The following is a 922,746-nucleotide window of genomic DNA, read 5'->3' on the forward strand; positions in this document are numbered from 1 at the left end:
ACGTTGTCGGCCAACTTCACCGCCAACACTTTGCGGAACGTGTGGACCAACGCGGTCATCTTCTGCGGCCACTTCCCGGACGGTGCCGAGAAGTTCACCAAGGAAGACATCGACAAGGAAACGCAGGCTCAGTGGTACCTGCGTCAGATGCTCGGCAGCGCCAACATCGAGGGCAGCGCGCTCATGGACTTCATGACGGGCAACCTGAGCTACCAGATCGAGCACCACCTGTTCCCTGATCTGCCCAGCAACCGCTACAAGGACATCGCGGTCACGGTGCGTCAGCTCGCGGACAAGTACGACTTGCCGTACACGACCGGCCCGCTTGCCGTGCAGTACGCCAAGTCCTGGCGAACCATCGCCAAGCTGTCGCTGCCCAACAAGTACCTCAAGGACACCGTCGACAATGCGCCCGAGACGGCGTCGGAGCGGATGTTCGACGGCGAACTGACCTCGACTGTCGATCCCGTGACCGGGCGTCGCAGTGGCCTCAAGAGCGCCATCGCACGTAAGCGCAAGAGCGGAAAGCTGCGCAGCCTCCTCGGCCTGCGCTGATCGTCGACTGCGCTGACCGTAGACAGCAAGCGGCCCGACACCATTCGATGGTGTCGGGCCGCTTTGCTGTTCTCGCCCGGAACGTCGCTCGGGGGCGCTCAGTACTGATCGTTGGACTTGATCGCTTCCAGCAGTTGTCGCACAGCGACGACGCGTCGAGCTGATTTGCCCTCCAGCAGGTCGAGCTTGCATTCGGGATCTGCCGGCGGTCCGAGGTGCGTGCATCCGCGCGGGCAATCCTCGATCGCCGCAGCGAGATCCGAGAACGCCGCCACCACGTTCTCGGGCGAGATGTGCGCCAGACCGAACGAACGGATGCCCGGGGTGTCGATCACCCAGCCGCCACCGGCGAGAGGGAGCGCCACCGATTGCGTCGACGTGTGCCGGCCCTTGCCGACGCCGGATACAATGCCGACCGCTCGATTGGCATCGGGGACAAGGCGATTGACCAGTGTCGACTTTCCGACGCCGGAATGTCCGATCAGGGCGGTCAACTTGTGCTCGAGGATCTGCGTCAGTTCGTCCAGGGGATCGTCGCGACCGGCGACGACCACTTGGATGTCGAGGTCGGCGAACGTGCTCGCGAATTCCTCCGGCGGTTCGAGGTCGCTCTTGGTCAGGCAGACGATCGGCGTCAGGCCACCCACGTAGGCGGCGACCAGTGCGCGCTCGACGAAGCCGGTGCGCGGTGGGGGATCGGCGAGTGCCACGACGATGAGAAGCTGCTCCGCGTTCGCGACGACGATACGTTCGAAGGGATCGGTGTCGTCGGCGGTCCGTCGCAGAACCGTCGAACGCTCGGAGACCCGGACGATGCGCGCCAGGGTGTCGGTTTTGCCCGACAGATCGCCGACTATGTCCACCTGATCGCCGACGACGATGGGGGTTCGGCCAAGTTCGCGGGCGCGCATCGTGACGATCAGCCGGTCGGGATCGCCGCCGAGGACGCAACCCCAACGGCCACGATCCTTCGACACCACCATCCCCGATTCGGCCGAGAGATGTTCGGGCCGAGTCTTCGTACGGGGGCGGGATCCGCGCCCGGGGCGTACCCGGACGTCGGACTCGTCGTACTGCCGCGGACTCAGAAGCTTGCCTTCGGTGCCGCCGACGAACTCTCGAGCATGTCGATCCACATGTTCTCGAAGCCCGGCAGTGTCTTGGCTGTGGTTCCGACATCGTCGACCTCGACACCGTCGACGACCAGGCCGATGATGGCGCCGGCTGTTGCCATGCGGTGGTCGGCATACGAGAGCCATTGTCCGCCATGGAGTTCCGCGGGAACGATCGTCAGGCCGTCATCGGTTTCGGTGACGGAGCCGCCGAGTTTGTTGATCTCGTCGGCGAGGGCGGCGAGACGGTCTGTCTCGTGCCCGCGCAGGTGCGCGATTCCTCGTAGATGCGAGGTGCCCTCGGCGAGAGCGGCCAGGGCCGCCACGGTGGGGGTCAGCTCTCCCACGTCGTGGAGGTCGATGTCGATGCCGCGCAGTTTCTCCGGGCCGCGGACGGTCAGGACACCATCGGCGAGAGTGACGTCGGCCCCCATCGAGGCGAGGATCCCGCGGATCGCGTCGCCGGGTTGCGTCGTCGACGACGGCCACATCGGGACGCTGACGGTTCCGCCGGTCACTGCGGCAGCGGCCAGGAACGGTGTGGCGTTGGAGAGATCGGGTTCGATCGCCCAGTCGACGGCGCGCACCGGCCCCGGTGCCACACGCCAGGTGTCCGCGTCACCGCCCGTGGCTGGCGTCGTCACGGAAACTCCGGCCTCGCGGAGCATCTCGACGGTCATGTCGATGTGTGGCATGGACGGGACGGGCTTGCCGTCGTGGTGAACGGTGACACCCTCTTCGAACGCAGCAGCCGAGAGCAGGAGACCGGAGACGAACTGCGACGAACCGGATGCGTCGATGGTGACCGTCCCGCCGCGTAGGGATCCGGTTCCGGTGACGGTGAACGGGAGTGCGTCACCCTCGATCCGAGCGCCGAGACCGCGCAGTGCTTCCAAGATGGTGCCGAGCGGTCGTGTGCGTGCTTGCTCGTCGCCGTCGAAGTGGACGATGCCGTCGGCCATCGCGGCGAGTGGCGGCAGGAAGCGCATCACGGTGCCGGCCAGGCCGCAGTCGACCTCGCCGCCGCGCAGGGGTCCAGGGGTGATGCGAAGCGTGGTCGCATCACCGGCTTCCTCGACGCCGATGCCGAGGTCACGCAGAGCTGCGATCATCAGGTCGGCGTCACGGCTGCGGAGTGCACCGGTGATCGTGGACGGGCCATCCGCAAGTGCGGCCAGAATCAGAGCTCGATTGGTGATGGACTTGGATCCGGGCAGCGTCACCACTGCATCGACGGGTGCTTGGGCCCTCGGGGCGCTCCACAGACTCAGACTCACATGGTCCATCTTCTCTCATCGGTGGGGGAATGGTCGAAACCGTGCCACCCTGGGTGTCATGTGCGGAAGGTATGCGACCACAGCGGACCCGGCCACCCTGGCGGTGGAACTCGATGCGCTCGACGAGACCGACCACTCGGCGCCCGTCGAAGCCGATTACAACGTGGCCCCCACGACCGAGGTGTTGACCGTCGTCGAACGCCACGATCGGGAGAACCCCGACAGCGATCCGACCAAGAGGATTCGGCGGATGCGGTGGGGATTGGTGCCGTCGTGGACCAAGGAACTGGGCAAAGGCCCGGTCCTGTTCAACGCCCGCGCCGACTCGCTGGCGGAGAAGCCGGCGTTTCGGACCGCCTTCAAGTTCAAGCGTTGCCTGGTCCCATGGACGGGTGGTACGAGTGGCAGACCGAGGCCACCGGCGGGAAGAAGGCAGCGAAGATTCCTTACTACATGCACCCCGACGACGGATCACGGCTGTTCATGGCGGGCGTGTGGTCTGCCTGGCGGGACCCGAGTGTCGAGAACGCGAGCCCCGTTCTGAGCTGCTCGATCGTCACGGTCGACTCTCTCGGTCACCTCGAGCAGGTTCACGACCGCATGCCCCTCGCCCTGCCTCGTGACCGCTGGGAGGCGTGGCTCGATCCCGACAACACCGTCGATTCGGCTCTGCTCGAACCGGTACCGGACCTCTTCGAGCGGATCGACGTCGATCGAGTCCGGCCGCTGGTCAACAGTGTCAAGAACAACGGGCACGAGTTGATCGAGCCGGACGTCGACCGTGCCGGCGAGCAGATCAGCCTGCTCTAGCAGTCAGCCGAGAGCCCAGGTGACGGTCACTTCGAACGAGACCTGCTGGGTTCCCGGGGCGAGAACCATGTCGGACATCGAGGCGTCGGGAGCGCGCATGGTCTGACCGCCACTCGTGTCGTGTGCCTCGGTGATGGTCACGACGTTTTCGAGCGACGTCCCGGACAGATCCGCGTACTGCTCGGCACGGTTCTTCGCGTCCTCGAAGGCACGGGTGCGAGCGTCGGCCAGAAGCTGAGAGTCGTCGTCGATGGCGAAGGCGACGTTACCGAGCCGTGCCGCGTTTCCGCCCGCCGCGATGCCGGCGTCCAGGACAGAAGAGGCCTTGTCGAGATCGCGGACGACGATTCGTACCGAGTTGGTCGCCCGGTAGCCGGTCACGTTGCCGCCGACGAACGGTCCGCCGCTGGCGTCGTACTGCGGCTGGACGGACAGATCGCTTGTCTGCACGTCCTCGGGGGCAACCCCGGCGGCGACTATCGCGTCGATCATCTGACGGGCCTTGTCATTCGCCTCCGAGACCGCTCCCGATACATCCGGGGCAACCACCTCGATGCCGATGTCGGCATTGAGGATGTCCGGCGCCCCGCGGACCTGCCCTGATCCGACTACCGTGACTTCCTTGGCGGCATTGTCCGAACTCCCGCAGGCCGTCAGCGAGACGGTGAGAGCTGCCGTCGCAGCGGTCAGTGCAAGAGTTTTCAGGTGTGGTCGCATGGTGAGACCGTAGCGACCGGATACTCAGCCCGCCGTGATTTGCGCCGTGACCGCGCCACTGAGCTGCGCGAGGTCCGTCGGAGCCAGCTCGATTTCGAGGCCGCGTCGGCCGGCGCTGCAGAGAACGCGGTCCCAGTCGAGCGCCGACGCATCGATCACGGTCGGCAGTTTCTTGCGCTGGCCGAGCGGTGAGATACCGCCGAAGACGTAGCCGCTCGAGCGCTCGGCTTCGGCGCGATCGGCCATGACGGCTTTGCTCGCACCGAGGGCAGCGGCTGCAGCCTTGAGGGAGAGCTTGTCCGGGACCGGCAGAACCGCGACGGCGAGCTTGCCGGTGTCGAGTTTGACGACCAAGGTCTTGAAGATCTGGGCAGCCACGACACCTGTCGACTCTGCCAGTGCAGTGACCGCCTCGTCGCCGAAAGATTCGGCGCGAGGATCGTGGTCGTAGCTGTGGACGCGGTGCGGTGTCTTCGACTTGTCGAGAAGTACGGTCGCAGGGGTCGCTGTTCCGGCCATGAGGAACACCCTATGTGGATCGCCGACAGGTGCATCCGACCAGGCCGGGAACAGAGTCGCTGACTCCCGTGTTGGTACCAGTTGATGAAACTTGTCCCGAGAAGCGAAGGAGCGACCGTGCTGGCTGTGTGTGAGCCACCACCGGCCCGTGGGTCGGATCTTCAGTTGGCGGTAACCTTGATCCCTACGGCTAGTGAAGGGATCAGAGTGCTGGAACACGACCGGCCCAAGGACGAACCGTCAGGGGTAGCTGAACCTATCGACGGCGCAGTGTCCGAAACGCCCGAAACTGCGGATGAGTTGATTGCCCGGTTCGAGCGCGACGCGCTCCCGCTGCTCGACCAGTTGTACGGCGCTGCCCTGCGCATGACGCGGAATCCGGCTGATGCCGAGGATCTCGTGCAGGAGACGTACGTCAAGGCGTACACCGCTTTCCGTTCGTTCCGTGCCGGTACCAACCTGAAAGCCTGGCTGTACCGGATTCTCACGAACACCTACATCAACTCGTACCGCAAGAAGCAGCGCCAACCCGCGCAGTATCCGACGGACGAGATCACCGACTGGCAGTTGGCCGCCACCGCCGAGCACACTTCGACGGGGCTGCGATCGGCCGAGGTGGAGGCGCTCGACGCGTTGCCTGACGACGACATCAAGGCGGCGCTGCAGTCGCTTCCCGAGGAATTCCGTATGGCCGTGTACTACGCCGATGTCGAAGGATTCCCGTACAAGGAGATCGCGGAGATCATGGGCACACCCATCGGAACGGTGATGTCGCGACTGCACCGTGGTCGCAAGCAATTGCGTGGTCTTTTGGCCGATGTCGCAAAAGACCGGGGATTCAATCGGGACGGCGCGGTCGACACAGCCACAGTCGCAGCCACCGAGACGGAAGGTGTCACACGATGAGTGAGCAGGACGAATTCGAAAGGCTCGACTGCTCGGCAGTCATCGCCGACGTCTGGTTGATGCTCGACGGTGAATGCGACGATTCAAGTCGTGCTCGCCTGCAGCGTCATATCGACGATTGTGGATCGTGCCTCGAGGCCTACGGGATCGAAGAGAAGGTCAAGAGCCTGATCAACCGTAAGTGCGGCGGAGACCATGCGCCGGAAAGCCTGCGTCAGAGGCTCACCGTCGAGTTGCGTCGGACCATCGTCATAACGACTACCGAAACCGACAGCTAGCCCGTCAGCGAAGATCTGAGCGGCAGCAGTCGGAAGGCAGTAACGCCGAGGGGCGGGGAAGCAATGCTTCCCCGCCCTCGGACGTTTTGTTGCGCTACATGTCAGGCGTTTGGACGCTTGCCATGGTTAGCGGCGTTGCCCTTACGGCTGCGCTTCTTACGACCACGCTTACCCATGATTGGTCTCCCTTCTGTTTCTTTCGCGTCATTGTTTCACGCCGATGCCGGTGTGGTTCCATTGGCAGGTCGATCGAGTGATCCGTCGACGTATTTTCGTGGTCAGAGTGCAGTTCCGACAGAAGTGAGGTTCACGATGGCAGAAGACGTGCGCGCCGAGATGGTTTCGACGGTCTACCAGGTCGTCGTGAGCGAGGGAGACGTCGTTGCGGACGGCGACACCCTGGTCATCCTCGAATCCATGAAGATGGAGATTCCCGTCCTGGCCGAGGTTCCGGGAACGGTGACGACGGTGGGCGTCAAGGTCGGCGACGTGATTCAGCAAGGCGATCTGATCGCCGTGATCTCCTAAGCCGGACGATGTCCACTCTCAGTGACCTCCTCGCCGAACACACCGATCTTCCCGGTGCGGCGGTCGACCATCTCCAGCGCGTCGTGGGGGAGTGGCAACTGCTCGCCGACCTCTCCTTTGCCGACGTTCTCTTGTGGGTGGGCACCGAATCGGAGAAGAACCGATCCGAGGGGACGGTCATCTGCGTCGCGCATTGCCGGCCGACAACGGCATCGACGGCTTTTCCGGAGGATGCGGTCGGAACGGTCGTTTCCGAGTCCGAGCACCCGCAGGTTCTTCGCGCTCTCGTGGAGGGCCGCGTCGTGCGCGGAGAAGACGAGACGTGGCGTGAAGGAATGCCGCCGCGTCGGGAAGCCGTTCCGGTGCGTCTGGACGGGCGAGTCATCGCTGTTCTGAGCCGCGACACCAACCTGTCGCACCAGCGAGCGCAGAGTCCGCTCGAACTCGCGTATCTCGATTGCGCCGAAGACCTGTGTCAGATGATCAGCGACGGAACCTTCCCGATCCGAGAATCGCGCTCCGACACGAACTCGAGCCCACGTGCGGGCGACGGCTTCATCCGTCTCGATACCGAAGGCACAGTCGTCTATGCCAGCCCGAACGCGCTCTCGGCCTATCACCGGATGGGTCTGAGTTCGGATCTGGTGGGCCAAGACCTCGCAGCGCTGACCCGTTCGTTGGTCACCGACCCGTTCGAGTCTCAGGAAGCTGCGGGATACATCCGAGATACGTTGGCGGACAAGCCCGGTCGCCGTATGGAGATCGAGGCGCGCGGGGCGACCGTTCTGCTGCGGGCCCTGGTTCTCAAGCCTGGCGGCCGGCATGTCGGTGCTGCGGTCGTCGTCCGCGACGTCACCGAGGTCAAGCGTCGTGATCGCGCTCTGCTGAGCAAGGACGCAACCATCCGCGAGATTCACCATCGAGTGAAGAACAATCTGCAAACCGTCGCGGCGCTTCTGCGTCTACAGGCCAGGCGAACCGGCAACGACGAAGCGCGACAAGCGTTGACAGAGTCGGTGAGGCGCGTGACGTCCATCGCCCTCGTTCACGACACCTTGTCGATGTCGGTGGACGAAGAGGTGGATCTCGACGAGGTGATCGACCGGTTGGTTCCCATGCTCTCCGATGTCGCGGGAGTAGGTGTGCCGGTGACGATTCGGCGTGAGGGCAGTTTCGGAGTGTTCTCCGCCGAGCGCGCCACCCCGCTGGTCATGGTGCTGACGGAGTTGGTGCAGAACGCGATCGAGCACGCTTTCGATCCGGGTGTGACCGGCACGGTCACACTCAGTGCCGAGCGTTCTGCACGCTGGTTGGACGTGATCATCCACGACAACGGGCGCGGACTGCCGGAGAACTTCGACCTCGAGAAGTCCGATCGGCTCGGACTCCAGATCGTGCGGACTTTGCTGGGCGCCGAACTCGGTGGCTCGCTCGGACTGCACCCGGGAAGCGGAGGCGGTACCGACGCGGTTCTGCGTGTGCCGCTCGGTAGACGTTCTGCGCGTTACTGATTCGAGCAGCGTTAGCGATTCGGGCAGACAAAAAGCCCGGCACCATGTGGTGCCGGGCTGTCGTCTTCGACTGTGCAGAGGGGCTGTTCTCCGCCGCGAGTCGAACGTCTCGGTTTTACCTAGACGGAAGTGCGTGCACGGGTACGTGCGTTACGACGCTTGAGTGCGCGACGCTCGTCTTCGCTCATTCCGCCCCAGACGCCTGCATCCTGGCCGGACTCGAGAGCCCACGACAGGCACTCGGCGGTGACGGGGCAGCGGTTGCAGACAACCTTGGCATCAGCGATCTGAGCGAGGGCCGGTCCGCTGTTTCCCACGGGGAAGAACAGTTCGGGATCCTCGTCGCGACAGATTGCGTTGTGGCGCCAGTCCATCTTTTTTCGCTCCTTAATTGGGTGTGTATTCACACCATTTGGTACCAATGAGTTTGTGTGTGCGTCATCAATGTTTCCGCACTGTTACTTGTGAATGCTTTCACGAACTCGCGGTATGTCAATAGGTTTGAACGGGTTCGTGGGCCAACTCACTAATTTGTGACACACCTGACGGCCACCTGGGCGTCACCGGCATTTTACCCGATTTCGACCTTTTGGCACCAGAGTTTTTGCAGGTCAAACGTGTTGCCTGACTCACGTCGTAATCGGTGCGAACACTTCCAGTGCATCCGGGACCGAGGTGAATTCGACCTTTTCACGAAGTCCGATGTAGTCGCCGTCCATCTGGAGTCCGATCGGTCGCGACGATTCGATGGTGATTGTCGGGACGTCGTCGGTGCGTAAGAGGACCTTCGATTTCGGCTCCGCGCCGCGTGCGAGTAGTTGCCGCACAACCCGCAGGGACGGCAGAACTTTGGTGCTCGTCATGGCGAAGATGCCGAGTCCACTGTCGAAGGTCGTTCCCGGATTGGTGTGGACGGGACGCTCTTCCAGATATGTCCACGGGCTCGAGTTCGAGACGAATGCGTAGTGGACTCCGGAGACGGGATCCTGATCGGGAAGGTGGACGGTCAGCGCTGGTTCGGCTCGCTTGGCACGGAAGAACGCCGCGATCGCGGTTCGGACATACCGGGCGGGTGTGGCGGCGTCACCGTTCTTACGGCTGGCGTCGACGGCCTCGCACACATCGGCGTCGAGGCCCATTCCGGCGTTGAACGTGAACCAACGGTTGTCGCAGTGTGCGAGCCCGATTCGGCGCCTGGTCCGTTCGGAGAGGAGGTCGACGAGTTGGTTCGTGGCGTCGATCGGGTCGGCGGCAATACCGAGTGAACGCGCGAAAACGTTTGCCGAGCCGCCTGGAACGACTGCGATCGTCGGGATCGGACCGACCGGAACCGATTTCATCGACGCGGGATGCGGTGACCCGAGCAGTCCGTTGACCACTTCGTTGACCGTTCCGTCGCCGCCGTGGACGATCACCGAGCCGAAGCCGTCTTCGTGGGCTTCGCGCGCCAGGTCGGCGGCATGACCCCGATGTGTGGTGTGCGCCACAGTAAGTCGCACCCGACTCTCGAGGGCGTGTGCCAACAGGTCACGACCGGCAGCGGTCGTGGAGGTGGCATTGGGGTTGACGATCAGCAGTGCGCGCACGGGGCATGAGCCTATCCGGTGTCGTGTTCTAGGCTGGCCTCGTGCCGAATACCGCCAGTCCGAACGCCCTGCCCAAGACAGTCACATGGGCAGGTGCCCTCGTGACGCTTCAAGGGCTGGTTGCCGCCGGGTTCGCGATCGTCGCAGTGATTCGCGGTGCAACCGGCCACGATCAGAGCGTCACCAACGGATACGGATTTGCCGCGTGGGTCGCGATCCTCGGCGGCGCGGTGTTGGCTGCCGGTATCGCTTTGCTGACGGGCCGCCGGTGGGGCCGGGCCATCGCCGTCGTCGCGCAGTTGCTGCTCCTGCCGGTCGCCTGGTCGCTCCTGACCGATTCGCATCAGGTGCCGCTCGGCATCGTTCTGGGTGTCGTCGTTCTCGGCGCTCTGGGCTGCCTGTTCTCGGCTCCGACGTCTCGATGGATGGCAGCGGAGTACGGAGCGTACGCAGATGAGGTGTCGCCGGAAGAAGGACGCCCGGACGAGACCGAAGAGCCGCGGGACAAGTAGGACGGAACGCCTATGCTGCTTCAGACCTACTCAGCTTCCGCTCTACTCAGCTTCGGCGGCGAGAGCTCCGAGGTGAGTACCGGTCAGGCGATACGTGGTCCACTCCGTCTTCGCGTCGGCGCCGAGTGACTCGTAGAACTTGATCGAGGGGGTGTTCCAGTTGAGCACCGACCAGGACAGCCGGGTGTAGTCGTTGTCGGTGCACTCCTTGGCGAGCGCGGCCAGAAGAGCCTTCCCGTGGCCTGATCCGCGCTGACTGGGCTTGACGTACAGGTCTTCGAGGTAGATGCCGTGAGCGCCGTCCCACGTCGAGAAATTGCGAAACCACAACGCCATGCCGACGACGTCGTCGGCCGAATTCACAGCGACGTGCGCGAAGGCCGTCGCGGCCGGCCCGAACAACGCCTCGCCGATCTGTTCCGCCTTCACGGTGCACTCGTCGAGGGCCTTCTGGTAGTCGGCCAACTCGTAGATCATGTCGGTGATCGGCTGGACGTCTGCGGGCGTGGCGCGTCGGATCATAGGGAGAATCTTAGGCCTCAAGCCTCGACGAGCGGCGGCACGTTGTGATGGACGAGGTGGGTGGCGCCGTGCTCGTAACCGAGAACCGAGTATGCGCCGGGGGACAAGGCGAAACGCTTTCCTTCCGTCACCGGGAGCTCGAGCCAGCGGGCGATGAGTGCGCGTGAGAAGTGGCCGTGCCCGATCAGGATCACGTCGCGTTCGGGTAGTTGCGAACGCACCATCGACAGCACCATGTCGGTGCGGGCGTGGATCTGATCGGCCTGCTCGCCGCCGGGGCACGGGTGCGTCCAGACGGTCCAATCGGGCACCGTTGCGCGGATCTCGGGCGTCGTGAGGCCTTCGTAGTCGCCGTAGTCCCATTCGGACAGTGCATCCCAGGTTCGCTCTTCCGGCAGGCCGGCGAGATCGCCCGTCAACTGTGCGCGCAGCCGCGGACTCGTCAGAATCATGGGGTTCCGGAGGTCGAGGGTTCGCAAGCGATTTCCGGTCGCGGTTGCCTGCATCTCGCCGAGCGGAGTCAGCGGAACCTCGGTCCGGCCCGTGTGTTTCCCGGTGCGTGCCCACTCGGTTTCACCGTGTCGCATGAGTACGACGCGAGCACCGAGGGGGATCGACGAGGGGGCGGACTGGGACGTCATGTCGACCATCATTGCAGGCTGCCTCGCGTGTGTAGCTCGCCTCCTGGCGCGAAGTGCGCAAGGATCTACGTGTGACGACGGTTCTCGCAGTGGCGAATCAAAAGGGCGGCGTGGCTAAAACCACTACCGTCGCTTCTCTCGGTGCGGCTTTGTCCGCGCTCGGACAACGAGTCTTGGTGGTGGATCTCGACCCGCAGGGCTGCCTGACGTTCTCGCTCGGACACAACCCGGATCGCCTCGAGCGTTCGGTCAACGAGGTCCTGGCGGGTGATCTCGACGCGGTCGACGCCGTGCTGAAGACGGACGACGGTATGGATCTCCTGCCGGCCACGATCGATCTCGCGGGCGCCGAAGCGCTGCTCCTGATGCGACCCGGTCGAGAGTTCGCGCTCAAGCGGGCGCTGTCTCCGCTCCTGGGCTCTTACGACGTCATCATCATCGACTGCCCACCGTCGTTGGGTGTGCTCACACTCAACGGATTGACTGCGGCGCAGTCGGTTCTGGTTCCACTGCAATGCGAAACCCTCGCACACCGCGGCGTCGGACAGCTGCTGCGTACGGTTCGTGAAGTCCAAGCCATCACCAACCCGGATCTTGTTCTGCTCGGCGCACTTCCGACTCTGTACGACGCTCGAACCACGCACAGTCGCGACGTGCTCGCCGATGTCAGCGACCGCTACTCCCTGGCCGTTCTGGCGCCTCCGATCCCACGCACCGTCAAGTTCGCCGAGGCGTCCGCGTCGGGCGCGACGGTCCTCGCCGGACGAAAGAACAAGGGCGCGGATGCCTATCGGGAACTCGCCGACAATCTCGTAAAGCATTGGGCTGGAAATGAAGTCGTGACTTTCGCGCCGGAACTGGCGCTCTGAGGAAGGCGAGAGCTTCTAGCGCAGCGCGAACAAGGTATCGCCGCGCTGTTCCAGAATCGTCTCGCCCGCACTGGCGAGCACGATCGGCGTCGTCGTCTCACCGCGGTCGACTGCGATCATGCGCTGCACCGCTCCGTCCGACGGACTGACGGCTGCAATGCCGCCCGGAACCGGGATGAGCATCTGACCGGCAACCATGCTTCCGGGTCCTGACGTTCCGTTGACGATCCACGTCGGAGCCAGATCGCTCAGGCGCAGGTTGACGGTCTGCGAGCCGGTCCACCACGTGATCGAAGCCTTGTCGGCGTGGGTGCGGGCGCCTTCGGTCACCGTTCCCTCGATCGGATAGTCGACGATCGGATTGCCGGTTCCGTCGAAAATGGTGATGCGAGAAACGGTTCCGTTGGCTGCGGGGAGATAGACCGCCGTCTTTTCGCCGGCCACGGCAAGCAGGCGGGCGCCCTCGGAGTCGAGGAGAATCGCGGATCCGTACTCTTCGGGTTCCTGGGCGTCCTTGGGTGCGGGATTCATCACCGTCAACCTGTTGGAGGCTTCACCGGGGCAGCGTTCGAGTACCGAGACTCGGTTGGCGCTCGACGCAGCGTCGAGCAGCGTGCATCCGGTGCGGGGTTGCTTGTTGGGGTTGACCTTCGCGTCGACCCGGCCGTACTCGAGGGTTCGGACGAGGTCCGAGCGCCACAGCTCCATTCGCTCACTGCCGCGCGAAATCAGGTAGGTGCCGTCCGCTGAAAGGCTGACCGCGGAATCGGCGTCGCTGTTGCGCTGGTCCTTTCGGGCGCCGGTGTCGGCGACCAGTGACGTGACCTGAGAGCAACCGCGATCATCCTGATAGACGCTGACGACGCGATCCCACGAACCGATCGCGCCGCACAGCGGAATGTTGCGCGCGTATCGCCACACTTCTTCGCCCGTTGCCGGATCGCGGCCGATCACCTCGGTGCCGTCGGCGGTGACGACGGCATTTCCGACGGTGATCGGTGCCGTCGAGTCGGCACTCGGAGATTCCCACGTCTGTTTCAGGATGTCGGGTAACAACACCGACGTCGACAGAGGTGGGAGTGGAGATTCAGCGGTGACCGAGGTGGTTCCGCGCGCATCACTGCGCAACCACACAACGGTCACCGCCACGATTACGGCCAGCGCGATTGCCAGCGCACCGATCACATCTGAGCGAGTACGCCTTTCGGGAGCCAGCACATCGGCAGCTTACTCTGCGGCGCCTGCCGTCGCGGAAGCCGCGGGGCGACGACGCCGACGGCGACGCGGCTTGGCCGCTCCGTCTTCGTCCGAGTTCTCGGCAGCGGTTGCCGCGGGTGCCGAAGGGGGAGCTGTGGTGGCGCCGGCGGTGGTGGACGTCGCGGCGTCGGTCGAAGCGCCGGCGCGGGTGCGGCGACGGGTCCGGTTGCGGCGGGGAGCGGCCTTCTCTTCGTTGCCGTCCGAGTCGGTCGACTTCGGCGCGTCTGCTTTGTCCGTTGCTGCTTTGTCCGTTGCTGCCTTCTCAGGGGCGGCCTTGGCCTTGCGGACAGTGCCCTTGGCATCGGCCGGAATGGACAACTCTTCGTAGAGGTGCGGCGAGCTGGAGTAGGTCTCGACCGGGTCGGGGATTCCGAGGCTCAGTGCCTTGTCGATGAGCTGCCAGCGAGGGATGTCGTCCCAGTCGACCAGCGTGACGGCGATGCCAGTGCGTCCGGCGCGGCCGGTACGACCGATGCGGTGGACGTAGGTCTTCTCGTCCTCGGGGCACTGGTAGTTGATGACGTGGGTGACGTCGTCGATGTCGATACCGCGGGCAGCGACGTCGGTGGCGACCAGAACGTCGACCTTGCCGTTACGGAAGCCCTTCAGCGCCTTTTCACGGGCGATCTGGCCGAGGTCACCGTGGACGGCACCGACGGAGAAGCCGCGTTCCGCGAGATCGTCGGCCACCTTCTGGGCTGTGCGCTTGGTGCGGGTGAAGATCATCGTCGCGCCGCGGCCTTCGGCCTGCAGGACGCGGGCGACCATCTCGGCCTTGTCGAGCGCGTGTGCACGGTAGATGTGCTGGCTGGTGCGATCGTGCACCGCGGAGGATTCGGCCTCTTCGGCGCGGATGTGCGTCGGCTGCGTCAGGAAGGTGCGAGCCAGGGTGATGATCGGGCCGGGCATCGTCGCGGAGAAGAGCATCGTCTGACGCTTGTCGGGGACCATGCCCATGAGGCGTTCGATGTCGGGGAGGAATCCCAGGTCGAGCATTTCGTCGGCCTCGTCGAGGACGAGAACGCCCACCTTGCCCAGGATCAGGTGCGACTGGTTGGCGAGGTCGAGCAGGCGACCCGGGGTGCCGACGACAACGTCGACGCCCTTCTGGAGTGCCGAGATCTGCGCCTCGTACGGACGGCCGCCGTAGATGGGCAGAACCTGGAGACCGCGGTCGCCGACCCGGAGGTACTTGCTGGCGTTCTCGAGGTCGCGGGCAACCTGGATGCACAGCTCGCGGGTGGGAACGATGATCAGAGCGCGGGGCGTGCCGTCGAGAACAGCTGTGCCGTTCTCGGCGGTGACGATGCGATGCAGGAGCGGGACGCCGAAACCGAAGGTCTTGCCCATTCCGGTGCGGGCCTGACCGATGAGGTCGTCACCGGCGAGAGCCAACGGAAGGGTGAGTTCCTGGATGGCGAAGGTGCGCTCGATGCCGATCTCGTTCAGTGCGCGGACGATTTCGTCGCGGACACCGAGTTCGGCGAAGCTCGGGGGTACATGGGTGTCGTCGAGCTGGACGGAAACGGTGTTCTCGGTTGCTTCGTCTTCGTGGTCGACAGTGATCTTGCTCAGGGGACTAGCCTTTCCTCGTGGCGGTACGCACGCACAAGGTAAGGGGCCAGGCCGTAAGTCGGCCGATGTCGATGCCCTCTTTTTCTTCGGTCATGCCTACGCCTCAGCACTGAATTCCACTCGGACGAATTCGAACCGTCCGGAGATCTCGGCGAAGCGGGCGACAACCGTCGATGCAGGTGCGCGCACATTATCGGTGGGGTTCGTGTGAATACAGCCGTCCCGGCTAACCAAATGGCCCGGGGGAACTGGCGAACTCCCAAGACCATTGTAGCTGCACGTTGTCCGTCCCTCGCGATGACATGTCGAAGATCACCGAATCGGACATGCGGTCCTTGCCGGTCGCGTCGGCCGTCGAAGCACTACAGTTCGTAGTCATGGGCGCACACGATCTTGATGCTTCGACGGACGCTGGAACCGGAGGCCGAGTCGCTTCCGATCACCCTGGCGTGATCGATTTGTTTGCCGTTCTCGCGTATGGCGAGATTTCGGCGTTCTACCGCTTGGCGGAGGACGCACAAATGGCACCGGACCTGCGAGGCAAGGTGGCGTTCGCCAGCATGGCCGCCGCCGAGATGGACCACTTCGAGACTCTGGAAACGGCGTTGACGGAACGTGGCCACGAGATCTTCGCCGTCATGGACCCGTTCGTTCGAGCTCTCGACAACTATCACGCGTCGACGACACCGTCGACGTGGCTGGAATCGCTCGTGAAGGCGTACGTCGGCGACGGAATCGCTGCCGACTTCTATCGCGAGATCGGGCACTCCCTCCCGGCGGATGTCGCGGAAATCGTCGAGGACGTGCTGTCCCAGACGGGCCACTCGGAGTTCGTGGTGCTCGAGGTGAAGGCAGCAGTGGAGGCCAGTACTCGCGCCAAGGACCGGTTGATGCTGTGGGGACGCCGTCTTCTGGGCGAAGCAATCACGCAGGCACAGTTCGTGCTGGCGCAGCGTGAAGATCTCACCGATCTGGTGATCTCCGCCTCCGGCGACCTCAACGGAGTTGTCGCGTTGTTCGACGGCATGCAGGCAAAGCATGCCGAGCGGATGGCGATTCTCGGACTCGTCTAGGTGCCTGTTCGCTCTGGGCACAGCGTGCAGAGGAGCGTGGGCGGTCGTTGCTGCATTAGCCTTGCGTCGACAACGGATGTAATTCACGAACAGTTCGGAGGTTGACCGTGGAGGTCAAGATCGGTGTAATCGACAGCCCGCGTGAGCTCATCGTCAACAGCGAACAGACCCCTGACGAGGTCGAGACACTGGTCGCGGCTGTCCTCGGTGGCCGCGAGCCGGTTCTGGCTCTCGTCGACGACAAGGGCCGCAAGTTCCTGGTGCAGGCTTCTCGTGTGGCGTACGTGGAGATCGGTCCGTCCGATATCCGCAAGGTCGGATTCGCGCCTACCGTCTGACGCGTAGCCGTAACAGCAGAATGGGCGGGCAGTCGTGAGACTGCCCGCCCATTCTCGTTCGGGTTCCGGTTACTTCGTTTCGGCTTGCAGCGGCACGTGTGAGAGACCGCCCCACGCGAGGGTCACGGTGATTTCCACGGCTTCTTCCTTCGGGATCGGCCGCGCGGCCTCGAGCCAGTACCGCGCAGTGAACTGGCTGGCACCGACAAGACCGACCGCAAGGATGCGCGCGCGGTACGGATCGAGTCCGGAATCCTGACTCACCAGGTCGAACACGGCGTCGACGCAGGCTTCGGTGGCTTGTTCGACGCGTGTCTGGACCTGAGGTTCGCCCATGATGTCGGACTCGAACACCAGGCGGAAGCCCTGGGAGTCGTTGTCGACGAAGTCGAAGAACGCCTGGACCGCGGCGCGGACACGCTGTTTGTTGTCCGTCGTCGATCGCAGGGCCTGGCGTACACCCGAGATGAGGCTGTCGACGTAACTCTGCAGGACTGCGACGTACAGTTCGAGTTTGCCTGGGAAATGTTGGTACAGAACTGGCTTGCTGACACCGGCACATTCGGCGATCTCGTCCATGCCGGCCGAGTGGTACCCGTTCGCAACGAATACCTCACTTGCAGCTGCGAGGAGCTGGAGGCGGCGCGCATCGCGCGGGAGGCGGGTGCTGCGACGTGTTCCGGCAGGCTTGCCAGCCGTTGTACCGCGATCGGAGTCAGTCCGATCCGCGAGTTCTGTCATGTCGCTTCCAATCTGAGCAAAAGTAATTCGGTCGGCGCGCGGATCCGCGAGTCGCGTGTGCGTACCCGCCAGTATCCTCCGTCACACCGGTCGTAGCCGAATGAACGATACCGTGTGTCGCCCGGGCGAGTCGCGCGTGCCTCGGTGAGCGAGACCAGCGGTCTTTCTCGTTACAGGACGGGCTGCCATGACACGCCAGGACCAGCAAGTTTCGGTCAGCCCGGGCGAGCGACTTGCCGTGTGTGAGATTCTGGACGACGTGACTGACCCAGGGGGACCGCGCATGCGTGGACGAACTACGCAGAACCCTGAACGTGAGGAACGTCGAATGCGTAGCGGAACTGGAGCGCCTCGCGACGAACGTCGGCCGGAGGTGCCGGATGATCGTGCCTACGGCGAACGCGACTATCGCGGCATTTCCTCCCATCAGCCTTTGCGCGCCCAATGGGATCCGACCAAACGAGAAGTGGGCCGAACCCCGCGTAATCCGCGACCGGACCGGGCAGCGCGAAAGCAGAGCAAGCTCGGGCGCTTCGTCTCGACCTACGGTTGGCGGGCCTACGCGATTCCGGTTCTCGTGGTGCTCACCATTCTTGTGATCGTCGATGCGGTGCGGCCGGACGCCACAGACTCCGCGAGCAAGACGTCGGCCACCGCCGACCTCGCGCACAGCACCGACGGAACCGATGTCATCGGTGCCCCACCGGCCGGAGACGGAACTTTTGCCTCGTCGATACCGTCCGGTGCCCTTCCCGACGGTGGTCCGTTCACCGTCGCGGGGGGTGGAACGTGGCACGTCGTACCAGGTACGACGGGCAAGGTCGGACAGGGAACCGAACGCGAGTTCACGTACACGGTCGAGATCGAGGACGGCGTCGACACGACCGGCTTCGGCGGAGACGAATCGTACGGACGCATGGTCGACCAGACACTGGCCAATCCGAAGAGTTGGACCAACGATCCCAAGGTCGCGTTCCGGCGCGTCGACGCCGGCGAGCCGGACTTCCGGATCTCCTTGACCTCACAGATGACGATCCGCGAAGGCTGTGGATACGAAATCGAACTCGAAGGATCCTGCTACAACCCGAGCATGGACCGAGTCCTGCTCAACGAACCGCGATGGGTGCGAGGCGCCATTTCGTTCCAGGGCGACATCGGCTCGTATCGGCAGTATCAGATCAATCACGAGGTCGGCCACGCCATCGGATACGCCGCTCATCAGCCGTGCGAGACCGAAGGTGGACTCGCACCGATCATGATGCAGCAGACCTTCGGAACCGCGAACAACGACATCGCTAGGCTTGATCCCGAGGGCGTCGTTCCGATGAACGGACTCACGTGCCGCTTCAATCCGTGGCCGTACCCCCGAGCGTGACCGGATCGAGAATCCCTGATCTCGTCTTGAACTAGGAGTGTTTCGCGGTGTCTGCAACACCCGTCGTATTGCCACCACTGGTGGAGCCGGCAGCCGAGTTGAGCCGGGAGGAAGTTGCCCGATACAGTCGGCACCTGATCATCCCGAACGTAGGCATGACCGGTCAGAAGCGGCTCAAGAATGCACGAGTCCTGTTCATCGGCGCCGGTGGATTGGGTTCACCGGCACTGCTCTATCTCGCGGCCGCAGGAGTGGGCACCATCGGGATCGTCGAGTTCGACGAGGTCGACATGTCGAACCTGCAGCGTCAGGTGATTCACGGACGCTCCGACGTCGGACGCCCGAAGGCGCTCAGCGCGAAGGAGTCGATTCTCGAAATCAACGAGCACGTCGACGTCCGGTTGCACGAGTTCCGCCTGGACAACTCCAACGCGGTCGAACTGTTCTCCGAGTACGACCTGATCCTGGACGGTACGGACAACTTCGCGACGCGGTACCTCGTCAACGATGCTGCCGTCATCGCGGGAAAGCCGTACGTGTGGGGCTCGATCTACCGCTTCGAAGGGCAGGTCTCGCTCTTCTGGGAAGACGCCCCGGACGGCGCGGGACTGAACTATCGCGATCTTTACCCGGAGGCGCCGCCGCCAGGCATGGTCCCCTCGTGCGCCGAGGGTGGTGTGCTCGGAGTCCTGCCTGCGACCGTCGGTTCGATCATGGCGACCGAGGCGGTCAAGCTCATCACGGGGATCGGCGAACCGCTTCTCGGACGCCTGATGATCTACGACGCACTTGCGATGACGTTCCGGACGATCCGCCTTCAGCGTGATCCGACCCGCGTGCCGGTCACCGCCTTGATCGACTACGACGCGTTCTGCGGTGTCGTGTCCGAAGAGGCGAGTGCCGCTGCTGTCGGTTCGACGATCACGGCGCCCGAACTGGAGGCCATGATCGGCGAGGGACGGTCGATCGAGCTGGTCGACGTACGAGAACCTGTTGAATGGGACATCATGCATCTGCCGGGGGCCGTGCTGATCCCGAAGGACCGCATCCTGTCCGGTGAAGCTCTGGCGACGTTGCCGCAGAACAAGCAGATAGTGCTGTACTGCAAAACCGGCATTCGTTCCGCCGAGGCATTGGCATTTCTCAAGAACGCCGGTTTCTCCGACGCGGTCCACGTTCAAGGCGGCGCGATCGCCTGGGCGAACCAGGTGGATGCGAGTCTGCCGGTCTACTAGGCGCGCCTCGCGGGAGGCGGCGCCGCGCACCGGTAGCGTTGGGGTGTGAGCACAGGCCAACCTCCCCAGCACGTGTGCTCCACCTTCGGCCTCCGTGAAGTCGATCCCATCCCACTCGGTGCGGATTGGGACGGCGGGTGGCTGTGTGGAGACGTCGTCCTTTCAGCAGTCGCGGATCATGCCCGCGCAGCGTGGTCGGCGAAGGTGCGAGAGAACCTCGAAGTCGACGGCGTTCGGCTGGCTCGACCGGTGCGTTCGACCGACGGTCGTTACGTCGTCTCGGGCTGGCGTGCCGACACCTTCATCGTCGGATCGCCGGAACCACGTCACGACGAAGTGGTCTCGATGTCCTGCCGACTGCATGCGGCGACGGCCTCGCTCGAGCGCCCGCGCTTCCTTGCTCAACCGCCCGTGCCGCCGTGGGCCGAGGTCGACGTATTCGTCGCCGCTGATCGCGCGGCCTGGGAAACGGTTCCGCTGAGGATCGCGAAGGGCGTCGAGCAACTCGAGACGCCCACTCCTGACGGTCGCAAGAGTCTGGAACTGATCGCCGGGCTCGCTACTTTGCGTAAGCCGGTGCAGAGCCCGGACCAGCTCGTGCACGGCGATCTGTTCGGGACAGTGCTGTTCTCGGGCAGTACGGCGCCCGGAATCACCGACATCACGCCGTATTGGCGGCCGGCTGCGTGGGCCGCCGCCGTCGCTGTGGTCGACGCGATCTCGTGGGGCGGTGCCGACGAGGCACTGGTCGGCCGGTGGGAAGATCTCCCCGAGTGGCCGCAGATGCTTCTACGTGCGGTGATGTTCCGCTTGGCGGTTCATGTTCTGCATCCTCGCTCGACGGCGGACGCGTTCCCGGGGTTGGCCCGTACGTCCGACATCGTGCGCTTGCTGCTCTAGATCGGGGCGCCGGTACCGAAGTCCGAGACCAGGCCCTCGAACAGCTCGCGTGCGGCGTTCGAGGCGGCCACGGTGTTCCCGTCGACGACAGCGTTGACGAGGTTCGCGTGCTGCGAGTGGAATCCTTCGCCGGTTGCATCGATGTGCTGTTGGATCGTGGTCTCGATGACCGGGAGCAGGGAGTCGTAGAACTCCAGGTAGACCTCGTTGTGGCTGGCCGCGACGATTGCTCGGTGCAGGGCGACGTCCGCGGTGGTGGCAGCGTCGACGTCCTGACCCTCCCATGACGCGGTGCGAAGCTCGAGTAGCCGCGTCAGTTCGGCGATGTCGTCTTCGGTTCGCCGTGCGGCGGCGAGGGTGGCTGCAGTGATGTCGAGTGCGCGCCGAAGTTCGAGTACATCCCGCTGGTGGGCACCGGCAAAGTAGTTGCCGAGAGTGCCACCGAGGTCGGAGACAGCAACGACGTAGGTGCCCGATCCCTGACGACGTTCCAGCATTCCGGCGTGTACGAGCGCCTGGACCGCCTCGCGCACGGTATTGCGACCGGTCCCGGTCAGCTCCGACAGTTCCGGTTCGGTGGGGATTTTGGAACCGATCGGCCAGGTTCCGCTCCGGATCTCGTTGCGGAGTTGTTCGGTGACCTGCGAGATGAGACTTGCGCGTCGAACGGGTTGCACGTGGTTGTTTCCTCGGGTCCGGGTAAGTGGTGTGAATGTGACGTTAGATTACCGCGCTTGTGCGAGTTCGTCCGGTCATCCTATGATTTGCCGGTGACTGCTCAACTGGAGAGAACCGAAACCCGCTCGTTGATACAAGGCCGTGTGCTCGTCTTCGCTGCGATTGCGATGTCTGCGCTCGTACTTCGACTTGCGGTGACCTCGTTCTCGCCCTTGGCGGCCGAGATTCGCGACGAGATCGGCTTCTCCGCCTCGATCGTCGGTGTCTTCGGCATGGTTCCGACCGCAATGTTCGCCATCTTCGGTCTCATCACTCCCGCCATCGCGAAACGTATCGGGCTCGAGCGAACGGCCCTCGTTGCGATGCTCATGGCCGGCGTCGGAATGTTGTTGCGCGCCATGATGTCTCAGACATGGTCGTTGCTGGCCCTCTCGGCTCTGGCACTGGCAGGCATGGGAATCGGCAATGTCGTGATCCCGCCGTTGGTCAAGCGGTACTTCTCGGATCGCCTCGCCACCATGAGTTCGGTCTACATCGTGGCCGTGCAGATCGGCACCATCGTTCCGGCGTTCGTCGCAGTCCCGGTCGCCGACGCCTTCGGGTGGCGGTTCTCGATCGGCTGGTGGTCCGCCTTCGGCTTCGCCGCAGCAGTGCCGTGGTTGATCACCCTCGCTCGCTCGCGCAAGGCTCGCGCGAACGAAGCCGGGTCCGTCGAGAATGCATCGGATTCGGTTGCGGCAGTGGCAGAACAGCCACGCGGTCAGGTCTGGCGTTCTCCCGTGGCCTGGGGGATGGCCGGCATGTTCGGCATGACCTCACTGATCACGTATTCGATGTTCACGTGGATTCCGTCGATCCTTCGTGACGCCGGAGCCAGTGATGCCTTCGGCGGAACGATGGTCGGAATGTTCTCGGTGATCGGGCTCGTCGCAGCGTTCGGTGCACCGACGCTGTGCGCCCGCATGGCCAATCCCTTCCCTGTCGTGATCGCGTGTGCCGTCTGCTACCTGGTCGGCATGGGCGGGCTGTACTTTGCCCCGATGGCGGCGCCGGTCGTGTGGGTTGTCGTCCTGGGCCTCGGTCCGAGCACGTTCCCGATGTCGCTCACACTGATCAACCTGCGTACTCGTTCGCACATCGGTTCCTCGGCACTGTCCGGCTTCACCCAGGGCATCGGCTACTCCGTTGCCTGCCTCGGTCCGCTCCTGTTCGGCGTTTTCCACGACGTGTCCGGTGGATACGCTGCGCCGTTCGGCCTGCTCGTCGTCGCTGTGATCGTGGTGCTCCTGGGCGCCTACCAGGCATGCAAGCCTCGGATGCTCGAGGATTCCTGGCACGCACCTGCGAAAAACTAGCTCACACCCGGTCTTGTTACCGGGTGAGGATCAATTGACTTCGCGGTCATCGCACGCAGCACCGGCGCAATAACCGTTTTCTACCTTTGGGTCTCCAACATATTCAGGAGGCCCTGGTGAGTCATTACATCGAGCATTGGGATGCAGAGGACGTCGACGCCTGGGAATCCGGCGGCAAGGACATCGCGAAGCGGAACCTGATCTGGTCAGTGGTAGCCGAACACGTCGGCTTCTCGATCTGGTCGATCTGGTCCGTGATGGTGTTGTTCATGCCGACGGATATCTACGGCATCGACGCGGCCGGAAAGTTCTTCCTCGTCGCAGTGCCCACACTTGTCGGGTCGGTCCTCCGTATTCCCTACACGGTTGCCACCGCACGGTTCGGCGGTCGTAACTGGACCGTCATGAGTGCGCTGTTCCTCTTCGTGCCAACACTTCTCACGCTCTACCTGATGATGAACCCGGGTGCGTCGTACACCACGTTCATGTTGGTAGCGGCCACTGCAGGTATCGGCGGCGGCAACTTCGCGTCGTCGATGACCAACATCAATGCCTTCTACCCGCAACGCCTCAAGGGGTGGGCGCTCGGTCTCAATGCCGGCGGCGGCAACATCGGTGTGCCGATGATTCAGCTGATCGGTCTGCTGGTGATCGCCACCGTCGGTAACCGCGCTCCGTGGATCGTCTGCGCCGTCTATCTCGTGTTCATTGCGGCCGCTGCCGTCGGTGCCGCGCTGTTCATGGACAACCTGGGCAACCAGAAGTCGGACCTGCGCTCGATGGCCAAGGCACTCAAGTTCTCCGAGTCGTGGGTGATCAGCTTCCTGTACATCGGTACGTTCGGTTCCTTCATCGGATTCAGCTTCGCCTTCGGTCAGGTTCTGCAGATCAACTTCCTCGCTGGCGGTGCCACTCCGGCCGCGGCCGCGCTGCATGCAGCACAGATCGCCTTCGTCGGCCCTCTCCTCGGTTCGATCGCTCGCCCCCTCGGCGGCAAACTGGCCGACCGGATCGGCGGCGGCAAGATCACGATGTGGACGTTTGTCGCCATGGCATTCGCGGCATCGATACTCGTGACGGCCGGAACGATGGACGACAACACCGCCGGCGTCGCCAGCGCCGGAATCATGGTGACATTCGTTCTCGGATTCATCGCTCTGTTCCTGCTCTCCGGCATCGGAAACGGATCCGTTTACAAGATGATCCCGGCGATCTTCGAGGCGAAGGCTCAGAGCTTCGACCACATGGATCGAAGCGAGAAGGCGACGTGGTCGCGCAGTATCTCCGGCGCTCTCATCGGATTTGCCGGTGCGGTAGGCGGTTTGGGCGGCGTCGGCATCAACCTGGTGCTGCGCGCGTCGTACAGCAGCCCCGCGAAGTCGGCGACCATGGCCTTCTGGGTGTTCCTGGCCTTCTACATCGCCTGCATCGCAGTCACCTGGTTCGTCTTCCTGCGCAAGCCGTCGACGCTGACCACAGACGTCGACGAGGCGAAGGTCGCAGTCACGGCGTGAGCGGTCCGCGGAATCTCAGAACTATCTCGTACCTCAGGAAGTAGGCGTCATGAGCAAGTCGGTTGTTGTCATCGGACACGGAATGGTCGGACACCGATTCGTCGAGGCACTGCGTTCGCGCGACGAAGCGAACAACTGGTCGGTGACCGTACTCTGCGACGAGCAGTACGCAGCGTACGACCGAGTCGGGCTGTCCTCGTACGTCGGAGCGTGGGACCCCAAGGAACTGGCACTGGCCGGCAACGATTACGTCGGCGACAGCCTGGTCGACCTCCGTGTGGGGGAGGGCGCGCTCGCGATCGACAAAGATGCACGCACGGTCACGACGACAACCGGCGAGACGATCTCCTACGACGCTCTGGTGATGGCGACCGGTTCGTATCCGTTCGTGCCTCCCGTACCGGGGCACGACGGCGACGGATGTTTTGTCTACCGCACCCTCGACGACCTCGACGGTATCCGGGCCGCCGCCGAGAAGGCTGGTCCTGGCGCTGTCGGCGTCGTGGTGGGCGGAGGTTTGCTTGGACTCGAGGCCGCAAATGCTCTCTCGCTCATGGGGATGACGGCACACGTCGTCGAGCACAATGCGCGATTGATGCCGATGCAGGTCGACGAGGGTGGCGGCGCACTGCTCGCTCGCCTCGTCACCGAACTCGGGCTCACTGTCCACACCGGTGTCGGGACGGCGGGAATTTCGCAGGCCGACAACGGAATCGTGGTCGAACTCTCCGACGGCTCCACCATCGACGCCGCGCTGCTCGTCTTCTCCGCCGGAGTACGTCCGCGTGATCAGCTGGCCCGCGACGCCGGGATCGCAGTGGGGGAGCGCGGTGGCATCCTGACCGACCTCGGCTGCGTGACTTCGGACGAGAACGTCTACGCAGTCGGCGAATGTGCTGCGGTGGAAGGCCGTTGCTACGGTCTGGTCGCTCCCGGTTACACGACGGCCGAGATCGTGGCCGATCGTCTGCTCGGCGGCGCCGCGGATTTCCCGGGCGCGGACATGTCCACCAAGCTCAAGCTCATGGGCGTCGACGTCGCCAGTTTCGGTGACGCGATGGCGACCTCACCGGGCGCCCTCGAAGTCGTCCTCAGCGACGCGTCCAAGGGGACGTACGCAAAGCTCGTGGTCTCCGACGACGCGAAGACCCTGCTCGGCGGCATTCTTGTCGGTGACGCATCGGCCTACGCGTCGCTGCGCCCGCTGGTCGGTCGCGAACTACCCGGTGACCCGGCGACATTGATCTCGCCTGCGGGGGAGAAGCCGGGTGCAGGCTCGCTGCCCGACGACGCCGAGGTGTGCTCGTGCAACGCCGTGACGAAGGGAGCCATCTGCGGTGCAATCGCAGCCGGCGCATGCGACATCGCTTCGGTGAAGGCGTGCACCAGCGCCGGAACCACTTGTGGCGGTTGCCTTCCCACCGTGAAGCAGCTGCTGGCCGATTCCGGCGTCGTGATGTCGAAGGCACTGTGCGAACATTTCGCGCAGTCGCGGGCCGAGTTGTTCCAGATCGTCCAGTCGACGCAGACCAGAACTTTCTCGGCGCTGATCGCCAAGTACGGCAAGGGCGCCGGTTGCGACATCTGCAAGCCCGTAGTCGCTTCGATTCTGGCCTCGACGGACTCCGATCACATCCTGCACCGCCAGCAGGCGTCGTTGCAGGACACCAACGATCACTTCCTCGCGAACATCCAGAAGAACGGTACGTACTCCGTGGTACCTCGGATGCCGGGCGGCGAGGTCACGGGTGAGCAACTCATCGTCATCGGAGAAGTGGCGCGAGACTTCGGCTTGTACACGAAGGTGACCGGCGGTCAGCGCATCGACTTGTTCGGTGCCCGCGTCGAACAGTTGCCCGCGATCTGGAAGCGCCTCGTCGACGCCGGGATGGAATCGGGTCAGGCGTACGGCAAGTCCCTCCGGACGGTCAAGAGTTGCGTCGGTTCGAGTTGGTGCCGCTACGGTGTCCAGGATTCGGTGGGTATGGCCGTCGACCTCGAGAATCGCTACCGCGGTCTGCGTTCGCCGCACAAGATCAAGTTCGGCGTCTCGGGTTGCGCCCGTGAATGTGCCGAAGCGCGAGGCAAGGACGTCGGCGTCATCGCGACGGAGAACGGTTGGAATCTGTATGTGGGCGGTAACGGCGGACAGTCGCCCAAACACGCTCAGTTGCTTGCCGGAGGCCTCGACGACGCGACCTTGGTCAAGTACATCGACCGCTACCTCATGTTCTACATCCGTACTGCCGATCGCCTCCAGCGCACGGCGCCGTGGGTCGAATCACTCGAAGGCGGACTCGATCACCTCAAGGCCGTGATTTGTGAAGACAGCCTGGGTATCGGCGAGGAACTCGAGGCACTGATGGCCAAGCACGTCGAGGGTTACCAGGACGAATGGGCCGGTGTGCTGGGTGATCCGGAGAAATTGTCGAGGTTCGTCTCGTTCGTCAACGCACCGGAAGAAGCCGACCCGACGGTTGTGTTCGACGAGACCGGAGTGCGCAAGGTTCCGGTCCTGATGGGCATGCCGAGCATCCCCACGCGCCGGTAATAGTCGCGTAACCCGTGGGAAACACGGGATCCGTAGAAACGTAGACAAGAACCCGCGCGACGTTGTCGCCGGATCGACAGGAGGACTTCGATGAGTGTCATCGATGCGCAGATCGCCAAGCTGGATTCGGATCGACTCGAATGGACGTCGGCCTGCCCGCTGAGCCATCTGATCCCTGGACGCGGAGTTGCCGTGCTTCTTCGCGGCGGCGAGCAGGTGGCACTGTTCCTACTCGAGGACGGCACACTCCGGGCTGTCAGCAACTTCGATCCGTACGGCCGCGCCGCGGTGATGTCTCGCGGACTCGTCGGCGACCGGGACGGTGAACCAATCGTGGTCTCGCCACTGCTCAAGCAGGCGTTCTCGCTGGTCGACGGCCGGGCGCTGGACGACTCGTCGGTTGCGCTGCCGGTGTACGGCGTTCGCGTGTGGGCTGGAGTCGTTCAGGTACACAGCTTGCAGATGCAGGGTGTTCGCTCGACTGTCGCCGATGCAGTCTCGTGAGTGACGACATGCCGTTGGCTGGATTCACGGTAGGTATCACTGCTTCGCGCCGCGCCGAGGAGTTCGCGACCTTGCTGACTCGTCGGGGAGCGGATGTCGTTCACGCTCCGGCGATTCGAATCATTCCGTTGGCCGACGACCGTGAGCTCGAAAGGGTGACACAGCAGATCATCTCGGATCCTCCCGAGGTGGTTGTCGCCACCACCGGGATCGGATTCCGGGGTTGGCTGGAAGCAGCCGACGGGTGGGGTGAGGCGGAAAATCTCGGATCCGCGTTGGGCTCGGCTCGTCTGCTCGCGCGCGGACCGAAGGCCAAGGGAGCAATCCGCGCGGCCGACCTTCGTGAGGAATGGTCACCGGCATCCGAGTCTTCCGCCGAGGTGCTCGAACATCTTCTGGCAGAAGGTGTCTCGGGAATGCGGATCGCTGTACAACTGCATGGTGCGACCACCGAGTGGGAGCCGATTCCCGACTTCTGTCAGGTGTTGCGCGAGGCCGGCGCCGAGGTCATCGCGGTGCCCGTCTATCGATGGGAACCGCCGGAGGATCCGACGCTGCTCGACCGGATGATCGACGCCATCGCGTCAGCCGGAATCGACGCCGTCAGTTTCACCAGTGCACCGGCCGTAGCCTCGATGTTGATGCGAGCCGACAAGACCGGGGATCTCGGAGACATTCTCGACGCGATGCGGGGTCCGGTGGCGGCCATGTGCGTCGGCCCGGTCACCTCGGCGCCGCTCGAAGCGTTGAATGTACCGACCACGGCCCCGGCGCGGGCACGTCTGGGCGCGCTCGCGCGACACATCGTCGACGAACTCCCGCAGCGAGCCAACAAGATTCAAGCCGGCGAACACGAAATCAGCATTCGCGGCGGTTGCGTAGTCGTGGACGGTGAAGTGAAGCAATTGCCGCCGGCTGCGATGTCGTTGATCCGCACTCTCGGTGCGAGTCCCGGTCGAGTCGTCTCCCGCGACGAACTGCTGGCTTCTCTTCCCGGCGGCGGCGGCGACACCCACGCCGTCGAGACCGCCGTCGCCCGATTGCGCGCGTGCCTCGGTGCGCCCAAAGCCGTTCAGACGGTGGTCAAGCGGGGCTATCGACTTGCCCTCGACCCCGGCGACTACGTACAGAATCCCGGTGACTATGCAACGCGATGACGATGTACTCGTACTGGTAGCTCACGGCACGCGTAGTGCACGTGGCGTGGAAATGGTTGCCGCGCTTGCCGACGCCGTCGGCACGCGCGTCGGACGCACGCGCGTTGCCTTTGTCGATGTGCTCGGTCCGTCACCTTCGGAAGTCCTCCGGGACACTCCGGGGCGAGCGATTCTCGTACCGGCGTTCCTGGCGTCCGGCTACCACGTTCACACCGATGTTCGACGCGAAGTGGCGATCAGTGAGCACTCGGCTGTGAGTGTGACACCCGCACTCGGACCCGATCCGGCGCTTGCACGCGTGTTGCTTCGGCGCTTGACCGAAGCGGGGTGGAATCCGGGTGACGCGACAGTGCTTGCTGCCGCCGGGTCGTCCGATGCGCGGGCGCTGCGAGACGTCGAGCGTGCTGCGCTGATGCTTGCCGAAGCGGCGGGGACTCGTGTCGACATCGGGTATATCGCGACCGGGGAGCCGAAGGTAGCCGATGTTGTTGCAGCAGCACGCGTTCGCGGCGCGAAGCGAGTTTTTGTCGCCTCGTACCTCCTCGCGCACGGGCTGTTCCACGAAAGGTTGCACGCTGCAGGAGCCGATGGTGTGACCGAACCGCTCGGCGTCGATCCGGGAGTGGTGGACCTTGTCGTGAATCGGTATGAGAGTGCGCGTAGGGAACTAGTATCGCTGCATGACGTCTCACTCCGTAACGCCGACGTATGCCGACCTGGTCGCAGCAGTTCGTGAATCCGACGTCAAGGCACAGGCTCTCATCGGTGCACTGACCGAAGAGCAGGCGCGGGAGCCCTCCGGGCTCCCCGGGTGGAGTCGGGGACACGTCGTGACGCACATGTCGCGCAACGCCGACGCGCTGGGCAGATTTGTTGCCGGCGTGCAGGGCGGCGAATCGGGGGAGATGTATCCCGGGGGGCCGGATGCGCGCAATGCTGCAATCGAAGAGGGCGCAGATCGCCCGGCTGAATTGTTGGCCCTCGACTACCGCTTCTCGGGAACGAGGCTGGTCGACGCGTTGTGCGAGATCCCGACAGATCGACTGGACACACCGGTGCCGTGGCGCAAACCTGTGACGGCATTCGATCTACCGATCCTGCGCTGGAACGAGATCGAGATTCACCTGATGGACCTCGACATCGGTTACACCTGCCACGACTGGCCTGCCGAGTTCGTGGAATTCACTCTCGCCAGTCAGTTGGGCGCACTGGAGACGGCGGTCCCGGGTGTACGAGTGCCGTCACTGTCCGACGCGGAGACCTTGGCCTGGTTGGTCGGGAGGCCGACGAGGGTGGGGCTGCCGACTCTCCCTGCCTGGCCGTTCTGAGATGCAGCCGTTCTGAGATGCAGCCGTTCTGAGATGCAGCCGTTCTGAGAGTTAGAACAGGGTGGGGGCGCTGACGTCGTTGCGTGCTTGGGCCAACCTCGCACTCCACCTTTTCACCAACCACATCTCGACGATCTCGGGTTGGGTGCCGGCGGCATAGGCCCAGCTGTCGAGAAGTTCGCAGTACCGGCGGTAGCGACGCGTCGTGAAGCCGGTGACGGAAGGATCCTCGAGCCAGCCCTCGTGGATGAGCGTCGAGACTCCGTACTGGTCGATCATCTGAGCGCGTCGGCCTTCGTCCTGTACGCCCACTGCCCACATGAAAGCGGCCATCAGCGATACCCCGACACCGGGGGTGAGTGGCCACCCGGACCAGGTGTCGCGCCGGACGACGGGCATCGACTTGTTTTTCGAGCAGTGATCGAGAATGGCTGTGATCTGGGTCAGCGGATCCTCGTCCTCGCGGTGATGGGGATTGAAGACGTTGGGGAACCGCCGTGTGAACCGTCGGCTCTCGTGCGAGCCCTGCCAGGCCGCGCAGAGAAACAGTAGTCCGAGGCCGTCGTGCTGGGCGACAACGAGATCGCTCGACGGGCGAAGGTCGTTGCGTTGAACGATGGCTCGACCTTCGGTGATCACTTTGCCGTCGAGATCACGCCCGCGCAGGCTGATGGTGTGGCCGGCGTCCTTCAGGTGTGCGTTCCACCAATCCAGGTCGACGGTGGCTTCGTCGTCGAGGACGTGCAGTGGAAAGGTGCGGGAGCGGCACCACTCGACCAATGCGTCCGGCGGTTCGAATCCTTCGTCGACACGATTCATGGCGCGATGATCCCACGAGTCGCCGACAGTAATTCGTGCGACGCGCAGTCCACCGGGATGGAACCGGACACTCGCGGTACGCTCCGCTCATGAAATTCGCGTCCTCGCAGGTGCGGTCGGCGCTGTGGACGGTAGCCATCGCCTTGGCGGCCACGAGTCTGAGCGGATGTATCGGTGCCGTTGATCGGATGGATTTCGACAATCAGATGCGCGAACGTGGCGGTGGGATGACGTCGGAGTTGGTGCGAGGCGGGTTCGACAGCCTCGCACATAGATACGGCGTCGACGCGGTATCGGTGACCAGCATCGACATCAGCCCGATCGAGACGCTCGGAGTCACCGTTCGAGACCCCGGGAAGCCGACCCAGCTCGACAGATTCTCTTTCGACGGAGTCATTCTCGGCGAGCCGAGCCCCGTGCAAGTCAGTGTCACCGACGATCTCGATGCACGATCGTTCACGCTGGATCAAGTGCCGGCATTGACGAACCTCGAGAAGTTGGTCGACGACGCGCTGGAGAACAGCGGTGTCGACGACGGCGAAGTCACCGGGATCTCGGTCAGTCGCACCGAGGCGATTCGCGCCTCCGTGATGGTGGAATCTCCACGCTCGCGGGCGCTGGTGGTCTTCGAGCCTGACGGAACTCCCTTCCTGGTGCACCCGCTGTGAGCCGCCGTATCGCTCCGTTGCTGATCTCCGTAGTGGTGATCGTGGTCGTGGGAATCTTTGCCGCACTACTGTCTTCGGTGATCTGGCCAGGACAGGTCGCTCATTTGGCGCCGATTTTCTGTGAAGCTCCCACATCGAGCGCGATGGTCGTCTCGGATACCTTTTCCGACGGCGACGGTACGTCCACCAATTTCACGCTGTACTGCGTCGGACCGCGCGGTCAGACCGTTGATGCCGGCTGGTTGCTGCCGTTCTTGGTGCTGTGGGGCGTGTATTCGCTGGTGCTTGCGACAGTGGTCGGCGTGGTCGGGGTCAACCGGCGTAGGCGCCCAAACGACTGACCCGATCAGCGTGGGAGGACAACCACTTCGGCGACGGCATCGTCTTCCGCGTGTGGCGGAACGAGTGCAAACGCGGAGCGCCCGATCAACCCCGCCAGGTGTGCGGTACGTACAGACGGTTCGGCGCGCCAGCGACCGTCGGCGGATTGTGTGACCGGCAGTAGGCGTACCGCATCGGAAGTCACCGCAGCGGCGTTCTCGATGATGCCGAGCAGTGGCGGTGGGGTGTCGCTTCCCGTCAAGGCGGCCACGACGGTGGGTAGCATCGTCAACAGGGTGGTCACTGCGGCGTACGGGTTGCCGGGGAGGCCGAGAACCACCCGACCACTGGGCAGGACAGCCGTTATCTGAGATCCGCCCGGGCGCGATGCGACTCGCCCGACAATCGTGCGAGCGCCGAGTCGATCGAGCGCACTGCGCATTTCGTCGGCAGCGCCGCCGCCCGTCGCACCAATGACAACAAGCAGGTCCTGTTCAGTCGCATCCGCCAGTACACGCTCGAAACTGTCGGCCGTGTCCCTCAGGTGCGAATTCGCCACGCACCGTACGCCGTTGCTTTCCAGTAGGTAGGGGAGAATCCCACCGACGGAGTCGCGGGTCTGACCTTCACGCAGTGGACCGGTCCGCCGGATCTCGTCGCCGGTGACTATCACGCGTGCCCGTACCGGACCACGGACGAGGGCGTCGAATACCTCGCCGCTGGCAGCTGCGGAGACCACCGCCGGAGTCACCGCGGTACCGGTCGGAGCGATCGTGAATCCGGTGGTCCAATCTTCCCCTCGTGGTCGAGCGTCGTTGCGGTGCGGCGCATCCGGCAGTCTCCGTACCATCCGAGATGGCTCGTCGACGGACAGATACTCGTCACGAATCACCGAGGTGGCGCCGAGGGGCAGGTGTGCTCCCGTGGCAATGCGAATCGCTTCGCCTTCACCGAGTTCGAGTTGCCCGTCGGCGCCCGCGATACGGATCTCGGTGCGGATTCGCCAGGGACCCTCGCCGGAGACGGCGTACCCGTCCATCGCCGAGACATCGGATCGAGGAAGATCACCCAGGGCGACGAGAGGCTGCGCGAGCGTTGCTCCGAGACTGTCGGCGAGGGCGGCCCGATGTGGTGACAATGCTGTCAGTGAGTTCCTGACGGCGGCGCGGGCTTGCTCGATCGTCAGGCGCGGATGGTTTCGCGCGCGGTCGATGTCCGCCGGTGTGTCGCAGTCAGTGGTGCCAGTGACACGCAGCGTCGAGAACGGTTCGGTGACAATCGCTTTCATAGGTTGATTCTCCAACCCCGAACTCTCCCGCAATGTGGACAGGCGTTGCCGGAGCTCGCGAAATGTCCACGCGGAGAGCAGGAATTGGGTTCGGTTGTTCTCGTCCACGGCACACGTCACCGGACTGTCCGTCGACGTGGCAGCTATCAAAGCGTCGACTGATACGGCCTCGATATGCGGCAGATCGGACGCCAGGACCACCACCACGGCGTCGTCGGGTAACCGGGTCGCAGACAATCCGGCCCAGATCGCCTCGACAGGGCCGGCTCCGGCCGGAGTTTCCTGAGTTTGAGTGATGCCAGGATCAAGTTCAGGGCGATGTGGACCGACCACGACGACGGCGTCCAGATGCGCCGTCGCTGAAAGCGCGATGTCGAGGAGCCTGCGGCCGTGAACGAGCAGGCCGGGTTTGTCGACACCACCCATTCGGGTCCCGCGACCACCCGCCAGAATGAGGGCGGCGGTCGGCGGCGTGACGGTCATACCTCCATGCTGCCCCATCGCCCGCGTCACGACGACCGGTGACACGTGAATCAGAAGTGATACCGAGCTTTCTTCAGGTCGATCCGACCGTCCTTGATCGGCACGCCTTCGAGTTCGAGCTTGGCGATCTGACGATGAGCCAGGTGCGCCGACGGTTTGCCGGAGGCGCCGAGAACCCGATGCCACGGCAGGTCGGCAGAGTCCGTTCGCATGATCCAACCGACGGTGCGAGCACTGGAAAGTCCTGCAGCATCAGCGATATCGCCGTACGTCGCCACGAAACCGGCCGGAATCGACGCGATGAGGCGCCGTACCTCTTCGATCTGCTCTTCGGTGGTGGCTGCCATGTCGGTCCTTCAGAGCATGCTGCGAACGAGGGCGGCGACTTCGTCGGCCCGCACGTGCGGGACCATGTGGTCACAGTCGAATTCGACACCGGTCAGATTTTCACCGAGGTGCTCGGTGAGCGCTGCCCGGAACTCGTCGGTGACGTACGGCGGTTGGACCTTCATCGCCTGAACCAGCACGGTGGGCATCGACGACGGAGGCAGCACGATCGGGCGAGCGAGTTCGCCCCACCCGGTCACGATCGCGGGCGTGGACAGGCGCCAGTTGACGCGTCCGTTGCCCAGTTCGATCAGGTGTTCAGCCATCTCGACGCCGAGGTCCTGGGTGGGAACCTCACCCCACGAGCCGTGAATCTTCTCGGAGTATGCCTCTGCCGCATCGGTGTAATCCGGTGAGCCGATTGTGAGTTCGGCCACTTCCTGCATGAAAGTCGGATCCAACCCGATCGCCGGGTCGAGCAGGACGAGCCCACGAACGCGTTCCGGTGCGGTGGCCGCGAGGTGCAGCGCCAGCATTCCGCCGAAAGAATGCGCGACGATCACCACCGGTCCGGTGGCATGTTCGTCGAGCGTCTCCAGCAGGCTCGCCACGTGGGATTCGATGTTCCACGGAGGAGCCCAGGTGGAACGCCCGTGACCGCGTAGATCCGGCGAGATCCAGCGCGCTTCGGGCAGTTGGTTCTCGGCCATCGACTGCCAACGTCGGCCGTGACCGGTCAGACCGTGCAGCGAAAGGATCTCCGGTGCCCCGACGGGTCCGTAGAGATACGTATGGAGTGCAGACACGAGGTCAATCATGCCGGAAGCAGGCGATGTGTGAGTTGTCGGTGCGCTCTGGTGGAATGCCTGGGTGAGTGAGACGGCAACACGCAGCAAGGTCACCATCCCGCGGGCGCGGTTGGTGCACCGAACTGCGCCGTCTCCGATACCCCGAACATGGGACGAAGGGACGGCCCGGCTGTTCGCGCCGCCGTCCGAGGATCCTTTCCAACTCGCGTTCGGCCCTGTTTCATTCGGCTCGGGGGCCGCCTGGAGTCCCTGGCAGGTACTCGGCAGCCCCGGAACCGGCAAGACGTCCCTTCTCGTGGATCTGGCAGTGCAGAAGATCTCCGGTGGCGAAGATCCTGAATCGGTCCTGGTGCTCACCCAGTCGCGCCGGGCAGCGACGCAGGTCCGCGAGCAGATCACGGCCGGGTTGCTCGGGTACGAACAAGAACGCGGACCGCAGGCAACTCGTGAGCCGTTGGTCCGCACCGTTCACTCGTACGCCTTTGCCGTACTCCGGCTTCAAGCCGCAGCGCACGGCAACGCGCCGCCACGCCTGATCACCGGCGCCGAGCAGGATTCGGTGCTCCGAGAGATGTTGCGCGGCGACATCGAAGACGGTGCGCTCCGGTGGCCGGAGCGCCTGCGACCCGCATTGGGTTTGAACGGCTTTGCCGTCGAACTTCGAGATCTGATGTTGCGAGCGAACGAGCGCGGACTCGGCCCCGAAGATCTGGTCAAGCTCGGCAAGAAGCGTGGACGTCCGGAGTGGGTGGCGGCCGGGCGGTTCGCCGAGGCCTACGAGCAAGGCGTGCTGCTGCGCGGCAGTGTCGGTGTCGAGGCTCCGGAGGCGACGGCGCCGGCACTCGACGCGGCCGAGTTGATCGGTGCGGCATTGACCGCGTTCGCCACCGATCCCGAATTGCTTCGCTCCGAGCGCGCTCGGATCCGGCACCTACTCGTCGACGACGCACAACATCTGGATCCGCAGGCGGCGCAGCTGGTTCGGCTGATCGGAACCGCAACTGCGGGCACGGTCATCGCCGGTGATCCCGATCAGTCGGTCTTCGGGTTCCGCGGTGCGGATTCGGCGTTCCTACTCGGACTCGCCGAGCGCGGAGACGAGCGCCAGATCGTCCTGCCCACCACGTTTCGCAACAACGCCGACGTCGCGTCGATCGCGGCCAAGATCGCTGCGCGGCTGCCCGGCAACCTTGCTCATCGCATCGCGGTTCCATCCGATCTCACCGATGAGGACCCGGGGCGGGCGTCGGTGCGGGTTCTCGGTACGACGGCCAAAGAAGCGGCAGTCGTCGCAGATACCTTGCGCCGGGCGCATCTGCTGGACGGGATTGCTTGGTCCGACATGGCCGTCATCGTGCGGTCGGTGCCGCGTACTCTCGCCCCTCTCCGGCGAGCCCTGCTCGCGGCCGGGGTACCCGTCACGACCGCTGCCACCGAATTGCCGCTGGCCAGGCAACACGGAGTGTCCGGCCTGCTGCTGGTCCTTCGGGCGCTCGGCGGCGATCAGTTCACCGGCGACGACGCGCTTGCCCTGATGGCCGGTCCCATCGGCGGCGCCGAGCCGGTCACCCTGCGCCGGTTGCGTCGTGGCCTGCGCCGGGTCGAGTTGGCATCGGGAAGTGATCGGGACTCCTCGGAGTTGTTGCGGCTCATTCTGATCGACGAGGATCGTGGGCAGTCCAAGCGCCTCATGGGCAAGTTGACAGACGTCGAAGCTGCGGCACTCAATCGCGTGCTGTCGGTCCTTCGCAAGGCCCGAGTGCCTCTCGAGCGAGGTCTCGGGGTCGAAGAAGTTCTGTGGGCGGCATGGCAGGCGACGGGGCTGGAACGACGCTGGGCGGCTGCGTCGGCGCGCGGCGGACCTATCGGCTCACAGGCCGATCGAGACCTCGACGCAGTCGTCGCACTTTTCGACGCGGCCGCCAACTACGTCGACCGGTTGCCGCGTTCGCAACTCGCCGGTTTCGTCGACTACTTGACCAGCCAGGAGATACCGACCGACTCGCGGAGCCGATCGGTCATCACTCCCGACGCCGTCACCGTGGTCAGCGCTCACGCCGCGGCGGGTCGCGAATGGGCGGTCGTGGCGGTGGCGGGTGTGCAGGAGGGACTCTGGCCGAGTTTGCGGGCACGCGGATCGCTACTGCGTACCGAAGCGCTGATCGACCTGGTCAACGGAGTCTCCGACGGCAGTGACTCGGCTGCCGAACGACTCTCGCGAACCGCACCGCTTCTGGCCGAAGAACGCAGGTTGTTCCTGGTTGCCTGTAGCCGTGCTCGTCGCCGTCTGCTGATCACCGCAGTCGAATCGGCTTCGGGGGACACCGACTTGGTGCCTTCGCGGTTCGTGGACGAATTGATCCGTGGTGACGCGTACTCGGACGATCCGTCCTCCGATCTCGACGTCGTTGCACCCGAGACCGGGGATACCCGGGTTCTGTCGCTGCCTGCACTGGTCGCACAGCTTCGCAGCGTCGTGTGTGATCCCGACATCGCGCATTTCGACCCCGAGAAGCATTCCCGGGCCGCTCGCCAGTTGGCACGTCTGGCTGCTGCCGGGGTACGCGGCGCGCACCCGGATCAGTGGTACGGCACAGCCGAGCCGAGTACCGCTGCTCCCATGTGGCAGCCCGAGGACGGACCGGTTTCACTATCGCCGTCCACCATCGAGCTTCTCGAAACATGCCCTCTCCGATGGGTGTTCGAGCGTCATGGCGGCAGCGACGGAGACAACACTCATGCGATCGCCGGTACGCTGGTCCATACCTTGGTGCAGGCATTGGCCGGCCGGATTCCACCGGATCAGGTCGAGAAGGCACTCGAAAATGCCTGGGAATCCATCGATCTGGGATCGCAGTGGTACTCGCGCCGCGAACTCAATCGAACTCGGGAGATGCTGGCGACGTTCACCGCCTGGATGAACGCAACTCGCGGTGAACTGACCGAAGTCGGCGTCGAGGTCGCGGTCGAGGGGGTCCTCGAACCACGTGAGGAGGGAGCGCCTGCGGTCAAGCTTCGTGGCCGGATCGACCGGCTCGAGCGCGACACCGAAGGCCGTCCGGTGGTTGTCGACGTCAAGACTGCGCGAAACCCTGTCAGCAACGAGGCCGCGCAATCTCACGCGCAGTTGGCGGCGTACCAGGTCGCAGCGGCCGAAGGTGCGATTGCCGGCGAACCGGCCACACAACCCGGCGGTGCACGCCTGGTATTCGTGGCCAAGTCCAACAAGAAAGACGGTGCGGCGCAGCGAGTTCAGCCGCCGCTGACGGCCGAAGCCGTCGAGATGTGGCGAGACGTCATCCACAACGCAGCGGCAGCGACCCAAGGGCCGCAGTATCTGGCCAGGGTCAACGACGGATGTAGACATTGCCCGGTGCGCTCGAGTTGCCCGGCACACGACGAGGGACGACAGGTGAGTAACTAAGTGGCTGCCGCGACGCAGAAGGCACGCCGACCGAAGATCGATCCTGTCGACCTGGCGGTCGCGCTCGGTCAACACCCGCCGACGCCGGAACAGGCGGCAGTCATCGCCGCACCGCTCGGTCCGACATTGGTCGTCGCCGGTGCCGGTGCCGGTAAGACCGAGACGATGGCTGCTCGCGTCGTGTGGCTGGTGGCCAACGGCTTCGTCGATCCCGAGGCCGTTCTCGGATTGACCTTCACGCGCAAAGCGGCACAACAGCTCACGTCGCGAATCCGCAAGCGCTTGGCGCGACTGGCGGGTTCGGACGTTTTGCGGGCACTCGACCCGACCGGCGGAGTGCGTTCCCGGATTCTGGCCGGGGAACCCGAAGTCAGTACCTACCATGCTTACGCGGGACGGTTGCTGTCCGAGCACGGACTGCTGTTGCCGATCGAACCCTCGGCGACGCTGTTGTCCGAGACCGAACTGTGGCAGGTTGCGCACCGCGTCGTGAGCGGCTGGGACAGTGATCTGGACACCGACAAGAATCCGGGGTCCATCACCGAAACCGTTCTGGCCCTTGCCGGTCAGTTGGCGGAGCACCTGGTCGACCCCGAGCAGTTGCTCGAGGCTCACACCGAGTTGGACAAGCTGATTCACACTCTGCCCGCCGGTCCGAAACAGCGGGGTGGGCCGAGCAAGGAGCTGTTGAATTACCTTGATGTGCAACACAAACGCATCGAGCTACTGCCCCTCGTTGCCCGGCTGGGTGAGACGCTGCGGCGTGAAGGCGCATTGGATTTCGGCAGCCAGATGTCGCTGTCGGCCCGTGTCGCCTCCGAACATCCCGAGGTCGGGCAAACCGAGCGTGAGCGCTTTCGGGTAGTTCTTCTCGACGAGTACCAGGACACCGGTCACGCTCAGCGAGTGTTGTTGTCCTCGTTGTTCGGCGGGGGAGCCGACGGCCGGTTGGCGCTGACAGCCGTCGGCGATCCGATGCAGTCGATCTACGGTTGGCGAGGCGCGTCGGCGGCCAACCTGCCACGGTTTGCAACCGACTTCCCGCTTGCCAACGGAAAGCCGGCTCCGACGCTCGAACTGCTTACCAGTTGGCGTAACCCGCCGGAGGCTCTCGAATTGGCAAACCTGTCGTCGGCACCGTTGCGCCGACGCGGTGTGGCCGTCAGCACACTTCGTGCGCGGCCGGGAGCCGTCGCCGGAGACGTTCGACTGGCGCTGCTGGGAGACGTCGAACAGGAACGTCAGTGGGTTGCGGAGAAGATCGCCGAAGAATACGAGGCGGCACGTGCCGAAGACCGCCCGACGCCCACAGCAGCGGTGTTGATCCGCCGCAACGCCGATGCTGCCCCGCTGGCCGAGGCTTTGCGGTCCAAAGGTCTGCCGGTCGAAGTGGTCGGACTCGGTGGGCTCCTGCACACACCCGAGGTGGCGGACGTGATCGCCATGCTCCGAGTGGTCGCCGATCCGCTGGCGGGCAGCGCCGCCGTTCGGCTGCTCACCGGAGCGAGATGGCAGATCGGCGCGAAGGACCTCGCCGCACTCTCGCAACGCTCCCGCGAACTTGCCATCTCCGCCGGATACGGAACAGCGGGTGCGGTCACCGACGCCGAGGCGCTCACCTCGGCAGTTCAGGACGCGCTGCCGGGGGAGAACGCCGAGCAAGCAGGATTGGTCGATTCGATCTCCGATCCAGGCCCGGCAGAACGTTATTCAGCTCTCGGGTACACACGCATCAACGCGATAGCGGCAGAGTTGGCGTCGTTGCGCGAACGTATCGGCCAGCCGCTCACCGAACTGGTGGCGGAGGTCGAGCGGGTGCTCGGTATCGGAATCGAGGCAGGCGCGCGAACCCGAGTCGGTGTCGTCGGGACCGCGGGCCGCGAGCATCTCGACGCATTTGCCGACGTCGTCGCCAATTACGCGACGCGTCCAACAGCCAATCTGCCCGGGATGCTCGCATTCTTCGCGGCCGCCGAACAGATCGAAAAGGGCCTCACTCCGGGCGAAGTGGAGGTGGCGCCGGATCGCGTGCAGATCTTGACCGTGCACTCGGCGAAGGGGCTCGAATGGGAAGTAGTGGCGATCCCGCATGTCAGCGACGGGGTGTTCCCCTCGTCCACCGCGTCCGGATCGTGGCTCGGGGCGCTCGCCGAACTGCCACCGTCGTTGCGTGGTGACCGGGCGGTCGACGCGGATTCGGCCGACGGAGTTCCGGTGCTCGACCTCGAGGAGCTCTACAACCGCAAGGACCTCGAGAACGCGATCACGGCGCACAAGAAGGCATTGTCCAACCGTCGACTGGACGAGGACCGGCGGTTGTTCTACGTCGCGCTGACCAGAACCGAACGGGCGCTGTTCATCTCGGCGCATCACTGGGCGGAATCCGGTTCGGAACCGAAGGGGCCTTCGGCGTTCCTGGACGAGCTGCATCAGATGGTCACGGCCGAAAACGATGCCGGTGAAGAAGACTCGCGCGGTGCGATCGGCGTCGTGGAGGAGTGGGCGCCTGCACCGGAACCCGACACCGAGAACCCGTTGGCCTCCACACCCCGTACTGCGCAGTGGCCGCCCGACCCGCTGGGTGCGCGTCGCGGCGCGGTCGAGGCCGGAGCCGCGAGCGTCCTGTCCGCACTTGCATCGCTGCCGCAAGACAGCGAAGAGACGGAAGAACCGGAGGACGATCCGGAGAACTGGGCCTCGGACGTCGACGTGCTCTTGGCCGAGCGCGAAGCCCGGGCAAACGCGCGTGCCGAAGTGATTCTCCCGGCGCAGCTTTCGGTGACTCAGCTCGTCGACCTCAAGGCAGATCCGGATGAACTCGCGGCACGGCTGCGTAGACCACTGCCGTACCCACCGAACCCGCTCGCGCGGCGCGGCACGGCTTTTCACGCCTGGATCGAGCGAAGGTTCGGTGCGACCCGACTGTTGGATCTCGACGAACTACCCGGCGCCGCGGATACCGGCGCGGGTCCCGAGACCGATCTGGTGAAACTTCAGGATGCGTTCCTGCGGTCCCCGTGGGCCAATCGCAGCCCGATCGAAGTGGAAGTTCCTTTCGAAACATCCATTGCCGGAACGGTTTTACGCGGTCGGATCGACGCTGTGTTCGCCGATCCCGACGGCGGATGGACGGTGATCGACTGGAAGACCGGTGCCGAACCGTCGGCCGCCAACGAGGACGCTGTTGTGATGCAGTTGGCCGCGTATCGGGTGGCCTGGGTCGAATTGATGTCGGCCAGAGCCCGTTCGGCGGGGCGCAACGAACAGTTTCCGGCCGACAAGGTGCGGGCGGCGTTTCACTACGTTCGATCGGGTCGCACCATCGCACCCGAGAACCTGCCGGACGGTGAGGCTCTCGCTCGCCTCATCCGAACGGCAGGCGCGCAAGATTAGCTTGCGTTTCGACGAGCCTTGAGTGCTTCGGTCACCAGCGGAACCTGCAGGGGAAGACGTGCGATCGAACCGATCTTCTGCGGTGTGGACGTCTTCGGGCTTCGGCACCAGTCGATCGCCATCTGGATGTTGGCGGGGAACACGGCGACAAAGAGCGCGGCGGCAAGGCCCGCGCCGAGCTTGCGGGTCTTCGGCACGGCCAAGGCAGCGCCGATCGCCAGTTCCGCGACGCCGGACACCTGGGTGTAGGTGCGGGCCTGTCCGGGAAGCTGGCGGGGAACGGTGCTGTCGAAGAAGGAAGGCGCCACGAAATGCATGGTGCCGGCGCCGAGAAGGAGGGCCGACAAACGAAGAGCGGCCGCTTGGCTGGGAGTGGACGTCGAACCGGTGAAAGGCATTTGCCCAGCCTGCCTCACGGTGGACCTTCTTGCCACTACCGGCGCCACGACCCGCGCGCTATTCGGCGCCCGAGTTCCGAAGTCGATCTTCGAGGGTTACGCTGCCTGCCGATGTCCGTGTAGGTATTTCGTAAGTTCGAGTGAGAGAGTCGATGTATGGCCGGTAAGCTCCGGGCGCGTTTGACCAGGTCGGAAGCATTGACCGATCAGCCTGACTTCGCCCTTGTCGGGGTGCTGCGCATTCCCCAGCTACAGACAAGTCCGGCGCGGGCCATCTACAAGCGAGTTCTCATCGCGTTGGGTGCTCTCGGCGCCGCTGTGTTGATCGTGTACATCGATCGCGCGGGATACCGGGACGCACAGGACAACGAGCTGTCGCTGCTCGACTGCATTTACTATGCGACGGTTTCGCTCTCGACCACCGGTTACGGCGATATCACTCCGTTCACGCCGTCGGCGCGCCTGGTCAACGTCCTGTTGATCACGCCACTTCGGATCTTCTTCTTGATCGTGTTGGTCGGAACCACACTTTCAGCTCTGACCGAGAGTTCGCGTCAGGCGTTCAAAATTCAGCGTTGGAGGCAGCACGTGCGTAATCACACCGTCGTCGTCGGATACGGGACCAAGGGGCGGACGGCAATCGAAGCAATGCTCGGTGACGGTGTACCGGCGTCGGAGATCGTGGTCGTGGACACCGATCAGACCGTCCTCGATTCGGCGGCGAGCAAGGGCCTGGTGACGGTGTTCGGTTCGGCGACGAAATCGGACGTACTTCGGTTGGCAGGTGCGCAGAATGCGTCGTCGATCATCGTGGCAACCAACCGTGACGACACCGCAGTGCTCGTGACGCTGACAGCCCGCGAAATCGCGCCGAAAGCCAAGATCGCCGCAGCCATCCGTGAAGCCGACAACGCGCATCTTCTGCGTCAGTCCGGCGCAGACTCCGTCGTCGTGTCCTCGGAGACGGCGGGTCGACTCCTCGGCATCGCGACCACGACGCCGACCGTCGTGGAGATGATCGAAGACCTGCTGACTCCGGAGGCCGGATTCGCGATTGCCGAGCGTGCCGTCGAGCGCGACGAGGTCGGCGGCTCTCCGCGTCATCTCTCCGACATCGTGCTCGGGGTCGTTCGTGACGGCCGTCTGGTTCGCGTCGGTTCACCCGAGGTGGACGCCGTCGAAGAGAACGATCGACTGCTCTACATTCGCCGCGTCACGAACTGAGTGTTACCGAGCTTCGTGCGCGCAGTAATGTCGTGAGCGTGAACGACTTCCAGCTGACCGAAACACCTCTGCTCTCACGCTCGAGCGTCGGCCGCGCCGAGGAATTGCGGTCGGACGCCGCTGCACTGACGACGGGTTGGGCGGACGCACTGCTCCTCCGTGTGAATTCACGGGGTCAGGTCAAGGTGTCGCCGGAAGGTCAATTGGTCTTCGCCGAGGCAACCGAGTTGGGGCCCGAACCGGTGCGCGGCGCGGTCTTCCTGGGAATTCGGGAGAATCGCCACGTCTGGGCGGTGCGGGTGTCGCTGCTGGCGGGCACTTTGTCTGAATTGCGGATGCTCGGCGGAACACTCGACGACGCGGACGCCGGTTTGTTGACCGGTGCCGTCGCGATTCTCAACTGGCACGACAGTGCCGGATTCAGCGCTATCGACGGCGCACCGAGTGAACCCACGATGTCCGGCTGGTCACGCATTTCCACGTCCACCGGCCACGAGGAGTTTCCCCGAACGGATCCGGCGGTCATCTGCCTGGTGCACGACGGCGGCGATCGAGTTCTACTCGCGCGTCAGCCGACCTGGCCGCAGCGCCGTTTCTCGATTCTCGCGGGATTCGTCGAGGCCGGGGAGTCACTCGAAACGTGTGTTGTCCGCGAGATCAAGGAAGAAGTCGGTATCGACGTGCACAGCGTTCGATACCTCGGGAGCCAGCCTTGGCCGTTCCCTCGCTCGGTGATGTTGGGCTTCGCCGCAATCGGCGACCCCGCCGCTCCGCTGCTGTTCGCGGACGGCGAGATCGCCGAGGGCACCTGGTTCACGAAAGACGAGGTGCGCGCCGCTCTCGAACTCGGCGACTGGGGTTCGGAAGCGGACGCGCCACTGCTGCTGCCCGGGTCGATCTCCATCGCTCGCGGAATGCTCGAGAGCTGGGTCAAGTAGCAGCCGGAGAAGGTCTACAGACCCAGAGCCTGCTTGACCTGGTTGAGCGACGGGTTGGTCGCAACGCTGCCGTCGCCGTACTTCACGGTCGGAACGACGTGATTGCCACCGTTGACGCTGCCGACGAAATCGGCTGCTGCCGGATCGTTCTCGATGTCGATCTCGGTGTACTCGATCCCCGACGCGTTGAGCTGCGTCTTGAGGCGACGGCAGTAGCCGCACCACGTGGTCGAGTAGATGGTCAGGGCAGGCGCATTTTCGGTAGAAGTCACGGCCGATATAACACCACGACCGAGAGCGTTGTTCCGTATCGGCCCGTGTTCTCTTGCCCACATACCGTCGGGCGCGGCGAATGGAGTGTCGGAACGTCCTGCCATGATGGTCCCCATGCCTGCGGACACCGGACTGGATCCAGAACAATCGGCCGCCGTGCTCGCGCCACGCGGCCCGGTATGTGTCCTCGCGGGCGCTGGAACAGGCAAAACCCGCACCATCACGCGCCGGATCGCTCATCTGGTTGCCGACGGTCACGTGTCGGCCGGTCAGGTGCTTGCCGTGACGTTCACCGCTCGTGCGGCCGGGGAAATGCGTGGACGTCTCCGTGAGCTGGGCGTCGGCGGGAGTGGGCCGCAGGTGCAGGCTCGAACTTTTCACGCTGCTGCTCTCCGTCAACTGAAGTACTTCTGGCCGCAGGTTGTCGGCGACACGCCGTGGCGTCTGCTGGACCGAAAGTTCGCCGTTGTCAGCAGTGCCGCAGCCCGGGTGGGATTGTCCACCAGCACGGAAAGCGTCCGCGACCTCGCCAGTGAAATCGAGTGGTCGAAGGCGTCGCTGATCGCGCCGGAGGATTACCCACGCGCGATCGCCAAGATTCGCCGTGAGGCACCGGTCGATGCCACCAAGGTGGCCCAGGTGTATGCCGCATACGAAGAGCTGAAAGCACGCGGCCAGGACGGCATGCTGCTTGATTTCGACGATCTCCTACTGCACACGGCGGCAGCTCTCGAAGAGCATTCGACAGTCGCCGACGAGTTCCGCGAGCGGTATCGCTGCTTCGTCGTGGACGAGTATCAGGACGTCACCCCACTGCAGCAGCGTGTGCTCGACGCCTGGCTGGGCGACCGAGACGATCTGACCGTGGTGGGCGATGCGAATCAGACCATCTACTCCTTCACCGGAGCCACCCCAACTATCTGTTGGACTTCTCCCGGAAATTCCCCGAAGCGACCGTCGTTCGGCTCGAACGGGATTACCGCTCCACCCCTGAGGTCGTGTCGTTGGCGAACCGCGTGATCGGTGCCGCGCGCGGGCGGATCGCCGGGACGCGTCTGCAGCTGATCGGGCAACGCGCGCCGGGGCCTGAGCCGGAGTTCATGGAGTTCGACGACGAGCCGGCCGAAGCGCTCGGCGTTGCGCGGGCGATCAAACGGCTGATCGCGGCAGGCACCCCTGCGGCCGAGATCGCTGTTCTGTACCGGATCAATGCTCAGTCGGAGGCGCACGAGCAGGCCCTGACGAAGCTGGGCATTCCGTTCCAGGTGCGCGGTGGAGAGGGCTTCTTCACTCGCACCGAGGTACGTCAGGCGGTGGCAGCGCTGCGTCAGGCAGCTGGACGCGACGACCTCCCCGAAGGTGCCGACAACGGCGAAGCGCTGGTCTCACTCGTCCGCGCTGTGCTCGCGCCGCTCGGCCTGACCAACGAAGAGCCTTCGGGTACTCAGGCACGCGAGCGCTGGGCGTCGCTCTCGGCTCTCGTGGCGCTCACCGAAGAACAACTTGTCCACGAACCTGAACTGACGCTCACCGGGCTTCTACAGGAGCTCACGGCCCGAGCCGAGGCGCGGCACCCACCGACCGTGCAAGGTGTGACGCTGGCCTCCCTTCACGCGGCCAAGGGACTCGAATGGGATGCGGTGTTCCTGGTCGGCCTCAACGACGGCACCCTGCCTATCCAACACGTTCTCGGCGACGCCAATTCGGGCGCCGACGACGTCGCGGTGGAGGAGGAGCGTCGGCTTCTCTACGTGGGGGTTACTCGCGCTCGCGAGCATCTGCAGCTGTCGTGGGCATTGGCCCGCAATGAGGGTGGACGCAAGTCCCGTCGCCGGTCGAGATTTCTCAACGGACTAATCCCGGAGGACTCGCCGGCCTCGCGCGTCGCCGCGCCGTCGTCGGGAAACAAGAAGCGTCCGCGCTGCCGCGTCTGCGGCAAACCGTTGATCGGGACGTCGGCGACCATGCTCGGGCGCTGCGAAAAATGCCCGTCCAATGTCGACCTGGAATTGCTCGAGCACCTCAAGGCCTGGCGTCTGGACAAGTCCCGAGAACTCAAAGTTCCGGCCTATGTCGTCTTCAGTGACAACACACTGATGGCTATTGCCGAACAACGACCACAAGATAATCGTGGACTGGTTTCGATCCCTGGAATCGGGCCGAAGAAACTCGACAACTTCGGGGAAGACGTACTAGCTGTCATTCGCGGTGAACTGCGAGCGGCAACACTCGATATCTGACAACACATCCGAATCGACAACGGTGAGTTACATAACCGCAGGTCAAAAATAGGTTGTGCAGATTCGGCAGATTCTCTACTCTGGTTTTCAGTGTTACGGGGCAACCTGTGCGCAGAAACTATCCGGACCGACACGAAATGGAGGTGGCAAAAAAATGACGAACTTGATCTCTTACGAAGCGTGCGCAAGCGCAAAGTTCGCTGTTGCCGCCCCCATGCTGCCGCGTGCAGCGGGATGGGCGCAGCATGCGCTCCGCCTGCGCCCTCAAGCAGCAGCAAAGAAAGCAGCTGTCGAGTCCGTGTTCTTAAGCCATCGAGGTATTTCTCGGTAGGACACATCCGTTCACTTACGGCCACGGACCCGCAGCCCCTGCGGACCGTGGCCTTTGTGTTGGATAGCCCTCTTCATCTGGTTTCCGACTCGGCTCAGGTTCGCACCCATCGAACCCATATCGTGCGACACAGTTTCGCATCCGAGCACTAGGAGACCGAGTTGTCTGCCCAGACAATCCGCGTGGAATCCGAAAACTCCACCACTGCAGTAACTTCCACCGACGTCACTTCGGCTGCAGTCACGTTCATCGAGGTCGCGTCCACCCGCCGCGACTTGCCGTGCCGGGCATCCAACCCCGATCTCTGGTTCGCCGAAGCTCCGGCCGAACTCGAGCAGGCCAAGGCACTGTGCGCGCAGTGCCCATCCGTTCCCGTTGTCTCAGTGCGGCTCTCGACCGCGCCGAGCCATGGGGGGTGTGGGGCGGCGAGATCCTCGATCAGGGGGCCGTCATAGCGCGCAAGAGACCGAGAGGGCGCCCACGCAAGCAACTTGTGTGCGCGTGAGAGCCCTATTCGGCGGAGCCGGTGTCTTATTCGGCGGAGCCGGTGTCATCCAGAACCGGCTCCGCGAACCCTGGCAACCAACGAGTCAGGATTTCCATGTACGGGGCATATGCGTCCAACTGGGCGCATATGCCGACCGAACCGAGAAGAACACGGAAGATCATCAAATACTCGGCCGGAAGGTTGAGTGCACGGGCCGTTCGGAACTGCGCACTGTTGAAGTCAGTGGCGGTTCCGGCGGCCTTTTGCAGCCATGCCCGAGTGAAGTGAAATGACTCGGTCTGGATCGGGTCGGTGAAGGGTCGCAGGTAATCCGCGATCTCCTTGTCGGTCACCGTGCGTCCGGGGATCACGAAACCGTTGGCGCGCAACAACTCCGTCAACTCGTCGAATTGTTCCTCGACAGCCAAGCGCACCATCGTGCCGAGAACCCGTGGCAGTCCGTTCGGGAACGGCGCAGCAGCACCGAAGTCGATGACGCCGAGTCGGCCGTCCTCGAGAAGCATGAAATTGCCGGGGTGCGGGTCACAGTGGAGCAATCCGACACGGGCCGGAGACGCGAAGTGGAATTCGGCGAGTAGTGCACCGGCCGCATTGCGCTGCTCCGGCGTTCCACTCTCGATGATTCTGGTCAACGGGGTTGCCGTCATCCATTCGGTCACGACCACTTTCGGTGCGCTCGCCACGACGTGCGGGATCACGAATTGGGGATCTCCGTCGAACTCTTTGGCAAAAGCTCGCTGATTGTTCGCCTCGATCCGATAGTCGAGTTCTTCCTCCGTGCGCGCGGTGAACTCCTCGATCACGGGCCGCACGTCGACACCGGGCATGACCGAACCGAAGAGACCGGCAAATCTGCCCAGGGTCTTGAGATCGGCGCGTAGAGCTTCGTCGGCGCCGGGGTACTGAACTTTCACGGCTACGTCGCGGCCGTCCGCCCAGACGGCTCGGTGAACCTGCCCGATGCTTGCCGACGCGGTCGGTTCATCGTCGAACGACTGGAATCGGTCGCGCCACTTGGTTCCGAGTTGCTGGTCGAGCATCTTGTGTACTTGCTTGGTCGGCAGCGGCGGGGCGGCGGCCTGGAGCTTGTTCAGCGACTCGCGGTACGGCTCGGCGAATTCCTCCGGAATTGCCGCCTCCATGACGCTGAGCGCTTGGCCCAACTTCATCGCGCCGCCCTTGAGTTCGCCCAGCACCGCGAACAGTTGCTCGGCGGCCTTCGCGCTCAACTGCGCGTCGATCTCGCCTTTGTCGCCGCCGGCGAGCTTGCGTCCGAAGCCCATGGCGGCGCGACCGGCCATCCCCAGGGGGATGCTCGCGAGTTTGGCAGTACGGGCAGAACTCTTGCGTGGGATCTCGGACACCACACCATCATGTCTGACTGGGGCGTCCTTTGCCCGAAACAGGTGCCAGGTATTGGCAACTGCAGGATATTTGCCGAGGCCAGCGCCTGGTTGTGATCCGATACGGACGGAGCGCGATCTCGAGCGTCGACGACAGACTCGCCGCATGCGTCGCCGCTGTCTCCGATAACGCGGAGTCGATCTCGGCCAGGGCCAGCGCGACACTTGCATGGATCATCGCCGATTCCGCGTGGCCTGCGCTGCCGAGTAGCTGCGCGGACAGATGAAGCCAATGAGGGTCGAGTTCGGATCGGAGGATGTCTGCGCACCGCAGGCAACTCGACTGACCAGGCAGGACAAGAGGACCGACCACACCGTTGCCGTCGCGGATGCGGACGGAAAGGTGGGGGAGTCCACAGCGAACGAGATCGCTGACCAGACGAGGATCAGTCACGACGTCGTCGGCAAGGACCACCAGTTGTTCGTTCCACGTACGCACGACGTCGGTGTTGCGATACCCGCGCGAGCGACGCGTGCTGACCCCGCCGGTGACGAGTGCGCGCTCGATGGCGTCAGAGAGCGGACCGACACCGTGAATCCGGACCGTCGCGGTGCTTCTGCGGGCAGTGTGGGCGAAACCGGAATCGGCGAGTTGCTCGAGCAACTCCTCCGTCACGGATGTGGGAATCCCGAGCCTCGACGCTTCCCAGAGGATGTTTGCGCGGGATCTCGAGCCGTCCATTTTGCGCAGGATCGACTTCACCGCGCGATCGTCGACCCCGACAGGCAGAGTCAGCAGGACGGCACGTCCGGGGGTCCATCCCAGCTGCAGTCGACCATCCGGGCGCGACAGAACAGCGATCCGCGGGTCCCATCGAGGTCCCGCGGATCGCTGTGAAGTGCTGTCTTGTCTGGTGTCGTCGTGTGTGTGACCGGTCATCATTCGATGCTGGCACGACGGGCCCTCGGCGAGTCCCCGTCAGCGGCAGTTATCCACAGGCGGTCATCGCGGCTGATCTGCGAAAATCGGTCGAGAAGGGATTACTTCTCTTCGTCGTCCTCGCGGGTCTTGTCCATCGCTTCCTCGGCCGCACGCTCTTTTGCCACGACGGCTTCGAGCTGGGCTATCGGGTCGTCGAAATTACCGGCTTCGCCGGCGCCGAGGACACGGGCGACAAATCCGTCCGGTGCGTCGAGATCGCTCGAATCGGGCATCAGGTCGGGATGCGACCAGACGCCGTCGCGAACGTCCATACCGGCTTCCGCAGTGAGCTTCTGCCACAAACCGGCCGCTTCACGGACCTTGCGAGGACGAAGTTCGAGTCCGACCAGCGTCGCAAAGGTCTGTTCGGCGGGGCCGCCGGTGGCACGGCGACGCCGCAACGTCTCGCTCATCGCGGCAACACCAGGCAGTCGCTCGCCGAGTGCGGCGGTGACGACCGTCTCCACCCAACCCTCGACCAGCGCAAGCAGAGTCTCGAGACGTTCGAGAGCGGCTTTCTGCTCCGGTGTGTTCTGCGGCTCGAACGTGCCCTGCTGCATCAGCGCTTCGAGCTTGCTCGGATCGGTGAGAGCGGATGGATCGAGGTCCTTGGCGAATTCTTCCATCGCCGAGAAGTCCATGGTGATTCCGCGGGCGTATTCCTCCACTGTCGCGAGAACACGCTGGCGCAGCCACGGAACGTGACTGTAAAGACGCTGATGAGCGGCTTCCCGCGCGGCGAGGAACACCAGAACTTCCTGATGCGGCTGTTCGAGACCCTCACTGAAAGCCTGAACCGCAGCCGGGAGAAGGGCCGCGATGCCTTCGGGGCCGAGGGGCAGGCCGATATCAGTGGAGGAGAGCACCTCGGTGGACAGTTGGCCGAGTGCCTGGCCCAATTGCGAGCCGAACGCGAGTCCGCCCATCTGCCCGAGCATGCCCAGCATCGGGCCAGCCATCTGCTGTGCTTCGGCCGGAAGACCCTGGACCCACATGCCCGCTACCTTCTCGGCCACCGGATCACAGAGTCGCTTCCAGGTGTCGATCGTGTTGTCGAGCCAGTCGTTCGGAGTCCACGCAAGAGTGCGGCTCGCTCCGGCAGGGAGCGTTGTCGCGGCGTCCAGCCACATCTCGGCCAGGTGCGCGGCGTCGGCGATCGCCTTGACGTTGCCCTCGGTGATCGGTGTGACCGATCCGATCTGTTGGCGTGCCAGCTTCTTGGCGATGTCGTAGTTGACCGGGCCGGACGTACCGCCCTGGCCCATCGACGAGCCCATTCCGCTCAGCATCTGCCCGAACTGGGTGAGCATCTGGCCGAGCTGAGCCGGATCGAATCCCTCACCGCCCGCGCCGAACCCGAACGGCATGTCACCACCCCGAACGGATTGCCACCCGCCGCGTTCTTGTCGCGATCGGGATCGTCGTCGGAGTTGGAGAAGCCGAACGGCATATTGCTCATACCTCAACGGTACAAGGCTCGAGCGGTCGGAGTCGCCCTCCGAGTCACGCTGACGGCGAACACGCACGGCGCTCAGGCGGTGCGATCGGTGCTCCGGAGCCTTCGCGCTTTACTCTGGATCAGGTGAATCGACGGATAGTGACGCTCTTGGCCGCACTCGCACCCATCGTCGTGTTGGGAGTCGTCGGAACAATGGTCACTGTTCCTTATGTCGCACTCGGTCCGGGCCCCACCTTCAACACGCTCGGCGACGTCGACGGTAAGCCCGTCGTAGACATCCAGGGGACCGAGGTCGATCCCACCGACGGCAACCTCAACATGACAACGGTGTCGGTTCGCGACGGCCTCAACATCTTCGAAGCGTTCGGACTGTGGGCGAGTGGCAGCAACGGACTCGTCCCTCGCTCGGAGATCTATCCGCCCGAGAAGTCGAAGGAAGAGATTCAGCAGGCCAACACGGCCGACTTCCAGCAATCCGAGGACAGTGCCGAGTTGGCGGCACTGCACTTTCTCGGCAAGCCGGTGGCACTGACTGTTTCGAAGGTGACTCCGGACGGTCCCGCTGCGGGTGCCCTGCAAGAAGGCGACGTCCTGGTCAAGATCGGCGACACTCCGGTAACCACCATCACCGGCGTTCAGGACACGGTCGGTGCGATCGCGCCCGGCACCGCGATCGACGTCACCGTCCTTCGTGAGGGTGTGGAGACCGTTGTGCCGGTCACCGTCGGGGCGCGGCCCAACAAGCCCGAATCGGGTTACCTCGGCGTCACACCCAGCGAGGTCCCGGACGTTCCCTTCACCGTGCAGTTCAATCTCGCCGACATCGGCGGTCCTTCTGCCGGACTGATGTTCACACTGGCCTTGGTCGACAAGCTGACTCCGGGGGAGCTCAACGGCGGAAAGTTCGTAGCCGGAACGGGCACCATCGACTCCGACGGCGAGGTCGGTCCGATCGGCGGCATCAGGTACAAGTTGATCGCCGCGTCCGAAGCCGGTGCTGAGACCTTCCTCGTGCCGGCCCAGAACTGTGACGAGGCGAAACAGAATGCGCCGGACGGGCTTCGACTCGTCAAGGTCGACAACCTGCCCGGCGCAGTGGACTCACTCGAAAGCCTCAACACGGGTGGCGACGCACCCCGCTGCTGAAAGCTGCCTGGCCGCCGACGACTCTGTCAGTCTTCTTCGACCTCGTCGAGCGTCGCGTACAGGGCGTGCACGAGGTGAGGTGCAAGACCGTCGTAGGTGAGCAGTTCCAAGTCACCGTACGGATCCGCATCCTCGTCGGGACGCATCTGTAGGAGCGACAGCGAGGGACCGTCACGGAGCACGCCGACGAACAGTCGAGCCTCGCGTCGATCGGGATGCGCGTCGGCCGTCAGTCGAGCGACTTCGTCCGCCGCGTGCTGATCGGTCAACACCGGCGCCGTGGCGTGGTCGAGATCCGATTCCGCCGCGGGCGGCAGGACGACGATCTCCTGCACCAGGATGCAACCCTGCACGGACTCGGGCCAATGCGTCGTTGCCAGGAACTCGTCGAGTGCCCGTGAACCGCCGATGATGTCCTCGGGAAGCGATTCCTGTTCGATCGGTGTGTATTCGGCGCCCTCGGCGAGTTGGTCGAGCAGTCCGGGTTCGGCCGCGGCGAGCATCTCGGTGGGTACCAACGCGTACAGCTTCGGAGGCTGATCCCAGCCTTCGGCGTCGATGTGGTCGACAACTTCATGAACGCACCGGGCGAGGGCACTCGGTGATCTGCTCATATTCTCTTCACTCACGCCTTCATCCTCCCACCTTCTGTCCGGCTCCCCGCTCTCCGTGTTGTCAACCCGTGACCGTTGTTACGTAGAGTGGTCGGAAACGGCCAAGTCCACTCGGGCGTGGCCGCAGTGATCGATGCAATCGGTTGCGACGCCACGGCGTCGCCAAATCTTGGAGCGTGGCACGTGGGCATGCGGCCCCCCGCAGGTTTACCCTCTCTGTCCAGACGCAGTCGAATCTTGTTGGTGGTGGCTGTCGTAGTGGCGGCCTTGCTGCTCGTGGGGCCGCGACTGATCGGCATGTACACGGACTGGTTGTGGTTCGGCGAAGTCGGCTTCCGCGGTGTCTTCACCAAGGTTCTGCTGACGCGATTCGTGCTCTTCCTGGTCGTCGGAATTGTCGTCGGCGCCATCGTGTGGCTCGCGATGCTTCTCGCGTACCGCGCACGCCCGGTGTTCGTCCCGGTCTCCGGACCCAATGATCCGATCGCGCGCTACCGCACCACCGTCATGTCGCGTCTTCGTCTTTTCGGCGTGATCATTCCGGTAGCGATCGGCATCCTGTCCGGTCTCATCGCACAGGCCAACTGGGTCACTATCCAGTTGTTCCTCAACGGCCAGGCTTTCGGGATCACCGATCCGCAGTTCAACTTGGACGTCGGCTTCTACACGTTCGATCTGCCGTTCTACCGTTTCGTTCTGAATTGGTTGTTCGTCTCGATTCTGCTTGCCTTCGTGGCAAACCTGGTCACCCACTACGTTTTCGGTGGGATCAAGTTGGCCGGGCGCAATGGGACGTTCACCACGGCCGCTCGTATTCAGCTGGCTGTCATCGCCGGCACCTTTGTGCTTCTCAAGGCGGTGGCGTACTGGTTTGATCGGTACTCGTTGATGTCGAGTAGTCGTAAGGAACCGACGTTCACCGGCCCGGGCTTCACCGACATCAATGCGGTTCTGCCTGCGAAGCTCATTCTGTTGTCCATTGCGGTCATCTGCGCCTTGGCGTTCTTCGCCTCGATCTTCACGCGGGATCTTCGGATACCGGCCATGGCAGTCGCTCTACTGGTTCTTTCGTCGGTCCTCGTCGGTGCCGTCTACCCGATGATCGTCGAGCAGTTCTCCGTCAAGCCCAATGCGGCGCAGAAGGAGAGCACGTACATCGAACGAAACATCGAAGCGACCCGTCAGGCGTACGGGATCACGGAAGAAAACGTCGACTACGTCGACTATCCGGGAATTGGCACCAAGCAGCCCCAGGACGTTCCGGCAGACCGGACCACGATCGCGAACACACGCCTGTTGGATCCGACCATTCTGTCGCCGACGTTCACCGCTCAGCGTCAGCTCAAGAACTTCTACGGGTTCCCGCAGACGCTCAACGTCGACCGTTACGAACAAGACGGCCAGTTGCGTGACTTCGTTGTCGCCGCGCGTGAGCTGTCGCCGAACAACCTTTCCGGCAACCAGACGGACTGGATCAACAAGCACACGGTCTACACGCACGGCAACGGTTTCGTCGCCGCCCAGGCCAACGAAGTCACGGCCGTGCAGGGCGACAGTCAGAACAACACCGGTGGCTACCCGATCTACTCGGTGAGCGACCTGACGACCACGCCCGAGAACGAGAATCTCAAGGTGGACAATCCTCGTTCGTACTACGGCGAGGTGATCAGTCAGTCGGACGCCGATTACTCGATCGTCGGTTCCGTCGACGGTGAGGGACCGCGGGAGTACGACACCGACACCTCGAAGTACACCTACACAGGTTCGGGTGGCGTTTCGATCGGCAACTGGTTCAACCGTCTTGCATTCGCGGCGAAGTACACCGAGCGCAACATCCTGTTCTCGAGTGCAATCGGCTCGAACTCGAAGATCATCTTCAAGCGTGATCCGAAGGAAAGGGTCGAGGAGGTCGCGCCTTGGCTGACGACCGACGGCGCTGCTTACCCCGCAGTGGTCGACGGCAAGATGCAGTGGATCATCGACGGCTACACCACGGCCCAGGATTACCCGTACGCGCAGCGCAGTTCGCTCGACGGGTTGGTCGAGGACAGTATCGACCAGACGACCGGGCGCCTCATTCCGCGCCAGGAGTTCTCGTACATCCGTAACTCAGTGAAGGCCACGGTCGATGCCTACGACGGCACTGTCACGCTGTACCAGGTCGACGAGCAGGATCCGGTTCTGAAGGCGTGGATGGGGGTCTTCCCGAACACGGTGAAGCCGAAGAGCGAAATCTCGGACGACTTGCAGGCACACTTCCGCTACCCGGAAGACATGTTCAAGGTTCAGCGAGAGATGCTGGCGAAGTACCACGTCGACGATCCGAGTGAGTTCTTCACCAACAACGCGTTCTGGTCGGTTCCGAGCGATCCGACGATCGACACGTCGGCCAACCAGCCGCCGTACTACGTGCTGGTGGGCGACAAGGACACCGCGAAGGCGGATTTCCGTCTGACCAGTCCGATGGTCGGGTTCAGTCGTGAGTTGCTGTCGGCCTACATCTCGGTGGCGAACGACAAGGAGAACTACGGCAAGTTCACGGTGCTGCAGTTGCCGACCGATACGCAGACTCAGGGTCCACAGCAGGCTCAGTCTGCGATGACGTCGGATTCGCGTGTTGCTTCGGAAGTGTCACTGCTCAAGCAGTCGAACAAGATTCAGTACGGAAACTTGCTGACTCTGCCGATTGCCGAGGGCGGAATCCTCTATGTCGAGCCTTTGTACTCGCAGCGAAACTCGCAGAACGCGTTCCCTCAGTTGGCGCGTGTATTGGTGAGCTTCAGCGACACCAACGGCATTCGGATCGGTTATGCACCGACCGTCTCCGAGGCGATCAGTCAGATTTGGCCGGGCGCAGGTTCGGCAGCGACGGTCACCCAGCCGGCACCCGATCCGGATACCGGAGCGCAACCGGAAACGCCGACAACTCCGACGGCACCGGCCCCGCCGGCTTCTTCGGATGACGTCACGAAGGCGCTGGCCGAGGTCAATTCGGCAATGGCGGCATTGAAGTCGGCGCAACAGAGCGGTGACTTCACCAGCTACGGTGCTGCGCTCGACCGCCTGCAGAAGGCTGTTGACGCGTACCAGGCGCTGCCGAGGTAAGCGGCGTCAGTTCATGAATAGCAGAAGGCCCACCATCCGATCGGATGGTGGGCCTTCTTGTGTGCTCAGGTGAAGCTGTACGAGCTGAATCAGCGCAGTGCTGCAACGATCGGTGCGTTGGCATCGGAGAGCTGCTGGAACTGTGCGGCGAAGCCGTACTGGCCGGCGAGGTCACGAGCGGTGTCGTAAGCCTGCTGTGCGGCGGGCTTGAGCTCGGCCGGGATCTCGATGGCGGGAGCAACTGCGGGTGCCTCGGCGACGGGAGCCGGCGCTGCGGCGGGAGCTTCTTCGACTGCAGGCTCGCTCGCGACGGTCAGACGCTGGCCGCAGACGGGCCATGCGCCGGGGCCCTGGCTCTGCAGGGTGTTCTCGGCGACGCGGATCTGCTCTTCCTTGGAAGCGTTGGCGGGCGAGCCGGTGCCACCGTTGGCGGTCCAGGTGCTCTGCGAGAACTGCAGGCCGCCGTAGTAGCCGTTTCCGGTGTTGATGTTCCAGTCGCCACCGCTCTCGCACTGTGCGACGCCGTCCCAGTTGTGGGTGGCTGCGGAAGCGGTGCCGGTGCTCATGGTGAGGGGCACTGCGACAAGTGCGCCGGCTACTGCCAATGTGCCGAATGCACGCTTGCTGATGCTGGTGTACGTCATGTCGGGGTAAATCCTCTCCGCGCTTGCTGACATCGGCGGGCCTGCGGGTCGGCGATGATGCTGACTTTCCCGGGCGCTTGTCTCTCCGTGTCTCTGCCCCTCGAAGGTTTCGGGGGTTCCGATCCCGCGGGCAGAGTGGAGCAGCGGCGGGTCGGCGTTCGCCCGGTTGATTCGGGCCGGGACCGACCGTACGGGAGCGTCGAACGAGGGTCGATTCGCAATTTTCCGGACTGTCTGGTCTGCTCTCGACCCAAAATTTTAGCGTTTGTGCTGGTAGAGCCTTTCCGATGCCGTTTCGACGTACGTTCGTTACATGCTTGTTATGTGTTGATGCTCACGGGCATTTTGTGAACCCAGTCACCCGATTCTTCGACTTTCAGGCGTGTATTTCGCTCCAGCGCAGGCGATTTGCGTTCCGTTCACCCGCTCGTGTAACTTTGTCCATGCATCGCGGGGTGGAGCAGCTCGGTAGCTCGCTGGGCTCATAACCCAGAGGTCGCAGGTTCAAATCCTGTCCCCGCTACTAGAAAAGGACCGCCGCACTGGATTCCAGTGCGGCGGTCCTTTTTTGTGCGCAGCCGTCGTAGGGCGGCGACGTGCGACTCTCGAAGATTCTCTTGGCGATGGCGGTGACTACTTCGCTGGTGACCACCGCTCTGGCGTTCTCGGCAGGAAGCGCTGCCGCCGGTGGGCGGATCACCGATGCGAAGCGCGTGGTCTTCATCGTTCCGGGGCAGCAGCTCTACAACTCGGGAGAAACGCACCAGGCGACCTACCGCGCCCTCGACAAAGCACTGAGCGCTGCGGGCTACGAGACACACTTCGTCGACGCACCCGGCAAGATGATTGCGGCCGACGCCGAGCTGATTGCCGATTCGATTCGCTCCTACGCTGCCGGCGCTGACTCCGTCGGGGTGATCGCGCACAGTGCGGGTGGACTGAGCTCCCGGTACTACGCGAAGTTCCTCGGTGGCTCCGAAGTAGTGGATTCATTCGTCGCCATCGGTGCGCCGCAGTACGGTAGCCCCGGTGGCTGCGTACAAGGCCCTGCCGACGGCTACGACACCTGCATGTTCTCCGAAGTTCTCACCAAGCTCAATACCGGTGAGGACACTCCTGGATCTGCCTACTATTCGGTGGTGCAGAGTTCGGGCGAGTGGGCGGACGGTCGGTTGGACGGGGGCCAGTGCCGGGTGTACGTCGATGGCGTTCCCGGGGCCGGAACCGGAGGAGACCATCTCACCGAGCTCGAGCATCCAGAGGTCATCTCGGGAGCGATCAGCGCTTTGGAGCGAGACTGTGTCGGTACGTTCGTGGACGAGAACGACGGCGACATCACCTGGCCTGACACGCTGTTTCCGTCATTTCGGTAAAGCTTCAGGTCCGGGTTGTTCGGACGAGTAGCCCGGCTACGTGTGCGCTCGCGGCAGTCCTCGCCTCCAAGGCGTCACCCGATTCGATGGCCGCGACTATACGTGCGTGCTCGGTGACAGCGATCCGCCGATTGAGCTCGAGGCTCCACATGTCCGAACGGTAGAGATGTGACTGTCCGTCCAGACGATGCAGGGCTTCGCTGAGTGGGTGATTGCATGCAGTCTCACGAATCAAGGTGTGAAACTCGAGGTCGAGCTTCGAATCCCGACGCTGATCCGGCGGGCTCTCGAGAAGTTCGCGTTGCACCTGCACCATCTTGTTCAGCTGTGACACGGTTTCGTGCGTGGCATTGGCCGTGGCGTTGAACGCCGCGAGACCGTCGAGTACCTCACGCACCTCGAAGACCGCGCGCAGAGACTCCGCGTCCAGCGAATCGACTTTTGCACCCGCATTCCGTGTGTGGACGGCGATGCCCTCGTAGATCAACTGCTGCACGGCCTCGCGGACCGGCGTTCGACTGACATTGAGCTTGCTCGCCAGCGCGGGAACACTCAGTGGTGTCCCCGGCGCCAGCTCTCCCGAAAAGATCAGTTCGCGAAGTGTCTCGTGCACAGACTCGGTGAGTAAAGCTCGTTCGGTGGTGGTCATCTTGTCCTCACTTCGATCCTGCACGATGTCGACGGTACCCGGGAGCGCTATCCAGCGGCGCGCACCCGGTCAGCGTTGCGACTGTCGACGTCGGGCGCCGTCGCGCCTTTCAGTCCGGCCACTTTGGCCGCGATGTTCTCAGCGATCGTGATCGGCGGGTATCCCACTTCGCCCGGTGTGAGAGTCCCTGGCAGTGCTTCGATGACGGCGTCGTAGTTCCCGTCGAAAAAGAATGCGGCAGAGCGACGTCGGATGATCTGACCATCGACGATAGGTGGGTCGACTCGGTGCACTGTCGAGCGCCATCGGTCGTTCGTCCAGCGTGCCATCGCGTCGCCGAGGTTGATCAAGAGTGCGCCGTCGGCAGGTTGGACGTCGTGCCATACGCCGTCGGCACTCAGAACTTGAAGGCCCGGAACTTGATCTGCCCACAGGATGGTCAAGATTCCGAAGTCGGTGTGAGCGCCCATTCCCGTCATGTCGCCGGAGATGCGGATCTCGCCCTCGGGCAGTGCGTAGTTGTTCATCTTCATCGCGTCGATCGAATGGTCGAGCATCGAATCGAAGTACCCGGGCTGCAATCCGAGAGCGTCGGTAAAGGCGCACATCAGGATTCGTGCCAAGCCCTGGGCATGACGGAAATACTCTTCGATTGCCGGTCGGAATCCGGGCGCGGCCACGGGCCAGGTGTTGGCGGCGTAGCTGGACTCGGGTAGGTCGACGCCCGGATAGTCGCTCACCTCTGTGCCCACGACTATTGCTTCGTAGAAATCGTTCATCTGGTTCGCAGCGGCGACGCCCAGGCTCATGCTGAGTGATTCCGATTTCGGTGGTGAGTAGCCGCGGTTCTCGGACGAGGGACGGCGATAGTTGTTCTTCACCGTCAGTGGGAGAGCAAAGAACTCGTCGAGAGCGTCGGCCAGTCTTTCGGTCGCCGATCGTGGAATGCTGTGTCCGACAATCTGTATGAATCCGACCTCCCGGCACGCGCGATCGAGTTGAGCTGCCACTTCCGCACAGGCAGTGCTGTTGGTGGCGTTTGCAACCGCTGCCTCGCCGCGGAGGTACGGGCTGATATCGATCGCAGGGATCTCGAAGACAGGAGTTTCGTGGGTCATTTAAAGTCCTTGCGGCCGGACGTGTGCCACTTACCGACGAGCACACGTGAGAGGAATCCAAAGGCAGAGAAGACGAGGACACCGAACACCGACGCGATCACGATCGCGGCGATCAGATCCTCGGACTGAAGGCGGCTTCGGTAGACGTCGAGCAGCGTTCCGATCCCGGGTTGTCCTTTGGCGAAGAACATGTCGCCGATGATGGCACCGACGACAACAAGGCCGGAGGCGGTGCGGATGCCGGTGAGAATAGCCGGCATTGCCGCTCGCAGTTCGAGTTTCACCAATCGATCCCAACGGGACGCGCGGCCGAGGGTGAACAGTTCGTGCAGTCCGCGATCGACCGATTGCAATCCGAAGTGTGTGTTGGTGATGATCGGGAAGGCTGCGATGAGAACGCACACCAGGGTGCGCGCGGTCATGCCGTAGCCGAACCAGAGCCCGATGAGGGGGACGATGGCGAGGATGGGAATGACCTGCAGCACAACGGCATAGGGATAGACGATCCGCTCGATCCACTTGGCCTGGCTCATCAGCACGCCGGTTCCGACGCCGACTGCCACCGCGACCACGAAGCCGACCAGTGCTACCTGTGCCGTCACTGCGAGGGCTTCGAGCATGGGAGAGAGGTGTTTCCAGTCGAGTAGCGACTTTGTCAGTACTTGACTCGGCGGCGGAAGGAGAAATCGACGTTCCGGGGAGAGAACGAGGTAGCTGACGATCGACCACGCTGCGACCGCGCCGGCAAGTGAGAGCAGCGGATAGAGCAGGAAGGTGCCGAGCGCTCTCATTCGCGAGGGCCGTCCGGGCTGTGACTGTGCTCGCGCGGCGGTCGCAGAATCAGTGCGAACGGCGGAATTGCGTGCGGTGGTGCCCTGTTGCACTGCAAGGACTTCGGTCATCGTGAGCTCCCATGGAGACTGGCCGAGATCTCGGCGACGTGTTCGGTGTATCGGGCGTCGTAGCGCAGTTCCGGGCTACGCGGGTACGGGAAATCGATGTCCACGACCGAATGGATTCGTCCGGGCCGGGCGGTCATGACGACCACCTTGTTTGCGAGGTACACGGCCTCGGATACCGAGTGCGTGATGAACATCGAGGTGAACCCCTTGTCGGTGTAGAGCCTTTGCAGCTCTACCTGCATCTCCAGTCGTGTCATCTCGTCGAGAGCACCGAAAGGTTCGTCGAGCAGCATCACAGCAGGTGCGAGGGTGAGCGCTCGCGCCAACGAGACACGCATCTTCATTCCGCCCGACAACGCGTTGGGCAGTTGTTTCGCAAAGTCCGCCAGGCCCACTGCGCGAATTGCCTCGTCGGCGCGCAACTTTCGGGCTGCTTTGTCGCCGCCACCGAGTTCGGCGGACAATTCGACGTTGGCCTGCACGGTTCGCCAGGGGAGGAGAGTCGGCTCCTGGAAGATGAAGCCAACTGATTCGGTGTCGAGGGCAACCGCGCCGCTGGTCGGTCGCTCGAGGCCGGCCGCCATGCGCAACAAAGTCGACTTGCCGCAGCCGGAGGGTCCGACCACGGCGACGAAGTCTCCTCGCTCCACGTTCAGATCGATGCCGTCCAGCGCGACAGTGCCGGTATCGAACTTCTTGACGACATCGGAAAAGACCATCTGCATCGGTGCGGTGAGCTTGCGAGCGTCGGCATCCTGCATCGTGTTCGCGAGTTCCATCTGAGCCTCCGGTTCAATAATGCATGCAAAAGTTCTTCAAGATGTATTAACCATCTTGAATTGCATGTATGTCGCCTAGATTGCTGAATGTAAATGTGAGGTGACATTGCAGGTGAAGCGAGAATCCTGGCGCGCGTTACCTGATGGAAACAACTAGTCGATTGCATGTAATCCATGTGCTGCAGAGTGTGCACATCGGATCATCCTTCCTGGTTCGCCCACATCCCAATTGTTTTAACGAAGGAGACGCTGTGTATTCAAATCGCAAGGTGCATTCCAATCGCAGAAGTGTGGGAGCGGCCGGCGCGGCACTGGCCATGTGTGCAGCCATCGGATTGACTGCGTGCAGCTCCAGTGAGGCTGAGACGGCCAAGGCTGAATCTCTCGAACCAGCTGCCGAGGCTCAGAACCTAGCGGGTCTCTGTCCGGAAAACGTTGTGGTTCAACTCCAATGGCAGCCACAGTCGGATATGGGAGCGCTCTTCGAGATGCTTGGTCCCGGCTATTCGGTCGACACCGACGACAAGTCCGTCAGCGGGACTCTTGTCGCCGGAGGGAAGGACACCGGAGTCGACTTGACCTTGCGGGCCGGGGGACCGGCAATCGGGTTCCAATCCGTCAGCTCCCAGATGTACGTCGACGATTCGATCACTCTCGGCTTGGTGCACGGCGATCAGGTGATCGCGGCAGCGGCAAGTCAGCCCGTTGTGGCCGTCACGCCATTGCTCAAGTACAGCCCGGCAATCCTCATGTGGGACAAAGAGTCTCATCCGGAATGGGCGAGTGTTGCCGATATCGGCAAGTCCGACGCGAGTGTCGTCGTTTCCAAGGAGCAACTGTTTCCGCAGTGGCTCGTGGCGAAAGGCCTACTGAAGCAGTCTCAGCTCGACACGAGCTACGACGGAGCTCCCTCGCGATTTGTCGGTGACCCGACCATCGCTCAGCAAGGATTCGCGAATTCGGAACCGTACACGTACGAGAAGGAGACGCCGGCGTGGGACAAGCCGGTTTCCTATGACCTGCTGAAAGATTCGGGTTTCGACATCTACGCGTCCAATGTTTCCGTTCGTGCCGACAAGGTCGAGACACTCTCCCCGTGTTTGAGCAAGCTGGTTCCGATCATTCAGCAGGCCACCGCGGACTACATCACAGCGCCGGATACGGCGAATGCTGCCATTGTCGACGTCGTCTCGCAGGACGTGTCGTTCTCTCCCTACACCGAGGGTGAAGCAGCGTTCAGTGCCCAACTCTTGAAAGAGAAGGGCCTGATCGCGAACGAGGCGGACGGATCCGTCGGCACGTTCGACATGACGCGAGTCGCTCACACCGTCGAAGAACTGAAGCCCATCCTGAACGCCGGGGGTGCGGCGATACCGCAGTCATTGACTGCAGAAGAGATCTACACCGACAAGTTCACCGATCGGTCCATCGGAATCCGCTGAAGGAGCTGACAGCAAATGACGTACGACATGACAGAACTCAACCGCGAGACCCGCATGGGTGGCCTGGGCACGGAGACCACCGACCGCGAGGTCCGAAGAATCGATCTCTCGGATTTCGAGAACCGGCGCAGCGAGATCGCCGAGGAGTTGTGGTCGGCAGCGACCGACATCGGATTCTTCCAAATCGTCAATCACGGGATCGATCTGGACCAGGTCCGCGAGGCTTTCGCGGCGGCCGAGCGATTCTTTGCACTGCCCACTGAGGTCAAAGCGCAGTATCCGCTCAAGAAGGGTTTCAACTCTGGCTGGGAGAGCATGACGCAGGTGCGTCCGTCCATCGGAACACCTGATCAGAAAGAGTCCTATCAGGTGACCCGCCCGCATATGGGTGATCTGTGGCCCACTGCAGACGAATTGGGCGGATTCCGCGAAACGATCCTGGACTTCGAAGCCAAGTGCTGGGGCATTGCGATGGACCTGTTGTCGTGCTTCGCCGAGAAGCTGGGATTCGAACGAGACTTCTTCACCAGGGCACATGACCCGTCGGTGGACACGTACCAGAGCACACTGCGACTACTCCACTACTTCCCCCTTGCCGCCGACGCAGATGTCGAAGGGATGTGGCGTGCCGGAGCACACACCGATTTCGATTGCCTGACATTGCTTTTCCAGCGTGACGGTCAGGGCGGTTTGCAACTGTGCCCGGGCAAGGAGATGGACACCCAGGAATGGACGTCAGTGGTGCCGGCTGAGGAAGCGATCACCTGCAACATCGGCGACATGCTGATGAGATGGAGTGATGACGTCCTGCCGTCGAATTTTCATCGGGTCAAGAGTCCCGGAGTCACCGACTATCGGGGAGCCCGCTACAGCCTCGCGTTCTTCGCTCAGGCGAACCGCGACGTGACCATCGAGGGGCCGGCGGGCAAGTACCCGCCGATCACTGCCGAGGACTACATCGACCAGCGAGTGCGCGCGAACTTCGCGCGTTGATCCGTATCCGTTCCGTCACACACTTTCAGGAGAACTGGCGATGACTACCGCGCCCAAGAACATGACCGACGCGATCATCCGGGACGTGACGTTGTACAGCGGCGGGCAATGGCTGACCGGCCACGACGTCGTTGTCTCGAATGGGGTGGTCGAATCGATCGAGAAGTCGACCGGCACCGCCACACCTGGAAGTGTGGACGGATCGGGGGCGTATCTGATCCCTGGCTTCGTCAACACCCATACGCACCTTCAGCAGTCACTGATGCGTGGGATCGCCGAAGGGACACCGCTTCTCGAATGGCTACTCGCGGTCGCAGAAGAGTCGGTTCAGATCACGCCGGAGCGCGCATACACGGCCACTGTCGCAGCCTCGCTGGAGGCATTGCGCAGCGGTACGACCACCCTGGTCGAACACATGTGGCCGCATCCGTCCAGCGAGGTTCACGATGCCGTGATCCGGGCGTTGCACGACACCGGGATTCGTGCGGTGCTGGGACGCGGAACCGCAGACCGGGCGGACAAGACGAGGAAGTGGGGCTTCGATCCGCGGCTCATGCAACCACTCGGAGACGTTCTCGCACATACGGATCAGATGATGCGGGACGTCGCCGGTTCCCGCATTGACGTGGCAGTCGCGGTACCGAACCCACGTTCGCTGACCCCGGATGGGATGTCGGACGTGCGTGAGTTCGCGCAGGCTCGCGACCTGACGGTCTCGATTCACCTGCTCGAGACGCAGACCGACAACACGATGTGTACCGAACACGCGGGCATGAACGCGGTCGACTACCTGGATTCCCATGGGTTCTTGTGGGACCGGGTGCTGGCGGTCCACTGCGTCGAACTCGACGACCGTGGTCAGAAGGTGCTGGCGGAGCGCGGCGTCGGAGTGTCGTACAACCCCGTCAGCAACATGCGGCTCGGTAGCGGAATCGCGCCCGTCCCGAGTTTCCTCGACGCGGGGATCGCGGTGGGGTTGGGTGTGGACGGCGCAGCCAGCAACGATACTCAGGACATGCTCGAGACGCTGCGCACCGGCGCCTATGTGCAGCGAGCCGCGCGCGGCCGTGCCGACCTGCTCGGCTTCGAAGCCATGATCGACATCGCATCCGGCGGTGCAAACGCAGCACTCGGTCTGCCGGCCAGGTCCGGCGGGATCTCCGTGGGCGATCCCGCCGACCTCACCATGATTCGGTTCGAACGCGACTTCGGTTGCCTCCCGGTGCGAGATCCGGGTGCGTCCATTCTCACGACGGGCAGTCGTCAGATAGTGGACACGGTGTTGGTTGCGGGCGAGGTCGTGCTCCGCGACGGGCACTCGACTCGCGTCGACGAGGCGGAATTGATCCGCACGCTCAGCGCTTGGTGACTGTGCTCAGTCTTCGCTGATCTCCATCTCGATCAGGACGCGGCGCAACAGCTTTCCGGTGGCGTTGCGGGGAAGTTCGTCGATGAAGACGATCTCGCGGGGAACCTTGTAGCGCGCGAGATTCGACCGGACGTGATCCTTCAGCTCGTCGGAGTTCTGGTCGGCGCCGTGGGCGACGACGACAAAAGCTCGCAGGCGGTGCCCGAAGTCGGCGTCCTCGACTCCGATGACTGCCGCTTCCAAGACGTCCTCTCGATCGGCGAGCAGGTTCTCGACTTCGAGCGGGTAGACGTTCTCGCCACCGGAGACGATCATGTCGTCGTCGCGGCCGTCGACGAAGAGGAGGCCGTTGGCGTCGAAGTGTCCGACGTCGCCGGTCGAGAGAAGTCCGTCGATACGTTCCTTGTCGCGCCCGTCGGTGTATCCCTCGAAGCTCAGCCCGCTGGCGACGAAGATCCTGCCGATCGTGTGTGGGGTGGTGATCTTCTTGTTGTTCTCGTCGAACAGTTCGACGTGACAGGTCACCGGAGCGCGGCCCGCGGTTCCCGGCGCAATGGTCAGATCCTCGGGAGTCGCGACCGTGGCCACTGCGACCTCGGTGGATCCGTACAGGTTGTAGAGGACGTACCCGAACGAGGCCGTGACTCGCTTGCACAGGTCGGGCGAGAGTGACGAACCTGCCGAGAAGATGATCTTCAGGTTCGACGTGTCGTACTTGGACAGCACGTCGGGACCGAGGTCGATGATGCGAGTGAGCATCGTCGGGACCACGACCAGACTGTCGCACTTGTACTGGGCGACAAGCTTGATCGTGTTCTCCGGATCGAACTTTCGATGCATGACGACGGTCTGGCCGAGCGCCAACGCGAGAGCGAACTGCGAGACACCGGTTCCGTGGAAGGCGGGGGCCGCCATCATCATGGTCTGTCCGCGGCGCAACGGCACGCGGTCGAGGAACTGTGCCGACGCGAGAGGGGAGGTGTGGCCACGCGGCGCACCCTTGGGAGTTCCCGTTGTGCCGCTGGTGAGGAGGACGAAGCCACCGTTCTTCTCGGGTGCCGGCACCGACGACGTGGTGCGTCCGGCGATGGCCTCGTCGAGAGTAGCTGCCGTGGAACCGTCAGCGGCTGTGCCCTCTGGCCAGGAACGATAGACGACGACGTCGTCCGGCAAGGCATCGGCGATGTCCGCGAACTCGTCGTCGTAGACGAAGGCGACAACCTTCTCACGCGCTGCGACGTCCACGAGTTGGGGCCGAGCGAAGCCCGTGTTCATGAGAACGAGCTTCGTTCCGTTCTTTGCTGCCGCCAGCATGGTCAGGACCAAGCCTCGATGGTTACGGCACATCGCACCCATGACGGAGTCGGAGGTGATGCCGTCGGCCTGCCACGCCCGGACCAACGCGTTGCTCTGACGCTCGAGCTCGGCATAGGTGATGGGTCCGCGCTCGTCGATGATCGCCACCGCATCGTAGCCGTTCTCGGCGTGTGCATGGACCGGCCCGGCAAAGGGTCCGTACTTGTCCACGGCTGCAATGGATTTGAGTCCGCGATCGAGGCGAGGGAACGGGACGAGTCCGGCTCGGAACATAACCCCCGCCGCGCCGATGGTGTCAGTGACCTTGGTGACCAATCCGGGCATACGTGAACCTCTTCCCAGCGTCGTTGTAGGACTGATTACACACTAATGCGCAATCAGGTTTCGGTGGTGAAGTTTCACGATGGCGACCGAGCACTCCGCCCCGCCACCTCGAAAGGTGGCGGGGCGGAGTGTTTCGGGATCTGGTCCGTGCGACCGTCACTTCAGTTCGGCGGACGACTTTCCGAGTAGACGGCGTGCGACGATCAGCTGCTGGATCTGCTGGGTGCCCTCGAAGATGTCGAGAATCTTCGAGTCGCGGCCCCACTTCTCGAGCAACGGGCGCTGCGAGTAGCCGTAAGTGCCGGCCAACTCGACTGCCTTGAGCGTCACGTCGGTGCCGGTGCGGCCGGCCTTCGCCTTGGACATGGACGCTTCGAGCGAGTTCGGCTTCTTGTTGTCGGCCATCCACGCCGCGCGCAGAGACAGCAGGTACGCCGCCTCCCAGTCGGCTTCCAAACGGATGAACTCGGCTGCAGCTGCATGCTGGTTGTAGACCGGTGTGTCGTAGGAGATCTCGACACCGGCTTCGGTCAGGATGCCGCGCAGTTCTTCGAGAGCTGCGCGTCCGACGCCGACGGCCATGGCTGCAACGAGGGGCCGGGTGTTGTCGAACGTCTGCATGACGCCGGCAAAGCCCTGCTCCACGTTGACCTCCGGGCTGCCGAGGATGTTGTCCGCGGGAATGCGGCAATCCTGGAGCAGGAGTACTGCGGTGTCGGAGGCCTTGATGCCCAGCTTGTGCTCGAGGCGAGCAACGCTCAGGCCCGGTGCGTCACGCGGAACGACGAACGACTTGATGGCCGCTCGGCCCTTCGACTTGTCGACCGACGCCCACACGACGATGTGCGTCGAACGCTCACCGGCGGTGACGAAGATCTTCTCGCCGTTGAGAACCCACTCGTCGCCGTCGAGAACGGCGGTGGTGGTCACGGCGGCGGAGTCGGAACCGAAGCTCGGTTCGGTGATGGCCATCGAGGCCCACACTTTGCCGAAACGTTCGAGCTGTTCGTCGGTGGACACTGCGGCGATCGCGGCGTTGCCGAGCCCCTGGTAGGGGATCGAGAGCATGAGTCCGACGTCGCCCCAAGACGTTTCGAGCGAGTTGAGGAGCGCAGACATGTTGCCGCCGTTGGCGTTGCCGCCCTTGGCGCTCGCGTCGGACCGTCCGCCGCTGGCGCCGCCGATGTCTCCACCGGAATCGGAGAGGCCTTCGACCATGGCGGCCATGGTGTCGAGCTCGACGGGATACTCGTGCTCAGCGAGATCGTACTTACGTGAAATGGGTCGGAAGATCTGCGCCGCGACCTGATGTGCCTGGTTCGCTGATGCTTTGAGCTTCTTGGGAAGTTCGAGGTTGATCATCGTGGTTCTCCTGGAAGTTCAGCGGCGTCAGATGAGGACGATGCCCTCGGCAACGCCGATGGCACGGAGGTCGCGGTACCAGCGCTCGACCGGGTGTTCCTTGGTGAACCCGTGTCCACCGAGGAGTTGCACACCGTCGAGGCCGATCTGCATGCCCTTCTCGGAAGCCAGCTTCCGGGCCAGAGCGGATTCGCGAGCGAAAGACAAGCCCTGCTCGGCGCGTGAAGCGCCCCGAAGCGTGACCAGGCGCAGTCCGTCGAGTTCGATGCCGATGTTGGCGACCATGAAGGCAACCGCCTGGCGGTGGCTGATCGGCTCGCCGAACGCTTCGCGCTCGTTGACGTACGGAATCACGTAGTCGAGAACTGCCTGGCTGGTTCCGACGGCCATGGACGCCCAACCGAGGCGAGCCAGGCGAATCGCGTCGGCGTATTCGGCCTTGCGCTGCTCGGCGTCACCGTCGCCGAGCAGTGCGGACTCCGACACAGCGACATCGGTGAGGATCAGGCGACCCAGGCCGGCGGCGCGCAGTCCCATGCTGGGATCTGCTTCGACGACGAGTCCCTTGGTGTCGGATTCGACGATGAAGAAGGACGGCTTGCCGTCGAGTTCTGCGGCGATGACGAAGAGCTCGGACGTAGCCGCGGCGGGCACCAAGCTCTTGACGCCGTTGAGCTTGTAGCCGCTGGGGGAGCGAACTGCCTTGGTCTGCAGGGCGAACGGATCGAACAGTGCGCGTGGTTCGTTGACCACCACTGCTGCGCCGGGGACCTGCTCGCCGGTGAAGGCCGGAAGGTAGGTCTTCTGCTGCGCGTCGGTGCCCCACTGCGTCAGTGCGACTGCAACGCCGCTGGGTGCGAGGATCGGAAGTGCAAGTCCCATGTCTCCGTGCGCAAGTGCCTCGGCAACAAGCGAATTGGTGACTGCGCCGCGGTCGGCAGCTGCTCCGTCGAGTTCTTCGGGAACGTTGATCAGCGTGATGCCGAGCTCGGCTGCGCGCTTGGAGAGATCGGCGGGTGCCTGCGCTGCGCCGTCGGCGTCGTGCGCTGCGGGACGCAGGATCTCGGCCGCGAACTCGCGCACGGTCTCGACGATCATCTTCTGGTCGTCGTCGGGGGTCAGATCGAAGTAGTCGGCGTTCTTGCTCGGGTTGTCGGGCAGGCGCTTGGGTGCGCCGTTGCCCGAGACCTTCTGGAATCCTCGAGTGGCGGCACCCAGGGTTTTGAAGCCCGTCTTGGTGCCCTCGTAGGTCACGCGATCGATGGTGTGACGCAGATTGAACTTCTCGGCCAGTTCCGAACCGGTGATCTTGGTAAGCACACGCATGGCTGCGCCCATGGCGTCGCGTTTGATCGGGTTCAGGCCGACGGCGGACGTGTCGCGGGGCGCACCCTTGGCGCCGCCGCGCTGCGCGCCCGATTCGCTGCGCTGAGCGCTCTTGTCGGGGGCAACACTGTCTTGCTTGGTCATGATCACCAGCTGTTTCTCGGTGTTGGGGCGTTGGACGATCCTTATCTTACTCATCAGTAAGGTCTGTTGTCGAGAAACCGCGAAATGATGCGCGTCATAGGCTCGAGGGGTGAACCGGACAGAGGTGCCAGATCGGATACAGCGGTACGTGCGCTACACGCCGTTGGTGGTGGTCCCGTGCCTGTTGATCGCCAGCACGTATCCGGGGGAGTATCGAGTTCCCCTCACCTACTGGATTCTGTCGATGCTGTCGGCGCTCGCCTTCGCTGTCGGCCGTCGATGGCCGGTCTTCGCGTCCCTGGTCATCTCGGCGCTCGCCGTTCCGATGTTCGTCGCCGACGCCTGGGGGCTGTCCGAGCTTGTTCCGTATCTCGGGGCGGTCGCCGTCGTCGACGTCACGATGCGGGCCGAGCGTAGAGAAATGGTTGCCGTATCGGCAGCAGGATGGTGCGGTTCGGTGCTCGCGGGGATCTGGTTCGAATCTCACGAAGCGTTCTGGTCTGTCACGACGGCTGTGAAAGTGCTTGCGTACGTGGGGTTGCCACTGCTGCTCGGGCTGTATCTACGCTCGCAGCGTGAATTGGCCGCGAACAATCTTGCGCAGACCCGCGCTGCGGAGCGCAGTGCGCTCGCCCGCGAACTGCACGACCTGGTTGCGCACCACATGGCATCGATCGTCCTGAGAATCGGCGTGGCTCAACATGTCTTGGCGCCCCAGGACGAGGCCGTGCGTGAGGTCCTCGCGGATGTGCGTGGGACTGCGTCCGATGCGCTGGCCGATATCCGTCGCCTCCTGGTCGCACTTCGTGATCCTTCGCTCGGTGAGGTCGCTCTGGTCGAGCCGGATGCCGTCGAGGCGGAAATCGAGGCGGCGATAGATCGTGTGCGTGCGGCGGGTTTCGAGGTGCAGGCAGTCTTCGATGCCCAGGAGAATGTCGAGTCAGGCGCAGCCGATCTCGACGCGATCGGGAGGCTGACGTTGTTGCGGGTGATTCAGGAATCACTGACCAACGTCATGAAGCATGGCGACAAGAAGGGGCTGGTATCGGTCTCGGTCGGTCGCGAAGACAACCGGGTGCATGTCAGGGTTGTCAACGACGTCGAGGGATCGCCTCGGAGTGCAGGTCATGGCCTGGTGGGAATGCAGGAGCGTGCGGAGTTGGTCGGCGGCGAGATGACCGCGGGCACCAACAGTGACGGGAAATGGGAAGTGCACGTGAGTATTCCACTCGTTGTCTCGGGCGATGTCTCGTGATCAGCGTGCTGATCGTCGACGACCAGCGACTTGTGCGCGCCGGTTTGCGGATGCTGTGCGCGGCAGCCGAGGACATGACCGTGGCCGGTGAGGCGTCGAACGGCGTCGAGGCGGTAGCGCTCGCTGCAGAATTGGATCCCGACGTGATTCTGATGGACTTGAGAATGCCCGGGCTGGACGGGATCGGCGCCACGCAGCAGATCGTCAAGGCCGGTCGTCGAGCGCGCATCCTCGTGCTGACCACCTTCGACGACGACGATCATCTGTATCCCGCACTCGCCGCGGGGGCTTCGGGATTCTTCGTCAAGGACACCGAACCCGCCGAGTTGCTCGGTGCCATTCGGCGGATCGCCGAGGGCGAGATGGTGTTCACTCCGGAACTTCTCCGCCGCGTTGTGGATCGAGCGGTGATCGGTGGTATCGCAGACACTGCTGCGACGGAGAAGGTTCCGTTGACCGATCGCGAATCGCAGGTCCTCGCGCTGGTGGCAGAAGGGAAGAGCAATCAGGAGATCGCGGACACGCTGCATCTCGGTGTGACCACGGTGAAGACGCACGTGGCGAACCTGATGTCGAAGACCGGTTGCGACAATCGGGTTCGCCTCGCCGTGTACCACTTGCAGAACTTTCAGTGACCGGAGTGCGAACCAGGCATCGGCATGTCCATCTGCATCGGAGCCGCCTTCTGTCCCGGTTCGAGGACGAGGAATTGGCCCATCATCCCTTGGTCCTCGTGCATCAGCAGGTGGCAGTGGAACATGTATGGGAAGGTGGGATCGGTGTACTCGGACCACTGCAGTGCGACGCGAACCCTGCTGCCCGGCGGTGTGTAGACGGTGTCCTTGAGTCCGCGCAAGTGCGGCGGGGGAGTGCGACCGTCGACGTCGAGGATCTGGAACTGGACGTCGTGGACATGGAAATTGTGTGGCCAGTTGTCCTTGTTGGTGATCGTCCACACCTCGGTCGCGCCGACCTCGGCCTCGAAGTCGATGCGGTTCATGTCCATTCGTTGCCCGTTGATCATGTACCACTGCAGATCGAAGGTTCGGGAAACGCTTGCCTTCGACGGATCCAGACGCGGCAGTACGGCCAACTGCGCCGGGAGAGTCGACCGTGACGCGCGGCTGGCAACGCCCCGCAGTTCGAGGATGTCGAAGCGGTCGTTCATGCCGAAGTTCTCGGCGTCGGAGGAACTCACGCCACCGCCGTCCTCGATCGGGAACGACACCAGTGTGGTCGTCGCACCGGGGTCGACGCGAACCACGATCTCGGCTCGTTCGCCGGGGCTGAGCTGAATCCGCTTGATCGCAATAGGTGATTCGAGCAGTCCGCCGTCGGTGGCAATCAGATCGAACGTGCGGTCGTCGGGGAACCCCAGGTTGTAGAGACGGCCGGAAGAGCCGTTCAGAATGCGTAACCGGACGACCCCGGTGGTGACGTCGAGGTAGGCGTCGGAGATGCCGTTGGTGACGATCGTGTCGCCGAGCAGGCCTATGTCGGTCGGATCCGATTCGTCGAAGCTGCCGTCGGCGAGGAATCGACGATCCTGGATGATCAGCGGAACATCGTCGACACCATAGGTTTTGGGGATGTCCAACGCCCGCGTGTCGGCGTCGTCGATCAGGAACAGTCCGGCGAGACCGCGCTGCACGTGCCGTTCGGTGGATCCGTGCGGGTGTGGGTGATACCAGAGCGTCGACGCCGACTGGCCGATCGTCCACGCCGGTTCCCAGCGTCCGCCGGCTTCGATGGTCTGGTGCGGGCCGCCGTCGTATCGGGCGGGCAGATGCATGCCGTGCCAATGGACGGTCGTGGGCTCTGCCAGTGTGTTGTCGATCGTGAATGCGACAGATTCTCCGCGTTCGGCGCGGACGGTCGGCCCCAGAATGGATCCGTTGAAACCCCAAGTGTCGGTGAGTTTTCCCGCGACGATCTCGGTGGTCCCGGCACCGGCACGAAGTGTGAAGTGGCGAACACCGGCGTCGTCGACGGTGGATTCGGCAAGCGGCGGAATCGGTAGCGGACGCGAAGTTCCGGCCACCGCCAACGTGGCGCTCTTCGCTGCCGGGTCGGCGCCGCAGCCCACCGCGAGCCCGAGGGGCGCTGCGGCCAGACCGAACAGAATCGTGCGCCTGGAAATCCGGTTCATCGTTCTCCTGGAAGTAGTGCGTGATCAACTACTTCCAGTCAACGGGCCGAGATGTCGTGCCGAATCCTGCCGACGGGCCTGTCGGAATTCCTCCCTCGGACCCTTGCGGCGGGTGGGATGTTCTGGTACTCGGGTGTTACCGCAGGCGGGCCAGAACGTCTTCGTGCAGCAGTCCGTTGGTGGCGACCGCGCTGCCGCCGTGCGGACCTGCGCCGCCGTCCAGATCGGTGAACGCGCCGCCGGCCTCACGGACCAATACGTCGAGCGCTGCCAGATCCCACAGGGAAACCTCGGGTTCGGCAGCAATGTCGACGGCGCCTTCGGCCACGAGGCAGTAGGAGAAGAAGTCCCCGTAACCGCGCACGCGCCAGACGTGGTCGGTGAGTTCGACGAACTGATCGCGAATTCCGCGGTCCTTCCACCCCGAGAGGCTCGAGAAGCTCAGGCTCGCTGACTCGCTGCGATCGACGGCGGATACCTGGATCGCCCGCGCATCACTGTCCCCGAAGGAAGTATGTGCACCCAAACCTGTTGCAGCCCACCATCGCCGATTCAGTGCAGGTGCGCTCACGACGCCGATGACCGGGACGCCGTCCTCGAGCAAGCTGATCAGCGTGGCCCACACCGGTACGTTGCGGACGAAGTTCTTGGTCCCGTCGATGGGGTCGACCACCCACTGTCTGCCCTCGAAGACTGCGTCGCCGCCGAATTCCTCGCCGAGTACGGAATCCGCAGGACGATGCTCACCGAGCGTCGCGCGCACTGCTCGCTCGACAGCCAGATCGGCGTCGGAGACGGGGGTGAGGTCCGGCTTGTCGTCCACTCGAAGGTCGAGGGCGCCGAAGCGGGCGCGAGTGATCGCGTCAGCCTCGTCGGCGATACGGAGGGCGAGTGCGAGGTCGGATGCGCGATCGGTCACGGGTACACAACCTACCGGCTCAATCGGGGAGGACCTCGTTCAGCTTTCCGGTTGCGACGTCGAAGACGAATCCGCGTAGGGAGGTCGTCGCGGTGACGAACGGACTGTTCTCGATGCGCTTCAACGACTGACGGACGTCCTCGTCGATGTCGGGAAACGATTCGGCAGCCCAATTTGGTTTGATGCCGATCTCGTCCTGGATGGATCGCTTGAAGTCGTCGTCGGTGAACGTCAGCATTCCGCAGTCGGTGTGGTGGATGAGGATGATCTCGGTAGTTCCCAGCAGACGCTGGCTGATGGCCAGGGATCGGATCTCGTCGTCGGTGACGACTCCACCCGCATTGCGGATGACGTGCGATTCGCCTTCCTTGATTCCCAGCACCCGATAGACGTCGATGCGGGCGTCCATGCAGGCGAGTACGGCGACGTGTTTGCTGGGTGGGAGGGGGAGCGGTCCGGTGAACTGCTCGGCGTAGGCGGCGTTGTTCTGCAGGTATTCGTCGGTGACAGTCATCGTTCCAGTAGGTTCCCTCGGAGCGACGTTGGCAAGGCTTCCAGTCCCGGTGATCCCAATACGTGACGGGCGGCAGGGCCGAGGTCGGCACCCGGTAGCCTTGAGAACCGTGCATCCCGACGTAATTGCAGACCTGAACGCCCTCGACACCACCCTTCGCACCTGCGAATCGGTTGTGGACGTCGAGGAGCTGCGCCGACGCATCGACGAGCTCGAGCACCAGGCAGCCGACCCGGGTCTGTGGAACGACCAGGAACACGCCCAGCAGGTCACGAGCCAGCTCTCCCACGCGCAGGCCGAGCTGCGCCGGATCGTGGCACTACGCGAGCGACTCGACGAGATGCCGATCCTCTACGAACTGGCAGAAGACGAAGGCCCCGACGCGGTGGCCGACGCCGACGCCGAGCGCGCGAGCCTGCGAGACGACATCGCGGCGATGGAAGTCAAGACCATGCTCTCGGGCGAGTACGACGAGCGCGACGCGCTCATCAACATCCGCTCCGGTGCCGGCGGTATCGACGCTGCAGACTGGGCCGAGATGCTCATGCGTATGTACATCCGCTGGGCGGAGAAGCACGACTACGGCGTCGAGGTCTACGACACGTCGTACGCCGAAGAAGCCGGACTCAAGAGCGCGACGTTCGCGATCAAAGGCCCGTACACGTACGGCACGTTGTCCGTCGAGATGGGCACCCACCGGCTCGTTCGCATCAGCCCCTTCGACAACCAGGGGCGCCGTCAGACGTCGTTCGCCGAGGTCGAGGTACTGCCGGTCGTCGAGACGACCGACCACATCGAGATCAACGAGAACGACATCCGCGTCGACGTCTACCGCTCGTCCGGTCCCGGCGGCCAGTCGGTCAACACGACGGACTCCGCCGTTCGACTCACGCACATCCCGACGGGAATCGTCGTCACCTGTCAGAACGAGAAGTCGCAGCTCCAGAACAAGGTGTCGGCGATGCGCGTCCTGCAGGCAAAACTGCTCGCGGTCAAGCGTCAGGAAGAGCGCGCCGAGATGGATGCGCTCAAGGGCGACAGCGGCAGCTCGTGGGGCAACCAGATGCGCTCCTATGTTCTGCATCCGTACCAGATGGTCAAGGACCTGCGTACCGAGTACGAGGTCAACAACCCGTCGGCAGTGCTCGACGGCGACATCGACGGGTTCCTCGAGGCCGGCATCCGCTGGCGCATGAGCGAGAACCAGTCCGCATAGCGTTCGGATACCGAAAGGCACGATGACTTTACTTCGACCTGGGCAGAACCTGCTCGATTGGCTTCAAACCACCGGTTTGTCCGTCCTCATGACCGTGCTCGGGGCGATGATTCTCGCCCGGTTGGTCAGTTGGGGAGGCAACAAGGTCACCGACCAGATCGACTCCAACTATCAGTTGGGCGATGCGCTGGTTCGTTCCGAGGCGACCAAGCATCGTCACTCGGTCGCGCAGGTCATCACCTGGGTGGTCATCACGTTCATCTACGTGATCGCGACGCTGAAGGTTCTCGACCAACTGAACCTGCCGATCGGAAGTCTCGTCGCGCCGGCGACCGTTCTCGGTGCGGCGCTCGGTTTCGGTGCACAGCGCGTCGTGCAGGACATTCTTGCCGGTTTCTTCATCATCACCGAACGTCAGTACGGCTTCGGTGACACCGTGCGACTTGCGATCACCGGCTCCTCCGACGACGCCGAGGGTGTCATCGAGGACGTGACCCTGCGCGTGACGCGAATGCGGAACTCCGACGGCGAGGTCATCACCGTTCCCAACGGGCAGATCGTGAAAGCGACCAACCTGTCCAAGGATTGGGCACGCGCCGTCATCGACGTTCCGGTTCCGGCGACCGCCGATCTCACCCGGGTCAACGAGGTGCTTCGCCAGGTCGGAGTCGACGCGATGGCCGACCGCGGACTCAAGAAACTGCTGCTCGACGAGCCCACGGTCATGGGCGTCGAAAGCCTGGAGGTCGATCAGGTCAACGTGCGGATGGTCGCGCGCACACTCCCTGGCAAACAGTTCCAGGTCGGACGCGCTCTTCGCGTCCGCGTCGCCGCAGCACTGCGACGTCAGGGGATCACGGTGTCACCGGATCTGCACACCGTACGGACCGAGGAGGCGAGCGAATGACCGATCAGGAACCGCGCCGCGGACTCGACCGACTGTTTCACCTGGACTGGCTCCCGTCCCGGATTTTCGGCGGCCGGATGCGAACCTCTACCTTCATTCTCATCGTGGCGTGGATATTGACGTATCTGTTGCATACGTATCTCAATCCTGAGGACCCGACCGCAGTGACACCACCGCCCAGCGTGGACACGTCGCAGACCGAGCCTTACGTCGCGCCCTCGGTCAAACCGTCGACGACGACCCCCGTGCCGTCCTCGACCGAGCCGACGACTACGTCCGAGACCCAGTCTCCGGAATCGAGCACGGGCAGCTCAGGTTCTCCGACTCCGACTTCGGGTCCCGCGCCTGCGCCGGGCAACGCCGAACAGTCCGCGACCACGGTGCCGACCACTCCGGCGACGACGACCGTTCCCCAACCTGGCGCGGCGATGCAGGCACCGACGTCTGTGCCGCAGTCACCCGCGACCACCGGTACCGGATAAGGACGAGGGTGCTCGCGCGTGGCGCCAAGGTCACCGTTAGATAACGGCTAGACTGGCTAGTTGTGATCAGCATGAAGAATGTGTCGAAGTCCTACAAGGCCTCCACCAGGCCGGCGCTCGACAAGGTCAGTGTGGAGGTGGAGAAGGGGGAGTTCGTCTTCCTCATCGGCCCCTCCGGCTCCGGCAAATCGACGTTCATGCGGTTGCTGCTCAAGATGGAGTCGCCCACGTCCGGCGACATCGAGGTCGCGGATTTCCACGTCAACAAGTTGGCGGCCCGCCGCGTGCCGAAGCTTCGCCAGAGCATGGGCTGTGTGTTCCAGGACTTCCGCTTGCTTCAGCAGAAGACGGTCTCCGAGAACGTGGCCTTTGCGTTGGAAGTCATCGGCAAGCCCCGCAACGTCATCGCGCGCACTGTGCCCGAGGTTCTCGACATGGTCGGTCTGGCCGGCAAAGCCGATCGACTGCCCACCGAACTTTCCGGCGGTGAGCAGCAGCGCGTCGCCATCGCCCGCGCATTCGTGAACCGCCCTCTCGTGCTGCTCGCCGACGAGCCCACCGGCAACCTGGACCCCGAAACGAGCCAGGACATCATGCTGCTGCTCGAGCGGATCAACCGCACCGGCACCACCGTCGTGATGGCGACCCACGATCACCACATCGTCGACTCCATGCGTCGACGCGTCATCGAACTCGATCTCGGCAAGGTGACCAGAGACGAAGCGCGGGGTGTGTACGGCGTCGGCAGGTAGCGCCGACTACGACCACACGTCCCGTACGCCCACCGGTTGTCGTGAAACAACCGGCCTCTCGAAAAGGAATCGGATTCCCCGATGCGCGCCAGCTTTATTTTCAGCGAAGTCCTGACCGGCCTACGCCGCAACATCACGATGACCATCGCCATGATCTTGACGACGGCGATCTCCCTCGGACTCTTCGGCGGTGGTCTGCTGGTCGTGCAGATGGCAGGCAAGACCCAGCAGATCTTCCTCGAACGAGTCGAGGTGCAGATCTTCCTGACCGACGACATCTCTTCGGCCGATCCCGGTTGCGAGCAGGAGATCTGCAGTTCGTTGCGCAAGGAACTCGCGCAGACTCCGTCCGTCGTCGCGGTTCAGTACCTCAACCGCGAAGACGCCGTGAAGGACGCCACCGAGCGCGTGTTCAAGGACCAGCCCGAACTGGCAGCCCTGGTGAGCCCGGACAGCTTCCCGGCGTCGTTCAAGGTCAAGCTCAGTGACCCGGAGCGGTTCGGCGTCATCAACGACACCTTCGGTTCGAGGCCCGGCGTCGAGAGTGTGCTCAATCAGCGCGAGTTGGTGGACCGACTGTTCAGCGTGCTCGGTGGAGTGCGCAACGCAGCGTTCGCGATCGCGATCGTCCAGGCGATAGCGGCCATCCTGCTCATCGCCAACATGGTCCAGATCGCCGCGTTCACGCGTCGTACCGAGGTCAACATCATGCGGTTGGTCGGCGCGACGCGTTGGTACACCCAGCTTCCGTTCCTCCTCGAAGCCGTCGTGGCGGCCTTGATCGGTGCGGTGCTCGCCATTGCCGGACTGTTCACGGCGAAGAACGTCTTCATCGACGGGGTCCTGTCCGACGTCTACGAAGCGAACATCGTGGCGCGGATATCCAACAGTGACGTGCTGTTCGTCTCGCCGATCCTCGTACTTGCCGGTGTCGGAATGGCCGCGGTGACGGCGTACGTGACGCTGCGTCTGTACGTCCGCGAATAATCGGTTTGCACGAGCTTCTATGCTGGAACAGCAAGAACCATTCGACAGCAAGACAGCGGACTGAGAGGCCCGGACAGTGAAGGAAAAGGGCCGCAAGGTCATTGCGACCAATCGCAAAGCACGCCACAACTACACGATCATCGACACCTACGAGGCCGGCATCGCTCTCGTCGGGACCGAGGTCAAGAGTCTGCGTGAAGGCAAGGCGTCGCTCGTCGACGCGTTCGCCACGGTGGACAACGGCGAAGTGTGGTTGCGCTCGTTGCACATTCCGGAGTACACGCAAGGCACGTGGAACAACCATTCGCCACGGCGTACCCGAAAGCTCCTGCTGCACAAGCGTGAGATCGAGCACCTCGTCGGCAAGACCCGCGAGGGAAACCAGACGCTGGTCCCGCTGTCGATGTACTTCAACGACGGCAAGGTCAAGGTCGAACTCGCACTGGCAAAGGGTAAGCAGGACTACGACAAGCGCCAGGACATGGCCAAGCGCACCGCCGAGCGCGAGGTGACCCGCGAGCTCGGTCGTCGTATCAAGGGCATGCGCTGACCTCCATCCTGCTTGCCCTCGTGGCGGCAGTTGCCTACGGAGTCAGCGACTTCGTCGGGGGAGTTGCGTCACGACGAGTTGCCGCACTGCGTGTGGTGATCGTCTCGTATCCACTCTCGCTCGTCATCGTTCTGATCGCAGCACCTTTCGTATCCGGGACGCTGACGCCGAACGGTCTGATCTGGGGTGCGATCGCGGGCGTCACGAGTGGTCTGGCGGTCTGGTGGTTCTATCTCGCGCTGGCAACCGGCCCCATGTCGGTGGTCTCGCCGCTGACAGCTGTTCTGGTGGCGGGTATTCCGGTGCTCGTCGGCTTCGCTTTCGGTGAGCGGCCGGCGTTGATCGCGTACCTGGGTATTGCCGTCGCGCTGGTCGCCGTCGTCCTGGTCAGCCGCGAGTCGCCTGACGACACCGCGGGTGAGGTTGCCGGCGGAATCACCCTCCGCTTCACCAGACAAGTGGCTCTTCTGACCGTCGGAAGCGGTGGCGCATTTGCACTCTCGTTCATCGCACTTCACCAGATCGGCGAGGGCAGCGGGCTGTGGGCGTTGGCCGTATCTCGAGGTGCCGCGACCGTCGTGGTGTGGTTGGTCGCGCTGGCGGCCGGTCACTTCGTTCTCCCACGACGCGAGCCACTCAAGCTCGCGGTGTACGTCAGCGTCCTCGACGTCGTCGCGAACGGGACGATGATCTACGCCTTCCAAGGCGGAATGCTCTCACTGGTCAGCGTGATCGGTTCGCTGTATCCGGCTGCGACGGTTCTGCTCGCCATGGTGATGCTGGGCGAGCGGGTAAGCCGCGTGCAACAAGCGGGAATGCTGTTGGCGCTGGCGGCAGTCGGCATGATTGCCGTCGCTGGGGCGTAGTTCCTTTTCAGCGGCTGTGACCCGTACACCCATCGTAGGAACGCGCTGTTTCATTCCTCGACGAGTACCAGGGCTACTTGCACGCCGGATACCCCGATCCGCCACCATCCTGTCAAAAGAGTCCCGCGTGGTTTGAACTGGTCTCCGATTGGCGGAGTGGCCAAATTGGAAAACGCGGCGGCGGTGCGAGTTTGGTACCGCACCAAACTCAGGGCCTCGGGATAGCTCATGACGGCTCGACAATGCCCGCGGGCGAGCCAAATTCAGTACTCCGCAGGAACATCCGAGTGGCCGCGGAAAGGTGGGCCACGGTTTCCTCCGGATCTCCGATATCAGCGGTGAACACCTCGACTCCCAACACGACGTCGGGAGCCACGACCCCCAACGACCGCACAATCTCCGCGATCGGCGCCGTTCCCTCGCCAGGAGCCAGGCGGCCGGTCATCGGTACATAGGGATCGTGGCGGCCAGGCTGGACACGATCGCTGATCTGCACTTCGAATACCTGACCATGGGTAACCTCTGCAAGCTGGGTCGGCGTACCACCCGAGCGCAGAAAGTGCCAAGTATCGAACAGGATTCCAACGCCGGGGTGGTCGGCTCGCCGGACGATGTCCAACGCCGCACCGAGATCCGGTATTCCTGTGCCGGGGATGAACTCCAGACTGACACGAACTCCGACCTCGGCTGCGCGGTCGGCGACTTGTCGCACCGCCGACGCCAGCGCGTTTCGCTTCACTGTCGGATCACCCAAGAAATGGGCGACGTTGAGAGTGCGAGCGTGAAGCGCCTCAGCGGCTTCGAGACACTCGTCGAGATCTACCATGAGCTTGCGCCAGTGTGGAGGTACCTCATCCAGTCGAGCAGAGCCGGGTAGGTAGGTCATGAGCGCATCGATCACGCCAACAGTCACACCTAGATCGTCCAGGCGCTCCCGCACTCGGGAGTCGGCACTCTTCACAATCGAATATTGCGAGGGATGAACAGTGATCTCTGGAAAGCCGCCCCTACGGGCCAACTCGGCGAGCTGTATCAAATCAGCGTGTGGGATGCATCCCCAGCAGAGGGCAGTGCCCTCGATTGGCTGCACAGCCTGGTAGGTCATCGATGGCCACTTCTCTTCGTCACTCACACACACTCGGAGGTGATGTGCTGGTCCTGTTGTTGCGACTGCCGGCGGAACGAATACGGTCGACGCGGCTTACAGGTTGGAAGTCCAACATTGGACTGCGAAAGCGAGCTACCACTGCGCGGGCCGCTTGTTCTTTATCTGGCTGCTCGGCAGTCAAATCAGCAAAAGGAGTTGAACCGCAGACTTTCAGGGGCGCGAAGGCAGCGCCGCAAGAACGTCGTCGTCGAGCTTCCACTCCGCGGCGGCAACATTTGATCGCACTTGTTCGGGGTTCATCGCACCGATGATCACAGAGGGAACGCTCTCCTGCGCGCACAGCCACGCTATGGCGAGTTCGAGTATCGAGTGTCCGTACGCTTGTGCGAACGCTGACAGTTTCTCCACGTACTCGAAGTTCTCTTCCGTTGCCAGTGTGGCGAAGTACGGCGCACTGGCTAGTCGGCTGCCGGTCGGAAACGGCCGTCGCATCGTGTACTTACCGGTGAGCATTCCGGAAGCAAGCGGAAAGAAAGGGATGATTGACATTCCGACCTCGTGTGCGGCGGGAACAATGTCTGCCTCGATCGCGCGGTTGAGCAAATTCCATTCGACCTGGTTCGCCAATAAATGCGATGCGCCAGTACCGGTGGCGATGCCCTCGGCCTGCCTCATCTGATCCGCGGAGTAGTTCGAGCAAGCTACGTGGCGGGCTTTCCCTTTGGCTACCAGCCCATTCAACGCCTCGATGGCCTCCTCCAGTGGAGCATCGGGGTCAGGGACATGCTGGTAGTACAAGTCGATTCGATCGGTGCTGAGTCGCCGCAAGCTTGCCTCACAGCTATCCTCGATGCTTCGTGCGAGTACTCCGGGCTTGTAATCGACCTCACGCGGGCGTGGAATCGCTTTGGTGGCGATTACCACCTGGTCTCGTTGACCTGCGAGCGCCTTGCCGAGGATTTCCTCCGAGCGCCCGTTTCCGTACATCGTCGCTGTGTCAAAGTGGGTGACGCCCTCATCGAGGGCGGTACGGACGACCTCCGTACTCCCCTCAGGGTCCAGTCGGGTACCAAAGTTGTTACACCCTAGGCCAATACGCGAGACTTGAAGATCGCGCGCGAGTTGTCGTAATTCCATGTCATTCCCCTTGTTTTCGCCACATACGTGAATTCGTCGCCCCGCGAACTCGACGAATGATTGGACGCAAGATCAATTACCCTGCAAGAGCTCTGAGCGGTCGGCAGGCCCTGTGGGACGAACGAACATCTACATTCCATACATCGACAAGGTGGGTCCGCCGAACCACTTCATCGGAGCGATTCAAATCGTGCACGAGCCCGGACCGCAGTAGGAAGTGGTTTTTCCACTCATCGGGATTCCTCTTCTCGGTCATGATGATTCATCGGGCTAGCTATCTCGCGCGGAGACAGGCGGCGTGGTACAACAGTTGGCATTGGTTTGGCCGGATTCTCAGTCATCTCTCAACGATGTGCACCCGCTCCACCGAGTCACCCGCTTGTAGATGTCCTCGCTTCTCGGAGAATTTTCTTCAGCCGCGTCTGTCGGCCGGCGCTGCGCGTAGGTGAACCCGCTCGCCTTGTTTTCCGAAGAGGCTGATCGCCTCGGCCGGCCGGCCGTCGGCAGCACTGATGCGGTGCGGGATGTGCGTGTCGAACTCGGCGGCCTCGCCTGCCCCCATGATGAAATCCCGGTCGCCGAGTTGGAGTCGGATGCGCCCGGACAGAACGTAGACCCACTCGTAGCCCTCGTGGGTTCCCGGCTCGCGATCGTCGTCGGTGGGGGAGATGATCGTCTTGTAGGCCTGGAGGTTGCCGGGTTGACTGGTCAGCGGAATGACCGTCATGCATCCGACCGTTCGAGGTTCTTCTCGAACGCGCGGATCTTTGATCTTGCTGTTCACCAGGTCGTCCAACGGGACGCCGTGTGCCTTGGCAATCGGCAGCAGAAGCTCCAAGTTGGCTCGGCGAGTACCGGATTCGAGTCTCGACAGTGTGCTGACGCTGATGTCGGTGGTCTCCGACAGGTCGGCCAGGGTCATCTCGGACTGCTGGCGCAACGCACGTAGGCGAGGGCCGATGCCGGCTAGTACGGCTTCGAACGATGTTTCGGTCATTCACTCATTTTGCCAAAGTGGCAACAGTGTTTGTCAAGACTGCGTTCTCTTGTCATTCTGGATTCATGACGCAGAACTCATTCGACGTAGCAGTAATCGGAGCCGGTGCGGCAGGCCTCAACGCCGCACTCATTCTCGGTCAGGCACGCAGATCCGTGATCGTCTTCGACAACGGATCGCCACGGAACGCGGCCGCCGACCACATGAACGGATTCCTCTCCCGTGACGGCATGAACCCGGCAGAATTGTTGACCATCGGCCGAGGTGAGGTCCGCAAATTCGGCGGCGAGTTCCACGACGGCACCGTTGTCTCCGTGACACGGGACGGCGAGAAATTCTCGGTAGAACTGGCTGACGGCAGCAAGATTCAGGTGCGCAAGGTGCTTGTTTCGACGGGTCTGACGGACCGCCTGCCGGTAGAACTCGAAGTCTTCGGCGAGCGTTGGGGACGCGATGTGTTGCACTGCCCGTACTGCCACGGGTACGGCGTGCGTGATCAGCCGCTCGGCGTGATCGCCAAGAGCGCGGAATTTGCGATGCACCAGGCGCTCATGGTTCGCCAGTGGTCCGATGACGTGGTTCTCTTCCTTCATCGCATCACCGAACTGAGTTCCGAAGATCGGGAAAAGCTTGCGGCTCGCGGTATTTTGATCGTCGAGGGTGAGGTTGCCGGTCCCGTCGTCGAGGATGATCGGTTGGTGGGCGTGCGGTTGGCCGACGGCAGTGTGGTCGCGCGTTCGGCGGTCTTTGTCGGTGGCGCCCTCACGATGGACCCCAACGATGCGATCTTGCGCGCATTCGGTGCGCAGCGCGCCGAGACGATGATGGGCGATTTCGTCACAGTCGACATGATGGGGGCCACAAGCGTGCCCGGCGTGTTCGCCGCGGGCAATGTCGTGGACCCGGGTGCCCAGGTCATCATGGCCGCAGCCGCCGGGGCGAAGGCCGGAGCGGGGATCAACATGATGTTGACCAACGACGACCTCGGGGTTGCACTCGCGCTTCGCAGTTGAATTGTGCGTAGCGTGGGGTGATGGACGCAGTGAGAGTGTTGATCACGGGTGCGACCGGATACATCGGCGGACGTCTTGCCCCTCGCCTGGTCGAAGAGGGCCATCGAGTTCGAGTGGTGGTGCGCAGCCCGGAGAAACTACGCGATGTTCCCTGGCACGATTCCGTGGAGATCAAGCGCGGGGATCTGACCGACAGTGGCACCCTCTCAGGTGTTTTCGACGATATCGACGTGGTCTACTACCTCGTTCACGCCATGGGTGGGGGAGGGTCGTTCTCGGATATCGACAAGCGAAGCGCGGAGAACGTCGCCGCCGCTGCCCGCGATGCGGGGGTGCGACGGATCGTCTACCTGGGCGGGCTTCATCCGTCCGACCGAGAGTTGTCGACTCACTTGCAGTCCCGGCTCGAAGTCGGTCGGATCCTGCTCGACTCCGAGGTTCCGACGGTTGTGTTCCAAGCTGGAGTGGTGATCGGATCGGGTTCGGCGTCCTTCGAAATGGTGCGCCACTTGACCAATCGGCTTCCGGTGATGACCACACCCAAGTGGGTGCACAACAACATTCAGCCGATCGCGGTGCGTGACGTACTCCACTATTTGATTGCAGCCGCGGCGACGACGCCGGAGGTCAACCGCGCCTTCGACATCGGTGGGCCGGATGTCATGCAGTACGGCGAAATGATGAACACCTACGCCGACGTCGCTGGATTGGTACGCCGACGCATCCTCGTCCTGCCCGTCCTGACCCCGCGTCTGGCAGGTCACTGGGTGGGATTGGTCACGCCGATCCCACGAGGTTTGGCGATGCCCCTGATCGAATCCCTGCAGAACGACGCGGTGATGCACAATCACGACATCGACGGCTTCATCCCGCCTCCCGCCGAGGGCCTCACGCCGTATCGAGAAGCGGTGCGGCTGGCACTTCGAAAGATCGAGACTGGTGAGGTGGAGACGGCGTGGTCCGGTGCAACGATCGCGGGCGCTCCATCCGATCCTCTTCCATCCGACCCGGATTGGGCCGGCGAAGCGGTCTACGTCGATCATCGCGAACGTGACTGCGCGGCGGATCCGAAAACCCTCTGGTCGGTGGTCGAGTCGATCGGCGGCGAGAACGGTTGGTATTCATTCCCTTTGGCGTGGGCCATTCGGGGGTGGATGGACCGCGCGGTCGGTGGTGTCGGACTGCGCCGGGGCAGGCGGGATCCACGCCGGCTCAACACGGGCGAAGCCCTGGACTTTTGGAGGGTCGAAGAAATCGATCGAGGCAAGTTGCTCCGATTGCGCGCCGAGATGAAGGTCCCGGGCGGAGCATGGTTGGAGTTGCGAGTATCAGAAGGCCCAGCCGGTGCCGACGGACGGCCGGTGGGTTCCCACCTCGATCAACGCGCGGTCTTCTTCCCTCGCGGGCTCGCGGGTCGGGCGTACTGGTATTCGATCCTGCCTTTCCACGGAGTCGTCTTCCAGGGGATGATCACCAACATCACCGGTGCCGCCGAGCGTGAGATGGCTGCGGTGCAGGAAACGGGTGCAGTGCAGGAAGCGGGTGCAGTGCAGGAAACGGCTGGGCCGAAGGACACGGAAAGTGCCGCCGATTAATTGGTATGACTTCCGAACTTCGGCGCGTTATAGTGAATAGCCCCACGAAAGACGCGGGGCACACACGGGGCTGAACGGTTTCGACTGCGTGTGTTGAGTTAGGGGAAGCGTGTCGGTGCAGGCAAGAGACCACCGTAAGCGTCGCTGCAAACCTATAAGCGCCGATTCCAATCAGCGCGACTACGCTCTCGCTGCCTAAGTAGCGAAGCGTGTCTGTCAGCCCGGGGTTGCCCTCGACCCGGTTCCTGGCATCAGCTAGAGGGCTTTACTGTTCGGCTCGGTCACGGAGTCGAATGGGACATCAAACAGTGACTGGGATCGTCATCCTGGCTTGTTCGCGAGACTGGGAGATCCAAGTAGAGACTTAGCGAACTGCACACGGAGAAGCCCTAGCGATTCAACGTAGGACCCGGGTTCAATTCCCGGCAGCTCCACAACAGGTCGGGCCGGAGAGCACACGCTCTCCGGCCCGACCTTTTTGCTGCCTTTTTGCTGCCTTTTTGCTGCTGTCTTGCTGCGGCACTCTGCTGTGTGGCCCGGGCCTTCTTGCGATCAGGAGCCGAAGAATCCCAGGTCGACCGAGCCGACGAAGCCGGGAGCTTCCTTGGCCAGCGGCTTGCCGTCCAGATCGGCAGGCAATGCAACGCCCAGGCTCTGGAGGATTGTCGGGGTGATGTCGGCGATCGTGTACGAGTCTGTGTTCTTACCGGCCGCGTATCCCGCGCCGCGTGCTATGACGAATGTCGTCGCTTCCGCGGGTGTCTGACCGCCGTGCCCACCGGCGGGCTTGTGCCCGTGATCCGCAGTGACCAGTACAGTCCACTTCTCGCCGGTCTTTGCTGCGCGCTGATCGACGGCATCGACAATCTTGCCCACCTGAGCATCGACCGAGGCGATGGACTCTTCGTACGCAGCGCCGTTGGTGCCGCCGCTATGTCCCGCGCCGTCCACCTGATCGAGTTGGGTGAAGATCAGGTCAGGTCCCTTGTCTGTGATGTCGCGGGCGACGGCGTCTGCCGTCGCAGCGTCGGTGGCCGCTCCGGAACCTGCATCGGCCGTGGTCACGACAACGTCGGCTTTCGGTGTCCCACTGGAGGCGATGTTGTCGATGCCGCCCCAGGTGGAGATCGATTCGGTGAGGAGGGAGGGCTTTGCTGTTTCCAGCCGGGTGAAGACGCTCGGGTAGAGGTCGAAGCGGGCGCCCGCGTACGTGTTGTCCTTGACTCCGTGCTTGGTATCCCAGACTCCGGTCAGGATGGTCGACCACGACGGTCCGGAGATGGTGGTGTGGCCGAGGATGGAAGATTCTCCGCTGGTTCCTTCGGCGATCAGCTTCTGGAGGCGGGGAGCGTCGGCGATCTTGATGTGGCTGAGCATAGTGCCGTCGAGGCCGATGACAACTGTCTTCTCGGCGGCCGACGGATTGAGGTCGGACGATCCGGGAATTGCTGCAGCAGTTGCAGTTCCGGCAGCAACAGCGCCGGCGAGGAGGAGTGTGATAGCGGCTGAGGTGCGTGCGATTTTCTTGGTCACGCTAAGCATCTTGCGATAGGACTAGACCAATTGCACTACCTGGATGTGAGGGTTGTCCTGTTGTTCACGGTAGATTCAGATTGGACTAGACCAATGTTTCCTCAGGCAGCCCAACCGTCGAGGATGACGCTGACCGCGTGATCGAGGTGAAGGGGCTCGCCGTCCCATCTTGGGATGATCGCGTCGTCGGGTATGTCTCCGCGCAGTAGGCCATCAGCGAATCCCTCGGTCGGTGGTGCTGGGTCGATGACGTCACCATTGGCGTAAAGGAACTCGAACTTCTGCTCGCCGAGAGCAGTGATCGTGAACTGGCCGTCATGCAGCGCGCGGTGGCAGGTGCCGCACAGCATGATCAGATTGTCCAAGTCCGTATTTCCGCCGCGTCCCCAGAATTTCACGTGATGTGCGTGTAAGAAGCGAGTCCGCCCGCAACCCGGTGTGCGGCAACATCCGTCGCGGTAATTCAATGCCAGCATTTGTTTGGCGCTGACGACGCGGGTCCTTCGGCCCAGATTCAAAACGCATCCCTCCTTTGTCGTTCCCAGGCGAAGTTTCGCGTTGCAGAGCACTTCCTCGGCGGCACTTTGGGGGAGCGCGGGTCCACTCGGTACACGGACGGTGTTCGCTTCGTGGAAGAACACAACTTCGTTCGCGGCGGCCTTGGACGTGCGGTCTGTGACTGCGGCGGTGGCGAGCTCTGCCATCGCGACGAGTCCTGGTCCGATATTTCCGGCCGGGTTCTTTGTAGCCTTCTCGTCGACAGGGCGGATGGCAGCGGTTCGGGTGCGTTCACGTTCCGCCACCGCCAATGCTGCGAGGATTCGGGCGCCGTCCTGTGCGGGCAGGCGTCCTTTGATGACAAACTCGCCCGTATCCGAGTCCCAATGCCAGCGGACCTGAAGATGTTCGGGCGCTTTGCTTTTGCCGGATTCATTGTCGGTTGCTTTACGCAGACCTGCGGCGAGACGATCGATCTGGGCTGCGGGCGCCTCGCATCCGAACCGAACCATCTGCTTTTCGTTTGACGGCGTGGTGACCCGGGTGAGTGCGCGAACCTTCGAGTAGGACAGCCGGCCTTGCTCGAAGGCCTTCCGCATCTCGGGCAAAGGTCGGAGCGCTTTGGCGACGCGAACATATTCCCTGCCGGTGTGCAGGCTCATTCCACATTTCCACGACAGCCAGTGGGCGCATGAATGCAGTCCAGGGCCGGACCAGCCGCGGTCTTCGTCGAACTTCGACAGGAGGGTGAGGAATCGAGCCGTGGCCGCGGCGATCTGGCCGGCGAGAGCGCAGATTTCGGAGCCGAGTTGCTCTACGTCGCTTCGGGTGGAACCCTGCGTTTCTTCATTGATCAGTGCTGCGGTATCGGTCAGTTCTGCGTTCATCGTTGCCCCCGGCGCGTGTCCGACATTGTTTCGAATGTACGTTCGATAATAGATGCCAGTACCGACACACATCCGTGGATGAGGACGGAAAGCGTCCCCGCGGGGACGTCTAACCGCTGCCGATCGAGTACTCGGCGTAGGTACCGACATCCTCGAAGCCAGCGTTTCGATAGAGCTGTGCGCCGTCGCTGGACGCCTGAAGTACAGCGGTTCGGGCACCTCGCTCGCGGGCGATGTCGAGTGCGGCAAGGGTGACCGCCGAGCCGAATCCGCGTCGGCGCGCCGTTTCGAGTGTGACGACCCCATACAGTCCGGCGACGTCGGCGGCAAAATGGACCTCGGCTCCGGCGACAGGCTGGGAGTTCGCGTATCCCACGACAAACGAACTCCGCGAGCGCTCATCGAGGATGTCATCGGCGGTGTCTTCGAAGAAACGTATTACTGCGGTTGAGGGCGGCGACCAATTGGCGGCCATCACGGCGGCGTAGTCGGCGAGCTGCGAACGAGTCGTCACTCGCTGAACGCACAGTTCTGAGACAGGCGTTGGGCGTGGGACGACGTTCAAGTCTGCCGTCATCGCTCTTTCTTCCTCGGAGCGCACGCAGCCGACGGCTGACAAGCGAGCGCCGAGGTCAGAGGGCTTGTCGCGCGGACCTGTCCACCAGGAGAACGGACGACCGGTTGCTCGAAGCCACGCGAGTACGTCGAGTAGTCGTCGGTCTTCTTCCGGGCCTTCAGCAGCAGGTACAGCGAAGCGCGCACCAGCGATGATGTTGAAAGTGTCGTCGGTGAGGCCGCTGTCTGCGACGACAACATCTGCAGAGACCGTGACCGATCCCGTCGGCAAGTGTTCATGCAGGTGGCAGGCATGGGATACCAAGTTGGCGTCCATGGCGTCGAGGACATCGCCGACGAGTGCTTCACGATTCACAAAAGAAATTCTACGAACCCCATCCAAATGGTTTTCGGCTCCGAATGCCGTGTATGACGCCCAACCGACGGCAACAGCAGGACGGTGACCAGCACCTGGTGGTGCTAGTGCTGCCTGGAGGAAAGGTATCGAGCCATCGCCCGGCTCGCGCCTGGCATCTGTCCAACCTTCGGATGTGCCCGTTCACCGCTCAGCTTCGCCTCTCCGGTGTGAAAGCGGTGCAGGCTCGCTATCGAGTTCGAGGTTGGAACGGTGCCGAGCGCAGTCCGGTCGCCGACGCCCGCGCCGCACTCGACGCGATAACGAAACGTAATGCACAAGCTCGGGTGATTTTGCTGGGGCACTCGATGGGCGGACGGGTCGCCGCCGAACTGTGTGGCGATCCGGCGGTGGTCGGTGTGGTTGCGCTGGCGCCGTGGTGGCCCGATGGAACGTCGGTGAATCTGCATTCGGACACACCACTGGTTGTGCTCCACGGCACGGCCGACTCGTGGACCGACCCGGCAGCGTCTCGTCGGAAAGTTGACGAACTGCAGAAGTCGGGTAAGAGCGCTGAATGGATCGGCATCGACGGCGCAGGCCACTTCATGCTCCGTCGGGCGGCGACTTGGCATCGCCTCGTCGCGGATGCAATCGCAGGAATGAGTCGCGGGGTAGCCGCAACAAAGATGGGAGAACGACGATGAGTTCCGACAAGCGCAAGGTGGCCGTCGTCGGTAGTGGTGTCGCAGGTCTGACAGCGGCGTGGGTGCTCAGTAAGGACCGTGACGTCACCCTCTACGAAGCGGATTCACGGCTCGGCGGGCACGCGGACACCCATTCGGTCACCGACCCGGAAGGGCGAAGCCTCGCCATCGACACGGGGTTCATCGTCCACAACGATCGCACCTATCCGACATTGTTGCGATTGTTCGCAGAACTCGATGTGCCTACGCAGGAATCCGATATGAGCATGTCGGTCAGGTGTGGGGGGTGCGGGCTCGAGTACTCGGGAGGCCAAGGTTTGCGCGGCGTTCTCCCGACGCCGGGGCTCCTTGTCAACGGCAGCTTTCTGTCGATGTTGATGGAGGTCAAGCGCTTCCATCGCCGTGCCCGAGCCCTGCTCGACAACACGGATCCGTCGGCACCCGACCAGACACTGGGGGTGTTTCTGCGCAGCGGCCGGTTCTCCGACTACTTCACCGCTCACTTCATGACTCCGCTCGTGTCGGCAGTCTGGTCGTGTGATCCCGGCTCGGCGCTGAAATATCCCGCGCGGTACCTGTTCTCGTTCCTCGATCACCACGGAATGCTGAGCGTCACTGGATCGCCGACCTGGCGAACAGTCACCGGTGGATCGGGCGAATACGTTCGTCTCGTCGCCAAAAGTATCGGGGATATCCGCCTGAACACGCCGGTTCGCGCCGTCCACCGGTTCGACGATCGCGTAGACATTCGTGACGGCGACGACCAGATCCAGACCTTCGACGCAGCCGTGGTCGCAACGCATCCGCAGCAAGCACTGAAGATTTTGGCGGATCCGACGCCTGCCGAATCCCAGGTCCTCGGCGCAATGCCGTACTCCGTCAACCACACCCAACTTCACACCGACGAAAATGTGCTGCCCGGCAACACCAATGCGCGCGCGTCGTGGAACTACTACATCCCTGAATGCAACGCGAAGCCGGATCACGTTCTGGTCAGCTACGACATGACGAGGTTGCAGCGGCTCCCGGAGACTGGCCGGCGCTACCTAGTGACCTTGGGGGGAGGCGAAATGGTGTCCCCGGACTCGGTGATCGATCAGATGACCTACGAGCATCCGCAGTACACACCCACCTCCGTCGCCGCTCAAGCGCGGCTTCCCGAGTTGGACTCGGACGTGCTCGCGTTTGCCGGTGCGTACCACGGATGGGGTTTCCACGAGGACGGTGCACTCTCTGGCCTGCGCGCCGCCGAACGCGTCGGAGGTCGGTGGCCGTGACCGCACCCATCACGCCGTCCATCGTTCATACGAGCATTCGGCACGTACGAACGGAGCCGTTGCACAACGAGTTCGAGTACCGAAGCTACAGTTGGCTCGTCGACGTCGACGATTTGCCCGAGCTTCCGAAGGCTTTGCGGCCCTTGGCGAAGTTCGACGCCGGGGATCACCTCGGCGACCCCACTCGATCGATTCGTGCCAACGTCGAGACTTTTCTGGCAACCAACGGATTGGAGTTCGCCGGCGGTCGCATCCTCATGCTTGCGAACGCGCGTGTGTTCGGCCATGTGTTCAACCCGCTGAGTGTGTTCTGGTGTCTGAACGACGACGGCAGTCAGCGGTGCGTCGTTGCCGAGGTTCACAACACCTACGGCGAACGGCACTGCTACCTGCTCGAAACCGACGAACGTGGCGGGGTTCGCACGTCCAAAGAGTTCTACGTATCTCCGTTCAACGATCTGGACGGCGAGTACCGGATGCGACTTCCGCTACCCGACACCGCGCTCGCGCTCTCGATAGTTCTGGCCCGTGACGGCAAGGCGCCCTTCGTGGCCACGGTGTCCGGTCGTTGTGTGCCGGCGACGACGCGCGAGATCGTGCGCAGTGCGCTCGCCATCCCGCTGGCTCCGCTCCGAGTCGCCGCGCAGATCAGATTTCAAGGAATCCGGCTGTGGGCCAGGCGCTTACCCATCGTTCCCCGACCGCAACATCACCCGCAGGAGGCAGTGCAATGACCACAACCACTCTCGGCACCGAACCTTCCGCTCACACGATCGAAACCGAGCGGTGGCCGGGCGTCGCCACAGTGCCGAGCGGGCTCAAAGTGCGGGTTGCATCACCGGTTGCCCGCGCCCTGTTCCACAAGGCGGTCGCACGTTTGCCGCTGCGCGTCCAGATGCCCAACGGTGAGTTCTCCGGTGGCGGTAGCCCCGATTCGCCGTTGATGGTCATTCACCGCCCAGACGACTTCGCTGCTCGTGTGGGTGACAGTGGTTTGATCGGATTCGGCGAGTCGTACATGGCGGGCGATTGGGAAGCATCCGACCTCACTGCGGTCCTGGAAGTCTTCGCCTCCCGCGTGGCGACGCTCATTCCCGACTTCCTGCAGCGGCTACGAGGCCTCTACATTCCGAAGCAGCCTCGCAGTGAACGGAATTCGACGCAGAACACGCGCTCGAACATCTCCCGGCACTACGACCTCTCGAACGAGATGTTCGAACTGTTCCTCGACGACACAATGACGTATTCCAGTGCCCTCTTCGAGGATCTGTCGGTAGGAGCGACCCCGTCGTGGGACGTGTTCGCAGCGGCGCAGCATCGGAAGATCGATCGACTGCTGGATGGCGCAGGTGTCGGACCCGGTTCGCGAGTGCTCGAAATCGGCACAGGCTGGGGAGAATTGGCGATCCGAGCTGCCCAACGGGGAGCGACGGTGCGCTCGGTGACACTTTCGGTCGAACAGCAGGAATTGGCAGCGAAGCGGATAAGCGCTGCGGGACTGGCAGATCGCGTTCAGGTCGACCTTCTCGACTATCGGCAGGTACAGGGGGAGTACGACGCCGTTGTGTCGGTCGAGATGATCGAGGCCGTCGGCCACCAGTACTGGGGAAGCTACTTCCAGACGATCGACGCCCTGCTGGCGCCGGGTGGGCGCGCGGCGATCCAAGCCATCACGATGCCGCACGATCGAATGCTCGCGACCCGCAACACCTACACCTGGGTGCACAAGTACATCTTCCCCGGCGGATTTCTCCCGTCGGTGCGGGCGATCGAGGACGTCACCGAGCGCATGACAACGCTGCGGGTGCGTGAGCGGATGTCGATGGGCGATCACTACGCGCAGACGTTGCGACTGTGGGACGAGCGATTCAGCGCTCGCACCGACGAGGCGTCCGCGCTCGGGTTCGACGCAGTGTTCGCGCGCATGTGGCATTTCTATCTCTGCTACTCCGAGGCGGGGTTTCGGTCGGGGTATCTCGACGTCCAGCAAATTGTTCTCGATCGGAGGAACCAGCGATGACTGCCACAGTGGATCGAACGACACAAGGTACCGGCGTTGCGGGTCGTCTCTCGGACATCCTCAGTCCACTTGTCGGCGGCGAACTTCCGGTGCGGTTGACTGCATGGGACGGCAGCACAGCAGGTCCGGAAGATGCTCCGAAGGTGACGCTCTACAGCCCGAACGTTTTGCGACGCTTGCTCTGGAATCCCGGCGAGTTGGGGGCTGCGCAGGCGTATGTTCTCGGTGAACTCGACGTCGAGGGCGATCTAGGCGATGCACTCACACACGTGTGGAAGGTGTCTGCCGAGCGGGGGCTCGGGTCGATTACCCCGACACCGTCGCTCGTCTTGGCCGCGGTCAAGGCTGCGCGATCCTTCGGTGCTTTCGGGAGACCTTTGGCTCCGCCGGCGTCGCAGGCTCAGGTGAAGGGGCGCCTGCACAGCCTCGCCCGCGACCGCGAGGCGATCGGGCACCACTACGATTTGTCGAACGATTTCTACCAATTGATCCTCGATGAGAACATGGCGTACTCCTCGGGCTATTGGACTTCCGATGCACCGGACTACACGCTCGAAGACTCACAGACAGACAAGCTGGACCTGGTGTGCCGCAAGGTCGGTCTCGATCGAGCGCGAGGCTTGCGGTTTCTCGATGTCGGCTGTGGTTGGGGCTCGCTCAGTCTGCATGCAGCGCGGGAGTACGGCGCCAGGGTTGTCGGAATCACGATCTCGGCGGAGCAGAAGGCTTTTGTCGACGCGAAGGTCCGCGCGCTCGGTTTGGAAGACTGGGTCGAGATTCGCCTCCAAGATTATCGAGAGATTCCAGACGGTCCCTTCGATGCGGTCGCGTCCATCGAGATGGGTGAGCACGTCGGTGAGGACAACTATCCGACCTACGTGAAAGCGCTTCACGACAATGTTATTGCCGGTGGCCGTGTGCTGATTCAGCAGATGTCCCGCACTGGCCCGCACCCCGGGGGAGGTCCGTTCATCGAGTCGTTCATCGCGCCGGACATGTACATGCGGCCCGTCGGTCGCACTGTTGCGATGATCGAGGAAGGTGGACTCGAAGTGCGGGACGTCCACGCCCTGCGTGAGCACTACGTGCGGACCGTCGACGCGTGGATCGAGACCTTCGAATCGAACTGGGATCGCGTCGTGGAACTCGTAGGTGTCGAAGTCGCTCGGGTGTGGCGTCTCTACCTCGTCGGCGGAGGAATGGCATTTCGGGACGGCAGGATGGGCGTCGATCAGATTCTGTCGGTCCGGCCGCACGGTGATGGTCGATCGGGTATGGAACCGGTACGGCCGCAGTGGGTGTCGCGGCGATGAACGGATTCGACTGGGGCGCGTTCGGAGTGGTCACACTCACGAGTCTGCTGGCGATCGCCGTCGGAATGGCGGTGACAGCCACGATCGGTGTACGGATCGGGCGCCACAACGTTGTCGACGTGTCGTGGGGCGCCGGCTTCGTTCTGATCGCGCTCGTGTCCGCGATAGTGGGAACCGGCGACCTCTGGCGCCGGTTGCTGATGCTTGCGCTCGTGGCGATCTGGGGTCTGCGGTTGGCGACGCACATGGCGATTCGATCGCGTGGCAAAGGTGAAGACCCGCGGTACGAAGAAATGCTCGGACGAGCGACGGGTAATCGAACGCTGTATGCGATCCGCAAGATCTATCTCACGCAGGGGATTTCGTTGTGGTTCGTCTCCCTGCCGATCCAGGTCGCAGCAGTGTCGAACGGCAGCTTCGGACTTCTTGTCGTACTCGGAATCGCGCTGTGGATTGTCGGCGTCACGTTCGAGACGGTCGGCGACCGACAGATGGAGGAGTTCAAATCCGATCCGGGCAGCCGTGGCCACATCATGGATCAAGGTTTGTGGGCATGGACGCGGCATCCCAACTATTTCGGCGACGCGTGCGTCTGGTGGGGGATCTTCCTCGTCTCGGCGTCCGTGTGGCCGGGGGTGTTGACCGTCCTCTCACCGATCGCCATGACGTACTTCCTGGTCTTCGCCACCGGAGCGCGGTTGCTCGAGCGACACATGGAACAGCGTCCGGGCTATCGCGAGTATCAGCAGCGGACAAGTTACTTCATTCCTCGCCCGCCGAAAGCCCGCTCCGGGACGTAGGCTCTTTCGGGTGAGGCCAGAGCATGGGTGATCTGAAACTGCCGGCTGCGGTGTGCGCGGTTGCCGTCGGCGGAGGGTTGGGCGCGCTCAGCCGCTACGGTCTGGGGGAGCTCTTTTCCCACATCTGGACGACGCTGGTCATCAACGTCGTCGGCTCGTTCGTTCTCGGTGTTCTCGCGGCCCTGCTCGTGCACAACAAGGTTGGGTACCTCTTTCTCGGCACGGGCTTCTGCGGCGGCTTCACCACCTTCTCGTCCTTCGCGGTTCACGCCGTGACGGAGAGTCCGTGGCGATCGATTCTCTATGTTCTCGGGACGCTGATTCCCGCGATCCTCGCTGCAGCACTGGGCAAAGGGCTCGGTGAACGCTGGATCCGCACGCGGGACGGAGCGTCGGCATGACAGTTCTCCTGGTGGCACTCGGCGGCGGCGCTGGTGCGAGTGGCCGGTACCTGTTGGCGCGGTATGTGCCCGCGTACAAGGGATTTCCGGCTGCGACGTTCGCCGCGAACGTGATCGGCTGCTTCCTCCTTGGATTGTTCACCGGGGCAGCTCTTTCCACCGAGATGGCCGCACTTCTGGCGACCGGCTTCTGCGGCGGCTTGTCCACATATTCGACCTTTGCGACCGAGAACGTCGGGATGATCGAGAGGCGCCAGACGGCGCTTTCTCTGATCTACATCGTCCTCAGTCTGATCGTGGGACTGTCCGCTGCGTGGTTGGGAATCCAGATCACGGATTGACGGATCCGGCGCCGAGCGTGCACGCCACGCGGCCAGGGTAGACAATTGTCCACAGTCGCGTCGACACAGTGGTCGACCACCGGGCCGAGGGGGATTCGTGGCGCACGAACGAGCAGGACAAGTGGCTCTGCCAGAGGATCTGATCAATGTTCCTCATCTGGTCACCGCCTATTACACGCGCACTCCGGATCCCGAGAACCCGATGCAGCAGGTACTTTTCGGCACTTCAGGACATCGCGGTTCCAGTCTCGACTCGGCGTTCAACGAAGCTCATATCCTGGCGACAACCCAGGCGATCGTCGAGTACCGCGCTTCGCAGGGAATCGACGGCCCGCTGTTCATCGGCCGGGACACACATGCGCTCTCGGAGCCTGCCTGGCTGTCGGCCTTGGAGGTCCTCGCCGCCAACGACGTCGTCGTCCTCGTCGATTCACGCGACGCCTACACTCCCACCCCGGCTGTCAGTCACGCGATCTTGCGATACAACTCGACGGGTCCGGAGGCCAAAGCCGACGGCATCGTCGTGACACCGTCACACAATCCGCCTCGTGACGGTGGCTTCAAATACAACCCGCCGCACGGCGGGCCCGCGGACACGGATGCGACGTCGGTTATCGCCGATCGAGCGAACGAGCTACTGCGCAAGGGGCTTTCCGGGGTACGGCGTGTGACGGCAGCACAAGCGCTGGACCGCGTCGAACGCTACGACTTCCTCCGCTACTACGTCGAAGACCTCCCCAGTGTCCTCAACCTCGACGCGATCCGCGATGCCGGAATCACGATCGGTGCAGACCCCCTCGGCGGGGCAAGCGTCGACTACTGGGGCGCGATTGCCGAAACTCACCGACTCGACCTCGAAGTTGTGAATCCTCTCGTCGATCCGACCTGGCGGTTCATGACGCTCGATACGGACGGCAAGATCCGCATGGACTGCTCGTCGCCCGACGCGATGGCGTCGCTGATCGGGATTCGGGATCGCTACGACATCGCGACCGGAAACGATGCGGACTCCGACCGTCACGGCATCGTCACTCCCGACGGCGGTTTGATGAACCCGAATCACTATCTGGCCGTTGCCATCGAGTACCTGTTCGCGAACCGGCCAGGTTGGGGCGCAGATACCAAGGTCGGCAAGACCCTCGTGAGTTCCTCGATGATCGACCGTGTCGTGAGCAGCCTGGGCCGCGATTTGCTCGAGGTTCCGGTCGGGTTCAAGTGGTTCGTTCCCGGATTGCTCGACGGGTCTGTGGGATTCGGCGGCGAGGAAAGCGCCGGCGCGTCCTTCCTCCGACACGACGGTTCCGTCTGGACGACGGACAAGGACGGCATCATCCTTGCGTTGCTCGCGTCGGAAATCACCGCGGTGACGGGAAAGTCTCCGTCAGCGCACTACGCCGCGTTGGCCGAGAAGTTCGGGAGCCCGGCGTACGCACGTATCGATGCGCCCGCGACACGCGCACAGAAGGCAGTCTTGGCAAAACTGTCTCCCGACCAGGTGAGTGCAACCGAGCTGGCGGGTGAACCGATCACGGCGACACTGACCGCGGCGCCCGGAAACGGCGCGGCGATCGGTGGTCTCAAGGTGACGACGGAGAACGCGTGGTTTGCAGCGAGGCCGTCCGGCACGGAGGACGTGTACAAGATCTATGCCGAGTCGATGAAGGGCGCCGATCATCTGGCTCAGGTTCAGGCAGCGGCCAAGGACTTGGTGTCCGGCGTCTTGAAGGCGAACTAGCCCGCGGACCGCTCATGTCGCCCGGCTAGAATTCCGGGCGACATGAAAACTCGTGCAGCCAAGCTGCCACAGGAAATTTGGGTACTGGTCGCCGCCAGCTTCGTCATCGCCCTCGGATTCGGGTTGGTCGCCCCGGCACTACCTCAGTTCGCGCGCAGCTTCGACGTATCGGTCACCGCCGCCACGATCGTGATCTCGTCTTTCGCTTTCATGCGGTTGGTGTTCGCGCCGATGAGCGGCACTTTGGTACAGAAACTCGGTGAGCGGCCGGTCTACATCGTCGGCCTTCTCATCGTCGCGGTCTCGACCGGTGCGTGCGCTTTCGCGGGGGAGTACTGGCAACTTCTGCTGTTCCGGTCGTTGGGCGGCATCGGGTCGACCATGTTCACGGTGTCGGCCCTCGGGCTGATCATTCGCATGTCACCGTCGGACAGTCGCGGCCGCGTGTCGGGTCTGTACGCGACAAGCTTTCTCATGGGATCGATCGGCGGCCCGCTGGTCGGCGGTGCGCTGTTGCAGTTCGGTCTGCGGATGCCGTTCATCATCTACGCAATTGCGTTGGTGATCGCCGCGCTCGTTGTCTTCGTGAGCCTGCGTGGATCTCATTTGGCGTCACCGGACAAGGCTGTCGATGTGAAGTCGATGACTCTCACAGAAGGCCTCCAGTCTCCGGTGTACCGGGCAGCGCTCGGATCGAACCTCGCCTTCGGTGGCGTGATCTTCGGAGTTCGCGTTGCCATGGTTCCCCTGTTCGTCGTCGAGTTCCTCGGCCGAGACCCCTCGATTGCGGCCTACGCCCTGACGATCTTCGCCGTCGGCAATGCGTTGGTGTTGATCGTCTCCGGACGACTCTCGGACCGCTTCGGACGCAAGCCCTTTGTCGTGAGCGGCCTACTCATCTGCGGTCTGGGAACCATCGCAATGGGATTCACCGACAACCTCGTGGTGTTCTTCGCCATTGCCGCAGTGACTGGTGTCGGCTCCGGCCTCATGAGTCCGGCCCAGCAGGCCGCGGTTGCCGATGTTGTCGGATCGACGGCCCGAGGTGGACCCGTTCTGGCGGTATTCCAGATGATGTCCGACATCGGTGGGGTAGTGGCGCCGATTTGTGCCGGGCTGATCGCCGAGTATGTGTCGTACTCTGCGGCCTTCGCGGTGATGGGAGCGGTTGTCGTCGTGTCGGCTACAGGGTGGTTGTTCGTCCCGTCGCGAACGAAGCCTGTCGAATCCGTTGTAGAAGATCTGACTGATGTGACGGTGCTAACGGATACTCCTGCGCGGACAAACCTGGACTGACCGGGCATTCTGTACTCTCGATCGGGTGGCAATTCGCATCGTGAGTCTTGTGGCCCGATTGGGTTTGGCGGCCGTCTGGCTGATTTCCGGGGGACTCAAGTTCTTTGATCCCGTTCAGACGAAGATCGCGGTGCGCGCCTATCAACTATTGCCCGAGTCACTGGTGGGTCCGGTGGCGACGGCTCTTCCCCTGGTCGAAATAGTCCTGGGCCTGCTGATCCTCGTCGGGTTGGCGGTGCGAGCATCCGCTGCAGTCTCGGTGGTCATCCTCACGGTTCTCATTGCGGTGATCATTTCGGTGTGGGCCAGGGGATTGTCCATCGACTGCGGATGTTTCGGCGGCGGAGGTGCAGCCGACGTCGGCGCTTGGGACTATTCGAAGGAGATTCTCCGCGACCTGGGCTTCTTGGCACTTGCCGTCTGGCTGCTCGTGTTCCCGCGTTCGCCACTCGCGTTGGGGCCCGGATCACGCGCGGCGTTCTCAGTGGATACTCAGTCTTCAGTGGCAAGGTAAGCAATCGGTAAATCGTTTCGACGCACGAAGGACTGCATCAGCGTGAGCACCAAGAGCAGCAAGAACAAATACTCGCCGGAACCGGTCTCGAGCCGCTCCACCTACATCATCGGTGGCCTCGCGGTGCTCGTGATCGCGGCCCTCGTCATCGGCGGTGTCTTGTGGACGAACAGCAAGAACAAGCCCCAGAACGACGGTTACGGCTCCGTGCAGAGTTCCGAAGTTGCCGTCACGGTGCAGGACAACGGAGTGGTGCTGCTCGGCAAGCCCTCCGCCGCGACAACCATTGATCTCTTCGAGGATCCGCTGTGCCCGGCTTGTGCTGCGCTCGAACACCTCAGTGGCCAGGCTCTCGCGGCCGCTGTCGACAACGGTGACGTCGCCGTGCGGTACCACATGCTGAACTTCCTCAACCGGGCGTCGGGCAGCGGTGACTACTCCACACGGGCCGGCGCTGCGCTCCTGTGCGTTGCTCAGGGCGGCGACGCGATCGCGTACTCCGCATTCCACAACAAGCTTTTCGCGACCGACACGCAGCCGGCCGAGGGCGGCAGCAGCGACCACACCAACGACGACCTCGCCCAGATCGCTCGTGATGCGGGCGCATCCGAGGACGTGGCAACCTGCATCTCTTCCGGTACCAACGTCGAAGCCGCCGCGGCCAATGCCGCAGCCGCCAGCCAGGCGCTCAAGGATGTCGGGTCGAACGGGACGCCCACGGTTGTGGCGAACGGCAAGATCGTTGACACAGGCAGCAGCGACTGGGTTTCCAAGCTCTCCTCTTGAGCTGGAGCGGCCGCTTCGACAAGGAGCGGCCGCTTCGCTCTGACCAGGCGATTTGTTGCCCACGAGTCAAGTGGTGTAACTTTCTTCCAGCAAGCGGAAAGCAGAACAGCCGCTGCGAGTTCGACTGTTAGAGCGAACTGAATACGGGGCTATGGCGCAGCTGGTAGCGCACCACACTGGCAGTGTGGGGGTCAGGGGTTCGAGTCCCCTTAGCTCCACCCGAACGAATGCTCTGCACCAATCGGTGCAGAGCATTTGTTGTATTCGAGCCAGTGTTGTGTTGTCGACCCTGTGTTTTTCGAGTCTCTATTGCATGCAGCACAGTTCTGCCTAGATGTGTCGACCGCCATAACGCCAGGGCGTCAATGTTCAATAACGTCCGCGATGAGGCCTGATCATCCCGTGCATTCTCAGCATGGGGACCGTTGGCGGAACGGAGAACCATGAGTGCACACGTGGTGATAATCGGGGCAGGATATGCGGGCGTCATGGCAGCGAAGCGACTGCTGAGAACTCGGTCGGACATCACGGTGACCGTCGTGAATCCGCGCCCACACTTCGTGCAAAGAATCAGGCTCCATCAGATGATCGCGGCTGGCTACGACGCGACGGTCTCGTTCGACAGGGCGCTACCGCGTGCGGCACACCGAGTATTCGGGACGGTGACGGACATCGACGCCGCGGTCAGCAGGCTTACCCTCGACGACGGCAGTGTGCTCGACTACGACTATCTGGTCTACGCAGTCGGAAGTGGGCAGTTACCCAGCACTATCGGCGGGGCGGCGGAGCACGGGTTCAGCGTCTCCGAATTCGAGGACGCGGTTCGCCTCGAATCCAGACTGGCGACACTCGACGGGAAGGCTACGGTCTGTGTTGTCGGCGGCGGTCTCACCGGAATCGAGACTGCCGCAGAATTGGCTGAGCAGCGAAGCAGCCGAATCACTTTGGTGACCGGAGGAATCGTGGCCCCGGATCTGTCAGAGCGTGCGCGATCTGCAATTCTCAGAACATTGACCGATCTTGGGGTCGACATCGTCACCGAATCCCGGGTTACACGGATTGACGGTTCGTCCTGCGAGCTTGCGGGAGGCGCACGGGTGGAGGCAGATTGCACGATTCTCGCGACAGAATTCGGGGTCCCCGAGCTGGCGCGCCGAAGTGGCCTTCCCGTCGACGGTCTCGGTCGTCTGAAGGTCGACGACCGACTCGAATGCTCGTCCCACCCCAACATCGTCGGTGCGGGTGATGCTGTCGCAGTCGGTGATCTTTCACTGAGGATGAGTTGTCAGGCTGCGATTCCCTTGGGAATCCATGCGGCCGAGACGATCCTGCATCGACTCGAAGGTTCCGCGCCGCGCCCGGTGGCTCCGAAGTTCGCAGGCCGGTGCATCAGTCTCGGGAGGCGGCGAGGTGTGTTCCAGCGGACCACTCGTGTCGACGACGCAGCGGGCATGTTCATCGCAGGCAGGGCGGGTGCGTTCGTCAAGGAACGAGTGTGTTCGTCGACGACCGACTGGGCACTCACTCCCCGCCGCTCTTTCTTCTACAGCTGGACATGAGCAGCGCTGGTCACGCTCGATCACAGACTCGATCGATGATCGCCGCAGTCTTGCGGACGTACGGTTGGCGGACGACGTCTTCGTGGCACGCGTCGACGTCGTCGAAATCCAGTGAGCCTGTGGCAATGAGTGACCAGATCTCGCGTCCACGGTTGTTGGTGGCTCCACGGATCACGGTGACGGGCGCGGCGCATGCTCGTATCCGATGCTTCCGGAGCGCCTGGCCTCCGATGTAGAGGAACACGGTCCACTGGGTGGCCGGCGGGTACTGCAGAATGCCGGCGAACAGCGTGCGGATCCACATGGCCGCGACGGTGCGTCTGGTCGGCTTCCAGCGGGCATTGGAGGATGGTTGTGGTGCAAGGTCGACGATCGACGGATCCAAAGTGATGCCCGCTCGACCAGCCAGTCGTGCGGCAGCCTCGGTGGAGATTCTGGTGTCGAGAACGGTGACGTGTTCGACAGTGTCACCTGACTCGGACAGCTGTGTCGCCATTTCCAGCGCCACGTAGCCGCCGTACGAGTATCCGGCGAGGAGGTATGGCCCGGTGGGCTGAATCTTCTTGATTTCGAAAATGAAACGGCGGGCGCTTGCTTTCACCGACCGGTCGGGTAGTCCGCGAGATTCGAAGCCGTGTGGCTGAAGTGCGTAAACCGGCCGATCGGTGTGAAGCGCTTTCGACAAGGTGGACAGCGTCGTCGATGGGCACCCCGCTCCGTTCATGATGAACAGCGGTCGCCCGGAGCCTTCGAGCTTCAGTGGCACCATCGTGTTGTGACAGACGCGATCATCGGGATCGATTCTGCGCCGATCCACCAGCGCTGCAAGGTCTTTGACGGTACTGGCGGCCGCGAACTCCGCCGCCGTGATCCGGATCCGGAACATGTCGTGAATCTTTGCCACCACTTCGGTTGAAGCAAGCGAATCGCCGCCGAGTTCGAAGAAGTCGTCCTCACGGTCGATGGAGTCGATACCGAGAATCGACTCCCAGATCGAGGACAACCACAATTCGGCGGGCCCGGCGAGAGTCGGTGGAGTGGACCGCACCTCGACGGAGGGCAGCGCTGTTCGATCGACCTTTCCTCTTTCGTTGCGGGGCAACGCCGGCATCAGAACAAAATGTCGGGGGAGCATCCAGGCCGGCAGATATGTCGCCAATTCGCGCCGCATCTCGGCGCCCGACCGTGCCATCACGGCTTTGGTCAGGACCACGTAGGCGACGATCTCCGGTCGATCGTTCTCGAGGACGACGGCCACGAAAACATCGGCGACGCCTGGAATTCGACGAATATGCGCCTCGACTTCCATCGGCTCCACCAGGTAGCCCCGAATCTTGACGGCGTCGTCGACGCGTCCCCGCAGTTGCAGTTCTCCGCGTTCGTCGATGCGGCCCCGGTCACCGGTCCGGTAGATGCTCACTCCGTCGCCCAGTCGCGTGAATCGTGTTGCAGTTCGATCCGGGTCGCCGTGGTATCCGTCGGCAAGATCACTGGAGACAACCTGAATCTCTCCGATCTCTCCGTCGGGGAGAGGCACGCCGTTCACATCGACGATCTGTACGTCCTTGCCGTCGCGAGCACGTCCGGCCGGTACCACTCCGACGGGTAGTTCGGAATGTGGTGGGAACGCGTTGTACGCGACGACACCGGTCTCGGTGGTGGCCAGCCAGTTGACGTACGTGACGCGAGCGAAGCCGTGACTGCGATGGCGCGCGTAGTCCTCGCCGTGAACTGCTTCTCCGTACGTTACGACGACGCGTAGGGAACCGATCGAATCATCATTTGCTGCACCGCAATCGAGATCTGACCACGCCCGCAGAAAAGACGGCGCACAGTGCGTGGTCGTGATCGAATTCTCGATCAGCCAGTCGTCGATTCCCGAGACGCCGTCGATACGTGGATCCCAGCAGTAGACCGTGACTCCGTTCATAAGCCCCATGATCAGGGCCGTGATTCCGGCTCCGAAACTGACGGGCAACAGGTTCCCGATGTGATCGTCGGGTCGCAGGTCGATTGCTGCGGCGAGTTCGTCGGCCTTGTTCAGGCACATGGAGTGGCTCAACACGACTCCCTTGGGTGCCCCGCTGGTGCCTGACGTGAACGCGATCATTGCAGGGTCGGAACTCGATGGTTCCAACGCGCTGTCGAATCTGAAGCCCGTCGCAGCAGACTCGTCGAGTATCGACTGCAGCGGGACTGCACCCGAGGTGCTCATGATGTGCGCTCGGCGGGCCTCGGGGAGTTGTGGGTCGATCATGACCAAGGGCCGACCGGAAATCAGAGTGGCGAGGATGGCGGGCACCGACTCGGCCGTTGGTTCGAGATCGACCGCAACCGGGCGTGCCCCGTGTGACCCACGTAGGCGAAGTTCGCGGACCAATGCGTCGGTCCGGAGTTCGAGTTCGGCGAAAGTGATCCGGTCGCGCGGAGTCACGACGGCAACGGCGTCGTGCTGCATAGAGGTGACTCGGCGCCACCTCGACTCGATCGTCTCGTCGATGACTGCATAGCGAGTGCGTTCTAGACCTAAGTCGACAACCTTCATCACAGTAGCTCCGTCCGACTTTCAGCTATCTTTTAGCAAAGACTACATAAGGTTTGTGAAGTAGGTCCATAACAAACCAAAAGTAGTTTTACATACCGCCCCATCCTCCAGTCCGTCAGCTCCGAATGTCTTGAGGAACCAATGCCGATCGAGCGTTGTACAGACGAGGAGCAGTGACATGAAGTGGTCGGGGCGAAGTGCGATTGCGATTGCGGGAGTGTGCGCCGCAGCGACGATGTTTTCGGGAACCGCGCAGGCGAGCCCACTCTGGGAACCCTTGCAGCCGGTGGCGAACCTGGACGTCGCGCGCTACGTAGGGGAATGGAACCAGGTGGCGGCGATTCCTCAGCCCTTCAACCTCGCGTGCGCGAAGGACACCCGGGCGAGTTACGGGATTGTCGATTCCACGAACGTGAGCGTGAAGAACACGTGTACGACGTGGACCGGTCAAGCCAACGAGATCGTCGGGAATGCCCGAGTTACCGATCCAGCAACGGGTGCCCAGTTGCATGTGAGCTTCCCCGGGGTGCCCTCACAGGAAAGCTTGGACGGCCCACCCAACTACATCGTCACCTACATTGCCGACGACTATTCGTGGGCACTGGTGGGCGATCCGCTCAGGCTTTCCGGGTTCGTGCTCTCACGGTCGGCGGTCATCGACGCGGCAGGCTGGAGTGAGATCCGCCGGGTCGCCGAATCCCGTGGATACAACGCATGCACGATCCTGACGTCACCGACCACCGAGGGCACGTCGGACATCCGTCCGCTCTGCACGGTGTGAGTCTGCTGTCAGCGTGAACCTTCCGGAGCCACACTCCACTACGATCACTGATCGGTACGTGTGGTTTCGGAAGGTTGTGTGGTGGCGAAGAAGCAGATTCCCGTAATAGTCGTCGCAGGCTTTCTCGGTTCGGGCAAGACGACGCTGCTCAACCATCTTCTGCGTAACAACGACGGTGTACGCATCGGCGTGATCGTCAACGACTTCGGATCCGTCAACATCGACTCGATGATGGTCGCCGGTCAGGTCGATTCGATGGTCTCTCTCAGCAACGGCTGTTTGTGCTGCGCTGTCGACGTCTCGGACATGGACGAGATGCTGAACAAGTTGGCGCACCGGCAGTCCGGGATCGACGTGATCGTCATCGAGGCCAGCGGGCTTGCCGAGCCGCGGAACATGATTCGACTCGTCCTCGGAAGTGAGAACCCGTCTGTCGTCTACGGCGGCCTGGTGGTCCTGGTCGACGGAGCCAATTTCTCCACCGTTCGCCGCGAACATCCCGAGCTCGATCAACATGTCCGGCTGGCAGACCTGGTGGTAGTCAACAAGATCGACAGCGTTCCGGTCGCCGAACGCGAGCGATTCACGGCCGAAATTCGTAAGTTGAATCCGCGAGCGCCGATGGTGGAAACCTCGCACTCGCGGATAGACCCCGCTCTGTTGTTCGATACCGGCGAGGTGACCCCTCCGGCTCCGGGCGATCAACTGAGCCTCGACGAGCTCCTGCGCGACGGGCACGACGACGATCACGAGGACGGCTCGTGTCATCACGATCACCTGCACCACCGCTACGAATCGGTTGATTTCGCATCGGAGACGCCTCTCGATGCCAGGGCCTTGACGCACTTTCTCGAGAATCAGCCGTCGGGTGTTTACCGCATCAAGGGCTTCGTGAACTTCGAGATTCCGGGCTACACAGGAAAATTCGAGATCCAATCGGTGGGTGATCATGTCCGGATCACGCCGCTGCGATGGAAGTCGGGCGAACCTCGAACCACGCAACTGGTCGTGATCGGCACCGGGATGGATTCGGGGGCGGTCGGCAGCGCGCTCCGCGCCTGCATGCGCGAAGAAACGGTCGAACCGCACCCCGACGCCATGCTGGGATTGCACCGCTATACCGTCGGGGCGTGAGTGAATCAGCTGTATCCGTGTACGAAGCGATTCGGCGACGCCGAGACGTTCGCGCCGAGTTCTCGGGAGAGATCGTCCCCGACGAAACTCTGATGCGCATTCTCGACGCCGCCCATCGCGCGCCGAGCGTGGGAAACACGCAACCGTGGGATTTTGTCGTCGTTCGTAATCCGGAGACGCTCGACACCTTCGCGGCACACGTCGCCGATGCCCGGGTGAAATTCGCGCAGACTTTGCCCGAGGATCGCCGCTCGACGTTCGACCCCATCAAGATCGAGGGAATCGCCGAGAGCGGTACCGGCATCGTCGTCACTTACGACCCGTCGCGCGGTGGTCCGAACATCCTCGGCCGTCATACCGTCGACGACACCGGACTGTTCTCGGCGGTACTGGCAATTCAGAATTTGTGGCTCGCCGCGGTAGCCGAGGAGATCGGCATCGGCTGGGTTTCGTTCTACGACGAGAAGTACCTCACCGAACTCATGGGCATTCCGTCACCCGTTCGCCCCATTGCGTGGCTGTGCGTCGGGAAGGTGACCGAGTTTCAACAGGTTCCGGATCTCGAACGCTTCGGATGGCGACAGCGCCGGCCATTGGCCGACGCTGTCCACTACGAAACCTATTGAGTTGTACCGGGGGCCTAGCGTGCGGGACGGCCACCGGTGGAGCCTGCGGTGCGAGCGCCGCCGCCGGTGCGGGGACGGCGAGCGCCACCACCGGCATGTTCCTGACGGGCAGCTCCGCCGGTGCGAGCACCGCGTGACTGACCGCCCTGTCCGGAGCGAGCCTGACCCGAACGTGCTGCGCCGCCGCGTCCACCCTGGCCGGCGGGACGCTGTCCGCGTCCACCGTTGGGCTGGGCAGGAGCCTTCGGAGCCGGCGTGACGTGCGGTGCGATGTCGCCGACCAACTTGACGACGTGCTCGGAGTTGGCAGTCGAACGGACCGGGGTCACCTTGATGGCTGCCTTGCGCATGAGGATCGCAAGATCCTTACGCTGCTCGGGCAGAACCACGGTGACCACGTCGCCGGCGCTGCCTGCGCGAGCGGTGCGACCACTGCGGTGCAGGTAAGCCTTGTGCTCGGCCGGCGGATCGACGTGGACGACCAACTCGACGTCGTCGACGTGGACGCCACGCGCTGCGACGTCGGTGGCGACGAGGACGCGCGCTTCACCGGCGGAGAATGCCGCCAGGTTACGGTCGCGAGCAGCCTGCGAGAGGTTGCCGTGAAGGTCAACGGACGGGATGCCCGACTCGGTGAGCTGGCGAGCCAACTTGCGAGCCTGGTGCTTGGTGCGCATGAACAGGATGCGACGACCGGTACCGGAAGCGAGCTTCTCGACCAGAGCCTTCTTGGCTTCGACGCCGTCGACGTCGAACACGTGGTGCGTCATTGCGGCGACGGGGGAGTTGGCCTCGTCGACCGAATGCATGACCTCGTTCTTGAGGAAACGCTTGACGAGCTTGTCGACGCCGTTGTCCAGCGTTGCCGAGAACAGTAGACGCTGCCCGTCCTGCGGGGTGGACGAGAGGATGCGGGTGACGACGGGCAGGAAGCCGAGGTCGGCCATGTGGTCGGCCTCGTCGAGCACGGTGATCTCGACGGCGTCGAGACTTACGAACTTCTGCTTCATGAGGTCTTCGAGGCGACCGGGGCAGGCGACGACGATGTCGACTCCGGCCTTGAGAGCCTGAACCTGGCGGTGCTGCGAGACACCACCGAAGATCGTGGTCACGCGCAAGTCGTATGCGGCGGCCAACGGTTCGAGGGTTGCGGTGATCTGGGTGGCGAGCTCACGCGTGGGTGCGAGCACCAGGCCGAGCGGTCGACCCGGACGACGCTTTCCTCCGGACAGTTCGCCGGCGAGGCGGGAGACCATGGGGATGGAGAACGCGAGGGTCTTGCCGCTTCCGGTCTTTCCGCGGCCCAGTACGTCGCGCCCCGAGAGAGTGTCGGGGAGGGTGTCGATCTGGATCGGGAACGGAGAAGTGATTCCGCCGTCTTCGAGAGCTTTCACCAGCGGTGCGCGCACACCGAGGGCTGCGAAGGTGGTAGCGGGCGTAGAGATGTCAGACAAGTGTGTTCAGAGCCTTTCGGGCACGTGTTCGTGCCCGGATGCCGACACGGGAATTAACCGGTCGAACAATCAAGCACAGTGGTGGCGGCGCTGCCGGTCGGCAGGCTTCTTCGCCGTAAGAAGAGCGGGTGCATTGAGCACTCAGCAAGAAAATTTGCGTTCTACGACGCTGGATGCCCGATTTCAGGCACCTAGTGATCGCAACTCTACCTTCCCGGAGCGTTCGACCTACAACCCGACCCATTCGGAGACGCCGTTCGCGAAGTGTTGCCGCTTCCAGATCGGTACCTCGTGCTTGATGCGCTCCACCAGTTCGGCGCACGCGGCAAACGCCTCCGCTCGATGCGGCGCGGCGACGGCGGCGACCAGTGCGAGATCACCGATCTCGAGGTGACCGACGCGATGGATCGCAGCAACCGGCAGGCCGGTCGAGGCCGCAACCTCTTGGCAGCACGTCTCGAGGAAGCGTTCGGCATCCGGATGCGCTTGGTACTCCAACGCCGAAACCGCTTGACCTCCATCGTGATTGCGCACCGTTCCCGTGAACACCACAACAGCGCCGTTCTTCGGACCGGCAACGGCGGCGTCGACGGTGTCTGCGTGAATCGGTTGCTCGGAGATCCGAGCCAATAGCTCACTCATCGTGCGCTCCTCCGCCTGCGACCTGCGCGAGCAGGTGATCGATGATGGGTCCGAGGACGGCGAGACCGTCCTTCACTCCACCGGGAGAACCCGGAAGATTGACGATGACCGTCGTACCTGTGAGACCTGCCACACCACGGCTCAGCGACGCGTGCGGTGTCTTCTCGAGGCCCTTGGTCCGGATCGCTTCTGCGACGCCGGGCAACTCACGGGTCAAGACTGCCCGGGTAGCTTCCGGGGTGGCATCCGTGGGGGAAGCCCCGGTGCCGCCGGTACTGATGACGAGTGACGGGGAGCCCTCCTTGGCGTCAGCGATGCCCGCCGCGATGTCTGCGTCGGCGTACACAAGCGGTCCACGTACCTCGAAGTCCCGTTCACGTAGCCAGGTCGCGATCGTGGGTCCGGTGGTGTCGGGTCTGGTGCCGTTCGCACCGCCGGTGGAAGCCACGAGGACGGTCGCGGACCGTGCCGAGGTGAAGGTGTGCGCCGGAGCTGTCTGTGCGTTCTGAGTGTCGCGGGTCCAATGTCCGCGTTTACCACCGTCTTTGGTGAGCAGACGAACACCGTTCATGGTAGCTCCGGGGTCCACCGCTTTGACCATGTCGTGCAAGGTCAGGCCGGCTACCGCGACGGCGGTGAGTGCTTCCATCTCGACGCCGGTCTGTCCGCGAGTCTTCGCCGTCGCCTCGACGGTGATCGATGTTTCGGTGAACCCGAATTCCACCTTGACCGACGAGAGCGCGAGTTGGTGACACAGCGGGATCAGTTCGGAGGTCTTCTTCGCACCGGCGATTCCGGCGATGCGCGCGGTGGTGAGGACATCAGCCTTGGGCATGCCGTCGGCGCGGACGAGGCGAACTACCTCGGCGGTCGTGACGAGTTCACCGGCAGCGACGGCGATACGCGTCGTCTCGGCCTTGGCGCTGACGTCGACCATGCGCGCTCGGCCCTCGCTGTCGACGTGTGTCAATTCGGTCATCAGTGTCCTTTGAATCAGATCGAGTGAATCAGATCGAGGAAGTCGAGAGCGGGACGACGTCGACGAGATCGCCCGCGCCGAGCTCGGTCACGGCGGCGGGGATGTCGATCAGGACGTCGGCCCACGCCATGGCTGCAACAAGGTGCGATCCGGGTCCGGCAACGAGTTCGATTCCGTCCGCAGTTCTGCGTGCCCGCAGGAACTGCCGCTTGCCGTCCACCGAACGCAGCGGTGCAGTCAACGGGAGTCGCTCGCGCGGGATCTCGGGCAGGCCCGCGGCCCGGCGCAGTTCGCCCCGTGCGAAGACCTCGAAGGAGACCATCGTGCTCACCGGGTTGCCCGGGAAGCTCAGTACCGGCACTTCGTTCACCACTGCAGTGCCTTGCGGACCGCCCGGCTGCATTGCGACGTGGCCGAAGTGTGCTCCCAGAGGCGTGAGAGTTTCCTTCACCACCTCGAAGTCGCCCATGGACACTCCGCCGGAGGTGAACACCAGATCAGCGACCGAGGTTGCGTACGAGAGTAATTCGCGGAACTCGGCGGGGTCGTCGCTGCTTCGGGCGACGGATACGACATCGGCGCCGTTGGCTTCGGCCAATGTTGCCAAAGCTGGACCGTTGGAATCGTAGATCTCACCGGGTTCGAGAGTTGTTCCGGCACTTTTCAGTTCGGCGCCCGTCGTAATTATCGCGACCCGTGGCTTCGTGTAGGTGTCGAGCGAGGCCAGGCCCACAGCACTCAGCGCGGCGATATGGCGAGGTTCCAAGTGCGTTCCGGCCGTGACCAGTAGCATTCCGGCGGTGATGTCGCTGCCACGTTCGCGTACGAATTCGCCTACCGACCTGCCCCGTTCGATCGTGACGACGTGCTCGGTGACACCCGTTGTGTCCTCGACCGGAACAACGGCGTCGGCACCCTCGGGGAGCGGAGCACCGGTCATGATGCGAAATGCCGATCCTGGAAGGTGTTTCGGTGGTTTTCCGCTTCCAGCGGCGATCACGCCTCGAACCGTCAGTGTGGTCGGAACCGAGGCCACAGAAGCAGCATCGACGGCATACCCGTCCATCTGCGAGTTGCGGAAGAGTGGCAGGTCTACCGGCGATGCGATATCCGAGCAAGTTATGCGCCCCAACGCTTCTGCCGTCGGAACTGCCGTCGGAGAGAGGGTGTGCAGGCCGGTGAGCAATCCGGAGATGTGCGACGCGTGTTCCTCGACCGAACGCGCGCTCATGACAGTAACCTCGACAACCTCGACATGTTTTGATCCTAGGCGGTGTGGTCCGTCCGACACACGGAGTACGGCTTTCGGTCATACTGGAGCAATACGGAAGTTGGTGAAGTGATGACAGTGGTCTCGATGGGAATTCCCACCGTGCGGTTCGACGCTGCCTCCCTCGCCGGTCGTCCCGAGACGGATCTCCTGGTCGACAGGTTCGGGCGTGTTGCCAGAGATCTGCGAGTCTCGATCACCGAGAAGTGTTCACTTCGTTGCACGTATTGCATGCCGGAGGAAGGCTTGCCGGCCATCGCTGCGGAAGACCTTCTGAGTGCCGACGAGATCATTCGAGTGGTCGGAATCGGCGTCGAACGAGTCGGTATTCGCGAGGTGAGATTCACCGGCGGCGAACCGCTGATGCGTAGTGACCTCGAAAAGATCATCGGGGGGTGCGCCGCGCGCGTGCCAGGAATTCCACTTTCCATGACTACCAACGCCGTTGGGCTCGAACATCGTGCGGCGAAGTTGGCCGCAGCTGGTTTGACTCGCATCAATGTTTCCCTGGATTCGGTTGATCGCGCCCATTTCGCTGAATTGACGCGTCGGGACAGGCTGCCGTCCGTTCTCGCGGGAATTCGAGCGGCAGCTGCGGCCGGGCTCGCGCCACTGAAGATCAATGCGGTGCTGATGCGTGAAACGCTCCACGGCGCGGCGGATCTTTTGCAGTGGTGCCTCGAAGCCGGCGTCGAATTGCGCTTTATCGAGCAAATGCCTCTCGATGCAGACCATGCTTGGGCGCGCGAGAACATGGTGACTGCGGCTGAATTACTGTCGGTATTGAGTGACCGTTTCGAATTGGCCGCAATCGGCCGTGAAGATCCGTCGGCTCCTGCCGAAGAATGGCGTGTCGACGGGACCACGATGACGGTAGGGATCATCGCTTCCGTGACCCGCTCGTTCTGCAGTGAATGCGATCGGACGCGAATGACAGCAGAGGGAACAATTCGGTCATGTCTGTTCAGTGACCGTGAAGTTGACCTGCGTGCCGCGCTCAGATCGGGAGCAAGTGACGACGAACTAGCGGATTTGTGGCGCGGTGCGATGTGGAACAAATGGGCAGGGCACGGCATCGACGCCGCGGACTTCGTTCCGCCGGAAAGAAGTATGGGAGCGATTGGTGGCTGATCCGCATTCGATCTCGGTTCGTTACTTTGCTGCTGCAGCGGATGTATCCGGTTGCCGTAGCGAGGTAGTCGCCATCTCGCCCGACAACACACTTGCCGAGTTGGTGGCGGTCTTGGTCGGACGATACGGACCGGAGATGGAGCGAGTGCTGTCGGTCTCGGCTTTCCTCGTCGGTGACGAGTTGACCCGCGACGTCTCTCGAGCCTCCGGTAGCGCTGTCGATATTCTTCCGCCTTTCGCTGGAGGCTAGTTGTATGAGGCACGGACGTTAGTTACGCGGTGCCGGCGGTAAGCGGCAGGCGGTCGTCCTCCGCGTGCTGAATGCGGTCGGTGATAATTATAGTGAATGTTCCACACCTCGACGGCAGTGCGCCGCTCGGCTTCGCTGATGTATTCGCGGGAGTACAGCAGTTCTTCGGCGAGGATGCGGTTGTAGCGCTCCACTTTCCCATTGTGTTTCGGCGTGTACGGCTTGATCCGGTAGTGCCGCGCTTCCCGCAGTGAAGCAGTGAAATCTGCTGCCCGATAGCATGATCCGTTGTCGGTGATCACGCGCTCGATCCGGGTGATGCCGTGCGCCGCGAAGAAGAGTCGGGCGTTGTTCATGAAATCGATGGCTGTCGCGGCAGTTTCGTTGTCTCTGGCCTCGGTGTACGCCAAACGGGTGTTGCCATCGATCGCGGAATGCAAATAGGTGTAGCCGACGCGGCCCTGCTTGTTCTTCGTTTTCCGACGTTGTGATCGTTTGGCCTGCTCGGAACCTCGCCCGTGGACGCGCCAACCTCCGCCGTCAGGGATGCGGCCGACCTTCTTCACGTCGACGTGCACCATCTGACCAGGCCGTTTCGCGGCGATGACCTGGGGTTTGCGGTTCGTTTCGCCGTTCGGGTCGATGAACCGGCGGCGATTGAGACCAAGATCCCGCAGGAGTTTCGTGACCGTCCGGCGAGCGATGACCGTTCCGTCCATTCGGAGTTCGAACGTGATGCGCGCGGCCGACCATTTCCGGGTCCGGCGCATCGCTTCGATCTCGGCCACGATCTCTGCGGCGGTGGCGGTGGGTTGATGGTTCGGTGCGCTGGATCTGTCTTGTAATCCCAGTTCACCGTATTTGCGGTACCGGTTGACCCACGTGGAGGCGCATTGTCGGGAGATGCCCATTTCGGCGGCGACGTGGGCGATCGGACGAGTGCGGCACCGCTCGATGAGTCGTCGTCTTCCCTCCACAGTCAGCGGAGCATTACGGTGTGTCACAGGGCTGGTCCCTTTGCTGTTGATGGTCTGTTTCGCAACTTCCATCCTGCCGCGAAGGGCCAGCCCGTCTACTTCAATCCAGCGTCAGCAACGTCCATACCCACAACAGCTAGTCCGAGAATTGCCGGCGTAGCTATTTGTGGGCTGCCGACGTATTGTCCTTTTTCGGTTTGCCGGTCCAAATATTTATATCTTGATCACTCCAGCTCAAGTGGCATCTATCTCCGTTTTCTCCATTGTTGGTCAATTGTCCAGCATTGGTCGTTTTGTTTAGTTTCTCCTACTTTTGGGGGAGCGAATGCACTTCGAATTGCCAAGGTGAATTGTCATCTGTTTGGATGACAAAAGAAATACCTTCGCTGTTGGTAATTGTCGACATGTGTTAATTTTGGCGCAATTCCACTCGGGATATGTGAAAGGTATTTCAATGTCGATTAATTCCACGCGCCGTGTCGGAGTCGTCGTAGCACTCCTCGGGGCAGCTGCACTCACCGCTCCGGCAATTGCTACTGCGCTTCCGTCCACCGGTTCTCTCGGCTCTTCTGCGCCGGAAGCCTCGTGCTCGACCCTGTCCACCGAAGCGACGCCGAACGGTTGGGGCATCCCGTTCACCGACGAGAAGGATCAGACCGCGTCGTACTCGGCCGACAACGTTCTCGACAAGGACGGTTCACTGAAGCTGGCCGTCGACGGTACCGGCGATCGTTCGGTTTCCTACCATTCGGCCGGCGGTATCAAGCTGTCCGACGCAGTCGGCAAGGCGATCGGCTTTGCCGAGCGCGCCGCCACGCCGACTGCGGCATTCCAGCTCCGCCTCACCGGAACCACCGGCGGAAAGTTCGAGAACGGATTCACCACCCTGGTGTGGGTCCCGGGACCCGACGCCACGCCGACGGCTGACGGCGGCGTTCACGCGGATCTCCAGAAGGGCGTGTGGTGGAGCACTCAAAACATCGACGGCGCCAAGGACCGCGTGTCAGTGCCTTTGGCTGACATCGTCGCCGCGAACCCGAACGCGGTAGTCGACCACTACGGCGTCAGTGTGGGCACCGGTTCCGCCGCCACGTCGACGCTGGTCGATGCAGTGCAGTTCAACGGATGCACCACCAACTTCGCGAAGAAGGATCCGGCTTCGGGAACGGGTTCGCTGGGCGACGTCTTCGGCAGCCTGTTCGGTAGCTAGTCGCTGGTAAGAGCTCTGGTAGGAGTTACTTCCACCAGTCATCGAGGGGTGTGACCGGCACCGTGCGCTTGTGACGAGTGTTGGTGAACATCTTCTCGAGCTTCTCGGCTACCTCGGAGGAAACGTCCTTTCCTTCGAGGTAGTCGTCTATCTGTGAGTACGTGACGCCGAGGGCAACTTCGTCGGGTAGCGCGGGTCGGTCGTCCTCCAGGTCGGCGGTCGGCACCTTGCGCCACGTGCTCTCGGGTGCGCCCAATTCCTGCAGCAATGCAGCGCCCTGGCGTTTGCTCAAGCCGGTGAGCGGCGTGATGTCGACACCGCCGTCACCGAATTTCGTGAAGAAGCCGGTAATCGCTTCTGCGGCGTGGTCGGTACCGATCACGAGGTAGCCGAGCTGACCGGCAATCGCATACTGGATGACCATTCGTTCGCGCGCCTTGATGTTGCCGCGGACGAAGTCGCGTAGTTCGCCGTTCCCCAACGCCTCGGAGGCCTCACGGGCCGTCGCGTCGGCGCCAGGCTTGACGTTGACCGTGAGAGAGCGGTCCGGCTTGATGAAGCCGAGCGCGATCTGAGCGTCGGATTCGTCAGCCTGAGCGCCATAGGGGAGTCGAACGGCGACGAACTCGGCCTCGTGGCCTTCTTCACGAAGTTCCGTGACCGCGCGTTGGGCGAGGGCTCCGGCGAGCGTGCTGTCCTGACCGCCGCTGATTCCCAGAACGAACCCTTTGGCGGGGTCGAGCGCACGTAGTCCTTCAGGAACTGGACTCGCGCGCGAACCTCCGCTGCGGCGTCGATTGTCGGCTTTGTGCCGAGTTCTTCGATGATGCTTTCACGCAGTGTGGCCATGAATGGACTCTAGCGATGTGAGCAGGCGCGTGCAGTGCCACCGTATCCGGGCGGTACGGTCGCGCACATGAGTGCGAACAACGTTCTGGTGGTCAGTGCGACGAAGTCGGAAGCGGCATACGTGCCGCAAGGATACGAACTGCTGATCACGGGGATTGGAAAGGTCAGTGCTGCAACAGCAGTCGCCTCTGCTCTCGCGCGGTACGAGCGGGATGATCTGCCGCTGGTCGTCAACATCGGGACAGCCGGTGCGCTGCACGCGCACCACGGCGGCCTCTATGTTCCCGGCGTCGTCATCAATCACGACATCAGCAGCACCGCGATCCGAGCGCTCGGGCACGACGTCGCGGACCGTTTGGTGCTCGCCGGCGGTGACGACTCGGTGTTGGCGACCGGCGACGCATTCATCGCCGACGCTGCAACCCGGGACGCCCTTGCGCAGCGAGCCGATCTGGTCGACATGGAGGGATTTGCCATCGCATTCGCCGCGCAGGCTGCGGGTGCTACCTGCCGACTCGTCAAACACGTCAGCGATCACGCGGACGACTCGGCCTTGGACTGGCCCGCGATGATCGATGCCAGCGCCCGCGAGTTGGGGCGCTGGCTGCTCGACAACGTCTGATCGAGCCTGCAGCGTCTGGTCAAGCCTGCGCAGTCAGTATCAATCCGGTGTCGTCGGGCTTGCGCAGGGTCAGCGTGTCGGCGTCGACGGTGTAGCTCACTTCGCCGTCGAGCACCGCCAGGATCTGGCGCTCGATGTCCATGTTCTCCTCGGGGCAAGCCATACGCGTGGTTGCCATCGGCGTGAACGTGACTGTGGTGTCGGACGTCTGGGCGCTTCCGGTCATGCGATTGCATCCGGTGCTCCCGCTGACCGAACCGTCTGCGGCAATCGTCAGTTCGGGAGCTGACGTCTCCAGAGCCAGGCTCGTACTGATCGCATCGGGACTGATGAGGGACGTGACAGTCCACGTCGTGCCCTGCAGCGGTCGATCCGGCGTGACGATTTTCTTGTCCTGCAGGGTGACTGTGGCGTCCTTCGATGTCAGGACGAGGGTGTCGCCGTCGAGGCTCCACGCCGGCGCGGCGGTCAGCAATGTTGTTGTCCAGGAGTCGGACTCGGCGATGCCGGGAGGGCAGCCCATCATGGTCGACGCCATGGTGCCGGTGGTCAGCGTGCCGTCGTCGAACTCGACCGAACCGTTTGCCGTGTTGCATCCGGCGCTCGCGGACACTCGACCGGCCTGGCTGAAGTCGAGAGTCAGCGGGCCGCCGCCGGGAATTTGTGTTCCATCCACGGAGGTCGAGATGAACACACGACCGGAGGGATCCGTCTTGTCTTCGGGGGAGTCGGACGAAGCGGAGCAACCACTTACCGCGGCGATGGTCAGGAGGCCGATGACGGCTGCAGCGATGCGCATGGGCTCACATTAAGTGGTGGGACGGATCTGGGGAGTCAACATCGAGTAACGCGCCGGGCAAGGTCTTCCCAGCCGGCCGCCAGGCGCTCGGTGGTCATCCCGAGATCGCGCACCTGATGAAGGACGAGCGACGCTTCGAGCGGTGCCAACAGTGCTGAAGCGAGCAGATCGAGGTCGCCCTCGACGCCGGCTCCTCGAAGAAGCCCGATGACGTGAGCGATGCCGAGAGCCCGGGCCGGACCGCCGAAGCGGTATTCAGGAGCGTTTTCCGCCGCTCGGAGGACTTCGCCCTGTACTTCCACCATGGCAATCCGGGCTCGTCCGAACGCGATGAGGCGCTCGATCGGCGGCGCGCCCGGACCCAACGGTGGGGGGCCGAACATGAATGCCTGCTGCAGTTCTCGCTCGGTGTGATCGAGCAGTGCCTGCATCAGTCCCGATCGATTGCCGAAGCGCCGAAAAACTGTGCCCTTGCCCACACCGGCCCGGCACGCGACAGCGTCCATCGTCACCGCGTCGACACCTCGCTCGGCAACGAGGAGGGCTGCGGCGTCGAGCAGAAGTACGCGGTTACGTGCTGCGTCACCGCGCTCGACCGGCGCGGCGCCGATCTGGGGGAGGGGGATTGCGCTCACGGGATCAGGTTACAGGGCCGGGGAATGTAAGTGGACCGCGGTCCGTTTAGTTGATATAACTTTCAACCGGAGCCACCAACCGCACCACTCTCGAAGGAAACTCGCTATGTCACAGACCAATGTTCTCGTTCTCGTCGGCAGCCTGCGCGCCGGATCCGTCAACCGCCAGCTTGCCGAGACGGCTGTGTCCGCCGCACCCGAGGGTGCCACGCTGACGGTCTTCGAAGGCCTCGCCGACGTCCCCTTCTACAACGAAGACATCGACGTCGAGGGTGCTTCCATCCCCGCTGTCGACGCACTGCGCTCCGCTGCGAGCGACGCGGACGCGTTCCTGCTCGTCACCCCCGAGTACAACGGCACCATTCCCGCAGTTCTGAAGAACGCCATCGACTGGATCTCGCGTCCGTACGGTGTCGGTGCAGTCAAGGACAAGGCTGTCGCAGTCATCAGCGCTTCGCCCAGCGGCAACGGCGCCAAGTGGGCACACGAAGACACCACCAAGGCGGTCCGTATCGCCGGCGGCAAGGTCGTCGAGGACACTGCACTGAGCATCGGTGGAACCGGCGCACTGTTCGGTGAGCTGCACCCGCGTGAGAACGCAGAGGTGCTCGCTCAGGTCTCCAAGGTCGTCTCCGACCTCGTCGACGCCGGCAAGCAGCTCGTCAACGCGTAATCCGTTTCACGAATGAGGGCCATGCCGGAAGGTGTGGTCCTCACTCGTATGCGCGCTAGAGCCCTTCGCGTTCCATCGCGTCGTCGACCGCGTCGCGAACCGACTCGAAATCCTTGCCGGCCATCATCGCTTCGCCCATCGCAGCATCGATACGGTCGGCGACGGCGGCGTACCGACGCTCCCAGTTCTCCTTGTCCTCCCGCCAGTAACCCATCACGTGCATGCGGTTTGCCGGGATTTCCCATGTTCGACGCAGGTGGGTGCGGATGCGTCTGGCGGCCGCGGCCTCGACTGCACACCAGATGTAGCCCTCGCCGGGGGCAGGGCAGCGTCGGCCAATTCGGCGAGCAGCGAGTCCGATTCCTCGATCCATCGGTAGTGAGCGTCGGCGCGCGTCGTGAACGTCTGCTGTTCGCTCGGCGCGGGTACCTGCGCGATGACGTGGATCGGTAGACCGTCGGGTGCTTCTTCGAGAATTCGCCCGATCGCGGGCAGAGCGGCGTGATCGGCGACCATCAGCAGCCAGTCGCAACCTGCCGGCGGCGTGAACCACCCGCTCGTCGTCGAGAGGTGAACGGTCTCGCCCGGTTGCGCAGTCGCGGCCCAGAGTGCCGCGCCGCCGTGGCCGTGGAGAACGAAGTCGATCTCCAGTTCGTTCTTCGACGGCTGCCAGCGCCGGACCGTGTAACTACGGGCGTGAGGGGGATCGAGGGGGAATCTGACGAGCACCCGTTCGTCCGGGCTACCACTCGTCTCGAAGTCGCTCAGGCCCTCCCCGCCGAAGGTGATTCTGCGCATCAACGGTGTCACCTGCTGTGTTCTCGTCACGGTTGCCTCGTGGCGTGGAGCCTCGTCCTTCGGGGGTGTTTCCACGACGCTCATGGTAGGTCCGTGGCGCGGCTCCGAGAGGCTGGCGAGCACAAAAAGAAACTGTGACGCGCGACACGCCGACGCGCCGGGAAATGAAGGCGCTGAACTGGGGCGACCTGGGAATTCCAACGATGTGACTCACAACATCTCGCGTTATGTGTTTCTGTCGGCCACTAGGTGTAGTGTCTTGAGCACTGAGAGACCACAACGCGGAACGCCTCGAGCGAGACTCCGGCAATCGGTCGTATCGGTGCTGAACATCACTACATCGGCCTTTGTTGGCTAAGCGAAAGAGGGACTCTCATGAGCATCACCGTCTACACCAAGCCCGCTTGCGTTCAGTGCAATGCCACCTACCGCGCCCTGGACAAGGCCGGTCTCGAATACAACGTCATCGACATCACCGAGGATGCCGAAGCCCGCGACTACGTCATGGCTCTCGGGTACCTCCAGGCACCCATCGTGGTTGCCGGTGAAGATCACTGGTCGGGCTTCCGTCCCGATCGCATCAAGACCCTGACCGTCGCTGCTTGAAGCGCCGCAGTGTCGGCGGTGGACACCTCCGCCGACACATCTGAGTAGTTCCGGGCACCGTACAAGAAAATGGTGACAACCGATGACTTCGCTGGTCTACTTTTCCAGCGTGTCGGAGAACACCCACCGATTCGTTCAACGTCTCGGCCTGCCTGCGACACGTATACCTATCCATGACCGTGACGGCTCATTTCGTGTAGACGAGCCCTATGTGCTGATTCTGCCCACCTATGGTGGCGGGGTCACCGTGACAGGGCGCGACACCAGTTATGTACCGAAGCCGGTCATTCGTTTTTTGAACAATCCACACAACAGGTCGTTGATCAGAGCAGTGATCGCGGCGGGAAACACCAATTTCGGTGAGTCCTTTTGCTATGCAGGAAACATCATTTCCCAGAAATGCCACGTTCCTTTTCTGTACCGGTTCGAACTCATGGGCACTGCCGAGGACGTCGACCGGGTACGAGAAGGCTTGGGGAGTTCTGGAATCATCTCGAAACAGAGAAGGAGCACGGGCAGTGGCGCCAACCATCACTGACACGATCGCGGCAGGAAGCGTAGAGCGTGATGCGCGCGGCGGCGATTCCACCAACGGTCTCGACTACCACGCACTCAACGCCATGCTCAACCTGTACGGCGCCAACGGTGAGATCCAGTTCGAGATGGATGTCGCTGCAGCCCGTCAGTACTTCTTGCAGCACGTCAACCAGAACACCGTGTTCTTCCACAACCTCGACGAGAAGCTGGACTACCTCGTCGAGGAAAACTATTACGAGCCCGAGGTTCTCGATCAGTACTCACGTACTTTCGTGAAGTTCCTGATCGATCACGCGTACGCCAAGAAGTTCCGCTTCCCGACGTTCCTGGGTGCATTCAAGTACTACACCTCCTACACGCTCAAGACCTTCGACGGTAAGCGCTACCTCGAGCGCTTCGAAGATCGTGTCTGCATGGTTGCGCTCACCCTGGCCGCAGGCAACGAAGACCTGGCCGTCGAACTCGTCGACGAGATCATCGCCGGACGCTTCCAGCCCGCCACCCCGACGTTCCTGAACTCGGGCAAGAAGCAGCGCGGTGAGCCCGTGTCCTGCTTCCTGCTTCGTATCGAAGACAACATGGAGTCCATCGGTCGCTCCATCAACTCGGCACTGCAGCTGTCCAAGCGCGGTGGCGGAGTTGCCTTGCTGCTCACCAACGTTCGTGAGCACGGCGCCCCGATCAAGAAGATCGAGAACCAGAGTTCGGGTGTCATCCCGATCATGAAGCTTCTCGAGGACTCGTTCTCCTACGCCAACCAGTTGGGTGCGCGTCAGGGTGCCGGTGCTGTGTACCTGCATGCGCACCACCCCGACATCTACCGGTTCCTCGACACCAAGCGTGAGAACGCCGACGAGAAGATCCGTATCAAGACGCTCTCACTCGGCGTCGTGATCCCGGACATCACGTTCGAACTGGCGAAGAAGAACGAGGACATGTACCTGTTCTCGCCGTACGACGTCGAGCGCATCTACGGAGTTCCGTTCTCCGACATCAACGTCTCCGAGAAGTACTACGAGATGGTCGACGACAAGCGAATTCGCAAGTCCAAGATCAAAGCTCGCGAGTTCTTCCAGACCGTCGCCGAATTGCAGTTCGAATCGGGCTACCCCTACATCATGTTCGAGGACACGGTGAACCGGGCGAACCCGATCGAGGGCAAGATCACGCACTCGAACCTGTGCTCGGAGATCCTGCAGGTTTCGACGCCTTCACTGTTCAACGACGACCTGTCCTACTCGAAGGTCGGCAAGGACATCTCCTGCAACCTGGGTTCGCTGAACATCGCGAAGACCATGGACTCGCCCGACTTCGCCAAGACCATCGAAGTGTCGATCCGCGGATTGACGGCGGTGTCCGATCAGACGCACATCTACTCGGTGCCGTCGATCGAGCAGGGCAACAACGACTCTCACGCCATCGGCCTCGGTCAGATGAACCTGCACGGATACCTTGCTCGTGAGCGGATCTTCTACGGCAGCGAAGAAGGCATCGACTTCACGAACATCTACTTCTACACCGTGCTCTTCCACGCACTGCGTGCGTCGAACAAGATCGCCATCGAGCGCGGCTCGTACTTCAAGGGTTTCCCGGAGTCGAAGTACGCCTCGGGTGAATTCTTCGACAAGTACACCGACCAGGCCTGGGAGCCTGCAACCGACAAGGTTCGCGGACTCTTCGCCGATGCGAAGCTGCACATCCCCACCCAGGACGACTGGCGTGAGCTGAAGGCTTCGGTTCAGAAGCACGGTATCTACAACCAGAACCTTCAGGCCGTCCCGCCGACCGGCTCGATCTCGTACATCAACTACTCCACCAGCTCCATCCACCCGGTGGCGTCGAAGATCGAGATCCGCAAGGAAGGCAAGATCGGGCGCGTCTACTACCCGGCGCCCTACCTGACCAACGACAACCTGGAGTACTACCAGGATGCCTACGAAATCGGGTACGAGAAGATCGTCGACACCTATGCTGCCGCAACGCAACACGTCGACCAGGGCCTGTCGCTGACGCTGTTCTTCAAGGACACCGCAACCACTCGCGACATCAACAAGGCGCAGATCTACGCGTGGCGTAAGGGCATCAAGACGCTGTACTACATCCGTCTGCGTCAGATGGCACTCGAAGGCACCGAGGTCGAGGGCTGCGTTTCCTGCATGCTGTAAAGGGCTCCGCCCCCGTGCGCCTTTTCGGTAGTGGTTACTACCAAAAAGGCGCACAGGGGTATCAGGCCGGCGGGCGGCCGGGACCGTGCATCTTGCCGGCGTTCTTCGGCATTCGACCGTGCTCGGTGAGTGCGCGCCGAAGGAGAAACTCGATCTGGGCGTTGGTACTTCGGAGATCGTCGGCGGCCCAGCGGGCGAGGGCGTCGTGTACCGCTGGGTCCAACCGAAGAAGGATCTTCTTACGCTCGGATCGCGGAGCTGGATCCGTGGCCATGTGGCCTTTCCTTTACTGGTAGAGCGAACCGGTGTTGAGCACCGGTTGTGCGTCGCGGTCGCCGCACAGCACGACCAGAAGGTTACTGATCATCGTGGCCTTGCGTTCTTCGTCGAGTTCGACGACGTGCTTTTCCTCGAGCTGCTTGAGTGCCATGTCGACCATGGACACCGCGCCTTCGACGATTTGCTTGCGGGCGGCTATCACAGCACCCGCTTGCTGGCGCCGAAGCATCGCGCTGGCGATCTCCGGTGCATACGAGAGCCTGTTGATGCGTGTCTCGATAACTTCGACACCCGCCGCACGCACGCGGGCGTGAACCTCCTCCGACAAGGTGGTGGTGATGATATCGGCGTTCTCGCGCAACGAGACTCGGCCTTCGGCGTCGTACGGGTAGCTACCGGCGATATGGCGGACGGCCGCCTCGGTCTGTACGGAGACGAACTCCTCGTAATCGTCCACCTGGAACGAGGCGAGCGCTGTGTCGGCCACCTGCCAGACGACCACCGCCGAGATCTCGATGGGATTGCCGTCGGCGTCGTTCACTTTCGCCTGACCGGTCTCATGGTTTCGGATGCGCGTCGAGATCGATCGACGGACCGTCAGCGGATTTGTCCATCGCAGTCCCGGCGTGCGCAAGGTGCCGCTGTACGAGCTTCCGAGAAGTTGCAGAACTCGGGCTTGATTCGGTTGCACCAAGGTCAGGCCCATCAGGAGGGGGAGTGACGCGATGAACAGCACCACTCCGACCGGAATCAGGGCGAAGAGTCCCAGAACTCCGCCAACGACGGACAGCGCGATTCCGGCCAGGAAGAGAAGGACGCCGCCGAGGAGCATCCAGCTGCCGGACAGGTCCCAGCCTGGGCGTTCGGCGATCGTTGTGGTGGCGACACCGGTCGGTTTCTCGGCCACGGTGGGTGTGCTGGTCATGCGAGACTCGCTTTCCATCGGTAAGTGATATTTAATTGATATCACATTTTTTGTACTCGTGGAGGGGCGCGTGCGACACATGTTGTTGTGTTGGCATCGCGAACCCGACACAACGGGTAGTGTTCAGGCAAGCCAACATTCGGCAGTGTCTCTCTCGCTAGGTAGGAATTATGGTCAAGCTGGTCAGTCGCGTTTCCGCCATCAACTGGAATCGCGTCCAGGACGAGAAGGACGCCGAGGTATGGGATCGCCTCGTCAGCAACTTCTGGCTGCCCGAAAAGGTGCCGGTCTCCAACGACATCCCGTCCTGGGGAACGCTGACCGCGCAGGAGCAGCAGCTCACCATGCGCGTCTTCACGGGCCTGACGCTGCTCGACACCATCCAGGGAACGGTCGGCGCCGTCAGCCTCATCCCGGACGCGATCACTCCCCACGAAGAAGCGGTGTACACCAACATCGCCTTCATGGAATCGGTGCACGCGAAGAGTTACAGCTCGATCTTCTCGACGCTGTGCTCCACCCCCGACATCGACGACGCGTTCCGCTGGTCGGAGGAGAACCCCAACCTGCAGCGCAAGGCGCAGATCGTTCTCGACTACTACAACGGCGAGTCGCCGCTCAAGCGCAAGGTCGCATCGACGCTCCTCGAGAGCTTCCTCTTCTACTCCGGCTTCTACCTGCCGATGTACTGGTCCTCGCGAGCCAAGCTCACCAACACCGCAGACCTCATCCGCCTCATCATCCGCGACGAGGCTGTGCACGGGTACTACATCGGCTACAAGTACCAGAAGGGCCTCGAACAGCTCACCGAGGCCGAGCGTGAAGAGCTCAAGAACTACACGTTCGAGTTGCTCTTCGAGCTCTACGAGAACGAGGTCGACTACACCCAGGACCTCTACGACGGCGTCGGTCTGACCGAGGATGTCAAGAAGTTCCTGCGCTACAACGCCAACAAGGCGCTCAACAATCTCGGCTACGAAGGCCTCTTCCCGAAGGACGAGACGGACGTCAATCCGGCTATCCTGTCGGCACTTTCACCGAATGCGGACGAGAATCACGACTTTTTCTCCGGCTCGGGTAGCTCCTACGTCATCGGCAAGGCCGTCAACACCGAAGACGACGACTGGGATTTCTAGAGAGCGACCTACACGCCGAAGCCCGACTCCTGCACACGCGGGAATCGGGCTTCGGCCGTGTATTGAGAGCGGGCTAGCGCTGAAACCACGCTTCCGGCTTGTCCAGCAACGCTTTTGCGAGGCGCAGACGCGAGGTTTCCGTCATGTCCGAAGGCAGTGCGCTCGGCGCGAACCACGCGACCTCGAGGTTTTCGTCGTCCGCCACGTGTGCATCTCCGCCGGTCCACCTGGCCAGGAAACACACGTCGAGGTACTGAGTCACGTCGCCGTTGGGGTACGTAATGGGTTCTGTGACATCGACACTCGTGATCCGAATCAATTCGGCGTCGACGCCGGTTTCTTCCTTCGCCTCCCGCACCGCCGCCGCCGACGGTTCCTCTCCGGGCTCGAGAACGCCGGACACGACGGCCCACTGACCGTTGTCGGCGCGGCGGGTGAGCAGGACCCGGCCGTCGTCGTCGCGGATCACGACGCTCACTCCGGACAGCCAGAGCGGCGCATGACCGACCTTCTCGCGCAAAGCGACAATGAATTCGGGGATCGGCATGATCAGAACCCGAACTTCACAGCTGGGGCGAACCGCTTCGAATGTCGGAGTTGTGGTTCGTTCCGGTCAGCTCGCATATCCGTTCAAGGTTCCCTTCAAGTCCGCCAATACGGCACGGGCGGCAGTCATCCCGTTTCCGTTCCAGATGTCGTCTTCCGCTACGAACACACGTCGGTCGGTGGCGGCGGCGAGGTCCTGCCACTGGTCGCTCTTCATGATCTCGGTGCCGTAGGTACGGCCGTTCGGCCCGTCGAAGAGGACGTAGATCAAGTCCCCTTCGGCGGCGCTGAGATCGTCGGCCGGAATCGGGGCCGTGGTCGCATCGGTCAATCGCTGCGCCGGTGGGCGCCGGACGCCGACGTCGCTGAGGATCTGTCCGGCGAAGGATGCGGGACCCTCGATCTGCAGGTCCTTCGAACCGAACCGAACCACTGATGCCTGCGTCTGCGATGCATTCAATGCGTCGCCGAGCTGCACGACGTCCTGCTGGTAGCGGTCGAGCTCCGTCGCGGCCGCGGACGAACGGCCCAGTGCCTGGCCGGCGAGGGCGAACTGCGCTTTCCAGTACACGGGATCCGAGCCGGCGAACACGGTGGGGGCGATGGCGTCGAGTTGCCCGTACAAGCCGTCGGACGCCGGACTGGACCCGAGGATCAAGTCCGGCGCGGCGGCCTTCACGGCGTTGACGTCAGGTGCGCTCACGGGGCCGACACTCGGAATCTCCGAGATGCCGAAACCCAGGTACGACGGTTGAGGCGAGTCGACACCGGTTGCGGCGCCCACTACCCGCTCCCACAGACCGAGGGCGCACACGGCGTCCATCGAGACACTGTCGAGGACCACGATCCGTTGGGGATCGGAAGGAACCTCGGTTTCACCCGCAGTGTGTACGACTCGACGCTTCACCCCGGGGCCCGCTCCCGGGTCGGCTTGCGTCGGCGTCGGGCACGCGGTGGCGGTGTCGCGTTCGATGCCCATCACGCCGGCACCGGCGATCGACGTAGTGGTCCGGACGATGGTGCTCGCCGGATCGTCCGACGAGTCGGACGAGCAACCACCGAGGACGAGCATCGTGGCGGTGATCCCCAGGATCGAGACACGACGAACGGACGTGCGGGCGGTCGTGCGTGAGAGAACAGACGTGCGTGAGAGAACAGACAAGTCGACGGCTTCCTGTGTGAGCGGGCGCCGTTCAGGTTAGCTGTTCGACTCAGCTGTTCTGCTTGTCCACCTCGAACGTGTCCGAGAGGTCGTCGAGGATCATGTGGGCGCCCTGGATGCTGACCGGCGACATCCAACGTGAATCGTCCACGTCGACCTTGCGTCCTCGAAGCGTCTGCCACAGCGGGCTCTCGAGGAATGGCTTCGCAGCTTCGGCGCTCTTGCCCTCGGCGTCCTGCCAGGTGCTGATGAAGATGACGTCCGCGTCGGCTTCGTTGATCAGCTCGGGGCTGATCTTCATCATGATGTTGCCGGCATCGGCGGGGTCGGGTCCCTGGTTGTCCGGGCGCTTCAGCCCGGCATCCTGAAGAACGATGCCGCTGAACGAGGTAGTGCGGTAGAGGCGTGCGGTCGGTTCACCGGCGAACCGGACTACCGAGATGACCGGGTTGTTCGCCTTCTCGTTGATTTCCTTGCCGACGGCAGCCGCGCGAGTTTCGTATTCGGAGATTTTCGCCTCGGCCAGCGATTCCTTGCCCAGCGCTTGACCGACTACGCGGATGTTGTCCTTCCACGTCGGACCGGTTGTCTGGGTGAAGACGGTGGGCGCGATGGCGGAGAGCTGCTCGTAGTTCTTCCCGTCGCGGACCTCGGCGGAGATGATGAGGTCCGGCTGCAGTGCGGCGATCTTCTCGAGGCTTGCACTGCTGACCGTCCCGACCGAGACTGCGTCCGGGGCGAATTCCTCTCGGGAGGATCCGAGGTAGTCGGGCAGACCGGGCTCGCGGTAGTCGACGTAGCCGACGAGCGGGGATTCGAGGAGAAGGACGGCGTCGGTGAAGCTGTTGTCGAGCGCGACGATCCGCTGGGGTGCTGCCGGGATTTCGGTGCTTCCACGGAAGTGTTCGATCGTGCGGGGGAATGCGCCCGACTCGGTCGAGGTGGTGGTTGCAGCGGGCTCGTCGTTACTCGAGCAGGCTGGAACGACCAAGGCGATCGAGGCTGCGACGGCTACCAGCGCGGCGCGGCGGGGAAAGAATTTCACTGAATACTCCTGAGGTGAGTTAGGCGAGGGTGACCTTATCAGTGGAGGAGATGGCCGAAAACGGACACCGACCGAATTCTTCGACGCGCACGACACGCCGATTCGGAAGTGGGTTCGGACTCCCGGGGGAACATAAACCGCAGGTCGTTCGTTCGGTGCCGTGAAAAACGGATGCTCGAGTACGACGCAGAGTAGGACCGGGTCGCGGTGCCTCGGAGTCACGGTCTACGATTCGATGAGCGCAAGCCAGAAGCCGTTGTCCGCAGCCCGGGCGACGGACCCTGCGGGCGCAACCAAGGGCTCTTTGACGGAGTCTGCGGAGCGACCAAAGGCACATTCAGGAGGATCAGTGACTGCCGTAGCGCCCCAGCCAGTCCCCACGATAGCGCCGGCCAGGCCTTACCCGCCGCGGCAGGGACCCAAGGGCTCATTCATTTTCAAGATGATCACGACCACCGATCCCAAGGTGCTCGGAATCATGTACTTGGCGACTTCCATCGCCTTCTTCCTCATCGGTGGCCTCATGGCACTGATGATGCGTGCCGAACTTGCTGTACCCGGCATGCAGTTCCTTTCCAACGAACAGTTCAACCAGCTGTTCACCATGCACGGCACGATCATGCTGCTGCTGTACGCGACCCCGATCGTCTTCGGCTTCGCGAACTACATTCTTCCGCTCCAGATCGGTGCACCCGACGTCGCGTTCCCGCGCCTGAACGCGTTCAGCTACTGGCTGTACCTGTTCGGTGCGATCATCACGACGGCCGGATTCGTCACGCCCGGTGGCGCAGCAGACTTCGGTTGGACGGCATACACGCCGCTGACCAGCGCGCTGCACAGCCCCGGCGTCGGCGCCGACCTGTGGGTCCTGGGTCTGGCCGTCGCCGGCCTCGGCACCATCCTCGGTGGCGTCAACATGGTCACCACCGTGATCTGCCTGCGCGCACCCGGTATGACCATGTTCCGCATGCCGATCTTCACCTGGAACATCTTCATCACCAGCATCCTGATCCTGCTGGCGTTCCCGCTGCTGACCGCTGCATTCATGGGCTTGTTCGTCGACCGACATCTCGGTGGGCACATCTTCGACCCGGCAACGGGCGGTGTGCTCCTGTGGCAGCACCTGTTCTGGTTCTTCGGTCACCCCGAGGTGTACATCATCGCGCTGCCGTTCTTCGGCATTGTCTCGGAGATCTTCCCGGTCTTCAGCCGTAAGCCGATCTTCGGCTACAGCGGCCTGGTGTACGCAACGTTGGCCATCGCCGCTCTGTCGATCGCAGTGTGGGCCCACCACATGTACGCAACCGGCGCTGTTCTCCTGCCGTACTTCTCGTTCATGACGTTCCTGATCGCTGTGCCGACAGGTGTGAAGATCTTCAACTGGATCGGCACGATGTGGAAGGGGCAGTTGACCTTCGAATCGCCGATGTTGTTCTCGATCGGCTTCCTGATCACCTTCCTTTTCGGTGGTCTGTCGGGTGTCATCCTCGCGAGCCCGCCGCTCGACTTCCACGTCACCGACAGCTACTTCGTCGTCGCCCACTTCCACTACGTGGTCTTCGGCACGGTCGTGTTCGCCACGTACGCCGGTATCTACTTCTGGTTCCCGAAGATGACCGGTCGCATGATGGACGAGCGTCTCGGCAAGTGGCACTTCTGGACCACGTTCGTCGGTTTCCACGGCACGTTCCTCGTTCAGCACTGGCTCGGTGCCGAAGGTATGCCGCGTCGTTACGCCGACTACCTGCCCTCGGACGGGTTCACGGTTCTGAACTCGGTGTCCACGATCTTTGCCTTCGTACTCGGTGCCTCGACGCTTCCGTTCATCTGGAACGTCTTCAAGAGCTACCGCTACGGCGAGGTGGTCACCGTCGACGATCCGTGGGGTTACGGAAACTCGCTGGAGTGGGCAACCACCTGCCCGCCGCCGCGTCACAACTTCACCGAGTTGCCGCGCATCCGCAGCGAGCGTCCGGCGTTCGAGCTGCACTACCCGCACATGGTGGAGCGGATGCGCGCGGAAGCGCACGTCGGCCCCGGCCACGGCGGGAAGAACGCCAGCACCGTGCTCGAAGATGCTCGTCACGAGCCGCTCACGGTCGGGGACGAAGGCGACCCCGGAACCGACAGCCGCTCCTGAGCGAAGTAACACACTGAAGTAATCAGCGAAGGCCCCGCCCGAGTAACGGGTGGGGCCTTTCGCTTGGCACAATAGTGACGATCAAGACGCGAACGAAGAAACGATCGGAGTTTTCGGTGGGTGCCTCTGACACCACTGTTCTGGTGACTGTGACCGGGCCGGACCGCCCTGGCGTCACCTCGGTACTGTTCGCGGCGCTGTCGCGGCACGATGTGCGTCTACTCGACGTGGAGCAGGTGGTGATTCGAGGTCGACTGACACTCGGTGTCATGGTTGCCTGCCCGAACGATCCCGAAGCGCTTCAGGAAGAACTCGAACAGGCGATGGCGACGGTCGGAATGAACGTCGACATCGAAATCGGTGCCGATCCCGGACGGCCCGCGGTGTCCACCCACGCGGTCGTTGTTCTCGGTAGCCCGGTCAATGCTCGCGCAATGCGATCGGTGGCACGCGAACTCGCGAAGCAGGGCGCAAACATCGATTCCATCCGTGGTGTCGCCGACTATCCGGTCACCGGCCTCGAACTCAGCGTCAGCGCGGCCGATACGGCGGACGGCGACGCGAAGCTGCGCACCGGACTCGCCGAGGTCGCCGCTCTCGAAAACGTCGACATCGCGGTCGAGCGCGCAGGACTGGCTCGCCGGGCCAAGCGTCTGATCGTGTTCGACGTGGACTCGACGCTCGTCCAGGGCGAGGTCATCGAGATGCTCGCCGCGAAGGCCGGCGTCGAGGACGAGGTCCGCGCCGTCACCGAAGCTGCGATGCGCGGCGAGATCGACTTCACCGAATCACTGCACCAGCGTGTGGCGACACTCGCCGGTCTCGACGCCTCCGTCATCGACGAGGTGGCAGAGAGCATCGAACTGACGCCGGGTGCGCGAACCACGATTCGCACCCTGCGCCGTCTCGGATTCCACTGCGGCGTGGTGTCGGGTGGCTTCCGGCAGGTCATCGAAGGCCTCGCACACGAACTCGAACTGGACTTCGTGCACGCCAACACCCTCGAAATCGTCGACGGCAAGCTGACCGGACGTGTGATCGGTGAAATCGTCGACCGCGCCGCGAAGGCCGTTGCGCTGCGCAAGTTCGCCGATCAGGTCGGTGTGCCGATGGAACAGACCGTCGCCGTCGGTGACGGTGCCAACGACATCGACATGCTCAACGCCGCGGGCCTGGGCGTGGCGTTCAACGCCAAGCCTGCGTTGCGGGAGGTCGCGGACGCTGCTTTGTCGCATCCCTTCCTCGACGCTGTGCTGTTCATTCTCGGTGTGACCCGCGACGAGGTCGAGGCTGCGGACGCCGTCGACGGTGGCGTGCGACGCGTACCGATTCCATGAGTTCCGATCCAGCATTCAGTTCCGATCCAGCTGTGATGTCCGGCCCCGATTCGCGCTGGCGCGAGCGCCACGCGGTGCTGGCTGCTGGGTACGGAGGGCGAGACGATCCCGCGGATCCGGCGCTGGTGTTGGCGATGCCGATCGTTCTGCACATTCCGAAGGCAGACCCGCCCAAGCGCACCGCACTGCTCGAGGCTGCGGCAACGGCGGCTGTGGCGCTGTGTCTGGACGAACGCGTCGGGTTCACCGAAGACGGGGAACCCGGCCCCTGGCACGAGGACTATTCGGCGTGGGTGGGTGCCCGGATTCGGAAGGTGTCTCGTCGAGCGCGAGGAGCGCAGTGGCTCGCCGCGCAGGAGGTACCGGGAATCACCGTCGATGTGGATGGCGCGCAGGCGCGGGCTCTGGTTCCCGGGCCGGTCGGAGAACTGGACCCGCGAATCAAGAAGTTGCAGATCGGTGGGACCGATCTCGAGCACGACGAGCCTGGCCCGCCGGAGCCTGGTCTTCCGGTGCTGTGGATCGACTCGGCGCTCGAGATGACGGTTGGCAAGGCGTCGGCACAGGTCGGGCATGCCTCGATGTTGTTGGCGGCGGCCATGTCCGAGAAACAGTGCTGGGCCTGGGCGCAGAACGACTTTCGCTGCTCAGTGCGCGACGCGAGCCCGGAACAGTGGGCCGAAGCAGTAGTTCGGCTGAAGAAGTCGGAGGCCGTCGCGGTTCGTGACGCTGGTTTCACGGAAGTGGCACCAGGCTCCATGACAGTCATCGCGGTTCCGTAGAGACGTAATCGACCAGTCCAGTATCGGTAACTTGGCTATGGATGAACAGTCCAGTGGCCTTCAAGATGGTCGAGTGTTGATACGGAGATTCGCCTCGCTGTTCGTCGGTCTGTGGTTGTACGGCTTCTCGATGGCCATGATGATCACAGCCGGTCTTGGTTTGGATCCCTGGGACGTGTTTCATCAGGGTGTGGCCGAGCACGTTTCGCTCAGTTTCGGCGTGATCACTGCGATTACCGGTGCGGTGGTACTGCTGCTCTGGATTCCGATCCGTCAGCGGCCGGGATTCGGAACGGTCGCCAATGTCGTTGTAATTGCCATCTCGGTGGATACCTCACTGGCCTTCTTGCCGGTCTTTGATTCCATGCCAGTTCGAGCCGTGATCATGGTCGCGGGAATCCTCCTCAACGGACTGGCCAGCGTTCTCTACATCGGCGCGGGCATGGGGCCGGGCCCCCGCGACGGATTGATGACCGGACTGGTCGCTCGCACAGGTCTGTCGGTCAGGCTCGTGCGTACCAGCATCGAGATCGCGGTCCTCACGACCGGATGGCTCCTCGGTGGAACCGTCGGCGTCGGAACAGTGTTGTACGCCTTCGGGATCGGACCGACCATTCAATTCCTCATCAAGGTGCTGCCGGATTCCATGACAGCAGCGGTGACCGGAGGACGTGTCACGGAACGTAAGGCCAAGACCGTGGGGCCGGTCAGCGAAATCTCGGTGCCGACGGGAACTTCGGCCGTGGAGGCAGGTTCTCCGGTGGGTGAAGCCGAATCGAACGATGCAGTCAAGGTGCCGTCGAACCATTCCGGAGTGCCGACGGTGACCTGAACCGGTCCACCGGAATGCAGGATCAGGAGCCAACTGTCGTCACCGAGTGGGCGCCCGGTTCGAGTGTGAGACCGAACGTCGGCTCCGTCGATCCAGGCCTGCAGCGTTCGGTGACTCTCGTCGTGCCATGCGGTGTCGTCGAACTCGACGCCGGCAGCGTCGAACCAGACGAGGTCCGGGTGCTCCAGTCTTCTTCTGCCTTCGAAGAATTCGGGCTGACGCAACGCCGGTGCCGCTCGGCGTAATCCGAACGCTCGGGAGACGAACTGCACCAACGACTGATCGGCCGCCGTCCAGTCCAGGGCCCACGAATCGGCTGGGGAGGCAAGTGTGGGAACACAATACGCGTTGTTGTTTCCGCCGAGACTGTGGCCGAACTCGTCTCCGGCGGTGAGCATCGGTGTGCCTGTCGACAGCACGAGCGTGGCCAGTAGCGCCCGTACATGACGTGCCCTGGCGTCCTGAATCTCGGGATCGGTGCTCGGGCCTTCGATTCCGTGGTTGAACGAATCGTTGTGATCGGCGCCGTCACGATTGTCTTCACCGTTGGCTTCGTTGTGCTTGTGGTTGTACGCGACCAGATCGGCGGCGGTGAACCCGTCGTGCGCTGTGACGAAGTTGATCGACGCCCAGGGGCGACGGCCGCTGCCGGCAAAGATGTCCTCGGAACCGGCGAGGCGCGACGCGACCTTCCGGACGCTGGATCCGCCGTTCCAGAACTGGCGAATGGTGCTGCGGTACTTGTCGTTCCATTCGGACCACTGGAGTCCGAAGTTTCCGACCTGGTAACCGTCGGCCGTCGCATCCCACGGTTCGGCGATGAGCTTGCACCGAGTCAGTACCGGATCGGAGGAGATGGCGGACAGGATGGACGCCCGCTGGTCGAAGCCTCCGCCGCGCGGCCTACCCAACGCGCTCGCAAGATCGAATCGGAAGCCGTCGGCACCCATTTCGGTGGCCCAGTAACGGAGGCTGTCGGTGATCATGCGGACGGCGATGGGGGAGCAGGCGCCGACCGTGTTGCCGCACCCGGTCAGGTCGATGTCGCGGCCGTCGCCGTCGAGAAGGTAATAGCCGGGGCCGTCCAAACCTCGCCAGCTGACACTGATTCCGTCGACACTCTGCTCGCAGGTGTGGTTGTAGACGACGTCGAGGACGACCTCGATGCCTGCCGCGTGTAGTGCGTCGACCATGATCCGGAACTCGGTGACTTCGCCGCCCGGAGTTGCCGCGTATCCGGGATGCGGGGCGAAGTACGACGCCGTCGAGTATCCCCAGTGGTTGCGCATCCCTCGCTCGCGGACGCTGTGTTCGGTCAGAAATGCCTGTACGGGAAGCAGTTCCACGGCAGTGACGCCGAGTGAGACGAGGTGATCGATCACGGCCGGTGCCGTCAGGCCGAGGTACGTTCCGCGGTGGGCGGCGGGTACTCCTGGATGACTGGCGGTGTACGCGCCCACATGCAGTTCGTAGATGACGCTTTCCTCCCACGGCGTCTCGAGGCGGGCTCCGGCGGGCGCGAGGCCGGGAGTCACCACGGACAGCGGCACGTGGCCGAGCGAGTCGACCGTCGACGGGTCGCCGAAGGGATCGTCGGCGTACGACAGGAGGGCACGGTGATCACCAAGATCCCCCTCGATGCGGCGCGCCCACGGATCGACGAGCAGCTTGTGTGGATTAAGTCTCAGCCCGGCGCGCGGATTCCACGGGCCGGACGCCCGAATTCCGTAACGCTGCCCCGCACCGATCCCGGAGATGATTCCATGCCAGATTCCGTACGTGTGTTGCCGAAGTTCGACGCGATCTTCGTTTCCGTCCTGGTCGATCAGGCAGATGTGGACGCTCGACGCGGCCGGGGCGTGGACCGCGAACTGGGTTCCGGAGTCCACGATGTTGGCGCCGAGTGGGAACGGAGACCCGGGCGTCGGGGTGTGAGTTTCGATGAGAGGCGACACGCAAGATGATCCTGCCGTGAACGGCCGGAGAATGTGCGGGAAGATGTTCGGGTGCCGCTACCTGATCCAGATCTGCTCATCGATTTCGACAACGTACTCATCCGTCGGGGAGGGTCCACTCTCGTGGGGCCCGTCACCTGGAAAGTGGAGCTGGACGAGCGATGGGTGGTGCTCGGACCCAACGGTGCCGGCAAGACCTCGCTGCTGCGCATCGCGGCCGGTGAGACTTTCCCGACCAGTGGTTCTGCCCACCTCCTTGGCGAAGTTCTCGGCAAGGTCGACGTCAACGAGTTGCGCCCGCGAATCGGTTTGTCCTCGTCGTCGTTGGCGAACCGCGTGCCCGGCGACGAGAAGGTCAGCGACCTCGTCGTGTCGGCGGGCTACGCCGTTCTCGGTCGGTGGCGCGAGGAGTACGAATCCATGGACACCTCGCGCGCTGTGGAGATGCTCGAAAGCCTCGGCGCCGAGCACCTGGCGGATCGGACGTACGGGACGCTTTCCGAAGGCGAGCGCAAGCGCGTCCTCATCGCGCGAGCCTTGATGACCGATCCCGAACTTCTTCTCCTGGACGAGCCCGCCGCCGGGCTCGACCTCGGTGGCCGTGAGGAACTTGTGGCCAGACTCGCCGAACTGGCTGCCGATCCGGACGCCCCGGCAACCGTCCTGATCACCCATCACGTCGAGGAAATCCCGCCGGGATTCACCCACGCACTCCTTCTCAAGGAAGGGGAGGTCGTCTCCCAGGGGCTTCTGGACGACGTCATCACCGCCGAAAATCTGAGCGCGGCATTCAGCCAGTCCATCAGCCTCGACAAGGCGGACGGCCGATACTTCGCGCGCCGCGCGAGGCCGTCCGGAGCTCATCGCGCGTGAGCTTCAGTGGGACCTGAAATGCGTCCCAGATCACAGATCGCGTAGGTTCGCGAAGCATGGCTAACGAGAATACAAACGCTGTCCCCGAGCCCAAGGATGCGTCGACCGTCATCTTGGTGCGCGATGCCGAATCCGGGATCGAGATCTTCCTGCTTCAACGAGTACAGGGGATGGCGTTTGCCGGGGGCATGACGGTCTTCCCCGGCGGCGGCGTCGACAAGTCCGATGCGACGGCAGAGGTCGAGTGGGCTGGACCGTCGGTCGAATGGTGGGCCGAGCGGTTCAGCACGGATGTGGCTCGGGCGAAGGCTCTCGTCTTGGCTGCGGTGCGGGAAACTTTCGAGGAGTGCGGCGTCCTACTCGCCGGACCGACCGCGGACACCGTCGTCGCGGACACGGCCGGCTACGCACAGGACCGAGTAGCTCTCGAAAAGCACGAGCTGTCGTTCAGCGATTTCCTGAAGAAGGAGTACCTGGTCCTGCGAACGGATCTGCTGCGGCCGTGGGCAAACTGGATCACGCCGGTGGGCGAGACCCGCCGCTACGACACGCGCTTCTTCGTCGCAGCGTCACCGACCGGACAGATCGCGGACGGCGTCACCTCCGAGGCCGCCGAGGTTCGTTGGCAGAGCCCGCAAGACGCGCTGGCGCACTGGCGGGAGGGTGGCAGCATCCTGTTGCCGCCGACGTGGAGTCAGCTGACCGAATTGGCCAAGTTCAGTTCGGTGGCGGAGATACTCGCAGCCGAGCCGGAGATTCCCGTCATCCTGCCTACGTTGATCACCGACGAGGAAACGCTGCGCGTCGAGTTCCCGAACCAGGACGGTTACTACGTCGCCGGGCCGCATCCGTGGTCGGTCAAGGCGGCAAAGTAACCTCTCGACCATGGCTGAATTTGTGACTCTCGAGGTTTCCGAAGGCATCGGCACCATCCGTCTGGCGCGCCCGCCCATGAACGCTCTGAACCGTCAGGTCCAGGACGAGTTGGCTGCTGCCGCACACGCTGCGACCGTCGACAAGGCAGTCAAGGCCGTCATCGTCTACGGCGGCGAGAAAGTCTTCGCAGCCGGTGCCGACGTCAAGGAAATGGCCGAGATGGATTACGGCCAGATCCGTGACGCGATCGGCGGCATGCAGGCCGGACTCGGCGCCGTGGCGTCCATCCCGAAGCCGACCGTCGCCGCGATCACCGGATACGCACTCGGTGGTGGACTCGAAGTTGCACTCTCGGCCGATCGCCGGATCGTCGGAGACAACGCCAAGCTCGGAGTTCCGGAGATTCTGCTCGGAATCATTCCCGGTGGCGGCGGAACGCAGCGCCTGGCTCGTCTGATCGGTCCGGCCAAGGCCAAGGATCTGGTCTTCACCGGCCGTTTCGTCGGGGCTGACGAGGCGTTGGCCATCGGTTTGGTCGACGAGGTCGTCGCTCCCGACGACGTGTACACCGCGGCCCGGACATGGGCCTCGCAGTTCGTCGGGGGAGCGTCACGTGCGTTGGCTGCTGCCAAGGCAGCCATCGACGAGGGTCTGAACACCGACCTGGAATCCGGGCTCAAGATCGAGCAGCATCTGTTCGCCGGATTGTTCGCGACCAAGGATCAGGCGATCGGCATGGAGTCGTTCATCGCCAACGGTCCGGGCAAGGCCGAGTTCACGGGCGAGTAGGCTCCCCTAAACTAGAACTTGTTCATCTCTTACCAGCGAGTAGGATAGCCGCCATGACAGCCAGCCCGAATGACGACGCAACCGTCACGCCGCCCGCCGCTACCGACACCTCGGTAGTCGACCCCGCGCCGCGGCCGCACGCCACGGCCGAAGAGGTCGAGGCCGCTCGTAAGGACACCAAGCTCGCCCAGGTGCTCTACCACGACTGGGAAGCCGAAACCTACGACGACAAGTGGTCCATCTCGTACGACGAGCGCTGCATCGACTACGCACGTGGTCGTTTCGACGCCGTCGCGGGCGATCAGCCGCTCCCGTACGAGCGCGCGCTCGAACTCGGTTGCGGCACCGGATTCTTCCTCCTGAACCTGATGCAGGGTGGAGTCGCCAAGACCGGTTCGGTCACCGACCTCTCGCCCGGCATGGTCAAGGTCGCACTGCGCAATGCCGAAAGCCTCGGCCTTCCGGTCGACGGCCGTGTTGCCGATGCCGAGACCATTCCGTACGAGGACAACACCTTCGACCTGGTGGTCGGCCACGCCGTGCTGCACCACATTCCGGACGTCGAGAAGTCGCTGCGTGAGGTCCTTCGTGTCCTCAAGCCCGGCGGACGTTTCGTCTTCGCCGGTGAGCCCACCACTGTCGGCAACTTCTACGCCCGCTGGCTCGGCCGCGCGACGTGGGAAGCAACCACACGCGTGACCAAGCTGCCGTTCCTCGCAGACTGGCGTCGTCCGCAAGAGGAACTCGACGAGTCTTCTCGTGCAGCAGCTCTCGAAGCTGTCGTCGACATCCACACGTTCGACCCCACGGACCTCGAGAACATGGCGAAGTCCGCCGGCGCCGATCAGGTCCACGCTGCCACCGAGGAATTCGCCGCGGCGCTGCTCGGCTGGCCGGTCCGTACCTTCGAGGCGGCTGTTCCGCCGGAGAAGCTCGGTTGGGGCTGGGGGCGTTTCGCTTTCGGTGGTTGGAAGACGCTCAGCTGGGTCGACGAGAAGGTGCTCCGCCACGTCGTTCCTCGCGGATTCTTCTACAACGTCATGATCACCGGCGTGAAGCCCGGCAACTGAATTGGGTTATGACTTCACCCTCGGCGACGTCGACTATCTCGGAAGTGATTCCGGCGTAGCTGCCTTGGCCGAGGTGGATCAGCTCGAACTGTCCACGCGTACGCGTCTGGCCGACATCGGCCGGGCGCGTACGCGTTTCGGTGATCACATGCCTGCGCTCGTGGACACCGTCCTGCTTCGACGAAAGGCCGCTACGAAACTGCCCGGCAGTGATCAGTGGTTGTTCACGGACGACGCGATGCAACAAGCCACTCCCGGCGTTGTCGCGGCCCACCGCGCGCAGCGTCTGATCGGGCGCGACGTCCACGACGTGACGTGCTCCATCGGCGCCGAACTGCATGCCTTGACCGGAGTTGCGCATCGCGTGATCGGCAGCGACATCGATTCCGTTCGCCTGGCGATGGCACAGCGCAATGTGCCGAGCGCAGCGTTGCTGCGGGCCGACGCGCTCCGCCCGACGACACGCGACACCGTCGTACTGGCAGACCCCGCACGGCGATCGGGCGGTCGCCGCACTCACGATCCGGCAGCGTTGATGCCACCTCTACCGGACCTCATAGAGGCGTACTCCGGCCGTGATCTCGCGGTGAAGTGTGCTCCCGGACTCGATTTCGACAATCTGGGCTGGGACGGGGAAGTCGAGGTCGTCTCGCTCGACGGCGGCGTCAAGGAAGCCTGCCTGTGGTCGACGGGGCTGGCCGAGTCCGGCGTCACGCGTCGAGCTTCGGTGCTTCGCTCCGACGGGAGCGGGTGGGCGATCACCGACGCCGAGGACGACGTGATTCCGGAGCAAGCGCCGGGGGAGTGGATCATCGACCCGGACGGAGCGGTAGTGCGCGCGGGCCTCGTGCGCCACTACGCGGCCAGACACGGCCTCTGGCAGCTCGATCCACGCATCGCTTATCTGACCGGTGACAGCGTCCCTGAGGGAGTTCGCGGATTCCGGATCCTCGAGCAGATCAAGTACTCCGAGAAACTGCTCAAACAGACACTGTCCAAGCGGAACTGCGGTGTGGCTGAAATCCTGGTGCGAGGAGTCGACGTGGACCCGGCAGTGCTGCGTCCACGGCTCAAGCTCAAGGGCTCGCGTGCACTGAGCGTCGTGATCGTACGGATCGGACGATCGGCGTCGGCCTTCATCTGTGAGGCGTCCCGCTAGCTCACTTGAAGACGAACAGCTCACCGATTGCGCTGGGCGTCAACACTTCGCCCTTGGGGCCGATCGAGGTGCCGACGGTGAAGCCGACTGCTCCCGGCAACGTGTCCTGATCCACCGTCTCACCGGTTTCGGTGTCGAAGGTGATCAGGCTCAGTCCGTTCTCACCCTCGCGGACGACGGTGTATCCGGTGTCGCCGGCGGTCTGCGCCGGAACGCCCAGTTGCAGAAGGTCTTTACGTTCCCAGGCCAGTTCGGCGTGATCTCCCTCGTCGCGCACGGCAAGGAGGTGGCCCTTGTCGCCGCCGGCGGGAATGATCAAACCGTCGTCGGACGTCGAGGCACTACCGGCCGAGTTGAAGCCGATGTCGTAACTCCACCTGGTGTCACCGGTTTCGGCGTTCACTGCCCAGAGAGATCCGTTGTTGTCGGTGGCGTAGACGGTCTTGCCGTCCTTCGACAGGTCCGGGCTCGACGCCGTTCCACCGGGAAGCGCGTCGGTGGACCACTCGCGGGTGATGGACGGATTGTCGCCGCCCGTGTACTTCATGGCGACCAGATCGGCTGCCTGAGAACTGGGTCCGTAGAAGGTGAAGTAGAACTTGCCGGTGCCCAGGTCCACTGCCGGGGTATTGGCCACCGGGCAGCCGGACGTGCCGAGGAAGCACTCGTTCAAACCCTTGTTGTCGGGAATGAGTTCTGCATTCGCGCCCTGGTCGATCGACGGCGGCGGGATCAGGTCGAACGACGGAACCACTTTTGCGCCGGTCTGCGGGTTGAGCACGTTGATCTGACCCAATTGGGTGATGAACAACAGGTTTCCGTCGCCGGTGAACTGTGACGAGAGAGGAGTGCCCACAACGAGCGTGCGCCAACGCAATTGACCAGTCTCGGTGAAGGACATCATCGCGCCGCTCTCGCCGACGTAGACATTGGTGGCCGTGTCGACGATGGGTGTGGACGCGACTACTCCGTCGTTGAGTCGAGCGCACCACTTCTTGCGACCCGTATCCATCTGGAACGAGAAGAGATTGCAGCCGTTCTCGGTGCGGGCGGTGACGAAGCTCTGGCCGTTCGCGGCCACCGAGGCGTACGCGGCAACCGGACCGCCGAGAGGGCGTGACCATGCGAACTCGACATCGCGTGATCCGGTGACCGGGCTCGTGTCGCTGTTGCGGGCGTCGGCATGCATGGCCGGCCAACCCGCCGACGCGTACCGGTCCACCCGTCCGTCGTCGCTGCCGCAACCGGCGATCAGGGCCGCAGCGATCGCCGTCGACACCATCACGGACGACCGTAGGACCCGCCGCATCACAATCTCCCTGCCTTCACTTGATCAAGAGCCCTCGGTAACTGCACAAGCCCGGACCAGAGACTATCCCGACCGGGGCAAAGTGACGGGGCACACCCCGAGGGTCGGTGAGTCGGCCCCACGTAGGCTGAACACTCATGACGAGCATGTGGGGCGCACCGTTGCGCACTCGATGGCGGGGATCACGCCGAGGCGACAGCGATCAGGCCAAGTTCTTGACGGTCGATTCCCTCAAATGGGTTCTGGCGAACAAGGCGTACACACCCTGGTATCTGGTGCGGTACTACCGTCTCGCCAAGTTCAAGATGGCCAACCCGCACGTGATCCTGCGCGGCATGGTGTTCCTCGGCAAGAACGTCGAAATCCATTCCACCCCCGACCTGTCCCGCCTCGAGATCGGGCGCTGGGTGCACATCGGTGACGGCAACGCGATCCGCTGCCACGAAGGCTCGCTGCGCATCGGCGACAAGGTCGTCTTCGGCAAGGACAACGTCGTCAACACGTACCTCGACATCGAAATCGGTGCGTCGACGCTCGTAGCCGACTGGTGCTACATCTGCGACTTCGACCACCGCATGGACGACATCAACACACCGATCAAGGACCAGGGCATCGTCAAGGGCCCCGTCCGTATCGGCCCGGACACGTGGGTGGCAGCGAAGGTCACCGTGCTGCGAAATACCCGCGTCGGACGCGGTTGTGTCCTCGGTGCGCACGCCGTCGTCAAGGGAGACATCCCGGACTACAGCATCGCGGTCGGCTCGCCCGCGAAGGCGGTCAAGAACCGCAAGTCCGATTGGGAAGCCGGCGCTGCCGATCGCGCGAAGTACATCGCGGCGCTCGAGGACATCGCACGCAAGAAGGCTGCTGCGGACGCTGCCGACGCGTCGTCGACGTCGTAGCTCACTTTTTGGCAGAACCAGCGATTACTTTCGGCGCCGCCACCGGTCTGTATCGGTATCGGCGCCGAAAGTCTGCGCCGGTGAAAGGAGTGCCGACATGAGCGAACAGACACCCGAATGGGTCGTGGCGCAGCGCCGCGAACTGGTGGGATTTCTCGAAGGCCTGAGCACGGAGCAGTGGAACGCGCCGACCCTGTGCGAGGGGTGGCGGGTCCGCGAAGTGATCGCGCACATCACCATGCCCTACCGATACTCGGCGCCGCGATTCGTCGTGGAAATGGTCAAGTCACGCGGAAACTTCAACAAGATGTCGAACCGGCGAGCGCTCGCCGATGCGTCCGAAGTCGGTGAGCGACAACTGCTTGCCTCGCTTCGCGACAACGTTGCACACCCGTGGAAGCCACCAGGCGGCGGCTTCGAGGGTGCGCTCTCGCACGACGTGATCCACGGTCAGGACATTCGCGTGGCACTCGGCGACGATTACGTGGTGCCCGAAGACCGGCTCACTCGTGTGCTCAGCGGACTCTCGCCCAAAACCGTGAAGTATTTCGGAACTGACCTCGACGGCGCTCGGCTGCGCGCCGACGACCGAGACTGGACGTACGGTGCCGGCGCCGAGGTTCACGGGGCGGCGCAGGATCTCCTGCTCGTGCTGTGCGGCCGGATGCTGCCACCAGGCCATCTGCTCGGGGATGCGAGTTCTCGTTTCACCGCGCCCCTCCCGACCCGCTGAGGTCAGCGCGTCAGCGACCAGGGAGCGGCCGCTCGGGAATCTGTGGCCGTGCCAACGGCTGCCGCACCCGACGCTTCGCGCCCGCGTAGACGTGAGCAGTCTCCTCGGCGACCTGATGCCAGTCGAAGTCCGATGTCAGGCGTGCGCGGGCGGCCACTGCCCGTTCCTGCGCCCCGGCGGGATCGTCGAGTACCTCGCGGACAGCCGAGGTGAGCCCGGCGATGTCGCCCGGTTGGAAGGACATCCCCGTCACCCCGTCGACGACGGCTTCGCCCAGTCCGCCTGCGGTGGACGTGATCAGCGGAGTGCCGGCCGCCGCCGCTTCGAGGGCGATGATCCCGAACGGCTCGTAGCGCGACGGCAGGACGATGGCGTCCGCTCCGTGCAGCCAGCTGAGCAGTTCCGTGTGATCGAGGTTGCCGAGAAAGTCCACCGCCCGCGCGACGCGATGCGTGCGTGCCTGTTGGTAGAGCCAGGTGAACTGGGTGCCTTCGCCCGCGATCGCGAGGGTCGTGCCGGGGTGGCTACGACGGATTCGGGGGAGTGCTGCGATGGCGTCCTGCACGCCCTTCTCGTATTCCAGGCGGCCGACGAAGAGGAGTTTCGGTGGTCCGGATCGCGGTCCACGTTCGCGAAAGTTCCACGTGGTCACGTCGATTCCGTTGCGGATGACGGTGATCGGCGGCAGCGTCGGGCCGTAGAGCTCGGTCACTTCTTCCTGCATGGACGCCGAACAAGTTATGAGAGAGTCGGATTCGTTTGCCAGCCACCACTCGACGGAGTGGACCTGGCGGTTGATGCGTCCGGAGATCCAGCCGCTGTGGCGACCCGCCTCGGTGGCGTGAAGTGTGGAAACCAGTGGGACATCATAGAATTCGGCCAGGGCGATCGCCGGATGTGCGACCAGCCAGTCGTGCGCGTGCACGACGTCGGGCTGCCAGCCCTCGCCCACTCCTGGCTTGTGCAGCGCCATCCCGGCACGGACCATCGCGTGACCCATCGCGAGGGTCCACGCGAGCATGTCCTCGCCGAAGACGAAGTGCGCGGGGTCCTCGGCCACTGCGACGACAAGGACGCCCTCGGAAATGTGCGTGATCGTCGGGTGCGTCGACGCATCCGTTCCGGAGGGGCGACGCGAGAGAACCACGACCTCGTGGCCTGCAGCAGCCAACTCGGTGGCGAGATGGTGGACGTGTCGACCGAGCCCGCCGACGACGACCGGTGGGTACTCCCACGAGACGATGAGAATTTTCACGACGGACTCAGTTCTGTGTCAGGTAGACGGCGAGCATCCAGTCCCGGGAACAACCCGTCGGCGCGATTCCAGCCTTCGGCGAGTCGCACGGCGACGGCATCGCGGCCGGAAACGAGCGCTTCGGAGATTTCCCTGGTCGCATGGGCGTGCTTGTGCGCACGTTCGCGGGCGTACCCCGCGGCCGAATCCTTGCTCACCATGAATGCCCAATCGCTCGAAACTGTCATCAGTGTCTCGCGAAGTATCTGATCGTTGACGCGGTTTCGCAGTTCCGGTCGGCCAGGTGCGTTGTCGCGTCCGCGAGACTTGTCCACGGTGCCGAGCGCGGTCTCCACCACTTCGGAGTTCAGTTGCACCAGGTCGGACACCTGATCGCCGGCCCAGACACGCCAGTCCTTACCCGATCCCCAGGACGAATCCTCGAGTTGAACGGGTTCGCCGACGTATCCCGATGCCTTGGCGTCGGCGAGGGTGCCGACGCGAATTCCGGCCTCGGGAAGCGCGCGCAGGAGTTTTTCGAGCCACTGCGGACCTTCGTGCCACCAGTGCCCGAACAGTTCGGTGTCGAAAGCTGCGACCACCAGGGCATCGCGGCCGATGCGGGTGGATTCACTGCGCAGACGCGCCCGAACGGTTTCGACGAAGTCGGCAACATGCTTGTCGACGGCGGCCGCAGCGAGTTCGGGGTCGTACGGCAACTTGTCGGCGGAGTCGACGGTCCGTCCGGTGACCCGCGACGGCTTGAGACCCGTCTCGTGGTCGTAGGTGTGGAAGTCGCGGTAGGCGGCGTGACCCGGATATCCGGACTTGGGGGACCAGACCCGGTAGCTGACCTGCAGGTCGCGGCCGAATGCAACCACGTCGGATTCTCGAACCGGGCGGCCGAGGGACGTGTCGCCGCGCAAGGCGGGGCCGTCGACCATGAAGTGGGTGACGCCCGCTTCGGCGTACCCGCGCTCCATGCCCGGGGTGTACCCGCACTCGGGTCCCCAGATCCCGGTCGGAGTGTGATTCCACCGGGCATGCGCGTCGGCGAGACCTTCGCGGAGGGAGAACGCCCGCAAGCGAGGATCGAGCAGCGGTTGGAACGGGTGGGCCAGCGGCCCGCCGAGAAGCTCGAAGGCCTCGCGATCGATGAGGTCGCGGAACACCGGTGAGGCGCCGTGCTGCCAGTGAGTCTCGAAATCTGCGAGAGCGGCAGCTGAGGCCCGGTGCTCGCGCGCGCCGAGTTCGCGGTGCGCCGCGTCCGGCATGCCGGCAGCCTCGTGGGCACGGATTTGCCAGTTGCCGAGCCAGTGATGCATCCCGGCGAGGCAGTGGGGATCGTCCAACTGGGCCGCGAGTACGGGCGTGATGCCCAGCGTCAGCAGGTGCGATCGGCCCTCGTCGGCCAGGCGACGTAGCGCGGCGGCGAGCGGAATGTACGACGCAGCCCAGGACTGGTAGATCCATTCCTCGCCGACTGGCCATCTGCCGTGGTTGGCGAGCCACGGCAGATGGGAGTGCAGAACCAGGGCGAACATCCCCGGTTCGGTGACGGGTGTTGCGTTACTCACTCGCCGGTTTCCTTCACGGCAATAGCGACGAGGTCGAGGCTGTCGTCGATGTCGGGTTCGCTGATGCTGAAGTCGTCGACGGTGATGCCCTCGACGTCGCGGGTGAGATCTTCGGGCCAGGGCTCACCGGCCAACGCGCGGTCGATCTGCGCGTTGATGAACGATCCGCCGTGCTTGGCGTCGAGTTCCTTCAGACGTGAACCGTGGTGGACGCCGGTCATCAACTGAACGCGGAATCCGGCGTCTTCGAGCAATTCGGTCATTTCGGAGGCGTTGAGCTCACGAGTGTGGAAAGGGTTGAGCGGCGTGTCGCGGCCGGGGGAGAAGGTGATCCGGTTGGGGGTGCTGATCAGAAGTTCACCGCCGGGAGCGAGAACTCGGAAGCATTCGCGTAGGAACTGACCCTGATCCCACAGGTGCTCGATCACCTGGAAATTGACGACGACGTCAACCGAGTTGTCGGCCAGTGGAAGCTCGGCGAGGTTGCCGTGGAGCATCTCGACGCGGGGTAGCGGGCACGGACGTGCTCGACCGCGGAGATGTCGTAGTCGAGGCCGGTAACCTTTGTTGCGACGTCCGCAATCATGTTGGCGCCGTAGCCTTCTCCGGAACCGGCCTCGAGGACTCGGCGGTCCGTGCAGCGCTCCAGAAGTGCGCGGTACACCACTTCGTGGCGTCGGAACCAGTAGTTCTCCTCGGGGATTCCTGGCACGGTTCGTTCGCCCGTCAAGGGCAGGGGTGCGTCGTCGTGGTTGCTGACACTCGTTTCACTCACCCGTGCGAGATTAGTGCCATCCGAGTAGAACGTGTTCGCCGTGGTCCAGATCACTGCTGTCAATTCCTGTTCGTGCCGTTATGGTGGACGAGGTTCCACGTTAAGTTACCCACCGGTAACTTAACGTGGGGTAATCTAACGCACAGCCGACGTGAACCGAGAAATTCGCCCGTAGGGAGACCTGTCGGACTCTCTTTTCGGACGCTCGGACTGCGCGAGCACCACAGACGATTTATCAGGTGAATTACACACAGGAGGTCGACGAAGACCCATGACGAATATCGTTGTTTTGATCAAGCAGGTCCCCGACACATGGTCCGAGCGCAAGCTGACCGACGGCGACTACACGCTTGACCGTGAAGCCGCCGACGCAGTCCTCGACGAGATCAACGAGCGCTCCGTCGAAGAAGCACTCCTCATTAAGGAAGCTCAGGGCGGTGAGGTAACGGTGCTGTCCGCAGGACCCGACCGCGCCACCGACGCTATCCGCAAGGCTCTCTCGATGGGCGCCGACAAGGCCGTCCACATCAACGACCCGGCACTGCACGGCTCCGACGCGATCCAGACCGCATGGACGCTCGCTGCTGCTCTCGGCCAGATCACCTTCGAGAACGACGAGCCTGCCGACCTGATCATCGCCGGCAACGAGGCCACCGACGGCCGCGTCGGCGCTGTTCCGGCCATCATCGCCGAGTACCTGGGCATCCCGCAGCTCACGCAGCTGCGCAAGGTCGTCGTCGCCGACGGCAAGATCACCGGTGAGCGCGAGACCGACGAGGGCGTCTTCGGCCTCGAGGCTTCGCTGCCCGCGATCGTCTCGGTCACCGAGAAGATCAACGAGCCGCGCTTCCCGTCCTTCAAGGGCATCATGGCCGCGAAGAAGAAGGAAGTTCTCGTCTACACGCTGGCCGACCTCGGAGTCGACCCGGAGACCGTCGGAGTTGCCAACGCCGGCACCACCGTGACGTCCTCCACCCCCAAGCCCCCCCGTACCGCTGGTGAGCGCATCGTCGACGAGGGAGACGGTGGCACCAAGATTGCCGCGTACCTCGTCAGCAACAAGGTCATCTGATCGCGCCCTTCTAGACATCCAGCAGAAGAACTCAGGGAGAGTTAAGTCATGGCAGAAGTACTTGTGCTCGTAGAGCACGCAGAGGGTGCGCTGAAGAAGGTCAGCACCGAACTCATCACCGCTGCACGCGCACTCGGTGAGCCGTCGGCAGTTGTCGCCGGCCCCGCGGGCACCGCAGCAAAGCTCGCCGACGCTCTGGCAGCAGCCGGCGCCGAGAAGATCTACGTCGCCGAGTCCGACGACATCGACGGCTACCTCGTCACCCCCAAGGTCGACGTTCTCGCCGCTCTGGTCGAGTCCACCAGCCCGGCAGCAGTCATCACCGCAGCCGGCACCGAGGGCAAAGAGGTTGCCGGTCGTCTGGCCGCACGTCTGGGCTCCGGATTGCTGACCGACGTCATCGAGATCAAGGCTGACGGCACCGGCGTCCACTCCATCTTCGGTGGCGCGTTCACCGTCGAGGCCAAGGCCAACGGCGACGTTCCGGTCTACTCGGTTCGTCCGGGCGCAGTCGAGGCTGCTCCGCAGGCCGGCGCAGGCGAGCAGATCACCGTCGAGGTTCCGGCCCAGGACGAGAGTGCCGTCAAGGTCACCTCGCGTGAGCCCATCGTCGGCGGCGACCGCCCGGAGCTCACCGAGGCGTCGGTTGTCGTCTCCGGTGGACGTGGTGTCGGCAGCGCGGACAAGTTCTCCGTCGTCGAAGAGCTGGCCGACTCCCTCGGCGCTGCAGTCGGTGCTTCGCGTGCCGCTGTGGACTCGGGTTACTACCCCGGACAGTTCCAGGTCGGTCAGACCGGTAAGACGGTCTCGCCGCAGCTGTACATCGCGCTCGGCATTTCCGGTGCCATCCAGCACCGTGCCGGCATGCAGACGTCCAAGACCATCGTCGCGGTCAACAAGGACGAAGAGGCACCCATCTTCGAGATCGCCGACTTCGGCATCGTGGGCGACCTGTTCAACGTCGCACCGCAGCTCACCGAAGCTGTGAAGTCCCACAAGGGCTGAAAAGCACAAACTGCTGTGCGCCTTTATCAACCCCCCGCGGTTGATAAAGGCGCACAGTGCTTTATTCACCCGGCCTGCATCGGCATGTCACTTCGTCGATACCGAGACGCCGTTCGCGCTCGATAAACCTTGCGCATGACAATTACGTCAGTCCTTCGCTCCGCGAGTGACAATCTCGGCCGTGAGGTCGCCCAGCCGAGATATTCCCTGATCGTCTCCTCCGACCGCGAGCATCGTGTCGCTGCGCAGCGCCTTCGATACCGAGTGTTCGCCTCCGAGCCAGGCTTCTCCCTCCCCGCTTCGGCCGGGGTGTTCGAACTCGACGCCGACGCCTTCGACGAATTCTGTGATCATCTTCTCGTTCGCGACAACATCACCGAGGAGTACGTCGGCTGCTACCGAATGCTGCCGCCGGATTCCGCTGCGGCGGCCGGTGGGTATTACACCGCAACGGAATTCGACATCTCCGCGCTCGATCCGGTGGCGAACAGGATCGTCGAAATGGGTCGCGCGTGCGTCGATCCCGCTCACCGCACCGGATCCGTCCTGAGCCTGATGTGGTCGGGCATCCTGCACTATCTCGAATTGACCGGATACGAGTGGGTGATGGGCTGCGTCTCCGTGCCCGTCTTGCCGAGCCCCGATTCAATTGCCGGCGCCGATGTCCGCGGCGTCCGTGACTTCGTGATGAACAAGCACGCCAGTCCGGGGTCGCGGCGGGTGATCCCACGAAACCCGGTGGTCCTCGGGGGTCTGACGCTCGACGAGATCGCCGCACCGGAACGCGTGACGATGCCACCGTTGCTCCGTGGTTACTTGCGGATGGGCGCGATGATCTGCGGGGAACCTGCTCACGATCCCGAGTTCGGTGTGGCCGATTTTGTTGCGCTGCAAGGCCTTCACTCCGCCAACAAGCGGTACCTCGAACGGCTGCGATCGGCGGCCGCCGCACACGAGTCGGGGATCGGCTGATGACCGCGGCGGTGCCGTACTGGGTGCCGACGAGCCCCTGCGGCGACGGGTGCCTACCCGCGGACGCACCCGGTGTGTCGAGTATCACCGTGATGGCCCGCGGGGTCATGGTCGGTGCCGCACTGTTGACTGCGCCTGTGCTTTCGGCCGGCTGGCTGCTCCCGCGCACCTGGCGTACTGAGATGCAACGCGGATACTCGCGCGCGTTGCTTCGTTGTCTGGGGATGAAGCTGACGGTCGACGATCAGCGGTTGGGGCGCGCGGAACCTGACGGGGTCATGGTTGTCGCCGGTCACGTGTCCTGGACCGACGTCCTCGTCGCGAGCGCCGTTGCTCCGGCCAACTTCGTCGCCCGCGCCGACCTGCTCGACTGGGCAGTGCTCGGCGGTCTCGCGCGCCGGATGCGCGTCGTCCCCATCGACCGCGCTCGCCTGCGTGAACTCCCCGGAACCGTCGACGTCGTTCGCGAACGCCTGCAGCGAGGTGTCCGGGTGATGGTGTTTCCCGAGGGGACGACCTGGTGCGGGCGGGCGTACGGCGGTTTTCGTCCGGCGATGTTCCAAGCAGCCGTCGACGCCGAATGCCCGGTTCAGCCGATGGCGATCCGCTACGAGAACGCCGACGGTTCCCTGTGCACCGGACCCTGCTTTGTCGGCACCGAAACGATCGGTCAGTCCATCCGTCGGATCCTGCGTCAGAAGAACGTCGAGGTGAAGGTCAGGCTGGCTCCGCTCGAGGAGGCAGGGGAGTGTCGAGCCGATCTCGCGCAGCGATGCGAGAGAGCCGTACGCGGCGTCGACATCATCGATCTGGCAGCTCACGACATCTTCGACCCCGCACCGGAACTCGTGACACAAGCCGTGGGACAAATCGATCCTTCCCCGGCGATGAGCGCTTAGCCTGCTGAGCGAGGCTGGTCGAACTCTCGTGCTGGGCTATCCTTGTCAAGCCATGACTCTGCCTGCACACAGTGCCCACGCCGGATTTCCGGTGTACCTCGATCATGCCGCCACGACTCCGATGTCGGCAGCCGCTATCGAGGCGATGACCGATACCTTCAAAACCGTGGGCAACGCGTCCTCGCTGCACGGCTCCGGCCGTGCGGCCCGGCGCCGCGTCGAGGAATCGCGCGAATCGATCGCCGCCAGCTTGGGTGCGCGGCCGTCGGAGGTCATCTTCACCTCCGGAGGCACCGAGAGCGACAATCTCGCGGTCAAGGGCATCTACTGGGCTCGCCGTGACGCAGACCCGCGACGCACTCGCATCCTGGCCAGCTCCGTCGAGCATCATGCTGTGCTCGACGCCGTCGAGTGGCTCGAGCAGCACGAGGGCGCGCGCGTGACGTGGTTGCCGGTCGACGAGAACGGTGTCGTCGACCCGCAGACCTTGCGTGACGAGCTTTCCGTCCACGCCGACGAGGTCGCACTCGTGACGGTGATGTGGGCCAACAACGAGGTCGGCTCGATCATGCCGATCGTGGAGTTGGCGGAGATTTCGGCTGAGTTCGAGATTCCGATGCACAGCGACGCGGTTCAGGCAGTTGCACAATTGCCGGTCGATTTCGCGGCGAGCAAATTGTCCGCGCTGAGCATCGCGGCGCACAAGTTCGGTGGTCCGCACGGCGTCGGCGCACTGCTGCTCGGACGCCAGGTTCCGTGTGTGCCGCTCCTTCACGGCGGCGGACACGAACGTGATCTGCGTTCGGGCACTCCGGATACTGCGGGCGTTGTCGGGATGGCTGCGGCGCTGCGCGCAAACGTCGAGAACTTCGATTCCAGCACAAGGGAATTGGCGCAGTTGCGTGACCGTTTGATCGACGGAGTCCTGGAGATTCTTCCCGAGTCGGTGCTCAACGGCCCGACCGGATCCGATCGGCTTCCCGGTAACGCGCACTTCACCTTCCCCGGCTGCGAGGGCGATTCGTTGCTGATGCTGCTCGACGCCGCCGGTATCGAATGTTCCACCGGTTCGGCCTGCACCGCCGGTGTGGCCAGAGCCAGCCATGTCTTGATCGCGATGGGCGTCGAATCGCCCGTCGCGCGTGGCTCACTGAGATTTTCGCTCGGACATACGTCGAGTGTCACCGATGTGGACGCGCTCATCGCTGCGCTTCCACAAGTAGTAGAGCGCGCTCGGGCCGCCGGTCTTGCCGGTGCCGGTTCGCGTGGAGGGGATCGCTGATGCGAGTACTCGCAGCCATGAGCGGAGGTGTCGACTCCGCTGTCGCCGCCGCCCGCGCTGTCGCCGCCGGACACGACGTCGTCGGCGTTCATCTTGCTTTGTCCACGGCGCCGGGCGCATTGCGGACGGGTTCGCGTGGATGCTGCTCGAAGGAAGATGCCGGCGACGCCAGGCGCGCCGCCGACGTTCTCGGAATACCCTTCTACGTCTGGGATTTCGCCGATCGCTTCAAGGAAGACGTGATCGACGACTTCGTGGCGTCGTACGCAGCGGGTGAGACCCCCAATCCGTGCCTGCGCTGCAACGAGAAGATCAAGTTCACCGCACTCGCCGACCGTGCAGTCGCTCTCGGCTTCGACGCCGTGGCGACCGGTCACTACGCGCGCCTCGAAGACGGCGTCCTGCGCCGGGCGGTCGACGCTGACAAGGACCAGTCGTATGTCCTCGGTGTGCTGACGGCTGAGCAGCTTTCGCGAGCGATGTTCCCGATCGGTGACACACCGAAAGAACAGATCCGCGAGGAAGCCGCCGAGCGCGGTCTGGCTGTGGCGAACAAGCCTGACAGTCACGACATCTGCTTCATCCCGACCGGCGACACACGAGCATTCCTGGGTGCGCGCATCGGCGTTCGTCCGGGAAGCGTCGTCGACGCCGATTCGGGTGAAGTCCTCGCTGCACACGACGGCGTACACGGCTTCACGATCGGACAGCGCAAGGGTCTCGGCGTCGAAGGTCCGGCGGGTGACGGCCGTCCGCGGTACGTGACCGCGATCGAGCCCGAAACCGGAACGGTCCGAGTGGGTTCGGCCAAGAATCTCGACGTCTGGGCCATCTCGGCGCAGCGTGCGATCTGGACCTCGGGCCAGGCGCCGGAGGGCCCCGTCGAATGCATGGTGCAGGTTCGTGCGCACGGTGGACTGGCGCAGGCCGTTGCGGAGGCCGTCGACGACGGTACTTCAAGCGGCGGTATCTCGATCTCGTTGCGCGAACCACTGACCGGCGTCGCAAAGGGACAGGCCGTCGTGTTGTATCGCCCCGACCGCGAACTGGGTGACCAGGTCCTCGGCAGTGGCACCATCTCGGGTACCGAATCCGAGCCGAACACACTGTGACGCAGCAGGTTTCCATCGGTGGTCTCGTCACCGGAATCGGATCCTGGCCGGGCACGGATGCCCGCGAAAGTGCCGCAACCATCCTCGGCGAGCTGGGTGGTTTCCCGCATCTGGTGGAGTTGCCGAGCCGCGGACTCGGCGCTGACATGGTCGGCCGGGCGGGGGCAATTCTGGTCGATATCAACCTCGACGCCTCGACCCGTGCCTATCGAGTCGTGCCTCGGAGGGGCAATGTCGCGAAGCGAGCCGAGGACTTTCTGAATCAGGATCTCGACGCGCTCGAGGAAGCCTGGGAGTCAGCGCGCTTGGTCGGCGGAGACCACGTCGTCAAGCTTCAAGTCGCCGGCCCGCTGACACTCGGCGCCGAGATCGAAGTCGCAAACGGTTCGCGAGTTCTCGTCGACCGCGGTGCGCTCCGCGACGTCGCAGAATCACTCGGTGAGGGTCTCGCGCGTCATGCGGCCGAGGTCACTCGCCGCACCGGCGCCGCAGTGGTGATTCAGTTGGACGAGCCGCAGATCGCGGCAGTTCTGGCCGGTTCGCTGCCTGGGCGCACCAAGATGGAGAGCGTTCCGGCACTGCCGGAACCCGAGGCACTCGCCGTACTCGACTCGACGATCAGCGGTTGCGGACTGCCCACAATCGTCCACAGTTGCGGCACAGACATGCCGTGGGATCTACTGAGGCGAAGCCAGGCGTTCGGCGTGAGCTTCGTCATGTCGCTCATCGGCTCACGCGATCTCGACGGTATCGGCCAGTTGTTCGACGCCGGCAAGGAATTGGCGCTCGGTCTGGTTCCGTCCGTGGAGCCGGAAAAGCCGGTGACGTGGAAAGAGTGTGCGATGCCCGCCGTCACACTGGTAGATCGTCTCGGCTTCTCTCGTGAACTCCTGCAGACCCAGGTCGCGGTCACTCCGCGTTGCGGTCTTTCGGGTGCGAACCTCGACTGGGCTCGTGCCGCCCTTCGGCTGTGTACAGACGTCGGCAAGGCATTGGTGGACGATCCGTCGGCGTTCTAGTGTGTGCGTTCCGATGTGGAGTCGTGTGGTGTGTCGGTGTGAACCGATAATCTTCTAGCTGTGACTGAAACCGCGGATGCAATGCAGCCAGCGCCCAACGAGGCGCGCGAGCAGTGGACGGAGCTGGCCGAAGAGGTACGCCAGCATCAGTTCCGCTACTACGTTCGTGATGCGCCCGTCATTTCGGACGGTGCATTCGACACATTGCTCGGGCAGCTCAATGCTCTCGAAGAGCAGTACCCGGATCTGCGAACTCCCGACTCTCCGACGCAACTCGTCGGTGGCGGATTCGCGACGGACTTCACGTCCGTCGACCACCTCGAGCGGATGCTCAGCCTCGACAACGTCTTCGACGAGTCGGAGCTCCGAGCATGGATCGCCAAGGTAGAGCAGGAAACCGGGCCGGAACTGCACTATCTCTGTGAAGTGAAAATCGATGGTGTCGCCCTCAATCTCGTCTACGAGAACGGCAAACTCGTTCGTGCCGCAACCCGCGGTGACGGTCGTACGGGCGAGCTGGTCACGCTCAACGCTCTGACGATCAACGACATCCCGGAGCGCCTTACCGCCACGGACGAGTACCCGATTCCGAGCCTGCTCGAGGTGCGTGGCGAGGTGTTCTTCCGCCTCGAGGACTTCGCAGCACTCAATGCCTCCCTGGTGGAGGAGGGGAAGGCGCCGTTCGCCAATCCGCGCAACTCCGCGGCGGGCTCCCTGCGTCAGAAGAATCCTGCCGTCACCGCGCGTCGCCGCCTCGGAATGATCTGCCACGGGTTCGGGCGCATGGAAGGTTTCGAGCCGGCCTCGCAGTACGACGCCTACGTGGCCCTCGCCGCCTGGGGTCTGCCGGTGTCCACGCACACCTCACGGGTGGTCGGCGCCGACGCCGTGGTCGAGAAGATGAAGTACTGGGGAGAACACCGCCACGACGTCGAGCACGAGATCGACGGGTTGGTGGTCAAGGTCGACGAGATGTCGTTACATCGACGTCTGGGCACCACGTCGCGCGCACCACGGTGGGCTATCGCGTACAAGTACCCGCCGGAAGAGGTCACGACCAAGCTCCTCGACATCCGGGTCAGTGTCGGACGTACGGGTCGTGTGACGCCGTTCGCGTACATGGAACCCGTCACGGTGGCGGGTTCCACTGTGTCCTTGGCCACGCTGCACAACGGCTCGGAGGTCAAGCGCAAGGGTGTGCTGATCGGCGACACCGTGGTGTTGCGCAAGGCCGGAGACGTCATCCCCGAGGTTCTCGGTCCCGTGGCAGACGTTCGTGACGGTACCGAGCGCGAGTTCGTCATGCCGACACATTGTCCCGAGTGCGGCACGTTGTTGGCACCCGCGAAAGAGGGCGACGTCGACGTGCGATGCCCCAATCAGCAGTACTGCCCGGCGCAGTTGCGCGAGCGCGTGTTCCACGTCTCGGGGCGCGGTGCATTCGACATCGAGGTGCTCGGTTACGAGGCCGCGACCGGGCTGTTGGAGGCGAAGGTCATCGGCGACGAGGGCGATCTCTTCTCACTCGACGCCGAGAAACTGATCGAAGTTCCGATCTTCCGCACCAATGCGGGATCCCTGTCCGCCAACGGAAAACGCTTGCTGGCCAACCTGGATTCGGCCAAGGACAAGCCGCTGTGGAGAGTGCTTGTGGCACTGTCGATTCGGCACGTCGGCCCCACTGCCGCGAGGGCGTTGGCCGGCGAATTCGGCTCGCTGCAACGCATTCGGGAAGCCTCGGTCGACGAGTTGGCTGCAGTGGACGGCGTCGGATCGACTATCGCCGCCGCCGTCGTGGAGTGGTTCTCCGTCGACTGGCATCAGCAGATCGTCGACAAGTGGGCGTCGGCCGGAGTACGCATGGAGGATGAACGCGACGATTCGATTCCGCGCAATCTCGAGGGCCTCTCGATCGTCGTCACCGGTTCGCTCGAGACCTACTCGCGTGATCAGGCGAAGGAAGCGATTCTGGTGCGCGGCGGCAAGGCGGCAGGGTCGGTCTCGAAGAAGACTGCGTTTGTCGTCGTCGGTGAAGCGCCCGGTTCCAAGCACGACAAGGCGGTCGAATTGGGTGTGCCGGTGCTCGACGAAGACGGCTTCCGGCGGTTGCTCGAAGATGGCCCGGATGCGGTCGCTCCCACCGATTTGGACGAACCAGAGTGACTTTGTCCGATTTCTGAGATTGGTGTGCTGGGTGCGATAGTGACGCCATGATCGAGATTCGTGAAGTTCTACCGGCTGAGTTCGAGACCGTCGGGGAGCTGACTGTGCAGTCGTACGTGGGTGGCGGATTTGTCGCCGGCGGATCGCCGTACGCGGAGCGCCTGCGAGACACCGCAACTCGGGTGGAGCAGGGCCGGGTGCTGGTTGCGGTTCTCGGTGACGAAGTCGTGGGCTCGTTGACGATCGCAGAACCCGGCACGCCCTTCGCGGATGTTGCGCAGAAGGGCGAACTCGAGTTCCGCATGCTCGCAGTCTCGCCGCAAGCTCGGGGATCGGGCGCCGGAACCGCATTGGTTCGCGCAGTGATCGCCGAAGCCTACGACCGCGGCGATCACTCGGTGGTCATCTCGACGCAGCCCGAGATGGTCGATGCCCGTCGTATCTACGACCGCAACGGTTTCGTCCCCGATCCCGAGCGGGCGTGGGAGCCGATTCGCGGTATGGAACTGACCGTCATGGTGCGCGGCCTGGCCTGATCAGCCAGCCTGGTCAACCCAGTACCGTCGCCACGATTCCTGCGAGGTAGCCGAGGCGGGCTATCTCCGAAGGGCGGAATTCGGGCCCACCGGGACGACCGAGCATGAGGACTCGATTGCCGGAGCCGAGAGGTGCGGCAGCGAGGCTGGTGTTCATGTCGCGCCATACGTCCGGAACCCAGTCGGCCTCGCCGTCGAGGGCGGTGGGCTTGTCCAGTGGCATCCACGGAATGTCGGTGGCGTGGGTTTCCGGCGCGCCGGCGCTACCGACGACGCGGTACGCACCGTGCTTGCCGATGTCCGCGACGACGCACCAGCCGACTCGCAGTACACGCGGCGCGCCGTCGACGAGGACCTGCAGTCGATCGTTTCGGGCCGTCGCAACGGAATCTATGAGTTCGAGCTCACGGTGAGTGTCGAGAATCCCGGCGTAGGGGCGGATCGAATCGACCAGCACGTCCGGTAGATGCTCGGCAGCGGTGATCAAGGTGTCGGGCAGCGCGCCCGGTTCGACGTCGACCACGAGGTCGTCGATGGCAAAACCGTCACCTCGTTCCACGACGTCGAGGGAGAGGATGTCTGCGCCCACGGATCCGAGAGCTACGGCGAGCGCGCCGAGGCTGCCTGGTCGATCGGGCAGTTGGACGCGAAGCAGGTACGACACGTGCGTGCCTTTCGCTGATCGGTTCTCGCCCGGATCACGTCGACCCGGGCCTGACTCATCTTTGCACTTGCCCAACCTGCGATGGTGGGCGCCGCGGCGGCGTCACGCCAGATGCACATGCTTGTCACACGAGCGAAACACACTGCGGGCTTTCGGCGTGGCGATCGACACAGTGAGCGTGCTCGTCGTTCGATACAGCGGGCGTGCTTACAGGTCTGTCGCGGCGAGCAACTAGGCTGGACCGGCAATGTTCACGTCCTCTTCCGAAAGGGGCCCCGCGGTGCCTGCCATCTCCCGTGACGAGGTCGCGCACCTCGCGCGGCTGTCCAGACTCGCCCTGTCCGATGCCGAACTCGACGAGTTCGCCGGTCAGTTGGATTCGATTCTCAACCACGTCAAGGTGGTCACCGAGGTTGCGGCCGACGACGTCCCGCCCATGGCGAATCCCAATGCCGTCACCAACGTGACGCGCCCCGACGTGATCGTGCCCGGGTTGACCCCCGAGCAGGCATTGTCCGGAGCACCCGCAGTCGAACAGGATCGCTTTGCGGTTCCGCAGATCCTTGGAGAGGGCGAATGACCGATCTGACCACGCTGGACGCCGCTGAGCTGGCCGGCAAGATCCACTCGCGTGAGGTGTCCTCCGTAGAGGTCACGCAGGCGCATCTCGACCGCATCGCGGCCGTCGACACCGAGTACCACGCCTTCCTGCACGTTGCAGGCGAACAGGCTCTCGAAGCCGCCGCAGCAGTGGACAACTCGCTCGCAGGCGGAAACGAACCTGCTTCGGCACTCGCCGGCGTTCCGATCGCGTTGAAGGACATCTTCACCACGACGGACATGCCGACCACCTGTGCGTCGAAGATTCTCGAAGGCTGGGTCGCGCCGTACGACGCGACTCTGACCTCCAAGCTGCGCGCTGCCGGCATCCCGATCCTCGGCAAGACGAACCTCGACGAGTTCGCGATGGGCTCTTCGACCGAGAACTCGGCCTTCGGCCCGACGCGTAACCCGTGGGACGTCACCCGCATCCCCGGTGGTTCGGGCGGCGGGAGTGCGGCTGCGCTCGCGTCCCGGCAGGCCCCGCTGGCCATCGGCACTGACACCGGCGGTTCGATCCGTCAGCCCGCTGCGGTCACCGCGACAGTCGGAACCAAGCCGACGTACGGAACCGTCTCGCGCTTCGGACTCGTCGCGTGCGCGTCCTCGCTCGATCAGGGCGGCCCCTGTGGACGCACCGTGCTCGACACCGCTCTGCTGCACGAGGTCATCGCCGGACACGATCCGCGTGACTCCACGTCCATCGACGCCCCCGTGCGTCCGGTCGTCGCCGCCGCACGCGAAGGTGCAAACGGCGACCTGCGCGGCGTCAAAGTCGGTGTGGTCAAGGAACTTCACTCCGACAGCTACCAGCCCGGCGTCATCGCTTCCTTCGATGCTGCCGTCGAGCAGCTCAAGGCACTCGGTGCCGAGGTTGTCGAGGTCTCGTGCCCGAGCTTCGAGCACGCGCTCGCGTCGTACTACCTGGTGCTGCCCAGTGAGGTCTCGTCCAACCTGGCTCGCTTCGACGCGATGCGCTACGGACTGCGTGTCGACGACGGCAACATGAGTGCCGACCAGGTCATGGCGGCAACCCGCGCCGCCGGTTTCGGTCCGGAGGTCAAGCGCCGCATCATGATCGGTACCTACGCACTGTCCTCGGGCTACTACGACGCCTACTACGGTTCGGCGCTCAAGGTTCGTACGCTCATCGCGCGCGATTTCGACAAGGCCTACGAGAAGGTGGACGTACTGGTCTCGCCGACCAGCCCGTTCACGCCGTGGAAGTTGGGGGAGAAGGTCGGCGATCCGTTGGCCATGTACCTCTCCGATCTGTGCACGCTGCCGACCAACCTGGCCGGACACTGCGCGATGTCGGTCCCATCGGGTCTGTCCGCGGACGACAACCTGCCGGTGGGCTTGCAGATCATGGCGCCCGCCATGGCTGACGAGCGCCTCTACCGTGTCGGTGCGGCCTACGAAGCAGCTCGCGGCCCGATCGCGACTGCAGTCTGACCTGTTTGCTGTGCGCCTTTATCAACCCCGCGCGGTTAATAAAGGCGCACAGCAGTTTCAGGAGCAAGTTCTCAGGGCCGTCCCCTGATCGGTTCCGTAGCGATGGCCGTGACCGGCGGGGACACCGAGCGAACCGAGCGTGTCGACGGTGGTCTGCAAGAACGTGACACCCGGGATCCACTGCGGGATCGGTGCATCTTGCACGGCACGGCTCAGATCCGGCTTCTGCGTCGCGAGGGCGGGGGACCACCACACCACCGGGTCAGACGTGTTCGCTAGGACGGTTGCGCCGTCCGTTCGTGTCGCGCCGGCCGGGGACCTGCCCACAACACGTCGCACGGGACGATGGGACTGCCCTCGGACAGTGCGGCGCTGCCGCCGACGGCGCCGAGGCTCTGTCCGTAGAGGAACAGGTCCGGTCGATCCTCGGCGGGCATAGCGGCAATGTGGCTGCCGACGGCGGTGAACAGAGCGGTTGCCGATTCTTCGGCGTCGTCGCGGCTGAACAGGAATGTCGCCCAACTGGGTGCGTCGGAGTATTGCTGCCCGACTATTGCGACGTCGCCGCCGAACCGTTGCTCGATACCGTCGACTGCATGCGTGTCGATCCACCCCGATCCGGTCGGAACGGCCACTACGACGCTGTTGCGGGCAAAGCCGCCGACGCGATCGAGTTCGCTCACCGCGAGAGCGGCACGTGATGCAGTGTCGGGTGCCGAATCCAAACCGGCGTAGACACGCACCGAGTCTTCGCCTGCTGCGACGAATTTGCGTCCCTCCGCCCCCATCGACGTCCACGAGATGAGAGATTCGGGGCTGCCTGACACAGAGGCCGAAAGTGGCTGTGTCAGAGCGGTGTCGATGTACGCGTTGGACTTGTCGAACGAATCGGCGAGGCCGTTCCACACGACGGGACCGACTACCAACTGCACCCCGAGAACACCCATGACCAGTGCGCCGACGCTCCGCGCGAAACCCATCCACCGCAGCGCCTTCGAAATTCCGATCCCGATGCCCCAGAGACCAAGTGCGGTCAGTGCTGCAATGCAACCCGCCTCCGCCCAGTGGAGAAGTCCGGCAGACGTTGCGCCCATCGCCGCTCGCAACGAGTTCTGCCAACCGGCGGCGGCGAACATCGCAACTGCGGTGCCGGCAGTCGACAACCCGAACGCGGTGATGCGCCAATGACGTTCGTCGAATCGGGCCTTGACCCGGTCGGGGACGAGCCGACGGGCTACCGCGGAGAACGCCCACATCGCCAGTAGTCCGGCCGCGACGAGCAGACCGCTGAACACCCCTTGTAGTACGGCTGATCGCGGCAGGAGTCCGGGAGCCAGCGAGATGGCGGACATCGCTGCCACGGCGACGCTCGTGGACACGCGGGGGAGTGCGAGCGCCCCGACTCGGGCGAGGACGGGGGTCCGTGACGCATTCAGAACGCTCATGCTGCAATCGCTTTCGGGGAGTAGGAGAACTCGTTCGACGGGTCGAGGCGCCGCGATCGCATCAGGGTGAAGCCGAAGGCGGAGACTGCCAGAACACCGGCCGTGCCGTAACCGAATCCCGATTCCGCGACCGGCGTCAGATAGCTTTGGCGCCAGGAGTTTCCGTTCACAGCCGTGACGGCTACATCGGCCATCGCGAAGCAATACCCTCGTGAGAGAAAGGACGTGCGGTCTTCACACGCGGCATGCATTCGCTGGTCGAGCTGACCGTCGAGGACCTGACGTGCCCACGGCCCCAGTTCCGTTCCGTGCGAATGCGCGTAGCGGAGTAGGTCGTAGCCGAGATCGTGCGCTTTGCAGGCCGAGTCGAATTCGTCGGGAAGTGGGACCGGCGACGAGCAGTCGCCGTGGGGATTGGCGAGGTATCCGTCGACGACGGCGGGGGTGTAACCGGCGAATGCCGCAAAGTCCGCCGGGATGGTGGTCGCAGCGTCAGAGGCATCCGCAGTAGTCACGGTGGCGATCGCCCTGGATGCGTTCGAATTCTCGGTGCGCGGCGACTGGGCTCCGCTCGCTCCGGCAGTGACCGTGATCGCTGCCGTTGCAGCCAGCGCCAGGGCAGCCCAGGTGCCGGCGCTTCGAGAGATGTCTTTCACCCGTGTGATCCGCATGCCGTTCACGCTATGAACGGACAATCCTGACGGTCATCGCTCTGTGGAGGGGTTCTCCGACGCGCATTCGGGTGAGAATTCCCTCCCCTGTGATACCTCGGAGGTAGGGGGATCTCACTCTGCAGTATGAGGACTTTCGGGGTTCGCCTTCATAGGCTTGACGAGTGATCAAGGTCCGTAGGAAGAACAAGGGTGCACCGGATGTGCCCACGCCGACATACGCCACCGCCGGGTCGATGCTGTCCGGCCTCGACGGGGCGGTCGTTCATTCGGAGAAAGTGCGCCGGGCAACCAGTTTCGTGGCCCGCGGTCAGTTCTGGAACATCGTCATCGTAGCGATCACTCTGATCCTCTATTCGATTGCCTGGCCGACACTGCAACTGACGCATCATGTTTCGCCGCCGATCATGCCCTTCGTCGCCGCGTTGGCTGCATTTCCGTTCGTCCTGATCCGGATCAACGCTCCGTTGGGGTGGGCGGTGTCGGCGGTCTCGGCGTTGATCATCCCGTTGGTGTTCGACAACACTCCCGGTTACGACTACCCGTGGCAGGTCGTCCACATCATCGTGCTGATGTCGTTGCTGGCCGCAGTGAGTCTGCGGGCGCCCATTCAGGTTGTCGGTGTCGCCTGGATCGCCACGGTGCTGCTCTTCCTCGGCAACGCCCCGGGAAGCGACGGCGCCGGTTGGGCTGTCGGGCTGAGTGCCCTGGTCGTCTTCTGCCTGTTGATCCGCTGGTTGGTCCTCTCGCGCCGCCAGTTGGCCAAGCAGGAGGAAGTCAGTGAACTCGAACGCACTCGACGCACGATCCTCGAGGAGAAGGCGCGGATCGCCCGCGACTTGCACGACATCGTGGCCCACCACATGTCGATGGTGGTCGTGCAAGCTCAGAGTGCGCCGTACAGACTCGATGCAGTCACTCCGGAGATCCGAACCGAATTCGAATCGATAAGTGAGACAGGGCGAGCAGCGCTCAACGAGATCCGCGGCCTCCTCGGAGTCCTGCGCAGCGACGGGGACCCCATGGTGACAGCTCCGCAACCGGGCGTCGACCAGTTGGACGAACTGTTGCTCGGCAGTACTCGTGCCGGTTTGCCGGTGTCGTGGCGAGTCGACGGTGATCGAGCGTCGGTCTCGGAATCCACGGGCCTTGCGCTCTACCGGATCATTCAGGAGTCGATCACCAACGCGGCCAGGCATTCGCCAGGCGGACCCATCGAGGTCGCCGTGGCATTCGGTCCGCAATCGGTGAGCGCGCTCGTGAACAACGGACCTTCGCCATTGGGTGGCAATCAGCACTCGGCGTCGGAAACCACTGGTGGCAACGGAATCCGCGGAATGCGAGAGCGGGCTTCGGCGGTGGGCGGCATGCTGCTGGCAAACCGGCGACAGGACGGAGGGTTCGAGGTCCGGGCCGAGTTGCCGTCGATGCCCGCCTAGGCTGTCCGAGTGCCCATCACAGTATTCATCGCAGACGACCAGGCGATGGTTCGACAAGGGTTCGGAGCCCTACTCTCCGCCCAGCCCGACATCAGCGTGATCGGCGATGCGCCGGACGGCAAGATCGCCGTCGCCGAGGTCGCGCGATTGCGTCCGGATGTGGTCTTGATGGATGTTCGCATGCCCGAGATGAACGGACTCGACGCTGCCCGCCAGATTCTGTCCGCCGGATGGGAACCGCCGGTGCGAGTCCTCATGCTCACCACTTTCGACATCGACGACTACGTCTACGAGGCCCTGAGCGTCGGAGCGAGCGGGTTCATGCTCAAGGACGCACCGGCTGAGGAACTGATTCGGGCGGTACGCGTCGTTGCCGAAGGGCAGGCCTTGCTGGCGCCGACGGTGACTCGGCGTCTGATTGCCGATGTGACCAGCCGGCGGGCGGCCCCGCGCGCACGGCCCGCAGCGCTGGACGCCCTGACCCCGCGTGAGCGCGAGGTCCTCGAACTGATCGCCCGCGGATTGTCCAACGTCGAGATCGCCGAGCGGCTGTTCGTCGCCGAGCAGACCGTCAAGACCCATGTCGGGAAGGTGCTGTCGAAGCTCGATCTGCGCGATCGCGCCCAGGCAGTCGTGTTGGCGTACGAAAGCGGGCTCGTCACGCCGGGTTAGGGGTCCCGTGCGGCGCGGCGTTGCGGCTCGGCAACGCCGCTATCCTGCGGCAATACCGTGACTGGGGAAGATGGACACCAAGATCCACAATCCGGTCACGAGAGGTGCTGCACTATGCGAATCGGAATCCTCACGGGCGGCGGCGACTGCCCGGGCTTGAACGCGGTCATCCGCGCCGTCGTACGTACGTCGGCCGGTCGTTACGGCAGTACCGTGGTCGGATTCCGGGACGGCTGGCGAGGATTGCTCGAGGACCGCAAGGTCCCGCTCGACTCCGATGACCGCATCAACCGCATCCTCACCCGCGGTGGCACGATCCTCGGCACCGCTCGCGTGAACCCCGACAAACTCCGTGCGGGCCTCGATCAGATCAAGCAGACTCTCGACGACAACGGGATCGACGTCCTGATCCCGATCGGCGGCGAAGGCACTCTCACCGCGGCCAGTTGGCTTTCCGAGAGCGGCGTACCCGTGATCGGTGTGCCCAAGACGATCGACAACGACATCGATTGCACTGACGTGACTTTCGGTTTCGACACCGCCTTGGCTGTCGCCACCGACGCCATTGACAGGCTCCACACCACGGCCGAATCGCACCAGCGCGTCATGCTCGTCGAGGTCATGGGCCGGCATGCGGGCTGGATCGCGCTGCAGGCCGGACTGGCGTCGGGGGCACACCTGACTCTGGTTCCGGAACAGCCGTTCGACGTCGACGAGGTGTGCGCGATGGTCAAGAAGCGCTTCCAGCGTGGCGACTCCCACTTCATCTGCGTCGTGGCTGAAGGTGCGATGCCCGATCCCGCGTCGATGACCCTGCGCGAAGGTGGCATAGACGAGTTCGGCCACAAGATCTTCACCGGTGTCGCGCAGCAGCTCGGAAACGAGATCGAGCGCCGGATCGGCAAGGAAGTTCGCACCACCGTCCTCGGGCACATTCAGCGCGGTGGCACCCCGACGCCGCACGACCGCATCCTCGCCACTCGCTTCGGCGTTCATGCCACCGATGCAGCTCACCGCGGAGATTTCGGTCAGATGGTCGCGTTGCACGGAACGTCCATCGACCTCGTTCCGCTCGCCGAGGCGACCCGCAAACTCAAGACGGTGCCCAAGGAGCGCTACGAGGAGGCAGCCGCATTCTTCGGCTGAGCCGCAGACGCATAAACTGATCACCATGACTGCTGTCGATGCGCCCGACATCCTCGATTACGACGAAGTACTGACCAAGTACGAGCCTGTGATGGGTATGGAGGTGCACGTAGAACTCGGCACCGCGACCAAGATGTTCTGCCCGTGCCCCACCGAGTTCGGTGCCGAACCCAATACCCAGGTGTGCCCGGTCTGTCTGGGCATGCCCGGTTCGTTGCCGGTGGTGAACGCAGCCGCTGTCGAGTCCGCGATCCGGATCGGCCTTGCGCTCAACTGCTCCATCACGCCGTGGGGCCGATTCGCACGCAAGAACTACTTCTACCCGGATCAGCCGAAGAACTACCAGATCTCCCAGTACGACGAGCCGATCGCAACCGAGGGATACCTCGACGTGATCCTCGACGACGGCACGACGTGGCGCGTCGAGATCGAGCGCGCCCACATGGAGGAGGACACCGGTAAGTCCCTCCACGTGGGTGGCGCTACCGGTCGTATTCACGGTGCCAGCCATTCGCTGCTCGACTACAACCGTGCGGGCGTTCCCTTGGTGGAGATCGTCACCAAGACCATCCACGGTGCCGGTGAGCGCGCCCCCGAGGTTGCTCGCGCGTACGTCACGGCGCTTCGTGATCTGCTGAAGTCCCTCGACGTCTCCGACGTCCGCATGGACCAGGGATCGATGCGCTGCGACGCCAACATCTCCCTCATGCCGATCGGTTCCACCGAACTGGGGACCCGCACCGAGACCAAGAACGTCAACTCCCTCAAGAGCGTCGAGGTCGCAGTTCGCTACGAAATGCGCCGTCAGGCAGCAGTTCTCGACGCCGGCGGTGAGGTCATCCAGGAGACCCGCCATTTCCAGGAAGGCGACGGCACCACCGCCGCGGGACGCCGGAAGGAGACGGCCGAGGACTACCGCTACTTCCCGGAACCGGATCTCGAGCCCGTCGCTCCGAGCGCCGAGTGGGTCGAAGAACTGCGCGGTACCTTGCCGGAGCTTCCCTGGATTCGCCGTGCGCGGATCCAGAAGGACTGGGGAATCTCCGACGAAGTCATGCGCGACCTCGTCAACGCCGGTGCCATCGATCTGGTGATCGCGACCACCGAGGCCGGTGCTTCGCCCGAGGCAGCGCGCTCCTGGTGGCTGTCCTACCTGTCACAGCAGGCGAACACCCGTGGCGTCGAACTCGGCGCTCTGCCGATCACCCCGGCGCAGGTTGCCCAGGTCGTAGCTCTCATCGACAGCGGCAAGCTCAACAACAAAGTGGCTCGCCAGGTCGTCGATCACGTCCTCGACGGCGAGGGTGACCCGGAGCAGGTTGTCGCGGCCCACCCGGAGTTGGTCGTCGAACGTGACGAAACCAAGCTCAAGGCAGCCGTCGACGAAGCGCTCGCAGCGAACCCCGACATCGCGGACAAGATTCGCAGTGGCAAGGTGCAGGCCGCCGGAAAGATCGTCGGCGACGTCATGAAGGCCACTCGTGGACAGGCAGACGCGGCTCGTGTGAAGGAACTTGTCATCGAGGCGTGCAGCTAGCGCACACTGAATTTCTGACACTGATGCCCGGCCGAATCGAATTCGGCCGGGCATCAGTGTTTTTCGCTGTCGTTTTGCCGCTGTCGGTCTACAGACCAGGGACCACAACCGCGCGGCCGCTGAGCGTTCCGGCGGCTAGTCGTCGATACGCTTCGGCGCCGTTGTCGAGACTGAAGGTCTCCACCGCGATGTCGAAGATGCCGGCGTGCGCCAGGTCGATCAATTCGATCAGCTCGTTGCGGGCACCCCAGTACGGAACTGTCACCGAAGCCTCGTAAGGACTTTGGAAGAACCCGACTTTGGCATGGGCCTGCCCGTCGCCGATCCCGACGATCGTGACGTCCGATCCGACGCCGGCGACAGCCATCGCGGTGTCGATGGTGGGCTGATAGCCGACGAAGTCGAGAACCAGTGCGGCGCCCTGACTTCCGGTGATCCTGCGGACGTTCTCGGCCGCGTCCTTGTCGGACAGAACCACTTCGTGAGCGCCTACCTTGGTTGCCAGTTCGAGCTTGTCCGCGCTCACGTCGAGTGCGATGACGGTTGCTGCCGAGAGGTGGCGGAGGAGTTGGATGGCGACATGGCCGAGACCGCCGGTACCGATGACGACGGCGTACGAGCCACCGCGAAGTTTCGGCAGTGAACGCTTGATCGCGTGATACGGAGTCAGACCGGCGTCGGTCAGCGGCACCGTCTTGACCGGATCGAGGTCGCCGATCGGGACGAGGTGGCGAGGTGAATCGACGATCATGAATTCGGCCAACGCGCCGGGTGCACCGAGACCAGGAGGATTGATGCCGAGTTCTTTTGCCCGAGAACAGTAGTTTTCGAGTCCTTGCGAGCAGTGCCAACAGCTGCCACAGCCCCAGGGTCCGTAGACGACGACATTGGTTCCGATGTCGAGTCCTTCGACGCCCTCGCCGACGGCGGCGACCCGGCCGGCGCCTTCGTGGCCGAGCGTGAGAGGAAGGCCGTAAGTGTACTGCTCTTCGGGCAGGCTCATGATGAAGTCGTCCGAGTGGCAGACGCCGGCAGCGGTGACTTCCAGGAGCACTTCACCTGGACCGGGCTCGGGTTTGGGAATCTCCGTGAGTTCGGGTTCTGCGCCGATTCTCGTGTACTGGATTGCCTTCATACCGACTCCTTTGTCGTGGTTGGCCAACCGGTCCTGGCAATTGCGTGGTGTTTAGCCCCGCTAACAAAAGAGTACGCATCTGTGCATGTTCGGTCACGGGATCCGTGACCGAACAGACATGGCGGCTCAGTCGATCCCGCCGCTGCCACTCGGCATCGGGATCTTGACCACCTTGTCGTCGTTCGGACCCGGCTCGCCCGCGGTTTTGTTTATCGTGCTCGCCCACATCAAACCGTCGGATCCGAGTGCCAAACCGCCCAGCTGGCCGTACGTGTCTTTCGCCACTGCCGACGGCGCGGTCGTAACTGCTCCTGTTCCTGGATCTGCGGCCAGCGCCGAGATCGCTTTGCCGGCCCCCAGCGCGACAGCTACCACTCCCTGCGCCGCGATGCACCCGCCGACTCCGGGTCGGTCGGGCCACGTCCACGCGGGGGATGTCACCGTGCCGTCGGCGCCGACGCGTTGGAGGCGATCCTCGAGAGTGGTTCGGTCCGTGACCCACGTCGCGATTCCCGGATCGACGCACACGCCGCCGCCGTTTCCGATTCCGGACAGAACAACTTCCGGGCGAGGCGGCGCAGCGTTGGGTGTCAGCGATCGGACCCGCAAAAGTTTCCCCGCCAACGAGGCGGGATCCTGAGCAACCGCAGGGTTTCCGGTATCGCCTGTCAGAACCATGAGCTGGTCCGGGGCCGCGAACTCCAGTGACCCGCCGTTGCCGCTCGCGCCGCGCGGGATTCCACCGAGTACTTCCTTGGCGGTGTCACCCGGAGCGATGCGGACCACCCGGTTGTCCGTTCCGGTGGTGACGTAGGCATAGATCAGGTTGTCTTCGACAAACGTGGGGGAGAGTGCGATGTCGAGCAGGCCGCCGTCACCGCTGCCGTCGACGTCGATCTTGGCTACCTCGACCGGTGTCGTGTTGGGAGCTACCTGCATGATCCGGCCGGTCCGCCGTTCGGCGACCAGTCCGGAGTTCCCGTCCGGGAGTGTGACGAGCCCACCCGTGGTGTCGAGACAGGTTGCGATCACGGCGGTGTCGGCATCCTGACACGGTCCGAGGGGGCCGGTCCGCGGCGCCGGCGGCGTGGTCGACGGCGGCGGGTTCTCCGGCTGCACTTCCGCGCTGGCCTGGTTGGTCGGTTCGGGTGTGAACGGCGAGGCAGTCGATTCGTCGAAGTCGGCGCAACCTGCGAGCAACGATGTCCCGAGCACCAGCGCCAGTGCGCCCAGCGCTGCATGCCTACCCGTAGTCATGCCCAAGACGTTACGTAATGCACGGCAGATGCCGCCACGCCGGACCAAGGTTCCCCGTCGAGTTCGTGAATCGGTCATAGGCTCACCTACGTGACTGACGAGCGAAAAGATCCCAGCGAGTTGTCGGATGCGGACAAGCCGACGGGCAATGTGTCCAGTCCGTATGATTCGCCCACCGAACAATTTCCGACGGTGAGCGCCAAGAATCCGTTGCCGCGGACCGACGACGATCTCGATTTCGGTTCCACGAACGCCAACTCCCTGACCGAACAGATACCGACATACCGAGCACCTGGCGCGGATCAGCCGACCGTGGCTCTCGAGCGTGAGACGGCGTACGACGCTCCGATCGCCGCCGTCCCCACCGCCGAAGCCGTGGCAGGTACAACTGAGTCTCCGCGGGGCCGAGGCACTCTCGACCTCGGGTTGCTTGCACTGCGATTGGCCGTCGGTGGAACTGCGTTGGTGCACGGTCTGCAGAAGTTGACCGGTATCTGGAACGGGCCGGGGCTGAACGGGTTCGAGTCGATGCTGGCGGACGCCGGGTTCCAGCAGGCGAAGTGGATGGCGATACTCGGCGCCGTCGGTGAAGTCGCAGGTGGCGCCCTCCTGATCCTCGGGTTGCTGACTCCCGTTGCGGCAGCGTCGGTTCTGGCGGTGATGATCAATGCGTGGGCGCTGCGTCAGGCGAGCGCACCCGGCCTGGAGTACTTCGCCCCGGCCGGGACCGAGTACGAGATGCTGCTCGGAATCTGTGCGGGCGTCATCATTTTGACGGGACCAGGTCGTATTGCGCTCGACGGTCGTCGTGGCTGGGCAACTCGTCCGTTTATCGGATCGCTCGTGGTTTTGATCCTCGGTATCGCTGCCGGCGTCTGCACCTGGATCTTCCTGAACGGTGCCAATCCGCTCATCTGAAACTCGCGCCGTCGAACAAACGAACCGCCGCTCTCCGAATCGGAGAGCGGCGGTTCGTTTGTGAAGGATCAGTCCTTGACGAGTACCGGGTCGGCGTTCGCGGACGGGATGGCCGTTCCGTCCTTGAGCTTGCGACCGAGGACCGACTTGCGGTGACCGTAGGCGAAGTACACGAGCACACCGATGGCCATCCAGACGAGGAACCGGATCCAGGTCTCGACCGAGAGGTTGAGCATCAGCCAACCGCAGGCGAGCACGGCGACGATCGGAACGAACGGCACCAGCGGGACGCGGAATCCGCGCGGCAGGTCGGGGCGGGTGCGGCGAAGGACGATGACACCGACACAAACCAGGACGAAGGCGAACAGCGTTCCGATGTTGACCATCTCTTCGAGCGTGCCCATGGGGAAGAACGCTGCCAGGACGGCAACGATGCCACCGACGATCAACGTGATGCGCATCGGGATGCCCTTGGCGTTGGTCTTGGCCAGGCTGCGCGGCATGAGGCCGTCACGGGACATGGCGAAGAGGACGCGGGTCTGGCCGAGCATCATGACCATGACAACTGTCGTGAGGCCGGCCAGGCCACCGAAGTTGATGGCGGTTTGTGCCCAACCAATGCCGTTGGCCTCGAATGCGGTTGCGAGGGTGGCGCTGGAATCGCCGACCAACGGACTGCCGTCCTTGAGTTCGGTGTACTTGACCATGCCGGTCAGTACGAGCGTGACGGCAACGTAGAGAACCGTGACGATGGCGAGCGAGCCGAAGATTCCTCGCGGCAACGACTTCTGCGGGTTCTTGGTTTCCTCGGCGGTGGTGGCGACGACGTCGAAACCGATGAAGGCAAAGAACACGAGGCTGGCTGCTGCGAGCAATCCGTAAGCGCCGTAGCTACTTCCGCCTGCGCCGGTCAGCCAGGAGAACAGGGTCTGATGGATTCCGCTTGCAGAACTCTCGGTTCCTTCGGACGGCGGGATGAAGGGGGAGTAGTTCTCCTTCTTGATGTAGAACGCGCCCACGACGATGACGAGCAGGACTACTGCGATCTTGATCGCGGTGATGATCGCGGAGACTCGCGAGGAAACCTTGGTGCCGATCGCGAGGATCAGCGTGATCGCGCCGATGATGAGCAGAGCGCCCCAGTCGAAGCTGATCGAACCGATGTGGGCGGTGGTGCTTCCGCTGGCCCCGATGACGTTGCCGAGGTACAGCGACCAGCCCTTGCCGACGACGGCGGAGGCGAGAGCGAACTCGAGAATGAGGTCCCAGCCGATGATCCAGGCGGCGAACTCCCCGAACGTGGCGTAGGAGAACGTGTATGCGCTGCCTGCGACGGGGACGGTGGAGGCGAACTCCGCGTAACACAGCGCGGCGAGGCCACAGGCGATGGCAGCGAGAACGAAGGCCAGTGAAATGGAGGGTCCTGCGACATTGCCTGCGGTTCGAGCAGTCAGCGTGAAGATGCCTGCGCCGATGACGACGGCGACTCCGAATACCGTGAGGTCCTTCGCGGTCAGTTCCTTCTTGAGCTTTGTCTCAGGCTCGTCGGTGTCCGCGATCGATTGCTCGACGGATTTGGTGCGCCATATGCCGACTCCGGGCATGTATTGCTCCTTGGTTGTTTCCCGTCGACCTTGTGGGTGACGGGCGGTGGCTGACTGTCGTCGTTGTGATGTGCGTCTCAGCGACCTGATGAGGGAACCACTGGTGAGCGCCGTGTGCAAGTCGGCTCGCTCGAACTGACCGAAATGATCACCTGACTGAAAGTCATCCCCCCTCATGTATCTGAATTGATCAGCTGGTGTCTGAAACCCTACGTCCAAGTGAATTCGCTCACGAGCCGGACGCGCGATTCGGTCTGAAATGTCTGATAGCTCATATCGTTCCGTTGGTGCTCCGCGTGTCGCCCGACTATTCGGTACCTGTCGGTCGGTCTTGCTGTCGATGAGTTGCACTGTCGCTGTACCGGCACGTCCCATTTCACCCGTATCGGGGCGACAGGCGAGAGGACCACCGCGTACCTGGATCCGGTCGAGCGTCCATCACGCGTCGTGGCAGAGTGTGTCGGCGACGGGATGATCGGATTGGGTTGTGGTTCAAGCTCATACAACACCGGAGGAAGTATGGCGTGTTCGGACGCAGTCGGTCCCGCGTTCTTCTCCGAGGTGAAATGAACCCGACTCTGTCGACCCTCTGTCGTGGCCCGTTGGCGAGCATTCTCGTGGAGCTGAGTTGGTTGCCGCACGTGCGGCTGCCCGAAAACCTTGTGTGACTGTCACATCGGCTACGGGCGTCTCGAGCCGCACGAGCGCTGACAGAAAAAATCCCCGGCCGAAAAGCGGCCGGGGATTTTTTCGATTCGTGGCAGAACTTACGGAACGTAGCGAACCGCGCCCTTGTCGGCGGACGTCGCCAGAGCGGCGTAGGCGCGCAGTGCTGTCGTCACGGTGCGCTGACGATCGACCGGCTGCCACGGGCGCTCCGAGGCCTCCATCTTCGCGCGTCGCTCGGCGAGGACGTCGTCGTCGACCAGGATCTCGAGCGTGCGCGAGGCGACGTCGATGCGAACCTGATCGCCGTTCTGGACGAGACCGATGATTCCGCCTGCGGCAGCCTCGGGGGAGATGTGACCGATGGACAGCCCGGAGGTTCCGCCCGAGAAACGACCGTCGGTGATCAGCGCGCATTCCTTACCGAGGCCTGCGCCCTTGAGGAAGGCAGTGGGGTGCAGCATTTCCTGCATGCCGGGGCCACCCTTGGGGCCTTCGTAGCGCACGACGAGAACGTCGCCGGCCTTGATCTTCTTCTGCAAGATGACCGAGACGGCTTCTTCTTGGGATTCGACGACGAGCGCCGGGCCCTGGAAGGAAAACAGTTCCTCGTCGATGCCGGCCGTTTTGAGTATTGCGCCGTCGAGTGCGATGTTGCCACGCAGGACAACCAAGCCGCCTTCGACGGTGTAGGCGTTCTCGACGTCGCGGATACAGCCGCCGGCCGCATCGGTGTCGAGGGCAGACCAACGGTTGTCCGTGGAGAACGGTTCGATGGTGCGCACGCCGCCGGGAGCCGCGTGGAAGAGTTCGATTGCCTCGTCGGTTGCCTTGCCGGAGCGGATGTCCCAGTCGTCGAGCCACTGGTCGAAGCTCTTGGTGTGCACGGTGGACACGTCGGTTTCGAGGAGTCCGCCGCGGCGAAGCTCACCGAGCAGGGCGGGGATTCCGCCGGCGCGGTGGACGTCTTCCATGTGGTAGTCCGAGTTGGGAGAGACCTTGGACAGGCACGGAACCTTTCGGCTGATCGCGTCGATGGTGTCGAGGTCGAAGTCGACCTCGCCTTCCTGCGCCGCAGCCAGCGTGTGCAAGACGGTGTTGGTGGAACCGCCCATGGCGACGTCGAGAGCCATCGCGTTGCGGAACGCTGCCGGGGTCGCGATGTTGCGTGGCAGCACCGACTCGTCGCCGTCGCGGTAGTACTTGAGGGCAGCCTCGACCACGGTGGTGCCCGCACGAGAGAAGAGTGCGTGACGAGCCTTGTGAGTTGCCAGCGTGGAGCCGTTGCCCGGCAATGCGAGGCCGAGGGCCTCCGTCAGGCAGTTCATGGAATTGGCGGTGAACATTCCGGAGCAGGACCCGCATGTCGGGCACGCGCTGCGCTCGACCTCGTCGAGGCCCTCGTCGGACACGGCATCGTTGGCAGAGGCGGAGATCGCGGTGATGAGGTCGGTGGGGGCTTGGGCCACGCCGCCGACGACCACTGCCTTACCGGCCTCCATCGGACCGCCGGAGACGAAGACGGTCGGGATGTTGAGACGCATTGCAGCGTTGAGCATGCCGGGAGTGATCTTGTCGCAGTTGGAGATACACACCAGTGCGTCGGCTGTGTGGGCGTTTGCCATGTACTCGACCGAGTCGGCGATGATCTCGCGGCTCGGGAGCGAGTAGAGCATTCCGCCGTGGCCCATTGCTATGCCGTCGTCGACTGCGATGGTGTGGAACTCACGAGCGACGCCGCCGGCCGCACTGATGGCCTCGGCAACGATCTCGCCCACGTTCTTGAGATGCACGTGGCCGGGTACGAACTGGGTGTACGAGTTCGCTACGGCGACGATCGGCTTTCCGAAGTCGGAATCCGTCATTCCTGTGGCGCGCCACAGGGATCGGGCTCCGGCAGCATTACGTCCGATGGTGGTGGTGCGTGACCTCAACGGGGGCATGGGCGTGTTCCTTATGTGATCGTTGCTGGTCCACTCAAATAGAAGCGAGGGCCTTTCAACGCTACTCGCGTGCTACGGGCGCTTCTCTTCGGGCTGGTCCTGTGTGTTCTCGACGAGCTCGGATTCTGCTTCTGCTTCTGCAGCTGCTTCTTCCTCTTCGGCTTCCTTGGCGGCGAAGGCTTCTGCGGCGGATGCGTAGGGATCGGTGATGCGGCCACCGCTGGCGATCGCGATCTCGGGAAGCCTGACGAAGCTGACCGCAGGCAGGGTCACCTCGGTTCCGTCGGTGAGTTCCGCGCGCGCCCAACTCCGCTTCGGGAAGCGGAAACCCTTGACGTCGTCCCAGGCGAGGGTGCGCTTGGAGAACGTCGAGCGGACTTCGAGGCCGTCAGGGCTGACGGTGGTGCGCAGTCGCGCGACGAGATGGACGGCGATGATCGGAAGGATCAGCAACCAGCTGAAGGCGACGGGCCACCCGAAGATCGGGAAGCTGACCGCGAACAGAAGGAACGCGCACGCCATGTAAGCGAGCTGCGAAATGCGGATGACGTGCCGAAGTGGTTTCGGCGTGTGGGATGATTGAGCCGGTGGCACGGGCTGCTGCGAAGTTGACACCTCTACATCTTCGCATTGCAGCCGATGTATCTCAGATTCTGGGACGGTCGACTCACCAAGTTTGCCGTTCGCGACTAGCGCCTCTACTGTCGAGTGCGTGAAACAGAATGAGTTGCTCGTAATCGGCCGGCGCGTCGTCGCCTGAGTCGATTTTTCAACTCACCAGATAACGACGCGCCACCCTCGCTCAGCAGATGCTGACGGGGGTTTTTTGTTGCCCGGAGCCAGAATCAGAGGATTTCCCAGTGAGCGCACCAACAGCACGGCCTCAACCCACGCCGCGCAAGTCAGGGACACCGAGCCCGACAACCGCGGCTGCCGCAACCCAGACGGCCAACCGTCGCCAGCTCCCGCCTGAGCGGGTAACCGGCGCGCAGTCTGTGGTTCGAGCCCTCGAAGAGCTCGAGGTCGACACGGTATTCGGCATTCCCGGCGGTGCCGTGCTCCCGGTTTACGACCCACTCTTCGATTCGGTCAAGGTCCGCCACGTGCTCGTGCGCCACGAGCAGGGTGCAGGCCACGCTGCCACCGGTTACGCCCAGGCGACCGGCAAGGTCGGCGTCTGCATGGCCACCTCGGGTCCCGGTGCGACCAACCTGGTCACGCCGCTGGCCGACGCGCAGATGGACTCCGTTCCGATCGTCGCGATCACCGGGCAGGTGGCGCGCTCGCTGATCGGTACCGACGGCTTCCAGGAAGCCGACATCTCAGGCATCACGATGCCGGTCACCAAGCACAACTTCCTGATCACCGACGCGATCGACATCCCGCGCATCATGGCCGAGGCCTTCTACCTCGCGGCCAGCGGTCGCCCCGGCGCCGTCCTGGTCGATATCCCCAAGGACATCCTGCAGTCGCAGACCACGTTCTCGTGGCCGCCGGAGATGCGTCTGCCGGGCTACCGCCCGGTGACCAAGCCGCACGGCAAGCAGGTTCGTGAAGCTGCACGTCTGATCGCCGACGCCAAGTCGCCGGTTCTGTACGTCGGTGGCGGCGTCATCAAGTCCGACTCCTCGCCGGAGCTGCTCGAATTGGCCGAGCTGACCGGTATCCCCGTCGTCACCACGCTGATGGCCCGCGGCGCGTTCCCGGACAGCCACGACCTCAACTGCGGTATGCCGGGAATGCACGGCACCGTTGCCGCAGTCGCCGCTCTGCAGCGTAGCGATCTACTGATCACCCTCGGTGCGCGTTTCGACGACCGCGTCACCGGTCAGCTGAATTCCTTCGCGCCCGACGCCAAGGTCATCCATGCCGACATCGACCCGGCCGAGATCGGCAAGAACCGCTACGCGGACGTCCCGATCGTGGGCGACTGCAAAGAGGTCATCACCGAACTCATCGAGGCGATCCGTGCCGACATGGCCACGGGCACCACGTTCGACCTCACCGAGTGGTGGGCGTACCTGAACGACATCCGTCGTACGTACCCGCTGAGCTACGACCGTCCCACCGACGGTCAGCTGAGCCCGGAGTACGTGATCCAGACCGTCGGCAAGCTCGCCGGACCGGATGCCATCTACTGCGCCGGCGTCGGTCAGCACCAGATGTGGGCCGCGCAGTTCGTCGGCTACGAGAAGCCGCGCACGTGGCTCAACTCGGGCGGGCTCGGCACCATGGGGTACGCGGTTCCCGCAGCCATGGGCGCCAAGATGGGTATGCCCGACACCGAGGTGTGGGCGATCGACGGCGACGGCTGCTTCCAGATGACCAATCAGGAACTCGCAACCTGCGCACTCGAAGGTATTCCGATCAAGGTTGCCCTCATCAACAACGGCAACCTCGGCATGGTGCGCCAGTGGCAGACACTCTTCTACGAAGAGCGCTACTCCAACACCAACCTCGGAACGCACGGCGCCATCCGCATCCCGGACTTCGTGAAGCTCGCAGAAGCATTGGGCTGCCACGGAATTCGTGTCGAGCGTGAAGAAGATGTCGAAGCTGCGATCCGTGAGGCGCAGTCCATCAACGACAAGCCTGTCGTGATCGACTTCATCGTCACCGCCGACGCACAGGTGTGGCCGATGGTCGCTGCCGGAACGAGCAACGACGAAATCATGGCGGCCCGGGGCATCCGGCCGCTGTTCGACGACGACGAGGCAGTTGCCGAGCCCGCCGTCATCCACGAAGCCATGTCACGCGAGCAAGCCGGACCCGCCGCGGGCACAGGGGAGGATCAGAAGTGAGCACCAGTCACACCCTCAGTGTTCTCGTCGAGGACAAGCCAGGCGTGCTCGCTCGCGTCTCCGCACTTTTCTCCCGCCGCGGATTCAACATCGAATCCCTTGCGGTGGGCGGAACCGAGATCCCCGAGATCTCACGTATGACCATCGTCGTCACGGTCGACGAGTTCCCTCTCGAGCAGGTGACGAAGCAGCTCAACAAGCTGATCAACGTCATCAAGATCGTCGAGCAGGACGGTGAAGCATCCGTCGCTCGCGAGCTCGTGCTCATCAAGGTGCGCGCTGATGCAAGCGTGCGCACGCAGGTCATCGAAACGGTGAACCTGTTCCGCGCCAAGGTGATCGACGTCTCTCCGGAGTCCGTCACCATCGAGGCGACCGGTACTCGGTCCAAGCTGGATGCACTGCTGCGGATGCTTGATCCGTACGGTATCCGGGAGATCGTTCAGTCCGGGGTCGTGGCAGTCGGTCGAGGGCCGAAGTCGATCACGGCCACCCGCTAGTACTTTTAGACACGTAAAAATCCAAGGAGAGGTTGAGAACTGTGGCAGTCGAGATGTTCTACGACGACGATGCCGATCTGTCGATCATTCAGGGCCGCAAGGTTGCTGTGATCGGCTACGGAAGCCAGGGCCACGCCCATTCGCTGAGCCTGCGTGACTCGGGCGTCGATGTGCGCATCGGCCTCAAGGAAGGCTCGAAGTCGCGTGAGAAGGCTGAAGAGCAGGGGCTGACGGTCGGTACGCCGGCAGAGGTTTCCGAGTGGGCCGACGTCATCATGGTGCTCGCACCTGACACCGCGCAGGCGAGCATTTTCACCAATGACATCGAGCCGAACCTCAAGGACGGCGACGCGCTGTTCTTCGGTCACGGCCTGAACATTCACTTCGACCTGATCAAGGCTCCGGAGTTCGTCACCGTCGGCATGGTCGCCCCCAAGGGCCCCGGCCACCTGGTGCGTCGTCAGTTCGTCGACGGCAAGGGCGTTCCCGCGCTCATCGCCATCGACCAGGATCCCAAGGGTGAAGGACAGGCTCTCGCTCTGTCCTACGCCAAGGGCATCGGCGGAACCCGCGCAGGCGTCATCAAGACCACGTTCAAGGAAGAGACCGAGACGGACCTCTTCGGCGAGCAGGCCGTGCTCTGCGGCGGCACCGAGGAACTGGTCAAGACCGGTTTCGAGGTCATGGTCGAGGCCGGCTACGCACCCGAGATGGCGTACTTCGAGGTTCTGCACGAGCTCAAGCTCATCGTCGACCTCATGTACGAGGGTGGCATCGCCCGCATGAACTACTCGGTGTCCGACACCGCTGAGTTCGGTGGATACCTCTCCGGCCCGCGCGTCATCGACGCCGACACCAAGGAGCGCATGAAGGCGATCCTGGCCGACATCCAGTCCGGCGAGTTCACCCGTCGTCTGGTTGCCAACGTCGAGAACGGCAACACCGAGCTCGAGGGCCTGCGCAAGGCCAACGCCGAGCACCCCATCGAGGTCACCGGCAAGAAGCTGCGCGACCTGATGAGCTGGGTCGATCGTCCGATCACCGAAACCGCGTAATTCGCAGTTTCACGCTCCACGTCTCCACTGGCCTGATGCCGCGCCGGTTCAATTACGTTGAACCAGCGCGGCATTGGGCCGGAGTCGTTTTCCGGGTCGTCTGAGTCCGGATTCATATTCCATCGAGAATTTGCCCGCGAATGTGTCCACTATGTGGTATTGCCTACCGCGTTGTGGATTCCAAGTGAGCGCGCACTAAACTATCGGTGGTTAAACCACCTTCACACCCACCTAATCAGGGAGTTTGCACGTGAGCCAGCCTGGCCGTCCCGTTGTTCTGATCGCCGACAAGCTCGCGCCGTCCACAGTCGAGGCGCTCGGTGACGGTGTGGAGGTGCGTTGGGTCGACGGACCCGACCGCCCGGCGCTGCTCGCCGCGGTACCCGAGGCCGACGCGATTCTCGTCCGTTCCGCCACTACCGTCGACGCCGAGGTTCTGGCTGCCGGCACCAAGCTGAAGATCATCGGCCGCGCCGGTGTCGGCCTGGACAACGTCGAGATCCCCGCAGCCACCGAGCGCGGCGTGATGGTCGTCAACGCACCGACCTCCAACATTCACTCCGCTGCCGAGCACGCTGTCGCGCTCCTCATGTCGACCGCTCGCCAGATTCCCGCAGCAGACAAGACTCTGCGTGAGAACACCTGGAAGCGAAGCAAGTTCAACGGTGTCGAGATCCTCGGCAAGACCGTCGGTGTCGTCGGACTCGGCCGCATCGGCCAGCTCTTCGCGCAGCGTCTCGCTGCGTTCGAGACCACGATCATCGCGTACGACCCCTACCTGCCCGCAGCGCGCGCAGCGCAGCTCGGCATCGAACTGGTCACCATCGACGAGCTCGTCGAGCGTGCCGACTTCATCTCCGTGCACCTGCCCAAGACCAAGGAAACGGCCGGCCTGATCAACGCCGAGCGCCTCGCCAAGGCCAAGGACGGCGTCATCATCGTCAACGCCGCTCGCGGTGGTCTGATCGACGAAGATGCGCTCTACGACGCACTCGTCTCCGGCAAGGTCCGAGGCGCCGGTCTCGACGTGTTCAGCACCGAGCCGTGCACCGATTCCAAGCTTTTCGAGCTCGACAACGTCGTTGTCACCCCGCACCTCGGAGCATCGACGTCCGAGGCTCAGGACCGCGCAGGTATCGACGTGGCCAAGAGTGTTCTCCTCGCTCTGGCAGGCGAATTCGTTCCCGAGGCTGTCAACGTCTCCGGCGGCCCCGTGGGCGAAGAAGTTGCTCCGTGGCTCGAGCTCGTCCGCAAGCTCGGTCTCCTCGCTGCGACGTTGTCGCCCGAAGCTGTGCAGACCGTGCAGGTTGTCGCCACCGGCGAGCTGTCTGCCGAAACCGTCGACATCCTCGGCCTGGCTGCACTGCGCGGCGTGTTCTCCGCCAGCAGCGATGAGGCCGTCACGTTCGTCAACGCTCCGGCACTGGCCGAGCAGCGCGGCGTGACCGTGTCGGTCGAGAAGCACTCGGAGGCTCTTGCTCACCGCAGCGCGGTCGAGGTGCGTGCAGTTGCCGCCGACGGCACGGTCACGTCGGTCACGGGCGCACTCACCGGTCTGCAGCAGGTCGAGAAGATCGTCAACATCAACGGACGCAGCTTCGACCTGCGCGCCGAGGGCCACAACATCGTCGTTCACTACAGCGATCGCCCGGGCGTTCTCGGTGTCCTCGGTACCGTCCTCGGAAACGCGGGCGTCGACATCCTCGCAGCAGCACTGAGCCAGGATGCCGAAGGCGAAGGCGCAACTGTCATCTTGCGCGTCGATCGCGTCGTCGGTGACGCCGAGGTCGAGGCAATCGTCTCGCAGCTCGACGCTCGCGTCGCCCAGGTCGACCTTTCCTGATTGTTTTTGCTGTGCGCCTTTATCAACCGCCCGCGGTTGATAAAGGCGCACAGTTCTACTGAGATGAGGACTCCATGAAGCTTGCGGTCATTCCGGGTGACGGAATCGGCGTCGAGGTCACAGCCGAAGCGCTCAAGGTGCTCGGCAAGTTGGTTCCGGATCTGGAAACCACCGAATACGATCTCGGTGCCCGTCGCTACAACGCCACCGGCGAGTTGCTCCCGGCGGACGAGCTGGACCAGATTCGTCAGCACGACGCAATCCTGTTGGGCGCCATCGGTGATCCGCGGATCGTCGCACCCGGCATCCTCGAGCGTGGTCTGCTGCTGAACATGCGCTTCCAGCTCGATCATCACGTGAATCTTCGCCCCGCACAGCTGTATCCGGGTGCGCTGTCGCCGTTGGCGGCCCAGCCGGAGATCGACTTCGTCGTGGTTCGTGAAGGCACCGAGGGTCCGTACACCGGAAACGGTGGAGCGATCCGCGTCGGCACCGATCACGAGATCGCAACCGAGGTGTCGATCAACACCTGGTTCGGGGCCGAGCGCGTGGTGCGTTACGCATTTGCCTTGGCGCAGACCCGGTCCAAGCACCTCACCTTGATTCACAAGACCAACGTGCTCTCCAACGCGGGCGCAATCTGGACGCGTGCAATCGAGACCGTCGGTGCCGAGTTCCCGGACGTCGAAACCGCGTACTGCCACATCGACGCGGCCACGATCTACATGGTCACCGACCCGTCGCGCTTCGACGTGATCGTCACGGACAACCTCTTCGGTGACATCATCACCGACCTCGCCGGCGCCGTAACCGGTGGCATCGGTTTGGCCGCAAGCGGAAACATCGATGCCTCGGGTACCAACCCGTCGATGTTCGAGCCCGTTCACGGCAGTGCTCCGGACATCGCCGGCAAGGGAATCGCTGATCCCACCGCCGCGATCCTCTCGGCCGCACTGCTTCTTCGCCATCTCGGACGCGAGGACGACGCCGCTCGGGTAGAGGCTGTGGTCGCTGCCGACCTGGCTACCCGCGGCGAAGGTCCCATCTCCACAACGGAGATCGGCGACCGGATCACTGCAGCGCTGTAAGGAATTCTTTCACGAGACTGACGCGCGTGAGCCTTTCGGCTTGCGCGCGTCAGTCGTTTCCGGCACCCCGATAGACTGGCCGGCATGCGTCTTGGTCGAATTGCCAGTCCCGATGGTGTTGCGTTCGTCAGTATCGAAGGTGAAGAGGATGCCCTCGTCGCCAAGGAAATTGCGGAGCACCCGTTCGGGAACCCCACATTTACCGGCCGAAGTTGGCCGCTCGCCGATGTCCGTCTGCTGGCTCCGATTCTCGCCAGCAAGGTGATCTGCATCGGCAAGAATTATGCAGATCACATCGCGGAGATGGGCGGAGAGGCTCCCGCGGACCCCGTGATCTTCCTCAAGCCCAACACGTCCATAGTTGGCCCGGGTGCCCCGATCGTCTTGCCTCCCACCTCGAACGAGGTGCACTTCGAGGGTGAACTCGCGGTCGTCATCGGTCAACCGTGCAAGGACGTTCCGGCGGCGAAGGCGTTGAGCGTGGTCCTCGGTTACACGATCGCCAACGACGTGTCGGCGCGAGATCATCAGCGTCACGACGGGCAGTGGACGCGCGCGAAGGGCCACGACACTTTCTGCCCACTCGGCCCCTGGATCGAAACCAGTCTGGATGCGTCCGACGTCGACATCAAGACCGAGGTGAACGGTCAGGTCAAGCAGGACAGCAGCACGGCTTTTCTCCTCCACGACATTCCGAAGATCATCGAGTGGATCTCGGCGGTGATGACTCTCTTGCCTGGCGACGTCATCCTCACCGGCACCCCCGCCGGAGTAGGCCCGATCGTCGACGGCGATTCCGTGTCGGTCACGGTCTCGGGGATCGGCACGCTCACGAACCCGGTGACCGCCAAGAGCTGATCCTGACCCGGTTCGTTCAGTCACGCGACTACGGAGGCCCCATCCAACCGGATGGGGCCTCCGTCGTGGTGTGAGGTCGAGAGGTGTCTGTCGCAGAAAAGTTGCAAGATGGTAACTATCGCCAGTGGATTGATCGGGATTGCCAACCGACTCGAAGAAATCAGGCTCCGGGACTGACCTGCGGGTTTCATGACCCAGGCGAAGCTTCGCCTCTGATCCTCCTGGCGTTATGTCGGATTTGGCCAGGTTGGGAGAGTTCGCCATACGGTTTGCTGTCGCGGCCCGTAACAGACCAAATTCCCTGAAATGTAACGCTGAGCAGTAGGGTGACCGATAACTGGATAGAAGCCGATGGGGCAATCGAGTGGATTGCGCAGAAACGTGGTGATACATGACGACCTTCGCGGAAGCCTCCCGGACAGCGGCAGGGCAAGCGCGGAACGGGCAGCGGCCGGTGTGGCGAGACAAGAAGCGCTACCTGTGGCCACTGGGTTTGCTGGTTCCTCTCAGCCCGTTCGCTGCGTGGTTCCTGGTCGACAAATTCAGTCTCGGGCTCTTCTGGGCCATCGGGGCGTGGCTGATCGTCATCGTCATTCCCCTGATCGATCTCCTGGCGGGCGAGGACGGTAACAGCCCACCGGACGAAGCGATCCCTGAATTGCAAGAGGATCGTTTCTACCGCTGGTGCACGTACTTGTTCCTGCCCCTCCAATACGTCGGGCTGGTGTTCGTCGCGTGGTGTTGGGTGAACGCGCCGATGGCGGCGGGGGAGAAGTTCGCGCTCGCGATGACTGCCGGCGTGGTTGCCGGTGTGGGGATCAACGCGGCGCATGAATTGGGGCACAAGAGTGAGAAGCTCGAGAAGTGGCTCGCGAAAGTAGCGCTCGCGCAGTCCTTCTACGGCCATTTCTACGTCGAACACAACCATGGTCATCACGTCCGCGTCGCGACGCCGGAGGATCCGGCCAGCTCGCGGTACAAGGAAAACTTCTGGTTCTTCTTGCCTCGCAGCGTCATCGGCGGCCTGCGCTCGGGATGGCGGATCGAAAGCGCTCGTCTGAGGCGTCAGGGGAGACGGACGTGGAGTTACCGCAACAACATCCTGAACGCGTGGGCGATGAGTGTGGTTCTGTTCGGCAGTCTGATCGCCGCGTTCGGCTGGGAAATTGCGCCGTGGCTCGCCGTTCAGGCAATTGCAGGCTTCACGTTCCTCGAGACCGCCAACTATCTCGAGCACTACGGCTTGCTACGTGCGAAGCGGCCTGACGGCTCGTACGTCCGGTGCTCGCCCGAGGACAGCTGGAACAGCGACCACGTCGTCAGCAATCTGTTCCTCTATCAACTTCAGCGTCACAGCGACCATCACGCGAATCCGCGTCTGCGGTACCAGAGCCTGCGAAGTGCGGCCGAAGCGCCGCAACTTCCAGCGGGTTACGCAGTCATGATCGTCTGCGCGTGGGTGCCGCCGCTGTGGCGAAAGGTCATGGACAAGCGACTGCTGGCCTACTACGACGGCGACATGACACGCATCAACGTCCTGCCGGGTAAGTGATCGGCCGGATGGAGGAAGGGCTGCCGGACTAACCTGTAGTACGACCATCCATCATCGCCGAGCCAAGTGAGCCATGACCAACAGCGAAGTACGCGTCCGTTTCTGTCCGTCACCCACCGGAACCCCGCACGTGGGTTTGGTGCGCACCGCCTTGTTCAACTGGGCATTCGCACGACACCACGGCGGCACATTCGTGTTCCGTATCGAAGACACCGATGCGCAGCGCGACAGTGAAGAGTCCTACCAGGCCATCCTCGACGCCCTCCGCTGGTTGGGGCTCAATTGGGACGAAGGCCCGGAGGTCGGTGGGCCGCACGCACCGTATCGCCAGTCCGAGCGTCGCGACCTGCATCTCGACGTTGTTGCCAAGTTGCTGGCCGCGGGCGAGGCCTACGAGTCCTACTCGACGAACGAGGAGGTCGAAGCGCGACACAAGGCGGCCGGACGCGATCCGAAGCTCGGATACGACAACTTCGATCGCGAGCTCAGCGACGAGCAGCGCGCTGCCTACATCGCCGAGGGGCGCAAGCCCGTCGTCCGCCTCCGGATGCCCGATCATGATCTGACCTGGAACGACCTGGTGCGGGGCGAGACCACGTTCAAGGCAGGCACCGTTCCGGACTTCGCGCTGACTCGCGGCAACGGCATTCCGCTGTACACCTTGGTCAACCCGGTCGACGACGCGTTGATGAAGATCACCCATGTACTGCGCGGCGAAGATCTGCTGTCCTCGACTCCGCGTCAGCTCGCGTTGTACGAGGCATTGATTCGTATCGGTGTCGCCGATTTCACACCGTCGTTCGGGCACTTGCCTTTCGTGATGGGTCAGGGCAACAAGAAGCTTTCCAAGCGCGATCCCGAGTCCAACCTCTTCATCCACCGCGATCGGGGCTTCATTCCCGAGGGATTGCTGAACTACCTGGCTCTGCTCGGGTGGAGCATCGCCGACGATCACGATGTCTTCTCGCTCGACGAGATGGTTGCGGCCTTCGACGTCTCCAAGGTCAACTCCAATCCTGCCCGCTTCGACCAGAAGAAGGCCGACGCGATCAATGCCGAGCACATTCGTCTGCTCGAGCCGGCCGACTTCGCCGGTCGTCTGAAGTCGTTCCTGGTGGAGCACGGACACATCGGCGCCGACGTCGACGAAGCGACGTTCACTGTTGCGGCGGACCTCGTGCAGACGCGCATCGTCGTCCTGTCCGACGCGTGGGATCTGCTGAAATTCCTGTTCGTCGACGAGGCGTCGTTTGCTCTCGATCCGGCCGCGACGGCAAAGAACTTGAAGGAAGATGCCGGTCCGGTTCTGGACGCGTCTCTTGCGGCGCTCGATGCCATCTCAGAGTGGTCGGCGGCCAGTATCGAGGAAGCACTCAAGAAGGCCCTCATCGAGGATCTGGAGCTCAAACCGCGTAAGGCCTTCGCTCCGGTTCGGGTCGCGATCACGGGCTCTCACATCAGCCCTCCGCTGTACGAGTCGATGGAATTGCTCGGTCGTGAGGTCTCGCTCGCTCGGTTGCGCGCCGGTAGGGCAGCGGTAACCGCCTAGATCGGACGGTCTTCCGGCCGAAAATGAAGCAAAAACCTCCTGTGACCATACGATTTGGTATTTGGGGCAGGGGTACTGGTAATCTTCTTTTCGGCCGGAGACGAGCCGCCGAGCACAACAGCGAAGCGGATCGAGCAAGGCTGGTGAGCAAGACCTTGGGGTATGGTGTAATTGGCAACACAGCGGTTTCTGGTACCGCCATTCTAGGTTCGAGTCCTGGTACCCCAGCGGAAATCCGGTCGATTTTGTGGCCGGACTCAGACAAGCTAAGCTTGCTGAGCATCCAAGAGCAAGACTGAAATACCACGTTTAAAAGCGTGTCCTGGCCCCGTCGTCTAGCGGCCTAGGACGCCGCCCTCTCAAGGCGGTAGCGCGGGTTCGAATCCCGTCGGGGCTACAAAGGAAAGACCCTCCGATCATTGATCGGGGGTCTTTTCGTATGTGCGGGAAATGTTTCCGGCGATGCGAAAAACGATCACCCCCAGTCGAATTCGACTGGGGGTGATCGTCATCTCACTCTGTTGTCCGCGATCGGTTATCCGCTCTTACGGCGGAACTCTCGCTTGTGATCGGCCGGGCCATGCGTGTTGTGGACCTTGGACTGTCCGTCGCGATGGTCGGTCGATTTGGCGTTCTGATGATTCTTCCGTTCGAGGGCCTCACGGAACTTTCGTTTGGTTTCCTCCGATTGGGATTCGGGTTCGGACGGGGTGTTGCTGTCGAGATCGCTCATATGCTCACTCCTTGTTGTTGGGCCTGTTGGTGAAACTACGCCGGCCCGAATTCGATTGCTCGTGATTTTTCCGCTCACGAACCTCAGGGCTGCGGCGGCGGTGCGGTAGAGCCGGAAAGAGGCATCGCAGGCATCCCGAGCTTGCGGTGATCCCACGAACGAGTTCGATCGGGAACGAACCGTACCGCGACGCGCTTGTGGAGCATCGCGTCGACGGCCGGGCGGAGATCGTCGGTGTACGGGCCCGTGTACCGCTCCCAGACGCTGATTCCCACAGCGAAGAGGGCTTCCGGATCTTCGACGATGACCCCGGTACCCTCCATCGAGACTCCTCGGAGCGTGTCGTACGTCTGACCGTCTTCGATCAGGACGGACATTCGGGCGTCCCGGCGAAGATTGACGGCCTTCTGCGACTTGGCTTTGGTCTCGAACCAGATTTCGCCGTCGACTATCGCGAACCACATCGCGATCAGGTGAGGCATTCCGTCGGCGCTCAACGTCGCCATCGTTGCCGTACGGCTCTTTTCGACGAAGCTCGAGATTTCGGCCTCGGTCATCGTGATCTGACTACGCTGCTTTCCTGCCATGGTCGCGTCGTACTCCTACGTGCTCGAGGATCTGAAGGCCTTACTGTGTCACGAATTACAGACGCTTGTGGAGCGCTTCGGCAGCTGCGAGAAGGTCCGCCGCCCAGCGGGCTCCCGGTCGTCTACCCATCCGATCGATGGGGCCGGAGACCGAAATCGCGGCAATGACAGCGCCTGCCGAGTCTCGGACGGGAGCCGCGACGCTGGCGACACCGGGCTCACGTTCGGCCGCGCTCTGTGCCCAGCCGCGCCGGCGAACCTCGAGGAGCACTCGTTCGCCGAACGACGCATCGGCGAGGACGGTCCGTTGGGTTTGTGGATCTGCCCATGCGAGAAGGACCTTGGCGCCGGATCCGGCGTTCATCGGCAGTCGGGCTCCGACGAGCACCGTGTCACGCAGGCCGGTCGGTGGTTCCATCGACGCGACGCAGATGCGTTGTGTGCCTTCGCGACGGTACAGCTGGACGCTTTCGCCGGTGATTTCGCGAAGGCGGGGGAGGATGAGTCCGGCCGCAGCAATGAGTGGATCATTAGCGGTGGCAGCGAGTTCGGCGAGTCCGGGCCCTGGGCACCACTGACCGTCCGAGTCGCGAGTGAGGAGTCGATGGACTTCGAGACCGACGGCGAGTCTATGGGCGGTCGCGCGCGGCAAACCGGTTCGTGCACAGAGTTCGGTGAGGCTGCACGGTTCCTCAGCTACTGCATGAAGCACGCCCATTGCTTTGTCCAGGACGCCGATGCCGCTATGCTGTCTCATAGGTCGATACCAGGTTCTCGCATAGTGGGATGCTACCGCATTTCCTGGAGGGATAGCGCATTTCCTCGGGACAGTCTGCATCTGCTGTGAAGGCTGGGGACCTACTTCACGCGCGGCGGGCCAGCCCGTAGTCCGCCGACGCGAGGCTACGTACAGAGGTGGAAGACATGGCACAGAAAGCACGCACTCTCGCCGAGAAGGTGTGGGACGACCACGTTGTCGTGAAAGGGGAGGGGCAGGATCCCGACCTCATCTACATCGATCTCCACCTCGTTCACGAAGTGACGAGCCCCCAGGCATTCGACGGACTTCGCCTGTCGGGACGCCAGTTGCGCCGTCCCGACCTGACGATTGCCACCGAGGACCACAACGTTCCGACGATCGACATCGACAAGCCGATCGCAGATCCTGTGTCCAAGACTCAGGTCGACACCTTGCGCCGAAATTGCGAGGAGTTCGGAGTTCGCTTGCACCGCATGGGCGATCTCGACCAAGGCATCGTGCATGTGGTCGGACCGCAGCTCGGCCTGACGCAGCCCGGAACCACCGTGGTGTGCGGCGACAGTCATACGTCGACGCACGGCGCATTCGGTGCGCTCGCAATGGGAATCGGCACCAGCGAGGTCGAGCATGTGATGGCAACGCAGACATTGTCGTTGCGCCCCTTCAAGACCATGGCGATCACGGTCGACGGCGAGCTGCCTCCCGGCGTCACGAGCAAGGACTTGATCCTCGCAGTCATCGCCAAGATCGGCACCGGCGGCGGCCAGGGCTACGTACTGGAGTACCGCGGCGAGGCCATTCGCAAACTGTCGATGGAAGCTCGTATGACCATCTGCAACATGTCGATCGAGGCCGGAGCCCGCGCGGGCATGATCGCACCGGACGAGACCACTTACGAGTTCATCAAGGGCCGTCCGCATGCACCGTCCGGCGCAGAGTGGGACGAAGCCGTCGCCGCGTGGGAGTTGCTCAAGACCGACGAGGGCGCGGAATTCGACAACGAGGTTCACATCGACGCAAGCGCATTGACGCCTTTCGTCACGTGGGGAACCAATCCGGGACAGGGTGCGCCGCTCGGCGACCGTGTGCCTGATCCCGAACTGATCGTCGACGAGAGCGAGCGTCAGGCAGCCGAGAAGGCGCTCACCTACATGGGTCTCGACGCCGGTATGCCGCTTCGGGATGTTTCTGTCGACACCGTGTTCGTCGGTTCGTGCACCAACGGACGCATCGAAGACCTGCGCGCAGTGGCGGAGGTGCTCGAGGGTCGCCATGTGGCAGAGGGCGTTCGGATGCTCATCGTTCCCGGCTCGATGCGGGTGCGGGCTCAAGCCGAAAGCGAAGGTCTCGGTGAAATCTTCACAGCGGCAGGGGCTGAATGGCGCCAGGCCGGTTGCTCGATGTGCTTGGGAATGAACCCTGACCAGCTTGCTCCCGGCGAGCGTTCGGCATCGACGTCCAACCGGAATTTCGAAGGCCGACAGGGTAAAGGCGGCCGGACCCATCTGGTTTCCCCGCTCGTCGCGGCTGCCACGGCGGTCCGCGGAACGCTCTCGGCACCGGCCGATCTGGTCTGACCCACTTACCATCTCGAGGAGAATTTCGATGGAATCCTTTACCACGCACAAGGGTATCGGCGTCCCGCTGCGACGCTCGAATGTCGATACCGACCAGATCATCCCTGCCGTGTACCTGAAACGGGTGACGCGCACCGGATTCGAGGACGGACTGTTCGCAGGCTGGCGTACCGACCCCAACTTCATTCTCAATCTGGCTCCGTACGACAAGGGAAGTGTCCTCGTGGCCGGTCCCGATTTCGGCACGGGCTCTTCGCGTGAGCATGCCGTGTGGGCTCTCTCCGACTTCGGATTTCGGGTCGTCATCGCTTCCCGGTTCGCCGACATCTTCCGCGGAAACGCCGGAAAAGCCGGTCTCGTAGCGGCACAGGTCGAGCAGAGCGACGTCGAATTGCTCTGGAAGTTGCTCGAAGAGCAGCCCGGATTGGAATTGACAGTAGATCTCGAGAATCGGACCGTCAGCGCCGGAACTACGGTGGTGCCGTTCAATATTGACGACTACACACGGTGGCGTCTGCTGGAGGGTCTCGACGACATCGGACTGACATTGCGGCAGGTAGACGCGATTTCCGAGTTCGAAAAGTCAAGGCCTTCATGGAAACCGACTACCCTTCCAGCCCGAATTTCGCAGGGCTGAACCGAAATCCGCAACTCCGCGCGGGAAGAGAAATAGGTCACCATTTCGCAGTCACGTTGAATGAGAATTGGCGTGGCACATAGACTCTTGCCGTTATCAGGTTTACCGTGGTTCTCAGTCGGTCCGACGGTGGACCACAATTAGCGGAGGAATTTCAATGAACAAGGCAGAGCTCATCGATGTTCTGACTGAAAAGCTGGGTTCGGACAGGCGCACAGCGACCGACGCAGTGGAGCACGTCGTGGACACCATCGTCCGCGCCGTCCACCGTGGCGAGAGCGTGACCATTACCGGCTTCGGAGTCTTCGAGCAGCGTCGTCGTGCAGCACGTGTTGCACGCAACCCGCGTACGGGCGAGACCGTCAAGGTCAAGCCGACGTCGGTTCCGGCTTTCCGTCCGGGTGCGCAGTTCAAGGCTGTTATCGCTGGTGGACAGAAGCTTCCGGCCACCGGCCCGGCAGTCAAGCGTGGCGTAGCAGCACCGGCCACCAAGGCTGCAGCCAAGAAGGCTGCTGCCAAGAAGACCGCAGCCAAGAAGGCTCCGGCCAAGAAGGCTCCGGCCAAGACCGCAGCCAAGAAGACGGTTGCCGCGAAGGCTCCCGCCAAGAAGGCTCCGGCCAAGACCGCAGCCAAGAAGACGGTTGCCACCAAGGCTCCCGCCAAGAAGGCTCCGGCCAAGACCGCAGCCAAGAAGACGGTTGCCACCAAGGCTCCCGCCAAGAAGGCTCCGGCCAAGACCGCAGCCAAGGCTCCGGCCAAGAAGGCTCCGGCCAAGAAGGCCCCCGCCAAGACCGCAGCCAAGAAGGCTCCGGCCAAGAAGGCTCCGGCCAAGCGCGCAAAGTAGTCGCGTTCGGGTGAAAAACCCGATGCCGTAAGACAAAGAGGTGCAGCCGCGGATCAGATCCGCGGCTGCACCTCTTTTTTGCTGTCTGGGAGAAGTGTGAATTCTCCTGTGTTTCAGTGCTTTGCAAAACTACCGAATCGAGCTGGGTGTCGGTTGGTCCAAATCCCTCAGGAGTTGGCGACTTTGGGGAGCGGGCTGTCGAGGTGATCCGCGGCGACCAGACGGCCGTCGAGGAACGAGAGCACCCAAGTGCTCGCCTTACGGTTGCGCGCCGAGGGCAGTGTTACACCGGCCGTATCAGCCCACCAGCGCATCAAATCGGGGATGACGCCTCCTTGGCTGCAGATTACGGGAGTGCCCTCCAGTGCGGCGATCTGCAGCGCACGCGCCCTGGCGGCGTCGGGATCGGCCTCGTAACCTTCTTCGGTCAGAAGAGGTTCCGTCGAAATCTCTACACCCAATGCCTCCGCCAATGGCATCACAGTGTCGATGCAGCGCGTACGGTCAGCCGCGAAAACCGAATCGGCTCCGAAGATTTTCAGCTGTTCGACCAAGGCGGCGGATTGCTCTTTGCCCTTGGCGTCGAGTGGACGCACGTTGTCGTCGCCCTTGTATCGCTTACGGCTTCCAGCTTTTGCGTGGCGGACGAGTAATACCGTTTTCGTGTCAGGCCGAAGGGAAACGAAGCGGCGAAGAATCATTCGATCCATCGGGTAGGAAAGATGATCGGCGACCTCGGTGACCGGAAGCCAATAGAGAACATCCACTTCGCTATTCGGCCCGAAATCTCCGTCCACTGCTTCGGCCGACCAGTATTCGACCCGTTTGAGTTTGCGATGTCCCGGGATCGGGTACGTCACGCCACCGAGGTGCCTTCCGAAACGTCCGGTGATCGAGGTCTCTTCGCGGACCTCGCGAACTGCTGCGGTCAAGAAGGTTTCGCCGGGATCGAGCTTTCCTTTGGGGAATGACCAGTCGTCGTACTTCGGTCGATGTACGACGGCGATCTCGATGGCGGAAGGATCCTGAGGAGCCTTCCGCCACAGAACCGCGCCTGCGGCAAAGATGTTGGCTTTGACCGGCTTGTCGCTCATTGTGTGATCCGAGCCCGTCAAGACCCGCTGGCGGTGCGGCTGCGCATCAACGACTGTTGATGCTCACGTACGTCCTCACCGCGTTCGGGGGCAGCGACCCAACTCCCGTCCGGATGCAGTACCCAGCAGCGAGTTCGGGGATCGAGCGCGGAGTCGAAGATGTCACCGAGTTGCTTCGACAGTTTCGGGTCCTTGACCTGCACCATGACCTCGACGCGGCGATCGAGGTTGCGGTGCATCATGTCTGCGCTGCCGATCCAGAATTCGTCGGCCGAGCGGAAATGGAACATTCGCGAGTGTTCGAGGAAGCGTCCGAGAATGGAACGTACTTCGATGTTTTCGCTGAGGCCGGGAACGCCCGGCTTGAGCGCGCAGATTCCGCGGACCACGATCTCGACGGGGATACCGGCCTTGGATGCGCGGTACAACGCGTCGATGACCTGCTCGTCGACCAATGCGTTGGCCTTCAAGCGGATACCGGCATCGCGGCCTGCGAGCTTGTGAGCGATCTCGTTGTCGATCCGCTCGATGATCCCGCGGCGAACCCCGTACGGCGCTACGAGAAGGTTGCGGTAGCTCGTCTTTCGGGAGTATCCGGTCAGCGAGTTGAAGAGGTCGGTGAGGTCTGCACCGATCTCCGGTGCTGCGGTGAGCAATCCGACGTCCTCGTACATGCGCGCGGTCTTCGGGTTGTAGTTGCCCGTGCCGATGTGGCAGTAACGACGAATGGTCGAGCCCTCTCGTCTGACGACGAGGCACGTCTTGCAGTGAGTCTTGAGACCGACGAGACCGTAGACGACGTGAACGCCGGCCTGCTCGAGTTTGCGTGCCCACTTGATGTTGGCCTGCTCGTCGAAGCGGGCCTTGATCTCCACCAGCGCGACAACCTGCTTGCCCGCTTCGGCGGCGTCGATCAGTGCATTGACGATGGGGGAGTCGCCGGAAGTGCGGTACAGGGTCTGCTTGATCGCGAGCACCTGCGGGTCGGCGGCGGCCTGTTCGATGAAGCGTTGAACGCTTGTGGAAAACGAGTCGTATGGGTGGTGGACGAGCACGTCGCCTTCGCGCAGGGTCGAGAACACGCTCTTCGGAGTCTCGCGTTCACCGAACGCCGGATGCGTCGCCGGGACGAACGGAGCGTCTTTGAGAGCGGGGCGGTCGACGGCGTAAACCTGCCAGAGGCAGGACAAGTCGAGGAGACCGGAAACCTCGATCACGTCGGCCGGATCGACGTCGAGTTCACGCAGAAGCAGTTCGAGCATGTGCTCGGTCATGTCGTCGGCAACTTCGAGGCGAACGGGTGAACCGAAACGACGACGCGCCAATTCACGTTCGAGTGCCTGCAGCAGATCCTCGTCCCGATCTTCTTCGACCTCGAAATCGGCGTTGCGTGTGATTCGGAAAGCGTGATGTTCGACGATTTCCATTCCGGGGAACAGCACGTCCAGATGAGCCGAAATCAGTTCTTCCATCGGGAGGAAAGAATCGATGGTGGACGAAGATGTCGTGCTCTTGACTCGCACGAACCGGCCGACGTTGTCGGGAACCTTGACGCGAGCGAAGTGTTCGCCGCGGGTGACGGAGTCCTTCACTGTCACGGCGAGGTTGAGGCTCAGTCCGCTGATGTAGGGGAACGGGTGGGCGTGATCGACTGCCAACGGCGTCAGTACCGGGAAGACCTGCTCGTGGAAATGCGCCGAGAGCCGGCCGTGATCGTCGGCACTGAGGTCGGCCCATCGAACAATTGAAATGCCTTCTGCCGCCAGGGCAGGGCGGACCGAGTCGAGAAACACGTGTGCGTGCTTGTCAGCGAGTTCCTGGGTGCGACGCGCGATGAGCGCCAATTGTTCGCGTGGGGAGAGGCCGTCGGCGGACCTGACCGACAGTCCCGTCTCGTCGCGGCGCTTGAGTCCGGCGACCCGGACCATGAAAAATTCGTCGAGATTGGAAGCGAAGATGGCGAGGAACTTTGCGCGTTCGAGCAACGGCAGTGACTCGTCGGCAGCCAATGCGAGAACACGGGCATTGAAATCGAGCCAGCTGAGTTCGCGGTTGAGGTAACGATCCTCGGGAAGTCCGACGAGCAATTCGGGTAGCTCTGCCTTGGTAGCTGCAGGGGGAGCGCCCGGGATGTTGGTGGCGACCGCGACGGCCTGAGATCGCGGCGAGGTGGCCGCGCCGTTCTCGTGCCGGCCGGAGCTGTGGTCTCCGTCCGACTGGTCTTCGGAAATACGGTTTTCGAGTGCTTCGCCATTGCTCACTCGTCGATCATCCCCCACAATCGCGCGGTCCGACAATCGATGAAAGAAAATTCATCGACTGTTCGACGGCGTGGCCTTGAGTCTGGTCAACGAAGCCGATGTCGCGGGGCCTACTCCCAGTGCTCGCACAGTGCCGAGATCGGCATGGGTGTCGACGTCGGTGCGCAGTCCCGGCCATTGGCCGTTGAGTGGACGAGCACCTGAATTGGCATGTCCAAGTGCGGATTCCGGCCCGAACCGAGGGTCGAGCGCGCTTTCGCCGCACGCAAACAATGCGGAAGTGCCGGTGCCGTGGTGATCGACGACGACTGAACGTCCGCCGCTTCGGGCCGCGGCCACGGCCTCCGTCAGTTCGCTCGGTTGCATGGCGGGCAAGTCGGCTTGCAGCACAACGAGGTCGACCACTCCGCGCTTGGCTCGGATATCGGCGGCCGCTGCACTCAACGCCGCGTTGAGGGTTTCCTCCGTGCGCGGTGTTGCGCCGTTGGTTCGGGCGCCGTCGGGAGCTGGATCGGCGTAGACCGTCACGCCGACGGAATATGCAAGGGCGGCAACGGTGGGGTCTGGGGTGACCACTGTGACGCTGTCGATGGCCGAGACGGCTGCAACTGTGGCGAGGGTGTCGTGAAGCATGGCCAACACGAGGTCTGCACGCGCGTCCGAGTCGAGTTCGCCCGCGAGGCGGGACTTGGCCGATCTCAAGGACTTGACGGCCACTATCGCATGCATGGGGCGTTCGATCTCCGTGCGCGCATGCGGTGTCTCCACGGCGTGTGGGTACGGGGGTTCCGCGCTGTCCATCCCTCGATCTTGCCAGTCATCACGCTCGGTGTCCGCGGCTGCCCACCGCAGTGCACCACAGGCGATACTCTGTGCAGACGATTTTTCTGGCGGCGACCCGCTTCGCCGGGTAGACGAGGTGAGCGTGTGAGTAAGGCAGCTGTATTGGGCGCAGGTTCGTGGGGAACGGCGTTGGCGAAGGTGATGGCCGAGGCCGGAACCGACGTGACGATGTGGGCCAGGCGTGAAGAGGTCGCGAAGCGCATCGACACCACGCACGAGAACAGCGACTATCTGCCAGGCATTGCTTTGCCTTCGTCGATTCGCGCGACCCACCACCACGAGGAGGCGATGGCAGGTGCTGACTTCATCGTGCTGGCGGTTCCCTCGCAGTCGCTACGAGCAAACCTGGAGCAGTGGAAAGGCTCGATCGGACCCGATGCGACTCTGCTGAGTCTGGCCAAGGGAATCGAGACCGGGACGCTCATGCGCATGAGCCAGGTCATCGTGTCGGTGACCGGCGTGGAACCGGGGCGCGTCGCGGTGCTCTCGGGCCCGAATCTTGCACACGAGATCGCCGGCGGGCAACCCGCGGCGACGGTGATCGCCTGTTCGGATTCCTCGCGTGCCCTCGCTCTCCAGGATGCTTGTGCTACCGGCTATTTCAGGCCGTACACCAACTCCGACGTCATCGGATGCGAGATCGGTGGTGCGTGTAAGAACGTGATCGCGCTGGCCTGCGGCATGGCCGCCGGCAGTGGATTCGGCGACAACACGGTCGCCAGCATCATCACCCGTGGGCTCGCCGAGACGATTCGTCTCGGCGTTGCGCTCGGCGCCAAGGCGTCGACTCTTGCAGGCTTGGCGGGTGTCGGTGACCTGGTAGCGACATGCACGTCCGAGTTGTCGCGAAACCGGACGTTCGGAGAGCGGCTCGGACGAGGCGGGTCAATGGAGTCGGCACAGAAGGCAACCAACGGTCAGGTCGCCGAGGGCGTGAAGTCGTGCACGTCGGTACGCGCACTCGCTGCCGGATACGACGTGGAGATGCCGTTGACCGACGCGGTCCACCGGGTGTGCCACGAAGGCATGGCCGTCAGCGATGCGATCGGTCAGTTGCTCGGACGCCGGACGAAGCCGGAATGAGTGAAATCGGTGTGGGTCGCTTCGAGGATTACGGGGATTCGACGCGCAGCGTGAGCGCCGTCGCGCGCGAACACGCCGCGGGTCAGCCCATGCAACTGGGCCCGATATTCGCTGCGCCGTACCAACTTTCGGCGGACGAAGGTTCCGAGTCCGATACCTATGCACGTGCATCGAACCCGGGTTGGCGCGGACTCGAATCCGCGCTCGCGGCGCTCGAGAGAGCGGACCACGCCCTCGTCATGGGATCGGGGATGTCCGCGATCACCGCTACCTTGCGCAGCGTCCTCGTCGCGGGGGATACCGTCGTCGTGCCCTCGGACGGGTATTACCAAGTGCGGTTGTACGCGAACGAGCGCCTCGCGCCGTTGGGAATCACCGTTCGCGAGGTTTCGACTCTGCAGATGGGCGACGCGAGCTTCGTAGATCTGCTCGACGCGTCACCGGGCCGCGTGGTCGTCGTCGCCGAGACGCCGTCCAACCCGGTGCTGGACGTGGTCGACCTTCGCGTGCTCGCCGACGTGTGCCACCGTTCGGGTGCGCTGCTGATCGTCGACAACACGACCGCGACACCGCTGGGTCAGCGCCCGCTCGAATTGGGTGCCGACGTCGTGGTGGCCAGCGGTACCAAGGCTCTCAGCGGGCACAGTGACCTCCTGATGGGTTACGTCGCCACCTCCGATGCGGCAGTGAGTCGGCGAATCGAGCGTGAGCGACTTCTCTCGGGAACGGTGCTCGGCCCCTTCGAGACGTGGCTTGCGCACCGGAGCCTCGGCACGGCAGGCCTGCGATTCGGGCGTCAGTGCGACAACGCGCTGGCGCTTGCCGAGATGTTGGTAAATCACAAAGCAGTCCGGTCCGTTCGTTACCCCGGCCTTCGCGGTGACCCGTCCTATGCAACGGCATCCGGTCAGATGAATCGATTCGGCGGATTGGTGAGCGTCGAGTTGGATTCGGCTCAGGCATTCCACTCGTTCGTCGAAGCGAGCGCTCTCGTCACGGCTGCTACCAGCTTCGGCGGGATCCACACGACGGCGGATCGCCGTGCGCGCTGGGGCGATCCGGTCAGTGCGGGGTTTGTCCGAATCGCTTGTGGCATCGAGGACACCGCCGATCTCCTGGCCGACATCGAGCGCGCACTCGACGCGTAAACGGGCCGGGTCGACGAAATCGGTCCGGCCCGATCGCGTGCCGCAGTCGATTCGGCGGTACGGTTTGACGCGTGAACAGCAGTCGTACCCGCGTGGCCGTGATCTTCGGTGGCCGGAGCAATGAGCATTCAGTGTCCTGTGTTTCCGCCGGAAGCGTCCTGAGCAACCTCGACCCCGATCGGTACGACGTCGTACCGATCGGCATCACCGTCGACGGTTCCTGGGTGCTCGGTTCGAGCGACCCCAGTTCCCTCGCGATCAGCGGGCGCGCGCTGCCGTCGGTCGACAAAGACGGAACGTCGGTGGTCCTCAGCGCGGACCCCACCCGCGAGGGCGAGGTAATCTCCTTCGACGGCTCCGACGCCGGTGCTGTGCTCGCGTCGGTCGACGTCGTGTTCCCCGTTCTTCATGGGGCTTACGGCGAAGACGGCACGATTCAGGGTCTGCTCGAACTTGCCGGGGTTCCGTACGTCGGACCCGGAGTTCTGGCCAGCGCCGCCGGCATGGACAAAGAGTTCACGAAGAAGCTTCTTGCTGCTGAAGGACTTCCCGTCGGAGTGCAGGTCGTGCTTCGACCGGGAACCGCAACGCTGACCGAAGAGCAGAAGGCGGAATTGGGCCTTCCGGTTTTCGTCAAGCCCGCTCGTGGAGGCTCGTCCATCGGCATCACTCGGGTGAGCAATTGGGACGGTCTGGACGGGGCGATCGCTCATGCACGCCTGCACGATCCCAAGGTGATCGTCGAAGGCGCGATCATCGGCCGCGAGGTGGAATGCGGCGTCCTCGAATTCCCGAACGGCGACGTCAAGGCGAGTGTGGTCGCCGAGATCCGGATGCCGGATTCCGACGCCGATTCGGACGCGTTCTACGACTTCGACACCAAGTACCTCGACGACGTCTGTGAATTCGACATCCCCGCGAAACTCGACGAGTCGGTGAGCGACCAGATCAGGGAGCTTGCTGTCCGCGCGTTCAAGGCACTCGATTGCCAGGGACTCTCGCGGGTCGATTTCTTCGTCACGGCTGACGGCCCGGTGATCAACGAGATCAACACGATGCCCGGGTTCACTTCCATCTCGATGTACCCGAAGATGTGGAACGCCACCGGAATCGATTACCGCACTTTGATTTCGACTCTGGTCGACACCGCCGTCGCTCGCGGCACCGGCCTTCGCTGATCAGGGAACCGCGACCGGCGCCGGGTCGAGAGGCTTCTGTTCGAGAGTCGCCGTGATGGTGTCGGAGATTTCCTGAATCGGCGTCGGACCGGTCCCGTCGGGGATCGTGATACCGATGTATTCACCGCGGTCTACGGCAAACCAAGTGCTCGCCGCCAAACCGATGTCGGTTCCCGAGACCTGGAACCACTGGACACCGTTCACGACCTGTAGTGCTGCAGCCTGGTCGAACTCGGACGGACGGTCGAGTCCGCAGCGCAAGACGATCGGCTCTCCTTCGCTGCGCTGCCACGCTGCCGCACCGGCCGGAGCAGGTTCTACCAATTCGGCTTTCGTGAAGTCGTCGATCTTGTCGGGGAGCGCGCCGAGAAGGGAAACGCAGGCCGGCGACTCCGCTGCCGGTGCCGGCACGGGTCCCAATGCAACCGGCGAGAGTTCAGGGTTGTTTCCCGCGACGACGGCCGCGATCACTACTCCGACGATCAGGGCTACCGGCAGTGCGATGGCGGTGGCGATCAGCGCCGGACTGCGGCGCTCTGACGGATCGTCGTCGCCGTCGGGGTCGATGTCGGCGTTGTCTGCGGTGGAGGTGTTTTCTGCCATGCTCAGTTCTTCGCTCGGGTCCTGGTCCAGTCGATCAGCGGTCTTGTCACTTCTGAGAGCATGTCGGTGAATCGGTAGGATTGCCGACACACGCGTGAGCTTGCAGAAGCATTCACGACCACAGCTAGAAGGTACCGCAGGCCGCTTACGAGCGAATTGCGTCGGCATTGGAGAGACTCATCGCATCATCGGAGTTCACTGCATCATCGGAGTTCGCTGCGTCATCGGAGTTCGGGTCGGAGCCCACTGTCGAGCAGGTGGGGGAGTTCGACGTGATCGCGCGATCTCTTCTCGGCCGAATCCAACCGGTCACCACTGAATTGGGGCCGGGTGACGATGCCGCCATCGTGACTTCCGGAGACGGCCGTGTGGTCGTCTCGTCCGACATGTTGGTCGAAGGTCGACATTTCCGAATGGATTGGTCTTCACCACGCGACATCGGCCGGAAGGCAGTGGCACAGAACGCTGCTGATGTGGTCTCGATGGGAGCGCGGCCGACGGCCTTCACGGTGTCTCTGGGGTGCCCGCCTTCGACACCCGTCGACGTGGTCGACGCAATCTCCGCGGGAATCTGGGACGCGGCAACCGATCTGGGTGCCGGTGTGGTCGGCGGTGACCTGGTCCAGTCACCGGTGATCGTGGTGTCGGTGACCGTGCTCGGCGATCTCGGTGGCCGTGCGGCAGTTCTGCGTTCGGGAGCAAAGATCGGTGACAAGATCGCGGTCGCCGGGTTGTTCGGTTGCTCGGCAGCAGGGTTGGCACTACTGCTCGACGAAGCCGTACTGCTCGACAAGCCCGCAAACTTTCCAGATTTGCTTGCCTCCCATCGCGTTCCGAATCCGCCGTATCAATCGGCATGGGACGCCGCAGAATCAGCACATTCCATGACGGACGTGTCCGACGGATTGATCGCGGACCTCCGACATCTCGCAGAGGCCTCGCACGTGCGGTTCGACATCTTCTCGGCTGCGGTTCCGACCTCACCGGATGTCGCATCGGCGGCCGAGGCACTCGACGTCGATCCGCTGGACTGGATCCTCTCCGGTGGTGAAGATCACGGATTTGCAGCAACTTTCGGGCCTGAGGTCGAGATTCCGTCGGGTTGGATCGTGATCGGTGAGGTTGCCGCCGGTTCGGGCGTGAGCGTCGACGGTTCGCTTCGCGAGAGCGGCGGTGGCTGGCACAGCTTTTCGACCACCGGTACCACCGCGGTATAGGTTGCTTTCATGGCTGTATACGCACTTGGAGACAGAGTTCCGGACATTCATCCGGACGCATACGTCCACCCGGACGCGGTGGTGATCGGCGCCGTGACTCTCGCAGCGGGTACCTCGATCTGGCCGCAAGCGGTATTGCGTGGTGACTACGGAACCATTTCGGTGGGAATCGGATCGAACATCCAGGACGGAACCGTCATCCATTGCACCGCCGTCGATGCGACTGTCATCGGTTCCGGTTGCGTCGTGGGCCACAACGCGCACATCGAGGGATCGACCATCGAGGACCATTGCCTGATCGCGTCGGGGTCAGTTGTTCTCAACGGAACGGTGATCGGGACAGGGTCGATCGTCGCCGCTGGTGCGGTGGTGGCCAACAAGATGCAGGTTCCGCCGCGCAGCATGGCACTCGGTGTCCCCGCCAAGGTCCGTGCGGGATACGAGGTTCCGCTCGGTCACCTCGACGGCAACGTCAAGATGTACGCAGCCAATGCGGCGTACTACCGCGACGCGTTGCGCAGGCTCGACTGATGGCGCCGCTTGCAGAGATCGTCGACCCAGGGTGGGCGCGAGCACTCGAACCGGTGTCGGAGCAGATCGCCGCGATGGGTAAGTTCTTGCGCGAAGAGATCGCTGCGGGACGGGAGTACCTGCCGGCGGGGGAGAACGTCTTGCGTGCGTTCACGAACCCTTTCGAGGACGTTCGAGTGCTCATCGTCGGTCAGGACCCTTATCCGACGCCCGGTCACGCTGTCGGGTTGAGCTTTTCGGTTGCACCGGACGTGCGGCCGGTTCCGCGAAGTCTCGGCAACATCTACAAGGAGTATCACCAGGATCTCGGGTTGCCGATACCGCCGAACGGCGATCTGACACCGTGGTCGAAACAAGGTGTGCTGCTTCTCAATCGCGTTCTCACCGTGCAGCCGGGTCAAGCCGCTTCTCATCGTAAGAAGGGCTGGGAGCCGGTGACCGAGCAGGCTATCCGCGCTCTGGTCGCGCGGTCGTCGCCGATGGTGGCGATCTTGTGGGGTCGTGACGCGGCCACTCTCGCGCCGATGCTCGGCGACACACCGATCATCGAATCCGCGCACCCGTCACCGCTTTCGGCCTCGCGTGGCTTCTTCGGTTCGCGCCCCTTCAGTCGTGCGAACGAACTCTTGACCGGACTCGGAGCCGATCCGGTCGACTGGAATCTGGGCTGATCGAACGGTGTCTGCACGAACCGGCCTGCCGAACGTCGAGTCGCGACGTTCGGCACGGCAGTTCGACTAGGCCTGCTTTGCGGAAGTGAAATCGGGCCGACGCTTGTCGACGAACGCGTCGACGCCCTCGCGTCCGATCGGGCTGTTCGCTGCGATGGCGATAGACGCGGCTTCGGCGTCGAGTTGCTCGGCGAGCGAGTTCGTCCGCGACGAACGCAGCAGTGCTTTGATTCCCGAGTACGACGTACTCGGTCCGTTGGCCAGAGCGCGGGCGAGGCGAGCTGCCTCTTCCTGGACCTCGTCGTCACCGACGAGTCGGGTGAGGATCCCCAGACGGACGGCTTCGTCGCCACCGATCACCGAATCGTTGAGAAGAATCTCGCGAGCGCGTGCCACACCGACGATGCGGGGGAGTGTCCACGACATTCCGCCGTCCGGGGTGAAACCGATGGAGGGGTACGCGGGGCGAAGCTTGGTGCCGGTGCCGCCGATTGCGACGTCGGCGAGGCAGACCAGGCTCATTCCGGCGCCGGCAGCCCATCCGTGGACCCCGGCCACCACTGGAGCGGTCGCGGCGTCGAGCGCGCGAACGAACACGTGGAAGACGCGGGCAACCTCGGCCACGTACTCGCCGCGGTCAGGAGCTGCGGCGAACGCACGGACGTTGCCGCCGGCACAGAAGTTTGCGCCTTCGCCGACCAGAAGGATGCTCCCGATGTCGTTTCCGACTGTCTCGAGCGCCTGCGCGCCCTGAACCAGTCCTTCGTCGTCGAGGGAGGTGCCGTTGGCGGCGGTGGAAATGGTGATGCGGAGTACGCCCTCGTCGAGGGTCACTTTGCTCAGGTCATCGATGGAAGTCACTCAACGCACATTACGGGTGTCCGACAGCCATACGAAACACGGGGACACATAGATACAGCCACATTGATACAGCTCTGCCCCCGTCACCGAAGTGACGGGGGCAGAGCCTGCAATAGTTTGTGCTCGGGCAATCAGCCCCGAGCGACCTTGCCTGCCTTCAGGCAGGAGGTGCACACGTTGACCTTACGGGTGTTACCCGGGGCAACCTCGGTACGAACAGACTGAATGTTCGGGTTCCAGCGACGATTGGTACGCCGGTGCGAGTGCGAGACCGACTTACCGAAGCCGGGCCCCTTGGCGCATACGTCGCAGACGGCAGCCATAGTCGCGAACTCCTTGTTAGAAATGAATATTGAAGTGGTTACCCTACACGGTAGGGCAGCCAGAATTACAATCCGAATATACTCGACTTCGAACCGATCCTTGACCGCTCACTGTGCAGCCGAACGTGAAAACAGTCAATCAGCAACAAACAAAGTGCAGCATTATTTCGTGTAGCCCGTTCGAGGCAACCGTGTAAGAGTAACCGCTTCCGGCCCGAATGGCCAAACCGCCCGGTAATGACGGTTGCGCAGAAGCGTCGGACTACCCTCGACTGCACCGATCACCGATCTCTTTTTCATCGTCAGTCTTTCCATCGTCGAGGGGAACCGTCAGTGGGGGAAGTGCAACGCGTCGCCGAAGAAGCGGAATCCGTCGCGGACGGACATCTGCTGCGGCGCTGGGCCCGCCGGGCGGTCGACAGCCTCCAGAAACGTCGCGGTGAGATCAACAGCCTCAACGTCTTTCCCATCCCTGATTCGGATACCGGCACCAATCTGCTGTTCACGATGCGGGCTGCACTCGATTCCGCCGAGACGATCGAGGACGACGTCCGCAGTGCGGGCCGCGTCGCCAACGCTCTGGCTCGGGGCGCCGTGTCCGGTGCTCGCGGTAATTCCGGAGTGATCCTCTCCCAAGTGATCCGGGGCATCGCCGAGAGCGTTCAAGGTGAGCACATCGACGGCCGAAGCTTCGCGAACTCGCTGACCACGGCGACGACGCTGGCCTCTCGGGCTGTCTCCGATCTGGTGGAAGGCACCATCGTCACGGTATTGCGCGCATCGGGAGAAGCAGCGCAGGAGTGCGTCGACACCAGGACACCGAGCGGCGAGGATCTTGCATCCGTGGTTGCCGCCGCTGCCGACGCCGCTGCGGTCGCACTGAACAAGACGCCGGAGCAACTGGACGTTCTCGCGTCCGCCGGGGTGGTCGATGCCGGGGGATTCGGTCTGGTTCTGATCCTCGACGCCTTTGTCGAGGTGCTGACCGGGAAGCCGCAGGTTCGCGAAGATCTGGGGACGCCGGACCCGAGGTCGAGCGCAGTTGTCGACGTCAGCGCATTCGATCACGATTGGGCTCACAAGAGCCCGATCGAATGTGGTGATCACTCGGAACAGGATTTCGAGGTCATGTACCTCGTCGACGACTCCGACGACGATCGCATGACGGCGCTGCGCACGCGGCTGTCCGTCCTCGGAGATTCGACGGTCATCGTCAGCGACGGTTTCGGCGGCTGGTCGGTGCACGTGCATTGCTGCGATGCCGGTGCAGCCGTGGAAGCCGGCCTCGAGGCCGGGAAGGTTCACGGTATTCGCATCAGCAGTTTTCTCGTCGACGAACGCGACCAGTTGGTGGCACGGGCGGAGAGGCGATTCCCCGGGGCCGGCGCGCGCGGCGTACTGGCCGTCGTTGCCGGTGACAGCGCGGCGGCGTTGTTCGCGAGTGAGGGTGCGACGGTTCTTCGGTGCGACGATGCGCCGGTGACACGCGCACAACTGCTCGGCCGCATTCGTCAGATGGAACGCAGCGAAGTTCTGGTGCTTCCGAACGGAGCTTTGACCGCTCAGGAACTCGTCGCGGTCAGTGCCGCTGCACGCGATCCGCTTCACCAGGTTCTGCTGCTGTCGACATCGTCGATGGTCCAGGGCTTGGCAGCACTTGCCGTTCACGACCCTCAGCGCAACGTCGCCGACGACGGCTTCACGATGTCCGAGGCGGCGGCCGCCACGCGCTGGGGATCGTTGCGGATCGCGGTCGAGCGTTCGCTGACCTACGTCGGGACATGTGATCCGGGTGACGCGATCGGTCTGATGGGGCACGAGGTGGTGCTCATCGGTCCCGACGTCGCGGAGTCGAGTGCGCGACTGGTCGACCTCGCGCTCGGATCCGGTGGCGAACTCGTGACCCTACTCATGGGCGCAGACGCGCCGGACGACCTGGCCGGGCAGCTCGAGGCGCACGTCGTCGCGCACCACCCGGGCGTCGACGTGCTCGTCTATCAGGGTGATCAGCCGGGTGACCTGTTCCAGTTGGGCGTGGAGTGATCGAACCGGGTCTGTCGGTGACTGCTGATATACGAACACATGTGCTTACCGCGACACTGTGCTGGAGGAACTGATGGCGACGCTCGCCGACCCACTCGATCGGCTGCTGGGAAAGAAGACCGCGGACGCGCTCGACGAGGCATTCGAGATCCGCACCGTCGAGGACCTGCTGCGTCACTACCCACACCGGTACGCGTCGGCAGGCAAGGAACTTGCCGAGAAGGAGCCGCCCGAGGGTGAGCACATCACCATCATCGCGCGTGTGGCGTCGGCCGCCGTCGTGAAGATGAAGAACCGTCCGGGGCAGATGTTGCGAGTATCGCTGGCGACTGATTCGCAGACCGTGGACGTCACGTTCTTCAACCCGCAGAAGGTGCGGCACGTCATCAAGCCCGGCGTTCGGGCGATGTTCTCCGGGACGGTGAAGTACTTCCGCGGCAAGTGGTCTCTCACTCATCCGAGCTACCTGATTCTCCCGGAACCTCGTGTCGGCGAAGAGGATTCGGTAGTTCCGCTTGCATCCATCAAGGGAGCCGGTGACCTTGCGGGCCTGGCTCGCGCAAATCAGGATCCCGGCGCCGAACTCGATCTGTCCGTCTTCGACCGCGCGTTGATCCCGCTGTACCCGGCGACCCGCGAGGTCGAGAGCTGGACCATCATGCGGTGCGTGCGGCAAGTGCTCGACCAACTCGATCCGATCGAGGAGCCGTTGCCCGCCGAGACTCGGGCCGAGCACGGATTCATCGGTTTGGACGAGGCGCTGCGCACCGTTCACCTGCCAGATACCAAGGAAGACATCGAACGAGCACAGGATCGTCTGCGTTTCGACGAGGCGCTGTCTCTGCAGTTGGTCCTCGCGATGCGTCGTCACGACAATTCCGAGCGTGTGGCTCCGGCCTGCGCTCCGGTCGCCGGCGGGATCGCGGACCAGTTCGAGGAGATGCTCCCGTTCACTCTGACGGAGGGACAGCAAGCAGTCGCGGAGGAGATCTCCACCGACCTTGCCCGCCCACACCCGATGAGCCGCCTTCTTCAGGGCGAGGTCGGGTCAGGCAAGACGATCGTGGCTCTGCGCGCGATGCTGCAGGTCGTCGATGCGGGTTATCAGTGCGCGTTGCTCGCACCCACCGAGGTCCTGGCAAATCAGCACGCGCGATCACTGCGCAAGATGATGGGCTCGCTGGCTGCAGGTGGTGAACTCGGTTCTGCCGAACATTCCACCCGTATCGCCCTTCTTACCGGCTCGCTGCCAGTCGCTGCGAAGCGCGCAGCGCTGCTCGAAGCCGTGACCGGCGACGCCGGGATCGTCATCGGTACCCATGCGCTCATTCAGGACAACGTCGAGTTCTTCCACCTCGGCATGGTTGTCGTCGACGAGCAACACCGCTTCGGCGTCGAGCAACGTGATCAGTTGCGATCACGTGCCCGTGAAGGACTGAGTCCGCATCTGCTGGTGATGACGGCAACGCCGATTCCGCGAACCATCGCCATGACCGTGCTCGGCGACCTCGAGGTCTCGACCCTGCGAGAGCTTCCACGTGGGCGAACCCCGATCAAGAGCAGTGTCGTGCCCGCGAAGCAGAAGCCGCAGTGGGTCGATCGCGCATGGGAACGAATCCGTGAGGACGTCGCCGACGGCCGTCAGGCGTATGTCGTGTGCTCGCGGATCGGTGACGGCGAGCAGGGTGCAGGCGAAGATCAGTTCACCGAGGAGAAGCAGCCCGAGACCAAGTCGGCGGTCGACGTCTTCGAAGAGCTGTCGAGTGGTCCGCTGGCCGATCTGCGAGTCGGGTTGCTGCACGGTCGACTGCCTTCCGACGAAAAGGACGTGGTGATGAGCGCGTTCAACGTCGGTGACATCGACGTCCTCGTCTGTACGACCGTTGTCGAAGTCGGTGTCGACGTTCCGAACGCGACGGTGATGGTGATCGTCGACGCCGAGCGGTTCGGCGTCAGTCAGCTCCATCAGTTGCGTGGCCGCGTCGGTCGAGGGAAACACCAGGGCCTGTGCATCCTCGTCACCGGAAGCAATCCCGGGGGGCCGGCGTACGAGCGGCTCTCGGCGGTGGCAGCGACCAACGACGGGTTCGAACTGGCTCAACTCGACCTCGCGACCAGACGTGAAGGAGACATCCTCGGTGCGGCGCAGTCGGGCACAACCTCGAATCTGCGGCTGCTTTCCCTCATGGCCCATGGAGACATCCTCGAGTCTGCCAGGGAGTTCGCTCAGGGAATCGTCGACTCCGATCCGTCGCTCGACGGTCATCCCGCCCTCGCGTCCATGGTGACCGCTGCCCTGGACTCCGACCGGATCGAGTACCTCGAGAAGTCGTGAAGGGTATGACGACAAGCTGAAATCGAATAGCACGAGGACCGCCGGGTTGGTTTCTCGATTCAGTCCGAAATATGAGACTCCGCATGTAGACGCAAGATGAAATCGGGGTAGTTTTCTCGAATGTTCTCCAAAGTGCTCGTCGCGAACCGCGGCGAAATTGCGATCCGTGCCTTCCGCGCCGCCTACGAACTAGGTGCCGGAACCGTCGCGGTGTTCCCGTACGAGGATCGGAATTCGATCCACCGTCTCAAGGCAGACGAGAGCTACCAGATCGGGGAGAAGGGTCACCCCGTTCGCGCGTATCTCTCGGTCGAGGAAATCGTCGCCGCCGCCAAGAGCGCCGGAGCCGACGCCATCTACCCCGGTTACGGTTTCCTCTCCGAGAACCCGGACTTGTCGGCGGCGTGTGCCGAGGCAGGCATCAAGTTCGTCGGCCCGTCCGCCGAGATCCTCGAGTTGACCGGAAACAAGGCTCGGGCCATCGCAGCGGCAAAGGCCGCCGGTCTCCCGGTGCTCGCGTCTTCGGAGCCGTCAGCGGACATCGACGAGTTGCTCGCAGCCGCCGAGGACATGACCTTCCCGCTCTTCGTCAAGGCTGTCGCAGGCGGCGGTGGGCGCGGAATGCGCCGTGTTGCGGAGCGCTCACAACTCAAGGAATCGATCGAAGCCGCAGCGCGCGAAGCGGAATCGGCCTTCGGCGATTCGACGGTCTTCCTCGAGCAGGCCGTCATCGACCCCCGGCACATCGAAGTGCAGATCCTCGCCGACGAGCAGGGCAACGTCATCCACCTCTTCGAGCGTGACTGCTCGCTGCAACGTCGCCACCAGAAGGTGATCGAGCTCGCTCCGGCGCCCAATCTCTCCGAAGAGTTGCGCGCCAAGATCTGTGCCGACGCCGTCGCCTTCGCGAAGGAGATCGGATACACGTGCGCGGGCACCGTCGAGTTCCTTCTCGACAAGCGCGGCAACCACGTCTTCATCGAGATGAACCCGCGAATTCAGGTCGAGCACACCGTCACCGAAGAAGTGACGGACGTGGACCTGGTGCAGTCGCAGCTCAAGATCGCGTCCGGTTCGACGCTTGCAGAACTTGGTCTGTCACAGGAGACGATCAAGCTTCGCGGCGCGGCGCTGCAGTGCCGCATCACGACCGAGGATCCGGCAAACGGATTCCGCCCGGACACCGGCCGTATCACCGCGTACCGCACCCCGGGCGGAGCCGGTATCCGCTTGGACGGTGGCGCCACACTCGGCGCCGAGGTCGGAGCGTACTTCGATTCCATGCTGGTCAAACTCACTTGTCGCGGTCGCGACCTCGAAGCCGCTGTGGCGAGAGCTCGCCGCGCGGTCACCGAGTTCCGCATTCGTGGTGTCTCGACCAACATTCCGTTCCTGCAGGCGGTTCTCGACGACCCGGACTTCCGGGCGGGACGCGTGACAACCTCCTTCATCGAGGAACGTCCTCAGTTGCTGACTCTGCGTTCTTCGGCAGACCGCGGCACGAAGATCCTGACCTACCTCGCGGATGTGACTGTCAACAAGCCGCACGGGGAGCGTCCCTCGGCGGTGTACCCGCAGGACAAGCTGCCCAAGATCGATCTTTCGACACCCCCTCCTGCCGGTAGCCGTCAGCGCCTGCTCGAACTCGGACCCGAAGGTTTCGCGAAGGCACTGCGTGAGCAGAAGGCCGTCGGCGTCACCGACACCACCTTCCGTGACGCGCACCAGTCGTTGTTGGCCACGCGAGTTCGAACCAGCGGACTGCTCGGAGTTGCCGGGCACGTCGCGCGGTTGACGCCGGAACTGCTCTCGATCGAAGCCTGGGGCGGCGCGACCTACGATGTGGGACTTCGCTTCCTGCACGAGGATCCGTGGTACCGGCTTGCCGCACTGCGCGAGGCGATTCCCAACATCTGCCTCCAGATGCTTCTTCGCGGTCGAAACACGGTGGGCTACACGCCGTATCCCGAAAAGGTCACGCGCGCATTCGTTCAGGAAGCCACCGACACCGGCATCGACATCTTCCGAATCTTCGACGCGCTCAACAACGTCGACCAGATGCGCCCTGCCATCGACGCGGTGCGTGAGACCGGAACGGCTCTCGCCGAGGTGGCGTTGAGCTACACCGGCGATCTGTCGGATCCGAACGAAACGCTGTACACGCTCGACTACTACCTGAAGTTGGCAGAAGAGATCGTCGATGCGGGCGCTCACGTGCTCGCGATCAAGGACATGGCGGGCCTGCTGCGCGCTCCGGCGGCCACCAAGCTCGTGACGGCGCTACGCAGCAACTTCGATCTTCCGGTTCACGTCCACACGCATGACACCCCCGGTGGACAGTTGGCCACGTATTTCGCCGCGTGGCAGGCGGGCGCCGACGCAGTCGACGGTGCTTCGGCGGCACTGGCCGGAACCACCAGTCAGCCTGCGCTCTCGGCCATCGTTGCCGCCGCTGCGCACTCCGAGTTCGACACCGGACTGAACCTGCAGAACGTGTGCGACCTCGAACCGTACTGGGAGGCGCTGCGAAAGGTGTACGCGCCGTTCGAATCCGGACTGCCGGCGCCGACGGGACGTGTGTACACGCACGAGATTCCGGGCGGCCAGCTCTCCAATCTCCGGACCCAGGCCGTTGCTCTCGGTCTCGGCGACCGGTTCGAAGAGGTCGAAGCCAAGTACGCCGACGCGGACCGCATGCTCGGGCATCTCGTGAAGGTGACGCCGTCGTCGAAGGTCGTCGGCGACCTCGCCCTCCACCTTGTCGGCGCCGGCGTGCCTTCGGAGGAGTTTGCCGCAGATCCGGCGAAGTTCGACATTCCCGACTCCGTGGTGGGCTTCCTGCGCGGTGAACTCGGTACGCCTCCCGGTGGTTGGCCGGAACCGTTCCGCAGCAAGGCACTCGAAGGACGTGGCCAGGCCAAGCCCGAAGCGACGTTGTCCGCTGAGGACGAGGTGCTGCTAGAGGGCTCGTCGAAGGACCGTCAGGCGACGCTGAATCGTCTGCTGTTCCCCGGCCCGACAAAGGAATTCCTCGAACACCGCGAGAAGTACGGTGACACGTCGCGGCTTTCGGCGAACCAGTTCTTCTACGGTTTGCGGCGCGGCGACGAGCACCGGGTCGAGTTGGCTCCCGGCGTTGAACTGATCATCGGTCTCGAGGCGATCTCCGAGCCCGACGAGCGCGGCTACCGCACTGTCATGTGCATCCTGAACGGCCAATTGCGCCCGGTCTCGATCCGCGATCGCTCCATTGCCAGTGACGTACCGGTGGCGGAGAAGGCCGACAAGAACAACCCGGGCCACGTGGCTGCACCGTTCGCGGGCGTCGTGACGCTCGCGGTCAAGGAAGGCCAGAAGATCGAGGCCGGCGACACCGTGGCCACGATCGAAGCAATGAAGATGGAAGCGGCGATCACCTCGCCGCGCGCCGGCGTCGTCTCTCGGATCGCGATCAGCGCCGTCCAACAGGTCGAGGGCGGAGACCTGCTGGTAGTCGTCTCGACGGGGGAGAGCGCCGCAGAGTGACACGCATCATCTCGGGACTCGCGGGCGGTCGACGCCTGCGAGTCCCGCCGAGCGGCACCCGTCCGACGTCGGATCGGGTTCGTGAGGCGCTGTTCAGTGCTCTCGAAGCGCGCATCGATCTCGAAGGGTGCGCGGTTCTCGACCTCTTTGCGGGTTCGGGTGCTCTCGGCCTCGAGGCGCTCTCGCGGGGAGCCGAGCACGTTGTTCTCGTGGAATCGGATGCCAAGGCTGCTGCCGTCATCAAGGCGAACATCGGCACTGTCGCGTTGCCTGGGGCGACGGTTCGCGCCGCTCCGGTTGCGGCCGTGGTCTCGGGTCCGAGCGCGCGTGAATACGACATCGTGATCGCGGACCCACCGTATGCGGTAACCGACGAGGCCGTCGTGTCCATGCTCGCTGATCTGCAGGCCAACAAATGGGTGGGGGAGGGCACGATCGTGGTACTCGAACGATCGTCGCGCTCGCCGGAGACCGTGTGGCCTCAGGGCTACGAGCCGATCAAGGCCAAGAACTACGGTGAAGCCCGCATCGAGTTGGCCACCTGCTACGGTCTGGACTCATGACTGGCGCCGTCTGCCCCGGATCCTTCGACCCTGTGACCAACGGTCACCTCGACGTAATCGGAAGAGTTGCTGCGCAATTCGACGAGGTCGTGGTCACCGTGCTGATCAACAAGAGCAAGCGTGGCATGTTCACGATCGACGAGCGGATCGAGATGCTCGAAGACGCGACGAGTCACCTGCCCAACGTTCGCGTCACGTCGTGGCACGGATTGTTGGTCGACTACGCGAAACAAGAAGGCCTCAGCGCGATCGTCAAGGGTCTGCGCGGCGCGAACGACTTCGATTACGAGCTGCAGATGGCCCAGATGAATCAGAAGCTCACGGGCGTCGACACACTGTTCGTCGCCACGAATCCGACGTACAGCTACCTGTCGAGTTCTCTGGTTAAGGAAGTCGCGACTTTCGGCGGCGACGTCTCCGACATGTTGCCGGCCAAAGTGCATTCTCGGCTACTCGCACGTATCGCCGAGCGAGCAGCCGAAAACAGCTGATCCCCGACACACCGACCACGACGACACCCCGTTGGCCGTTCTTCCGGCAAACTTGGACAGGAACGAGCACAGGTCCGAGTGGACCGGTGACGATGTGGGCCGATTTCGGCCGGTAGAGATTGGGGTTGCTTGTGTACCGCGTATTCGAGGCACTGGACGAACTGGTCGCAATTGTCGAAGAGGCGCGCGGTGTTCCCATGACCGCAGGGTGTGTTGTGCCTCGCGGTGACGTACTCGAGCTACTCGACGACGTCCGGGACGCAATTCCGAGCGAGCTCGACGACGCTCAGGACGTCCTCGATCATCGCGACAAATTGGTCGGTGACGCGCGAGCAAACGCCGAGAAGACGGTCAGCAGCGCCAATGCCGAGGCAACCTCGACTGTGGAGAACGCACGCGACGACGCCGACCGGATTCTGTCCGATGCCAAGGCTCAGGCCGATCGCATGGTTGCCGAAGCGCGTGCGCACGCCGATCAGTTGGTCGAGGACGCCGAAGCAGAAGCGGAACGGACCGTCACCGACGGCCGTCGTGAGTACGAGGCCGTCACCGGACGAGCGCGTGCCGAGGCCGATCGGATGATCGAGTCCGGCCAGGCCTCGTACGAACATTCGGTGGCGGAGGGAACGGCGGAGCAGGCTCGTCTGGTGTCGCAGACCGAGGTTGTCCAGTCAGCTCACGCGGAATCCGCGCGAGTGATCGACGCCGCTCATGCCGAGTCCGACAGGATGCGTTCGGAGTGTGACCTGTACGTGGACACCAAGTTGGCCGAGTTCGAAGAGTTCCTCACCGGAACGGTTCGATCGGTCGGGCGTGGTCGTCAGCAGCTTCGAACGGGTTCGGGGGTTCCCGACTACCAGGACGACGATCGTCGTTCCGAGCGGCGCCGATAGAGCAGACAAGTCAGTCGAGGGTGGGTCGTCCGATATGGGGCGGCCCACTTTTTCGTGGATCGAATTGGGATTTGCCTTGTAGCTGCCGTATTGTGGAGTGGTTGCCCATACCAGTTTCAACAGTTAGGTGAGTTCTCTTTGTCAACGCATCGTCGTAGTTCGTCGCATCAGTCAAGTGATGCGGGATTTTTGCTGGACACGGTCAAGCTCGGTCGTCGTCCAGGGTCGATGCGTACCGTCGAGAGAACAATTCAGTCCCCGAACCGTATCGGTCTCGATCTGATCGCGATCGAAGCGGGCGCGGACATAGATCTCGATCTTCGTCTCGAAGCAGTGTCCGAAGGCGTTCTCGTCACCGGAAACGTGCACGCACCCACCAAGGGTGAATGCTCGCGGTGCCTTGAACCTTTCACCGACACCGTGGACATCTATCTCACGGAGTTGTTCGCTTACCCGGACAGCACCACCGAGGAGACGACGGAAGAGGGAGAGGTCTACGCGGTCGAAGACGACGAAATCGACCTCGAACCGGTCATCGTCGATGCAGTCGGGCTGGCGCTTCCGCTCCAGCCTCTGTGCAGTGACGATTGCCTGGGATTGTGCTCAGAATGTGGCATTCGCCTGGCGATTGCGGAATCTGGGCATGGGCATGACATACTTGATCCTCGCTGGGCTGGTCTCGCGGCCAAATTTGGCGTGGAATCAAACACCAGCGAAAATCTTGTGATCACCGAAGCCGAGGAGAAGTAGAAGTGGCTGTCCCCAAGCGCAAAATGTCGCGATCCAACACGCGGTCGCGTCGTAGCCAGTGGAAGACCACTGTGCCCACCCTCGTTACCTGCCCCAACCGTGGCTGTGGCGAGCAGACCCTTCCCCACATCGCATGCCCGTCATGCGGTACTTACAAGGGCCGCCAGGTAACCGCTGCTGTCTAGTTCTCCCCGGAGAAAGACTATGACGAGCGAAAATACAGTTTCAGCCGCCGGCGGCGAGGGCAATCACGACAAGCTCCTCGCCGCTGTCGGCGTAGATATAGAGCCCGGTCTTCTGACCCTGGCTCTCACGCACCGCTCGTACGCGTACGAGAACGGCGGACTGCCCACGAACGAGCGCCTCGAGTTCCTCGGGGATTCCGTTCTCGGCGTCACAGTGACCGAAAATCTCTACCTGTCCCACCCGGACAAATCCGAAGGTGATCTGGCGAAGATCCGTGCCAGCGTGGTCAACATGCATGCACTCGCCGAGGTTGCCAGGACTCTGGGTGAAGGTGGACTCGGAGCACACCTGCTGCTGGGTAAGGGCGAGGAAATGACGGGCGGCCGTGACAAGCCGTCCATTCTCGCCGACGGTATGGAGTCGATTCTCGGCGCCATCCACCTGCAGCACGGCATCGAGACTGCGCGACGTGTCGTCCTCGATCTGTTCGACGATCTACTCACTCGCGCACCGCTTCTGGGCGCGGGTCTGGATTGGAAGACGAGTCTGCAGGAACTGACCGCAGAACACGGTGCCGGAGTTCCCGTGTACGAGATCACCGCCACCGGACCCGATCACGACAAGGAATTCACGGCCACCGTTCTCATCAGTGGCAAACCCTTGGGTGTCGGTGTCGGTCGTTCCAAGAAGGAAGCCGAGCAGAAGGCAGCAAGTTCGGCATGGAAGACGATGTCGGAGAATGCCGCTGCTACCGCAGTCGCTGCTGACGACACGCCTGATCTTGCCGGCTGAGTTCACTCTTGCCTGAGCTTCCCGAAGTCGAAGTCGTTCGCCGCGGCCTACAGTCTCATGCTGTAGGTGCGGCGATCGAGGCCGTCGAGGTACTCCATCCCCGCGCGATCAGGCGCCACATTCTCGGTTCCGAGGACTTGATCGGCCAACTCACCGGGCAGACCATCGCTTCGGCAGAGCGTCGCGGCAAGTACCTGTGGCTGGTTCTCGAGCCTGCCGGTGTCGGACTGGTGGTTCATCTCGGGATGAGCGGACAGATGCTGGTCCAACCCCCGACAGTCGGCTGGGAAAAGCACCTACGCATTCGGTTGGCCCTCGATTCCGGGGCCGATCTTCGATTCGTCGATCAGCGGACCTTCGGTGGCTGGTCGATTTCACCCCTCGTCGAGGTCGACGGAACGATGCTGCCCGAGTCGGTGGCGCACATCGCTCGCGATCCCATGGATGCGGCGTTCGATCTCGAATCCGTCGTGAAAGTCCTGCGGGGCAAGCACACCGAGATCAAGCGCGCGATTCTCGACCAGACGGTGGTCTCCGGAATCGGAAACATCTACGCCGACGAATCATTGTGGCGCGCCAAGATTCACGGCAACCGAATCGCCGAAACGCTTACCAGGCCCAAACTTCGAGAACTGTTGACCGCGGCACACTCGGTGATGGGTGAAGCGCTCGATCAGGGCGGTACGTCCTTCGACGCGCTGTACGTGAACGTCAACGGGGAATCGGGCTACTTCGACCGGTCGCTGTCGGCGTACGGGCAGGAAAACCTCCCGTGCCCGCGATGCGGCGCGCCGATCAAGCGTGAGAAGTTCATGAATCGATCGTCGTTCAGTTGCCCGCGGTGCCAGCCGACCCCGAGGGCACGGCGAATCGCCTAGGTCTCCCGCCCCTTCGGTTCGGCGGAGTGGCAAGATTGCGTCATGGCTGAACAGACTCCCGACACCACTGCAACCGCCCCGGCTCACACGGAGCTTTGGGTCGAACGAACCGGAACCCGCCTCTACACCGGCAAGAGTTCGCGCGGCGCAGAGGTTCTCATCGGCTCCGAATCGGTGCCAGGAGTCTTCACGCCCGGCGAACTTCTCAAAATTGCACTGGCCGCATGCACGGGGATGAGCTCCGACTTCCCGATCTCGCGCCGGCTCGGTGACAACTACGACGCGACGGTCCGAGTGTCCGGAGCCGCCGATCGTGAAAACGAAGTCTACCCGCAGCTCGACGAGGTCCTCGAGCTCGATCTCAGCGAGTTGGATGCCGAGGCACAGCAGCGCCTCATCACTCTCGTCGAGCGTTCCGTGGACAAGGTATGCACGGTCGGGCGCACGCTCAAGGCCGGAACCAAGGTCACTCTGTCGTTCGACACGGAAGCCTGATGTTCCGCGCCGGCAGCGTTGTCGCTGCGATCGCACTGGGTTCCGTTGTGGCGCTGAGTGCTCCAGCGCAGGCCTCGGTCCCGGCCGACGGCTCGGCCGGTAGTTGCGGCACATGGACGTCGAGCGTCGTGACGACTGGTGCCGGAATGCTCGAGAACCTCGAATTCGACGGCAACGGATCGATGGTGTTGTCGCAGTCGGCTCTGATCGGGCCGGGTGCACTGCTGAAAGTGGCGCCGGACGGAACACGGACAACTTTGGTCGGTGACGTCACCGGACCTGGCGGTCTGGTCGCGCGTGAGGGATCCGTGTACTTCACCACGGGCAACTCGACTGTCTCGGGACTGTTCGGAATCGCCGACGGCAGCCTCCGCAAGGTCGACGTCGCAGACGGGTCGGTGACAACGATCGCCGACGGTCTGGTGATGCCGAACGGGCTTGTGCAGCTGGACGATAACCGTTTCCTCACTGCCCGCACACTCACCAGGCCGGGGCTCACGGTCGTCAACGGTGACGGAAGCAGTTCGATCGTTCGTGAAGACCTCGGCACCGTTGACGGCCTCGCACGCTCCGGTTCGACGATCTACGTGAGCACGACCTTCGACATGGTCACCGCCGTCCACATCCTCGACGCAAACGATCTGGGCGGGCCGGAACGAACGATCACGCTCCCCGGGTTCGGTCCGGCAAACATGGCGGACGATCTGACCGTCGGACCGGACGGCGCGTTGTACGTCGCATTCAATGCAGGCGGCAAAGTTGTTCGCGTCGATCCGGATTCGGGATCTTCGTGTGAGATCGCCTCGGGTCTGCCGTTCACATCTGCGGTCAAGTTCGGCGCCGGACCGGGCTGGGATCCCAACGCGCTCTACACCACCGGATTCCTGGGTGACGTTCACCGTCTCGAACGTGTGGCGGGCTGAGCGTCATGGCTGAAGCAGCGCCTGTGCGGTTGACGGCGTGGGTTCACGGATACGTTCAAGGCGTCGGGTTCCGGTGGTGGACCAGGGCCCGCGCACTCGAACTCGGATTGATCGGATATGCGTCCAATCAGCGTGACGGTCGAGTGCTCGTCGTGGCGGAGGGCGAACGCACGCAGCTCGAGCGATTGGTGGAGCTGCTGCGCTCGGGTACTACCCCAGGCTCGGTGGATCTCGTGGTCGACAGCTGGGACACCGCAAGGGGCGACCTGACAGGGTTCGTCGAACGCTGACCTGTTTGGCGGTAAAGTTTCCCCCATGCACCTCAAGAGTCTGACACTCAAGGGATTCAAATCCTTTGCGTCGGCAACGACTCTTCGGTTCGAGCCGGGAATTACTTGTGTGGTCGGCCCGAACGGCTCGGGTAAATCCAACGTCGTCGATGCGTTGACCTGGGTGATGGGCGAGCAGGGCGCCAAGGCCCTGCGCGGCGGCAAGATGGAAGATGTCATCTTTGCCGGCACCTCCGGCCGCGCGCCGCTGGGCCGCGCCGAGGTGACCTTGACCATCGACAACGCCGACGGGGCGCTCCCGATCGAGTACTCCGAGGTGTCGATCACGCGCCGCATGTTCCGCGACGGCGCGGGGGAGTACGAGATCAACGGCTCGTCCTGCCGTCTGATGGACGTCCAGGAACTGCTCAGCGACTCCGGCATCGGCCGCGAAATGCATGTCATCGTCGGGCAGGGACGGCTCGCCGCGATCCTCGAATCCCGTCCCGAAGATCGACGCGCCTTCATCGAAGAAGCCGCGGGAGTCCTCAAACATCGCCGCCGCAAGGAAAAAGCGGTGCGCAAACTCGATTCCATGCAGGCCAATCTCGCTCGCCTCAGTGACCTCACCGCGGAACTGCGTCGGCAACTCAAACCGCTGGGACGCCAAGCCGAGGTTGCTCGGCGAGCACAGACGGTCCAGGCTGACCTGCGTGATGCAAAGATGCGTCTGGCCGCTGACGATCTGGTGACCCGTCGAAACCAGTTGAACGACCAGGCGCAGGACGAGAAAGCGGCCCGTGAACAGCACAACCAGGTGGCGGCTGCGCTCGACGAGGCCAACCTCGAACTCGGGCGCCAGGAGCAAGCTCTCGCTCGTCTGACTCCGGGATCGGAAGCGGCTGCACAGAGTTGGTTCCAGCTTTCCGCGCTTGCCGAACGCGTGAACGCCACTGCGCGCATCGCCCGCGAGCGTGCGCGTCATCTCGACTCCGAACCCGTCGGCAACCGCGGCCAGGACCCGGACGAGATGGAGGCGCGCGCCGAACGTCTTGCTGCCGAGGAGGCCGAACTCCTCGAAGGCGTCGAAATCGCGCGAGCGGCGTCGGAAGCTGCTCGGGACCAGCTCGCAGCCACCGAAGATGCTGCAGCAGAAGCGGAACGGGCGCACATGGCGGAAGTTCGTGCCGTCGCCGACCGCCGTGAAGGTCTTGCTCGACTCTCCGGTCAGGTCGACACTCTGCGTACCCGCGTCGAATCCGTCGACGCGGAAGTGTCTCGGCTGACCGAAGCGATCGACGAGGCTCGTCTGCGTGGCGATGCCGCACAGGCCGAGTTCGACACGGTGCAAGAAAGCATCGGGGACCTCGACGCCGGTGAAGTCGGCCTCGATACCAATCACGAACGCGCCATCGAGGCTCTCGAGATGATCGACGCGCGCGTCGAAGAGCTTCGTGAGGAAGAAAAGACGAGCGGGCAACGCATCGCTTCGCTCCGGGCGCGCATCGAGGCACTGTCGATGGGTTTGCAGCGCAAGGACGGTGGCGGCTGGCTGCTCGAACACCGCGGCGACGACGGCATCACCTCGCTGGTCGGACTGATTCACGTCGAACCCGGCTACGAGGCCGCGATCGCCGCCGCGATGGGGCCGGCAGCAGACGCCGTCGTTGCGCATTCGCTGGACTCTGCTCGCTCCGCTGTCACAGCACTGGCCGATCAGGACGGTGGACGTGCATCACTGATCGTGAGCGGTGAACCGGCGATCAAGCGCGAGGCCGAGATCGCGCCGGGTAGTCGTCCGGCCGTCGACGTCATCGACTGCCCTGACGAGTTGCGTGCCGGATTGACCGCCATCCTCGATGGCGTCGTCCTCGTCGAGACTCTCGATGACGCGATTCGAGTTGTTGCTGACCACAAGGGAATTCGCGCAGTGACGCGTTCTGGCGATCTGCACGGTTCGGGGTGGATGATCGGTGGCTCGGATCGGCAACCGAGCACGCTCGAGGTGCAGGCGGCGATCGACGCGTCAGCAGCGGAACTGGCGGCAACGGAGAGCCGATCCGAGGAACTCGACGCTGCGCTGTCCGGCGCTCTGGCCGAACAAGCCGCTCGACGCGAGACCGCGGAGCAAACTTTGGCAGCGCTCAACGAGTCGGACGCCGCCATGTCCGCCATCTACGAGCAGTTGGGCAGATTGGGGCAGGCAGCACGAGTCGCCCACGCGGAATCCGAGCGGTTGACCGCCCAGCGAGTGCGTGCCGAGGAGGGCCGCGGTGAGTCGCTGACAAAGCTCGCGGATCTGGAGGAACGTCTGCGCGTCGCCGAAACCGACGGCAGTGCACCGGGACACGGTGCGGAATCGACCGCTGCCGATCGCGAAATGGCCGCAGCAGCGCTCGCCGAAGTGCGCATCGTCGAAATGGATGCTCGCCTTGCCGTGCGCACCGCCGAAGAGCGTGCGGAATCCGTACGCGGAAAGGCCGATTCGCTTCGGCGTGCGGCCGCCGCGGAACGAGAAGCGCGGATTCGCGCCGAGCGGGCTCTGCGCGCCAGAGCGCACGCTGCGGAAGTTGCAGCTGCCGTCGCCGAGTCGGGACAGCGCGTGGCGGCCGAACTCGAGACAGTCGTCGCCGCGGCTCTTGCTCACCGCGACGAGTTGGCTCGGGCCCGCACCGAGTGCACGGCCAAGCTGGATCAGGTCCGCGAGACAGTCCGAGCACTGACCGGACAACTCGCTTCGCTCACCGACGCCGTCCACCGCGACGAGGTAGCGAAGGCACAGGCAGCGCTGCGCATCGAACAACTCGAGGAGTCGATCCTCGATCAGTACGGTATCGGCCTCGACGATCTGATCGCCGAGTACGGGCCCGAGGTCGAACTGCCGCCGACCGCTCTCGAAATCGAGGAGTACGAGCAGGCCAAGGAGCGTGGGGAGCAGGTCACCGCCCCCGCTCCGCTTCCGTACGACCGCGCGACTCAGGAACGGCGCGCCAAGCGGGCCGAGAAGGACCTCGCCACCCTCGGCAAGGTCAATCCGCTGGCGCTCGAAGAATTCGCAGCTCTCGAGGAGCGGTACACCTTCCTCTCCACTCAGCTCGAGGACGTCAAGACCGCACGCAAGGACCTTCTTGCTGTGGTCGCAGACGTCGACGCACGAATACTGCAGGTGTTCACCGAGGCCTATGCCGACGTCGAGCGTGAGTTCGTGGGAGTGTTCGAGAAATTGTTCCCCGGGGGAGAAGGGCGGCTGGTCCTCACCGATCCCTCGGACATGCTCACCACCGGCATCGAAGTCGAGGCGCGTCCGCCCGGTAAGAAGGTCAAGCGGTTGTCGTTGCTGTCGGGCGGCGAGAAGTCGTTGACCGCGGTGGCCATGCTGGTCGCGATCTTCCGGGCACGCCCGTCCCCGTTCTACGTGATGGACGAAGTCGAGGCGGCGTTGGACGACACCAACCTGCGGCGGCTGATCGGACTCTTCGAACAATTGCGGGAGAAGTCGCAGTTGATCGTGATCACTCACCAGAAACCGACGATGGAAATCGCCGATGCGTTGTACGGCGTCAGCATGCGCGGCGACGGCATCACCACCGTGATTTCGCAGCGACTTCGCGGTCAAGACATGGCCTCGACGTAAGCCCTGCTCACTTTCCGGGTCGGAGCCTGAAACAATGGGCCGGTGACTACCCAGGCTTGGATCATCATCGCGGCTGTAGCGGCCGTACTACTCGTCGTTCTCGTTGCCGGATTCCTGCGCTACCGCAAGGGGCAGGTATCGCTGAAGGCACCCGAGACGAAGCCGGAGCTCGGCGCACCCGAGAAGGACAAGTCAGGCGGCTACAAGGCCGGTGGCGGGTTCAACTTCAGTCAGGGGTCGACGGCAACGGCGCCACCTCCGGTGGTTCCGACACCTCCGGTCGCCGAGAAGCCGCCCGTCGTCGAAGAACCTGTCGTCGAAAAACCGATCGTCGAAGAACCTGTTGCGGAGAAGCCGGCCGTTGTCGAGGAGCCGGTTGTCGAAGAACCCGCTGTTGTCGAGGAACCGGTTGTCGAGGAACCGGTTGTCGAAGAGCCGGTTGTCGAAGAGCCGGTAATCGAAAAGCCGGTCGTAGAAGAACCAGCGGTAGCAGAACCTGTTGTCGAAGAACCTGTCGTTCCCGAACCCGTCGAGCCTGCACCGCGCGTGCTGGACGAGATCGACCCGACCGAGGGTCGGCTGGACCGACTGCGCGGGCGCCTTTCCCGCTCGCAGTCAGCAGTCGGCAAGAGCTTGCTGGGTCTGCTCGGTGGCGGCGATCTGGACGAGGATTCGTGGGAAGAAGTCGAGGACACCCTCCTCATCGCAGACCTCGGCTCCGCGACCACGGAAAAGGTCGTCACGAAGCTTCGTGAGCAGATGGCGGCCCGCAGCGTCCGGACCGAGGCTGCCGCCCGCGCCCTACTGCGCGAGGTGTTGATCGCCGAACTGCGTCCCGAACTGGACCGCTCCATCCGCGCATTGCCGCACGATGATCACCCGGCTGTTCTGCTCGTCGTCGGCGTCAACGGGACCGGCAAGACAACCACCACCGGCAAGCTGGCTCGCGTGCTCGTCGCCGACGGTCGTCGCGTCGTGCTCGGTGCCGCGGACACGTTCCGCGCCGCCGCCGCCGATCAGCTCCAGACGTGGGCTGAGCGTGTCGGCGCTGAAGTTGTTCGTGGCAAGGAGGGTGGCGATCCCGCTGCGATTGCCTTCGACGCGGTCTCACGAGGCATCGCGGACGGCGTGGACGTGGTCCTCATCGACACCGCCGGCCGCCTGCACACCAAGACCGGCCTGATGGACGAGCTCGGCAAGGTCAAGCGGGTCATCGAGAAGAAGGCGTCGGTCGACGACGTTCTGCTGGTTCTCGATGCGACGGTCGGCCAGAACGGACTGGCGCAGGCACGAGTGTTCGCGGAGGTCGTGGACATCACCGGCGTCGTACTGACCAAGCTTGACGGAACTGCCAAGGGCGGAATCGTCTTCCAGGTTCAGCATGAACTGGGTGTGCCGGTGAAGTTGGTCGGCCTCGGTGAAGGTGCCGACGACCTGGCGCCGTTCGAGCCGGGTGCGTTCGTCGACGCCCTGCTGGGCTGACGCCCCCGTGCGCCTTTTTGGTAGCGCGAACTACCAAAAAGGCGCACAGGGGCGGTAGAACTCCCTGGCGAAACCTGTTTGCAACAAAGTTGGGCAATTGGTTCACGTCTGCGAAACGCGACAGCGCCATGGACGAAACACCAGCCCAGCACTCTTCTCCTTAACGACGTGCTGCCCGGCACGTGCGACTAGGAGGTAGTAAGTGAGTACCGACGATTTGTTGGCGAACTCCGGTAACGCCGCATGGATGCTGATGGCTGCATCTCTGGTCTTGCTGATGACACCCGGCCTCGCTTTCTTCTACGGCGGGATGTCTCGGTCCAAGTCCGTCCTGAACATGATGATGATGTCCTTCGGGGCCATGGCCGTCATCGGCGTCATCTACGTTCTGTGGGGATGGTCGATGTCCTACGGCACCGAGAACATCGGGGGCATTTTTGCCAACCCGTTCGAGTTCTTCGGCCTCAAGAACAGCATCACCGATGCTGACGGCAACTTCATCGCCGGCGCCTGGGGCTACCCCAACGTCATCGACATCGCGTTCCAGGTGACATTCGCGATCATCACCACCGCCCTCATCAGTGGTGCCCTGGCCGAGCGGGTCAAGTTCGGCACCTGGCTCCTGTTCTCGGGTATCTGGGTCACCGTCGTCTACTTCCCGCTCGCACACATGGTGTGGGGCGGCGGACTCCTCTCGGGTTCCGAGGACGGCATCGCGGCAAAGCTCTTCGGCACCACGGTCAATGACGACGGAGTCACCGTCGCCAACGTCGCTCCGATCGACTTCGCCGGTGGCACAGTCGTTCACATCAACGCGGGTATGGCCGGTCTGGTCCTCGCACTCATCGTCGGCAAGCGTCTCGGCTTCGGCAAGACCGCCTTCCGTCCGCACAACCTGCCCTTCGTGATGCTCGGCGCCGCACTCCTCTGGTTCGGTTGGTTCGGCTTCAACGCCGGCTCGGCATTCGCCGCCGACGGTAACGCCGGTCTCGCCTGGGTCAACACGACCACCGCGACGTGTGCCGCAGTCCTGGCCTGGCTCGCTACCGAGCGTATTCGTGACGGCCACGCCACCAGCCTCGGCGCAGCTTCCGGTGCGGTGGCCGGTCTGGTCGCCATCACCCCTGCTGCCGGTGCGCTCAACCCGGTCGGTTCCATCTTCCTCGGCGCTGTCGCCGGCATCCTGTCCGCTCTCGCAGTAGGCCTGAAGTTCCGCTTCGGCTTCGACGACTCGCTCGACGTCGTCGGCGTGCACCTTGTCTCCGGCCTGTGGGGCACGATCGGTATCGGATTCTTCGGCACCGCAACCGGCCTCTTCTACGGCGGCGACTACAAGCAACTGGTGGTTCAGATCGTGATCGCACTCGCAGCACTCGTCTTCACCGGCGTTCTGACGACGATCATCGGCTTCGCACTCAAGCCCCTGGGCTGGCGAATCTCGGCCGAGGACGAGGCACGCGGCATCGATGAGACCGAACACGCAGAGACCGCATACGACCTCGCGTGATCAGCACGTGATTAAAGTGAATTCAGGCACTTCAGAGTTTGGAAAGGGATGAGCACATGAAGCTGATCACAGCAATCGTCAAGCCGTTCACGCTCGAGGACGTCAAGACCGGACTCGAGCAGGCCGGAGTGCTGGGTATGACAGTCAGCGAAGTTCAGGGCTACGGCCGACAGAAGGGCCACACCGAGGTGTACCGAGGCGCGGAGTATTCCGTGGACTTCGTACCCAAGGTCCGGGTCGAGGTCGTCGTCGACGACGCGGCCGTTGACAAGGTGGTCGAGGTGATCGTCGAGGCCGCTCGAACCGGCAAGATCGGTGACGGCAAGGTGTGGGTCTCGCCAGTCGAGTCGGTCATCCGGGTTCGCACCGGGGAACGCGGTGGCGATGCACTCTGACCCGAAAGGGTCCGAGAACTTCGGCCCTGGTTCCGTCGCGAAAGCGACGGGGCCAGGGCCGGTCTCGTCAGGGGGATCCGACGAAGCTGCGGACCTGGCCCGCGCACGCAAGGCCCTACTCACCGGAGGCGTCAAGAACAGGAGGCTCGACGCCCCCGCGCTGCGACATGCACTGGTCGATCTGCACGAATTCTGGTTGACCACCAAGGGGACCGAACTGGGCATCAAACCGGATTGTGGGTTTGCCATCGTCGCCGTGGGTGGTCTCGGCCGACGCGAACTGTTGCCGTATTCCGATCTCGATCTGATTCTGCTGCACGACGACATGGACCCAGCCGTCGTGGCCCAGGTCGCGGACAGCCTGTGGTACCCGCTGTGGGACGCGCACATCAAACTCGACCACAGCGTGCGGACGCTTCCGCAGGCGCTTCAGGTTGCGGCCACCGACATGACGGCAGCACTCGGAATGCTCGAAGCACGCCACATTGCCGGCGACGTGGAGCTGAGCAACCTGTTGATCAGTGGTGTCCGACGACAGTGGCGTATGGACATCCGCAGCCGATTCGACGAATTGATCACCCAGACCCGTACGAGGTGGGAGCGCAGCGGCGAGATCGCCCATCGCGCCGAACCGGATCTCAAGAGCGGCCGTGGCGGGCTGCGAGACGTCCAACTGCTCAACGCCCTGTCCATCGCGCAATTGACCGACGGGATGCCAGGGCTGGGACCCAACTCGCCCGGCGGCGGTCTGGCACTTGCGCACAGGCGGTTGCTCGACGTGCGCACCGAACTTCACCGCGTTGCCGGTCGCGCCCGCGACCAACTGCGAGCACAGGACGCCGACGAGATCGGTGCGGCGCTACGGATCGGTGATCGCTTCGATCTGGCCCGCCTTCTCAGCGAATCGGCGCGCACCATCAGCTATTCGGTCGACGTCGGTATCCGTACCGCCGGAAACTCCTTGCCCCGGCGTGGTTTGTCGCGGCTGCGTCGCGCGCCGGTGCGACGACCACTGGACGAGGGCGTCGTCGAGCATGCCGGCGAAGTAGTTCTGGCGCGCGATGCGAGGCCGAAGAAGGATCCCGGTCTGGTGATGCGGGTCGCGGCAGCGGCGGCCACCAACGGCATGCCGATCTCCGCGTCGACGCTCAATCGCCTGGCCGACAATGCCCCGGAGCTGCGTGAGCCGTGGCCGAAAAATGCGGTCAACGATCTCTTGGTCGTGCTCGGTTCGGGATCGCGTGCCGTTCCGGTGATCGAGGCGATGGACCGGACCGGGCTCTGGGGTCGACTCCTGCCGGAGTGGGGGACCATTCGCGATCTTCCGCCGCGCGACGCCGTCCATACGTGGACGGTGGATCGGCACCTGGTCGAAACCGCCGCGTATGCAAGCGGATTCACCACTCGCGTCGCTCGGCCGGATCTGCTCATGCTCGGTGCGTTGATCCACGACATCGGGAAGGGGCGAGGGGGAGACCACAGCGTCGTCGGTGCCGAATTGGCCACCGCGATCGGAAATCGCCTGGGACTCTGGCCTTCCGACGTCGCGACGTTGACGGCGATGGTGCGCTACCACTTGCTGTTGCCGGAAACCGCCACCCGTCGCGACCTCGACGATCCGGCAACCGTGCAGCGAGTGGTCGACGCACTCGAGGGAGACGGGACCCTTCTCGATCTCCTGCATTCGTTGGCGGAAGCGGATTCGCTGGCCACCGGGCCTGGTGTCTGGGGCGACTGGAAGTCGTCGTTGATCGGCGAGCTGGTGCGTCGTTGTCGTTTGCTGATGGCAGGGGAGGAGCTCCCGCAACCCGATCCACTCGCTCCCGAGCAATTGGCCATCGCCGAGGAGGGCGGGGTTCACGTCTCGCTCGTTCCGGCCGAGAATGCGCACACCTACGTCGTGACCGTCATCGCGCCCGACGCACCCGGGCTGCTGTCTCGGGCTGCCGGAGTTCTGGCGCTGCAGTCGTTGCGGGTGCATTCCGCATCGCTGGGGTCGCATGCAGGTTCGGCGGTCAACTCGTTTGTCGTGACGCCGAGGTTCGGCACACCCCCGCAGGCGGTGCTGCTCCGGCAGGAATTGATCCGGGCTTCGGCCGGTGAACTGAATTTGCTCGAACTTCTCGACGCGAAGGACGAGGAGGCACGGGCAGAGCAGTGGGACGACCCGATCCAGACCAACAAGGATTCCGCGGTTCCGGTGCTCTATGCGCAGGCGCCACCGCGGGTCATCTGGTTCGACGCGCCCGGCGACGGTCAGGCGATCCTCGAATTGCGTACCGAGGACCGCGTCGGCCTGCTCTGCCGACTGGCCGCAGCACTCGAACACAGTGGAGCCGACATCCGGTGGGCGAAGGTCGCCACCTTGGGTTCCTCGGTGGTCGACGCGTTCTGCCTCGACTTCGGTGAGGCCGATACCCGCGCGGCGCGAGAGCGCGTCGAGGAGGCGGTGCTGGCGGTGGTTCCGGTGCCACAACCCAAGAAGAAAGAGGATTGACGGACCGGTTTCGGCAGTTACGCCCGCATCGGCTGGGATCGGTGCGGGCGTAGCGGCTAGGCTGGTGCCCGAGAATATCCACGGCTAACTCGCACGACCTTCAGGAGCGCACTCGGTGTTCGAATCCCTTTCCGACAGATTGACCGGATCTCTCAAGGATCTGCGTGGCAAGGGTCGTCTGTCCGGCGCCGACATCGACGCTACGGCCCGCGAGATCCGCCTTGCCCTGCTCGAGGCCGACGTCGCGCTTCCCGTAGTGCGCAGCTTCATCGCCAAGATCAAGGAACGCGCCAAGGGCGCCGAGGTCTCGGGTGCACTGAACCCGGCTCAGCAGGTCGTCAAGATCGTCAACGAAGAACTGGTCGAGGTTCTCGGCGGTGAAACCCGTCGACTGCAGTTCGCCAAGACGCCGCCGACGGTCATCATGTTGGCCGGTCTGCAGGGTTCCGGTAAGACCACGCTGGCCGGAAAGTTGGCCAAGTGGCTCAAGGATCAGGGGCACACGCCCCTCCTCGTCGCCTGTGACCTTCAGCGTCCCGGCGCCGTCACTCAGCTTCAGATCGTCGGTGAGCGTGCAGGCGCCGCAGTCTTCGCGCCGCACCCCGGCACCTCCATCGGCGGCGGCGAGAACGCACTGGGCGTTTCCGCAGCCGACCCCGTCGAGGTCGCCCGCGCCGGCGTCGAAGAAGCACGCAACAAGCATTACGACGTCGTGATCGTCGACACCGCCGGTCGCCTCGGTATCGACTCGGAGCTGATGGCGCAGGCCGCCGGTATCCGTGACGCCGTCAACCCGGACGAGACCATCTTCGTCCTCGACGCCATGATCGGTCAGGACGCGGTCAGCACGGCCGACGCTTTCCGTGAGGGAGTCGGCATCACCGGTGTCGTCCTCACCAAGCTCGACGGCGACGCCCGCGGTGGTGCCGCGCTGAGCGTCCGCGAGGTCACCGGCCAGCCGATCCTCTTCGCCTCCACCGGCGAGAAGCTCGAAGACTTCGACGTCTTCCATCCCGATCGCATGGCCAGCCGGATCCTCGGCATGGGCGACGTCCTGAGCCTCATCGAGCAGGCCGAGCAGGTTTTCGACGCCGATCAGGCCGAAGCCACCGCAGCGAAGATCGGTTCCGGTCAGCTCACCCTCGAAGACTTCCTCGATCAGATGATGGCCGTCCGCAAGATGGGCCCGATCGGCAACCTCCTCGGTATGCTGCCGGGTGCCGGCGGCATGAAGGACGCGCTTGCCAACGTCGACGAGAAGCAACTCGATCGCATTCAGGCCATCATCCGCGGTATGACGCCGGCCGAGCGCGACGATCCGAAGATCATCAACGCCTCACGCCGACTGCGCATCGCGAACGGTTCGGGCGTCAAGGTTTCCGACGTCAACCAGTTGGTGGATCGTTTCTTCGAAGCCCGCAAGATGATGGCTGCCATGGCCGGCCGTATGGGCATGCCCGGCGCGCGTAAGCAGGTTCGCAGCAAGAAGGGCAAGAAGGGCAAGAAGGGCAAGAAGGGCGGCAAGGGCCCGACGCAGCCCAAGATGCGCGGAGGATTCCCCGGCATGGGCGGGTTCCCGGGGATGCCCGGCGGAATGCCGGCCGGTATGCCCGACCTGTCGAACATGCCCAAGGGTCTCGATCAGTTGCCGCCCGGACTGGAAGGCATCGATCTCTCTCAGCTCAAGCTGCCCAAGAAGTAGTCGGTGGCTGCGCTTCATCTTCGGGGGATCGGTCTGCCCGATGCCGCGCCGATCGAATTGTGGATCGTCGACGGGCTGATTTCCTTCGAGCCGGTGTCCGGTGCGGAGACGATCGTCGAATCGGGTTGGATCACACCGGGTCTCGTGGATGCGCACTGTCACGTCGGTATCCGCTACGGCGGTGGCGGCGGCGAAACCGTCGACGGGTTGCTGGGGCAGGCGAAGACCGAACGTGACGCGGGCGTGCTGTTGCTACGCGACGCCGGATCGCCGGTCGACACCAGGTTCATCGACGAGCGCCTCGATCTGCCGCGGATCATTCGCGCAGGTCAGCACATCGCAGCACCGAAGCGGTACATCCCGGGCCTGCCGGTCGACCTGGACGACGAATCTCAGTTGCCGGCCGAGGTGGTGCGTCAGGCAGGCGCCGGTGACGGTTGGGTCAAGCTCGTCGGGGACTGGATCGATCGTTCCATCGGTGACCTCGCCCCGTTGTGGAGCGACGAGATTCTGGTCGAGGCCATCGCTGCCGCCCATGCCGAAGGCGCAAGGGTCACCGCTCACGTCTTTGCCGAGGATGCTCTGCCCGGCCTGATCAACGCCGGCATCGACTGCATCGAGCACGGCACCGGATTGACGGACGCGACCATCGAGTTGATGGTCGCTCACGGCACGGCCTTGGTTCCGACGCTGATCAACATCGCAACTTTCCCCGAGATCGCGGACTCTGCCACGCGGTATCCGATCTACGCGGCGCACATGCGGGATCTGCACGCTCGTCGACATCGGACGATCGGTGCCGCTCACGAGGCCGGGATTCCGATCTATGCCGGAACGGATGCCGGCGGATCGATCAGGCACGGGCGGATCGCCGACGAGATCGCCGAACTCGAAGTTGCCGGTTTGACGGCGCATCAGGCGCTGGGCGCAGCCTGCTGGGACGCGCGGAGTTGGTTGGGTGCGCAGGGGATCGAAGAAGGAGCGCCCGCCGACCTGGTGGTTTATTCCGAAGATCCGCGCGGAAACCCCGATGTGCTCGCGAAGCCGATGCGTGTGATCCTCCGCGGAACCCCCGTGAGTGGTTAGGGAGTCCCCGCTCTCTCGAAGCGCGCACAGGGTGGTTTCCGAACGAGCCCACCCATCTGGCACAATGGACCATTGTTCGTCGCAACCGGTTACGTACCGCTGCGACGGTCACAGGATAGAGGCAAAACCGGGCTCACAAATCGTGTGGGTCGCTGAATTGCACGTGACATGCGCAGCACTGTTGTGCGCGCTGAAGGAGAACTGCAGCTGTGGCTGTCAAAATCAAGCTCACCCGCCTCGGCAAGATCCGCAACGCTCAGTACCGCGTTGTCATCGCCGACTCGCGCACCCGTCGTGACGGCCGTGCGATCGAGACCATCGGCAAGTACCACCCCAAGGAAGAGCCCTCGCTGATCGACATCGATTCCGAGCGCGCTCAGTACTGGCTGTCCGTGGGCGCACAGCCCACCGAGCCCGTCGAGGCACTCCTCAAGATCACCGGTGACTGGCAGAAGTTCAAGGGCCTGCCGGGCACCGAAGGCACCCTGCGCGTCAAGGAAGCCAAGCCCACCAAGCTCGAGCTCTTCCAGGCTGCGCTCGCGCAGGCCGAGAACGAGCCGGTTGCAGAAGCAATCACCCCCAAGAAGAAGAAGGCTGCAAAGGCTGACGAGGCCAAGGCAGAAGACACCGCGGCTGACGCCGAGGCTCCCGCTGCAGACGCCGAGGCTGCTGACAAGTGAGTGCCGTCGTCGCTGATGCGGTAGAGCATCTCGTGCGTGGCATCGTCGCCAATCCCGACGATGTGCGCGTCGAGCTGATCACCGGACGTCGGGGACGGACCGTCGAGGTGCACGTGCACCCAGACGATCTCGGCAAGGTCATCGGTCGGGGTGGTCGCACTGCGACCGCTCTGCGGACCTTGGTCTCCGGCATCGGTGGCCGCGGTATCCGTGTTGATGTCGTCGACACCGATCAGTAGACGGCAGTAAACAGGTGGAACTCGTAGTCGGTCGTGTCGCGAAGTCGCATGGCATCAAAGGTGAATTGGTAGTCGAGGTTCGTACAGACGAGCCCGAGGATCGTTTTGCCGTAGGTTCCGTGCTGCGTGGGCGCAAGCCGCGCGAGTCCACACTGAAGTCGTACACAGTGGAAGCCGCCCGGGATCATTCCGGGCGGCTTCTGCTGCGCCTCGAAGGCGTCAGTGACCGTGGCGACGCAGATGCGTTGCGCGGCACACTGTTTGTCATCGACAGTTCCGAACTCGAGCCTTCGGATGATCCGGACGAGTTCTACGATCACGAACTCGAAGGACTGAAGGTCGTCCTCACGGACGGTGCCGAGGTCGGTTCGGTCATCGAGGTATTGCATTCCGCCGCAGGCGAATTGCTTTCGATTCGCCGTACCGGTGAGGCATCCGGCGAATTGCTGATCCCGTTTGTCGCCGCCATCGTCACCTCGGTGTCGATCGCCGACGGTGTCGTGGTGATCGAGCCTCCCGAGGGACTGCTCGACCCGGACTTCGGCGACAAGTCGAACAGCGACAATTCGAACTCAGACAACGACTGATCGTTTGTTATGCGTCTCGACGTCGTCACCATCTTTCCCGAGTATCTCGAACCGCTTCGTGCTGCCTTGCTGGGCAAGGCAATCGAACGTGGCTTGATCTCGGTCGACGTCCACGATCTTCGGTCGTGGACCCATGACGTGCACAAAGCCGTCGACGATTCTCCGTATGGCGGCGGACCCGGCATGGTCATGAAACCCACCGTCTGGGGCCCGGCACTGGACGACGTGATCGGGCGCTCCGATTCTTCCGGCCCCGATGATGCCGAGACCATTCTGGTGGTGCCCACTCCCGCCGGCGTTCCGTTCACCCAGGAGACCGCGCACCGCTGGTCCAACGCCAAGCACCTTGTGTTTGCCTGCGGCCGATACGAAGGTATCGATCAACGGGTTTTCGACGACGCCGCCAAGCGGGTCAGAGTCGAAGAAGTCAGCATCGGCGATTACGTCCTGATCGGCGGCGAAGCAGCCGTGCTGGTGATGGTCGAGGCTGTCGTGCGACTGATGCCCGGCGTTCTCGGCAATCAGCTTTCACACCAAGAGGATTCGTTTTCCGACGGCCTTCTCGAAGGGCCTAGCTACACTCGCCCGGCTGTGTGGCGCGACCTCGAAGTTCCGCCGGTGCTTCTCTCCGGTGATCACGCGAAGATCAAAGCGTGGCGCCATGAGCAGTCGCTGCAGCGCACGGCCGAGCGTCGACCGGATCTTCTTCCTTAGGTATTTCGCTTCAACCAGGTGATGCTTGCGCCGTCGTCGAGCGATTCGGTTGCAGTCGGTGTGAACGGCGTCGGCTCGAAGTTACCTCTGATCATCGGTATGCCTGCGCCGGCGACTACCGGATACCTCTTGATGATCAACTCGTCGATCTCCGGTAGTAGTTCGCCGGCGAGAGTTCCGCCGCCACACAGCCAGATATCTTGTCCTTCTTCCTCTTTGAGAGATCTGACTACCCCAAGTGGATCGGCGCGAACGATGGTGACGGGGGGATCCTCGGCGTCAGGGATGGTTGTGGAGACGACGAACTGACGCAGGTGCGCGAAGGGGCTTTTCACTCCGGCGGCCAGCCCGGGCTCGTAGGAGCCGCGGCCCATGACGACCGTGTCGAAGGTCTTGTTGGGCGCGTCCTCGATTCCGAGAGCGGGCCGCACATGCGTTGGCACGGTTTCAGGATATCGATCGCATATCCAGGCCGTGATCTGTTCGGAGACCGGGAGGAAATCGAATTCGCCACCAGGCCCCGCGATGTATCCGTCGAGGGAAGCTCCCACGTAGTACACAAGCTTTCGCATATAACGCTCCGTTCGTAGTACTATGTTTGTAGTGGTTTAACTTAGGGTCGTGTCAGGAGTGATGTCAAGTGCGAAAGAACCCGGAACGCCGGCTTGCCCTGATCGACGCGGCAATCGAGGTGTTGGCCCGAGAGGGTGCTCGAGGCTTGACGTTTCGAGCCGTCGACGCCCAGGCAGCAGTGCCGAACGGGACAGCGTCGAACTACTTCTCCAATCGCGACGACCTGCTCACTCAAGCGGGTGGCCGGATCTACGAGCGACTGATTCCGGAGGACCTCGAAGGGATGATCGATCCCGTCAACGGCACCGATCGCGAGCGCCTGGTGACGCTCATGCTCGACGTGGTCGAGCGCGTCACCTCGTTCGGAACGGGTTTCCTCGCGCTCATGGAGTTGCGACTGGAGGCGACGCGTCGACCGGACCTGCGTGCGGTGCTGACCGTCCGCATCCGAGAAGACTTCGATCTGAACGTAGCCAATCATCTGGCGTCGGGCGTGCCGGGTGATGCGATGACCGTTCGCCTGCTCTATTTGTCGCTGAACTGGCTCGCACTGGATCGACTCACATTGCCGAACCTGTTCGGAGAGGAAGATATTCGGACGATCGTCGAGGCGGCGGTGGATCGAGCGTTACTCCGCGAATCGTAGAAGGTCAGTGTCGTTCGGCAGGTTTGCGGCGGAACGAGAAGTATCGATGACCGAAGAAGCTCACACCGGCGACGATCAGCATGACAACCGCCTGGGCGGGAAGCGGCGGGGCATGCAGAATCGACACCGCGATTGTTCCGAGAATCAGATTCAGCACCAGGCCACCGGAATTGACGACGATGAACGCTCCCAGGTCGCGTGCCACATGTCCGCGGACGCGGAAAACGAGAGTCCGATGCAGAACGAAAGCGATGAGGACGCTGATGGAGTACGCGCCGATCACAGCCACTTGATACAGATCCTTGTTGTCGAGGATCAGTGACCAGACCACGAAGAGCGCGTATCCGATCGCCGTATTAGCCACTCCGACAATGGCAAATGCGATGGGCTGATGCTTGACCACCCGAAGCAGTGGGCCGGGGTTCTCGGGTGATGCGATGTCTTCGGTCATGAAGACTCGGTTTTCACGGTGTTGATCCCGTCCTTGCGTCGGTTCCGCAGATACATCCACTCGAGCACGCCGAGTCCGAGGACTCCGGCGACCATCGAAGCGCCGCCGACCTTCCATCCCGGGGGACGCCACGTCAGGACAAGTTCCGCGTCTTTCGTACCGGCTGGAACGTCCACGGTGACAAAGGACTTCGCGACGACGTCGATCGGGACAGGCTGACCGTCGATGCTCGCCCGATATCCGGGCCAGCCGAGCCGTGCGAACACAACCTTGCCGCCGGTCTCCGAACTGACACGAAGGGTGCTCGACATGTTCGATTCCGCGATCGACGTAGCCTCGACGCCGTGGGCGTCGGCGATGCGTCCGTTGCGTGTCGAGACGGGGCCGTCGACGCGTTCGAGTACCGAGATGTAGTTCTCGTGTCCGGGGTAGTCGACCCATTTCCATCCGTCGGGAGCCGGGTTCTTGCGTGCATCGGGGTAGAGAGCGTTCTGAAGTACGACGCGGTCCACGTTCATCAGGTCGACGATGGTGCGGCCGGTGGTGGGTTCGACGGTGAATGCGCGCCGAAAGGCGTCGGGGCAGACGCTCATGTCCCAGCGCATGCAGAGCAGATCACCGAAGTAGAAGTGCCCGTTGGGGGTGTAGCCGCTGGTGTAGGTCAGTTCGAGGTCTTTGGGGTAGTTGCCGAAAGCCAGGGAACCGTACGCTCCGTCGAGGGTTTTGTCCCCGGGGGCGATGAGTGCACGGTCGCCCAGTTGCAGTGTCGTGCCTTCGAAGTCGGGGAAGGCCTCTTTCATCTCCGAGCGGGATTCGGGCAGGTTCCAGCTCATCGGGGTTGGTTGCGCGGCCCGAACCTGGGCGTAGGCGATGGGGGAGACCGCGACGATCGCTACGAGGCATGCGAAAGCAGTGCCTTTGGTACGGCCGAGCCAGACCATCGCGGCGCCGAGTGCGGCAACGAGCAGGGCTGAGATCACATGCCATTTCGCGAGCCCGGGAGCTGCCGAGGCTGACCGAATCAGAAGCAGGCCCACGAGGATTCCCGCTGCAACGCAGCGCCCGCGCAACTTGTCGGTCGTGGCGTAACGCCCGAGCAGGATGCACACCAGAAGCAGGAGTCCGATGGCCACCATCGGAAGTACGCGCGCGGGCCACCGCAGTGGGCCGATCGTGCTCGGCCCGGCAGTCCACATGAGGACGGCGACCGTGAAGATCCCGACGGCGGTCAATTCGCGTGCCGCGGCGCGTGCCTTGCCCCAGTCGATGAATGCCAGGGCGGGTATGAGGAACCAGGCGATGTAGACCATGGGCATGGTCTGGATGTATCCCCACCACGAGGTGAACGCGGGCATCGTGCTCGGCAGGCTCGCGTTCAGCGATTCCGACCACGGGACGGCGAGGAATGCATCGTTCTTGACTTCGGATGCACCGCGCCAGGTGACGTCCGCGGTGAGCAGGCTCGGCAGATACGTCGCGAGACCGGCCAGAGCGGCACACGCGGACACCGCCAGAAGCCGCAGTGACGGCAGCCAACGCCGCTGATAGACAACTTCGCCGATTGCGACCGCGCCGATCATCAAGCCGGATTCGACTGCGGGGAAAACATATTGGACCGACATCGCGAGATACAAGAACACGAAGGTCGGGATCGGACCGCTCTTACCTCGGGCGTAGCGGATTGCCGACGCCCACGCCTGAACCATCCAGGCAGTGCCGGTGAAGGCAGTCATCCAACTGGCCGAGTCGAAGAACAGCAGGAAACCGGTGAACGGAATCGAGACGCCGGCGACGGCAGCCCACGTGGGCTTCGAGCCGTACTCGAGGCAGATCCGATAGACGCCGAGTGCAAGGATGATCGCGAAGATCAACTTCACGATCGTCGCGTACAACGCCAGGTTGTCGAAGGACGGTGCGATCAGGTCGATCAGGAGTTGCGGTGGATTGAGAAGGCCTGCTTCCTCGATCGCGTAGTTGCCCGCCATCCAGTTCTCGGGGACGAGCACCGGGAGGTGTCCTTCTCGCAGACTGCGGCCGAGCATGACCCACAGCGGCGCGTATTGGGACTCGGTGTCGTCGGTGTAGAAGTGACGAGCATTCGCGAGCACCACGGCCAGATAACCGGCGATGACACCGATCGCCGTGACGGCGCCCCACTTGTACACGTCTGCCCGGGCGAGAGTGCGAGTTTCCACCACGAGTTCCAGACCTTAACAGGGCAGGTGGGGCGTACGGAGACGCGAGCGCGTCACGCGCCGCCGGCATCCGAAGTCAAGACATCTCTGCGTGTTAAAGTTCGCGACGGTGTGGGCCCGATCGTGCCTGTCTCTCGGCGCCAGTCGAGCCCCCTGAAGGGAGTGGAAGCGAGTGCACTCGATTTCCGTCGTAGTGCCCGTTTATCAGGGCGAAAAGACGATCACGGCGCTCGTCGAGGAGTTGGACGGCCTGGGCACACCGAGTGCGACGCCCGGTGGTGCGCAGTTCTCCGTCGACGAGATCGTGCTGGTTCACGACAACGGCCCGGACCGCTCCGACGTCGTGTTACTCGAATTGGAGCGCCGTTTCGAGCAGGTGCGTGTCGTGTGGCTCAGCCGCAACTACGGCCAGGACGCGGCGACCATCGCCGGCATGGCCGCTGCAACTGGACAGTGGATCGTGACGATGGACGAGGACGGCCAGCACGACCCGGTGCACATCGGGGCTTTCCTCGACACCGCGCTGACGGAGCGATCCGATCTCGTGTATTCCAAACCCACGAACACACGCCCGCACGGATTCTTGCGGAACCTGACCTCGCGCGGCGCAAAGATCGTCTTGGCGACGGTATTCGCGTTCCCTGATTCGACGAGATTCGAAAGTTACCGCCTGATCCGCGGTGACATCGGCCGACAGTTGGCCGGCGTCGCGGCCAACGGCGTGTATCTGGACGTTGCGCTGACGTGGGTTGTCGGTAACACGGCCACGGCGCCGGTGACACTTCGAGCCGAAGGTCGCGAAGAATCCGGGTACAACTACCGCCGTTTGTTCTCGTTGTTCTGGAAGATGGTGTTGTGTAGCGGAACACGCGGTCTGCGGCTGGTCAGCCTGCTCGGAGTCACCCTGGCGTCGGCCGGTGTGATCATGGCCGCGGTGATCTTCATCGGCGCCATGACCGGCGACAACAATGATCCCGAAGGATGGGCGTCGATCATCATGGCGCTGCTGGTCTGTTCGGGTGCGATCCTGTTCTCGCTCGGACTCATTGCCGAATATCTCGGTGTGGCACTGCACGTCCTTGTCGGAAAGCCGCTGTATCTGACTGTCGATTCCCCGCGGCCCGGAACCTCGATCGATCGGCGTAGTCGTGAGCACTGATCGCATCATCTTCTCCCGCCCCTATCGGGCATCGAACGAATTGTCGAATCTGGCAACGGTTCTGGAGTCCGACCACATTCACGGTGACGGACGTTTCACCAAGTCCGCGACTGCAGCGCTCAAGGCGATCACCGGATCCACGCATGCTCTGCTGACCACCTCGTGCACGCATGCACTCGAATTGGGTGCGCTGCTGCTCGAATTGGGCCCGGGCGACGAGGTAATAGTTCCGAGCTTCGCGTTCAGTTCGGCGGCAACCGCCGTCGCGTTGCGCGGGGCCACTGTTGTTTTCGTCGACATCGATCCGAGTACCGGCAACATCGACCCGGCGTGCGTCGCGGCGGCGATCACCGAACGCACCAAAGCTGTCTTGGTCATGCATTACGGCGGAGTCGCCGCGGACATGGAACCTCTCCTCGACCTCGCGGAACTCCATGGCGTTGCGTTGATCGAAGACAACGCTCACGGGCTCGGCGGAAAGTGGCGCGGGCGCTCGCTCGGCACCATCGGAACAATCGGAACGCAGAGTTTTCACGACACCAAGAACGTTCACTGCGGTGAGGGCGGCGCGCTGTTGCTCTCCGACGATCAGTTGATGACTCGCGCCGAAATCATCCGTGAGAAGGGGACCGACCGTGCGCGTTTCCTGCGCGGGCAGGTCGACAAGTATTCGTGGCAGGACATCGGGTCGAGTTATCTGCCCAGTGAACTCAATGCCGCCGTCCTCGACGCACAACTCTCCGAGTTCGACGCGATTCAGGCGGCGAGGCATCGCGTCTGGGACGCCTACAGCGTGAGTCTGGGCGAGTGGGCGGCCGCGAACGGTGTCGTGCCCATGGCGGTGCCCGATGATCGCGAGCACACTGCGCACCTGTTCTATCTCAAGATGCCGACCGAAGAGAGCCGTGACGGCTTGATTCGGCACCTTGCCGGTGACGGAATCGTGGCGCCGTTCCACTACGTTCCGCTCGATACGAGTGCGGCCGGTGTGCGCTACGGACGAACACCGCAGCCTTGCGTGCGTAGTGCCGAGTTCTCCGCGTCGATCCTTCGACTGCCGCTGTGGCCCATGCTCACGTTCGAACAACAGGACCGTGTCATCGGTTCGGTGCTCGAGTACAAGCAGGCTTGAGGACGAACACGACCGCGTGGATCGAATCAGGGCCCGGAAGCTTCGGGCATCGCCGAATCCGCGGTCGTGGATGCCGCTGCCCAGTCGTCGATGCTTCCGCTCGGGAAGAGAATCTGCGTGACGCCGGTGACCGTGTCGCGAGCGTGCAATGCACTTTCGTCGTCGACGGCATCGGTGAACGAGGTGTCGGGATAGAAGCTGTCCTCATCCGTGTACTGGACGTCTTCTCGCGAACCGATTGCGATGATGTATCGGTTGTCGTCACCGACGATGCCGGTGGACAGATGGATCCACTTGTCCTCGACACAGCACATCCAGCCCTGTTTGACTCCTATGACGGGCTCGCCGAACAAGGCCTCGGGCAGGCCGAATCTCTGGTCGTAACCGTCGGTTCCTTCGGGAGTGGATTGCCGCAGGTACTCGACGAACTGCTCGACCCGTTCAGGTCCGAGTTGATCGGAGTCGTCGAGGACACCGCTGTAGAAGGTGACCAGGTCACGTGTCGTGGTCTCGGTGTTCCACCACATTCCGTCCCAGGGCGGCGTCGTCGCGGTCAGTGCGTAACGCTCGGCGACGCGGGTGATCACCTCTTGGCCGCCGACCTCGTCCCACAGGAGGTTGGCTGCGGTGTCGTCGGAGGATTCGAGCATCGCCGCCATGAGGGTGCGATCGTCGTCCGTGATGGGTCGCTCACCGCGCGCATCCTGATGAAGTAGATCCTCGGCGATGAAAAGTTTTGCCACCGAGGCTGTTTCGATCTGCTGGTCACCGGCGACGTCGAGGTACCTGTCCGAGGAGCGGTCGAGGATGGCGATGGAGACGTCCGCACCACGCCCGAGCGCAGCCACCTGAGCCTGTCCCAGACGGCCGTCGAGGGTCTCGGCTACCGGAACATTGGTGTCGGGAAAGGCGGGGGTCTGCATCGGATCATCCGGGTTCTGTCCACCGCTGCACGAAGCCGCAAAAGTAACTGCGGCCACCATTGCGGCAATCCGGACGTACCGCGTACTCATTTGTTTCCCCCGGTAGCCCTGACACGGCACTGTTGCCGATCTTCTTGTCTCAGGATAGCGGTAGGGTCGGATCTCGTGATTCTCAAGACCGTGAACCAGCGCATTGCCGAGGAACTCGACGTCCGCGAAGGCCAGGTTGCAGCAGCAGTCGACCTTCTCGACGGCGGAGCCACGGTGCCCTTCATCGCCCGGTACCGCAAGGAAGTCACCGGCACGCTCGACGACGCCCAGCTGCGACTCCTGGACGAGCGGCTGCGGTATCTCCGCGAGCTCGACGACCGTCGTGACGCCGTGCTCACGGAGATCGACTCTCAGGGCAAACTCGACGATCAACTGCGCGGTCAGATCATGCTGGCCGAGACGAAAGCGCGGCTGGAGGACATCTACCTCCCCTTCAAGCCGAAGCGGCGCACCAAGGCGCAGATCGCCCGCGAGGCCGGCCACGAGCCCGTCGCCGATGCTCTCATCGGAGATCCCACCACCGATCCCGCGCAGTATTCGGACGAGCAACTCGACGGTGCCCGGTCGATCCTCGTCGAGCGCTTCGCCGAGGACGCCGATCTGGTCGGTGAATTGCGTGAGCTGATGTGGAATCGCGGCCAGGTCGTCTCCTCGGTCCGCAAGGGCAAGGAAACCGATGGCTCGAAGTTTGCTGACTACTTCGAGTTCTCGGAACCGTTCTCCAAATTGCCCTCGCACCGCATCCTCGCCGTCCTGCGCGGCGAGAAGGAAGAAGTGCTGTCGCTCAACATGGCGGCAGACACCGAAGAACTCGCGCCGGGGGAGCGCACGGTCTACGAAGGCCGCATCGCGTCGCGGTTCGAGATCGCCGACCGTGGTCGGGCCGCCGACGGGTGGCTTCTCGACACCGTCAAGTGGGCGTGGAAGACGAAGTTCGCCGTCACGCTCGGTATCGACACTCGGATGCGTCTGCGGCAGTCGGCCGAGAAGGACGCCGTCGACGTCTTCGCCACCAACCTCAAGGATCTACTCCTCGCAGCTCCCGCCGGCGCCCGACCCACCATGGGACTCGACCCCGGATTCCGCACCGGAACGAAGGTTGCCGTCGTCGACGGAACCGGCAAAGTTGTTGCCTACGAGACGATTTACCCGCACCAGCCGCAGAACAAGTGGGACGCGGCTCTCGCGACGCTTGCCGGACTGGTCGCCGAACACGGCGTCGAACTGATCGCCATCGGCAACGGCACGGCCTCACGCGAGACCGACACGCTCGCTACCGAACTGATCAAGAAGACCGGCGCGCCCAACCTGACCAAGATCGTCGTCTCCGAGGCAGGCGCATCGGTGTACTCGGCTTCGGCCTACGCGTCGCAGGAACTTCCCGACCTCGACGTCTCGATTCGCGGTGCGGTGTCCATTGCGCGTCGCCTGCAGGATCCGTTGGCGGAGTTGGTCAAGATCGATCCCAAGTCCATCGGCGTCGGTCAGTACCAGCACGACATCACCGAATCGCTGCTCTCGCGTTCCCTCGACGCCGTCGTCGAGGATGCCGTCAACTCGGTCGGCGTCGACGTCAACACCGCGTCCGTGCCGCTGCTTGCTCGGGTGTCCGGAATTGCAGGATCCCTTGCAGAGAGCATCGTCGCGCATCGGGACCAGAACGGTCCGTTCAAATCCCGCAAGGGTCTCAAGGATGTCTCCCGCCTGGGACCCAAGGCATTCGAGCAGTGCGCAGGCTTCCTGCGGATCACCGACGGCGACGACCCTCTCGACGCGTCGAGCGTCCACCCGGAGGCATATCCGGTGGTTCGCAAGATCGTTGCGAGTGCAGGCGGGGACGTGCGCACCGTGATCGGAAACTCGCAGGCACTTCGATCGGTCAAGGCGTCCGACTACGTCGACGAGCGATTCGGTCTACCGACCGTCACCGACATCATCTCCGAGTTGGAGAAGCCGGGACGAGATCCACGACCCGAATTCAAGACCGCAACCTTTGCCGCAGGTATCGAGAAGGTCGCGCATCTCAAGCCAGGCATGACTCTCGAAGGCGTGGTCACCAACGTCGCAGCCTTCGGTGCCTTCGTCGACATCGGAGTTCATCAGGACGGTCTGGTTCACGTCTCGGCGATGTCACACAACTTCGTCAAGGACCCACGCGAGGTCGTCAAGTCAGGTGACGTCGTCAAGGTGAAGGTCCTCGAAGTGGACGAGGCACGCCAACGCATCGGGCTGACGCTTCGTCTCGACGACGAGGTGGGAGCGCCCCGCAAGTCCGAAGGCCAGCGAGGTGGGCAACCCCAGCGTCAGGGCCAGCCGCAGGGCCAGCGTCAGGGGCAGGGTCAGCAACGAGGAAATGGCGGACGCCAGGGCGGACGCGAGCAGCGACCGGACAACCGCGCGCCTGCTGCCGGGTCGATGGCCGACGCTCTGCGCAAGGCGGGCTTCGGCAAGTAAATCCGTCCGCCGGGTTTTCGAAGTCCGTATCGTCACAATCGAGTCGGTTGGCGGTATGAATCCGATCAGGGTCGGATCATGAATTCGGTGAAGGGAGGACAGTGATGCGGGAGTGGCTCGAGCGCGAGATCATCGCCCATGGCCGATTGCCGTTGCTGTTCTTCCTGCTCGGGTTCCTGTCCGCCTTCCTTTTCATCCGCCTCAGCGTCCGGATGATTCGCGCGCAAGTGAAATGGTGGCCGGGCAACATCGCGCCCGGAGGCCAGCATGTGCATCACGTCGTGTTCGGTGTGATCGCCATGATGATCTCCGGTGGTGCGTTGATCGCGGTCTACGTCGATGGTTCGCAGACCACCGGTGCCGTCCTGGCGGCGATCTTCGGTATGGGTGCGGCGTTGGTGCTCGACGAGTTCGCACTGATCTTCTATCTGAAGGACGTGTACTGGTCCGAACAAGGTCGGACCTCGGTGGATGCGGTCTTCGTCGCGATCGCCGTGACCGGCCTGGTGCTGCTGGGTTTCCGCCCGCTCGAACTTCTCGACGTCGCCGGATTCCGTGAAGAACGCGATCCGTGGATCAAGTTGGTCTTCGTTTTCGTCGCGTTGATCAACTTCGCCTTGGCAGCCATCGTGATTCTCAAGGGGAAGATCTGGACGGGGCTCGTCGGTCTGTTCGTTTTCCCGTTGCTGGTAATCGGAGCGGTCCGCCTGAGCCGGCCGGGTGCGCCGTGGGCTCGCTGGCGGTACACGCGCAAGCCGAAACGGATGAACCGCGCGCTCGAACGTGAACGGAAATGGCGTCGGCCCGTCATCCGGGCCAAGATCTACGTCCAGGATCTGATTGCCGGATCGCCGAGCGTCGAACATGCGATGACCGCGGCCGAGCAGGAACTGGACCACACCATCCACGCAGCTCCGCCGCCACCGATTTCCCCGCTGGTATCCGCGTCTGGCACAATGGACGGGTTGCCTGGACCAGGCAGCAGCACTTGATCTGGGCACGAACCAGACGAGCGCCGTTTCGGGAGACCGAAACGCGTGCCGCTCGGTTCCTCTGCTCCTGCGAAATACAAGGATGACATATGAACACCCTGGACTTCCTGGACAAAAAGTCGCTCCGCGACGACATCCCGAGTTCCGTCCCGGCGACACGCTCAACGTGAACGTCAAGGTTATCGAAGGCTCCAAGGAGCGCGTGCAGGTCTTCAAGGGCGTCGTTATTCGTCGCCAGGGCGGCGGCGTTCGCGAGACCTTCACCGTCCGTAAGGTCTCCTTCGGCGTCGGCGTCGAGCGCACCTTCCCGGTTCACAGCCCCACGCTGGCCTCCATCGAGGTTCTGACCCGCGGTGACGTCCGTCGCGCCAAGCTGTACTACCTCCGTGAGCTTCGTGGCAAGAAGGCGAAGATCAAGGAAAAGCGCTGATCTTTCCGATGAGCCCGGCACCGCGTACGCGCGGTGTCGGGCTAATCTGGTTTCTGTGGCAGATTCTTCGAAGGAGCAGGCATTGTCGTCCGGACCCGAGAATCACGAGGGATCAAGCGGTTCCGCGGAACCGACCTCACATCGGCCGCAGAAGAAACAGCGATCGTTTCTGCGAGAACTCCCTGTTCTGATCGGCGTAGCGCTGGTACTCAGCATCGTCCTTCAGGCATTTGTCTTCAGAGTTTTTCTCATCCCATCCGAGTCGATGGAACCGACACTGCACGGCTGTGCGGGATGTACCGGTGACCGCATCGTGGTGGAGAAGATCGGATACCGCTTCGGCGATCCGGAACCCGGCGACGTCGTCGTCTTCAAGGGACCCGATTCGTGGAACACGAAATATGTGTCCAATCGGTCCGACAACGTTGTCGTCCGCGGCATTCAAGAGGTCGGTTCGTGGGTCGGCCTCGTTCCGCCGGACGAGAACGACTTGGTCAAGCGAGTGATCGCTACCGGCGGCCAGACCGTCGAATGCTGTGACGATCAGGGCCGAGTCCTGGTCGATGGCAAGCCGCTCGACGAGCCGTACATCAAGATGGATTTCCCGTTCACTCCGGGAACGCAAACGTGTGACACCGAATTGAAGTCGGGCCGCTGCTTCGGACCGATCACCGTTCCCGAGGGCCACGTGTGGGTCATGGGTGACAACCGCAGCAATTCCGCCGACTCGCGCTACCACGTCGACGACGAGTTCCAGGGAACCGTCCCGATCGACAACATCATCGGTCAAGCTCGTTTCATCGTTCTTCCCCCGTCGCGAATGGGCGGCATCGATGCGCCTGATATTCAGGGCAACTGAGTTGTCGGACCGCACACATGGATTCGCGTAGTTCCGAGTAGGCAGAGACAGTGAGTAGTTGGCCCCCTCGCGTTGTCATTCGCAGATCGGCAGGTCTGCGGACGATGGAGTCTGCGTTGGCGCGAACCGGACTCGGTCCGGTGGCCGGCGTCGACGAGGCCGGGCGCGGAGCGTGCGCTGGTCCACTTGTCATTGCAGCGTGTGTCCTGGCGCCGAAACCGCAAGCAGCCCTCGCGCGGCTCGACGATTCGAAGAAGCTGACCGAACGTGCGCGCGAGGAGCTTTTCCCGGCGATCAAGCGCTTGGCGTTGGCGTGGAGTGTCATCTCTGTTCCCGCTGCGGAAGTCGATCAGATCGGCATCCACGTCGCCAACATCGAGGGGATGCGACGAGCAGTTGCGGGCCTCGACCTCGAACCGGGCTACGTTCTCACCGACGGATTCCGGGTTCCGGGTCTGACGGCTCCGTCGCTACCGGTCATCGGCGGTGACGGCGCCGCTGCATGCATCGCCGCGGCGAGCGTTCTCGCGAAGGTGACCCGAGATCGTGTGATGACCGAGATGGACGACACTCATCCGGGATACGGCTTCGCGATTCACAAGGGATACAGCACGCCACTGCACATGGACGCACTCGACGAGCTGGGGCCGTGCACTGAGCACCGCATGACCTATGCCAACGTGGTGGCTGCGGGAGTCCGGTTGGAACAACGCGCGGGCCGTACGGGATGATGGACGTTCAGACGAACTGGGAGGACTGGCTAAACCGATGAGTGCCGAGGATCTCGAGAAGTACGAAACCGAGATGGAGCTGTCGCTCTACCGTGAATACCGGGACATCGTCGGACAGTTCTCCTACGTCGTGGAGACCGAACGACGTTTCTACCTGGCCAACACGGTCGAGTTGCTGCCCCACAATTCAGACGGGGAGATCTACTTCGAGCTGCGGATGTCCGACGCCTGGGTGTGGGACATGTACCGCCCGGCGCGATTCGTGAAATACGTACGCGTCGTGACCTTCAAGGACGTCAACATCGAAGAGCTGGACAAGCCGGATCTGCGCCTTCCTGACTGATCTGCGCTTGCCGGACTGATCTCGACAACGAAGTGCCCCGCCGATATCGGCGGGGCACTTCGTATTTCGCGGAGTTGTGCGGGGTCAGTTGCCCTTGACGTTCACAATCTGACGCAGCGTGTGTCGAATCTCGACCAAGTCCTTCGCGTCGTCCATCACGACGTCGATGTCCTTGTACGCACCCGGGATCTCGTCGAGGAACGCCGCGGAACGCTTGTATTCGATTCCGACCATTGCCTTGTCGAGATCTTCGATGGTGAAGGTCTTGCGTGCCTGGTTACGTCCGTACACCCGACCCGCGCCGTGGGGGCTGGACTTGAACGACGGTACGTTTCCCTTTCCGACGACGACGTAACTCGCCGTCCCCATCGAACCGGGGATGAGCCCGGGCGTGCCCTCGTCTGCCTTGATCGCACCCTTACGGCTCAGCCACACACCCCTGCCCATGTGGAACTCCTTCTGGGTGAAGTTGTGGTGGCAGTTGATCCGCTCGACTTCGTCGATGATCGCGGGCTTGCCGTCTCCCATGAAATGCGCGAAGTCCTTCACGACGCGGTCCATCATCTCTTCGCGGTTGAGCAGAGCGAAGTGCTGAGCCCAGTTGAGATCGGTGATGTACGAGTCGAATTCGGGTGTCTTCTCGACCAGGTAGGCAAGATCCGGATCGGGAAGGTTGATGTACCACCGCTCGCACAAGTCCTTGGCGATCTTGATGTGATGCTGCGCGAGCTTGTTTCCGATACCGCGGCTTCCCGAGTGCAGGAACAGCCAGACGCCGTCGCTTTCATCGAGTGTCACCTCGATGAAGTGGTTACCAGAGCCCAGCGTTCCGAGCTGAAACCTCCAGTTGTTCTTGAACTTGTCGTAGAAGGCCAGGCGATCGCCCGCCATTGCCTCGAGTTCTGCGATGCGGATTTTCGCCGTGTCGCTCAGCGTCTTGTTGTAGACACCTGCCGAGAGCGGAACGGAGCGTTCGATGCTGTGGCGAAGTACGCTCAGGTCGCGGCCTTGAAGGTCGCGTGCGTTGAACTGGGTTTTGACCGCGATCATTCCGCAGCCGATATCGACTCCGACGGCGGCGGGCATGATTGCGCCTTCCGTCGGAATGACCGAACCCACCGTCGCTCCCGCACCGAGGTGCGCATCCGGCATCAATGCCAGATGTGGACGGACAAAAGGCATCTGGGACGTGCGCAGCGCTTGCTCGCGAGTGTTTTCGTCGAGTATCGATGCCCAGTTCCACAACCTCTTGGTGATCTTCTCCATCAGATTTCTCCCACATAGTTCACAGCCGAACCCATCGGTCCGGTGTGTCGTGCAGGAATGACCATGCGCTCGGTCAGTGGTTGTGTGCAACCCCTTTTCAGGTTCGCAGGCCGTCTGCGAGTTCGTAGATTCGTCCGACGTACTTCTCCTGGAAGGCTTTTCGGGCAGCATCTGCCTGTTGCCGTGCGCCCATCTGGGAGTAGAGGTACTCGAGATGAACCAAACTCTCGCCGATGTCGACGCGTCGCTGGTCGAGAACCGTCAGCTCGTCGACCAATCGAGCCAGATCGAGTCGTGCAAGATCCAGCGCTGTCTCCGGTACCTCGTCCATGGTGATCCTCGATGTCCGTGAGTGCTTCCTGACCCCGAGGCTAACACTCTTCGAACATATTTTCGATACCTGCCCTGTTGTTTACTTCGACAACGTGGCTGTCAGTTGGTCGATGGCATACGGAATGCTCAGGACGGTATTGCCGGACATCGCCGCGCCGACGGGTGGATCTGCGGTGTACCGCACGACTATCGCATTTCCGCTCTTCACGGCGGGTAGTCGCTGGTAGAGCGTGTTGTCGGCGAGGGCTTTCTCTCCCCCCGGATCGGCCATCACGATCAAACGATCAACGGGTTCGAGGATGTCGTATCGCTCGTTCGGCAGCCAGTCGCCGAACTGGTCGCCGACGAATGCGTCGACGGTCGCGGGGAGGGTGAACCCGAGTGACGAGAGGAAAATGCCGCGTGGGTCGTGCGACGAGAACACGTATCCCTCGGGAGTGTCGAGGTTGACGATCGTTGCGGTTTGCCCGGCGAACTCCGGGTGTGCAGCGCGGGCGGCGGCAAACGCGTTTTCGGTATCCGTGATCAGTTGCTGAGCTTGTGGTCCTTTGCCGAGGGCGCGCCCGGCGGTGAGCGTCATGTCGGTCCACGGCGTTGTGTACGCGTCGTAGTCCTTGCTCTGCGCGACAGTCGGCGCAATCGAGGTCAGCTTCTTGTAGGTTTCCGTGTCGATGTCGGCGTACAGCGCGAGGATCAGATCTGGTGCGAGGGAGGCGATTTGCTCGAAGTTGAAGTCTCCGCCGCTGTTGATGTAGGTCGGAGTCTTTCCCTTCCAGTAATCCTTCGTCCACGGCCAGCTTTCATCCATGCCGGACCCCCACCATTCGGCCATGCCAACGGGTTCAACTCCCAAGGCGAGCAGTGGTTCGTGATCGGTGTATCCGAGTGTCACTACCCGCTGGGGTTCGGCATCGATTGTCGTCGAACCCTGTGCGTGCTCGATCGTCACGGGGAATGCGCCGTTGCTCTGGCGCGCTGATGCGGTGTCGACGCCTTGCGAGGTTCCACAGGCGGTCGAGAACCCGATGATCGCGGCCGTCGTGAATAAGGCGGCGAGGATTCGGGTGCTACGTGAGGGCACGTGCATGCTCCTTCGAAGTGGTGGGCGAAGTGATCTGAGTTCCGCATGAAGTGCTGAGCTGGTCGCGTTAGCAATAAAGTGAGGCTAACCTTTGCAGGATCGTCGGTCCATCCTTCAGGATGGACTCGGATACGCCCAGAAAGACGCAAAATGTCCACTATCGAGTACTCGACTCGCCCAAAGTCCTTGCTAGCGCTGCCCGATAGTCGCGGACGGACATTCAAAGATTTTCAGGTCTACACCAACGTCGTGGAGGCCGTGACCGCGTACGGGGCTCACCGCCACCCGGAGCATCAGATCGCCTGGATGAGTGAAGGGACGATGCAGATTGCTGCCGGGGGCAACGTGTGGCACCTGCACAGCGAGCACTTGGTCTGGTTGCCGGGCACCGTTCTCCACGACATGACGCTTCTGTCGGCGGGATGCATGATCGCGGCCTATGCGCGTCCGGATCTACGCCCTGGCGGGCCCAGGTGGACTCAGCCACTGGTTCTCGAAGTCGATGCTTTGTCCGCTCAATTGCTGCGCCATCTCGCAGATCGGACCATCGACGATGCTCGGCGGTTGATGAGTCAGGAGTTGCTCTACGACATTCTTGCTGCCGCGCCCGAACGGCACGACGTCCTCGCGGTTCCTCGTAATGCTGCGGCGAGTTCGGTTTCTGCACGGATCCTCGCCGATCCGGCAGACTCACGGACGCTGGGGGAGTGGGCGGGCGAACTCGGGGTCAGTTCCAAGACCTTGATGCGTGCCTTTGTCGCCGATACCGGGATTACCTTCGGACAGTGGAGGACTCGCGCCCGAATGTATGCGTCGCTCGAGATGCTCGCGCGGGGTGAGGGTGTCAACGACGTTGCCCCGCAGGTGGGTTACCGAACCAGTAGCGGGTTCATCGCCGCATTTCGGGAAACCTTCGGTACGACGCCGGCCCGGTACGGCGGAAAGCTGACGCGGTGATTTGCTGATGATTTCTTGAACTCGGTTGACGGCAAAGCTTTGTTCGGCAACGTAGAAATGGGCCGAGCTACCAGCATGTGCTGGTGGCTCGGCCCATTTCTAATTCGAACTGAGTCAGCTCATGTTGCCGAGCACATTGCCCAGGACACCGCTGATGACATTGGTCATCGACCCCTGCGGATCGGTGAGGGAACCGAATACCTGGCCCGATCCGGAGTTGAGTGAGCCGAAGCCCATGTCCTCGAGGCTTCCGGCGCCCGCCTCGACGGGGTTCGGCTGCCGGATGGTGACGCACACGCCCATCGGATTGATGTTCCAGTCGCCCGCCGCCAGCACAATGTTGGTGCCGGCGCCGCTGTCGAGCTGAGAGCCGACAACTGCGTTATCGGGAACCTTGTAGGTGGTCTCCAATGCGATGATGCCGCCACCAGCAGTGGTCCATCCGCCGCCCTTTGCCACCACGGAGTTGTTGCCGACGACGACGGTCTTGGTGACGTCGTCCCACTTCTGGTCGCCGATAAGCCATTTGACGTTCAGGCGAGCCTTGACCAGCTGGAATCCTGCCGGGTGGAAATCGCGGATCTGATTGACGAGGGCTCCGGAACCGGAAACCTTGGTGATGTAGGTGACCGTCTGACCCGCGGCGACCTTGCCATCGCCGACAACCTCCTTGCTGACGGTGTACGGCGTCCCGAGGGAACCGGCCCAACTGTCGGTGACCGACTGGTTGAGTGCGCATGCCGGTGCTGCTTGCGCCACCGAGGCTCCAAGTCCAACAGTGACGCCGGCGGCGATGAGAACGAGGGATGTCGTGGTTGCTACTGCGTGGCGAAGTGAGCGGCGGGCCATGTAGAACTCCATTCAGCGGGGTGCGTGACGGTTTGAGCAAAACTGTAACTAGTTCTACTGGACTTTCGTCCAAGATGTGGCTGATTTCAGAAAATTGTCAGGTTTCGGGTCGCCGTTGGTGTGTCGCGCTGCCGAATTCCACAGGTTCTGAGTTGTCAACAGGTTGTTTTCGGGTGGCTTGGTTTTGTGGTGGTGGGTTGAGGGTGGTGGTTGGGACGCGTTTCGTATGGGGCGGGCGCGCGGTCGTGTGAGTGGTGGGGGCTGTGATGGCGAGGAATATGGCGTTGGGGGCTCGGGGCGAGGATGTGGCTGTCGAGTTCCTGATTGATGCGGGTTTGGAGATTGTCGAGCGGAATTGGCGTTGTCGGTACGGCGAGTTGGATGTTGTTGCGACGTCCGGTGATCGGATTGTGTTCGTGGAGGTGAAGACTCGCTCTGGTGTCGGGTACGGGAGTCCGGCGGAGTCGGTGACGTTCGCGAAGCAGCGTCGGATTCGGGTGTTGGCGATGCAGTGGCTTGCTGATTCGGGTCGGTCGTGGTCGAGGGTGCGTTTTGATGTGGTGGCGGTGTTGATCGGCCGCGACGGCGTGCCTTCGGTCGAGCATTTTGTGGATGCGTTCTGATGGCGTTGGGGCGGGCGCATTCTGTTGCGGTCAGTGGTGTGGACGGGCAGCTTGTGGAGATCGAGGCGGATATCGGGCGCGGGTTGCCTGCGGTGCATTTGGTGGGGCTGCCTGATACGGCGTTGCACGAGTCGCGTGATCGGATTCGGGCCGCGGTGACCAATTCTGGTGAGGAGTGGCCGGACAGCAAGGTGATTTTGGCGTTGTCGCCGGCGACGTTGCCGAAGGTGGGCAGTGTTTACGATTTGGCGTTGTCGTTGTCGGTTCTCGATGCGGCGAAGAAGTTGCCGCGGAAGTTGTTGCGGGAGACTGTGTTTTTGGGGGAGTTGGCGCTCGACGGTCGTTTGAGGACGGTGCGTGGTGTGTTGCCTGCGGTGCTTGCGGCGAAGCGGGCGGGGTGGGGGACTGTGGTGGTTCCGGCTCGGGCCTTGGCTGAGGCGGGCTTGGTGAAGGGGATCGAAGTGCTGGGTGCCGATGATTTGTCTGCGGTGATCGGGTGGTTGCGTGGGGAGTTGGCGCTGGCTGTTCCTGATGTTTTCGAGCGTGCTGGTGTGGTGGCGGTGCGGGATTTGAGTGAGGTTGTCGGGCAGACGGATGCTCGGTGGGCGATCGAGGTTGCGGCGGCGGGTGCGCATCATTTGATGTTGACGGGTCCGCCGGGGATCGGGAAAACGATGTTGGCGCAGAGGCTTCCGGGGATTCTTCCGCCGTTGACGGAGGGGGAGTCGTTGGAGGTGACGGCGATTCATTCGGTGGCGGGGGTGTTGCCGGAGGATCGGCCGTTGATCGATATGCCGCCTTTCATTGCGCCGCATCACAGTTCGTCGGTCAGTTCGCTGGTGGGTGGTGGTAGTGGGATGGCTCGTCCTGGTGCGGTCAGCCGCGCCCATCGTGGCGTGCTGTTTCTCGACGAGTCCGTCAATAGCGAAACACCCCACACTCACGGATCGTCCATACTGCCACAAAACCCCACGTGACAGGGGTTACTTGGGTGATTGCGGGGTGTGTCGCTTGTTAGCGAGAAGCGAGCGCTAGGCGCGCAATAGCTGCGACTGTCGGTTGATGGATCACGCGCAGGGGAACCCCACTAGCCTGTGTGGATTTCGCAAGATAGGTAGCGAGATCAAATCCGTCTTTCATGTACCTCTATTGTCTCACATTTCCCTATTTACTTAAAGATTCAACTATGTCATTAATAGAGCAACGTAATAACCATCCGGTTAGTGCGACGTATCTAGAAAAGAAGTTGGTGAGAACAATCGGCTACAAGCAAATCAGGACGTCAGATCTGACAGGCAATGAACTGAAGGATCAGGACGTGATCACGGTCGCGGTTCGTACCGAAGGAAAGATCTTTGACGCATCAGCTGAAGAGTTGTCGACGTTGAAGCGTTTGACCAACGTTATCGAACTCGAATACCGTCACCCCGATGGAAACGTCGAGACGATCATCTGCACTCAGGCTGAATTTTCTAAAATCATCACGCCTGAGAAGCTGGAGACCTTTGACTCCTTGAGAGGGCGACGTTCCGGCTTCAAGCCTGCTACCTAGGAGGTGATCCGAAATCCACAACTTCATAACAACTAAATACGATCCTCGCATCCACTTGAGCGTTCAGCTCGTGGATGCGAGGATCTTTCATTTTGCGACAGACCTGCCATAATGGAAAGATAACAAAAAAACCCCGAAGTCGTAGTTCGGGGCCGTGTCTTCATTATAGAGCGTGGCCTCCATTTCGGGAAGGAGGAAGAATGCAGAACGAGAATCTGAGGTGTTCAATTGCCGGATGTGCAAGCCCAAGGAAGGCCAGGGTTGGTGCGACAGGCACTGCAGCGCGTTCTATAGGACCGGTAGCCCTACCGGCGGTAAGTCGGTGCCACGACATGGGCTCACGCATATGCGCGAATACGGAATTTGGAAAGGAATGAACGACAGATGTTTCAATCCCAATAGGCCTGAATATAAGCATTACGGCGGCGCCGGTTTAACTGTATGTGATCGGTGGAGGCATAGCTTCCCAAATTTTCTGGAGGATATGGGTGTCTGCCCAATTTTTAGAGGGGAGATTGACAGAATAGATAATCTTCAAGGTTATGAACCAGGAAACTGTCGATGGGCAACACGCAGTCAGCAGATGATCAATCGTAATATCACTGGTAGAAATCAGACGGGCTATCGGGGAGTTAGTCGAAGGCGTACCAGTGGAACTTACTATATCCAGGTTACTGTCGACGGAGTATGCATTTGGATGGGTGGAATAGACTCGGCAGAGTATGCGGCAAATCTATATGACCAGATAGCAGGTCAGTTGCACGGCCAGTTTGCCCATCTGAACTTTGAATATGAATGAGAAAAGCCCGCCGATAATGACGGGCAGCTCCCACAATCTTTAGAACGACGGAACTACTGTCACTTCTTGTACAAGAGACCATCGCTGCGCCAATTTGAGCGCCTCGCTGTAAGCTTCAAGCCAATTAGCGCAGCGAACGCCGTTACCGTTCCATTCGTCGCTACCATGTGTCTGCACGAGATAGCGGTACTCCGCTGTATGGAACAGCAGATTTACAAGTACATCCGGCACCGACTGGGTGTTTCCGTCTTGATCCGGTGTTCCAAGAATCAAAGCGTCGCCCGCAACGGTGTCCTGCTCTCTGAATCTGGAATCGTGAACCCACAGCATGATCGTAGATCTGCGGTTGAGCTCCGACCCGTTGATCTTCCCTTCATCTGAGATGAAAAGGGTCGCATCAGGTCGTTCCAGATCCAAGCACTGGAAAGTGCCGCCGACGAACGATTGGATAGCGCGGAAGTCTCCGGCCTCCAGTTCGACTAGTTCGACTGGCTTTTCTTCGTCAACTGGTACGAGGATTCCGTTTATTGAAGCCATCGTGCTCACGTCCTTCTTGATCGTGGGGCCTACCTGATCTCGGCTGAGATCAGGACAAGCACCGCGATCGGGCGCTACTTCTTGACCTTTGGTTTCTTGTAGGTCGAGCTGAATGCGCAGTGCTTGTCGAGACACTTGTTGCTGCCTGGGCTTGTTATGTGGCCGTTCCTGCAGGTCGAGACGCCAGTTGGTTGTTTGATCGCCACTGCCTTCTCGACGGCCTCGCCGACGCTTAGAACGGTCGGTGTGCGCAAGTCTGTGATCTCGGCTGTGAGGTCTCGGATCTGAACTGCGAGATTAACCAGGTCATCGAACGGGATGCAGGCGAGTACATCATCATCTGCGCTGAACACGAGTGTAGGGATTCGACCAGGACTCGTGCCGGCCTTTGTCTGTCGCACCCACTCTTTAATCGCGATGGTCTTGTGATTCTTAGCTTCGATGTCGAACGGGGTGTCCATATGCCAGTCGGTCAGGTCCATCTTCTGATGCGAACCTGCACCACTTCGCTTGTCCCGCTGGACTCTTGCGCCTAGCTTCTTGCGGAGGGTCTTGGCGATGTGCTCTTCGAGGGACTTGCCCTTCTCGCTCGACACGCTCATGACATGTCCTCTTCGACGAGCGCTTTTAGGTGTTCGTCACCAGACAGGTCAACGATCCTCTGAACGATCGCTGCAAGAACGCGAGGTTCAACGTATCCATGCTGGATCATCCCGTTCAGAGTCAACAAGTGCGGTTGTGGCTGCAGCTTGGCTAACGTCATTACTCGACCACCCGTACGCGCTTCTTCCGTGACTTAGCCTCGATCTCGAAGGCAACGAGTACATCTGTGATCTCGTACGCTGCATCAAGGTTGCGCTGCGCTTCAAGTAGAAGGTTCGCTCTCAACTCGATCAGGGCGTCAGGTGACTGATCCTCGTAAAAGGCTTCGCGGGGGATGCCTAGTTGTTCTGCTGCTGTTTCTGCTGTGTGTAGTTCACTCATATCACCTCTTTCATTCTGTGAGTTTGTGCTTGACCAGGTGCCTCAGCTTCCTGTTTCGTTTCTTAAATCCGTATGCGCCGTCATCCATCTTGCAACAAGGTTCTCGACGGCCGGACGCCTTCCATTGCTTGAGATGGATGTTCTTACTCATTGCCCGCCTCCGTCTTGACCTCATATACCAGCTCATAGAACTGCGCACCCATGCCGAGATCACCGTCAAAGTCGACACTGCTGTGCTGGTCGTGGATCTCGAACCACTCGTCGATCTTGAAGTCTTCGAGACGAGCTGACCACTCAACGGGGTAGTACTTGGCGATGACTTTCTCTGATCCACACTTCTTGCACCGCAGGGCCATTCGGTTATTCGCCATCACCAACCTCCGGCTTATACACCTCAACCGTTGGCCTGTAGAAGTCCCCGCCCCATCGCCAAGCGAGGCCACCTAACTGCAATCTGCGGGTAAGTTCGACGCTCTCATCGTCGTAGCCAAAATCCTCAGTGTGCTCCATCTTGCGGATGAGTTGAGCGTTCGGGATACCTGCGAACTTGGCGGCGATCTCGGTTTCTAGGCGGGATGGTTGGAGCGGTTCGTTGTGACCGTTGGTAGGGGAGTGCTCACTCATGCAGTTGTCTCCGCAGCGACCAACTGACCTGCGTCATCTAGTGCGATTATTAGCTTCAAGAGAGCTTTGACGGGTGTGTCGGCTAGATATGCCATATCTCTATATACAATCGACCAACCGTTGTTATTTGTTGCCCTGCCAAGCATCGCGGTGTCTTCGATTCGTTTTGAACGAAGGGGCAATCTCTCTAGTAGGTAGTCTGAGGTGTAAAGCGGGCACACTATGAATGCTGGCGGTAGTATCTCCGCAGCGTACAATGTTTCAATCGTTCCAAAATCGTTAACAAAGAACTTTGCATCTTCGATTTGCCATTCTGGAAATCGCTTATACACTTCCTTACATAGCTCAAATAGTTCTTCATCCATTAGTTCTTATCTCCCCATGTGGCTTTAATTTCTAGATATTCGATTGTGGCACCTGATGTGCAGAATCCGAGCAGAACGAGATACAGGAATGCTCCACCCCAGTCATGAGATAAAGCGAAGCGTAGGAAGTTCAAGGAGGCTGCGCCGACTGCGATCAGTAAGAAGAATAGGAATGCTATTCGCAAGTAGAGCTTCATGCCGCACCTCCCCGGTAAGCACCATGCAAGATGTGCGGAGCCAGCGCCTCCATGCGGACAAGAGCTTCTTCCCGTGTAATCAGGCGCTCGTCTACCTCGTTGAACGTGTCCTCGAACGCGAGGATGAGTGCGAGCTTGGCGATGTCTGCACGTAGATCCACCGTGTCAGCTAGATGGTCGATGCACGGTTGGTTTGGCAGTGATTCGGGTCCGTTGTGTGCCATGGATGATTCCTTGTTCAGTTGTTATTTGGTTGTGTGACAGTCAATCTGGTTGCGCCATCGAGTAATCAAGTGTCCTGTTGAGGGCGGGCTTCAACAGAACCTCGATGGAGCAACTAGATACCCGTCATGAGTCCACGTACTAGCCGAATGTGTGCGGATTACGTTCCACTGGTGGTACTTCAGAGAAGCTGGAGGGCAAACTTTGAAGCGGTACAGATGTGGGAACTCGTGACAGGTACGAAGTGCTGATCCAGTGCACGGATCAGCGACTTGGGGTCAGGGGGTGAGCTGGGCTTGAAAGGAGAGTTACTCGAAAGCTTCACTTGCGCCTTATTAATCGGCGCGACCCTCTCACCTAAACCCTGACCAGTAGAGCGCACGAGCTGTGGGTTCATGCGCCCACTTCCCGGCACACGATGAATATGCCGGGAAGTGGAAGTGGTTCATGCGGTTAAATGGCTGCTAGTAATGCGCCGCATATCCTCTTACGAGTGCATTTGGTTGCTTCCCTAGGAGAAATTGTCTCTCCATCCACTACTAGCAGTTGTTCTATGTAAGGCGTATGGTGCTGGTAGCAATCACATTTGTACGCATTCTGGTGTCTTGCAAAACAGAGCAGACTAAGCGGCTTACAGAGTTGCTTACCCTTCCTAGGTGGCAAGTACTTGTATCTGCTTATTACTACCAGCATCGTACGTCTTACATAGTCCATGTTGTGCATACAAGGCAGGGCATTACACCCTGCACGTTGGTCTCTCGGCGTTTACTTATCTGGGAACGGTTTGCAACCCTTAGCCAGACAGACTCCTGATTTGATCGTGTATATCGTCATAGGGACACTCCTGATGTCAGGCCGCTGCGTCTATACTTCCGCCACTTGTGTGCACATCAGAACGCACCAGGTAGTTGTAAAAAATCGCAATCGAATGCTCTAATTATTTCTGATGCGCCCATTTAACTGCATGAACTGTATTGAGCGCATGGTGCTAGTAGCAATGATGACTTTTACCGTACTCTTGACCCTTATCGCTTGTTGAAGGCGAACAACTCTTCGGGCTGTCCCTACACGGTGTTTCTGGTTTCGCCGATTATCACACACCACTTGCAAATGGTGCTTATGCAGGGTTCCTCGGATTTACCGTAGATGATTGCGTCTTCCCTCACGGGAAGCAAGCTACGTTACTACCAGCACTACTGCGCTCAATACTCTAATTCTGTAAAGGTGCATCTCGGCCGCCCTCGCTGTGCGGCTAAGTGTGGTGCTTGGTTGCCGTCCTGATCAGACATGGCCTTACCGTTCGAGACGGGGTTTTGCGGGCAACCTTGCTACCTTCTGGGTCTCACTATCGCAGTGAACGCTTTCGTGAGATGAAAGATTGCGAGCGCGATAATATCGTCTCCTTGTCTTTGCGAGCCTCACGTGCTCGGCGCTTCGTCTTGTACTGGCCGATCAACCGTAGAAACGGTGTGTCATCGGCGTGCTCGTACTCGAGATTGATGTTCACTATTTCACGTTCTGTATTCATTGCTTTGGTGTTCCCCTCTGCGAATAACTATGAGCCAAACCGTCTTCTTTTGCAATAGCGAAATGTCACGAAATGCGTTGTGGTTGTGGATAACTCGCTACTTTGTGAACAGGTACAGATGGCCGTCGTCGTCTTCAACAGAGTGGATGGTGTTCAGGGCGAAGTCGTGCGCGATACCTGCCTCATCCCACTTGGCGTGCTGTCTCATGTCTTCGGGTAGGTACTGCCTCAACTGATCCAACTGAGCTTCGAGTCCGCTCTCGCTCAAGTAGTCGGCTGCGTACGCCTCGATGCTCTCGAAGTGGCCCAGGTAGTGGTCCTCGAACATGTTGATAGCTGCTTCCAGCTCTTCGCCGTTCCTGAAGCCGACGTACTCAAGCCAGTGGGCGACTGCGATTCCCTTAGTTGTGACAGCCTGCTCGACCCGTTCAAGTAGTTCGGGATCTTCTTCGCCGAGTGGGCAACCTACGGAGTGAGGGGCGGATATGTGAGCACGACAGGCAGGGCAGAAGTCGTCTTGTTCAGCTGGTTCATCTGGGGGAGTGAGCCACTGCTTCGACCATCCTTCGACGGGATCATGTGACTCACGAGCCATGACGTACGCGCCAAGGGCTTCGAGGTGTTCGCGGTTGTAGTCGGTGTCGGCGTTGGCCCAAGACTCGTTGATCTCAGCGACTACCTGGGGTAGATCGATAGCTCCAGTACTGGTGAGGCTGTAGAGGGCGCTCGCCTGACTGCCATGCCATTGCGAGGCGATCACGCGTGCGCCAGCGTCTCCAATTGAGCGTTCTTCTGATGTGGCGCTTGCTATTTCGTGGTCGATGAGCTGTTCATCTGACCAGTGTTCGGATCTATTTAGTTGTTCCATGGTAGTAGTTCTCGTTTAAGTGATGTTAGTCGCGGTCGTGGTCAGTCTGGGACCGCTTCGCTCGTGTAGAGCTGTGCTTTGCCAACCGCTTCTTGTGTGGGCTCGATCCCAACCTGGTAGGCCGCGACGAGCCGACAGACTTCATTGTTGTAATCGACGAGCCCTTCGATGCGAATCATGTTCGGCCCCCAATCAAGGTCTGTTGCTTGCACTCTGATGCTCAGTTCGCCGTGGTCGGTGCACAGCACAAGAGTGGTTACCTCTGGTGACGGAATCGTGTAGGGATTGCCATCGACCGCGAGTATGAGTGGGTAGCGAATCATGAAGTCAAGCTAGCTCAGTGAAGGGCTACGTGTGCCAGATCAGCACTGGAACGATGAACAGAGACAGGTACAGGGTTCCAACGATGATCACGGCGATTACCAGGAACATCGCGATCCATCGGCCGGCTAGCTTGAGTGCGGGGATCAAGTAGGAGAGAAGGTTCATTTCGACTCCCGTAGCTTCTTGGCTTGGTCGTACGCACGGGTTAGTGTCTCGAACTCTTGTTGCGATCCGCCTGCGTCGGGATGGACCTGTCTTGCCCGACGACGGTATGCCGTGTTGATTTCGTCGAGCGTCGCATCTTGATCGACCTCTAAAACGTCCTGCCATGGCCGTGCGGTGTACGGGGTGACGATGGCTGACGCTGGAAGCGCTTTGAACCCGCGAAACGCCGCGTTGACCATTTCCTTTGCGCCCCATCGTTCAAGCCCGCGAAGTGCTCCGATCGACAGCGCCACTGCATGAAGGTTGTCTTCGACGTGCATCCATCGGTCACATGGAAAACACTGATCCTCGCCGTGAAGTTTGAAGTACACGGCAACTCCCCGGTCTTCGGGAACGCGCTGCTTACTTCGGTAAGTGCCGTCGAGATTCACGATAATGTTTGTCGAGATAATGACGTTAGTAGCGCCGAGCCGACGAAGTTCTGATTTGAGTTCGTCCCTTGCAGCGGCAAGTGGTGTCTTGAACTGTGATCGTTGAGGCTTTTGAGTGCGTGGCCACGCGGGCGGCCACTGTAGGGGGTAAGCATCAATCATGCTGTGGCCTCCTGGTTTTGTTGTCGTTTCATATCACCTCGCTTTCTTAATTGGTTTTGCTTTTGTGCCTACGTGCCACTGCTGACAGAAGATGCACCGGTAGATCGTCAGCCTGCGGTGCGGAGCAGTCTTGTGTCGTCGTTTGAACTTCAGGTACAGCTCTGCTGCGTGACGTGTCTCGTATGAGTACTTGCCATCGTGCTCTGCCTCAATCTCTCGTGTCATGTCACCTGTTCGTCCTGTTCGCCGTCATAGATGTAGAACCACAGTGGTCCCTTGTCGTGGACACTGCGGATCAGGTGGCCTTCGTGCTTCAGATCGAGGACGCGAGCGGGGTAGCGCCACGCGACCTTGCGGAGTTCAAGGTTGCTGACCTTGCCCTTGGCCTTGAGCAGTTTGAGGATCTTGGCTGTGTGAGTTTCCCTGGTGGCCATTACGAATTGACCCGTCCATCTGGTGACACCCCGACATACAGCCGCGACTCACCATCTACGTAACCGCCAACCCAACCCTCGGCATAGCCTGCGCAGATTGCCGCATCAGGTGGATAGACGTAGTAGTCGTCAGCTCGGTACTCCACGCCGTAGCGGTGGCAGAGGTTGCGTAGTGCTTCCTCTTGAGCGGTATTGATCTTGTAGCGTTCGGGTTTTTCGGGGGAGGGGAAGCGTTCCATCAGTTGCTCCCTCGCTGGGGTTTTCGCTCAACCCAGGGGAGGCGATCGCCTTCATCGCCGTTTGCTTTGGCAACGGCCAGTGCATCTGACAGACCCCTCTTAATGCCACGCAGACGTCCACGTACTTCGTGAAGTGCCGCAACGTCTGGTGTGTGGGCGAGTGCGTTGGTTGCTTCGCCCAGCAGTAGTTCAATGTCAACGCGGCCCAACGCAATCCAGTACTGGCGCTTGCCGGATGGTGCGATTTGATCGTGTCTGAATCTCATAATGGTTCTCCTTATTAAGTTGTGTACTCGCTGACACAGCTGGACGACGAGCGGGTGTATAGCAACTAATAGTGCGTGGTGCGCTGAATAATAGTTACGCTCGACGGCCAGCAATGCCAGCGGTTTGTCAAGAGAAAAGTTGTTCACTTGACGATTTTCTATTTCAATGTGCTGCTACCTGTGGATAACTCGGCGAGTTGATCGTAAAGCTGTTTTCCTTGACCCATTCGATAGTTTGATGTTGTGGTAGCGAGGTCTGCAATATTACGGGCTGTGTGTCAATGCAAAATGGGGGTTGCGGAGTGGGTCAATTATATGATGTGGCTAAGTTTCTGAACTCTGACCCCTGTTAGAGAGTGGTTCTGGCCAGTACTTTTGCGACGTACAATCTACGTTCGAGGGCACACACTATCGCGAACTACAGAAAAACGGTCGTAATGAGAGTCGCGCCAGTTGCGAAGAGCAAGCTTAAGAAACTATTAGACCGTCTGCCGACTATCGCGCTTATGAGCTGCATCGCGACGTAAGCGACGATCCAGACTCCAATCAGAAGTAATATGTTCATTGGTAAATCTCCTTTATACTTAGTCTTATATATGCCAAGACGTCACTACGATCTCGATGAAGTCCTTGCTCTAGCCGAAGCCGGCAAGTGTGCTGCTGAGATCGTGGAAGAACTTGGCTTATCTGTGGGGGAGCGTGCGATCCAGAAGACGGTGAACAAGTTCCTCGGTCCTCGGCCTAAGCGCGCTCCTGCACTGTTGGGTGATCGGCTACGCCGCCGCGTCGTTGCTTGGATGGTCGACAGTGGACTGAACGAGCATGTCTGCTTCGAGTGCGAGAAGTTCTCGGCTGCGCCATGCTCGATCCGTGAACTGCGCCAGGATGACGATCTAGGAACTCTGGTCTTCGTCTGTCGCCACTGTGTCAGGGCTGGTGATTGCTAGCGGCTGAGCAGCAGCCTGACTCTTCTGTATCTCCGACGCGATGGAACTTGCGCCGACAAGGATTCGAGATCCCAGGTCATCCTTCAAAACGAAGTTCTCTTCAACCGTGACGACGGTGACGCCCCGTTCCAAGAGTTCCAACGCGGGAACAGAGAATCCGAAATAGTGGCCTTGATCAAGGGATTTCATCGTATGGAGGATCAGGGTGTCACCCTTCGACAGAGTCTCGGCAGCTGACTGAAGGGCTCCCATCGCGAATTGATCTGGTAAGTAGCTCCGTGCGGTCGCGAAGTCGGTGAGTGCAAGCATCTCGGGACCGTCTCGTGCATACATGAGCGTCTTTCCCATAGCTAGTCCTTCTTCACCCGCAACGTGCCAGCTGTGAGGTCGAGCTTCTTCTCTAGCTCGGCTATGGAGAGTTCGGTGATCTCTTCAGGTGGGGTGTCTTGTTTGACTGTCCAGCCTCTAGCTTTTAGTTCCGCAACCGACCAAAGCGCATCCACCACGTCGAGATCGTCAGCCTTACTAAGAGCTGCGCTATTTGGGAAAACGTCGATGACCATCTTGGTTTGTCCGAACTCTGCTTCGATCAGATCGCCTACTTCGAGGTTGTCAAACGTCTTGACGCTACGGACGAGTTCTAAGTGCCCGCTGTATACGCCGTTGCCATCGGTGTCGTTGTAGTAGACGGTGTCGCTCTCACTCCAGTTATTTGAGCTCACTCTGGCGATAGTGAATACCCGGCCAAATGTCCAGCCAGCTCCACCTCTACTCTCCTGTGGATCTCTGGGAGTAATACAGCGTACCTTCTGTCCTACCTGAAATTTCGTTGCTTTCATATCACCTCCTTCGGTGTTAATTGGCTTAAATTGGATGATCGATCGGCAACGTGGGTGACGGGGTTGGTGTTCACCCGTCATATCGTCTCGACCTCGGAGCTGATGATCGCCTCCACCACTGCATCGAGTGGGTGGTATTGGATCTCATCGACCATCTACGCGACCTTGGTTGCCTTCTTGGCCCGAGTGACAGGGGACTTTCGTGGTCGTCCTGCAGGTTTCTTCATAGGGGCCTTGGCAGTGCGTTTGGCCGGCTTCTTCGCGCTGATCTTGAATGCCTCGAACTGATCCAGCTCGTCTTGCGTCATGTAGGCAGGTTCTACTGCGAACACCTCGACGAAGTAGTTCGGCTCGTCTTCAACAGCTTTGCGGGGGTAGGTGACGGTCTTGCGTCCATGCTCGTCTTCGTACTTAATGAAGCTCTGGTCGAGGACGGTGTAGTCCTGGTCTCCGTCGTCACACTTCTCTTGTACGAGTGCGCCTTTGGCGAGTTCTGGTAGTTCTTTAGTCAGCTTGAATGTTCGTCGTTTCATAGTTGTTTCTCCATAGTTTATTGGTTGCAAGTCTGCCTCAGTGAAAAAGTCTCCACTAGAAGGATGCTGAAGGTCGTTGACGGTGTAGGTGTCAGGGCCTTCGGGGTCGACTTGGGTAATCTGGCCGATGCCGTTGGTAGTTCTCTTATAGACAGCGCTACTTTGCAGATCTCCGTAGATAGATTTGCTAATCATCCTTACTTGATCACCGACTTTAAATTGTCTCATGTTGCACCTCCTTCTTTCCTCGTTTACTTATTCGTCCACCTTTCGCACCTGCGATCCGTGCCAGCTTGCGGTCGGCAGCAAAGCCGCCAGTCGTGCCCAGACGTCCTCCTTTGGCGCCGATAGCAGCCTGAACCGCACTCACTGCTTCTCGGCTTCCGTGCTTGGCTATCATTGTCTCCATCCATTTAGTGTTGGGCTTTCCACTCATTTCTATTTATCCTCTCTTCCATTGCTTAAGTTTCTCAATGAGACGTCTTCGGGTCTGGGCTTTGGCGACAGTGCCTTGCACGTCCGCAGTCTGCAGTGCTCGAACTGCCTTTGGAAGCGGCGCAACGATGTCTTCTAGCACCTGCATTCGTCTGTTCAACTTGTCCATTGCTGTCTGACTGTCGTTATAAGCATCGAGGAGTAGTTGTGCAGAGATTCCATCCTGCTGTACTGGCTGACCGTCATGTACGCGGGCTGGGGATGCATAGTGTGTTCCCCTATCCTTTTCTCCTACGATAGTCACACCGGATTTGACGAGACCGCCTTTTGCTAGCCGACGGGTCGGCTTGGTAACATCGGCAGCTGTCTTTTCTTCAATCTTGGCCGCCGTCTTTGACTGCGTGATTCGGTTATCTTGGATCTTGACCACAGGTCGCTGCGCGGGGTTCATTGCCCTCTTGGCCGACACCCGCTGCGCTTGCGCATTTCGGCGTCTCTGGAACTCTTCCCAGGTTTTCGCCTGACGGATGAACTTGACCGCGGATACCTTGTATCCGGTTTGCATTGCGATTTCGTCTGGAGTTGATTTCTTCGATCGTGCAACGATGCTGTCGAAAATCTCTCTATTGATCTTGGTCGAGCCACTTGCTGGCATAGTTGGTTTCTCCCGAGGTCTCCACCTCTCTAATTGTTATTGCGCTGCTTCGTTTGAACTGGCTGGTGCTGCGAGCAGCGTTCCTATCGCTTGAAGCAACGACTTCTCGTGCTCTGACAGCGGTTTCGGGCTGTCCAGTTGAACGTCAGCTTCCATCTCGTATTGACGAACCTCCCGCGGATCGTTCCACCAGGCGAGACTCATTACGCAGTCTCTACCGGGGGAGTGATGCTGTCATCAGTCCACTCCGGTGGTAGGTCATACGTTCCCGCTTTGATTTCCTCAACTGCTTCAGCGATCGCGGTGATCTCTTCTGCCGTGCAGTTCTTCAGGAAAGGTTTGCTCGTCCCGAACTTACTTCCAGTTACGTGACCGACCAGGTTGCGCCTGGCCTTGTCCGATATAGGTAGATCCAACATGTGTCGTTGGAGGTTCAGGACTACATCGTCATTACCTGATGTCTTCACGATGATTTCGTTCGGTACAACTTGGTCGCGATCACCAGTGAATACGGGTGTCGCAGGCGTTTCGTCATTCCTCAAGATTCGTGCTTTCTCGGACACAAGCTTGCGTAGATTCGCGATCGCTACAGTTGCGTGGTCCTCTGTTCGGAGAGACACGAGACGAGTATCGATCTGCTCCTTCGGGAACTTCAGATCTACGCACAGTTGTCGGATCTCGCTGATTTGTTCGTCGGTGGGCTTAGCCTGCCTGTTGGCGGCCTTGTTCCCGTCGTCGTCATCGTCCTCTGCAGATAGTCCGAGAATCGCCATCGTAGTCTGTCGCCGTTGATACGTGATTGCTGAACCGAGTCCTTGAGGATCGTTCTTAACCAGTAGAAGGTCGGTGTCATGCATTACTCCCACACCTGATTCGTGTACCAGGTAGCTGCGGAGGAAGTGCTTGCCGTCCTTCGACATCACCCACTGCGTGAGTGCTAGCTTGTGCTTCGAGAGCAGTGGAAGAGCGGCATTTTGGACGTCTGCAAGTTCGGCGTATGTATTGCCGTAGTGTGCGTTCTTCGCGCCCTTGATGACCGTCTTAACCTCGCCCTGAAGCTTCACAAGAGCTGCTGCGATGGCTGGTGGCATTAGAAGGGGAAGTTCAGGCGCAGCCGGCATCTCTGCTGGCTTCTTAGCCTCGCTTGGTTCTTCCTGCTTTTCCTTTTCTGCCATCTGCAATCTCCTTATTAAGTTGTTTCTCTATCCGCTGCAGGTCGGGATCTCTCATCACTAGATCATCTAGGACCATGGATCGCGACACTGTGTGCCCAAGTTCTTCGGTCAGCTTCTCCGCTCGCACATCGACTGCTTTAGCTCGTGTAGCTGGAAACAGGACGCTGAACATTGATTTCTTGGTTCCCCATTTGCGGACTTGCTTCGGGTATCTCTCGTTCGGTTTGTTCATAATTTAAGAATCTTCCATCTATTTAGTTACAGCCCCCTGCTTAATGTCTTGTGTGTCGAATCGGTTAGTCTGTCCAGCTCAAAATGTGCTGCGTTGATTCACTAATAACTATGAGCCAAACACGTAAATTATGCAATAGCGAAATGTGACCTGTGGAAAACTCAGTTCATGACATTGTGTGGTTAAATGTTAGGGAGATGAGCTATGTTTCAACCCAGTACCAGCCACCAGGCAGCCCCCAGGGTCGAGACATACCCTTGGAGCCTCCTACCAGCGGAGACGAACCACCGCACGCCGCCGCTCAGTACCTGTATCGTTCTTCTATGCAGTTACTTGCCCGCGACAGGGAGATCCTCAACTTGGTCAGTCGCTTCTCTCAACTGTCCAGTGGACATATTGATGCTCTGATCTTTTCCGAACTTGCATCCAGAACGCCGTGTTCAAATGCGTTGCGGCGACTAACTGGACTTGGCTTGCTGCACCGTGTCAATCAGATGTTGCCTGGTGGTGCTCGTGGGGGATCGCAGCGGTATTGCTACGCCCTCGGGCCGAACGCTTGGCGCATGTACTCAAGTACTCGCTACCGACCGCAGCGGACGTTGAACCCGCACACTCTTGCAATCGCTGATACTTACGTGGCAATCAAACAGGCTGAGCGCGAAAAGTGGGTGGACGTACTGACTTACGGGACTGAGCCTGACAGTTGGATTGATGTTGCTGGTGCTGATCTTCGCCCTGATTTGTACGTCGAGCTTGGACTTCGGGAGAAGCGCGAGCGAGTAGTTCTGTGGCTCGAAGTAGATATGGGCAGTGAACGACAGAAGCAGATCCTTGAAAAAGTCGATCGTTACAAGTACGCGCTAGAACATTCGGCGGAGTACCCGCTCGATGTGTTCCCTAGCGTACTTTTCCTGGCCTGTGACGAGGCTCGGGCCGATGAATTGAAAACTATCCTCCGTCGAGCGCCGCAGACGCCTGAGGGCTTTATATCGGTTGCGCTACTATCGAGTTTTCCACAGCTATTGCGGTAGATAGCACAACGCTTTGACTATTGGTTATTTGCGGGGGTGGTGAGATAATAGACATAGAGGTGGAAGCACCTGAATAATAACTAAAAAGCTGGAGAGTGATATGAAAAATATTACAGAAAACAACACCGCGATTGCGGAACTATCAACAGAACAACTTGCTGGCTTACAGCTGGTTCATCGTAAGACGCAGAGCGACAACATGAGCTGGTACTACCAGCTTGCTGGCGATGCAGGCGAGTATGACAAGGTTAAAGTCGAACTGTTCTATAGCTTGGGTGGTACGAACTACTTTACTGGTGGAGTCAATCGGCGCGGCTACTATGTAAGCCTTCGGCTTGTGGCTCTGAATGGATTCGTGGAGTCGTATGAGATGTTTGATCAGCGGAGCGGCAAAGTATTCCTAGAACCAGCGCAACGCTTCAGTCAAGCGAGGCTGCTGACATTGCAGGATCGTGCACTGAAGGAGGTCGAGCCTTATGTGGTTACTGTCCTTAGCGCAGAGGCGATCGCAGCGTAGCAGAATGATCGTTGATACCGATACGGGCGAGATCCTAGATCCCGCCCCACTACGCAACCGACCAACTGAACCGATGGGTAAGACCTATAGGCGCAGAACATCACACAAAGATGACTCTGCACTATTTATTGGGCTACTCGGCTTACTAGTGGCAGCGATAGCAATAACTAAATAACGGAGAAACAACTCAATATGAACTACCGTGGATATGAAATACGTGCAGAAATCAGGACATTGGAGCAACACGCGCTCGATGATGAAGGTCAAGTGATCGAAGCGATCAGCAACACCGCAGAGATTGAACTTGAAGGCTATTACTTTGTATCGCCAGAAGATGAAGCGGGCGAAAACATGTTGTCGATTGATCAGGTAAAAGAGGCCGTTGACAAATTGCTTCGCAAAGAATAATAGACCACTAAGAGAAGAACCCCGCTACTTGGCGGGGTTCTTCTTGTCTGAGGCACCCTTACGGGCGGGGCTAGGCCTCCTATACATATTACGACGATCGTAGTTCATCATGAAAGTTTTGTGGCGTTTCAGGTTATCTTCGAGATCAGCTTGTCTTGCTGCGTCTGTGGTGGGTGACGGCGTTTGAGGGATGACGATTCGTCTATTGGTAAGAGGGAGTTGTTTTTCGTTATCCACCATGCTGTCTTCAGTATGGCATGAGGCGGGGGATTGTGGAATATGGAAAACGTCAAGTATTGCAAATTGTGTCGATCTGCCTATAATGAAGTACAGCAAGCAACTATCTTCAAATGGTGTAAGTCTTGCTCCTGGGATTTACCTCGGAGGGCGTTGCAATTTATTGAGGTTTCTATATAATAGGACATGAAGATAGTTGCTAAGGCACTCCGCAAGGGGTGCTTTTCTTGTATCTCGTGGGAGACTTGAAGACCGTTACGGTTCGGATGCGAGCATAAAGAAGTGATGAAATGAACGGCTCAGCGTTTTAGGGGTATCGTAACAACCCTCGCTTTGTACTGATAGTGCTCTGCCAACTCTAGCTACCTTGACAATTTGGCAATGTTATAGATGGAACGGTAGTCATCCACAGGGAACGAGTACGCTTGAAGGAATTACGTAATAGATCAAGCCTCTGAAATTAGCGTGGCGGATACCAACTCGTTCGGTTACTATGAATGCCGCATTAGGTGGCTGCCGTTCCGTCTATAACAACTTCAGAACACACATGAGCAGTGAGTAGCGGAATAGGTAGACGCATATGGGTGAACGCACGGAGTGGAAGTGCTGACCGTTACCTCAAGTCTATAAAACATCCACGACACCACCCTGAAAGCTAGCAGTAGAAGCACTCTAATAGGGATGTTCGGAGACGAGATGGTGGGCGATGGGAGACGACAGCGTTCATGCAGGGTGACTATACGAGTACTCCAGGGTAATAGGTGAGTCCTGGCTCAATTTCTCGTCAAATCCCTGCCTTACTGCTCTTGCGTGTTCTGAAGTCTTGAATCCACCGAGAAGCCTTGTACCGATCAACTGGAAAAGGGAGTTAGTACTCAAGCTATCCCTGATCTAGCCGCCGTGTCCGACCTACTCAGGGAATGCTGGATTATTAACTCCCCCCGTTTTACCGGACAAAAGAGGGAGTGCTTAGAGACTCAAAACTAAGACATTCCCGATCGTTGACGGGTGGCAACTCTGGATGCGGGGGGACCTGCGGGATTGCCTGTTGATTACTTATGGTCGTAGTTTTCCACAGCTTCTCTCATTTCGCTATTGCATTTATTGTCAGTTTGGCTCATAGTTATTTACATAGAATAAAGATGAACGGGAGACATTACATGGCAAGGAAATTTACAGATCATGACCGCGGCTACAAGCTGTTTATTCGTAAGCGAAAAGGTGGAATTGCTGTAACGTACTCGTATGCTGTAGACAAACCCGCGCCTGTTGGCTCTCAAGAATATTTACCAGGACTAGAGGGACTAGGTGTCACACTTAATCCGGAATATCGCGGCGCTTTCTCGTGGCGACCAGATTGGGAAGTATGGCTGAGTCCTCAAAAGCTAGGAGAAATTCCCTCTCATAATTCTTATGACGAGCAGCAGTTTTTTCTCAATCACTTCGAATCAGTGCTGCGTCCATACTCTACTGAGAGGTTGGCGCATTCCTACCTGGTTGTTGATGTTTTGTCCAAAAAAATCCACACTCTATTGGCTAAAAATCCTCAAATTCTACAGCCGCAGGCATAGAAGTGTTATTGCTCGAATCGGCTGGTAAAACATAGCTGACCCGTGACCTTAGCAAGTCCCTAAACTGCCCCGCAAAAAAATTAAGCAGGAATCAATGCAATATGAGTTCATACGATCAACCCAATAAGAACCGCCGCGGCCTCGTAGTCTTTCTACTAGTAATCGTGGCCTTCATCGCCGTCGCAGCCTTCAATCAAAAGACCGACCAACCAACTGGCCTCGTAGTTCCAACCTCGACATCAGCACCGACGCAACAGAAGTCCTGGCACAAGGTAATCGAGCTATCCGGCTCGACAAGCAAGCGCAGTGACATCTTCCAGCTGAACAGCTCCAAGCAACGGATCACGTACACAGTGAACGGTGAGTACAGCCCGTTCGTGAACATCTACGTGATGGCAGAGGGCAAGTCCCTCGACAAGCACGGTGGAATCCCTGAGGTCACCATGGTTCCAGTAAGTGGAGATACGTTGATGTACAAGGCATCTGGTGGCTACTACCTCGATGTAAGCGGCAATGGTGAGTGGACGGTGCTTGTCGAGGAGGAGCGATAGGATGGGGACGTTTCCACAAACCCTGACAGTCGGACTTTTGCAATTCCGTATCCACGATATCTCTTACGACCACAACTACGACACAGTGAGTATTGAGTATCGCACTGACGAAGTTTCGGTCATCGGCAGCACCGAGGCGATAGACGCTACAATTACTGTCAAAGGTAGTGGTCAATCAATGGATAATGCTGAGGTGTCGGCACTCGCTGAGATTCAGCGCCTCGCGGGTAAGTCATGAACGAAACAGTGAAAGCCGTTGCGACAGTGCTTGGCCTGATCGCCTTCGTAGCTGGTGTCATTGGTATTGGCTTTGCCATCTGGTGGGGTCTGTCATCTCTCGTCGCGGCAGAGATTAAGTCGGACAACCTGAACCAGCAACGTCAAGAAGAGTGGCGCAAAGATCCCGTCAACCCGATCAACATCTGCATTGCGAAGGGAGGCGTACCGCTTAAATCGTCATGGACTGGCGACCTGAAAGAGTGTCAGTTTCCAGAGGCTAAGTCATGAAATATCTAGTCCTCGTCGGTCTCCTTGCGTTGTACCCGTTAGCAGTGGGGGTAATGACGTACATCGTTCTAAGCCCGTCTGACGATCCTGAACCATCTCTCGTCGAACCCGCAGCCATCTCAACCGCTGCGATCACCCCGAACAACCTCGAAGCTCTAGTCAACACAGAACGTACGAAGGCCGGTAAACAGCCTCTCGTCACCGACTCGACCCTCAGAGCAAGTTCGTGTTCTAAAGCGGAACACATGCTCTCTCAAGACTATTGGGCGCATACATCACCAGACGGCGTGACTCCGTGGACCTTCATCGAGAAGGCCGGCTACCGCTACACAACAGCGGGGGAGAACCTTGCCAAGGCGTATCCAGACGACACGAGTCTTGTTGCTGCGTGGATGAACAGCCCTACTCACAGGGAAAACCTACTAGGGGACTTCAAAGAGCAAGGGATCTGCCAGAAGACCGGGATGTTGCAGGGGAAGGCGACGACGGTGACTGTGCAGCACATCGCATCGAAATATCAAGAACAACAACTAAATACGGAGAACCAATGAATGAACATCCTTACAAAAGTCCTAGTCGGCTCACGACTCCATGGGTTGAACAACGAACAGTCTGATTATGATTACCGTGGTATCCACATGCACGATCTCGCTGATGTGCTCAGTCCGTTTAGGACGCTCAAGAACACCACTTGGATAGAGGGCGACGAAGACAACACGAGTTATGAACTGGCCGACTTCTGCAAGCAAGCTGTACATGGTAACGCCACCATCCTCGAAGTCTTTTTCAGCGACGCGATCATCGAAACAACACCGATCGCTGACGAGATGCGAGCCAACTGGCGCAAGTTCATTGATACCGACAAGGTAGTCATGGCAAGTCGGGGCTACGCGCAGAATCAGCTCAACAAGATGGAGTTATTTGACGACATCGGGGTTAAGAAACAACACCGGACGAGCAAGTTCGCGATTGCCTACTGTCGAGTGCTTTGGCAGTGTGCTGAATTCCTACGTACCGGTGAATTCCCTTGCAAGGTAACAGATCCAGAGCTGCGTCAGTTCCTCCTCAAGCTCAAGGCAGGCTGGGACGATATGTACATACCCGAATGCACCGAACGATTCGCACAGCTTCAAGCAAACGTCACCCGCGAGTGGAAGACTGCGGACAAGTTGAAACCAGACACCGCATGGATCGAGGCCTTCATTTACAAAAGCTATACAGGAGTACCAATGAGTGGAAAACCGCTATAACACCGCACCGCAGAAGCAAAAGCTAGATGTTGTGGGTATGGACGTTGCTGACGCTGGATTGAAGTAGACGGGCTGGCCCTTCGCGGCAGGATGGAAGTTGCGAAACAGACCATCAACAGCAAAGGGACCAGCCCTGTGACACACCGTAATGCTCCGCTGACTGTGGAGGGAAGACGACGACTCATCGAGCGGTGCCGCACTCGTCCGATCGCCCACGTCGCCGCCGAAATGGGCATCTCCCGACAATGCGCCTCCACGTGGGTCAACCGGTACCGCAAATACGGTGAACTGGGATTACAAGACAGATCCAGCGCACCGAACCATCAACCCACCGCCACCGCCGCAGAGATCGTGGCCGAGATCGAAGCGATGCGCCGGACCCGGAAATGGTCGGCCGCGCGCATCACGTTCGAACTCCGAATGGACGGAACGGTCATCGCTCGCCGGACGGTCACGAAACTCCTGCGGGATCTTGGTCTCAATCGCCGCCGGTTCATCGACCCGAACGGCGAAACGAACCGCAAACCCCAGGTCATCGCCGCGAAACGGCCTGGTCAGATGGTGCACGTCGACGTGAAGAAGGTCGGCCGCATCCCTGACGGCGGAGGTTGGCGCGTCCACGGGCGAGGTTCCGAGCAGGCCAAACGATCACAACGTCGGAAAACGAAGAACAAGCAGGGCCGCGTCGGCTACACCTATTTGCATTCCGCGATCGATGGCAACACCCGTTTGGCGTACACCGAGGCCAGAGACAACGAAACTGCCGCGACAGCCATCGATTTCATGAACAACGCCCGACTCTTCTTCGCGGCGCACGGCATCACCCGGATCGAGCGCGTGATCACCGACAACGGATCATGCTATCGGGCAGCAGATTTCACTGCTTCACTGCGGGAAGCGCGGCACTACCGGATCAAGCCGTACACGCCGAAACACAATGGGAAAGTGGAGCGCTACAACCGCATCCTCGCCGAAGAACTGCTGTACTCCCGCGAATACATCAGCGAAGCCGAGCGGCGCACTGCCGTCGAGGTGTGGAACATTCACTATAATTATCACCGACCGCATTCAGCACGCGGAGGACGACCGCCTGCCGCTTACCGCCGGCACCGCGTAACTAACGTCCGTGCCTCATACAGCTAGACGAGTACGTCAAGATAGGACTGCTCAGGAGTCAGACGAATAGCGCTGGGACACTTACCATCTACGTGTACACCGAGACTACTCAGTTCGATCGCCTGTGGAACAGCGTCACTCGACAAGCTCGGGGGCTAGTGCTCGACAACAAGAGCCGCTGCATCATCAAGTGCCTACCGAAGTTCTTCAACGACAACGAGCCAGAGGCACTTCTTGAGAAACCAAGGGATCTCGATCCGACTCAATTGGTAGTCCAGGACAAGGTAGACGGCTCGCTAATTCAAGTCGCCAATGACCCTGAGTATGGGTTGGTTGTCACCTCCAAGGGCAGCTTTGCGAGCGATCAGGCTATGTGGGCGCGGGAGATTATTGATGAGCAGTATCCGCCATCGGTGGGCTACTTTGAACCCGGCTTCACCTACATTTTCGAGTTGATCCATCCTGATAACCGAATCGTGATCGACTACGGCGACCGGCGCGAATTGATCTTGCTGGCTGTTGTCGAGAATGACACAGGCAAAGAGCGAGACATCTATTCGAAGCGTTTCTTGTCGTTTGATCGGGTAGCCAAGCTCGACCCGTCCACCGTCGACAATGTCGAAGCACTGAACGACAAGGGGCTGAGCGAAGGCGTCGTCGTCAACTTTGGTGGCTACCGTGTGAAGATCAAAACCGCTGAGTACCTGCGACTCCATCGAATAGTCACCGACTTCACTCCGAAGCGAGTGTGGGAAGCACTTTCCAATGGGACAGCCTCGACTTCGAGAACATGCCGGAAGAGTTCCAGGCGTGGCTCGACGAGACCGCCAGCCGATTTAGAGATGAGTTCGCGGCGCTCGATATTGCGATCTGGCACGAATACGAGCAGGCCAAGGAGATGTCCGACAAGGAGCTGGGACTCAGCCCCAATTTCAAGTACAAGGGGTCGGTGTTCATGTTGCGAAACAACAAGGATATCGGGCCATCCATCTGGAAACTAATCAAACCTCGAAAGGAGGTGATACATGCCAAAACTATTGATGCTTAAAGGACTGCCGGGAAGCGGGAAGAGTACCTACGCTCGCCAACTCGTTGAGAAGAACCAGTACACGCGTGTCAACAAGGACGATCTGCGCGCAATGCTCTATAACGGCGCGCACTCAAAGAGCAAGGAAGCTACTGTCCTCAACATCCGTGATGCAGTAATCCTAGATGTATGAGGCACGGACGTTAGTTACGCGGTGCCGGCGGTAAGCGGCAGGCGGTCGTCCTCCGCGTGCTGAATGCGGTCGGTGATAATTATAGTGAATGTTCCACACCTCGACGGCAGTGCGCCGCTCGGCTTCGCTGATGTATTCGCGGGAGTACAGCAGTTCTTCGGCGAGGATGCGGTTGTAGCGCTCCACTTTCCCATTGTGTTTCGGCGTGTACGGCTTGATCCGGTAGTGCCGCGCTTCCCGCAGTGAAGCAGTGAAATCTGCTGCCCGATAGCATGATCCGTTGTCGGTGATCACGCGCTCGATCCGGGTGATGCCGTGCGCCGCGAAGAAGAGTCGGGCGTTGTTCATGAAATCGATGGCTGTCGCGGCAGTTTCGTTGTCTCTGGCCTCGGTGTACGCCAAACGGGTGTTGCCATCGATCGCGGAATGCAAATAGGTGTAGCCGACGCGGCCCTGCTTGTTCTTCGTTTTCCGACGTTGTGATCGTTTGGCCTGCTCGGAACCTCGCCCGTGGACGCGCCAACCTCCGCCGTCAGGGATGCGGCCGACCTTCTTCACGTCGACGTGCACCATCTGACCAGGCCGTTTCGCGGCGATGACCTGGGGTTTGCGGTTCGTTTCGCCGTTCGGGTCGATGAACCGGCGGCGATTGAGACCAAGATCCCGCAGGAGTTTCGTGACCGTCCGGCGAGCGATGACCGTTCCGTCCATTCGGAGTTCGAACGTGATGCGCGCGGCCGACCATTTCCGGGTCCGGCGCATCGCTTCGATCTCGGCCACGATCTCTGCGGCGGTGGCGGTGGGTTGATGGTTCGGTGCGCTGGATCTGTCTTGTAATCCCAGTTCACCGTATTTGCGGTACCGGTTGACCCACGTGGAGGCGCATTGTCGGGAGATGCCCATTTCGGCGGCGACGTGGGCGATCGGACGAGTGCGGCACCGCTCGATGAGTCGTCGTCTTCCCTCCACAGTCAGCGGAGCATTACGGTGTGTCACAGGGCTGGTCCCTTTGCTGTTGATGGTCTGTTTCGCAACTTCCATCCTGCCGCGAAGGGCCAGCCCGTCTACTTCAATCCAGCGTCAGCAACGTCCATACCCACAACACCTAGAAGCGTTGAGTAAGGGATCGAACGTCGTCGTGGATGACACCAACTTCGCTCCGATCCACGAGATCCGTCTACGTGAACTCGCGAAGGAACACGGCGCTCAGTTCGAGTTCAAGTTGATCGATACGCCGCTCCAGACGTGCATCGAGCAAGACTTGAAGCGACTCAACAGTGTTGGGCAGAAGGTGATCATGCAAATGTACGAGCAATGGCTCAAGCCGAAGCCAGCTGCGAAACCTCGGTACGATCCGACACTGCCGAACGCTGTTATTTGCGACATTGACGGCACGTTGGCCCACATGATCAATCGTGGCCCATACGACACGTCGAAGTACGTTGATGATGCGAAAGATGACACCGTGCATCGAGCATTTGCGCGGATCGCAGAAGGTGACACCAGAATCATTTGCTCTGGTCGCTCAGCCGACCACCGGGAGTCAACTGAGCAGTGGCTTGCTACCCATGGCATCACCTACGACCTTCTACTGATGCGTCCTGAAGGGGACGTTCGTAAGGACAGTATCGTGAAGCGAGAGTTGTACGAGACCTTCGTGGAGGGCAAGTACAACGTGCGTCTGGTACTTGATGACCGAAACCAGGTTGTCGATATGTGGCGTGACGAACTCGGCCTCACGTGTTTTCAGGTTGCTCCTGGCGACTTCTAGAGTCATACCGTCCACACACCCATCTTTGCCGCTCAAACCCCACGAGCGGCCTTCTGTGCGTTCCTAGTGACATATTTCAAGCATTATCGTACGTTAAGAACATATGGGTAACCAACCAATCATCATCCGGCGCAGTCTCTTTGGCCTAGTTGGGTTGATTCTGGTTGGACTTCTGATCGCTGGATTCATCTACGGTCTGGCGTACTTCCTCCACACTCAGAACCCACGGGACACGACACCGATTGCGATCCTCCAGCTCATGGGCGTCGTCGTCCTGATCTCCACAGCAGTTACCGCAATCGTCTACAACCTCCACTCGATGACACTCAACGACAGCGGCGTGACGATCAAGAACTGGGGGAGTCTGTTCTTCAGCAGCGATTCACACTGCGATTGGAATGAGATCGAAGACCTCAATGTGCAGCGCGGGGACCGTTGGCTTTCGTTGGTGGTTACGCGGAACTCACTATTCAGACAGCCTCAGCGGTGCCTCGCATGACGTTCAAATACTGCCCTCGCCCTGAGTACTGGCGCGACTACATCGACCAGCGCAGCGAGAGCACACCTGAACTAGTTCGCAACGTCTAGAGAGCGAGGGCAACACCTGAGCCGATCGCAAACACCAGGCCTACGACCATCATCTTGATGCCAAGTTGGAGTTCCGACGTTTTCGCTGCCTTCTTGTCGGCAAAGCTCTTGTCAGACTCGAACCAACCCTTCTTAGCTGGCTTGTTCAGTGACTCGAAGATGCCAGTGCCGCCAGCGAGGGTGACGAAGACACCGACAACCAAGACCACGATCAGGAGCCATTTCATGGTGAAGTCTTACCACGGCACACCGTCAGCAACGCCGGTGCCACGGGTTCTCGCGCAGTTATCTGTTACTAGTTGTTGCGGCCAATCGCCCTGTCGCGGTCGTGATTAAGCTGGTGGGACCAATCAGCGCACGGGAGTACATCATGCACCGGCTCTTTATCAGTATGGGACTCGATTCAGAGATCGGGATCTACGAGTTGTACGACCGAACGATGGCATCCGTCAGGCGTTGCTTGAGCGACCTTGGCTACTTCATCGGCCCTTCGACGCTTGAGGATCGATCCGAGCAGCTTGGTCGCGGGTTCAGTCAGTACCTCACGTTGGAACCTGAAGGACAGCTGGTTGCGACGGTCATTGAGATGGATCAGATAGTTCTCTTCGAGCTACATATCGATGCACTGGAACGGGAAGTCAACCGTGGGTTGCAGTCGATCGTCAACGATCTGATTGACACCTATGACGACATCCACGCGTCTGTACGCATCGCTGACGACGTTCGTGACTGATCATCGCGGGCCGAGTTCAGTTTCCAGTCGTTCGGCAACGCTGTCGGGCATGGTCGAGCATGAATCTTCGCCGCGATCCCCCGAGTGATCTAGAGCTGTACCCGTAATCCCCACCGTCGCAACAGCGCCCTCCCAACCACCAAGCGCAGCTATCGAGCCAGGGTTGAACCTCGCCGCTATGTCCACCTTCTCAATCGCGAGTTGATCAGCATCGGGTCCAAGGTAAATCCCGCCGTCTGCTGCACGTTCGATGTACGCGGGTCGAGGGAGCACTCCCGATAGTTGGTTGGCGTTGTACTCACTCATGAACCATGGCGGGGTGTTGAAGTAGTACCAACTCGCAGCACAGACCCCGTAAAGGCCAGGACCGAACTGTGCGTAGTTGAGGTACAGCTCCAAGATCCGCTGATCTGACATCGAGTAACTGAACTCCGTCGCCATAACTGCTTCGAGTCCCTTTCGGATTGCGCTACGTCCAGGCCAGAGGAAGATGTTCTTCACCAACTGCTGAGGGATGGTTGATCCACCTACTCCAGCATCGCCGTCCATGTATTCCCTTGCCTTAGAGGTCAAGTCGCTGATCTCAAACCCACCAGCTCGCATACCAAGACGCTGATCTTCGTGAGCGATCACTGCCGCAATCATGTATCGGCTGATGTGGTCGAGATCCACGTACTGGTAAACGATCGGGCCTTCGTCTTGCAGCATGAACGACGTTCGAGGTGGCGTGAACCATCGGTACGAGAGCGTCACCATCTCCGAAAGCGCTAGGGGAGTGAGCATTACGAGCGCAACGTACATCGTCCATCGACGCCAGCGGGGGCGATGCCTGCGGGTGGCCTGGTAGGACCCCGTTTGGTGAGCCACTCGGTATCAGAGAATCAATGCGTGTGAATGCAGCTGGCAGCGTACTCATTCGGGGTCCGGTACGCCAGTGACGAATGACGGTGTCGGTTGTTGTACTCCTCCTTCCAGTCCTCGATGACCACCCGGGCTTCGAGGAGGCTGTGGAATTCGTTCATGTTCAGACATTCGTCACGGACCCGGTTGTTGAACGATTCGATGTAGCCGTTCTTCCACGGTTGACCAGGTGGAACGTATCCGATTCCGACCTGGTCCTCGCAGAATGTCCTCAGTGCCTCGGAGATGAACTCAGGGCCGTTGTCGCACCGCAGCACTTGCGGCGGGCCGCCCCAGAGCGCGAACGCCTTCTCCAAGGCCGCGACGAGATCCTCCGCCGGGATGGACCGCTCGACGATGTTGAGCACCGACTGTCGCGTGTGCTCGTCCACCATCGAGGTAATCTTGAACTTCCGGCCGTCCGTAGTGGAATCGAACTGGAAGTCGATCGCCCACACCACCTTCGGTGCATCAGCCTCGGTGATCGGAGTGGTCGAGGCGCCAGCTCGTTTCCGGATCCTGTGGATCTTCACCCGCAGCCCTTCCTCGCGCCACAGTCGCTGAACTTTCTTCTTGTTGATCACCCAGCCAGTTGCACGCAGATCTGCCCACGCCCGCCGAAATCCCTTGCGCGCATTCGCTTTGGCCCAGTCCCGCAACCACTTCCGCAGATCGGCGTCCGGGTCGTCCGGGGTGTTCTTCGCTGATTCCTTGCGTTGGGTTGATCGTGGCTGCCCGACGACCTTGCAGGCGAAACGCTGCGAGAGCCCCATCGTTTCCTGGAGCATGACGACAGCGTTTCGTTTGGCGGTCGGGCTCAGAATTTTCCCCGAGCGATCTCCTTGAGTGCGGCCTTTTCGAGTTCGGCTTCGGCGAGGAGTTTCTTGAGTTGGGCGTTCTCGTTCTTGAGTTCCTTGAACTCTTTGGCATCGTCGGCTTTCATGCCGCCGTACTGCTTGCGCCAGTTGTAGAGCGTCGGCACTGAGACGTCGAGTTGTCGGGCGATCTCCTCGACGTCGGCGCCCTTGGCCGCGAGTTCGTCGCCGTGGCGCAGTTTTCGGATGATCTGTTCGGGCGTGTGCCGTTTGCGTCCAGCCATGAGTTGTAGCCTTTCATGCCCTTGATCAGGGCGGGAAGGATTCTCATAACCAGCGGGTCACTTAATGGGGGTCATGCCAGGCCGGCGGCTGTTCCGGCTCGTGGATTTCGTACTCGGGTTCTGGTGTATGTACCCGCTGAGACTCGGGGAGGAGATCGTCGAGGGAGAGTCCCCGTGACCTGTCGAAAGCGGTGGTGTTGGCGGTATCCATGGGTGGCCTCCCAATTCTCTGGAAAATCGCGCACGGGACAAATAGCCGAATGCGGATTTCGACCCATTTTATGCGAGATTTCGAGAAAGGGGATAGCGAGTTTCGGGGGTGGGGAATGGAGAGAATCGCGAGGTGGGGTTAGCGATTCGAAGAGGGGGTGTAGCCGTCCATCGTCTGATGGGTGAACAAGTAATCGATCTTATCTGCATACTTGCGAACGTACGGAGTAAGGGTGATCTTTGCTGTTAGGGGGATATTTAGTGAACCGTTTGTTTTAACTATCATTACGTTACTTATTTAAACACAAAGTCAAAAGAATTGCAATAGCAAAGTTGAAAACAGTGGATAAATCCGACCATTTCGCTATTGCATTTATTAGTCTTTTAGCTCATAGTTATTTGCATAGGAGAAACATGAAGATATGAATGAATTGAAATGGAAAGAAGCGGAAGAAAACTGGACGGAGTTATTCTATGCGCGAGACCCTGAAGCGGATTACAACTTCGATGACATAGTTCTATTTAATAAGGGTGAACAGTACGCGCTGTTCTTCGATAGTGGTTGTTCGTGCTATCTGCCCTTCGATACTAATCCCGGTGGAGACATATACACCAAATCTCAGCTTCTGAAGCTGATGAAGGCATGGAAAGGTGATCGCACCGAAGCGGTCATGAAGACGTGGATACTGGAAAATATCCATGGGTGAGCACCTACCAACACCCGAGTACATCAGCACCAAGTACTCCTCGCCTCGCGATGAAGTCCTGCATCACCTCTCACTAGAAGGCTGGGCCAACCAAAGCTCAGGGGACACCGCATCGACCACGGGTTACTTCGCCAGGATCAGCAACAGTGAAGCCGAACTCCAAGAGCTGGCAACCAACTTCGAGGAAGCCCTCCAGTCCGCCGGCCTCGCTGATCCGTCTGCCTTAGTCGGTCACTACCTCCTCGTTGAAACCGACGATGGCTTCGTTCACGTAGGTCAGTACAAGTCCGAGGAAGAGGTGATCGCTGACTACCAGAAGCTCGAAGCTGCTTATGAGCGCTGGGCGGGGGAGATGGCATGAGGGAGATCAAGTTTCGAGCTTGGGACAAGAGGCTCGAGGAGTGGCTAGGTGCCGATGCGTGGTTTGTCCGCTCATCCGATTCAGTCCTCGTTGTGTGGCCTGAAGTTCAAAAGGGCATGGACGTTTCAGTCCACATGGAGACATTGGCCGCTGATCGAGTCGCACTGACACAGTACGTCGGTCTCAAGGATAAGAACGGCGTGGAGATATTCGAGGGGGATATTATCCGAGGTCCAGGCCGTCTAGCTGACGAAATTGTGTTCAGAGACGGACTGTTCCAAACTGCTGGCGGCTACCGGGTTATCTATTCAGATGAAGTCATAGGCAACCGCTTCGAGAACCCAGAACTTTTGGAGGTCACCTCATGACCCCAACCCAAACCCTCCGCGCTGCAATCAAACTCGCCAACACCAACGGCTACGACAACCCTGCACTCTTCGGAACCATGGATCTCATTAACCAGTGGAACATGCCACCCCGCGCAGTACTGGGGATCTTGCTGATGAACCACGACTTCTGCAGAGCACTTTGGGGTGAGGAGTGGATGGTTCGTACCCAGACTGTCGCTGTGTCTGATGATCCGTTCGGGTATCTCGCGGGGAGTTTGGAGGATCGGGGATGAGTAAAGACAATACACAAGATGAGCTAAAATACGCACGCTGCGAACTCTGCCGCAAAGACATCAATATCACGAGCCAGAAGTTCTGTGACTACGACGAAATACCCATAGTTCTATCAGCCCAGTTGAACGAGGACAGCGAAGAGGCTGCAATCGAGTTTGCACTAAAGCACCATCAGATCAATCCAGAAGACTATTACAGAGTCAATGACGAAGAATTGCGCATGTACCAACACGACAATCAGACTGTTTCTCATAAAGATATTGACGATGAAGACGCAGCGAAGCACCATTTAGCAAGCCGATTCTGGAGTTTTCAATGAGTAACACCCCTACAGAGCCAGATTTTACGAATGAATTTTACTATTGGTTCAAGGACGACACTTTGACAGAGCTAATAAACAATAAAAACACAGTAGTATATAGATTAGAGCCTAATTTTGCTAGCACTTACAAGTATGCAGTAGTTAAGAAGATAGGCAAAAGTGAGCCTTACGCTGTGTATTTTAAGACTATTGAAAAATTACGGAAGGGGATTAAGTAATGAATAAACCGAGTAACGAGTTAAACTTCATGATTGAGTTGACCCCTGCGCTATATAATCGCATCAAGCAAGAGCTGGGCGATGAGTTCATCGACAATGTTGAACTGCACTATTCACCATATTGGAAAGATATAGAGGTTGATAATGCCTAACACCCCTACAGAGTCAGAGTTCGATAAAGAACTAGATCACATCATGGGGTGGTGTAGCGGTGAATACCACAGTCCGTGCTGGTATAAGGATAATGTCATCGATAAAGGCCTATCTGTCGAAGAGGAAGATGATTTAGTCAGAACAGCCGTCAGGCGAATGTTTGACAAATATACTCAAGCAAAGGAGTGTGAATCACTAGAAGATGTCACACGCTTCGAGGTTATCGACCATCGCCAATGTTTCTGGTGTCGTGGAAGAAAAACTGCAAACGTATTGCAAAAAAATGGAAACTACAAAGAGAAGCCATGCGATAAGTGTGGCGGCAGTGGGATGATGGGTGGTCGAGTTTACGGAGCTTTCAGTAACGCAGAGACTAGCATCATCCAGATCGAACAGAGTTTTCAAGACGATGGTAAAACATTGAAAATATTTGTGAAGGATAAGGAGAATCTATGAGTGATACCACTAGAAAAGATGATGAGCTACGCATGGAGATCATCCGTAAAACATCGACACGTATGTCTCTTAGTGACGTGGATATAGTGATGCAGATAGTCAAGCAATACGGCTTACAAGAGCGGATAGATGGACTAGATATGGTGTCTTGGCGATATGGAATATTTAGAGATACGACTCTTGGAAAACCGGTCGATACGAAAGCCGTAAGCTTAAAGGATATTGCAAAATACAAAGCTGAACTCACCGCCCTCAAAACTAAACAGGAGGTAGCTAACTAGCCCCATATGGAAAAAACTAAATCTAAACGAACATACAAGCGAGCTGAAGTCCCACCTGAGCTGCTGGAAGCTACCAACCTCGATTTACTTGACCAGATCCTCAACATGCCGGGAGAACAGGGCGACACGTACACCCGTTACGTGAACCTAAGTCTCGGCAATCAAGCGTTGCTCATGATGCAGGGTGTCGATGAGCCGGTGAACACTCTGAAGCGCTGGGGCGAGGACTATGGGCGCACCGTGAAGAAGGGCTCGAAGGCTGCCTACATCCGCCGTCCAGTCTTCAGGAAGGAAGAGAACGATCAGGGCAAGGAAGAACAGCGACTCACGGGATTCGTACTATCCAAGAGCATGATCCGTGCATCTGACACGGAGGGTGAACCACTGCCAGAGATCGAGCTACCTGAGTGGAGCGAGACTCTCGCTATGCAGAACCTCAAGGTAGAGGAGGTTCCGTTCGAAGGCCACGACGGAAATATCCAAGGGTGGTCTATCAACCGCAACTACGCGATTAACCCAATCGCTCGGTACCCGTTCAAGACGAAGATCCACGAGTGGAGTCACATCGAAGCGGGACACACTGTTCCCGGGGCTCATGCCGACTATCTGCAGCACCGTGGCGAGCGTGAGTTTGAGGCTGAAGGCAGCGCGTACATTGTCCTGAATCATCTTGGGGCGCTTGCACTTTTCAACGCTGCCGAGAGTCGCCACTATGTGCAGACCTGGATGAAGAATCAGGAACCATCACCCGAATCTGCCGGCCGAGTCATACGAGTAGCGGAGAAGATCATCAAGGCTGGTCGCCATACGCCTGAATCTGCACCTCAACCTACCGAAGCCTAACCAAAAAGCGATCCGTGATGTCGTTCATTCGAACAGACGACATACAAACTCTTTCAGATGTGGGATCATCGACTTTCGTCCGTCTGGAAGAGGGGTAAGTTTGTGCGTAATCGAATCGCTACCATTACAGTCCTGCTCAGCGCCGGTGCCTTATTGATGGCGGGGTGTTCTTCGAATTCTACCGAAACGACACACCAGGAATCGGGCGGTAGCGTGGATGAGTGTGCGACATACAGCGGCGAAAATCTGTCGATTGAGGAACTTCAAGCGCTTGCACGTGAGAAAGCGGGTCAAGAGTTTGATCAGCTTCAGGTCTTCGGACTGCCTCAAACGCAGAGTCGGGGAAACGCGATTGAGACTGCGATCCAGAGCATCAACCCTCCTGCGTCGGTCGTTGAAGCAGCGCCGTCAGGATCGTTCGCTGCATATACAGTTTGGTACTGCACTGATCGAAAAGATCTAATGAGAGAAATGTTGGGTTCAGGTGTTGCTCAATCTTCTGAGAACTACTCTGACGAGCTATTAGCTGACTTGAAATCGCGCCCCGGCTATGAGAATGCGGATGTTCAAGGGTGGGCCTTGGAAATGAAGAGAATTAGTGCGAATTACCCTGTCCTCAGTGTTGCGGGCGGATTGGCAACTTGTGGAGTCGTCCAGATGGGCGGTGGTTCGGTCGAAGAATCAGCATCTATTCCAGGTGTCGCTGGTCTTGGTGATGCTGCGATGGAGGAAACACGTGGGACGGTACGAATCCTTTGCCCTCAGTACTCGTGACTTAATCAACCAAATGTCATAAACTAGTCTCATATGGAAGAACAAACCCCTCAAGAAGAAAAGAACAAAGGTGGGCGACCACTCAAGTTCAAGTCGGTAGAAGAATTGTCTCAGAAGATCGAGGCCTATTTCGGTAACTGCGACTCGCACCTCTCGACCCGATCGATCTTCGTCAAACGCGTTGATGGCACTCAGTACGTCGAGCAAGAGCAGTACTTCACTGATCGCGAGCCGTACACGGTGAACGGGCTGGCCTACGCCCTCGAAACGACACGGGATGTACTGAACGACTACGAGTCCGGGATGCACGACCTCAAAGCTGAGGATGTTGACGAGTCTGGGGCGACGTTTTCCTCCACTGTAAAAGGGGCGAAGCGTCGAATCGCGGCTGATGTCGAGCGCCGTCTTATGAAGGGTGAGACCCCTGCTGCGGCGGGGATCTTCTGGTTGAAGAACAACGATGGTTGGCGAGACAGGCATGACTACGACCACACCTCTGGCGGAAAGCGCTTCGAGGCACCTGCTGTCTACATGAGCACTATCGCTCCACGAGATCCTGAGGATGCTCCAGCTCAAACCCAAACAGATTGAGGTCGTCCAGGCCGTTAATGATTCAACGGTAGATACGTTGATTCTTATCGGGTCAGTCGGTGTCGGGAAGACGGACGTGTCGGCCCACGTAGTCCTCTCGATCGCGCTCCAGTTCCCTAAGACCTACTGGCCTGTCTTCCGTCAAAACATAAGCACTGCAATCAAAACCATCATCCCGTCGTATCTAGAGATGGCTGACAAGATGGGCCTCGTCGAGAACGAAGACTTCACCTACAACCAGCAAGCCAAGACAATCACCTTCCCGAACAAGTCGGTGGTCGTGTTTGTCGAAGCTGATCCAACCAAGGACCGCGGCGGCAAGAAGATCAAGGGAATCAACGCCAGCGGCAACCACATCGATGAGGCCGACGAACTTGAGTACGAGATGTTCATCCAGGCGACCTCACGTAAAGGGCGTCGCAACGAGGCTGGTCAGCCCTCGATCTCCATTGTGACGATGAACCCGAACGACGGGTGGGCGAAGGAGCTGTACTACGACCGCTGGAAGGCGGGGACACTCCCGACGAACATCCGGGTGATTGAGTTCGACCTTTCTGACAGCTGGTTGTCAGCGCGTGACATCGCAGCCCTGATGACAAACCCCGACTGGTGGGTTCAGCGCTACATGATGAACAACTGGAATTTCAGCGATGAATCGACCTCGCTGTTCAAGTCCCGACATTGGGCTGCATCACTCACTGACAAGCTTGAAGCGACGGATCTACGCGTGGCCGGCTACGACGTGGCCCGCAGCGGAACTGATCGATCGGTGAGGGCGCTCGTCTACGGTACGACGATTGCCGACATCTTGATCACGAAGGACAAAACGGAGCAGATCGACACCTCAGTCCAGGCAGACATGCTGGTGGAAGACACAAGTGAGTTCGAGTACGGACTCGACAACATGGCAGTCGATGCGGTGGGTCTGGGTGTTGGTGTGGTGGATGCGCTCGCTAAGCAGGGCTATCACGTCCACGAGTACATGAGCGGCGCAAAGCCAGATCCAAACGTGATGCTCAGTGCCGAGGATTCCATGCCCGTCAACTTCGACAACCTCCGCTCTCAGATGATCTACCTCTACGCCCGTGGGGTGGAGTTGGGAATCATCAAGCACTACAGCGGATGTCCATATGTCAGGGAGTTGCAGAAAGAAGCGATGATCCACAACTTCGAGATCACCGACAAGGTTCTGAAGGTGGAGAGCAAGGACAAGATCAAGAAACGACTGGGATCAAGCCCGGATCTTCTCGACGCTGTGATCATGGCACTTTACGTTGCGTTGCGTCCGGTCCAAGCGTTCCCCAACCAGGGAGATAGTGACCGAAACGCAAGTGCCCCAATCACTTCGGGCTTGTTCGGCTCATCGTTCTGATTTACATTGAAGGTAGATGGCAAAAGGCACTTCCAAGAAGAATCCACTAGAACTCGGGGACTCTGGCGTTCAGATCTTGAACGGCATCATTACTGGTGACGAGTATCGACCCGAGCTTCGTGGCCGTGCTTTGATGCGAACGATCGAAGAGATGCGCCGTGGTGACGCCACTGTTCATGCGGGCTTGATGGCGGTGAAGATGCCGATCGTTGCCGCCGAGTGGAGCGTTGAATCTGGGGGAGAGGACGAGCAGGACACCGCTGCCGCTGAACTCATCGACTACAACTTCAATCAGGTGCTCAACTGGAAAGCGGTTCTCACCGAGGCTCTGACCATGCTGGACTTCGGTTTCTCTGTGTTCGAACTCGTCTTTGACTGGGCGAACGTCAACGGCGTGGATCGTGTGGTGTTGGTGAAGATCGCCTACCGCAAACAGACGACGATCGAGAAGTGGACGCAAGAGGACGGCACTCCAGGGATCGTGCAGCGCAAAGCAGATGGCACTGCGGTTTCAATCCCCGATGACAAGCTCCTAGTGCTCACTCACCAACAAGAGGGCGACAACTGGCAGGGTGTCTCGATCCTGCGTTCGGCTTACCAGAACTGGTACTACAAGAAGACCTTCTACCAAATCGATGCGGTCAAGCATGAGCGTCAGGCTCTAGGCGTCGTGAAGATCAAGTATCCGAAGGGCGCTACGCCTGTGATGCGCGAAGAAGCGAAGGCAGCAGCACAGAACGTGCGAGCAAACGAACGTGCCTACATCGAGGAACCGGACGGCTGGGATATCAACTTCATGGACATGATGGCCAGTACGACAGCTGATCCGAAGGAATCAATCTCCCACCACGATCGCCAGATCCTCAAGAACATGGCAGTTCAGTACATCGACATTGGTTCAGCTGGATCAAGTGGCTCGTACTCTGCATCGACTGATCAACGCCGGCTACTCGAGCTTCAAGACCAGGCGATCGCTTCACAGATAGCTGCTCGGATCAACGACAAGGTGGTCAAGGCCATCGTCGACATGAACTTCAACGTCACCGACTACCCGAAGTGGAAGGTCGGCCAGATCGGCCAAGAGAACGTCCAGGAACTTACCGAGGCAGTGGCGAAGATGACGAGCTCGAAACTACTTACCCCAACTGACCAGGACGAAGAGCACGTCCGCAAGGTACTGCGCTTCCCTGACATGCCGGAAGACATCAAGGATCTGCCGCGGGAACAGGTGAAGCCGGAGTCCAAGGTCGAGCCAGAGCAACCTGAGAAGACAGACATCAAGGAAGAAGAGCCTGCGACCAAGCAGCTCGAAGCAAGTACGAAATCCAAAGTGCGCCAGATCAATGCACAGGTAAGTGCTCGGGACTTCCCTGGTTTGCATGAAGGACTTGGAATCGAAACTGATAAACTCGGCTGCATCATGCTCGACACTGAAACTGTCGATGTTCTCAAGCACGTTGAGGGAGGCGAGTCGGACCTCGTTGAATCTACGACGGAGCACGATCACGCTATGGGAGCTGTGGCCGAGACCGAGCCTCATGTGACGTTGCTGTTCGGCTTACTCAAGAACGGGAACGTGTGGAAGGACGAAGTCGATACCGTGCTCGATGGGTGGAAGATGGATACCGTCACGATCAGTGAGGTCGGGTTCTTCGATCTCAAGGACAAGTTCGCGATCGTGGCACACATTGAGACCACACCTGAATTACTCGACGGCCATGATCGACTGACTCTGTTGCCTCACGTTCAGACCTTCAGTGAATACAAGCCTCACATGACGTTGGCCTACGTCGCGTACGACCAGGCAATCGCCGATAAGTGGGTGGATGCACTTGGGGCACAGTACAACGGTGCGACTCTCAAAGCTAAGGGGGTCAACTACGGTGATCTGCCAACTGACGACGAAGATACCGACAAGAAGATCGAGGCATCACTGATCTCAACGGCACGGAAGTTCAAGGACGCAGTAATGGACAAACTCTATGGATCGCGCAACGCTGCTTAGAGTCAAATCTGAACTGACGCAATCGATCCGAGCAAGTGAAGACTGGCAACCCAGCTACAAGGCTCATCCTGAGACGTTCAAAGCGCTTCTATTGCACGAAGCGGAAATAGAGCAAGCCGTGGCCGAATATCTCGCTGGCCTGGCTCAGAGAGCGCCACAGTACGTTGATTGGTCACTCGTTCCTGAACCCGTCAAAGCTGCTGCCAGCCCACTCGCCAACAAAGACGACGACTTGTGGAGGGCCGAAGAGTTCGATCTGACGAAGGCCGTCATCGATGCGATCACCATGCTTACCACCACGGGAGCTCAGGCCGGCGAACTGGCATCGGGGATCTACATCGGAGTTTCGTCACTGTCACAAACCGTGCTCGTAGCCGCCCGTGAACAGGTAGCGACACTCGTGAGCCAGGTGACGGAGACGAATCGCAAACTCATCCGAGAAGCAATCAAACAGTCGATCGCCAGGGGAGAAGATGTCGCTGGGACCATCGAACGCATCAAGACTGTCGTGAACAACCCTGTGCGAGCCGAGATGATCGCGCAGACGGAAAGCGTCAACGCGTATCAAACGGGGCTGAAGAACTTCGCTGTGGAGACCGGCGCGAAGACGAAGACGTGGGAATCGCTGGAGGGTGCATGCACTGCATGCAAGCCGTTGGATGGCGAAGTAGTCGAGATTGGGGAGAAGTTCAGCAACGGGAGTGATCGGCCAGCTGCTCATCCACGATGCCGCTGCGGTGTGTACTACCAGTACTGAGGTGTCACTCAAACAGATGATACCGAAGGGTCGATTTGTGCGATAAGGTCCAAGCTCCATATCTCTCATTGAGGAGCCGAGCCGTGCCCGAACAGACTGACGGTAACTTCGAAGAATCGCGGGGTCAGTCGACTCCGAAAGCTCAGACCTCTACGGGGAAGACAGTGGCAATCACCCTAGGCGCAGTCCTGGTGGCTGGAATGCTCATCTTTGGTGGCGGGATTCTCTACAGTAAGAGTCAAGTAGATGAACTGAAGGAAGCGATCGAGTCTTCCGATGCGCCGAGAGTAACCGCTGATCTCGGTGAAGATGCGGCTCCAGCTCTCATAGGCGACTACAACGGAGATGGGATCGTAACAAGCGAAGAATACGATATGATGCCTCCTTCAGTCTACAAGGATCTTGATCAAAAAATAAGAATTGAAGATACCGCAGAGAACTTAAATAAATACCTTCCCGACGCATGGGAATCTCTACAAGGATATCTGACCTCAGAAGAGGCTTCGATACTCAGCATCCCAAACACTAACCTCCCTAGAAATAACTGGTCAGATCAAGACTATTTAAACAACTACACGATCTCTCTTTATCTTGTGTCCGCCCAAGGTAATACACAAGAGCAAATCAACGAAGGTAGACGAGCACTATCAGTAGTGATCGATCCCTCAAACTCAGGGTTTAGTACAACAACAGAGATGATAGGGCAAGTCAATTCAATAAAGAACGTGTATGAAGCACTCCCTTCTGAATACACTGATCGTGAGCTTGAAGATGGTACGTTAATATCTAGTAATGGTCGAGTTGAAGCAAACGGTGGAAGAATCGTCAAAGCAAGAGATGTCAATACCGATGAAATTAGTTATATGGTTTTCGTAAATCACAATAACTCAAAGGGAGATATAGTCTCACCGCTCGAAGGTATGTACAGCTCATCCTCTCTGCTGAAGCAATCTGTTAAGTAGGCGGGGGTGGTTACGATTGGCTTGGTGTATTGACAATTCTCTCCACCTGCCTGATATTAACGACATATGGCAAAAGGTTTCCACAACTTAGTAAAAATCAAAGCTGATTCAACAGGTCAGGCACCAAAGACGATCGAGCTACTTCGCACGGGCGAGTGGCACACCCCATGGCACGGTGATTTCGAGATCACCAAACAGGATCTTCAACAGTTCGCAGCCAACGTACAGGCGGGCGTCGGACTGGTTGCAGACGATCCAAAAGTTCCTCTCAACTACGCCCACGCATCGTATGACAAAGCTGCGGGCTGGATTTCGCATGTCTACGTCAGTGATGACGGCGAGGCATTGCTCGGAGATCCCGAGTGGACACCCGCAGCAGTAGAAGCGATCAAGGCTGGCGAATGGAAGTACATCTCGCCAGAGTTCAACCCACGCGATTGGCCGTGGGAAGACCCGGAAGAGGAGTACCACTTCGTCAACAACGTACTGACGGGTGCCGCCCTCACCAACATCCCACTTTTCAAGAAACTGAAACCGATCACAGCCTCGCGCATCAAGCCTGAGAAGGCAATCAGAGCGAGCGCTGCCGGTGACGGTGATAAACATAATCAAGGAGAACCTATGGATCTAAAGGAGATTCGAGCAAAACAAGTTGCTGACCTTACTGAGGAAGAGAAAACATTCCTGAGCGAGAATAAAGCAGACCTCACAGCGGAAGAGCTGACAACCTTCGGACTCGAAAAGACTGATGACGAAGCGGCAAATGCCGACGCAGCAAAAGAAGCTGCCGACAAGGTAGCCGCTGAGCAAGCGGAAGCAGATGCGAAGGCTGCTGCAGAACAAGCAGAGAAGGACAAGATCGAAGCAAGCCGCAACGGTGGTGTCTCAATCACTGCCGACCGTCTAGCAAAGCTTGAAGCTGATGCTCAAGCTGGCCGTGAAGCACGACAACAACTCGATCAGCGTGACGCTGAAGAGATCGTAGATCGCAGCATCAAAGCTGGTCAGATCAAGAGCGGCGACAAGACTCGCTGGACGAATCAGCTTCTCGCATCACGTGGAGACGACCGCAAGAACCTCGAAGAGCTTCTAGCCGGCCTTCCTAAGAACGAGATCGATGGCAGGGAACTTGGCGATGCAGGCCGCACTGTCTCAGTTGAGGCAAGCACCGAAGTCCACAACCGTGTCGTCAAGATCCAGGCAGATGCACGTGCAGCAGGAGGCAGTGTTGCTTACTCGACGGCACGCAAGCAAGTGCTCGATGCAGACGCGAATCTAAAAGAACAATTGAAAGAGGAGGAGAAATAGATGTCATACCAACCAGGTGACCGATACACGGCAGTCGCAGGTGCAGACCTGACAGGCAAGCGATACCACATCGCAAAACTCGATTCTAACGGCGAAGTAGTTCTAGCAGCAGCGGCAACAGACAACATCCTTGGTGTTCTCGATAACGAGGTCAAAAAGGGTGGAGTTGCCGAGGTGGTCCTAGCGAACGGTCAAGGCACATTCAAGGTTAAAGCTGCGAACGCAGTAATTGCCAAGGATGCATTCATTACAACTGATGCAAGCGGTAAGGCAGTTGCCACTACCACTGCAGGCAGCCGGGTCATCGGTCGCGCAGTACGCGCAGGTGTAGCGAACGAGGTGATCGAATACGTAAAACATAACGAAAAGTACTAAGAAAGGCTGACAACTTAATATGGCAAATCAACCACTATATGTAGACCAAGCTCTGACAAATGTCAGCACCGCGTGGCTCAATAACGATCGCGATTTCATCTCGGACATAATCTTCCCTGAAGTGCTCGTCTCGCAACCAACTTTTGAAGTAGCTGCCTACGGCAAAGACGCCACTCGCGTTCCAAATAGCTCAGTTCGTACGGGCGAAGCTCTCGCGAAACGTGTAAGCCTTAACCGTAGCGTCAACACACTCGGGCCTCTTCAGGAGCATGCACTCAGCGACTTCGTCACGAAGATGGACTACAAGCTCTCCAAAGAGCTGTTCGAGCCTGAGGCAGATGCAGTCGAGAACATTCACCAGAAACTGGCATTGATCGATGAGAAATCGCTTGCAACTCAGCTCGCTGACACATCAGTGATCACACAGAACACTACTCTTAGTGGAGCAAGTCAGTGGAATGACGCGAACTCAACTCCGTTCCAGGACATAGCAACCGGTTCAGTGACAGCAGGATTCAAGCAGTACAACACTCTCTTCATGGGGTCAGAGGCATTCAGCGCATTGATGTTGCACCCTGAACTACTTGATCGCATCAAGTGGAGCCAGACAGGTGTACTTACTGAGGAAGCGATTCTTACTCTTTTCCGGCCATTCGGCATCGAGCGCATCGTCGTCGGTCGTGCGAAAAACGATGTTGCCAAGGAAGGCACAGGCTCAAGCTCATTCCAGAGCGTATGGGGCAAGAACGCATGGCTTGGATACGTGACCAATCGTCCAGCTCGCAAAGAGCTCAACGGTGGTTACAAGTTCCGACTCGAAGAAGGTCGCGAAGTAACACGTGAAGTGAAAGCAAACCCATCAGGAACCGAGATCGTTGTGAGCGACTACTACGACCACATCATCATGAACCCTGAAGCTTTCTACCTTCTAAAAAACGTAGTGGCTTAGTCCGAAGGAATTATTGACATGGTAAGAATAGAACCAGGATTCAAAGGAGCGAAACTCGTTGGCGCGGTGGTAGACACCGCTGCCAACCCAGTGCCAGCGGCAACCGCTACGGTAGTCGGGGGAGTGAAGAAGGGGGCGGCCGTCGCACCTATCACTCCCGCTGCTGACGGCACGGCCGCAGGGACAGCGCTCAACGCACTCATTGCCTCGTTGAAGGCTGCGGGAGTAATCGCGTAATGGCACAAGTAACACTCATCAGCGCGGTTAAGCACGATAGCAAAAACTACAAACCAGGGGACACGTTCGAAGGCGACAAGAAGATCGTTGACGAACTGATCCGAGCTGGCGCAGCACACGATCCAAGCACAGTAGTCGAGCAGACTTCGGCAACCGAAACAGCCGAAGATGAAGCGAAAACCATTGTGGCAGAGGCTCGGAAAGACGCGGACAAGATCAAGTCTGACGCCGAAGATAAAGCGAAAACCATCATCGGGAAAGCGGAGGAAGCAGCAGGCCTGAAGATCAAGGAAGCCGAGAAAGCGCTCGCTGACGCCAAGATCGAAGCTGAGAAGCTCGTCAAAGACGCTCAGGACGCCGCTAAGAAGGCTCCAGACACAAAGACCAACACATCTGCGAAGTAGAAGCTACGACTCAGTAGAACGCACGAGGCCGCCTGAGAGGGCGGTCTTTCTGTAGGTGGCAAACAGGTATGTCGGATGATAGTGGCATACTCAGCCGATGGCTCCTAGACCACGATGGTGGCACGCATTGCAGGCCTCGAAGAATGAGGTGCGATTGGCAGTTGACCTGTATAACCGCTCAGGTCAGGAGCGACAGCTAGAAGCATTCATTGTGCACATGTCGATGGGATGGCTCAAGTTGCTGCAGGCTCATTTCGAAAAGTCTGGCAAGGAGATCTTGATCCGGGACCACCGCGGTTGGCGTGTGAAGCATGAAGACGGGGGCTACAAGCATCGATCGTTGCGGTCGCTGATGGACGAGTTCTTCGATGAAAATGATCCGCGAAAGGCAAACATCGACTTCTTTGTCGGACTGCGGAATCAGGTTGAGCATCGTCATGAGAAGAACATCGCCGCCCTGGTAGCTGGACGTACTCAGGCTTACCTACTGAACTACGAGAATGCGCTGATCGAGTTATTCGGGCAGGCCGAGGGCATCGCCGCAGAATTGAGATTTCCGCTCTTCGTATCTTCGATCACCGATGATGCAGTCGAGACGCTGAAAAAGGTTCGATCGCTGGTCCCGAACGGAGTACTTGAGTGGGTCCAGGACTTTGACACTGATCTCGAACCAGAGATCCGGTCTGACCAGAGCTATGACTTCCGCGTCTATCTCATTCCATACACAGGATCAAAGACAGACGCGGACGCTGCCATGACTTTCGTACGTTCAGACGAACTCACCGATGACCAAAACAAATTACTTCATCAAGTACAGACTTTGATACGGGAGAAAAGGATACCTGTCTCTGATCTCGACACCCTACTTCCCGGGCAGGTCGTGGAGAAGGTCGCGGCAAGGTTGAGCGTTCCATTTACGACGCACATTCACACCCAGGCATGGAAGTACTTCGGTGTCAGGCCAGTCTCAAATGCCGATGATCCATACAAGACAAAAGCTGACTTCTGCAGGTACAACGAAACTTTCGCACAGTATGTCTACACGCAGGCGTGGGTTGACTACCTCGTACGGAAGCTCTCCGACGACGATATCTACACAGAGATTCGAAATCGCAAAGCCACTTGACTGGCGTCTGGCAGAGTGAAAGCTACTGCTAGCAGCGGGGCGCAGAATCTTCCCTTCAACTACGCCCCGCTGCGACAGCGACGATAGCATCAATCGAACGTGTGTGCGAACATGGAACTAGATGCAGTACATCACCACCCCTCACCAGGCTGAACTTAATGCAGCGGACAAGATGAAGTCCTGGGGCTTCACTGATGCGGTCGCAACTACTGGGGGAGCAGATGGTGGGATCGACGTCCGATCGTCACGGGCGCTGGCGCAGGTGAAGTGGAAGGGCGGCGCTGCGGGTAGGCCTGAGATGCAGCAGCTCTACGGGGCGCGGGGGACTGATATCAAGAAGGCGTTGTTCTTCTTTGCAGCGTCGAGTTACAGCAAAGCTGCGGTCGAATATGCCGATGAAGTGGAGATCGGGCTGTTCACCTACGACCCGGTTGGTGAGATGACAGCAGTAAACGCACTCGCAGCGACGGTGTTGAAGCAGCCGAAGGTGGCGGTGATGGCTCCTGGGATGGATCTCTGGCTAATTGCTGCGCTGATCTTCGTTACGATCGTCTTATTGATATTCATTTTCACAATCTGATGTATATTCAGAAGAGAATATGAGTACGACACTTCAAACAGATTCATTCAGCCGCAACAACATCCGTGAACGGACGTCACTAGTCGAGGGTATTCCTGAGGGCGCGACTGCGATCAAGGTGGCGAGTACTCAAGGGTATGAGGCTGGATCGATCATCTTCGTAGGTGAGCTGTCACGCGAGCAGTGTGAGAAGGCCGTGGTTGAGTCTCTTGCCGACGACATGACTATCTCACTGGCTTCTCCGCTCAAGTACCCACACGCGGCGTTTGCTGATGTCACAGGCGTACTTGGCGACCTGGTTCACTTCTACCGAGCGGCCAACGTGGATGGAAAAGTGCCGGCCGATGACCAGTTCACCGTTCTCGCTACACGTGCGATCGATCCTGATCAACCATCGACGTACATGACTGACACCTCCGGTGGTTCCGACTTCTGGTATCGGAGCACCTATTTCAACGCGACTACGAACGAGGAGACTGCGCTCGATGGCAGCGAAGCTCGGCGCGGCCAGGACTGGGGCAATTACTGCTCACTCGATGAGATTCGTGCCGAGGCAGGCTTCACGAGTGCCTTCAATCTGAACGACAGCCTGATCTTCCAGCATCGACGATCGGCGCAGAGCGAGATCAATACCGCACTTGGATCTGTCTACACAGTGCCATTCAAGCCTGTCCCTGAAATTATCCGCACACTGACAATCAAGCTCGCTGCAGGGATGCTCCTGCAATCGGCTTACGGTGAGCGATCCTCACAGGCCAGTCTCAAGCTAAAAGAAGCACGCGACCAGATCAAAGCAATGCAGGATCGAGATCAGACCATCTCAGACGAGGACGGTCATTCGATTGCTGGTGGCGGGATCACTAGCTGGCCAGGTGAAGACCAGCCACGAGCGTTCCATATGGGTGATCGGTTCTAGCTGATGGCGGGATCTGTTGTCCGCGTCAAAATTTCGGGCGACAAGGATGTCGTCAAGATGCTCAACGATGTCGGGTTAGAACTCAAAGACATGCAACCCGCGATGAAGGATGTCGGTAAGTACCTCAAAGGTCTGTACTCGGGTGAGGTCTTTGCTTCCAGGGGAGGGATTATTGGCGAGAGCTGGCCGCGCCTGAGTACGAAGTATGCAGCGTGGAAGGCCAAGAGGTTTCCCGGTCGCCCCGTCTTGGTTCGAACGGGGCTGATGCAGAGGTCGTTCAGCTACGCAGCGCAGCCATTGCAGGTTGAGATCAGCAACAAGGCCGCGCACTTCCGGTACCACCAGAGCGATGAACCACGCACGATCATGCCGTACCGACCGATGATGAAGGTCGAGGATGCTCAGTACAACGAGATCGTGGAAATCATCAACGCTCGACTCGAAGCAACTATCAAGGCGAAGGGAGGAATCTAGCTGTATGAGGCACGGACGTTAGTTACGCGGTGCCGGCGGTAAGCGGCAGGCGGTCGTCCTCCGCGTGCTGAATGCGGTCGGTGATAATTATAGTGAATGTTCCACACCTCGACGGCAGTGCGCCGCTCGGCTTCGCTGATGTATTCGCGGGAGTACAGCAGTTCTTCGGCGAGGATGCGGTTGTAGCGCTCCACTTTCCCATTGTGTTTCGGCGTGTACGGCTTGATCCGGTAGTGCCGCGCTTCCCGCAGTGAAGCAGTGAAATCTGCTGCCCGATAGCATGATCCGTTGTCGGTGATCACGCGCTCGATCCGGGTGATGCCGTGCGCCGCGAAGAAGAGTCGGGCGTTGTTCATGAAATCGATGGCTGTCGCGGCAGTTTCGTTGTCTCTGGCCTCGGTGTACGCCAAACGGGTGTTGCCATCGATCGCGGAATGCAAATAGGTGTAGCCGACGCGGCCCTGCTTGTTCTTCGTTTTCCGACGTTGTGATCGTTTGGCCTGCTCGGAACCTCGCCCGTGGACGCGCCAACCTCCGCCGTCAGGGATGCGGCCGACCTTCTTCACGTCGACGTGCACCATCTGACCAGGCCGTTTCGCGGCGATGACCTGGGGTTTGCGGTTCGTTTCGCCGTTCGGGTCGATGAACCGGCGGCGATTGAGACCAAGATCCCGCAGGAGTTTCGTGACCGTCCGGCGAGCGATGACCGTTCCGTCCATTCGGAGTTCGAACGTGATGCGCGCGGCCGACCATTTCCGGGTCCGGCGCATCGCTTCGATCTCGGCCACGATCTCTGCGGCGGTGGCGGTGGGTTGATGGTTCGGTGCGCTGGATCTGTCTTGTAATCCCAGTTCACCGTATTTGCGGTACCGGTTGACCCACGTGGAGGCGCATTGTCGGGAGATGCCCATTTCGGCGGCGACGTGGGCGATCGGACGAGTGCGGCACCGCTCGATGAGTCGTCGTCTTCCCTCCACAGTCAGCGGAGCATTACGGTGTGTCACAGGGCTGGTCCCTTTGCTGTTGATGGTCTGTTTCGCAACTTCCATCCTGCCGCGAAGGGCCAGCCCGTCTACTTCAATCCAGCGTCAGCAACGTCCATACCCACAACATCTAGCCATGTACGAGGAAACAACACAACGGATCGTCAACCTAATGAAGGAGACCTTCGTCGGTGGTCCCTTCGTAGAGTTCTACGACGGAGACCCCGATGAGATCCCGGCATTCAACTTGCCGTGCATCGTGGTTGACCAGACCAACGACAACACTGCTCGTGCTACGTGGGGTGAGGACGACATCACTGACAGCATCATCATCAAGGTCATCTTCAACAAGGCAGACGACTGGACTGCCGACGTAAATCCAAATGACCTGACATCGAGGAAGATTCGCCAGATCATCGCAGCGCGTGATCCCAAGACCGGGCGCTACATGCCGAACACGGTCAAACATGCGATCCGATACTTCGCTACCAAGGGGCTGACAGCCGTAGCGAGTGACATGGAAATCGAGTACGGCATGGTCCCGCGTGTGAACGGCGACAAGGGGATCATTACTCAGGAAGGTTGGGTGAAATTCTCGGTCCAGTATGTCGCGGAAGTCGTTGAGGCGCAATAGCTATTCTTTTAAATGGCCGAATGCAATATATTACGGGCATGGGAAAGTCTATAGAGAAAAACAAGAGTGTTCCTGAGGAACCTCGCGAAGAGTCAACAGATAAACAGACGTTCTTCCTGCCATTCAAGCGCAAGGTCATCGAGGCCGAAACACTTGAGGAGGTAGTGGAACTGATGATGAAAGAAGAGGACGGTGATGCCAACTGAACCATACATAGGAAGGCGTGAAGCGATTGGCTTCGGCATAGGAACAGATCCAACGGTGAGGGTTGCTCCACAAGGTTGGATTCACTGGCTAGACCAGGACATTCAGCTGAAGCAAGAGATCATCGAAAATGAAAGCGCTATGGGCGTTGTCGAGAAGATCAATGACAGCGAAGGTGTCGGGAAGTGGTTCGAAGGAACGATCGGTGGCAAGGTCACCGAGGTTGGCGTTGGGTTTCCACTACTAGGGATCTTCGGATCAGTCACTACAGGTGCCGTAGTTGGCGGCGTGTATCCACACACCTTTGACGTCAATCAGTCGAGCATCCCACCAGCAATCACCTTTGCTCATGTCACTCCAATTCAATCGAACCGGCACAGCTACACAACCTTCGATACGTTCGAACTGACAGCTGAGGAAAAGAGCTGGGTGCAGATTAGCTCGGCGATCAAGGCTCGAATCGGTGAGACATCAACTGAGGTAGTCGCGCTCACAACTGAGAAAGAGTTCACGAGCAAGAACATTGTGCTCAAGACCGCTGCTTCAAGTGCTGGCCTGGCTGCTGCGCCGGCCATTGCGGCCAAGAGTCTGAAGCTCAACATCGAGCGACCATCCGAGATGTGGTTCCCGCTAGGCGGTGACGACAACCCCGTGTTTGATCGTGGTGTCTTCGAAGCCAAGGGGGAGTTCGTGATTCGCTACCTCAGCACTGACGTGGAAGACGACTATCTTTCGAACGCAATCAAGGCGATGAGCATCAAGATGACCAACGGCGCAACAAGTCTGGAGTTCATCGCTACCAAGGTGCGCTTCCGTGAACTTGAGAAGTCGAGCGACCGCGACGAGATCGTGACGCAGACGGTGAGCTTCTACTGCGAGTTCGATACGACGGCAGGAAAAGCAATCCAAGCCGTGCTGAAGAATCCTCGCGCATCGTACGCCGCAGCGTAGATCGCTATTGACCAATGATATGCCCCTTGCTTAAATAGGGGCATATTTAATTGGAGAATCATCGATGGCAATTTCATTTAAGCTAACACGGAAATTCAGCCTTGCAGGAATCGCTGACGAGTGGGACGAACAATGCTTCATTCGTTACAACACCATCACCGTTGCGGAGCGTCGTGAACTTGCGCAAGAAAAAATCGTCGATGACTCGAAAGCAACCCAGCGGATTGTCGATGTCGTCACGAGTCATATAGTTGGTGGGCAGGTCTACTCACAAGCGGACGCTGGTGGTCTTGCTCTAGTCAAATTCGCTTCAGAAGACGCCGTGACAGTACTTGACCTGCTTCCTATGGGTATTATCGAGCGCATCTATGACGCAATGAATTCAAGTGAGTATTCCGACCCAAAAGCCTCGTAGGCGATGCAAAGATCGCCGCAGAAGATCTCCAAGAGCGCATGCGCGACTACATAGTCCGTGGACTGGACGTGGATGTACCGGCAAGCGTTAAAGATGACTTGCTCATCTTCCGTTATCAGCAGGTGTTCAATCTTTCCTATAACGATGTACTGAGGGAGCCTGAAGAAGCCCTAGAGCGGGCAATTCTCATATGGTCGCTTTATGATGAGCGTGATAAATTGGAAGAGAAGAGACGGCAGCGAAACAACTAATAAGCCGTTGTGAGTTAAATAGTGGCGAATAAAAACATCAAGATCACCATATCCGCCGAAGACCAAGCATCCAGAATTATCGAGGGTGCGGCCGACAAAATCAACGGAGCTACCGAAAGTGTTTCCGATAAGTCCCGTGAGGCGGCAGATAAATTCACAAGTCACTTCGGCTTTATTTCTACGGGAATACGAGCAGCAGCGGCAACAGCAGTAACCGGAGGCGCTGCACTTATTGGATTCGGACTGACCTCCGGTGCTCAGTTGCAGAACACCGCTGCATCCTTCAAAGCGCTGACCGGCGATGCGGCCACGGCGAAGAGCCTGTTCACAGACTTGTATGACTTTGCCCGCGGTACACCGTTTGCGTTCCCAGACGTAACAAGCGCAGCGAAGACCCTACTTGGTTACGGACGTACAGCGCAGCAAGTGAAGAACGACGTAAAGGTACTCGGAGGCATGGTGGCCACCACTGGTGCTGACTGGAGTCGCCTTGCTGTCGTATACGGCCAAGTGAATGCTGCTGGCCAGCTGTACGCGCAGGATGCGCTTCAGCTCATCGAAAATGGTGTCCCGATCACCACTGCACTCGCCAAAGATCTTGGTATTTCGATTCAAGATGTTAAGAAGCGCATGGAAGAAGGCGCAATTAGTGCTGAGGATTTCAACCGCTCGATGGCGAAGATGGTCCCGGCAGATGCGATCGAACAGATGAGCAACACAATGACCGGGAAGCTCTCTGGGCTCACAGGGTCAGTTCGCAACCTAGCGTTCTCGCTTGTCGGGATCGACTATTCCCAGATCGAAGATGGTGGCCCACTTCTGGTTAAGCAGGGAGGTCTATTTGATCGGCTCACCAAGGGTGTCGAGGGACTGTCGAAGAAGTTGAGCGAACCAAAGATCAAGGACGCGCTGTCCAAGATCGGTAACGCCATGGCTGATGTGGTCGAAGGCGGGGGTCGTATCCTACTCAACTTCATCTCTTGGGCATCGAGCAACATGGGTCTACTTCAAGCTGCGGCAACAGCATTGGGGTTTGCGTTCGTCTCGATGAAGGTTGGCAATGTTGTTGCGGACTTCGCTGCACTTGTTCGCGTCGTTCCGACAGTTAGCGCCGCACTGGCGCTGTTTAACCTGAACCCAGTCGTGTTGGGGATCAGTGCTGTCGTTGGAGTGGTCGCAGCACTCGGGTTTGGTATGGATGCGCTGCGTGCTTCGTCAGGTCAAACTTCCTCTGCCATCGACGCACACAAGGCTGCGCAAGATCGGCTCGCACAAACGAATCGAGATGCCAAGCTCGCTCAGGATGCCCTCAATGGGGCGGTGTTAAGCGCCGAAGGTGCAAATCTCAATGTCGAACGCGCACAACGTGCCTACAACGATGCGGTCGCGCAGTATGGGCCGAAGTCGCTCGAGGCTAGGGAAGCTGCGTATCAACTGAAGGAGGCCGAGAATCGACTGGCTGAGGCCAACGAGAACGTTAGGCGGAAGACCGAGGAGGCGAGGCAAGCGCAGGACAACCGTGCGAAGGCAGAGGGTGCAGTCAAAGCTACTTCTGAGCGCATTGGTGGTGCTGTTGCAGGAGAAGCTGCGCAGTGGTCAAACTTGGCTGGACGAATTAACGAAGCCGCAGAAGCCCGCAACAGGGGTGAGTTCAAATCTGCACTCCCAACGATGAATGCCGCACCAGGACTGAAGAACGCAATCGGTACGGCTTACTCACCAGGCGGTCGAACGCTTGTCGGTGAGCACGGTCCAGAGATCGTGAACATGCCGCGTGGATCTCAAGTTACGCAGGCCTATCGCACACGCAACGAGTTGAACTCGGGCGGCGATGGCGGGGGAGTCACCAACAACCTGTCGGGCAACTTCACCTTCAACAACCAAGAGTCAGTTGAGGCGTTCTTCAACCGACTCGATTCAACACAACGACTAGCAAAGGTAGGCATGTAATGAGCGCAATCGCACTGAAATACGGAGCATTTGACCTCCAGACAGACAAGATCACCACGACGGATACGGACGTCTACTCACCTCCGAAGAACAACGTGCAGGCTGACAAGCTCGCTGGTGCTGACGGAGCTGTGATCGTAAAGACGAACTTTGAACCGAAGACCTTTACCGTTGCCGGCCGAATCAGGGGGAGTACCCGTGAGGAGACGGAGAAGTTGATCGACGCGTTCAACACAGCCATGATGCAACCGAATCAGGCCTTCGACATCGCCCGCAGCGGTGACATCAGACGATACGTTTCAACTGCTCAAGGCATCATCATCAGCACAAGCGGCCACAACACGGCAGGTTTCTCAGTGGACTTCATGTGCCCGACTGGCGTTGCTTCTGACACCTACAACACGGCACTACTCAGTCCGTCGAACGTCTCGACTTCTACGGCGTCTCTCGGTGTCACCGTTGGTGGCACGTATCAAGCCCCTCTCTGTCAGGATTTAGTGAGACACTCGGAGGCAACCGAGATCACTCGCTGAGGGCATGAAACGAGCACCACCGATGAGCAGCCCGAACCCCGAAACACCGTCAGATTCGCCGGCGGATCCTGCCCCGAAACCGACCCGCAGAACCTTCACCACTGAATACCGCAACCGCATCCTCGACGAATACAACAACGCCCCACACGGAGAGAAATCTGCAGTCCTGCGCCGCGAAGGTTTGTACCAATCTCAACTCCGAGAATGGGCCCAAGCCAGAACCGCAGCGGCCGGGAAGTCTCGACCGAAAGCGGTCGCCCATCCCGACACCGACGCCGCGACACGTAAGGAAATGGCCCGACTGACACGCGAGAACGCTCGTCTGGCAAAGCAATTGACGCAGACGGAGGCCGCGCTCGAGATCATGGGAAAACTTCACGTGCTCTTGGAATCCATCTCCGAGAGCACGGACACACCGCCCTTACCGAAGACGCACTGAACAGCACATTCGCCGACCTGCGAGCCGCCGAAATCCCCACCAGGCGATCCTGCATCCTGATCGGGCGATCCCGCGCCACCCACTACCGTCACCAGCAACCACCCGTTCAAGGTCCCCGGAAACCAAGACCCATCCCGGACAACGGCCAAGCGCTCACCGCATCCGAGCGAGCGAAAGTTTTGACCGTCATCAACAGCGACAAGAACGCTGACCTGGCCATATGTCAGATCTGGGCGCGGGAACTCGACGAGGGAAACTACTGGTGTTCACTGTCGAGCATGTATCGGATCGCCGCCGCGGCCGGACAAAACCGTGAACGCCGACGAACAGCGACACATCCACCGAAGGCGATCCCCGAACTCCTCGCCGACGGACCTTCACAGGTCTGGACCTGGGACATCACCAAACTTCGCGGGCCCACCAAGGGCGTGTGGTTTCACCTGTACGTACTGATCGACATCTACTCTCGCTACAACCCGTCGTGGATCGTGGCTGCACACGAAAGTGCTGAATTGGCAGCTGAATTCATTGCGGAAGCAATCGAGCGCAACGGCATCGCCCCGCACACCGTCCACGCGGACCGCGGCACTTCGATGACCTCAGGATTGGTGTCGGAACTGCTCACCAACCTCGGCATCACCCGGTCGCATTCACGACCGCGAGTATCGAACGACAACCCGTACTCCGAGTCGCAATTCAAGACTCTGAAATACCTGCATGATTTCCCGACTTCGTTTGCATCACTGGATGATGCACGAGTGTTCTTGGAAGGATTCTTCAACGAGTACAACCATATTCACCGTCATTCGGGAATTGCCTGGCATACGCCGGCGTCGGTGCACTTCGGGACCGCTGACGCGGTCGACGAGGCCCGGCAGATCACTCTGAACGAGGCTTACGTCGCGAACCCTGCCCGGTTTTCGCGCCGGCCAAGTCCGCCCGAGATGCCGACCGTATTCTTCATCAACGAACCGGTCTCGGAATCGCAGATCAACTGAACGTCACTGTCTCACTTGACTTGACACATAGCGAGCTGAGCCAGTGATCAAGCTGAAGATCAACACACTTACGGGTGGGACAGCCAAGCGAATCACCGTGACCAATGGATCGACCATGCGCGGGGTATCAGTGACTCGTAACTGGGTAGCGGGGGACACGATCGAGATCGACTGTCTTCGCAAGACCATCTTCGTCAACAGCGTTCCGACTGATTACCTCGGGCAATTCCCGGTGTGGGTGGTAGGACCAGGAGTGATCGCGTACAGCGACGATTTCACTGCTCGTGACGTGACAATCGAGTCGATCTACGTAAGACGTTGGCTCTAAACATCATTCACCTATAGGACGATCAGAGCGCTCGTCGTATATTGAGGGAAAGCAGTAAACAGGAAATCACATCAATGGCCAACAGTTTGTATGACAAAGCGAGAGAAGGCTTTCTGGACGGATCTATCGTCCTGACGACCAACAACATCAAGGCAGTGCTCGTGGATACGAGTACCTACACTCCGAACCTAGCGACCCATGCCAACCTGAGTGACATCCCAACACCAGCGCGAGTAGCAACGAGTGGAAACCTGACTGGCAAGACCGTGACCAACGGAGTTTTCGACGCAGATGATCTAACGTTCGCTGCACTCGGTGGCGCGAGTGTTGAAGCGATTGTTCTGTACAAAGACACAGGAACAGCAAGCACCTCACGACTGATCCACTACATGGATACAGGTACAGGACTTCCCTTCACTCCGAACGGTGGTAATTTGAATCTGGCCTGGTCAAACACGGCAAATAAGATCTTCAAGATCTAAGGCTCGACCAGGTGATCTACTACTTCGGTGACGGATCAGACGGCGCACTCAACGTAGCGTCGGGCACTCAGAACTTGCCGTTGAATCAGATCCACCAGTTCACGAACGTCACGATCGCAGCGGGTGCGACTCTCGGTACTGCATCGACGACGGGATCGGTTCTCTTCATTGCAGTGCAAGACACCTTCACTTTGAACGGCACGATCAATGTTTCGGGCAAGGTCAACCCTGGTTCTGCGGACTGGTCGTTCACAGTAGATGGAGTCACCTACTCATCACCTGGCGTTGCTGTGGGTTCCTATTACTCAGACCATGGCCCAGCGAACTTCGGTTTTGGTAGCGGAGGTGCTGGAGGAGGATTCAGTGGAGGACCGCTCGGCGGCAGTGGTGGCAGTGGTGGGTACGGGATATCCGGTGGCGCAGGCGTAGGGCAATCACGCAACTCAAATGGCACGTTCAGCATGAACGGAAACGCGGGTTCGAACTCGGGCGGTGGGTCGGGAAGTAGCGCGATCAGGATCAACAAGGACAGCACTCGCTTCCTGACCGTCACCAGCAACAGCGGTAGGGGTGGAATCTCTTACGGTGAGAGCGGCGCTGACGGCTCGGGGTCGGTTATTGACCAAGGTGGAACTGGGGGCGTAAGTGGCTACTGGGGATCAAATGGCGGTGGTGGTGCTGGAGGTATCGCAGGACGCGCAGGTGTCCACATTGTCATCCGAGCCAGGAAGGTAGTTCTCAACGGCACGATCATCACCAGTGGATCGGCGGGTGGCAATGGAGGTAACGGCGGGCGGTTGATCCAGCAGTCAGGTGCAATCGACTACTGGGGATCTCCAGGACTCGGCGGTGGTGGGGGATCGGGTGGAAACATCTCGATTTTTTACGCAGACACACTCACCAACACTGCGGCGAAGTTCGTCAATGGTGGGTCAGGTGGAGCTGCCGGGTATGGCAACACTGGGTTTGTTCAACCAGTAAGTCAGGGTGGTTCAGGATTCCCCGGCACTTTCACTTCCAAGAAACTCACCCCTGCTGAGTACGCGTCGTCAATCTCAGTGGATAGCACTAATTCTCAAGTCGCCTATGGATCGCCAACTCTGACAGCTGGAGCGGTGACAGTCACGCCGACTAGCGCAGCTTCCGGTTACGCGGCAGGGCCACCTCTAATCACCATGAATATCTGGGACGTTGGAAACTCGGCGTCGGTAACCGGCTATGGATCACCAACGATCACACAAGGACCACCCCCTCCACCACCTCCAGTGAACTGGGAAGACCTCGGAGTTGAGAACACCAAAGAGTATGTAGCCAAGGTCTATTCGAAGACTGGGCAGTTCATGCGCGTACTTACGGACATCACAGACGATCTAACCTTCTCACAACAGATCCTCACACCAGGAACTACCACCACAATCAGACTGGCTCGATCTGCCGAGAACACGATCGAACTGCGCGAACCACTCACCGATCAAGCTGGTGTGGGATATACCGATCAGACCAGTGATCCGTACGTCGTCACCAGCACCACGGCAAACACTGTCGGTCCAGACACCGACATCGAGATCGGTCTCGGAGTGGACATCTTCGCCCACTACGGAGGCTATGAACCCCTCGTCAATGAGAAGGGCGAGCCGTACGTGGATCAGGACGGAGATCCCTACATCGTTTCTACTGGTGCCCCAATGGGCCGGCGGATCTTCAGCGGCAAGATCATGAAGTACCGCGCTCACTACGGCGACACGGAGTACGTAGAAGCCACGCTCATATCGCACGGGGTCGAGCTGACGAAGGGTGAGCTGATCAAGAGTGGTGCAGCGACCACCGTGACTTACCCGTCTACTGAAATCGCTACAATCGCCAAGAGTGTCCTCGACACCAACCCAGGCCGAATCGGCTACACCACAGGGTCAATCGACACCACAGGCGTTACGCCGACGATGAAGTTTGAGCTGAACACCAAACTTGAGGGGATCAAAAGCCTCTACTCCCAGACTCCAGACGGGTACTTTTGGTACGTCGATGTCGGGGAGAACCTGCTCTACATCAAGAAGCGAAACACGGCGGCAGACCACATCTTCGTCAAGGGAAAACACCTGGCGGACATCGACATTGAGAAGTCTGCAGAAGATCTGAGAAACAAGGTCTACTTCGTGGGTGGTGATCCAGGCAGCGGCACACTCTTCAAGGTCTATACCGACACTGCGGCAATTACCGATTCTGAACTGGGAGTACACCGAATAACAGACCGACGCTTCACTCTCACGGCAAGTGCTCAGCGTTATGCCAGCAAAGTAATGAGTGAGTATGGCCGCCCGATTTGGACATCGACAATCACGATCCCGTCGAGCGTATATGACATCGAGAGCATCAAACTGGGGCAGATGGTTGGTTTTAGGAACTTTGGGAACTTCGTGGATACGCAACTGCTTCAGATTGTCGGGTACAACTACACCTCGACGCTGATCACGTTGACGCTCGGAACTCTTCAAGAGGGGATGGCAGAGATCATCGCAGACCTGGATGAGGGGTTGTCGAATGAACAATACCAACAGCTACCTACAACTCCGTCTTAACATGTTATATTAGCGATAAAGAGGAACAACTGAATATGGCAAAACAAATTACAGATAACGCTTCAAAATCGCCTGTCGCGCAAGAAGACATACTTTTGGTGCGAGATGTTACTTCGAACACCGATAAAAAGACGACCGTTTCAGGGCTTTCAGCCGCTGTTGCTGCAAATGTCCCCGAGGGTGGCCTGTCGTCAAAGTCCCTGACGAATCCGCATCAGTTTCGAGTTTACCGGAATGCGGCATTCTCACTCACGGCAGGTTCTTTTACGAAAATACCCTACGACACGAAATCTTATGACACGGGCTCGAATCTAGATATAGTAACCAATACTGGACGTTTCACTGCTGTCACGGCTGGTTTTTATCACTTTGATGCGACAGTTTACATAGCTGCAGGAGGTGATACTTCTTTGTGGTGCGTTCTGTACAAAAATGGAACTAGATATGCGGCAGGAAATAAGTTCTCCGCAAATGTTACATCTGCTCATGGTAGTGATGCGGGGAGTGCGGCCTCGTCCGGCATGCAGTTGGCGGTAGGAGACTACGTAGAAGTCTTTGCATTCTGCAACGGTAGTGCATCTTTGGTGGTTAGCAGTCCTGCGAACAATTACTTCTCTGGTCATCTTGTGAGTAAGGGTTAATCTATGAATGGTGGTGAAGTAGCACTTGCTGCGCTGGGTATCGTGGCGACGGTGTGTGCGGCTCTGATCTGGGTTGTTAAGTTTCTATTTACTAAGAACGACAAAACCAACAACCGCCTTGCGAGCTCGATCGAGAAGAGCGCAAATGCAAGTCACGCACTACAGCAGTCGCTTGCTGCTCGGGACGCACGCGATCACGAGTTCCAGCGCGATGTTATTGATGCCCTCGGGAAAGTCTCAATCTCGTTGGACCAACTGGATCGTAAGTCGGACGCGAATCTCAATGCAGTGCAGCTCATTGCGAGTTTGGTTGAGAAAGAGGATGCGGTCTGATGGCGCGTTTCGTTGCCCCGGTCGCGGATCGAATCACTCAGCAGTTCGGTGAGAATCCTGACTACTACAGGCCGCTCGGGCAACTAGGCCATACGGGTATCGACTACGGATGCCCGATGGGCACTGCCATTCGAGCTACGGGTGATGGAAGAGTTAGCTTCGTGGGGCCGGGCGCAAATCATGGCGGTTTTCTGTCAGTAGCAGGAAATGCGATCCTTCTTGACCATGGCGATATTTACAGCGCCTACTCGCATTTAAGTCGATTTGCGGTCACCCAAGGCCAGCAAGTCACCCAAGGCCAGATAATTGGATATTCGGGAAACACGGGGCAAGTCACTGGTCCGCATCTGCACTTCGAGTTTTGGGGTAAGCCGACGAATTGGAAAAACGGTTGGTCCGGACGGGTTGATCCGTCTGCCTACCTAAATAATGAAGGAGGAGATGAAGAGATGCAACCAACAACATACGAGGTGGCCAACATATACGCACAGGCCCTATTATTTCGAGATATGAGCCGCGAGGAATGGAAGCAGTTTCACGAGGGGAAGAGTAGAAACAAACTCTTTGACGAGTTCAATAGTTCGGGAGAGCGACGCGACAGGCTCGTTGAGTTCACGACGGCGATATCTGATTCAAGCGCGTCTAAGAGTGACCGGGCTGGCATGGCCGCGGCGCTAGAACAAGCTCGAATTGCGCAAGAAGAAATGGAAAAGATTGTTCGTAAAAAGGAAGAAATGGAAGTGAGGAACCATGAGCTGGAAAGCGAACGCAACGCCGACAAAGAAGCTGGTGAATCAATACTGCGCAGGCTCGGGCAGTTCGTCAGCAAATACATACCAGGATTGAAATAAGGAGGTGAACATGAACCATAAATACGATCAACCAACATCAGCGCCAACATCGAAAGTAGCAGCAGCCGGCATCGGCGGTTCTGTCGCAATCGTACTCATCTGGCTTGCCGGACAGTTCGGGGTCGAACTCAGTGCTGAAGTTGCATCTGCAATCACAGCGATCGTTGCGTTTGCAGCTGGATACTTCAAACGAAGCAGCACTAACTAGCTCTCAAAAGTATTTTGCGTCGCGCCTGACACGTGTTGTCGGGCGCTTTTGATATGTAAGGCCTGCGAGTTGCGCGGCGTCTCCTGCAAGCTCTGATACGCTCGGACTCACTGAATAAGTCTGTTGTTCAATTCCTAAGGGGGAACCAAAGTGGCTGAACGCATCATCAAGCAACTGATCGATGATCTCGATGGGAAGGATATTCAGGATGGCTTCGGTCAGAAGGTCGAATTCTCCTACCAGGGAACCGATTACACGATCGACCTGCGTGACTCGAATGTGGACAAGCTGGAGAAGGCACTCAAGCCTTACATCGAAGCTGCACAGAAGGTCGGCGTAGCCCGCAAGACCCGCAAGGGAAGCGGAACACCCAATGCCGCAAGTGGTTCCGGTCGTTCAAAGGAACAGCTTCAGGCGATTCGTGACTGGGCTGTGAAGAATGGCTTCGAGGTTGCACCTCGCGGACGTATCAAGGCTGAAGTGATCGACGCCTTCGACGCAGCGCACTAGCCAGTGAGGCCATGTTCGGTGCATGTCTAACATGATCCCTTCTGAGTACTACTACCCACCTATTTACTATTTAGTAGGTGGGTAGTAATGTTAGTTGATGAAGTATGTTTATATATTGAGAAACGGTACCGAGTTTTACAAAGTTGGAATGAGCGTTAATGTTGTATCTAGGATGGCAGCACTGCAGACCGCTAATCCTGAAAAGATAGAGTTAGTTTGCTTGCGTCTAGTAAGTAATGGTTCAGCTGTCGAAGCCAAACTGCATAAATTTCTTGTTCAGCATAAGTCAGGTGGTGGACAAGAGTGGTTCCGCCTTGATGCTGAACAAGCCATTGCGCTATGTATTCTGCTGAATCACGAGCGCGAGATGAAGCTGATAGCTAAAGATACAAGTACGGAAACGCTCTTGGCTACTATGCAAGCCGAACGGCGTGAGCTATTCGACGTCGTGTCTTCAATTCATCAGAACATGAAGATCGACTGTCCTGCGGAAGAGGCTGTGGTACTTGATGATTCAGTTGATGCGAAAATTCGAAACGAGGTTGAGTTAGTCACTTCAAAGCTATCTGACGATCAATATGAAGCCGTTGCTATGGATATATTCAGGAAACATGGAAGGGCGTCCGCGTCGCTCCTTCAAAGGCGGTTACGAATCGGATATTCAAAGGCAGCAAGGATAGTAGACAACCTCGAAGAGCGTGGTCTCATTAGCAGCCAAAGTGCCAGCAGTCCAGTTGGTAGATCTCTTCTTGGGTAGGTGGATCTCACATATAGCGTCGAGTACCACTTCTCCACCCCCCACATTTAGTGTGGGTCGACTTCTCCGTCAAATTCAGGAAACGTGGCGATACTTCTATCCCCACCCCTGTTATCGATAGAGATTAACGATAGGGTAGGGCATACTAGTTGTATGAGGCACGGACGTTAGTTACGCGGTGCCGGCGGTAAGCGGCAGGCGGTCGTCCTCCGCGTGCTGAATGCGGTCGGTGATAATTATAGTGAATGTTCCACACCTCGACGGCAGTGCGCCGCTCGGCTTCGCTGATGTATTCGCGGGAGTACAGCAGTTCTTCGGCGAGGATGCGGTTGTAGCGCTCCACTTTCCCATTGTGTTTCGGCGTGTACGGCTTGATCCGGTAGTGCCGCGCTTCCCGCAGTGAAGCAGTGAAATCTGCTGCCCGATAGCATGATCCGTTGTCGGTGATCACGCGCTCGATCCGGGTGATGCCGTGCGCCGCGAAGAAGAGTCGGGCGTTGTTCATGAAATCGATGGCTGTCGCGGCAGTTTCGTTGTCTCTGGCCTCGGTGTACGCCAAACGGGTGTTGCCATCGATCGCGGAATGCAAATAGGTGTAGCCGACGCGGCCCTGCTTGTTCTTCGTTTTCCGACGTTGTGATCGTTTGGCCTGCTCGGAACCTCGCCCGTGGACGCGCCAACCTCCGCCGTCAGGGATGCGGCCGACCTTCTTCACGTCGACGTGCACCATCTGACCAGGCCGTTTCGCGGCGATGACCTGGGGTTTGCGGTTCGTTTCGCCGTTCGGGTCGATGAACCGGCGGCGATTGAGACCAAGATCCCGCAGGAGTTTCGTGACCGTCCGGCGAGCGATGACCGTTCCGTCCATTCGGAGTTCGAACGTGATGCGCGCGGCCGACCATTTCCGGGTCCGGCGCATCGCTTCGATCTCGGCCACGATCTCTGCGGCGGTGGCGGTGGGTTGATGGTTCGGTGCGCTGGATCTGTCTTGTAATCCCAGTTCACCGTATTTGCGGTACCGGTTGACCCACGTGGAGGCGCATTGTCGGGAGATGCCCATTTCGGCGGCGACGTGGGCGATCGGACGAGTGCGGCACCGCTCGATGAGTCGTCGTCTTCCCTCCACAGTCAGCGGAGCATTACGGTGTGTCACAGGGCTGGTCCCTTTGCTGTTGATGGTCTGTTTCGCAACTTCCATCCTGCCGCGAAGGGCCAGCCCGTCTACTTCAATCCAGCGTCAGCAACGTCCATACCCACAACAACTAGTGACAGCTCGTCAAGGTGTTGGCATGGTATGCACGTCGCGGGGTAGGGGAAGCCACAGGCATCATCACTAACCCGCCCCATCGTACAAAGAAGACCCGCACCCAATGACTCGGTGCGGGCCTTCTTTGTACTGCTACCTGACGTGTGTGAAGTCTCTCAAGGTGTCTCGGATTCGGATGAAGTCGTGGTTCGCGAGTGAGTCCACTTCGCCAGTGATTGCCTGGATGCGTGCGCGAGTCGGAGAGTCGAGATAGTTGTTCGGATCAATCTCATCTCCCATCATGCGGCGCGCTTCGTGTGCGATTTCTCGGCACTCGATCATGACGGACTCGGCGTGCATCTCCAGTCGTTCCGCTGCCTCGACCATGGCTTGCAGGTCATTGATTCGATCGGCGTCACCCACGGGTCTCCTCCTGAATCTTCCGGAGATCTTGGAAGACCCGAACATCCTCCAGCCAGGCCGCCCTGTCTTTGTCGCGTTCAACGCGGTGCTCAAGTTCCTGTTTGAACCACTCGACGAGATCGACTTCGTTTGGGGAGGCAGTACCCGCTTCGATCTTCTCGCAGCACTCCTTGATTACATCCATGATCGGGCGTCCGCCGTCGTTGGTGAAGTTGACGAAGTAGGCCAAGATGGAGTCGTTGATCTGCTGCCATTCAGTGCGCTGTTCATCCATGTTGATCATCCCATCCTCAAGGCTCGTAGTGGCTGGAGAACATTCGTGGTCGAAGCAGTTCTGAGTTCGTTCAAATTGTAGGAGACCCGGAACAATCGCAGAAGTGATTCAGTGTCGTATTGCTCGATCGCTTGACGATGTTTCTCTGCTTCGAAGATCAGCTCTTCACTGACTCGTGTGATCGTCTGTCCAAGCTCTCTCATCGCAAATGCTTGATCGATGAGGTTGTCGAGGATCTGGACGGGCGGGAGATCTGTCATCACTGCTCCAATCGGCGGGTCGGTCATGGTGAGTGCTGGACGGCTTGGCTGATGCGGAACTGAATGTGCTCCAGGTAGGCATTCAGGCTGACTAGCATGATCATCGCGAGCGCGGGATTCTCTTCGCGTAAGTCGTCTACAGCACTTGCCATCTCGTGCGCATCTTCGACCAGCTTCTCAATCGTGGTAACTGCTTCAGCTTGCAGCGTCATCTTTGATCTCCCGGTTCTGATCGTCGGGCACGTCGTATGTTGAAGTGCCAATGGGTTTGTGCGACTGCTGCATTGGCGTAGTTGGTCTACGACGCTGAACTTCCGCAGCATCGATGGACTCGATACTCCTTCCGTACTTCTGCTCCGAGATTTGGAAGGCGCGTTGGCCGTGCCCGTAGCCGATCGCTTCGGGATAGGTGTGCATCGTGAACGGCCTACTCGTACCCTCTTTGGTGTTGATTCGGGCAAGGGCGTCGAACGCCTTCAGGTTGACGATCTGTTCTGCAGTGATGGTTCGGTCTGCGAAGTCACGTTGATGTATCTGCGCGCTCTTCGGGCTGGACTGGAAGATGATCTTTGAACGGGCATTCGCTGCAATCGCGTCTTGAGTTGAGGTCGGGAGGCGTTCAACGTACTGAGTTGCTAGGACTAGTCCGAGCTTCTTACGACGGGCGGTGGCAAGCATGTCCTCGAAGTCCGAGTTCAGTCTGCTGAAGTACTGGAACTCATCGATGAACATCAGATTGGGCTTCTCGGGGGCTGATGCACTTGCAGCTCGCCACAGCGCAGAGACGATGAAGCTGCCGATCAACGATGCGACCTGTTCCGATACTCCTGCGAAGTTCACGAACAGCAGACGGTTGTTGTTGATCACGTCGAACGGATCGAACGACGATGTTTCTTGAGTCACCAAGTATCGGGACTCGGCAGGCGTCAAGATCTCCCAGAGTCGGTTCTCGAGTGCCTGACTGTCCTTCTCTCGTGTTTCCTTGCTCTTGCCGAGCCAGTCGGTGAGGAACTGCTTGATCGGTCGATCTTTCTGTTTGCCGGCCACATCGCGTGCCCATGCGAGTTCGACTGGGTTCCGTGGCTGATCAACTTTCGTGTGTAGACGCTCTTGTTGTCGGGGTAGATCGCTTCGAGCAAGGTAGTGAGCTGTCCTGCAACGAGACTCGGCGAACCGAGCTTGATGATGTTCAACCCCACCGGGAACTGGTTTCGAGTGAAGTCGATAACGATCACATCATCGAGTCGGTGTGCGGGAACCTGGTTGAGCCCTTTGTTGAGCAGGTTGCCCTCGTACTCGAACACGAAAGTCCCATAGCCCTTGTCGATCGTCTGCCGCAAAAGTCGTTCAGCAAGCGTTGTCTTACCGACTTCGGTTGCACCACCGATGTACAGGTGAGTGAGCGCCTTCTCCCAGTCCAGTGCGATCGGACGTTCTACTCCGGGCATCGTGCTGCGACCAAGTACCAGCCCACTTCGAGGAACCCCGTTTGTCGGTGGGCGGTGCTGTGTTGTCCCTCTGACCAACCCTGGAATGTCAGGCACACGAGAACCCATGGGCCAGGCGATGACTCCGCTCAGCTCCTTGGTCGAAAGTTCAGCAGTCATGATCAACGGTGTGCGGGCAAACTCAATTTGATCCGACAGCTTCACCGGATCGACGGGTTTCGTCTTGAAGTAAGCCGCACCCGATTCGCTGGTCAGCGCAGTCACAACATCGTTCACGAGACGAGCTGCTCGCTGCTGGTTGGCGGCCTTCGCGGCGATTCGTCCCGTTGCGAGGAACATTTGATCGGACTGTTTAGCCCGACGATCACCGATCTCTTCAGGACTCGCAATGGTCTTACCCATCAAGGCCTGCCAGATGGTGGTGTTGGCACTTGAGACGTTCTCTGCCCCGTGAGCGATTCGTTTCGCGTTGGAGTGGCGGATCACCCACTGCAGTATCAATTCATCGCCGTCTTCCACGGCGTCTTGCATCGAGCCGAGAAGCCGAGCGCTGTAATCAGATTCGCTCGCCAAGGCCAGAGTTCTTGCCCCGTTGTGCATCTTGATCGAGACGCCGTAGTCGTACTTGTAAGCAACCTTGTCGTCGTACTCCTGGTATCCGATGCCGTCTACCGAAGTTCGCAGCATCTTCATGAGGTACTGCCCTTTCCCCTTCGGAAAACGGATGATGTGCTGAATCCCGTTGGGGGAGACGACAACCTCGAAAACGATGGTCGGTGTGCCATCAAAGGCGTGAGAGCCGGGGAGAAGTGATGTGCCGATCGAGCGGAGAAACGCCGTTACGCGTTCCTCAGGAAGCTCAGGCTGGAAAGTTAGGATGAACGAGTCACGCGAAGTGTCGTATGCGTGTTGATGTTTCGAGAAGAAGCCCATCAGGAATCGCCCCTCTCAAGGGGATCTGGTGGGTACAAGACTGGGAGTAGACGTTCGATCATTGTCTACTCCCAGCTTGACACACTCTTGATAATTCGTCACTTGACGAAAGCGACGGCTAGAGGCGCATGTAGAACTTTGCGACTCGCCATGCGATGACCGAGACGGTAACCACGATGACCACGGCGATGATCAGGGGAGCTGCTGCTTGGATGATCGGCACCATGATCGATAGAGCGATCGCGATGCCGATCATCGACAAAGCAACGGAGGGAAGGCGTTTGATCATGAGCCGTACCTCCTTCGAAAGTACTGCTCGATGATCTCTGCCTCATCGGCGTAGGTTGCGGCTCGCTGCTCGACTTTCTGGACGTACTCGTTGACTGCGCGTCTCTTCAGGCGCTTGTCGAAGAAGGCGAGGGCGAGGAGTACCAGCCAGATCGGGATTCCTAGGATGAACAGAAATGCAAGTGCGCTTAACAGCTCCATGATTTACCCTTCGGGGCTTCAATATCTTCCGATGTTCATTCGGCGACTCTCGGTTGAGTGGGTCTGAATCGAGAGTTACGCGGCAGATGCCACCTGAGGCGTGAAGTAAAGTCGCCACACTTACGGGGACAGGCAGCGTTTCCTGTCCCCGTAAGTGTCCTGGTACCTAATAGCGATATTTCATCGCGTTCGGAGTGCGGAGTTCGTACTCATCAAGTGCGCGATTCATTGCGATCATGCTGCGTACGTACTCCATGCGATCGGCGTCTTGATCGAGCAGACGGCGATCGTGGACTGAGAGTGGCGCGGGTTGAACTGTGGTTTCGCGCCGACTATCAGGTTGAGACTTGTTGCGGTGGAAGGCCCACCAGAACATGCCAGCCAACCAAACTGCAATGACTGCCGCTGCAATGATCATTTCCATGGTCACTGCCCCATCATGCGTCGGCGCTGGCGCTCGGTGACGTTTGACGCGAATGCCATCACGAAACCATGAACAATGGCATTGCCAGCCTCGTCATTGCCTACTCGTGCACGTCCACTCTCGAAAATATCGAGAGTCCGATGCAAGTTGTCTGTACTGGCCATGCGCTCGAAGTCGTTAGCTTCTTCCTCCAGTGCCAGCCGGAGTACGTACTTTTCCAACAGCCCACTTGGTGATGTGGCGCTGACTTCGGTCGGTACCCCGTTGTGTTCAACATGAGTAAGTTGCTTCTTCACTTGAATCTCCTTGTGGGAGTTGAGGCACCGCCACAAGTGGCACGGTGCGAAGCGGTTGGAAGCGACGTTCAAGCCGTTGCATCGAACTGCGGCTGAAGGTGCTTCCAGTGTGGAGTTTTCAATCTGCGTCGATCCGTTGGCTTGCGATCTATTCCCAAAGTAGCAGGTACTACAGTTGGTGTCTAGAGATCTAGCCGTACTGCCTCCCAGTCGGTTCCGGCAAGTAGGCTGCAACTGTGGACGAAGCAGCTAGGGCACGTCAGACCGAAGCGAGGATCGCTGCGGCTGAGACGAAACGTGGGCGCAGTCGTGCAGCCATCCTTGATGCGCTTGGTTCAGGGGATTGGACAGACCCTCGGAGTTTCAACGTCGTTCATGTGACCAAAGCTGCGGGCGTTACGACTCCGACGTTCTATAGGCATTTCGAAGATCTCGACCAGGCGGTGTGCGCGTATCTCGCCAGGTTGTTGCCTGAACGTCATGGTTTTGCCGAGCGCGGATTGACGACCGAAGACGGCTTTGAAGTACCTCAACTGGACCAGTCTTGGAAGACTGCTGTTCGGGATGAACTCGCGGAAAGTCATCGGCGGCATTGTGACGAGGTCATCAAGTCGCTCGAAGCAGCTGAAGATTCAGATCTACTACATCACGACGCACTGAGCGACCGGATGTTCCTTGCAATCTTGAGGGCACACCGCCTCGCACTTGAACAGAAGATGCGATTTCCACATGCGGGCGACTACGGATTTGTCGAAATGGTCACCGCGGAGTCGTTGTCTGTTGCGAAGGACCGTCTCGATCTGATCGATGAAACGAAAGACGTTGTCGGGCAATTGGACACCTTGCCTCCACGGGGGCGGCAGAGCGATCGCAAGTACTTGGACAATGAGGATGAGACTCTAATTACGTACCATGTCTGCGGCGCGGTACACGGGCAAGGTGTTTGGAGGTTCAAGCCAAGCCAGGATGATTTTCGCGAGTGGCTTCCAATTGAGAATGCTGCCGCCGCAATTGTTGAACACCTATGCGAAAAGTATCCTACGCCTTCCATTCGATCTGAATCAGATCAGGATCAAACCTCCACTTAGACTTGTACTTTGGGTACTTGTAACCCGGCACGCGAGGGAGGGGTGGACAGAGATCCGATCAATGAGTAGAAACAACAGCGAACGCTGCCATTCGAGTGTCTCGTTCTCCCATCGTTCACGGAGGTCGCCGCTTACGTCTGTCGTGTTGACTGCCTCGCTCACTAACTCGGCATCAATTTGCTTAGTGATGAGCGCTAAGTCGTTGTCTGCCTGCGTCTTTGCGCGTTCGAACTGGTCGCGTGTGAGAAGTTTGTTGACGTAGTAGTCGTCCGTGATCTCGTTGATTGACGATTCTAAGGCTCGCTGTTGGTCGTTCAGTGTCTTCAACGTGTCTGCGCTCGTCTTGTGTTTGTGGAGTGTCGTAGCGAGCTCAGGTGAGTTGAGGCGGAACATAATTGAGTCCACAACCAGGTCGATGATCGGCTCGACCATTCGCGAAACCTTCCCGCAACCGTGCTGGCGACCCGTTTGGTTGTCGGTCTTTCCGCACGCGGCAGTGGTCTTGTACGACCCGTCTCGTTGCTGCTTGCTTTTGTGGAACATCTTCTCGCCACAGGCCCCGCAGATGAGGAATCCTTTCAATAGATGCTTGCGTGCCCGTCCGGGATGAGGTGACTTCCTTCGGCTGATGTCGATCGCAAGTTTGAGGTTCGCCCACTCGTCTGGACTGAGGATTGCAGGTGACTGGGCGGGGTACTCGACACCCTTGTGCAGCACGATCCCCGCATTGATCGGTCGGATCAAGACGTTGCGAACCTTGAGTGAGTTCCAGTCCTTGCCGTGGGTTGTTCGGATTCCTCGTTGATTCAAGCTGACTGCAATCGACCACCACGACCGCCCGACGACGAACCTCTCGTACATGTCACGGATGATGGCGGCTTCGCTCTCGCGGATAGCTTTGCGCTGAGGCTCGAAGCCGAAGGGACGCTGCCCACCGAGGTACTTGCCATCCTTGGCGGCTTGCAACTTGGCGGTCTGCTGGCGCTCAATCATGTGTTCGACTTCGTACCGAGCCGCTGCACCGATGATTCGAGCGTTGAAGCGACCTGAGGGTGTGGACAGGTCAATGTGGCCGGCAAGAACGGTGTGGGTCGTCACGCGATGGATCTCGGATACATCGACGTACTCCTCGAGTTCGACGGGAGATCTCTGCAGGCGGTCCTGGTGGTATGCCAGAACGGTCCCGACTGCGCCTGTCCTCATCAGCTCCAGCAACTGTTTGTAGCCAGGCCTGGGCTTTCCGGAGTACGCGCTGATGTCGTTGTCTACGAGTACGTGCTGAACCGAGAGGCCGAGGCGATCGGCCATTACGCGGCAGTCTGATTGCTGGCGTTCGACTCCAGCGCTCTTGCCTGTTTTATCGCTACTGATTCGGCAGTAGATTGCGGCTAAGGTGTTGGGAGAGTTGGTAATTCGGTCTTGCATCTGTACCCCTCATTGTATCAATGTGTGGGGCATTTCACAATCTTTCGACGAATGTGCCGAGATCGGGGTGAAGGTGCTCGAAGCGCTACGCACACCACTCGAAGACGGGGAAGTGCGAATCGCCCGGCGGGACGGAGTTGCTCGGTACCCGGCGCGGTTCCAGCTGATACTGGCCGCGAATCCGTGCCCATGCGCGCCGCCGCGAGACGCGGACTGCGTCTGCGCACCCGCGGCGCGTCGCCGTTACCTGGGGAAATTGTCTGGCCCGTTGTTGGACCGAGTCGACATCAGGGTCCGGATGCAGGCGGTAGCAACCGGAGCGCTGATCGACGAAGTGGGGGAAAGCACCAGCGATGTTCGTGCGCGCGTGGCGGCGGCTCGAGACACTGCAGCCCAGCGGTGGAGTGAGTACGGGTGGCGGACCAACGCGGAAGTACCAGGGCCGGCGTTGAGACAGAAGTTCAGACTCTCGCGTGCAGCGCTGGCGCCGGTGGAACGGGCGCTGCGTAAAGGTGTCATCACTGCTCGTGGGGCGGACCGAGCGTTGCGGGTTGCCTGGAGTGTAGCCGATCTGGCAGGTGAAGCGATGCCCGGACCAGACCAAGTTGTCACCGCACTCGACTTCCGAGACAGGGGATTTCAATGACTGCACACGATCCACGACTACTCGCTTGGGCATATCTGTCCCGCGTCGTGCAGGGCCCTAGCGCGCATATGTCCATGTTGATCGACGAGCTCGGGGTCGAAGAAACTGCGAGGGCGGTCCGCAACGGCGATCTGCCACCCGCAATCGAGGAGAAGACGCGAGCCCGCGCTCACATCGACACAGCCCAACGAGACCTCGACCTGATGGAGGCGATGGGTGGCAGACTCGTAACACCGAATTGCGCCGATTGGCCGGCGTGGCGAATGCTTTCCTTTGACGGACTCGATCCCTCCGGGGGTGAGACGGCACCATTTGTGTTGTGGGTGTTGGGGTCCGGGGATTTGGTTGATCTGACCGAGAGATCGGTTGGAATTGTGGGCACGCGGGCATCTACTGTGTACGGCGAACACGTGACGGCAGAGATTGCCGGTGACCTGGCTGTCGACGGGTGGACCGTGATTTCCGGGGCGGCCTTCGGTATCGACGGGGCCGCGCACCGCGCTGCATTGGGCGTAGGTGGAACCACACTGGCTGTCTTGGCCTGTGGCGTGGATCGGGCGTATCCGTCAGGGCATGCGCGACTACTCAAACAGATAGCGAGTTCGGGTGCAGTGATAAGTGAATATCCGCCGGGCACAACACCTGCAAAGTTCCGGTTTCTGGCAAGGAATCGACTGGTAGCTGCGTTGTCGGACGGAGTAGTGGTGGTCGAGGCGGGTTGGCGCAGTGGTGCACGCAATACCGCCAATTGGGCTCGAAAACTAGGCCGTCCCGTGATGGCGGTGCCCGGACCGGTTACCTCGGCATCCTCGACCGGATGTCACCGGATGATCCGCGAAGGTGAAGCGCGACTCGTTTCCAATGCCGTGGATGTAGTCGAAGCGTCAGGCCCATTTGGTGTCGGGGATTCCGCGGAGGATGCAGCCGCGACGCGTGACATCGACGCATTGCGCGGCAATTCTCGATTGGTATACGAAGCATTGCCGGGAACGGGGTCTCGCAGTACGCGTGAGTTGTCCGAGGAATCGGGATTGCTCATAGCTCAGGTTCGTGCCACTCTTCCTCTGCTCGAACTGGAGGGATTTGCAAGTTCTGATTCCAGTGGTTGGTTTCGGACGCGGTAGTACGTGAACTACTTCTGCGCCCGTTAGACCATGCGTGGCGATGCTCACTAATCGTTTGCGAAGACCGTGAATCGTCAATACCCGCAGCGCATCGGAAATGGCACGTCAGGGCTATTTTTCACGAATTTGCTCGACTGTGTGCAATGTAATTCTCGATGCGTTTCGCCGACCCGACCCGCAAGTTCGACGGGTCTCAGGAAAGCCTCAGGTCAATGTGCATGGAAGTCCGATTAGTCTGGATCACGATGACGGCGGGCATTGATTGACACCCGGCATCCGAGGGATGAATGTGCAGAATTTTCAGGTTCGTGTTCGGTCGAGGCAATGCCGCTAACCCGCTGCTAATTCGGACCATTGAGTCTGTTCGGAAATGGCAGAGGTTTTCGGACTTCTTTTGTTCATCAACGCTCTATCTGTGTATTGTGAAGGAGAATTGAATCGATCATTGAAAGAGGAGTGCAATGGCTGAGAAGCTGATTCGGCAACTCATCGACGACCTTGACGGTAAGCCGATTGACGATGGATTCGGTGATCGAATTGAGTTCTCTTACCAGGGAACGGATTACGTGATCGATCTGCGCGCCACCAATGCGGAGAAGTTCGATGCTGCGGTGAAGCCGTTCGTCGAGGCAGCTGCGAAGGTGAGCGGAAAACGCGGTAAGAAGGCTCAGGCTGCATCGCCGCAGGCCACGTCAGGTTCCGGACGCTCCAAGGAGACGCTCCAGGCCATTCGCGACTGGGCGGGTAAGAACGGTTACGAAGTTGCTCCGCGTGGGCGTATCAAAGCGGAAATCATCGACGCTTTCGATGCTGCACACTAGATTGAATTAAATACACCTCTGGCTCTCGGCGAACTCGCCGGGAGCCAGAGGTGTATTTTACTGTTGCTTTGCCGAGTTCTCGGACGGCTTTGTCCGACAGGTCGTCCATGTGAAGCTGATCAGATAATTCGTCTATGCCGCACCGAATTTACCCAGCAGATTGGTCGGTTTCTTTCGCTGTGCACAAAGGTCGACAGAGCGCTGTGTGGAGTCGCCGGCGAGGTATTTCGCCCTCGTGCTGCAATAGTCGTGTACATTAGTTAGGTAACACTAACTTTCGGAAGGATCTTTCTGTGGCCAAGCCGACAACTGCATTGACGGTTCTGCGGACCGAACAATTGACCCCCCATATGGTACGAGTGTTTCTCGGGGACCAGGCTTCGAGTCGTTCACTCCCAGCGAATACAGCGATTCCTATGTAAAGATCGAATTCGGCACTCCTGATCAGCCGACACTGCGCACCTACACGATTCGATCGTACGATCTTGATGCCAAAGAGATTGCAATCGATTTTGTCGTCCACGGCGACATGGGTGTTGCAGGTCCGTGGGCCGCGTCGGTTCAGCCGGGCGCTGAGATTACTCTGCGGGGACCCGGTGGCGCGTTTTCGCCGTCACCAACCGCTGATTGGTATCTCTTCGTCGGAGACGAGACCGCAATACCCGCTATTTCCGCGTCGATAGCGAGATTGGCGCCGGATGCGGTCGGCTACGCCGTCGTCGAAGTCGGTGGACCGGAAGACGAAATCGCGCTCGATGCCCCAGAAGGTATTGCCGTGACCTGGCTGCATCGCGGGGCATCGTCCGACGCGGTCGGCGAAGAATTGGCGGGCGACAACGCTCCGGTTGTCGCCGCGGTCAAGGCTCTCGAGTGGTTGCCGGGCGAACCGCACGTGTTCATTCACGGTGAAGCGCAAGCCGTCATGCACAACCTCCGGCCGTACATTCGCAAGGAACGAAATGTCCCGGCGTCGGCCGCTTCCATTTCCGGCTATTGGCGTCGTGGTCGCACCGAAGAGGGCTTCCGGGTCTGGAAGTCCGAACTCGCTGCGGCCGAAAACTAACTCGCGGCGGCCGTGCCGCGAGTCAGCAACACGAGCGCAACGGCCGCGAGAACTCCGAAGGTGGGAATTGCGATTGCCATCGGAACTGCCGTGTCTTCTCCCGCAATTCCCACCAATGGCGAAACCAGCGCCGCCAAGCCGAACTGGCCCGCTCCCATCAGCGCTGAACCGGTCCCGGCCGCGTTGGTGACCTCTCCTTGGGCGAGAGCGGTCGCATTCCCCATGATGAACCCGATGCTCGAAATTGCCACGAACAGTGGGACCAAGATCAACCAGGTATTCGTGGAACTGAAAACCACGCTGGTGCAGAACAATACGGCGCCGCCCGTGAGGAGTAGGCACACCCCGAAACGCAGCAGCGTGTGTGCTCCGACGCGGCCGAGCAGGCGAGTGGTGATCATCGCTGCCGTGACCATTCCGGTGGCGTTCACTGCGAACACGATCGAGAATTGTGACGGACTCAGCCCGAGAACGTTCTGAACGACGAACGGTGACGCGGAGATGTACGCGAACAGGGCGCCGAATCCGAAGACGAATGCGAGCGCATATCCGAGGTAGTGCCGATTGCGGACCACGTATCGCAGATTCGAGATCAGGGCCTTCAATCCGCCGCCGTGGCGTCGCTCGGGCGGAAGTGTCTCGGGAACGAGCAAAACGACACCAGCCACCATTACAGCGCCCGCGACCGCCAGGACCCAGAAGATCCCGCGCCACCCGACGGGGCCGAGAAATGCGCCGCCGATCAGTGGCGCGACCACGGGAGCGATACCGCCGATGATCATCATGATGCTGAAGAGCTTCGCTGCGTCGTCGCCACGCGCTCGGTCGGCAATACAAGCGCGGGCAAGAACGATGGCAGCGCCTCCACTCAAGCCCTGGACGAGTCGTGCACCGATGAGAAACTCGATGTTCGGCGCCACCGCGCATGCCGCGCCGCTCAGTGCCGTGATGATTGTCGCGGCCAGCAGTATTCGTCGCCTGCCAAGTCCGTCGGAGATCGGACCGATGATCAGCTGGCCGATTCCGAGGCCTGCCATGAAGGTGGTCAGCGTGAGTTGAACGCTGGCCGCAGTAGTGTCGAGTGCATCCGCCATCAACGGTAGGCCGGGCAGGTACATGTCGATGGACAGTGGAGCGATTGCGGAAATCAGTGCCAGTACGCACAACATCTTCAGAGGAATTGCTCGATTCACCGATCAACCCTATCGGCGAGGGAGCTTGCAGTTTCAATCGCGGCGAGCGAGCGTGTGTTCATGACTGACGCATTGCCGGCGAGCTTGAGCGTTCACCTCGATGCGTATGCCGAGCACCTCCGACTGAGCCGAGGCCGGTCGGAACACACGATCCGCGCCTACGTCGGTGACGCGCGGGCATTGCTGACCCATTTCTCCGCGGGTTCGGAGAATGCAGATCTCGACCGCCTCGACCTTGGAGTCATGCGTTCGTGGTTGGCCGCCCAGAATGCCGTAGGAACAGCCCGTACGACGGTAGCTCGACGGGCTTCTTCGGCGCGTGGGTTCACTGCGTGGCTCGCGCAGACTGGACGCATTTCCGTCGACCCGGGCACACGTCTGGCGGCTCCACCCGCTCGCCGGACGCTGCCGACGGTGCTGCGTCAGAGCCAGGCCCTCGACGCAATGGATGCGGCGGAAAGCGGTGCGCAGCAACAAGAGCCGCTCGCCCTGCGAGACCGACTCATCGTGGAATTGTTGTACTCCACCGGAATTCGAGTCGGCGAGTTGTGTGGGCTGGACGTCGAGTCGGTCGATGCGGATCGACGTTTGCTTCGTGTTCTCGGCAAGGGGAACAAGGAGCGGTCGGTGCCATACGGCCTGCCCGCAGAATCGGCACTGAACGGCTGGCTGGAGCACGGACGACCCGCGCTGTGTTCGGATCGGTCCGGGCGAGCGTTGCTCCTCGGAGTTCGAGGCGGCCGGCTCGATCAGCGTCAGGCGCGTTCGGTGGTCCACGAAACCATGGCTGCAATTCCAGGGGCTCCCGACATGGGTCCGCACGGGCTTCGGCACTCGGCTGCGACACATTTGCTGGAGGGTGGTGCGGACCTTCGTGTGGTCCAAGAACTCCTCGGTCATGCGAGTTTGGCGACCACTCAGCTGTACACGCACGTGTCGGTCGAACGGCTTCGATCCGTCCACGATCAGGCCCATCCGCGCGCCTGATTTGTGGAGCGACGCGAGTTCTCGGCTGGTATTTGGTAGCGTCGCAGCTCAGAAGAGTGAACAATCGGCAAAGTTCGATCGTCGTGTCGAGACACTCGATTACATGCGATATCCGGGGGATTCGTGAACCGCCAAGATGTGAAGCACCTGCCGAACAGCGGCCAACCAGCCTGGCTGTCCGAATCGCCGCAACCGGCTCCCGAGCCGGCGCCGACGCCGGAGCCTGTGGCGCGACTGCAAGAGGTCTGGTCCACGCCACCGCCACCGTCGAGCCAACAGCAGGTGACAAACCAGGATCTGGTTGCCGAAGCTTTACTGAAACGCCCGAAACGGACGCCGCGTGGCGGCTGGCGTAGGGGATTGCATCGTGCGACCGGAGGTGTGGTCAATCTGGGGGATTCGACCAACGAACAGCGCAACCGTGCACTGGCCGCCCGAATCGAGCAGCCGATCCGCAACGACTACCGAGTCGCTCTGCTCTCGCTCAAAGGGGGAGTGGGCAAGACGACGGTCACGGTCGGACTCGGTGCGACGTTTGCTTCGCTGCGTGGTGACTGCGTCGTGGCGGTTGACGCCAATCCCGATTTCGGGACTTTGGCACAACGTGTTCCGCTGCAGACCAATTCGACAGTGCGCGATCTGATTGCTGCTAGACCGGACATAAAGAGCTATTCGGACGTTCGAGTGCACACATCCCAGTCGTCGAGTCGTCTCGAGGTGCTGGCGAGTGAGCAGGATCCGGCGATTTCGGAGGCATTCAGCGAGGCCGACTATCGCCAGGTCATCGACATCTTGCAGGTCTACTACAACATCATCCTCACTGATTGCGGTACCGGGATCATGCACTCGGCGATGAACGGCGTTCTGGATCTTGCCAATTCGTTGGTTCTGGTCAGTTCGCCGGCAATCGACGGAGCGCGCAGTGCAGCGGCAACGCTCGACTGGCTTCAGTTGCACGGATACGGCCATCTGGTCGAGCGGACCGTCGTCGTCATCAGCGCCGCCAGACCAGGGTCGAGCGTCATCGACATGGACGCGTTGGTGGACTATTTCATGCGTCGATGCCGCGCCGTCGAGGTCATTCCTTTCGACGAGCATCTCGCGGAGGGGTCGGTGATGGACCTCGAATTGATGCGACCGGCCACCAGACGAGCGTTCATGGAACTGGCAGCGATGGTGGCCGACGACTTCGCGGACGCTGTGGGTCGGCACGCCGTTTCCGAGTGGCACTGATTCTGCGACCGATTTCTGCGACCGATCAGCCTCCTTTCAATGGCTTGAGCCTGAGCGGGTGCGACCGAACCAGTCCGAGTGGATCGAGATACTCGCGTCCTCTGCGCAAGCCCCAGTGCAAACATGCTTCGACAGCGCACCCTTCGTGCCCGGTTTCGAGGGTTCCGATCACTGACCTGGCTGCGACGCGTTCACCTGTGCGAACGACTGCGGTGACGGGTTCGTAGGTCGTGCGTAGGCCGCCGGAATGATCGATCGACACCGTCGGCTTTCCGGCGACCACTCCCGCGAACACCACGATGCCGTCACCGGCCGCGAGGACGGATTGGCCGGCGCTGCCGCCGAGATCGACCCCGCGATGACCCGGCAGCCAGTTCTCGGCCGGTTTGTCGAAAGCGCGTTCCACGTGCGGCCGAGGAGCGAGCGGCCAGTCGAATCGCGTGTCTGCTGACGCCGTGCCTACGGCGACACAGCAGGAGATCACGGCGAAGGCCACGCCTCGTCGAGCTCCGCGCAACATCGTCATTCCTTGATCTTGCGTGGAGTAGCGCACGCTTCAATGCAGATCAGACGGGTAATCCACAAGGTAGCCGCCGATCCACAACCGCCGGTTCGGTCTGTTGCTTCCGGGGTGGTTATGGCATCGGGGGACGAGGACGTACACTTGTCGAGCGGTCTGTGCTCGCACAGTCCGACTTCGCGCGCCCGCGCACGTTTTCCGGCCTCGGCTGGTCCTGGTTCTCACGAAACAGGTCCGACGGCCGTGCGGGTGCCAGGGCAGGGATCACCCGATCGCCTGCATCAACCGGATTGAAAGTTTGAGGTACACAGCCATGGCTGTCGTAACCATGAAGCAGATGCTCGATAGTGGAACCCACTTCGGACATCAGACCCGTCGCTGGAACCCGAAGATGAAGCGATTCATCTTGACCGACCGCAACGGCATCTACATCATCGACCTCCAGCAGACGCTGACGTACATCGACAAGGCGTACGAGTTCGTCAAGGAGACCGTTGCCCACGGCGGCACCGTTCTCTTCGTCGGTACCAAGAAGCAGGCGCAGGAGTCCATCGCTTCCGAAGCGACTCGCGTCGGAATGCCCTACGTCAACCAGCGTTGGCTCGGCGGCATGCTCACCAACTTCACCACCGTTCACAAGCGTCTGCTTCGCCTCAAGGAGCTCGAGGCAATGGAGCAGACCGGTGGATTCGAAGGTCGCACCAAGAAGGAAATCCTCATGCTCACGCGTGAGATGACCAAGCTGGATCGCACCCTCGGTGGTATCCGCGACATGGCCAAGGTTCCTTCCGCGGTGTGGATCGTCGACACCAACAAGGAGCACCTGGCAGTTGCCGAGGCTCGCAAGCTGAACATCCCGGTCATCGCGATCCTGGACACCAACTGCGACCCCGACCTCGTCGACTACCCGATCCCGGGCAACGACGACGCCATCCGTTCCGCAGCACTGCTGACCAAGGTTGTCGCTTCCGCGGTTGCCGAAGGTGTGCAGGCACGTGCAGGACTGAGCGCCGACAAGGACGCGAAGCCCGAAGCCGGCGCAGGCGAGCCCCTCGCCGAGTGGGAGCAGGAACTGCTCTCGCAGGCAGCTCCGGCCGCAGAGGCACCGGCCACCGAGGCCTGATTCGTTGAAACCGGCCCTGACCAAGAGTTCTTTTGGTCAGGGCCGTTTCACCGTTAGGCCCGAGCACCACCGTCAGGCCGTGCTTCACCGTTAGGCCGTGCTTCACCGTTAGTCCTAGGTCCGAAACAGACACATGAGGAGGCTCGCTAATCATGGCGAACTACACCGCCGCTGACGTCAAGCGGCTCCGTGAGCTCACCGGCTCCGGAATGATGGCATGTAAGAACGCACTCGCAGATGCAGACGGCGATTTCGACAAGGCCGTCGAGCAGCTGCGCATCAAGGGCGCGAAGGATGTCGGAAAGCGCGCAGAGCGCACTACCGCTGAGGGTCTCGTCGTCGCCAAGGACGGCGTCATGATCGAGATCAACTGCGAGACCGACTTCGTCGCCAAGAACGACGAGTTCATCAAGCTGGCCGACGAGATCGTGACCGTCGCTGCTGCTGGTAAGCCTGCTGACCTCGACGCTCTCAAGGCGCTCGAGCTCGACGGCAAGACCATCGACACCGTCATTGCGGAGCAGTCCGCGAAGATCGGTGAGAAGCTCGAACTGAGCCGCGTCGCTTCCTTCGACGGCCCCGTTGCCGTTTACCTGCACAAGCGCAGCTCCGACTTGCCGCCCGCTGTCGGCGTTCTCGTCGAGTACACCGGTGAAGGCGATGCTGCTGCTGAGGCCGCTCGCGGCGCTGCAATGCAGGTCGCAGCACTCAAGGCGAAGTACGTCACGCGTGACGAGGTTCCCGAGGAGATCGTCGCTTCCGAGCGTCACATCGCCGAAGAGACCGCCCGCGCAGAAGGCAAGCCCGAGCAGGCACTGCCGAAGATCATCGAAGGCCGCGTCAACGGTTACTTCAAGGACGTCGTTCTGACCGAGCAGTCTTCGGTCACGGACTCCAAGAAGACCGTCAAGGCGATCCTCGACGAGGCAGGCGTGACCATCAAGCGCTTCGTGCGTTTCGAGGTCGGCGCCTCCGCTTAATTCGGAGCCCGCACACATGGACCCCGCCTGAAGAGCATTTGCTCTACCGGCGGGGTCTACGTGTACCTGGGGCCTCCGATGAGGCAGGATGAGAGTGCCTCGGGACGAGTCCCGGGGGCTTTCCTATGCCGCGGTGTCCGATTCGGCGGCAGAAGAAGAATGAAGGACCTACAAGGTCTTGTATCGAACTGAGGAGAACAATGTCCGAACCAGCCAACGAACGTCCAGGATTCAAGCGGGTCCTGCTCAAACTCGGCGGCGAAATGTTCGGAGGCGGCAAAGTCGGTCTCGATCCCGACGTGGTCACCAAGGTGGCTGAGCAGATCGCAGAGGTCGTTCGATCGGGCGTACAGGTTGCAGTGGTCATCGGCGGCGGAAACTTCTTCCGCGGAGCGGAACTGCAGCAGCGTGGCCTCGATCGCGCGCGCTCCGACTACATGGGCATGCTAGGCACCGTCATGAACTGCCTCGCTCTGCAGGATTTCCTGGAGAAGGCGGGCGTCGATTCTCGCGTGCAGACGGCCATCACCATGGGCCAGGTCGCCGAGCCGTACCTCCCCCTTCGCGCACGCAGGCACCTCGAGAAGGGGCGCGTAGTCATCTTCGGTGCCGGGATGGGTATGCCCTACTTCTCGACTGACACCACTGCTGCGCAGCGCGCGCTGGAGATCGGTGCCGAGGTAGTGCTGATGGCCAAGGCTGTCGACGGCGTCTACTCGGCCGACCCGCGTCTCGACCCGGACGCGACGATGTACGAACAGATCACGCACCGTGAGGTCATCGAACGTGAGCTCAAGGTCGCGGACGCGACGGCATTCAGCCTGTGCATGGACAACTCGATGCCGATGATGGTGTTCAACCTCCTCACCGAAGGAAACATCGCTCGCGCGGTGTCCGGTGAGAAGATCGGCACCCTGATCAAGTCGTGAGTGACACCCAAAAAATGATGCAGAACAACATGGAGGAACAGCCGTGATCGATGAAGCGCTCTTCGAGGCAGAAGAGAAGATGGAAAAGGCTGTCACGGTAGCCAAGGACGATCTCGGCTCGGTTCGCACCGGACGCGCGAACCCCGGTATGTTCTCGCGCATCGTGATCGACTACTACGGTTCGATCACGCCGATCACGCAGCTCGCGAGCATCAACGTCCCCGAGGCCCGCATGGTCATCGTCAAGCCGTACGAGGCTTCGCAGCTCAACGCGATCGAGACGGCGATCCGCAACTCGGATCTCGGTGTGAACCCGTCCAACGACGGCAGCATCATCCGTATTTCGGTTCCGCAGCTCACGGAAGAGCGTCGTCGTGAACTGGTGAAGCAGGCCAAGTCCAAGGGCGAGGATTCGAAGGTCACGCTGCGCAACATCCGCCGCAAGGCGATGGACGAACTCGGCCGGATCCAGAAGGACGGTGAAGCCGGCGAGGACGAGGTCGGTCGCGCAGAGAAAGAACTCGACAAGACCACGGCGAAGTACGTGCACACGGTCGAGGAACTCGTCAAGCACAAGGAAGCAGAGTTGATGGAGGTATAGCCTCCTCATTTGCAGTGTTTGTCGTCGGGAGTAGATCAGGGAGTTTGGGTGCACGCACAAGAGGGAACCGCCGGTGGTCCCGTCACGGACGGGCCTACGGGCGGCGCTGAGGGCGCGCAACCGCCGAAGTCGAAGGCGGGCAGGAACCTACCTGCCGCCATTGGCGTCGGAGCCGGCCTCGGCGCCTTGGTCATCGGCACTTTGATCTTCCTGCCCCCGGGATGGATCGCTGTCGTTGCGATCGCGATGTTCATCGCGACGTGGGAGGTCACCACGCGGCTTCGTGAAGCCGACATCGAGGTGCCGCGAATTCCGCTTCTCGTCGGCGGGCAAGCCACGATCTGGCTCGGCTGGCCGTGGGGACCGGTCGGGGTGCTCAGCGGATTCACCGCAACCGTCCTGGTGTGCATGGTGTGGCGGTTGTTCGACCACGGGCTCAAGGCGACCCCGAAGAACTTCCTGAGAGACACCTCCATCACGGTGTTCGTTCTGGCGTGGATCCCGCTGTTGGCGTCATTCGGTGCGTTGATGGTGCTCGAAGACGACGGCCCCGGTCGCGTCTTCGTCTTGATGATCGGTGTCGTGTGCTCCGACATCGGCGGCTACGCGGCTGGAGTGCTGTTCGGGAAGCACCCGATGGTGCCGGCTGTGAGCCCGAAGAAGTCCTGGGAAGGATTCGTCGGCTCCCTCATTTTCTGCGTCATCGGCAGTCTGCTTTCGGTGACGTTGATCCTCGACGCGAATTCGATGATCGGCGTCCTGCTCGGTGTCGTCCTGGTGGTAGTCGCGACGGTCGGCGACCTGATCGAATCGCAGATCAAGCGTGAACTCGGCATCAAGGACATGGGAACCTTGCTTCCCGGTCACGGCGGAATCATGGACCGCCTGGATTCACTCCTGCCGTCGGCATTTGTCACCTGGCTGATTCTGTACGCACTCGTCTGATTTCTCGTGCGTGATTTCTTCTCCGGCCGATCCAAGCCGATCCCCAGTCCGAACATCTGGCATTGGCCGGACGTGTACGAAATCGAGAACCGCGCGCAGGACGTCGACGGTTCCCTCTGGGCTGCGATGCGAGCCCGGGTCGACTGGTCTGGACGCGATGTCGTCGATGTCGGCTGTGGGGCGGGGTTCCATCTACCGGAGTTCGCTCGTACTGCCCGTCGTGTTGTCGGAGTGGAGCCGCACGCACCGCTGGTGAAGGCCGCGCGGGAACGAACCCGCGATTCGGCGTCGATCGACGTAGTCCAGGGTTCAGCAGAGTCCACGGGTCTGGTGGATGCTTCAGTCGATCTCGTTCATGCCCGTACGGCGTACTTTTTCGGCAAAGGCTGCGGCCCGGGAATTCGTGAGGCCATGCGCATCCTGAGGCCAGGGGGAGCCCTGCTGATCGTGGATCTCGATGTGAGCGCCGGCCCGTACGGAGAGTGGATGAGGGCGGATCTGCCCAAATACGATCCCGCGGCGGTCGAAGGATTCTTCGAGGCTCAAGGGTTCTCGCTCACGCGCGTCGACACCCGGTGGGAGTTCGAGAATCGAGACGATATGCGGCGGGTACTCGGAATCGAGTTCACCGAGAAGACTGCCGAGCGTGCGTTCTCGCAAGTAACGGGATTGGGCTTCACGGTGCGATACCGGATCCATGTTCGGTCCAAACCACGATCACTCGAACTTGCGTGAAGGCGGGCTCAAAAGACGAACGTCAGGCGCTCCGACTTGAGCGCCTGACGTTTTCTGCACCGATTCAGTAGTAAAAAAATCAGTGATCGGTGGGGATGTGGAACAGGGTGGCGAGCTTGTGAATCTTCTTCGCCTTGGCGAGCTTGGGCAAGTCGCTGCCGTCGCGCACGCGTGAGCCGTCTTCGCCGAGATCGTCGATGACATTCTGAGCCCAGATCGCGTCGGCCACGGATGGACTCAGTCCTGCGTTGACGGGGGCAGTCTGCGCGGTGGTCATGCAGAGTTTGCCGGCCATGCCGAGTGACAAGGTGATCGCACAGTCTCGGGCGAGCAGATCCAGATCGGGGCCGAGCGTGGGACCGTCGATCGGCGGAGCGATGCGTGCCGCGCGGCTGGCGATGGTGAGCCGCGAACGCGGGTACGACATCGACGTGGGGGAGTCGTCCATCCCAGTGTCGCGCCGGAAGTCGCCGCTGCCGAATGCGAGACGGAAGATGCCGTCAGTGCGTGCGATCTCGGGGGCAGCCTCGAGTCCCACCGCAGATTCGACGAGAGCAAGAATCTTGGTGCCGTCGGGAAGTCGCTCGGCCGTGGCGTCGGCCTGCTGACCGCTTTCGGTCTTTGCGAGCATGACACCCTCGAGTCCGGGGAGGCCCGCGAGTACGGCCAGATCCTCTTCCCAGAACGGTGTCGTGGCGTCGTTGATCCGAACCCAGGCGTGATTGTGTTCGCTCAGGAATGCGGCGACATCGCGGCGGGCAGCTGGTTTGTTGGGTGCGGTGACGGCATCCTCGAGGTCGAGAATGACGGCGTCGGCCGCACTCGCGAGTGCGGCGTCGAAGGTGTCCGGTTTGGACGCGGGGACGAGGAGCCAGGATCTTGCCTGCTGCGGGGCAATTCGCGAGGTCACAGGTCTCTCCATGTGAGTAGTCACATCAGGGCCTTTCCGGTGATTTCCACGACATCAATGATGCCTGCTGGCCCATCGATCGACCCAATTGCGTAACTAGATTTCAGTCACATCTGCCGCTTCGCTGCGCGCCGGATCTGAATGATGCGAACGCCACCTGCCAACGCCATGATCAACGCGCCCGCGATGGCGGAAAGCAGGATCGTGATTCCGAGCGGAAAGTCGATCTGCCAGGCGAGGATCTTGACGGAGACGCTCTCGAGGTTCTGCAGGATGAACACCAGCAGTAAGATCAGCACAATTGCGCCTATGACCAGGCCAACCCAGGTCGTCGCAGCCCTGGTTCGGTCGGTGACCGACGTTCCGGTCGGCACCGGTTCAGGCGTCGGTGTCGGTTCCGGATCGTGTTTTTCCACTGCCTTGTCCTCGCCCACCTTCGGAAGTTCCGGATCGGGACCGAAACCGTCGGCGGGGCCGTACACGGGGGAGTTCGACGGATCCTCTGGTGTGGTTGACATGACATGATCATCACGCAACCTGCGCAAAGTTGCACGGGTAATCCGGCCACAATCGGGTGGCAGTGGGGTAGCACCCCAAAACAATGGGACAATGGTGTAACTATGGCTGCCTCTCTTCCCCTCGTTTTCACTGCACCCAAGCGCGGAATGCCTCCACGGCACCTCGCCGATCTCGATTCCGCCGAGCGCAAAGAAGCGGTGAAAGAGCTCGGCCTTCCGGCTTTCCGGGCTGATCAGCTGGCGCGTCAGTACTACGCGCGGCTCGAAGCCGATCCGGAGAAGATGACCGATCTTCCCGCATCGGTGCGCGAGAAGGTGGGGGAGTCGCTGTTCCCGACCTTGTTGACCCCGATCAAGCACCTCGCGTGCGATTCGGGCGACACTCGCAAGACCCTGTGGAAGGCACATGACGGAACGCTGCTCGAAAGCGTCCTGATGCGTTATCCCGATCGGGCGACACTCTGTATCTCGAGTCAGGCGGGCTGCGGAATGGCCTGCCCGTTCTGTGCGACGGGTCAGGGCGGCCTCGACCGCAACCTCTCGACCGCCGAGATCGTCGATCAGGTTCGCGAGGCAGCGGCCGCCATGCGCGACGGCGAAGTCGCCGGCGGCCCCGGACGCCTCTCGAACGTCGTGTTCATGGGTATGGGCGAGCCTTTGGCGAACTACAAGCGCGTGGTGGCAGCGGTACGACGCATCACCTCGCCCGCACCCGACGGGCTCGGCCTGTCTCAGCGGTCCGTCACGGTCTCGACCGTCGGCCTCGCTCCCGCTATCCGCAAGCTCGCTGACGAAGGCCTGAGCGTCACGCTGGCGGTATCGCTGCACACACCGGACGACGAACTGCGCGACACACTTGTGCCGGTCAACAATCGCTGGTCAGTGTCGGAGGTACTTCAGGCTGCCCGGTACTACGCAGACAAGACCGGTCGCCGTGTGTCCATCGAGTACGCGATGATCAAGAACGTCAACGATCAGCCGTGGCGCGCGGACATGCTGGGCAAGAAGCTGAAGAAAGCACTCGGCGGGTTGGTGCACGTCAACCTGATTCCGCTCAACCCGACTCCGGGTAGCGAGTGGGACGCGAGCCCCAAGGACGTCGAGCGTGAGTTCGTGCGTCGGGTCATCGCCCAGGGCGTCTCGTGCACGGTGCGCGATACGCGCGGTCAGGAAATCGCCGCAGCCTGTGGCCAGCTGGCAGCCGAGAACTGAAACGTTCCAGGCCTGAACACGTAAAGAGAAGGCCTCCACGAACTTTCGTTCGTGGAGGCCTTCTCTTTGTCAGGTCTCTAGCGCGGGCGGCGACGGATCACGATGTCGCGGACCAGAATGAAGATCATCAATCCGGCGGTGCCGATGAGCCACAGATCCTCGACCTTGCCGTGATGGTTTCCGATCATCATCAGAAGCAGGAATATTGCGAAGAACCATCCGAGGAAACGGAAAAACTTGAGTCCTTCACCACTCCACCCCCATGCGGCAGAGGGAACCTCGGCCTCATCGACGTGCGAGACCACGACGGGGGCGCTGGACTTGACGTCCAACTGGGTATCGGCCACGGTCGATCCTCCTGCTCATTCGGTTGCACTACTGCCCAATATGGTGACATACGACTGCCTGTCGTACGTAGTTGGGCGTCGATAAGGTTGTTCTCAGGTGTTATCAGGAACAATGGGCGAGTGCAGGAAACCACACGTACCCGCGTCCTCCTCCTCGGCAGTACCGGTTCGATCGGTACCCAAGCGCTGGAGGTCATCGCTGCCAACCCCGACCGTTTCGAAGTAGTCGGTCTTGCAGCGGGCGGCAACAACGTCGAGTTGTTGGCCGAACAGATTCGTGCAACCGGCGTCACGGACGTCGCCGTCGCCGATCCTGCAGCGGCATCGGCGCTGGAATCGGTAACCGCCCGTTCGGGACCGAGCGCCGTGACGGAACTGATTCGGGACAGCGGTGCCGATGTTGTCCTCAATGCGCTCGTCGGTTCTTTGGGACTCGAACCGACACTGGCGGCTTTGAACTCGGGAGCGCGCCTGGCGCTGGCGAACAAGGAATCGCTTGTCGCCGGCGGAGCGCTGGTGACGAAAGCCGCCGCCCCCGGTCAGATCGTGCCGGTCGACTCGGAGCATTCGGCGCTTGCCCAGTGCCTACGTGGTGGAACAGGCGACGAAGTGGCTCGGTTGGTTCTCACCGCTTCGGGTGGACCGTTCCGTGGCTGGAGCGCCGAGGATCTCGAAAGTGTGAATCCAGCTCAGGCAAAAGCGCACCCCACCTGGTCGATGGGGCCCATGAACACCCTCAATTCGGCAACTCTGGTCAACAAGGGCCTCGAGCTGATCGAGACGAACCTGCTGTTCGGGATCGACTACGACCGCATCGACGTCACCGTGCACCCGCAGTCGATCGTGCATTCCATGGTCACCTTCTTCGACGGGTCGACGCTGGCGCAGGCAAGCCCGCCGGACATGAAGCTCCCGATCGCTCTCGCTCTAGGCTGGCCGGACCGCATCGAAGGTGCTGCGTCGGCATGCGACTTCACCACCGCCTCCACCTGGGAATTCGAGCCGCTCGATTCGTCGGTGTTCCCCGCCGTCGATCTGGCGCGAAGCGCGGGCAAATCCGGCGGTTGCTTCACCGCGATCTACAACGCGGCCAACGAAGTGGCGGCTCAGGCATTCCTCGACGGTGTCATTTCCTTCCCGGCGATCGTCCGCACGGTGGCCGCTGTTCTCGACGATGCAGGTCAATGGTCCGCGGAACCGGTTACCGTGGACGACGTTCTGGCCGCAGACGGCTGGGCACGCACACGAGCGCGTCAGCTCGTGAAGCAGGAGGGCTAGAGCTTTCATGGTTTTTGCACTGGGCGTAGTGCTGTTTGCCCTCGGCATCGGCGTGTCCATCGCCCTGCACGAAGCCGGCCACATGTGGACGGCCAAGGCTTTGGGAATGAAGGTTCGCCGCTACTACATCGGCTTCGGACCGAAGATCTTCTCGTTCCGTCGAGGTGAGACCGAGTACGGCCTCAAGGCGCTGCCGCTGGGCGGATTCTGCGACATCGCGGGCATGACGGCCCTCGACGAGATGACGCCTGAAGAAGAGCCGCACGCGATGTACAAGAAGGCGGCGTGGAAGCGCGTCGTCGTCATGTCCGGCGGTATCGCGATGAACTTCATTCTCGGGTTCCTCCTGATCTACGCATTGCTCCTCGGTTGGGGTCGAACCAGTACGGAGCCGGCACCGCCTGTTGTCAAGGGCGTGACGTGTGTTGCTCCGACGCAGCTCGGTCAGGATCAGGGGTGGAAACTCGCGGATTGCACCGGTACCGGCCCGGCGGAGGCAGCCGGAATTGCTGCCGGCGATCGGATCGTCGCGGTGGACGGTCAACCGACGGACACTTTCGCCAAGGTTTCCGCGGCGATCCGTGACAAGTCCGGGACAGTCACGCTCACAGTCGAGCGCGGCGACGAGACTGTTCAAGTTCCGGTCGACGTATCGCCGGTTGAGCGTTACGTAGCCAAAGAGGGCAGCACAACGCCGGAACTGGCAAAGGTAGGCGCTGTCGGAATCGAGGGTGTCAGCAATCTGATCGAGTACAACGCGCTCACTGCTGTTCCGGCGGCCTTCGACTTCACCGGCCAGATCATGGTCGACTCGGTGAAGGCGTTGGCTGACATTCCGTCGAAGGTGGGGGCTCTGTGGGAGTCGATCACGGGCGGCGAACGCGCCCAGGACACACCGATCAGCGTGGTCGGTGCCAGCGTGATCGGTGGCGAGGCCGCAGATCGAGCCGAGTGGCCGATGTTCGTCGGACTGCTCGCATCGATCAACTTCTTCCTCGGTGTTTTCAACATCCTGCCGCTGTTGCCGCTCGACGGCGGTCACATCGCGGTGGTCTTCTACGAGAAGATCCGTGATTGGTTCCGCGCCCGCCGAGGCTTGATTCCCGGCGGCCCGGTCGACTACACGCGACTCCTTCCGATTACTTACGTATTCATCGTGATCGGTGGCGCGTTCATGTTGCTGACACTCACGGCTGACATCGTCAATCCGATCAAGATCTTCTGACCGTGTGAGAAGGGTGACGGTTGCCGCGCGGTAGTGCGGCGATCGCCCGGCTAAACTTGCAGTGAAGCTATGAAAGAAGGCACAGACGTGACCATCCCTATCGGACTGGGAATGCCCTCGGCACCCGCAGCGATTCTTGCTCCTCGACGCAAGACACGGCAGCTGCAGGTCGGCACGGTAGGTGTGGGCAGCGATTTCCCCATCTCGGTGCAGTCCATGTGCACCACGAAGACGCACGACGTCAATGCAACGCTGCAGCAGATCGCGGAACTGACCGCGTCCGGTTGCGACATCGTCCGTGTCGCCTGCCCGCGTCAGGAAGACGCGGACGCGTTGTCGATCATTGCGAAGAAGAGCCAGATCCCGGTTATCGCCGACATCCACTTCCAGCCGCGCTACATCTTCGCGGCAATCGATGCGGGATGCGCTGCGGTGCGCGTCAATCCGGGCAACATCAAGGAATTCGACGGCCGTGTCAAAGAGGTGGCCAAGGCTGCCGGTGACGCAGGCATTCCGATCCGTATCGGTGTCAACGCGGGATCGCTCGATCCTCGGTTGATGGAGAAGTACGGCAAGGCGACGCCCGAAGCGTTGGTCGAGTCCGCGCTGTGGGAGGCCGGGTTGTTCGAAGAGCACGGCTTCGGTGACATCAAGATCTCCGTCAAGCACAACGATCCGGTGATCATGGTCGAGGCTTACCGCCAACTCGCCGCCAAATGCGATTACCCGTTGCACCTCGGCGTCACGGAGGCAGGGCCGGCGTTTCAGGGCACGATCAAGTCCGCGGTCGCCTTCGGTGCGCTGCTCGCGGAGGGTATCGGCGACACGATCCGGGTTTCGCTCTCGGCCCCGCCGGCCGAGGAAATCAAGGTCGGTAACCAGATTCTGCAGTCTCTGAACCTGCGTCCCCGCAAGCTCGAGATCGTCTCTTGCCCCTCGTGTGGCCGTGCACAGGTCGATGTCTACACGCTTGCCGACGAGGTCTCCGCCGGCCTCGAAGGCATGGAGATCCCGCTGCGCGTGGCAGTCATGGGTTGCGTCGTGAACGGACCGGGTGAAGCGCGTGAGGCCGACCTCGGTGTGGCGTCCGGCAACGGCAAGGGCCAGATCTTCGTCAAGGGCAAGGTCATTAAGACGGTGCCCGAGGCACAGATCGTCGAGACGTTGATCGAAGAGGCGATGAAAATTGCCGAAAGCATGGAGGGTGACGCTTCGGAGGGTGCGCCGGTCGTCACCGTGAGTTGAGTGATTGCCGGATGAATCTTCCCCGTCGGTGTCAGGTTCGTGGCAATCTGAGTGCATCATGATCGGGTAGTGATATTCGTGGACGCGCAGTCGAGTCGAGGGGGTTGACGGATGCTCAAACTCCTCGGAGCCAAGCAGGTCGGAAGTCGAGATCTCGAAGACGTCCGACGGGTACTCGACGCCGATCCGGTGGCGGCCTGCATGATTGCCGCGCGCGTCGAAGAATGCGGCGTCGACCCACGCATGATTCACGGCGAGCTGTGGAGTCGAGGCGGGCCGTTGTCCTCACTGTGCTTTGCCGGGGCGAACCTGGTTCCGCTTCGAGGCGATCCGGATGACATTCGGGCATTCGCCGACCGTGCCTGTCGGATTCCGCGCATGTGCTCGTCGGTGGTCGGCCGCGCCGAATTGGCGCTGCCGCTGTGGGAGATGCTCGAGCTCGACTGGGGAACTGCGCGGGAGGTGCGCCCCGAACAGCCGTTGCTCGCGGTTTCCGAGCCGCTGGCGTGCCCGTCGGATCCACTGGTCCGGCAGGTTCGCTCGGACGAACTCGAGATCTATCTGCCTGCCGCGATCGCGATGTTCATCGAAGAGGTCGGAGTCGACCCGCGTGCCAACGACGGTGGGCGCGGATACCGGCACCGTGTCGCTAGCCTGATCGCCGCTGGTCGAGCGTGGGCGCACATCGAGGACGGCCAGGTCGTTTTCAAGGCGGAGGTCGGTTCGATGTCTGCTCGCTGTGGCCAGATCCAGGGTGTGTGGGTCAACCCGGAATTTCGTGGGCAGGGCTTCGGCGTGACCGGTACAGCGGCTGTAGCGGAGTCGATCATGGCGACCGGTCGCATTGCGAGCCTGTACGTCAACAGCTTCAATACGATTGCGCGGTCGACCTATTCGCGGGTGGGGTTCCGACAGGTCGCGACCTTCTCGACGGTGCTGCTCGACTGACCGTACAAGCTGCGTGCAATGGTCGCGCCTACGCTGGGTGGAGCATTTGTCGCCCTACTATGGGGCTCGATGAACACTCGGCATTTCTCTCGTAGTCGCTCGGCCCAACTGTTGGCCTCCTGCACCGTGATTTTCTTGGCGGTGGGGATCAGTTCGTGTACTCCGAAACCCGCCGGCCCCGAGCCCGTCGCGCAGCAGTTCCTGAGTGCGTTCGGTGACAGGGATATCGACGAGGCAGCAAAACTGACGGACCGGCCTGATTCCGCGGGTCCTGTATTGAGTGACACCTGGGATGCGCTCCAGGCCGAGTCGATGACTGCCGAGACCACGTCGGTGAAGATGAACGGTGACACTGCGACGGTCGGCTACACCTACGAGTGGCACCTTCCGAAAGACCGCGTGTGGACGTACGACGGCGAGCTGCAGATGGGACGCAAGGACGGCGACTGGTCCGTCCGGTGGAGTTCGACGGACGTTCATCCGCGCCTCGGTGACAAGCAGACGATGTCGTTGCGGGCAACCGCGGCGCCGCGAGCGCGGGTCAACGAGCATTCGGGCACGGATGTCCTGGTGCCGGGAATCGTCTACCGAGTGAAGTTCGATCGCTCCAAGAGCAACGACATCATTGGTTCCGCAAACAATCTCGCAAGTGTTCTCGGTCGGTTCGATTCTTCGCTGACGGGTCAATCGATCGCCGAATCCTCGACGGCCGTCAAGGGCGACTATCTGGTGACCCGCCTGCGCAGTGACGACTACGACCAGGTATCGGCGCAACTGGGAGCCATCTCGGGAGTCTCTGTCTCGGACGAATCGGATCTCGTCTCGACGGACCCGGAGTTCGCGCCCGACCTTCTCGGGCAGATCAAGAAGACGATCATCGACGAGGTCGACGGCAAAGCCGGCTGGAGTGTCGTCACGGTCAACCAGAACGGCGTCGACACCGATGTGCTGACCGAGACTGCGCCGCAACCTGTTCCGTCGTTCAGTATCAGTTTGGACCGCAACATTCAGATCGCTGCTCAGCGTGCCGTGAACGTGAACAAGGATCAGGCGATGATGGTGGTCATCGAACCGTCGAGTGGGGCGATCCTGGCTGTCGCACAGAACAAGGCAGCAGACCGCGACGGACCGGTCGCGACGATGGGTCAGTACCCGCCCGGTTCGACGTTCAAGATCATCACGGCAGGCGCCGCAATTTCGACCGGTCAGGCGACCCCCGACACGATGGTGCCATGTCCTGGCCGGATCGAGATCGGTGAGCGCAGCGTCCCCAACTACAACGAGTTCTCACTCGGCACGGTGCCGATGGCAACGGCCTTCGCGCGTTCGTGCAACACGTCCTTCGCCAAGCTGGCCAGCGAGATGCAACCAGACACGTTGACCACTGCCGCAGCGCAGTTCGGCATCGGCCAGGACTACAACGTGGTGGGATTGCCGATCGATTCCGGTTCGGTGCCGCCGGCGTCGGACCTGGTGCAGCGGACCGAAGACGGGTTCGGTCAGGGAAAGGTCGTGGTCAGTCCGTTCGGAATGGCGATGGCAGCGGCGACGGTCGCGAACGGTTCGACTCCGGTGCCGCAACTGATTTCAGGGCGCGAAACCACCATCGACGGTGAGCGCCCGGCGATCTCGCCCGCCATGGTCGACGGCCTGCGCGGCATGATGCGACTCGTGGTCACCAGCGGTACTGCAGAACGCGTCGAAGATCAGGGTGAGGTGTACGGCAAGACCGGTGAAGCCGAGGTCGAAGGGGGATCGCACGCGTGGTTCGTCGGCTATCGCGGGAACCTGGCCTTCGCGACTCTGGTTGTGCGGGGCGGAAGTTCGGACAACGCCGTCGCAGTCACCCGCGACATGCTCACCGCCCTGCCTGAAGGCTACTGACCCGTCAGGGGAGCAGTCCCAACCTCCGGGCGGTCACCACGGCTTCGTGGCGTGAGCTCGCGTCCAGCTTTCCCATCGCGCTTCGCAGATAGCTCTTGACTGTTTCCGGGCGAAGGGAAAGCCGTTGGCCGGCTTCGATGTTGGTGCAGCCGAGTGCGACCTGAGAGAGAACGTCCACTTCACGCGGGGTGAGCGTGACGTCGGATTCGGCGTCGGCGGTAGGACGCAGCAGGTTGGCCAAACGCTGGGAGAGTCCGCGGAGTTTGGTCTGCAAGTCGGTGTCGGTGACGGTCTGGGCGACACTGCGTAGTTCGGCGTGGACTCCGCGGATCTCTTCCGAAGACATACCGTCGGCGGTAGTCGCGGCGGCGGCCTGCAGTAGTTGCAGGCGACGATCGACTTCGTCGCGGATGGCGAACTCCATCCCGAGACGCCGGGATGCGCCGACCATGACGTCTGCTGTGCGGTCACCCAACGGAGCGGAATCGCGGATCGCGGCGTAGAGCACAGCGCGCGATTTTCCCGAAACCATGACCGGAACGGCGATGATCGAATGCAGGCCCTCGCTGAGAACAGGACGGTCGAAGTGATGAGTGATGGACTGCGAATTGCCGTAATCGTTGACGGTGATCGGTGAACCCTGGGCTACGACGCGTCCGCCCATGCCCGAGCGCGGCGGGATGGCCAAGCCCTTGAGGTTGTTGGTGCGGGTGCCGACGAATTCGCTCAGGTGCAGGGTTCCGTCCTGGACCTCGCCTCCGAACAGCACGGGAACAACGCCCTGAGCTGCGATTGTGCGGAGTTCACCTCGCATTGCGTCCCCGTCGCGGGGGCGCAGAAGTGACGAAGCATGTCGGTTCACGCAGGTACCCCTTTCTGGGGGTAGTGAAGTTCTCTTGTGAGCTAGATCATAGGGGGTGAACAGTACGTATGACGAGCCGCCAACGTAACCGGTCGGGCCAACCATACGACGATCGATAAGGAGCAAGTTGATGAGCACCGATCCCACCGCACGGGTGCGCGAGCTGCTGGACCAGTACGACACCCCGCATGCCAGCGCCGCAGAATTGCTCTGCGATCGGCATCCCGCGGATGGCGTTGCATTCACCGTCGTCGAGGCAGACCTTAGCTCGGTGGACCTCACTTACGGTCATCTACGTGAGCAGTCGGCGCGTTTCGCGGCAGCTCTGGCCGACCTCGGAGTCGAGCCGGGTGACAACGTCGCGACCTTGATGGGTAAGTCTGCGGACCTGGTGGTCGCGCTCCTCGGTATCTGGCGCCGCGGAGCGGTCCACGTGCCCTTGTTCACGGCGTTCGCTTCGCCGGCCATCGCTTTCCGCTTGACGGCCAGCGGCGCGAAGGTGGTCATTTCCGACGCCAATCAGCTCGAGAAGCTCGCGCCGGGAGAGGACATCCCCGCCGACGCAGCATGGCAGGTCATCGTCGCGGGCGGCGCGGCCGGTGACGAGTTGGACTTCGACGCACTTGTCGCAGCTCAGGATGCCGAAGACCCGAAGGGCGCTGCTCAGGCAGTCGGCGGCAACGCACCGATGGTGCAGTTGTTCACCAGTGGCACCACGGGAACACCCAAGGGCGTGCCGGTTCCGGTGCGCGCGCTCGCCTCGTTCCACGCATACCAGGAGTTCGGCCTCGACGTCCGAGAGGACGACGTGTTCTGGAACGCCGCAGACCCGGGCTGGGCGTACGGGCTGTACTACGCGTTGCTCGGCCCGCTTGCCGCCGGCACGCGAAGCCTTCTGCTGCACGCCGGATTCTCCGCGCCGCTGACGTGGCAGATCATCGAGAAGTTCGGTGTCACCAATTTTGCCGCCGCTCCGACCGTCTACCGCAGTCTGCGTGCCGACAAGGCTCCCGTTCCGGAAGGCATCTCGCTGCGCCGCGCTTCCTCGGCCGGTGAGCCCTTGACTCCGGATGTTGTTGCGTGGTCGAAGAACTCGTTGGGCGTCGAGGTCCGTGATCACTACGGCCAGACCGAGCACGGCATGTTCATCGTCAACGCCTGGGCCGACGGACTTCGCGACGATGTCCGTCCCGGATCCATGGGTCGTCCGTTGCCGGGTTGGTCTGCCGCTGTGCTGGAAGACAATTCGGATGACATTGCACCGGCCCGCACTCAGGGCCGCGTGGCGATCGATACTCACAACAGCCCGTTGATGTGGTTCACCGGGTACGTCGATGCGCCGGAGAAGACGAAGCAGCGATTCAGCGAAGACGGCCGCTGGTACATCACCGGTGATGCGGGAATGACGGACGAGGACGGATTCTTCTTCTTCTCCTCGCGCGACGACGACGTCATCATCATGGCGGGCTACCGCATCGGTCCCTTCGACGTCGAGAGCGTGCTGGTCATGCACGAGCACGTCATCGAGGCCGCCGTGGTGGGCATGCCCGACGAGTTGCGTGGTGAGGTCCTCGAAGCGTTCGTCGTACTTCGCGAAGGTGTCGACGGTGACGACGAACTCGAGAAGGAACTGCAAACCCTGGTGAAGAAGAAGTTTGCAGCGCACGCATACCCGCGCACAGTGCACTTTGTTCCGAACCTGCCCAAGACCCCGAGTGGCAAGGTTCAGCGGTACATCTTGAGGAAGGGATAAACCCCTGCTGTGCGCCTTTATTAACCCCCGGCGGTTAATAAAGGCGCACAGCAAGGTCAGCGCCGACGAATTCTGCCGACCACCATGAGGGCGACCAGGGTGACCGCAAGCAGCAGTGTCGTATTTGCTGCGGCAAGAAATACCTGGCCACGGTCGGTGAGTCCGAAGATGCTGACCGGCAAGGTCTTCCATGTCGCCGGGTAGACCATGACCGTTGCGCCCAGCTCACCCATCGACAGTGCGATGGAAAGCCCGGCAGCCGCACCCAACGCTGGGAGCAGCAGCGGTAGCGTTACCCGTGTCAGCACCCGCACCGGGCCGGCGCCGAGTGATTCGGCAGCTTGACGGTAGGCGGGATCGAGCCGTTCGAGCGCGGCCGATACGGAACTGAAGGCAAAGGCAAGCACCAAAACCGTGTGAGCGAGAATCACGATCCACTTGGTGCCGCCGAGCAGTAGCGGGCGCTCGTTGAAAGTGATGAGCAGACCCAAGCCGATCGCGACCGACGGAACCGCAATCGGTAAATGGAATACGGCATCGGTGATGCGCCGCAGCCACATCGGTGCCTCACGCGAGGCCAGCGCGGCCCACGTTCCGACGATCAATGCCAATGCCCCCGCGATGAATGCAGTCTGCAAACTGACGATCAGGCTGGCGAAGTTCTCGTCGGACAGCGCCGTGGAGAAGTTCTTGCCGCCGAGATTCGACGGAAGTGGACCGGTCCACGATCCGGCCAAGGCAGCCGCGACGACGGTGGCGATGGGCGCGACGAAAACCACCGCGACGACCAGGGTGAAGAATCCGAGTACGAGGGCCCTAGAGTTTCGTGTCCACAGCAGCACGGCTGCCTCCCATCAATCTGTTGAAGGTGAATCGGTAGAGGCAGTACAGGCCGAGTGAGAGTGCGACCTGGACCGTCGCGATCACTGCCGCGCCGGGCAAGTCGAAGGTGACAATGCCGCGGGTGTAGATGAGGACCGGCAGAGTTACGACGTCTTTAGCCCCGGTGAAGAGCACGATGCCGAATTCATTCAGCGTCATCAGAAGCACGAGCGATCCACCGGCCAGGAGGGCCGGCCACGCTTCCGGCATCACCACCTGCCGCAGAACTCGGACGGGTGACGCGCCGAGACTGGCTGCCACGTCGAGTTGTTCACGCGGAATCTGGGTGAACGCTGCCAATAGCGGACGCACGACAAAGGGTGTGAAGAAAGTGATTTCGGCCGCGATCACACCGAACGGAGTGTTGAGGAAATTCAGTGGGCCGCTCGCGTCGCCGGTGATGCGGACGATCAAGGCGTTGACGGCGCCGGCTGTCCCGTACAGGAACGTGAACGCCAGCGTGATCAGGAAAGACGGCAGGGCGAGCACCGTGTCGATCAATCGCCCCACCACCTTGGATCCGGCGAACGGAACGAAGGCAAGCACCAAGGCGAGGAAGCTTCCCAGGATCAGGCAACCCAGGGTCGACGCCACGGCGATTTGGATGGTCCGCCAGAGCGCGGTTCTGAACAGTTCCGAACCGAGCACCGAAGACCACGTGGACAACCCGGTGCCATCTGCGGTGCTCAGAGATTCCGTGAGGACACGTGCGGTGGGATAGACAGCAAACACGAGGACAAGAAGCAGTGGTGGCAGCGTCCAGCCGATCCGGCGCCACGGGATCGGGTCTTTGTGCTGGGGCGCAGCGGTTTCGGGGCGTTCCAGGGTTGTCGTCATGGGTGGCGATCCGCCGGAACCAGGACACTGCCGTCCGTGGGCAGGACGACGCCCACTTCGGTGTCGACCGGTCGTTCGTCGTGCCCTGGAACATCCGCGTCGACGCGGACATCGTCGAGGCCACATACAGCCAGCGTCAGACGCGTCGTGGAACCGCGCCAGACGCTCGAGACGATGCGCGCCGGGAATGATCCTCGTGCGCCGAGGCCGGTTACGGCTACCGCGTGTGGACGAACACACAGGTAGGCGTCCATGTCGGACTCCCATTCGATGTGCCCGATCTCGGGCTGCGGGGCGTGAGCAGTGAACGGCGTGCCACCGATCGAGACCAGCGCGGAGGTGCCGATAACGCGTGTGACGGTGCAGGGCAGCAGGTTGGCACCCCCGAGGAACGCCGCGGTGAAGCTGGACGGCGGACGTTTCCACAAGGTCTCAGCGGTGTCGATGTCCGCGAGTCTGGCGTTGCGCATCACTGCGATTCGGTCTGCGAGCGCCAGGGCTTCACTCTGATCGTGCGTCACGTAGAGCATGGCTGTGTCAGGTAGTGCTGCGCGCAGTCTCGCCAGTTCGCCGAGCATGCTCTCGCGAAGTTGAGCATCCAGGGCGGCCAGTGGTTCGTCGAGGAGGAGTACTCCAGGGCGAATTGCCAACGCTCGGGCAATGGCGATTCGCTGCTGTTGACCGCCGGAAAGTTCACGGGGAAGCCGCTTTCCGTACGCCGACATCCCGACCATGTCGAGGGCTTCGGCCACGCGAGTGCCGATCTCCGACCGCGGCACGCGATGGGCTCGGAGTCCGAAGGCTACGTTTTCGGATACTCGCATGTGCGGGAAGAGAGCGTACGACTGAACGACGACGCCGATACCGCGTTGTGCGGGAGGCAGATTGGTGATGTCTCGGGTGCCGAGCTTGACGGAACCGGACGTGGGGCGGACAAATCCCGCGAGGGCCTTCAGAGCGGTCGACTTGCCGGATCCACTGGGCCCCAGCAGTGCCACAGTTTCACCCGGCGCCACTCGTAGATTGAAATCGACGAGTGCATGGGTTGCGGTCTTCCCGCGGCCGTAGGCGACGTTGACACGATCGAAGGTGATGGCCGGAGCAGAATGTTCGATCGCTCCGTGAACACCGACGGTCTCGGGGAGCGTCCGCCCCAGTCTGGTTCTTGCCATGATCAGCTCCCGGTGGCTTTCTGGTAAGCGGCGATGTCGGCGTCGAGCGAGCTGAGGACGTCGTTCCAGTTCGGGGTCCACACGTTGACGCCCTGCAGAACTCCGGAAGGCGTGTTCTTGTCGGTGGATTCACCGGCAGCGCTTCGGACGTCCTCGCGGACCGATACGCCGAGTGCATCGGTGGCGACGGTCTTCTGGGATTCTTCGGAAAGCAGGAACTCCATCAACTTCTTGGCTTGTTCGCTGCTCGGTGCGCTCTTGGCGAGGCCCATCACGTAGGGCAGTGCAATGGTGGTGCGAGTGCCGTCGGCTCCAGCGGGGAAGAAGATGTCGAACTTCGATCCGTCGTCGGCGATGGAGGCGAGGTTCATCTGGACGTCACCGTTGGCGACCAGCAGCTCTCCGTTACTGACCTTGGGCTGGAGCTTTCCGGTGGAAGACGAGGGTCCGACGTTGTTGGCCTGGAGCTTTCCGAGGTAGTCGAGTGCTCCTTCCTTACCCATCAGGTGCTGGAGCAGCAAGAGCACCGCGGTGCCGTCGCCGGCCTGGCCGGGCGTGGAGTACTGCAACTTGCCCTTGAACTGGTCAGTGAGCAGATCGTCCCAAGATTGTGGGGCGGGTGATGCAGACGGATTGGCGATGAACGAGAGGTAATTCTCGACGACGGGTACGTACTTGCCGGCGTCGTCCTTCTCGTCGGCAGGAACGGCGGAGGTGTCGATTCCGCTGGGCTCGAGCAGACCTTGGGCATCGGCCTTCTGGATGAACGGGGGCAGCGTGATGATCACGTCTGCCTGTGGGTTGGACTGCTCCTTTTCGACGCGGGAGACGACCTCGCCGGATCCGGCTTCCACGAGGTTGACGGCGATACCGGTCTGCGCGGTGAAGGCGTCGAATCTTCCCTTGTACCAACCGGACAGGCCGTCGGCGCTGTAGACGGTGACGGTCTCGGTGTCTGATCCGGCAGCAGTGCCGGTGCCACCGCAGGCAGTGGTGAACGAAAGGACGGACACGGCGAGAGCGGCCGCAGCGATGCTCGGGCGTAGACGCATGACGATTCCTTTTTCGGAGGTGAGATCAGGAGTGGGTGAGGAGTTCGGCGAACTCCGTCACGGACGGGACGATGTGGGTGGCTCCGGCGTCGCGAAGCTGTTGCTCGTCGTGTGCGCCGGTCAGAGTTCCGGCGACGATGGATGCGCCGGAACGAATGCCGCTGAGCACGTCGTTGGACGTGTCGCCGAGTACGGCGATCTGGTGGACGTCGTCGATCGAAAGTTTGAGCAGGGCAGTCAGAATCAGGTCCGGGTACGGTCGACCGCGACCGGCCTCGGCGGGGGAGAGGGTGAGATCGGCGAGGGTTTCCCAGCCGAGCGCGACGAGGAGTTTGTCCTGGGTCGATCGGCTGAACCCGGTGGTCAAGGCAACTTTGATGCCGGCCTCGCGCAAAGTGGTGATGGCTTTCTCGGCGCCGGGGATCGGCTCGGCCAGGCCCTGGTCGATGAGGGAGTCGTACGTGGTTTCGAAGGCGGCGTTCGCGGCCTGGGCGCGGTCTTCGTCACCGAAGATCGCCCGGAACACGACGATCTTCGACTGGCCCATCGTGTCGAGGACGTACTGGCGAGCGGCGTCGGCTTCCGGGCCTTCGGCGGGCAGTCCGCCGGCTTCAGCGGCGGCAGCGAAGGCGCGAAGAACCAGTCCGTCGTCGGCGACGGTGGTGCCGGCCATGTCGAGAACGGCAAGGGTGATCGGAGACATGAGAAGTCTTTCTTGTCGGAGAGATTCAGAGACCGAGCTGGTCGGCGGTTTGTTCCGCCAGTGCCGGGCCGAGCGTCATACCGCGGCCACCGGGGCCGGCAACCACCCAGACGTTGTCGGCGGCTTGTGCGCGGTGTACAAGTTGTGAGGGGTCGATGCACTGGCTGTAGACGCCCGCCCAACGCTTGACGATTGGCGGAAGATCGCGTCCCAGAAGTGTTTCCACGACTCCGGACAGATGGCGATAGGGCGCCTCGTCGACATCGAAGTCGAAGGGTTCCTCGTATTCGTGGGTGTCGCCGATGGTCAGCCCGCCGTGCAAGCGCTGCACGCACAGGAGTTGCATGCGGTGTTCCTCGGCAGTCGGTTCCTGCGGCTGCACTGTGCGGAGATGATCGAGGGCAGATCCGGCGAAACCGGGGTAGTAGCGGAAGCTGTCACCGTCAGCGATTGCGGTGGTGAGCTTTTCGCCGAGTGGGGCTGTCTGCATCATCTGCAGGCGCACACGGCGCAACGGGAGATCGCCGGCGAGATCGCGAGCCAATCCGCCGAGTGTCGCTCCGGGGCAGACGATCACGAGATCGGCGTCGAAGCTGCGACCGTGGTCGTCGCGGATGTGTACGCCGGAGGTGGTCGTCGTGATCTCGCGGGCTTCCGTTCCGGCGTGGAAGGTGTAACGGCCGGTGGATTCGAGGTAAGAACGGATGGCGGGGAGCGCTTGCCGTGACTCGACTGCGGCGTCCAGCGTGCAGTGCAGTCCGCCGAGAAACTTGCCCCGGAGCGCGGGGTTGACGACGCGAACGGCGTCGGGATCCAGGAGCGCGAACCCTCGGTTGTCGGCGTCCGGCCGAGAGAACGCTTCCTGCGCGACCGCGACCTCCTCCTCGGTGCGCATGAGGGTGATGGAGCCGGCTGGGCGGTATCCGACGCCGGGGACACGGGCGGCAAGGTCTGCCCACAGTTCGCGCGAGCGCAGCGCAGCTTCGAGTTCGTGCGGGGCTCGCCCGGATACCCAGACGAGGCCGAAGTTCCGTACCGTGGCACCGCGGGCTTCGGGCTCACGTTCGAGATGGATGACGTCGTGTCCCCGACGGATTGCCTCGTCGGCGTGCGCCGTTCCGAGGATCCCTCCGCCCACAATCAAAGTTCGCATGTAGAGATAGTGACGTTTGGTCTAGACCAATAGGGGGAATCGAGACGAACTCCAGGTTAACAATTGGTATAGACCGAATTCTTGTACGCTTGCGCCATGAATCAGCAGACGTCCACCGGGCCGGGGACCTCGAGCGTCGTGATCGAACCGGAGTTGAAGTACTACCGGGTGCGCACCGAGATCGAGACCATTCTCAGTGGGCTCGAGGAGGGCGACGCAGTCCCGTCCGAGCGGGAATTGGCGGCGCGGTTCACAGTCGCTCGCGAGACGGTCCGTCAAGCGCTTCGTGATCTGCTTGTCGAAGGACGGATCGAGCGGCGGGGGCGGGGCACTGTCGTCGCGAGTCCGAAGTTGGTTCAGCCGCTCTCGATTCGTTCGTATACCGAAGGCGCACTGAGTGCTGGGCGAGTGCCCAGTCGTAAGGTTGTGACGTTCGAACGAATGTCAGCCGACGACGGTCTCGCCACGGAATTGGGTATCGAACCAGGTGACAGCGTCGTTCATCTCGAGCGTGTTCTCTTCGCCGACGGAGAGAAGATCGGACTCGAATCAACGTTCCTGCCGGACAGCAGGTTCGGTGAGATGCTCGACGCTTTCGATGCGACGACGTCGCTGTACGCGGCTATCCGTTCCATCGGCGTGGTCTTTGCCTCCGCAACCGAACGGATCGAGACGGTGCTCGCTTCACCGCGGGAGGCAATGCTCGTCGAGTCCACGACCTCGATGCCGATGCTTCTGCTGCACCGGACCTCCGTCGATCCGGAGGGTGTGCCGATCGAGCGGGTTCGCTCGCTCTACCGCGGCGACCGCATTGCCTTCTTGACGACGTTGCGGGAGTGATTGCAGTCGACTCGATTCGATCAAGGGTGTGAGTTGAACATGTCCACGAGCCCCTGGGGTGCGTTCTCGCCGAAGCACATGTCCAGTCCATCAGCGGACTGTTGTGCCGATGCGGCGCTGCGTGGGAATAGGCGCTCTTCGTAGACAGCTAGCCCTTCCTCCGTGCTGCTGTGCGAAGCGATCGCCTGGCCGAGTTCCGCGCCGTCGAGCATTGCCAGGTTCGCACCCTCTCCGGCAAACGGCGACATGACGTGTGCCGCGTCCCCGAGCAGAGTGACCCCGGGAGTACGGCTCCAACTGTGGCCGATGGGAAGGGCATGGATGGAGCGAGGGGTCAGCGAGCTGTCGGCTTCGACGATCAGTGAACGCAGTGACTCGTCCCAGTCCGAGAAGTGTTCCAGCAGAACCTTCTTCGCGATGTGATCGTCGGAGAAGTCGACACTCGCTGCCCAGCTCTCGGGAACTCGCAGGGCGGCGTAGATGTGCAGACTGTTGTCGGTCTCACGGTGGGCAAGGAAGCCCTTGTCGGCACCGAGTGCGAACATTATTCCGCCGCCGACGGTTTCAGCGGCATCCACGTGCTGGTTGTCGGCGTCGTCGAGGTCGAACTCCACGAAAGATATTCCGGTGTACGCAGGAGTGTCGTTTGAAACCAATGGACGGATTTTCGACCACGCACCGTCGGCGCCGACCAGGAGATCGGTGGTGAAGTGGGTTCCATCCGCGAGGTGAACTTCGTGTCGACCATCCGGCAACGGATGAGCACTGCGGACCTTGGCTCCCCAGTGGATTGTTTCCTTCGGAATTGAGCTGAGCAGTAGGTCACGCAGCTGGCCGCGGTCGATTTCCGGGCGGTCGCCGTCTCCGGTGTCCTGCTCGCTCAGGTGCACGACGGCATTTCGATCGAGGACGCGTGTCTCTTCCCCGCCTTGATGAACGAGGGCGCGGAACTCCTCATAGAGGCCGGCGGCACGAAGCGCGATCTGACCCGAGTCTTCGTGGATGTCGAGCATCCCGCCTTGAGTTCTGGCTGTCGGTCCGGATTCGAGATCGAATACCGCCGAATCGATTCCGCGGAGATGGAGGACTCGGGCGAGGGTGAGGCCACCGAGGCCGGCGCCGATGATTGCGATGGGGTAGTCGTTCATGGTGGGTTCCTAAGAAGTGAGTGGGGTGTTCTCGATGCCCGTGATGAGCGTGCGGAATCCCCAGGAGAGGCGCGCGGTGGGTTCACCGGCAAGTAGAGCTGTTGCATGTCTTGCGACGAGTGGGTGCGTCTGCGGGTTTGCGTTCTGGATTGCGTCGGTCAACGCGCTCCATCGGGCATCCGCGTCGGCGGAATTGTTCGGCGCCGAGTGTTCGGCAGCAGTGGACGTCGCGTACTGCAGTAGCAAGTCCACGCCCCACGCGGCCTGGCCTGGAGGGACTTCGCCTTCGTCGAGCAATGCCAGCAGGCGCTCGAGCAGGCGCACGTAGTGAACTCCGCTGGGCCGGGAAACGAGAGCCGACTGGGCGAGGCCGGGATGATCGAACAGCACGGCCGTGTACGAGGTCAACACCCGTTCAAGGCGAGCTTGCCAAGTGCCGGAGGAATTTTCGGCGAGGTCCACGACTCCGAGGAGTTCGTCGAGAACCGCGGCATGCAGCTCGACTGTGTTGCGCACGTACACGTACATCGATGCCGGCCCGGTGTCGAGTTCGAGGGCGAGTCGACGCATCGTCACTTTCTGCAAGCCCTCCGACCGCAAGATTTCCACCGCGGTACTGACGATGCCCTCGCGTGTCAGAGCGGGTTTGGCCGGACGATTGCGACGGCTCGACGGACTTGTTGGCTGAGTGGGCATGATTTCACGGTACACGAACATGTTCGTAACGAACATGTTCGTTGGATCACGCACTGAACGTCGACCGCTGTGCGGAGCCATATCGGGAGCGGTGGGTTACATGCCTGAACCGCCGGAGAGCATTGCGATCGTCAGTAGGATGCCACCCACAATCCCCACGAGCGGGCTGTCGCTGTCGAGAAGCCAGTCGTTCAACGATCCCATGAGTGCCTCTTTCGGGTTTCGATCTGTCGACGGTCGAGCCTATCGACAGATCGAAACCCGAGATGTCACTTTCGTCCGAATTGTGGATCGGACCCGAGGTGATCAGCCGTAGACGTTGCCCGGGCTGATCAACTTGGTGATCGGCACCATCAAAGCACCGGTCAGGTCGGTCTCTCCGTCGATGTCGGTGTTGATGAAGACGACCAGGGTTGTGTCCTTCCCGGGCAAGTAGACCGAGACTGTCTTGTAGCCGGGCAGGCTTCCGTTGTGACCGATCCAGCCGCCGCTGTTGAACAAACCGAGTCCGTAGCCGGAGCTGTCGTCCCCTTCGCCCAGGGGCTCGGTGTGCAGGCGCTGCTTCTGAGTGTCGTCGGCGAGGAGATCGCCCTTGGCCAAGGCCGGAACCCAGATGCGCATGTCGTCCAACGACGAGATCATTGCGCCCGCGGCGCCTCCCCACGACGGGTTCCAGTCCGTTGCTGCGGTCACGGATTCGTCGAGTGTTTGGTTGGTGTATCCCTGTGCGTGGGGGTTCGGGAACGCGTTGGTGGTGGGAAAGCTGGTGTGCTCCATTCCGAGTGGTGTGGTGATCTTGGTGTCGATGACGTCCGACAGTGTTGAGCCGGTGACCTTCTCGATGACCATGCCGAGCAGAAGGGTGTTGGTATTCGAGTAGTCGACAGTGGTTCCTGGTCGAATTTGGAGTGGGAGGTCCTTGACGTATCCGAAGAGCTCTTCGGATGTGAATGATCGGCGAGGGTCGGAAAGAACATCCATGACAAACTGTTCGGACGTCGTGTAGGCCACGAGGCCGCTGCGCATCCCCGCCAGCTGGCGCAGGCTGATCGCATCGCCTTCCATGACGCCGTCGACGTACTGGGAGATCGGATCGTCGAGACCGATCTTTCCCTCGTCGACCAATTGCAGCAGGGCGGTGACGGTAAATGTCTTGGTGACGCTACCGATCCGGTGGTAGAAGTCGGTCTCCATCGGTGCCTTGGTTGCAGTGTCGGCGACTCCTGCAACCTTCACATAGTTGCCGTCTGGTCCCCAAATGCCCACCATCGCACCGGGAATCCCCGTCGAATTCACCGCAGCGTCGATGATCGAATCGAGCTGGTCGGTGATGGTCGAGTCCATGATCTTGTCGGATGTGTCTGTGGATTTGTCCGTGCTGCAGCTGATTACAGCTCCAACCATGGCGCTGCACAGGCCGACAAGCAGGATGCGTCTTGCTCCGGTTTTCATGAGTCGAACTCTGCCTGTCCGAGGGCACTCACACATCGACCCCGGGTACGGCAGACGCAGTCCCCAGGTACCTCCTCAACCGGTACCGGGGGACTACGGAACCCTGGCCTGAACCCTTGACTTGGGTCAGAGTCCGCCGTCGAAGAACGCCGCCAGCGCGGGTGCCGGGTCTGCCGCGGTGCCCATATTTGCTACGCCGACAACGATCAATCCCAGCGTGAACAGTGCAGTGAGAAGACCGATCGACCCCGACACGAATCTCGTCCGTCGCTCGGATCGTGCCGTTCTCGCGAAGTGTGCCCACACGACCACAGTCACGGTCAGTGATATTGCTGCCGCGATCAGCGCGATCACCGCCATGGCCAAGTGATACCGCGCGAAGTCGCTGATCATCAGTTCGAGGACAGGGCTTTGCTGGTTTCCGGTGCCCGTCGACTGAGCGAGCTGTTGGCGGACCTGCCCGACAGTGTCGCCAAGTGCCCCATCCGCCTGGGCCACGGGCAACATCGAGATCAGCGAAGAGAAGGGTGCAACGACACCTTGGATATTTGCCATCACGAGTACCGAAGAAAACATCGCGAGGAGCGTGAGCAGCGCTCCCGCCGAGACGAATGCGAGTTTCTTTCCAGCCGTCAGAGGGCCGGCGTTCACGAACGACGCCTTGAGCATCCGGCCGAGTGCGAGCAGAACCGTCAGCAGGATTACCGCGATCACGGCCTTGGCCACGTGGTACCGCAGCCAGTAGTCGACAGCGGACTCCAAGCTCGGCGAGAAGGCTTGGACACCGGAACTCCAGTATTCGACGAACGCGGCGCGGACCGTCTCGACGAGTTCTCCCTGGTCTGCGTACCCATCACCCGGCCTACTCGTCAGCATGCCCGGGGCGAGAACGAAGGCAGCGGAGAAACCGGCGACCAACGCGATCAACGCGGCGATCTTGCGACCGGAGGACTGCGTCGAGCGCGACGGCCCCGCAGTGTTGTGCCGTGAAGAATTGTGCAGTGGGATTCCTCCAGCGTGATGAGCGATCATCTGGTCACCGTCCACAAAGTCATGTCACCGAGTGTAGAAATCGGTACACCGGACTTCATCGTTCGAGAGGATGATATTTCCGGCGACGGCGTCCGCCCGCCCTCGCCGCTGCCGTCGACATCCCCCTCAGCACTCGACGACATTGACGGCGAGCCCGCCTTCACTGGTTTCCTTGTAACGCACGGACATGTCGTTTCCGGTTTGGCGCATGGTTTCGATGACGGTATCGAGGCTCACCACATGCGTCCCGTCACCGAGGTATGCGAGCTGAGCTGCGGTGACTGCAGTCGAGGCGGCTACGGCATTTCGTTCGATGCATGGGATTTGGACCAGGCCACCAACCGGATCGCAGGTCAGCCCCAGATGGTGTTCCATGGCAATCTCAGCTGCATTCTCGATTTGTCGTGGTGATCCGCCCATGACAGCGCACAAGCCGGCTGCCGCCATCGCGCAGGCAGCGCCGACTTCACCCTGGCACCCCGCCTCCGCACCCGAGATCGAGGCATTCGCCTTGATGATCGATCCGATTGCGGCAGCGGTGAGGAGAAAGGTTCGAACGTCGTGAACGCCGGCGCCCGTAGCGCGTATGTGGTGATAGAGCACCGCCGGCACGATGCCCGCAGCGCCGTTCGTCGGAGCCGTTACCACGCGGCCACCTGCTGCATTTTCTTCGTTGACCGCCATGGCGTAGACGGTCAGCCACTCGCGTGAGGAGGGGGCGCAGTTACGTTGTTCCAGTTGAATGTTCGCAGACCGTGCTCTTCGGCGAACTCCGAGACGCCCGGGCAATACACCTTCGGTCTGGGTGCCGCGTTCGATGCATGTGCGCATCGCGGACCAGATCGCGTCGATGCCGGCGAATGCCCGATCCTGGCCGTGCATCGCGATTTCGTCCGACAGTGCCAACTCGGCCATAGTTCCGGAGCCGCATTCCGCCAGTAGCTCTTTCGCGGTTCGATAGCGTGAGTTGATCGAATGCGCGCTTGCTTGCGTCTCCGTTCCGGCGCGCAGTACGAATCCGCCACCGATCGACAGATATGTACTCGTACAGACGATTTCGCGACCGCTGAAGGCGGTCAGTGTCATCGAGTTGGGGTGCCCGTGACGGCGAACGAGCGGCTCGAACACCATGTCCTCGTGAGTGAACACAACGTGCCCGAGTGAGCCGCCGACGAGCTTCACCGATCCGCCGTCCGAGAGCTCGGCCCAACGCCCGTGAACGTCGTTCGGCTCGCACGTTTCAGGATCCAACCCACGAAGTCCCGCGATCACCGCGTCGGGAGTGCAGTGCCCTATTCCGGTGGCGGCGAGAGAGCCGTGCAGATTGCAGCGAATACGGTCGACCGACGCGGTCAAGCCGGCGGCGGAGAGCTCGCCGACAAAAGTGCGGGCGGCTCGCATCGGACCGACCGTGTGTGAACTGGAGGGCCCGATGCCGATGGAGAAGAATTCGAGCGCGGAAACATAGACGCCGGTGGTGCTCATTCGGCGCTCGTGACGGTAGTCGCTCCTGACTCGCGCTGGGCCGCAATCGTCAGGAGGTTGGAGCGCGAGTCTCCGGTGGCGGCTCGGATCACAGTGCGCGCCATTGCAATTGCTCCGTGCAGAACAGCTTCGTCGCCCGCTGCGGAGCGGGCATCAGCGGCAAACTCGATCGTGTGAGGAACTCCGGTAACGCCGCGTAACGCGATCATCGGGTGGATCGAGGGAACCACCTTCGACACGTTGCCCATGTCTGTCGAGCCACCGGTCAGGGGAGTTCGGGCGGCCGCGGTGCGGCCCAGGCTCGCGATCTCCTCGTCCCAGATCGTCGCCAGCAAGCGATGTTGAACAAGCTCCTCGTAGCGCGGTTCGGCGCGTTCGGTCGACCAGGAGCAGTCGCTGGCCACAGCTGCGCCCTCGAAGCAGGAGAGCATACGACGCTTGGCGTCCAACAGCACGTCGAGTTCTGCGGCCCGAACTTCCGCTCGCACCAACGTCGAGGCCGGAATGATGTTTGTTGCTTCGCCGCCGTGCTCGACATAGGCGTTGAGCCTGACGTCGGACGGAAGTTGTTGACGGAGAAGTCCGATGGCGACCAAGGCGATCGTGGCGGCGTCACCTGCGTTGATGCCCTTGTGTGGCGCAGCGGCCGCGTGTGCGGCTCGTCCGGTGTAGGTCACGTCGAACCTGTCGACTGCCTGCGTTCCGGTGACGGTGCAGCTGACGTCTTCACCTGCAGCGCCGTGGACCATGATCGACATCGCCGCGCCTTCCCATGCGCCACGTTCGAGCAGCAAGACTTTCCCGCCGCCATGTTCTTCGGCCGGCGTACCGAGAAGGACGACGGTCAGGCCGTGTTCCTCCGCGACCTCTCCGAGCGCGATCGCTGCTCCCAGTCCGGCAGCGGCGATGACATTGTGTCCACACGCATGACCGATGTCGGGAAGGGCGTCGTACTCGGCGCAGACGACGACGCGGAAAGGGCCGGAGCCCCGCACCGCTTCGAATGCCGTCTCGAGGCCGTAGGCGGCGCGAGTAACCGTGAAGCCGGCTTCCTGTGCGGCGTCCGCCAAGAGGGCGGATGCCCGATGCTCTTCGAATGCCAGCTCTGGGTGAGCATGGATCGTGTGGCTGACATCGATGAGGCGTGATGCCCACTTCTCGATCGTGCTCGAAACCGTGTCTGTGAGGGTGAGGGTGTCAGCGATGGACATGGGTATTGCTTCCTTTCAACATCTTTGGTTCTCTGTGTCTTCGGATCGCGGTGTCTTCGGTTCTCAGCGTCTTCGGGTGCAGTTCTAGTGCCAGAGGCCCAGCGCGAACTCCGCGACGACCACGGAAAGTAGGTAAGAGGCGAGGATCGCGACGATTCCGACGGGCACGATCTTCCAGCCGATCGTCTTGAGCAAGGGAAGGTCCTTGCCGAGGCTGAGACCTGCGACAGTCAAGGTGAGGGTGCAGATCGAGAGAAAGTCGACAGTCCCGACGGTGCTCGAGACGAAATCACCGATGGGGGACCACGGTGTTGTCGCCAAGGCGCCGATGGTGATGATTGCGATCATCGCCGCGATCTTGCCGCGGGTCAGGCGGGCCACGCCGACGCCCAGGAGCAACAATCCGGTGAGGATCAAGTAACCGACGATGATCGATCGAGATACGCCACCCGCTGCGATCGAAGAGACGATGACCCCACCGACGAACAGAATCGGAACGATGGTGGTCAGCGGCACGGTGACGCTCGGCGCAACCGCTCGTGGGGCAGTGTCGGCTTTCCGTTCGCTGGTCGTCTTCGAGCGCTTGGTCAGTGCGCCGTAGATTCGATCAGCAAGGGGGAGTGCGACATACATGCCGACATACACGCCGAGGAGGCCGGTGATGATGTTGGATGTGGCCGCCACGGCGAGTACCTGGTCGGCCATCTCGGGGTGCGCTGAAACGACGCTGGCGGCAGCGGCAGCCATCATCGAGCCGGATCCGACGCCGGCACCCATCGCCAACGCGAGGGGGTCGAAGATGTTGAAGGATGTAGCCAGTGACGCAATCAGGCTGATCAGCACGGCACCGAACAGAGTGCCGAAGACGTACATCGACAGGACTCCACGGTACTGGTCGGAATCGGGGCCGTAGCGTTCGCTGACCATCGCGAAGGAACCCTCGCGGTCGATGGAGAAGGTTGCTCCGACGGTGGCCGGCCCCATCCGAAGGAGTACCGCCAGCGGGAGTGCGAGAGCGATAGTGCCGAACAAGTGCCCCAATTCCTGCAGTAGCAGTGCGGGGCCCGCCTCGAACAACAATTGGATGTTCGGGCCGATGGTGAAAGACAACCTTGCACAAAGCAAGAGAACAGCCAGGCCCATGATTGCCGAGGCTGCAGCCTGAAGGTCGAGGCCGAGTGGTTTCCACTTCTGGCTCGAGACGACACCGCCGGCAATCAGTCCCCACACCATGGGCAGGATCGTGATGGCGGCAGCGCCGACGGGAATCACTGCGGGGCCGATCAGTTGCGCGCCTGCCGCAAGCCCGAGGAGCAGAGTCACCACGATCCACAGGCGTGGCGACCGCATGGCGAAAACGACTTTTTGCGTCGCGGTTTGATCGCTGACCGGAGAATCGTCATGCGAGACAGGGAATGCTTCGGTCATGTCGGTGTCTTTCTCGAGGGGGCGAACGAACGCAAGATGTAAGCGTTCTCGAGGCTCAGGATTTGGTGGACTATTGATGTGATGAAGTTAGGATCGACGCGTTTCGATCCTGTTTCGGTGCAGCATTCTTTTGAAAGTGAGGTCCTCGGTGCAGGATCAGATGCTCAAGGACGACGATCTTCGGCTGTTGAACGCACTGCAGATCAGGCCGCGAGCGTCGTGGTCCGAGCTTTCACGCGCGATCGGTTCCGACCCGGTCACCCTGACCAGGCGTTGGGAGCGTCTGCACTCGCAAGGAATAGCGTGGATCGCTGCGTACCGTGGTGGACCCATCGTGTCGGCGACCGCACTTCTCGAGATCGAATGCGCACCGGCACAGACCATGAGCGTTGCCGAACAGATCGCGCACGATCCCGAAGTTCTCACAGTCGATCTCACAACCGGCAATCGGGATCTGCTCGTCACGCTCACCTGCACTGACCTCGATCAATTGTCCAGGTACGTGTTGGAGCGAACACAATCCCTGCCGATGATCACCGCGATGCGAACTCAGATCGTGTCCTCGGCGAACTCCGACGCGAGGAACTGGCGTCTACGTGCTCTCGATGCGGAAGAAATTGCCGCGCTCGAGTCGGCCCCGGCGGGAAAGATTCGTGGTGTACGCGCCGGCGAAGAGGAACAGTCGCAGCTGTTCGACATTCTTTCTCTCGAACCACGTGTCACCGTCTCGGCACTCGCTGCGGCCCTCGGAGTCACGCCGGCTCGCGCTGGGGCGCTCCTTTCTCACGAGCTGTCGACGGGGCGACTGGTCGTCCGCACGGAGATTGCTCGGCCCTACTCCGGCTGGCCGGTCTACGCCTGGTACTTCTTACGTCTCGACGGGCGAAAGGAGGCAATTGCTCAGCGCCTTTCGCACCTGCGTGAGGCGAGGCTTGTTGCTTCTACGATCGGCAGCTACGACATCGCATTGGCGGTGTGGCTGCGCTCGATCGACGACGTGCAGCGTCTGGAAGGTTATCTCGCCGACCAGTTTCCGGGCGTATCCGTGGTGGACCGGTCGATCGTCCTGCGTACGCCGCATCACCTGCATCGGACGATCGATGTGTCGGGTCGAAGCATGCCGAAGCACGGGTGATCCGCAACGCGTTCGCGCGGGTCGGGTGCTCTCCGACTAGTTGGGGATCGCCACGTCGACGATCAAGCCGAAGTGATCGGAACCTTCGATCTCGATCCGCTCGAGTGACTTCGCCTGACCGCCCCGCAGAAGTACATGGTCGATGCCGACGATCGCGGGAAATTTCTTGTCCGCCGGATAGGTGCGCACGATGCCTACCCCCAATTGGTCTGCGGCATCGGAGTAGCCGACATCGAGGAGGTCACGGAATTGCTTGTGCGTGAATGTGGTGTTGAAGTCGCCACTGACGATGACGGTTTCCTCGGCGGCAGCAGCGTCGAGCGCGTTTCGCAAAGTGCTCAGCTCGGCAGTCCACACGTCGGGCGGGGTCACGTACGCCGGTCCGGGGTGAACCGCCAGAAGGGTGAACGGAGTCGAGAAGCTCACTTCGGCAACAAGATTGGTCGGTCCGAATCCGTTCAATTCCCGAGTGTCCGTCAGCGGATAACGGCTGTAAATACCGGCGCCACCCCCGCCGGCCTCGTCCGGTACCAAGTAGTGATGCGGCAGCAGTTGCTCGAGTCCTTGATCTCTGAGAGAGCCTTCGAGTGATGTGGTCAGTTCCTGAACCGTCAGGACGTCGACTGCCTTCTCGCGCACCGTCGCAGTCAAACTGGCGGGATCTGCCTGCCCGAAGAGAAGATTTGCTTGCATTACGCGCAGAGTCGGCCCGTCGATTTCGGAACTGTTTGCCACATACAGTGGACTGATCACCGACGCGCCCACCGCAATCAGTACCACCGAGATCGCCAGCAGGATCCAGCGGCGAAAGACCAGGCATATCAGGGACGCTGCGAGTGTGACCGCAAGCAGTATCGGGACGAAGGAGGCCACGGCGATCAACGGGTTGATCGGCTTGGTGGAGTACAACGCGATCAGCGCGACAACGCCGACGGCGATACCGCCCACGCCGGCGACCTGAGCGATACGGCGTGCCGGAACATTGTCCGTCGTGAATCCCATACCAAACGGTACCCAATGCAGCCACGGCTCCCGACTGCCTGGCGTTTGTCAGTCGCCGGTTCGGGTGCGGAATGCGTTCACGGCGGCTTCGACGGTCGGGTAGAAGTGCGTCGAATCGAATCGATCCCCGACTCCGAATCGGATGAGTCGATCCTTGATCGGACCTTTCATCTCTGCGAATGCCAACCGAATTCCTTTGCCTTCGAGGAATGTATCCAGATCGACGAGTTCGTCGACTGCCGTTGTATCGAGTCCGGTGATCGGTTCGGCGGCTATAACCACCCAGTCGACCGGATCTGGCGCCTTGGCGACGACGGAGCGAACGTACTCGTCGAAGATCTCGCCGTTCGCGAAAAACAGTGGCGCGTCAAACCTCACCAACACCAGGCCGGGGATGCGATGCCCATCTGGATGGCGTTCGATGTCGTGGAATCCGGCGGGTTCGCCCGTCTCGACGAGTTCGGTTCGATGTGGCTGCCATACCTGCGCGATGACCGCTGCGAAGGACAGTCCGATCGCTACAAGGATGCCTTGTAGCACACCGACCAGGGCGACGCCCAGAAACGCCGCGACGGCGAGGCCGAATTCCACGGTGCTCATGCGCCACATGCGGACCATGCCGCCCACGTCGATCAGTGCACACGCGGCGACGATGACGACGGCGGCCAGTGTTGCATCGGGCAGATATGCCGTGAGTCCGGGAGCGACGAGGACGAACACCAGGACCGCGAGCGCCCCGACGACGCCGGCCAATTGTGTGTGCGCCCCACTCTGTTCGGCTACCGGAGTTCGTGACCCGCTCGCCGAGATCGGGAACCCGCCGAACAGCCCGCCGGCCACGTTCGCGACACCGATCGCCTTCATTTCGGTACTGCCGTTCACGTCCTCGCCGTGGCGGGCGGCGAAGGTGCGCGAGAGAACGCCGGTGTCGGCGAAGGCAATCAATGCGATACCGGCGGCGGGCCCGATCAGATGGCCGACGTCCTGCCAGGTGACTCCACCGACGGAAGGGAGGGGGAGTCCTTCCGGCAGTGCGCCGACCATGCCGATGTCATCGGTGAGACCGGCGGCAGCGGACAAGACTATGGCCGCGACAACGGCCACCAGAACGCCGGGAACAACAGGTACCCAGAGCCGGAAGGCGACTATGACGACTAGCGAACCGACACCGATGGCGGCAGCGAGGGGGTCGACGTCGCCACCCACCAGGGCCTTTGAGATCCCGCCGATTTCACCGAGTAGACCGGACGCGTCGACGGAGAATCCGAGCAGCTTGGGAATCTGACCAACTACGACGACGAGTGCAATGGCGTTGAGGTAGCCGAGGCGGATCGGTTTCGAGAGGAGTTCGGTCACGAAGCCGAGACGAAGGAATCCGCCGATCACGAGGATGAGTCCGACAAGAATGGCGAGAACACCGGCTAGTGCAAGCGCATTCTCCGAATCGCCGACCACTGCCAGCGGTATGACCGCGGCGGCAATCAGCGGCGCCAGTGACGAATCAGGTCCGAGTACAAGAATTTTCGAGGGCCCGACTACCGCGTACGCGAGCAAAGGCACGATGGTGGCGTACAGCCCGGCGTACGCAGGCAACCCGGCGGCCTCGGCGTAGCCCATGCCTGCCGGGATGAGCAGGGCAGTCAAGACGAGTCCGGCAGTGACGTCTGTTCGCAACCACTCGCGGCGATACCCACGGGCAGTCGCGACGCCCGGTAGCCGACCTAGACTCTCCGCCCACATCATCGTTTGATTGTCCTCCCTCAGTGGAGCGAACGGGCGCGCTCGGGGGCAACCGCGGTGGTCGCAGGGAGGGGCGCAGGTGCCTGTGCGAGGCGGCGGCGTCGAATTGCCTTGTCCAACTCGACGACAACCGGGATGATCAGCGACCAACCCAGGCAGGCGAGCCACTGGGCGCCGGTCAGTGAGGTTGTCATGAGGAGGTCCTGGAGGACGCCCGCCTCGACGGCGAATACGGTCACGACCGTGGGGATCGTCAAGATCTTGATGGCACCGAGAACCGGTGGAACCACGCCGGACTCGGGATCACGCCGCATGGTAAGCCCCGCGAGAATCGAACCGAGAGAGAGCACTACGAATGCTGTGGTCATGGGAACATTCGCCTCGGAAGTACTCATTTCACCGGGTGCGAGAAGCATCGCCGCGAGTGTCACGGCAAATTGCAGGACACCGTACGCGAGCCACTGAGCGACTGCGCTTCGATGTGCGATCGGCATCTTGGGATCGCGCGGAGGCTTGTTCATCAGATCCGGTGGCGGCGGGTCGAGCATGATCACGGCGACGGGGAACAGTGTGATGAAGAAGTGCTGGAACAGCACCATCAGTGGCGTCAGTGCCACACCCTCGTTGATGTTGAAGATGCTCGCAGCGAGGAAGAGGAGAACCAAGGAGAAGAGTTTCGACATCTGGTACCGGATGTATGAGACGATTTTCCCGTAGATGTTGCGGCCCAAAGTGATCGCGGTGATGAGGGTGCCGAAGTTGTCGTCGGTGAGCACCATCTTGCCCGCCTGTTTGGTCACCTCACTGCCCGAGCCCATGGCGACGCCGATGTCTGCCTTCTTCAACGCGGCGGCGTCGTTGACCGCGTCTCCGGTCATCGCGACGACGGCGCCACCGCTCTGCATGACATCGACCAAGCGAAGTTTGTCCTGCGGAGTGACGCGGCCGAACACGTGCAGGTTCGGCAACGCGGTCGACAGTTCTTCATCGGTCATCGCTTGCAACTCGCCGCCGCCCACCGAGCCCGGGCCGAGTCCGAGTTCGGCACCGATCGCTGCGGCGGTGATGGCATGGTCGCCGGTGATCATGCGGACCTCGATGCCGGCCCGGTGTGCGGTTCGCACCGAATCGACCGCCTCCGGACGCAGCGGGTCGATGATGCCTGCCATACCGACAAACGTCAGGTCCTCGACAAAGGACATGGGGTCGGCCACGACAGCGTCTTCCCGTCCGTCGAGGCGTCTGACCGCGAATGCCAGCACCCGAAGACCCTTTTCGGACATGGACTGATTTGCTGCCGTGAGTTCGTCTCGGACTTCCTCGATCGGTACCGGTCGGCGGCCGGGGAGGAAGGCCGAAGAACACCGAGCGAGGACGACATCGGGTCCGCCTTTGACCAATCCGACGAACTGGCTTTCGCCGTCGACTTCGAGGTGGTGGTACGTGGCCATGAACTTGTACGCGGAATCGAACGGAACCGTTGCCACCCGCGGGTAGGTCCGTCTGGTCAGTGGGGCGTCGGCACCGATCTTTGCCGCGAGCACCACGAGCGCGGCCTCGGTCGGGTCGCCGACAACTTCCCCGGAATCGGAAACCGTTGCATCGCTGTCGAGACACAGTCCGTATGCGAGAAGGGTGAAGTCGGGCGGTGCCTCGCCGGCAACCTGCGTGATCCTTCCCGCTTTGGCGTAGCCTTCGCCGTCGACCGTGTACCAACGGCCGTGGACGTACAGCGATCGGACGGTCATCTGGTTCATGGTCAGCGTGCCGGTCTTGTCCGAGTTGATTGCACTGGTCGCGCCGAGTGTTTCGACGTCGGTCAGGTTCTTCACGACGGCCTTGGCGTCGGCCAGTTGACGGGCACCGTAGGCCAGCATCGCCTGGACGAATGTTGGCAGGCCGGTCGGAATCGCGGACACTCCCATTGCGATACCAAGGAGCAGAAGCGTAGTCAGGTCCTGCCCACGAAGGAGCCCGATGACGACGATGACGATCACTGCCGTCCACGCGATGATTCCGAGAAGTTTGGTGAGAGAGTCCAATTCACGTTGAAGTGGCGACTTGCCAGGGGCGACCGCTGACAACATCGACGCGATCCGGCCTATCTGCGTCTGCATCCCGGTCTCGGTGACCACCATGGTCGCCGTGCCGCGGGTGACCGAGGTGTTCTGGAAGACCAGATTGCTGCGGTCTCCGAGCGGAATATCCGCGTTGTTCAGCGTATTAGGGTCCTTCGGTATCGGCGCGCTTTCCCCGGTCAATGCGGCTTCCTGCGTCTCCAGGGTGGTGGTGGCGAGCAACCGTCCGTCGGCAGCGATGATGTCTCCTGCCTCGACTTGGACGATGTCACCCGGCACCAGTTCGGTAGCGTCGAGTTGAATCAGGTTCCCGTCACGAATGACCCGTGCTTGGGGCGTCTGCATCTTGGCGAGGGCGTCGACGCTGGCCCGTGCCTTCAACTCCTGTCGAGTTCCGAGGACGATGTTGAGCACGACGAGCACCGCCACCACGATTGCTGTCGGCACTTCACCGATGGCGATGCTGACCGCGGCCACGGCGACGAGCATCAAGTTCATCGGATCTTTCAGCTGCAACAGCGCGATCGACCACGTCGACGGCGGTGGCGTCGAGGTGATTTCGTTCGACCCGTAGCGTCGTCGCCGTTGGTCGGCCTCATCCGACTGCAGTCCGCGCTCCGGGTCCGACTGCAGTACGGACACGACTGATTCGCCACTCTGCGCATGCCACGGCGTGGGGCTCATGACCGCACATCCTTTCCTTGGCGATCGTCAATACCGGGTCGGAATCCAGTGCAGCGGTTGTTTGGGAGTCTGGTAGCCGTGAGCCTTCTGCCGTTTCGGCAGGGTGATGTCCGTGGATTGCACGGGCTCGTAGGGGATCTGACTCAGAATGTGGCTGATGATGTTGAGTCGTCCGCGTTTCTTGTCATTGTTGTTTGCGACATACCATGGCGCCCAGCCGGTGTCGGTGAAGCGAAACATCTCGTCGCGGGCACGCGAGTAGTCGTACCAATGACTGAACGACTTCAGATCGAGATTCGACAGCTTCCAGATCTTTCGAGGGTCGTCGATCCGGCTCTGCAGACGTAAGAGCTGCTGTTCTTCGCTGACCTCGAGCCAGTACTTGAGCAGAATGACTCCCGATTCGACGATCGCGCGTTCGACGGTCGGAATGAGCTGGAGAAATTGATGTGCTTGTTCTTCGGTGCAAAAGCCCATTACTCGTTCTACACCGGCACGGTTGTACCAACTTCGGTCGAAGATGACGATCTCACCGGCAGCCGGAAGATGCGGGACGTAGCGCTGGACGTACATCTGCGAATGCTCTCGCTCGGTCGGGGCGGGTAACGCAACGACCCGGAACACTCGCGGACTCACTCGCTCGGTGATGGCTTTGATGACACCGCCCTTCCCCGCGGTATCTCGACCTTCGAATACGATGCAGACCTTGGCTCCAGACGATTTGACCCACTCCTGCAAAGCCACGAGTTCGCCGTGCAACGGCTTGAGTTTGCGGCGGTACACCTTGTTCTTCATCGGCTTTTCTGCCACGGGCGGCGCGTCGTCGGTAAGGGTCGACGGGGTGTCGTCGTGAAGAATCCGAGCGTTCTTTCCCACTTCCACTCCCTGGCATCATGAGCGCAACGCGAGCGCGCGGGGAACCGTCCGCCCTTATGTGTATGCCCCATATTCGGTGAACCTATTCTCTTCGCAATCGAGACCCGAATCGTGTTGTTTTCGAACCCTTTCCGAGTCTTGACGTGCTCGGCTGGACGGACGACCATTAATGGATGACTGGCGACGAAGAGTTGCTCCACGTCGAGCGGGTGATCACTCGCCTGATTTCCCGCTATCCCGCCGTTCCTCCACCGGAGATCGAAAACAGAGTGCGAACAATTCACCAGCGTTTTGCGGGATGTCGGATCCGCGACTTCGTGCCTCTTCTGGTCGAAAAGGCGGCCAGACAAGAGATCTCGGATCGGAGAATCGTGATTCCGATAATGGATGAGCGGTCGGCGAGTCTGAACTCTCTCGAGCTGTAGCCGGAACGGGGATCGTCGGCGCATACTGAAATGACCTTGGACCAGGGAGTTCTGGCCGAATGCAGGAGCTCAGGCGCGGAACGTCAGCCTCCCGAACTCCTGATGTGTAAAACCGAGTACAGGGAGCGTTGACATGGAAGGCTTCTGGGAATTCTTCTGGTTCATCTTCGTCTGCTTTGCCTTTGTGGCGTACTTGAGCGTGTTGTTCTCGATCATCACCGACTTGTTCCGTGATCACGAGACTTCGGGCTGGGCCAAGGCGTTGTGGATGATATTCCTCTTCGTCATTCCATTCCTGTCCGCGATGATCTACGTGGTCGTCAAGAATGACGGAATGACGAGGCGGTCGATGGAAGCCGCTCAACAGCACATACACGCGCAGAGTGATTACATTCGAAAGGTCGCCGGGAAATCGCCGACTCAGCAGATCGCCGACGCCAGAGAGCTTCTCGACTCAGGCGCGATCAACGAAGAGGAATTCCAGGCCATCAAGGCAAAGGCGCTGGCGTAGTTTTCGTATCTTCTGCCCCGGGCCTGGCGTCGTCGGTTCCGCCGTCGTCAGGCCCGGCGTCCTGCGCGGCGGCGCGTGCGGGACGAACCAATACTTCCAGTGCGACGAGAGCAACGAGCGCAATGACGACGATCCAACCAACGACCAATCCGGTGGGGTAGCGCCAGAAGAGCAGCAACAGGGCGGCGATGCCGATGATGGCACAGCGCAGTGGGACACGAAGCTGATTGGCCCACCGCTCCACCTGATTCGGCGTTCGGCCGCTTGCAGAATGCCGGACGAAGTCCAACGCCTGCCCGTAGCCTCGACGAACGGCGATCGCCGACGACGACCCACCGATCAGGTAGGCGCCGAGCCCCACCACCACACCGAGGACCGCAACCGCGCGAAGGCTCGTCCGAAGCGGAACCAGAACTGTGTCGATGACAGCGGTGGCGGCGTCTGGCGAGAGGATATCGGTAGGGACACTGTCGAGGTAGATTGCACGTCCGATCAGAATTCCGATCGCAAGAACAAGCATTCCCAACGCAATCGACAGACCGACCAGGGACAGCGTGCGAAGCCTGCGACCGGTTGGCGCAACGGCGACAGCGGCTGCTGCGCAAGCGATTCCCAACCACGGCAGCACCGCCGAGACCTTGTCGAGTGCCGAGACGGCTCGCTGCGCCTTCACCAGCTCGGGGGACTGGAAGAGAACAAACTCCTTGTCCACGGACGGGATTTTGTCTGCGAAAGCGAAGCCGCGGTCGGTCAGCGCCGTTTTCACCCGGTCGATGATCGTGCTCAGTGAAATGCTGACCGTTCCGCTCTGGTCGACCTCGACCGAGTCGGGTCCGTAGTTTCCGGTCATGACGGCGACGAGGGAGTTGTGCGCCGCTCGGTTCGCCTGAATCCAAAGGTCTTCGAACTGCTGCGTCCGAACGAGCGAGGTCACTGTGTCGTGGACGAAACTCTTCGCCTGGCCGGCGATCACCGGTGCCAAACCCACCAACGCCTGGTCCACGCGAGGGGCGTTGGCTTCGAGATTCGACACGTCCGTCAAGGCCGTGAGTGCCTCGGTGGTGAGCCCTTCGACGTCGACGCGATCGAAGATCTCGTCCGTGACTTGATTCGTGATCTCCGCTTGCACGGCTGGATTCTCACCCAGTGGCGCTACCGTGCTGACGTAGCGGTCCGTGTCGAGGATCTGACTACGTACGAAGCGGGTGGTTACCGACAAGACTGCGAGCAGTGCGACCAGCACCAGCAGGATTGTCACCGCGGTCCACCGCAGCCCATGTCGAGGTGGTCGGGAGACTTTCTCGACGGTCGTTTCGCGGGCGCTGGGAGTCTGCTCGCGAAGTGTTGCTACCTCTTCGCGCAACCGGGCTAGTTCGGCACGTTCGTCCTCCTGGAGTGGTCCGTCGCTCGTGCCGTTTGCCATGATGGTCCTCCCGGGACGGAAACTACTGGCGCACAGTTGAAATGCTGAACTGCGAAGATGATTCGGCGGGTGACCTCAGATGACCTCGGGATTCCAGGTCGCGACGGCCCAGATGACGAATACGTCGAGCGCGATGATGATGATCGACCACCACGGCGAGTGGGGTAGCCACAGGAAATTCGCGAGGATCGACAGAGAACAGATGACTATCGCGCCTACCCGTGCCCACGTCGCGCCGGTGAAGAGCATGATTCCGACAGCGGTGACGAGCACACCGAGTACGAGGTGGATCCATCCCCACGAAGTGAGGTCGAATTGGTACGTGTATTCCGGGCCGACGACTGTCACGTCGTCCTCCGATATCGCCGAGATGCCTTGGAGGATTTCGAGCACGCCGACTGTGATGAGGAGAACGGCTCCGCCCAGCGCGCTTCCTTTTGCCACACCCTGCTTTACCAGTGAATCCTCGGACATGACCGCCCCTAGATTTCAAGCGCGAAATAGCCTGGCATATTTCCCTGTCCCGACCTTTTACGGTGGTGAAGTAGCCCGTCGGAGGGCAAATCAAACATTGAGCGCTGCACAGCATTGCGATATTCATTCGCCTACGAATTCGAAAGAACCTACCGTGACGGCATGGATATGGCGGACGTAGGTGTGGCGATGAGGCCTGCACCGGGTGTGATCCGGACGGATCGGCTGGTGCTCCGTACCTACCGCCCAGGCGATCACCGGGATCTTCTCACCTTCTACGGGCGCAGCGACGTATGCCGGTATTTGCTCAACGAACCCTGGAGTCTCGCGGAGGCTCGGGAGGCCGTGCAGACCAGAATGTCTCGCCGCGACCTGGCATCGGGCGCGGTGGCACTTGTTGTCGAGTACGGGGGCCGGGTTGTCGGAAGCGTGAGTGCTTGGCGAGTCGAAGAATCTGATTGCACAGCCGAAGTCGAGCACACCGCCGAACTCGGGTGGGCATTTTCGCCCGAGTTCGGCGGCCGAGGATTCGCGACGGAAGCAGTGACCGCTCTGATCGACCTCGCGTTCGCGACACCCCGATTGCGCCGCGTGGTCGCGCGAATGGATTCGAGAAACGAATCCTCGGCGCGACTCGCGCAGCGGATCGGTATGAGGCGAGAGGGACATTTTCGGCAGAATGCGTGGATCAAGAACGAGTGGACCGACACCGTGGTTTTCGCGACACTTCGCGGTGAGTGGCCTTCAGTTGCCTGATCAGACCGAGCGGGCTGCTATTTTGCGACCAGTTCGGCCAACTGTGGCACGAGTTCGTCGGTCGCCCACGGAACACTCAGAAGGCTGACGTACATTGTCGCTGCAGTCAGGCGATTGTCGGTGATCCACAGGTCCTTGCCGTTGGCGATGACCGGCCACCGCGAGAACAGAGTGTTGGCCAATGTGCTGTCGACTTCCGACTGATCGCTTGCCCAACCGAGATACACGTCGGTGTCGATCGTGTCGAGCTTTTCCATACTGATGCCGAAAAGGAACGAGTCGCCGGCAAAGTTCTTGGCGCCGTTCACCACGTCGGGAGCGACTGTGAGCCCGAGGTTTTCGACAAACTTGACGCGCGGATCGTCCGGACCGTAGATGGCGGTTTCGGTTTCTCCTTCTCGGATGTAGGAACCGAAGGCGAAAGTGACTCCGTTGAATTCGGGATGACTCGCCTTCGATTCCTGGACCGATTTCTCAACCGACTTGATCAGCGCCGCGGTCTGAGCGGGACGCCCGAGTGCCTTGCCGACATCGGTGGCGAGGTTTTGCCACGAGCTGGGCTGATACGGCTTGGTGTCGTACGGGAGGGTCGGGGCGATCGAGCTCAGGCGCTGGTAATCCTGCTCGGAGAAGCCCGAGTACGGGGCAAGAATCAGATCAGGCGCGGCATTGAGAATCTGCTCGAACAGTAGCTCGCCGCTGTCGGAGTAGTACGGCGCAGGCGTGGGCAGCGTCTGGCCCGACTTTTCGAGTTCGGCGCGGGTCCACGGCAGGAACCCGTCGGCGTCGCCGGCCCAAGAGTCCTTCTGCATCGCGATCGGAGTGACACCCAGGGCGATGACCGTGTCTGCCGCTGCGGAATCGAGGGTGAGGATCCGTGTCGGCTCCTTGTCGATGGTGGTCCCGCCGAAAGCGTGCTTGATCGTCACGGGATAGGCGCCGTCCTCGACGGCGGATGCCGATGAATTGTTTTCCTGGGCGTCCGATGACGACTGTGTGCAGGCGGTCAGAGGCAGTGCCGCCGCCAGCATGAGCGCAACAACGATTCGTCGCCTCCGCTGGGGACGAATTCTCTGACGGGCAGATCTGAACACGCGAAACTCCTCGGGATTGATCAGGGAAGTGCTTGCACGACTCAGCGCAGTACGCACGTGAGAGCAGGCTTACCTAAGTGAATGTAGGGCGCGTGCGTGTAGCGAAGGGGCCAGCCGATGTCGACAACAGGTCAGGCTCGAGTCAGTTGACAGCGGCGAGCGCATTGCCGGGGGTGTAGCCGACCGTCTTGCGAAAAGCGGCGATGAAGGAACTCGACGTCCCGTAACCGACACGGCGGCTGACGGCGTTCACACTCATTCCGGTCCCGAGCATGCCGAGGGCCGTGCTCATACGAACCAGAGTGCGCCACTGCGCAAAGCTCAAGGCGAGTTCCGCGGCAAAAATCCGGGTGACCGTACGTCGGCTGAGATTGAGAACGTGAGCCCACTGATCGAGTGATCGATCGTCGGCGGGATCCGACAGCACTTTGTCGACGAGCATCCGTAGCCGCGGATCTCGGGGGATCGGTACGTCGAAGTGAGGTGCCGATGCCGGGGTGAGGAGATCGACACAAACCTGCTGTGCCCGAAGGCGTTGTTCTGCAGGCATTCCGGTGTGGGCGAGGTGTATCAGCAGTGCCCGGGCTGCCTCACTCAGTGTCACGATGCACGGTTCGTTCCAGGCGGGAGTCCACAGCTCGGGGGTGAAGAGCGTGGCGCGGAATGCGACGTGGGGATTTGCCTGACCTTCGTGGAGGACCCCGCGGGGGATCCACAGGCCGACGCCAGGTGTGACGGTCCAGAGTTGATTGTCGATGATCATGTTGACGACACCGCGGTCGGACCAGATCAGTTCGTGCTCGACGTGAGCGTGCTCTGGCCACCGGGTGATGTGGTCGGTCTCGACGATGTACGTCGTGAGTTGGAACGGCGCCGGGACGGCGCGCGCCATCGGAGTGTGGCGGTCGGATTCCCGTAAGTGGGAATCGTCGTCCAGCTGTGGACCGTCGGCGATTTCACGAAGGGCAGGGATCAGCACCGTGGACTACCTCCAGAGCAAAGTTAGGTAAACCTTACACTGATGTGTGCAGCGATCAGTGACTCGCACCGAGTTCGATGAGAAGCACGCCTGCCGCGATGAGGCCGATCCCGACCATCATGAGCCTGGTCAGCGGTTCGCGAAAGAGAATGCGGGATGCGATTGCCGTCAACGCCACTCCACATGCGGTCCAGATTCCGTAGGCGACGCCGATGGTGAGGCCCGCGTCGAGCGCGAGGGTCAGGAAGGCGAAAGCGGCGAGATACCCCACGGTGACAACCGCGAGCCATCGTTTGTCGCTGCCGTCCTGCGACGCCATCCGTAGTGACAACGTCGCGGTGACCTCGGAAATAATTGCAGCGATCAGAAATACGAAGGTCATGCTGGGTCCGCCGGCCCGCTGTCGGCGGCAGCCTGGGAGCCGAGTTCGACGCACAGCACTCCGCCGATGACCAGTGCAATCCCGACGCCCATGGTGGCCGTCAGAGGATCTCCGAAAAGGGCCGTTGCGAATACTGCGGTCAGGACAACTCCGGTTGCGCCCCAGATTCCGTATGCAACACCGAGTCCCATGCCCTCCCGCAGGACGAACGACAAGGCGGTGAATGCTGCGAGATATCCGCCGACGACCACGATGTACCAAGCCGGGTGATCGAGGGCGGCGCGCAACGACAGCGTCGCAGACACCTCGGTGAGGATCGCGGTGATCAACAACAGCCATTTCTTCACGGTTGGGATTCTGTCAGGCTCCAGCGATTCCGGTCGCGCACTACGGTTGAGACATGACGTGCGTACTGCTCGGTGGAATCCGCAAAGGTGACATCCGCCACGACGCGTCGGGTGGCGATGTGGCCGCAACTCCGATCCTCGACTGGGGCCACGACGACGTGGCCCGCCTCTACGAGGACATTGCAGAAGGTGCGATCCAGTCGGCGCAGGAGTTCCTGGTGTCGGCGCATCGCAGCGTCGTTGCAAATATTCGGCCGGTGTACGGCCTCGACGACCGGCAACCCGTCTCGGTGACATTGAGTCGAGAGCGCGGATCCTGCAGTCAGAGACTGGCTATCGTCGAAGCGTTGGCTCGCCGCCGAGGTATCGCCACCCGAGTACGCGGTCTCGTACTACGCGGGGAATTCTGGTACCCGAGATTTCGGCGTCTACATGCGGTGATTCCGAAGTCAGTGCTGCTGGCGTGGCCGGAATTTCTGGTCGACGGACGCTGGCAGGACATCTCCGAGATCGTTTCACCTGCGGTGGTCTCAGCGCTCGAACCGTTCACGAATACCGGCGAGGAGACACTGTTCGACGCGATCGGACGCGCTCCGATCAGTTGGGGCAAGTCTGTTTCGTGTGATTGCTTGGACTTCTCCGAATTCGTCGACCGCGATCTGGGCACCTTCGAATCTCGCGACGTGCTCTTCGAGGAATTCGGACAGACGATGTCGACCCCCGTCAGAATTCTCGTCGACCCGGTTTTCCGGAACTGGAGTGCATCCGGCTGACCCGCGACGCGAGGTCTAGGCTGTTCTGCATGTCTGTGCGTACCCCATTGGTCCCTGGAACCGTCTCTCCCGTCCTCGCTGTGCCCTCGAAGATCGAGCGGCCCGAGTACGCGTGGAAGCCGACCGCCAAAGAGGGCAACGAGCCCTGGGTTCAGACGCCGGAAACGATCGAGGCGATGCGCATCGCCAGCAAGATCGCTGCAGGCGCGCTGCAGGAAGCCGGCAAGGCTGTCGCTCCCGGTGTCACGACCGACGAACTCGACCGCATCGCACACGAGTTCATGCTCGACCACGGTGCATACCCGTCGACGTTGGGCTACAAGAGCTTTCCCAAGTCGTGCTGCACGTCTCTCAACGAGGTGATCTGCCACGGAATCCCCGACTCGACTGTGATCCAGGACGGCGACATCGTCAATATCGACGTCACCGCGTACATCAACGGGGTACACGGCGACACCAATGCGACATTCCTCGCCGGTGACGTGTCCGAAGAGAACCGCTTGCTCGTCGAGCGCACACACGAGGCAACGATGCGGGCCATCAAAGCCGTCAAGCCCGGCCGCGCGCTCAACGTGATCGGACGTGTCATCGAGTCCTACGCCCATCGGTTCGGGTACGGCGTCGTCCGGGACTTCACCGGACACGGAATCGGCGAGACCTTCCACAACGGCCTCGTGATCCTGCACTACGACGAGCCCGCGGTCGAGACGATCATCGAACCGGGCATGGTCTTCACGATCGAACCGATGATCAACCTCGGTGGTATCGACTACGAGATCTGGGAGGACGGCTGGACCGTCGTCACCAAGGACCGTAAGTGGACGGCGCAGTTCGAGCACACCTTGGTGGTCACCGAGACCGGTGCAGAGATTCTCACCCTGCCTTGAGTTCGGAGATGCGCGGCGCTCTGCTGGTAGCCGGCACAACGTCCGACGCAGGCAAGAGCGTTCTGGTGGCCGGATTGTGTCGCATGTTGGCGCGTCGAGGCGTCCGAGTGGCGCCGTTCAAGGCGCAGAACATGTCGAACAACTCCGTGGTCACGCTGGACGGCGGAGAGATCGGCCGTGCGCAGGCACTTCAGGCGCGGGCATGCGGTCTGGAGCCGAGTGTTCGATTCAATCCGGTGCTGCTCAAGCCTGGAAGTGACCGCACTTCGCAACTGGTCGTTCGGGGCAAGGCGATGACCACAGTGGGTGCTCGCGACTACATGCAGCATCGGCAGTGGCTTCGCGCCGTCGTGGCCGAAGATCTCGAATCGCTTCGATCCGAGTTCGACGTCGTGATCTGTGAAGGCGCCGGTTCACCGGCCGAAATCAACTTGCGCGCAACGGATCTTGCCAACATGGGATTGGCTGAGGCTGCGCAGATTCCGGTCGTCGTCGTCGGTGACATCGATCGCGGCGGCGTCCTGGCCCATCTGTTCGGGACCGTTGCTGTGCTCTCGCCGAGCGACCAGGCATTGATCGCGGGATTTGTGATCAACAAATTCCGCGGTGACGTTGCACTGTTGGAACCCGGACTGGAACAACTGCGCAGCCTCACCGGTCGACCCACTCTCGGAGTGATCCCGTTTGCCGACGATCTTTGGCTCGACGCCGAGGATTCGCTTGGCGTCACCGGCAATGCCCCGGTAGGGCGCCCGGGCCCACCCGTCGGTTCGGCCTGGCTCACCGTTGCTGCGGTTCGGCTCCCGCGCATCTCCAACTCCACGGACGTCGAGGCACTGGCATGTGAACCGGGCGTGGCAGTTTCGTGGGTGACCGATCCGTCGCGGATTCGCGACGCGGACCTCGTGGTGATCCCCGGTAGTAAGTCCACCGTGAGTGACCTCGAGTGGTTGCGAAGTACCGGCCTGGCCGACGAGATCGTCGCGCGAGCAGGTCGCGGGCAAGCAGTCCTGGGAATCTGCGGCGGTTACCAGATGCTGGGTAATTCCATCGTCGACGACGTCGAATCAGGATCAGGGACCACCGCGGGACTGGGTCTGCTGGACCTCGATGTCGAGTTCGCTCCGGACAAGGTGCTGGCGCAGATGACCGGTACGGCAGACGGTATCTCGGTGTCCGGGTACGAGATTCATCACGGACGCGTCGTGCGCAACGGGGACCACCCATTGCTGGCGGACTCGAGCGGTATGCCGGAAGGCAGTGTGCGAGGGCCTGTTCGAGGGACACACTGGCACGGTCTCCTGGAAAGTGACGACTTTCGGCGCAGCCTGCTGCGTGAGCTCGCGGTTCCCGGTTTTGTTGCTGCACCCGACACCGCGGTTGCCGCGGTGCGAGAACAACAACTCGACCTTCTCGCTGATCTCGTCGAGCAGCACCTCGATCAGGATCTACTCGAGAAACTGATCAACGGTGGGGCGCCTATCGGGCTCCCCGTCATTGCTTCCGCACTCGAAGCCTGAGAGCGCTCCCGCGGGTGTCGACGTGGACGCGGTAGAATAGCCAGGCCTCACTCCCGCGACGGCTCCCTAGTAGGAGTGTGCGCGGTGACAGATCAATTCGACGGCTTGCTGACCGACTTCAGTGACGAGGTGCTGGTCGACTCGGCAATGCTCGGCGATCACGCGGCCTTCGACGTCATCGTCCGCCGATACGGCCCGCACTTGTATCGATTTGCCCGTCGACTGCTCGCGAGCGAGAGTGACGTCGACGACATCGTCCAGGAAACCTGCGTCGCTGCGTGGCGCCAACTTCCGGGGTTTCAGCGGCGCTCGAGCACCAAGACCTGGTTGTTCGCGATCTGTTCTCGCAAGATCTCGGATTTCTATCGAAAAGTCGGCTCCTGCGCCGCCGATATGGACGAACTCCGGGAAGAAGCTGATCCCCGTTTGCGTGATCCGAGCGAAGAAGTCTGCGGCACAGCATTTCTCGACGCCCTGGAATCCGAACTCGATCGCCTGCCACTGCGTCAGCGTGCTGCCTGGGTCTTGCGAGAAGTGGAGGGCATGACGTATCCACAGATCGCTGTTGTCCTGGAACTGAGTCCGGACGCGGTTCGTGGCCAGCACACTCGGGCGAGACGGAATCTCGGTGTCGCACTCGATCGATGGCGATGACGACTCGGCGGTTTGCCGGGTTCTGTCACCGAACTCACTCTCCTTGGTGCTCGTGAAGCTGGAAGAATGCTTCGTCGTGGATACCGCTTTCGACCCCAGAGGCTTCGACCCGAGAACCGAGGATTCGGTGCCGTCGGTACTGCCGGACGATGCGACGGCAACGGGTGCTGACGTCGCCGTCGAGGCTGCGGAAACTCGGCTGACGGCACGTGCAGTCAGAGAGTTGCTGGCAGCGCTCGGGGGAAGTATCGGCGACGAGGACGAACTCGTGGTTCTGCTCCAGCGCGCCGTCGAAATCGCGAACGACGCCATCGACGGCGCCGACAGCATCGGCGTCACCATCGATCTTGCCGGGCAGACCTACACCGCCGTTCATACCGATTCGCGGACCCTGCGCGTCGACATCGAGCAATACGACGCCGGCGACGGACCATGTCTGCACGCCGCTCGAACCGGTGAAACCGTAGTCGTTGATGCCGAGACCAGCGCAGAACGCTGGCCGCGGTTCGCGGCGGCCGCGAAGGACGAAGGGATCAAGTCCTTTCTCGCGGCGCCGCTCTTCACGCCGGATCAGCGACTCGGTTCGTTCAACCTGTACGGACGTGCCCCAGCGGCCTTCGACAGCGTCGACGCGGAAGTCATGGAGATTCTCACGACAACAGTCTCACGCGCGATCGGAGACTTCTCCCGCTTCAAATCTGCCAAGGCGGTAGCTGACGCCTTGCAACGCGCGCTCGAGACTCGGGCGCCGATAGAACAGGCCAAAGGCATGCTGATGGCCATCCATCGGATCGACGCCGACACCGCATTTCACATGCTGCGCAGGCAGTCTCAGACCACGAACACCAAGTTGCGTGACGTGGCAGCCGAGATCGTCGAGACGTATTCCGCGCCGCCTACCGCGGTCTAGTTCGACGGAGACCGACGTACGGCCTCGAGCGCGACGACCACGCTCGCGGCGACAACCACGTGCATCAGCGCGAGCGTGACCGTGCTGGCGGCGTCGAAGTCCGCGGCAATCGTCAGGGCGATGGTGCCGAGCGCAAACACTGCACCCACGACCTGAGCGATGCGGATGATCGGCTCCCACTTCAGTGAGATCAACATTGCGAGCGACAAACCGACCAGCAACGGCACTACCGTAAGTGTGATGACCCCGCCGGGAGCTACGCTCGCCACCTTTCCCTGATCTGTCATCTCGAACGATCCGCCAGATGCCAGGCCGATCAACCACAGGATCAGGTTGGCGACGAGGGCCATGATCGTGGCCCCGAGTACGGCACGCGGCTTGGTGAGGTGGAGGTTGTGTGCGGTTGAAGCGATTGCAGACATGATGTTCTCCCGGCTCGATGCGATGGTCTTGTGACGTCGCTCTGGTGAATAGACCCGCCGGCCGGGAGAAACTCATCGCTGGTGGTTACCGGGGGTCGTCTGTCGGCACGGCGGTGCCGGTGACCGCGATACCGCCGTCGACCGGGATCTCGACCGCGAGAACGCTGGGTCGCCCGACGTGTCGGCCCTGGTGGATGGTGATCCGCCGCGGAGTGGCCGCGGGTTCGAGTTTGCGCAGGTAACCGCCGGTCGACGCCGCTGCAGACCCGGTCGCGGGATCCTCGACGATGTTTCCCACCGGAAACAGATTTCGAGCTTCGAAGGTGTTGTCGTCGAGGGGATGCAGGATCGTCACCGTGCCCGCCCACCCCTGCGCGTCCATCAGAGTTCGCATTGCGGATGGATCGAAGGTGAACTCGTCGAATGTCGACTGATCAAGAAGTACGACGATCGGGTGAGTGTTGCCGGCGTACGAAAGCATTGCGGGATACCGCGCGTCGAGCGCAGACGAATCGACGCCGATGAGCCCGAGCAGTGCTGTCAGTACAGCATGATCGATCGGCGAGACCGATGGTTCGACGCTGGTGAAGGTCGCGGTGGACGTTCCGTCCTCGTCGGTCGCCGTGTCGATGGATACCGGTCCGATCGGTGTTTCGAATGTGAAGGTTCCGTCACCGTCTCGCTCGGTGAGAGCGATGGCCGTCGCAATAGTGGCATGACCGCAGAACGGTACTTCGGCAATGGGGGAGAAGTACCGGATCCGGCTGTGGCGCGGGTTGCCTCCGAGCACCGGTTCGATGAGGAACGCCGTCTCGGCATACCCGACTTCGGCTGCAACAGATTGTAATTCGGAGTCGTCGAGTCCACGCGCGTCGAGCACTACGCCGGCCGGATTACCGCCGGCCGGATCCGAACTGAACGCAGTCAGCCGGAGGATGTCGCGAGAAGTTGCCATGTCGACTATCTTTGTCCGCTGTCGTCCATCGAGGGAAGAGTGATCGCGCGATTGCGGTCCGCGATCTTCGAACTGGACTGCCTCCGGAACAAACCGGCCGCACGGCGTCGTTGGTGCAGACATGAGCAATGACACAGACACCGACGACGCGTTGTTCGCACTCGTGGCCGAGGGAAAACAAGGTGTGCTGGCAACCGTCAAGCGTGACGGCCGCCCACAGTTGTCCAACATCATTTACCGCTGGGATGACGAGTCGAAGACGGCTTCCGTGTCCGTCACGGCCGATCGCGCCAAGAGTAAAAATGCGATCCGCGATCCGCGGGTTTCCCTTCACGTCAGCGCGCCCGACTTCTGGAGCTACGCCGTGATCGAAGGACTTGCTGTGGTGACACCCGCAGCGGCCGATCCTCACGATGAAGTGTCGGACGCCCTGGTCGAGCTGTACCGGGACATCAGCGGCCAGGAGCATCCCGATTGGGAGGAGTACCGCGAAGCGATGGTGGCAGAGCGTCGACAGATCCTCACGGTGCGCGCTGATCACGTCTACGGAATGACGAGGCTCCCCAAACCGTCCGGTACCTAGAGCCGCGCCCCACTGGAGTTCGGCCCACCCCCACTTTCGAGCGAACGGTACGTCCGTCGCCTCAGATGCGCCGAAAGCCACTTTCGCTCCGAGTAGAGGCGGTGCAGAGCGAACAATTCGGGCCCGTAGCGGCGCGTGAATGTATGAGTGGTCATACTTCTGTCGACTCCAGGGTCCTCCACAGTGTGGATCGCGTACCGTTTCCAGACATGGAATTGACTCGAGTAGCGGTGGGCAGTGGTTCGTGCACCGTTCGGATCGACGGGCCGGTCAGCAAGCATGCGGTACTCCTGCTCCCCGGCAAGGGCGACCCCGTCGACTTGTACGACGATGTGTGTGAGCGACTGCACCATTCGGATCTGCGGACCGTCGCGGTGGAATCGATCGAGAATCTCGACGAGACCTCGGCAGTGGTACTTCTGGACGAGTTGAACATCGCCTGGGTGAATCTGGTCGGTCACCGCGAGGGCGCCGATCTCGCGTGGCTGTTGGCTGCACGTCAGTTCGGCCGCTTCGCGAGTTTGATCGCCGTGGACCGTGGACATCCGTCGGCCAGCGATATTGCCGGCGTACCGCCGGTCGAGGTTCCGACCACCGTAGTCGTGGGCAGTGGAGGTCGGGCCATCGCCGACGCCAGCGGTCGTTTCGTGTACTCCGACTTCCGCGTGACGGAACTTCCGGGTGTCGACGACGTCGTCAAGTCGGCACCGGCCGAACTCGCAACCGAGATCGTGCTGCGTACCAGCCCCTGGTGAAACTCTGACCGACGAAAAGGCGGGCATTCCCATTGCGAGGAGTGCCCGCCTTTTCGGCGTCATTGGGGCTGCGGGGCTCAGATGTCGAGGCCGAGCAGCGCGTTCTCGACCACTTCGGCCAAGGCCGGGTGGATCCAGTACTGGCCACGCGCCATGTCCTGCGCCGACAAACCGAAGCTCATCGCCTGAATGAGCGGCTGGATCACCGTCGGAGCCTGCGTACCCATGACGTGGGCACCGAGAATGCGTCCGGTGCCGCGCTCGGCGATCACCTTGCAGATGCCCTCCTGATCCTCCATCGCCCAGCCGTACGCGACGTCTCCGTATGCCTGCACCTTGACGGTGATGTCGAGTCCTGCGTCGCGAGCCTGCTTCTCCGTCATTCCGACGTCGGCGATCTGCGGGTCGGTGAACACGGCTGCCGGTACGAAGCGGTGATCGGTGCTGCGAAGCCCGGACGTGTCCTTCCACGCGTCCTGGAGCAGGTTGTGTTGAACAACGCGCGCTTCATGGTTGGCGACGTGCTTGAGCTGGTACGGCGAGGAGACGTCACCGAGTGCGAAGACGCCCTCTGCGGTGGTGCGTTGGTATTCGTCGACCACGATCGAGCCCTCGTCGTCGAGTTCGACGCCGGCCTTGTCGAGACCGAGTAGGTCACCGTTCGGCTGACGACCGACCGCGACGAGGAGAACGTCACCGGAAACGACTGTGCCGTTTGCCAGTTCGACGGCGATGTTGTCGCCATCGCCGCGTACCGACGTGAGGGGGGAGCCCAGATGGACGTCCCACTTCTGTTCGGCCAACTCGGTGAAGCGCTCGGAGATCTCGTCGTCGAGGTGCCGCAGCAGTCGCTGGCTGCGGCCAATGACCGACACGCGAGAACCCAACGCGGAGAACACGTGTGCGAACTCGGTGGCGATGAATCCGGAGCCGACGATCACGAGGTGCTCGGGAAGTTCGGGCAGTCGCATGATGTCTTCGTTGGTGTAGTACTTCACACCACTCGACGCGATCTCGTCCGGGATGATCGGACGCGAACCGGCTGCGATGACCACCTGGTCAGCGGTGATCGTCTCGCCGGTTCCGGTGTCGATCGTCTTGTCGCCGGTGAACGTGGCGTGGCCGCGGTAGACGGTGGTGTTGGGACTGTCTTCGCTGCGGTAACGCTCACCACCTGCAGAAATGGGATCGATGCGGCCGAAGACGCGCTTGACGATGTCGGACCAACGAACGCCGTCGAGCGTGGCGTCGACGCCGTACTTCTCGGCAGTGGTGACGGTGCGTGCCACCTCGGCGGCGTAGACGAACATCTTGGTCGGGATGCACCCGACATTGAGGCACGTTCCGCCGAAGGTGCCCTCTTCGAGGATTGCGATCTTCTTGCCGTCGAACCGCTCGTCGGGCAGCGAGTTTCCGGATCCGCTGCCGATGATTGCAAGGTCGTAGTGCGTCACTGCGCGATCTCCTGTGTGTTGCTTGCTGTGCTTGCCGAATTTTCTGCGGCCGGGGTGAGGTGGCCGTCGAGCCACTCCAACCACAGGTCGAGTTCGGAAAAGGCTGTGGCCAAGGGCTTCTCGGTCGAAAGGAACACGTCGTGACGGGCGCCGTCGATCGGGACGATGGTGGTGCGATCGCCGAGGCAACCGGCCCAACGTGCGATCTGCTTGACGTCGAGCACGGAATCGGCGAGGTCGACGCTCGGGTTGTACGCCTTCGCGAACTGCGACTTCTTCGAGCGCAGAATCAGCGCGGGCACTCCGATGTCGAGGCCGCGGTGAAGTTTTGCGTGACCCGCTCGGACGGCCCGCATCCAGCCGAAGGTAACGGGGCAGCCGGCCAGTGGCTTCCAGTCGAGGTTGTAATCCCAGACGCCGTTGGCCGAAACATGAAGACTGGAACCGTAAGTCGGTAGCCCAGTTCCCGGGATCACTGTCTTCGCCGATACCCGTCCGAGCGCATCGATCGCCGTAGTACCGACGTTGCGCACCACTGAGGGACCCTGAAGGTCGAACCAGGGGCTGTTGAGTACCAGCCCGCAGATTCCGGCGCCGCCGCTGCCACCGGGCTTGCGCTGCAAACGGTTCAGCCAGAGCGGAACGATCAGACCGCCGGTGGAGTGCGCCATGAGCAGCACCTCGCTGCCCTCGGTCTCGCTGCGGACGATGCGCAGCGCTTCGTTCAGTTCGGCGTCGTAGAGCGCAAGGTCGGAGACGTAATGAGCTGTGTGCCCCGGTTTGAGGGAGCGGCCGCACTTACGCAGGTCGAGTGCGAAGAAGGCGTAACCCTGCTCGGCAAAGTGCTCGGCGAGGTGCTTCTGGAAGAAGTAATCGGTGAAGCCGTGCACGTACAAAACGGCACGGTGTGTCTTCACCGCCTCCTTCTGCGGTTGGTAGCGGACCAGTGTTGCGTCCACCTCGCCTTCGCCGTCCGGATCCGTTCCGAGCGGGATCGTCAGCTGCTGATATCCGTCACCGAGGACGTCTGGAACCCAAGTAGTCACAAATCACAATCTAATCGTCGTTTCGAGTGCGCGTTGTAGAGCACAATTGGGGGTGGTGAACCGCGCGTGTACGCACGGGTAACCTATTCGGCGTAACACAGCAGGCGGATGCGCGCACGGCTAATGACAAGGAAGTCGATTCTCCAGTGTCGAATCAGAACGCGGTAGAGACGAAGACGGATGTAGTGCTCGTGGGCGCAGGCATCATGAGCGCCACGCTGGGTGCATTGCTGCGCCAGCTGCAGCCCGATTGGTCGATCTCGACCTTCGAGCGGCTCGATGCCGTCGCAGCCGAGAGCAGCGACCCCTGGAACAACGCGGGAACCGGTCACTCAGCCCTGTGTGAGCTCAATTACACACCTGAGAACTCGGACGGCACGGTCGACATCAAGAAGGCCGTCAACGTCAACGAACAGTTCCAGGTGTCACGCCAGTTCTGGGCACACGCGGTAGAGCAGGGCGTCCTGACACAGCCCAAGGAATTCATCAACCCCATCGCGCACGTGAGCTTCGTTCACGGTGAGGCCAACGCCAAGTACCTCCGTGCTCGTTACGACGCACTTGCCGGCCACACGCTCTTCCGCGGTATGGAGTACATCGACGATCCGGCCGAGTTCAGCAAGCGTTTGCCGCTCATGGCCAAGGGACGCGACTTCTCCGATCCCATCGCCCTGAACTGGAGCCAGGACGGCACCGACGTCGATTTCGGAGCGCTCACCAAGCAGCTCATCGGCTACATCGGCAAGACCGGCGGCAAGATGTACTTCGGCCACGAGGTCACCAACCTGACCCAGAACTCGGACAAGTCCTGGACCGTCAAGGTCACCAACCGTCGCACCGGTGAAAAGCGCACCGTTCGCTCGCGCTTCGTGTTCGTCGGTGCCGGTGGCGGCGCCCTGCACCTGCTGCAGAAGTCGGGCATCAAGGAAGCCAAGGGCTTCGGTGGCTTCCCGGTCAGCGGTGCCTTCCTGCGATGCACCAACCCCGAACTCATCGACCAGCACAGCGCCAAGGTCTACGGCAAGGCTGCCGTCGGCGCCCCGCCCATGTCGGTGCCTCACCTGGACACCCGTGTCATCGGCAACAAGCCGGGTCTGCTGTTCGGTCCCTACGCTGGTTGGTCGCCGAAGTTCCTCAAGCAGGGTCGCGTCACCGACCTGCCCGGCTCGGTCAAGCCGAACAACATCCTCTCGATGCTCGGTGTCGGTGTCAGCGAGCTCGGCCTGGTCAAGTACCTGGTCAGCGAGCTTGCCAAGAACGAAGCCGGTCGCATCTGGGATCTGCGTGAGTTCGCGCCCAAGGCGCAGGCCCAGGACTGGGAACTCATCACCGCGGGCCAGCGCGTCCAGGTGATCCGCCGCGCCAAGGGCAAGGGTGGTGTCCTCGAATTCGGTACCGCTGTGGTCGCCGCTGAGGACGGTTCCATCGCCGGTCTGCTCGGTGCTTCGCCCGGTGCGTCCACGGCCGTCCCGGCGATGCTGGACGTACTCGAGCGCTGCTTCCCGACCGAGTTCCAGGGTTGGAAGGGCAAGCTCCGCGAGATGGTTCCGTCCATCGGCGTCAAGCTCACCGACAACGAAGGCCTGTTCAACCAGGTCTGGGATTGGTCCTCGAAGGTTCTCGAGCTCGATTCCGCCGGTGCTTCCGAATCGGCTCCGGTCGCGGATACCGCCGCGACTGTGTGATAGTCCAACCCATGACGGCAACAGCAGCTTTGAAGCGTTCATGGGCACTCGATCTCGACAACAAGACGTTCTACGAGTTGTTGAAGCTTCGAGTGGAGGTCTTTGTCGTCGAGCAGGCTTGCCCGTATCCCGAGTTGGACGGGCGGGACCTGCTGACGGAAACACGCCACTTCTGGCTCGAGCAGGACGGCCAGGTGGTGTGCACGCTCCGGCTGCTCGAAGAGCACGACGACGGAAACAAGAGCTTCCGAATCGGACGCCTCTGCACGTCGCGTCAGGCTCGCGGCCAGGGCCACACGACCCGCCTCCTGCAGGCCGCACTGGCCGAGGTCGGCGAAGCGCCGTGTCGGATCAACGCCCAGACCTACTTGGTCGAGATGTACGCCAAGCACGGATTCAAGGCTGACGGCGAAGAGTTCATCGAAGACGGCATCCCGCACACCCCTATGCGTCGTGGTGGGGGAGAGCCTTTCGTGGCCGTCAGCTAGTTTGTCGGAGAATTGACCCTGGTCGGCTCGTGGGAAAGCGAGCCGACTAGGGTTTTTTCGATACCGAATGTTCGCGGGGAAGTCCTGTTCGATCCAGGCGCGGTCCCGCCACTGTGAAAGATCTCTCCTCTACCGATAAACCGGGAGATCTCAGCCAGGTTGCCGCGACATTCGAGTGCAGCCAAATTCTCGGCGAGGAAACCGAGAGGTGGAGGGATATCGACGTGCGAAGTGAAGAAGATCGACCAGTGGCGGGCTTCCCGTTCAGTGCTGTGGTCGGCCAGGATCAATTGCGATTGGCGCTGATCCTGTGTGCGGTGCATCCAGGGATCGGCGGGGTCCTGGTCCGCGGTGAGAAGGGAACTGCCAAGTCGACGGTCGTGCGCGCGCTGACTGCGCTGCTGCCCGCGGTCGACGACGCCGGAACGACACGACCGGCCCGCTTGGTCGAACTGCCCGTGGGCGCCACCGAAGACCGGGTGATCGGTTCGATCGACTTGGAGAAGGTTCTGCGTGACGGTGAGCGCGCATTCCAACCTGGACTGCTCGCCGCCGCTCACCAGGGTGTTCTGTACGTCGACGAGGTGAATCTGCTTCACGACCACCTGGTCGACGTGCTTCTCGACGCCGCGGCGATGGGCCGGGTTCACATCGAGCGTGACGGCATCTCCCATTCGCATCCGGCCAAGTTCGTACTCGTCGGCACGATGAATCCCGAAGAGGGAGAACTGCGTCCGCAACTTCTGGACCGTTTCGGTCTGGCTGTCGACGTCGCCGCGTCCCGCGACGTCGACATTCGCATGGAAGTGGTGCGTCGCCGACTCGACTACGAGCGTGACCCCGAGGCATTTGTCGCTCGGTACGTATCCGCCGATGAGGAGTTGGCGTCCGAAATCCTCACGGCGCGTGAGAAATTGGACTCGGTCGAGCTGAGTAACCGCGAACTGCGTCGTATCGCCTCGCTGTGTGCGTCGTTCGACGTCGACGGTATGCGCGCGGACTTGGTGCTGGCGCGCACCGCGACGGCCCACGCTGCCTGGCGCGGCGACAGTGAAGTCACTGCGGAGGACGTACGAGTAGCGGCGGAACTGACGCTGCCGCATCGCCGCCGCCGCGATCCGTTCGACGAGCCCGGCTTGGATCAGCAGCAGTTGGACGATGCGCTCGAGCAGGCCGATCAGGATGCTCAGTCGCAGGTAGAGGACGACGCGCGCGACGGAGAGCCCGAACCTCCCGAAAATCACGAAGACCGTGGCCCGGAAGATGACGGCGGTCCCGGAGACGAAGGGCCGGACGACGACGGGCCTGACGACGACGGCCCGGACGACCCTGACGGACCTGGTGGGGGAGTACGCGCCACCGATCGCCCCTCGGCTCCACCGGCCGGCGAATTCAAGGCCAAGCTCCTCGAAGTTCCGGGAGTCGGTGAAGGTGCACCGGGACGACGCTCGCGGTCCATGTCGTCCCGTGGACGAGTTGTGCGGTCCACGCGGGAGCGTGGGCACGGATTGCATCTGACGAGCACGGTCTTTGCCGCAGCCGAGTCTCAAGTTGCCCGTGGTCGCACTGCTGGACGGTTGCGGCTGGCACCCGCTGATCTCCGCGGCGCGATACGTGAAGGGCGAGAAGGCAATCTGATCGTCTTCGTTGTCGACGCGTCGGGGTCGATGGCAGCACGCGACCGCCTCTCCGCGGTCACCGGTGCGGTTGTCTCGTTGCTCCGCGACGCCTATCAGCGCCGCGACAAGGTCGCCGTCATCACCGTCCGTGGTCGTGAAGCGGAGCTCGTACTGCCGCCGACATCTTCGGTGGACATCGCTGTCCGTCGCTTGCAGTCGATGCGTACCGGCGGCAAATCCCCACTCGCAGAGGGATTCCTGCGTGCTCGCGAAGTGGTTCTGCGTGAACGACTTCGTGACCCGCAGCGTCGCGCCCTCGTCGTCACACTCACCGACGGCCGGGCTACCGGCGGCAAGGACGCGCTGCACCGCGCCCGCGTCGCCGCGCATCTTCTCGCCGACGCGTCCGTCGCGTCCATCGTCGTCGACTGCGAGACCGGCCTCGTGCGTCTGGGGCTGGCGGCCGAGTTGGCGCGAGAACTACGTGGCGGATACGTCCGCCTGGCCGAATTGTCAGCGCAGCAGGTCGCGGGTGTCGTCCGCGCCGCAGCCTAGATCCCAGCTCAGGAGTTCACGATGCCCAAGGGTGTTCCCGAGACAGTCCCCGACGACGGTCTGACCACGCGTCAGCGTCGTAACGCGCCGGTACTTGCCGTGCACACCGGCCCGGGAAAGGGTAAGTCCACCGCCGCTTTCGGCATGGCGCTGCGTGCCTGGAATCAGGGGTTCGACATCGGCGTGTTCCAGTTCGTGAAGAGTGCCAAGTGGAAGGTCGGAGAGGAAGCCGCGTTCCGCGCGCTCGGAAACCTGCACGACGAAACCGGCGTCGGTGGGCCGGTGCAGTGGCACAAGATGGGCGAAGGTTGGTCATGGACTCGCAAGGCCGGTAGCGAGGAAGATCATGCTGCTGCCGCTGCGGAGGGTTGGCAGGAGATCGCGAGAAGGCTTGCAGGCGAGGAGCATCGATTCTATGTCCTCGACGAGTTCACCTATCCGCTCAAGTGGGGCTGGGTCGACGTCGACGAGGTCGTGCAGACACTGCGCGATCGTCCGGGCAACCAGCACGTAGTCATCACGGGACGCGACGCCCCGCAGGCGTTGATCGACGCCGCCGACCTCGTGACCGAGATGACCAAGATCAAGCACCCGATGGATGCCGGCCGAAAGGGCCAACGGGGCATCGAATGGTAAGTCCTTCCACTCCGGCCGTGGTGATCGCCGCTCCTGCCTCGGGTAGCGGAAAGACCACGGTGGCAACGGGATTGATCGGCGCGCTGCGACGGTCCGGTAGCAGCGTTGCACCCTTCAAGGTGGGGCCGGACTACATCGACCCGGGTTATCACGGACTCGCGGCAGGGCGGCCCGGACGCAACCTCGACACTGTTCTGGTGGGCCCGGATCGCATCGGACCGCTCTACCGGCATGGAACCGCTGGTTGCGACATCGCCGTGGTCGAAGGCGTCATGGGTCTGTTCGACGGGAAGATCGACGAGGCAAACTCGCAGCCGTCGGCGGAGGGATCGACGGCGCAGGTCGCGTCGATCCTCGGTTCGCCGGTAGTCCTCGTGATCGACGCCCGTGGGCACAGTCAGAGTCTGGCCGCCGTACTCCACGGCTTCGCGACCTACGACGCAGGTGTGCGCATCGGCGGCGTCATTCTCAATCGCGTCGGGAGCGCTCGTCACGAGCAGGTGTTGCGTCATGCGTGCGACAAGGTCGGCGTCGCAGTGCTCGGAGTTGTGCCACGGTTGACGGAACTCGAAGTTCCCTCCCGGCACCTCGGCCTGATTCCGGCGGCCGAGCACGGCGCCGCCGCTGTGGCCGCAGTGGACGCGATGTCCGACTTGATTGCCTCGCACGTCGATCTGGGTGCTGTTCGCGCACTGGCCGCCTCGAACGTGAGTGCAGCTGCATGGGATCCGGTTGCCGAGGTCGGCGCACACGCAGAGTCTCGGCCTGTGGTTGCCATGGCGGGTGGCCCGGCCTTCACCTTCGGCTACGCCGAGCACCGGGAGCTGTTGACTGCTGCCGGCGCGGACGTGCAGGTGTTCGACCCGTTGCGGGACGAGCTTCCTGCGGGAACTGCCGCTCTGGTCCTTCCCGGTGGCTTCCCGGAAGAACACGCGGTAGACCTTGCGGCCAATACCGTACTGCTGCAGCAGGTTCGCGATCTGGCGGACGGCGGCGCACCGATCCACGCCGAGTGTGCCGGTCTGCTCTACCTCGCTCGCAGCTTGGACGGTCACAGCATGGCCGGTGTGGTCGGAGTGGATGCGACGTTCGGGAAACGCCTGACCCTCGGGTATCGCGAAGCAGTCGCGATCAGCGACTCCAGCCTCTTCGACGCAGGCTCCCGCGTCACCGGTCACGAGTTCCACCGAACGTCTCTCGTCTCGGCAGACGCGGACGGTTGCGGAAGTGCGTGGGGGTGGCGGCCCTGGGACGGCGGCAGTGTCCACGAAGGGTTTGTTCGCGGTGGCGTCCACGCGTCGTATCTGCACACTCATCCGGTGGGGCAGCCCGAATCGATCGCGAAGTTCGTCGATGCCGCACGGGGATGACCTCTGTATCGGCGTGGGATTCACGACGAGTGTCACCGCGAAGGACATCGTCGCTGCGGTGAAGGCTGTGCCCGCGGCGCAAGGGAAGATCGTGGTACTCGCCACTGTGGCGGCAAAAGCTGAGTCTTCGGCTCTTCTGACAGCGGCCCATGAACTGAACGTCCCGATTGTGAGTTTCGCCCCGGACGTACTTGCGCGAGTTCAAGTTCCGTCACCATCGCCTCGCGTCGAGAACGCCGTCGGAACGGCAAGCGTCGCGGAAGCGGCTGCGATCCTTGCGTCCGGGGGCGGCCGACTTGTGCTGGCCAAGACTGCCAGGGATGGAGTGACCGTGGCCGCGGCCCGTAAAGTTCCCTCCAGCTTGACCAATTCTGACAACGAAACGGAGTGCGAGTGAGCGAGTCCACCGCAGACGAGACCAACTACCTGGTCGGCCTCAACCTGACCGATCGACGCGTGGTCGTGTTCGGCGGCGGCACTGTGGCTCAGCGCCGACTCGGACTGCTGGTCGCCTCTGGTGCCCGCGTTCACGTCATCAGTCGCGCGTTCACTCCAGCCGTCGAAGGTATGGCCACTGCCGGTCAGATCACGGTCGAAGAGCGTCCGTACGCCGACGGCGACCTCGAAGGTGCGTGGTACGCCATCGCCTCGACCGACGAGCCGGAAACCAATGCGGCGATCGTCGCCGAAGCGGAGCGTCGCCACATCTTCTGCGTGCGCGCCGACAACGCGAAGCACGGCACCGCCGTCACTCCCGCCAGCGCCGAGTACGACGGTATGAGCATCGGAATTCTGGCGGGCGGCGATCACCGTCGTTCGGCAGCGGTCCGCACCGCCGTCGTCGAAGGTCTTCAGTCGGGCGTGCTCGCCGATACGGCCGAGCCTGCCGCTGCGGGTGTTGCTCTCGTCGGTGGTGGCCCCGGTGATCCCGATCTGATCACCGTGCGCGGACGCCGTTTGCTCGCCCGCGCCGACGTCGTCGTGGCCGACCGATTGGCTCCGCCGGAGTTGCTCGCCGAACTGGGTCCGGACGTAGAGGTGATCGACGCCGCGAAGATCCCGTACGGCCGTGCCATGGCTCAGGAGGCCATCAACGCCGCGCTGATCGACAACGCGAAGGCAGGCAAGTTCGTGGTCCGCCTCAAGGGCGGGGACCCGTACGTCTTCGGACGGGGATACGAAGAACTCGAAGCGTGTGCCGCTGCCGGCGTTCCGGTGACCGTAGTGCCCGGAATCACGAGCGCGATCTCGGTCCCGTCGGCCGCAGGCATCCCGGTCACCCACCGCGGCGTCACCCACGAGTTCGTCGTCGTCAGTGGGCACGTGGCTCCGGATCATCCGGATTCGCTGGTCGACTGGTCGGCGCTGGCCAAGTTGCGCGGCACGATCGTGCTGCTCATGGCGGTCGAGCGCATCGATCAGTTCGCGAATGCACTCGTCGACGGTGGACGCCCGGCAACCACGCCGGTCACCGTCATCCAAGAGGGCACGCTGCGCACTCAGCGTGAACTTCGGGCCGATCTGGCGACCGTTGCTCAGCGCGTCAAGGACGAGGAGATCAAGCCTCCGGCGATCATCGTGATCGGGCCGGTCGCGGGCTTTTCCGTCGACGCTGGGTAACGTGAAGTCTTGTGTCTGACTCCCCAACATCTGAAACCGCTTCGGCGAATGCCCCGGTAGCGACTCGAGTCATCGGGCTTGCCATCATCGTCCTGAGTGGTTTGCAGATGATGGTGGTGCTCGACGGTACTGTCGCGAACCTCGCTCTGGCGCCATTGCAGGCCGACCTCGGGCTGAGCGACAGCGGCCGCAACTGGGTGTTGACCTCCTACGCGCTGGCGTTTGGTGGGCTCATGCTCCTCGGTGGTCGGCTCGGCGACGCGTTCGGACGCAAGAAGATGTTCATCGCGGGAGTCTCGCTGTTCACGGTGGCGTCGTTGCTCTGTGGACTCGCCCTGAACGAGGGCATGTTGATCGCAGCGCGGGCGCTTCAAGGTGTCGGCGCAGCCGTGGCGTCGCCCACTGCCTTCGCCCTTGTTGCCACGACTTTCGCCGCGGGTCCGGCTCGTAATCAGGCCATCGCGATTTTTGCCGCCATGACGGGCGTCGGATCGATCGCCGGTCTGATCATCGGCGGCGCATTGACCGAGGTGTCGTGGCGTCTGATCTTCCTCATCAACGTCCCGATCGGCATCGCGCTCGTCGGCATGGCGTTCCGCGCCCTTCGCGAGACGAATCAGACGCGTCTGGCTTTGGATGTCCCCGGCGCGATCCTCGCGACCCTCGGTTGTACCGGTGTTGTTTTTGCTCTCACCGAAGGCCCGGAAATGGGATGGGGGAGCATCGCCGTCATCGGTGCATTGGCGGCCGGATTGGTCGCCCTCGCCGCCTTCCTCTTTGTCGAGCGAACTGCAGACAACCCGCTCTTGCCCTTCTCGTTGTTCGCCGATCGCAACCGTGTCGCGACGTTCCTCGCCATCTTCTTCGTCGGTGGCGCGATGTTCAGCATGACGGCCTTCGTCGCACTGTTCGTGCAGGACATCATGCAGTATTCGCCGTTGCGTGCCGGTATCGCGTTCATTCCGTTCGCGTTCGGATTGGGCGCCGCCGCGTCGGTTGCTTCCAAGCTCGCCGTGAAGGTTCAACCCCGCTGGCTGGTCCTCACCGGCGTCGTGATCATGATCGTCGGACTCCTCTACGGCTCTACTCTCGATTCCGACTCCGCCTACCTGGCCAACTTGTTCGTGCCCGTGATCGGGATCGGATTCGGTATCGGCCTCGCGATGGTGCCCTTGCCACTGTGCGCGATCGCCGGTGTCCCGGAGACCGAGATCGGCCCGCTGACCGCAATCTCCCAAGTTGCCCAGACGCTCGGTGGACCATTGGCGCTGTCGGTGATCGGTGCAATGGCGACGTCCAAGACGCTCTCGCTCGGCGGCACTTCGGGCAAGGCAGCGGACATGAATCCGGCGCAATTGATCGCACTCGGAGAGGGGTACACCTTCGCACTTGTGGGCTGCGCGGTCTGCGCCGTGTTCGCCGGTATCGCGGCGCTGTGCATCAGGTTCACACCTTCTCAGGTAGCCCAGGCTCAGGCTGCGGAGAAGGCAGCTCAGGGAATCGCCTGATCAGTCCTGTTTTTCCGCTTCGCTAGCCGATACGATCGTTGCAGGACGTGCCGAGAGTCTCGACGGATCGGGGTGCCGTGATGCGGATCGCGGACATATTGCGAAACAAGGGCAACAGCATCGTCACGATCGACGCCCACACGACGGTCAACGGGCTGCTGTGCGATCTTGCCCGCCACAACATCGGAGCCATGGTGGTGGTCGACGACGATGCGGTGGTCGGCATCATTTCCGAACGCGATGTCGTTCGACGCCTGCACGAGCGTGGCCCGGACCTTCTCGGGATCCAGGTTTCCGAGGTCATGACCGCTCTGATGTACACGTGCGTTCCGGCAGACGCAGTGGACAGCATTGCCGCGATCATGACCGAGCGTCGAATCCGGCATCTGCCGGTGATCGAGGACGGCAACCTCCTCGGCATCGTCAGTATCGGTGACGTGGTGAAGAGCCGCATCGACGAGCTCAAGAGCGAACGCGATCAGCTCGAGTCGTACATCGATCAGGGCTGATCGATAGGTTGTCGCACGGTGACTACTCTCGTGTGATGGCCGCATTCCAGGAATCCACAGCAGACACGGTCACCATCGTGGCCGGCCTCGAGAGCACGTTCGCCGACGAACTCGGCGCTCTGACGGTGCCGTGGCAAGGTGCTGCCGCCCCTGACCCGCAGTTGCTCGTGGTGAACGAGCAGCTGGCTGCGTCGTTGAGATTGGACGTAGCAGCGCTGCGAAGTGTGGACGGGATCGGCGTCCTGTCCGGGTCGACGGTGCCGGACGGGGCCACACCGGTGGCGATGGCGTATGCGGGTCATCAGTTCGGTGGGTATGCACCAATTCTCGGAGACGGTCGGGCGTTGTTACTCGGCGAACTCGTCAGCAGTGCCGGGCAGCGAGTGGACTTGCATCTGAAAGGCTCCGGGCGCACACCGTTCTCTCGGGGCGGCGACGGGTATGCGGTCGTAGGGCCGATGCTGCGCGAATATCTCGTCAGCGAGGCGATGAATGCCCTCGGTGTCCCCACTACGCGCGCGCTGTCGGTGGTGGCGACGGGCCGAGACGTTCGCCGCAACGGCGCAGAACCCGGTGCCGTGCTTGCACGGATCGCGTCGAGTCACCTACGCGTTGGGACCTTCGAGTTCGCGGCCAGGCAGGGCGAGGTCTTGCAGTCGCTCGCCGATTACGCGATCGCCCGGCACTATCCGGAGCTGACCGAAGTGCCGGCAGCGGGTGCACACAATCGGTACCTGAGGTTCCTCGAGGCGGTGGTCGAGGCGCAGGCGTCACTGGTGGCGCGGTGGATGCTCATCGGTTTTGTACATGGAGTGATGAACACCGACAACACGACAATTTCGGGGGAGACCATCGATTACGGTCCGTGCGCCTTCCTCGACGCATTCGATCCGGCGGCAGTGTTCAGCTCGATCGACCACGGGGGCCGCTATGCGTTCGGCAATCAGCCCGCTGTACTGAAGTGGAATCTGGCGCGCTTGGCAGAAACACTGTTGCCGCTGATCGATTCCGCACCCGACAATGCGATTTCCGCGGCGTCGGCAGTTCTCGAGACCTTCGACGAGCGCTACGAGGGACACTATGCGGCCGGTCTCGCGGCAAAGATCGGTCTGGCCCAGCCGTTTGTCGATCGGGCGCTCGTCGACGATCTGCTGACGTTGTTGGCGGAACACGGAGCTGATTGGACAGGCAGTTTCCGCGCACTCGCGGACGAATTGCGCGGAAATTCGGCGCCTCTCGACCAACTCGTGCCACGGGAGCACATCGCGCCCTGGTTGCAGCGGTGGCAGGGAGCCCTGACCGAAAACGGACACGGGGCCGCGGAGACCGCGAGCGCGATGGATCGCGTCAACCCGCTGTACATTCCGCGTAATCATCGGCTCGACGCTGCCCTGCGCGCCGCGACCGACGGCGACCTCGCTCCATTCGAGAAGCTGCTGGAGGTTGTCACGCATCCATTCGACCGACGCGACGAGTGGGCTGACTACACCGAGGCGGCTCCGCGGTCTTTCAGCGAGACGTTCCAAACCTTCTGCGGCACTTGACAGACGAAGCCATCAATCCGTCAGGATGATCAGTTCACGCTCCGACGCGATTTCCACCCGCAGGCCGGCCTTCGACGCCACCCGCGCGACACCCTTGATGTCGGTCGGTTCGGCGCGCGAGACCACCAGCGCACGGGCGAGCAGACCCTTGTGGTGCTTGTTGAAGTGACTGACCACCGTCCGGGTGCCGTCCGGCTTCTCGGTGAGGACCGTTGCGATCAAGGCGTCCGGAACAGGTCCGAGGTCTTGGTAGGTGCCGGATCGTAGATCGATGACAAGGCCGTCGGCTTCGGCCGCCAAGGCCTTCGGCAACTCCGGCTTCCACAGTGAGCGGAGCGTGCCCATCCCGGGCAGCTTGGACCCGCCGGAAAGGCGGTAGGCGGGGATCAGATCTCCCGCACGGACTGCACCGAACAGAGCGGAGCCGATCGCGATCCGATCGAGAGCCTTGGCCTTCTGGGCGCGGGTGAACGACTTTGCGTCGAGGGCGTCGAAGAGCACGCCGGTGTAGCGCTGCAGTGCGGGCCGCGTCGCGGACACCCACAGCTTGGCATTGCGCTCCACTTCGTCTGCTTGCGTCGGGCCGAGCCCGAGCGCTTCGCATGACGCCTCGACGTCAGCGGCCAGATCGACCAGCGTCTGAACCAGCAATTCGCGCGTTTCGGTCAACTGGGGCATCGACAGTTCGGCCAGATCGAGGGGCGCATCCTTGCCGCCGTCGGACTTGGTTTCTGAGGGAGGCAGCAGTACAAGCACGCTGTAACCGTACCGAGGCCCGCTCGGCCGACTGCGGCGACTATCCTTACACCTCGTGATTACCCGTCTGTCCCACCTGTTCCTGCGTACCCTGCGTGACGATCCCTCGGACGCCGAAGTTGCCAGCCACAAACTGCTGGTTCGTGCCGGCTACGTGCGTCGTATCGCTCCAGGCGTCTACTCGTGGTTGCCGCTGGGATTGCGGGTGCTGCGCGAGGTAGAGCGTGTCGTCCGTGAAGAAATGAATGCAATTGGCGGACAGGAAATCCTGCTGCCTGCGCTGCTCCCGCGCGATCCCTACGAAGCGTCGAACCGCTGGACCGAGTACGGCCCCAACCTGTTCCGCCTCAAGGACCGCAAGGGCAACGACTACATGCTCGGCCCGACCCACGAGGAGCTCTTTGCTCTGACGGTCAAGGGTGAGTACAACTCCTACAAGGACTTCCCGGTCACCCTGTACCAGGTGCAGACCAAGTACCGCGACGAAGAGCGTCCGCGTGCCGGCATTCTGCGCGGCCGCGAGTTCTTGATGAAGGATTCCTACTCCTTCGACCTGACCGACGAAGGCCTGACGGAGTCGTACCAGGCGCATCGCGGCGCCTACGAGAAGATCTTCACGCGTCTGGGCGTCAAGTACGTCATCGTCTCGGCCACCTCCGGTGCGATGGGCGGCAGCGCGTCCGAGGAGTTCCTTGCCGAGAGCGAGATCGGCGAAGACACCTACGTCCGCTGCCTCGAATCCGGCTACGCCGCCAACGTCGAGGCCGTCAAGACTGTTGTTCCCGATTCGATTCCGTTCGACGGGCTGCCCGAAGCCAAGGTGTACGACACCGCGAACACACCCACCATCGACACCCTGGTGGACTGGGCGAACGGCGCTGATCTCGGCCGTACCGTCACCGCCGCCGACACACTCAAGAACATCATGGTCAAGACCCGCCTGCCCGGCGGCGAGTGGGAACTGCTCGGTATCGGCATCCCCGGCGACCGTGAGGTCGACGAAAAGCGCCTCGAAGCTTCGCTCGAGCCGGCCGAGTTCGTGATGATCACCGAGACCGACTTCAAGAACAACCCGTTCCTGGCCAAGGGTTACATCGGCCCGAAGGCTCTGCAGGCCAACGGCGTTCGCTACCTTGTCGATCCGCGCGTCGTCGACGGCACCAGCTGGATTACCGGCGCCGACGAAGACGGCAAGCACGTGGTCGGCCTCGTTGCCGGTCGCGACTTCACCCCTGACGGAACCATCGAAGCCGCCGAGGTTCGTGACGGCGACGCCTCTCCCGATGGAGCCGGCACGCTGGTCTCGGCTCGCGGTATCGAGATCGGGCACGTCTTCCAGCTCGGCCGCAAGTACACCGACGTCTTCACCGTCGACGTCCTCGCCGAGAACGGCAAGCCCGTCCGCCCGACCATGGGTTCGTACGGCGTCGGCGTCTCGCGTCTGGTGGCCGTCATTGCCGAGCAGCATCACGACGAAAAGGGCCTGCGCTGGCCTGCCGAGGTTTCACCGGCCGACGTCTACCTCGTCATCGCGAATAAGGACGAGACCGCGCGCGAAGGCGCCGAAGGCCTCGCCGCGCAACTCGACCGTGCCGGACTCGAAGTAATCCTCGACGACCGCAAGGCATCGCCGGGCGTGAAGTTCAAGGACTCCGAGCTGATCGGCGTTCCGCTGATCGTTGTCGTCGGCCGTGGTTGGGCCGACGGCAAGGTCGAAATTCGCGACCGCTTCACTGGCGAGAGCCGTGAGATCGACGCCGACTCGGCGATCGAGGAGATCATCAGCGCAGTTCGCGGCTGATTCGAATAGTCGTCTGGGCCGCCGCAGCCACCTTCCGAGGTGTCTGCGGCGGCCCTTCTTTTCTGCCACAATCGTGGCTATGGAACGCGAACCGGATTGGGCAGAAGTCGACGGTTACCTTGTCTCCACGTTGGTAGGTGAAGATCCGGTTCTCGACGCGGCACTCGCCGCCAACTCCGAGGCCGGTCTCCCGCCCATCGACGTGGCGCCGAACCAGGGCAAGCTCCTCAATCTTCTGGCGCGAATGTGCCTGGCGCGCAATGTTCTCGAGATCGGAACGCTCGGCGGATACAGCACGATCTGGCTCGCTCGCGCGGTCGGCCCCTCGGGCCAGGTCATCACGCTGGAATTCGATCCCACCCATGCGGATGTCGCTCGGGCGAATATCGAGCGCGCCGGCTTGGCTGACCGTGTCGACGTCCGCGTCGGGGCGGCGCTCGACAGCCTCCCGTCGATCGCGAAGGAAGAGTTGGGACCTTTCGACTTGGTCTTCATCGACGCCGACAAGGAGAACAACACCGAGTACGTGCGGTGGGCGTTGGCCCTTTCGCATCCCGGAACCGTCATCATCGTGGACAACGTGGTGCGTGGGGGACACGTGTCCAACCCGGATATCGACGACGAGCGCGTCAAAGCGAGTCGAGCGGTGTTGGAGATGATCGCGGCCGAGCCGAAACTCGACGGCACCGCCATTCAAACCGTGGGTTCGAAGGGATGGGACGGGTTTGCCGTTGCAGTAGTGAACGAGTGAGCGCAGACTCGAAGCGGTGAGGATGCTGGGGGCAGCAAAGGCGGCATGGCGATGGGTGCGCAGTGCTCCCGGTACCTACGTCTGGTTGCTGGCCCTGCTGTTCACCACGCTCTTCCTTCGGCATCTGCCCGACAATGTCGAGGAGCGTTTTCTCGGCAAGCGCTCGACCAATCTGCATCACCTGGCCGAAGACCCGCTGCGAGTCCTGTTCTCGAGTGCCTTCTGGCTCGAAGGTGGCGGTTGGTTGGGATACCTGGTTCTCTTCACCATCTTTCATGCAACGGCTGAGCGTTGGCTCGGGACGTGGCGGTGGCTGTGTGTTGTCGTCATCGCCCACGTCGGAGCCACGTACATCAGCGAAGGTGTTCTGTACGAAGGTATTCGGCACGGATACGTGGCGGAGTCGGCGGTCAACACTCTCGACGTGGGTGTGAGCTACGGTCTGGCCGGCATCATGGGGATTCTGGTGTACCGCATCGTCGATCCGTGGCGATACGTCTATCTCGCGGGGCTGTTGCTCTTCTACGGTGTACCTCTGATTTTCGCCACCAATTTCACCGCCATCGGCCACATGTCTGCGTTGTTGCTCGGGTTGGCGTGCTACCCGATCACGCGTGCTCGGGCGGGCACGTGGAATCCGATGGACCTGTGGCATTCGCGAAGAATCGCAGGTCTTCCATGAATCGCACCGCGGAAAGTTACCCGCTGGTAGTTTAGCGTCATCGACGAAAGGTAATGACGTGTCTGGCACCGATGGATTGCTCTTCAACCCCCATACTTACGACCCCGCTCAGTTCGATCCGGAGACCCGCCGTTTGCTGCGAGCCACCATCGAATGGTTCGAGAGCCGCGGTAAGAAGCAACTGCTTCAGGACGACCTCGACGCCGTGTGGGTCTCCGACTTTCTCGAATTCGTCGGCAAGGAGAAGTTGTTCGCGACGTTCCAGACTCCGGCGGCATTCGCCGACGGTGACGAGAACCGTCGTTGGGACGGTGCCCGCAACGCGGCCTTGAGTGAGATCTTCGGTTTTTACGGACTCGCTTACTGGTACGCCTGGCAGGTCACGATCCTCGGACTCGGACCGATCTGGATGAGTGACAACGACGCTGCGAAGAAGCGTGCAGCGCAGGAACTTGCCGACGGTGGTGTCATGGCGTTCGGGCTGTCCGAGCGCGACCACGGCGCCGACGTGTACTCCACCGACATGCTCCTCACTCCCACCGACGGCGACGTCGCCTTCCGCGCGAGCGGCGAGAAGTACTACATCGGAAACGGCAACGTAGCCGGAATGGTGTCTGTGTTCGGGCGTCGTACCGACGTCGAGGGCCCGAAGGCTACGTGTTCTTTGTCGCCGACAGTGCACATCCGAACTATCAGCTCGTGGACAACGTCCTGCGCGGGCAGATGTATGTCAGCAATTTCCGCCTCGACGATTACCCGGTGCGCGAGGAAGACATTCTGCACACCGGCGTCGCCGCATTCGAGGCCGCGCTCAACACGGTCAACGTCGGAAAGTTCAACCTCTGCACCGGCTCCATCGGCATCACCGAGCATGCGTTCTTCGAGGCAATCACTCACGCGCAGAATCGAATTCTGTACGGCAATCCCGTCACGGATTTTGCCCACGTTCGCGCCGCCTTCGTCGACGCGTACTCACGTCTGATCGCGATGAAGCAGTTCAGTGCGCGGGCGGTCGACTACTTCCGCAGCGCCAGCCTCGAGGACCGTCGCTACCTGCTGTTCAATCCCATGACCAAGGCCAAGGTCACCTCCGAAGGTGAGAAGGTGGTCGGGTTGCTGCACGATGTGATCGCAGCCAAGGGATACGAGAAGTCAACGTACTTCCGCGAGGCGGCGCAGATGATCGGCACGCTGCCCAAGCTCGAGGGCACCGTCCACGTCAACGTCGGCCTGATTCTCAAGTTCTTGCCGAACTATCTGTTCAACTCGGCGCAGTTCCCGGAGATCGTCACGCGCGACGACGCCGCCGACGACGAGTTCTTCTGGAACCAGGGGCCTACCCGCGGCGCTGCGAAGATTCAGTTCCACGAGTGGAAGCCCGTCTACGAGAAGCACTCTTCGATTCCGAACGTCGCCCGTTTTTACGAGCAGGCGATCGCGCTCACCGAATTGCTCACTGCTGCAGCGCCGGACGCGCAGCAGCAGAAGGATCTCGATTTCATGCTCAACGTCGGGCACCTGTTCTCTCTCGTCGTCTACGGTCATCTGATTCTCGAACAGGCCGAGATCAGCGGGCTCGACGCCGACGTTGTCGATCAGATCTTCGACTTCCAGATTCGTGACTTCTCGGGATACGCGATCGCGCTGCACGGAAAGCCGTCGTCGACACCCGAGCAGCAGAAGTGGGCCCTGGCCGCGGTGCGGAAGCCTGTTGTCGACAGTGAACGCTTCGACCGGGTGTGGCAGCAGGTCAAGGCGTACGACGGTGCATACGAGATGCGCGCATGACCGCGCCGGTGACGCGCGAGCAGTTGATGGCCGTCGTGGAGGGATCCCCGAAAGCCGTCGGCGCGCATGACCGCTCGACCTGGGTGGCCCTGTTTGCCGGCGACGGACAGGTCAACGACCCTGTAGGTTCACGTCCGCACAACGGTCAGGCGGCGATCGAGAGTTTCTACGACACGTTCATCGCCCCCAATTCGATCACCTTCCATGTCGAGCGCGACATCGTGTGCGGCCGGACGGTGTGGCGCGATCTGAGCCTCGCTACCGAGATGTCGACCGGAGTCGTTCTCGACGTTCCGATGCACTTGCGCTACGACTTGGTGGGGGAGCCCGATTCCTTGCGGATCGGAACCCTCTACGCGCATTGGGAATTGGCGACGATGTTGAGCCAGCTCGCGACTGCTGGTGTGGCGGGGGTGAAGGCGGCCGCGAAGTTGACGCCGCAGTTGCTCTCGAACCAGGGGATCGGCGGGGCGCTCGGGTTCTCGCGCGGCATCTTCGGCGTCGGAGACAAAGGCAAGAAGGCAGCGTCGCGGTTCCTCGATGCGGCCGCTGTCGGCCGAACGCCGCCGGTACCCGTCGAGCTTCCGGCGGGGACGCAGTTGTCCAACGCTCTGCTCACCGGCGTGACGAAGAGCAAGATGCTGGTTGCCGGTCGCACCGTGACGGCGAGCGTCATCGTGTGCGGGGAACCGGCCATCGCATTGTTCGGCTTCGAGGCGAGCGGTCATCGACTCAATCGGGTGCGTTTCTTCACCGAGAGCTGACATAGAGCCCTCCACATGCAGGTCAGGCTCGGCGCGCCACTCCGGCGCGCCGAGCCTTCGCTTTTCTGAGAATTGTCAGATCGCCCCGAGATCCGCAGACAGCCAGTGCTGCGGATTCATGTAGATCGCTACCTGTTCGCCCAACTGCGATCGCGCGAATTCGAGATACCCGTCGACCTTGTCCGGAGCCAGGTAACGCCGCGAGACTTCGACCAGCATCTCGTCGGTGCCCGGAACGATCTTGTCGACGGATCCGCTGACGCTGACGTAACGGATTGTCGGATCGAGCCTTTCGGCCATCAACGAGAAATGCCCGGCCGACTCGATGAGTCGTGCCTTTCGCGAATCCTTGCCCGTGAGGATCCATGGTTTGCCACCGGGTGAGTACAGGTACCAGATCGGGACGGTCAACGGACCGCGCTCGGTGCCGTCCGCCACGGACAGCGCCCCGATGTGGGGTTCGGCCAGGAACTGTTCACGCTCATTTTCGGAGAGTGCCATTCCTCGAGATTACCGCGACGTTTGACATGGCGTTGTGACTCCGTACACAATCGATGTGCTCATTATGAACAGGCGTTCGCAATGCGAACACGTTTCGATCCGAACTACTGGATCCCAACCGGTCGCGAACGCCCACAAGCAGTGAATGTCGAGGATCCGATGACCGCACATACGCAGTCGAGTTCAATCACCGGTTCGCCTGGGGCGCGTGCCGCAATGTGGGTAGCACCGTTGTGTTGGATCGCTGTGCTTCTGGACGGATTCGACCTGGTCGTACTCGGCGCGGTCATTCCTTCGCTTCTCGACTACGACGCGTGGGGTTTGAGTACCGGCACGATTACGATGATCTCGACCTTCGGGCTCATCGGCATGACCATCGGCGCCCTCGTCATCGGCACTCTCACTGACGTCATCGGTCGACGCCGCGCGCTGCTGTACGCCGTTGCCGCATTCTCGATTCTGACTTTGTTGTGCGCAATTGCGCCCAATCCGTTCATCTTCGGGCTGCTGCGCTTCCTTGCCGGTGTGGGGCTGGGTGGCGCCCTACCGACGGCATTGGCTCTGGTCAACGAATTCTCGAAGAAACAAGGCGGTGGATCTGCGTCGACCATGCTGATGACCGGCTACCACGTCGGCGCCGTTGCCACCGCAGCGCTGGCGCTCGTCGTGATCGAACCTTTCGGTTGGCGAGCGATGTTCGTTGTGGGCGCACTTCCTGCCGTCGCCCTGATTCCACTCATGTTGCGGTATCTGCCGGAATCCCCGTCGTACCTTCTCGCTCACGGAAAGCGTGCCGAAGCCGAGGAAATCGCTGCCCGTTACGGAGTCGAACTCGAGATTGCGCCCACGTCCGAAGTTGAGCGCGCCGAAGCCGCCAATCCCGTTCGCGCACTGTTCTCTTCGAAGTTCTTGCGCAACAGCATCGCCATCTGGATCACCAGTTTCATGGGCTTGCTGCTCGTCTACGGATTGAACACATGGCTTCCGACGATCATGCGTGAGGCCGGTTACAACCTCGGGGCGTCGTTGACGTTCCTTCTGATCCTCAATGCCGGCGCCGTCGTCGGGCTGTTGATCGCCGGGGGCGTCGCGAACAAGATCGGCCCGCGGACTGCAGCCATCGTGTGGTTCGCCGGAGCTGCACTGTTCCTGGCGCTTCTGAGTGTGAAGGTGTCGTTCGGAATCTACGTGATGGTCTTCCTCGCCGGATGCTTCGTATTCAGCGCGCAGGTACTGGTCTACGCCTTCACGAGCGCGAATCACCCACCTCAGATTCGCGCGACCGCGCTCGGATGGTCGGCAGGTGTCGGCCGGGTCGGTGCGATCTGTGGCCCGATCCTGGGCGGAGTCCTCCTGGGTGCGGGTTACGCCGTGCCGTGGGGCTTCTACGCTTTCGCGCTCGTCGGACTGCTCGGAGCAATTTCGATCTCCTGCACACGGGTGCGCACCTGAAATACCAGTTTCGCTGGTTGGCGTGCTACTGCTATCGTAAAACATGAGTATGAAGAGTAGCGCTATCGTCGCGCCGCAGGAACCGCTACCGATGCCATCGTCTCGATCCGGTTTGTGGTGGGGCTTGCTCGGTGTGCTGGCGTTCTCGTTCACCGTTCCGCTCACGAGGGTCGCCGTCGCGGATCTCGACCCCCTGTTCGTCGGTGCGGGCCGCGCCGTCGTTGCCGGGGCCCTTGCGATTGTGATGCTGTCGGTTACTCGCGCGACGCTTCCGACGCTTCGGCAGTGGTTGCGCATCGCACTCGTGACTGTTGGTGCGGTACTGGGGTTTTCACTGTTCACCACGTTTGCGTTGCAGACATCGCCGGCGAGTCACGCGGCAGTCGTGATCGGGCTACTTCCCGCTGCGACCGCGGTATTTGCGGTCGTCCGAGGAAAAGAGCGTCCCAGTAAGGGATTCTGGTGGGCAAGCGCCGCCGGCGCGGTATCGGTCGTAGGGTTCGTGGCGATTGCAAACGGCGGACTCGGCTCGTTTCATCTCGCTGATCTTCTTCTGTTCGCCGCGGTGGTGTGTGCAGCGCTGGCATATTCGGAAGGTGCGTTGCTGGCCCGCGAGATCGGGTCGTGGCAGACGATTGCCTGGGCATTGATTCTCGGACTGCCGGTCACGATTGCGTTGACGGTGGCGTCCATGGCCCAGGCTCCGGTCTCTGCCGATGTGAATTCGTGGCTTTCGTTTGCCTACCTGGGATGCGTGAGTATGTTTCTCGGGTTCTTTCCTTGGTACCGGGGTCTGGCGATCGGTCCCATTTCCACTGTGAGCCAAACACAGTTGGTTCAACCGGTGCTCAGCATTGCCTGGTCGGCGCTGATACTCGGTGAGACGTTGTCACCCTCGATCGTGGCCGGCGGTGTCGTCGTCATCGGGTGTGCCTGGCTTGCCCTGAAGGCGCGAGTGGCAGCGCCGCGTGCTGTGCCGGCACGCGACGCGACCACTGCTACTGATGAATCAGAAAAGCGGGCCGCCACCGAAGGCACTGCGGTGTGACGCCGGTTGTTTCCCGTTGGCGTCGGTGATTCCGTACTCGACGGCCGTCTCGGCGGTGATCAGTGTGTGACCGCTGCGCGCGTTCACTTCTGGATCGTTGGCCAATGCAGTGATGACTTGGCCGACGAATTCCGGGGTTTCGGCCTCGGCCAGTGAGAAGCCTTCGAAGCTCTCGATCCCACTCGCCTCCATCCGCTCGTTGCGGATCAACCCGAGCCAGAAGGAAAGTGCGGTGACGCCGGTCCCCTTCAATTCGACAGCCATGTCCGCGGCCATCTTGTCCAAACCTGCCTTCGACATCCCGTACAGCACAGAGTGCAGGTACCCGCGGGTGCCGAACGACGAGATGTTGCCGATCACTCCACTGCCCCGGGGAACCATCAACTTCGCCGCTTCCACCGAAGCAACGTAGTGGGCGCGCAGTCCGATTCCGATCAGCGAATCCCAATCGTCGATCGGCCTCTTCCAGAACGGATCGGCGAAGCCTGCATAACCCGCCGGGTTTGCCCAGACGTTGTTGACCAGAAGATCGAGGCGGCCTGACTGTTCCTCGGCGATGCGTGCAAACAGGTCGACGATCTGTTGATCGTCGGCGTGATCGCACTGCACGGCAATGCCGTGACCACCGCGCTCGGTGATCTCGGCTGCGGTGCGATCGAGTGGGCCGTCGTCGCCGACGGTTCCTCGGGCCGTCACGTACACCGTCCATCCGTCGCTTCCCAGCGCGAGGGCAATGCCCTTGCCGACGCTCCGGCTGGCACCGGTTACGAGCGCAACTTTTCCGTTCGTCGTCATCGCGGCCCACCCAACGAACCCTCGGCGATGTCAGCGTCCGGCGACAGGGGAGTGGTGATCGACCACGTCTCCGTGAAATGGCATTGACTCATTTTCCACATACCGTCCTCGATCACGTACTTGTCGTCGTATTCGCCGGTCATCAACTTCTCGGTGCGCCCGACGATGTCGATCTGGCGGAACTGCAGAGCCCATCGCCCCACCGCCGACGTCTCCGAGGTCAGTGTGATGTCGGGATGCAATCCGTGATGCATGTCGAGGACCGCGTACCGGCCGTCGACCTTGCGAAGAGCGATCTTCTCGAAGATGTCCGCCATCGGCCCCGCGTCGTCGAAGGCGCCGAGGCGGCCGTAGTCGATCGACGCTCCGGAACGGATGAAGCTGTTGCGGAACCCAACTGGATCCTTGGCATCACATGCTCGCCAGTAGCCGTGCTTGAGCTTCTTGATTTCCTCGATCTGTTCGAGCGCGTCGAGGCGTTGTGCGAGATCCAACGTCGGTCCTTTTCGTCTGGGTTTCCCGGAGACATGTCGGATCGACTGTAGGGTGTCCTCAGTCACATGTGTGTAGTTTTTCCCAGTGACCGGTCAGGAATCGGTGTCGGTTTCGCTCGAGGATTCGTCGCCGGTGAGCGTGATCGCAGTCGAGTCGCTGAAGACGCTGCCCCAGAGCTCGCCGAGGGCTGGATCTTCTTCGGCGTGTTCGGGCGCCATCATTGCGAGCAGATTGTTGATCAGCATCCCGTTCGCGATGAACAAACGCGCTTGCTCGGGTGTGCAACCGGTGCGCTCGCGCAGCAAGGTGTAGATGCCGGACATGGCGTTCCGGGAGACGGCGGCGACATCATCGGTGCTGGTGGCGAAGCCGTGCAACATGACAAGCAGTAGATCTCGGTCGAGAACCAGCTCGCCGTAGGCGGATCCGAGTTCGGCCCAGAACTGCGGATTGCTCGGATCGATCGTGACCGTATCCAATTTGTCGTTGAAGGTGCGGACGATTTCGTCGAGCGCGCGCGTGAACACTGCGTGGAACAAATCTGCCTTGGTTCCGAACATGCGCACGACGTAGGGCTGCGAGACACCGGCTTCCTTGGCGACGGCGTCCGTACTGGTCCCCGAGTATCCACCCTTTGCGAATGCTCGCGTTGCCGCGGCAAGGACCAACGCGCGACGTTCCGGTGCGCTCATCCTGCGGGTACGTGGTTCAGCTGCACCGATCGACATGTTGACACGTTATCACCGGATAGCTTAGTTTCGACCTAAGTAATCATTCGATGCCTTAAGGCACCTTCACTCGAGGAATCACGATGACCGTTTTGACGAAGTCCGGATCGGACGCCGCATCCGGGTCGGAAAGCAGTGGAGGACGTAAGGTTCCGATCGCGATAGCGATGGTTGCTGCCTCTCTGCCCATGTTCATGGCCACCCTCGACAACCTCGTGATGACGAGCGCGCTGCCGGTGATCGAGAAGGAGCTGAATGCGTCCGTCGGGCAACTTCAGTGGTTCATGAATGCGTACACGCTCTGCTTTGCGACGCTGATGCTTTCGGCGACGACGCTCGGCGATCGGTGGGGGCGCCGCAAGATGTTCGTGTTCGGGATCGGGCTGTTCACGGCGGCGTCGATTGCTTCGGCGTTGTCGACGACACCAAGCCTGCTCATCGCGGCCCGAGCCTTTCAGGGCGCCGGCGCTGCCGCGATCATGCCGCTCTCACTCACTCTCCTCGTGGCAGCGGTACCGGAAGCCAAGCGTGCCATGGCAATCGGCGTGTGGGGTGGCGTCTCCGGCCTGGGGATCGCGATGGGTCCCGTGGTCGGTGGAGCGGTAGTCGACGGGTTCTCGTGGCAGGGGATCTTCTGGATCAACGTGCCGGTTGCGATCGTCGCTGTTCCTCTCGCGTTGTATGCGTTGCGTGAATCGACCGGTCGCACACAGCCTCTCGACCTTCCCAGTGTCGCACTCGCCGGACTCGGTGTGTTCCTGGCGGTGTGGGGGATCGTTCACGGCAACGACGACGGCTGGGGATCGCTTGGAGTAGTTGCGTCGTTGGTCGGTTCCGCAGTCGCGTTGGCACTGTTCGTGCTTCGCGAGATGAAGACCTCGCATCCGGTCATGCCCCTACGTCTGTTCCGCTCACGCAGCTTCTCGATGGCGAACGTCATCGGCTTGACCTTCTCGATCGGAATCTTCGGGGCGGTGTTCCTGCTCTCGCAGTACCTCCAGATCGTGATGGGCTACAGCCCGTTCCAAGCAGGCCTGCGGACGCTTCCGTGGACGGCAGCGCCGATGATCTTCGCGCCTCTCGCCGGTTTTCTGGCGCCGAAGGTCGGGCTCCGTTCGCTTCTGCTGACCGGTCTGTTGCTCCAGGCCGGAGCATTGTTCTGGTTGGCAGCGTTGATCGGTCCCGACGTGACGTACGGGTCGCTGGTTCCGGCTCTACTGATGGCGGGAATCGGTATGGGCCTGACCTTCGCGCCGAGCTCGACGGCGGTACTCGTCGACATGGACGAGCCTGATCACGGAACGGCCAGTTCGACCAACTCGACGCTTCGTGAGATCGGTGTTGCACTGGGAATCGCGGTTCTCACTGCAGTTTTCCTTGCCGCCGGCGGTGCCCTCACGCCCCTCGGTTACGGAGATGCGCTGACACCTGCACTGCGCGTCGGCGGTTGCTTCGTGTTGGTGGCCGTGGTCGCGGCGTGGTTCGTGCCCTCGCATCGCAAGAGCTGAGCCGCTGTGCGCCTTTATTAACCGCCGGGGGTTAATAAAGGCGCACAGCAGTTACGAAGCCGGGTCCCCTGGGAACGCTGAGGTGGCCGGAGCGGTTCCCAGCGCGGACCGCCATCCGGCGCCGCGGATTGCCGCATCGGTCAGGCCGTCGATTCCGAACGTGCGGAGTTGGTCGGTATCGACCTGTTCGACGAATGCCCGGTAGGTCACGGCGGTGTCGGATTCGATCTGTGCTGCCAGCTGTGCCGCGGAAACTGCGTCCGTCACCGGAAACGGGATCTCGTAGGCTGCCGCGGCTGTCGGCGGGGTCACGCCCGCGTCGGTCGACAGGGCAACCAGCGCATCACGTCGTGCGCGGTGCGCTGCTGTGTGCGTGGCAACCTCGTTGACACGGGCAGGATTCGAAAACGCGGCAACCACTCCGTAAGCGAAGATCGCGGCATTCTCTGATTCGATTGCGGTCAGCAAGGCAGAACTCTCGGATCGACGGGTGTGCGAAGTGATCACGGAAGCAACACCGCAACCTGAGTCGAGCACGACGCGCTGATCGAACCGAGCAGGCCCGCGCGATAGCCGGACATCGTCCGAGCGAGATCCGCGGCACTGCGCGCCGAATCGGCCAGCGAGGTACTCAAGGTTTCGACGCCCGTAGGAGCGTTTGCGACCGAGGTCGACGGGGGCGCTGTGGTCGTAGCGGCGCCGCTGCCCGCTGCTCGCGCAATCTCGGCGTCGAGTTCGAGTGCATGCGCTGTGCGTTCGGCGCTGATCGTGGTCAGTGATGCCGACTTGTCCGGCGCAAGAGCGATGGCGGCGGTTGCGGCTGCCGCGTCGGAGCGGGCTCGATCGGCCTGGGCCGTCAGCTGGTCGACTTCTGCAGCCGCCTCCGCTGTGCCGTTGTCGGTGCAGGCGGACAACGAGAAGGCTGCAGCGCCCAACGCTGCTGCAGTTCCCGTCATCTTGAGCGCACTCCGCCGGGAGAGTGGGGTAGTAGTCATGGGCGTCAGCACAAGTCCATCGTGCCAGGTGGTCGGCCGATCGTTCGAATCCGCGGCACGTGTTCAAGTGTGACGTGCGTCGGGCACTCTGGTCACGGAGACGCGCAATGAGCGGTACTCTTGGATGCTTGCAGCATGTGGCACCTGGTGTCTTTTCATGCTCGCAGCCGCCCACGTCGACAGTCGACACAAGTCGGACAATCGACGACAACTGAAATGAGGAGTTCGCGAGATGCCGGTGCCATCCAGGGAGAGGGTGATCGAGCTGATCTCCGAACTCGTGCACGCCCAGGGTTATGACGTCGAAGACGTTGTCGTGACCAGTGCGGGCAAGCACAGCGCGGTGCGCATCATGGTCGACAGCGATGCCGGGATCGAGCTCGATGCCGCCGCGGAGATCAGCAGACTCGTTTCGGAACTTTTCGACACCCTCGAGGAAATCGGTGAAACGCCGTACACCCTCGAGGTGACCTCCCCGGGAATTGACCGCCCACTGACGCTCGATCGTCACTGGCGTCGGGCTCGCGGACGTAAAGCGCGAATCGATCTGGCCGGCGAGACCGTGGTGGGCCGTATCGGAACGATGAACGACGATTCCGTGGCAGTTGTCATCGGTGGCCGTGGCGGACTGACCGTGCGCGAGATTGCACTGGGCGACGTTCAGAAGGCTGTAGTTCAGGTGGAGTTCTCGAAGCCCAGTGAGGCGGAGTTGGAACTCGCGGGCGGCATCCCGGAGGGGCGCGCAGTTCCTTCGGATGCGGTTGACCTCACCGAGGACTCGGGCGTGGACAGTGTCGAAGACGACGAAGCAGAATTAGAAGACGCAGAAAACGAAGAAGGGTTCGACAAGTGAATATCGACATTGCAGCGTTGCGAGCGATCGAAGCCGAAAAAGGTGTCTCGATCGAAACTGTGATCGCCACGATCCAGACCGCGCTGCTGACGGCGTACCGCCACACCGAGGGGCACAAGCAGAACGCTCGGATCGATGTCAACATCAAGACCGGTTCGGTGCGAGTGATGGCGCACGACACCGATGCCGACGGCAACATGATCGGTGAGGAGTGGGACGACACTCCCGAGGGATTTGGACGCATCGCGGCGACCACCGCACGCCAGGTCATCCTGCAGCGTCTGCGCGACGCCGAGCACGAGCGCAGTTTCGGTGAGTTCTCGACCCATGAGGGTGAAATCGTCGGCGGTGTCATTCAGCGTGACACGCGTGCGAATTCCCGCGGAATGGTCGTCGTCCGAATCGGCAGCGAATCCAATGGCGCCGAAGGATTGTTGCCGCCTGCAGAACAGGTTCCCGGCGAGAACTACGAGCACGGTGAGCGCATCAAGTGCTACGTCGTCGGGGTTGCTCGCGGAGCCCGCGGCCCACAGATCACCCTCTCGCGGACCCACCCGAACCTGGTTCGCAAGTTGTTCGCACTCGAGGTTCCAGAGATCGCGGACGGCAGCGTCGAGATCATCAACGTCGCGCGCGAAGCGGGACATCGTTCCAAGATCGCCGTTGCCTCACGTGTGCAGGGGCTCAACGCAAAGGGTGCATGCATCGGCCCGATGGGTCAGCGCGTCCGCAACGTCATGAGCGAACTCGCGGGGGAGAAGATCGACATCATCGACTTCGACGAAGATCCCGCGACGTTTGTGGGCAACGCACTTTCCCCGTCGAAAGTGGTCTCCGTCACTGTCGTCGATCCCGAGGCTCGTGCGGCCCGTGTCATCGTGCCCGATTTCCAGCTTTCGTTGGCCATCGGAAAAGAGGGTCAAAATGCCCGCCTGGCTGCGCGGTTGACGGGTTGGCGTATCGACATTCGTAGCGATGCGGCACCCGTTGGCGACGCGTCCGACCGGCCCGCCACGTCCAACGGATAACGGTGGAATGCAGTGATCGAGACGGTTCGGCGGTAGAGTGGACAATGGTTCGACGTGAGTCCTCGGATTCTGCGCGCGTGAAACCCGGTTCGCCGGTCAGAACGTGTGTGGGATGCAGGGAACAAGGGTCGGCTGTCGATCTGTTGAGGGTCGTGGTTGGTGAGCAGGGGCCGGAGGGTTCCCCGCTCGTCCCCGACGTATCGCGAAGACTCCCCGGTCGAGGTGCATGGCTGCACCTGGATCCGAGTTGTCTGAGCCTGGCAGAGCGGCGCCGAGCATTCAGCAGAGCACTGCGAGTGTCCGGAAATCTGGACACGTCCGCTGTCGACCAGCTGGTCGACGCAGTTCACACAAAAGCAGTACCTCTCGAGAAGAACAGGCACAAGCACTCATGAGCACACCGTGAAGCACCAACGATGAACGTCCATCGGCGATAACCCGAGGTCGTGCGGGACCCACATCTGTGGGATGCCTCCTGCTCGACCTCATCAGTGAGGAGAGCAGTGGCAGGCAAGGCCCGCGTGCACGAGTTGGCTAAAGAACTCGGTGTCACCAGCAAGGAACTACTCGCAACGCTCAAGGAGCAAGGCGAGTTCGTGAAGTCTGCGTCATCCACAGTGGAGGCGCCCGTCGCCCGTCGTCTGCGGGAGTCATTCCCGTCGGCAGGCGGAGCAGAAACCAAGTCCGAGACCGGCGCAGCCGCTCCGGCGGCTCGCCCCGCGGCAAAGCCCGGCGCACCGTCGCCGTCGGCTGCAAAGCCTGGCGCACCGCGTCCCGGCCCCAAGCCGGCCGCACCCGCACCGGCTGCTCCCGCAGCTCCGGCCCCGGCAGCCCCCGCGGCTCCCGCAGCCGCTGCTCCGGCAGCACCGTCAGCGCCGGTCCCCACACCGACGTTCAACGCTCCGAAACCAGCACAGCCGGCACGTCCGGCTCCGGCTGCTCCCGCAGCGTCGGCACCGGCAGCCCCCGCGGCTCCGGCCGCACCGTCCACCGGCGCAAAGCCCGGCGGACCGCGTCCGGGACCGAAGGCACCTCGCGTCGGTAACAACCCGTACTCCTCGGCACCCGCCGAGCGTCCGGCACCTCGTCCGGCTCCCGGCGCACCGCGTCCGGGCGCAGGTCAGGGCGGTTCTCGTCCGGCTCCGGGTCAGGGCGGTCCCCGTCCGGCTCCCGGTCAGGGTGGACCTCGTCCGGCTCCGGGTCAGGGCGGTCCCCGTCCGGCTCCCGGCCAGGGTGGACCCCGTCCGCCTGCAGGTCAGGGCGGACCCCGTCCCAGCCCCGGCTCCATGCCTCCTCGCCCGAACCCGGGTGCAATGCCTGCTCGTTCCGCTCGTCCCGCGCCCGGTGGCGGCGGACGTCCGGGTCGTCCCGGTGGCGCTCCCGGTGGTCGCCCGGGTGGCGGCGGCGGTGGATACCGCGGTGGCGGCGCTCCCGGCGCCGGTGCCGGTGCAGGTGCTCCCGGTGGAGCAGCTCCGGCCGGTGGATTCCGCGGTCGTCCCGGCGGCGGTGGCCGTCCCGGTCAGCGCGGCGCAGCGGCAGGTGCATTCGGTCGTCCCGGCGGAGCAGTTCGCCGTGGACGTAAGTCGAAGCGGGCGAAGCGCGCCGAGTACGAAAGCATGCAGGCTCCCGCAGTCGGCGGCGTCAGGCTGCCACGCGGCAACGGCGAGACCATCCGTCTCGCTCGCGGCGCATCTCTGTCGGACTTCGCGGACAAGATCGACGCGAACCCCGCAGCACTCGTGCAGGCGTTGTTCAACCTCGGTGAGATGGTCACGGCAACTCAGTCGGTCAACGACGAGACGCTGGAGCTGCTCGGCGGCGAAATGAACTACGTCGTGCAGGTCGTCAGCCCGGAGGACGAGGATCGCGAGCTGCTCGACAGCTTCGACCTCACCTACGGCGAGGACGCCGGCGGAGAAGAGGACCTCGAGTCCCGTCCGCCTGTGGTCACCGTCATGGGCCACGTCGACCACGGTAAGACCCGTCTGCTCGACGTGATCCGTAAGGCGAATGTCCGTGAGGGCGAAGCCGGCGGCATCACGCAGCACATCGGTGCCTACCAGGTGCTGACCGAGCTCGAGGGCAACGAGCGTCTCGTGACGTTCATCGACACCCCCGGTCACGAGGCCTTCACGGCCATGCGTGCTCGTGGTGCCAAGGCCACCGACCTCGCGATCCTTGTTGTCGCAGCCGACGACGGCGTCATGCCGCAGACGGTGGAAGCGATCAACCACGCCCAGGCGGCCGACGTGCCGATCGTGGTCGCGGTGAACAAGATCGACAAGGAAGGCGCGAACCCGGACAAGATCCGGCAGCAGCTCACCGAGTACGGACTGGTGGCCGAGGAATACGGCGGAGACACCATGTTCGTCGACATCTCGGCGAAGCAGGGTCTCAACATCGACGCACTGCTCGAAGCAGTGCTGTTGACGGCCGACGCTTCCCTGGATCTGCGCGCCAACCCGGACATGGACGCTCAGGGTGTTGCCATCGAGGCGCACCTCGACCGTGGCCGCGGCCCCGTCGCTACCGTGCTCATTCAGCGCGGAACGCTGCGGGTCGGCGACTCGATCGTTGCCGGCGATGCTTACGGCCGCGTCCGCCGCATGGTGGACGAGCACGGTCAGGACGTCCACGAGGCACTGCCTTCACGTCCGGTCCAGGTCATCGGCTTCACGTCGGTCCCCGGTGCAGGCGACAACCTGCTCGTGGTCGACGAGGACCGTATCGCTCGTCAGATCGCGGACCGTCGCAACGCACGTAAGCGCAACGCGCTTGCAGCGAAGAGTCGTAAGCGCATCAGCCTCGACGATCTCGATGCAGCTCTGAAGGAACATTCACAGCTGAACTTGATCCTCAAGGGTGACAACTCGGGAACCGTGGAGGCCCTCGAAGAGGCTCTCCTCGGAATTCCGATCGACGACGAGGTGCAGTTGCGCGTCATCGACCGCGGTGTCGGTGGCATCACGGAGACCAACGTCAACCTGGCTGCTGCGTCCAACGCGATCATCATCGGCTTCAACGTCCGCGCCGAAGGCAAGGCAACGGAGCTGGCGAACCGCGAGGGCGTCGACATTCGCTACTACTCGGTGATCTACCAGGCCATCGACGAGGTCGAAAAGGCACTCAAGGGTCTGCTCAAGCCGGTGTACGAAGAGGTCGAGCTGGGCAAGGCAGAGATCCGCGCCATGTTCCGTTCGTCCAAGATCGGCAACATTGCCGGTTGCTTGGTCACGTCGGGCAGCATCCGTCGCAACGCCAAGGCACGTCTCATCCGCGACAGCAAGGTCATCGCCGAGACGGTCACCATCTCCTCGCTCAAGCGGGAGAAGGAAGACGCTACCGAGGTTCGCGAAGGCTACGAATGTGGTTTGACCGTCACCTATTCCGATATCAAGATCGGTGACGTTCTCGAGTGCTACGAGCTTCGCGAGAAGCCGCGCGACTGATTATGTCGACACGGGCGTTGGGGCGGACGCACGTGAGTACTAGCTGACATGGACTCTTCCGGACTTGAACATACAAGTCCGGAAGAGTCCATTCGGCTCTGTCTAGGGGGAAAATGTTTGTAGGGGCACTGGAGTTCGACATTCTTTTCGGCGATGTCCACTCACTCAAGGAAAAGCGTTCGATGCTGTCGCCGATCCTGACGGAACTCCGTCGATTCGGCGTGAGTGCAGCGGAGGCGGGGGAGCAGGGACGCCTGCGTCGTGCGCTCGTGGGAGTCGGTGTGGTCAGTTCGTCCGTCGATCACCTGCACGACGTTCTCGATCATTGTGAGCGGGCGGTCGCCGAGCGTCCGGAGATTCAGTTGCTGGCTGTGCGAAGGCGAATTTTCGGCCCGGAAGACTGAGCGTCACCGATCTGTGTCGCTTAGCCACTCTTCCAGACGCCGTAACGAATCGAGTTCGTCGGCAAGGGATTCGGTGGTTTCGGGACCAACTGTGGCGGTGTTTGTGCTCACGCTCGAAACATGCGACAACTGACCTCTACCGATGGTGATTTGGTTGCCGGGTAGCCGATGGACGAGACTGTTGTCGGTAATAATTCTTGTTAACCAGAACTTTGATCGATCGAGTCACCTCGATTCGAGTGGCCAGGTAGAGGAGACTGACAGTCATGGTAGATCCAGCCCGGGCACGCAAGTTGGCAAAGCGTATCGGAACCATCGTCGCGACGGCGATCGATCACGAGATCAAGGATCCGCGACTCGCATTCGTGACCATCACGGACACCAAGGTCACCAACGATCTGCACGACGCGACGGTGTACTACACAGTCATGGGCGAGAAGGTCGATTCCGCACCCGATGTGGAAGCCGCCGCCGCAGGTCTCGAGAAGGCCAAGGGTGTTCTGCGCTCGAAGGTCGGTGCCGGAACCGGAGTTCGCTTCACACCGACTCTGACGTTTGTCGCCGATACCGTTCCCGACACCGCGCGTCATATGGAAGAACTGCTGGCCCGTGCCAAGGCCGCCGACGACGAGGTCGCCAAGGCGCGTGAGAATGCACAGCCGGCCGGAGATGCAGATCCGTACAAGGAGCCGCGAGTGGCTTCGGACGAAGACGAGGCGTCGCCAGATGTTCGTGAAGCCGACTGACGCGCACCGAGAATGACGATCACCGCACTTTCGGACGTCGACCCCTGCGAGGCGAAGTTCGCTCAGGTGGCCGAGGTTCTCGAAGCCGCACATTCGGTGACAATCCTCTGCCATGTGCAACCGGATGCAGACACGATCGGCAGCGGACTTGCACTCGGTCTCGTTCTCGAGCGTCGGGGAGTTTCGGTGCAGGTCGCGTTCAGTCGGCCGTCGGCGCTGCCCGAGTCGATGCGCGATTTCCCCGGTCTCCACTTGCTCGTGGCGCCCACTGATGTTCGGGAAAGTGTCGATGTACTGGTGACGGTGGATGTCGGCAGCGAGGGCCGCCTCGGTGAGTTGGCGAGTCGCCTCGCCGGCGCGAATCGCACGATCGTCCTTGATCACCATCGCTCCAATTCCGAGTTCGGAAGTATCAACGTCGTCGACGAAACCGCGGCCTCGACGACGGCACTCATCGCACGATTCTTCGATGCGTGGGGAGTCGCGATCGATCGCGACATCGCGCACTGTCTCTATGCCGGACTGGTCACCGACACCGGCTCCTTCCGGTGGGGAGGTCCGCTTCCGCACGTGCTCGCCGCGCGTTTGCTGGCGACCGGCATCGACGGCGACGCGATTGCGCGAAAGCTGCTCGACACCCATCCGTTCGGGTGGTTGCCGATGCTGGGCGCCGTACTCGGGTCCGCGGTGCTGGTTCCGGAAGCCGCGGACGGCCGTGGGCTGGTGTACGCGGTGATCCGACGCAGTGACATCGGCGATCTTCGCTCCGAGGAGATCGAGAGCGTCGTCGATATCGTGCGGACTACTTCGGAAGCCGAAGTTGCCGCCGTACTCAAAGAGTCGGTTTCCGGAAGCTGGTCGATCTCGTTGCGTGCAAAGTCGGCGATCGACGTGTCGGCGGTCGCTGAAAGTCTTGGTGGCGGCGGACATCGGCTGTCGGCCGGATACACGTCGACCAGTTCCAGCGACGAGATTGTTGCCGCGCTCGTCGCGGCACTCGGCTGAATCCGCGGCATTGAGCGAATCTGACGCCACCTCGGCGGGATCTTCGGCAGCTGATTTCGACGTCACTGGGCGACGAATCTTTTCCCTGGCGTTTCCGGCACTCGGGGTGCTGGCAGCCGAACCCCTCTATCTGTTGTTCGACATCGCCGTGGTCGGCCGACTCGGGGCACTCCCGCTGGCCGGGTTGGCAGTCGGTGGTCTGATCCTGTCGTTGGTGAGTACGCAGCTGACCTTCTTGTCGTATGGGACGACGGCGCGGGCCGCACGGCTTCACGGGGCGGGCCGCGAGCGCGACGCGGTGGGTGAGGGTGTTCAGGCGACCTGGCTGGCGGCCGCGATCGGCCTGGCCTTGGTCGTGATCGTGCAGGTGATCGCCGGCCCGCTGACTTCGGCGGTGGCCGGGACTCCCGACATCGCCGCGGCTGCGGAAAGTTGGCTTCGGATAGCGGTATTGGGTGTTCCACTCATCCTGGTAGCCCTGGCCGGCAACGGCTGGATGCGCGGGGTTCAGAACACGGTGCGACCGCTTCGATTCGTCCTTGTCGGCCTGGGTATTTCGGCGGTCTTGTGCCCGATTCTCGTTCACGGTTTGCTCGGTGCTCCGCGTATGGAGCTCGAAGGGTCGGCTGTCGCGAATCTGGTCGGCCAGAGCGTTTCGGGTGTCCTGTTCGCCTGGGCGCTCTTTCGTGAACCGGTCTCCGCTCGACCACATTTTGCGATCATGCGGGCGCAGATGCTGATGGGACGTGACCTGATTCTGCGCAGCCTCGCATTCCAAGCGTGTTTCGTTTCCGCGGCTGCAGTGGCGTCGAGGTTCGGTGCAGCTGTAGTCGGTGCCCACCAAGTTGTCCTCCAACTGTGGAACCTGGTTTCGCTCCTTCTCGATTCCTTGGCCATCGCCGCTCAGACGCTGATCGGAGCGGCGCTCGGCGGTGGATTCGCAGCCGCGGCGAAAAGGATGACCTGGCGGATCACCGCATGGTCGACGGTATTTGCCGTGGTGCTCGCGATCTTCTTCGCCGTCGGCCACTCCGTGATCCCCGGACTCTTCACGTCCGACGCCGAGGTGCTCGGTCAGATGTCGATCGCATGGTGGTTCTTCGTCGCGATCATGCCGGTGGCGGGAATCGTCTTCGCACTCGACGGTGTTCTACTCGGCGCCGGGGACGTGGTGTTTCTGCGCAACGCGACCATGCTGTGCGCAGTTCTCGGGTTTCTGCCCGCGATCTGGCTATCTCTCGCCTACGACTGGGGGCTGGCCGGAATTTGGGCAGGGCTTACCGTGTTCGTAGTACTTCGGATGGTCGCGGTGTCGTGGCGAGCGTTTTCCGGCAAGTGGGCAGTGACAGGTCCGGCGCCGGCGAAGCGCGGAAGTTCAACTGAGGAAGCAGAGGGATCGTGGCAGCAAAGCTGATGGCGGTGAGCGACATTCATGTCGGTCACAACGGCAACAAGCCGATGACGGAGGAACTGTTTCCGGATTCGCCTGACGACTGGCTCATTCTCGCCGGAGATGTTTCCGAGAAAACTGACGACATTCGGTGGGCGTTGAAGCTCCTTCGCAGCCGATTCGCAAAGGTCATCTGGATTCCGGGCAACCACGAACTGTGGACGACCGCCAAGGATCCGGTTCAGATTCACGGAGCGCCGCGCTACGAGTATCTGGTCAACATGTGCCGCGAACTCGACGTCATCACACCCGAGGACCCGTTCCCGGTGTGGGAGGGAGACGAGGGACCGGTCACGGTCGTCCCGATGTTTCTTCTCTACGACTACTCCTTCCTGCCGGAAGGTGCGCGAGACAAGGAACACGGGCTCGAGATCGCGCGTGACAAGAACGTCGTCGCCACCGACGAGTTCCTACTCTCACCGCAGCCGTATGCAACGCGCGACGCATGGTGCCGGGCGAGGATCGAGTACACCCAGGCGCGGTTGGACGCGCTTCCCGAAGGCACAAGAACCGTTCTCGTGAACCATTTCCCGATGGTCCGGCAGCCGACGGACGTACTCATGTATCCGGAGTTCGCACTGTGGTGCGGAACCACCGCTACCGCCGAGTGGCACGTGAAGTACAACGCGGTGTGCTCGGTGTACGGGCACCTGCACATCCCTCGAACCACGTACTACGACGGCGTCCGCTTCGAGGAAGTCTCACTCGGATACCCGCGCGAGTGGCGTCGGCGTGGACTGCCGGAGAAGTTGTTGCGTCAGATTCTTCCCGTTCCGGAGTACCCGCCGGGAACGCTCAACAAGTGGGGTGGCCACTTCAAGGTCACGCCGGAGCAGGAAGCCGAAGTCGAGCGCATGCGCGCCGGACGCTGAGAGGTATCGCTACGTGATCGAACAGATTCTTCCCGGTGGAGTTGCGACGGCCGAGGCCTTCGTCGATCCGCCCGGTCTGGTTCCGCACCCCAGTGAGGAAGCGTTGATCGGCCGCGCGGTCGAGAAGCGTCGTCGTGAGTTCGTGACCACCCGGCACCTAGCGCGCCAGGCGATGGGCAAGCTCGGTGTTCCGTCTGCCGCTGTCATGCGCGGTGAGCGTGGTGCGCCGCTCTGGCCGCAGGGAGTGGTCGGGAGCCTCGCCCATTGCGACGGCTACCGCGGCGCTGTCCTGGCGTACTCCATGCAGGTCCGCTCACTCGGTATCGACGCCGAACCGCACGGCCCGCTGCCGGACGGGGTATTGCCCGCGGTCAGCATCGAGGCGGAACGAACGTGGTTGGACACTCAGGAAACCGGCGGTCCGGTGCACTGGGACCGAGTGCTCTTCTGCGCGAAGGAAGCCACGTACAAGGCGTGGTTTCCGCTCACCGGGCGCTGGTTGGGTTTCGAGGACGCTCACATCACGTTCGAGGCGGAGTCGGAAACGTCCGGCACTTTCAACTCGCGTCTGCTGGTCCCCGGTGAGGCGACGTCCGGTCCGCCGCTCACCTCTTTCGACGGCAGGTGGTTGGTGTCGGACGGGCTCATTCTGACGGCAATTTCGGTGCCGTGAGCGCGACTGGCAGAATCGGCACACGTGTCAGCTCGTGAAAAGCCTTCCTCCGGTCTTGTCGGCGCCGGAATTCTGATCGTCGACAAAGAGGCGGGTATCACCAGCCACGACGTGGTCGCTCGGTGCCGCAAGTTGTTGAACACCCGGAAGGTGGGACACGCCGGGACGCTGGATCCCATGGCGACCGGTGTTCTCGTTCTCGGCGTCGAGCGTGCGACCAAGTTGCTCGGACTCCTGGCGCTGACAACCAAGGCGTACTCGGCGACGATTCGCCTCGGGGCAGCGACGGACACGGACGATGCTGAGGGGGAGGTCCTGACTTCCGCAGACGCTTCGCAGGTGACGGACGCGGAGATCGCGGCGATCGTGGCCACGCTGACCGGGGACATCAAGCAGATCCCGGCAAGCGTGAGCGCTATCAAGGTCGACGGTCAGCGCGCACATGCTCTGGTGCGTGCGGGAGAAACCGTCGAGCTGGCGCCGCGCCCGGTAACGGTGTCGACTTTCGAAGTTCTGGCTCGGCGAGATGTCCCGGGTGGCTTCGTCGATCTGGACGTCGACGTGGAGTGCTCGTCCGGTACGTACATCCGCTCGCTTGCCCGCGACCTCGGTCGTGAGTTGGGCGTCGGCGGTCATTTGACAGCATTGCGCCGCACCCGCGTCGGGCCGTTCACTCTCGAACATGCGCGCACGCTCGAAGATCTGGCGCAGCAGCCGGGTGTGAGCCTCGACATCGATCAGGCCGCGCAGACAGCCTTTCCGCATCGGCAGATCACGGCGGAGGAAGCCGAGGCGATCAGCCAAGGGCGCTGGCTCGAGCCGATCGGGATGAAAGGGATCTGTGCGGCGATCGATCCCACCGGTCACACCATTGCCCTCCTGCAGGAAAAGGGTCGACGCGCCAGTTCGGTGATGGTCGTGCGACCGGCGACGCTTCGCGGGTGATCGTCCGCGAGCGTGTCGACGGCGACCTCGACGGGTGCGTCGATGCGCTGGCACAGGTCCACGAGTGCGACGGATATCCGAACACGTGGCCGGAACACCCGCGCCGCTAGCTCAGTTCGCCCACGGTGGTGAAGGCGTGGGTCGGTGAGAGTGACGGTCGTGTTGTCGATCATGTGGCCGTCGACAGCGAGGTCGCAGGTGCGCCCAGAACCGCGGGATCGATAGCCGTGTCGCGATTGTTCGTTCATCCTGGCTCACGTGGAAACGGCCTCAGCGATGCGCTACTCGATGCCGTGACGGATTTCGCAGCCGAGAGTCGGTTGGAACTGGTGCTCGACGTCGTCGACGACGCTCTGCCGGCGATCGCACTGTACGAGCGTCGAGGGTGGGTGTACGTCGACGAGAGGCTCGCCGACTGGACCCGGACCGACGGCGTCCGGCCCGTGGAACGCCGATACCGACTGCCGCTTTGACTACCTCGGCTAGACGAGCCAAATTGCTTGAGCGACTGGACTTCCCAAGTCGATGGTGTTGGGGCTGTCGCCGAGTCGAACGGACACTGTCCCGGCGAAATCGCGGCGCTCCTCGACGGTGATCTCGACATCGAGACTGACGCCGACGGAATCGAAGTACCGGAGCATTTCGGGATCGGAATCGGAGATCCGGGCAACGCGGCCCCGCTCACCGTTGGCGAAGTCGCTGAGCTGGCGGGCCGGGGGAGTCGGCACCGAACCGTCGGTGGCGGGAATGGGATCACCGTGCGGGTCACGTTCGGGGAAGCCCAGTTTGGCGTCCATCCGCGAGATCATCAGATCGGAAACGGCGTGTTCGAGGACTTCGGCCTCGTCGTGGACTTCGTCCCAGCCGTACCCGAGTTCCTGAACCAGATAGGTCTCGATCAACCGGTGGCGCCGGACCATGGAGACGGCGGCCGCGCGGCCACTGTCGGTCAGGGCGATGGATCCGTAGCGGGCGTGATCGACCAGGCCCTGGTCCGAGAGTTTGCGGATCGCCTCGGACACCGTCGAGGCCGAGACGCTCATTTTCTCGGACAGGAGCTTGGTGGAAACCCGCTCGTGGGACCACTCCTGGATAGTCCAGATGACCTTGAGGTAGTCCTGGGCCACCGACGAGAGTGCGAGCGTGTCGATTGCCGCGCCCTGCGCCGAAGTGCTGTCGCCATCCGACGTCGATGATGCTTCCGAGGTTCCGGTCTTGTGAGCTGCCACAACGCTTAGCTTAGGCTACGAAATCCGGAACTTCCGTACGTGAGCGGCAGCACAGCGGTGATTCGCTGGGCGGGTCCGAACGTGACCCGCCGCCGGTGGACCCGTAGGCTGCCAATCGTGCTGAGATGGCGTGGTCTCGACGAAGTTCCGGCCGATTGGGGTCGTTGTGTGCTCACTATCGGTGTGTTCGACGGTGTGCATCGTGGGCATGCCCAATTGATAGCGAGAGCGGTTACCGCTGCCCGCAAACGTGGTGTTCCGAGCGTGTTGATGACGTTCGACCCGCATCCCATGGAGGTTGTGCGGCCGGGTAGTCATCCAGCCCAGTTGACGACGCTGCAACGGCGTGCGGAATTGGCTCAGGATCTGGGCATCGACGTGTTCTGCGTGATGCCGTTCACCGCTGATTTCATGAAGCTGACGCCGGAGCGCTACGTCCACGAGATTCTCGTCGAACGTCTACATGTCGCCGAGGTCGTGGTGGGGGACAACTTCACCTTCGGCAAGAAGGCGCTCGGCAATGTCGATCTTCTTCGTGAAATGGGCGCTCGCTTCGGCTTTGCCGTCGACGGCGTCCAGCTGCTCGCCGAGCATGCGGTGACGTTCTCGTCGACCTACATCCGCTCGTGCGTCGACGCAGGCGACATGGAAGCGGCTACCGAAGCTCTGGGCCGTCCACATCGTGTCGAAGGTGTGGTCGTCCACGGTGACAAGCGTGGACGCGAGTTGGGGTTCCCGACGGCCAACGTTGCACCGCCGATGTTTTCGGCGATTCCGGCCGACGGCGTGTACGCGGCGTGGTTCACGGTGCTCGGTGCCGGCGAGGAACTCGGAACCGTCGTTCCCGGTCGCCGATACCAAGCCGCGGTGTCTGTGGGTACCAATCCGACCTTCTCGGGCCGGACCCGAACCGTGGAGGCATACGTTCTCGACACCGAAGCAGACCTGTACGGACAACACGTCGCGGTCGACCTGGTTTCGCGGATTCGCGGCATGGAGAAGTTCGACTCGATCGAGTCGCTCATCACGGCGATGAACCGAGATGTCGAACGCGCACGCCGGATTCTGAGTGAGGATGCAGAACGCAGCGTCGGTTGAGCTGCTCCTGTGTCAGTGGCGGCCGCCACACTCGCTCCAGGTGGGCGAAAGCGCCTCATTGCTGCTGGTAGGATCTTCTCTCGGTGCGTGCTGCGGTTTGCGGTGGCCGCACCGATCTAGTTCCTTTCACGCAAACGTCATCACAGGAGTGAATCAAGTGGCATTGACCACGGAAGAAAAGAAGGTCGTTCTCGGCGAGTACGGCTTGCACGAGACCGACACGGGATCGCCTGAAGCTCAGGTGGCAATGCTCACCAAGCGCATCACCGATCTCACCGAGCACCTCAAGACCCACAAGCATGACCACCACTCGCGTCGTGGACTGCTCTTGATGGTCGGTCGCCGTCGTCGTCTGCTGAAGTACGTGGCAAAGACTGACGTCGCTCGCTACCGCACGCTCATCGAGCGTCTCGGCCTGCGTCGCTAGATTTTTCTCACGACGCTGATCGAAAGCAACACGGCATGCTTCGGTTTGCCGAACACTCCGTCAGCCGGCGAAGCCACGCATATACTGGGCTTCGCTGGCTTTCGGCGTTAGCTGCCGCAAGGCAGTTTCCGCTGTCGGCGCTATGCACAGTTGTCCAGGCGCAGTTGTCTAGGCGCAGTTGTGCAGTGCGCAGCCAGCACACCGTATGCACCAGAGAACGTGGTGTCGGTTGTCGGTAGTGGTTCTCCGGACCGGGCAAGTGCCCGAAAGCTCCGGCGGACTTCGATCGACGGCCGCCCGAACGTCGTGACGTCCCGAAGCAGAAATCGCTCGCATCGCAAGGAGCGTCTGCAATTCAAGAGGGGGACGTCCCTCGGTGCGCAGTTTCCACCAGGAGGGTGGAAACGCCCGCGCGGGTACGGCGAAGACGAGAGGGAAGTGAAGAGAAAAGAATGACAGACAATTCCGTAGTAGAGGTCGACGAAGGCGTGTTCGAATCCACCGCCGTGATCGACAACGGGTCTTTCGGTACCCGCACCATCCGTTTCGAGACCGGACGCCTTGCTCAGCAGGCCGCCGGCGCCGTCGTTGCTTACCTGGACGACGAGACCATGCTGCTGTCCGCCACGAGCGCCAGCAAGCACCCCAAGGAGCACTTCGACTTCTTCCCCCTGACGGTGGACGTCGAAGAGCGCATGTACGCAGCGGGCCGCATCCCCGGTTCGTTCTTCCGTCGTGAGGGACGCCCCTCCACCGATGCGATCCTGACCTGCCGCCTCATCGACCGGCCGCTGCGCCCGTCATTCGTCGACGGTCTCCGTAACGAGATCCAGGTCGTCGTCACGGTCATGAGCCTCAACCCCCAGGATCTGTACGACGTCGTGGCCATCAACGCCGCTTCCGCGTCGACGCAGATCGCCGGCCTGCCGTTCTCCGGACCCGTCGGTGGCGTGCGCGTTGCACTCATCGTCTCGGACGAGAACAAGACCGGCCAGTGGGTTGCGTTCCCGACGGTCGATCAGCTCGAGAACGCCGTCTTCGACATGGTCGTCGCCGGCCGCGTCGTTTCCGGTAGCGGTGACAACGCCGACGTCGCGATCATGATGGTCGAGGCCGAGGCCACCGACAACGTCATCGCGAAGATCGCCGACGGCGCTCAGGCACCGACCGAGGCCATCGTCGCCGAGGGCCTCGAGGCCGCCAAGCCGTTCATCGCACGCCTGTGCGCTGCACAGGCAGCACTTGCATCCAAGGCTGCAAAGCCCACGGGTGACTATCCGGTCTTCCCGGCGTACCAGGACGACGTTTTTGCTGCCGTCGAGGCTGCTGCGTCCGAAAAGCTCAATGCCGCACTGACAATCGCCGGCAAGCAGGAACGCGACGACAAGACCGACGAGGTCAAGGTCGAGGTTCTCGAGCAGGTTGCACCCAACTTCGAAGGCCGCGAGAAGGAACTGGGAGCAGCGTTCCGCTCGCTCACCAAGAAGCTGGTTCGCCAGCGCATCCTGCGCGATCAGTTCCGCATCGACGGCCGCGGCGTCACGGACATCCGTTCGCTGTCCGCCGAGGTCGCGATCATCCCGCGCGCACACGGCTCCGCACTGTTCGAGCGTGGCGAGACCCAGATCCTGGGTGTGACCACTCTCGACATGGTCAAGATGGCTCAGCAGGTCGACTCGCTCGGTCCCGAGACCACCAAGCGCTACATGCATCATTACAACTTCCCGCCTTACTCCACCGGTGAGACGGGCCGCGTCGGTTCGCCGAAGCGTCGCGAAATCGGTCACGGTGCACTCGCCGAGCGCGCTCTCATGCCGGTTCTGCCCAGCGTCGAAGAGTTCCCTTACGCGATTCGCCAGGTCTCCGAGGCTCTGAGCTCCAACGGTTCCACCTCGATGGGCTCGGTGTGCGCGTCCACGCTCGCTCTGCTCAACGCCGGTGTGCCGCTTCGCGCTCCGGTTGCCGGTATCGCCATGGGTCTGGTCTCCGACCAGGTCGACGGTGAGACCCGTTACGTCGCTCTGACCGACATCCTCGGTGCCGAAGACGCCTTCGGCGACATGGACTTCAAGGTCGCAGGCACCAAGGACTTCGTCACGGCCCTGCAGCTGGACACGAAGCTCGACGGCATCCCGTCGCAGGTTCTTGCCGGTGCACTCTCGCAGGCCAAGGACGCACGGACCACGATCCTCGAGGTCATGGCGGAAGCCATCGACACCCCGGACGAGATGAGCCCGTTCGCTCCCCGCGTGACGGCCATCAAGGTCCCTGTCGACAAGATCGGTGAGGTCATCGGCCCCAAGGGCAAGATGATCAACTCCATCACCGAGCAGACCGGTGCCAACATCTCCATCGAAGACGACGGCACCGTGTTCGTCGGCGCCACCGATGGACCGTCTGCACAGGCCGCGATCGACATGATCAACGCCATTGCCAACCCGCAGCTCCCCAAGGTCGGCGAGCGGTTCCTGGGCACGGTCGTCAAGACCACCGCCTTCGGAGCCTTCGTTTCGCTCCTGCCGGGACGCGACGGACTGGTGCACATCTCGAAGCTGGGCAGCGGTAAGCGCATTGCCAAGGTCGAAGACGTGGTCAACGTCGGATCCAAGATCCGCGTCGAGATCGCCGACATCGATGCTCGCGGCAAGATCTCGCTGATCCCGGTCGAAGAGGGCAACGACGAGGCTGCCGCTCCGGCCGCCGACGAGGCTGCTTCCGAGTAGATCTCACTTCGTACTCTGATGCGGCCCCGCGCGGATTTCCGTGCGGGGCCGCATCTGTACTGTCTGTAGACACAGAGCCTGTAGATACCTGATTGACCACTTGCACCGAGGACTGCTGAACCTTTTCATGGCAAAGACCACTCCCAACACCACGCGCAGCCGCAGCGCTGTGCTGAAATCGCCGATCGATGCGACTCCCGAATCCGGAGTACAGCGCACGGTCCTTCCCGGCGGCCTGCGCGTCGTCACCGAGTTCATTCCCGGTGTGCGTTCCGCCTCCGTCGGTGTGTGGGTCGGAGTCGGCTCGCGCGACGAGCAGCCGAGTGTGGCCGGTGCCGCGCATTTTCTCGAGCACCTGCTGTTCAAGTCGACGCCGTCACGGACGGCGTTGGACATCGCGCAGGTCATGGATGGTGTGGGCGGCGAACTCAATGCATTCACGTCGAAGGAACACACCTGTTTCTACGCGCACGTGATCGACGACGACCTTCCGATGGCGGTTGACCTTGTCGCCGACGTCGTGCTGCGAGGGCGTTGCAGGACCGCGGACGTCGATGTCGAGCGGCAAGTAGTGCTCGAAGAGATCGCGATGCGTGACGACGATCCGGAAGACTTGCTCGGCGACGCGTTCCTGACCGCGTTGTTCGGCGATCATCCTGTCGGCCGTCCGATCATCGGTAGCGTCGAATCGATCGAGTCGATGTCGCGCAATCAGTTGCATTCCTTCCATGTTCGGCGTTACACACCGCAGCGGATGGTGCTGGCCGTAGCGGGAAACGTCGACCACAAGCAGGTTGTGACGCTCGCTCGCCGTGCATTTGCCGGACATCTCGAGCGCGGGGTCAAGCCGGCGCCGCGGCGCGAAGGCACTCTGCGTTTGCGAACGATGCCTGAACTGAGCTTGACCCACCGCGACAGCGAGCAGGTCCACCTTGCGCTCGGGGTACGCGCGTTCGGCCGGCACGAGGGCCATCGCTGGGCGCTGTCTGTGCTCAACGCCGCAGTGGGCGGTGGGCTGAGTTCTCGTCTGTTCCAAGAGATTCGGGAGAAGCGCGGGCTTGCGTACTCCGTCTATTCGGGCGTCGACACCTTCGCGGACACCGGAGCGTTCTCCGTGTATGCAGGTTGCCAGCCGGAGAACCTCGGGGAGGTTGCCACGGTGATCCGCGAGGTACTCGCGAACGTGGCGACGGACGGAATCACCGATGCTGAGATCGCCCGCGCCAAGGGATCGCTGCGCGGCGGATTGGTTCTGGCACTGGAAGATTCAGGCTCACGCATGAACCGTATCGGTCGCAGTGAACTGAACTACGGCAACCATCGCAGTGTTGCGCAGACGCTCACGACCATCGACGCAGTCACCTCCGAAGAGGTGCTCGAGGTGGCGCAGGTGCTCTTGACGAGGCCGTTTGCAGCCGCCGTCGTGGGTCCGTACAAGCGGGTTCGTGACCTCCCCGCGTCGGTACGCGGGATCGTGGGCAAGTAGTTCGAACTATCGAAATCGGGGTGTGCAGTTGAAGATCCGTGGTGCAGTGCTCGAAGAGATCGGCCGGAAGCGTCCCTTCGCAGAGTCGACTCCGATTTCGATTTCGGAACTCGACCTCGAATCCCCGGGCCCGGGTGAGATCCTGGTCAAGATCGAAGCTGCCGGGCTTTGTCACTCCGACCTCTCCGTGGTCGACGGGAATCGGGTACGACCCGTGCCGATGTTGTTGGGCCATGAGGCGGCAGGTCGAATCATCGAACTCGGCGACGGAGTTGATTCGTTGTCGGTGGGCACCCGCGTCGTGATGACTTTTCTTCCGCGGTGTGGTGAATGCGCGGGATGCGCCACTGACGGCCGGATGCCTTGCACGGTGGGTAGCGCCGCCAACAACGACGGCAGTTTGCTCGGTGGCGCGCATCGACTGCGGCGCTCCGGCGAGAACGTCAAACATCATCTCGGTGTTTCGGGTTTCGCGACGCATGCTGTGGTCAACGCCAAGTCGGTTGTTCCCGTCGACGACGACATCCCGGCCGAAATTGCAGCCGTACTCGGTTGCGCGGTGTTGACCGGTGGGGGAGCGCTCCTCAACGCGGCGAAGCCTCGCCCGGCAGACACCGTGATGGTGGTCGGCTTGGGTGGCGTCGGGATGGCCGCAATCCTGACGGCGAGGGCACTCGGGGTCGAGAACGTCATCGGTGTCGACGCACTGGAGTCCAAGCTGGCTCAGGCGCTGGAACTGGGCGCGACCGAGGTCTTCACACCGTCCGGCCTGGCCGAGAGTGGCGTTCGCGCAGACATCGTCGTCGAGGCCGCGGGAAATGCTCGGGCCTTCGAGACAGCGGTGGCTGCGACGGCAGCGGGTGGCACGACCGTCACGGTCGGGTTGCCGGCGCCTGACGCGCGCTCGTCGATCTCACCTCTCGGACTGGTCGCCGAAGCGCGGACCATTGTCGGCAGCTACCTGGGATCTGCGGTCCCGTCCCGCGACATCCCGATCTACGCGCAGTTGTGGCGCGACGGGAAGCTGCCGGTCGAGAAGCTCATTTCCTCGCGAATCGAATTGGCCGACATCAATTCGGGTATGGACGAACTCGCCGACGGAAAAGCAATCCGACAGGTCATTATCTTCGACGCGGAGTAGGTGCACGTCGGTGTTATGCAGCGGAAATGAGGCGTTTGCGCCCCCGATTCCCTCCCGAGTCGCCACGGAAAATCGTTACCCGTTGTAACGCTCCTCTCGTACTGGACGACTACTCGAATGACGTTGCGTGACGCCCCGGGGGTCGGTCGTACGTTTTCCAAAAGCTGATTGGGGAGAAGATATGCCGGTTCGTGGGTTCTTTTCGCGACATCGAATACTGGCGGGTGCAGTAGCGCCCGCAGCGCTCGGCGTGGCCGCACTGGTCGCGGTCGCAGTTGCCGTGGATTCTCCGCAATCGCAGACGATCGAGACCGAATTGACCGCGTCTGTCACCGAGTGTCACGACACGGTCGGGATCGGTGTCGCCGGTCGCGGTGACACGCCGGTCGAGGGTACGACGAAGATGCTCGTCGGTGCGGATGGAAAGACACTCCTCCCGGCGGCGCTCACAGACGACTACAGCAGCCACTGGGTGGACCCGGTACTCAAGGCGCCCGCCGGGTCGGTCAAGGACGGCTCGTACGCCTCGGTCTACATTGCGTACCCCGCCAACATGGACAGTTACGAAGAAGCCGTGACGACGGGCGCGGACAACACCCGAGCGGTCATGAAGGCGATCAGTGCCGCATGCCCGAACACGAAGTTCTCGATTGTCGGCTACAGCGAGGGCGCTGACGTAGTGCGCCGCGTGGCGATGGACATCGGCTCGGAGTCGAGCACCTCCGGCATCAATCCGGACAACGTCGTCGGTGTGGTGATCTTCGCCGACGCCGGTCGACTCGCGGGCGAGGGCCCGTTCCCCGGCGCGAAAAACCCCTACACGAACCCTGACGGTTTCAACGAGCAATATCAGGACGGTAAGAACACCGCTTCCGGATCTGGTGCACTTCCAGGTACCAGTGGGGACTTCGGGGCCCTGAAAGGCAAGATTGCGTCGTTCTGCTCTGACGGCGACCTCACCTGCGCAGCCCCCGAGAACATTTCACTCCTGATCCTGGCGGCAAACGTCGGTCGGCAGCTCAACGTCGACCAGTTGCAAGCGCAGAATCTGACGCCGGCCACCGGCATGGATATCGCGGTCGTGATGGGACGCGTGGTGTTCGACGCGTTCAACGACATCTCGAGTAATCCCACCTGGATGCAGAGCGACGAAACCTTCCTCGATGTCTTGCTGAAGGTGTCCGACCCGGCGTACAAGCCGAGCGAGGCCACCAACAAGCCAGTCGCAAAGGACTCGGTTTCCACGGAGGAAGTGTCGCCGTTGGCGTACCTGCCGCAGAAACTGTTCAAGGAAATCGTCGGGCTCATCGCCACGAACCAGAACACGATCCCCGTCGTCATGAACGATCCGTACGGCCTCACTTTGGGCCCGGACGTCGGTCACCACTTCGACTACTGGCGTGATTCGGATGCCGCAAACGGCAAGCCCCTGACGTCAGCGGAGTATGCAGCGGCGTGGCTGACTTATCTGGCCAAACAGGCGCAAGACGGCAAGCCGGTCGATTCGTCGGCGAAGCCGACCGCAGAAGAGATGGCGGATGCCATCGATGCCTTGGCTGCTTCGCCTTCGGTTACCGACTCGGCCAAGCCCACCACAACCACGGGCGCAGCTGCGCAACCCGCACCCGCAGGTTCGGGATCTGCAGTACCGGCACCCGCGGTGCCGACGACGTCATCGGTTGCGCCGGCCGCGACGCCGAGTGTGACGTCGACCGTGGCGCCGTCGACTTCGGTCCAGTCGAGTGCACCGCCCGCCGCGACCACGGCGACGACAACATCGACGACAACGACGACACAAGCTGCAGCCGGCTAGCCGAGAGGTTTCCGTTCGTCAAAAACGCTGTCACAGGCTGCGATCCGCAATAGTTGCGGATCGCGGCCTGTTTTCGTGTACGGGTTACGCACAGCGACCGTTGGTGCTTATCGTGGAAGGGAGGTTTCCGGATCACGAATCGTGGGTTTCACCGTGCACGAGCTGTCCATTGCGCAGAGTGTGGTCGAAGCCGTGTGTGAGCGTGCCGGCGAGCGACGAGTATCGAGCGTGCGGCTTGAAGTAGGGCAACTCTGCGCGGTGGTTCCACACTCTCTGCTGTTCTGCTTCGACGTCGTCACCGCGGGTACTCACGCCGAAGGTGCCAGCTTGCACATCGATGAGATTGCAACCAGCGCGCGATGCAAAAGCTGCGGCGTGATGTTCTCGCCGCCCGACATGTTCTTGCTGTGTGAATGCGGCAGTGCTGATGTCGAGGTGCTTGCCGGCCGAGAGTTACGGATCCTGTCGATGGAAGTGAGCTGAGCATGTGCGCGACGTGTGGGTGCGGGGACACCACAGGACCTCGGGTGTCGGTAGTCGCAGACGGAGAACACGAGCAGGAACACGACGATCATGGGCACGGTCACGGGCACGGTCACGAGCATGACCATGAGCACGGCCACCCCGACCACACCGTGATTCTCGAGCAACAGGTGCTCGCTAAGAACGACGGCATTGCTGTTCACAATCGTGAGTGGATGCGAAGCCGCCGAATCACGGCGCTCAACATCATGAGTTCCCCCGGCGCGGGGAAGACAACGTTGCTGGCGCGAACTATCCGGGAGCTCGGATGTCAGCGACCGATAGCCGTGATCGAAGGTGACCAGGAAACCCGGCTCGACGCCGAGCGGATCCGAGAGACCGGCGCGTCGGTGGTGCAGGTGAATACCGGGGCCGGATGTCACCTCGATGCCGCGATGATCGACCGCGCACTGCGCGCCTTGGATCCCGCTGAAGAATCGCTGCTTCTGATCGAAAACGTCGGAAACCTGGTGTGCCCCGCGCTCTTCGACCTCGGCGAGGAAGGCAAGGTTGTCCTAATTTCGACGCCGGAGGGGGCAGACAAGCCGAAAAAGTACCCACACATCTTCGCTGTCGCGGACCTCGTGGTGATCAACAAGATCGACTTGCTCCCGTACGTCGAGTTCGACGTCGATGCCTGCGTCGAGCAGGCGAGAATACTCAATCCTGCTGTGCGCGTTGCTGTTTTGTCTGCCACGACAGGTGAGGGCATGGACGAGTGGTACGAGTGGATCGGTAGTCGTTCGGCGATTTCTCCGGTGGCCGTTGACAACTGATCTGCTCGGGTAGTTAATGAAATGAGTGGGTGCCACGCAAGTGGGCCGAGGTTCGACTCCGGTGGCGTCAGCGTTTCGGTGCCGCGGCAATTCGAGGCCACGTCGTGTCAGGCCGGTGGCGGCGCCGAGAATCAGGCGCAAGTGCACCCGTGAAAGCGGCTGACATGGACACACAAAAATCGACTGCTGGCACCACGGCGGAACCTGCCTCCGAAAGCGCAGCTACCCCCGCAAGCGCAGCGGCCAAAGCGGAAGAAACTCTGATCCACGTGCTGTGGATCAATGCCGGTCTCAGTTGCGACGGAGATTCGGTGGCGCTCACTGCAGCCACGCAACCCAGTATCGAGGAGATCGCGCTCGGCGCCTTGCCCGGCCTGCCGCAGGTAGCGGTTCATTGGCCGCTCATCGACTTCGAATGCGGACCGCAGGGTGGCGCTGACGATTTCCTGGAGTGGTTTTGGAAAGCCGACCGCGGAGAACTGGAACCCTTTGTTCTTGTCGTCGAAGGATCGATACCGAACGAGAAACTTCACGACGAGGGGTATTGGTGCGGCTTCGGGAACAATCGCGAAACCGGCCAACCGGTCACCACGAGCGAATGGCTCGACAAGCTGGCACCGAAAGCCACTGCGGTAGTTGCGGTCGGTACGTGCGCGACCTACGGCGGCATACATGCGATGGCCGGCAATCCGACCGGTGCGATGGGCGTGCCGGACTATCTCGGGTGGACCTGGAAATCGAAGGCGGGCATCCCGATCGTCTGCGTTCCCGGGTGTCCCATTCAGCCGGACAACCTCTCCGAGACCCTGACCTACCTTCTGTACATCGCCACTGATCAGGCGCCGATGATTCCCTTGGACGAATCCCTGCGCCCGCAGTGGCTTTTCGGTGCCACCGTACACGAGGGCTGTGACCGTGGTGGGTACTACGAGCAGGGTGAGTTCGCGACGGAGTACGGGTCACCGAAGTGCATCGTCAAACTCGGATGTTGGGGACCGGTCGTGAAATGCAATGTCCCCAAACGTGGTTGGATCAACGGAGTCGGCGGGTGTCCTAATGTCGGCGGGATCTGCATCGGGTGCACGATGCCGGGATTCCCCGACAAGTTCATGCCGTTCATGGATGAACCACCTGGCGGCAAACTCTCCACCAATGCGGTGGGAATGTACGGGTCCGTGATCCACAGTCTGCGCCGGATCACCGGTCACACGTTGGACAAGGAACCGCACTGGCGCGAGCGCGGGTCGAAGTTGCTCACCGGTGCAACGCGTACGTGGTGACCGACCGGATACATTCAAATCAGTTCGTGAGCAACGTCTCTGGGAGGCACTGCAATGACGGCCATCGTTCCCGAACCCACCTCGACTGCGGACCGCGACGGTCTTGTCGAGATGGCGTGGGACCCCATCACCCGAATCGTCGGCAGTCTGGGTATCTACACCAAGATCGACTTTGCCAATCGCGAAGTGGTGGAGTGCCACAGCACGTCGTCGATTTTTCGTGGGTATTCCCTGTTCATGAAGGGGAAGGACCCGCGCGACGCGCATTTCATCACCAGTCGTATCTGCGGCATCTGCGGTGACAATCACGCCACGTGCTCGTGCTACGCACAGAACATGGCGTACGGCGTCAAGCCGCCGCATCTGGGCGAGTGGATCGTCAATCTCGGCGAGGCCGCCGAGTACATGTTCGACCACAACATCTTTCAAGAGAATCTTGTCGCCGTCGACTACTGCGAGAAGATGGTCTCCGAGACGAATCCCGGTGTGCTGGCGCAGGCAGAGAACACGCGCTGCCCGCACGAGGAGCAGCACGGGTATCGCACGATCGCGGACATCATGCGGACTCTCAATCCGTTCACGGGTGAGTTCTATCGCGAAGCGTTGCAAGTCTCGCGTTCGACTCGCGAAATGTTCTGCTTGATGGAGGGCAGGCACGTTCACCCGTCGACGCTCTACCCCGGCGGCGTCGGCACCGTCGCGACGATCGAACTGATGACGGACTACATGTCGCGGCTGATGCGGTACGTCGAATTCATGAAGAAGGTCGTGCCGATGCACGACGACCTGTTCGACTTCTTCTACCAGGCGCTGCCTGGTTACGAGAAGGTTGGCCTGCGGCGGACCCTGCTGGGTTGTTGGGGATCGTTCCAAGACCCCGAGTACTGCAATTTCTCCTACAAGGACATGACCGACTGGGGCCGGAAGATGTTTGTCACTCCCGGTGTGGTTGTCGACGGAAAGTTGGTCACCACGGATCTGGTGGACATCAACCTCGGTATCCGGATCATGCTGGGCTCCTCGTATTACGAGGACTGGAGTGATCAGGAGATGTTCGTCAAAACCGATCCGCTGGGTAACCCGGTCGATCGCAGGCACCCGTGGAATCAGCACACCAACCCTCACCCGCAGAAGCGGAACCTCGAGGACAAGTACAGCTGGGTCATGTCACCGCGATGGTTCGACGGAAAAGACAACCTTGCTCTGGATACGGGTGGGGGAGCATTGGCTCGTCTGTGGAGCACCGCTCTGGCCGGCCTGGTCGACATCGGATACCTGGAGTCGACCGGACACAGTGTGAAGATCAATCTTCCGAAAACAGCACTGAAGGGTCCTGTCTCGCTCGAGTGGAAGATTCCCGAACATGGCAGCAATACCCTCGAAAGAAACCGCGCGCGAACGTATTTCCAGGCATACGCAGCCGCGGCTGCCCTTCATTTCGCCGAGAAGGCGCTTGTCGAGATCCGGGCCGGCCGGACCAAGACGTGGGAGTCGTTCGAGGTCCCGGACGAGGGTATCGGTTGCGGATTCACCGAAGCGGTCCGCGGAGTTCTCTCACACCACATGGTGATTCGTGACGGAAAAATCGCGAACTATCACCCGTACCCACCGACACCGTGGAATGCGAGCCCGCGCGACAGCTACGGAACCCCCGGTCCCTACGAGGATGCCGTGCAGGGTCAGCCGATCTTCGAGGAGAACGATCGAGACCACTTCAAGGGCATCGACATCATGCGGACCGTGCGTAGTTTCGATCCCTGCCTGCCCTGTGGTGTTCACATGTATCTCGGCGGTGGCAAGACCCTGGAGAAGTTGCACTCTCCGACGCAGTCCGTGACCGGGGAGTGATCGATGGAGCAATCGGCCGACTACTGGCGCGGAGCAGGCGAGCGCATCGAGACGTTGTTGCAGGCCAATGCCGGCGCAGGCCCGGTGGCGAGAGATCGCGCCGAGCAACTGGTGCGTGAGGTCGTGCAGTTGTACGGCGCAGCACTCGAACGCACCGTCGCTCTGGCAGATCCGGCCACGATGGATGCGATGGTTCGCGACGATCTGGTGTCCAGCCTGCTACTGGTGCACGGACTTCACCCGCACGACGTAGAGACCCGCGTCCGCACTGCGCTCGACAGCGTGCGTCCGTACCTCGGTTCGCACGGAGGCGACGTCGAACTGATCGAGGTGGCGGGCGGCGTAGTGCGACTACGGCTTCTCGGGAGCTGCAACAGTTGTCCTTCGTCCTCGGTCACCCTCGAAACCGCCGTCCGGGATGCGGTGCAGGCGGCGGCGCCCGAGACCACCGGAATCGACGTCGAAACACCGGATCCGCACGAGGTGAAGTCGGGTGTGATCTCGGTCGAGTCCCTGTTCTCGCACGTTCACGCCGACGGGGGAGGTACGCACTGGGTGGAGGTCCCCGAATTCGCCGAAGTCGAGGTGGGAGAGGTCGCGGGCTTCCGCGTGTCGGGCACCGATCTGTTGGTCTGCCGCTCCGGTGACGATCTGTACGCGTATCGCGACCGTTGCCCGGTGTGTGAGCACTCGATGGCGGGGGCTGTGCTCGAACGCATGATGGGCCGTCCTGCCCGAGACGCCGCTGTCCTCACCTGTCCGACGTGCTCTGCCCACTTCAGTGTGTACGGGGCGGGAGCGCGGGTGGGCACCGGCTCCGAGCACCTGGCGCCTGTGCCGGTGCTGATTCGCGACGGAGTGCTCTCGGTCGCGCTTGCTGACGAGTCTGTGATACCGGTGACCTAGCCGTGAACGCAGCCCGGTCATGAAAGTCACTGTGGGAGAGGTGCTCACACGAATCGCCTCGTCGCGTGTCGTTCCGACCGGACCGAGGTGTGAGATGTGTGCGGCGGGCATAGGCGACGAACACCAGCACGTCGTGGACGTACAGGTCCGGAGCCTGATGTGCGTGTGCCGACCCTGCTATCTACTCTTTGCACCGGTCGACGCGGACCTTCGATACAAAGCGGTTCCCGATCGGTACCTCGAGTTTCCGGACTTCGACCTCGGCCCTGGCCGGTGGGAGTCTCTAGAAATCCCCGTCGGCCTGGCATTCTTCTTCCGCAACTCACTCCTCGACAAGTACATAGTCTTCTATCCGGGACCGGCCGGAGCTACCGAATCCGAGTTGCCTATCGACTCGTTCGAGACTGTGCTCGCGGAGAATCCGGGGCTCTCGCAGATGCGGGCCGACGTCGAGGCGTTGATCGTGTCGGTGCCCACGTCAGGACAATCGCCGAGATGCTTCGTTGTTCCCATCGACGCCTGTTACGAACTGGTGGGACGATTGCGCACCGTGTGGCGCGGATTCGACGGTGGCCAGGATGCCGCACGCGCAGTGGACGAGTTCTTCGGGCGCGTCGAGGCGCGAAGCAGGTCGGCATGACTGTTCTCGACTTCTCGGTCGACAACATGGAGGTGGAACCGTACGCGGTTACGCCGAATCTGACGGTGAGATTGAGAATGTCGGAATCCACCGGCACGACCGTCCGCGCGGTGGCTCTGCGCGCGCAGGTACGAATCGAACCACACCGCCGACCGTACTCCGACGCCGAAGGCGAAGGTCTGCGCGATCTCTTCGGTCCGCGGGAGCGTTGGTCGAGTACGCTGCGCACCTTCCTGTGGATGGAATGTTCCACGGTCGTTCAAGGATTCACCGGAACAACGGTCGCGGCCTTACCCATGGCGTGTACGTACGACTTCTCGGTGACGGCGTCGAAGTACATGCACGCACTCGGAGACGGAACGATTCCGATCGTGGTTCTACTGAGCGGCACGGTATTCACCGACGGACCGCGTGGTTTCTCCGTGCAGCAGATCCCGTGGGACAGATCTGCTGCCTACGAATTGCCGGTCGACGTGTGGAAACAGCTGATGGCTGCGCATTATCCGGCGTCTGGTTGGGTACGCCTCGACCATGAGACGATTGCCGATCTCGTGCGGTTCAAGGCAGCGCACGGCCTCACGGACCTCGATTCAGCCGTGCGGCAGTTGCTGACGGCGAGCCAGGTGCCGCGATGACTCGAACGGAGATGGATCACGACGTTCGGGCCGTGGCCGACGCCGTCCTGTACGAGGGATATCTTCTCTATCCCTACCGGGCCGGTTCGGCGAAGAATCAATCCCGTTGGCAGTTCGGGGTTCTCGGACCGCCCGGCGCCGCCGAGGTCGGAGTCGGCGAGGAACCGTCGATGTCCGCGCAATGTCTGCTCGGCGAATTCGAGCGGAACGGCGTCGAAGTGACTGCGACTGTGAGATTTCTGCACCACCAGTCGCGGACGGTTGAACGACTCGGCGCCGGCGGGGCGTGGATCCCGGTCGATCGGTTGGTAGTCGGCGAGCGGGAGTCGATCTCGTGGGACGAAGCCACCGAGTCCGAGATCGTGTTGGGTCCGTGGGGTCTGGACGAACTCGAGGCCGGCGTCGAAGAAACCTTCTGTGCGGCCGGAGTTGTCGAAGGAGAGACTCTGTCGGACTCTCGGGGCAGGGTGGTCGGACGGATCGTTCGGACACGGCTTCCGGTGAATGGCCTCTTGGCAGTGAGCGCCTCCGCCGGGGACGGACGCACGGTGATTTCCGTGGAGATCATGAACGCCACGAGCGTCGACGCACGGGACAAGGGCACGGCCACCGCGCAATCGATGCTGGGGACTCACGTCATTGTGAACTGCACAGGCTCGAGGTTCCTGTCGTTGTTCGAAGAAGCAGATCACTCGGAGCAGTTGCGGCAATATCGCTGTTATCCGGTGCTTGCGGGGACCGAGAACCCCACTCACCCTGGCACATCGCCCACCGTTCTGGTGTCACCGATCATCCTGTACGACTTTCCCGAGATTGCGCCGCAGAGCGAGGGATCTCTCTTCGACTCGACCGAGATCGACGAAATTCTCACCCTGAGAATCCTTGCCATGACCGACGAGGAAAAGGCGCGGGCGCGAGCTACCGACTCCAGAGCTGCCGACATCATCGACCGATGTGAGCGATTGACGGACGACGATCTAGCCGGCCTGCACGGTGTGCTGCGAAATCCGCACGCCGGTTCTGATCTGATACCCGAGGTGCCTGACGGTGTGGACTGGTGGACCCCGGAAGCCGACACCAGTGTTCAACCACGCACCGACGCAGTTCTGATCAACGGCGTCCGTGTCTCTGGTGGAAGTACGGTTCGGCTCCACCCCTCACGCCGCGCTGATGCTCAGGACCTGTTCTTCGACGGCCGGATCGCCCACGTCGCCACCATTCATGAAGACGTGGACGGCGACATTCATGTTGGGGTGACACTGTTGGACGATCCGGCCGCCGATCTGCACAACTGGTACGGCCGCTACCTGTACTTCGCGCCGGACGAGATAGAGCCGATGCCGCGCGACAGCGCGTGACGTACTCACAGCTATCGAACTTCACAGCTATCGAGAGGAGAGCTCGCCATGAGGAGCATGGGATTGCTGTCGACGGCACTTCTCGGCGCCACCGCGATCGCAGCCGCGATCGTCCTGGTGGTGTCGATGCCGGACATCCAGCGCTATCTGCGAATGCGAAAGATGTAAAGCGCTGTGCGCGTGCTGATTGCAGGTGTCGGAAACATTTTTCTCGAAGACGACGGATTCGGCCCCGAAGTTGTTCGGGCGCTGCAGCATGAGAATCTCCCATCGGGAGCTCGCCTGGTCGACTACGGGATTCGGGGCGTGCATCTGGCGTACGACTTGTTGGAGTCGTGGGACGCCCTGGTCCTGATCGATGCCTTACCGGCGACCGGAGTCCCGGGCAAGCTCGCGATCATCGAAGTGGACCCCGAAAGTGAAGGCCCGCAAGGAGGTTTCGACGCGCACTCGATGCATCCGAGTTCGGTGTTTGCCAGCCTGCAGGCCCTCGGCGGAACACTCCCGCGGACGTTCGTGGTGGGGGCACATGCGAAATCGATCGGCGACGGAATCGGATTGAGTGCGGAGATGCGTGATTCGGTAGGGCAAGCCGCTTCGGCGGTGCTGGCACTCGTCCGGTCCATCGACGTGGACTGTGATGCCACCACACTGGGGCCGGAGGTGTGAGTCATGTGTCTGGGGATTCCGGGACGGGTACGCGAACTACTGGACGGATACGGCGGTCAACTCGCTCTCGTCGACGTGGAGGGGGCACCACGCAAGGTCAACATCGGAATGCTCGACGAAGGCACCGTCACGGCAGGTGACTGGGTGGTGATCCACATGGGCTTTGCAGTCGAGAAGGTCGACGAGCAGGGAGCTCGCCACGCTCGGGCCGGCCTCGAACTGATGGGCCGTGGTGGCCACGACGGTGAGATAGTCGACTCCGGTACTGGTAACGGCGAGGTCGGGACATGAAGATCGCCTGCCGTGTCATCGTTCGTGGCGTAGTCCAGGGGGTGGGCTTCCGGCCGTTCGTCCATGCGACCGCCACCGAACTGGGACTGTCGGGTTCGGTGGGAAATTCTGCTCTCGGTGTCGTGATCGACGTCGAAGGCGACGGAGAGACAATCGATGCATTTGTCGCTCGGGTGCGAAACCGCCCCCCACCGCTGGCACGGGTGGAGTCGGTAGAGCGCGAGGACTCGCGGCCGGTTGGTCGTGAGGGGTTTTGCATAGTCGAGACGGATGCGGGGTCGGTCGGGCGAACCTTGGCGCCGGCGGATGTCGGGATCTGCGACGACTGCCTCCGGGAACTGACTGATCCGAGCGATCGGCGATATCGTCATCCATTCATCACCTGCACCAACTGCGGTCCGCGATTCACGATCATCGAATCGCTGCCCTACGACCGGGCCGCTACGACGATGAAGCGATTCCCGTTGTGCGCGAACTGTGCGGCGGAGTACGTGGATCCCTCCGACCGGCGGTTTCATGCGCAACCGATTGCCTGCCCGCAGTGCGGTCCAACGCTATCGTTCGTGGAAGGAGACGCGCCCGCCGTGACCGGTGAGGGTGCACTGCTACGAGCCCGATCCCTACTGCGAGACGGGAAGATTCTTGCTGTCAAGGGAATCGGAGGATTTCACCTGGCTTGTGATGCCCGCGACGACCGCCCGGTTCACGAGTTGCGTGAACGCAAGCATCGAGCAAGCAAGCCGTTGGCGGTGATGGTGCGCGATGTGCCAGAAGCCAGAGAGTTGGGTGTGGTCGGGGATGCCGAGGCTGATGCCATGTCCTCGCGCGAGCGCCCGATTGTGCTGGTTGCCAAAGCGTCTGGATACGCGCTTTCCCCCTTGATTGCCCCCGGTATTCCGGATATCGGAATCATGCTGGCCTACAACCCGATTCAGCATCTTCTTCTGGGTTTGGCCGGAGAAGCTGCGGGCCCGGCGGTGTTGGTCATGACATCGGCGAACATCGGCGGTGAGCCGATTCTGTACTCCGACAACGATCTCGAACGATTGGGTGACCTGGCCGACGGGGTATTGACCCACAACCGTCCGATCTTGGTGCCGTGTGACGACTCGGTGATGCGAATAGTCGGCAGTGGAAGACAGTTGCTTCGTCGCTCGCGCGGATATGCTCCGCTGCCCGTCACCGCGCCGTTCGACGTACCGCCTACCTTGGCGGTCGGGGCCGACCTGAAGAACACCTTCTGTCTTGCCGAGGACGGATATGTGTGGCCGAGTCAGCACATCGGAGACATGGGCGACCTCGCTGTCATCGACAGTTTTGCTGCGTCGGAGAGTCACTTCGAATCGATCACGGGGGTGGTGCCGCACCAGATCGCCTGTGACGAGCATCCGCGGTATCGCTCGTCCTCGTGGGCTCGCAGTCGTAGTGGTGACCGACCGGTGCGCATCGTCGGGCATCACCACGCACATGTGGCTTCCGTGATGGGGGAGAACGGCCGGGACGGGAGCGAACCAGTTCTCGGAATAGCGTTCGACGGCACCGGCTACGGGGCGGACGGCGCAGTGTGGGGAGGGGAACTACTGCTGGCGACGTACAAGGGTTATCGCCGTCTCGCGCATCTGGGATACGTACTGCTGCCCGGGGGCGATGCCGGAGTGGAACGGCCGTACCGAATGGCGCTCGCCCACCTGTGGCATGCCGGGTTGGACTGGGAATCCGACCTCGCGCCCGTGGCAGCCTGTCCGCCCCGAGAGCAGTCGGTCCTGCTTCACCAGATGGAAACCGGTTTCGGGTGCGTGGACACCTCCAGCATGGGGCGGTTGTTCGACGCAGTCTCCTCGCTGACCGGGGTCCGACAGAGGGTCGACTACGAAGCGCAGGCTGCCATCGAGTTGGAGGGGGTGTCGAGGGGAGTCGACAGCGCCGGTTCGCGGTACACCTTCGATTGGACGCAGTCGGACGACGATTCGTGGACAGCAGATCCGCGGTCGGTCATCCGGGCTGTTGTCCGCGATCTCCGGGAGAAGTTGCCCGCCGAAGTGATCGGCGCCCGTTTCCACGAATCCGTAGCGCACCTGGTGCTCGAGTGGGCAATTCGTGGCCGGGAACTGGCGGGAGTGGACGAGGTAGTACTCACCGGAGGTGTCTTTCAGAACCCTCTACTGCTCGTTCGGGCGTGTGCTCTGCTCTCAGACGCTGGATTCACGCCGTTGACAGGACTGGAGTTGCCGCCGAACGACGGCGGTCTCGCCTACGGCCAAGTGCTGGTGGGGAGTTCGTCATGAGGTCAGGAGTTGTGCCATGTGCCTAGCCGTACCGGGACGTATCGAGTCCCTGGAGGAACGCGACGGAACGACGATGTCGGTGGTGAACTTCGGTGGCGTCCGAAAAGAAGTGTGCCTCGAGTACATTCCGGGCGCCCAAGTCGGCGAGTACGTCGTGGTGCACGTCGGATTTGCCATCCAGCGACTCGACGAGGAATCCGCTCGCAGCACGCTGGCGGAATTCGAGCACCTCGGCGTACTCGAAGAGGAATTCGGTGACGGGTTCGAAAGGGCTGCCCGGGCCGCGGGGATCGAACCGAAGGAGACGGAATCATGAAATATCTGGACGAGTTCTCCGATCCGGAACTGGCCGGCAAACTGCTGGATCAGATCCGTGCGCTGGCCACACGGCGATGGGCGATCATGGAAGTGTGTGGTGGTCAGACACATTCGATCATCAGACACGGCATCGATCAATTACTTCCCCAACAGATCGAGATGATCCACGGACCCGGATGCCCGGTATGTGTCACCCCGCTCGAGATCATCGACAAAGCTCTCGACATCGCGGCAAGACCCGATGTCATTTTCTGCTCCTTCGGGGACATGTTGCGAGTTCCGGGGAGTTCGTCGGATCTGTTCCGCATCAAGAGCGCCGGCGGTGACGTGCGGGTGGTGTACTCACCGTTGGATGCACTGACTATCGCCAAGGAGAATCCGGGTCGGCAAGTGGTGTTCTTCGGGATCGGATTCGAGACCACCGCGCCGGCCAACGCCATGACCGTCTATCAGGCCAATCGCCTGGGTATCGAGAACTTCTCCCTACTCGTCTCGCACGTTCTGGTCCCGCCGGCGATGGCCGCGATCATGGATTCGCCAGAGTGCCGCGTGCAGGCATTTCTGGCGGCCGGGCATGTGTGCAGTGTGATGGGAACGTCGGAGTACCCGGCGCTGGCCGAGAAGTACAAGGTCCCGATCGTCGTCACCGGATTCGAGCCGCTGGATCTGCTGGAGGGCATCAGAAAGACGGTGCTGCAGTTGGAATCGGGTCGATACGAGGTCGAAAATGCTTACGCCCGTGCCGTCACCGCGCAGGGCAACACCGCAGCGAAAGCGATGCTCGAGGATGTGTTCGCCGTGTCGGACCGGACGTGGCGCGGCATCGGATCGATCCCGGACAGCGGTTGGCAGCTGGCACCGAAGTATGCGTATTTTGATGCCGAAGAGCGTTTTTCGGTGACCGATATCCATACTGACGAGTCGAGCGTCTGCCGTTCCGGAGAAGTGTTGCAAGGTTTGATCAAGCCACACGAGTGCAGTGCCTTCGGGAAGGAATGCACTCCGCGGAATCCGCTCGGTGCCACGATGGTGTCGTCGGAGGGGGCGTGCGCCGCGTACTACCTGTACCGGCGCCTGGAACTTCAGGAGGCGGGTCATGCCGGCTGAGGAGACCGCTGTCGTGGACTTGTCGGCGTGGGTCTGCCCACTGCCGCTGCGTGATTCGCCGAACATCGTCATGGGGCACGGTGGTGGAGGAGCGATGTCCGCCGAGCTCATCGAGCACCTGTTCCTGCCCTCGTTCGGAAGCGCTGCCGATGCAGAACTCGGTGACTCGGCCGTATTCGACGTCGGCGGGGTGCGGCTCGCGTTCTCGACCGACTCGTATGTCGTCAAACCCATGGTGTTTCCCGGCGGAACGATCGGCGATCTCGCTGTCAACGGAACGGTGAACGACCTGGCGATGGCGGGAGCGCAGCCATTGGTGATGTCGACGGCATTCATCCTGGAAGAAGGAACGGCGCTGACCGACATCGCGGGAATCGCGAAGGCGCTCGGTGAGGCCGCGCACGTTGCCGGCGTTCGGCTGGTGACGGGTGATACCAAGGTCGTCGATGCCGGTCACGGCGACGGAGTCTTCATCAATACCGCAGGAATCGGGATTGTCGCAGACGGGGTGGACATCAGCCCCACTCGCGCACAAGTGGGTGACGTCGTGATCGTCAGCGGCGACATCGGCGTTCACGGCGTGGCCGTGATGAGTTGTCGCGAAGGTCTCGAATTCGGGACCGAAGTGCGCAGTGATTGTGCGGCCCTGAACGGCGTGGTGGCCGACATGATTGCCACCGGCGTCGACATCCACGTCCTGCGCGACCCTACGCGGGGCGGAGTCGCCGCGACCCTCAACGAGATCGCTCAGGCGTCGAACATCGGGGTTGCGCTGGTGGAGCGAGATCTGCCGATTCCCGCTGACGTGCGCGACGCCTGTGGGCTACTCGGCTTGGATCCGTTGTACGTCGCAAACGAGGGCAAGTTGATCGCTTTCGTTCCACGCGAAGATGCCGCCCTGGTTCTGGAAGCGATGCACGGCAATCCACTGAGTGTGGGAGCCGCCGTGATCGGGGAGTGCGTGGCCGAACATCGCACAATGGTGGTGGCGCGTACGGCATTGGGAGGCAATCGGGTAGTGGATTTGCCGGCAGGTGAACAACTTCCTCGGATCTGCTGATGACTGCCGTCGGTATGAACGGGCCGGCATTGTTTGCCCGCTACGCGTATCCGCCGAACGAGTTGGGTTACTGCGGACCCGACGATCCTTCAGTGCTGCTTCGTCTGGCCAGCGGCAACTCGGGCAGCGGCGACCGTGATCACGCTCGTCAATTCGACGGTGCGTGGCCGTACCTCGAGGCATTGGCTGTAGGAGCGGGCATCGACGACCCCCTGGATTCGCGAGTGATCGAAGCCTATTGGGTGGGAGGTGATCTCCTCGACGCTCTCGATTCGGGGAAGTTGTTACAGCACTTGAGGGGGGCATTCGGTGAACGCGAGAACACCGGGTTCCTCCCCGTCCTCGGGGTCGGGACCGCGCGCTCGCGCACCACAGTTTTCACGTATTTCTGGTGTATCCGTGGGTCAAGCTTCTTCGGAAGCGCGGTGCGGTCCCACTGTCCGTCCTCCAGAACTGCCGGATCAGATGGGGAGTGGTCGAGGACGTCGGCGAGGAGCATGCATTGGTGGTTTCGTCCCCGCTCGAGTTCGACGGTGAGCAACTCGCACGCGGCCGACCGGCAACGCAGAGAGTGCGGTGGAGGGTCGAGGGCAACGCGCTTGCGGCGATGCCCGTCCCCGGCGCTGTGGTGACGATGCACTGGGATTGGGTGTGCGACAGGATAACGGCAGAGCAATCACGTGCATTGGATGCCGCGGAAGACTCGGGATTGCGGATCGCGAACCGAATGCTGTCGACCGATATGTGATCGTCAGTTCCCCTCCAGGACGGAGGCTACGGTGAATTGGGGTAGCGCGGTAACGGACAGCGCACTGTGGTTGGCAGAGGCATATGCGATCACGGTAGCGGTTCTCGTCGTCACCGCGCTGCTGCTAGCTCGGTATACCCGCTGGGGCAACCAGTTTCGGCGAATGGCTTGGCCCTACTTCGATCCCCGGCGCACCGTCATTCCGCTGTCGATTCTCGCGTTACTGCTGCTGCTCACGATATTCGGTGTCCGCGTGACGGTGTTGTTCTCGTACTGGTACAAGGATTTCTACGACGCCATTCAGAACCTCGACGAAACCGCTTTCTGGCACTACCTGCGAGTGTTCGCGATATTGGCCGCAGTCCACGTCGCCAGCTCACTCGTCGTCTACCTGGTGGGCCAAACACTCGATATCAATTGGCGCAGTTGGCTCAATGACACATTGACCGACGATTGGCTCGACGGCCGCGCCTACTATCGCGGAAACTTCCTGGAGAACCCCGTCGACAATCCGGACCAACGTATTCAGGCAGACATCACCGCATTCGCGACGTCGTCCCGCACGTTGTCCATGGGCGCCGTCGCCGCAATGGTGTCGATCGTCAGCTTCACCAAGATCCTGTGGGATCTGTCCGGGCCGTTGACTGTTTTCGGTGCCGAGATTCCGCGAGCGATGATCTTTCTCGTCTACATCTACGTGTTGGTGACCACGGCACTCGCATTCTGGATCGGCCGGCCTTTGATCATGCTGAACTTCTTGAACGAGAAACTCGGCGCCACCTTCCGGTACGCGTTGGTTCGACTACGGGAGTACGGCGAAAGCATCGCCTTCTATCGCGGAGAGAACGTCGAACGACGCACGCTCGGACTACGTTTTGCTGCAGTGATCCGCAATATGTGGGCAATCGTCTTCCGGACGCTCAAGTTCAGTGGCTTCAATCTGGCAGTGGATCAGACAGCGGTGGTGTTTCCGTTTCTGGTCCAGGGATCTCGATTGTTCAGCGGGCAGATCACTTTCGGCGACGTGATGCAAACTGCTCAAGCATTCGGCCAGGTGCACAATTCGTTGTCGTTCTTTCGAGAGTCCTATGCCGATTTTGCAAGTTTCCGGGCCACACTGATCCGTTTGACCGGGCTCGCCGATGCCAATCGTCGTGCCCGCGCACTTCCCGTGCTCGACGCGTTCTCCGCTGGCAGTCATTTGGTTGTTCGGGGACTCGACGTGCGCACGCCGGTTGGTGAGGCGTTGATCTCCGAACTCGACATGTCACTGGGGCCCGGCGATGCACTGCTGGTGAAGGGTCCGTCGGGTAGCGGCAAAACCACGCTGCTCCGCAGCATCGCGCAGTTGTGGCCGTACACAAACGGTTCCGTGACCACCCCGGTCGGAGACGTCCTGTTCCTCTCACAACGGCCATACCTACCATTGGGTTCTCTGCGCGCGGGTTTGGCATATCCGGACCAGTTGCCCTCAGGTCAGCCGAACACCGGGCGCTCGGACTTCGACGACCGCAGGCTCCACGACGCGCTCGCCGAGGTGCATCTCGCACATTTGATCGGTCGGCTCGACGAGCCGGCTGATTGGACTCGAATTCTGTCGCCGGGCGAACAACAACGGTTGGCGTTCGCCCGAGTCCTCCTGATCCGACCGCGAACCGCATTTCTCGACGAGGCGACATCCGGAATCGACGAAGGCCTCGAGTACACGCTCTACGACATCCTTCGCCGTGAACTGCCCGACAGCATCATTGTCAGCGTCGGGCATCGCAGCACCCTCGACGTTTTTCACAATCGACAACTCGAACTGCGCGGTGCGGGACACTGGACTCTCGCTGATCACGAAGGCTGAGAAAACTTTCGACGGTCGGATTCTTGCGACAGGATTCGGCCGGGTTACCCGCCGCGCCGCGATCGATCGAAGACACCGACCGTCACGAGGTCGAAGGGTTGCGGAAGTCGTTTGTGTGCTGGAGCACCCAGGCCGCAATCCTGGTGCGCGAGTCGTACCCCAGTTTGTTCAGTATGTGATCGACGTGGCCGTCGACAGTGCGCTGAGAAATGACCAGCTTGTCCGCGATTGCTCGGTTGGTCAGGCCCTGTGCGACGAGTTCGGCCACCTGCTGCTCCCGCGGAGTCAGCACTTCGTCAGCCGCCGATTTCGGTGATCCACCGGGCGGTTGCTCTCTCAGCGCGCGGGCCGCTGCGTCGTCGAGAGTCAGAGCTCGTCCATGATCGAATGCTGTTTGAAACACCCTGTCTCCGATCCGGTTACGAGCCTCGGTCACGCTGTTTTCGTGGTACGGGACCATGCTCCTGAAGGTGTCCATCGGGCTGCCCGTGGCGGTGAACAGCGTGTCGGCAGCTCCCATCAGTGTGGCTGCCAGCTTTGCGTCCCGGTCGACAAGCGTCCACGCGATTTCCTCGAGGCACCATGCACATCCGAACTGGTTACCCAGCCCTCGAAGCAATCGGAGAGAATCTTCGAGTAGCTCGATACCGCGAGCGTGGTTGCCATGACGCCACAGGGCGGATCCGTAGTCCGACATCGTCATCGACCGCCACAAGATTTCGCCGCGCGATTCGGTGAGGGCCAACTCCTCCTCGTAAATGCTTGCAGCCCGGTCAGTTTCGCCGAGTGCGTCGACGACGAAGGCGAACCAGTAGAGCGCGGGTACCAGACGGGCGATGTCGTCGTTTGCCCGGAATGCTGCGACAGCCTGCTCCAGGTACTCGGCGCCGCGCACGAGATCGCCGTCGGCGACCGCGACGAATCCGAGCGTGTACCGCGCCAGTATGCGACCGTCGTCGTTCCGCTGCATCTCGGCCTGTCGCCGAGCCTCTTCGGCAATGCTTGTCGCCGAAGCGATATCTCGTTGGAGGGCTGCCAGCAGTGCGCCTGTCGCGGCGGCCTCGACTACCGCCTCACCGAGAGTGCCCTCGGTCAGTTCGGGCACCTCGGCCAGGGCGCGACCCAACCAGTAGCGACCTTCGTTGAATCGACCACGTGCAAGCCAGTAATCATGCAAGGCACTTGCGGTACGCAATGTGGCTTCGACCGAGTCGGGTTCGGTCAGACCGAATTCCAACGCGGTGCGCACGTTGGGTAAGTCGCGGTCGATCCGCGTCATCCAATCGATTTGGTGCGGCCCCGTCCAGTCGACTCCGGCGCGGAAGACGAGTTGCCTGAACCACTCACTGTGCCTGCGCTGCAGCGAGACCCACTCGTCGACTGACACCAGTTCACGCCCGTAGTCGCGAAGAGTCTCGAGTAGGCGGTAGCGGACGTACGAGCCGTTTTGTTCACGGATGAGGATCGACTTGTCGACAAGGGACATCACGAGATCGCCCAAGTCGTCGTTCTGTGCTTCGTCGGCGAGAATTCCTTCGACGGACCCGAGATCGAAGCTACCCGCAAATACGCTCGAGTTCGCCCACAACGACTTCTCCGGCGGCGTACACAGATCGAAGCTCCAGTCGATACTCTGTGCAAGCGTTTGTTGACGCGCTGGAGCGTTCCGGCTGCCCCGCGTCAGCAGTTGGAAGCGGTCGTCGAGTTTTTGCAGGATCTGATCGACCGACATCGCCCTCAGTCGGGCAGCCGCCAACTCGATCGGCAGCGGTAGTCCTTCCAACCGGCGGACGATCTTCTCCACAGCCGCGCTGTTCTCGCTGGTGATGCGGAAGTCCGTCACGGAGGAACGTGCCCGCTGCTCGAACAGCATCATCGCATCACCATCACGGGTGTCGGTTGGCGACGGCGCCTCGGTGGGAAATCGCAGAGGCGGCACCCGTAATACCATCTCGCCGGGAATGTCGAGCGGTTCTCGGCTGGTCGCCAGAAGTGCCAATCGGGCACAGCACCGGAGAAGTTCGGCGGCGGTGTCGGCAACCCAGCCGATGAGGTGTTCGCAATTGTCCAGAACAAGCAGGACACGTTCGTCGACGAGACGGCCGATCAGTACCGATCGCGGTGACCGCGTAGATCGGTCTTGTACTCCGAGTGCGGCAAGAATCGTCTGATCGAGAAGTGCCGGTTCCCGCAGTTCGCTGAAGTCGACGAACCAGACGCCCCCGGGGAACGCACGGGAGGACTCATCGGCGGCACGGAGCGCCAAGCGGGTTTTGCCGACCCCACCCAGGCCCGTAAGGGTCACAAGCCGGTAGTCCGACAGCAGGCGTCGGACTTCTTTGGCCTCGGACCGACGACCGACGAAACTGCTCAGTTCGATCGGTAGGTTTCCTCGTTTTGCCGCCATGAGAATCGCGCCGAATTTGTACGTGCTGAGTGGATTGACCCCACACAGTGTACGCGGAATCGCGTGTGCGAAATCTGTCAAGGCACCACCGGTGTTCGCCCGTGATTGCCGTTGGGCCGAAGCTTTTCGGTGCATGACGCGGAATAGCGAACACTTTCCACCGACGTAGTTCGCGCCTCATTCGAAAGGGATGAGAGGCGCATTTCATCTTTCTGGCGCACTTACGATTCGGGCATGAAACGTGTGTGGGAAGGTGTGCGGCGCTACGGCAAAACGCTGCACTCGGTCGGGTTGTCGTTCGGTCTGGTGTTTTTCGTCCTCTCGATGAGCCCGTCCCTCTTACCGCGCGCGTGGTACCTGCAGGGCGTGGCAACCGGTATTTCCGTCGCCACCGGGTACGGCATCGGTGTGAGCGTGGCGTGGATGATCCGCAAATGCGGAGTCGAACCGACATGGTCGGACCGGACCAAGCGGATCGGTTGGGCCGTACTCGCCGTACTGGCAGTGATATTGGTGCCTCTTTTTCTGATCTTGGGTTCGTGGTGGCAGCAGATCGTCCGTGATCTGGTCGAGGCGCCTCGCGTGAACCGGGCGAACTATCTTCTGGTGCTGCTGATTTCGCTGGTGGTGTGGTTGATCTTGCTGGAGGCGGGTCGCGGTCTGCGGCATCTCACCAGAGGACTCGCTGCCGTTGCTCTGCGGTTTGTTCCCAAGGAAGCAGCGAAAGTCGCGAGCATGGTCGTCGTCTTCGCGTTGGCGATCTTCGTCGTCAACGGTGCCCTCTACAACGGGCTCATCGCTTTTGCGAACTGGAGTTTCTCCGGCGCGGACAACGACACGCCCGACGGTATCGACCAGCCTCTGATCGCCGAACGCAGTGGTTCACCCATGTCTGCCGAGGCATGGGATTCGCTGGGCAAGGAGGGTCGCACTTTCATGGGTAGCGGGCCGTCTGCGGTGCAGATTTCCGCGCTGACCGGCCGGGACGCGAAGCAACCCATCCGCGTGTACGCCGGCCGTGAGTCGTCGGATTCCGTCGACGGTGTCGCGCAGCGGGTCGTCAACGAACTCGAGCGCACCGGCGGCTTCGACCGTGCCGTCCTGGCAGTAGTGACCACCACCGGCCGCGGCTGGGTGAACGACGACGTGGCGTCCGCTTTCGAATACGTCCAGGGCGGCGACACCGCCATCGCGGCGATGCAGTACTCGTTCCTTCCCAGCCCTTTGGCATTCATCGCCGATCGCGAAACCCCGATGGCCGCAGGCCGGGCGCTGTTCAACTCTGTCTCTGCGAAGTGGATCGATCTGCCACTCGACAAGCGCCCCAAGCTTGTCGTTTTCGGCGAGAGCCTCGGATCGTACGGGGGACAGGCCGCGTTCGCGGGAGCACAGGACATGGCGACGCGGGTGGATGGGGCATTGTGGTCGGGGACTCCGAACTTCACCGCTCAATGGCAGGAGATCACCAGCAGTCGTGACTCCGGCTCACGGGAAGCCGTGCCGGTGATCGACGACGGGCAGTCGATTCGTTTCGCTGCCTATCCGGAGGATCTCGAACTGGATGCGCCGTGGAACGACTCACGCGTCGTGTACTGGCAGCACGCCAGCGACCCAATTGTCTGGTGGTCTTTCGACCTGCTTCTGAACAAGCCGGACTGGCTTGCCGAGCCTCTCGGCCGTGATGTCGATCCGGGAATGACGTGGATACCGTTCGTGACATTCTGGCAGGTGACACTCGACATGGTCTTCTCGGCGGACGTTCCGCCAGGTCACGGGCACAACTACGGTGCCGAGGCGGCGGACATGTGGGCGCGGATCCTGCACCCCGACAACTGGTCTCAGTCGGACACCGACGCGATTCGCGGCGCTCTGACGAACGACTTTCAACCCACCAAGTAGTAGTGCGGAGTGCGGACCTCGTGACGGTCTCTCGTCGTTGGACCGGGAGTACTCGCTCTAGATCGTTCTATCACTGTTTGTCAGCTATCTAACAAGGAGCGCGATGCATTCATCAAGAACACTCGTAGCTGCGGTGGCGCTGAGCGCGATCACTGTATTTGCCGGGGCTGGGTCCGCGGTTGCCGCGCCGGTCGGATCTGTCGATTTCGGTTCGTCGAGCGGATCCGGATCAGGAACCGGTTCGGCTAGCGGATCCGAATCTGGTTCTGTCGATTTCGGATCCGGCGGACCGGACGTCGAGCATCCGGTGTCGACCTGCTTCTGGTCCGTGCCGATCAATCCCGAGCGCGCGGACCCACAGCTCAACTACGCCTTTCCTGACACTGCGGCGATTTACTGGGCTGCGCAGTTCACAATCCCCGAGAACGCCGAGTTGGTTATCCGAGGGCAGTATGCGCATGCTCGCTATCAGTCGTTGAACTCGTACAACGCGGCAACCGCGATGCCGACCGCCGTCCTCAATGACATTTCGACTGCTCCGGACGCAGGCTCGCGCAATACCTATCTTCCCGGTGCCGATCGAGCGAACGAAGGTGCCAGGTCGTACACGGCTTCCGTCCTCAACGAGGCCTCACCTGCTGAGCCGAAACCCAACACCTTGTATGCCGGTGTGCCAGGTCAGGACCGGATAAGCCTGCTTTATCGCATCTACCTGCCGGACAATGGGCGTGATCTCACCGGCGGCGTAGGACTGCCTGAGCCAGAGCTGCACCTTCCCGGTGGTCAGGTGCTGCGGGGGCAGGATCTGTGTTCAGCGGTCGGTGCGGACAACGGAATCTTGAAGCCGGCTTCGCTGCCGCTGGACACGTACAAGGCATTGCGTGACCAACCGGGCAAGCCTGCGACATTCCCTTCCGAGCAGGCACCAGTCTGGCGGGCGTACTACAGCGCCGAGTTCACGCTCGGCTGTACCTATCTCGGCAAATGCGATGGCACACCCCAGCGGGTGGGCGGGCAGTACTCCAACATCGACAACAGCTACGTCACAGCCGAAGTCAACCGTGGGTTCGGCGAAGTTCTAGTACTTCGGGGAGAGTTGCCGAGGACTCCGAAGACTACAGGCGGCGCAAAGAATCTCGACAGCGCAGTCGACATGCGGTTCTGGTCGATGTGCAGCAATGAATCGCTGGCAACGACGAAGGTAGCGACGTGTCTGTTCGACGAGCAGATGGCCACTGATGCGGATGGTCGCTACACGATTGTCGCGTCGCTCCCTGAAGACCGACCCGCAAACGCTACGAAGGAATGTGGGGTGTCATGGCTTTCGCTCTCGCCGGCCGGTGACGGCGCAGGGCATCCCGACGATTCCCTCTTGATCATGCGGAACATGCTGCCGGCCAAGGACTTCAGCCACGCTGCACACGACACCAAGACGCCCGGTGACGAGAAGGCAGTGATGGGAGAGTATCTGCCGGACGGGCAATATACGTCCAAGCTCGCGTTCGAGGGCAGTGGCTGCGCGAAGTAACCCGTCTTTACGCGTGAGGTCACTACTCGAGATTGTGTCTGGTGATCCTCCTCGATGATGTCGGCTGCGCTCTGCTGCGAGCGCAGCCGACACACCGTTGACCAAGTCTTTTCGCGATCTTCGGTGGGGAATCGGGGCCTGCGGTTCAGGCACTCATCCCTTTCGAATGAGGCATCAACTACGCAGGCGCTCGCAGTGTCAGCATTGTCGCGCAGCGGTATCGGCTGTGCTCTGTTGTCCGTCGTGGCGGACAGGGGCGGCTTTTCTCGCCTACCGCCTATCCTGCTTGCCGCAATCAGAAATGAGTTTTGACATGGGTTCCGTTGTCGGAGAACTTCTCCCGTTGGCCGTCGGTGTCGCCGTGTCGCCGGTGGCCGTCATCGCCACCATCTTGATGTTGCTCTCCAAGCGAGCGGGTAGCACCAGCGCCGGGTTCGCGGTGGGCTGGTTACTCGGAATCTTCATCGCTACAGTTTTTTTCGTCATCTTGTCCAGTGCCGTCAGCACGTCAGACGACGGACCGTCCGCCACGGTTTCGTGGATCAAACTAGCTCTCGGTGTCCTCCTGTTGGCCGTCGGGGTCAAGCAGTGGCGGGGGCGCAGCGGCGAGCACGAAACACCGAAGTGGATGCAAGCCGTCGACGAGATGACCGCGGTCAAGGGATTGGGCCTTGGATTCGCGCTCGCCGCGATCAACCCGAAGAACCTGCTCATGTGCATCGCGGCCGGAGTGTCGATCGGCTCGGCGTCGTTGGCGACCAGCGGAGCGATCACCTCGATTCTCGTCTTCACGGTCATCGCCAGTTCAACTGTCGCGATCCCGGTCATCGGATACGTGGTGGCTGCTGATCGCCTGCGAAAGCCGTTGGCCAATCTCAAAGTCTGGCTCCAGGACAACAACACCACGGTGATGAGTGTGTTGATCTTGGTCGTCGGAGTTGTTCTGATCGGCAAGGGAATTGGCGGAATCTTCTGATACCCGCTCTTTCGCGTGGTGTGAAGGCGCGATTCCCGGATGATCGTTCGATCAGGCGCGCTTGACCGCGTAGTCGCCGTCGGCGTGGCCGATCAGTTGCCATCCGCCCTCGATCGGGGACAGTCGGACGTCGGAGAGATTCGTGTTCTCGAGCTGTGGCCGGTCGGTGCCGGGGTACCAGGCCTCGACCCGTCCGGTGCCGCTCCCGTCAAACCCGTCACGCGATACCTCCGTCAGCGTGCCGGGCGCTGCCCGCGGATACGCTCGCGAGAGTGGCGCGGCGAATCCCTCTACGAGCCCGAGTGATTCACCGGACGGGCAGTCGATGCGATTCAGATTTCCCTGTGGCTGGTGGGTATTGCCGTCGCGAACCGGGTGGGGGTCACCGCACGCTTGTGTCCACGACCACCACGCGCCGCCCATCCGGTACTTGTCGGTGGCATCGACGAAGCGGTCGACGTCTGCTCTCTGCTCGTCGGCGTCGCCGAACCAACCCCATTCACCTGTCCACAACGGTGCGTCGTACCAGGCGGCAGCGAGGTCGGCGATCTTGAATCCGTCTTCGATTCCGGGAAATTCGCTACTGACCGTTATCGATTCGCTGTAGAGATGGGGCGAGAAGACCACCAGGGGATCGGTCAGGTAATGGCGTGGAGGCAGCGCGTCGAGGCCGAAAGCCGACCAGATCGCGCTGGGCTCGAAGAACACGAGGTGTGGAAATCCTCCTGCTTCGGCCTGTCTGATGGCGTCGGTGGCCCGCTTGTAGAACTGCCCGATCTGATCAGCTGCCGTGAATGGATCGCGCAGGCCGGGGTTCGGTTCGTTCAACAGGTCGTATCCGGCTACAGCTGGTTCGTCTTTGAACTCGGCAGCCAACCGCGCCCACGTCGCGACGAGGCGACTCTGGATTCCTTGCTCGTCGTCGTAGAACGCCTGGAAGGCATGGGCGATCGCGGGTGCGGCTTCCCTGAGTCCACCGATGTTGCAGGTTGTCCATCCGCCGGTCAGGGTTGCCCACTCGGGTGCGCCGTCCCAGCCGACTCCCGGCTCCATGAAAGACGGGCACGACTGGTCGCTCGGGGTGCCGACGTACGGGCCCCATGCATCCTGATGCATGTCGAGAACGGTGTAGATGCCGTGGTCTTTTGCATCCTCGACCGCTACTCGGACGCGGTCGACGTACGCAGTGTCGAATGCACCGCGGGTCGGTTCCAGGAGGGACCACGCGACGTTGAGCCGGACGACGTTGAAGCCCAGCGCTGCCATCTGCGCGAAGTCCGTTCTTCCCAGCGGCGTAACGGTGGGTAGACCGGTGCCGTTGGTTGCGTAGTCATTGAGACCGTTGGCGTTCACGCCGCGGAGCAACACCGTTCGTCCGTCGACGTCCTTGATCGTTCGATCTGCGACGGTCAGTTGGGGGAGAGTCCAGCCCGGATCCGGTGGTGCAGCGTTCGCCGCCGGAGTTGCAATCTGGAGGACCAGGATTGCGAGGGTGGCAAGCAACAGCGCACGCATCCATCGACCTTTCTAGACAAACGTCCAATTCCGAGTCGAGGCTAGCGTGAGAAAGCCTCCTCCGGGCCGCTTTGCAGCGTGCTGAATCGGCAAGTTTGCCGCGTACGCCAGTCGCTCCACCTGGAATTTGGCCCACGAGGCGTCGCCTGGGCGGGACTGGCGGTGATTTACACTGAGCGCGTGGCACTCTCCCGGACGCAGATCTATACTTTTCGCCTTCCGGCCGAGTCGGCTTTCGCGTTGGGGTACAACACTTTGAGGGCCATCTTCGGCAACGTGAGGCAGATCGGTCCAACAGCACTGCAGTCAAGCTCGAAGATTAGCTTGTCGAGTTGGGGTGAGCACGTCGTGCTCGAGGTGCGTCCGGCGCCAGGTGGGTCCGCGGTTGCGGTCACGAGTAGTTCGGCGCTCAGTACGCAGTTCCTCGATTGGGGGAAGCACCGAAAGAACATTAATCGAGTCTTTGCTGCCTTTGCGCAATCCGTCGACGAGGCCCAACGGTCAGTGTGAGACAGCAGGCGTCGGCATCCATGAGTCGGTTGTCCGACGGGCTTCGTGCTGACTCTCGAGATAGGCGAGAAGAATGCCGAGCACCGGATGCGCATTGTCCTCGCGCCAGATCAGCGAGTGTGGGTAGACGGGCGTTGGGCTGCGGAGCGGAATGCGTCGCAAGTCGTAACCGGCGGGCCAGAGGTATCGATCTCCTTGGCCGACAAGTGTTGCCAACTCGGCAGATTCGGCGATTGCGTCGAGGAGTGCCTCGGTTCCGAAGTTTGGGCCGATCGCATCAATCGTGAGACCGAATGTGGACGAGAGTTGGTCGTAGTACTCGGACCACTCGGTGCCTGGGACGATGCCGGGAATCCAGATCCGGTGATCGGCGAGTTGAGTCGGGGTCACGGACGGTGAGCCGGCGAAGGGGTGTGAAGGTCCGACTAAGACTTGGAGCGGATCCTCGAGTAGGCCGGTAATTCTGATGCTGTCAGGTATTTCACGGCTCGTCTTCGTCACCGCGCGGATGGTCGCGTCGATCTCGCCGGATCTGACGGCAGCGATCGCGGCGGCAGCGTTCGAGGTAGACAAAGTGACGACGTCGAGGTCGATTCCAGGGTTGGCGCGGTAGAAGTCCTGGATCAGAACGGCGGGCGCGATCCGACGGTTGAGGACATCGACCCGGAGTGCGCGCCGGCCCGGATGCACGGAGGCAACGGCTCGCTCGTGAACTCGAAGGAGTTCGCGTGCATGGGGCAAAAGCGCCTGCCCATCGATCGTGATCTGTGCGCCCCTCGGCGTGCGATTGAACAGTCGGACATCCAATTCTCGCTCCAGCGCGATGATCCGCTTGGATGCTGCCTGCTGGCTGATCGACAGCTCGTCTGCTGCTGCTTGAAACTGCCCGAGATCGGCTGCCACGACAAAAGTTCGCACGGTGTCGAAGTCCATCTCCCGATCATATGTACACCACCGATGGTTGTGGCACGGACGCCTCGCAGTTGATTGCTACAGGTCACACAGCTGTGATTCGATCCTCGTTGTCGAATATCGGTGGTCACAGGGGGTGGACGTGGAAGCTCAAAACGCGCGACTTGGTCGAGAATTCGGGTGGTTGTGGTTCGCGTACGTCTCCAGCACTGTCGGCACCTGGGTGGGATTCGGTGCTCTACCCCTCATCGCGATCCAGGTTCTCGATGTCAGCACCTTCCAGGTGTCCATTCTCGCGGCCGCCGGGCTGGCAGTCGGTGCCGTGATTGCAGTGCCTCTCGGCGGGAAAGTCGAATTCCTCCGCAAGCGGCCAGTGATGATCACGACGGACCTTGTGCGGTTTTGTGCACTGATTTGCGTCCCGGTGGCATTTGCCATGGGTTGGTTGACATTCACGCTGCTGCTGTTGGTCTCGATCGTTGTTGTGGCGGCCGATATCGCATTCGTGGCAGCGAGCGGCGCCTATCTCAAGCACCTGCTGAAACCATCGCAACTTCTGGTCGCCAACGGGCGGTTCGAATCCACGACTTGGGCCGCCACCGCAGTTGGTCCGCCGTTGGGTGGTGGAGCAATCGGAATGTTGGGTCCGGTTGTCACGGTGATCGCCAACGCCGGTTCATTCCTGGTCTCGGCAGTCGGGTTGTATGCCATCCGAGGTCAGGAGTTTCGCCCCGATCGGCGCGACGAGCCGACACCGAATCTGAAGGCGATGTTCGACGGTTGGAAATTCATCCTCGCTGACTCCGAACTGCGGCCACTCTTTTTCAACACGGTGTTGGTCAACGCCCTCATAATGGCGACCGAACCACTACTGGTTGTTCTGCTCGTGGGCGAACTCGGGTTTTCGCCTTGGCAGTACGGCCTTGCATTCGGCCTTCCCTGCCTCGGTGGCTTGATCGGCGCTCGGTTGGCTCCGCGGCTAGTCGCGCGTTACGGGCGACGCAGAGTTATGACCGTCTCCGGTGTCCTGCGAGCCTGCTGGCCAGTTGGACTTGTGTTCGTCGCCCCAGGTGTCGGCGGACTCGTGGTTGTCATCGCAGTTGAATTCCTCTTGATCGCTTGCATGGGAGTTTTCAATCCGATCTTCGCGACCTACCGACTCGAAAGGGTTGCGACTGATCGTGTTGCCCGCGTTCTGACGGCTTGGTCAGTGACCAACAAAGCCGTCATTGCGTTGCTGACCGCAGGGTGGGGTGTAATGGCGGTGTTCACCGGCACACACGCTGCAATCGTCATTTCCGGTGTACTGCTACTTATTACGCCGATCTTGCTCGTCCGCAGTGCTTCCGAACCTCGCCGATTGCCTGGGGAGAAGGAAACGCAGGACGCTACGTCTCGCTGACGGAGGTGTTTGCTTCGACCGAAACTCGATTCTGCGGAACGGGCCAATTGGTCAGCATCGAATCGAGAGCCTCGAGGATCCTGGACCAGCTTTCGGCGCTGTCCGGTGCACTGTGGCTGAACGATCACCTAACTCCAGACTGGCATATCCATGGAAAACGCTGCCCAGCAATCGAGGGCCGATCCGTTTCGGTGCGCGTAGTCACTCCGAAAGACGGCGATGTCAACGGGGTCTATCTGTATCTTCCGGGTGGGGGTTTCTACATGAGTTCAGCGGCCAGCGCTGACGCCCGAAGCATGAGACTTGCCGACGAGGTCGGGGTGGTAGTAGTTACCGTCGATTACCGGCTTGCACCGGAATTCCCTTGGCCGGCAGCGCCGGACGATTGTGAGGCAGTCGCCTTGTGGCTGCTTGAGGTCGCTGCCGAACGGTTCGGGACGACCAGGCTCGCCATCGGTGGCATGTCGGCGGGAGCAACCTTGGTGACGACGACGTTGCTGCGCCTTCGTGATCGAGGTCTGGCCAAGGCATTTTCGGGTGCGGTGCTGGAAGCGGGCACGTACGACGTCAGTGCCCAGACTCCCGCGGGCCGCACCATCAGCGACGAATACTTCATCGAAGCCTACGTCGGCCATGTCGATGATCGCACTCTCCCGGATATTTCTCCGACATTCGGCGACCTCAGCGGCCTGCCGCCGACCCTCGTTGTCGTTGGATCAGAAGACGTGGTTCTGGCAGAGAACCTTGCCATGGTGGCGCGACTGTCGGCGGCCGGAAACGACGTCGACTTGCGTCTCTATCCTGATGTCCCGCATGGATTTACAAACCATCCAACGCCTGTTGCCCGGCGTGCTGCGCTAGATATGGGTGCTTGGCTTCGGAATCGACTCGACTCCGACCCCGCGTGACAAGCACGGGCGCGGTTCAGTGTGCCGAGGAAAAGCGGACTGTGTTCGGTGTCAGATCTTGGCGAGCGTTTTACGATGAAACAATTCGAGGCTCACCATGGATTTCATCAGGCCGTCGAGGGTTCGCGCATCCCATCCAGTCAGATGCTGCCAGCGGTCGAGTCGGTAGGTGACAGAGTTCGCATGTAGGTGGATGTCACGGGCGGCGGCGCTGACAGAGAACCCGCTTCGCGCGAAGGCGCGGACGGCGTCCATCAGATGTGAGTGCTCTTCGGCCACAGATGCCCCGGCCTGTAGAAGCGGCAGCAGCTCGTCCTGGTGGGTGGCAAGAGTGGCGATGAGCCATTCGTCGGCAAAACTGACCGTCGTGCCCGGCGCTGTCGCCAACTGCAATGTGCGCTCGGCGTCGGTGATGCTTTGAGCTGCGCCGACGAGCCCGACCCGGGGCATCCCGATACCTAGTGACGTTCGTGGATGATCTCGCATGATTGCGTGGATGACTTCGGTTGGTTCGCCCTGACACATCACGATTACTCGGGAGCCATGTCGACTGCAATGCGCGACAACATGCACGGAATCCAGGGTTCGTTGCAGGTGTTCCACTTGTGCTTCTGACCATTCGTCCTCGACGGCCGACAGTGCTTGGAACGATTTCTGTGTATCGAATCCGAGGGTTTGTGCCAGCTCTCGGGCGTTGCTCAGTTCCATATCCGTTGCACTGTGCAGTGTTTCGAAGAATCGGTATCGAACGCCGGCGCGGATGGCCTGCTCGCTGCGCGTTGCCTCGGAGTGTCCGACTGCGACTGCGCTCGTCGCGGCGTGAACGAGGTCCCAAAGTTTGCCGCCTGCTTGCAGCAGCTCGTGTGTTGGTTTCGTGGACCGCTGGACCATCGTGTCCCAGAGCTCACGAGATGCAATGTGATAGGTCTCGATGACATCGGAGAGGGGGAGCCCTTGCATCGCGCGACGGCGCCCGAGTTCGCGGTTTCGGTCGGTGTCTTCTGTGGTGATCGTTTCGTTCTCGGCGACGGCACACAGCATTGCGGACAACTGTTTGCGGATGTAGTTGCCTTGCTCGGCCACTGGTACCGCGGAGTAGGCCGGGAGTTCGCTGCGAATCTGTTGTACCGCACGTTCGGTGAGCGCTTCGAGCTCGTCGGAAACCTCGCGACACAACCGTCGGATCGTGTCTTCTTCTTCGACGTCGGTTACGTCCACGGGGTTACTCCTTTGTGCGTGCTTGGTCTTGCGTCCCGTGAATTTCACGAACGAGCGTCGTGGATTCCGGGGTTCACCCATGGTCCCGCCATAGTGACGGGAGGCACACTCAACGCTAGACCGGACGACGATTCGACGGCAAAACGCCCCTCGCCTCATCTGCTCCGGATCGATCAACGGCTAAGGAGCCACAATCATGTCCAACGAGGCGAAGAGTGCCTTGCTCGCAATCGGAGTTCCGTTCGTGGGGTGCTGGGCGGGATAGTTGCGCTCTCCGGATCCGAACTGACTGTTCTCGGATTTCCCATTTTGTTCGCGTGGCTTTTCCTGTGGATGCCGCTGACCTCGTTGTGTCTCCACTTGGCATGGAAGTTCTTTGACCGCAGGGACTTCGAGGAATCGGAACGAAACGAACTGGCTCAGGCCAAGACCGAGATCGGGGATCCGACATGATCGCTGCAACATTTACGCTCGTGCTACTCCTCGCGCTCGGCGCCGGAGTGCTTTCACGCCGTGGAAGCAAAAAAGAGATCTCCGACTACCTCGTGGGCGGGCGATCTTTCGGTCCCGTGCTGGTTTTCATCCTGGGAGCAGGTGAGGCCTACAGCATCGGTACGCTCATTGGATTCCCCGGCGGTGTGTACGCCCACGGGGCAAGCTACGGCGTCTGGTTCATCGGATACATCTTGCTTGCCTATCCGATCGGATACTTCTTTGCGCCCTACCTCTGGCGGGCAGGCAAGCGGTACAACGCGATGACGCTGCCCGATGTGGCCGGGCGGCACTTTCGGTCGCGCGGGTTGGAACTGACAATCGCGATTGCCTCGGTAGTCTTCCTCATTCCTTGGGGGCAGTTGCAGCTTGCCGGCCTCCAGGTCGCGCTGAGCGGACTTGGCATCACCATCAACCCGACGGTGGCAGTTTTCGTCGGCGCTGCGCTTGCTCTGCTCTTCCTCCTGCTTTCGGGTGTGCGTGCACCGGCGTTCGTGTCTTACGTCAAGGACGCAGCTCTGCTGTTGGGAGCGATCCTGATCGGACTGGCCGCCACGGCCAAATCGGGCGGTATCACGAAGCTCTTTGCCGATGCGGCATCCCATGGGGCCGGGCAGGCCTCGCAATCCACCGTCACCGGTTCGTCGCTGACCTTCGTTCTCACCACAATTGTGTTCCAGTCACTCGGTTTTTTCGTTTTCCCCTTCATCGTGCAAGCGGTGCTATCGGCGAAGTCCGAGGCAACCCTCAAGCGAGTCGCCCGATTCAACCCGCTGTACATGCTCATGTATCCCTTCCTCGTCGCTGCTGCCTTCGGCGCAATTTCATTGCTGCCCAACAAGCTCGAGGGCGCAGAGTCCAATGAGGTGCTCCTGCAACTGTCCCGTCTCGTGCTCCCGGACTGGCTGACCGGAGTGGTGGCGGGTGGTGCGGCACTGTGCGCGATCGTTGTTCTGTGTGGCTCGGCGCTGGGAATCGGCTCGATCGTCTCGCGAAACATCGTTCCTGGAATACCCGAATCACGTCAGAGAGTGTGGGTGCGCGGGGTCATCGTCGCCTACCTCGGCCTGTCGCTGATCCTCACCCTCGCCGCACCCCAATTGCTGCTGACGCTGGTGAATACCGCGTATTACGGGGTGACCCAGGCCGTGGTGGTGTTCGCGACGATGATCTTCGGATGGAAGCTGCGACCGGCAGCGCTCGCGATGGGCGTGGTGCTCGGCGACGTGCTGGTGCTCTGGCTGTACCTCGACACACACGGCACGGTATCGATGTGGTTGGCGGACAAAGGCATAAACATCGGTGCCGCAGCCCTTGTTCTGAACGTGTTGTTCGTGTCCGCCACCCGGGTGATGTGGCCTCCTGTCGAAGCGGTTTCGGGCCTCCGTGCAGAAAATCGATCGGCACCAGTGCCTTGCCCCGCAGTCCCGACCGCGAAGGCGGATATCCGATGACTCGGACACTACTCACCGCAGATGCAATCCTCACCCAAGACGCAGCGTCACCCCAGGTTGAGGCGCTCGTCCTCGATGGAGGCGTGGTTGTCGCCACCGGAAGTCGAAAGGACATGGGGGAGTACGCCGGACCGGAAACTCGTCGGCTCGATCTCGCCGGCGCTACTGTGATCCCGGGGCTGATCGAGTCGCACATTCACCCGACCTACTCCGGCTTGACTGACGGATGGGCTGATTGCCGGACGCCACCGTGCGCCTCGATCACGGATATCCAAGGGGCTCTGCGGAACTCCACTCCCACTCACGGCTGGATACGTGGATGGGGGTACGACGACACACAACTTCGAGAAGGTCGCCATCTCACACGCGATGACCTCGACGCAGTCTGCACCGACCGCCCGATCATCGTTCTGCACATCTCGGGGCACTTTGCGGTGGCAAACACTGTTGCGCTTGCAACTGCAGGCATCGACGAATCGACGGTGGATCCCGGGGACTCGCAGTTTCCGCGTGGGGCGGACGGGAGGCTCACAGGGATGGCCTGGGAAATCGACGCCGTGGCACGGTTGAGTGGCGCGATACCAGACCTGACACAGGCAGAGGTGCAGACCGCGTTGCTGCGTAGCTTGACACTGGCGCGTTCGCGAGGAATCACGACCGTCCACGATCTAGGGGTCGGCCTGTCGGCGGGCATGCAGGAGTTGGCCGCCTATCGTGCCCTGGACACCATGGGCGAGATGCCCGTGCACACGGTTGGCTTCCTTCGGGGTGATCTCGCGATCGCAGAACTGGAGGAAAGGAACATCGCTTTCACGGCTGCACCGGCCCCAGGGTCACGCTTCCGCCTGGCCGGCGCCAAATTCTGGGCGGATGGGTCCATTCAAGGATTGTCTGCAGCCTTGCGAACTCCGTATACCTGCAGCCCGAACCATCACGGTGATCTGCTCTATCCGCAGGAGCAACTCGACGAGATGGTTCTCCAGGTTCACCGCGAGGGAGGTCAGGTCGCGGTGCACGCCAACGGCGATGCGGCTGTAGCCGCCGCCATCGCGGCGCTGCGCAGTGCGCACCGCAGTGACGGACGTCGAGCGCGGCACCGTATCGAGCACTGCCAGGTGAGTAGGCCTGCGGATCTCGAGGCGATACGTGATGCCGAGATCGGGGTGAGCTTTTTCGTCAACCATGTTTTTCATTGGGGCGATCGTCACCGTGACCGTTTCCTCGGTCCTGAGAGAGCCGGCAACCTGGACCCGCTGGCGTGCGCCGATGACATCGGCTTGAAATTCGGGCTGCACTCGGATTGCCCGATAACGCCGATGGATCCCCTCCAGACGATTAGGACTGCTGTGAATCGGCTGACCATGGGCGGTGCCGTGCTTGGCGCCCACCAACGGATCGGAGTGCAGCGTGCAGTGCAGGCCATGACTGTGGACAGTGCGTACTTGGTCCATGACGAAGGACGGGTGGGGATCTTGGCGCCGGGTCGTCGTGCGGACCTTGTCGCGCTCGACGGCACTCTTGCTGCTCTCGCAGACGCTTCGTCCGACATTCCTCAGCCTGCACTGGTCATGGTCGACGGCCGGTAGCGCATGAGATTGATTTCGTCCCAACGGATACCAGCTCGAGGTGGAAATTCGTGCAGTTGGTCGACAGTGAAGTTGTTCGGCGCTGTGCAGTTACGGCTGCCGCCGCGGCCGCGGTCTGTCGTTCGAACGGGCCCGGCGTGGTCGATGGCGACGCAGTGACGGGCAAGAGTTTCTTCCTGCAGGATGGCGGCTGGCCGGGCACCTGAACACATGTCCGGTTTCTGGAGCAAAGTCGGGACGAGGAGCGCGCCACCCTTGTAATCTCGCACGGGAGTTTGCGGGGCGCGGGGTATCCCGCACAGCGAATGAGAGGATGAAGGTGACAACTGTCTACACGCGCCGCCGAGGGGCGCGCCCTTTCGGAATCGCCCTCGCTGCGCTGGTCGCCATGGGTGCGGCCCTGACAGGCCCCACACTCGCCTCCGCCTCGAGCGGCGACCTGCAATTGGGTTCGAGTCAGTTCGGATCGTCCGGGGAGCAACCGCCGCTGCCGGAGATCCCACCGCCGTCCGCGGCCGAGATCAGGCTCGACGAGGCGCGGAACTTCCGCGACATCGGCGGGTATCGGACTACCGATGGCAGGACCGTCCGGACAGGCCTGGTGTTCCGTTCCAACAAGCTCAGCTCGCTCAATGAGACTGATCTGGCAAAACTCACCGCCGCGAACCTGACCCTCGACGTCGACCTGCGCAACGCCTCCGAACGTGCGGAGGATCCCGATCGGATCCCCGCCGGGGTCACCTACCAGGTCGCCGACGTCGTCAGTATCGAACACGGCATCGCGTTCCACGAGTTCGTTCCCCTGACCCTCGGTCGCGCGTTGATCGACGGCGCAGTCAAGGGAACCTCGAACATCGGCCAGAGCATCGGCTACCCGTTCATGGTCAACTACCGTGGTTCCGATGTCGCCTTCCGTGACCTGCTGACTGCGATCGCGAACAACTCCGACGGCGCAACCGTCTACCACTGCAGTGCAGGGAAGGACCGCACCGGTTGGGGTACCGCGATCCTGCTGACCATCCTCGGTGTCCCGCGTGAGGTCATCAGTGCCGATTTCATGGCGTCGAACACGTACCTGGGCCGGGACGACGCGGTGGACCTGTCGTGGCTCGATGCGGCGTATGCACAGGTGGACCGGCTCTACGGCGGTATGGATACTTACGTACGGGAGGGCCTCGGCGTCGACCAGGGCACTGTCGACTCTCTGCGCGCCAAGCTTCTCCTCTAAGCGGAGCTCCACGTCCGGCTTCTTGCCTACTCGGACCCTCTGCTGTCCCAGTGCGAGCAAGGGTTGCGGGGCGCGCGATTGTGTGGCGCCGCTCCTGGGGTGGGCCCGAGGTTTCTTGGCCGTGTGCGATCACCAAGTGGCGCAAGAACTTTGCTCGCAAAAAGCATGCCTGGTCATGGACTCGACGCTGGCCAATTGGTCAGCATCGAATCGAGTGCCTCGAGGATTCTTGCCCAGCTTTCGGCGCTGTCCGGTGCACTGTGGCTGAACGATCCACCCAACTCGAGGCTGGCGTACCCATGAAAAACGCTGCCGAGCAACCGAACTGCGTGGGTCTGATCGAGATCGGTGAGGTTGTACCCGCGCAGAATCGATCGCATCATCTGCGAGTGTCTGAAGCCCGCGCTCGCAGCTGCGGCCTCCGGGGTGAGGCGCATCTGTGACGCGGCGTACCGACCAGGGTGTGACCTCGCGTAGTTGCGGTACACGTTCGCGAAGGCGGTCAAGGCGTCGCGACCGGACCGACCGGCCACGGCGTCGGCAGCCTGGTCGGCCATCTCTTCCAAGGCAAGCAGCGCGATTCTGGTTTTGAGGTCGTTCGAACTTTTCACGTGCGAGTACAGGCTTGCGACCTTGACGTCGAACGCTCTGGCGACCGCCGATACGGTCACCTGCTCGAAGCCCACCTCGTCGGCCAATTCGGCGCCCGCCACGGCGAGGCGTTCGGGTGTCAGTCCTGCGCGAGGCATGTCCGTTGGTCCTGTTCGTCGAGAAGTGAAACGGCTTGCCTAAATAGTATAGGCAAATTACTGTGTGCTGTAGTTAAAACCTTCGCAACTTATCTACAGGTGGATGAGATGAACAGCCAGAGCAGCTGGATTACTACCGCAATTTCCGAGGACATCGTGCGCGGAGCCCTCGAGCTCGAGCGGACCGAACGCGGTGTGCTGACACACCGTCTGCCTGCCAGAGCTCGCACGCAATTCGCTGACGGGCAGATGGCAATGGCGCAATCACAACCGTCCGGAGTGCGGCTGGTGTTCCGAACCAGCGCTACGGCCATCGAACTCGACACTCTGCCCACGAAAATGATCTACATCGGTGCTCCGCCGAGGCCGCAAGGGGTGTACGACCTGATCGTCGACGGCGAACCAACCGGGCACGCAATCGCTGAGGGTGGCAACACGGTGACGATCGACATGGCGACCGGTACCGCTCAGAGACAATCCGGACCCGTCAGCACCATCCGCTTCGCGGACTTGCCTGCGCGATCCAAGACCGTCGAGATCTGGTTGCCGCACAACGAAACCACCGAACTTGTCGCATTGCGAACCGACGCCCCGCTCGAACTCGCAGTCGGCACGAAGCGTGATGTGTGGCTCCATCACGGAAGCTCGATCAGTCAAGGCTCCGGCGCTGAAAGTCCCTCCCGCACTTGGCCTGCTCTCGCAGCCTCCCTCGGCGGCGTGGATCTGATCAACCTCGGGTTCAGCGGCAGCGCTCTGCTGGACCAGTACGTCGCCCGCGCTATGCGAGACACTCCTGCCGACCTCATCAGCATCAAGATGGGCATCAATCTGGTCAACTCCGACGTGATGCGCCTGCGGGCCTTCACGTCGGCAATGCACGGCTTCCTCGACACGGTCCGCGACGGTCATCCAGTGGCTCCACTGCTGGTCGTCTCGCCTGTCTATTGCCCGATTCACGAAGACACGCCTGGACCTGGTGCATTCGATTTCGACGCGCTTGCCAGAGGCGAAATGCGATTCGTTGCTACCGGCGATCCCGCCGAGCGCGCAGCCGGAAAGCTGACGCTGCGCTCTATTCGGGAAGAGTTGGCGCGCATCGTAACCCAGCGATCGGCGGATGATCCCAATCTGCATTACGTCGACGGGTGCGATCTCTATGGTGCGGCCGAGAACGAAGAGTTGCCGCTTCCCGATCAGCTCCATCCGGACGCTGCGACGCACCGTCTCATCGGCGAACGCTTTGCCCAACGGGTATTCGCAGACGACGGCGCATTCGCACGCACGGTGTGATCGCGCAATCTGGTTCGATCGGATTTCACACGACTTGACCCTGACGTAGCGTGAGGGCTCACGATGATTTCATGACCGATACTTACCCAGCATTCGACATCAGCCCCGTCCCTGCCCCCGCTACAGACGCCGTGCCTCCGGAACAGTTCCGAGGTCTCTACGGAATGCCGATGTTCGTGTCGGTTCCGACATCGGATCTGGCCGAATCGGCCGACTTCTGGATCCGTGGGCTCGGTTTCTTCGACCTCTTTTCGGTACCGGATCGACTGACGCACCTGCGACGCTGGGCATTTCAAGACGTTCTGCTCGTGCCCGGCGAATGTGCAGATTCACCACCGTCCGTCAGTGTGAGCTTTGCGTGTGTGCTGAGTCAGATGGACCAGATAGCACAGGCGTGTGAGGAATTGCGGCCCGGATGCACCAGCGGTCCACATCTCAAGCCGTGGAATTCACTGGAGTTGGAGATTGTGACACCGGAGAACGCGCGTGTGATCATGACGGCCGCTCGTCCGTACGACCCGAACAGTGCCGAGGCCGAGCATCTGCGAGGCATGGGAATTGACGGACCCGTCGACTGAACCGAGGTCTGACGCTGTGGCCTCCCGAACCGCGTCTGTCAGACTGGATCACGTGACGGACCAACTCTTCGGAGACGAGGCAGACAGTGCTCTCACTGTCGGTGCTGCCGCATCACGACTGGGCATAACCGTACGTACCCTCCATCATTGGGACGCAATCGGTTTGGTGCGTCCGTCCGGGCGCAGTGACGGGGGCTACCGGCAGTACACCGACGCGGACCTCGGCCGCATCGGCCGGGTGCTTGTCTACCGTGACGTGGGTTTGTCGCTCGACGAGATCAGGATACTGCTCGATGCGCCCGCAGCCCACGTGGACGAGACGCTGCGTGGGCAGCGCGCCGAGTTGCGGCAACGGATAGCCGACTTGGAAGAACTGGGCGAGTCCTTGGATCGCATCATCGATGCCAGGAAGTCGGGTGTGCTGTTGCCGGCACACGAGCAGGTGTCGATCTTCGGCCGACACTGGCAGCCGTCATGGGGGCCGGAGGCGCACGAGCGTTGGGGTGACAGCGCGCAGTGGGCGCAGCAGGCGGAACGGTCGGCAGGTAGGACCGCTGAGGATTGGCAGAAGATTGCCGACTGCGTCGAGACGCTCAACGAAGACCTGGCGCTGACGTGCCGGTCCGGAGTCGAACCGGGAAGCGCCGAGGCGAATTCGCTGGCAGAACGGCACCGAGCGTCGATCGGGGTTTACTTCGACTGCACACATTCGATGCAGGTGTGTCTGGGACGGATGTACGTGGCCGATCCGGGATTCACCGCGTTCTACGAGCAGGTCGAGACCGGTCTGACAGTGTGGCTCCGCGCTGTCATCGATGCGAATGCTCGGGCCAACGGGGTTGTCCCCGAATCGGCGACGTGGGTGTGAGTGAGCTGGTGGTCGCTCGTCAGTCCAAAGACGCACACGCAGTGCACCACGGTCGGCCGTCGACTCCGGGGGCACGATGGGACACTGCGATGCGCGCGGCCAAAATGCAGCTTTCGTTGTCGTGATAGACGTCGAGATCCGAAGGAACCGTCGAGTGGAACGCCGGGACCTTCATGTCTACCTCCGTTGTGGCTCGCCAGGGAGTTGGCTCGTTGCGGCAATCCTCCCACCACAGAGATCATCTCGCCTGTCGGCAGAAGCAGGGCCGTTGCTCGGCCAAATTGCCAGGGGTCGACACGTGCGGTCCCGTCCGCGCGATTATGCAGCCCCGCAGCGACTTACAGGTGTGGTTACTTGGTCGCCCTGCCTTCCGAACAGATGCGCACTGCGCGCGCGGTGTGATCTTCGACGGCGCTCACCGCAGAGAATCCCGCAGGGATAGGCTGGACGGATGCGTGGAGAGTACAAGGTTCCTGGTGGAAAACTGGTCGCGGTCGACGTCGAGGTGGCGGACGGTCGGCTGTCCGAAGTCGCAGTCTCGGGGGACTTCTTCCTCGAGCCCGACAGCGCGCTCGACGACATCAACGCGGCGTTGCGCGGAATGCCCGCCGACTCGGATGCAGAACAGTTGGCGCATGCCATCTCCACTGCGCTCGACGAGTCCGTCTCGATGATCGGCTTCACGCCGCAGTCGGTCGGCATCGCGATCCGGCGCGCACTCGGCCACGCCACGAGCTGGGCGGATCACACCTTCGACCTCATCCCGCCGGTGGTTCTCGATCCCGCGATGCACGTCGCGCTGGACGAGGTCATCGCGCGTGAGGTCGCATCGGGTGAGCGTCCGCCGACATTGCGTTTCTGGGACTGGGACTCGCCCTTGGTCGTGATCGGATCGTTCCAGTCCGTGCGTAACGAGGTCGACTCCGAGGCGGCTGCGCGGTACGGCATCGGGGTGGTGCGCCGAATCTCCGGTGGCGGCGCGATGTTCATGGAACCGGGCAACTGCATCACGTACTCGTTGGCAGTACCGGCGTCATTGGTCGAGGGTTTGAGTTTCGAGCAGTCCTACGCGTTTCTCGATCAGTGGGTCATGGGAGCGCTTGCCGAGGTCGGTATCAACGCTCGGTATGTGCCGCTCAACGACATCGCCTCGGACAAGGGCAAGATCGCCGGCGCCGCTCAGAAGCGATTCGCGTCCGGCACTGTGCTCCATCACGTGACCATGGCCTACGACATCGACGCTGAGAAGATGACGCAGGTGTTGCGAATCGGACGAGAGAAGATGTCGGACAAGGGAACCAAGAGTGCGGCCAAGCGCGTCGATCCGCTGCGTTCGCAGACCGGAATGACGCGTGTAGCAATCCTGGAGTCGTTTGCGCAGCACTTCCGAGGTCAATACGACACCCACGACAGCGATTACACGGACTCGGAGTTGGAGCAGGCGCGCAAGCTGGTGGACACGAAGTTCAGAACCGAAGAGTGGACTCACCGCGTCCCGTGAAACCGAGAAACCGGGACGAGACCCGAGCGGTCTCGTCCCGGTCGCCTAGGTAGCCGGAGTCGCTGAGTTTGCCCCGAGGAGCTCGGCGTCGGCCGTCCCGGAGTTCCGCTTCGGAATGGTGAAAGTTGCGCTCACGCACAGGATTGCGATGACGAAGCACGCCACTGTGTACCAGAGGTTCCCGATGGGATCTCCAGCGCTGGTGGAACCGTCGACCGCGTCGAAGAAGTCGGGAAGCGCACTCGCCCACAGGACGGCCATGACAACCAGGTACACCACGCTGTAGATCTGCACGAACCTGTTGGTGTGTGCAGGAGTGTTCGATTCTGCCGAGCGCAGGTGCGTCCATTGGCGGACGAGAACCACGATCGCGACCACTGTGAGGACTGCAAGTTCAGCGGCGTAGAGGAACCCGCGGACAGTGTCGCTTCCCATACCGAAGACCGTCGCCGGGAGCGGGAGAATGAACGTACCCAGCGAGGCCAGCAGGCCGATCACGATGGTGCGCCATACCAATTGAAGTCCGGAGAAGTGCTTGCCGGCATCGACGTGCCGTCCGACGAAGTACTGGACGCAGAATGCCAACGACATCGGCCACAGCGCGGCGAAGACGACCACGCTGGGAAGTGGAACCGCGTCGAACATGGGTTGGTTGATCGGGTTCGACGTCGACCACTCCCACCACCGCAACTGGGGCCCCAGGTGGTCGAAGATTTCGTAGAACGCATGGTGGACGAAGCCGACGCAGACAGCGCCCAGTAGTGGACCGTATTTGCGGAAAACGCCGAGCATTCTGACTATTTCGAAGGCCAACGTCGCCATCAGTGGATAGATGGCAACGATGTACAGCGGCAGTCGACCCCACATGAAGTCGACGGTGAACACGTTGTGCGCGAACATCGTGTCCACTTGTTCTTCGATGCCGAACGCCGCCGGGAAGTACAGCGGAGGCTCGATGATGAACAGGTAGGCGGTGGCGCCGAACCAGAGAACCAGATTGGTGGGGTCACCGTTGCGGCGCAACCGCACGATCGCCAGGACCAGTGCGAGCACCGAGCCGACGATGATGGTCCATTCGAGGACGGGCAGGGTCCAGTTCTCCAGCGCCGCCGGGTTACGGAACTCGACGAGTCCACCTGCTTCCTGACAGGAGAAACCGAGTTCTGTTGCGAGCTGGGAAAACGTGGGGGAGCAGTGTTCTGCCATCAGTTGGCCCCTGACGTGATCGACTCGGCTTTTGCCTGAGATTCGGCGGTGTACCAGCGTGTGCAGTCGTAGCCGTCGTCGTAACGCTTGAACCACTGGTCGGCGAGTGCGGGGAGTTTCTCGTGGTCCGGGTTGTGATTGGGCATCTGGCTGCGGAAGACACCGCCGAGTGCAACGAGTTGTTCTCCGAGTCGAAGGTGATCGAAGGCGCGAGGCATCGTGCCCTTGGTCAGATACGGAGCGAACGACGTCAGAATCTTCTGCTTGGTGCGGTGGGTGGCGAACATCGACAGTGAGTCGACTTGCCGCTCGGAGAGCGGAACGTGCTGGTTGAAGCCTGCGCAGGCGATACGAATCACCTTCATCACGTGCGCGAAGATCGACGGTGCCATCCGCATCCGGTAAAGCTCGCTTCCGACAACGGAATTGAAGATGATCAGAGCCGAGCTGCGATGCTCGACCTCCTCGACGAAGTGCCAGATGAACAGCGACGCGACGCGGTCGTCTCCCGGACGGAACAAGGTCGCCTCGTTGTCGAGCATCAGTTTGAACACCGGTGTGAAGGTCGCCTCCAGATCTGCGGTGTATGCAAGCCGGTAGTTCAGCGAGGTCGCCTCGGTCAGTAGATCGAATTCACCGATCACAGCGTCGAGCGTGTTCTGCAGTCCGGGGTAGCGCCTGATCAGAGCCTTCACATGCTGGCGGTGCGCGGTCGAGTGATGGCCTTCCTGACGCATGAACGCCACGGCTTCCTCGGCCACCTCAGGATCGCTGATCCGCGACTTGGTCTGCATGATCATCTTCACGATCATCTTCTCGAAACCGATGGCCAGGAACGAGACCGCGTTGGACATGCTCGACCAGGCCGGATTCTCCGGGTTCCACAGGAAGGGAACGTCCTGATCCTCGAATCCGAAGTCCATTTTTCGGGGTTGAAGGTTGGTCACTTGTCGAACCTCGTCTTTCGGAGGGGCTGGTCAGGTGGCCGCGCTGGCACTCGAAGCCACGTGTGGCGGTAATCATACATATTGGTGTGCAGTTGTATGTTCACTTTCAGCGAGGGGAGTGAATTCGAGGGGCGCAGATGCAAAACCTGCCTGTGTTAGCCTGTGGCTCTTGGACTTCGAGCGCAAAGACATGGTTCGAGCCTCGTTCGAGCGAGGAAGTGGGCAGTGGCACGAAGGCGTGGGTGGGGCGGCAATCCACCGGACAGTGACGAAGATGCGTCTCGTCGCATTGTCGAGGCCGCGGTCGAGTTGATCGCACGGACGAGTTCGGAAATCAGCATCGGCGACGTCGCCGAGTCACTGGGCGTGATCCGGCAGACCGTGTATCGATACTTTCCCAGCGCCGACGCACTGATGAGGGCAGCGGCGATCGCGTCGGTCGACGGCTATCTCGATCGACTGACCACTCACGTGAGCGGCATCGAAGACCCCGTCGAGGCGATGACCGAAGGTGTCGTCTACACCCTGACCCAGGTCCACCGAACGCCCCATCTCGGCATTCTGCTCACCAGCACGAATTCGAGTCTTCATCCCGAGGGTCTGACCTCTCAGGAGGCGCAGGCCTTCGGAATGGCGATGATCACCCGCTTCGACGTGGACTGGCTGAGTTACGGATACGACGAGACGTCACTTCAGGAACTGGTCGAATACGTCCTGCGGACGATGCAGTCGTTTTTCCTCGCGCCCGGCGACCCGAAGCGGAGCGACGAGGAACTGCGGCGATACCTACGGCGCTGGATGGGTTCTGCGATCATCGCCCAGGGAAATTCTGTCAGTGGTGACCCGATCAGCGCAGAACCAGAGTCAAAACAACCGCGCTGACGCACGCGGCGATGACGACGGTCAGTGCGAACAGGTCGGCGAGCTGAGGGCGCTTGGGGTACGCCGCGATCAAACCGGTGCCCCCGCGAGCGGAGATCGCTTCACCCATCTCGGCAGAGCGCCGAATTGCCACCGACATGGTCGTGGTGATCAGATCGACTATCGAATTGTCGGCAGCGCTGTTGACCACAGCTTTCGGGCGTAGTCGTCGCGCCGCCACCAGGGTGAGCATCTCGTCGATCAAGAGCGGAAGTGAACGAATGCAGAGGGCCGTCGCGATCGCCCACTCGTCGACCGGGATCTTGAGGAATCGTAGCGGTCTACCGAGTGTTGCCAGTGCCGGCGCCACATCGCTCATCGACGTGGTCCATGCCAACATCAGTGAGACGCAGAGCAATACAAGACCGAACGTCACCGCTTGCAGGTAGATGAACACTGCGTCGAGGCCGATCGGAAGATTGATCAACGCGCCGAGCAGGATCAGCGCCCACAACCACCACGGAGGTCGCGGAACTGCAGTCGGGGGGATGCGTCCGATCACCGCGGTCAGCAACAACAATCCGAGTACGACGCCGATCGCCGGCCAGGACGGAGCGGTCACGACCACGATGCTGACGAGAACGACGGCAACGATCTTCGTTCCGGCCCACAATCGGTGGATCGGCGATGAAGTCGGGACTTCGCGCAGAAGTGTTGTCACGTCGTCGATCCTTCCAAGGCGCTGCTGGCGGCAGGGTCGAGGATGCGACCCTCCGACAGTCGAATTGTTCTGCTGCACACGGCGTCCATGCCGTCGACATCGTGGGAGATGACGACTACTGCGGTTCCGTTCCGACGAATCCACCTGAGTACGTTCAGGATTTCGTGTCGACCGGGTGGATCGAGACCGGCCAGCGGTTCGTCGAGGATGAGTACCCGCGGTTGGCGCACGAGGAGACCGGCCAGGACGACGCGTCGCATCTGTCCGCCGCTCAACTCGTCGATGCTGCGGCCGGCGGTGTGACGGTCGAGTCCGACGGCGTCGAGCGCCCACGAGACTTGCACCGATCCGATCTCCGGACCTCCGGCGGCCTCGATGTCTTCGGCGACGGTTCGGCGTTGCAGCTGCAGTCGCGAATGCTGGAACGTGAGACCGACGGTGCCGAGTTGGCGTGAGACGGGTTTGCCGTCGAAGACTGCGGTTCCCTTGCTCGGTGCGATCAAGCCCGCCATGATCCAGGCCAGAGTCGATTTACCGGAACCGTTGCCGCCCAGAACCAGCAGCCCGTCGCCGTCGCCGATTGTGAGGTTGACGTCCGACAGTGCGCGCCGCGACCACGGAGTCCGGTCGTTGTACGTGTGGGTGACATCGGTGAGTTGGAGGACAGCTCGAGTGCTGACCGGCCACGGCGCAGACGGCGGACCCCCGAACGTCGACGTCATCCAACCTGGTTGGTGATCGATCTGCCGTCCGCGTTGTAGTTGAATCACCCGATCTGCGTTGCGGGTGTCGGCGTGGTGATGGGTGACCAGTACCACGGCCATCGGGTGGCGTCGCGGAAGTTCGGCGAGGAGCGAGACCAATTCCTCCCGGCCGGCCTGATCGACCATCGCGGTGGCTTCGTCCGCGATCAGCAGAGCGGGGCGCCGCGCCAGCGCGGCTGCAACAGCCAGACGTTGCATCTCGCCACCGGACAGCCCGGAGGTCTCACGCATACCCATGCCCGCGAGTCCCACCTCGGCCAGCAGTGCATCGACGTCGGGATGCGACTCGGGGGGGAGCCCCCAGACGACGTCGTCCGCGACGCGGGTTCCGAGGATCTGGCTTTCGGGTCGTTGGAGGACGACGGCGGTTCCGCCGTGTCGGCCGAGACCGGCGGACCCGGGTCTCGTCAGCGTCCCGACAGTCGGCGCGCGACCGGCGAGCAACCGGGTGAGTGTGGACTTGCCCGAGCCGTTGTGGCCGACGACGGTGACGAACTCTCCTCGTCGCACGGTGAAGTTGACGTCGACGAGGGCCGGTGTCGTTGCACCCGGATAGGTGAAGCCCACGTGATCGAAAGTGACCGGCAACGGATCGATCGGACGGTCGTCGGGTGCTGTCTGGAGCGGGTCGGCCGAAGGGAGTGCAGCCAATCGGTCGAGGACCGCGCCGAGGACGAAATAGGAGACGACGGTGCTTAGGACGATTCCGGAGATGATGGACACGCCGATCCACAACCACCAGTAGTCGATGATCGAGCCGATGCTGTTCTCGATCCATTCGGCTGCGCCGACGAGTGTGGGGGCACGCTTCAAGATCTCGGCCACGCCCAACGCGGTGTTCTCGAGCGAGGTCAACAACAAGGTGCGCAGCGGAGCGAGAACAAGCAACAGGACTATGGAGAACAACGCCAGCGCGGGCCCGATGACCAATGACGACAGCAATGCGGAGACGAAGCCGAGACCGCGCCGCTTGACCGTACCGATGATTCCGCCGAGGAGAGCGCTCAATGCGACCGCCGCCGCAGATCCCGAACCCGCCGCGACGAAGGCGACTGCCGTAGCCGAGATACCGGCCGTCGTCACGGCGCGGACTCGGAAGCGCTGGGCAACAATTCCCATCGGAACGGCGGCCACGAGGTTGAGGGCGCTGGCCATGGGGATGACCGTGGCAATGACGGACAACGCGACCGTGAATCCGGCCATGACGGCACCCGTTGCCAACTCGAGTGGTCGAAGGTTGCCGGTTTCGCGGACTTGCGGACGGTTGCTCACTACGTCCAGTGTGCCAGTGGTGACATAACTCCCGCCCGACTGATGGTGAGCGCATCTGCGTGATTGCGTAGGCTTCACCTCAAACAATGCATCGGACGGAGCGTGGAAGACGTGAGTGCAGCACCCATCAGGGTCGGGGTTCTGGGAGCCAAGGGCAAGGTCGGTCGAGCGATCTGCGAGGCAGTGGAAGCTGCTCCCGATCTGGAACTCGTCGCTCAGGTCGACACCGGTGATCGCATCGAGACGTTTGTCGACACCCGCACTCAGGTAGTGGTCGATTTCACGCACCCCGACGTCGTCATGGGAAATCTGGAATTCCTCGTGGCCAACGGAATTCATGCAGTGATCGGCACCACCGGTTTCGACGAGTCCAGGCTTGCGACTGTGCAGTCCTGGCTCGACGCCCAGCCGGCAACGGGTGTTCTGATCGCCCCGAACTTCGCCATCGGTGCTGTGTTGTTGATGCGCTTCTCGGCTGCCGCGGCGCGCTTCTTCGATTCCGTCGAGGTCATCGAACTCCATCACCCCAACAAGGCAGATGCTCCCTCGGGCACCGCATACCGAACGGCCGCGATGATCGCCGAGGCTCGCGCGGAAGCAGGCGTGGGACGCAGTCCTGACGCCACCACGACCGAGCTCGAGGGTGCGCGCGGAGCGGACGTCGACGGCGTCCGGGTTCACTCCGTGCGGATGGCCGGACTGGTCGCGCATCAGGAAGTGATTCTCGGAACTCAGGGCGAGACGCTGACCATTCGCCACGACTCGATCGACCGGAATTCGTTCGCGCCGGGCGTTCTGCTCGGTGTCCGCCAGATCGGCTCGCGTCCGGGTCTGACGGTCGGTATCGATTCCTTTCTCGATCTATGAACAAGACCACCCGCACCGTCGCACTGATCGTCGCGATTTGCATTGCGCTCGCGGTGTACTTCGTGCTGCTCGGCCAGCGCGGAATCCAGCTCATCCAGGACGGTGGCGGCGCCGCGATCGGTCTCGGGATCGGCGTGCTGATCCTGCCGTTCCTGGGGCTGTGGCTCGTCATCGCCACGCTCCGTGCCGGCTTCACGCACCAGCGCCTCGCGCAGCAGATTCACGACGAGGGCCTCGCTGTCGATGCGTCTGCGCTTCCGAAATTGCCTTCGGGCCGGATCGAGCGAGCGGCTGCCGACGAGTTGTTCGCCCAGATCAAGGTCGACTGGGAAGCAGACCCGGACAACTGGAAGCAGAACTTCCGACTTGCTCGCGCCTACGACTATGCCGGTGACCGAAGCCGGGCTCGGGAAACCATGCGACGGGCAGTCGAACTGGAACGCCGTTCACGAGGCAAGTAGGTGTCTACGCCGCGGAGCGGGGCCTGCTGAGACGCTACCGCTCCGGAACGGTTGTGGGAGATGACGGATCCGGAGTGGTGGGGTCGAATGGCGGCGGGTTGTTCGGGTCGAAGCTCGTCACCGGCACCGAACAGGTCGCGCCCACTTCGGGATACGTGTTCGGGTTGACGCGCAGAGCCGAGACGAACTGATCGATGCGCGCGTCCGCGGCGTTGTCGAGCTTGAGCTGACGGCCCCACGACTGCAGCGAGATCGGCGAATCCAGGGTCGGATACGGCGACATCAACGTGTAGCTCATGCCCTCGACTCGCTGTGCCAAGCGAGCCTGATCCTCGCTCGAGACGAGGTCGGGGTTGTACGTGATCCACACGGCCCCGTGCTCGAGAGAATGGACCGCATTCTCGGTCCGAATCGCTTGTGGATAAACAACTCCGGTGCAGTTTGCCCAGACCGAGTCATGACGGCCGCCGAAGGGCGGTGAATATGTGTACGCCACGCGTTCGTTCGGGCGTACGTGTTGGGCTGCTGGGTAGTCGACCGTGACAACTCCGTCGATGGCTTCGGACGGATCCGGGTTGTCGATGCTCGGAACAAACGCATCCGGGCGCGGTGATCCTTCGAGGGAATTCGCACACGAAGCCAGTGCGAGAACTGCCGAGACCACCACTGTCGCTCGAAGTTGTTTGTTCACTCGGCCATGATAGCGGCGCCTGTCCGCTTTCCCTGGGACGCGAATCGACTACGACCCGAGAGAGCCGCTCGCTCCGCCCGACAGTGCGATGTCGCTGGCGCCGCGAAGAATTCGGATTGGTGGTAATGGCCCTCGGTATGCCTCGGAGCCACTGATCAGATCACCGGCAGCGTCGAACGCGATCGCCTCACCTTGTGGCTCGTCGGGAAGGGGGACGCGAATCGGGTTGGTGTTCAACGCTTTCACGATATCGCCGTCGGGAGCTGCGTACAGGTAAGCGTCGGTATACGTGCGGAGCGCTACCACCGTGCCGTCCTTGCTCACGGCGCCGCCGGTGACAGCCATCGTGCCGGCGTGGGGGACGGGCCCACCGGGTGTGAGGGTGGGAGTAAATCTGAGCTGACCTACTTTGGCCAACATGGTCGGCGAGCCCGTACTCAGATCCTGAACCTGCTGTCGCTCAGCGGTTGTGTAGACCACGCTTGCACCTAGGTAGTCCTTGGTGACGATGACGGGAACTCCGTCGCTCTGGATCAGTAGTGTCTCGGCGTCGTGCGGGCCGTCCGGATAGGCCAGGGGGTAGGAGGTCGCCGCACCTGAAGCCGGATCGAGTTCGATCAGCCCGACCGACGTTCGTACCGCGTTGTTGTCGCCGATGTCTGCCAGCCACAGATGGCCGTCGGGAGTCGACGACAGATCCTCGACGTCGATACGAGGGGTGCCCACGCTGATCCAGCGCTGCACGTGGCAGTTCGAATCGAGTTCGGCGACCCGATCGTCGGAGCCGCTGTCGCCGATTGCGTACATCCCGGCCGCGGTGACGGTGAGTCCGGACAGCTCGGAAAGGCCTGCATCGGTGGGTGTGCACAGTACGTCGAAGACGCGGGCCTGTTGCGCCGCCGCAGGAACGGTGTGAACGCCGACAATCGCGGCGGCGAGAACAACCGATCCGGCAGCCCAAGCGACTGAGTGGGTGAGCGGTCGATTCCAGATCACGATGCAGTCCTCCAGGCCGAAGAATCGGGACTTAGTACCCAGAGAATACTGGACGTCCGTCTTACTTTGACAGAAACTGCAAGAAATCGCCTATGCCGAAACGTCGTGATGCGTCAGTGATTCACCGAGTGAATCCGCGTGCAGGAGGGGATACTCGACTCACCGGAGATCGGCGGCGACGAGCAGGAGGTGACGAAGCGATGGCGAAGAGTGAGTCCGACAAGCAAGGCGCAGATTCCCCGTCTCGGTTGATCGACCAGCGAATCGAGGAACTCGGAGACTGGCGGGGCGAGATGCTCGCCCGGATACGAACTCTGATCAAAGAAGTGGATCCGGATGTGGTGGAGGAATGGAAGTGGCGAGGTGTTCCCGTGTGGTACCACGCCGGAATGATCTGTACCGGTGAGACTTACAAGAGCGCAGTGAAGGTGACCTTTGCCAAAGGCGCATCACTCGACGACGCTTCAGGACTCTTCAACTCCAGCCTCGAGGGCAATACGCGACGGGCGATCGATTTCCACGAGGGCGAAGCCGTCGACGAAAAGGCGTTCAAGGCACTCGTTCACGCCGCGATTGCCCTGAACACCTCGAAGAAGTGACGCCCTGTCAGAGCTGATGTTCAGCGAGGTCGAACGCACTGAGTAGCGTGCGGAATTTTGTACTGGTCTCTCTCAATTCGATTTCCGGGTCGGAAGTAGCGACGATGCCGCCGCCGGCGTAGGCCCGCGCCGAGAGGCCGTCTGCTGCGATCTCGGCGCAACGAATAGCAACCATCCACTCGCCGTCTCCAGTCCGGTCGCACCAGCCCACGGCACCGGCATAGAACCCACGATCGGCTTCGGTTGCGGTGATGTGCTCGCGTGCGGCGACCGTCGGTGTGCCGCAGACAGCGGGAGTCGGATGCAGCGCCATTGCGAGTTCGAGCGAGGTCAGGCTCGGGTCGATCAGGACACCTTCGATCTTGGTCCCGAGATGCCACAGTTGCGGTGTCCGAAGGATTTCCGGTGCGCTGGGTGCATTGAAGGACGTGCACAGTGGTCCGAGTATCGCGCTGATGGAGTCGACGACAAACGCGTGTTCGGCGAGATCTTTGGTCGACGCGCGGAGTTGCTCGGCATTCGCCTCGTCCTGATCCGAATTCGGGTGGCGTGCAATCGAGCCCGCCAGCGGGTGGCAGGTGACGACGCCGCCTCGCCTTTCGATCAGAACCTCGGGCGTCGAACCGACCAGCGAACGCCCGCGGTACTTTCCTCCGGCGGGGGACAGGTCGACGCAGAAACCGTTGTGCGCGTGATCGAGTGCAATCAGTTTCTCGGCCAGAGCGGCGGGGAAGATCGTGGACTCGGCCTCGATGGTCAGGGAGCGTGCGAGGACAACTTTGTCTAGTTCGCCTGCTCGAAGTCGTTCGATGGCTCCGCGGACCCTGTCGGTGTGGATCTGCGGGCTGGGTTCGAATCCGGCTACCCGCGAAGTGGGTAATGACGGGATGTTGGAGTGATATAGATCACCGCGGACTCGTGTGAAACTCAGTGGCGCGGTGAGGGCGGACGGCGTCTCCGGGGAGAACGGCAGGGCGCCGACGACCGAGTCGATGCGCCCGGTCTTGAGGGCTTCGGCAGCGTCGAAGGCCGAGTCGAATTCTTCGACTACTCCCGAAGTGCGGATCGACGTTTGCCTACGTGAGAGCAGGAAAACGGAGTCCGTTTCATCGTCAGTCCGGTTGTTGCGCAACGGGAATTCGGAGACTTCGGCGAGTGCTGACATGGACACCCTTCCAGTTCGACAGATTGCTTGTTATGTTGAGGCTAGCCTTAGTTTGGGTGAATTTGTGTTGCGAGCGCCCGGGTTGTGTACTTCCGTACCGTTATGGTTAGGCTGGCCTAAAGTCAAGGCGTGCGGACGGGGTCGACACGAGGGTTGGGTTGGCTCGATCTGAGCGCGTCGACCACTACTCGAGGAGACCGATGAGCAACACCGTGGACCGTGACCAGATCGTGCGCGACGTCGCCGAGGTTCTGTCGATGAGGGCAGAACAACTCGGCGACGACGCGGACCTGGGTGACGAAGGCCTTGACTCGGTTCGCTTGATGACGCTCGTCGAACGGTGGCGGGGAGCGGGCGCGGATGCCGACTTCGCGGAGTTGGCAGAAGAGCCCACGATCAATGCCTGGGTTCAGGTCCTGTGCCCGCAGTGAGCGAGCGCCGAATCGCCGTGGTCACCGGTGCTGCGGCGGGGATCGGCGCCGCAGTGGCCCGTACGCTTGCGCGCGACGGGTATTCGCTGGCGTTGCTCGATCGCGACGACGTCGAATTGAAGCGGGTAACTGCGGAATTGGCAGAAACAATCGTCGAAGGCGCCGATATCGAGAGTCACGTCGTGGACGTGACCGATCGGCAGGCAGTCGACGCTGCAGTGGCCTCGACGATGGACACGTTCGGCCGGATCGACGCGCTCGCGCACGTCGCCGGAATTCTCGACACCGGATCGGTGCTGGACTCCGATCCGGACCAGTGGCGGAAGATATTCGGCGTCAACGTCTTCGGATTGCTGAACGTGCTGCAAAGCGTGGGACTGGAAATGCGTCGCCGTCGGGCCGGGGCGATCGTGGTCGTCTCGTCGAACGCGGCCGGTGTCCCACGTATCGGGATGGGTGCTTACGGTTCGTCCAAAGCTGCTGCCACCATGTTGGTTCGAACCGCTGGACTGGAGCTGGCTACTGACGGCATTCGTGTCAACGTGGTCGCTCCGGGATCCACCGACACAGCGATGCAGCGGTCATTGTGGTCGGACCCTTCCGACGATTCGGGTGCCGACGCGGTCATCGAAGGCAATCTGGCGAGCTATCGCCTGGGTATTCCGCTCGGAAAACTGGCCACCGCAGACGATATCGCGGACTCGGTGCACTTCCTGCTGTCCGACCGGGCGGCCCACATCACCATGCAGGCGCTGTACGTCGACGGTGGAGCGACGCTCAAAGCGTGAGACGTATTTGCTGACAGTACTTTCGAACAGGAGTCACTTGCATGACCTCGAGGATCGCTCGCGAGCCCTTGGCACCCGTCGCACAGTATCCACCCGATTTGGTGACGCATTATCGGGAACGAGGCTATTGGACTGACGAGACGCTGGCCGGATTCATCACGGCCGCGGCCGCACGGCATCCCGACAACGAAGCGGTGGTCGGCAGCGATGCCTCTGGCACACAGACACGGCTGACGTATTCCGACCTCGATCGTCGCAGCTCGGCCGTGGCCGGAGGCCTGTCCGGCTTGGGTGTTCGCGCCGGTGACCGGGTGCTTCTGCAGCTGCCGAACATCGTGGAATACGTCGAAGCATTGTTCGGTGTGTTGAAGCTCGGCGCCCTGCCGGTATTCGGGTTGCCGGCGCATCGCCGAACCGAAATCGGATACTTCTGCCAGTTCGCTGATGTCGCTGCCTATATCGTCGCCGACCGTCATGGCGGGTTCGACTACCGCGCGCTGGCGCGCGAGGTGAACGAAGGCCTCGAGACTCCGCCTGTTGTGATCGTGGCCGGTGACCCCGAAGAGTTTGTCGGTTTCGATTCGCTGCACGGATACGAGGTTTCCGTTCTTGCCGACGTCGATCCGTTGTCGGTCGCCTTTCTTCAGCTTTCCGGTGGCACGACCGGTGTTCCGAAGCTGATTCCGCGAACGCACGCCGACTACCTCTACTCGGTGCGAGCGTCCAACCCGATCTGCGGCGTCGACGACTCGACGCGCATGTTGGTGGTTCTTCCTGCAGCGCATAATTTTCCGATGAGTTCGCCGGGCATCCTGGGTGTTCTCCACGCGGGCGGCTCCGTGGTTCTGGCGCCGGACACCATGCCCTCCACAGCTTTCGGCCTGATCGAATCAGAGCGAGTCACGCACGCTTCCTTGGTTCCACCGATCGCGTTGGCCTGGATGGCCGCCCCCAGCAAGGCAGATCACGACCTGTCGAGCTTGCGGGTTCTCGGCGTCGGCGGAGCGAAGTTCAGCGCCGAAGCTGCCGCACGCGTACCCACGGAGTTGGGCTGCACCCTCCAGCAGGTGTTCGGGATGGCCGAGGGGCTGGTCAACTACACCCGCCTCGACGACACGCAAGAATTGATCGTCAGCACTCAGGGCCGGCCCATTTCACCCGACGACGAGGTTCGTGTGGTCGACGACGAGGGCGCGCTCGTCGCGCCCGGAACCACGGGGCACTTACTGACTCGGGGTCCGTATACGATCCGTGGCTATTACCGGGCGGATGCGCACAATGCCGAGGTCTTCGACGCCGAAGGTTTCTATCGCACCGGCGATCTGGTCAGCGTCACCGATTCAGGACATCTGATAGTCGAGGGGCGCGCAAAAGACCAGATCAACCGCGGCGGTGAGAAGGTTGCGGCCGAGGAGATCGAGAACCACCTGCTCTCGCATCCGGCTGTCCACGATGCGGCCGTCGTCGCCGTTCCCGACGAGTACCTGGGCGAACGAACCTGTGCTGTTCTGGTGATTTCCGGAGATGCACCGACCGTCGGCGAGATCAAGCGATACATACGAGGCCGAGGCGTTGCGGCGTACAAGGTTCCGGATCGAGTGGAGTTCGTGACCGAGTTCCCCGTCACCGGCGTCGGAAAGACCAGCAAGGCGGCCTTGCGCCGTGTTCTCAGCGAATCGATTGCCGCACAGACTCTGTCGAGTTGATCGGTTCCCACCCCCACATTTTCGAGGAGATTCATCATGGCGCTACCCACAGCAGTGCGATACGAGATGCCCACCGAGTTTCCGCAGAATCGGGTCGACTGGACTCTCGATCCTTCCCGAGCGGTGTTGCTTCTGCACGACATGCAGGAATATTTCGTGAACGCGTACGACCGAAGCGTCGACCCGCTCCAAACCGTGGTTCCGAACATCGACCGGCTTCGTTCGTCGGCGCGAGCTGCCGGAATCCCGATCGTCTACACCGCGCAACCCGGTGATCAGGATCCCGAGGAGCGTGCGTTGCTGTCGGATTTCTGGGGACCGGGTCTGAAGGCAGATCCCGCTCACACCGACGTGATCGCCGAGTTGGCTCCGCATTCGGACGACGTGATGCTCACAAAATGGCGCTACAGCGCCTTCATCAAGACGGATCTGCGTGAGCGGCTGCGCGAGAGTGGGCGTGACCAGCTGATCATCACCGGAATCTATGCCCACATCGGTTGCCTGACTACCGCTTTGGACGGGTTCATGCAAGACGTGCAGATCTTCTTCGTGGGCGACGCGGTAGCCGACTTCTCCCTGGACGAGCATGTCGGTGCGCTCGAGTACGCGGCCGGGCGCTGCGCCTCGGTCACCCGAACCGACGACCTGGTCAAGGCGATGAGCGCGGAAACGGTTTCGGCGTAGGCGTGAACGGCGACGGGTGCGCCACCCGTCGCCGTATTGTCAGGTGTGTGAAGACTCTGTTGGTGGTTCACCACTCGCCCTCGCCGACAACCCACGAATTGTTGGATGCGGTCCTGGCCGGGGCTCGCGATCCCGAGATCGAGGGCGTCGAGGTGAAGGTGATGCCGGCGTTGGCGGCGACGGTGCCCGACGTCCTCGCTGCTGACGGCTATCTTTTCGGAACCACCGCCAATTTCGGTTACATGTCGGGCGCGCTGAAATACTTCTTCGACACCACGTACTACCAATGCCTCGGCGCGGTTTCGGATCGACCGTACGGCCTGTGGGTTCACGGCAACAACGACACTGCCGGTGCAGTGTCCTCGGTGCGCAAACTCGCCACCGGGCTCGGATTGGTCGCGGTGGCGGATCCGCTCGAAGTGACTGTGAGCGTGGACAAATCTGTCCGCGATGGTTGTTATGAACTGGGCGGAACCGTCGCGGCAACGCTGATGGACTAGCCTTCACTTTCTCGTTTCGATTCACGAAAGAGACTGTCCCGCAAGCGGTTGTAGAAGCGCGTGGCCTCTGATTAACGCGTCGGGAGCCGTCGGTTCTCGGGTCACCGGCGAGGCGGATTCCCCGATTCATTGACATTTAGTTTAGGCTACCCAAAACGACGTTAGGTCACCCTTGGGTGACGTGTGTCCACAGACGAGGGGATCAGTGTGAGCGTTCTTCCAGGTTCGAACTCCGGAGCGGCGAGCGAAGCTACGTTTGCTCTCACAGGAGCTCAACTCGGGATTTGGAACGCACAGAGGCTTGATCCCGAATCTCGGAGCTACCTCGTCGGTGAGGTGCTCGAAATCTCGGGTGACGAACCGATCGACACCGAACTGCTGACAGCCGCCATCACGGCGACGATCGGTGAAGCCGAAACCATGCGGCTGCGGATGATCGAGACGGTGGACGGCCCGCGTCAGTACATCTCCGACGAGCCGGTTGGCATCATCCCGATCACCGACGTCCGTGACGAGCGCGATCCCGTAGCCGTGGCGCACGCACTGGTCGACGCCGAGCGCAGCCGGGCGTCCGAGTACTGCCGCCTGATGGTGGAGCGTCCGCTGTACACCTACTCGCTGATCAGGCTCTCCGATCGCGAGATCTGGTGCATTCAGCTCTATCACCACCTGATCGTCGACGGATACAGCGCAGCAATGATTTCGCGCCGAGTCGCCGCGCACTACACGGCCGCGAAGAAGGGAACCGAGGTCGCGCCAACGCGATTCGGTTCTATGACAGATCTGGTCAGCGAGGACGAGGCGTACCGGGCTGGCGAGCAGTTCGCGGAAGATCGTGACTACTGGCGTGATGTCCTGACGCCGTTGCCCGCGTTGGACGGACGCGGCCAGCAGGTCACCGGTCCGGCGGAACGAACGATCCAGGTTCGCGAGGTCATTAGTGCCGACGCCCTCAACCGCCTCAAAGAGGCGGCAGACGCGACGGGAACAACGTGGGCCGAGGCGCTGATCGCCTGCTACGGCGCGTTTCTCCACCGACTGCTCGGCGAGACGGATGTTGTCATCGCGATGCCACTCATGGCGCGCGTAGGCCGCACGGCACTCAAGACGCCGGCCATGGCAGTCAACGTTCTGCCTCTCCGGTTGACGATTCGCAGCCACGATCGACTCGGTGACCTGAGCAAGCAGGTGGCCGCCACGATGAAAAGCCTGCGCGCACACCAGCGCTACCGCGGTGAGAATCTTGCTCGGGACCTGGGCGTCGCCGGAACCGGCGCACTGCTTCACGGGATCGGAATCAATCTCAAGGCTTTCGACTTCGCCCTCGATTTCGCCGGCGCTGTGGGTGTACTGCGAAACGTCGCCGGGGGACCGCCGGAGGACCTGGGTTTGACGGTGACGCCCATTGCGGACGGCGAAGTTCTACTCGGATTCGAAGTGGACGCGCGTACCAATACTCGGGAATCGGTTCAACGTCGCCTCGCCGGTTTCGTCAGCATCGTCAACGCGATGGTCGGGGAGGGAGATCCTGCCGTCGGTCAGGTGGAGATGATGCCTGCGGCCGAAGCCGCGCGGATTCTCGCCGGCCGCGAAACTGCACCGCTGCCCGGCTCGGTCGAACTCGTTCCCGACGTGTTCGACCGCATCGTTGTCGAGCACGCGGATGACACAGTCCTCGTGTGCGGTGACGAACGTTTGACAGGCGCAGAACTCGGTGGCCGCGTCCACAAGCTCGCCCGGTTGCTTCGGGCCCGCGATGTCGGCCCGGACGACATTGTCGGACTTGCGCTTCCGCGTACTTCCGAGATGGTGGTGGCGCTGCTCGCGACATTGAACGCGGGCGCAGCGTACGTGGCCCTGGATCCGCAGCACCCGGCCGAGCGGTTGCGAGATCTGATCGACGACGCGCAGCCGAAGGTCGTGATCACCACTTCCACTCTGGCCGAGCAACTCGTCGGAGGTTCTCGGCCCGACCCCCTCGTCCTCGATTCCGACGCAGTCCGCGAAGAACTCCGTGCCAATTCCGAGCTTCCACTCGAACTCGGTGAACTGGCGACAGCACGGCATGGTGATCACCTGGCGTATGTCATCTACACCTCGGGATCGACAGGCAAGCCCAAGGGTGTGCTGGTCAGAGGCGGTGGATTGGCGCACCTGCTTCACCACCATCGCGCCACCATCTACCGGGACACCGCCGAGCGCGTCGGGAACCGCCAACTGCACACCGCGCACACAGCGTCGTTCGCCTTCGATGCGTCTCTCGATCAACTGTTGTGGCTGCTGTGTGGTCATCGGGTGCACGTATACGACGAGGAACTGCAGAAGGACGCGGTTGCTCTGGTCGCGGCGTTCGAGCGAGATTGCGTCGACGTGGTCGACACGACGCCGTCGATGGCGGCAGCGATGGTGGACAACGGGTTGCTGCGTACGCAGCGGTTGCAGCTCCTCGTCGTGGGTGGCGAGGCGGCACCGCCCGCACTGTGGGACGCGATCATCGAATCCGGTGTTCCGGCTCGAAACCTGTACGGCCCCACAGAAACGACGGTCGACGCGATCGCGACCACGGTCGAAGGTGCCGGACCGCGTATCGGGTACCCCCTCGCGGGTACCCGTGCGTACCTGCTCGACAGCGCGCTCGAGCCGGTCGCCGACGGTGAACGAGGTGAGCTCTACCTGGCCGGACCGCAATTGGCCAGGGGCTACCTCGGCCGCGCCGGCGAGACCTCCGAGCGTTTTGTCGCAGATCCTTTCGGGGCTCCGGGAGATCTGATGTACCGCGCCGGGGACGTGGCGCGGTGGGTGCCGGGGCGGGGCTACGACTTCATAGGTCGCAGCGACAAGCAGGTGAAGATTCGCGGACATCGAGTCGAGTTGAGCGAGGTCGAGGCTGTTCTCGGATCGGTACCCGGAATCGGCGCCGCTGCCGCGCTGATCCGTACGGATGGGGGACGGCCCAGCCTCGTCGGCTACGTTGTTGCCGCCGCCGGCGCGACGCTTCCGCCGCAGGAAGAATTGCGCCGTGACCTCGCCGGTCGCGTACCGGATCATCTCGTTCCCGCCGCAATCGTCGTTCTGGACGAACTGCCCGTCACGGTGAACGGAAAGCTCGATCGTGCGGCACTACCTGCCCCGGCTACCGAATCGGAAGGTCGCGCTGCATCCACACCACACGAGGAAATCCTCTGTGACGTGGTGGCCGAGGTGCTCGGCCGCGAACGCGTCGGCGTGGATGAGGATTTCTTCGGCCTCGGTGGTGACAGCATCACGGCAATCAGTGTCAGCAGTCGACTGCGGGTGCGTGGTCTGATCGTTGCTCCCAAAGAACTACTGGCACAGCGAGATCTGGGAACCATCGCCGCTGCGGCGCGTGAGATTGCCGATGACGCCGACGCCGTAGCCTCGGTTGCGGACGTGGCGACCGGCACCGTGATCGCCCCGCCGATCGTTCGAGCACTGATCGACAAGAATCCGACAGACGAGGCAATCGCGGGCTACGCGCAATGGACCGCAGTGCGCATCGACGACAGCCTTTCACTGGGTGACCTGCAGTCCGGCGTGCAGACGATCCTCGATCACCATGACGCTCTACGCCTGCTCCTGCGCCGTGACAACGACAGCGGCACTACCGAATTGATCGTCCGGGACGCCGGTGCAGTGCGCAGCGAGGGACTCGTTCGCGAGGTGTCCGACACCTCCGAGCCGTCCCGGATCAGAGAGCTCGCGGAGGCGTCGGCGGCGAGTCTCGACCCACGCGCCGGTGAACTCCTGCGAGTCGTACTGGTCAATACCGAGGCCGGTCGACCCGACCAATTGATCGTCGTGGCTCACCATTTGATCGTCGACGGTGTGTCCTGGCGAATTCTGCTTCCAGACCTCCACGAAGCTACCGATGCAGCGCGCGAGCGTAGGTCGGCCCGGTTGGCTGCAGGCGGAAGTTCGTGGCGTCGATACGCAGGGTTGCTCGCGGAATTCGGGGCCTCTGGCAGCAGGGCGTCAGAGCTCGAGTACTGGAAGTCCGCGTCGGTACAGGCGGACGACGAGCCGATCGGCAGTCGTCGTCTCGACCCGAAGATCGACGTGACCGCAACCGCCTCTCGCACGACAACCATTGCGCCCCGGCCGTCACCGACGCGCTGTTGACCACGCTTCCGGCGGCGTATCGAGCCAAGGCCGACGAAGTGCTTCTCTCGGGTTTGATGCTTGCCTTGCGCTCATGGCAGCACGGCCGCGGCCTCATCGGGCTGCCCGCGCAGACAGTTACCGTCGAAGGTCATGGCCGCGACGCGCTCACCAGCGACACCGACTTCGCCGGAACCATCGGGTGGTTCACCAGTGAGTTCCCCGTCCGGGTTCCCACCGATGCACTGCTCACCGCAGACGATCTTGCCGACGCACTGAGCGGCGGAGCAGCTGCGGGGCATCTCCTTCGTGCGGTGAAGGAGGCAAAACGCGCCGTACCCGGAGGCGGAGTCGGCTATGGAGTTCTGCGGCATCTGGATCCCGACACCGCACCTGACCTTTCCGCGTGCGCTACACCCGAACTGCTGCTCAACTATCTGGGCCGCTTCCCGTCCTTGCCCGGAACCGGATGGCGATTGCCGGAGCAGGATCCATTCGCGGTCATCGAGCCGGCGACGAAGGTTATGTCGGAAGTGCTGGCGCTCAACGCATTTGTCCGAGAGGACGACTCGACGACGCTGGCGGTCGAATGGACTGCGGCGGGTTCAGTGCTCGACGGCGCGACGATCGTCGAGCTGCAAGAGCATTGGGAACGTGCGCTCGCTGCCCTGACCGCGCATGCCGCGCTCTTCGAGGGTGGTTTGACGCCTTCCGATTGCTCGGCGACGATCTTCGGCCAGGGCGCGGTGGTCGATCAGGCAGGGATCAACGAACTCGAAGCCGTCCACGGACCGCTTGCCGACGTCCTTCCGCTCTCGCCGCTACAAGAAGGTCTCCTGTTCCATGCGGTCCGTGACGGAGCCGCAGACGTCTACACGCTCACTGCACGCTTCGACCTCTCCGGGCCACTGGACGAGGCGAAGTTGGCCGACGCGTTCGAGACCGTGATCGACAGGCACCCGAACCTACGCGCCGCGTTCCACTACGAGCAGTTCGCACGGCCCGTTCAGATCATTCCGCGCGGCGCAAAAGTCGAGTGGCGTTCGGTCGATCTGACCTCCGTTCCAGCTGACACTGCATTCCGCTCTGCAGATCAGCTCGAGGACGAGGCCGCCAAGCATGTCTTCGACGTCAGTACACCGCCTCTGCTGCGTGCACTACTGGTTCGGCTGCCCGGCGGGGTGCACCGTTTGGTCCTCAACGCGCACCACCTGCTCACCGACGGTTGGTCGACTCCGATCGTCCTGCGCGAGCTGATGAACGTCTACCACGACGGCGACACGCACCTCCCTGCGCCGACGCCGTATCGCGACTACTTGGCATGGATCGCCGGCCGTGATCAGGACTCTGCCCGCGCAGCGTGGAGCGAGCGTTTGCGTGGGCTCACCGCGCCGACTCTCGTTGCCGACGCCGGAGCGCCGCGAAGTGTGCCCGTCGCGCTCGAGGTTCCTCTCGCGACATCGGACGCCGAAGCGCTGATCGAACTCGGCCGTGCGCGAGCGCTGACGGTCAACACCCTGGTTCAGGGTGCGTGGGCAGCAGCGCTCGCCGAAGCGACAGGACAGTGGGACGTCGTGTTCGGGGCCACGGTGTCCGGCCGACCTGCCGAACTCTCGGGGGTGGAGGGAATGGTCGGGTTGTTCAGCAACACGATTCCGGCCCGCCTCGACATCGTCGCGCACCGGCCTTTGCTCGATCAGTTCGTCGGTCTGCAGAACGCCCAATTCGACATCGTGGACGTCGAACACACCAGTTTGGCCGAGATCGAACGCATCGCCGGAATCGGGCAACTGTTCGACACGCTCCTGGTGTTCGAGAACTTCCCGAACTCCGGTGCAGGACAGCCTGCATCGCACACCCTGCGGGTCGAGGGATTCACCAACCGCGGAGTCACGCACTACCCGATGACGTTGATGGCGCCGCCGAGCACCGGTCTGGATCTGGTTCTGTACTACGATCCGGCAGTTGTCTCCGACGCCACGGCGGAGCGAATGGTCACACGGCTCGCGGAGATCCTGCGTGGGTTGCTGACCGAGCCGACAGCTCCCGCATCCGCGGTGCTCACGGTAGTCCGACAGGCAGCGTCCGTTGCCGATGCGGTGTCTGCCGCGAAAAATGTCGCTGTCACGAAAAAGGTGGCCGCGCCCGATCCTGCGATCGATGTCGATCCCGCGGTCGTTGATGCAGTGTGCGCCTGTGTCGCAACGGTGTTGGAGATTCCCGACGTCGATCCGGGTGACAATTTCTTCACTCTCGGCGGTCACTCGCTCACTGCGATGCGGTTGGTGGGAAGCCTGCGCAAGCTGGGAATTCGCGTCGTCGTCTCGGATGTCTTCGACACCCCGACCCCCCTCGGTCTTGCCGTGGCCGCACGCGTCGATCGGACGAAGTTCTCGCCGGATTCGGTCGTTGGCGTCGATCGACCCGTTGTGACCGTGGCGACGTTCCGCGCCCCGGCGGTGGCGGGAAATCCTGATCACGAGCGTTACTGGGTTCGCACGCTCGCGGACCTGCCCCTCGAAACGGACCTTCCGTATGACCGCCCGCGCGGCGAAGAGTACCGCCCGCACACCTACCTCCGTCAGCTACGCGATGCCCGGTTCGGTGACGAACCAGGATTCGACGCGGTGCTGTTGGCCGCCGTGGCGGCGACGCTGAACAGCTTCGGCGGTGGTCGGGACCTTGCGGTCGGACTGGTCTCGGAAGGGACTGACACCCTGATTCGGGTCGACCTGTCCGGTCGGCCGAGAATTGCCGATGTCGTTCGGCGAGTCGAAAACGCTGTCTCCGAGGCACTTGCGCATTCCGATGTCAGCCTCGACCGAATCGCCGATCTACTCGGGCGTCCGACGAGCAGCCTGTTCGCTGCCCGTGTCGGTCACTCGCCCGGAAAGAGCGTCGACCTCGAATTCGTCCGAACCGCAACAGAACTTCGATTGACGGTTGATGCCGGGCTGTTCGACGCCGCGACTGCGGACGCATTGCTCGACGGTGTGATCGCGGTCCTCGGTCACGAAATCAGCACTGTCGTCGCGGATCTGCGACTGGCGGAAAACAAGCCGGATCGCGACCCGGGCCGACGCGCGACGCCGCCGTCGGGGATCTCGCAGTTGTTCGCTCGACACGTCAGCCGTCACCCCGACGACATCGCGGTGATCTCCGGCGAGGTCGGAATTACCTACGGGGAACTGTCGGCGCGCGTCGACGAGCTGGCCCGCGAACTTCTCGCGGTCGGCGCCGGACCCGAGAAGGTAGTCGCCGTCGCGCTGGATCGAAATGCGGATCTGGTGGCCGGACTGCTCGCGGTACTGCGCATCGGCGCTGCGTACCTGCCACTCGACGTCGATTACCCGTCTGAGCGGCTCGAGTTCATGATCGAGGACGCGGCTCCGGTGTGTGTCCTGACCAGTATCGACAGCGCCGGGCAACTTCCGTTGACGGTCGCCACGAGTGTCTTCGTGGACGGTGAGTTCACCAACTCGGGTGTCGTGCTTCCTCCGCCGCCCGCGGCGGGTGATCACCTCGCCTACATGATCCACACCTCCGGTTCGACGGGTCGCCCCAAGGGCGTGATGGTCTCGACGGGCAACCTCGCAGCCTTCGCGGACACGGTACTCGAGGATTGCTGGATCAGGCCGGGCGATCGCATCGTCGCGGTGACAACGGTGTCGTTCGACATCGCGGCACTCGAGTTGCTGTGCCCGCTCGCGGCGGGCGCGACTGTCGTGATCGCAGACCGCAGCACGGTTCGCGACTCGGATGCGTTGTCGGCGTTGATCATCGCAAGCGATGCGACAGTGATGCAGGCAACGCCGGCGCTGTGGCGAGTGGTCACCGAACACGAGAACTCAGTCGGACTTGCCATGGTGCGAGCCCTGGTGGGAGGGGAAGCCCTCCCGCAGGATCTGGCCGACGATCTGGTGGCCAACGCTGCTTCGGTCCGGAATGTCTATGGACCCACCGAGGCCACGGTGTGGGCGACATCTTCGGTCATCACGACCGGCGACCGAGTCACGATCGGTCAGCCCTGGACCGATGTGCACGTGCGAATCCTCGACGACGACCTGCGTGAGGTTCCGGAAGGCGTTGCGGGCGAGCTGTATCTGGGCGGTGCGCAGGTGGTCCGCGGATACCTGAACCGCCCCGATCTGACCGTCGCTCGGTTCGTCGCCGATCCTTCTCTGCCGGGGGCACGCCTCTACCGCACCGGCGATCTGGTCCGACGCCGGCGAGGGGTTTTGCACTTCCTTCGTCGTGCGGACGATCAGGTGAAGGTTCGCGGTTTCCGCATCGAGCTCGGCGAAGTCGAAGGCGCGCTCGGATCGGTGGCAGGTGTGTTCCGCGCGGCAGCCACCGTTCGCGTCGATGCGGCGGGTACCGGAAGTTTGCACGGGTATGTGGTTCCCGAAGGTGCAACCACGCTCGATTCGGTACTGGTGCGCAAGGAGATTGCGCGGCTCCTACCCGAACACATGGTGCCGCAGACCATCACGGTGCTCGAGGCACTACCACTCACCCTCAACGGGAAGGTGGACCGGAAGGCATTGCCCGACACCGCGCCGGATCGCGTGCAGAGTCCGCTCGTGGCCGTCGATGCGGATCGTCGGGCACGGCTCGAGTCGCTGAGCCCGGGCTGGCAGGACGTGCTACCACTCGGTCCCTTGCAGGAAGGCATGTACTTCCAGTCGGTTCTCGACGGCGCCGGCGGCACGGATGTCTATCACATGCAGCCGCGATTCGAGTTCTCCGCCGATGCCGCCGTCGACGTTCGCTCACTCCGCGCAGCAGGGGATGCGCTCTTGCGACGCTATCCGAACCTGCGGGCCGGCTTCACACACGCCGGGTTCGACGCTCCGGTGCAGTTCGTGCCCAGGGAAGCCGAAATGCCTTTCCGCGAAATCGATCTGAGCGCAGTCGCACCCGAGGACTTGGATATCGAGGTCCGCGCCGTCGACGAGGCCGAATTCGGCACGCTCTTCGACTTGAGTGCACCACCACTCATTCGAATGGTGCTGGTCTGGTTGCCAGGTGGGGGAGCACACCTCGTCTTCACTCAGCACCACCTGCTGACCGACGGTTGGTCGCAGACCTTGATGTACGCGGAGTTGTTTGCGCTCTACGAGTTTGCCCGCACACACGGCACTGACCCGGTCGGACTCGACGGCGCGCTCGACAAGCCTGCGGACTTCCGTGATCACCTGCGATGGATCGCCGAAGCGGATCGCACGGACGCCATCTCGTCTTGGAAGGACTACCTCGCGGATCTCGAGCAACCCACACTCGTGGGTGGTACGGGATCAGGCGGACGCGCTCCGTTGCCGGTGTTCACCCGGGTTCAGCTCGAACAGAAGATCACCGAGCACGTACGCGAGCTGGCCAGACGTAGCGGAGTGACGCTGTCCACCGTCGTCTCTGCGGCGTGGGGCCTGGCATTGCGCGCCGTGACGGGCCGTGACGACGTGGTCTTCGGATCGACGGTTTCGGGACGTTCACCCGAGGTCGAGGGCGCCGACCGCATGGTGGGATTGGCGCTCAACACCATTCCCGTGCGTGTCCGGGTCCGGCCAGGCGAGGAGATCTCGGCGTTGCTCGGACGCCTGTTCCGTGAACAAGGTTCGCTGCTGGGGCATCACCAGCTCGGGCTCGGCGACGTGCAGCGAAGCGCTGGGTTCGCAACACTGTTCGACACGCTCTACGTCTTCCGCAACACGCCTCGTGACGAACAGGCACGTCGAGACACGTTCGGGCGCAGTGGAATCGTCGGGTTCGACGCAGTGGACGGCACCCACTATGCGCTCACGCTCGACGTGGATCCGGGTGTCGGGGACGCGGCGATGGCGCTCACACTCGAAAACCGTCCTGACCTGATTCCGCACGACGTGGCTCAGGACATCCTGTCCCGCACCATCACGATTCTCGAAGTGATGGCGAATTCCGATACCGCCACGGTGGCGGACACGGCGGTTCCGCTTTCGCGCACCCCCGCGGAATTCGCTTCGGAGCACGTCGTGATGCCACGGCCGGACCAGGCCGGCGGTAGCGTGGACGCACTACTGCGCGAAAGGGCAGCGGCAACTCCGGACGAGACGGCGCTGGTCTTCGGAGACGTCACACTGAGCGCAGCCGAGATGAACTCTCGGGTGGACAGACTGGCACGGATACTCGCTTCGGCGCTGGGGCAGTCGGTACCAGGCGGGGGACCGACCCGTGTTGTCGCGCTCGCGCTTCCGCGTACTGCCGATCACGTCGTCGCAATCTTCGCCGTCATGAGAACCGGAGCGGCCTACCTTCCCTTGGATCTGGCTCACCCGCCGGCACGCCTGCGCGAACTCATCCTCGACAGCGATGCGGCGCTGGTAGTCACCACGACTCAGACGCGTGACCTCGTTGTTCCCGATGGACAGCCATGTCTGGTCCTCGACGACCCGGACGTGGCCGGGGTACTCGACGGGCAGTCTTCGGCACCAGTTGTCGACGAGGCTGCGGTCTGCGGGCCGACCTCACCGGACCAGCCTGCCTACGTCATCTACACCTCGGGCAGTACCGGAAAACCCAAGGGCGTCGTGGTGGGTCACCGCGGGTTGACGACGATGTATCACAATCACAAGGCCGAGATATTCACTCCGACCGAAAACAGTGTGGGTGGCCGACGTCTGCGCATCGCGCATACAGTCTCGTTCTCGTTCGACATGTCGTGGGAGGAACTGTTCTGGTTGCTCGCGGGGCACGAAGTTCACGTGATCGACGAGCAGGCGCGACTGGACCCCGCGTCTCTGGTGAAGCATTACCGCGAAGTCGGTATCGACGTCGTGAATGTAACCCCCTCGTATGCACGGGAACTGATGGCCGCCGGTCTCCTCGACGGTGAGCGGACGCCGGTGTTGGTGATGCTCGGCGGAGAAGCTGTACCTGCCGAGTTGTGGTCGCGATTGCGCGATCAGGACGGTGTCGACGGGTACGACCTTTACGGGCCGACGGAGTTCACGATCAACGCGATGGGATCCCCGGTTCAGGGGAGCGAGACACCCTGCCTGGGTCGTCCGATTCTGAACGCGTCTGCGCGGGTATTCGATTCGGGTCTGCGGGAGGTACCGATCGGAGCGGCGGGCGAGCTGTACATGTCCGGAGACGGAACGGCGATGGGTTACCTTCACCGGACCGCGTTGACCTCCGCTGTGTTCGTTGCTGATCCCTACTCCGTCGGCAAGCGCATGTACCGCACGGGCGATGTCGTACTGCGTCGTCGCGACGGTGAACTCGAATACCTGGGTCGCGCGGACCATCAGGTCAAGATCCGAGGCATTCGGATCGAGTTGGGTGAAGTGGAATCCGCGTTGGCGTCGTTGCCGGGAGTGTTGCGAGCGGCAGCGTCCGTCCGTAGCGAAGGCGGTGCGCCGCCGAGACTGGTCGGCTACGTCATCGAAGAACCCGGTGCCGATTCAACCGATCTGCGAGCTGCATTGCGGGAACGCCTACCGGCACACCTGGTTCCGTCGGACATCGTCCTCGTGGACTCGATCCCGCTGACGCCCAACGGAAAACTGGACCGCGGTGCGTTGCCGGCGCCCCCCGCCCGAGCAGCGGCCCGAGCACCGCGAACCGAGATGGAAAGGCAACTGTGCCAGGTCTTTGCGCGGGTACTCGGCGTCGAGGCAGTCGATCCCGAAGAGAGTTTCTTCGATCTCGGCGGCGACTCGCTTCGAGCTATGCGACTGGTGGGGGAGATGGAGCACGACCTGTCGGTGAGCGTCGGTGTGGGAACGCTGATGGCCCGTCCGACAGTCGCCGAGCTCGCAGCACACCTTGACGAGTCGGCGTCCGAAATCGATCTGAGTCGTGATCGCCTCCTGACACTGCGAGCCGAAGGCAGCGGAGAACCACTGTTCTGCGTGCATCCGGCCGGTGGATTCGCTTGGCCCTTTGCGCCTTTGACCGGTGTTCTCGAGGCCGACCGTCCACTGTTCGGCCTGCAACTGCCCACAGTTGCCGGGGAGCCACTCGAACCGACGAACGTGGACCAACTGGCAGCGATGTACGTCGACACGATTCGCGGCGTGCAACCGAGCGGGCCGTACCACCTGCTCGGCTACTCGTTCGGTGGCAACGTCGTTGCCGCGATGGCGGCTCAGCTGGTCGATATCGGCGAGACGGTGGAGTTCGCCGGTCTGATCGATACTCATCCACTGGGAGATCGTGACGATCACGGTCGCGACGATTCCGACGACCGAGATCTGGCCGCCGCCCTGCCACCCGAGATCCTCACTCAGGCACCGGGACTGGTCGACGCTGTTCGGGCGGGTTTTGATGCCACTCGTTTGCTCGTGGCCAGTTCGACCGACACAACCTACGACGGACCGGTTACTCTGATCACCGCCGACGCCGAGGCGTCCGGACAGCTGCTGGCCGATCGCTGGCGCAGAGTCCGCGGGGACCGGGACATGGCAGTACACCATCTGCCGTACGACCACGCCGGATTGGTGACCCCAGCCGGGTGGGCGGCGATCGCCCCGCTGCTCGACAGCCATTTGTCGAAACGCACGGCCACATAGTTCGAAAACCACACAGTTGAAACACAATGGGAGCTCAATGATGAAGTCCACACCGCCCCTCGCGATACGGAGTTGGCGACGATTCGTCGCCATCGCAGGGTTGCTGATCGTCGCACTCGTGGCGATGATCGGTTGCAGTAGCGATTCGAACGACGAACCGACCAAGGCTGCAGAGCCCACGACCCGCGTGATCGAAACCGAGAAGGGCTCGGTCACCGTGCCCGCGTCGGCGGAGCGCATCGTGGTTCTGAGCGGCGGTCTCGCCGGATACCTGTACGCCCTGGACGCACCGGTGGTTGCCACCGATACCCGCGTCCTCGGTGTCACGAACCTCGACGGTGGATTCCCGCCGGCTTGGGCGGACGCCGCAAAGGCGCAGGGCACCAAGGAATTGCCGGCCGGCGAGCAGCTCAACATCGAAGCCGTCGCGGCGGCTGAGCCCGACCTGATCATCGGCGGTGGCCAGGGAATCACCTCCGTTCAGTCCGAGGAACTCTACGATCAGCTCACTGCTATCGCACCCACCGTCTTGGTCCCCAAGACGGTCGCCGCGTGGGACAAGCAGCTCGAAATCGTCGCCGACGCGGCGGGCCGTTCCGACCAGGTTCCGGCGCTGATGAGCGCATACGAGGACAAGGTCAAAGAGGTCAAGGGCAAGATCAAGGTTCCCGAGGGCAACGTCGTCTACTTCCTCTCGGTCTCGAGCAACAAGCCGTACCTCGTTCCGCCGACGGCCGCGCTGCCCGCGATGCTCGCCGAGCTCGGTTTCAAGGCCGACGACGTCATGGCCAAGGCCGGCAACCCGCAGCTCTTCGGCTCGGGTGACTCGTTCGAGGTCAGCCCGGAACTGCTCTCGCAGGTCGCCGATGCTCCTGTCGCCTTTGTGATTCCGGTGTCCGGTCGCCCGATGGCCGAACTTGCCACCGATCCGCTTTACTCGCAGTTGCCGTCCTTCAAGGCAGGCACGACGTTCGAGCTCCCCGCCAGCAGCTACCGTCCTGACTACGACGGCGCAATGGCTACCCTCGACCTGATCGGCCAGACCTTCGCATGACTCGATTCGGTGGGCTGGTGATCGATGTTTCACCCTTGCGGACCAGCCGTCCCTTCAGGTACGCCTTTTCCGCGCGATTGATCTCGCTGCTCGGGATCGGACTGCTCGTCGTAGCCGTCCCCGCGCAGACGTACCAGCTCACCGGCTCGACCTTGCTGGTTGCCGGAGTGTCCACGGCGATGGCCATCGCCATGTTCTTCGGCAGCCTGTTCGGCGGCGTGCTCGCTGACCGTTACGATCGGCGACGCACCATCCAGTTGGCCCGCAGTGCTGCGGGTCTCGGCTTTGTCATTCTCGGGTGCAACGCGCTCTTGCCACACCCGTCGATGTGGGTCATCTACGTCGCGGCAGCTGTCGACGGCTTGGCCGGCGGTGTCAGCAGCTCGGCCTTGATGGCTTTGATGCCGACGTTGTTGCCGCGCAACAAGATGGCTGCGGCCGGCGCTTTGGTAGCGCTGACCACCGACATCGGGACGATGATCTCGCCGGCAATCGCCGGCGTGATCATCGCCTCCGGCGGCATTCCCGCGACATACTTTGTTGCTGCGGTGGCCACCGCAGCAACTGTCACGTTGTTCCAAGCCATCGGCCCTTCTCCTGCACCGGGCACGAATCACGAAAGCCCGATGCGCGCGCTGGTGACCGGCGTGAAATTCGCCGGCACGCACACAGTCATTCGCGGCATCCTGATCAGCGGTCTGTTGGTCATGTTCGTCAGCGGGCCGATGGTGTTGCTGCCTGCCTTCGTCGACCAGGTTCTCGGCGGCGGACCCACCATGCTCGGTCTGCTCTACGGCGCCCCCGCTGTCGGCGCTGTGGTCGGTTCCCTCACCAGCGGTTGGACCGGACGAGTCCACCGCAACGGCGCCGCGATGTTGATCTCTGTTGCGCTGATGCCTCTCGGCCTGGTGGTACTGGGTGCGTCGGGAGCAGCGATTGTCGCGTTCCTGGGCCTGGCCGGATTCGGCCTCGGCCGCGCACTCAACGACATTCTGAGATTTGCAGTCCTTCAACAGAACACGCCGGACGAATTGCGCGGACGCGTGTCCAGTCTGTGGATGGTGCAAGCCGTCACGGGTACGGCGATCGGTTCGATGGCAGCCGGGTTCCTCGGGCAGTGGCTCGAGCCTGGCGCCGCGCTACTGGTCTTGGGGCTCGCCGGTGTGACACTGGGCCTGGTGCTCCTGGCAGCATTGGGTTCGGTGCGCCGGGTAACTTCGGAGATCAACGAAGTCGATCTCTCCGAAAACACTGTGCCGGTGGGGAATGCTCCGCCGGAAAAGGAAGGTAGTTCATGAACCGAGGAGACCACCTCGCGACCATCGCCGAAGTTCTGGCGGGAACCACCGGCGCAAAAGTGCCGTACCCCATCGGCATTCGCGAACTCGAAGTTGTTCGCAGCGAAATGGTCGGGACCGGACTGTTGCGTCTGACCTTGGGTGGACCGGAGTTGGCGGGCTTCGAATCGCACGCTCCCGACGAGCATGTTCGCCTGGTCTACCCGGATGCAGACGGAACTTTACGTCTACCCGAACGCGACGGATTCAGCCTGAAGTGGCCTCGTCCATTGCCGATCTCGCGTGAGTACACCGTCCGTCGATACGACGCCGAGGCGGGGGAGCTGGACCTCGACTTCGCGCTCCACGATGGTGGGTACGCCTCTGATTGGGCTCAGGCGGCCACCGTCGGTACTCGGGTGCACGTGGCAGGTCCGCCCGGTGGCGTCGTGGTTCCGTGGACGTACGACCGCTATCTGCTGGCCGGTGACATCACCGCCCTTCCTGCCATTGCTCGTTGGCTCGAGATGATGCCCGCTGCTGCCGCCGGGTGGGTGTTCGTCGAGATCACCGACCCTTCACAGGAAATCGAACTCACTGTTCCGGAAGGCGTCGAGGTGCGATGGCTGCACCGCGGTGACGTCCCAGCCGGTCACTCGGATCTGCTCGAGCAGGCAGTACGGACGGTCACCGTGCCCGAGGGCGAGCGTGTCTACGCCTGGATCTCCGGTGAGGCCACCAGTCTCAAGCCGATTCGCAGATTCGTGCGCGACGAACTCGGCCTGAGTTCGGGCGACCACCTGATCACGGGCTACTGGAAGCGCGGAGTCGCAGACTTCGACGAGGACGACGACGACCACTGAACATCGGTTGATGCCGGTTTCGGCATCGTCACCGCGACAACGAGTCCGACAATCGCAACGATTGCCGCCACTCCGAAAGCTGTGGCGAATGCCGAGTGCTGGGGAAGGCCGCCGGATGAAGTCGCGCTCGCGATGATCCCGGCGGCAATTTGGGTTCCCACAGCAGAACCCAGCGATCTGGCGATCGTGACTATTGCCGTCGTGACACCTACGCGGTCTGCCGGTGCGCTGTCGGCGGAGATGACGAACACTGCCGTCGACGCGGCGGCAACGCCGGTACCCGCAAGGATCAGCACCACAACGATCTGCCACATCGTTGTTGCAAAGACCCCGACGGCGCCGCTCAGGCCGAGGAAGGCAACTCCCGCTACCGCAATGGCTTTCGTGCCGACCCGTTGTGCGAGCTTTCCGGAAATCACCGACGCGATCACCGCTGCGCCGTAACCGATGCACAGCAGGATTCCGATGGCACTTGTCGATGCACCGCGGCCGAATCCGCTCTCTGCCGGCACGGCGAGTTGTTGCGGAAGTAGATAGACAACAGCGCCGTAGGTGAACCCGAAAACCACGCCGACGACCACGGCGCTCCACATCGAACGATGCCACATCATCGTCAGGTCGACCATCGGCTCGGTTGTCCGGCTCTGATACCTGGCCCAGATCGTGAACACGGCAGCGGAAGCGAGAACCAGCAGCATCGACGTCGGTGCGCCCCACCCGTTGCTCGATGCGCTCGCCAACCACGCCGTCAGCGTCAATAATCCGAGAGCCAATCCAGCAGCTCCTGGCCAATCGAGTCGGCCGCCGACGTTCGACATGTGATCTCGTGGTGTGCTCACGGCAAAAGCAATTGCGCCGAGCAAAACGAACGCGGTCGGAACTGCATACATCGCGGTGCGTGAGACATTTTCCGCCACCGGTCCCGCCAGCACGACTCCCAGAGCGCCGCCGGCCACTACGACAGCCCCGAGCAAACCCGTGGCCGTCTTCAGTCGGTCCGAGGACAAAGTGCGTCGTAGGACCACGAAGCTCACGGGAAGCAACCCGATTCCGAATCCCTGGAGAAATTGGCCGAGGACGAACAGCGGGAAGATCGTTGCGAGAGCGGACACGCTGCCGCCCAGGACAACGATTGTCGTGATCGCGAGCAAGGTGGGGCGGGCGCCGTACACGTCGGCTATTCGCCCGGCCATCGGCGTGACGAGGACAGTGCTCAACGTCAGAGCGACGGATGCGAGCGCTCCGATGTCGGCCGTCACTCCGAAGTCTCTCTGTATCAGGGGGAGTGCGGGGACGATGATGCTTTCGAGCGCGGCCACGGCAGCGATCAGCAGGGTCAGGCTTGCGATAGTTGCTACCGGTCGCGGCTGATTGCCGGAGACGCTCTCTGTGGTCATCGTGCTCTCTTTCGATCGGGGAGTGAGGAGCTTATGGACGCGACGAAACGCCGCCCCTCCAAGAGCCCGGAAGGGTTGTGGCACTGGATATATCGGGCTGTGAAGTAGACCGTCTCTTTATTTCGTTACGCGTACCGTTATTGTGGAGAAATGTAATGCGATTCAGCGCACAAAGCAAGGGTCGGATGGGGTGGAAATGGTGCCATGTATCGCCAGATCGCAACGGGCAGACTTTTGCTGCTACCGTCGGTTGGTGTCAGGCGATGTGACGATGGGGCTCATTTCTCGATGAGCATGACGCTGGTCACCAAAATGCTTCTCCGAGCAGGGAGTTCATCTGCCGGACACATCCAAGGTCCCCGTTTGAATGCCGGGTTTGTTAGCTTTCTGCCTGTGACGCGACGTCACGGAAAGTTCACGAATCACGGAGGATCATCATGGGTTCTATTTCAACGATCATCGGAATCTTCGAGCTCTACAAGCTTCTCGAGCCGCTGCTGAGCTCGCTGAGCTGATTCAGGTGTGATTTCGCTGTTGAGCCGGGGCGCCGAGGGACTCGGCTCGACAGCGGATCTCGAGGATCCGGCGCGATCAGGACCCGTGGAACGGATGTCGGCACCGGCAGAATTCCATCGCTCCGGTGTAGTGGTCCATCACCAGGATTTCTGCACACCGAGCGGGCTGCGGTGCGAACCTGAGGCAGCGCTCGATCCAGCCGCGCTCCAGCGAAGGGGCGGGGTGCGCGCAGTTCCCGCATCGGCCGGGACGTTCGGCGACACGTACGGAACCGTAGTGCTCCGGGGGCATGCCAAACATCTTGGTGGTGCGATGTTTCCAGGGCAATGGTTCGGCTCGAGCGGAAGCTATGTCACGAAAGCCCGGCGGCGATATGCGAGGACCGAACCCGTTGAGCTGCGCTACCTGGATCCCTGATAATCCGATTGCCCAGACTGAGTTTTTTGGTGCAAGTTGCGGCTACTGCGCTGACGCCCAGAAATTCTCGGACTATCTGGGCAACGATCATGTGGTGGTAACCGCGAACAGAATCCGATCCGGCTCGCGTTGCATACGGGTGATCGCGACGCGGCCCCCGATCCAAGCACCAAGTGCACCAATCGCAACAGCGACAGGGATGGCGAAATAGTTCACCGGGTTCGGTAGCAGCGCCCCGAGTAGAACGCCGGGCGCCGTTGTCGCGGCGAAGATGACGATGGCGAGGATGATCAGTCCGAAGGACGAGCCGTTGAAGGACCCGCGGGTGTTGAAGGAGAACGTCTTCTTCATCTCCGGAACCGGGTAGGGCGCTTTGGCGGATATCGCCACTACCAATCCTGCACCGACTCCCATCATCGAAATGCCGACGGCGATCGGCACGGCCAGTCGGTCGGTCCCGAGGTCCCCGAAGATCCGTACAGCAGCTGTTGCGACGACCACGAAGGGTGTCATCACGATTGCCCACGCGATTTGTCGGCCCCGGACGTCAGCGGCAGCGGCTTCGGGGATCATCACCAGATGCCAGATCGATGCGCCGTCGAATCCGTACAGATTCGATCCGGCTGCCATTGCCAGGTAGATCAGGAACCAGGCACCCCATGCGGCGGAGAAGGGGATCGATGACGAGATCAGCGGTCCGAAGCCGGAGACCAAGGTCATGATGGCAACGGAGAGCAGTTGTGTTCGTCGGCGCATGTCTCCGTGCCAGAGCGAAAGCTCGCGAGAGATGACGGTGCCCAGTCGGGATGCGCGCCAACCGGTTCGAATGTCGCGGCCCTGGTTCTTCAATTGCACGGAAGTGGCGCCCGCTGATTCTGCGACCTTCCCGTTGAAGTAGCGAACGACCAGGCGTTGCCATGACCACAGCAGTGCGAGATCGACCAGCACCAGGGCGAGGACTGCTCCGGCGGCGAGGAGCCAGGCGCCTCCTGCTGCTGCGTCGACACTGGTGATTCCCCACGCGAACGGGATCGAATGCGCGATCGTGAGCGGCCACGTGACGTCGCCGTCCACGACCGTGCCGAGGCGACTCTGCAGCGGAAATTGCAGCAGATACAGTCCGCCGAAGAACGTGCCGAATGCCAACAGTCCCAGTTCGCGGCTGCGACGACTCCGCAGGAGCTGCGGCATCGCCAGCATCGCGACCCGTGAGGTGCCGACAATGAGCAGGACCGTTGCGGGCCAAGCGATAATGGCCAATGGCAGTGCGGCAGGGTGGTGTGTAGCGGCATAAATTGGAATCGCTGCGGCAGCCAACGCGGTAATCGGCACGGTCATACCGACCAGCGACGTCGAGAACAGTGCTCTGGCGAGTCGGACGGGTTCCAGGGGGAGTAGTTGGAAATGTCTGGGGTGAAGATTGTCATCTGACAGACCAGACATGATCGGCATCAAGATCCACGTCACGCCGATAGCCGAAAGTGCGAGACTGGTTGTGCCGCTGACGAGATCGGGAGAAACGCCGTTTGTTCCCGAAGCTCGTAGGCACAGTAGCGCTGCCCCCAGAACCCCGAACAACGCTGCAATGACCTTGATGACAGCTCTTCCACCGGTGAACTGACGTTTGTAGAGGGTCATGCGCATGCGGAGAACAGTGCGCCACACAGAGACCGACGGGTTCCAGTGTGTCGGTGAAAAGCTGGTGGTGGTCATGCGCGCATCCATGACAGTCCGTCGGGACTGGGACTGCGGATACCGACCAGGCGAACGAATGCCTCGTCGAGAGTGTTGCCTGCGCGCACCTCGTCGACCGTTCCTGAAGCCACGACGCGACCGTCTGCGATGACTCCGATGTGAGTACACAGTTGTTCGACAAGGGCCATCACGTGACTGGAAAGAATGACCGAGCCACCTGAGTGGACGAACGAGAGCAGAATGCTCCGAATTCCGGCCGAAGAAATGGGGTCGACAGCTTCGAACGGCTCATCCAGTACCAGTAAGCGAGGGCCGTGCAACAAGGCCGAGGCCAACCCGATTTTCTTCGTCATGCCCGCTGAATAATCGGCGATGACCGTTCCACCTGCATCGGCGAGATCGAGCGCGGCCAACAGTTCGTCGCGTCGTGACGCGATGACGTCCTCTGGCATACAGCGCAGTCGCCCGAAATAGGTGAGTAGTTCATGACCGGTGAACTGCGCGGGTAGCGCCAAACCGTCGGGTAGAACGCCGAGCAGACTCTTCGCTGCCACAGGGTCGTTCCACACGTCGTAGCCGTACACCAGGCTGCGACCGTAGTGCGGGCGAAGCAATCCGACAGCCATCGACAATGTGGTCGTTTTTCCCGCACCATTCGGGCCAACCAGACCGAACAACGAACCTGAGGGCACCGCAAGAGAAAGGTCGTTCACAGCAACTTTCGCACCGAACGCCATGCAGAGGTGTTCCACTTGCAAAGCCATCGGTCCGGGAGGTAACTGTCCTGTCTCGGGGAGAGGGTGCATCGATCGAGGGTAACTGTCCGGAGCCATGTGCGCGGAGACGGAGCGGAGCGATGCAGGCTGCGTGCACCGAATGTCATTCCTAGGTGGGGGTTGCGACATGAGTCGCTGGTTCGCAAGGGGAGCGGATGGCAGGAGTCGAACCTGCGTGGACGGTTTTGCAGACCGCTGCCTTGCCGCTCGGCCACACCCGCATTGATCCAATTATGTTCGTAGTGAACAACAGTCGCCACCATTGTGATCAGGGTGAGTTGATCGCCGTGTGACGGATCGCAGGGACTGCGGGGGAAGTGCCGGGTCAGGCGCGGGAGAACACCGCGACCAGGAATTCGGAATCCTCCTTGAACGGGCGAAGATCCCACGTGGAGAGCAGCAGATCAGCCTCGAGGCCACTCGCGGTCGCGTCGGCGAGAAACTCGGGGAACTCGTAGCCACGGCCGGCACCGAATCCGATGACCACTCGGCCGCTCGGAGCGAGATGACGAGCAAATCCTGACAATACTGCTTGCCTGGTGGACGGCGCGAGAAACGCCACCACGTTGCCTGCCGACACGATGACGTCGAAATCTGCCTCGACACCGCGGGCCGGCAGATCGAGTTCGGCGAGATCGCCGACAAGCCACGTCGGTCCGGGGTGGTCTTCTTCTGCGGCAGCGATGAGAACCGGGTCGACATCGACTCCGACAACCACATGCCCGACGTCGTGCAGATAACCGCCGAGTCGGCCAGGCCCGCACCCTGCATCGAGAACCCGGCCACCGCGTCCGAGCATCGCGTCGATCAAACGTGCTTCCCCGACAATGTCCTTGCCGTCCGCTCTCATTGAACGGAAACGCTCGACATATCGTGTGGAATGCGTCGAGTCGGCTGCAGTGATCTCTTCCCACTGGCTGGGGATGCGCTCGTTCGGGGCGTGTGCAGTCATCTTTCGAGGGTACCGACAGCTCACCGGGTGCCGACGACCGTCCCGTCTGCGGCATATCCGACGAGGGTTGGACGAGGGGACGTGAGCGACAGGGGAATCCATCCGTAGAAGCGGTCTTCGGCAAGAATTGTCGGATAGATCTGGCCGTCTGCGGTGTGAAGTTCGGCTCGGACAGCACCTCCCGCCCCTGCGTCGTAGGTCGCCGCGTGCGGACCGGCCTCGTACCCGGCGCCGCCCCCGAATGAATCTGCGCCGTACAAGTCAATTGATCTGCAGCCGTGTCCGAGGCCGATGAATTTCGACGGACCAACCTTGTCGATGTCGGCTGACGCCTCGAAAACCGGGGCGACGCACCTCCAGCCATTGGCGCCGTGGGCGACAAAGACGCTGAACAAGGTTCCGTCAGGTCCGGGAATGGACCCGACCCGCTCGGCGGTGGACGGATCTATTCCGCCGTTGGTTCCCGGCATCGTCTGCCAACCCGAGTACATGTCGGTGAACGCTTTCGGCATCATCCCCGTGGCAGCGGCGCAGCCCACCACCACTGCTGCGCAGATCGCCGCGACGAGAACGATGGCACCGACGCGACGGCGTGGAGCCTTGGTTGCCCCAATGTTGTTTTCGGTAGCCATGATTCGGGTGCGTACGGCATCTTGGACGTTCTCGGGCCAGAGTTCGGCGGAAACCGTATCGCTCGGCCGCAGCTTCTCGAGCGTGGTCAGCAGATCTTTGCTCATGGGGTACTCCCGTGTTCGGCGGCAGCGCAAGGTCGGGCGGTGTTCATCGGGATTACGGTGACGGATTCTGAAGTCAACCCGGCGCGCAATCGACGCCGAGCGCGAAAGAGACGAACATGCATGGCCGGAACCGAACACCCAGCGACCCGCGCGGCTTCGGTGGCGGTCAACCCGTCCCAGTCAGTTAGGAACAGGGCTTCACGTTCGGTGACGGTGAGTGTTGCCAGTGCTTCGAGCAGTTCCGTGCGTTCGGTGACAGTGACGTCGGCGCCCGGCGTCGATGCCGCAATCTGCTCGATGCGTCCCATCTTCTCGGTGAGCGCGTCAAGGCGCCGAACGCTGCGACGGTTATTGTTCACGGTGTTTCGAGCCACCACCAACAGCCATGGCAGTGCCTGCTCGGGCACTTCGTCCAAGCGTCGCCAGGCAACGAGGAACGTCTCGGAGACAACCTCCTGCGCGCTGTGATGATCAACGTGGCGACAGGTATACGCGAACACCCGACCGGCGTAGGCGTCCCACAGGGCGGTGAACCGCTCTTCGCCGCTCGGCGGCGGTCGTTCCTCGGATTTCGGGGTTATATGAAGAGATGTCCGGCTGGTTGCTGATCCTTACAGCCTCTGAGCTAATGGACGGTTTGGCGTGTTACTCCGGCCGAGAACTCCCACTGTCAGAAGCAACAGAGCGAGGATGTACAGCGTCATGATCCAGATGCCCGCAGCGGCGGGCTGCCACTTGTTCGCCTGGCCGAGCAGGATGAGGGCGTCAGAGGTGAGGAACAGCGCGCCGCCGATACCGGTGATCGAGTTGTACGTCAGTGCGGTTGATGCGGTTCCCACCAGGATTGCGGCGTACACGGGGACGGCAATTCGAAGTTCAGGTTCGAGACCGGTCCAGGTGTACGACACAAGAGCGATCCCAGCGACGGTGTAAGCGCACAGAAACCATGGCCGCCTTCGTATCTCCCGAAGCGCGCCGTGTGAGAGAAAGAATCGGATGAAGCAGAGGTGACCGATCGCGAAGGCTGCCATCCCGATGACAAACGTGGTCTCCCAGATCAGGAACAAATCTCCGAAAGCACAGGCAATCAGCGCAGCAGCAACAATTCGAGGTCCGCGTCGGGCGACAACCCAGGCAGCCAGAATCGGAGCGAGCATGACCTTGGTGATCCCGTCCCAGGGCGCAGCATCAGCGGCATTGAGGATCAGATGGACAATCGCTACCGCTGAAAACACGACGAACCATGGGGCCCGGATGATGCTCGGCAGCCCGGGGTCGAGGTCAGATTCACGCATCGGCTCAGTGTAGGAAGTCCGCTGCACGCTCGGCGAGGTCGAGCGCCGGCTGGGGGAGTATGCCGAGGATGAGCGTGACACCGGCGCCGAGGCCGATCACACTGCTGGTCAGTGCACTCGGTACCACGACGGTCGGAGCGTCTGCGGCCGATTCGGTGAAGAACATCAACACGATCACTCGCACGTAGAAGTACGCGGCGATCGCGCTGCACAGGACGCCGACGATCACGAGAGGTGCGGCCCCGCCCTCGGCTGCCGCGCTGAACACCGCGAACTTTCCGATGAACCCACTGGTCAACGGGATCCCGGCGAAAGCCAACAGGAACAGTGCAAACACAACTCCGACCAGCGGTGAGCGCCGGCCCAATCCGGCCCAGCGCGAGAGCGTCGCGACCTCACCGTCTGCGTCCCGAACCAGACTCACGACGGCGAACGCGCCCACGGTGCTGAATCCGTAGGCCAGAAGGTAGAACATCGCCGAGGCCAGGCCGGCATCCGAATCCGCAACCACAGCGGTCAGAATGAATCCGGTGTGCGCGATGGCCGAATACGCGAGCATCCGCTTCATATCGGTTTGCGTCACAGCGACGATCGATCCGACAACCATCGTGAGAACCGCGACCGCCCACATCAGTGGACGCCAGTTCACGTACTCGTTGGGCAGAGCCACATAGAAGACACGAAGGATGGCACCGAATGCGGCGATCTTGGTCGCAGTAGCCATGAAACTGGTGATCGGCGTCGGCGCCCCTTGATAGACATCGGGAATCCACGAATGGAACGGCACGGCACCGACTTTGAACAGTAATCCCACGGCCACGAGTGCTGTCCCGAGCCACAGGAAGGCATCGGTACCCGACCCGCTGTGAGCTGCGTCGGCGATACCGGAGAGCGTGACCGTCCCGGCATAGCCGTACAGCAATGCGATTCCGAAAACGAAGAACGCCGACGAAAATGCCCCGAGCAGAAAGTACTTGAGCGCAGCTTCCTGGGAGAGCATGCGACGTCGGCGTGCCAGACCACACAGGAGATACAGAGGCAGTGAGAACACTTCGAGCGCAACGAACATCGTCAGCAGATCGTTGGACGCGGGAAAGAGGAGCATGCCGCCGACAGCGAAGAGGGTGAGCGGAAAGACCTCGGTCTGGGCGATACCGACCTTGACCGCTTCTTGTTCCGCAACACTTCCGGGGACGCTCGACGCTTGAGGGGTGAAACCGCCGAGCGCGTCGTGTTGCGCGATCACCTCGGCGGTGTTGCCCGAGCCTCGCTCGGCGATCAGCAGTACTGCGGGGATCGACACGAGAAGGATCGTGGCCTGCAGGAAAAGGGTCGGACCGTCGACCGCTACAGAACCCATCATCGCCGTCGACCGCGTGCCGGCGAGCAGAAGCACTGCCACGAATGCGGCCGCCAAGCCTGCGACACCGAGGACGAGTTGCACGGGGTATCGAAAACGCCGGGGTGCAAATGCCTCGATGAGTACGCCCACAACCGCAACACCGAACACGATCAACATTGGCGAGAGCAAGCTGTATTCGACACTGGGTGACGCCGTGCCGGCTGAGCCGAGGATGGTCACGTCGTTGAAGGAACTCATTTGTGGGCACCTCCTTCGTGGTCGGCGACGAGCGGGGTCGGAGCCTCGTCGACGACCGTATGGCTCACTGCAGGAGTGATGACGTCCAAGGCAGGCTTGGGGTAGATGCCGAGAAGCAACAGGAGTGCGATCAGAGGGGCGACCACCACGAGTTCGCGTCGAGCGAGGTCGCGGATCGTTCCCTGCTCTTCCTTCACAGGTCCGCCCATCATGCGCTGGTAGAGCCAGAGTATGTAGATCGCGGACAGGACAAGCGCGGCAGTCGCCGCGATAGCGGCCACGTGGTATCGCGAGTACGTCCCGATCAGCACCAGGAACTCACTGACGAACGGCGCGAGACCCGGCAGCGACAGCGTTGCCAACCCCGCAACGAGGAATGTGCCGGCAAGTACGGGTGCAACTTTCTGGACGCCGCCGTACGCCGCGATCGATCGAGTACCTCGCTGCGAGACGAGGAATCCCGCAATCAAGAACAGAGCCGCAGTGGAGACTCCGTGATTGACCATGTACAGCGCGGAACCCGCCTGGCTCTGGCTGGTCATCGCGAAGATTCCGAGAATGATGAAGCCGAAGTGCGAAATCGACGTGTAGGCGATCAGTCTCATGACGTCTGTTTGCGCGATCGCCAGTATTGCGCCGTAGACGATCCCGATAACGGCGAGCGTGATGATCCACGGTGCAAAGGTCGACGACGACTCCGGGAACAGTTGCAGGCAGTAGCGAATCATCGCGAACGTGCCCACCTTGTCCACGACCGCCATCATCAACACTGCTGTCGACGGAGTCGATTCCACCGCGGAGTCCGGCAACCAACTGTGCAGCGGCCAGAGCGGTGCTTTCACCGCGAACGCGAACATAAATCCGAGGAACAAGGCGTTGAGCACCCCGGGTCCAACACCGAGTTCACCGCTGTTTGCCGCTGAGGCGATCGCCCGGAAGTCGAAAGTGCCGCTGGCGAAGGGACTCTCGTCGCGCGTGGTGACCACATACAGGCCGATGACTGCAGCGAGCATGACCAGGCCGCCGAGGAGGTTGTAGAGCAGAAACTTCACGGCTGCGCGAGATCTGCCCACTCCGCCGAACCCGCCGATGAGGAAATACATCGGTATCAGCATTGCCTCGAAGAAAATGTAGAACAAGAGAATGTCCAAGGCGCTGAACGAAATCATCACCATGGACTCGATAACAAGGATCAGCGCGAAATAGGTGTGCGGCATTCTCTTGGGTGATGCCGGGTCTGCCGGGACGTCGTTCCAGCCCGCGATCAGTAGTAATGGCACCAGCACTGCGGTGAGAAGAACCAGAACGAGTGCGATCCCGTCGAGTCCGAGTGTGTAGCTGGTGCCGAAAGCCGGTATCCAGCTGTGGCTTTCGACAAATTGAAATTGTTCGCCGCCGCGGTCGAACGCAACTCCGAGAACGGCGGCGACCACCAGGACTGCCACGGACACAGCCAATGCGAGATACTTCGCAAATTGGTACGACCGTGCCGGCAGAGCGAGGACAACACCCGCTCCGATGAGCGGAAGCAACCAGAGCACCGTCAGCGCGGGGAAGCCGGTATTGGTCACAGAGTCGCTCACCGCCGCTTCGATCACCACAGTGTCACCGCCATCATTGTCGCGACCACGAGTGTTGCTCCGACAAACATCACCAGCGCGTACGAGCGAACAAACCCGGTCTGTAGCTTCCGCGTGAGCGCGGACAGCCCGGTGACGACCACCGCAAAGCTGCCCACGACGCCGCCTATTCCCTTGGTGTCGAACACTTCCAACGACTTGGTGAGTTGTTGTCCGGGCTTCATGAACACCGTCTCGTTGAAGGCGTCACCGTACAGATCGCGGCGAGCCGCAACGGTCAACGGTGAAACCGGAGTAGGTGCCACAAGTGGAATCTCCCGGGTGGCGTACTCGCGATACGCAATCGCGACGCCGGCGGCGACCGCGAGCAGCGCCAGCGCGGTGATCGACCATGCGGGTATCGGCGGTTCGACGTGATGTGAGCCGACAACCGGTTCGAGCCAGTTCTGCAAGCTGGACCCGATGGTCAGGAGCATCCCGGCGCCGACGGACCCCACCGCCAGGATGATCATCGGAGACGTCATCACCGCCGGAGATTCGTGAGGTTTCTGGTTCTCCCAGCGGGCCTTCCCGAAGAAGGTCATCAGCATCACGCGGCTCATGTAGAAGGCAGTGAGCGCCGCACCCAACAGCGTGACGATGCCCAGCACAACACCCTTGATGCCGCCCTCGCCGATCGCAACCTCGATGATCTTGTCCTTGGAGAAGAACCCGGCAAACGGCGGAACACCGATGATGGCAAGGTATCCGAGCCCGAACGTGACAAAAGTCAGTGGCATGAACGCTCGGAGCCCGCCGTAGCGCCGCATGTCGGTTTCGTCGTTCATCGCGTGCATCACCGAACCCGCGCCGAGGAACAGGCCTGCCTTGAAGAATCCGTGGGTGATCAGATGAAGGATTGCGAAGGCGTATCCAGCTGGTCCGAGGCCCGCCGCCAGGACCATGTATCCGATCTGACTCATGGTCGATGCGGCGAGCGCTTTCTTGATGTCGTCCTTCGCGCAGCCGATGATCGCACCGAACAGGAGCGTCACGGCACCGACGATGACAACCACGAGTTGAGCGTCGGGTGCGAGATCGAAGATCGGATTGGAGCGCACGATCAGATAGACGCCGGCCGTGACCATCGTGGCCGCGTGAATCAGAGCCGAGACGGGGGTGGGGCCCTCCATCGCGTCGCCGAGCCACGACTGCAGTGGCACCTGCGCGGACTTCGCGCATGCAGCGAGGAGGAGCATCAGGCCGATCGCCGTCAGGACACCTTCGCTTGCACCAGACGCGTCGGCGAAGACGCTGCTGAACGAGAGCGAGCCGAACGTGGTGAACATCAACATCATCGCGATCATCAATCCGATGTCGCCCACCCGATTGACGACAAAAGCCTTCTTGGCAGCGGTCGCCGCCGACGGCTTGTGCTGCCAGAAGCCGATCAGGAGGTACGACGCCAAACCGACGCCTTCCCAGCCGACGTAGAGCCCGAGGAAGTTGTCGGCGAGCACGAGGAGCAGCATCGCAGCGAGGAAGAGATTGAGGTAGGCGAAGAACTTCCGACGCTCGGGGTCGTGCGCCATGTAGCCGACCGAGTAGATGTGGATCAGCGAACCTACACCGGTGATGAGCAGGACGAAACACATCGACAGTTGATCAAGCTGCAGTCCGAACTCGACCTGAAGACTGTCGACCGGGACCCAACTGAACAGGTGCTCGGTGACGGTGCGGTCGGCGGTGTCGCGGCCGAGCATGGCGATGAAAGACACCACTGCGACGACAAACGACGCGAGTGCCATGACGCAGGCGAACAGGTGGCCCCACGTGTTCGTGCGACGACCCGCCAGCAACAGGACAGCGGCGCCGCACAGGGGCAGGGCGGGGAGCAACCAGATGGCGGACGTGATTCCTCCTGACATGTCAGTACTTCAGCAGGTCTGCGTCGTCGACGGATACAGAACGCCGAGATCGGAAGATGATCATGATGATTGCCAAGCCGACGACTACTTCGGCCGCAGCTACCACCATCGTGAAGAAGGCGAAGATCTGGCCGTCCAGATTGCCGTGCATGCGCGCGAAGGTCACGAATGCCAGGTTCGCGGCGTTGAGCATCAATTCGATACACATGAACACCACGATGGCGTTGCGTCGCAGGAGGACTCCCGCAGCCCCGATGGTGAACAACAGGACCGACAGATACAGGTAATTCTCGGGATTCATCGCGCAGACTCCTCACCGGTACTCGGATCCGGGGAACGCGGAGTGAGTGCGCTGCTGACGGAGAGCGTCGAGAACGTTCCGTCGGGCAACAGTGCCGGCAAGTCCACTGCGTTGTGACGTGCGTACACGCCGGGACTGGGGAGGGGAGTGGCCGAGCCCTTGTCGGGATTGCTCTCATCGCTGCCCAGGTACGCGAATCGTTGCTGCGAGAGTTCGCGTTGGCTGAGTGTGGCTCCGATCTTCTCCCGATGCGCGAGCATCATTGCGCCAAGTGTCGCCGTGATCAGCAGTGCGCCGGTCAGTTCGAAGGCCCAGACGTAGCGGATGAAGATGAGATCGGCGAGAGCGTCGATGTTGCCCTGGTCGAGTCCGGTGAATCCGGTGAACCCCGAGATCGACGCATTTCCGAGGCCGCCGATAAGGAGTAGCCCGAATCCGACGCCGATCACGATCGCGCTGACGCGTTGTCCCCGTAGCGTTTCGACCAAGGAGTCCGAAGAATCCACGCCGACCAGCATCAGGACGAACAGGAACAACATCATCACTGCGCCGGTATAGACGACGATCTGGACGACACCGAGGAACAGTGCGCCCTGCACGATGTAGAAGACGGCCAGGATGATCATCGTCATTGCAAGGAAGAGCGCAGAGTAGACGGCCTTGGGGGCGGCGACCACGCCCAAAGCGCTGATCACCGCAAGGGTTCCGAGGATCCAGAACTGCACCGCCTCGCCGGTGGAGGTCGATGTCATCGTTCCCTCCGCCAGGATCGTGGTCGTGACCGACGCGATCATTTCTCGGTCTCCGGGTTCGGCTCTTGCTCGGGTGCTGGCTGTTCGGGAGCTGCTGTGATGTCGCCGCGGTAGTAGTCGTCCTGAGTTGTGCCGGGACGCAGCGCGTGTGGTGGCGCTGCCATGTCGGGTTTCAGGGGCGCGAGAAGGCGGTCCTTCTCGTAGATCAATCCGGCTCGGTTGTCGTCGGTCATCTCGTACTCGTTGGTCATGGTGAGAGCCCGAGTGGGGCAAGCCTCGACGCAGAGGCCACAGCCGATGCACCGCAGGTAGTTGATCTGATACACCCGCCCGTAACGCTCGCCGGGGGAGAACCGTTCTTCTTCGGTGTTGTCAGCACCCTCGACATAGATCGCGTCGGCGGGGCAGGCCCAGGCACACAGTTCGCAACCGATGCACTTCTCGAGTCCGTCCGCATACCGGTTGAGTTGATGGCGACCGTGGTATCCGGGCGCGGTGGGGCGCTTCTCCTCCGGATAGAACTCGGTCTCGGGCTTCTTGAACATTGTCGAGAGCGTCACTCCGAAACCCGCGATAGGTCCGAGGAAATCAGGCATGGGAGTCCTCCGATGTGTCGGAAACATCTGTCCGCCGCGGCGGTGGCACCTTCTGACCCGGTAGTTTTCGGGTCGGCAGCGTTTGACCAGGTAGGGGTGGAACCGGGAAGCCGCCCGACATCGCATCGAAAGGCCGGGTCCCCGAATCGGGCACCAACGCGGCGGTTCGGCGTCGGCTGCGGTAAGTCCCGGCCAACACGATCAGGAGCGCAGCTCCGAGAACCAGTGCGACGCAAAGAAGTACGACCCAGGTGTTGTAACCCTCGTTGCGGAACGCACGAACGGTCGCGATCACCATCACCCACACCAAGGCAGCGGGGATGAGAATCTTCCATCCGAGATTCATGAACTGGTCGTAGCGCAATCGAGGAAGCGTGCTGCGCAACCAGATGAAGACGAAGAGGAAGCCCCACACCTTGGCGACAAACCACAGCACCGGCCACCAACCGGAATTGGCGCCGTCCCACAGGTTGAACGGGAACGGTGCGTGCCACCCGCCCAGGAACAGTGTCGTGGCCAGAGCGGACACCGTCACCATGTTCACGTACTCGGCCAGCATGAACATCGCGAACTTGAGTGAGGAGTACTCGGTGTGGAACCCACCCACCAGTTCACCCTCGGCCTCGGGAAGGTCGAAGGGAGCCCTGTTGGTTTCGCCGACCATGGCTGTCACGTAGATCAAGAAGGACGGCAGGAGGAGAAAGACGTACCAGGCACCTTGTTGGGCGCTGACGATGCCGGACGTGGACATCGTGCCGGCGTAGAGGAAGACTGCGGCGAAGGACAGCCCCATTGCTACTTCGTAGGAGATGACCTGCGCGGTCGATCGAAGTGCGCCCAGTAGTGGATACGTCGATCCGGACGACCAGCCGGCAAGCACGATCCCGTACACACCGATTGAAGTTACGGCGAGGATGTAGAGAACTCCGACCGGCAGATCGGTCAGTTGCAGGGGTGAAAGGGTTCCGAAGATCGAGACCTGCGGACCGAACGGGATGACGGCAAAGGCCATGAACGCGGGCACGACTGCGATGACGGGCGCGAGGAGATAAATCGGTTTGTCGGCGCCGGTCGGTGTGATGCCCTCCTTGAGGGCGAGCTTGATTCCGTCAGCGAGACTCTGGAGCATTCCACGGGGGCCGACGCGGTTCGGTCCGACACGCATCTGCATGCGTGCCATGACCTTTCGTTCCGCGTAAATTGCCACCAGCGGTGTGAGTACGAGGAACACGAAAATGGCGAGAGCCTTGCCGATCACCAACCACCACGGGTCGTGCCCGAACGCCGACAGGTCGACCGGAGCTGACACGGTCCCGTACTCGTGGGTGGTCATTGCGCTCCCGCCTTCGCAATCTTCACCACGGAACCCGCGGTAACGCAGAGCGTTTCGTAGATCGTGCTACCCGGTGAATTGAGCGGGAGCCAGACTGTTCGAGGCGGGAGTTCGGTGATCTCCAACGGTAATGTGATGGAACCGGATTCAGTCGACACCGCAACGTGATCGCCGTTGTCGGCGCCGATCTCGGCAGCGGTCTCGGCAGACAAACGCACGAGTGGGAGCCGTGCCGTACCCGCCAGGTTGGGCTCGCCGTCTTGCAATCGGCCGTTGTCGAGCAGCATTCGCCAGCTCGACAACACTGCCTCGCCCAGTGCCGGTGTGGGCATGGTGCCTGACGGCACCTGAGGCGAGATGGGGCGCGATCCGGACCACGCGCCGAGGCGGTGTATCTCCGAGCGTGCGGAATCTGCGTCGGGTAGGCCCAGATCGATGCCCATCTCGGCTGCGATCGCGTGAAGGACGCGCTGATCCGGCATCACTCCTGTCGTTCTCAATGCGGTGTCGAACACGCGCTCGCGGCCTTCCCAATCGAGGAAGGTTCCGGGCTTCTCGGCGACCGGTGCCACCGGGAAGACGACGTCGGCGAGTTCGGTGACTCCGCTGTGACGGATCTCCAAACTCACCACGAAACCTGCTGCTTCGATCGCGGCCCTTGCCTTCGCCGGGTTCGGGAGATCACTCAATTCGACGCCGCCGACAAGAAGGGCAGCAGTCGTCTGCCCCGGATCCAGCAGACTCGCGGCGTCGCGCCCGTCGGATGCCGGGATGGAGGCCCCCACACTGATTCCACCTCCTGACGTGCTGCCGGGTCCGCAACGGGGCGTCCGCCGGGAAGCAATCCCGGTAGTGCGCCGGCCTCGACGGCGCCGCGATCACCAGCGCGGCGTGGGACCCAAGCCAAACAAGCTCCTGTCGCTTCGGCGAGACGTACCGCCGCGGCGAAGCCGCCCGCCACCTCACTGAGTCGTTCGCCCAACAGGATCACTGCACCGGGCTGCCGGAGGAGCTGCCCCTCCTCACTGCTGGGGTGAGACAACGAATCCATCAGAGCTGCTTCACTTCCGGGTACGGTCCGAAGCAAAGAGCCGCCCATCTTCTTCAGGCCGCGCGTAGCGAATGGCGCGCTGGAGAGCACCGTCGTCTTGCCGAAACGTGCGGCCTTGCGTAGCCGCAGGAAGATGATCGGTGACTCCTCCTCGGGCTCGAGAGCTACCAGCAATGCGGCCGGGGCCGACTCGAGGTCCTGGTACGTTACCGACTCTTCGAGTGTGCGGCCGGCGACGTGTGCTGAGAGGAAACCTGCCTCTTCGGCAGAATGAGCACGGATTCGGAAGTCGATGTTGTTGGTGGCGAGAGCAACTCGCGCGAACTTGCCGTAGGCGTAGGCGTCCTCCAAGGTAGAGCGTCCGCCGACGAGTACGCCTGCGTCACCGCGGGCCTGCGCGAAGGATCGCGCAACGAGGTCGAGTGCCATGGGCCACGACGCCGGAATCAATTCGCCGTCAGCGTTGCGGATCAGGGGAGTGGTGATCCGATCACCTTGGGTCGTGTACGTGAATGCGAAACGGCCCTTGTCGCAGTTCCATTCCTCGTTGACTGCGGGGTCGTCCCCGGCGAGACGGCGGAGAACCTTTCCGCGACGGTGGTCCGTGCGCTGAGCACATCCGTCGGCGCAGTGTTCACACACGCTGGGGCTGGACACCAGATCGAACGGTCGCGCCCGGAATCGGTATGCCGTACTGGTAAGCGCGCCGACCGGGCACACCTGGATGGTGTTGCCCGAGAAGTAGGACTCGAAGGGCTCGTTGGCGTAGATCCCGACCTGTTGAAGCGCGCCGCGCTCGAGGAGATCGATGAACGGGTCGCCGGCGATCTGGCCCGAAAACCGTGTGCATCTGGCGCAGAGGACGCAACGCTCGCGGTCGAGCAGGATTTCGGACGAGAGTGGGATGGGCTTGGGGTAGGTCCTTTTCTCCTCACCGAACCGGGATTCGGTGCGACCGGTCGACATCGCCTGGTTTTGAAGCGGACACTCGCCGCCCTTGTCACACACGGGGCAGTCCAGAGGGTGGTTGATGAGCAGGAGTTCCATCACCCCGCGCTGCGCCTTCTCCGCCACCGGTGACGTGAGCTGTGTGGTGACGACCATTCCGTCCGCAACCGGTGTCGTGCAGGACGCCACCGGCTTGCGTTGACCTTCGACCTCCACGATGCACTGTCGGCACGCCCCGACCGGGTCCAGAAGAGGATGATCGCAGAACCGCGGAATCTGTGTGCCGATCATCTCTGCAGCGCGAATGATCAACGTGCCCTTGGGTACCTGGAGTTCCCGGCCGTCGATGGTGAGGGTGACGAGATCAATCGGCGGTGCCGCATCGGTTCCAGTGGTGGCGTCGGCTGCAGTCATGAGACGAACGCTCCTGTCGCGAGAACGGACCGGCGAGGATCGAACGGGCATCCGTTGCCGTCGAAATGCGCTACGTATTCCTCACGGAAGTACTTCAGGGAGGACATGATCGGGCTGGTCGCTCCGTCGCCCAACGCGCAGAAGGATTTTCCGAGGATGGTGTCCGAGATGTCGAGAAGTTTGGTGAGATCAGCTTCAGTACCTGTTCCGCCTTCGAGCCGACGCAGGATCTGCACCAGCCAGTACGTGCCTTCGCGGCACGGCGTGCATTTACCGCAAGATTCGTGGGCATAGAACTCGGTCCACCGCAGCACCGCACGCACCATGCAGGTTGTGTCGTCGAATATCTGCAGTGCTTTGGTGCCGAGCATCGATCCCGCCGCGCCGACGCCCTCGTAGTCGAGTGGGACATCGAGATGTTCGTCGGTGAAGATCGGAGTCGAGGATCCGCCGGGAGTCCAGAACTTGAGGGTGTGCCCGGTGCGAACGCCGCCCGCGTAGTCGAGAAGTTCTCGCAACGTGATGCCGAGCGGCGCCTCGTACTGGCCGGGAGTGGTGACATGACCAGAGAGCGAGTACAACGTGAACCCCGGCGACTTCTCGCTTCCCATCGACCGGAACCACTCCGGGCCGCCCAGGACGATCGACGGCACACTCGCGATGGACTCGACGTTGTTGACGACGGTCGGGCAGGCGTAGAGGCCGGCGACGGCGGGGAATGGCGGCCGCAGTCGAGGCTGACCGCGTCGTCCCTCCAACGAATCGAGGAGGGCTGTCTCCTCACCACAGATGTACGCGCCTGCTCCGGCGTGCACGACGAGATCCAAGTCGAATCCCGAACCGAGGATGTTGCGGCCCAGGTATCCGGCCGCGTAGGCCTCGGCCACGGCGGTCTGCAGACGTCGCAGGACCGGGACCACCTCGCCCCGGACGTAGATGAACGCCTTGGCCGCTCGAATTGCATACGCCGCGATGATGACTCCCTCGACCAACGTGTGTGGGGTCGCCATCATCAACGGCATGTCCTTGCATGTGCCCGGTTCGGACTCGTCGGCATTGACGACGAGATAGTGAGGCTTGCCGTCTCCTGGCTTGTCTTCGGTGCTCTGTGGGATGAAACTCCACTTGAGGCCCGTCGGGAAACCGGCGCCACCGCGCCCACGAAGGCCAGCGTCCTTGACCGTTTCGATCACGGCGTCGGGGGACATGGCTAGCGCTTTGCGTAGGGCTTGGTAGCCGTCGTGACGAAGGTAGCTGTCGAGAGTCCACGAGTTCGGTTGATCCCAGTAGCGACTCAGGACGGGGGCGAGTGTCATGTCACTTCCCTTCGCCGGGAGCGTCGGCTGCTGAGGCCGAACCGGGTGGGTTGTCGTCGTGAGATCGGCTGATACGCAGTCCGGCAAGAGTTGCCCCGCCGATTGTCTGTGCTTCGGCTGCTTCGATTCGCGTATCGGGGAACCCGGCCAAGGTGCGTGCGGTCTGTCGGAACGAACACAGTGTGGCACCGCGACTGGGTGTCACGCGCTCTCCGGCGCGGAGCGCATCGACGAGTGAGCGCGCCGATTCCGGAGTCTGGTTGTCGAAGAACTCCCAGTTGATCATCATGACGGGGGCGTAGTCGCACGCCGCATTGCACTCGATGTGTTCGAGGGTGATCTTGCCGTCGGACGTCGAGATGGAGTGTCCGCCTTCGTCTCTGGAGCCTGCTGACCCGAGATGCTCTTCGAGTGCTGCGAGGATGTCGTCTCCGCCCATGATCGCGCACAGCGTGTTGGTGCAGACTCCGACCAGATACTCACCCGTCGGACCACGGCGATACATCGAGTAGAAGGTGGAAACGGCGGCAACCTCGGCGCCGGTCAAACCCAGCTTGGCACTGCAGAAATCGATCCCGGCCGGGGTGATGTACCCGTCCTCGGACTGCACGAGATGAAGGAGCGGCAGGAGGGCTGATCGACTGGTGGTCGCCGCGGCGTCAGGCTCACGGTAACGAGCGATGACGGTTTCGGCATCGGCGTCGAGTCGGGCGAGTACGTCAGGCGGATAACTCGATCGTGCGCCAGGGCGTACCAGTTGCGTGGGCTCGTCCGGGCGCGGCCCGAGTTCGATGAACACCCGTGACGAGCCGTTCGGGCCGGTCATCGGTCCACTCCGCCCATGACGGGATCGATACTGGCAACCGAGGCGATCACGTCGGACACCATGCCTCCCTCGCACATCGCCGCTACCGCTTGAAGGTTGGTGAATGACGGATCCCGGAAATGGACTCGGTACGGCCGGGTTCCCCCGTCGCTGACCATGTGCACACCCAACTCGCCACGCGGGGACTCGACGGCGACGTACACCTGGCCGGGCGGCACGCGGATTCCTTCGGTGACCAGTTTGAAATGGTGAATCAGACCCTCCATGGACGACTCCATGATCTTGGCGATGTGCTTCTGCGAATTGCCGAGGCCATCCGGTCCGACAGCGAGATCGGCAGGCCAGGCGATCTTCTTGTCGTCCACCATGACCGGCCCCGGTTGCAGTTTGTCGAGGCACTGCTCGACGATCTTGAGGGACTCCTTCATCTCCTCGACACGGATGACGTACCTTCCGTAGCAATCGGATCCGTCGTGCGTCACGACGTCGAACTCGTAGTTCTCGTAGCCGCAGTAGGGCTGCGCTCGACGCTGATCGTGGGGGAGACCCGTGGCGCGTAGGACCGGCCCCGTCACGCCGAGCGCCATGCAGCCGGTGAGATCGAGATATCCGATTCCCTGGGTGCGGGCTTTCCAGATAGAGTTGTCGCTGAGCATCAGTTCGACGTCACGCAACCGTTTCGGTAGGACCTTCAACAGTTCTCGCACCTTCGCGACCGACCCGTCGGGTAGATCCTGAGCGAGACCACCAGGCCTGATGTAGGCGTGATTCATCCGCAGTCCGGTGATCGTCTCGAACACGTCCAGAATCAATTCGCGTTCGCGGAATCCGAACAGCATCGCCGTCACGGCGCCCAGTTCCATTCCACCGGTTGCCAGGGCGACAAGGTGCGACGAGATTCGATTGAGCTCCATCATCATCACGCGAATGACGGTGGCTCGCTCGGGAATGTCGTCGGTGATACCGAGAAGTTTTTCGACTCCGAGGCAGTACGCGGTTTCGTTGAAGAACGGTGACAGGTAGTCCATTCGAGTAACGAAAGTGACGCCCTGCGTCCAGTTCCGGTATTCGAGATTCTTTTCGATTCCGGTGTGCAGGTAGCCGATTCCACACCGAGCTTCCACGACTGTCTCACCCTCGATTTCGAGAATGAGGCGCAAGACGCCGTGAGTGGACGGATGCTGCGGGCCCATGTTGACCACGATCCGTTCGGCCTCGCCGGTTCGCTGGCGAGCGGCCGCGGTGACGATGTCGTCCCAGTCCTGACCCGATGCTGTGACGACGGTTTCCGTCGTGGCACCGGAGTTGCTTCCTGTCGTCTCGTTCATCAGTTGTACGACCTACGCTCGTCGGGTGGAGGAGTCTGGGCGCCCTTGTACTCGACCGGGATACCGCCGAGCGGATAGTCCTTGCGCTGTGGGTGGCCCTTCCAGTCGTCGGGCATCTCGATACGGGTCAGGGCCGGGTGACCGTCGAAGACGATCCCGAAGAAGTCGTAGGTCTCACGCTCGTGCCAATCGTTGGTGGGGTATATCCCGACGATGGACGGAATATGTGGATCGGAGTCCGGCACGGACACTTCCAGTCTGATCCGGCGGTTGTGCGTGATCGAAGCAAATGGATACACGGCGTGGAGCTCGCGACCGGTGTCCTGCGGATAGTGGACTCCATCGACACCCAGGCAAAGTTCGAAGCGCAGTTCCGATTCGTCGCGCAGTCTGCGCGCGACCTGCGGGAGGTGAGACCGTTCGACATGCAGCGTCATCTCGTCTCGAAAGATCACTACCCGCTCGATTGCATCGGTGAAAGTGCTGCCCCCGCTGCGCAATGCGGCATCCAAGGAGTCCGCAACTTCGTCGAAGTATCCACCGAACGGTCGAGAGGCCTTGTCCTCTACTGAGATCGGCGGGGCGAGCCGGCTGTAGCCCGAGGTGTCACCACTGCCGCGGACCCCGAACATCCCCCTCGATCCGTTGTTGCCCGCGGTCATCGCAGAAGCCCCTTCATGTCGATGGTGGGGGTGGATGCCAGTGCGGCGCGCTCGGCTGCCGCGCGTGCCTCTTCGCGGTTCACGCCGAGGGGCATCTCCTGGATCTTTCGGTGCAGTTCGATGATCGCGTTCAGGAGCATCTCCGGCCGCGGCGGACAACCGGGCAAGTAGATGTCGACCGGCACGATGTGGTCGACGCCCTGTACCACTGCGTAGTTGTTGAACATACCGCCGGACGACGCACACACACCCATGGCCAGAACCCATTTCGGCTCGGCCATCTGGTCGTAGACCTGACGAAGTACCGGCCCCATCTTTTGACTGACCCGCCCGGCCACGATCAGAAGGTCTGCCTGTCGCGGCGACGCGCGGAATGCCTCCATGCCGAACCGCGCCAGGTCGAAGCGACCTGACGTGGTTGCCATCATCTCGATCGCGCAGCACGCGAGCCCGAAGGTGGCAGGCCACAGTGATCCTTTGCGGGCATACCCTGCCAGGCCCTCGACAGTGGTCAGTAGAAATCCGCTGGGGAGCTTTTCTTCGAGACCCATATCCGACTCTTTTCAGTCGTAACAGCTGCGGTGTGACCGGTTTTGTCTGACGTATGTGTGCTGTACCTGTGTCCGCTGGCCTAGTCCCAACCGAGACCGCCTCGTCGCCATTCGTATGCGTATGCCACCGAGACGTTGACTATGAAAAGGCCCATCGCCGCGAGGCCGAACAAGCCGAGCGAATCGAAATGCACCGCCCACGGGTAGAGGAAAACGATCTCGATGTCGAAGATGATGAACAGCATTGCCGTCAGATAGAACTTGACGGGAAACCGCCCGCCACCGGCGGTACGGGGTGCCGGTTCGATTCCGCATTCGTAGGCTTCGAGTTTCGCCCTGTTGTACCGCTTCGGGCCGACCACGGACGCGAGAACAACCGACACCACAGCGAAGGCCATCGCGATGACCCCGAGGACGAGAATGGGGATGTAAGCGTTCATGTCACCCGAACTCCTCTCCGCTGTGCGGAAGTCCGCCCAGCCCGAAGGTGCCGTTCGATTTCGATACTGCCAGCAATTCGATACTTATGTGACCTGCGACACCCACACTAGGGGAGGCCTCCGACATTGGGTTCGTTTTCGGGGTGCCGAGTTTCGCTCTCGAAAGTCCGAAGTAGTCGGCGCCGCAACGAATCACCGCTGCAACGGGTGCTCACCGGCTCAGTTGTCGACGCAGAAGCGCGATGACGGTGGAAGCAAGTTCGATCGGATCTATCGGCTGCGGCACTGAGGCTTCCGCTCTCGACCACGACGCCAGCCACGCATCGTCGGGTCGACCGGTCAGTACGAGGATCGGTGGACAGTCGGCGATCTCGTCCTTGAGTTGTTTCGCGACGCCCATGCCGCCCGCCGGACTCGCCTCGCCGTCGAGGATGGCGAGGTCGATTCCGCCGGCATCGAGCTTGGCTACGACGATCGGTGCCGTCGCGACCTCGATGTAGTCGATGGTGGGCATCGACGGATGTGGGCGCTCTCCGAGAGCGAGCCGAACTTGCTCGCGCGTGTGTGCGTCGTCGCTGTAGACGAGGATGCGCACGGGTGCCATGGAGTTGGGCTCTGCGGTCTCGGCGGACACGCGGCCGACGTTACTCCTGGCGGTCCCTGGCTACCGGCGAATCTTCAACATCGGCAGGGACTTCCGCGAAAACACAGCTCGGCTTCACAGCAAACGGCCCTTACCCGGCGATGAACGCCGAATTAAGGGCCGCCTGAATTGCGTGTGCGCTCAGAAGTTTTCGACGAACTTCGTCAGGCCCTTGCTCGCTGTTTCCAGGGCCGTCTTCTGTGCCTTCTTCACCAGGAAGCCCGGCAGCGGGATCTTGGGATCGATGGTCAGTTCGAAGGTGACTTTGGTTCCACCGTCGGTGGGAGTCAAGACGTACGAGCCGTCCTGCTGGTTCTGCTGACCGCTCTCCACGAGGGTCCAGGTCACCTTCTCGTCGCCCTCGAAGGTGTAGTCGACTACCTGCTCGTCGTTGATTCCCAGAATGGACACGGCCATGCGAACGCGATGGGGGCGACCGTCGTCGTGGGTGCTCTCGATGGTGATCTTCTTGTGTGCAGACGACCATTCCGGCAGCCGATCGACGGCTGCTACGGCCTTCATCACCGTTTCCGGATCAGCCTTGATCTCGAATTCCTTGACGCCCGAAACGGCCATGAACGTGCTCCTTCTCGCCTTGCGGCAACGGTTCGTGATTACTGCAGTTGCGCAATTAGATCATTCGGTGATCGGGTTGGCGTCGAGCTAGTCCATGCCGTTCTTGCGCATCTGGTCCCGCAATGCGCCCTGGACGGCTTGTGAAACCCACGAGTTGAGGGAGACTCCGTTCTGATTGGCGGCCTCCTCGGCGCGGGCTTTGATCTGCTCCATCATCCTCAACGTCACCCGGCTGATATCTCCGCTGACGTCGTCGAACGAGTAGGTTGAGTCCTTCTTCTCGTCGTCTGCCTTCTCGTTTGCACCTTCGCCGCCGGTCGAGTTCGGCGGGCGAACGACGTCGACCAGTAATTCGCTTCCGTCGAGATTGACCTTGACCTCTCGGTCGCCCAGCTTCGCCCCGATCTCCTTGGCCAGTTCTGTCGCCGCGGCCAACAAGACCAGGCGGACCGAGGGTTCGATGGCGGCGGACAACGACGCCGCAATCCGGCGCGTGTGATCGTCGCCGAGTTCGGCTGCAGTGGCGAGGTCGTTCTGCAGCTTTGCGGTGTACTCCGAAATGTCCATGACACCACAGTGACGTCAAAAGTGACGTCAGTCAAGGATGTGATGACGTCACTCGGTATCGAGGGCGGTCGACCGCTATAGAGTTGCCCAGCACCTGAGGCGAACGGCGCCCGGGTTTCATGCTGGTCGTTTCGTGCTTGTCGAGGAGTGGGTTGTGCCGAACACGGTGTCACTGAAAGTGCAGTTGGTGGCGAAGTCCGAGTTCTTCCCGCCCGAGGACATTCCGTGGGAGACGGACGCGGATGGTGGCGAAGCGCTGGTCGAGTTCTCCGGTCGAGCCTGCTACCAGAGTTGGTCCAAGCCGAATCCGCGAACCGCAACCAACGCCGGATACCTGAGGCATCTGCTCGAGGTCGGACACGTTTCGGTGCTCGAGCATGCGACAGTGAGCTTCTACATCACCGGTATCTCGCGCTCGTGCACTCACGAATTGATTCGTCACCGGCACTTCTCGTACTCGCAACTCTCGCAGCGATTCGTCCGTGAGAACGATGCAAACGTCGTCGTGCCTCCTGCTGTCGAAGGTGATCCCGAGCTCGAAGCACTGTTTCTGAATGCCACCGACGAAAGCCGTCGCGCTTACGGGGAACTGCTGACTGCCCTCGAAGGGAAACTGCAATCGGTGCCCGGTGCCCCGATGCGGGGGAAGCAAGCCAGGCAGGCTGCGCGCTCGGTGCTGCCCAACGCCACCGAGACGCGCTTGGTCGTGACCGGAAACTATCGGGCCTGGCGGCACTTCGTCGAGATGCGTGCCACCGAACATGCGGATGTCGAGATCCGGCGAGTCGCGGTCGAGTGCCTGCGTCAGCTTCGTGATGTCGCGCCAAATGTGTTCGGGGACTACGAGATTCTTCGCGGAAGCGACGGATCGGAAATTGCCGTCAGCGCATTTGCGGCCGAGTCGTGACTCGTGTGCAGAAGTAAGAGCTGAACCGGGTAACCTTCTGACCATGACCTACGGTGATTCCGCTTCTCTTGTCGAGCGTCCGTTCGGCACCATTTCCGTTGCGATGGTGACCCCGTTCACTGCCGACGGGAAGTTGGACGTCGACGCGGGAGTGCGCCTCGCAGCCCATCTCGTCGACAACGGCTGTGACGGCCTCGTTCTTGCCGGTACCACCGGTGAATCTCCCACCACCACCGAGTCCGAGAAGCTCGACCTGCTCCGCGCAGTGATCGACGCCGTCGGTAACCGCGCGAAGATCGTTGCAGGCGCCGGCAGCAACGACACCGCTCACAGCGTCGAACTCGCACGTGACGCGGCTCGCGCCGGAGCGCACGGTCTGCTCGTCGTCACCCCGTATTACTCACGTCCGCCCCAGGCCGGACTGTTTGCACACTTCACCGCCGTCGCCAACGCGACCGACCTGCCCGTCATGTTGTACGACATTCCGCCCCGCTCCGTCGTTCCCATCGAGACCGAGACGATCCGCCGACTCGCCGAGCACCCGCGAATCAAGGCCGTCAAGGACGCCAAGGGCGACCTCAACGCCGGCGCAGAGTTGATCGGCACCACCGAGCTCCAGTTCTTCTCCGGCGACGACCCGCTGAATCTGCCGTGGCTCGCTGTGGGCGCCACCGGCTTCGTCAGCGTCATCGGCCATCTTGTTCCGGGTCGTCTCCGCGACCTTCACACCGCGTTCGTGTCCGGCGATATCGCCCGCGCGCGCGAGATAAACCTCAGTTTGATCCCTGTGATTCGTTCCGTTGCCCGCCTCGGCGGTGTCAGCGCTTCGAAGGCGGGTCTGCGACTCATCGGAATCGATGTCGGAGAACCACGCCTTCCGCAGGTTGCACCCACTAAAGAGCAGATCGACGGTCTTGCCGCCGATCTGCATGCGGCAGGAGTTTTGTAAATGACCCGTCCCCCCCGACGTCGTAGTGCCAGTCGTCAAGCCGGTCCGCCTTCGCCTCCGGCTCCCGAAACGGCCGCAAAGGCCGCACCGGTAGAGGCACCAGCTGCGCCGGCGGCAGAAGCGGCCCCCGCCGCAGCCGCCCCGCCCAAGAAGGCCGCAGCAACCAAATCTGCAGCAACCAAGTCCGCTGCCACCAAATCTGCTGCACCCAAGAAGTCGACCGAAGACAGGTCGCCGCGCAAATCTTCCGGCGGTAACCGACCGGCAGCATCGAAGTCGGGCAACGGGCGCGGAAACAAGCGCCCCGAGAACCGTCCGGCCGTCGATCCCACGGGTCGCCTCGGAACACCCCCGAAGGCGCCGGCATCGGGTCTGCGCATCGTCGCGCTGGGCGGCATCGGCGAAATCGGTCGCAACATGACGGTGTTCGAGCACCGTGGCAAGTTGCTGATCGTCGACTGCGGTGTGCTGTTCCCCGAGGACCAGCAGCCTGGCGTCGACCTGATCCTCCCGGACTTCCGCTACATCGAAGACCGTATGGACGACGTCGAAGCCGTCATCTTGACTCACGGACACGAGGACCACATCGGTGCTCTGCCGTTCTTGCTGCGTCTGCGCGCGGACATTCCGGTCATCGGCGCGAAGTTCACTCTCGCTCTCGTTGCCGCCAAGTGCCGCGAGCATCGCCTGCGTCCGAACCTGGTCGAGGTCGTCGAGGGAAACACCACCACCCATGGCCCGTTCGACTGCGAGTACTTCGCGGTCAACCACTCGATTCCCGACGCTCTCGCGATCGCGATTCGCACCGACGCCGGCGTCGTACTGCACACCGGTGACATCAAGCTCGATCAGCTGCCTCTCGACGGCCGCCTGACCGACCTCGCCGGATTCTCCCGCCTGGGCGACGAGGGCGTCGACCTGTTCCTCGTCGACTCGACGAACGCCGAGGTTCCGGGATTCGTCACACCCGAGCGCGAAATCGGGGGAGTGCTCGACAATGTCATCGGCAAGGCGAAGCAGCGCGTCATCGTGGCATCGTTCGCCAGCCATGTGCATCGCATCCAGCAGGTCGTCGACGTAGCCGCTCGGTACAACCGCCGCATCGTCTTCGTCGGCCGCTCGATGGTCCGCAACATGCAGATCGCCCAGGATCTGGGCTACCTGACGGTGCCCGACGGCCTCGTCGTAGACATCGACACCGCCGCCACCCTTCCCGACGATCGCCTGGTGCTCATTTCGACGGGTTCGCAGGGTGAGCCGTTGGCAGCGCTCTCGCGGATGGCGCGCGGCGAACACCGTCAGATCAACATCCGCGCCAACGACCTTGTCGTTCTCGCGTCTTCGCTGATCCCGGGCAACGAGAACTCCGTTTTTGCCGTGGTCAACGGTTTGGCCAAGCGCGGTGCCACCGTCGTGACCCAGCAGAGCGCCAAGGTTCACGTCTCGGGCCACGCGTCCGCCGGTGAGTTGCTCTACCTGTACAACGCGGTTCGGCCCACCAATGCCATGCCCGTCCACGGTGAATGGCGGCACCTGCGTGCCAACGCCGCGCTGGCAAAGGCAACCGGCGTGCCGGAAGAGCGCATCGTATTGGCCGAGGACGGCGTCGTGGTCGACATGGTGGACGGCCTCGCCGAGATCGTCGGACGCGTACCGGTCGGACACGTCTACGTCGACGGTCTGTCCGTCGGCGACGTCGGTGAGCCGACGCTGTCCGATCGCCTCGTGCTCGGTGAGGGCGGCTTCATCGCGATCACCATCGTCATCAACGAGTCGACGGGCCGTGCGGTCAGCACCCCCGAGGTGTCCGGTCGCGGCTTCTCCGACGATCCGACAGCGCTCAAGGCTGCCGCGGATCTCGTGGAATCGGACCTGGCCCGGTTGGCGAGCGAAGGCGTCATCGACGCTCATCGCATCGCGCAGTCGGTGCGCCGCGTCGTCGGACGTTGGGTCGCGGACAAGTACCGCCGCCGTCCGATGATCATTCCGACGGTCATCGCGGTTCCGTAGATTCGGCACAGCAGGTCGCTTCCGCTCGAACCCGGTCCGGTTCGAGTACTTTGGCGAAGGTGACCTTCGCTCATGACGAACGACTCGCCCTGGTGGACAGCATGGTCGAATTCGGCCCCGATGCTCCGACACTGTGTGGGGAGTGGACCAATCGTGACCTGGCAGCACATCTGATAGTCCGGGAGCGGCGTCTCGACGCCGCTCCCGGAATCATGTTGAGCCCTCTTGCCGGTCACACCGAGAGCGTGCGTAAGGCCGCAGCGGCGCGTCCGTGGGAGGAGATCCTCGACGACGTTCGGAGTGGGCCGCCTCGGTGGTCGCCGATGTACTGGCTCGACGCGCAGGTAAATACCACGGAAATGTTCATCCACCACGAAGATGTACGACGCGCACATCTGAACTGGGCGCCGCGTCCGTTGTCGGAGGGTCGGCAGGCTCAGCTGTGGAAGTACGCCCGGCAGATCGGCAAGATGGGTTACCGCAAAGCCGCTGTCGAGGTCATTTTCGAACTTCCGTCCGGCGAGAGTGCGGTCGTCCACAAATCCGGCTCTCGCAGTGTTGTCCTGCAGGGTGAACCCGCCGAGTTACTGCTGCACGCTTTCGGTCGCAACGAGGTGAAGATCGAAGCCAAGGGCGAACTGGCCGACGTTCAATCCGTGATGGCGCTCGATCGCAGTTTCTGATGGCCGCCTTCTACCGGAGTGGAGCTCGACAGACGCGTTGTGAAGATCACGTTTCGCACTCGCCACCAGTGTTGCTGGTGTTGCGGATGGTCCAGATGGGGTCGCACAGACTAGCCTGAACTCCATGGCAGGTAAGTCGAGCGCCCGGGGATCCAGTACAAGCACGTCTACGTCCAGGGCATCGACCAGGTCGTCAGCCTCTACTCCGAGCACGCGCGCAACCGCAAAACCTCGTGCCTCGCGCACCACGCGAACCGTATCGACTCCTCGAAATGTCACGACTTCGGCCAGGGCTGGTGGGCGCCCCGCGTCGGGCAAAGGCTCCAAGCCGGCGCCCAAGAAGGCGTCCGGTACGTCGTCGGCCGCGCGCCGCCCGGTATCGAAAACCTCTCAGCGGGCCAGCCCGTTGGCCGCTGTGGGCAAGGGAATCGGAGCCGGGTGGTCCCTGGCTGCCCGCGGCGTCGGCGCCACCACACGCACCGTCAGTAAGGTCGGCGAGATCGAAGCCGGCCACCGCCGCGACGGAATAGCGCTCGGCCTGCTCGCATTCAGCGTCGTCATCGCCGGTGGCGTCTGGTTCAAGGCCGGTGGTCCGATCGGCGGCGGCATCGACACCCTCGTGCGGGCGATCTTCGGCGCGGCCTCGGCCGTTCTCCCCATCGTCGGCGTCGGCCTCGCGATCCTGTTGATGCGCACCGAACCGAAACCTGAGATCCGGCCCCGACTGATCATGGGATCCTTGCTGGTCGGTCTGCCGGCGCTCGGCCTCTGGCACATCATCTCGGGTTCACCGACAGACGCCACCGGTCGCTCCAACGGCGCAGGGTTTGTCGGATACGTCGTGGGCGGCCCGCTCACCAACGGGCTCACCGTCTGGCTGTCTGCGCCGCTGCTCGTCATCGCCGCCGGATTCGGAATCCTCCTTCTGACCGGAACGACTCTGCGTGAGGTGCCGAGCAAGTTCCAGTCCTTCTTCGGTGCCTCGTATCGCTCGGACGAATACGGCGACTACGGATCCGAATTCGACGAGGACGGCGAGCACCACTACGGCGAATCTGCTTACGATCCTTCACTGTTCGACGCCGACGGCTACCCGGTCGACACCTACGCCGAGCCACCGCTCAAGCCCGCCAAGCGGACCAGCCGACGCGCACCGATCGACAACTACCCGACGGACGAGTTCGAATCCGGAGACAAGAAGACCGAAGTCCTCGGCCTGTGGAACGCCGACGACACCGCAGTACCCGACGAGCCCGTCGCGGCTGCGGCAGCGCCCGTGGTGGAGACTCCGGCGCCGCGCCCCAAGGTGCCTGCGCGTTCGGTCCCCATCGCCAAGCCCGTGCCGAAACCCGAACCGGAGCCGGAGGAGAAGGAACACTTCGTCACCGATCGGGTCACCGACGGCGACTACAACCTCCCGCCGACGACGTTACTGATCGAGGGAGACCCGCCCAAGCTCCGCAGTTCTGCGAACGACGCGATGATCGAGGCGATCAGCGAAGTCCTAGAACAGTTCAAGATCGATGCCGCTGTTACCGGTTTCACCCGCGGACCGACGGTGACGCGCTACGAGGTCGAACTCGGCCCAGGCGTGAAGGTCGAGAAGATCACCGCGCTCGCCCGCAACATCGCGTACGCCGTGGCAACCGACAACGTCCGCCTCCTGGCCCCCATTCCGGGTAAGTCCGCAGTGGGCATCGAGGTACCGAACTCCGACCGCGAAATGGTCCGCCTCGCCGACGTGCTGAACGCGCCGAGCACGCGACGCGATCACCACCCACTGGTGATAGGTCTGGGCAAGGACATCGAAGGTGACTTCGTCAGTGCGAACCTCGCGAAGATGCCCCACCTTCTGGTGGCAGGTTCGACCGGCTCGGGTAAGTCGAGCTTCGTGAACTCGATGCTCGTCTCGTTGCTCACCCGAGCAACGCCGGAAGAAGTACGGATGATCCTCATCGACCCGAAGATGGTCGAGCTCACGCCGTACGAAGGTATCCCGCACCTGATCACGCCGATCATCACTCAGCCGAAGAAGGCCGCGGCAGCGCTGGCCTGGTTGGTCGAGGAGATGGAACAGCGTTACCAGGACATGCAGGCCAACCGGGTGCGTCATATCGACGACTTCAACTCCAAGGTCAAGTCCGGCGAAATCACCGCCCCTCTGGGCAGCGAGCGCGTCTACCGTCCGTACCCGTACATCCTGGCAATCGTGGACGAGCTGGCCGACCTCATGATGACCGCTCCCCGCGACGTCGAAGAAGCGATCGTCCGCATCACGCAGAAAGCCCGTGCTGCCGGTATCCACCTGGTGCTGGCAACGCAGCGCCCGTCCGTCGACGTCGTCACCGGACTGATCAAGACCAACGTGCCGTCTCGTCTGGCGTTCGCGACGTCTTCACTGACGGACTCGCGAGTCATCCTCGATCAGCCCGGCGCCGAGAAGCTCATCGGTATGGGTGACGGCCTCTTCCTGCCCATGGGCGCCGGTAAGCCGACCCGTATGCAGGGCGCGTTCATCACCGACGAGGAAATCTCGGCGGTTGTCGACTTCGCGAAAAACCAGGCCGAGCCCGAGTACACCGAAGGTGTCACCGCACAGAAGGCAGGGGAGAAGAAAGACGTCGACCCCGACATCGGCGACGACATGGATGTCCTCCTGCAGGCCGTGGAATTGGTCATCACGAGTCAATTCGGTTCGACGTCGATGTTGCAGCGCAAGTTACGAGTCGGGTTCGCCAAGGCAGGCAGACTGATGGACCTCATGGAAAACCGCGGCGTCGTCGGACCCAGCGAGGGCTCGAAGGCACGCGAGGTGCTCATGAAGCCCGAGGAGCTCGACGGTCTGCTGTGGTCGATACGCGGCGGCGACCCGGATGAGGCACCTGCAGACGAGTAGGGACACCTCGGCGGACAAGCCGTCGACAGACGACCGGAGGAACCCGTGCATGTGACGCCGTTGGCTTGGGGAATCACGATCGTGGTGATCCTCGGCCTGTTCGTCTTCGACTTCTTCGCCCACGTCCGCACTCCGCATGCGCCGACCTTCCGGGAGTCCGCATTCTGGTCGACGGTCTACATTTCGATCGCCATCGTCTTCGGCCTCGTCGTGATGTGGATCTGGGGCACCACGTACGGCGGTGAGTACTTCGCCGGCTACGTCACGGAGAAGGCGCTCTCGGTCGACAATCTGTTCGTCTTCGTGATCATCATGTCGACGTTCGCCGTCCCGCGAGAGTTCCAGCAGAAAGTCCTGCTGATCGGCATCGTCCTCGCATTGGTGATGCGCGGAATCTTCATCGGAGTCGGTGCGGCCGCCATCAATGCGTACAGCTGGGTGTTCTACCTCTTCGGTGCGTTCCTGATCTACACCGCGTACACCCTGATCCGCGATCACGGGCATGAGAAGGAAGCCGAGGAGAAGCGCGACAGTCGCATCATCTCACTCGTGAAGCGGGTGCTGCCGACAACCGAGGAATACGACGGGGACAAACTGATCACCCGGATCGACGGCAAGCGCGTCGTGACACCGTTGTTGTTGGCGCTCATCGCAATCGGGTTTGCCGACGTGCTCTTCGCGCTCGATTCGATTCCGGCGATCTACGGTCTGACCCAGGAACCGTATCTGGTGTTCACCGCCAACGCCTTCGCGCTGATGGGTCTACGGCAGCTGTACTTCCTGATCGGTGGGTTGCTCGAACGGCTGGTCTATCTCTCGTACGGGCTCTCGATAATCCTGGCGTTCATCGGTGTGAAATTGGTACTTCACGCGTTGCACGAGAACACCCTCTCGTTCGTCAACGGAGGTGAACACGTCTCCGTCCCGGAAATCTCCACGGCACTCTCACTCGGAGTGATCATCGGAGTATTGGCGGTGACGACGGTCGCGAGCCTGTTGAAGACTCGCGACCGGGCGGGGGAGTAAGCCGGGGCCGGGGCTCTCAGGCGCTGAACTGACCCAATACCGGAACCCACTCGGTGATCCGGACCTTCTCGATCAAATCGGCGATCGCGAACGGATCGTGGGTGAAGAGGAGGGAAACGGTGTCGGCGTCTGCGGCGTCGACGATGATCAGCGCGCCGTTTCCATCTGCAAACGGGCCGGATGACAAGACGATCGAGCGGGAAACCAGATCCGCGAGCCACGCGCGGTGATCGCTACGGACTTCGTCGCGCTGAGCGTTCTTCTCGGGCGCGTAGGTGTATTCGACGAGGAACAACGACATCGTGAACCGCTTTCGGGGCTGGTGATCGAGATGGTGGTGTGTGAAGAGTCTGAACGGTTCAGAGAGTCAGGAGCATGCGAGTATTGCCGAGTGTGTTGGGTTTCACATAGCTCAGATCGAGGAACTCGGCGACGCCGGCGTCGTAGGACCGACACATTTCCGCATAGACCTCGGCGGTGACGGGGGTGCCGTCGATCTCTGCGAATCCGTGACGGTGGAAGAACTCGGTCTCGAACGTCAAAACGAACAACCGTTCCAACTCCAATTCCTTGGCGACCTCGATGAGTTTGTCGACGACGTGGAAACCTGCGCCCTGGCCTTTGGCAGTCGGATCGACTGCGACGGTGCGGATCTCACCCAGGTCCGCCCACAGCACATGCAGTGCGCCGCAAGCGATTACCTGGCCGCCTCGCTCGGCGACCCAGAACTCCTGGACTGCCTCGTACAGCGTCACGAGATTCTTCTCGAGGAGGATCTTGCCGGCGTAGATGTCGATCAGACGCTTGATTTCGGGGATGTCCGACGTTCGCGCGCGACGCACGATCAACTGGCTCTCGGTATAGGTCGGCGCGGTCGAAGTCATGTGGTGCACATTAGTCAATGGCCCTACCGATATTCTAAGTCGCGTGCCTGTCCGCCCCACGCAATTCCCGCGCCGCTCGGCTTTGTCCCGGGTTCGGCTCACCGCCTGTGCGGTGATCCGATGAGTACCCCGCGCGATCAGACCGACGCCCATCGCGCCGCCGTCGGCCCGTCCGACGGCACACCTGTCGCGGACAACCCGGTTCCGTTGCTGAACATCGCGAACATTCTCACGATGGTCCGAATGGTTCTCGTTCCGGTTTTTCTCGTTGTTCTGTTCGTCGACGGCGGACACTCGACGTGGTGGCGTCTCGGGGCAATGGGCGTGTTCATCGTCGCCGCGATCACGGATCGGATCGACGGCCAATTGGCTCGGAAGTACGGTCTGGTCACCGATTTCGGCAAACTCATGGACCCGATCGCGGACAAGGCACTGATCGGCGCCGCGCTGATCGGTCTTTCGGTTCTCGGTGACCTGTCGTGGTGGGTGACCGGAGTGATCATCGCCAGAGAACTCGGAATCACGCTGTTGCGGTTCGCGGTACTGCGGCACGCGGTCATCCCGGCGGGCAAGGGCGGCAAGCTCAAGACCCTCGTGCAGGCCGTCGCGATCGGGTTCTACCTCTGCCCGCTGCCGAGCAGTTGGGACATCGTCAGCGGATTGCTGATGGCTGCTGCCGTCGTGCTGACGGTGGCGACGGGAATCGAATACATCGTGCAGGCGATCAGGCTTCGCGCCGGAGTTCGCGCAGTCGAGTCATGACGGACCCGCTGCTCGCACTCGGAGTGGTCGAACTCGTCGACGCCCTTGGCGCCGCGAGGCAGACTGTCGCCGCCGCCGAATCTCTGACGGCTGGCTTGTTCACGGCTGCGGTCGCGTCCGTGCCAGGGTCGAGCGCGGTGCTGCGTGGGGGCCTGGTCGTGTATGCGACCGACCTGAAAGCGACGCTGGCGGGCGTGGATCCCGAGCGTCTGGCAGCGGACGGCCCCGTGTCCGAGAGCACCGCCGTGGCTTTGGCGCTCGGCGCCCGGACGAGGTGCGGCGCCGACTGGGGTATCGGACTGACCGGAGTCGCCGGTCCGAGTGAGCAGGACGGACACTCGGTCGGAACGGTGTTTCTCGGTATCGCCGGCCCGGACGGAACCGAATGCGTACCCCTCGCGCTCGGCGGCGAACGGTGGGAGATTCGGACAACCGCAGTCGCAACTGCCGTGTCGCGGTTACGTGATCGTGTCGCAGAGCGTGCGGCACGATAGGCTCGGGAACCAATCGGATGTGTTCGGACGTTGACGATTGTGAAGACGTACGACCATGCACGATGAGGTCACGGATGAAGGAGGAGCGAGATGGCGCTGCTATTGCGTGAGGCAATCGGTGACAGTCTCCGGCGTACGCGCGTTTCGCAGAGCCGCACGCTACGTGAGGTGTCGAACAGCGCGCGTGTGAGCTTGGGCTATCTGTCCGAAGTGGAACGTGGACGTAAGGAAGCATCGAGCGAACTGTTGGCAGCGATCTGTGATGCGCTCGCAGTCCCACTGTCCGACGTGCTGGTCGACGTGAGCGAGACCCTGGCCACGAAGAAGAGCGCTCCGGTCGCTGGTCGACAGGTCGCCGAACCCGCCGTGTCGGCTTCCGGTTCGCCGACAATCGCACGCGATACCCGCGTCGTGATTCCGGCGCCGAACGCTCGAAGGTTGGCGGCGGCGTAGCCACTACCGGCCGTAACCGATAGATTTTGTACGTAACCGCCGGTTTCCAGCAGGTGGGGTCAGAGCAGATAGGGCGCAGCCCTTGTTTCGGTGCGCGACGGTCGCGCTCCGGGTCGCGTTCGGCGCGGCGCATCAGATGGAGGCAGGATCAAACCAATGGCTAATCCTTTCGTCAAGGGCTGGAAGTACCTGATGGCGCTCTTCAATTCGAAGATCGATGAGAAGGCAGATCCAAAGGTTCAGATTCAGCAGGCGATCGAGGACGCACAGCGCCAGCATCAGGCGTTGTCCCAGCAGGCTGCGTCGGTGATCGGTAATCAGCGTCAACTCGAGATGAAGCTCAGCCGTCAACTCGACGAGGTCGAAAAGCTCAACGCCAACGCGCGCCAGGCCGTCAACCTCGCCGATCAGGCCGCTGCTGCCGGCGACAACGACAAGGCGATCCAGTACACCAACGCTGCCGAAGCTTTTGCGGCCCAGCTGGTGACGGCCGAGCAGGGCGTCGAAGATCTGAAGGCACTGCACGACCAGTCCTTGCAGGCCGCCGCTCAGGCCAAGAAGGCTGTCGAGCAGAACGCGATGACTCTGCAGGCAAAGGTTGCCGAGCGCACCAAGCTGCTCAGCCAGCTGGAGCAGGCCAAGATGCAGGAGCGCGTGAGCGAGTCCCTTCGGTCCATGGACAGCACGCTGTCGGCTCCCGGCAACACACCCAGCCTCGATGCTGTGCGCGACAAGATCGAGCGGCGTTACGCCGACGCACTCGGCTCTGCCGAGCTCGCCCAGAACTCCGTTCAAGGCCGCATGATGGAGGTCCAGCAGGCCTCGGTCCAGATGGCAGGGCACAGTCGCCTCGAGCAGATTCGTGCTTCCATGAAGGGCGAGGCACTGCCTTCCGGCGGCGCAGCTGCCACTCCTGCGACTCCGTCCGTCGAGAAGCAGCCCCCGGCTGCCGGTCAGACCGGGCAGTAGCCGAATCCTCGATGTCGGCAGTGATGCTCTGATGTTTTCTTCACGAGACGGTCGACCTGGGCGCGAGCCCCGGTCGGCCGTTCCCGTTTCCGTATCCGGCGCCTTCGGAGCGTTGGGACGCACCGCGGACACATTGCGCGAGGTCGGACTGTCTGCGGCGGATGCCGCTCGGCGGTGGCAGGACCCGCGCGCCAAATTCGAGCGCAAACGTGCCCGTGCACGTCGACGCGCTCAGCGTTGGGGTTTCATGTCCGGCGGATCAGTGGTCGGCACGGCCGGCCTTGCTGTTGCGTCGGCCCCCGAGTGGTCGGTGGTCGTGGCAGGCGGGGGAGCGGCACTGTTCGCGGTTCCCGCCGTCATCGCGGTCGGCCGCTACCGTTCGATGAGTTCCGGCCCACCGCCGTCGGCGCCGATTCGCCGGCGCTTGCCACCGTCGTCGTCTCGCGCGTTCATCCCGATGTCTCGCCTCATCGGCGCCGAGACTTCGTTGTTCGAGATCTTGAGTGTGCTCAGGCGCGCCGACACCATCGACCCCGGTGAGTTGGACGAAATCACTGTTACCGCCGATTCGGCATTGAGAGCGATGTTCGCGGTGTCTTCGGATGTCGTCGCAATGGAACGCGCCGTGGCCGCTACACCCAAGGTGACCGACCCTCTTGATCCCACCATCGACGGCGCAGTTCGTGAGTTGCAGTCGGGGTTGGATCAGTACGAGGATCTGGTGACCTCCGCAGCTGCATTGACAGCGCCTCACAGCCCTTCGGCGCTGGTGGGATTCAACCGAGAACTCTCGGCGCTGCACGCGGCCGCCGAGCGACTCTCGGCGCTTGCCGACGCCATCGGTGAGGTGGACGACATCACCCGCAAGTACAACTGATCGGTCCTCGCGCCTGATCGATGCACCCTGTTCGAAATCTCAGTCGTCGGCGCCGCGGGCCGCCAATGCTTCACCCATTGCGTCCGCGGTCATCAGAGTGCCGACGATGACCGGCACTGCGAAGGAACGCAGCGAGAAGCCGAGCCCTCGTGCCTTGCGTGCTTCGGACACCTGTGTGATGACCTCGAACATCAGCGGAATGCACCGGATCGTCATTGCCAGGAGCAAGGCGATCCGTTCGGGATTGACGCCGAAGCGTCGCAAGGGTGTCAGGAATCTGGTGATCGCGTCGAGCATCTCGGAGATCCGCGTGGTCAGACCCATGATCGCCGCGAAGGCGATCGAGATGATCAGGACGCCGCACACGACGGTCGCTCGCTGCCACCCCGCGACCACCAGCTGGAACGCGCCGATGAACAGCAACATCCACAGTGCGGGTCGCAGCTGCCGGATCGCCGTCATCGGCGGGATGCGCGCAATGACGTACAGGGCGATGACGACGATCGCGGGAGCTGCCAGCTGCCACGGCTCACGTACGAAGATCGAGACGGCCAGGATCGCCACGATCAATGCGAGGAGCTTGATCCCCGTCGGCATCCGGTGCAGGAGCGATGTGCCCGGCCGGTAGACGCCGAGAGTGGTCACGAGACCAACGACCGGTAATGGCCGATCGAGTCGGCGGGGGAGCCGTCGGCGACGACACGGCCTTGGTCGACAACCAACACCCGTTCGAATGATTCGAGGAGGTCGAGTTGGTGGGTCACGACGATCAGTTGTTGATCGAGTGACTCGAACACCGAGCTGATGAGTCGCGAGTTGCGAAGATCGAGGAGCGTGGTGGGCTCGTCGGCGACGAGTACGTTCGGCTCGGTCACCATGATGGCCGCGAGCGCGAGTAGCTGCTTCTGCCCACCGGAAAGCTGGTGGGTGGGATGGTCGGCGTGCCCGGCGAGGCCGTAGCGTTCGAGCACCGAGGCCACCTTTGCGGCGCGCTCGGCTTTGCCCAATCCGCTACGGCGGAGCGAGAATTCGATGTCCTCGGCAACCGTCGGCATCACGATCTGGTGGTTGGGATCGGTGAAGACGAATCCGACCTGCTTGCGTACGTCGCGGCCCTTCTTCGCCGTGTCCAAGCCGTTGACGTGGACGTGTCCTTCCGTCGGAACGACCAGTCCGTTGATCATGCGAGCGAGGGTCGACTTGCCGCTTCCGTTCGCACCCACGATCCCGATTCGCTGCTCGCTCAGTCGCAGATCTATCTGCTGAAGGACCGTTCGTTCACCGAAGCTGTGTCCGACGTTCTCGAAGACGATCTCACTCATCGGAGATTAATTCGCCACCACGGTCTTGTTCGACGAGATCACCGAGTCGCGCAGTAGTGCCGGGTATGCCCGGTGAACCTGGGACGCGACCAACGCGGTGACGACCGCTTTTGCGGCGTCGAGCGGGATGAAGGCGGCGTTGGCCGACCATGCGGCAACGAAGCTCATGTGTCCGCGGACCATCATTCCTACGATGCCGAACGCGTAGAGAACGACGACGCCGCCGAGAAGGTTGATGCCGATGCCCGCGATGATCCGGTACTTGGGCAGCATCTTGGCGGTCAGCCATCCGATGACAAAGGCCGTCGGGATCCAACCGATGAGGAATCCGGCTGTCGGGCTCGAGAGAGACACGAGTGCGGTGCGACCGCCGGCAAGGACCGGTAGACCGACCAATCCCAGAGCAATGACCGTCAGGACGGCGAGAACACCCTTGCGCGGTCCGAGTAGAGCGCCGGCCATCATGACGCCCATGGACTGAAGGGTGATCGGCACGCCGGAAATGCCGATGTTGATCGACCCGGGTAGGCCCAGCGCGATGATGAGTGCGGCGAAGACGGCTACATGCGCGAGATCGCGAGCGGGGAAACGGGTCGTAGACACTGCGGACGTGCTCCTTCGGCATACGGGATCGAACTTCGCGAGTTTACGCCAGGAGCAAGCGCCCATGGGTTGGACACCTGACCTGCGTGAGGGCCGGTCTCGGGGTGAACCCTGATCTTTATCTGAACTTGCCGCTGAGCTGCTGCTTTGTCACGCCAGACCTGTCAGGCTGGTTCTACGGACGACGCAGTACCTGTCCGATTCGACTGATTATTCAACGGCACGTTGGAGGTAAGCATGTTTTGGAAGATCGTTTTGGCCGTCGTACTGGTGTGGGTCGCACTCGCGGTGGTCGGTGCCCTGATCAAGGGGCTTTTCTGGGTTCTGGTGGTCGGCGCTGTCGGCTTCGGAATCTACTTCCTGGTGAAGGCGATGTCGGGAAGTGACGACAATTCGCCCGCTTCGCGGTTCTGACGGGCAAGATCTGCCCTATGGAAAACTTCCCCGAGGACTGGCAGCGCGCGATTGTCATCGTGGCGCATCCCGATGACATCGAATACGGCGCAGCCGCAGCAGTGGCGCAGTGGACCGATCGCGGCAAAGACGTGCGATATGTCCTGGCCACGCGCGGCGAGGCCGGAATCGCCGGTCTGTCGCCCGAAGAGTCCGGCCCGATCCGCGAGGAAGAAGAGCGTCGCTCGGCCGCGATCGTCGGTGTCGGTGAGGTGGAGTTCCTCGGCCTGCCCGACGGTCGTCTCGTGGAAGGCTTGGAGTTGCGCTCGACTCTCGCCGCAGCAATTCGCCGCCACCGTCCGGAATTGGTGGTGACGATGAACTTCTCCCACACCTGGGGCCCCGGCTATCTGAACAGCGCAGATCACCGTGCACTCGGGATCAGCGTTCTCGACGCAACTGCCGACGCAGCAAACGAATGGATCTTTCCCTCGTTGACGGCGCAGGGACTGGCGCCGTGGCCCGGTGTTCGGTGGGTTGCGGTCAATACGATGACTCCCACACACTGCGTCGACGTGACGTCGACGGTCGATCGCGCCGTGGATTCGCTAGCGGAACATGCGCGATATCTGGCGGCGCTGAGTTCCACGCCGATCCGGGAACAGGCGCGCGCACAGATCGACATGGTCAGCGGACCGAAGCCTGGTTTCGACGCCGAGCGAGCAGTTGGTTTCGAGTTGTACTATTTCTGATGATCTCTGAGCGAGAGAAATCGCAAGTCCCGACGGGATTACCGGTGACTTGTCCGGTATTGTGTTACACACGATGGTAATCCGTAACGCAGATGACTCAATTGCCCCTCGCAAGGCAGATGGTCAGCGCATCCCCAGCCGCGAGATCGACGACGTGATTCTCGACGCAGCAAGGTCGTGTGTCCTCGATTTCGGAATGCAGCGAACCACACTTGCCGAGATCTCGCGTCGGGCCGGCGTGAGCCGACCGACGGTCTACCGGCGATGGCCGGACACGCGAGCTGTCGTCGCGGACCTGCTCACCCGGGAGATCCGATCGGTGCTGCCCGAGGTGACCTTCAACGGGTCTGCCGGCACGTTGCTCGTGGAGGCGATCGGTGACGTCGTCGGCCAGATTCGCGACCATCCGCTCTTCGTGAAAATTCGGCAAGCCGATCAAGAATTGCTGACGACCTACATCGTGGACCGGCTCGGCGCGAGCCAGAAGTCGATTCTCGAGCTGATCACATCCGTTGTCGCGGCCGGCCAACAGGATGGTTCGATTCGCGAGGGAAGCGTCAACGAGATCGCGGCGATGGTTCTACTGATGGCTCAGTCCGTCGTCATTTCTGCCCCTACTCTCGAGCCGGAGCTTTCCTCCGATGCGTCGGTCGAGCAACTTCGATATGCGGTCGCTGCTTATCTGGCACCCGTCAAGAATTCGGGAGAATAGCTGTGAGCCCCCTAGATTCAGCAGGCAGCGATTCAGCGCTCAACGCACAACGGCGTACTCGTGAACTCGAGCAGTTGGCGAACGGCGATTCGATCGACGTCCTGGTGATCGGCGGCGGAATCACCGGTGTCGGTGTCGCTCTCGACGCCGTGACTCGTGGGCTCAGTGTTGCGCTGGTCGAAAAGCACGACCTCGCGTTCGGCACCAGCCGCTGGAGTTCGAAACTCGCACACGGCGGCCTTCGGTACCTGGCTTCCGGCAATGTCGGTATAGCGCGTGAAAGTGCGGTCGAGCGCGGCATTCTCATGACGCGCACCGCGCCTCACCTCGTTCGCGCCATGCCTCAACTCGTACCGCTGTTGCCCGAAACGTCGTTCTTCGGGAAGGCCCTGGTGCGTACCGGTTTCCTGGCCGGTGACGCTCTGCGCATGTCGGCGCGAACCCCGGCTTCGGTGCTGCCCAGATCACGGACGGTCAGCGCTGCGCGGGCGCGCGAATTGGCTCCCGCGGTCAAGCAGGAGAACCTACGAGGCGCCTTGACCGCGTTCGACGGGCAGCTCATCGACGACGCCCGCCTCGTCGTCGGTATCGCCAGAACCGCAGCGTCGCACGGCGCGCGAATCCTGACCCGCGTCGGTGCATACGACGTATCCGGAACGTCGGCCACCTTGCGTGACGAGTTGACCGGATCCGAGTTCTTGATGCGTGCCCGCGTCGTGATCAATGCGACCGGTGTCTGGGCTGATCAGGTCGACTCCAGCATCACCCTGCGCCCAAGCCGCGGGACGCACCTGGTGCTCGATGCAGCGCGATTGGGGAACCCCACGGCAGCGCTGACCGTGCCGATTCCCGGCGAGACCAACCGTTTCGTCTTCGCCCTGCCCGCGCAGCTCGGCCGGATCTACCTCGGGTTGACCGACGAAGCAGCGCCGGGGCCGGTGCCAGACGTGCCGTCGGCGTCCGAGGACGAGATCGACTTCCTGCTCGACACCGTGAACACGGCGTTGGAAGTTCCGCTGACCCGTGGGGACGTCTTGGGGACCTTCGCGGGTCTGCGTCCGCTGCTGGACACCGGTGAAGGCTCGACGGCCGACCTCTCGCGCAATCACGCTGTAGTCCGTTCGGACTCGGGCTTGGTCACGGTGGTAGGCGGAAAACTCACGACGTACCGCAAGATGGCCGAAGACGCCGTCGACGCTGCGGTCGAGGTCGGGTCGCTGAGCGCCGGGGCATGTCGGACACGCGCGTTGCCGCTGGTAGGCGCTGCATCACCGGCGGAATTGAAGAAGATCAAGGCACCCGAGTCATTGGTGGCGCGATACGGCACCGAGGCCGAGGTCGTTGCCGCGGCGAGCGGCGATCGTCTCCGGTCGGTTGCGGACTTGGAGATCTGCGGTGCCGAGTTCGATTTCGCGGTGTCGCATGAAGGCGCCCTCGACGTCGACGACGTCCTCGATCGCAGGACGAGAATCGGATTGGTGGCTTCGGATCGCGAACGCGCACTGGGTGCGGCGGAACAGGCCTTTCACTCGGTGTGACACTCTGATCCGGTGCGTGTAGCCGTTGTTGCCGGGCCGGACCCGGGTCATGCTTTTCCCGCAATAGCGTTGTCGCTGGCGTTGATCCAGGCCGGCGACGAACCGATCCTGTACACGGGGACCCGGTGGGTCGAGGCAGCGCGAGCAGCCGGCGTGGAAGCCGAGCCGCTCAAGGGCTTGGCCCCGCGGCCGGGAGACGACGATCTTGATGCAGGCGCTCGGATTCATTCGCGCGCCGCCTATATTTCCACCGAACTGCTTCCCGACCTGAAGTCCGTCTCCCCGGATCTCGTCGTTTCCGACATCCTCACTGCCGGAGGCGGATTGGCCGCCGAAAGACTTGGCATCCCCTGGGTGGAACTCTCGCCTCACCCGCTGTACTCACCTTCACGGGGGTTGCCGCCGATCGGCAGTGGGCTCGCGCCCGGCGTCGGAATTCGTGGTCGACTCCGCGATACCCTGATGCGCGCAGCGACGGGACGTTCGATCAAGCAAGGGTTGGCCCAGCGATCCCAGGCCCGTGTCGGTGTCGGACTGCCCGCTCTGGATCCCGGTCCGCAAGCGCGGCTGATCGCAACACTTCCGGCACTCGAAGTGCCTCGCCCCGACTGGCCGGAGCGCGCTCACGTCGTCGGACCGCTTCTCTGGGAGCCGACCGAGGTGATTCTGGATCCACCGCCAGGTGACGAACCGCTGGTTATGGTGGCGCCCTCCACGGCGCACACCGGCGCAGTGGGAATGTTCGAGGGCACCGTCGAAGGACTCGACGGCGCCGGTGTCAGGCTGATCGCGTCGATGCTCGACGGGGCTGAAGGTCAGCATCCTGATTGGGTTCGTGCAGGTCTCGGACGCCAGGACGCGATGCTGCGTGACGCGTCGGTATTGGTATGCGGCGGCGGGCACGGCATGTTGGCGAAGGCCCTGCTGGCCGGCGTGCCGACGGTCGTCGTTCCCGGGGGCGGGACCAGTGGGAGTTGGCCAATCGCGCTGCGCGGGCAGGGACGTCGGTGATCGTGCGGCCCGCAGATGCTCAGTCGATTCGCGATGCCGTACTGCAGGTGCTCTCTGACAAACGATTCGCGGAAGCTGCGAGAGCGGCTGCCGCGACTGCGTCGCAGGTCACCGATCCGGTGGCGGTGTGCCGACAGGTGGTCAACGGAGGTGTGACGGCGTGAGCACGTTGCGCCTGAATGCAGGTGCACCGCTCTGTGGACTACGGTGGCGGCTGTGCGGTTGACCGAATTTCATGAAATGGTGCGCGAAGAGTTCGGGCAGGTACGAGGCGACTCGATGCTGATCGACCATGTACTCCAGAGTCTCGACGGAATGACTGCCGCGGAGGCCGTCGAAGCAGGCTGGGAGCCTCGCGAAGTGTGGCGTGCGCTCTGTGTGGAGTTCGACGTACCACCCGCCCGCCGCTGATTCTTCGGCGTGTCGAACGTCTCCCATCTTCTGTTCGAACACGTGTTCGTCTATGCTGAACCTGTTCGGTGGTGACGCTTCTTTGGTAACTGCGAACTTTCGATGTTCTACAAACGCGGTGACCTACAAACGCGGTGATCGACAAGCGCTAAAGCAAGATCGAAAAGTCTGTCGGTGGCCGGATCTACTCTGATCGCAACACACCAACAGGGTCGGCTCAGGCAGGCGCTGAAGAGACGGAGTCTGCTCAGGCAGGCACTGAAGACTGAAACAAGGATGGGGATCACGATGGCACCACAGGCACCTGATCGGGACAAGGCACTCGACCTCGCGTTGGCGCAGATCGACAAGAACTTCGGCAAGGGTTCGGTGATGCGCCTGGGTGAGGGTGTCCGCCAGCCCATCGCCGTCATTCCCACCGGTTCCATCGCGCTCGACGTCGCGCTGGGTATCGGCGGACTGCCGCGTGGCCGCGTCATCGAGATCTACGGCCCGGAGTCCTCGGGTAAGACCACCGTGGCACTGCACGCAGTTGCCAATGCTCAGGCCAACGGCGGCATCGCGGCGTTCATCGACGCGGAGCACGCACTCGATCCCGACTATGCAGCCAAGCTGGGCGTCGATACCGATGCACTCCTGGTCTCGCAGCCGGACACGGGTGAGCAGGCCCTCGAAATCACCGACATGCTGATCCGTTCAGGCGCCCTCGACATCGTCGTGATCGACTCCGTGGCCGCTCTTGTTCCTCGCGCCGAGATCGAAGGCGAGATGGGTGACAGCCACGTCGGTTTGCAGGCTCGACTGATGAGCCAGGCGCTGCGCAAGATCACCGGTGCCATGAACAACTCGGGCACCACCGTCATCTTCATCAACCAGCTTCGCGAGAAGATCGGTGTGATGTTCGGTTCTCCCGAAACCACCACCGGTGGTAAGGCACTGAAGTTCTACGCTTCGGTCCGCCTCGACATCCGTCGTATCGAAACTCTCAAGGACGGTACCGACGCAGTGGGTAACCGCACTCGCGTCAAGGTCGTCAAGAACAAGGTCGCGCCGCCGTTCAAGCAGGCCGAGTTCGACATTCTCTACGGCCAGGGCATCAGCAAGGAAGGCTCGCTCATCGACATGGGTGTCGAGCACGGGTTCATCCGCAAGTCCGGCTCCTGGTACACCTACGAAGGTGACCAGTTGGGTCAGGGCAAGGAAAATGCTCGTAAGTTCTTGCTGGAGAACACCGATATCCGTGACGAGATCGAGAAGAAGATCAAGGAAAAGCTCGGTATCGGTGCTGACGTCACTGCAACCGACGAAGCTCCCGCCGACTTCTGAGTTCAGTCATGAGCTTCGACGACGGTGACAACGGCGAGAATGCTCGTGAAGAGTACGGCGCTCCTCGGCGTCGATCCCGTCAACGATCCGAGAAGCCGTCGCAACGCGCAGAAGGTGGGACGGAGGCGCAGGCCAAAGATGCTTGCCTACGCCTCCTGACCGACCGGGCGCGCAGTCGTTCCGAGCTGGAAACAAAGCTGAGCGGGCGCGGCTTCGAGCCCGAGATCATTGCCAAGGTCCTCGATCGACTCCAAGAAATCGGGTTGATCGACGACGCAGACTTCGCGAACCAGTGGGTTCATTCGCGGCATACGTACTCGGGCAAGGGAAAGCGTGCGCTTGCAGTCGAGTTGCGGCTCAAAGGAATCGACCAGGACACCGCTTCCGAAGCGTTGTCACAGATCGATCCGGAAGATGAACGCGAGCGAGCAGCGGAGCTGGTTCGGCGGAAGCTGAAGAACAAGCCCGTCGATGATCGCGACAAGGCCACGCGTCGACTGGTCTCGATGCTGGCACGCAAGGGATATTCAGCGGGGATGTCCTACGAGGTGGTCAAAGCCGAGATGGCGGCGGTCACCGACTCGTAGCGAAGTGCAGCATTCAGAACAAAAGGGCGGGGGTACCACCGAAATTCGGTGGTACCCCCGCCCTGTTGTGTATTCGCGCTAACGCGGCTGGATTCGACTCACGGCTCCATCTGATTCACGGCTTGGTCAGGTCCATACCCGGAACCGAAACAGCTGGGTCGGCGGACGGAGCCGCGATGGGCCCTTGCCCTTTCGCTTCCCGGACCGCAGGCGCTTCTCCACCTTGGTTGCCAGGAAGGTCAGAGCCGAGTTGAGAGCGATCATGATCGCGGCGACCACGATGAGCGCCGGCAGGAAGTTTCCGTAGAAGGTGCCGAGCTGTTGGGCCTGACGCACCAGCTCGACATATCCGATCAGGTAACCGAGGGCGGAGTCCTTCAACGCCACGACCATCTGTGAAATCAGGGCCGGGAGCATGGCGGTAACCGCCTGGGGGAGCAGGATCGTCACCATGATCTGCGTCTTGCGCATACCAAGTGCCTTGGCGGCCTCACTTTGCCCTCGTGGGAGTGAGTTAATTCCGGCACGGACGATCTCGGCGATCACAGAACCGTTGTACAGAGTCAGACCCACGACGACTGCCGCGAGTGCGAGGTACTTGGACTTGAAGACCTCGTATTCGGCGAACACCTGATACGAGAAGATCATCAGAATCAGAACCGGTACTGCTCGGAACAATTCGACGATGACGCCGCAAATCTTCCGAATGATGTTGTGCTCGGAGAGTCGGCCGATACCCAGTGCAGAACCGAGGATGAGCGCGAAGACGATGGACATCGCAGCCGCGATCAGCGTTCCCCGGATGCCGGGTATCAGATACGTTGTCCACGACGTGGATTCGAGGAACGGATCCCACTTCGCTGCTGTCAGCTGGCCCTTTTCGTCGAGTGCGCGGTAGATGACGTAACCGATTGCGACCATGAGTGCAGCGACGACAAGGGACGCGAATCGGTAGAGATTTCGCGCTCTCGGACCTGGCGCGTCGTAGAGGACTGTTGCGCGGTTGCTCATCGTGAAACCTCGAATCGCTTGCTCAGCTTGCCGAAGATCAAGCCCATGGGAAGTGTCAGGATCACGAAACCGACAGCGAAGATTCCACCGACGACAAAGATCGCCGCTTCGTTTTCGATCATCTTCTTCATCAGCGCTGACGCTTCGGATACGCCGATCACCGCGGCGATGGTCGAGTTCTTGGTCAGTGCGATCAGCACGCTACCCAGCGGTGCTGTGACCGCGCGAAATGCCTGAGGCAGGACGATCAGCCGAAGATTTTGTGCAAACGACAGACCGAGTGATCGGCCCGCTTCGGCCTGGCCGACCGGAACGGTATTGATTCCCGATCGAAGTGACTCACACACGAACGCGGCGGTGTAGACACTGAGGCCGAGGACGGCGAGTCGGAAGTTGTTGTCCACCAGAAAAGTCGGCGAATCCGACTTGGCGAGGTTGACTCCGAGCGTCTGCGAAAGACCGAACAGACAGAACAACAGAATCAGTGTGAGGGGGGTATTGCGGAACACGGTCACGTACGCGGCGCCCAGGAATCGGGCGACCGGGACCGGTGACACGCGCATCGCCGCGATCAGCACACCGATGATGACAGCGCCGATCGCGGAGAAAAATGTCAGCTGGATCGTGGTCCAGAAGGCTTCCAGAAGCTGGTCGCCGTACTTGCTCAGAAGGTTCACTTGCCGTCTCCCCAGATCACGGGATCTCCGTTGGTGGCGTCACGCGCTGCGGCTCCCGAAGTGGGAGCCGCAGCGAGATTGACGGTGAAAAAAGCAGGTCAGTAACGATCAACGGTGGGCGGCGCCGGGATGGGGTAGCCCGAAGCGCCAACGGTGTTGTTGAAGGCTTCTTCCCATGCGCCGGTGGAGATCATCTTCTCGATGGCGTCGTTGATCTTGCCGCGGGTCTCGGAATCGTCCTTGGCCAGGCCGACGCCGTAGTTTTCCGTTGTGAACGGTTCTCCGACGACCTTCAACTGGCCGGGGTACTGTGCGGCAAAACCAGCGAGGATGATGTCATCGGTGGTGACTGCGTCGACAGCGCCGTTGCGCAGTGCTTCGACACAAGCAGAGTAGGTGTCGAACTCCTGAAGTTGGACGTCAGGTACGGAGTCCTTGACCTTCTGAGCCGGAGTGGAGCCAGTCACCGAGCAGAGCTTCTTGCCGCCGCTGAGAGAATCGCGACCGGTGATGTCGGTGTTGTCGGAGCGAACGAGCAGCGATTGGCCGGCGATGAAGTACGGACCGGCAAAGCCGACCTTTTCCTTGCGTGCGTCGGTGATCGAGTAGGTGGCCACAATGTAGTCGACCTCGCCGTTCTGGATCAGGGTCTCGCGTTGGGCTGACGGTGATTCCTTGAAGGTGATTCCTTCGGGCTTCACGCCGAGTTCGTTCGCGATGTACCGGGCTACCTCGACGTCGAAGCCGGAGAACGTCCCGTCCGGATTGCGCTGACCGAGGCCGGGCTGATCGAACTTGATACCGACGGTGAGCGTTCCGTCGGCAGCACTCTGCGATGCGCTCTTTTCTTCTCCTCCACCACAAGCCGTGGCAGCGAACGCGATAGCCATGATTCCGATTCCGAAACGGACGGAGCGATTGATCTTCATGAAGATCCTCTCAGTTGTCGACATGCAAACGGTGCAGTCGAGATGAACGGTGCAGCCGAGGTGAACGGTGCAGTCGAGCAAGTTGTCTTGTGGACGAGGACAGGACTGTCGGAGGGGACTGTGATCAGTGAGTGAGGATCTTGCCGAGGAAGTCCTTGGCCCGATCCGACTTGGGATGGGTGAAGAACTCTTCGGGCGTGGTGTCTTCGACGACCTGGCCGTCAGCCATGAACAGCACACGATCGCCGGCTTTGCGGGCGAATCCCATCTCGTGCGTGACCACGAGCATGGTCATGCCTTCCTTGGCGAGGGAAGTCATGACGTCGAGGACCTCGTTGACCATCTCGGGGTCGAGAGCGGAGGTGGGCTCGTCGAACAACATCACCTTCGGCTGCATCGCAAGAGCGCGAGCAATCGCGACACGCTGTTGCTGACCGCCGGAAAGCTGCGCCGGGTACTTGTCGGCCTGATTGGCGATACCGACGCGCTCGAGCAATGCCTGCGCCGTCTTCTTGGCTTCGTCCTTCTTCGCCTTGCGGACCTTCATCGGTGCGAGCATGACGTTCTCGAGAATCGTCTTGTGTGCGAACAGGTTGAAGGACTGAAAGACCATCCCGACGTCGGCACGAAGTGCGGCAAGTGCTTTGCCCTCCTCGGGGAGCGTCTTGCCGTCGACGGCGATGGTGCCCGAGTCGATGGGTTCCAGGCGATTGATGGTGCGGCACAGAGTCGACTTACCGGAGCCCGACGGACCAAGGACGATCACCACTTGGCCCTTGGGTACTTCGAGATTGACCTCTTGCAGGACGTGAAGTTCCCCGAAGTGTTTGTTCACCGAGGTCATCGAAATCATGGATGTGGAATCGCCGGAGGTGGTCGGCGTCGTCGCATCGTCGGCTTGGGTCATAAACGAGAACCTTAGGCGTAGTTTGCGTCGACGCCCGTGATTTCGCCATGGTTCTTGCCATATGTAATGGAAATTTTACTGTGACGACGTTTATGTCGCGTTTCGGCTGTTTATCAGGGCGTTATTACACGTCGTAGTGGACGTGAGCTAGGCTGAAGCGTGTCACTGATCGACGAAATGTCCCCTGCACTTCCGGAGCCGACTGCAGTTCCGGAGCCGACGGCGAAGTCTGTTCGCACCTACGAGGTGCGGACGTACGGCTGTCAGATGAACGTCCACGATTCCGAGCGACTGTCCGGTCTGCTCGAGGACGCCGGGTATTCGAAGGCGGAGACCGGAACCGATCCTGATCTTGTCGTCTTCAACACGTGTGCGGTCCGCGAGAACGCGGACAACAAGTTGTACGGCAACCTCAGCCAGCTCGCCCCGAACAAGGAGGCGAACCCCGACATGCAGATCGCGGTCGGCGGGTGCCTGGCGCAGAAGGATCGTGACACCGTCGTCAAGAAGGCGCCGTTCGTCGATGTCGTCTTCGGCACTCACAACATCGGCTCGCTTCCCGCGCTGCTCGACCGTGCGCGTCACAATCAGCGCGCCGAGGTCGAAATCCTCGACGCACTCGAGGCGTTTCCGTCGACACTGCCAGCCAAGCGCGAATCTGCTTATGCAGGTTGGGTTTCCATCTCGGTGGGCTGCAACAACACGTGCACGTTCTGCATCGTTCCGGCCCTGCGTGGCAAGGAAGTGGATCGACGTCCCGGCGACATCCTGGCCGAGGTGCAGGCACTCGTCGACGAGGGTGTCTCGGAAGTAACCCTGCTCGGACAGAACGTCAATGCCTACGGCGTGTCGTTCGCCGATCCGGAACAACCGCGCGATCGCGGAGCCTTCGCCGCCCTCTTGAAGGCATGTGGACACATCGACGGCCTCGAACGGGTCAGGTTCACATCGCCGCACCCGGCAGAGTTCACCGACGACGTCATCGAAGCGATGGCAACCACTCCCAACGTCTGCCCGCAGCTGCACATGCCGTTGCAGTCCGGTTCGGACAAGGTTCTCAAAGCGATGAAGCGCTCGTACCGCAAGTCGAAGTACCTCGGGATCATCGAGAAGGTGCGCGCCGCAATGCCGCACGCCGCCATCACCACGGACATCATCGTCGGGTTCCCGGGGGAGACGGAGGAGGATTTCGAGGAGACGCTGGACGTCGTGCGTAAGGCGCGATTCTCCAACGCCTACACCTTCCAGTACTCCAAGCGCCCGGGCACGCCGGCGGCGGAGATGGCCGATCAGCTTCCCAAAGAGGTTGTCCAGGAACGCTACATGCGATTGCTCGCCGTTCAGGAAGAAGTGAACATCGAGGAAAATCGCAAGCTCGTCGGCACCGAGGTCGAACTCTTGGTGGCAGCGGGGGAGGGTCGGAAGAACGCGGCGACTCAACGTCTCAGTGGTCGCGCGCGAGACGGCCGCCTGGTGCATTTCCGCCCCGAGGGAAACCTCGACGGCACAATCCGACCCGGTGACGTGGTGACGGTCGTCGTCACCCACGGAGCCCCTCATCACCTCGTGGCAGATGACGGAGTGCTCACGCACCGTCGGACCCGCGCCGGTGATTCGTTCGAAAAGGGCATCACACCCAAGACCCCGCCCATCGGCGTAGGTCTCGGACTACCGAAGATCGGTGCCCCGGCCCCACAACCCGTCCAGATGGGATGCAACGCATGACCTCGCAACACGAGAACACGACACCACAGCCGGGCGACGACGCCTTCGAGGGCTACCGCAAGGATCTCGACGACGCGGAACGCAAGGTCGCGGGAGAAATCGATCCGGGTGTGCGCGCCATGGTTGTCGCGGTTGCGGTGCTCGTGCTGGTCGGCACCCTTGCACTGCCCCATGCGGGAGTTGCGAACGGCTGGGATGTGCTCGCGTACAACCAGGACGCGGAAACCGAACGGATTGCACTGTTCTCACGCTTGTTCGTGTGGTTCGTCGTCATCTTCGGCATCGGATTCTCGATGCTCGCGCTGGTCACGCGGCGTTGGAGTCTGGCCTGGGTCGCACTCGCCGGCAGTGCCGTGGCGAGCGCTCTCGGCATGATGGCCGTCTGGTCGCGTCAGACCATTCCCGCCGGTTTCAATGTGGCAGGACCGTCGATCGGGCTGATCATCGGATGGTTTGCCGTCGTGTTCTTGACGTTCCATTGGCTCAAGGTGGTCTGGACACGAACCAACATTCAGCTCGCCGCCGAGGAGCAACGCCGGATCGCTGCGGCCGAAGCCGAGAAGCATCAGGAATGGAACGTCGGCTGACACAGCAGGCCGTCCATCCAAAGCACAAGACAACGCCGGCTGACTCCTTTCGGAGTCAGCCGGCGTTTTTGTTGTCTTTACAGCTCGTCGTCGATTACTCGTTGACGGCGCTTTCGGCAGCTTCGGCCCACTCACGCCACTGCTTGGCCTGAGCGAGAGCCTTCTCGGCGTCCTTCGTCTTGCCGGCAGCCTGAGCCTTGGCGGCCTGCTCCTCGAACTGGCTCACCCGCTCCTTGAACTGCGCGACCCGGGCAAGTGCTTCCGGATCGGTGCGACGCCACTCGGCGTCGACCGCGTCGCGCACCTTGGTTTCGATGGCCCGGAGCTTCGCTTCGAGTTCCTGCATTCGGTCGCGCGGCACCTTGCCGATCGCGTCCCACTTCTCCTGCAGGTCGCGAAGCGCTGCGCGGGCGTTCTCGAGTCCGTGCGCCGGATCGATGTTCGCATTGGCAGCGAGCAGCTCCTCTTTTGCAACCGCGTTCTGCTCGAATTCGGCATCGCGCTCGGATGCAGCAGCGTTGCGCGCGGCGAAGAACACATCCTGAGCGCCCTTGAAGCGCTTCCACAGGTTGTCGTCGGCCTCGCGCGGTGCGCGGCCGGCAGCCTTCCACTCGCTGAGCAGATCGCGGAATTCCCCGGCGGTCTGTCCCCATTCAGTGGAGGTCGACAGCTTCTCGGCGCGCTCGACCAGTTCTTCCTTCGTCGAACGGGCGCTCGCACGATCCCGGTCGAGTTCGGCGAAGTGGGCTCCACGTCGTCGGTTGAAGGACTCACGAGCCTTCGAGTAACGCTTCCACAGTGCGTCGTCGACCTTGCGGTCGATTCCGCGAATCGTCTTCCACTCGTCGAGAATCTCGCGCAGTCGATCACCCGCGGTCTTCCACTGGGTCGACTCCGAGCCGATCTGCTCGGCCTCGACTGCGAGGGCCTCCTTGCGGGCGGTGCTTGCCGCGCGCGACTGTTCCTTCTCTTCCTTCGCGTGCGCTGCGGCCTCGTCGGAACCGGCAACGATCACGTCGAGTCGGCGAGCCAAAGCGTCGAGGTCACCGATCACTGCAGCGGTCGAGAGGGATTCGGACAGAGCGATGGCGGCAGCCTTGGTCTTCTTGGCGTCTCCGGCGCCCGACGTCAGTCGCGCCTCGAGTAGCGAGACCTCGGTCGCGAGGTCGTCGTAGCGACGACCGAAATGGGCGAGGCCCTCGGTGGCGTCGCCGGCCTGCCACGAACCGATCTGACGTTCACCGTCAGCGGTCTTCACCCAGGCGGTTCCGTCTTCCTCGACGCGTCCGAACTTGCTCGGGTCGCTGGCCGGTGCGGCGGTGACGGCATGCGAGGCTGCTGGTCCGGGGCGAGGTGCTCCGGGGCGGGGCGCACCGGGGCGTGGTCCACCAGGTTTGGGAGCGCCGGGTTTGGGTGCTGCCGGGCTCGGGCTGGCCGAACTGCTGTCGGCGCCGGTGGTGGGTTCACTGTTCTCGGTCATCGGTCCTCGTCTCTGCCGCGCGTCACGGCTGCCTGATCGCATTCCTGGTTCCATTGAACCCGGTACTCACGTTCTCCGACTATTGAATCAGGTAAGAGGGTGTGAGGTCGCCACCTCGGGGTCGACTAGCGTGGCAACTGTGTTGACTTCCGCTGTTCTCGTCCCCTCGGCGCCGTTACTCGTGCCGGAATTGTCCGGTGATTCGGCCGAGTCCGCTCAGGTGCGCGCTACAGCGATAGCCGCCGTGCGCCGGCTCGCTCACGAGGCGGTGCACTGGGTGGGCGTCGGCGTCGACTCCGAGAATGCAGAACCCGAGAAAGCAGCAGGCGAACTCTGGCGATCGGGCGTCGGACGTGGGCAGATCGGTACGTTCGCTGGATTCGGCGCCGATGTCCGGACGTCACTGGACGCGGATGCGGCAGGCGAACCGATGCCATCTCTCGAACTGTGCGCCCTTGTTGCCGGCTGGCTGCGTGGCCGAACAGACGTGGAGATAACCGTCGACATGCACGTCGTCAGTGCAAAGGCGTCGGCGAATGAATGTCGTGAATTCGGGCAGCAGCTGCGCAAGCAACTCGACAGCGACAACCGACCGCAAGGGCTTCTGATCGTTGCTGACGGTGCGTCCACGCTGACGGCAAAGGCGCCAGGAAGCTTCGACGAGCGCGCCGCGGGTGTGCAGTCGGCCATCGACGACGCCCTGACGGCCGGTGACCCGGAGGCGCTTCTTGCTCTCGATCCCCGGCTCTGCCGCAGTGTCGGAGCCCAGGGGCGCGCGGCGTGGCAGGTCCTGGCCGGTGTCTTTACGGGCTCGTCTCGGTCGGCCCATCCTCGCGCGACGGTCGACTACAGCGATGCGCCGTTCGGCGTCGGTTACCACGTCGGGACGTGGCGGCCGTGAACGTCCCTGAAGAACTTCGCCCGATCGCAGTTGTCGGTCCGACAGCGTCGGGAAAGTCCGATCTCGCGCTGGCACTGGCCGAGGAATTCGGCGGTGAAATCATCAACATCGACGCGATGCAGCTCTATCGCGGCATGGATATCGGGACCGCCAAACTGACACCGGCCGAGCGCCGTGGGATTCCGCATCACCTGCTCGACGTTCTCGATGTGAAGGAGACCGCCACCGTCGCGCGTTATCAAAGCGACGCGATCGCGATCGCCGAGGATCTGATCGCGGCGGGCAAGGTTCCGGTGATCGTCGGCGGATCCATGATGTACGTCCAGTCTTTGCTCGACGAATGGTCCTTTCCGGCAACCGATCCCGAGGTTCGTGCGAAGTGGGAGGCGGTGCTCGCCGAAGGAGGGGTCGGTGCGGTGCATACGGCGCTTGTTGCTGCTGATCCGGTAGCAGCGGCGTCGATACTGCCGACGGACGGTCGGCGGATGGTTCGGGCGCTCGAGGTCGTCGAGCTGACAGGTCTGCCGTTCGCGGCCTCGGCGCCGCAGATCGGTGACCCTCGATGGGGAACCCGCATTCTCGGCGTGGATCGGGATACGGAAGAACTCGACGCCCGGATTCGGTTGCGAACAGAGCTGATGTTTTCAGACGGACTTGTCGACGAAGTTGCCGTGCTCGTCGAGCAAGGATTGCGTGATGGCGTCACCGCGCCGCGAGCCATCGGCTACGCACAGGTGCTCGCACATTTCGACGGTGAATACGATCTGGCCGAAGCACTCGAACGGACGTTCATCGGGACACGGCGCTATGTTCGCCGACAACGATCATGGTTCCGTCGTGACGCACGCGTGCACTGGCTCGACGGTGCCGATCCGGAGCTGCCCAACTCCGCCTTCGCGGCGCTCGCAGATCGCGGTCTGTAACACGATCGAGCGGATCAGCTATCTTGCAGTTAGCTATTTCGCGATCGATCGGTTTCGCGAGCGATGAACTGGAGGTCAACGAGCATGGCGCAGACCGCGGCGCACGCGCATCCGAAACGTCGACGCGCGGGTCGGCTACCGCTGGTTCTTCTGCTCGTCACATTTCTCACGGTCGGCGGGGTGCTGATCTACTTTGCGGTGAGTGCGGCCGGGAAGCCCATCAGCGCACCTGTTCCCGAAGCGCCCTTCGATGTGGGAGCCCCAACCGATCCAGGGGCGACGTGGGCGCCTGCGCCAACGGATCTGCCGCCGAACACGCTCGCGATTCCCGATCTGGATGTGCGAGCCGACATCGTGACCAGTGGGTTCGGCGCCAACCGCGGAATGATCCTTCCGCATCCTGACAAGGTTTCGCATTTCACCAACGGCGTGCAGTTCGGATCTTCGGAGGGTACCAATCTTGTTGCCGGCCACGTCGACGACGGTGACCGCACGCACGGCGCCTTGTGGGCGCTGCACCAGATGAAGCCTGGAACACCGATCTATGTCAGTGACGACACCGGAACGATGTTCACTTATCACGCAGCGAGCCTGAAGTTGTACGAAAAGGTGGCTTTGCCTGCGGAGTTCTTCTCCGAATCCGGTGCGCCCAGGCTTGTCCTGGTGACCTGCGGCGGCGCAACCGTGCCCGACCCCTCGTTGCCGTCTGGATTCACGTACGAACAGAACGTCGTGGTCACCGCGTCACCTGCGTAAGTCGCTCGGTAGGTCCGGATAGGATGGCGACCATGGATTTCAGTAAGGGCCACGGCACGCAGAACGACTTCGTTGTTCTCCCTGACCTCGACGTTCGGATCGATCTCGAGCCGGCGCGAGTTTCAGCGGTGTGTGATCGTCAGCGTGGCCTCGGCGCCGACGGCATCCTTCGTGTCGCCCGGGCAGGCGCACTTGCGGACGCGGGCGTGCTCGGTGCGCTGCCCGACGGCGTCGCTGCCGAAGACTGGTTCATGGACTACCGCAACAGCGACGGCTCCATCGCCGAGATGTGCGGAAACGGCGTTCGCGTATTCGCCCACTATCTCAAGGCCTCGGGCTTGGAGAGCAAGGACGAGTTCGTGGTCGGCAGCCGCGCCGGAGCGCGTCCGGTCGTGGTGCACGGCTACGACGCCACACATGGTGACGTGACTGTGGCGATGGGCCCGATCAAGGACCTCGGCACCAGTTCGGCAACAATCGACGGCCGCGTCTTCGCCGGCGTCGGCATCGACGTCGGTAATCCGCATTTGGCGTGTGTCGACGAGCACGTGACGGCAGAAGTTTTGAGTGCGCTCGATTTGAGTGTTTCTCCGGGCTTCGATCCCGGGTTCTTCCCGCACGGGGTCAACATCGAGATCGTGACGCCGATCCACGACGGTGGGGTCCACATGCGCGTACACGAGCGTGGTGTGGGCGAGACTCGTTCCTGCGGAACCGGAACGGTCGCAGCGGCGGCCGCGGCGCTGAGGTACGACGGCCGCGATGAAGGCTCGGTACTGGTGCGCGTGCTCGGCGGCGAGGTACAGGTCACCGTCGAAGGCGGCAAAGGGTCGTTGCGGGGGCCCTCGGTTCTGGTGGCGAACGGGACGATCAGCGATGCCTGGTGGCAATCGCTCGTGTGATATCGCCCGCGGGAAATACGCCTGCAGGAAATACGGATGCACCGTGGCCAGGTTTCGTGGGACCATGGATCTTGTATGACGAACACACATGAAAACGAAGAGTCCACCGCTCACGAGCAGTCCGAGTACGCGCAAGCCGAATACACGGCAGCGTCCGCATCGGGCAACCCGTCGACCGGTGAGATGCAACTCGCAGATCGCGGCGCCCTGCGCCGCGTGGCCGGTCTGTCGACCGAGCTCGAGGACGTCACCGAAGTCGAGTACCGCCAGCTTCGACTCGAAAGAGTTGTCCTGGTCGGCGTCTGGACGCAGGGAACTGCCGAGCAGGCCGAGGCGAGCATGACCGAGTTGGCCGCACTTGCCGAGACGGCCGGCTCCGAGGTCCTCGAAGGACTGGTTCAGCGTCGCGACAAACCTGACGCTGCCACCTACATCGGTTCGGGCAAGGCGCAGGAACTGCGCGAAGTTGTGCTGGCGACCGGTGCCGACACCGTCGTCTGCGACGGTGAGCTGACGCCGGCGCAGCTCACGGCGCTGGAGAAGATCGTCAAGGTCAAGGTCATCGACCGGACGGCCCTCATTCTCGACATCTTTGCTCAGCACGCCACTTCGCGTGAGGGTAAGGCGCAGGTCGCTTTTGCTCAGATGGAGTACATGCTCCCGCGTCTGCGTGGTTGGGGCGAGTCGATGTCGCGCCAGGCCGGTGGCCGTGCCGGCAGTAACGGCGGTGTGGGTCTGCGTGGTCCCGGTGAAACGAAAATCGAGACGGACCGCCGCCGTATTCGTGAGCGCATGGCAAAACTACGCCGCGAGATCAAGGGCATGAAGGCCGCTCGCGACACCAAGCGCACACGTCGATTGCAGAGCGACATCCCGTCGATCGCCATCGTCGGATACACCAACGCGGGCAAATCGAGTCTGCTCAATTCGCTCACCGGATCGGGTGTGCTCGTGGAGAACGCGTTGTTCGCCACCTTGGACCCGACCACTCGCCGCGCAGCACTCGACGACGGCCGCGAGTACGTTCTCACCGACACGGTCGGCTTCGTGCGACACCTGCCGACTCAGTTGGTCGAGGCATTCCGCTCGACTCTCGAGGAAGTAACCGACGCGGATCTGCTGCTGCACGTCGTCGACGGTTCGGATCCGTTGCCGACAGAACAGATCAAGGCTGTTCGGGAAGTCGTCACCGATGTTCTGCGCGAGACGGATTCGAAGGCTCCGCCGGAGTTGATCGTGGTCAACAAGATCGACGCGGCAGATCCGGTTACGTTGACGCAACTACGTGGTCTGTTGCCTGGTGCCGTGTTCGTCTCGGCGCGGACGGGTGAGGGAATCGCCGAACTAAGAGCACATCTCAGCGAGGTGCTGGTTCGGCCGGAGGTCGAGGTCGACGTGCTGGTGCCGTACACGCGCGGTGACTTGATGGCTCGAATCCACTCGGACGGAACGATTTTGGAATCGACTCACGAAGAGGCGGGAACGCGGGTGCACGCACGCGTGCCACAGATGTTGGCCTCGGCATTGGTCGAGTACGCACCTAGTGCGTAGTTTCGGGGCCGTGGTCGCGGTGATTGCTGCGACTACGGCAACCGCACTGCTTCCCGGAGCGCTCGCACAGGCGTCGTCGTTCGAACCGAGCGAGTTCGCCCCACTCTGTACGCCTACCGATCCTGCGCTCCAGGAGTTGTCGGGGATGGTCGTCGTCGACGATCGGATCTACGCGATGGGCGACGGCGGCAGTGACGACTTCGTATTCGAAATGGACCTGAACTGTGTTGTCCAGAAACAGATTCCGGTCCCGATAGATCCTTACGACGTCGAAGATCTTGCGGTGAGTGGGCGAACGCTCGTTCTGTCGGACACCGGTGACAACCTCCGGACCCGCGAAACAGTGGCGTTCATCACGATGGACCTCGATTCCGGTGACGGTACGTTGCACCGCCTCACGTACCCGGACGGTGCGCACGACACCGAGTCGATACTGCTAGATCCCGACGGCCATGTTTTTGTCGTGACCAAGGAATTGTTCGGCGAAAGCAGTGTCTACACACCGGTCGGGGATCAGAAACTGAGTGACTTGGCGCAGCCCGGCCCGACGCCGCTCGAGCGCGTCGGAGCCGTGTCCCTCGGACCGGAGAAGCCCGTGTCGGTGATGTTCACCGGGGGAGCGGTGTCGTCGGACGGTTCGGCGATCGCACTTCGGAGTTACTCCGACCTGTACCTGTACGAAGTCGTGGACGGCGGAATCGGCGCGACGCTCACCGGTACCGAACCGCTGCGGATCCCGCTCCCGAAGGAGCCTCAGGGTGAGGCGGTGGCATTCAACGATGCGGGCGATGTTCTGATCGGTTCTGAATCTGCCGGCGGAGCGTTGCCGCCGGTGTACGTGATGCGAGCGCTCGTGGACGCGACAGAAGCGACGGCTGACTCGTCTGACGGTTCGGTCGGTGTCGGGGTCGATCCGTGGACATTCGTGTGGGCCGGGTTGGTCGCGGCAGGATGTGCGATCGGGGGCGCGGCGTTCGTGAGATTTCGACGACGCCGCTGATTCCCAAATAATTCCACGAATTCGCAGACCGCCGGTAGATGTGGATACTGGAACGAATGCACGGGCATCAACTCCTGACGCGGCTCTCGCGTATGTCACTCGAGCACGGACACATCACCGCAGTGCTGCTCGTGGGTTCCGTCATCGTCGGCGTCGGCACGTTGCTTCTGCTTAGGTGGTTGCCGCGTAGGGCCGCGTTGGTTGCGCTAGGTCTGTCAGTGCTCGGATCAGCCACCGGTGCGACGTTCGTGTGGCTCAGCTTTCGGCCGCTGCCCGCGCAGCTACCGGCGTCGAATTTTGTCTGGATAGCGCTGGCGATGTTCGGAGTCATAGGCGCCGCACTCGTTCTCCTTCGGCGCCCAGGGCTTGCGCGTGGCCTTTCGGTGACGGCATTCGCCGGGCTGGCCGCGATCGTCGCAGTAGGTCAGGTCAACGCGCAGACCGGCACCTATCCCACACTCGGCTCACTGGTCGGGCACTGGCCGGTGGGCTCGGTCGAGAACGTTGCCTTCGATTCGCTCCCCGGGGCCGAACCTTGGGTACAACGGGGACTGCCCACCGAAACTCATTGGCAGGTTCCGGTGCGGATGCCGAGCAACGGTGTCGTGACGGAAGCGGCGATTCCAGGAAACGTTTCGGGATTCGACGCGAGGCCTGCGACGCTGTATCTCCCGCCGGCCTATCTTGCCGATCCGCGTGCCGAGTTGCCCGTACTGGTGTTGGTGGCGGGCGAGCCCGGCAGCCCCAGCGACTGGCTGGACAGTGGCCGGCTCGCGACCACCGTCGACGCCTATGCGTCGAGGCATTCAGGGCTTGCTCCCGTCGTGGTGGTGCCCGACGCGTTGGGGGACTACGACGCCAACCCCGGCTGCATGGATTCTGCGCTCGGCAACGTCGCGACGTATCTGGACCAGGACGTTCCGAACTGGATCGAATCGAACCTTCAAGTGAATCCGGACGCTGCGCAATGGGCTATCGGTGGGTTCTCCTACGGCGGGACATGCGCGATCGAGATGGCCGTGAACTTCCCGGACCGATACCCGTCGTTCCTGGACTTCTCCGGGCAGGACGAACCGTCGACCGGTGATCACGAGGACACCGTGGCGGCCATGTTCGACGGTGACGAAAGCGCGTTCGACGCGGTCAACGCCCGAGACCTGATGGCGCAGAATCGGTATCCGCAGTTGTCGGGTGTATTTGTCGCGGGTGAGGACGACGACATCTACCGCCCTCAGCAGGAGATCATGTTCGAGGCTGCACGCGCCGCCGACATGAACGTGGACTACTACACCCTTCCCGGCGGGCACTCGGGTGATGTGTGGGGCACTGCTCTGGAACTCGAAATGGACTGGCTGGGCCGGACACTCGCACTGACTCCGTGAGAGTGTCCGGCCCGCTAGACAGCACCGACTGACATCAGGTCAGGCGTCGAGATCAGCGGCTACCAGCTCGGCGACCTTGGCGAGTGCGTCGGCGTCGTCGGACTCGATGGTTACTTCGGTGTCCTTGGCGGCTCCGAGCGTCATGATCATCAGTGCCGAACCTGCATCCACGGGTTCGCCGTCGGCGACTGCGAGGGTGACCGTGGCGCCGGAGGCTCCGACTGCTTCGGCGATGAGAGCGGCGGGGCGGGCGTGGAGGCCGACTGCGGAACCGACGGCAACTGTCTTGCTGGGCATGGGATCTCCTCGTTGTAGAACTGTCGTTGCGGACGTTATGGGGTGTTCGGGCAGATCTGGTGACTCAGGTGGTGACTGCAGTGTTGCCTGCTGTCGATCATGCCGCAGCGGGCACGATTTCGGGGTCGAGTTCGGCATCGGACGGCCCCTTGCGGAAGAACTCCTTGGCTCCGACGACGGCGAGCGCAGCTACCACGGTTCCCGCGGCGAGCGAGACCAGGAACCAGCCGATTCCGCCGACTGCGAAGAAGACGAAGATCCCGCCGTGCGGGGCGCTGAGAGTGACGTCGAAAGCCATGATCAGCGCGCCGGTGACCGCGCCGCCCGCCATCATCGAGGGGATCACGCGAAGCGGGTCGGCAGCGGCGAACGGAATCGCGCCCTCGGAGATGAATGCCGAACCCAGCAACCAGGCAGCCTTTCCGTTCTCCCGTTCGGCTTCGCTGAAGAGCTTGGGACGCAGCACCGTCGAGGCAAGTGCCATGGCAAGCGGCGGAACCATACCGGCAGCCATGACAGCCGCCATGATGCGCAAAGTGGCCGGGTCGTTGACGTTGAGTCCGGCGACGGCGAAGGCGTAAGCCGCCTTGTTGACCGGTCCACCGAGGTCGAAGCACATCATCAGGCCGAGAATGATGCCGAGGAAGATGGCCGAGCTGCCGGACAGTCCGTTGAGCCAGTCGGTGAGACCGGAGGTGATCGCGGCGAGCGGACGCCCGAGGACGATGAACATCAGTGCTCCGACGACCAGCGTCGCGAACAGCGGGATGATTACCACCGGCATCAGGCCTCGCAGCCACTGCGGGACGGCGATCCGGCCGATGTAGAGCGCGACGACACCGGCGATGAGACCACCGACCAAGCCGCCGATGAAACCGGCACCGACGAACACGGCGACCGCGCCGGCTGTGAAGCCGGGAGCGATGCCAGGCCGGTCGGCGATGGCGAAGGCGATGTAGCCGGCCAACGCGGGCACCAGGAAGCTGAATGCCAACGAACCGATCTGGAACAGCACTGCGCCGAGATAGGTGGCCAGACCACCGTCGGGAAGGTTGGTGATCGAGTTGTTGAGAACGATGTCCTTGGCCGGACCGGAGATCTCGTATCCGCCGAGCAGGAAGCCGAGTGCGATCAGCAGACCGCCGGCCGCGACGAACGGGATCATGTAGCTGACACCGGTCAGGAGGACCTGACGGAGGTGGGTGCCGAACCCTACGGAACCGGCATCGGAATCCGCGGCCGCTGCGGCGGTGCCGTCAACGGTGGCGGCGGCGGGATTCTCGGAGGCGCGCAACGCTTCTGCGAGCATCTTGTCCGGCTCGTTGATTGCCCGCTTCACACCGGAAGCGACGACGGGCTTACCGGCGAATCGTTCGCGGCCCTTCACTCCGACGTCGGTGGCGAAGATGACCGCGGCGGCTCCCGCGATCACCGAAGGGTCAAGGGGGGTGCTTCCGCTTGAACCTTGCGTTTCGACGTGAACCTTGATGCCGGCGCGTTCACCCGCGGCGACGAGTGAGTCCGCCGCCATGTAGGTGTGAGCGATTCCGGTCGGGCAGGCGGTGACCGCGACGATGTGACGCTCCGCGGGCGCTGGTGCCGGGGTCTCCTCGGTAGCGTGTTTCCCGGTGGAAACAGGTGCCGGGGGTGTCGCTGCCGCAGCCTTTGCTGCAGGATCCTTCGGTGCGGGATTGAGTACCTCGTCGACCAGTCTCACGATCTCGTCCGGCGTCGACGCTTCACGAAGTGACGTGACGAACGCGGGCCTGACGAGTGCTCGGGCCAAGGAGGAGAGCAGCTTCATGTGCTCGGCCCCGGCGCCTTCGGGTGCCGCGATCAGGAAGACCAGATCGGCGGGGCCGTCGGGTGCACCGAAGTCGACCTTCGGATCGAGTCGAGCAAACCCCAGGGACGCGGACGAGACAGCCTCGGCGCGGCAGTGGGGAATTGCGATTCCGCCGGGCAGTCCGGTCGCGGACTGCGCTTCGCGAGCGAGTGCGGCATCGACCAGTCCCGCGGCGTCGCTCGCCCGTCCTGCTGCAGTCAATCGCGCTGCGAGAGAACGAATGACATCTTCCTTGGTCGAACCCAGGTCGGTGTCGAGTGAGATCAGTTCGGGACTGATGATCTCCGGGCCGGAACTGCCGGCTGCGGTGGTATCGGACATGTCAGGTTCCTTAGGGCGTCAGGCGAGTTCGGTGGGGACGGGGATGGGAGAGGCGGCATCTGCTGCAGATACCGAAACCGCTGCCAGATCGATCTGTTCGGGTGTGGGAAGGGTTGTGCCGGGAAGGGAGGCAGCGGCGCTTCCGTAGGCGACCGCGTGACGTAGCCGCTCGGATTCCGAGCCGCCGCCCGCTTCGGCGAGGATGTAGCCGGCCAGCGACGAATCGCCTGCGCCGACGGTACTGACTGCGACAATCGGGGGAGCGGTGGCGATCCACGCGCCGTCGGCCGTGACGAGGACGGCACCGGCTGCGCCGAGCGTGGCGAGCACGCTGCCGACGCCGCGATCGACCAATCGCTGCGCCGCCGTGATCGCAGGCCCGGGATCACCGTTCTCGGCAGCACGTTCGAGGACGTGGCCGTCGACGCCGGTCAGTTGCGCGAGTTCCTCGCCGTTGGGTTTGAGCAGGTCGGGTGCCGAGCCGGGGAAGCCTTCGGCGAGTGCTGTCAGTGGGGCGTCCGAGGTGTCGACCGCCACCTTGCACGGGTGATCGCGCAGCGCCGCGACAAGTTCGCCGTACCACCCCAGCGGAACGCCGGGAGGCAGTGAGCCGGACAGCGCGAACCACAGTGCGGTATCGGCGCGGGCGATCAACTCCTGTGCCAGGGCGTCGAGCGTCGAACCGGACAGCGTTGCGCCGGGTTCGTTGATCTTCGTCGTGGTCCCGTCCGGTTCCGCGATGGTGATGTTGGTGCGAGCCGGACCCGTTGTGGCGACGCCGATGTGGGGAATCCCACCGGCTGCGAGCGCCGAGAGCAAGGGATCGCCACCATTTCCCGGTAGCACCGCGAGCACGTCGAGGTCGGCTGCGGCGAGAACACGCGCCACGTTGACCCCTTGCCGCCGGGGTCGCTGCGAGTGGAGTGGGCGCGTAGGACGGAGCCTCGTTCGAGCCGTTGCTCGAGTTGTACGGTCCGATCGATACTCGGGTTGGCTGTCAGTGTGACGATCATGCGATCACCACCTCGATTCCGTGGTCGTGGAACTCGGATGTGTCTGTGGGACTGATCTCTTCGTCGGTGATGAGGACGTCGATGCTGTCGAGTGGTGCGAAGCTGATCAAGTGCTCGCGGCCGACTTTGCTGGAATCGGCCACCACGACAACGTGATTGGCGGCCTTGACCATCGCTCGTTTGACGGCGGCCTCTTCGCTGTCCGGGGTGGAGAGTCCGTGCCCGACGCTGATCGCGTTGGTTCCGACGAAGGCGACGTCGACCCGCAACGTGCTCAGCAGGCGCAGAGCGTCCTCGCCGACCGCGGCTTGCGTCACCCCGCGTACTCGTCCGCCGAGCAGGATCAGGGAAATCGAGTTCATCGATGCCAGTCGTGCGCCGATCGGCACGGAATTGGTCACGGCCGTGAAGTCGTTCTCGGTCGGTAGTTCGGGGATCATGCGGCCCGTAGTCGTGCCCGCGTCGAAGATGACGCTGCCGCCGGTAGGAGGGAGATAGGTGACCGCGCAGCGGGCGATCCGGTCCTTCTGTTGCGCGCGGGTCTGATCGCGTTCCGCCATGCCCGGTTCGGTCACATGGAGGGATCCGGTCGGAACGGCGCCGCCGTGTACACGCCTGATCTGTCCGATCCGCTCGAGGAAGGCCAGATCGCGACGCACGGTCTCGGTGGTCACACCGAAGGTCTCCGACAGCGCCGCCACGGACATGCGTCCGCGCTGCGACACCATGGTGCCGATCGCTTGTTGGCGTTCTTCCGCGTACACGTGCTCTCCGATTCCGAAATGTGATCCGACGGTGCGTTGTGGATCACAGTGAATGTTGCTTTATGTTGTTTTACGCCCGAGTGTGTTGACATGTCAAGGCTTGGGAGTAATCTTCGTCACAACGAAGGTGAGGGCTTTACGCGCTCGAGGTGATCCGGTGTGACACCGGGCCCATCGCTCAAGGAGGACAGATGACCGAACAGCTCAACCGAATCACCGTGCACGGCACCCCCGTCGTGCCCGGAATTGCCTACGGCCCGGCTATCTGGCCGTCCAGCCGACCAGAACTCGTCACCGATGCGCCCGCACTCGACGAGGCCGATCGAGAGGCCGCTGCAGACGCCTTCGTCGCAGCAGCGAAGGCTGTCGAGAACCGCCTTCTCGGACGGGCTGCCGAAGCCACAGGCGCGGCCGCCGAGGTCTTGCAGGCCAACGCAGCGATGGCAGCCGATCGCGGCTGGATCGGGGCGGCAAAGAAGTCGATCGCCGGCGGAGTGCCCCCGGTGCAGGCTGCGATCGCGGCGACGGAGCAGTTCGTGGTGCTGTTCACCAAGGTCGGCGGTGTGATGGCCGAGCGCGTCACCGATCTCGAGGACATCCGCGACCGCGTGATCGCCGAACTCTCCGGATTGCCCGAACCCGGAGTTCCGATGCCCGAGACGCCGTCGGTGCTGTGCGCGGACGATCTGGCTCCTGCGGACACCGCGGGCCTCGATGCAACCAAGATCATCGGACTCGTGACCATCTTCGGCGGCCCGACCAGCCACACGGCAATCATCGCGAGGCAGTTGGGCATCCCGTGCATCGTGGCTGCGAAGGAATTGGAATCCATCGCGGCCGGAACACCGATTCTGATCGACGGAACCACCGGCGACGTGATCGCGGAGCCGGATCCCGAACAGGCGCGCGAACTGGTCGAACAATCCCGGATCGATCGCGAACGCGTCAGCACTTGGACCGGACCAGGCCGGACGTCGGACGGTCGGCCGGTAGACGTTCTCGCCAATGTTCAAGACGGCGCGGGCGCTCGCGCCGCGGCGTTGACCGCAGCGGGAGGCATCGGGCTCTTCCGGACCGAACTCTGCTTCCTCGGCCGTGAGACCGAACCGACCGTAGACGAGCAGGCGGCGATCTACGCCGAAGTTCTCGAGGCCTTCGCAGGAAAGAAGGTCATCATTCGCACGTTGGACGCGGGTTCGGACAAGCCGCTCAAATTCGCCAACCATCAAGAGGAAGCGAATCCGGCACTCGGCGTTCGTGGGGTCCGAATCGCCTGGCAGGACATGGGAATTCTCGACCGCCAGCTCGACGCGATCGCGGCAGCCGCGGCGTCGACCAACTCGTCCCCGTGGGTCATGGCACCGATGATCGCCACCCCGGCCGAGGCGAAACGTTTTGCCGATGCGGTGCGGGCACGCGATCTTGTTCCCGGTGTGATGGTGGAGATCCCGGCGGCGGCGCTGTTGGCCGACCAGATTCTCGAACACGTCGAATTCCTCTCGATCGGTACCAACGACCTCGCTCAGTACACGATGGCCGCTGATCGGATGTCCTCCGAACTCGCCGACCTGACCGATCCGTGGCAGCCCGCGGTGCTCGCCCTTGTCGCACGTACGGCCCAGGCCGGTCAGGCGGCAGGCAAGCGCGTCGGCGTCTGCGGTGAGGCGGCCGCCGATCCACTGTTGGCGTGTGTTCTGGCCGGACTCGGAGTTTCCTCGCTGTCGTGCGCTGCGGCGTCGGTCGCGGGTGTGGGAGCGAAGGTCGGGTCAGTCACCATGGCGCAATGTGAGGCGGCTGCGGCGGCGGTGCTGGCAACCGGTGATCCGGTGGCAGCGCGCAAAGCGGCGGCCGACGCAATCAGCTGAACTGGTTTCGTTGGTCTCGGTCGGAGACCGAGCGCCTGACCTCTAGTATTTCGACCTGTGATCGAACGAGAAACAATGACCGGGGCCGGCGGAATCGGCTGGACTGTCCACGGAGACGGCAAGCGGATCGCCGACGGCGCCGTCGTGGCGCCGGACGAACGACTGAGTTGGCCGCGCACCATCGGGATCGGGATGCAGCACGTCATCGCGATGTTCGGAGCGACACTGCTCGTTCCGACCATCACCGGCTTCCCCGTCACGACGACGCTGTTGTTCTCGGGTATCGGCACCGCGCTGTTCCTGCTCATCACCCGGGGCCGGATCCCGAGCTATCTCGGTTCGTCCTTCGCGTTCATCGCCCCGCTGACAGCGTCGGCAGGATCGGGCCCGGCCGCGCAGCTCGGTGCCGTCATGGCCGTCGGCATCGTGTTGATGTTGATCGGCGTCGCCGTACGTCTGATCGGCAGCCGGGTCATCGACGCCGTCATGCCGCCGGTAGTGACAGGCGCCGTCGTCGCGCTGATCGGTCTCAACCTCGCTCCGACGGCGGTCGGTTCCTTCGAATCGCAGCCGCTGATCGCCACGGTCACGCTCGTTTCGATCCTGCTGGTCACGGTCGTCGGTCCCGGGCTGCTCGGCCGGTTGGGCATTCTGGTCGGCGTCGTGATCGGCTGGGTCTTCGCCGCGGTCATCGGTGGTCTCGACAGTGAACGAGTGTCCGCTCTGCGCGAAGCCGACTGGTTCGGGCTGCCGAGTCTGCACGGACCGTCGTTCGACTGGTCGGTGATCGTGCTCGCGCTGCCCGTGGTGATCGTTCTGGTCGCCGAGAACGTCGGACATGTCAAGGCGGTGTCCGCCATGACGGGTAAGTCCCTCGATGATCTGGCCGGCAATGCGCTGTTTGCAGACGGTCTCGCCACGACCTTGGCGGGCGCCGGCGGCGGATCCGGAACCACCACGTATGCCGAGAACATCGGGGTCATGGCAGCGACGCGTGTGTACTCGACCGCGGCGTACTGGGTAGCGGCCGCCACCGCCGTGATCCTGGCATTTTCGCCCAAATTCGGTGCACTGGTCTTCACGGTTCCGAACGGCGTCATCGGCGGTGCGACGATGGTTCTCTACGGACTCATCGGCATTCTCGGTGTGCGCATCTGGATGGAAGCGAAGGTGGACTTCACCGATCCGGTCAACCTGACCGTCGCCGCTGCCGCACTGGTTGCCGGCATCGGGAACCTGACGCTGACCATTGGTTCGGTCGAGCTGGGCGGCATCGCTTGGGGGTCGATCGGCATCCTGGTCGCCTACCCGATCATGCGATACCTAGCCAAATTCCGTACTTCGAGTAACAGATAACCGCTACAGTCACGAATCGTGATCGTTCGGGTCATCGACGGGTATCGCAACAGGTTCTACCGTCGGAGGCAGTGACGTGGGCCCGCGAACTTCGGCGTGCCCAGTCTTAGCGAAAACATCCCGACCGGGTACATCGTCCCCACCGGGTACATCACTGAAGTGCCGTATATCGAATTGCAAGGAGTCGGCGTGGAGCGCACCCTGTTCGAACCGGAACATGAACTCTTCCGGGAGTCGTACCAGAAGTTCTTGGCACAGCACGTGGCACCGAACCACGAGAAGTGGGAAGAGCAGAACATCGTCGATCGTGACGTCTGGGTCGAGGCCGGAAAGCAGGGATTCCTGGGAACCGCGGTACCTGAGGAATTCGGCGGCGGCGGTGTCAAGGATTTCCGCTACAACGCGATCATCACCGAGGAAACCACCAAGGGTGGCTTCAGTGGTATCGGCTTCACGCTGCACAACGACGTGGTGGCGCCGTACCTCCTGGAGTTGACCAACGAGGAGCAGAAGCAGCGTTGGCTACCCGGATTCGCGTCGGGTGAGCTGATCTCGGCGATCGCGATGACCGAACCGGGTACCGGTAGCGACCTGCAGGGCATCAAGACGAAAGCAGTTCGCGACGGGGACCACTGGGTACTCAACGGTTCGAAGACCTTCATCACCAACGGAATCAACGCCGACATCATCATCGTTGTCGCGTGCACCGACCCGGACAAGGGTGCTCAGGGCTTCAGCCTCCTCGTGGTCGAGCGGGACATGCCCGGCTTCGAGCGAGGACGCAATCTCGACAAGATCGGCATGAAGGCTCAGGACACCGCCGAACTCAGCTTCACCGACGTACGCGTTCCCGCTGCCAACCTGCTGGGCGAAGAGGGAATGGGCTTCTTCTACTTGATGAAGAACCTTCCCCAGGAACGACTCTCGATCGCCGTCGTTGCTGCCGCCGCAATGGAATCGGTTCTCGAGAGCACGATCCAGTACTGCCGTGACCGCAAGGCATTCGGCAAGTCGATCGGCAGCTTCCAGAACACCCGATTCGTACTGGCCGAATTGGCAACGGAGACCACGGCAGTGCGCATCCTGGTGGACAAGTTCATCGAGCAGCTCAATGCCGAGAAGCTGACCGTGCAGGAAGCTGCGATGGCGAAGTGGTGGACCACCGAAGCTCAGGTCAAGCTCATCGACCGCTGCCTCCAGCTGCACGGAGGCTACGGCTACATGAAGGAATACCCGGTTGCCAAGGCGTACATGGACTCTCGTGTGCAGACCATCTACGGTGGCACAACCGAGATCATGAAGGAGATCATCGGACGCTCGCTGAACCTCTGATTCGGGTGATGCACCGCTGATCGTCACGTAAAAGACTCTGGGCCCCGGCTGATGCCGGGGCCCAGAGTCTTTAGGTCGTGGGATGCGAGCGAATTCAGATCTTCCGCATGACCGTGACAACCTTGCCCAAGATGACGGCGTTGTTGCCGGGAATCGGCTCGAAGAGGTCGTTGTGCGGCATCAACCACACCTCCTTCTTCGTACGCTTGAACGTCTTCACGGTGGCTTCGCCGTCGATCATTGCGGCCACGATGTCACCGTTCTCGGCGACGTTCTGCTGACGGACGACAACCCAGTCGCCATCGCAGATCGCTGCATCGATCATCGACTCACCGACAACCTTGAGCATGAAGAGCGAACCTTGGCCGACGAGCTCGCGGGGGAGTGGAAACACATCCTCCACAGCTTCCTCGGCGAGGATCGGTCCGCCGGCAGCGATGCGGCCCAGGATGGGGACGAACGCCGGCTCTGGCAGCGGGTCGGCACTGTTGTACTCGCCGGAATGCTTCGACACCGACGCGATGGCGGTATCGGCCGCAACCTCGTCGAGACCCCGAACATCGACTGCACGAGGGCGATTGGGATCGCGTCGAAGGAAGCCCTTGCGCTCCAACGTTCGCAGTTGATGCGCGACCGACGACGTGGAGGTAAGCCCCACCGCATCCCCGATTTCGCGAATGCTCGGCGGATACCCGCGCTCCGTCACCGAATCGCGGATCACTTCGAGAACGCGCCGCTGACGCTCGGTGAGCGTCTCGCTCGACGGAGACGGAACTGCAGAAGCTCCTGCCTCCGCGGCTGTGCTGGAGCGATCGTCCTTCATGGCCTGTTGCCTCCGTGTCTGAAGAAGTCGTGTCTGAAGAAGTCGTGTCTGAAGAAGTCGTGTCTGAACAAGTCGTGTCTGAAAACTGCCTGCAAAAGTGCCTGGTGCAAGTCGCGCAGAAACCTGTCGGTGCCTCCTGCCAACATTCGAGCTGTCGACAAACACGGAGGCTTTCGCAATTCCCGCTGTGTGGTCTGACACGAATCTAGCCGGATTTGCTCGCGGTTTCAAACATCTGTTCGATTCGTGTCGCTCCAAGTAGAGACATTGTCGGCCAGGCGTGGTAGAAATTCGAACATGCGTTCCATCGAACGCATGATCGAACACATCGATCGGTGTCGACCAGCGGAGGTCACGATGGGTAACGCAGCACTGAAAAGCAACAGGGTTTTCGACGACGCGATTGGTTTCGACGCGTTTGGTTTCGACGGTACGTCGGCACTGAAGTACCACCCCTCGTTCTATGGGCCCGATGCAGACGCTGTGTCCTTCGAACGGCGCGGAGCGGCCGAAATGCATGGCGTGGCCAGGGATGTCGACAACGAACCGCAGGCGGCCGTCGTTCGCCGGGTTCCGGCGGTGGGCGCGGTTTCAGGTTCGCGTTCATTGCGCGAATCTCCTCGCCGGTGGGACAGCGAGCACGATTCGTCACGCCCGTACGGAGGAAGTTTCGCGCACCGAAACAGGGTCGGTGTGTCACGGGTCGAACATGAAGTGGCCGCCGAGGATGTCGGTTGGAAGACGGTTTTCCTGGGCGCCGTATTCACCGCATTCGCAGTGTTGGCGTTGGTGGGGATCGGCGCTTTGTCGAGTGGTGACGTAGCTGCGACAAACGGCGCGACCGAAGTGGTTCGCGTTGCCGCGGGTGAATCCCTCAGTGATATTGCTGCCAAGGTTGCACCTGGCCAGGCTGTCGGTTCGGTGATCGAGCAGATCATGGATCTCAATGCGATGTCGAGTTCCGGACTGTCAGTGGGACAAACGCTGATCGTGCCGGCCTCGGGGCGCTGACCTACCCCGTACCAGGCGGGGGCGTACCGAGCGTGAGAGCAGTCCGTTCACAGCGAGTAAGCTGTCCACTTGACAGTCCCACCACCTCGGGTGGTCGCGTTGAGTACGTGGATCTGCTCTGTAAATCGTCGGAGGATTTGCAGTCGGTAGCGAATCTGAGTTGCGGCCATTTCGGCGACAACGAAGGAACCCCGATGCATTGCCCGTTCTGCCGGCACCCTGATTCCCGAGTGGTCGATTCGCGCGAGGCCGACGAGGGCCAGGCGATCAGGCGGCGCCGTTCGTGCCCCGAGTGTGGCCGCCGATTCACCACGGTCGAGACGGCAGTTCTCTCGGTCGTGAAGCGCAGCGGCGTCACGGAGCCTTTCAGCCGAGAAAAGGTTGTCAAAGGTGTGCGTCGCGCATGCCAGGGCCGCCAAGTGGACAACGATTCGCTGAATTTGCTCGCCCAACAGGTCGAAGATGCCGTTCGAGCTTCGGGTTCTGCCGAAATTCCCAGTAACGAGGTAGGGCTCGCGATCCTCGATCCGCTTCGAAATCTCGACGAAGTCGCCTACCTGCGATTCGCATCGGTGTACAAGTCCTTCAGCTCGGCTGCGGATTTCGAACGTGAGATCACCGACATGCGCGAGCATGCAGAGACCCGTGCCGCCGAGAAGGCTCCCGGCGCCGAGACCGTTTCCGTCGACTGAGGCCTTCGCCTCAGATAACGCTGAGAGCACAGAGCGGTCTTAGGTAACGCTGAGAACACAAAGCGAACAATCGAACAAATCGGGCACGTTATTCGCTTAGTGTCTACCAGGTACGTTCGTCCGCATCTCGGATCTTCACGGAGGCGTTATGAACTTAGTTGCAGTTCTCGGAGTCGTGAACAGCCTGGTAACCCTCGGGTTCGCCAACACTGTTGCCACCTTTGGCGGTTTCCTCACCAACGTCAACATTCAGACAATCTACTGATCCCGCAATTCTCGCCGAACATCAACGCTTGATCGCTTCGATAGCTTTCAGGACTCGCTTTTCGGAAATCGGTGTGGGTGTACCGAGGGACTGCGCAAACAGGCTCACGCGCAGTTCCTCGATCATCCAACTGATCGCGTCGACATCTCGAGCAGTGCGACGCTCTTCGGGAAGCGAACTCACCAACTGGTCGTACGCTGCGTACACCCGGTCGAGGACATCCATAGCCTGCTGATCTCGTTGTGCACTTGCGGGCAGAGCTTCGAGACGGAATTTTGCTGCGGCAAGATACCGCGGTAAATCGCGTAGGCGGGCCGATCCCAGTTCGGCGACAAATCCCGGAAACAGCAGTGAGGTCAACTGTTCTCGGACGTCGTCGGCTGCCTCGCCGCGCGAGCGGTCCAGCACGACGCTCAGTTGGTGTGCTTGTTCGAGGATCGGAACAATCATGCGCAGGATCGCGGAAACGCGTCCGGCCAGTTCGGAGCGTGCGATCTTCACCAGGGCATCGAACGCTTCAGGCGTGCGTACCGGTCCACCGTGGGCCGCAATCACTTCGTTGGCAGCTGCCACCCGGCAATCTTCGACGAGGGCCTCCAAGCCGCCGTCCGGATTCTGGCCGAGAGCCAGACGCTGAGTGTTCGACAAGCCGGCGGTCACTGCCTTGAGTTGGGTGGGAACGGCCGCGAGGAGAAGCGCCCGCGTACCTTCCCTCATCGCCTGCGCCTGCGCGGCCGGCGTACTCAGGACACGAACGGCAACTCCGCCGTTCTCCGGCACCAGAGCTGGGTAGCCGGTCACCTGCTGTCCGCCGATGGAGCGAGTGATGGTCTCTTCCAATGCGCCCAGGGTTTCGGATGTCCAGACGGTTGCCGCTGTCCGTTCGGTTCCGGTTGCCGCCTTGGCCACTTCCTTCTGCACGCGCGGGGCGAGTGTGCGTCGTAGCTGCGCCAGATCCTTGCCCTTCGCGAGAACCTTGCCCGATTCGTCCTCGACGACAAACGTCATCCGAAGATGGTCGGGCAGCGCGGCGGGATCGAAGTCCTTGGCGTCGATCTGGATCCCGCCCAAGTGCGAGAGTTCGCGGGCCATTGCGGTCATCAACGGCTCGGATCGAGGTTTGACTGCTGCCAACGCTGCGGCGGCGTAGTCGGGTGCGGGCACGACAGCGCGTCGGATGTTCTTGGGCAACGTCTTGATCAGAGCAGTAACCAGATCGACGCGCATACCGGGGACCAACCAGTCGAAGCCGACCGGCTGAAGTTGCGCGAGCAGGCCGACCGGGATGTGCGCGCTGACGCCGTCGTCGTCCTTTCCCGGCTCGAATTGGTAAGTGAGTGGAAACTGCATGTCGCCTTGGCGCCAGGCGTCCGGGTACTCGCCGCCCAGTACTGCAGCTGCGTCGGAGTTGACCACCGTTTCCGGTGTGAAAGTCAGCAGACTCGGATTCTTGCGCCGCTCGGTCTTCCACCACTGGTCGAAATGCTTGGCGGATACGGCTTCCTGGCCGATACGTTCGTCGTAGAACTCGTAGAGAGTTTCGTCGTCGACGAGGATGTCGCGTCGGCGCGCGCGGTTCTCGAGTTCTTCGACGTTGTCGAGGAGTGCACGGTTTTCGTGGAAGAACTTGTGGTTCGTCTGCCATTCGCCCTGCACGAGCGCATGGCGGATGAAGAGATCGCGAGAGGCCTCGGGATCGATTCGTGAGTACGTCACTGCGCGGCCGGTTACCAGAGGAACTCCGTAGAGAGTGACCCGCTCGTATGCCATCGCCGAGCCGCGCTTGGAGGACCAGTGCGGTTCGGAATAGGTCCGTTTCACCAGGTGCGGGGCGAGCTTTTCAGCCCACTCGGGTTCGATACGCGCGGACATGCGCGCCCACAGCCTCGACGTTTCCACGAGTTCGGCGGCCATGACCCAGCGTGGTGGCTTCTTGAACAGTCCCGATCCGGGGAAGATCGCGAAGTGGCTGCCCCTGGCGCCGAGGTAGTCCCGCTTCTCGCCCTCGCGTAGCCCGATATGCGAGAGCAACCCGGCAAGGAGCGACTGATGGATCGCGTTCTCGCTTGCCGGTGTCTCTCCCACTGTCCAGCCGAGACCGCGGGTGATCTGCCGGAGTTGCCCGTGCAGATCCTGCCATTCGCGGATGCGGAGCCAGTGCAGGAACTCGTTCCGGCACATCTTGCGAAACTGGTTGGAGGACAGATCGTTACGTTGTTCGCGTAAGTAGTCCCACAGTTTCAGGTAGGCCAGGAAGTCGGAGTTCTCGACGTTGAAGCGGGCGTGCTTTTCGTCGGCGGCTTGCTGGAACTCGGCGGGCCGCTCGCGAACGTCCTGGATGGACAACGCCGCGACGATGACAAGGGTTTCGTGAAGGCAACCGTTGTTCTTGGCTTCCACCAGCATCCGTGCCATCCGCGGATCCACCGGAATCTGGGCCAGCTCGCGGCCGACCGGCGTCAGTTCGGGGTGGCTGGCCTCGGAACCTCGCGCGATGGCGCCGAGTTCCTCGAGGAGTCCGATTCCGTCCTTCACGGCGCGCTGGTCCGGCGGTTCGACGAAGGGGAATGCCGCGATGTCGCCCAGGCCGAGGGCCGTCATCTGCAAGATCACGGATGCGAGGTTGGTTCGCAGGATCTCCGGTTCGGTGAATGCCGGCCGTGACTCGAAGTCCTCCTCGGAATACAGGCGGATGCAGATTCCTTCGGCGACGCGGCCGCAACGCCCGGAACGCTGACGAGCTGACGCCTGCGAAATGGGCTCGATCGGCAACCGCTGAACCTTGGTGCGCACCGAATATCGCGAAATGCGCGCGGTTCCCGGATCGACGACGTACCGAATGCCGGGAACGGTCAGCGAGGTCTCGGCCACGTTGGTGGCAAGGACGACGCGTCGGCCGGTGTGCGGCGAGAACACTTTGTGTTGCTCGGCAGCAGACAGCCGCGCGTACAGCGGGACGATTTCGGTGTTGCGAAGACGCCGATCGCGTAAAGCATCTGCGGTGTCGCGAATCTCGCGTTCGCCGGAGAGGAAGACCAAGATGTCGCCTTCGCCCTCCGCGCTCAGCTCGTCGACCGCCTCGCAGACCGCGTCGACGGGATCGCGGTCGAAGGTGATGTCGCCGGATTCGACGGTCAGTGGCCGGTAACGCATTTCGACAGGGAATGTTCGCCCGGATACCTCGACGATCGGCGCGGGCTTACCGTCGACAGCGAAGTGCTTGGCGAAGCGCTCGGGATCGATGGTCGCCGACGTGATGATGACCTTGAGATCGGGTCGGCGGGGGAGCAGCTGAGCCAGGTATCCGAGGATGAAGTCGATGTTGAGGCTGCGTTCGTGCGCTTCGTCGATGATCAGCGTGTCGTAGCGTCGGAGCAAACGGTCGCGCTGAATTTCGGCGAGGAGAATGCCGTCGGTCATGAGCTTGACGTAGGTGCGGTCCGAGACCTGGTCGGTGAACCGCACGGTGTATCCGACGGCGTCGCCGAGTTCGGTGTCGAGTTCTTCGGCGATACGTTCGGCAACGGTGCGTGCTGCCAACCGGCGCGGCTGTGTGTGTCCGATCAAACCGCGGACGCCACGTCCGAGTTCGAGACAGATCTTCGGGATCTGGGTTGTCTTACCCGAGCCGGTCTCGCCGGCGACGATGACAACTTGATTCTCCGAGATCGCGGTGGCGATATCGTCTTTGCGCTGACTGACGGGCAGTGCTTCGGGGTACGAGATCGCGGGGACGTTCGCGGCGCGGTTCGTCAATCGAGTGCGTGCGGCGTTAATTTCTTCGGCCAGCGCCACCAGAGCGTCGGGTGTGCGGGCACGGTCGAGTTTGCGACGGAGTCGACTCTCGTCGCGGAGTGAGACCTGCGCCAGTGCGCTCTTCAGGTCACTCCGCTTGGGGGAGAGCGGGGCCGGTGGTGTTGTAGACATGCTGATGACAGCCTATCGAACGCGTTCACAACTACCGCTCGCAGATCGTTTTGATGTGCAAATATCGACCAGTGACGACAAATACCGCAAATGAGTCATCGGTGCCTGTCTTGTCGACGCCGATCGCCGTGCGAGCCCTGAGACTGTTGTTTGCTGTGTTCGGACTTGCCGCTTTGCTGTGGATCCCGATCCGTGACGCGGCTGAGCTGTCTCTGTCGAACTATCTGAGCTACTTCACCATCGAGAGCAACATTCTTGCAGTGATCGTGTTGCTGATCGGTGCAATTCGAGATCCACAATCGCAGGCGTGGCAGTCGATCCGCGGGGCGGTGACGCTGTACATGGTGATCACCGGCATCATCTACGCCGTCCTCCTGGCAGATATCGACGTCAATTTGAACGATGCCTGGATCAACTCGGCACTGCATCGGATTCTTCCGTTGGTCATGCTGCTCGACTGGGTGTTCTTCGCCTCGAGGCACACGATCTCCGAAGCACGTTCACTGCAGTGGTTGCTGTTCCCGGTCGTGTACGGCGTGTACACGTTGATCCGAGGCTCGATCGTCGACTGGTATCCCTACCCGTTCATGGATCCGCGCCACCAGGGCTATCTGGCCCTGTTCATCGGATTCGTCGTACTGGGCATCGCGATGGCCCTGATGGCGTTGGCAGTCAATGCCGTCGGACGGCTGGGAGCCGGGCTACGCGGACGGAACGCTGCGAAGTCCTAGGGGATTGCCGGAGGCGAGCACCTGCTCGAGGCGGTCCACGTTCGGATGCTTACCGGGGTTCGCCCGCGCGTCCTCGGTGTGCTCGGCGAAGATCGTCAGTCCTGCCGAGGCGGCTTCGGGTGTCAGCGCGCCGTAGACCTGAGCGAGATGGTTGTACACCTTGACCGAGCCGGACTTTCCGGGCTTGTTCTCCACGGTGTCGATGACGTTTCCGTCGGCGTCGAGTACCTCGATGGCGGCCAGATGATCGATGGCGGGCAGTGCTGCAAGATTGTCGGCAAAAGTCATGGTCGACAGATTACGGGTGCGCCCGTGAAAGCCGGTGCCGGGCGAGCGCCGTCGTGCGCGGATTCCTGGTGTCGATATAGTCGCAGCACATCGTTTGCACACCAGCATCGTTTGTATTCGAAGGGGACAATGATGGCTTCGGCATTGTGGCACGGGTTCGCGGACATGGGCGCTGTGGAGAAGAACGGCGCGTTTGTCGTCTCTCGCGGTGAGGGCGCGTACATCTGGGACCGCGAGGGCACTCGGTATCTGGATGCGACGGCGGGCCTGTGGTTCACCAATGTCGGGCACGGGCGCACGGAGATCGCGGATGCGGTGGCGGCTCAGTTGTCGAAGATCGCTCATTTCTCGAATTTCGGTGATTTCGTTCCCGAGACCACGCAGGTGTTGGCGGAGCGGTTGGCGACGATCGCGCCGGTTGCCGGGAGCAAGATCTTCTTCACTTCGGGTGGTTCGGATTCGGTGGACACTGCGGCGAAGCTTGCTCGTCGATACTGGCACGAGGTGGGGCAGCCGGAGAAGGCGATCATCGTCGGTCGTCAGAAGGCGTACCACGGAATGCATGTTGCGGGAACAGCTCTGGCGGGTATTCCGGTGAACCGTGAGGGGTACGGCGAGCTGATGGCGGATGCGGCGACGGTCGGCTGGGATGATGCGAAGAGTCTGCTCGAGTTGATCGAGAAGATCGGTGCGAACAAGATCGCGGCGTTCTTCGCGGAGCCGATCATCGGTGCGGGTGGGGTGTATCTTCCGCCGGAGGGGTATCTGGCCGAGGTGCGTGACATCTGCCGCGAGCACGACATCCTCTTTGTCGTCGACGAGGTCGTGACCGGTTTCGGCCGGATCGGTGGTGAGTGGTTCGCGTCCACTCGTTTCGATTTGCAGCCGGACATGATGACCACGGCAAAGGGTTTGACGTCGGGTTACGTTCCGATGGGTGCGGTGTTCATCGCGCCGCGGGTGGCGGAGCCGTTCTATGCGGGTTCGTGGTGGCGCCATGGCTACACGTACGGCGGGCATGCCGGTGCTGCTGCGGCGGCGATGGCGAACCTCGACATTCTCGAGCGTGAGAATTTGCTCGCGGAGTCGAAGCGTTTGGAGGCGTCGTTGCATACGCATCTGCAGCCGTTGGCGGAGCATCCGCGGGTGGCGGAGGTTCGTAGTGGGCTCGGTGCGGTTGCTGCGGTGCAGTTGGCTGATCCGGCGGAGGCGTTGCCGTTCGTGAAGACGCTTCGTGAGCATGGTATTTCGGGTCGCGCTGCGGGTCAGGGTGCGATGCAGATTTCGCCGACGTTTGTGATGACCGACGATCAGGTCGCGGAGATGGCAGCAGGGATCCTCGCAGCCCTCGGATGAGTTCAGTTGCGGCGCCGGAAGAGTTTCTCGATTCGGCGCCGCACAGCGTTGGGTGCAGGTTCGAGTTCCAGAACCTCTTGTTCCGACTGCTTGGCGTAGGCCTGGGTGTACCGCTCGTGCAGTACCGAGCGAATTTCGTCCGGAGAGTAGGCCCGACGCTGGCGTTCGCCGCGCGCAACGAGAACCCCGGTGGCGGCAACGCCCATCGCACCGGCGAGGCCGACCAGTTTCCAAACGTGCGAGGCGCGCAGAGGAGTAGGGAGTTTCATCCCTCTACGCTAGAGGCATGGACCGACGATTGCTTTCGCAGGTGAGTCTCGACGAGGCCGCCGCGGCGACCCGCACGGGCGACATCTGGATCTTCCGCGGAGAGTCGACGGCGGACCGGGCCATCCAGACGCTGACCAACAGCCCGGTCAACCACGTGGGAATGTCGGTGGTGATCGACGACCTCCCACCGCTGATGTGGCATGCGGAACTCGGTCACTCGCTGCAGGACATGTGGACCGGACGCTTCCAGCGTGGTGTCCAACTGCACGATCTGCGATCGGCCGTTCAGGTTTGGGGCGCCAAGTACGGGCAGCGTGGATGGTTGCGCCAGCTCGACCACGAAGTTACCCGGGAGCAGGAAGACGCTCTGCTCCAGACGATCGCGCGGCTGGACGGTACGCCTTTCCCGTCGACGGCCAAGCTTGCTTCGCGCTGGTTCGGAGGCCGAATCCCGAAGCTGCGCAAGAAGTCCGACGTATCGGCAGTGGCCGTCGAGAGCGCCTACTGCGCCGAAGTGGTTGCCAAGACCTATGAAGCGATGGGTCTGCTCGTCGGCAATCGTCGTGTCAACTGGTTCGACCCGGGCAAGTTCTGGAGTGGAGATCAGTTGCCCCTCGCGCCGGGAGTTGCGCTCGGTGACGAGATCTCGGTATCACTGAGTGCACGTGACCTCGAGGCCGGACGCAATCCCGCCGGGTACTCACAAGGTTCGTGACGGCTCGGCGACGACGCGGCCGCCGACTTCGAGCCAACCTTCCGGAGAGAAGGTGGTGTGAAGCACCGATCCGCGTCCCTGGGTGATGAGCAGTGATTTCCTCAATCGGTCCGTGATGCGCAGCGCTGCAGATCCGGTTGCCTCGTCCTCGGCGATTCCCATCACCGGTGCGAACATGCGTGCGCGGATGGCAGCTTCGAGCTTGTCCTGCCACGCCCACAGATACGAATGATCCGCCTCGTAGTCGGACGGATCTGCGTCGATGACGTCGTCCACCGTGTCCATCGGATAGATCGCGAATTCCGGTGCCCATTCGGCACGCGCGCGTACCCACGTCAAAGCGCCGGATTGGCGGACGTCGACACTGCCGGCAGGAACGTCGAGGGCGCTCACGCGACGGCCCTGTTCGCCCAGCCACCACGTGGCACCGACGGTCGGGTGTCCGGCGAAGGGGAGTTCTGCTGCCGGAGTGAAGATCTGGACCCGCGCACGCGAGGCGCCGTCTTCCGGAACGTCGATGAAGATGGTCTCGCTGTAGTCGAGTTCCTTCGCGACGGCTTGTCGATCCGATTCTGCAACCGTGGACGCGTCGACGATTCCCAACGGATTCCCGTGCTTGCCGTTCTCGTCCGTGAAGACCCGGACCACACTCACCTCGATACCCATCGGTCCACCCTAGCGCGCGAAAAGCCCTCCCCACCTTCACGGTGGGGAGGGCTCGTCGAACTGCACTCAGGTCCGAGTGATCAGACCTGTGCGGCAGAGAGGATCTCGTTGGCTTCGACAGCCTGTGCGACGCCCGCGACGATGGAACCGGCGCGGATCGCTTCGAAGATGACCTCGCGGTCGACACCTTCCTGGCGGAGGGTGTTCTCGTGAGCTTCGAGGCAGTGGTTGCAGCCGTTGATCGCGGACACTGCAAGCGACCACAATTCGAAGTCGGCCTTGTCGACGCCCGGGTTGCCGATGATGTTCATCCGCAGGCCGGCACGAAGGTCGTCGTACTTACCGTCGAGGTAGCCCTTGGTGCGGTAGAAGACGTTGTTCATGCCCATGATCGACGCTGCGCCGAGAGCGGCGTTGTATGCCTCTGCCGACAGGTTGTCGGCAGCCTCGGAAGCAATCTCCTTGAGCGTGGACGCAGACTTGGTGGCTGCGGCCGTTGCGAGGAGCGTTCCCCACAACTGCTGCTCGTTCAGGACCGTCGTGCGCGCAATGGAACTCAGGTTGAGCTTGAGGTCCTTCGCGTACTCGGGAAGCGAGTTCTTGAGGTTCTCGACGCTCATACTCAGACGCTCGCAGTCAGGAGCTCGCCGGCGTTGATGGTCGGGTCGCCCTTCTTCCAGTTGCATGCGCACAGCTCGTCGCTCTGGAGAGCGTCGAGGACGCGGAGAACCTCGTCGACGTTACGGCCGACGGAACCGGCTGTGACGGAGACGAACTGGATCTCGTTGTTGGGGTCGACGATGAACGTCGCGCGGTCTGCAACGCCGTCGGCGTTGAGGACGCCGGTGGCCTCGGCAAGCTCGCGCTTGAGGTCCGAGAGCATCGGGAAGGGGAGGGTCTTGAGCTCTTCGTGCTGTGCACGCCACTGGAAGTGCACGAACTCGTTGTCGACGGAAGCGCCGAGAACCTGAGCATCACGGTCTGCGAACTCTTCGTTGAGCTTGCCGAATGCAGCAATCTCGGTGGGGCACACGAAGGTGAAGTCCTTGGGCCAGAAGAACACGATGCGCCACTTGCCTGCGTAGTCGTCACTGGTGACGGTGGTGAAGTAGTCATCGGGCTGCTGGGCATCGACCTTGGACAGGTCGCCGCCGATGACAGCCGTGAGGTTGTAAGCGGGGAACTGGTCGCCGATTGTGAGCAGAGCCATGTGTCTCATTCTCCTACGTGTCTCGTGAACAGGAATTTCTTGCGCACACGATCCGGCTGTTCGGACTGTGACGGCCGAACGTGCTGGATCGAGAGGGTTTGTCACCGTCAGCGGGTCGGACGGTTTCGACTGGAGTGTCGAGGTTGTGACCGGCGCTTTTTGGTATGAGTCCATTCTGCATCAAACCGTTCAAAAGGTAAAGGTGATGGGTGGCACTACACTGATAGGCATGTCTGATCAGACTTATCAACCTTCCTTGTCACAGCTGCGTGCCTTCGTGTCGGTCGCCGAGTATCGGCATTTCGGTACTGCCGCAGCGCGTTCCGGTGTGAGCCAACCCACACTGTCGCAGGCGCTGGCAGCTCTAGAGGCGGGGCTGGGAGTCAGACTGATCGAACGCAGTACCCGGCGTGTGCTCGTGACCGCGGACGGACAGCGCTTGCTCGGTCAGGCCAAGCAGATTCTCGAAGCTGCCGACGGTTTCGTCGCGAGCGCGGCCGGCTCCGGCGACTCTCTGACCGGACCGCTACGCATCGGGTTGATCCCGACCGTTGCGCCCTACATTCTTCCGGGGTTGTTGCCGGAGCTGCGCGAGAAGTTGCCGTCGTTGGCGCCGCAAATAGTCGAGGATCAAACGGCGCGCCTACTCGATGCACTGCGATCGGGAGCGCTCGACGTCGCGGTGTTGGCGCTTCCTGCCGGAACACCTGGCCTGGTGGAAGTTCCTGTGTACGAAGAGGATTTTGTGATGGTCGTGCCGAACGATCATTCCTTGGCCGGACGTGTCGATCTCACGGCGGACGTGCTCGACGCGCTGCCGTTGCTCTTGCTCGACGACGGCCACTGCCTGCGCGACCAGACGTTGGATCTGTGCCGTTCGGTAGACGCCCATCCGCTTGCCGGCGACACGCGGGCTACCTCTCTCGCGACAGTCGTGCAATGTGTGGCCGGGGGACTCGGGGTGACTTTGGTCCCGGAATCGGCTGTTGCCGTGGAGGTTCGACGCGGGGACTTGTCGACGGCGCATTTCGCTTCGCCGGCTCCAGGTCGCACGATCGGCGTCGTGTTCCGCTCGTCGAGTGGCCGAGCAGAAGGATTCCGTCAGCTGGCCGAGCTGGTCCGTTCGGTCAGCCCGACGGTTCCTCGATGACGTGACTCGTTCGACGTCGACGTGAAAGCTAGTCGAGAGAGCCTTCTTTCGCGGCAATGACGGCTCCGGGATTGAGAATTCCCAGCGGGTCGAGCGCATCCTTGACCTTGCGATTGAGGGCCATGACGTCTTCACCCAACTGTGACGGCAGCCAGTCGCGCTTGAGTCGACCGACCCCGTGTTCGCCGGTGATCGTGCCGCCGAGCGCGATGGCGAGATCCATCACCCGTCCGAATGCGATCTGTGCGCGTTCGGACATGTCCGGGTCTGCGGGGTCGAAGACGATGAGCGGGTGGGTGTTTCCGTCTCCGGCGTGCGCCACCGTGCAGATCAGTACGTCGAGGTCGTCTGCGATGGCTTCGACCCCGGTTACCAGCTGGGGGAGTGCGCGCATGGGAACGCCCACGTCTTCGAGAAGCAGACTTCCCATCGCGAGCACGGCCGGGAACACCGCTCGCCGTGCCGCCGCAAAAGCGTCACCTTCGGCCTGGTCATCGGTGGCGAATACTTCGGTGGCTCCGTTGTTTTCGCACGCCTGAACAATCGTCTCGATTTCCAGCACGCCTGCCGCGCCGGGTGCGTCGGACTGCGCGAGCAGTAGTGCGTGAGCCTTGCGGTTCAGACCCATGCGTACCGAATCCTCGACAGCATTGATACTGGCGTGATCCATGAACTCGAGCATCGCCGGACGCATGTTGCTGGTGATCGCCAAGACCGCGTCGGCAGCTTCTTGTACTGAGTCGAACGACGCGACGACGGTTGATGCGGGCGGCTGCGCGGGAATCAAACGCAACGTGATTTCCGTGATGATGCCGAGAGTGCCCTCGCTGCCCACGAACAGTTTGGTGAGTGAGAGTCCGGCGACGTCCTTGAGAAGGGGACCTCCGAGGCTGACAGCTGTACCGTCCGCCAGCACGACCCGGAGTCCGAGAACGTAGTCGGTGGTAACTCCGTACTTGACGCAGCAGAGTCCGCCGGCGTTGGTGGCTGCATTGCCGCCGATGGAACAGATCTCGAAGGACGACGGGTCAGGTGGGTACCAGAGTCCGTGTTCTGCGGCTGCTTTCTTGACCTCGGCATTCATCAAACCGGGCTGCGTAACCGCCACCCGGGCGACCGGGTCGATCGTGATCTGTCGCATTCGCTCGGTGCTGACCACTATGCAACCGTCGACGGCGCTGGATCCACCGGACAGGCCCGAGCCGGCACCTCTGGGAACCACCGGCACGCGGTTGGCGGTTGCCCAGCGCATCACTGTTTGGATGTCTTCGGTGCACGTAGCGCGAACCACGGCAGCGGGATGGCCGGCGGTCGGATCGGCGGCCCAGTCCTGGCGGTAGCCCGCGGTCACGTCCGGATCCAGCAGGACGGCTCCCTCGGGGAGTGCCGCTACCAATTCGTCGAGGGCTGAAGAACTCGCGGGAGTCATACTCTCATCATGCTCGACGGAGTTCGACGATGCGCCAATTCGCGAGACCACAGTCCGAGTCTGTCGCGCCTGATCAGTTCAGCATTGTCCGGCAGCGATCCTCCGAGTTGCCAGTTGAAGCCCTAGCGGCCCTTCTGCTTTCCGGAGAACCGGCCACCCGAACTCTTGGTCCCACCGGACTTCCCGCTGCCTGATTTGCCGCCCGCCTTGGCCTTACCGGAACCGGCGTTGCGTCCGGATATGTTCTTCGCGGTGCCGGCGCCCTTAGCTTTCTGCCCGTTCTTGGCAGCTTCTGCGCGACGCTCGCGGGCCGCGATCTTGGCCTTGACGGAGCCCTTGATCTTCTCGGCCGGCTCGCCGTTCCGTCCGCGGGAACTCTGTGCCGTTCGGCCCCGCACGATGCCGATCAGTTCCTCGACCAGATCTGTGGTCTTGGACTCCATCCATGCCAAAGCCACAGGAGCCTCGGGCGCACCGTCCACCGGACGGAAGGTCAGGTCCTTGCGATGGTGGAACCGCGCCAGCGAATGGGGAACCACGACAACTCCGACGCCGGCGGCCACCAACTCGATGGCGTCGGCGATGGTCGCGGGTCGCTCGGCGGCGGTCTTTCCGGGACGGGTCGGCCAGTCGAGTCTGTCGTCGAGAGGATCGAGCACTATCTCGTCGGCCAGATCGTCGACGGAAATCTGATCGACAGTAGTGAATACGTGATCCTTCGGTACCACCACCACCGGGGTTTCCGCGTACAGCGAGATGGCGCTGATGCCGGTCCGGTCGATCGGCAGTCGAACCAAACCTGCATCTGCTTCACCGGCGCGAAGTGCAGCTTCGAGTTCGAGAACCGGGAACTGAACAAGTTCCAGACGCACCTCGGGGAGCCGCTCGTGCCACACCCGGACCCACTTGGTGGGCGTCACCCCCGGGGCGTACGCGAGTCGAAAAATTGCCTGACTATCCGCGTCTGTCACCAGGCAAGGCTACCGCCTTGGTAAAAGCACCCGTATCGGCTGGTTACTCTTGTTGCATGACGTCGAACAAAACTCCCCAGACGATGAAGCCGACGACGGCTGCCAAGAAGCTGGGTGTGTACCTGGAAGCAACACCTGCGCAGTTCCAGGAAGGCGACGTGACTCGTGACGAGCTGACCGCTCTGCAGACCGATCCGCCGGAGTGGCTGCTGGAGCTGCGACGCACCGGACCGCATCCTCGCCCGGTCATCGCAGCCAAGCTGGGCGTATCGATCGCCGGCCTGGCCCGCGGCGGCGTCGAAGAAGCACTCACCACGGATCAGATCGCCGCACTCCTCGAAGAGAAGCCCGAATGGCTCGAAAAGGAACGCGCTGTTCAGGCCGAGGTGCGGGCCGAGAACGTTCGCATCAAGGAAAAGCGCGCTGCTCGCCGCAACCAGCCGCGGAAGGCTCGTAGGGGCTGACGCCCCCTGTGCGCCTTTTTGGTAGCGCCGACTACCAGAAAGGCGCACAGGCGCTAGCCTTCTACGACGCTCAGCTCGTCGAACACGATTTCACCCGCGGCATCCGATTCCGGGATGTCGACGACGGCAAGCAGTGCCCATCCGTGATCGCCCTCCGGATCCTCGAGCACCTGCCGCACCCGCCAGAACTCACCCTCTTCGGTGACCTGGAAGAGCGCCGGCCCGCGCGCCGATGGCCCGGTTCCGATTGTTGCGTACTCCTCGAAGTACGGGAGTAGTTGCTCTTCCCACTCGGCGGCGTCGATACCGTCCTCGAGGTTTTCCAGCTCATTCCACTGCCGACGCGACGCGAGGTCGATGCGTCGGAACATCGCATTGCGCACCATGACGCGGAATGCGCGCGGGTTCGCCGAGATGGGACGGGGAATGTCGGCGCCGAACGCAACCTCTTCCGTATCTGCCTCGGCTCCGGGGTCGGTGAGTGACTCCCATTCGTCGAGCAGGCTCGAGTCGACCTGACGGATCAGCTCGCCCAACCACTCGATGATGTCTTCGAGTTCCTCGGTGCGCGCTTCCGCCGGGACGGTCTGTCGCAGCGCGCGGTAGGCGTCGGCGAGGTAGCGCAGGACGAGGCCCTCGGACCGGGTGAGTCCGTAATGGCTGATCAACTCGGCAAACGTCATGGCGCGTTCGATCATGTCGCGCACCACGGACTTGGGGGAGAGGGCGAACTCGGTGATCCACGGGTGGCCACCCCGGTACATTTCGAAAGCCGGGAACAGCAAGTCCGACAACGGTTTCGGCCACGTAACCTCTTCGAGGAGTTCCATGCGCTCCTCGTACTCGATGCCGTCGGCCTTCATCTGCGCAACCGCTTCGCCACGAGCGAAGTGCTGCTGCGCCATCAGAACCTGACGCGGATCGTCGAGCGTCGACTCGATGATCGAGACGACATCGAGTGCGTAACTGTCGGATTCGACGTCGAGAAGTTCGAATGCCGCCAAGGCGAACGGTGAGAGTGGCTGGTTCAAGGCGAAGTCGCGTTGCAGGTCCATCGTCAACCGAGCCATGCGGCCGTACTCGTCGGGTTCGTCGAGGCGTTCCACGATGCCGGCGCTGAGCAATCCGCGATACAGCGAGATCGCTTTGAGGATGTGCTTGCGCTGCGCCGGACGCGATTCGTGGTTGTCCTCCAACAGGTGCCGCATCGCGTCGAAGCAGTTACCCGGGCGGGCAATGACATTGAGCAGCATCGAGTTGCTGACCGAGAATCGCGACACCAACGGCTCGGGCGATGCGGCGACCAAGCGATCGAACGTCGCTTCGCTCCAGGACACAAACCCCTCGGGAGCCTTCTTGCGTTGAATCTTTTTGATCTTCTTCGGATCGTCGCCGGCCTTGGCGACTGCCCGCAGATTCTCTACTTCGTGTTCCGGTGCCTGGACGACGACGGTGCCCATCGTGTCGTAGCCTGCACGACCCGCGCGACCGGCGATCTGATGGAACTCGCGGGCTTTCAGATGCCGCGTACGGACGCCGTCGTACTTGGCCAGACCCGTGAGCAGCACCGTGCGGATCGGGACGTTGATGCCGACGCCGAGGGTGTCGGTACCGCAGATCACCTTGAGAAGCCCGTCCTGTGCGAGAACTTCGATGAGCCGTCGGTACTTGGGCAGCATGCCCGCATGGTGAACGCCGATGCCGTGCCGGACCAGGCGGGAGAGTGTTTTTCCGAACCCGGTGGTGAAGCGGAAACCACCCAGCGCCTCGGCGATCGCTTCCTTCTCTTCTTTGGAACAGAAGTTGACGCTCGTCAATGCCTGGGCGCGTTCGAGCGCGGCGGCCTGCGTGAAATGCACGATGTAGACGGGGGACTGGTTGGTGGTCACCAGATCTTCGATGGTTTCGCCGACCGGCGTGGTCGCGTACGAGAACATCAGCGGCACGGGGCGTTCTGTGCCGGAGACGACGGTGGTGGGTTTCCCGGTACGGCGCGTCAGATCTTCGGAGAAGAAGTCGACTTCACCGAGAGTTGCCGACATCAACAGGAACTGGGCGTGCGGCAACTCGATGAGCGGAACCTGCCACGCCCAACCTCGATCGGGTTCGGAGTAGAAGTGGAACTCGTCCATCACGACCTGGCCGATATCGGAGTTCGGGCCCTCGCGCAGTGCAAGATTCGCGACGATTTCGGCCGTCGCACAAATGATCGGCGCCGACGAGTTCACGGCGGCGTCGCCAGTCATCATGCCGACGTTCTCGGCACCGAAGACCTCACACAGTGCAAAGAACTTCTCGCTCACCAAGGCCTTGATCGGCGCTGTGTAGTACGTGCGCTTGCCGAGCGACATCGCATAGAAATGCGCGCCGATCGCCACCATCGATTTGCCTGACCCGGTCGGCGTCGCAAGGATCACGTTTGCACCCGAGACCAACTCCATGACGGCCTCTTCTTGGGCCGGGTAGAGCGTCAAACCTCGTTCGATGGTCCACGAAGAGAAGGCGTCGAAAACGGAATCAGGATCCGCGTTGTCGGGGAGAAGTTCCGTCAGCAGCACTCGTACAGGCTAGCCGCAACCGTGGATCAGGTTGCGCTTCGCTCGTCCGAGCCCATGGCGTCGAGCACCGCCATGCGGGTGGACGACGTTCCGGTGATGGTGTTCTCGCCGACCCCGGAGATCAGCATGTGGCGCCAGCGAGCCTCGTCGAAGACGAGTGGTGCGGTGCTGGAAAGAAAATCTTCGACGATCTGCAGGAAACGCATCGGATCGTCGCGGAACGGGAAGTGGCCCGAGCCGCGGAAGACTTCGAGGCGTGAGTTCGGCATCGCCGCGTGCGCGAGATGAGCGTGGGAGACGGGAATGACGGAGTCGTCGTCGCCCCAGATCAGTTGAACCGGCAGATTCTCGGTCAGATAACAGCGGTCGAGCATCGTGACGACCTGTCCGCGCCAGTCCACGACGGCCCGCAGCGTACGAAGGTAGGCCTCGTAGGCAGTGGGGTCGGGGAGATCAGCGAGCACGCGAATCAGGTCCGGTGTGTCGTGCAACATGGTGCCGGGACGCAGATTTGAACCGTGAACTACGCCGGCAAGGTTCCCGGCCATCCGGACGAGCGGCATCGCACCAGGTATCCGGAGCAGCTTTACCACCTCGTTGACCACCGGAACGGACATGAGGCGCAGCAGCGGATGGACGTCCTTGGTGACGCCACCGGCCGAGACCAGCACGAGGCGATCCACCATGTGTGGGAATTGGTAGGAGAACTGCATCGCTACGCCGCCGCCGAGCGAGTGCCCGATGACGGTGACGTGCTCGATGCCGAGCGTCGACAGAAGATCCCGCATGCCGTTGGCGTACGCGGCTACCGAGTAATCCGCGCGTGGCTTGTCGGAACGGCCGTGACCCAACAGGTCAGGTGCGATGACCGTGTACTTCTTGGCGAGGTGGGGAATGATCTCGGTCCACGTCGACGAGTTGTCGCCGATTCCGTGCAGGAGCAGTACCGCCGGACCCTCGCCGGCTATCCGAAATGCGCGTCGGTAGCCGTGAATCGTCCGGAACATCATCCGCGGTTCCTCGTCGGGGACCGGTCGGAGCTGACGGTTCCGTGGTCTGCTCATGTCGCCTCCTGGCTCGGAGTGTGACCACGTTGACTGTCTGCTCCAGTTGTTGAGCCGTCAACGAAAATCACACAGAGTTTGAGGCTATCCGACGGATGTGTCCTGAACAACAGCCCAGGTAACGGAGGGGTTGCGGAATGCGCACAATGTCGAATTATGCGCCCCGCCCGTCACATTTTCGTCAGTTGTCGCCTCGATCGAGGTCTCCAGCTGAGCCGAAGTCGTCATTTCCCGCCTGTTCGGCCAGGAACTTTTCGAACTCTGCGCCGATCTCGTCACCGCTGGGAAGGTCGGCCTCGCCGGCCAGAAGGGACGACTGTTGTTCCTGAGCGGCGACAAAAGTGTCGTATTGACGCTCCAAAGCGTGGACTACAGTCTGAACTTCTTCGTTCCCGGCTATGTGCTCGTTAACCTGTTCCCGAACGCGCGCCGCGGCCTCACCCAGTGCCACCAAGGGCAACTCCAGATCCGAAACCTCGGAAACGTTTTCGAGCAAAGTTTCTGCGGCGCCCGGGTAGTCCGTTTGCGCGAGGTAGTGGGGGACATGCACCGAAAAGCCCATCGCCTCGTGCCCGTGCTGAGACATACGAAGCTCGAGCAGTGATGATGCGCTGCCGGGAACCTGCAGTTCACCTGACCAACGCTGATGGTCCTGGATCAGGTCCTTGTTGGTCGAATGTGCTGTCACACCGAGCGGTCGGGTGTGCGGGATTGCCATCGGAATCGCGTTGAGCCCGATGGTTCGACGCACTCCCAACTGTTCGGACAACAGTCGAACAGCTGTGGTGAACCGCTCCCACTTGAGGTCCGGTTCCATCCCGGCAAGCAGCAGGAACGGCGTGCCGGCCGTATCGCGCAGTGCGTACAGATTGAGCGCCGGAGCGTCGTAATCGGAGAAATGATCGGCCTTGAACGTCATCGTCGGTCGACGCGAGCGGTAGTCGATCAGCTCGTCGACAGCAAACGACGCGACAAGCTCGGTCTCGAGGCTTTCGCGCAGATGCGTCGTCGCCAACTTCACGGCGTGACCGGCGTCGGAGTAACCCTCGAGTCCGTGAATCAGGATCGGTCCCTGGCCGTCGGCAGCCGCCAACTGGGGCGCCGGAAATTCCAGCTCGTACATCCTCGACTGTTCGTCCATCGCAGTCCCCTTCGCTCTTCGGTCTTGATCTCAAGTGTCCACTATCGGCGCACGCTCGACAGCATCGGAGTCAGGTGCCCGACAGCACTGGATCAGACGTTCATCGGTAAGAACACCGAGTCGGTGACCGATCATTCCCGATCCGACGAGACGGGCGTTCGCCGAGAGCGAAGCTGAGCGGTATTTTTCGACACTTGGCCTGGGCGTTCGCTAGATGTCGGGTGCGCGGCTTCGGACATGGCAGAGTGGAACACAAGGTCGGCACGGCCGATTTGTCCGAAATGGATTGGTCGATTGTCGGGATCGGTCGAGTGCGGAGGCTTACATGCGGGTGTGTCCACGATCGTCCAGGCGAGTGGCCGCATGCTCACTTGCTGCGGTGGCCGCCGTTGCACTACTCGCGGGCTGCTCCGGGTCGGTCCAAGGAGCACCCGTTCCGGACTCCGCGCCGGCGACTGCCGGTGCGACCGACAGCGGCACGGCGGCGCCGAGTACGACGGCTGCACCCAAATCCTCGACGCCGAAATCCACCTCTCCGAAAACGGCGGCACCGCTGTCCGAACTGCTGCTGACTCCCGAGGAATTCCCCGAGCCCTTCGGCGCTGTTGTGCTGCCCCCGCAAGCCGTTCCGATGGCAGCGCCGGATCTAGTCGGCGTCCCGCGCGGTGCCACCGTCGATCCGTCCGAATGTGAGCCACCGGAACAGGATTACGGTCCGAACGGGACCGTGATGGCGGTCGGGACCGACAACGCGACGAGGGCAACGATTTCGGTCGAACTCACGAAGGTCGATGCACCACTGGACGAGTTGGAAGCGCAAACTCGGCAGTGCCCGTCCATGACTGTCACTGCGAACGGCGTCACTACGGCAGTGACGACGGAAATTCTTCCGCCGTCGCCGATCGATGCCGACAAGACGATGTCACTTCGCCGCACTGTCGTGTCCCCCAAGGCCACAGCCGGTGATCAGACGATGCTGACCTTGATCGCGCAGGTCGGCGACGTACGGGTGGCGACAACACTGATGACGTTCGGTTCTGCGACGCCCTCGACGGCACCGCTGGATCAAGCGTTCACCGCAGCCGTGCAGAAGGTCAAAGCAGGCAAGTGATTTCACAGCACACAGGTCCGACAAGTAGCGGAGCTGCTCGGTGCGGCGCGGTACTTGGTCCCCAACAAATGCGGTAATCCACAGACGAGTTGGACGCAGCTGTTTTCCCTGCTCGAGCAGACGGTCGGGTCAGGGTGATCAGCGACGGTGTGTGCATGACGACATCACCTCTTCCGGGAGAATTCGAATTCTCCGACGACGACCTTGCCGCCCTTCTCGGATGCGTCGAACGCGTCTCCGATCCAGGCGAATTGATCGCGGCAATACCCGCACTCCTGGGCTTCCATCCGTCCAACTCTGTGGTTGCGCTGTCTCTGATGGGCGCCTCCGCCTCGACGCTCGGACCAGTGATGCGGCACGACTACTTTCCCAGTGTCAGGGGAAAGCCCGCGAGGCAGATGAGCGCGGCGCTGCGCCAGTTCGCCGCCGTCTGTGACGGGGAAGGCGCGCGTGCGGTCGTTCTCGTGGTGATCACCGATTGCTCGGCGGCTGAAACTCTGATCGATGAAACCATCGAGCTGGCCGAGGTATTCGAAGACATGCTCGGCGGAACCTGCGTCGAGCTGGCCGACGTATTGTGCACGGCCGCAATAGAATCTGGCCAGCCGTGGACGAGCGTCATGCGTTCGATTCACCGCGGCACCCTGCCAGACCCGGCATCTTCGTCGGTTGCAGCAGCACAGGTGTTGGGCGGGAGGGTCATTCGCCGTTCGCGTGAGGAACTGGTCCGGTGGGTACACGGCGCCGCTCGCAATCACGACACGATTGCCCGACTGATCGCGAGCCGACGAGAGTCGAGCGCGCACAGTGGAGGACCGAGCGGTGAAACCGCAGTTCAGCGCCGGATCGATCTGGTGTTGGAACATGTCCGCCGTGTCGAGGCAGGCGCTCACTGCCCTGACCCGCAGGAATGCGCCGATCTGGTGGTCGCTTTGACGGACGTACGCGTGCGCGACGTGGTGCTGGGATTGGCGATCACGTCCGTTGCGGCACATGCTGAGCAATTGTGGCTCGTGCTCACCCATGAAGTCCCGTTGCCCGAACGAGCTTGGCCGGCAACACTTCTCGGCTTCTTTGCATACGTGCGTGGCGACGGACCTCTGGCAGGTGTTGCGCTGTCGGCCGCGCTGTCGGCCGATTCGGAACACACCTTGGCGGGATTGCTGGATCTATCGCTGCAATCCGGTATGCGCCCCGACGGAATCCGTGACCTCGCGGCCGTCGGATTGTCCATCGGGGAATCGCTCGGAATCACCGGCTTGCCGCCGGCACTGCCGAATGGAAGCTAGCGAGCAGCGTGTGAGCGGTCGCCCAGATCCTGGAGGAACTGCCATGCGTCGGCGACGATGACGTCGAGATCGGTACGCGTGGGCGTCCAACCGAGCTCGGTAATCGCCTTGTCGCTCGATGCGATCAGTACTGCCGGATCACCCAGCCGTCGTGACGCGTCCTCGACGTTGATCGGCAGGCCGGTGACCCGCGCACAGGCGGCGATCACCTCGCGCACGCTGAAGCCGGCACCGCTTCCGAGGTTGTAGATGCGGTGCTCGCCGGGAACCGAGGATTCGAGCGCCAGTAGATGTGCTTCGGCGAGGTCCAGCACGTGGATGTAGTCGCGTACCGCGGTTCCGTCCGGCGTGGGCCAGTCGGTTCCGAAGACCGAGATCTTGTCCCGCTGCTCGAGTGCGACCTGAAGGACGAGCGGAATCAGGTGGGTTTCGATCACCCGGTTCTCACCGGCGGACTTGTACGCGCCCGCGACGTTGAAGTAGCGCAAGCTCGTCGCACCGAGGCCGTGAGCGATCGAGTACGAGGTGATCGCATGATCGATCGCGAGCTTGGTCGCGCCGTACGGATTGGTGGGGCGGGTCGGAGCGGTCTCCACGATCGGGGACTGCTCCGGTTCGCCGTACGTTGCGGCGGTGGACGAGAACACGAGGCGCGGAGTACCGGAGACACGGATCGCCTCGAGCAACTCGATGGTCGTGACGACGTTTCCGCGCCAGTACTTTTCGGGGTGCAGCACCGATTCGCCGACCAGCGACTGCGCCGCGAAGTGAAGCACACCGTCGAAAACCGGTGAACCCGCACTGCCGAGGACGTCGGCGGCAAGCGCTCCCACGTCTCCTTCGATGAACTCGGCACCGGCAGGCACCGCGTCGGCATTTCCGGTGGAGAGGTCGTCGATGACGACAACCTCGTGTCCACGCTCGAGCAACACAGTGCTGCACACACTGCCGACGTAACCGGCGCCGCCGGTGACCAGGAGTTTCATCTACTTCCTCAGACCTGCTTGACCTGAACGGCGTGAGCCATTTCCTCGGACAGGTCGAACCCGCTGTGACCCGGCACGATGATCGTCACCGAGCCCGGACGGGTTTCGACCGTCACCCTGGCGTCGGGAACGACGCCGGCGTCACGCAGCTGCGCGATCACCTCGGGATCGGACTGCACGTGCTCGGCCAGTCGCCGAACGACCACAGCTGTCTGTGCGCCGTGCGGAATATCGGTCAGGCGCACCAATGTTTCGGTGGTGGCAACCGGGCCGTCGAGTCCCAACTGGTCCAAGCCCGGAATCGGGTTGCCGTAGGGCGACGTCGTGGGGTTGTTCAGAACGACGACGAGCCGACGCTCGACCTCCTCGCTCATCACGTGCTCCCAACGGCATGCCTCGGCATGTACGTCTTCCCATTTGAGACCGATGACGTCCACCAGCAGGCGCTCTGCCAACCGGTGCTTACGCATGACAGAGATCGCGAGATCGCGACCCTTGTCGGTGAGTTCCAGATGTCGATCGCCGGCGACCATCAGCAAGCCGTCACGCTCCATACGCGCAACAGTCTGGCTGACGGTGGGTCCGCTCTGTTCGAGCCGTTCGGCGATCCGCGCCCGGAGTGGGACTACGCCCTCTTCTTCCAAGTCGTAGATCGTCCGGAGATACATCTCCGTGGTGTCGACTAGATCCTTCACACTCAACCCCTTCGTCAGTTGATCATTCTACCGTTCAGTTCGTGGTTCCGGTGCCGCCTCCACCGCGGCGAGTCCAGCGCGTGTCCGAATTGGATTCGTGTCACTCGATCTCGGTCTCCGAAGCGGGCCACGAGTGTGGTGTGCAGCACGAAACGAGAAGGAAGTAGCGTGATCCCATGACCGCGTCGATCAGATCTGACGGGGACCCCGCGGCGTCTCGAGCGAATCGAGTCGTGGTGTGGAGTCCGGAGTACCTGAGCTATCGGTGGAGCGCCGATCACCCGATGAATCCCACTCGCCTCGATCTCACGATGGCACTCTCGCGAAGCCTCGGACTTCTCGAGGGCATCGAATTTCTCGAACCGAGTGCCGCGTCCGATGCCGACCTCCTCAGAATCCACACACCGGCATATCTTGCAGCGGTCAAAGACGCGGGTAACTCTGCGAACAACGGTGTGAGCGGCCAGGATGTTCCCCACGGGCTCGGTACCGAGGACAACCCGGTCTTCCCGCACATGCACGAAGCCAGTGCGATCCTCGCCGGCGGCTCGCTGGCCGCAGCGCAGGAAATCGCTTCGGGACGAACGAGGCGCGCGGTCAGCATCGGCGGCGGCATGCACCACGCGATGGCGGATTGGGCCTCTGGATTCTGCGTCTACAACGATGCGGCGGTTGCGATTTCGTGGCTGCTCGACAACGGCTACGACCGCATCGCCTACATCGACGTCGACGCTCACCACGGCGACGGAGTGCAACATGCGTTTCTCGGGGACCCGCGGGTGCTCACGGTCTCGCTGCATCAGCACCCGGCAACCTTGTGGCCGAACACCGGATGGTCGAGCGAAGTCGGCGACGGGGCCGCCGAAGGTACGGCGGTGAACATCCCGGTGCTGCCCGGAACCGTCGACGCGTTGTGGCTGCGTGCATTTCACGCCGTCGTCCCGGGAGCCATTGCAGCCTTCCGCCCGCAGATCATCATCAGCCAGTGCGGAGTCGACTCGCACCGCGAGGACCCGCTCGCGGATCTCGCCCTCACCGTCGACGGTCAGCGCGCCGCGTTTTTGGCGATGCGTGACCTCGCCGACCGCTACTCCGAGGGGCGGTGGCTGGCAGTCGGAGGCGGGGGATACGGACTGGTGCGCGTCGTGCCGAGGGCATGGACTCACTTGATCGCTGCAGCGCTCGATCGCGAGATCGACGTCGACACCGCTGTCCCGGAAGACTGGAAGGAATCGACGAAGCTGCGAGCGCCGAGCGTCGACCTCCCGCCGACCATGGGGGACGGCGGCGATGTCGCCTACACGCCGTGGGACGGCCCGGGTGGTACACCGGAGACAGGTGTCGCCTCGGTGGACCGTGCACTCACCCGTATCGACTCGGCGATCATCGCGACACGTCGCGCTTCGTTCCCGCTACTCGGACTCGACCCGGAGGATCCCCGTGACTGAACAGTCCGATACCGTAGCTGCCGGCGGCGAGGCGAGCGGCCAGGCGCCGAAGACCGACCCCGCTCACACCTATCCCCATTCCTGGGTAGTCGATGTTCTCGCCTCCGACGGCGGAGCGGTGGCGTTGCGACCCATCGTTCCCGAAGACGCGGACAAGCTCGTCGAATTCCACGGCAAACTCTCCGAGCGCACCCGGTATCTGCGCTACTTCGGCCCGTACCCCACGATGTCGGCGCGCGACGTCAAGAACTTCACGACGGTCGACCACCACAACCGCGTGGCGTTCGTGATGATGCTCGGCGACGAGATCATCGCGGTGGGTCGATACGAGCGACTGCTCGACGTCGGTGACGGAAAGTCTGCCGAGGTCGCCTTCGTCGTCGCCGACGCACACCAGGGGCGCGGCCTCGGCCCGATCCTGCTCGAGTACCTGGCAGCGGCAGCGGCCGAGAACGGTCTGACGATGTTCGTCGCCGAGGTCCTCTCCGAGAACCGCAACATGGTGACGGTGTTCCGTGAGGCGGGGTATCAGGTGAGCCGCTCTTTCGACGGTGGCGTGCTGAGACTCGAATTCGCGATCGACCCGACGGAAGCGCTTGTTTCAGTACGTAATTCGCGTGAGCGGGCAGCTGAGGCCCGCAGCATGGGAAACGTGCTCAGCCCGCGATCGGTGGCGGTGATCGGCGCATCAGCGGACCCGGCCAAAGTGGGTAACGCGGTGTTGACCAACCTGCTGCGCGGCGGATTCACCGGACCGGTCTATCCCGTCAACGCAGAGCATCGTTCGGTACACGGCGTTCGGGCATATCCGACGGTTCGTGACATCCCCGACGACGTCGATCTCGCCGTCGTGGCTGTACCTGCAGAATCGATCAATTCGGTACTCGACGACTGCCTCGACAAGGGCGTCAAAGCGCTGGTGGTCGTCTCGTCGGGCTTCAGTGAGAGTGGTCCGGACGGGCGCTCGTCCGAACGCAAACTGGTCCATGCAGCGCGCGCTCACGGTATGCGCCTCATCGGCCCGAATGCGCTGGGTGTCGCGAACAACGACCCGGCGATTTCGTTGAATGCGACGCTCGCGCCGGTCTTGCCGGTGGCAGGCAACGTCGGCTTCTTCTGTCAGTCCGGCGCGCTCGGTATCGCCATTCTCGACGAAGCCGCTCGCAGCCGAATCGGATTGTCCGCCTTCGTTTCCGCCGGTAACCGTGCGGACGTCTCGGGTAACGACCTTCTGCAGTACTGGGATTCCGACCAGTCCACCGAAGTGGTCCTTCTCTACCTGGAGAGCTTCGGCAACCCACGGAAGTTCTCTCGCATCGCCCGTCGAGTTGCGCGGAAGAAGCCGATCGTCGCAGTGAAGAGCGGTCGGCACGCGGTTCCGCCAGTGCTCGCCGCCACCGGAGTCGAGATCGACGATTCGATCGTCCGCGCCCTCTTCGAACAGGCGGGCGTCATTCAGGTCGGGTCCATTTCACAATTGTTCGACTGCGCCTTGCTCTTCGGATACCAACCGTTGCCCGCCGGCCCCCGGCTTGCGGTCATCGGCAACTCGACCGCGCTCGGTGTCCTTGCTGCGGACGCGGCCCGCAGTGAAGGTCTGCAGGTCAGCGACCCGGTCGACCTCGGCGCCCAGGCGAGTCCGGAACTCTTCGCCACTGCCGTGCGCGACGCTTTGGCGTCGTTCGACGTCGATGCCGTCATCGCCGTCTTCGTTCCTCCGGTAGCCATTCCGGTCGAGCCGTTCGCGAAAGCACTCAAGGACGCCGTCGCAGGCTCGGACAAGCCGATTCTCACCACGTTCCTCGCAGCTGAGGGTGTGCCGGACGTCCTGGCAGTTCGTGACGAAGTCGGTAACCCGACCCGCGGTTCGGTGCCGTCCTACCCGGGGCCGGAGCGTGCCGCCCTGGCGTTGGCGAGGGCTTGGCGATATGCGGAGTGGCGCAGCAAGCCTGCGTCGAAGGTGGTTCGCCCCGTAGGTATCGACTCCGAGCGAGCCCAGAAGATGGTGGCTGATTGGCTTGAAAACTCTCCTGGCCGTTGGCTTTCAGATGTGGAAGCGGCGGCGCTGCTCGAGTGCTACGGGGTCGCCGTCGTCGAATTCCGTTCGGTCCTGAGCGAAGACGAAGCTGTGGAGGCAGCGGATGCTGTCGGCTACCCGGTCGCGGTCAAGGCAACCGGCGAAATGTGGCGACACCGACCGGATCTGGGCGGTGTCAGGCTGGATCTGAGTGGACCGGAATCGGTGCGCCTCGCTTACCGAGATCTTGCGGCCGCGTCGGGTGAACCGCTGCTGCACGTGCAAAAAATGGCGACCAAGGGCATCGGATGTGTGGTTGGTGTCCAAGACGACCCGTCGTTCGGTTCGCTGATCTCGTTCGGGCTTGCCGGCGTGATCTCCGATCTCCTCGGTGACCGTGCCTATCGCGTACTGCCACTCACCGAGGACGCTGCTACGGAATTGATCGACGCGCCCAAGGCCGCGCCGCTTCTCTCCGGATACCGCAACGCCGTTCCGGTCAACAAGGGTGCGTTGGTTGATCTGGTCCAGCGCATCTCGGCGCTGGCCGACGACATTCCCGAAGTCCGCGAACTGGCCTGTGAGCCGGTACTCGCTTCGGCTACCGGCGCGGAGATCACCGATTCACGTGTCCGAATCGGACCTGAGCCGAGCGCAATCGACCTGGGGCCCAGGCGGCTGCGGTAGACACAGCGAACAACACCGGCCACCGCACATTCCCGAGGGGGAGGGAAGTAGCGGTGGCCGGTGCTTTGTGCGGTGCGTCAGCGCGAGTGGTGTGGCGCGCTGACGCACGTGCTGTGTTGTTTGATCAGCTCGCGTAGGACCGCAGTTTCTCGGCGCGATCACCGACGCGGAGCTTGCCCATGACCTCACGCTCGATCTGACGAACCCGCTCACGCGAGAGGCCGAAGAGCTTGCCGATCTGATCGAGGGTGCGGGGCTGGCCGTCGTCGAGACCGTAGCGAAGTCGGATGACCTGCTGCTCCCGCTCGTCGAGCGTCCCGAGCACGCTGCGCACATCGCTGTGCAGCAGACCGGCGATGACGGCGTTCTCGGCCGAGGTCGCCTCGGAATCTTCGATGAAATCGCCCAAGGGCGCTTCTTCGTCGTTGCCCACAGGCATGTCCAGGCTTACCGGGTCGCGGCTGTGGTCGAGCAGGTCGGCAATCTTGTGCGCCGGGATGCCCGACTCTTCGGCCAACTCGTCGTCCGTGGCTTCTCGCCCGAGCTGCTGGTGCAGTTCGCGCTTGATGCGGGCGAGCTTGTTGACCTGCTCCACGAGGTGGACTGGGAGCCGGATGGTGCGGCTCTGATCAGCCATTCCGCGGGTGATCGCCTGACGGATCCACCAGGTGGCGTACGTCGAGAACTTGAAGCCCTTGGCGTAGTCGAACTTCTCCATCGCACGGATGAGTCCGAGGTTGCCTTCTTGAATCAGATCGAGGAGCGGCATGCCGCGGCCGGTGTAGCGCTTGGCCAGCGACACGACGAGTCGCAGGTTCGCTTCCAGGAGGTGGCTACGTGCCGACTGTCCCTCGCGAACGATCGTTGCGAGATCCCTCTTCTTGGCGACTGTCAGGCGCTTTCCCGTGGCAAGAACGTGGCTGGCGTACAGCCCCGCTTCGATTCGCTTCGCCAGTTCGACCTCGTCTGCTGCTGTCAGCAGTGCGGTACGACCGATCCCGTTCAGGTAGACGCGGACCAGGTCTGCGGCCGGGCTCTGGGCGTCCAGATCTGCGGCGCTCGGACGAATGCGAGTAGTGGTGCTGGGGCTTGTCATGACTTGCCTCCCTATCGGCGGTCTCTCACACAGTTCAACGTGTGAGAGTTCCGGGAAAGTTCCCGTGCCGATTTCCGCTAAATCGCCGTGACCTGCAGTTATTTCCCAGTCGTCCTGAGAAGTTGCTGAGAACACAAAAATCTGCAACTCACCGGGAACTCAGTTCGTGACGGGAAGCACCAACCCGTGCCGAACCAGCGAGACCATCATTGTGACGACGGCCTCACGTAGCTGGTCCGGGTCTTCGCCGTTCGCCGCGGCAAGAAGTTCGATCAATTCGTCGACCACCAGTCCATCCGCTCGGAGTCCGGCCAACAGCGCAGCACCGAGCTCGTCGATCTCGTGCTGCCAGTGCGGTCCGTTGCCGCGGTGCACACGCGTGACCACTTGTTGCCATCCCTCGTCACCGGGGAGGTAGACGCGTTCGAGAGCCGTGTCCGGATCGAGGACGAAGCGTTCCTCGAGGACGTCGTGTTCACGCAACCAGGCAAGACGGTCGAAGTAAGCGAGCGCCTCGGCCCCGAGCGGGTCCGAGAAGCCGTGCATGAGGTCCTCGGCCATCAGGTCGGTGGGGGAGTCGGTGCGGCGAAGAAACACGAAACCGAAGCCGACGCCCTCGACATCGGCTTCTTCGAGGTGATCCAGCCAGGCGTTTGCTCTCGATGCCGTTTCCGGATCTCGAGGATCCTGCCCGCCGTCCTTGAGCCACGTGCCGACGTACAGAGCCGGATCCGCGACATCGCGCTGGACCACCCAGGCATCGACGCCGTGGGCCGGCAGCCACGACGCGATCCGCGACCGCCAGTCCTGCCCTTCGACGTGCACCCAGGACGCCAGCAGAGCTGCCGTGCCGCCGGGGTTCAGGTAGTCGATCGATTGCGAGATCATCAATTCGCTCGCACCGTCGAGATCGAGGCCGGAATCGCGGTACGTGTGATGGACGCGTGCCTCGCCGACGACAAACGGCGGATTGGCGACCACCTGGTCGAAGGTTCGACCCTCGACGGGTTCGAACCAGGACCCTTGAAGGAGTTCGACGTCCAGTCCGTTGAGGGCCATGGTTGCTGCCGTGAGGTCGACAGCGCGTTGATTGATGTCGGTTGCGGTGACCGAATCGGCGTACGTGTTCGCGTGCAGGGCTTGGATGCCGCATCCCGTACCGAGGTCGAGCACGCTGCCGACCCTCGCGGTGGGCGTGGCCTGCAGCAAGGACAGTGACGCATGCCCGACGCCCAGCACATGATCGGCCGTGGCCTTCTTGGGACGGATTCCGCCGTCGAGATCCGAGATCACCCAACGATCGCCGTCGCCGACGTCGATGGGGCGAAGATCCACCGCGGCCCGCACGAGCGGATTCTCACTGTCGAAGTTCTCACCTTCGAGCAGACCGGCGTCGACGCACTGCGCGATTGTCAGCGGAGCCAGCGCCGCGGCGACGTCGCCCGCCGGGCAGTCATCGGCGAGAAGGAACAGTCTGATGAGAACGCCCAGGTCCCCGAGTTCTCGGGTGGCGCGGCGCACGGGCACCGGCTCACTTCGACCGAGAGCAGCGTGAACTTCGGGACCCAACGCCTCGAGCATGGTTCCGGTGTCGAATCGATTGCGAAGCAGAGCCTCACGCAGCGCAGGGGTGATGGACAGGAGCGTTTCGCTTCTCACCCTGTCATTCTCGCAGGCGGAACTTGTCAGCCTTCGATGGTGTGGTGCGTCGCGGATTCGATCTCGCCTGCGGTCTTCTTTCGTCCGTCGTATCGACTCGGTTCGTCCTTGGTGCGCGGTGGTCGGTCGTTGGCGATCAGGACGGCGATCCAGGGAAGCGGAATGGATGCACCGATGATGAGCATCGAGATCCAGGCGTTGGCCCAGATGCCGTACGCGATCGCCGCGAGGATCAACGCCGGGAACCGGAAGGACATGATGATCATGTACTTGCGCACTCGGGCTTTGTGCTGTTCTTCGACGGACTGCTGCGCTTCGGTGATCAGTACGGGATTGTCGGGAGTCCCGGCCTCGTCGGACCTGCCGAACGCGCCATTTCGTGCCATGACTCCACTGTTCCACTCTCGGCCGACAATTGCACACGACCCGTGGGTCGCACCGCTGTGACGGAGACGGCATTATTGGAGGGGTGAGCACTCAAACCAAGGAACGTCCCGACGTCTCCACCGACGAAACGACCGACGACGACACCCCGAAGTTCTTCCACTACGTGAAGAAGAACAAGATCGCCGAGAGCGCCGTCATGGGAACCCATGTCGTCGCGCTGTGCGGTGAGGTGTTTCCCGTGACGAAGTCCGCCAAGCCGGGATCACCGGTGTGCCCGGACTGCAAGAAGATTTACGAAGGACTCCGTAAGGGCGACTGACCTCGGGTCAGGCGAGCGGGAGTACTTCCGGAGCTCGGCGGATCGACAGCCTCGACGCAGTCGGCCGCCGGGCTCTTCGCGTCTGCGTGCGGTTCATCGCAGGGATCTTGGTCGACGCACGAGTTCTGGCGCGACTCCGATTGTCTGCTCTCGGTTTGTCTGCTGCGGGGCCGCCCGTACGAGGGGACCGTGGCCGGGTCCGCTTTGTCGCCCGAGATGCGGATCGGGCTGGTGGCCAGGTGCCAGGTCAGATTGGTGACCGGACCGGTCTTTTCGTCGGTGTTCTGAGCCGCAAGCCACTCTCGCATCTGCTCCATCCGAGTGGCACGAGCGGGCCAGAACTCCTGAACCGTCGCGTTGAACTCGGCGCCGAGCACGACGGCAAAACCGAGGAAGAACGTGAAGAGCAGAAACGCGATCGGCGTTGCCAGTGCGCCGTACGTGTAGCCGGTGCTGGTGACGAATCCCAGGTACCAACGCAATCCGGTGCTGGCGGCCATGAAGAACACACCGGCGACCAGGGCGCCCGCGAGCAGCCGATGCCACGGCAGCGACTTCGGCAGAGCGACTTTGTAGAGCGTCGTGAGGCCGATGATCACCAGCAGACCGACAGCAGGGTAGTAGAACGTGTCGACCAGATTCGATCCGACCACGTACCAGGAGGCCGGCAGTGCTCGCCCGACGAGCGTCGGCCCCAGAGCTACCAGCGGCAGGATGAACACCGCCATCACCAGGAACATCACGTAGAGCAGCAGGGCGAAGATGCGCTGCCAGATGGGATTGCGGGCATCCTGCTGCCCGTGTGCTTCCACGATCGAGTCGACGAACGTACTGATCGCCGATGATCCCGCCCACAGGGAGAGCAGGAAGCCCACCGAGATGATCTCCGGGCGTCCGCGCTGAAGGACGTCCGTCACCGTCGGGCGGATGATCTGGTCGACGACGCTTTCGCTGAAGATCGTTCCGCTGAACGTGACGATCTTGGATTCGATGATCTCGACGGTGTTGGGTCCGAACCACCCACCGATGTAGCCGATCATTCCCAGAAGGCCGAGCAGCAGGGGAGCAAGCGACAGCGTTTGCCAGAACGCGGCCGTAGCCGCCTTTCCGAAGATGGAATCGTCCCAGGCCTTGCTCAGGGTTCGAGCGATCAACTGCCCGGTGCGGCGTAGCGGATGCCATCTGCGGTGGTGCAGATCACTTCCGCTCGACTTCTCGCCTCGCGCTTCACTCATGATGTCTCCAGCATCCCTGACGACACACCCGGTTGCCCAACCATGGCGCCGACGTGTCGCACATTTCTGAGACAATTCGCGTGCAGGTCGGCAGGATGCGAGAGAAGCGAAACCTCGCCGGCCGGAGTGAGAACGGCCATGAGTACGCGCTTCGAGTGCGGCTTTGGTCGGTGGCGGCGGCTAGGCTCGTCGCCGGACATTGATGAAAATTCGAGGAGCGCGAGACAACAGTGCGATTCCAGTGGAGGCGCGGCCTATGACGTCTGAGACCGTGGCAGCCGAGTTCGGCAAGTCGCCCGAACCCGCCGGAGCTCAATCCGCGGGAACCCAACCTGGCGCCCCTACCGGTTCCCTTCGTGCATGGCAGCGCCGTGCACTGACCAAGTACCTTTCCAGCAGTCCGCGTGACTTTCTGGCGGTCGCAACGCCGGGAGCAGGTAAGACCACCTTCGCTCTGCGGGTAGCTTCGGAATTGCTCCGTGACCGGACGGTCGACCAGATAACCGTCGTGGCGCCGACCGAGCACCTCAAACACCAGTGGGCGGAGTCCGCACAGCGCTCCGGCCTCGCATTGGACTCGCGGTTCTCCAACTCGACCGGCCAGACCTCGAGTGACTATCACGGCGTCGTGCTGACCTACGCCCAGGTTGCCTCGCACCCGTCGAAGCATCGTGTGCGGACCGAGGGCCGCAAGACGCTGGTCATCCTCGACGAGATCCACCACGGCGGCGACGCCAAGAGCTGGGGCGACGCCATTCGTGAAGCGTTCGGCGACGCGACCAGGCGTCTCGCACTGACCGGAACCCCGTTCCGCAGTGACGACAGTGCCATTCCTTTTGTCGAGTACGAGCCGGACAAGGAAGGTCTGCTCCGCTCGAAAGCCGACCACTCCTACGGATATTCGGATGCCCTCAAGGACGGCGTGGTTCGCCCCGTCGTGTTTCTCGCCTACTCGGGCGAGGCACGGTGGCGAAACAACGCCGGCGAGGAATTCACCGCTCGACTCGGCGAGCCGCTGAGCGCCGAGCAGACGACTCGGGCATGGCGTACGGCCTTGGACCCTGCCGGCGACTGGATTCCTGCCGTGCTGCAAGCAGCAGACACCCGTTTGGCGCAGCTGCGCAGTACCGGTATGCCCGATGCCGGCGGACTCGTCATCGCGACGGACCAGACAGTGGCCCGCGAGTACGCGAAGGCCCTGACAGCGATCACCGGCGAACAGCCGGCCGTCGTGCTGTCCGACGACCCCACCGCGTCCAAGCGAATCGCCGAATTCGGTGCGAGCGACCAGAAATGGATGGTCGCGGTCCGCATGGTGTCCGAGGGCGTCGACGTTCCCCGTCTGGCGGTCGGTGTGTACGCGACCAGCGCGTCGACTCCGCTGTACTTCGCTCAGGCGATCGGGCGCTTCGTGCGCTCGCGTCGTAAGGGCGAAACTGCCAGCGTCTTCCTGCCGTCGGTGCCGGTGCTTCTCGACCTTGCCGCACAGCTCGAGGCCCAGCGTGATCACGTACTCGGCAAGCCGCATCGTGAGAAGGACGGCCTCGAAGACGACCTGCTCGCCGATGCGAACAAGCAGAAGGACGAGCTGGGCGAGGAGGAGAAGGCGTTCACGTCCCTGGGCGCCGATGCCGAACTCGACCAGGTGATCTACGACGGATCATCCTTCGGTACCGCGACATTCGCCGGAAGTGACGAGGAAGCCGACTACCTCGGTCTGCCAGGCCTACTCGACGCCGATCAGATGCGGGCATTGCTGCGTCAACGCCAGCAGACGCAGGTCGAGGCCAACTCGGCCAAGGCCGCCGCCCCGCAACCCACGGCGGCAGTGGTATCCGATCGAGCGGCCACGGCAGATCAGCTCGGTGCGCTCCGCAAGGAGCTGAACGGGTTGGTGGCGATGAACGTCCACCGCACCGGTAAGCCGCACGGCATCATTCACGCGGAACTGCGCCGGGTGTGCGGCGGTCCGCCGACGGCCATCGCTACTGTCGATCAGCTGACCGAGCGCATCGCGATTCTCCGCAGCTGGTAGCAGCCGATACCGGTCCCGCACGCTTCGCGTGCTTGCGGCCCCGGAACGGCAGAACGGGCGATCACAGTGACTGTGATCGCCCGTTCTGGCGTTCATGGCGCGCCTCGTGAAGAGGCCACCCCCGGCTGACAGGTCAGATTGCGGGTTCGCTTTCGGAGACGACGGCATTCATCTCGCGAAGTCGATCCGCGTGTTCGGTTGCGTGGTGTCCGCAGAAGAGAAGCTCGCCGCCGGTGGGAAGCACGGCGCGTACGCGTGCTCCGGCACCGCACCGGTCGCACCGGTCGGCAGCGGTCAACTGTGGGCTGGTCAGTGTTCCGGGCATGACTCCTCCGTACTGGCTTTGCGGCATTCGGGCCGCGTGCCTGGGGCCTGGTCCGCCGCGTCGGAATGGCGCGGTAGATCCACTCTTACAGACGTTTGGGGTTTACGGGTTGTTCCCGAAGGCGTTTCTTAGTGTTGTGTCTCACTGGAAATGCGCTGGGCAGGCATTCTCGGGTGAAGATTGTTCGCTGACAGCTGATTCGGATCGCCGACCTCAGCCCGATATTCTGGGCGGATGAACCCGGGACGCGAACCACTTGTCGACGAGAGCGTCGAGTTGCTCCACATGTGCACGCGCGAGGAGTGGGCGCGGGCACAACAGCTCGGTGAACGTATCCCCGACGGATTCGAGGCGGAGGGATTTGTCCACATGTCGACTCCGGCGCAAGTTCATCTCCCGGCCAATCGGATCTTTGCCGGCCGTGACGACATAGTCCTTCTGGCTATCGATCCGGCCTTGCTCGGCGGTCAGGTCAAGTACGAACCGGGTGTCCCCTCGGACCCGGAATCGATGCGATTCCCGCATCTGTACGCCCCGATTCCCGTCGCAGCCGTCACCGCTGTCGTCGAGTATTTTCCGGGCGAGAACGGCGTGTTTTCGCCGGTTCGGTAGGTCGCCGGTTCGCTCGCCGCGAAGTGCTCCCCGCGGATAACGGCCCTCCCGCGATGCAGGTCACCGATCGGCGCTACCGTTGGTATATGAACGTAGAAGTCACCCCACTACCGGGGATCGGGACGCGCAAGGATTTTGTTCTGTCTTCCGGTCGTCGCGTGGGTGTCGTCACCCATCGGGACGGTCATACCGACCTCATCGTTTCCAAGGCAGACGACCCTGACGCGTGTGCTGCCTCGCTGCCTCTGACCACCGAGGAAGCGGCAGCGCTCAGCAATCTCCTGGGTGCCCCACAGCTCGTTGCTCAGCTCGAGGAAGAGCACCGTGACCTTCCGGGCATTCGAACCAAACAGCTCTACATCAAGGACGGTTCTCGCTACGACGGACAGACCCTCGGGGACACCGGCATGCGCACGCGCACCGGAGTGTCCATCGTCGCCGTCATGCGCGCAGGACAGGTGAGCCCGTCTCCGAACCCCGACTTCACGTTCACCGGGGGAGACCTTCTCGTGGCAGTCGGAACGCCGGACGGTTTGGCTGCAGCGGCAAAAATCTTGGCCAACGGCTGACTGGCGCGTGGACACAACCACCCTCGCACTGATCGAACTCGGCGCGGTCTTCTTCGCGCTCGGACTGCTCGGACGGCTCGCTGCTCGCGTCGGCATGTCGCCGATCCCGTTCTACCTGATCGGCGGCCTGTGCTTCGGACAGGGCGGTTTCATCCAGCTCGGCGACATCGGCGAGTTCTCCCATCTGGCAAGTGAGATCGGGATCGTCCTGCTCTTGCTGCTCTTGGGGCTCGAATACACTGCCGCCGAGCTCGTCACCGGTCTCAAACGCTCGCGGGTAGCCGGCATCGTCGACATCGTCCTCAACGCCACCCCTGGCGCGGTTGTCGGCTTGATGCTCGGCTGGGGCGTCGTGGGGGCGACGGTCATGGCCGGCGTCACCTACATCTCGTCTTCGGGAATCATCGCCAAGGTGCTCAGCGACCTGGGGCGCCTCGGTAACCGCGAGACACCGGTCGTGCTGTCGATTCTGGTGTTCGAAGACCTGGCGATGGCGCTGTACCTGCCGATTCTGACCGCGATGCTCGCGGGCGTGAGCTTCATGGGCGGGCTCGAAGCGGTCGGGATCTCGTTGTTGGTCATCACCGTGGTTCTTGTCGTGGCCCTCCGATACGGACGGTACGTCTCCGCCCTCCTCGACAGTCCCGACAGTGAGACGCTCCTGCTCAAGCTGCTCGGTGCCGCACTGTTGGTCGCCGGCATCAGTTCGGCGATGCAGGTGTCGGCGGCTGTGGGCGCATTCCTCCTCGGAATCGCGATCTCGGGGTCGACGGCGCACAATGCCAGTCGCGTGCTCGAGCCCCTTCGAGATCTGTTCGCCGCAATGTTCTTCGTGGTCTTCGGTCTCAACACCGATCCCAGTTCCATTCCGCCAGTCCTCGGATGGGCCGCGATCCTGGCAGTGGTCACGGCGATCACGAAGCTGGTAACCGGCGCTTGGGCGGCCAGACGTCAGGGTGTCGCGCGAATGGGTCAGGCGCGCGCCGGTGCCGCTCTGATCGCCCGCGGTGAGTTCTCCATCATCATCGCAGGCCTCGCGGTGTCCGCAGGCGCCGTCGACGCCGAACTTGCCGCATTGGCAACTGCTTACGTGCTCCTGATGGCGGTCATCGGCCCGGTGGCGGCAAGAGTTATCGAACCGGTCGCCTCGTTGTACATCAAGGTTCGTACGAAGTCCTGATTGCGGTCCTATTCTGTCCGGATGTCGAACAGAATCGCCCGTCCCGCCGCGACCGCTCTGTGTGCGCTGATCATCTCGTGTGCACCGGTCCCGGCGCTCGCCGGTGGAATTCCCGCTCTCGACCACGCCGGACCCACAGCTGCGCAGGTTGCCGCGGATCGATCGCTACACCTCGAGGGTGCGTCGAACGCGCGTGACATCGGTGGCTACGACGCCGCGGACGGGCAGACCGTTCGGTGGGGGAAGGTATTTCGCTCGAATGCCCTCGACAAGCTGACACCGTCGGATCTCGCGTCGTTGAGCGAACGCGGAGTGGAATCGGTCGACGACTTCCGTACGGTCGTCGAACGAACGCTCTCGCAGGATCGCCTTCCGAACGGGGCGCGAAGCAACTGGTTCGACGTCATCGGAACCAACCCCGCCAACCTCCCGGCGCTGGTGGACATGCCGACGATGTACGCGTTGATGGTGACCGATCCGGGGGCGAGCCGCGCATTCCACGACGCGCTGGTGAACGTCGCGAACACCGACGGTTCAGTCCTCTACCACTGCTCGGCGGGCAAGGACCGTACCGGTTGGATAGCCGCAGTTCTCCTGACCGTCCTCGGCGTGAGTCGCACCGACGTGAACGCCGATTACATGCTCAGCAATCAGTACCTCACCGGACCCCGCACGGGGAGCGCGTTCATCGACGGCGTCGAACAGTCTTGGCTGGACACGTCTTTCGCCACGGTGGATCGGGTGTACGGCAACTTCGACAACTACGTCCGGGACGGCCTTCAGTTGAGCGAGGACGATGTCGCACAACTCCGGGACACACTCTTGGTCTGAGGCGGCAAACGCACAAGAGCCGCTCTCCGGCGATCCGGAGAGCGGCTCTTGTGTGCATAGCTGGTGTGACTAGTCGAGGTAGTCGCGCAGAACCTGCGAACGCGACGGGTGGCGCAGCTTCGACATCGTCTTCGATTCGATCTGGCGGATACGCTCACGCGTGACGCCGTAGACCTGTCCGATTTCGTCTAAAGTCCTCGGCTGACCGTCGGTGAGACCGAAGCGGAGGCGAACCACGCCGGCTTCGCGCTCGGACAGCGTCTCGAGTACCGACTGCAGCTGATCCTGCAGCAAGGTGAACGAGACGGCATCGACTGCGACAACAGCTTCGGAGTCCTCGATGAAGTCACCGAGCTGGCTGTCGCCCTCGTCGCCGATGGTCTGGTCGAGAGAGATCGGCTCACGCGCGTACTGCTGGATTTCCAGCACCTTCTCCGGCGTGATGTCCATTTCCTTGGCGAGCTCTTCCGGCGTGGGCTCACGGCCCAGGTCCTGGAGCAGCTCACGCTGGATACGGCCGAGCTTGTTGATGACCTCGACCATGTGCACCGGGATACGGATGGTGCGAGCCTGGTCGGCCATTGCGCGGGTGATGGCCTGACGGATCCACCACGTGGCGTAGGTCGAGAACTTGTAACCCTTGGTGTAGTCGAACTTCTCGACTGCACGGATCAGACCGAGGTTGCCTTCCTGGATGAGGTCCAGGAACGCCATACCGCGGCCCGTGTAGCGCTTGGCCAGCGAGACGACCAGGCGGAGGTTGGCCTCGAGGAGGTGGTTCTTGGCGCGGTTGCCGTCGCGGCAGATCCAGCTCATGTCGCGTCGCTGAGCCGCAGGCAACTTCTCGCCCTTGTCAGCGAGGTCCTGCATGATCTGCACGGCGTAGAGGCCGGCCTCGATGCGCTTGGCCAGTTCGACTTCCTCTTCGGCGTTGAGGAGTGCGACCTTGCCGATCTGCTTGAGGTAAGCGCGAACCGAGTCGGCGGACGCCGTCAGTTCGGCATCCTTGCGTGCCTGACGGAGAGCCTCGGACTCTTCCTCGTCCCAGACGAAGTCGCCGGAAGCCTTGTCCTTCTCGGACGGCTCTGCAGCGGTCTCTTCGTCTTCGCCGACTGCTACGACCTCGACGACATCGGACTCGACCTCGGCAAGGTCGCCGTCCGTGATGTCGATGTCTTCCAACTCGACATCGCCGTCTTCGGCGTCAGGATCGCCGGCCTTCTTGGGGCTGGCCTTCTTAGCTGCTGCCTTCTTGGCCGGAGCTTTCTTGGCCGGAGCCTTCTTTGCTGCTGCCTTCTTGGCGGGGGCCTTTTTCGCCGGAGCCTTCTTGGCTGCCGGAGCGGTGACGGTGGCCGCCTCCACGGCTGGAGATTGTGGCTCTGACTCTGATGGAGAATCAGCAGTCTGACGTGTATCGGTGGCTGCCACGTACGCCCTTTCGTGACGGTGTCGTGCGGCGTCACGCCAGAGTGGTGATCCGGCGGAGAGGTCAATGGTTGTTGGCCGGCGCGCAGCCGGACTTCACCATTGTAACGACTCTCAGGAAACTCTTACGTCACGGCGGGCCGTAACAGGTAGATTTTCCGCTTTTCACGTGCAGGTTTTCTCATCCGGCGACGGGGGCCGGCCTGGTCAGTCCGACCGATGCGAGCGCAGCTCCGGCGATTCCCGCGGTGTTGAGGAGGGTGGCGGGGACGACCTTCGTGCGGTTGGTCAGGTGCGGAATCCACTTCTCGTGCTTGCGGCTGATTCCGCCTCCGGCGATGAAGAGATCTGGCCAGAGCAGGTTCTCGAAGGTGGTCAGAACTCGCGAGACCTCGACCGCCCACTCCTTGTAGCTCCAGTCCTTCTTCTCCTTCACCGACGACGCCGCCCGGTGCTCGGCTTCCTTGCCGTCGACCTCGAGGTGGCCGAACTCGGTGTTGGGCAACAGAACTCCGTTGTGCAGCACGGCAGATCCGATTCCGGTGCCGAAGGTCAACAAGATCACGACGCCGGAGGTGTCCTTGCCCGCTCCGAACGAGTCCTCGGCGATTCCGGCAGCGTCGGCGTCGTTGAGGACGGTGACCTCGCGCCCGCCCAGTGCCTTGCCGAACAGAGCGGCGGCGTCGGTGTCGATCCAGGACTTGTCGATATTCGCGGCGCTTCGCGCGACGCCGCCGGTCACGACAGCGGGCAAGGTGATGCCGACCGGACCGGTCCACTTGGCCTGCTCGACGATCTCGGCGACAGTGCCCGCGATCGCATCGGGTGTGGACGGCTGCGGGGTCAGGATCTTGATGCGGTCACCGATCATTTCCCCGGTGCTCAGGTCGATCGTGCCGCCCTTGACGCCGCTGCCGCCAACGTCGATCCCGAAACCTGTGGTTGTCATCGTCCTGCGCTCCTGAGTGTCGAATTCGAGGTCACGATCTACCGTTGCAAACACTAACCCGAACAAGGACCCGGGCGCGTCCTCTCGAACCGTCCACCTCGAGACGTTCGAGTGGTGCCCCTCGGTAGAGATGTGTTGCGATGGTCCGGTGCGCCCTTCAGAAAGAACGTTGCCCGACTTTTCCGCCGATTCTCTGGACCCCGCACAGTTGCGGGAAGTAGCCGTAGCCGTCGCCGAACGCGCAGCCGAACACGTCCGTTTGCGTCGGCCCGAGGTATTCGGCCTGGTGGGTTCCGGTGCCGCCGAGGGTGGTTCGGTTGCGGCGAAGAGCACGCCCACCGATCCCGTCACGGTGGTCGATACCGAAACCGAACAAGTGATTCGCGACCTTCTGGCGCAATTGCGCCCTGCAGATTCGATCCTGGGTGAGGAAGGTGGCGGAGACACCGACGATTCCGCGGGAGTTCGATGGGTTGTCGATCCCATCGACGGCACGGTGAATTTTCTCTACGGAATCCCCGCGTTCGCCATCTCGGTGGCCGTACAGATCGACGGGTTCTCGGTAGCCGGGGCTGTCGTCGACGTGTCGTTGGAAACCACGTACGCCGCGCATCGGGGCGGCGGTGCAACCATGACCACGGCCGTCGGCGTCGTCAGCGACCTGCAAGCCAATGAGGTGACCGAGCTGTCAATGGCGCTGTTGGCCACCGGCTTCGGTTACGGAGCGGATCGCCGGAAGGTGCAGGGCACGTTGATCGGGCAGATCCTGCCGCAGGTCCGCGACATCCGACGCATCGGTTCGGCTGCGTTGGATCTGTGCATGGTTGCCACCGGCCGGGTCGACGCTCACTTCGAACACGGACTGAGTCCGTGGGACTGGGCAGCCGGCTCCTTGATCGCTTCCGAAGCGGGCGCCGTGATCAACGTCCCGTCGCCAAATTCCACGTCGGCCGACGGCGATGTCGTTTACGCGGTCGCTCCGGCGATCGCCGAGCAGTTCGCGCACATGCTCGGAGCTACCGGCGCAGATCAGCCGATTCCGAGCTGAGGCCTGTCAGCAGCGCGCCGTGCGCGCTGCTTTGAGCAGTGCGATGTCCATCGGAGCGACTTCGGCGTTTGCGGGCTGCTCGGCCAGAGCATGCAAGATCGCGGTGGCGTCGGTGTTGGGGGTCAGGGCGCCCTTGTTGTACGTGCCGAGAGCCAGGTCGACGGTGTCGTCGCCGCGGCCGTCCTGGACCAGTTCGGCGCAGGGGGCGACCAGCCAGACGGAACTGGCGGCGGCGAGGCCGTTCGCTCCGAATCGGATCTGACCCTGGCACTCCATGTTCTGGTCGACGTAGACGGGGTCGTTTCCGAACTGGACGTCCGGCGCGCTGGAGAAGCCGAACTCGCTCAGCTGCGCTGCCACCTGGGCCGCCTGACCGTGTTCACCGTTGGCGTTGAACACACGAACCTTGGTGGCGGCGAGGGGAGCGGGATCCACGTCGAGCAGCTTCGAGCGGTCGACGACGGTTCCCAGCGGTAGTGGCGCCGCTGCCGAAGGATCGGACGAAGGTTGCGGCAGGTTGCAGGCGACGGTGTCACTGACTTCCGCCTCGGCGCTCAGGATGCGGACCCACAAGACACTGCCGATCAATGCGAGTACCGCGAACACGGCGATCACCGGCCACGCGCGCCGACGGCGGAACGGACGTCCCTGGTCATCGGTAGAGCTGCCTTCGGTGATCAGAGAAACCACGGTATCCCTCGACTTTCTTGACGAAACTTCTACTTCGCCATCGGGCCGAGCGGCGCCAGCATGACGTTCGGTGCCTACCTTAGAGGGCCTGTGTGACGAGACAGCCGAAGCGAGGCTCGACGCGTCGAGTCCTTGTCGATTGCGAAACGGCAGTTGGCCGATTACCGGCCTGTTTCTACCCGGATTCGGCCCGAAAACATCCTGGAAAGGTCACAGCTTGCTCTTGCCTTGGTGACAATTCGCAGTCATTTTTCGGAAATTTCCGATTCGGTTACTACTTTCGTGCTCACGTCGGCTACTGTCTGGCGGCCCAGGTCGTTCAACTGGGCATCGGCCGGACGCCGAAATGACAACCAAATGAGGCGCAGATCACGTTCTCGGAAGGAACTTCCGGGCACTAATTCCGGTCCTGCAGCGTTATGCAGCGACAGGGAATGATCTGGATGCCACGGCGGTTTCCATGCGCATCAAGGATCTACCGGATTCTCGGCGCACACGGGACCGGGATACACGAAGAGGATGGGGTAGACGAGATGGCAACTGACTACGACGCACCGAGGCGTACAGAGTCCGACGAGGTTTCGGAGGACTCGCTCGAGGAGCTGAAGGCGCGACGCAACGAAGCGCAGTCAGCCGTCGTCGACATCGACGAGACGGACACCGCGGAGTCCTTCGAGCTGCCGGGTGCCGACCTTTCCGGCGAGGAGCTCTCGGTTCGAGTTGTTCCGAAGCAGGCAGACGAGTTCACGTGTTCGAGCTGCTTCCTGGTTCATCACCGCAGCCGCCTGGCCAGTGATGCCAACGGACAGCTCGTATGCATGGACTGCGCTGCCTGATCTCCCTTCCCGGTGGTCGACCCGTCAGCGCGAGGGTCGACCAAGGGTCGGGAAGTACTGCTTTGCTGTGACCGCGCTGGTCAGAGATCCAGCGCAGCCAGCAGATCAGCGGGACGACGTGTGCTCACCAACCAGTACGGCGTGGGATCCTCCGGGTCGTCGAGCACGATCAACACCATTGTCTTGACCCATGGCCGATGCTGGACGAACGCCGACGGATCGAGTTGGCGCCCCATCGCAGCACTCTTCGCGGAAGCCGGCACTGCTGCCGCCCGTGAAATCAATTCGACCGGCAGGTGGGCTCTACCCACGTGCAGTTCCTTCACCCCTGCTGTCTCCACTACCTCGACGCGCATCCGGCTGAGCCAGAATGCCGCCCAGATCGGGATCGGGAGTAGTACGACGTACGCCAGGTACGAGAGAAGCCCCGGGCGGCCCATGTGGACCTCGGCCGCGAGGAGTCCGGCTACGGCCAACCCGGCGATCCACCACCAGATCGGCACCCACAGGCGCTCGGAGTACAGCGTCGTGGACGGGGGCGTTGTGGTGGCGACGTCAGGTCGAGATGTTTCGGGCACCTGTCAAGGATAGTCCGTCGCTACGAGTAGTCTTGGCCCACGTGAGCGACCATCTCTCCATCGCCTTGAAGCGACTGGATCCAGACCTGCCCGTTCCACAGCGTGCGCATCCCGGAGATGCGGGTGTGGATCTGTGCTCCACCAGCGACGTCACCATCGAGCCCGGCCACCGAACACTGGTCGGAACGGGGATCGCGATCGCTTTGCCGGTGGGCACCGTCGGGTTGATCCATCCGCGTTCCGGACTCGCCGCCAAATCGGGACTGTCGATCGTGAATGCGCCCGGAACCGTGGACGCGGGATACCGGGGCGAACTCAAGGTCTGCTTGATCAATCTCGATCCGGCCACAGCCATCGACATCCGCCGCGGTGACCGAATCGCTCAGCTCGTGGTTCAACGAGTCGAACTTCCGGTTTTCGAGGAAGTCGAATCGCTGGACGACACGACCAGAGGAACCGGAGGCTACGGTTCCAGCGGCGGGCACGCGATACTCGATACCGATGCGCCTGGCGCGGTAGTCGGAGAGGGAGTCTGAATCATGTTCGGACGCAAGAAGAAGACAGACGTCGACGAGGAAACCACCAGCTTCTTCGGTGACGAGAACGATGAGTCGGTGGAGATCGACGAGGTCGAAGACGATCTCGAAGTCACCGGCGACGAGTTCGGTGGCGAATCGGAAGGCCCTTACGACATCTCGGAGATCGATTCCGACGATCCGACGGCAGGCCGTGACGGTCAGCGTCTTGATCTCGGTTCCGTTCTGGTGCCGATGCCGACCGGCGGGCAGTTGCAGGTCGAGATGGCGCCCAACGGTTCGCCGCAGGCCGTGCACCTGGTCACCGAGCACGGCCGCATCACGGTTGCTGCCTACGCCGCCCCGAAATCGCCCGGTCAGTGGCGTGAGGTCGTTGCCGAGCTCGCGCAGTCGCTTCGCGACGACAATTCCGCGGTGAGCGTCGAGAACGGCCCGTGGGGCCGTGAACTGGCTGCTGTGACGGCCAACATGGACCTGCGGTTCATCGGCGTCGACGGTCCCCGGTGGATGGTGCGCTGCGTGGTCGCGGGTCCGAGTGGATCCACCGCCGCGAACGCCCCTCTGGTGGCAATCGCACGGGACATCTTGCGTGACACCGTCGTCAACCGAGGATCAGAGCCGCATCCGGTGCGGACACCGCTGCCCGTGGTGCTCCCGCAGGTGCTCGCCGAGCAGTTGGCGGCCGCACACGAGCAGCAGTTGGCGGCAGCGCAGCAGCAACAGGTCGCCGCCCAGCAGCAACAGCAGTCAGCACCGCCCGCTCCGCCGGCACCTCCAGCACGGCCGACCCCGCCGCCTCGTAGCGGCGAATCCGGTTCTGCCATGCAGCAATTGGGTCAGTAACAGGATTTTCTTCAGGCGCTCGCGGTGGTATCGGATTCGATCGCCGCGAGCGCTTTGATGCAGGTGGACCCGAGAACCGCGGGGTCGCGCCCGATCATGTCGAGCGTCGTCGTGGCGACTGCGCCGCGGGGGAGTGAAGCCGCCCAGGCCTGCGCCACTGACGCGGGATGAACCGGATCGTCCATCGCCGACGCAATGCCGACCGGAACGCCTACCGCCCGTAGCGCGCTCTCGCCGAGTGAGTGGTACGACGCCGCCTCGTCGAGCGCAGCCGGGAGATCGGGCCACTGAGAGCGCCAGGAGCGCTCGAGTTCGGCTCCGAGCCACGCCGGACTCGACGCGAGCATCGCAGCGATCACCGACTCCAAGCCTTCGGAGCGCAGTTGCCCGGCGGTGAACCGCGCGCTCGCTGCTGCGGGGGCGTCGTCGGCCGAGCCCGTCCAGGCCGGAAGCGCTGCCAACACACTCACGGTTCGATCGGGATTGTCGGCGGCCCACTGAAGTGCAACGGCCGCTCCGATCGAGACCCCTCCGACGATGATTCGGCCGTGCGTGTCCGCGGCTCTGTCCATCGCGTCAAGATAGCCGTCCACGACACGCCGAGGGTCGGGTTCAATTGCGACGATGCGCACACCCAGAGCCTCCAGCGGCGCCCGGAATGCGCGGTCCGCGAAGTGGGCGTCAGAGCCTGTACCTGGGAGAACGACGGCAACGGTCGCCAATTCCGAGTTCTGCATCTCTTGATCTTGCCCGGTGCCCCCGAGGCGCGGACTGACCGGTGTGGTTACACGCTCGTAATGGGTCTACAGTGGCGATCACACAGCCCTTCACGTGACGCGAAACCCTTGCGTCACACATGTTCGCAGGAGCGCGCAATGGCACCCGCCGCCGCAGGATATTTTCGTCGACTGACCCAGCGTCTGACCGAGGACGTCGACCAGTTGGACGCCCAGGAGATGGCCGAGTCCAACAAGGCTTCCGGAGGTCAGAAGGCATGCGATTGTCGTCGCGGTGAAGAAGTCACGATGGTGGGCCGACTCCGCAGCGTCGACGCGTGTCCCAAGTCGGGAAATGCCAGCATCGAGGCCGAGTTCTTCGATGGCACCGAGGTGATCAATCTCGTCTGGATCGGGCGTCGCCGGATCCCGGGAATCGAGACCGGTAAGACCCTACTGATCCGCGGTCGTGTGGGCGAGCGTGACGGTCGCAAGGCGATCTTCAACCCTTATTACGAACTGCGCGGCGAATAGGCGCGTTTCCCGCATTTACCGTGCAACTCGGTGACTGTGGCACCCTCGACAGGTGACTGAAACACAACAGCGATCGGTAATCGACCAACTCGGCGGGCTGAGTGGTCTGATCTATTCGTCTTTGCCGATTCTGATTTTTGTCCCGGTCAACAGCATCTGGAATCTCACCGCGGCAATCTGGGCCGCATTGGGCGTCGCTGTCGCTATCGCGGCCTGGCGCCTCTTCCGCAAGGATTCCCTCCAACCCGCTATTTCCGGTTTTTTCGGAGTCGGAGTTTCCGCATTCATCGCCTACCGCACCGGCGACGCCAAAGGATATTTCCTCTTCGGTATCTACACGAGCCTCGCCTACGGTGCGGTCTTCCTGATTTCGATCCTCGTACGCTGGCCCCTCGTCGGAATCATCTGGGGTTATCTCAACGGGCACGGCAATCTCTGGCGCAAGCACAGCTCCGCCGTCCGGCTCTACGACGTCGCGACGGCAGCGTGGGCGTTGGTCTTCGGTGCGCGGTATCTCGTTCAGTCACAGCTCTACGACACCGACCACACCGGATGGCTCGCAGTCGCGCGTATCGGCATGGGTTGGCCGTTGACCGGTTTGGTGCTGCTCGTGACGGTCTGGGCTGTGCGTAAGGCCGATCGCATCGTCGAGCCTGAACCGGTTGTGGAGCCCGAAAGCAGCGAGCCCACCGCCACGGACGCAGGGTCCGAAGAGGTGGGCTCGGTGAATCTGACGAAGCCGCGCGAAGACCGAGATCTCAGCTGATCAGGTCCTGGTACTCGGGGTGCTTGTCGAGGAACTTCACGACGTACGGGCACACCGGATGAACCTTGAGGCCGCGTGCTCGTAGGTCGTCCAGAGCCTGGCGGACGAGAATCCCGGCCAATCCGAAACCTTCGAAGGCGGGGTAGATCTCGGTGTGGTTGAACGAGACGACGTCACCGGAGGTGGTGTAGTCCTCGATCCCGGCGAGGTCGCCGTCGGCATGGATCTCGTACCGGCTCTGGGCCGGATTGTCGGTGACTACGGTGTTTTCGGGCGCTTGTGCCATGTGATTCCCTTTCGTCGTCAGTGTGTTCGTCGGTCAATTCTCCAGGCGGAGTGCAACGCGCAACTGATCCTCGGCGTCGACGGCCGCAACGAAGAGCAGTTCGTCCCCGCCTTCGATGGGATCGTCCATCTGCGGGACGATCACGCGTCCGCCACGCAGGATGGTGACCAGTGCGCAGTCTCGCGGAAGTTCGAGTTTCTTGACGGCTTTTCCGGCAAGAGGTGTGTTGTCGGGCAACGTGATCTCGACGAGGTTGGCCTGTCCCTGCCGCAGTGTCATCAGTTTGACCAGGTCACCGACCGAGACGGCCTCTTCGACGAGCGAAGCGAGCATCCGCGGTGTCGAGACGGCGACGTCCACGCCCCAGGACTCGTCGAAGAGCCACTCGTTGCGGGGATCGTTGACGCGGGCGACAACTCGGCGAACACCGAACTCGGTTTTCGCGAGCAGACTGAGGACCAGGTTTGCCTTGTCGTCTCCGGTCGCGGCAATCACGACCTCGTACGACTCCATCGACGCGTCCTCGAGTCTGCTGAGTTCGCAGGCGTCCGCGTGCACCCACTTCGCCTCGGGCACCGACTCCGGTTCGATGTGATCGAGTTTGCGTTCGATCAGCATGACGTCATGTGAGCTTCGAATCAGCTCTCGCGCAATGGAACGGCCTACGGCGCCGGCTCCGGCGATGGCGACCTTCATCGAGAACTTCCAATCACGTTGTAGTGCAACACAGTCGCAGTCTTGTTGTGGGGGGCGGCGTACGGATCAGTCATCTGCGGCCTCCCTCAGTCGTCGCTCGGCGGCGGGTTGCCGGCCAGTGCGACAGCTTCGGCGACGGTTCCCGACACGGCGGCGATGTAGACCTGATCGTCGGCCTGGATGACAGTCTTGCGGTCGGGGAGAATGCCAGTCCCGAAGCGGATGATGAAGGCGACTCTCGAACTGGTCGCGCCCTCGAGGAGCGCGATCGGCTTGCCCGCCCAATCCTCGTGCAGGGCAAGTTCGGTGATGGCGACAGTGCCCGAAGGATCGCGCCACTTCGCAGTCTGACTTTCCTTGGTCAACGTGTGCAGGAAACGATCCGTCGACCACGGCACGGTGGCGACCGTGGGAATGCCGAGTCGCTCGTAAACGGCGGCACGCTTGGCGTCGTAAATACGTGCGACGACGCGTTCGACGCCGAAAGTCTCGCGTGCGACTCGCGCTGCGATGATGTTGGAATTGTCTCCCGAGGACACCGCGGCAAAGGCGTCGGCCCGCTCGATTCCCGCCCGGACCAGCACGTCACGGTCGAACCCCATTCCCAGAACCTTGGTTCCCGGGAAGTCGAGATCGAGACGCAGAAACGCACTCTGATCGCGGTCGATGACGGCGACCTCATGTCCGATCCTGGTCAGAGACGCGGCGAGGGAAGAACCCACTCGACCGCACCCCATGATGACGACATACACGCCCTACTCCGTTCATGGACCCTCATGGCGCGATTGCACGCCGAATCGAACGGTACAGCCCCTCACGGGAAGAGCAAGTACAACGGTCGCTCGCGTGCCGGTTGTCACGACAAAAGGTGAAGTTGGGGCTCTGATGACTCCGAATCGGGCGAGACGGCTTACGCTTTGCACGTGTCTAAGCTCTCGACCGCTACCAAGCGGCTCCTGCTCGGTCGGCCGTTCCGAAGCGACAAACTCGGGCACACGCTGCTACCCAAGCGAATTGCACTACCGGTCTTCGCGTCCGACGCGATGTCGTCCGTCGCGTATGCCCCCGAAGAAATCTTCCTGGTTCTCTCCGTCGCGGGTATTTCCGCGTATGCGTACACACCCTGGATCGGATTGTCCGTCGCCATCGTCATGGCTGTGGTGGTGGCGAGCTACCGCCAGAACGTCCACGCATACCCCTCCGGTGGCGGCGACTACGAGGTCGCGACGGTCAACCTCGGCCCGACCGCCGGTCTGACCGTCGGTAGTGCGCTGATGGTCGACTACGTGCTGACGGTCGCCGTGTCGATCTCGTCGGCGGCGTCGAACATCGGCTCGGCTCTGCCGTTCGTCGCGCAGCACAAGGTGTTGTTCGCGGTTGCGGCGATCGTGTTGCTGACCGCGGTCAACCTTCGCGGTATCCGTGAATCGGGGACCGCGTTCGCAATTCCGACCTACGCATTCATCGTCGGCATGTTCCTGATGCTCGGGTGGGGATTCTTCCGGATCTACGTCCTCGGTGAGGATGTGCACGCGGAATCGTCGTCGTTCACGCTCAACGCCGAGGATTCGCATCTGTACGGAATTGCCTTCGCGTTCCTGATCGCCCGCGCATTCTCCTCGGGCTGTGCCGCACTGACCGGCGTCGAGGCCATCAGCAACGGCGTACCGGCGTTCCAGAAGCCGAAGTCGCGCAACGCTGCCACGACCTTGCTGCTGCTCGGGTCGATCGCCATCGTCCTGCTGATGGGCATCATCATCCTGGCTCAGAAGATCGGCATCGTCTACGCACACAATCCGCAGGAACAGCTGGTCGGAGCGCCGGAGGGCTACCATCAGAAGACCTTGATCGCGCAGATCGCCGAAGCCGTGTTCAGTGGTTTCCCGATCGGTTTCTTCTTCATGGCGATCGTCACGGCACTGATCCTGGTTCTGGCCGCGAACACCGCGTTCAACGGATTTCCGGTACTCGGATCGATCCTGGCGCAGGATCGGTACCTACCGCGTCAGCTGCACACGCGCGGCGACCGACTGGCATTCAGCAACGGAATCCTCTTCCTCTCCGGTGCTGCCATCGCATTCGTCGTGGTGTTCGGCGCCGAGGTCACCAAGCTCATCCAGTTGTACATCGTCGGCGTCTTCGTCTCGTTCGTGCTCAGCCAGACGGGCATGATCAAGCACTGGACTCGGCATCTGAAGTCCGAGACCGACAAGGCGCAACGGGCCCGTATGCAGCGCTCGCGAGTGATCAATTCGATCGGTCTGGCAATGACCGCCACCGTCTTGATCATCGTTCTGATCACCAAGTTCGCTGCCGGCGCATGGATCGCCATCGTCGCGATGGTCGCGATCTTCATCGTGATGAAGATGATCCGCAAGCACTACGACAGCGTCGCAGCCGAGCTCGAGGAGCAGGAGTGGGACGGCGTACTGCCCAGCCGCACGCACTCGATCGTGCTCGTCTCGAAGTTGCACATGCCGACGATGCGAGCTCTCGCCTACGCGCGAGCAACGCGACCGGACACCCTCGAAGCCATCACGGTCAACGTCGACGAGCCCGACACCCGTGCACTCGTGCGTGAGTGGGAGAAGAGCGACGTGACGGTTCCGCTCAAGGTGATCGAGTCGCCGTACCGCGAAATCACCAAGCCGGTTCTCGATTACGTCAAGCGTGTACGACGCGATGCTCCGCGTGACGTCGTCACCGTCTTCATTCCCGAGTACGTCGTCGGACACTGGTGGGAGCAGATCCTGCACAATCAGAGCGCGCTTCGTCTGAAGAGTCGTCTGCTTTTCCAGCCCGGCGTGATGGTGACCAGCGTTCCGTGGCAGCTGAGTTCGTCGGCAAAGGCAAAGCCGCTCGACATCGAGAAGACCGCAGGTGCGACGCGTCGTGGTTACGACACCGGCGAGAAATGATCACCGGCGAAAAATGATCGGCAACATCGAAATGGCAGGCGTAGTTCGTTGAGTGAGAATTGGACCGGACAGACCTTCGAGGTCGATCTGGGCAACCCCGGTCACGGCGGGTTCGTCGTCGCCCGGCACGAGGGGCGGGTCGTGTTCGTCCGTCACGGTTTGCCGGGGGAGCGGGCGCTGGTCCGGGTGACCGAGGACAAGGGCGGATCGTTCTGCCGCGCCGACGCGATCGCCGTTCTCGACGCTTCTCCGCATCGGATCGATCCGACATGCCCGATCTCCGGCCCGGGCGGGGCGGGCTGCTGCGACTACTCGCACGCGGATCTGAGCGTCCAACGTGAGATGAAGACCTCGGTCGTGCGGGAGCAGCTTCTGCGACTCGCTCGTGTCGAATCGGACGTCGAGGTAGAGGAACTGCCCGGAACCGGAGACGGAACGGGTTGGCGCACGCGAGTCCGGTTGGCGGTGGACGGGCACGGTGTCGCCGGATACCACGCGTACCGCAGCAACCGGATCGTCACAGACCTGCGGTGCACCCAGATCGATCAGAGCGCGTACGACGGTCTCGGCGGTGCGCAGTGGGCACCAGGTAGCGAGCTGCAGGTTGTTCTCGACGCTGCCGGCGAGCGGCACGTCGTGGAAATCGCGGCACCCGCGGTGTCCAAGACGGGACGGCGGACGCCCGGGCGACGCGGCGCGATGGCACGCCGAGCGGCAAGCGGCGGCCCGCGAAAGACCCGAGTTGCCATCGGATCGGACACAGTGATCGAGCGCGTCGGCAGTCGAGAATGGGCGCTGGCCGCGACCGGTTTCTGGCAGGCCCATCGCGGCGCTGCGGCCGCGTACTCACAGGTGGTCGGGGAGTGGGCCGGAGCCGCTACCGCGGACACGGCCTGGGATCTCTACGGCGGTGTCGGCGTGTTCGCAGCTGTGCTCGCCGAGCTTGTCGGGCCGTCCGGCGTGGTGGAGTCCGTCGAATCTTCGGCGCGTGCAGTCGCGGACGGGCAGGCAGCGCTGTCCGATCTCGGTCAGGTGCGCTTCCACAGCGCCCGCGTCGAGAACATCATCGCGGATCTGGAGCGTTCGCCTGCTGTCGTCGTGCTCGACCCGCCACGTGCGGGGGCCGGCCGGCCGGTCGTGGAAGCTCTCGCCGCAACGGGCGCTGAGCGGATAGTCCATATCGGGTGCGACCCGGCGTCGTTCGGTCGCGATATCGGCCTCTACCTGGAGCAGGGCTTCAGAATCGGTGGCCTCCGGGCGTTCGACGCGTTCCCCCAGACTCACCACATGGAGTGCATCGCGCTCCTCGAGCGCTGAGACGTCCCGAAATCTTTCCCTGAAACGGTGTGACGCTTCTCGCGTTCACAACAGTTGCTTGCATTACGCAACTAATCGTATAGTTTCGTTCTGCAAGTAGTTTTCCGTTTTCAAGTCACGGCTCGTTCGGGCCACTCGAATTCAGGGGTAGGCAATGTCGGTACAGCCGGAGACGGCCCAAGCGCTCGTCGACACGATCTTCATGTTCGGCAGATCGCTGCGAGCCGCGGTCACCACCGGTGCAGACAGCCTGCTGCCGCCTGCGCTGGTCAGTGTGTTGTTCATGCTGGCAGCGCGTGGGGAGTGCCGACAGAACGAATTGGCCGTCGATCTGTGTGTCAGTCAGTCGTCGCTCAGCCGACAAATGTCGGATCTGGTCGACGCTGGGTATGTCGAGAGAAATCCCGATCCGGCTGACAAGCGGGCGTTCCGCATCCGAGTATCGGAAGAGGGACACGACGTTTTACGGAGAACCACGCAGCGGCGTGCGGCGCGTTTGCGCAACATGCTCGAAGACTGGAGCCAGGAAGAGGCCATGGCCGCAGTGACATCGCTGCAACGTCTCAACGAGACGTTCGGCGCATCGAATCGGCAGGCCTCACCGGCAGTTCCGCACACGGGCGTAGAAAGTATTGGGAGATAAGGCACATGGCAGCAACAGTAGGAGAAACCCGGGCAAGTACCGGAGGTGACGGATCGGCTCGCGAAGCGGGCGCGATGACTCACCGCGAAATTCTCGAAGCACTCACCGGACTCATCGCAGCGCTGTTCACCGCGCTGCTCAGTAGCACCATCGTTTCCACAGCGCTTCCCACGATCATCGGTGAACTGCACGGAACTCAGACGCAGTACGCCTGGATCATCACGACAGCGTTGCTCGCCACCGCGGCGTCGACGCCGATCTGGGGCAAGCTTGCCGACCTCTACAACAAGAAGGTCCTGGTCCAGACCGCGATCGTCATCTTCGTGATCGGCTCGGTCATCGCCGGCGCGGCGCACAACGTTCCGTTGCTGCTCGGTGCGCGTGTCATCCAGGGCATCGGTATGGGCGGTCTGACCGCTCTCGTCGTAGCCATCATCGGCACGATCATCCCGCCGCGAGATCGCGGTCGCTACTCCGGATACATGGGTGCGGCCATGGCCGTCTCGATGTCCGGTGGACCGATCCTCGGCGGCGTCCTCGTGGACACTGCCGGCTGGCGCTGGTGCTTCTACGTATGTGTTCCGCTGGCAGTCATCGCATTGTTCCTGCTTCAGCGCACACTGCACGTCGAGACCGTGAAGAAGGACAACGTCTCCATCGACTGGATGGGCGCCACCTTGCTCACCGCCGGTGTCAGCGTCCTGCTGATCTGGGTTTCGTTTGCCGGTCAGGACGACTACTACGCCTGGTTCTCGAAGGAGTCGGCCTTCTTCGTCATCGGTGGTCTGGCCCTGCTCGGCCTGACGATGTTCGTCGAATCCAAGGTCAAGGATCCGATCCTGCCGATCAAGATCATCACCGAGCGCACCACGGCTCTCGCGATCATCGCCTCGATCGCGGTTGGTGTCGGCCTCTTCGGCGCGACGACGTTCCTGACGCAGTACTTCCAGACCGCACGCGGATTCGATCCCACCGAAGCCGGATTGCTCACCATTCCGATGGTCGCAGGCATGCTCGTCGCCTCGGTCGGCTCGGGCCAGCTGATCACCAAGTTCGGTCAGTGGAAGCCCTTCATCGTCGCCGGCGCAGTTCTGCTGCTGGTCGGTTTCGGGCTGCTGTCGACGATCGACCACGCAACCAGCCTCTGGACCATCGGAATCTTCATCGCCATCGTGGGTCTCGGTACCGGCATGCTGATGCAGAACATCGTGCTCGCCGTGCAGAACACGGTCAGCGTCGAGAACATCGGCGCGGCCAGCAGTATCGTGGCGTTCTTCCGCACCTTCGGCGGCGCGATCGGCGTGTCGGTGCTCGGTTCGATTCTTGCGACCCGCGTCAAGACACTGACAGTCGATTCGGTCTCCACCTTGCCGCCCGAGCAGCAGGCAGTAGCTGGAAAGAGCCTCCAGGACGGCCTCGACCTGAGCAATATGCCTGACTTCGTCTCGCAGATCGTTCGGTTCGCCTACGGCGACGCAACAGGACGGATCTTCCTGGTCGCAGCCGTCGTCGCCGTGGTCACGCTCGTGTCGGTCATCTTCATCCCGAACCGTCCGTTGCGCACCACCATCGACATGGCAACCCCCGACGCCGAGCAGAAGTTCGAAGAAGAACGCGAAGAGAAGAACGAGGAGAAGAACCTCACTCGCTGATCCGCAAGCCCGGCTGGTCTACTGCCGGCCGCGTCTTCTGAATTACTGTTGTCACGCCATAGCCCATCGAACGCGGACCGAGATCGATTCTTCGATCTCTCCGCGTTCGACGGCTATCGGGGCCGAATCCGCTTTCATCGCCGCGACACGTCCGCGCATCGGCACGATCTGGTCGAAGTCCTCGAGCACCTCGAGGACTTCGACCAGATCTTTGTCTGCCAGGTCTGCGAACTGTCTGGCCTTCGATTCGGCTGCCGTCCAGGCCAATTCGCGTGCTCTTGTCGCCAGATCGCTGCGGTCGTCGAGATCGAACTCCAGTCCGTCGAGCCGAATCGCGTCGCCACCCACCGATACACATGCCGCGATGACGGCAGCGGGGGAGTTCGCCGCTTCCGGCTCCAGCTCTCGCAGTACGACTCGGAAAGTTGTCGATGCCGTGAATCCTGTTGTCTCCTGGCGGCCTCCGTCGCTCCAGTGAGTCTGCGGATGGACGCTCAGCCCGGCGGTGGTGAGGTCCGCTCCGCGCACACCGCGCGCGTGCAGGGTCTCGGTCAGGGCAGTGGACAGACGCGCGACGGCGTCGAACGCGTCGGAAACGGCCGTCTGTGTCACCGATACTCCGATCGTCAATCGCACGATGTCGGGAACAGCTGTTGCAGTGGCGGTTCCGGTTACCGTGACAGTGGACGGATCCGAGGTGAAGGCGGTGGTGGGCACGTGTGGTTCCTATCCGATTCGTCCGGCGGATATGACACTCCGCAACATCAGGTCCAATTGCTCGTAGGCGCCCGCAGCCAGTCGTTCGAGAAGCGCAAGTTTCAACTCGGGTGCCTGTGCGGTCAGTTCTGCATATCGCTCCGGAGTCAGCACGGCCACGGTGACCGTGGAATCGGCGCGGATGTCGTTGAGGAACGGAGTGTCGAGGAACATCGTCATCTCGCCGAACGTCATTCCGGCGGAGAGCGTCGTGATGCGGTGCTCGACCCCGTGCGCGTCGGTGAACATGGTGCTGACCTGGCCACTGAGAATCAGATAGAACCCCGAGGCCGCTTCGCCTCGGCGGGCGATCTTCTCGCCGCGGGCATAGGTTCGCGTCTCCAGTTCTGCGGAGAATCCCTCGATCTGCGCCGCGGACAGAGCATCGAGAACTGGGTGGTCCTCGATCGAGATCGTCGACGCCTGCCGATCGGCCTCACAATGCACCGCAAGCAGCGTGTCTTCGCACCACTGCATGGCGGAATCGAGATCCGCAAAAACCCGACCACTTCTTCTGGCGGGGTCGATGCTCGAACTTCGTTGTCCCAGCAGTCCTTGCGGATCGACGACGGCCACAGCACAAGCCTGCGCGGCCAGCTGAACCTGCAGCGCAGTGATCATGCGTACCGCGACGTCGCTGGCGTCGTCGACGCGGCGGACGTCGATGACGACAACTTCGAGGCCCTCGTCCACCGAGCCGATTTCGCGGACCGCCGATTCGGCACCGGTGAAGAGGAGATCGCCGTGCAGTTCGTAGACCCGGCTGCGCTTGCCGACGTCGTCGAGCACGGCTTGTTCGGTCGGGGTGCGTCGTACTCGCGACGGTGCTTCGATGACGCTGTATCTGGCCCGGATCGACGAGCGTGACGCCCGCGTCACGTGGAGGAAGTGCAGTTCGAGTTCCTTCGACAGTGCCCGGGCAGAAGCAACTCCGCGAACACTGTTGCCGTGAACGTCGAGCCTGGGGGAGTACACGGCGATGCCGATCTGGCCCGGCAGAACCGCCAGCACTCCGCCGCCGACACCGCTCTTGGCCGGCAATCCGACCTCTACCAGCCACTTGCCGGCGCCGTCGTACATTCCGCACGTAGCCATGACGCTGAGGACCTGTTCGACGCCTGCGGGTGCCAGCGCGCGCTCGTGGGTGAGCGGATTGACACCGTTGTTCGCCATCGTCGCAGCCATCAGACTCAGGTCGCGGCAGGTCACGTCGATCGAGCATTGACGGAAATACAGGTCGACGGCCTCGTCGGGATTGCCGGTGATGACGTCGAAGGATCGCAGCATGTGGCCGATCGCACGGTTGCGGTGACCGGTGCGGGCCTCGGAGGTGTAGACGGCTTCGTTGAAGGTCAGCTCGCGGCCTGCGTATCGCGAGTACGCCGAGCGGATGCGCTCGAAGCGGGCCTCGGGATTCGGTCCGGCAACCAGTGATGCAGCGGTGATAGCCCCGGCATTGATCATGGGGTTTCGTGGCCGTTCGGTGAGCGGGTCGAGGCTGATTTCGTTGAACGGCTCGCCGGATGGTTCGACGTCGATTTTCGCGGCAACCGCCTCGCTTCCTCGATCGGCGAGAGCCAAGGCGTAGGTGAAGGGCTTCGAGATCGACTGAATGGTGAACGGGATTCGCGAGTCACCGATCTCGTAGACGTAACCGTCTACGGTGGCGATGCAGATTCCGAACGAATCGGGGGCGACCGCCGCGAGTTCGGGGATGTAGTCGGCCAACTCGCCTTCGTCGAGTGATCGGACTTCGTCGAACACTCGCGTTATCAGGTCGTCGACCACAGTTCCCATACGTCGACCTTAAGCTGACATGGCGGTCGTTTTGTGGAAGAAGAGTTGCCGAGTCGATCGCGACGGATCCCATTTGTCTGTGATTGCGATCACGAGCGATCCGCGGGATTTCGCTGTTACGCGAAGTCACACCGGAATCGGGCCGAGTCCGCGTGTCGGTTCGCCGGAACGCTCCGTAGACTGGCAGCACTGTCGCGAAGACAGCCGCGGCGCGCACCGGTGCAGCTGTGAAGCACGGAGGGAGCGATCTCGTTGGGTGTTCTTGCCCGCATTCAGGGTCCTGACGATCTACGTCAGTTGAGCCACGCCGAGATGACGGAGTTGGCCGACGAGATTCGTGAGTTCCTCGTGCTGAAGGTCGCTGCGACCGGTGGTCACCTCGGGCCCAACTTGGGCGTCGTGGAGTTGACCCTCGCACTGCACCGAATTTTCGACTCGCCGCAGGACGCGATCATCTTCGACACGGGCCATCAGGCCTATGTACACAAGATCCTCACCGGTCGTCAGGATCAGTTCGACACTCTGCGTAAGCAGGGTGGACTGTCCGGGTATCCGTGCCGCGCCGAGAGCGAACACGACTGGGTCGAGTCCTCTCACGCTTCCGCCGCGTTGTCCTATGCCGACGGCCTCGCGAAGGCCTTCGCGCTGACGGGTCAGAATCGCCACGTAGTTGCCGTCGTCGGTGACGGCGCGCTGACCGGCGGAATGTGTTGGGAAGCTCTCAACAACATCGCGGCAGGCAAGGACCGTTCGGTGGTGATCGTCGTCAACGACAACGGTCGCTCGTACGCACCGACCATCGGCGGACTCGCCGACCATCTCTCGGCACTGCGCACTGCGCCGAGTTACGAGCGCGCCCTCGACAGTGGCCGACGCATGGTCAAGAGACTGCCCTGGGTGGGGCGCACCGCGTACTCCGTCCTGCACGGAATGAAGGCGGGTCTCAAAGACGCGGTCAGCCCTCAGGTCATGTTCACCGATCTGGGTATCAAGTATCTCGGACCGGTGGACGGACACGACGAAGCCGCCATGGAATCGGCATTGCGCCGGGCAAAGGCCTACGGCGGACCGGTCATCGTGCATGCCGTCACGCGTAAGGGCAACGGTTACGCACACGCCGAGAACGACGTGGCCGACCAGATGCATGCCACCGGTGTCATCGATCCCGTCACCGGTCGCGGCACCAAGTCGTCCGCGCCGGACTGGACGTCGGTCTTCTCGGCCGCGTTGATCGAGCAGGCTTCGCGTCGTGAGGACATCGTCGCCATCACCGCGGCGATGGCCGGGCCCACCGGCCTCGCGGCCTTCGGTGAGAAGTTCCCCGATCGGATCTTCGACGTCGGTATCGCCGAGCAGCATGCGATGACCTCGGCCGCCGGTCTTGCACTGGGCGGACTTCACCCCGTCGTAGCTATCTACTCGACCTTCCTCAATCGGGCTTTCGACCAGTTGTTGATGGACGTCGCACTGCTCAAACAACCGGTGACAGTCGTGCTCGACCGCGCCGGGGTCACCGGAGTCGACGGCGCCAGCCACAACGGCGTCTGGGATCTTTCGCTGCTCGGGATCATCCCGGGGATCCGCGTCGCGGCACCGCGTGACGCAGACACACTGCGGGAAGAGCTGGACGAGGCGCTTCTCGTCGACGACGGCCCAACCGTCGTTCGTTTCCCGAAGGGCGCTGTACCCGAAGCGATTCCGGCCGTGAAGCGACTCGACGGAATGGTCGACGTTCTCAAGTCCAGCGAGGGTGAGCGCGGCGACGTGCTCCTCGTCGCGGTGGGCCCGTTTGCATCCCTGGCACTCGAGATTGCCGAGCGGCTCGACAAGCAGGGCATCTCGGTTGCCGTCGTCGATCCGCGGTGGGTTCTGCCGGTCGCGGATTCGCTGGTGAAGATGGCGGACAAGTACGCCCTCGTGGTCACCATCGAAGACGGTGGTCTGCACGGCGGCATCGGTTCGACGGTCTCGGCCGCGATGCGGGCAGCCGGAGTGCACACGTCGTGCCGCGACATGGGCGTTCCCCAGCAGTTCCTCGATCACGCCAGCCGCGAGGCCATCCACAAGGAACTCGGACTCACGGCTCAGGACCTCTCCCGCAAGATCACCGGCTGGGTGGCGGGGATGGGTAGCGTCGGCGTCCACGTCCAGGAAGACGCGTCCTCGGCGTCGGCTCAAGGTGAAGTCGCGCAAGGCTGACAGCTCGTCTCACGATAATCTTCACTACGATCTCGAAAAGCGGTGGCCCACGGATCAATCCGAGGGCCACCGCTTTCGGTGAAATCGTGAGAGCTCGCTACTGGACGGATTCGAGTGTGCTGCCTCGCGTTTCCTTCACGAACCTCAGGACGACGAACAGCGACAACACTGCCATGACGGCGTAGCCGGCGTAGGTGTACGACAGATTCCAATCGGCCAGTGCCGGGAACGTCCAGGAGACCAGGAAGTTCGCGACCCAGTTGGTGGCGGTCGCAATTCCTACTGCTGCAGCACGCACGCGGTTGGGGAACATCTCGGAGATCAACACCCAGACCACCGGGCCCCAGGACAGAGCGAAGAAGAATACGAATGCGTTCGCACCGATAAGTGCGATAGTCGCGTTCGCTCCGGTCAGCGTGGCCACAGATTCGCCGATCTCGTTCTTGGTCACTGTTGCCGAATGGAAACAGAACGCCGCGGTGCCCAGTGAGATGGCCATACCGGCGGAACCGACCAACAACAGCGGCTTTCGACCGACCCGGTCGATGACGGCGATGGCGACAAATGTACCGACGATGTTGACCAAGGCGCTCACGACGCTGATCAGCAGGGATCGGTCGGCGCCGAATCCGACCGCCTGCCAGAGGGTGCTCGAGTAGTAGAAGATCACGTTGATACCGACCAACTGCTGCAATGCGGCGAGTGCAATACCGACCCACACCAGATGGGAGACCCCGAGTCGCTTCGAGAAGAGTTGGCGGACTGTGGTCTTGGCTTGCTTCTCCGTCAGAGATTCGCGGATCTCGTTCATGCGTTCGGTGACGGCGTCGTGATCTCCACCTTCGAGATCGGAGATGATCTTGCGAGCACGATCGTCCTTGCCCTGCGCCACGAGGAACCGTGGAGATTCGGGAATCGTGGTTGTCATGATCAGGTACAGGACTGCGGGAACCGCCTCGAGCATCAGCATCCACTGCCAGGCTTCGAGGCCTGCGATCTGATTGCGATCACTACCGGCCGCGGCCTGGAGGGCGTAATTGACCAACTGCGACACGGCGATTCCGAGAACGATCGCCAGTTGGTACATCGAGCCGAGACGTCCGCGAATCGCGGCGGGGGAGATCTCCGCGATATAGGCCGGGGCGATGACTGACGCGAAACCCACTGCCAGGCCGCCGACCACGCGCCAGAACGTGAGGTCGTAGACGCTGAACGGAATTGCGGAGCCTACGGCGCCGATGATGAACAACACCGCGGCTATCTGCATGACGCGGATGCGGCCGAGTCGGTCGGCGAGTGTGCCTGCGATCCAGGCGCCGAGTGCTGCGCCGAGCAGAGTCAGTGAGACCGTGAGCCCGGTGCCCGAGGCGCCGATGTCGTACTTGTCTCGGATCGCACCGACCGCCCCGTTGATGACTGCGGTGTCGTATCCGAACAGAAAACCGCCGAGCGCGGCGGCGCCGGCGAAGAGCACTGCATGTCCGACGTCGGCGCGAGTAGCGCCGGATCCACCGCCGGAGGCGGTTCCGCTGAATGCCATTCCTGCCCCCTCAAAGGCCCTACGGTCGACACCCCGATGCGCCGATCCATCCGCGAGCACTCTGCACGCTACGCCCACCCGGGCAGATTTGGCGGGGACTCACGCGCCGTTACCCAGCTGAGTCCATTCCCGCAGCGAATCAGCTGGACACAGTGATGTCGTATTGATTGCAGTTATTATGCAAACAATATGGTAAGTGCAGGTGAGGGTGCTTTACTCGCCCGAGAGACGCTCGGCTTTTGCTGCGATGTCTTCGAGATCCTTCGCCATGAATTTCCGGGTCACCCGCGCGCCCAACCGACCGAATACCGCTGTGAAGATCTTCGAGATACGTGAAGTGGATTCGGATTCACCGGAGAAATACATCTCGAGGATCGTGCCTGTGGCGTCAGGCTTCAGCGTGAACCCACTCGTGTAGTTCATGCCGTGGGAGTTGGCTTTGACGACGGTGCGGGTGGGAGCCTCGACCTCGGTGACCCACATGTCCTCGGTTGCTTCCTTGCCCATCATCTTCCGAGTTTCACGCCACTTGGTGCCGACGGCGTATCCCTCTCCGGCGAGCCGTTCGATACGGATCACGCCGGAGAGGGTGTCGGCAGCGTTGTCGAGGTCCGTCAGGACCTGCCACACAGTGTCCGCCGGTGCGTTGACGTGCCTGGTTACGGAGATCGAAAGTTCGGCCATGCAGGTGAGCATAAAGACCGTGACCGACACTGCATCTTTTCTAGGCGGAGGCGCGCTTTGCGGCTTCGCTCAACGTCGGTGTGATCTGGCCGAGGACCCACGGCGTGCTCAGGACGTTGACGTTGCTCAGTCCGCCGATGACCCGGGTGTCGCTGAGGAATGCGGTGGATCCACGCTTGACCGCGCCGAGTCCACCGACTGCGGGTATGCCGGACGGATCACCGGAGCCGTCGGTGAAGCCGACGATCACATCGGCGTCGATGTCGGCGATGTTCTCGTAGGAGATCGTCTTGAAGAACGATCCACCTGCATTGTCCGCGGCTAGCTTCTCGACGCCCGGTGCGTTGACGAACCCGAGTTCGGTCAGCACCTGGACCCGCGGATCAGTGGGCAGATAGACGTTGATGTTGCTCGAATCGGTGTCGAAGTTGACCACTGCCAATGTCTTTCCGGCGAACTCCGGGTGGGCTGTGGCGGTATCGGCGAGAGTCGCGTCGAGGCCGTCGACGAGCTTGTCGGCCTCTTCGCTCTTGCCGACTGCCTTGCCGACGATGCGGGTCTGGTCCTGCCAGGATGTCTGCCAGGCCGCGCCGGGGTAGGCGGCCGTCGGTGCGATCTTGCTCAGTTGGTTGTAGACGGATTCCTCGAAGCCCTCGTACGGCGCGAGGATGACGTCGGGGGTCAACGACGCGATGGACTCGATCGGCGGTTCTCCGCTGGCCGGCATGTCGAAGAGCGTTGTCTTGTCCGCGTCGAAGTAGTCCTGCGCCCAGGGCATGACGCCGTTGTCGTCCGCGCCGTAGGTGTACTTGGGCTGTCCGACCGGAGTCAGATCGAGTGCGTACAGGATGTCCTGCGCGTTCCATCCGAGGGTGACGAGGCGCTCGGGCTTCGAGTCGATGGTCGTGGTGCCGAAGGTGTTCTCGATGCTGACGGGGAATCCGCCCGTACCTTGGGATGGCGTGGATGTGCCTGAATCCGAGGAGCACGAGACAAGTGCGGTGACCGCGATTGCAGCCGCACCGAGGGCAGTGAAGCCCCGAACAGAAGTTTTCATGAAGGGCAGCCTAACCTACTGAATTTCGGCAGCCAAACGAAACCGATTGTGCCGTTTATGCAGGTGGGAGTCGGATCTGGACCGCGTTTCTCAGTGCACCGTTTCGGTGGGCAATACTTTCCTCGTGCGATCACAGCAGAAGATTCTCGGCGCCGCCCTCGGGCTGATCGAAGGTGGCGGATTCGAGGCTGTGAACATTGCCGCAGTTGCCACCGCGGCCGGTGTCTCGCGCCAGACGGTGTACTCGATTTTCGGCACACGTGAGGAGGTCGTCTCCCAGGCGATGGGCGGTCTCGCTGTCGAGGTTCTCGGGGAGATCACGGCACAGGTGGAGTCGGTCGACACGGCGTGTGATTACGTCGTCGAATTCATCGTTGCCGCGCGAACTGCCGTGCGTGCTCACCCGGTGCTCGCGACTCTGCTCCTCGCCGAGCGGGGAAACCCTGTCTTCGATCTCGAAATGATGAGTCGAGCAATACCTTTCGCTGGTCAGATGCTCACCCCTATGGTCGAACGTGGCCTCGCCACCGAGGCGGAGTTGGATGAGATAGTGGAAATTGCCGTGCGACTGGGGCTTTCGGTTGTTGCATTCGACAGTGACCTCGTACATTCCGACGACTCCTTGCGGGCCTTTCTCTCGAGGTGGCTCGGGCCCGCAATCCGGTCGACCTCGTAGTTCCTTGCCTGCTCCGCCAAAACCTTGACACTCGAGCGTCAGAGTGTCTAGTTTTGGCGTGCCCGGAATTCTCTGGCGACATTCTTCGAGGGAGCACCAGTCATGTCCGGAGTGAAACGTAGATCGTTCTTGGCCGGTACGGCCGCCGTGGGAGTCGCGATGATGGCGCCACGCACTGCCAGGGCTGCAACAGGGATTCCGCTGACACGTGAAGTGCACCGTGTCGTGGTTATCGGATCGGGGTTCGGCGGCGGGGTGACGGCACTTCGCCTGGCCGAGGCGGGGGTTCCGGTCACTTTGCTGGAGAGAGGGATTCGGTGGCAGACCGGGCCGAATGCCGAAACTTTCCCGCACCCCGCCAGCCCGGACAAGCGCATCCTCTGGCATCAGTCCAACCCGACTCTGTTCGGCAGGCCGGCGATCTTCGAGCCATACGCGGGTTTGTTGGAGACGGTGACCGGTGAGAACATGACCGCGATCTGCGCAGCCGGTGTGGGCGGCGGATCGCTTGTGTACCAAGGGATGACGCTGCAACCGGAAGAAGCGGTCTTCAACACGCACTTTCCGGAGGAGCTCGATTACGCACGAATGGGCCGCGTCCATTACCCGCGGGTGGCACGGATGCTGCAAGTGGAAACTGCACCAGACGAACTGATTTCCAGCCCGAACTACGAGGCGGCACGTGTATTCGCGCGTAACGCAACGCGTTCCGGTCTACCCGTGTCGAAGATTCCGATGCCGATCGACTGGAACTTCGCGTTGGCCGAACTGAGGGGTGAGATGAAGCCGTCTTACACCAACGGTGACGGCGCGCTCGGTGTCAACAACGGTGGCAAGCATTCGGTGGATGTCACCTACATTGCGGCTGCGGAAGCGACCGGATTGGTGAATGTGGAGACTCTGCACCAGGTCACCGATGTCGAGCGGGCTGCCGACGGACGGTGGCGCGTGTACGTGGACCGGACCGACATTTCCGGCAAGATTCTCGAGAACAAGATCTTGACGACGGATGCGCTCGTCATGGCTGCCGGCAGCATGAACACCACCAAACTCCTGGTCCGCGCCGCGGCAACGGGGCGGATCACGGATCTGCCGGACGAGCTCGGCGCAGGGTGGGGGACCAATGCCGATCGGATCTACATCTGGTCGGATCTCGCCGAGAATTTCGGCGCGACGCAGGGCGGGCCGGTCGTCTACGGCAGCCGGAACTGGGACGACCCGCATAATGCGTTCACCGTCATTCAGGCGTCGTTCCCGCCGGTGGCGTTCGACGCTCACAGCACGGTGATGGTCGGATTCGGTGTGAGCCACGACCGAGGTCGGTTCGTGTACGACTCAGCGCGGGGTGAGGCGGTGCTCCGTTGGCCGAAGGACGGGGATTCGGCGATCCAGCAAGGCCACATCGGGCCGGCCGCCCAGCAGATCGCGGCAGGAGGACTGCTCACCGACACCAACGCGTTACTGCCGTCCACCTGGCATCCCCTCGGCGGTGCCTGCATGAACTCGGTGTGCGATCTTGATGGGCGGGTTCTGGGCCAGCGGGGGTTGTACGTGCTCGACGGCGCTCTGCTGCCGGGAAACTCCGCTGCGTGCAATCCGTCGATGACCATCGCCGCCGTCGCGGAGCGCGCGCTCGAGAACATCGTGAAAGACGATGTGGGAACACTCTTCTGAGCCTGCAGAACGTCACGGACGGCGTACCCGAAGGCGCGCCGTCCGTGACGGGTCGATCGACTGACTCAGACGCTGGCAACACCGGGCGCGAGGAAGCGCTTGCCGTTGACGGCCTCGGAGGTACCGGTCCGGTCCAGGTACGGCGTGATGCCGCCGTTCCAGAATCCGAATCCGCCGCCGAGCAGCAGGCAGAGGTCGATGTCCTCGGCTGCCGCTACGACGCCCTCGTCGAGCATGATCTGAATTTCCTCGGCAAATGCACGACGTGTGCGCTCGAGGACCTCTTCCGAAGTGGACACCTTGTCACCCTGCGGCCACAGTGCGGCGACCTCGGGGTCGACGGCCTGACCGTTCTCGCCCCAGGTCCACACGCCGGGCTTGCGGGCCTCGACGAGTGCTTCGAGTCCGGGTGAGCTCTTGAACCGGTCCGGGTACGACTCCTGCAGGGTCTCCCCGGTGTGCAGTGCCACTGCGGGTCCGACGAGGGCCAGCAAGGTGAACGGCGACATGGGCATGCCGAGTTCGGCGATGGCATTGTCTGCGACGTCGAAGGGGGTGCCTTCGTCGACGGCGGACATGACCTCACCCAAGGTGCGGGTGACGAGGCGGTTGAAGACGAAGCCGGCCTTGTCGCCGCAGAGGACGGCGGACTTCTTCAGCGACTTCGCGGTGGCGAAAGCCGTTGCGAGAGTGGCATCATCGGTCTTGCTGCCCTTGATGATCTCGAGGAGGGGAAGAACGGCCACCGGGTTGAAGAAGTGGAAGCCGACCACACGCTCGGGATGCTCGAGGCCGGACGCCATTTCCGTGATGGAGAGCGAAGAGGTGTTGGTGGCGAGGATGGTTTCGGGAGCAATGAACTGCTCGAGTTCCGCGAAGACCTTCTTCTTGACGTCCATGTTCTCGAAGACGGCTTCGATGACGAAGTCGGTCTTGGCGAACGCGGCCTTGTCGAGGGAACCGGAGACGAGCGCCTTGAGGCGGTTCGCAGCGTCGGGGGACAGGCGCCCCTTGCCCTGGAGCTTCTCGATTTCGGTGTGGACGTAGCCGACACCCTTGTCGATGCGTTCCTGGTCGATGTCGGTCAGGATGACCGGCACCTTGAGCTGGCGGACGAAGAGCAGCGCGAGCTGGCTGGCCATGAGGCCGGCGCCGACGATGCCGACGCCGCTGACCTTACGAGCGAGCGAGCGGTCGGGTGCTCCGGCGGGACGCTTGGCGCGCTTGTTCACCAGATCGAAGGCGTACAGACCAGCCCGGAGCTCGTCCGTCAGCAGAAGATCGGCAAGAGCCTCGTCCTCGGCCGCGAAGCCCTTGTCGAGCGAGGCGGCATCGGTGATGTCGGTGCTGCGAGCCAGTTCGAGCAACTCGACGGCCTTGACGGCGCCGGGAGCGTTGCCCTTGGTCTTGCCGTCGACGATCGCCTTCGCACGAGCAATCGCGTCGTCCCAGCCCTGGCCACGATCGATCTCGGGGCGAGCGGGGGACACTGTGCCGGCGAGGACCTGCGACGCCCAGGCGAGGGACTGCTCGATGAAGTCGGCGGAATCGAGAACGACGTCGACGACGCCGAGTTCGAGTGCCTTCTTGGGGGAGAGCACCTTGTTCTGGTTCAGCGAGTTCTCGATAACCACGGTGACGGCGTTCGACGGGCCGACGAGGTTGGGGAGCAACTGCGTTCCGCCCCAACCGGGGACCAGACCGAGGAATGCTTCCGGAAGACCCAGTGCGCCCGCATTGGCGGCAACCGTGCGGTAGTGGCTGTGCAGTCCGACCTCGAGGCCGCCGCCCAGAGCGACACCGTTGATGAAGGCGAACGTGGGAACGGACGACTCACGCAGGCGTCGGAACACCTTGTGGCCCAAGCGGCCCAGCTCGAGTCCCTGCTCACGAGAGGTGATCGCGGGAACACCCTTGAGGTCCGCGCCGGCGGCGAAGATGAACGGCTTGCCGGTGACGGCGATGGCAACCGGGTTGGCGGCAAAGGCTTCGTCGAGGGCGGCGTCGAATGCTGCGAGTCCGCCGGGACCGAAGGACGACGGCTTGGTGTGGTCGAAGCCGTTGTCGAGGGTGATCAGTGCAAACGGGCCCTCGATGCCGGGGACCGAGATGATCTTCGTGTAGGCGTTCGTCACGACCTCGTCGGCGAATGCTGTTGCAATATCAGACATTTAGTTGACTCCTGCCTGGTAGTCAGCGTGGTTCGGGTTCTCCCAGATGACGGTGCCGCCCATGCCGAGGCCGATGCACATGGTGGTCAAGCCGTAGCGCACGTCGGGGCGTGTCGCGAACTGGCGGGAGAGCTGCGTCATCAGGCGAACGCCCGAGGAAGCGAGGGGGTGGCCACACGCGATGGCGCCGCCCCACTGGTTGACGCGCGGGTCGTCGTCGGCGATTCCGTAGTGCTCGAGGAACGCGAGGACCTGAACGGCGAACGCCTCGTTGATCTCGAAGAGTCCGATGTCCTCGATCTTGAGGCCGGTGCGTGCCAGCAGCTTCTCGGTGGCGGGAACCGGGCCGATGCCCATGACGGCGGGGTCGACGCCCTGGTAGGCGAAGCCCACCATGCGCATGCCGACCGGCAGGCCGAGCTCGGCTGCGGTGTCCTCACCGGCGAGCAGTGCTGCGGTGGCACCGTCGTTGAGTCCGGCTGCGTTACCGGCGGTGATGCGTCCGGCCGGGCGGAACGGCGTCTTGAGCTTCGCGAGATCTTCGACGGTGGTTCCGGGGCGCGGCGGCTCGTCTTCGGTGGCCAGACCCCAGCCCGCGGAACTGCGGGTGGCGACGGGGACCAGGGTGTCGGCGATGAAGCCGGCCTTCTTGGCAGCGTCGTACTTGTTCTGGCTGTTGACGGCGTAGGCGTCCGTGCGGTCCTTGGTGATGGTCGGGAACCGGTCGTGCAGGTTCTCGGCGGTGTTACCCATCACGAGGGCGCTCGGGTCGACCAGGCGGTCGGCGAGGAAACGCGGGTTGGGGTCTGCGCCCTCACCCATCGGGTGGTGACCCATGTGCTCGACGCCACCGGCGATCACGACGTCGTACTGGCCGAAGCCGATGCCCGACGCGGTCGTGGTGACGGCGGTCATCGCGCCGGCACACATGCGGTCGATGGCGAATCCTGGAACGGTTTCGGGGAGACCGGCGAGGATCGCAGCGGTGCGGCCGATGGTCAGGCCCTGGTCGCCGGTCTGCGTGGTGGCTGCAACGGCAACTTCGTCGATCCGTGCGGGATCGAGCTGCGGGTTGCGGCGAAGCAGCTCACGAATCGCCTTGACGACGAGATCGTCTGCGCGCGTGTCGGCGTACATGCCTTTCGGGCCGGCCTTGCCGAACGGGGTGCGAATGCCGTCGACGAAGACGACGTTGCGTTGGTTGTTTGTGGATGGAGCCACGCGAATTCCTCCTGATGGAGCTGCCCACCGCACCGAAGGGCGGTGAGACGTTGGTTCGGCGATCACGGCCAGGCGTCCGGCCTCGTATCGAGCGTACTACTGCCCATTACTGACCGGTAACTTAACGTGCCGAATTGCTCCAACCTCACACCGGGGTCAGGTCAGGATTCCGGCTCTTCCACTTCGGGCTCGGCCGGGACCACGGAGTTCAGTGCCTCGGCGAGGACGGGAACGGTCAAAGTGCGTTGCCAGCCACGTGCGCCACCGGAAGTGAGCTTGGTCTCGATCGCAGTCTCGACTTCGGCGATGTCCGAGTCGGGTTCCAGTTTCCAGTCCCAGCACAGGCGCCTGACCAGGTCGGGTTGGAGCAGATTCTCCACGGGCACCGAAACCTCTTTGCTCAGGTCCGACAGTGCTGCGCGCGCCGCGGTCAACCGATCAGCCGCCGCTGGATCCTGGCGGGCCCAGCGACCGGCAGCGGGCGGCCCGACGATGGGCGGGGTTTTCGGCGGAAGCTCGCTGTCGGGGAGCTTGCGCGCGGCTTCCAGTGCATCCATCCAGATACGCGAATAACGGCGTTGACGTGGTCCGCCGAAGACGGGAAGCGAGCGGAGCGCGTCCAACGACCGAGGATCTTTGAGAGCGGCATCGATGATCGCGGAGTCAGGAAGAACCCGACTCGGAGACACGTCGCGCTTGCGTGCGAGATCCTCGCGCGCCTGCCACAGCGCCCGTACCGCCGCCAACTGACGGGTGGTCTTGAGTGAGGTGATGTGCGACGTACGACGCCAGCGGTCCGGTTTGGGCTTGGGCGGGCCGGCCAGACGGATGTACTCGAACTCTTCCTTCGCCCACTCGAGCTTGCCTTGGGATTCGAGTTCGGCTTCCATTGCGTCGCGCAGTTCGAGAAGCACTTCGACGTCGAGGGCGGCGTAGTTCAACCAGGCGTCCGGCAGCGGACGTGTCGACCAGTCCGCAGCCCCGTGACCCTTGCGAAGTTCCACTCGCAGGGTTCGTTCCACGATCGCGGCGAGTCCGACTCGCTCGAACCCGGCCAGTCGTCCGGCCAGTTCGGTGTCGAACAGCTCGGCCGGCGTCAGGCCCAGTTCGGCGAGGCCGGGGAGATCCTGATCGGCAGAGTGCAGCACCCATTGCAACGGGTTGATCACCTCGGCCAACGGCTGCAGGTCTTGCGCTGTCGGAATCGGGTCGAGCAGGAACGATCCTGCTCCTTCGCGTCGAAGCTGGATCAGGTACGCCCGTGCCGAATAGCGGAATCCGGATGCGCGCTCGGCGTCCACGGCGAGCGGGCCGTGGCCGGAGGCCAGCGCGGCCGCGGCGTCGGCGACACCGGCGGCAGTGGTGATGACGTCCGGAACTCCGTCACGCGGAACGAGCAGCGGAACTACGTCGGAGGTGGGCTCGGTTGCATCATCGGTGACTTCGGACATGGTCACTGACTCTACGTCGCAGTCGGGGCCGGGGTTGTCACCTCAGCGTCGAACAGTTCGTCGAGTGCGGCTCCGAAACCTTGCGCGAGCTGGTCCAATTCGGGTGCCAGATCGGAGCAACTGACGATGCCGACGTCGAGTTTTCCGTCGAGAGACATCACCGTCACGTTGAGACCTGCTCCGTGAAAGATCGGGCCGAGCGGGAACATTCCCTTGATCTGGGCACCGAGGAAGTAGAGCGGGACCGGCGGTCCAGGCACATTCGACACGACCAGGTTGGACACGACGGGGTGACGCTCGGCGAGTTTGAGCGACGAGTACACGCGCATGGCGGCGCCGAACACCGCCGGCGAAGCGAACTGCGACCAGTCCTGGAGCATGTTCGCGCCCAGAGCCTCGTTGTGGTTCTTCGAGGTGGCGTTGTAATCGCTGATCGCGTGCAGGCGTTCGACCGGATCGGCGATCTGGGTGCCGAGTTGCGTGAACATGCCCGAGATCTGGTTCGTGCCCGGACGATCGGATTTGCCGTGGACCGACACCGGCACCATGGCGACGAGGGAGTCCTCCGGCAGCTCGTCCCGGTCCTCCAGATACTTACGCAGTGCCCCGGCGCAGAGCGCGAGAACCACGTCGTTGACCTTGACGCCGTGACGGTCCTTGACGGCTTTGACCTTCGCGAGATCGAGTTGGCTGAACGCGACGTTGCGGTGACCGGTGATCGCGCCGTTGAACGAGGTCCGCGGCGCGGTGAACGGAGCAGGCATCGCTTCACCCTTTCGCGCACGCGTCACCCACTTCGGGAGCATGGCGATTCCGCCGGGGACCAGACGGGCAATTCTTGCGGGTCGGGCGATGACGGCCATGAGTCCGCCGATGGCGATGTCCAGCGTTCCCGCGTCGCCCGCACCCTGTGCTGTGGGATCCACGAGCGCCGGTGAATCCGGTTCGAGACTGCACAGCTGAGCCAGGATGTTCGCGCCGGTGACACCGTCGGCAGCGCTGTGATGGATCTTCGACATGATGGCGATCTGTCCGTCGGCAAGTCCCTCGATCACCCACATCTCCCACAGCGGTCGGGAACGATCCAGCGGTTGGCTCGCGATGTGTCCGGCGAGCTCTGCCAGTTCCGCGTGTGTGCCGGGAGCAGGTACCGCGGTCCGGTGGCAGTGCCGCTCGATGTCGAAATCGTGATCGTCGACCCACACGGGGTAGTCGAGATTGAGACGGGAATCTTTGAGTTTGCGCCGGAAGGTCGGCATGGTGGCCATCCGCGAGTCCAACTCGCGAAGCAGCTTCCGGTAGTCGTAGCCGCCCGGGATGGTCGTGGGGTCGAGCAGGACAAGTCCACAAACGTGCAATAGCTGGGTCGGTGTTTCCAAGTAGAGGAAGGTCGCGTCGAGTCCGCTGAGACGTTGCATGACTCATTCTAGAACAGGTTCTAGTATTTTTCCGGGGGAATGCTCAAACGAATAGCAGAGTCAGTCGTTCTGCCGCGACAGCGTGGTTATCCCGGCAGGCGGAAGCCCCGCCGCGTACGCGAGAACCTCGCAGAAAGCCTCGACGTGGTGAGCCAATTCGGACGAAGTTGCAGTCCAGGACGCTCGCAACTCCAGTTGATGGGCTCGCGGAGGCCCGGCGATGTCGCCGTACCGCACGGAAGTTGTGGCTGTGACCGTACCGCCCAGGGCCACAAAAGGTTCCGGTCCCGCCTCCAAAGCGTCCACCAGCCAACTCCAGGCTACTTCGGGAAGTAGTGGATCCGCGGCGACGGCTTCGTCGAGATCGGCCTGGATATACGCCACCAACCGCATGGTGCCGTTCCACGCCTCGTCGCCGTCCGGATCGAACAACAGGATCAGGCGGCCGAAAGCGTCACCTTCGGACTGCTCGGCCACTACGTCGGAGTCCGGGTGGAGAACCTCGGCCCCCACCGCGTGGCTGTACGGAGCGAGACGCTGCGGCGGGCGGATGGGACCGACCTCTATCTCGGGCCGAACCCGCGCAGCGGTCATCGCCTCCACGGCGGCACGGAACTCGGCCGGGTCGGCTGTCGATCCGGATGTCGTCACAGGTCAGGACGTTAGTCGGGGATGCGGGCGGGGAGGTGGAGGCGCGCCGACCGAGTGTGGCTCGGGTGTGTGGCCGCTCACGAACCGCTCGGGTGTCCGATCCCGAGTGTGGGACGTGGCAGCATTGAGTCGATCGAAGACACACGTTGGCGGAGAGCGCGAGGACTGATGAGCGGGTTGGACAACATGAATTCAGGCATTACCGGGTCGGCGGAATACAGCGCTCGGCGAGTCTTGCCCGACGCACCGTTGCTTGCCGCGGCGACCGGACGCACTCCGAGTCGACGGCCGGTGTGGTTCATGCGTCAGGCCGGGCGTTCGTTGCCGGAGTACCGCGAGATCCGCGCCGGGATCGGCATGTTGGAATCTTGTTTCGATCCGGCGCTGGTCTGTGAGATCACGATGCAACCGGTGCGCCGTCACGACGTGGACGCGGCAATCCTGTTCTCGGACATCGTCGTTCCACTCAAAGCCGCAGGAATCGATCTCGACATCGTTGCCGGCGTCGGACCGGTGGTCGCCAATCCGATTCGCTCCATCGCCGACGTTGCAGCACTTCCGCGACTGGTCCCCGAAGAGGTAGGCGCAATCGCGCAGGCCGTTCGGCTTCTCACTACCGAGTTGGGCTCCACGCCGCTGATCGGCTTTGCCGGAGCGCCGTTCACTCTGGCGTCGTATCTGGTCGAGGGTGGTCCGAGCCGGAACCACGAGAAGACCAAAGCGCTCATGCACTCCGATCCGAAGACCTGGCACGCGTTGCTCGGAAGTTTGGCCGACACCACGATCTGCTTCCTGCAGGCGCAGCTCAAGGCGGGCGTCGACGCGGTCCAGCTGTTCGACTCGTGGGCCGGCGCGCTCTCGCTGGCCGATTACCGGGAATTTGTTCTCCCGCATTCCGAGCGAGTGTTCGCCGAGGTTGCCGCTGCCGGCGTCCCGCGTATCCACTTCGGTGTCGGCACCGGTGAACTTCTCGGCGCGATGGGGAGGCAGGCGCCGACGTCGTGGGTGTCGACTGGCGGATTCCGCTCGACGTCGCGGCTGGTCGTGTCGGTCCGGGTAAGGCGCTGCAGGGCAATCTCGATCCCGCCGTACTGTTCGCGGGCCCCGAGGTGATCGATCGTGAGGTGCGCCGGATCGCCGCCGAAGGGGACCGCGCGATCGAGGCCGGTGCCATCGGCCACATCTTCAACCTCGGCCACGGAGTTCTTCCCGACACCGATCCCACGGCGATCACCTCGGCGGTGGAGCTGGTGCACTCGCTGTGACAACGACTCGGCCGTCGGTCGCGGTGATCGGAGGCGGAATCTCCGGTCTGGTTGCCGCGTACCGGCTTCGGCGCAGTCTGGGCTCCGAAGCGGACATCACGATCGTCGACGACTCACCGCGGCTGGGCGGGAAGCTGCGAACGATTGATCTGGGCGGTGGCCCGATCGACATCGGTGCCGAGGCTTTCATCGCCCGTCGGCCGGAAGTTCCTGCGCTTCTCGCCGAGCTGGGACTGACCGATCAGATCGTCTATCCCGCGGGCCTGAGTCCGTTGATCTGGTCTCAGGGCTCACTGAATCGGTTGCCGACCGGAACCCTGATGGGAATCCCGGCTTCGGCGGAGTCGGTTCGAGATCTTGTCGACGAGCAGACCCTGGCGCGCATAGCGGCCGAGGCCGGCGTCCCGCTGGAGTGGACCCGCGGTTCCGATTGCAGTGTTGCCGAACTGGTTTCGCAGCGATTCGGTGATCAGGTGGTCAGCCGATCGGTGGATCCGCTTCTCGGTGGGGTGTACTCGGGGCTGGCGGAGACCATCGGCGTGCGTGCAGCTTTGCCGACACTCGCTGCGGCCCTCGATGCGGGCTCTCGGAGCCTCACGGATGCAGTCGCAGCCGCATTGCCGACGCCTGCACCGGGGCCGGTGTTCGGAGCGCTCAGAGACGGGTACGGCATCCTGCTCGATGCGCTGCAGCAGGCCGCCGACGCGACCTTCGTCCGCGGCGAGGCTTCTGGGTTGCGCAGCGACGGGGCTGGTTGGAACGTCGATCCGCTCGGAAGCGTCGACGCGGTGATTCTGGCCGTCCCGGCGCCGCGCGCGGCGGCGCTGTTGGCCGGAGTCGATGCGGATGTTGCGAGTACCGTCGCTCGGATCGAACTGGCGTCGTCCGCGGTGGTGGCGCTCCGGTTGTCCGGGCAGGTCGAACTTCCGCAGAATTCAGGGATCCTGGTAGCCACCGACGCCGACCTGACCGCCAAGGCGTTCACGCTGTCGAGCCGAAAGTGGACACACCTCGCTGATCGCGGTGAGCACCTCGTTCGGGTGTCGTTCGGTCGATTCGGTGCATCGGAGATCGTCGACCGGCCGGATGGTGAGTTGATCGACTTCGCGCGCGCCGATCTCGAGACCGTGACCGGAATCACCGAGGAGCCAGGCGCGACCTTCGTACAGCGGTGGCACGGAGGTCTTCCCCAATACGCCCCAGGTCACACGGAAATCGTGGCTGAAATCGAGTCCGGGATGACGCAGTTCGACGGCCTCGCCCTGGCCGGGTCGTGGCTGCACGGCGTCGGGGTTCCGGCGTGTGTCGCAGTCGGCACGACGGCGGCTACACGGATATTCGAGCGAGTGGCACGATAGACCCATGGCACGCCTTGATTTCGACAAACTGAACTCTGAAATCCGTTACCTCATGTTCTCCGTGTTCCAGGTGGAACCCGGTGTGCTGGGCGATGATCGGGAAGCTGCGATCAAGGACGCCCGCTTGTTCTTCGAGGGTCTCGAAGACAAGGGCGTCGTGGTTCGCGGGATCTACGACGTCGCCGGCCTGCGCGCCGACGCGGACTTCATGATCTGGACCCACGCGGCCACCATCGAGGAACTGCAGGCCGCGTACGCGGATTTCCGTCGCACCACCGTCCTCGGACAGGCCAGTGCTCCCATCTGGAGCAACTCGGCGGTGCACCGCCCCGCGGAGTTCAACAAGAGCCACGTGCCCTCGTTCATCGCGGGTGAGGATCCGGGCGACTACATCTGCGTCTACCCGTTCGTCCGCTCGTACGAGTGGTACCTGCTCCCCGACGAGGAGCGTCGCAAGATGCTCGCCGATCACGGTATGGCTGCTCGTTCGTACAAGGACGTTCGCGCCAACACGGTCCCGGCCTTCGCCCTGGGGGACTACGAGTGGATTCTCGCGTTCGAAGCACCCGAGCTCATTCGTATCGTCGATCTGATGCGCGATCTACGTGCCACCGAAGCTCGCTTGCACGTTCGCGAAGAGGTGCCGTTCTTCACCGGCCCGCGCGTGGACATCGAGAAGCTGGTCCTTTCCCTTCCCTGATCTGCTTCGAAAGTAGTTCCTGTGACAACTGCACCGAACCGGCGTCGTCAACACATGTCCCATTGGGGAATGTTCACCGCCGAATCGGTCGCCGGCGAGGTGACCGCCGTGCATCCGTACGAGGGTGATGCGAATCCTTCGCCGATGCTCGGGAACCTCGCCGGTTCGGTGCGCAGTCGGGCTCGTGTTTCGGGCCCGGCGGTGCGTCGGGGTTGGCTCGAGAACGGGCCGGGTCCCAGCGACCGACGTGGAGCCGACGAATTCGTCTCGGTCTCCTGGGACGAACTGACCGAACTCCTCTCGCGTGAACTACGTCGCGTGGTCGACGCGCACGGAAACAACGCGATCTTCGGCGGCTCGTACGGCTGGGCCAGCGCCGGCCGATTCCATCACGCGCAGAGCCAAGTTCACCGATTTCTGAATCAGCTGGGTGGATACACCAAGTCAGTTCACAGCTACTCGCTCGGTGCCACCGGTGTCATCATGCCGCGTGTGGTCGGAACGCACTGGAAGTTGTTCGCGCGCTCCACGTCGTGGGACGTCATCGCGAAGCACTCCGAACTCCTCGTCTCGTTCGGAGGAGTGCCGATCAAGAACACCGGAGTCAATGCCGGTGGTACGAGCGATCATCCGACGCGCGGGGCGCTCGACGCGTTTCGTGCCCGCGGCGGAAAGATCGTCTCCTTCAGTCCGTTGCGTGACGACGTCGAGGGTGACTGTGAGTGGATCGCACCCGTTCCGGGAACCGACGTTGCAATCATGCTTGCCCTGGCCTTTGTCCTGGCGTCGGAGGACCTGCACGATCGCGATTTCCTGGGCCGTTTCTGCGTCGGTTACGAACGCTTCGAGGATTACCTGCTCGGACGTTCCGACGGTGTACCGAAGGATCCGCGCTGGGCGCAGAAGATCTCCGGTGTGTCGGCGGAGTTCATCACCGACCTGGCTCGGAGAATGGCGTCTGGCCGGACGCTGGTGACCGTCACGTGGTCGTTGCAACGCATCAAACACGGTGAACAGGCACCGTGGATGGGCGTGACACTCGCAGCGATGCTCGGCCAATTCGGGCTTCCGGGTGGAGGTTTCGGGCACGGCTACGGTTCGATGAACGAGCCGGGTCTGGCTCCGGTGCCGTATCCCTTGCCGACCTTCTCGCAAGGTGTGAATCCGGTGTCGGATTTCATTCCGGTAGCCGCGATTTCCGACCTGCTGCTTTCGCCCGGGGAGGAGTTCGACTACGACGGCCGACGCCTGACCTATCCCGACATCCGGTTGGTCTATTGGGCCGGTGGCAATCCGTTTCACCACCATCAGGATCTCCCGAGGCTGCGACGGGCATTTTCGCGTCCGGACACGATCGTCGTTCACGATCCGTACTGGACGCCGATGGCCCGCAACGCCGACATCGTTGTCCCGTCGACCACCTCGCTCGAACGAAATGACCTGAGCTGCACTCGAAACGACCCGCTTCTGGTCGCGATGCAGCAGGTCGTTCCACCTTTCGAGAACTCGCGTGACGACTACGACACGTTTGCCGCTCTGGCGTCTGCGCTCGGATTCGGGGAACAGTTCACCGAAGGGCGATCCTCACAGGAGTGGATCGAGCATCTCTACGGTCAATGGCGGCCGTTCGTCGATGCAGACGGCGGCAACACACCGACGTTCGAGGACTTCTGGGCAGAAGGGCACTACCGGATGCGAACCGAAGACAACCTCGTGCTCTTCGGTGACTTCCGTGAGAATCCCGAGAAATATCCGCTCTCGACTCCGAGTGGGAAGATCGAGATCTTCTCCGAGACCATCGAGTCCTTCGGCTACGACGACTGCGCCGGCCATCCGCGCTGGTACGAGCCCGACGAGTGGCTGGGTGGACCGCGAGCCTCGCAATTCCCGCTTCACTTGATCGCCAATCAGCCCAAGACGCGTCTGCACAGCCAACTCGATCACGGCGCTGCGAGCCAGGCGTCGAAGATTCAGGGACGCGAGCCGATTCGTATGCACCCCGATGCAGCGGCCGCGCGCGGCGTCTCGGCAGGAGACGTGGTGCGGGTGTTCAACGATCGCGGAGCGTGCCTTGCTGGTGTGATCGTCGACTCGGACTTGCGGAGCGACGTCGTCCAACTTTCCACCGGTGCCTGGTACGACCCGCTCGATCCTGCCGATCCCGACTCTCTGTGCGTGCACGGCAATCCCAACGTTCTGACACCGGACATCGGTACGTCGTCACTCTCGCACGGGTGCACCGGCCAGCACGTTCTGGTGCAGATCGAGAAATTCGACGGGGCCCTGCCGCCGGTCAAGGCGTTCGATCCGCCCGTGCTTCGTTCACGCTGACGGAACCGATCGGCCACCTCTCGCGTCGAACCTCGTGAGCGCCTGAATCAGGTGTCACGATCTATCGAAGGTGGGGGCCATCGTGAGTGCAGCGGATGTTGGTTCGATGCGGGGGCAAGTCGAAGTACTTCGGGCCCAGATCGATTCGATGCAGCACGTTCTGTTGGAGCGGACTCGATCGCTGGCGGACTTGCAGGAGAGGATCGCTCGAGCGACGGCGAGCGCGCGTTCGAGTGACGGCAGCGTGGAAATCGTCGTCGACGCCTCGGGGGCGGTGGTGGGAGTCGATCTCTCGGGGAGTTCTTACGCCAAGCATTCGCCGGCAGCGTTGGGGAATCTGATCCTGGCTACGGCCGCGTCTGCGGCAGAAGACATACGCCGACAGGTTGCCGAGATGACGAAGCCGCTCACGGAGGCGGCCGGAATCGACTTGCCGGACCTGGTTCCGGGCGTGCTCGGATTGCGCGAGATTCTCGAACCTCGTCCGAGCTCCACACCGGCTTCCTGCGACGAGAACTGGGACCGCACCGTTCTGAGGAGCTCCGGCAATGTCTGAACTGGGCGTGAATGTGGCCGCGATGAAAAGTGCTGCACCAGCCTTCGCGGTGGTCGCTGCCGATCTCGACGAGGCGCGGAGCGCTCTCGACGCAGTGGTCGCCGCCGAAGAGGGTTGCTGGGGCACTGACCAGTTCGGATCCGCATTCTCAGGCGCATATGTTCCCGGTGCTGAGTCAGCAGTCGGTGGGATGACGCTGGTCGCGGGCGCGCTGCGCGAATTGACCGCCACGCTGATCGAGATCACTGATCGTTTCGAATCGATCGACACCTCGCTTGCCGACGACATGGCGGGTGGGCTCTGATGGGACTCGAGATTCCAGGCTGGTTACAGGCGGTTGCGTCGGTCGCGGTGGGCAGTGACTGGCCGCAAGGAGCCGAAACGGCACTGTGGAGGTTGGGTGATGCCTGGTCAGGCGCGGCTGATCGGATCGAGGCTTCGGCCGCTGCCGGTGGTTACGGATTGCAGGCAGTACTGGCATCGATCGACGGTCGAGCCGGCGACTCGTTGTCTCGGTATTGGTCCGAGGCCGGGGGAGTTGCGGAGGTCTTCGAGCGGTTGTCCTCTGCCGCGGCCGAACTGGGTCAGTCATGCACCGATACCGGCACGGACATCGAGTACACCAAACTGTCGATCCTCGCGGCGCTGGGCGCACTGGCGCTCGAGATTGCCGCCATGGTGGCGGCTGCTGTCCCGACACTGGGTGTCAGTACCGCCGGGGTCGTGGCGGCTGAGGTCGCAACAACACTCACGGTCCGAATGTTGTTGCAGCAATTGTTGATACGAGTGATCGAGGCTGCGGCAGTGGAAGCTGCCGCTGCCGTCTTCTCCGGCCTCGCCATTCAACTCGGGCAGATGACGATGGATCATCGCCAGTCGATCGACGGTGGCAAGGTCGTGACCGAGGGGCGCGACGGTTTCATCAAGGGACTTGCGAACGGAGGGTTGAAGACGACGCCGGATCGTGTCGGCCCTGACCCGAACCCGCTTCCGACCGGTTCGAGGTTGCAGGAGATCGCGCGAGGTGCCTTCGACGACGCGGTCTCGGGAGCGTCCGCTGCGATCGTGACGAAGGAAGTCACGGGCGGCGACGCCGCGTTGACGGACATCACTTCCGGCGCGATCGGTGGCGGGATCGGTTCCGTCAAAGACGGACTTGTCGCTCGCAACGAGGACCTGAATGCGGCCGGTCTGAGCCCGACTGCGCTGAACTGGGACTTCTGAGTGGAAAGTCTCGAATCGTGGGCTACCAGTGATACGGGGTAGCCCACGACCTGGCTACTGAGCGGGCTTGAGGACCAGCGAGATCGAGTTGATGCAGTACCGCTGATCGGTCGGCGTCGGGTATCCCTCGCCCTCGAAGACATGACCGAGGTGGCTGTGGCACTTCTTGCAGATGACCTCGACGCGGCGCATCCCGAGTGAGCTGTCTTCTTTCAGGATCACGGCATCCGAATCCGCCGGATCGAAGAAGGACGGCCACCCGCAGTGCGATTCGAACTTCTCGGTGCTGCGGAACAGTTCGGCTCCGCAGGCCCGGCAGGAGTAGACACCTTCCGTGGTGGTGTCGGTGTACTCGCCGACGAAGGGGCGTTCGGTGCCGGCTTGGCGCAGGACGGCGAACTCCTCCGGCGTCAGTTTTTCGCGCCACTCGCTCTCGGTGTACGTGACCTCAGGTGTGCTGTCGATGCCATCGTGTGAAGAACTCATGCCTCCACGCTAATGCTTTGTCGCCGTTTCGGCTTCGTCGGCAGGTGAGACGGTATCGAGTGGGGGATCGAGGAGGTACGCGGGATCGATTCCCCGATCCAAGCGGCCCTCTCGACGCGCGACCAGATACCGGTATCCGAGGACACAGAAGATCACGATCAGCAGAAGGCTCCAGCCGAGGGTGCTCTTGGTGTATTCGGCCGCCCGGCCGAAGGTCGGCCAGCGGTTCGACCACCAGCTGTCGAACGTCATGAAGCCGTAGACGGCGAGCCAGGCCGGCCAGTTCCGCATGACCGAGTTCTTGAGCACCACGGACATCAGGAGCGGGAGCAGCATCATCGAGTAGTACATCTGGCCGAGCGAGGGCAGCAGGAACGACGCGGTCATGATCACACCGGTCGCGGTGGTGAGGAAGAACAGTTCGTCGTTGCGGTAGTAGCGGTACAGAAGCCACAGAGAAACGACGACCATGGCGGCCAACACGACGCGCAAGAGCAGGATCAACCATTCGGGCAGACCGAAGTAAGCGCCGTTTCCGACAATCGAACTGTTGAAGTAGTCACGAGATTCGAGCAGGTACGGCACGGTGCGGCGGACGAAGTCCATCGGATCCGACGCCAGCGGCCATGCCACGACCGTGAGAATGAACGGGATGCCCAGGGCGGTGACGAACACCTTCCACTGACCGCGAACGAGTGGCAGCAGGAGCAGCGGCGCGAGAGTGGGTTTCACTGCGATGGTGAGACCGATCGCGGCGCCGGCCCACAGGTCCTTCTTGCGCATCAGCAACAGGAGGAAGGCAACTTCGCCGAGCAGGACGAGGCCGTTGATGTTGGTGAACACCAACGTGTTGGTGACCGTCTCCGACATGAACGCGCCGAGCACCAGAATCGGCGCCGCGATGGAACTGATCGTCAGGTCGAACAAGCGCAACAGCAGGTAGAGAGCCACGAGAATGGCGACGGCATTGACACCGATGAACAGCCACCGTGAGCGCTCGGGATCGAGGATCGCCAGGGGGCCATCAACAAGGAACCCGATGGTGGGTACAGGTAATGGGGGTCTACGGAGTTGAAATCTGCGGTGTAGACGTCGCGCCCGTTCCAGAACGCCAGCGCGGCGTTGTAGACCGGTCGGAAGTCATCGGTGATGGCGCCGTTGACTGCTGTGACGATGACACGATTGAGCACTGTCATCACGGCGATCGGCCACAAAACGAAGTTGACGACTTGTTGGGTTGTCCGCCCGGTACGCGGCTCGAGCTGTCGAAGGAACACTTCGGCACGGTACACCGGAGCAGGGTGTGATCGGGGGATGCACCCCTTTTCGGTCGTGGTGGACGAGCGCCCGAGTCAGGCCGGGCACACGCTTCCGTTACTGGGCAGGGAGGCGTCGCTGAGGTAGAGGCGCATCGCCTGTTGAGCGCAGGTGGATTGTGCCGCGGGGTGACCCGCACCTTGCCAGTCCAGAGTTGCGAAGCGCGATCCTGCATTGGTCACGACGCCGGTGACGGTCGAGAGTCCGGAGTTCCCGACGGCCGGGTCACCCTGACCGCTCAGCACGAGGACTGGGGGCTTCAACTGATTCGGCAGGGGGGAGTTGGCGGTCGACGGCCAGCTGGCGCACGCCAGCAACCCGAGCGCGGCTTCTCGCCCGAACACCGGATAGTTGGTGCCCCAGGTGTCCGCAAGCTCGCGCGCACGCCCGATGCCCGGCCATTGCATGCCGTCGGTGCACCGTCCGATGAACTGGCCGTCGCCGTCCACCTCGTTCTCCGCCCGGGCGGCGCGCTCTCGAATCGGCGAAGCGTTGCCGGTACCGAGCGCGGACAGAGCGTCGGACAGTGAGCGGGTCTCCTGCTCACGGTTGGTTCCGGCAGTCCACAGGCTGGCCGAAATCGCGTTCGACACCGCAGCGGCGGACAGCGGCTGGAATTCATCGGCGCGAGCGCGCTCCATCAAGTCCGTGACCGATTTCTTCGGATCAGGTCCGAGCGAGCACCCCAGCGCCACACATCGCTGAGCGAATGCCGCCAATGCCGCTTCCTCGCCCTGCACGCGGCTTTCGGCCTCGGTCGCAGCGTCGGTGGCCACCGGAGCGGGAGAATCGAGGATCAATCTCGCGAGGTTGTTCGGGTGGGCTGCCGCATAGCTCAGCGCGATGTCCGAGCCGGACCCTGCAGACCACAGAGCGATGGTCTCGACGCCCCACCGTGTACGTAGAGCGTCGATGTCCTCGGCTGCGGAGTCGGCGCCGAACTTCAGTTCTTGAGGGTCGAGGTAGTCCGTGCAGGCAATGGTGGCGTCGTGACCGAGAGCCGCGACCGCATCGGCGGCGTCACCGGTGGAATCCGCGTCGAACTGGCCCAGATCGTGAAGGCCACGCCGAATTTCCGGCGTCATGCAGTCGATTGCGGTGGACCTGTCGATTCCGCGTCGATCGAGGGCAACCACGGGATGTTCGGTGAGAACCGTGTTCAAGCCGGATGCGGCGAGCATGGCCAGAGAGTTTCCCGACGAACGATCGGTGCCCGATGTGAACACGATCGGATACGCGTCGGCAGGCGTCGACGAGGTCCGAGCGCGGGTCAAGCCGGCAGTGAAGTTGCCGTCGATGGCGCCGGTCACGTCGATGGGGGCATTGAATTCCGCGCATTCGAGAATGACGCCGGCGCTCGACGCCGCGAGAGCCTGGTCGGCGAGTGACGTGCCGGTGCAGTCTCGCCACGGTATGTCATCGGTCGGGACGCCAGGGTCAACCGGCGGCGCATCGGGCGACGGTCCCTCGCTCTGGGCAGGGCTGCCGTCGGTGCGGCCTTCGACCGCGACGGCGGGCCGAAGCGACGGACCGGCGCCGCACGCACAACACGTCGCGAGGACGACGGCCATCAAAGCAACTCTGCGCATGCCGACCAGAGTGCCAGGTTCACCGACGTGGCTGCTGACGAACCCATCGAGTGAGGATCGTGCCGTCCGTATCACCGAGAATGTGCGCGGGACGCATGGCTGTGGGCATTGCGTTGGGGGAGAGTGAGATTCGGCCGACTTTGCTCCCCACCAGTTGAGGTGACGTGGTGATGCAGAGTTCGTCGACGGCATTGTCCTCGATCAACTGCCCGAAAAGTGACGGTCCGCCCTCGCACAGCACGTGACGGAGCTTGCGAGCCGACAAGGCCCTGTCGATGTCGCCGCTGGTGACGTTCGGTGAGTCCGTCACCTCCACCTGCGCTCCGGCAGATCTCAGCGCCGAAATTGCCGCGGAGTCCGCGTCGCGACCGACAACAAGGATCGGTGGAACTTCAGTATCGCGAAGGAGTCGGCTTTCGGGGTCGATCGACGCGTGCGCCGAGACGACGAGGATCGGTGGGACCGGAGCGAGGCCGTCGGCAGTGCGACGCGCCCGGGCTTCGTCCGAGACCTGCACACCCCCGTAGTTCTCGGCTCGCGCTGTGCCTGCGCCGACCACGACGACGTCACAAAGTTCGCGCAAGATCCCGAATACCGACTTGTCTGCCGGTGTGCCCAGTCCACCGCTCACTCCGTCGACGGCGACGCACCCGTCGATGCTGGAAACGAAGTTCACGCGCATCCAGGGTTGCGAGAGGTTCTCCGGATAGGCGTACAAGCCGCGGAGTTCGTCGTCGTGGCCTGGTGTGAAGTAGGTCGCAATATCCATACGGTGCACATGAGAGATCACATCACGTAGATACCCTTGACGGATGCATGAACGTCTTGTCGATCGCAGCCCGGTGGTACCCGCCGATCAACTGGTAGCTCAAATGGTGCCTCCCGCAATGTTCGACGAGGTGAGTTTTGCGTCCTACATTCCTGATCCGAAGGAACCGAGCCAGGCAGCTGCTGTCGCCAAGGCCGAGGAATTCTCCAAGCGCGTCACCAAGATCCGTAGTGGTGGACGCCGCGGACTGTTCGGCAAGAAGACCCAGGCGACCGGCGCCGGCCTGTACCTCGACGGCGGGTTCGGTGTCGGTAAGACTCACTTGCTGGCGTCGATCTTCCACAGCGTTCCGTCGCCGAAGGCTTTCGGAACCTTCGTCGAGCTGACACACGTCGTCGGCGCTCTCGGCTTCAACAAGGCGGTCGAAGCGCTCGCCGACCACAGCGTTCTCTGCATCGACGAGTTCGAGCTCGACGATCCGGGCGACACCATGCTCGTATCCCGCCTCCTCTCGGAGCTTTCCGCGCGCGGCGTGTCCATCGTCGCGACGTCGAACACGCTTCCCGGCCAGCTCGGGGAGGGTCGCTTCGCCGCCCAGGACTTCCTGCGCGAGATCAAGAAGCTCGGCTCGATCTTCGAGACGATTCGCGTCGACGGCCCCGACTACCGTCACCGCGATCTCCCGCCCGCACCCGAGCCCGTCTCCTCGGAGGAGTTGGTCTCTCGGGCCGACGCCATCGACGGCGCCACGCTCGACAACTTCGACGAGCTGTGCAAGCACCTCAGCACCCTGCACCCGTCGCGGTACAACAAGCTGGTCGAGGGTGTGAAGGCCGTGTTCATCGACGGTGTCCACCCGGCAACGGATCAGTCCGTTGCACTGCGCATCGTGGTTCTCGCCGACCGCCTGTACGACGCGAGCATCCCGGTCACCGTTTCCGGCGCACGCCTCGACGAGATCTTCACCCCCGAGATGCTCGCCGGTGGGTACAAGAAGAAGTACTTGCGCGCGACCTCGCGCCTGCTCGCACTTTCTCGTTTCGAGGTCGCGGCCGGCTAGTCTGCACGCCTGTCAGCTGACGGGGCGCTCCATCACGAAATCGTGGTGGAGTTGTGCGCCCACGAGGAAAGTCTTCGTGCCGACCTGTGTGAAACCGTGCTTTGCGTAGAACTTCTGGGCGCGCAGGTTCTCCTGATTGACGCCCAGCCAGATCCCGGCACTTCCGCTGCGTCGTGCGTGGTCGACAACCGCGTCCATCAAGGATGCTGCCGCGCCGGTTCCGTGGTTACCCGGAAGCACGTACAACTTGCTGAGTTCTGTTGTCGGGCGAAGTGTCACAGCAGCTTTGACGTCCGGGTCGGCGGGCTCGTCGTCGACAAGCATCGCGTAGCCGACGATCGAACCGTCGCGAATGACCTTGAGAACGGTTCGCGTCGGATCGGTCAGGTACTCGGAGAACTTGTCGACGGAGAGAACGTTGTCGATGAAGGCACTGATGTCGTCGTCGGATGCGTCCGGCGGACACGCCAGTGGAAACGTCACCGCTGCCACGTCGGCGATTGCTTCGGAATCCCAGATCCCGGCCCGGTCAACGGTGATCGTCACGTCAGTTTCTGCCTCTCGCGCACACAATTCGGTCGATCAAGTACACCACTTTCCTCGGGCGCAATGCTCAAGCGGCGTTCTCGGCCACCGGAGTTGTGGCTCGTTTCGGTGCGAACGCGGGAGCAAGAACTATCAAGATCGCGCAGAACGCCAGCGGAATCAGGAACCCGATTCGAAGGTCACTGAAGGCAGCGACCGCGCCGACGATGCCGCCGCCGACGACTGTGCCGACGTAGTTGAAGAGGTTGATGCGTGCGATCACCGCATCGACCTGATCCGGGGGAGCCATCCTGCCGGCAGCGCTGAAGCAGATCGGAGCGATCACCGGTACCCCGAGCCCGACGATGAGGAACCCGGCGATGGCAACGGCGGGAGATTGCGCGAGGACGACAACTGTCATACCGACTACGCCGATGAGAGAGCCGATCCGCACGACGGTGGTCTCACCGAATTTCCCGACCCAGTAGTCCCCGGTCAGTCGTGCGACAAGTGCCGCGATCTGATACGCCGCCACGGAAAGGGCAGCGGTCCCGGCGTCGGCGAGCAGTTCGTCCTTGACGTACAGAGTCGACCAGTTTCCGACGCTGAAGTCGACCGCGTAGAACAATGCCATCGCGACGCCGAGGAGGACGAAGGCGCGGGTGGGTACCGCGAATTTCGCGGTGCTCGTGATGTTTGCCTCGGCAACCGGAGACTCGGACCGATCGAGCAGTTGCGGGCCGAAGGCCAGAAGCATCAGTCCGACAACAACTCCCGCGATCACCTGCGTGACGCGGATCGAAATGTCGAGGCCTGCGGTAGCAGAGATGAACAGGGCACCGACAATCGCTCCGACGCTCCAGGAAGCATGGAACGAGGAGAGGATGAAGCGGCCCTTGGCGTGTTGGATCGAGACTGCCTGCATGTTGGCGGCCGCGTCGACCATGCCGAGTCCGATGCCGTAGATCGCCAGGAAGACGAAGAACATCGCTGCGTTGGGCGCAATTCCGGTTGCCCCGCCGAAGACTGCGATGACGGCGAGCCCAGTTCGCAGGGTCATCTTGCTCGACGTTCTCACGGCCAGCATCTCGGCGAGCACGCTGCCGAGCCCGGCGATGACGGACACGGTGACAACCGCAACCACAACCAGTGTCTCGCTCAGCTCGAACAAGTCCTTGTACTGCGGCAGCTGCGTCAGAACGGCGGCGAGCAGAAATCCTTGAAGTCCGAAGGCCACCGAAGTGGCGATCCGAGCCCTCGTCAGGGTGCGGGTGTTATCCGTCATCAAGCAGGGCCTTTGTCTCGTTCGTTCGGTTAGGCCGAACGGTACTGGATCTTGATACTGGTCGAGTGTCCAACAAAGCTGCGTGTTTTGCACGGTTCTTTGATTAACTGACCGACATGACTCGGCAGCCGACACCAGAATTTCCGACTTCCTTCGTCTGGGGAACCGCCACTGCGGCCTATCAAATCGAAGGAGCAGTGGCCGAAGACGGTCGCGGACCGTCGATCTGGGACGAGTTCTGTGACCGTCCCGGTGTTGTCGTCGGGGGCGACACCGGGACGGTCGCTGCCGATCATTATCACCGCTGGGAGTCGGACATCGAGCTGATGAATCAGCTCGGGCTCGACGCTTATCGGCTGTCTCTGTCGTGGTCGCGCATTCTGCCCACCGGATCGGGGGCAGTGAATGCGAAGGGGCTCGACTTCTACGACCGCCTGATCGACCGACTGTGTTCGGCGGGAATTACTGCCGCCGTCACGCTCTTTCACTGGGATCTGCCCCTTGCCTTGCAGGAGCAGGGCGGCTGGATGAACCGCGACACCTCGTATCGGCTGGGGGAGTATGCGCAGGTCGTCGGCGAGCGGCTGTCGGATCGGGTCGGAATGTGGATGCCGCTCAACGAACCAGTTGTGCACACGCTTTACGGGCATGCCCTCGGAGTTCACGCCCCCGGACTGGCCTTGGGGTTCGAGGCTTTCCAAGCCGCACATCACCAGCTGCTCGGGCATGGCCTCGCTGTCGAAGCGCTTCGGGCAACCGGATGCACGAACATCGGAATCGCCTCGAACCATGCTCCGGTGCGTGCCGCTTCGGATTCGCCGGAAGACGTGATGGCTGCCGACATCTACGACCACGTCGTCAATTGGATGTTCGCCGACCCGGTTCTGGTCGGGAAGTACCCGGCCGACGAATTCGCTCAGCTGCTCAGCGGTCCTGTCGACGAGGACTTGAAAATCATCGGGGCGCCGCTCGACTGGTACGGGATCAACTACTACGAGCCGACGATGATTGCTGCTCCGGTGGAAGGCCAGGGGACCGAAGGTGTGCTCGAAGTCGACCTGCCCCCGGGCCTGCCCTTTGCCCCTGTCGCGATTACCGGTTATCCCACAACCGATTTCGGTTGGCCGATCGTTCCCGAGGGGCTGGGCGAGATCTTGCGGACGTTCCACGCCCGCTTCGGTGACGCACTGCCGCCGATCTACATCACCGAAAGCGGATGTTCATTCCACGACGCCCCGGATGCCGCAGGCGTCGTCGACGACGAAGCACGAATCGACTACCACGATGCGCACCTTCGCGCCCTCCGATCGGCAATGGACGACGGTGTCGACGTCCGCGGTTATTTTGTGTGGTCACTTCTCGACAACTTCGAATGGGCTGCGGGATACAAGGAGCGTTTCGGCCTGGTGCACGTCGATTTCGACACCCAGAAGCGCACACCGAAGACCTCGTTCGAGTGGTATCGCGCCCTGATCGCCGAGCACAAAGCGGCTCAGGTCTGACCTGTGCGGCGGCGGTCTGGGTTGCATTCTCGAACCGGGCCGCCTAGCCTCGTCTCTCATGAAGCGAATTCTCGTAGTAAGCCGCCGTAGCGGGGTCTGAATCGGACCGACCCCTCGCTGCGGGTCGTCTTGCTACCAGTTGGTCCTCCACTTCATTCCAGGAAGACCACGATCATGACTTACAACTTCGCTTTCGCTTCTGATTCGTCTTCTGCTGCTGATCCCTTTGCGGCGCGTCACGGCAAATCTCTGCCCGCCGGCTTGCGTGCCGAATGCTCAGCGATGTCGTGGACCGAGTTCGAGTCCACGTATGCGGCTATGAGCGGCCCGATCCGTCTGGGTGCGTGGTCCTCCGAGAAGATTGCGCCGGGTCGTTGGACCTTCGAAGCGACTCTCGGTCTGGGGGAGCGTATCCAGAAAGCGTCCGCCACCTCGACCGGCGCGATCTCAGCCATGACGTCGATGCTGCACGACGCGGGAATCTCGCTCGAGATCCTGTCTTTCCATCAGCACCAGATCGGCCACCGCACTGCGACGTTCATCTTCACCGAGTGCGACGGCCGTCGGAGCTGGGCGATGGGTATTGCGGAGTCGTCGACGGAGTCCTCGCTGCGCGCGATGACTTCGGCAGCGAACCGCTTCTCTCACTGAGCAGTTACAACAATCTGATCAGCTACATCAACCGCAGTACTGACGTGGATGCCCGAGGGGGCTTGCGTCAGTACTGCGGCCCGTGTGTTCGGCGCTCGAACGCAAAAAGCCGGAACCCTGAGGTTCCGGCTTCTTGCATTCTCAAATGGTGCGCGATACTGGGATTGAACCAGTGACCTCTTCCGTGTCAGGGAAGCGCTCTCCCGCTGAGCTAATCGCGCGGGTTCTGGAGAAAAATGGAGCGGACGACGGGATTCGAACCCGCGACCCCAACCTTGGCAAGGTTGTGCGCTACCAGCTGCGCCACGTCCGCATGAGCAATGAACTCCGTTACCGGAACTCAGTACTTTTCTAACTTATCAGACCTGCAAGCAGGTCTTGACCATCAGGCCCTAGGGCCTGACGTGGTGCGCGATACTGGGATTGAACCAGTGACCTCTTCCGTGTCAGGGAAGCGCTCTCCCGCTGAGCTAATCGCGCGAGGTGGAGACGGGAATCGAACCCGTGTGCACGGCTTTGCAGGCCGTTGCCTCACCACTCGGCCACTCCACCGTAAAAGGTTGAGTCACACCTCTCGAGCGGACGACGGGATTCGAACCCGCGACCCCAACCTTGGCAAGGTTGTGCGCTACCAGCTGCGCCACGTCCGCATCGCACCGTGTTGCTTGGGGAGCTGCTCGCTCTCCTCGGTGCGTTGGAAACATTAGCCGACCGTGTCGGATACACACAAATCACCAGCTCAGTGGCGTGTTCGGAGTCGAATCGGCCCGTTGCGCGCGTTGCAACTGTCCGTCTTGGCGATGAATACGGTCTGAAATCAGCTCGAATTCGTAGATTTCGGGGTCGCCTGGAGCAAAACGAATGCCAACCTGGTGATTCGTATTCATCGCGCAGCCGTGTTAATGTTCCAACTCGTTCGAGCGCATGCGTTCGGATGACTTACGGTCCCGTGGCTCAGTGGGAGAGCGTCCGCTTCACACGCGGAAGGTCGCTGGTTCGATCCCAGCCGGGACCACAGAAAAACACTGAAGGCGTTCCCGATCATCGGGGACGCCTTCAGTCGTTTGAGAGCACAGCTGGTCGAGGGCACAGCTGTTCGAGGGCACGGTTATTTCGGCATGCAGACCGTCGTCGCAGGTCGCCGGGCGACGATTTCGGTAGCCTGGTCGAAGAGACATTTCGCGACCGAAAAGGTGACTGCTTTGAGTACCGAAAAGGTCGATTCTTCCGTCGACGATTCAGACCTGTCCGTCTTCCAGGACGCAGAGTCCCGCTGGGAGCGGTGGCGCGCGGGAATCGCCGCGCGGCCCACCCTCAATCTTGCGTACCGCATCGGCGTCGGAGTCGTGGGCACGATCGTGTTCGCCGCCGGCATCGTGGCTATTCCGTACCCCGGGCCCGGTTGGCTCATCGTTTTCGCCGGCCTCGGCATCCTGGCGTCGGAGTTCGCGTGGGCACATCGACTCCTTCATTTCGCGAAGGCTCGATACGACCGGTTCATGGAATGGTTCGGCAAGCAGTCGCTGTTCGTCAAAGGGTTGGGCGTTCTGTTCACCACAGTGATCGTCCTGGCGACTTTGTGGGTGCTCGGCACTTTCGGCCTGATCGGGACATGGGTGGGCCTGGACTACTCGTGGCTCGAGTCGCCGCTGTGAGTTGAACGCGGCCCGGTTTCCTTCACTCGGTTGTCTCACCATGTCGGTAGGGCCGATAACATGATCGTGCGCGTGCTCGCAGTGGGTACGACGCCTGTCTAACTTGTCGCAATACCTTTAGGAGCACATCGCCGTGACCAGTCCCGCGCCAGAGCACTCAGCCGCCCCACTTCGGGTGCCCGCGGGGACGACCGCCGGGACTGCAGTGCGCGAAGCCGGATACCCCACGAAGGGGCCCGACGTGATCGTCGTTGTCCGCGATGGCGAGGGAACGCTCAAGGATCTGTCGTGGACACCTGAGGTCGATGTCGACGTCGAGCCGGTGGCAGCATCCACCGAGGACGGCCGCAGCGTCATCCGGCACTCCGCGGCCCACGTCCTCGCGCAGGCGGTTCAGAAAGAATTCCCCGACGCGAAGCTCGGCATCGGTCCGCCGATCAAGGACGGCTTCTACTACGACTTCGCGGTGGACCGCCCGTTCACTCCGGAGGATCTGGCCAAGCTCGAAAAGCGTATGAAGCAGATCATCAAGGGATCACAGCGCTTTTCGCGTCGAGTCGTCGATTCGATCGAGGACGCTCGGGTCGAGTTGGCCGACGAGCCCTTCAAGCTCGAATTGATCGACGACAAGTCCGGTATCGACGATCCCGAGATCATGGAGGTGGGCGGCAACGAGCTGACCATCTACGACAATCTCGATCCTCGTACCGGCGACAAGATCTGGTCCGATCTGTGCCGCGGCCCGCACATTCCGACCACCAAGCACATCCCGGCCTTCAAGTTGACCCGAAGCTCCGCCGCCTACTGGCGTGGCAACCAGGACAACGCCGATCTTCAGCGTGTCTACGGCACCGCGTGGGAGTCCACCGAGGCTCAGGACGAATACCTCGAACTGCTCGCCGAGGCCGAGCGTCGTGATCACCGCAAGCTCGGTACCGAACTGGACCTCTTCAGCTTCCCCGACGAGCTCGGTTCGGGTCTGCCGGTGTTCCATCCCAAGGGCGGCATCATCCGCACCGAGATGGAGAACTACTCGCGCAGCCGCCACATCGAGGCGGGCTACGAGTTCGTCAACACTCCGCACATCACCAAGGGGCATCTGTACGAGGTTTCCGGTCACCTCGACTGGTACCGCGACGGCATGTTCCCGGCGATGCACGTCGACGAGGAACTGAACGAGGACGGCACCGTGCGCAAGCCGGGCCAGGACTACTACCTCAAGCCGATGAACTGCCCGATGCACAACCTGATCTTCCGTGCTCGCGGACGCTCGTACCGTGAATTGCCGTTGCGGCTCTTCGAATTCGGCTCGGTCTACCGCTACGAGAAGTCCGGCGTCATCCACGGCCTGACCCGCGTGCGCGGCATGACCCAGGACGACGCTCACATCTACTGCACCCGTGAGCAGATGCGCGACGAGCTGACCACCACCCTGCAGTTCGTTCTGAACCTGCTCAAGGACTACGGCCTCGACGACTTCTACCTCGAACTGTCCACCAAGAACCCGGACAAGTTCGTCGGTAGCGACGACGTCTGGGAAGAGGCGACCGCAACGCTCGCCGAGGTCGGCGAAGCTTCCGGCCTGACTCTGGTGCCGGATCCGGGCGGAGCCGCGTTCTACGGTCCCAAGATCTCCGTTCAGGTCAAGGACGCACTCGGCCGCACCTGGCAGATGTCGACCATCCAGCTCGACTTCAACCTGCCCGAGCGGTTCGAGCTCGAATACACCGGCAACGACGGCGTCAAGACTCGTCCGGTCATGATCCACCGCGCGCTGTTCGGCTCGATCGAGCGGTTCTTCGGTGTCCTGACCGAGCACTACGCGGGCGCGTTCCCGGCGTGGCTGGCGCCGGTGCAGGTCGTCGGAATCCCGGTGGCCGAGGCCTTCGCCGATCACCTGTTCGACGTCACGAAGAAGCTCAAGGCAGCCGGTGTTCGCGCCGAGGTCGACTTCAGTGACGACCGTATGCAGAAGAAGATCCGTAACCACACCACGCAAAAGGTCCCGTTCATGCTCCTCGCGGGCGAGCGTGACGTGGAGGCCGGCGCGGTCAGCTTCCGTTTCCGCGACGGCACCCAGATTAACGGCATTCCCGTCGACGACGCCGTCCGGATCATCACCGAGTGGATCGGCCGCCGCGAGAACGCCTCGCCGACAGCCGAACTGGTGCAGCCAAGCGTGGCGCAGTGAGCGCCCCCGGTGACGACGGTCCGGGTTCGCTGATCGACCACGGCGTCGGTGACCCTGACCATTTGCAGCGCATTTGGTCGCCGCATCGGATGTCGTACATCACCGAGGCGCCCAACACCCCGGGCACGACAGGTGAACCGTTCATCGACATTCCGAAGATGTCGGACGAAGAAGGGCTCATCGTTGCCCGCGGTGAGCATGTCTATGCGGTTCTGAACCTGTATCCGTACAACCCGGGGCACCTGATGGTGGTTCCGTACCGCAAGGTTGCGGCACTCGAAGACCTGACGCCGGAGGAGAGCGCCGAGTTGATGGCGTTCACCCAGCAGGCGTTGCGGGTGATCAAGAGCGTGTCGAATCCTCACGGATTCAACGTCGGCCTGAATCTCGGTGCCGCTGCGGGCGGTTCGCTGTCCGAGCACCTTCACCAACACGTAGTGCCACGTTGGGGCGGCGACGCCAACTTCATCACCGTGCTCGGTGGGGTAAAGGTGATGCCGCAATTGCTGCGGGAGACCAGGGGACTACTCGCCGGTGCCTGGCAACAATAGGTTGACGCATCCGGCTTCATGGCAGGATGCATTGCTGCAACGAGTTCCGAACCGGAACTCACGACGGGGAGGGTTCCTGCGGTGTTGAGCTTCTTCGGGCGCGCATCGGTGTCCAAGGTGACGGCACCTATGGGGAAGGCGCTGGTCAAGACCGGTCTGACGCCGGACTCGGTGACGGTGATCGGCACGGTGGCAAGCGTCGCCGGTGCGGTGACGCTGTTTCCGTCCGGACATCTGTTCTGGGGAACCATGTTCATCTGGTTCTTCGTCATGTTCGACATGCTCGACGGCGCAATGGCTCGTGCTCGCGGCGGCGGAACGCGGTACGGGGCGGTACTGGACGCGACCTGCGACCGCGTAGCCGACGGCGCGATTTTTGCCGGCCTGGCCTGGTGGGCGGTCTACCACGAGAACAGCAAGTGGCTGCTCGTCGCGACGCTCATCTGCCTCGTCACCTCGCAGGTCATCTCGTACGCGAAGGCGCGTGCGGAGGCGAGCGGGCTGACTGCGGACGGCGGGTGGATCGAGCGCCCGGACCGACTGATCATCGTGTTGGTCGGATCCGGCCTGACGGGTATGGGTCTTCCGTGGGCAATCCACATCGCGATGTGGGTACTTGCCGCCGGAAGCATCGTGACGGTCTTCCAGCGAGTGCTCGCGGTGCGCAATTCCCCTGGCGCTCGGGAACTTCTGCCGATCGCCCCGGCCGCATCGACGGTCGAAGGTGCGCCGGACACGGACGGCGAGGCAGAGAAATGAGCTTTGCCGAGCGTGCAACCGACCTGGGATACGCCGCGGGTTGGCGGCTGGTGAGAAGCCTGCCGGAATCGGTGGCGGTCAAGCTGTTCGACGCCGGGGCGGATTTCGCGGTACGCAAGGGCGGACCCGAACAACTCAGGAAGAACCTCGCGAGAGTTCTGGGCACGACGCCGGAGCAAGTTCCGGATCAGTTGATCAAGGATTCGATGCGCTCGTACGCCCGGTATTGGCGTGAGGCGTTTCGTCTTCCGTCGATGGACCTGGTCGCGACAGGTAAGGCGCTGCATGCGCTGGTCGAGGGCCAGGAGCATCTGGAAAAGGCAATGGCTGCAGGTCATGGCGCGGTATTGGCGCTGCCTCACAGCGGTAATTGGGACATGGCCGGCGTGTGGTGCGTTCAGCAGTGGGGCGGGTTGACCTCCGTTGCCGAGCGGCTCAAGCCCGAATCCCTGTACGAACGGTTCGTCGACTATCGCGAGAGTCTCGGCTTCGAGATCTTCCCGCTCAGCGGCGGGGAGCATCCACCGTTCGTCGAACTCTCCAAGCATCTGCGTGAGAACAAGATCGTGTGCCTGTTGGGGGAGCGCGATCTGGCGAAGAAGGGTGTGCCCGTCACCTTCTTCGGCGAACCTACTCGGATGCCCGCGGGCCCGGCGAAGCTCGCGATCGACACCGGCGCGCCGCTACTTCCGGTCCACTGCTGGTTCACACCCGACGGATGGGGTTTCAAGATCGACCCACCGATCGACGTATCCGGCGGAGTCGGCCCGGCCACGCAAGCACTTGCCGACCGTTTCGCGGTCAACATCGCAGCGCACCCCGCTGACTGGCACATGCTTCAACCGCTGTGGCGCTCGGACCTTTCCGAATCGCGGCTCGCCCGCATGGAGGGTGAATGAAAATCGGCATGATCTGCCCGTACTCCTTCGACGTCCCCGGCGGCGTCCAGGCGCACGTGGTGGATCTGGCCGAGGTGCTGATCGAACGTGGTCACAAAGTGAGTGTGCTTGCGCCGTCGTCCGATGACGACGAGTTGCCGGATTTTGTGGTTTCCGCAGGTAAAGCCGTCGCGATTCCCTACAACGGTTCTGTTGCGCGGTTGTCTTTCGGCCCGACGGCGAACAACCGCCTCCGCAAGTTCATCGCGGAAGGTGACTTCGACGTTCTACATATCCACGAACCCAATGCGCCGAGTCTGTCCATGCTCGCGTTGCGCATCGCGGAAGGCCCGATCGTCGCCACCTTCCACACGTCGACCACGAAGTCGTTGGTGCTGAGCACGTTTCAGGGTGTCTTGGCTCCGTATCTCGAGAAGATCAGCGGCCGGATCGCAGTCTCGGAGTTGGCGCGTCGTTGGCAGGTCGAGTCTCTCGGATCCGACGCGGTCGAGATCCCCAACGGCGTCGATGTCGCAGCGTTTGCCGAGGCCGATCTGTTGCCCGGCTACCCGCGCGAAGGTGGAACCATTCTGTTCCTCGGTCGCTACGACGAACCGCGCAAGGGGATGGCCGTCCTCCTCGGCGCACTGCCGGAGTTGGTCGAGCGTCACCCGGATCTCGAAGTGATCGTGGTCGGACGCGGCGACGAGGAGAAACTCCGCAAAGAGGCGGGCAAGTACTTCAAGCATCTCCGCCTGCTCGGGCAGGTCAGTGACGAGGAGAAAGCGTCGGCGCTTCGCAGTGCGGACGTCTACTGCGCGCCCAATCTCGGCGGTGAGAGCTTCGGGATCGTGCTGGTCGAGGCCATGGCGGCTGGCACTGCCGTCGTGGCCAGTGAGTTGGACGCTTTTCGCCGTGTTCTTCGCGACGGTCAGGCCGGCTTGCTGGTCCCCATCGGGAACTCCGATGCCTTGGCCGAGGCAATCGATTCCGTTCTCGGTGACCCGGATCGACGACGCGCGCTGGTCAACACCGCGACAAGTGTTGTTGCCGAATACGACTGGCCGGTGGTGGCCGAACAGATCCTGCGTGTCTACGAGACCGTCACGGTTGGCGGCACCGGCGTACGCGTGGTGGGTTCATGACCTTCTCCGCTCTGACAATCTTCATTCTCGGGCTCGTCGCTGCCGTCGTCCTGGTCGTCGGACTGTGGGCGTACGGGACGGCGAACCGACTCGATCGACTGCATGTGCGTTCGGATCAGTCGTGGTTGGCACTCGATGCGGCTCTGTCCCGTCGTGCCGCGGTTGTCCGCGCGGCGGCTGTGGACATGAGCGCCGACGACGCCCGCAGATTCGTCACCTTGGCGGACGCCGCCGAACGTGCGGATCGTCAGGATCGCGAGCTTGCCGAGAACCGGCTGTCCAATGCTCTCGCTGCCTACGGCACGACGTCGCTGCGACCTCAACTGGTGGCCGAGTTGGCCGATGCCGAGGCGAGGGTCCTGATCGCTCGGCGGTTCCACAACGACGCGGTGCGCGACACTCTCGCGTTGCGTACGCGTCGACTTGTTCGCTGGCTGCACCTCGGGGGAACGGCACCGCTACCTCATTACTTCGAGATATCGGAGCGCACGACCGCGGCGGCGGTGCCCGAGGGCATCACCGTGGATACGTCACGGACCTCTGCCCGCGTGGTGATGCTGGACGAGGACGATCGGGTGCTGCTGTTGCGCGGCCACGATCCCAAGATCCCGAACACTTACTTCTGGTTCACCGTCGGCGGAGGGCTCGAACGGGGCGAACACCTACGGGCGGCTGCCGTTCGTGAGATCGAGGAGGAGACCGGATTCGTCGTGGCTCCGGAGAATCTGCGAGGTCCGCTCTGGCGTCGTGTGGCGATTTTCCCGTTCGACGGTGAGCTGATCCGTTCGGAAGAGCTGTTCTTTGCTACGCGCACTCACGGCTTCGAGCCGGTCTTCCAAGGCCACACGGAATTGGAACAGCGTGCCATCACCGGCCATCGCTGGTGCAGCGCCGACGAGATCCGCCGACTGGCCAAGTCCGGTGAGCCCGTCTACCCGTTGGATCTGGCAAACCTCCTGGTGGAAGCGGCGACGATCGCGGACGGTACCGAGGATCCGGAAGTGCGTTCCATCCGCTGATCTTTCGGTCGTTCAGTGCTCGCGGGCAGTCTAAGGCCAGCAATGGCAAATTGGATACGGAATCGAAGGCCGGTTAGTCCTAGAGTTCTGGCCAGAGGCCTCCGAGCGAATGAACTCGTGTGTTCGCCGTGCCTCGTTTCTTTTGTCACGCCACTACTGCAGGAGTTTGCTGTGAGCACCCCCGACTCTGCCCCCACCACCGCCATCGGCACCGCCCGCGTCAAGCGCGGCATGGCTGAAATGCTCAAGGGCGGTGTGATCATGGACGTGGTCACCGCTGAGCAGGCCAAGATCGCCGAAGACGCAGGCGCCGTCGCCGTCATGGCACTCGAGCGGGTCCCCGCAGACATTCGCGCACAGGGCGGCGTCTCGCGCATGAGCGACCCGGACATGATCGACAGCATCATCTCCACCGTGAGCATCCCCGTCATGGCCAAGGCACGCATCGGTCACTTCGTCGAAGCGCAGATCCTGCAGAGCCTCGGCGTCGACTACATCGACGAGTCCGAGGTCCTGACCCCGGCCGACTACGCCAACCACATCGACAAGTGGAAGTTCACCGCTCCCTTCGTCTGTGGCGCCACCAACCTCGGCGAAGCGCTCCGTCGCATCAACGAAGGCGCGGCCATGATCCGCTCGAAGGGTGAAGCAGGCACCGGAGACGTCTCCAACGCCACCACCCATATGCGCACCATCCGCGGCGAGATCCGCCGGTTGACCTCGCTGAGCGAGGACGAACTGTACGTAGCCGCCAAGGAACTGCAGGCCCCGTACGAACTGGTCGTCGAGGTCGCCAAGGTCGGCAAGCTGCCTGTCACCATGTTCACCGCGGGCGGCATCGCGACCCCGGCAGACGCTGCCATGATGATGCAGCTCGGCGCCGAGGGCGTGTTCGTCGGATCGGGCATCTTCAAGTCCGGCAACCCGAAGCAGCGCGCCGAGGCCATCGTCAAGGCCACCACGTTCTACGACGACCCGGACGTGCTCGCCAAGGTCTCGCGCGGACTCGGCGAGGCAATGGTCGGTATCAACGTCGACGACCTGCCTGTCGGACATCGCCTCGCAGAGCGCGGTTGGTGACAGCAGGTTCGACGACTGGGCTCAGTGCCTGAAAGTCCTCACAGACGAAGGGGCGGCGGTTGCGTTGGCAACCGCCGCCCCTTCGGGGTGTGGCGGGCCGTCAGATGCTGTCCGATACCTCGAACACGAACTCGACCTCGACGGCACTGTTTCGGGGGAGTTCGGCCACGCCGATCGCAGAGCGGGCGTGTTGTCCAGCGGTACCGAAGATCTTGGCCAGCAGGTCGGACGCACCGTTGATCACCTGGGGTTGCTGCGAGAATCCGGATCCCGAAGCAACAAATCCAACGACCTTGACGACCCGAACGATGCGGTCGAGACCGACCAAGGCATCGACTGCCGCGAGTCCGTTGAGAGTGCACAACCGCGCCGCCTGGGCGGCGTCTTCGACGGAGACGCCCTCGCCCAACTTGCCGATGCACGTCGTAGTGCCGTCGACGAGCGGCAATTGCCCCGACGTGTAGACGTATGACCCCGTCTGAACGGCGGGGAGGTATGAGCCTGCGGGGGTGGCAACAGGCGGGAGGGTCAGGTCGAGTGCGGCGAGTCGTGCGGTCCAGGTACTTGCGTCGTTCATCGGTTCCTCAATGGGTTCTTTTGTCCGGGAATGGTGTTCGAGTCTGTCATCGGTAGTCTCGGCAAGTCCAAGTCGTATTTGCGCCCACCCCATCACTTTTGGTGATATTCGCCGTCGTCGGATTCAAAATGGTGTTCGAGTTGGCCACCTAAACTGTGTCGTATGTCGTCAATTCGTAACATCTCACTGGGGATACCTGTCCGTTCCGGTCACATACTCATACTCGACGGCACGGACTCTGTCACGGGGGAGAACTTTCATCGATTGATCGGTGGCGGTATCGAGTTCGGTGAGACGGCCGAGGCAGCGCTGCGGCGCGAGTTCGCGGAGGAACTCGGCGTCACGTTGGGAAGCGTCGAGTTGCTCGAGGTCGTAGAGAACATCTTCGAGTTCGAGGGGCGACCTGGGCATGAGATTGTCCATGTCTTTGGAGTCGACTCGGCTGACATCGATGCGTTTCCGCTCGACGTGCAACTCCGAGTCCTAGACGAAGGTAGTCCAGTCCACTGGGTATTGAGTGGTGGGTCCGACCGCCCTATCTACCCGGCCGAAGCTGCCCGCATTATCAACGCCCTGGTTCAGTAGGGGAATCCGTTGCCGGAACACGAGTGGCCGCAAAGGTTGCTCCGCAACAATTTTCGGTCAATCAGGATTGTTCGGACTGATTCCTGGAAATCATGGATATCGAACGTATATTCGAATAATGTTGAGGAATGTTCGATGACGGAGTAGGAAGTTCGGGTACCGCAGCGCAGCTGTCCGGTGCTGAATCCGACTGCGCCCTCATCGATCTCATCGCCGATCTGCATGCGCGCGAATCGATGCTCGTGGAACGGAAACTGGCTGCCATTGCCGAGTTTTTCGAGCGTCGCAGCGCTGGCCACACTGATAACGGTGCTTGGTCGTCTACCGCTCACGAACTGGCTGAGGCCGAGCTCGGCGCGGCATTGACCATGGGCCGTGCCGCAGCGGGAAAGTTGATCGGTCTCGGCTTTTCTCTCAAGACTCGCCTCCATCGCACGCGTGCCGCCATGGCGCGCGGAGAACTGGATCTGTATCGGGTCGGATTGATCGACTCCGCTACGGCCAACGTAGCCGACGATTTGATCGACGAGGTGGAACGGCAACTCCTCGAAAAGATCTCGGCGCCACCGATGCCTGGCGGTACCGGCTTGACGGGTCGCCGATTGACAGCGGCTATCGACCGGATCGTCGCCGTGGTGGATCCCGAGGGGATACGCGAACGTCGACGCCGCGCCCTGGCTGATCGGTTCGTGGGTGTGAGCGCTGCCGAGGACGGAATGGCGCGGATATTGGGGAGTATTCCGGCGGAGGAAGCACGGGCTTTCGACCGTCGGTTGCGGGAGTTGGCAATGTCGGTGTGTCGACACGATTCCCGTAAGTACGAGCAACGACGAGCTGACGCATTGGGAGCGTTGGTATCCGGGTCGACGATTCTGCCGTGCGATTGCGGCCGGGACGAGTGCCCACAAGATCGAAGCGGGATTGTGGTGGTGCGTCGGCCGTTGGTTCACGTGGTCATGCTGGAATCAACGCTTCAGGGCGGTGACGCACCAGGTGCAGACGAACCCGCTCACCTCGACGGTTATGGAGTGATCAGTGCAGAGCATGCGCGTGACATCGCCGCGGGTGCGCTGATTCGGAAGGTGAAGGTACCAGCCGATGCCGCGCTCGAGTCTTCCGGTGAGGGCGAGCCAGTACCTCCGCCCGTTGTTCCTTCGGCGTCGGTCTACCGCCCCGGCGCTGTCCTCGACACCTGGGTGCGGGTGATCGCAGGAAGCTGCCAGTGGTTGCACTGCGATGTCGCTGCATGGAATTCAGATCTTGATCACACTGAGCCCTTTGATCATCGCGATCCCACTTGTGGTGGAAAGACCGTGGCGTCGAATCTGAGTGCGTATTGTCGAAACCATCACCGCCTCAAGCATTCCGGTCAGTGGTTGCATACCTCGAACCCGGACCGGAGTGTCATGCTGACCTCGCCGACCGGACATTGCTACCGAACCAGGCCGTCAGGTCTGCTGGCGGGAATGCTCGAGCCTGTGCTGCCCGAGGGTGGTCGGCGTCGGCGCACACGTCTGGAGAACAAGGCCGCTCGTGTGTGGGGGGAACGCCGGCGTCAGCGGATACGGATGCACCGGCGGATGAAGAAGGCACAGAGGAGGACCTTCGACGGCGGAGACGATCCACCGCCATTCTGAGTCGATGCGCCCCGTCGCTCAGTGTTTTCGGATGCCCACTTTGGTGGCCGGGGGTGCGTCAGGCATTGTGTGAAGGTCGGTAGACGTCGGTACACGGGAAGATGTGGAGCATCGATGGCGAGGATCGAAGAAATTCTGGAGTTGGAACGCCTCGAGCGGGACATCTTTCGAGGAATCATCGCGGAGACCACCCTGACCCGCACTTTCGGCGGCCAGGTCGCCGGACAGGCATTGGTGTCGGCGGTACGCACGGTCGATCCGGCCTACTCGGTTCATTCGTTGCACGGATATTTCCTGCGTCCGGGAAATCCGATGGAGCCGACGGTTTTTCTGGTTGATCGTGTTCGGGACGGTCGATCGTTCGCGACCCGCTTGGTCACCGGAATTCAAGACGGGCAAGCCATTTTCACGATGTCGGCGTCCTTCCACGTCCAAGACGAAGGCATCGAGCACCAGGACGAGATGCCACCCGTTCCTGACCCCGAGACCTTGGCCATCGCCCAGGATTCGGAGGATCCCGAGACTGCGTGGCTGGCGCGTGAGTGGTCCGATTGGGACCTTCGAATGGTGCCGAAGGCCGACATCGACAAACGTCCGGGCGCTGCCGCGCAGCAGCAAGTGTGGTTCCGTTCCCGCGAGGCACTCCCGGACGACCCGGTATTTCACGTGTGCACGCTTGCCTACATGAGCGACATGACGCTGCTCGGATCTTCCCGCGGCCCCCACATGGACGTCGCCATGCAAAGCGCTTCGCTCGATCACGCCATGTGGTTCCTGCGGCCGTTCCGCGCCGACGAGTGGCTGTTGTACGACCAGACGTCGCCGTCAGCGGGCTTCGGTCGCGCCCTGACGCAGGGACGAATCTTCGACAGCCGAGGAAATATGGTTGCTGCAGTCGTCCAGGAGGGTCTGACCAGGCTGTATCGCCCGAAGTGAGGTCGGCCGACGTGAGAACAATCGCAGTGAGACCTTCACTGGCGAGACCGCACCGCAGGCCGGGCCGGATGGTCGTATCTGACCTCGAAATCGACCTCCTCGGACACTTCTGATCGGTGTTCGAGGAGTGCCTCGACGGTCCACAGATCTGCCTCCGGTGTGTGCCGCCGCATGGCAGGTTCGCTCATGTCCAGGCGGACGCTGACGTCGAACTCCAGCCCGCGCCCGAGCAACATCGGACCGGCGATCACGATGACCGCGCGCTCATGGACGGGGATACGGGTCGAACGAGCCGATCGATCGGTGGGTTCGTCCCAGAGTTTCGGCAAGAACGCCCGTTTGGTGCGGGCTGCGGTGATCACTTCACGATCGAGTGCCCGATAGTCGAACCAGATAGTGCGGTAACTCAGCGCATCCTCGTGGCCGAACTCGTATCGCAGCGAAGCCGGCCGTACGTAGTCGTGCAGTGACACAACAGCACTCGGCCTGTCGCGCGACTCGAGGGCGGTGCCAACCAGATCCGCGAGCCGAGACGGCTGTGCACAATCAGGTCCGTCGATCGCTACTACCGCCACCGACGGAAACGATCCGCTAAGCGTTGCAATCTGCTCGGCCAAGGCGAGGGGACTGGACGGGATGAATGTACTCACGCCCACCATGGTGCCGTGCCCGCTCGCCGAGGCGATATTGTGAACCGTCATCGCGCCCAGTGCGGCGGTCTATGTTTTCGGAGGACTCATGGTTGGTATCGAGGAGATCCTCGCGCTCGAACACCTGGAGAAGGACATCTTCCGTGGTGCGGTCCATCCCACCGCACTTCAACGGACGTTCGGCGGGCAGGTTGCCGGGCAGTCGTTGGTTTCTGCCGTGAGCACCGTTGACGAGAGCTACCACGTGCACTCGTTGCACGGATATTTCCTGCGCCCGGGCAATCCGAAGATTCCGACGGTCTACCTGGTGGACCGCATCCGCGACGGGCGCTCGTTCTGCACCCGCAGGGTGAATGCAGTTCAGGACGGCAAGACGATCTTCACGATGTCGGCCTCGTTCCACGTCGACGACGAAGGTATCGAGCACCAGGACCGGATGCCCTCCGTTCCGGCGCCGGAGGACTTGCCGGACGCGCAGACCGTTCCGAAGTTGGCTGAATCGCAGTTCTATCAGGAGTGGAAGAACTGGGACATCAGAATTGTGCCCGCTGAGCAGAGCGCGTCAGCGCCGGATCTCGCTGCGCAACAGCGCGTGTGGATGCGCTACCGCGAGGCTCTGCCGGATCGTCCGCTGCTGCACATCTGCACCCTCGCGTACCTCAGTGACATGACCCTGCTCGGAACTTCCAAAGTCCCGCACCGCGGCGTGAAGACGCAGACTGCTTCGCTCGATCACGCGATGTGGTTCCTGCGTCCGTTCCGGGCCGACGAGTGGTTGCTCTACGACCAGACGTCGCCGTCGGCAGGTTTTGGTCGCGCGCTCACTCAGGGGCGTATCTACGATCGCGATGGCAACATGGTGGCAGCGGTGGTTCAGGAGGGTTTGACGCGTCTCGAACGCGAACCCGACAGCCATGAGAGCAAGAACAGCCGTGAGAACAAGACAGGAACTGTGTGATGACGCGTCCGTTGATCGGTGTACTCGCCCTCCAAGGTGATGTTCGCGAACACCTTGCCGCACTCGATGATTCGGGAGCGGATGCGGTGGGTATCCGGCGCCCGGAGGAACTCGACAAGGTCGACGGCATCGTGATCCCCGGTGGCGAATCCACCACGATGAGCCGGCTTCTGCAGGTATTCGAGCTGCTGGAACCGCTTCGTGAGCGACTCCGCGGCGGGCTGCCGGCCTACGGATCGTGTGCGGGCATGATTCTGCTCGCCAGCGAGGTACTAGACACCCGGCCGGACGCCGAGCATCTCGGCGCCATCGACATGACGGTGCGCCGCAACGCTTTCGGTCGGCAGGTCGATTCTTTCGAGTCCGACCTGGAGTTCGAGGGCATCATCGGTGATCCCATTCGCGCCGTCTTCATCCGCGCGCCGTGGGTGGAGCGAGTTGGGCCGGGCGTTGAGGTCCTTGCGCAGGTTCCCGCCGCCGCGGGGGAGGCCGCAGGCCGGATCGTCGCGGTTCGGCAGGGCTCGGTGATCGCCACTTCTTTCCATCCCGAGGTTACCGGGGACCGTCGAGTGCACGAGATGTTCGTCGATCTGGTTCGCGGATAACTGGAGTAGTCAGCCTCGGCCGAACCTACAGCTCCAGTTCGCGGGCAAGGATCGCCGCCTGGACGCGTGAGGTGAGGTGCAACTTCGACAGAACTCGCGACACGTGCGACTTCACCGTCGGAGCACCGACTCCGAGTTCACGCGACAGTTCGGCGTTGGACATACCCGTCCCCAACAGCGCGAGGACCTCGCGTTCACGGTCGGTGAGCTCGCTCAATCCCAGCGGTTCGGTGGGTTTGGGTGCGCGCTGCACGAACTCGCCGATCAGGACACGCGCCGCGCGCGGAGCGAGCACTGCACCTCCGGCCGCGACGTTGCGGATAGCGCTGGTCAGCTCGTCCGCGGTCGCAGTCTTGAGCAGGAATCCCGAAGCACCGGCGCGCAGGGCCGCGAAGACGTATTCGTCGAGGTCGAAGGTGGTCAACACCAGAACCCGGCTGCGGGTCGTCCCGATGATCTGACGCGTCGCCTCGATGCCGTCGGTGCCTGGCATCCGGACGTCCATGAGTACGATGTCGGGTTGATGCGTGCGGGTGACGGTGATCGCCGACGCTCCGTCACCGGCTTCTGCGACGACATCGATGTCGTCGTGCTGCCGCAGGATCATCGCGAGTCCCGACCGGATCGCGGCGTGGTCGTCGACCAGGGCGACGGTGATCACCGATCCGTTCCGTTCGGCGCGGGGACCGGTATCTGTGCGCATACCGTCCATTCTCCGTCGACCGGAAGTGCGTCGAGTGAACCGCCCAGCAGTTCGGCGCGGTGACGCATGTTTGCAAGTCCGTGCGTTCCCGCCCGAAAATTGGATGTGTCGCGACCGACGGGGTTTCGGATCTCGATCTGTAATGCATTGTGCTGGAGAGAGATCGACATCGAGATTGGCGCGCCAGGCGCATGCTTGAGTGCGTTGGTCAAGGCTTCTTGGGTGATCCGATACGCCGTGTGATCGACCACGCTCGGCAGGTTGGCAGCATCGACGTCGATCGCAACGTGCACAGTGCCGCCGGCTGCCCGAACTGCGTCCAGGACGACGGGCAACTCGGTCAGCCGCGGCGGAGAGGAACGCGGGTCCGGGGTCTCGTCGTCCCCGGCGTGGAGCAGTTCGATCATCGAGCGCATCTCGGAAAGGCCCGCGAGACTGCTCGATCTGATCGCCCCGATCATCTCCCGCAAGCCGTCGTCTGGTTCGCCCCGTTCACCGGAGAGAGCTGAGGTGGACAGTGCCGCCTCCGAGTGGATGGCGATGGCGGAGAGGTGGCTTGCGATCACGTCGTGCAGATCGCGCGCCATGGTCGCGCGTTCGTGAGCGACCGCGGCCTCGCGGTCCAGAGCGGCGAGTGCTTCGTGGACTCTGGAACGCTCGCGTTCGGCCTCGGTCAGTTCGACTTGTCGACGGATGACCAGTGCCCACCACACCGGTGTACCGAAGAACAGAGCGGTCACGACGCCCGCCCCAGCCGCAGCGCGGACGTCCTGGGTGGACAGGTAGACGAGGGCGGTGAGCGCGGCAACCGTCACTGCGGTCAGAGAACAGACCACTCGGCCCAACCGCGCCGTCCCGTACAGAACTGCGGCGTAGGTGAGATCCGAGAGGACCAGCCACATCGGCAGGGTGGGTCCCAGGGCGGCGTCGACCGCGACGATGACGGCCCCCGCCGCCAAGGCTGTTGCCGGATGCACCCGCCGGAACGAGTCGATCGCACACAGCAGAGCCAGCATCCCGATCCGAACCCCGGCGGGAACGTCGGCGACACCTCCGACATCGGTCCACATTTGGTACAGGCCGACCAGGTAGAGGAGTACCCCGATCGCGAACAGGCCGAAGGCGATGAGCGGATCGTTCCACTTGCCGACACTCCGACTTCTGGTCACCACAGACTTATCAGAGCACATCGGGGCGCCTGACTTGTCATACCAAATGATGAGGTCGGCGTTGTTCCGATGGCTGATGTGCGGATTCGATAGAGAAGACAGGCTCGACGTATGAAAATTCGCTTCGAGTTGATGATCGGCATTCTCTTGGTCGTCGGTGGCGGCTGTCTGTGGCTGTTCGCGCGTGACGCCGAGTTCTTCTGGTTTCGCGGCGGACCACTCGGCGTGATCCTCGCGATCATCGGTGCCTTCGACATCGTGAATGCAGTCCGAACGAGGGAGACAGCGATACCCGAGCGCCGAAACGACTGACGTGGAACTCGTCCTGCTCACCACGCTGGGCGGGCTCGCCCTGCTGGACAGTACGAGCATCGGAACCTTGGTCGTCCCGGTCTGGATGTTGTTGATGCCGGGACGACCGCAGGTTCGCAGGCTGCTGACATATCTGGTGGTCATCACGACGTTCTATTTTGTTGTCGGGGTGGTCGTCTGGACGACGGCACGGGCAGGCATGCCTGTCGTCGCCCCGCTACTCGACACCCCCGCCGCCCGCGTTGCGCAGTTGATTCTCGGTATCGCGTTGTTCGCGTGGAGCTTTCGATTCGATTCCGAGAAGAGACGCACATCCGGTCAGGCCGATCGAACCCATGTTTGGCGAGAGCGGGTGCTCGGCTCGGCCAGTTCCGCGAGAAGTGTTGTACTTCTGGCGATTGCTGCCGGAACCGCCGAATTGGTGACGATGTTGCCCTACTTGGCGGCGATCGCGATGATCACCGCTGCTGGGCTGCCCGCAGTCACGTCTGCGTCGATACTTGCCGGATACTGCCTGATCATGGCCATGCCCGCAGTGCTTCTGTTGTGCGGGCGGGTCGTGGCCGGCAACCGCCTCGACAAGCCGCTGCGCCGAGTGGACTCGCTGATGTCTCGCTACGGCGACAGCGCAATGGGTTGGATATTCGGCATTGCCGGTTTCTACCTCGCCGGCAATGCCGCTGCCGTGTTGTTCGTGAGTTGACGTTGTTCGTGAATTGACGTTGTTCGTGAATCAACCAGCCTGAACCAACGAATTGATCAGCTTCACACCGTCTTCCGGGTGATCGACGGTCACGGCGAACAGTCGTCCGTTCTCGAGAGTGACCACGATGGCCTCACCCGAGCGGAGAGTGACGGCTGTTCCGCGCGGTGTCATTCGGTAACCCCATCCGCCCCATTCGGCCGGACGTATCGCGTCGACTGATGCGGACTTCACCTTCGAGATGGGGATCTTCTTCCATTGAACGCCCCAGGAACTGATGCCGACACCGTGACGGTCGACGCGCACGGTGACCGACGCGAATGCTGTGACGGCGAGGGTGGACACACCCAGGATCACGGCAACCCACCAATCCGAGTACGCGGCAGTCGCGATCACGAGAACTACGAGGCCGGCGGTAACGATCCACGGCCAGACGCTGCGGACCTGCCCGACCCACACTGCACGTTCGGAGGCCGTCAGCGGAGTGTCGAGCGTCGGGGTCGGCAGTGGCGACTCCGGGCCGCTTCGTTGCTGGTCAGGCAGCGCGTATGCCAGAACTCCTACGAGTACCGCCGCGATCGGCGCAAGAATCCACCAGCCGATACGCGCGGCTTCCGGCGACCCGGCGTCGATCGTCAGGGCGACGCTCAGAATCCAGATCGTCGCCAGTGTCGCACTCGAGATCGAGGTTACGGCGAGAAACAAGGGCGCGTTGTCGCTCGAACGGGCCGCGACGACACAGGCGCAAACGACAGCCACCAGAGAAATCACCAGCGCGATGGCGAAAAACGTCGTCGTGGTGCTGAAGCCGTCCGGGGTCGATCCGGACCAATGGCTCGCGACGGTCTCGGGTAGGCGGTCACCCCACGCGAAGCGTGCGAGAACCAGGATCAGGGTCGGGATCAGAGTCAGCGAAGCTGCTGTCCAGAGTCGGATCTTGCTGGTCGTCATTGTGTGCTGGTCTCCTTGATGAGGTCGAGCATGTGCGCAGTGTCGAGTCCGAGATTTCGGGCCTGCCGTACGAACTCGCGCGCAGATTCGTTGAGAGCTGTCCTTCCCGAGTCGAACTCGGCGCGAATGACGGCGCCACGTCCGCGTCGGAGGTCGATCAGGCCTTCGTCGCGGAGTGTTGCGTACGCACGAAGAACCGTGTGGAGATTGACGTCGATCGACTCGGCGAGAGCGCGAGCGGACGGCAGGCGGTCACCTGGTCCGATCTCACCGCGGATGACCGAGCCACGAACCCCGGCTGCAATCTGCTCCGCTAGTGGAGTTGTGGAGGCGTGATCTATTCGGACCAACATGTTTGCATTCTATGCAAACAATGCGCGGTTTGACTAATTCGTGTCGGGGGATGCAGCGAGTTGTGACGTGGGACGGGTAACATCGGCAGAGCTGAAAGACGCGCATTCGGCGTGCGCAACGCAGCAGGAAAGGGGCTTGAATCGCATGAGCGGCCACTCAAAATGGGCCACCACCAAGCACAAGAAGGCTGTGATCGACGCACGTCGTGGCAAATCCTTCGCGAAGCTGATCAAGAACATCGAGGTGGCGGCACGAACCGGCGGTGGCGATCCCACGGGCAACCCCACCTTGTACGACGCCATCCAGAAGGCGAAGAAGACGTCTGTTCCCAATGACAACATCGAGCGTGCGCGCAAGCGCGGCGCCGGTGAAGAAGCGGGCGGCGCAGACTGGCAGACCATCATGTACGAGGGCTATGGACCCAACGGCGTCGCCGTTCTGATCGAGTGCCTCACCGACAACCGCAACCGCGCAGCCGGTGAAGTTCGCACCGCGATGACCCGTAACGGTGGCAACCTCGCTGACCCGGGTTCCGTCTCCTACCTGTTTGCTCGCAAGGGTGTCGTCACGCTCGAGAAGAACGGCCAGTCGGAGGACGACGTCCTGATGGCTGTGCTCGACGCCGGTGCCGAGGAAGTCACCGATCTCGGTGAAACCTTCGAAATCGTCAGTGAGCCACAGGATCTGGTTGCCGTACGTTCGGCCCTTCAGGAAGCCGGCATCGACTACGACTCCGCTGAAGCCGATTTCCGCGCTTCCGTCGAGGTTCCCTTGGATGTCGACGGCGCACGCAAGATCTTCAAGCTCGTCGACGCGCTCGAAGATTCTGACGACGTGCAGAACGTCTACACCAACATCGATCTGTCCGACGAGGTTCTCGCGGCTCTCGAAGACTGATTGTTTTTCAACTCAACCCGGCCCTGACGTCCGCGTCCGGGCCGGGTTGCGTGTTGATGCGGGGTAGTAGTCCCGCGCACCGCTAAGCTATCGAACAGCTGTTCGGTATGGAGAGGTGTGACAAGTGCGCGTGCTCGGAGTGGACCCAGGCTTGACTCGCTGCGGGTTGGGAGTGGTCGACGGGAGCAACGGCAGGAAAGTGCGCCCCATTGCGGTCGACGTGGTGCGGACTCCGGCCGAGATGGACCTTGGTTCTCGGCTTCTGCGGATCTCCGATGCGGCTGAACTGTGGATCGAGCAGTACAAGCCGGAGGTGGTCGCGATCGAGCGCGTGTTCGCGCAGCACAACGTCAGTACCGCGATGGGGACAGCGCAAGCAGGCGGAGTTGTCGCGCTCGCTGCCGCCAGACGCGGCATTCCGGTGTGTTTCCACACGCCCAGCGAGGTGAAGGCCGCCGTCACCGGCAGCGGTAACGCCGACAAGGCGCAGGTCACTGCGATGGTGACGCGAATTCTGAATTTGAAGACGGCGCCGAAACCGGCTGACGCTGCCGACGCTCTGGCGCTGGCGATCTGTCACTGCTGGCGAGCACCGATGATCGAGCGGATGGCCCGCGCCGAGGCGATGGCCGCTGAACAAATGCGTAAGTATCAGGCAAAATTGGCCGAGACGAAGAAGGCAGGTTCACGATGATCGCGTCGGTACGCGGCGAGGTACTCGATATTGCGCTCGATCACGCGGTCATCGAAGCGTCAGGTGTCGGCTATCGGGTCAATGCCACCCCGGTGACTCTCGGTGCGCTGCACCGGGGAAGCGAAGCGCGACTGTTCACGACGATGATCGTTCGCGAAGACTCGATGACGCTGTACGGTTTTTCCGATACCGAGTCGAAGGACCTGTTCAGCCTCCTGCAGACGGTTTCCGGAGTCGGACCGCGCCTGGCGATGGCAACTCTCGCAGTTCTCGAACCGGACGCGCTGCGGCGGGCGCTCTCGGAAGGCAACCTGACGGCGTTGACGAGGGTGCCCGGTATCGGAAAACGCGGCGCCGAGCGCATGGTTGTCGAACTGCGTGACAAGGTCGACGCCGTCGCGACGACGGCTGGCGCGGCGTCCGGCGTCGTCGTCGGCAGCTCGATCCGTGATCAGATCGTCGAGGCTCTCGAAGGTCTGGGCTTCCCGATCAAGCAGGCTGAGCAGGCCACGGATTCGGTTCTGGCGGAATCGCCCGAGGCCACCACGTCGGTCGCACTGCGTTCTGCTCTGTCGCTGCTCGGTAAGACTCGATGAACTTCGACCCGATCGACGATTTCGACGACGAGTCGCAGGTCTCTGCCGAATTGGTGGCGGGAGACGGTGATGTCGAAGCGAGTCTGCGCCCCAAGAGTCTCGACGACTTCATCGGTCAACCTCGTGTTCGCGAACAACTGCAGCTCGTGCTCACCGGAGCAAAACTTCGCGGCAGCACGCCTGATCACATCCTGATGTCCGGTCCCCCGGGCTGGGCAAGACGTCGATGGCGATGATCATCGCGGGGGAGTTGGGCTCTTCTCTGCGGTTGACGTCCGGACCGGCGCTCGAACGCGCCGGAGACCTGGCCGCGATGCTGAGCAACCTCGTCGAGGGCGACGTGTTGTTCATCGACGAGATTCACCGAATCGCTCGTCCGGCCGAGGAGATGTTGTACCTGGCGATGGAAGACTTCCGTGTCGACGTCGTCGTCGGTAAGGGGCCGGGTGCCACGTCGATTCCTCTGGAGGTTGCACCGTTCACGCTGGTCGGTGCGACTACCCGATCCGGTGCGCTGACCGGTCCGCTGCGCGATCGTTTCGGATTCACCGCGCACATGGATTTCTACGAACCCGAAGAGCTGCAACAGATTCTGATGCGTTCGGCCGGAATTCTGGGCGTCGATCTCGAAGTTGACGCCGGCGCCGAAATCGCACGACGCTCGCGGGGGACACCGCGTATCGCGAACCGATTGCTGCGCCGGGTGCGCGACTTCGCCGAGGTGCGCGCCGACGGAATCGTCACCATGGACGTCGCTCAGGCGGCCTTGGCTGTTTACGACGTGGACCAGTTGGGCTTGGACCGTCTCGACCGTTCGGTACTGAGTGCTTTGGTGCGTTCGTTCGGCGGCGGGCCCGTCGGCCTTTCGACGCTTGCGGTGGCCGTCGGCGAGGAACCGTCGACGGTGGAAGAAGTGTGCGAGCCGTTCCTGGTCCGGGCCGGAATGATCGCCCGGACGCCGCGAGGACGTGTGGCTACCGCCGCTGCCTGGACTCAACTCGGAATGACACCGCCGCCGGATGCCGCAGCGGGCGGTATCGAGGTTCGTGTCAACGAACCGCAGGCCACGTTGTTCGATCCGAACGGCGAGTGAATTTCGACTGGAAAGGCCTACTTGAACGGCCGATCTGTCAGGAATCCTCAGCAACTAATGGCACACTGGTGTATTGCGTAGGTCCATCCGGGACCATCGCGGCGTAAAACGTGCAACACAACCGAGGTTGATCAACACATGTCGAGTTTGCTTTTCCCCCTCTTGATCCTCGCACTGCTGGTGCCCATGTTCCTGGGCATGCGCAAGCAGAAGAAGGCCTTGGCCGCGACTTCCGAGATGCAGGACTCGCTGCAGGTCGGCGATCGGGTGCAGACCACGGCCGGGCTCTACGCCACGATCGCTTCCCTGGACGACGACACCGTGGACCTCGAGATCGCGGACGGTGTCATCACCACCTGGTCGCGTCTGGTCATCCGTGAGCGCGTCGTCGAGACGACCGAGACCGACGACGACTCGATTTCCGAGATCGAAGAGTCTGCTGCCGATACCGAAATCCGGCTCACCAAGGAGTCCTGACTTCGTCGAACTGGTACGTGTTCTAGAGTTGTGAACTCGGACACACGTCCAGATTGTCTTGTCCGCTCTTACACCAGCAGCTCAGTTCACCCCGTTGATCAATCGTTGCAGTTCGAACGCCGCAGCTCGGGTGGTCGTCGACCACCCGAGCCGTGCACTTACTGAAGCTCTGCACCTACCGAGGAGACTTAAAGATCGTGGCACCTTCCACCGGAACGGTGCATCCGGTCCGCTACCTGGCCCTTTTCGGGGTCCTGGTAGTGGCACTGTATGCCCTGGTGTTCTTCACTGGAGACAAGTCGGCCACGCCGAAACTCGGCATCGACCTGCAGGGTGGAACGCGCGTCACGTTGACCGCTCGTACCCCGGACGGCAGCGCTCCCAGTCAGGACAGTCTCAAGCAGGCTCAGGAAATCATCGAGACCCGCGTCAACGGTCTCGGCGTTTCCGGTTCCGAGGTCGTTGTCGACGGTGACAACCTCGTCATCACCGTTCCCGGCGACGACAGTGCGCAGGCTCGCTCGCTCGGCCAGACCGCTCGTCTGTACATCCGCCCGGTGACGGGTTCGATCGACGTCGCCACCCGTGACGCGAATCGGACAGCTACGCCTGAGGCGCCGGCGGCCGAAACTCCGGCCACTGATGCACCGGCCCCCGAAGCACCCGCTGACGGGACGCAGACGCCGCAGAACCGTCCGTTCCTGGCTCAGGACCCGACTACTCCCGAGGCAACGCCCGCGCCGCAGACAACGACTCCGGCCCCCACCGGGGACGCGCCGAGCGACGGCACCGACGAAGGCGACGCAGCAGCAGCGGAAATCGCCGCAGCGCGCGCCCTCCGGCAGAGCAGCGATCCGACAGTGCAGCAGCAAGCAGTGGCGAACCTCGACTGCTCCGTCGCGGATCCGCTCCGTGGAAACGACGACCCGACCCTGCCGCTGGTCGCGTGCTCGCAAGACGGACTGAACATCTATCTCCTCGGTCCTTCGATCATCGACGGCCAGGAGATTGCCGACGCGTCTTCGGTCTTCAACTCGCAGCAGTCGCGCCACGAGATCAGCCTCTCGTTCAAGACGACCGGCAGCAACACCTGGGCCGAGTTCACCTCAGCCAACATCGGCAAGCAGGCAGCGTTCACGCTCGACTCGAAGGTCGTCAGCGCTCCCACGATTCAAGGTGCAACGCCTGCGGGTAGCGCCACCTCGATCACGGGCAGTTTCACTGCCGAGAGTGCCAAAGAACTTGCCAACACACTGAAGTACGGTTCGCTTCCGCTCTCGTTCGCAGCCTCTGAGGCCGAGACGGTCTCGGCCACGCTCGGCCTGGCCTCACTGCAGGCGGCATTGATCGCCGGCGCGGTCGGTCTCGTTCTCGTTCTGCTGTACTGCCTCGTCTACTACCGCATGCTCGGCGTCCTGACGGCGTTGTCGCTGATTCTCTCCGGAGTCATGGTCTACGCGATCATGGTTCTGCTCGGCAGATACATCGGCTTCACGCTCGACTTGGCCGGCATGGCTGGTCTGATCATCGGTATCGGTATGACCGCCGACTCGTTCGTCGTGTTCTTCGAACGCATCAAGGACGAAATGCGTGAGGGCCGTAGCTTCCGCTCGGCGGTGCCACGCGGTTGGGCAAGAGCACGCCGAACAATTCTTTCCGGCAACGCGGTGAGCTTCATCGCCGCTGCAGTTCTGTACGTGCTGGCGGTCGGACAGGTGCGAGGCTTCGCCTTCACCTTGGGTCTGACGACCATTCTCGACGTGATTGTCGTGTTCCTCGTGACGTGGCCACTGGTCAGCATGGCGTCCCGTTCGGCGTTCTGGTCCAAGCCCAGCGTCAACGGTCTCGGCGCAGTGCAAGAGGTTGCCCGCGAACGTAAGGTTGCCGCCGCTGCGTCGGCTAAGGAGACACGAGCATGAGCGAGTCCAACAACTCCCCGGTGGGGTCCACCAACAGTTCCGCCGCCGAGTCCGCCGATGCGGCGGCCCGGTCGGAGATCACCGACTCAGGCGTCGATCAGGGCGCGATGCCCAAGCACAGCTGGCTCTCGCGGTTGTACACCGGAACGGGTGCGTTCGAGGTCGTCGGCAAGCGTCGCTTCTACTACGGACTGACCGGCGCTCTGGTCGCCATTGCGCTGCTGAGCATCATCCTGCGCGGCTTCACCTTCGGTATCGATTTCGAAGGCGGATCACGCATTCAGTTCCCTGCCGAGGGCGGAGTCGAGACGTCGGCGGTGGAAACCGTCTACTCCGACACACTCGGGTTCGAACCGGTCAGCGTGCAGACAGTCGGCTCGGGTGCCAGCGCAACCGTGCAGATCCGGTCGGAGACGTTGAACGCGACGCAGATCAACGATCTTCAGTCGGCTCTCTTCGACGAGTTCCAGCCCAAGGACAAGAACGGGAACCCGTCGGCGCAAGCCATCAGTTTTGCGGACGTGAGTGAAACCTGGGGCGGCCAGATCACCAAGAAGGCGCTGATCGCGCTGATTGTGTTCCTGGTGATCGTGAGTATCTACATCGCCATCCGCTTCGAGCGGGACATGGCGGTAGCTGCGATCGTTGCGTTGTTCTTCGACATCATCGTCACTGCCGGCGTCTACTCGCTCGTCGGTTTCGAGGTGACGCCCGCGACGGTGATCGGTTTGCTCACCATTCTCGGCTTCTCGCTGTACGACACCGTGGTGGTGTTCGACAAGGTCGAAGAGAACACCCGCGGTGTTCTGCATCTGACGCGCCGGACGTACGGCGAGCAGGCCAACCTCGCGGTGAATCAGACCTTGATGCGATCGATCAACACGACGGTCATCAGCGTGCTCCCGGTGATCGCTCTGATGGTTGTCGCGGTCTGGATGCTCGGCGTCGGCACACTCAAGGACCTTGCGCTCGTTCAGCTCGTCGGCATCATCGTGGGTGCGTACTCCTCGATCTTCTTCGCGACGCCGCTCCTGGTGTCGATGAAGGAACGCTGGGGACCCGTTGCCGCGCACACTCGTAAGGTGCTCTCGCGCCGGGCTACGCTGGCCGAGAAAGGTACGCAGACGGTTGCCGTCGGCGCACCAGTTGCACGCCGCGCTCCGGTTGCTCCGCAGCCGGGTGCGCGGCCGACCGGAAAGCGAAACAAGAAGGGGCACTGAACATGCTCCCAAGAACACGCACACTGGTTCGATCGATGACGTTCGTTGCGGCCACCGCTGTGGCTGCGGGTTCGTTGGCGGCCTGCTCGGAAAGCGCCGAGCAGGTTCCGTCCATCGGATATGCCATCGACAACTCCATCTCCACGTACAACGCCAACACGACAGCTGGATCGGTGTCCGGGGCGATGGCCGCGTTCGGCCGGGTGCTTCCCGGCTTCACGTTCACCGGCCCGGCCGGAGCACCTGTCTCCGACACCGACATCGGAACGGCGTCTGAGTTGCCCGGTGACGTGCTCACGGTCTCGTACAAGCTCAATCCGGCGTCCGTGTACTCCGACGGGATTCCGATGTCCTGTGACGATCTCGTCCTCACCTGGGCGGCGTCGAGTGGCAAGTTCACCGAAGACGTCGATGGTGCCGTGAAGCCCATGTTCGACACGGCGAACAATCTCGGATACGCGGACATCGACCGGATCGACTGCCAGAGCGGGGCGAAGGACGCGACGGTGTTCTTCAAACCCGGGCGATCGTTCACCGATTGGCGGTCGTTGTTCGGTGCGACTGCGTTGATGCCTTCACACGTCGTGACGCAGCGCACGGGTGTCAGCGACGTGGTGAGCGCGGTGAATGCCGGTGACACCGAAGCGTTGTCGAAGATCGCGGACTTCTGGAACACCGGGTGGAACCTGACTCCAGGTCAGGTGGACACCTCCGTACTGCCCTCCGCTGGTCCGTATCGAATCGACTCGTACAGTACCGACGACGGCCTGGTGCTGGTCGCGAACGAGCGGTGGTGGGGCAACAAGCCTGCGACCGATCGCATCGTCGTCTGGCCACGTGGTGTGAATCTGACCGAGGATCTCGACAAGAACTCGATCGAGGTAGTCGACGTCGCTTCCGGCTCGGCTGGCGAACTCGGTACTCCGTCCGGGTTCGACGTCCAACAGATTCCGTCGCGGTCGATCGAGCAGTTCGTTCTCGCGACCTCTGGTTCGCTGGGCGACGAAGCCGCCCGTCGAGCGTTCGCGCATTGTGTTCCGCGTACGACTCTGTTCGAGAAGTTCGGGCAGACGGAGAATGCGCCGCAGGCGGGTTTGGGTTCCGGCGTGGTCGATTCGCGACTGATGGCGCCGGATTCACTCGTTTACAGCGACGCCGCTGCGGTCGACGGTGATCGGTACGCCAATGCCGACATCGAGGCTGCGAAGACGTCGTTGTCGGAAGCCGACCTCGACCAGTTGACCGTCCGGGTCGGGTACCTCGCACCGGACCCGGTGCGGGCGCAGATCGTCTCCGAAGCGAAAGCCGCGTGTGCTCCGGCGGGAATCACGGTCGAGGACGCAAGTAGCGACAGCTTCGATCCCGCGAGTCTGCAGAGTGGGGGAGTCGACGCCGTGCTCTCCGGCATGGCAGGCAAAGTCGGCGCAGGCGGAACAGCGAGCATGATCGACGCGCGCGGAGCGCTGCGATCGGGCAACGGCGCAAACCTCGGTACGTACGGAAATGCCAGGATCGATCAGATCATCGATCAGTTGAACGTGGATGCGAGCACGAGTGCGCAATTGGGACTCTCGGTGGAGGCGGAGAACATCCTGTGGACCCAGGTGCCTACGATTCCACTGTTCAATCAACTACGAACTGTCGCTGTAGCTCCAGGCATGTCGGCAGTGTTGGTCAATCCGACTCGGGCCGCTACCGGCTGGAACATGGACAGATGGGTACTACGCAGATGAGCGTCTCGAATGGTGTTGCCTTGCACACGACTGAAGAATTGATCGCAATCCACCGGGCTGCCGGTGACGCCGTTGTTCGGCTGACCCGCTGGGCGGACAACTTTCCCGGTCCCGGTGTTCGGTTCGCCGATCTGACTCCGGTGTTCGCCGACGCCGAGGGGTTCGGGGCCGTGCTCGAAGCCCTTGTCGCCTGTGCTCCGGACGCCGACACGATCGCCGCCGTCGATGCTCGCGGTTTCCTGCTCGGTGCCGGTGCGGCCGCGAAGATGGGTGCGGGAGTCGTTGCCGTGCGGAAGGTCGGCAAACTGCCGCCGCCGGTGCTCTCTCGTTCGTACAGCCTCGAGTACGGATCCTCGACTCTGGAGATTCCCGCAAACGGCTTCGATCTCACGGGGCGGAATGTTCTGGTGATCGACGACGTTCTGGCTACCGGAGGGACACTCGAGGCGGCTGTACAGTTGGTCGAGTTGGGTGGAGCGAACGTCGTCGGCGTCGCAGTGGTGCTCGAGATCGAGGAACTGCGCGGTCGAGATCGCTTCTTGAAGTACCCACTGACATCACTGGTGAAGGTCTGAGTATTAAAGTTGTCTCCTGGGGTCGAGTTAGACCTCCAGGGCAATTACCCGATGCAGGGCGGTTGCCTCAACCAACTCGGTGGTAGGAGGTGGCGACATGACGTCGAATCTTGATCGATCACAGAACTCGGGTGCAGTGTCGCAGGAGACGGGTGCAGTTCCGGCTCCGGAGACGACACCATCGAAGTCCGCGGTGCCCGACGATTCGGGATCTGCGCAAACTACCGGCAATCGGGGTGGGCAGAATCTGGCCGTGCCCGCTTCCGCCTCCCGTAGGGTGCGCGCTCGGCTTGCTCGACGCATCACCGGTCAGCGCAACGCCACCATCCGCCCGGTGCTCGAGCCGTTGGTCAGCCTCCACCGTGAGCTGTATCCGAAGGCCGACCTCGCGCTGCTCCAGCGTGCGTACGACGTCGCCGAGGACAGACATTCGAGCCAGCGGCGCAAGTCCGGCGATCCGTACATCACGCATCCGTTGGCCGTCGCGAGCATTCTGGCCGAGCTGGGAATGGACACCACCACCCTCGTCGCAGCCCTTCTGCACGACACCGTCGAGGACACCGGTTACTCACTCGAAGAGTTGACCAAGGATTTCGGTGACGAGGTCGCTCACCTTGTCGACGGAGTCACCAAACTCGACAAGGTCGTTCTGGGCACCGCCGCCGAGGGCGAAACCATCCGCAAGATGATCATCGCGATGGCGCGGGACCCGCGCGTGCTCGTGATCAAGGTTGCGGATCGTCTGCACAACATGCGCACGATGCGATTCCTGCCGCCCGAAAAGCAGGCACGTAAGGCGCGTGAGACTCTCGAAGTCATTGCACCACTTGCGCATCGGCTCGGAATGGCGACCGTCAAGTGGGAACTCGAGGACCTTTCGTTCGCGATCCTGCACCCGAAGAAGTACGACGAGATCGTTCGACTGGTCGCCGATCGCGCGCCCTCTCGAGACACTTATCTGGCCAAGGTTCGCGCCGAGATCAACTCGACTCTGTCCGCCTCGCGGATCAATGCCATCGTCGAGGGCCGGCCCAAGCACTACTGGTCGATCTACCAGAAGATGATCGTCAAGGGCCGCGATTTCGACGACATCCACGATCTGGTCGGCGTGCGCATTCTGTGCGAAGAGGTGCGTGACTGTTACGCCGCGGTCGGTGTTGTCCACTCGCTGTGGCAGCCGATGGCCGGACGCTTCAAGGACTACATCGCACAGCCGCGCTACGGCGTCTACCAGTCGCTGCACACCACCGTCGTGGGACCGGAAGGCAAGCCCCTGGAGGTCCAGATCCGGACCCAGGACATGCACCGGACCGCGGAGTTCGGTATCGCCGCGCACTGGCGGTACAAGGAGACCAAGGGCAAGCACGCGGGCGACATCGCCGAGGTCGACGACATGGCGTGGATGCGTCAGCTACTCGACTGGCAACGTGAAGCGGCCGATCCGGGGGAGTTCCTCGAATCGTTGCGTTACGACCTCGCGGTCAAGGAGATCTTCGTCTTCACGCCGAAGGGCGACGTCATCACGTTGCCTGCCGGATCGACCCCCGTCGATTTCGCGTATGCGGTGCACACCGAGGTCGGGCACCGATGCATCGGTGCCCGGGTCAACGGCCGACTGGTCGCGCTGGAACGAACTCTCGAAAACGGCGAAGTGGTGGAGGTCTTCACGTCGAAGGCTGCCACCGCCGGGCCGAGCCGTGATTGGCAGACGTTTGTCGTCTCGCCGCGTGCCAAGGCGAAGATCCGTCAGTGGTTCGCGAAGGAACGCCGCGAGGAGGCGCTCGAGTCCGGCAAGGATCAGATCGCGAAGGAGGTCCGCCGTGTGGGACTTCCGTTGCAGCGTTTGATGAATGCCGAATCGATGAGCACGATCGCGCACGAACTTCGCTATCCCGACGTCTCGGCGTTGTACACGGCCGTAGGGGAGAGTCAGGTGTCGGCGCACCACGTCGTGCAGCGACTGGTTGCTCATCTGGGCGGCGTCGGCGCCGTCGAGGAGGAACTGGCCGAGCGTTCGACGCCGTCGACCATGCCGGTGCGCACCCGCAGTACGGGTGACTCCGGAATTCTGGTTCCCGGAGCACCGGGCACGGTGGCAAAACTCGCGAAGTGTTGCACGCCGGTACCGGGCGATTCGATTCTGGGCTTCGTCACGCGTGGCGGCGCGGTCAGCGTGCATCGTACCGACTGCACCAACGCCAACTCGCTCCACGATCAGTCGGAGCGAATCATCGACGTCGAATGGGCACCGTCAGCGACATCGGTGTTCCTGGTCGCGATCCAGATAGAGGCGCTCGATCGTCATCGGTTGCTTTCCGACGTCACCAAGGCGTTGGCCGACGAGAAGGTGAACATCCTGTCGGCCTCGGTCACCACCTCAGGTGACCGAGTGGCGATCAGCAAGTTCACCTTCGAGATGGGTGACCCGAAGCACTTGGGTCATGTTCTCAACGTGGTTCGTAACGTGGAAGGCGTCTACGACGTCTACCGCGTGACCTCTGCTTCGTAAACTGCTGTGCGCCTTTATTAACCGCGGGCGGTTAATAAAGGCGCACAGGGGGTCAGGCGACTACTGCAGTCTCGATGGTGATCGGGGTGTTGGGTGCGCCGCCGCCGGTTGCTCCCATGCCACCATCGTCGCCGTCGGCCGCGATCTTCTCGATCGTCGCCAGGCCGGCGTCGTCGATCTTTCCGAAGACCGTGTAGTTGGGCGGCAAGACCGAATCCTCGTAGACGAGGAAGAACTGACTGCCGTTGCTGCCCGGTTTACCCGAGTTGGCCATTGCCAGCGTGCCGCGGGGGTAGACGGCAGGCAAGGAGAGTGCCGGATCGTTAGCCGGGTAGGCAGTGGTCGGGTACTCGTTGTCGAAGCCATAGCCCGGTCCGCCCGTGCCCTTGCCCGAGGGATCGCCGCACTGCAGGATCTGTAGACCGGGTGTGGTGACGAGTCGATGGCACGGGGTGTCGTCGAAGTACTTCTGCTCGGTCAAGCTCACGATGCTGTTGACCGTGCAGGGGGCTTCCGCCCGATTCAGTTCCATCCCGATCGGGCCGGCCGTAGTCGTGAGCGCGACGTTGACGGTTCCCTCGGTGGACACACCCGTGGAGTTCGGCGGATTGACGGTTTTTGCTGCACCCGCCGCGCTCGGGTACGAGCAGTCGACGGTCGCCGAGGCCGGAGTCGGGACAGGCGGGAGTGCGTCGAACTGTGACATGTCGAGCGGCGGCATGGCAGCCGTTGTCGTCTTCGCCTTGGAGGTGCTGGACGGCGAGTCCGAGCTACCGGAATCACTGGAACAACCAGCCAGAAGCAGCGCCGCGGCGCTTGCGGCGGCAATAACTACAGGAAAGCGCATCACAGGATTACGTCGCATCAGTCGAGCCTTATTGTCTTGATGTCGGTGGTCAGATTCGGCTTGCCGTCACCCTCTGGCGTCGATCCGCCGGCCGCGACCTTGTCCAAAGTGGCGAGCCCGGTTTCGTCGATCGTGCCGAAAACCGTGTACTGCGGGGGGAGTTGTGAGTCGCCGTAGACGAGGAAGAACTGGCTGCCGTTGCTACCGGGTGCCCCGGTGTTGGCCATCGCAACCGTGCCGCGCGCGTAGGTGACGGGCTCCTGCGCTGCCGGGTCGGTGGTGGAATACGCCGTGGTGGGGAATTCGTTGTCGAAGCCGTAGCCCGGTCCGCCGGTGCCGGTGCCCGACGGGTCACCGCACTGCAGCACCTGGAGCGAGGGGCTCGTCGTCATGCGGTGGCAGGTGGTGTCGTTGAAGTAGTCCTGCTGCGCCAAGCTCACGAAGCTGTTGACGGTGCACGGAGACTTCGTTCCGTCGAGTGTGAGCCCGATGTTTCCCTGCGAGGTCTCGACGCTGATGCTCGGCGTCGCGTCCGGCGCGGTGGTGGGAATCCCGTCGGTACGAGGAGGGTTGTTGGCCTTGGACGCGGTAGCGCCGTCGGCTGGATACGAGCAGGAAACCGTGTCGGCCAGTGGCGTCGACAGACCGGCCGGCATTGCACCCGCGGTCTGTGGCGTGAGGCTCGAGTCGTCGGCAGCAGTGTTGGTGGTGTTCGCGTCGTCGTCACTGCGATTGCTCAGCCAGATGAGTCCACCGACGACGCCGACTACGACGACCACGCCGAGTGCAGTTCCGGCTATCGTCATCTGCTTTCGCTTGCGGGCACGTTCTGCGCGACGTTCGAGCTGACGCTCGAGCTTGCGTTTCGCCGCCTCGCGGCGTTGCTCGTTACTCGGCACTGCTGTAGTCCTCCGTATCGCGGGTGGATCGTGGTCGGCCGGCCGAGCGACACCCTGGGGGTCGGCTTCGGCAAGCGGCTCTACTCGTCGTCAGAGTCTCCCATTGCAACCTGAGAACTTACTGGCGGGGCAGCAGCTTAGGCTGTAACCGACAGCGTGTTGTTCGTTTCCACCCTTCGAAGAGGAGTTGCCCCCGTGCTCGTCACTGGTTTTCCGGCCGGGATGTTCCAAACCAACTGCTACATACTCGCTCAGGACGACGCGTGCGAGTGCGTAGTCGTAGATCCGGGTCAGGATGCAGCTGAGCCGCTCTTCGAATATCTGGACTCCAAGGACATGTCGGTCACGGCGGTCCTCCTGACGCACGGTCATCTCGATCACGTGTGGTCGGCCCGCGAGGTCTGTGAGCGGTATTCCGTACCCGCGTACATCCATCCCGAGGATCGCTACATGCTCAGCGATCCGGCACGGGGGATCGGCCCGACGATGAAGGAATTCATTCAAGGCATGACGTTCGTGGAGCCGGACGAGGTGATCGAACTGGCCGACGGAGACAAGATCACCGAGGCCGGAATGACGTTCGTCGTGGACCACACACCCGGGCACACGCAGGGATCGGTGGTGTTCCGCACCCAGGCGAACACCGAGAGCGGGCCCGTGGATTTGGCGTTCACCGGTGACACCCTGTTCCAGGGTTCCATCGGGCGCAGCGACCTGCCCGGCGGAAATCACGAGCAGTTGCTCGCTTCGATCGCCCGCAAGCTATTGGTACTCGGTGACGAGACAGTGGTCCTGCCCGGGCACGGCGGCAACAGTTCGATCGGCGCCGAGCGAAGCTCGAATCCGTTTCTCGTTGGACTCAGCGCACAAGAATAAGGAAAAGTACCTCTCGTGAGTAAAGCCAGCACCTTCTCTGCACCCAAGGGCATTCCGGACTACGTTCCGCCGCAGTCAGCCGAATTCGTCGCCGTTCGTGACGGTTTGACGCGCGCCGCGAGGTTGGCCGGATACGGCCACATCGAATTGCCGATCTTCGAGGACACCGGCCTGTTCGCTCGCGGTGTCGGTGAGTCGACCGACGTCGTCAGCAAAGAGATGTACACATTCGCCGACCGCGGTGACCGTTCGGTGACGTTGCGTCCCGAGGGAACCGCCGGAGTCATGCGTGCGGTCATCGAGCACAGCCTCGATCGTGGACAGTTGCCGGTCAAGGTCAGCTACGCGGGCCCGTTCTTCCGCTACGAGCGCCCGCAGGCCGGTCGCTACCGCCAGTTGCAGCAGGTCGGCGTCGAAGCCATCGGGATCGACGACCCCGCGCTCGACGCTGAGGTCATCGCGATCGCCGACGCCGGATTCCGGTTGTTGGGGCTCGACGGCTTCCGCCTCGAAATCACCTCTCTCGGTGACGACACCTGCCGGCCGCAGTATCGCGAACTGCTGCAGGAGTTTCTCTTTGCACTCCCACTCGACGAGGACACGCGTCGACGGGCCGAGATCAACCCGCTCCGCGTGCTCGACGACAAGCGCCCGGATGTTCGTGAGATGACTGCGGGCGCACCGCTCATGCTCGATCACCTGTCCGAGAGCTGCAAGGCGCACTTCGACGAGGTGCTAGCGCACCTGGACGCATTGGGCGTTCCGTACGTCGTCAACCCGCGCATGGTCCGCGGCCTCGACTACTACACCAAGACAACCTTCGAATTCGTGCACGACGGACTGGGTGCGCAGTCCGGAATCGGTGGTGGTGGTCGTTACGACGGTCTGATGGAACAGCTGGGTGGACAGCCGCTCTCGGGCATCGGGTTCGGAATCGGCGTCGACCGCACGGTTCTCGCGCTCGAGGCCGAGGGCAAGTCCGTTGCGCCACCGGCGCGTGTCGACGTCTTCTGTGTACCGATGGGTGCCGAGGCGAAGGCTGCACTGGTGAAGATCGCACATCAGTTGCGTGCCAATGGGATTCGCGTCGACCTGGCGTACGGAAACCGTGGCGTGAAGGGCTCGATGAAGGCAGCTGATCGTTCGGGTGCCGCGATCGCTTTGGTTCTCGGCGAGCGTGAACTCGAAGAGGGCGTTGTCGTTGTCAAACAGTTGGCAACAGGTGAGCAGGAGACAGTGGCGCTCGACCAGGTTGTCGACAAGCTCGGGGAACTCGTTGAGCACTGAGGCCGAACCGGTTTCGCTCGATCTGGTTCCCGTGGCGTTGATCGCGCCGCGGCTGAAGAAGTTCGCCGTTGTTGTCGTGGTGTTCGGTGTGGTCGTCGGGTTGATCGTCAGTGTGTTCTCGACGGCGACCGTTGGAGTGATCGTCGGTGCCGTCATCGCGGTGCCGACGTCACTGGCGATCCTGATGACGCTGCGCCGACATATCACGTTGTACGGCAACAGAGTTCGTGCGCAAGCTGGTTTTCGAACCAACGACGTCGACGTGGCCGAGGTACTCACGGCGGCATTGACGGTGCGATCCGGCCGGATCAGCGAAGTCAGCTTGACGCTCGGCGACGGACGGTCCACCGTGCGGATCCCGCTCGCGCTGTATACCGCGGGGGGTGGGCGCGAGTTGGAAATCCTTGCACTCCGCAAGCTCGCCGACGCGCTGGCGGCCAGCGAGTTGGTACCGGCTGCCGCGTTGTCCTCGGTGCTGATCGAACAGTTGCGTGCCGAAGCCCGCGGCGCCGGACTCGCCGAGCGTCCGCTCTACCGCGCCGTCGAACTCGTGACGGCGGAGGGACGAGTGCCGAGGACCACACTGACAGACCACGAAGTGGCCGGTTTACTCGACTAGCGTGGAAACCGTTCTTACAGCGTTGTAGAACGGACAGTCGTGAAAACGGCAGGTGAGGAGTCGGCAATGAGTATTGCGCCCGTAACCGTCACGGTAACCGGAGCGTCGGGTCAGATCGCATACGGAATGCTTTTCCGCATAGCTGCGGGGGAGATGCTCGGCGCTGACGTCCCGATCAAACTTCGACTGCTCGAGATTCCTGCCGCCGTGTCCGCTGCCGAAGGCGTTGCGATGGAACTCGAAGACGGCGCATTTCCGTTGCTGAGCTCCATCGACATCACCGACGATCCCGATGTCGCCTTCTCCGGCGCGAACGTCGGGATGCTGGTCGGCGCACGTCCGCGGAGCAAGGGGATGGAGCGTGCCGACTTGCTGAGTGCGAACGGCGCGATTTTCACAGCGCACGGGAAGGCGATCAACAACAACGCAGCCTCGGACGTCAAGGTGCTGGTCGTGGGAAACCCGGCCAACACCAACGCGCTCATCGCGATGAACAATGCACCGGACGTGCCCGATGCTCGGTTCAGTGCGCTGACACGTCTCGACCACAACCGAGCGATCGCGCAGGTGGTGAAGAAGACCGGGGTTCGTGCGTCGTCGGTGCGCAAGGTGTCCGTCTGGGGAAACCATTCGGCGACGCAGTACCCGGACCTGTCCCACGCGACTGTCGCAGGTGAGCCTGCACTCGCGGTGATCGACGACCGCGACTGGGTGGAGAACGATTTCATCCCGACTGTGCAGGTGCGAGGCACCGCCATCATCGCTGCGCGGGGATCGTCCTCTGCGGCGAGTGCGGCCAGCGCGTCGATCGACCACGTCCGCGACTGGGTGATCGGTACCGCCGAGGACGACTGGGTATCCATGGCCGTCTGTTCGGACGGTTCCTACGGAGTGCCCGAAGGATTGGTCTCTTCCTTCGCTGTGACCTGTGCCGATGGCGAGTTCGCTATCGTTCCCGACCTCGCGATCGACGACTTCTCACGCGAACGGATCGACCTGTCCGTCAGCGAACTGGAGCAGGAGCGTGCGGCGGTGCGGGAGTTGGGCTTCGTCTGAGGTTTGTCTTGATCAGAGATCTCGGAACAGGTACTGATCGGGATCGTCAGCCCCGAGCACGGGCGGCGACACCATCGGCAGATCGTCGACCATCGAATTCTCGTCGCCGGCAGTGACGAGATACCTCGGGGTAGTGCGTGACGACTCGTCGTCCCGAGATCCGCGGGGTCCACCGCCCAGCATGCCGCCCGGCGACATGCCAGCATTGCCGGCCACCGACGACGGTGCACCCAGGCCGGGCGTTGCTATTGGAACCGGTTGAGCTGCAGCAACTCCCGCTGCGCCTCTCATCATTCCGCCGATAGTGCCGCTTCCGCTCAGCCATGCTCCGCCAGAGCTTGCCGTCGCACTGGGTGACGGCGACGCGCCGGCTGCGAGTGACGTCGACGGATTGCCTGCGCCCCACAGCTTGGCGACGCCGGTCGGAAGCCCGGCGCCGGCCTGTGCAGCCGAGGTTCGAACAGCCTCGGTGCCTGGCTGAGTGGAGTCCGGGTGGGTGGAGTACGGCGCATCACCGGCATCGGTTGAGGCAGACAGAGGTTGGGCGATCTGACGGGCGGCGTTGTTGATTGCCTCCGCAGTGATCAGGTTGGAGAGTGCCTCACTGGTCGGTGGGGTCGGCACGGGGATCGGTCCGGCAAGGGCGTTCATGGCTGCGGTGTGCCCGAGCATCTCCCGCGCGTCCGAGTCACCGCCGCGACGGCTGCCTGCATGTGTTCAGCTGCCGAGGCAAGCAACATCGCCTGTCCTGGTGGTGTCCACGCGATGGGCGCGGCAGCTGCAACCGTGGTGGCGAAGGACTGCGCGATTGCCGCGAGATTCGCGTTGCCTCGCTGCACCGATTCCGCGGCGGCAGCAGCAGTTTTCGATATCGCGGTTCCGCGTTCGCTCAATTCTGCGCCGCTGTTCTGGGCGGATCGCGACAGTTCGGTCGCGGCGTCACTGCCGGTGCTGTTCCAGGTCTGGCTTACCTCGGCGACCGCGCTTCGGGACAGTCCCATGGCGTGGTCGATGAGAGTGGACGCCTGATCGAAGATGCCGACGGGATCGATGCCCGCAAAAGTGCCTGTGCCGAGACTCTTCCCGAGTTCGATCAAGGGCGCGAACAGATCTTCGATTCCGGGGAGTGCCGGTACCGGTATGCCGGCGAGCATCGATTCGACCACATTGTTCGGCAGTGCCGGGGCAGGAGCGCCACCGTGAGGGAATTCGATGACGGTCGTCGAGTCGTCTTCGGTGCTCACGCGGTCGCGCCCGTCGATCCGGCCACAGCGGTCAGATCTGTTGCGATTGCATGATCTGTGGTGTCGTAGGCCTGCGCGGCTGCACCGGCCGTCGCGGCGTTGCCGGCGTAGAACGTGGCGAGTGCTGCAACATCTTTGGTGTGTGTGGCCTGAGCGCGCGCGAATGCTTCGAGAAATTCGATCCCGACGGGGCCCACGGCCGGTGCGACTGCTGCGATGTTTGCACCCAGATCGACGGCGGCGGCCTGCGCGATGCGTCCTGCCGCTTCGGTCGACGTCGAGCCGTACTTTCGGATGCCGTCAGTGGCGACAGTCAATTCGCTCATCATTACCCCCAGTTGGTAAGCGTGGTGAGAACTGTATCGGACCACAGTCCGCCCTTGCAGGGAGAGAACGCGAGTTCGCCAGCGGTTCCGGACAACTTGGACGAAGTGGCGGAGATTACATTCGGATCCGGTGTTGGTATTGCGGGTGCGATCGATTTGGCACACTCGAACCATGCGAACCGCTGCGGACGTCATCCTCCGACTCACGTCCGATCCAGCTCGCTGTGGACTGGTGATGGATTTCGACGGCGTGCTTGCACCCATCGTCGACGATCCGTCGGCGAGTGCGCTACTGCCCGGCGCCGAAGACGTGCTTGCGACCCTGGCCGAGCATCTCGGTGTTGTCGGCTTGCTCTCGGGACGGCCTGTGTCGTTCTTGCGAGAGCGGCTCAGCTTGAATTCCGTTGTGCTCATGGGTTCCTACGGCGTCGAGACCTGGACGGACGACGGAATCCACGTGCTTCCGGCCGTCGCGGCGTTCAGTGATGCTGTCGCCGAAGCAGAAGCCGAATTGCGTCGCTTGTTCGACTCTCCGGCAGTTCCTGGCATCCATGTCGAGAGCAAAGGCCTTGCGGTGGCCGTGCATTGGCGTCGGGCCGCGGATCGTGCGGTCGCGCAGCGCCTTGTGGAAGCAGCGACGACAGAAATCGCGAGCCGGACCGGGTTGCGGCGTGAGCCCGGCAAGTTGGTCGAGGAATTGCGCCCACCCGTTGAGGAGGACAAGGGGACAGGCCTCCTTCGCGCGATCGCGGCCGCAGGGGTCGACGTCGTCGCGTACGCGGGCGACGACCGGGGTGACCTACCGGCCTTTGCCGCTGTCCTTGCCTCGGGTGGAGAAGCGTTGGTGGTCAAGGGCGACGACATCGCACCGGAAGTGGCTGCTGTCGACGGCGTCCAGTTCGACGGCCCGCAGGCATTCCTCGATTGGATGAAAGAGCTTGCCGCGCAACTGGAACGCTGACGCGTAAGGTCAGTCTGCCAGGAACTCGACCAGGTCTTATTTCGAGGTGCCGCGTCCGCGGGGCAGAGTGACGCGAACCCGCGCGTGCCCTGTTCCTTGGCGTGATCGACAAGCGCTGCGGGTTCTGTCAACGCGAAACTGGCCGCACCGGAAGGGCTCCGGTGCGGCCAGTTTTGGTCTTGGTCGGTTTGCGACTCGGTCAGGCGTCGCGCTTGTTGACGACGGCGATGCTGATTCCGAATATCACCAGCACAAACGCTGCGAAGTAGAACAAGCTTCCCCAAGGGCCCCAATGGAAATTGGTGCTCGAACCCGAAGAGAGGAAGTGGTCGGCGTTGGCGAACGGGAGGAACGGTGTGACGTTTCTGCCGAAGGATCCGAACATGCCGAACAGGCTCTCGATGAGCAGTGGCCACAGCAGCAGTAGTGCAATGGCGCCTGCGGACTGACGAAGGAGTGCTCCGACGGCGATGGCAAGGGCAACGCAGAGGAACGCGAAGATCGGTACGCCGTAAACGGCGCGCCAGGCGTCGGCGTTGTCCAGTGCCAGATTGGTGGAACCTTCAGAGCCTGCCGCAGCTTTGGTGATGAATACCGCGCCGAGCATGAGAACGAAGGACAGCACCGCGCCGAAAGCCCCGATCAGGCAGGCTTTGGCGATCAGAACCGAAGCCCGACTCGGGATGGCCTGGAAGGTGGTACGGATGATGCCGAAGCGGTACTCGCTGGTGATCGCGAGCGCCGCCATGATCATCAGGACCATGACGCCGAATCCGGATACTCCTAGCCCCGCGTCGTTGAACGTGGGGAGGAATTTCTCGAAATCAGGAGTTCCTGATGCGGCTTCGTCGTTGTACGCCTGAATGCTCGAACTCGACGAACGCCCGATCATCCAGGCGACGCCCAACCCCAGGACGATGATTGTGATCGTGCACCACAGCGGCGACTTGGTCGTGGTGATCTTGATACGTTCAGCACTGAGAACAGCCATTACAGTGCACCTCCCATAGCGTGCTGTGTGTTTGCGTGGTGGGCTCCGGCGCCCGGATCGATACCGGATGCGTGGTACTGGACATCGTCTCCGGTCAACTTCATGAACGCATCCTCGAGCGATCCCTGCACAGAAGCCAACTCGTGCAACACGATTCCCTGCGAACCAGCCAAACCACCGATCACATCGGTGGTCGAATCCACGACCACCAACACCGGCTCCGATCCTGAATGTTCCTCGCGGACAGTCAGTCCCTGGGCAGTCAATGCGGCATGGAGAGCGTCCAATTGTGGGCTGCGCACGCGCACCGTCGACTCCGACGAACGATCCACGAACTCCGCGACCGTCGAATCCGAAATCAACCGACCCCGACCGATCACCACCAACTGCTCCGCCGTGAGCGCCATCTCCGACAGGAGGTGACTCGACACGAGCACCGTGCGGCCCTCGGCCGCCAACCGCTGCATGAACTTACGAATCCAGACGATGCCCTCCGGATCGAGACCGTTGACCGGCTCGTCGAACAACAACACCTTCGGATCCCCCAACAGCGCACCCGCCAACCCCAGACGCTGCGACATACCGAGCGAGAACCCGCCGGCCTTCTTGCCCGCCACCTCGGACAATCCGACCAACCCGAGCACCTCGTCGACGCGGGACTTCGGGATCCCGTTCGAAGCAGCCATCCACTGCAGATGTGCACGCGCACTGCGATTGGGGTGCACCCACTTCGCATCCAGCAACGCACCCACCGTCCGCAACGGCGTCTTGAGCTCGCGGTACGGCTTGCCCTCGATCAACGCCGCACCCGACGTCGGCTGATCCAAACCCAGGATCATCCGCATCGTCGTCGACTTGCCTGCACCGTTCGGGCCCAGGAAGCCCGTCACGATGCCCGGCTTGACCGTGAACGACAAGTCGTCCACCGCTTTCGTCGGTCCGTAAACCTTGGTCAATCCCCTCAGTTCAATCATGAGGAGAACTGTGCCCTACCGGCACTGACCAGCACATCGGTCCCGAGGATGACATGAACCCTGAGATGTGAATACGGCAGTTCAGGGAAAACCCTGTGCTCGACCGGAAGTCGGAACTGGCGCGGCATGCGGGTAGGGCGCATCGAAGTCGCCGTCGAACAATCGCCAGTAGAAGTCGTTCATCCTCGCAGCGACGGGCGCGTGCCGTGTCACGATCGCGGCCACCTCTGGTGTCACATCACCTGGAATATGACCTGTGGCGCATCGTCGTACGTACTGGTTGCGGGCGACTGGTCCGCCGCTCGTCGGCCTCGGTACCCCGCAGACCTCGGTCACCAGCCAGTTGACCAGAAGCATGGCGGCGTAGTCGGCGTCATGAGTGGCGTGGCGCCGGACGAAGTCGTGCTCGGCAGTCGACAGGTCGAAGTGTGGGGATGTGGCCAGTCCGAAGTCGGTGAGATAGATCCGCTCCATGTCGGTGCGCATGTTGCCGAAATGTCCATCCATGTGCAGCAACTGTCGATCGCGCAAGAATGCCACGATCTCCGAAAACTGTCGCTCGACTTCGGCAGCTTTGGCGGACGGGTTGTCTTCCAGCCAATTCGAGATCGGGTGTTCGATGTACTCGCAGAACAGTACGAGGCTGCACGGCGCAGCGGCAAGCGCTTCGAGACGGGTCCGCACTTCACGGCTGGCGCCGGCGGTGTGAACGGAATCGATGTCGGCGTGTTCGGCCGCAACGGGCGAACGTCCGGGAAGTATCCGCCAGTGGTAAAGCATTGGGAACGACTGTGTTTCGCCGGCCAGAACGGCATCGGTGACCACGATGTTCGCGGCCAGTTCTCGCCAGGCGTTGAAGCTTGGGCCACCAATGCCGTACTGGCAGAACGTCGGCAGATCGAAATGGTTGGAAGTAGAGCCCACCTCGGCGATTTCCCGCACGCTCAGTGGGATGCGTTTGGTGAATACCGGAACGCCGTTGAGCCTGTTGTCATAGACCCTGATCACTCCTGCGGCGCCACCTACGCCGACACTCGAGATTTGAACGGTGTCGACCAGTCGGGCCAGTTCGACATCGTTCTGGGAAGACAGGAACGCCGACAGCTTTCGGTGGCGGTCAATCCTGACGTCTGTCATTCCACGACTGTGCCACAGGCTCGTCCGGCTTCGATTTCGCGGAGCCGCCTGTCGAAGTCACCGATTCTGGCGGTGTCCTCGTAGTAGTCCTCTTGCTCGATGATCTTTCCCACTTGGTCCGAACGAGAAGCACTGTTCGATTTCGATAGATGACGGCGCCGTCGGGGCCGAGGGCTCGGTCGTCGAAACGGGCGAGCAGGGTCATGCGCCAGAGTGGACCACCGAAATACGCTTCGGTGACCGCGCCTTGAAGCCCCGCATCGACAAATTCTTGGAGAAACGTCTCGATTCGGTCCCCATCGTTTCATCTTCGAAGCTTGTCGTGGCATCGAATGCAGTGTCAACGAAATGCCCGGGTCTGCTGATATCTGACAGAGAATTGGATATTGACAGTGACTGTCACAATAGGTGAGACTCGCATTATCGAGAACGGCCGGATCTCGGCCGAGGCGGGAGGACGTTGCTGATGTCACTACGGGAGAGACAGCGGTTGCAGGTGCGAGCAGACATTCAACGTGCGGCATTCGATCTGTTCGCGCGTGACGGTTTCGAGGAAGTGACCACCGAGCAGATTGCGGCGGCAGCGGGGGTGTCGGCGAGTACGTACTTTCGGCACGTTCGTAACAAGGAGGATCTGCTGTTGGATCCGGTCAGGCAGGGCGGTGCCGGAATCGTGACGTTGCTCGAGGATCGCCCACCGGCCGAGTCGGCTGATCTTGCGATATCACGGGCAATCCTCGAGCGTTCCAATGCTTTCGAGTCCGCGGAGATCGATCAGTGGCGATCGGCGTTCCGTACCGCGCCGCACCTGATGGATCGTGTCGCTCTGATCGCGCCCGAGCATCGTGATCGGTTGGTCGAGTTGGTGGCGCAACGTATGCAACTCGATCCGGAAAACGACAGCCGCCCAGGACTTCTCGTTCATTTGATGTTGGCGGCGGCGGAGTTCGGTTATCGGCAATGGATACGTAACCCTCACAAGCGCGGGGCATCACTTCCCGTGTGCGTCGAGGGGGCGCTCGACGCTGTTCGAGGATCCCGGTGGCACACGCAGGACGAAGATGACACGAAAGGTCGTGACCAGTGATGGACGAGAACCCTCAGGGCGCCGTGCCGCCCGTAGTAGATGTGCCCGTAGTGGATGTCGTTGTTGTCGGATCGGGGGCTGCCGGCATGTCCGCAGCCATCACCGCAGCCCGCAACGGACTCTCGACGATACTCGTGGAGAAGTCCGAATACTGGGGCGGTTCGTCGTCCCGGTCCGGGGGCGGCGTGTGGATTCCGGGAAACTCGATACTTCGCCGCGAGGCACCGACAGATGATATCGACTCTGCGCGAACATATCTGAAGAGCATTGTCGGAGAGGATGCAGACAGCGACCGAATCGACACTTATCTCGATCGAGGTCCGGAAGCCCTCGATTTCCTGATTCGTCACTCTGCACTCGAGCTCGAATGGGTGAAGGGGTACTCCGACTACTTTCCCGAGGCACCTGGCGGACGTGCAAGCGGCCGCTCGTGCGAGCCGCGCCCGTTCGACGCGCGAGCTCTGGGCGACGATCTTGCGACACTTCATCCGCCGTACATGAAGGTTCCGCTCAACATGGTTGTCCAACAATCTGATTACCGTTGGCTGAGCACGGGGATCCGGCATTGGCGGGGTCCGGTGCGGATGCTTCGGGTAGGAATGAGATCCCTGGCCGCAAGAGCTCGGAGGAAGAAGCTGATCGGGCTCGGGCCGGCGCTCATGGCCGAACTGATGCTCGGAGTTCGGGACGCCGGAGTGACGGTGGAGCTCGGGACGAGGCTTGTGGATTTGGTGACCGACAGTGATCGTGTCGTGGGTGTGCGACTCGAGTCCGGGGGAGTGCAGACCACCATGCACGCTCGATGCGGTGTCATCCTCGCGTGTGGCGGGTTCGACAACAACGACGACATGCGAGGCGAGTACCAGCGACGGCCGAGTAGCGCGCAGTGGACTCTCGGGGCACCGACCAATACCGGGGATGGCATCCGTGCAGCTCTACGCGTCGACGCCGCAATTTCGTACATGGACGACGCGTGGTGGGCCCCGTCGATTCCACTGCCCAAAGGCCCGTGGTTCGCCTTGGCGGAACGCTCGTTGCCTCGCAGCCTCATGGTCAACGCCAGCGGTCAGCGCTTCATGAACGAGTCACTTCCCTATGTCGAAGCGGCACACGCCATGTTCGGCGGAAAGTACGGCCGAGGTGAAGGACCCGCTGAGAACATCCCGGCTTGGCTGATCTTCGATCAGACGTACCGTGACCGTTACCTGTTCGCGGGGGTTCCGGCGCGCAGGCCGATACCTCGGTCGTGGATCGAATCGGGTGCGATCGTGCGAGCTGGATCGATTGCCGAACTCGCTGCCGAGATCGGAGTGCCGGGCGATGCGCTGTCCGCGACCATCACACGATTCAACAGTCACGCGCGCGACGGAGTCGATCGCGACTTCGGCCGTGGGACAAGCAGATACGACCACTACTACGGCGACTGCACCAACAAGCCCAACCCCAGCCTCGGAGAACTCACGAAGGGTCCGTTCTATGCCGCGAAGATGGTGCCTGGAGACCTGGGGACCAAAGGCGGCATCAACACGGACGCTCGCGCGCGAGCGTTGCGCGCCGACGGTTCGGTCATCGACGGGCTCTATGCAGCAGGTAACACCAGCTCACCGGTGATGGGTCATACCTATGCCGGTCCAGGTGCAACTATCGGTCCCGCAATGGTTTTCGGATATCTGGCGGCGCTCGATGCGGTCGGACGATCCCACGACGGTAGTGAGCTCGCGACCGAAGGCAGGAATAATGGTTTGGCAGATCGCCGTGGGTAGGGTTCTCTTGACAGCGTGACCCACCTCAACATCGCCGACGTCGACTACTTTCTCCCTGATGGTCGGCAACTGCTCAGCGGTGTCAGCTTTCGGGTCGGCAACGGCGCAAAAACTGCACTGATAGGCCCCAACGGGACTGGTAAGACGACGTTGCTCCGCATTGTCGCCGGAGACGTCGTCGCCGACGAGGGCGCTGTCACTCGATCCGGAACACTGGGCGTGATGCGGCAATTCGTCGGCCAGGTTCGCGACGAGTCCACCGTGCGCGATCTTCTGTTGTCCGTCTCGCCGGCACGGATCCGGGACGCAGCACTGGCGCTCGATACGGCAGAAAACGCGATGATCGAGCGCGACGAGGAATCAACTCAAATGAAGTATTCGCATGCGCTGGCCGATTGGGCCGACGTGGGCGGCTACGAGACCGAAGACTTCTGGGACAAGGTCACTACCGCGGCTCTCGGTGTTCCCTATGACCGTGCGAAGTGGCGCGCGGCCAACTCCCTCAGTGGTGGCGAGCAGAAACGGTTGGTTCTCGAAGCACTGTTCGCTGGGCCCGACGACGCACTCCTACTGGACGAGCCGGACAACTACCTCGATGTTCCGGGCAAGCGATGGCTGGAAAAGACGATCTCGGAATCGTCGAAAGTGGTTTTGTTCGTCAGCCACGACCGCGAACTGATCGCCAACGCGGCCACCCACATCGTGACGCTCGAGCCCGGAATCAGCGGCGCAACGTCGTGGACGCACGGTGCTGGGCTGGCCAGCTACCACCAAGCCCGCGAGGATCGCAACGCTCGATTCGAAGAACTGCGCCGACGCTGGGACGAGGAGCACGCGAAATTACGTGCCCTGGTTCTGCGATTGCGTGAAAAGGCCAAGTTCAACGACGGCGTCGCTGCGCGGTATCACGCCTCGCAAACCAGGTTGGCGAAGTTCGAGGAGGCAGGGCCACCCGAAGCGATTCCACTTCAGCAGAAGGTGACGGTTCGGCTGGCGGGCGGGCGAACCGCCAAGCGCGCGTTGGTATGTCAAGATCTCGAGCTGACCGGATTGATGAAGCCTTTCGACACCGAGATCTGGTACGGAGATCGGGTTGCCGTGCTGGGCTCCAATGGATCCGGAAAGTCGCATTTCCTTCGGCTCTTGGCGGGTGGGGGGACCGATCCGGGGAGCGAGCATCTGCCTGTCGAGGCGCTCGACATCGCGCCAGTCGAGCACGGGGGTACTGCGACGCTGGGTGCCCGGGTACGTCCCGGATTGTTTGCGCAGACACACTCCAGGCCCGATCTGACCGGAAACACGCTGCTCGAGATCCTGCACATGGGCGACGAACACCGCAGCGGAATGGGACGCGAAGCGGCGAGCCGCGCGCTGGACCGTTACGGATTGTCCCAAGCTGCGGAACAGAAGTACGACGACCTGTCCGGCGGTCAGCAGGCACGATTGCAGATCCTGCTCCTCGAGCTCTCCGGCGCCACGATGTTGTTGCTCGACGAACCGACCGACAACCTTGACCTTCATTCGGCTGACGCGCTCGAGCAGGGCATTGCTCAGTTTGCCGGCACGGTCATCTCGGTCACGCACGATCGCTGGTTCGCGCGCGGGTTCGACAGGTTCCTCGTCTTCGGATCGGATGGGAACGTGTACGAGAGCGAGTCGCCGGTGTGGGACGAGGCCAGGGTCGAACGAGCGCGCTGAGATCGAGCAGCCACTCCCTACCTGGGGAGAGGCGGCAGCTCGTTGATCATCGCGCGAAGGAGGCCCGGATCGCTGCGATCCGATCGAGGCGGGGGACAGCGCGAAAGATCGAGCTGTGTCGGAAAGCGCCACACAACGCGACCTGGATCTACCCTGTTCACCGCCGAGTACCAGTGGGTGAGGGGCTCGGCGAGCGCCGCGTGAAGCTCGAAATGCCGTCGTCGGCGGCTGGGGTCTCCTTCGCGCTGAAGTAGAAGCTGCCCCGGTGACGGTATCGAGATGACGGTCAGATCCGCGAAACCCAGTTCGAGGTGCTCGAAAGCTGTCTCGACTGCCGCGAGCTCGTACTCGAATCGCTCCCGAGGTGCTGCGCCCACCGCAGCGAGACACCAGCTGTAGTGCAGTTTCAGCGGGTCGCTGTCGCAGAGCGCGATACCGGTTCTCGCTTCGAGATCTTCCGCTTGCGACCATCGCTTCGAATTGACCGTTGTCCAGTAACTTGCCTGCACTTCGAGGTTGGTTCCATCCGGTTCGAACCCGGTGGGCTGATATTCGGCCACGAATTCCTCGACGACCGATTCATTCGTCATCTGGGCTCGGCACCAAGTGGTCTTGCCGGCGGCGCTGGGTCCTTCTACTGCGATGATCACCAGTTGATTCTCCATAACGATTGGGGCGGTTGGTTTTTGCCCGTTGCCAGGAATCTCTTAACATCCGAAGGGGGCTCCTTCGTGGTCCGACACGGCCTTTTTCGGTGCGGTGGGTCACAAAATCACAGTGACGGTTGACACATAACGGACGGATAACGATCGGTATGGTTGAACCTCGAATCAACTAGTTGACCTGTGGTTATTTCTTGAAACTCGACTGAATCTGGTACGGCAGTGCCGGAAAACTGCCCCGTGACCAATCCGTGACCATCACCTACGGTCGTTGACAGCCCGAAACTACCGGGCAAACACCGACCCGCAACTGCGTGCTTCTGCCCCGCGGGTCCGGTACTCCCGAAACCTTCGCGGGGCAGGAGTGAAACAGACGAGTCGATCGACGAGACGTGAAAGCGTCCGGGCCGACCTCGTCCGCGGTAGCGGAGAGGATTTACCCAATGACCAGCATCACCTTCAAGCGCGCCCTCGGCGCAGTTGCAACCGCAGGCGCAGTCGTCGCGATCCCGCTCGCCATGAGCACCGGCACCGCTTCGGCAGCCGGCCACGACTGGTCCGGAGTCGCAAACTGCGAGTCCTCCGGTAACTGGGCCGCCAACACCGGAAACGGCTTCTACGGTGGTCTGCAGTTCACGCAGAGCACCTGGAACGCATTCGGTGGATCGGGCAACGCTGCCAACGCCAGCCAGGCCGAGCAGATCCGTGTCGCCGAGAACGTTCTCGCAGGCCAGGGCGTCGGCGCATGGCCCGTCTGCGGTCAGTACCTGACCACCGGCACCACCGCAGGCAACTACGAGGCCGCAACCGCCCCCGTCACCGCTGAGGCTTCCGTCGAGTCGGCTCCGGCAGCAAGCACCGGAAGCGGCAACTACGTGGTCAAGGCAGGCGACACCCTGTCGAAGATCGCTGCTGCACACGGCATCTCGCTCGAGAACCTCGCCAGCCAGGTTCCGAACATCAACCTGATCTTCCCGGGACAGTCCCTCTCGGTCTAGTCTCGTGGCCGTTTAGGTCCTCAATGCGTCGAAATTGTCCGGAGCTGATGCAGCCCCGGACAATTTCGGCGTTTCTGCGTTCGCAATGAGCGTTGCCGCTTCCGTATGGATGGGGTCAAGATCCTGGCGCCACCCAAGAATGTGCAGCGCCGACCCGGCGATGACGGCGGCGTCGGGAATCGGGGTGCCTTCGAGCGCGTCGGCTCGCGCGCTGATCACGCTTTCTACCAGGCGAAACGGAAGCTCGGCCAGGTGCGTTGATGATGGATCGTCAATCGCGTCGAGCACATCCTGGGCGAGTGCCCGGTATTGCTCGCGAAGCCGATCGCGATCGGCTCGGAACGACATGAACCTGTCACTTCTCAGTTCCGGTAAGAGATAAAGGACGCCGAGGTTCCACCGTCCGGTGATCAGTTGTGCCGCGTCGATGTACGAAAGTGCGTACAGCTTAACCTCGGGTGCGGTGTCGAGTGGCCTGAGATTCTCCGCGAAGTCGAGCGCCGGCGTCACGGTGTCGGCGAGAAGTGCAACCAGAATGTCGTCCTTGGTGGCGAAATGGTTGTACAGCGACGCCTGACGCATTCCGACTGCTTCGGCGATGTGGCGTGTGGACGTCGCGGCGAAGCCTCGGATGGTGAACAGTTCAGCGGCTGCATCCAAGATCTCCGCCCGGGCAGTGCCACCCGGGCGTCGGCGAGCGGTCAGGCGGGGTCTTCCGGGGCCGGCGTTGGTCACGCCTTCCATAGTGGCAGGCTGCGGCCTTACGTGCGGGATGGTCGCCGCTGTGAGCATTCGGTCACGTGCTCGAAACGTACTCAACGAGCCTGTTACAGAATGAGGCGAATCGTATACGCGGGCGTCACCTGTGGCGAGTGGATTTCGCGAAAACTATCAATCGACAGTTATTCGCCTCTGAATCGCTTCGCCGAAGGAGTACGCCGTTGAGTGCAACAACCCCGGCTGCGCAGCCCACCACCGCTTCCGCACTCGCCTCTTCGCCTCACGACGACGGTGACCTCGCGGAGTTCGGCTACGAGCAGCAGCTGCATCGATCGCTGGGAAAGTTCGCGTCGTTCGCCGCGGGCTTCTCCTTCGTTTCCATCCTGACCACGATCTTCCAATTGTTCGGCCTCGGTTTCGGTTTCGCGGGTCCGGCGTTCTTCTGGACCTGGCCCGTCGTCTTCATCGGTCAGTTCATGGTTGCTCTCAACTTCGCGGAACTTGCTGCCAGATATCCGATTTCGGGTGCCATCTACCAGTGGTCGCGGCGGATGGGTGGTGAGATCGTCGGCTGGTTCGCCGGTTGGTTCATGATTCTCGCTCAGATCGTCACTGCATCGGCCGCCGCGATCGCCTTGCAGGTCGTGCTCCCCAATGTGTGGAGCGGGTTCCAGATCATCGGTGAGGACAGCGCACTCACCTCATCGAGTGGTGCCGCCAACGCCGTGCTGCTCGGATCGGTACTTCTGGTTCTGACCACCTTTATCAACTGCATCGGCGTCAACTGGATGTCGCGTATCAATAACATCGGCGTGACCTGCGAAATCGTCGGTGTCATCGCAGTGATTGGGATGTTCTTCACCCACGCTCAGCGCGGACCGGACGTCGTCTTCGACACCGGCAGTGCCGGCGGTCAGCCCGGATACGCCTGGGCGTGGATCATGTCCGGACTGATGGCTGCTTACGTCATGGTCGGCTTCGGTTCGGCAGGCGAACTGGCCGAGGAGACCCGCAACCCCCGACGCGTCGCACCTCGTACGATCCGGCTTGCACTGTCCGCTTCCGCGCTCGGCGGCGGCTTGATGATCCTCGGCGCGTTGATGGCAGCGCCCTCACTCACCGACGGACGCCTGGCCACGGAAGGTTTGCCGTACGTACTGACATCGATTCTCAGTTCCCCGTGGGGCACGGTCTTGTTGATCGACGTCTCGATCGCAGTGTTCGTGTGCACCTTGGCCATTCAGACTGCTGCTTCACGGCTGATGTTCTCGATGGCCCGCGACGGGCGGCTTCCTGCCTCGCAGGTACTGGCAAAGGTCAACCCCCGCACCGGAACACCTATCGCGCCGTCCGTCCTCATCGGTCTGGTCTGCATTGCCGTCCTGGCCGTCAACGTGGGCAACTCGGCAATTTTTGCAACCCTGTCCAGCGTATGCATCATCTTGATTTACTTGGCCTACCTCATGGTGACCGTGCCGCTGCTGGTTCAGCGTCTCAAGGGATGGCCTCGCACGGCAGTCGGCCCCAAGTTCGACGCCGAAGGCAAAAAGCTTTTCTCCCTGGGCATCTGGGGAGTTCCGGTCAACATCGCCGCGGTTGTGTACGGCGCGCTGATGGTGATCAACCTGTCCTGGCCACGAGCCGAGATCTTCAACCCCACCGGGGAGTACCCCATTCTGCAGTGGGCCGCGCCCATCACGGTAGCGCTGGTCGTGGGGCTGGGAGTCGCTTGCTTCCCACGTGGCCGCGCCACCCCGAATCCCGTCACGATCGGAGCCTGACCATGAGTACTCAGACCACCGCCGGAGCGCGCGAGCATGCCCGGTCTCAAGCTGGAACGATCACCGATTCCATGCCCGTATTGCCGGCAACGCGTTGGCCGAACCCACCCGAAGACGTCGCTCCCGAACGTCTGACCTGGGCTGAGACCGTGCCGGGTGGGCGGTACACGACCAAGGTTCTCGCACGTGGAACCCGATTGCGACTTCGCGACATCGCTGGCAGCGCCTGCGCAAACATCTTGCTCTATCGCGCCGACGCCCCCTGGGAGCGTCTCAACGTCGCCGATACCGTCAAGGTGCCATGGCAGGCCTATCTCGGCGTCGGGCACCCGTTGCTCTCTGATCAGGGGCGAGTACTTGCGACCGTGGTCGCAGACACGTCGGGTCACCACGACGCGTTCTGCGGAACGACGTCACGCGCCACCAACGAGGCGAAGTACGGGCAGGGTTCGCTGCACAGTGCCTCACCCGCCGGTCGTGAACTGTTCACCGTCGCTGCCGCGAAGAACGGGGTCGGGCCGCAGGACATCGCGCCTCCGTTGTCCTTCTTCCATGGTGTCCGCGTCGAGGCGGACGGCGCTCTCACCAGTACGGGTTCCGCCGGCGCCGGCGCGACGGTCGATCTTCTGATCCACCTGCCGGTCATCGTGATGATCGCCAACACCGCGCACCCACTCGATCCGGCGCCGCAGTTTCCCACCACGTCCCTCGAAGTGCTCGCGTGGAAGGCCGCCGACGAACTCGGCAGCCTTGACGATCTCGGGCCGGAATACCAACGCGCAGTGCTCAATACCGAAGATGCCTGGACGGCTTCGAACCTGGAGGAGACCGAATGACCACCACCTTGGATGTCCCCGCCCTCGTTCCCGGAACGGTGATCCTCGACGAGATCGCGGACGCATTCGGGCCGTGGTCCGCAGTTGTCCGCGCCGGTGACGTCCTGACCATCGTCGATCTACACGGAAATCAAGCCGTCGACACCCTCGTTTACGCCGGTGACGATCACAGCGTTCGGTATTCGGCAGCAGCGACGGTCACAGCCCAGAAGAACCTGTTTCTGTCCATAGGCTCCGTGCTCCGCAGTGACGACGGAACTCCACTCATGACCCTGGTCGCAGACGAGGTCGGAAACCACGACACCGTCGGCGGCGCGTGCTCACAGGAATCGAACACCCTGCGATACGGACACCACACCAAGCATCAGCACGCGTGCGTCGAGAACTTCCTCGTCGAGGGCGCAAAATGGGGGCTCGGTAAGCGGGACCTGGTGTCCAACATCAACTTCTTCATGAACGTCCCGGTCGACCCCGACGGCACACTCGGAATCGTCGACGGACTGTCGGCACCAGGCAAGCGGCTCGCGTTGCGTGCCGAACGTGACGTGCTCGTCCTCGTGTCCAACTGCCCGCAGATCAACAACCCGTGCAACGGCTTCGATCCCACGGCCGTCCGCATGATCGTCACACGGCCGGGAGCAGACGAATGAACGCAAAACTGACCATCGTGCGTCGCGGAATGCTGACGACGGTTCAGGACTATCCAGGACGCGTCGGATACTGGCAGATCGGAGTCCCACCATCGGGCCCGATGGACGACCTGTCGTTTCGGTTGGGAAACACCGCACTCGGAAACCCCGAAGGCGCCCCCGGCATCGAATGCGCGATGGCCGGACCTGCCATGACGTTCGACGAAGACACCACGGTCTGCATCACAGGTGCCCCGGTGTCGGTGACCGTCGACGGCGTCGTACACGGTCAGTGGCGTCCCGTTCTCGTCCCCGCTGGATCGGTGCTCGACGTCGGAACGGTCAGCGGCCCGGGACTGCGCATCTACGTACTCGTACAGGGCGGAATCGAGACCGACGACTATCTCGGCAGTGCGTCGACCTTCACCCTGGGCAGGTTCGGGGGACACGAAGGTAGGACTCTGCGGGCAGGAGACGTTCTCAAACTCGGACAGGCGACCGGGGTCGCGGGAGCTGTTCCCGCCGAGCATGTTCCGGCGATACACACGTGCTGGGAACTTGCGGTGACCGAGGGCCCGCACGGGGCGCCGGAGTTCTTCACCCGCTCCGACATCGACACGCTGTACGCGACCGAGTACGAGGTCCACTTCAACTCCGACCGCACCGGTGTCCGGTTGATAGGTCCGAAACCAGACTGGGCCAGAACCACCGGCGGCGAAGCCGGACTTCACCCTTCGAACATCCACGACAACGCGTATTCGATCGGTGCACTCGACTTCACCGGCGACACGCCCATCCTCCTCGGACCAGACGGACCGAGCCTCGGCGGCTTCGTCTGCCCGATCACGGTGGTGTCCGCTGATCGCTGGAAGCTCGGACAGTTGGCTCCAGGGAACAAGATTCGCTTCGTGCCGGTCCGCGCCGAACGGGCAGCCTCCCGGCGTGACCTCGGAGTATCGCGTCGAGCCTCCAATTCGGTTGTTCATTCCTCCGGTGGTGACGGCGACGACGGCGTCATAGCCCGTCGTGACGGCGACACCACGGTCACGTACCGGCGCTCAGGCGATGACAACGTGTTGGTCGAATACGGCGACATGAATCTCGACCTGGCGTTACGTGCGCGTGCTCATGCACTGCATCAGCGACTCGACGCCGAGAAGCCGGCCGGACTACTCGATCTCACCCCGGGAATCCGCAGCCTGCAGGTCCGCGTCGACCCGGACGTGCTGCCCGTCGGCAAACTGATGGGAATGCTCGCCGAGGCGGAGGACACCTTGCCGGCGGCCAACGAACTCGTTGTGCCCAGTCGCACTGTGCGGATGCCACTGTCGTGGGACGACCCGGCTACGCGCGAAGCGATCCAGCGGTACATGCACGGGGTTCGCGCCGACGCGCCCTGGTGCCCGTGGAACATCGAGTTCATCCGCCGGATGAACGGTCTCGAATCCGTGAACGACGTGTTCGACACCGTCTTCGGCGCCGAATACATGGTGCTCGGACTCGGTGACGTCTACCTCGGAGCGCCGGTCGCGACGCCGCTCGACCCACGTCATCGCCTTGTCACGACCAAGTACAACCCCGCCCGCACCTGGACCCCGGAAAACGCCGTCGGGATCGGTGGGGCGTACCTCTGCATCTACGGCATGGAAGGCCCGGGCGGGTACCAGTTCGTCGGACGTACGACGCAGGTGTGGAATCACCGCCACCCCGCGAAGTCCGGGCCGTTCGAGGAGGGCACTCCGTGGTTGCTGCGATTCTTCGACCGGATCTCCTGGTACCCCGTCGAGCCGGAAGAGTTGATGGATCTGCGCGCGGACACCGCCGCCGGCCGCGGCGGGGGCGTCGAGATCGAGGACGGCAGCTTCTCGCTGGCCGAGCATCAGGAGTTCCTCGCGTCGAACTCGCGCTCGATCGAGGAGTTCCGTGCGATGCAGTCCGTCGCGTTCGGGGCCGAGCGTCAGCGCTGGTCCGACGCAGGGGAGTTCGCGCTGCCCGGTTGATGGTCGAGTGAGCACCCTTTTCCTCGAGTGAGCACCGCTTCCAGAGTGTCGGAAGCGGTGCTCACTCAGCAGTAACGGTGTTCAGTCCGCCTGGAACGGGCAGCAGATGTTTGCGTCAGCGAGTCAGCGCGCGATTGAACAGATCGATGAACGGGCGAGGCGACGGGGTTCCGGTGGGCCGGAAAGGCGCAGAATCCCTCGACGCGGATACCCACTCGGTTCTGCTCACCCGCGACAAGTCGAGCTGATACCGGGTGTCCGCGGCGAGTCGGTGCAGGAAGAGGGTTCCGGTTCGCCCGTTTCCTTCCCGAAACGGGTGGGCATGATTGAGCGTCGAGTACACCGATGCGAGCGCGAACGACGCAGCGCCGTGATCGAGCGCTACCCAATCGACGGCGGCGATGATCTCTTCCACCTCGGACAGGTAGTTCCGAATCGCCGAGACCGGAGCAAACGTTGCCGCACCTTTCCTGATGTCGACGGTTCTGATGTGGCCGGCCCACTGGTACAGATCTTGGAAAACGTGCTGGTGAAGCAGGAGAAGTTCGGCTGTGTCTCGCGTGTGCTGTACGAGGTCGCTGCCGAGATGCGCCTCACCCAGGCGAAGCGCGGTCGCCGCGAACTCGAGTGATTGCAGTGCGGCGGGATCTCGTACGTCGAAATTGTTCTCGAGAACCGATGTACCGCGATAGACGTACGGCGCTGATCGTCGCCAGCGGATCCGCGGGGGAATCGCAGACGAGAGGCCGACGGCTCGCGCCAATTCCTGCTCGAAATACTCACGCCGAGAAAGCATCCCGATCATCACGGCCTCGAGTTCCGCGATCTGTTCATCGCTCGGATCCCAGCCTTCGAGGCGCTCCGCCGCCAGAACCTGTTCGAGCGCAGTGCGATTCACGGGTCGATGTCGGGTAGCGCCGACGCGGACGCGGCATATTCGAGTCGTCGTTGCACACCTGCGACCTCGCGCACTGCATTGCTCAGCAAGCTCCGCGAGAGCGGAGTGAGTTCGGAGATCACCACTTCGTCGGTCGGTGGCCGACCTGCCGCGAACTGATCGGTCTGGTGGCGGACACGAATCTGCTGCAACACCTCGAAAGATTCGATCAGTACCTGGGCGTCGTCGTCGAGTAGGAAACCGCTTCCCGCTGCAGCCTTGAGGCGTTCGAGTGTCGAACTCGTGCGGGCGCCCACGGAAATCCCCGCCCAACGAGCGATGTTCACGATCGGTTGGACGGCGCTGGCTTTGAGGTCGACGGTTCCGGTCCGACGCGTCATCACGTCCTTGAACGAATGGAGCTTTGCCTTGCCTCCGACGGCTTCGCGAAGGAGCAGTCGCATGACGGCCGGGTGCAGTCGCAGTTGATCCAACGCCGCAGGGCGAGGATCCAACGCCGGATCGCCCGCGACGACGCGGGCATCCGCCAGCATCGACAACATGACCAGGGCCTGGTCCTGGTACGGATTGGATACCCATTTCCGCAGCGCAGTGCGCCATTGTGGGAGCGTCCGAGCAAACCTGGCCTGGGTCGCGACGGCGTTCTTGGTGTCGCGAGGGAACCCGCAGAGATCGAGGATGTCGTGGATGGTCTTCGCGGCGTCGGCTCCCTCGTGATGAGATTCGCCGCCCCACACCAGCGCACTGTCGATATCCGAAGAGGGGAGCGCTTCACGCCTGGCGACGCTGCCGAGCGACAGCCACGCGAAATCCGGTCGCTCGTCTCCGCCCACCACCAATTCGATGGCTCGCCTGACCGTCACGTCGATCAGCACGGCCAGCGTCGCGCCGATGTCGAGCGGAGAGACCCGTGACGCCACCAATTCCGTCACCAGAACAGGGACCGCGCGGGCTGTTTCGACGAGGTGGGCGTCATCCTGTGCTGTGGCGAGCGCTGCGCGCAGTTCGAAACCCTGATTGGTGGCCGAAGTCAGGAGGTCGCTGAGTTCGAGCACACCCATCAGTGCGCCTGCCTCGGTCACGACCGGGAGATGGCGCAATCCGTACTCGAGCATGTCGGTCACGGCGTCGGCGCCCAATCGATCCGGATCGACTGTCACTGCTGACGGCGTCATCACCGTTGATACCGGCTGATTGCTGTCGATACCACCAACTACCACACGAGCACGTAGGTCACCTTCGGTGAAGATTCCGAAACCGGTTGTCTCCGTCGGGATCACAACAGCGCGGCGGCCCGCGTCGGTCATCAACTTCGCGGCCTCGCGGATGGTTGCTCGGCCATCGCAGACAATTGCGGGCCCGCGCAACAGGTCTCGCACCCGGCGCATGGCGGGACTCTGCATGCCTTGCCCCGTCGAGTGCCCCGTCATGGGGTCATTGTCGCAGGTGTGTCCGGTTCAGGCAGCGGAGGGTGAGATGTCAGAGACCACCGAGTCGCGAGAGTACGTCGAGAGCGGAATCTGTAGTACGCCAGAGTGCGTCGATCTCCTGTTCTGCGCCCGGACGTGTCTGCGGATTCTGGAGGGCGAATCCGTTGGCCAGCGTGATGGTGTTGTATCCGCTGTCGGCGGCGCGGAGCAGCAGTTCCGAGGGCTGCGAGTTTCCGGCCAATCGGTCGAGTCCTTCGCCGACGAAGTAGAACCGCCAGAGCGGCCCCAGATCGGCGTCGTACTCGGCCTTGGTGAGGGTCACGATCGAACCACCCTTGACGGCAATGGAATCGACGATCTTGTAAAAATCGGGGACATCCTCCGCAGTGGTTCCGGACGTGGCGACGGCGTGAGCGAGGTCGACGGTGAGATGCGCGTTGTAGCCGGCCATGGCGACCCGTGCTGGACTGGCGTCGCACTGACGTGTCAGGGCGAAGTAGTTGCTCCACGCCGGATCGGTGGGAGTACCGGTGAACTCCGCATGGACGTTCACCAGGTACCTGCGCAGCAATTCGAAGCTGACGGAATGGGCCCACTCGTCATCGGCGAAGGCCGCAGGGTCTCGCTGCAGCGGCATCACCGCCTCGTGTTCGACAGCGTCGAGGCCGATGGAGAACAAGCCTCGCCAATCGTGGTGTGAGACGAGGATCGACGTGATCTCACGATGACGTTCGACAGCGGTCTCGAGCCGAGGCAGTCCGGCACCGTTCAGGGTCGTGACGTCGCTGAGTTCGGCAATCCGGCCCACCTCGGCATTGCTCAACTGGCTGCCGCAAGCCGTCGAAAGACTCTCGCCCGGTTCTGCGAGTGCAGAACCGGGCGAGAGGAAAGCGGCGGTGATGCCGAGCGCGAGCGTCAACGGATACAGCCGCATCGGTTTCATCGGCTCAGACTAGGCGCCCATTTCACAAATGTCCGGATTGGCGATCAGCTGAGAACCGCGTCGGCCTCGATCTCGATGAGCAGAGCGGGGTCGATCAGCGAGCTGACCTCGAGGATCGTCGTGGCGGGACGAATCTCGCCGAACACTTCACCGTGCGCGAGAGCGGCCTGCTCCCACTGCGTCATGTCGCGCAGGTACATGCGAGTGCGGATGACGTCGTCGAGCGAGGCGCCGGCCTCGGCAAGTGCTGCCTTGATAGTTTCGAGCGCTGCGCGGGTCTGATCTGTGAGGGTCTCACCAGGAGCGGTGGTGCCGGAGACTGCGATCTGGTTACCGATGCGCACGGCACGGGAGTAACCGATCTTGGGTTCCCATTCGGAACCGGACGAAATATTGATTCTGTTCGACATGCACCGAATTCTGCCAACAACTTCCCGGCCGTGGTGAGGCACGGTCAGGTATTCGCTCCATCTTGACATACCTTAGAACAAGTGTTCGACTTGGGGCCATGAGGTGGTCGGGTCAGGCATTGGATGCAGATGACGGAGCGCTACCCGGACTCGAACGAGCCGGGTTGGTTCGCTCCGTGCAGACTCCCGAGTTCGAGGGAATCACGTTTCACGAGGTGCTCTGCAAGAGCGCGCTCAACAAGATGCCCGAAGAGTCGACGTTGCCGTTCAGCTTCACCGTCAACGCTTTTCGTGGTTGCTCGCACGCATGCCGATATTGTTTCGCGAGACCGAGTCACGAGTATCTCGACCTCGACGCCGGCGCGGATTTCGATTCCCAAGTGGTCGTGAAGACGAACATTGCCGCGGTGCTCCGCAAAGAGTTGGCGCGAAAGTCCTGGAAACGGGAGGCGGTGGCACTGGGTACCAACACCGATCCCTATCAGCGAGCCGAGGGCCGATACCGCTTGATGCCCGGCATTATTCGCGCGTTGACCGAATCCGGAACTCCCTTCTCGATCCTGACGAAGGGAACTCTGCTCCGACGGGACCTGCCGCTGTTGAAAATGGCGGCAGCGCAGGTCGACGTCGGAATCGGTGTGTCGTTGGCGATCAACGACGCTGCACTTCAGAAGCAGATCGAGCCTGGTACCCCGTCGCCGCGGGCGCGTCTCGAGATGATCCGCGCCATCACCGACGCGGGATTCTCGTGCAATGTCATGGTGGCGCCGGTCATTCCGTTCCTCACCGATTCCACCAGCCATCTCGACGGGCTGTTCGAGGCACTGTCCGAAGCCGGTGCGACGAGTGTGACGGTCTTCCCGATGCACCTGCGGGGGAGTACTCGGGTTGGTTCATGAATTGGCTTGCTCAGGAACATCCGGCGCTCATCCGTCGCTACCGCGAGCTGTACGGGCGGGGCGCGTATGTCACTCCCGAATACAAGCGTTGGCTCGCAAGCCGTGTCGAGCCATTGGTCGAGCGCCATGGGTTGGGTGGTCGTTCGGAGCATCGAGACGTCAGTGCAGCTGGCAGTGAGCCGCGTGAGGCGCCCCGGGAACTGGTGGGTGCGGGAGCAGCTCTCACTTTGTTCTGACGGCCGCGGGCGCGTAAATCGGAGGCGCCCCGGACGTTTGCCGGGCTACATTCGCCTGGTGCTACTCACACTGACGTCCACCCCGACCCCGCAGACTCCTGATGCGACCGCGTTGAGCTACCTGCTGCACAAACATCCCGACCGCGTGCAAAGCTTCGACTTGGCGATCGGCACCGCCACGGTTCTGTACCCGGAGGCCTCAGCCGAAAAGACCACGGTGGCAGTGATTGTGGACGTCGACCCCATCGAACTTGTGCAGAGTAGGTATCGACGCGGCAAGAGTGGCGACAACTTTTCGCTGGGTGAGTATGTCAATGATCGGCCGTATGCGGCGTCGTCCATACTCTCGGTTGCTCTGTCGAAGCTGTTTCGCACCGCGTTGACGGGAACGTGCAAGTCGCACCCGGAACTCGTTGGAACCGAACTCGCGTTGACCGTCTCGATTCCGGTGGTTCCGTGTGGCGGCGATGCGGAATTGCCTCGTCGGTTGTTCGAGCCGCTGGGCTGGGATGTGACCGCGATACCGGTGCAGCTTGATCCGCACCTGCCGACGTGGGGAAACTCCGACTTCGTGTCGTTGACGCTCACCGGGGAACACACGGTGCAGAGTGCCCTTCGGCACCTCTACGTGCTGTTGCCGGTCCTCGACGACGTGAAGCACTACTGGGTGGGACCCGACGAGGCAGACAAGTTGATCCGCGTCGCTGGAGAGTGGTTGGCGTCGCATCCGGATTCCGCGCTGATCATGTCCCGCTACCTGGCGCGTCGACGCGACCTGGTCGAATCGGTGGTCGATCGACTGATTCCCGACCAAGCAGAGGCGCAGATCGAAGTACCGCGACCGGATCCGCCGCTGGCACGGCTTCGCGTCGACGCAGTTTTGGCGACACTTCAGCGACTGCACGTCAGAACGATTGTCGACATCGGTTGCGGCGAAGGCAAACTGATCGAGGTGCTGATGCCGCACGCTCAATTCGACAAACTTGTCGGCGTCGATGTGAGCGCGCGCGAACTGACACGGGCGCAACGCAGATTGAAGTTCACCGAAATGTCCGACGCCCAACGTGAACGTGTGTCTTTGATGCAGTCGTCCGCGACGTACCGCGACGCACGCTTGAAAGGCTTCGACGCAGCCGTGCTGATGGAGGTGGTCGAGCACGTCGACACGGCGCGCCTGCCGGCGCTGGTCAGATCGGCCTTCGTGGACGCAGCACCGCAGTATGTGCTGCTGACTACTCCGAATGCCGACTACAACGTGCTGTATCCGGCATTGGCCGCGGGAGAGTTCAGGCACCCCGATCACAGGTTCGAGTTCTCCCGAACCCAATTCCGCGACTGGGCAACCGAAACGGCCCGAGTCCACGGCTATTGCGTGGAGTTCGAATTTATCGGAGCAATTGATCCGGTCCTTGGCGGGCCGACACAGATGGCAATCTTCACGAAGGAGGCACGAACGTCATGACGGTGTACGAGATTCCAGATCTCGCCCTGGTAGTACTCATCGGCGTCAGTGGCTCGGGAAAGTCGACCTTTGCAGCGCGCCACTTCGGTGAGTACGAAACCCTCTCGAGTGACACATTCAGAGGGTGGGTCAGTGATGATCCGAACTCACAGGAGTCGACGTCCGATGCTTTCGAAGTGCTGGAGTTCGTCGCGGCCAAGCGTTTGCGACGCGGACGCCTCACGGTGGTCGACGCGACCAACGTCCAGCCCGCCGCGCGCAAGCGACTCGTCGCGTTGGCTCGCGAGCACGACATACTGCCGGTGGCAGTCGTGCTCGATGTTCCGGAATCGGTCTGTTCTGCACGAAACGACGCACGCTCTGACCGGACGTTCGGACGCGACGTGATTCGCCGCCAGCACCAACAGCTGACTCGCTCGCTCCGCGGGCTGGGTAAGGAAGGTTTCCGTTCGGTTCACATCCTCAGAGGTGAGGACGCGGTTTCCGAAGCCACATTCTTGCGCCACCCGCTCCGCAGCGATCTGCGTGTCGAGCGTGGTCCGTTCGACGTCATCGGTGACATCCACGGATGTCGAAGCGAGCTCGAGACGCTCCTCGTGAAACTCGGCTACACCGTCGACTACGGGACGGACGGCAGAGCTGTCGATGCGGTGCCGCCGGAAGGGCGAACTGCCGTCTTCCTCGGTGACTACGTGGATCGAGGACCGGATTCGGTCGGTGTGCTGCGTCTGGTCATGGGGATGGTCGCGGCGGGACATGCGATAGCGGTTCCGGGTAACCACGAGAACAAACTCGTCAAGGCCTTGCGCGGTAAGAAGGTCACGGCCAGTCACGGACTCGCCGAGACCCTCGAGCAGATGGCCACCGAGTCGGCGGAGTTCCGCGAAAGCGTCGTCGACTTCTGTGACGGCCTCGTCGCGCACCTCGTCCTGGACGACGGCAAACTCGTTGTCGCGCACGCCGGTCTCAAGGAGGACTACCACAACAGGGCATCCGGTCGAGTCCGGAGCTTTGCGCTCTACGGTGAAACTACCGGTGAGACGGACGAATTCGGCTTACCCGTTCGATACCCGTGGGCGCAGGACTACCGAGGATCAGCGACGGTCCTCTACGGTCACACGCCGGTGCACGAGGTGGAATGGATCAACAACACCGCGTGCCTCGACACCGGGTGCGTCTTCGGTGGATCCCTCACCGCCCTTCGATACCCGGAACGAGAGATCGTGTCGGTTCCGGCGGAGCAGGTTTGGTACGAGCCGGTGGTACCGCTGGCACCGCCGACTCGTGATCCGGATGTGCTCGATCTCGCCGACGTCCTCGAAACGACCGGCGTCGACACCGAACTGCGCGGTCGAGTGTCCGTTCGCACCGACAACGCTGCCGGCGCCTTGGAAGTGATGAGCCGATTCGCGGTCGCGCCGCAATGGCTGCGGTACCTACCGCCGACCACGGCGCCCTGCGCGAGCGCCCAATCCGATGACTATCTGGAACACCCGTCGACCGCGTTCGACGCATACCGGGCCGGCGGAATCGGAACAGTGATCTGCGAAGAGAAGCACATGGGTTCGCGGGCAGTGGTGCTCGTGTGCCGTGATCGATCGGTTGCTCAGTCCCGCTTCGACGCACCGGATGCGCTCACCGGGATGGTGCACACCCGCACCGGCCGCCAGTTCTTCGACGACGACCTGACTCAGCAGTTGATCGACGACATCGCCGCCGCAGTCACCTCCGCTGGGTTGTGGGAAGAGCTGGGCACCGACTGGCTGCTCCTCGACTGCGAACTGTTGCCGTGGAACGTCAAAGCGGAAGGTCTGCTGCGCTCGCAGTACGCGTCGGTCGCGGCGGCCGGGCGATCAGACCTCACAGCTCGCGAGGCCGTGTTGGCGCGGGCCGGGTCGCGGGGCCTGGACGTGGCGGAGATGTTCGAACAGACAACTGTTCGGGCCGCCAGTATCGAGCGCTTCGGCGAGGCGTACCGACGGTACGTGTGGCCGACGAACGGACTGGACGGCGTCACCATCGCGCCGTTCCAGATTCTGGCGGCCGAGGGCCAGTCGTACGGGGAACGGGATCACGAATGGCACCTCGGTATTTCGGACCGCCTGGCCGCGGCCGACCCGAGTCGATTTACCACTACACGTCGCCTGGTGGTCGATCTCGGTTCCGAGGACTCGGTGTTCGAAGCGACGAAGTGGTGGGAGTCGCTCACCGGCGACGGTGGTGAGGGGATGGTCGTCAAACCGCTGGCGAATCAGATTCACGGACCGCGGGGGTACAACGCGAAGGTTCAGCCGGGGATCAAGGTCCGCGGCCGGGAGTACCTGCGATTGATCTACGGTGCCGACTACCTCGAACCGTCGACGCTTGCGAGATTGCGTAACCGCAACCTCGGACACAAGCAGTCGATGGCGCTGCGCGAGTACGCGCTCGGCATGGAGGCGGTATCCAGGCTCGTCGACCGTGAACCTTTGTGGCGAGCGCACCAGGCCGTGTTCGCGGTGCTGGCTCTCGAATCGGAGCCGGTCGACCCGCGGTTGTGACGGCCGGTGCGCAGGCTCGGATTGATACCGTCGGGTATGGGTGTGATTGCTCGCGTGGACGGTTTCAACCGACGCCATCCGTGGAGTCACAACGATTACTACGGCCGGTGGGTTCTACGTAATCTGCGCGGGGTCAGGTCCGGTCGCGCTCTCGACGTGGGGTGCGGGACGGGCAATCTGATCGACCTCTTGCGTCGGCGGTTCGACGTGGTGGTCGGTGTGGAACCCGACCCGACAACCTCGGCCGCCGTGCGCGCAAGGTTTGTCGACGACGAGAACGTGATCATCGACGCGCAGCGGATCGAGGACTTTGCATCCGAGGCGAAGTACGACGCGATCACAGTCGTCGCAGCGTTGCATCATCTTCCACTCGAAGAATCGATGAAGCAGCTGAGTAGCCTGCTCGAACCGGGCGGGCGGCTCGTCGTGGTCGGGTGTTATCGGTCGACCACACCCACCGACGCACTCCTGTCGGTGTTGGCGACCGTGTGCAATCCCGTCGTCGGCGTCGTCAAGCATCGACGGGTTGCCTCCGAGCCACTGAAGGCGATGACAGCTCCCACCGCGGAACCGGGGGAGTCGATGGCTGACGTCCGGCGCGCGGCCGCGTTGTGTCTGCCAGGTAGCCGGATCAGGAGACGACTGTTCTGGCGATACACCCTGATCTACGACGAGAGTCCGGCCGGCGCGTCGGTGGGGGAGTGAGTAGACCGTTCCGGTTCCTGGGGAAACGCGCGTCGGCCGAACCCGACTATCGCCAACGAAGCGATCATCAGAGCGACCCCGATGCCCGCCAGATGTGAGAGCCCGCCACTGTCGACGACGGCCGCACCGAGCAGAGCGCCCGTTGCAATCGCGATCTGGAACACGACGACGTAGATGGCCGAGGCACGGTCGGTCCCGATCGGAACGGCGCGCAGAACCGAGGACTGGAGGCAGATCGGAACGGTGGTGAACGCCGCACCCCACAAGATCGTGGCGACAACTGCGAACGCTCCCATCGACGGCGCCAAGAGCCAGAACATGGCCAGCGCGCCTGCCACTGTCGCGATCGAGATGAGCGTGAAGAGACGCGGTCGGCGGTCGTAGTACTTGCCGGCGACCCACACTCCGACGGCGCCGGCGGCGCCGTAGACCAGAAGCATCGCGGTACGGATGCCACCGGACGAGCCGAGGCTTTCCTCCACCAGAAGTGTGAAGAACGTGTACGAAGCGAATTGCCCCAGGGCGGCAAACAGCGTTGCCGCGCAGATGACGGCGAGTGCCCGTTTCATCGCCGGTGTCGGCTTCGGTTTGTCTGGCTTACTCCGATGGTGTTGATCGACCGGCATTTCTGGCAACGCACGATGCAGTGAGAAAGCAATGCCCACTGCCACCACACCGATTGCCGCCGACGCGGTCCGCCAACCCCAGGACTGGCCGATCGCCGAAGACAGGGGACCTCCGAGAACAAATGCGAGAGACGTACCGGCATACACCATCGCGATTGCCTTGCCCTGTTGTCCGCGCGGAACCAGAGTGGCTGCGACCGGTGCAACGACAGCCCAGAACACTCCGTGCGTCGCAGCGCAGAGCAATCGTCCGATCACCAGCATCGGATAGTTGACGGCCAATGCTGCGACCAGTTGCGACACCGCGAGGGTGGCCACCGTCAGAACGACGACGCGTCGTCGCGGCCAGGTTTTGACCGCTCCAATCAGCGGAAGCGTCAAGACCGCGACACCGTATGCGTAGAAGGTCAGCAGTAGGCCGACACGCCCTTCGGTGACGTCGAGGTCCGTTGAGACTTCGCTGAGCAGTCCGACGGGGAGCATTTCGGCCGTCACGTAGGCGAAGGCTGCTCCGGCCAGTGTCATCAGCCGTAGCGTGGTTGCCTTCGGCAGTCGAGCACTCATGTTGTGTAACGATACATGTATCGATACACGCCTGCGCAATGGATATTTTTCACTCGCTATGCTGATGCTCATGGCCATACGTGCGCAGCGTTCGAGTCGTCCGACGATGGCCGACGTCGCCAAGGCCGCAGGCGTGTCGGTGATGTCGGTGTCGTACTCCTTCGCGCAGCCCGAGCGCGTGTCTGAATCAACGCGGGCCAAGGTGTTCGCCGCCGCCGAAGAGCTCGAGTACGCGGGCCCGAACCGGGCGGCGCAGTCCTTGCGGAGCGGGAAATTCAACAACATCGCGGTCGTCTTCAGCGAGAAGCTGACGTACGCCTTCGAAGACGCAGTAGCTCGGCGATTCCTCTCGGGAGTCGCCGAAGCGTGCCTGGATGCGAACGCCGGGCTGATGATGCTGCCGAACTCGGGGAAACCGGGAGACGTCGACAGAGTTCGCGACGCGGCAGTAGACGGTTTTGTCGTCTGGACCACCGTCTTCGACGATCCCATCCTCGACGCGATTGTCGGCACCGGAAAACCCGCATGCATCCAGGGTGGTCCGTTGCACGAGGGTGTGGATCTCGTCGGGATGGACGATGTCGCCGGCGCCGTCGCGATCGCGGCAGTCGGGTTGTCGGGGGCGCAGCGGCCCGCGGTGATCAGCCTTCCGTGGGATCGTGAGCGTCGGTCCGAGATTCGGATGGACGTGGATCCAGGTGAAGCGTTCTTTCCGGTGTCCCGCCATCGGCTCGAGGGCTACGAGCGCGCCGTCCGCGACGCGGGCCTCGATTGGCCCTCGGTGCGGGTAGGGGTCGTCACTGTCAACGAGCGGAGCGAGGGTGCGCGGATGGCTCGGTCCCTGCTCGACGTTCCCGAGAGCCGAAGGCCCGATGTCATCTTGGCGATGAGTGACGAACTGGCTCTGGGGGTTCTGGACGCGATCCGTGAACTCGGCCTCGCGCTGCCCGACGATGTCGCAGTCGTCGGATGGGACGACACAACAGCCGCATCGGACGCCGGCCTGACGACGGTTCGCCAGTCCCTGTTCGATCAAGGGCGCAATGCAGCTCGCGTGGTTCTCGGGCTGGACGATGCGGTGGAGCCGGTCGAGTGGTCGGTGCGTCGGCGAACTTCGACGCGATGATCACGCCGGTAGTCATCGACGGTCTGCGTCTTCGGTGGTTTGTCCCTCCAGAATTGGGGGAGACCGTCCGGTGGGGACTCTCCTGGAATGTCGACAACCCGCGCCGGTGGGCGGTTGCCGAGGTCGCGGGTGCATTGCACCTACTTGCCGGAACTCCTCGTGACGACCCAAACGCGCGTCAGGCGTGGATAGACTTCGGCGCAGATGCCGCCACGACCGGGGTAGTTCGGCGCCTGCGGCTCATGTCGATGGAGTCCGACATGCTGCCCGACCCGAAGTTTCCGCACGGCCCGAACTGGGGTTGGGCTACGAGGCAATTCGTGCCTGGCTCCGAGCGCTTCTACGAGTTGGCGCGTGCACCTCGTGCGTTGCGCTCGTACCAGCTGACCGATCGTGAATACGGGCCGCGGCGCGAGGACTTCCTCCTGGTCGACCTCGAGACGGCTGCTTGATCGTTGGGACCTGACACCGTTTTCATTCAGTGGACACAGACTCCAGCTGACCGGAACCAGTGTCTGCTCAACGAAACCGGTGCCAGGTGCTGCGACTAGCGCGCTCCACTGGCCACGTTCAGTGAGTATTTGCCGGGCGGCGCCCCGACATGCTTGACGAAGTGCCGCGACAGGTGGGATTGATCGTGGAATCCGACGTCGACGGCCACGTCCGCCAATTCGCGCCCGGCGAGGATTGCGCGTCGCGCCAGATCGATTCGACGTCCCGTCACGTACTTGTGAGGCGGAAGCCCGAAATGCTTCGCGAAGTTCTTGATCAGATACGTGGGCTTCCGCTGCAGGATGTTCGACGCTTCCCGCATCGTGATTCCCGTTGTGAGTCGCGCATCGAGCAGGTCCCGAAGTTGATCGGCAACGCGTTCGTCAACGGTCGGCGTGTGAAGGGATCGACCTGTGGCCGGTGTGAGGATCTCGTTCAATCTTTCAGCGAGGAACCCCAGGCGACTTTCGGCCTCGAGTGATTCGCCGTCCGGGCCGAGTGCAGAGTGCAGTTGATCGATGCGATGGCGCAGCAGAGGGTCTCGAATCTCGGGGCTGTCCACCGCCGGGCCTATGAGGACCTCGCCGAGAACTGACGTGTCGAGGTAGAGGATTCGTTGACGAAATCCGGCCTCGGTGACCGGAACTCCGTCGTGTGCGATGCCTGGCGGCAACAGAGTCACGATCTCTGGTGCTGCGCCATGAGCGCGATGATCGAGGTCGTATGCAATCGTGCCGCGGTCGACGAGCATCAGGGACCACTGATCGTGCGTGTGTTTGGGATAGGCGTGTCCGACGAAATCGGCATGGAAGACCTCGGTGATTCCCGCGAGGCCCGGTGCCCACGCGGTGATCTGTGCGCCGCGGGGATCCATGTCAGAAACGTACAAGACGCAGCTGCCTCGGGTGACGAAGAGTGGCGGGGTCGTCATCGCAGTGGTGGCGCGCCCGAGGGAGGAACAACATGAACAGTTCGGCAACAGCGGTATCGCTCCGCGAGAAGTTCGGTCAGTTCACCGAGCACTGGTCGCCCAAGAAGATTGCGGGCCTCAATGACTACGAGATCAAGATCGTCAAGATCAAAGGTGAATTCGTCTGGCACTCCCACACCGACACCGACGAAATGTTTCTGGTGACAAAGGGGCAGATCCGAATCCAACTGCGCGACGGAGATGTTTCGCTGGGGCCCGGTGAATTGTTCGTTGTACCTCGCGGAGTCGAGCATTGTCCCATCGCCGAAGAGGAAGCGGAGGTGATGTTGATCGAACCCGTGGGCGTGGTGAATACCGGGAACGTCGGAGGATCACGAACCGCGGTGCTCGAGGACTGGACGTAGCTTGCGGCTCTTCCAATCCAGGGGATTGGTTCGGAGCGGCAGTGCCATGCCCGATCTCCAGAGCGTCGCCGCGCGAGAGTGCGGACGGAGCTGGACCTCGCGCCGCATCGACTGCGTGAACTCGTCGGTGAACCCTGTTCGCGGGTACTCCGCGATTGTTGCATCAACAGTTGCTCGCGGAATTTCGGGCGCACGCCGACCGGCAACGTCGAAATGCGCTGCGGCATGCAGTAGATAGGCGTCAGCGCCCGCGCCGCGGTCGACGGTCAGATCCATGTGCAGACGGATCGCTTCGCCGATTCGCTGTAGGGACCCCTCCGAAGTTCCCACTCGGGTCGCGAGTTCTTCTGCGTCTGCGGCACTGATGTAGGTGAAACACCCGTGCTCGGCCGATCCTTCTGCGCCCAGTCCGACATCGTGAAGGGCGCACGCAGTGAAGAGATCTTCGGGGTCGTACTCGATCGCATCGATCTGCGCGAAGGCGTCGGCCCAGATCCAGCAGCGCAGGCTGTGGTTCAAGACCGCGGGGGAGAGGGTTCCTCTGGCGTGATCGAGCGCTTCGCTGCACAGCTTGGTGTCGGGGAGTGGGCGTTTGCGCAGCTCGGGTGTGCGAGTGGGGTAGCGGCCGAGCCGCAGTCGGAGCATCGACTGAGCACTCATGGCCTGCGCAGCAGCCGCGCGGGCCATGAGTTGTATCTGCTCGAGAGTGGTGAGCTCACCAGGGCGCATCGAATTCCTGTTCTGGGTGGGGGACAGCTGGATACGAATCTAGTTGGCAGGGAAACTTCTTCACAGATGTCTAATATCTGTCAATGACGGAAACACCGAATTATCCGAATATTGGTTGATAGCAAGTCCCATCCAACGGCAACCCCGAATCTGTAGCCTCACCTCTGCACATCGCAAGAACCATCAAGCAACGACGGTGGGGCTCGGGCTCAGATGACGCCGAACCCGACGATCCCCGGGACTTCCGACGGGACGATGCGATGGAGCATGACCTTGTTGTTCTCGTTGCCGCCGACGGTCGTCAGAGTGCCGCCGTCGTTGACCAGAACGACGTTGACGTGTTGGCCGAAGGGGCTCGAGTCGCCGTACAGGATCGTGTCGCCGACCTTGGGTTGGTAGTCCCGACCGTAGGGGACAAACGCGTCGACGGACTCGTAATACTCCTGCAGCGTGTACACCCCGGGGATGCGCCACGACCCTGAGTTGGGGTTCGAGAACGGCGTGCCGATCTGGTTCATCGACCAGCTCACGAAATCGGCACACCACGATTCTTCGACACCCTCGGCGTATTTGGTGCCGGGACTCCCTGACTCCCACTCCTGCTCGAGGACGCCCAGTAGCGCACTCTGCTGAGCGCTGAGAATGCTGTGGTCGACGGCCGGGAACGAATCGAGATTCTCGCCGGCAAGAGCGTCGTCGCCGCGCGCGAACCACCACAGTGCGCCGGCGACAACTACGACCACCACAACGCCGAATACGCCCAGAACAGCGAGAGTGCGTCTGGGCGTATTCGGTGCGTGCGACATCACGCCACGATAGTCAATTACTCGAGCGGGGGCGCCGAGCGATCGATCGTCGTCGCGAGGGGCTTCTCCTTGACGAAGAGCAACAGGACAACCGCCGCGATGACCAAGGGACGAGGTACAGGAAGATCGGCGCCAGCGCGTCGTTGTATGCACCGACGATGATCTCGCGAACCTGGCTCGGCAACTTCCAGAGGATTCCCGGGGTCAAGGAGTTCTCGTCACCACCGACCGCGCCGCCATTCGCCGGGAGTCGCTCGGCCAGGAGATTGGTCAGACGCGAGGCGAACAGGCTGCCCACGATCGCGCTGCCCAACGACGCACCGATCTGGCGGAAGAAGTTGTTCGACGCGGTGGCCGTTCCCACTTCGGCCGCGGGGAAGGTGTTCTGCACGATCAAGATCAAGATCTGCATGACGAGGCCGAGTCCGATGCCCATGAGTGCGATGTAGCAACCGAAGACCAGCAGTGAGGTCGACGGCGTCAGACGTGAGAGCAGGACCAGAGCAACAGCGACGATGGATGTTCCGACGATGGGGAAGATCTTGTAGCGGCCGGTCTTGCTGACCAGCTGGCCGGACCCGATGGAGGCGACGAGCAGGCCCGCCATCATGGGAATCATCATCAATCCAGCTTCGGTGGCGTTCTTGCCGGTCACCATTTGGATGTAGGTCGGCAGGTAGGCGAGCGCACCGAACATGGCGATTCCGATGATCAGGCCGGCGACGGTGGTCAACACGAAGTTGCGCTGAGCGAACAGGTGCATCGGAATCACCGGTTCGTCGGCACGCTTTTCGACGAAGACAAAAGCCACTGCCGTCACGACGCAGCCGACGATCAACCCGATGATGACGGCCGATCCCCAGGCGTAGGTGTTTCCGCCCCAGGTCGTGAACAGGATCAGACACGTCGCTGCCGTCGCGACGAGAACCATGCCCAGATAGTCGATGCGAGGCTTGCCGAGGTTCGGCTTCCGCAGGTGCAGAAATGCCATCGCGCTCGCGATGGCGAGTAGGCCTAGGGGGATGTTGATCCAGAAGGCCCAACGCCAACCGATGCCCTCGGTGAACCAGCCGCCGAGTAGGGGACCGGCAACCGAAGCCAGTGCGAACACCCCGCCCATCGCACCCATGTACCGGCCGCGTTGCCTGGCGGGGACGACGTCGGCGATGATCGCCTGGGACAGCAGGATCAATCCGCCGCCGCCGAGTCCCTGCACGGCTCGACCAGCGATGAGTGTGGTCATGTCGTGGGACAGACCGCCGATCACCGAACCGACGATGAAAATGCTGATGGCGCCGATGAAGAGGCCCTTGCGGCCGATCAGGTCACCGAGTTTTCCGTACACCGGCATCATGACGGTCGAGGCGAGGATGTATGCCGTCGTCACCCAGACCATGTGGTTGACGCCGTTCAATTCGCCCACGATGGTGGGCAACGCGGTACTGAAGATCATCTGGTCGAGCGAGGCCAGAAGCATCGTGATCATCAGCCCGACAAAAACGAGGATGATCGACCGTTTGTCCGGCGAGGCCTCGGTGTCGGTATGCGTGCCGTCGGGCTCGACGGTCGCAGATTCTCGAGTGGACATGTAGTTCCTTAGTTGAGTGACGGCGGGTGCGAGAGTGTGGATCAGCTCTCGGACCTCAGTATTCGAGCCATCAGGAGTAGTGCCGGATCGAGCAAATCTGTTCTGGGGCTTGCCCGTTCACTGTTCTGCCATTTTCGGAAGACGTAACGCATCGCGGCGCCTGCGGTGATGACCGTTGCTGTGGCTTCGTCGGCAGCGGCTGTGTCCGAGTGCAGGCGGCGATACTCGGTTCTGTTCGACAACTCCCGCGTGAGGATCCGGGTGAGCGTGTCTTCAAGATCGTGGAAGGTGGCCAGATGTTGTTGCAACAGCGTGGGATGACGCTCGAACAATTCGCGTCGATGCGCGAGCAGATCGGGTCGCTCGTCGACGATTTGCATCGCCGCCTCGAATACCGCGAGGGCGCCGCGCAGCGGATCGTCCGGGTGCTCGCCGATGAGCGTGAGCATGGTCGTCTCACTTGGCACGACGAGCATGAGCCCACCGATCGCTGCGTCCTTGGTGGGGAAGTAGTTGAAGAACGTGCGGGTCGACAGATTGCAGGCTTCGCAGATTTTCTCGACGGTCACTTCGTCATAGCCCAGGTCGAGAACGAGTTCGACGGCGGTGTGCTCGATCAGCTGCCTCGTCGCAATTCGTTTTCGTTCGCGCAATCCGAGAGTTTCGGTTCCCATTTCATCCATAATTGCACAGAGTGCAAAGTTTCATCGAATGCAATATTTCGCCCAAGAATGCCTCATGAAACGCAAAAATGGGGATCGGGTGCCTGGTGGATAGGATGAACCGCGTGGAAGACACCTTGCCCCCTTGCCCTGAATGCGCCGGCGAATACACCTACGAGATGGGCGCGTTGATGGTCTGCCCGTCCTGCGCGCACGAGTGGGCGCCGACCGATAGTGCCGGCGAGGACCTGGGTGTGGTGAAGGATGCCGTAGGCAACATTCTTGCGGACGGCGACACGGTGACGGTCGTCAAGACGCTCAAGGTGAAGGGCAGTCCGACCGGCATCAAGTCAGGTACGAAAGTTCGCAACATCCGCCTTGTTCAGGGTGTTGGTGACCACGACATCGACTGCAAGGTCGACGGCATCGGACCGATGCAATTGAAGTCGAGCGTCGTCAAGAAGGTGTGACCGGACAGCGATAGTTGTCGGCTCGAAATCCTGTTCAGTTTCGACGGTTCGATAGCCACAATCGAGGTGATTCTCGACCGCTCGAACGAATGGACCGAACTGTGCCGAACTCGATCTGCCTGGCGCCCGCACTCGATAACACCGCACTCGATACAGAGGAGCAGTGGAAACGCATCGTCGATGCGCTGACGCGCAGGGGTTTCCTCGGCGCCGGGCTCGGTGCCGCGGCCGCGACCTTGCTGGCAGCGTGCAGCAGTGACGAAAATGGCTTGGAGTCAGGCGGTCTCGTCACGGTGCAGGACGAGACGGGCAGTGTCGAGATCCCTTCGGATCCGCAACGAATGGTCATCGCCCATGTCAGCGCCATGGCGACGGTGCTCGACCTCGGTGTGCCGCCGGAGAAGATCGTCGGCGGCTTCTTCGGTCTCGAGGGTGTGAGCGGTGACGCGGTGTTGCGCACGATGCCGGAGGCTGCGAACATCCCGAACCTCGGCACGGCGGGAACGTGGAACAAGGAAGCAATCATCGGCGTGTCGCCGGATCTGATCGTCATGCTCCTGACGGCCGGAAATGCTTATGCGGCAAAGTCCTACGACGAACTCTCCGCGACCGGTGTTCCAGTATTCGCCGGCTTCAACGGGTACCTCACGTGGGCCGAGATGAAGAAGTTGGTCACCTCGATGGGCGTCGCGGTCCGACGCGAAGACGCTGCTGCGGAATTGAACGCGAGAACGGAAGAGCGCCTCCTCACAATCAAGGATCGACTCTCCGCCCTCGGTTCGTTGCCGTCGGTGACCCTCCTCCGCACCGGCGAGAACGGTGTCGTCTACAACCAGGTCGACGCTCTTCTCGACGCCCTCGGTTTCCCCGGCGAACGAGCTACATCGGAGGAGTTCACGCGCACACTCACAGCGGAGCAACTCGATCAGGTGACCAGCGACGTGATCATCGTGGGCGCATTCCAGGACCAGCAGGACGTCCGCGCGCAGTTGGCAATGAACCCGCTCTGGGAGCGTCTTCCCGCTGTCCGCTCGGGGAACGTCCATTACGTCGACGACAGCCTATGGGGCTCGGGCTATTCTCCCCGCGCGACCGAGCTGCGACTCGACGACATCGAGCGGATCTTCAGCTGACGCCGTCGTGTCACCTCGACTTATCGGTGCATTACCTCGAGAATCATGACCATGGACAAAATCAGGTTCTTCGAGCTGGTCACCGAATGGTTCGAGGTACTCGGTGTTGTCGCCATGGTTCTCGGGTTCGTGTTCGCATTCGTGATCGCGGGGCGCGCATGGAGTCGAACGCGGGACGGTAGTTCGGCGTTTCGTACTCTGCGCGAGACCATGGGCGCGGTCATCCTTCTCGGCCTCGAGATCCTTGTCGCCGCTGATCTGGTGAAGACGGTGACGTCGTCGCCGTCGCTGACAGACGCCGCAGTTCTGGGCATGATCGTTCTTATTAGGACCGTGCTGAGCCTGTCGATTCAGATTGAGATCGACGGGGTACTTCCGTGGCGCAAGGCGTTGGTGTCAAGTCCGGAACTCCTGGTACGCGCAGCGCGCGGATCAGGAGGCCGCACGACGCCCGACGCGTCGAGTTCGTAGCGATAGCCGTTGCGAGTGAAAGGTCGGGCAGATGACAGCAGTGCGTACCGAGCATCTCACGGTCGACGAAAGGCGGGCGCGCGGGCGCCAGGCGCGTAGAGATACGCCATTGGCCGCGCTCGCGGATCTGGCAGAGAGTGACCGTGATCCGATATCACTGCTCGAATTGCAGGCGAAGTCGCGGGTGCAGGACCTGGTGCCCATCCGATACGGGCGGATGTCGGCATCGCGGTTCTCGTTCTTCCGCGGCGCTGCTCTGGTGATGGCCGACGATTTGTCACGCAGTCCGGATTCGGGTCTTGCCAGCCAACTCTGCGGCGACGCGCACCTGAGCAACTTCGGTATCTATGCGACGCCCGAGCGAAAGCTCGCGTTCGACATCAACGACTTCGACGAAACGTACCCGGGACCGTTCGAATGGGACGTCAAGCGTCTGGCCGCAAGTTTGGTGATCGCCGCAAAGGACAACGGATTTTCGGGCAAGGAGCGAAAGAAGATCGTTCGCGGATGCGCGGCCGAGTATCGGGAAACCATGATCACCCAGGCAGGATTGGGAAATCTTGCAGTCTGGTACTCGCACATCGCACCCGAGGACGGGCTCGAGGCTCTCCAGATCGACCTGAAGAAGCGCATGCTTGCTCGCACACAAGCGACGCTGGACAAGGCTCGTCGCCGCGACAGTGTGCAGGCGGCAGGCAAGTTCACCGAAATCGTCGACGGCCGGCGGCAATTCATCAGTGATCCGCCGCTGATCGTGCCCGCAAACGAGTTGTTCGCAGGGACCGATCTCACGCAGATCGAGGAGTTGCTACGTCAGCGCGTTCGGTCGTATCGGAGCACGCTGCAGTGGGACCGTCGGGTGTTGCTCGAAAGCTTCGAGATGACGCACATTGCGCGGAAGGTTGTCGGTGTCGGGAGCGTCGGAACACGCGCATGGATGATCCTCATGAAAGGAGTCGACGACGACGATCCGTTGATCCTGCAGGTCAAGGAAGCGCAACCCTCGGTATTGTCCGGCTACGTCGATGGTCCGACCTTCAAGAACGAAGGGGAACGCGTCGTCAACGGGCAACGCTTGATGCAAGCGACAAGCGACATCTTTCTCGGCTGGGAACGAGGGCCGGGGCTCGACGAGGGTGAGCACGATTTCTACATTCGTCAACTGCGTGACGGTAAAGGGTCGGCAGTCATCGAAGAGATGGTGCCGCAGGGGCTGGAACTCTACGGGCGCCTGTGCGCCAGGGTCCTTGCCTACGCACACGCTCGCTCGTCCGATCGGATAGCGATCGCCGAATATCTCGGTGACGGAACCGAATTCGATTTCGCGATCGGGGAGTTCGCGGCTGCCTACGCCAAGCGTAATGCTCGCGATCACGCCGCTCTGCTGACCGCGATCGACGACGGTCGCGTGTCAGCAGAGCGGGGAGTGTGACGACTCAGGCGAACGCGCCGTCGAGCCAGCCCTGCCACGCTGCCGTTGCTGATCCACCGTCAGCACCCTCTGCGAAGAGGTGATGGGCCGCGTCGACGGTGCCGCCGAAAGCATTTCGGCCGTAGAACCGCAGCAATGCGTCCTGGGTGCGCAAGCCGATGAACCAGTCGTTGATGTAGTCGACAATCGCGTCGACGGTTCCGATTCCGGGGACTTCCACCGACGCGGAGTCACCGACAGCGGCGCCCGAGGTGATTCCGAGGGCGCTGCGAAGCGTTCCCATCGCTTGCGGCGCGGACGAGGATTCCGGGCCTTCAGCCGAGACATAGGTGGTGGGCCTGCCGGCGAAGTACCGCACATACTGGCCGAGACTGTGCAGGTAGAAGTCCGTGTGCTTGCTCGCACCGTCGTACTGGTTGTCCCAGTCATCGGCAAACACTCCGGCGTGGACGTAGCGGACAACGGCGGTGCTCTCGTCGCGGGCCTCGACGACGTATTCAAGGTTGTTGAACCAGCCGTCGGGGCCTTGCATGTGGATGGCGAGTTCGCGGGGTGGCTCCCACGTGGCGATGATCGGGCTGTCCGGGCGGCTGCCGTCGGCGGGGATCTCGAGAGGGGAGGGGAACATCCAGCCGGCCGTTTCGGCCGAGATGGCGGCCCAGATCTGCTCGGGGGTTCCTGGGACGACCACCTCGCGGCGGATTTCGAATTTCTCGGACATTGCTACTTCTCCGTTTCGGGCGCGTCGATCGCTTGGGTTGTGATGGTTTGGGGTGTGGTGAGGCTGGGATGCAGGGCGACAACGAGGCGGTGTTTGCGTCCGCCTTCGGAATTGCCGTCGTGATACTTGGCGACGAGTGAGTTGATCGACTCGCCGAGTTCGCCGGCGAAGGCGGCACGGTCGGCCGCCGTGGCAAAGGTGATGTCGCTGTCGATGGCAAAGGACGCCAACGGTTTTCCGGCTGCAGTTGCTCCGGCGATCAGTTCGCCGACCTCTCGGACGATCCGCGCTGCGAGACTGACGAGCCAGCGCGCCGAGAGTTGATCGGGGAACCGGCCCGGGTCCGGGGCGAGCGCCGACATGGCGGCAGGGGATATGACGTACGACGCGGCACTGGCCTGCATGATTCGCTCGGTCATGTTGCCTCGCTTGCGTTCCTCGACGAGCTCGACAAGTCCGTGGTCTTCGAGAGTGCGCAGGTGGTAGTTCACCTTCTGGCGTGTCAGCCCGATCCGGGGCGCCAGCGAGGATGCCGATCCCGGCACCGCCAATTCGGCCAGAATCCGTTGCCGAATCGGATCGAGCGACGCCTCGGCAGCTCCGGGGCGATCGATGACTGCTACGTCCAACATGAGAAAACCATCCCACCGACAACTAAATCTGTCAAGACAGAAAAAATTGTCGGTGGGATGGTTTCGGAGATTCGCTATCGCTTGAGGTCGGGCGGGTTGTTCAGATCCCGCGCCGAGTACGTGTCACACGACGAAATCTGGCCGGTCTGGTATCCGGTCATGAACCACGCCTGACGCTGTGCGGAGGAGCCGTGTGTCCAACCTTCAGGGTTGACCCGACCGGTCGTGGACTTTTGGATACGGTCGTCGCCCACCGACGAGGCGGCGGACAACGCGTCGCGAATGTCGTCTTTTGACAAGGGCTTCAGGAACGGTTGACCGGTCGCCTGATCGGGAATCGTGTCCGCAAAATGTGCCCAGACGCCTGCGTAGCAATCGGCCTGGAGTTCGGTGCGAACCGCACCCGACTGCTCACCCTGCGGGTCGGCCTGCGCGCGGCCGATGTCGCCGAGCTGATTCTGGATGTGATGTCCGAACTCGTGCGCGACCACGTACTCCTGTGCGAGCGGTCCGGCGCTGGAACCGAAACGGTCGACGAGTAGTTGGAAGAAACTCGTGTCGAAGTACGCAGTCTGGTCGGCCGGGCAGTAGAACGGACCGACGTCACTAGACGCCTGGCCGCAACCGGTGTTGACCGAACCGCTGAACAGAATGACTTCGGGTCGCACGTACGCCGTGCCGGTCTGCTTGACCAACTGCTGTTCCCAAACGTCGTCGAGGCTTCCGACGGTCAGTGTGACGCGGCAGTTCACATCGGCGTTTGCCTGAGCGCCGGTGCACTCGTCGACCGACGACAGTCCGGTCGACGAACTCGAAGTCTCGGTAGACGTACCCAGGAGTGAGCCGGGGTCACCGCCGAACAACAGCGCCAGGATCAGAACGATAATGCCGCCCGCGCCACCGCCGATCGCGATTTTGCCGCCGCGGCCACCGCCACCCCCGCCGCCTTGAACCTGAACGCGTCCCGCTTCGCCGCGGGCCCCCTCGTTGAAGGTCATCTATGTCCGCTTTCTGCTGTCGTGAACAAGTGCTTGCCGTCACTTCTGGAGATAGCTTCGCATGCGATGCGGGTCCGCGTTTCCGCTCTGTGCAGTTCGCTCCGTAGGATCGCAGGCAAAGTAGTCGGTCGTCGGTTATTGGAAGTAGTTCGAAAGGAATCCCGTGCTGCGCACACATCTCGCCGGTTCATTGCGACCCGAGCAGGCAGAGCAGACCGTAACGCTCACCGGTTGGGTAGCCAGGCGTCGTGATCACGGCGGAGTGATCTTCATCGATCTCCGTGATGCATCCGGAGTTGCGCAGGTAGTTTTCCGGGCAGGTGACGTGGCCGAGCAGGCGCACCGTCTGCGCGCGGAATACTGCGTTCGCGTGACCGGAACGGTCGAGGTTCGCCCAGAGGGCAACCAGAACTTCGAGATCCCCACCGGAGCGATCGAGGTCAACGCCACAGAACTCGAGGTTCTCAACGAAAGCGCACCGCTGCCGTTCCAGCTCGACGATCAGGTCGGCGAAGAAGCGCGCCTCAAGTACCGTTACCTCGACCTGCGTCGTGAAGGCCCCGGCTCCGCAATTCGCTTGCGCTCCAAGGTAAGTGCTGCAGCGCGCGGCGTTCTCGCGCATCACGAGTTCGTCGAGGTCGAGACTCCGACGCTCACGCGCTCGACGCCCGAGGGTGCCCGTGACTTCCTGGTGCCGTCGCGCCTTCAGCCCGGTAGCTTCTACGCACTGCCGCAGAGCCCGCAGCTGTTCAAGCAGCTCCTCATGGTCGGCGGCATCGAGCGCTACTACCAGATCGCACGTTGCTACCGCGACGAGGATTTCCGCGCCGATCGCCAGCCCGAGTTCACTCAGCTCGACATCGAGATGGCTTTCGTCAACCAGGACGACATCATCCTGCTCGCCGAGGAAATCCTGACGGCGCTCTGGAAGCTCGTCGGCCACGAGATCAAGACGCCGATCGACCGCATGACCTACACCGAGGCAATGCGTCGTTACGGCAGCGACAAGCCGGACCTGCGTTTCGACATCGAACTCGTCGAGTGCATGGACTTCTTCAAGGACACGACGTTCCGCGTGTTCCAGGCGGAGTACGTCGGCGCCGTCGTGATGCCCGGCGGTGCAAGCCAGCCGCGCAAGCAACTCGACGCCTGGCAGGAATGGGCCAAGCAGCGTGGGGCCAAGGGTCTGGCGTACGTGTTGGTCGGTGAAGACGGCACTCTCGGTGGACCTGTTGCCAAGAACCTGACCGACGCCGAGCGTGAGGGCCTGGCCGCCCACGTCGGAGCTCAGCCGGGAGACTGCGTCTTCTTCGCAGCTGGTGCAACGAAGCCGATGCGCGCCCTCCTCGGCGCTGCCCGTGGTGAGATCGCCCGCAAGAAGGACCTCATCGATCCTGACGCGTGGGCGTTCGTGTGGATCGTCGACGCTCCGATGTTCGAGCCGACCGCCGACGCCACTGCATCCGGTGACGTCGCTCTCGGCCACTCCGCGTGGACCGCCGTGCACCACGCGTTCACGTCGCCGAAGCCGGAGTTCTTCGACACGTTCGACACCGATCCGGATTCCGCTCTCGCCTACGCGTACGACATCGTCTGCAACGGCAACGAGATCGGCGGCGGCAGTATTCGTATCCACCGCAAGGACATTCAGGAACGAGTGTTCAAGGTGATGGGTATCTCCGAGGAAGAGGCGCAGGAGCAGTTCGGCTTCCTCCTCGACGCCTTCGCCTTCGGTGCGCCGCCGCACGGCGGAATCGCATTCGGCTGGGACCGCATCACCGCGCTCCTCGCCGGCATGGATTCCATCCGTGAGGTCATCGCGTTCCCGAAGTCCGGCGGCGGCGTCGACCCGCTGACGGATGCTCCGGCACCGATCTCGGCTCAGCAGCGCAAGGAATCGGGTATCGACGCGAAGCCCGAGAAGAAGTCAGAGGACAAGAAGTCCGAAGGCGACACCGGCGAAGCCAAGTAGAGCCGACACCGGATCGCCATGCTGCATTTGCGGGTGATCTGCCCGACCGAGCGCACCGAGCAAGTTCTCGGTGCGCTCGCGTCGCAGCGGGGCGCGACACACATCGTCGTGATGCGCGACGTCGCGGTTCATCCTGCCGGCGACATGGTGGAGGCCGACGTCGCCCGTGAGGCGGCAAACGACGTCGTCGATGCCCTGAACGAACTCGGCGTCGCCGAGGACGGCGGAATGACGCTCGTACCGGTCGAGACGGTGTTGTCGGCGGCGGCGCGCAAAGCCGAGCGTGACGTGCCTGGTGATCCCGCGGATTCCGTCGTGTGGGAGGAATTGCTGTCCCGCACTCGCGAAGAGTCGACTCTCAACGGATTGTTCGTCGCGTTCCTGACCATTGCGTGTCTGCTGGCCGCGATCGGCGTCGTGACCGACTCTCAGATCACGATCGTCGGCGCCATGGTCGTCGGTCCGGAGTTCGGTCCGCTGGCTGCTTTGGCAGTCGCACTCGTACGGCGGGATCGACGGTTGCGTCGGCGTTCGATTCTCGCGCTTGCCGTCGGATTCCCCATCGCGATGGGCGTGACGCTTGCCGCAACGTTCGTAGTGAAGTTCTTCGGATGGATGGACGTCGTCAGTCTCGAGTCACTCCACGAGGTCGATTTCGTATACAAGGTCGGGCCCATTTCGTTTGTCGTCGCGCTTCTTGCCGGTGCGGCTGGGATGCTGGCACTCGTCTCGTCGAAGTCCGCTGCCTTGGTCGGGGTGTTCATCTCTGTCACCACGGTTCCTGCCGCCGGTTTCGCGGTGGTTGCGGCAGCAAACGGAGAATGGCGGATCGCCGGGTTGTCGTCTCTGCAACTGGCTGTCAACCTGCTCGGGATCGTCACTGCCTGCGTGCTTGTTCTCTGGCTCAGAACCCGGGCCGACGAGGAATTCGAAGCAGCGTTGAAAGGCATTTCTCGATTTGTCGACGAGGACAAGACTCCATGACGTCGCAGGTTCGGAGTTCTGCTCACCGACAGCAAAATTCTCGAGAGAACTGTGTGCCGGTGTGGCGATTGGGGACTTTTGTCATCGCCGCAGGTAGTCGGCAATTTCTGTTGCTGTGAGGCCTTGAATTCTCCGCTGCGAGCGGACGAGCTGGGCATGATCGGAGTCACTAACGGGTAAGTTGGTCGGTGATGACCGCATTACTGGCAGACCCCGTTTCCGAAGTCGTCGCAGCTGCTGAGCAGTTGCTGACACGCCGCACAGGGGCACCCGTAACCCTGGTGGATCCCGTAGATCTCGGGGGGAGTGGCCGCACCGTCGTGCTGCGCGTTCGTGTCGCCGAGAACCCGTTCTCCCTGCCCCGAACTTTGGTGATCAAGCAGGTCCGCGACAACTTCCAGGGAGCTACCAAAACAGCGATTGCGCTCCCGGCCGCGTCCGAAGGTGACTTCGACGTCGAGACCGCATTCCTTCGTGAAGCGGTGTCGTATCAGTTCGCCAACGCGCTTGCCAAGGACGCACGCCCCGGCGCCGAACTGTTGGCGTCCGACCTCGATGCTCGCCTCCTGATCCTGAGTGATCTCGGCGACGCCACCGCAATCAGCGTCCGACTCGAAGACTCCGACCCGGACACCGTCACTTACACGTTGATGGCCATGGCTCAGGCAATGGGACGCATGCACGCCGCGACCGTCGGCCGGGAGGACGACTTCACCGCACTGCTGCGTCGAGCCGAGGTTGCCCATTGCTCCGATGAAGTTGCGGATCAGGTGGGACGTGCCGTGGCCGGTGTTCCCGCGATGCTGGTGGAAAGTCTCGGCATCGATGTGAGTTCGGACATTCTCGAGCAGGTTCAGCATGCGCAGACACTGTTCAGCGGTGGCCGGTTCCGTGCCTTCAGTCCGTCGGACCTGTGCCCCGACAACATCATCGTCAACGACGACGGCGTGCAGTTCCTCGACTACGAGTGGGGTGGCTACCGCGATGCCCTCCTCGACATCACCTACGCGTTGGTGTCTTTCCCCGGTTGCCTGTGCAACATCGACCTGACCGAAGAGCGGGCGTCGGCGATGGTCGATGCCTGGCGGGCCGAGGTCGTGGGGATGTGGCCCGCCCTGGCCGACGAGGCCGAATTGGGGCGCCGGATCGTCGAGGCCCAACTCATCTGGGTCTGGCTCAGTACCTATCTGTACCTGCCCGAGGATCATTCGCGTATCGCCGCCGTCCGCGAACATTATCTCTCGATTCCACGCGCCGACGCACTGGTCGGACGCTGGGCCAGGCTCGCACGCTCGGCTCAGCTCGCCGGCAACGACGCCGTCGAGGCACACGCCCGCGACGTCGTGGCGGCGCTGCGGACCGAGTTCAGCTGAGGCCCTGACCGATCACACACAGAAGGGCGCCCGTGCACGAAGCACGAGCGCCCTTTCTCGGTCGAGTCCGCTCAGTTGTCGGAGACCAGATCGTTCTCGGACAGGTCCGTCGCCGCGAGCGCCGTCGCCAGATCGGGATGCCGGAACGTCGAAGTCACCTGGTCGGCCACGACTCGGAAAGCAGAGGCCAGGGTCGCGGACTTGTCCGGTTCGGCCGCCCACGTTGCGGTCTGTTCGACGACGACCACGCCGTGGTGGACGTACATCTTTCCGGGGACGAGCGTGATGCCGGCGTTGGTGGCCCACTCGCGCAGGGCAGCGAGTCCCTGGCTCGCGCCCTTGGGGCCGCCTACCTCGATGTCGTCACTCGACAACTGCAGCAGAGTGTCGACGTCTTGGGAGTTGAGTGCATCGTGCCACGCGAGGACGGTGGCGATCTCGGAGGTGCTCATGGCGACAACGCTATCCAATGCGGATTCACGACTGGGTGAGGGCTGGCGGAACAGCGGATTGTGTCGGGCGTCGGTGGTCTCTAGTAGCGTCGATTCGTGAGCGATTGGCAAGCGGAAGACAGTGCGGGGGCGAAAGACGGCGTGGTGGCGGAAGACGGCCTGTTCGAGGCAACTCCGGAGGAAGCCGCGATCGTCGACGAACCAGATGTCGTGTCTGTAGCCGAGCGCGCCCTGTCCTCGGTGCCGCCCGGAGCTCCTCTGGCTGTCCGCATGCGTCCGCTCACTCTTGGTGAAGTTGTCGGTCAACAGCACTTACTCGGGCCCGGCGCGCCACTCCGCAGAATGGTCGAGGGGTCCGGCGCCGCATCGGTACTCCTGTACGGACCTCCCGGCACCGGCAAGACCACGCTCGCATCGTTGATCTCGGGTGCTACCGGCCGCCGGTTCGAGGCTCTGTCGGCTCTGTCCGCCGGAGTCAAAGAAGTCCGCGGTGTCATCGAACTCGCGCGCCGCCGCCTGCTGAACGGCGAACAAACCGTCTTGTTCATCGACGAGGTTCATCGCTTCTCCAAGACCCAGCAGGACGCCTTGCTCGCCGCGGTCGAGAACCGCATCGTGCTCTTGGTCGGCGCGACCACCGAGAACCCGTCGTTCTCGGTCGTCTCCGCTCTGTTGTCGCGCTCGTTGGTCCTGCAACTGCAATCGCTCACCGCTGCGGATGTCCAGGAACTGCTCGAGCGCGCTGTCGCCGACGAACGCGGGTTCGGCGGAGCGATCACGATCGACGACGACGCGATGGAACACCTCGTTCGTCTGGCGGCCGGCGACGCCCGCCGAGCCCTGACGGCACTCGAGGCTGCCGCCGGAGCTGCACTGGACACCGCAGGTGACGCTTCGGGCCCGGTGGTGCTCGACCTCGCGACCGTCGAGGCCAGTGTCGACAAGGCCGCGGTTCGGTACGACCGTGCCGGAGATCAGCACTACGACGTCATCAGTGCATTCATCAAGAGCATTCGTGGATCAGACGTCGACGCCGCCCTGCACTACCTCGCACGGATGCTGACCGCGGGCGAAGACCCTCGCTTCATCGCACGGCGTCTGGTGGTTCACGCCAGCGAAGACATCGGCATGGCTGATCCGATGGCGCTGCAGACTGCCACCGCCGCGGCGCAGGCAGTGCAGCTGATCGGTATGCCGGAGGCTCGTCTGGCGCTGGCACAGGCCACCATTCATCTGGCGACGGCTCCCAAATCGGGTGCGGTCATCGCCGCACTCGGCGCGGCCATGGCCGACGTGGCCGCCGGAAAATCCGGACTGGTACCGCCGCACCTGCGTGACGGGCACTACAAGGGTGCCGAGCAATTGGGCAACGCAGTCGGATACAAGTACCCGCACGACACACGTGATGGTGTTCTGCGGCAACAGTATCCACCGGACGATCTGGTGGGTGTCGACTATTACCAGCCCACCGCGCACGGCAACGAGCGGGAGATCGCCGATCGGGTGAGCAAACTTCGCCGAATAGTTCGTGGCTGACGCCTGCCAGGTTCCACCGGCCGACGCGTTAGTCTGGACACCCATAGCTCGACGCTCTTGAAGGTAAGGACCGGTTAGTGCAAACCCACGAGATCCGCAGGCGATTCCTCGACCACTTCGTCAAGGCCGGCCACACCGAGGTGCCCAGCGCCTCGCTGATTCTCGACGACCCGAACCTTCTGTTCGTCAACGCGGGCATGGTTCCGTTCGTGCCGTTCTTCCTCGGGCAGCAGACGCCGTCCTACTCACGGGCGACGTCCGTGCAGAAGTGCGTCCGCACCCTGGACATCGAAGAGGTCGGCATCACCACCCGCCACAACACCTTCTTCCAGATGGCGGGCAACTTCTCCTTCGGTGACTACTTCAAGAAGGAAGCCATCTCCCACGCCTGGCAGTTGCTGACAGGTTCGGTCGAGGACGGCGGATACGGCATCGATCCCACGCGCCTGTGGGCCACCGTCTACCTCGACGACGACGAAGCATTCTCGATCTGGCGCGACGAGGTAGGAGTGCCCGAAGAGCGCATCCAGCGCCGCGGCATGAAGGACAACTACTGGTCCATGGGCATTCCCGGGCCGTGCGGCCCCTGCTCGGAGATCTTCTACGACCGTGGCGCCGAATACGGCGTCGAGGGTGGCCCCGAAGCCGACGAGGATCGCTACATCGAGATCTGGAACCTCGTGTTCATGCAGAACGAGCGCGGCGAGGGCACCAACAAGGGCGACTACCCGATCCTCGGACCGTTGCCGAAGAAGAACATCGACACCGGCATGGGCGTCGAGCGCGTTGCGTTCCTCCTGCAGGGCGTCGAAAACGTCTACGAGACAGATCTTCTCCGCCCCGTCATCGACAAGGCCGCCGAACTGACCGGCAGTGTCTACGGGACCGACCACACTTCAGACGTCCGTTTCCGCGTCATCGCCGACCACGCACGCACCGCAGCGATGTTGATCGCCGACGGTGTGAACCCCGGCAACTACGGCCGCGGCTACGTCCTGCGCCGGTTGCTGCGTCGCATCGTGCGTTCGGCCAAACTGCTCGGCAGCGAGCAGCCCACCATGCGCGAGTTCATGATCGTCGTCCGCGACACGATGGCGCCGTCGTACCCGGTTCTGGAAACCGACTTCACGCGCATCGAGAACGTTGCCGTCGGCGAGGAGACCGCGTTCCTCAAGACGCTGGCTTCGGGTTCTGCTCTGTTCGAGAATGCTGCCGAGACGGTCAAGTCGTCCGGAAAGTCGGTCATCGCCGGCGATCAGGCATTTGCACTGCACGACACCTACGGCTTCCCGATCGACCTCACGCTCGAGATGGCGTCCGAGGCCGGTCTCACCGTGGACGAGGACGGCTTCCGCACGCTCATGGCCGAGCAGCGCAAGCGCGCCAAGGACGACGCTCAGGCTCGTAAGCACGCCCATGCCGACCTCACGGTCTACAAGGAACTGCTCGACCGAGGCGCCACCGAGTTCACCGGTTTCGACGAACTCGTCTCCGAGGCTCACGTCCTCGCACTGATCGTCGACGGTGTCCGCGTGCCGGTCGCGAAGGCCGGTCAGGACGTCGAGGTCATCCTCGACCGCAGCCCGCTCTACGCAGAGTCCGGTGGACAGATCGCCGACATCGGTTCGCTCACCGCTCCGGGCCTCGAAGCCAAGGTCAACGACGTACAGAAGATCGCCAAGAAGGTCTGGACGCACAAGGTGACGGTGCAGAAGGGTGAGATCACCGAGGGCGACGTCGTACTCGCGCACGTCGACGCCGAGTGGCGCAAGGGTGCAACCCAGGGGCACTCCGGCACCCACATGGTGCACGCGGCGCTGCGTCAGGTGCTCGGCCCCAACGCGGTGCAGGCGGGCTCGCTCAACAAGCCGGGTTACCTCCGCTTCGACTTCTCGTGGCAGGGCGCGCTGTCCGACTCCCAGAAGCAGGACATCGAGGCACTCACCAACGAAGCCGTGGCGTCGAACTACGCGGTCAACACATTTGTCACGGATCTCGACAAGGCCAAGGCGATGGGTGCGATGGCACTCTTCGGTGAGAACTACGGCGACGAGGTTCGCGTCGTCGAAATCGGCGGCCCGTTCTCGATGGAACTGTGCGGTGGCACTCACGTCGGAAGCTCCGCACAGATCGGTCAGGTAACGCTGCTCGGTGAGCAGTCGGTCGGCTCCGGAATCCGACGCGTCGAGGCGTACGTCGGTTTGGACTCCTACCGCTACCTCGCCAAGGAACGCGCGCTCCTGGCCGGACTCTCCTCCTCGCTGAAGGTTCCTTCGGAAGAGGTGCCCGCCCGCGTCGAGGCGCTCGTCGAGCGACTCAAGGTGGCCGAGAAGGAACTCGAGCAGACAAAGGCCAAGGCTGTGCTGGCGTCAGCAGGCGAGTACGTCGCCAAGGCCAAGCGCATCGGCAGTGTCCTCGTCATCGCCGAGCCTGCTCCCGCCGGAGTCGGCGGAAACGACCTGCGCAGCCTAGTCACGGACATCAAGGGTCGCCTCGGCTCCGAACCTGCCGTCGTAGCTCTGCTCGGTGACGTCGACGGCAAGGTTCCGTTCGTGGTCGCCTCGAGCAAGGCAGCTCAAGGTCTCGGTGTGAAGGCCGGTGAGCTGGTCGCGTCGTTCGGTCCCAAGATCGGCGGCCGCGGCGGCGGAAAGCCCGACATGGCCCAGGGTTCGGGTTCGGACTCCGCAGGAATCCCGGCGGCGCTCGATGCGATCCGGGACAGAGTCGGAGAGCTGGCGGGCGGCAGCTGACGGTGGTGGCTACGCAACAGGGTCCCGATCGCCCCGGCATCGACGACCCTGGTCGCGGGCGGCGCATCGCCATCGACGTGGGCAGTGTTCGCATCGGCGTCGCGTCCAGCGACCCCGACGGCATCCTCGCGACACCGGTGGAAACGGTTCCACGCTCGAAGGAGCGTGGGCCCGACGCGCCGGATATCCGGCGCATTATCGCCATCGTGTCCGAATACGAGGCCGTTGAGGTTATCGTCGGACTGCCACAGACGCTGCGCGGTGAGCAAGGTAAAGCCGCCGGTATCGCGACTGCATTCGCCAAACGACTGCAGCGGGCCGTCGAACCGATCCCGGTGAGACTGTCCGACGAACGACTGACGACCGTCACGGCTGCGCGCAATCTCCGCGAAAGTGGAGTCAAGGCACGCGGCCAGCGACCGATGATCGATCAGGCTGCGGCGGTGGAAATCCTGCAAGGCTGGCTGGACGAGCGGAGTAGAGCTGTGAAACCAGGGGAGTCGTCGAAGGACGCTGCACTGGAGGGCGATCTGTGAACGCGCGGTGGGATGAGGGCGGCGGAAGCCGGCCCACCAGTTCGTTCGACTTCGACAACGACGAGACCATGGTCATGCGTGCACTGCCGCAGAACATCGATCCGCCGCACATGTCGCGAGCCGAGGCACGCAAGCAACGCGAAGCGCGCAACAAGCGCGCCAAGCGTGGCAAGAAGGTCGGCGTTCTCGCCCTGCTGGTGTTGGTGATCGCAGTCCTCGGTGTCGGTGCATACGGCGCTCTCTGGTACATGGATCGCAACAAGACCGCGGAGGATTTTGCCGGCCCCGGCGGCGCACCCGTGGTCATCCAGATCAACAGTGGAGAAACCGCATCGGAGATCGGTGCGACGCTCGAGGCGAAGAACGTCGTCGCGAGTTCCGCTGCTTTCTACAACGCGGCGATCGCCAATCCGTCTGAGATCCAGAAGGTGCAACCCGGCTTCTACCAGGTGCCGGTGCAGAGTAGCGCCGCGAGCGCACTCGACACCTTGGTTGCCCCGGACTCCCGAGTCGGCAGTGTTGTCATCGCCGAAGGGCGTCAGCTGCACGACAGTTCGGACGCGCAGACCGGCTCGCTCAAGAAGGGCATCTACAACCTCATTTCCGAGGCGAGTTGTGTCGGCCCGGTTTCCGCTCAGAAATGTGTCTCGACAGACGAATTGAACACTGCGGGAGCATCTTCCGATCTGGCTTCGCTCGGCGTGCCGGACTGGGCGATGTCGTCGGTCAAGAGCGTGCCGGACAAGGACCGTCAGCTCGAAGGCCTGATCGCCGCCAGCAGTTGGGATTTCGATCCCACTGCGACGCCCACCGAGATCCTGCGGTCGTTGGTCGAGGGTAGCGCCGCCAAGTACGAGGCCACGGGAATTCTGACAGCCGGCAGCGGGGTCGGAATGTCTCCGTACCAGTTGTTGGTGGCAGCGTCGCTGGTCGAGCGTGAGGCGTTGCCCGCTGACATGGCCAAGGTCGCGCGGGTGATCGTCAACCGACTCGCAGTCGATCAGCCTCTGCAGTTCGACTCCACGGTCAACTACTCACTCGACACCACCGAGGTCGCAACCACGGATGCCGACCGTGAGCGCGTCACGCCGTGGAACACGTACGCAATGCCGGGTCTGCCTGCAACGCCCATCGCTTCGCCGAGCATCGACGCGCTGAAGGCCGTGGAATCTCCGGCGGCCGGTGACTGGTTGTACTTCGTCACAATCAACAAGGAAGGCCAGACGCTCTTCACCAAGAGCTACGAGGAGCATTTGGCCAACATCGAACTGGCACAGCAAAGTGGGATTCTCGACAGTGGACGGTAGTACCGCGACTTCGCTCGCGACGCCACGTAAGGCGGCAGTTCTCGGAAGCCCGATCGCTCACTCGAAGTCCCCGTTGCTGCATCTTGCGGCGTACGCGGCTTTGGGGCTGAGCGATTGGACCTACGAGCGGATCGAATGCACCGGCGAGCAGTTGCCTGCCCTCGTCGACTCACTCGGCCCCGAATGGATCGGCCTCTCGGTGACGATGCCGGGCAAGATCGCAGCACTCGAATATGCCACCGAACGCACACCGCGAGCGGTGACCATCGGCTCGGCCAACACCCTGGTTCGCATCGACGGCGGTTGGCGTGCCGACTGCACGGACGTCGACGGAGTCAGCGGTGCGTTGATCGCCGGCGGTGTCGGCGATCTCAGCGGCACTTCGGCGGTAGTTGTCGGCGCGGGCGGCACCGCGCGGCCGGCATTGGTCGCGTTGGCCGACATGGGAGTTCGGACAGTCACCGTGGTCGCGCGTGATCCGGGGCGCGCATCCGGTGCCATCGAATGCGGCGGCGCGGTCGGGTTGGACATTGATCTGGTCGCCTTCGACGACGCACGGCTAGGCGGGATCTGCGCCGAATCCTCGGTCTTGGTCAGTACCGTTCCCGCGGAAGCGGCAGCGCCCTTTGCCCAGCAATTGGGGAGGGCGCGATTTGTCCTCGACGCGATCTACAACCCCTGGCCGACGCCACTTGCTTCGGTTGTCGAGGCGGCCGATGGCACGGTGATCGGCGGCCTCGAGATGTTGCTCAATCAGGCCTTCGGGCAGGTAGAGCAGTTCACGGGCAAGCCCGCTCCGCGAGAGGCGATGGCAGCCGCTATCGCCTAGCTCTGTTCACAGTGTCGAGGTAGTCCACAAGACAATTCGTAGTCTGCCGCTGGTGAACGCCAGACGCCAAGCTCGAAACCATGTGGACGTTGGTGGTCTTGGCAGGCGCTGGGGTAATCGCTGGTTTCGGTGCTCAGGCGATCGTCGACTGTTGGTTGCGGCGATACGGTTATCGACCAGTCGTGACTTTCTGTTGTGTGCCGCAGTGCGCCGTCGCAACAGGCTGGGTTGTCGTCGGTGCGCTGAATACCTCGGTGGTGCAGTTACTTTCCGGTCTCGCCGTGGTGTGGTGGTGCGTCGCGATCTCGACTGTCGACCTGGCTGTGCGTCGGCTGCCCAACAGTTTCACGCTGCCGGGCTACGCCGTCGTGATGGTCTACGCGACGGTGTCGGGAACGGTGTGGGTGGCGGCGGTGGGGTCGGCACTGCTCGCCGGAATCCACCTCCTGGCGCACGTGATGTCGCCTGGTTCCATGGGTGTCGGCGATGTGAAGCTCTCGCTTCCTCTGGGCGCCGTGACCGGATTGGTGGGAGCGGACGCCTGGCTGTGGTCGTTGGTGTCTGCGTCGGTGCTCACCGCAACGCTGGGCACCGCGCTGGAACTGCGAAGACGAGGGCCGGTAGCCCATAATTCGCCCATTGCGCACGGACCCTCGATGTGCCTGGCAGCCTGCGGTTCGATTGCGTTTGCCTGGCTGACGTGACGAGTGCAACATCCGCGAGAAGTCTGGCGTTATTGACCGTTCAACGACGGACGGTGAACTGCAGGAAAGACGTAACCGTCGGTTTCATAAATGCGGGTATTGCCAGCGCGCGGTCCCAGTATGCGGCGAGTCGGACTTGCCGAATGTCCACACCCTGACGTTCACTGAGGTTTCGGAAATGGGACAAAACGAATCTCGTTTCGCACTCGATTATCGGGGGAACCTATGCGCACAAGGCTTTTCGTCGCTGCGGCAGCCTGTTTGGCGGCTGTGGCTGCAGGAGCGGGCGTCGCCGGCGCCGCGCCTGCACCTTCATCGGTGGCGCTGGGCGGGGGCTCAGGCATCCTGCTGCCGGACGTGGATCACTCCGATCCTGACCGAGTTGCAGCATGCACGTTGACCGCGGTCGGCTACGACAACGCCGGTTCTCTCGTGGCACTCACCGCCGGACACTGCGGAGTTGTCGGGGACCGGGTGTTCGCCGAGTACCTGCCCGAGGCCGGACCCATCGGTCGGTTCTCTTACTCGAGTCCGGTCTCGGACATCGCCGTGATCGATCTCGACGACGCCAAGGTAGCTCCGCTGCGTACCGTCGGCGGCACGACGATCAACGGAATCGGCGCCCCGCCGGCACCGGGGACGATCGTGTGCAAGGAAGGCCGTTCGACCGGCAACACGTGCGGTATCACCTGGGGTTACGACTCCGTCTACGGTGAGATCGTCGAGCACACGTGCTCGATTCCCGGTGATTCCGGTGGACCGCTCGTCGTCGGTGACCGCCTGGTGGGCTTGATCAGCAACGGCTTCCCGCCGTACTGCTTCGAGCCGCTTCCGCCGCCGTTCCACGCTCCCGACAACTCGGCGGACATCAACATCGGTTTGGCTGACATCAACGCAAACGGTGGAGGATTCCGCCTGTTCTAGACCCACAGGTACCTCTGAGATGGCCCACACGCCTCGTGCGTGTGGGCCATCTGTGTTCACCGGGAGGACCACTGTGACAACTGAGGTCTGCGACGTGGAAAGATGGTCGGCGTGCTGCGTTGGATAACTGCCGGAGAATCCCATGGTCCCGCCCTCGTCGCGATGCTCGAGGGCATGGTCGCGGGGGTCGAAGTGACCTCTGAGGCCATCTCGTCCGAACTTGCCCGTCGTCGACTCGGTTACGGCCGTGGCGCACGGATGAAGTTCGAGGCCGACAAGGTCACCATCATCGGCGGTGTCCGCCACGGATTTACGCTCGGTGGCCCCGTGGCCATCGAGATCGGCAACACCGAGTGGCCCAAGTGGGAAACCATCATGTCCGCCGACCCGGTCGACCCGGACCTGCTCGCCGATCAGGCTCGCAATGCCCCGTTGACGCGCCCGCGTCCCGGACACGCCGATTACAGCGGCATGCTCAAGTACGGCTTCAACGACGCGCGTCCCGTCCTCGAGCGCGCCAGCGCTCGCGAGACCGCAGCCCGCGTGGCCGCTGGAACCGTCGCACGGTCCTTCCTGCGTCAGGTATTCGGTGCCGAGGTCGTTTCACACGTTATTTCCATCGGTGCTTCCGAGCCGTACGTCGGACCCGTGCCGGAGGGCAAGGATCTCGACGCGATCGACGCGAGCCCGGTCCGCGCATTCGACAAGGCTGCAGAAGAGTCGATGATCGCCGAAATCGAATCGGCGAAGAAGGACGGCGACACCCTCGGTGGCGTCGTGGAGGTCGTCATCCACGGCCTGCCGGTCGGACTCGGCACTTTCGTCAGCGGCGCCGAGCGTCTCGATTCACGACTTGCTGCTGCTCTCATGGGAATTCAGGCCATCAAGGGTGTCGAGGTCGGCGACGGCTTCGAGACCGCGCGCCGTCGTGGCAGCGAAGCTCACGACGAGATCCGTCCGGGCCCGGACGGCATCGTGCGCTCCACGAACCGCGCAGGCGGAATCGAAGGTGGCATGACCAATGGTGAGGCTCTTCGAGTTCGCGCCGCGATGAAGCCGATCTCGACGGTTCCGCGCGCTCTGGCGACGGTCGACATGGAGAGCGGCGAGGAAGCGGTTGCCATCCACCAGCGCAGCGACGTGTGCGCGGTTCCGGCCGCCGGCGTCGTCGCCGAGTCGATGGTCGCGCTCGTCGTGGCTCAGGCCGCACTCGAAAAGTTCGGTGGTGATTCCATTGCTGAAACCACTGCCAACTACCGTCGTTACGCCGAGGGCATCGCAGCCCGACCGCCTCGATAGGACTCACGTATCGATGAAGCCGAAGGCTGTACTCATCGGTCCGCCCGGTGCCGGCAAATCGACCATCGGTCGACGTCTCGCGCAGGCACTCGAACTCGAGTTGGTCGATACCGACGCCGAGATCGAACGGACCACGGGTAGGACGATCCCGGAGATCTTCACCCATGACGGAGAGCCTCGGTTTCGTGAAATCGAGGAATCGGTGGTTCGCGAAGCATTGCAGTCCACCGACGGAATCGTCTCGCTCGGCGGTGGTGCGATCCTCTCCGATCGCACGCGCGAACTGCTCCAGGGGCACACGGTCATCTACCTCGAGATCAGTGTCGCCGAAGGGCTTCGCCGCACGGGGGCGAACAATCATCGCCCGCTGCTGGCCGGCGGAGATCCCAAGGTCAAGTACCAGGAGTTGATGAGGCGTCGTCGTCCGCTGTACCGGCGTTCGGCCACGATTCGGATTCGGACCGACGGCCGAAGTCCGGCGCGTGTCGTCGGGCAACTGGTGTCGAAACTTCAAGACAAATGAACAACCGGAGCGGAGTAGTGGAGCAGTGACCGAACCCGTACGTGTAGAGGTGAAGACCGCAAGTCCTTACCCGGTCGTGATCGGCCGCGGCCTGCTCGGTGATCTCGTCGCCGAGTTCGACGGCGCGCGCACTGTCGCGATCTTCCATCAGCCGCCGCTGGCAGAGACCGCGGAGGCCGTACGGGCTGCGTTGGCGGAGAAGGGAATCGACGCCCACCGTATCGAGATCCCCGATGCCGAGGACGGCAAGGATCTTGCTGTGGCGGGCTTCTGCTGGGACGTGCTCGGCCGGATCGGCCTGACTCGCAGCGACGCGATCATGAGCTTGGGCGGGGGAGCGGCGACCGACCTCACCGGCTTCGTCGCGGCTACGTGGATGCGCGGTGTCAAGGTAGTTCACGTCCCCACCACCTTGCTCGCGATGGTCGACGCAGCAGTGGGCGGCAAGACCGGTATCAACACCGAAGCGGGCAAGAACCTCGTCGGTTCGTTCCACGAACCGGGAGCGGTGTTCATCGATCTCGCGACGCTCGAGACTGTGCCGCACAACGAGATCGTTGCCGGCATGGCCGAGGTCATCAAGACCGGATTCATCGCCGACCCGGTGATCCTGGATCTCATCGAAGCCGATCCCAAGGCAGCTCTCGATCCGTCGGGAACTGTTCTGCCCGAGTTGATTCGGCGCTCCGTAGAGGTCAAGGCCAAGGTCGTGGCCGCGGATCTGCGCGAGTCGGATCTGCGCGAAATCCTCAACTACGGCCACACCCTCGGCCACGCGATCGAACGTCGTGAGCGCTACAAGTGGCGCCACGGTGCCGCTGTCTCCGTCGGCCTGGTCTTCGCTGCCGAACTCGGACGGCTCGCGGGCCGACTCGACGACGCCACCGCGGATCGTCACAAGTCGATCCTCGATCTCGTCGGGCTGCCGACGTCGTACGACGGTGATGCGTTCGGCGATCTGATGAAGGGAATGCAGACCGACAAGAAGAACCGTGCCGGGCTGCTGCGTTTCGTGGTCCTCGACGGACTGGCCAAGCCGGGTCGCCTCGAGGGGCCGGATCCGAGTCTGCTGGTTGCGGCGTACTCCGCGATTGCCCGCGATGCGCGGCCGGCCGGCGGAACGGTCCTGTTGTGAGGATCAACGTCGTCAACGGACCCAATCTGGGGCGTCTGGGTAAGCGTCAGCCCGAGGTCTACGGCGCGACCACACACGACGATCTGATCGAATTGTGCGTCGCGGCAGGCAAGGAGCTCGGCGTCGAGGTGATCGTCCGTCAGAGCGATCACGAAGGCGATCTGCTCGGTTGGATCCACGACGCGGCGGACGCGGGGGAACCGGTGATCCTCAATGCCGGTGGCTTGACGCACACGTCGGTGGTCCTGCGAGATGCATGCGCCGAACTGACCGCAGGTCTCGTCGAGGTACACATCTCGAACGTTCATGCGCGAGAAGAGTTTCGGCACCACTCCTACCTGAGTCCGATTGCGACCGGAGTGATCGTCGGACTCGGCGTCGCCGCGTATCCGCTGGCGATCAGGTTCCTCGCCGAGCGAGGCTGAACGAGGGAAGTCGAAAAAACAGCCACACGAATGCGGCCCCGAGGAAAATATCCTCGGGGCCGCATTCGGTTGTGTGGACGGTGGGCGTTACTGCTCGCGCTTGCCCAGATCGATCGCCGGGAAGACCGCGGTATCGGCGTCGGATTCCTCGACGGACATGGCGGCTCCGCTGTATGCGTGCTGCTCGGTGGGGGAGTCGTAGCCCTCGCTGACGGGCACCGGTTCGTGGTGACGCTCATGGGACGGGGTCTGCGGAGCTGTTCCGTTCTTGCGCTGTTCACGGCTGACGAAGAAGCGTCCGACGGTGATGGCGATCATGGCGGGGACGAAGATGAGAAGGATCGTGAACGCCGCACCGGAGGTCACCTCGAAGAACAAGCCCTGCTGGGTCAGTTCGAGGGAGGGGACGAGGCTGAGTGCCCAGCTTGCAGCGCCGGCGACGAACCCGCCGACCAATGCGGCCTTGAGCCACAGCATGGTCAGATCGGCGCCGTCCTCTGGTTCGGGGAAGTTCCGGCGGTCACGAATGCCGTCGATACCACCCCAGATCGCGGCGAAGACGATGACGATCAACAGGGACAGCCAGCGCAGGGTGGACCCCTGAAGTGGCCACTGTGCGATCGCTGCACCGAGCAACGCACGAAACACAACATGTATCAGGGCCATGCCGAGGCCACGTACCAACCACGCATTCATGGGTACAGCCTAACTAGAACCCATTACACCTTGTGGCCTAACCCACAGTTATTGCTGTAACCGCGAGTTTCGAGTTGATCGGCAGGTCTGCGCGGGCGGTAGGTTCGAGGGATGCCGGTCGACTTCAGAACACGCCGTGAATCCCTCAGACGCCTCCTCTCGGAGCGCGAACTCGACGCGATTCTCGTCACAGATCTCCTCAACATCAGATACCTCACCGGTTTCACCGGTTCCAATGCGGCGCTCGTCGTCAGTGCATCGGATTCAGCGTCCGACGAGCGTGAGACGGTGATCTGCACCGACGGCCGCTACGTGACGCAGGTGTCAGAGCAGGTGCCGGACCTTCGGGCCGAAATCGCCCGTTCGAGTGCTGCGCACTTGATCGAGAAGTCCACGGCGCCCGTTCTCGCGTTCGAGTCACATGTGGCGACGTTCGCCGAACATCGGGCTTGGACCGAAGCAGCGCCGAAGATCCGGTTCGAACCGGTGAGCGGACTCGTCGAACAATTGCGCATGGTCAAGGACGAGTACGAGGTGGAGTTGTTGCGAGCCGCGTGCACCGCAGCCGATGTCGCGTTGGCGCAGTTGATCGCTCGCGGTGGCCTGCGACCTGGCCGAACGGAACGAGAGGTCGGCCGCGAGCTGGAAAATCTGATGCTCGACAACGGGGCGGACGGTATTTCCTTCGAGACGATCGTGGCGGCCGGCGCCAACTCGGCGATTCCGCATCACCGACCGACCGACGCGATCCTGGCGTCGGGTGACTTCGTCAAACTCGACTTCGGCGCCCAGGTCGGTGGGTACCACTCGGACATGACACGGACCTACGTGCTCGAGTCCGTTTCCGATTGGCAACGGGAGATTTACGAGCTCGTCGCGCGTTCGCAAGCTGCCGGTTGCGACGCGCTCGCGCCGGGTGTCGAATGTGCGGCAGTCGACGCCGTCGCCCGTGCGGTGATCGACGATGCAGGCTACGGCGAGTTGTTCCTGCACGGCCTCGGCCACGGTGTGGGGCTCGAAATCCACGAAGCACCGGGGATCGGCAAGCTCGGCACCGGTACACTTCTTTCCGGCGCGGCGGTGACCGTCGAGCCGGGCGTGTACTTCTCCGGGCGCGGAGGTGTACGGATCGAGGACACGCTCGTTGTTCGTGAGCAGGGGCCAGAGCTGCTCACACTGACCGCAAAAGACCTTACCGTCGTCTGAGACGGTTTCCCGACCCCTAGGAGACGCGAAGCAAGTGGCTTCCACCAGTGATTTCAAGAATGGTCTGGTTCTGCAGATCGAAGGCCAGCTGTGGACGATCATCGAGTTCCAGCACGTCAAGCCCGGCAAGGGCCCTGCCTTCGTGCGCACCAAGCTCAAGAACGTGCTCTCGGGCAAGGTAGTGGACAAGACGTTCAACGCCGGTGTGAAGGTCGAGACCGCCACGGTCGACCGTCGTGACATGACGTACCTGTACCACGACGGCAGCGACTACATCTTCATGGACGGCGACACCTACGACCAGGTGTCGATCAGCGAATCCACCGTCGGCGACCAGTCGCGTTTCCTGCTCGAGAACATGGCAGTCCAGGTCGCGACCCACGAAGACGTTCCCCTCTTCGTCGAGCTTCCGGTCACCGTCGAGCTCGTCGTCAAGCACACCGATCCGGGCCTGCAGGGCGACCGCTCCACCGGCGGCACCAAGCCTGCGACCCTCGAGACCGGTGCCGAGATCAACGTCCCGCTCTTCATCAACACCGGTGACAAGCTCAAGGTCGATTCTCGTGACGGCAACTACCTCGGGCGTGTGAATTCCTGAGTGTCCGGCACACATAAGAAACTCGGTGCACGCCACAAGGCGCGCAAGCGTGCCGTCGACTTCCTCTTCGAAGCCGAGGCACGTGACCTCGATCCGGTCGCACTGGCGTCGGAGCGTTCCGATCTGTCCGTCAAGGACGACGCGGTAGCACCCGTCGCGGCCTACACCGTCACGTTGGTGTCCGGCGTTGCGGAGAATCTGGACCGGATCGATCAGGTCATCTCCTCGCATCTGCAGGACTGGACGCTCGAGCGTCTGCCCGCCGTCGACCGTGCGATTCTGCGTATCGCCGTGTGGGAGCTCTTCCACGCGACGGACGTTCCGCCGGTTGTCGCCGTGGACGAGGCCGTCGAACTCGCGAAGCAGCTCTCGACGGACGACTCTCCGGGATTCGTCAACGGAATCCTCGGCCAGGTCGTTCTCGTTGCGCCGCAGGTTCGATCGGCTGCGGCCGCGACCTCCCAGCGCGCGCAGGAATCGGATTCGGGTACCGAGTAGCAAGTTTTGTTCCACCACCGCCGTGCGAGTGTCACCGTGCGCGTTGTGTGTCTGCACACAACCGGTCGGAGTCGCTGCTCGCACGGCGGGATCAGGTCTGTCGGCTGATAGGGTGGGGACCGTCAGACATCCTTTAACGATCCGTCCAGTGAGGCGGAGAAGGAGGTCGCTGCATGAGCGTGCCCGAAGGGTCTCGCCCATCCGATCTTGCAGGTCCAGGTAACTCGAAGGCGCCGGTCGGTGCCGAGGCAGGTAGCGAAACCCGCGAATTGTTGTCCGCCCAGGATGTGGGCCGGACCATCGCGCGGATCGCTCACGAGATCATCGAGAAGACCGCACTCGACGGACCCGAGGGAACTGCCCCTCGTGTGGTCCTGATCGGGATCCCGACGCGTGGAACCACCCTCGCCACGCGACTGCGCGCCAAGATCGAAGAATTCTCCGGTGTGCGTCTTCCCATCGGATCTCTCGACATCACCCTCTACCGCGACGATCTCCGGAACAAGCCGCACCGCCCGCTCGAGCGCACGTCCGTCCCGAGGGTGGCGTCGACAATGCGCTGGTCGTTCTCGTGGACGACGTCCTCTTCTCCGGTCGCACCGTGCGCTCGGCACTCGACGCGTTGCGCGATCTGGGCCGCCCCCGCGCGGTCCAACTCGCAGTGCTCGTGGATCGTGGTCACCGCGAACTCCCGCTGCGCGCCGACTACGTCGGCAAGAACGTCCCGACCGCGAGGTCCGAGGACGTCAAGGTTCTCCTCCAGGAGCACGACGGCAGGGAAGCGGTAGTCATCTCCGGGGTAAGAGCGCGTGAAGCACCTACTTTCCATCGCGGACCTCGATCGTGAGTCCGCGGTAGAACTTCTCGACGAGGCAGAACGGTTCGAGCAGGCACTTCTGGGACGAGAGGTACGCAAGCTCCCGACGCTGCGCGGACGCACGGTCATGACGGTGTTCTTCGAGAACTCGACGCGCACCCGGGTGTCTTTCGAGGTGGCAGGCAAATGGATGAGTGCCGACGTCATCAATGTCAGCGCATCCAGTTCCTCGGTGTCCAAAGGTGAATCCCTGCGCGATACCGCGATGACCCTGCGCGCGGCCGGTGCCGACGCACTCATCGTGCGCCACCCGGCTTCGGGCGCCGCCCACCAGATCGCAAAGTGGACCGGAGCGGCCGACGACGGTGGCCCGGCAGTCATCAACGCAGGTGACGGCACGCACGAGCACCCCACTCAGGCGCTTCTCGACGCTTTGACCCTTCGCCAGCGTCTCGGCGACATCGAGGGCAAGCGGATCGCCATCGTCGGCGACATCCTGCACAGCCGTGTCGCCCGCTCCAACGCACTGCTGCTCTCGATGCTCGGTGCCGAGGTTGTTCTTGTTGCGCCGCCGACACTGCTGCCGGTCGGTGCGCACACGTGGCCGGTCACGGTCTCGCATTCGCTCGACGCGGAACTGCCCGGACTCGACGCGGTGCTGATGCTGCGGGTTCAGGCCGAACGCATGAACGGTGGCTTCTTCCCGTCGCAGCGCGAGTACTCGATCAACTACGGCCTGTCCGAGAAGCGGCTGGCGATGCTGGCCGATCACGCGGTGGTCCTGCACCCCGGCCCGATGCTGCGCGGCATGGAGATTGCATCCGCCGTTGCCGATTCCTCCAAAACTGCTGTACTGCAACAGGTTACCAACGGCGTACACATGCGCATGGCTGTCTTGTTCCGACTGCTGGTCGGGTCGGAGGACGGTGCGCTGTGACCAGAAACGAGAACGGAGAATCACCCGTGAGTGTCCTGCTCCGCGGAGTCCTGATCTACGGAGAAGGTGAGCCCACCGACGTACTCGTCGGCGACGGCACGATCCTCGAGATCGGCGTGGACCTCGATCCGGCCACGGCATCCGAGGTGATCGATGCCGGCGGGCAGATCCTGCTTCCCGGCTTCGTGGACCTGCACACACATCTGCGTGAGCCCGGCCGCGAAGACACCGAGACCATCGAAACCGGAAGCTCGGCAGCGGCTCTGGGTGGATACACCGCGGTCTTCGCGATGGCCAACACGAGTCCCGTCGCCGATTCGGTGGTCATCACCGATCACGTCTGGCGACGCGGGCAGGAAGTCGGCCTCGTCGACGTCCACCCCGTCGGCGCAGTCACAGCGGGCCTGGAAGGCAAGCAACTCGCCGAGATGGCGACCATGGCCGCAGGCGTCGGCAAGGTCAAGATGTTCTCCGACGACGGCCACTGCGTCTACGACCCACTGATCATGCGTCGCGCGCTCGAATACTCCAGCTCACTGGGCGTCCTGATCGCCCAGCACGCGGAAGAGCCGCGTTTGACCGTCGGTGCGGTCGCCCACGAGGGCCCCACGGCCGCGCGTCTCGGCCTGGCCGGATGGCCGCGAGCAGCCGAAGAATCGATCGTGGCCCGCGACGCACTGCTCGCGCGTGACGCCGGCGCCCGCGTTCACATCTGCCACGCCTCCACCGCCGGAACCGTCGAACTCGTGAAGTGGGCTCGCAGCCAAGGGATTTCGATCACCGCCGAGGTCACCCCGCATCACCTGCTCCTCGACGATTCACGGCTCGAGACGTACGACGCGATCAACAAGGTCAACCCGCCCTTGCGTGAGGCCAGTGATGTTGCCGCGCTGCGCAAGGGTCTGGCCGAGGGAATCATCGACTGCGTCGCGACCGACCATGCTCCGCACGCCGAGCAGGACAAGTGCTGCGAGTTCGCAGCCGCTCGCCCTGGAATGCTCGGCCTCGAGACCGCACTCTCGATCATCGTGCAGACGATGGTCCAGCCCGGCTTGTTGGACTGGCGCGGTGTTGCCCGGGTCATGAGCGAGCGCCCCGCGGCAATCGTCGGCCTCGACGATCAGGGCCGTCCCATCGAGGTGGGGGAGCCCGCGAACCTGACATTGGTCGATCCATCGGCCGAGTGGACGGTCCACGGTCCCGACCTGGCGAGTGTCGCGCATAACACTCCGTACGAGTCGATGACATTGCCCGCTCGGGTCACGACCACACTGTTACGTGGCCGCATCACCGCACACGACGGGAATGTGCGGCTGCGGAGTAGCGAGGAGTAGCGCGTCATGGACAGAGCACTGTGGATCATCGGTCTGGCGATCTTCTGGGTCGCGATGATCGGCCTGATGTACGTCGGCTGGCGTGGACGCGCTCGACGCCAGAAAGACAAGATCGGCGAACTGCCGACGGTCCCGGCAACCCTGGGTGAACTGCTCGTCCTGCCGACCACCGGCCTGTACGTCGGCAGCACCATCGCACCCAGTTGGCAGGACCGTATCGCCGTCGGCGACCTCGGTTTCCGCGCCACCTGCGAGATCAGCCGCTACAGCGGCGGAATTCTGGTCGAACGTGACGGCGCGTCGGCCATCTGGATTCCGGAGAAGTCGATCCGCGCGATCCGCACGGAGAACGGTCTTGCCGGCAAGGTCATGAGCAAGGACGGCGTCCTGGTGATTCGCTGGGAATTGCCGAGCGGAACCGAGATCGACACGGGCGTGCGCGGTGACGACAAGACGGTTTATCCGGACTGGGTCAAGCCGGTGACTGCTTCGAACAAGACCGCTTCGAACAAGACGAATGACAACGAAGACGCAAGCTCTGGCGACATCGAGCAGAACGGAAAGAACGCATGAGCGGCTTTGACAACAGCCCCGCAGTACTGGTCCTCGAAGACGGACGGGTGTTCCGCGGAACCACCTTCGGTGCGGTTGGACAGACCCTGGGCGAAGCGGTGTTCAGCACCGGAATGACCGGCTACCAGGAAACGCTCACCGATCCCAGCTACCACCGCCAGATCGTCGTCTCCACCGCACCGCAGATCGGCAACACCGGCTGGAACGACGAAGACGACGAGTCGGTCGGACCGACCGGCGAGCGTGCCGGCGCCAAGATCTGGGTTGCCGGGTACGTCGTTCGTGACCCCTCGCGCGTCACCTCGAGCTGGCGTGCAACTGGTTCGCTGCAGGCCAAGCTCGAAGAGCAGGGCATCGTCGGAATCGCCGGGATCGACACTCGTGCCCTGGTTCGCCACCTGCGTACTCGCGGTTCGATGAAGGCCGGAATTTTTTCCGGTGAAGCCATCGCCGCCGATGACGAACTGGTCCGACGGGTTCAGGATCAGCCGACCATGCTCGGCGCCGATCTTGCCGGTGAGGTCAGCACCACCAGCGGCTACGTCGTCGAGCCGAAGGGCGGGGAGGCGCTGTACACGGTTGCCGCCATCGACCTCGGTATCAAGACCAACACCCCGCGCATGTTCGCCGAGCGCGGTATCCGCGTCCACGTGTTGCCGTCCAATGCGAGTCTCGAACAGATCCTCGACCTGAAGGCCGACGGAGTGTTCCTCTCCAACGGTCCCGGTGACCCGGCCACCGCCGACGGCGCAGTCCACCTCACGAAAGAGGTCATCGGACAGGGCTTGCCGCTGTTCGGTATCTGCTTCGGTAACCAGATCCTGGGCCGCGCCCTGGGCCTGAGCACCTACAAGATGAAGTTCGGCCACCGCGGAATCAACATCCCGGTGATCGAGCATCAGACCGGTCGCATCGCGATCACCGCTCAGAACCACGGCTTCGCGCTCGAAGGCGAAGCCGGTCAGGAATTCGACACCCCGTTCGGCCGCGCGGTGGTCAGCCACACCTGCGCCAACGACGGAGCCGTCGAAGGTGTTCGCCTGCTGGACGATTCGGCCTTCTCGGTGCAGTACCACCCCGAGGCGGCAGCCGGCCCGCACGACGCCGCGTACCTCTTCGACCGCTTCACCAGCCTGCTCTCCGCACGGAAAGAAACCGGAGTCAAGAACTAATGCCACGCCGTACAGATCTCAAGCACATCCTGGTAATCGGCTCCGGTCCGATCGTCATCGGTCAGGCCTGCGAGTTCGACTACTCGGGCACCCAGGCCTGCCGCGTCCTCCAGGAGGAGGGCCTGCGCGTCAGCCTGGTCAACTCCAACCCGGCCACCATCATGACGGACCCCGAGTTCGCCGACGCCACGTACGTCGAGCCGATCACGGCCGAGTTCCTCGAGAAGGTCATCGCCAAGGAAGCCTTGCAGGGCAACAAGATCGACGCCGTCCTCGCGACGCTCGGCGGTCAGACTGCGCTCAACGCCGCAGTGGCGCTGCACGAGCAGGGCATCCTCGAGAAGTACGACGTCGAACTGATCGGCGCCGACTTCGACGCCATCCAGCGCGGCGAGGATCGCCAGAAGTTCAAGGACATCGTCGCCAAGGTCGGTGGCGAATCCGCGAAGTCCGCAGTTTGCTACACGATGGACGAAGTACACGCCACGGTCGCCGAACTCGGTTACCCGGTTGTCGTGCGTCCGTCCTTCACCATGGGCGGCCTCGGTTCCGGCATGGCGTACGACGTCGACGATCTCAACCGCATCGCCGGTGGCGGTCTGGCCGCGTCGCCGACGGCGAACGTCCTGATCGAGGAATCCATCCTCGGCTGGAAGGAATACGAACTCGAGCTCATGCGTGACAGTCGCGACAACGTCGTGATCGTCTGCTCCATCGAGAACGTCGACCCGGTCGGTGTCCACACCGGAGACTCGGTCACCGTCGCCCCGGCGATGACGCTGACCGACCGCGAGTACCAGGCGATGCGCGACCTTTCCATCGACATTCTGCGTGAGGTGGGCGTCGACACCGGCGGCTGCAACATCCAGTTCGCGATGGACCCGAAGGACGGCCGCCTGGTCGTCATCGAGATGAACCCGCGTGTCTCCCGCTCGTCGGCTCTGGCGTCGAAGGCGACCGGTTACCCGATCGCGAAGATGGCGGCCAAGCTTGCCATCGGCTACACGCTCGACGAGATCGTCAACGACATCACCAAGGAAACCCCGGCTTGCTTCGAGCCGACGCTCGACTACGTCGTCGTCAAGGCTCCGCGGTTCGCTTTCGAGAAGTTCCCCGGTGCCGACGGAACTCTGACCACCACGATGAAGTCGGTGGGCGAGGCCATGAGCATCGGCCGCAACTTCACCGAGGCTTTCGGCAAGGTCATGCGTTCGCTCGAGACCAAGCGTGCGGGTTACTGGACCGGCGCCGACATCGAGACGGAGAGCCTGGATGCACTGCTCGCCGATCTGAGCGTTCCGCAGGACGGCCGCATGTACGGCATCGAGAAGGCATTCGCGCTCGGCGCAACTGTCGAGCAGCTCTTCGACGCCACCAAGATCGATCCGTGGTTCCTCGACCAGTTCCAGCAGATTCACGAAGTCGGTGAAAAGCTGCGCGCTGCAGAGTCTTTCGACGAGGATTCCCTGCGTCAGGCCAAGTACCACGGCATCTCGGACCGCCAGATCGCGGCTCTGCGCCCCGAACTCGGTGGTGACACTCACGCAGGTGAGGACGCCGTTCGCGCTCTGCGTGATCAGCTGGGCGTGCGCCCCGTCTACAAGACCGTCGACACCTGCGCCGCAGAGTTCGAGGCCAAGACGCCGTACCACTACTCGACCTACGAGCTCGATCCCGAGGCCGAGTCCGAAGTTGCTCCGCAGACCGAGCGACCCAAGGTTCTGATCCTCGGATCCGGCCCCAACCGCATCGGTCAGGGTATCGAGTTCGACTACTCGTGTGTCCACGCGGCGCAGACGCTGTCCGAGGCCGGGTACGAGACCGTCATGGTCAACTGCAACCCCGAGACCGTCTCCACGGACTACGACACCGCTGATCGCCTGTACTTCGAGCCGCTGACGTTCGAGGACGTCTTCGAGGTCTACCGCGCGGAGGCGCAGTCGGGCACCGTTGCCGGCGTCATCGTCCAGCTCGGCGGCCAGACCCCGCTCGGACTGGCGAAGCGTCTCGAAGCTGCCGGCGTCCCCATCGTGGGAACCAGCCCCGCAGCCATCGACCTGGCGGAGGACCGCGGCGAATTCGGCCGCGTACTGACCGAAGCCGGTCTGCCCGCACCGAAGTTCGGTACCGCCACCACGTTCGACGGCGCCCGCGAGATCGCGGCAGGTATCGGCTACCCGGTGCTGGTGCGTCCGTCGTACGTGCTCGGTGGACGCGGCATGGAGATCGTCTACGACGAGGCTTCCCTCGCCGACTACATCTCGCGCGCCACGGAGATCTCCGACGATCGTCCGGTCCTGGTCGACCGCTTCCTCGAAGACGCGGTCGAGATCGACGTCGACGCTCTGTGCGACGGCACCGAGGTGTACCTCGGCGGCGTCATGGAGCACATCGAGGAAGCCGGCATTCACTCCGGTGACTCGGCGTGTGCGCTCCCGCCCATCACTCTGGGCCGGGCGGATCTCGAGAACGTCCGCCGCTCCACCGAGGCTCTCGCGAAGGGCATCGGCGTCAAGGGCCTGCTCAACGTCCAGTACGCCCTCAAGGACGACATCCTCTACGTGCTGGAAGCAAATCCCCGCGCCAGCCGCACGGTTCCGTTCGTGTCCAAGGCGACGGCCGTCCAGCTGGCCAAGGCATGCGCCCGCGTCATGCTCGGCGAATCCATCGCGGAACTGCGTGCGAGCGGCATTCTGCCGGCGAAGGGCGACGGCGGAAACACCCCGGCCGGTGCACCGATCGCGGTCAAGGAAGCTGTGTTGCCGTTCAACCGCTTCCGCCGCGCCGACGGTACCGGCGTGGATACCTTGCTCAGCCCGGAAATGAAGTCCACCGGTGAAGTCATGGGAATCGACTTCGACTTCGGTACGGCTTTTGCCAAGTCGCAGACTGCCGCCTACGGTTCGTTGCCCACCACGGGCGCGGTGTTCGTCTCGGTCGCCAACAAGGACAAGCGTTCGCTGATCTTCCCGGTCAAGCGCCTGGCAGACCTCGGATTCACCATTCTTGCCACCGAAGGAACCGCAGATGTTTTGCGGCGCAACGGTATCGAGTGCAAGCAGGTGTACAAGCAGTCGGGTGAAGATGTTCCGGCCGGTGCCGAGACCATCGTCGACCAGATCCGCAGCGGAGAGGTCGCCATGGTCATCAACACGCCGTACGGCAACAACGGCCCGCGTGTCGACGGCTACGAGATCCGAAGCGCAGCGGTTGCGTCGAACATCCCGTGCATCACGACGGTGCAGGGCGCCTCGGCTGCCGTGCAGGGCATCGAAGCAGCCATTCGCGGCGACATCGGAGTTCACTCCCTGCAGGAATTGCACGCAGGTCTTCGTCAGCCGGCACAGCAGTCGTGAGTCACAGTTGGGGGCAGCGTCTCCGGTCCGCGATCGCGGACCGGGGGCGGCTGTGCGTCGGTATCGACCCGCATCCCGCGCTTCTCGACGCGTGGGGACTGCCGCGTACGGCCGAAGGTCTCGAGACTTTCGCCGAGATCTGCGTCGAGGCGTTCACCGGTGAGGTCGGACTGGTCAAACCGCAGGTTGCGTTCTTCGAGGCTTACGGCAGCGCCGGCTTCGCCGTGTTGGAGCGGACCATCTCGGTTCTTCGCGATGCGGGAACGCTGGTCGTCGCGGATGCCAAGCGCGGTGACATCGGTTCGACGATGGACGCGTACGCGCAAGCCTGGCTGGGTGATTCGCCGTTGGCCTCCGACTCGGTCACCGTTTCGCCGTACCTGGGATTCGGGGCGCTGACTCCGACACTCGAACTGGCAAGGCAGAACGCCCGCGGGATCTTCGTCCTGGCACGAACCTCCAATCCGGAAGGCGGCGTACTTCAACAGTCGTCGACTGACGGTGTGAGCGTGGCTCAGTCGATCGTCGACGCTGCGGTCGATGCGAACGGCGACGGCCGTGACACCGTCGGACTGGTGGTCGGTGCAACTCGGGACCACGGTCTGGACCTGTCGCAGTTCAACGGCCCGATTCTCGCTCCGGGACTCGGCGCGCAGGGTGCGACGGCAGCGGATCTCGCAGACATCTTCGCGGGATCGACCGAGCTCCTGCTACCGAACACTTCCCGTGGGGTGCTCAAGCATGGTCCTTCGGTATCGGCACTTCGGGAGGCAGCAATGCGTGACCGAGACGAGATCGAAGCCGCATTGGCGAACTGATCCGTGAGTGACCTCGAGGCTCGTTCGAGCGGTGGAACCCGGTGGTACCGTCCGTCGGTGAATCGTTGGTGGCAGATCGGACTTCTCGTCGCGGCGTGCGCGCTGCTGGCCACCGGGTTCCAATCCGTCACCGGCGTACACGGCGACGATCTCGCCGTGTACCGGACGGCGGGTCAGGCCGTCCTCGACGGCTCGAACCTGTACGACGAGTCGTTCAACGCGAGACTGCCGTTCACGTATCCGCCCTTCGCTGCGCTCGTCGCCGTTCCAGTCGCCCTGGGTTCCTGGGGTGCGGTCCAGTGGGGATGGAGTTTCGTCAGCCTCCTTATGCTGGCCGCGATCATCGTGCTCAGCTATCGCGAAGTCCCGTTCACACGTAAGCGGCCAGTCGTCGTCTACGTGGGTTTCCTGGTCCTGTGGACGGCGGCATCGCCGATCTCCGATCACCTCGGGTACGGCCAGGTCGGGTTGTTTCTGACTCTCCTGTGCTTGATCGACGTGCTGGCTCGACCACGGTGGATTCCCGAGGGCGTGCTGGTGGGGATCGCCGGCGCGGTCAAACTGGTGCCACTCGTCTACATCGGTTACTACGTGATCACCGGGCGCTGGAAAGCAGTTGCGGGCGGCCTCGCCGGCTTCCTCGGCGCCACGGCTCTGGGCTTTGCGGTTCTCCCACGCCAGACGATCGACTACTTCGGCGACATCGCCTCACTCTCGGGGCGCGTCGCCGTCGGTGACCCGTCCGTGTTCGGTAACCAGTCCGTGCGTGGAATGGCCTTGCGGCTACTTCCCGAGGGCCTGGTGGGTCCGGCCTGGCTCGTCGCCTGTGCGGTGTTGGGTGTCCTCGGAATTGTCGCGACGCGGCGCGCTCAGCGCCTGCGGGGCGATCTCGCCGGTTTCACGGTGGTGGCTCTGCTGGCGGCAATCGTGACTCCCATTGCCTGGACGCACCACTTCGTGTGGTTGGTGCCGGCGGTGGGTGTACTCCTCGTTCCGATCAAGTCGGGCGTGGGGGAGGGCACTCGATCGGTCCCTGTGTGGTCCTGGATCGCGATCGGTCTCACCGCTGTCGTAGTGCTGTTTCGGCTTCCTCGAGTCGGCGCGGACATGGATATCCCGGTAGTCGGCTTCGTGCTGGAGAATTCATTGCTCTGGGCGAGCCTCGCGGTAGTGCTCGCTCTGGCCGCCCCCGGCGTGAGTCGCATCGAACCCGAGACGGTCGACGCCGGCGATCCGAAATCGTCGCTGCAGACCTGAAAACGGGCCGCGACACGCGCATAGGCGCCGAAAATGCTCGAAAATTTTGGATGTGTCGGCGACCACGTTCATTCCCGCAGGTAACGATTTCGCACACTCGCACGGGGGTGTCGCACGCTATGGGTCGAAATACATTGTGTTACAGTCTATTTCGGTACTGTACGCACGTTCGTGTGGCGTCGAATTCGTCTCGATCCAGCCGAAAACGGTGACGATCCGTGACATCGATTCGACGCGCATAACCCACCGCGATCTGCATCGGACCGCGGGGGGTGGGTTAGCAATTCGCGCCAGGCGTGAGTACGGTCGCTATCGCTGCTGGTTATCAGCGGAATAGACAAAATTTGCACACGACGAGACGGAGGAACCGTGGCCCTTCCCCAGTTGACTGATGAGCAGCGCGCTGCTGCTTTGGAGAAGGCAGCTGCTGCCCGCAAGGCCAGGGCTGAGCTCAAGGAGCGCCTGAAGCGTGGCGGCACCGACCTCAAGCAGGTCCTCAAGGACGCCGAAGACAACGAAATCTTGGGCAAGATGAAGGTTTCGGCACTGCTCGAGGCGCTGCCCAAGGTGGGCAAGGTCAAGGCTCAGGAGATCATGACCGAGCTGGAGATTGCACCGACCCGTCGCCTTCGTGGCCTCGGTGATCGGCAGCGCAAGGCTCTGCTCACCAAGTTCGACTTCGAGGCCTGAGCCGACAAGTGATGATTGCTGACGCGGCAGTGTCTGATGATTGCTGACGCAACAGTGTCAGAGAGCAAGACCGCAGTGCGGAGGGGTCGGCTGGTTGTACTGGCCGGCCCTTCGGCTGTCGGTAAGTCCAGCGTCGTTCGCGAGCTGAGAACTCGGTTGCCTGAACTCGTTTTCAGTGTTTCGGCGACCACTCGCGATCCCCGTCCAGGTGAAGTGGACGGCAAGGACTACCGATTCACCTCCCGTGAAGAATTTCAACGGATGATCGACTCCGGTGAACTTCTCGAATGGGCGGAAATCCACGGCGGCCTGCAGCGCTCCGGCACCCCCGCAGCTCCGGTCGAAGAAGCGCTCGAAGCTGGAAAGCCCGTTCTCGTCGAGGTCGATCTCGCCGGAGCACGAGCTGTCCGCAAGGCGATGCCCGAGGCTCTGTTGGTGTTCATGGCTCCACCGAGCTGGGACGTTCTGGTGCAACGGCTGACCGGACGTGGAACCGAAACGGAAGACGTCGTGGCGCGCCGACTCGAGACGGCCCGAGTGGAATTGGCCGCACAGGACGAGTTCGACACGGTCATCGTGAACGAGGATGTAAGCCGTGCTTGCGATGAGTTGGTATCCTTGTTGGTTGGGAACTGATTCCGCACCATTCGGGAACCGATTTCCACCCCGTTTCTCAGATATCCGGATCGATAAAACTAGTTCTTCAATGAAGATCTAATTCAGGAGACACAAGAGTGAGCAGCACTTCAGCCGCGTCCGCAGCAGGTCAGGGCGCTCTGCCTGCCTACGACACCCCGCTCGGCATCACCAACCCGCCGATCGACGAGTTGCTCGAACGCACCTCTTCCAAGTACGCCCTGGTCATCTACTCGGCCAAGCGCGCGCGCCAGATCAACGACTACTACAACCAGCTCGGTGACGGCATCCTCGAATACGTCGGACCTCTGGTCGAGCCCGGTCTGCAGGAAAAGCCGCTGTCCATCGCGTTGCGTGAAATCCACGCTGATCTCCTCGAGCACACCGAAGGCGAGTGAGCACCACATCTGCCGCACCCGAACCTCGTTCGGGTGTCGGGGGAGTGTCCGACGCGCCCACATCGATACGTAAGCGCATTGTCGTCGGTGTCGGTGGGGGTATCGCCGCCTACAAGGCGTGCTCGATCATCCGCAGCTTCACCGAGAGCGGTCATCACGTCCGCGTGATTCCGACTGAATCCGCTCTGGAGTTCGTCGGGCGCGCGACGTTCGAAGCACTCTCCGGCAACCCGGTTCACACCGGCGTCTTCAACGACGTCCCGCAGGTTCCGCATGTCCGTCTCGGACAGGAAGCCGATCTGGTCGTCATCGCGCCGGCAACCGCTGATCTGATGGCGCGAGCGGTCATGGGTCGCGCAGACGACCTGTTGACGGCCACTTTGTTGACCGCGCGCTGTCCGGTCGTCTTCGCCCCAGCAATGCACACCGAGATGTGGGAGCACCCCGCAACGGTCTCGAACGTGGCGACACTGCGTTCGCGCGGCGTCCACGTGATCGAACCTGCCTCCGGGCGTTTGACAGGGAAAGACACCGGAGCCGGTCGACTTCCCGAACCCGACGAGATCGTCGGGTTGGCATCGTTGCTCCTCGAGCGCTCGGACGCGTTGCCGCGCGACCTGGAGGGTCGCCGCATTCTGGTCACCGCCGGCGGTACTCGCGAGCCGCTCGATCCCGTGCGCTTTCTCGGTAATCGCAGCTCGGGCAAGCAGGGCTACGCGCTCGCCCGTCTTGCCGCGCAACGCGGCGCGCACGTGACACTGATCGCCGGGTACACGGCTGATCTCGCCGACCCCGCCGCTGTCGACGTCGTGCACATCAAGACGGCCGAAGATCTCCGGTTGGCAGTGGAAAAGCACGCACCGGGACACGACGGAGTCGTCATGGCTGCGGCTGTCGCGGACTTCCGCCCCACCACCGTCGAAGGCAGCAAGATCAAGAAGGGCGCAAACGAACCCGACTCGATCAGCCTCACCAGAAATGCCGACATCCTCGCCGGTCTCGTCGAAGCGCGTCGTGACGGCGACTTGGATGCTCGAACGGTGATCGTCGGATTCGCCGCTGAGACCGGTGACGCCCATGGTGACGTACTCACCTATGCCCGCTCCAAGCTTGCCCGCAAAGGTTGCGATCTCCTCGTGGTCAATGCGGTCGGCGAGGGCAAGGCGTTCGAGGTCGATCACAACGACGGTTGGCTGCTCGGTTCCGACGGCTCGGAGTCAGCTCTCGAACACGGATCCAAGGCTTTGATGGCCAGTCGAGTACTCGACGCCCTGGTCAAGCTTTTTCCCGAGTAGCGACACGCGCCCGGTGGTGAGAGTTACCCCACGATAATCGGGTGAGTACAAGGGTGTTGCGCAGGCGGTCCAACCGTTATCGTCGGCTCAGCCCCCAGCTAACAAAGCATGACAAAACGGTCACCGAACGGTGATTCGGATACTTCAATAAGCTGTAGTCAAGAACTCAGTCGTCGAGAGGGAGATCTGTGAGCAAGTCCGGCAGTCGGCTATTCACCAGCGAGTCCGTCACCGAGGGGCACCCGGACAAGATCTGTGACGCGATCAGCGACTCGATCCTCGACGCGCTGCTCACCCAGGACCCGCGCGCCCGCGTGGCCGTCGAGACACTGGTCACCACCGGCCAGGTTCACGTAGCCGGTGAGGTCACGACCACTGCGTACGCGGACATTCCGAAGATCGTGCGCGACACGGTCCTCGAAATCGGCTACGACAGCTCCGCAAAGGGCTTCGACGGTAACTCCTGCGGCGTCAACGTCGCGATCGGCGCCCAGTCGCCCGAGATCGCGCAGGGTGTCGATCACTCGCACGAGGCTCGCGTCGACGGAATCAGCGACGACGAGATCGACCGTCAGGGTGCGGGCGACCAGGGCCTGATGTTCGGCTACGCCACCACCGACACGCCGGAACTGATGCCGCTGCCCATCGCGCTGGCTCATCGTCTCTCTCGCCGGTTGACCGAGGTCCGTAAGTCCGGCGTGCTGCCGTACCTGCGCCCGGACGGCAAGACCCAGGTCACCATCGAGTACGACGGTGACAAGGCTGTCCGTCTCGACACCGTGGTCATCTCCACCCAGCATGCCGCTGACATCGACCTCGACAACCTGTTGACGCCCGATCTTCGCGAGAAGGTGCTTCACTCGGTGCTGACCGACGTCAACCTCACCGATCTCGACACCTCCGATGTTCGTCTGTTGGTGAACCCGACGGGCAAGTTCGTCCTCGGTGGCCCGATGGGTGACGCCGGTTTGACCGGCCGCAAGATCATCGTCGACACCTACGGCGGAATGGCTCGCCACGGTGGCGGCGCGTTCTCCGGCAAGGACCCGTCAAAGGTCGACCGCAGCGCTGCCTACGCCATGCGCTGGGTGGCCAAGAACGCTGTTGCCGCAGGTCTGGCCGACCGCATCGAGGTTCAGGTCGCCTACGCCATCGGCAAGGCAGCTCCGGTCGGACTCTTCGTTGAAACCTTCGGCACCGAGAAGACCGATCCGGCACGGATCCAGAAGGCGATCACCGAGATCTTCGACCTGCGTCCGGGAGCGATCATCCGCGACCTCGACCTGCTGCGCCCGATCTACGCGCAGACGGCGGCATACGGTCACTTCGGTCGCACCGATATCGACCTCCCGTGGGAGAGCACCGATCGCGCCGACAAGCTGCGTAGCGCAGCTGGTCTCTGATCACTGACGTACAGACGGGGCGCGGGTGGGCGCGGAAAGAGTAGCGGCAGAAGTCGATCCGGTCGCCCGGGTGCTGCCGATGCTCCCGCTCGCTCACCTCGACCGTGAATTCGACTACCTCGTTCCTCGTGAACTCGAAGCGGATGCGCAGCCCGGAGTCCGGGTGCGCATCCGCTTCGCTGGTCGTCTGGTGGACGGTTTCATCGTCTCGCGCGAGGCGACCAGTGACCATCAGGGGAAGTTCGGCTGGCTCGAACGCGTCATCTCGTCCGAGCGGGTCTTGACGGCCGAAATCGCGCAAGTCGTCGATCGTGTGGCGGAGCGTTATGCCGGAACCCGCGCCGATGTTCTCCGTTTGGCGGTACCGCCGCGCCACGCGAAGGTCGAGGCGGAACCGTGGGAGCCCGCCGAGTCACCGTCCGCTCCTGAAGCGATCGAAAATGGTTGGCATCTCTACAGATTCGGTGACGCCTTCCTGTCCGCCATTCGCGAGTCGAAAAGCCCGCGTGCGGTCTGGCAGGCGTTGCCTGGTGAAAACTGGCCACTGCGCCTGGCCGAACTGGCCGGGGCCGTAGCGGCAAGTGGTAAATCCGCGATCCTGGTTGTGCCCGATCAACGCGACCTGGACCGCGTCGTCGCCGCTTGTACCGAACTCTCCGGAGCGGATGCGGTGGTAGGTCTGTCCGCGGGCCTGGGGCCGGCCATGCGATATCGGAGGTGGCTCGCTGCACTGCGCGGGACCGCCCGGATCGTCGTCGGCACACGGAGTGCTGTTTTTGCGCCGACGCCCGAGACCGGTCTTGTCGTCGTCTGGGACGACGGCGACGACAACTTGTCCGAGCCGCGGTCGCCGTATCCACATGCCCGCGAAGTTGCCGTCCTGCGTGGCTACGTCGCCGGGTGCGCCGTCGTGATCGGTGGGTTCTCCCGTACGGCAGAAGCGCAGGTACTCGTCGACTCGGGATGGGCGCACGATCTGGTCGCTACGCGGGACGTCGTTCGTGCCCACGCACCCAAGATCACCGCGCTTGCCGACAGCGATCAAGCCTTGGCCCGCGATCCGGGAGCCAGAGCGGCTCGTTTGCCCGCTATTGCATTCGCGGCCGCCCGGCGCGCTCTGGGTGAGGGCAACGGAGTCCTGGTGCAGGTGCCTCGGCGGGGGTACGTACCGACCCTGGCCTGCGGAAAGTGCCGTGCCCCGGCACGGTGCCGTCGGTGCAACGGCCCACTGGCTCTTCCCGCTGCGGCAGGTCCCGACGGCGCCGGGACACCGGCGTGCCGCTGGTGCGGGGTTGCCGATGCCGCCTACCGATGTCACGCGTGCGGGGCGAAAGCGTTGCGCGCGGTGGTGGTCGGTGCCGGCCGGACCGCCGAAGAACTCGGGCGGGCGTTTCCCGGTGTGAAAGTTGTTCTGTCCGGGGGCAGTGATGTGGTCAAGGAACTGCCACACGGGCCCGCGTTGGTGGTCTCGACAGTGGGTGCGGAGCCGGTGATGACCGGCGGCTACGGCGCCGCGCTCTTGCTCGACGGCTGGGCACTGCTCGGCCGGCCCGATCTTCGCGCCGCCGAGGAAACACTCAGACGCTGGATGTCGGCTGCTGCCATGGTGATTCCGCTGTCCGAAGGCGGTGAAGTTGTGGTTGTCGCAGACTCGGGTATCCCGACGGTGCAGGCGTTGGTCCGATGGGATCCAGTGGGCCACGCACAGTCTCAATTCGAGGAGCGAGACGAGGTCGGCTTTCCTCCGGCCGTTCACATGGCTGCGATCGACGGTGGATCCGCGGCAATTGCGGAGTTGGTGGATTCAGCTGATCTGCCGGCAAGTGCTGTACTGCTCGGACCAGTGGAACTGCCTGCGGGGGAGAGGCTTCCGTATTCCGGTGAGGACGAGAGCGGTGTCGCGCCGGAGCGAATGCTGGTCCGCGTTCCACGCAAGGACGGTCGCGGCCTTGCGGACGCTCTGGCACATGCGAGGGCCGCGCGCAGTGCGCGGAAGTCTTCGGGTCCGGTCCGCATTCAGATCGACCCACGCCGCATCGGCTGAGTTTCGAGTTGTCGGAGGAATCCTTGCGCTACCCGATATGACGATATATCGTCGAACTATCAACGATAGTGATGGAGGTTCGACGATGGATGCAAGTTTCCCGAACGAGGGGATGTTCGGCCGGCGCGGTTTCTTCGGCGGTTTCGGCCGTGAGCAACGGCCACCATTTGTGATGTGGGTCCCGACGGACGACGGCGCGTCGGGCGATGGTCCCGGCGATCGAGACGGTGGACGACGCGGTCGACCGCACGAGCGGCCGGGCTTCGGTGACATGCCACGCAGAGGCCACCGGCGGGGGCGTTTCGGTCCAGACGGCGGACCCGGCCCCGGCTTCGGTCCGGGCGCTCAGTTCGGTCGCGGGCGAGGACGTGGCGGACGAGGTCGTCGAGGAGATGTGCGCGCTGCGATTCTGCTGTTGATCGCGGTAGAGCCGATGCACGGCTACGAATTGATTCAGCAGATCGTCGAGCGCAGCGGCGGCGTCTGGAAGCCGAGTCCGGGTTCGATTTATCCCGCGCTGTCCCAGCTCGAGGACGAAGGACTGGTGACCATCGAAAAGGTTGCCGGCCGCAAAACCGCCAAGCTGACAGAAGAAGGCGTCGCGTACGTCGAGGAACATCGCGCCGATCTCGGGGCGCCGTGGGATGACGTTCGTCTCAGCGTAGGGGAGCCGGAGCAGGACCTTCGAGAACTGATCGGCCAGCTGATGGGCGCGGCCGGTCAAGTGGCTGCTGTAGGCACACCAGCGCAGGTCAAGGCCGCAGCCGACGTGCTTGTCGAGGCGCGCAAATCGCTCTACCGAGTGCTTGCCGGTGATGACTCCGATGAAGGCGGCAATTGAGACGTCGGATACCTACTGTTCGGTAGGGTATGCGCCTCGAAGTTTCTGGTGTTACGGTCAGCTCCCTCGTAGGATCAGAGCAGGAGCAGGAACAATGTCTGGCGTCAAACGGTCTGTGGGACTGACATTTTCGGTAGCAGTGGCGCTGCTGATCGGAGCACCGCCGGCGATATCGGCTGCAGCACCGACGCTCCCGTCTGCGAGTGCCGACGCGATGGATGTTCCCCTCGACGTCGGTCCGGGTCAGGCGACCCGTTCCGTTGCTACGGCATATGCGCATGCTCATCCAGGATCCGCACCTGCCGGATCGAACGATTTCGGCTGTGAGCCTTCCGCCACGCATCCCCGACCGGTTGTACTCGCCCACGGAACCGACACCGAGGCGTACGCGGATTGGGCGGCCCTGTCGCCGGCACTGGCAGCTGACGGCTACTGCGTCTTCGCCCTCAATTACGGCGGTGCGATCAAAGAAGAAGACGGGGACGTCGCACACGAGACCTACGGCGTCGGCGACATAGTCGGTAGCGCCACCGCGTTCGGTTCTTTCGTCGATCAGGTGCTGACCGCGACCGGCGCGGACAAGGTCGACGTCATCGGCTATTCGCAAGGCGCGACGGTGACGCGGTACTACGTCAACAAGATGGGCGGCGACGCCTACGTCGATCATTGGGTCGGTTTGGCTTCGCCGACCTACGGTGGGGTGATGTTCGGGTTGGTTCCCATTGTCCGTGCGATCCCCGGCGGAGAAGACTTTGTCGAAGACGTCTTTTCGCGAGCTGTCCGCGAGCAGATGCAAGGGTCGGATATGTTGAACGCCCTCAACGCCGGAGGCGACACCGTTCCCGGAGTGCGCTACACGACCATCGGGTCCACTGTCGACGAGATGATCCAGCCGTCCTCGAACATCGCGCTCCGCGATGCCGGTGCAGAAAACATCGTCCTCCAGGATCTGTGCCCGTCGAACCTGACCGGCCATTTCCGCATGCCGTACGACCCATACGTGATTGACGTCATCCGGACGGTCCTCGACCCCGATGCCGAGCGGCACGCTTCGTGCAGCGTGGTGCCGCTCGGCACGGATATTTCGCAAGTGGTCATCGACGCAAATTCGTGAGCTGCAACTTCGTGAGCTGCTAACTCGTGAGCACCGAGATCACGTGGGTCGGGATGTTTACTCGGCGAGCTTGGCAGTGGCCTGCGCCCACAGGAAGAACTTGTTCGTTCCGAGGTCGCGGACGGTCTTGATGTTGAACGCTGCCTTCAAATGTTCTGCGTCCGAATCGCTCACGCCGTTGAGTGCCGCGACCGGGGCGTCCGCCAATTCTTCGACGGACTTTCCTGCGTAGGCCTTGTCGAACTTACTGTCGATGCCTGCCATCTAAGTTCCTCCGTGTGATCGGTGTATCCCGTATCAGCCTCCGCCGAGTGGCGACGACAGAAACAGTCAATACCGAGGACCGGTGAATGTGCAGGGTTCTGATCAAAGAAATTGCTGAGAAAGTGGTTCGGTGTGGCGCGAGGTAGGTCGTAGCTCTCGCAGTCCTTAGACTGACAGTTCCACCCACCGACACATCCGGGAGCATTTTCGTGAGTTGCAGTCCACCGCGTTCGACAGGCCGATCGGCTGATCAGAGTCCGAAGAGCCCAACGAAACGGGATAGCTGACATGCGCGTCGTGTTCGCCGGAACACCCGAACCCGCGGTTCCTTCACTGCGTCGGCTCATCGAATCCGCCAACCACGAAGTGGTAGCCGTCGTCACGCGTCCGGACGCTGTGGCGGGCCGCGGTCGAAAAGTCACCCGATCGCCGATCGGTCTGCTTGCCGACGAGCACGGCATCCCGGTGCTGACGCCGGCCAAGGCGTCCGATCCCGACTTCGCGGCCGAACTCGCCCGCCTCGAACCGGACTGTGCACCCGTCGTCGCCTACGGAAACCTGTTGCCACAGAACGTCCTTGACATTCCGAAATACGGTTGGGTCAATCTGCATTTCTCGTTGCTTCCCGCGTGGCGCGGCGCCGCGCCGGTGCAGGCCGCGATCAGTGCCGGTGACGAGGTGACGGGCGCCAGCGCGTTCCGTTTGGAAGCCGGGATGGATACCGGCCCCGTGTACGGAGTGATGACCGAGCGGATTCGCGACACCGATACGGCGGGCGACCTGCTCGGACGTCTCGCGGAAAACGGCGCTGCCCTCCTCGAATCGGTACTCGACGGACTCGAGGCCGGCGAGATCAACGCGGTTCCGCAGTCTGCCGACGGCGTCTCGTATGCCCCCAAGGTGACGGTGGACGCGGCCCGCGTGCGGTGGGAACTGCCCGCTCGCACAGTGGACCGGCATATCCGAGCCGTCACACCCGCACCCGGGGCATGGACGATGATCGGTGATCTTCGAGTCAAGGTCGGCCCGATCACCGTCACGGACGAGACCCTGGCAGTCGGTGAGATCTCGGTACGCAAGGATGGTCTGTACATCGGTACCGCGACCACCGCGGTGCGACTTGGGCAGATTCAGCCCCCGGGCAAGAAATTGATGTCGGCAGGGGACTGGGCACGCGGTGCCCGACTCGACGCGGAGGTACGAGCACAGTGACCGAATCACGACGACCGGCACGGCGGACACAGGGTCCCGGAGCCAAGAACGGCGGCGGCGGCAAGAACACCAAGCCGAAGCAGGCCAAGCGGCCTGATCCGGCAACCGCCGGGCTCGATCAACCGCGTCTGGCGGCGCGTGACGTCCTGCGCGCGGTCCGTGAGCGTGACGCGTACGCGAACCTGGTTCTGCCAGGGCTCCTGCGTGACCGCAAACTCGACGCACGCGATGCGGCGCTGGCAACCGAACTGGCGTACGGCGCGGCACGTGCTCAGGGACTGCTGGATGCGGTGATCGCCCATGCAGCGGGTCGGCCGATCGAAGAGATCGACGGAACTCTGCTCGATGTTCTCCGACTCGGCTCGTACCAATTGCTGCGCACTCGTGTCGCACCGCACGCTGCCGTCGCAACCTCGGTCGATCTGGTCCGCGCCGAAAACGGCCAGGGCCGAGCAGGATTCGTCAATGCGGTCCTGCGCCGTGTTTCCGAACGCACCCAGGAGGAGTGGGTCGAGCTGCTGGCCCCGAAGGACCCGGTCGGCCGGCTCGCCTTCGAGCACGCTCACCCCCTGTGGATCGCGCAGGTATTTGCCGACTCGCTCGGCGCTGCTGCCGGTGAACTCGAAGACGTCCTGATCGCCGACGACGCCCGCCCTGCCGTACACCTCGTCGCCCGCCCCGGCGAGATCTCCGCCGAGGAGCTAGCACTGGTGACCGGCGGCGAGATCGGGCCGTACTCGCCGTACGCCGTGCATCTCGACGGCGGTGACCCCGGACAGCTCGAGGCGGTCCGCCAAGGCTTGGCGGGCGTGCAGGACGAGGGCAGTCAGCTGGTGGCCCGCGCCCTCAGCATTGCTCCTCTCGAAGGTGAAGACTCCGGACGCTGGCTCGATCTCTGCGCAGGTCCGGGCGGTAAGGCAGCGCTTCTCGGCGCTCTCGCCGGTATCGAAGGCGGGCGACTCGACGCCGTCGAGCCCGTCGAACACCGTGCCGAGTTGATTCGCAAGACCACTCGCGAGCTTCCCGTGGACGTACACGTGGCGGACGGCCGCGAATCCGGGCTCGAACCCGGATACGACCGCATCCTCGTCGACGCTCCCTGCACCGGGTTGGGTGCGCTGCGTCGGCGCCCGGAGGCACGTTGGCGTCGGCAGCCGTCCGATGTGGCCCCGCTCGTGAAGTTGCAGCGTGAATTGCTTGCTGCCGCAATCGAACTGGTTCGCCCCGGCGGAGTGGTGCTGTACTCCACGTGCTCGCCGCACTTGTCGGAAACGCTGGCTGTGGTCGCCGATGCGGTGCGGCGTCATGGCGTCGTGGAACTCGACACCAAGGCATTGGTGCCAGGTGTCCCGGACGTCGGAGACGGATCGTCGGTTCAGTTGTGGCCGCATCGACACGGCACGGACGCTATGTTCATGGCCGCTTTGCGCAAGCCGCTGGCCTGATCGGATGACTTCTGGGCATCGGTAGTCGTATGGTGCCTACATGGTTACGTGGGAACAGGTTGTAGTACTGGGTTCGGCTCTTCCCTCCGTGGAAGAGTCGACCTCGTACAACACCCCGGCACTCAAGGTGGCAGGTAAAACTTTTGCACGGCTCCGCACCGAAGCGGAGGGCGCTTTGGTCGTGATGTGCGGTCTGGACGAGAAGGAGGCGCTACTCGCCAGTGGCGAGGCGGCTTTCTTCACCACCGATCACTATCACGGGCACGGCTCGATCCTCGTGCACCTCGAACTGATCGACGAGGTGCAGTTGGGTGAGATGCTCGAAGACGCGTGGCGGATCAAGGCACCGGCCAAGGTGCGAAAGCTCCACACCGTCGTCAAGAACTGATCGGATTTCACCGGCTCCGATGTGCATGCACGGTCGGCAATGAGACACAGCTAAACTCGGCGTCGTGGCTTCCCCGATGATTGCACCGTCCATTCTGTCCGCAGATTTTGCTCGACTCGCTGATGAAGCGACTGCCGTGTCCGGCTCCGACTGGCTTCACGTCGACGTGATGGACGCGCATTTCGTTCCCAATCTCACGCTGGGTCTGCCGGTGGTCGAGAGTCTGCTGAAGGCGACGGATATTCCGCTCGACTGCCATCTCATGATCGAGAATCCGGAGCGCTGGGCGCCGCCGTACGCCGAGGCCGGTGCGTACAACGTCACGTTTCACGCCGAGGCCACCGACGATCCGCGTTCGGTTGCCCGCGATATTCGTGCAGCTGGTGCCAAGGCGGGGCTGAGCATCAAGCCTGGAACCCCGATCGACGACTACCTGGAAATCCTCGAGGACTTCGACACCCTCTTGATCATGAGCGTCGAACCCGGATTCGGTGGTCAGTCCTTCATGCCTCAGGTGCTCGACAAGGCACGCGCAGTTCGAAAGCTCGTCGACTCGGGTGAGCTGACGCTCCTTGTCGAAATCGACGGCGGCATCAACGCTTCCACGATCGAGCAGGCCGCTGAAGCAGGGATCGACTGCTTCGTCGCCGGTTCGGCGGTGTACGGAGCGAGTGATCCCGGTGAGGCGGTGCGCAAGCTGCGCGCGCAGGCCGCCTCGGCGTCGCCGCACCTGACGCTGTCGGTCTGAGCCGCTCGATGGCAAAGGGTGGACAGGCGTCGACGGCTGATCTCGACGCCGCGATGCAGATCGCGCTGGCCGCAGCTGATTCCGCGCGCGGATTCACCAGCCCCAACCCACCGGTCGGCGCGGTCATCCTCGCTGCCGACGGAACCATCGCGGGCGTCGGTATGACGCAACCGCCCGGTGGACCGCACGCGGAGGTCGTGGCTCTCGACGAGGCCGGCGATGCGGCACGTGGCGGTACGGCCGTGGTGACACTGGAACCGTGCAATCACCAGGGACGAACCGGCCCTTGCTCGCAGGCATTGATCGACGCCGGAGTCTCGGCGGTTGTCTACGCCGTCGGTGATCCCAATCCCGAGGCTTCCGGCGGCGCAGCGACCCTCATGCGCGCTGGAATCAGCGTCACGGCCGGACTGCGAGCACCCGAGGTGGAAGCTGGTCCACTGCGGGCCTGGCTGCACAAACAGCGCACCGGTCGCCCGCACATCACGTGGAAGTACGCGGCCAGTCTGGACGGACGCAGCGCCGCCGAGGACGGAACGAGTCAGTGGATCACCGGTCCGCAGGCGAGGGCGCGCGTGCATGCGCAGCGAGCGCAGATCGATGCGATCGTGGTCGGTACCGGCACCGTGTTCGCCGACGATCCGTGGCTGACCGCACGTCAGCCCACCGGTGAGCTCGCGGCGCACCAGCCCGTTCGTGTCGTCGTCGGAAAGCGCGAAATACCCTCGACGGCAAGCATTCTCGACGACACCGCACCGACTCTGGTGCTCAACACCGACAACGTCGACGAAGTAGTCGAGGCGTTGGGGGAGTACACGGACGTACTTCTCGAGGGTGGGCCCCGTCTAGCCGGAGCATTCCTTGCCGCCGGATATGTCGACGTCATAGAGGCATACATCGCTCCGATCCTGCTCGGCGCGGGCGCCTCCGCACTCGTCGATGCCGGAGTGCACACCATCACCGACGCCCACCGATTCCGTTTGGAGTCTGCGGTAACGATCGGCCCCGATATTTTGTTGAGTCTGGTTCCGGAGAGTTCTGCTCCGGGGAACGAGGAGTAGGGCGCGTGTTCACAGGAATTGTGGAAGAACTCGGCGAAATCGTCGCCAAGGAAGAACTGGTCGATGCTGCACGTTTCACGGTGCGCGGGCCACTGGTCACCTCCGACGCCGGCCACGGTGATTCGATCGCGGTCAACGGAGTGTGCCTGACGGTGGTCGACGTGCTTGCCGACGGTTCGTTCACCGCAGATGTCATGCAGGAAACCCTGAACCGCTCGAGCCTGGCGAAATTGGATGTCGGCTCTCGCGTCAACCTCGAGCGTGCCGCGGCGCTGAACAGCCGACTCGGCGGCCACCTGGTGCAAGGGCATGTCGATGGAACAGGCCACGTCATTTCCCGCTCGCCGTCCGAGAACTGGGAGGTAGTGCGGATCGCACTGCCCGACTCCATTTCCCGTTACGTCGTGGAGAAGGGTTCGATCACCGTCGACGGAGTCTCGCTGACGGTTTCCGCGCTGGGCGGAGACCGCGGGTTCGAGTACTTCGAGATCTCGCTGATCCCGACAACGCTCGAGTTGACGACGCTCGGAACCGCTGTGGTCGGTACGCCGGTCAACCTCGAGGTGGACGTGATCGCGAAGTACGTCGAGCGGCTTCACTCTGCCGGTCGGTAGGACCAGGCTGATCGGACCCGTCCGATTGGTCGTAGGGTTGTCAGTGCATCCGTCGGATGCACTTGTTGTATTCGATGATGTGAAAAGTCAAGACTTTGGAGTGCGAGCACGTGACCAGGTTCGACAGTATCGAGCGCGCAGTAGCAGATATCGCTGCAGGTAAAGCTGTTGTCGTCGTGGACGACGAGGATCGCGAGAACGAGGGCGACCTCATCTTCGCCGCCGAGAAAGCCACCCCGGAACTGGTGGCGTTCATGGTCCGGTACACCTCCGGCTACCTGTGCGTGCCGCTCGACGGTGACGATTGCGATCGGCTGGGCCTGCCCCCGATGTACGCCACCAACCAGGACAAGCACGGCACGGCGTACACCGTCACGGTCGACGCCCGTGAGGGAATCGGTACCGGCATCTCGGCGTCGGACCGCGCTGCGACGATGCGTCTGCTCGCCAACCCCGAATCCGGTGCCAACGATTTCACTCGCCCCGGTCACGTCGTTCCGCTCCGCGCGAAGGAAGGCGGAGTACTGCGTCGTCCTGGCCACACGGAAGCTGCAGTCGACCTCGCCCGCATGGCGGACCTGCGTCCTGCCGGCGTCATCTGCGAAATCGTCAGCCAGAAGGACGAAGGCGCGATGGCTCAGACCGACGAGCTGCGAGTATTTGCCGACGAACACAACCTTGCTCTGATCTCGATCGCGGACCTCATCGCGTGGCGTCGCAAGCACGAGAAGCACGTGCTGCGCATCGCCGAGGCCCGCATCCCCACCCGCCACGGTGAGTTCACCGCTGTCGGCTACACGAGCATCTACGACGAGGTCGAGCACGTTGCGCTGGTGCGTGGCGACATCGCAGGCCCCGACGGAGACGGTAGCGACGTGCTCGTCCGCGTTCACTCCGAGTGCCTCACCGGCGACGTCTTCGGTTCGCTGCGGTGCGATTGCGGCCCGCAGCTCGACGCCGCACTGGACATGGTCGCCCAAGAGGGCCGCGGCGTTGTTCTGTACATGCGCGGGCACGAGGGTCGTGGCATCGGTCTCATGCACAAGCTGCAGGCCTACCAGCTCCAGGACGCCGGTTCCGACACCGTCGACGCCAATCTCGAACTCGGCCTACCGGCGGACGCCCGTGACTACGGCATCGGTGCCCAGATCCTCGTCGATCTGGGGATCTCGTCGATGCGTCTGCTGACCAACAACCCGGCCAAGCGTGTGGGTCTGGACGGCTACGGCCTGCAGATCACCGATCGTGTTCCGATGCCGTTGCGCGCGAATGCGGAGAACCTCACCTACCTGCGCACCAAGCGCGATCGGATGGGGCACGATCTGATCGGACTGGACGAGTACGAGGCGAACCAGAACACCGCACAGCCGGGAACCGCATTGTGAGCGGGGAAGGTCAGCCGCAGCTCGCGATCGCCGAGGCCAAGGATCTGAAGCTGGCGATCGTTGCCGGGCAGTGGCACGCGACGATCTCCGAGGCTCTGATCGCCGGCGCGCAGCGCGTCGCGCAGGAGGCACAGATCAAGGACGTGACACTGGTCCGTGTCGCCGGCGCGATCGAACTGCCGGTCGTTGCGCAGGCATTGGCGCGCACGCACGACGCCGTCGTCGCTCTCGGTGTTGTCATCCGCGGCGGCACGCCGCACTTCGAGTACGTGTGCGACGCGGTCACTGCGGGCCTCACACGCGTCTCGCTCGACGAAAGCACCCCCGTGGGGAACGGTGTCCTGACCACCGACACCGAGCAGCAGGCTCTTGACCGTTCGGGTCTGCCGGGTAGCGTCGAGGACAAGGGCGCACAGGCCTGCGCCGCCGCACTGGACACCGCAGTGACCCTGCGCCATCTCCGAGCACCATGGACCGAGGATTCGTTTCGATGAGTACACCCGGCGACAACGAGAACTGGGAACTGATTGCGTCACCGCGTAAGTCGACGCGATACGCGATCGGAGTTGCTGTCCTCCTGGTGATCGTTCACGTCACACTGGCACTCCTGCTTCGCCAGGGGTCCACCGGCGTGTACTTCCGTGCCGCGGACCAGATCGCGATGGCAGGCATCGGCACCATTCTGGCTCTCGGTGTGCTGATGTTGACGCGGCCCCGGGTCAAGGTGGGCAAGCAGGGTATTGCCGTACGAAACATCCTGGGCGAGAAGATCGTCGACTGGGATCTGTTCGAGGGACTCTCGTTCCCCGACGGTGCCGCCTGGGCACGCATCGAATTGCCCGACGACGAGTACATGGCAGTGATGGCGATCCAGTCCAACGACCGCGAGTACGCCGTCGACACGGTCGGTAAGTTCCGCGAACTGGCCGACCGCTACGCACCGGTCGCGCACAAGAGCAACTGACGTCTTCCGACCGGTTCGGTGCCCGCATCCTGCGCGTTTCCGAGTCGGTCGGTGGCGGCGACTAACCTGAAACCGTGCCGGATCCCTCGACTTACCGCCCCGCTACCGGAACCATTCCGGCTGCGCCGGGCGTCTACAAATTTCGCGATCCGCATGGTCGGGTCATTTACGTCGGAAAGGCGAAAAGCCTCCGTTCACGTTTGAACTCGTACTTCGCGGACGTCACGACACTTCATCCCCGTACTCGGCAGATGGTGACCACCGCCGGCAGCGTCGAGTGGACCGTCGTCAGTACCGAAGTCGAAGCGCTTCAGCTCGAGTACAACTGGATCAAGGAATTCGATCCGCGGTTCAACGTCCGGTACCGCGACGACAAGACGTATCCGGTTCTCGCTGTGACGCTCAACGAAGAGTTCCCGCGCTTGTTCGTCTACCGCGGTCCGCGGCGCAAGGGTGTCCGCTACTTCGGTCCCTACTCCCATGCCTGGGCGATCCGCGAAACTCTCGATCTGCTGCTACGAGTCTTTCCCGCACGAACGTGCTCGTCCGGAGTCTTCAAACGGCACAACCAGATCGGCCGGCCGTGTCTGCTCGGCTACATCGACAAGTGCTCGGCGCCCTGCGTTGGGCGAGTCAGCGCCGAGGAGCATCGTCAGATCGTCGAAGATTTCTGCGACTTCCTCGCCGGCCGCACGGACAAGTTGGTCAAAGATCTCGAAAAGCGCATGCAGCAGGCTTCCGAGGACCTCGACTTCGAGACCGCAGCCCGTCTGCGTGACGATATCGGGGCTTTGCGCAAGGCGCTCGAGAAGCAGGCCGTCGTACTCGGTGACGGCACCGACGCCGATCTCGTCGCCTTTGCCACCGATGATCTCGAAGCCGCCGTTCAGGTGTTCCACGTGCGGGGCGGACGCGTGCGGGGTCAGCGTGGATGGGTCGTGGAGAAGGCAGGCGACGCCATCGACTGGGCCGCACTCGACGCCGAGTCCGACCTGCCGATCCTGGTCGAGCAGTTCCTCACCCAGTTCTACGGGAGCAGGCGGCCCTCGACCCGGGAGCGGGTTCCGAGGCCGGGATCAGCGCAGTTCCCAAGGAAGTTCTGGTGCCGGTTCTGCCGGCAAACGCGACCGAGATCCAGGCGTGGCTGAGCAAGCTTCGGGGATCGCAAGTGCAACTGCGGGTTCCGCAACGCGGCGACAAGAAAGACCTCGCCGAAACAGTCCAGCGAAACGCGAAAGAGGCTCTGGCGCAGCACAAGCTCAAGCGCGCCGGCGATTTCACTTCGCGTTCCGCGGCGCTGCAGGGCATCCAGGAAGCACTGGACCTGGACTCGGCTCCGCTACGAATCGAATGCATCGACATCAGTCACGTCCAGGGAACCGACGTCGTGGCGTCACTGGTCGTGTTCGAGGACGGGCTCCCGCGTAAGTCGGACTACCGCCATTACGCGATCAAGGAAGCTGCCGGCGACGGTCATTCCGACGACGTCGCGAGTATCGCCGAGATCACGCGTCGGCGGTTCCTGCGCCACAACCGCGACCTGGGCGTCCTCGCGGCGTCGGCGTCGACCATGGACTCGGACGGTGGGGATCTGGCTCCCGAAGCGGCGATCGACCCGGCGACGGGCCGGCCTCGGCGGTTCGCCTATCCGCCCAATCTGTTCGTCGTGGACGGCGGCGCCCCTCAGGTCACGGCGGCAGCGGCGGTCCTCGACGAGCTGGGGGTCACTGACGTCGCGGTAGTCGGGTTGGCCAAAAGACTCGAAGAGGTATGGGTACCGGGGGAAGAAGATCCGGTCATCCTCCCTCGGACGAGCGAGTCGTTGTACCTACTGCAGCGCATCCGAGACGAAGCCCACCGCTTCGCGATCACGTTCCATCGCAGCAAACGCTCGAGGCGGATGACGGCTTCGGCTCTGGATTCGGTCAAGGGGCTCGGTGAAACTCGTCGAACCGCTCTGGTGGCTCACTTCGGTTCCGTGGCGAAGCTGAAAACGGCAACGGTCGAGGAGATCATGCAGGTCCCCGGTATCGGTGAGACCACCGCCACAGCAGTTCTGGCCGCACTCGGCACGGATTCGGCTGCAGCCGACGCGGGCGCTGAAGCTCGAGCGCTGCCAGCCGCGGTAGGGATGATGAGCTGGACACGGAATCCGAATCGTCTGTTACGTCTGCTGACGCGCCCAGCGCCGAATCCGGTAGCGATGACGAGGGCTCCGAGTCGCGAGAATTGTCCATGCCGACGACGGGGCCGAGTGCACAGTGACTACCGACAGCGCCAAAGACAGTCGAACGATGGATTTCCTGCTGGTGACGGGATTGTCCGGAGCAGGTTTGAGTACCGCTGCCAAGGTGCTCGAAGACCTCGGCTGGTATGTCGCGGATAATTTGCCACCTGAGCTCATTTCCCGAATGGTCGGTCTGAGCTTGACCTCCGATCCGCCGGTCGATCGTCTCGCCGTCGTGATCGACGTGCGGAGTCGACTCTTCACCGGCGATCTCGGGTGGGTGCTCACCGAACTCGAGGCGGAACCGATCCACACTCGGGTGCTGTACCTCGAAGCGTCGGACGACGTGTTGATCCGACGGTTCGAACAGGTGCGCCGCAGTCATCCGTTGCAGAACGACGGCATCGACGGCACGTTGTCCGAAGGGATCGCAGCCGAGCGTCGGCAGTTGGCCGTGGTGAAGGCGGCCGCCGATCTGGTCATCGACACGTCGGCACTGAAGGCGCATCAGCTGCGTCAGAAGATCGAAACGGCGTTCGGAAACGATGCCAACCGCACGATGAAGGTGACGGTCCAGTCGTTCGGATTCAAGTACGGCCTGCCGATGGACGCCGATCTCGTCTGTGACGTTCGTTTCCTGCCCAATCCCCACTGGATCCCTGAACTTCGCCCGCACACCGGTCAGGATGCCGACGTCCGCGACTACGTGTTGTCGCGCGAGGGCGCGGAAGACTATCTCGACACCTACCGACATCTGGTGGATTTGACGATCGCCGGATATCGACGAGAAGGAAAGCGCTACATGACAATTGCGGTCGGATGCACCGGGGGTAAGCACCGAAGCGTGGCAATGTCCGAAGCTCTCGCGAGGCGTTTGGGTTCCGAGGACGACATCTCGGTCAGCATCGTGCACCGGGATCTGGGGCGCGAATGAGTGAACCGACACATCGCTCGCGGGAGACACCCGAGGGGCCGGCCATCGTCGCGCTCGGCGGCGGGCACGGATTGTTCGCCACGCTCCAGGCCGTCAGACGCTTGACGGTCGACGTCACCGCCGTGGTCACGGTCGCCGACGACGGTGGTTCGTCGGGCCGGCTGCGCGCCGAACTCGGCGTCATCCCGCCTGGAGACCTCCGGATGGCGCTGGCAGCTCTCGCGTCGGACGAACCCGAGATAGTCGACTGGACTCGGACCATTCAGCATCGCTTCGGCGGTGTCGGCGCACTTGCCGGGCATTCGGTGGGCAATCTCATCCTGGCCGGACTGACCGAGGTGCTCGGCGATCCGGTCGTCGCGCTCGACGAGATGGCGCGACTGCTGCGAATCCGTGGCCGTGTGCTGCCGATGTCGCCGATCGCGCTCGAGATCGAAGCCGACGTTCAGGGACTCGAAGAGGACCCCCGCGTCAGCCGCTGCATTCGTGGACAGGTTGCCGTCGCGACCACCCCGGGCAAGGTTCGGCGTGTGAGACTGCTCCCGTCCAATCCGCCCGCGTGCCCCGATGCCGTGACTGCGATCGATCGTGCCGATCTCGTGGTTCTCGGCCCGGGATCGTGGTTCTCGAGCGTGATCCCACACGTCCTGGTACCCGAACTCGTCGAATCACTGTCGTCGACGAAGGCTCGAAAGGTACTGGTGCTCAATCTCGCACCCGAGCCGGGGGAGACCGCCGGATTCTCCGCGGAGCGTCACCTGCACGTACTCTCCCAACACGTGCCCGATTTCCGGGTCGACTACGTGGTGGTCGACTCGGCGTCGGTACCGGCCGGGCGTGAACGTGAACATCTGCAGCGTGCGGCGGATCAATTTTCAGCCGAAGTCAGGTACGCGGATGTCGCGGACACCTCACCGGGCGCAGCGCATGTACACGATCCGGCAAAACTGGCCGATGTACTGGCTGAACTGTCGAGCAGTGCGGCAGTAGGGGATTCGACACAGTCTTCCCTGCAAGAACGGCAATCCGAAGAACAGAGGGAGAACGCTTCGTGGCAATGACAGCGGAGGTCAAGGACGAACTGAGCCGGTTAGTGGTGACTCAGGTCAGCTGCCGCAAGGCAGAGGTCTCCGCGTTGCTGCGCTTTGCCGGTGGGCTCCACATCGTCGGCGGCCGGGTGGTCGTCGAAGCAGAGGTGGATCTGGGCTCCACGGCGCGACGTCTGCGCCGGGAGATATTCGACCTGTTCACCTACAGTGCCGACGTGCACGTACTCAGTGCGGGCGGGCTTCGAAAGTCCGCTCGCTACATCGTGCGTGTAGCGAAGGAGGGTGAGGCCCTCGCGCGCCAGACGGGACTGCTCGATCTTCGCGGGCGCCCGGTTCGCGGCTTGCCTGCGCAGGTCGTCGGCGGAAGTGTCGGCGACGCCGAAGCAGCGTGGCGCGGTGCGTTCCTCGCGCACGGTTCCCTGACCGAACCCGGCCGTTCGTCGGCGCTCGAAGTGAGCTGCCCGGGCCCGGAAGCCGCACTTGCTCTGGTTGGAGCTGCGCGGCGTCTGGGGATCTCGGCGAAGGCACGTGAGGTTCGCGGAACGGATCGTGTGGTGATCCGCGACGGTGAGGCCATCGGCGATCTCCTGACCCGAATGGGAGCCCAGGACACACGTCTGGTGTGGGAGGAGAGGCGGATGCGACGCGAGGTCCGCGCCACCGCCAATCGTCTCGCCAATTTCGACGACGCAAACCTGCGACGCTCTGCTCGCGCTGCCGTTGCGGCTGCTGCGCGCGTCGAGCGTGCGTTGGAGATCCTCGGTGAGGACGTGCCCGATCACCTCGCGGCGGCGGGTGCACTGCGCGTCGAGCATCGGCAGGCGTCCCTCGAAGAACTCGGCCAGTTGGCCGACCCGCCGATGACCAAGGACGCCGTTGCCGGACGTATCCGTCGCCTGCTGTCGATGGCTGATCGCAAGGCCAAGGAAACGGGCATACCCGACACCGAATCCGCAGTGAATGTGGAGCTACTCGAAGAGGGGTGACCTGCCCTCCATCAGGGTGGGCTGCGCACGTTCGGGCCACGCGCATTAGGGTATGAGTCACATCGACCGATGAACCCCACGTCCGCGTCGTGCACACACGGATTCGGAGTATGCGTGGGTCAAGTTGCACACCAGAATCATGGTCAAAGGAGCGAATTGTGACTGTCCGGGTTGGCGTAAACGGTTTCGGCCGTATCGGACGTAACTTCTTCAGGGCGGTGGATGCGCAGAAGGCGCTCGGAACCACCGATATCGAGATCGTGGCAGTCAACGACCTGACTGACAACGCGACGCTCGCTCACCTGCTGAAGTACGACTCCATCCTCGGCCGTTTGCCGTACGACGTGTCGCTCGACGGTGACGACACGATCGTCGTCGGCGATCAGCGCATCAAGGCCCTCGCACACCGTGGCCCGTTGAACGAACTTCCCTGGGGCGAGCTGGGCGTCGACGTCGTCGTCGAGTCCACCGGCATCTTCACCGACGCCGCAAAGGCCAAGGGACACCTCGAAGCCGGCGCCAAGAAGGTCATCATCTCGGCTCCGGCCAAGGGTGAAGACATCACCATCGTGATGGGCGTCAACGACGACAAGTACGACGGCAGCCAGAACATCATCTCCAACGCGTCGTGCACCACCAACTGCCTCGGCCCCATCGCCAAGGTTCTCGACGACGAGTTCGGCATCGTCAAGGGTCTGATGACCACGATCCACGCGTACACCCAGGATCAGAACCTGCAGGACGCTCCGCACGCAGACCTCCGTCGCGCCCGCGCAGCTGCCCTCAACATCGTTCCCACCGGTACCGGTGCAGCCAAGGCAATCGGCCTGGTTCTCCCGCAGCTGCTCGGCAAGCTCGACGGCTACGCACTGCGCGTGCCGATCCCCACGGGCTCGGTCACCGACCTCACCGCGAACCTGAAGAAGTCGGCCACCGCCGACGAGATCAACGCTGCGATGAAGGCTGCTGCCGAAGGACCCCTCAAGGGCATCCTGAAGTACACCGACGCACCGATCGTCTCCTCGGACATCGTCACCGACCCGCACTCGTCGATCTTCGACTCGGGTCTGACGAAGGTCATCGACGACCAGGTCAAGATCGTCTCCTGGTACGACAACGAGTGGGGCTACTCCAACCGCCTCGCCGACCTCATCGGCCTCGTCGCCAAGTCTCTCTGAGCGGAGTTTCGATAACAGTGGCAGTTCAGACGCTGAAGGATCTGCTGGACGCTGGGGTCGAAGGGCGCACCGTACTGGTGCGTTCCGACCTCAACGTCCCGTTGGATGGCGGAGAAATCACGGACCCGGGTCGCATCGTCGCGTCCGCTCCCACCCTGCGGGCACTTGCCGAGGGTGGAGCGAAGGTCATCGTGACCGCGCACCTCGGGCGCCCCGACGGTCAGCCCGATCCCAAGTTCTCCCTCGCACCGGTTGCCGCGAAGTTGGCCGAAATCCTCGGTCGCAACGTGCAACTCGCCGGTGACGTCGTGGGACAGGACGCGCTGGCTCGTTCCGAAGGACTCACCGACGGTGACGTCCTGATGCTCGAGAACATCCGTTTCGACCCTCGCGAGACCAGCAAGGACGAAGCCGAGCGGGTCAAGCTCGCCAAGGCTCTCGTCGAGCTGGTCGGTGACGACGGCGCATTCGTCTCCGACGGATTCGGTGTTGTTCACCGTAAGCAGGCGTCGGTCTTCGACGTCGCGAAGCTGCTCCCGCATTACGCCGGATACCTGGTCGGCGCCGAGGTCGAGGTGCTCGCCAAGCTCACGCAGGACGCGGCGCGTCCGTACGCGGTGGTGCTCGGTGGCTCCAAGGTCTCGGACAAGCTGGCCGTCATCGAGGCACTGGCGCCGAAGGTCGACACTCTGGTGATCGGCGGCGGAATGTTCTACACGTTCCTCGCGGCTCAGGGTGTGTCCGTGGGCAATTCGCTGTGCGAAGAGTCCATGATCGAGACCTGCAAGGATCTCCTCGACCGGTACGCCGACGTCATCCACATCCCTCAGGATGTTGTCGTCGCGGACTCCTTCTCGGCCGATGCCGAGTCGAAGATCGTTCCGTTCGACAAGATTCCCGACGGCTGGATGGGTCTGGACATCGGACCGGAGTCGGTCAAGCGCTTTGCCGCGATCCTGACCGGCGCCAAGACGGTGTTCTGGAACGGCCCGATGGGCGTGTTCGAGTTCCCGAAGTTCGAGGCAGGCACCCGCGGTGTCGCCGAGGCAATCGTGGAGGCAACCGAGAAGGGCGCCTTCAGCGTCGTCGGCGGCGGCGACTCCGCAGCAGCCGTTCGTCAGCTCGGTATCCCGGACGAGGGCTTCTCGCACATTTCCACCGGTGGTGGCGCTTCCCTCGAGTACCTCGAGGGCAAAGAGCTGCCTGGCATCGCAGTACTGGAAGGCTGATCCGACATGGCACGTAAGCCGTTGATCGCCGGCAACTGGAAGATGAATCTGAACCACCTCGAGGCTATCGCCCTGGTGCAGAAGATCGCTTTCTCTTTGCCTGCGAAGTACTTCGACAAAGTGGACGTCACGGTCATCCCGCCGTTCACCGACATCCGAAGCGTCCAGACGCTGATCGAGGGCGACAAGCTCCTCCTCACGTACGGCGCGCAAGATGTCTCGGCTCATGACTCGGGTGCGTTCACGGGCGAGATCAGCGGCTCCATGCTGGCCAAGCTCGGTTGCACCTTCGTCGTGGTCGGTCACTCCGAGCGTCGCACCCTTCACGGTGAGACCAACGAGACCGTCCTCGCGAAGACGAAGGCCGCTCTCAAGAACGGCCTCACGCCGATCGTGTGCATCGGCGAAGGCCTCGAGATCCGCGAAGCGGGCGAGCATGTCGCCTACAACGTCGAACAGCTCAAGGGTTCGTTGGCGGGCCTGAGCGCGGAGGAGATCTCCAAGATCGTCATTGCGTACGAACCTGTCTGGGCCATCGGCACCGGCCGTGTCGCTTCTGCCGCCGATGCACAGGAAGTGTGTGCTGCGGTACGAGCAACAGTGGCCGAACTTGCCGACGCCGAGGTCGCGGCCGGCGTTCGCGTTCTGTACGGCGGTAGCGTCAGCTCGAAGAACGTCGGAGAGATCGTCGGCCAGACCGACGTCGACGGCGCTCTTGTCGGCGGCGCGTCACTCAAGGCTGACGAGTTCGCGACACTGTCTGCGATCGCTGCAGGCGGTCCACTCCCGTGATGATCGGGTAGTGAGCTGAAACTGCTCGAGACTAAGACTGCGGGTGTGTGACCGAGTAGGCCACACACCCGCAGTTTTTTGTTCGCGAGTCAGCTCACCAGTTTGGTTTCCAGAGCGCCGACGAGTTCGGGAGCAAGCTCCAACCCGGCGGTCAGATAGTTCTCGACGGTCCCGTAGTGGTGCTCGACCTGCTCGAAGGCAGCGCCCAGGTAACTCGCGTCGACGGAAAGCAGCAACCGGATCACCTCGCCCTTGTCTGCATCTGTGGCAGCGGCGATCTTCGCGACTGTTGCATCGATGTACTCGGCCGAGTACGTGTTCGTGAGCAGGTAGTCCGCCGTGATCGTTTCGCGCGGTACACCAGCGAGTGTCTGCAGTAGTGCTGCCGCCCAACCTGTTCGGTCCTTGCCCGCCGTGCAGTGGAAGAGTTGCGGCCCCTCGGTGGTCGCCAGGGCGGCGAACAACTGCGAAAATCCGTTCCGAGTGACGGGGTCTGCGACAAAGCTGCGATTGATGTTCTGCATGAAAGCTGTTGCAGCGTCCGCTGTTCGGAGAGCCATCGCTTCGGCGTGGATGTTTCCGGACAGGATGGGAATGTGGGCGTACATCGCCGGCGCCGGCACGATGTCGGGAGTTTCGTTCGCCTCGGTTTCGGAGCGCACGTCATAGACGGCGGTCAGCCCCAGCGATTCCACGATTGCAAGATCCTCGGGCGAGGGCGTCAGTACGTTTGCACGGTAGAAGACTCCGCGGCTCATCGCCTGTCCGCTGGTCGTGACGTACCCGGGGCCGGCCACGTCGCGGAAGTTGTGAATCGAAGCCAGACGCGGTGTGTCAGGCAGGGGTGTGTCGGGCAGGGCAGTGTTGGGCAGGGCAGTGTCGGAAAGCATGGAGCCGGCCTTTCGGAGGTAGAGTCGCGTCAACTGAAAAACTACTGAATCGGTATCTCGACAGTGTGATCGATGCCACTGACCAAGAGTCGTGCCTGGCCGGGTGCAAAGTCATGTGCGAGGCGGGTATGTGGTCAGGCTATCTGCGCGCGCCTGTATGGTGTTATCGGTTGTAGTTGTCCCTATTGGATTGGTGGACGTAGACAGACATGAAACTGTTCCTGGATATCCTGCTGGTCATCACCAGCTTGCTCCTCATCGCCTTGGTGCTCCTGCATCGCGGTAAGGGCGGCGGTTTGTCGAGTCTGTTCGGTGGCGGTGTCCAGTCCAGCCTGTCCGGATCGACTGTTGTCGAGAAGAACCTCGATCGGTTGACGGTCTTCACCGCGTTGATCTGGCTCATTTCGATCGTCGGCATCGGCCTGGAGATCAAGTTCGCCTGATTCTCGGCTCATGACTTACAGCCGGTAGTTTTTCACACACGAATTTCAGACACGGAACCCCGCCTATCGAGCGGGGTTCTTTGTTTCGGTCGATAATTGTGTGATGACTGAAACCGCGTCGCATCGAGAAACACCGCGAGAGGCCACCGAGCCGCTGCGCGAAGACATCCGGCTTCTCGGCGGAATACTCGGACAAATAGTGCGAGAGCAAGCCGGCGACAATGTGTTCGATCTGGTCGAGCGAGCCCGTGTCGAGTCGTTCCGAGTCCGTCGTTCGGAGATCGATCGCGCCGAACTGGTGTCGCTGTTCGCCGAAATCAGTACGGACGACGCCATTCCCGTCATCCGGGCGTTCAGTCACTTCGCACTGCTCGCCAACCTGGCCGAGGACATCCATCGCGAGCGTCGACGGGCCATCCACGTCAATGCGGGGGAACCGCCCCGCGACAGCACTCTCGCGGCCACGTACACCAAACTTGATGCAGCCGATATCGATTCGGCCACCGTCGAAGAAGCGCTTCGGGGCGCCCTGGTCTCACCCGTCATCACCGCTCACCCGACGGAGACTCGACGCCGTACGGTGTTCGAGACGCAGAGTCGGATCACCGAGTTGATGCGATACCGCGAGCGCACGGCGCTGAGCGTCGCAGAAACCGCTGATGTAGATCTGCAATTGCGCCGTCAGATCCTGACCCTGTGGCAGACGGCTCTGATCCGGCTCAGCCGCCTCCGCATCCAGGATGAAATCGAGGTAGGCCTGCGCTACTACGACGCAGCGTTGTTCGAGGTGATTCCGAAGATCAATGCGGAGGTTCGCAAAGCTCTGCGCGCGCGTTGGCCGGAAGCTGGCCTGCTGCCGGAACCGATCCTGAGGCCGGGTTCGTGGATCGGCGGTGACCGAGACGGCAATCCGTACGTGACCGGCGAAATCGTCCAGCGCGCCACGTCGCGCGCTGCGGCGACTGCTCTCGAGCATCACCTCGAGGAACTCGAACATCTCGAGCGTGAACTGTCGATGTCGGCGCGGCTGGTTTCCGTCACGCCCGAACTCGATCTGCTGGCGTCTACCTCCGGCGACGACTCTGCCTTCCGGGCCGACGAGCCGTACCGTCGCGCGATTCGCGGTATCCGCGGGCGCTTGAGCGCCACAGCACTGACGGTACTGGGGGAGTTGCCCGCCCACGGCTCCGACGACGGACTCGAGGCGTACACCGACCCGGCACAGTTGCAGCGGGATCTCGGAATCATCGACACCTCGTTGCGTCGTTTCGGTGACGAGACCATCGCCGACGATCGACTCGATCGGCTCCGAGAAGCGGTGGAGGTGTTCGGCTTTCACCTGTCCGGTCTGGACATGCGGCAGAACTCCGAGGTACACGAAAGCGTCGTCGCAGAACTTCTGGCGTGGGCCGGAGTTCACCCGGACTACGCGTCCTTGCCGGAAGCCGATCGAGTCGAATTGCTGTCGGCCGAGTTGACGACGCGGCGACCACTGACTTCGCCGGACGCCGAGTTCAGCGAATTGACCACCAAGGAACTGGCCATCATGGCGGCCGGTGCCAAGGCAGTGCGGGTTCTCGGAGCGGGTGCGGTACCCAACTACATCATCAGCATGTGTACCTCGGTCAGTGACATGCTCGAGGCCGCAGTGCTGCTCAAAGAGGTCGGGGTGCTCGATCCGGGCGTCGGCAGCGAACCCTCCTGCCCGATCGGAATCGTCCCGTTGTTCGAGACGATCGAGGATCTGCAGGGCGGCGCCGACACATTGCTGGCGACGCTCGACATCCCGATCTATCGTGCGATCGTCCGTTCTCGCGGTGACAGTCAGGAAGTGATGCTCGGGTACTCCGACTCGAACAAGGACGGTGGCTATCTAGCTGCCAACTGGGCGCTGTACCGTGCCGAGCTCGACCTCGTCGATGCCGCGCGTAAGAGCGGAATCAGGTTGAGGCTCTTCCACGGCCGCGGCGGAACCGTCGGACGTGGCGGCGGACCGAGTTACGAAGCGATTCTGGCTCAGCCTCCCGGTGCAGTCGCTGGTTCTCTGCGAATCACCGAGCAGGGTGAGGTGATTGCGGCCAAGTACGCCGAACCGCGTCTGGCACATCGCAACCTCGAAACACTCATCGCCGCGACTATCGAGTCGACGTTGCTCGACGTCGAAGGACTCGGCAGCGATGCCGACGCTGCCTACGCGGTACTGGACGAGCTCGCGGCCCTCGCCCGCACCGCGTACAGCGAATTGGTCCACGACACACCAGGATTCGTGCAGTACTTCGAAGCGTCGACACCGGTCGCCGAGATCGGGGCACTCAACATCGGCTCTCGTCCGGCCTCGCGCAAGCAGACCAAGGCGATCTCCGATCTGCGAGCGATTCCCTGGGTGCTCTCGTGGAGTCAGTCTCGCGTGATGCTTCCGGGTTGGTACGGAACCGGCGCCGCGTTCGAAAGATGGATAGACGGAGACGACACTCGGCTTGCCACGTTGACGGCCCTGTACGAGAAGTGGCCGTTCTTCCGAACCGTGCTCTCGAACATGGCCATGGTGATGTCGAAGTCGGATCTCGGTTTGGCGGCCCGGTACGCGGACCTCGTGCCCGACGCCGAACTGCGCGATCGAGTCTTCGGAATGATCACCGACGAGCACGAACGCACAATTCGCATGTACAAGGCAATCACGGGCAACGAGAACCTCTTTGCCGACAACTCGGGCCTCGAGCGGTCGGTCCACAACCGGTTCCCGTACCTCGAACCTCTCAACCATCTACAGGTCGAGCTGATCCGTCGGTACCGTTCCGGCGACGAGAGCGATCAGGTGCGTCGGGGTATCCAGCTGACGATGAACGGCCTTGCCACTGCGCTTCGTAACAGTGGCTAGGTAACAGCGGCTGGTTCTGCAGGTTTACCAGGGTGTGCGTGCGGCGACTCTAGAGCTGTCGCACGCACACCCAACGCTGCGCACCGGACCGAACGGGGACCGCAGTGGATCTGCAATTGGACGGACGAACTGCCGTCGTTACCGGCGCGGGAAAAGGTATCGGGTTGGCGATCACTCGGGCCCTGGTGGCCGAGGGAGTCCACGTCGTCGCGGGCTCGCGGACGCTCTCGCCGGAACTCGAATCGCTGCAGTCCGGCGGCGCCGTCACCTTTGTCGGCGTCGACCTCGCGAGTGTCGAAGGGTCAACCCGACTGCTCGAGGTTGCAGCAGCGAGGGGCGGCGTCGACATCCTGGTCAACAACGTCGGCGCCGTCACCCCGAGAACGAGCGGTTTCGCGGCCATCACAGACGAAGAGTGGGCGGCGTCGTTCAATCTGACGTTCTTGTCGGCTGTACGCACTGTTCGCGCTGCGCTGCCGGAGTTGATCCGCCGAGGTGGCGGGAGCATCGTGACGATCAGTTCGGTCAACGCATTCTTACCTGACCCCACGGTGATCGACTACAGCGCCGCCAAAGCGGCGTTGACCAACTTCTCGAAGTCGTTGTCCAAAGAACTGGGCGGGCAGGGGATCCGCGTCAATACCGTCAGCCCTGGCCCGGTGCAAACGGAGTTGTGGCTCGGCAAGCACGGAGTGGCCTCGACGCTGGCGAAGGCGAGCGGATCAGCCGCCGACGACATCGTCGAAAGCGCCGCGGCCGGAGCCGAGACTGGGCGGTTCACCTTCCCCGAAGAGGTTGCCGACCTGGTGTTGTTCCTCGCCAGCGATCGTGCGGGGAACGTGACAGGCGCGGATTTCGTGATCGACGGCGGTCTGATCAAGACCTTGTGATCGTTGCTGCCTGAAACCTGATCATGTGCGCGACGGTCGACGACGTGATGCACAGGATCACTGCGGACGCGATGACCACCCACAGTCCCCACCCGATGGACGGTCCGGCAGTGTGCCCTGCGAACTCGGTACTACGTCGCACGATGGACGCGGCGTTTCCGACGGCAACGATCAAGACCGCGATTCCGACCAAAGGGCCGGTGCAGTGATTCTTGATCTCGGGCGTGACGTCTCGAACCATGAGGGTGATCAGCGCGGTCACCGCACACAGAGCGAGGACGAGAGTGATCACTCCGCATTCGTCGATACCACTGTGGTCCAGCGCGGAGGATGACGTCCACGGGCCGAGGCTTCCGGCGACGATCCCGGCGCACGCCCAGAGCGATCCGATGAGGCTAGGTCCGAAACGGTCGGGCATGAGGGAGGGAATTGCGCGGGTCGACGGCAGCTGAAACCCGAAGGCGCGTTGGTGATCCGGCTGATTGGGTGTGAACGTCACGGGACGGACCACCTTTCCTCCGCGGCGTCGAGCCGCCCAATCCAATGCTTTTCCGGAGTCTAAGGGCCGCCCAGTTCACTTTTGCCGAATCGAGCGAAATTGATTGAACCGGCGCTAGGGCTCGAGCAACTCGGCGTGAGAACATTCGTTGCAGCCCGCACCGACGAGGCGCTTACTGTTCAAACGGCGTCGTGAACGACACTGGTTTGCCGGCGGCGCGCGCGTACGCGATCTCTCGGCGCGTGGACTCACCGATGTATCCGCGAGGGTTGACGACCAGAACCCGATCGGCGAGGTCGATCTTGCGTAGGTGGAGCGCGTCGAGCAGGATCTTCTGCTCGACAGAGACCGCCTCGTCTGCTTCAACCGGCGCGACGACGATCACGCCCGCGAACGTCAGGTCGCGGTTCGCCTCCCGCATCTCTTCAGCGAATCGCGCAGAGCCGCAGAGCCGCAGATACAGACAATCTCAGGTCGATCGGGCACGGTTTAGTCTCTCACCGACGCGAGAGCCCGCGGCCACACCAGTCTCGTCAGATATCTTCGGCAACGCACCCCAGCTGTCAGTGAACGAAGTCCAGAGCTTCCTTGATCCACGCGTTGAATTCGACGTTCGAACTCGTCCCGGTTCGGTCGACGACGATCCATCCCTTGCTCATCGGCTTACCCCGCATCTCGGGCCAGCTTGCACCCTTGTGCGTCAGAAGCTCGTCGACTCGATCGGGGTCACACCGAACCATGATGTTGCCGTGTGAGTTCGCACTGGCGGCCAGCTTCCCGTTCACCATGAAGCTCAGCCCACCGAACATCTTTACTTCCTCGACGTCGTCCTCGCCCGAGAGCGCATCGCGGATACGCTCAGCCAGCGCTTTGTCGTATGCCATGGAGGCCTCCTGGGGTGGAGTTCCAGGTTAGATCAGATGGCGCAGGTACGTGTGCGGGTCGTGAAGGAACCGCTGCCAGTTCGACACCAGATCGAGGTCCTCCCAGCTCGAAGCTCGGATTCCCCATTCGCCGATCTCGAGCAGGTTGGCGTTCGGCAGCGCCGCGATGATCGGCGAGTGCGTCGCGATCACCGCCTGCGCGCCGGATTCCACCAGCTCGCCGAGCAGCGCGGCCAGTGTCAGGGTCCCCTGGAAGGAGAGTGCGGCATCGGGTTCGTCGATGAGATAGAAGCCGCCGTCGGAGGTCCTCGACGACAGGATCTCGAGCAGCGCCTCACCGTGGGAGAGGTGATGGTAAAGCGGTTCAGGTCGCTTGGGATTGGGGTTGTCCTCCAAGTACGTGTACAAACCGTGCAGGGTTTCGTCTCGGAGGTAGTACGCCCACTTCGATGCTCCGGGACTCCGCTCGAGCACAAGGTCGAGGCCGCCCGGTTCACTCGATCGAGTCTGATGCCGCGTATTGGTCGACCCGCCTTCGGCGTTGAGACCGAGAACGGCGGCAATAATTTCGATGACGGTCGACTTTCCCGCTCCGTTTTCGCCGACCAGAATGGTGACACCCGGTGGTAGCTCGAGACCGTGCTGAACGATCTGCGCGACTGCAGGCACCGTCATCGGCCAGCTGCCTACGTCGGCGCCCGACGATGGCCCGGCCTTGATGCGGCGGATGGGTTGTCTCTGCACGGCCATACGTTCTCACAAGGCTCCGACGAGAACGGACGTTAGTGGCGCTGCGCGAGCAATTCGACGATCTGAGCCACGAGATCGAGAGGGATCGGTTTGTTCAGCGGGAACTTCACCGTTGATTTCGCAGCCCGGTAAGGGTCGACGGACTTCTCGAACTCGGCGTCACCCGCCGGGAGCGGGTACATCGAGATGTGGTTTTTCCAGCCTGCGAAGTGAATCAGGTTCTTTCCGTGCACCGTCATGGTCGGCATCTGATAGCTGATGGTCTCATCGAGGCCTGGAACCGTGTTGTGAATCGTCTCGCGGATACTCTCGAGGGCTGGTTGCACGTCGGTGGGAAACGAAGCGATGTATTCGTTGATCGTCGCGAATTCGGCCATGCGCGGATCATAATCGCGCTCCGACTCCCAATTGCGGCGACTTGGGGGACAAATGAGACCATTAGGTATGAAAAATCTGGAACCTTGGGAGTTCGCCGGCATGCTCACGCATCTGCGCGCCTACCTGGCCAACGCAAGGCGCTTTCTGCGGGGGTGGTCTTACCGCGAGGTAGACGGCTCGTCGGAAGATCGTTGACTAGTCACGTTCAGCGTTGGTAATGCCAGAAATCGGGGCGGCTGCCGTCCGCGTCGGTGAACCCGTATTCCGTTCCGAGTTCGCCTGAACTGACCGATCGCTGATTCCATCGCTGTCGATTCGGATCGGCAGCGATGGCCGCGATCGCACGTCCGATGAATCTTGGTGACTCGGAGCGTGCGAAATCCGCGGGCGCAGTCGGACCATCCCGCTCCGGCAACAAAGCGTCACGCCAATTCGATTCGCCGACACCAAAATTCTCGAGCATCATCTCCGATCGCAGGAACCCGGGAGTGATGGCGACGGCAGTACAGCCGAACGGGGCAAGTTCGTGGCCTTGCGAAAATGCGAGCCTGTTCACGGACACCTTGGCCAAGTCGTAGAACACCGAGATGCGATAGTTCGATGCGTTGTATTCGGTAGTGCCATCGGTTATTTCGGCGACCAGTCCGCCTGGCCGATCAGTCATGAGCGGCAGGAGGTGGTGCGACGTGGTGATGTGGGTGTCGATCGCCAGACGCAAGATGTGAAACCCCTTGTCCAGATCGTGTTCCCATACCGGCGTGTTCCACTCCGCCGGCCCACCCTTGAGTAATTCCGCGCCCCAGATGTCGTTGACCAAGATGTCGATATGGTGATAGTCGATTCGCAAGCGTTCGGCGAGATCAGCCACTTGTTTGCTCTTGAGATGATCGACGGCAATCGGCACGCCGACGCCGCCCAGCTCGGTGACCAGCTCTGCCGTCTCTTCGATGGTCTCTCCGCGCGGATAGTCCGACTGAAGAATTCCGGCAGATGTGCTCCGGCCAGTGCAGATGACGGTTGCACCGGCCTCGCCCAAGGCCGCGGCGATTCCGCGTCCGGCGCCCCTCGTCGCCCCGGCAACTACAGCCACTCGCCCGCGAAGTGCGTCCGGATTCGGTGTCCACGACATTGTTCGATTGTTCTCGCCTGGATTGCTTCGTTCAAGAGTGAACGCGATCTGCGGAACCGAACCTTACTTCGCGGCGTCCAAGGTAGTAATCACTCGGATGAAGGAGGTAGGGGAGAGATGGATCGTTGTGTGGGGCGCAGTGCTGGTTGGAGAAACGGGATCTCGGGATTGAGTTCCGTTCCGTCAAAAGGAAATTCGCATCGGATCCGGACTCGGCGGGTAGTCGAAAGTCGCCACGGTGAGGAAGTCGTCGACGTACCACCAAGCCGGGAATCGCCCGAAGACGATTCCCGACCGGTGTGAAATCAGATCTGTGAAATCAGATCAGGGAAATCAGATCAGGGAAGCTGCGAGGCAGCGTCCGAATCGAGGAACCAACGTGTCGCAACCAAACCGGTGGCGCCGGCGGACGGCCAGTCGTCGGCCGAAGCACCTCCGACGGCTTTGGCAACGGCCTCGGCCTTTGCAGCACCCGAGACGAGCAGCCAGACCTCCTTGGCTCGCCGAACAGCAGGCAACGTGAGGGTGATCCGCACCGGTGGCGGCTTGGGGGAGTCCGTCACCGCGACTACGAAACGCGCTTCTTCGCGAACAGCGTCGGTATGCGGGAACAACGAGTTGACGTGTCCTTCGCCGCCCATACCGAGCAGGTGCACGTCGAACGTCGGAACCTGATTCCCGTGTGCCTGAGCGCCCAGCAGTTGTTCGTACGCCGTCGCCGCCCCGTGTGGATCACCGTCGTAGATACCGTCGGATGCGGCCATCGCATGTACCCTGTCGGGATCGACCGGCACATGATCGAGAAGCGCCTCACGTGCTTGCACTTCGTTCCGCTCGGGATCGCCGGACGGCAGGAACCGTTCGTCGCCCCAGTACAGATCGATCTGCGACCAGTCGATGTCGCCGGGAGCTTCACGCAACTTCTCGAGAAGTGCGATGCCGGTTCCACCGCCAGTCAGCACGATGGACGCAAACCCGCGAGCCTTCTGGGCATCGACGATGGTCGTGACCAGGCGTGCGGCGGCAGCGCCGACAAGTTGGCCGGCGTCGGAAAACTTCTCCACGACAACATCACTCATAGGTCACCTTCTCCAATCCGGCCAGAGCTTCTTCGTAGATCTCGTCCGGATCGAGCCGACGCAATTCCTCGGCGAGGCAATCGCGTGTCTCTCGACGACCCAGAGAAACCAGCGCGTCAGGCTGACCGGTGCGGATCAACGTAGCGGTCGTGCCCTCCTGCGGACGACTGATGGAGATACTGCGGGTCTCGAGCTTCAACTCGACCGTCAGCTCACCCGTACGTCGAATGACCGGACCGTCGATCTTGGCCGCCAACCAACCGGCGAGAATATCCAGTGCCGGTTCGGTTTTGAGACCGGAGACCACCGCTGAGGTGATCTTCTCGTGCGGCGGCTGATCGAGAGCCGACGCGAGGAGCGCGCGCCAGTAGGTGACGCGACTCCAGGCGAGATCGGTATCGCCGGCGGTGTACGACGCGAGTCGCCCCTTGATGGTGGCGGTCGGATCGGGGGCGCCGGTGGCATCGGTGATGCGCCGTATCGCGAGCTTCCCGACGGGATCCTTGGCCGGAATCTCGGGTGCCTCGAGGGGCCACCACGCGACTACCGGTGTATCGGGGAGCAGGAACGGGATGACGACGCTGCTCTCGTGATCCGCAAGCGGACCGTAGAGACGCAACACGACAACCTCCGAGGCGCCGGCGTCCCCGCCGACACGGATCTGAGCATCGAGCCTGGGCTCACTCTGCTCGTCGCCACGCAGAAGCACGATGACGCGGCATGGGTGCTCGCGGCTTGCTTCGTTGGCGGCCTCGATGGCTTCCTCGGCATTCCCGGTGTCCCTGGTGCAGACGACGAGCGTCAACACTCGTCCCAAGGTGACAGCGCCGCCGGTCTTACGTACCTCGACCAGTTTCTTGCTGACCTGGACCGTGGTGGTGGACGGCAAATCGAGAATCACTAGGGTCGCCTCCATTCGCGTCCGGTGCGTTGCATCATTTCGTCCGCAGACGGTGGTCCCCACGTTCCGGCCTCGTAGGGTTCCGGCTTACCGCCGGCAGCCCAGTGCTCGAGGACGGGATCGAGGATCTCCCAAGACAATTCGACTTCGGCATTCACCGGGAACAGAGACGGCTCGCCGAGCAACACGTCGAGAATGAGCCGCTCGTACGCCTCCGGAGACGACTCGGTGAAAGCCTGGCCGTACGAGAAGTCCATGTTGACGTCACGGACTTCCATGCTCGATCCGGGAACCTTCGAGCCGAACCGCATGGTGACGCCCTCGTCGGGCTGCACGCGGATGACCAGAGCGTTCTGGCCGAGGTCTTCGGTCATAGTCTTGTCGAACGGTAGGTGCGGTGCACGTTTGAACACCACCGCGATCTCGGTGACACGGCGTCCGAGTCGTTTGCCCGTGCGCAGGTAGAACGGCACACCCGCCCAGCGGCGGGTGTCGACCTCGAGGGTGATGGCGGCAAAGGTCTCCGTGATGGAGTCCGCTGCGAAGCCGTCTTCTTCGAGGAGCCCGACCACCGGCAGCCCACCCTGCCAGCCGCCCGCGTACTGGCCGCGGGCGGTGGTCTCGTCGAGGGGCTCTGCAAGGCGAGTAGCCGAGAGGACCTTGATCTTCTCCGCCTGCAGATTGAGCGGCTCGAAGCTGATGGGTTCTTCCATCGCCGTGAACGCGAGCAACTGCAGCAGGTGGTTCTGGATCACGTCACGGGCCGCGCCGATGCCGTCGTAGTACCCCGCGCGTCCACCGAGGCCGATGTCCTCGGCCATCGTGATCTGAACGTGGTCGACGTAGTGCGCGTTCCAGATCGGATCGAACAACTGGTTCGCGAAGCGCAGAGCCAGAATGTTCTGGACGGTTTCCTTACCGAGGTAGTGGTCGATACGGAAGACCGTGTCCTCGGGGAAAACCTTGTTGACGACGGCGTTCAGTTCGCGAGCGCTCTCGAGGTCGTGGCCGAACGGCTTCTCGATGACGACTCGTCGCCACTGACCGTCCTCGGCCTGCGCGAGGCCCGACGCCGACAGTTGCTCGAGCACCTGAGGAAACGCGTTGGGCGGAATCGCAAGGTAGAAACCGTGATTGCCGCCGATACCACGTTCGTTGTCGAGCGTGGCCAACGTGTCGGACAGGTTCTGGAAGGCCTCGGCCTCGTCGAAACTGCCCTCCACGAACCGGATACCTTCGGCGAGCCTCTCCCAGACGTCCTGACGGAACTTGGTGCGAGCGCCGTCCTTGACTGCTTCGAGGACGACGTTCGTGAAGTCCTCGTCCGTCCAGTCACGCCGGGCGAACCCGACCAGAGCGAATCCGGGCGGCAACAGTCCACGGTTGGCGAGGTCGTAGATGGCGGGCATGAGCTTGCGCCTGGCAAGGTCGCCGGTAACACCGAAAATCACCAGGGCGCAGGGCCCCGCAATGTGCGGAAGCCGTTTGTCGGTGCTGTCCCGAAGGGGATTCACCCAATCTGATGCCGCCGCGGAATCGCTCACAGGCTCAGCTCTTCTGGGTTGCTGCGCGGAGCTGCTCGGCGGTTGCGTCGAGCAACTCGTTCCAGGACACCTCGAACTTGTCGACGCCCTCTGTCTCGAGGACCTTGAACACGTCCGCAAGATCGATGCCGACTGCAGCGAGCTGATCGAAGACCGCCTGTGACTCCTGAGCGGTGCCCGAGATCGTGTCGCCGGTGATCTCGCCGTGGTCGGCGAGAGCGTCGAGCGTCTTCTCCGGCATGGTGTTGACCGTGTTCGGCGCAACCAACTCGGTGACGTAGAGAGTGTCGGGGTAATCCGGGTTCTTCACGCCGGTCGACGCCCACAGCGGACGCTGAGCCTTGGCGCCGTCGGACAGAAGAGCCTGGAAGCGCGGCTGCACCTCGAAGATCTGCTGGTACGCGTTGTACGCCAGACGCGCGTTTGCGAGTGCAGCCTTGCCACGAAGCTCGAGGGCTTCCGGCGTGCCGATTGCCGTGAGGCGGTTGTCGATCTCGGAATCCACGCGGGAGACGAAGAACGAGGCGACCGACTCGATGGACGAGATGTCGCGGCCGGCAGCCTTGGCGGTGTCCAGACCTTCCAGGTATGCGCCCATGACTGCCTCGTAGCGCTCGACCGAGAAGATCAAGGTGACGTTGACGCTGATGCCCTCACCGATCACCTTGGCGATGGCGGGAATGCCTGCCAGCGTCGCGGGGATCTTGATCAGGACGTTCGGACGATCGACGATCTTGTGCAGCTCGATCGCCTGCGCGACGGTGGCGTCGGTGTCGTGTGCCAGGCGAGGATCGACTTCGATGGACACGCGGCCGTCGACGCCGTTCGACGCCTCGAACTGCGGAGCCAGGATGTCGCACGCAGCACGCACGTCGTCGGTGGTCACCGCGGTGATGGTGGCGTCGACATCGGCGCCGCGCTGTGCGAGCTCACGGACCTGAGCGTCGTACGCCGATCCCTTGGACAGTGCCGCCTGGAAGATCGACGGGTTGGTCGTGACACCCACGATCGACTTCGTGTCGATGAGGTTCTGCAGGTTGCCGGACTGGATGCGATCCCGCGAGAGGTCGTCGAGCCAGATGGAAACGCCTGCAGCGGAGAGCTTTTCGGTATTCACGTTCTGTGTCATCGAGATCATCCCTTCACAGCTGCGAGGGAGCGCTGCGCGGCTTCGACAGTCGCGTCGGCAGTGATGCCGAACTCCCGGAACAAGGTCTTGTAATCGGCGGAAGCGCCGTAGTGCTCGAGCGAGACGGCCTGACCGGCGTCGCCGAGGATGCGCCACCACGGCATCGCGATGCCGGCTTCGACGGACACACGCGCGCGCACGGCGGGCGGAATGACCTCGTCGCGGTACGCCTGATCCTGCTCGAGGAACCAATCGAGGCACGGCACGGAAACGACGCGGGTTGCGACGCCCTGAGCTTCGAGGGTTTCGCGAGCCTCGGTGGCCAGATGCAGTTCGGAACCGGTCGCCAGCAAGATGACCTCGGGCGAACCGTTGGCTGCGTCGACGAGGACGTAAGCGCCGCGCTTGACACCCTCGGCAGCCTTCTCCTTGGTGCCTTCGAGAACCGGGATGTCCTGGCGAGTGAGTGCCAGAGCCGTCGGGCCCGTCTTGTTCTCGAGTGCTGCCTGCCATGCGAACGAGGTCTCGTTGGCGTCACCCGGGCGGACGACGGCGAGGTTCGGGATCGCACGAAGAGCAGCGAGGTGCTCGACCGGCTGGTGGGTCGGGCCGTCTTCGCCGAGACCGATGGAGTCGTGGGTCCAGACGTAGGTGACGGCAGTCTTCATCAGTGCGGCCAGGCGAACCGCCGGACGCATGTAGTCGGAGAAGACCATGAAGGTTCCGCCGTACGGGCGGGTGGGTCCGTGAAGCGCGATGCCGTTGAGGATCGAGCCCATCGCGTGCTCGCGGATGCCGAAGTGGAGCGTGCGGCCGTAAGGCTGCGCATTCCAGTCGTTGGTGGAGATGGAGAACGGGCCGAACGAATCTGCGCCCTTGATGGTGGTGTTGTTGCTGCCGGCGAGGTCGGCGGAGCCGCCCCACAGCTCGGGCAGGATCGGTCCGAGCGCGTTGAGTGCCGAACCGGAGGCCTTGCGAGTCGCAACGCCCTTGGCGTCGGCCTCGTAGGTCGGGAGAGCGTCGGCCCAGCCGGCGGGGAACTCACCGGCGAACAGGCGGTCGAAGAGTTCCTTGCGCTCGGTCTCACGTGCAGCCCACGCGTCGAACTCGACCTGCCATGCCTTGCGTGCGTCGGCGCCGCGGGAGACGACCTCACGGGCGTGAGCCAGAGCGTCGGCGTCGACGTCGAAGGACTTGGCCGGATCGAAGCCGAGGGCTTCCTTGACCGCTGCAACTTCGTCGGCACCGAGAGCGGAGCCGTGGACGTCGCCGGTGTTCATCTTCTTCGGAGCCGGAAAACCGATGATGGTGCGGAGCAAGATGATGGACGGACGATCGACGACGGCCTTGGCCGCGGCAACCGCGTCGAGGATGCCGGAGACGTTCTCGCCACCTTCGACGTGCTGAACGTGCCAGCCGTATGCCTCGTATCGCTTTCCGACGTCTTCGCCGAGAGCGATGGTGGTGTCGTGCTCGATGGAGATCTTGTTGTCGTCGTAGAAGACGATGAGGTTGCCCAGTTCCTGGACACCGGCGAGCGACGAGGCCTCGGACGTGACGCCTTCTTCGATGTCACCGTCGGACGCGATCACGTAGATGTGATGGTCGAAGGGGGAGGAGCCGACCGGGGTCTCCGGATCGAACAACCCACGCTCACGACGCGCAGCCATCGCCATACCGACTGCGGACGCAAGGCCCTGGCCCAGCGGACCGGTGGTCATCTCGACGCCGACGGTGTGGCCGACCTCGGGGTGGCCGGGGGTCAGTGCGCCCCACGTGCGGAGAGCTTCGAGGTCAGCGAGCTCGAGACCGTAGCCCGACAGGTAGAGCTGGGTGTACAGCGTCAAGGATGAATGGCCACAGGAGAGAACGAAGCGGTCACGGCCGACCCATTCTGCATCCGAAGGATCGTGGCGCATGACGCGCTGGAAGAGGGTGTATGCCAACGGCGCCAAGCTCATTGCAGTTCCGGGATGGCCGTTGCCGACCTTCTGAACCGCGTCGGCGGCGAGCACGCGGGCGGTATCGACAGCCTTGGTGTCCAGGTCGGTCCAGTCCGAGGGGTGGACGGGTTGCGTGAGGACGTGGATCTCGTCTGTGATCGACACTGGCAGATGTCTCCTGACATGGTGTACGTGGATTGCGAGGGTGGGGTGTCCCTCCACTGCGTAACCCAGCCTAATGGTCCTGGCTGTCCGGGTCGATTCGGTTCCTCAATGGCTGCGGTCTACCATCGTTCGTAGTAGAGAACAGTGTCAGCAGTGTGTCGTGAAGAGTTAGTGCGGTAACGCGTGGTGCAAGGAGAGAACGTGCGGACAGGGCAACAGCCGAGCGGACATGGCTTCGGCAGCCCAGGTGCCGCCCCGCGGGCGACCAATACCGATACGGTGTGGGGTCGCGCAACGGGCAAGGTTCTGGCTTATATCGCGCTCACGAAGCCGCGAGTGATCGAATTGCTGTTGGTGGCAACCATTCCGGCAATGCTGCTGGCCGATCGCGGAACAGTCGACATCGTTCTGATCCTCAGCACCCTCTTCGGTGGCTGGATGGGCGCGGCGAGTGCGAACTCGCTCAACTGCGTCGTCGACGCCGACATCGACAAGGTCATGAAGCGCACGGCGAAGCGTCCGCTGGCCCGCGAGGCGGTGCCGACGCGCAACGCGCTCGTCTTCGGGCTCCTTCTCGGACTCGCGTCGTTCCTGTGGCTGTGGTGGCGAGCCAACCTCTTGGCCGGCATCCTCGTCGTGATCACGATCGCGTTTTACGTCCTCATCTACACGATGGTTCTCAAGCGTCGTACCTGGCAGAACGTCATCTGGGGTGGCGCAGCCGGATGTATGCCCGTCCTGGTGGGCTGGGCCGCTGTCACCGGTTCACTGAGCTGGCAGCCCGTCGTGCTGTTCCTGATCATCTTCTTCTGGACGCCGCCGCACACCTGGGCGCTGGCGATGCGATACAAAGAGGACTACAAAGCTGCCGGTGTTCCCATGCTTCCGGTGATCGCCACCGAAGAGCACGTCACCAAGCAGATTCTGTTCTACAGCTGGGCAATGGTCGTCACGACGCTTGTCCTCGTGCCCGCATCGGGAGTCATCTACGCCGCCATCACCATCGTTGCCGGTGCGTGGTTCCTGCTCATGGCACATCAGCTGTACCGCAGCGTTCGCGGTGGTGCTCAGGTCAAACCGCTACGCCTGTTCCTGCAGTCCAACAACTATCTTGCGATCGTGTTCGTCGGCCTCGCCGTCGACTCGGTTCTCGGACTCCAGACGATCAGCGACATGCTCAGCTGATTCTGCTGTGCGCCTTTATTAACCGCGGGCGGTTAATAAAGGCGCACAGCACTTCGCTAGGGGATCAGAACGATCGACCCGGTCGTTGCTCGACCTTCCAGATCCCGATGCGCTGTTGCCGCATCGGCGAGGGGATACTCGGCGCCGACGCGAATATCGAGTTTCCCGGCCGCAATGGCGTCGAAGACATCGCCGGCACGCCAGGTCAGTTCCTCTCGAGTGCGAATGTGATGCGCGAGCGTCGGACGCGTCAGGAACAGCGAACCCGACGAATTGAGCCGCTGCGGATCAACCGGCGGAACCGGTCCACTGGCCGCACCGAACAAAGCGACCGTGCCGCGGATGCGCACGGAAGCCAAGCTCGAATCAAAAGTTGTCGCGCCGACCCCGTCGTATGCCGCCGCTACTCCTTCGCCGCCGGTCAACTCCCGGACTCGCGCTGCGATGTCCTCGTCGTACCGCAGAACCTCCGAGGCACCCGCGCCGCGCGAGAGTTCTTCCTTTGCATCCGATGACACAGTCGTGATGACCTTCGCCCCGAGGCTGACGGCCATCTGCGTCAGGATCAACCCGACGCCGCCCGCGCCTGCGTGCACGAGCACGGTGTCGCCGCTCTGGATCGGATACGTCGACTTCGCGAGGTAGTGCGCCGTCATCCCCTGCAGGAGCGCCGACGCTGCGGCCGATGCAGGGACACCGTCAGGCACTTTCACGGCGACTGCGGCGGGAACAGCCACCTTCTCGGCATAGCTGCCAGTGGCAGCGGCCCACGCGACCCGGTCGCCCACGGAGAATTCGTTGACGTCGGAGCCGACAGCTTCGACAACACCGCTGCCCTCGTCGCCGGGAATGTAGGGGAGCGGACGCTTGTACTGGCCCATTCGGAAGTACGTGTCGATGAAATTGATGCCGATCGCTTCGGTCTTGACGAGTAGATCGCCTGGGCCGGGTGTCGGTTCGGGTTGTTCGGTCAGAGTCAGAACCTCTGGTCCGCCGGTCTCGGTCACGTAGATGGCTCGCATGGTTTCTGTTCTACACCCGAGGCGGCCGACGCTCAGTCCATGCCTGGTGTCGCTTCCGGGCTACCGACCAGTATTGTCGAGTCATGAGCACCGATACCGAGAAGTCGGACGCCACCCCGTCCGCGCCGGAACTGCCGAAGTCCACGGTGAACGCCATCATCAAGTTCGTCGCCGAGCACGGCGGCTCCGCCAGCGCCGTCATCCAGCCGGTCGGCCTGGCCGGCGTTCGCATCACCCTCGTAGGTGCCGACGGCATCCTCGGTGATCAGGTCGTCGAGGACCTCGCCACGGCGAACGCGGTCGTCGCGTCCTTCGACAACGTCACCGTCGCCGAGTGGGAGCGCGAACTGACGAGCATCGTCACCCCGCAGGAAGGCCATTTCAAGAAGATGGCCGGCTGGGTCGCCAACCAGACTCGGTTCCCGAAAGCTCGCAACGAATCCTGAAATGACGTGTGGGGCGTAGGAACACCTTTTGGTGTTCCTACGCCCCACACGTGTCTTGAAGCGTCAGACAGCTGGTATCGGCGAATTGGTCGGCGTGTACTGGCGGGTCTTACCCGCAGCCCAAACTGCTGCGGTCGCAGCCGTGCACAGTCCTGCACCGGCGACGTGCATGATCACCAGAACTTCCGGCACATCGGTGAAGTACTGCACGACACCGATGAGCGACTGCGCGAGGATCAGTCCCAGCAGGACCTTCAGACGGATCTTCACGGCTGCGGATGTCCCGACCGCATACAGGCCGAAGGTCAGACCCACGACCAGCGCGAGATATCCGACCAGAAGCTGTGAGTGCAGATGGACGAGCGTCACGATCTCGATCTCCAGGCGAGGCACCGTCCGGTCCAGTCCCTTGTCGCCGGCGTGCGGGCCTGCGCCCGTTACGAGAGTTCCAGCGACCAAAACGCCAGCGAGCGCGACACCTGACAGCGCGGTAAGCCAGCGCAGCGGCCTCGGCATCACGACCAGAGTTGTTGCTTCGTCGGGTTCCGCGATCTTCGCGTACATCACCGTGGCAACCCAGACCATCAGCATCGACGCAACCAGGTGAATGGCGACCGTCCACCACAGCAAGCCTGTGAGGACGGTGATACCGCCGATCACTGCCTGAACGACAGTGCCGAGCGGCATCATCCAGGCGTAGACAAGCACCTCTTTGCGTCGGCGAGCGCGAGTCACCGCAAGCACGATCGCAGCGGCGACGATGACGACAAGGAAGGTCAACAGGCGGTTGCCGAACTCGACGGCTTGGTGAATCACCGCGACCTGTCCGTGGCCGACCGGGACGAAGCTACCGGGGAAGCACTGCGGCCACGTCGGGCAACCGAGTCCCGAGTCCGTCACGCGCACCACCGCGCCGGTGACAGCGATGCCGCCCTGCGTCAGGATCACGATGAACGCGATGATCTTCTGCGTTTTCAGCGAGGGGAGAGGTAGTCGATCCACCAAGCGTAAAAATCCGGCATACACACGATTCACCACGCCAACGATCGTAGTTCCCCATCAACTACACAGTGTCGTTGGGGCCAGCTCGCTCCGCGCCTGCCCCGCGTAGTTGGGGCCAGCTCGCTCCGCGCCTGCCCCGCGTCGTTGGGGCCAGCTCGCTCCGCGCCTGCCCCGCGTCGTTGGGGCCAGCTCGCTCCGCGCCTGCCCCGACTCGACGAGACCAGAACTGCGCAGCCGTGGGGCCAGCTCGCGTCAGTTCGCGCGAACTCGCACGATTCCCGAGATCGTTCCCTGGAAGTACTCGCCCGACTCGGTGATGAGTGCAGACATCTGAAGGGTGTCGTTGAGGATCGTCGACGGCAACGGAGTCGAACCGATCTGAGACCCGTCCTTCGAGTCGATCACCGCGAAGGAGTAACCGTCCAGCGGAGAGGTGTTCGGAGCACCGTCCCGTGTCACCGTGTAAATCGAGCCGTCAGCCGTCGAGAGGTGAGGTACCGCGGAGCTGCGAATCGTGTTGTCCCACACGACATGGCAGCCGACCGGATCGATGTCGACGCGGGTCATTCCGCCGTTGAAGGGTGCCGTGGCGGGGACCGCTGGACCGGCACCTTCAGGAGTCGTGGGGTACGGGTATCCGTAAGTGCCGGCGACGTAGACGGAATGACCGATGCCGACGGGGGAGTTCTCGCTGCCGCTCGGTGAGCCGTCCTGGCTGGCAGCGGACAACACCGGCTGCGTGCACACCTCGGCGCCCGTGTCAGCGCGATAGACATGCAAGCTCACTGTCGGGTGGGCGTTGTCGACGATGGTCAAGAAATCGCTGCCCGTCGACGGGCCGAAGTATGTCGGCGTCGATCCGGTTCCCCAGCTGAGCTGACCCGGATTACGGGCCGGCCCGCGGTCGTACGGCTGACGCCAGTCGATGACGACCTCGTCGCCATTTCGCTTCAGTTGGTAGAGCGCGTGGGTAGTTGCGACAGCAGTGCCCGTCGGGGAGGTGGAGATGCTGTTCTGCACCTGTTCACCTTCGGGGAGCGCAATGCTGTGCGCGATTCGATCCGCGCCGACATACCCGACGGTGCCGTGCCCGGTGGCGAACCAGACATTGCCGTCCCAGTCCGGAGCGAGGCCGGTGACGTTGTCGTCGGCGGCAACCGCACCACTGAGATCGATGACCTCCGCGAGTTCCAGCCGCCAACTGCCGTCCGGATTCTGCGCATGGGAAATGCGGACCAGTTGACGGTTTCCGTCGACGGCTACGAGACGGTTCTCGTTGTCGAGGTAGGCGTAGACGCCGCCGAGCAGACTGCCCTTCGCGAGCGGCAGTTGTGCTACGGATCTACCCAACGGCGTGGCGTCGGCCTTCGGATCGATCAAATGGATGGTCGGGATCTGGCCGATCATCGTCGTGCAGAGCGAGACGACCATGCCGTCGGAACCCTGGAGGACCGTCGGGCAGGCGGCCATCATCGGGAAAGCTGTCACCTCGTGTGGGCCGGTTCCTGGACCAGGCAGCGGCGTGACGTCGGACGAGCCCGCGTCACCGTGCATGGTGGAAGTACCGACGGGACCGAGGTACGGATTTGCAGGTGCGAGGGGACCGGACACCGAAGGGGTCGCCGTTGCGGGCCCGGCACACAACATGACTGTTGCGGCCACACAGCCGACGATCTGAGCTGTCCGTCGTGTACTCACGTGAACTTGAACCACCTTGCTGCGCAGACTCCGGCCACTGCGGCCCAGATGAGAAGTACGAGAATCGAGAACCAGTCCATCGAGGTGTCGAGGGCCGCTTCGAGTGCGTGTGCGAGAGCGCCGGACGGAACAATGCGGACCAGCGTGTGGACGGCGGTCGGAAGTTCACCACTGGCGAAGACCACACTGCCGATGCCCACCATGATGAACCACAGGATGTTGGCGAGAGCGAGAACGATCTCTGCTCGCAAAGTACCGCCGAGCAGTAGGCCAAGCGCTGCAAATGTGACAGTACCGATGGCAATGACCACTGCGCCGAGTACAAGTTCGACGAACGACGGACGCCATCCCAACGCCAAACCGATAGCGCCGAGCAAGAGTGACTGCAGAGCCACGACGATGATGACGGCAGCGCTCTTGCCTGCGATGATTCCCCACCGCGGTAGCGGCGTTGCACCGAGTCGCTTGAGCGCGCCGTATCGGCGGTCGAATCCGACGGCGATGGCCTGTCCGGTGAACGCCGTCGACATCACGGCAACCATCATGACACCAGGGAGCACGGTATCGACCCGAGAATCGCCCAAATCGCCGATCGGAAGTAGACACAGTCCGATGAGCAGGGTGATCGGGATGAACATGGTGAGCAGCAATTGCTCACCGTTGCGGAGCAGAAGAGTCAACTCCAGTTTGGTCTGCGCCGCCAGCATCTTGGCCGCCGAATTGGGGCGGGGATCCGGCGAGAAGGTGCCTGGCTCGAAGCGGTTCTCGGCGAGCCGCCGGTCTCTGGCAACGCTGATGGGACTGCTCTGGCCGTTCGACGCTGTTTCGTTCATGACCTTGATCTCCGTCATCCCTCAGTTCCCGGCCCGTCAATTCGAGGAAGACGTCTTCCAGACTCCGTTGATCGACGCGAATGTCGTTGATCAGCACGTCCTGATCGGCACACCATGTTGCGACAGTCGCCACGGTTGCCGGATCGATTGCACCTTCGACGACGTAGGTGCCGGGGTTGGATTCCTCGATGCGGAACCCGGCGAGTGAACCGGCCAGCGAATCGAGGCTCAAACCGGGAACCGTCGTCAGACGGAGTTGTCCTTCGGCGCCCTTGCTGGTGACCTCCGCCGGCGTTCCCGACGCGACGATCTTGCCGTGGTCGATGATGACCAGTTCGTCGGCGAGCGCTTCGGCCTCGTCCATGAGGTGTGTGGTGAGCAGGACGCTCACGCCGTCGCGTCGCAGAGCGTCGATGAGTTCCCACACGAGTAGACGTGCCTGAGCGTCGAGGCCGGCGGTGGGTTCGTCCAGAAATACCAATTCGGGACGGCCGACCAGCGCGCACGCCAGGGACAGTCGTTGCTGCTGGCCTCCGGAGAGGCGGCGGTACGGGGTCTTGCGCGCATCGGTGAGGCCGAGTTTGGAAAGGAGCCAGGCGGGATCGAGCGGGTCGGCCGAGTATGCGGCCACGAGGTCGAGCATTTCCCCGGCCTTGGACCCGGGGTACGCGCCGCCGCCCTGCAGCATGACACCGATTCGCGAGCGGACTTCACCGGAGTCGGCGATGGGATCGAGACCGAGCACTCGAACCGTGCCGGCATCGGGGGTGACAAACCCTTCGCACATCTCGACGGTGGTTGTCTTACCGGCTCCGTTGGGGCCGAGCAGGGCAACTACCTGGGCCGTCTCGACAGTGAGATCGATACCGTCGACGGCTCGAACACCGTCGAAGGACTTGACGACACCCTGGATCTGTACCGCCGGCGTCGACGATCTGGAGGCTCTCGAGGTCACGGGGAATCAGCGTAAGCCCCCGCCGAGTTGTCTTCGTCTACCGGTCCGCCTTTCGTGATCTCCGCTACTGGCTTGTCGCTACGCCAGGGGAGTGAATTGCGGGTGAAGACGATGAGCGTTCCGGCGGTGAGGATGGTCGCGATGACGGCCTGCACGATCATGAACGGAAGGTATTCGGCGCCGTTGGACATCAACATGACGCTGACGATCGAGGTGAAGACGACGGCAGGGATGCGGAAAATCGGCGCGGTGGCCCACGCCGCCAACGGAAGGATCGCCCACAGCAGGTACCACGGCTGAACGACGGGGAACAGGAGAACGATCGCTCCGAGTGCGATGCCGAGTCCACCGACCGGGTGTATGCGGCCCATGTACACCGAGATCATCATCCGTGCGGTGACGAGCATGGCGACGAGAGTTGCGATGGGCCGCGTGATCGTGAGGATCGCCGTCGTGTGATCGCCGAGTCCGAGTAGTACACCGGCCAATCCCGTGCCGACGCCCAGGAGCGTCGGGATGGACATCCAACTCCGGACTGCCGTGGCGGTGTCGAGGGTGTTGATCCAACCCATACCGAGCCCACTGGCCACGCTGATGACAAACGTGACGACAGCGGCAACGATGCCCAGGAGAATCGCGGCTCCCGCCAGGGCTTTCCAGGTTCCACCCCAACGCCGAGCCAAGGCCATGCCGACAAATCCCAAGGCAAGCAAGGACGGAATTTTGACGGTCGACGACAAGGCGATCAAACCTGATCCCGCAACGAGATAGAACAGCGCTCGCCCACGGATGGGCCCGGACCCTTCGACTGCGCGGAGAGCGATCTCGATTCCGGCGAGCATCAACCCGAGCATGAGCGCTTCGTTGTGGATGCCGGCCACCAAGTGGAAGAGCAACAGCGGGTTCGCGGCACCGAGCCAGAGCGAACTGACGGCAGAGACACCGCATCGCTTGGCCAGTCGCGGTATCGCCCACACGATGAGCGCGACGCCGGCCAATGCGAGCAAGCGGTGCAAGAAGATTCCGGCCACGATGTTGTCGCCGGTCAGTGAGCTGATCCCGCGTCCCAGCCACAGGAAGAACGGACCGTACGGAGCTGGGGTGTCGCGCCAGATCGTCGGAACCGTGCGGGTGAGAACGTGGTCGACGCCCAGTGCCGCCTTGGGGCCGATGGCGTACGGATCGAGTCCACGGGCCGCGATTTCGCTTTGAGCCAGATACGAGTAGACGTCGCGGCTGAACATCGGCGGTGCGACCGAGAGCGGCAGGATCCACAGCAGGAGTGTGCGGTCCAACTGGGAACGGGTCATGCGCCGCGGTGCGCCGGAACGGCTGCGTATGTCCCCGACTGCAAATCGGCCCATCATCAGCCAGGCCAGAACGACGAGCACGGTTCCGGTCATCGTCATGGTGAGTGAGACCGTCGGCATACGTCCGGGAAGGCTGAGGACTCGAAGTCCTGCGGTCGGATTCTGCAGGACGGGTTGTGCGCCGGCGCCGAGCGCTCCGACTGCCATCAAGACCGCGCCGGTTGCGCCGAATCGGCGAATCCCTCGCAGTTGTGCGGTTTCCTTCGCGTTCAGGCCAGGGCGCTCGTCCTCGTCGCCGTGCAGCACCGCGGCCATACTCTGCCGGGGAGCGGATCCGAAAGGTCGAACGCCGATTGTGGAAAGCGCGAGTGCCTTGGGTTTTTCCAGCAGGATCGCGCGCGCCGATCGCGCGGTCGTCGTCTTCTCGGGGGTCTGCGGCACACCAGGCAGCGTAGCGGCTCCATCCAGCCGGACAGACAAGCACAAACAACGTACGTTGTCCGGATATTCCCGAATGTAATGCAGGTTGCCCTTAGTAGACCTGCGAAAAGAATTCCGTCACACTTGTGTTGTGAAAAGAAATGCGTCAGACCCTCGAAGCAAGGAAGTTGCAGGTCAGCCCACTGTAGCGACCTCGCCTAGTGCTGCCGCAAATCCGGTGACGGTGAGCGTCGAAGGCCAGACCCGGGCCGCAGTGGTCAAGCTGCTACTCGAAGAAGGCCCCATTACCGCCTCCGAAATCGGCACGCGCCTCGGTTTGAGTGCCGCAGGTGTCCGACGTCACTTGGATGCGTTGATCGAGTCCGGCGAAGCCCGTACCGCTTCGGCGGCGTCGCTGCGTCAGCGCGGACGAGGTCGTCCCGCCAAGCAGTTCCAGATCACCGCGACCGGCCGCGGCCGCCTCGGCCACACCTACGACGATCTGGCGGGAGCCGCGATGCGGCAACTCCGTGAAATCGGCGGAGACGCGGCAATCGAGGAGTTCGCCAAGCGTCGGGTTCAGGCGATCGTCGGCGACGTCGAACCGGCTGATCCGACAGATGTCGACAACGTCGAGGCGACAGCGGACGCAATCGCCGAAGCCTTCAACGCGGTGGGGTTCGCAGCGTCGACCCGGCCGGTCGGCAACGGCGTGCAGATCTGCCAACACCATTGCCCGGTTTCCCATGTGGCAGAAGAGTTTCCGGAACTGTGCGAGGCAGAGCAGCAAGCATTCCGGCAATTGCTCGGGACTCATGTTCAGCGTCTGGCGACCATCGCCAACGGTGACTGCGCCTGCACGACGCACGTGCCCCTCGTGTCCACCGGGAGTAGATGACCGGACCAGAGTGTTCTACAGAGCGTTGCCACCGTGCAGCGTTCGAATAGAGATTTTTCAGCTAGTTCTTCAAAGTCAGAACTGCTCGACCACAGCGACCAGCCCTCGCTGAACCCGAGCAGCCGTCAAGAAACAAGACTCCGGAAGGAGCTCGCATGACCGTCACATCAGACCAGGCGACTACCACTGCGGCAGCAGGCACCGAGCCGCTCACGCAGGAAGAGACCATCGCGTCCCTCGGTCATTACGGCTACGGCTGGTCCGATTCCGACGAAGCCGGAGCCAGCGCGCAGCGCGGGTTGTCCGAGGCTGTCGTGCGGGACATCTCCGCCAAGAAGAGCGAGCCCGAGTGGATGCTCGACATCCGCCTCAAGGCGCTGCGCACCTTCGACAAGAAGCCGATGCCGAACTGGGGCAGCGACCTCGAAGGTATTCACTTCGACAACATCAAGTACTTCGTCCGGTCCAGCGAGAAGCAGGCCGAGTCGTGGGAAGACCTGCCCGAGGACATCAAGAACACGTACGACAAGCTCGGCATCCCCGAGGCGGAGAAGCAGCGCCTCGTTGCCGGCGTCGCAGCTCAGTACGAGTCCGAGGTCGTCTACCACTCGATCCGTGAGGACCTCGAGGAGCAGGGCGTCATCTTCCTCGACACGGACACCGGTCTCAAGCAGCACCCGGAGCTGTTCAAGGAGTACTTCGGATCGGTCATCCCGGCCGGCGACAACAAGTTCTCCGCGCTGAACACCGCCGTGTGGTCCGGTGGCTCGTTCATCTACGTTCCGCCGGGAGTCCACGTGGACATCCCGTTGCAGGCGTACTTCCGCATCAACACCGAGAACATGGGTCAGTTCGAGCGCACCCTGATCATCGTCGACGAAGATGCCTCCGTGCACTATGTCGAGGGTTGCACCGCGCCGATCTACAAGTCCGATTCACTGCACTCGGCCGTCGTCGAGATCATCGTGAAGAAGGGCGGCCACTGCCGCTACACGACCATCCAGAACTGGTCCAACAACGTCTACAACCTGGTGACCAAGCGCACCAAGGTCGAGGCCGGCGGATCCATGGAGTGGGTCGACGGCAACATCGGCTCCAAGGTCACCATGAAGTACCCGGCCGTGTGGCTGATGGGCGAATACGCCCGCGGTGAGGTTCTCTCCGTTGCGTTCTCCGGCGAGGGCCAGCACCAGGACACCGGCGCCAAGATGCTCCACCTCGCGCCGCACACGTCCTCGACCATCATCAGCAAGTCTGTCGCCCGTGGTGGTGGACGTGCGTCGTACCGCGGTCTGGTGCAGGTCAACAAGGGTGCCCACGGCTCCAAGTCGACCGTCAAGTGTGACGCTCTGCTGGTCGACCAGATCAGCCGAAGCGACACCTACCCGTACGTCGACATCCGCGAGGACGACGTCACCATGGGTCACGAGGCCACCGTTTCGAAGGTTAGTGACGATCAGCTCTTCTACCTGATGAGCCGCGGACTGACCGAGGACGAGGCGATGGCCACCATCGTGCGTGGATTCGTCGAGCCCATCGCGAAGGAACTCCCGATGGAGTACGCGCTCGAGCTCAACCGCCTTATCGAACTTCAGATGGAAGGGCTGTGGGTTAGTGACCACGCCAGAGACCGGAGTCATCGGAGCTGTTGCCGGGGAGAACCCGACCGCTCCTGTAAAGGGTGCAGCCACAGGCTCACCCATCACGAACAAGGGTGAGCAGTTCTCCTCGTTCGACGTCAATGCTTTCGAGGTTCCCGGCGGACGTGACGAGATCTGGCGGTTCACCCCGCTGCGTCGCCTCCGGGGATTGCACGACGGCAGCGCCGTCGCCAACGGACAGGTCACCGTCGAGGTCGACGGCGGAAGCGACATCACCGTCGAGACCGTCGGGCGTGACGACGCACGTCTGGGCAAAGCCGGCGTTCCCGCTGATCGCATTGCAGCGCAGGCGTATTCGAGCTTCGAGACGGCAACGGTTATCTCGGTTGGTGCCGAGGTCGAGGTCGAGAAGCCCGTTGTGGTCACCATGACCGGCCCCGGAGTCGACAACGTCGCCTACGGACACACCCAGATTCGTCTGGCGCAGTTCGCCAAGGCGACGTTCGTGATCGACCAGCGCGGCAGCGGAACCTTCGCGGAGAACATCGAATTCGTTCTCGGTGACAGTTCGCAGCTGACCGTGGTGGCCATCCAGGACTGGGCGGACGACGCAGTTCACGTGACGTCACACCACGCTCGCCTGAACCGCGACGCAGTGCTTCGGTACACCTCGATCAGCCTGGGCGGCGACCTGGTGCGCCTGTCCGCCACCGTCAAGTACGACGGACCGGGCGGCGACGCCGAACTGCTCGGCCTGTACTTCGCCGACGCCGGCCAGCATCTGGAACAGCGTCTGCTGGTGGATCATTCGCAGCCCAACTGCAAGTCCAACGTGGTCTACAAGGGTGCGCTTCAGGGAGATCCCGGATCCGGCAAGCCCGACGCGCACACCGTGTGGATCGGCGACGTTCTCATCCGCGCCGCAGCGGAGGGCACCGACACGTTCGAGCTCAACCGCAACCTGGTGCTGACCGACGGCGCCCGCGCCGACTCGGTTCCGAACCTCGAAATCGAGACCGGTGAGATCGTCGGGGCCGGCCACGCAAGTGCAACGGGACGTTTCGACGACGAGCAGCTGTTCTACCTGCGTGCTCGTGGTATCCCGGAGGATCAGGCTCGTCGTCTGGTCGTACGTGGGTTCTTCCACGAAATCATCAACAAGATCGCTGTTCCCGAGGTGCGCGATCGCCTCGAAGCCGCAGTCGAAGCCGAACTCGCAGCCGTCGGCTCCTGACCGCCCCGCATGCGACACCACCCCGTCGCTACGCTCGCCCGCCTCATCTTGAAGGAATTTCATGTCTACCAGTGACAACACCACCACCTCGGTCCTCGAGGTTCGTGACCTGCACGTCGAGGTCGCCAACTCCGATGCCAACGCCGAGCCCATCCAGATCCTCAAGGGCGTCGACCTGACGGTCCGCTCGGGGGAGACCCACGCGATCATGGGTCCCAACGGCTCCGGCAAGTCGACTCTGTCGTACGCCATCGCCGGTCACCCCAAGTACCAGGTCACGTCAGGCTCCATCACCCTCAACGGTGAAGACGTCCTTGCAATGAGCGTCGACGAGCGTGCACGTGCCGGGCTCTTCCTGGCCATGCAGTACCCCGTCGAGGTTCCCGGCGTTTCCATGTCCAACTTCCTGCGCACCGCCGCTACGGCCGTGCGAGGCGAGGCTCCCAAGCTGCGCCACTGGGTCAAGGAAGTCAAGGAAGCCCTCAGCGAGCTCGAGATCGATCCCTCGTTCATCGAGCGCTCGGTCAACGAAGGCTTCTCCGGTGGCGAGAAGAAGCGCCACGAGATCCTGCAGTTGGGCATGCTCAAGCCGAAGATCGCGATCCTCGACGAGACCGATTCCGGCCTCGACGTCGACGCTCTGCGCACCGTCTCCGAAGGCGTCAACCGCTACAAGGAGCGCGAGAACGGCGGCGTTCTGCTGATCACGCACTACACGCGCATTCTGCGCTACATCAACCCCGACTTCGTTCACGTGTTCGTCGGTGGCCGCATCGTCGAGTCCGGTGGACCGGAGCTGGCCGACGAGCTCGAGACCAACGGCTACGTTCGTTTCACCGCGGACACCGCAGCTACCCAGGGAGCGTAATCACGATGACCACCTCGGTGCGCGAGCTCGACGTCACAGCGGTTCGGGCCGACTTCCCGATCCTGGCGCGAACCGTGCGCGACGGAAAACCTTTGGTGTACTTGGATTCCGGCGCTACCTCGCAGCGTCCGGTCCAGGTTCTCGATGCCGAACGGGACTTCCTGACCACGTGTAACGCGGCAGTACACCGGGGTGCTCATCAGCTCGCAGAAGAGGCGACTGACGCGTACGAGAATGCTCGCGCCACTATCGCTTCCTTCGTGGGTGCGGATTCGGACGAGTTGGTGTTCACCAAGAACGCCACCGAGGCTCTCAATCTGGTGACCTACGTTCTCGGTGACGATCGCTTCGACCGCCATGTCGGTCCTGGCGACGAAATCGTCATCACCGAACTCGAACACCACGCCAACCTCGTTCCCTGGCAGGAACTTGCGCGCCGAACCGGTGCGACGCTCAAGTGGTACGGCGTCACCGACGACGGCCGGATCGATCTTGATTCGCTGGAGCTGACGGACGCGGTGAAGGTCGTTTCGTTCACCCACCAGTCCAACGTGACCGGCGCGATCGCGCCCGTCGAGGAATTGGTGCGACGAGCACGCGCCGTCGGTGCACTCGTCGTGCTCGACGCGTGCCAGTCGGTGCCTCACATGGCGGTCGACTTCCACGAACTGGGAGTGGACTACGCGGCGTTCTCCGGTCACAAGATGCTCGGCCCTTCGGGGGTCGGAGTTCTCTACGGCCGTCGTGAACTGCTGGCAGCAATGCCTCCGTTCATCACCGGTGGCTCGATGATCGAGACGGTCACCATGGAGGTCAGCACCTACGCGCCACCGCCTCAGCGTTTCGAAGCCGGCGTACCGATGACCTCACAGGTGGTCGGGTTGGGCGCTGCCGTGGATTACCTGAACACCTTCGGGATGGACGCCGTCGCCGCGCACGAGCACGTGTTGGTGGAGGCTGCTCTCGAAAAGTTGTCGGCGATCGAAGGTCTGCGCATCATCGGACCGCAGACGTCCGAGAACCGCGGCGGAGCGATTTCCTTTGTCGTGGACGGTATTCACGCCCACGACCTCGGACAGATCCTCGACGACGAGGGCGTCGCGATTCGCGTCGGACACCATTGTGCGTGGCCGCTGCATCGTAAGTTCGGTGTCGCTGCGACGGCCCGTGCGTCGTTTGCGCTCTACAACACCACCGCGGAAATCGATGTTCTCGTTGCCGCGATCAAGCGTGCGCAGGAATTTTTCGGTGTCGCAGGGGAGTTGAACTGAATCATGCGCATGGAGCAGATGTATCAGGAAGTGATCCTCGATCACTACAAACATCCGCACGGCCGCGGACTCCGTGAGCCGTTCGGCGCCGAGGTGCACCACGTCAACCCGACGTGTGGCGACGAGGTGACGTTGCGCGTCCAGATCTCCGAGGACGGAACGGTCTCCGACGTCTCGTACGACGGTCAGGGTTGTTCGATCAGCCAGGCGTCGACGTCGGTGCTCAACGACCTCGTCATCGGGATGCAGGTCACCGACGCACTGAAGACGGTGACGGCGTTCAACGAGATGGTGAGCAGTCGGGGCACCGTCGAGGGGACGAGGACGTTCTCGGCGACGGTATCGCGTTCGTCGGAGTCTCGAAGTATCCGGCACGCGTGAAGTGCGCCTTGCTCGGATGGATGGCATTCAAGGATGCTGTAGTCCAGATTGTCGACGGCAGTGCTGTGACGACGGCGGACAGCAGCAGTGAATTGGTCGACACGACTGAAGGACAGGGATCATGACCGAGACACAACCAGTGCAGGACGCCGAGGTCGGCGCTCCGGTGAATCCGAATCCCGATTCCACTGCGGAATTCGGTGGCGCACAGGGCAGTGGCACTGTCCCGTCGCCTGAGCGACTCGACGAACTCGAAGAAGCGATGCGCGACGTCGTCGATCCCGAACTGGGAATCAACGTCGTCGATCTCGGCTTGGTCTACGGACTCTTCGAAGACGACGGTGTCGTCACGATCGACATGACTTTGACGTCGGCGGCGTGCCCGTTGACCGACGTGATCGAGGACCAGGCGCGCGGCGCACTTGTGCGTAGCGATCTGTGTACCGACATGAAGATCAACTGGGTGTGGTTGCCGCCGTGGGGACCGGACAAGATCACCGAAGACGGACGCGAGCAACTGCGCGCACTCGGCTTCACGGTCTGACAAGCAACCTCGGCACGATCAACTGAATACATTTCACCGGAGCGTCGGTGCCCGTTCGTCGGGTACCGGCGCTTCGGTTTGTTATATAGGGCCGTTTTAGCCATGATATTCAGGACAATAGTCCCAAATGGTTGTTTGATGAATATTTGCTGGAAGCTGACTGATCGGTAACATCGCAGCTGATTGTCACGATGTGATCTCCGGCGGGCGATTTGCCAGTTTCCACCCGAGCTTTCCAAAGTATTCGTCTCATTTTCGAAGTGCCCCGATCAGTTCGAAGCGTCCAGCGGACGCATAAACCTGTTTGCATCATGATCAAGTTGTAAGAGGGAGATTCGTGTGGATGGCAGTCCCGACCGAGGAATCGTTTCCGCAGCTCGTCCGGACGACGAACTCACCTTCCCTCTTTCTGCCGCGCAACTTTCCCTGCTTGTCGCACAACAGCTTCGACCCGAGATTCCCGTCAGCATCGCTCAGTACGTGGACGTGGACGGCCCACTCGACATCGAGCTGCTGACCGCTGCCAGCAAACAGACCGGTCGTGAGATCGGCTCCGGATATCTGCGCCTGGTCGAGGTGGACGGGGTTGCGCGTCAGTGGCTCGATCTCGACATGGACGACTCCCTCGACGTGGTCGATCTTCGCGCCGAATCGGATCCGGAATCTGCAGCGCAGGAATGGATGCGCAGAGAGCACACCACCGCCATCGATCCGTTCACCGATCGCCTGGTCAGGCTGGCAGTCCTGGTGCTTCGCGACGACCATTACTACTGGTACAGCCGTATTCATCACGTAGCGCTCGACGGTTTCGGCGCGATGTCGATGATGAACCGCACAGCCGAGATCTACACCGCCGCGGTGCGCGATCTACCAGTTCCCCCAGCGGTAACTGCCCCCCTCCAATCGTTGGTGAAGGCAGAGGCCGACTATCTGGGCTCAACCCGGTGGGAACGCGATCGCGACTACTGGAACACCAAGATGGCCGACAAACCGGGCGGAACCTCGCTCGCGTCCTCGACTGCTCCGTCGCAGGCATGGTCACGCCTACGGTCGGCCACGGTACCTACGGAACTGCGGAGCTCCCTCGAACGGCTGGCCGCCGCCCACGACGTGACGACGTCGTCAGTGGTGATCGGTGCACTGGCGGCTTACCTCGCCCGGGCCACCGGGACCCGCGACGTGGTCCTCAGCCTGCCGGTCTCGGGGCGGACGACAAAAGCTGCTCGCCGGTCCGGCGGAATGATGTCGAACGTCGTTCCGATACGTGCGAGCGTCGATCCGCATTTCGCGGTCGGGGACTTGCTGCACGAGGTGAAGATCGAACTCACCGGCGCACTGCGTCATCAGAAATACCGCCACGAGGACCTGCGACGCGACCTCAACGCCGGTGATCACAGCATCGCCGACGGACGAGGCTTCCACGGGCCGTTGATCAACCTCATGCTGTTCCATTCCGGAATCACTCTCGGGGACGCGCACGGCGAACTGAACGTGATCTCGACCGGGCCGATCGAAGACCTCTCCGTCAACGTCTATCAGACTTCCGCAGCCGAAGAGATCCAGATCGACTTCGCCGCGAACCCAGACCTCTACACCAACGAGGACATCTCGCGTCACCACCGACGTTTCCTCGAATTCCTCGAATTGTTCTGCGCCGCAGAATCGGGAACTCGATTGATGGACATCGACCCCGACGCCGCGGGGAAGTGGATCGCCGAAGTCCAACACGCCCGCAACGTCGAGTACTGGTCTGCGACCTTGTCGAACCCCGCCGAGGAACTGGGTTTGCCGGTCGTCGCCGGATCCGGTCGAACGTCCACGCCCCTCGAGATCGAGGCAGGCCTCTGCCGGAGCCTCGAGACGATGGCGACGACGATGAACACGAGTCTGTTCGTGCTGTTCCAGTCTGCGATGGCCGGACTGCTGCGCCGCGTCGGTTCGGCCGACGAGGTGTCGATCGGCGTCTCGGTCCGAGGGTACGGCGCCTCCAATCCGGACGATTTCGTCTCGATGTTCGCCAACCAGTTGGTGCTTCGCTCGACGGTGTCGAACACCATGACGCTCACCGACCTGGTCGGTGCGGTGGACACCGTCGCAATCGAAGCTCTCGAACACGCAGACATTCTTCTGTCTTCGGTGACCGCCGCACTCGGTGACGGCCGCTGGGTCGAGACGGGCCCGTTGTTCCGGGCGATGGTCTGTTTCGAGGAGCCGCTGGATGCTCACCCGAGATTTCCGGGGCTCATGGTCGGTGCGCCTATCGGATCGGATCTGGCCACCGTGCCGGAACTGTTTGTCTCCCTGGCGATTCCGACTGGTGAGCATGCCGATTTCGATCAGCCGATCTCCGGTGTTCTGGATTGGCTCGGCACGAAAGAGCAAGCCGAGGACCTCGCCGACCGTTATCTACGAATCTTGACCGCGATGGTCGGTACTCCGCACTCGGCGCTCGGCTCAGTGGATCTACTGCACCCGGAGGCGCGCCAGGCGCTGGTGCCGCCCGTTCTGCCGATTACCCCGGTCCGAACGCTCTCCGAGATCCTTTCCGACCGCATTCGGGCGACCCCGGAAGCGATCGCCGTTGTCGCAGGTAGCGAGCGCGTGTCGTACCGAGAACTCGATCGACGATCGAATCAGTTGGCGCGCAAGCTCGTCGATCATGGCGTGCGATCCGAGTCGTTGGTCGGAATCATGCTGCCGAAATCCGTGGACATGATCGTTGCCGCTGTCGCGGTAGTGAAGGCCGGCGGCGGATACCTCCCACTCGATGGTGCGCACCCCGCCGAGCGTTTGGCGTATGTGGTCGAGGATGCGCAACCGGTGTGCGTCATCTCCGATTCCACTTTCCCGAACTCCACTTTCCCGAACTCCGCCTTCCCGAACTCTGACGTGGTGGTCGTCGGGGTCGAGTCCGACGAGTACTCCGGTGAGAGTCTGGAAACCGATGAGCGCCCGCGCGGACACGGAGCCGACAATCTGGCGTACGTGATCTACACCTCGGGGTCGACGGGCCGACCCAAGGGCGTCTCCGTCACCCACGCCACCGTGGTGCGATTGTTCGAGAACACGCACGTCGAATTCGGATTCGACGGCAACGACGTGTGGACGATGTTCCACTCGTTCGCCTTCGACTTCTCGGTGTGGGAACTGTGGGGCGCGCTGCTCCACGGCGGAACGCTGGTCCTGGTCGATCACGAGGTATCACGCGACCCTGACGCCTTCCGGGCGCTGGTCGCCGCAGAAGGCGTCACCGTGCTCAATCAGACGCCCTCGGCCTTCTACCAGTACATCGAAGCCGACCTTCGGGCCGATTCGAAGACCCGGCTCCGGTACGTGATCTTCGGTGGCGAAGCCTTGGACCTGCGTCGACTCGGGCGTTGGTACGACAATCACCCGGGGTACGAAAGTCACACGGAATCCGCGCCTGCACTCGTCAACATGTACGGCATCACCGAGACGACGGTGCACGTCACCCATCTCGAACTCGACCGGGCGAGCGCGAGTGCGCTGACCGGCAGCCGGATCGGTGACGCGATCGACGGACTTCGTGTGTACCTGCTCGACGAGCATCTCTCCCCGGTCCCGGTGGGGATCGCGGGGGAGATCTATGTCGCGGGCGGTCAACTCGCCCGTGGCTATCTGGGCCGTCCAGACCTCACCGCGGGCCGGTTCGTCGCCGATCCTTTCAATGCCGGCGGACGACGGTTGTACCGGTCCGGCGACCGCGCACGATGGATTGCGCCCGGACAACTCGAGTACCTCGGACGCGGCGACGCGCAGGTCAAGATCCGCGGATTCCGGATCGAACTCGGCGAAATCGACTCCGTCATCCTCAGCGCGCCGGGAATCGACGATGCCGTGACCGTCGTGGCTCCGACGCCGGCGGGCGGCGCTCTCGTGACCTATGTGACCGCTTCCGACGTCGTGGACGCCGAAGCCCTCCGAGCTCACGCCGCCGAAGCCCTCCCGACCTACATGGTTCCCGATGCCTTCATGGTCCTCGATTCGATTCCGTTGACCACCAACGGAAAACTGGACCGGCGTGCGCTGCCTTCGCCTATCCTGGCCTCCACCAAGGTCTTCCGACCCCGACGACCCCGACCGAGGGCAAGGTTGCGGCGGTTCTGGCTGACATCCTGAGTAGTGGACCGCTCGGACTCGACGATAATTTCTTCCATCTGGGCGGAAACTCGCTGGTAGCGACGACGGCGGTAGCGCGCTTGACCGAAGCCACCGGGGTTAAAATGCCGCTGCGTGCACTCTTCGACCATCCCACGGTGTCCGGGATCGCGGCGACGATCGAGCGTGCGGCACAGACCCCGGACGCCGACGGTATTCAGGTCGTGGCCCGGCCGGCTGTACTGCCTCTCGCTCCCGCGCAGCAGCGACTGTGGTTCCTGAACCGCGTGGCACCGGAATCAGGTGCGTACAACATTCCACTGGCGGTGTCGTTGCGCGGCGCCGTCGATCCCGACGCACTCAGTGCCGCGATCGTGGACGTCGTGACACGTCACGAGTCACTACGCACCGTGTTTCCTCAGATCGGGGACAACGCGACGCAGAAGGTTCTGGGCCTGGGCGAGGGGATCGCAGGGCTCGAGTCGATCGACGTGGAACGCGGAAGCCTCGAGAGAGTGATCTTCGAATTCTCTTCGGCCGGTTTCGATCTGGTCCGCGAACGTCCGGTGCGCTACCTGCTGATCACTGTCGCCGCCGAGAAGGAAGGCGATGACGAGGAAGCTGTCCTCGTAGTGGTTCTGCACCACATGGTGGCCGACGGTTGGTCGCTCGCGCCGTTGGCTGCTGATCTCACCGGCGCCTACGCCGCCCGCGTCGGCGGCAACAGCCCGCAGTGGGCACCCCTTCCGGTGCAGTACGCCGACTACACGCTCTGGCACCGAGAACACCTCGGCGACGCGTCATCCACCGATTCACTTGCCCACTCACAGATCGCGTTCTGGAAGCAGCAGCTGGCGGGAGCGCCCGAGCAGCTCCACCTGCCGACGGACCGTCCGCGCGCACTCGACCCGACCATGCGCGGAGCCGGAGTCGACATCAGAATCGGCGCTTCCACGCATCAGAAGCTCGTTGTACTTGCCGCCGATCACGACGCCACGCCGTTCATCGCCCTGCACGCGTGCTTCGCCCTGCTTCTGGCCAGGTACAGCGGCACGGACGACATCGTCATCGGAACACCGGTGGCCGGACGAGGGGACAGATCTCTCGATCTGCTCGTCGGCATGTTCGTCAACACTCTGGCCTTGCGGACCGTCGTCGATCGGGACGCAACGTTCGCCGCACACCTGTCGCAGGTCAGGGCCGTCGACGTGGATGCCTTCGACAATGCGGACGTGCCTTTCGACGTCGTCGTGGACGCGCTCGAACTGGACCGCTCGCCTGCGCACCATCCGGTCTTTCAAGCTGCCATCACCTCGCGGATAACCACCGCTCACACAGCCGAACTGGCCGGGGTGTCGATGACGGCGCGGGCAGTCGAGACGGGGCTGACCAAGTTCGACCTCGAGCTCACCGTTACCGAACGTCACGAGTCCGGGGCCGCAGCAGGAATCGATGCCACGTTCACCTATTCCACCGACCTGTTCGACAACGCGACCGTCGAAGCCTTGGCGCGAAACTTCGTAACCCTCGTGGAATCGGCAGTGTCGGAACCGACTGCATCGGTTGGTGACCTTCGTGTACTCGGATCGCGGGAGAGTGCCGCGACGTTGCCGCGACGCGGTGTGGCTTCGGTGGGCGAATCGACGCTGGCGCAGATCCTCGGAGACACCGCGAGGAAGTATGCCGACGCGATCGCCCTCGAAGACTCCGAGCGCTCACTCTCGTACGGGGAGCTGGAGCGTCGATCGAATCGGATCGCTCGATACCTCATGGATCTGGGCGTCGGCCCCGAGACACCGGTCGCACTGGCAGTTGCCCGATCGGCCGACTCCGTGCTCGCAGTCTGGTCGGTCACCAAAGCCGGTGGCGTTTTCGTCCCGGTCGATCCCCGTTATCCCGCAGATCGAGTTGCGCACATGCTCGCGGATTCGGGTGTGCGGATCGGAATTCGGTCCGCCGAGGTTGCGGCCGGTCCGGCAGCCGGTGGGAACGTCGCAGTCTGGATCGACCTCGGCGACGCGGACACGGTTGCAGAATGTGCCGCCTACTCCGACGCTGCCATCGACGACGCTGACAGAACAGCGTCGATCACTGCGGCGTCGGCCGCGTACGTCATCTACACGTCCGGCTCGACCGGAGTGCCGAAGGGCACCGTCGTCACTCATACGGGTTTGGCCAATCTTGCTCGCGAACAACAGGATCGGTACCGGATCACCGCCGGGTCGCGAACTCTGCATTTTGCGTCACCGAGCTTCGACGGCGCCGTACTCGAGCTACTGCTCGCCGGTTCGACCGGCGCGACGATGGTGATCGCCCCTCCCGACATCTACGGAGGGGAGGCGTTGAGCGAGTTCCTCCGAAGCCGCGAGGTCACTCATGCCTTCATCACTCCGGCTGCGCTGGCGACCGTCGATCCGGCGGGCGTGACGGCACTGGAATGCGTAGTCGTCGGCGGCGACGTGTGCACGCCGGAATTGGTCTCGAGCTGGGGCAACGGGCGCAGACTGCACAACGGATACGGTCCGACCGAAACCACTGTCATGGTTGCCATCAGTGACCCACTCTCACCGGGGGAGCCGATCACCATCGGCGGTCCCATCCGCGGAATCGACGCCGTGGTGCTCGACTCTCGGCTGCAACCGGTCCCGATCGGCGGCGTCGGCGAGCTGTACATCGGTGGGCCGGGCCTTGCACGTGGTTACCACCTTCGTCCCGCGCTGACGTCGGATCGGTTTGTCGCGCATCCGTACTCGACGCCCGGTGCCCGGATGTACCGAACCGGTGACCTGGTCCGCTGGACCAAGGACCTGACCCTTCGCTACGTGGGCCGCAGCGATCATCAGCTCAAGATCCGCGGGTTCCGCATCGAACTCGGCGAGATCGACGCTGCTCTGATGGATTCCCCTCTCGTCCAGTTCGCCACGACGATTCCCGTCGAATCCGCCGCGGGTACCACTCTGGCGTCGTACGTGTTGCTGAGCGGCGACGCTGATATCGAGTCGCTGTTCGTGGGACTCGCCGACACGCTGCCGCGGTACATGATTCCGTCGTCGATCACCCCGATCGACGCCATTCCGTTGACTCCGGTCGGCAAACTCGATCGCAGAGCGTTGCCGACGCCGATACCGCGCGAAATCCTCGGAACGGGCCGTGAACCCGAGGCCGGACTCGAACGAACCGTTGCCGACGTGTTCGCTTCACTGCTCGACGTGCCCGAGGTCCGGGCCGGAGACAGCTTCTTCGATCTCGGGGGCAACTCGCTCGTCGCGACGCAGGTGTCCGCGCGGTTGAGCGCAGCGACGGGACTCACGGTGGACGTTCGCTCGATCTTCGAAGCGCCGACCGTCGAAGCGCTTGCTGCACGTCTGGCGGCGAGCGCCGAAGAATCAGACGATCGACCTGCCCTGAGCGCCGGCGCTCGGCCGGACCGCCTACCGCTCTCCGCCGCGCAACAGCGCCTGTGGTTCGTCAATCGCTTCGACCCCCAGTCCGCGGTCTACAACATTCCGTTCGCGATCCGCATCACCGGAGACATCCACGGCGATGCACTCGAGGAGGCGCTTGCGGACGTCATTGCACGCCATGAGGTGCTTCGAACGATCTACGTCGACAGCGCCGACGGCCCGAGCCAGGTCATCCGAGCGCACTCCGACGTGCAGTTCTCCGTCGAGCGCTACTGCGGATCCGAAGGTGTGGACGCGGCGACGACGGAGTTCGCGGCGCGTGGGTTCGATCTCGGTTCGGATCTGCCGATTCGGGCCATGCTGGTGCGCGAGGACGCCGGCGCTCACGTACTGGTCGTCGTCATCCACCACATCGCCTTCGACGGCTGGTCCCTGACTCCCTTTGCGACAGATTTCGTCGCGGCGTACTCCGCACGCGTCGTTGGAGACGCCCCGGTTTTCACACCGCTCGACGTGCAGTACGCCGACTACGCGGTGTGGCAGCAAGACTCGCTCGGACAGGTCGGCGACCAGGAGTCTCTGGTTGCCCGCGAACTGACCTTCTGGACCACTGCCATGGCTGGTGCCCCGGACGAGGTACTGCTACCGGTCGATCGCCCACGCGGATCTGTCTCCACGACCGCCGTCGGATCGGTGCCGATCGTCATCGACGCGGCGACCGGGGAGCGTCTCGCCGCCGTGGCGAGGCGCAGTGGCTCGACGCAGTTCATGGTCGTACACGCGATCCTGGCGGTTGTTCTCGCGCGTCTCGGTGCAACCGACGACGTGGTGGTCGGCACCCCGGTGGCAGGCCGCGGGCGACCCGAGCTGGATTCCCTGATCGGGATGTTCGTCAATTCGGTACCGCTTCGGACGCCGGTCGATCACCGAGCGTCGTTCACCTCCCTGCTCGAGGTCGTCCGTGAACGCGACCTTGCCGCCTTCGCGCACCCCGAGCTGCCCTTCGAGGTGCTGGTCGACGCCCTCGATCTCGACCGGTCCACTACGCGACACCCCCTGTTTCAGGTCATGCTGTCGTACCACCAGAATGTGGTCTCGCCGCAGGTCACGGTCCACGACGCGCATCTCGAAGCGCAAGCACTCGAACCGTCCGTCGCGAAGTTCGACCTCGAGTTCACCCTGCTGGCAGGCGATTCCGAGAAGACCGAGATCACCGGGTCGCTCAGGTTCGCCGAGGCGCTCTTCGACATTGCCACCGCGGAAACGATCGCCGCGCGTGTGCAGTCGGTGGCCCGCGCCGTCGCCGCAGATCCGGACGCCGCGATCGACGACCTAGATTTCCTCAGCACCCTCGAGCGGGCGTCGCTGATGCCGGTACGAGGTCCGGCGTGGACCAGTTCGCGCACCTTGGCCGAAATATTGACGCGGACCGCCACCCGTTCAGGCGATTCGGTGGCCCTTCGATCCGGTGACACCACCGTGCTCTACCGAGATCTCTTCGCCCGTGCATCGGCGCTTGCCCGCCGTCTGACCACGGAAGGGATCGGTGCCGAAGACATTGTGGCGATCGCGATTCCGCGCTCGATCGACTCGATCGTCGCCTTGTGGGGCGTTTCCTTGACCGGCGCCGCGTTTGTTCCGGTCGATCCGCGATACCCCGCCGATCGCATTCTGCACATGCTCACCGACTCCGGAGCCACTCGCGGAGTGACGACGGAAGCGGTGATCGAATCACTGCCCCGCCCGGTTCCGTGGATGACAATGGACGACATCCACGGCGACGGTGTCGGGCAGCCGGTTCCGGCCGCGCCGATCCGAATCGACAACCTCGCCTACATCATCTACACCTCCGGATCGACGGGAAAGCCCAAGGGCGTCAGCGTCACTCATCGTGGCCTGAGCGCGTTGGCGGCCGAGCAGACGGCGCGTTACGGCATCTCGGCGCAGTCGCGGACGCTGCACTTCTCCTCACCGAGCTTCGACGCATCCATCCTCGAACTGCTGCTCGCAGTCGGTGAAGGAGCGACGATGGTGATCGCCTCTCCCGACGTCTACGGCGGCCAGGACCTAGCCGAATTGGTCACCGATCACCAGGTGACCCACGCGTTCATCACACCGGCAGCGCTGGCCTCGGTCGATCCCACCGGGCTGGACGTCCTGCAGTCGATCGTTGTCGGTGGCGAGGCATGCCCACCCGAACTGGTCCGCAAGTGGGCACCGGGTCGCCGATTGTTCAACGGCTACGGGCCGACGGAAACCACCGTCATGGTCTGTATCAGTGATGCCTTGAGCGTGGGGGAGACCGTGACCATCGGCGGGCCCGTCCGCGGCGTGTCCGCGGTAATTCTCGACGGCTCGGCTCAGCCGGTACCCGTCGGGGTCACCGGTGAGCTCTACATCGCCGGCCTGGGACTTGCCCGCGGCTACCTCGACCAACCCGCCTTGACGGCGACGCGATTCGTGGCAGCGCCGTTCGGCCCGGCCGGCACCCGCATGTACCGGACCGGTGACCTGGTTCGGTGGACGCCGCTCGGGACGATCGAATACGTCGGGCGCTCCGATCACCAGGTGAAAGTGCGCGGATTCCGCATCGAACTGGGCGAGATCGACTCCGTCCTCAGCACTTACCCCGGCGTCGAGTTCGCGGTCACCGTGGGCGTCGACGCAGCTTCCGGTGAGACGATGTTGGCGTCGTACGTAGTGCTCGGTGCCGATGCGGTCGAGATGGACGAGTTGCTGAGCCATGCGCGCCGCTCACTGCCCGCCTTCATGGTGCCGTCGGCGATCACCCCGATCGATCACGTACCGCTGACCCCCGTCGGGAAGCTCGACCGATCGGCATTGCCGGCGCCGACACTGCGTTCGTCCGAGCGAAGTGTCGAGCCGCTGACGACCGCGACCGAACTCCAGGTTGCCGGCGTCGTGGCGGAACTGCTGGGTATCGAACAGATCAGTGCGTCGGACAGTTTCTTCGAACTCGGTGGCAACTCACTGCTCGCCACCAGACTGGCCCAGCGACTCGGCGAGTCGTTGGGCAGGCAGGTGCCTGTCCGAATGCTGTTCGAGCACCCCGAAATTCGGGAACTTGCCACCGCGCTCGACACATCCGCCGGGGCGAAGGCGCTTCCACCGATCACCGCCGTAGACCGCCCCGAGCGAATTCCGCTGTCCTACGCGCAAGCACGCATCTGGTTCCTCAACCAGATGGATCCCGGCTCACCCGCGTACAACGTCCCTGCTGCGATCTCCCTCGACGGTGCACTCGACGTGCCGGCCCTCGAAGCTGCTGTCCTCGACGTGATCGAAAGACACGAAATCCTGCGCACAGTGTTCCCCGACTCCGACTCCGGCCCGCACCAGGTGATCCAGGATGCATTTACCTCGTTGGAATACGGAACTGCGGACACCCGTGAACCGGCAGAGCTAGCCAGAGAATTCGCGTCGCGCGGATTCGACATCACGACCCAAGCTCCCGTTCGCGCGCTCCTGCTCGAATCGACGCCGCAGCACCACACACTTGTCATCGTGATCCACCACATCGCGGCGGACGGATGGTCGATCGCGCCGTTGATGAAGGACGTGCTCACCGCCTACGTCGCGAGAAGTTCGGGACACGCTCCCGAGTTCACCGCGCTCGAGGTGCATTACGCGGACTTCGCGATCTGGCAGCGGGAAGCGCTGGGCGCGGTGAACGAATCCGCGAGCGTGCTCGGGGCACAGGCGTCGTATTGGCGGGAGACGTTGCGGGGCGCACCTGAATTGATCGACCTTCCGAGCGATCGAGCGCGTCCGCTCACCCAGTCGTTGAGCGGTGCCCACACCGCGGTCTCGCTTCCGGCGCACACCCGGATCGCGGTCGAGGCGGTTGCCGGAGCCAATGCGGCGACGCCGTTCATGGTGCTGCACGCTGCCTATGCCGTCCTGCTGTCCAGGCTGAGTCGAAGCACCGACATCGTGATCGGATCTCCGGTCGCCGGGCGAGGACACCGAGTTCTCGACGACCTCGTGGGAATGTTCGTGGGCACGGTCGGACTGCGCACGACGGTCGATCCCGGGTCGACGTTCGTCGACGTTCTGCGTACTGTCCGCTCCGTCGATCTCGACGCCTTCGCCCACGCGGACATTCCGTTCGAGCAGGTCGTGGACGTGGTGGCGCCGACCCGGAGCACCGACCGTCATCCGGTGTTCCAGACGATGATCTCGTTCCACGGCGCCCACCCGACGACGTGGGACCTGCCTGGACTTGCCGTTCGTGCCCACGAGATCACACCGGACATCGCCAAGTACGACCTGCAGTTCACCGTTGTCGAACAGACCGCGGAGGAAGGCGGCGGCTACGAGGCCTCCCTCACCTACGCGAAGGATCTCTTCGACACCGATACGGCGGAGTCGTTTGCAGTGATGCTGGAAACGATCGTCGAGACACTGACTGCCCAGCCCTCCGCCGTCGTCGGTGACGTGGATCTTGCGGGACGTCGCCTGCGTGCGTTGCCCGGACGTCCGGCCGGCGATGCTTTGACCTTGCCGGAGTTGCTGCTTCGCGGCGCTGCCGATCCGCACGCTCCGGCAATCGTCGACGTCGCCACATCCGTCACGCTCACGTACGGCGAACTCGACCGACGCTCCGACGCTATGGCGTTTGCGTTGATCGCTCGCGGAATAGCGCCGGAAATGATGGTGGCACTGGCGCTTCCGAGGTCGGCCGACTATGTGATCGCGCTCTGGGCCGTAGCGAAAGCCGGCGGAGTGTTTCTTCCCGTGGATCCGGCGTACCCCGCCGAGCGGATCGAGCACATGCTCACCGACAGTGGAGCGGTACTCGGTATCACCAGGGGCGAGTATGCGGCCGACCTTCCTGGCGTCACATCGTGGATCGAGTTGGATGCGATCGAATTCACCACCGAAATCGAGGCAGTCCATTCCGAGACACTGCCGGACGCGCCACTCGAGTTCGACAACCCGGCCTACTTGATCTACACCTCGGGCTCGACAGGAAAACCCAAGGGCGTGTTGGTCACTCACGCGGGACTGGCAGCGTTTGCCGACGAACAGCGGGAGCGTTTCGGCGTCACCGCGCACTCTCGCGCTCTGAGCTTCGCCTCGACGAGCTTCGACGCGTCGGTTCTCGAGCTCCTTCTGGCTTTCGGCTCCGGCGCAACGATGGTGATAGCGCCTCCGACAGTTCTCGGCGGTGTCGAATTGCACGAACTGCTCGACGAGCAGACGATCACCCATGCTTTCGTGACTCCAGCCGCCTTGGCGACTGTCGATCCCGCCGGGCTCGACCATCTCGAAGCCGTCGTCGTCGGCGGCGACGCCTGTTCCGCCGACCTCGTATCTCGGTGGGCACCGGGGCGCCGAATGTTCAACGCGTACGGCCCGACCGAGGCCACCGTCGCAGTCACCATCAGTGATTCGCTGGTCGCGGGGGAGCCCGTGACGATCGGCGGCCCGATCCGCGGCGTGGACGCGATGATTCTCGATTCCCGACTGCACTCGGTTCCCGGCCAGGTCGTCGGTGAGCTCTACGTCAGCGGCGACGGTCTCGCCCGCGGGTACCTCGGCAACCCCGCACTCACAGCCGCGCGCTTCGTCGCCGACCCGCATGGGCCCGAAGGCGCTCGGATGTACCGCACAGGGGATCTTGTGCGCGAAGATCGCTCAGGGGCACTGATCTACCTCGGACGCGCAGACCACCAGGTCAAGATCCGAGGGTTCCGAATCGAACTCGGAGAAATCGACGCGGTGCTGGCAGCGGAAGCGTCCGTGCATTCGGCTGTCAGCGTCGTCGTCGGGGAGGGCGTCGACGCTCGGATCGTCGCGTACGTCGTCCCGGCACATGCGGAATTCGACGCCGCCGCGCTGCGCCGTCACGCCGGTATATCGCTGCCTGTGCACATGATCCCGTCCGCTGTTGTCGTGATCGGCGCAGTCCCGACCACACCGGCGGGCAAGCTCGATCGCAGCGCTCTGCCTGCTCCCAACTGGGAGTCGCCGAGTGGACGCAGTCCGGAAGGCAGCGACGAGATCGCGATCTGCGCTGCTTTCGCAGAGGTACTCGATCTGGCCGACGTAGACACGTACGCCGATTCGAGTTTCTTCGAACTCGGCGGCAACTCACTCATGGCAACGCGTTTGGTCGCTGCCATCAAAGAACGCACCAGCATGACCGTCCCCGTCGCGTGGATATTCTCCGACCCGACTCCGGAGGCATTGGCGCGCAGACTCTTCGAACTCGAGGCAACAGTTGTGACAAGTGACGCGGATACCTCCGCACTTGCGGTAGTCCTGCCACTACGTCCGGAAGGCCGCGCCGAGCCACTGTTCTGCATCCATCCGGCCATCGGATTGGCCTGGTGCTACGGAGCGCTCGATCGCTACGTCGACTCCAGCCGGCCGCTCTACGGCCTGCAGTCGCCGGTCCTGACGGACTCCGAATTTCGGGCGGAGCTGATCGAGGACTTCGCGGCGCGGTACGTCGAGGAAATTCGCGGAGTTCAGCCGCACGGTCCGTATCACCTGCTGGGGTGGTCGATCGGCGGATTGATCGCTCACGCGGCGGCGGTGCAGTTGCAAGCCGCGGGTGAGAGCGTCGCCGACCTGATTCTGCTCGACAGCTTCGTTCTCGAAGACCCGACGATGGCGGGCGCGCAGCCTTCTCTCGCCGAACTGATCGGCGGGTTGGGGATCTCGGTCCCGGACACCGGCGAGCGTGATCTGACACCCGAGGACGCCGAAGCACTCTTGCGCGAAGCCATCGGCGATCACCCCTTGGTCTCGAGCGATCGGATCGAGCGACTGTTCGAGGAATACTCCGCAGGCGCCGAACTGGCTCACCGATACCGCCCGGGCAAGTTCGTGGGCGATCTGCTGTTCTTCTCGGCACACGCCGACACCTTCGACCCGCTGCGAACCGCGTCGGCGTGGCGACCGTTCGTCTCCGGGGTGATCATCGACCGTCCGGTGCCCACGTCACACGCCGAAATGTTCACCGAGGCAGGTCTGGAGGCGATCGGACCCGTGATCAACCTTGCGGTCGGAACGGGTCGTCACGCGGCTCCGGACGTCGACGCAGAGTTGGACGCTCTGATCGAGGTCCAAGACGTGCGCGGCTGACTCAGGCTCGTTTCTTCCTCGGTGTAGTCGACTTCGACGAGCCGGCCTTGGAGGCGTTCGACTTCGCTTCGTCCACACTGCGCTGCAGTGCGGCAACCAGGTCCACCACCTCTGCGTCGGTGCCCTCTTGGTCGACCTCGGCGGCGGGGATGACCTTCTTGCCGCCGTTCTCGATCATCTCGTCGAGCAACTGCCTCAGTTGGAGCTGGTAGTCGTCGGTGAACTCGGTCGGATCGAAATCGCCCGCCATGCTCTCGACGAGCGTCTGCGCCATCTTCAGTTCCTTCGCCTTCGGCTTCTCCACGTCGTCGAGGGAAGGGAACTCTGCTGCACGAACTTCGTCGGGCCACAGCAAGGTCTGGATCACCAGAACACCGTCGCGAGCGCGCATCGCGGCCAGGCGCGTCTTCTGTCGCAGGGTGAAATGCACCAGTGCCGTTCGATCACTCTCGGTGAGCACAGTCGAAAGCAGGACGTACGCCTTCGGCGACGCCGAATCGGGCTCGAGGAAGTAACTCTTCTCGAACAAGATCGGATCGATCTGATCGTTCGGCACGAATTCCAGCACCGGAATCTCGTGCTTCTCCGCAGCCGGGAGTTTGTTGAAGTCCTCGTCGCTCAAGATGACGCGCGATCCGTCTTCCGAGTCGTACGCCTTGTCGATGTCCGCGAACTGAACCGTGTTTCCGCACTCGGAACACACACGGTTGTACTTGATGCGGCCACCGTCTTTTGCATGGACCTGGTGAAATCGGATGTCGTGGTCCTCGGTCGCCGAGTACACCTTGACCGGGACGTTGACCAGACCGAAGGCTATCGAGCCTTTCCAAATCGAGCGCATGCCTCCCATGATGGTCGCCGCCGGCCGTTTGCGCGAGGCAAACGATCACGGTTGATCCCGAACCGTTGCGTGTGGATGGGTCGGTTCGGGGCGTATCGAGCGGGTATCCGCTTCGAGAACCCGACTCGCACACCTGGGGGACGCTCCGATGAGAATCCGAACCTACCGTCGACGCGTCACCGCGGCGCTGGCGATTTCACTGGTTCCACTGCTGTTTGCGCCTTGGCCCGCGAACGCAGATCCGGCACGCACCGTAACCATCAGCGTCCACTCCGATGCGATGGGCCGCGACATTCCACTCGAGGTGATCCTCCCCGCCGACACGAGCGCCCCACGGCCTACGTTGTATCTGCTCAACGGCGCCGGTGGTGGCGAGGACAGTGCAACGTGGGAAGGACGGACCGATGTCCTGGACTTCTTCGCCGACAAGAACGTCAACGTCGTGACGCCGCTGGAAGGAGCGTTCAGCTACTACACCGACTGGCAGAAAGACGATCCCGTACTCGGGCGCAACAAGTGGCAGACGTTCCTCACTCGCGAACTGCCGCCCGTCATCGATGCGCAGTTCGGTACCAACGGGGTCAACTCCATCGCGGCGATTTCGATGACGGCGACGTCGGTACTCAATCTCGCGATCTCGGCACCAGGCCTTTATCGGAGTGTCGGGGCCTACAGCGGGTGCGCGGAGACTTCCACCCAGCCGGGTCAGGACTATGTGCGGTTGGTGGTCGGCGCGCGGGGTGGCGCTGATCCGACAAACATGTGGGGACCGTTCGACGGTCCGGGATGGCGCGAGAACGATCCGGTTGTGAACGCGGAGAAGTTGCGGGGGACCGCACTGTACGTTTCCACCGGATCCGGGCTGCCAGGTCCGCACGACAACCTTCAGGCACCCGATGTGAACGGAAATCCCGGAGCGCTCCTGAATCAGATCGTCGTCGGCGGCATCATCGAATCCGCGGTCAACGGGTGCACGCACGGCTTGGCGGACCGACTGAACGCACTGGGCATCCCCGCGACCTTCGACTTCAAGCCGACCGGAACCCACTCGTGGGGCTACTGGCAGGACGACCTACACAATTCCTGGCCGATGATCGCCGGCTCGATAGGAGCGCAGTAGTCGGTCCGGAGTGCTCACCTCAGAAACGGCGCGCGCATCAACGTCTTTCGGACGTGCCACGGTGACGATCGGAACAGGGTTGCCATCACCTTCGCCGTCGCGGACGCGTCCCGCCGATCGGACAGGTAGGACCGCTGAGCCTCGACCGGTAGATCGAAGAACGTGTCGAAGAATGTCGCGACCTCTCTCGAGCCGAGGGTGAGAAGTGCGTTCAGGCCAACGCGGCGAAGGGCAGACACCGCCTTGGCCGACCGCGGCCAGAGCGCCGCGTTGGGATCTCCACCGCCGGCGATTGCTTTGGCGACAGCGTCTGCCTCGGCGAGTGACGAGGCAACGCTGTATCCGGTTCCCGGATGCATCAGACCGCCTCGCCCGCCGAAACGGAGGACACCGTCGGGGAACGACTCCTTCGGGCCTTCGACTGCAAAACGGACCCGCTCGACCGGTGCGTCGTCGGGGACTTCGCAGCCCCGATTGCGAAGCCGGGTGCACAGACGCGCTTCGAGTTCGCGGAGCCCCAACGCCGGCCGGCCGACGAGGCAGGTCTCCTCGAGGAGAACTCGCTCGTCATCGAGTGGGACCGCATAGAGAAACGACGGAGTGTCGGCGTCGGAGGCGCCGTTGTCTGTTCGCCAGTCCATGAACCAGGCTTCGCCACCACCCAGAATCGGATCGGCCAGAGCGCGGTCGACGATCACTCCGAAGGCGGTCTGCTGGGCGGTTGTCACCGTCAGTTCGGTACCCCGGGCGTCGATGACGACGGAACCTGTCAGCTGCGATCCGTCCACGCACAGGACGGCGGTAGGTGACAGTGTTTGAGCACGCACGGCTCTGAACTGTACGGATGTTCCCGAGAGAAATGATTGCAGTAAAGATGTATTCAATACGCAATATGTGCGATCAAGCGTTTTCTGTCTGCGGGTCCACACGCTCGGGCGTTCGATCCGGCTTGCGATCACATCGACCGGCAGCCACGACGGCAGCTCGTCAGCCCACGCCGAATAGGTCGGCGTCCACACCCGATGGGGATGCGGATCGACAACGACGACGGTGAGTTGCCGGGCGATACAGCGGGTGGCGAGTGCCCGCCCGGCCGGGCCGCCACCGACGATCACCACGTCGGCGGAGGAGTTGTCTGTGCTCACGACCGGCGCACTACATCGATCCCGTTGCGAGCAGACCGCCGTCGACCCGGACCGTTTCGCCCGTGATCCACGCCGCCGCGTCGGAGACGAGGAAGCCGACCAAGCCGGCAACGTCCTCGGGGGTGCCGAGCCGCTTCATCGGGTAGCCCGCCGACGCCTTGTCCTCGCCGGCAGCGACCAGGGCTGCCGCGAACTGCGTCTTGACGATCCCGGGAGCTACGGCGTTGACACGAATCTTCGGTCCCAGTTGCCAGGCCAGTTCTTCCGTCAGGCGGATGAGCGCAGCCTTCGACGCGCCGTACGCCGCGATGACGCCCGTCGACCGGATCCCGGCCACACTTGCCAGGTTCACGACGGCTCCACCGTGTTCGCCCATCCATGCCCGATGTGCTTGCTGGACGTAACCGAGGGCGGCAACCACATTCACGTCGAAGATCTTGCGCACGGCGTCGAGGTCCGCTTCCATGAGCGAACCGAGGACGGGGTTGATTCCGGTGTTGTTGACCAGAATGTCGAGTGAACCGAATTCGGACACGGCGCGGTCGACGGCACCGGAGCGGGCTTCGGCATCGGCTGCGTTGCCCGCGAATGCGACGACCTTTCCGCCGTGCCCCAGAGCGGACAGCTCGGATGCGGCGGCCTCGAGGGGCTCCGGCTTGCGGGCTGTGATCAAGACGTCGGCACCGCGAGCGAGGAGTTCGGCGGCGACAGCTTTGCCGATTCCGCGACTTGCGCCGGTGACGATGGCGGCACGGCCTTCGAGGTCGCGAGGACGAGTGCTGTTTTCGCTAGTCATGTCCCGAACGTTAGCGGACTCACACGCTGCTGGTCGGAACGACCGTCAGGTCACGGTAAAATCGATAGTTCTTGTGTCTGTAGTCAGGCATTGTTTACCCGTATTCGTCGTTTTTCCTGAGGAGTTTGCTTGATTACCGCCACTGACCTCGAAGTTCGTGCCGGTGTCCGCACCCTTCTCACGGCTCCCGGGCCTTCGTTGCGCATCCAGCCGGGCGACCGGATCGGACTCGTCGGACGTAACGGAGCCGGAAAGACGACCACACTGCGCATCCTCGCCGGCGAAGGTGAGGCATATGCGGGAAGCGTCGTACGTACCGGTGAACTCGGATACCTCCCGCAGGACCCCAAAGAGGGCGACCTGAGCGTCCTCGCCAAGGACCGGGTTCTCTCCGCACGTGGCCTCGACACGATGCTCCGCGAGATGGAGAAGCAGCAGATTCTGATGGGCGAGGTGCTCGATCAGGAATCGCAGGACCGCGCGGTCAAGAAGTACGGTCAGCTCGAGGATCGGTTCTCGGCCCTCGGCGGATACGAAGCCGAGAGTGAAGCTGCACGCATCACCAGCAGCCTCGGTCTCGAAGACCGCATTCTCGGGCAGCCGCTCAGCACGCTGTCCGGCGGTCAGCGTCGTCGCGTCGAATTGGCGCGCATCCTCTTCGCCGCCTCCGACGGCAGCGGTGCCCGCTCGGACACGACTCTGCTGCTCGACGAGCCCACCAACCACCTCGACGCCGACTCCATCACCTGGCTGCGTGGCTTCCTCCAGAACCACGAGGGTGGACTGGTGGTCATCAGCCACGACGTCGACCTGCTCAACGACGTCGTCAACCGCGTGTGGTTCCTCGATGCCGTCCGCGGTGAGGCCGACGTCTACAACATGAACTGGAAGAAGTACCTCGACGCTCGTGCCACGGACGAGCAGCGTCGTCGCCGTGAGCGCGCCAACGCCGAGAAGAAGGCCGGTGCGCTGCGGATTCAGGCCGCCAAGATGGGCGCAAAGGCAACCAAGGCCGTCGCGGCTCAGAACATGGCCAAGCGAGCCGACAAATTGATGGCGAACCTCGATGCCGAACGTGTCTCGGACAAGGTTGCGCGGATTCGTTTCCCCGAACCCGCCGCTTGTGGCAAGACTCCGCTGATGGGCAAGAACCTCACCAAGGTGTACGGCTCGCTCGAGATCTTCACCGGTGTCGATCTCGCGATCGATCGTGGGTCTCGTGTGGTTATCCTCGGACTCAACGGTGCAGGTAAGACCACGCTGCTCCGCATCCTCGCGGGCGCGGAGAAGGCGGACGCTGGTGAGCTGATCGCCGGTCACGGACTCAAGGTCGGCTACTTCGCTCAGGAGCACGACACCCTCGACGACGACGCGTCCGTGTGGGAGAACATCCGCCACGCCGCGCCGGACACAGGGGAGCAGGAACTGCGTTCGCTGCTCGGTGCCTTCATGTTCACCGGCCCGCAGCTCGAACAGCCGGCCGGAACGCTCTCGGGTGGTGAGAAGACGCGTTTGGCTCTGGCCGGTCTGGTGTCTTCGGCTGCCAACGTTCTGCTTCTCGACGAGCCCACCAACAACCTGGACCCGATCTCGCGCGAGCAGGTGCTCGATGCGCTCCGCAGCTACACCGGTGCCGTCGTCCTGGTCACCCACGATCCGGGTGCTGCCGAGGCACTCAACCCCGAGCGAGTCATCCTCCTGCCCGACGGCAACGAGGACCACTGGTCGCAGGAATACCTCGAGCTGATCCAGCTCGCATAACCCCCTGTGCGCCTTTTTGGTAGTGGGAACTACCAAAAGGCGCACAGGGGCGAAGCCCCTCAATCTCTCCGCCGCACCGATTCCTCGACCAGATCGAGAACCGCTGACAGGTTGTCGACGCCGTGGCCGGAGGCGATTCTCGCGACCAGGCCGTCCATCACCAGATCCAGGTATCCGATCAGAATTTCGGTGGGAACGTCGTCACGGAGCCGACCGGCCGATTTCTGTCTGGCGAGGCGCGCACTGGTCGCTTCCGTCAGTTCTACGGAGCGCTGCGACCACTTCTCGCGGAAATCGGCGTCGTTGCGCAGTCGACGCGCTATCTCCAGTCGCGTTCCCAGCCAATCGAATTGGTCGGGCTGCGCGAGCATGTCCCGCATGACCTGGACGAGGCCCTCTTCGGCGACGACATCTGCCATCCGGCTCGCATCCTCGCTTGCGAGAGCGAGGAACAGGCCGTCCTTGTCCTTGAAGTGATGGAAGATCGCTCCGCGGGACAAACCGGTGACTTCTTCGAGACGGCGAACTGTGGCGCCGTCGTAGCCGTATTCCGCAAAGCAGCGGCGGGCGCCGTCAAGGATCTGACTGCGCCGTGCCGCGAGATGGTCTTCACTGACCTTGGGCACGGGCATCCCTCCTTTGTCGGTTGCCTGTGAACACTTTCGGCCGTAGGCGCTGACTGTCGACTCAGTGCACAAAGCGCTCACGACCACCGATGAAACCTGGTTCGCCTTCCGGCGAAAGTGGTCGTGAGCGCTTTGTGACCCGTCAGGGGCCGAAAGTGCTCACAGGCACGTAGTGCCTACTAGCCGCGGATCATGTTGCGAAGCACGTACTGCAGGATGCCACCGTTGCGGTAGTAATCCGCTTCGCCGGGGGTGTCGATGCGTACGACTGCGTCGAACACGACCTTCTCGCCGTTCTCGCGCGTCGCCGTGACCTTCATGGTCTTCGGGGTGACGCCCTCGTTGAGCTTCTCGACACCTTCGATGTCGAAGGTCTCGGTGCCGTCGAGCTTGAGCGAACCTGCGGACTCGCCGACCGGGAACTGCAGCGGGACAACGCCCATGCCGATCAGGTTGGAGCGGTGGATGCGCTCGAACGACTCGGTGATGACGGCCTTGACGCCGAGCAGGCTCGTGCCCTTGGCTGCCCAGTCACGCGAGGATCCGGAGCCGTACTCCTTGCCGCCCAGGACGACCAGCGGGATGCCGGCTGCCTGGTAGTTCTGCGACGCGTCGTAGATGAATGCCTGCGGTGCGCCTTCCTGCGTGAAGTCGCGGGTGTAACCACCCGAGACGTCGTCGAGGAGCTGGTTGCGCAGACGGATGTTCGCGAACGTTCCGCGAATCATGACCTCGTGGTTACCGCGACGCGAGCCGAGCGAGTTGTAATCCGCACGCTCGACGCCATGGGAGTCGAGGTACTGCGCAGCGGGGGTGCCGACCTTGATCGGACCTGCCGGGCTGATGTGGTCGGTGGTGACCGAGTCGCCGAGCAGTGCGAGGACGCGAGCGCCCTTGATGTCCTTGACCGGAGCCGGATCCATCGTCATGCCGTCGAAGTAAGGTGGCTTCCGCACGTAGGTGGAGTTCTCGTCCCACTCGAAGGTGTCACCCTTCGGGGTTTCGAGGTTCTGCCAGCGGCTGTCGCCCGCAAAGATGGTTGCGTACGACTTGCGGAACATGTCCTGGTCGATCGAGGACTTGATGGTCTCTTCGATTTCCTGCGTGGACGGCCAGATGTCCTTGAGGTAGACGGGGTTTCCGTCGGTGTCGTTACCGAGCGAATCGGTCTCGAAGTCGAAGTCCATGGTTCCGGCGAGGCCGTAGGCAATCACGAGCGGCGGGGAAGCCAGGTAGTTCATCTTGACGTCGGGGGAGATACGTCCCTCGAAGTTACGGTTACCCGAGAGCACCGCGGTGACCGAGAGGTCGTTGTCGTTGATGGCCTTCGAGACTGCCTCGGGCAGCGGTCCGGTGTTACCGATGCACGTGGTGCAGCCGTAACCGCCGAGGTAGTAACCGAGCTTCTCGAGGTACGGCCACAGGCCGGCCTTCTCGTAGTAATCGGTGACGACCTGCGAACCGGGAGCCATGTTGGTCTTGACCCACGGCTTGGTGGCGAGGCCCTTCTCGACGGCGTTGCGTGCGAGCAGTGCAGCACCGAGCATGACCGACGGGTTGGACGTGTTGGTGCAGGAGGTGATACCTGCAACGACGACGGCGCCGTGGTCGAGAACGAACTCACCGGCGTCGGACTTGACGACGACCGGCTTGCTCGGACGGCCTTCTGCACCGTTGGCAGCAGAGAGAACGTCGACCGCTCCGTCGTCGGCAAACGACAGAACCGCGGGATCGGAAGCCGGGAAGGACTCTTCGACGGCCTCGTCGAGCTGGGTGTGCTCGGTCGGGTGGTTCTCTTCCACGTAGTTGTGGATGTCCTTGCGGAACGCAGTCTTGGACTCCGACAACAGGATTCGGTCCTGCGGGCGCTTCGGGCCGGCGATCGAGGGAACAACGGTTCCCAGATCCAGCTCGATGTACTCCGAGAAGACGGGTTCCTTGTCGGGGTTGTGCCACAGGCCCTGTTCCTTGGCGTACGCCTCGACGAGAGCGAGCTGCTCGTCGCTGCGGCCGGTGAGGCGCAGGTATTCGATGGTCTCGGCATCGATCGGGAAGATCGCTGCGGTGGAACCGAATTCGGGGCTCATGTTGCCCAGCGTCGCGCGGTTCGCGAGCGGAACCTCGGCAACACCGTTGCCGTAGAACTCGACGAACTTGCCGACGACGCCGTGCTTACGGAGCATCTCGGTGGCGGTGAGCACGACGTCGGTTGCGGTGACGCCGGGCTTGATCTCACCGGAGAGCTTGAATCCGACGACGCGGGGGATCAGCATGGAGACGGGCTGGCCGAGCATTGCTGCCTCGGCCTCGATGCCGCCGACGCCCCAGCCGAGCACGCCGAGGCCGTTGACCATCGTGGTGTGCGAGTCGGTGCCGACACAGGTGTCGGGGTATGCCTGTCCGTTACGCGACATGACGGTGGGTGCCAGGTACTCGATGTTGACCTGGTGAACGATGCCCATTCCCGGGGGACGACCTTGAAGTCGTCGAATGCGCCCTGGCCCCAACGGAGGAACTGGTAACGCTCGCCGTTGCGCTCGTATTCGAGGTCGACGTTGCGCTCGAGTGCGTCGGCCTGGCCGAAGACGTCGAGGATGACCGAGTGGTCGATGACCATGTCGGCGGGGAGAGCGGGTTGACCTTGTTCGGGTCGCCGCCGAGGGTGGTGACGGCCTCACGCATGGTGGCGAGGTCGACGATGCAAGGAACGCCGGTGAAGTCCTGCATGATCACGCGGGCAGGCGTGAACTGGATTTCGATGCTCGGCTCGGCTGAGGGATCCCAGCTTGCGATTGCGCGGATGTGATCCGCGGTGATGTTGGCGCCGTCTTCGGTGCGGAGAAGGTTCTCGGCGAGAACCTTCAAGGAATAGGGCAATTTCTCGGTGCCGGGGACGGCCGAGAGGCGGAAGATCTCGTAAGAGTTCTCACCGACCTCGAGGGTTCCCTTGGCTCCGAATGAATCGATACTGGTGCTCACGTCTGCTCCACTCGTCTATGAGGGTCGCTACCGACGGGGCTGTGTCGGCAGCTGAAGCGAGGTACTTCGGCCGGGAAGATCCTCCGTAGCTCACGCCAATCGCACAGTTCGCGTGAGAACTGTCCGAACATCGGAGCTGCAGTAGAACCTGTCCTGACCGGTGGTACCTCTTGGTCCAAGTCTAACAGTACGCTTGTCCTGTGAGAATTCAGGGCAAGTTGACCGAAACAATCTTCATGCAGACTGCGGGCCTGCGCAACGCAGGCTTGGCTGGGTGACCGCACCCACAGCTACCGCTCGGGCGGCACGCGCGGCGGTTGTGTGTGACGCCTGGTGGCAGTCGACCTGAAGTAGGGTGCATGCAGGCCCGTCGCGGGTCGGCCGCCGAAAAACGACCTCGGAAGAACTCCCCGCATCTCAGCGGTGGACGGAATCCGAACAGCACCCGGATGAGAGATGTCTGCTCCTACAAATCACGCTTTTGCGCCTGTGCACGTGAAGTCCCCGTTGCACGTCGCTGTTCCGTCGGACGTCGATCTCGACGACGTGCTCGCGGACATTTCGACGGACGGCGTCTCCGCCCCCGCGGATGATGTTGCGGGGCTGACCGCGGTGGTGACCGACGCTCGTGAACGTGGTGTCGACTTGAGCGTCGTAGTAGTCGACGCAAATCCGGGCCGGCCGTCCGATCTTAGAGACCTGGCCACGACGGTCGGCAAAACAGAAGGCGGAACGGTTCTCGTTCTGAGCCCTGACTGGATGGGTAGCTACAGCGATTCGATCAGTCGAGTGCAGCTCGAAACTGCACAGGACCGATCTTTCGGCGAAAGCGCAAGCGTGACCGCGGACCGCTTCTCGCACGAGATCGTGGCGCCAGGTCCGCCGTGGACGCTTTACACGGTCCTTGTCATCGCAGTGGTGGCGGTTATTGCCGGAATTACCTTTGCCGTCAAGTGGCGGCGAGAGCCAGAAAACGCGCAAACCAGACATATCGCCTCGACTTCGGAAACACCAGCACCATCCGACCACCGGGCCGATTCCGTCTGACCTTGGTCCTCTTGCGAGATTTTCAGTAACTCGTCGAAAACAGGTACTCACTGCTGTTTGCGGTGAGTACCTGCCCTTTTTGGTGCCTGCATGCCATTCGACCAGCTCAAATACCGTTTGTGTTATTTGTGGCTAAAGTTTCCAAAGAACGCTTGAGTGTCGTACGGTACAACTGGCACTTTTTGGGGAAGAAGTGTCGCAGACGGGCTGATGTTGTTCGACGCGTACTTGTCGGTTGCCTCGTTCTCGAGGTGTCGACGGTGGCGTTCGTACGGCACGTCCAGGTCGACGAGCAGCTCTCGGGCTGTGGGCGACCGGTGCTTGGTCTGCGCATTCCCTCCCCGCACGGATCGGCGACCCAGCGGGCCGTGGCGTTACACGCGAGGGAGAGTTATTTGTGAGGCAAGTAACACGTGGCGGCGAGTCCCGTCGTGGTCCTTCCCGTAAATCGATGCGCCTGGCGCAACTGGTCATCGGATTCGGCGTCGTCGGATCCCTGATCGTCGGGACGCCGGCCATGTCCTCGGCCGTACCGCCACCGCCGCCGAATCCGAGTGACTCGGATATCGCCGCGGCAGATTCGCAGGTCTCGTCGAGCGTCGGCACCGTCAGCGCGCTCATCAATCAAGTCGCATCGGCAAACGAACAGTTGTCGGCACTCGACAACGAAGTTGCGATCAAGCGTGAAGACGTCAACAAGACTCTCGTGGATCTGCAGAACGCTCGCGGCGCCGCAGACTCCGCAGCGCAGGCCGTCGGAGTCACGAAACAAGCTCTGAAGGACGCGTCGGCGCAGATCGAGGTCGCTCAGACGGACTTCGACAAGTACGCACGCTCGAGCTACGTCAAGGGCACCAATACTGCGTCGATCTCGTCGTTCCTCGACGCCAAGGGTCCTGGCGACGTTCTCGACCGCGCGCAGGTCCTCAAGCTTCTCGCCAATACGCAGAGTGCAGTGCTCGACGGTCTCCAGCGAGCACGTACCGAGCAGGCGAACAAGGATTCCGCGACCCGCCAGGCCAAGCAGCAGGCCGATGCCGCCGCCGAGGTCGCCGCGCAGCTGAAGGATCTGGCGGAGCAGGCGATTCAGATCGCGCGCAACGCTCTCGATCAGCAGGTAGCCAAGAAGGCCGCGATCGAAGCCGAGCGCAACTCTGCCCAGGCTCAGCTCGACGCCGCCCGCAACGCCGTCGCCGGCTTGCAGGGTCAACGCCAGGCATACGCGACCTGGGACGAACAGCGCCGTGCCGAGGAAGCTCATCAGAAGGCTCTCGAAGCCGCGGCCAAGGAAGCGGCCGCTCAGGCCGCCGCCCGTGCCGCAGCCGACCAGGCAGCCAAGGATCGAGCTGCCGCACTGGCAGCGGCCCAGCGTCCGCACACCGCGGTCGAAGACCCGACTCCGACCGTCATCCCGGACGACGACGACACCTGGACTGACGAAGAAACAGGGACCGACGAGGAAACAGGCACGGACGAAGAGACCGGCACCGACGAGGAAACGGTCACGACGCCCAAGCCCACCACCCCGAAGCCGACGACGCCGAAACCCACCACTCCGAAGCCTTCCGTTACCGGAAGCGCTGCAATCGAATCCGTCATCGACCGCGGAATGTCTCAGCTAGGCGTGCAGTATGCCTGGGGCGGCGGCGACGAGAACGGACCGACGCGAGGCATCCGTGACGGCGGCGTCGCTGACAGTTACGGCGACTTCAACAAGGTCGGGTTCGACTGCTCCGGCTTGATGATTTATGCCTTTGCCGGCATCGGGATCTCGCTGCCGCACTACACCGGCTACCAGTACACCGCAGGCACTCAGGTTCCGTCTTCGGAGATGAAGCGCGGCGACATGATCTTCTACGGCCCCAACGCCAGCCAACACGTGGCGCTCTACCTCGGTAACGGTCAGATGCTCGAGGCACCACAATCCGGTTCGAGTGTCATGGTCTCACCGGTTCGGTGGGGCGGAATGACGCCGTACGCCGTCCGACTGGTGTCCTGACCGTCAGAGGAAATGCCGCTGACACCCGCATTGTCAGGGAAGTATCAAGTTCCCGACGTGGTGTTACGGCATCGAGCGCAACTACCTGGAATAGTTGACGGGGAACACGTTACTGTCGGTACTTTTCTAGGTGAAAGCGATGGATTCTTGGTGACCTCACGTGAAGATTCGGTCGGAACGGTCGACGTAAGCAAGGCGAGTGGAAGTGCGGACGGAGCAGCACCTTCCCTGGCAGCCGACGTTCAGACCTTGGAACGAGCGATTTACGAGGTCAAGCGAGTCATCGTCGGGCAGGACCGGCTTGTCGAGCGCATTCTCGTCGGACTTCTCGCCAAGGGGCACGTCCTCCTCGAAGGCGTACCCGGTGTCGCCAAGACGCTGGCCGTCGAGACTTTCGCGAAGGTCGTCGGCGGTTCGTTCTCCCGCGTCCAGTTCACCCCGGACCTGGTGCCCACCGACCTGATCGGCACGCGCATCTACCGTCAGGGCCGCGAGGAGTTCGACACCGAACTCGGCCCCGTCGTCGCCAACTTCGTGTTGGCCGACGAGATCAACCGTGCCCCGGCCAAGGTGCAGTCCGCGCTCCTCGAGGTGATGGCAGAACGCCACGTCTCGATCGGTGGCAAGCGGTACCACATGCCCGATCCGTTCCTGGTGATGGCGACGCAGAACCCCATCGAGAACGAGGGCGTCTACCCGCTCCCCGAAGCGCAGCGCGACCGCTTCCTGTTCAAGATCCTCGTCGATTACCCGACAGTGGAGGAAGAACGCGAAATCGTCTACCGGATGGGCGTGGCAGCGCCGGAGCCGCACCAGATCCTCGGTCCGGAGGAGTTGGTCAGGCTCCAACGCGTCGCCAGCAACGTCTTCGTTCACCACGCGCTCGTCGATTACGTTGTCCGGGTCATCGCCGCTACGCGTACTCCGCGTGAAGTCGGACTCGAGGACGTCGCAGGCTGGATCGCGTACGGCGCCTCACCCCGCGCGACGCTCGGCATCATCGCCGCGTCGCGGGCCCTCGCTCTCGTCCGCGGGCGCGACTACGTAGTGCCGCAGGACGTCATCGAGGTGATCCCGGACGTGTTGCGTCACCGTCTCGTTCTTTCCTACGACGCCATGGCCGACGAGGTGACTCCCGACGCCGTCATCGCCCGGGTGCTGCAGACCGTCGGACTGCCGCAGATCGCCGCGCGGCCGGTCCCCACCGTTCCCGGTCCGCCCCAGCAGGGCGCACCACAAGCACCGCAGTTCAACGCACCGGGCACAGCTAACCCACAGGGCACAGCTAATCCGCAGGGCAACGGCGCGCCGATCGCGACCGCTGAGACGATGAGTCGCCCGCAGTGACCGAAGGCCGCGACGGTGGCCAGGCGACACCCGCCGGATCCACCGGTTCTCCGCCGTCGTTCCGATCCGGCGAGCTCAGCGACCCGAAACTCACCGCTGCGCTGCGCACCCTCGAGCTGACGGTTCGCCGCCGCCTGGACGGTGTGCTGCACGGCGATCATCTCGGCCTGATTCCCGGTCCGGGTTCGGAGCCGGGAGATGCCCGCGAGTACCAGCCGGGCGACGACGTGCGGCAGATGGACTGGTCCGTCACCGCACGGACGACGCACCCACACGTGCGTCAGTCTGTCGCAGATCGTGAGCTCGAGACGTGGCTCGTCATCGACTTGTCCGCAAGTCTCGACTTCGGGACCGCTGGATGCGAGAAGCGCGACCTGGTCGTCGCCGCAGCCGCGGCCATCACTCACCTGACCAGTTCGGGCGGTAACCGCGTCGGCGCCATCATCTCGACCGGCGCACAGACAACTCGAATTCCGGCCCGCGGTGGGCGAATTCACGCACAGGCGATGCTCCGCAAGATCGCGACGACTCCGCACGCGCCGGACGGGGTACGCGGTGATCTGGTCGGCGCGATCGAAGCGCTCAGACGCCCACAGCGTCGGCGCGGACTCGCGGTCGTCATCAGCGACTTCCTCGGACCGATCGACTGGGAACGCTCGCTGCGCGCCATTTCAGGACGGCACGACGTGCTCGGTGTGGAAGTGGTCGATCCGCGAGACCTCGAACTGCCCGACGTGGGTGACGTGGTGCTCCACGATCCCGAGTCCGGCCGGACCAGAGAATTCACCACGACGCCGCAACTGCGCGCCGACTTCGCCAGAGTCGCCGCCGAGCACCGCGTCGAGGTCAGGCAAGCTCTACGTCGTTGCGGCGCACCGCTCATGTCCCTGCACACCGATCGGGACTGGATCGCCGACGTCGTGAGATTCATCTCGGCACGCCGACACAGTTATGGTGCCGGCGCCGGAACTGGGGGCGTTCGTTCGTGAGTCTTTCTCAATTCACCGCACCGTGGTGGCTGCTGTTCCTCGCTGTCATCGCCGCGTTGGTGGTCGGTTACGTACTCGTGCAGAAGCAGCGAGCCAAGCACACACTTCGGTTCACGAACTTCGCACTGTTGGAGAAGGTCGCGCCTTCGCGGCCCGGGCGGTGGCGTCATATTCCGGCGATTCTGATGGTCATCGCATTGGTGTTCTTCACCGTCGCCCTTGCCGGTCCGACGGCAGACAAGAAGGTCCCGCGAAACCGCGCCACGGTGATCCTCGTGATCGACGTGTCGCTGTCGATGCAGGCCACCGACGTCGAGCCGACACGATTGGCAGCAGCGCAGGAAGCTGCCAAGTCGTTCGCCGACGGTCTGACTCCCGGCATCAACCTCGGGTTGGTCGCATTTGCCGGGACCGCTTCGGTTCTGGTGTCGCCCACCACGAATCGTGACGCGACGAAGGTCGCCATCGACAACCTCAAGCTCAGTGAGCGAACGGCGACGGGCGAAGCGATCTTCACCTCGTTGCAGTCGATCGACACGCTGTCGGCTGTTCTCGGCGGCAGCGACCAGGCGCCACCGGCGCGCATCGTGTTGCTGTCCGACGGTAAGCAGACCGTTCCCGAGAACTCGGACGATCCGCGGGGCGGATTCACCGCTGCCCGTCAGGCCAAGGACAAGGGCGTTCCGATCTCGACCATTTCCTTCGGAACGACATACGGGCGAGTCGAGATCGAAGGAGACCGAATCCCCGTCCCGGTCGACGACGCGTCATTGAAGGAGATCGCCAACCTTTCCGGCGGAAGTTTCTTCACGGCATCGAGCCTCGAAGAACTGCGCCAGGTGTACGACACGCTCGAAGAGCAGATCGGTTTCGAGACGACACGAGGAGACGCGAGTCGACCGTGGTTGGTCCTCGGCGTCGTGTTCGCGACCGCTGGTCTGACGATTGCCCTGGTACGCAGGCAGCGTCTGCCCTGATCGAGAGCAGTTCCGAATTGTCCAAATACCGCTGGTACGCGGCCCGCAGAGAATTGATAGGTTGATCGCCATGTCTACCCCTCCCACGACAGTGGTTTCCGAACGGACCGTCACCACACCTCGCTCGGTGCTCGTCACCGGCGGTAACCGCGGAATCGGCTTGGCCGTCGCTCAGCGGCTCGCCGCAGACGGCCACAAGGTAGCCGTCACGCACCGCGGTTCCGGTGTCCCCGAAGGGTTGTTCGGCGTCGTGTGCGACGTCACCGACACCCAGTCGATCGACCGTGCGTTCAAAGAGGTCGAAGCGCACCAGGGGCCGGTCGAGGTCATCGTCGCCAATGCCGGCGTCACCGACGACACACTGATCATGCGAATGAGCGAAGAGCAGTTCACGAGCGTCGTCGACGCGAACCTCACCGGTACGTTCCGCCTCTCGAAGCGTGCGACCCGGTCGATGCTGCGCGCGCGTTTCGGACGGTTCATCTTCCTCGGCTCTGTGGTGGGTCTGGCAGGACAAGCCGGCCAGGTCAACTACGCCGCGTCCAAAGCAGGCATCGTCGGTATCGCTCGTTCCCTGACAAGGGAACTCGGCTCACGTTCGATCACCGCCAACGTCGTCGCTCCCGGGTTCATCGAGACCGACATGACGGCAGCACTGGGCGACGACGTCAAGGACAAGGCCACCGAGTTCATCCCGTTGCAGCGGACCGGAAAGCCGGAAGATGTTGCAGCAGTTGTCAGTTTCCTCGCCTCCGACGATTCGGCCTACGTCTCGGGTGCGGTCATCCCCGTCGACGGTGGACTCGGCATGGGGCACTGACCCGCTTTTCGTACACACACCTTTCTCGTACGTCTGAAATCAGGAGGACATCTCATGGGCGGCTTGCTCGAGGGTAAGACCATTCTTGTCACCGGCATCATCACCGATTCGTCGATCGCGTTCCACGTGGCCAAGGTCGCGCAGGAGCAGGGCGCGAAGGTACTGATCACCGGATTCGATCGTCTGCGCCTCATCGACCGCATCGCCCAGCGCCTGCCGCAGCCCGTGCCGCCGGCAATCTCGCTCAACGTCCAGAGCTCGGAGGATCTCGCCTCTCTCGCCGAGCGTGTGCGCGAGCTGGCTCCCGAGGGTATCGACGGCGTCGTCCACTCGATCGGCTTCGCTCCCCGCTCCTGCCTGGGAAGCCCGTTCATGGACGCGCCGTGGGAAGACGTGGCGGTCGCACTCGAGGTGTCCGCCTACTCGTACAGCGCACTGGCCAAGGCCTTGCTGCCGGTGCTCAACGACAACGCGTCCATCGTCGGAATGGACTTCGATCCGGCACGCGCAATGCCCTTCTACAACTGGATGGGTGTCTCCAAGGCAACCCTCGAGGCCGTCAATCGGTACGTGGCCAAAGAGGTCGGCGTCCGCGGCATCCGCTCGAACCTGGTGTCCTCCGGCCCGATCAAGACCCTGGCCGCCAAGGCCATTGCCGGCGACAGCACCGGTCCGGGCGCGGAGTTGGACAAGCTGAACACCGCATGGGACGGTGCTGCGCCCATCGGCTGGGACGTCGACGATCGCGAGCCGGTCGCCAAAACGGTCTGCACCGTTCTCTCGGATTGGTTGCCCGGCACGACCGCGTCGATCATCTACGTCGACGGCGGCTTCCACGCGATGGTCGGCTAGTAGCACCCCTTCTACTACGCAGGTGAGTACCCGGGTGACTCCCGCCGAACGGCATCGCGCAAGATTGAACTCATGACCGTAAGTATGGACATGCAGTTCGATGCTCTTCTCGTTTTGTCGTTCGGCGGTCCCGAAAAACCCGAAGACGTACGGCCGTTCCTCGAAAACGTCACGCGCGGTAGGGGAGTGCCACCGGAGCGGCTCGACGCCGTCGTCGAGCACTACATGCATTTCGGTGGAGTTTCGCCCATCAACGCGCTCAACCGAGACCTGATCGAACGGGTCGAAGGTGAGCTGGCAGCAGCCGGCGTGGATTTGCCCGTGTACTTCGGCAACCGCAACTGGCACCCGATGGTCGAAGACACCGTCGCCAAGATGCGCGAGGACGGTGTCCGCAACGCCGCCGTGTTCGCCACGTCGGCGTGGGGTGGTTACTCCGGATGTCGGCAGTACCACGAGGACATCGCCCGTGCCCGTGAGGCGGTCGGTGACGGCGCACCGACGCTGACAAAACTTCGCCAGTACTACGACCATCCGCTGGTCGTCGGCGCGTTCGCCGACGGCGTGCGCGCGGCCCGCGCAGAGTTGCCCGAAGCGACTCGCGATACTGCGCGCCTGGTGTTCACCGCGCATTCGGTACCGAGTGCCGCAGACCGCAATGCAGGGCCGCCGGCAGAGGGCGGAAACCTCTACAGTCGACAGGTCGCCGAGGCAGCGAAGTTGGTTGCCGAGGCCGTCGGCGTCGAGGATTTCGATCTGGTGTGGCAGTCGCGATCAGGCCCGCCGCAGGTTCCGTGGTTGGACCCCGACATCTGTGATCACCTGGATACGTTGTCCGCCAAAGATGTTCGCGCCGTGATCGTGTGCCCCGTCGGTTTCGTCTCCGATCACCTCGAAGTGGTGTGGGACCTGGACACCGAGGCCAAGGACAAGGCAGCCGAACTCGGGATGGATTTCGTTCGGGCAGCAACGCCCGGCCGCGATCAGCGTTTCGCGCAGCTGGTGCCCACGCTCGTTCGGGAACTGGCCGAGGCCGAGCAGCCACTGCGACTGGGGGTCGAGCCGCTGCTCGGCTCGACCACCAACGGTCTCTCGTGTGCAGTCAATTGCTGCGCGGCCGTTCAGCGTCCCCGCTGACCGTCCGACGCTCAGGTGTTCGGATGCTTGAGCTTTCCGCAGGGCCCGGGAACGGTGGACGTGCTGCGCGAGGTGAGAAGCGTCTCGACGATCTGTCGATCCTCGGGGCTCAGTGACGGGTCGATGTAGTTGAGTTCGGGCGCGCCCAGTTCGCGGACTCGCCCGGCGAGGGTCGCGACAAACGAGACGCGTTCTTCGTCGTCGTCGTTGACGTCGTGGATCTGCAGCACCGACACCGGAAACTTGCGCAGCGTCACAGGCAGGAAGCGGGCGCCGAGCACATGGTCGACGTTGAATCCCGCCCACTGCCCCTGGTTGGCCTCCACGCATTCGGCATCGGAGTGAATTGCGCTCTCGCCGATGTACTTACGTGCGGGCAGCATCTTCTTGGGGGCAAGTTCGGATGCGCCCTGCTGAAGGACGGGAAAGTCGCCGTCCGAGTACAACCAGGGCTGGTTGGCCATCTTGATCAACCGACCGGCGTCCAGATCCGGGAGATAGCGAGACTTGAGGAGAAACGCGACGCTGTCGACCGAGATGCCCAGCAGTTCTGCGGCCTTCTGTCGGCTCATCGCGAACGTCGGGGCATTCTTCGGGGCGATCTGGATCAAATTGACCATGCGAACTCCTGTAAGTGTTCAATTGTTGCGGGCTTGGTACAGCTGACATGACAATTCGCCGATTATCAACCTCTAGCTGATTTCCGACTTGTAGATGAGTCGGTTGTCACCATCCGAGTTCACGCAACCGGGGATCTCCGATCCCGAAGTGGTGGCCGATTTCGTGGATCACTGTTCGGCGAACTTGCTCGATCACCTCGTCTTCGGTGCTGCAGATCGCACAGATGGCCCTGCGGTAGATCGTGATGCGATCGGGAAGGACGCCGGCGTACGTGGTGGTTCTCTTGGTCAGTGGGATGCCCTGATACAGCCCGAGTAGCCCCGGTCGTCCACCTTCGAGTTGAACGGTCACTGCGACATTGGCCATCTCCGCACCCAATTTCGGTGGCAGGCTGTCGAGCGCCCGCTTGACCATGTCCTCGAACTGGCTGTCGTCCACGTCGATCATCTGCCCATTGTGCGTGCGGGGGCGGGATCCGGGTGTGTCCATGTGGAAACAGTGCAGCTTACGGCTATGTTCATTGCGTGGCCGAAGACCTCTATCACCGTTACGAATTCACATTCATCGTTCAGATGCTGACAGTCTCGCAAGAGCAGGCGATCGAAGAGAGCTTGGGTGGAAGGGTCGAGGACCGACGCGGGCTGCAGCTGCTGACGCTCACCTCGGAAGGTATGCGAGCGGCGACAACGGCTATCACAGTGGTGGACCAGTTGGTGGCTGCAGGCGTGCGTCCCCAGCGGACACATCCCGATCTGGTGTCACGTCAGGACATTGCCGACCGTGCGGGGGTGACGCGGCAAGCTGTCGGGCAGTGGGTGCGAGGGGTCCGGCAGGCGGCTACGCCTTTCCCGATTCCGTACAACTCGGTTGCCGGGGGGATCTGGTTCTGGGGCGACGTCCTGGATTGGTTGCGCCGTCAGGGGTACAGCCAGGACACCGGTTTGCGCTACCCGACGCTGGATGAACATATTCGCATCGACCGCCATATCGCGATCAATCACAAGACTGTGGGTTGATCGATCAAAAGGTTTGCTTGAAAATAGCTATTGAAACAAACCGACGGTAGGTATAAAGTCCCTAAATACCTCAATCAATCTATCGGTGCGTCGGTCCTGCTCTGGGGGGAGTCTGGTCTGCGCTGCAGATACCCGAGCATGCGAGCAGGAATTCATGGTTTCGACCCCCGAAGTACGACCGATGCCCAAATCGGCCGCGCTCACGACTTCTGTGGCTATTTCCAGCGATGGAGCAACGGCGAAGCTACGTGAAGGTGTATCGGGCAGGGGCCGTCTGCGAGCGGCGACGGCGGCGCTGTTCCGGCGCTCACGCCCACGTATGACCTTCGCGCCACCGTTGAGCGTGCTTCTTCTCGTCACCTCCGACAACGGTCTCTCGCAGCGGGCCGGTCTTGTTCTTCGCGAGGCGGGACACCAAGTCCGTACAGCCGTCGTCGCCGACGCGGACGCAGTGCTGGCCGCGACTTCTTCGGGAGATTTTGACCTCGTCATCTGCCCGTTTTTGAAAGCCTATGTCCCGGAATCTGTTTGGCAGCGGTGGACAACGATCATCATCCATCCCGGCCCGCCCGGAGATCGCGGGCCGTCGTCGCTGGACTGGGCGATAACGGATGGCGAACCGATCTGGGGTGTCACGGCATTGCAGGCCGCTGAGGAACTCGACGCCGGGCCGGTGTGGGCCTGGCGGACGTTCGAACTCCGGAACGGGGCAACCAAATCCTCGGTATACAACGAGGAAGTCACCGACGCGGCGATGGAGTGCATTACGGAGGTCGTCGAACATTTCCGTACTCCTGACTTCCAGGCGATCCCATCGGACCGAGTTGCGCGGCCCGTGGCTTCGGCCCGATCGAGGCCCAGCATGAAACAGGCCGATCGCGTTTTCAGCTGGGAGGAAGACGCGTCGAGCATCGTCCGCGCCGTCAACGCCGCCGACGGGTTTCCCGGCGTCGCCGTTCAGTTGGGGCTCGACCGGGTCTACGTCTGCGACGCTCACCTCGATACCCACGTCGATGCAGCGCCCGGCACCATCGTCGAGTACTTCCACCAGGCAATACGTGTTGCCACCGGTGCGGGCTCCGTATGGATCGGACATGCGCGGCTCGTCGGCGCCGGCAATGTCAAACTTCCGTCGACCGCGGTCGTACGTCCGGACGTGTTCGTTCCACAGGTCTGGGAGAGTCGTTACCCCGAGACCGACTATCACCGCGACGGCGAAATCGGATATCTCTCGTTCCGCTTCTACAACGGTGCGATGAGTACGAAGCAATGCGCGCGACTGGCCTCCAGGCTCCGCTGGGCGACCACGCAGGACACCAAGATCCTTGTCCTCACGGGTGACTACGACAGATTCAGCAACGGTATCCACCTCAACGTCATCGAGGCCGCGTCGGATCAAGCCGGGGAAGCGTGGGCCAACATCAAGGCCATCAACGAGATCGCGAAAGCGATCGTCACCTGTACGGAACAGGTTGTGGTGGCGGCATTCACAGGCAACGCCGGTGCCGGCGGGGTCATGCTCCCGCTTGGAGCCGACGTAGTCGTGGCCAGGGACGGTGTGGTTCTCAATCCTCATTACGCCACGATGGGCCTGTTCGGCTCGGAACTGCACACGTACACACTTCCGGCTCGGGTCGGCGAGGAGCAGGCCCGCAGTCTGCTGGCCGAGTGCAGTGCGATCGGCATCCGTCGAGCCTTGGAGATCGGACTTGTCGACGCGATCGGCCCCAGGCGGCCGGATCTGTTCGAGGCGTGGTTGCGCGAGGTCGCCACCGACTTGCTCGAAGGAGATCGGCTGGAATCGATGCTGGAGCGCAAACGTCTTCGACTGGAACGTGATCCGGTGGAGCCCTACGAGGAGCGTGAGCTCGAAGAGATGAAGATCGACATGTTCGGTGACCGCAACGGGTTTGCCGAGAAACGCCGGAACTTCGTGCTCAAGCTCTGATCGACACGCTGTTCGCCGACGCGACACGGGCAGTGCGAACAACGTCCCACAGTCGTCGCAGCAGGTCGTCACGCCTCTGCGCAGTGGACACGCTCGGGGCCTGATTGGTCGATATCGACGCAGCCACGGTGAGAATGGCTGCCACGTTGTCGGCGGTGTCGATCACCTGTAAATGCCGAGGTGACAGTGTCGACGGCCAGCGGTGTCCGGCCTGGGCCTGCAGGGCTTCGGCGACCAGCGTACGAGCGTCGTTTCCAGGCATTCCGGTGGCTACGGCCGGAAGCCCGCCGAGCACCTCGGCTGCGTCCCGAACAGCTTGGCGCAGTTCGTATTCGGCTTCGCGGAGTCCGATCGATTCGGCGCTGCCCACCACAGTGGGAATGGAGAAGACCGTCCATCGCAAGACGTCCGGGCCTTCCTTCGACGGCACGAGTCCGACTCCCGGCTTGCCGACGGCGCCGATCTGTATCCCTTCACCCGTTGCGATCGCAGCGCGCGCGAACTCGGTCCCGGTGGGCAGACCACGTACATCACCGGCCGTGGGAAGGACCAGGCGGACCTCGGCAGCCTCCGAGCGCGCGATTCTGAGCAGGGTGGGCACACCGGAAGCCGTGACTCCCGGCCATTCGAGATCGTGGCGGACCGCGGTTTCCGCATCGGCGGCGCCGATCAGGTGCATCGGTGCCCACGCGGCAAGGGCGTCGATGACGTCGTCCGGCGCAGCGTCGCCGGCGAGCCATGACGCTGCCCACACGGTGAGGGTTGCGCTGGGAGAACTCATGACCGTGAAGTTTAGTTCGGCGTGGCGACATGCGCGGCCCCGGCGTTGTGACCTAGCGTGATCCGGCGTGAGCGGTGGCAACGGATACGGTGACATTTTTGCGGGTCATACCCGCAAACAGAAGCGCGTGACGCCTGAAGTGGCGGCCGAGCGTGATCTTGTCGTCGAGGATGCGGCGACGGGATTCTGCGGTGCGGTAGTCGGTTTCGAGCGCACGTACGACGGCGATTTCGTGCGGCTCGAGGACGGTCGTTCCCGGACGCGGTTGTTCGCGATGCGCGAGGCGGCCTTCCTCATCGACGGCTCACCGGTCACCCTCGTACGGCCGGCCCCCAAGCCCGCGTCCACCAAACCCGCACGGTCGGCTTCGGGTTCGACCCGAGTCGAAGGCTTACGTGCACGCACGGCACTGCCCAGCCGGATCTGGGTGGAGGGAGTACACGATGCTGCGCTCGTCGAGCGGGTGTGGGGTCACGATCTTCGCGTCGAAGGTGTTGTCGTCGAACATCTCGAAGGACTCGACAATCTGGGGGAGCGGCTTGCCGAATTCGGGCCTGGTCCCGGCCGCCGCGTCGGGGTCCTGGTCGACCACCTGGTCACCGGTTCCAAGGAAACCCAACTGACTCAGGGCCTCGGCCCGGACGTGTTGGTGACCGGGCACCCGTACATCGACGTGTGGGAGGCCGTTCGTCCCAAATCTGTCGGAATCGCCTCCTGGCCGAAGATTCCACGCGGCGAGGATTGGAAGACGGGAATCTGCCGCGAACTGGGCTGGGGGACACCTCAGGAGGGCTGGCGGCGGGTCTACAACTCGGTCGAGAGCTTCCGCGATCTGGAAGCTCCTTTGATCGGTGCAGTCGAACAACTTGTCGATTTCGTTACCGAGCCGAACTGACGTAGCGGCGGCCTGGGTCACACATTCTGGTTAGATGGTGTTGTGGCTGCACTTATTTGGCTGATCGGAGCACTGGTGCTCGCCGGGGCCGAAGCGCTGGTGGGGGATTTCTTCCTGCTGATGCTCGCCGGTGGGGCGCTCGCTACTGCCGGTGTCAGTGCTGTCACCGACTTCCCGGTGTGGGTCGACGCCGTCATGTTCGGAGTGTTCTCCGCCGCCCTCGTCCTGGGCGTGCGACCGATCATGTTGCGTCGCTTCGGTAGTCCGCCGCCGACCCCGACCGGAATACAGGCACTCGAAGGTAAGCACGCTCTGGTTCTGGAAGAAGTGGGCGAGCATTCCGGGCAGGTCAAGTTGGACGGCGAGGTGTGGACTGCCAGGCCGTACGACACTACCGAGGTGTACCCGCCGGGCACCAAGGTGACGGTGATGGAAATCAACGGCGCAACAGCAGTCGTCTGGAGGGGACCTTAATGGCAGCACTCATAGTGCTCGGTGTGTTGGTGCTATTCGTGATCTTGGTGGTCGCGAAGTCGGTAGCACTGGTACCGCAGGCAGAAGCCGCGGTGATCGAGCGGCTCGGTAGGTATTCGAAGACGGTGTCCGGGCAGCTCACGTTCTTGATCCCGTTCGCCGATCGTGTGCGCGCCAAGGTGGATCTTCGTGAGCGGGTGGTCTCCTTCCCACCGCAGCCGGTGATCACCCAGGACAACCTGACACTGTCCATCGACACGGTGGTGTACTTCCAGGTCACCAATCCGCAAGCTGCGGTGTACGAGATCAGCAACTACATCGCTGCCGTCGAGCAGTTGGCAACCACCACGCTGCGAAACGTCGTCGGCGGAATGACCCTCGAAGAGACGCTTACCTCGCGTGATTCCATCAACGGTCAGCTTCGTGGTGTCCTCGACGAGGCGACTGGTCGCTGGGGCCTGCGAGTGGCCCGCGTCGAGCTCAAGAGCATCGATCCGCCGCCCTCGATCCAGGAGTCGATGGAAAAGCAGATGAAGGCGGACCGCGAGAAGCGCGCGATGATTCTGACGGCTGAAGGTCACCGCGAATCCGCTATCAAGACCGCCGAGGGTGCCAAGCAGAGCCAGATTCTTTCTGCCGAGGGAAACAAGCAGGCCTCGATCCTGAACGCCGAGGGTGAGCGTCAGTCCCAGATCCTTCGCGCTCAAGGTGACCGCGCGGCCAAGTACTTGCAGGCTCAAGGCGAGGCCAAGGCCATCGAGAAGGTTTTCGCTGCAATCAAGTCCGGTAAGCCGACTCCGGAATTGCTTGCATACCAGTATCTTCAGACGTTGCCGCAGATGGCGCAAGGCGATGCGAACAAGGTGTGGCTCGTACCCAGCGACTTCGGTGACGCGCTGAAGGGATTTGCCAAAACGCTTGGCGCGCAAGGGCAGGATGGCGTTTTCCGGTACGAGCCGCCGGCCGCCGAAGAGAATCTTCCCAATCCTGAGGACGATTCAGCCGAGGTGGCGGAGTGGTTCGAGACCAAATCCGATCCGGCTATCGCGGAAGCAGTGCGCGCTGCTGAAGTTGCTGCACGCACACCGGTCGAAGACCCGGCAGCTGCGGTCAGGCACCGCCGTGAGAGTGCGCCCGAGCAGCCTGGATTCGTAGATCCCGCGTTGCCACAGCAGGGCGAAAATCCTTGGCCGGGTCAGTTGCCGCTGCCGCCCGAGCGTGAAGATTTCCAGCAGAAGTACCCGTACCAGGGGCAGCCGCCCGAGGGTGGCCAGCGCCAGTAGACGCCTCTCGTAGCGAACGTTGATCGGGACGGGCACTCATCACCTACGTGATGAGTGCCCGTCCCGTTCCGCATACGGCGATCGCCCAGAGGACACTGACGAAGGTTCCCATGATGAACTGCTCGGACGCATGAGGTTCGCGAAGTTCCGGGTACCGCGCGAGCCCCTTGACTGCCAAGACGATCGCGATGCCTTCCGGCCAGGTTGCGAGAATCGATGCCGCCACCGCGAGCCGTTCGAGGATGCCGATCACACGTCCGCCGCGAAGAGGTCCGGCGTCCGGTGCCGGGCTCCCGTCCGGTTGGCGACGAGCGATCTTGAAGGTGGCAAGTACCAACGGTGCACCGGCCGTGGCGGCGGCAAGTACGCACAGGACAAGCGTCGCCCCGAGAGCGAAACCGGTGACCGGGGTCGTTCGGGTCGATGCCAGTGCGGCAACACCCAGCGCCGGAAGAGCCACCACGGACGACGCCCATTCGGGGACTTCCAGTCGACCACGACTGAGCGGTCCCAGTGCCGCTGCAACTGCTGGTGCCGCGGCGGCGACGGCGAGCGCGATCAACGCCAGAACGACCATGTATTCGAGCCCCCTGCTGTGTCGACGAGTTTGTACCGGTGCGAGCGTGAGCAGTCTAGGGCTGGAGTCTGACCAAAAGTCGTTCTGCGAGTCTGCGCCCGGCGAGTTCTGCGTGCCACCCGGCTGTCAGGAGTCGCTTGGACATGGCCTGTTTGGTGATTCCGAGGTGGGCCGCTGCGCTGACCTGAGTGAGTCCGCTGTCCATCAGGGCGATGGCTTCGCGTCCGTCCTTCGTCTGTCTCGTGACGATCGTTCCGAGCAAGGTGAACGCGGCATCGACATCTGCGGCGAGTTCGTCGCGTGAGCTATCCGCCGGCGCCTGTTCGACGGCAATTCTGGCCGGAGCTCGCTTGGCTCGCTCGACGGCGATCCGAGCAGCTTCGAATGCCGGTCCGCGTCCGGCCCGGGTCTGCCGTGGGAGAGGCTGCTCGACGGGACCGATCCCGATCCCGACACTCCAGTGCTCGCGCCGAATCAGCTCGAGTGCGACGAGGACGAGTAGCGCCGGATCGTCGGTCACCGCTTGAATCTCGTCGCCCGCTGTGCGCTCGAACGGCCGCAGGAGCCTGCAATCGGCCATGTCGTCGATGATGTCCCCGACGCGGTCGACATCCCGTCGGCTACCTCGCTGATCCACCGTCAGTACAAACATTAGTCAATGCTAGATAGTTGACTTTCAATAGTCAATCGTTTTGGGTTGACTCAATCAAATCAACCTCTTGGGGTTGACCGTTGTCAACGATGGTTTCGCCCGGTGAAGGCTGACGGCGAGCGTCGAACACCAGACCGGCGATGCCGATCGCAATGCAGATCCCGGACAGAATCAGGAGACGAGGATCGGCTTCGCCGGAGAGCGCATCGCCCAGAATGACAATCCCAACAGTGCCGGGCAAGATGCCGACGACGGTGGCAAGGATGTAGGGCACGATCCGGATCGACGAAATGCCGCAGCAGTAGTTCACCACCGAGAAGGGGACAAACGCGATCAAGCGCAGAGAGCCGACGGCCAGCCACCCCGCTTTTCGATCCGCTCGTCCACCCGCCGGATCGTCGGACTCGAAATCCGTTGCCACACGACGTCGCGGCCGATGGCGCGGACCAGGTAGAGGGCCAGAACGGCGCTCACAGTCGTTGCCGCCACGGTAAGAGCGATGCCGGTCACCGAGCCGAAAAGAACCCCCGCGCTGAGCGTGAAGACGGTGCGCGGGAACGGCGCGACGGTGACTATCGAATGAACCAGGAAGAACACGAGGGGAAACGCCGGGCCAACCGAGTCCGCCCACTCTCGCACCTGGGACACCGTGGGATGTGGGGCGAGGAGGGCTGCGAGGAACAAAGCGAGCACTACCAGGACTATTGCGATCAATCTTCGGTCCAGCAGGCGTCCCATCACAGGTCACAAGGCTACCTGCGAACGGTGAACCGGGCCGACTGCCGACCCGCAATCGTGAGTCGAACATCGCCACGGGGGCGGGAAAGCGACGTGCTCCAGGCGACAATGAAACGGCGCTGTGACGAAAACCACTAGGCTTTCGGAGTGGCCTTCACCTGCAGTCCCGGCCAGTGAAACGAACTCGCGGGTAACCCGCAAACATGCTGAACAATCGCTAGGTAAGGGCCGGTTACACGTGCACGAACGACCGAATCCGCACGTCGCCCGGCCGGTCGGAAAGTGGCCACGAACAGCCCTGTGAAGAACATGACGTGATCCTCACGATATCTGGGCTCAACCGCGGGTTAGCATCACAGAACTAACGAACAAATCCGATTATCGGTAAAGCGCTCACGCAAAAAATGAGAGGGAGCGGACACAGTGTCATTAGCTTCAGAAGCCGAGGCTGTCGAGCAGGCGTACGCGGAGTGGCAGCGCTCCGTAGCCGGTGTGCTCGCCAAGTCCCGCAGAGTCGATGCGGCAGAACTGGGCCCCGAGCCACAGAAACTGCTCGAAACCGTCACCTACGACGGTGTCACTGTCGCACCGCTCTACAGCCCACGCGACGAGCGTCCCGAGCAGAGCTTGCCGGGCACGTTTCCGTACGTGCGTGGCGTCGACGCTCACCGTGATGTCAATGCCGGTTGGTTGGTTTCCGCTGCATTCGGAACCGCCTCGGCGGCCGAGACCAATCGCGCCATCCTGGACGCCCTCGAAAACGGAGTCAGCGCACTCTGGTTGAAGGTGGGCGCCGACGGCGTTCCGGTCACCGACCTCGCCGCTGCGCTCGAGGGCGTGCTTCTCGACCTCGCACCGCTCACGCTCGATGCAGGCGCAGCGACAAACGATGCAGCCCGAGCACTCATCTCACTCCTCGATGCACGCAGCGAAGCCGGCGACGGTGTCAGCGATCGCAGCAGTATCCGAGTTCACCTCGGTGCAGCACCGCTGACCAGTTCGTTCTCCGGCGCAGCCGACGTCGAATTTGCAGGCGCAGTCGAGTTGGCCGCCCTCGCCGCCGCTCGTGCGGAAACCGTGCACGCGATCACCGTGGACGGCACGGCCTTTCACAACGCGGGTGCCGGCGACGCCGAAGAACTCGGAGCCGCAATCGCCGCCGGCCTCGAGTACCTCCGTGCACTCACCGCCCAGAGCGGCCTGACCATCGGTGCTGCGTTGTCGCAGTTGGCTTTCCGCTACGCGGCAACCGACGATCAGTTCCAGACCATCGCGAAGTTCCGCGCCGCACGTCTCGTATGGGCACGCATCGCCCAGGTCTGCGGAGCTTCCGATTTTGGTGGAGCGCCGCAGCACGCAGTCACCTCCGCCGCGATGATGGCTCAGCGTGATCCCTGGGTGAACATGCTGCGCACGACCCTCGCTGCATTCGGCGCCGGCGTCGGCGGAGCAGATGCAGTGACTGTTCTTCCGTTCGACGTCGCCCTGGCCGACGGCACCCTCGGTGTCAGCAAGTCCTTCTCCTCGCGCATCGCGCGCAACACACAGCTGCTCCTGCTCGAGGAGTCGCACCTGGGCCGTGTCCTCGATCCGTCGGCCGGGTCTTGGTACGTCGAGGACCTGACACAGCAGATCGCCGCCACCGCGTGGGAGTTCTTCCAGGAAATCGAAGCAGCCGGCGGATATCTGGCGGCACTCGAAGCGGGAATCGTCTCCGGTCGCATCGCCGCTACCAAGGCCAAGCGCGACTCCGACATCGCACACCGCAAGACCACGGTCACCGGTGTCAACGAGTTCCCGAACCTCGGCGAAACGCCGCTGTCCGCCGAAGCCGTCGAGCCCGGCCAGTCCGTCGCCCGCTACGCAGCTGCATTCGAAGCGCTTCGTGACCGTTCGGACGCGTTCCTCGCCGCCGGCGGCGCCCGTCCCACTGCGCTTCTCGCGCCGCTGGGCTCGGTTGCAGAACACAACGTGCGCACCACGTTTGCGTCCAACCTGCTCGCTTCGGGTGGTATCGACGCAGTCAACCCCGGCCCGCTCGAGGTGGGCGCCGAAGCCATCTCCGCTGCAGTCAAGGCTTCCGGTGCCACCGTCGCCGTGCTGTGCGGCACGGACAAGCGCTACGGCGAGAGCGCCGCAGCGGCCGTCGCCGAACTTCGCGCCGCCGGCATCACCAAGGTGCTGCTCGCAGGACCGGAAAAGGCAGTCGCCGACGCGACCGGCGATTCTCGCCCGGACGGATTCCTCACCGCCCGCATCGACGCAGTGTCGGCTCTGACCGAACTGCTCGACTTCATCGAGACGGGAAGCTCCAAGTGACGACACGAGAGGTCAAGCACGTGATCGGCAGTTTCGCCGAGGTCCCACTCGAGGACCCGCAGTCTCCGGCACCCACACCGCCGTCGGTCGAGCAGGCCCAGGCGCTCATCGAAGAGGGCGCCAACGCCAACAACTACGCCGCCGAGCAGGTTGTCTGGTCCACCCCCGAAGGCATCGACGTCAAGCCGGTGTACACCGGTGCGGACCGCACGGCCGCCGCCGAGTCGGGTTACCCGCTCGACAGCTTCCCGGGCGCAGCGCCGTTCCTGCGTGGTCCGTACCCGACCATGTACGTGAACCAGCCGTGGACCATTCGCCAGTACGCCGGATTCTCCACTGCCGCGGAGTCGAATGCGTTCTACCGTCGTAACCTGGCGGCCGGTCAGAAGGGCCTCTCGGTCGCCTTCGACCTCGCCACACACCGCGGCTACGACTCCGATCATCCTCGCGTTGCCGGTGACGTCGGAATGGCCGGTGTCGCAATCGATTCCATCCTCGACATGCGTCAGCTCTTCGACGGAATCGACCTCTCGCAGGTGTCGGTCTCGATGACGATGAACGGCGCCGTGCTGCCGATTCTCGCGCTGTACGTCGCTGCGGCAGGCGAGCAAGGTGTCACTCCGGACAAGCTGGCCGGAACGATCCAGAACGACATCCTCAAAGAGTTCATGGTTCGTAACACCTACATCTATCCGCCGAAGCCCTCGATGCGGATCATCTCGGACATCTTCGCGTACTCCAGCGCGGAAATGCCGAAGTACAACTCCATCTCGATCTCGGGCTACCACATCCAGGAAGCCGGAGCGACGGCCGATCTGGAACTGGCGTACACCCTCGCCGACGGCGTCGAGTACATCCGCGCCGGCCTCGACGCCGGTATGGACATCGACAAGTTCGCACCTCGCCTGTCCTTCTTCTGGGCCATCGGCATGAACTTCTTCATGGAGGTCGCCAAGCTCCGCGCCGGACGCCTCCTGTGGGCCGAGCTTGTCGCCAAGTTCGATCCCAAGAGCGCGAAGTCTCTCTCGCTGCGTACCCACTCGCAGACCTCCGGCTGGTCCCTGACCGCGCAGGACGTCTTCAACAACGTTCCGCGTACCTGCGTCGAAGCCATGGCTGCCACCCAGGGCCACACTCAGTCCTTGCACACCAACGCACTCGACGAAGCGATCGCATTGCCGACGGACTTCTCCGCCCGCATCGCCCGTAACACCCAGTTGCTGCTGCAGCAGGAATCCGGCACCGTGCGTCCCATCGACCCGTGGGGTGGCTCGTACTACGTCGAGTGGCTCACCAACGAACTCGCCAACCGGGCTCGTAAGCACATCGAAGAGGTCGAGGAAGCCGGCGGAATGGCTCAGGCCATCAACGAAGGCATCCCGAAGCTGCGCATCGAGGAAGCTGCCGCCCGCACCCAGGCACGCATCGACTCCGGTCGGCAGCCGCTCGTCGGCGTCAACAAGTACGTTCCCGACGAGGTCGACACCATCGAAGTTCTCAAGGTCGAGAACTCCAAGGTCCGCAAGGAACAGCTCGAGAAGTTGGTTCGCCTTCGCGCGGAACGTGATCCGGAAGCCGTCGAGGCCGCACTGGCGAACCTCACTCGCGCTGCCGCATCCACCGAAGGCGGCATGGAGAACAACCTCCTCGCCCTCGCTGTCGTCGCCGCCCGCGCGATGGCTACCGTCGGCGAAATTTCCGACGCCCTCGAAAAGGTGTACGGACGCCACCAGGCCGAGATCCGCACCATCAGTGGTGTGTACCGCGACGAGGCAGGAACGGTGAGCAACATCAGCAAGGCGATGGAACTGGTCGAGAAGTTCGCCGAGGACGAGGGACGTCGTCCCCGCATCCTCGTCGCGAAGATGGGCCAGGACGGTCACGACCGTGGCCAGAAGGTCATCTCCACCGCCTTCGCGGACATCGGATTCGACGTCGACGTCGGACCGCTGTTCCAGACCCCCGAAGAGGTCGCCAATCAGGCGGCCGACAACGACGTCCACGTAGTCGGTGTGTCGTCGTTGGCCGCCGGTCACCTGACCTTGGTGCCGGCGCTGCGGGAGGCTCTGGCTGCGGCCGGTCGTCCCGACATCATGATCGTCGTCGGCGGCGTCATTCCGCCCGGTGACTTCGACGAACTCTACGAGGCCGGCGCTGCTGCCATCTTCCCGCCCGGCACCGTCATCGCCGACGCTGCCAGCGGATTGTTGGAGAAGCTCTCCGCCCAACTGGGTCACGACAACAGCTGAGAAGGGGGTCACTGAAGATGGCACGTCAGCCCATCGACATTGATTCCCTCGCCGAGGCGGTGCGCGGAAATCAGCGTGCCGGCCTCGCTCGGGCGATCACCCTCGTCGAGTCCACCCGCGACGACCACCGGGCCCTCGCGCAGCAACTTCTACTGAAGTTGCTGCCGGAGGCCGGGGGAGCGCACCGGATCGGCATCACCGGCGTTCCCGGCGTCGGCAAGTCGACCTTCATCGACGCGCTCGGAATGTACTTGCTGGGCAAGGGACATCGGGTTGCGGTGTTGGCGGTCGATCCGTCGTCCACCCGCACCGGCGGCTCGATTCTCGGCGACAAGACACGCATGGCTCGGCTCACCGTCGAACCGAATGCGTACATCCGGCCGTCACCGACGTCCGGCACGCTCGGTGGTGTTGCCAAGGCAACCCGCGAGACCATCGTGCTTCTCGAAGCTGCCGGTTTCGACGTCATCCTGGTGGAAACGGTGGGTGTCGGCCAGTCCGAAGTCACTGTTGCCAACATGGTGGACTGCTTCACGTTCCTGACCCTCGCTCGTACCGGTGATCAGCTCCAGGGCATCAAGAAGGGTGTCCTCGAGCTCGCAGATCTGGTGGCGGTCAACAAGGCCGATGGCAAGCATGAGCGCGAGGCAAAGGGCGCTGCCCGTGAATTGGCGGGTGCGCTTCGCCTGATCTACCCGCACGACGCCATCTGGAAGCCGCCCGTCATCACGATGAGCGGTCTCGAAGGTGTCGGGCTGGACGAGTTCTGGGGAACTGTCACCAAACACCGTGAGGTGCTCACCGAAGCGGGACAGTTCGAGGAGAAGCGTCGCAAGCAACAGGTCGATTGGACCTGGACGATGGTCAACGATCAGCTGCTACGCAGGCTCTCGAGCAACGATCGGGTGCGTGCGATCCGGGCCGACGTCGAGCAGAGCGTGCGTGACGGTTCGCTGACGGCAGCGTTGGCGGCGGGGCGAATTCTCGACGCGTTCGACGGAAGCAACTAGCGCGGAAAGAACGAAATCCCGGGTATCCGAGCGCGGATACCCGGGATTTCTTCTGTGACGAGCTATCGTTCGCGCTTGACTGCAGGCTCGGTGAGTTCGGTCTCGACAGCGAGTTCGACTCCCGTGAAATCGCCTTCTGCCTCGGCCGGGGTGAGAGTGGACCGCTTCCACGCGTAGAACAGCAGCGCTGCCCACGCGCCGAGAATGGTCAGGTAACCGGCCACTGTGACCGCCCCGGTGATGTCGAAGGATTTGAACAGCTTCTGTGCGTTGGTCAACACGATGACGCCGCCCACCGCCGTTCCGAGCAAGGTTGCAGGTACGCGGCTGACCAGCCACGCCGCGAACGGAGCTGCGATGACACCGCCGAGCGCGAGACCGGCGACAACGAGGAGGTTTCCCGCCGACTCACGTCCCAATCCGACAAGGAATCCCAGCGACGCGGCTGACGCGACCAGAAACTCCGAGGCGCTGACCGAGCCGATCACGGTGCGCGGCGCGGTCTTTCCTCGTGAGAGCAGCGTGCTGGTGGTGATCGGACCCCAACCACCACCGCCGGATGCATCGATGAAACCACCGAACAGGCCGAGTGGGGACAGGAAACGTGCAGTGTGCGGGGTGGTACGAGCGTCCGCGACGGCCGGTGGGCGGACCGAAAAGCGTAGTGCCACATAGATACCGATGGCCAGCAGGATCGTCGCCGTGATGGGGACTGCCGCTTCGGTGGACAGACCCGAGAGCACAGTTGCGCCGATGAATGCACCGACTGCGCCGGGCACACCGAGCTTGGCGACGAGCTTCCAGTCGATGTTCTTGAACTTCCAATGCGACACACCCGAAGCGAGGGTGGTGCCGACCTCGGCCAGGTGAACAGCGGCGCTGGCCTGAGCCGGACCGAGGCCACCGATCATCAACAGAGTGGTTGCGGTGACACCGAAGGCCATACCGAGGGCGCCGTCGACGAGCTGGGCGCCGACGCCGACAAGGGTGAACAAAAGAAGATTGAACATGAGAAGACAGACTCCGAGCGAAGAAGCGACAAAGTCAGGGGTGCAGGCAGCGAGAATCGCCGCTCAGCAACACGCCTGATCGAAGCATGCGCTACGACGAGTGGGCCAGAACGCCATCAATCCGAGCGCAAATGCCGGGGAGGCATCGTGGCTGGAAATCTGCACGTCAGGTCCTTTGTTCTCGTACGTTGGTGTTCTGTCCATGCGAGCATAGCCGGTGCCCGGCTCGGTCAACCCACGACGCGGGCGTAATTTCCCACTCGGTGGACAAGTCGATCGAAGAATTCCGCCGGATCGGTGCTGACCGCGATATCCGCGTTGGGCTCACGCTTCCAGTGCCCGACCCAGTCCGCAACCGTCGTTCCGATCAGCAGTGGACTCTCGGTTTCGACATCTACCGTTGCCGGTTTCAGCGTCGCCAGGCTCGGATCGAGCGCGACGGCAGCAGCGAAGGGATCATGCATGTGAGCAAGAAATCCCTGGTCGTATTCACGATGGAATTCCATGTAGAACCGGATTGCGTCGGACATATGCCTGATCACGCTGTTGGACGCGGAACTGCGGACGTCGGGACCGTCGTCAGGCGAGATGATCTCTTCCGGGGTGCTCCCGGCAGCTTCGGCGAGCCGACGCACATGTTCGGGGAACATCTCGATGGATTCGGTGACGTTGAGGCCGCAGATGATCGGGCGCCGGTGCGCGGGTACGACGGAGAACGCGTCGAACACCTCCTTGGCGGCGTGCGGATCCACCGAGACGTTCCACTCCGCGGTCGGCGTCGTGTTGCCCGGATAGTTGAACGACCCACCCATCACTACCAGTCGCTTCAGCAGAGACGGCAGATCGGGTTCACGTCTGATCGCCAAGGCCAGGTTGGTGAGCGGCCCCGTCACCAGCCCGGTGAGTTGTCCGGGGTACTCCCGGACGAGATCCACCCAGAGGTCGGTGGCGGTTCGGACCGAGCGCTTGCGACCCGAATCGGGGAGGACCGCATGGCCGATTCCTTGCGGACCGTGAGTCTCCTCGGTGGTGCGCAACGGTATGACCAATGGCTCGCGGGCGCCGAGTGCAACCTCGATGTCCGGGGCGCCGCAGAGCGCAAGCCAGTTCAAGTTGTTGGCCGCGACCTGTTCCACCGGAACGTTGCCGGCGGTGCTCGCAATCCCCAGTATCTCGGCTTCGGGGCTGGCAAGGAGATAGAGAAGCGCCAACGAGTCGTCGATACCGGTGTCGACGTCGACGATGAGTTTGTGCATGTCACTCATCGGTGGCCACCAGGATCGTCGGGGAATGCAGGACGGGGAAGTTCACCGACCGAGCGATGAAGCACTTCGTGTGTGCGGGGCCGTGAAGCTCCTGGGCCTTCTCGACCATCGACGCCTCCGCGACCAACACCGTCGGATTCAACGTCACTTCGATGAACTGGCCGCCGCCATCGGATTCCTCGATCATGCTGCCGACCGGCTGATCGCTGTAGTCGAGAACGACGACCCCAGCGGCAGCTGCCAGCCCGAGGTACCAGAGCATGTGGCACTGGGCGAGGGAGGCAACGAGCAGTTCCTCGGGGTTCCATCGCTGCGCGTCACCGCGGAACGAGGGATCGGAGCTGCCGAGAAGTTCCGGCTTTCCGACCGCGGATATTGCATGATTGCGCGAATATCCCTGCGTGCTGGACGTTCCGGTTCCCAGATCGCCCGTCCACTGAAGGTCGAGTGTGTAGGTATGTGACTTCACAGGTCCATCTTGCCCTGAATGTGCCGGTCCCTCAGTGTGCCCACTCCGCGCGATCCGATCCCCACGGATGGGCTGGTTCGGGGTAGTCCTCGAACTCTGCCAGCGCGGGTCGTGCGGTGGTCACGTCGGCATGGTTGACAACAACATTCAGGCCGGGAGCGGTCGGTAGACCGGGATGGACGGTTCGGCCGGGTGCGTCGAGAAGACGGGCGCCGGTGCTGGCCAATGACACGTCGACATCGCGGCCACGGCCGTCCTGCGAGCGCAGCGTCAACGCGTCGAGGATCCCCGCTGCCAAGAAGTATCCGGTCGAGTGGTCGAGTGCCTGCGCCGGAAGCGCACCAGGGTTCTCACCGCCCTCGAGGAACGAGATACCGGATGCGGCCTGCACGATGCTGTCGAAGCCGCGGCGATTCGCCCACGGACCTTCCCATCCCCATGCGCTGACGCGCCCGTGAATCAGGTGGGCGGGAAGATCCTGCCCGATGAGCGCTTCGAGTGCACCCGGCCGGTAGCCGGTGACCAGTACGTCTGCGGTTTCGAGGAGTTCTCGGAACGCTGTCGCTCCCGCCGAGGACTTCAGGTCGAGAAGCGCCGACCGCTTGCCCTGTCCACTGTCGAGGTGCTGCCATCCGATCTCGGGGATCGCCGGGGGATCGATCCGCAGAACGTCAGCGCCGACCAGCGCCAGGGCACGCGTCGCGACCGGACCGGCGATGACGCGGGTCAGGTCGAGAACGCGTGGGCGCGTCGGATGCGTGCGGGGTTTTCCCTCGTCGCGTGCTCGGATGGATACCAGAGGCGCAGACCTCGCAGCTGCGCACTGCTCACTCAGGCGCCACTCGGTCTCGGTACGAACACGGACCGCGATGGCTCCGATCTCGGCGGCCTGCAGCTCGATCTCGATGGCGCTGAGTTCGGATATCCGTTGCACCACTGCATCTTTGGGTGATCCATGATCGAGCGCGAGGATGGCGAGCAGGCGGTCGCGATGGTGCGGATAGTTGCCGTGCGTGCGGACCCAACCGTCGCGGGCGGCAAAGAACCCCGAGTGCTCGGAGAACCCGTTGATCGGCTCGCCGCCGATCCGGAACAGTCGATCGCTCGAGAAGGACGCGGCGATGCGCTCGGGATCGAGGGTCCAGTGTCCGTCGCCCGGGCTGGTTGACCGATGAATCGCCGAGGCGAACGCCGCTACCGAGCCCGCAGCGAGGTCGAACACCGGCAAGTGCGCCGCAAGGAAACCCGCCGAGTCCGGGCATTCGATGTGCCCGCGGCGGTCGTCGGTGTGCACCCCGACGTCACGCTGGTATTCGTCGAGATAGAACCCGTACCCGTGATCCATGCGACGCCTTTCGGCAGTTCAGTGGCCGAGAAGCTCCCGGCACTTCTCTGCCAGCGTATCGCGGAGCGGCGCAGCACGATCCGCCAACTGTTGTTGCTGACACACGTATTCGGCGCGGCCCGCGGGAGTTTCGATACGAATGGGGGAGTACCCGTACTCGGCGAGGTCGTATGGGCTCGCGCGCATGTCGAGTTCACGGGCCAGGAGCGCGTGTTCGAAGCACCGCATCACCAGGTCGGAATCGACGAGTGGCAACAATTTGAAGCTCCACTTGTACAGGTCCATACCGGCGTGCAGGCAGCCCGGCTGTTCGTGATCGATCTGAGTTTCGCGTGCAAGCGGGAGCGAGTTCTTGGGGGCCGCGTCCGGTGTGAAGAACCGGAACGCGTCGTAGTGCGTGCATTTGAGTGGCAGGGATTCGACGACCGCGTCGGTACCGGCGAACCCGAGTCGCAGCGGCACCGACTGGTGACGGATTGCGTCCTCGCCCCGCGATAGACCATCGCCCATTCGTGGAGGCCGAAGCAACCCAGCACAGCGGGCCGCGCAGACGTCTGATTCAACAGATTCCACACGAATTCGACTGTGTGACGCCGACGCTCCAGCACTGAGGCCTCGACCGTCGCGGTACCCGACTCGTCGACGCGGTAGCCGGAGAAGGCTGCGTATTCGGCGGCGTTCTCGAGCGCGACTCCGTACCCGGGGTGCCAGCGGCGCAGTTGGGCGGGTTTGAAGTTGTAGTACGTGAAGAGGAAGTCGTGCACCGGGTGAGAGATACCGGCGCTACGACGCGCTCGGTGCGGCTCGACGAGCTTCTCCACCTCCTCGAGGTGAAGCGCCCGCCGAGCCGTCCACTCGCTCTGCGCGAGTGCGAGTGAATGCACCGAACGTGTCATCGATCAGCTGTTTCTTTGTCCGGGAACAGCATCCGTGCCGCGGTGCGTGCCGTCGCGGACCGTTCCGACGTACTCCTCGAGGAGATCCTCGAGCGCGACGATACCGATCACCACTCCGTCAGCGTCCGTGACAGCGCCGAGGTGCGAGCTGGCCCGACGAAGGCCGGCCAACGCTTCGGCCAGCGGTGTGCTGAGCGGAACGATGGGCAGCGGCCGGATATCCGACGTCGGAACGACGGTGTCCGGTCCAGCGGCCTCGTCGAGCACCTCGTCGAGTACGTCCTTGAGGTGTACGTACCCAGCCAGCGATCCGTCGCTCGCTCGCACCGGGTAACGCGAGTATCCGGTCTCGATGACCGCACGCTCGATCTCACCCAGTGTTGTTCCCGACGGTGTGAGGGGAATAGTCCGCACCTTGTCGAGAGTGATCAGGACCTCGGAGACGGTCCGATCGGTCGATTCGAGTGCCTGCTTCAACCGCCGGTGTTCTTCGGCGTCGATCAGACCTTCGGATCGCGACTCACCGATCATCGCGGACAACTCCACCGCCGAGACCGTGACGTCGAGTTCGTCCTTCGGTTCGACGCGCAGAAGCTTGAGCACTCCGTTCGCGCACAGGTTGTAGAACGCGATGATCGGGCGAGCGATCTTGATGAACGCCAGATGCACGGGAACGAGCAGCATGGCCGTCTTCTCGGGGCCGGCCAACGCGATGTTCTTGGGCACCATCTCGCCGAGCAGGATGTGCAGCACGACGACGAGCGACAGCGCGATGGCAAACGAGATCGGGTGCAGCAATCCGTCGGGCAGGCCGACGGCTTCCATCGGCACCTCGAGGAGGTGCGCAATGGCGGGCTCGGCGACCTTACCGAGGAGGATGGAGCAGATCGTGATGCCCAGCTGAGCCGCCGCAAGCATGAGCGAGAGGTTCTCACCGGCCTTGATGACTGTGAGCGCCCGCTTCTTGCCTTGCGCGACCAGTGCTTCGAGGCGGTCACGTCGTGCGGAGATCAGTGCGAACTCCGCACCGACGAAGAATGCATTGCCGGCGAGCAGCACGACGGTGAGGAGTACACCGAAGAGGTTATTCATCGTCGGACTCCTTCTTGCTGTCGTCTGCGGATTCGGGTTCGACGTAAGCGGGGACCGGCGTGATGGTCACCCGGTCGATACGGCGGCCGTCCATGCCGGTCACTCGTGCAATCCACTTTCCGCGCGAATCACCGGACGAGTCGACGTCGGGCAATTCCACCTCGTCACCCTCGTCGGGGATGCGGCCCAGTTCGGTGAGCACCAAGCCGCCGAGCGTGTCGTAGTCGCCTTCGGGAGCGGTGTACCCGGTAGCCGAAGTGACCTCGTCGATGCGCAGGAGACCGGAGCACGACCATCCGTCGCCGACGCGCTGCACGTCGAGTTCGGGTTCGTCGTGTTCGTCGCGCACATCGCCGACGATTTCCTCGATGAGGTCTTCCATCGTGACGATGCCGGCAGTTCCGCCGTACTCGTCGACGACGAGCGCAACCTGCATACCGTCGGAGCGGATTCGCTCCATGACGGTGTCTCCGTCCAGGCTCGACGGCACGACGGGAACACGTTGAGCCAGACTGTCGACGCGCGTCGTGCGCCGACGTTCGGCCGGAACGGTGAACGCGTGCTTGATGTGTACGACGCCGACCGTGTCGTCGAGATCGCCGCGAACGACCGGGAAGCGCGAATAGCCGGTCCGCGACGCCGTCACGATCAGGTCTGCGACGGTGTCCGAGAGTTCCAGCGATTCGATCTTCACTCGCGGAGTCATCAGCTCTTCTGCCGTGCGGTCACCGAACTGCAGTGAACGGTCGACGAGCATCGCCGTGCCCTTGTCGATGGACCCGCGCTGCGCGGACGTCCGCACGAGGGACCCGAGTTCCTGCGGTGATCGCGCGGAGCGCAATTCCTCCGCGGGTTCGATGCCCAGGCGTCGCACGATCCAGTTGGCGGTTCCGTTGAGGCCGTTGATGGCCCACCGGAAGATCAGCGAGAACCCTGCTTGCAGGCCCGCAGTCGCGCGGGCGGTGGGCATCGGCTTGGAGATTGCGAGGTTCTTCGGTACGAGCTCACCGAAGATCATGGAGAACGAGGTCGCGATCACGAGCGCCAGGATCAAAGACGTTGTCGAGGCCGCGGATTCACTGAGCCCGACGGCCTTCGTGACCGGTGTGATGAACCGTGCCAGGACCGGCTCGGCCAGGTAACCGGTGATCAGGGTTGTGATCGTGATGCCCAGCTGAGCGCCGGAGAGCTGGAACGAAAGAGTCTTGTGCGCGTGTTGAACCTGCCGCGAGCGTCGGTCGCCGCCACGAGCAGCTTCGTCGACGGTGCTGCGTTCGAGCGCGGTCAGTGAGAATTCGGCCGCCACGAAGAGGGCGGTGCCTGCAGTCAGCGCGATGAAGCCGACCAGGCTGAGAATGGTGAAAACGATGTCCATGTGTCATCGCCACCTGAGATGTGCACGGGGGCCGCCGGGTTTGTCTCCCGGCTCGCTAGAGGAGCCCTCCGAACCGGCGGAATCAGAAGATTCCTCGGATAATACGACGGGTGTAGCGCCGGGTAAGTGTGTGGGTGCCTCGGGCACCGGGTTCCTTTCGTCAGAGCCGAGTAGTTCTCGGCTGTAGCGGGCTCGGTCGGGTCGCCGAAGGGCACCCGACCGAGTTTTGTTTTCTGTTTACGGATCCAATGATACCGGCGGGTGCCCGGGAGTAGGGACCCGAGCACCCGCCGACAGTCACAGAACGTGGTTCACCAACCAGACGGAAGCGGCCGTCCTTCGGCAAATCCGGCGGCGGACTGCACGCCCAGAACGGCCTTCTCGTGCAGCTCCTCGAGAGAGCGCGCACCCGCGTACGTGCAGGTACTGCGCACGCCGGAACAGATCTGATCGATCAGGTCCTCGACTCCGGGGCGCTCGGGATCGAGACGCATCCGCGAACTGGAGATGCCTTCCTCGAACAATCCCTTACGGGCGCGATCGAAAGCCGTTTCGGTGGCTGTGCGAGCGGCAACAGCGCGCTTGGAGGCCATACCGAAGCTCTCCTTGTACGCGTTGCCCGCCTGATCGACTTTGAGATCGCCGGGGGACTCGTATGTGCCGGCGAACCACGAGCCGATCATGACGTTCGACGCGCCCGCCGCGAGGGCGAGTGCAACGTCGCGGGGGTGGCGAACGCCGCCGTCGGCCCAGACGTGCTTGCCGAGCTCACGTGCCGCTGCAGCACATTCCGCGACGGCCGAGAACTGCGGGCGTCCGACGCCGGTCATCATGCGAGTCGTGCACATGGCTCCGGGCCCGACGCCGACCTTGACGATGTCCGCGCCTGCGGCGATCAGATCACGGGTTCCCTGTGCGGAGACCACGTTGCCTGCAACCAACGGGACGCCGAGATCGAGCGCCTTGAGGGTGGTGAGCGCATCGATCATTCTCTGCTGGTGACCGTGAGCCGTGTCCACGACGATCACGTCTGCACCGGCGTCGACGAGAGCCTTGGCCTTGGCGCCCACGTCACCGTTCACACCGACCGCCGCAGCGACCCGGAGTGCGCCGCGCTCGTCGACTGCGGGGTCGTAGATGCCGGCACGGATCGCGCCGGTGCGGGTGAGGACGCCGGCAAGAGTCCCGTCTTCGTTGACGATGACCGCCAGCGGATCGTGCTTGGTTTCGAGCAGTTCGAAGACCTCACGCGGTGTGGCGGTGACCGGGGCCGTGACGAAGTCGGTGATCGCGACGGTACGTAGGCGAGTGAACCGATCGACATCCGCGCAGGCAGCCTCCGTGACGACACCGAGAGGCTTACCGTCCTCGACCACCACGACCGCGCCGTGAGCACGCTTGGGAAGCAGCGCCAGCGCATCGGAGACGGCGTCGTCCGGACTAAGCGTGACCGGCGTATCGGCGACGAGGTGGCGGCTCTTGACGAACGCCACGGTCTCGGCGACAGCTTCGGTGGGGACGTCCTGCGGAATGATGACCAGTCCGCCGCGGCGGGCGACAGTCTCCGCCATGCGGCGGCCGGCGACTGCGGTCATGTTGGCGACCACGACGGGAATGGTCGTTCCGGATCCGTCGGAAGAATTGAGATCGACGTCGAACCGAGAGGTGACTTCGGTCCGGTTAGGGACGAGGAAGACGTCGTCGTAGGTCAGGTCGTATGGGGGCGTTGCCCTTCGAGGAACTGCACGTTTCACGAGCCTACCGTCGATTCCGCCGTAGCGCCCTCGGTGTCGCGCGCTTGTGAGCGGGAAAGGGCGATCGTGGTCATGATCATGACGGCGACTGCGCACCCGATGAGAGCAATTCCGGGACCGTCGACGCGGAGGCGTTCGTCGAGCACTGTCATCCCCAGGAAGATGGCCGCGATCGGCTCGCCGATCGTCAGGGCGGGTAGCGACGCCGACAGCGGCCCGACCTGGAACGCGCGCTGTTGCAGGTAGACCCCGATTGCGCCCGAGGCGATCAGCGCCCACGTCTGCCATGCCGAAATCACCCCGACGACGCCGTGGCCGAGTAGGTCGGTGACGTACTTGGTGAATGCGACGGCGACGCCGTAGAAGATGCCTGCCGCAGAGCCGAGAAGCAGTGCGCGCCAGCCGCCGTCGAGTTTGGACAAGCCGCCGACAGTTGCGGCCACGGCCACTGCGACCGTAATCGTCAGGGGCACAGCCCAATCCGACCATGGAGCATTGCTGTCTCCCTCGGTGGGATCGCCGACGACGAGGAAGATCGCCAAGGAAATCGCGAGCATGATCGCCAGTGACCACGCGGAACGGGTGATGCGGATTCCCGAGAATTTGGCCGAGAGAGGCAGCGCGAACAGCAACGAGGTCACGATCAGCGGCTGCACCACCAACACCGAACCCAACGACAGTGCAACGGCCTGCATGACGTACCCGCCGCCGTCACCGATCAGCCCGGCCCACCACCGAGGACTGCGAATCAACGACGCCACCAACGCCTCGCCCTCGGGAACCGCGGACGCCGCCCGTTGCTGAGCGACCGAAGCGCACGCGAAGAGCAGTGCAGCGAGAAGTGCGCAGAGAACCGAGATCAGTGGAAGATCACCCATTCCCTCAGTGTGCGCGCTTGCCCGCCCGATTTCCGGCAGACGGCTTTCCTGCGCCGGGTGCGCCGCGACGCGGGGTCAAGCCCTTGGACGCCAGACGCTCCGAACGGGTCGGGACCGGAGTGCCGTCCGCACGGATCTTCTTCACACTCTTCGGATCGGTGACGCGCCGCGAGGAGGCGGCGCGCTTGTCGCCGTCCTTCTTCATCCGGCCTCCGGCAGCGGTCCGGCCTGCAGTGTCGTGTTCCTGACGGCCACGCTTGGCGGTGTGCTTGACGGCAACCGTCGTATCGGGAGCCTCGACCGGAATTCCCGTCGGCTCCATCGCACCGGTGATGCGCGTGAGTTCAAGATCGTCAGGACGAACCCGCACACCGTGAACCTTGACGCCTGCCTGCTTGGTCAACTTCTCGACCGAATCACGTTCCTCGTCGGTGACGATGGTGACGACGACGCCTGATTCCCCGGCGCGTGCCGTCCGGCCGGCCCGGTGCAGGTAGTCCTTCGCCTCGGCCGGGGGATCGACGTGAACGACGAGCGTCACGTCGTCGACATGGATTCCGCGCGCGGCGACATCGGTGGCGACCAGGACCGGTGTTGTCCCGTCGGAGAACGACGCGAGGGTCTTGGTCCGATTGTTCTGCGTCTTGCCGCCGTGCAGGGCCCCGGCCGAGACGCCGATCAAATGCAGTTGCTGCGCAAGACGATCCACACCGTGCTTGGTCTTGACGAACATGATGGTCCGCCCCGCGCGCGAAGCGATATGTGCGACAACGGATCTCTTGTCGTCGCGGTCGACGAAAAGCAGATGATGTTCCATGGTCGAGACGGTCGCAACCGGGGAGCAGTCGAGTGCGACGCCGGATTGCGCAGGTAACCCGCGACCAGATCGTCGACCTTGCCGTCGAGTGTCGCCGAAAAGAGAAGACGCTGACCGTCTTTCGGAGTCGTGTCGAGAATCTTCGCAACCTCGTCGATGAAACCCATGTCTGCCATGTGGTCGGCTTCGTCGATGGTCGTGATCACGACGTCGTCGAGAATCACCGACTTCTGCTCGAGTAGGTCGAGCAGGCGCCCGGGGGTCGCAATCAGCAGATCGACGCCGCGGGCAAGGATGTCGGCCTGACGCTTGATCGGAACGCCCCCGACCGCATTTGCCACACGCAAACCGATCTCGGTAGCGGCGTCGTCGAGTGCCTTGTGGATCTGGATCGCCAGCTCACGGGTGGGAGCGAGCACCAAACCGCGCGGACGATTCCGCTTGCTCGCCCCACCCTTGAGGCGCACCAGCATCGGAAGCCCGAAGGCCAGAGTCTTTCCGGAACCCGTCGCACCGCGCCCGAGTACATCCCGACCGGCAAGAACATCGGGGATGGTTGCCGACTGAATGGGGAAGGGGGCATCGATGCCGCTTCGGCGCAACGCGTGCACCATCACGGCGGGGATTCCGAGGTCGACGAACGAACGCCCTTCGGTCGAGGTGGGCGAGTCGATCGTCGATTCCTGCATTTGTCCAGGCTACCGGGTATCGGTAGACGCAGATGACCGCATCTACCGATACCCGCTGTGAATCAGGCCTCGATTTCGCTGCGGTCACCGCTCCACAGTGTGTGGAACTTGCCCGGCTTGTCGATGCGCTCGTAGGTGTGCGCGCCGAAGAAGTCGCGCTGACCCTGAGTCAGGGCGGCCGGCAGACGCTCCGCGCGGAGACCGTCGTAGTACGACAGCGAGGACGCGAACGCAGGTACCGGAATGCCGAGCATCGTCGCGGTGGCGACCACGCGGCGCCAGCTGTCGATGCCTGCCTCGATGGCCTCGCGGAAGTACGGCGCCAGGATCAAGCTCGGCAGGCTCGGATCGGCGTCGAACGCGTCCTTGATGCGGTTGAGGAACTGCGCACGGATGATGCAGCCACCGCGCCAGATCGTCGCCAGGTCGGCAGGCTTGAGGTTCCAGTCGTACTCGGCGCTGCCGGCAGCGATCTGATCGAAGCCCTGCGCGTACGCCACGATCTTCGACGCGTACAGCGCGGCCTGGATGTCGGCGGCGAACTGCTCGGCGTCAGCAGGCTTGTCGCCGAGAGAGCCGGCAGCCAGACCCTGCGCCTGAGCTGCAGCGCGCTGATTGCGGCTACCGGACAGCGCGCGAGCAAACACGGCCTCGGCGATACCGGTGACCGGCACGCCCAGATCCAGAGCAGACTTGACCGTCCAGCGGCCCGTGCCCTTCTGCTCGGCAGCGTCGACGATGACGTCGACCAAAGGCTTGCCCGTCTCGGCGTCGACCTGGCGGAGCACCTCGGCGGTGATCTCGATCAGGTAGGACTCGAGGGTGCCCTTGTTCCACTCGGTGAAGACGTCGGCAACCTGACCGGCGTCGTAGCCCAGAGCGTCGCGGAAGAGGTTGTACGCCTCGCCGATGAGCTGCATGTCGGCGTACTCGATGCCGTTGTGCACCATCTTGACGAAGTGACCGCTGCCGTCGGGGCCGATGTGCGTGCAGCACGGGGTGCCGTCGACGTGAGCGGAGATGGACTCGAGAAGCGGGCCGAGAGCCTCGTAGGACTCCTTCGGGCCGCCCGGCATGATCGACGGACCGTTGAGTGCGCCTTCTTCGCCACCGGAGATACCGGCGCCGACGAAGTGCAGTCCGCGGGCGCGGATCGCCGCTTCACGACGGATCGTGTCGGTGTAGAGCGAGTTGCCACCGTCGATGATGATGTCGCCGGGCTCCATGGCGTTTGCGAGCTCTTCGATGACAGCATCGGTCGGGGCGCCGGCCTTGACCATGATCAGGACGCGTCGCGGCTTCTGAAGTGCGGCAACAAACTCCTCGACGGTCTCGGTGCGCACGAAATCGCCCTCGGAACCATGCTCGGCGATCAGGGCATCGGTCTTCGCGATGCTGCGGTTGTGCAGGGCAACGGTGTGACCGTGGCGGGCGAAATTGCGGGCAATATTCGAACCCATGACGGCCAGGCCGGTGACGCCGATCTGAGCTCGGGGTGATTCGGTGCTAGTGGTTGACATGCTTACAGCTTTCCCTCTCGGTCCGCGGCTGTGAAATCCTGCGCTGTGCGCAGCCGAAAACGGTGCGGCCGCGACGCGCGTGAACATCAGACCGTGCATACAAAACACGGATGCAGATCACTTTAATTGCAGTGACCTGCATCCGTCTCGATACAGCTTCCGGCACAGCCGGAAGGTTCTCAGTGTTCAGTTGTCGAGCCGCAGCTCAGCGCAGGTATTACCGCTGATCGCGCTTCGGGCCGTCGAATCCGTCATAGCTACGACGGTCGGTACGGCTGCGGAAGCCGCCACCGCTGGTCGAGGCTGCACGGTTGTCGCCGCCTTCGCGGTTTCCCTGGTATCCACCGGAGGAGCGGTTGCCCTGGTAGCCGGTCGAGGGGCGGCTGTCGCGATCGCCGTACGAGCGGTTGTTGTCACGGTTGCCCTGGTATCCACCACCGGAAGAGCGGTTGCCCTGGTATCCGCCGCGGCTCTCGCCGTCACGGTTGCCCTGGTAACCACCCGAAGAGCGGTTTCCTTGGTAGCCGGTCGAGGGGCGGCTGTCGCGGTCTCCGTAGGACGGACGGCTGTCACGGTTGCCCTGGTAACCACCGCTGGAGCGATCACCCTGGTATCCACCGGAAGAGCGGTTGCCCTGGTATCCGCCGCGGCTCTCGCCGTCGCGGCTTCCCTGGTAGCCACCCGAAGAGCGGTTTCCTTGGTAGCCGGTCGAGGGGCGGCTGTCGCGGTTGCCCTGGTAACCACCGCTGGAGCGATCACCCTGGTATCCGCCGCGGCTCTCGCCGTCGCGGTTGCCCTGGTAGCCACCCGAAGAGCGGTTGCCCTGGTATCCACCGGACGAGCGGTTGCCCTGGTAGCCGCCACGGCTTCCACCACGATCACCGAAGGAACGCTCGCCACGAGAAGAGCTCTCGCGCAACGGTTCTCCGGTCGGCTTCTTGGCGCCGGTGATGCGAGCAAGTTCAGCAGAACCCGGGGTGACGGCAACGGCTGCGGCATTGACGCCGGCCATACCGGTCAGACGCTTGAACTGACGCTTCTGGTTCGGCAGCACGATGGCGACAACGGTGCCCTTCTCGCCGGCGCGAGCGGTACGACCAGCGCGGTGCAGGTAGTCCTTGTGGTCGGCCGGGGGATCGACGTGAACGACGAGGTCGATGCCGTCGACGTGGATGCCGCGTGCTGCGACGTCCGTTGCGACGAGGACCGGGGTGCGGCCGTTCTTGAAACGCTCGAGGACGCGGGTGCGCTGGTTCTGTGCCTTGCCGCCGTGAAGCGACTCGGCAGCGATGCCGACTGCGCGGAGGCGGTCGGTGATTCCCTCGCAACCGAGCTTGGTGCGGGCGAACATGATGGTGCGTCCGTCGCGGGCACCGATCTCGGCGAGGACTGAATCCTTCTGTCCACGATCGACGAGGAGGACGTAGTGCTCCATCGTGTCGACGCTTGCGCGGCCGTCTTCGGTGGAGTGGGTGACGTGGTTGGCCAGGAACTGACGAACCAGCGACTGGACCTCACGGTCGAGGGTTGCCGAGAACAGCAGACGCTGTCCGTCTGCGGGGGTCTCACCGAGGATCGAGCGAACCTCGGGCAGGAAGCCCATGTCCGCCATCTGATCGGCTTCGTCGAGTGCGGTGATTTCCACCGAGTCGAGGATGCAGGTGCCCTGACGCAGGTGGTCGCCGAGACGACCCGGCGTTGCGACGAGGACGTCTACGCCGCGGCGAAGCTGATCGACCTGCTTGGCGAACGGCGTTCCACCGACAGCGGGGCGAACCGTGAGTCCGAGTGCTCCGGCGTAGGAGTTGAGGGAGTCGACCACCTGGAAAGCAAGCTCACGGGTGGGGACGAGCACGAGTGCGCGGGGACGCTTGGCGGCCGGGCGATCTTCGTGGCGTGAGAGGCGGGTCAGCATCGGCAGGCCGAAGGCGAGGGTCTTGCCCGATCCGGTCTGTGCGCGGCCGAGAACGTTGGTACCGGCGAGCGCGTCCGGGATGGACTGCGCCTGGATGGGGGACGGGACGGTGATGGAGTTGCGCGCCAATGCGGCAACAAGCTGCTCGGGCAGGCCGATCTCGGCGAAGGTGATACCCGGCTCGGTGGCGACTGCTTCTTCGGCAGCGGGGGTGTTGACGGTGGGGTCTTCGATGTTCTCGGAAGACGACATTTGGACAGCGTTGGTCACGCGGAAACCTCTCCGGACTACGGGCACGTCGCGGAGCGGAAGAAGCCATGCTGAAATACACGACACAGTTCGCAAAGGGACGAGCCAGGGCACATGTCACCTGGCAATCCGAACGCATACTGCGGGGAATTGGGCTGTGTGCCGTTATATGTTGACGGACCACGATGGTGGCCGTGATCCACTCTACGCCACCGGGGACACCGAAGTCAGGTAGCCCCGCCTGTGACCTGCACTACTACACGGGGTTACGCAGGTCAAGACTCAGTATGCGTTGAAAAGCAGTCGAAGTTCGGTGAGCCAGGGCACAGCAACCGCAACCGTGGGAACAACGAGAATCGCGACCGCCCCGAGATACGCAAAAACTGCGATGCGGGGATCTGCGTCGTCGGCCGAGAGGCGCTGCACCCGGATGAGCGTCGACGGACCACCCGCTGCCATTGCCCCGCGGGGTGCCGTCGATCCGGCACACGCGACAAGCGCCCGCGCGAGGGGAGTGGGACCGGTAGCCCGCACGGCTGAATCGTCGGCGAGCAACTCCACCAGTAGCTGCACCGATCCCAGGGCCGACTTGCTACGAACGAAACGGGGGAACGCGTGGTTGACGGCAGTGAAAGCCTCGAGGACCAGATCGTGACGAGCTCGCAGGTGGGAACGCTCGTGCGTCAGGATGGCTTTGACCTCGGCATGATCGAGGTTCTGCAGAGTGCCTTGACTGAGAACCACGCGTTGACGCAGACCTGGCAGGCAGTATGCGATCGGTTCGTCGACGTCCAGTACCCGCAGATCGGGTGTGCGTTCCACCGACGCGGGCATGGCGCAGTCGTCGAGAAGGTCCACCAACACGCGGTGACGTGCACGGCGACGTCGGGTTCTCACAGCGACCTGGATGATCGAGAAGATCAGCTTCGCGCCGATCAGAAGCGTCAGGGCAAAAACAACCACGTACAGAATCCACAGCGGGAGCCCGAGTGCATCGATTTCGGCGGTCGGGGCCGTCGTCGGCCTACCGTCAGTGCCGGGAACGAGCAGCTGGCTGGCAATGGCCAGGCCCGAGCTGAATGCCGACAGCACCGCAGCAATTGCGACGGCTTGCCACAGAACCAACGCCGCGCGTGGAGCGCGGTACGGCCACGTGGAGCGGCTCAGGAGTGCGGGAACCGGACCGGCCAGCAACAAGGCAAGCAGTCCGAAAACCAGTGCAGTAGTGGCGTTCATGTCCTACACATCATGCACGACGAAATCAGTTCGGCCTAGAAATTCCGGGCTGCGCAGCCTTTTTCGCGGACTCGCGCACCTCGAGGGCAGCGAGCGCTTCGCGGAGAGCATCGGCTTCGTCAGCATTGACCTGTCCCACGAAGTGGACGAGTGCCGCGGCGCGACCGCCGGACTCCGGAGCCTGGGCCAGAGCGTCGACCATCAGGCTCGCGACCAGTTCTTCGCGCTTGTTGACGGGAAGATAGCGATGTGCGCGATCGTCACGCTGCTGAATCACCAGATGCTTCTTCGCCAGGCGCTGCAGAACGGTCATTACCGTCGTGTACGCCAATTCGCGATGCGTCGCGAGTGCTTCATGCACCTGTCGCACAGTTTGCGGTTCCGATGTGGACCACAAATGATCCATCACCGCGCGTTCGAGTTCACCTAGACCTGCCATTCTTCGATTCTACGGACTTCCACGACGAAATACGTACTACTGGTAGTAGTAACCACCTCGGTGGGGGTGTGGTATTGGCCATAGTGATCTGCGTGACGGTTACGGTGGTGTGAGACGACGAAAGTCCCGACAATGACGATGCCCGATAATTGCAAGCCAAACAGTCGATCCGCAGAAAGTAGCCGCACGTAGATGACGATCGACAGTTCGCCGGGCACCGAAGAATCGACATCACGGGCGCGGGTAGTCACGCAGAAAGCTGCCGGCATCATCCGTTTCGGCATTCGCGACGCACCGTTGACGGTCGTTCTACTTCTCACCATGTGGATCGTGGGTGCCGCAACCGGCAGCCTCGTTCACGGACCGTCCCGCGATCTCGAGCACACGATCGGTGCCGGAATGGGCTCGATCCAGCACGGCCGCATCTGGACGCCGCTCACGTCCGTGCTGTGGGCAGGAAACCTGCTCGGGTACCTCGGCGCGACCGTGCTCCTGATCGCAGTCGCCGCACCCCTCGAACGCCGAATGGGAACGATCAAGCTTGCGATCGCCGGCGCAAGCACTCAAATCTTGGGAGTCCTGCTCGGGCTCGGCTGGGCGTCGTTTGCGAAGGTGTTCGATTCCAGTTGGGGATTCCGCCTCCACGTGGGCTCCGCGGTCGGAGCCAGTGCATGGATCGTCGGCGCTGCGATGGCCGCCAGCTCGAACATGGGCACCCTGTGGCGCCGTCGCATTCGCGTCGGAACTTTGGCGTTGACGATCACTTTGGCCTTGTTCAGTGGTCAGCTGCAAGACGTCATCCGATTCTTTGCCGCTGTGGTGGGTTTGGTGATCGGTCAGTGGATCGTCGGACGATCGGCGCGCGGTGAGCGCATCGCCGGGACACAGCGAGAGGGTCGCGTCCTGGTCGCCATCGTCGTCGCGGCGAGTGCGATCGGCCCGATGATCGCCGCATTGTCCCCGCAGGCGGTCGGCCCACTCGCGGTCCTCCGTGACCTCTTCCGCGGAGTTCCCTGGACTGTCGCCGAGGTTCGAGAACTGTGCGAGGAGTCCTCGTCGGATCCGGACTGCCGACGAGGACTCCTCGAGCTCAGACTCTCCGGTATCGGCCCGACTCTGCTCTCGCTGATGCCGTCGATCTTCGTTCTCGTGTTGAGTGACGGGCTCCGTCGTGGCCGCAGATTCGCCTGGATTGCGACAGTGTGTGCTCAGGTAGTCCTACTCGTCCTCTCGATCGGGAACTTCGTCATCAGGTTCGTCGACGCCGTCGACAGTGACAGCTTGTTCTACGGAATCAGCGATCCGAACGTGTACCGAACTCTGGTGCCGTTCCTGACACCGCTCTTCGTACTGATCCTGCTGATCGCGACACGTCGATACTTCGACGTCGCGGCCCCGGCCAAGACATACCGACGTCTCGGTGCTGCGATCGTGACCTTGCTCGCGGTCCTCGCCGTGATCTACGTCGGCGGCGGAATGCTCGCCAGGCACGGGTTCGATCGCGAGCCCACTGTAACGATGTTGCTCGCGGACTTCCCTCAGCGCCTTGTACCGCCCGTGTACCTGCAGTTGATCGATCCGCGTCTGCTTCCCGTGGACATCGAGTCGACGTTGCTCTTCGAGTGGACCGGCGTCGTGTTCTGGGGCGTCGCCGCCGTGTTGGTGTTCGTGAGTTTCCTCAAGCCGGTCAAGACCGCCGATCCCAAAGCCGCCGAACGAGCGCGATCCATGTTGATCGCCGGTACCGGCAGCCCGTTGTCCTGGATGACGACGTGGAAGGGAAACACATACTGGTTCAGCGCGGACGGTTCGAGTTACGTCGCGTATCGCGTCATCGCCGGTGTTGCTCTCACAACCGGTGATCCGGTCGGTCCTCCAGATCGCATGCGCACGGCGATCGAGGAGTTTGCCGAGTTCGCTTCGTCGAACGGTTGGATTCCCTGCTTCTATTCAGTGACCGACGACGCCCGAAGCATCACTGATTCCATGGGCTGGAGCGGCCTGCAGGTCGCCGAGGAAACCGTGCTCGACCTCGGACAGGTCGCGTTCACAGGAAAGCGGTTCCAGGATGTGCGAACAGCACTGAACCGGGCGAAGAAGTCCGGGATCACGGCCGAGTGGATTTCCTTCCCTCATGCACCTCTCGCGATCAAGGATCAGATAGTTGCGATCTCGGAGGAATGGGTGGCGGACAAGGGGATGCCCGAGATGGGATTCACCCTCGGCGGACTCGACGAGGTCGACGACGAACAAGTGCGGTGCCTGATCGCCGTCGACGAGGATCGCACCGTGCACGGTGTCACGTCGTGGCTACCGGTGCACCGCGACGGCAAAGTCGTCGGGTGGACACTCGACTTCATGAGGCGACGCTCCGAAGGATTCCGTCCCGCGATGGAGTTCCTCATCGCCTCCGCTGCACTGAAATTGGAGGAGGAGGGCGTCGAGTTCCTCAGTCTGTCCGGTGCACCGTTGGCAACAATCGCCGGTGACTCCGAGAGGAATGCGAACGAACCGGAGGCCACGACTTTCTCGGCGATGATGGACAGCGTGCTCGACCTACTCGGTCGCACCCTGGAACCGGTGTACGGATTTCGTTCGCTGTTGGCCTTCAAATCGAAGTTCCAGCCTCGGTACGTGCCGATGCACATGACTTTCGCCGATCCAGCCGCGTTGCCGAGCATCGGGAACGCGGTCGGACGGGCGTACCTGCCGACCGTGACGATCGGTCAAGGATTCAAACTTGTTCGGACGATTCTGGGTCGCTGATTCGCGATCGTCACGCAGGCTTTGCCGGCCCGCCGACGGCGCCGAACACGTGCCGGGTACCGATCGGAACGATCAGCGGCCGATCCGAGACGGGATCGTCGATGACCGCAGCTTCGAGACCGAACACCTCGAGCAGAAGTTCCGCGGAAATGATGTCCTTGGGGACACCAGAAGCGACGACGGCGCCGTCGCGCATCACGATCAGATGATCGCTGTATCTGACCGCGAGATTGAGGTCGTGCAGCACCATCACCACGGTGCGCCCCATTTCCTCGTGGAGTTGATCCACCAGGTCGAGGACTTCCATCGAGTGCGCGAGGTCCAGATAGGTAGTCGGTTCGTCGAGAAGCAGAATGTCGGTTCCCTGGGCGAGAGCCATCGAGATCCAGGCTCGCTGGCGCTGACCGCCGGACAATTGATCGACGGGTCGATCGGCGAGATCCGAGACACCGGTCAGCTCCAGCGCTTCGGCGACCTCGCCCTCGTCGTCCGCGGACCACTGCCTGATCCACGACTGGTGCGGGTGGCGCCCACGTGAGACCAGATCGGCGACGGTGAGTCCTTCGGGCGCAACTGGAGTCTGGGGGAGCATTCCGAGCACCCGTGCGACTTCCTTGGTCTTCATCGAACTGATCGCCTTGCCGTCCAGGACAACCGATCCGCCCTTGGGCTTGAGCAGACGACCGAGCGCACGCAGGAGCGTCGACTTGCCGCAACCGTTGGGGCCGATGACCGTCGTGATCACGCCGGTAGGGATCTCGAGATCGAGTCCGTCGACGATGATGCGGTCCCCGTACCCGAGCGTCAGGTTCTTGGCGACGAGACGCGAAGGAGTATCGGTGGACTGGGCGATGGTGGTCATGCTGTGACCTTCCGATTGTTACGAACCAACAGGTAGAGCAGGAACGGACCACCCAGTGCGGAAGTCACGATTCCGACGGGGAGTTCCACAGGCAGAATTGTTCGAGCGATGACGTCGCTGCCGACCACCAGTACAGCACCGGTCAGCGCGGACGCCACGATGGGCGGGCCGGCAGAGCGCACCAGACGCATGGCGACCTGTGGCGCAGCCAGGGCGACAAAGCCGACCGGACCTGCTGCGGCGGTTGCGATGGCGGCCAGCGCCACGGCGGAGAGCAACAGTTTGGCCTGCGATGATTGCAAGCGAACACCGAGAGAGGTGGCGTTGTCGTCGCCCAACCGCAGCGCTCCCATGGTGAACGAAGCGATCACCGCGTAGCCGCCGACTACCGCGACAGCGATGGCTACCGGCCACATCTGATTCCAGGTGGCACCGTTGAGCGAACCGTTGAGCCACACCTGTGCGCGGGAAGCATCGTTGATGTCCGCCGAGATGAGAAGCCATCCCGTCGCTGCCACGAGCATGGCGTTGATGCCGATGCCGATCAGGATGAGGCGGAACCCCTCGACGCCTTTTCGCCATGCGAGGGCGTAGATCACCACAGCTGTCAGCAGACCGCCACACAGTGCAGCCAACGGAATCCCCAGTGTGGCAAGCAGTCCCACGAACGAGCCACCCCCGCCGAGTACGATGAGAGCGACCGCGGCAGCACTCGATCCAGCCGTGATTCCGAGGATGTCGGGGCTGGCGAGGGCGTTGCGAGCGATCGTCTGGGTGACCGCACCGGCAATGCCGAGTGCCATACCGATGAAGAGTGCGGTGAGCGATCGAGGAAGTCGGAGGTCGAAGACGATCAGGTTCTGTGTCTTGCTTCCATTACCGAGCAGGACCGAAATGACATCGGGGATCGAGATCGGATAGTCGCCCCGTCCGATGTTGATGCAGAGCAGAAGGAAGAGTGCGACCGCGAGCGCAATGCACACCGACACCGCGAGTGGACGGTAGACCAGCGAGAATCCACCGATACGAATCGACTTACGTGAGGGGACGGTCCGGGGGAGTACCCGGAGTTCTTGCTTGAGCGTCACAGACTTGCCAACTTCCTGCGGCGTACGAGAGCGATGAAGAACGGGGCGCCGAAGAGGGCCAGGATGATTCCGACCTGCAACTCGCCGGGGCGCACGACTACGCGACCGATGATGTCCGCGGTGATCAGCATGACCGCACCGAGCAAGCCCGCGTACGGGACCAGCCAGCGGTAGTCGGGTCCGGTGATGGCCCGGGCCACGTGGGGGACCACCAATCCGATGAACGCGATAGGTCCACACGCTGCGGTCGCGGCGCCGGTCAGCAGGGTGATCGCGATGATGCCGAGTGTGCGACTGAACGCGATGTTCGTTCCCAACGCTTTTGCGACGTCTTCACCCAGGCTGAGGACATTGAGACCAGGCGTACTCGCCAGGGCGATGACCAAACCGAGTATCAGGAAGGGGAGGACCTGCCAGAGAACGTCGAACCCGCGACCGGACACCGACCCGACTACCCAGAAACGGTAGGCGTCCAGACTGGTCTGGTCGAGGATGATCACGGCATTGGTCATGGCTTGCAGGAAGAACGCGACGGCTGCGCCCGCCAGAGCCAGACTCAGAGGACTCGCGCCGCCGTTTCCGATGGAGGACAAGCCGAAGACGACGATGCTGGCGACGAACGAGCCTGCAAACGCGAACCAGAGGTACTGACTCGGGGCGGTGAAGCCGAAGAGATAGATCGCCATGACTACGAAGAAAGCCGCGCCGGCGTTGAGGCCGAGTAGTCCGGCATCTGCCAACGGGTTACGCGTGTGTCCCTGAATCAGGGCGCCGGCGATACCGAGTGCGATGCCGACGACAAGACCCAGGATGGTCCGCGGAGCGCGCAACGTTCGCACGATGATGTCCGTCTGGGTGCCGTCCGAACTGAAGATGGCGTGGAAGATCTCGGCAAACGTCAGCGGACGTGCGCCCACCGCGATGCTCGCGAGCATGACGAGCGCGAGAAGAACCGTGAGCACCGCGAGACCGATCAGCCGGCGTCGACGAGTTGCCCCGACGCTGTTGTCGCGCGCGAGTTCCTCGAACCCTTCTTCGCGCGCCGTGCTTTCACGGACCACCTCGATACCGGTTCGATCGAACGGCCTGCGCAGAGCTCGGCGAACACCGATGGGCTGCTTTGTCTTCGCGTCACGCGTGACCAGACCTACCCATCCCTTTCCCGAGGTCCGGCCTGTGGCACCTTCGCGGAATCCCAGGTTCCACACGAGGAGACCAACGGCAATGGCTATTGCCGTCCCACCGAATACTGCGCGGTCGGCTTCGCCGCCACCGTTCTCGTCTCGGAGCGACTGAACGACGTACCAGCCGACGAGCAACGGAAGCAGGAACACCCCCGCGTCGAAAATCCCAGCTAGAACACGCATTCGGACAGGAGCCGGGCCGCGCGGCACTATGCGCCGTCCGTACGTCTCGCTGGGTCCTCGGGGATGTCCGTTCCCGAGCGGTTTGATCATCGTCACTGGCGGTTCGAGCTCCTGGTCTTTGTGCGCAGGGAATTCGCATCTTAGGTTACGGAACCCTATGTGGGTGTGCTCCCTGCGGGGCAAGTTCCTGTGAATATGCGGTGCCCAGCGTCACAGTTCTTTACTCTTGAATTATGGTGAGGCTAACCTACATTAAGAACCACAAGACAACTTCGGCCGATTGGAGTGCACGGTGACAATCACCTTGACCACCCAGCATGCGGATGTTCGTGAATTCGAACTCCGGTCGAACGCATTGAGCCGCACCAGCGTTCGCCTACGAGCACTCAACCCTGACTACCCGCGCGTCTACGCGGTTGCCGCCATGTCAGGTGAAGGCAAACGGCGTTGGTGGCAGTTGAGTGAAGGCTTGTGCGGGGATCGGGTGCATCAGATGTTCGCCCGCTCGCTCCAGGATCTCGACAGTGCCGAAGCTGCGGCGATACAGGTCGCAACATCACTGATTCACGCTGTGGTCGGCAGGGTTGCCGCATCGATCGTCTCCGAAGGTGCCGCTTGGGATCCAGGCCTCGAGAACCTGTTCATCCACATGGACAGCGACGGCGGTATCGACTGGGCCGGGGTGATCGACGAAACTCTGCGCGTTGCGCCGAACGGACGGGAGTCCGGCAGTGACGGCGTCGTCGACATGCCGTGCGAAGAAGCGCTCCTCGTCTGGACCGCGCACCGTTGCCTGACCTCGCTACGGGCGATCTACGACGCCGTCTCCAGGTGTGCGCCCGTCGACCAGTTCAGATTCTGGGGCTTGGTAGGGGAGTCGATCCTAGGCGCAGCGGCATATGTCCCCATCTTGGCCGGCGGGGGCGAATCAGCCGCTCAGCGCCGCGGGCAGGGGCTGCTGGACGCTTTTGTCGCCGCCGGACTGCCCGTGCGTGCACGCCGTAAGGTCTCGCTGCGTCCTCGTTGGAACCAGTTCGACGAAGGGCTTGCTAAATTAGGTCAGCCTTGCCTATGATTGTGGAACACCGCGCGGAGAGCTACACCCCGCGAGAGTGACGAAACTGCCGGACCGCGCCGGAGTCCTGAGGGCTGCAGAGACTCCCGGTCCTCCCCACGGCGGGTTTCACATCGAATGATGTGAAACCCGCCGGTTCTTTTTCCAGACCTGATTCCAAGCTCGAGTTACCTCTCGTGTAATCAGGTAGGGAGTGGCAGCCACACCGGCGCCAGAGAATCACAGATGGAGATGGCATGGTCGACACTGCTGAGACCGCAGAGATGATGAAACGGCTCGGAACGGGCTTCGACGCCACCATCGGCCTGGAATACACCGAACTGAGCCCAGATCGCGTGCGGGCGCAATGGACCGTCAAGCCCACGCTGCACCAGCCCGCCGGGATTCAGCACGGGGGTGTGTACTGCTCGGTCGTGGAGTCACTCGCCAGCGTCGGTGGCACCGTGTGGCTGGGTGAGCGAGGACACGTGGTCGGAGTCAACAACAACACCGACTTCCTGCGCGCAACGCGGGAGGGCACTCTCACCGCTGAAGCCACCCCGATTCATCGCGGACGCACCCAGCAACTCTGGGAAGTTCGCATCACCGACGAGAACGACCGACTCGTTTCCAAGGGACAGGTTCGCCTCGCGAACATCACCGAGGTGGCGAAGATCGGAAACTGACAACACGGCAGTCGATCGAATGACGGAGGGCGGCTGTGGAGTTGAACTCCACAACCGCCCTCCGCCGGTCACTCAGGTGTTGATCAGCCGGCGGCCTTCTGCTGCTTGCCGGCAGCCTTCTTGGCTTCGCCATTCGAAGCGCTGCCGGACTCCGTCGCTTCCTTGTTCTTCTTCTCCAACTCGCCCATCGCGTTTCGCGCGAAGACCTGCTGCTCGGTGGACGCCATCTGAGCACGGCCACGCCCGAAGAACGTCACCGCCCACGACAAAAGCGTCGAGGCACGGGAACGGAATCCGACGAGGTAGAGGAGGTGAATTGCCAGCCAGGCAACCCACCCGATGAAGCCGCTGATCTCGAGCTTGCCCACCTTGGCTACCGCGCTGAAGCGCGAGATCGTTGCCATACTGCCCTTGTCGAAGTACTTGAACGGAACTCGTTCCGACGGGGACTTGCCGTCCAGTGACGCTTTGATCTGCTTGGCCGCGTACTTGCCACCCTGCATGGCAACCTGAGCCAATCCGGGCAGCTTGTCGAGCGACATCATGTCGCCGATGACAAAGACGTTGGGGTGCCCGGGCAGAGACAAGTCGGGATTGACCATGACGCGGCCGGCGCGGTCGGTTTCTCCGCCGCTCTGTTCTGCGAGCTGCTTGCCGAGGGGGCTGGCCTGCACGCCGGCGGACCACACCTTGCACTGCGACTCGATACGGCGAAGCGTGCCGTCCTTCTCCTTGATGATCAGACCGTCGTTGTCCACGTCGGTGACCATCGCGTCGAGCTGGATCTCGACGCCGAGCTTCTCGAGCGTCTCGGCAGCCTTGCGGCTGAGCTTCCCGCCGTACACGGGCAACACGGCAGGGGCGCCGTCGAGGAGCACGACGCGCGCTTCACGAGGATCGATCTTGCGGAACGCGCCGTCCAGCGTTCGACGGGAAAGCTCGGCGATCTGCCCGGCCAACTCCACGCCGGTGGGGCCGGCGCCGACAACGACGAAGGTGAGCAAGCGCGCACGCTCGGCGGGATCGTCCGACAGTTCGGCCTGTTCGAAGGCCCCAAGGATTCGTCCGCGCAGTTCGAGGGCGTCGTCGATCGTTTTCATTCCGGGGGCGAACTCCGCGAACTGGTCGTTGCCGAAGTACGACTGACCGGCACCGGCTGCCACGATCAGACTGTCGAACGGCGTAACAGTGACGCGTTCGAGCAGGCGCGAGGTCACGGTCTGATTCTCGAGATCAATGGTCTCGACCTCACCGAGCAGTACCTGTGCGTTCTTCTGCTTGCGCAGCACCAGTCTCGTGGCGGGAGCGATGTCACCGACCGAGAGGATGCCCGTCGCAACCTGATAGAGGAGCGGCTGAAACAGATGGTGGGTTGTACGCGCGATCATCGTGATGTCGGCATCGGCTTTTTTGAGAGCCTGAGTGCCGAACAATCCTCCGAAGCCGGAACCGATCACCACTACGCGGTGGCGGTGCGGTTCAACCGACTGGATGCTCATTCCGTACTCCTCGAGTTCTAGGCGACAGTCCTACGGTAGTCCCACCGCGGCCGAGCTTCTCTGCGAGCAGTCCGACGCGCGCCGGTGTGTCCGAATCGATCAAGCGGCCTCGAGGGTGATCACTCCCGAGGTGATCGGCTTGGCCGGACCCCGGGGTGATCACCACTTTGTCGAGGTGTCAGCTACTGGCGGACGGACAAGATGAACAGTGCGATGCACCCGCCGACGAAAACCAGGATCGACAGGGCCACCGAGGCATACCCGACACCCACTCCAATTGCTGCCCAGTCCATGTGCCCAACCTCTCTTACGGTGTAATCCGGGATTCAGATCACATCTGCCTAGAGACATCACACCTCATCCGTCCCAACTTTCGAAACCCGGCACGCCCAACCGTTGACATGCAAGTAAATGCTTGCATATTGTGAAGTTGTGAACGACCGGATGAATGCAGCCTTCAAAGCACTGGCCGATCCCACACGAAGGCTTCTCCTGGACCGCTTGTTCGTAGCCAACGGTCAGTCGCTCGGCGAGCTGTGCGACAGCCTCGACATGAGTCGGCAAGCTGTCACTCAACACCTCACCATGCTCGAGGACGCCAATCTGATCAGCACGGTCCGACAGGGGAGGGCGAAGCTTCACTATCTCAATCCCGTTGCGCTCGAGGAGATTCGAGAGCGGTGGATCAACAAGTTCGAGGTACCGCGCCTTCATGCGCTCAGTACCGTCAAAAAAATCGCGGAGGAAGCCATGGCCGACAAGCCCAGTTTTGTGTACGTCACCTACATTGCGAGCACGGCGGACAACGTCTGGAAAGCGCTCACCGACGCACAGGCCACCGCAGAGTATTGGGGACACAGCAACGTCTCCGACTGGCAGCCGGGATCGACCTGGGAGCACCGCCGGATCGACGGTTCGAACATTGCCGATGTAGTCGGCACCGTAGTCGAGAGCAACCCTCCGTCGAGGTTGGTCACCACCTGGGCTGATCCGAACGGCGAACCGGGCGTCGACATCTCTCGGGTGAGTTTCGACATCGAAGCCTTCGGCGCGATCGTGCGACTGACCGTCAAGCACACCGATTTGGCGGACGAATCGGCTCGCAAGGAGGTGGCCGGTGGATGGTCGGCGGTGTTGTCGAACCTGAAGTCCTACCTCGAAACCGGAAGCACTCTTCCGGTGGCGCCGTGGGAGATGCCGGCCGGCTGACGGTGATGGAACAGGACAAACGTGCTCCCTGTGCTGGAGGGAATTGTCGTACTCCCGTCCGAATTGCCGGCCCAGTCCGGTCTCAACTTCGCATAAGAACCAAATTTCGGCGGGTTCAGTCTGTAAAGTTGCCGGAAGGATGCTAGCGTTTTGCCCGACATCGAGTGAGGACGACCTCGTCTCGGACGCATGGGAGAAACACTATGGGCGACGACGCTTTTCAGAATGTTCCGGTTGATCGACGCAAGTTCGTCAAGACAGTTCTAGCGGCCTCGGCGGTAACTGTGCCCGTCGTGACGTCGATCAGCCTCGGTGGTGCGGCGCCGGCCTTCGCAGCCGGAGACACGCCGAATCTCTCCGGAGCGCCAAGTCGTGGCCAGCAGAACCCGAATCAACCAGGCGGCGAACAACCAGGCGGGAATCAGCCCGGTGGCCATACTCCGGGAGGTAACCAGCCGGGCGGAAACGAGCCGGGCAACCCCGGATCATCGGGAAGTTCGGGATCGTCAGGCAGTTCGGGTAGTTCCGGGAGTTCGGGATCGTCTGGAAGTTCCACAGGTTCCGGATCAACCGGTAGCTCTTCAGGTTCCGGTGGAACGACGACGGCTAAGCCGACCGGGCCGACTGTGCCGACGGAGCCGACCGTCCCGACTGTGCCAACCGTACCGACAGTGCCAACCACTCGCACCGAGCCGACCTTCCCGACCCCTCCGACCCAGCCGACGAATCCCACGGAACCTACGTAGCCGACACGACGCGACTGGTTCCGAGGGGGAACACCGACGATGACAGAGTTCGATGTCGCGCTACACCGCGCTCTGAAGAAGTTTCAGAGCGCGGGGTCCGTTCAGGTGAAGGAGACTCCGCCGCACGGAGAACCGGCCGATCTGACTGTCGCGATCGCGACCTACGACGATTTCGACGGCGCGTACTTCACGATCCACTCGATCTTGGTCCATCATCGCGAGGTTCTGGACAGAGTCGAATTCGTCTTGTTGGACAACAACCCCGAGGGGTTGCCGGCGCCGATGCTCGAATCGTTTGCCGGTTACATCGATCGGTTCCGCTACATCCCGTTCACCGACGTTCGATCGACTGCGGTGCGGGACGTCCTGTTCCGCAAGGCCACCGGAAAGTATGTCCTTGTCCTCGACTCTCACGTGATCTTGGCACCGGGATCGTTGTCGGCGTTGCTGGCGTATTTCGATGCGGACCCGGAAACCGACGATCTGATCCAGGGACCGATGCTCTCCCAGGATTCCTCGCACATCGCGGCCACCCACATGGACCCCAAGTGGCGCAACGGGATGTTCGGTTCGTGGGGAGTTGATTCGCGCGCGAAGCAACACCCTGACGTGCCTTTCGAGATCGTCATGCAGGGCCTCGGCTCATTTGCCTGCAGGCGTGAGGCATGGCCGGGATTGAACTCGCACTTCACCGGATTCGGCGGTGAAGAGGGATACATCCACGAGAAGTTCCGGATCAACGGCGGCAAGGTCGTCTGCCTTCCGGCCTTCGGTTGGCACCATCGGTTCGAGCGCCCGGCCGGCGTCCCGTATCGAATAAACTGGGAAGATCGTGTTCACAATTACCTGCTCGGTTGGAGTGAGGTCGGATGGGATCTCGACTCACTCCATCGTCAGTTCTCCAGGTACCTCGGTGATTCGTATCCCGAGATTCGTCGCCGTGCCGAGCTGAGCGTCCAGAGACCCGAGTTGGTCTTCGGTGGGGTGGTCGTTCTCAGCGACGACGGCCGAGTCGCTCCGTGGCGTTCATGCCTGGCGGAGGCCGAGTCGATCGAACTGACCGTTCACCGTGCCCTTCCGGCGGAGGACGACGCTCCGGATGGGTGGAGGACTGCGTCTGCGTTCGTCGCCGGAATCGACAAGGCCATTCTGTTGGCGTGGAAATCGGTAGTTTTTCTGGACGAGATTCGCGTGATCGAACCCGCGGTTATGTACAAGCTACGGAACATCGTCGACGACCTCCCGGCCGAGGCCGATACGGCTGTCATCCACGCACACGGCGAAGATCTGGTCGGAGCTGCACTGATTGTTCGCGCGGCGACATACGGAACTTTGCGAGACGAACTCTCACGAAGGATCAACGGACCCGTGCCGTCCGACTTCTCACTGGCGGCTTATCTGCTCGAGCGAGGCGCAGTCGACGTTGTGCTCGATCGCCCACTGTCGCCTGTCCGAGTAGGGGGAGAACCCAACCCCGTTGTCGAGGATTCTGAGTCGGACCTCGGTGTTGCCGTCGTGAATCTCGATCTCGACATCGACAGATGGAAAGCGTCCTGGCATAGATTCATTCGCTTACCGCGCGTAACAGCGGTGGAAAGAGTGTCGGCTTTCGAGGACGCGATGAATCAGGACGCGGCCTTTGCCGTCTCGTGGCGTCGTGCGCTCGCTCGGGCGACTGAGAAGGGCTGGGATTCGGTCCTCATCGCTGCTGACGACGTCAGTTTGCTGGATGCCGCCGCATCGATCCTTGGCCATGCCCGCGAAGAGTTGGATCACGGCGATTGGGACGTCGTCCACCTCGGACACGACCCGAAATCGAGGGACGGAGCTCTGCTCGACGGTTCGGCACTCTTGCGCACCAGTCCTGAGAACCGTGGAGTCCACGCCGTTCTCGTACATTCACGCGCCTTCGAGCGAATTCTCGACGAGATTGCGGATCCGGAGTCAGATCCCGAAGCATTCGGACAATGGGCGGGTCACTACCGAACTCTGGGCGACTACCTGGTGGATGCGAGTGCCGGGGGAGCGCTCACGTGCCTGACGCTGTCGCCCGGCATCGCCTCCACACGCAGCCTGATTCGTTCGGGCGCAATCGAATCCGAATACTCACGACGCTTCGCACTGTGAGACCACCACCAAAACGAAATCGGATTCGCTGAATCAAGGAGATATCTTGACCGAACTACTCGAAGGTGTGAGACCGCAACGCTCTCAGACGGTGGAGAGCAACGATCTCACCGACGGTGTTGTGCTGTACGACAGCTCCAGCGAGGTTGCCCATCACCTCAACCCGGTCGCGACGTTGGTGTGGGAACTGTGTGACGGCCGGACCGTCAGCGAAATTGTCCAGGCCGTGGCAGAAGTGCTCGAGATCCCTGACGACGAGGCGAAGTCGGTAGTCAACGAGACGTACGGACGGCTGAGCACCTCTCGTCTGCTGGTGTGAGAATTCCGTGACAGGCAACCACGTACCACAATTCCGGGCGCACTACCTTTGGGTTGACGCGATTGTGCGCGGTTTCCGCATACCCGAGGTCGGTGTCGTCGAGCATCGGATTGCCAGCCCGTGGCCTGCGGACAACAACGTCGAAGTTCGGATTCAGCGGAATCGAGCGACATTCGGTCGCTGGGACGTCACCATCGAATCGACCATCAGCGGCAGCCGTGAAACGCTGATCGGTCTGGACGGTCTCCAGCTCGCGGAGAGCGTGTACCGCACGGTGCACCGAGATGTCATGACGGCCGCGCACGCCCGACAGTGGACACGCCTGCACGCCGCTCTGGTCGACTGCAACGGTGTGAGAGTGGCGATCGCCGGGCATTCAGGGGCGGGCAAGACCACCTTGGCGCTCGCCCTTGCCATGCGGGGTGCACAACTGCGTGCTGACGAAGGCGTCTTCATTCGTGGTACCGAAGCTGTGGGCTTACCGCGGCGGGTTCACCTCAAAGCCGGTACGTTCGACGTCCTCCCGGAGATCAAAGCGCACGATTCGCTGTATCTTCCGTACGCCCCGCCGGTGTGGGCGTTGGACCCGTCAACCTTGCCTTCTGAACGAAACGTCAGCTCGGCGGTTCGCGGAATCGACCTGGTGCTGATCCTCGATGGATGGGACGAGGGGCCGACTCGACTCGCTCCGATGCCCGTACCCCAAGCGATACAGTCGCTGGCCGAGCAATCCGCACTGTGGTCCGACAACCACAGATTGACCCTGAGAAACATCGCTGCTCTACTCTCGAATGCCCCGTGCTACAGACTGATTCGACATCACGGCGATACCGGCGCCGACACGGTGGAGGAACTGGTGGCGTCATGCGTGACACCCGGTACCTGATTTCCATGTTGAAACCCGAGTGTGGGGCCGACGTCATCCGCTTGTGTTCGCAGCAGGATTGGCCCAGAGTCATCGACGCCGCTGTAAGGCACAAGGTATTGCCGCTGCTCGCCTCCCGAGCGGTCGAGGCCGGCTTCGCATCGGTCCTACCTGCGAGCTTCGCGGAAATGCTGTCGGAATCCTCGGCCACCGCATCGAGTCCGGAATTGACGCTGAGCCTTGTCCATCACCGAAACACCATAAGGATCTCGGACCTCGACGCGCAACGAGTGGAACTGCAAGAGTTGTTACACAGCAACGGATTTCCGACGGTTGCACTGAAGGGTGCCGCCCTTCTCGAGCGAAGAATCTGGCCGAACCCGGCAGCTCGACGGATGACGGACATCGACCTTTTGGTCGTCGACCCTGCACATGCCGTTCCGGCCAACGACGCGATCCTCGATTTCGGCTACCGAATGGTCCGCCCCGACGAAGTGGACTCCGACTCCATCGATCACGACGATCACCAGGAACCGGCACTCCTTCGCGACGACCGTCATGGCTCCGTCGAAATCCATTCGCACTTACTTCCGAGGTTCGCCCGTCACGCGCTGACCCGGGAGGCCGCGGTCCGAGGAATCAGCTCGGAGGCAGAAGGATCCCGCCTTGCGATGGCCGACGTGACGCTGCACGTCATCGCTCACGCGCGGCTTGCCGATCGGGCCTTGATTCGAGCCGATTTGTCGTTGAACAGTGTCTTCGACGTGGGGTACCTGCTCACTTCCGAACCGGAACTCGCTGTGACGCTCTCCAGACGCCAGTTGCCACGCGATGTCCGTCGGGCGGTGAACGTCCACTGGGCGGCGGTGGAATCGATCTTCGGCGTCAGTACCGGAATGACGACCATCTCGGCGCGTTGGTGGTGGCGATGGACGCTGTGGTTGGCGGATCGCCCACGCCTGCACTCGCTCTACCGCGATCTGGTCATGGTGCCGCTCTTTCTCGACCGTGATCGGCTTTCCATCCGGGACGGGCGCGACCTACGTGGATGGGACTTGGCCCGCTCACGCGTGTCCCACTTCGTCCGTCGTGCGAGGACTGCCGTCGAAGATGCCGGGGGAGCGGCGTGAAAGTACTGATCACGGGCGGAGCGGGATTCATCGGAAGCACCGTCGCGTCGAAGTGCGTCGACGCCGGGATCGATGTCGTGATTCTCGACAACCTGCTGACCGGCCGCGCCGAATTTGCGCACAGATTCCCGTTCTACTGCGGCGACATCGCGGACGAGAAACTGCTCGACAAAGTATTCGCAGATCATTCCGATATCGATGCGACAGTTCACTGTGCGGCCTTGATCGTGGTCGGAGATTCCGTGAGTAACCCGGCGCGGTACTACGAGAACAACGTATCCAAGTCGCTGACGCTGGTATCGAGTGTCCTTCGGAACGGGTGTGAGCGCTTCTTGTTCAGTTCCTCTGCGGCGGTGTATGCGCCGAGCGACGGTGGGTGTGTCGACGAACATTGGGGGATCGCACCGCAGAGTCCCTATGCGCACAGCAAGGCTCAGTTCGAAACGATGCTCGACGACATTGCGGCGGCCACTGAATTATCGGCGATATCTCTACGCTACTTCAACCCCGTCGGGGCAGATCCGGATCTGCGAAGTGGTACACCATCGGCACGCCCGACCCACGCACTCGGAAAGCTGTTCGAATCATATTCGACAGGAACGCCTTTCAGGGTTACGGGAACGGATTGGCCGACGCGCGACGGATCCGGAGTGCGTGATTACGTTCATGTCTGGGACCTTGCAGACGCTCATGTTCGAGCACTGGAAAGGTTCGACCGGGTCACCGCTGAATCATCACGCATGACTGTGGTCAATCTGGGCAGCGGGCGGGGGACGACCGTGTGGGAGCTGGTACACACATTCGAGAACGTGCTCGGCGAAGATATCGACGTGGTCGCTGCCGGCCGACGCACCGGTGACACTGCCGGCGCTTACGCATCGAACGATCGTGCGTTGCGACTACTCGGGTGGGTTCCGACATTCACCCTGGAACAGGGGATCGAGGACACCGCGCGGTGGCTGGCAGTGCGGCCGCACCTGCTCAACTCGGTGTAGCCGAACGTCAGCCCGTCGGGTCGTCGTCAACGGTGATGTTGTTGCTACGTAGCCAGAAGGTGGCGTCCGGATTCCACCCGGCGAGCACAGTGGCCCCCGCGTTGGCCGACAACGGGATCGCGACACCTGGCGTGGTCAGATAAGCCATCATGGTCAGGTGCACGGCGTCGTAATCCGCGGACACCGAAACCCAGTCCGGAATGAACCAGTCACGGTATTCACCGGTTGTGTCGTACCACACGGAGCGACGTGAAGCGGGCACTGGCAGGGGATAGGTATCGACCAGATTCGCCCAGTCCTGCGGACCGGTGATCTAGTAGATGCGGGGCGCGCCGTAGATCCTTACCGGCTGCACCCGCGCCTCGTTCGAGGAGCTGTCTTCTTCGAGAATCACCCCGAGGGCCCCGATACCGTCCCGGGCCCTGGTTGTTTCGGTTGTTCCGTTGGCAATAGGGGTAGACCACCATTCGCCTCCGATGTGACGGTCCGGATCTTCGATCTGGTATTCCAGAAACTGACGTTCGTTGTCGAGTGCCTCAGCACGCCACTGTTCGAGGCCGTCCTCTGCACGGTAAATCCGCAAGGGTAGGTCCGACCAGCCGTAAATAGGGTTTCGCTTTTCAACCAGATTCTGGTTCAGACGGTCGACCGGCTCGGTCCACCAGGCAGTGTGTGGCGAGTCGAGTAGTGCTTCGGCAATCGGTCGCAATGCCGCGATCACCTCAGGGCGGACGAAGATCAGATCTTCTTCGTCCGGCGGCTCCCAGTAGCGTGCAAAATCTACGGCATACGCAAGACAGTGCAGAATCTCGAGCTCGGATATTTCTGCTGGCATGCGTAACCGACGTTCGCACAGAAGCGACGGCCACGTGGTGAACCGAGGACGAGTGCAACGGAATCCATCTGGGTAAAAAGCTAGCGGACAAGCTGACGGGGGACGTTCGAATATCCATTACTTGACATAATGTAGATTATCGGCAAAATCTCGACCTGGCGATATCCGCCTCACGCCTGGTTCGTGCAACCTTCTTTGTTTCCGCCCACCCATGTCTGTCTGCCGGTACATTTGCCGGCTTTCCTGCGTTTCAGTCCGAGATCTGCGACCGGCTTGCACGACTCGACCATTGCGACTCCGCGATCGCCGGCTGAATTGCTGCCGATCACCGCCTGGCCTCGCCGGCGACTGCGGCTACGCCGCGCGACCTGGACGTCAGGAACGACCAATAAGTGCTCTGATGTGGATTGATGCCGATAAACACGTCTCACCGACTTCCGGCTACCCCACCTCAATTCGTCACTGTGACGTATTATGGTTGACAGGCTGGAGGCGAGTTCAGTTCCATTGTCATCGCCACGGACTACTATCGCCGCATGTGTTGTATTCGACCGGTCGCTTCTCATGGTCAGTGGCCGCGATGAGCGACACACCCAAGGTCGTGCATCGCTGGCTCGCAGTGCCAGACCAGTTTGACCGATTCACGCGATTCTTGCGCGACAACGGAATTCTGATGCCGACTCGGATAGGCATCGGCGTATTGGTTTTCCTCCTGGGTATCACGATTCTGCTGAAGCGACTGGGCACTCATTCGGTACAGACCATCGGATTTCCGTTGGACGTCGTCGTCGCAGTGCTTGTGATGATCGGCGGAATTGCCCTGCCTGTCGTAGCGACCACCCGTGAAAGGTCGTATTTCTTCGTCGTTGCCGGGGACTTCGCTGTTGCGGTGATCGTGCTGGCCGAGGCGAATCCGGATCAGAGATTGCTTGGATGTCTCGTCTTCGGGCTCGTCGGCTCGTACATAGCCTTCTTTCACAATCTTCGAACTCAGCTGTGGCACCTGCTGTTTTCCGGGGCGGTCATCGTTGTTGCCAGCATCGGCGTGTTCACCGATGTACCTTCTGGCCTTCCAGACGTCCTGGGACGCATTGCCTTTGCCATTCCTGTCATCACTGTCATACCGGTGGTCACGCAGATTGCTCTGGCGCTCCTGAGCAACGACGCTCAAAGCTCAGAACTCGATCCGTTGACGGACCTGCTGAATCGGCGCGGACTCGCACGGCGGACTTCCGAATTACTACAAGCGAAATCCAGCCTCGACCAGTCCTTGCTGGTGGTGGTGATCGACATCGACAATTTCAAACACTTCAACGACACCTACGGTCACGACGTCGGCGACCGAGTCATACTGCGCACGGCCTATCGACTACACGACTGGGCCAGATCGGACGCGGCGATAGCGCGCATCGGCGGTGACGAGTTCGTCGTCGTTCAGATGATGCCGTTGCCGTACGTCGGCGATCTACTGGCCCGGATCGCGCCCATCATGAACTCCCCTACAGGCGAACCAATCTCGACGACAAGCATCGGCATAGCCATCCACAACGGCGCCTGGCCGGACGTACACGCAGCAGAAAGTGGCGTTCACGATCTACATCGCCTCGCCGATTCGGCGATGTACGAAAGCAAGAGAATGGGTGGAAATCACGTCCACTCCATCGTTCTCACCGATCAACAGCTACAACAGCCACAACAGTCAGGCGGTCGTTCAGTCCTCTGAATCGTCGATCAGATGCATCGCGGCTTCCTCTGCCGACGCTGCGCCGCCGTCGATTCCGACGTCTCCGGCAATGAGTTCACTTTCCTCGTCCTCGTATCTGCCCTCGTCTTCGGCAACGAGACGCCCGACCCGACGGTTACCCACTTCGTCACCGTTCGGGAATTCTTCTTCCCGTTCGAATTCGTCGGCATCGGCGGGATCCTTCAAAGGATCTCCGAGCGACGCGTACGGATCGGGTTCTTCTTCGGCCAGGCGCTCATCGAGGGTCTCCCCCGCTGATTCCTCGCTGCCGGTCAACCCGTGGGCATCAAGTCCCAGTGGGCGTTCCGGTGGTGAGATTCCCTCGTCGAGAATGTCGTCGACGCCTCGATCGATCAGAGTGTCTTCAGGTTGAAGCTGGTCGTCGGGATCGAGACTGTAATCGCCATTGCCGGCCGCGCCGGTGTCATCCGTGTCGCTCATACGATCAACGATGCCACGGGCACACCGAGTTGGCCATGTGCCGCGCCTGCTCGATACATCACTGCGGAGACATTCAGCACGAACGCGGGGCCGGCACTCCGTCGAATCGGTCCTGTAGGTACTCGAATGCGGTGGGCAGACCGAGGACCGCAGTGGTGAGGTGGTCCGGGCTGGGGAACAGTTGGGATTGAATCGTGGCTCCGGCGGCGCAGTACCGCGAAATCGTGTTGACCACCGAATCGATGGGGATCAGAACGTCGTCGGGTGTGTGCCATTCGAACACCGGGGCAGTCGGCACACCGGGATAGAGTTCGACGCTGTTGTCGTCCATCACCTTTCGCACTTCAGGGCTGGACAGCAAGGATGTCGACGTCGACACCTGAGAGGCACTGCGCCCGGCACCGACCCTGAGGATGTCGTTGGTGCACGCGTTGGTGAGTTCGGCCCGCATCGACCGTCCGAGGTCGTTGAGTTGGTTGCTCAGCGGCAGTAGGTCGGGATACTCGCGTTCGAGGCCCATTGCTGCGGCGAAGGCGAGGCCGAATGCCGGGTGCGGATCCTGTCCGAGGCCGTTTGCCATCTTGGACAGATTCATCGGGACGCCGCCCTCGGCTACACCGACAAGGTTGACCTCGGGTGCGTAGCTCGGGGCCAGTGCGGCCGCCCACGCGGTGGCCATGCCGCCGCCGGAGTAGCCGGCAATACCTACAGGGCTGGCGCCACTACGCAATTCGGGGACTTTCTGAACGGCGCGGATACCGTCGAGCGTGATCTGTCCGCCCAGGCGCGCGGCGCCGTACGCACTGTTGGGTCCGAGATGGTCGGGAAGGGCAATGGTCCATCCACGTTGCAGCGCGACGTTGAGGATGGGCGCTTCACGGATGACGATGTTGGGATCCGATGCGTAAAGCGCGCGAGATGGCGCACATCCCGTACCGAGTGCATTGACGATGTGCTGATACGAGAGCAACGGGCCGTCTTGTGCTTGATTCGGCGGGACCAGGATCGTGCTGACCGCGGCAATAGGCTTGTTCTCTGAGTTCGTGGACCTGTAACTGACCTGCCAGATCGCGACGCCGGGAAAGGTCATCAGGTCAGGGGCCCGGCGCACGGAGATCGGCGTGCCGGCGGTCCCCTCGGCAGCTGCTTGCGAGTAGAACGGGTCCGGGTCCGGTGCCGGATATGCGGGATCGGCCTGTGCAGTCCCCCCGGAGAGCAGTGCGGCAGTCAGTGCAGCGGCAGTCAGCATCGATCCGGTAAACACGCGTGTGGTTCGCAGTTTCAACGTTTTCCCCTCGTCCGGACCCACCCGGGGTCCATCACCCTGTGTGTTTCACTCATACCCATGTCGAACCTGGTTCAGACACCCCACTGAGCGATAACTTCTCGCAATCGTACAGCTATGGTTGCCGCCGGACCCGGTTCGATCATCTGGTTGTGTTCGCAATCGACTTCGGTGACTCGGATGTCCCCTTCTACAAACCTTCGCCATTCGGCGACATCGTGTCCGTTCTCCGTAGATCTTCCGGCTACGAAGAACTCGATGGCTCCAACGTGGACAGGCGGTTGGTGCCGATTCGTCAATTCGACGGAGTGGGAGTAACCGCGACTGATCCGCGCCAGATGCTCCGCTTCGATTCCGATTCCGGCACCCAGGGTCTGCTCCAGCAATTCCGCCGCTTCTTCGAAGGTCTCGACCGTCTTGGATCCCGCCGGCATCGCGAGCCCGGCCAGTAGTTCGGAGACCGAGAGTTCTGCGGGCTGATCGGAATCCGACGACGGATAGCTGTCGAGTATCGACAGAGTCACGTCACGTCCGCTCCGAGTGAGGCTGTGTGCCACGGCGTGTGCGATCACGCCGCCGAGCGACCAGCCGGCCAGATGGATCGGGCCGGTCGATGCCACGGCTGCAATGCGATTCGCGTAGTCGTCGGCGAGTTCGGTCAGCGAGTCGAAGCTGGGCCCGCCGCTCAGGGACGGTAGCTGAAGACCGTAGACGGGTTGATCCAGCTCGAGATGCTTGACGAATTCTGCGTAACCCCAGGACAATCCGATACCCGGATGGACGAAGAACAGTGGTGCACGATCGGATCCGGCGCGCAGCGTGATCATCGGGGCGAGAAGATCCGACGAATCGTCCGGCGAGTGTGCGTCCATTCCGTCGGCAGCCCGGGCGACTCCGGCAGGTGTCGGATCCAGGAAAAGCGATTGCAACGGCACTCGCATCCCGAGACGCTTCTCGAGTTCGATGGTGATTCGAGTGGCCACGATCGACGTTCCGCCCAGTTCGAAGAAGTCGTCGTCGACGCCGATGTGCTCGTGCCCGAGCACGGTCTCGAAGATGTCGACGACCGTTCGTTCGGTGTTGTTTGTCGGCGGTGCGTACGGGACCGTGCGTCGCTCGAAGCTCGGGGTCGGCAGTGCCTTGCGGTCCAGCTTGCCGACCGGTGTCACCGGAATGCGGTCGACGACGACGATCGCGCCGGGAACCATGTGCGCGGGCAGGCGAGAAGACAGATGGCGGCGAAGCTCCCAGTCGTCGACGGTCTGTCCTTCCACGGGCTGGATGTAGGAGGCGATCATCGTCTCCCCCGACGGCGCTTCGTGCCCGAGTGTGGCGGCGAAGTAGACGGATGGGTGTGCCATCAGGACAGAGTCGATTTCGCCGAGCTCGATGCGGAATCCGCGGACTTTGATCTGGAAGTCGCTGCGGCCCAGGTATTCGAGGGTGCTGTCGGAGCGCCAGCGCACCAGGTCGCCCGTGCGGTACATCCGCTGGCCTGGTTCGCCGAACGGATCGGCGACGAATCGGTCGGCGGTTAGGTCGGGACGATTGTGGTATCCCCGGGCGAGTCCGGGGCCGGTCACGTACAGCTCCCCGATGACTCCCACCGGCACGGGCTTGAGGTGCCCGTCGAGGACCAGTCCGGCAAAGCCGATGGCCGGTCGTCCGATGTTGATGTCCTTGCCCGGCCGCATGGGTTCACTGACGCTGGCCTGGATGGTGGATTCGGTGGGTCCGTATCCGTTGAACATGCGACGGTCGCGGCCCCAGATGTCCACGAGTTCGGGTGGGCAGGCCTCGCCACCGACTGCGAGTACGCGGAGTTCGGGTAGCGCGGAGCTTTCGATCGAGCTGAGCGCGGTCGGAGTGATGAACGCGTGTGAGACGTGTTCGTCGGCAAAGATTTCGGCCAACTCGGATCCGCCGAAGACCGTCGGTGGGATGACGACCAGGCACGCTCCGCTGCCGAACGCCATCATGAGTTCGAAGACCGAGGCGTCGAAGCTCGGTGATGCCAGGTGAGAGATCCGCGAATAGGGCTGGACGTTGAATCTCTGATGTTCCTCGGCGTTGAGGTTTGACAACCCGAGGTGGGTGACGATGACGCCCTTCGGCTTCCCGGTTGAACCCGAGGTGTAGATCAGGTACGCGGGATGCCCGTGATGCAAGGGGATCGTGCGGTCGCGATCGGTGATCGCGGCTGCGCTCTGGGCGTCGATCTCGTCGACGGTCTCGGCTTCATCGAGGACCATCCACTCGACCGTGTCGGGAAGTTGACTGCGGTGAGCGTCGTCGGTGATGCCGAGTACGGCCCGCGAATCGTCGAGCATGTGGTTGATGCGATCGTCGGGATAGTTCGGGTCGACCGGCAAGAACGCTGCACCGGTTTTCGTGACCGCCCAGATCGCGACGATCTCCGCAGTGGACCGCGGCAGACCCAGCGCCACAAAATCTTCGGGACCGACGCCGCGCCGACACAGCGCGCGCGCCAGCTTCGTCGATTCCTCGTCGAGCTCGCGGTAGGTCATCGACCTCTCGCGACTCGAGAGGGCTGGGGCATCCGGGTTCGAGGCGACTGCTTCGGCGAGGATCTCCGGCCACACCCGCGCTCGAGTCGCGGCGGCACCGGATGCCGGCACCAGGGCAGCTGTTTCGTCGGCGCCGAGGATGCCGATGTCGGCGATACGTGTTGCGGGTTCGCGTCCGACAGCGTCCAGGATCAGGCGCAGTCGGTCGGCAAACCGACGAATGGTGGCGGGTTCGAAGAGATCGGTTGCGAAGTCGAAGGCTGCGGACATCCCAGCCGGGATGCCGAACTCGTCGAACTTCTCGTCGACGATCAGCTCCAGGTCCTCCTTCGCGAATTTGGTTTCCACGGTCAGTCCGTCGATGTCGAGGCCGGGTAGGTGGAAATGTGCGGGTTCGTTGTTCTGAAGTTCGAGGGCGACCTGGAACAACGGTGAGTACGACGTGGATCTGGTTGGGTTGATGACGTCGACGAGCCGTTCGAATGGCAGGTCCGAGTTCTGGAATGCGGCCAGGTCGATTTCCCGGACGTGCTCCAACAGGTCGGCAAACGTGATGTCGGGATCGACGCTGGTTCGCAGGACCAGTGTGTTGACGAACATTCCGACGAGATGGTCGAGCGCTGCCTGACCTCGGCCGGCGATCGGTGTGCCGATGGTGACTTCGTCGGCGCCCGACAACTTGGACATCAGCACTGCGAGCGCGCCGTGCAGCGCCATGAACATCGTGACACCGTTTGCCCTGGTGAGGTCCGCGAGGGCGCGGTGGGTGTTCGCGTCGATGTCGAAGGTGAATCGGTCACCGTGGAAGGTCTGTTGCACGGGTCGCGGGTGGTCGGCGGGCAGTGCGATGACGTCGTCGAGTCCGGCGAGTTGCTCACTCCAGTAGTGCAATTGGCGACTGATGACGGATTCCGGGTCGTCTTCCGATCCGAGGACGCGATGCTGCCACAACGTGAAGTCTGCGTACTGCACCTCGAGCGGCGCCCACGTGGGCTCGATCCCTGCCGTACGCGCCAGGTAGGCCGTCATCACGTCGCGTGCGAGCGGCGCCATCGACGAACCGTCGGCGCAGATGTGATGGACCACGACAAACAGAATGTGAACGGGTTCAGCGGTGTCGAGTCGGAACAGTGCCACGCGCAGCGGCAGGTCCACCGACACGTCGAAGCCGGTCGTGGCGAGTCGTTGCATGCGCTCTGCGAGTTCGTCCTCCCCCAACGTCATTTCACGGACCGGCGGTACTGCCTCGTCGACGGTGAGCACTTGCTGAATCGGATCGCCGCCGACGGCGGGGAACACCGTCCGCAGTGTTTCGTGCCGCTCGACGACGTCGGCGATGGCCTGTTGCATGGCCGTGACGTCGAGGTCACCGGTGAGGCGAACAGCTAGTGGGATGTTGTACGCGGCTGAGCGTGTGTCGAATTGGTTCAGGAACCACATGCGCTTCTGCGCCAACGAGAGCGGGACGCTGCCACTGCGCTCCATGGGAGTGAGCGGCACAGTGCCGACGGCAGTGACAGCGCTGGAGAGCCGTTCGGCGAGCTGAGCCGTCGTCGGTGCCTCGAACAGCACGCGCACCCCGACGTCGATGTTCAGTGCGGAGTTGAGCCGCGAGACCACGCGAGTGGCGATCAGCGAGTTGCCGCCGAGCTCGAAGAAATTGTCGTCGACGCCGACCCGTTCGACGCCGAGTACGTCGATGAACGCATCGGCGATCCGACGTTCGAGGCTGGTGCCGGGCGCCCGGAATTCCACACCGGTTCCGGTGAACTCCGGCGTCGGCAACGCTTTTCGATCGAGCTTGCCGACCGCGGTGCGCGGTAGCTCGTCGACGATCATGATGCTGGCCGGAACCATGTGCGAGGGAACACGTCCGGCGAGGTGCGCGGTGATCTCTGCCCCGGTCAGCGTCGATCCTTCCTCGACGGTGAGGTAGGACGCGAGAACTGTGGCGCCGGCCGGTCCGTCGACGCCGAGTGTCACGCAATTCGTGACACTCGCCATTGCGGTGATCTGGGCGTCGACCTCGCCGAGCTCGATGCGGAATCCGCGAATCTTGACCTGGAAGTCGCTACGCCCGACGTATTCGATGGTGTGATCGCTTCGCCAGGAGACGATGTCGCCCGTGCGGTACATCCGGTCGCCTGGCTTGCCGAAGGGGTCGGCGACAAATCGCTCGCTGGTCAGGCCGGGACGCCGGTGGTATCCGCGAGCCAGGCCGATGCCGGCGATGTACAGCTCACCGGGAGCTCCGACGGGTACAGGTTGCAGGCGCGAATCGAGGATCATCTCGTGCACGCCGCGGATCGGTCCACCGATCGTGATGGGTGCGCCCACTGTCATGGGTTCGCTGATGTCTGCCATGACGGTTGTCTCGGTCGGGCCGTAGGCGTTGACGAATTCTCGTCCGGGAGCCCAGAGGCCGACGAGATGCGGCGGTAGTGTCTCTCCCCCGACGACGACGTGCCGGAACTCGTCCAGGCCGGCCGGGTCGACGGTGGCGAGTGCTGCCGTGGTGACGAACGCGTGAGTGACGTGTTCGCGGCGGATGAGACTTGCCAGTTCGGCGCCGCCGTAGATGTCGGTCGGGACGATCACCATGGTTGCTCCGACACCGAATGCCTGCAGGTACTCGAAGACGGCTCCGTCGAAGCTGGGGGTGGCGAAGTGCAGGGTTCGAGAGTGGTGATCTGCGTGGAATCGACGCTGCTGGTCGAGTGCGAAGCTGTCGAGTCCGGTGTGGGTGACGACAACTCCCTTGGGTCGGCCGGTGGATCCCGAGGTGTAGACCACGTAGGCGGCGTTGTCCATGACCACCGGTGCACGCCGTTCGTCCTGGGTGATCGGCAGCGTGCAACTGGTGGCGACGTCGTCGTCGAATGCCTCTTCTCCGAGCACCAACCAGGACACGATGGGTGGAAGTGTGTCGATGGCGTCGACGACGGTCAACCCGAACAACACCTCGGAGTCGCTGAGCATGTGTTCGATTCGGTCAGCCGGATAGGTGGGGTCGACGGGGACGAACGCTGCGCCGGTCTTGGCCACCGCCCACACCGCGAGTACGGATTCGACGGACCTTTCGATGCCGATGGCAACCGACGTCTCGGGCCCGGCGCCGCGGCGAATCATGGCTCTGGCCAACTGGTTCGAGCGCCGGTCCAGTTCGGCGTAGGTCATGGAACGGCTGCCGGCCGAGAGCGCGATGCGGTCGGGATAGGTGGCAGAGACGTCGGCGAGAATCTCTGGGAGCGTTCGCGCGGAGCGCCCCGGGGAGCCGAAGACCGGCGCAAGATCACGGCTCTCGAACTCCGTGAGAACCTGCAGACGGGCCAGCGGCTGATCTGGTGCCGAGGCGAGTTGCCCGAGGACGATGCCCACGCGCTCGGTGATCTTGGCGACTTCGCGGGCGGAGAAGTGCGTCGGCAAGTACTCCATCTTCAGATTCAGCGTGTCACTTTCGGACGCCACCACGGCAATCGGATAGTGCGCCGAGTCGCGTCCGTCGATGCCGAGAACGTGCATTCCCGCGATGTCGGTTTCGGCGGTCAGGGCTGTCTCGTCGACGGGATACGACTCGAATACCGTCAGGGTGTCGAAGGAACCGGCGGCGCCGACTGCTCCGGCGATGTCCGACAGTCCGATGTGGTGGTGGTCGAGCAATGACGCTTGCTCGGATTGGACGCGAATGGCCAGTTCGGCGAGGGTTTCTCGGGCGTCGAGGCGGACTCGGACAGGCACCGTGTTGATGAACAGGCCGACTGTCGATTCCACGCCGGACACCTGTGGTGGGCGTCCTGAGACCGTTCCGCCGAAGACGACGTCGTCGCGTCCGAGAAGTTCGGCGAGCACGATTCCCCATGCCACCTGTACCAGGGTCGCCATGGTCAGACCGCGGCTTCGCGCGAACGCTCGAAGAGTCTCGGTTCGTTCTGTCGGCAGCGAGTACGAGTGGATTTCACTTGCCACGGTTTCGGCGGCGGTGTCTGCCCTCGAGAGGTGGGTGGACGTGTCGACGCCCCGTAGCGCTTCTTGCCACGCCCGTAGCGAAGTCTCGGGTTCTTGCTTCGAGATCCAGGAGAGATAGTCGCGATACGACTGAACTCGGGGCAGAATCTCGGGGTCACCGTCGGTTGCGTAGAGAGTGAGCAGGTCTCGAAGCAACAGCGGGGTGGACCAGCCGTCGAGCAGGATGTGGTGGTTCGTCACGACGAGGCGTGCTGTGTCCGGTCCGATTCGCACGAGCATGAAGCGGATCAACGGGGCTGTTTCCATGTAGAAACGATGAGCGCGATCGCGTTCGAGCAGCTGACCGAACGCGACTTCACTGTCTTCGGCCCCGGACAGGTCGATCTCGGCCCAGCCGATGTCGACACCGGAACGGATCACCTGCAGTGCCCGCCCTCCCGGTGCGGAGACAAATCCCGCGCGCAGGCTCGGATGACGATCAACCAAGGCCTGCGCGGCGCGGCGCAGGCGCGGCGCCTCCACCCGACCCCCGAGCTCGAGGGTCAGTTGCACCATGTACGGGTCGATTTCGGTTTCGTCGAACTGGGCGTGGAAGAGCATGCCCGATTGCAGAGGTGACAGTGACCAGATGTCGGTCAGGTCGGGGAATCTGCGCTCGAGCTGTTCGATGCTCTGTTGATCCGCGGTGACGAGATCGAGATCGGTGGGCGTGAGCTCGCGCTCGGAGTGTTCCTCCACGTATTCACTCAGTGCGCCCAGTGCTCGGGCCCAGAGCTCCGCCAGTTCGGTGACTTCGGCCTCGCTGAGAATGCCGCGGGGGAAGGACCACGTAGCGCGCAGAATCGGACCGTGTGCGGTATCGGTCGTGACGGCGTTGATGTCGAGCACCGACGCGGCGGCCAATTCGCCGCTGTGCGCTTCGTCGAGGGTCACTTCCGAGATCGGCAGCCACGGCACTTCGCCGTGCTCGGGATCCGAGCCGGCAAATCGTCCGAGGTAGTTGAACGAGATCTGCGGCGTGGGCAGCTCACGAAGTTCCTCGTTTCGATCGAGGTACTTCAGGATGCCGAACCCGATTCCGTTGTCGGGCAGGCCGAGCAGCGTTTCCTTGACGAGTTTCACGGCGGAGGCGGCGGTTGATCCCCCGGCCAGTGCATCGACGACATCGAGTCCGGTGAGATCGATCCGGACGGGGAACAAGGTGGTGAACCAGCCGACCGTGCGCGAGAGGTCGGCGCCCGGTACGGCGTTCTCCTCGCGGCCGTGCCCTTCGAGGTTGACGAGCACGTCCCCGCTGCGCTGTCCGCGCGATCGACGCCAGGCGGTGACGGCAATCGCGAGAGCAGCGAGCAGCCCGTCGTTCACCGAGCCTCCGAAATGCTGAGGCACCGTCGAGATGACGTTCTCGGTCACGGAGGTCGGAACGTCGACGCTGACGCGGTCGACGGTGGCTCCGACATCGACGGCTGGGTCGAGCCCGCGTGCCCCGAGCAATGGCTCGTCGGTCCGCATTCTCGACCACAGGTCGATCTCGTCGCGTCGCTGCGCAGCGGTCTCGGCGAGCGCTGTCGCCCAGCGACGTATCGACGTTCCACCCGGCGGAAGTATCGGTGTTTCTCCGTCGAACGCCGAGGCATAAGCAGTGACCAGGCCCGGGACGAGCATGCGCCAGGACACACCGTCGACCGCGAGGTGATGAAGGACCAGGAGCAACCGTCCGGCTTCGGCCCGGTTGCCGTTCGAGCTGACGGGATCCAACCAGACTGCGCTGATCATCTTCCCGTGTTCGGGATCGAGGCGGCTGGATGCGTCCTGCATCGCGGTTTCCGCAGCGGCGACGAATTCTTCGCCGCTGGTGGACACGATGGGGGTTCGGCGCAGGATGTCGGGGGCGGTGATGCTCCCTGGCTCGCGGATCTCGAGTTGGTGAGTCGCGGCGTCCAGGCGCGCCCGCAGCACGTCGTGACGATCGAGGATCGTTTGCAATGCTCGTTCCAGCGCGGGGCCGGAGACATCCGCGGGCAGTGCGATCAGCGCGCTCTGGCTGTAACTGCGGATCGTGCTCAGGTCACCGCGACTGCGTTCGACGAGCCACTCCATGATCGGCGTGAGCGGTAGCGGGCCGGCTCCCCCGCCGGGTAGCTCCGTGAGAACCGGTGCCGTTTCCGATGATTCGATGAGGAGCACTTTGGTGAGGCCGGCCACGGTCTTCGCTTCGAAGACGTCCCGCGGAGTGAAGACGAGGCCTGCGGACTTCGCCCGTGAGACGAGTTGGATCGACATGATCGAATCGCCGCCGAGACCGAAGAAGGAATCGTCCACTCCGATACTGCCCCGACCCAGCACCTCCGCGAAGAGGTCCGCGAGGACCGCTTCGGTAGCGGTGGCCGGCGCCCGCGTCGCCTCGGTAGGTCCCGTGACGGTGAAGTCCGGAGCCGGGAGGCTGCGTCGGTCGAGCTTTCCGTTGACCGTCAGTGGAAGCGATTCGAGGACGACGATCGCGGTGGGCACCATGTACTCCGCGAGTTCGGCGGCGACGAAGTCGGTCACCGTCGCTGAATCGACGGTACTGCCTGTTTCGGCGACCACGTACCCGACGATCCGCGGTGACGCTCCCTCTGTCCGAACAAGTGCTACCGAGGCAGCGACGCCGGGGCAGCGGAGCATTGCGGCTTCGATCTCTCCGAGTTCGATGCGGAAACCACGCACCTTCACCTGGAAATCACTGCGGCCCACGTACTCCAACTGCCCCGCGTCGTTCCACCTCGCCAGGTCCCCGCTCCGATACATTCGATCCCCCGAACTACCGAATGGATCGGGAAGGAACCGCACCGAAGTCAATGCGGGTTTCCCGAGGTATCCCCGAGTCACCTGATCACCGGCGACGTACATTTCGCCGACGACACCTGGTGGTACCAAGTTCAGTCGCCGATCGAGTACGTAGACGGACAATCCCGGTACTGCTCGCCCGATGATGCTCGCCGACGCGTGCTCGCTGTCGTTGCGGTCGAGTGCGATTCGACTGACGTGCACTGTCGTCTCGGTGATCCCGTACATGTTGACCAACGTCGGAGCCGTGTCGGCCCGCCTGTCGTACCACTTGCGCAACTGCCCGAGGTCGAGCGCTTCGCCACCGAAGACGACGTAGCGCAGTGCAAGGTCGGGACCGGTGCCGTTCGGTGAGTACGCACGGTCGGCTTCGGCGAGTTGGTAGAAGGCGGTGGGCGTTTGGTTCAGGACCGTCACTCGCTCACGGCGGAGCAGTTCGTGGAACATGTCCGGTGATCTGGTCGTGTAGTAGTCGACGACGACCAGTCGGCCGCCGTGTAGCAGCGGCCCCCACAGCTCCCAGACGGAGAAGTCGAATGCGTACGAGTGGAACATGGTCCACACGTCCGTGTTGTCGAACCCGAACGTCGGGGCGGTGTTGTCCATCAGAGTCAGGACGTTTCGGTGGCTGACCTGGACACCTTTGGGGCGCCCTGTGGATCCGGACGTGTAGATGATGTACGCGATCGCGTCGGGCAGAAGTGGTGTCGTCCGGTCCGCGTCGGTGATGCGACGGGGCGCGGAGTGATCGAGGCGTACCGCGATCTCCGGCGATCCGAGTTCGACGACGTCTATGCCGGATTCGATGATCTCCGAAGGTAGGTCGCTTCGGAAGTCTCCGGTCGTGACCAGGCATACCGGCCGCGCGTCGTCGAAGAGGAACCGCATGCGCTCGGCCGGGTAGGTGATGTCGACCGGCAGGTATGCCGCTCCGGTTTTGATGACGGCGACGAGGGCGAGCACGAGATCGGTGGTTCTGGGCATTGCAACGGCAACCACGGATTCCGGACCGATACCGCGGCCGATCAGGAGTCGGGCCAGGCGGTTAGCGCGCCCGTCCAGTTCGGCGTACGTCATGGCGCCGTCGCTGTCGTTGACCGCGGTCGACGACGGATGTGCTGCAACAGCCTCGAAGAATCGGTCCGCGATGTTGTCCGCTGGAGCCGGTTCGGCGTGAGTGTTCCACTCGGTCAGCATCTGTCGACGCTCGTCGGCGCTCACGACGTCGATGTCACCGGTAGGAGTCGACGGCTCTCGGGAGACCGCCTCGAGGATGGTGAGCAGTCTGCGTGAGAACGAATCGATCAAGTCACCGTCGAACAGGTCTGTGGCGTAGATGAATTCGGCGTCGATGCCATCCGTTCCGCCATCCGCGTCGTAACGCTCGGTGACCGAGAGTTGCAGATCGAACTTGGCGACGGGTAGGTCGAACTCGACTCCCGAGACCGACAGCCCCGGCAATTCGAGTTGTGGGAGTGCATTGTTGCGGAACTCGATGAGGATCTGGAACAACGGAGTGTGCGAAGTCGAGCGTTCCGGGTCGAGTGCGTCGACCAACCTTTCGAAGGGCAAATCGGTGTGCTGGAACGCGCCGAGGTCGCCTTCGCGAACCTGGGCGAGGACGTCCTCGAACGACGCGTCGGGCGTGATCTGTGTTCGCAGCACGAGAGTGTTGACGAACATACCGACCAGGTGATCGAGTTCGGCCTCGCCGCGGCCGGCGACGGGTGTCCCGATGGCGATGTCCTCGGTACCGGCCAGGCGCGCCGCAAGTACCGCCAGTGCTGCGTGCATGAGCATGAACATGGTGGTGCCGTGCTCACGTGCCAGGTCGGTCAGCGCCCGATGGGTCTGCGGCGATACCGCGAACCGGTGGACCGAGCCGACCATGGACGGCTTTGCCGGACGTGGGAACGACGTCGGCAACGCGATCGGCTCGCCCAGTCCCGCGAGTCGGTCCTTCCAGTAATCGAGCTGACGGGTCAGAGCCGAGTCCGGATCTTCCTCGGAGCCGAGCACTTCGTGCTGCCACACAGCGAAGTCGCCGTACTGCACGACCAGTTCCGACCAGTTCGGCGCACTGCCGGCACTGCGGGCCGCGTAAGCCGCTGCCACGTCCGCTGCGAGGGGGTTCATCGAGAACCCGTCGGCGACGATGTGGTGGACGACGATCACGAGTACGTGCCTGCGCTCGTCCCCGTCGACGCGCAGGACCGCGCAGCGGATCGGAACTTCGGCCGAGGCGTCGAAGCCTGCCGAGGCCAGCTCGAGGATTCGATCGGACACTCTGGCAGCAGTGACGATTTCCGGCTCCAGGATCGGCATGACCTCGTCGCTGGACATCACCTGCTGAACCGGCTGTCCGTCGATCGAGGGGAACTTCGTCCGCAAGCTCTCGTGGCGCCCCAGTACGTCCGCTACCGCGGCCTGCAATGCGGCGAAGTCCAGATCGCCGTCGAGGCGCACTGCCAGGGGAACGTTGTAGGCGGGGGACGTCACGTCGAACTGGTTGAGGAACCACATCCGCTTCTGTGCCAGTGACACGGGCAGTGGGTCCGGGCGGGATCGCCGAGTCAACGGTGGTCTGGGGTTCTCTCCGCGGCCGACGCTCTCCGCCAGACGCGAGAGCTGCCGAACTGTCGGAGACTCGAACAGTCCTCGAACGCCGATGTCGGTGCCGAGAAGTGCGTTGACGCGGGCGATGACGCGGGTCGCGGTCAGTGAGTTTCCGCCGACGTCGAAGAAGTGAGTGTCGATACCGATCGGAGACACTCCGAGCACGTCCTCGAAAACGCCCACCACCAGCCGTTCCAACTCGGTGGCCGGTGCCGTGAGTGTCTCGGCATCGGTGTCGAAACGAGGCGCCGGAAGAGCAGCCCGATCGACCTTGCCGACGCCGGTCAGCGGTAGTTCGTCGAGCACGACGACGCTTGCGGGCACCATGTGTGCCGGCAGTAGCTCCCGTGCCGCCGCCCGGATGTCCTCGGCGCTCACCCGGCGTTCGTCGTCGCAGACGACATATGCCGCCAAGGCCTGCTCGTCGGAGGGTCCGCGCACCGCCAACGTGACCGCGTACTCCACGCCGGGCAGCTGACCCAACGCCGTGTCGACCTCGCCGAGTTCGATACGGAAGCCGCGGATCTTGACCTGGAAGTCGCTGCGTCCGAGGTACTCGATGGTGCGGTCGCTGCGCCAGCGCACCACGTCGCCCGTGCGGTACATCCGCTCCCCCGGCTCGCCGTACGGGTTGGCGACAAATCGTTCGCTCGTCAGTGGTGAGCGCCCGTGATAGCCGCGCGCGAGTCCGACTCCGGCGACATACAGTTCGCCGGGAACTCCGACGGACACCGGTTGAAGTCTGCGATCGAGGACGACCTCGCTGAATCCGCGGTTCGGCGGTCCGAGATAGACCTTCTCGCCGGCCGGGATGGGGTCGCTGAGGTTGCAGGAGATGGTGGTTTCGGTGGGTCCGTAGACGTTGACGAACGATCTTCCCGGCGCCCAGGTGCGCACCAGGTCCGCCGAGGGCGCCTCGCCGCCCACCGTGATGGTGGTCAGTTCGTCGATTCCCTCGGGATCCACCGACGTCAGCGCTGCAGGCGTGATGAACGCGTGGGTGACATGTCCCTCGCGGAGAACGTCGGCCAGTTCGGTTCCTCCGTAGACGGTGGTGGGAGCTACGACCAGTTCGCCGCCGACGGCGAAGGCGAGCAGGTACTCGAGAACGGAGGCGTCGAAGCTCGGAGAGGCGAAATGCAGTGCGCGTGAATTCTCGGTGAGACCGTAGCGATGACGCTGTTCGTCGGCGAAGTTCTCGAGACCGGTGTGCGTGACGACGACGCCCTTGGGTCGGCCGGTCGAGCCCGAGGTGTAGATGAGGTAGGCGGTGTTCTCCAACCGCGGGGTTCCCCGGCGCTCGTCCTCGCGTAGCGGCGCCGCGGATACTCCGGAGAGCCGAGCGATGCTCGTCGGGTCGTCGAGTTCGAGCCACTTCGTCACACCGCCGTCGCCGGGTCTGTGGGCAGCCGTGGTCAATCCGAGCGAGGATGCCGAGTCCTCGAGCATGAACGAGATCCGGTCACTCGGGTAGCGAGGATCGATCGGCACGAAGGCGGCGCCGGTCTTGGTGATCGCCCAGACCGCTGCGACGGATTCGAAGGAGCGTTCCACACAGATCGCCACCCGTGAGTCCGGGCCGGCGCCTTCCGAGATGAGCACGCGCGCCCACTGGTTCGACGCCTCGTCCAGCTCTCGATAGGTCATCTTTCTCTCACCACAGGACAGTGCGACCCGTTCGGGGAATCTGCTCGCGGTGTCCGAAAAGATGCGATCGAGTGTCCTGACCGAGCGGCCCTGCCGGCCGCGCGCGGGAACCAATTGCTGCACTTGCGAATCCGGCATCAGGCGCAGTTTCGCCAGCGGGAGATCCGGTTGCGCGGTGATCAGCTCGAGGGTGCGGAGCAGCCGGTCGGCGATCGCGTCGATGTCGTGATCGCCCAGGACTCCCGGGAAATACCCGAATTTGAGCCGCAGTCGCCCGTCTGCCGCAGAGGCAACGATCGCGAGTGGATAGTGCGCGGCATCCTCGGCGTCGTGGACGTCGAGAACGTGCATTCCGGCTATGTCGGTACCGGAGGAGAGTCCACCGCGGTCGACGGGATACGACTCGAAGACAGTCAGCGTGTCGAACGATGCAGCGGACCCCACAGCCGAAGTGATATGCGAAAGCCCGACATGATGGTGATCGGACAACCGCGCCTGTTCCGCTTGGACGCGAACGCACAGCGCCGCCAGGGACTCTCGCGGATCGAGGCGAACTCGGACGGGGACGGTGTTGATGAACAAACCCACCATCGACTCGACGCCGGACACCTGGGGTGGTCGGCCGGAGACGGTTCCACCGAAGACGACGTCGTCGCGGCCGAGGAGTTCGGCGAGCACGATTCCCCAGGCCACCTGGATCAAGGAGGCTGTCGTCAGGCCACGGGAGCGGACGAATCCACGCAGAAGTTCCGTCTCACGTTCTCCGAGCGCTGTGGTCGTCGAGAGTGAGGTAGCGCCGTCCTCGTCGACGGCGTGAGTTCCGGTGAGCAGCGTCGGGTCGTCGAGTCCGCGGAGTGCTTCGCCCCAGGCCTCGATCGACACGCTGTCGTCGCGAGTGCTGATCCAGCTCAGATAGTCCCGGTAGGGGTGTACGCGTGGGATGGCACTGTGATCACTGTCTGTCGCGTAGAGCGTCAGTAGGTCGCGGACCAGCAGCGGCATCGACCATCCGTCGAGGAGGATGTGGTGGTTGGTCAGGATCAACCGATACGCGTCGTCACCGGTTCGCAGAAGCAGGAACCGCAGCAGGGGCGGAGTGGCCATGTCGAAGCCGCGGACCCGATCCGCATGGAGAAGCTCGCGTATCTCGGTCGCCTGTTCGGTGGGGGCCAACGGAGAGATGTCGATCTCGGTCCACGGCACGTCAACGTCTGCGTTGATCACCTGCACCGATCGTCCACCGGTGTCGGTCGTGAACGCCGCGCGTAGGTTCTCGTGTCTGTCGAGCAGTGCCTGTGCGGCACGGTGCAACCGGGACGCGTCGACGCCGTCGAGTTCGAGTGCGAGTTGGACGGTGTACGCGTCCACAGTGTGTTCGGCGTAGCGGGCGTGGAAGAGCAGTCCGGATTGCAGTGGTGAGAGGGACCAGACGTCGGTCAGTGTCGGGAACTCGCGCTCGAGGTGGTCGATGGAATCCTGGTCGAGGTCGATCAGGTCGATGTCCGACGGGGTGAGTCCCCCGCGTTCGCTGTGTTCGGCATAGGTGGCCAGCGCGCGCAACGCCTGCACCCAGAGGTCGGCGATGGCGCGAGCATCGCGCTCTGCCAGCACGCCGGTGGGATAGGCGATAGTGGCACCGATGTGCGGTGCGCCCGAGATCTCGGTGGTGACGACGTTGACGTCCAGGACCGAACCCACGGGCATGGCGGACCGAGCTGCCTCTTCCAGATCGACGTCACGCGCAAGTGCCCAGTCCCCCAGTGACTCTCCTGCTTCGGTGCCGGAAAAGCGACCGAGATAGTTGAACGAGATCTGCGGTTGGCGGAGATCTTCCAGTTCCGCTCGGCCCACCTCGTCGAGATAACGCAGAACTCCGTAGCCGATGCCGCTGTCCGGAACTCCCAACAGTTCTTCCTTGACCCGCTTGAGAACCACCGCTGCCTCGGAGCCGCTGCTCAACACGTTCGCGATGTCTATGTCGGCGAGGTCGATTCGCATCGGGAAGACACTGGTGAACCAGCCGACCGTGTGCAGGACGTCCGCACCGGGCACCACGTGAGCTTCGCGTCCGTGGCCCTCCATCGAGATGAGTACGTTGTCGGTTCGTATGCCCTGTGCCTGCCTCCACTGCGTCAGTGCCAGTGCGAGAGCAGCAACGAGACCGTCGTTGACTGATCCACCGAAAAGCGCCGGAAGCGTGGTCAGGACTGTGTCGGACAGTTCGACGGGTACGTCGGCGACAACTCGGCCGACCGAATCGAACGTGTCGAGCCGCGGGTCCAGCGGCCGGGTTCCGATCAGCGGGTCGGCACCTTCGAGTATCGAACGCCACCGGGGCAATTCGACTCTTCGATCGGGCGCGATGTCGCGGAGCGCATGCGACCAACGACGAACCGACGTGCCCGAGTACGACGGCTCCGGTTCCTCGCCTGCATCGATGCGGTGGAAAGCCGACGCAAGTTCCGGCACGAGGACGCGCCAGGAGACACCGTCGACGGCGAGGTGGTGGATTACCAGGAGCAGCCGGCCGGTGTTGTGCACGCCGGACAACCAGACGACCCGCACCATCACGCCCCGGCCGGGGTCGAGCTCTCGGCGCGCACCGTCCAGTGCGTCGACG

842 protein-coding genes, 11 tRNA genes, 1 other RNA gene and 35 pseudogenes (2 of these 889 only partly in view) are annotated in these 922,746 nt (G+C 62.4%); 539 read left to right on the forward strand and 350 right to left on the reverse strand.

The annotated features are described in order from the left end of the window. Positions 1-555, forward strand: partial view of a fatty acid desaturase gene (locus EHW12_RS10790; RefSeq protein WP_003940700.1) — the final stretch only. Its footprint begins 687 nt before the window's first position; the window shows 555 of its 1,242 coding nt (coding positions 688-1,242); its start codon lies beyond the left edge, outside the window; it ends in the stop codon at positions 553-555. Between the two features lie 98 nt (positions 556-653). On the opposite strand, the gene rsgA is transcribed toward EHW12_RS10790, so the two are convergent. Together rsgA and aroA are read right to left on the reverse strand one after the other, a co-directional pair. Beyond that, positions 654-1,691, reverse strand: a complete 1,038-nt coding sequence (rsgA, locus tag EHW12_RS10795; protein WP_030535009.1) for a ribosome small subunit-dependent GTPase A — start codon at positions 1,689-1,691, stop codon at positions 654-656. Continuing rightward, entirely contained in the window at positions 1,640-2,953 is a 1,314-nt protein-coding gene (gene aroA, locus EHW12_RS10800) for a 3-phosphoshikimate 1-carboxyvinyltransferase (RefSeq protein ID WP_030535008.1), read from the reverse strand. The genes rsgA and aroA overlap by 52 nt, the downstream gene beginning before the upstream one ends. Positions 2,954-3,002: 49 nt before the next feature. On the opposite strand from aroA, the pseudogene EHW12_RS10805 reads away from it, so the two are divergent. Beyond that, positions 3,003-3,754 (forward strand): annotated as a pseudogene (locus EHW12_RS10805) (SOS response-associated peptidase). 3 nt (positions 3,755-3,757) lie between these two features. Here the strand turns inward: EHW12_RS10805 and EHW12_RS10810 are convergent. Continuing rightward, positions 3,758-4,471: an SIMPL domain-containing protein gene (locus tag EHW12_RS10810; protein WP_030535006.1), complete on the reverse strand. Its 714-nt coding sequence runs from the start codon at positions 4,469-4,471 to the stop codon at positions 3,758-3,760. A 24-nt stretch (positions 4,472-4,495) separates the two neighbouring features. Beyond that, positions 4,496-4,990: a Cys-tRNA(Pro) deacylase gene (ybaK, locus tag EHW12_RS10815; protein WP_058039127.1), complete on the reverse strand. Its 495-nt coding sequence runs from the start codon at positions 4,988-4,990 to the stop codon at positions 4,496-4,498. A 258-nt stretch (positions 4,991-5,248) separates the two neighbouring features. On the opposite strand from ybaK, the gene EHW12_RS10820 reads away from it, so the two are divergent. The 4 genes from EHW12_RS10820 (at position 5,249) to EHW12_RS10835 (ending at position 8,213) form a co-directional block, all read left to right on the forward strand. After that, entirely contained in the window at positions 5,249-5,896 is a 648-nt protein-coding gene (locus EHW12_RS10820) for a sigma-70 family RNA polymerase sigma factor (RefSeq protein ID WP_085989606.1), read from the forward strand. Continuing rightward, positions 5,893-6,174 (forward strand): mycothiol system anti-sigma-R factor, encoded by a 282-nt coding sequence (gene rsrA, locus EHW12_RS10825; protein WP_003940722.1) that lies wholly within the window; start codon positions 5,893-5,895, stop codon positions 6,172-6,174. The genes EHW12_RS10820 and rsrA overlap by 4 nt, the downstream gene beginning before the upstream one ends. A gap of 312 nt (positions 6,175-6,486) precedes the next feature. Then, positions 6,487-6,702 (forward strand): biotin/lipoyl-binding carrier protein, encoded by a 216-nt coding sequence (locus EHW12_RS10830; RefSeq protein WP_007731208.1) that lies wholly within the window; start codon positions 6,487-6,489, stop codon positions 6,700-6,702. Between the two features lie 8 nt (positions 6,703-6,710). Continuing rightward, positions 6,711-8,213 carry a histidine kinase N-terminal domain-containing protein gene (locus EHW12_RS10835; protein ID WP_003940890.1) on the forward strand — a complete coding sequence of 501 codons (1,503 nt, stop codon included), beginning with the start codon at positions 6,711-6,713 and terminating at the stop codon, positions 8,211-8,213. 119 nt (positions 8,214-8,332) lie between these two features. Here EHW12_RS10835 and EHW12_RS10840 read toward each other — a convergent pair whose 3' ends face one another. Next, positions 8,333-8,587 carry a WhiB family transcriptional regulator gene (locus tag EHW12_RS10840; RefSeq protein WP_003940950.1) on the reverse strand — a complete coding sequence of 85 codons (255 nt, stop codon included), beginning with the start codon at positions 8,585-8,587 and terminating at the stop codon, positions 8,333-8,335. 255 nt (positions 8,588-8,842) lie between these two features. Continuing rightward, positions 8,843-9,799 carry a diacylglycerol kinase family protein gene (locus EHW12_RS10845; protein WP_125050604.1) on the reverse strand — a complete coding sequence of 319 codons (957 nt, stop codon included), beginning with the start codon at positions 9,797-9,799 and terminating at the stop codon, positions 8,843-8,845. A 41-nt stretch (positions 9,800-9,840) separates the two neighbouring features. Here EHW12_RS10845 and EHW12_RS10850 point away from each other — a divergent pair, with 41 nt between their 5' ends. Next, a complete protein-coding gene (locus EHW12_RS10850) occupies positions 9,841-10,311 on the forward strand; it encodes a membrane protein (protein ID WP_019747799.1) in 471 nt (156 codons plus the stop codon). 42 nt (positions 10,312-10,353) lie between these two features. On the opposite strand, the gene EHW12_RS10855 is transcribed toward EHW12_RS10850, so the two are convergent. Together EHW12_RS10855 and EHW12_RS10860 are read right to left on the reverse strand one after the other, a co-directional pair. Beyond that, on the reverse strand, positions 10,354-10,833 hold the full coding sequence (locus EHW12_RS10855) for a GNAT family N-acetyltransferase (RefSeq protein ID WP_003940724.1): 480 nt from the start codon (positions 10,831-10,833) through the stop codon (positions 10,354-10,356). Between the two features lie 17 nt (positions 10,834-10,850). Next, a complete protein-coding gene (locus EHW12_RS10860; protein WP_080552758.1) occupies positions 10,851-11,474 on the reverse strand; it encodes an acid phosphatase in 624 nt (207 codons plus the stop codon). A gap of 71 nt (positions 11,475-11,545) precedes the next feature. Between EHW12_RS10860 and EHW12_RS10865 the strand changes: the two genes are divergently transcribed. Then, a complete protein-coding gene (locus tag EHW12_RS10865; protein WP_003940948.1) occupies positions 11,546-12,343 on the forward strand; it encodes an AAA family ATPase in 798 nt (265 codons plus the stop codon). 15 nt (positions 12,344-12,358) lie between these two features. On the opposite strand, the gene EHW12_RS10870 is transcribed toward EHW12_RS10865, so the two are convergent. Beyond that, positions 12,359-13,561, reverse strand: a complete 1,203-nt coding sequence (locus tag EHW12_RS10870; protein WP_164490559.1) for a PQQ-binding-like beta-propeller repeat protein — start codon at positions 13,559-13,561, stop codon at positions 12,359-12,361. 9 nt (positions 13,562-13,570) lie between these two features. Continuing rightward, positions 13,571-15,175: a DEAD/DEAH box helicase gene (locus EHW12_RS10875; protein WP_030534998.1), complete on the reverse strand. Its 1,605-nt coding sequence runs from the start codon at positions 15,173-15,175 to the stop codon at positions 13,571-13,573. 377 nt (positions 15,176-15,552) lie between these two features. Here EHW12_RS10875 and EHW12_RS10880 point away from each other — a divergent pair, with 377 nt between their 5' ends. Continuing rightward, entirely contained in the window at positions 15,553-16,248 is a 696-nt protein-coding gene (locus tag EHW12_RS10880; RefSeq protein WP_029255047.1) for a ferritin-like fold-containing protein, read from the forward strand. Positions 16,249-16,355: 107 nt separating this feature from the next. Further along, positions 16,356-16,586: a DUF3107 domain-containing protein gene (locus tag EHW12_RS10885; RefSeq protein WP_003942312.1), complete on the forward strand. Its 231-nt coding sequence runs from the start codon at positions 16,356-16,358 to the stop codon at positions 16,584-16,586. Between the two features lie 69 nt (positions 16,587-16,655). On the opposite strand, the gene EHW12_RS10890 is transcribed toward EHW12_RS10885, so the two are convergent. Then, the gene (locus EHW12_RS10890; protein ID WP_003942309.1) at positions 16,656-17,327 is read right to left on the reverse strand and encodes a TetR/AcrR family transcriptional regulator; all 672 of its coding nucleotides are present in this window, start codon (positions 17,325-17,327) and stop codon (positions 16,656-16,658) included. Positions 17,328-17,700: 373 nt separating this feature from the next. Here EHW12_RS10890 and EHW12_RS10895 point away from each other — a divergent pair, with 373 nt between their 5' ends. The 3 genes from EHW12_RS10895 to EHW12_RS10905 are packed head-to-tail and all read left to right on the forward strand — an operon-like array spanning position 17,701 to position 20,837. Further along, a complete protein-coding gene (locus tag EHW12_RS10895; RefSeq protein ID WP_003942287.1) occupies positions 17,701-18,702 on the forward strand; it encodes a DUF3152 domain-containing protein in 1,002 nt (333 codons plus the stop codon). A 47-nt stretch (positions 18,703-18,749) separates the two neighbouring features. Next, positions 18,750-19,937: an adenylyltransferase/sulfurtransferase MoeZ gene (gene moeZ / locus EHW12_RS10900; RefSeq protein ID WP_125050606.1), complete on the forward strand. Its 1,188-nt coding sequence runs from the start codon at positions 18,750-18,752 to the stop codon at positions 19,935-19,937. A gap of 45 nt (positions 19,938-19,982) precedes the next feature. Then, positions 19,983-20,837, forward strand: coding sequence for a TIGR02569 family protein (locus EHW12_RS10905; RefSeq protein ID WP_125050608.1), 855 nt, complete (start codon positions 19,983-19,985; stop codon positions 20,835-20,837). On the opposite strand, the gene EHW12_RS10910 is transcribed toward EHW12_RS10905, so the two are convergent. Next, complete coding sequence (locus EHW12_RS10910) at positions 20,834-21,514, reverse strand: FadR/GntR family transcriptional regulator (RefSeq protein ID WP_003942319.1); 681 nt, start codon at positions 21,512-21,514, stop codon at positions 20,834-20,836. The two genes, EHW12_RS10905 and EHW12_RS10910, sit on opposite strands and share 4 nt — an antisense overlap. 93 nt (positions 21,515-21,607) lie before the next feature. Here EHW12_RS10910 and EHW12_RS10915 point away from each other — a divergent pair, with 93 nt between their 5' ends. The 7 genes from EHW12_RS10915 to EHW12_RS10945 all read left to right on the forward strand — a co-directional run bounded on the left by EHW12_RS10915 (position 21,608) and on the right by EHW12_RS10945 (position 29,924). Further along, positions 21,608-22,870: an MFS transporter gene (locus EHW12_RS10915; protein ID WP_019747810.1), complete on the forward strand. Its 1,263-nt coding sequence runs from the start codon at positions 21,608-21,610 to the stop codon at positions 22,868-22,870. A gap of 113 nt (positions 22,871-22,983) precedes the next feature. Then, a complete protein-coding gene (locus EHW12_RS10920; protein ID WP_125052569.1) occupies positions 22,984-24,384 on the forward strand; it encodes a nitrate/nitrite transporter in 1,401 nt (466 codons plus the stop codon). Between the two features lie 49 nt (positions 24,385-24,433). Then, on the forward strand, positions 24,434-26,935 hold the full coding sequence (nirB, locus tag EHW12_RS10925) for a nitrite reductase large subunit NirB (protein ID WP_054828127.1): 2,502 nt from the start codon (positions 24,434-24,436) through the stop codon (positions 26,933-26,935). Positions 26,936-27,025: 90 nt separating this feature from the next. Further along, entirely contained in the window at positions 27,026-27,439 is a 414-nt protein-coding gene (gene nirD / locus EHW12_RS10930; RefSeq protein WP_003942316.1) for a nitrite reductase small subunit NirD, read from the forward strand. Beyond that, positions 27,436-28,596, forward strand: a complete 1,161-nt coding sequence (locus EHW12_RS10935) for a uroporphyrinogen-III synthase (protein WP_125050610.1) — start codon at positions 27,436-27,438, stop codon at positions 28,594-28,596. Before nirD ends, EHW12_RS10935 begins: the two co-directional genes overlap by 4 nt. Next, the gene (locus EHW12_RS10940; RefSeq protein WP_037130090.1) at positions 28,583-29,332 is read left to right on the forward strand and encodes a sirohydrochlorin chelatase; all 750 of its coding nucleotides are present in this window, start codon (positions 28,583-28,585) and stop codon (positions 29,330-29,332) included. Before EHW12_RS10935 ends, EHW12_RS10940 begins: the two co-directional genes overlap by 14 nt. Beyond that, a complete protein-coding gene (locus EHW12_RS10945) occupies positions 29,277-29,924 on the forward strand; it encodes a maleylpyruvate isomerase family mycothiol-dependent enzyme (RefSeq protein ID WP_007731241.1) in 648 nt (215 codons plus the stop codon). Before EHW12_RS10940 ends, EHW12_RS10945 begins: the two co-directional genes overlap by 56 nt. Positions 29,925-29,975: 51 nt before the next feature. On the opposite strand, the gene EHW12_RS10950 is transcribed toward EHW12_RS10945, so the two are convergent. Then, a complete protein-coding gene (locus tag EHW12_RS10950) occupies positions 29,976-30,743 on the reverse strand; it encodes a hypothetical protein (protein ID WP_003942311.1) in 768 nt (255 codons plus the stop codon). Between the two features lie 89 nt (positions 30,744-30,832). On the opposite strand from EHW12_RS10950, the gene EHW12_RS10955 reads away from it, so the two are divergent. Beyond that, entirely contained in the window at positions 30,833-31,411 is a 579-nt protein-coding gene (locus EHW12_RS10955) for a hypothetical protein (RefSeq protein WP_042922177.1), read from the forward strand. Beyond that, the gene (locus tag EHW12_RS10960; RefSeq protein WP_003942308.1) at positions 31,408-31,752 is read left to right on the forward strand and encodes a hypothetical protein; all 345 of its coding nucleotides are present in this window, start codon (positions 31,408-31,410) and stop codon (positions 31,750-31,752) included. Before EHW12_RS10955 ends, EHW12_RS10960 begins: the two co-directional genes overlap by 4 nt. Before the next feature lie 5 nt (positions 31,753-31,757). Here the strand turns inward: EHW12_RS10960 and EHW12_RS10965 are convergent, their stop codons facing one another. From EHW12_RS10965 to EHW12_RS10975, 3 genes are read right to left on the reverse strand one after another with little or no spacing between them, the layout of a single operon-like run. After that, a complete protein-coding gene (locus EHW12_RS10965) occupies positions 31,758-33,503 on the reverse strand; it encodes an NTP transferase domain-containing protein (protein ID WP_125050612.1) in 1,746 nt (581 codons plus the stop codon). 50 nt (positions 33,504-33,553) lie between these two features. After that, positions 33,554-33,850 (reverse strand): MGMT family protein, encoded by a 297-nt coding sequence (locus EHW12_RS10970; RefSeq protein ID WP_003942322.1) that lies wholly within the window; start codon positions 33,848-33,850, stop codon positions 33,554-33,556. A 9-nt stretch (positions 33,851-33,859) separates the two neighbouring features. Continuing rightward, a complete protein-coding gene (locus EHW12_RS10975) occupies positions 33,860-34,648 on the reverse strand; it encodes an alpha/beta hydrolase (protein WP_058226482.1) in 789 nt (262 codons plus the stop codon). A gap of 52 nt (positions 34,649-34,700) precedes the next feature. Between EHW12_RS10975 and EHW12_RS10980 the strand changes: the two genes are divergently transcribed. Together EHW12_RS10980 and EHW12_RS10985 are read left to right on the forward strand one after the other, a co-directional pair. Next, positions 34,701-38,063 (forward strand): ATP-dependent DNA helicase, encoded by a 3,363-nt coding sequence (locus EHW12_RS10980; RefSeq protein WP_125050614.1) that lies wholly within the window; start codon positions 34,701-34,703, stop codon positions 38,061-38,063. Further along, a complete protein-coding gene (locus EHW12_RS10985) occupies positions 38,064-41,456 on the forward strand; it encodes an ATP-dependent DNA helicase (RefSeq protein ID WP_125050616.1) in 3,393 nt (1,130 codons plus the stop codon). On the opposite strand, the gene EHW12_RS10990 is transcribed toward EHW12_RS10985, so the two are convergent. Beyond that, positions 41,453-41,854 carry a hypothetical protein gene (locus tag EHW12_RS10990; RefSeq protein ID WP_003942341.1) on the reverse strand — a complete coding sequence of 134 codons (402 nt, stop codon included), beginning with the start codon at positions 41,852-41,854 and terminating at the stop codon, positions 41,453-41,455. The two genes, EHW12_RS10985 and EHW12_RS10990, sit on opposite strands and share 4 nt — an antisense overlap. A 156-nt stretch (positions 41,855-42,010) precedes the next feature. Here EHW12_RS10990 and EHW12_RS10995 point away from each other — a divergent pair, with 156 nt between their 5' ends. Together EHW12_RS10995 and nudC are read left to right on the forward strand one after the other, a co-directional pair. Continuing rightward, the gene (locus tag EHW12_RS10995) at positions 42,011-43,078 is read left to right on the forward strand and encodes a potassium channel family protein (protein ID WP_003942296.1); all 1,068 of its coding nucleotides are present in this window, start codon (positions 42,011-42,013) and stop codon (positions 43,076-43,078) included. Positions 43,079-43,116: 38 nt separating this feature from the next. After that, positions 43,117-44,016, forward strand: a complete 900-nt coding sequence (gene nudC / locus EHW12_RS11000) for an NAD(+) diphosphatase (RefSeq protein WP_007731249.1) — start codon at positions 43,117-43,119, stop codon at positions 44,014-44,016. A 14-nt stretch (positions 44,017-44,030) separates the two neighbouring features. Here the strand turns inward: nudC and EHW12_RS11005 are convergent, their stop codons facing one another. After that, a complete protein-coding gene (locus EHW12_RS11005; RefSeq protein ID WP_003942350.1) occupies positions 44,031-44,288 on the reverse strand; it encodes a mycoredoxin in 258 nt (85 codons plus the stop codon). A gap of 103 nt (positions 44,289-44,391) precedes the next feature. Between EHW12_RS11005 and EHW12_RS11010 the strand changes: the two are divergent. After that, a pseudogene (locus EHW12_RS11010) lies at positions 44,392-46,529 on the forward strand (ATP-dependent DNA helicase UvrD2). A 513-nt stretch (positions 46,530-47,042) separates the two neighbouring features. Then, positions 47,043-47,365 (forward strand): annotated as a pseudogene (locus tag EHW12_RS11015) (WhiB family transcriptional regulator). A 26-nt stretch (positions 47,366-47,391) separates the two neighbouring features. On the opposite strand, the gene EHW12_RS11020 reads toward EHW12_RS11015, so the two are convergent. From EHW12_RS11020 to EHW12_RS11030, 3 genes and pseudogenes are all read right to left on the reverse strand, one after another. Then, positions 47,392-48,732, reverse strand: a complete 1,341-nt coding sequence (locus tag EHW12_RS11020) for an AarF/UbiB family protein (protein WP_030534995.1) — start codon at positions 48,730-48,732, stop codon at positions 47,392-47,394. Between the two features lie 7 nt (positions 48,733-48,739). Next, positions 48,740-49,654 (reverse strand): hypothetical protein, encoded by a 915-nt coding sequence (locus EHW12_RS11025; protein WP_065455530.1) that lies wholly within the window; start codon positions 49,652-49,654, stop codon positions 48,740-48,742. Positions 49,655-49,752: 98 nt separating this feature from the next. Next, positions 49,753-51,152, reverse strand: a pseudogene (locus tag EHW12_RS11030) (zinc-dependent metalloprotease). A 123-nt stretch (positions 51,153-51,275) separates the two neighbouring features. On the opposite strand from EHW12_RS11030, the gene EHW12_RS11035 reads away from it, so the two are divergent. Further along, the gene (locus EHW12_RS11035) at positions 51,276-52,298 is read left to right on the forward strand and encodes a PDZ domain-containing protein (protein WP_037130086.1); all 1,023 of its coding nucleotides are present in this window, start codon (positions 51,276-51,278) and stop codon (positions 52,296-52,298) included. Positions 52,299-52,324: 26 nt separating this feature from the next. Here EHW12_RS11035 and EHW12_RS11040 read toward each other — a convergent pair whose 3' ends face one another. Further along, complete coding sequence (locus EHW12_RS11040) at positions 52,325-52,912, reverse strand: PPA1309 family protein (protein WP_164490614.1); 588 nt, start codon at positions 52,910-52,912, stop codon at positions 52,325-52,327. A gap of 189 nt (positions 52,913-53,101) precedes the next feature. On the opposite strand from EHW12_RS11040, the gene EHW12_RS11045 reads away from it, so the two are divergent. Then, positions 53,102-56,017: a UPF0182 family protein gene (locus tag EHW12_RS11045; RefSeq protein WP_207623849.1), complete on the forward strand. Its 2,916-nt coding sequence runs from the start codon at positions 53,102-53,104 to the stop codon at positions 56,015-56,017. Positions 56,018-56,106: 89 nt separating this feature from the next. Here the strand turns inward: EHW12_RS11045 and EHW12_RS11050 are convergent, their stop codons facing one another. Further along, complete coding sequence (locus EHW12_RS11050; RefSeq protein ID WP_003942299.1) at positions 56,107-56,661, reverse strand: transglycosylase family protein; 555 nt, start codon at positions 56,659-56,661, stop codon at positions 56,107-56,109. A gap of 449 nt (positions 56,662-57,110) precedes the next feature. Here EHW12_RS11050 and EHW12_RS11055 point away from each other — a divergent pair. Together EHW12_RS11055 and EHW12_RS11060 are read left to right on the forward strand one after the other, a co-directional pair. Continuing rightward, positions 57,111-57,184 (forward strand) — tRNA-Met (locus tag EHW12_RS11055). A gap of 73 nt (positions 57,185-57,257) precedes the next feature. Next, on the forward strand, positions 57,258-58,034 hold the full coding sequence (locus tag EHW12_RS11060; protein WP_116056897.1) for a lipase: 777 nt from the start codon (positions 57,258-57,260) through the stop codon (positions 58,032-58,034). Between the two features lie 4 nt (positions 58,035-58,038). Here the strand turns inward: EHW12_RS11060 and EHW12_RS11065 are convergent, their stop codons facing one another. From EHW12_RS11065 to EHW12_RS11080, 4 genes are read right to left on the reverse strand one after another with little or no spacing between them, the layout of a single operon-like run. Further along, positions 58,039-58,683 (reverse strand): GntR family transcriptional regulator, encoded by a 645-nt coding sequence (locus EHW12_RS11065; protein WP_125052572.1) that lies wholly within the window; start codon positions 58,681-58,683, stop codon positions 58,039-58,041. 47 nt (positions 58,684-58,730) lie between these two features. Beyond that, positions 58,731-59,801 (reverse strand): 2-oxoglutarate and iron-dependent oxygenase domain-containing protein, encoded by a 1,071-nt coding sequence (locus tag EHW12_RS11070; protein ID WP_073512804.1) that lies wholly within the window; start codon positions 59,799-59,801, stop codon positions 58,731-58,733. After that, positions 59,798-60,703 (reverse strand): ABC transporter permease, encoded by a 906-nt coding sequence (locus tag EHW12_RS11075; protein ID WP_007731277.1) that lies wholly within the window; start codon positions 60,701-60,703, stop codon positions 59,798-59,800. The genes EHW12_RS11070 and EHW12_RS11075 overlap by 4 nt, the downstream gene beginning before the upstream one ends. Beyond that, the gene (locus tag EHW12_RS11080; RefSeq protein WP_003942349.1) at positions 60,700-61,482 is read right to left on the reverse strand and encodes an ABC transporter ATP-binding protein; all 783 of its coding nucleotides are present in this window, start codon (positions 61,480-61,482) and stop codon (positions 60,700-60,702) included. Before EHW12_RS11080 ends, EHW12_RS11075 begins: the two co-directional genes overlap by 4 nt. Positions 61,483-61,733: 251 nt before the next feature. Between EHW12_RS11080 and EHW12_RS11085 the strand changes: the two genes are divergently transcribed. The 3 genes from EHW12_RS11085 to EHW12_RS11095 are packed head-to-tail and all read left to right on the forward strand — an operon-like array spanning position 61,734 to position 65,286. Next, on the forward strand, positions 61,734-62,924 hold the full coding sequence (locus EHW12_RS11085) for a hypothetical protein (RefSeq protein WP_007731279.1): 1,191 nt from the start codon (positions 61,734-61,736) through the stop codon (positions 62,922-62,924). A 15-nt stretch (positions 62,925-62,939) separates the two neighbouring features. After that, positions 62,940-63,917: a 2-oxoglutarate and iron-dependent oxygenase domain-containing protein gene (locus EHW12_RS11090; protein WP_003942293.1), complete on the forward strand. Its 978-nt coding sequence runs from the start codon at positions 62,940-62,942 to the stop codon at positions 63,915-63,917. 40 nt (positions 63,918-63,957) lie between these two features. Continuing rightward, positions 63,958-65,286, forward strand: a complete 1,329-nt coding sequence (locus EHW12_RS11095; protein ID WP_125050620.1) for an amidohydrolase family protein — start codon at positions 63,958-63,960, stop codon at positions 65,284-65,286. Positions 65,287-65,292: 6 nt separating this feature from the next. On the opposite strand, the gene EHW12_RS11100 is transcribed toward EHW12_RS11095, so the two are convergent. The 3 genes from EHW12_RS11100 to EHW12_RS11110 form a co-directional block, all read right to left on the reverse strand. Then, complete coding sequence (locus tag EHW12_RS11100; protein WP_003942348.1) at positions 65,293-66,927, reverse strand: acyl-CoA synthetase; 1,635 nt, start codon at positions 66,925-66,927, stop codon at positions 65,293-65,295. Positions 66,928-67,083: 156 nt separating this feature from the next. After that, positions 67,084-68,289, reverse strand: coding sequence for an acyl-CoA dehydrogenase family protein (locus tag EHW12_RS11105; protein ID WP_003942363.1), 1,206 nt, complete (start codon positions 68,287-68,289; stop codon positions 67,084-67,086). A gap of 27 nt (positions 68,290-68,316) precedes the next feature. Beyond that, the gene (locus EHW12_RS11110) at positions 68,317-69,765 is read right to left on the reverse strand and encodes an acyl-CoA dehydrogenase family protein (protein ID WP_125052574.1); all 1,449 of its coding nucleotides are present in this window, start codon (positions 69,763-69,765) and stop codon (positions 68,317-68,319) included. Between the two features lie 103 nt (positions 69,766-69,868). Here EHW12_RS11110 and EHW12_RS11115 point away from each other — a divergent pair, with 103 nt between their 5' ends. Both EHW12_RS11115 and EHW12_RS11120 read left to right on the forward strand, forming a co-directional pair. After that, entirely contained in the window at positions 69,869-71,014 is a 1,146-nt protein-coding gene (locus EHW12_RS11115; RefSeq protein ID WP_047271658.1) for a histidine kinase, read from the forward strand. Further along, complete coding sequence (locus EHW12_RS11120; protein ID WP_047271656.1) at positions 71,011-71,649, forward strand: response regulator transcription factor; 639 nt, start codon at positions 71,011-71,013, stop codon at positions 71,647-71,649. The genes EHW12_RS11115 and EHW12_RS11120 overlap by 4 nt, the downstream gene beginning before the upstream one ends. Here the strand turns inward: EHW12_RS11120 and EHW12_RS11125 are convergent. From EHW12_RS11125 to EHW12_RS11135, 3 genes are all read right to left on the reverse strand, one after another. Next, positions 71,643-73,163, reverse strand: coding sequence for a multicopper oxidase domain-containing protein (locus EHW12_RS11125; protein ID WP_125050622.1), 1,521 nt, complete (start codon positions 73,161-73,163; stop codon positions 71,643-71,645). The genes EHW12_RS11120 and EHW12_RS11125 overlap by 7 nt on opposite strands. A gap of 136 nt (positions 73,164-73,299) precedes the next feature. Further along, complete coding sequence (hisN, locus tag EHW12_RS11130) at positions 73,300-74,082, reverse strand: histidinol-phosphatase (RefSeq protein ID WP_007731284.1); 783 nt, start codon at positions 74,080-74,082, stop codon at positions 73,300-73,302. A gap of 19 nt (positions 74,083-74,101) precedes the next feature. Beyond that, a complete protein-coding gene (locus EHW12_RS11135) occupies positions 74,102-74,596 on the reverse strand; it encodes a carbonic anhydrase (RefSeq protein WP_007731285.1) in 495 nt (164 codons plus the stop codon). A gap of 109 nt (positions 74,597-74,705) precedes the next feature. Here EHW12_RS11135 and prfB point away from each other — a divergent pair, with 109 nt between their 5' ends. From prfB to EHW12_RS11170, 7 genes are all read left to right on the forward strand, one after another. Continuing rightward, complete coding sequence (gene prfB, locus EHW12_RS11140; protein ID WP_003942364.1) at positions 74,706-75,812, forward strand: peptide chain release factor 2; 1,107 nt, start codon at positions 74,706-74,708, stop codon at positions 75,810-75,812. A gap of 22 nt (positions 75,813-75,834) precedes the next feature. Next, entirely contained in the window at positions 75,835-76,719 is an 885-nt protein-coding gene (locus tag EHW12_RS11145; protein ID WP_003942304.1) for a mechanosensitive ion channel family protein, read from the forward strand. Next, positions 76,716-77,201 (forward strand): hypothetical protein, encoded by a 486-nt coding sequence (locus tag EHW12_RS11150; protein WP_007731286.1) that lies wholly within the window; start codon positions 76,716-76,718, stop codon positions 77,199-77,201. The genes EHW12_RS11145 and EHW12_RS11150 overlap by 4 nt, the downstream gene beginning before the upstream one ends. Positions 77,202-77,263: 62 nt before the next feature. Beyond that, positions 77,264-77,953, forward strand: a complete 690-nt coding sequence (gene ftsE, locus EHW12_RS11155) for a cell division ATP-binding protein FtsE (protein ID WP_003942294.1) — start codon at positions 77,264-77,266, stop codon at positions 77,951-77,953. 81 nt (positions 77,954-78,034) lie between these two features. Further along, positions 78,035-78,940 (forward strand): permease-like cell division protein FtsX, encoded by a 906-nt coding sequence (gene ftsX / locus EHW12_RS11160; protein WP_125050624.1) that lies wholly within the window; start codon positions 78,035-78,037, stop codon positions 78,938-78,940. Positions 78,941-79,016: 76 nt separating this feature from the next. Continuing rightward, entirely contained in the window at positions 79,017-79,490 is a 474-nt protein-coding gene (gene smpB / locus EHW12_RS11165) for an SsrA-binding protein SmpB (RefSeq protein ID WP_003942330.1), read from the forward strand. Between the two features lie 8 nt (positions 79,491-79,498). After that, the gene (locus EHW12_RS11170; protein WP_125050626.1) at positions 79,499-80,356 is read left to right on the forward strand and encodes a DMT family transporter; all 858 of its coding nucleotides are present in this window, start codon (positions 79,499-79,501) and stop codon (positions 80,354-80,356) included. A 226-nt stretch (positions 80,357-80,582) separates the two neighbouring features. On the opposite strand, the gene EHW12_RS11175 is transcribed toward EHW12_RS11170, so the two are convergent. From EHW12_RS11175 to EHW12_RS11185, 3 genes are all read right to left on the reverse strand, one after another. Further along, entirely contained in the window at positions 80,583-81,461 is an 879-nt protein-coding gene (locus tag EHW12_RS11175) for a sugar phosphate isomerase/epimerase (RefSeq protein ID WP_007731288.1), read from the reverse strand. A gap of 213 nt (positions 81,462-81,674) precedes the next feature. Next, the gene (locus EHW12_RS11180; RefSeq protein WP_039973210.1) at positions 81,675-82,601 is read right to left on the reverse strand and encodes an aldo/keto reductase; all 927 of its coding nucleotides are present in this window, start codon (positions 82,599-82,601) and stop codon (positions 81,675-81,677) included. 412 nt (positions 82,602-83,013) lie between these two features. Next, positions 83,014-83,598, reverse strand: a complete 585-nt coding sequence (locus EHW12_RS11185) for an XRE family transcriptional regulator (RefSeq protein ID WP_125050628.1) — start codon at positions 83,596-83,598, stop codon at positions 83,014-83,016. Positions 83,599-83,663: 65 nt separating this feature from the next. Between EHW12_RS11185 and EHW12_RS11190 the strand changes: the two genes are divergently transcribed. The 3 genes from EHW12_RS11190 (at position 83,664) to ssrA (ending at position 86,643) form a co-directional block, all read left to right on the forward strand. After that, the gene (locus tag EHW12_RS11190) at positions 83,664-84,611 is read left to right on the forward strand and encodes an NAD(P)/FAD-dependent oxidoreductase (protein WP_070159648.1); all 948 of its coding nucleotides are present in this window, start codon (positions 83,664-83,666) and stop codon (positions 84,609-84,611) included. Positions 84,612-84,631: 20 nt separating this feature from the next. Further along, positions 84,632-86,206 carry an SDR family oxidoreductase gene (locus EHW12_RS11195; RefSeq protein WP_042450076.1) on the forward strand — a complete coding sequence of 525 codons (1,575 nt, stop codon included), beginning with the start codon at positions 84,632-84,634 and terminating at the stop codon, positions 86,204-86,206. 66 nt (positions 86,207-86,272) lie between these two features. Further along, positions 86,273-86,643, forward strand: a transfer-messenger RNA (tmRNA) gene (ssrA, locus tag EHW12_RS11200). A 115-nt stretch (positions 86,644-86,758) separates the two neighbouring features. On the opposite strand, the gene EHW12_RS11205 is transcribed toward ssrA, so the two are convergent. From EHW12_RS11205 to EHW12_RS11215, 3 genes are all read right to left on the reverse strand, one after another. Continuing rightward, the gene (locus EHW12_RS11205) at positions 86,759-87,739 is read right to left on the reverse strand and encodes an alkaline phosphatase family protein (protein ID WP_125050630.1); all 981 of its coding nucleotides are present in this window, start codon (positions 87,737-87,739) and stop codon (positions 86,759-86,761) included. A gap of 101 nt (positions 87,740-87,840) precedes the next feature. Then, positions 87,841-89,124, reverse strand: a complete 1,284-nt coding sequence (locus tag EHW12_RS11210) for an HNH endonuclease signature motif containing protein (RefSeq protein ID WP_125050632.1) — start codon at positions 89,122-89,124, stop codon at positions 87,841-87,843. Between the two features lie 109 nt (positions 89,125-89,233). Beyond that, positions 89,234-90,055: a GNAT family N-acetyltransferase gene (locus tag EHW12_RS11215; RefSeq protein WP_125050634.1), complete on the reverse strand. Its 822-nt coding sequence runs from the start codon at positions 90,053-90,055 to the stop codon at positions 89,234-89,236. Positions 90,056-90,108: 53 nt separating this feature from the next. On the opposite strand from EHW12_RS11215, the gene EHW12_RS11220 reads away from it, so the two are divergent. From EHW12_RS11220 to EHW12_RS11285, 14 genes are all read left to right on the forward strand, one after another. Further along, entirely contained in the window at positions 90,109-90,741 is a 633-nt protein-coding gene (locus tag EHW12_RS11220; RefSeq protein WP_030534974.1) for an alpha/beta fold hydrolase, read from the forward strand. After that, positions 90,738-92,018 carry an FAD-dependent oxidoreductase gene (locus EHW12_RS11225; protein ID WP_125050636.1) on the forward strand — a complete coding sequence of 427 codons (1,281 nt, stop codon included), beginning with the start codon at positions 90,738-90,740 and terminating at the stop codon, positions 92,016-92,018. The genes EHW12_RS11220 and EHW12_RS11225 overlap by 4 nt, the downstream gene beginning before the upstream one ends. Beyond that, positions 92,009-92,752 carry a DUF1365 domain-containing protein gene (locus EHW12_RS11230; protein WP_125050638.1) on the forward strand — a complete coding sequence of 248 codons (744 nt, stop codon included), beginning with the start codon at positions 92,009-92,011 and terminating at the stop codon, positions 92,750-92,752. The genes EHW12_RS11225 and EHW12_RS11230 overlap by 10 nt, the downstream gene beginning before the upstream one ends. After that, positions 92,749-94,038 carry a cyclopropane-fatty-acyl-phospholipid synthase family protein gene (locus tag EHW12_RS11235; protein ID WP_007731299.1) on the forward strand — a complete coding sequence of 430 codons (1,290 nt, stop codon included), beginning with the start codon at positions 92,749-92,751 and terminating at the stop codon, positions 94,036-94,038. Before EHW12_RS11230 ends, EHW12_RS11235 begins: the two co-directional genes overlap by 4 nt. Further along, entirely contained in the window at positions 94,035-95,351 is a 1,317-nt protein-coding gene (locus tag EHW12_RS11240; RefSeq protein ID WP_125050640.1) for a cyclopropane-fatty-acyl-phospholipid synthase family protein, read from the forward strand. The genes EHW12_RS11235 and EHW12_RS11240 overlap by 4 nt, the downstream gene beginning before the upstream one ends. Beyond that, on the forward strand, positions 95,348-96,151 hold the full coding sequence (locus EHW12_RS11245) for a DUF1295 domain-containing protein (RefSeq protein ID WP_037130102.1): 804 nt from the start codon (positions 95,348-95,350) through the stop codon (positions 96,149-96,151). The genes EHW12_RS11240 and EHW12_RS11245 overlap by 4 nt, the downstream gene beginning before the upstream one ends. A 23-nt stretch (positions 96,152-96,174) precedes the next feature. Continuing rightward, positions 96,175-96,552 carry a CrcB family protein gene (locus EHW12_RS11250; protein ID WP_125050642.1) on the forward strand — a complete coding sequence of 126 codons (378 nt, stop codon included), beginning with the start codon at positions 96,175-96,177 and terminating at the stop codon, positions 96,550-96,552. Beyond that, positions 96,549-96,893: a fluoride efflux transporter CrcB gene (crcB, locus tag EHW12_RS11255; RefSeq protein ID WP_003942344.1), complete on the forward strand. Its 345-nt coding sequence runs from the start codon at positions 96,549-96,551 to the stop codon at positions 96,891-96,893. The genes EHW12_RS11250 and crcB overlap by 4 nt, the downstream gene beginning before the upstream one ends. A gap of 97 nt (positions 96,894-96,990) precedes the next feature. Next, the gene (pgm, locus tag EHW12_RS11260) at positions 96,991-98,628 is read left to right on the forward strand and encodes a phosphoglucomutase (alpha-D-glucose-1,6-bisphosphate-dependent) (RefSeq protein WP_125050644.1); all 1,638 of its coding nucleotides are present in this window, start codon (positions 96,991-96,993) and stop codon (positions 98,626-98,628) included. A 42-nt stretch (positions 98,629-98,670) separates the two neighbouring features. Further along, positions 98,671-99,924 carry an MFS transporter gene (locus tag EHW12_RS11265; RefSeq protein ID WP_125050646.1) on the forward strand — a complete coding sequence of 418 codons (1,254 nt, stop codon included), beginning with the start codon at positions 98,671-98,673 and terminating at the stop codon, positions 99,922-99,924. Between the two features lie 25 nt (positions 99,925-99,949). Further along, on the forward strand, positions 99,950-100,438 hold the full coding sequence (locus tag EHW12_RS11270) for a MauE/DoxX family redox-associated membrane protein (RefSeq protein ID WP_003942318.1): 489 nt from the start codon (positions 99,950-99,952) through the stop codon (positions 100,436-100,438). A gap of 42 nt (positions 100,439-100,480) precedes the next feature. Next, the gene (locus tag EHW12_RS11275; RefSeq protein ID WP_007731305.1) at positions 100,481-101,224 is read left to right on the forward strand and encodes a DsbA family protein; all 744 of its coding nucleotides are present in this window, start codon (positions 100,481-100,483) and stop codon (positions 101,222-101,224) included. Positions 101,225-101,369: 145 nt separating this feature from the next. Then, positions 101,370-101,442, forward strand: a tRNA-Ala gene (locus tag EHW12_RS11280). A 225-nt stretch (positions 101,443-101,667) separates the two neighbouring features. Continuing rightward, positions 101,668-102,783, forward strand: coding sequence for an FAD-dependent oxidoreductase (locus EHW12_RS11285; RefSeq protein ID WP_125050648.1), 1,116 nt, complete (start codon positions 101,668-101,670; stop codon positions 102,781-102,783). Positions 102,784-102,793: 10 nt separating this feature from the next. Here the strand turns inward: EHW12_RS11285 and EHW12_RS11290 are convergent, their stop codons facing one another. Then, positions 102,794-105,328 carry an alpha/beta fold hydrolase gene (locus tag EHW12_RS11290; RefSeq protein WP_073512992.1) on the reverse strand — a complete coding sequence of 845 codons (2,535 nt, stop codon included), beginning with the start codon at positions 105,326-105,328 and terminating at the stop codon, positions 102,794-102,796. Positions 105,329-105,506: 178 nt separating this feature from the next. On the opposite strand from EHW12_RS11290, the gene EHW12_RS11295 reads away from it, so the two are divergent. The 3 genes from EHW12_RS11295 to bluB all read left to right on the forward strand — a co-directional run bounded on the left by EHW12_RS11295 (position 105,507) and on the right by bluB (position 107,869). Then, positions 105,507-106,109 carry a lipocalin family protein gene (locus EHW12_RS11295; protein WP_058038590.1) on the forward strand — a complete coding sequence of 201 codons (603 nt, stop codon included), beginning with the start codon at positions 105,507-105,509 and terminating at the stop codon, positions 106,107-106,109. An 81-nt stretch (positions 106,110-106,190) separates the two neighbouring features. Continuing rightward, positions 106,191-107,243: a GTP-binding protein gene (locus EHW12_RS11300; RefSeq protein WP_058038591.1), complete on the forward strand. Its 1,053-nt coding sequence runs from the start codon at positions 106,191-106,193 to the stop codon at positions 107,241-107,243. Next, positions 107,240-107,869 carry a 5,6-dimethylbenzimidazole synthase gene (gene bluB / locus EHW12_RS11305; RefSeq protein WP_125050650.1) on the forward strand — a complete coding sequence of 210 codons (630 nt, stop codon included), beginning with the start codon at positions 107,240-107,242 and terminating at the stop codon, positions 107,867-107,869. Before EHW12_RS11300 ends, bluB begins: the two co-directional genes overlap by 4 nt. A gap of 14 nt (positions 107,870-107,883) precedes the next feature. On the opposite strand, the gene EHW12_RS11310 is transcribed toward bluB, so the two are convergent. The 4 genes from EHW12_RS11310 to glp form a co-directional block, all read right to left on the reverse strand. Further along, positions 107,884-109,323 (reverse strand): DEAD/DEAH box helicase, encoded by a 1,440-nt coding sequence (locus EHW12_RS11310; protein ID WP_042450056.1) that lies wholly within the window; start codon positions 109,321-109,323, stop codon positions 107,884-107,886. 228 nt (positions 109,324-109,551) lie between these two features. Beyond that, the gene (locus EHW12_RS11315; RefSeq protein ID WP_003944730.1) at positions 109,552-109,965 is read right to left on the reverse strand and encodes a molybdenum cofactor biosynthesis protein MoaE; all 414 of its coding nucleotides are present in this window, start codon (positions 109,963-109,965) and stop codon (positions 109,552-109,554) included. Then, on the reverse strand, positions 109,958-110,944 hold the full coding sequence (gene moaCB / locus EHW12_RS11320; RefSeq protein WP_054187785.1) for a bifunctional molybdenum cofactor biosynthesis protein MoaC/MoaB: 987 nt from the start codon (positions 110,942-110,944) through the stop codon (positions 109,958-109,960). Before moaCB ends, EHW12_RS11315 begins: the two co-directional genes overlap by 8 nt. Positions 110,945-110,972: 28 nt before the next feature. Then, positions 110,973-112,175, reverse strand: a complete 1,203-nt coding sequence (glp, locus tag EHW12_RS11325) for a gephyrin-like molybdotransferase Glp (protein WP_003944714.1) — start codon at positions 112,173-112,175, stop codon at positions 110,973-110,975. Positions 112,176-112,286: 111 nt separating this feature from the next. Between glp and moaA the strand changes: the two genes are divergently transcribed. Both moaA and EHW12_RS11335 read left to right on the forward strand, forming a co-directional pair. Beyond that, complete coding sequence (moaA, locus tag EHW12_RS11330; protein ID WP_125050652.1) at positions 112,287-113,345, forward strand: GTP 3',8-cyclase MoaA; 1,059 nt, start codon at positions 112,287-112,289, stop codon at positions 113,343-113,345. After that, positions 113,338-113,595, forward strand: a complete 258-nt coding sequence (locus tag EHW12_RS11335; RefSeq protein ID WP_003944706.1) for a MoaD/ThiS family protein — start codon at positions 113,338-113,340, stop codon at positions 113,593-113,595. The genes moaA and EHW12_RS11335 overlap by 8 nt, the downstream gene beginning before the upstream one ends. Here EHW12_RS11335 and EHW12_RS11340 read toward each other — a convergent pair. After that, a complete protein-coding gene (locus EHW12_RS11340; protein WP_125050654.1) occupies positions 113,592-114,599 on the reverse strand; it encodes an IS481 family transposase in 1,008 nt (335 codons plus the stop codon). The two genes, EHW12_RS11335 and EHW12_RS11340, sit on opposite strands and share 4 nt — an antisense overlap. Positions 114,600-115,026: 427 nt before the next feature. Here EHW12_RS11340 and EHW12_RS11345 point away from each other — a divergent pair, with 427 nt between their 5' ends. After that, positions 115,027-115,782 carry a hypothetical protein gene (locus EHW12_RS11345; protein WP_003944763.1) on the forward strand — a complete coding sequence of 252 codons (756 nt, stop codon included), beginning with the start codon at positions 115,027-115,029 and terminating at the stop codon, positions 115,780-115,782. A 25-nt stretch (positions 115,783-115,807) separates the two neighbouring features. On the opposite strand, the pseudogene nadE reads toward EHW12_RS11345, so the two are convergent. Next, positions 115,808-116,631, reverse strand: a pseudogene (nadE, locus tag EHW12_RS11350) (ammonia-dependent NAD(+) synthetase). Positions 116,632-116,698: 67 nt separating this feature from the next. Here nadE and EHW12_RS11355 point away from each other — a divergent pair. Next, on the forward strand, positions 116,699-117,253 hold the full coding sequence (locus EHW12_RS11355; RefSeq protein WP_003944766.1) for a nucleosidase: 555 nt from the start codon (positions 116,699-116,701) through the stop codon (positions 117,251-117,253). Positions 117,254-117,272: 19 nt separating this feature from the next. On the opposite strand, the gene EHW12_RS11360 is transcribed toward EHW12_RS11355, so the two are convergent. Continuing rightward, positions 117,273-118,052: an META domain-containing protein gene (locus tag EHW12_RS11360; protein ID WP_065455547.1), complete on the reverse strand. Its 780-nt coding sequence runs from the start codon at positions 118,050-118,052 to the stop codon at positions 117,273-117,275. Between the two features lie 35 nt (positions 118,053-118,087). Continuing rightward, on the reverse strand, positions 118,088-118,687 hold the full coding sequence (locus EHW12_RS11365; RefSeq protein WP_003944690.1) for a TetR/AcrR family transcriptional regulator: 600 nt from the start codon (positions 118,685-118,687) through the stop codon (positions 118,088-118,090). A gap of 106 nt (positions 118,688-118,793) precedes the next feature. Between EHW12_RS11365 and EHW12_RS11370 the strand changes: the two genes are divergently transcribed. Continuing rightward, complete coding sequence (locus EHW12_RS11370; protein WP_030534957.1) at positions 118,794-119,360, forward strand: NAD(P)H-dependent oxidoreductase; 567 nt, start codon at positions 118,794-118,796, stop codon at positions 119,358-119,360. 55 nt (positions 119,361-119,415) lie between these two features. Here the strand turns inward: EHW12_RS11370 and EHW12_RS35185 are convergent, their stop codons facing one another. Beyond that, complete coding sequence (locus EHW12_RS35185; protein WP_241199142.1) at positions 119,416-119,574, reverse strand: hypothetical protein; 159 nt, start codon at positions 119,572-119,574, stop codon at positions 119,416-119,418. Next, on the reverse strand, positions 119,574-120,233 hold the full coding sequence (locus EHW12_RS11375; RefSeq protein WP_241199143.1) for a siderophore-interacting protein: 660 nt from the start codon (positions 120,231-120,233) through the stop codon (positions 119,574-119,576). The genes EHW12_RS35185 and EHW12_RS11375 overlap by 1 nt, the downstream gene beginning before the upstream one ends. A 300-nt stretch (positions 120,234-120,533) precedes the next feature. Between EHW12_RS11375 and nrdH the strand changes: the two genes are divergently transcribed. From nrdH to nrdE, 3 genes are all read left to right on the forward strand, one after another. After that, positions 120,534-120,764: a glutaredoxin-like protein NrdH gene (nrdH, locus tag EHW12_RS11380; RefSeq protein WP_003944717.1), complete on the forward strand. Its 231-nt coding sequence runs from the start codon at positions 120,534-120,536 to the stop codon at positions 120,762-120,764. An 82-nt stretch (positions 120,765-120,846) separates the two neighbouring features. Next, entirely contained in the window at positions 120,847-121,302 is a 456-nt protein-coding gene (nrdI, locus tag EHW12_RS11385; RefSeq protein WP_241199144.1) for a class Ib ribonucleoside-diphosphate reductase assembly flavoprotein NrdI, read from the forward strand. 82 nt (positions 121,303-121,384) lie between these two features. After that, positions 121,385-123,466 carry a class 1b ribonucleoside-diphosphate reductase subunit alpha gene (gene nrdE / locus EHW12_RS11390; protein ID WP_007736057.1) on the forward strand — a complete coding sequence of 694 codons (2,082 nt, stop codon included), beginning with the start codon at positions 121,385-121,387 and terminating at the stop codon, positions 123,464-123,466. A gap of 61 nt (positions 123,467-123,527) precedes the next feature. On the opposite strand, the gene EHW12_RS11395 is transcribed toward nrdE, so the two are convergent. After that, the gene (locus tag EHW12_RS11395; RefSeq protein WP_003944723.1) at positions 123,528-123,740 is read right to left on the reverse strand and encodes a hypothetical protein; all 213 of its coding nucleotides are present in this window, start codon (positions 123,738-123,740) and stop codon (positions 123,528-123,530) included. Positions 123,741-123,752: 12 nt separating this feature from the next. Next, complete coding sequence (locus EHW12_RS11400) at positions 123,753-124,670, reverse strand: SPFH domain-containing protein (protein ID WP_003944699.1); 918 nt, start codon at positions 124,668-124,670, stop codon at positions 123,753-123,755. Positions 124,671-124,840: 170 nt separating this feature from the next. On the opposite strand from EHW12_RS11400, the gene nrdF reads away from it, so the two are divergent. Further along, positions 124,841-125,806, forward strand: coding sequence for a class 1b ribonucleoside-diphosphate reductase subunit beta (gene nrdF / locus EHW12_RS11405; RefSeq protein WP_003944744.1), 966 nt, complete (start codon positions 124,841-124,843; stop codon positions 125,804-125,806). A gap of 73 nt (positions 125,807-125,879) precedes the next feature. Here nrdF and EHW12_RS11410 read toward each other — a convergent pair whose 3' ends face one another. The 3 genes from EHW12_RS11410 to EHW12_RS11420 all read right to left on the reverse strand — a co-directional run bounded on the left by EHW12_RS11410 (position 125,880) and on the right by EHW12_RS11420 (position 128,559). Further along, positions 125,880-126,353, reverse strand: a complete 474-nt coding sequence (locus EHW12_RS11410; RefSeq protein WP_073512987.1) for an NUDIX domain-containing protein — start codon at positions 126,351-126,353, stop codon at positions 125,880-125,882. 66 nt (positions 126,354-126,419) lie between these two features. Further along, entirely contained in the window at positions 126,420-127,514 is a 1,095-nt protein-coding gene (locus EHW12_RS11415) for an iron-siderophore ABC transporter substrate-binding protein (protein ID WP_125050656.1), read from the reverse strand. A 49-nt stretch (positions 127,515-127,563) separates the two neighbouring features. Then, on the reverse strand, positions 127,564-128,559 hold the full coding sequence (locus tag EHW12_RS11420) for an iron-siderophore ABC transporter substrate-binding protein (RefSeq protein WP_125050658.1): 996 nt from the start codon (positions 128,557-128,559) through the stop codon (positions 127,564-127,566). A 349-nt stretch (positions 128,560-128,908) separates the two neighbouring features. Between EHW12_RS11420 and ctaD the strand changes: the two genes are divergently transcribed. The 4 genes from ctaD (at position 128,909) to EHW12_RS35190 (ending at position 133,650) form a co-directional block, all read left to right on the forward strand. After that, positions 128,909-130,699 carry a cytochrome c oxidase subunit I gene (gene ctaD, locus EHW12_RS11425; protein ID WP_020907234.1) on the forward strand — a complete coding sequence of 597 codons (1,791 nt, stop codon included), beginning with the start codon at positions 128,909-128,911 and terminating at the stop codon, positions 130,697-130,699. A gap of 116 nt (positions 130,700-130,815) precedes the next feature. Continuing rightward, entirely contained in the window at positions 130,816-132,036 is a 1,221-nt protein-coding gene (gene serB / locus EHW12_RS11430; protein ID WP_003944761.1) for a phosphoserine phosphatase SerB, read from the forward strand. Then, positions 132,033-132,818 (forward strand): peptidyl-tRNA hydrolase, encoded by a 786-nt coding sequence (locus tag EHW12_RS11435; RefSeq protein WP_063836273.1) that lies wholly within the window; start codon positions 132,033-132,035, stop codon positions 132,816-132,818. Before serB ends, EHW12_RS11435 begins: the two co-directional genes overlap by 4 nt. 37 nt (positions 132,819-132,855) lie before the next feature. Then, positions 132,856-133,650, forward strand: a complete 795-nt coding sequence (locus tag EHW12_RS35190; protein ID WP_314732975.1) for a membrane protein — start codon at positions 132,856-132,858, stop codon at positions 133,648-133,650. On the opposite strand, the pseudogene glgX reads toward EHW12_RS35190, so the two are convergent. Beyond that, positions 133,563-135,605 (reverse strand): annotated as a pseudogene (glgX, locus tag EHW12_RS11445) (glycogen debranching protein GlgX); the annotation flags it as partial. The gene EHW12_RS35190 and the pseudogene glgX overlap by 88 nt on opposite strands. A gap of 51 nt (positions 135,606-135,656) precedes the next feature. Here glgX and EHW12_RS11450 point away from each other — a divergent pair. From EHW12_RS11450 to EHW12_RS11470, 5 genes are read left to right on the forward strand one after another with little or no spacing between them, the layout of a single operon-like run. Continuing rightward, on the forward strand, positions 135,657-136,478 hold the full coding sequence (locus tag EHW12_RS11450) for an ABC transporter ATP-binding protein (RefSeq protein ID WP_003944728.1): 822 nt from the start codon (positions 135,657-135,659) through the stop codon (positions 136,476-136,478). A 56-nt stretch (positions 136,479-136,534) separates the two neighbouring features. Next, positions 136,535-137,353 (forward strand): NUDIX domain-containing protein, encoded by an 819-nt coding sequence (locus tag EHW12_RS11455; RefSeq protein ID WP_063316596.1) that lies wholly within the window; start codon positions 136,535-136,537, stop codon positions 137,351-137,353. Positions 137,354-137,363: 10 nt separating this feature from the next. After that, positions 137,364-138,143 (forward strand): enoyl-CoA hydratase-related protein, encoded by a 780-nt coding sequence (locus EHW12_RS11460; protein WP_003944701.1) that lies wholly within the window; start codon positions 137,364-137,366, stop codon positions 138,141-138,143. Between the two features lie 53 nt (positions 138,144-138,196). Further along, positions 138,197-139,213, forward strand: coding sequence for a class I SAM-dependent methyltransferase (locus EHW12_RS11465; RefSeq protein WP_003944733.1), 1,017 nt, complete (start codon positions 138,197-138,199; stop codon positions 139,211-139,213). A gap of 1 nt (position 139,214) precedes the next feature. Continuing rightward, positions 139,215-140,372 carry a class I SAM-dependent methyltransferase gene (locus EHW12_RS11470; RefSeq protein WP_125050662.1) on the forward strand — a complete coding sequence of 386 codons (1,158 nt, stop codon included), beginning with the start codon at positions 139,215-139,217 and terminating at the stop codon, positions 140,370-140,372. Position 140,373: 1 nt separating this feature from the next. Here the strand turns inward: EHW12_RS11470 and EHW12_RS11475 are convergent, their stop codons facing one another. Further along, positions 140,374-141,681, reverse strand: coding sequence for a PQQ-binding-like beta-propeller repeat protein (locus tag EHW12_RS11475; protein ID WP_054827839.1), 1,308 nt, complete (start codon positions 141,679-141,681; stop codon positions 140,374-140,376). A 137-nt stretch (positions 141,682-141,818) separates the two neighbouring features. Here EHW12_RS11475 and EHW12_RS11480 point away from each other — a divergent pair, with 137 nt between their 5' ends. Together EHW12_RS11480 and EHW12_RS11485 are read left to right on the forward strand one after the other, a co-directional pair. Next, complete coding sequence (locus tag EHW12_RS11480; protein WP_003944741.1) at positions 141,819-142,583, forward strand: acyltransferase; 765 nt, start codon at positions 141,819-141,821, stop codon at positions 142,581-142,583. 97 nt (positions 142,584-142,680) lie between these two features. Next, complete coding sequence (locus EHW12_RS11485; protein WP_042451128.1) at positions 142,681-143,316, forward strand: maleylpyruvate isomerase family mycothiol-dependent enzyme; 636 nt, start codon at positions 142,681-142,683, stop codon at positions 143,314-143,316. 10 nt (positions 143,317-143,326) lie between these two features. Here the strand turns inward: EHW12_RS11485 and EHW12_RS11490 are convergent, their stop codons facing one another. From EHW12_RS11490 to EHW12_RS11500, 3 genes and pseudogenes are all read right to left on the reverse strand, one after another. Beyond that, on the reverse strand, positions 143,327-144,571 hold the full coding sequence (locus EHW12_RS11490; RefSeq protein WP_003944732.1) for a glycosyltransferase family 4 protein: 1,245 nt from the start codon (positions 144,569-144,571) through the stop codon (positions 143,327-143,329). After that, positions 144,568-146,094: a glycoside hydrolase family 57 protein gene (locus EHW12_RS11495; RefSeq protein WP_083057535.1), complete on the reverse strand. Its 1,527-nt coding sequence runs from the start codon at positions 146,092-146,094 to the stop codon at positions 144,568-144,570. The genes EHW12_RS11490 and EHW12_RS11495 overlap by 4 nt, the downstream gene beginning before the upstream one ends. A gap of 29 nt (positions 146,095-146,123) precedes the next feature. Continuing rightward, positions 146,124-146,902 (reverse strand): annotated as a pseudogene (locus tag EHW12_RS11500) (class I SAM-dependent methyltransferase). Positions 146,903-147,173: 271 nt separating this feature from the next. Between EHW12_RS11500 and EHW12_RS11505 the strand changes: the two are divergent. From EHW12_RS11505 to EHW12_RS11545, 9 genes are all read left to right on the forward strand, one after another. Continuing rightward, on the forward strand, positions 147,174-147,974 hold the full coding sequence (locus tag EHW12_RS11505; RefSeq protein WP_003944754.1) for an electron transfer flavoprotein subunit beta/FixA family protein: 801 nt from the start codon (positions 147,174-147,176) through the stop codon (positions 147,972-147,974). A 48-nt stretch (positions 147,975-148,022) separates the two neighbouring features. Beyond that, positions 148,023-148,979: an electron transfer flavoprotein subunit alpha/FixB family protein gene (locus tag EHW12_RS11510; protein WP_003944698.1), complete on the forward strand. Its 957-nt coding sequence runs from the start codon at positions 148,023-148,025 to the stop codon at positions 148,977-148,979. Positions 148,980-149,114: 135 nt separating this feature from the next. Further along, positions 149,115-149,951, forward strand: a complete 837-nt coding sequence (locus tag EHW12_RS11515) for a GNAT family N-acyltransferase (RefSeq protein WP_003944707.1) — start codon at positions 149,115-149,117, stop codon at positions 149,949-149,951. Continuing rightward, positions 149,951-150,850: a lysophospholipid acyltransferase family protein gene (locus tag EHW12_RS11520; protein WP_007729400.1), complete on the forward strand. Its 900-nt coding sequence runs from the start codon at positions 149,951-149,953 to the stop codon at positions 150,848-150,850. The genes EHW12_RS11515 and EHW12_RS11520 overlap by 1 nt, the downstream gene beginning before the upstream one ends. 52 nt (positions 150,851-150,902) lie before the next feature. After that, on the forward strand, positions 150,903-152,132 hold the full coding sequence (locus EHW12_RS11525; RefSeq protein WP_019747909.1) for a cysteine desulfurase family protein: 1,230 nt from the start codon (positions 150,903-150,905) through the stop codon (positions 152,130-152,132). Beyond that, positions 152,132-153,244 (forward strand): tRNA 2-thiouridine(34) synthase MnmA, encoded by a 1,113-nt coding sequence (gene mnmA, locus EHW12_RS11530; protein WP_042447455.1) that lies wholly within the window; start codon positions 152,132-152,134, stop codon positions 153,242-153,244. The genes EHW12_RS11525 and mnmA overlap by 1 nt, the downstream gene beginning before the upstream one ends. Beyond that, positions 153,241-154,263 (forward strand): methionine synthase, encoded by a 1,023-nt coding sequence (locus EHW12_RS11535; protein ID WP_125050664.1) that lies wholly within the window; start codon positions 153,241-153,243, stop codon positions 154,261-154,263. The genes mnmA and EHW12_RS11535 overlap by 4 nt, the downstream gene beginning before the upstream one ends. A gap of 60 nt (positions 154,264-154,323) precedes the next feature. After that, positions 154,324-156,426: an NAD-dependent DNA ligase LigA gene (gene ligA / locus EHW12_RS11540; protein ID WP_003944697.1), complete on the forward strand. Its 2,103-nt coding sequence runs from the start codon at positions 154,324-154,326 to the stop codon at positions 156,424-156,426. A 47-nt stretch (positions 156,427-156,473) separates the two neighbouring features. Then, on the forward strand, positions 156,474-156,962 hold the full coding sequence (locus EHW12_RS11545) for a GNAT family N-acetyltransferase (protein WP_003944764.1): 489 nt from the start codon (positions 156,474-156,476) through the stop codon (positions 156,960-156,962). Positions 156,963-156,975: 13 nt separating this feature from the next. Here the strand turns inward: EHW12_RS11545 and EHW12_RS11550 are convergent, their stop codons facing one another. Continuing rightward, on the reverse strand, positions 156,976-157,626 hold the full coding sequence (locus EHW12_RS11550) for an amino acid-binding protein (RefSeq protein WP_003944719.1): 651 nt from the start codon (positions 157,624-157,626) through the stop codon (positions 156,976-156,978). Positions 157,627-157,906: 280 nt separating this feature from the next. Between EHW12_RS11550 and gatC the strand changes: the two genes are divergently transcribed. Both gatC and gatA read left to right on the forward strand, forming a co-directional pair. Then, positions 157,907-158,206 carry an Asp-tRNA(Asn)/Glu-tRNA(Gln) amidotransferase subunit GatC gene (gene gatC, locus EHW12_RS11555; protein ID WP_003944747.1) on the forward strand — a complete coding sequence of 100 codons (300 nt, stop codon included), beginning with the start codon at positions 157,907-157,909 and terminating at the stop codon, positions 158,204-158,206. Next, entirely contained in the window at positions 158,203-159,681 is a 1,479-nt protein-coding gene (gene gatA, locus EHW12_RS11560) for an Asp-tRNA(Asn)/Glu-tRNA(Gln) amidotransferase subunit GatA (protein WP_030535403.1), read from the forward strand. Before gatC ends, gatA begins: the two co-directional genes overlap by 4 nt. A 57-nt stretch (positions 159,682-159,738) precedes the next feature. On the opposite strand, the gene EHW12_RS35195 is transcribed toward gatA, so the two are convergent. Genes EHW12_RS35195 through EHW12_RS11570 form a run of 3 tightly spaced genes read right to left on the reverse strand, consistent with a single transcriptional unit; the run spans position 159,739 to position 161,797 of the window. Continuing rightward, positions 159,739-159,939 (reverse strand): alpha/beta-hydrolase family protein, encoded by a 201-nt coding sequence (locus tag EHW12_RS35195; RefSeq protein ID WP_241199145.1) that lies wholly within the window; start codon positions 159,937-159,939, stop codon positions 159,739-159,741. A gap of 17 nt (positions 159,940-159,956) precedes the next feature. Further along, a complete protein-coding gene (locus EHW12_RS11565; RefSeq protein ID WP_241199146.1) occupies positions 159,957-161,126 on the reverse strand; it encodes an alpha/beta-hydrolase family protein in 1,170 nt (389 codons plus the stop codon). Next, positions 161,123-161,797 carry a hypothetical protein gene (locus tag EHW12_RS11570; protein ID WP_083057481.1) on the reverse strand — a complete coding sequence of 225 codons (675 nt, stop codon included), beginning with the start codon at positions 161,795-161,797 and terminating at the stop codon, positions 161,123-161,125. The genes EHW12_RS11565 and EHW12_RS11570 overlap by 4 nt, the downstream gene beginning before the upstream one ends. Positions 161,798-161,961: 164 nt before the next feature. Between EHW12_RS11570 and EHW12_RS11575 the strand changes: the two genes are divergently transcribed. The 4 genes from EHW12_RS11575 (at position 161,962) to gatB (ending at position 166,591) form a co-directional block, all read left to right on the forward strand. Then, positions 161,962-163,236, forward strand: coding sequence for a histidine kinase (locus tag EHW12_RS11575; protein ID WP_125050666.1), 1,275 nt, complete (start codon positions 161,962-161,964; stop codon positions 163,234-163,236). A 9-nt stretch (positions 163,237-163,245) separates the two neighbouring features. Continuing rightward, positions 163,246-163,908, forward strand: coding sequence for a response regulator transcription factor (locus tag EHW12_RS11580; RefSeq protein WP_007729374.1), 663 nt, complete (start codon positions 163,246-163,248; stop codon positions 163,906-163,908). Positions 163,909-164,022: 114 nt separating this feature from the next. Further along, the gene (locus EHW12_RS11585; RefSeq protein ID WP_019747919.1) at positions 164,023-165,054 is read left to right on the forward strand and encodes an ATP-dependent 6-phosphofructokinase; all 1,032 of its coding nucleotides are present in this window, start codon (positions 164,023-164,025) and stop codon (positions 165,052-165,054) included. Between the two features lie 25 nt (positions 165,055-165,079). Then, entirely contained in the window at positions 165,080-166,591 is a 1,512-nt protein-coding gene (gene gatB, locus EHW12_RS11590; RefSeq protein WP_007729370.1) for an Asp-tRNA(Asn)/Glu-tRNA(Gln) amidotransferase subunit GatB, read from the forward strand. 88 nt (positions 166,592-166,679) lie between these two features. On the opposite strand, the gene EHW12_RS11595 is transcribed toward gatB, so the two are convergent. Together EHW12_RS11595 and EHW12_RS11600 are read right to left on the reverse strand one after the other, a co-directional pair. After that, positions 166,680-167,726 carry an NAD(P)-dependent alcohol dehydrogenase gene (locus tag EHW12_RS11595; protein WP_042447438.1) on the reverse strand — a complete coding sequence of 349 codons (1,047 nt, stop codon included), beginning with the start codon at positions 167,724-167,726 and terminating at the stop codon, positions 166,680-166,682. Between the two features lie 126 nt (positions 167,727-167,852). After that, on the reverse strand, positions 167,853-168,983 hold the full coding sequence (locus EHW12_RS11600; RefSeq protein ID WP_003944688.1) for a PQQ-dependent sugar dehydrogenase: 1,131 nt from the start codon (positions 168,981-168,983) through the stop codon (positions 167,853-167,855). A 90-nt stretch (positions 168,984-169,073) separates the two neighbouring features. On the opposite strand from EHW12_RS11600, the gene EHW12_RS11605 reads away from it, so the two are divergent. Beyond that, on the forward strand, positions 169,074-169,901 hold the full coding sequence (locus EHW12_RS11605) for a DoxX family protein (protein WP_003944742.1): 828 nt from the start codon (positions 169,074-169,076) through the stop codon (positions 169,899-169,901). 68 nt (positions 169,902-169,969) lie between these two features. Here the strand turns inward: EHW12_RS11605 and EHW12_RS11610 are convergent, their stop codons facing one another. The 3 genes from EHW12_RS11610 to EHW12_RS11620 all read right to left on the reverse strand — a co-directional run bounded on the left by EHW12_RS11610 (position 169,970) and on the right by EHW12_RS11620 (position 174,708). Further along, entirely contained in the window at positions 169,970-171,505 is a 1,536-nt protein-coding gene (locus EHW12_RS11610) for an amino acid permease (RefSeq protein ID WP_003944693.1), read from the reverse strand. Between the two features lie 767 nt (positions 171,506-172,272). After that, the gene (ilvD, locus tag EHW12_RS11615) at positions 172,273-174,114 is read right to left on the reverse strand and encodes a dihydroxy-acid dehydratase (RefSeq protein ID WP_007729361.1); all 1,842 of its coding nucleotides are present in this window, start codon (positions 174,112-174,114) and stop codon (positions 172,273-172,275) included. A gap of 72 nt (positions 174,115-174,186) precedes the next feature. Continuing rightward, positions 174,187-174,708, reverse strand: coding sequence for a PH domain-containing protein (locus tag EHW12_RS11620; protein WP_125052576.1), 522 nt, complete (start codon positions 174,706-174,708; stop codon positions 174,187-174,189). Between the two features lie 266 nt (positions 174,709-174,974). Between EHW12_RS11620 and EHW12_RS11625 the strand changes: the two genes are divergently transcribed. The 10 genes from EHW12_RS11625 (at position 174,975) to EHW12_RS11670 (ending at position 185,757) form a co-directional block, all read left to right on the forward strand. Next, positions 174,975-176,915 carry an acetolactate synthase large subunit gene (locus tag EHW12_RS11625; RefSeq protein WP_030535411.1) on the forward strand — a complete coding sequence of 647 codons (1,941 nt, stop codon included), beginning with the start codon at positions 174,975-174,977 and terminating at the stop codon, positions 176,913-176,915. Then, positions 176,912-177,415 (forward strand): acetolactate synthase small subunit, encoded by a 504-nt coding sequence (ilvN, locus tag EHW12_RS11630; RefSeq protein ID WP_003944718.1) that lies wholly within the window; start codon positions 176,912-176,914, stop codon positions 177,413-177,415. The genes EHW12_RS11625 and ilvN overlap by 4 nt, the downstream gene beginning before the upstream one ends. 53 nt (positions 177,416-177,468) lie before the next feature. Continuing rightward, positions 177,469-178,470 (forward strand): ketol-acid reductoisomerase, encoded by a 1,002-nt coding sequence (gene ilvC / locus EHW12_RS11635; RefSeq protein WP_030535412.1) that lies wholly within the window; start codon positions 177,469-177,471, stop codon positions 178,468-178,470. 250 nt (positions 178,471-178,720) lie between these two features. Beyond that, positions 178,721-180,313: a phosphoglycerate dehydrogenase gene (gene serA / locus EHW12_RS11640; RefSeq protein WP_003944758.1), complete on the forward strand. Its 1,593-nt coding sequence runs from the start codon at positions 178,721-178,723 to the stop codon at positions 180,311-180,313. A 74-nt stretch (positions 180,314-180,387) separates the two neighbouring features. Next, on the forward strand, positions 180,388-181,401 hold the full coding sequence (locus tag EHW12_RS11645; protein WP_003944691.1) for a 3-isopropylmalate dehydrogenase: 1,014 nt from the start codon (positions 180,388-180,390) through the stop codon (positions 181,399-181,401). Positions 181,402-181,485: 84 nt separating this feature from the next. Further along, the gene (locus EHW12_RS11650) at positions 181,486-182,259 is read left to right on the forward strand and encodes a fumarylacetoacetate hydrolase family protein (protein ID WP_003944722.1); all 774 of its coding nucleotides are present in this window, start codon (positions 181,486-181,488) and stop codon (positions 182,257-182,259) included. Between the two features lie 391 nt (positions 182,260-182,650). After that, positions 182,651-183,811, forward strand: a complete 1,161-nt coding sequence (locus EHW12_RS11655; RefSeq protein ID WP_030535413.1) for an alkane 1-monooxygenase — start codon at positions 182,651-182,653, stop codon at positions 183,809-183,811. A 73-nt stretch (positions 183,812-183,884) separates the two neighbouring features. Beyond that, positions 183,885-185,360, forward strand: a complete 1,476-nt coding sequence (gene gltX / locus EHW12_RS11660) for a glutamate--tRNA ligase (protein WP_047271269.1) — start codon at positions 183,885-183,887, stop codon at positions 185,358-185,360. Between the two features lie 156 nt (positions 185,361-185,516). Beyond that, positions 185,517-185,588: transfer RNA gene (locus tag EHW12_RS11665), tRNA-Gln, on the forward strand. Between the two features lie 96 nt (positions 185,589-185,684). Further along, a tRNA-Glu gene (locus EHW12_RS11670) sits at positions 185,685-185,757 on the forward strand. A 138-nt stretch (positions 185,758-185,895) separates the two neighbouring features. Here EHW12_RS11670 and EHW12_RS11675 read toward each other — a convergent pair. The 3 genes from EHW12_RS11675 to EHW12_RS11685 all read right to left on the reverse strand — a co-directional run bounded on the left by EHW12_RS11675 (position 185,896) and on the right by EHW12_RS11685 (position 187,437). Beyond that, on the reverse strand, positions 185,896-186,093 hold the full coding sequence (locus EHW12_RS11675; RefSeq protein WP_007729345.1) for a DUF5302 domain-containing protein: 198 nt from the start codon (positions 186,091-186,093) through the stop codon (positions 185,896-185,898). A gap of 83 nt (positions 186,094-186,176) precedes the next feature. Continuing rightward, complete coding sequence (locus EHW12_RS11680; protein ID WP_003944740.1) at positions 186,177-186,680, reverse strand: PPOX class F420-dependent oxidoreductase; 504 nt, start codon at positions 186,678-186,680, stop codon at positions 186,177-186,179. 55 nt (positions 186,681-186,735) lie between these two features. Beyond that, positions 186,736-187,437, reverse strand: coding sequence for an IclR family transcriptional regulator (locus EHW12_RS11685; RefSeq protein ID WP_007729342.1), 702 nt, complete (start codon positions 187,435-187,437; stop codon positions 186,736-186,738). A gap of 158 nt (positions 187,438-187,595) precedes the next feature. Here EHW12_RS11685 and leuC point away from each other — a divergent pair, with 158 nt between their 5' ends. From leuC to EHW12_RS11700, 3 genes are all read left to right on the forward strand, one after another. Beyond that, positions 187,596-189,017, forward strand: coding sequence for a 3-isopropylmalate dehydratase large subunit (leuC, locus tag EHW12_RS11690; protein ID WP_125050668.1), 1,422 nt, complete (start codon positions 187,596-187,598; stop codon positions 189,015-189,017). 28 nt (positions 189,018-189,045) lie between these two features. After that, positions 189,046-189,654 (forward strand): 3-isopropylmalate dehydratase small subunit, encoded by a 609-nt coding sequence (gene leuD / locus EHW12_RS11695; protein WP_003944724.1) that lies wholly within the window; start codon positions 189,046-189,048, stop codon positions 189,652-189,654. 157 nt (positions 189,655-189,811) lie between these two features. Beyond that, positions 189,812-190,498, forward strand: a complete 687-nt coding sequence (locus EHW12_RS11700; protein ID WP_047271271.1) for an HU family DNA-binding protein — start codon at positions 189,812-189,814, stop codon at positions 190,496-190,498. Between the two features lie 167 nt (positions 190,499-190,665). Here EHW12_RS11700 and EHW12_RS11705 read toward each other — a convergent pair whose 3' ends face one another. From EHW12_RS11705 to cofC, 3 genes are read right to left on the reverse strand one after another with little or no spacing between them, the layout of a single operon-like run. Beyond that, entirely contained in the window at positions 190,666-191,592 is a 927-nt protein-coding gene (locus EHW12_RS11705; RefSeq protein WP_007729338.1) for an NUDIX hydrolase, read from the reverse strand. A gap of 17 nt (positions 191,593-191,609) precedes the next feature. Beyond that, positions 191,610-193,853 carry an RNA degradosome polyphosphate kinase gene (locus EHW12_RS11710; protein ID WP_003942685.1) on the reverse strand — a complete coding sequence of 748 codons (2,244 nt, stop codon included), beginning with the start codon at positions 193,851-193,853 and terminating at the stop codon, positions 191,610-191,612. A gap of 51 nt (positions 193,854-193,904) precedes the next feature. Then, on the reverse strand, positions 193,905-194,654 hold the full coding sequence (gene cofC, locus EHW12_RS11715; protein WP_080552786.1) for a 2-phospho-L-lactate guanylyltransferase: 750 nt from the start codon (positions 194,652-194,654) through the stop codon (positions 193,905-193,907). 126 nt (positions 194,655-194,780) lie between these two features. Between cofC and EHW12_RS11720 the strand changes: the two genes are divergently transcribed. From EHW12_RS11720 to EHW12_RS11730, 3 genes are all read left to right on the forward strand, one after another. Continuing rightward, positions 194,781-195,779 carry an NAD(P)H-dependent glycerol-3-phosphate dehydrogenase gene (locus EHW12_RS11720; protein ID WP_030535420.1) on the forward strand — a complete coding sequence of 333 codons (999 nt, stop codon included), beginning with the start codon at positions 194,781-194,783 and terminating at the stop codon, positions 195,777-195,779. After that, the gene (locus EHW12_RS11725) at positions 195,776-196,927 is read left to right on the forward strand and encodes a cystathionine gamma-lyase (RefSeq protein ID WP_003942728.1); all 1,152 of its coding nucleotides are present in this window, start codon (positions 195,776-195,778) and stop codon (positions 196,925-196,927) included. Before EHW12_RS11720 ends, EHW12_RS11725 begins: the two co-directional genes overlap by 4 nt. 71 nt (positions 196,928-196,998) lie before the next feature. Then, positions 196,999-198,105, forward strand: a complete 1,107-nt coding sequence (locus EHW12_RS11730; RefSeq protein ID WP_042450837.1) for a D-alanine--D-alanine ligase family protein — start codon at positions 196,999-197,001, stop codon at positions 198,103-198,105. Here the strand turns inward: EHW12_RS11730 and EHW12_RS11735 are convergent, their stop codons facing one another. Next, positions 198,106-198,798, reverse strand: a complete 693-nt coding sequence (locus EHW12_RS11735) for a DUF3515 domain-containing protein (RefSeq protein ID WP_003942765.1) — start codon at positions 198,796-198,798, stop codon at positions 198,106-198,108. A gap of 77 nt (positions 198,799-198,875) precedes the next feature. On the opposite strand from EHW12_RS11735, the gene EHW12_RS11740 reads away from it, so the two are divergent. Genes EHW12_RS11740 through EHW12_RS11750 form a run of 3 tightly spaced genes read left to right on the forward strand, consistent with a single transcriptional unit; the run spans position 198,876 to position 201,127 of the window. Then, positions 198,876-199,925: a thiamine-phosphate kinase gene (locus tag EHW12_RS11740; protein WP_206434844.1), complete on the forward strand. Its 1,050-nt coding sequence runs from the start codon at positions 198,876-198,878 to the stop codon at positions 199,923-199,925. Between the two features lie 9 nt (positions 199,926-199,934). After that, positions 199,935-200,456 carry a gamma carbonic anhydrase family protein gene (locus tag EHW12_RS11745; RefSeq protein WP_003942761.1) on the forward strand — a complete coding sequence of 174 codons (522 nt, stop codon included), beginning with the start codon at positions 199,935-199,937 and terminating at the stop codon, positions 200,454-200,456. Then, positions 200,456-201,127, forward strand: a complete 672-nt coding sequence (locus EHW12_RS11750) for a uracil-DNA glycosylase (protein WP_125050670.1) — start codon at positions 200,456-200,458, stop codon at positions 201,125-201,127. The genes EHW12_RS11745 and EHW12_RS11750 overlap by 1 nt, the downstream gene beginning before the upstream one ends. A gap of 66 nt (positions 201,128-201,193) precedes the next feature. Here the strand turns inward: EHW12_RS11750 and EHW12_RS11755 are convergent, their stop codons facing one another. Further along, positions 201,194-201,988: an enoyl-CoA hydratase-related protein gene (locus EHW12_RS11755; RefSeq protein ID WP_003942812.1), complete on the reverse strand. Its 795-nt coding sequence runs from the start codon at positions 201,986-201,988 to the stop codon at positions 201,194-201,196. A gap of 131 nt (positions 201,989-202,119) precedes the next feature. Next, positions 202,120-202,311 carry a 50S ribosomal protein L28 gene (rpmB, locus tag EHW12_RS11760; protein ID WP_003942669.1) on the reverse strand — a complete coding sequence of 64 codons (192 nt, stop codon included), beginning with the start codon at positions 202,309-202,311 and terminating at the stop codon, positions 202,120-202,122. Between the two features lie 333 nt (positions 202,312-202,644). On the opposite strand from rpmB, the gene EHW12_RS11765 reads away from it, so the two are divergent. The 24 genes from EHW12_RS11765 (at position 202,645) to trmD (ending at position 230,977) form a co-directional block, all read left to right on the forward strand. After that, positions 202,645-204,354 carry a DAK2 domain-containing protein gene (locus EHW12_RS11765; RefSeq protein ID WP_125050672.1) on the forward strand — a complete coding sequence of 570 codons (1,710 nt, stop codon included), beginning with the start codon at positions 202,645-202,647 and terminating at the stop codon, positions 204,352-204,354. Between the two features lie 73 nt (positions 204,355-204,427). Then, positions 204,428-206,689, forward strand: coding sequence for an ATP-dependent DNA helicase RecG (gene recG / locus EHW12_RS11770; protein ID WP_125050674.1), 2,262 nt, complete (start codon positions 204,428-204,430; stop codon positions 206,687-206,689). A gap of 120 nt (positions 206,690-206,809) precedes the next feature. Then, a complete protein-coding gene (locus EHW12_RS11775) occupies positions 206,810-210,214 on the forward strand; it encodes a pyruvate carboxylase (protein ID WP_003942675.1) in 3,405 nt (1,134 codons plus the stop codon). Next, positions 210,211-210,777, forward strand: a complete 567-nt coding sequence (rsmD, locus tag EHW12_RS11780; protein WP_003942746.1) for a 16S rRNA (guanine(966)-N(2))-methyltransferase RsmD — start codon at positions 210,211-210,213, stop codon at positions 210,775-210,777. Before EHW12_RS11775 ends, rsmD begins: the two co-directional genes overlap by 4 nt. Then, entirely contained in the window at positions 210,774-211,268 is a 495-nt protein-coding gene (coaD, locus tag EHW12_RS11785; protein ID WP_003942776.1) for a pantetheine-phosphate adenylyltransferase, read from the forward strand. The genes rsmD and coaD overlap by 4 nt, the downstream gene beginning before the upstream one ends. Before the next feature lie 131 nt (positions 211,269-211,399). Beyond that, positions 211,400-212,161: a DivIVA domain-containing protein gene (locus EHW12_RS11790; RefSeq protein WP_003942696.1), complete on the forward strand. Its 762-nt coding sequence runs from the start codon at positions 211,400-211,402 to the stop codon at positions 212,159-212,161. A gap of 189 nt (positions 212,162-212,350) precedes the next feature. Further along, complete coding sequence (locus tag EHW12_RS11795; RefSeq protein WP_007729319.1) at positions 212,351-212,911, forward strand: YceD family protein; 561 nt, start codon at positions 212,351-212,353, stop codon at positions 212,909-212,911. Between the two features lie 2 nt (positions 212,912-212,913). Beyond that, complete coding sequence (gene rpmF / locus EHW12_RS11800; RefSeq protein ID WP_007729318.1) at positions 212,914-213,096, forward strand: 50S ribosomal protein L32; 183 nt, start codon at positions 212,914-212,916, stop codon at positions 213,094-213,096. A 19-nt stretch (positions 213,097-213,115) separates the two neighbouring features. Continuing rightward, a complete protein-coding gene (gene rnc / locus EHW12_RS11805; RefSeq protein WP_003942759.1) occupies positions 213,116-213,889 on the forward strand; it encodes a ribonuclease III in 774 nt (257 codons plus the stop codon). An 8-nt stretch (positions 213,890-213,897) separates the two neighbouring features. Then, positions 213,898-214,767, forward strand: a complete 870-nt coding sequence (gene mutM / locus EHW12_RS11810) for a bifunctional DNA-formamidopyrimidine glycosylase/DNA-(apurinic or apyrimidinic site) lyase (RefSeq protein ID WP_125050676.1) — start codon at positions 213,898-213,900, stop codon at positions 214,765-214,767. A gap of 42 nt (positions 214,768-214,809) precedes the next feature. Then, positions 214,810-215,262 (forward strand): OsmC family protein, encoded by a 453-nt coding sequence (locus EHW12_RS11815; protein ID WP_003942740.1) that lies wholly within the window; start codon positions 214,810-214,812, stop codon positions 215,260-215,262. After that, positions 215,262-216,185: an SMP-30/gluconolactonase/LRE family protein gene (locus tag EHW12_RS11820; RefSeq protein ID WP_125050678.1), complete on the forward strand. Its 924-nt coding sequence runs from the start codon at positions 215,262-215,264 to the stop codon at positions 216,183-216,185. The genes EHW12_RS11815 and EHW12_RS11820 overlap by 1 nt, the downstream gene beginning before the upstream one ends. A 5-nt stretch (positions 216,186-216,190) precedes the next feature. Continuing rightward, positions 216,191-216,475 carry an acylphosphatase gene (locus EHW12_RS11825; protein WP_037130369.1) on the forward strand — a complete coding sequence of 95 codons (285 nt, stop codon included), beginning with the start codon at positions 216,191-216,193 and terminating at the stop codon, positions 216,473-216,475. A gap of 25 nt (positions 216,476-216,500) precedes the next feature. Beyond that, entirely contained in the window at positions 216,501-220,088 is a 3,588-nt protein-coding gene (gene smc / locus EHW12_RS11830) for a chromosome segregation protein SMC (RefSeq protein ID WP_125050680.1), read from the forward strand. Between the two features lie 42 nt (positions 220,089-220,130). Next, on the forward strand, positions 220,131-221,570 hold the full coding sequence (ftsY, locus tag EHW12_RS11835) for a signal recognition particle-docking protein FtsY (RefSeq protein WP_003942718.1): 1,440 nt from the start codon (positions 220,131-220,133) through the stop codon (positions 221,568-221,570). Between the two features lie 247 nt (positions 221,571-221,817). Next, positions 221,818-223,077: an ammonium transporter gene (locus EHW12_RS11840; RefSeq protein ID WP_042450902.1), complete on the forward strand. Its 1,260-nt coding sequence runs from the start codon at positions 221,818-221,820 to the stop codon at positions 223,075-223,077. Positions 223,078-223,133: 56 nt separating this feature from the next. Then, complete coding sequence (locus tag EHW12_RS11845) at positions 223,134-223,472, forward strand: P-II family nitrogen regulator (RefSeq protein ID WP_003942772.1); 339 nt, start codon at positions 223,134-223,136, stop codon at positions 223,470-223,472. Further along, a complete protein-coding gene (locus tag EHW12_RS11850; RefSeq protein ID WP_003942689.1) occupies positions 223,462-225,969 on the forward strand; it encodes a [protein-PII] uridylyltransferase in 2,508 nt (835 codons plus the stop codon). The genes EHW12_RS11845 and EHW12_RS11850 overlap by 11 nt, the downstream gene beginning before the upstream one ends. 115 nt (positions 225,970-226,084) lie before the next feature. Beyond that, positions 226,085-227,671, forward strand: a complete 1,587-nt coding sequence (gene ffh / locus EHW12_RS11855; RefSeq protein WP_125050682.1) for a signal recognition particle protein — start codon at positions 226,085-226,087, stop codon at positions 227,669-227,671. Between the two features lie 3 nt (positions 227,672-227,674). Further along, a complete protein-coding gene (locus tag EHW12_RS11860) occupies positions 227,675-228,757 on the forward strand; it encodes an amidohydrolase family protein (protein WP_125050684.1) in 1,083 nt (360 codons plus the stop codon). A 209-nt stretch (positions 228,758-228,966) separates the two neighbouring features. Next, entirely contained in the window at positions 228,967-229,437 is a 471-nt protein-coding gene (gene rpsP / locus EHW12_RS11865; protein WP_003942818.1) for a 30S ribosomal protein S16, read from the forward strand. Continuing rightward, positions 229,434-229,676, forward strand: a complete 243-nt coding sequence (locus EHW12_RS11870; protein WP_003939023.1) for an RNA-binding protein — start codon at positions 229,434-229,436, stop codon at positions 229,674-229,676. Before rpsP ends, EHW12_RS11870 begins: the two co-directional genes overlap by 4 nt. Before the next feature lie 14 nt (positions 229,677-229,690). After that, a complete protein-coding gene (gene rimM, locus EHW12_RS11875; protein ID WP_064688991.1) occupies positions 229,691-230,263 on the forward strand; it encodes a ribosome maturation factor RimM in 573 nt (190 codons plus the stop codon). Positions 230,264-230,272: 9 nt separating this feature from the next. Beyond that, complete coding sequence (gene trmD / locus EHW12_RS11880; RefSeq protein ID WP_003942745.1) at positions 230,273-230,977, forward strand: tRNA (guanosine(37)-N1)-methyltransferase TrmD; 705 nt, start codon at positions 230,273-230,275, stop codon at positions 230,975-230,977. On the opposite strand, the gene EHW12_RS11885 is transcribed toward trmD, so the two are convergent. After that, positions 230,974-231,549: a dihydrofolate reductase family protein gene (locus EHW12_RS11885; RefSeq protein ID WP_075832947.1), complete on the reverse strand. Its 576-nt coding sequence runs from the start codon at positions 231,547-231,549 to the stop codon at positions 230,974-230,976. The genes trmD and EHW12_RS11885 overlap by 4 nt on opposite strands. Before the next feature lie 68 nt (positions 231,550-231,617). Between EHW12_RS11885 and EHW12_RS11890 the strand changes: the two genes are divergently transcribed. Continuing rightward, a complete protein-coding gene (locus EHW12_RS11890; protein ID WP_125050686.1) occupies positions 231,618-232,196 on the forward strand; it encodes a TetR/AcrR family transcriptional regulator in 579 nt (192 codons plus the stop codon). Between the two features lie 4 nt (positions 232,197-232,200). Here EHW12_RS11890 and EHW12_RS11895 read toward each other — a convergent pair whose 3' ends face one another. Together EHW12_RS11895 and EHW12_RS11900 are read right to left on the reverse strand one after the other, a co-directional pair. Then, positions 232,201-232,647: a GtrA family protein gene (locus EHW12_RS11895; protein ID WP_007729301.1), complete on the reverse strand. Its 447-nt coding sequence runs from the start codon at positions 232,645-232,647 to the stop codon at positions 232,201-232,203. After that, a complete protein-coding gene (locus EHW12_RS11900; RefSeq protein ID WP_058038840.1) occupies positions 232,644-234,842 on the reverse strand; it encodes a hypothetical protein in 2,199 nt (732 codons plus the stop codon). Before EHW12_RS11900 ends, EHW12_RS11895 begins: the two co-directional genes overlap by 4 nt. 172 nt (positions 234,843-235,014) lie before the next feature. On the opposite strand from EHW12_RS11900, the gene EHW12_RS11905 reads away from it, so the two are divergent. Then, complete coding sequence (locus EHW12_RS11905; protein ID WP_003942691.1) at positions 235,015-236,001, forward strand: glycosyltransferase; 987 nt, start codon at positions 235,015-235,017, stop codon at positions 235,999-236,001. Beyond that, positions 235,991-237,133, forward strand: coding sequence for a dTDP-4-amino-4,6-dideoxygalactose transaminase (gene rffA / locus EHW12_RS11910; RefSeq protein ID WP_003942806.1), 1,143 nt, complete (start codon positions 235,991-235,993; stop codon positions 237,131-237,133). Before EHW12_RS11905 ends, rffA begins: the two co-directional genes overlap by 11 nt. A 26-nt stretch (positions 237,134-237,159) precedes the next feature. Here rffA and EHW12_RS11915 read toward each other — a convergent pair whose 3' ends face one another. Further along, positions 237,160-238,146, reverse strand: a complete 987-nt coding sequence (locus EHW12_RS11915; protein ID WP_125050688.1) for a serine hydrolase — start codon at positions 238,144-238,146, stop codon at positions 237,160-237,162. Positions 238,147-238,221: 75 nt separating this feature from the next. On the opposite strand from EHW12_RS11915, the gene EHW12_RS11920 reads away from it, so the two are divergent. From EHW12_RS11920 to EHW12_RS11945, 6 genes and pseudogenes are all read left to right on the forward strand, one after another. Continuing rightward, a complete protein-coding gene (locus EHW12_RS11920; protein WP_003942690.1) occupies positions 238,222-240,561 on the forward strand; it encodes a Tex family protein in 2,340 nt (779 codons plus the stop codon). 104 nt (positions 240,562-240,665) lie between these two features. Continuing rightward, positions 240,666-241,553: a hypothetical protein gene (locus EHW12_RS11925; RefSeq protein WP_003942742.1), complete on the forward strand. Its 888-nt coding sequence runs from the start codon at positions 240,666-240,668 to the stop codon at positions 241,551-241,553. Positions 241,554-241,642: 89 nt separating this feature from the next. Then, positions 241,643-241,983: pseudogene (gene rplS / locus EHW12_RS11930) on the forward strand (50S ribosomal protein L19). A 55-nt stretch (positions 241,984-242,038) separates the two neighbouring features. Next, the gene (gene lepB / locus EHW12_RS11935; RefSeq protein ID WP_003942787.1) at positions 242,039-242,842 is read left to right on the forward strand and encodes a signal peptidase I; all 804 of its coding nucleotides are present in this window, start codon (positions 242,039-242,041) and stop codon (positions 242,840-242,842) included. A 50-nt stretch (positions 242,843-242,892) separates the two neighbouring features. After that, on the forward strand, positions 242,893-243,573 hold the full coding sequence (locus tag EHW12_RS11940; RefSeq protein WP_125050692.1) for a ribonuclease HII: 681 nt from the start codon (positions 242,893-242,895) through the stop codon (positions 243,571-243,573). 37 nt (positions 243,574-243,610) lie between these two features. After that, on the forward strand, positions 243,611-243,916 hold the full coding sequence (locus tag EHW12_RS11945) for a DUF2469 domain-containing protein (RefSeq protein WP_003942715.1): 306 nt from the start codon (positions 243,611-243,613) through the stop codon (positions 243,914-243,916). A gap of 84 nt (positions 243,917-244,000) precedes the next feature. On the opposite strand, the gene EHW12_RS11950 is transcribed toward EHW12_RS11945, so the two are convergent. From EHW12_RS11950 to EHW12_RS11960, 3 genes are all read right to left on the reverse strand, one after another. Then, a complete protein-coding gene (locus EHW12_RS11950) occupies positions 244,001-245,182 on the reverse strand; it encodes an RtcB family protein (protein WP_050656825.1) in 1,182 nt (393 codons plus the stop codon). 97 nt (positions 245,183-245,279) lie between these two features. Then, entirely contained in the window at positions 245,280-245,513 is a 234-nt protein-coding gene (locus EHW12_RS11955; RefSeq protein ID WP_058038626.1) for a hypothetical protein, read from the reverse strand. Between the two features lie 81 nt (positions 245,514-245,594). Continuing rightward, positions 245,595-246,602 carry an iron-siderophore ABC transporter substrate-binding protein gene (locus EHW12_RS11960; protein ID WP_241199147.1) on the reverse strand — a complete coding sequence of 336 codons (1,008 nt, stop codon included), beginning with the start codon at positions 246,600-246,602 and terminating at the stop codon, positions 245,595-245,597. A gap of 144 nt (positions 246,603-246,746) precedes the next feature. On the opposite strand from EHW12_RS11960, the gene EHW12_RS11965 reads away from it, so the two are divergent. Next, positions 246,747-247,553 (forward strand): AraC family transcriptional regulator, encoded by an 807-nt coding sequence (locus EHW12_RS11965; protein WP_058038627.1) that lies wholly within the window; start codon positions 246,747-246,749, stop codon positions 247,551-247,553. A gap of 114 nt (positions 247,554-247,667) precedes the next feature. Here EHW12_RS11965 and EHW12_RS11970 read toward each other — a convergent pair whose 3' ends face one another. Continuing rightward, the gene (locus EHW12_RS11970; RefSeq protein WP_125050696.1) at positions 247,668-248,402 is read right to left on the reverse strand and encodes a hypothetical protein; all 735 of its coding nucleotides are present in this window, start codon (positions 248,400-248,402) and stop codon (positions 247,668-247,670) included. 266 nt (positions 248,403-248,668) lie between these two features. On the opposite strand from EHW12_RS11970, the gene EHW12_RS11975 reads away from it, so the two are divergent. The 3 genes and pseudogenes from EHW12_RS11975 (at position 248,669) to EHW12_RS11985 (ending at position 250,577) form a co-directional block, all read left to right on the forward strand. Continuing rightward, entirely contained in the window at positions 248,669-249,025 is a 357-nt protein-coding gene (locus EHW12_RS11975; protein WP_054187788.1) for a YraN family protein, read from the forward strand. Continuing rightward, positions 249,025-249,939: pseudogene (locus tag EHW12_RS11980) on the forward strand (ATP-binding protein); the annotation flags it as partial. The gene EHW12_RS11975 and the pseudogene EHW12_RS11980, both read left to right, overlap by 1 nt. Positions 249,940-250,274: 335 nt before the next feature. Beyond that, a complete protein-coding gene (locus tag EHW12_RS11985) occupies positions 250,275-250,577 on the forward strand; it encodes a hypothetical protein (protein ID WP_125050698.1) in 303 nt (100 codons plus the stop codon). An 838-nt stretch (positions 250,578-251,415) separates the two neighbouring features. Here EHW12_RS11985 and EHW12_RS11990 read toward each other — a convergent pair. The 19 genes from EHW12_RS11990 to EHW12_RS12080 form a co-directional block, all read right to left on the reverse strand. Then, the gene (locus EHW12_RS11990) at positions 251,416-252,048 is read right to left on the reverse strand and encodes a DUF3846 domain-containing protein (protein WP_164490560.1); all 633 of its coding nucleotides are present in this window, start codon (positions 252,046-252,048) and stop codon (positions 251,416-251,418) included. Further along, a complete protein-coding gene (locus EHW12_RS11995) occupies positions 251,988-252,515 on the reverse strand; it encodes a hypothetical protein (RefSeq protein WP_125050702.1) in 528 nt (175 codons plus the stop codon). Before EHW12_RS11995 ends, EHW12_RS11990 begins: the two co-directional genes overlap by 61 nt. A 160-nt stretch (positions 252,516-252,675) precedes the next feature. Further along, positions 252,676-252,897 (reverse strand): hypothetical protein, encoded by a 222-nt coding sequence (locus EHW12_RS12000; RefSeq protein ID WP_020907307.1) that lies wholly within the window; start codon positions 252,895-252,897, stop codon positions 252,676-252,678. A gap of 143 nt (positions 252,898-253,040) precedes the next feature. Continuing rightward, the gene (locus EHW12_RS12005; RefSeq protein WP_125050704.1) at positions 253,041-253,268 is read right to left on the reverse strand and encodes a hypothetical protein; all 228 of its coding nucleotides are present in this window, start codon (positions 253,266-253,268) and stop codon (positions 253,041-253,043) included. Beyond that, positions 253,258-253,521: a hypothetical protein gene (locus EHW12_RS12010; protein WP_125050706.1), complete on the reverse strand. Its 264-nt coding sequence runs from the start codon at positions 253,519-253,521 to the stop codon at positions 253,258-253,260. Before EHW12_RS12010 ends, EHW12_RS12005 begins: the two co-directional genes overlap by 11 nt. After that, on the reverse strand, positions 253,518-253,886 hold the full coding sequence (locus tag EHW12_RS12015; protein WP_125050708.1) for a hypothetical protein: 369 nt from the start codon (positions 253,884-253,886) through the stop codon (positions 253,518-253,520). The genes EHW12_RS12010 and EHW12_RS12015 overlap by 4 nt, the downstream gene beginning before the upstream one ends. Positions 253,887-254,079: 193 nt before the next feature. Then, positions 254,080-254,307 carry a hypothetical protein gene (locus tag EHW12_RS12020; RefSeq protein WP_073513809.1) on the reverse strand — a complete coding sequence of 76 codons (228 nt, stop codon included), beginning with the start codon at positions 254,305-254,307 and terminating at the stop codon, positions 254,080-254,082. Between the two features lie 1,623 nt (positions 254,308-255,930). Further along, positions 255,931-256,701 carry an antirestriction protein ArdA gene (locus tag EHW12_RS12025; protein ID WP_125050710.1) on the reverse strand — a complete coding sequence of 257 codons (771 nt, stop codon included), beginning with the start codon at positions 256,699-256,701 and terminating at the stop codon, positions 255,931-255,933. 41 nt (positions 256,702-256,742) lie between these two features. After that, a complete protein-coding gene (locus tag EHW12_RS12030) occupies positions 256,743-257,024 on the reverse strand; it encodes a hypothetical protein (protein ID WP_125050712.1) in 282 nt (93 codons plus the stop codon). A 25-nt stretch (positions 257,025-257,049) separates the two neighbouring features. Continuing rightward, on the reverse strand, positions 257,050-257,190 hold the full coding sequence (locus EHW12_RS34585; RefSeq protein ID WP_164490561.1) for a hypothetical protein: 141 nt from the start codon (positions 257,188-257,190) through the stop codon (positions 257,050-257,052). Further along, positions 257,187-257,483 (reverse strand): DnaJ domain-containing protein, encoded by a 297-nt coding sequence (locus tag EHW12_RS34590; RefSeq protein ID WP_164490562.1) that lies wholly within the window; start codon positions 257,481-257,483, stop codon positions 257,187-257,189. The genes EHW12_RS34585 and EHW12_RS34590 overlap by 4 nt, the downstream gene beginning before the upstream one ends. Before the next feature lie 521 nt (positions 257,484-258,004). Continuing rightward, positions 258,005-258,217 carry a hypothetical protein gene (locus EHW12_RS12040; protein WP_125050716.1) on the reverse strand — a complete coding sequence of 71 codons (213 nt, stop codon included), beginning with the start codon at positions 258,215-258,217 and terminating at the stop codon, positions 258,005-258,007. After that, the gene (locus EHW12_RS12045) at positions 258,217-258,456 is read right to left on the reverse strand and encodes a hypothetical protein (protein ID WP_125050719.1); all 240 of its coding nucleotides are present in this window, start codon (positions 258,454-258,456) and stop codon (positions 258,217-258,219) included. Before EHW12_RS12045 ends, EHW12_RS12040 begins: the two co-directional genes overlap by 1 nt. Next, complete coding sequence (locus tag EHW12_RS12050; protein ID WP_125050721.1) at positions 258,456-258,869, reverse strand: hypothetical protein; 414 nt, start codon at positions 258,867-258,869, stop codon at positions 258,456-258,458. The genes EHW12_RS12045 and EHW12_RS12050 overlap by 1 nt, the downstream gene beginning before the upstream one ends. Before the next feature lie 746 nt (positions 258,870-259,615). Continuing rightward, entirely contained in the window at positions 259,616-260,017 is a 402-nt protein-coding gene (locus tag EHW12_RS12055) for a hypothetical protein (RefSeq protein ID WP_125050723.1), read from the reverse strand. A gap of 2 nt (positions 260,018-260,019) precedes the next feature. Then, positions 260,020-260,508 (reverse strand): hypothetical protein, encoded by a 489-nt coding sequence (locus EHW12_RS12060; RefSeq protein ID WP_125050725.1) that lies wholly within the window; start codon positions 260,506-260,508, stop codon positions 260,020-260,022. A gap of 155 nt (positions 260,509-260,663) precedes the next feature. Then, positions 260,664-261,041 carry a hypothetical protein gene (locus EHW12_RS12065; RefSeq protein ID WP_125050727.1) on the reverse strand — a complete coding sequence of 126 codons (378 nt, stop codon included), beginning with the start codon at positions 261,039-261,041 and terminating at the stop codon, positions 260,664-260,666. A 442-nt stretch (positions 261,042-261,483) separates the two neighbouring features. Further along, positions 261,484-262,131: a hypothetical protein gene (locus EHW12_RS12075; RefSeq protein WP_125050731.1), complete on the reverse strand. Its 648-nt coding sequence runs from the start codon at positions 262,129-262,131 to the stop codon at positions 261,484-261,486. A gap of 203 nt (positions 262,132-262,334) precedes the next feature. Continuing rightward, entirely contained in the window at positions 262,335-263,306 is a 972-nt protein-coding gene (locus tag EHW12_RS12080; protein ID WP_125050733.1) for an ERF family protein, read from the reverse strand. Positions 263,307-263,861: 555 nt separating this feature from the next. Between EHW12_RS12080 and EHW12_RS12085 the strand changes: the two genes are divergently transcribed. The 10 genes from EHW12_RS12085 (at position 263,862) to EHW12_RS12130 (ending at position 270,753) form a co-directional block, all read left to right on the forward strand. Further along, positions 263,862-264,569 (forward strand): replication-relaxation family protein, encoded by a 708-nt coding sequence (locus EHW12_RS12085; RefSeq protein WP_164490563.1) that lies wholly within the window; start codon positions 263,862-263,864, stop codon positions 264,567-264,569. A 100-nt stretch (positions 264,570-264,669) separates the two neighbouring features. Beyond that, positions 264,670-265,086 (forward strand): hypothetical protein, encoded by a 417-nt coding sequence (locus tag EHW12_RS12090; RefSeq protein WP_125050737.1) that lies wholly within the window; start codon positions 264,670-264,672, stop codon positions 265,084-265,086. Positions 265,087-265,278: 192 nt separating this feature from the next. After that, positions 265,279-265,494, forward strand: coding sequence for a hypothetical protein (locus tag EHW12_RS12095; protein ID WP_125050739.1), 216 nt, complete (start codon positions 265,279-265,281; stop codon positions 265,492-265,494). 1,397 nt (positions 265,495-266,891) lie between these two features. Further along, on the forward strand, positions 266,892-267,302 hold the full coding sequence (locus EHW12_RS12100; RefSeq protein ID WP_125050741.1) for a hypothetical protein: 411 nt from the start codon (positions 266,892-266,894) through the stop codon (positions 267,300-267,302). A gap of 101 nt (positions 267,303-267,403) precedes the next feature. Beyond that, a complete protein-coding gene (locus EHW12_RS12105; RefSeq protein ID WP_125050743.1) occupies positions 267,404-267,853 on the forward strand; it encodes a hypothetical protein in 450 nt (149 codons plus the stop codon). Position 267,854: 1 nt separating this feature from the next. Beyond that, on the forward strand, positions 267,855-268,091 hold the full coding sequence (locus tag EHW12_RS12110) for a hypothetical protein (RefSeq protein WP_125050745.1): 237 nt from the start codon (positions 267,855-267,857) through the stop codon (positions 268,089-268,091). Next, a complete protein-coding gene (locus EHW12_RS12115) occupies positions 268,088-268,360 on the forward strand; it encodes a hypothetical protein (protein WP_125050747.1) in 273 nt (90 codons plus the stop codon). The genes EHW12_RS12110 and EHW12_RS12115 overlap by 4 nt, the downstream gene beginning before the upstream one ends. Positions 268,361-268,413: 53 nt before the next feature. Then, entirely contained in the window at positions 268,414-268,911 is a 498-nt protein-coding gene (locus EHW12_RS12120) for a CAP domain-containing protein (protein ID WP_164490564.1), read from the forward strand. After that, entirely contained in the window at positions 268,912-269,610 is a 699-nt protein-coding gene (locus EHW12_RS12125; RefSeq protein WP_125050750.1) for a nucleotidyltransferase domain-containing protein, read from the forward strand. Positions 269,611-269,745: 135 nt separating this feature from the next. Continuing rightward, positions 269,746-270,753, forward strand: a complete 1,008-nt coding sequence (locus tag EHW12_RS12130) for an IS481 family transposase (RefSeq protein ID WP_125050221.1) — start codon at positions 269,746-269,748, stop codon at positions 270,751-270,753. A 269-nt stretch (positions 270,754-271,022) separates the two neighbouring features. On the opposite strand, the gene EHW12_RS35200 is transcribed toward EHW12_RS12130, so the two are convergent. Continuing rightward, positions 271,023-271,442 (reverse strand): hypothetical protein, encoded by a 420-nt coding sequence (locus EHW12_RS35200; protein ID WP_241199148.1) that lies wholly within the window; start codon positions 271,440-271,442, stop codon positions 271,023-271,025. Positions 271,443-271,474: 32 nt separating this feature from the next. Here EHW12_RS35200 and EHW12_RS35205 point away from each other — a divergent pair, with 32 nt between their 5' ends. Next, positions 271,475-271,774: a hypothetical protein gene (locus tag EHW12_RS35205; protein ID WP_241199149.1), complete on the forward strand. Its 300-nt coding sequence runs from the start codon at positions 271,475-271,477 to the stop codon at positions 271,772-271,774. Positions 271,775-271,934: 160 nt separating this feature from the next. Here the strand turns inward: EHW12_RS35205 and EHW12_RS12145 are convergent, their stop codons facing one another. Beyond that, positions 271,935-272,942, reverse strand: coding sequence for an IS481 family transposase (locus EHW12_RS12145; RefSeq protein ID WP_125050420.1), 1,008 nt, complete (start codon positions 272,940-272,942; stop codon positions 271,935-271,937). Positions 272,943-272,964: 22 nt separating this feature from the next. On the opposite strand from EHW12_RS12145, the gene EHW12_RS12150 reads away from it, so the two are divergent. Together EHW12_RS12150 and EHW12_RS12155 are read left to right on the forward strand one after the other, a co-directional pair. Next, the gene (locus tag EHW12_RS12150; protein WP_346774235.1) at positions 272,965-273,717 is read left to right on the forward strand and encodes an AAA family ATPase; all 753 of its coding nucleotides are present in this window, start codon (positions 272,965-272,967) and stop codon (positions 273,715-273,717) included. A 154-nt stretch (positions 273,718-273,871) separates the two neighbouring features. Beyond that, positions 273,872-274,216: a hypothetical protein gene (locus EHW12_RS12155; protein ID WP_125050756.1), complete on the forward strand. Its 345-nt coding sequence runs from the start codon at positions 273,872-273,874 to the stop codon at positions 274,214-274,216. Positions 274,217-274,301: 85 nt separating this feature from the next. Here EHW12_RS12155 and EHW12_RS12160 read toward each other — a convergent pair whose 3' ends face one another. Beyond that, positions 274,302-274,532: a hypothetical protein gene (locus EHW12_RS12160; protein ID WP_125050758.1), complete on the reverse strand. Its 231-nt coding sequence runs from the start codon at positions 274,530-274,532 to the stop codon at positions 274,302-274,304. 101 nt (positions 274,533-274,633) lie between these two features. Between EHW12_RS12160 and EHW12_RS12165 the strand changes: the two genes are divergently transcribed. Next, positions 274,634-275,038, forward strand: coding sequence for a hypothetical protein (locus EHW12_RS12165; RefSeq protein ID WP_125050760.1), 405 nt, complete (start codon positions 274,634-274,636; stop codon positions 275,036-275,038). Here the strand turns inward: EHW12_RS12165 and EHW12_RS12170 are convergent, their stop codons facing one another. The 3 genes from EHW12_RS12170 to EHW12_RS34595 all read right to left on the reverse strand — a co-directional run bounded on the left by EHW12_RS12170 (position 275,039) and on the right by EHW12_RS34595 (position 277,248). Beyond that, positions 275,039-275,821, reverse strand: coding sequence for a transglycosylase domain-containing protein (locus EHW12_RS12170; protein WP_164490566.1), 783 nt, complete (start codon positions 275,819-275,821; stop codon positions 275,039-275,041). It lies immediately after the preceding gene. Positions 275,822-275,919: 98 nt separating this feature from the next. Then, positions 275,920-277,037, reverse strand: a protein-coding gene (locus EHW12_RS12175; RefSeq protein WP_125050763.1) for an IS3 family transposase whose coding sequence is annotated in 2 segments (ribosomal slippage) — positions 275,920-276,761 and positions 276,761-277,037 — 1,119 coding nt in all. Because the reading frame shifts where the segments join, the coding sequence is not laid out codon by codon here. A gap of 61 nt (positions 277,038-277,098) precedes the next feature. After that, on the reverse strand, positions 277,099-277,248 hold the full coding sequence (locus EHW12_RS34595; protein WP_164490567.1) for a hypothetical protein: 150 nt from the start codon (positions 277,246-277,248) through the stop codon (positions 277,099-277,101). Between the two features lie 421 nt (positions 277,249-277,669). Between EHW12_RS34595 and EHW12_RS12180 the strand changes: the two genes are divergently transcribed. From EHW12_RS12180 to EHW12_RS12290, 23 genes are all read left to right on the forward strand, one after another. After that, the gene (locus EHW12_RS12180; RefSeq protein ID WP_125050765.1) at positions 277,670-277,954 is read left to right on the forward strand and encodes a hypothetical protein; all 285 of its coding nucleotides are present in this window, start codon (positions 277,670-277,672) and stop codon (positions 277,952-277,954) included. Then, positions 277,947-278,315, forward strand: coding sequence for a hypothetical protein (locus tag EHW12_RS12185; protein ID WP_125050767.1), 369 nt, complete (start codon positions 277,947-277,949; stop codon positions 278,313-278,315). Before EHW12_RS12180 ends, EHW12_RS12185 begins: the two co-directional genes overlap by 8 nt. Then, positions 278,312-278,683, forward strand: a complete 372-nt coding sequence (locus tag EHW12_RS12190; protein ID WP_125050769.1) for a YopX family protein — start codon at positions 278,312-278,314, stop codon at positions 278,681-278,683. The genes EHW12_RS12185 and EHW12_RS12190 overlap by 4 nt, the downstream gene beginning before the upstream one ends. Next, the gene (locus tag EHW12_RS12195; protein WP_125050771.1) at positions 278,680-278,937 is read left to right on the forward strand and encodes a hypothetical protein; all 258 of its coding nucleotides are present in this window, start codon (positions 278,680-278,682) and stop codon (positions 278,935-278,937) included. The genes EHW12_RS12190 and EHW12_RS12195 overlap by 4 nt, the downstream gene beginning before the upstream one ends. After that, entirely contained in the window at positions 278,934-279,257 is a 324-nt protein-coding gene (locus EHW12_RS12200) for a hypothetical protein (RefSeq protein WP_125050773.1), read from the forward strand. Before EHW12_RS12195 ends, EHW12_RS12200 begins: the two co-directional genes overlap by 4 nt. 365 nt (positions 279,258-279,622) lie before the next feature. Next, complete coding sequence (locus EHW12_RS12205; RefSeq protein WP_125050775.1) at positions 279,623-280,087, forward strand: hypothetical protein; 465 nt, start codon at positions 279,623-279,625, stop codon at positions 280,085-280,087. Beyond that, the gene (locus tag EHW12_RS12210) at positions 280,084-280,368 is read left to right on the forward strand and encodes a hypothetical protein (protein WP_125050777.1); all 285 of its coding nucleotides are present in this window, start codon (positions 280,084-280,086) and stop codon (positions 280,366-280,368) included. The genes EHW12_RS12205 and EHW12_RS12210 overlap by 4 nt, the downstream gene beginning before the upstream one ends. A 6-nt stretch (positions 280,369-280,374) precedes the next feature. Next, entirely contained in the window at positions 280,375-281,211 is an 837-nt protein-coding gene (locus EHW12_RS12215) for a hypothetical protein (protein ID WP_125050779.1), read from the forward strand. 57 nt (positions 281,212-281,268) lie between these two features. Further along, on the forward strand, positions 281,269-281,985 hold the full coding sequence (locus tag EHW12_RS12220; protein ID WP_125050781.1) for a hypothetical protein: 717 nt from the start codon (positions 281,269-281,271) through the stop codon (positions 281,983-281,985). Between the two features lie 33 nt (positions 281,986-282,018). After that, positions 282,019-282,576 carry a terminase small subunit gene (locus tag EHW12_RS12225; protein WP_125050783.1) on the forward strand — a complete coding sequence of 186 codons (558 nt, stop codon included), beginning with the start codon at positions 282,019-282,021 and terminating at the stop codon, positions 282,574-282,576. Beyond that, positions 282,548-283,948 (forward strand): hypothetical protein, encoded by a 1,401-nt coding sequence (locus EHW12_RS12230; RefSeq protein ID WP_125050785.1) that lies wholly within the window; start codon positions 282,548-282,550, stop codon positions 283,946-283,948. The genes EHW12_RS12225 and EHW12_RS12230 overlap by 29 nt, the downstream gene beginning before the upstream one ends. A 133-nt stretch (positions 283,949-284,081) precedes the next feature. Further along, positions 284,082-285,953: a DUF935 family protein gene (locus tag EHW12_RS12235; RefSeq protein WP_265155166.1), complete on the forward strand. Its 1,872-nt coding sequence runs from the start codon at positions 284,082-284,084 to the stop codon at positions 285,951-285,953. Positions 285,954-286,071: 118 nt separating this feature from the next. Next, positions 286,072-286,710, forward strand: coding sequence for a phage minor head protein (locus EHW12_RS12240; protein WP_164490568.1), 639 nt, complete (start codon positions 286,072-286,074; stop codon positions 286,708-286,710). 83 nt (positions 286,711-286,793) lie between these two features. Further along, complete coding sequence (locus tag EHW12_RS12245) at positions 286,794-287,672, forward strand: hypothetical protein (protein ID WP_125050790.1); 879 nt, start codon at positions 286,794-286,796, stop codon at positions 287,670-287,672. Between the two features lie 66 nt (positions 287,673-287,738). Then, positions 287,739-288,980 (forward strand): phage protease, encoded by a 1,242-nt coding sequence (locus EHW12_RS12250; RefSeq protein ID WP_125050792.1) that lies wholly within the window; start codon positions 287,739-287,741, stop codon positions 288,978-288,980. Continuing rightward, on the forward strand, positions 288,981-289,355 hold the full coding sequence (locus EHW12_RS12255) for a DUF2190 family protein (protein WP_125050794.1): 375 nt from the start codon (positions 288,981-288,983) through the stop codon (positions 289,353-289,355). Between the two features lie 19 nt (positions 289,356-289,374). Then, positions 289,375-290,304, forward strand: a complete 930-nt coding sequence (locus EHW12_RS12260; RefSeq protein WP_125050796.1) for a hypothetical protein — start codon at positions 289,375-289,377, stop codon at positions 290,302-290,304. Positions 290,305-290,322: 18 nt separating this feature from the next. Next, positions 290,323-290,541, forward strand: a complete 219-nt coding sequence (locus tag EHW12_RS12265) for a head fiber protein (RefSeq protein ID WP_064444441.1) — start codon at positions 290,323-290,325, stop codon at positions 290,539-290,541. Further along, complete coding sequence (locus tag EHW12_RS12270; RefSeq protein ID WP_125050798.1) at positions 290,541-290,945, forward strand: hypothetical protein; 405 nt, start codon at positions 290,541-290,543, stop codon at positions 290,943-290,945. Before EHW12_RS12265 ends, EHW12_RS12270 begins: the two co-directional genes overlap by 1 nt. A gap of 97 nt (positions 290,946-291,042) precedes the next feature. Beyond that, on the forward strand, positions 291,043-292,071 hold the full coding sequence (locus tag EHW12_RS12275) for a DUF3644 domain-containing protein (RefSeq protein ID WP_125050800.1): 1,029 nt from the start codon (positions 291,043-291,045) through the stop codon (positions 292,069-292,071). Positions 292,072-292,192: 121 nt separating this feature from the next. Beyond that, positions 292,193-292,651, forward strand: coding sequence for a restriction endonuclease (locus EHW12_RS12280; protein WP_125050802.1), 459 nt, complete (start codon positions 292,193-292,195; stop codon positions 292,649-292,651). A gap of 19 nt (positions 292,652-292,670) precedes the next feature. Beyond that, on the forward strand, positions 292,671-293,567 hold the full coding sequence (locus EHW12_RS12285; protein ID WP_125050804.1) for a phage protein Gp36 family protein: 897 nt from the start codon (positions 292,671-292,673) through the stop codon (positions 293,565-293,567). A 3-nt stretch (positions 293,568-293,570) separates the two neighbouring features. Then, on the forward strand, positions 293,571-294,041 hold the full coding sequence (locus EHW12_RS12290) for a phage virion morphogenesis protein (RefSeq protein ID WP_125050806.1): 471 nt from the start codon (positions 293,571-293,573) through the stop codon (positions 294,039-294,041). Here the strand turns inward: EHW12_RS12290 and EHW12_RS12295 are convergent. Continuing rightward, a complete protein-coding gene (locus EHW12_RS12295) occupies positions 294,038-295,045 on the reverse strand; it encodes an IS481 family transposase (protein WP_125050221.1) in 1,008 nt (335 codons plus the stop codon). The genes EHW12_RS12290 and EHW12_RS12295 overlap by 4 nt on opposite strands. Positions 295,046-295,160: 115 nt before the next feature. Between EHW12_RS12295 and EHW12_RS12300 the strand changes: the two genes are divergently transcribed. The 18 genes from EHW12_RS12300 to EHW12_RS35845 all read left to right on the forward strand — a co-directional run bounded on the left by EHW12_RS12300 (position 295,161) and on the right by EHW12_RS35845 (position 308,085). After that, entirely contained in the window at positions 295,161-295,658 is a 498-nt protein-coding gene (locus tag EHW12_RS12300) for a hypothetical protein (protein ID WP_125050808.1), read from the forward strand. A 38-nt stretch (positions 295,659-295,696) separates the two neighbouring features. Continuing rightward, positions 295,697-295,864, forward strand: coding sequence for a hypothetical protein (locus EHW12_RS34600; protein WP_164490570.1), 168 nt, complete (start codon positions 295,697-295,699; stop codon positions 295,862-295,864). After that, on the forward strand, positions 295,854-296,813 hold the full coding sequence (locus EHW12_RS12305) for a phage tail tube protein (RefSeq protein ID WP_206434845.1): 960 nt from the start codon (positions 295,854-295,856) through the stop codon (positions 296,811-296,813). Before EHW12_RS34600 ends, EHW12_RS12305 begins: the two co-directional genes overlap by 11 nt. Positions 296,814-296,877: 64 nt before the next feature. Then, on the forward strand, positions 296,878-297,228 hold the full coding sequence (locus tag EHW12_RS12310; protein WP_125050812.1) for a hypothetical protein: 351 nt from the start codon (positions 296,878-296,880) through the stop codon (positions 297,226-297,228). Between the two features lie 68 nt (positions 297,229-297,296). Then, entirely contained in the window at positions 297,297-297,479 is a 183-nt protein-coding gene (locus tag EHW12_RS12315; protein WP_125050814.1) for a hypothetical protein, read from the forward strand. A gap of 21 nt (positions 297,480-297,500) precedes the next feature. After that, positions 297,501-299,429 (forward strand): tape measure protein, encoded by a 1,929-nt coding sequence (locus tag EHW12_RS12320; protein WP_125050816.1) that lies wholly within the window; start codon positions 297,501-297,503, stop codon positions 299,427-299,429. Next, entirely contained in the window at positions 299,429-299,962 is a 534-nt protein-coding gene (locus tag EHW12_RS12325) for a phage tail domain-containing protein (RefSeq protein ID WP_125050818.1), read from the forward strand. Before EHW12_RS12320 ends, EHW12_RS12325 begins: the two co-directional genes overlap by 1 nt. Positions 299,963-299,984: 22 nt before the next feature. Then, a complete protein-coding gene (locus EHW12_RS12330; RefSeq protein ID WP_030537394.1) occupies positions 299,985-300,401 on the forward strand; it encodes a transposase in 417 nt (138 codons plus the stop codon). 179 nt (positions 300,402-300,580) lie between these two features. Continuing rightward, positions 300,581-301,399, forward strand: coding sequence for a DDE-type integrase/transposase/recombinase (locus EHW12_RS12335; RefSeq protein ID WP_081377669.1), 819 nt, complete (start codon positions 300,581-300,583; stop codon positions 301,397-301,399). A gap of 43 nt (positions 301,400-301,442) precedes the next feature. Continuing rightward, on the forward strand, positions 301,443-301,727 hold the full coding sequence (locus tag EHW12_RS12340; protein ID WP_125050819.1) for a phage tail family protein: 285 nt from the start codon (positions 301,443-301,445) through the stop codon (positions 301,725-301,727). 74 nt (positions 301,728-301,801) lie between these two features. Next, entirely contained in the window at positions 301,802-302,209 is a 408-nt protein-coding gene (locus EHW12_RS12345) for a hypothetical protein (protein WP_125050821.1), read from the forward strand. Positions 302,210-302,220: 11 nt separating this feature from the next. Continuing rightward, positions 302,221-304,785: a hypothetical protein gene (locus EHW12_RS12360; protein ID WP_164490571.1), complete on the forward strand. Its 2,565-nt coding sequence runs from the start codon at positions 302,221-302,223 to the stop codon at positions 304,783-304,785. A gap of 35 nt (positions 304,786-304,820) precedes the next feature. Then, positions 304,821-305,426 carry a hypothetical protein gene (locus EHW12_RS12365; protein ID WP_125050827.1) on the forward strand — a complete coding sequence of 202 codons (606 nt, stop codon included), beginning with the start codon at positions 304,821-304,823 and terminating at the stop codon, positions 305,424-305,426. A 3-nt stretch (positions 305,427-305,429) separates the two neighbouring features. Further along, positions 305,430-305,759, forward strand: a complete 330-nt coding sequence (locus EHW12_RS12370) for a hypothetical protein (protein ID WP_125050829.1) — start codon at positions 305,430-305,432, stop codon at positions 305,757-305,759. Continuing rightward, a complete protein-coding gene (locus tag EHW12_RS12375; protein WP_125050831.1) occupies positions 305,759-306,610 on the forward strand; it encodes a M23 family metallopeptidase in 852 nt (283 codons plus the stop codon). The genes EHW12_RS12370 and EHW12_RS12375 overlap by 1 nt, the downstream gene beginning before the upstream one ends. Before the next feature lie 10 nt (positions 306,611-306,620). Beyond that, positions 306,621-306,818, forward strand: a complete 198-nt coding sequence (locus EHW12_RS12380) for a hypothetical protein (RefSeq protein ID WP_125050833.1) — start codon at positions 306,621-306,623, stop codon at positions 306,816-306,818. Positions 306,819-306,968: 150 nt separating this feature from the next. Beyond that, on the forward strand, positions 306,969-307,328 hold the full coding sequence (locus EHW12_RS12385) for an Lsr2 family protein (RefSeq protein WP_064444460.1): 360 nt from the start codon (positions 306,969-306,971) through the stop codon (positions 307,326-307,328). A gap of 97 nt (positions 307,329-307,425) precedes the next feature. Further along, complete coding sequence (locus EHW12_RS35845; protein ID WP_125050835.1) at positions 307,426-308,085, forward strand: DNA translocase FtsK; 660 nt, start codon at positions 307,426-307,428, stop codon at positions 308,083-308,085. Between the two features lie 145 nt (positions 308,086-308,230). Here EHW12_RS35845 and EHW12_RS12395 read toward each other — a convergent pair whose 3' ends face one another. From EHW12_RS12395 to EHW12_RS12435, 10 genes are all read right to left on the reverse strand, one after another. After that, entirely contained in the window at positions 308,231-309,238 is a 1,008-nt protein-coding gene (locus EHW12_RS12395) for an IS481 family transposase (protein ID WP_125050654.1), read from the reverse strand. Between the two features lie 246 nt (positions 309,239-309,484). Further along, a complete protein-coding gene (locus EHW12_RS12400) occupies positions 309,485-309,754 on the reverse strand; it encodes a hypothetical protein (protein WP_125050837.1) in 270 nt (89 codons plus the stop codon). Then, the gene (locus tag EHW12_RS12405) at positions 309,747-310,037 is read right to left on the reverse strand and encodes a hypothetical protein (RefSeq protein ID WP_125050839.1); all 291 of its coding nucleotides are present in this window, start codon (positions 310,035-310,037) and stop codon (positions 309,747-309,749) included. The genes EHW12_RS12400 and EHW12_RS12405 overlap by 8 nt, the downstream gene beginning before the upstream one ends. Beyond that, the gene (locus EHW12_RS12410; protein ID WP_125050841.1) at positions 310,034-310,315 is read right to left on the reverse strand and encodes a hypothetical protein; all 282 of its coding nucleotides are present in this window, start codon (positions 310,313-310,315) and stop codon (positions 310,034-310,036) included. The genes EHW12_RS12405 and EHW12_RS12410 overlap by 4 nt, the downstream gene beginning before the upstream one ends. Beyond that, positions 310,312-310,500, reverse strand: coding sequence for a hypothetical protein (locus EHW12_RS12415; RefSeq protein WP_064444464.1), 189 nt, complete (start codon positions 310,498-310,500; stop codon positions 310,312-310,314). The genes EHW12_RS12410 and EHW12_RS12415 overlap by 4 nt, the downstream gene beginning before the upstream one ends. A gap of 714 nt (positions 310,501-311,214) precedes the next feature. Continuing rightward, a complete protein-coding gene (locus EHW12_RS12420; RefSeq protein WP_164490572.1) occupies positions 311,215-312,429 on the reverse strand; it encodes a hypothetical protein in 1,215 nt (404 codons plus the stop codon). 358 nt (positions 312,430-312,787) lie between these two features. Then, positions 312,788-312,958 carry a hypothetical protein gene (locus EHW12_RS34605; protein ID WP_164490573.1) on the reverse strand — a complete coding sequence of 57 codons (171 nt, stop codon included), beginning with the start codon at positions 312,956-312,958 and terminating at the stop codon, positions 312,788-312,790. After that, a complete protein-coding gene (locus EHW12_RS12425; RefSeq protein WP_125050845.1) occupies positions 312,955-313,158 on the reverse strand; it encodes a hypothetical protein in 204 nt (67 codons plus the stop codon). The genes EHW12_RS34605 and EHW12_RS12425 overlap by 4 nt, the downstream gene beginning before the upstream one ends. A 166-nt stretch (positions 313,159-313,324) precedes the next feature. Then, entirely contained in the window at positions 313,325-313,588 is a 264-nt protein-coding gene (locus tag EHW12_RS12430) for a hypothetical protein (RefSeq protein ID WP_125050847.1), read from the reverse strand. Continuing rightward, complete coding sequence (locus EHW12_RS12435; RefSeq protein ID WP_125050849.1) at positions 313,585-313,878, reverse strand: hypothetical protein; 294 nt, start codon at positions 313,876-313,878, stop codon at positions 313,585-313,587. Before EHW12_RS12435 ends, EHW12_RS12430 begins: the two co-directional genes overlap by 4 nt. A gap of 236 nt (positions 313,879-314,114) precedes the next feature. Between EHW12_RS12435 and EHW12_RS12440 the strand changes: the two genes are divergently transcribed. After that, positions 314,115-314,966 carry a TetR/AcrR family transcriptional regulator gene (locus EHW12_RS12440; protein WP_125050851.1) on the forward strand — a complete coding sequence of 284 codons (852 nt, stop codon included), beginning with the start codon at positions 314,115-314,117 and terminating at the stop codon, positions 314,964-314,966. Here EHW12_RS12440 and EHW12_RS12445 read toward each other — a convergent pair. Then, entirely contained in the window at positions 314,940-316,391 is a 1,452-nt protein-coding gene (locus EHW12_RS12445) for a recombinase family protein (RefSeq protein WP_125050853.1), read from the reverse strand. The two genes, EHW12_RS12440 and EHW12_RS12445, sit on opposite strands and share 27 nt — an antisense overlap. 46 nt (positions 316,392-316,437) lie before the next feature. On the opposite strand from EHW12_RS12445, the pseudogene EHW12_RS12450 reads away from it, so the two are divergent. From EHW12_RS12450 to EHW12_RS12465, 4 genes and pseudogenes are all read left to right on the forward strand, one after another. Continuing rightward, positions 316,438-317,037 (forward strand): annotated as a pseudogene (locus EHW12_RS12450) (ATP-binding protein); the annotation flags it as partial. Then, a complete protein-coding gene (gene dprA, locus EHW12_RS12455) occupies positions 317,034-318,161 on the forward strand; it encodes a DNA-processing protein DprA (protein ID WP_125050855.1) in 1,128 nt (375 codons plus the stop codon). The pseudogene EHW12_RS12450 and the gene dprA, both read left to right, overlap by 4 nt. Before the next feature lie 461 nt (positions 318,162-318,622). Then, entirely contained in the window at positions 318,623-318,982 is a 360-nt protein-coding gene (locus EHW12_RS12460; protein ID WP_003942721.1) for an Lsr2 family protein, read from the forward strand. Positions 318,983-319,275: 293 nt separating this feature from the next. Next, positions 319,276-320,045 (forward strand): annotated as a pseudogene (locus tag EHW12_RS12465) (siderophore-interacting protein). Here the strand turns inward: EHW12_RS12465 and EHW12_RS12470 are convergent. Then, positions 320,042-321,214: a multidrug effflux MFS transporter gene (locus EHW12_RS12470; protein WP_125052582.1), complete on the reverse strand. Its 1,173-nt coding sequence runs from the start codon at positions 321,212-321,214 to the stop codon at positions 320,042-320,044. The pseudogene EHW12_RS12465 and the gene EHW12_RS12470 overlap by 4 nt on opposite strands. 84 nt (positions 321,215-321,298) lie before the next feature. Here EHW12_RS12470 and EHW12_RS12475 point away from each other — a divergent pair, with 84 nt between their 5' ends. Together EHW12_RS12475 and EHW12_RS12480 are read left to right on the forward strand one after the other, a co-directional pair. After that, a complete protein-coding gene (locus EHW12_RS12475; protein ID WP_164490574.1) occupies positions 321,299-322,225 on the forward strand; it encodes a tyrosine recombinase XerC in 927 nt (308 codons plus the stop codon). A 123-nt stretch (positions 322,226-322,348) separates the two neighbouring features. After that, the gene (locus EHW12_RS12480; RefSeq protein WP_003942711.1) at positions 322,349-323,458 is read left to right on the forward strand and encodes a MinD/ParA family protein; all 1,110 of its coding nucleotides are present in this window, start codon (positions 322,349-322,351) and stop codon (positions 323,456-323,458) included. Positions 323,459-323,483: 25 nt separating this feature from the next. Here the strand turns inward: EHW12_RS12480 and EHW12_RS12485 are convergent, their stop codons facing one another. After that, positions 323,484-323,984: a M23 family metallopeptidase gene (locus tag EHW12_RS12485; RefSeq protein WP_125050859.1), complete on the reverse strand. Its 501-nt coding sequence runs from the start codon at positions 323,982-323,984 to the stop codon at positions 323,484-323,486. Between the two features lie 307 nt (positions 323,985-324,291). Between EHW12_RS12485 and rpsB the strand changes: the two genes are divergently transcribed. From rpsB to EHW12_RS12515, 6 genes are all read left to right on the forward strand, one after another. Then, positions 324,292-325,101: a 30S ribosomal protein S2 gene (rpsB, locus tag EHW12_RS12490; protein WP_125050861.1), complete on the forward strand. Its 810-nt coding sequence runs from the start codon at positions 324,292-324,294 to the stop codon at positions 325,099-325,101. Positions 325,102-325,253: 152 nt separating this feature from the next. Beyond that, positions 325,254-326,081, forward strand: a complete 828-nt coding sequence (gene tsf / locus EHW12_RS12495; protein ID WP_007734877.1) for a translation elongation factor Ts — start codon at positions 325,254-325,256, stop codon at positions 326,079-326,081. A gap of 200 nt (positions 326,082-326,281) precedes the next feature. Continuing rightward, positions 326,282-327,010, forward strand: coding sequence for a UMP kinase (pyrH, locus tag EHW12_RS12500; protein ID WP_003942722.1), 729 nt, complete (start codon positions 326,282-326,284; stop codon positions 327,008-327,010). A 43-nt stretch (positions 327,011-327,053) separates the two neighbouring features. Next, positions 327,054-327,611: a ribosome recycling factor gene (gene frr / locus EHW12_RS12505; RefSeq protein WP_003942777.1), complete on the forward strand. Its 558-nt coding sequence runs from the start codon at positions 327,054-327,056 to the stop codon at positions 327,609-327,611. A gap of 48 nt (positions 327,612-327,659) precedes the next feature. Beyond that, a complete protein-coding gene (locus tag EHW12_RS12510; protein ID WP_003942673.1) occupies positions 327,660-328,556 on the forward strand; it encodes a phosphatidate cytidylyltransferase in 897 nt (298 codons plus the stop codon). Between the two features lie 6 nt (positions 328,557-328,562). After that, positions 328,563-329,291 carry a class I SAM-dependent methyltransferase gene (locus tag EHW12_RS12515; protein WP_125050863.1) on the forward strand — a complete coding sequence of 243 codons (729 nt, stop codon included), beginning with the start codon at positions 328,563-328,565 and terminating at the stop codon, positions 329,289-329,291. Between the two features lie 79 nt (positions 329,292-329,370). Here EHW12_RS12515 and EHW12_RS12520 read toward each other — a convergent pair whose 3' ends face one another. Next, on the reverse strand, positions 329,371-330,213 hold the full coding sequence (locus EHW12_RS12520) for a CoA ester lyase (RefSeq protein ID WP_030535660.1): 843 nt from the start codon (positions 330,211-330,213) through the stop codon (positions 329,371-329,373). A 95-nt stretch (positions 330,214-330,308) separates the two neighbouring features. Continuing rightward, positions 330,309-330,719 carry a lipopolysaccharide assembly protein LapA domain-containing protein gene (locus EHW12_RS12525; RefSeq protein WP_020969349.1) on the reverse strand — a complete coding sequence of 137 codons (411 nt, stop codon included), beginning with the start codon at positions 330,717-330,719 and terminating at the stop codon, positions 330,309-330,311. 102 nt (positions 330,720-330,821) lie between these two features. Between EHW12_RS12525 and rlmN the strand changes: the two genes are divergently transcribed. Beyond that, positions 330,822-331,931 carry a 23S rRNA (adenine(2503)-C(2))-methyltransferase RlmN gene (gene rlmN / locus EHW12_RS12530; protein ID WP_003942816.1) on the forward strand — a complete coding sequence of 370 codons (1,110 nt, stop codon included), beginning with the start codon at positions 330,822-330,824 and terminating at the stop codon, positions 331,929-331,931. Positions 331,932-332,008: 77 nt separating this feature from the next. Here the strand turns inward: rlmN and EHW12_RS12535 are convergent, their stop codons facing one another. Beyond that, positions 332,009-332,278, reverse strand: coding sequence for a DUF2631 domain-containing protein (locus tag EHW12_RS12535; protein WP_003942762.1), 270 nt, complete (start codon positions 332,276-332,278; stop codon positions 332,009-332,011). Positions 332,279-332,398: 120 nt separating this feature from the next. On the opposite strand from EHW12_RS12535, the gene dxr reads away from it, so the two are divergent. The 5 genes from dxr to EHW12_RS12560 all read left to right on the forward strand — a co-directional run bounded on the left by dxr (position 332,399) and on the right by EHW12_RS12560 (position 338,858). Then, positions 332,399-333,556, forward strand: a complete 1,158-nt coding sequence (dxr, locus tag EHW12_RS12540; protein WP_125050865.1) for a 1-deoxy-D-xylulose-5-phosphate reductoisomerase — start codon at positions 332,399-332,401, stop codon at positions 333,554-333,556. A gap of 7 nt (positions 333,557-333,563) precedes the next feature. Further along, the gene (locus EHW12_RS12545; protein ID WP_125050867.1) at positions 333,564-334,781 is read left to right on the forward strand and encodes a site-2 protease family protein; all 1,218 of its coding nucleotides are present in this window, start codon (positions 333,564-333,566) and stop codon (positions 334,779-334,781) included. Positions 334,782-334,868: 87 nt separating this feature from the next. Further along, complete coding sequence (ispG, locus tag EHW12_RS12550; RefSeq protein WP_007734888.1) at positions 334,869-336,026, forward strand: flavodoxin-dependent (E)-4-hydroxy-3-methylbut-2-enyl-diphosphate synthase; 1,158 nt, start codon at positions 334,869-334,871, stop codon at positions 336,024-336,026. 111 nt (positions 336,027-336,137) lie between these two features. After that, positions 336,138-336,974, forward strand: coding sequence for a GNAT family N-acetyltransferase (locus EHW12_RS12555; protein WP_003942692.1), 837 nt, complete (start codon positions 336,138-336,140; stop codon positions 336,972-336,974). A gap of 69 nt (positions 336,975-337,043) precedes the next feature. Beyond that, a complete protein-coding gene (locus tag EHW12_RS12560; RefSeq protein WP_042450801.1) occupies positions 337,044-338,858 on the forward strand; it encodes a penicillin-binding transpeptidase domain-containing protein in 1,815 nt (604 codons plus the stop codon). Positions 338,859-338,862: 4 nt separating this feature from the next. On the opposite strand, the gene EHW12_RS12565 is transcribed toward EHW12_RS12560, so the two are convergent. Next, entirely contained in the window at positions 338,863-339,672 is an 810-nt protein-coding gene (locus tag EHW12_RS12565; protein WP_042450799.1) for a LuxR C-terminal-related transcriptional regulator, read from the reverse strand. A 178-nt stretch (positions 339,673-339,850) separates the two neighbouring features. On the opposite strand from EHW12_RS12565, the gene EHW12_RS12570 reads away from it, so the two are divergent. Further along, on the forward strand, positions 339,851-341,473 hold the full coding sequence (locus EHW12_RS12570) for an AMP-binding protein (RefSeq protein ID WP_003942743.1): 1,623 nt from the start codon (positions 339,851-339,853) through the stop codon (positions 341,471-341,473). A gap of 56 nt (positions 341,474-341,529) precedes the next feature. Here EHW12_RS12570 and EHW12_RS12575 read toward each other — a convergent pair whose 3' ends face one another. Genes EHW12_RS12575 through EHW12_RS12600 form a run of 6 tightly spaced genes read right to left on the reverse strand, consistent with a single transcriptional unit; the run spans position 341,530 to position 347,272 of the window. After that, positions 341,530-342,315: an ABC transporter permease subunit gene (locus EHW12_RS12575; RefSeq protein ID WP_125050869.1), complete on the reverse strand. Its 786-nt coding sequence runs from the start codon at positions 342,313-342,315 to the stop codon at positions 341,530-341,532. Beyond that, entirely contained in the window at positions 342,290-343,192 is a 903-nt protein-coding gene (locus EHW12_RS12580) for a 2-aminoethylphosphonate ABC transporter permease subunit (RefSeq protein WP_125050871.1), read from the reverse strand. The genes EHW12_RS12575 and EHW12_RS12580 overlap by 26 nt, the downstream gene beginning before the upstream one ends. Next, positions 343,189-344,364: an ABC transporter ATP-binding protein gene (locus tag EHW12_RS12585; RefSeq protein WP_125050873.1), complete on the reverse strand. Its 1,176-nt coding sequence runs from the start codon at positions 344,362-344,364 to the stop codon at positions 343,189-343,191. The genes EHW12_RS12580 and EHW12_RS12585 overlap by 4 nt, the downstream gene beginning before the upstream one ends. A gap of 2 nt (positions 344,365-344,366) precedes the next feature. Continuing rightward, positions 344,367-345,416 (reverse strand): 2-aminoethylphosphonate ABC transporter substrate-binding protein, encoded by a 1,050-nt coding sequence (locus EHW12_RS12590; RefSeq protein ID WP_054825508.1) that lies wholly within the window; start codon positions 345,414-345,416, stop codon positions 344,367-344,369. Between the two features lie 25 nt (positions 345,417-345,441). Further along, positions 345,442-346,119: a phosphonatase-like hydrolase gene (locus EHW12_RS12595; RefSeq protein ID WP_020907384.1), complete on the reverse strand. Its 678-nt coding sequence runs from the start codon at positions 346,117-346,119 to the stop codon at positions 345,442-345,444. Between the two features lie 25 nt (positions 346,120-346,144). Further along, positions 346,145-347,272: a TIGR03364 family FAD-dependent oxidoreductase gene (locus tag EHW12_RS12600; protein WP_125050875.1), complete on the reverse strand. Its 1,128-nt coding sequence runs from the start codon at positions 347,270-347,272 to the stop codon at positions 346,145-346,147. A 96-nt stretch (positions 347,273-347,368) separates the two neighbouring features. Here EHW12_RS12600 and EHW12_RS12605 point away from each other — a divergent pair, with 96 nt between their 5' ends. After that, on the forward strand, positions 347,369-348,112 hold the full coding sequence (locus tag EHW12_RS12605; protein ID WP_003942751.1) for a GntR family transcriptional regulator: 744 nt from the start codon (positions 347,369-347,371) through the stop codon (positions 348,110-348,112). A 20-nt stretch (positions 348,113-348,132) separates the two neighbouring features. Here EHW12_RS12605 and EHW12_RS12610 read toward each other — a convergent pair whose 3' ends face one another. The 7 genes from EHW12_RS12610 to EHW12_RS12640 all read right to left on the reverse strand — a co-directional run bounded on the left by EHW12_RS12610 (position 348,133) and on the right by EHW12_RS12640 (position 356,564). Then, positions 348,133-349,260 (reverse strand): NAD(P)/FAD-dependent oxidoreductase, encoded by a 1,128-nt coding sequence (locus EHW12_RS12610; protein ID WP_125050877.1) that lies wholly within the window; start codon positions 349,258-349,260, stop codon positions 348,133-348,135. A 9-nt stretch (positions 349,261-349,269) separates the two neighbouring features. Then, positions 349,270-349,956, reverse strand: a complete 687-nt coding sequence (locus EHW12_RS12615; RefSeq protein ID WP_125050879.1) for a TetR/AcrR family transcriptional regulator C-terminal domain-containing protein — start codon at positions 349,954-349,956, stop codon at positions 349,270-349,272. Between the two features lie 306 nt (positions 349,957-350,262). After that, positions 350,263-351,408, reverse strand: coding sequence for a serine hydrolase domain-containing protein (locus tag EHW12_RS12620; RefSeq protein WP_125050880.1), 1,146 nt, complete (start codon positions 351,406-351,408; stop codon positions 350,263-350,265). Between the two features lie 126 nt (positions 351,409-351,534). After that, positions 351,535-352,440 (reverse strand): hypothetical protein, encoded by a 906-nt coding sequence (locus EHW12_RS12625; protein WP_241199150.1) that lies wholly within the window; start codon positions 352,438-352,440, stop codon positions 351,535-351,537. Positions 352,441-352,566: 126 nt separating this feature from the next. Continuing rightward, on the reverse strand, positions 352,567-353,925 hold the full coding sequence (locus tag EHW12_RS12630) for an L-serine ammonia-lyase (RefSeq protein ID WP_125050884.1): 1,359 nt from the start codon (positions 353,923-353,925) through the stop codon (positions 352,567-352,569). Continuing rightward, positions 353,922-355,136 carry an amidohydrolase gene (locus EHW12_RS12635; protein ID WP_125050886.1) on the reverse strand — a complete coding sequence of 405 codons (1,215 nt, stop codon included), beginning with the start codon at positions 355,134-355,136 and terminating at the stop codon, positions 353,922-353,924. Before EHW12_RS12635 ends, EHW12_RS12630 begins: the two co-directional genes overlap by 4 nt. 84 nt (positions 355,137-355,220) lie before the next feature. Next, a complete protein-coding gene (locus EHW12_RS12640) occupies positions 355,221-356,564 on the reverse strand; it encodes a DUF3100 domain-containing protein (RefSeq protein ID WP_003942681.1) in 1,344 nt (447 codons plus the stop codon). A gap of 136 nt (positions 356,565-356,700) precedes the next feature. On the opposite strand from EHW12_RS12640, the gene EHW12_RS12645 reads away from it, so the two are divergent. After that, on the forward strand, positions 356,701-357,699 hold the full coding sequence (locus tag EHW12_RS12645) for an Lrp/AsnC family transcriptional regulator (RefSeq protein WP_241199151.1): 999 nt from the start codon (positions 356,701-356,703) through the stop codon (positions 357,697-357,699). Positions 357,700-357,735: 36 nt separating this feature from the next. Here EHW12_RS12645 and EHW12_RS12650 read toward each other — a convergent pair whose 3' ends face one another. Genes EHW12_RS12650 through ppk2 form a run of 4 tightly spaced genes read right to left on the reverse strand, consistent with a single transcriptional unit; the run spans position 357,736 to position 364,061 of the window. Further along, the gene (locus EHW12_RS12650) at positions 357,736-358,701 is read right to left on the reverse strand and encodes an endonuclease/exonuclease/phosphatase family protein (protein WP_125050888.1); all 966 of its coding nucleotides are present in this window, start codon (positions 358,699-358,701) and stop codon (positions 357,736-357,738) included. A 48-nt stretch (positions 358,702-358,749) separates the two neighbouring features. Further along, positions 358,750-360,444 carry a SulP family inorganic anion transporter gene (locus EHW12_RS12655; protein WP_003942720.1) on the reverse strand — a complete coding sequence of 565 codons (1,695 nt, stop codon included), beginning with the start codon at positions 360,442-360,444 and terminating at the stop codon, positions 358,750-358,752. 17 nt (positions 360,445-360,461) lie between these two features. Further along, positions 360,462-363,203: a cation-transporting P-type ATPase gene (locus tag EHW12_RS12660; RefSeq protein ID WP_125050890.1), complete on the reverse strand. Its 2,742-nt coding sequence runs from the start codon at positions 363,201-363,203 to the stop codon at positions 360,462-360,464. Positions 363,204-363,230: 27 nt separating this feature from the next. Further along, positions 363,231-364,061, reverse strand: a complete 831-nt coding sequence (gene ppk2, locus EHW12_RS12665; protein WP_228402274.1) for a polyphosphate kinase 2 — start codon at positions 364,059-364,061, stop codon at positions 363,231-363,233. Positions 364,062-364,252: 191 nt separating this feature from the next. On the opposite strand from ppk2, the gene EHW12_RS12670 reads away from it, so the two are divergent. Together EHW12_RS12670 and EHW12_RS12675 are read left to right on the forward strand one after the other, a co-directional pair. After that, complete coding sequence (locus EHW12_RS12670) at positions 364,253-364,504, forward strand: hypothetical protein (RefSeq protein WP_007734945.1); 252 nt, start codon at positions 364,253-364,255, stop codon at positions 364,502-364,504. Between the two features lie 133 nt (positions 364,505-364,637). Continuing rightward, positions 364,638-365,015, forward strand: a complete 378-nt coding sequence (locus EHW12_RS12675; protein WP_003942794.1) for an SHOCT domain-containing protein — start codon at positions 364,638-364,640, stop codon at positions 365,013-365,015. Here the strand turns inward: EHW12_RS12675 and EHW12_RS12680 are convergent. Together EHW12_RS12680 and EHW12_RS12685 are read right to left on the reverse strand one after the other, a co-directional pair. Continuing rightward, the gene (locus tag EHW12_RS12680) at positions 364,993-366,438 is read right to left on the reverse strand and encodes a hypothetical protein (RefSeq protein WP_125050892.1); all 1,446 of its coding nucleotides are present in this window, start codon (positions 366,436-366,438) and stop codon (positions 364,993-364,995) included. The genes EHW12_RS12675 and EHW12_RS12680 overlap by 23 nt on opposite strands. Positions 366,439-366,513: 75 nt before the next feature. After that, positions 366,514-366,912, reverse strand: coding sequence for a hypothetical protein (locus EHW12_RS12685; RefSeq protein WP_007734954.1), 399 nt, complete (start codon positions 366,910-366,912; stop codon positions 366,514-366,516). 162 nt (positions 366,913-367,074) lie between these two features. On the opposite strand from EHW12_RS12685, the gene EHW12_RS12690 reads away from it, so the two are divergent. After that, positions 367,075-367,668, forward strand: a complete 594-nt coding sequence (locus tag EHW12_RS12690; RefSeq protein WP_050656477.1) for a GNAT family protein — start codon at positions 367,075-367,077, stop codon at positions 367,666-367,668. Positions 367,669-367,685: 17 nt separating this feature from the next. On the opposite strand, the gene EHW12_RS12695 is transcribed toward EHW12_RS12690, so the two are convergent. The 4 genes from EHW12_RS12695 to EHW12_RS12710 form a co-directional block, all read right to left on the reverse strand. Continuing rightward, a complete protein-coding gene (locus EHW12_RS12695) occupies positions 367,686-368,762 on the reverse strand; it encodes an iron-siderophore ABC transporter substrate-binding protein (protein WP_241199152.1) in 1,077 nt (358 codons plus the stop codon). A 142-nt stretch (positions 368,763-368,904) separates the two neighbouring features. After that, positions 368,905-369,741, reverse strand: a complete 837-nt coding sequence (locus EHW12_RS12700) for an AraC family transcriptional regulator (RefSeq protein ID WP_030535637.1) — start codon at positions 369,739-369,741, stop codon at positions 368,905-368,907. A 55-nt stretch (positions 369,742-369,796) separates the two neighbouring features. Next, complete coding sequence (locus EHW12_RS12705; RefSeq protein WP_003942819.1) at positions 369,797-370,123, reverse strand: SMR family transporter; 327 nt, start codon at positions 370,121-370,123, stop codon at positions 369,797-369,799. After that, positions 370,120-370,470: an SMR family transporter gene (locus tag EHW12_RS12710; RefSeq protein WP_003942817.1), complete on the reverse strand. Its 351-nt coding sequence runs from the start codon at positions 370,468-370,470 to the stop codon at positions 370,120-370,122. The genes EHW12_RS12705 and EHW12_RS12710 overlap by 4 nt, the downstream gene beginning before the upstream one ends. 53 nt (positions 370,471-370,523) lie before the next feature. Here EHW12_RS12710 and EHW12_RS12715 point away from each other — a divergent pair, with 53 nt between their 5' ends. The 5 genes from EHW12_RS12715 to EHW12_RS12735 all read left to right on the forward strand — a co-directional run bounded on the left by EHW12_RS12715 (position 370,524) and on the right by EHW12_RS12735 (position 375,214). Continuing rightward, entirely contained in the window at positions 370,524-371,243 is a 720-nt protein-coding gene (locus tag EHW12_RS12715) for a transglutaminase domain-containing protein (RefSeq protein ID WP_003942747.1), read from the forward strand. A gap of 29 nt (positions 371,244-371,272) precedes the next feature. Then, the gene (map, locus tag EHW12_RS12720) at positions 371,273-372,130 is read left to right on the forward strand and encodes a type I methionyl aminopeptidase (protein WP_007734970.1); all 858 of its coding nucleotides are present in this window, start codon (positions 371,273-371,275) and stop codon (positions 372,128-372,130) included. Between the two features lie 8 nt (positions 372,131-372,138). After that, positions 372,139-373,650, forward strand: coding sequence for a cobyric acid synthase (locus EHW12_RS12725; protein ID WP_125050894.1), 1,512 nt, complete (start codon positions 372,139-372,141; stop codon positions 373,648-373,650). 84 nt (positions 373,651-373,734) lie between these two features. After that, positions 373,735-374,304: a sigma-70 family RNA polymerase sigma factor gene (locus tag EHW12_RS12730; protein WP_007734974.1), complete on the forward strand. Its 570-nt coding sequence runs from the start codon at positions 373,735-373,737 to the stop codon at positions 374,302-374,304. Positions 374,305-374,380: 76 nt separating this feature from the next. After that, positions 374,381-375,214: a GAF and ANTAR domain-containing protein gene (locus tag EHW12_RS12735; RefSeq protein ID WP_054188597.1), complete on the forward strand. Its 834-nt coding sequence runs from the start codon at positions 374,381-374,383 to the stop codon at positions 375,212-375,214. Here the strand turns inward: EHW12_RS12735 and EHW12_RS12740 are convergent. Together EHW12_RS12740 and EHW12_RS12745 are read right to left on the reverse strand one after the other, a co-directional pair. Continuing rightward, positions 375,211-375,636 (reverse strand): DUF6069 family protein, encoded by a 426-nt coding sequence (locus EHW12_RS12740; protein WP_116056843.1) that lies wholly within the window; start codon positions 375,634-375,636, stop codon positions 375,211-375,213. The two genes, EHW12_RS12735 and EHW12_RS12740, sit on opposite strands and share 4 nt — an antisense overlap. 85 nt (positions 375,637-375,721) lie before the next feature. Then, a complete protein-coding gene (locus EHW12_RS12745; RefSeq protein WP_241199153.1) occupies positions 375,722-376,591 on the reverse strand; it encodes a PhzF family phenazine biosynthesis protein in 870 nt (289 codons plus the stop codon). 121 nt (positions 376,592-376,712) lie between these two features. On the opposite strand from EHW12_RS12745, the gene EHW12_RS12750 reads away from it, so the two are divergent. Both EHW12_RS12750 and EHW12_RS12755 read left to right on the forward strand, forming a co-directional pair. Continuing rightward, positions 376,713-377,174: a PPOX class F420-dependent oxidoreductase gene (locus tag EHW12_RS12750; RefSeq protein WP_063316564.1), complete on the forward strand. Its 462-nt coding sequence runs from the start codon at positions 376,713-376,715 to the stop codon at positions 377,172-377,174. Positions 377,175-377,383: 209 nt separating this feature from the next. Continuing rightward, positions 377,384-377,929, forward strand: coding sequence for a hypothetical protein (locus EHW12_RS12755; protein ID WP_003942671.1), 546 nt, complete (start codon positions 377,384-377,386; stop codon positions 377,927-377,929). 77 nt (positions 377,930-378,006) lie between these two features. Here EHW12_RS12755 and mtr read toward each other — a convergent pair whose 3' ends face one another. Together mtr and EHW12_RS12765 are read right to left on the reverse strand one after the other, a co-directional pair. Next, complete coding sequence (mtr, locus tag EHW12_RS12760; RefSeq protein WP_125050896.1) at positions 378,007-379,383, reverse strand: mycothione reductase; 1,377 nt, start codon at positions 379,381-379,383, stop codon at positions 378,007-378,009. Continuing rightward, complete coding sequence (locus tag EHW12_RS12765) at positions 379,380-380,429, reverse strand: alpha/beta hydrolase (protein ID WP_125050898.1); 1,050 nt, start codon at positions 380,427-380,429, stop codon at positions 379,380-379,382. Before EHW12_RS12765 ends, mtr begins: the two co-directional genes overlap by 4 nt. A 146-nt stretch (positions 380,430-380,575) precedes the next feature. Here EHW12_RS12765 and mqo point away from each other — a divergent pair, with 146 nt between their 5' ends. From mqo to EHW12_RS12815, 10 genes are all read left to right on the forward strand, one after another. Further along, positions 380,576-382,114: a malate dehydrogenase (quinone) gene (gene mqo, locus EHW12_RS12770; RefSeq protein WP_003942820.1), complete on the forward strand. Its 1,539-nt coding sequence runs from the start codon at positions 380,576-380,578 to the stop codon at positions 382,112-382,114. Between the two features lie 11 nt (positions 382,115-382,125). Next, positions 382,126-382,602, forward strand: coding sequence for a GNAT family N-acetyltransferase (locus tag EHW12_RS12775; RefSeq protein ID WP_003942808.1), 477 nt, complete (start codon positions 382,126-382,128; stop codon positions 382,600-382,602). 224 nt (positions 382,603-382,826) lie between these two features. Then, positions 382,827-384,776 (forward strand): magnesium chelatase subunit D family protein, encoded by a 1,950-nt coding sequence (locus EHW12_RS12780; RefSeq protein ID WP_241199154.1) that lies wholly within the window; start codon positions 382,827-382,829, stop codon positions 384,774-384,776. 21 nt (positions 384,777-384,797) lie between these two features. Beyond that, positions 384,798-385,412, forward strand: a complete 615-nt coding sequence (gene cobO / locus EHW12_RS12785) for a cob(I)yrinic acid a,c-diamide adenosyltransferase (RefSeq protein WP_019748043.1) — start codon at positions 384,798-384,800, stop codon at positions 385,410-385,412. Then, complete coding sequence (locus tag EHW12_RS12790; RefSeq protein ID WP_047271354.1) at positions 385,406-386,782, forward strand: cobyrinate a,c-diamide synthase; 1,377 nt, start codon at positions 385,406-385,408, stop codon at positions 386,780-386,782. The genes cobO and EHW12_RS12790 overlap by 7 nt, the downstream gene beginning before the upstream one ends. Further along, on the forward strand, positions 386,766-387,179 hold the full coding sequence (locus EHW12_RS12795; protein ID WP_037130389.1) for a cobalamin biosynthesis protein: 414 nt from the start codon (positions 386,766-386,768) through the stop codon (positions 387,177-387,179). Before EHW12_RS12790 ends, EHW12_RS12795 begins: the two co-directional genes overlap by 17 nt. Then, positions 387,176-388,402, forward strand: a complete 1,227-nt coding sequence (gene cobA, locus EHW12_RS12800; protein WP_125050899.1) for a uroporphyrinogen-III C-methyltransferase — start codon at positions 387,176-387,178, stop codon at positions 388,400-388,402. The genes EHW12_RS12795 and cobA overlap by 4 nt, the downstream gene beginning before the upstream one ends. 11 nt (positions 388,403-388,413) lie before the next feature. After that, entirely contained in the window at positions 388,414-389,910 is a 1,497-nt protein-coding gene (locus EHW12_RS12805; protein ID WP_125050901.1) for an MFS transporter, read from the forward strand. 80 nt (positions 389,911-389,990) lie between these two features. Beyond that, positions 389,991-390,419 carry a CBS domain-containing protein gene (locus EHW12_RS12810; RefSeq protein WP_007735005.1) on the forward strand — a complete coding sequence of 143 codons (429 nt, stop codon included), beginning with the start codon at positions 389,991-389,993 and terminating at the stop codon, positions 390,417-390,419. 35 nt (positions 390,420-390,454) lie between these two features. Further along, a complete protein-coding gene (locus tag EHW12_RS12815; protein ID WP_164490575.1) occupies positions 390,455-391,963 on the forward strand; it encodes a protein adenylyltransferase SelO in 1,509 nt (502 codons plus the stop codon). Between the two features lie 12 nt (positions 391,964-391,975). Here the strand turns inward: EHW12_RS12815 and yaaA are convergent, their stop codons facing one another. Beyond that, positions 391,976-392,719, reverse strand: coding sequence for a peroxide stress protein YaaA (yaaA, locus tag EHW12_RS12820; RefSeq protein WP_007735009.1), 744 nt, complete (start codon positions 392,717-392,719; stop codon positions 391,976-391,978). A 55-nt stretch (positions 392,720-392,774) separates the two neighbouring features. Here yaaA and EHW12_RS12825 point away from each other — a divergent pair, with 55 nt between their 5' ends. From EHW12_RS12825 to EHW12_RS12845, 5 genes and pseudogenes are all read left to right on the forward strand, one after another. After that, entirely contained in the window at positions 392,775-394,520 is a 1,746-nt protein-coding gene (locus EHW12_RS12825; protein ID WP_054188575.1) for a proline--tRNA ligase, read from the forward strand. Between the two features lie 79 nt (positions 394,521-394,599). Continuing rightward, positions 394,600-395,271: an O-methyltransferase gene (locus tag EHW12_RS12830; protein WP_020969392.1), complete on the forward strand. Its 672-nt coding sequence runs from the start codon at positions 394,600-394,602 to the stop codon at positions 395,269-395,271. 22 nt (positions 395,272-395,293) lie between these two features. Beyond that, positions 395,294-395,953: a rhomboid-like protein gene (locus tag EHW12_RS12835; RefSeq protein ID WP_021343988.1), complete on the forward strand. Its 660-nt coding sequence runs from the start codon at positions 395,294-395,296 to the stop codon at positions 395,951-395,953. 58 nt (positions 395,954-396,011) lie between these two features. Continuing rightward, a pseudogene (locus EHW12_RS12840) lies at positions 396,012-397,741 on the forward strand (acyl-CoA dehydrogenase). Further along, entirely contained in the window at positions 397,738-398,505 is a 768-nt protein-coding gene (locus EHW12_RS12845) for a ketosteroid isomerase family protein (RefSeq protein ID WP_125050905.1), read from the forward strand. The pseudogene EHW12_RS12840 and the gene EHW12_RS12845 overlap by 4 nt, the downstream one beginning before the upstream one ends. A 75-nt stretch (positions 398,506-398,580) precedes the next feature. Here EHW12_RS12845 and EHW12_RS12850 read toward each other — a convergent pair whose 3' ends face one another. Next, positions 398,581-399,006, reverse strand: coding sequence for a pyridoxamine 5'-phosphate oxidase family protein (locus EHW12_RS12850; protein WP_003942732.1), 426 nt, complete (start codon positions 399,004-399,006; stop codon positions 398,581-398,583). Between the two features lie 216 nt (positions 399,007-399,222). Here EHW12_RS12850 and EHW12_RS12855 point away from each other — a divergent pair, with 216 nt between their 5' ends. Both EHW12_RS12855 and EHW12_RS12860 read left to right on the forward strand, forming a co-directional pair. Further along, positions 399,223-400,458 (forward strand): aromatic acid/H+ symport family MFS transporter, encoded by a 1,236-nt coding sequence (locus tag EHW12_RS12855; RefSeq protein ID WP_197487748.1) that lies wholly within the window; start codon positions 399,223-399,225, stop codon positions 400,456-400,458. Between the two features lie 91 nt (positions 400,459-400,549). Next, a complete protein-coding gene (locus EHW12_RS12860) occupies positions 400,550-401,506 on the forward strand; it encodes a DMT family transporter (RefSeq protein WP_007735024.1) in 957 nt (318 codons plus the stop codon). Here the strand turns inward: EHW12_RS12860 and EHW12_RS12865 are convergent. From EHW12_RS12865 to EHW12_RS12875, 3 genes are all read right to left on the reverse strand, one after another. After that, the gene (locus tag EHW12_RS12865) at positions 401,468-402,301 is read right to left on the reverse strand and encodes an SDR family NAD(P)-dependent oxidoreductase (protein ID WP_003942723.1); all 834 of its coding nucleotides are present in this window, start codon (positions 402,299-402,301) and stop codon (positions 401,468-401,470) included. The two genes, EHW12_RS12860 and EHW12_RS12865, sit on opposite strands and share 39 nt — an antisense overlap. Continuing rightward, on the reverse strand, positions 402,298-402,795 hold the full coding sequence (locus EHW12_RS12870; protein WP_064112735.1) for a nuclear transport factor 2 family protein: 498 nt from the start codon (positions 402,793-402,795) through the stop codon (positions 402,298-402,300). Before EHW12_RS12870 ends, EHW12_RS12865 begins: the two co-directional genes overlap by 4 nt. 93 nt (positions 402,796-402,888) lie before the next feature. Next, a complete protein-coding gene (locus EHW12_RS12875; RefSeq protein WP_003942694.1) occupies positions 402,889-403,524 on the reverse strand; it encodes a helix-turn-helix domain-containing protein in 636 nt (211 codons plus the stop codon). 83 nt (positions 403,525-403,607) lie between these two features. Between EHW12_RS12875 and EHW12_RS12880 the strand changes: the two genes are divergently transcribed. Beyond that, positions 403,608-405,032 (forward strand): MFS transporter, encoded by a 1,425-nt coding sequence (locus EHW12_RS12880; RefSeq protein WP_125050907.1) that lies wholly within the window; start codon positions 403,608-403,610, stop codon positions 405,030-405,032. 51 nt (positions 405,033-405,083) lie between these two features. Here EHW12_RS12880 and EHW12_RS12885 read toward each other — a convergent pair whose 3' ends face one another. Both EHW12_RS12885 and EHW12_RS12890 read right to left on the reverse strand, forming a co-directional pair. Then, the gene (locus EHW12_RS12885; protein ID WP_125050909.1) at positions 405,084-405,539 is read right to left on the reverse strand and encodes a ferritin-like domain-containing protein; all 456 of its coding nucleotides are present in this window, start codon (positions 405,537-405,539) and stop codon (positions 405,084-405,086) included. Then, on the reverse strand, positions 405,536-405,988 hold the full coding sequence (locus tag EHW12_RS12890; RefSeq protein WP_003942726.1) for a hypothetical protein: 453 nt from the start codon (positions 405,986-405,988) through the stop codon (positions 405,536-405,538). The genes EHW12_RS12885 and EHW12_RS12890 overlap by 4 nt, the downstream gene beginning before the upstream one ends. A gap of 271 nt (positions 405,989-406,259) precedes the next feature. Between EHW12_RS12890 and rimP the strand changes: the two genes are divergently transcribed. From rimP to EHW12_RS12950, 12 genes are all read left to right on the forward strand, one after another. Next, positions 406,260-406,880 (forward strand): ribosome maturation factor RimP, encoded by a 621-nt coding sequence (rimP, locus tag EHW12_RS12895; protein WP_125050911.1) that lies wholly within the window; start codon positions 406,260-406,262, stop codon positions 406,878-406,880. Continuing rightward, positions 406,877-407,908 carry a transcription termination factor NusA gene (nusA, locus tag EHW12_RS12900; protein ID WP_003942738.1) on the forward strand — a complete coding sequence of 344 codons (1,032 nt, stop codon included), beginning with the start codon at positions 406,877-406,879 and terminating at the stop codon, positions 407,906-407,908. Before rimP ends, nusA begins: the two co-directional genes overlap by 4 nt. Before the next feature lie 44 nt (positions 407,909-407,952). After that, a complete protein-coding gene (locus EHW12_RS12905) occupies positions 407,953-408,303 on the forward strand; it encodes a YlxR family protein (RefSeq protein WP_019748063.1) in 351 nt (116 codons plus the stop codon). Positions 408,304-408,411: 108 nt separating this feature from the next. Next, positions 408,412-411,357, forward strand: a complete 2,946-nt coding sequence (infB, locus tag EHW12_RS12910) for a translation initiation factor IF-2 (RefSeq protein WP_030535614.1) — start codon at positions 408,412-408,414, stop codon at positions 411,355-411,357. Positions 411,358-411,470: 113 nt separating this feature from the next. Then, entirely contained in the window at positions 411,471-411,761 is a 291-nt protein-coding gene (locus EHW12_RS12915; protein ID WP_003942205.1) for a DUF503 domain-containing protein, read from the forward strand. Between the two features lie 266 nt (positions 411,762-412,027). Then, positions 412,028-412,507, forward strand: coding sequence for a 30S ribosome-binding factor RbfA (gene rbfA / locus EHW12_RS12920; protein ID WP_003942248.1), 480 nt, complete (start codon positions 412,028-412,030; stop codon positions 412,505-412,507). Between the two features lie 12 nt (positions 412,508-412,519). Continuing rightward, complete coding sequence (locus EHW12_RS12925; RefSeq protein WP_003942166.1) at positions 412,520-413,512, forward strand: bifunctional oligoribonuclease/PAP phosphatase NrnA; 993 nt, start codon at positions 412,520-412,522, stop codon at positions 413,510-413,512. Positions 413,513-413,588: 76 nt separating this feature from the next. Further along, positions 413,589-414,926 (forward strand): MATE family efflux transporter, encoded by a 1,338-nt coding sequence (locus EHW12_RS12930; protein ID WP_277426211.1) that lies wholly within the window; start codon positions 413,589-413,591, stop codon positions 414,924-414,926. Further along, positions 414,911-415,834, forward strand: coding sequence for a metallophosphoesterase (locus EHW12_RS12935; protein WP_125050915.1), 924 nt, complete (start codon positions 414,911-414,913; stop codon positions 415,832-415,834). The genes EHW12_RS12930 and EHW12_RS12935 overlap by 16 nt, the downstream gene beginning before the upstream one ends. A 13-nt stretch (positions 415,835-415,847) precedes the next feature. After that, a complete protein-coding gene (locus EHW12_RS12940; protein WP_125050917.1) occupies positions 415,848-416,507 on the forward strand; it encodes a 4'-phosphopantetheinyl transferase in 660 nt (219 codons plus the stop codon). 24 nt (positions 416,508-416,531) lie between these two features. Continuing rightward, entirely contained in the window at positions 416,532-417,452 is a 921-nt protein-coding gene (truB, locus tag EHW12_RS12945; RefSeq protein ID WP_125050919.1) for a tRNA pseudouridine(55) synthase TruB, read from the forward strand. Between the two features lie 125 nt (positions 417,453-417,577). Beyond that, a complete protein-coding gene (locus EHW12_RS12950) occupies positions 417,578-417,925 on the forward strand; it encodes a GNAT family N-acetyltransferase (RefSeq protein WP_241199156.1) in 348 nt (115 codons plus the stop codon). A gap of 9 nt (positions 417,926-417,934) precedes the next feature. On the opposite strand, the gene EHW12_RS12955 is transcribed toward EHW12_RS12950, so the two are convergent. Next, positions 417,935-418,681: a metal-dependent transcriptional regulator gene (locus tag EHW12_RS12955; protein ID WP_125050921.1), complete on the reverse strand. Its 747-nt coding sequence runs from the start codon at positions 418,679-418,681 to the stop codon at positions 417,935-417,937. A gap of 117 nt (positions 418,682-418,798) precedes the next feature. Here EHW12_RS12955 and EHW12_RS12960 point away from each other — a divergent pair, with 117 nt between their 5' ends. From EHW12_RS12960 to EHW12_RS13065, 23 genes and pseudogenes are all read left to right on the forward strand, one after another. Continuing rightward, positions 418,799-419,779, forward strand: a complete 981-nt coding sequence (locus EHW12_RS12960; RefSeq protein WP_003942148.1) for a bifunctional riboflavin kinase/FAD synthetase — start codon at positions 418,799-418,801, stop codon at positions 419,777-419,779. A gap of 157 nt (positions 419,780-419,936) precedes the next feature. Continuing rightward, on the forward strand, positions 419,937-420,206 hold the full coding sequence (rpsO, locus tag EHW12_RS12965; protein ID WP_003942254.1) for a 30S ribosomal protein S15: 270 nt from the start codon (positions 419,937-419,939) through the stop codon (positions 420,204-420,206). A 452-nt stretch (positions 420,207-420,658) separates the two neighbouring features. Continuing rightward, on the forward strand, positions 420,659-422,929 hold the full coding sequence (locus tag EHW12_RS12970; RefSeq protein ID WP_054825606.1) for a polyribonucleotide nucleotidyltransferase: 2,271 nt from the start codon (positions 420,659-420,661) through the stop codon (positions 422,927-422,929). 127 nt (positions 422,930-423,056) lie between these two features. Next, complete coding sequence (locus tag EHW12_RS12975; RefSeq protein ID WP_065455642.1) at positions 423,057-424,415, forward strand: pitrilysin family protein; 1,359 nt, start codon at positions 423,057-423,059, stop codon at positions 424,413-424,415. Between the two features lie 28 nt (positions 424,416-424,443). Beyond that, complete coding sequence (locus tag EHW12_RS12980) at positions 424,444-425,556, forward strand: alcohol dehydrogenase catalytic domain-containing protein (RefSeq protein WP_206434855.1); 1,113 nt, start codon at positions 424,444-424,446, stop codon at positions 425,554-425,556. A 181-nt stretch (positions 425,557-425,737) separates the two neighbouring features. Then, positions 425,738-427,369: a cutinase family protein gene (locus EHW12_RS12985; RefSeq protein ID WP_125050925.1), complete on the forward strand. Its 1,632-nt coding sequence runs from the start codon at positions 425,738-425,740 to the stop codon at positions 427,367-427,369. Positions 427,370-427,522: 153 nt separating this feature from the next. After that, positions 427,523-427,852 carry a hydrogenase maturation nickel metallochaperone HypA gene (gene hypA / locus EHW12_RS12990; RefSeq protein ID WP_073512368.1) on the forward strand — a complete coding sequence of 110 codons (330 nt, stop codon included), beginning with the start codon at positions 427,523-427,525 and terminating at the stop codon, positions 427,850-427,852. A gap of 2 nt (positions 427,853-427,854) precedes the next feature. Next, positions 427,855-428,667: a hydrogenase nickel incorporation protein HypB gene (gene hypB / locus EHW12_RS12995; protein ID WP_125050927.1), complete on the forward strand. Its 813-nt coding sequence runs from the start codon at positions 427,855-427,857 to the stop codon at positions 428,665-428,667. Positions 428,668-428,831: 164 nt separating this feature from the next. Then, positions 428,832-429,947: a hydrogenase expression protein HypE gene (locus EHW12_RS13000; protein WP_241199157.1), complete on the forward strand. Its 1,116-nt coding sequence runs from the start codon at positions 428,832-428,834 to the stop codon at positions 429,945-429,947. Positions 429,948-430,001: 54 nt separating this feature from the next. Next, the gene (locus EHW12_RS13005; RefSeq protein ID WP_019748080.1) at positions 430,002-431,795 is read left to right on the forward strand and encodes a nickel-dependent hydrogenase large subunit; all 1,794 of its coding nucleotides are present in this window, start codon (positions 430,002-430,004) and stop codon (positions 431,793-431,795) included. Between the two features lie 3 nt (positions 431,796-431,798). Then, the gene (locus tag EHW12_RS13010; protein ID WP_125050929.1) at positions 431,799-432,701 is read left to right on the forward strand and encodes a NifU family protein; all 903 of its coding nucleotides are present in this window, start codon (positions 431,799-431,801) and stop codon (positions 432,699-432,701) included. Positions 432,702-432,720: 19 nt separating this feature from the next. Beyond that, positions 432,721-433,341, forward strand: a complete 621-nt coding sequence (locus EHW12_RS13015) for a DUF5947 family protein (RefSeq protein ID WP_064444498.1) — start codon at positions 432,721-432,723, stop codon at positions 433,339-433,341. Further along, the gene (locus EHW12_RS13020; protein ID WP_003942181.1) at positions 433,338-433,976 is read left to right on the forward strand and encodes a DUF6084 family protein; all 639 of its coding nucleotides are present in this window, start codon (positions 433,338-433,340) and stop codon (positions 433,974-433,976) included. Before EHW12_RS13015 ends, EHW12_RS13020 begins: the two co-directional genes overlap by 4 nt. Beyond that, entirely contained in the window at positions 433,973-435,334 is a 1,362-nt protein-coding gene (locus EHW12_RS13025; protein ID WP_125050931.1) for a hypothetical protein, read from the forward strand. The genes EHW12_RS13020 and EHW12_RS13025 overlap by 4 nt, the downstream gene beginning before the upstream one ends. 174 nt (positions 435,335-435,508) lie before the next feature. Beyond that, complete coding sequence (locus tag EHW12_RS13030; protein WP_003942183.1) at positions 435,509-436,003, forward strand: hydrogenase maturation protease; 495 nt, start codon at positions 435,509-435,511, stop codon at positions 436,001-436,003. A gap of 3 nt (positions 436,004-436,006) precedes the next feature. Further along, complete coding sequence (locus EHW12_RS13035; protein ID WP_003942260.1) at positions 436,007-436,294, forward strand: HypC/HybG/HupF family hydrogenase formation chaperone; 288 nt, start codon at positions 436,007-436,009, stop codon at positions 436,292-436,294. After that, positions 436,291-438,579 carry a carbamoyltransferase HypF gene (hypF, locus tag EHW12_RS13040; RefSeq protein WP_125050934.1) on the forward strand — a complete coding sequence of 763 codons (2,289 nt, stop codon included), beginning with the start codon at positions 436,291-436,293 and terminating at the stop codon, positions 438,577-438,579. Before EHW12_RS13035 ends, hypF begins: the two co-directional genes overlap by 4 nt. 16 nt (positions 438,580-438,595) lie before the next feature. After that, complete coding sequence (locus EHW12_RS13045; protein WP_003942168.1) at positions 438,596-438,895, forward strand: HypC/HybG/HupF family hydrogenase formation chaperone; 300 nt, start codon at positions 438,596-438,598, stop codon at positions 438,893-438,895. After that, on the forward strand, positions 438,892-440,004 hold the full coding sequence (gene hypD / locus EHW12_RS13050; protein ID WP_003942127.1) for a hydrogenase formation protein HypD: 1,113 nt from the start codon (positions 438,892-438,894) through the stop codon (positions 440,002-440,004). Before EHW12_RS13045 ends, hypD begins: the two co-directional genes overlap by 4 nt. Next, on the forward strand, positions 439,994-441,064 hold the full coding sequence (hypE, locus tag EHW12_RS13055) for a hydrogenase expression/formation protein HypE (RefSeq protein ID WP_007735089.1): 1,071 nt from the start codon (positions 439,994-439,996) through the stop codon (positions 441,062-441,064). Before hypD ends, hypE begins: the two co-directional genes overlap by 11 nt. Before the next feature lie 14 nt (positions 441,065-441,078). Beyond that, a pseudogene (locus tag EHW12_RS35850) lies at positions 441,079-441,327 on the forward strand (DUF6390 family protein); the annotation flags it as partial. 128 nt (positions 441,328-441,455) lie between these two features. Next, positions 441,456-441,812: a DUF6390 family protein gene (locus tag EHW12_RS35855; RefSeq protein ID WP_277426209.1), complete on the forward strand. Its 357-nt coding sequence runs from the start codon at positions 441,456-441,458 to the stop codon at positions 441,810-441,812. Between the two features lie 31 nt (positions 441,813-441,843). Continuing rightward, positions 441,844-443,661, forward strand: a complete 1,818-nt coding sequence (locus EHW12_RS13065) for an ABC transporter ATP-binding protein/permease (protein WP_047271395.1) — start codon at positions 441,844-441,846, stop codon at positions 443,659-443,661. Positions 443,662-443,743: 82 nt separating this feature from the next. Here the strand turns inward: EHW12_RS13065 and EHW12_RS13070 are convergent, their stop codons facing one another. Beyond that, complete coding sequence (locus EHW12_RS13070; protein WP_125050936.1) at positions 443,744-446,149, reverse strand: LuxR C-terminal-related transcriptional regulator; 2,406 nt, start codon at positions 446,147-446,149, stop codon at positions 443,744-443,746. Positions 446,150-446,302: 153 nt separating this feature from the next. On the opposite strand from EHW12_RS13070, the gene EHW12_RS13075 reads away from it, so the two are divergent. The 3 genes from EHW12_RS13075 (at position 446,303) to EHW12_RS13085 (ending at position 450,471) form a co-directional block, all read left to right on the forward strand. Further along, entirely contained in the window at positions 446,303-447,967 is a 1,665-nt protein-coding gene (locus EHW12_RS13075; RefSeq protein WP_125050938.1) for an alpha/beta-hydrolase family protein, read from the forward strand. A 103-nt stretch (positions 447,968-448,070) separates the two neighbouring features. Further along, entirely contained in the window at positions 448,071-449,495 is a 1,425-nt protein-coding gene (locus tag EHW12_RS13080) for a hypothetical protein (RefSeq protein ID WP_125050940.1), read from the forward strand. A 313-nt stretch (positions 449,496-449,808) separates the two neighbouring features. After that, positions 449,809-450,471 (forward strand): GAP family protein, encoded by a 663-nt coding sequence (locus tag EHW12_RS13085; RefSeq protein ID WP_007735094.1) that lies wholly within the window; start codon positions 449,809-449,811, stop codon positions 450,469-450,471. 51 nt (positions 450,472-450,522) lie between these two features. On the opposite strand, the gene EHW12_RS13090 is transcribed toward EHW12_RS13085, so the two are convergent. Continuing rightward, a complete protein-coding gene (locus EHW12_RS13090; RefSeq protein WP_125050942.1) occupies positions 450,523-451,986 on the reverse strand; it encodes a cellulase family glycosylhydrolase in 1,464 nt (487 codons plus the stop codon). A 501-nt stretch (positions 451,987-452,487) separates the two neighbouring features. Beyond that, the gene (locus EHW12_RS13095) at positions 452,488-453,429 is read right to left on the reverse strand and encodes a LysR family transcriptional regulator (RefSeq protein WP_125050944.1); all 942 of its coding nucleotides are present in this window, start codon (positions 453,427-453,429) and stop codon (positions 452,488-452,490) included. A gap of 121 nt (positions 453,430-453,550) precedes the next feature. On the opposite strand from EHW12_RS13095, the gene EHW12_RS13100 reads away from it, so the two are divergent. Together EHW12_RS13100 and EHW12_RS13110 are read left to right on the forward strand one after the other, a co-directional pair. Then, positions 453,551-454,810: an MFS transporter gene (locus EHW12_RS13100; RefSeq protein WP_125050946.1), complete on the forward strand. Its 1,260-nt coding sequence runs from the start codon at positions 453,551-453,553 to the stop codon at positions 454,808-454,810. Between the two features lie 170 nt (positions 454,811-454,980). Further along, a pseudogene (locus EHW12_RS13110) lies at positions 454,981-455,718 on the forward strand (alpha/beta hydrolase); the annotation flags it as partial. Between the two features lie 51 nt (positions 455,719-455,769). Here EHW12_RS13110 and EHW12_RS13115 read toward each other — a convergent pair. Next, a complete protein-coding gene (locus EHW12_RS13115; protein WP_007735099.1) occupies positions 455,770-456,936 on the reverse strand; it encodes a helix-turn-helix domain-containing protein in 1,167 nt (388 codons plus the stop codon). A 196-nt stretch (positions 456,937-457,132) separates the two neighbouring features. On the opposite strand from EHW12_RS13115, the pseudogene EHW12_RS13120 reads away from it, so the two are divergent. The 5 genes and pseudogenes from EHW12_RS13120 to EHW12_RS13135 all read left to right on the forward strand — a co-directional run bounded on the left by EHW12_RS13120 (position 457,133) and on the right by EHW12_RS13135 (position 461,696). Beyond that, positions 457,133-457,389 (forward strand): annotated as a pseudogene (locus tag EHW12_RS13120) (DUF3311 domain-containing protein). Further along, positions 457,386-458,882 carry a sodium:solute symporter gene (locus tag EHW12_RS13125; protein ID WP_019748102.1) on the forward strand — a complete coding sequence of 499 codons (1,497 nt, stop codon included), beginning with the start codon at positions 457,386-457,388 and terminating at the stop codon, positions 458,880-458,882. The pseudogene EHW12_RS13120 and the gene EHW12_RS13125 overlap by 4 nt, the downstream one beginning before the upstream one ends. After that, complete coding sequence (locus EHW12_RS13130) at positions 458,879-460,468, forward strand: amidohydrolase (protein ID WP_125050948.1); 1,590 nt, start codon at positions 458,879-458,881, stop codon at positions 460,466-460,468. Before EHW12_RS13125 ends, EHW12_RS13130 begins: the two co-directional genes overlap by 4 nt. 50 nt (positions 460,469-460,518) lie before the next feature. Next, complete coding sequence (locus EHW12_RS34610) at positions 460,519-460,674, forward strand: hypothetical protein (protein ID WP_164490576.1); 156 nt, start codon at positions 460,519-460,521, stop codon at positions 460,672-460,674. Between the two features lie 107 nt (positions 460,675-460,781). After that, positions 460,782-461,696: a tyrosine-protein phosphatase gene (locus EHW12_RS13135; protein ID WP_116056822.1), complete on the forward strand. Its 915-nt coding sequence runs from the start codon at positions 460,782-460,784 to the stop codon at positions 461,694-461,696. A 173-nt stretch (positions 461,697-461,869) separates the two neighbouring features. Here the strand turns inward: EHW12_RS13135 and EHW12_RS13140 are convergent, their stop codons facing one another. Continuing rightward, positions 461,870-462,445, reverse strand: a complete 576-nt coding sequence (locus tag EHW12_RS13140; RefSeq protein WP_030535586.1) for a TetR/AcrR family transcriptional regulator — start codon at positions 462,443-462,445, stop codon at positions 461,870-461,872. A gap of 108 nt (positions 462,446-462,553) precedes the next feature. On the opposite strand from EHW12_RS13140, the gene EHW12_RS13145 reads away from it, so the two are divergent. From EHW12_RS13145 to EHW12_RS13155, 3 genes are all read left to right on the forward strand, one after another. Beyond that, on the forward strand, positions 462,554-463,735 hold the full coding sequence (locus EHW12_RS13145) for a GDSL-type esterase/lipase family protein (RefSeq protein WP_125050950.1): 1,182 nt from the start codon (positions 462,554-462,556) through the stop codon (positions 463,733-463,735). 71 nt (positions 463,736-463,806) lie between these two features. Then, positions 463,807-464,313: a VOC family protein gene (locus EHW12_RS13150; protein WP_125050952.1), complete on the forward strand. Its 507-nt coding sequence runs from the start codon at positions 463,807-463,809 to the stop codon at positions 464,311-464,313. A 52-nt stretch (positions 464,314-464,365) separates the two neighbouring features. After that, positions 464,366-465,181, forward strand: coding sequence for a MerR family transcriptional regulator (locus EHW12_RS13155; protein WP_164490577.1), 816 nt, complete (start codon positions 464,366-464,368; stop codon positions 465,179-465,181). 19 nt (positions 465,182-465,200) lie between these two features. Here the strand turns inward: EHW12_RS13155 and EHW12_RS34615 are convergent, their stop codons facing one another. Continuing rightward, positions 465,201-465,356 carry a hypothetical protein gene (locus EHW12_RS34615; RefSeq protein WP_003942131.1) on the reverse strand — a complete coding sequence of 52 codons (156 nt, stop codon included), beginning with the start codon at positions 465,354-465,356 and terminating at the stop codon, positions 465,201-465,203. 276 nt (positions 465,357-465,632) lie between these two features. Between EHW12_RS34615 and EHW12_RS13160 the strand changes: the two genes are divergently transcribed. Continuing rightward, a complete protein-coding gene (locus EHW12_RS13160) occupies positions 465,633-466,682 on the forward strand; it encodes a biotin/lipoate A/B protein ligase family protein (protein ID WP_125050956.1) in 1,050 nt (349 codons plus the stop codon). A 45-nt stretch (positions 466,683-466,727) separates the two neighbouring features. On the opposite strand, the gene EHW12_RS13165 is transcribed toward EHW12_RS13160, so the two are convergent. Beyond that, on the reverse strand, positions 466,728-467,888 hold the full coding sequence (locus tag EHW12_RS13165) for a hypothetical protein (RefSeq protein WP_030535582.1): 1,161 nt from the start codon (positions 467,886-467,888) through the stop codon (positions 466,728-466,730). After that, the gene (locus EHW12_RS13170; protein ID WP_125050958.1) at positions 467,888-468,835 is read right to left on the reverse strand and encodes a metal-dependent hydrolase; all 948 of its coding nucleotides are present in this window, start codon (positions 468,833-468,835) and stop codon (positions 467,888-467,890) included. Before EHW12_RS13170 ends, EHW12_RS13165 begins: the two co-directional genes overlap by 1 nt. 225 nt (positions 468,836-469,060) lie before the next feature. Between EHW12_RS13170 and EHW12_RS13175 the strand changes: the two genes are divergently transcribed. Continuing rightward, a complete protein-coding gene (locus EHW12_RS13175) occupies positions 469,061-469,717 on the forward strand; it encodes a TetR/AcrR family transcriptional regulator (protein ID WP_125050960.1) in 657 nt (218 codons plus the stop codon). On the opposite strand, the gene EHW12_RS13180 is transcribed toward EHW12_RS13175, so the two are convergent. Further along, the gene (locus EHW12_RS13180; protein ID WP_003942210.1) at positions 469,683-470,417 is read right to left on the reverse strand and encodes an energy-coupling factor transporter transmembrane protein EcfT; all 735 of its coding nucleotides are present in this window, start codon (positions 470,415-470,417) and stop codon (positions 469,683-469,685) included. The two genes, EHW12_RS13175 and EHW12_RS13180, sit on opposite strands and share 35 nt — an antisense overlap. Next, the gene (locus EHW12_RS13185; RefSeq protein WP_003942253.1) at positions 470,414-472,453 is read right to left on the reverse strand and encodes an ATP-binding cassette domain-containing protein; all 2,040 of its coding nucleotides are present in this window, start codon (positions 472,451-472,453) and stop codon (positions 470,414-470,416) included. The genes EHW12_RS13180 and EHW12_RS13185 overlap by 4 nt, the downstream gene beginning before the upstream one ends. Positions 472,454-472,555: 102 nt before the next feature. Between EHW12_RS13185 and dapB the strand changes: the two genes are divergently transcribed. Continuing rightward, the gene (dapB, locus tag EHW12_RS13190) at positions 472,556-473,320 is read left to right on the forward strand and encodes a 4-hydroxy-tetrahydrodipicolinate reductase (RefSeq protein WP_003942179.1); all 765 of its coding nucleotides are present in this window, start codon (positions 472,556-472,558) and stop codon (positions 473,318-473,320) included. Continuing rightward, the gene (locus EHW12_RS13195; protein WP_003942246.1) at positions 473,317-473,781 is read left to right on the forward strand and encodes a hypothetical protein; all 465 of its coding nucleotides are present in this window, start codon (positions 473,317-473,319) and stop codon (positions 473,779-473,781) included. The genes dapB and EHW12_RS13195 overlap by 4 nt, the downstream gene beginning before the upstream one ends. A 34-nt stretch (positions 473,782-473,815) precedes the next feature. Here EHW12_RS13195 and EHW12_RS13200 read toward each other — a convergent pair whose 3' ends face one another. Together EHW12_RS13200 and EHW12_RS13205 are read right to left on the reverse strand one after the other, a co-directional pair. Next, positions 473,816-474,424, reverse strand: a complete 609-nt coding sequence (locus EHW12_RS13200) for a DUF3105 domain-containing protein (RefSeq protein ID WP_202427056.1) — start codon at positions 474,422-474,424, stop codon at positions 473,816-473,818. Positions 474,425-474,520: 96 nt separating this feature from the next. Next, positions 474,521-475,468: a hypothetical protein gene (locus EHW12_RS13205; protein WP_125050962.1), complete on the reverse strand. Its 948-nt coding sequence runs from the start codon at positions 475,466-475,468 to the stop codon at positions 474,521-474,523. Between the two features lie 200 nt (positions 475,469-475,668). On the opposite strand from EHW12_RS13205, the gene EHW12_RS13210 reads away from it, so the two are divergent. Then, positions 475,669-476,067, forward strand: a complete 399-nt coding sequence (locus EHW12_RS13210; protein ID WP_037130001.1) for a DUF1801 domain-containing protein — start codon at positions 475,669-475,671, stop codon at positions 476,065-476,067. A 7-nt stretch (positions 476,068-476,074) separates the two neighbouring features. Here the strand turns inward: EHW12_RS13210 and EHW12_RS13215 are convergent, their stop codons facing one another. After that, the gene (locus EHW12_RS13215; protein ID WP_125050964.1) at positions 476,075-477,232 is read right to left on the reverse strand and encodes an isochorismate synthase; all 1,158 of its coding nucleotides are present in this window, start codon (positions 477,230-477,232) and stop codon (positions 476,075-476,077) included. Between the two features lie 200 nt (positions 477,233-477,432). Between EHW12_RS13215 and EHW12_RS13220 the strand changes: the two genes are divergently transcribed. The 10 genes from EHW12_RS13220 (at position 477,433) to EHW12_RS13260 (ending at position 497,203) form a co-directional block, all read left to right on the forward strand. Continuing rightward, positions 477,433-477,663 (forward strand): phosphopantetheine-binding protein, encoded by a 231-nt coding sequence (locus EHW12_RS13220; protein ID WP_003942230.1) that lies wholly within the window; start codon positions 477,433-477,435, stop codon positions 477,661-477,663. Beyond that, complete coding sequence (locus tag EHW12_RS13225) at positions 477,651-478,451, forward strand: 2,3-dihydro-2,3-dihydroxybenzoate dehydrogenase (RefSeq protein WP_003942103.1); 801 nt, start codon at positions 477,651-477,653, stop codon at positions 478,449-478,451. The genes EHW12_RS13220 and EHW12_RS13225 overlap by 13 nt, the downstream gene beginning before the upstream one ends. Positions 478,452-478,492: 41 nt before the next feature. Beyond that, entirely contained in the window at positions 478,493-480,157 is a 1,665-nt protein-coding gene (locus EHW12_RS13230; RefSeq protein WP_125050966.1) for a (2,3-dihydroxybenzoyl)adenylate synthase, read from the forward strand. Between the two features lie 36 nt (positions 480,158-480,193). Further along, the gene (locus EHW12_RS13235; RefSeq protein WP_003942132.1) at positions 480,194-480,841 is read left to right on the forward strand and encodes an isochorismatase family protein; all 648 of its coding nucleotides are present in this window, start codon (positions 480,194-480,196) and stop codon (positions 480,839-480,841) included. A gap of 47 nt (positions 480,842-480,888) precedes the next feature. Then, positions 480,889-481,341: a flavodoxin family protein gene (locus tag EHW12_RS13240; protein WP_003942217.1), complete on the forward strand. Its 453-nt coding sequence runs from the start codon at positions 480,889-480,891 to the stop codon at positions 481,339-481,341. 207 nt (positions 481,342-481,548) lie between these two features. Then, on the forward strand, positions 481,549-485,481 hold the full coding sequence (locus EHW12_RS35220; protein WP_277426210.1) for an amino acid adenylation domain-containing protein: 3,933 nt from the start codon (positions 481,549-481,551) through the stop codon (positions 485,479-485,481). Beyond that, on the forward strand, positions 485,478-494,009 hold the full coding sequence (locus EHW12_RS35225; protein WP_277426212.1) for a non-ribosomal peptide synthetase: 8,532 nt from the start codon (positions 485,478-485,480) through the stop codon (positions 494,007-494,009). Before EHW12_RS35220 ends, EHW12_RS35225 begins: the two co-directional genes overlap by 4 nt. A 40-nt stretch (positions 494,010-494,049) precedes the next feature. Next, the gene (locus EHW12_RS13250) at positions 494,050-495,063 is read left to right on the forward strand and encodes an ABC transporter substrate-binding protein (RefSeq protein ID WP_003942170.1); all 1,014 of its coding nucleotides are present in this window, start codon (positions 494,050-494,052) and stop codon (positions 495,061-495,063) included. A gap of 17 nt (positions 495,064-495,080) precedes the next feature. Further along, on the forward strand, positions 495,081-496,361 hold the full coding sequence (gene entS / locus EHW12_RS13255) for an enterobactin transporter EntS (RefSeq protein WP_241199159.1): 1,281 nt from the start codon (positions 495,081-495,083) through the stop codon (positions 496,359-496,361). Further along, on the forward strand, positions 496,358-497,203 hold the full coding sequence (locus EHW12_RS13260) for a siderophore-interacting protein (RefSeq protein WP_020907492.1): 846 nt from the start codon (positions 496,358-496,360) through the stop codon (positions 497,201-497,203). Before entS ends, EHW12_RS13260 begins: the two co-directional genes overlap by 4 nt. On the opposite strand, the gene EHW12_RS13265 is transcribed toward EHW12_RS13260, so the two are convergent. Continuing rightward, positions 497,152-498,600, reverse strand: coding sequence for an MFS transporter (locus EHW12_RS13265; RefSeq protein WP_007735130.1), 1,449 nt, complete (start codon positions 498,598-498,600; stop codon positions 497,152-497,154). The two genes, EHW12_RS13260 and EHW12_RS13265, sit on opposite strands and share 52 nt — an antisense overlap. Before the next feature lie 522 nt (positions 498,601-499,122). Between EHW12_RS13265 and EHW12_RS13270 the strand changes: the two genes are divergently transcribed. Continuing rightward, positions 499,123-499,533 carry a hypothetical protein gene (locus EHW12_RS13270; protein WP_030535571.1) on the forward strand — a complete coding sequence of 137 codons (411 nt, stop codon included), beginning with the start codon at positions 499,123-499,125 and terminating at the stop codon, positions 499,531-499,533. Between the two features lie 87 nt (positions 499,534-499,620). Here the strand turns inward: EHW12_RS13270 and EHW12_RS13275 are convergent, their stop codons facing one another. The 24 genes and pseudogenes from EHW12_RS13275 to EHW12_RS13390 all read right to left on the reverse strand — a co-directional run bounded on the left by EHW12_RS13275 (position 499,621) and on the right by EHW12_RS13390 (position 522,379). Further along, positions 499,621-501,246: an ABC transporter permease gene (locus tag EHW12_RS13275; RefSeq protein WP_125050970.1), complete on the reverse strand. Its 1,626-nt coding sequence runs from the start codon at positions 501,244-501,246 to the stop codon at positions 499,621-499,623. Beyond that, positions 501,243-502,034 carry an ABC transporter ATP-binding protein gene (locus tag EHW12_RS13280; protein ID WP_064112777.1) on the reverse strand — a complete coding sequence of 264 codons (792 nt, stop codon included), beginning with the start codon at positions 502,032-502,034 and terminating at the stop codon, positions 501,243-501,245. Before EHW12_RS13280 ends, EHW12_RS13275 begins: the two co-directional genes overlap by 4 nt. Positions 502,035-502,154: 120 nt before the next feature. Further along, positions 502,155-502,225: transfer RNA gene (locus EHW12_RS13285), tRNA-Cys, on the reverse strand. 104 nt (positions 502,226-502,329) lie between these two features. Further along, complete coding sequence (locus EHW12_RS13290; protein WP_003942244.1) at positions 502,330-502,956, reverse strand: class I SAM-dependent methyltransferase; 627 nt, start codon at positions 502,954-502,956, stop codon at positions 502,330-502,332. 20 nt (positions 502,957-502,976) lie between these two features. Then, complete coding sequence (locus EHW12_RS13295; RefSeq protein WP_064112778.1) at positions 502,977-503,693, reverse strand: hypothetical protein; 717 nt, start codon at positions 503,691-503,693, stop codon at positions 502,977-502,979. Further along, a complete protein-coding gene (locus EHW12_RS13300) occupies positions 503,690-504,274 on the reverse strand; it encodes a sigma-70 family RNA polymerase sigma factor (RefSeq protein ID WP_064112779.1) in 585 nt (194 codons plus the stop codon). Before EHW12_RS13300 ends, EHW12_RS13295 begins: the two co-directional genes overlap by 4 nt. 30 nt (positions 504,275-504,304) lie before the next feature. Then, positions 504,305-504,988, reverse strand: coding sequence for a lysoplasmalogenase (locus EHW12_RS13305; RefSeq protein ID WP_007735138.1), 684 nt, complete (start codon positions 504,986-504,988; stop codon positions 504,305-504,307). A 4-nt stretch (positions 504,989-504,992) separates the two neighbouring features. Beyond that, on the reverse strand, positions 504,993-506,588 hold the full coding sequence (gene nuoN, locus EHW12_RS13310) for an NADH-quinone oxidoreductase subunit NuoN (RefSeq protein WP_064112780.1): 1,596 nt from the start codon (positions 506,586-506,588) through the stop codon (positions 504,993-504,995). Then, positions 506,585-508,189, reverse strand: a complete 1,605-nt coding sequence (locus EHW12_RS13315) for an NADH-quinone oxidoreductase subunit M (RefSeq protein WP_125050972.1) — start codon at positions 508,187-508,189, stop codon at positions 506,585-506,587. The genes nuoN and EHW12_RS13315 overlap by 4 nt, the downstream gene beginning before the upstream one ends. Then, the gene (gene nuoL, locus EHW12_RS13320; protein ID WP_007735142.1) at positions 508,183-510,075 is read right to left on the reverse strand and encodes an NADH-quinone oxidoreductase subunit L; all 1,893 of its coding nucleotides are present in this window, start codon (positions 510,073-510,075) and stop codon (positions 508,183-508,185) included. The genes EHW12_RS13315 and nuoL overlap by 7 nt, the downstream gene beginning before the upstream one ends. A 1-nt stretch (position 510,076) precedes the next feature. After that, entirely contained in the window at positions 510,077-510,376 is a 300-nt protein-coding gene (gene nuoK / locus EHW12_RS13325) for an NADH-quinone oxidoreductase subunit NuoK (RefSeq protein WP_003942238.1), read from the reverse strand. Continuing rightward, positions 510,373-511,170, reverse strand: coding sequence for an NADH-quinone oxidoreductase subunit J (locus tag EHW12_RS13330; protein WP_007735144.1), 798 nt, complete (start codon positions 511,168-511,170; stop codon positions 510,373-510,375). Before EHW12_RS13330 ends, nuoK begins: the two co-directional genes overlap by 4 nt. Then, positions 511,167-511,724 (reverse strand): NADH-quinone oxidoreductase subunit NuoI, encoded by a 558-nt coding sequence (nuoI, locus tag EHW12_RS13335; RefSeq protein ID WP_007735146.1) that lies wholly within the window; start codon positions 511,722-511,724, stop codon positions 511,167-511,169. Before nuoI ends, EHW12_RS13330 begins: the two co-directional genes overlap by 4 nt. Next, positions 511,717-513,057 carry an NADH-quinone oxidoreductase subunit NuoH gene (gene nuoH / locus EHW12_RS13340; protein ID WP_007735147.1) on the reverse strand — a complete coding sequence of 447 codons (1,341 nt, stop codon included), beginning with the start codon at positions 513,055-513,057 and terminating at the stop codon, positions 511,717-511,719. The genes nuoI and nuoH overlap by 8 nt, the downstream gene beginning before the upstream one ends. Continuing rightward, positions 513,054-515,470 (reverse strand): annotated as a pseudogene (locus tag EHW12_RS13345) (NADH-quinone oxidoreductase subunit G). The gene nuoH and the pseudogene EHW12_RS13345 overlap by 4 nt, the downstream one beginning before the upstream one ends. Beyond that, on the reverse strand, positions 515,467-516,786 hold the full coding sequence (gene nuoF, locus EHW12_RS13350) for an NADH-quinone oxidoreductase subunit NuoF (protein ID WP_125050974.1): 1,320 nt from the start codon (positions 516,784-516,786) through the stop codon (positions 515,467-515,469). Before nuoF ends, EHW12_RS13345 begins: the two are co-directional and overlap by 4 nt. Position 516,787: 1 nt before the next feature. Continuing rightward, on the reverse strand, positions 516,788-517,612 hold the full coding sequence (gene nuoE / locus EHW12_RS13355) for an NADH-quinone oxidoreductase subunit NuoE (RefSeq protein ID WP_003942123.1): 825 nt from the start codon (positions 517,610-517,612) through the stop codon (positions 516,788-516,790). Beyond that, positions 517,609-518,940 carry an NADH dehydrogenase (quinone) subunit D gene (gene nuoD, locus EHW12_RS13360; protein ID WP_007735150.1) on the reverse strand — a complete coding sequence of 444 codons (1,332 nt, stop codon included), beginning with the start codon at positions 518,938-518,940 and terminating at the stop codon, positions 517,609-517,611. The genes nuoE and nuoD overlap by 4 nt, the downstream gene beginning before the upstream one ends. Continuing rightward, a complete protein-coding gene (locus tag EHW12_RS13365; protein ID WP_007735151.1) occupies positions 518,940-519,602 on the reverse strand; it encodes an NADH-quinone oxidoreductase subunit C in 663 nt (220 codons plus the stop codon). Before EHW12_RS13365 ends, nuoD begins: the two co-directional genes overlap by 1 nt. Continuing rightward, entirely contained in the window at positions 519,599-520,153 is a 555-nt protein-coding gene (locus EHW12_RS13370; protein ID WP_003942234.1) for an NADH-quinone oxidoreductase subunit B, read from the reverse strand. The genes EHW12_RS13365 and EHW12_RS13370 overlap by 4 nt, the downstream gene beginning before the upstream one ends. Positions 520,154-520,233: 80 nt before the next feature. After that, positions 520,234-520,593 carry an NADH-quinone oxidoreductase subunit A gene (locus EHW12_RS13375; RefSeq protein WP_003942165.1) on the reverse strand — a complete coding sequence of 120 codons (360 nt, stop codon included), beginning with the start codon at positions 520,591-520,593 and terminating at the stop codon, positions 520,234-520,236. A 211-nt stretch (positions 520,594-520,804) separates the two neighbouring features. Then, positions 520,805-521,197, reverse strand: coding sequence for a response regulator transcription factor (locus tag EHW12_RS13380; RefSeq protein WP_042450864.1), 393 nt, complete (start codon positions 521,195-521,197; stop codon positions 520,805-520,807). 180 nt (positions 521,198-521,377) lie between these two features. After that, the gene (locus tag EHW12_RS13385; RefSeq protein WP_003942203.1) at positions 521,378-521,812 is read right to left on the reverse strand and encodes an SRPBCC family protein; all 435 of its coding nucleotides are present in this window, start codon (positions 521,810-521,812) and stop codon (positions 521,378-521,380) included. Positions 521,813-521,899: 87 nt separating this feature from the next. Then, complete coding sequence (locus EHW12_RS13390) at positions 521,900-522,379, reverse strand: toxin-antitoxin system HicB family antitoxin (protein WP_003942206.1); 480 nt, start codon at positions 522,377-522,379, stop codon at positions 521,900-521,902. Positions 522,380-522,533: 154 nt separating this feature from the next. On the opposite strand from EHW12_RS13390, the gene thyX reads away from it, so the two are divergent. The 6 genes from thyX to EHW12_RS13425 all read left to right on the forward strand — a co-directional run bounded on the left by thyX (position 522,534) and on the right by EHW12_RS13425 (position 530,850). Continuing rightward, on the forward strand, positions 522,534-523,286 hold the full coding sequence (gene thyX, locus EHW12_RS13395) for an FAD-dependent thymidylate synthase (protein ID WP_003942250.1): 753 nt from the start codon (positions 522,534-522,536) through the stop codon (positions 523,284-523,286). A gap of 43 nt (positions 523,287-523,329) precedes the next feature. Then, positions 523,330-524,235, forward strand: a complete 906-nt coding sequence (gene dapA, locus EHW12_RS13400; protein WP_003942142.1) for a 4-hydroxy-tetrahydrodipicolinate synthase — start codon at positions 523,330-523,332, stop codon at positions 524,233-524,235. After that, the gene (locus EHW12_RS13405; protein ID WP_003942231.1) at positions 524,236-526,245 is read left to right on the forward strand and encodes a ribonuclease J; all 2,010 of its coding nucleotides are present in this window, start codon (positions 524,236-524,238) and stop codon (positions 526,243-526,245) included. It begins immediately after the preceding gene. Positions 526,246-526,304: 59 nt separating this feature from the next. Then, positions 526,305-526,928 (forward strand): TIGR03085 family metal-binding protein, encoded by a 624-nt coding sequence (locus EHW12_RS13410; RefSeq protein ID WP_007735153.1) that lies wholly within the window; start codon positions 526,305-526,307, stop codon positions 526,926-526,928. 124 nt (positions 526,929-527,052) lie between these two features. Beyond that, positions 527,053-529,824 carry a DNA translocase FtsK gene (locus tag EHW12_RS13420; RefSeq protein WP_206434846.1) on the forward strand — a complete coding sequence of 924 codons (2,772 nt, stop codon included), beginning with the start codon at positions 527,053-527,055 and terminating at the stop codon, positions 529,822-529,824. A gap of 45 nt (positions 529,825-529,869) precedes the next feature. After that, entirely contained in the window at positions 529,870-530,850 is a 981-nt protein-coding gene (locus tag EHW12_RS13425) for a TerC family protein (protein ID WP_019748181.1), read from the forward strand. A gap of 16 nt (positions 530,851-530,866) precedes the next feature. Here the strand turns inward: EHW12_RS13425 and EHW12_RS13430 are convergent, their stop codons facing one another. Further along, positions 530,867-531,151 carry a YciI family protein gene (locus EHW12_RS13430; RefSeq protein WP_003942124.1) on the reverse strand — a complete coding sequence of 95 codons (285 nt, stop codon included), beginning with the start codon at positions 531,149-531,151 and terminating at the stop codon, positions 530,867-530,869. A gap of 58 nt (positions 531,152-531,209) precedes the next feature. After that, positions 531,210-531,734: an amino-acid N-acetyltransferase gene (locus EHW12_RS13435; protein ID WP_007735157.1), complete on the reverse strand. Its 525-nt coding sequence runs from the start codon at positions 531,732-531,734 to the stop codon at positions 531,210-531,212. A gap of 120 nt (positions 531,735-531,854) precedes the next feature. Here EHW12_RS13435 and pgsA (EHW12_RS13440) point away from each other — a divergent pair, with 120 nt between their 5' ends. From pgsA (EHW12_RS13440) to EHW12_RS13460, 5 genes are all read left to right on the forward strand, one after another. Beyond that, a complete protein-coding gene (pgsA, locus tag EHW12_RS13440) occupies positions 531,855-532,496 on the forward strand; it encodes a CDP-diacylglycerol--glycerol-3-phosphate 3-phosphatidyltransferase (RefSeq protein WP_003942125.1) in 642 nt (213 codons plus the stop codon). Continuing rightward, on the forward strand, positions 532,493-532,990 hold the full coding sequence (locus tag EHW12_RS13445; RefSeq protein WP_125050980.1) for a CinA family protein: 498 nt from the start codon (positions 532,493-532,495) through the stop codon (positions 532,988-532,990). Before pgsA (EHW12_RS13440) ends, EHW12_RS13445 begins: the two co-directional genes overlap by 4 nt. A gap of 90 nt (positions 532,991-533,080) precedes the next feature. Then, on the forward strand, positions 533,081-533,443 hold the full coding sequence (locus tag EHW12_RS13450) for a helix-turn-helix transcriptional regulator (protein ID WP_030535559.1): 363 nt from the start codon (positions 533,081-533,083) through the stop codon (positions 533,441-533,443). 156 nt (positions 533,444-533,599) lie between these two features. Further along, a complete protein-coding gene (gene pspA / locus EHW12_RS13455; RefSeq protein ID WP_003942098.1) occupies positions 533,600-534,412 on the forward strand; it encodes a phage shock protein PspA in 813 nt (270 codons plus the stop codon). A gap of 31 nt (positions 534,413-534,443) precedes the next feature. Then, positions 534,444-535,289: a hypothetical protein gene (locus tag EHW12_RS13460; RefSeq protein ID WP_241199160.1), complete on the forward strand. Its 846-nt coding sequence runs from the start codon at positions 534,444-534,446 to the stop codon at positions 535,287-535,289. A gap of 39 nt (positions 535,290-535,328) precedes the next feature. Here EHW12_RS13460 and EHW12_RS13465 read toward each other — a convergent pair whose 3' ends face one another. Genes EHW12_RS13465 through EHW12_RS13475 form a run of 3 tightly spaced genes read right to left on the reverse strand, consistent with a single transcriptional unit; the run spans position 535,329 to position 537,214 of the window. Beyond that, complete coding sequence (locus EHW12_RS13465; RefSeq protein WP_125050982.1) at positions 535,329-535,934, reverse strand: energy-coupling factor transporter transmembrane protein EcfT; 606 nt, start codon at positions 535,932-535,934, stop codon at positions 535,329-535,331. Next, positions 535,931-536,611, reverse strand: a complete 681-nt coding sequence (locus tag EHW12_RS13470; RefSeq protein ID WP_054828100.1) for an ABC transporter ATP-binding protein — start codon at positions 536,609-536,611, stop codon at positions 535,931-535,933. Before EHW12_RS13470 ends, EHW12_RS13465 begins: the two co-directional genes overlap by 4 nt. Before the next feature lie 6 nt (positions 536,612-536,617). After that, positions 536,618-537,214 (reverse strand): biotin transporter BioY, encoded by a 597-nt coding sequence (locus EHW12_RS13475; RefSeq protein ID WP_007735162.1) that lies wholly within the window; start codon positions 537,212-537,214, stop codon positions 536,618-536,620. Positions 537,215-537,451: 237 nt separating this feature from the next. Here EHW12_RS13475 and EHW12_RS34620 point away from each other — a divergent pair, with 237 nt between their 5' ends. The 8 genes and pseudogenes from EHW12_RS34620 to recX all read left to right on the forward strand — a co-directional run bounded on the left by EHW12_RS34620 (position 537,452) and on the right by recX (position 543,944). Next, positions 537,452-537,628, forward strand: a complete 177-nt coding sequence (locus EHW12_RS34620; protein ID WP_003942133.1) for a hypothetical protein — start codon at positions 537,452-537,454, stop codon at positions 537,626-537,628. A gap of 17 nt (positions 537,629-537,645) precedes the next feature. After that, a complete protein-coding gene (locus EHW12_RS13480) occupies positions 537,646-538,359 on the forward strand; it encodes a PIG-L deacetylase family protein (RefSeq protein ID WP_042450681.1) in 714 nt (237 codons plus the stop codon). Positions 538,360-538,432: 73 nt separating this feature from the next. Continuing rightward, a complete protein-coding gene (locus tag EHW12_RS13485; RefSeq protein WP_003942216.1) occupies positions 538,433-539,071 on the forward strand; it encodes a TetR/AcrR family transcriptional regulator in 639 nt (212 codons plus the stop codon). A 2-nt stretch (positions 539,072-539,073) separates the two neighbouring features. Next, positions 539,074-540,609 carry a glycerol-3-phosphate dehydrogenase/oxidase gene (locus EHW12_RS13490; RefSeq protein ID WP_125050984.1) on the forward strand — a complete coding sequence of 512 codons (1,536 nt, stop codon included), beginning with the start codon at positions 539,074-539,076 and terminating at the stop codon, positions 540,607-540,609. A gap of 12 nt (positions 540,610-540,621) precedes the next feature. Beyond that, positions 540,622-541,784: pseudogene (locus tag EHW12_RS13495) on the forward strand (nucleotide disphospho-sugar-binding domain-containing protein). 52 nt (positions 541,785-541,836) lie between these two features. Further along, positions 541,837-542,031 carry a DUF3046 domain-containing protein gene (locus EHW12_RS13500; RefSeq protein ID WP_003942185.1) on the forward strand — a complete coding sequence of 65 codons (195 nt, stop codon included), beginning with the start codon at positions 541,837-541,839 and terminating at the stop codon, positions 542,029-542,031. A gap of 288 nt (positions 542,032-542,319) precedes the next feature. Next, positions 542,320-543,357, forward strand: coding sequence for a recombinase RecA (recA, locus tag EHW12_RS13505; RefSeq protein ID WP_007735170.1), 1,038 nt, complete (start codon positions 542,320-542,322; stop codon positions 543,355-543,357). Positions 543,358-543,365: 8 nt separating this feature from the next. Then, complete coding sequence (gene recX / locus EHW12_RS13510) at positions 543,366-543,944, forward strand: recombination regulator RecX (protein ID WP_050655795.1); 579 nt, start codon at positions 543,366-543,368, stop codon at positions 543,942-543,944. Between the two features lie 115 nt (positions 543,945-544,059). On the opposite strand, the pseudogene EHW12_RS13515 reads toward recX, so the two are convergent. From EHW12_RS13515 to gluA, 4 genes and pseudogenes are all read right to left on the reverse strand, one after another. Next, positions 544,060-544,955, reverse strand: a pseudogene (locus EHW12_RS13515) (amino acid ABC transporter permease). Next, a complete protein-coding gene (locus EHW12_RS13520; RefSeq protein WP_003942105.1) occupies positions 544,952-545,632 on the reverse strand; it encodes an amino acid ABC transporter permease in 681 nt (226 codons plus the stop codon). Before EHW12_RS13520 ends, EHW12_RS13515 begins: the two are co-directional and overlap by 4 nt. A gap of 98 nt (positions 545,633-545,730) precedes the next feature. Next, positions 545,731-546,561 (reverse strand): glutamate ABC transporter substrate-binding protein, encoded by an 831-nt coding sequence (locus EHW12_RS13525; RefSeq protein WP_003942146.1) that lies wholly within the window; start codon positions 546,559-546,561, stop codon positions 545,731-545,733. Positions 546,562-546,685: 124 nt separating this feature from the next. Continuing rightward, on the reverse strand, positions 546,686-547,414 hold the full coding sequence (gluA, locus tag EHW12_RS13530; RefSeq protein ID WP_007735175.1) for a glutamate ABC transporter ATP-binding protein GluA: 729 nt from the start codon (positions 547,412-547,414) through the stop codon (positions 546,686-546,688). Positions 547,415-547,645: 231 nt separating this feature from the next. On the opposite strand from gluA, the gene miaB reads away from it, so the two are divergent. Together miaB and EHW12_RS13540 are read left to right on the forward strand one after the other, a co-directional pair. Then, positions 547,646-549,193 (forward strand): tRNA (N6-isopentenyl adenosine(37)-C2)-methylthiotransferase MiaB, encoded by a 1,548-nt coding sequence (miaB, locus tag EHW12_RS13535; RefSeq protein WP_125052596.1) that lies wholly within the window; start codon positions 547,646-547,648, stop codon positions 549,191-549,193. Continuing rightward, positions 549,190-549,780, forward strand: coding sequence for a hypothetical protein (locus EHW12_RS13540; protein WP_003942155.1), 591 nt, complete (start codon positions 549,190-549,192; stop codon positions 549,778-549,780). The genes miaB and EHW12_RS13540 overlap by 4 nt, the downstream gene beginning before the upstream one ends. A 94-nt stretch (positions 549,781-549,874) precedes the next feature. Here EHW12_RS13540 and EHW12_RS13545 read toward each other — a convergent pair whose 3' ends face one another. Beyond that, positions 549,875-551,260, reverse strand: coding sequence for a DUF349 domain-containing protein (locus tag EHW12_RS13545; protein WP_003942193.1), 1,386 nt, complete (start codon positions 551,258-551,260; stop codon positions 549,875-549,877). Between the two features lie 139 nt (positions 551,261-551,399). Here EHW12_RS13545 and EHW12_RS13550 point away from each other — a divergent pair, with 139 nt between their 5' ends. The 7 genes from EHW12_RS13550 to EHW12_RS13580 all read left to right on the forward strand — a co-directional run bounded on the left by EHW12_RS13550 (position 551,400) and on the right by EHW12_RS13580 (position 558,675). After that, positions 551,400-552,161 (forward strand): class III extradiol dioxygenase subunit B-like domain-containing protein, encoded by a 762-nt coding sequence (locus EHW12_RS13550; protein WP_125050988.1) that lies wholly within the window; start codon positions 551,400-551,402, stop codon positions 552,159-552,161. Beyond that, a complete protein-coding gene (miaA, locus tag EHW12_RS13555) occupies positions 552,149-553,084 on the forward strand; it encodes a tRNA (adenosine(37)-N6)-dimethylallyltransferase MiaA (RefSeq protein WP_007735177.1) in 936 nt (311 codons plus the stop codon). Before EHW12_RS13550 ends, miaA begins: the two co-directional genes overlap by 13 nt. A gap of 84 nt (positions 553,085-553,168) precedes the next feature. Then, positions 553,169-553,840 (forward strand): class F sortase, encoded by a 672-nt coding sequence (locus EHW12_RS13560; RefSeq protein ID WP_003942243.1) that lies wholly within the window; start codon positions 553,169-553,171, stop codon positions 553,838-553,840. A 32-nt stretch (positions 553,841-553,872) separates the two neighbouring features. Continuing rightward, a complete protein-coding gene (gene dapF, locus EHW12_RS13565) occupies positions 553,873-554,742 on the forward strand; it encodes a diaminopimelate epimerase (RefSeq protein WP_125050991.1) in 870 nt (289 codons plus the stop codon). 75 nt (positions 554,743-554,817) lie between these two features. Further along, positions 554,818-556,293 (forward strand): GTPase HflX, encoded by a 1,476-nt coding sequence (hflX, locus tag EHW12_RS13570; RefSeq protein WP_003942213.1) that lies wholly within the window; start codon positions 554,818-554,820, stop codon positions 556,291-556,293. Positions 556,294-556,303: 10 nt separating this feature from the next. Next, positions 556,304-557,293, forward strand: coding sequence for a hypothetical protein (locus EHW12_RS13575; RefSeq protein ID WP_232508937.1), 990 nt, complete (start codon positions 556,304-556,306; stop codon positions 557,291-557,293). A gap of 56 nt (positions 557,294-557,349) precedes the next feature. Continuing rightward, positions 557,350-558,675 (forward strand): alpha/beta hydrolase-fold protein, encoded by a 1,326-nt coding sequence (locus tag EHW12_RS13580; protein ID WP_241199161.1) that lies wholly within the window; start codon positions 557,350-557,352, stop codon positions 558,673-558,675. Positions 558,676-558,714: 39 nt separating this feature from the next. Here the strand turns inward: EHW12_RS13580 and EHW12_RS13585 are convergent, their stop codons facing one another. The 4 genes and pseudogenes from EHW12_RS13585 to EHW12_RS13600 all read right to left on the reverse strand — a co-directional run bounded on the left by EHW12_RS13585 (position 558,715) and on the right by EHW12_RS13600 (position 562,916). Next, positions 558,715-558,972: an HPr family phosphocarrier protein gene (locus EHW12_RS13585; protein WP_003942144.1), complete on the reverse strand. Its 258-nt coding sequence runs from the start codon at positions 558,970-558,972 to the stop codon at positions 558,715-558,717. Between the two features lie 97 nt (positions 558,973-559,069). Next, positions 559,070-561,139, reverse strand: coding sequence for a fructose-specific PTS transporter subunit EIIC (locus EHW12_RS13590; protein WP_007735189.1), 2,070 nt, complete (start codon positions 561,137-561,139; stop codon positions 559,070-559,072). Positions 561,140-561,157: 18 nt separating this feature from the next. Then, positions 561,158-562,152, reverse strand: a pseudogene (locus EHW12_RS13595) (1-phosphofructokinase family hexose kinase). Beyond that, complete coding sequence (locus EHW12_RS13600) at positions 562,149-562,916, reverse strand: DeoR/GlpR family DNA-binding transcription regulator (protein ID WP_003942134.1); 768 nt, start codon at positions 562,914-562,916, stop codon at positions 562,149-562,151. The pseudogene EHW12_RS13595 and the gene EHW12_RS13600 overlap by 4 nt, the downstream one beginning before the upstream one ends. A 191-nt stretch (positions 562,917-563,107) precedes the next feature. On the opposite strand from EHW12_RS13600, the gene EHW12_RS13605 reads away from it, so the two are divergent. The 3 genes from EHW12_RS13605 to EHW12_RS13615 all read left to right on the forward strand — a co-directional run bounded on the left by EHW12_RS13605 (position 563,108) and on the right by EHW12_RS13615 (position 567,469). Next, entirely contained in the window at positions 563,108-564,781 is a 1,674-nt protein-coding gene (locus tag EHW12_RS13605) for a putative PEP-binding protein (RefSeq protein ID WP_050655800.1), read from the forward strand. A gap of 75 nt (positions 564,782-564,856) precedes the next feature. Further along, entirely contained in the window at positions 564,857-566,137 is a 1,281-nt protein-coding gene (locus EHW12_RS13610) for a solute carrier family 23 protein (protein WP_020907537.1), read from the forward strand. Between the two features lie 189 nt (positions 566,138-566,326). Beyond that, positions 566,327-567,469, forward strand: a complete 1,143-nt coding sequence (locus EHW12_RS13615; protein WP_007735194.1) for an acyl-CoA dehydrogenase family protein — start codon at positions 566,327-566,329, stop codon at positions 567,467-567,469. A 94-nt stretch (positions 567,470-567,563) separates the two neighbouring features. On the opposite strand, the gene lexA is transcribed toward EHW12_RS13615, so the two are convergent. Then, the gene (lexA, locus tag EHW12_RS13620; protein ID WP_007735195.1) at positions 567,564-568,292 is read right to left on the reverse strand and encodes a transcriptional repressor LexA; all 729 of its coding nucleotides are present in this window, start codon (positions 568,290-568,292) and stop codon (positions 567,564-567,566) included. 297 nt (positions 568,293-568,589) lie between these two features. Between lexA and EHW12_RS13625 the strand changes: the two genes are divergently transcribed. Together EHW12_RS13625 and nrdR are read left to right on the forward strand one after the other, a co-directional pair. After that, a complete protein-coding gene (locus EHW12_RS13625) occupies positions 568,590-569,303 on the forward strand; it encodes a LysM peptidoglycan-binding domain-containing protein (RefSeq protein WP_003942242.1) in 714 nt (237 codons plus the stop codon). A 194-nt stretch (positions 569,304-569,497) separates the two neighbouring features. Further along, complete coding sequence (gene nrdR / locus EHW12_RS13630) at positions 569,498-569,995, forward strand: transcriptional regulator NrdR (protein WP_030535543.1); 498 nt, start codon at positions 569,498-569,500, stop codon at positions 569,993-569,995. A 286-nt stretch (positions 569,996-570,281) separates the two neighbouring features. On the opposite strand, the gene hrpA is transcribed toward nrdR, so the two are convergent. Next, positions 570,282-574,187, reverse strand: a complete 3,906-nt coding sequence (gene hrpA, locus EHW12_RS13635; RefSeq protein WP_125050995.1) for an ATP-dependent RNA helicase HrpA — start codon at positions 574,185-574,187, stop codon at positions 570,282-570,284. A 101-nt stretch (positions 574,188-574,288) separates the two neighbouring features. Here hrpA and EHW12_RS13640 point away from each other — a divergent pair, with 101 nt between their 5' ends. After that, the gene (locus EHW12_RS13640) at positions 574,289-574,918 is read left to right on the forward strand and encodes a Pr6Pr family membrane protein (RefSeq protein WP_007735199.1); all 630 of its coding nucleotides are present in this window, start codon (positions 574,289-574,291) and stop codon (positions 574,916-574,918) included. On the opposite strand, the gene EHW12_RS13645 is transcribed toward EHW12_RS13640, so the two are convergent. After that, the gene (locus tag EHW12_RS13645; protein WP_003942194.1) at positions 574,889-575,206 is read right to left on the reverse strand and encodes a DUF2322 family protein; all 318 of its coding nucleotides are present in this window, start codon (positions 575,204-575,206) and stop codon (positions 574,889-574,891) included. The genes EHW12_RS13640 and EHW12_RS13645 overlap by 30 nt on opposite strands. A gap of 132 nt (positions 575,207-575,338) precedes the next feature. Between EHW12_RS13645 and EHW12_RS13650 the strand changes: the two genes are divergently transcribed. Then, positions 575,339-576,562 (forward strand): aminotransferase class III-fold pyridoxal phosphate-dependent enzyme, encoded by a 1,224-nt coding sequence (locus tag EHW12_RS13650; RefSeq protein ID WP_172827079.1) that lies wholly within the window; start codon positions 575,339-575,341, stop codon positions 576,560-576,562. A gap of 2 nt (positions 576,563-576,564) precedes the next feature. Here the strand turns inward: EHW12_RS13650 and EHW12_RS13655 are convergent, their stop codons facing one another. Next, positions 576,565-576,831: a hypothetical protein gene (locus EHW12_RS13655; RefSeq protein ID WP_007732799.1), complete on the reverse strand. Its 267-nt coding sequence runs from the start codon at positions 576,829-576,831 to the stop codon at positions 576,565-576,567. Positions 576,832-576,848: 17 nt separating this feature from the next. Here EHW12_RS13655 and EHW12_RS13660 point away from each other — a divergent pair, with 17 nt between their 5' ends. Further along, positions 576,849-577,547: a hypothetical protein gene (locus EHW12_RS13660; protein ID WP_042919956.1), complete on the forward strand. Its 699-nt coding sequence runs from the start codon at positions 576,849-576,851 to the stop codon at positions 577,545-577,547. On the opposite strand, the gene EHW12_RS13665 is transcribed toward EHW12_RS13660, so the two are convergent. The 3 genes from EHW12_RS13665 to EHW12_RS13675 form a co-directional block, all read right to left on the reverse strand. After that, positions 577,533-578,213 carry a PhzF family phenazine biosynthesis protein gene (locus tag EHW12_RS13665; protein WP_125050997.1) on the reverse strand — a complete coding sequence of 227 codons (681 nt, stop codon included), beginning with the start codon at positions 578,211-578,213 and terminating at the stop codon, positions 577,533-577,535. The genes EHW12_RS13660 and EHW12_RS13665 overlap by 15 nt on opposite strands. Positions 578,214-578,293: 80 nt before the next feature. Then, complete coding sequence (locus EHW12_RS13670) at positions 578,294-578,833, reverse strand: carboxymuconolactone decarboxylase family protein (RefSeq protein WP_003942122.1); 540 nt, start codon at positions 578,831-578,833, stop codon at positions 578,294-578,296. A gap of 2 nt (positions 578,834-578,835) precedes the next feature. Further along, positions 578,836-579,423, reverse strand: coding sequence for a peroxiredoxin (locus EHW12_RS13675; RefSeq protein ID WP_003942119.1), 588 nt, complete (start codon positions 579,421-579,423; stop codon positions 578,836-578,838). Between the two features lie 229 nt (positions 579,424-579,652). On the opposite strand from EHW12_RS13675, the gene EHW12_RS13680 reads away from it, so the two are divergent. After that, positions 579,653-580,573, forward strand: a complete 921-nt coding sequence (locus EHW12_RS13680) for a hydrogen peroxide-inducible genes activator (RefSeq protein ID WP_047269357.1) — start codon at positions 579,653-579,655, stop codon at positions 580,571-580,573. A gap of 28 nt (positions 580,574-580,601) precedes the next feature. Here EHW12_RS13680 and EHW12_RS13685 read toward each other — a convergent pair whose 3' ends face one another. Both EHW12_RS13685 and EHW12_RS13690 read right to left on the reverse strand, forming a co-directional pair. Next, the gene (locus EHW12_RS13685) at positions 580,602-582,002 is read right to left on the reverse strand and encodes an FAD-linked oxidase C-terminal domain-containing protein (RefSeq protein ID WP_125050999.1); all 1,401 of its coding nucleotides are present in this window, start codon (positions 582,000-582,002) and stop codon (positions 580,602-580,604) included. 122 nt (positions 582,003-582,124) lie between these two features. Beyond that, entirely contained in the window at positions 582,125-582,973 is an 849-nt protein-coding gene (locus tag EHW12_RS13690; protein ID WP_003942255.1) for a LysR substrate-binding domain-containing protein, read from the reverse strand. A 56-nt stretch (positions 582,974-583,029) separates the two neighbouring features. Between EHW12_RS13690 and EHW12_RS13695 the strand changes: the two genes are divergently transcribed. Beyond that, positions 583,030-583,437, forward strand: a complete 408-nt coding sequence (locus EHW12_RS13695) for a DUF5997 family protein (RefSeq protein WP_007732807.1) — start codon at positions 583,030-583,032, stop codon at positions 583,435-583,437. Positions 583,438-583,490: 53 nt separating this feature from the next. Here EHW12_RS13695 and EHW12_RS13700 read toward each other — a convergent pair whose 3' ends face one another. The 3 genes from EHW12_RS13700 to EHW12_RS13710 all read right to left on the reverse strand — a co-directional run bounded on the left by EHW12_RS13700 (position 583,491) and on the right by EHW12_RS13710 (position 588,200). After that, positions 583,491-585,995: a DEAD/DEAH box helicase gene (locus tag EHW12_RS13700; RefSeq protein WP_065455676.1), complete on the reverse strand. Its 2,505-nt coding sequence runs from the start codon at positions 585,993-585,995 to the stop codon at positions 583,491-583,493. A 26-nt stretch (positions 585,996-586,021) separates the two neighbouring features. After that, positions 586,022-587,059, reverse strand: coding sequence for an alpha/beta hydrolase (locus tag EHW12_RS13705; RefSeq protein ID WP_007732813.1), 1,038 nt, complete (start codon positions 587,057-587,059; stop codon positions 586,022-586,024). Positions 587,060-587,240: 181 nt separating this feature from the next. Beyond that, a complete protein-coding gene (locus EHW12_RS13710) occupies positions 587,241-588,200 on the reverse strand; it encodes a PAC2 family protein (protein ID WP_003942198.1) in 960 nt (319 codons plus the stop codon). Between the two features lie 355 nt (positions 588,201-588,555). Between EHW12_RS13710 and EHW12_RS13715 the strand changes: the two genes are divergently transcribed. Both EHW12_RS13715 and EHW12_RS13720 read left to right on the forward strand, forming a co-directional pair. After that, positions 588,556-589,311, forward strand: a complete 756-nt coding sequence (locus tag EHW12_RS13715; RefSeq protein WP_007732815.1) for a sensor domain-containing protein — start codon at positions 588,556-588,558, stop codon at positions 589,309-589,311. A gap of 155 nt (positions 589,312-589,466) precedes the next feature. Next, complete coding sequence (locus EHW12_RS13720) at positions 589,467-590,600, forward strand: DUF4192 domain-containing protein (RefSeq protein ID WP_039973312.1); 1,134 nt, start codon at positions 589,467-589,469, stop codon at positions 590,598-590,600. Here the strand turns inward: EHW12_RS13720 and galE (EHW12_RS13725) are convergent. Then, positions 590,597-591,586 carry a UDP-glucose 4-epimerase GalE gene (gene galE / locus EHW12_RS13725; RefSeq protein WP_007732821.1) on the reverse strand — a complete coding sequence of 330 codons (990 nt, stop codon included), beginning with the start codon at positions 591,584-591,586 and terminating at the stop codon, positions 590,597-590,599. The genes EHW12_RS13720 and galE (EHW12_RS13725) overlap by 4 nt on opposite strands. A gap of 8 nt (positions 591,587-591,594) precedes the next feature. Further along, positions 591,595-592,281, reverse strand: coding sequence for a metal-dependent transcriptional regulator (locus EHW12_RS13730; protein ID WP_003942150.1), 687 nt, complete (start codon positions 592,279-592,281; stop codon positions 591,595-591,597). A gap of 176 nt (positions 592,282-592,457) precedes the next feature. Between EHW12_RS13730 and EHW12_RS13735 the strand changes: the two genes are divergently transcribed. Together EHW12_RS13735 and EHW12_RS13740 are read left to right on the forward strand one after the other, a co-directional pair. Beyond that, positions 592,458-593,729 (forward strand): acetoin utilization protein AcuC, encoded by a 1,272-nt coding sequence (locus EHW12_RS13735; RefSeq protein WP_003942159.1) that lies wholly within the window; start codon positions 592,458-592,460, stop codon positions 593,727-593,729. Then, positions 593,722-596,433, forward strand: coding sequence for a bifunctional GNAT family N-acetyltransferase/acetate--CoA ligase family protein (locus EHW12_RS13740; RefSeq protein ID WP_007732826.1), 2,712 nt, complete (start codon positions 593,722-593,724; stop codon positions 596,431-596,433). The genes EHW12_RS13735 and EHW12_RS13740 overlap by 8 nt, the downstream gene beginning before the upstream one ends. A gap of 124 nt (positions 596,434-596,557) precedes the next feature. Here EHW12_RS13740 and EHW12_RS13745 read toward each other — a convergent pair whose 3' ends face one another. The 3 genes from EHW12_RS13745 to EHW12_RS13755 all read right to left on the reverse strand — a co-directional run bounded on the left by EHW12_RS13745 (position 596,558) and on the right by EHW12_RS13755 (position 599,574). Continuing rightward, positions 596,558-597,529 (reverse strand): sigma-70 family RNA polymerase sigma factor, encoded by a 972-nt coding sequence (locus EHW12_RS13745; protein ID WP_003942639.1) that lies wholly within the window; start codon positions 597,527-597,529, stop codon positions 596,558-596,560. Between the two features lie 159 nt (positions 597,530-597,688). Then, complete coding sequence (locus EHW12_RS13750; RefSeq protein WP_075833058.1) at positions 597,689-599,188, reverse strand: methyltransferase; 1,500 nt, start codon at positions 599,186-599,188, stop codon at positions 597,689-597,691. Between the two features lie 26 nt (positions 599,189-599,214). Beyond that, positions 599,215-599,574 (reverse strand): DUF3099 domain-containing protein, encoded by a 360-nt coding sequence (locus EHW12_RS13755; RefSeq protein WP_003942638.1) that lies wholly within the window; start codon positions 599,572-599,574, stop codon positions 599,215-599,217. Positions 599,575-599,657: 83 nt separating this feature from the next. Between EHW12_RS13755 and EHW12_RS13760 the strand changes: the two genes are divergently transcribed. Next, the gene (locus EHW12_RS13760) at positions 599,658-599,894 is read left to right on the forward strand and encodes a DUF3039 domain-containing protein (RefSeq protein ID WP_003942602.1); all 237 of its coding nucleotides are present in this window, start codon (positions 599,658-599,660) and stop codon (positions 599,892-599,894) included. On the opposite strand, the gene EHW12_RS13765 is transcribed toward EHW12_RS13760, so the two are convergent. Continuing rightward, entirely contained in the window at positions 599,867-601,129 is a 1,263-nt protein-coding gene (locus EHW12_RS13765) for a YihY/virulence factor BrkB family protein (protein WP_125051001.1), read from the reverse strand. The two genes, EHW12_RS13760 and EHW12_RS13765, sit on opposite strands and share 28 nt — an antisense overlap. 256 nt (positions 601,130-601,385) lie before the next feature. Between EHW12_RS13765 and EHW12_RS13770 the strand changes: the two genes are divergently transcribed. Continuing rightward, the gene (locus EHW12_RS13770; RefSeq protein ID WP_003942642.1) at positions 601,386-603,164 is read left to right on the forward strand and encodes a DEAD/DEAH box helicase; all 1,779 of its coding nucleotides are present in this window, start codon (positions 601,386-601,388) and stop codon (positions 603,162-603,164) included. A 133-nt stretch (positions 603,165-603,297) separates the two neighbouring features. On the opposite strand, the gene EHW12_RS13775 is transcribed toward EHW12_RS13770, so the two are convergent. Continuing rightward, positions 603,298-603,489 (reverse strand): hypothetical protein, encoded by a 192-nt coding sequence (locus tag EHW12_RS13775; protein WP_003942643.1) that lies wholly within the window; start codon positions 603,487-603,489, stop codon positions 603,298-603,300. Between the two features lie 234 nt (positions 603,490-603,723). On the opposite strand from EHW12_RS13775, the gene EHW12_RS13780 reads away from it, so the two are divergent. From EHW12_RS13780 to EHW12_RS13795, 4 genes are all read left to right on the forward strand, one after another. After that, positions 603,724-604,101 (forward strand): DUF952 domain-containing protein, encoded by a 378-nt coding sequence (locus tag EHW12_RS13780; protein WP_007732832.1) that lies wholly within the window; start codon positions 603,724-603,726, stop codon positions 604,099-604,101. An 86-nt stretch (positions 604,102-604,187) separates the two neighbouring features. Next, entirely contained in the window at positions 604,188-604,670 is a 483-nt protein-coding gene (locus EHW12_RS13785; protein ID WP_021344116.1) for a cation:proton antiporter regulatory subunit, read from the forward strand. A gap of 7 nt (positions 604,671-604,677) precedes the next feature. Beyond that, positions 604,678-605,850, forward strand: a complete 1,173-nt coding sequence (locus EHW12_RS13790; protein ID WP_003942634.1) for a cation:proton antiporter — start codon at positions 604,678-604,680, stop codon at positions 605,848-605,850. A gap of 21 nt (positions 605,851-605,871) precedes the next feature. Beyond that, positions 605,872-606,681 (forward strand): tyrosine-protein phosphatase, encoded by an 810-nt coding sequence (locus tag EHW12_RS13795; RefSeq protein ID WP_007732833.1) that lies wholly within the window; start codon positions 605,872-605,874, stop codon positions 606,679-606,681. Positions 606,682-606,750: 69 nt separating this feature from the next. On the opposite strand, the gene EHW12_RS13800 is transcribed toward EHW12_RS13795, so the two are convergent. After that, positions 606,751-608,109 (reverse strand): RNA polymerase sigma factor, encoded by a 1,359-nt coding sequence (locus EHW12_RS13800; protein ID WP_019748245.1) that lies wholly within the window; start codon positions 608,107-608,109, stop codon positions 606,751-606,753. Positions 608,110-608,287: 178 nt separating this feature from the next. Further along, the gene (ppgK, locus tag EHW12_RS13805; protein WP_007732834.1) at positions 608,288-609,055 is read right to left on the reverse strand and encodes a polyphosphate--glucose phosphotransferase; all 768 of its coding nucleotides are present in this window, start codon (positions 609,053-609,055) and stop codon (positions 608,288-608,290) included. Between the two features lie 169 nt (positions 609,056-609,224). On the opposite strand from ppgK, the gene EHW12_RS13810 reads away from it, so the two are divergent. Next, on the forward strand, positions 609,225-610,103 hold the full coding sequence (locus tag EHW12_RS13810) for an inositol monophosphatase family protein (RefSeq protein WP_125051003.1): 879 nt from the start codon (positions 609,225-609,227) through the stop codon (positions 610,101-610,103). A 6-nt stretch (positions 610,104-610,109) separates the two neighbouring features. Here the strand turns inward: EHW12_RS13810 and cei are convergent, their stop codons facing one another. Next, positions 610,110-610,793, reverse strand: a complete 684-nt coding sequence (gene cei / locus EHW12_RS13815) for an envelope integrity protein Cei (RefSeq protein WP_007732838.1) — start codon at positions 610,791-610,793, stop codon at positions 610,110-610,112. 533 nt (positions 610,794-611,326) lie between these two features. On the opposite strand from cei, the gene EHW12_RS13820 reads away from it, so the two are divergent. Beyond that, positions 611,327-611,629, forward strand: coding sequence for a DUF4193 domain-containing protein (locus EHW12_RS13820; RefSeq protein ID WP_003942593.1), 303 nt, complete (start codon positions 611,327-611,329; stop codon positions 611,627-611,629). Positions 611,630-611,709: 80 nt separating this feature from the next. Here EHW12_RS13820 and EHW12_RS13825 read toward each other — a convergent pair whose 3' ends face one another. Beyond that, complete coding sequence (locus EHW12_RS13825; RefSeq protein WP_003942596.1) at positions 611,710-612,207, reverse strand: DUF3093 domain-containing protein; 498 nt, start codon at positions 612,205-612,207, stop codon at positions 611,710-611,712. A gap of 41 nt (positions 612,208-612,248) precedes the next feature. Here EHW12_RS13825 and dut point away from each other — a divergent pair, with 41 nt between their 5' ends. Continuing rightward, positions 612,249-612,743, forward strand: coding sequence for a dUTP diphosphatase (dut, locus tag EHW12_RS13830; protein ID WP_003942635.1), 495 nt, complete (start codon positions 612,249-612,251; stop codon positions 612,741-612,743). A gap of 3 nt (positions 612,744-612,746) precedes the next feature. Further along, on the forward strand, positions 612,747-613,586 hold the full coding sequence (locus EHW12_RS13835) for a DUF3710 domain-containing protein (RefSeq protein WP_007732842.1): 840 nt from the start codon (positions 612,747-612,749) through the stop codon (positions 613,584-613,586). A gap of 11 nt (positions 613,587-613,597) precedes the next feature. Here the strand turns inward: EHW12_RS13835 and EHW12_RS13840 are convergent, their stop codons facing one another. Then, positions 613,598-614,323 (reverse strand): alpha/beta hydrolase, encoded by a 726-nt coding sequence (locus tag EHW12_RS13840; RefSeq protein ID WP_007732844.1) that lies wholly within the window; start codon positions 614,321-614,323, stop codon positions 613,598-613,600. A 138-nt stretch (positions 614,324-614,461) separates the two neighbouring features. On the opposite strand from EHW12_RS13840, the gene EHW12_RS13845 reads away from it, so the two are divergent. Beyond that, positions 614,462-614,836: an OB-fold nucleic acid binding domain-containing protein gene (locus EHW12_RS13845; RefSeq protein WP_003942613.1), complete on the forward strand. Its 375-nt coding sequence runs from the start codon at positions 614,462-614,464 to the stop codon at positions 614,834-614,836. A 52-nt stretch (positions 614,837-614,888) separates the two neighbouring features. After that, complete coding sequence (locus EHW12_RS13850) at positions 614,889-615,602, forward strand: DUF3159 domain-containing protein (protein WP_007732850.1); 714 nt, start codon at positions 614,889-614,891, stop codon at positions 615,600-615,602. Here EHW12_RS13850 and EHW12_RS13855 read toward each other — a convergent pair. From EHW12_RS13855 to EHW12_RS13865, 3 genes are all read right to left on the reverse strand, one after another. Beyond that, a complete protein-coding gene (locus EHW12_RS13855) occupies positions 615,595-615,888 on the reverse strand; it encodes a GNAT family N-acetyltransferase (RefSeq protein ID WP_007732853.1) in 294 nt (97 codons plus the stop codon). The genes EHW12_RS13850 and EHW12_RS13855 overlap by 8 nt on opposite strands. Positions 615,889-615,921: 33 nt before the next feature. After that, a complete protein-coding gene (locus EHW12_RS13860) occupies positions 615,922-616,584 on the reverse strand; it encodes a TrkA family potassium uptake protein (protein ID WP_003942632.1) in 663 nt (220 codons plus the stop codon). A gap of 86 nt (positions 616,585-616,670) precedes the next feature. Continuing rightward, positions 616,671-617,336 carry a TrkA family potassium uptake protein gene (locus tag EHW12_RS13865; RefSeq protein WP_003942587.1) on the reverse strand — a complete coding sequence of 222 codons (666 nt, stop codon included), beginning with the start codon at positions 617,334-617,336 and terminating at the stop codon, positions 616,671-616,673. 171 nt (positions 617,337-617,507) lie between these two features. On the opposite strand from EHW12_RS13865, the gene EHW12_RS13870 reads away from it, so the two are divergent. The 4 genes from EHW12_RS13870 to EHW12_RS13885 all read left to right on the forward strand — a co-directional run bounded on the left by EHW12_RS13870 (position 617,508) and on the right by EHW12_RS13885 (position 623,114). Beyond that, entirely contained in the window at positions 617,508-619,502 is a 1,995-nt protein-coding gene (locus EHW12_RS13870) for an APC family permease (RefSeq protein ID WP_007732857.1), read from the forward strand. Between the two features lie 48 nt (positions 619,503-619,550). After that, the gene (locus EHW12_RS13875) at positions 619,551-620,819 is read left to right on the forward strand and encodes a TRAM domain-containing protein (RefSeq protein ID WP_125051005.1); all 1,269 of its coding nucleotides are present in this window, start codon (positions 619,551-619,553) and stop codon (positions 620,817-620,819) included. A gap of 154 nt (positions 620,820-620,973) precedes the next feature. Then, positions 620,974-621,462 (forward strand): MarR family winged helix-turn-helix transcriptional regulator, encoded by a 489-nt coding sequence (locus EHW12_RS13880; RefSeq protein ID WP_003942624.1) that lies wholly within the window; start codon positions 620,974-620,976, stop codon positions 621,460-621,462. A 74-nt stretch (positions 621,463-621,536) separates the two neighbouring features. Then, entirely contained in the window at positions 621,537-623,114 is a 1,578-nt protein-coding gene (locus EHW12_RS13885; RefSeq protein ID WP_047269338.1) for an MDR family MFS transporter, read from the forward strand. A gap of 51 nt (positions 623,115-623,165) precedes the next feature. On the opposite strand, the gene EHW12_RS13890 is transcribed toward EHW12_RS13885, so the two are convergent. Together EHW12_RS13890 and glsA are read right to left on the reverse strand one after the other, a co-directional pair. Then, on the reverse strand, positions 623,166-623,831 hold the full coding sequence (locus EHW12_RS13890) for an SIMPL domain-containing protein (RefSeq protein ID WP_007732865.1): 666 nt from the start codon (positions 623,829-623,831) through the stop codon (positions 623,166-623,168). Positions 623,832-623,840: 9 nt separating this feature from the next. After that, positions 623,841-625,667, reverse strand: coding sequence for a glutaminase A (gene glsA / locus EHW12_RS13895; protein WP_125051007.1), 1,827 nt, complete (start codon positions 625,665-625,667; stop codon positions 623,841-623,843). A 252-nt stretch (positions 625,668-625,919) separates the two neighbouring features. Between glsA and dxs the strand changes: the two genes are divergently transcribed. Further along, the gene (dxs, locus tag EHW12_RS13900) at positions 625,920-627,866 is read left to right on the forward strand and encodes a 1-deoxy-D-xylulose-5-phosphate synthase (RefSeq protein ID WP_007732868.1); all 1,947 of its coding nucleotides are present in this window, start codon (positions 625,920-625,922) and stop codon (positions 627,864-627,866) included. Positions 627,867-627,963: 97 nt separating this feature from the next. Here dxs and EHW12_RS13905 read toward each other — a convergent pair whose 3' ends face one another. From EHW12_RS13905 to EHW12_RS13915, 3 genes are all read right to left on the reverse strand, one after another. After that, the gene (locus EHW12_RS13905) at positions 627,964-629,406 is read right to left on the reverse strand and encodes a sugar porter family MFS transporter (RefSeq protein WP_125051009.1); all 1,443 of its coding nucleotides are present in this window, start codon (positions 629,404-629,406) and stop codon (positions 627,964-627,966) included. Positions 629,407-629,619: 213 nt separating this feature from the next. After that, positions 629,620-630,090: an SRPBCC family protein gene (locus EHW12_RS13910; RefSeq protein ID WP_037130336.1), complete on the reverse strand. Its 471-nt coding sequence runs from the start codon at positions 630,088-630,090 to the stop codon at positions 629,620-629,622. A gap of 40 nt (positions 630,091-630,130) precedes the next feature. Then, positions 630,131-631,147 (reverse strand): iron-siderophore ABC transporter substrate-binding protein, encoded by a 1,017-nt coding sequence (locus tag EHW12_RS13915; protein ID WP_054828247.1) that lies wholly within the window; start codon positions 631,145-631,147, stop codon positions 630,131-630,133. A 124-nt stretch (positions 631,148-631,271) separates the two neighbouring features. Here EHW12_RS13915 and EHW12_RS13920 point away from each other — a divergent pair, with 124 nt between their 5' ends. Further along, positions 631,272-631,823 carry a TetR/AcrR family transcriptional regulator gene (locus tag EHW12_RS13920; protein WP_003942617.1) on the forward strand — a complete coding sequence of 184 codons (552 nt, stop codon included), beginning with the start codon at positions 631,272-631,274 and terminating at the stop codon, positions 631,821-631,823. A gap of 102 nt (positions 631,824-631,925) precedes the next feature. Further along, on the forward strand, positions 631,926-633,497 hold the full coding sequence (locus tag EHW12_RS13925) for a GMC oxidoreductase (protein WP_125051011.1): 1,572 nt from the start codon (positions 631,926-631,928) through the stop codon (positions 633,495-633,497). A 65-nt stretch (positions 633,498-633,562) separates the two neighbouring features. Here the strand turns inward: EHW12_RS13925 and EHW12_RS13930 are convergent, their stop codons facing one another. The 5 genes from EHW12_RS13930 to EHW12_RS13950 form a co-directional block, all read right to left on the reverse strand. Further along, the gene (locus EHW12_RS13930) at positions 633,563-635,668 is read right to left on the reverse strand and encodes a 3-hydroxyacyl-CoA dehydrogenase NAD-binding domain-containing protein (RefSeq protein WP_058227946.1); all 2,106 of its coding nucleotides are present in this window, start codon (positions 635,666-635,668) and stop codon (positions 633,563-633,565) included. After that, positions 635,669-636,889 carry a thiolase family protein gene (locus tag EHW12_RS13935; protein WP_003942598.1) on the reverse strand — a complete coding sequence of 407 codons (1,221 nt, stop codon included), beginning with the start codon at positions 636,887-636,889 and terminating at the stop codon, positions 635,669-635,671. A gap of 161 nt (positions 636,890-637,050) precedes the next feature. Next, the gene (locus EHW12_RS13940; protein WP_042449928.1) at positions 637,051-638,340 is read right to left on the reverse strand and encodes a ribonuclease D; all 1,290 of its coding nucleotides are present in this window, start codon (positions 638,338-638,340) and stop codon (positions 637,051-637,053) included. An 11-nt stretch (positions 638,341-638,351) separates the two neighbouring features. Next, entirely contained in the window at positions 638,352-639,758 is a 1,407-nt protein-coding gene (locus EHW12_RS13945; protein ID WP_058038720.1) for a wax ester/triacylglycerol synthase family O-acyltransferase, read from the reverse strand. Between the two features lie 60 nt (positions 639,759-639,818). Next, complete coding sequence (locus EHW12_RS13950) at positions 639,819-640,409, reverse strand: DUF3000 domain-containing protein (protein WP_003942604.1); 591 nt, start codon at positions 640,407-640,409, stop codon at positions 639,819-639,821. Positions 640,410-640,607: 198 nt separating this feature from the next. Between EHW12_RS13950 and hemE the strand changes: the two are divergent. The 7 genes and pseudogenes from hemE (at position 640,608) to EHW12_RS13985 (ending at position 647,843) form a co-directional block, all read left to right on the forward strand. Next, a pseudogene (gene hemE, locus EHW12_RS13955) lies at positions 640,608-641,674 on the forward strand (uroporphyrinogen decarboxylase). Next, a complete protein-coding gene (locus tag EHW12_RS13960; RefSeq protein ID WP_007732889.1) occupies positions 641,671-643,032 on the forward strand; it encodes a protoporphyrinogen oxidase in 1,362 nt (453 codons plus the stop codon). The pseudogene hemE and the gene EHW12_RS13960 overlap by 4 nt, the downstream one beginning before the upstream one ends. A 4-nt stretch (positions 643,033-643,036) precedes the next feature. Further along, a complete protein-coding gene (gene hemQ / locus EHW12_RS13965; protein ID WP_125051013.1) occupies positions 643,037-643,732 on the forward strand; it encodes a hydrogen peroxide-dependent heme synthase in 696 nt (231 codons plus the stop codon). Positions 643,733-643,786: 54 nt separating this feature from the next. Continuing rightward, positions 643,787-646,063 carry a molybdopterin guanine dinucleotide-containing S/N-oxide reductase gene (locus tag EHW12_RS13970; protein ID WP_125052598.1) on the forward strand — a complete coding sequence of 759 codons (2,277 nt, stop codon included), beginning with the start codon at positions 643,787-643,789 and terminating at the stop codon, positions 646,061-646,063. An 82-nt stretch (positions 646,064-646,145) separates the two neighbouring features. Next, positions 646,146-646,619: a YbaB/EbfC family nucleoid-associated protein gene (locus EHW12_RS13975; protein ID WP_223304570.1), complete on the forward strand. Its 474-nt coding sequence runs from the start codon at positions 646,146-646,148 to the stop codon at positions 646,617-646,619. Next, complete coding sequence (locus EHW12_RS13980; RefSeq protein WP_003942588.1) at positions 646,612-646,923, forward strand: hypothetical protein; 312 nt, start codon at positions 646,612-646,614, stop codon at positions 646,921-646,923. Before EHW12_RS13975 ends, EHW12_RS13980 begins: the two co-directional genes overlap by 8 nt. Next, positions 646,923-647,843: a hypothetical protein gene (locus tag EHW12_RS13985; RefSeq protein WP_125051015.1), complete on the forward strand. Its 921-nt coding sequence runs from the start codon at positions 646,923-646,925 to the stop codon at positions 647,841-647,843. The genes EHW12_RS13980 and EHW12_RS13985 overlap by 1 nt, the downstream gene beginning before the upstream one ends. A 54-nt stretch (positions 647,844-647,897) precedes the next feature. Here the strand turns inward: EHW12_RS13985 and msrB are convergent, their stop codons facing one another. The 4 genes and pseudogenes from msrB to EHW12_RS14005 all read right to left on the reverse strand — a co-directional run bounded on the left by msrB (position 647,898) and on the right by EHW12_RS14005 (position 652,004). Then, entirely contained in the window at positions 647,898-648,329 is a 432-nt protein-coding gene (msrB, locus tag EHW12_RS13990) for a peptide-methionine (R)-S-oxide reductase MsrB (RefSeq protein ID WP_003942631.1), read from the reverse strand. Between the two features lie 9 nt (positions 648,330-648,338). Next, positions 648,339-649,621, reverse strand: a pseudogene (locus EHW12_RS13995) (glycosyltransferase family 87 protein). Positions 649,622-649,681: 60 nt separating this feature from the next. Continuing rightward, the gene (locus tag EHW12_RS14000) at positions 649,682-651,235 is read right to left on the reverse strand and encodes an alpha/beta hydrolase (RefSeq protein WP_054188504.1); all 1,554 of its coding nucleotides are present in this window, start codon (positions 651,233-651,235) and stop codon (positions 649,682-649,684) included. A 19-nt stretch (positions 651,236-651,254) separates the two neighbouring features. Then, a complete protein-coding gene (locus EHW12_RS14005; RefSeq protein ID WP_007732907.1) occupies positions 651,255-652,004 on the reverse strand; it encodes a pyrimidine reductase family protein in 750 nt (249 codons plus the stop codon). 43 nt (positions 652,005-652,047) lie between these two features. On the opposite strand from EHW12_RS14005, the gene zapE reads away from it, so the two are divergent. Further along, positions 652,048-653,064, forward strand: a complete 1,017-nt coding sequence (zapE, locus tag EHW12_RS14010) for a cell division protein ZapE (protein ID WP_116056779.1) — start codon at positions 652,048-652,050, stop codon at positions 653,062-653,064. A gap of 12 nt (positions 653,065-653,076) precedes the next feature. On the opposite strand, the gene EHW12_RS14015 is transcribed toward zapE, so the two are convergent. Beyond that, on the reverse strand, positions 653,077-653,610 hold the full coding sequence (locus EHW12_RS14015) for a GNAT family N-acetyltransferase (protein ID WP_003942603.1): 534 nt from the start codon (positions 653,608-653,610) through the stop codon (positions 653,077-653,079). Between the two features lie 67 nt (positions 653,611-653,677). Further along, entirely contained in the window at positions 653,678-654,874 is a 1,197-nt protein-coding gene (locus EHW12_RS14020) for an MFS transporter (protein ID WP_125051017.1), read from the reverse strand. A gap of 116 nt (positions 654,875-654,990) precedes the next feature. On the opposite strand from EHW12_RS14020, the gene EHW12_RS14025 reads away from it, so the two are divergent. Further along, complete coding sequence (locus tag EHW12_RS14025) at positions 654,991-656,376, forward strand: GH1 family beta-glucosidase (protein ID WP_003942640.1); 1,386 nt, start codon at positions 654,991-654,993, stop codon at positions 656,374-656,376. 174 nt (positions 656,377-656,550) lie between these two features. Beyond that, the gene (locus tag EHW12_RS14030) at positions 656,551-657,027 is read left to right on the forward strand and encodes an alpha-isopropylmalate synthase regulatory domain-containing protein (RefSeq protein WP_003942597.1); all 477 of its coding nucleotides are present in this window, start codon (positions 656,551-656,553) and stop codon (positions 657,025-657,027) included. A 146-nt stretch (positions 657,028-657,173) separates the two neighbouring features. Here the strand turns inward: EHW12_RS14030 and EHW12_RS14035 are convergent. The 5 genes from EHW12_RS14035 to EHW12_RS14055 all read right to left on the reverse strand — a co-directional run bounded on the left by EHW12_RS14035 (position 657,174) and on the right by EHW12_RS14055 (position 657,677). Then, positions 657,174-657,248 (reverse strand) — tRNA-Val (locus tag EHW12_RS14035). 16 nt (positions 657,249-657,264) lie between these two features. After that, positions 657,265-657,340 (reverse strand) — tRNA-Gly (locus EHW12_RS14040). A 92-nt stretch (positions 657,341-657,432) separates the two neighbouring features. Then, positions 657,433-657,507, reverse strand: a tRNA-Val gene (locus EHW12_RS14045). A 1-nt stretch (position 657,508) separates the two neighbouring features. Beyond that, positions 657,509-657,579 (reverse strand) — tRNA-Cys (locus EHW12_RS14050). Between the two features lie 25 nt (positions 657,580-657,604). Continuing rightward, a tRNA-Gly gene (locus EHW12_RS14055) sits at positions 657,605-657,677 on the reverse strand. 293 nt (positions 657,678-657,970) lie between these two features. Between EHW12_RS14055 and EHW12_RS14060 the strand changes: the two genes are divergently transcribed. The 9 genes from EHW12_RS14060 (at position 657,971) to pdxS (ending at position 666,305) form a co-directional block, all read left to right on the forward strand. Further along, positions 657,971-658,042 (forward strand) — tRNA-Val (locus EHW12_RS14060). A gap of 187 nt (positions 658,043-658,229) precedes the next feature. Next, positions 658,230-658,682, forward strand: a complete 453-nt coding sequence (locus EHW12_RS14065) for a TIGR02611 family protein (RefSeq protein ID WP_030536868.1) — start codon at positions 658,230-658,232, stop codon at positions 658,680-658,682. A gap of 133 nt (positions 658,683-658,815) precedes the next feature. Continuing rightward, a complete protein-coding gene (gene thrS, locus EHW12_RS14070; RefSeq protein ID WP_007732914.1) occupies positions 658,816-660,873 on the forward strand; it encodes a threonine--tRNA ligase in 2,058 nt (685 codons plus the stop codon). After that, positions 660,870-661,424 carry an HIT domain-containing protein gene (locus EHW12_RS14075; protein WP_003943307.1) on the forward strand — a complete coding sequence of 185 codons (555 nt, stop codon included), beginning with the start codon at positions 660,870-660,872 and terminating at the stop codon, positions 661,422-661,424. The genes thrS and EHW12_RS14075 overlap by 4 nt, the downstream gene beginning before the upstream one ends. A gap of 81 nt (positions 661,425-661,505) precedes the next feature. Next, positions 661,506-662,183 carry a phosphatidylinositol phosphate synthase gene (pgsA, locus tag EHW12_RS14080; RefSeq protein WP_007732918.1) on the forward strand — a complete coding sequence of 226 codons (678 nt, stop codon included), beginning with the start codon at positions 661,506-661,508 and terminating at the stop codon, positions 662,181-662,183. Next, positions 662,180-663,082, forward strand: coding sequence for a phosphatidylinositol mannoside acyltransferase (locus tag EHW12_RS14085; RefSeq protein WP_030536867.1), 903 nt, complete (start codon positions 662,180-662,182; stop codon positions 663,080-663,082). Before pgsA (EHW12_RS14080) ends, EHW12_RS14085 begins: the two co-directional genes overlap by 4 nt. Further along, positions 663,079-664,206, forward strand: coding sequence for a glycosyltransferase family 4 protein (locus EHW12_RS14090; RefSeq protein ID WP_003943332.1), 1,128 nt, complete (start codon positions 663,079-663,081; stop codon positions 664,204-664,206). The genes EHW12_RS14085 and EHW12_RS14090 overlap by 4 nt, the downstream gene beginning before the upstream one ends. Continuing rightward, positions 664,203-665,225: an NUDIX domain-containing protein gene (locus EHW12_RS14095; protein ID WP_030536866.1), complete on the forward strand. Its 1,023-nt coding sequence runs from the start codon at positions 664,203-664,205 to the stop codon at positions 665,223-665,225. The genes EHW12_RS14090 and EHW12_RS14095 overlap by 4 nt, the downstream gene beginning before the upstream one ends. Positions 665,226-665,396: 171 nt before the next feature. Beyond that, positions 665,397-666,305 carry a pyridoxal 5'-phosphate synthase lyase subunit PdxS gene (gene pdxS / locus EHW12_RS14100; protein ID WP_030536865.1) on the forward strand — a complete coding sequence of 303 codons (909 nt, stop codon included), beginning with the start codon at positions 665,397-665,399 and terminating at the stop codon, positions 666,303-666,305. 100 nt (positions 666,306-666,405) lie between these two features. On the opposite strand, the gene EHW12_RS14105 is transcribed toward pdxS, so the two are convergent. Then, positions 666,406-666,882, reverse strand: coding sequence for a RidA family protein (locus EHW12_RS14105; RefSeq protein WP_030536864.1), 477 nt, complete (start codon positions 666,880-666,882; stop codon positions 666,406-666,408). A gap of 162 nt (positions 666,883-667,044) precedes the next feature. Here EHW12_RS14105 and EHW12_RS14110 point away from each other — a divergent pair, with 162 nt between their 5' ends. The 3 genes from EHW12_RS14110 (at position 667,045) to EHW12_RS14120 (ending at position 670,040) form a co-directional block, all read left to right on the forward strand. Beyond that, entirely contained in the window at positions 667,045-667,467 is a 423-nt protein-coding gene (locus EHW12_RS14110) for an NUDIX domain-containing protein (protein ID WP_030536863.1), read from the forward strand. A gap of 128 nt (positions 667,468-667,595) precedes the next feature. Continuing rightward, the gene (locus tag EHW12_RS14115) at positions 667,596-669,104 is read left to right on the forward strand and encodes an HNH endonuclease signature motif containing protein (protein WP_030536862.1); all 1,509 of its coding nucleotides are present in this window, start codon (positions 667,596-667,598) and stop codon (positions 669,102-669,104) included. Positions 669,105-669,218: 114 nt separating this feature from the next. Beyond that, the gene (locus EHW12_RS14120; protein WP_003943337.1) at positions 669,219-670,040 is read left to right on the forward strand and encodes an acyl-CoA thioesterase II; all 822 of its coding nucleotides are present in this window, start codon (positions 669,219-669,221) and stop codon (positions 670,038-670,040) included. A 35-nt stretch (positions 670,041-670,075) separates the two neighbouring features. Here EHW12_RS14120 and EHW12_RS14125 read toward each other — a convergent pair whose 3' ends face one another. Further along, on the reverse strand, positions 670,076-670,741 hold the full coding sequence (locus tag EHW12_RS14125) for a hypothetical protein (RefSeq protein ID WP_241199162.1): 666 nt from the start codon (positions 670,739-670,741) through the stop codon (positions 670,076-670,078). A 37-nt stretch (positions 670,742-670,778) separates the two neighbouring features. Between EHW12_RS14125 and tesB the strand changes: the two genes are divergently transcribed. Next, positions 670,779-671,648 (forward strand): acyl-CoA thioesterase II, encoded by an 870-nt coding sequence (gene tesB, locus EHW12_RS14130; protein ID WP_007732935.1) that lies wholly within the window; start codon positions 670,779-670,781, stop codon positions 671,646-671,648. Continuing rightward, complete coding sequence (gene pdxT / locus EHW12_RS14135; protein ID WP_007732937.1) at positions 671,648-672,253, forward strand: pyridoxal 5'-phosphate synthase glutaminase subunit PdxT; 606 nt, start codon at positions 671,648-671,650, stop codon at positions 672,251-672,253. The genes tesB and pdxT overlap by 1 nt, the downstream gene beginning before the upstream one ends. A gap of 25 nt (positions 672,254-672,278) precedes the next feature. Here the strand turns inward: pdxT and EHW12_RS14140 are convergent, their stop codons facing one another. Together EHW12_RS14140 and EHW12_RS14145 are read right to left on the reverse strand one after the other, a co-directional pair. Further along, positions 672,279-672,956: a response regulator transcription factor gene (locus EHW12_RS14140; RefSeq protein WP_125051019.1), complete on the reverse strand. Its 678-nt coding sequence runs from the start codon at positions 672,954-672,956 to the stop codon at positions 672,279-672,281. Further along, positions 672,911-674,125 (reverse strand): histidine kinase, encoded by a 1,215-nt coding sequence (locus EHW12_RS14145; protein WP_238592720.1) that lies wholly within the window; start codon positions 674,123-674,125, stop codon positions 672,911-672,913. Before EHW12_RS14145 ends, EHW12_RS14140 begins: the two co-directional genes overlap by 46 nt. A gap of 111 nt (positions 674,126-674,236) precedes the next feature. Here EHW12_RS14145 and EHW12_RS14150 point away from each other — a divergent pair, with 111 nt between their 5' ends. Continuing rightward, a complete protein-coding gene (locus EHW12_RS14150; protein WP_003943331.1) occupies positions 674,237-674,437 on the forward strand; it encodes a hypothetical protein in 201 nt (66 codons plus the stop codon). A 1-nt stretch (position 674,438) separates the two neighbouring features. Next, positions 674,439-675,140 (forward strand): GAP family protein, encoded by a 702-nt coding sequence (locus EHW12_RS14155; RefSeq protein ID WP_064444554.1) that lies wholly within the window; start codon positions 674,439-674,441, stop codon positions 675,138-675,140. A 30-nt stretch (positions 675,141-675,170) separates the two neighbouring features. On the opposite strand, the gene EHW12_RS14160 is transcribed toward EHW12_RS14155, so the two are convergent. Both EHW12_RS14160 and EHW12_RS14165 read right to left on the reverse strand, forming a co-directional pair. Next, the gene (locus EHW12_RS14160) at positions 675,171-676,091 is read right to left on the reverse strand and encodes a hypothetical protein (protein ID WP_058227940.1); all 921 of its coding nucleotides are present in this window, start codon (positions 676,089-676,091) and stop codon (positions 675,171-675,173) included. Next, positions 676,088-676,444, reverse strand: a complete 357-nt coding sequence (locus tag EHW12_RS14165; RefSeq protein ID WP_003943322.1) for a GntR family transcriptional regulator — start codon at positions 676,442-676,444, stop codon at positions 676,088-676,090. The genes EHW12_RS14160 and EHW12_RS14165 overlap by 4 nt, the downstream gene beginning before the upstream one ends. 145 nt (positions 676,445-676,589) lie before the next feature. Here EHW12_RS14165 and EHW12_RS14170 point away from each other — a divergent pair, with 145 nt between their 5' ends. The 10 genes and pseudogenes from EHW12_RS14170 to EHW12_RS14215 all read left to right on the forward strand — a co-directional run bounded on the left by EHW12_RS14170 (position 676,590) and on the right by EHW12_RS14215 (position 688,158). Next, positions 676,590-677,342 carry a YebC/PmpR family DNA-binding transcriptional regulator gene (locus EHW12_RS14170; protein ID WP_007732951.1) on the forward strand — a complete coding sequence of 251 codons (753 nt, stop codon included), beginning with the start codon at positions 676,590-676,592 and terminating at the stop codon, positions 677,340-677,342. Positions 677,343-677,466: 124 nt separating this feature from the next. Beyond that, a complete protein-coding gene (ruvC, locus tag EHW12_RS14175; protein WP_003943325.1) occupies positions 677,467-678,036 on the forward strand; it encodes a crossover junction endodeoxyribonuclease RuvC in 570 nt (189 codons plus the stop codon). After that, the gene (gene ruvA / locus EHW12_RS14180; protein ID WP_007732953.1) at positions 678,033-678,632 is read left to right on the forward strand and encodes a Holliday junction branch migration protein RuvA; all 600 of its coding nucleotides are present in this window, start codon (positions 678,033-678,035) and stop codon (positions 678,630-678,632) included. The genes ruvC and ruvA overlap by 4 nt, the downstream gene beginning before the upstream one ends. Continuing rightward, positions 678,629-679,725, forward strand: a pseudogene (gene ruvB / locus EHW12_RS14185) (Holliday junction branch migration DNA helicase RuvB). Before ruvA ends, ruvB begins: the two are co-directional and overlap by 4 nt. Before the next feature lie 138 nt (positions 679,726-679,863). Beyond that, complete coding sequence (gene yajC / locus EHW12_RS14190; protein ID WP_058227938.1) at positions 679,864-680,202, forward strand: preprotein translocase subunit YajC; 339 nt, start codon at positions 679,864-679,866, stop codon at positions 680,200-680,202. Positions 680,203-680,399: 197 nt separating this feature from the next. Beyond that, positions 680,400-682,121 (forward strand): protein translocase subunit SecD, encoded by a 1,722-nt coding sequence (gene secD, locus EHW12_RS14195; RefSeq protein WP_007732956.1) that lies wholly within the window; start codon positions 680,400-680,402, stop codon positions 682,119-682,121. Beyond that, entirely contained in the window at positions 682,118-683,341 is a 1,224-nt protein-coding gene (gene secF, locus EHW12_RS14200) for a protein translocase subunit SecF (RefSeq protein WP_007732958.1), read from the forward strand. Before secD ends, secF begins: the two co-directional genes overlap by 4 nt. A gap of 2 nt (positions 683,342-683,343) precedes the next feature. Beyond that, complete coding sequence (locus EHW12_RS14205) at positions 683,344-685,074, forward strand: ABC transporter substrate-binding protein (protein ID WP_003943316.1); 1,731 nt, start codon at positions 683,344-683,346, stop codon at positions 685,072-685,074. 41 nt (positions 685,075-685,115) lie between these two features. Next, on the forward strand, positions 685,116-685,649 hold the full coding sequence (locus EHW12_RS14210) for an adenine phosphoribosyltransferase (protein ID WP_206434857.1): 534 nt from the start codon (positions 685,116-685,118) through the stop codon (positions 685,647-685,649). A 97-nt stretch (positions 685,650-685,746) separates the two neighbouring features. Then, positions 685,747-688,158, forward strand: a complete 2,412-nt coding sequence (locus tag EHW12_RS14215) for a RelA/SpoT family protein (protein ID WP_003943344.1) — start codon at positions 685,747-685,749, stop codon at positions 688,156-688,158. A 52-nt stretch (positions 688,159-688,210) separates the two neighbouring features. Here the strand turns inward: EHW12_RS14215 and EHW12_RS14220 are convergent, their stop codons facing one another. Both EHW12_RS14220 and EHW12_RS14225 read right to left on the reverse strand, forming a co-directional pair. Beyond that, positions 688,211-689,005 carry a peptidylprolyl isomerase gene (locus EHW12_RS14220; protein WP_003943335.1) on the reverse strand — a complete coding sequence of 265 codons (795 nt, stop codon included), beginning with the start codon at positions 689,003-689,005 and terminating at the stop codon, positions 688,211-688,213. Positions 689,006-689,022: 17 nt separating this feature from the next. Then, positions 689,023-689,904 (reverse strand): peptidylprolyl isomerase, encoded by an 882-nt coding sequence (locus EHW12_RS14225; RefSeq protein ID WP_125051021.1) that lies wholly within the window; start codon positions 689,902-689,904, stop codon positions 689,023-689,025. 195 nt (positions 689,905-690,099) lie between these two features. Between EHW12_RS14225 and EHW12_RS14230 the strand changes: the two genes are divergently transcribed. The 4 genes from EHW12_RS14230 to EHW12_RS14245 all read left to right on the forward strand — a co-directional run bounded on the left by EHW12_RS14230 (position 690,100) and on the right by EHW12_RS14245 (position 693,742). Then, positions 690,100-690,780, forward strand: a complete 681-nt coding sequence (locus EHW12_RS14230) for an MBL fold metallo-hydrolase (protein ID WP_007732970.1) — start codon at positions 690,100-690,102, stop codon at positions 690,778-690,780. A gap of 15 nt (positions 690,781-690,795) precedes the next feature. Further along, the gene (hisS, locus tag EHW12_RS14235) at positions 690,796-692,067 is read left to right on the forward strand and encodes a histidine--tRNA ligase (RefSeq protein ID WP_125051023.1); all 1,272 of its coding nucleotides are present in this window, start codon (positions 690,796-690,798) and stop codon (positions 692,065-692,067) included. Beyond that, entirely contained in the window at positions 692,057-692,686 is a 630-nt protein-coding gene (locus EHW12_RS14240) for a hypothetical protein (protein WP_042919891.1), read from the forward strand. The genes hisS and EHW12_RS14240 overlap by 11 nt, the downstream gene beginning before the upstream one ends. A 66-nt stretch (positions 692,687-692,752) precedes the next feature. Beyond that, positions 692,753-693,742 carry a malate dehydrogenase gene (locus EHW12_RS14245; protein WP_125051025.1) on the forward strand — a complete coding sequence of 330 codons (990 nt, stop codon included), beginning with the start codon at positions 692,753-692,755 and terminating at the stop codon, positions 693,740-693,742. A gap of 12 nt (positions 693,743-693,754) precedes the next feature. Here EHW12_RS14245 and EHW12_RS14250 read toward each other — a convergent pair whose 3' ends face one another. From EHW12_RS14250 to EHW12_RS14255, 3 genes are read right to left on the reverse strand one after another with little or no spacing between them, the layout of a single operon-like run. After that, the gene (locus EHW12_RS14250) at positions 693,755-694,414 is read right to left on the reverse strand and encodes a hypothetical protein (RefSeq protein WP_241199163.1); all 660 of its coding nucleotides are present in this window, start codon (positions 694,412-694,414) and stop codon (positions 693,755-693,757) included. Beyond that, positions 694,390-694,986: a hypothetical protein gene (locus EHW12_RS35230; protein WP_241199164.1), complete on the reverse strand. Its 597-nt coding sequence runs from the start codon at positions 694,984-694,986 to the stop codon at positions 694,390-694,392. Before EHW12_RS35230 ends, EHW12_RS14250 begins: the two co-directional genes overlap by 25 nt. Continuing rightward, complete coding sequence (locus EHW12_RS14255) at positions 694,983-695,312, reverse strand: type VII secretion target (protein WP_030536848.1); 330 nt, start codon at positions 695,310-695,312, stop codon at positions 694,983-694,985. Before EHW12_RS14255 ends, EHW12_RS35230 begins: the two co-directional genes overlap by 4 nt. A gap of 172 nt (positions 695,313-695,484) precedes the next feature. Between EHW12_RS14255 and otsB the strand changes: the two genes are divergently transcribed. Beyond that, a complete protein-coding gene (gene otsB / locus EHW12_RS14260; protein ID WP_241199165.1) occupies positions 695,485-696,273 on the forward strand; it encodes a trehalose-phosphatase in 789 nt (262 codons plus the stop codon). Between the two features lie 199 nt (positions 696,274-696,472). Here the strand turns inward: otsB and EHW12_RS14265 are convergent, their stop codons facing one another. The 3 genes from EHW12_RS14265 to EHW12_RS14275 form a co-directional block, all read right to left on the reverse strand. After that, positions 696,473-697,264, reverse strand: coding sequence for an ABC transporter permease subunit (locus EHW12_RS14265; protein ID WP_007732982.1), 792 nt, complete (start codon positions 697,262-697,264; stop codon positions 696,473-696,475). Further along, the gene (locus EHW12_RS14270; protein WP_042919882.1) at positions 697,264-698,238 is read right to left on the reverse strand and encodes an ATP-binding cassette domain-containing protein; all 975 of its coding nucleotides are present in this window, start codon (positions 698,236-698,238) and stop codon (positions 697,264-697,266) included. Before EHW12_RS14270 ends, EHW12_RS14265 begins: the two co-directional genes overlap by 1 nt. 81 nt (positions 698,239-698,319) lie before the next feature. After that, positions 698,320-699,375, reverse strand: a complete 1,056-nt coding sequence (locus EHW12_RS14275) for a serine/threonine protein phosphatase (RefSeq protein ID WP_030536453.1) — start codon at positions 699,373-699,375, stop codon at positions 698,320-698,322. Between the two features lie 466 nt (positions 699,376-699,841). Here EHW12_RS14275 and EHW12_RS14285 point away from each other — a divergent pair, with 466 nt between their 5' ends. From EHW12_RS14285 to EHW12_RS14295, 3 genes are read left to right on the forward strand one after another with little or no spacing between them, the layout of a single operon-like run. After that, positions 699,842-700,462 carry a TetR/AcrR family transcriptional regulator gene (locus EHW12_RS14285; protein ID WP_241199166.1) on the forward strand — a complete coding sequence of 207 codons (621 nt, stop codon included), beginning with the start codon at positions 699,842-699,844 and terminating at the stop codon, positions 700,460-700,462. Then, a complete protein-coding gene (gene kstD, locus EHW12_RS14290) occupies positions 700,462-702,225 on the forward strand; it encodes a 3-oxosteroid 1-dehydrogenase (RefSeq protein WP_058226776.1) in 1,764 nt (587 codons plus the stop codon). The genes EHW12_RS14285 and kstD overlap by 1 nt, the downstream gene beginning before the upstream one ends. Before the next feature lie 15 nt (positions 702,226-702,240). After that, complete coding sequence (locus tag EHW12_RS14295; RefSeq protein ID WP_003944811.1) at positions 702,241-703,923, forward strand: ATP-binding cassette domain-containing protein; 1,683 nt, start codon at positions 702,241-702,243, stop codon at positions 703,921-703,923. A gap of 17 nt (positions 703,924-703,940) precedes the next feature. Here the strand turns inward: EHW12_RS14295 and EHW12_RS14300 are convergent, their stop codons facing one another. Further along, positions 703,941-704,588: a hypothetical protein gene (locus EHW12_RS14300; RefSeq protein ID WP_058038739.1), complete on the reverse strand. Its 648-nt coding sequence runs from the start codon at positions 704,586-704,588 to the stop codon at positions 703,941-703,943. Between the two features lie 440 nt (positions 704,589-705,028). On the opposite strand from EHW12_RS14300, the gene EHW12_RS14305 reads away from it, so the two are divergent. Next, positions 705,029-705,583, forward strand: a complete 555-nt coding sequence (locus tag EHW12_RS14305; RefSeq protein ID WP_125051029.1) for a transglycosylase family protein — start codon at positions 705,029-705,031, stop codon at positions 705,581-705,583. Between the two features lie 12 nt (positions 705,584-705,595). On the opposite strand, the gene EHW12_RS14310 is transcribed toward EHW12_RS14305, so the two are convergent. Then, a complete protein-coding gene (locus EHW12_RS14310) occupies positions 705,596-706,327 on the reverse strand; it encodes a TetR/AcrR family transcriptional regulator (protein ID WP_007728104.1) in 732 nt (243 codons plus the stop codon). Between the two features lie 197 nt (positions 706,328-706,524). On the opposite strand from EHW12_RS14310, the gene EHW12_RS14315 reads away from it, so the two are divergent. From EHW12_RS14315 to EHW12_RS14330, 4 genes are read left to right on the forward strand one after another with little or no spacing between them, the layout of a single operon-like run. Continuing rightward, entirely contained in the window at positions 706,525-708,084 is a 1,560-nt protein-coding gene (locus tag EHW12_RS14315) for an amino acid permease (protein ID WP_042951823.1), read from the forward strand. 2 nt (positions 708,085-708,086) lie between these two features. Next, entirely contained in the window at positions 708,087-708,920 is an 834-nt protein-coding gene (locus EHW12_RS14320) for an urea amidolyase associated protein UAAP1 (protein ID WP_125051031.1), read from the forward strand. Further along, the gene (locus EHW12_RS14325; protein WP_083057262.1) at positions 708,917-709,570 is read left to right on the forward strand and encodes an urea amidolyase associated protein UAAP2; all 654 of its coding nucleotides are present in this window, start codon (positions 708,917-708,919) and stop codon (positions 709,568-709,570) included. The genes EHW12_RS14320 and EHW12_RS14325 overlap by 4 nt, the downstream gene beginning before the upstream one ends. Continuing rightward, the gene (locus EHW12_RS14330; protein WP_083057260.1) at positions 709,567-711,549 is read left to right on the forward strand and encodes a 5-oxoprolinase/urea amidolyase family protein; all 1,983 of its coding nucleotides are present in this window, start codon (positions 709,567-709,569) and stop codon (positions 711,547-711,549) included. Before EHW12_RS14325 ends, EHW12_RS14330 begins: the two co-directional genes overlap by 4 nt. A 115-nt stretch (positions 711,550-711,664) precedes the next feature. On the opposite strand, the gene EHW12_RS14335 is transcribed toward EHW12_RS14330, so the two are convergent. Genes EHW12_RS14335 through EHW12_RS14350 form a run of 4 tightly spaced genes read right to left on the reverse strand, consistent with a single transcriptional unit; the run spans position 711,665 to position 715,230 of the window. Beyond that, a complete protein-coding gene (locus EHW12_RS14335; protein WP_064444562.1) occupies positions 711,665-712,447 on the reverse strand; it encodes a Fic family protein in 783 nt (260 codons plus the stop codon). Next, the gene (locus tag EHW12_RS14340) at positions 712,444-713,877 is read right to left on the reverse strand and encodes a putative nucleotidyltransferase substrate binding domain-containing protein (protein ID WP_238592722.1); all 1,434 of its coding nucleotides are present in this window, start codon (positions 713,875-713,877) and stop codon (positions 712,444-712,446) included. The genes EHW12_RS14335 and EHW12_RS14340 overlap by 4 nt, the downstream gene beginning before the upstream one ends. A 49-nt stretch (positions 713,878-713,926) precedes the next feature. Further along, entirely contained in the window at positions 713,927-714,811 is an 885-nt protein-coding gene (locus EHW12_RS14345; protein ID WP_081305406.1) for a DUF5995 family protein, read from the reverse strand. A 53-nt stretch (positions 714,812-714,864) separates the two neighbouring features. Beyond that, positions 714,865-715,230 (reverse strand): RidA family protein, encoded by a 366-nt coding sequence (locus EHW12_RS14350; RefSeq protein ID WP_019748335.1) that lies wholly within the window; start codon positions 715,228-715,230, stop codon positions 714,865-714,867. A 98-nt stretch (positions 715,231-715,328) separates the two neighbouring features. Between EHW12_RS14350 and EHW12_RS14355 the strand changes: the two are divergent. The 4 genes and pseudogenes from EHW12_RS14355 to EHW12_RS14370 all read left to right on the forward strand — a co-directional run bounded on the left by EHW12_RS14355 (position 715,329) and on the right by EHW12_RS14370 (position 721,072). Continuing rightward, positions 715,329-716,365 (forward strand): annotated as a pseudogene (locus tag EHW12_RS14355) (Rv2578c family radical SAM protein). A 37-nt stretch (positions 716,366-716,402) separates the two neighbouring features. Beyond that, entirely contained in the window at positions 716,403-717,827 is a 1,425-nt protein-coding gene (locus EHW12_RS14360) for a 3' terminal RNA ribose 2'-O-methyltransferase Hen1 (RefSeq protein WP_125051033.1), read from the forward strand. Beyond that, complete coding sequence (locus EHW12_RS14365; RefSeq protein ID WP_125051035.1) at positions 717,824-720,367, forward strand: polynucleotide kinase-phosphatase; 2,544 nt, start codon at positions 717,824-717,826, stop codon at positions 720,365-720,367. Before EHW12_RS14360 ends, EHW12_RS14365 begins: the two co-directional genes overlap by 4 nt. Positions 720,368-720,403: 36 nt before the next feature. Continuing rightward, on the forward strand, positions 720,404-721,072 hold the full coding sequence (locus tag EHW12_RS14370; RefSeq protein ID WP_125051037.1) for a class I SAM-dependent methyltransferase: 669 nt from the start codon (positions 720,404-720,406) through the stop codon (positions 721,070-721,072). Here the strand turns inward: EHW12_RS14370 and EHW12_RS14375 are convergent. Then, a complete protein-coding gene (locus EHW12_RS14375; protein ID WP_116056761.1) occupies positions 721,033-722,262 on the reverse strand; it encodes an MFS transporter in 1,230 nt (409 codons plus the stop codon). The genes EHW12_RS14370 and EHW12_RS14375 overlap by 40 nt on opposite strands. Before the next feature lie 70 nt (positions 722,263-722,332). Here EHW12_RS14375 and EHW12_RS14380 point away from each other — a divergent pair, with 70 nt between their 5' ends. Both EHW12_RS14380 and EHW12_RS14385 read left to right on the forward strand, forming a co-directional pair. Further along, the gene (locus tag EHW12_RS14380) at positions 722,333-723,388 is read left to right on the forward strand and encodes a LacI family DNA-binding transcriptional regulator (protein ID WP_228232709.1); all 1,056 of its coding nucleotides are present in this window, start codon (positions 722,333-722,335) and stop codon (positions 723,386-723,388) included. After that, positions 723,355-723,840, forward strand: coding sequence for a hypothetical protein (locus tag EHW12_RS14385; RefSeq protein WP_125051039.1), 486 nt, complete (start codon positions 723,355-723,357; stop codon positions 723,838-723,840). The genes EHW12_RS14380 and EHW12_RS14385 overlap by 34 nt, the downstream gene beginning before the upstream one ends. A 95-nt stretch (positions 723,841-723,935) precedes the next feature. Here EHW12_RS14385 and EHW12_RS14390 read toward each other — a convergent pair whose 3' ends face one another. Further along, complete coding sequence (locus EHW12_RS14390) at positions 723,936-724,754, reverse strand: AraC family transcriptional regulator (RefSeq protein WP_064444568.1); 819 nt, start codon at positions 724,752-724,754, stop codon at positions 723,936-723,938. Between the two features lie 89 nt (positions 724,755-724,843). On the opposite strand from EHW12_RS14390, the gene EHW12_RS14395 reads away from it, so the two are divergent. Next, on the forward strand, positions 724,844-725,215 hold the full coding sequence (locus EHW12_RS14395; RefSeq protein WP_054781205.1) for a cupin domain-containing protein: 372 nt from the start codon (positions 724,844-724,846) through the stop codon (positions 725,213-725,215). Here the strand turns inward: EHW12_RS14395 and EHW12_RS14400 are convergent. The 4 genes and pseudogenes from EHW12_RS14400 to EHW12_RS14415 form a co-directional block, all read right to left on the reverse strand. After that, positions 725,183-725,944 carry an HD domain-containing protein gene (locus EHW12_RS14400; RefSeq protein WP_125051041.1) on the reverse strand — a complete coding sequence of 254 codons (762 nt, stop codon included), beginning with the start codon at positions 725,942-725,944 and terminating at the stop codon, positions 725,183-725,185. The genes EHW12_RS14395 and EHW12_RS14400 overlap by 33 nt on opposite strands. 209 nt (positions 725,945-726,153) lie before the next feature. Continuing rightward, a complete protein-coding gene (locus tag EHW12_RS14405; RefSeq protein ID WP_191908673.1) occupies positions 726,154-726,750 on the reverse strand; it encodes a CHAP domain-containing protein in 597 nt (198 codons plus the stop codon). A 17-nt stretch (positions 726,751-726,767) separates the two neighbouring features. Then, positions 726,768-728,338, reverse strand: a pseudogene (locus EHW12_RS14410) (MDR family MFS transporter). 41 nt (positions 728,339-728,379) lie between these two features. Continuing rightward, the gene (locus EHW12_RS14415; protein WP_003944787.1) at positions 728,380-729,012 is read right to left on the reverse strand and encodes a TetR/AcrR family transcriptional regulator; all 633 of its coding nucleotides are present in this window, start codon (positions 729,010-729,012) and stop codon (positions 728,380-728,382) included. Between the two features lie 113 nt (positions 729,013-729,125). Between EHW12_RS14415 and EHW12_RS14420 the strand changes: the two genes are divergently transcribed. The 4 genes from EHW12_RS14420 to EHW12_RS14435 all read left to right on the forward strand — a co-directional run bounded on the left by EHW12_RS14420 (position 729,126) and on the right by EHW12_RS14435 (position 732,506). Then, entirely contained in the window at positions 729,126-729,470 is a 345-nt protein-coding gene (locus EHW12_RS14420; RefSeq protein WP_003944988.1) for a zinc ribbon domain-containing protein YjdM, read from the forward strand. A gap of 101 nt (positions 729,471-729,571) precedes the next feature. Then, complete coding sequence (locus tag EHW12_RS14425) at positions 729,572-730,603, forward strand: ABC transporter substrate-binding protein (RefSeq protein WP_233272426.1); 1,032 nt, start codon at positions 729,572-729,574, stop codon at positions 730,601-730,603. Positions 730,604-730,654: 51 nt separating this feature from the next. After that, positions 730,655-731,074: a DUF1622 domain-containing protein gene (locus EHW12_RS14430; RefSeq protein ID WP_007728052.1), complete on the forward strand. Its 420-nt coding sequence runs from the start codon at positions 730,655-730,657 to the stop codon at positions 731,072-731,074. 31 nt (positions 731,075-731,105) lie between these two features. Beyond that, on the forward strand, positions 731,106-732,506 hold the full coding sequence (locus EHW12_RS14435; RefSeq protein WP_007728051.1) for a DUF2252 domain-containing protein: 1,401 nt from the start codon (positions 731,106-731,108) through the stop codon (positions 732,504-732,506). 4 nt (positions 732,507-732,510) lie between these two features. Here the strand turns inward: EHW12_RS14435 and EHW12_RS14440 are convergent, their stop codons facing one another. The 3 genes from EHW12_RS14440 to EHW12_RS14450 form a co-directional block, all read right to left on the reverse strand. Next, complete coding sequence (locus EHW12_RS14440; RefSeq protein ID WP_063316429.1) at positions 732,511-733,227, reverse strand: hypothetical protein; 717 nt, start codon at positions 733,225-733,227, stop codon at positions 732,511-732,513. A gap of 2 nt (positions 733,228-733,229) precedes the next feature. Next, positions 733,230-733,859, reverse strand: a complete 630-nt coding sequence (locus EHW12_RS14445) for a helix-turn-helix domain-containing protein (RefSeq protein WP_007728048.1) — start codon at positions 733,857-733,859, stop codon at positions 733,230-733,232. 74 nt (positions 733,860-733,933) lie between these two features. Beyond that, complete coding sequence (locus tag EHW12_RS14450) at positions 733,934-734,857, reverse strand: neutral zinc metallopeptidase (protein WP_003945028.1); 924 nt, start codon at positions 734,855-734,857, stop codon at positions 733,934-733,936. Between the two features lie 163 nt (positions 734,858-735,020). On the opposite strand from EHW12_RS14450, the gene aspS reads away from it, so the two are divergent. The 3 genes from aspS (at position 735,021) to EHW12_RS14465 (ending at position 739,186) form a co-directional block, all read left to right on the forward strand. After that, positions 735,021-736,829: an aspartate--tRNA ligase gene (gene aspS / locus EHW12_RS14455; protein WP_003944808.1), complete on the forward strand. Its 1,809-nt coding sequence runs from the start codon at positions 735,021-735,023 to the stop codon at positions 736,827-736,829. An 18-nt stretch (positions 736,830-736,847) separates the two neighbouring features. Further along, positions 736,848-737,813, forward strand: a complete 966-nt coding sequence (locus EHW12_RS14460; protein WP_007728045.1) for a DUF389 domain-containing protein — start codon at positions 736,848-736,850, stop codon at positions 737,811-737,813. A gap of 191 nt (positions 737,814-738,004) precedes the next feature. After that, on the forward strand, positions 738,005-739,186 hold the full coding sequence (locus tag EHW12_RS14465; protein ID WP_042448767.1) for a kinase: 1,182 nt from the start codon (positions 738,005-738,007) through the stop codon (positions 739,184-739,186). Positions 739,187-739,257: 71 nt separating this feature from the next. On the opposite strand, the gene EHW12_RS14470 is transcribed toward EHW12_RS14465, so the two are convergent. Next, a complete protein-coding gene (locus EHW12_RS14470; RefSeq protein ID WP_003944973.1) occupies positions 739,258-739,638 on the reverse strand; it encodes a nuclear transport factor 2 family protein in 381 nt (126 codons plus the stop codon). Between the two features lie 210 nt (positions 739,639-739,848). On the opposite strand from EHW12_RS14470, the gene EHW12_RS14475 reads away from it, so the two are divergent. The 11 genes from EHW12_RS14475 (at position 739,849) to aroQ (ending at position 751,606) form a co-directional block, all read left to right on the forward strand. After that, positions 739,849-741,174 carry a replication-associated recombination protein A gene (locus EHW12_RS14475; protein WP_223304671.1) on the forward strand — a complete coding sequence of 442 codons (1,326 nt, stop codon included), beginning with the start codon at positions 739,849-739,851 and terminating at the stop codon, positions 741,172-741,174. Positions 741,175-741,251: 77 nt separating this feature from the next. After that, positions 741,252-743,924 carry an alanine--tRNA ligase gene (gene alaS, locus EHW12_RS14480; protein ID WP_019748361.1) on the forward strand — a complete coding sequence of 891 codons (2,673 nt, stop codon included), beginning with the start codon at positions 741,252-741,254 and terminating at the stop codon, positions 743,922-743,924. 2 nt (positions 743,925-743,926) lie between these two features. Then, a complete protein-coding gene (gene ruvX / locus EHW12_RS14485; protein ID WP_003944838.1) occupies positions 743,927-744,460 on the forward strand; it encodes a Holliday junction resolvase RuvX in 534 nt (177 codons plus the stop codon). Beyond that, on the forward strand, positions 744,457-745,767 hold the full coding sequence (gene mltG / locus EHW12_RS14490) for an endolytic transglycosylase MltG (RefSeq protein ID WP_003945033.1): 1,311 nt from the start codon (positions 744,457-744,459) through the stop codon (positions 745,765-745,767). The genes ruvX and mltG overlap by 4 nt, the downstream gene beginning before the upstream one ends. Further along, on the forward strand, positions 745,757-746,596 hold the full coding sequence (locus EHW12_RS14495) for a shikimate dehydrogenase (protein ID WP_125051045.1): 840 nt from the start codon (positions 745,757-745,759) through the stop codon (positions 746,594-746,596). The genes mltG and EHW12_RS14495 overlap by 11 nt, the downstream gene beginning before the upstream one ends. Before the next feature lie 80 nt (positions 746,597-746,676). Next, positions 746,677-747,300 carry an A24 family peptidase gene (locus EHW12_RS14500; RefSeq protein WP_050794071.1) on the forward strand — a complete coding sequence of 208 codons (624 nt, stop codon included), beginning with the start codon at positions 746,677-746,679 and terminating at the stop codon, positions 747,298-747,300. Positions 747,301-747,525: 225 nt separating this feature from the next. Then, the gene (locus EHW12_RS14505; RefSeq protein ID WP_003944959.1) at positions 747,526-748,224 is read left to right on the forward strand and encodes a S1 family peptidase; all 699 of its coding nucleotides are present in this window, start codon (positions 747,526-747,528) and stop codon (positions 748,222-748,224) included. A gap of 111 nt (positions 748,225-748,335) precedes the next feature. Beyond that, positions 748,336-749,523 carry a chorismate synthase gene (gene aroC, locus EHW12_RS14510; protein WP_003944974.1) on the forward strand — a complete coding sequence of 396 codons (1,188 nt, stop codon included), beginning with the start codon at positions 748,336-748,338 and terminating at the stop codon, positions 749,521-749,523. Between the two features lie 13 nt (positions 749,524-749,536). Next, positions 749,537-750,046: a shikimate kinase gene (locus EHW12_RS14515; RefSeq protein ID WP_003944778.1), complete on the forward strand. Its 510-nt coding sequence runs from the start codon at positions 749,537-749,539 to the stop codon at positions 750,044-750,046. Between the two features lie 25 nt (positions 750,047-750,071). Beyond that, the gene (gene aroB, locus EHW12_RS14520; RefSeq protein WP_003944873.1) at positions 750,072-751,181 is read left to right on the forward strand and encodes a 3-dehydroquinate synthase; all 1,110 of its coding nucleotides are present in this window, start codon (positions 750,072-750,074) and stop codon (positions 751,179-751,181) included. Beyond that, a complete protein-coding gene (gene aroQ, locus EHW12_RS14525; RefSeq protein WP_003944916.1) occupies positions 751,178-751,606 on the forward strand; it encodes a type II 3-dehydroquinate dehydratase in 429 nt (142 codons plus the stop codon). The genes aroB and aroQ overlap by 4 nt, the downstream gene beginning before the upstream one ends. A gap of 87 nt (positions 751,607-751,693) precedes the next feature. Here aroQ and EHW12_RS14530 read toward each other — a convergent pair whose 3' ends face one another. Continuing rightward, the gene (locus EHW12_RS14530) at positions 751,694-752,302 is read right to left on the reverse strand and encodes a B-4DMT family transporter (protein WP_019748369.1); all 609 of its coding nucleotides are present in this window, start codon (positions 752,300-752,302) and stop codon (positions 751,694-751,696) included. Positions 752,303-752,413: 111 nt separating this feature from the next. Here EHW12_RS14530 and EHW12_RS14535 point away from each other — a divergent pair, with 111 nt between their 5' ends. The 19 genes and pseudogenes from EHW12_RS14535 to EHW12_RS14630 all read left to right on the forward strand — a co-directional run bounded on the left by EHW12_RS14535 (position 752,414) and on the right by EHW12_RS14630 (position 773,289). Next, positions 752,414-753,508, forward strand: coding sequence for a Xaa-Pro peptidase family protein (locus tag EHW12_RS14535; RefSeq protein ID WP_003944812.1), 1,095 nt, complete (start codon positions 752,414-752,416; stop codon positions 753,506-753,508). Positions 753,509-753,542: 34 nt separating this feature from the next. Beyond that, the gene (gene efp, locus EHW12_RS14540) at positions 753,543-754,106 is read left to right on the forward strand and encodes an elongation factor P (protein ID WP_003944958.1); all 564 of its coding nucleotides are present in this window, start codon (positions 753,543-753,545) and stop codon (positions 754,104-754,106) included. After that, positions 754,107-754,604, forward strand: coding sequence for a transcription antitermination factor NusB (gene nusB, locus EHW12_RS14545; RefSeq protein ID WP_007728014.1), 498 nt, complete (start codon positions 754,107-754,109; stop codon positions 754,602-754,604). It begins immediately after the preceding gene. A gap of 269 nt (positions 754,605-754,873) precedes the next feature. Beyond that, positions 754,874-755,451, forward strand: a pseudogene (pyrR, locus tag EHW12_RS14550) (bifunctional pyr operon transcriptional regulator/uracil phosphoribosyltransferase PyrR). Beyond that, positions 755,414-756,358, forward strand: a complete 945-nt coding sequence (locus EHW12_RS14555; protein ID WP_003944883.1) for an aspartate carbamoyltransferase catalytic subunit — start codon at positions 755,414-755,416, stop codon at positions 756,356-756,358. Before pyrR ends, EHW12_RS14555 begins: the two are co-directional and overlap by 38 nt. Beyond that, positions 756,355-757,692 (forward strand): dihydroorotase, encoded by a 1,338-nt coding sequence (locus tag EHW12_RS14560; RefSeq protein WP_007728012.1) that lies wholly within the window; start codon positions 756,355-756,357, stop codon positions 757,690-757,692. Before EHW12_RS14555 ends, EHW12_RS14560 begins: the two co-directional genes overlap by 4 nt. Before the next feature lie 6 nt (positions 757,693-757,698). Beyond that, positions 757,699-758,265 (forward strand): transporter, encoded by a 567-nt coding sequence (locus EHW12_RS14565; RefSeq protein ID WP_003944773.1) that lies wholly within the window; start codon positions 757,699-757,701, stop codon positions 758,263-758,265. Then, the gene (carA, locus tag EHW12_RS14570; RefSeq protein ID WP_007728009.1) at positions 758,262-759,437 is read left to right on the forward strand and encodes a glutamine-hydrolyzing carbamoyl-phosphate synthase small subunit; all 1,176 of its coding nucleotides are present in this window, start codon (positions 758,262-758,264) and stop codon (positions 759,435-759,437) included. Before EHW12_RS14565 ends, carA begins: the two co-directional genes overlap by 4 nt. Next, positions 759,437-762,793: a carbamoyl-phosphate synthase large subunit gene (gene carB, locus EHW12_RS14575; protein ID WP_125051047.1), complete on the forward strand. Its 3,357-nt coding sequence runs from the start codon at positions 759,437-759,439 to the stop codon at positions 762,791-762,793. Before carA ends, carB begins: the two co-directional genes overlap by 1 nt. Then, the gene (gene pyrF / locus EHW12_RS14580; RefSeq protein ID WP_007728008.1) at positions 762,790-763,611 is read left to right on the forward strand and encodes an orotidine-5'-phosphate decarboxylase; all 822 of its coding nucleotides are present in this window, start codon (positions 762,790-762,792) and stop codon (positions 763,609-763,611) included. The genes carB and pyrF overlap by 4 nt, the downstream gene beginning before the upstream one ends. Positions 763,612-763,668: 57 nt before the next feature. Continuing rightward, positions 763,669-764,868 (forward strand): glycosyltransferase 87 family protein, encoded by a 1,200-nt coding sequence (locus EHW12_RS14585; RefSeq protein ID WP_225320370.1) that lies wholly within the window; start codon positions 763,669-763,671, stop codon positions 764,866-764,868. A 369-nt stretch (positions 764,869-765,237) separates the two neighbouring features. Further along, the gene (gene mihF, locus EHW12_RS14590; protein WP_003944825.1) at positions 765,238-765,558 is read left to right on the forward strand and encodes an integration host factor, actinobacterial type; all 321 of its coding nucleotides are present in this window, start codon (positions 765,238-765,240) and stop codon (positions 765,556-765,558) included. 36 nt (positions 765,559-765,594) lie between these two features. Next, positions 765,595-766,194, forward strand: coding sequence for a guanylate kinase (gene gmk, locus EHW12_RS14595; RefSeq protein WP_003944801.1), 600 nt, complete (start codon positions 765,595-765,597; stop codon positions 766,192-766,194). A gap of 98 nt (positions 766,195-766,292) precedes the next feature. After that, the gene (gene rpoZ / locus EHW12_RS14600; protein WP_003944996.1) at positions 766,293-766,592 is read left to right on the forward strand and encodes a DNA-directed RNA polymerase subunit omega; all 300 of its coding nucleotides are present in this window, start codon (positions 766,293-766,295) and stop codon (positions 766,590-766,592) included. 44 nt (positions 766,593-766,636) lie between these two features. Further along, complete coding sequence (gene coaBC / locus EHW12_RS14605) at positions 766,637-767,887, forward strand: bifunctional phosphopantothenoylcysteine decarboxylase/phosphopantothenate--cysteine ligase CoaBC (RefSeq protein ID WP_085989960.1); 1,251 nt, start codon at positions 766,637-766,639, stop codon at positions 767,885-767,887. Positions 767,888-768,075: 188 nt separating this feature from the next. Continuing rightward, positions 768,076-769,290, forward strand: a complete 1,215-nt coding sequence (metK, locus tag EHW12_RS14610; protein WP_003944827.1) for a methionine adenosyltransferase — start codon at positions 768,076-768,078, stop codon at positions 769,288-769,290. Between the two features lie 25 nt (positions 769,291-769,315). Continuing rightward, entirely contained in the window at positions 769,316-771,334 is a 2,019-nt protein-coding gene (locus tag EHW12_RS14615) for a primosomal protein N' (protein WP_082900998.1), read from the forward strand. Between the two features lie 85 nt (positions 771,335-771,419). Then, positions 771,420-772,175, forward strand: a complete 756-nt coding sequence (locus EHW12_RS14625; RefSeq protein ID WP_306671688.1) for a PadR family transcriptional regulator — start codon at positions 771,420-771,422, stop codon at positions 772,173-772,175. Between the two features lie 94 nt (positions 772,176-772,269). Then, positions 772,270-773,289 (forward strand): alpha/beta fold hydrolase, encoded by a 1,020-nt coding sequence (locus tag EHW12_RS14630; RefSeq protein ID WP_125051049.1) that lies wholly within the window; start codon positions 772,270-772,272, stop codon positions 773,287-773,289. Positions 773,290-773,346: 57 nt separating this feature from the next. On the opposite strand, the gene EHW12_RS14635 is transcribed toward EHW12_RS14630, so the two are convergent. Further along, positions 773,347-773,553, reverse strand: a complete 207-nt coding sequence (locus EHW12_RS14635; RefSeq protein WP_003944900.1) for a hypothetical protein — start codon at positions 773,551-773,553, stop codon at positions 773,347-773,349. Positions 773,554-773,841: 288 nt separating this feature from the next. On the opposite strand from EHW12_RS14635, the gene fmt reads away from it, so the two are divergent. The 16 genes and pseudogenes from fmt to tpiA all read left to right on the forward strand — a co-directional run bounded on the left by fmt (position 773,842) and on the right by tpiA (position 789,765). Then, positions 773,842-774,765, forward strand: a complete 924-nt coding sequence (fmt, locus tag EHW12_RS14640) for a methionyl-tRNA formyltransferase (RefSeq protein ID WP_007727991.1) — start codon at positions 773,842-773,844, stop codon at positions 774,763-774,765. Continuing rightward, the gene (locus EHW12_RS14645; RefSeq protein ID WP_058226752.1) at positions 774,762-776,210 is read left to right on the forward strand and encodes a transcription antitermination factor NusB; all 1,449 of its coding nucleotides are present in this window, start codon (positions 774,762-774,764) and stop codon (positions 776,208-776,210) included. The genes fmt and EHW12_RS14645 overlap by 4 nt, the downstream gene beginning before the upstream one ends. A 40-nt stretch (positions 776,211-776,250) precedes the next feature. Beyond that, positions 776,251-776,598 (forward strand): MmcQ/YjbR family DNA-binding protein, encoded by a 348-nt coding sequence (locus EHW12_RS14650; RefSeq protein WP_003944924.1) that lies wholly within the window; start codon positions 776,251-776,253, stop codon positions 776,596-776,598. A 64-nt stretch (positions 776,599-776,662) separates the two neighbouring features. Further along, positions 776,663-777,346, forward strand: coding sequence for a ribulose-phosphate 3-epimerase (gene rpe / locus EHW12_RS14655; protein ID WP_030536417.1), 684 nt, complete (start codon positions 776,663-776,665; stop codon positions 777,344-777,346). A gap of 8 nt (positions 777,347-777,354) precedes the next feature. Then, positions 777,355-778,407 carry a bifunctional diaminohydroxyphosphoribosylaminopyrimidine deaminase/5-amino-6-(5-phosphoribosylamino)uracil reductase RibD gene (gene ribD / locus EHW12_RS14660; protein WP_003945026.1) on the forward strand — a complete coding sequence of 351 codons (1,053 nt, stop codon included), beginning with the start codon at positions 777,355-777,357 and terminating at the stop codon, positions 778,405-778,407. Positions 778,408-778,412: 5 nt separating this feature from the next. Continuing rightward, the gene (locus EHW12_RS14665) at positions 778,413-779,021 is read left to right on the forward strand and encodes a riboflavin synthase (RefSeq protein WP_003944892.1); all 609 of its coding nucleotides are present in this window, start codon (positions 778,413-778,415) and stop codon (positions 779,019-779,021) included. 110 nt (positions 779,022-779,131) lie between these two features. Further along, positions 779,132-780,406 carry a bifunctional 3,4-dihydroxy-2-butanone-4-phosphate synthase/GTP cyclohydrolase II gene (locus EHW12_RS14670; RefSeq protein WP_003944833.1) on the forward strand — a complete coding sequence of 425 codons (1,275 nt, stop codon included), beginning with the start codon at positions 779,132-779,134 and terminating at the stop codon, positions 780,404-780,406. After that, entirely contained in the window at positions 780,403-780,900 is a 498-nt protein-coding gene (gene ribH, locus EHW12_RS14675; RefSeq protein WP_003944999.1) for a 6,7-dimethyl-8-ribityllumazine synthase, read from the forward strand. Before EHW12_RS14670 ends, ribH begins: the two co-directional genes overlap by 4 nt. Beyond that, the gene (locus EHW12_RS14680; protein ID WP_003944987.1) at positions 780,897-781,370 is read left to right on the forward strand and encodes a PH domain-containing protein; all 474 of its coding nucleotides are present in this window, start codon (positions 780,897-780,899) and stop codon (positions 781,368-781,370) included. Before ribH ends, EHW12_RS14680 begins: the two co-directional genes overlap by 4 nt. Positions 781,371-781,444: 74 nt before the next feature. Then, positions 781,445-783,471: pseudogene (gene uvrC / locus EHW12_RS14685) on the forward strand (excinuclease ABC subunit UvrC); the annotation flags it as partial. 160 nt (positions 783,472-783,631) lie between these two features. Beyond that, on the forward strand, positions 783,632-784,531 hold the full coding sequence (gene rapZ / locus EHW12_RS14690; RefSeq protein WP_003944872.1) for an RNase adapter RapZ: 900 nt from the start codon (positions 783,632-783,634) through the stop codon (positions 784,529-784,531). Further along, positions 784,528-785,592 (forward strand): uridine diphosphate-N-acetylglucosamine-binding protein YvcK, encoded by a 1,065-nt coding sequence (gene yvcK / locus EHW12_RS14695; protein ID WP_125051051.1) that lies wholly within the window; start codon positions 784,528-784,530, stop codon positions 785,590-785,592. The genes rapZ and yvcK overlap by 4 nt, the downstream gene beginning before the upstream one ends. Next, a complete protein-coding gene (whiA, locus tag EHW12_RS14700) occupies positions 785,589-786,566 on the forward strand; it encodes a DNA-binding protein WhiA (protein WP_021344225.1) in 978 nt (325 codons plus the stop codon). The genes yvcK and whiA overlap by 4 nt, the downstream gene beginning before the upstream one ends. A gap of 158 nt (positions 786,567-786,724) precedes the next feature. Beyond that, positions 786,725-787,744: a type I glyceraldehyde-3-phosphate dehydrogenase gene (gene gap, locus EHW12_RS14705; RefSeq protein WP_003944851.1), complete on the forward strand. Its 1,020-nt coding sequence runs from the start codon at positions 786,725-786,727 to the stop codon at positions 787,742-787,744. A gap of 17 nt (positions 787,745-787,761) precedes the next feature. Then, positions 787,762-788,973 (forward strand): phosphoglycerate kinase, encoded by a 1,212-nt coding sequence (locus EHW12_RS14710; protein WP_003944901.1) that lies wholly within the window; start codon positions 787,762-787,764, stop codon positions 788,971-788,973. Positions 788,974-788,979: 6 nt separating this feature from the next. Beyond that, on the forward strand, positions 788,980-789,765 hold the full coding sequence (gene tpiA / locus EHW12_RS14715; protein ID WP_042919821.1) for a triose-phosphate isomerase: 786 nt from the start codon (positions 788,980-788,982) through the stop codon (positions 789,763-789,765). Between the two features lie 89 nt (positions 789,766-789,854). On the opposite strand, the gene EHW12_RS14720 is transcribed toward tpiA, so the two are convergent. Next, positions 789,855-790,655, reverse strand: a complete 801-nt coding sequence (locus EHW12_RS14720; RefSeq protein WP_039972891.1) for a tyrosine-protein phosphatase — start codon at positions 790,653-790,655, stop codon at positions 789,855-789,857. A 209-nt stretch (positions 790,656-790,864) separates the two neighbouring features. On the opposite strand from EHW12_RS14720, the gene secG reads away from it, so the two are divergent. From secG to EHW12_RS14735, 3 genes are all read left to right on the forward strand, one after another. Then, complete coding sequence (gene secG / locus EHW12_RS14725) at positions 790,865-791,098, forward strand: preprotein translocase subunit SecG (protein WP_003944946.1); 234 nt, start codon at positions 790,865-790,867, stop codon at positions 791,096-791,098. Positions 791,099-791,201: 103 nt separating this feature from the next. Continuing rightward, positions 791,202-793,976: a phosphoenolpyruvate carboxylase gene (gene ppc, locus EHW12_RS14730; RefSeq protein WP_050656345.1), complete on the forward strand. Its 2,775-nt coding sequence runs from the start codon at positions 791,202-791,204 to the stop codon at positions 793,974-793,976. Between the two features lie 104 nt (positions 793,977-794,080). Further along, entirely contained in the window at positions 794,081-794,866 is a 786-nt protein-coding gene (locus tag EHW12_RS14735; RefSeq protein WP_042919818.1) for an oxidoreductase, read from the forward strand. Here the strand turns inward: EHW12_RS14735 and EHW12_RS14740 are convergent. The 5 genes from EHW12_RS14740 to EHW12_RS14760 all read right to left on the reverse strand — a co-directional run bounded on the left by EHW12_RS14740 (position 794,853) and on the right by EHW12_RS14760 (position 797,376). After that, positions 794,853-795,365, reverse strand: coding sequence for a hypothetical protein (locus EHW12_RS14740; protein WP_241199167.1), 513 nt, complete (start codon positions 795,363-795,365; stop codon positions 794,853-794,855). The genes EHW12_RS14735 and EHW12_RS14740 overlap by 14 nt on opposite strands. A gap of 172 nt (positions 795,366-795,537) precedes the next feature. Further along, positions 795,538-795,786, reverse strand: a complete 249-nt coding sequence (locus EHW12_RS14745) for a hypothetical protein (protein ID WP_218960106.1) — start codon at positions 795,784-795,786, stop codon at positions 795,538-795,540. Positions 795,787-795,928: 142 nt separating this feature from the next. Further along, positions 795,929-796,249 carry a TfoX/Sxy family protein gene (locus EHW12_RS14750; protein ID WP_003944891.1) on the reverse strand — a complete coding sequence of 107 codons (321 nt, stop codon included), beginning with the start codon at positions 796,247-796,249 and terminating at the stop codon, positions 795,929-795,931. A gap of 27 nt (positions 796,250-796,276) precedes the next feature. Next, the gene (locus EHW12_RS14755) at positions 796,277-796,999 is read right to left on the reverse strand and encodes an AAA family ATPase (RefSeq protein ID WP_003944997.1); all 723 of its coding nucleotides are present in this window, start codon (positions 796,997-796,999) and stop codon (positions 796,277-796,279) included. 32 nt (positions 797,000-797,031) lie between these two features. Then, entirely contained in the window at positions 797,032-797,376 is a 345-nt protein-coding gene (locus EHW12_RS14760) for a DUF1801 domain-containing protein (protein WP_030536407.1), read from the reverse strand. Positions 797,377-797,443: 67 nt separating this feature from the next. Between EHW12_RS14760 and EHW12_RS35860 the strand changes: the two genes are divergently transcribed. Beyond that, entirely contained in the window at positions 797,444-797,572 is a 129-nt protein-coding gene (locus tag EHW12_RS35860; RefSeq protein WP_257226963.1) for a hypothetical protein, read from the forward strand. A 10-nt stretch (positions 797,573-797,582) separates the two neighbouring features. Here EHW12_RS35860 and EHW12_RS14765 read toward each other — a convergent pair whose 3' ends face one another. From EHW12_RS14765 to tkt, 6 genes are all read right to left on the reverse strand, one after another. Next, positions 797,583-798,506, reverse strand: a complete 924-nt coding sequence (locus EHW12_RS14765) for an SDR family oxidoreductase (protein WP_007727945.1) — start codon at positions 798,504-798,506, stop codon at positions 797,583-797,585. Between the two features lie 338 nt (positions 798,507-798,844). Continuing rightward, positions 798,845-799,585: a 6-phosphogluconolactonase gene (gene pgl, locus EHW12_RS14770; protein ID WP_042919814.1), complete on the reverse strand. Its 741-nt coding sequence runs from the start codon at positions 799,583-799,585 to the stop codon at positions 798,845-798,847. Continuing rightward, positions 799,578-800,486: a glucose-6-phosphate dehydrogenase assembly protein OpcA gene (opcA, locus tag EHW12_RS14775; RefSeq protein WP_003944921.1), complete on the reverse strand. Its 909-nt coding sequence runs from the start codon at positions 800,484-800,486 to the stop codon at positions 799,578-799,580. The genes pgl and opcA overlap by 8 nt, the downstream gene beginning before the upstream one ends. Beyond that, the gene (zwf, locus tag EHW12_RS14780; RefSeq protein WP_030536404.1) at positions 800,486-802,030 is read right to left on the reverse strand and encodes a glucose-6-phosphate dehydrogenase; all 1,545 of its coding nucleotides are present in this window, start codon (positions 802,028-802,030) and stop codon (positions 800,486-800,488) included. Before zwf ends, opcA begins: the two co-directional genes overlap by 1 nt. A gap of 4 nt (positions 802,031-802,034) precedes the next feature. Further along, complete coding sequence (gene tal / locus EHW12_RS14785) at positions 802,035-803,159, reverse strand: transaldolase (RefSeq protein WP_064114350.1); 1,125 nt, start codon at positions 803,157-803,159, stop codon at positions 802,035-802,037. 5 nt (positions 803,160-803,164) lie between these two features. Then, positions 803,165-805,267 carry a transketolase gene (gene tkt / locus EHW12_RS14790; RefSeq protein WP_003944976.1) on the reverse strand — a complete coding sequence of 701 codons (2,103 nt, stop codon included), beginning with the start codon at positions 805,265-805,267 and terminating at the stop codon, positions 803,165-803,167. Between the two features lie 201 nt (positions 805,268-805,468). On the opposite strand from tkt, the gene EHW12_RS14795 reads away from it, so the two are divergent. Beyond that, positions 805,469-806,452 (forward strand): heme o synthase, encoded by a 984-nt coding sequence (locus EHW12_RS14795; RefSeq protein WP_003944994.1) that lies wholly within the window; start codon positions 805,469-805,471, stop codon positions 806,450-806,452. Positions 806,453-806,508: 56 nt separating this feature from the next. On the opposite strand, the gene EHW12_RS14800 is transcribed toward EHW12_RS14795, so the two are convergent. Beyond that, positions 806,509-807,474, reverse strand: a complete 966-nt coding sequence (locus tag EHW12_RS14800) for a quinone oxidoreductase (RefSeq protein WP_125051055.1) — start codon at positions 807,472-807,474, stop codon at positions 806,509-806,511. Positions 807,475-807,557: 83 nt separating this feature from the next. Between EHW12_RS14800 and EHW12_RS14805 the strand changes: the two genes are divergently transcribed. Beyond that, positions 807,558-807,920 (forward strand): hypothetical protein, encoded by a 363-nt coding sequence (locus EHW12_RS14805; RefSeq protein WP_125051057.1) that lies wholly within the window; start codon positions 807,558-807,560, stop codon positions 807,918-807,920. Positions 807,921-807,983: 63 nt separating this feature from the next. Here EHW12_RS14805 and EHW12_RS14810 read toward each other — a convergent pair whose 3' ends face one another. The 5 genes and pseudogenes from EHW12_RS14810 to mptB all read right to left on the reverse strand — a co-directional run bounded on the left by EHW12_RS14810 (position 807,984) and on the right by mptB (position 814,159). Then, positions 807,984-808,958, reverse strand: coding sequence for a heme A synthase (locus EHW12_RS14810; RefSeq protein ID WP_193595302.1), 975 nt, complete (start codon positions 808,956-808,958; stop codon positions 807,984-807,986). 216 nt (positions 808,959-809,174) lie between these two features. Then, positions 809,175-810,569, reverse strand: a complete 1,395-nt coding sequence (locus EHW12_RS14815; RefSeq protein WP_218960187.1) for a hypothetical protein — start codon at positions 810,567-810,569, stop codon at positions 809,175-809,177. A gap of 47 nt (positions 810,570-810,616) precedes the next feature. Beyond that, positions 810,617-811,471, reverse strand: a complete 855-nt coding sequence (locus EHW12_RS14820) for an ABC transporter permease (RefSeq protein WP_003944914.1) — start codon at positions 811,469-811,471, stop codon at positions 810,617-810,619. A gap of 1 nt (position 811,472) precedes the next feature. Then, positions 811,473-812,408: pseudogene (locus EHW12_RS14825) on the reverse strand (ABC transporter ATP-binding protein); the annotation flags it as partial. Next, a complete protein-coding gene (mptB, locus tag EHW12_RS14830; RefSeq protein WP_003944776.1) occupies positions 812,405-814,159 on the reverse strand; it encodes a polyprenol phosphomannose-dependent alpha 1,6 mannosyltransferase MptB in 1,755 nt (584 codons plus the stop codon). The pseudogene EHW12_RS14825 and the gene mptB, both read right to left, overlap by 4 nt. Before the next feature lie 130 nt (positions 814,160-814,289). Here mptB and EHW12_RS14835 point away from each other — a divergent pair, with 130 nt between their 5' ends. The 10 genes and pseudogenes from EHW12_RS14835 to EHW12_RS14870 all read left to right on the forward strand — a co-directional run bounded on the left by EHW12_RS14835 (position 814,290) and on the right by EHW12_RS14870 (position 835,574). Then, positions 814,290-815,036 (forward strand): metalloregulator ArsR/SmtB family transcription factor, encoded by a 747-nt coding sequence (locus tag EHW12_RS14835; RefSeq protein ID WP_076948451.1) that lies wholly within the window; start codon positions 814,290-814,292, stop codon positions 815,034-815,036. A 155-nt stretch (positions 815,037-815,191) separates the two neighbouring features. Continuing rightward, positions 815,192-816,640: pseudogene (gene sufB, locus EHW12_RS14840) on the forward strand (Fe-S cluster assembly protein SufB); the annotation flags it as partial. A gap of 10 nt (positions 816,641-816,650) precedes the next feature. After that, positions 816,651-817,871 carry a Fe-S cluster assembly protein SufD gene (sufD, locus tag EHW12_RS14845; RefSeq protein ID WP_003945011.1) on the forward strand — a complete coding sequence of 407 codons (1,221 nt, stop codon included), beginning with the start codon at positions 816,651-816,653 and terminating at the stop codon, positions 817,869-817,871. A 61-nt stretch (positions 817,872-817,932) separates the two neighbouring features. Then, positions 817,933-818,739 (forward strand): Fe-S cluster assembly ATPase SufC, encoded by an 807-nt coding sequence (sufC, locus tag EHW12_RS14850; protein ID WP_003944795.1) that lies wholly within the window; start codon positions 817,933-817,935, stop codon positions 818,737-818,739. 5 nt (positions 818,740-818,744) lie between these two features. Then, positions 818,745-820,010 carry a cysteine desulfurase gene (locus tag EHW12_RS14855; protein WP_003944865.1) on the forward strand — a complete coding sequence of 422 codons (1,266 nt, stop codon included), beginning with the start codon at positions 818,745-818,747 and terminating at the stop codon, positions 820,008-820,010. Positions 820,011-820,013: 3 nt separating this feature from the next. Continuing rightward, positions 820,014-820,516, forward strand: a pseudogene (gene sufU, locus EHW12_RS14860) (Fe-S cluster assembly sulfur transfer protein SufU). Further along, positions 820,513-820,935 carry a metal-sulfur cluster assembly factor gene (locus tag EHW12_RS14865; RefSeq protein ID WP_003944963.1) on the forward strand — a complete coding sequence of 141 codons (423 nt, stop codon included), beginning with the start codon at positions 820,513-820,515 and terminating at the stop codon, positions 820,933-820,935. Before sufU ends, EHW12_RS14865 begins: the two are co-directional and overlap by 4 nt. Positions 820,936-821,274: 339 nt before the next feature. Further along, positions 821,275-825,075, forward strand: a complete 3,801-nt coding sequence (locus EHW12_RS35235; protein ID WP_241199168.1) for an amino acid adenylation domain-containing protein — start codon at positions 821,275-821,277, stop codon at positions 825,073-825,075. Continuing rightward, positions 825,072-825,176, forward strand: a pseudogene (locus EHW12_RS35240) (phosphopantetheine-binding protein); the annotation flags it as partial. The gene EHW12_RS35235 and the pseudogene EHW12_RS35240, both read left to right, overlap by 4 nt. 3 nt (positions 825,177-825,179) lie before the next feature. Further along, on the forward strand, positions 825,180-835,574 hold the full coding sequence (locus EHW12_RS14870) for a non-ribosomal peptide synthetase (protein ID WP_241199174.1): 10,395 nt from the start codon (positions 825,180-825,182) through the stop codon (positions 835,572-835,574). A 1-nt stretch (position 835,575) separates the two neighbouring features. Here the strand turns inward: EHW12_RS14870 and EHW12_RS14875 are convergent, their stop codons facing one another. Then, on the reverse strand, positions 835,576-836,424 hold the full coding sequence (locus tag EHW12_RS14875) for a Ku protein (protein WP_020907736.1): 849 nt from the start codon (positions 836,422-836,424) through the stop codon (positions 835,576-835,578). A 139-nt stretch (positions 836,425-836,563) separates the two neighbouring features. Here EHW12_RS14875 and EHW12_RS14880 point away from each other — a divergent pair, with 139 nt between their 5' ends. Next, positions 836,564-837,535 (forward strand): alpha/beta hydrolase family protein, encoded by a 972-nt coding sequence (locus EHW12_RS14880; protein ID WP_118607245.1) that lies wholly within the window; start codon positions 836,564-836,566, stop codon positions 837,533-837,535. 14 nt (positions 837,536-837,549) lie between these two features. Here EHW12_RS14880 and EHW12_RS14885 read toward each other — a convergent pair whose 3' ends face one another. Both EHW12_RS14885 and EHW12_RS14890 read right to left on the reverse strand, forming a co-directional pair. Beyond that, entirely contained in the window at positions 837,550-838,680 is a 1,131-nt protein-coding gene (locus EHW12_RS14885) for a lycopene cyclase family protein (protein WP_125051059.1), read from the reverse strand. Positions 838,681-838,690: 10 nt separating this feature from the next. After that, positions 838,691-839,476, reverse strand: coding sequence for an SDR family oxidoreductase (locus EHW12_RS14890; protein ID WP_125051061.1), 786 nt, complete (start codon positions 839,474-839,476; stop codon positions 838,691-838,693). A gap of 129 nt (positions 839,477-839,605) precedes the next feature. Here EHW12_RS14890 and EHW12_RS14895 point away from each other — a divergent pair, with 129 nt between their 5' ends. Beyond that, positions 839,606-841,237, forward strand: a complete 1,632-nt coding sequence (locus EHW12_RS14895) for an ABC-F family ATP-binding cassette domain-containing protein (protein ID WP_003944932.1) — start codon at positions 839,606-839,608, stop codon at positions 841,235-841,237. Between the two features lie 59 nt (positions 841,238-841,296). Here EHW12_RS14895 and EHW12_RS14900 read toward each other — a convergent pair whose 3' ends face one another. Continuing rightward, positions 841,297-841,863 (reverse strand): TetR/AcrR family transcriptional regulator, encoded by a 567-nt coding sequence (locus tag EHW12_RS14900; RefSeq protein ID WP_003944970.1) that lies wholly within the window; start codon positions 841,861-841,863, stop codon positions 841,297-841,299. Between the two features lie 179 nt (positions 841,864-842,042). Further along, positions 842,043-844,842 (reverse strand): annotated as a pseudogene (acnA, locus tag EHW12_RS14905) (aconitate hydratase AcnA). 456 nt (positions 844,843-845,298) lie between these two features. Between acnA and EHW12_RS14910 the strand changes: the two are divergent. The 8 genes from EHW12_RS14910 to EHW12_RS14945 all read left to right on the forward strand — a co-directional run bounded on the left by EHW12_RS14910 (position 845,299) and on the right by EHW12_RS14945 (position 854,010). Next, positions 845,299-845,889 carry a DUF6676 family protein gene (locus EHW12_RS14910; protein WP_021332993.1) on the forward strand — a complete coding sequence of 197 codons (591 nt, stop codon included), beginning with the start codon at positions 845,299-845,301 and terminating at the stop codon, positions 845,887-845,889. Between the two features lie 451 nt (positions 845,890-846,340). Then, positions 846,341-847,888, forward strand: coding sequence for an NlpC/P60 family protein (locus tag EHW12_RS14915; protein ID WP_003944866.1), 1,548 nt, complete (start codon positions 846,341-846,343; stop codon positions 847,886-847,888). A gap of 228 nt (positions 847,889-848,116) precedes the next feature. After that, positions 848,117-849,235, forward strand: coding sequence for a MoxR family ATPase (locus tag EHW12_RS14920; protein ID WP_223304533.1), 1,119 nt, complete (start codon positions 848,117-848,119; stop codon positions 849,233-849,235). Further along, positions 849,232-850,224, forward strand: coding sequence for a DUF58 domain-containing protein (locus tag EHW12_RS14925; protein ID WP_003944991.1), 993 nt, complete (start codon positions 849,232-849,234; stop codon positions 850,222-850,224). Before EHW12_RS14920 ends, EHW12_RS14925 begins: the two co-directional genes overlap by 4 nt. Next, positions 850,221-851,201, forward strand: coding sequence for a VWA domain-containing protein (locus EHW12_RS14930; protein ID WP_003944878.1), 981 nt, complete (start codon positions 850,221-850,223; stop codon positions 851,199-851,201). Before EHW12_RS14925 ends, EHW12_RS14930 begins: the two co-directional genes overlap by 4 nt. Before the next feature lie 70 nt (positions 851,202-851,271). Further along, complete coding sequence (fabG1, locus tag EHW12_RS14935; protein ID WP_081557866.1) at positions 851,272-852,021, forward strand: 3-oxoacyl-ACP reductase FabG1; 750 nt, start codon at positions 851,272-851,274, stop codon at positions 852,019-852,021. A gap of 54 nt (positions 852,022-852,075) precedes the next feature. After that, positions 852,076-852,873, forward strand: a complete 798-nt coding sequence (gene inhA, locus EHW12_RS14940) for an NADH-dependent enoyl-ACP reductase InhA (RefSeq protein WP_003944803.1) — start codon at positions 852,076-852,078, stop codon at positions 852,871-852,873. A 72-nt stretch (positions 852,874-852,945) separates the two neighbouring features. Beyond that, on the forward strand, positions 852,946-854,010 hold the full coding sequence (locus tag EHW12_RS14945; protein WP_020969609.1) for a ferrochelatase: 1,065 nt from the start codon (positions 852,946-852,948) through the stop codon (positions 854,008-854,010). Between the two features lie 11 nt (positions 854,011-854,021). Here EHW12_RS14945 and EHW12_RS14950 read toward each other — a convergent pair whose 3' ends face one another. Both EHW12_RS14950 and EHW12_RS14955 read right to left on the reverse strand, forming a co-directional pair. Beyond that, positions 854,022-854,630, reverse strand: coding sequence for a transcriptional regulator (locus tag EHW12_RS14950; protein ID WP_007727873.1), 609 nt, complete (start codon positions 854,628-854,630; stop codon positions 854,022-854,024). 106 nt (positions 854,631-854,736) lie between these two features. Next, positions 854,737-855,078 carry a metallopeptidase family protein gene (locus EHW12_RS14955; RefSeq protein WP_003944783.1) on the reverse strand — a complete coding sequence of 114 codons (342 nt, stop codon included), beginning with the start codon at positions 855,076-855,078 and terminating at the stop codon, positions 854,737-854,739. A gap of 77 nt (positions 855,079-855,155) precedes the next feature. Here EHW12_RS14955 and EHW12_RS14960 point away from each other — a divergent pair, with 77 nt between their 5' ends. Both EHW12_RS14960 and EHW12_RS14965 read left to right on the forward strand, forming a co-directional pair. Next, positions 855,156-855,647: a hypothetical protein gene (locus tag EHW12_RS14960; protein WP_003944993.1), complete on the forward strand. Its 492-nt coding sequence runs from the start codon at positions 855,156-855,158 to the stop codon at positions 855,645-855,647. A gap of 154 nt (positions 855,648-855,801) precedes the next feature. Then, on the forward strand, positions 855,802-857,595 hold the full coding sequence (locus EHW12_RS14965; protein WP_073512400.1) for an enoyl-CoA hydratase-related protein: 1,794 nt from the start codon (positions 855,802-855,804) through the stop codon (positions 857,593-857,595). On the opposite strand, the gene EHW12_RS14970 is transcribed toward EHW12_RS14965, so the two are convergent. Continuing rightward, on the reverse strand, positions 857,585-858,376 hold the full coding sequence (locus EHW12_RS14970; RefSeq protein WP_073512401.1) for a hypothetical protein: 792 nt from the start codon (positions 858,374-858,376) through the stop codon (positions 857,585-857,587). The two genes, EHW12_RS14965 and EHW12_RS14970, sit on opposite strands and share 11 nt — an antisense overlap. Positions 858,377-858,443: 67 nt before the next feature. Between EHW12_RS14970 and EHW12_RS14975 the strand changes: the two genes are divergently transcribed. The 3 genes from EHW12_RS14975 to EHW12_RS14985 are packed head-to-tail and all read left to right on the forward strand — an operon-like array spanning position 858,444 to position 861,028. Then, on the forward strand, positions 858,444-859,271 hold the full coding sequence (locus EHW12_RS14975) for a DUF3097 domain-containing protein (protein ID WP_058038784.1): 828 nt from the start codon (positions 858,444-858,446) through the stop codon (positions 859,269-859,271). A gap of 42 nt (positions 859,272-859,313) precedes the next feature. Next, positions 859,314-859,745, forward strand: coding sequence for an NfeD family protein (locus tag EHW12_RS14980; protein ID WP_003944877.1), 432 nt, complete (start codon positions 859,314-859,316; stop codon positions 859,743-859,745). Continuing rightward, the gene (locus tag EHW12_RS14985) at positions 859,745-861,028 is read left to right on the forward strand and encodes an SPFH domain-containing protein (protein ID WP_030536387.1); all 1,284 of its coding nucleotides are present in this window, start codon (positions 859,745-859,747) and stop codon (positions 861,026-861,028) included. Before EHW12_RS14980 ends, EHW12_RS14985 begins: the two co-directional genes overlap by 1 nt. A 43-nt stretch (positions 861,029-861,071) precedes the next feature. On the opposite strand, the gene EHW12_RS14990 is transcribed toward EHW12_RS14985, so the two are convergent. The 3 genes and pseudogenes from EHW12_RS14990 to EHW12_RS15000 form a co-directional block, all read right to left on the reverse strand. Further along, positions 861,072-861,605, reverse strand: a complete 534-nt coding sequence (locus EHW12_RS14990; RefSeq protein ID WP_003944797.1) for a hypothetical protein — start codon at positions 861,603-861,605, stop codon at positions 861,072-861,074. A 55-nt stretch (positions 861,606-861,660) separates the two neighbouring features. Further along, complete coding sequence (locus EHW12_RS14995) at positions 861,661-862,257, reverse strand: hypothetical protein (RefSeq protein WP_042449124.1); 597 nt, start codon at positions 862,255-862,257, stop codon at positions 861,661-861,663. A gap of 31 nt (positions 862,258-862,288) precedes the next feature. Continuing rightward, a pseudogene (locus EHW12_RS15000) lies at positions 862,289-862,995 on the reverse strand (TVP38/TMEM64 family protein). Between the two features lie 423 nt (positions 862,996-863,418). On the opposite strand from EHW12_RS15000, the gene mutA reads away from it, so the two are divergent. The 3 genes from mutA to meaB are packed head-to-tail and all read left to right on the forward strand — an operon-like array spanning position 863,419 to position 868,573. Beyond that, positions 863,419-865,314 (forward strand): methylmalonyl-CoA mutase small subunit, encoded by a 1,896-nt coding sequence (gene mutA, locus EHW12_RS15005; protein WP_054188231.1) that lies wholly within the window; start codon positions 863,419-863,421, stop codon positions 865,312-865,314. Next, entirely contained in the window at positions 865,311-867,563 is a 2,253-nt protein-coding gene (scpA, locus tag EHW12_RS15010) for a methylmalonyl-CoA mutase (RefSeq protein ID WP_003944912.1), read from the forward strand. The genes mutA and scpA overlap by 4 nt, the downstream gene beginning before the upstream one ends. A gap of 17 nt (positions 867,564-867,580) precedes the next feature. Then, positions 867,581-868,573, forward strand: a complete 993-nt coding sequence (gene meaB / locus EHW12_RS15015; protein WP_003945003.1) for a methylmalonyl Co-A mutase-associated GTPase MeaB — start codon at positions 867,581-867,583, stop codon at positions 868,571-868,573. Positions 868,574-868,635: 62 nt separating this feature from the next. Here the strand turns inward: meaB and EHW12_RS15020 are convergent, their stop codons facing one another. From EHW12_RS15020 to EHW12_RS15090, 15 genes and pseudogenes are all read right to left on the reverse strand, one after another. After that, positions 868,636-869,583 carry a sulfite exporter TauE/SafE family protein gene (locus EHW12_RS15020; protein WP_007727818.1) on the reverse strand — a complete coding sequence of 316 codons (948 nt, stop codon included), beginning with the start codon at positions 869,581-869,583 and terminating at the stop codon, positions 868,636-868,638. Between the two features lie 63 nt (positions 869,584-869,646). Further along, on the reverse strand, positions 869,647-869,787 hold the full coding sequence (locus EHW12_RS34625; protein WP_156423186.1) for a hypothetical protein: 141 nt from the start codon (positions 869,785-869,787) through the stop codon (positions 869,647-869,649). Positions 869,788-869,813: 26 nt separating this feature from the next. Next, positions 869,814-870,848 (reverse strand): nucleoside hydrolase, encoded by a 1,035-nt coding sequence (locus EHW12_RS15025; RefSeq protein WP_007727817.1) that lies wholly within the window; start codon positions 870,846-870,848, stop codon positions 869,814-869,816. Further along, positions 870,841-871,317: an OsmC family protein gene (locus tag EHW12_RS15030; RefSeq protein ID WP_007727816.1), complete on the reverse strand. Its 477-nt coding sequence runs from the start codon at positions 871,315-871,317 to the stop codon at positions 870,841-870,843. The genes EHW12_RS15025 and EHW12_RS15030 overlap by 8 nt, the downstream gene beginning before the upstream one ends. Positions 871,318-871,348: 31 nt before the next feature. Continuing rightward, positions 871,349-872,662 (reverse strand): CoA transferase, encoded by a 1,314-nt coding sequence (locus tag EHW12_RS15035; RefSeq protein WP_064114339.1) that lies wholly within the window; start codon positions 872,660-872,662, stop codon positions 871,349-871,351. Positions 872,663-872,680: 18 nt separating this feature from the next. After that, a pseudogene (locus tag EHW12_RS15040) lies at positions 872,681-873,558 on the reverse strand (3-methyladenine DNA glycosylase). A 3-nt stretch (positions 873,559-873,561) separates the two neighbouring features. Continuing rightward, positions 873,562-874,650, reverse strand: coding sequence for a hemolysin family protein (locus EHW12_RS15045; RefSeq protein WP_003944826.1), 1,089 nt, complete (start codon positions 874,648-874,650; stop codon positions 873,562-873,564). After that, positions 874,643-876,025 (reverse strand): hemolysin family protein, encoded by a 1,383-nt coding sequence (locus EHW12_RS15050; protein ID WP_003944847.1) that lies wholly within the window; start codon positions 876,023-876,025, stop codon positions 874,643-874,645. The genes EHW12_RS15045 and EHW12_RS15050 overlap by 8 nt, the downstream gene beginning before the upstream one ends. Before the next feature lie 311 nt (positions 876,026-876,336). Continuing rightward, positions 876,337-877,772, reverse strand: a pseudogene (locus EHW12_RS15060) (GuaB1 family IMP dehydrogenase-related protein). Positions 877,773-877,775: 3 nt separating this feature from the next. Further along, positions 877,776-878,657, reverse strand: a complete 882-nt coding sequence (locus tag EHW12_RS15065) for a DMT family transporter (protein ID WP_003944968.1) — start codon at positions 878,655-878,657, stop codon at positions 877,776-877,778. Positions 878,658-878,661: 4 nt separating this feature from the next. After that, positions 878,662-880,163: pseudogene (locus tag EHW12_RS15070) on the reverse strand (DEAD/DEAH box helicase). A gap of 62 nt (positions 880,164-880,225) precedes the next feature. Next, positions 880,226-881,683, reverse strand: a complete 1,458-nt coding sequence (gene gndA, locus EHW12_RS15075; protein WP_007730904.1) for an NADP-dependent phosphogluconate dehydrogenase — start codon at positions 881,681-881,683, stop codon at positions 880,226-880,228. Between the two features lie 217 nt (positions 881,684-881,900). Then, the gene (locus tag EHW12_RS15080; protein ID WP_064688200.1) at positions 881,901-883,868 is read right to left on the reverse strand and encodes a DEAD/DEAH box helicase; all 1,968 of its coding nucleotides are present in this window, start codon (positions 883,866-883,868) and stop codon (positions 881,901-881,903) included. A gap of 261 nt (positions 883,869-884,129) precedes the next feature. Continuing rightward, positions 884,130-885,083, reverse strand: a complete 954-nt coding sequence (locus tag EHW12_RS15085) for a M56 family metallopeptidase (RefSeq protein ID WP_007730909.1) — start codon at positions 885,081-885,083, stop codon at positions 884,130-884,132. A 25-nt stretch (positions 885,084-885,108) separates the two neighbouring features. Further along, positions 885,109-885,522: a BlaI/MecI/CopY family transcriptional regulator gene (locus EHW12_RS15090; RefSeq protein WP_003944876.1), complete on the reverse strand. Its 414-nt coding sequence runs from the start codon at positions 885,520-885,522 to the stop codon at positions 885,109-885,111. 192 nt (positions 885,523-885,714) lie between these two features. Between EHW12_RS15090 and EHW12_RS15095 the strand changes: the two genes are divergently transcribed. Further along, a complete protein-coding gene (locus EHW12_RS15095; protein ID WP_064114335.1) occupies positions 885,715-888,288 on the forward strand; it encodes a phosphatidylglycerol lysyltransferase domain-containing protein in 2,574 nt (857 codons plus the stop codon). Between the two features lie 10 nt (positions 888,289-888,298). On the opposite strand, the gene EHW12_RS15100 is transcribed toward EHW12_RS15095, so the two are convergent. From EHW12_RS15100 to EHW12_RS15110, 3 genes are read right to left on the reverse strand one after another with little or no spacing between them, the layout of a single operon-like run. After that, a complete protein-coding gene (locus tag EHW12_RS15100) occupies positions 888,299-889,150 on the reverse strand; it encodes an ABC transporter ATP-binding protein (RefSeq protein WP_003945031.1) in 852 nt (283 codons plus the stop codon). After that, positions 889,147-890,238, reverse strand: coding sequence for an iron chelate uptake ABC transporter family permease subunit (locus EHW12_RS15105; protein ID WP_003944960.1), 1,092 nt, complete (start codon positions 890,236-890,238; stop codon positions 889,147-889,149). Before EHW12_RS15105 ends, EHW12_RS15100 begins: the two co-directional genes overlap by 4 nt. Further along, positions 890,235-891,695 carry an iron ABC transporter permease gene (locus tag EHW12_RS15110; RefSeq protein WP_073512408.1) on the reverse strand — a complete coding sequence of 487 codons (1,461 nt, stop codon included), beginning with the start codon at positions 891,693-891,695 and terminating at the stop codon, positions 890,235-890,237. The genes EHW12_RS15105 and EHW12_RS15110 overlap by 4 nt, the downstream gene beginning before the upstream one ends. 202 nt (positions 891,696-891,897) lie before the next feature. Here EHW12_RS15110 and EHW12_RS15115 point away from each other — a divergent pair, with 202 nt between their 5' ends. Both EHW12_RS15115 and EHW12_RS15120 read left to right on the forward strand, forming a co-directional pair. Continuing rightward, on the forward strand, positions 891,898-892,680 hold the full coding sequence (locus tag EHW12_RS15115; protein WP_003944809.1) for a hypothetical protein: 783 nt from the start codon (positions 891,898-891,900) through the stop codon (positions 892,678-892,680). A 236-nt stretch (positions 892,681-892,916) separates the two neighbouring features. Continuing rightward, positions 892,917-893,345, forward strand: a complete 429-nt coding sequence (locus EHW12_RS15120; RefSeq protein WP_003945020.1) for a PaaI family thioesterase — start codon at positions 892,917-892,919, stop codon at positions 893,343-893,345. 83 nt (positions 893,346-893,428) lie between these two features. Here the strand turns inward: EHW12_RS15120 and EHW12_RS15125 are convergent, their stop codons facing one another. After that, a complete protein-coding gene (locus EHW12_RS15125) occupies positions 893,429-894,844 on the reverse strand; it encodes an NAD(P)/FAD-dependent oxidoreductase (protein ID WP_003944885.1) in 1,416 nt (471 codons plus the stop codon). A gap of 411 nt (positions 894,845-895,255) precedes the next feature. On the opposite strand from EHW12_RS15125, the gene EHW12_RS15130 reads away from it, so the two are divergent. Further along, on the forward strand, positions 895,256-896,053 hold the full coding sequence (locus EHW12_RS15130) for a metalloregulator ArsR/SmtB family transcription factor (RefSeq protein WP_125051065.1): 798 nt from the start codon (positions 895,256-895,258) through the stop codon (positions 896,051-896,053). Between the two features lie 421 nt (positions 896,054-896,474). Here the strand turns inward: EHW12_RS15130 and EHW12_RS15135 are convergent, their stop codons facing one another. Next, positions 896,475-896,786 carry a hypothetical protein gene (locus tag EHW12_RS15135; protein ID WP_125051067.1) on the reverse strand — a complete coding sequence of 104 codons (312 nt, stop codon included), beginning with the start codon at positions 896,784-896,786 and terminating at the stop codon, positions 896,475-896,477. A gap of 52 nt (positions 896,787-896,838) precedes the next feature. Between EHW12_RS15135 and EHW12_RS15140 the strand changes: the two genes are divergently transcribed. From EHW12_RS15140 to galE (EHW12_RS15160), 5 genes are read left to right on the forward strand one after another with little or no spacing between them, the layout of a single operon-like run. Continuing rightward, complete coding sequence (locus EHW12_RS15140; protein WP_125051069.1) at positions 896,839-898,926, forward strand: glycosyltransferase; 2,088 nt, start codon at positions 896,839-896,841, stop codon at positions 898,924-898,926. 46 nt (positions 898,927-898,972) lie between these two features. Further along, on the forward strand, positions 898,973-899,245 hold the full coding sequence (locus EHW12_RS15145; RefSeq protein WP_042919772.1) for a PqqD family protein: 273 nt from the start codon (positions 898,973-898,975) through the stop codon (positions 899,243-899,245). Between the two features lie 7 nt (positions 899,246-899,252). Then, positions 899,253-900,131, forward strand: coding sequence for a hypothetical protein (locus EHW12_RS15150; protein WP_241198972.1), 879 nt, complete (start codon positions 899,253-899,255; stop codon positions 900,129-900,131). Continuing rightward, positions 900,110-901,240 (forward strand): nucleotidyltransferase family protein, encoded by a 1,131-nt coding sequence (locus tag EHW12_RS15155; RefSeq protein ID WP_054188239.1) that lies wholly within the window; start codon positions 900,110-900,112, stop codon positions 901,238-901,240. Before EHW12_RS15150 ends, EHW12_RS15155 begins: the two co-directional genes overlap by 22 nt. Next, complete coding sequence (galE, locus tag EHW12_RS15160) at positions 901,237-902,235, forward strand: UDP-glucose 4-epimerase GalE (protein WP_125051071.1); 999 nt, start codon at positions 901,237-901,239, stop codon at positions 902,233-902,235. The genes EHW12_RS15155 and galE (EHW12_RS15160) overlap by 4 nt, the downstream gene beginning before the upstream one ends. A 7-nt stretch (positions 902,236-902,242) precedes the next feature. Here galE (EHW12_RS15160) and EHW12_RS35245 read toward each other — a convergent pair whose 3' ends face one another. Together EHW12_RS35245 and EHW12_RS35250 are read right to left on the reverse strand one after the other, a co-directional pair. After that, positions 902,243-902,476, reverse strand: a complete 234-nt coding sequence (locus EHW12_RS35245) for a hypothetical protein (protein ID WP_241198973.1) — start codon at positions 902,474-902,476, stop codon at positions 902,243-902,245. Positions 902,477-902,548: 72 nt separating this feature from the next. Then, the gene (locus EHW12_RS35250; RefSeq protein ID WP_241198974.1) at positions 902,549-903,070 is read right to left on the reverse strand and encodes a hypothetical protein; all 522 of its coding nucleotides are present in this window, start codon (positions 903,068-903,070) and stop codon (positions 902,549-902,551) included. 400 nt (positions 903,071-903,470) lie between these two features. On the opposite strand from EHW12_RS35250, the gene EHW12_RS15170 reads away from it, so the two are divergent. Further along, on the forward strand, positions 903,471-904,793 hold the full coding sequence (locus EHW12_RS15170; RefSeq protein WP_241198975.1) for a GGDEF domain-containing protein: 1,323 nt from the start codon (positions 903,471-903,473) through the stop codon (positions 904,791-904,793). Here EHW12_RS15170 and EHW12_RS15175 read toward each other — a convergent pair. The 3 genes from EHW12_RS15175 to EHW12_RS15185 all read right to left on the reverse strand — a co-directional run. Beyond that, on the reverse strand, positions 904,782-905,255 hold the full coding sequence (locus EHW12_RS15175; protein ID WP_003945009.1) for a DUF5709 domain-containing protein: 474 nt from the start codon (positions 905,253-905,255) through the stop codon (positions 904,782-904,784). The two genes, EHW12_RS15170 and EHW12_RS15175, sit on opposite strands and share 12 nt — an antisense overlap. A 73-nt stretch (positions 905,256-905,328) precedes the next feature. Continuing rightward, positions 905,329-906,534 (reverse strand): lipase, encoded by a 1,206-nt coding sequence (locus tag EHW12_RS15180; protein WP_030536368.1) that lies wholly within the window; start codon positions 906,532-906,534, stop codon positions 905,329-905,331. An 80-nt stretch (positions 906,535-906,614) separates the two neighbouring features. After that, positions 906,615-922,746, reverse strand: partial view of a non-ribosomal peptide synthase/polyketide synthase gene (locus EHW12_RS15185; RefSeq protein WP_125051073.1) — the 3' portion only. 10,445 nt of this gene lie beyond the right edge of the window; only the last 16,132 of its 26,577 coding nucleotides appear in the window; the start codon falls outside the window, past its right edge; it ends in the stop codon at positions 906,615-906,617.

Origin of the sequence: Rhodococcus sp. NJ-530, assembly GCF_003860625.1 — a bacterium.
GTDB lineage: Bacteria > Actinomycetota > Actinomycetes > Mycobacteriales > Mycobacteriaceae > Rhodococcus_F > Rhodococcus_F qingshengii.

What these genes read in the sequence shown, in the direction of transcription:
- EHW12_RS12330 (WP_030537394.1), top strand. Translation starts at nt 299,985, where the DNA reads ATGAGCAGCCCGAACCCCGAAACACCGTCAGATTCGCCGGCGGATCCT.
- EHW12_RS12985 (WP_125050925.1), top strand. Translation starts at nt 425,738, where the DNA reads ATGCCGGTTCGTGGGTTCTTTTCGCGACATCGAATACTGGCGGGTGCA.
- gmk (WP_003944801.1), top strand. Translation starts at nt 765,595, where the DNA reads ATGATTGCTGACGCAACAGTGTCAGAGAGCAAGACCGCAGTGCGGAGG.
- EHW12_RS15020 (WP_007727818.1), bottom strand. Translation starts at nt 869,583, where the DNA reads ATGTTCAATCTTCTTTTGTTCACCCTTGTCGGCGTCGGCGCCCAGCTC.
- EHW12_RS14105 (WP_030536864.1), bottom strand. Translation starts at nt 666,882, where the DNA reads ATGAACGACGCAAGTACCTGGACCGCACGACTCGCCGCACTCGACCTG.
- EHW12_RS13925 (WP_125051011.1), top strand. Translation starts at nt 631,926, where the DNA reads ATGTCCGGAGTGAAACGTAGATCGTTCTTGGCCGGTACGGCCGCCGTG.
- EHW12_RS11520 (WP_007729400.1), top strand. Translation starts at nt 149,951, where the DNA reads ATGACCGCGGCGGTGCCGTACTGGGTGCCGACGAGCCCCTGCGGCGAC.
- EHW12_RS13095 (WP_125050944.1), bottom strand. Translation starts at nt 453,429, where the DNA reads ATGGACTTCGACACCGTGCGAACTTTTGTCGTGGCAGCCGATCTCGGG.
- recA (WP_007735170.1), top strand. Translation starts at nt 542,320, where the DNA reads ATGGCACCACAGGCACCTGATCGGGACAAGGCACTCGACCTCGCGTTG.
- EHW12_RS11645 (WP_003944691.1), top strand. Translation starts at nt 180,388, where the DNA reads ATGAAGCTTGCGGTCATTCCGGGTGACGGAATCGGCGTCGAGGTCACA.
- EHW12_RS15025 (WP_007727817.1), bottom strand. Translation starts at nt 870,848, where the DNA reads ATGAGTGACATGCACAAACTCATCGTCGACGTCGACACCGGTATCGAC.
- EHW12_RS12855 (WP_197487748.1), top strand. Translation starts at nt 399,223, where the DNA reads ATGTGGGTAGCACCGTTGTGTTGGATCGCTGTGCTTCTGGACGGATTC.
- EHW12_RS12520 (WP_030535660.1), bottom strand. Translation starts at nt 330,213, where the DNA reads ATGGAGAGACCTGTGACCTCGCGAATTGCCCCGCAGCAGGCAAGATCC.
- EHW12_RS12090 (WP_125050737.1), top strand. Translation starts at nt 264,670, where the DNA reads ATGAAAAATATTACAGAAAACAACACCGCGATTGCGGAACTATCAACA.
- EHW12_RS13660 (WP_042919956.1), top strand. Translation starts at nt 576,849, where the DNA reads ATGGACCGACGATTGCTTTCGCAGGTGAGTCTCGACGAGGCCGCCGCG.
- EHW12_RS10830 (WP_007731208.1), top strand. Translation starts at nt 6,487, where the DNA reads ATGGCAGAAGACGTGCGCGCCGAGATGGTTTCGACGGTCTACCAGGTC.
- EHW12_RS12610 (WP_125050877.1), bottom strand. Translation starts at nt 349,260, where the DNA reads ATGAACGACTACCCCATCGCAATCATCGGCGCCGGCCTCGGTGGCCTC.
- EHW12_RS14630 (WP_125051049.1), top strand. Translation starts at nt 772,270, where the DNA reads ATGTCTGGCGTCAAACGGTCTGTGGGACTGACATTTTCGGTAGCAGTG.
- EHW12_RS14110 (WP_030536863.1), top strand. Translation starts at nt 667,045, where the DNA reads ATGTCGTCAATTCGTAACATCTCACTGGGGATACCTGTCCGTTCCGGT.
- EHW12_RS12880 (WP_125050907.1), top strand. Translation starts at nt 403,608, where the DNA reads ATGACCGTTTTGACGAAGTCCGGATCGGACGCCGCATCCGGGTCGGAA.
- EHW12_RS13910 (WP_037130336.1), bottom strand. Translation starts at nt 630,090, where the DNA reads ATGGCCGAACTTTCGATCTCCGTAACCAGGCACGTCAACGCACCGGCG.
- EHW12_RS13980 (WP_003942588.1), top strand. Translation starts at nt 646,612, where the DNA reads ATGTCTGAACTGGGCGTGAATGTGGCCGCGATGAAAAGTGCTGCACCA.
- EHW12_RS14765 (WP_007727945.1), bottom strand. Translation starts at nt 798,506, where the DNA reads ATGTCGTGGACACCGAATCCGGACGCACTTCGCGGGCGAGTGGCTGTA.
- EHW12_RS11505 (WP_003944754.1), top strand. Translation starts at nt 147,174, where the DNA reads ATGACGAATATCGTTGTTTTGATCAAGCAGGTCCCCGACACATGGTCC.
- EHW12_RS13435 (WP_007735157.1), bottom strand. Translation starts at nt 531,734, where the DNA reads ATGACTTCGACCGCGCCGACCTATACCGAGAGCCAGTTGATCGTGCGT.
- EHW12_RS12225 (WP_125050783.1), top strand. Translation starts at nt 282,019, where the DNA reads ATGGAAGAACAAACCCCTCAAGAAGAAAAGAACAAAGGTGGGCGACCA.
- EHW12_RS35845 (WP_125050835.1), top strand. Translation starts at nt 307,426, where the DNA reads ATGAAGTATGTTTATATATTGAGAAACGGTACCGAGTTTTACAAAGTT.
- EHW12_RS14995 (WP_042449124.1), bottom strand. Translation starts at nt 862,257, where the DNA reads ATGTTTGTACTGACGGTGGATCAGCGAGGTAGCCGACGGGATGTCGAC.
- EHW12_RS11400 (WP_003944699.1), bottom strand. Translation starts at nt 124,670, where the DNA reads ATGACCAGCACACCCACCGTGGCCGAGAAACCGACCGGTGTCGCCACC.
- EHW12_RS12310 (WP_125050812.1), top strand. Translation starts at nt 296,878, where the DNA reads ATGGCAATTTCATTTAAGCTAACACGGAAATTCAGCCTTGCAGGAATC.
- EHW12_RS12690 (WP_050656477.1), top strand. Translation starts at nt 367,075, where the DNA reads ATGGATATGGCGGACGTAGGTGTGGCGATGAGGCCTGCACCGGGTGTG.
- EHW12_RS35190 (WP_314732975.1), top strand. Translation starts at nt 132,856, where the DNA reads ATGGATGAACAGTCCAGTGGCCTTCAAGATGGTCGAGTGTTGATACGG.
- EHW12_RS14450 (WP_003945028.1), bottom strand. Translation starts at nt 734,857, where the DNA reads ATGACCTTCAACGAGGGGGCCCGCGGCGAAGCGGGACGCGTTCAGGTT.
- EHW12_RS14435 (WP_007728051.1), top strand. Translation starts at nt 731,106, where the DNA reads ATGACAGCAGTGCGTACCGAGCATCTCACGGTCGACGAAAGGCGGGCG.
- EHW12_RS12425 (WP_125050845.1), bottom strand. Translation starts at nt 313,158, where the DNA reads ATGGAGCTGTTAAGCGCACTTGCATTTCTGTTCATCCTAGGAATCCCG.
- EHW12_RS12560 (WP_042450801.1), top strand. Translation starts at nt 337,044, where the DNA reads ATGAACACTCGGCATTTCTCTCGTAGTCGCTCGGCCCAACTGTTGGCC.
- EHW12_RS12285 (WP_125050804.1), top strand. Translation starts at nt 292,671, where the DNA reads ATGAGTACGACACTTCAAACAGATTCATTCAGCCGCAACAACATCCGT.
- EHW12_RS11240 (WP_125050640.1), top strand. Translation starts at nt 94,035, where the DNA reads ATGACTGCCACAGTGGATCGAACGACACAAGGTACCGGCGTTGCGGGT.
- EHW12_RS14875 (WP_020907736.1), bottom strand. Translation starts at nt 836,424, where the DNA reads ATGGGAGGCATGCGCTCGATTTGGAAAGGCTCGATAGCCTTCGGTCTG.
- fmt (WP_007727991.1), top strand. Translation starts at nt 773,842, where the DNA reads ATGCGCGTCGTGTTCGCCGGAACACCCGAACCCGCGGTTCCTTCACTG.
- EHW12_RS13590 (WP_007735189.1), bottom strand. Translation starts at nt 561,139, where the DNA reads ATGTCCGATACCACCGCAGCCGGCAGTTCCGGCCCGGAGATCATCAGT.
- EHW12_RS13710 (WP_003942198.1), bottom strand. Translation starts at nt 588,200, where the DNA reads ATGGACGAACAGTCGAGGATGTACGAGCTGGAATTTCCGGCGCCCCAG.
- EHW12_RS13020 (WP_003942181.1), top strand. Translation starts at nt 433,338, where the DNA reads ATGACTGTTCTCGACTTCTCGGTCGACAACATGGAGGTGGAACCGTAC.
- EHW12_RS11945 (WP_003942715.1), top strand. Translation starts at nt 243,611, where the DNA reads ATGAGTGCCGAGGATCTCGAGAAGTACGAAACCGAGATGGAGCTGTCG.
- tpiA (WP_042919821.1), top strand. Translation starts at nt 788,980, where the DNA reads ATGGCACGTAAGCCGTTGATCGCCGGCAACTGGAAGATGAATCTGAAC.
- EHW12_RS12280 (WP_125050802.1), top strand. Translation starts at nt 292,193, where the DNA reads ATGCAGTACATCACCACCCCTCACCAGGCTGAACTTAATGCAGCGGAC.
- EHW12_RS14170 (WP_007732951.1), top strand. Translation starts at nt 676,590, where the DNA reads ATGAGCGGCCACTCAAAATGGGCCACCACCAAGCACAAGAAGGCTGTG.
- galE (WP_007732821.1), bottom strand. Translation starts at nt 591,586, where the DNA reads ATGAAACTCCTGGTCACCGGCGGCGCCGGTTACGTCGGCAGTGTGTGC.
- EHW12_RS11650 (WP_003944722.1), top strand. Translation starts at nt 181,486, where the DNA reads ATGCGTCTTGGTCGAATTGCCAGTCCCGATGGTGTTGCGTTCGTCAGT.
- EHW12_RS11135 (WP_007731285.1), bottom strand. Translation starts at nt 74,596, where the DNA reads ATGACTGTCACCGACGAATACCTGCAGAACAACGCCGCCTACGCCGAG.
- EHW12_RS13585 (WP_003942144.1), bottom strand. Translation starts at nt 558,972, where the DNA reads ATGCCCAGCAAGACAGTTGCCGTCGGTTCCGCAGTCGGCCTCCACGCC.
- EHW12_RS12860 (WP_007735024.1), top strand. Translation starts at nt 400,550, where the DNA reads ATGCCATCGTCTCGATCCGGTTTGTGGTGGGGCTTGCTCGGTGTGCTG.
- EHW12_RS14405 (WP_191908673.1), bottom strand. Translation starts at nt 726,750, where the DNA reads ATGTCGCACGCACCGAATACGCCCAGACGCACTCTCGCTGTTCTGGGC.
- EHW12_RS12305 (WP_206434845.1), top strand. Translation starts at nt 295,854, where the DNA reads ATGCCAACTGAACCATACATAGGAAGGCGTGAAGCGATTGGCTTCGGC.
- EHW12_RS13680 (WP_047269357.1), top strand. Translation starts at nt 579,653, where the DNA reads ATGTCTGATCAGACTTATCAACCTTCCTTGTCACAGCTGCGTGCCTTC.
- EHW12_RS14250 (WP_241199163.1), bottom strand. Translation starts at nt 694,414, where the DNA reads ATGCTCGGGCACACCGCAGCCATGAACGCCCTTGCCGGACCGATCCCC.
- EHW12_RS13775 (WP_003942643.1), bottom strand. Translation starts at nt 603,489, where the DNA reads ATGCCCGGAACACTGACCAGCCCACAGTTGACCGCTGCCGACCGGTGC.
- EHW12_RS11315 (WP_003944730.1), bottom strand. Translation starts at nt 109,965, where the DNA reads ATGAGTGAGCTATTGGCTCGGATCTCCGAGCAACCGATTCACGCAGAC.
- EHW12_RS14515 (WP_003944778.1), top strand. Translation starts at nt 749,537, where the DNA reads ATGAAGCCGAAGGCTGTACTCATCGGTCCGCCCGGTGCCGGCAAATCG.
- EHW12_RS15155 (WP_054188239.1), top strand. Translation starts at nt 900,110, where the DNA reads ATGCGTGACACCCGGTACCTGATTTCCATGTTGAAACCCGAGTGTGGG.
- rpsB (WP_125050861.1), top strand. Translation starts at nt 324,292, where the DNA reads ATGGCTGTCGTAACCATGAAGCAGATGCTCGATAGTGGAACCCACTTC.
- gatB (WP_007729370.1), top strand. Translation starts at nt 165,080, where the DNA reads ATGACTGCTGTCGATGCGCCCGACATCCTCGATTACGACGAAGTACTG.
- EHW12_RS11525 (WP_019747909.1), top strand. Translation starts at nt 150,903, where the DNA reads ATGACTCTGCCTGCACACAGTGCCCACGCCGGATTTCCGGTGTACCTC.
- EHW12_RS12065 (WP_125050727.1), bottom strand. Translation starts at nt 261,041, where the DNA reads ATGAAACGACGAACATTCAAGCTGACTAAAGAACTACCAGAACTCGCC.
- EHW12_RS15140 (WP_125051069.1), top strand. Translation starts at nt 896,839, where the DNA reads ATGACAGAGTTCGATGTCGCGCTACACCGCGCTCTGAAGAAGTTTCAG.
- EHW12_RS10880 (WP_029255047.1), top strand. Translation starts at nt 15,553, where the DNA reads ATGGGCGCACACGATCTTGATGCTTCGACGGACGCTGGAACCGGAGGC.
- EHW12_RS14165 (WP_003943322.1), bottom strand. Translation starts at nt 676,444, where the DNA reads ATGTTGGTCCGAATAGATCACGCCTCCACAACTCCACTAGCGGAGCAG.
- EHW12_RS10990 (WP_003942341.1), bottom strand. Translation starts at nt 41,854, where the DNA reads ATGCCTTTCACCGGTTCGACGTCCACTCCCAGCCAAGCGGCCGCTCTT.
- EHW12_RS12830 (WP_020969392.1), top strand. Translation starts at nt 394,600, where the DNA reads ATGGAACGCGAACCGGATTGGGCAGAAGTCGACGGTTACCTTGTCTCC.
- nuoE (WP_003942123.1), bottom strand. Translation starts at nt 517,612, where the DNA reads ATGACCGGCCCGAACGGCTCGTCACGGGTGTTCATCGAACTCGGGCCG.
- EHW12_RS11515 (WP_003944707.1), top strand. Translation starts at nt 149,115, where the DNA reads ATGACAATTACGTCAGTCCTTCGCTCCGCGAGTGACAATCTCGGCCGT.
- EHW12_RS12445 (WP_125050853.1), bottom strand. Translation starts at nt 316,391, where the DNA reads ATGCAAGACCGAATTACCAACTCTCCCAACACCTTAGCCGCAATCTAC.
- EHW12_RS13035 (WP_003942260.1), top strand. Translation starts at nt 436,007, where the DNA reads ATGTGTCTGGGGATTCCGGGACGGGTACGCGAACTACTGGACGGATAC.
- tesB (WP_007732935.1), top strand. Translation starts at nt 670,779, where the DNA reads ATGGTTGGTATCGAGGAGATCCTCGCGCTCGAACACCTGGAGAAGGAC.
- EHW12_RS11245 (WP_037130102.1), top strand. Translation starts at nt 95,348, where the DNA reads ATGAACGGATTCGACTGGGGCGCGTTCGGAGTGGTCACACTCACGAGT.
- EHW12_RS12010 (WP_125050706.1), bottom strand. Translation starts at nt 253,521, where the DNA reads ATGAGTGAGCACTCCCCTACCAACGGTCACAACGAACCGCTCCAACCA.
- EHW12_RS14325 (WP_083057262.1), top strand. Translation starts at nt 708,917, where the DNA reads ATGACCACCACCTTGGATGTCCCCGCCCTCGTTCCCGGAACGGTGATC.
- EHW12_RS14820 (WP_003944914.1), bottom strand. Translation starts at nt 811,471, where the DNA reads ATGACGGAGATCAAGGTCATGAACGAAACAGCGTCGAACGGCCAGAGC.
- EHW12_RS13625 (WP_003942242.1), top strand. Translation starts at nt 568,590, where the DNA reads ATGCGTTCCATCGAACGCATGATCGAACACATCGATCGGTGTCGACCA.
- EHW12_RS11960 (WP_241199147.1), bottom strand. Translation starts at nt 246,602, where the DNA reads ATGCACGTGCCCTCACGTAGCACCCGAATCCTCGCCGCCTTATTCACG.
- EHW12_RS11885 (WP_075832947.1), bottom strand. Translation starts at nt 231,549, where the DNA reads ATGCGAAAGCTTGTGTACTACGTGGGAGCTTCCCTCGACGGATACATC.
- hrpA (WP_125050995.1), bottom strand. Translation starts at nt 574,187, where the DNA reads ATGTCTACAACACCACCGGCCCCGCTCTCCCCCAAGCGGAGTGACCTG.
- cobO (WP_019748043.1), top strand. Translation starts at nt 384,798, where the DNA reads ATGCCCAAGGGTGTTCCCGAGACAGTCCCCGACGACGGTCTGACCACG.
- EHW12_RS11090 (WP_003942293.1), top strand. Translation starts at nt 62,940, where the DNA reads ATGACGTACGACATGACAGAACTCAACCGCGAGACCCGCATGGGTGGC.
- EHW12_RS14370 (WP_125051037.1), top strand. Translation starts at nt 720,404, where the DNA reads ATGGGTGTGATTGCTCGCGTGGACGGTTTCAACCGACGCCATCCGTGG.
- EHW12_RS14030 (WP_003942597.1), top strand. Translation starts at nt 656,551, where the DNA reads ATGACTTACAACTTCGCTTTCGCTTCTGATTCGTCTTCTGCTGCTGAT.
- nuoF (WP_125050974.1), bottom strand. Translation starts at nt 516,786, where the DNA reads ATGACACTCGCCCCCGTCCTGAGTCGCTACTGGGATCAACCGAACTCG.
- mnmA (WP_042447455.1), top strand. Translation starts at nt 152,132, where the DNA reads ATGCGAGTACTCGCAGCCATGAGCGGAGGTGTCGACTCCGCTGTCGCC.
- EHW12_RS14855 (WP_003944865.1), top strand. Translation starts at nt 818,745, where the DNA reads ATGACCACCTCGGTGCGCGAGCTCGACGTCACAGCGGTTCGGGCCGAC.
- EHW12_RS13770 (WP_003942642.1), top strand. Translation starts at nt 601,386, where the DNA reads ATGACGTCTGAGACCGTGGCAGCCGAGTTCGGCAAGTCGCCCGAACCC.
- EHW12_RS12100 (WP_125050741.1), top strand. Translation starts at nt 266,892, where the DNA reads ATGGCAAGGAAATTTACAGATCATGACCGCGGCTACAAGCTGTTTATT.
- EHW12_RS12380 (WP_125050833.1), top strand. Translation starts at nt 306,621, where the DNA reads ATGAACCATAAATACGATCAACCAACATCAGCGCCAACATCGAAAGTA.
- EHW12_RS11460 (WP_003944701.1), top strand. Translation starts at nt 137,364, where the DNA reads ATGGCTGAATTTGTGACTCTCGAGGTTTCCGAAGGCATCGGCACCATC.
- EHW12_RS12925 (WP_003942166.1), top strand. Translation starts at nt 412,520, where the DNA reads ATGACGATCACCGCACTTTCGGACGTCGACCCCTGCGAGGCGAAGTTC.
- inhA (WP_003944803.1), top strand. Translation starts at nt 852,076, where the DNA reads ATGGGCGGCTTGCTCGAGGGTAAGACCATTCTTGTCACCGGCATCATC.
- otsB (WP_241199165.1), top strand. Translation starts at nt 695,485, where the DNA reads ATGCGAACCGCTGCGGACGTCATCCTCCGACTCACGTCCGATCCAGCT.
- pgl (WP_042919814.1), bottom strand. Translation starts at nt 799,585, where the DNA reads ATGAGTGATGTTGTCGTGGAGAAGTTTTCCGACGCCGGCCAACTTGTC.
- EHW12_RS13670 (WP_003942122.1), bottom strand. Translation starts at nt 578,833, where the DNA reads ATGAGCGTCGAGAACCTCAAGAACTCGCTTCCCGAGTACGCGAAGGAC.
- EHW12_RS13940 (WP_042449928.1), bottom strand. Translation starts at nt 638,340, where the DNA reads ATGTCCGAAGTCACCGATGATGCAACCGAGCCCACCTCCGACGTAGTT.
- EHW12_RS14350 (WP_019748335.1), bottom strand. Translation starts at nt 715,230, where the DNA reads ATGTCGAACAGAATCAATATTTCGTCCGGTTCCGAATGGGAACCCAAG.
- gluA (WP_007735175.1), bottom strand. Translation starts at nt 547,414, where the DNA reads ATGATTTCGATGACCTCGGTGAACAAACACTTCGGGGAACTTCACGTC.
- EHW12_RS11705 (WP_007729338.1), bottom strand. Translation starts at nt 191,592, where the DNA reads ATGAGCGACAAGCCGGTCAAAGCCAACATCTTTGCCGCAGGCGCGGTT.
- EHW12_RS11675 (WP_007729345.1), bottom strand. Translation starts at nt 186,093, where the DNA reads ATGAGCGATCTCGACAGCAACACCCCGTCCGAACCCGAATCCCAATCG.
- EHW12_RS11655 (WP_030535413.1), top strand. Translation starts at nt 182,651, where the DNA reads ATGACGACCTTCGCGGAAGCCTCCCGGACAGCGGCAGGGCAAGCGCGG.
- ilvC (WP_030535412.1), top strand. Translation starts at nt 177,469, where the DNA reads ATGTTCTACGACGACGATGCCGATCTGTCGATCATTCAGGGCCGCAAG.
- EHW12_RS11510 (WP_003944698.1), top strand. Translation starts at nt 148,023, where the DNA reads ATGGCAGAAGTACTTGTGCTCGTAGAGCACGCAGAGGGTGCGCTGAAG.
- nuoI (WP_007735146.1), bottom strand. Translation starts at nt 511,724, where the DNA reads ATGCCTGATTTCCTCGGACCTATCGCGGGTTTCGGAGTGACGCTCTCG.
- EHW12_RS14415 (WP_003944787.1), bottom strand. Translation starts at nt 729,012, where the DNA reads ATGGGAACCGAAACTCTCGGATTGCGCGAACGAAAACGAATTGCGACG.
- crcB (WP_003942344.1), top strand. Translation starts at nt 96,549, where the DNA reads ATGACAGTTCTCCTGGTGGCACTCGGCGGCGGCGCTGGTGCGAGTGGC.
- EHW12_RS34600 (WP_164490570.1), top strand. Translation starts at nt 295,697, where the DNA reads ATGGGAAAGTCTATAGAGAAAAACAAGAGTGTTCCTGAGGAACCTCGC.
- rlmN (WP_003942816.1), top strand. Translation starts at nt 330,822, where the DNA reads ATGGCTGCCTCTCTTCCCCTCGTTTTCACTGCACCCAAGCGCGGAATG.
- EHW12_RS11070 (WP_073512804.1), bottom strand. Translation starts at nt 59,801, where the DNA reads ATGACCCACGAAACTCCTGTCTTCGAGATCCCTGCGATCGATATCAGC.
- EHW12_RS13915 (WP_054828247.1), bottom strand. Translation starts at nt 631,147, where the DNA reads ATGAAAACTTCTGTTCGGGGCTTCACTGCCCTCGGTGCGGCTGCAATC.
- EHW12_RS11610 (WP_003944693.1), bottom strand. Translation starts at nt 171,505, where the DNA reads ATGCCCGGAGTCGGCATATGGCGCACCAAATCCGTCGAGCAATCGATC.
- EHW12_RS11235 (WP_007731299.1), top strand. Translation starts at nt 92,749, where the DNA reads ATGACCACAACCACTCTCGGCACCGAACCTTCCGCTCACACGATCGAA.
- EHW12_RS12195 (WP_125050771.1), top strand. Translation starts at nt 278,680, where the DNA reads ATGACCCCAACCCAAACCCTCCGCGCTGCAATCAAACTCGCCAACACC.
- EHW12_RS13480 (WP_042450681.1), top strand. Translation starts at nt 537,646, where the DNA reads ATGGAAAACTTCCCCGAGGACTGGCAGCGCGCGATTGTCATCGTGGCG.
- EHW12_RS14955 (WP_003944783.1), bottom strand. Translation starts at nt 855,078, where the DNA reads ATGATCGACGTGGACGACAGCCAGTTCGAGGACATGGTCAAGCGGGCG.
- EHW12_RS12975 (WP_065455642.1), top strand. Translation starts at nt 423,057, where the DNA reads ATGGCAAAGACCACTCCCAACACCACGCGCAGCCGCAGCGCTGTGCTG.
- EHW12_RS14090 (WP_003943332.1), top strand. Translation starts at nt 663,079, where the DNA reads ATGAAAATCGGCATGATCTGCCCGTACTCCTTCGACGTCCCCGGCGGC.
- EHW12_RS12580 (WP_125050871.1), bottom strand. Translation starts at nt 343,192, where the DNA reads ATGACGACAACCCTGGAACGCCCCGAAACCGCTGCGCCCCAGCACAAA.
- EHW12_RS11125 (WP_125050622.1), bottom strand. Translation starts at nt 73,163, where the DNA reads ATGAACCGGATTTCCAGGCGCACGATTCTGTTCGGTCTGGCCGCAGCG.
- EHW12_RS35860 (WP_257226963.1), top strand. Translation starts at nt 797,444, where the DNA reads ATGAAAAATCTGGAACCTTGGGAGTTCGCCGGCATGCTCACGCATCTG.
- EHW12_RS11600 (WP_003944688.1), bottom strand. Translation starts at nt 168,983, where the DNA reads ATGACTACGGGTAGGCATGCAGCGCTGGGCGCACTGGCGCTGGTGCTC.
- EHW12_RS12795 (WP_037130389.1), top strand. Translation starts at nt 386,766, where the DNA reads ATGCCGCACGGGGATGACCTCTGTATCGGCGTGGGATTCACGACGAGT.
- kstD (WP_058226776.1), top strand. Translation starts at nt 700,462, where the DNA reads ATGGACGAGAACCCTCAGGGCGCCGTGCCGCCCGTAGTAGATGTGCCC.
- EHW12_RS13405 (WP_003942231.1), top strand. Translation starts at nt 524,236, where the DNA reads ATGACCCGTCCCCCCCGACGTCGTAGTGCCAGTCGTCAAGCCGGTCCG.
- EHW12_RS12755 (WP_003942671.1), top strand. Translation starts at nt 377,384, where the DNA reads ATGGAATTGACTCGAGTAGCGGTGGGCAGTGGTTCGTGCACCGTTCGG.
- EHW12_RS10945 (WP_007731241.1), top strand. Translation starts at nt 29,277, where the DNA reads ATGACGTCTCACTCCGTAACGCCGACGTATGCCGACCTGGTCGCAGCA.
- EHW12_RS11455 (WP_063316596.1), top strand. Translation starts at nt 136,535, where the DNA reads ATGGCTAACGAGAATACAAACGCTGTCCCCGAGCCCAAGGATGCGTCG.
- EHW12_RS13015 (WP_064444498.1), top strand. Translation starts at nt 432,721, where the DNA reads ATGAAAGTCACTGTGGGAGAGGTGCTCACACGAATCGCCTCGTCGCGT.
- EHW12_RS13080 (WP_125050940.1), top strand. Translation starts at nt 448,071, where the DNA reads ATGCATTCATCAAGAACACTCGTAGCTGCGGTGGCGCTGAGCGCGATC.
- nuoH (WP_007735147.1), bottom strand. Translation starts at nt 513,057, where the DNA reads ATGACCACCCACGAGTACGGGACCGTGTCAGCTCCGGTCGACCTGTCG.
- EHW12_RS12815 (WP_164490575.1), top strand. Translation starts at nt 390,455, where the DNA reads ATGGCCGCATTCCAGGAATCCACAGCAGACACGGTCACCATCGTGGCC.
- EHW12_RS11225 (WP_125050636.1), top strand. Translation starts at nt 90,738, where the DNA reads ATGAGTTCCGACAAGCGCAAGGTGGCCGTCGTCGGTAGTGGTGTCGCA.
- EHW12_RS12085 (WP_164490563.1), top strand. Translation starts at nt 263,862, where the DNA reads ATGCAGTTACTTGCCCGCGACAGGGAGATCCTCAACTTGGTCAGTCGC.
- EHW12_RS14160 (WP_058227940.1), bottom strand. Translation starts at nt 676,091, where the DNA reads ATGACGACCAGCAAGATCCGACTCTGGACAGCAGCTTCGCTGACTCTG.
- ruvA (WP_007732953.1), top strand. Translation starts at nt 678,033, where the DNA reads ATGATCGCGTCGGTACGCGGCGAGGTACTCGATATTGCGCTCGATCAC.
- rbfA (WP_003942248.1), top strand. Translation starts at nt 412,028, where the DNA reads ATGGTAGATCCAGCCCGGGCACGCAAGTTGGCAAAGCGTATCGGAACC.
- EHW12_RS14330 (WP_083057260.1), top strand. Translation starts at nt 709,567, where the DNA reads ATGAACGCAAAACTGACCATCGTGCGTCGCGGAATGCTGACGACGGTT.
- EHW12_RS13610 (WP_020907537.1), top strand. Translation starts at nt 564,857, where the DNA reads ATGACCGGGGCCGGCGGAATCGGCTGGACTGTCCACGGAGACGGCAAG.
- EHW12_RS11465 (WP_003944733.1), top strand. Translation starts at nt 138,197, where the DNA reads ATGACAGCCAGCCCGAATGACGACGCAACCGTCACGCCGCCCGCCGCT.
- EHW12_RS14815 (WP_218960187.1), bottom strand. Translation starts at nt 810,569, where the DNA reads ATGTTGTGTGCCGGGCCCGCAACGGCGACCCCTTCGGTGTCCGGTCCC.
- EHW12_RS13125 (WP_019748102.1), top strand. Translation starts at nt 457,386, where the DNA reads ATGATCGCTGCAACATTTACGCTCGTGCTACTCCTCGCGCTCGGCGCC.
- EHW12_RS14430 (WP_007728052.1), top strand. Translation starts at nt 730,655, where the DNA reads ATGGACAAAATCAGGTTCTTCGAGCTGGTCACCGAATGGTTCGAGGTA.
- msrB (WP_003942631.1), bottom strand. Translation starts at nt 648,329, where the DNA reads ATGAGTTCTTCACACGATGGCATCGACAGCACACCTGAGGTCACGTAC.
- EHW12_RS13580 (WP_241199161.1), top strand. Translation starts at nt 557,350, where the DNA reads ATGCACGGGCATCAACTCCTGACGCGGCTCTCGCGTATGTCACTCGAG.
- EHW12_RS14650 (WP_003944924.1), top strand. Translation starts at nt 776,251, where the DNA reads ATGGTTACGTGGGAACAGGTTGTAGTACTGGGTTCGGCTCTTCCCTCC.
- nrdI (WP_241199144.1), top strand. Translation starts at nt 120,847, where the DNA reads ATGACTTCGCTGGTCTACTTTTCCAGCGTGTCGGAGAACACCCACCGA.
- EHW12_RS13720 (WP_039973312.1), top strand. Translation starts at nt 589,467, where the DNA reads ATGACGACATCACCTCTTCCGGGAGAATTCGAATTCTCCGACGACGAC.
- EHW12_RS11210 (WP_125050632.1), bottom strand. Translation starts at nt 89,124, where the DNA reads ATGAACGCAGAACTGACCGATACCGCAGCACTGATCAATGAAGAAACG.
- EHW12_RS12810 (WP_007735005.1), top strand. Translation starts at nt 389,991, where the DNA reads ATGCGGATCGCGGACATATTGCGAAACAAGGGCAACAGCATCGTCACG.
- dprA (WP_125050855.1), top strand. Translation starts at nt 317,034, where the DNA reads ATGACTGCACACGATCCACGACTACTCGCTTGGGCATATCTGTCCCGC.
- EHW12_RS11925 (WP_003942742.1), top strand. Translation starts at nt 240,666, where the DNA reads ATGCGGGAGTGGCTCGAGCGCGAGATCATCGCCCATGGCCGATTGCCG.
- EHW12_RS12200 (WP_125050773.1), top strand. Translation starts at nt 278,934, where the DNA reads ATGAGTAAAGACAATACACAAGATGAGCTAAAATACGCACGCTGCGAA.
- EHW12_RS11545 (WP_003944764.1), top strand. Translation starts at nt 156,474, where the DNA reads ATGATCGAGATTCGTGAAGTTCTACCGGCTGAGTTCGAGACCGTCGGG.
- nuoL (WP_007735142.1), bottom strand. Translation starts at nt 510,075, where the DNA reads ATGTCAGGAGGAATCACGTCCGCCATCTGGTTGCTCCCCGCCCTGCCC.
- EHW12_RS12875 (WP_003942694.1), bottom strand. Translation starts at nt 403,524, where the DNA reads ATGTCGATCGGTGCAGCTGAACCACGTACCCGCAGGATGAGCGCACCG.
- EHW12_RS11045 (WP_207623849.1), top strand. Translation starts at nt 53,102, where the DNA reads ATGCGGCCCCCCGCAGGTTTACCCTCTCTGTCCAGACGCAGTCGAATC.
- EHW12_RS10970 (WP_003942322.1), bottom strand. Translation starts at nt 33,850, where the DNA reads ATGGCAGCCACCACCGAAGAGCAGATCGAAGAGGTACGGCGCCTCATC.
- EHW12_RS11775 (WP_003942675.1), top strand. Translation starts at nt 206,810, where the DNA reads ATGTTCTCCAAAGTGCTCGTCGCGAACCGCGGCGAAATTGCGATCCGT.
- EHW12_RS14345 (WP_081305406.1), bottom strand. Translation starts at nt 714,811, where the DNA reads ATGCGGCTGTATCCGTTGACGCTCGCGCTCGGCATCACCGCCGCTTTC.
- EHW12_RS12290 (WP_125050806.1), top strand. Translation starts at nt 293,571, where the DNA reads ATGGCGGGATCTGTTGTCCGCGTCAAAATTTCGGGCGACAAGGATGTC.
- EHW12_RS12375 (WP_125050831.1), top strand. Translation starts at nt 305,759, where the DNA reads ATGGCGCGTTTCGTTGCCCCGGTCGCGGATCGAATCACTCAGCAGTTC.
- EHW12_RS11965 (WP_058038627.1), top strand. Translation starts at nt 246,747, where the DNA reads ATGTCCACTATCGAGTACTCGACTCGCCCAAAGTCCTTGCTAGCGCTG.
- glp (WP_003944714.1), bottom strand. Translation starts at nt 112,175, where the DNA reads ATGAGCGCGCGTTCGGTCGAGGAACACGCGTCGCACATCTCCGGATTG.
- EHW12_RS13235 (WP_003942132.1), top strand. Translation starts at nt 480,194, where the DNA reads ATGGCGCTACCCACAGCAGTGCGATACGAGATGCCCACCGAGTTTCCG.
- EHW12_RS13045 (WP_003942168.1), top strand. Translation starts at nt 438,596, where the DNA reads ATGTGCCTAGCCGTACCGGGACGTATCGAGTCCCTGGAGGAACGCGAC.
- EHW12_RS34615 (WP_003942131.1), bottom strand. Translation starts at nt 465,356, where the DNA reads ATGAAGGTCCCGGCGTTCCACTCGACGGTTCCTTCGGATCTCGACGTC.
- EHW12_RS13735 (WP_003942159.1), top strand. Translation starts at nt 592,458, where the DNA reads ATGACCGCGTCGATCAGATCTGACGGGGACCCCGCGGCGTCTCGAGCG.
- EHW12_RS13275 (WP_125050970.1), bottom strand. Translation starts at nt 501,246, where the DNA reads ATGACCACCACCAGCTTTTCACCGACACACTGGAACCCGTCGGTCTCT.
- EHW12_RS14005 (WP_007732907.1), bottom strand. Translation starts at nt 652,004, where the DNA reads ATGGATATTGCGACCTACTTCACACCAGGCCACGACGACGAACTCCGC.
- EHW12_RS14115 (WP_030536862.1), top strand. Translation starts at nt 667,596, where the DNA reads ATGTTCGATGACGGAGTAGGAAGTTCGGGTACCGCAGCGCAGCTGTCC.
- EHW12_RS15085 (WP_007730909.1), bottom strand. Translation starts at nt 885,083, where the DNA reads ATGAACGCCACTACTGCACTGGTTTTCGGACTGCTTGCCTTGTTGCTG.
- hypB (WP_125050927.1), top strand. Translation starts at nt 427,855, where the DNA reads ATGTGCGCGACGTGTGGGTGCGGGGACACCACAGGACCTCGGGTGTCG.
- EHW12_RS15095 (WP_064114335.1), top strand. Translation starts at nt 885,715, where the DNA reads ATGACGATCGACAGTTCGCCGGGCACCGAAGAATCGACATCACGGGCG.
- EHW12_RS11435 (WP_063836273.1), top strand. Translation starts at nt 132,033, where the DNA reads ATGAGTTCCGATCCAGCATTCAGTTCCGATCCAGCTGTGATGTCCGGC.
- carA (WP_007728009.1), top strand. Translation starts at nt 758,262, where the DNA reads ATGAGCGGCTTTGACAACAGCCCCGCAGTACTGGTCCTCGAAGACGGA.
- EHW12_RS11680 (WP_003944740.1), bottom strand. Translation starts at nt 186,680, where the DNA reads ATGGCAGGAAAGCAGCGTAGTCAGATCACGATGACCGAGGCCGAAATC.
- EHW12_RS13145 (WP_125050950.1), top strand. Translation starts at nt 462,554, where the DNA reads ATGAACAGCCAGAGCAGCTGGATTACTACCGCAATTTCCGAGGACATC.
- EHW12_RS12210 (WP_125050777.1), top strand. Translation starts at nt 280,084, where the DNA reads ATGAGTGATACCACTAGAAAAGATGATGAGCTACGCATGGAGATCATC.
- EHW12_RS12410 (WP_125050841.1), bottom strand. Translation starts at nt 310,315, where the DNA reads ATGACCGACCCGCCGATTGGAGCAGTGATGACAGATCTCCCGCCCGTC.
- EHW12_RS11585 (WP_019747919.1), top strand. Translation starts at nt 164,023, where the DNA reads ATGCGAATCGGAATCCTCACGGGCGGCGGCGACTGCCCGGGCTTGAAC.
- EHW12_RS10860 (WP_080552758.1), bottom strand. Translation starts at nt 11,474, where the DNA reads ATGACGTCCCAGTCCGCCCCCTCGTCGATCCCCCTCGGTGCTCGCGTC.
- EHW12_RS13365 (WP_007735151.1), bottom strand. Translation starts at nt 519,602, where the DNA reads ATGACCGCGGGCAACAACGGATCGAGGGGGATGTTCGGGGTCCGCGGC.
- ribD (WP_003945026.1), top strand. Translation starts at nt 777,355, where the DNA reads ATGGCAAAGGGTGGACAGGCGTCGACGGCTGATCTCGACGCCGCGATG.
- secF (WP_007732958.1), top strand. Translation starts at nt 682,118, where the DNA reads ATGAGCGAGTCCAACAACTCCCCGGTGGGGTCCACCAACAGTTCCGCC.
- EHW12_RS12405 (WP_125050839.1), bottom strand. Translation starts at nt 310,037, where the DNA reads ATGATCAACATGGATGAACAGCGCACTGAATGGCAGCAGATCAACGAC.
- EHW12_RS13420 (WP_206434846.1), top strand. Translation starts at nt 527,053, where the DNA reads ATGGCAGGTAAGTCGAGCGCCCGGGGATCCAGTACAAGCACGTCTACG.
- EHW12_RS12420 (WP_164490572.1), bottom strand. Translation starts at nt 312,429, where the DNA reads ATGAAGATGCTGCGAACTTCGGTAGACGGCATCGGATACCAGGAGTAC.
- nuoK (WP_003942238.1), bottom strand. Translation starts at nt 510,376, where the DNA reads ATGAATCCCGAGAATTACCTGTATCTGTCGGTCCTGTTGTTCACCATC.
- EHW12_RS11745 (WP_003942761.1), top strand. Translation starts at nt 199,935, where the DNA reads ATGGCTGTATACGCACTTGGAGACAGAGTTCCGGACATTCATCCGGAC.
- EHW12_RS14890 (WP_125051061.1), bottom strand. Translation starts at nt 839,476, where the DNA reads ATGACTAGCGAAAACAGCACTCGTCCTCGCGACCTCGAAGGCCGTGCC.
- nirD (WP_003942316.1), top strand. Translation starts at nt 27,026, where the DNA reads ATGAGTGTCATCGATGCGCAGATCGCCAAGCTGGATTCGGATCGACTC.
- EHW12_RS15090 (WP_003944876.1), bottom strand. Translation starts at nt 885,522, where the DNA reads ATGGCAGGTCTAGGTGAACTCGAACGCGCGGTGATGGATCATTTGTGG.
- EHW12_RS35185 (WP_241199142.1), bottom strand. Translation starts at nt 119,574, where the DNA reads ATGGGTTACTGGCGGGAGGACAAGGAGAACTGGGAGCGTCGGTACGCC.
- EHW12_RS12235 (WP_265155166.1), top strand. Translation starts at nt 284,082, where the DNA reads ATGCGAACGATCGAAGAGATGCGCCGTGGTGACGCCACTGTTCATGCG.
- EHW12_RS14245 (WP_125051025.1), top strand. Translation starts at nt 692,753, where the DNA reads ATGAGTATTGCGCCCGTAACCGTCACGGTAACCGGAGCGTCGGGTCAG.
- EHW12_RS13485 (WP_003942216.1), top strand. Translation starts at nt 538,433, where the DNA reads ATGGTAATCCGTAACGCAGATGACTCAATTGCCCCTCGCAAGGCAGAT.
- EHW12_RS12915 (WP_003942205.1), top strand. Translation starts at nt 411,471, where the DNA reads ATGTTTGTAGGGGCACTGGAGTTCGACATTCTTTTCGGCGATGTCCAC.
- EHW12_RS12160 (WP_125050758.1), bottom strand. Translation starts at nt 274,532, where the DNA reads ATGAAATGGCTCCTGATCGTGGTCTTGGTTGTCGGTGTCTTCGTCACC.
- moaA (WP_125050652.1), top strand. Translation starts at nt 112,287, where the DNA reads ATGACAGTGGTCTCGATGGGAATTCCCACCGTGCGGTTCGACGCTGCC.
- EHW12_RS12470 (WP_125052582.1), bottom strand. Translation starts at nt 321,214, where the DNA reads ATGTTGTGCGTACTGGCACTGATTTCCGCAATCGCTCCACTGTCCATC.
- EHW12_RS11845 (WP_003942772.1), top strand. Translation starts at nt 223,134, where the DNA reads ATGAAGCTGATCACAGCAATCGTCAAGCCGTTCACGCTCGAGGACGTC.
- EHW12_RS14745 (WP_218960106.1), bottom strand. Translation starts at nt 795,786, where the DNA reads ATGCGGGAGGCGAACCGCGACCTGACGTTCGCGGGCGTGATCGTCGTC.
- EHW12_RS12670 (WP_007734945.1), top strand. Translation starts at nt 364,253, where the DNA reads ATGACTGGCGACGAAGAGTTGCTCCACGTCGAGCGGGTGATCACTCGC.
- EHW12_RS14465 (WP_042448767.1), top strand. Translation starts at nt 738,005, where the DNA reads ATGACCGCATTACTGGCAGACCCCGTTTCCGAAGTCGTCGCAGCTGCT.
- EHW12_RS11915 (WP_125050688.1), bottom strand. Translation starts at nt 238,146, where the DNA reads ATGAGTACGCGGTACGTCCGGATTGCCGCAATGGTGGCCGCAGTTACT.
- tal (WP_064114350.1), bottom strand. Translation starts at nt 803,159, where the DNA reads ATGACACAGAACGTGAATACCGAAAAGCTCTCCGCTGCAGGCGTTTCC.
- EHW12_RS14320 (WP_125051031.1), top strand. Translation starts at nt 708,087, where the DNA reads ATGAGTACTCAGACCACCGCCGGAGCGCGCGAGCATGCCCGGTCTCAA.
- EHW12_RS11295 (WP_058038590.1), top strand. Translation starts at nt 105,507, where the DNA reads ATGAAGTGGTCGGGGCGAAGTGCGATTGCGATTGCGGGAGTGTGCGCC.
- EHW12_RS14365 (WP_125051035.1), top strand. Translation starts at nt 717,824, where the DNA reads ATGACGGTGTACGAGATTCCAGATCTCGCCCTGGTAGTACTCATCGGC.
- EHW12_RS14000 (WP_054188504.1), bottom strand. Translation starts at nt 651,235, where the DNA reads ATGCGCAGAGTTGCTTTGATGGCCGTCGTCCTCGCGACGTGTTGTGCG.
- EHW12_RS12220 (WP_125050781.1), top strand. Translation starts at nt 281,269, where the DNA reads ATGTGGGATCATCGACTTTCGTCCGTCTGGAAGAGGGGTAAGTTTGTG.
- EHW12_RS11950 (WP_050656825.1), bottom strand. Translation starts at nt 245,182, where the DNA reads ATGGAGAAGATCACCAAGAGGTTGTGGAACTGGGCATCGATACTCGAC.
- EHW12_RS12545 (WP_125050867.1), top strand. Translation starts at nt 333,564, where the DNA reads ATGGTTTTTGCACTGGGCGTAGTGCTGTTTGCCCTCGGCATCGGCGTG.
- EHW12_RS12600 (WP_125050875.1), bottom strand. Translation starts at nt 347,272, where the DNA reads ATGCGAACTTTGATTGTGGGCGGAGGGATCCTCGGAACGGCGCACGCC.
- EHW12_RS13210 (WP_037130001.1), top strand. Translation starts at nt 475,669, where the DNA reads ATGGCGAAGAGTGAGTCCGACAAGCAAGGCGCAGATTCCCCGTCTCGG.
- tsf (WP_007734877.1), top strand. Translation starts at nt 325,254, where the DNA reads ATGGCGAACTACACCGCCGCTGACGTCAAGCGGCTCCGTGAGCTCACC.
- EHW12_RS13025 (WP_125050931.1), top strand. Translation starts at nt 433,973, where the DNA reads ATGACTCGAACGGAGATGGATCACGACGTTCGGGCCGTGGCCGACGCC.
- EHW12_RS11100 (WP_003942348.1), bottom strand. Translation starts at nt 66,927, where the DNA reads ATGCCCGGATTGGTCACCAAGGTCACTGACACCATCGGCGCGGCGGGG.
- cofC (WP_080552786.1), bottom strand. Translation starts at nt 194,654, where the DNA reads ATGGACAGCGCGGAACCCCCGTACCCACACGCCGTGGAGACACCGCAT.
- EHW12_RS12865 (WP_003942723.1), bottom strand. Translation starts at nt 402,301, where the DNA reads ATGACGACGAACGGAAAAGTTGCGCTCGTAACCGGTGCCAGCCGGAGC.
- EHW12_RS34625 (WP_156423186.1), bottom strand. Translation starts at nt 869,787, where the DNA reads ATGGACAGAACACCAACGTACGAGAACAAAGGACCTGACGTGCAGATT.
- smc (WP_125050680.1), top strand. Translation starts at nt 216,501, where the DNA reads ATGCACCTCAAGAGTCTGACACTCAAGGGATTCAAATCCTTTGCGTCG.
- lexA (WP_007735195.1), bottom strand. Translation starts at nt 568,292, where the DNA reads ATGAAGGACGATCGCTCCAGCACAGCCGCGGAGGCAGGAGCTTCTGCA.
- gltX (WP_047271269.1), top strand. Translation starts at nt 183,885, where the DNA reads ATGACCAACAGCGAAGTACGCGTCCGTTTCTGTCCGTCACCCACCGGA.
- EHW12_RS15045 (WP_003944826.1), bottom strand. Translation starts at nt 874,650, where the DNA reads ATGAATAACCTCTTCGGTGTACTCCTCACCGTCGTGCTGCTCGCCGGC.
- EHW12_RS10995 (WP_003942296.1), top strand. Translation starts at nt 42,011, where the DNA reads ATGGCCGGTAAGCTCCGGGCGCGTTTGACCAGGTCGGAAGCATTGACC.
- EHW12_RS12660 (WP_125050890.1), bottom strand. Translation starts at nt 363,203, where the DNA reads ATGAGCCCCACGCCGTGGCATGCGCAGAGTGGCGAATCAGTCGTGTCC.
- EHW12_RS12000 (WP_020907307.1), bottom strand. Translation starts at nt 252,897, where the DNA reads ATGAGTGAACTACACACAGCAGAAACAGCAGCAGAACAACTAGGCATC.
- secG (WP_003944946.1), top strand. Translation starts at nt 790,865, where the DNA reads ATGAAACTGTTCCTGGATATCCTGCTGGTCATCACCAGCTTGCTCCTC.
- EHW12_RS12675 (WP_003942794.1), top strand. Translation starts at nt 364,638, where the DNA reads ATGGAAGGCTTCTGGGAATTCTTCTGGTTCATCTTCGTCTGCTTTGCC.
- EHW12_RS13785 (WP_021344116.1), top strand. Translation starts at nt 604,188, where the DNA reads ATGAACGTAGAAGTCACCCCACTACCGGGGATCGGGACGCGCAAGGAT.
- EHW12_RS13905 (WP_125051009.1), bottom strand. Translation starts at nt 629,406, where the DNA reads ATGGCATTCAGCGGAACCGCCTCCGGCGGTGGATCCGGCGCTACTCGC.
- EHW12_RS15175 (WP_003945009.1), bottom strand. Translation starts at nt 905,255, where the DNA reads ATGAGCGACACGGATGACACCGGCGCGGCCGGCAATGGCGATTACAGT.
- EHW12_RS13560 (WP_003942243.1), top strand. Translation starts at nt 553,169, where the DNA reads ATGGCGCAGACCGCGGCGCACGCGCATCCGAAACGTCGACGCGCGGGT.
- EHW12_RS13385 (WP_003942203.1), bottom strand. Translation starts at nt 521,812, where the DNA reads ATGGCCGTTTCGGGCGTCAAGGAATTCGAGATCAAGGCTGATCCGGAA.
- EHW12_RS11995 (WP_125050702.1), bottom strand. Translation starts at nt 252,515, where the DNA reads ATGAGCGTGTCGAGCGAGAAGGGCAAGTCCCTCGAAGAGCACATCGCC.
- EHW12_RS12020 (WP_073513809.1), bottom strand. Translation starts at nt 254,307, where the DNA reads ATGGCACACAACGGACCCGAATCACTGCCAAACCAACCGTGCATCGAC.
- EHW12_RS12185 (WP_125050767.1), top strand. Translation starts at nt 277,947, where the DNA reads ATGGGTGAGCACCTACCAACACCCGAGTACATCAGCACCAAGTACTCC.
- EHW12_RS14085 (WP_030536867.1), top strand. Translation starts at nt 662,180, where the DNA reads ATGAGCTTTGCCGAGCGTGCAACCGACCTGGGATACGCCGCGGGTTGG.
- EHW12_RS11095 (WP_125050620.1), top strand. Translation starts at nt 63,958, where the DNA reads ATGACTACCGCGCCCAAGAACATGACCGACGCGATCATCCGGGACGTG.
- EHW12_RS11025 (WP_065455530.1), bottom strand. Translation starts at nt 49,654, where the DNA reads ATGATGACCGGTCACACACACGACGACACCAGACAAGACAGCACTTCA.
- EHW12_RS12635 (WP_125050886.1), bottom strand. Translation starts at nt 355,136, where the DNA reads ATGTCCATCGCTGACACCCTCACCCTCACAGACACGGTTTCGAGCACG.
- EHW12_RS14025 (WP_003942640.1), top strand. Translation starts at nt 654,991, where the DNA reads ATGACTCGGCAGCCGACACCAGAATTTCCGACTTCCTTCGTCTGGGGA.
- sufC (WP_003944795.1), top strand. Translation starts at nt 817,933, where the DNA reads ATGTCTACCAGTGACAACACCACCACCTCGGTCCTCGAGGTTCGTGAC.
- EHW12_RS12150 (WP_346774235.1), top strand. Translation starts at nt 272,965, where the DNA reads ATGGTCTGTTTCGCAACTTCCATCCTGCCGCGAAGGGCCAGCCCGTCT.
- coaD (WP_003942776.1), top strand. Translation starts at nt 210,774, where the DNA reads ATGACTGGCGCCGTCTGCCCCGGATCCTTCGACCCTGTGACCAACGGT.
- EHW12_RS13470 (WP_054828100.1), bottom strand. Translation starts at nt 536,611, where the DNA reads ATGAGTGAGATCGTCTTCGAGAACGTCGGACACAGCTTCGGTGAACGA.
- EHW12_RS13650 (WP_172827079.1), top strand. Translation starts at nt 575,339, where the DNA reads ATGGCTTCGGCATTGTGGCACGGGTTCGCGGACATGGGCGCTGTGGAG.
- EHW12_RS13705 (WP_007732813.1), bottom strand. Translation starts at nt 587,059, where the DNA reads ATGAGCAGACCACGGAACCGTCAGCTCCGACCGGTCCCCGACGAGGAA.
- moaCB (WP_054187785.1), bottom strand. Translation starts at nt 110,944, where the DNA reads ATGACCGAATTGACACACGTCGACAGCGAGGGCCGAGCGCGCATGGTC.
- EHW12_RS12110 (WP_125050745.1), top strand. Translation starts at nt 267,855, where the DNA reads ATGGGGACGTTTCCACAAACCCTGACAGTCGGACTTTTGCAATTCCGT.
- EHW12_RS11700 (WP_047271271.1), top strand. Translation starts at nt 189,812, where the DNA reads ATGAACAAGGCAGAGCTCATCGATGTTCTGACTGAAAAGCTGGGTTCG.
- EHW12_RS12750 (WP_063316564.1), top strand. Translation starts at nt 376,713, where the DNA reads ATGAGCAATGACACAGACACCGACGACGCGTTGTTCGCACTCGTGGCC.
- EHW12_RS13545 (WP_003942193.1), bottom strand. Translation starts at nt 551,260, where the DNA reads ATGACCGAGAACAGTGAACCCACCACCGGCGCCGACAGCAGTTCGGCC.
- EHW12_RS13375 (WP_003942165.1), bottom strand. Translation starts at nt 520,593, where the DNA reads ATGAACGCTTACATCCCCATTCTCGTCCTCGGGGTCATCGCGATGGCC.
- EHW12_RS12205 (WP_125050775.1), top strand. Translation starts at nt 279,623, where the DNA reads ATGCCTAACACCCCTACAGAGTCAGAGTTCGATAAAGAACTAGATCAC.
- EHW12_RS14340 (WP_238592722.1), bottom strand. Translation starts at nt 713,877, where the DNA reads ATGACGGGGCACTCGACGGGGCAAGGCATGCAGAGTCCCGCCATGCGC.
- EHW12_RS12685 (WP_007734954.1), bottom strand. Translation starts at nt 366,912, where the DNA reads ATGTCCGAGGATTCACTGGTAAAGCAGGGTGTGGCAAAAGGAAGCGCG.
- EHW12_RS12045 (WP_125050719.1), bottom strand. Translation starts at nt 258,456, where the DNA reads ATGGAACGCTTCCCCTCCCCCGAAAAACCCGAACGCTACAAGATCAAT.
- EHW12_RS12585 (WP_125050873.1), bottom strand. Translation starts at nt 344,364, where the DNA reads ATGGCAAGAACCAGACTGGGGCGGACGCTCCCCGAGACCGTCGGTGTT.
- EHW12_RS12105 (WP_125050743.1), top strand. Translation starts at nt 267,404, where the DNA reads ATGAGTTCATACGATCAACCCAATAAGAACCGCCGCGGCCTCGTAGTC.
- EHW12_RS11975 (WP_054187788.1), top strand. Translation starts at nt 248,669, where the DNA reads ATGGCGAGGAATATGGCGTTGGGGGCTCGGGGCGAGGATGTGGCTGTC.
- EHW12_RS12845 (WP_125050905.1), top strand. Translation starts at nt 397,738, where the DNA reads ATGACCGCGCCGGTGACGCGCGAGCAGTTGATGGCCGTCGTGGAGGGA.
- nrdE (WP_007736057.1), top strand. Translation starts at nt 121,385, where the DNA reads ATGCTCAACCTGTACGGCGCCAACGGTGAGATCCAGTTCGAGATGGAT.
- EHW12_RS13765 (WP_125051001.1), bottom strand. Translation starts at nt 601,129, where the DNA reads ATGAGTGAAGCGCGAGGCGAGAAGTCGAGCGGAAGTGATCTGCACCAC.
- EHW12_RS14750 (WP_003944891.1), bottom strand. Translation starts at nt 796,249, where the DNA reads ATGGCATACGACAAAGCGCTGGCTGAGCGTATCCGCGATGCGCTCTCG.
- EHW12_RS14275 (WP_030536453.1), bottom strand. Translation starts at nt 699,375, where the DNA reads ATGACAGACGTCAGGATTGACCGCCACCGAAAGCTGTCGGCGTTCCTG.
- EHW12_RS13605 (WP_050655800.1), top strand. Translation starts at nt 563,108, where the DNA reads ATGACCGAACAGCTCAACCGAATCACCGTGCACGGCACCCCCGTCGTG.
- EHW12_RS13945 (WP_058038720.1), bottom strand. Translation starts at nt 639,758, where the DNA reads ATGCAACGTCTCAGCGGACTCGACGCGACCTTCCTCTACTTGGAAACA.
- EHW12_RS12180 (WP_125050765.1), top strand. Translation starts at nt 277,670, where the DNA reads ATGAATGAATTGAAATGGAAAGAAGCGGAAGAAAACTGGACGGAGTTA.
- EHW12_RS13665 (WP_125050997.1), bottom strand. Translation starts at nt 578,213, where the DNA reads ATGGGTATCGAGGTGAGTGTGGTCCGGGTCTTCACGGACGAGAACGGC.
- EHW12_RS14880 (WP_118607245.1), top strand. Translation starts at nt 836,564, where the DNA reads ATGAGAATCCGAACCTACCGTCGACGCGTCACCGCGGCGCTGGCGATT.
- EHW12_RS14265 (WP_007732982.1), bottom strand. Translation starts at nt 697,264, where the DNA reads ATGGCTGTTCTCAGTGCTGAACGTATCAAGATCACCACGACCAAGTCG.
- EHW12_RS12365 (WP_125050827.1), top strand. Translation starts at nt 304,821, where the DNA reads ATGGCAAAACAAATTACAGATAACGCTTCAAAATCGCCTGTCGCGCAA.
- yvcK (WP_125051051.1), top strand. Translation starts at nt 784,528, where the DNA reads ATGAGTGAACCGACACATCGCTCGCGGGAGACACCCGAGGGGCCGGCC.
- EHW12_RS12215 (WP_125050779.1), top strand. Translation starts at nt 280,375, where the DNA reads ATGGAAAAAACTAAATCTAAACGAACATACAAGCGAGCTGAAGTCCCA.
- EHW12_RS14470 (WP_003944973.1), bottom strand. Translation starts at nt 739,638, where the DNA reads ATGAGCACCTCCGAGATCGCCACCGTCCTCGCGTGGCACGATGCACTC.
- EHW12_RS13135 (WP_116056822.1), top strand. Translation starts at nt 460,782, where the DNA reads ATGAAGGTGACAACTGTCTACACGCGCCGCCGAGGGGCGCGCCCTTTC.
- EHW12_RS13695 (WP_007732807.1), top strand. Translation starts at nt 583,030, where the DNA reads ATGACGTCGAACAAAACTCCCCAGACGATGAAGCCGACGACGGCTGCC.
- EHW12_RS13745 (WP_003942639.1), bottom strand. Translation starts at nt 597,529, where the DNA reads ATGACAAGCCCCAGCACCACTACTCGCATTCGTCCGAGCGCCGCAGAT.
- EHW12_RS11750 (WP_125050670.1), top strand. Translation starts at nt 200,456, where the DNA reads ATGGCGCCGCTTGCAGAGATCGTCGACCCAGGGTGGGCGCGAGCACTC.
- EHW12_RS10975 (WP_058226482.1), bottom strand. Translation starts at nt 34,648, where the DNA reads ATGATTGACCTCGTGTCTGCACTCCATACGTATCTCTACGGACCCGTC.
- rpmB (WP_003942669.1), bottom strand. Translation starts at nt 202,311, where the DNA reads ATGGCTGCCGTCTGCGACGTATGCGCCAAGGGGCCCGGCTTCGGTAAG.
- EHW12_RS11080 (WP_003942349.1), bottom strand. Translation starts at nt 61,482, where the DNA reads ATGGAACTCGCGAACACGATGCAGGATGCCGACGCTCGCAAGCTCACC.
- EHW12_RS12625 (WP_241199150.1), bottom strand. Translation starts at nt 352,440, where the DNA reads ATGATCGCTCATCACGCTGGAGGAATCCCACTGCACAATTCTTCACGG.
- EHW12_RS10955 (WP_042922177.1), top strand. Translation starts at nt 30,833, where the DNA reads ATGAAATTCGCGTCCTCGCAGGTGCGGTCGGCGCTGTGGACGGTAGCC.
- dapF (WP_125050991.1), top strand. Translation starts at nt 553,873, where the DNA reads ATGGATTTCAGTAAGGGCCACGGCACGCAGAACGACTTCGTTGTTCTC.
- EHW12_RS12570 (WP_003942743.1), top strand. Translation starts at nt 339,851, where the DNA reads ATGAGCACCGATCCCACCGCACGGGTGCGCGAGCTGCTGGACCAGTAC.
- EHW12_RS12120 (WP_164490564.1), top strand. Translation starts at nt 268,414, where the DNA reads ATGACGTACATCGTTCTAAGCCCGTCTGACGATCCTGAACCATCTCTC.
- EHW12_RS11825 (WP_037130369.1), top strand. Translation starts at nt 216,191, where the DNA reads ATGGCTGAAGCAGCGCCTGTGCGGTTGACGGCGTGGGTTCACGGATAC.
- hypF (WP_125050934.1), top strand. Translation starts at nt 436,291, where the DNA reads ATGAAGATCGCCTGCCGTGTCATCGTTCGTGGCGTAGTCCAGGGGGTG.
- EHW12_RS13675 (WP_003942119.1), bottom strand. Translation starts at nt 579,423, where the DNA reads ATGGCTCTGCTCACAATCGGCGACCAGTTCCCCGCTTACAACCTCACG.
- nirB (WP_054828127.1), top strand. Translation starts at nt 24,434, where the DNA reads ATGAGCAAGTCGGTTGTTGTCATCGGACACGGAATGGTCGGACACCGA.
- EHW12_RS11840 (WP_042450902.1), top strand. Translation starts at nt 221,818, where the DNA reads ATGCTGATGGCTGCATCTCTGGTCTTGCTGATGACACCCGGCCTCGCT.
- nuoN (WP_064112780.1), bottom strand. Translation starts at nt 506,588, where the DNA reads ATGAGTTCCTTCAACGACGTGACCATCCTCGGCTCAGCCGGCACGGCG.
- EHW12_RS11820 (WP_125050678.1), top strand. Translation starts at nt 215,262, where the DNA reads ATGTTCCGCGCCGGCAGCGTTGTCGCTGCGATCGCACTGGGTTCCGTT.
- EHW12_RS13150 (WP_125050952.1), top strand. Translation starts at nt 463,807, where the DNA reads ATGACCGATACTTACCCAGCATTCGACATCAGCCCCGTCCCTGCCCCC.
- EHW12_RS11250 (WP_125050642.1), top strand. Translation starts at nt 96,175, where the DNA reads ATGGGTGATCTGAAACTGCCGGCTGCGGTGTGCGCGGTTGCCGTCGGC.
- EHW12_RS13450 (WP_030535559.1), top strand. Translation starts at nt 533,081, where the DNA reads ATGGCGCTGCTATTGCGTGAGGCAATCGGTGACAGTCTCCGGCGTACG.
- miaB (WP_125052596.1), top strand. Translation starts at nt 547,646, where the DNA reads ATGTCCCCTGCACTTCCGGAGCCGACTGCAGTTCCGGAGCCGACGGCG.
- EHW12_RS13140 (WP_030535586.1), bottom strand. Translation starts at nt 462,445, where the DNA reads ATGCCTCGCGCAGGACTGACACCCGAACGCCTCGCCGTGGCGGGCGCC.
- EHW12_RS15170 (WP_241198975.1), top strand. Translation starts at nt 903,471, where the DNA reads ATGTGGATTGATGCCGATAAACACGTCTCACCGACTTCCGGCTACCCC.
- EHW12_RS12415 (WP_064444464.1), bottom strand. Translation starts at nt 310,500, where the DNA reads ATGACGCTGCAAGCTGAAGCAGTTACCACGATTGAGAAGCTGGTCGAA.
- EHW12_RS14150 (WP_003943331.1), top strand. Translation starts at nt 674,237, where the DNA reads ATGAAAATTCGCTTCGAGTTGATGATCGGCATTCTCTTGGTCGTCGGT.
- EHW12_RS15125 (WP_003944885.1), bottom strand. Translation starts at nt 894,844, where the DNA reads ATGAGCATCCAGTCGGTTGAACCGCACCGCCACCGCGTAGTGGTGATC.
- hflX (WP_003942213.1), top strand. Translation starts at nt 554,818, where the DNA reads ATGACGAACACACATGAAAACGAAGAGTCCACCGCTCACGAGCAGTCC.
- EHW12_RS13215 (WP_125050964.1), bottom strand. Translation starts at nt 477,232, where the DNA reads ATGTCAGCACTCGCCGAAGTCTCCGAATTCCCGTTGCGCAACAACCGG.
- EHW12_RS12250 (WP_125050792.1), top strand. Translation starts at nt 287,739, where the DNA reads ATGGCAAAAGGTTTCCACAACTTAGTAAAAATCAAAGCTGATTCAACA.
- EHW12_RS10840 (WP_003940950.1), bottom strand. Translation starts at nt 8,587, where the DNA reads ATGGACTGGCGCCACAACGCAATCTGTCGCGACGAGGATCCCGAACTG.
- EHW12_RS14910 (WP_021332993.1), top strand. Translation starts at nt 845,299, where the DNA reads ATGTCTGCTCCTACAAATCACGCTTTTGCGCCTGTGCACGTGAAGTCC.
- EHW12_RS11190 (WP_070159648.1), top strand. Translation starts at nt 83,664, where the DNA reads ATGACGCAGAACTCATTCGACGTAGCAGTAATCGGAGCCGGTGCGGCA.
- EHW12_RS34585 (WP_164490561.1), bottom strand. Translation starts at nt 257,190, where the DNA reads ATGAACCTTCTCTCCTACTTGATCCCCGCACTCAAGCTAGCCGGCCGA.
- rimP (WP_125050911.1), top strand. Translation starts at nt 406,260, where the DNA reads ATGCCGGTGCCATCCAGGGAGAGGGTGATCGAGCTGATCTCCGAACTC.
- EHW12_RS12115 (WP_125050747.1), top strand. Translation starts at nt 268,088, where the DNA reads ATGAACGAAACAGTGAAAGCCGTTGCGACAGTGCTTGGCCTGATCGCC.
- EHW12_RS14965 (WP_073512400.1), top strand. Translation starts at nt 855,802, where the DNA reads ATGGTTTCGACCCCCGAAGTACGACCGATGCCCAAATCGGCCGCGCTC.
- EHW12_RS11595 (WP_042447438.1), bottom strand. Translation starts at nt 167,726, where the DNA reads ATGAAGGCAATCCAGTACACGAGAATCGGCGCAGAACCCGAACTCACG.
- EHW12_RS13845 (WP_003942613.1), top strand. Translation starts at nt 614,462, where the DNA reads ATGGCACCCGCCGCCGCAGGATATTTTCGTCGACTGACCCAGCGTCTG.
- EHW12_RS11685 (WP_007729342.1), bottom strand. Translation starts at nt 187,437, where the DNA reads ATGAGACAGCATAGCGGCATCGGCGTCCTGGACAAAGCAATGGGCGTG.
- EHW12_RS12080 (WP_125050733.1), bottom strand. Translation starts at nt 263,306, where the DNA reads ATGGCAGAAAAGGAAAAGCAGGAAGAACCAAGCGAGGCTAAGAAGCCA.
- EHW12_RS13860 (WP_003942632.1), bottom strand. Translation starts at nt 616,584, where the DNA reads ATGAAGGTCGCCATCGCCGGAGCCGGCGCCGTAGGCCGTTCCATTGCG.
- EHW12_RS14635 (WP_003944900.1), bottom strand. Translation starts at nt 773,553, where the DNA reads ATGGCAGGCATCGACAGTAAGTTCGACAAGGCCTACGCAGGAAAGTCC.
- EHW12_RS14120 (WP_003943337.1), top strand. Translation starts at nt 669,219, where the DNA reads ATGGCGAGGATCGAAGAAATTCTGGAGTTGGAACGCCTCGAGCGGGAC.
- EHW12_RS11850 (WP_003942689.1), top strand. Translation starts at nt 223,462, where the DNA reads ATGCACTCTGACCCGAAAGGGTCCGAGAACTTCGGCCCTGGTTCCGTC.
- recX (WP_050655795.1), top strand. Translation starts at nt 543,366, where the DNA reads ATGAGCTTCGACGACGGTGACAACGGCGAGAATGCTCGTGAAGAGTAC.
- EHW12_RS13645 (WP_003942194.1), bottom strand. Translation starts at nt 575,206, where the DNA reads ATGACTTTTGCCGACAATCTTGCAGCACTGCCCGCCATCGATCATCTG.
- EHW12_RS12640 (WP_003942681.1), bottom strand. Translation starts at nt 356,564, where the DNA reads ATGACCGAAGCATTCCCTGTCTCGCATGACGATTCTCCGGTCAGCGAT.
- EHW12_RS14300 (WP_058038739.1), bottom strand. Translation starts at nt 704,588, where the DNA reads ATGGAGAATCAACTGGTGATCATCGCAGTAGAAGGACCCAGCGCCGCC.
- EHW12_RS10965 (WP_125050612.1), bottom strand. Translation starts at nt 33,503, where the DNA reads ATGACCGTCACGCCGCCGACCGCCGCCCTCATTCTGGCGGGTGGTCGC.
- EHW12_RS12605 (WP_003942751.1), top strand. Translation starts at nt 347,369, where the DNA reads ATGAATCAGCAGACGTCCACCGGGCCGGGGACCTCGAGCGTCGTGATC.
- EHW12_RS11145 (WP_003942304.1), top strand. Translation starts at nt 75,835, where the DNA reads ATGACTTTACTTCGACCTGGGCAGAACCTGCTCGATTGGCTTCAAACC.
- EHW12_RS12300 (WP_125050808.1), top strand. Translation starts at nt 295,161, where the DNA reads ATGTACGAGGAAACAACACAACGGATCGTCAACCTAATGAAGGAGACC.
- EHW12_RS11075 (WP_007731277.1), bottom strand. Translation starts at nt 60,703, where the DNA reads ATGACCGAAGTCCTTGCAGTGCAACAGGGCACCACCGCACGCAATTCC.
- meaB (WP_003945003.1), top strand. Translation starts at nt 867,581, where the DNA reads ATGGCACGTCAGCCCATCGACATTGATTCCCTCGCCGAGGCGGTGCGC.
- EHW12_RS13525 (WP_003942146.1), bottom strand. Translation starts at nt 546,561, where the DNA reads ATGAAGATCAATCGCTCCGTCCGTTTCGGAATCGGAATCATGGCTATC.
- EHW12_RS12460 (WP_003942721.1), top strand. Translation starts at nt 318,623, where the DNA reads ATGGCTGAGAAGCTGATTCGGCAACTCATCGACGACCTTGACGGTAAG.
- EHW12_RS13290 (WP_003942244.1), bottom strand. Translation starts at nt 502,956, where the DNA reads ATGACTGCACACGCCCCGAACGAGCGCATCCCCAGCCAGTGGGAAGAG.
- EHW12_RS12275 (WP_125050800.1), top strand. Translation starts at nt 291,043, where the DNA reads ATGGCTCCTAGACCACGATGGTGGCACGCATTGCAGGCCTCGAAGAAT.
- EHW12_RS12030 (WP_125050712.1), bottom strand. Translation starts at nt 257,024, where the DNA reads ATGATTCGCTACCCACTCATACTCGCGGTCGATGGCAATCCCTACACG.
- EHW12_RS12055 (WP_125050723.1), bottom strand. Translation starts at nt 260,017, where the DNA reads ATGGGAAAGACGCTCATGTATGCACGAGACGGTCCCGAGATGCTTGCA.
- EHW12_RS12595 (WP_020907384.1), bottom strand. Translation starts at nt 346,119, where the DNA reads ATGTCTCCGATCACCCTTGCCGTTCTCGACATGGCCGGCACCACCGTC.
- EHW12_RS14445 (WP_007728048.1), bottom strand. Translation starts at nt 733,859, where the DNA reads ATGTTGGACGTAGCAGTCATCGATCGCCCCGGAGCTGCCGAGGCGTCG.
- EHW12_RS15130 (WP_125051065.1), top strand. Translation starts at nt 895,256, where the DNA reads ATGCTTGCATATTGTGAAGTTGTGAACGACCGGATGAATGCAGCCTTC.
- EHW12_RS15065 (WP_003944968.1), bottom strand. Translation starts at nt 878,657, where the DNA reads ATGGGTGATCTTCCACTGATCTCGGTTCTCTGCGCACTTCTCGCTGCA.
- EHW12_RS34620 (WP_003942133.1), top strand. Translation starts at nt 537,452, where the DNA reads ATGTTTTGGAAGATCGTTTTGGCCGTCGTACTGGTGTGGGTCGCACTC.
- EHW12_RS12015 (WP_125050708.1), bottom strand. Translation starts at nt 253,886, where the DNA reads ATGGATGAAGAACTATTTGAGCTATGTAAGGAAGTGTATAAGCGATTT.
- EHW12_RS13780 (WP_007732832.1), top strand. Translation starts at nt 603,724, where the DNA reads ATGAACCCGGGACGCGAACCACTTGTCGACGAGAGCGTCGAGTTGCTC.
- EHW12_RS15110 (WP_073512408.1), bottom strand. Translation starts at nt 891,695, where the DNA reads ATGATCAAACCGCTCGGGAACGGACATCCCCGAGGACCCAGCGAGACG.
- EHW12_RS13130 (WP_125050948.1), top strand. Translation starts at nt 458,879, where the DNA reads ATGACTCGGACACTACTCACCGCAGATGCAATCCTCACCCAAGACGCA.
- leuD (WP_003944724.1), top strand. Translation starts at nt 189,046, where the DNA reads ATGGAATCCTTTACCACGCACAAGGGTATCGGCGTCCCGCTGCGACGC.
- EHW12_RS13295 (WP_064112778.1), bottom strand. Translation starts at nt 503,693, where the DNA reads ATGAGCAAAGATCTGCTGACCACGCTCGAGAAGCTGCGGCCGAGCGAT.
- EHW12_RS13885 (WP_047269338.1), top strand. Translation starts at nt 621,537, where the DNA reads ATGACTCACCGCGAAATTCTCGAAGCACTCACCGGACTCATCGCAGCG.
- EHW12_RS12170 (WP_164490566.1), bottom strand. Translation starts at nt 275,821, where the DNA reads ATGCTCACTCCCCTAGCGCTTTCGGAGATGGTGACGCTCTCGTACCGA.
- EHW12_RS13880 (WP_003942624.1), top strand. Translation starts at nt 620,974, where the DNA reads ATGTCGGTACAGCCGGAGACGGCCCAAGCGCTCGTCGACACGATCTTC.
- EHW12_RS13835 (WP_007732842.1), top strand. Translation starts at nt 612,747, where the DNA reads ATGTTCGGACGCAAGAAGAAGACAGACGTCGACGAGGAAACCACCAGC.
- EHW12_RS11895 (WP_007729301.1), bottom strand. Translation starts at nt 232,647, where the DNA reads ATGACCGAAGACATCGCATCACCCGAGAACCCCGGCCCACTGCTTCGG.
- EHW12_RS14805 (WP_125051057.1), top strand. Translation starts at nt 807,558, where the DNA reads ATGAGCACCGATACCGAGAAGTCGGACGCCACCCCGTCCGCGCCGGAA.
- EHW12_RS34605 (WP_164490573.1), bottom strand. Translation starts at nt 312,958, where the DNA reads ATGATCAAACGCCTTCCCTCCGTTGCTTTGTCGATGATCGGCATCGCG.
- EHW12_RS12260 (WP_125050796.1), top strand. Translation starts at nt 289,375, where the DNA reads ATGGCAAATCAACCACTATATGTAGACCAAGCTCTGACAAATGTCAGC.
- EHW12_RS11565 (WP_241199146.1), bottom strand. Translation starts at nt 161,126, where the DNA reads ATGAGCGTTCTGAATGCGTCACGGACCCCCGTCCTCGCCCGAGTCGGG.
- EHW12_RS11195 (WP_042450076.1), top strand. Translation starts at nt 84,632, where the DNA reads ATGGACGCAGTGAGAGTGTTGATCACGGGTGCGACCGGATACATCGGC.
- EHW12_RS12790 (WP_047271354.1), top strand. Translation starts at nt 385,406, where the DNA reads ATGGTAAGTCCTTCCACTCCGGCCGTGGTGATCGCCGCTCCTGCCTCG.
- map (WP_007734970.1), top strand. Translation starts at nt 371,273, where the DNA reads ATGTCTGTGCGTACCCCATTGGTCCCTGGAACCGTCTCTCCCGTCCTC.
- EHW12_RS14970 (WP_073512401.1), bottom strand. Translation starts at nt 858,376, where the DNA reads ATGAGTTCTCCCAGCGCAACCCTCACCGTGTGGGCAGCGTCATGGCTC.
- EHW12_RS12620 (WP_125050880.1), bottom strand. Translation starts at nt 351,408, where the DNA reads ATGAAAACCGGAGCAAGACGCATCCTGCTTGTCGGCCTGTGCAGCGCC.
- EHW12_RS10940 (WP_037130090.1), top strand. Translation starts at nt 28,583, where the DNA reads ATGCAACGCGATGACGATGTACTCGTACTGGTAGCTCACGGCACGCGT.
- EHW12_RS13010 (WP_125050929.1), top strand. Translation starts at nt 431,799, where the DNA reads ATGGAGCAATCGGCCGACTACTGGCGCGGAGCAGGCGAGCGCATCGAG.
- EHW12_RS13250 (WP_003942170.1), top strand. Translation starts at nt 494,050, where the DNA reads ATGAAGTCCACACCGCCCCTCGCGATACGGAGTTGGCGACGATTCGTC.
- EHW12_RS12590 (WP_054825508.1), bottom strand. Translation starts at nt 345,416, where the DNA reads ATGCGTCTACGCCCGAGCATCGCTGCGGCCGCTCTCGCCGTGTCCGTC.
- EHW12_RS14220 (WP_003943335.1), bottom strand. Translation starts at nt 689,005, where the DNA reads ATGCGCTTTCCTGTAGTTATTGCCGCCGCAAGCGCCGCGGCGCTGCTT.
- EHW12_RS13430 (WP_003942124.1), bottom strand. Translation starts at nt 531,151, where the DNA reads ATGTCGTTGTTCCTCGTCGAATACACCTACGCGCCCGAGAAGAACGCT.
- hemQ (WP_125051013.1), top strand. Translation starts at nt 643,037, where the DNA reads ATGGCACGCCTTGATTTCGACAAACTGAACTCTGAAATCCGTTACCTC.
- EHW12_RS11105 (WP_003942363.1), bottom strand. Translation starts at nt 68,289, where the DNA reads ATGATCAACCTCGAACTTCCCAAGAAGCTCAAAGCATCAGCGAACCAG.
- pgsA (WP_003942125.1), top strand. Translation starts at nt 531,855, where the DNA reads ATGAGTACCCCGCGCGATCAGACCGACGCCCATCGCGCCGCCGTCGGC.
- EHW12_RS14915 (WP_003944866.1), top strand. Translation starts at nt 846,341, where the DNA reads ATGCGCCTGGCGCAACTGGTCATCGGATTCGGCGTCGTCGGATCCCTG.
- EHW12_RS11570 (WP_083057481.1), bottom strand. Translation starts at nt 161,797, where the DNA reads ATGCGGATCACACGGGTGAAAGACATCTCTCGAAGCGCCGGCACCTGG.
- EHW12_RS11265 (WP_125050646.1), top strand. Translation starts at nt 98,671, where the DNA reads ATGAAAACTCGTGCAGCCAAGCTGCCACAGGAAATTTGGGTACTGGTC.
- EHW12_RS12060 (WP_125050725.1), bottom strand. Translation starts at nt 260,508, where the DNA reads ATGAAAGCAACGAAATTTCAGGTAGGACAGAAGGTACGCTGTATTACT.
- EHW12_RS13855 (WP_007732853.1), bottom strand. Translation starts at nt 615,888, where the DNA reads ATGGCACAAGCGCCCGAAAACACCGTAGTCACCGACAATCCGGCCCAG.
- zapE (WP_116056779.1), top strand. Translation starts at nt 652,048, where the DNA reads ATGCATGAACGTCTTGTCGATCGCAGCCCGGTGGTACCCGCCGATCAA.
- EHW12_RS12075 (WP_125050731.1), bottom strand. Translation starts at nt 262,131, where the DNA reads ATGCCAGCAAGTGGCTCGACCAAGATCAATAGAGAGATTTTCGACAGC.
- pyrH (WP_003942722.1), top strand. Translation starts at nt 326,282, where the DNA reads ATGTCCGAACCAGCCAACGAACGTCCAGGATTCAAGCGGGTCCTGCTC.
- EHW12_RS13685 (WP_125050999.1), bottom strand. Translation starts at nt 582,002, where the DNA reads ATGACTCCCGCGAGTTCTTCAGCCCTCGACGAATTGGTAGCGGCACTC.
- EHW12_RS15035 (WP_064114339.1), bottom strand. Translation starts at nt 872,662, where the DNA reads ATGGATCACGGGTACGGGTTCTATCTCGACGAATACCAGCGTGACGTC.
- EHW12_RS14800 (WP_125051055.1), bottom strand. Translation starts at nt 807,474, where the DNA reads ATGCGAGCCATCTACGTGACCGAGACCGGCGGACCAGAGGTTCTGACT.
- EHW12_RS14255 (WP_030536848.1), bottom strand. Translation starts at nt 695,312, where the DNA reads ATGAGCGAATTGACTGTCGCCACTGACGGCATCCGAAAGTACGGCTCG.
- yajC (WP_058227938.1), top strand. Translation starts at nt 679,864, where the DNA reads ATGTCGAGTTTGCTTTTCCCCCTCTTGATCCTCGCACTGCTGGTGCCC.
- EHW12_RS12475 (WP_164490574.1), top strand. Translation starts at nt 321,299, where the DNA reads ATGACTGACGCATTGCCGGCGAGCTTGAGCGTTCACCTCGATGCGTAT.
- EHW12_RS14500 (WP_050794071.1), top strand. Translation starts at nt 746,677, where the DNA reads ATGTGGACGTTGGTGGTCTTGGCAGGCGCTGGGGTAATCGCTGGTTTC.
- EHW12_RS12615 (WP_125050879.1), bottom strand. Translation starts at nt 349,956, where the DNA reads ATGCCCACTCAGCCAACAAGTCCGTCGAGCCGTCGCAATCGTCCGGCC.
- EHW12_RS14950 (WP_007727873.1), bottom strand. Translation starts at nt 854,630, where the DNA reads ATGGTCAATTTGATCCAGATCGCCCCGAAGAATGCCCCGACGTTCGCG.
- EHW12_RS14535 (WP_003944812.1), top strand. Translation starts at nt 752,414, where the DNA reads ATGCCGGTCGACTTCAGAACACGCCGTGAATCCCTCAGACGCCTCCTC.
- EHW12_RS13090 (WP_125050942.1), bottom strand. Translation starts at nt 451,986, where the DNA reads ATGCGTGCGCTGTTGCTTGCCACCCTCGCAATCCTGGTCCTCCAGATT.
- hypE (WP_007735089.1), top strand. Translation starts at nt 439,994, where the DNA reads ATGCCGGCTGAGGAGACCGCTGTCGTGGACTTGTCGGCGTGGGTCTGC.
- nrdR (WP_030535543.1), top strand. Translation starts at nt 569,498, where the DNA reads ATGCATTGCCCGTTCTGCCGGCACCCTGATTCCCGAGTGGTCGATTCG.
- EHW12_RS11050 (WP_003942299.1), bottom strand. Translation starts at nt 56,661, where the DNA reads ATGACGTACACCAGCATCAGCAAGCGTGCATTCGGCACATTGGCAGTA.
- EHW12_RS13265 (WP_007735130.1), bottom strand. Translation starts at nt 498,600, where the DNA reads ATGACCACAGAGAGCGTCTCCGGCAATCAGCCGCGACCGGTAGCAACT.
- EHW12_RS11725 (WP_003942728.1), top strand. Translation starts at nt 195,776, where the DNA reads ATGAGTGAAATCGGTGTGGGTCGCTTCGAGGATTACGGGGATTCGACG.
- EHW12_RS11290 (WP_073512992.1), bottom strand. Translation starts at nt 105,328, where the DNA reads ATGAAGGTTGTCGACTTAGGTCTAGAACGCACTCGCTATGCAGTCATC.
- EHW12_RS14680 (WP_003944987.1), top strand. Translation starts at nt 780,897, where the DNA reads ATGAGTACACCCGGCGACAACGAGAACTGGGAACTGATTGCGTCACCG.
- EHW12_RS13445 (WP_125050980.1), top strand. Translation starts at nt 532,493, where the DNA reads ATGACGGACCCGCTGCTCGCACTCGGAGTGGTCGAACTCGTCGACGCC.
- EHW12_RS11180 (WP_039973210.1), bottom strand. Translation starts at nt 82,601, where the DNA reads ATGGAATTACGACAACTCGCGCGCGATCTTCAAGTCTCGCGTATTGGC.
- EHW12_RS11360 (WP_065455547.1), bottom strand. Translation starts at nt 118,052, where the DNA reads ATGCGCATCGCTGCAGCCGTCATCGGCCTCCTGACCATCGCCGCGGTA.
- EHW12_RS14440 (WP_063316429.1), bottom strand. Translation starts at nt 733,227, where the DNA reads ATGTCCGAGAAATTCGAAATCCGCCGCGAGGTGGTCGTCCCAGGAACC.
- EHW12_RS14720 (WP_039972891.1), bottom strand. Translation starts at nt 790,655, where the DNA reads ATGCTTTCCGACACTGCCCTGCCCAACACTGCCCTGCCCGACACACCC.
- EHW12_RS13165 (WP_030535582.1), bottom strand. Translation starts at nt 467,888, where the DNA reads ATGGCAGAACACTGCTCCCCCACGTTTTCCCAGCTCGCAACAGAACTC.
- EHW12_RS12190 (WP_125050769.1), top strand. Translation starts at nt 278,312, where the DNA reads ATGAGGGAGATCAAGTTTCGAGCTTGGGACAAGAGGCTCGAGGAGTGG.
- EHW12_RS10835 (WP_003940890.1), top strand. Translation starts at nt 6,711, where the DNA reads ATGTCCACTCTCAGTGACCTCCTCGCCGAACACACCGATCTTCCCGGT.
- EHW12_RS12725 (WP_125050894.1), top strand. Translation starts at nt 372,139, where the DNA reads ATGCGCGGCGCTCTGCTGGTAGCCGGCACAACGTCCGACGCAGGCAAG.
- EHW12_RS13220 (WP_003942230.1), top strand. Translation starts at nt 477,433, where the DNA reads ATGAGCAACACCGTGGACCGTGACCAGATCGTGCGCGACGTCGCCGAG.
- EHW12_RS11480 (WP_003944741.1), top strand. Translation starts at nt 141,819, where the DNA reads ATGACGAGCATGTGGGGCGCACCGTTGCGCACTCGATGGCGGGGATCA.
- EHW12_RS10890 (WP_003942309.1), bottom strand. Translation starts at nt 17,327, where the DNA reads ATGACAGAACTCGCGGATCGGACTGACTCCGATCGCGGTACAACGGCT.
- EHW12_RS11185 (WP_125050628.1), bottom strand. Translation starts at nt 83,598, where the DNA reads ATGACCGAAACATCGTTCGAAGCCGTACTAGCCGGCATCGGCCCTCGC.
- EHW12_RS15100 (WP_003945031.1), bottom strand. Translation starts at nt 889,150, where the DNA reads ATGACCACCATCGCCCAGTCCACCGATACTCCTTCGCGTCTCGTCGCC.
- EHW12_RS34595 (WP_164490567.1), bottom strand. Translation starts at nt 277,248, where the DNA reads ATGGATACCGCCAACACCACCGCTTTCGACAGGTCACGGGGACTCTCC.
- EHW12_RS11485 (WP_042451128.1), top strand. Translation starts at nt 142,681, where the DNA reads ATGAGCGAACAGACACCCGAATGGGTCGTGGCGCAGCGCCGCGAACTG.
- EHW12_RS12850 (WP_003942732.1), bottom strand. Translation starts at nt 399,006, where the DNA reads ATGGCACTCTCCGAAAATGAGCGTGAACAGTTCCTGGCCGAACCCCAC.
- ppc (WP_050656345.1), top strand. Translation starts at nt 791,202, where the DNA reads ATGACTGAAACCGCGTCGCATCGAGAAACACCGCGAGAGGCCACCGAG.
- EHW12_RS12005 (WP_125050704.1), bottom strand. Translation starts at nt 253,268, where the DNA reads ATGGCGAATAACCGAATGGCCCTGCGGTGCAAGAAGTGTGGATCAGAG.
- EHW12_RS11175 (WP_007731288.1), bottom strand. Translation starts at nt 81,461, where the DNA reads ATGACCTACCAGGCTGTGCAGCCAATCGAGGGCACTGCCCTCTGCTGG.
- EHW12_RS14865 (WP_003944963.1), top strand. Translation starts at nt 820,513, where the DNA reads ATGACCGAGACACAACCAGTGCAGGACGCCGAGGTCGGCGCTCCGGTG.
- EHW12_RS11040 (WP_164490614.1), bottom strand. Translation starts at nt 52,912, where the DNA reads ATGAGCAGATCACCGAGTGCCCTCGCCCGGTGCGTTCATGAAGTTGTC.
- EHW12_RS14400 (WP_125051041.1), bottom strand. Translation starts at nt 725,944, where the DNA reads ATGCGCCCTGGTGAGCTCACCACTCTCGAGCAGATACAACTCATGGCC.
- EHW12_RS13540 (WP_003942155.1), top strand. Translation starts at nt 549,190, where the DNA reads ATGACCTCGCAACACGAGAACACGACACCACAGCCGGGCGACGACGCC.
- EHW12_RS13280 (WP_064112777.1), bottom strand. Translation starts at nt 502,034, where the DNA reads ATGCACCCTCTCCCCGAGACAGGACAGTTACCTCCCGGACCGATGGCT.
- EHW12_RS15120 (WP_003945020.1), top strand. Translation starts at nt 892,917, where the DNA reads ATGGTCGACACTGCTGAGACCGCAGAGATGATGAAACGGCTCGGAACG.
- EHW12_RS13795 (WP_007732833.1), top strand. Translation starts at nt 605,872, where the DNA reads ATGTCGAACAGAATCGCCCGTCCCGCCGCGACCGCTCTGTGTGCGCTG.
- ybaK (WP_058039127.1), bottom strand. Translation starts at nt 4,990, where the DNA reads ATGGCCGGAACAGCGACCCCTGCGACCGTACTTCTCGACAAGTCGAAG.
- EHW12_RS13260 (WP_020907492.1), top strand. Translation starts at nt 496,358, where the DNA reads ATGAACCGAGGAGACCACCTCGCGACCATCGCCGAAGTTCTGGCGGGA.
- EHW12_RS14760 (WP_030536407.1), bottom strand. Translation starts at nt 797,376, where the DNA reads ATGGCCGAATTCGCGACGATCAACGAATACATCGCTTCGTTTCCCACC.
- EHW12_RS12025 (WP_125050710.1), bottom strand. Translation starts at nt 256,701, where the DNA reads ATGGAACAACTAAATAGATCCGAACACTGGTCAGATGAACAGCTCATC.
- rsrA (WP_003940722.1), top strand. Translation starts at nt 5,893, where the DNA reads ATGAGTGAGCAGGACGAATTCGAAAGGCTCGACTGCTCGGCAGTCATC.
- fabG1 (WP_081557866.1), top strand. Translation starts at nt 851,272, where the DNA reads ATGTCTACCCCTCCCACGACAGTGGTTTCCGAACGGACCGTCACCACA.
- pspA (WP_003942098.1), top strand. Translation starts at nt 533,600, where the DNA reads ATGGCTAATCCTTTCGTCAAGGGCTGGAAGTACCTGATGGCGCTCTTC.
- EHW12_RS14460 (WP_007728045.1), top strand. Translation starts at nt 736,848, where the DNA reads ATGCTGCATTTGCGGGTGATCTGCCCGACCGAGCGCACCGAGCAAGTT.
- trmD (WP_003942745.1), top strand. Translation starts at nt 230,273, where the DNA reads ATGCGTCTCGACGTCGTCACCATCTTTCCCGAGTATCTCGAACCGCTT.
- EHW12_RS14390 (WP_064444568.1), bottom strand. Translation starts at nt 724,754, where the DNA reads ATGGATCCCCGCGGCGCACAGATCACCGCGTGGGCACCGGGCCTCGCG.
- EHW12_RS12525 (WP_020969349.1), bottom strand. Translation starts at nt 330,719, where the DNA reads ATGTCAACCACACCAGAGGATCCGTCGAACTCCCCCGTGTACGGCCCC.
- EHW12_RS14625 (WP_306671688.1), top strand. Translation starts at nt 771,420, where the DNA reads ATGGATGCAAGTTTCCCGAACGAGGGGATGTTCGGCCGGCGCGGTTTC.
- EHW12_RS14755 (WP_003944997.1), bottom strand. Translation starts at nt 796,999, where the DNA reads ATGGCCGTGCAGAGACAACCCATCCGCCGCATCAAGGCCGGGCCATCG.
- EHW12_RS12890 (WP_003942726.1), bottom strand. Translation starts at nt 405,988, where the DNA reads ATGACGGGAACTGCAGCAGCGTTGGGCGCTGCAGCCTTCTCGTTGTCC.
- EHW12_RS14140 (WP_125051019.1), bottom strand. Translation starts at nt 672,956, where the DNA reads ATGCGCACAGATACCGGTCCCCGCGCCGAACGGAACGGATCGGTGATC.
- EHW12_RS13390 (WP_003942206.1), bottom strand. Translation starts at nt 522,379, where the DNA reads ATGGACATTTCGGAGTACACCGCAAAGCTGCAGAACGACCTCGCCACT.
- EHW12_RS15050 (WP_003944847.1), bottom strand. Translation starts at nt 876,025, where the DNA reads ATGGACATCGTTTTCACCATTCTCAGCCTGGTCGGCTTCATCGCGCTG.
- EHW12_RS13075 (WP_125050938.1), top strand. Translation starts at nt 446,303, where the DNA reads ATGAAACGTGTGTGGGAAGGTGTGCGGCGCTACGGCAAAACGCTGCAC.
- EHW12_RS14020 (WP_125051017.1), bottom strand. Translation starts at nt 654,874, where the DNA reads ATGACGGATAACACCCGCACCCTGACGAGGGCTCGGATCGCCACTTCG.
- nrdF (WP_003944744.1), top strand. Translation starts at nt 124,841, where the DNA reads ATGGTCAAGCTGGTCAGTCGCGTTTCCGCCATCAACTGGAATCGCGTC.
- EHW12_RS14205 (WP_003943316.1), top strand. Translation starts at nt 683,344, where the DNA reads ATGCTCCCAAGAACACGCACACTGGTTCGATCGATGACGTTCGTTGCG.
- EHW12_RS13930 (WP_058227946.1), bottom strand. Translation starts at nt 635,668, where the DNA reads ATGTCTGATATTGCAACAGCATTCGCCGACGAGGTCGTGACGAACGCC.
- EHW12_RS14215 (WP_003943344.1), top strand. Translation starts at nt 685,747, where the DNA reads ATGACGTCGAATCTTGATCGATCACAGAACTCGGGTGCAGTGTCGCAG.
- EHW12_RS11410 (WP_073512987.1), bottom strand. Translation starts at nt 126,353, where the DNA reads ATGCCGATCCCCGAATTCATTGTCGCTTTGCGCGAGAAGGTCGGTCAT.
- EHW12_RS13840 (WP_007732844.1), bottom strand. Translation starts at nt 614,323, where the DNA reads ATGCAGAACTCGGAATTGGCGACCGTTGCCGTCGTTCTCCCAGGTACA.
- EHW12_RS14285 (WP_241199166.1), top strand. Translation starts at nt 699,842, where the DNA reads ATGTCACTACGGGAGAGACAGCGGTTGCAGGTGCGAGCAGACATTCAA.
- EHW12_RS12230 (WP_125050785.1), top strand. Translation starts at nt 282,548, where the DNA reads ATGCTCCAGCTCAAACCCAAACAGATTGAGGTCGTCCAGGCCGTTAAT.
- EHW12_RS12325 (WP_125050818.1), top strand. Translation starts at nt 299,429, where the DNA reads ATGAGCGCAATCGCACTGAAATACGGAGCATTTGACCTCCAGACAGAC.
- EHW12_RS11970 (WP_125050696.1), bottom strand. Translation starts at nt 248,402, where the DNA reads ATGGCCCGCCGCTCACTTCGCCACGCAGTAGCAACCACGACATCCCTC.
- EHW12_RS12655 (WP_003942720.1), bottom strand. Translation starts at nt 360,444, where the DNA reads ATGATGTGGGCGGAGAGTCTAGGTCGGCTACCGGGCGTCGCGACTGCC.
- EHW12_RS11495 (WP_083057535.1), bottom strand. Translation starts at nt 146,094, where the DNA reads ATGTTCGCCCTGGTTCTGCACTCCCATCTGCCGTGGCTCGCCAACCAC.
- EHW12_RS12255 (WP_125050794.1), top strand. Translation starts at nt 288,981, where the DNA reads ATGTCATACCAACCAGGTGACCGATACACGGCAGTCGCAGGTGCAGAC.
- EHW12_RS13000 (WP_241199157.1), top strand. Translation starts at nt 428,832, where the DNA reads ATGGACACACAAAAATCGACTGCTGGCACCACGGCGGAACCTGCCTCC.
- EHW12_RS13085 (WP_007735094.1), top strand. Translation starts at nt 449,809, where the DNA reads ATGGGTTCCGTTGTCGGAGAACTTCTCCCGTTGGCCGTCGGTGTCGCC.
- whiA (WP_021344225.1), top strand. Translation starts at nt 785,589, where the DNA reads ATGACAGCGGAGGTCAAGGACGAACTGAGCCGGTTAGTGGTGACTCAG.
- EHW12_RS11285 (WP_125050648.1), top strand. Translation starts at nt 101,668, where the DNA reads ATGAGTGCACACGTGGTGATAATCGGGGCAGGATATGCGGGCGTCATG.
- pdxT (WP_007732937.1), top strand. Translation starts at nt 671,648, where the DNA reads ATGACGCGTCCGTTGATCGGTGTACTCGCCCTCCAAGGTGATGTTCGC.
- EHW12_RS12095 (WP_125050739.1), top strand. Translation starts at nt 265,279, where the DNA reads ATGAACTACCGTGGATATGAAATACGTGCAGAAATCAGGACATTGGAG.
- EHW12_RS12565 (WP_042450799.1), bottom strand. Translation starts at nt 339,672, where the DNA reads ATGCGAGGTGAACTCCGCACAATCGCAGCTCAGGGCGTTGTTCCCGTG.
- ftsX (WP_125050624.1), top strand. Translation starts at nt 78,035, where the DNA reads ATGCGCGCCAGCTTTATTTTCAGCGAAGTCCTGACCGGCCTACGCCGC.
- EHW12_RS11355 (WP_003944766.1), top strand. Translation starts at nt 116,699, where the DNA reads ATGAGTGCGAACAACGTTCTGGTGGTCAGTGCGACGAAGTCGGAAGCG.
- EHW12_RS12775 (WP_003942808.1), top strand. Translation starts at nt 382,126, where the DNA reads ATGACGGCAACAGCAGCTTTGAAGCGTTCATGGGCACTCGATCTCGAC.
- EHW12_RS13370 (WP_003942234.1), bottom strand. Translation starts at nt 520,153, where the DNA reads ATGGGTCTCGAAGAAAAGCTCCCCAGCGGATTTCTACTGACCACTGTC.
- EHW12_RS12650 (WP_125050888.1), bottom strand. Translation starts at nt 358,701, where the DNA reads ATGGGATTCACGACGGACAATGTTCCGGCACGCCGTATCGCTCAGGTC.
- EHW12_RS14380 (WP_228232709.1), top strand. Translation starts at nt 722,333, where the DNA reads ATGGCCATACGTGCGCAGCGTTCGAGTCGTCCGACGATGGCCGACGTC.
- ppgK (WP_007732834.1), bottom strand. Translation starts at nt 609,055, where the DNA reads ATGACAACCACAGGTTTCGGGATCGACGTTGGCGGCAGCGGCGTCAAG.
- EHW12_RS13005 (WP_019748080.1), top strand. Translation starts at nt 430,002, where the DNA reads ATGACGGCCATCGTTCCCGAACCCACCTCGACTGCGGACCGCGACGGT.
- EHW12_RS12905 (WP_019748063.1), top strand. Translation starts at nt 407,953, where the DNA reads ATGGTTCGACGTGAGTCCTCGGATTCTGCGCGCGTGAAACCCGGTTCG.
- EHW12_RS12970 (WP_054825606.1), top strand. Translation starts at nt 420,659, where the DNA reads ATGACAGACAATTCCGTAGTAGAGGTCGACGAAGGCGTGTTCGAATCC.
- EHW12_RS12835 (WP_021343988.1), top strand. Translation starts at nt 395,294, where the DNA reads ATGCTGGGGGCAGCAAAGGCGGCATGGCGATGGGTGCGCAGTGCTCCC.
- gndA (WP_007730904.1), bottom strand. Translation starts at nt 881,683, where the DNA reads ATGTCAACCACTAGCACCGAATCACCCCGAGCTCAGATCGGCGTCACC.
- EHW12_RS14945 (WP_020969609.1), top strand. Translation starts at nt 852,946, where the DNA reads ATGACCGTAAGTATGGACATGCAGTTCGATGCTCTTCTCGTTTTGTCG.
- EHW12_RS11370 (WP_030534957.1), top strand. Translation starts at nt 118,794, where the DNA reads ATGTCACAGACCAATGTTCTCGTTCTCGTCGGCAGCCTGCGCGCCGGA.
- EHW12_RS12270 (WP_125050798.1), top strand. Translation starts at nt 290,541, where the DNA reads ATGGCACAAGTAACACTCATCAGCGCGGTTAAGCACGATAGCAAAAAC.
- EHW12_RS35250 (WP_241198974.1), bottom strand. Translation starts at nt 903,070, where the DNA reads ATGCCAGCAGAAATATCCGAGCTCGAGATTCTGCACTGTCTTGCGTAT.
- glsA (WP_125051007.1), bottom strand. Translation starts at nt 625,667, where the DNA reads ATGGGAACTGTGGTCGACGACCTGATAACGCGAGTGTTCGACGAAGTC.
- EHW12_RS11955 (WP_058038626.1), bottom strand. Translation starts at nt 245,513, where the DNA reads ATGGACGAGGTACCGGAGACAGCGCTGGATCTTGCACGACTCGATCTG.
- gatA (WP_030535403.1), top strand. Translation starts at nt 158,203, where the DNA reads ATGACCGATCTGACCACGCTGGACGCCGCTGAGCTGGCCGGCAAGATC.
- EHW12_RS12745 (WP_241199153.1), bottom strand. Translation starts at nt 376,591, where the DNA reads ATGGCAACTTCTCGCGACATCCTCCGGCTGACTGCGTTCAGTTCGGAT.
- EHW12_RS14985 (WP_030536387.1), top strand. Translation starts at nt 859,745, where the DNA reads ATGGCAGCACTCATAGTGCTCGGTGTGTTGGTGCTATTCGTGATCTTG.
- EHW12_RS14870 (WP_241199174.1), top strand. Translation starts at nt 825,180, where the DNA reads ATGCCGCTGCGTGCACTCTTCGACCATCCCACGGTGTCCGGGATCGCG.
- rnc (WP_003942759.1), top strand. Translation starts at nt 213,116, where the DNA reads ATGACGAGCGAAAATACAGTTTCAGCCGCCGGCGGCGAGGGCAATCAC.
- EHW12_RS14375 (WP_116056761.1), bottom strand. Translation starts at nt 722,262, where the DNA reads ATGAGTGCTCGACTGCCGAAGGCAACCACGCTACGGCTGATGACACTG.
- EHW12_RS14310 (WP_007728104.1), bottom strand. Translation starts at nt 706,327, where the DNA reads ATGGAAGGCGTGACCAACGCCGGCCCCGGAAGACCCCGCCTGACCGCT.
- EHW12_RS11065 (WP_125052572.1), bottom strand. Translation starts at nt 58,683, where the DNA reads ATGACCACCACCGAACGAGCTTTACTCACCGAGTCTGTGCACGAGACA.
- EHW12_RS14530 (WP_019748369.1), bottom strand. Translation starts at nt 752,302, where the DNA reads ATGAATGCGTGGTTGGTACGTGGCCTCGGCATGGCCCTGATACATGTT.
- EHW12_RS14125 (WP_241199162.1), bottom strand. Translation starts at nt 670,741, where the DNA reads ATGACGGTTCACAATATCGCCTCGGCGAGCGGGCACGGCACCATGGTG.
- EHW12_RS12485 (WP_125050859.1), bottom strand. Translation starts at nt 323,984, where the DNA reads ATGACGATGTTGCGCGGAGCTCGACGAGGCGTGGCCTTCGCCGTGATC.
- EHW12_RS14990 (WP_003944797.1), bottom strand. Translation starts at nt 861,605, where the DNA reads ATGGTCGTTCTGGCGTTGATCGCGCTCGCCGTCGCCGCCGCGGCACCA.
- EHW12_RS11475 (WP_054827839.1), bottom strand. Translation starts at nt 141,681, where the DNA reads ATGCGGCGGGTCCTACGGTCGTCCGTGATGGTGTCGACGGCGATCGCT.
- EHW12_RS12555 (WP_003942692.1), top strand. Translation starts at nt 336,138, where the DNA reads ATGCTCAAACTCCTCGGAGCCAAGCAGGTCGGAAGTCGAGATCTCGAA.
- recG (WP_125050674.1), top strand. Translation starts at nt 204,428, where the DNA reads ATGGCGACGCTCGCCGACCCACTCGATCGGCTGCTGGGAAAGAAGACC.
- nuoD (WP_007735150.1), bottom strand. Translation starts at nt 518,940, where the DNA reads ATGAACGAGACGACAGGAAGCAACTCCGGTGCCACGACGGAAACCGTC.
- EHW12_RS35200 (WP_241199148.1), bottom strand. Translation starts at nt 271,442, where the DNA reads ATGGAGTCGCAGGTACTCAGCGGTTTTGATCTTCACACGGTAGCCACC.
- EHW12_RS12370 (WP_125050829.1), top strand. Translation starts at nt 305,430, where the DNA reads ATGAATGGTGGTGAAGTAGCACTTGCTGCGCTGGGTATCGTGGCGACG.
- EHW12_RS13230 (WP_125050966.1), top strand. Translation starts at nt 478,493, where the DNA reads ATGACCTCGAGGATCGCTCGCGAGCCCTTGGCACCCGTCGCACAGTAT.
- EHW12_RS14305 (WP_125051029.1), top strand. Translation starts at nt 705,029, where the DNA reads ATGACCAGCATCACCTTCAAGCGCGCCCTCGGCGCAGTTGCAACCGCA.
- hypD (WP_003942127.1), top strand. Translation starts at nt 438,892, where the DNA reads ATGAAATATCTGGACGAGTTCTCCGATCCGGAACTGGCCGGCAAACTG.
- EHW12_RS13985 (WP_125051015.1), top strand. Translation starts at nt 646,923, where the DNA reads ATGGGACTCGAGATTCCAGGCTGGTTACAGGCGGTTGCGTCGGTCGCG.
- EHW12_RS13380 (WP_042450864.1), bottom strand. Translation starts at nt 521,197, where the DNA reads ATGGCACCCGTGCGCATCCTCGTCTACAGCGACGACGCACACACGCGC.
- EHW12_RS12680 (WP_125050892.1), bottom strand. Translation starts at nt 366,438, where the DNA reads ATGGCAAACGGCACGAGCGACGGACCACTCCAGGAGGACGAACGTGCC.
- aroA (WP_030535008.1), bottom strand. Translation starts at nt 2,953, where the DNA reads ATGGACCATGTGAGTCTGAGTCTGTGGAGCGCCCCGAGGGCCCAAGCA.
- EHW12_RS13970 (WP_125052598.1), top strand. Translation starts at nt 643,787, where the DNA reads ATGTCCCATTGGGGAATGTTCACCGCCGAATCGGTCGCCGGCGAGGTG.
- EHW12_RS11220 (WP_030534974.1), top strand. Translation starts at nt 90,109, where the DNA reads ATGACGCCCAACCGACGGCAACAGCAGGACGGTGACCAGCACCTGGTG.
- EHW12_RS14395 (WP_054781205.1), top strand. Translation starts at nt 724,844, where the DNA reads ATGAACAGTTCGGCAACAGCGGTATCGCTCCGCGAGAAGTTCGGTCAG.
- EHW12_RS12040 (WP_125050716.1), bottom strand. Translation starts at nt 258,217, where the DNA reads ATGGCCACCAGGGAAACTCACACAGCCAAGATCCTCAAACTGCTCAAG.
- EHW12_RS11345 (WP_003944763.1), top strand. Translation starts at nt 115,027, where the DNA reads ATGTCGATTAATTCCACGCGCCGTGTCGGAGTCGTCGTAGCACTCCTC.
- EHW12_RS12715 (WP_003942747.1), top strand. Translation starts at nt 370,524, where the DNA reads ATGACGTGCGTACTGCTCGGTGGAATCCGCAAAGGTGACATCCGCCAC.
- ilvD (WP_007729361.1), bottom strand. Translation starts at nt 174,114, where the DNA reads ATGCCCCCGTTGAGGTCACGCACCACCACCATCGGACGTAATGCTGCC.
- EHW12_RS13160 (WP_125050956.1), top strand. Translation starts at nt 465,633, where the DNA reads ATGCGTGGAGAGTACAAGGTTCCTGGTGGAAAACTGGTCGCGGTCGAC.
- EHW12_RS12265 (WP_064444441.1), top strand. Translation starts at nt 290,323, where the DNA reads ATGGTAAGAATAGAACCAGGATTCAAAGGAGCGAAACTCGTTGGCGCG.
- EHW12_RS14095 (WP_030536866.1), top strand. Translation starts at nt 664,203, where the DNA reads ATGACCTTCTCCGCTCTGACAATCTTCATTCTCGGGCTCGTCGCTGCC.
- nrdH (WP_003944717.1), top strand. Translation starts at nt 120,534, where the DNA reads ATGAGCATCACCGTCTACACCAAGCCCGCTTGCGTTCAGTGCAATGCC.
- EHW12_RS10855 (WP_003940724.1), bottom strand. Translation starts at nt 10,833, where the DNA reads ATGATCCGACGCGCCACGCCCGCAGACGTCCAGCCGATCACCGACATG.
- carB (WP_125051047.1), top strand. Translation starts at nt 759,437, where the DNA reads ATGCCACGCCGTACAGATCTCAAGCACATCCTGGTAATCGGCTCCGGT.
- EHW12_RS12630 (WP_125050884.1), bottom strand. Translation starts at nt 353,925, where the DNA reads ATGAGCACCACCGGCGTCTATGTTTCCGCGCTCGAATTCTTCTCCATC.
- EHW12_RS13330 (WP_007735144.1), bottom strand. Translation starts at nt 511,170, where the DNA reads ATGATCGCGTCGGTCACGACCACGATCCTGGCGGAGGGAACGATGACA.
- dapA (WP_003942142.1), top strand. Translation starts at nt 523,330, where the DNA reads ATGACCTACGGTGATTCCGCTTCTCTTGTCGAGCGTCCGTTCGGCACC.
- EHW12_RS13655 (WP_007732799.1), bottom strand. Translation starts at nt 576,831, where the DNA reads ATGAAACTCCCTACTCCTCTGCGCGCCTCGCACGTTTGGAAACTGGTC.
- EHW12_RS10810 (WP_030535006.1), bottom strand. Translation starts at nt 4,471, where the DNA reads ATGCGACCACACCTGAAAACTCTTGCACTGACCGCTGCGACGGCAGCT.
- EHW12_RS11150 (WP_007731286.1), top strand. Translation starts at nt 76,716, where the DNA reads ATGACCGATCAGGAACCGCGCCGCGGACTCGACCGACTGTTTCACCTG.
- EHW12_RS13460 (WP_241199160.1), top strand. Translation starts at nt 534,444, where the DNA reads ATGTTTTCTTCACGAGACGGTCGACCTGGGCGCGAGCCCCGGTCGGCC.
- EHW12_RS14270 (WP_042919882.1), bottom strand. Translation starts at nt 698,238, where the DNA reads ATGATTGAACTGAGGGGATTGACCAAGGTTTACGGACCGACGAAAGCG.
- EHW12_RS13195 (WP_003942246.1), top strand. Translation starts at nt 473,317, where the DNA reads ATGAACAAGACCACCCGCACCGTCGCACTGATCGTCGCGATTTGCATT.
- EHW12_RS14505 (WP_003944959.1), top strand. Translation starts at nt 747,526, where the DNA reads ATGCGCACAAGGCTTTTCGTCGCTGCGGCAGCCTGTTTGGCGGCTGTG.
- EHW12_RS12125 (WP_125050750.1), top strand. Translation starts at nt 268,912, where the DNA reads ATGAACATCCTTACAAAAGTCCTAGTCGGCTCACGACTCCATGGGTTG.
- EHW12_RS12740 (WP_116056843.1), bottom strand. Translation starts at nt 375,636, where the DNA reads ATGTCTGCAATCGCTTCAACCGCACACAACCTCCACCTCACCAAGCCG.
- EHW12_RS12345 (WP_125050821.1), top strand. Translation starts at nt 301,802, where the DNA reads ATGGCCAACAGTTTGTATGACAAAGCGAGAGAAGGCTTTCTGGACGGA.
- EHW12_RS10950 (WP_003942311.1), bottom strand. Translation starts at nt 30,743, where the DNA reads ATGAATCGTGTCGACGAAGGATTCGAACCGCCGGACGCATTGGTCGAG.
- EHW12_RS13305 (WP_007735138.1), bottom strand. Translation starts at nt 504,988, where the DNA reads ATGCGTGAATCTGACCTCGACCCCGGGCTGCCGAGCATCATCCGGGCC.
- EHW12_RS11395 (WP_003944723.1), bottom strand. Translation starts at nt 123,740, where the DNA reads ATGGCCACGGATCCAGCTCCGCGATCCGAGCGTAAGAAGATCCTTCTT.
- EHW12_RS11815 (WP_003942740.1), top strand. Translation starts at nt 214,810, where the DNA reads ATGGCTGAACAGACTCCCGACACCACTGCAACCGCCCCGGCTCACACG.
- EHW12_RS13820 (WP_003942593.1), top strand. Translation starts at nt 611,327, where the DNA reads ATGGCAACTGACTACGACGCACCGAGGCGTACAGAGTCCGACGAGGTT.
- EHW12_RS14565 (WP_003944773.1), top strand. Translation starts at nt 757,699, where the DNA reads ATGGACAGAGCACTGTGGATCATCGGTCTGGCGATCTTCTGGGTCGCG.
- EHW12_RS12705 (WP_003942819.1), bottom strand. Translation starts at nt 370,123, where the DNA reads ATGACCTTCGTATTTCTGATCGCTGCAATTATTTCCGAGGTCACCGCG.
- EHW12_RS13755 (WP_003942638.1), bottom strand. Translation starts at nt 599,574, where the DNA reads ATGGCACGAAATGGCGCGTTCGGCAGGTCCGACGAGGCCGGGACTCCC.